The sequence below is a fragment of the Pseudoalteromonas sp. JC3 genome (assembly GCF_030291895.1).
GTDB lineage: Bacteria > Pseudomonadota > Gammaproteobacteria > Enterobacterales > Alteromonadaceae > Pseudoalteromonas.
On the sequence record NZ_CP127855.1, the window covers coordinates 340,686 to 1,263,431 of the forward strand.

A 922,746-nucleotide genomic window follows, 5' to 3' on the forward strand; every position below is an offset into this window, starting at 1 on the left:
ATACCTATTGACCTTAACATGGGTTGAGGTTTTAACCTGCCTTCATCAACTTTTGGAGTCAGTCATGGAATTAGAAGCGAATATCAATCAATATCTTAGCAGCTTATCGTTACAGCACTTTGCTGGGATTGAGCTGGTCACCGAGTTACAACAAAAACACCTCTCTCGTTACGCCTTCTCAAGTATTAATGCCATGTATGGTGAGCGTATGTTGCTTGACCCATTACCACTATTTAACCGCTTAGTGATCAACAAACAAGGAGGCTACTGCTTTGAGCATAACAAGGTGGCATTTTTAGCGTTGCAACAGCTTGGGTTTACGGTAAGGCCGATTCTTGCGAGAGTAATGCTAAATGGTAGCCTCTCCAATCCTCGTTCTCATCGGATGACATTGTTAAATTTGGACGGCGAGCAGTATTTGGTTGATGTGGGGTTTGGAGTGAAGTCTCCTCGTGTACCGATTAACATCAATCAGACCTTAATTATCCAAGGTCGGCAGTCTTATCAGGTACAAAAAACAGCAGACACAGTTAAAGTTACTTTGTTAGAGGAAGGAGAAGCACCGCTCACTTTATATCATGTCGACCTTGCTGAAGTGTTCGAATCCGATTGTGAAGTGGCACACTTTTATTCCCATCAACATCCTGAAGCGGCGTTTGTGAATAACTTAGTGGTTTCTCGAATTACAGATTGCCATCGTTATTTACTGCGTAATCAGAGTTATTTTGAATGGCATGAATGTGATGGCTGTGTTACTGAAACTGCAGTTGAGAGCTTTGCTCAGCTGGAGCAGTTGGTAAAAGAGACATTTTTGCTTGAAACGCCAAGAGCGGTTTTAAAAAGCGTATACGATAAACTCCTAACTCGCGTCGCAAATAAACCAGTCGAACGTTAATTCGACTGGTTTTATGTGAATTAGTTTACGGTATTATCACCTTCTAGCTTAGTCTTCCAACCTAGAAACCACAAAATAGGGGTTAAGATACTCGGCTTTTTGATTATAGCGCAGAGGCTCGCCATTCACTTGGCTGACCTTTGCCCCTGCGATACTCGCCACCGCGTGTCCGGCCCCGGTATCCCACTCTGAAGTTGGGCCAAGACGAGGGTAAACATCGGCTTTACTTTCTGCCACTAAGCATAACTTAAGTGAACTGCCTTTAGGCACCATGTCGACTTGCTCGAAGCGGGTAAGGTACTCAGCTAAATCTGGTGAAGGATGTGAGCGCGAGCCAACTACTTTGATTAAACCTTGATTGGGCTTGGTGGTGACTTTGAGCTCTATGCGAGCTTCACCCGTTTGCTTGAACGCGCCAATACTTTTTTCTGCAAGGTAGCTTTCATTAAGTGCTGGAGCATGAACAACACCAAGAATGGGTTCACCGTTATTGATAAGTGCAATATTTACCGTAAATTCGCCATTTTTCTTGATGAATTCCTTGGTGCCATCAATGGGGTCAACCAGCCAATACTCTTGCCATTGTTGGCGTTCTTGCCAATCTATACCCGCGCTTTCCTCGCTTAATATCGGCATTTCGGGAGTTAGAGTCTTTAGGCCTGCAACAATAATTTTATGTGCAGCGAGATCTGCCTCAGTGACGGGACTTTCATCTTCTTTATATTCAACATTAAAGTCCTTGGCATAAATCTCCATAATCGCTTCACCAGCGCGAATACTTAGATTTAATACTTCTTCCAGCAGATCCGTATGATTCATGACTTACCCTATTAAATTTTTTGACAGTAGATAGTGTATTAGCTGCTGGACAGATTCTTCCAGCGACTGCTCGGAAGTATTTAAACATATTTCTGGACTGATTGGGGGCTCATACGCCGAATCAATGCCAGTAAAGTGTTTTATTTCTCCAGCACGCGCTTTTTTATACAAACCTTTAGGGTCTCGTTGCTCGCAAACTGCAAGCGGCGTATCTAGGTATACTTCAATAAACTCGCCGCTTGCGACTAAGTTACGCACCATATCTCGTTCTGCTTGAAAAGGAGAGATAAAAGCGGTGAGTACCATTAGTCCCGCATCGACCATGAGTTTGCTGAGTTCACCCACTCGACGAATGTTTTCGACTCGGTCTTCATCGCTGAACCCTAAGTCTTTACACAGTCCATGCCTGACATTATCTCCATCAAGGAGGTAGGTATGTATGCCTTTTGCTTGCAGTGCATGCTCAAGAGCATTGGCCACGGTGCTTTTACCTGAGCCTGAAAAGCCTGTAAACCAAAGCACGCAAGGCTTATGACCTTTTAATTCGCTACGTTTTGTTTTATCTACGGCATAGTTATGCCAAACAATATTTTCGTCCATACTTTGCTCTATTAAAATGGAAAGACAAATGGAATAACAGTCAGTACCGTCGCTGAATAAATCAACGACAAGGGCAGTCCCATGGTGACGTAATCACGAATTCGATAGTTGCCTGCGCTATACACCATGAGGTTAGTTTGATAGCCAAAAGGTGAGATAAAGCTCGCGGATGCGCCAAAGGCTACCGCCATTACAAATGGCAATGGACTTACATCAAAGCCACTTGCCAGCGCATAAGCTACTGGGAATGAAAGTGCAGCCGCGGCATTGTTAGTGATGAGTTCGGTAAATATCACAGTCATCACAAAAATGGCGATAAATGCACCGTAAGGACCAAAATCCCCTAACAACCACAATAAGCTCGAAGAAATCTCGGCTGCCAGCCCGGTTTCAATCATTAACTTCGCCAGTCCTATCGCACTGCCAACAATAGCGACAAGCTCAATAGGAAAACGGCGTTTCATCTCTGGGACTTTAATTGTACCGAGCACCACAAGGGCAGCGAGTAACACGATTAACCCTTTTACCAGCGGTACAACTCCAAAGATGCTAAGGCCAACCACTGTCGCAAAACTCGCAAGTACGGTGTTGGACTTATTGCGAGATAGATGTGTTTGTAAATCTAGGCCCGAGATATACACAAATTCGCGTTTGAGATTGGGGAGTGCATAAAAATCGCTGCTTGGTGCTAGTATTAAAGAGTCACCCGCTTGTAATTCGACCTGACCGATCCCACCTTGTAGGCGATCATGACCACGACGTATCGCAATAATAGCAGCATGAAACTGCTCTCTAAAGCGGATCTCTTTAATGGTTTTTCCAAGAAAGCGTGAAGACTGACTGACGACCACTTCCACCAAGTGCTCAACGTCTTTCTCGTGTTTATCATGGACCATCTTTAATCCATCGAAACGCTGTAACAGTGGCACTGAGTTGATGTCGCCCACAAATAGCAGAACATCACCAGCAAGAATTTCTTGTTGTGGCGTAACGGCGCAGATCCGTCGTTCACCACGAATGATTTCAGCAAGAAATAAGTCTTTGAGGTCGCGCAGGCCGTTTTCTTCAACTGTGCGGCCAACTAGCTTGGAGCTTGGCTCAACTTTCCCTTCTAAATAAAACGGCACGACCTCATCATTATTTTTGCCGTTGTCGGGCAAATATTTGAGCATAATCGTGATGGTCAATAAACCAACACTCAGGACGGCAAGACCAACTAAGGTAAAGTCAAAAAAGCCCAGCGGTGCCATCCCTGCTTCTACGGCAAAGCCATTAACAATAAGGTTGGTAGAAGTACCTATTAGCGTTAACGTACCACCTAAAATAGCGGTATAAGAAAGCGGTAATAGCAGCTTAGAAGGCGCGTGTGTTTTGCTCTCTTTAACGGTGGTGATCAGCGAAGCAACCACCGCAGTGTTATTGGTAAAAGAAGACAAAAAGGCGGTGGATAAACCCAGTTTAATCACCGCTTTTGCGAGACTACCTTGTGCCATTGAGTGGGCGAGTTTTTTGACTAAGGTTGTTTTTTCAATCGCAATAGAAACTAGGATAAGTAGCACAAGCGTGATTAAAGACGGGTTCGCATAATTCACCAACATCGATTCAAGATCGATGAGGCCAGTCAAATAACTAGTGGCGATTGCGCCTGTGAATAGCCATGCAGCGTTAATGCGTGTGGCAAAAAGACACACGACTAACGCTAGCATAATGCCTGTTAAAATGACTTGTTCCATAATGACGTCATACCTCGTCTAACAGGCTAAATTGCATTATTTTAGCTTCGAAATATCAAGCGCTTGCCAATGAGGGAAGTGCTTGCGAATTAATGCATTAAACTCAATCTCAAATTCACTAAACTGACTTGAGGACGTTGCTGTTGCGGCTTGAAGCGTTTCCACCATACCTGCACCTATGGTTAGGTTAGATAGGCGATCAATTAAGATAAACGAGCCGGTTTCACGATTATTTAAATACTCATCCGCAACGACATTTTCTGTCAGCTCGATGGTTACGATAGCAATTTCATTTAATGACAATGAATCGGCTTGGCCGTGCTCAAGTGTATTCACATCGATAGTGTGCTCGATATTTTTCACGATTGCCGCGGTTTTCTTGCTACCCAATTTAAGGTTATAACTTTTACCCAATTGTAGTGGTGTTTCGTGCATCCATACCAGCTTAGCAGTGATCTGATTCGTCACCTGAGCAGTGGACTCAGCAGGCACAATCACATCACCACGACTCACATCGACTTCGTCTGCTAATGTGATAGTGAATGCTTGTCCGGTTTCCACTTGAGTTAGATTGCCATCAAAAGTCACGAGTTCTTTAATGGTTGAAGTCTTACCTGATGGCAATACTTTAACCGCTTGGCCAACGCTTAAGCTACCAGAGGTTAATGTGCCTTGGAAACCACGAAAGTCTAGATTAGGACGCACAACATATTGCACCGGGAAGCGCGCTTCAAAACCATGATTAGGCTCTGCCGCAGGAGAGTCTTCCAGCAGTTCCAGCAATGGTTTGTCTTGATAATAAGGCGTTTTTTCTGAGCGATTTACAACATTGTCGCCTTTAAGTGCTGACATTGGCACAAAGCGAATATCTCGTACGTTCAGTTGTTCAGCAAATTTCAAATAGTCGGCCTTTATGCGCTCAAATACGGCCTCATCAAAATCAACAATATCCATCTTGTTTATCGCGACAACGAACTGTTTGATACCCAGTGAATCACAAATAAAGCTATGGCGTTTAGTCTGAACTTGGACACCATAACGGGCATCGACAAGAATAATGGCCAAATCACTGGTCGAAGCACCCGTAACCATATTACGTGTGTATTGCTCGTGTCCCGGCGTATCGGCAATAATAAATTTACGCTTCGCTGTCGAGAAATAGCGGTAAGCCACATCAATGGTAATACCTTGCTCACGCTCCGCTTGTAAGCCATCAACGAGTAACGCTAAATCTAGATCTTCACCCGCATTGCCGACTTTTTCATTGTCTTTGTGTAGTGCAGCTAATTGGTCTTCATAGATTTGATGGCTATCGTGCAGGAGACGGCCGATCAGCGTTGATTTACCGTCATCTACGCTGCCGCAGGTCATCATACGCAACAAGCTCTTGTCTTGCTGACGCGCTAAGTAGGTTTCAATGCCTAATTCTTTCACTTCATTTGCTGTTGACATTAGAAATACCCCTCGCGCTTTTTCTTCTCCATTGATCCTGATGAATCATGATCAATCACTCGTCCTTCACGTTCTGACGACGTAGATAACAACATTTCTTCGATAATTCCAGTGAGTGTATCGGCTTCTGATTCAACTGCACCCGTTAGTGGGTAACAGCCAAGCGTTCTGAAGCGTACTGATTTCATTTCTGGCACTTCACCTTCAGCAAGTGGCATGCGGTCGTCATCGACCATAATTAACGTCCCGTTACGCTCGACAACCGGTCTTGGCTTCGAGAGGTAAAGTGGCACTATCTCAATACCTTCTTGGTAGATATATTGCCAAATATCGAGCTCTGTCCAGTTTGATAATGGGAAAACACGAATGCTTTCGCCAGGGTTCACTTGACCGTTATACGTATTCCATAACTCCGGACGTTGGTTTTTAGGATCCCAGCGATGGTGTTTATCTCTAAATGAGTAAACTCTTTCTTTTGCGCGAGATTTTTCTTCATCACGGCGCGCACCACCAAAAGCCGCATCAAAACCATATTGATCTAGCGCTTGCTTAAGGCCTTGTGTTTTCATGATATCGGTATGCTTAGATGAACCATGAACAAATGGACTTATGTTCATCTCTAGCCCTTCTGGGTTTTTGTGCACAAGCAGTTCAAATCCATACTCTTTTGCTAATCTATCGCGAAACTCGATCATTTCTCTAAATTTCCAATTGGTATCAACGTGGAGTAGAGGAAAAGGGATCTTCGCAGGGTAGAAAGCCTTACGAGCAAGATGAAGCAGTACCGACGAGTCTTTACCAATCGAGTACAGCATTACCGGGTTTTCAAACTCTGCGGCAACCTCTCGGATGATCTTTATGCTCTCAGCTTCGAGTTGCTGGAGATGGGTTAAAGCCATGATTAATGTCCTACTTATAAATTTAACTATCTGTTACGGTTATTACGCGACTTGCGTAATGGGTTGAGCAAAGCTACTGATTTGATTGTTCTTATTAAACCAAGCTAATTGCTCATGTAATGCTGCTACTTCACCAATAATCAATAGTGCTGGCGACTGAATATCATGCGCAGTAATAGTCTGTGCAAGTTGATCTAATTGTGTTCTTACTACACGCTGAGATTTACGCGTGCCATTCTCAACAATTGCTACAGGTGTATTCGGCGAGCGGCCATGAGCGAGTAATTGCGCGTGAATGTGTGGCGATTTAATCACTCCCATGTATACAGCAAGCGTTTGATTCGCCTTAGCTAAGCCTTCCCAGTCGAGTTCTTGTCCATCTTGCTTGCAATGCCCAGTCACAAATTGAATAGCTTGAGCATGATCTCTATGAGTTAATGGAATACCAGCGTATGCGCTACATCCTGCTGCAGCAGTAATGCCCGGAACAATTTGATATTTAACGTTATTTTCTGCCAACACCTGCACTTCTTCGCCACCGCGACCGTAAATAAATGGGTCGCCGCCTTTTATCCTACAAACCTTTTTACCTTGTTTGGCTAAATCAACCAAAATCTCGTTGGTGTGTTCTTGTTTAACACTATGATTACCGGCTTTTTTGCCCACGCAGATTAAATCAGCGTCACGACGTACAAGATCCATGATTTCGTCAGATACCAGATAATCATACACTACCACATCGGCTTGTTGCATTAGTTGTAATGCCTTAAGCGTCAGTAGCTCAGGGTCGCCAGGACCCGCACCGACGACATAAACCTCGCCTTCAGGGGAGGGAGTGCTTTCTAGCATGGCTTCAAGTTGAATTTGTGCATTTTCATTGTTACCAGCTTGTACTTCACTTACCACATTTGAATCAAAGACAGATTCCCAAAACTGACGGCGGTCAGCAAAGTGTTTAAAGCGCGCTTTCACTTTATGTCTGAATTGACCGACAAGCGTTGCCAGCGGACCTATATGCTGTGGAATAAGGGTTTCTAACTTCTCTCGTAATCGTCTTGCAAGGACGGGCGCAGTTCCAGCACTGGATATGGCAATCGTTATAGGGTTTCTATCCACGATTGACGGAAAAATAAAATTACACTTTGGTTGGTCGTCGACTACGTTAACGAAAAGGTTTCGCGCTTCAGCAAGCTCTGCCACCTCTGCATTTACGGCTTCAATATCCGTTGCCGCAACGACTAACATGGCATTATCTAGGTCTGATGCATCAAATGGCTTATGTCGAAGTGCAACGCTTGCATCCGCTGCTAGTGATAAAAGCTCAGTGCAAAACTCAGGTGAAACCAAAGTGACTGCTGCATTGGCTTTCAAAAAGGCGCGACACTTCCTCAGCGCAACCTCACCACCACCTACAATCAATACAGGTTTATTTTCTAGTTTGGTAAAAATTGGCAAGTATTGCACGATAACCTCTGCTAAACATCACGACGGTTGATATCAATATTGATTGATATCAGTAATAGAGCGCAGCATATAGAGTTGCAAATGTGGGAAAAAATAATTTAAACCGACTCCATATAACCAAAAGTTATAAAGAAAGTGGTTAAATGTAATTTTCTTTTTGTTTCATTAGGTTAACTTAAGTTTTTGCTGTGATTTGACGATTATAGTGTTTGGTTATGAGATATTCATTTAATGAACAATAGTAAAAACCGCGTCCGACAGCTAATTGTATGCGGACATTTGTCCTATTGTTGGTCCTGTTGTATGCATTTAACTAGGCTTATTACATAGAATGAAAAGGAACACGGTAATGACTTTACAATCTGATGCTCGGTTGTCGCTGAGTTTAATGGATTTAACCTCTTTGAAAGAGGACGATACGCCGGCAAGTATTCTCGCATTATTGAATAGCATTAACCCTGATATCGGACTACCAGCGGCGATTTGTGTGTATCCGCAGTTTGTGATGTTAGTAAAAGAAGAGTTGGAAAAGCGTGAGTGGCTGCAGATAAAAGTGGCAACGGTGACCAACTTCCCATCTGGAGAACAAAAGCTCCAGCAGGTCGTTGCACAAACTCATTCAGCAATCGCAGATGGTGCCGACGAAATTGATCTTGTGCTTCCTTATCAGCAGCTGATGGCGGGTGACCCAGATACACCTTGGCAATATGTGCATTCAAGCAAGCTTGCTTGTCAAGGTAAAGCAAAGCTCAAGGTCATCATCGAAAGTGGCGTATTGGCTAAACCAAAGCTCATTGCGGAAGCCGCGCAGCTTGCCATTATGGCGGGCGCGGACTTTGTTAAAACAAGTACAGGAAAGGTTGCTGTCAATGCTACACCTGAAGCGGCTGAAGTTATCCTTAAGACAATCAAAAGCAGCGGTAAATCGGTTGGATTTAAAGCGGCCGGTGGAGTAAAGTCAGTAGTTGAAGCACAGCGATATTTACGATTGGCTGAAGAAATTATGGGGGCCGAGTGGCTCAATGCCAAGAATTTTAGATTCGGTGCTTCAAGCTTATTGAGTGATGTAGCAGTGGTTGTGAATGGACAGAGCGAGTGAAGCAGAAAAAATAAAACTTGAGCATGACGCTGCTAAACTGTTTTTACGCAGTTATGAAAAGCAGTTTGCAGTGCATATGCGCCATATTTGGCACAATGAGCCCAATAAGCCGGACGTCAGTTGTTATCAAGGAAAAATACAGCTTGATATAGAAATAGCCCATTTTTATGCAAGTGAGAAAGAAGCTATGGCTGTGCTTGGGCGTCAGTTGTCTCTCTCCACGCAAAGAGAGCTGGCAGCAATGAGTCAAGCCGCTGACTCCGAACAACTGAGTATCGGCTTACAGCGGCTGCTCAATCAAAAAGCCAAAAAATACTATGATTCACAACGTGTTTGGTTGTTAATTCGAAATGCTAGCCCCATCTATCATCTTGACGATTTTAAGCGCTTAAAAGCCACTTGGGAGATCCCTGATTGTCATCCATTTGAGCAAGTTTGGGTGCTTTGTGATTTTTATCACGGAGATTTATTGCGTCTTTTCTGAAGACGTCGTAAAACCAAGTTTAGATTAAATGTTACTTTGCATATCTTTTACACTTGTTTTCGTTTGCTTCGTCAGTATAATGGGCATCCACTTTGCAGGGGCGTAGTTCCAATTGGTAGAACAGCGGTCTCCAAAACCGATGGTTGCGGGTTCGAGTCCTGCCGCCCCTGCCAATTCAGCAACAAGTCCACATTTAAAATAACGTGACCCAAAACCACTTAAGTCGCTTATTTGTAAATTTGGATTGAATGGATTTACCCTGTTCTATGCAGGGTTGTTGTGTCTGTATTTAAGGTAAAATTGATTATGAGCACTAATGTTGAAAACTCGTCAAGCTCGATGGACACGGTAAAGTGGCTAGCTGCTATTGCACTTCTAACTGGTGCTGTAGTTGGTAATTATCTATATGCCGATTTATCTGTTTTAGTACGCGCTGTTGGCGTAGTTGCAGCTATTGCTGCGGCTTTGGGCATTTTGGTAACGACTGAAAAAGGCCGTACCTTTATCGCTTTTGCTAAAGAATCACGTATTGAAGTACGTAAAGTTATCTGGCCAACGCGTCAGGAAGCGACTCACACTACTTTCATCGTGATCATTGCAACGGTGATTATGGCATTAATCCTATGGGGATTAGATGGTATACTTTTCCGTGCAGTAGGCTTTTTAACTGGATTGGAGATCTGATCCCATGTCGGATGAGAACAAAGAAAAGAAATTACGTTGGTACGTGATCCAAGCGTTTTCGGGTTTTGAAAAACGCGTAGCACAAACCATTATCGAGCATATTAAAATCGAAGGGTTAGAAGACCTATTCGGTGAGATCCTTGTGCCGACTGAAGAAGTGGTTGAAATGCGTGCAGGTCAGAAACGTAAATCTGAGCGTAAATTCTTCCCTGGCTATGTATTAGTTCAAATGGTAATGGACGATGCTTCTTGGCACTTGGTGAATAGTACACCGCGTGTAATGGGCTTTGTTGGTGGTACGTCAGACCGTCCTGCACCAATCAGTCAAAAAGAAGCGGATCGTATTCTTAACCGTCTACAAGAAAATGCTGAAGCACCGAAACCTGCTACTTTATTTGAGCCGGGTGAAGTGGTTCGTGTTACAGATGGTCCATTTGCTGACTTCAACGGTGTGGTTGAAGAAGTGGATTACGAAAAGAGTCGCCTGAAAGTTTCGGTACTTATTTTCGGTCGTTCAACACCTGTAGACCTAGAATTTGGTCAGGTTGAGAAAGACAAATAAATTCTAACTTGAAAAAGTTGTCAAAGGCCGCTGATTAATCTATAATCAGCGGCCTTTTTGTTGTACGCAAAAATATGCGGCAAAAAGACTGAATTTTTTAACTGGGAAGCCGTTTGAGTACGCGTCCTCGCGCGCACGAGGCAAAGACCCACAATTGAGGTATTATCATGGCTAAGAAAGTTGAAGCTCTAATCAAGCTACAAGTTGCTGCTGGTATGGCTAACCCTAGTCCTCCAGTAGGTCCTGCACTAGGTCAACACGGTGTAAACATCATGGAATTCTGTAAAGCGTTCAACGCACGTACAGAGTCTATCGAAAAAGGCGCACCTGTTCCTGTTGTTATTTCTGTTTACAGTGACCGTTCTTTCACTTTTGAAATGAAGACTCCACCTGCGGCATACCTTCTTAAGAAGGCTGCTGGTATCAAGTCTGGTTCTGGTCGTCCTAACACTGAAAAAGTTGGTACAGTTACTCGTGCTCAACTTGAAGAGATCGTTGAGACGAAACGTCCAGATCTTACTGCTGCTGATATGGACGCAGCTGTACGCACGATTGCAGGTTCTGCACGTGCAATGGGCTTGAACGTAGAGGAGTAATTGAGAATGGCTAAATTAACTAAGCGTATGCGTACTATCCGCGAGAAAGTGGATGCGACTAAAGAGTACGAAATCAACGAAGCTGTTGCTCTTCTAAAAGAACTTGCTACTGCTAAGTTCGTTGAAAGTGTTGACGTTGCTGTAAACTTAGGTATCGATGCTCGTAAATCTGACCAAAACGTACGTGGTGCAACTGTACTACCTCACGGTACTGGTCGTGATGTACGCGTAGCGGTATTCACTCAAGGTGCAAATGCTGAAGCTGCTAAAGAAGCTGGTGCTGATTTAGTAGGTATGGAAGACCTTGCAGAGCAAGTTAAGAAAGGCGAAATGAACTTTGACGTTGTTGTTGCTTCTCCAGATGCAATGCGCGTTGTTGGTCAGCTAGGTCAAATCCTAGGTCCACGTGGTCTTATGCCTAACCCTAAGACAGGTACTGTAACGCCTAACGTTGCAGAAGCTGTTAAGAACGCTAAAGCTGGTCAGGTTCGTTACCGTAACGATAAGAACGGTATCATCCACACTACTATCGGTAAAGTAGACTTTGACGCTAACCAACTTCAAGAAAACCTTGAAGCGCTAATCATCGCGCTTAAGAAGGCTAAGCCTTCTACTGCAAAAGGTACTTTCGTGAAGAAAGTAAGCATCTCTACTACGATGGGTGCTGGTGTTGCTTTAGACCAAGCTACTCTAAATACTCAAGTAGTATAATTTAGAGTTTAGCGTTTACATGGCGTAAAAATTAGACTATAATTTTGCGCCATTTTGTAGAGAAGTGTACTTCTTTACAAAGCAAAGAATTCGGGTTGAAGCGCATAATTTCGAAAATTGTTTCCATCATGGTCTACAATGAATCGATAAATTGCGCTTCCGTCCAAGACCGTAGGTGGCTTCGGCCTTAATCGTCCTACGTAGACGGTGTGAATCCCAGCTAGATTTTCCTAATCTTCTGGCTCTCGCCGTAAAAAGCATCTCTGCTAAAGTTTTTAGCAGGGTAGAGTAGAACTGAAAAACATGTTTGTTTTTCTATAAACCAGGAGTAACACCCATGGCTTTAAATCTTCAAGACAAAAAAGCAATTGTTGCTGAAGTCAACGAAGCTGCCAAAGGTGCTCTTTCAGCAGTTGTTGCTGATTCTCGTGGTGTAACAGTAGGTGCAATCACTGCTCTTCGTAAAGAAGCTCGTGAAGCTGGTGTATGGATGAAAGTTGTTCGTAACACCCTAGCTAGACGTGCGGTTGAAGGCACTGATTACGAATGCCTAAATGAATCACTAGTTGGTCCAAGCCTAATCGCTTTCTCTTCAGAGCACCCTGGTGCTGCTGCGCGTATCTTTGCAGATTTCGCGAAAAAGAACGAAGCATTTGAGCTTAAAACTGCTGCATTCGAAGGCAAAATCGTTGACGTAGATATGCTTGCTAAGCTACCTACTTACGACGAAGCTGTTGCACGCTTAATGAGCGCTATGAAAGAAGCGTCTGCTGGCAAATTGTGTAAAACAATTGAAGCGGTACGTGTACAGAAAGCTGAGCAAGCTGCTTAATTTAAGCAACGCTCCTTTCTTTAATAAATTTTTTGAACCGCATGGGTTCGTAAATAATTAGGAAATTTGAAATGTCTGTATCTAAAGACCAAATCCTTGACGCTATTGCTGAAATGTCAGTAATGGAAGTTGTTGAACTAGTTGAAGCTATGGAAGAGAAGTTCGGTGTAACTGCAGCTGCTGCTGTTGTTGCTGCTGGTCCTGCTGAAGCTGCTGAAGAAAAGACTGAGTTCGACGTAATCCTAGCTGCTGCTGGCGGTAACAAAGTTGCTGCAATCAAAGCGGTACGTGGCGCAACAGGTCTAGGCCTTAAAGAAGCTAAAGCGCTAGTTGAGTCTGCTCCTGCACCTATCAAAGAAGGTGTATCTAAGGAAGAAGCTGAAGCGCTTAAGAAAGATCTTGAAGAAGCTGGTGCTGAAGTTGAGATCAAGTAATCTAGCTCCCGCTAGGTTCGCTGCCTGAGAAATCAGGCAAGGGCTGGTGATTATTTAATCACCGGCCCTTTTGCGCTATAGAGATATGCATTTCTATCGTGCATAAATCTTCGAATTTCACTGTAATTTTCAATAACTTAGAAGTTTTTGTTGAAAATCGCAATGGCATTTGAAGTAACACTGATTTGATGACATTAACGATTTGAATATAGCCTGAATTGTGCTCATATAAGCCGTTAGTTAAGCAAGTTAGTGTGACAATTTAGATGTTGTTATCATGGCTTAGATGCCAGTGAAGTCTGTTCAATTTTGGACAGGTTGGGTCAAAGATCAGCAAGCTGAGGAACCCCATGGCTTACTCTTATTCTGAAAAGAAACGTATCCGTAAGGATTTTGGTAAACGTCCACAGGTTTTGGACATACCTTTCCTACTGCAAATGCAGTTGGAATCGTTCGATAAGTTCATTGCGCCTGATGCCGATGGTGATACTGGATTGGAAGCTGCTTTCCGTTCTGTATTCCCTATCAAGAGCTACTCGGGCAATTCTGAACTTCAATACGTCAGTTATCGTATTGGCGAGCCAGTATTTGACGTTAAAGAATGTCAAATTCGCGGTGTGACATATTCTGCTCCACTTCGCGTTAAACTACGTCTTGTGCTAATGGACAAAGATGCACCTGGCACAGTCAAAGACATAAAAGAGCAAGAAGTTTACATGGGCGAAATCCCGCTCATGACAGACACCGGTACTTTTGTAATCAATGGTACTGAGCGTGTTATCGTTTCTCAGCTACACCGTTCACCTGGTGTATTCTTTGATAACGACCGTGGTAAATCACACTCATCTGGTAAAGTGTTATATAACGCACGTGTGATCCCTTACCGTGGTTCATGGCTTGACTTTGAATTCGACGTTAAAGATAACCTTTACGTTCGTATTGACCGTCGCCGTAAACTACCAGCATCTATCATCTTACGTGCGCTAGAGTTCACTTCAGACGAAATCTTGGCACTATTTTTTGAAACGACAAGTTTCGAAGTAAAAGATGGCAAAGTGTTGATGGAACTTGTGCCTTCACGCCTACGTGGTGAAACCGCTGCATTTGATATTAAAGATGCAAACGGTGACGTATTGGTTGAAAAAGGCCGTCGTATTACTGCACGCCACATTAAGAGCATCGAAAAGCAAGGCATCGACACTCTTGAAGTACCGCATGAGTACATCATCGGTCGTGTTGTTGCTAAAAACTATATCGACGAATCAACAGGCGAAGTGATTGCAGAAGCGAACTCTGAACTATCACTAGAGCTTATGGCTGAATTGGTGAAAGCGGGTCACTCAAAGATCGATACGCTTTACATCAACGAAGTAGACAGCGGTGCGTACATGTCAGAGACATTACGTGTTGATTCTACTAACAATCGCCTAGAAGCATTGGTAGAAATCTATCGCATGATGCGCCCTGGTGAGCCACCAACAAAAGAAGCTGCAGAAGCGTTATTTGATAACCTATTCTTCTCTGAAGAGCGCTACGACCTTTCAACTGTTGGTCGTATGAAGTTCAATAGCCGTGTTGGTTATGATTCAGACGAAGGTGACGGTACGCTATCTAAAGAAGATATCGTGAGCGTGATGAAGGTATTGATCGACATCCGTAACGGTAAAGGCGATGTTGATGACATCGACCACTTAGGTAACCGTCGTATCCGTTCTGTAGGTGAAATGGCTGAAAACCAATTCCGTGTAGGTCTTGTACGTGTTGAGCGTGCGGTACGTGAGCGTCTAAGTCTTGGTGACCTAGATAACGTTATGCCACAGGATTTGATCAACGCTAAGCCAATCTCTGCAGCAGTAAAAGAATTCTTTGGTTCTTCACAGCTTTCACAGTTTATGGACCAGAACAACCCGCTTTCAGAAGTAACGCACAAGCGTCGTATTTCTGCATTAGGTCCGGGTGGTCTAACTCGTGAGCGTGCTGGCTTCGAAGTACGTGACGTACACGTAACGCACTACGGTCGTGTTTGTCCTATCGAAACGCCTGAAGGTCCAAACATCGGTCTAATCAACTCGCTATCTACTTACGCGCGTACAAACGACTATGGTTTCTTAGAGACTCCATACCGCAAAGTAGTAGACGGTATCGTTACTGACGATGTTGATTACCTATCAGCAATTGAAGAAGGTCAGTTCGTTATCGCACAGGCGAATACAACGCTAACCGATGACAACCAATTTGCTGAAGAATTGATTCCATGTCGTTTTAAAGGTGAATCAACTTTTATGCCAAGCGACAGCATCCAGTATATGGACGTATCTCCACAGCAGGTAATCTCTGTGGCTGCAGCGCTTATCCCATTCCTAGAACACGATGACGCGAACCGCGCATTGATGGGATCGAACATGCAACGTCAAGCTGTACCTACACTACGTGCTGATAAGCCGCTAGTTGGTACTGGTATTGAGCGTACACTAGCGAAAGACTCTGGTGTAACAATCGTTGCTAAGCGTGGCGGTATCGTTAAGTATGCTGATGCAAGCCGTATTGTTGTTAACGTTAATGAAGATGAGCGCATCCAAGGTGAAGCGGGCATCGACATCTATAACTTAACTAAGTACACACGTTCAAACCAAAACACTTGTATCAACCAGAAACCAACTTGTATGGTTGGTGAGCCGGTGGTACGTGGTGACGTGCTTGCTGATGGTCCTTCAACAGACCTAGGTGACTTAGCACTTGGTCAGAACCTACGTGTAGCATTCATGCCTTGGAATGGTTACAACTTCGAGGATTCAATCCTACTTTCAGAGAATGTTGTAAAAGAAGATCGTCTAACGACTATCCACATTCAAGAGCTTCAGTGTATTGCTCGTGATACTAAGCTTGGTCCAGAAGAAATCACTGCGGATATTCCAAACGTAGGTGAATCTGCACTAGGTAAGCTTGACGAATCAGGCGTTGTATATATCGGTGCTGAAGTGAAAGGCGGCGACATCCTTGTAGGTAAAGTAACGCCTAAAGGTGAAACGCAGCTAACACCTGAAGAAAAGCTACTACGCGCTATCTTCGGTGAAAAAGCGTCTGACGTTAAAGACAGCTCACTACGTGTACCAAACTCTGTATCTGGTACGGTTATCGACGTACAAGTGTTTACGCGTGACGGTGTTGAAAAAGACAAACGTGCACTAGAAGTTGAAGATATGCAGCTTCGCGAAGCGAAGAAAGACTTCAACGAAGAGTTCAGAATCCTTGAAGGCGGTATCCTGACTCACGCTCGTAACCTACTGATTAAATCAGGTATGAGTGAAGAGCAGCTTGCTGGCTTTAACACTGAGAAGCTACTAACGCAAAGTCTTGCTGATGAAGAGCACCAAGCAGAGCTTGAGCAACTAGCTGCACAGTATGACGAGCTTAAAGCTGACTACGATAAGCGTTTCGAGAACAAGCGTCGTAAGATCACTCAAGGTGATGACCTAGCGCCTGGCGTACTTAAGATTGTTAAAGTATACCTAGCTGTTAAACGTCGTATCCAACCTGGTGATAAGATGGCGGGTCGTCACGGTAACAAGGGTGTAATCTCAACTATCGTTCCTGTTGAAGACATGCCTTACGATGATAAAGGTCGTACTGTAGATATCGTACTTAACCCGCTGGGTGTACCATCTCGTATGAACATCGGTCAGATCCTAGAAACTCACATGGGTCTAGCTGCTCGTGGTATCGGCGAACGTCTTGAAGAAATGATGAAAGAGCAACGCGAAATTCACGAGCTACGCGAATTCATCAAGAAAGCTTACGAAATCGGTGACTGCCGTCAGAAAGTAGATATTGCTAACTTCTCTGATGATGAAATCCGTCGCTTGGCAGATAACCTTAAAGGTGGTCTTCCAATCGCAACACCAGCATTTGATGGTGCACGTGAAGCTGAAATCAAAGACATGCTAGAGCTTGGTGGTTATCCAAGAAGTGGTCAGGTAACGTTATATGATGGTCGTACTGGTGATGCATTTGAGCGTCAAGTAACAGTAGGCTACATGTACATGCTGAAACTGAACCACCTTGTTGATGACAAGATGCACGCGCGTTCAACAGGTTCTTACAGCCTAGTTACTCAGCAGCCGCTGGGTGGTAAGGCACAGTTCGGTGGTCAGCGTTTCGGTGAGATGGAGGTATGGGCACTAGAAGCATACGGTGCTGCCTACACACTACAAGAAATGTTGACAGTGAAGTCGGATGACGTTAACGGTCGTACTAAGATGTATAAGAACATCGTAGACGGTAACCACAAGATGGAACCGGGTATGCCTGAGTCGTTCAACGTACTGTTGAAAGAAATCCGCTCGCTAGGTATCAACATCGAGTTGGAAGAAATTTAATCCGACCGCCGCAGTGCGCTGCGGCGTTGCATAACTGCAACCGGACTGAAAAGAATGTAGGGGTGAGCGTGGCTTGCCCTCAAGATTAACCTCCGACAGGAGAGCTAAGGTGAAAGACTTACTTAAGTTTCTGAAGCAACAAAATAAGACCGAAGAATTCGATGCAATTCGTATTGGTCTTGCTTCGCCAGACATGGTGCGTTCATGGTCTTACGGTGAAGTAAAGAAACCTGAGACAATCAACTACCGTACTTTCAAGCCTGAGCGTGATGGCTTATTCTGTGCCCGTATCTTCGGCCCAGTAAAAGATTACGAGTGTTTGTGTGGTAAATACAAGCGCTTGAAGCACCGTGGTGTTATCTGTGAAAAGTGTGGCGTTGAAGTAACGCTAACAAAAGTACGTCGTGACCGTATGGGTCACATCGAGCTGGCTAGCCCAGTTGCGCATATTTGGTTCTTGAAATCACTTCCGTCACGTATCGGCCTAATGCTAGATATGACGCTTCGTGATATCGAGCGCGTACTTTATTTTGAATCATTCGTGGTAACTGAGCCAGGTATGACTACGCTTGAGCGCGGTCAACTACTAGGTGAAGAAGAATACCTAGATGCACTTGAAGAGCACGGTGATGAGTTTGAAGCGAAGATGGGTGCAGAAGCTGTACTTGATCTACTTCGTGACCTAGACCTTGGTCAGTTAATCGCTGAAATGCGTGAAGAGTTGCCAACAATCAACTCTGAAACTAAGCGTAAGAAAATCACTAAGCGTCTTAAACTAATGGAAGCGTTCCACCAATCAGGTAACAACCCTGAGTGGATGGTAATGAGCGTGCTACCGGTTCTTCCACCAGATCTACGTCCTCTAGTACCACTAGACGGCGGTCGTTTTGCGACTTCAGATCTGAACGACCTTTACCGTCGTGTGATCAACCGTAACAACCGTTTGAAGCGTCTTCTAGACCTAGCTGCACCAGACATCATCGTACGTAACGAAAAGCGTATGCTTCAAGAAGCGGTTGATGCGCTACTTGATAATGGTCGTCGTGGCCGTGCAATTACAGGTTCTAACAAGCGTCCACTGAAGTCGCTTGCTGACATGATCAAAGGTAAGCAAGGTCGTTTCCGTCAAAACCTTCTAGGTAAGCGTGTTGACTACTCAGGCCGTTCTGTTATCACCGTTGGTCCTACGCTGAAACTACATCAGTGTGGTCTACCTAAGAAGATGGCACTTGAGCTATTCAAGCCATTTATCTACGGTAAACTAGAGCGCCGTGGTATGGCGACAACCATCAAAGCTGCGAAGAAGATGGTTGAGCGTGAAGTACCAGAAGTTTGGGACGTACTAGACGAAGTTATCCGTGAGCACCCGGTTTTACTTAACCGTGCGCCAACACTTCACCGTCTAGGTATCCAAGCATTCGAACCTGTACTTATCGAAGGTAAAGCGATTCACCTGCACCCGCTAGTGTGTGCGGCGTATAACGCTGACTTCGATGGTGACCAAATGGCTGTTCACGTACCACTGACGCTTGAAGCGCAGTTGGAAGCGCGTGCATTGATGATGTCTACCAACAACATTCTAGCGCCAGCTAACGGTGAACCAATCATCGTTCCTTCACAGGACGTTGTACTAGGTCTTTACTACATGACTCGCGATCGTATCAACGGTAAAGGTGAAGGCACTGTATTTAAAGATGCTAAAGAAGCTGAAAAAGCATACCGTGTAGGTGCAGCTGAGCTTCACGCTCGTGTTAAAGTGCGTATCACAGAAGTGACTATCGACGAAGAAACACGTGAGCGCGGCACGTTAACTCACCTAGTAGATACGACAGTAGGTCGTGCAATCCTTTCATTGAATATCCCTGAAGGCTTGCCGTTTGAACTGATCAACAAACCACTAGGTAAGAAACAAATTTCCGGTCTTCTTAACGAGTGTTACCGTCGTCTAGGTCTTAAAGATACTGTTATCTTTGCTGACCAAGTGATGTATACCGGTTTCCACTACGCGATGAAATCAGGTGTTTCTATCGGTATCAATGACATGGTAATCCCACCAACTAAAGGTGAGATCATCGATCGTGCGGAAGCTGAAGTTGCAGAAATCAACCAACAGTTCCAATCAGGTCTTGTAACTGCCGGTGAGAAATACAACAAAGTTATTGATATCTGGTCACGTGTAAACGAAAACCTTTCTCGCGAGATGATGGCTAACCTTTCAAAAGAAACGGTTATCAATGCTGAAGGTAACGAAGAAGAGCAACCGTCATTTAACTCAGTGTTTATGATGGCAGACTCAGGCGCTCGTGGTAGTGCTGCTCAGATCCGTCAGCTAGCGGGTATGCGTGGTCTAATGGCACGTCCAGATGGTTCAATCATCGAAACGCCAATTACAGCGAACTTCCGTGAAGGTCTAAACGTACTGCAGTACTTTATCTCGACGCACGGTGCGCGTAAGGGTCTAGCGGATACGGCACTTAAGACAGCGAACTCGGGTTACCTAACTCGTCGTCTAGTAGACGTAGCACAGGATTTGGTTATCAATGAATCAGACTGTGGTACCGAAGAAGGTCTAGTAATGAAGCCGCTAATTGAAGGTGGTGACGTTGTAGAGCCGCTTCGTGAGCGCGTACTAGGTCGTGTTGTTGCTGAAGACGTGGTTAAGCCTGGTACAACAGAAGTACTTGTTGAACGTAACGTAATGATTGACGAAAAACTGTGTGACCTTCTAGAAGAGCACTCAGTAGACGAAGTTAAAGTACGTTCTGTAATCACCTGTCAAAACGACTTTGGTGTGTGTGCACACTGTTATGGTCGTGACTTGGCACGTGGCCACATCATCAACCCTGGTGAAGCAGTTGGTGTAATCGCGGCACAGTCAATCGGTGAGCCGGGTACACAGCTTACGATGCGTACATTCCACATCGGTGGTGCGGCATCACGAGCTTCTGCAGAGAACAGTGTTCAAGTTAAGAACAATGGTAATCTGAAACTTCACAATGCTAAGTTTGTAATCAATGCTGATGGCAAAATCGTTATCACGTCTCGTTCAACTGAGATCACGATAATCGATGAGCACGGTCGTGAGAAAGAGCGTTATAAAGTTCCTTACGGTGCAGTATTAACTGTACAAGATGGTGCTGACGTTAAAGGTAACGATATCGTTGCTACTTGGGACCCGCATAGTCACCCAATCATCATTGAACATGAGTCAAAAGTATCGTTCAGCGATATTGATGATTCAAACACTGAAGCACAGACTGATGAATTAACTGGTCTAACACGTGTGGTTGTTAAGGATCTTGCGAAAGTAAACGCGAAAGAGCCTAAACTAATCATTGAGAACGAAGAACGTGGTCTTCAAGAGATCCGTCTACCTTCATTCACAACGATTGAAATCACAGATGGTGCAACAGTACTACCTGGTTCGGTACTGGCTCGTATTCCACAAGAAGGTTCAAAGACTCGTGACATCACGGGTGGTCTACCTCGAGTTGCTGACCTATTCGAAGCGCGTAAGCCAAAAGATCCTGCAATTCTTGCAGAAATCACAGGTACCGTTAGCTTCGGTAAAGAGACTAAAGGTAAGAAACGTCTTGTGATCACACCGGAAGAGGGTGATGCATACGAAGAGATGATCCCGAAATGGCGTCAGCTTAACGTGTTCGAAGGTGAGCAAGTGGCTAAAGGTGAAGTAATCGCCGATGGTCCAGAGTCTCCGCACGACATCCTACGTCTACGTGGTGTTACTGATGTATCTAACTACATCACTAACGAAGTACAAGAAGTATACCGCCTACAGGGCGTAAAGATTAACGATAAGCACATTGAGACTATCGTTCGTCAGATGCTTCGTAAGTGTATCATCCTTGACGGTGGTGACAGTGAGTTCCTAGTAGGCGAGCAAGCTGAAGTTGCACGTGTAAACATCGCTAACCGTGAACTAGAAATGCAAGGTAAGATCCCAGCTAAGTTTGAAATCCAACTAATGGGTATTACTAAAGCGTCACTTGCGACTGAATCGTTTATTTCTGCGGCATCGTTCCAGGAAACAACACGTGTTCTAACCGAAGCTGCGGTTAACGGTAAGAGCGATGAGCTACGTGGTCTGAAAGAAAACGTAATCGTGGGTCGTTTGATCCCTGCGGGTACAGGTTTCGCATACCATGAAGAGCGCATCAACCGTCGTAAGCAAGGTGAAGCAGCTGTTGAAGAGCAAACAGTAAGTGCTGAAGAGGCAACTCAAGCGCTAACAGATGCACTAAACGCTGATTTACTAGGTGGCAACGAGTAATCCTCGCCATTTAGCTAATTAATTGAAAAACCGCTGTGTGAATGCAGCGGTTTTTTTATGCCTTTTCAACTCGCTGGTCGAATTGCCATCAAAGCGTCACATCAATATGTATACTGCAACAAAGGTTTTTCAATGCAATCGTCAACTTTTGTTAACTTTCAATAGCTTCGCAGACAAAACCATCCGAATTGCATGCATTTACTTAGCGCTGATGACGACTTTTGGTTGACAGGTTAAACTTTGGTCATTAAAATTCGGCCACCCATTTTAGTCGTTCAAGAAAATTGGATTTGGCCTAAATGGTAAGATTTTATTTTTCAGTAGTAATTTATTAATTCAGGAGCTATTTAATGGCAACTATTAACCAGCTAGTGCGTAAGCCACGTCGTAGCAAGGTTACAAAGAGCAACTCAGCTGCTCTTAAAGCTTGTCCACAAAAGCGTGGTGTATGTACTCGCGTATATACAACAACACCTAAGAAACCAAACTCTGCATTACGTAAAGTAGCGCGTGTACGTTTAACTAACGGTTTCGAAGTAACTTCATACATTGGTGGTGAAGGTCACAACCTACAAGAGCACAGTGTAATCCTAATCCGTGGTGGTCGTGTTAAAGACTTACCAGGTGTGCGTTTCCACACTGTTCGTGGTGCACTTGACTGTGCAGGCGTAAACGACCGTAGACAGGCTCGTTCTAAGTACGGTGCAAAACGTCCTAAGGGCTAATGGTTCTCCGTTAGTAAGGCCAAGCACTTAAGTTTTAAATTTTTATATATTGTTTTGGGAATCCGTGTTTAGCACGGACCTGAAGATACCGGAGAAAGAAAATGCCTAGAAGACGCGTAATAGGTCAACGTAAAATTCTTCCAGATCCGAAGTTCGGATCAGAGCTTCTTGCTAAATTCGTTAACGTAGTAATGCTTGACGGCAAGAAATCTACTGCTGAAAAAATCGTATATGGTGCGCTAGACGTGGCTGCTGAAAAATCAGGCAAGTCGCACCTAGAAATCTTTGAATCTGCACTTGATAACGTTCGCCCACAGGTAGAGGTTAAATCTCGCCGTGTTGGTGGTTCAACGTACCAAGTACCAGTTGAAGTACGTCCAGTGCGTCGTAACGCACTAGGTATGCGTTGGTTGGTTGAAGCTGCACGTAAGCGTGGCGAAAAATCAATGGGTCTTCGTCTTGCTCAAGAGATGATCGACGCTGCTGAAAACAAAGGCACTGCGGTTAAGAAACGTGAAGACGTTCACCGTATGGCTGAAGCGAACAAAGCATTCGCTCACTACCGTTGGTAATCTGCTAACACCCTTTAAGAGGATATTATGGCACGGACAACTCCGATTGAGCGCTACCGTAACATTGGTATATGTGCTCACGTAGATGCGGGTAAAACAACTACGACCGAGCGCGTACTTTTCTATACTGGTCTTTCTCATAAGATTGGTGAGGTACACGACGGTGCCGCAACTATGGACTGGATGGAGCAGGAGCAAGAGCGTGGTATCACGATCACTTCTGCTGCAACGACGTGTTTCTGGAAAGGGATGGATGCTCAGTTTGATGAGCATCGTGTAAACATCATCGATACTCCAGGACACGTAGATTTTACTATCGAAGTAGAGCGTTCATTGCGCGTACTTGATGGTGCTGTTGTTGTGTTATGTGCTTCATCAGGTGTGCAACCGCAAACTGAGACCGTTTGGCGTCAGGCAAACAAATACGAAGTACCACGTATGATTTTCGTCAATAAGATGGATCGTACGGGGGCTAATTTCTTGTCTGTTGTTGAACAAGTTAAAAAACGTCTCGGTGCTACACCTGTGCCTATTCAGCTACCAATTGGTGCTGAAGATGAATTTAAAGGTGTTATTGACCTTATCAAGATGAAAGCGATTAACTGGAATGAAGAAGACCAGGGAATGACTTTCAACTATGAAGAGGTCCCTGCAGATCTTCTTGAGCTTGCTGAAGAATGGCGTTCTCATCTAATTGAGAGCGCTGCAGAAGCTTCTGAAGAGCTAATGGAAAAATATCTTGAAGATGGTGAGTTGAGCGAAGAAGAGATTAAATCAGCCCTTCGTCAACGCACATTGGCCAATGAAATTGTGCCAATGACGACAGGTAGTGCATTCAAGAACAAAGGTGTTCAGGCTGTGCTTGACGCTGTGATTGAATTCATGCCTTCGCCTACTGAAGTAAAAGCTATCCAAGGTGTCTTAGAAGACGAATCCGAAGATACGCGTGAAGCTGACGATAATGCACCGTTTGCGGCGCTTGCATTTAAGATCGCAACCGATCCATTCGTTGGCACACTTACTTTCTTCCGAGTTTACTCTGGTAAAGTTAGCCAAGGTGATTCGGTACTAAATCCTGTTAAAGGTAAAAAAGAGCGTTTTGGACGTATTGTTCAAATGCACTCAAACTCGCGTGAAGAGATTAAAGAAGTTCATGCGGGTGACATCGCGGCTGCTATCGGCCTAAAAGATGTAACTACTGGTGATACACTTTGTGCTCAAGAAGCGCCAATTACGTTAGAGCGTATGGAGTTTCCTGAGCCTGTAATCTCGGTCGCAGTAGAACCTAAAACAGTAGCTGACCAAGAAAAAATGGGCGTTGCGCTTGGTAAACTTGCAGCAGAAGATCCTTCATTCCGTGTAGAAACGGACGAAGAATCGGGTCAGACGATTATCTCTGGTATGGGTGAACTTCACTTAGATATCATTGTCGATCGGATGAAGCGTGAGTTTAACGTTGTGTGTAACGTTGGTAAGCCTCAGGTTGCATACCGCGAAACTATCCGAGCTTCTGTTGAAGCTGAAGGTAAGTTTGTGCGCCAATCTGGTGGTCGTGGTCAATATGGTCACGTTTGGTTGAAGCTAGAACCAATGGATGTCTCTGATGATGATGCGCCAATATACGAATTCGTTAACGAAATCGTAGGTGGTACAGTACCAAAAGAGTATATCCCAGCGGTTGATAAAGGTATTCAAGAGCAGATGAAGCAAGGTGTTCTTGCCGGTTATCCGCTATTGGGTGTTAAAGCTACTCTGTTTGATGGCTCGTTCCACGATGTTGACTCAAACGAGATGGCGTTTAAGATCGCAGGTTCGATGGGCTTTAGAAAGGGCGCGCTTGAAGCAAGTCCAGTTCTACTTGAGCCTGTCATGAAAGTAGAAGTAATCACCCCTGAAGAAAACATGGGTGATGTAGTAGGCGACTTAAACCGTCGTCGTGGCATAATTGAAGGCATGGAAGAAGCATTTGGTGGCTCGAAGCAAATTAATGCTCAGGTACCGCTTTCTGAAATGTTTGGTTATGCAACAGACTTACGCTCCGCTACACAAGGGCGCGCATCATACTCTATGGAATTCCTAAAGTATGCTGAAGCGGCTAAAAACGTAGCTGATGCAATAATTGCAGCTCGCGCTGTTAAGTAATTTTAGTTCGGTCCGGTCTTAGGGCTGGACTTTAATTTCTTTATAGGAAATTTGAAAATGGCAAAAGAAAAGTTTGAACGCGTAAAACCGCACGTAAACGTAGGTACAATCGGCCACGTTGACCACGGTAAAACAACTCTAACTGCAGCAATCACTAACGTACTTGCAAAAGTATACGGTGGTGAAGCAAAAGACTTCGCATCAATCGATAACGCTCCAGAAGAGCGTGAGCGTGGTATCACAATCTCAACTTCACACGTTGAGTATGACACACCAACTCGTCACTATGCACACGTAGACTGTCCAGGACACGCTGACTATGTTAAAAACATGATCACAGGTGCTGCACAGATGGACGGCGCGATCCTAGTAGTTGCAGCTACTGACGGTCCTATGCCTCAAACACGTGAGCACATCCTACTTTCTCGTCAGGTTGGTGTACCTTACATCATCGTATTCATGAACAAATGTGACATGGTTGACGACGAAGAGCTACTAGAGCTAGTAGAGATGGAAGTTCGTGAACTACTTTCTGAGTACGACTTCCCAGGTGATGACCTACCACTAATCCAAGGTTCAGCGCTTAAAGCACTAGAAGGCGAAGAGCAGTGGGAAGCGAAGATCGTTGAGCTTGCAGAAGCACTAGATTCTTACATCCCAGAGCCAGAGCGTGACATCGATAAGCCATTCATCATGCCTATCGAAGACGTATTCTCAATCCAGGGTCGTGGTACAGTAGTAACAGGCCGTGTAGAAGCTGGTATCATCAACGTGAACGACGAAGTAGAAATCGTAGGTATCAAAGAAACTACGAAGACAACTTGTACGGGTGTTGAGATGTTCCGTAAGCTTCTAGACGAAGGTCGTGCGGGTGAGAACATCGGTGCACTACTACGTGGTACTAAGCGTGATGAAGTAGAGCGTGGTCAAGTACTATGTAAGCCTGGTTCAATCAAGCCACACACAAAATTCACTTCAGAAGTATACGTACTTTCGAAAGATGAAGGTGGTCGTCACACTCCTTTCTTCAAAGGTTACCGTCCACAGTTCTACTTCCGTACAACAGACGTAACTGGTGACATCCAGCTACCAGACGGCGTAGAAATGGTAATGCCAGGCGACAACATCAAGATGACTGTTGAGCTAATCGTACCAATCGCGATGGACGAAGGTCTACGTTTCGCTATCCGTGAAGGTGGCCGTACAGTAGGTGCTGGTGTTGTAGCAACAATCGAAGAGTAATCTTCGTAGCAGCGATTTTATATCGCGACCAGCAAAAAAAGGTCGTTCTCTGATAAAGAGTACGGCCTTTTTTAATGCCTTGTAGATGCGATTTTATATCGCGATCAATGAAAGGGTCATCCTCCAATAAGGCGTACAGACTTTTTAATGCCTCGTAGCAGCGATTTTATATCGCGACCAGTGAAAAGGGTCATTCTCAAATAAGAAATACAGATTTCTTAATACCTCGTAGCAGCGATTTTATATCGCGACCAGTGAAAAGGGTCATTCTCAAATAAGAAATACAGATTTCTTAATACCTCGTAGCAGCGATTTTATATCGCGACCAGTGAAAAGGGTCGTTCTCAAATAAGAAATACAGACTTTTTAATGCCTCGTAGCAGCGATTTTAGATCGCGACCTGCGAACAGGGTCATTCTCCAATAGGGCGTACAGACTTTTTAATGCCTCGTAGCAGCGATTTTATATCGCGATCAATGAAAAGGGTCGTTCTCCAATAAGGCGTACAGACTTTTTAATACCTTGTAGCAGCGATTTTATATCGCGACCTGCGAACAGGGTCATTCCTAGCAATTCAAGAATTGTTCTGGAACCTTCTTATTAGGTGATATCCCCTCTTATAGAATAGTGCCTCAATAGTGTTGATAACACGCGGTACTATACATAAACGCTATACAATACCTCTATTTTGTTCTCTTTTTATACGGTTAAGTATCAAAAATAAGCGTTTCGCTTTATTTTTGCTCGAACAAACGTTTTTTCGCAATTTTCTTTAAAAAAAGAGTTGCACTAAAATCGGATCGCCCTATAATGCGACCCCACTGACACGGGGCGCTACGCTGAAAAGCAAAGCAGCAACGAGTTAGCGTCAAGTAAAACTTAAGTTCGAAACTTCTTCTCAAGAAATTCAAAATTAAGTGTTGACAAAAAAATGGGAATGCTTAGAATGCACATCCCTCGAAACAACGAAGTGTTTCGAAATGCTCTTTAAAAATATGAAGCAATCATCTGTGTGGGCACTCGTACAGATTGAGTTCTAACAGCAGATTCTAGTTCGCTAGATGACGCAAACAAATTTAGAGTCTCAATTGTAACTGAGTGACTATATAGTCAATTCGTTTTGATTTTACTTTTTTGAAAAGTAGAAACAAACAATCAGAATTCAATGAGCACGAAGCTTAGGCTTCAAAAAACTTTTAATTGAAGAGTTTGATCATGGCTCAGATTGAACGCTGGCGGCAGGCCTAACACATGCAAGTCGAGCGGTAACATTTCTAGCTTGCTAGAAGATGACGAGCGGCGGACGGGTGAGTAATGCTTGGGAACATGCCTTGAGGTGGGGGACAACCATTGGAAACGATGGCTAATACCGCATAATGTCTACGGACCAAAGGGGGCTTCGGCTCTCGCCTTTAGATTGGCCCAAGTGGGATTAGCTAGTTGGTGAGGTAAAGGCTCACCAAGGCGACGATCCCTAGCTGGTTTGAGAGGATGATCAGCCACACTGGAACTGAGACACGGTCCAGACTCCTACGGGAGGCAGCAGTGGGGAATATTGCACAATGGGCGCAAGCCTGATGCAGCCATGCCGCGTGTGTGAAGAAGGCCTTCGGGTTGTAAAGCACTTTCAGTCAGGAGGAAAGGTTAGTAGTTAATACCTGCTAGCTGTGACGTTACTGACAGAAGAAGCACCGGCTAACTCCGTGCCAGCAGCCGCGGTAATACGGAGGGTGCGAGCGTTAATCGGAATTACTGGGCGTAAAGCGTACGCAGGCGGTTTGTTAAGCGAGATGTGAAAGCCCCGGGCTTAACCTGGGAACTGCATTTCGAACTGGCAAACTAGAGTGTGATAGAGGGTGGTAGAATTTCAGGTGTAGCGGTGAAATGCGTAGAGATCTGAAGGAATACCGATGGCGAAGGCAGCCACCTGGGTCAACACTGACGCTCATGTACGAAAGCGTGGGGAGCAAACAGGATTAGATACCCTGGTAGTCCACGCCGTAAACGATGTCTACTAGGAGCTGGGGTCTTCGGACAACTTTTCCAAAGCTAACGCATTAAGTAGACCGCCTGGGGAGTACGGCCGCAAGGTTAAAACTCAAATGAATTGACGGGGGCCCGCACAAGCGGTGGAGCATGTGGTTTAATTCGATGCAACGCGAAGAACCTTACCTACACTTGACATACAGAGAACTTACCAGAGATGGTTTGGTGCCTTCGGGAGCTCTGATACAGGTGCTGCATGGCTGTCGTCAGCTCGTGTTGTGAGATGTTGGGTTAAGTCCCGCAACGAGCGCAACCCCTATCCTTAGTTGCCAGCGATTCGGTCGGGAACTCTAAGGAGACTGCCGGTGATAAACCGGAGGAAGGTGGGGACGACGTCAAGTCATCATGGCCCTTACGTGTAGGGCTACACACGTGCTACAATGGCAGGTACAGAGAGCAGCGAGCTAGCGATAGTGAGCGAATCCCTTAAAGCCTGTCGTAGTCCGGATTGGAGTCTGCAACTCGACTCCATGAAGTCGGAATCGCTAGTAATCGCAAATCAGAATGTTGCGGTGAATACGTTCCCGGGCCTTGTACACACCGCCCGTCACACCATGGGAGTGGGTTGCTCCAGAAGTGGATAGTCTAACCTTAGGGGGGACGTTCACCACGGAGTGATTCATGACTGGGGTGAAGTCGTAACAAGGTAGCCCTAGGGGAACCTGGGGCTGGATCACCTCCTTATACGATTTAGAACTTATTTGTTCGAAGTGTCCACACAGATGATTGTTGCTTGGCCTGATGGCTAAGTGATATTGCTCTTTAAAAATTTGGAAAAGCTGAAAAATTAAATTCTGATAGATAACGAAAGTTATTTATCGAGTTTTCGAAAGAAAATGCCGATTAATCATTTCGATGATTAATTAGCGTCTACTTTAGTATTCAATATTAACTTCTGGCGAAGTTAAACTGTCTTTAGCAGTACAACTTAAAACTATTTTGGGTTGTATGGTTAAGTGACTAAGCGTACACGGTGGATGCCTTGGCAGTTGGAGGCGATGAAGGACGTACTAACTTGCGATAAGCCTAGTCAAGCCAGTAAGAGGCGCTTGAGACTAGGATTTCCGAATGGGGAAACCCACCTGCTTGCAGGTATCGTTAACTGAATACATAGGTTAACGAGGCGAACGCGGAGAACTGAAACATCTAAGTACCCGTAGGAAAAGAAATCAACCGAGATTCCGAAAGTAGCGGCGAGCGAAATCGGAGCAGCCCTTAAGCTTTAGTGTAGTTAGTGGAATATGCTGGAAAGCATGACGAAACAGGGTGATAGTCCCGTACACAAAAACTTATCTAAAGTGAAATCGAGTAGGTCGGAGCACGTGAAACTTTGACTGAATATGGGGGGACCATCCTCCAAGGCTAAATACTCCCAACTGACCGATAGTGAACCAGTACCGTGAGGGAAAGGCGAAAAGAACCCCTGTGAGGGGAGTGAAATAGAACCTGAAACCGTGTACGTACAAGCAGTAGGAGCCTACTTGTTGGGTGACTGCGTACCTTTTGTATAATGGGTCAGCGACTTATATTCTGTAGCGAGGTTAACCATTTAGGGGAGCCGTAGCGAAAGCGAGTCTTAACTGGGCGCTTAAGTTGCAGGGTATAGACCCGAAACCCGGTGATCTAGCCATGGGCAGGTTGAAGGTTGAGTAACATCAACTGGAGGACCGAACCCACTAACGTTGAAAAGTTAGGGGATGACCTGTGGCTAGGAGTGAAAGGCTAATCAAACCGGGAGATAGCTGGTTCTCCCCGAAATCTATTTAGGTAGAGCCTCGGACGAATACTTACGGGGGTAGAGCACTGTTAAGGCTAGGGGGTCATCCCGACTTACCAACCCTTTGCAAACTCCGAATACCGTAAAGTAATATCCGGGAGACACACGGCGGGTGCTAACGTCCGTCGTGGAGAGGGAAACAACCCAGACCGTCAGCTAAGGTCCCAAAGTGTATGTTAAGTGGGAAACGATGTGGGAAGGCTAAAACAGCTAGGAGGTTGGCTTAGAAGCAGCCACCCTTTAAAGAAAGCGTAATAGCTCACTAGTCGAGTCGGCCTGCGCGGAAGATGTAACGGGGCTAAACATACCACCGAAGCTACGGCTGCGTACGTAAGTATGCGGGGTAGGGGAGCGTTCTGTAAGTGGCTGAAGGTGTGCCGGGAGGCATGCTGGACATATCAGAAGTGCGAATGCTGACATGAGTAACGACAAGAGGAGTGAAAAACTCCTCCGCCGGAAGACCAAGGGTTCCTATCCCATGTTAATCAGGGTAGGGTGAGTCGACCCCTAAGGCGAGGCTGAAGAGCGTAGTCGATGGGAAACGGGTTAATATTCCCGTACTCGGTATGAATGCGATGGGGGGACGGAGCAGGCTAGGCAAGCATGGCGTTGGTTGTCCATGTGAAAGGCTGTAGGCTGGTGACTTAGGAAAATCCGGGTTGCCAAGGCTGAGAGTCGAGACGAGCCACCAAGGTGGTGAAGTTGTTGATGCCCTACTTCCAGGAAAAGCCTCTAAGCTTCAGTTCATACTGAATCGTACCCTAAACCGACACAGGTGGTCAGGTAGAGAATACTAAGGCGCTTGAGAGAACTCGGGTGAAGGAACTAGGCAAAATTGTACCGTAACTTCGGGAGAAGGTACGCTCTTGTTTGTGAAGGACTTGCTCTGTAAGCAAACGAGAGCCGCAGTGACCAGGTGGCTGGGACTGTTTATTAAAAACACAGCACTGTGCAAAATCGTAAGATGACGTATACGGTGTGACACCTGCCCGGTGCCGGAAGGTTAATTGATGGGGTTAGCTTAGGCGAAGCTCTTGATCGAAGCCCCGGTAAACGGCGGCCGTAACTATAACGGTCCTAAGGTAGCGAAATTCCTTGTCGGGTAAGTTCCGACCTGCACGAATGGTGTAACCATGGCCACGCTGTCTCCACCCGAGACTCAGTGAAATTGAAATCGCAGTGAAGATGCTGTGTACCCGCGGCTAGACGGAAAGACCCCGTGAACCTTTACTACAGCTTGGCACTGAACATTGACCCTACATGTGTAGGATAGGTGGGAGGCTTTGAAGCAGGAACGCTAGTTTCTGTGGAGCCGACCTTGAAATACCACCCTTGTAGTGTTGATGTTCTAACTTAGGCCCCTGAATCGGGGTTGAGGACAGTGCCTGGTGGGTAGTTTGACTGGGGCGGTCTCCTCCCAAAGAGTAACGGAGGAGCACGAAGGTTTGCTAAGTACGGTCGGACATCGTACGGTTAGTGTAATGGTAGAAGCAAGCTTAACTGCGAGACAGACACGTCGAGCAGGTACGAAAGTAGGTCATAGTGATCCGGTGGTTCTGAATGGAAGGGCCATCGCTCAACGGATAAAAGGTACTCCGGGGATAACAGGCTGATACCGCCCAAGAGTTCATATCGACGGCGGTGTTTGGCACCTCGATGTCGGCTCATCACATCCTGGGGCTGAAGTCGGTCCCAAGGGTATGGCTGTTCGCCATTTAAAGTGGTACGCGAGCTGGGTTTAGAACGTCGTGAGACAGTTCGGTCCCTATCTGCCGTGGGCGTTTGAGAATTGAGAGGGGCTGCTCCTAGTACGAGAGGACCGGAGTGGACGAACCGCTGGTGTTCGGGTTGTGATGCCAATTGCATTGCCCGGTAGCTACGTTCGGAACTGATAACCGCTGAAAGCATCTAAGCGGGAAGCAGGCCTCGAGATGAGTTCTCACTTTGACTTAGAGTCAACTGAAGGGCCGTTGAAGACTACAACGTTGATAGGCGAGATGTGGAAGTGCTGTGAGGCATTAAGCTAACTCGTACTAATTACCCGTGAGGCTTAACCATACAACGCCAAAGTGGTTTATAAGCGACAGAAGTTAATAGACTAAAGTAGACAAAAGAATTTAATAGCTTTTTCCAGATTTACATTGATGAAGGAGACTTCATTGATGAACAGAATTTCCTGGTGACTATAGCGTTTTGGACCCACCTGACCCCATGCCGAACTCAGAAGTGAAACAAAACAGCGTCGATGATAGTGTGGATTACCCATGTGAAAGTAGAACATCGCCAGGGCCAAATAAGAGAAACCCGTTGCAGCAATGCGACGGGTTTTTTTGCTATTTGGGGTAAAGTACTTCCATGTCGCATCTCCCCTTCGCGCGTCCTTGCGCTCACTTCCTCGAACTGCGAAGCGGTGCTTCGGTTTCTCGTCACCCAAACTCAGAAGTGAAACAAAACAGCCGAAGGGTCGGCCCCGGTCAATGATAGTGTGGATTACCCATGTGACTCTCTATTTAAAAAATGAGAACATCCTACTTCGTAGCGAGCCAGGGCCAAATAAGAGGTTGATGAAAAGCGTTCATCCATGAACTTCATCGACATTCGAACATCCATGTACATCAAAACCCGTTGCAGCAATGCGACGGGTTTTTTGCTGTTTGAGGTATAGAGATTTGAGATATAAAACCTCGCAAGCCAATCAACACATCGCGAGGTGAACTCGCTCCTACCACAGTATCAGCACAGTGCAACATGGTAGGTGGTTTACCCACCGATGGCTTGCAATGAAGTTCCGGAAAAAAACCATGTACATCAAAACCCGTTGCAGCAATGCGACGGGTTTTTTGCTGTTTGGGGTATAGAGATTTGAGATATAAAACCTCGCAAGCCAATCAACACATCGCGAGGTAAACTCGCTCCCACCATAGTATAATCATAGTGCAACATGGTAGATGGTTTATCCGCAGGCATTCATCCTAAATATTTTATAAAGACACTTTACTCAGTTCATTGAAAACTGTAAATATCGGCGATCCCACTACCTTTTGTGTGAGATCTTCGTTATGATTTTGCTTTTGTTTCACAACTAATTACGAAATGTCAGAACTCTATCATTGGTTTGATCTCTTGGGCGTCATGGTTTTTGCAATTTCGGGAACCTTAATTGCGCATAGTAAACATATGGATGGCTTTGGTGTGATTGTCCTTGCGACTGTAACTGGTATCGGAGGGGGAACATTACGAGACTTGATTTTAGATCAACCTGTTTTTTGGCTTCATGATACTAGCTATATTTACGCTATTTTATTTGCTGTCGCTGTGAGTATATGGTGGCTAAATCGACATCAAAATATTCCAAGAACTGTACTGCAGGTTGCTGATGCCATTGGGCTTGCTTTTTTCGCTGTAATGGGAGTACAAAAGGCTTTAAGTATTGGAATGCCTGATACTACAGCTGTGATCATGGGCGTATTGACTGGGTGTTTTGGTGGGGTCATCAGAGACGTGTTGGCTCGCGAAATCCCCCTTCTTTTAAAAGGAGAGTTATACGCGATCACCTGCATTTTTGGCGGGGTAGTCTATACTCAAGCAATTAAATTGGGCATGGCAACAGAGTACGTAATGGTATTATCTATGGCGGCAACCTTGTTATTGAGGTTAGCGGCTATGCGATACCACTTGGTGTTACACGTATTTAACTATAAATATTAAGTAAGCAGGAGACATGGATGTCTTTAGCAAGACTCTTCACTCGAGCACAAGTTGGTATTACCGCACCCGAGGTAATTGTTGAGGTGCACCTTAGCAATGGTTTACCTGCCTTTGGTATTGTTGGATTACCCGAAACTTCAGTTAAAGAAGCCAAAGAACGCGTCCGTAGTGCACTTGTGAATGCTGGCTTTTTATTTCCAGAACAGCGCATCACAGTTAACTTAGCACCAGCAGACCTACCAAAAGATGGGGGCCGCTTTGACTTTGCAATCGCACTCGGTGTTCTCGTCGCATCAGGACAGTTAGATAGCCATGCTATTACTGATAAAGAATTTTATGGTGAGCTTGCGCTAAACGGTGAGCTTAGGACGGTCACTGCCATTTTACCCTCTGTAATTGCTGCTGCGAAGGAGGGGCGAACTGCTTACTTGCCAATTGGTAACGATGCAGTTGCGAGCCTGGCTGCGGATGCCAATCGTGTTGCTATAGGCTGCTTGCGTACAGCATGGTTAGGTTTAAGCGGCCAGCAATCACTTATGTTTAATCAACTCTACCCAGATGATTTAAATATACAAGCTTCAAGGGGGAGTTTGCTGGACATGGCTGAGGTGAAAGGGCAAGAGGGGGCAAAGCGAGTACTAGAAATAGCCGCGGCAGGTGGGCATAACGTTTTATTTCTTGGTCCTCCGGGTACTGGAAAATCGATGCTTGCTCAGCGCTTACCTACGATAATGCCATTAATGACGGATAATCAGGCGTTAGAAACGGCTTCTATCTATTCCATACTGGGAAAAACCATCAGCCAATCAAACTGGAAAACAAGGCCTTTTAGAGCTCCACATCATACTTGCTCTGCAGTAGCCTTGGTTGGAGGCTCGTCAAACCCTAAGCCTGGGGAGATATCATTGTCAAATAATGGTGTTCTATTTTTGGACGAGTTACCAGAATTTGATAGGAAGGTACTGGATTCATTACGTGAGCCGATGGAAACGGGCATGGTAACGATTTCGCGCGCAGCTCGGCAAGTTGATTACCCTGCAAACTTTCAACTGATCGCAGCATTAAACCCCAGTCCTACAGGTTGTTACACTGACAAAAGAGCGTCTCCAGATCAAGTATTGCGCTATTTGGCTAAGATTTCAGGCCCATTTTTAGACCGAATAGATCTACAGGTAGAATTACCTCGTCTAAAAACAGAAGAGCTACAATCCCAGAGTAATGGAGAGTCTAGCGCGACAATAAGGGCTAGGGTGGAGCAGGCCTATAAAACAGCTTTAGCACGTCAGGGAAAATGTAACGACCAACTGAGTGTAAAAGAGCTAAACCATATCTGCTATCTTGCTGATGCTGAAAGTTTATTTCTAGCAAAGGCAGCAGAAAAACTAAAGCTATCACCACGTTCATATCATCGAATAATCAAAGTTGCGCGTACCATAGCGGATCTGAGCTCTACACCTAATATTGGCTTGTCACATTTAAAGGAAGCGCTTAGTTATCGCGCGCTGGAGAGGTTGTTAGGTCAGTTAACACAGTATTAGTAACGGCACTTCAATAGATAGGGAGTGTATTATTGGTAAAGGTTAAGCTGACAACATATAACCTTTACCGCGAACCGTAACAATGCGTTTTTGCTCTTTTTCATCGCCGAGTTTTTTGCGTAGTCGGCCAACTAAGACATCAACCGTTCTGTCACTTGGGCTCCAATCAGGTTGCCCAATGTCTTCTGAAATACGCTCTCTGGATGTTGCCCTTCCAGCATTGGAAATAAGACAAATCAACACTTTATGCTCAGCTTCGGTAAGTCGAGACTCAATGCCATGTTGATTGATTAAGGTACGGTTATCAGGGTGTAGTTTAAAGTCTGCATATTCGATAAATTCTTCCGATTCATCGTCTTTATTACCAACTAAACGTTTGTATAAGGCACGCATACGCAGTTCAAGCTCAAGCGTATCAACAGGCTTACAGACGTAGTCATCAGCACCTTGCGCAAGACCTGCGATTCTATCGGCTTGAGAGTCTCGACTAGAAAGCATGATGACACCAAGGTCTGATAAGGTATTAATTTCTTTCGCGAGTTGCAGGCCATCAGTGGCGGGTAAAACAACATCAACAATAGCAAGTGCAAATGGGTTTTGGGTTTGAGCTTGAATAAGCTCAAGCGCAGTAGCACCCGTATTGTCTACAGTGATACTGAACTCGGTATTTTCAAAGTGACTACACAGCCGCTTTGCTAAGAGTTCATCATCTTCAACTAATAAAACCTTTATGCTCATGTTTTCACTGTTAATTGTTGTTTAATTGTCGTAAATATAACACTGAGAGATCGCTGCTTGGAAGTGCATGAAACGAATTCTTACAACTCTGTATCTGGCACGTTAACCTGACAACCTAGTTCGATCAAGGGGAAACCTAGCTTTATTATTAAATTATATACAATGATGTGTTTGATTGCTGCTTCGCTAAACAAAAAGGCGGCACAGAGTGCCGCCTAGCATTGATTACTTACCGTATAGATGTTCCCACCATTGTGGCTCTTTTTTTAAATGCTTGTCGAAATAAGCCAGCATGGTGTTCCACCAATGGAAGCGCTTGTCACGAGCAAAAATTTGATGATCTGCGCCTTTGTATTCGACCAATTCAACATCTTGGCCAAGGATCTTCAATGCGGTATACATATTGTGACTTTCACCTGGCGGCACATTGGTATCCGCGTCACCGTGAATTAACAATAATGGTGTTGTTACTTTGTCTGCATTAAATACCGGGCTATGTTGTGAGTAAAGCGTTGGATTGTTCCAGGGGAAACTTCCTTTTGAGGCCTCGCCAGAATACAAATAACCCCACCAGCCTTGACCCCAGTATGAAGTAATATTAGAAATACCAGCATGTGAGATAGAAGCTGAGAACAAATCAGTTTTTGTTGTCAGCAGCATAGTCATGAAGCCGCCGTAAGAAGCGCCTAAATTACCTAAACGCTTGTCATCAACGAAAGGGTAGGCTTTCACAAACTCTTTGGTACCCATGATGATATCGTTAGCGGTGTGTTCACCCCAAGCATTGACGTGTTCTGCTGAGAACTTCTGACCGAAACCTGTCGCACCTGTTGGTTGCAAGACATAAACAACATAGCCATTTGCTGCCCATAAGTTAAATGGATAACGCCCTGTAAAGCCACGAGTCACTGGAGAAGTGCCGCCGTAATAATAAACGAGTGCTGGGTATTTTTTAGCTTTGTCTAAATCGTGTGGTAGATACACGCGGCCTTTAATCTCCACGCCTTCAGTATTAGTAAAATTAAACTCTTCTAGGTTGGCAATTTCTGCATTCTGGTATGCGATATTTGCTGAGTCCCAGAGCGTGTCAGCTCGCTTATCTGAGGTTGACATGGTTTTTAACTGTTGCGGAGTTGATGCTGTAGTTCCCGTGAACAAGATCTCTGGGTTACGTTCACTAGACACAGAATAGTTCGTGACAACATCCAGCCCGGTGTTTAAGCGTTTGAAAGTAGACTTACTTTCGTTGAAGAAGAAAAGCTGTTGACGATCTTGGTCAGTCGCTTTTAGTACCACATCGCCATTATTGAGTACGGTAAAGCTGCCTATGGCTGGATCAAAGTTTTTACTCAGTGCTTTTACATTGTTGCCTTTGCGATCTATCCAATAAAGTTGGCCATCATAGTTATTCGCGAGCATACCTTCAGGTAAGTTGCGCCCCGCACCTTCTGCAAAATCAGGACCTGCAGTTACATAAATACCATTTTTGGTGTATTGCGCGCCGCTAAATGTACGATACTGACCAATAACACTTTGCTGATTGTTTGATAGATCAATTTCTATTAACTCTGTCAACATGTGAGGAGGTTGCGCGTAGTCTTGCTTATTACGTGTTGCTAAAACCGTGTTTGCTTGTGCGTCAAAGTCGGCCAAGCTGTGGCTTTGTGCGCCAACTGTCACAGGATTAAGTAGCCCACTTTTGATATCAAGTAAGAAGATTTGCGACTGGGTGCGGGCATATGACCATCTATCTTCTAATCCTTGATAATGTTTAGTCAGTTTGCCTTCTTCTTTGCCGCTGTTGGTCCACGCAAAAATAAGCGTGTCATTATCAAAAAACTCGATACTATTCGCGCCATTGAGCTTAGTAGCAACTTGAGTGCGTTTAAAGGTTTTTAGATCAAGGATGTAAGCTTTATTATCTTTTAAATAAGTGAGTTTGCTGCTGTCATCACGCCATGCAAAGCTATTTGCACTCATGCCATCGAAACTGTAAAGCATGTCACCATCTTCATTGTATAAAGCAGTTTCGGTGATTGCTGCGTTGCCTTTTTCATCATCGTAGTGGCGGACGGTAGAGATATAATATTCGCCGTTAGGTGCAAGTGAGATAGCACTCACCGTTGGAGCATCAAACAACTGCTTTGCAGACAGCGCTTTGGTTTGTTTTTCTGTTAGCGTGATAACGTCATGTGCTGCTTCGCCTTCAAAGCTAAGATCAACTTTATTCCAGTCATTTACCTGCTCAGCGATAACGAGGATTTGATGATCGCCCTTGACGACATCAAGCTGAACCTCTTTAACACCGGAGACCGGCTCTCCATTTAGAAATATTTTGGCTTTCTCGATGCCCTCAAGCTTGAGTTTACCTGAGACAAAGCGTTCAGTAGTGAAATTAAACTTCAGAGCTTGTAGTCCAGGTATCGTTAATTGAGATACTTTATTCAGTGCTTGCCATTTGCTTTCATTATTGAATAGCGTTACCTGTTTGGCGTCTTGTTGTAATGATGGTAGCAGGTTTTCAATAATTGCATCACGATGAGCTGTATCCGCTGGCTTTATTGTTGATTCGCCAGCGATGGGACCCAGAAATTGTATTTTTGATTCGTCTAATGGGCTTGCTGAAAGTTGTGCTGAGACTGCCGTAAATAGTAGAGTGACGGCTGTACGTAATTTCATTTATTTGCGCCTATTGTAGGTAATTATATGATAAAACTATATCATAGTATTTTGAACTGGTTGTATTGCTGCGATAGACGTCCTAAATTTAATAGTCTGTGTTGATGAGCAACATAACGTATGCGGTTAAGCAAACACTTAGCGTTGAATAAAGAGGAGAATTTACTTGGTTTTATTATTAACCTACATGTTTTTGGCAATAGCTATCTCTTTTATCTGTTCGGTGATGGAAGCGGTGCTACTTAGTATTACGCCAAGTCATATAGGGATCTTAAAGCAAGACAATGATGCATTAGCATCGCGAGTTCAACGCCTTAAAGACAATATTGATCAGCCTTTATCTGCCATTCTAACGTTAAACACCGTTGCGCATACCGCCGGTGCTGCAGGGGTTGGCGCACAAGCTGCTGTGGTATTTTCAGATGCAGCTGTTGGTATTGCGTCAGCGGTGATGACGCTACTAGTTTTGGTGCTGTCGGAAATCATTCCAAAGACCTTAGGAGCGACTTATTGGCGCGGATTAACACCTATCGTTTCCAGTGTGTTGGTATGGCTAGTTCGACTATTGAAGCCATTCGTGTGGATGTCGGATCAACTTACAAAAGTGATAGGCCGTAAAGAAGATGAGGCTCACTATATTCGTCAAGAAATCGAAGCGATGGCGGAAATAGGCTCTGAAGCTGGTGCACTGCATCAGGACGAGACTGAAACCATTCGTAGTTTATTACGTTTTCGTCATGCCAAACTAGAAAGCATCATGACCCCAAGAACGGTGCTATTTAAAGTGCATAAAGATATGACAGTACACGAGTATTTGTCTGAGCATGGTTCGGTTGCTTTTTCTCGGGTGTTGGTATTCGATAAAAACACAGATGACATCATCGGCTTTGTGCACAAAAATGACATAATGCTTGCTTATCATAGGCTTGGAGAAGAATATAAAATTGGTAAGCTATCTCGCCCTCTTTATACCGTACCGGAAACGCTAGCTGCGCCAGAGTTATTCAAAGCGTTACTGGCAAAGCGTCTACACATTGCGCTTGTCATTGATGAGTATGGCGATGTACAAGGCATAGTGACATTAGAAGATTTGCTTGAATCATTAATGGGAATGGATATTGTTGATGAGCGAGAGCAAACCACCAATATGCAAGCTGCTGCTAAGCAAAAGTGGCGAGAGCGCGTTGATAATCATGATAATTTGATTGAAGACAGCGACGAAGCTGAAGATGTGTCTGAAACGCAAAGCGACGGAGAGGAAACTGCCTCTCCAGAGGTTAAGGGTTCGAATTAATCATGCGCTGCCAAGAGTGTATCCACCCGACTAGGTCTGTTAATGGTTTAGGTTTGCTGATTAAAAAGCCCTGCATTAATAGGCTATGCTTGTAGCGGTCAAGGTATTGTAGCTCTTCAATCCGCTCTATACCTTCAGCTACTATGTCTAACTGTTGATTTTGTGCGATGTCGATTAAGCTGTCGATAAGTACCTGTGAAAAGCGATCGGATTCCACATGGGTTATCAAAGAGCGGTCGATTTTGATCTCGGTAAACGGCAAAGACTTTAATTGCTGAATATTGGTAAATCCAGTACCAAAGTCATCTAAAGAAATATCAAACCCTCGGATCCGTAACCGGTTCATTGTTTCCAGTTGAATAGACTGATTCATCGGTTGGTTTTCAGTAATTTCTAAAATGATATCACTAGGCTTTAAACGGTTTATTTCTAGAATCAGTGCCAATTTATCTGGACAGCTTAAATCATTTAATTGCACAGGTGATAAATTAAAGGCCATTTTAATTGGATAATTGAGTTCAGATTTGATTGCTTTAAACTCATCCGTTGCCTTTTCAAAAAGCTGGAAAGTAATGATATTGATTAGATCTGTATCTTCGGCCACGCCAATGAAATGGTCCGGTAAAATAACCTGCTCAGTATTTTTAGACACAATACGGGCAAGCACTTCGACACTTTTTATCTTTTTGTCACCACGGTGAACCTTTGGCTGATAGTAAGGCGTAATTTCGTTGTGACTAATGGCGTGCAAAAGATCGCTTTCGGTCACTTTTTCAATGCGGCTACGTTTAACAGCAGTATACGTCTCCATTTTTTTGAGCATGCGCTCGACATCAACCAATTGTACGGGCTTAGAAATATTGCCGATAAGATGTGCATTGGACTGTCTGGCAAGGTTGGTTGCTAGATCAATAATCTTCTCGTCCATTTCGGAAATTATAATAATGCCGCCGGAGAACCTTAGCTCTCCCAGTTGGCGAATAAACTCCATGCCATCCATTTCGGGCATATTGAGATCTGTAAAAATGGCGTCAAATTGATGAGGAGTCTGCCGTATTTTTTCTACAGCATTCACCGCACTTGAGCAGGTTGTGACATGTTCAATGCCAAGCTCAGTCATAATAGCTTGCATTACGACGAGGATCGCGGGTGAATCATCTACTACCATTATCCGATGTTTTGCTAATGACATTAACAATTCCTTCGTATACCTTACCTCCTTAAAGTCTAGTACAAATAATTTAAAGTGCTCAAATCTCAAAATGCTTTAAAAGGTGATTTTTACTCAATTTGAAGCGCAATAATGACACTTTGCCTGCATTTTTCTAATTCAGATTCCGGCAGCGCTTTATGAAGCGGACGCTTTTAGCGATAATGCCCCAAATGACCTTTGGATCTGAATATGAATAGAGTCGAGCTTTCGCTAGCGGACAAAGCGGTATCTATCTTTTTTAACCAACAACAAGTAGTACAGCTTTTTGTCGAGCAGCAAGCGATTACCTTTGAAGAGCAACATAATGGTATTTTCGCGACCATTGATGGACAAACACTGGCGGTAAATACAGAGCAGTTACCTCAGGGGTTACTTGGGATTGCAGTAAATGGAGCTGAACTTCAGTGGCTTGAAGTGAGCACTGAAACACCTAAAGAAAAACGCAGCTTATTTGGTTTGGCAGCATTGGGCTTAAAGTTATTTAAAAGTGCCAAGGTGGTCAAAGCTGCCTTGGCTGGCGCATCCGTGGCAGGGTACGCATGGCTATTTTCTTGGCAGTTTGCGCTTATGCTTGTGGCTTGCTTAGTCGTTCATGAATATGGCCACGTCCGCGCGATGCGCTATTTTGGGATTAAAACAAAAGGCATCTATTTGATCCCTTTCGTTGGTGGCCTGGCTGTAAGTGACGATAAGATCACGACCCGCTGGCAAGACGTAGTTATTTCGTTGATGGGACCGGCATTTGGTCTGATAACCTCAATCCTTGGAGTGGTGTTGTATTATGCGACAGAGATGGAAATCTTTGCTGGTGTTGCAGTATTAAGTGCGCTGTTGAACTTATTCAATTTACTACCTATTTTGCCGTTAGATGGTGGGCATGTTCTAAAAAGCATAAGCTTTTCAATGCGCTCTTGGGTGGGGTTATTGGCGTGTATGGCAGGAGTATTATTCGGCCTTTGGATAAGTTACACCTTTGGCTTAATCTTACTGGTGATATTCATTTTGATTGGTAGTTTTGAAATCCTGATTGAGTGGCGTGGCCGTAATTACAGTCACTTATTACCCCTTGACCGATATGGGCAAGTGGTCAGCGCCATTATGTATATAGTTGTTATTACAGGTCATGTTGCGGTAATGATGCATTTTGCTGATTCAGAGAATCCAATCCTAAGCTTACCAATGAAAATTTTATCAAGTTAATTTGTGTAAGAAGGTGCATTACGCACCTTCTTACAGGGGCAGCAACAATAAAGTTGCGATAATTACACCCGTTACCAGCAATTGTACTAGGCAAAACCCCATAATATCTTTGGCTTTAAGGCCTGCAATTGCAAGTACCGGGAGTGCCCAAAATGGCTGGATCAGGTTAGTCCAAGCATCACCCCATGCAACGGCCATCGCGACTTTGGCTATGTCTGCATTAAGCGCTTCTGCTGCGGGAATGATAATTGGTGCTTGTACCGCCCACTGACCGCCGCCTGAAGGCACAAATATATTTACAAGGCCTGCGCTTAAAAAGCTCCACAGCGGTAATGTCCATTGACTGCTAATAGAAACAAATCCTTGAGATATTTGTTGTGCTAGTCCTGTTTCGACCATCATAGCCATGATCCCAGCATAAAAAGGAAACTGGATCACGATACCGGCACCACCTTGAATTGCTTGTTGTAGGCTATTGAGAATATTTGCAGGGGTTTTGTGTAGCAGCATGGCTAAGAACAAAAACAGGGCTATGACGATATTCAATGTCAATGTGCCTGCATTAAATATAAAGTAAAAGCCCAAGTAGCTAAGACCTATTGCTCCTCCTAACATACCAAGCCATGAGGCATTTTCTAATTTTGCAGCCGGAGTATTGTGGGTACTGATATCATTACTTTGTTCAATGAGCTTTTCTTTATCAACAATGACTGCGTCATCATCTTTGGGAAGCATTAGTTTATTTATAAGTGGTAAAACGATAAAAATACTGAGTACGATGAGTAGGTTAAATGGTGCAAAGATTGTCTCTGAAGTGGTAACAATACCTATGCTCTTTTCACTAAAGTGCCCCGGAGTTGCGATAGTCAGGGGGACTGAGCCTGATAGGCCTGCGTGCCAAACAACAAAACCAGAGTAAGCACTAGCCACTAACAGGCGATAATCAACTTTCACTTTTCGAGCGATGGCCTTTGCGAACAAAGCCCCGACTACTAAGCCAAACCCCCAATTTATCCAGCTGGCGCTCATCGCAACAAAGGTGGTGAGTATAATTGCTTGAGAAGGAGTTTTAGCTAGGCCTGCGATACGGTCTAGCGCTTTCGCTATTGGAGGGGTAACAGCAAGCATGTGACCACATAATAAAACTAACAACATTTGCATCGCAAAAGTAAGCAGCTTCCAAAAGCCATTACCCCATGCCTCAAGCACCATGACAGGTGTTGCTGGAGTAAACAATGTAGCGAGTACCATCACCAAAAAAGTGAGTAAAAGCACAATCACAAATGGATCGGGTAGATACTTGTCGACTAATTTTGTTAGCGGGGTGGTAAACTTGCCAAGCATAAGACATCCTGTTTTCATTATTATTTTATGTAAATCAAAGTGATTGAATTACGCATCATAATATAGCTAAACTTTAAGCTAAAAGTTAGTGGTTTAGGCTAACTTATAGTGAACAGAAAATAATGAGTTTCATTGGTTTCTTTTAAAATCAAAGCGTTAGGATTGGCATGAAATCTGATATATTAAAAAGAAAGACTTTAAGTAACTAAGAGAGGTAACTATGTCTGGACAAGGTTCTGGTGGTAATGTAATTGCAGCGATTTGTAACGTCTTTTTCCCTGGCCTTGGTCAGTTGGTTCAAGGTCGTATATTGGCGGCTTTAATCTTCGCAATTGTTGTTGTAGGTGGGTATGCACTGTGGTTTTTATTGGTTCCACCTGTGATTGCAGCCGTTTTCCATTTGTGGGCTATTATTGATGCTGCTAAGTATACGCCGCCTAGGTATTAACGGTTATACCAAAAAGTATAACCACCCAGTCAGGCTGATCATACTCAGCACAGTAGACAGCACAACGGTAGCCGCAAGCGTTGCTTGTTGGCTGTCGAGCTGTCTAGCAACAAGATAGGCATTGACTCCCAGCGGAGAGGCACTCATTAAAGTCACCACCTGAACTTGTTGAGTTGCCAATCCTAAATAAGTGGCAAAGAGATAAACCAATCCCGGTAGTAGTATCAGTTTTACTGCACTTAGCCATATTGCACCCTGTAACTTTCCCCGCACGCCATACTGTACCAAGCTCGCACCCAGAATAAATAGCGCCCCTGGAATGGCTGGTTTTGCCAACCAACTAAAGCTTTCATGTATTAAGCTTGGTAGTTTTAACCCTGCAATGTTTAATATCAAACCGCTCGAAATACTTATCACTATTGGATTGAGCAGCAGGGGTTTCACAATATCCACCTTATTTTTGTGTCTTGCTGCCAGTAAAAAAGTCATAAAAAACAGCATTGCACTGTGGAATGTAATAATCATAAATACCATGGCAGCGGCTTGCTCACCGAGTGTCATTAAGATAATCGGTAATCCGACTAACACGGTATTAGAGTAGGTGCCACTTAATGCTAATGCTGCACTGTCTGTTTTTGAACGATGTTGCGCTTTAAAGAGAAATAGGTATAAGCCTGCATAAGTCAGAGCGACTGGGAGATAAAAGGATAATAACAAGGGACCCGTCGCGAGGCTTTTCAGATCTGCTTGCACCATACTGCTAAATAACAGTACAGGAATACATAAATTAAAGATAAAAGTACGCAAGCCATCAAGCTGATTGATGGCGATAAAGCCAATCTTTGCACTCAAAAACCCAGAAATAACGATAAAGATGAGAGGAAATAAGATCTCAACAGGCGACATGCATTGACCAACAATCGAGTGGTTAAAAGGTAATTCTATCAATGAATGCTTAGCGGACGCTACTTAGGTATAATAAAACAAGGTGATTTAGTTAAGAAGTAAAGATGGAATACCAGTTTATTCGTGACCCACTTTCTGGGTTTCGAGCTCGCTTAAATGACGAGCATGCGTTGATAGGTCGGTGGCTGAGTGAGGAGCTTGCACATGAGCATATTGTCAGCCTGCTGACACAGCTTGAAAACCTGCCAAATCAAAAAGAAGAGCTTGTGTTGGCTGGTAAAGAGATCCGCGCCACATTCACGCCGCAAGAAGCATTATTTGAAAGCCACGCTCTGTTTCATGAAAGTGATGACATAGCGCAGTACCAAGAAGACGCACTGGCTTTAGATGAGTCGGGTATGATGGCGGTGTGTGGCTATGAAGACTTTTTACCCATGCTGGTAGAGTGGGCTGAATTTACCAAAGCTAAATAACCTGAGCTGCGGATAATTAATGCCTTTCTAGCAGCCAGTTTTAGCGCTAACTGCGTTGAATTCACTTCCAATACCAGCTATTGGTGCGTAAATTCGCCTTGCCTACAGGATGTAGGTACCTTAGCGAGAGCAGGACGCGGAAGCGGAGTTATCCCCAAAACTCTCTGGCTAGATAAGAAGATAGTTTAAGGCGATTAAAAAAACAGTGAGTTAGTCCATTCCTTATCCAAACCTCAGGTTAAATAAGTTCTGTGGGGGCTGTTATCTTTTATGCTTGAGTTCAACAGCCCCTGAAGTATAGAGATAGCTTATTTGGGCGTACCATAGAGTTGCTCTGCTCTATTAAATAACACCCACGAAGTGAGTATATACTTATCATTAGAAACCGGAATATTGCCTCGATGTGTATGTGTAAAATACCCTGGTGCTATCACCATAGAACCTTTTACTGGGGCAATTTTACGCTGCTGATAATAAAACTCGGTCTCGCCACCTTCCTCGACATCATTAAGGTAGAACATAAATAACAGCACTCGGTGTAAGGCTTCATTATGGTCATGTTGAGGGTAGACTTCGCTGTGCCAGTAGGGGTAGCCGCCTTTATTTATTTGATAGCGTTGAGCTTGGATAGCGCCTAAACGAAATAGCTGTTGAGCAAGGACCGGGAGTTGTGGCTTGCCGACTTCTTCAAAGTTATCCACAGTGAGATCGACAGGTTCACCAGTTTTGGGGTGATACACTTTAAGTCCAAATGCACCGATGATCATAAAGAAATGTTCTTCAAGGTACTCAAATAAGTGCTTTGCCGTAACCTGTTGAATGTGCTGTAACTGTTTGGCATAGTCAGGGTAGGAATTTAGATAAAGGTCGTGACTGACTTTTTTACTCAAGTCGACACCACCAGATGTAGTCCCCTGTTTTAAATGTGGACTTTGATCGAAGGTCTTTACGAATTCATCGCAAAAGTCTGAACTGAGTGCGTTATCGTAAACGCGAATAAAATCACTCATGTTTTTCCCTAGTTTTTATTGGAGTTATTATGCTGTCTGAAAAGCTTATGCCGCGTTTTTGCGACACAGATGTGCTTGGACATATCAACAATACCGTACTCCCTGTGTGGTTTGAAGCCGCGCGCACACCTATTTTCAAAATATTTACACCAAATTTAAATCCAAAAGAGTGGAAATTGATTGTTGCCAAAGTCGAAGTCACCTTTAAAGGGGAGCTATTTTATGGTCAGGAAGTCGAAATAAAAACGGCTGTTGAACATATCGGCAACAGCTCATTTGTGATTTTGCAGCAGGCTTGGCAGCATGGAGAATGCTGTGCTGAAGGTAAAACCATTATGGTGCGATATGACTTTGCGGTTAAGCAATCTCAACCGCTGAGTCAGCAAGAGCGCGATGCGCTAGGCACTTTTATGGTTGCTGCGGCTTAAACTGGTGACCAATTGCCGCTGAAATACAAGGCTTTACTGTATAGGTGTAGCCGTATTCCGCGGCGTTATCCGGCATGATCTCTAAGATCTCATAATCGTTTAATTCAACAATATTACTGCCTTCGCTATGTTCACAGCGTGAGTTTCCGTCAGACTCAAAGCGAAAGATAAAGTAAGCCAATATTTGGTTAAGCACATCGTTATAGTTTTTGCCTTGCTCATGTAAATCTGGGTTAGAATCGTTATTAATAGATACCGTTAACGACTCCGGCTCATCTGCAGTGGACTGTGTTTCATCTTGTTGTGGAGTACCGCCACTCATGTCGGCCACTTGTGGTTGAGTTTCCGATGATCCTTCATTTTCCTCTTCGGAGTCTGCTAAGCGTGATTCTTTCGCGTTGGCATGGAAAGAAATTCCGTCCTCATCTATTTTGAAATCAGAAGAAAACTCAGTAAATGCGGTTGAAGCACCTGATTTAGCGATGCCGAGCACCAAGAAAGCCAATAAAACAAAACACATGATCAACCTGATGATTGCTGTTGTTGCCGGATAACGATAGTGGTTCTGATGCCAAAAAGGCTTTATACGTAACGGTTTAAGCAGGAAAAGTACAACGACATAGCATGTCATAAAGAGTTGCGCGAGAATCAACAAGAAGGTACTGGTAATAAAAAACCAAGTAGGTAACGACAGCAACACACTCAAATTATGTGTGTAAGGGAAATTATCCGTGCTGACCCCAGTTAAATCATTGATACGGCCATCAGCTTGCACTAACACAAAGTTAGCGATAAAGGCATAAAATAACAGTATCAGTGCTTTACCTGGCACACTTTCCCAAAAGGTCATGATCCTTGGCCAGAATTCATAACATAGCGCCGTTACTGTGGTTATTAAGATCAAAAAAGCGGTGAAGTTATCATCTTCAGTTTCACTCAAGCTGAACATAAAAATGATAAAACTAACTAAATAATAGCGTTGAGCCAGTGTTAGGCTTTGCCAAAATTGGCCGATGGAAAAGCGCAGCCTTGCTAGGTACGCGGTTAAGTTTTTTGGCGCGAGAAGTTGATGCATAATAAATGAATTTGTAATTATTATGCACCAATAATAGAGACTTTTAGAAATTAAGACAATAAGGGCTTAAGGTACTTACCCGTATGCGAAGCCGCAAAGTCAGCCACCGTTTCAGGTGTACCTGAGACGAGTATTTGACCACCTCCTGCTCCTCCCTCTGGACCTAAGTCCACAATCCAGTCCGCGGTTTTGATGACGTCTAGGTTATGCTCGATAACCAGCACCGTATTACCATGATCGCGCAGACGATGTAATACTGCGAGTAGCTGCTGAATATCATGGAAGTGCAGACCTGTGGTTGGCTCATCGAGAATGTAAAGTGTTTTACCGGTATCTCGTTTTGATAGTTCACGAGCGAGCTTAACACGCTGCGCTTCACCACCGGACAAAGTCGTGGCGGCTTGCCCTAAGCGAATGTAGGAGAGGCCAACGTCCATTAAAGTTTGTAGTTTGCGATTGATTGCGGGAATCTTATCAAAAAATTCTCGGGCGTCCTCAACTGTCATTTCCAACACTTCGTGGATATTTTTACCTTTATACAGTACTTCCAGTGTTTCACGGTTATAGCGCTTACCAGTACAGACATCGCAAGGAACATAGACATCCGGCAGGAAGTGCATCTCAACCTTGATAACTCCATCGCCTTGACAGGCCTCACAGCGACCGCCTTTAACGTTAAAACTAAAGCGGCCAACCTTATAACCGCGTGAACGCGATTCTTGTGTCCCTGCGAATAGTTCACGAATAGCAGTAAAGATCCCGGTATAAGTTGCTGGGTTTGAACGTGGTGTGCGACCGATAGGACTTTGATCAATATCGATAACTTTATCGAAGTGATCTAGCCCATGAACTGATTCATATGGTGCAGCTTCTTGCGTTGTTGCACCGTTTAATTCCTGATGAGCAAGTTTGAATAGGGTGTCATTAATGAGGGTAGATTTACCCGAACCTGATACCCCAGTTACGCAGGTCATGAGGCCGACAGGCACTTTTAAGTCGACACTTTTTAGGTTGTTGCCCGTTGCGCCTTTCAGCTCAAGCCACTTATCATCACATTGATGACGTTGCGCTGGAACTTCAATGCATTTCTCGCCACTGAGATATTGACCCGTTAATGAGTCTTTACTTTGCATTATCTCATCGCGAGTTCCCTCAGCGACGACATAGCCGCCGTGTACGCCGGCGCCTGGACCGATATCTATGATGTGATCGGCTGCACGAATGGCATCTTCGTCGTGCTCTACCACAATCACGGTGTTGCCAAGATCTCTTAAGTGCGTGAGTGTTTTAAGTAAACGGTCGTTATCGCGCTGATGTAGACCAATTGAAGGCTCATCCAGTACGTACATTACCCCCACGAGACCGGCGCCAATTTGGCTTGCAAGACGGATCCGCTGAGCTTCACCGCCAGATAAAGTATCAGCACTACGCTCCAAAGAGAGATAGTTTAGGCCTACATTGATCAAGAAAGATAAACGGTCGCGGATCTCTTTGAGTATTTTGTCCGCAATTTGTGCTTTTTGGCCTGTGAGTGCTAAGTCGATAAAAAATTGACTGGCTTCGCCGATACTCATCGTTGTTACGGTTGGCAGATTGGTCGAGCCGATAAATACATGGCGCGCTTCTTCGCGCAGGCGTGAGCCATGGCAACTTGGACACGCTTGGCTGGTTTGATATTTGGCGAGCTCTTCTCTTACTGAACTGGACTCCGTTTCCCGATAACGGCGATTCATGTTGTTTAACACGCCTTCGAACTCGTGATTGCGGGTGATAAGATCGCCTCTGTCATTACGATACTTAAACGCGATTTTAGTTTTGCCTGAGCCTTCTAAAACCACTTTTTGAAATTTACTCGGCAGATCCTGAAATGGCGTTTCTAAATCAAATCCATATTGCTCGGCAACCGAGCTTAACATCTGAAAATAGTAAAAACTGCGTTTATCCCACCCTTTGATTGCACCGCCAGACAAGCTTAGTTCTGGGTTTTGCACTACACGTTTGGGATCAAAGTACTGCTTTACCCCCAAACCATCACAGCTTTGGCAGGCACCTGCGGGGTTATTGAAAGAAAACAGTCGTGGTTCAAGTTCGCTCATGGCATAGCCACAAGTTGGACAGGCAAAGTTGGCCGAGAAGATCAGTTCGTCTGCGTCGCTATCATCCATATAGGCGATTTGCGCAATGCCATCAGCCAAATCAAGCGCGGTTTCAAAAGATTCGGCTAACCGCTGCTCAAGCCCTGCTTTGACTTTGAAACGATCCACCACGACTTCTATGGTATGTTTTTTCTGTAACTCTAGCGTTGGTGGATCTGAGAGATCGCATACCTCGCCATCAATACGCGCACGAATAAAACCTTGGCTTGCAAGCTCTTCTAACAGTTTTACGTGCTCACCTTTACGGTTTTTCACCACCGGTGCAAGTAGCATGAGTTTGCTACCCTCTGGTAGCGCCAATACAGTATCAACCATTTGGCTGATAGTCTGTGCGGCTAACGGTAAATCATGCGTAGGGCACCTCGGTTCACCCACTCGTGCAAAGAGTAATCTTAAATAGTCGTATATTTCGGTAATGGTTCCCACGGTTGAGCGTGGGTTGTGAGAAGTCGACTTCTGCTCAATGGAAATCGCGGGAGACAAGCCCTCAATGTGATCCACATCTGGTTTTTCCATCAGCGATAAAAACTGCCTCGCGTACGCAGACAAAGACTCAACATAACGACGCTGGCCTTCTGCGTATAAGGTGTCAAATGCTAAAGACGACTTCCCTGAGCCAGAAAGACCCGTGATCACTATCAACTTGTCTCTTGGAATAGTGAGTGAAATGTCTTTTAAATTGTGGGTGCGGGCACCCCTAACTTCTATTTTATCCATACGACCCTTGTGTTTTTTCGTGCGCTGTACTGAGTACGCGATACTAATCCACTAAATTGAAACCTGGATCAGTCAAAGCATGATGTGAAGTGAACAGATTACCGCATCCCGAATACAAAATTAAGTTATCTCTGCTAAACGAACTAAACTTATTAAACCGATCAACTTGGGATATTGATTTTGTATCGACTTTTATTGCTTTTGGCGCTGCTTTGCCAAAATGTGTTCGCCTGTGAGCTGGTGGTGCGGTTTGAGAATTATGCGGCGCAGTCTAAGTTAAATGACGACCTTGTTTGGCACGGTATGGACGTTGATTTCGCTAAAGCCTTGTTAGATGAAGCAGGGTGTAGCTATCGTTTCGTAAGTATTCCTTGGGGTCGGGCGCTGAAGCTTTTAGAGGAGGGCGATATCGATCTTATTTTGAGCGTCACAAAAACACCAGTACGTGAACAGTTTGCGTATTTTATTGGTCCCCAACGCATGGAAACCATTGTTTTTGCAATGAACTCAGGGGAGCCTCACCAGCTTGACTCACTTGAGTCGTTATTCCACCTGTCAAAGCCCATCGCTATTCAGCGTAATGCTTATTACGGTGAGGCGTTTACAGCTCGCCTTGCGCGTCGTACCGACAGTGAAACACAATTTATTTATGTACCCGACAATCAGGTAAAATTGAATTTGCTCAAAAAAGGGCGGATAGCAGGGTTTTTAGAAGAAAAATTCAACATCCTGTATCAAAGTAAAAATAACCCTGATTTTGAAAAGTTTGCAATTAGCCCGTTGGTTATTAACGAAAACCCAGTATATTTTGCCTTTAGCAAGGCACGCACCTCAAGCGAGCGTTTGCAGCGTTTGAGTCAAGCATTTGAACGGGTTAAACGTAGCGGAAAATTAGATCAGATCACGGCCAAGTACGGCGTCAATTAGCGCTTTTTTATCTCGAAGTAGGCCACTCAAATTCACGATGGTAACAATCGCATTGCAAAGATCCGTTCGCGCTAGTGTAAGTTAAGAAAAGAGTTTGTTAAACTTGCGCGTGATTTTCGATAGTGATGAATACCGCCTTATGTCTAATGACTCTTTAAACCCAACTGAAAAGCGCGCCGCGATTTCTCTTGCTGGCGTTTTCGCTTTCCGCATGCTTGGTTTGTTCATGCTGATGCCAGTGTTAGCTGTTTACGGCCAGTCTTTACAGGATGTCTCGCCACTGTGGATTGGTTTGGCTATTGGTGCTTATGGTTTGACTCAAGCTGTACTCCAGATACCTATGGGTTGGTTGTCTGATAAGTTCGGTCGTAAGCCAATCATCATTGGTGGGTTGTTGGTATTTGCATTAGGATCCGTTATCGCGGCATTAGCGGATTCAATCTATTGGGTGACATTTGGTAGAGCCCTACAGGGCATGGGCGCGATTGCAAGTGCGTTACTTGCGCTTGCTGCGGATTTGAGCCGTGACGAGCAGCGTCCGAAGGTTATGGCGGTCATCGGCATGTGCATTGGTATGAGCTTTGCTGTAGCCATGTTATTAGGACCAATGATTGCAGCGTCTTTTGGTATCGCAGGGATCTTCTGGTTGACGGCGGTATTAGCAATTGTAGGTATCGCTATCATTACCTTTATGGTGCCAAATGCGGTAAATAAAGCCCCTAAAGGCGACACAATTGCAAGCTTTGCAGATATTCGTCGCTTGGTGCAAAACCCACAGTTACTGAGGCTTGACCTTGGGGTGTTGCTATTGCATTTGACGCTGACTACAATTTTTGTAGCTTTGCCTGGTCAGTTGATCCGTGATGGTCTTGCTGCAGATAGGCACTGGCAACTTTATATTCCGGTATTTTTACTCGCCTTTATTTTGATGGCACCGATGATGATAGTGGCGATCCGCAAACAAAAAGAAAAGCAGACATTCTTGCTGTCTATTGCAATGCTAGTGGTAAGCTCGGTTACTTTGTATTGCTTTGTAGATTCACTTTGGGTGATCGCAGGTGCAATGCTGGTCTATTTTATTGCCTTTAATTTTCTCGAAGCAACTATGCCTGCGTTGGTTTCTCGTATAGCTCCAGCAAACCAAAAGGGATCGGCGATGGGAGTATTTTCATCTGGCCAGTTTCTTGGTGCATTTATAGGCGGTGCTTTGGGTGGTATTTTGGCGCAAAATTTTGCGGTCGATACGATATTTGCGGCAACGGCCATTATTGGGGTAATATGGTTTGTTATCGCATGGGGTATGCAAGTGCCACCTAAGAGCAAAGCAATCAGCTTAGTTTCTGCTGTAGAAAATGAGCAACAAGCGACGGAATTGGCAGACCAATTGGTTTCATTACCTGGGGTACTTGAGGCCACGGTAGTGAGAGATGAGAATCGTAGCTACCTAAAAGTAGATGATAAAATTTTTGATTTGAAGCAAGCCAAGCAAGTGCTGGGCTTGTCATAGTGTGAGGAGACAATGCCATGGCACGTGGTGTTAATAAAGTAATTTTGGTAGGTAATCTGGGCCAAGATCCTGAAGTTCGCTATATGCCAAACGGTAACGGCGTGGCTAACATCAGCATTGCAACTACGGATAGCTGGAAAGATAAAAACACCGGTCAATTGCAAGAGCGCACAGAATGGCACCGTGTTGTGTTGTTTGGCAAACTTGCGGAAGTTGCGGGTGAGTATTTAAGAAAAGGCTCGCAGGTTTACATTGAAGGTCGTCTACAGACTCGTAAGTGGACAGATCAAAGCGGCCAAGAAAAGTACACAACGGAAATCGTGGTGGACATGGGTGGCCAAATGCAAATGCTAGGTGGCCGTGGCGAGCAGCAGGGTCAAGGTGGCGGCCAGTACCAAGGTGGTCAACAGCAGCAAAATAATTATGGCCAGCAAAGCTATAATCAAGCGCCTCAGCAGCAATATTCGCAGCCACAGCAAAGCCAGTCAAACCAGCAGCAAAGTGGATTCGCACCACAGCAATCGCAACAGAATTCTCAGCAGTCTTCTGGATTTGGTGGCCAGTCTCAAGGTGGCTTTGCACCACAACAGAACCAAAACAATGGTCAATCAGGTGGTAGCTCAAATCCTATGGAGCCACCAATTGACTTTGATGATGACATTCCGTTCTAAACGGTGGTATAGCATCTACGAAAACCCTAGCATCATGCTGGGGTTTTTGTTTTTTTACTGGTATAAATATCTCTAAGAGAATAGTGAAGAGTAAGCTTAGATAAAGCTTACCATCTTGTACGATTATTAAACTTAACGCATTTCTAGTTTTGGCTCAGTTGCTTATCCTTTCTGTACAATTAAAAGCCGCATCTCGCTTGAGTTTTGCACTATTTTGAACAACACTTCAGTTATCTTTCCACCCAATAAAAACATTATGCCAATTCAGCTGTTAGATGGATTTCGTCGTCAGTATCAAAAAAAGCTAGTCGCGGTAAGTTTGGCGGTGTTGTTGTGTCTAAATTTCCTTCTTAATCATTTACTGCACCTTCAGGTTCACACGCAAGGCGAAGAAGCCGCGGCTGAAATTTCTCAGCTATCAGCTGAAGCTTTTGCTGCGGGAGTAAGTGAAATAGCTACGAAGTATGGTTTTTCATTGTTACCTGTTGCGAATGCAGAAGAGCACCAATTTGTTGCCAATGACCAAACCGTTACCTTGTACCATGAATCTATATGGATAAGTCATGGATATATATTGATATTTTTCAATTTATTGTCAATTGGACTGGTGTTATTCGTACATCGGTGGTGGTTTTTATACGGTAAGGTTGAGTCTACCTCACATGCGCAAAAGCCTGTGGCTTTACCAGCCCCCGCTCCAGAAGGGCAGTATGCATTATTTGCGTTAATCCATTGGCAGTGCAGTACGCCTAAAGAAGTTGATCTGCAGTTACATTTTCAGCTTGCGCTGGTTAAAGGCGTTGGAGAGTTTGGGACGGTGGCAGTTAAATATCTAGCTTCAGGGGCATTAGCCGTGACAGTAAAGCAGATAGGGGCGACTAAAGGTATGGATTTGGTAAAGCAAATGCACGAAATCGTTTATCGAGTGCTGTTAGAGTTTCGGGGGGATTTATCTCGCAGTAAAGTGAAACTTGGCGCTTGTTTTTATCAGGAAAATAAACAACAGACACAGGTTTATCAGAGCGCAAAATCAGCGCTCTCAATTGCGCAAAATCAAGTGTGGCAACATACTCATCTAGTGCATCTCACAGAGTTATTGGCAAAACGCCTTAACGAAGACGGTGAAGCTTTGCTGAGTTATTTGAAAGCCGGACAGTTTTCCTTATTCTTCCAGCCGTTGTTCGACTTTTTAGCCGAAGACGTAATTGTAAGCGAAGCGCTACTAAGAGTGACTCACAAAGAAATGGGGCGAATTTCGGCCAAGCAGGTGATGCAACACCTTTATACTCCAGAGCAATTTCAGTTTCTGGATAGAGCGATAGTGAAGCAGGTGTTGTCTGTTTATGAGCAGGAAAGGAGTTTTGGTAAGGTAAGCATTAACTTACATATTTCGAGTTGGGTGGATAGCCAGTTTATTGATTGGCTAGAGGGGCAGCTCATTGCATCTCATAGCGGGGCGGCAATTGGGTTTGAACTTAGCATAGAAGAGGTCTATCAACATGGAGAACGTTTGCAGGCGGCTTTTGATAGGTTGAATCGACTTGGGTGCGATATTTATTTGGATAACGTTACACAGGCTCTGACGCTAGGGCGCACACCGCTTGCCGAGTTGGTAAAAGCTATCAAGCTCAGCTGCGAGCTGGTACACGGCATTGAAAAGTCTGCGTATCGTAAACGCACAGTTAAGCAAATAGTCGCTCAAGCAAGAAGCTTGGGTATTCCCGTGTATGCAGTGGGGGTTGAAACCGTTGCTGAATTGAGTTGTATCAAAGGGCTTGGAGTGAAAGGGGCCCAAGGGCATTATTTTTCCGCACCGTTACAACAGCTCGCTGATATTCACTAAAACGCTAACCGCATGAGCTGATTAGGCCGACTTTTTATTAGTCAAATATCTCAAACCATCTAATCCTTGTAAGCCGCCGGTATGGATTGCGGTGATCACACTGCCTCTTTTGAAGTATCCTTGTTGAGCCAAAGTGAAAATGGCGTAAAACAGTTTACCAGTATAAATAGGCTCAAGAGGCAAACGATATTTTACCTTCATTTCATGACAAAAACTCAGCAATTCAGGTGTAGTCTTGGCGTAACCTCCGTGGTGAAAATCATGGAGTAGCTGCCATGGCGCGCAGCGCTGAGCTGTGATTAATTCATGTATCTCCTGTGCTAGGTATTCAGCACCTCTTAGTACCGTAACGCCTAGAACCTGCGTGTGATCAGGTAATCCCGAGATTAGTCCTGCCACTGTGCCGCCACTACCTACAGCCGTCATGACATAATCACTTTGAGGCAAGGAATGCGCTAACTCTTCAACGCCTTGCAGTGCAAGTGCATTAGTGCCGCCTTCTGGTATGAGATAAGCATTATTAAACTTGGCTTGCAGAGTTTGAATGTATTCAGGCTGATTTCTTTGCCGATATTCGACTCGACTCACGGGATGAAGTGTTAGCCCGCAAGCGCTTGCCATTTTTAGCGTTGGATTGCGCCAGTCAATCTCTGGGCCTCTAACAATTAAGTGACCTTTGATTGCGAAAAGTTTGCACGCCATGCTAGTAGCATATAAGTGATTGGAAAACGCCCCACCAAAAGTGACTAACTCTTCAAGGCCAGCTTGCTTTAGGTGGAGTATATTGTATTTTAGCTTACGCCATTTGTTTCCTTGGATCACCGGGTGGAGCAAGTCATCACGCTTAACCTGCAACGTTAAACCGTATTTTTCCAATGTCGGGTGGTGAATAGTTTGGATCGGTGACTCGGCGATATTGGTGATGGTTTGCATGATGAAATCAGTTTGATATTTTGCGCACTATAATAAATAACCCGAGCGTTTCACTCCAGAGGTTATCATACCTTCTTGATTACCTATCTTCTATTTTGGACTCGAATTAGTAACACATCGCGATGTTAGAGAAAAATAGACAAAATCTCAGCTAAAAACTGGCAAGACGCTGGTTAATAGTTGTAAACTCAGATATTAATTGTGCAAAGCTTGTGTTTTACTTTGTAAGTACATAGCATAGAGCCCTAACTATAAGAAATAACAAGACCAAACAATTGCCGCTGTTGGGAATGGAACATATGCGAATTGCTCCTTTAACTTTTATTGTCTCGGCCTCGATCCTGGCCATGGGTACTGTTGCTCAAAGCGCTATGGCGCAAGATACTGCAACGGTCACTGCCATCGAGTCTGAATTGTCTAACAAGCAAAGCGAATTAGACAGATACTCGGTTGTTTTAGAAAAACACCTAGCAGAGGAAACGCGTCTGCAGTCTCAACTTGAGTTATTGAGAAAACGTTCAGGTGAGTTAGACAAAGAAAAAAATCAGGCCTTAGATGCAATGAATGAGTTGTATCGTCGGCTAATTGATGATCCTTCCATTGATATTTCTTCTGCGCAAACGCGGTATCAACAAGCTGTGACAGATCACAAGCAGAACAAAGAAGACATTGCGATGCAAATTGCGGCGATCGCATCACAACGTAAAGATATTGAGCAAGTCCGTGTGACTAAGCACACCTTAGTAAATACGCTTGAAAACTTAAAAGATCAGCTTGGCACAGCGCGAGTAGAGCGACTACGTAATGAGTTTACTCGTGAAGGTACACTAGAAGTAGATCACACGATTAACTGTAAACGCACAGAGACCTTGGCGGCTTGTGAACAGCGTGGTCAGCAAATGGGGCTTCAAAAAGCTACCAAGCGCTTTATTGACCAGATTTTTGCAAACCTAACCGAGAGTCGTGTTGTTGAGCCAAAACGCAATATGGCTGGCGCGCAGGTTCAAGTGGTTAGCAGCCATGTTGTAAATAGTGGGTTTAGTGGACAAGGCAACTACAACGTTAACCTCAGTGTGACGATGCGTGGTGATGTAAATAGCAGCCGCTTATGTAACTTGTTGAGCTTAGACAATCGTTATTGTGCTGAGTATGGCACTCCGCTTGCCGTAAATTACCAGTCGAACTACTCGACAGTCTACAGTGATAACCAACTGACTTTTTCGGACGAACAAAGTGAGCCGGTTGAAGTTGCGACTATTACAAAGCAGCCCGTCGTGGAGACCCCTCTTGTAAAAAAGTCACAAACGGCTGATAAAACAGTCGAGTTAACTTTAAGATCAAATGTTTACGACGACGAAGTATTTATTAATGGAGTCAGTTACGGCGCGACAAAAACGACAGTAGCAATTCCTGCTGGATTTTATGATGTTGAGATCCGGAAATTAGGTTATGAACCTTATAAAGCACGCATTAACCTACGAGCTGCGCAAACCATTAATGCGAAATTGGTGAAGAAACGCCAATCGGTAACGTCTGTTGTAACGAAAAAGCCTGAGCCTGAAGCGCAACAAGTACAAGTGGTCGCCGTAGCAACCACCGAAAATAAGCTCGCTATTATCCCTGCGGGCACTTTTAAAATGGGCGACCTGACGGGTAATGGTTTACCAAATGAGCGTCCCGTTGTTGAAAAAGTGTTGAGCCATTCATATGCCATGCAGAGCACTGAGGTTACAGTGGCGGCTTTTCGCCGTTTTGCGCAAAGCACAGGATATAAAACCTTAGCCGAACAAGGTAAAGGCTGCGCATACTATAAAAATGGCGAACCGGTTTGGGAGCTTGAATATAATTGGGAAAACCCAGGTTACGAGCAATCAGATAATTTTCCCGTTGTGTGTGTTGCCTATGACGATGCCAAAGCATATGCCAACTGGTTATCTGGTGAAAAAGGGCAGCAATTTAGATTACCCAATGAAGTTGAATGGGAATATGCGGCGCGTGCAGGCACTGCATCTGAGTACCCATGGGGTAATGAAATCGGAAGAAACCTAGCTAATTGTGGTTGGTGTGGCAGTGAGTGGTCTAATAAAAGTCCTTCACCAGTTGCCCAATTTTCACCGAATAGCTATGGCTTATATGATACTGTAGGAAACGTTTGGGAGTGGACGCAAAAGCGTGCTTCTCAGAGCGATGTTACAGTGCGTGGCGGTGCATGGAACTTCGCGCCGAGTTTGGCTCGAGTGTCAACTCGCTTAGCGTTAGCGCCAGATTTTAGAGCGAATTATATAGGTTTTCGACTTGTTCGAGAGCGATAAGTAGTAAATTAAGAGCAGCAGGTGATGCTGCTTTGTTTGACAGAATTCTGAAAGGTCACCCAGCCTCATGTTTAAAAAATTACGCGGATTATTTTCTAACGATCTCTCTATCGATTTAGGGACGGCAAACACACTTATTTATGTAAAAGAAGAAGGCATCGTACTGAATGAGCCATCGGTGGTGGCAATTCGTCAGGAGCGAGCTGGTGGCCCAAAAAGCGTTGCATCAGTGGGTACTGCGGCTAAGCAAATGCTAGGTCGAACGCCGGGTAACATCAAAGCTATTCGCCCGATGAAAGACGGGGTGATTGCAGACTTCTATGTAACAGAAAAAATGTTACAGCACTTTATCAAACAGGTGCACAATAATAACTTCATGCGTCCAAGCCCTCGTGTACTTATTTGCGTACCTTGTGGTGCAACGCAAGTTGAAAAGCGTGCTATCCGTGAATCCGCAATGGGTGCTGGTGCACGTGAAGTGTACTTAATTGAAGAGCCAATGGCTGCTGCAATTGGTGCTGGCTTACCAGTATCTGAAGCAACGGGTTCAATGGTTGTTGATATCGGTGGTGGTACGACGGAAGTGGCGATTATCTCACTAAATGGTGTTGTTTATTCGTCTTCAGTACGTATCGGTGGTGATAAGTTTGATGAAGCGATTATTAACTATGTACGTCGTAACTTCGGAAGTCTAATTGGTGAAGCGACGGCTGAGCATATCAAACATGAAATAGGCTCAGCGTTTAAGAGTGAAACACCGATTGAGATTGAGGTTCGCGGCCGTAACTTAGCTGAGGGGGTACCACGCTCTTTCACACTCAATTCGCATGAAATCCTAGAAGCGTTACAAGAGCCTTTGATGGGGATTGTAAGTGCAGTAATGGTTGCGCTAGAGCAGTCGCCACCAGAGCTTGCCTCTGATATTTCTGCCCACGGCATGGTATTAACAGGTGGTGGCGCATTACTCAAAGACTTAGACCGTTTGTTGATGGAAGAAACCGGTATTCCAGTGGTGGTTGCCGATGATCCATTAACTTGTGTGGCAAGAGGTGGTGGTAAAGCGTTAGAGATGATAGACATGCATGGTGGTGACGTATTTAGTTACGACTGATGAATTTATTATTTGGCCGAACCGTTCCTTTACAACTGCGACTTTCTGTCGCAGTTGTGCTTAGTATTATTCTGATCATTGGTGACCGTTACACAGTTGGTGGGACTATGGTGCGAACCAGTTTAAACACTTTGGTCAGTCCGCTACTGTACGTTGCTAACATTCCTTATGAAGCGTTCAACTTGGGCCTGAAAAGTCTCAATACCAGAGAAAAGCTGCAACAAGAAAACCAAGCACTCAGAGAAAAACAATTAATACAGAGTGAGCAATTACAGCAACTTCAGTTTTTGCAAAAAGAAAATCAAGAATTGCGCGCCTTATTAGGTGCTTCGGCTAGGGAAACCAATCAACGTTTAATATCTCAAGTGTTGTCTGTTCATTCGAACCCTTATAGTCATCAGGTGGTGATTAATCGCGGTACTATTGATGGGATAAGCGAAGGGCAGGCTGTTATTGACGAAATGGGCATTGTTGGGCAGCTAACTCAAGTCGGTACAACGACCTCAAGAGTGCTGCTTATGACAGATACCACCCATGCGACACCGGTCAGAATATTGCGTAATGACGTTCGCACTGTGGTTGAGGGGACGGGTAAAATCAATAATGTTCGCCTTGCTCATGTACCGCATAGCATGGATATTCGCATTGGCGATGTGTTGGTCACTTCCGGGCTTGGTGGTACTTTCCCTGAAGGCTATCCGGTGGCTGTAGTTACTGAGATAGACCGAGACGAAGGCCTACCATTTGCACAAGTACAGGCAGAGCCGATTGCACAACTAGATCGCATTCGCTTACTCGTGGTGTTAGGTAAACGCAGCCAAGAGGCAATAAATCATGAGTAAACATAGCAACTTATTGATTGCATTGAGTGTCTTTGTTGCGTTAATCATGGCACTTATGCCGTTGCCTTTTTCACTTGAACCATTTCGTCCTGACTGGGTATTATTGGTGTTGATGTACTGGTCTTTGGCCGTCCCTCACCGTGTGAATATTGGTTGGGCTTGGATGACTGGCCTGATAATAGATTTAGCGATGGGCGCGCCACTCGGGGTGAACTCGTTGACCTATTCCATTTGTATTTATATTACCGCCAGCAACTTTCAGAAAATTCGTAATTTCTCCATCTGGCAGCAAGCAGTGCTGATCGGGCTATTTCTCGCGCTCTATCATTTGTTACAATTTTGGCTTAATCATTTCTTGCTTGATATCTACTTTAACCCGCATTATCTGTGGCCTGCGGTTACGGGCATGGTGTGCTGGCTGTGGATATTCCCACTGCTGAGAAAATATCGTAGACAGTTTAGGATCAGATAATGTCTATCTCTTTATATTTAGCTTCGGCTTCTCCGCGTCGCAAAGCGCTACTTTCTCAGCTGGGCTATTCGTTCGAGCAATTTAGTGTTGATGCTGACGAAAGTCCGCTAGACGATGAAAGCGCATTACAGCTTGTAGAGCGTTTAGCGTGTTTAAAAGCGCAATCAGGTGTGGCGCTAGGGTATACCGACAAGCCGGTTCTTGGCAGTGACACAGTGGTTGTCATTGACGGAGAAGCGCTTGGTAAGCCTCGTGATAAAGCGGATTTCAAAGCGATGATGCAGCGTCTTTCTGGTCATACGCATCAGGTGATGACGGCGATTGCACTTGCAGATACAAGCAAAGTACTGAGCGATGTGATTGTGACCAATGTGACTTTTAAAACGCTGAGCGAAACTGAAATTGATGCCTACTGGGACACCAACGAGCCGCAAGATAAAGCGGGTGGTTACGGGATCCAAGGGGTAGGTGGACGCTTTGTAACTGAGATCCAAGGTAGCTATTTTGCAGTTGTCGGCTTACCTTTATATGAGACAGACGAATTAATTCAACGGTTTTTAAAATAAAATATGAGTAGCGAACTACTAATCAACGTCACCCCAAGTGAAAGTCGCGTAGCCTTAATCGAAAATGGGGTGCTGCAAGAAGTTCAAGTTGAACGGATCGGTAACCTAGGCATCGTCGGTAATATTTATCTTGGCAAAGTAAGCCGAGTTCTTCCTGGTATGCAGGCTGCTTTTGTGGACATCGGCTTGGAAAAAGCGGCATTTCTACATGCGTCAGATATCGTGAACAGCGCTTCTATCGAAGAGGGGGTGGCCGAGTCCCCAGTTAAGAAAGTGCAGGACATTCGTGAGCTGGTGAAACAAGGCCAGTTCATTATGGTACAAGTAGTCAAAGATCCGCTTGGCACAAAAGGCGCTAGATTGACAACGGATATCACTATTCCCTCACGTTATTTGGTGTTTATGCCTGATGCGACGCATGTGGGAGTGAGTCAACGTATTGAAACCGAACAAGAGCGTGACCGGTTAAAAGAGATCGTTGCACAATATAATGACGAAAACGGTGGTTTTATCGTTCGTACCGCTGCTGAAGGCGCTTCGGAAGCAGAGTTACAGCATGATGCGGAGTTTTTGAAAAAGCTTTGGCAGAAAATTGTAACGCGCCGCCGCAAAACGAGCAAAGCAAAAATTTTGCATGAGGATCTTACCTTAGCATTTCGCACCTTGCGTGATTATGTTGGTGAGGACATGGAGCGTATCCGTGTTGACTCAAAGTTAACTTACCAAGAGCTAAAACTTTTCACTGAAGAGTTTGTTCCCCAGCTCGCAAGTGCACTTGAGTATTACCCAGGTGAGCGTCCCATTTTTGACTTGTTTGATGTTGAAACTGAGATCCAAAAGGCACTACATCGAAAGGTTGAGTTAAAGTCTGGTGGCTACCTTATCATTGACCAAACAGAAGCAATGACAACGGTTGATGTCAATACTGGCGCGTTCGTTGGCCATCGTAACCTCGAAGAGACGATTTTTAATACCAATGTTGAAGCAACGTCAGCAATTGCGCGGCAACTAAGGTTACGAAACCTTGGTGGTATCATTATTATCGACTTTATTGATATGGTATCTGACGAGCATAAACGCCGAGTATTGCACTCTTTAGAAACTGCGTTGTCTAAAGACCGAGCGAAAGCCAATATCAATGGACTCTCTGCACTTGGTCTTGTAGAAATGACCCGCAAGCGCACGCGCGAAAGTCTAGAGCATATTCTTTGTGATGTGTGTCCATCTTGCTCCGGTCGTGGTTCACTAAAAACGGTCGAAACCGTTTGTTATGAGATCCTACGGGAAATCGTGCGTGTGAATCGTGCTTATGATGCCGACAAGTTTATGGTTTATGCCTCGCCAGCGGTGAGCGAAGCCTTGATCAACGATGAGTATCATAATTTAGCTGAGCTTGAATTATTTATTGGTAAGCAGGTTAGCATTCAAACTGAGAGCTTATATAGCCAAGAGCAGTTTGACGTAGTAATGATGTAAAGGGTAGCGGTACATGCAGGCTAAGGCCGTCTGTTTTTTCTGCCTGCGTAAAGCGTGGCAAATATTTGCGATCACTTTAGTGACACTCGCGGTGCTGGTGTCTGCGCTGAAGTACGCCTTGCCCTATGTTAATGATTATAGAAGTAACATCGAAGCGCTGATCCAAAAGCAACTGAATGTTGATATTAGTATTGGCCAGATCAGTGCGAGTTGGGAAGGCAATGGGCCTGCTCTGGTGTTGGAATCGCTCTCTTTTAAAGACAATAAAGACTCGCCAATCTCCATTAATATTGCCAAAACCTCTTTGCAGCTCAATGTATTTGAGTCTGTACGACAAATGCAGATCGCATCTAACTATTTTGTACTGGAAGGGTTTGAGGCCGATATAGATCTGAGCAAATTAAGCGCGGCTCAAGATCAAGGTGCTTTTGAGCAGCAAGCATTAATTGAAAGCCTTTTCTTAGGTGATGTTGGGCATTTTGCGGTGCAAAACAGTCGTCTTAATATCACCTTTTCTAGTGGTAAGACCCACAGTTTATTATTGAAAGATTTGGTGTGGCAAAACTCTAGTGCATTACATGAGGGGGCAGGAGAAATCGCATTACCTGGGTTTTCTCAAGGCCAGTTTAACGCTCGTCTTTCTTTGTCGGGGCGAAAGCTACGTGAATTGGCGGGGAATATCTATGTATCCGCGGATAAGGTTAATCCGGTCGATTGGTTAGAAGAGCTTATCACCTTAGCACATCCTGATCTTAAAGCAGACATCAATGCTCAGCTATGGCTAGGCTTTGAGCAAGGTACGTTGCAAGATATTACAGTGGATATCAAACCCAGTACGTTGACTTGGCAAGAAGACGAAAATCAGCGCTCATTGGTATTAGACGATGCGCAATTTCTGTTAAAGCCAGATCAGCAAGGTTGGTGGGTGCAAAGTAGTGGTATCCAGTTTAGTCGCAATCTAGAAGCGCTTGCTCCTATTTTATTTGAAGCGAAATGGCATAAAGATAACAAGACCTTTTGGTTAAAGGATATTAACGCCAACTTTTTAGCTGAGTTAGCACAACTTGCTAAATTCCCTGGACGAGATTTGCTGTATGGCATGAATCCCAATGGTCAACTGAGCGCAGCGAAATTCAGTCTTGGTACTAATAACGCTTTTGCGGCATGGGGAGTTATTGAAGAGATAGCTTTTGAGCCATTTCATGGGATCCCGGGAATTTATGGTACCAGATTAGAGGTGAGTGCGACTGATGAGCAAGTTAGGCTCAATTTAAGTGCTGAACAAACTGAATTACTATCCAAAGAGACCTTCAAAGATAATATTAAGCTCCAGCAGCTCAGTGGTGATGTCTATATTCGCAATCAACAAGCACAAGGCTGGCAAGTTTCCAGTCCCAACTTTTGGCTTAGTAATCAAGACGTAGCGTTAGCTACAGAATTTTCCTTGCAGTTATCAGATGACCCTCGGCTTGATTTATATGCGGAGCTACTCGGTGGGCGTGGTGAAATCGCTTCACAGTACTTTCCTGTCAGTATTATGCGTAAAAGCTTAGTTGACTATTTAGAAGCAGGGATCCAAGGTGGTCAGCACTTGCAGACTCAAGTCTTACTGAGTGGGGCGCTTTCACAATTTCCATTCGCTGATAAGCAAGGTCAGTTTGAAGTTAAATCACGTTTGAATGATATTACTTTTGGTTTTGCACCGGATTGGCCTAGCGTTACTTCAGGGGATGTCACACTACACTTCGAAAACGAAAGAATGGATATCTACGCACACCGTGGAGAACTTGTTAATCAAAGTATTGATGAGGGTGTCATTGTGAGTATTGCGGATCTAAATCACGCTGATGTGCTGACTGTTGATATTAGTCACTCCACAGAAGCGAGCACGCTACAGCCTTTCTTTGCGGCAACGCCGCTCGCAGATCCACTCGCGAATATATTAGATATTGTTCAAGGTAAAGATGATGCAAAAGGGGATGTGCAATTGGTCGTCGACCTGAAATCAGGTGCCGTACATGCTAAAGGTGACATCTACCTAGACAACAATCCTGTTTTTTTGGCAAAGCCTGGCATGCAATTACAGCAAGTGAAAGGTGTGGTTAGCTTCGATGATGACACTATCAAAGTGAATAATTTGACCGCTAAGTGGCTGGACATGCCCCTGTCGTTGGACTTATCAGGGAGCGGAGATAAGCAAAATTATCAAGTCACGACCAAGGTCAGTCTTGAAGCTGGGGTTGAGCAACTGCAACCGCACGCAAATGGAATTATTGACGGCTACTTTGAAGGCAATAGCGTGCTGAGCACTGAGCTTATCCTTAATTTTGCCGAAGCTGGGTTTAACTATAAAGCCAAATTTGCTAGTGATTTACGGGGGATCGCGAGTCACTTACCCGATCAATTCGGCAAACCTGCTGATCAAGCTAAACTGCTAAGCGGCACAGTATTAGGGGATGATATTTCGAATCTTGTTACGGCAAGCCTAGATAATCAATTGTATTTTAATGGCATCGTTGAAAATGGATCCGGTGCGATGCGTAATGCACACCTGATAATTGGCAGTAAAGATGAAGGCTTAAATGCATCCGGTTTTGATATCACAATCAAACAACAAGAAGTCGAGCTGTTGCCTTGGTTACCACTGATCAACCGCATTATCAAAGCGCCAAGTTCAGGTTCCGACCCTGCATTTCTACCAGCACTGAATCAGGTAAATGGTTCTTTCTCAAAAGTAACATTCTCTGAGATCCCTTTCCATGATGTTGACTTTACTATGGCCGCGATTGACGGCGCGATGCAGCTTAAAATCAATAGTAAAGAAATGCGCTCACAAGTGGCTATTCCAGCGTCAAACTCAAGCCGGCCTATTCACATTAATAGTGATTATTTACGTCTGAATTTACCTAAGTCGGAGCCGCAAGCGCAAGAGACAGTGGAAAAAGACGTTCACTCATTAGATTGGTTGTTGAGCTTACCTGCAACCGAATTTGTGTGCGGTGACTGTAAAGTTGATGAATATCAGTTAGATCAGGTCAATATGTCGTTGTTTGGGGATGGTAATAGACTCAATATTTCAGAGTTAGTGATTGACAAAAAAGATCATAAACTCAATGCCAGTGGCCGGTTTGAGCAAGGTAAAACGACGCTAAGCGGCGCGTTAAATAGCAATGACTTTGGTGAACTAACGGATGAGTTTGATATTACTTCGACAATTAAAGACTCCCGCGCCAACATAGATTTTGTCCTCAATTGGCAAGGCGCGCCATACGAAATGGATTTACCTAGCCTAGGTGGCGAGTTGACTTGGCGCTTAGGAGAGGGCCACTTGGCAGAAATAAGCGACAAAGGAGCACGTGTCTTTTCATTGCTGAGTTTGGACTCTTTGATCAGAAAGTTACGCTTGGACTTTAGAGATGTGTTTTCTAAAGGCTTTTTCTATAACAGTATGAGTGGTTCGGTACAACTAACGAATGGTATTGCGATCACTGAAGATGCGAAGCTCGATGGCGTGCCTGCGGATCTAACGATACGTGGCTATGCGGATCTCAATACTCACGAAATTAATTATGATTTAGCCGTCGCACCTCAAGTCACGTCGAGCTTACCTGTGATTATGGCATGGGCGGTGAACCCTGTGACGGGGTTAGCTGCACTGGCATTAGATAAGGTTATCCACTCGGCGCGAGTGATCTCTGAGATTAATTTTAAAATCACCGGAACGATGCAAGAGCCAGTGGTTACCGAGGTTGATCGTAAGAGTAAAGAAATTGAGTTACCCAAACCGGTTGTGCCTCCTAGTGAAGAGGCTATGCCAGATGGAGTTGATGAGAATACCAATAAAGAAGCACCAGCATTGAGCTCAGAATCACATCCAAGTGCTACACTTAAGCATAGTGAGCAACCTCTTGTGTCGCAAAATAAGGAAAGTGGTAATGGCTAAGGTGATTGCATTGCCAATGTGCTCGGCTAAAGCACCCCAAACAAATATAGATTACCTTAAAAGTCAGCTGGTTAAGTTAGTGGTGGAAGAGCCAACCTTAGTTTGTTTACCTGAAACTTGGCTGGCGTTTTGCGACAATGCGCAACAGACTTGGGAATACGCGCAGCATAATGAAGCACTGCTTGGAGAGCTTTCAGCGCTTTGTCAACAATATAGCATTTGGTTGGCGGCAGGTACCATCGCGATACCAAGCCAGAGCGATAAATATCTGGCTGCGAGTTACTTATTTGATTCGAGTGGCGAAATCGTAGCACGCTATAATAAGATCCATCTGTTTGACGCCGATGTGAGTGACAAAACTAAACAATACCGAGAGTCTGAGCGAACAGAGCGTGGACAGGATGTCGTGGTAGTGGATAGTCCATTTGGCAGAATTGGATTAAGCGTGTGTTATGATCTGCGCTTTCCAGGTTTGTTCCAAATGATGAGAGCGAAGGGAGCTGAGCTATTTTTAGTCCCGAGTGCTTTTACCTGTGCAACGGGTAAGGCACACTGGCAGCCATTATTACAGGCGAGGGCGATAGAAAACCAATGCTATGTAGTTGCAGCCGCGCAAGTTGGTTGTCATGAAAATGGCCGAGAAACCTATGGTCACAGTTTAATTGTATCGCCTTGGGGTGAAGTCTTAATTGACTCTGGTGCGAATTTAGAACCTATTTCACAGCAGCTAGATAGTGCGTTTCTTGATTCGATCCGGCAAAAAATGCCGGTTGCGGATCATAACCGATTTAAAAGTGAGTTTTTATGAGTAATGTAGAGCAGAATTTACTGACCAATAGCCAGCTGACACGTGAGCAATTATCACAGACTCTCGAGTATATTCATCAGCACAAAGTAAATTATGCCGATCTGTATTTTCAATCAAGCTACCACGAAACTTGGGTGCTGGAAGACGGCATAGTCAAAGACGGCAGCTACAACATCGAACGTGGTGTTGGTGTGCGTGCAGTGAGTGGTGAGAAGACTGGCTTTAGTTATTCTGATGCCATCAATATTGAAGCGTTAACCAAAGCAGCAGAAGCTGCGCGTAGCATTGCGCAAGCTGGCGAAAGCAGTAAAGTTCAAGTATTTAGCGATGTAAAAGTACCCATTCAATTTCAACCAGCACAGCCAATTACCAGCATGAGTGATGCGGATAAAGTGGCTTTACTTAGAGAGCTTGAACAGTGCATTCGCGATTTAGCGCCTGAGGCGCAGCAAGTGGTCAGTTCGCTGTCTGCGGTATATGAAGAAGTGTTAATTGCCGCAAGCGACGGTACATTTGCAACCGACATTCGCCCGTTAATACGTTTAAATTGTTCGGTACTCCTTGAGAAAAATGGTCGCAGAGAGCGTGGTAGTGCCGGTGGTGGTGCGCGTTTAGATTATGGTTACTTTAAAGAGTTAGTAGACGGTGCACCGAGATGGATGCAGTTTGCCAAAGAAGCTGTGCGCCAAGCACGCGTGAATCTTGAAGCCATTGATGCACCAGCAGGTGCGATGCCTGTGGTGCTCGGTTCTGGTTGGCCGGGCGTTTTGTTACACGAAGCTGTTGGACATGGCCTAGAAGGTGATTTTAACCGTAAAGGTGCCTCTGCATTCAGTGGCAAAATAGGTGAACAAGTCGCTTCGAGTCTTTGTACTGTGGTGGATGATGGCACAATAGCCGACCGTCGCGGCTCTTTGAATGTGGACGATGAAGGTACGCCAGCGGCATACAACGTACTGATTGAAAACGGTATTTTGAAAGGCTATATGCAAGACAAGCAAAACGCAAGCTTAATGGGTGTGGCGCCTACAGGTAATGCGCGTCGTGAGTCTTATGCCCATTTACCGATGCCGAGAATGACAAATACCTACATGCTTGCGGGTGAGCACAGTCAAGAAGAGATCATTCGTAGCGTAGATAAAGGTATTTTTGCTAGTAACTTTGGCGGTGGTCAAGTGGATATTACCTCCGGTAAATTTGTATTCTCAGCGTCTGAAGCCTACTTAATTGAGAATGGTAAGATAACCCAACCAATTAAAGGTGCAACGCTTATAGGCAATGGCCCAGAGGTGATGAAAAAGGTCTCTATGGTAGGCAATGACCTTGCGCTTGATAGAGGCGTTGGGGTATGTGGTAAAGATGGTCAAAGCGTCCCTGTGGGAGTCGGTCAACCGAGTTTGAAGATTGACGAAATTACTGTCGGTGGTACAGCGTAATACTACCTGCGATAACTATTCATAAGCAAAAAGTAATAAGCAAAAAGGCGCATCAGCGCCTTTTTATGTTGTATCAGAACCAGAACACTGCGTTACGGCATAATTGCTTCTTTTAAATACTGGAACAGCTCTTTGTAGGCTTTGCCTGGCTTCTCAGCTTTTACTTCTTTACTTGCTTGGCGCGCCATCTGGCGCATTTTTTGACGCTCAAGTTCAGGATACTTATCCAATAGCTCATTAATCTTGCTATCTCCTTTGGCAATCACTTCATCGCGAATAAGCTCAATCTTGTTCAGCAATACGTCTGCTTTATTGTTCTTATTTAGCATCAAATCCATCGCAGCCTGAATCTCTTCGACATTTGGAGTACTACGCAATGTCTTGGCAATGTAGTTCATATGACGACGGTAAGCATCTGTTTTAGCACGGATCCTATCCGCAACAGTCATGGCCTCTTTAAGCTCGTCCGTTAGAGGTAACTTCTCACGCTGCTTCTTGCCAAGCCCTGCAATTTCGCAGCCTAGTTCATGCAACTCAAGCGCTTCGCGCTTAAGCTCGCTTTTTGAAACGTAAATAATCTCTTCTTCGGTCGTTTGCTCGTGTTTAGCCATCGGTCTTGTCTATACTAGTAAATATTAAGGTCTCTAACATTAGAGTATACCACAATTGATCACTACAATAGTTAGTAGCTGTGATAGCATATTAACTAATATGTTTTAGTTAGACGAGCGAGTGGATAAGGTATCTATGACTCAACCTCAACAACACCCTATATATAATCAAATTGATGATGTGAAAAATGCAGTTGCCGATGTGTTAGCGCATGCTAAAAAACTAGGTGCAACCTCGGCAGAAGCGGCGATGTCTAGCACCTCAGGTCTGTCTGTAAGTACACGAATGGGAGAGGTTGAAACCATTGAGTTTAATCAAGATGGTGGTCTTGGTATCAGCGTTTATGTGGGTAATCATAAAGGCTCAGCATCAACCGCGGATCTGAGTCCTGAAGCCCTGCGCTCAGTGGTTGAAAAAGCCGTAGATATTGCTCGATTTACCTCGGATGACCCCTGTAATGGTGTGGCGGATAAAGCCTTGCTAGAGATGTCACCAGCAGATTTAGATCTTTTCCATCCTTGGCAAGTTTCTCCCGATGAAGCCATTGAGCAATGTATTACTGCTGAAAAAGCTGCGTTAGCATTCGATCCTCGAATCGTGAATTCTGATGGCGCGAGCTTATCGAGCCACCAAGGGATCCGTGTATATGGCAATAGTCATGGCTTAATTGCAGGGTTCCCACGTACCAGACACAGCCTGAGCACCATGGTGATTGGTAAAGAGGGTGAGCAAATGCAACGGGACTCTGCATATGCGTTATCTCGCGTGCACACGGAGCTAAAATCCCCTGAAGAAGTCGGTTTAGAGGCGGCACAATCAACGCTTGCAAAATTAGGCAGTCGTAAGGTGTCAACGCGCAAAGTGCCTGTTATTTTTCGAGCGGATATTGCTAACAGCTTATTTGGGCACTTAGTGTCAGGTATTGGTGGCGGCGCGCTATATCGTAAGTCTAGCTTCTTGTTGGATTCTTTAGACACACAAATTTTTAATCGCTGCGTTAACATTGAAGAGAAGCCACATTTATTAAGAGGGCTTGCTTCGAGTCCTTTCGATAGCGAAGGTGTAAAAACCATCGACCGTGAAATTATCACAGATGGCGTGCTCAATACTTACTTATTGGCAAGCTATGCTGCACGTAGAATGAATATGCAAGCGACAGGTCACGCAGGTGGGATCCATAACTGGTTAGTAAAACCAACACACGACGATTTAACCAGCCTACTTGCGTCGATGGGCACTGGTTTGTTAGTCACTGAACTTATGGGGCAAGGTGTTAATACGGTAACTGGTGATTACTCTAGGGGAGCTGCTGGTTTTTGGGTCGAAAATGGAGAACTTCAATATCCTGTAAGTGAAATTACTATCGCTGGTAATTTAAAAGATATGTTTATGGGGATTGAAGGCGTTGGCGCTGATATTGAATGCCGAGGCGCAGTACAAACCGGCTCTATACTACTCAATAATATGCAAATAGCGGGCGAATAACTCCCTCTCTCAGCTCAAGAAATGCTGGTTTTAACCAGCATTTCCCGCCGTTTCGACACTGTTACTGCTACACTAATAACCAAGTTGCGGTGCCAAGGAATGCAAAGATCCCTACGATATCAGTAACGGTTGTTAGTACCACACTACCAGCTAGCGCTGGATCGATATTCATTTTCTTTAACATAATTGGAATACTGGCACCCGCGATACCCGCTGCGACTAAGTTCATAAACATTGCGAAGGCAATTACAGCACCGAGTGTAAAATCCCACTGCCATATAGCAATAACTCCAGCGATCAAGACAGACCACAGCACGCCGTTTAAGGCGCCGATCGCCAGCTCTTTACCCATTAAAAACTTTTGGTTAGTTTGGTTAATATGACCAAGGGCAATACCACGTATAACTAGGGTTAGCGTTTGGCTACCGGCAACGCCACCCATACTTGGTACTATGCCATTTAACACCGCGAGAATAGGTAAAATATCCAGGGTACCTTCGAAGAAGCTTGCGACAAACGCTGCCATCAAGGCGGTTAAAAGGTTAATCCCAAGCCAAATAGAGCGGCGCTGGCTACTTTTTAGAACTGGCGCAAAGGTGTCTTCTTCATCTTCAAGACCTGCCATACTTAACAAACTGTGCTCGGCATCTTCACGGATGACGTCAACAACGTCATCAATGGTGACACGACCAAGTAAATGGGCGTTATCGTCAACGACGGGAGCTGAGATCCAGTTATGACGCTCAAAAAGCTGCGCCACTTCAGACTCATCCATGGAGATAGGGATCGTTTCCTTATCTTCATCCATCAAATCTCGAACCATACTGTCAGGAGACTTAGTTAATAAGGTATTGACTGGTAAGGCACCCAAGAAACAGTTGTCTTTATCGACAACATATAGCTCATCTGTGCCGTCTGGCAATTCGCCTTTAAGGCGTAGATATCTAAATACAACTTCTAAGGTAACATCGGGTCGAATAGTGACCGTGTCGGTGCTCATTAGCGCACCGGCAGAGTGTTCCTTGTAGGACAAAGCTTGTGTCGCACGTTCTCTATCTTGGCTATCCATCGCACCGATAACGTCTTGGTAGACGGTATCAGGCAGGCTTCTTAGGACATCACCAAGGTCATCGTCGTCCATGTCTTCTGTAGCGGCGGCAATTAGCTCCGGCTCCATCTGGGCGATGATCCCAAGTCTTACGTCCTCTGACAGTTCCTCTAAGACATCCCCTTGGATATCTGGGTCAACAAGCTGCCACAGCATAGAGCGAACTTTATGAGGGGATGATTCTAAAAGCAGTGCAGTGTCACAAGGTGCTGTTTCTGCGAGCATACGCCTAACTTGAACAAACTGACCACTGTTTAAGGCGTTAGTTACCTTTTGGAGTTGTTCCAGTGTGTAGTCTTGTTCAAATACTTCAGGCATAGGCATCCTTTTTGATATTAATGGTGGCTAACGTGACTAAGTTAACCCTATTCATTTATTTTATCGCAGAAATCAATTTCTTAATTTGAATTTTATTCGTGTTGTTTCTGCTGGTGGGTTGCTATCGTTAATACACGTTAAAGGTGTACGCAACGATAAAGTAGGATTTTCCGGCAACTAGCTTTATTGCACGAAAGAAACCTAAATTGGTATTACAGTGTAACTCAGTTTATTAGGAACTACCAAGGTTTACGCTTAATTATGAGAGACTTATTAGACCACTTTGGTTACGGAGGAGGGGGAGATTAGCAGGGAGTAAATGAATCAGGCCTTATTGTTTTACTGACGATTACTCGGATTCATTAAACTTATTTTCTATCAGTCCGCCAATGGCGTCTAGTGCATACTGAGCATCAGGACCTTCACAAACCACTCGGACTTCTTTCCCTTGGCTGCTTTCAAGTAACAACAGCGCTAGTACGCTGTCAGCAGCAGCACTTTTGTCTCCTTGATATAAGGTCACGTCGGCATCAAATTGGGTTGCTAATTGCGCAAGAACCGTCGCTGCTCGAGCGTGCAGGCCGAGTTTGTTTTGGATTAAAAACGTATCTTCTAACATTTAACCCTCTTGCTCTCGGTGACGAATTTTGACGTTGGGATGGGTTTTAGCAAAACGTTCACCAATGGTTTGCGCTAAGTATACCGAGCGATGTTGCCCACCTGTACATCCTATTGCGATCGTTAGATAACTGCGATTGTTACGCTCTAAGTGTGGTAACCAAGTTTGTACGAAGGTTTGGATCTGCCAAGTAAACTTTTGCACGATGCTGTGACTCGACAAATAGTCTTTAACTGGCTGATCTAAGCCAGTTAGCGGCTTAAGCTCAGGCTCCCAATGTGGGTTGGGTAAAAAGCGCGCATCAAAAACGTAATCCGCTTGTTTTGGGATGCCGTGTTTAAAGCCGAAAGATTCAAAGGTAATAATGAGTTGTTTGTCTTTTTTACCTAAGATTTTTTCGCGGATATCTTCTGCAAGTTGATGAACGCTCAGGCCTGTAGTATCAATGAGAAAATCGGCGCGAGTGATCAGCACGTCTAACAATTCCCGTTCTTTCTTTATCGCAACATCTAATGGAAGATTATGCAGTGAAAGAGGGTGCAAACGTCGTGTTTCTGAGAAGCGCTTTATCAGGGTTTGATCGTCACTGTCTAAATAAAACAGGGTAGGTTTGGCAAAGCCTGGTAAGTATTCAAGAATGTCATTAAACTCGTCCTGTTCTTTAGGTAAGTTTCTAACATCAATACTGACTGCAATTTTATTATAATTGTCCGAAACACTGCGGACTAAAGACGGCAGCAAATTGACTGGAATGTTATCCACACAATAGTAGCCTAAGTCTTCCAATACTCGAAGCGCTACAGATTTACCAGAGCCTGAGCGGCCACTGATAATGATAAGCTCGAGTCCTTTTTCTTCATCACTCATCAAGTTCACCTTGGATCACTGCATATAACTCATCATCACTTTTTGCTTGCCTAAGCATTTTGCAAAAAGACTTGTCTTTGAGTGTATCAGCAATCGCCGCTAAGGTCTTCAGGTGTTGTTGATTATCACCTTCAGGTACGATGAACGCGACAAAAATATCGACAGGCTGCTTATCTATGGCTTCAAACTGGATCCCTTGCTCGCTGACAAGCACCATTGCAAGGATTTTATCCAAACCTTCAAGTCGACCATGGGGAATGGCAATGCCTTTACCGATCCCTGTGCTGCCTAATTTCTCTCGCGCCATTAAGGCGTCCAAGATAGCATGCTGACTGGTATTTGGAATTTGGCTATGAGCCAGTTCGCTGATGTATTCTAAAATACGTTTTTTGCTATTAAAAAGGACCGCAGCTTTACTGCAGTCCTTGTTCACTAATTCACTTAATTTCATCTTAGTGTCGAGTGAGCTTCTCTTTGTGTTTAATAACTTGACGATCTAGCTTGTCGATAAGGCCATCAATTGCGGCATACATATCTTGATGCTCTGTTGATGCAAATAGCTCGCCGCCGTTTACGTGTAATGTTGCTTCTGCTTTTTGTACTAGTTTCTCGACATCAAGGATCACATGCACATTATTGATATGATCAAAGTGCCTTTCTAGCTTCGCAAACTTGTTGGTGACATAGTCTCTTAATGAGTCAGTAATTTCTACATGGCGACCAGTTAGATTTAGTTGCATAAGCATTTTTCCTTCTTGGGTTTTACGTCTTATATCAAGCTTTTACGCTGATTTGACGGTGGAATGGCTAGGGATTCACGATATTTTGCAATCGTACGTCTCGCTACCTTAATTCCTTGCTCAGCTAAGATATCTGCAATTTTGCTGTCACTCAATGGCTTCGCGGTATTCTCTGCAGCTATCAGCTTTTTGATAAGTGCTCTAATTGCTGTAGAAGAGCACTCACCTCCATTTTCCGTACTTACATGGCTAGAGAAGAAATACTTCAGCTCAAATATTCCCCGAGGTGTATGCATGTATTTTTGTGTTGTCACACGGGAAATTGTGGACTCATGCATCTCAACCATTTCAGCAACATCATTTAGCACCATAGGGCGCATTGCTTCGGGGCCATGTTCAAAGAATGCCTGTTGTTGTTGCACAATGCAATTGGTAACTTTTAATAAAGTATCATTTCGGCTTTCTAAGCTTTTAATAAACCACTTTGCTTCTTGTAAATGTGAGCGAATAAACTGACTATCCGTACTGGATTTCGCCGTTCTAGACATCGCAGCGTAATGGTCATTTACTCTTATTTTAGGCATAGCATCAGGATTTAGCTCTACGACCCAACGACCTTTTACTTTTTTCACCGATACGTCAGGGATCACATATTCAGGCTCTTCATGAATAATGCTTGCCGCAGGCTTTGGGTTAAGGCTATGTATTAACGTCATGACCTCTTTGAGATCGGCTTCTTTAAGGCGCGTTTTCTTAGCCAAAGTTCGATAGTCACGGCTGGCAAGCAAGTCGATATGCTCTGTCAGGATCATTTTTGTTTCGGCAATCCATGGGGTATCTGGGGCGAATTGGTTGAGCTGAATGCATAAGCATTCTTGTAAACTACGCGCTGCGATACCGACAGGGTCAAAAAGCTGAATGCGTTTGAGTACGGCTTCGACTTCATCTAGCTCAATAGGCTCTTCGCTATTCTCGTCATTAATGCTTTCTAAAATGTCTTCGCAAGACAGTGTTAGAATGCCTGACAGGTCGACCGCTTCAATAATCGCAATCGCAATAGCTCTATCTGTTGGACTAAATGGTGTCAGTTCGAGTTGCCACATGAGATAATCGTGGAGAGATTCAGAGGTTTCCCCTTGATAAACATTATCGTCATCGGGAAGTGGACCTGAGCTTGCAGCAGGCGCTGCACTCATATACTCGTCCCAAGTGACATCCATGGCAAGGTCATCGCTCACAGTGTCTTTGCTCATGGCGGTATCTGAGTCTATCTCATAGTCACTAACCTGCGTTTCATCGGCTGAATCTTGATTGTCGTCAGCACGGCTCTTTTCTTGGCTGTGTTGGTCAGCGTTTTCGCCGTCAGTATTATCACCTTCTTCCACTTCCAACAATGGATTGCTGTCTAATGCTTCTTGTATTTCTTGTTGCAGATCCAATGTACTAAGCTGCAGCAAGCGAATGGCTTGTTGCAGTTGCGGAGTCATTGTAAGTTGCTGCCCCATGCGCAGCTGTAATGATTGCCTCATGTATCTCTAACAATCCTTTTTAACAGTTATTAATACTACGTCTTAACTATAGCTTGAATTGTTCGCCTAGGTAGACATCTCTTACGGTTTGATCTGCCAAAACATGTTCTGGCGTGCCTGCAGCGATTAACTCACCATGTGAAACGATGTAGGCCTTTTCACATACGTCCAGTGTTTCTCTAACGTTATGATCGGTGATAAGCACACCGATACCACGGTTTTTTAGGTGCTCTATGATTGTCTTTATATCTAACACCGAAATAGGATCAACACCAGCAAAAGGTTCATCTAACAGGATAAACTTAGGGTTTGCGGCTAAAGCGCGAGCAATTTCGACTCGTCTTCTTTCGCCTCCCGACAATGCCATGCCCTGTGAGTCGCGAATGTGTTGAATATTAAACTCATCCAGTAACTCGTTTAGTTCAGCTTCTCTTTCAACTTTAGATAAGTCTTTTCGAGTTTCTAAAATCGCCATCAAATTTTGATAGACCGTGAGTTTTCTAAAGATTGAAGACTCTTGCGGTAGATAGCCAATACCAAGTCGTGCACGGCTGTGCATCGGTAACAAAGTGATATCTTCGTCATCAATCTGAATATAGCCTTTGTCGCTTGGTACTAACCCTACAATCATGTAGAACGTAGTGGTTTTACCTGCACCATTTGGTCCTAATAAGCCTACAATACTGCCAGCCTGAACACTTAAACCAACATTTTTGACGACCTGACGACCTTTATAACTCTTTGCTAGACCAGTTGCTTTGAGCTCGCTCATTAATTGTTACCTTCTTCCTGCGCTTTTTTCTCTTTAGCGTCTTTTTTGTCATCAACAGGAACAAGGATGGTTCTTACTCGAGAGTCTTCTTGGTCTGAGCGCTCAGCGCTGATCAATTGCTTTTCAATGTCATAGGTGATGACTTGAGCATTGATTTTTTGCCCAGTTTGATTGATTTCAGCATCACCAGAAATCACTAGGGTTCCCTTCGCTACGTCGTAACGGATTTCATTTGCTTTGGCTTCTAGCAAGTTGCCATCGGGTTGACGTTCGCTAAAAGTGGCAGGGCTGCCAGTTGCCACAAGCAGTTGCTTGTTAATGCCAAGTTCCGCGCGACGGTGGACCTCTAGGCGATCGGCATTTATCTTTCTGTTGCCATGAATAATAACAACATTCTGTTCAAAAATACCGATGTTGCTTTGCAGTTGAGCTTGCTGACGGCCAGCATCAATAATGACTTCATTTTGTTCTGCAGCAATTGCTAGAGTAGAACTTGCAAGCAAGCCGATGAAAACTAGTTTGTTAATGATTTTACTGGTCATAATAAATTGTCTTTGTGTGGTTGATGAGTTCGATCACTTGCTTTTGTAGATCCGCATGCAGTCCTTTACCTGTGATCCTAAGACTAGGACCGTTGATAACGACAGGGTGTTCCGACTTCATCAATTTTTGCTTAATTTCAACTCTTACATTATCGGCATTGATATCCGTGATCATGGCGTTAGGCGTTAAATTCTTTGCCAACACATTGCCCTCTAATATCAAGGTGTTGTTTTCGTATAGGGTTGCTTCTAATGCGCTTATTTGCCAATTCTGTTCACCGTTATATAAGGTGAAAATGGGCTTTTCAAAGTGACTAAAGCCAAGATCTTGATACAACTCCATCTTATCAGCAGTTACCTGATAGTTTAATAAGCCATTTTCACTATAGGTCGTTTGCTGAAGCGTGGTTGCAACATAATCGGGTTTAGCTAACGGTTCATCTTCTTTTGCTGGATCCGCCTCTGATGGATTAAACATGGGCGACCACATCCATACCATTAAAGAAGCGAAAACAATGAGTAAGATGACACGCAATACGGTCATGTACTTGATCCTTTGGAAGTCAATAAGTGATTTTGGCTGAGCATTAGAAGATCAGTTAGTTCTCTCACGGCACCAAAGCCACCTGGCATCAAGGTCGTGTAATGGGCGATATGTTTAACAAGAGGATGTGCATCATTGACGGCAACGGCAAAACCAACTCGTTCCATTACGGGTAGATCTGGGCCATCATCACCAATATATGCAATTTCGTCATCATTAAGATTGAGCTTAGTCTTCAGTTCATCATATGCCACTAACTTGTTTTCTTGACCTTGGTAAATATAAGTTACATTTAAACTAGTCATGCGTTGCTGAACTATTTGTGAATGTCTACCTGTGATAACGGCGACTTCGATACCACTATCAATCAAGGCCTTAATACCAAACCCGTCTTTGGTATTAAATGCTTTCAGTTCTTCACCATTGTTACCAAGGTATATACGGCCATCTGAGAATACGCCATCAATATCGCAAATTAATAATTTGATTTGTTTTGCTTTTTCCCAAGCTTCAGTTGAAATCGTCTGATATAAATCTTCAAATTGCATTACAGCACCCCCGCTCTAAGTAAATCTTGCGTATTCAAGGCGCCAACCGGAATGTTGTTTTCGTTCACCACAATCAAGCCGTTAATCCGTTTGGTTTCCATAATATTGAGTACCTCAGCTGCGAGCATATCGGCGCGTGCCGTCGTACTTTTAGCCGTCATCACTTGCGTGATTGGGGTGGTGTGAATATCGACCTTTTGTTCGATAATACGGCGCAAGTCACCATCGGTAAAAATACCTTGCAATTGCGAGCTTTCATCTACGATTGCCGTCATACCTAAACTTTTTGCGGACATTTCAAATAAAGCTTCTTTGACTGTGCAGTGACTATTGACCATAGGGATTGCATCCCCTTGATGCATGACATCAGCAACGGTTAGCAGTAGACGTCTTCCCAAACTACCACCAGGGTGGGAAAGTGCAAAATCATCAGCCGTAAAGCCTCTGGCTTCAAGTAGCGCAACCGCGAGCGCATCACCCATCACTAGCGTAGCTGTGGTGCTTGCCGTGGGTGCAAGTCCTAATGGACAGGCTTCTTTTGATACTTTAACACAAAGGTGAACCGTCGCATTACGAGCCATCGTAGAGCTTGGGTTGCCTGTCATGGAAATAACGGGGGCCCCTAAGCGCTTAATTACAGGTAGGATTGAGATCACCTCTTGGGTTTCCCCTGAGTTGGAGATCATCAGTACCACATCATCTTTGGTGATCATACCTAAGTCGCCGTGACTTGCTTCACCTGGATGAACAAAAAATGCGGGGCTGCCAGTACTTGCGAGTGTCGCTGCGATTTTGTTACCGATGTGGCCGGACTTACCCATGCCAATCACGATGATGCGACCTTGACAGCCAAACATAATTTCACAGGCTTTTACAAATTGCTGATCAACAAACTGTTGCACTTCTTCTATTGCTGCAAGTTCGGTAGCAAAAACTTGATTTGCAGAATCAATAAATGGGTTCGTTGTCACAAGGCTTCCTTAAATGATGTAGTAAATATAACCGACGAAGCTTGCGACAAGTATGCCACCTTCCAAGCGGTTGATGCGGCGCTGACCTGTTAAGCTGAGGCTCATTAGGATAAGCAGCAGTGTCGCGCCAAGCATAATAAATATATCACGTGACGCAATATTGGCGTCGAGGACGGATGGGTTAATGATCCCAGCAATGGATAGCACGGCCAATATATTAAAGATGTTCGAACCAATAATATTGCCAAGCGCTAGATCGTCCTCCTTCTTTAGTACACCAGCAACACAAGCAGCAAGCTCGGGTAAACTAGTACCAACGGCGATAATGGTTAATCCTATTAGCAGGTCACTCATGCCAAAATATTTGGCGATATCAACCGCAGCGCCAACGAGATAGTCCGCGCTAATAGGCAGTAAAATCATACCCACGATTAACCAGAAAACAGCTTTTTGAGTTGGAATATTATTTGGCACTTCTTCACAGGCTTCACTGACAAATGGGTCATCATTATCTCCACCACCACGCTTGGTGATAATGATAAGTGCAAGAAGAAAAGCGGCGAAACCGACTAATAACAAAACACCTTCTACGAAACTAAAGTGGTTATCACTAACGATATACCAAGCTGCCAATGAAACGACGACTAACAGCGGCATTTCGCGGCGCAAAATACCAGAGCCAACGGAGAGTGGCCTTAATAACGCGGTGAGACCCAAAACGAGTAAGATATTGGCGATGTTAGAACCTATGGCATTGCCCACGGCGGTGTCTGTTTTATCTGCAAGAGCGGCTTGCGCAGCAACCATCATTTCTGGTGCTGAAGAACCCATGGCCACGATAGTTAAACCAACAATTAATGTTGGTACACCAAAGTTTCGTGCAAGAGCGGCCGCACCAAAAACAAAGCGGTCAGCACTCCAAACCAGTGCAATAAAGCCAAGAATGAGAATAACAAACGATAAAACCATGAACCTCTAGCCAATAGGATTAAAATTTCGATAGATACTACCAAAAGCGCTCTGGAAAGTATAAGCAAACCGTTACATTTCACTACTTACAAAATTTTACCAAAACGATTTTCCATCTTGTTTGAAAAAAAAGTATCATACTTGGATGAATATAGTCTGGATCTGGAGAGCGACTTGTCGCAGTCAATTGTAGAAATCAAGGATGTAACCTTCTCTCGGGGTGAAAGGATCATCTACAAAAACATGAGCTTTTCCGTACCAAAAGGCAAAATTACCGCAATAATGGGGCCGAGCGGCATTGGTAAAACCACCATGCTGCGTTTAATCGGTGGTCAGCTTAAGCCTGATAGCGGTGATATTCTTTTTGCTGGAAACAGTATCCCTAACATGTCACGAGCAGCTTTGTATCAAGCTCGAACGCGCATGAGTATGTTATTTCAAAGCGGTGCTTTGTTTACCGATATGAGCGTGTTTGACAATGTGGCATTTCCTCTACGCGAGCATACCGAGTTATCTGAAGAACTAATCCGTTTAGTGGTGCTAATGAAGCTTCAAGCGGTTGGTCTTCGTGGTGCAAAAGATTTAATGCCGGCAGAGCTCTCTGGCGGTATGGCAAGACGTGCGGCTTTAGCGCGTTCTATCGCACTTGATCCTGAATTAATTATGTACGATGAACCGTTTGCAGGTCAGGACCCAATCTCCATGGGTGTTCTAGTTCGCTTGATTAAGTCGCTTAATGAAGTGTTGGGATTATCGTCGCTGATAGTTACCCATGATGTCACCGAAGTACTGAGCATTGCTGACCACGTCGTTATTATTGCTGAACAAGGTGTGATTGGTACGGGAACCCCTGAACAGATGCTTGAACACGAATCGCCATTAGTGCAGCAGTTCTTACAAGGCCTTGCGGATGGTCCTGTGCCATTCCACTTTAAAGCGCCAGATTATCAGCAAGCGCTGTTGCAAGGAGAGTGAGTATGGTCGACTTTTTACAAAAACTAGGCCACAAAACCCTCAGCCGTTTTGCCGCACTTGGCCGTGCCACAACAATGCTTTTTGGGGCGCTATGTAGCTTACCTAATTTCCGAAAAGGCACGCCGCTGTTGATAAAGCAACTTTACATGGTTGGTCATCAATCATTGTTGATTATCATGGTGTCTGGTTTATTTATCGGCATGGTATTGGCATTACAAGGCTATACCGTGTTAGTTGGGTATGGCGCTGAAGATAGCCTTGGACCTTTGGTTGCTTTGAGTTTACTTAGAGAGCTGGGCCCTGTGGTAACCGCACTCTTATTTGCAGGACGTGCAGGCAGTGCGTTAACTGCAGAAATCGGTTTGATGAAGGCAACGGAGCAATTATCTAGTTTAGAAATGATGGCGATAGACCCGCTTAAGCGCGTGGTTGCCCCTCGTTTTTGGGCCGGTTTTATTAGTATGCCGTTACTCGCACTGATATTCTCTGCGATCGCTATTTTAGGCGCACACTTGGTGGGTGTTGATTGGTTAGGCGTAGATTCAGGTAGCTTCTGGTCAATTATGCAATCGCAAGTGTCGTTTCAACAAGACATCTTAAATGGTCTTATTAAGAGTTTCGTATTTGCACTATTAGTAACTTGGATCGCGCTATACAAAGGCTATGACTGTATTCCTACTTCAGAAGGAATAAGTAAAGCGACGACAGAGACGGTAGTACATTCTTCACTGGCTGTACTTGGCTTTGACTTTGTATTAACAGCGGTTATGTTCTCAAGTTAAAAGGTTTTAAAAATGAATACACGGAAAATAGAAATTTTAGTTGGGTTGTTCGTGGCATTGGGCATTGCTGCATTTGTTATGTTGGCGCTAAAGGTGGCTAACTCAGGCTTAAGCGGCAACGGTGAAACTTACACTTTGCATGCTAAGTTCGAAAATATAGGTTCGTTGAAAACTCGTGCCCCAATTAAGGTGGGTGGGGTTGTGATTGGCCGTGTTGATGGAATTCACATCCATCCACAAGAGTTCGTGCCAGTAGTTTCAATGAGTTTAGATAAAAACTACGAGTGTCAGTTTTCCGATACGTCGTCGGTTTCGATTTTGACGTCGGGCATTTTAGGTGAGCAGTATTTAGGTATTTCTCCGGTTATTGCTGCTGAATCTGCGAAGCAAAAATGTCTTGGTCAGGAAGTAACGAGTGAAGATAGCGTTGATCTTGAGTCTCTTTTTGGTGTGGAAACAAAAGCGCTAAAAGACGGTGACATGATCACAGATACAAAATCGGCACTGGTATTAGAAGAGCTAATTGGTCAGTTCCTATTTAATCAAGGGAGCGAGTAAATATGTTAAAAAACATCTATGCAAAATGTCTGACTTTGTTTGTAGCATTGATGGCTACCGCATTGGTTCAGGCGAAAGAAGTGGACTCAAGCGATCCTTATAAAATGGTAGAGCAAGTTGCGGCGCAAACTTTTCAGCGTGTTACGAAAGAGCAAAACATCATTGAAAAAGACAAAGAACACTTACGCGTTATCGTAGAAGAAGAGCTCTTGCCTTACATTGATTACAAATATGCTGCGTATCGTGTATTAGGTTCTTATATTCAAAAGGTTCGCAACATTGAAAGTAAAGAGGAGAAAGCCGCGGCTGTCGAGCATATTAGAGAGTTTATTGAGGTATTCAAAAATTACCTGGTAGCGACTTATGCTGGTGTATTTACTCAATATAAAGACCAAAAGGTAGAGTTTGGTGAGCATCGCCCATTTGAGAATGAAGGTGTGGTGGTTGTTAAGACCAAAATTGTAGAGCCTGGTAAGCCTGATATCAAAATTGATTTCAAAGTTAGACGCGGTCAAGACGGTGACTGGCGTGCTTTTGACATGATGGCGGAAGGCATTAGTTTACTAGATGCCAAACAATCGGAGCTACATGGTATTTTGCGTCAGCAAGGTATTGAGCATGTGATCCAACTGTTAGATAAGAAGAGCAAGCTTCCGGTGCAATTTAGAGGGGATGATGGTGACGCCTAATATTTCATTCACCGAAAGTAAAGGTGAAATCGTGTTAACTGGTGAGCTTACGAGAGCGAGTTTACCAAGCGCACTGAAACAGTCGACCATCGTTCAAGTGTTGAAAAATGCACAATCAACCGTCTATTTTAACCTTTCTGAGGTGACAAGGGTTGACACCGCGGGCTTAGCTTGGTTAATTCACTCTTTAGGTCAATTGAAACAGCGCGACATTCGTCTCGAGCTGAAAAATACGCCTGAGCAACTGCAAAATTTAATGGAGTTGGGACAGGTGACAACCCTATTTGAGTGAGTCTAATGGAAACAAATCAAGTCGAAACTTTATTGAGAGATACACTATCGCTTGACGAGATCATCGTCAAAGCTAATGGTAGTCACTACGAAGTCATTGCTGTTGGAACGTGTTTTGACGGATTAAGAAGGCTGAAAAGAGAACAGCTGATCTACGGCCCACTGATGGATACTATTAAAGACGGCACTATGCATGCTGTTAGTATTCGTGCATTCACACCTGATGAATGGCAAAAAGAGCGCAAATTTATTCTTCCACAATAACGGAGTGCCGCAATGGATCAGTTTGTTATCCAAGGTGGCACCACTTTAGCCGGTGAAGTCACTATTTCAGGGGCTAAAAACGCAGCCCTACCTATTTTATTCGCCGCTCTGCTCGGCGATGGTAAAAGCCGTTTTTCTAATGTACCGCACTTACGCGATATAGGTACCACTGAAGCCTTATTAAAAACACTGGGCGCTGAAGTTGAGTGGGACGGCGATATCTTAGAAATCAACGGAGCAACGGTAAATAGCGTGCTTGCACCTTATGAACTCGTTAAGCAGATGCGTGCGTCGGTACTCGCGTTAGGCCCATTAGTCGCAAGATTCGGTCAAGCGCAAGTTTCCCTACCGGGAGGCTGTGCGATTGGTGCTCGTCCAGTCGATCTGCATATTTCAGGCCTTGAGAAGATGGGCGCCAAGATCAAAGTTGAAAATGGTTATATCCATGCGGTAACCGAAGGTCGTCTTCGGGGCGCTGAGATCTTTATGGAAACCGTCAGCGTTGGTGCTACTGAAAACTTACTGATGGCTGCAACCCTCGCCGATGGTAAAACTGTGATAGATAATGCTGCGCGAGAGCCAGAGATTATTAACTTAGCTGAATGCTTAGTTGCCATGGGCGCCAAGATCAGCGGTGCAGGTTCGAGCCGAATTGAGATAGAAGGCGTTGAGCGTCTTAATGGTTGTGAGCATAAAATCCTTCCTGATCGCATCGAAACAGGGACCTTTTTGGTTGCTGCGGCAATGGCAAAAGGCGAAGTACTATGTAAAAACACGGATTATCATAGCCTTGAACCTGTGCTTGAAAAGCTACGCGCCGCCAATGCGATTGTGGAGGTAAGTGAAGACAGTATTTATGTGGATATGCGTCAACGCGCTTTGAAAGCCGTTAATATCAAAACTATGCCACATCCTGGTTTTCCAACAGACATGCAAGCTCAGTTTACCGCATTAAATGTGGTGGCTGAAGGGAGCGCGACAATCACAGAGACTATCTTTGAAAACCGTTTTATGCACGTGCCAGAGCTACAGCGTATGGGCGCGAATATTCGTTTAGAAGGCAACACTGCAATTTGTGGTGAGACTGAGTCGCTATCTGGTGCACAGGTAATGGCAACCGATTTACGTGCATCTGCGAGTCTTATCCTAACGGGTATTGTTGCAACAGGCGAAACCATAGTCGATCGCATCTATCACGTTGATAGGGGTTATCAGAAGATAGAAGATAAGCTAAGTCGTTTAGGTGCAAATATAAAACGCCGTAAAACCTGAGCATAATTAAGCAAATTGGTATAAAAGCGAAAAGCGTCTTCCGGGACGCTTTTTGCTTAACCTTTTTGCCTAATATAACCCTGTTTCGAGTTCAGCGACTTCCACAGTAATGGTGAGGCGCTGACCACCTCTGAGTACTTCAAACTCGAGTTTAGTGCCAGGCGCGGTATTGCCTATCGTCTTCAGTGTACTTTGCGGATTAGTTACAGGCTCTCCACCTACTTTAACCACAATATCATGCTCTTTCATGCCAGCTTGCCATGCGGGACCTAGCGGGTCTAATTCGCTCACAGCAAGGCCGACAATTGGTGTGTAGAGATCCGTTACACTTTTACCTGTATTATCAACTGGCGTGCCTCTAAAGCCGAGATAGCCCCGGATCACTCTGCCATCCATAATAAGTTTATGCATCACGTCCAGTGCAAGATCATAAGGGATCGCAAAAGAGATACCTTGGATATCAATATTCAAACGTGTGCGAAATTGTGCAGAGGTAATGCCAACTAGTGCACCATTAGAATTGACAACGGCACCACCTGAGTTACCAACATTAATCGCGGCATCCATTTGCAGCAAATTATTGAATTGGCTTTCCGTGAGTGTCTGTTTGCCTGTTGCACTGATAATGCCTTGCGTAATGGTTTGTCCAATGTTCAACGGATTACCAATTGCGAGCACCACATCCCCAACACGTGGTGAGTAGTCGTGATCGATAGGAATGACAGGCAAATTCTCGGCTGGAATTTTTAATAAAGCTAAATCGGTGATGGTGTCATAGCCTATCAGTTGCGTATCGCTATACTGGCGGCCATCAGGAAGAAGCACAATGATTTGGTCGGCATTGTTCACCACATGATAGTTTGTCAGTATGTAGCCATCTCGGCTCATGATTACGCCAGAGCCAAGTTCTCTAACCGTGCTTTGGCGCTGATATCTTGGCTGATTGCTAAAGCCCTCGGAAAAAATCGTCACGACCGCTGGAGCTGTTTTTTCTACAGCATCAGCAAAACTCATATGATGGGCCTGAATATGTGGGGCCTCAAGTTTTGGCAAGTTATCCCTTAGCTCAGGATTAAACCAAATGATGATAAAAGCGATCCCAAGTCCGGCAAGCAGCGGTGGAAAAATGAATTTAATTAATTTGAACACAAGAGCTTATATTTATCGTTATCTAATACTGCTAATAATGACACAAAAAAAAACACAGCGACAAGTTTCGCTGTGTTTCATTTTTAATATTTGTCGATTTCGTTACTGAATGAGGTAGAAAACCGTCTCGCGATCGCGTTTAATCCCTAGTACGATATTGCCTTTAATACCATTAATTAGTTTAGACATATCTTTAACACTAGTGACACGTTGACGATTCACTTGCATGATCACATCGCCTTCTTCAAGGCCAACACGTGCAGCTGGTGAGCGAGGTTCTACTGAGGTAATGACGACACCTTCATTGCCATTGCGCTCGCCACTCTCTAGTACCGCGCCTCGTAGGTTTGGATGTACATCCTCTGCATTCGCTTGTTCTTCTTGCTTACCACCAAGCTCTACGTCGATAAACTTGGTTTTGCCATCACGGTAGACACCAAGTCGTACCTCACGACCTTCACCCATCGTAGCCACTTTACCGTGGAGTTCATTAAAGCTTTCAATGTCGTCGCCGTTGAGGCTGACAATGACATCATTGGCTTTCAGACCCGCTTTGTCCGCTGCTGAATCTTCCACCACGCGCATGACATAAGCACCGCGCTTGACATCAAAGCCTTGTGCTTTAGCAAGACCAGCATCTAAAGTACGACCCAAAATACCCAATGAACCGCGACGAACTTCTCCGTACTCAACAATTTGATCCACTAGGTTTTTCATCATGTTTGATGGAATAGCAAAGCCGATCCCGACATTACCGCCAGACGCGCCTAAAATAGCAGTGTTAATACCAATGAGTTCGCCGTTTAAGTTAACTAGCGCACCACCTGAGTTACCTTGGTTGATTGCCGCATCTGTTTGGATAAAGTCTTCATAGCCTTCGATATTTAAGCCGCTACGGCCTAGTGCACTGATTATTCCTGAGGTGACGGTATGACTTAATCCAAATGGGTTACCAATAGCAACGGAAAAATCACCTACTCTCAACTTGTCTGAATTAGCGAGTTTGATTTCTGTTAGGTCTTCCCCGTCGATTTGTAGTAATGCGATATCGGATTCGGCGTCGCTACCGATTAATTTAGCTTCAAACTCTCTGCCATCCTTTAAGGTGACAAGCATTTCGTCTGCATCATCAATAACGTGATTGTTTGTAACGACATAACCTTTATCTGCATCGATGATGACACCTGAGCCGAGGCCGCTAAAAGGGCGCTTTTGGCTACGAGGCTGTGGTTGTCCAAAGAAAAAGTCGAAAGGGTCGACACGGCGACGCACTTCTTTAGCACCTTTTACTTGGATACTAACAACGCCCGGGGCGACCTTTTCTAGCATAGGTGCTAGCGTTGGTAATTGCTGGCCGTCTACGGCAACAGGAAGTTTGGCCATGCTTTGCTGCGGTAACAGCAATAAGCTAGAAGAAAGTAAAGCGGCCGATAACAAAGATAGTTTAAATTTCATAGTCGTGAAGTACTCCGCTATTAGCGTTAATATAAGTCATAAGAGGCTGATAATTAGCCTCTTATTAGGGCCTGTTGACCTTTGCTGTTTGATTTTTGTTCCCCTGAGGGCAGCGCTTGATTGGCATTTCTACTGTGTTATCGCCTGACTTACATAGAAAAACTATGCTACACAGGCTCTGCCTTGTATAAATACCAATCAAACTGCTGCAAAAGCAAACTCGAAAGATCAATAGGCCCTAGAATCAATAACTTCTTTTAAAGACTATGGGGTCAACAAAAAGTTTCATCAAGAGGCTTTAATTTGCTCACTTTCTTTTTTTTGACCAGAAAATAACCCAGTTTCACCTTCGGCATAGTCACTAGGTGGAGCCTCAAAACTTGGATCTTGTTTACGTCTTCTCTCTGGGCGTGCTTGAAGAGAAGCTTGTAGTTGTTCTGTGGTTTCTTTCGAGAAAAAAGGATCCGCAGGATGAGATGGACGATCCTGTGTCAGTAGTTGGTTGGTTTCTTCCACATGGGTAAGCAGCTGTTGATAACTATCCTGCATTTTATTTACTAGTTTTTTGGTGCTAGCAAGATGATCTGATACGTCTTGACGATATTGCTCAAGGTCGTGTTTAGCTTGTTGTGCTTGCACTTCCAGTTCGTCATGTTTGAACTGCTTTTTCGTTACAAAGCCACCTAAAAAGAATGCAGCAATGGCAACAATGATCAGTAATCCAAGCCAAGTAACGGTAGTCATAGGTTTCTCCCTGTGTGCCTCAACGGCAAATAAAATTAAAACTCTGTTAGAGTTAAATATACGCTGTGAATACAGTCGTGTTAATATAACCTACAAACAAATCGTAAAAAAATATTTAAGTCGATGACGCCTTGGGAAAAATATCAGCAAGATCTACAACGTGATGATTTTCAATATGACAGCGCGCAAGAAAATGCCGTAAAGCATTTACAGCGATTGTATGACGACCTTATCAATCAGCCCCCAGTCAAACAAAACTTTCTCTCGCGCTTGTTTAGTAAAGCTGAGCCGTCAAAAGTGAAAGGGTTGTACTTTTGGGGAGGAGTAGGGCGCGGTAAAACTTATCTGGTTGATACCTTTTACGATGCGTTGCCGACGGAGCGCAAAATGCGGGTGCATTTTCACCGCTTTATGCATCGTGTTCACGCAGAACTGAAAAAGCTTAATGAAGTGAAAAATCCTCTGGAAAGCATCGCTGATACGTTCAAATCTGAAACTGACATTATCTGCTTCGATGAATTTTTCGTTCAAGACATCACTGATGCCATGTTACTGGGTGGATTAATGCAGGCGCTGTTTGCGCGCGGTATCGTGTTAGTGGCCACATCGAATATTGTGCCAGACGATTTGTATAAAAATGGCTTGCAGCGCGCGCGATTCTTACCCGCCATTGAATTGGTAAAAGCCAATACTGAGGTCGTTAATGTGGACTCGGGTATTGACTATCGCTTACGCACGTTGGAACAAGCGGAAATTTTTCACAGCCCACTTGATAAACAAGCGGATGAAAACTTATTCGACTACTTTAACAAACTCTCTCCGGAGCCGGGTAAAGCCGAACAGGCGATTGAGATTGAAGGTCGGATGATCCAAACCCGAATAGTGTCTGATTGTATTGTTATGTTTGATTTCCCAGCGCTATGTGAAACCGCTCGCTCGCAAGTGGATTACATGGAGATCAGTCGCTTATATAACACAGTGATTCTATCTAATGTGAAGCAAATGGGTCAGCAAAACGATGATGCGGCAAGGCGTTTTATTGCGCTTGTCGATGAGTTTTATGAGCGTAATGTAACGCTTATCATCTCGGCTGCAGCGCCGATTACTGAACTTTATACCGAAGGTACATTGAATTTTGAGTTCAAACGCTGCATTAGCCGCTTGCAAGAAATGCAATCCCATGAATATTTAGCAAAAGAGCATTTAGCCTAACGGCAATTACTTTTTTGTTAAGAGGACTTGTTCGGTGTGGGTGTTTGTAAACATCTTATTTGAACGAGTCCTTGTCACGCACACGTCGTCATTTCGTTGGATTTTTTGCCTTTTCTATTTTTTTCGAAATTCTTCAGATTTTCTTGTAGAAAAAAGCACCAAGCGCTGGTTTTCACCCAGAAGGCTTGCTATAATCCGCGGCCTGCCACGTTGCGTTCTATTGCCCTCGTCGGCTTAGCCACTGACTTGAGCGGCATAAAAGTCTTAAACTCGAAGGGGTTAAAGCAAATACAAGTAGAGCGGTAGTCCAAGGACTGCCTGTGGTTTTAAAATTGAAAACTTTGGATTTTTATAATGAAAACGTTTGTTGCTAAACCAGAAACTGTAAAACGTGACTGGTACGTAGTTGACGCTGAAGGTAAAACTTTAGGTCGCATCGCTACTGAAATCGCTCGTCGCCTTCGCGGTAAGCACAAAGCTGAGTATACTCCACACGTTGACACTGGTGACTACATCATCGTAATCAACGCTGAGAAAGTTACTGTAACTGGTAACAAAACTCAGGACAAAATGTACTATGCTCACTCTGGTTACCCAGGTGGCCTTAAGTCTATCAACTTTGAGAAACTTCAAGCTAAAAAGCCTGAAATGATCATCGAGAAAGCGGTTAAAGGCATGTTACCTCGCGGTCCTCTAGGTCGTGAAATGTTCCGTAAACTTAAAGTTTACGCTGGTAACGAGCACAACCACGCTGCGCAGCAGCCTCAGGTTCTAGACATTTAAGGAGCACTATCATGGCAAATCAATACTACGGTACAGGTCGTCGTAAAAGTTCAAGTGCTCGCGTATTCCTACGCCCAGGCACTGGCAACATCGTAATCAATAAGCGCTCTTTAGAAGAGTTCTTCGGTCGTGAAACTTCTCGCATGGTTGTTCGTCAGCCTTTAGAGCTAGTTGAAATGACAGAAAAGTTTGACCTATACATCACTGTTGCAGGTGGTGGTACAACTGGTCAAGCGGGTGCTATCCGTCACGGTATCACACGTGCACTAATGGAGTTTGACGAGTCTCTACGTCCAGCTCTACGTAAAGCTGGCTTTGTTACTCGCGATGCTCGTAAAGTTGAGCGTAAGAAAGTTGGTCTTAAGAAAGCACGTAAGAAGACACAGTTCTCTAAGCGTTAATTTATTACGTTTCAAGAATTCAAAAACCCAGCTTATGCTGGGTTTTTTGTTTTTAGCATCTCCTATGTGCACATCAATCTCTCGTATTTACGAGGTATCTAATTCGTTTTGTCCTACTTATTTGCTCAAAAATATCGCGTCGAGTTAAAAAAGTTCAATAAATATAATAATTAGTGCAATTCGAGCGGTAACTTGGCGGTTTTTTTTGCTACAATTGGCGAAGCAAGTAGAAAGGCCTGAGATCCAGTCACGCGATTTGGTGCGTATCCTTAGTCGGGGGGTTGATCTTAGTCAGTATATTGTTGTGTCAGATGCGATATCATAAATACTCGGTTTCATGCTCGAAGTAATCATAGATGATTTTCTGCGGGTTTATTCGGGCATGGATCTGGAATAACCTTGTTTTAATCAAGGTATTTATTTATGATCGCGTCTATTTTGTAATTTCTTAAATTAACCTGCTGTAACTGATGTTCTCAATATAGCAAGTGTTGGGAATCAAGTGGAGATAAGTGGATGAGCAATGCGCCTGTAGACAACAGCCGACGTCGCTTTTTAACTATCGCTACCTCTGTTGTAGGTGGCGTTGGTGCGGTTGGAGCTGCTGTTCCTTTTATTGCGTCCTGGAATCCAAGTGAGCGAGCTAAATCTGCAGGTGCGCCTGTAGAAGTAGATATCAGCAAACTTGAGTCTGGACAACTTATTCGTGTTGAGTGGCGAGGCAAACCAGTTTGGATTGTTAATCGTACACCAAAAATGCTAGAACAAATGAAGCAACACGAAGACCAACTTCGTGATCCTAACTCTGAAGAGCCACAGCAGTTGGCATCTGCGCAGAACGGTTTCCGTTCTAAGCGACCTGAGCTTTTCGTCGCGGTTGGGATTTGTACTCACTTAGGATGTTCACCATCTTTCCTTAACGGAAGCTTTGGTGAAAAAGTAGAAGGCACTGATAGTGGTTTCTTCTGTCCTTGTCACGGTTCGAAGTTTGATATGGCGGGGCGCGTATTCCAAAACGTACCTGCACCACTAAACTTAGAGATCCCTCCGTATACCTTTATTGACGACACTACCATTTTGGTAGGTGAAGAAGAAGGGGTTGCATAATGTCTGTTAATGTAGATAAAGCAGCAAATACGGGCGTTGTGGGCAAAGTTGTTGATTGGATCGATGCTCGTATTCCGATGACTCGCGTCTGGAATATGCACATTGCTCAATACCCAGCGCCAAAAAACTTTAACTTCTGGTACTTGTTTGGTTCACTCGCCATTCTAGTACTGGTAAACCAGATTGTAACGGGTATCTGGCTAACTATGAACTTTGTACCTTCTGCTGAAGGTGCATTTGCATCCGTAGAATACATCATGCGTGATGTTGAATACGGTTGGTTATTACGATACCTACACTCTACCGGCGCATCCGCATTCTTTATCGTGGTCTATCTTCACATGTTCCGCGGTATGATCTACGGTTCTTATCAAAAGCCACGTGAACTACTGTGGTTGTTCGGTATGTTTATCTTCCTAGCACTAATGGCTGAAGCCTTCATGGGTTACTTATTACCATGGGGTCAGATGTCTTTCTGGGGTGCTCAGGTAATCATTTCATTATTCGGTGCAATCCCGGTAATTGGTGATGACTTAACACTTTGGATCCGTGGTGACTACGTTATTTCTGGTGCAACGCTTAACCGTTTCTTTGCACTACACGTTATTGCACTACCATTAGTACTGGTTATCTTAGTATTCCTTCACATTGTTGCACTGCACGAAGTAGGCTCAAACAACCCTGACGGTGTTGAGATCAAGCGCAAGAAAGGCTCTGTAGCTGAGGAAGACAAACCTAAATTTAAATTCCATGAATACTACACTGATAAAAAAGATATTGTGGATGCAATTCCATTCCACCCTTACTACACAGTAAAAGATGTCTTAGGTGTTGCTGGCTTCTTAATTTTCTTCTGCGCAATTGTATTCTTTGCACCAGAAATGAACGGTTTCTTCCTTGAAGCGCCAAACTTTGAAGCTGCAAACCCGCTGAAAACGCCAGAGCACATTTTCCCAGTTTGGTATTTTACGCCATTCTACGCAATCCTTCGTGCTATCCCTGACAAGCTAATTGGTGTACTAGCAATGGGCGCTTCAATCGTAGCATTGGCACTACTGCCTTGGATTGACCGTGGTTCGGTTCGTTCAATTCGCTACCGTTGTGGTTTCCATAAGTTGAACATTGCTCAGTTTGTTGTCACATTCGTTATCCTTGGTTGGATTGGTGCAACACCGCAAACTGACTTTAAAACGCTATTGTCGCAAATCACGACAGTAACTTATTTTATGTTCTTCGTGTTGCTATTCTTCTACAGTAAAAACGAGAAGACGAAGCCACTACCAACGAGGTTGACGAAATGATGAAAAAGCTAGTAATCGGTTTATTCGCATTGTTGCCAACGTTATCGATGGCAGCGGGCCCATCAGTGCCTTTGATGGAAGCAAATAATGACTTAACTGATAAAGCATCTTTACAGCGCGGCGCTAAGTTATTTATGAACTACTGCCTTGGCTGTCACCAAATGCAATATCAGCGTTATGAGCGTACTTTCCGTGACATCGGTATTCCAACTGAAATTGGTCAAGAAACGCTTATTTTCGATGGTTCAAAAGTAGGTAGCCATATTAAAAACTCTATGGCTAAAGATGATGCTGCAAAATGGTTTGGTGCTGCGCCACCGGACTTAACACTTATCTCTCGTGTTAAGTCTCCGGACTACATCTATACTTACTTGAAGTCATTCTATAAAGATGAGTCTCGCCCATTTGGTGTGAACAACGTTGTTTTCCCATTGGTCGGTATGCCTCACGTACTACAAGAGTTACAAGGCTTGCCAACACCGATCACTGAAGAAGTGGAAGAACACGGTCACACAGTGACTAAAGTTGTCGGCACTGAAACAGATGGTACCGGTGAGATGAGTGTTGATGAATATGACCAAGCAGCACGTGACCTTACAAACTTTTTAGCTTATGTAGGTGAGCCTTCTCGCCTAGAGTCAGAAGCTATTGGTATTAAGGTTATTGGTTTCTTAGTTATCTTCTTCATCCTGGCATTCTTCTTGAAGAAAGAATACTGGAGAGATGTTCATTAATTTGAATATTCAAAGGTGATTTTTGCAATAGGGGCGTTCGCCCCTTTTGCTGTTTAAAGTGATTTAATTACTTTTAGTTTTTTAATGGAGGTAGGCATGGCCGTTGCTGCCAATAAGCGCCCTGTAATGACACTTTTTTCTGGGTCAAACTGTATGTACAGTCACCAGGTACGTATCGTACTTGCTGAGAAAGGTGTAAGTGTTGATATTCACCAGGCTGAAAAGGACAACTTACCAGAAGCTCTACACGAGATTAACCCGTATGGCACTGTTCCTACGCTAATCGATCGTGAGCTTGGCTTGTACCAAGCGAATATCATTATGGAGTATCTAGACGAGCGCTTCCCGCATCCTCCTCTGATGCCTGTATATCCAGTAATGCGTGGTCGTAGTCGTTTAATGATGCACCGCATTGAAACTGACTGGTATTCACTTGCTGAAAAGGTCTCTGCGGGTGGTGATGAAGCTGTACGAGCTCGTAAAGAGTTAACCGAAGCACTACTAGCTGTAGCACCTATCTTCAATGAAGCACCTTATTTCATGAGTGAAGAGTTCAGCTTAGTTGATTGTTATTTAGCTCCACTACTTTGGCGTTTACCACAGCTTGGTATTGAGCTGAATGGTGCTGGTAGCAAAGAGCTAAAAGAATACATGCTGCGTTTATTTGAGCGTGACTCATTCCAAGCATCGCTAACGGATGCAGAGCGTGAGATCAGATCGTAATGACGTCTAATCGTCCTTACTTACTACGCGCGTTTTACGAGTGGATTGTTGATAACGAATGTACACCGCATTTAGTGGTGAACGCAGACTTTCCCTCGGTACAGGTTCCAACACAATTTGTGCAAGAAGGGCAAATTGTGTTGAACGTAAGCCCGTCTGCTGTGACGAATTTCTCTATGGACAATCAAGCGCTGAGCTTTAACGCTCGGTTTGGTGGTCAACCGATGCAGGTATATGTGCCAAACGGTGCGGTATTGGCTATCTATGCAAGAGAAAATGGTGAAGGCACGGTATTTACACCTGAAGAAGAAATCTTTGAAGATGAAGAGTTTGATTTGGTAGAAGAGACGGAAGTCTCACAATCGCCAGAGACTAAGCCGGAACCTGAAAAGAAAAAAGGTTCTCACCTTCGAGTGATAAAATAAAAAAACCTGCGGATGCAGGTTTTTTTATGGCTATTGTTTAGATGTACTCAAAGGCTTTAATCACACGTTTGACACCATTAATATTTCTGGCGATTTCTACGGCTGAGTTTGCTTCTTGTTTGGAGACTAAGCCCATTAAGAACACTTCGGCATTTTCAGTAACTACCTTAATATTTGCGCCATTGACTTCGTCGGCCGCCAGCAGTTTGGTTTTAACTTTGGAGGTCAGCCACGTATCATGTGTTTGCGTCGTGATGCCGATGTTTGAGCTTATTCTCAACTGATTATGTACTTGCTTAATCCCAGCAACGTTCTGTAGCGCACGCTCAGCTTCCGTTTTCATTTCTTGATTAGTGACCTGACCAATCATTAATACTACGCCATTAACACTCACCAGCGTGATATTGGCATGATCTGCAAGGCGCTTAATCTCTTTGATGGCAAGCGTACCTTTAATCTCGATATTGTTATCGTCAATTTGTGCACCGATAGTGCGTCTATCATTTGCAGCAGACACCGCACCGGCTGTACCAGCAACTACCGCAGCAGCACACCCTTGTAGTAACAAGATGGCGGCAAGTAAAGAGGTTATTCTCATCATCATACTTCGTCCTGAGGGAATAAAATTGCGTCGATTAGCTCACTTAAACAGTGAGTATTGAATAGTTGTGACTCGATTATCCGGCTTGGGCGTTTACTTGGGATCCGGATCTCTACGTCCTGTGGGCCCAATAGGCCGGTGATTTCACCACCATCATCGCCAACTAACGCGATGACTTTCATATCTCTAGTCAGGGCTGCTTCCACTGCGCCAATAACCGTCTTTTCTTGCCCGTTTATGGCATACGCCACCAGCAAGTCTCCTTGCTGCGCGAATGCGCGTATTTGCTTGGCAAAGCGCTCTCTGGCTTTACCATTTTCTGGTGACGCCAAATTATATTGCTCATTCGTTAGTGCAATCGCGGGCAGACACGGGCGTTCGGTTTCGTAAAAGTTGCTTAAGATGGTTGCGAAGTGGTGCGCCAACATATGATTACTTGGCGCGCCGCAGCAGATGATTTTATTGCCATTGATCAGGCTCTGAGCCATAGTCATAGCTGCGGTTTCTAGTGCTTTAGGCAATACTTCGCCTGCCGCTATCTGCGCTTGAATTGACTCTGTAAATATAGACTTTATAGATTCTTGCATGCTAAAAAATATTTCTAATCCAGTTTATTTCAGGGGGATCGGCCCCTTGAATGGCAACAAAGTCGACTCTAAGTTGCGTGTTATGCAAATTTTGCTGTGCTAAATAATTATAAATACTACGCTTTAATCTTTGAAGCTTAGTTTTTGATAGTGCGTTAATTGCGCCACCAAAGTGACTGCTATCGCGATACTTTACTTCAATAAACACTAAGGTTTGCGACTCTCGCATAATGAGATCTATCTCTCCGTATTTACAGAGATAGTTTCTGGTGACGGGGGTTAATCCTTGTCTTATCAAGAATTGCTCCGCAATCAACTCAAAATGCTCGCCCTTACTCCGTGTGTTGCTAAATAGTCCTTTAAACATCCAGATATCCTATCTGATCAAAGAGTCTCCCACAGGTTTCTCTTGTTGCATAAATAATGGTAGTGGAGGCTGTTCATCCAAGCTCACCAAACGAATTTGTTTATTATGATACTGTGCCCAACTGAGCTTTCGTACTACGTCACTGCCACCGCGGATGCTGAGCTGGCCGGTTAAGCCATCAAAACTTTTTCCCGAAAGCCAAGCCAGTTGGCGCAGCTCGGGGACTAAATTTGTGGCGTCATATGCCATTGCAAACAAGCGCTGCTCTAAGTCGGCCTGCTCAGGCCATAAAGATTGATAGGCATCTCGAAGCGGTGCTTTTTCAACGGCACCCGGTAGCATCCAAGGTTGCTCGGTAAAATAAAGTCCTTCTAAATCGCCCTTATCAGTAACATCAATTTGTTTACTATAGCTGCGAGAGCTGGCATATAAAGGGATCCTGTCGGCAAATGTACTGACATTGACGTCTAAATAAGGTTTGAGCAGTCGAGTTTCCATTGCATCACCTAAAATATAGATGGCATCAATGTCGCGTCTAGAGCGTGTTTCGCTTTTGACCTCTTTGCGAAATAGACTTTTGATGACGCTAGTGCGTGACTTTGAAGCGTCCACCTCTAAAATATCGGTGATGACATCCGCCATATTTTTACTATTAGTGTAATAACCTACTTCTGGTGCGGTCTCACTGTAGCGTTTCCAACCTTGATCAAAATACTCAATTAAACGCTTACCAGAGGCATTCGCTGGAGCCAGTAACATGGGTTTTTTATAGCCTTTAGCAAGAAAGTGCTTCATTGCTTGCTCGACTTCATGCTCAGGATTAAGCGCAAAAAAGTACTGTTCACTACTGCTAGGCGTAAGCGTTTCGCGTGCATTTAAAAACAAAGTTGGGTAAGCCGCAAAACCTTTATCTGCGAGTAGTTTTTCAACGTTGGATTTTAATAATGGACCAATGACAAAATCGACATTTGCCTCAGCAAGTTGCGTTACGATTTCAGACTCGGATGCCATTTCATCAATGAAGAAGACTTCTTCAATCGTCCCTTCGTCAGTGGCAGCCAAGAAACCATTTTTAAGCGCTGTACCGAGTCGCTCGCTCGCACCAGATTGTGGTAATAACACCGCAAGTCTTTTAACTTGGTAAGGTTCGAGCGCAACAGCGCCTTGTAAATCTTTAGGCAGCAAAGCAACCGCAGGGTGATTAGTAAAACGACGACGCCAATTATTCATGGCTTGGTCGAGCTGGACGCTCGAACCCAAATAAATTTGTTGATATTTAGCCAGTGTTACCCAACCACGTTGTAAAACAGAGCCAGAATCAAAGCGCTCTAGAGCGTAACTTGATAGCTGTTGTAGCGCGAGCCAAATCTCTTCGTGTAACCCGGCCACCGCTAAGTTATGTTCATTGGCAATATCGGCCGCTTTAAAGTATTCAACCAACGCTTTTTTTGGTAATTGTTGCGAGGCATAAATACTACCCAGTAAATACTCATACCAAGCTTGGTGTTCAGGGGTGTTGAGTCGCCCCTCTAGCGTGTTTAGGATGGCTAACGCATTGGCATACTGCGATAATTCTTTGCGAGCATATGCGATGTATAATTTGTTTTGAATATGATCAACACTGGCTTTAGCTTCCATCGCTAAACCAATTTGCTCTAACATTTGCCAGTCTTTTTCTAAGATAGCAGCGTCTCTGGCTGCATATAGCAATTGGATTTTGGCAACGCCTTCTTTACTCTGCGCCTTTGCAAATAACGACGCGGCATTGTCATCCGATTGGCTAACGGCTTTAGTTGTTTTAGTTTCTTGAGGGGATTTGGTGACATTTGTACTTGTACTACAAGCGGATAACCCCGACAATATGGCAACTAAAAGCGCTATCTTTTTAAACTGCACAGGCAAACCTTCTTTTTCACGACTGAGTGGATATCTTACTGACTGATATTGGAGAGCTCAATGGCTAATCTTCACAACGAAAACAAAATCGGCACCCTACATATTGTAGCGACACCAATAGGTAATTTAGATGACATCAGTGAACGTGCACTGAAAGTGTTAAGTCAGGTCGATTTAATCGCTGCCGAAGATACGCGCCACACCGGTAAATTATTGAGCCACTTTAGCATTAAAGCAAAAACTTTTGCACTGCATGATCACAACGAGAAGCAAAAAGCGCAGCAAATTTTAGATTGGTTAAACGAAGGCAAAGACATCGCGCTAGTGTCTGATGCGGGTACGCCGCTTATCAGCGATCCAGGCTATGCTGTGGTAAACCTGTGCCGTGAAGCGGGTGCTACCGTTACTCCCGTTCCTGGCGCGTGTGCCGCCATTGCTGCCGTGAGTTGTTCAGGCTTACCAACAGATAAATTCCAATTCGTGGGATTTTCACCAGCAAAAAGCCAAGCGCGTCAGCAATTTTTTAAAGATGCAGTCGCCTCTGGCATCACCAGTATCTTGTACGAAAGCACCCACCGCATTATGGCGAGTCTAGAAGATATGAAAATCGCGCTGGGCGAAACACAACAAGTCGTTTTTGCTAAAGAACTGACCAAAACCTACGAAACCTTTTTCAGTGGCACGGTTATCGAGCTCATTGAGTTTTTAACCGCAACGCCTGAAAAGCAAAAAGGTGAGCTGGTGTTGATGCTACCCGGTGAACAAAGAGATGAACAAGCATTAACGCCAGAAGCGAAAAAGCTGATTGAGTTACTAGAGCCTGAAATGCCATTGAAGAAGGCCTGCGGCGTGGCAGCTGAATATTTAGGGCTAAAAAAGAACGCCTTGTATAAGGCTATCATTGCTGAGCGAGAAGCGTAATACACGCAATTTATCGCGTGCGTTATTGCATTAAAGTGCGTATAATCGCCCGCCTGAGTCAGCCGGATAATCGCTGCCTGTGACGAAAATGACCAGGGGGAGGAAAGTCCGGGCTCCAATGGGCAGGGTGCCAGCTAACGGCTGGGGGGCGTGAGCCTACGACAAGTGCAGCAGAGAGAAGACCGCCTAAGTCCTTCGGGACCGGTAAGGGTGAAAGGGTGCGGTAAGAGCGCACCGGGCCACTGGTAACAGTTGGTTGCAAGGTAAACTCCACCCGGAGCAAGACCAAATAGGGTTCCTTATGGTGTGGCCCGCATCGGAACCGGGTAGGTTGCTCGAGCCTAGGAGCGATCCTAGGCCTAGACGAATGATTATCGATCTCCTTCGGGAGTGAACAGAACCCGGCTTATAGGCTGTCTCATTAATTTTAGTAACCGCTTGATTTGCTTATGTAGATCAAGCGGTACACTAAAATTATCCACCCTCAAATCACATTTCCATGTACCGCTTGGTACACAGTTTTTGCCTAAAAACTCAAATCATAATACAAATTTCAACTTGTTAAAGATTCCTAAGGTATTGATTTAGGTGCTTCTTTTCGCCTGATACACTTTTCACTAACAGTTTGATTTTACAATTCATAAGCGCAATTTTTGTGGTACATGGCTTTGGTACACGGTGCTTGAATCTTCAATGGTTAGTGAGGTGAATATGCGAGCCGTAGTTGGTTGCCAATATTTATACCGCCGTAAGGCCACGTATTACCTTCGGGTTAAAATACCCAAACGCCTTGGCGTAAGGGAAGTTAGGTTGTGTTTAAGAACGGAAGTATTAGAAGTCGCTTTGGTGATATTACAGCGTCTTAAGCCATTAATAATACAGCTAAAGGGGCTTGTCATTCATTCAAGGACGTTAGACACTAGCTTAATAAGCCAACAGCTAAACCAGATAAAAAATGCCATGCAAAAGCAGTTAACCATAGCCGACATAGATCCATTGATAGCCAAGCTAGAGAAGGGCTTTAGCGATGGTGGCCATGCTGTTAATGCCTTGGGTGATAAATCGATATTGGAATTAGATAGCCGATTCAAAGAATTGTTTATCCACATGGCGGATACAGATTCGAATGAAGAGCGGGTAAACCGATTTGCTGAGATTATTAAAGGTTTGCCTGAAGGTGAAAGGTGGTCTTTCCTAGAATCAATGTCTTCGGTGATAAAGCTGTTTACAAGAATTGAGGACAATCAGGCAGAAGGTGAAGGGCTACCACAACAGGTAAATGAACTACTGGCGGAACATGGTTATGCTATTGAGCCAAAAAGCCTGCCTTACCGAGTCCTACTGAGTAAGCTCAAGACCAGTAATGCCGTTAGAGATGAGTTATTAGCGTCCATTTTCAATGAAGACTTTCTAGGAGAGCGAGAAGTCCAAGGCTTATTAGCTAGTGCTTCTGAACCTTTGGTTCACACACCGGTTGCCGATGTGGATAATGAGCCCACAGGCCCACTTTTTTCTGAGGTCTATTCCGAATTCCTTGAATTTAAAATCAAGAAGGAAAAACTCACCGAGAAAATTCAAGCTGACTATGAACGGTTCTACACCGTATGGCAGCTATTGATGGATGATAAGCCTATCGACCAATACAAACCTAAGGATATAGGGCGGTTTATTGATAGGTGTTTTGAACTCCCACGCATGAACATTGCACCTTACAACAAAATGACGTGGCAAGAACGATTGGATTGTGAAGTACCAGAGGAAGATGTGACTTCACCTAAATCGGTTCAAGGTTACTATAAATGGCTGCAAAGCATCTTTGCTTACGCTAAGAAAGACACGGTGGACTACATCAGCTCAAGTCCATGTTCCATCAAGCGCGACTTTACCTCAAACACCCGAGGCGCATTTTCTGATTTGGAACTCGTGCAATTTCTTAATGCGGCTAAAGGTGAAAGTACACTATGGAAGCAGTGGATTATTCGGCTGGGCATATATACAGGCGCACGCCTAGGTGAATTGGTGCAGTTAAGGAAGTCGGATATTCGTTTTGATGAAGAAACAAAGCGCCATTACATATTGATCACTGACGAACACAAGGATCAGAAGCTAAAAACCGAAAATGCGAAACGTAAGATCCCAATGCACACTGCCTTGGTTACTGATGGCTTTCTCGATTTCGTAGCCACATGTAATGAAAAGTTATTTAATGAGTTAGATAAGTCGGTACGCGTAACAGGTTGGATGCCTAGGCTAATGGAATCTATTGGTGTACCAACCTTCAACGAACTAGGTCATAAACGCTCGTTCCACAGTTTCCGCCATACCTTTATTACCAAACTGATGAATGATGGTGTGCCAGTGAACAACCTTCAACAGGTTGTAGGGCATGAGATCAGCTCGTTTGGTATCACTAGCAACTATACCCATAAGGCAACGAGTATTAAGAACTTGGTTGAAGTGGTGGATGCTTTTAAAGTTAGGTGACAAATAATATGGAAAGACAACTCTTTCGCTCAACGAAAGTTGTTGGAATGTTATTTTGATGGATTTTGAATATAAAAATATATGTGCTAAGTTCTTGCCATAATATGGATATAGAGTATTAACAGTATGATAAGCTTATATAAAAAGGTTCTTTCTGAGCAGCCAGAGAACTTGAGTGATACAGAAAAAGTAACTTTCTATTCGAGTGTCTTACGCTCTATTCTGCAAGTGGTTACTTTAACATCGTTGGAGCGTTGCTATAGAAGCTTACCTGAGAATGAGATTGATATAGAGGCATCATTAAACAGGATGCAGCAACCTTCAGATGGACTGCCTGTCGAAATAATAGAGTCCATTTTACCAAGCATGAGAACATATATAGACCGAAACCTTGCTCAAGGTTGGTATAAAGAAGGGAAGTATTCTCGTGGGCTTGGTGCTCAGTTGATTGAATGGGTGCAATTTAGAAATGATACTGTTGGTCACAGTGTACTTTGTGAAAAAAGTGCATCCGAGTGGTCTGGTGTTTGCCTTGAAATTGTGAATCAGTGCCTAAAGGTTTTCAATGGTTTAATGCCCCACTACGACAAAAAAAATGAGCAATTAACGTTGGATGGAAATATTGTTCACTTCCCTTTCGTAAATTTACAATTACCATTAGTTGTTAGGAAAATAGTTTGTAATAAAGGTATCTGGAAGCTTCATGGAAGGCAACTCTCTAGAGTAAATGCTAATAAAGTTGTTCTTGAGTTAGACGATGAGTGTATTTACGCAAGTTCTGTTCAATCAAATGTAGATTCTTATAACTATTCAGATTTTATCTGTTTAAAAGACTCAGAAGAGCAGCATAGTATTCTGCACAATATACCACGTAGGCAAACTGATATATTTGAAGGAAGGAAAAAAGAATTAAGTAAATTATCTGAATGGCTTACTGATGATGATGAAAGAGCATGTTTAGTGTTTGGAGATGGCGGCTTTGGTAAGACAACATTGGTCCTGGAGTTTTTAAATCGCTTGCTGGAAGACAAGATAGATATAGTGAAGCCTAGACCATATGTTATAAGTTTTTACTCTGCAAAAATGACTCGTTGGACTGATTATGGGCTTATCCATTTAAAAAGTGTTGCTGGTGCTATGGATGAGTGTATCCGTGAGTTGATCAGAGGATTCGAGCCCGTACTGACTAAAGACTGGTACGAAGTAAGCAATGATAGATTAATTCAAAAAGCAGTTAATTATCTTCGGGAAATGGGGTTAGATAGAAATGATGTATTGTTTGTATTTGATAATACAGAAACTATAGCAACCTCAACCAATGAGGTTGAAGCTCTAGGGGAGTTCCTACAATCCGTATCGAAAAAAATAGGCAAGATGATTGTGACATCACGGAGGCGTGAGTTTATCAATGCAACCCCTATTTCGGTTAAGGGATTAGATGAAGATGAAAGTACAACATTGTTGACGAGGCAAGCCGAAAATTTCGAAGCTACTCCTTTACTTCAAGCAGGGCCTAATACTTTAAAGAAGGTCAGTAGCCAGTTAATGTATAAGCCACTATTGATAAACTCTCTAGTTAAGCATATCAGTTTGACTAATTGCAGTATTAATGCCGCGCTTGAGTCTCTCTTAAAAAAATCCAGTGGAGAGTTACTTGAATTTTTATATGAAGATGCGTGGGCCCGTATGTCATACAATCAGCAAAGAGTTTATTTGTTATTAGTGCAGGCCGAAAGTCCTTTAGATCACTTCTCTGTTTCAGAAGCATGTAAAATGATGTCAATTCCTTTGACGGAATTTCATATTACATTCGATGAGACGTATTTTGGTTCATTGATGAATCATGGTGAAAAATTCAGCATTGAACTAGAAGAGTTGGCTACCAAGTTCTTTAATAAAAAGATTAATGATTTGCCTGAAAAGCAAAAGGCTAAATTGGCTGCAACAGCTGACGAACTCGACATTGAAGTTAATCGCTTTCATAAAATAGAGAGCGAGTTTAAATCGGATAGAATTGTTGATGCGTTTCGCAGTTCGTTTGCTAAGGCTGCAAGAACACATGTGAGAAAGAAAGAGTACCCAGAGGCTCTCGAGATGTATCAGATGGCTCTGGAAGAAGAACCATTGAATTCAGCATTGATGGACCGCTTTGCTTGGTTTTTATACCATACAATTTCAACTTCTGAATCAAAAGTCAAAGCTGAAGCTTTATGGCGAGATGCTATAAGAATAAATACTTCAAACTGTGATGCACTCGTTAATTTAGCACTTATCAGGTATCGAGAGAATGATTTAGAAGAGGGAGATAAGTTACTTGATAAGGCTAGAGGGTTATCAAGATCTTTTTCTTTTTGTGCATTAAACAAAGCTAAGGCGAGATTTTATTACTGGAAAAGAAATAAAAGGTATTCTGATTCAAAAAGCAGACTCCTTGAATCTGCCCAGTTGATAGAAGAGGCGCGGAAAAATTTAGATAAGAATGATCCGTACTATAGAAAAACTCGTCATGACATAGAAACTTTCAACATGATGTTGAATAAAATAGCAAGCCAAGAAACTAAGAATCTTGCTCCAGTCAAATAGCTACCTCCTAAAGCAACCCCGCTAGCGGGGTTGCTTTGGTGCTAGTTTTCGTCAGTTACTAACAGTTTTTTAGCTTGCCAAAGCTCGCTAGAGAGAGAACCTAGAGTCTTATCTAACTCACCATTGGCAGTTGCATCGATTACAGTCTGGACCACCAGCGGTAGGTTTTCTTTGTCACCTACTTCAATAGCGTGATTACCTTTAGATAGCTCCAAAGGCTTATTAGCATATCGAACTTCAAGGTAATAATTGCCACCTTTGGCATAGAACCAAGGGCTTACCTTCTTGGCGACTTTAACTTTCTCCTGTTGGCCTGTATCTTCATTCTTCTGCCACTTTTCTTTGTAACAGGTGTAGGACTCACCGTTTACCAAAGCCGTTGCCATTTCCAATTGGGTTTGAAGGCGGTTGATTAGCTTGTCACGACGTTTTGTAACTCCACCCAATTTAGTACAGCTATTTCGTAGAATTTTATGCAGCCTCAAGATAGCCAATTGGTGTCATATCGCCAAGTGAATCATGTGGTCGCTCATAATTATAAATATCTAACCACTCATCAGTGATTTCACGTACTTCTTGCAGTGACTCAAACAAGTATAAATCGAGCACTTCTTCACGATAACTTCGGTTAAACCTTTCCACAAAACCATTCTGGTAAGGACTGCCTGGCTCTATAAATTCCAACTTGATGTCATTTTTTATTGCCCAATCTTCGAGTGCCGTTGAAGTAAATTCTGGACCATTATCCACTCTAATCTGCTTTGGTTTTCCTCGCCAAGCAATAATTTGTTGTAGTGTTCTAATAACTCGTTCAGAAGTTAAGCTTGTATCGACCTCAATCGCCAGTGCTTGTCGGTTGAAATCATCCAGCACATTCAGTGTTCTAAAACGATGTCCATAGCTTAATGCGTCACTCATAAAGTCCATTGACCACGATTCATTATGTTGTGTCGGTGCGCTTAATGGTTCAGGTGTTCTTGTTGGAACACGGCGCTTTCCCTTACGTCTCAAGTTTAGTTTTAGCATGTTGTAAACGCGTTCAACACGCTTTTTATTCCACGGCTTACCTTTATTGCGAAGCCTTTTGAACAGCTTAGGCAACCCCCACCTAGGATGGCGCTCTACCAGCGCAAGTAATGCGTCGATAACTTCATCATCTAACGGCCGTTTATGTTTGTAATAAAAAACTGAGCGGCTTAGCCCTGCCACTTCACAAGCAAATGCGACGCTGACGTTAAATTGAGCTCTTAAATGCTCTACCCAAGCTCTGCGCCTACTTGTTTTTACAGCTTTTTTGCGATGATATCCTCAAGCATCGAGTGCTTTAGGCTAAGCGTTGCAAACATATCTTTTAGCTTACGGTTTTCTTCTTCAAGCTCTTTAAGTCGCTTAACGTCTGAAGCTTCCATCCCGCCATACTTTGAGCGCCATTTATAAAACGTACTTTGGCCGATACCATGTTTGCGACAGATTTCTGGCACAGGAATACCTGACTCAGATTCTTTGATCATGCTGACAATTTGGGTTTCGGTGAACTTGCTTTTTCTCATCGTAAATTTTCCTACTTTAGTTAATGGAAAATTCTACTTATGAACTGTTTCATTTTTTGGGGGAGTTACAAATTGGCTGTGAGGGAGGAACTGCTGAAGCCACATTTCCTCCAATTTCCAAAGTTTATCTTCTTTAGTGTTCAATATATCTTGAGCCCGTTGACGAGCCAGACAATCTCTTTTTAATGTCACTTTTAGCCATGCAAATACTGTAGTTATTGCAAAGAATATAAAAGCAATCATTCGGACTGTTTTTGTGGAATTTACAAACTCCAAATATACTTCAAGTTTGAAAACTCCAACGAACCAAAGAATAGAATAGCAAGAAAGCAGCATAGAAATCAGAAAACACCATGTTAGCAATGATTTAAATGAAAATACTCCCCGGTATGATTCAAATGTCTTGTAGTAGTCATTAATAGTTGTGTGCACATTTCTGATCATTTGTTTAGTACCTTACCCCTTAGATGGTGCATTTCCAGCCCAAACAATATGTCCTTGCCGAAGAAAGAAATGGCTTCTGCATCCCACTTGCCTCCATATAGAAGGCGTTAACGTGGGATACTTTCCATTCTTTGAAATCTGCCAAGCAGGTCTGTGGTTTGTAATAAGGTTTAAATGGATTTTGCTTTCGCAGCCACAAGGGCACAACATCACGGCATAGGTGTGAAATTCATTTTCACCGATTACATATAACAGTTTACTCCTGATAACCTCTGGCTCTTCATTTACATATTTAAAATTGTATGTACTGGAGAAGAGTGACCGAAAAAAATGGAAGAGGTCGCTAATTATCTGCTTCATTATGCAACCTCCTTACTTACACTAAACTCCGGCATATCCAGAATAAGCGGCTTATCCCCTAGACCTAATATTGTTTTTGCTCCAGCCCCCTCACTAAATAGGTTTTCTGCTTTCGCTAGCCGAAAATCATTTACCAGACAAAACTGCTGTTCAGCGAATTTTTCATTTGAATCATGTTTATAAACGTGAATCCGAGCCAAAAACTCTAACATTGCAAAGGAGGAAGTATATGTATTTACGGGAATGATCGCAGGACTATTCTCTGGAACGCCTTTTATATACCCTTCACTTAACTTTTTCCTGTACTCGTTCGGTGAAACTCTTCTAAGTGCTTCCGATTCAAGAGTCTGAGGTAATACAGAACGACGTGAGAGATGATCTGATAAACCTGGCTGAAAATAGCCTACTTTACCGCAGATATTAGTTACACCTCCTTCACCATCTGCGACGAGTGAAATTCCTATATCTATCATCGGAATTAAATAGTAGTTGCACACTCGGTTTAATATGCATCGAGCTTCAGCAGAATCAACGCATCCAAAAATAAAGTCACAGCTAGCTACACTTGTTACCACGATGGGGTCAAAAATAGATGATGCATGAGCTGTAACAAATGTACCTAATCCCATTTCGACAACAGCCTTTTTGAGTACATCAACCTTGTAGCTCTTCTTGTCCGCGTCTTCTCGTTTAGCATTGGTAATTCTATTGAGGTTTTTTTCCTCAACAATATCAGGGTCAACAAGTACTAACTCACCAACACCTAGCCGACTTAGTTGCTCTATAATTGGTGAGCCAGTCCCTGAAGTACCTATAACAGCGACTTTAAGTCTTTTAAGGGTATCTCGTGTCTGCCTCCCAAAGACTTGAATATTTCTTAACTCGAATTCTTCGGCTACCTTGAGGTCTTCGCCTTCCTTATGCGAAATAGATATCTCGTTTGAAATAATAGATATTTTGGAAACAATCTCAAATTGACCGTTATCGTCAACTACGCGTGCTATCATTTTATTTTGGGGCAACAATATAGCGCTGAGATTAGGCAGATTGTTACCTAGCCAGTTATATATTGAAGGGAATAACTCGGCATCAGAAGTATCATCAAACTTCGAGAATTCATCATACCCCTCTGGGTGACTGTGAACTTTAACAACCGCCCAGTTGTTATTCTCAGCTTCATCCAAAATGTGTTGAAGGGCAGTTGTTTTCCATACAACTCTGTCTTTCTTTCTTAATACACAATCTTCGAAAGGTATAGGTATAACCTTATGTGCCAACAAAATAGTCTTTTTTGAAGTAACATGGCTGCCACAAAGAATGAATGCTACTGCTTCTTTCCCGTCGCCAGGAAAAAGGTGGTTGTTTAATTCTGTTAATGTAGGCGAAGAAATTTTTAATTCGACGTTCATGACCGCTCCCCTCATCGCTTACTAAATTCTTTAATAAACCAGCTATTCATATACGCAATATGCGTTTCTATAGAGTCAAGCCCTGGGCGCCATGGATTCGAGGATGTTCTGTGCCTTGACCATCTCTGCCATGTTTTGCCATCAAAGTTATCTTGTGTTGTACAATTGATTTGCTTACCGTCTAAACGCTGAAGGCTTGGATAGAAATACGCCATATCGATCTGTGTCATCGGGTAACTTGGGGGTATCTGAAAATATACGTCCGTTTTATCGACCGAATACCCTTTAATAATCGGGTAGTCATAGATAACAACTCGTTTGATGTTTCGCTCTATAACTGTTTCCCATGATAGGCCCAAAGAGTCCAAATAGGTGGTATCGTTTTCAGAGAGTTGAAACTGTCGCCTCGTATTTTGTAATCCTTCAGTCTGTTCGCACGGAATGGTCATAAATCGCTCAATACCAGGAGTGGTAAAATCAACTTTGTCTTCTGGCTTAATCATCTCTGTACGTCCCCCTGCAAACTTTTGATAGAGGGCTCTTTCAGTTGTATTCGAATAGCCTGCAAGAGCAAGGATTTCTTTTCCAAAAAGCCGTGGAGCATTTACAACAAATTTATCTTTGTCGACTTTAATCTTATATTTTTGTTTATGGCCAGGCCCGCAAGGATTACAAGCACAGTCTTCAAGATCAGGTGCTGAGTCGTCGCTCTCTAACTTTTCAACCGCCAGAAATGCAATTTCATGAGAAATAATAAGCTGTTCCTCATCACCTAGCAGATAATCAGGCATATTATCCAAAGTTAGATATAGGGCAACATTACCTAGTTGAATATCGTCTTTTATCTGCTGACCAGAAAGCTTAGCTCTATCTAAATTTCCTCGCTCCTCTCCATTGATACTAAATGAAATAGGCCTTAGTAGTTTATGATTATTAGGAAGATTTGAATTCCCAGAAACAAACTTTTCAGTTCCCTTTATTAATACCAAGTCATTTTTACTAACAGGTATATCGATTTCACCTTCTTGCTCAAGATAAAGTTGTTCACCCTCTACAACAGAAAGTAACTCATAAATTTTTACGCCTTTGTAAAGGCCTGATTCTAGTCTTATATTGGTCATTTAAAACACCATTCTATTTGTACTAAAGATATAGCAAATAAAAGAAGCACTATTGACTACCATTAACTAGGCGATACATAATATCGGTGCGAACTGGTATATATGTATACCTGGGTAATTGGCAAGCTAATGGCTTGCCTTTTATTCACTCAGTTTTAATCTGGATAAATTTATCACTGTTAACCAGATGGTGTAATAATTGATCGATACTCTGGTTAAGTCAAGATTTTTTAACCAGAGTTGTGGTTATTTTTTTATTGGGGAATAAACAAATTCTATGCCGCCTGATGAAGCTACCTTTTCGATTCGTAGTATGTAGCCATCTTGAGCCAGTTTTTTGAGTTTTGAGCTCGCATTAGGAATTGAGATGTCGAATTGAATAGCGATATCAGAGGCTGTGGTCTCATTTCTAAGTAGTACATATTCTAAAACAGAGGTCATACTTGAAGTTAACGTAGGGCCCAATGTTTTGTATTTATCGTCAAACCACACTGTTAGCGGTTGCTTTTTAAAGAGTGCTGCATAATGCCAATTATCTAATAAATCATTATCTTCAGGATCAATACCGACTAGGTATACACCCTTTTCTCCACTAAACTGACGAGCGATAGAGACAACACTTTCTCTAGGGAATGAGGCATCAGATCTTGTAATGCCATCCAAAGAGATTTCAACCAAACTCGACTCGGGGTGGTTTTGTATTATTTCTAAGAGTTTCTGATATACTTCTTTACCTTCTCGATTTCCGTGAATATCAGAACGAGCTGTCAGATCTCTAAGTTTAATTTGGATTTTATTCTGGTTCATAGTCTTTCATTTAAGCAGAACGTGTTCAATTAAGCAAGCTTGAAATCGAAACAAATGTGAGTACCTGGCAGTTTAGGTAAATTAGATGCCTCTTCAGAAATCGAAATTTCTCCACTTTCTAATCTTAGGATTACAGACATATTTTCTTGCCTAATTGTCAAAGTTGCTCCATGTTCTCTTATCCCCTTACTACTTTTAAGTAAGCCCAGCCCTCGACCATCATCCGGATTTAGATTTAGTCTGCTAAGTCCTCCCATAGAGAAGGCTTTTGCTATTAGCTCAGCATCACTATAATCTGAAACATCAAATTCCAAATCTTTGCATTTTTCAAGTGCTGGTCTCAGCGTAGCTGCAATCCCGAGCCCCGCATCAGATATTACAATTTGAATATGTGGTCTATCACTATTAGCACCGTATAATTGAAGTCCTGCGATACCATCGATTTTAGAGTTGCTATGTTCGACAACATTATTACACAATTCGGAGAACACATTATAGGCAGCACCTTCAAACTCCTTTGTTGAAAGGGTAACAAATTTTGAGGTTAACGCATCAGGAATCGACTCATCAAAGTCTTCAACATTAATGCTATCAAGCTCAAGCAAAGAAGCTGCATTTCCCCTACATGCATCTGCCATAGACGTTTCCGGTTTTTGTGGTGTAACAGTGATTGATTCGCTTAAATGAATAAAGAACCCAGCTCTATCTAAGTAAGAAAAGGCTTTCCCTGTCTCGCAAAACTTTAACTCGACTAGCTTTCCAGCTAAAACTAAGCAATTAGCTAAGTATAAAATTCTCGCCCCAGCATCTAGCATGACAGAACATTCTTCAGGGAAAACTACAAGCATACCTTTAATCTGTTCCCTGAACGGACATCCACATTTTCTAAGGCTTTTTTCAAATGAATTCGCTGTGATCCAAGTATTGCGTAACTCTAGCACTACGTAGCTATGGTTTATAATGTGCCACCCAAAATCAGGATCTTGAATGTATTTATCTTCACCATGTAGGTACTTATTTGCTTTTTTTTTATCTAGCTTTAAATCTTTGGCAATTCTTTTGGCCTTTCGCCCAGGATGCTTCATCAAATATTCGTCTAAGACTTTTTCCAATTATTTTTCCTGTAGATGATTATATTAATAACAACACTTTTATTGGGGCTATAAATGCTAGTTTCAACCCATTCAAATAGTGTTTTTTCCATATTATCAATTGGCTAGTTATTAACAATTGCCATAAACCAGTAAGTCAACTCTATTGGTGATACTGGAAATTTTATTACTTACATAAGTAGCATTCATAGGTATTTGTCTTATTAACTATCAATAAATTTATAGATATCTAAAGGCAATTGGAAGTCTAACAGTTTCTTTTGTAATTGAGCTATTCAGTTAACTTACCGGTTGACTCAGAAATTTTAGTAACCGCTTGATCTTTCAAGCGGTTTGCTAAAATTCCAAACATCTCCATATAAATCCGTGTACCAAAGGTACATGGTTTGGTACACACCAAAAAATTCCCAACCATCTCAAACCACATTGTTTTTAGTCTATCCAGATTGTCATTGGACGATTCAGTTAACTTATAGGCTGACTCACACCTCAAGCGTAAACATCCCAACATGAGATGTTTACGCTTGAGACTCCCTCTTTATCACCTCACGGTTACCTTGTTAAAAACGCCACTTATTTGTATATCTCACCACTTTTCGTTAATTTATTCACTAATTTTCACTTGCTGTATTTATTTAAACTGCTGATAAATAATGGTTTTTAAGGTTGGTGCAATACTTGGAAAGATAGAGCCATCTCTCAAGCGAAAATGAGTAATGGAACTATCATGTACAAGAACAACAAAGTTTTACTATCAACCCTGTTATGGTTTGGCACGCTTTTATGGTCGGCATTATTTTCATCCTTGGTGAAGGCTGAGTCGGTAGACAAGCTGATCAAAACCCTCATGAAAGAAAGGCATATTCCGGGCTTACAGTTAGCCGTGGTTAAAGACGATAAAATCATTAAGCAAGGAAGTTATGGTTTTGCAGACTTACAGCATCAAGTGCCTGTGACTGAGCAGACGTTATTTCCGATTAATTCGATGACAAAGGCGTTTACCGGTGTTGCGATTGTACAGCTCGCTGAGCAAGGTTATCTAAACATTGACGATGAAATTGGTAAGCACTTACCCGATTTACCAAAGGCTTGGCAGCAACTTAAAATTAATCAATTAATGGGTCACACCACAGGTTTGCCGCCGATCCTTGCATCAAATTATGCCCTAGAAACCATTGTACCGAACGATGTGGAAGCCTCATGGCAAGCTGTGCAAAAGCAGCCTCTTCAATTTACACCTAACTCGCGTTTTAGTTATAACCAAACCGGCTATGTGATTTTGGGTAAAATCATTGATAAATATGCACCTAAAGGGTTTCCTGCTTTTATTACCAAGATGCAGTTAGCACGTGCCAATATGCCAAAAACAGCGCAGGCAGGTTTTGATTATCTTGAACTTATGGTGCCAAATCAGGCTCGCCAATATATTCATTTAGGTGAGGGGAATTACAAAAACTTTTACGGCGAATTCCCCTATATGTTGAGAACCGCCGCGGGAATGAGTTCAACCGCAACGGAACTAGCTAACTATGTTGTATCACTACAACAAGGCGAGCTGGTTAAAGAGTTAGATATGCTATGGACGCCAGTTAAGCTGAACAACGGGCGTACAGAAGCCTTTAACACCAAGGAAAATGGCTATGCAATGGGCTGGCAAGTGATTCAGCGTAAATATCACCCAGCGATCAGCGCAAGCGGAGGAAACGCGACTACGGTGATCACCTACCCTGAAGACAAGGTTTCTGTGATTGTACTTACTAACCTGTTGGGTGGATTACCCATTGAGTTTGTTGATAATATTGCCGCTTACTATATTCCCAACTTTAACGACGCTAGTAAGCAAAAGGCCTACCAGCCGATGGCGTACTTAAAGCAGCTTACAGATAAACAAGGCTTTGCCGACTTTGCGGCTATGTTTGCAAAAGCGCAGCAAGATACCGGTGTAATGTATGATTTAGAGATCTTGGTGGAGTGGGGCAATAAGCTTGTTGAAGATGGTCAAGTTAATAATGGTATCGAAATCTTTAAATTTGCACTGACACAAAATAACGAGCAGCCATATTACCACAACAGCATCGCGCAAGCGTATGAGTTAAATAAGCAGTATGCACAAGCACTTGAGCATTATCAGCAGTTACTTGCGATAAACCCAAACAGTCAGTTCGCAAAAAATAAAGTAGCGGTAGTGAAGGAGTATCTTTAACTCTCCATAAGATTGTGACGGCAGCCTAAGCAAATCGAAAGCCGCAAGTTCAATTACTTGCGGCTTTTTGGTATTTAACCTGAGGTTTGGATAAGAAATGAGCTAATTCATTGTTTTTAATATTACATTAAATTATTTCCTTATCTAGCCAGAAAGTTTTGGGGATAACACCGCTTCCGCGTCCTGCTCTCGCTAAGGTACCTACATCCTGTAGGCAAGGCGAATTTACGCGCCAATAGCTGGCTATTGGAAGTGAATTCAACGCAGTTAGCGCAAAAACTGGCTGCTAGAAAGGCATAAATTATCCGAAGCTCTGGTTATTTACTATTGGCAATAAATCGCTGTCTATACTTAACGAAGTATTAGAAGCTGCGGTATACTACGCAATCACCTATTTGAGCTATGTACTGCTATAGACATAACTAGTACAGGCCATTGATAGTAAACCTGATTGAGAAAGTCATACCATGAGCCAACAACCTACTCCACCCTTTGAGCCACAAACACCCAACCACTGTATTGATGCCTTTCGCCGCTTTAGCGTTGCACCCATGTTAGATTGGACGGATCGCCATTGTAGAACTTTTCACCGTAAGCTGACTAAAAATGCGGTGCTTTATACTGAAATGATCACCACAGGTGCGATTATTTTTGGTAAAGGGGATTATTTGGCATTTGGTGCGCATGAGTTGCCTGTGGCATTGCAGTTGGGTGGTTCTGATCCTAAGGCGTTGGCAGAGTGTGCTAAGCGTGCTGAGCAATATGGCTACAGTGAGGTAAACCTAAATGTGGGTTGCCCGTCAGATCGCGTGCAAAATGGTCGCTTTGGGGCATGTTTAATGGCTGAGCCTCAGCTCGTTGCTGATTGTGTGGCGGCGATGAAGGCAGAAGTGAATATTCCGGTAACGGTAAAAACGCGCATTGGTATTGATGAACAAGACTCTTATGAGTTTCTTACGGCGTTGATTGAAGCCTCGCAGGCGGTGGGCTGTGATGACTTTATCATTCATGCCCGTAAAGCATGGTTGCAAGGCTTAAGCCCGAAAGAAAACCGTGAGATCCCACCATTAGATTATCCTCGTGTTTATCAATTAAAGAAAGACTATCCAGATCTGCATATCAGTATTAATGGTGGTGTTAAAACTCTTGAGGAATGTCAGCATCATTTGGCTCACCTTGACGGCGTAATGGTTGGCCGTGAGGCTTATAGCAACCCGTTTATGTTGTCGCAGGTTGATGAGCTGCTATATGGCGAAGCTGCGTTTACGCAAACACGTCATCAAGTCGTAAGAAGCATGTATGGCTACTTTGAAAGTGAAATGTCGAATGGTGCAAACTTTTGGCATATTGCGCGTCACATGTTGGGTATTTTTCAAAATCAGCCCGGTGCGAGAGGTTTCCGTCGTCACTTATCAGAAAACGGTCATAAAAAAGAGGCTGGTATTGAAGTGATGGAAAAGGCGCTGTCTTTTGTACCTGAAGTGTAAAATATATTGCTCCAATCCTATGTGTGAAAAAGACGATTTTATCGTCTTTTTCACTATTTAATGTCTCTCAGTAAATCTATTTTTCTTTTTAAAAAACCTTAACTCAATGATTTAATTTTGTTTTTATTTTTGGCACGGCTCTTGGAATAGTCTAATTATATTATAAAAGGAGCCGAACAATGACCATCATCAACAGAATTGAAGATCTTATCAAAGCAGAACTTAACGCGTTACTAGACAAAGCGGAAGACCCACAAAAAATGGCAACTCAGTTAGTGCGTGATTTAGAAGAAGCGCTATCTGATTGTCGTGCAACGGCAGCTGAGTTTATTTGCCAACAAAAAGTAGCGCAGCGTCAAGTTGAGCAAGCAAATAAAGCTGCGGCAACGTGGCAAAGCAAAGCCGAACATGCTCTTGAAAAAGGTCGTGAAGATCTTGCCCGCTCAGCCCTTGAGCAAAAGCAGCGAGAAACCGAAAAAGCACAAGAAGCACAGCAAAAAATTGATGATCTAACGCCTGCACTTGAAAAACTCAGCACAGATGCGGACAAGTTGCAAAGCAAAATTCAGCAATTAAAGGCAAAAGAAAAGGCCATGTTGCGCCGCTTGGAAACTGGTAAGGCAAGGTTAACCATCAAACAAACGCTGAATAGTGACGACATGCGCTCTGCAACGCGCAAGTTCGACGAGTTAGAGCGTAAGGTGTCGCGCCTTGAAGCTGAAGTCGAATCCTATGACTTAGGGCAGCCTGATGTATGGCAGCGCTTTGAAGATGAGCAAAAGCAACAACAAATCGACGATGAATTAGCCCAACTGAAGCAAAAAATGGCGAGCTAGGCTTGCCTCCTACACCAACTGAGCAATCAAAGCGAAAGGGGATAAAGATGAAAAATAGATATCAATCAACACTGTCTCAAATGAATAGTTCAAAGAAAATTGGTGGCGTATGTGCGCAACTAGCACAACGTTTTGATATGCCAATTTGGTTAACGCGTTTACTAACGGTATTGCTGTTTTTTAAGTTTCCAATATTTGTAATGCTAGCGTATGGCGTCGCTTGGTTTGCAATGCCAAAAGCGCAATACGAAAACTAAGTAACGGCGACGAGGTAGGCACTATGAAAGTCGTGGCCGGTATATTATTAGCGCTGGTATTTTTATTGGCGCTATCTTGGGTGTCGCTGCCACTAATATGGTTAGACATCAGCGATCTGCAACTCGATATGGGATTTGACCTAGGTTGGTTTGGCTTTGAAATACTCACGTTGCTATTTGCAATTGTAGCGCTGGTGGTGCTAGGAGCACTCTTGAGCGCAGGTGTTTTAGGGTTGCTCCTTATTGTGTTCATTGGGCTAGTAATGACATTGCTATTTAATTCGCTGATAGTGCTATTTCCACTCATCTGTATTATTGCAATTGTGTGGTTAGTGGTAGACAAATCTGCTCAGGCAAAAGCTTGAGTAGTGGTTTTTGTTGGTGATAGGAGATAAAAAACACGCTAAATTGGGATCTGTGATATAGTTATTTGCAGTTATAAATCCAAGGAAAGCCAACATGAAATCAAGTGTAATCAAAACCTTAATTTTTGCTTTATCAACTTTTATCGGCTTTAACGCTTCAGCTCATCAAGGGCATGAGCATGGTGAACATCATCATGGTTCGGAGCAACTTTCTGTTCACAACGCAACCGTGCGTGCATTTTTACCGGCAGCACCTTCAACTGCAGGTTATCTCGTTATTGAAAATCCAACACAGCAAAATAAAGTGTTGGTTAAGGCTGCGCTCGAGGGTGTTAAGCGTGTTGAAATTCACGAGCATGTACATAAAGAAGACATGATGAAAATGCAACGCGTTGACGAGCTTGTTATTCCAGCGGGGAAATCAGTGACATTTCAGCCTGGTGGTTATCACTTAATGGTGTTTGAACCAATAGAAACATTAAAAGTCGGTGAGCAGCGTAAGCTTACGCTATATTTTGCTGATGGCGATAGGATCTTCACAATGGCTGAAGTCGTCGCACTTGCAGATATGTTTGGTGGCAAAGAAAAATCAAACGCAGGACATCACTCTCATCACTAAAAACAGTGAGGTATTAAATGGGAAATCATACGGGAAAAATCATCTCTGGCATTATCGCTGTCATACTTCTGGGTTATGCTATAGCTGTATATTGGAGTGTGGAACCAGAACAGTTTGACGTCGTCGCAGTTGCAAAAGCGGATGCGCAGAAAAATGGCAATACATTGGTCACTGGATATGTAACGACACATACCTTGATTAAAGTGACGGATACATTGCTGAATAAGCCGGGCGGTTATTTGTCGAATGACATGATGCCACCAAGCGTAATGATGGATAACATGCCTGCTTGGGAGTACGGTGTGCTTGAGATGACACGAGATCTTACGCTTTCGATGCGTAAAGATTTTAGTCGTTCACAATCTCAATCGACAGAGCACCCGAGTTTAAAGCTAGCTCAGCCACAGTTTAATATCAGTTCAACAGCGTGGATGTGGCCAAGTGCTGAGGGTGAGTATCAAAAAGGTAATGATTTACTACGTCAGTATTTGACTCAAATTTCTGATAATAGTAACCGCGATAGCCAGTTTTATGCGCGTGCTGATAACTTGAGAGCTTGGTTAAAAGAGGCCGAAAAGCGCATGGGCAGCTTAAGCCAAAGATTAAGTGCGAGCGTAGGGCAAGACAGGTTAAATACCGATTTAGCTGGGGATTCGGCAGCTGATCAAGCAACCATGACGCCAAGCCATAATATGGTGAAAACCTCTTGGTGGCAGATTGATGATGTATTTTATGAAGCCAGAGGCGCCACATGGGCATTACTGCACTATATGAAAGCGGTAGAGCATGACTTTAGACCTGTGCTTGAAAAGAAAAATGCACTTGTCAGCCTACAGCAGATCATCAGAGAGTTAGAGGCGACTCAAGAGACGGTGTGGAGCCCTATGGTATTAAACGGCAGTGGCTTTGGCTTGGTAGCGAACCATTCTCTGGTTATGGCAAATTATATTTCGCGAGCCAATGCGGCTCTCATCGAACTTAGTGAACTTTTAGCGCAAGGATAACATCATGAAAAAACACTTTTTAGCAGCGGCATTATCTCTCGCTTGCTTAGCACCTGCTGCACACGCAGATACGGTACTCGGGCTTTATGTCGGTGCAGAAGGGTGGGATACCGAAACCGAAGGTAGCTTTGCTGAAAAAGGCAATATGCAAACCTTTAACTTTGACGATGAAACTTTTACGAGTTTCTATGCTGCACTTGAGCACCCAGTACCGCTGGTACCAAATATCAAGTTACGCTATACCGAGCTTGAGCTAAATGGTCAAACGACGTTAACAGAGTCTTTTGACTTCGGCGGCCAAGTTTATACGGTAGGTACTGATGCGACAACAAACGCAGATCTAAACCACATCGACTACACATTGTATTACGAAGTGTTAGACAATGACTTGTTGACGTTAGACTTTGGTGTGAACTTTAAGCAGTTTGACGGTTCTATCATGGTAACTGGTACTGCAAATGGTCAAACACGCACAGAAGAAGTTGAATTCTCAGGCTTTGTTCCTCTCGGTTATTTGCGCGGTGAAGTGGGTTTACCACTTACAGGGCTAAGTGTTTTTGCCGAAGGCAGCATGCTTGCAATTGATGACAGCAAAATCCAAGATTATCAAATTGGTATCGCTTATGAGTTTATCGACAATATGGCTGTTGATGTTGCGGTAAAAGTGGGTTACCGCTCTATGGTACTTGAGCTAGATGATATCGATGATATCTACACAGACCTGGATGTCTCTGGTCCATTTGCAGGGATCCAACTACACTTCTAAGATAGTGTAGTTTACTCCTTTAGCGGCTTGGTACGAGTGATCGACCAAGCTGTTTTTGTTTGGTAAATAGAATAGTTTCTTTATCTCTCTTCCCACTCGAGAGAAAACTCGCTTTCAAAGGCCTTTTCTACAAGTTGTTTGTATTGTTTATTTATCGGGCTTTGAAGTAATTTTTTTAGCTCGTCTCCGGTTTGCGTCAGCTTGTAATAGCTTAGCACCAAGTCATTGGATTTGGCCGTTAAGGTCATTTTTTTACGTAAATACACCAGCTGCATTGACTGTCCTTTTTGTAGTGAAGCGGACTCAATTTCTTGCCGGTAAAGGATATTAATGTCCATCAGCGTAAGTATATTCGGGAAGTTCAGCCCTGCTTGGCTTAAATTGATGGATTCAGTGCTGCCTTTACGTAGCAAATCAAAAATAGACGGCTTTTTATAGTAGCCATGAAGAATAAGGTAGCTGTCTTCTTTTTCTAAGTAGCCGCACAGCGGAGCGCATCTTTGTAACGCAGTTGCTTCACGTTGGGTCATCATCTTTAGGGTTTGCAGACTTTTAATTGAAAAAGTGCCAGGCGTAATGCTTTCACCTACTAATATCTTTGCCCACAATTTTTGCATGGAGTGATTGGCAATGTCTTCTGCAAGGGTGATGAAGTGCTCCAACCAATCGGGGTCTGGGCGACCTCGGGCGGTAACCTCGGGGCACAATGTAAGCGCCATGCCCATAATGGCCTCAAGATTTTGCTGGCGCTGGATTTTGATTAGTTGTTGGCGCTTGAGGGCGCGTTTTAGTGTGCCATGTTGAGTTCGCACCGTGTATTGGTTGTCTTTATTCTTATCAGACTGATAACGGTCATTTTGAGTGACAAGTGGTGTGATCCGTTTCACCATAGGGTAGCCGAGCTTTTCTTCAATCGAAAGCGCTAAGGCTGATTTTACTTGTGCATTTTTGACTGCCATATCAAGCTCGTAGTTTATATCGTGTGTGCATATGATTTACCGCGGAGTTAGTGAGTTGCTGTAAATACTGCTGCATAAAAAGTGCGATGAAACTGCCAATAAAGGGCGTATTGGCTCTTCCTTCAATTGTGATGGTCAGTTGTTTATCGGCTTGAATGGTAAATAAATTAAGGCTAATTTTGGCTAAATGTTCATCATCTAAATGTAATGACAGCTCTAAACTCTGTTCGTCGATTTTGGTGATGGTTATTTCTGCTTCTCCCCAAGGATGCACTAACACTGCTGAGGCTCCTACTCGCTGTCTTTTTGGCAGTATGCGAAAGTGGATGTCTTCAGTTGTTTGCCAATTAAATAATGTCGGCCAATGGGATAACACTAATGGGGAAAGTGTTGTGTTATTTGCAGAAATATCGGTGCTTTTTACCACTTTATAATGGTGTGGCATCGCTAAACCAGCAATCACGATAACAAGTGCTAAAATCATCAGCATTCTAATAGGAGTAGATAAACGTTTGATACAGAATCCTCTTTGGTAAAAAGTATGCTAAATCATCTCTTTTGTTCTATGCTCGACTATAATATTTCATGTATGTTAATCAAACAGAACTGTAATAGTAAAAATGTACCATATTTTGTAAGATGGTAAACACTGGAGTGAATCAGTGCCTATAATTAAAGAGTAGTGCGGATTTAAAGGGTAAAACATGGCACCTGAGCAAGAAGATTATTTGTTTGCAGAGCACGAAGAAGTTACTCAAGAAGAAGAAACGACAAGTGCTTTTTGGGATGTCTTAGTCGTTGATGATGATCCAGAGATCCATTCTGTTACTAAACTTGCGCTGTCTAATTTAGAGTTTTGGGGTAAAAAGCTCAGGTTTTTTCACGCCTATTCTGGCAAAGAAGCCATTGAGATTTTAAAAGAACAAAATAATATCAGCATCCTATTACTTGATGTGGTGATGGAAACCGACGACGCAGGTCTTAATGTCGTTCGTCGAGTGCGCGAAGAAATAAAAAATATGGCAGTACGTATTATTATGCGTACAGGACAACCGGGTTATGCACCGGAAGAAAAGGTTATTCGTGAGTTCGACATTAACGATTATAAAATGAAGACAGAGCTCACCCGCAGCAAACTGGTTACCTCGTTGCTTACCGCTATCCGTTCTTATCAACAAATTTGTGAGCTCGAAGCGCAAAGCCACGCACTAGAGCAGATCCTTTCAGCTTCTCGTGCCATACTCGGTCATACCGATATGGGCTCCTTTGCAGCGGCAGTTGTCGCTCAATTGGCAAATATTTTAGATGCGTCAGGCGAAGGCTTAGTGAGTGGCTACCTAGATGATGATATGCATTTAAGGGTGTTTGGCGGTAGTGAGCAGTACCGTGAATTCTTTGGTCATGGTATAGAGCAGCTTGATAATGGTCGTGTCATCATGCAAGTACAAAACTGTATTGATACCGAATCCCACCAATCTACCGCGCATGACATTACCTTCTTACTTGAAAGCAAAAACAAAAAGGCAGCCATTTATTTAGAGCTAGAGGGCGAGCCGTCGGAAGCGCAATTGAAGTTTGCTGAAATATTTCTGACTAACGTTGGTGTTGGTCTTGATAATATCAAGCTATTCAATGAGTTGCGTGAGGTTGCTTACAAGGATAATCTAACCAAACTTCCCAATCGCGCTAACTTTATTGAGAAAATAGAGTCTTACTTTAACCAGCAGCAATCTCTCGTTTTTATTCTTGTTGATATTGCCCAATTTTCTGACATCAATAACGGTTTAGGCCAAGAAGTTGGAAACTTGTTGTTATTAGGGGTTGCCGAGCGAATTAGTATTGAGTTTCCAGAGGCCCAGTTAATTTCACGTATTGGTGCAGATGTGTTTGGCTTTTTAATGCCAGAGTCGCAGTTTGATGAAGAGTCTTTTATTGATAACTTGTGTGTTCCTTACCATGTTGGGGAGCATTTGTTGACCATGCACTTTCATATTGGAGTGTGTCGTCAAGAAGACTTCCAACCGCAAGGTATAGAAACCTTAAAACTCGCGTATATTGCACTTAACCAAGCAAAGCAGTCGAGTATTCCACTAGATTGGTATACCCCAGACTTAGAAGAAAAAATGGCTTGGAAGCTGGGATTAATAAGACAGCTCAGGCAAGATTTTGAGATGAAAAAACTAGAGGTCTGGTATCAGCCTCAGTTTTCCATTGTTGATCGCAAGGTGATTGGCTGTGAGGCTTTATTACGTTGGCCTTCTGGAAATGGGAATTATATTTCCCCTGCGATTTTTGTTCCGCTTGCGGAAAATGCAGGGCTTATTGTCGAAATTGGCCAATGGGTATTAGAACAAGCCTGTCAGTTGCAGGCAACTTTGCAGCAACAGGGATTCGGTGAGCTTAGCATTGCTGTTAACGTCTCTGTGCCGCAGTTTAAGGTGCCAAACTATGCACAGCAGGTTAAAGATACGATTTTGTCGTTTAATGTGGAGCCTAAGCATATTGAGCTTGAAGTGACAGAAAGTGTAGTCATGGACGAAGTAAACTCGGTGATCAATACACTTCAAGAACTCCAGGAATTTGGTGTTGAGGTGGCCATTGATGACTTTGGTACTGGATTTTCTTCTTTGAGCTATTTGCAAAAACTACCTTTAGCACGGCTTAAAATCGATCGTGCTTTTGTCAAAGATATCCCTCATGATGACAGCGGTGCAATTGCCGATCTTGTCATTTCTTTAGGACAGCACCTCGGCCTAAAAACAATTGCAGAAGGCGTTGAGACAGAAGAGCAAATGACGGTGTTACAAAAGCTCGGCTGTGATGAAGTACAGGGTTTTTTACTCGCAAAGCCTATGCCTGAAAAGGAGTTACTTGAGTTTTTAGATAATCAGAACAGTGTATAGTAGTGACCTAAGACAAGTATATTACTTGTCTTATACGTTGATGAAGCAACCTTTAAAAAGTGCAGTGATGATCCGTTATGAGGGTCGCTTTTGGAAAGTTTTTCGATTTTAGCCTAAGGGTGCAGAGTGAAATATGTGTTTGTGATATCTACAATACAGGAAGTTAGTGCAGAAGCTCAACTCAGTCTAAATCCAAAATAGGGCGAATATTGCACAAACAAATTGATGCTCACATGAAAAAACAACGGTATTTTGATTAAGACACTGTTACATGGTTCCCATAGGTTAGTTTCCGATTACAGCTTAAATTCTCATTTATAAAGATTACCAAAATAACTTGTACCTGAAATGTGTTTTTTGCTAACGTTGCATAGAGGTTGATTAAATTTTGATCTCTTTAAACACATAGAAGGATATTTAAGTGAAAAAAATTATAATATTACTATGTACTTTTTCTGGAAGTGCATTTGCAGTTGGAGTTCCTAGCGGCTGTAAATATGAAGAGAGTACAATACACGAGCTTAATTTACTTGAATTACCAGCTACTATCGAAGCTGGTTGGAACTTGTATCGAGCCCCAAGTTTTTACACGGTCGTAGAATTTCTGAGATCTTTACCCGGTATAAATTCAAGCTCTTCTGCAAAATTATCAGGCCCTACTTATCTTCTACGTAATCAGAGCTACAGATTTAAAACAGATCTAGAGGTAGGTAATCCAAATGACATGCTTCGAGATGTCGCCTACTACAACTCTGAAAGGGGTCGTTTAGGTAATGACCGAAGTAATTGGGACTCAAATTCATACTTTAATCTGGCGTTTAATTCTACATATGGTGCAGGCTTAGTCTGGTCAACAGTGAGTGATGAGTGCTCTGCTAAAGGTGTAATTGTTCAAGATATGCCCAAAATGGAAGCCGTTAAAAATCCGTATGGTGATAAATACGAAGTAAAAATTGATTTTGAATTAGATCAATTCTCTGAAGCTGCTTTGGATCCTAATGTACCTGTAATTGTTGGTGTTACGACAAAAAGTGATTATTTTAGCGGAGGCACTAAGCGCGTAACCAAAGCAATTTACAATGCGGAGAATCAACTTACTGGAAGTGCTGTGGTAAGAATGAGATTTTCGATGGGTGGTGGACCGTATTATGTGGAAGCATTTATGAATGATGGCAATTATGGTCAGACTAAAAAGCTAGGGATGGTTATGGTACCTGGAGAGCCAACTCGTCCACCCAGCTGCCCGACATGTAATAAAAACTGAGTGAAATGACATCTAAATAATAGTAAATGGCTAGCAATTAGCCATTTACTATTTAAAGTGCTTACATTCTAAATGTAAATCCTGCAAAGATGTAACGGCCTAGGATATCGTGGAACCCCGGATAGGTGTTACCATTAGAGAAGGTTGTAGGGCCATCAGGAACGAGCGGTGGCGTGTTGTCAAACACGTTATTGATACCGGCTCTGAATGAGAGGTTTTCAGTTGCGTTCCATGTTGCAGCAATATCAACATAATCTCTTGCACTCAATGGTACTAGTATTGGTGATTTTGATGGGTCAGCCAATTCCGCAGCTGTAGGACGATAGAACTCTTCCACTTCACTCACGTAACGATAGGTCGCTGTAATATTCACATCCCATGGAGTTACCCAAGTTGTTTTAAAGTTATAACGCATATCGGGAACTGGGCTTTCGCATACATTTTTATCCCATTTCCCGGCACACTTATCAACAATCCCACCTGGTGCGTTTTGTGTATCAAACTTCTCCATCCATGTACCAATTAGAGAGAATCTTAAAAGACCCATATCCTCAGGTAACGTGTAACGGTATGATGCATCAAAATCAATACCTGAAGTCTCTACACTACCAATGTTGGTATCTGTAGCGGTTACGGCATCTTCTCCTAACCAAAGCGAACCGGTTTTTTCACCACGGTTTATTAGGCCACAGAGCTCTTCGTTATTGTCTATCGCACATTGCTCTACGATATACTGTACTGGGAAAGGTTGAATGGCGTCGTTAACGGTAATATCAAAGTAATCTACAGCGATATCTAAGCCTTCAACAAACTCAGGAGAATAAAGAATACCAAATGAATAGGTATCAGACTTCTCAGGCTTGAGGTCTGGGTTTCCTGCTTCAATCGCATTGTATTGCCCCGCTGGATTTGAAGAAACAGAACCATATTGGTCTGCTGTAACACCGGTTCTCATACACTGCTCAAGTGTATAAGCTGGATTAGCTCCCGCACAAGGGTCGTCCCAGTTTACTAGGGCAAGTGAAGACGGTCTCGCCAAGTCTTGAATGTTACCGGCACGCACTGCTCGTTGATAGCTTGTACGTAAACCTAAACTATCGTTAATGCGTATATCAAACGCTGCTTTGTAGGTATCTGTTTGTTTATCTGTTGAGTAATCAGAATAGCGATAAGCGAGTTCTAATGTAATGTAATCCGCAAATGAGCTATCTTCAATTAATGGAATATTTAGCTCAGTAAAGAATTCATTTACATCAAACTGGTCTGAAACGGGTTTTCTTGGTCCACCTTGACCTGCGCCATCGTTAGAAATGAAGTTAATGTCCGGATTAAAATCAATAGCTTCTTTGCGGTGTTCCAGACCCAATACAATACCGACGCCCGTTGAAGTGCCAGGCACGACTATGCCATATTCAGTTAAGTCCCCAGTGACGAAACCACTGATTTGTTTTGAACGTGTATCACCGCGAGCAAAGAGTGGAATGGTAAGATAATCAATTTGCTCTTGGGTAATATTTGCTGGGTCGAATATATTCCAAGGGATACAGTCGGGATCGCTACCATCAATAACTGACTCACAGACAATCTTGCCATTGTCATCAGTGGTTGCTTTTAAGGCTCTAACAATCTTACGTTTTGATAGGTCGTTTTGGTAGGTTTGTTCATAAGACACATTTCCGTAGTTAAAGAATGCATCATAAGTCCAGTTATCATCAATTTCGCCTCTCATACCTAATACAAAACGGGTAGAGGTGTGTCGTAAATCATCTTGGCGAGGGCCTCCTTCTACGTTGCGTTTTGCGATAAATGCGCCAGATACAACACCATCGACCGCAGGCCCATTGGCACCGCAAAGGACTTCTCGTTGTTTTGCTGAAAGAAGCGGGTTATCACATTTAATATCGACTTCATTGAAGAAAGAACCAGATGGCGCAATTTGTGCCACGGTACGGTTATCCATGTAGTTCAATTCAGCATAAAAGGTATGTTGATCGGTCAAATTGTAATGGCCAAGCAAACCAAATGTTTTACGCTTGTCCGGACGCTGGAAGTAATTAAGTGGGCCAAAGTTATAGACACTATTACCCGTTGGTACTAGATCATCTCCTGCGACTTTAAAGTCATAGCTAGCTTGGTCTGTGATCCTACCGTCAGGTATTGTGCCAGAGCCACGACATATTCTTTGCCCTGGAGCTGAACTCGTTCTGCTACGGTTGATATTCATTGAGCAGGCACTAAAATCACGGGAGTCCTGACGGATTTCATCAATTTCACGCCAAGTGAGGTAACCTGTAATATTGCCTTTATCGTTAGCTGAGTTGATACCAAAAATCATAGATATATCATGAGTATCACCGTCAGTAACTGAGGAATCAGGAATGTCGAAGCCTGAGGCAGTTAGCGCTCGTTGCATGTCTTTATGGTCATTTTTATGGTTGTAAACGCTTCCTTGATAGTCGACTTCAAAGCCTTCAAAGTCGTCTTTCATAATAAAGTTTACAACACCAGCAACAGCATCAGAGCCGTATGTTGCAGATGAACCACCGGTTAGCACATCTACGCGCTCAACCAAAGAGGCTGGGATTTGGTTTACGTCGGCACCAACACCCTCAATTCCAGCTGGTGAGCCTGAGGGTAATCGGCGGCCGTTGACTAAAACTAGTGTTCTAGAAGGGCCTAAATTTCGAAGGTCAACGGTTGCTGTACCAGTAGCACCGTTTGCTGTACCTGAAGTCTGATCTGCGAATACCGCAGGCATGTTGTTCAATAGGTCTTCAACTCGGGTAATGCCCGCGATTTCTATATCTTCAGCGGTTACACTCGTCACAGGACTCGCGCCAGTCATTGCTGCTCGCTTGATTCGTGTACCGGTTACTTCAATTCGTTCGACAGTATTCGCTGTTGTGGTGCCTGACTGTTCAGCATAAGCGATGCCAGATACACCCACTGTTAGCGTTGAACAGGCAAGTAAAGACAGCCTAATGTTCGCTGATAGGTTTGAAAGTTTCATCTTATTTCCTTATGTATTTTGTTAGCAGAATAGGAAAATTTCCCTGCAGCATAGAACTTACATTGCATTTACAGAAACTTCAACACTTAGGCTGTAAAGTAGCCAGGAGGAGCCGTGGGGTAGGTTTTTATAGCAAAATTATAAAGATATAAGTTGAAATAACCTATTTTTGAGAAATAAAAAGGGTACCTCAAAGGTACCCAGAATAATTACTATTCAGCAATGAATGCCTCGCCTGATTTGATCCACGCTGCTGGTGGCAACCCTTTCAGGTGGTAATCAAAGTACTCTTTCATGCGAATTGAATAGTCCAACTGATTAGGCAGCTTTTTCAGATGGTGAGGTTCACCTTCGTATTGTAAGAAAATGGCATCTTTATCATGTCTTCTTAGGGCTAAGTAGTATTGGATACCTTCTTGCCAAGGAACCGCCCCATCTTTATCACCAAACATGATCAAAATAGGTGTATTTACCTTATCCGCGTAAAATACCGGAGAGTTCTCTATGTATAATTCAGGCGCCTCCGTTAACGGTTTACCGATACGGCTTTGGCCTGTTTCGTACTGGAACTGTCTTGCAAGACCTGATTCTAAACGGATCCCACTGAAAGCAGAGGTCATATTGGATACTGGTGCGCCAGAGACAACCGCTTTAAACATATCCGTCTGTGTGATCATAAATGCACTTTGGTAACCAGCCCAAGAGTGGCCCTGCAAGCCAATTTTATCTGGATCAGCAACACCTCTATCAATAAGCGCTTGCGCTGCATTGAGCATTGTTTGTGTTGCGGAGCGCCCAGGGTGACCAATTTCAAAACGAATATCAGGCAAGAATATCGCATAACCATTTGAGGTATACATTGGCAGGTTTGGTCTGTGGTTTAGCACCATTTTCGGGAAGTCATACATGCGCTGGCTCATATAGCGGTAGAAGTAAATCACCACAGGCACTTTATCACCAGCTTTATAATCAGCAGGTTTGATTAACACGCCTTGAAGATCTTCGCCATCGTAGCCTTTGTACTTCACAAGTTCAGGTTTTTGGCCCCAAGCAAATGTCTGCTGTTGTGGGTTTAAGTCTGTGAGTTTTGACGGGTTATTAAAGCCACTATCTGATATCCAATAATCAGGAAATTCTTGATAAGACTGTCTTGTGAAAATATAAGTGTCCGCCTCTTTGGCTTTTCTCACTACACTATATTTAGCTTCGCCAGACAAAACAGTTTGCAACTTGTTATCTTGTAGGGAAAGCGTTGCAATATGCGTTTGTTTATTTTCGAGGTTGTGCGCACTTAACAGTAAGGTATCGTCTGGGTTAAAGCCTAGTTTGTCCTTATCTTTATACTCAATGCGGTATTGTGTTTGGGTCTTATAGCCGTCGGTTAGCCGAGTTGCTTTTGCTGTTTTGGTATCAAATGCCCAAATATCATATTTACTGTAGACGTAGAGCGTCGAGCCATTGAGCTGCCAACCAGCAAATCCAAACCCTTTATTTGGTTCTGGCTTATCATGTTTATCATCCGCGAATAGTGCGTTTTTAACCGCTTTGCTTACTGGGGTAAGCTGTTGAGTGGATAGCGACTTCAACCAGACTTGTTCACCGTCGAAATAGGCAGCATGTTTACCGTCAGGCGCGACAGTAGGGCGGTTTGAACTTTCTTTAACGATGAGTTGTTTATCACCATTATCGATATCAACGCTGTAGTAGTCGCGATAAAACCCTTTGTACATGATTTGCTTTAGGTATGGTGTATCGTCACTGCCCAGCACAAAGTTTGCGTTTGTGTGAAGTGAAATAGAAGGCACCTGAAGGTTTTCAAGCTGTACTACACGCTCGCCATTTACGTGGTAAACCGCTTGATAATGTTGATCTCGGCGGCTTTCGTTCCATGTTTTTATTTCTCTAGTTTTGATTTCAGGATCGGCATTGTGCCAAACCTTTAAGCCTTTTTGCTGGCGAATGGTATCGTAATCAAAAAGTGAGCTTTCATCTGTGTATTTAAGCACTTTGGCTTTTTCTTCAAGCTGTGGACGATTTTCAAAAAATAGTCGTGAGCCATCTTCAGACCATTTGATTGATGCTGTCTTACCTGAAAACCAACCGCTTGGGTTGTGGATGTCGGTAATTTTATTGCTTGTTGGAGACCATAATTTGAGCTGGTAGTTGCGACGGCGTTTGTCATCGTTGACATAATTACCCAAATAAAAAGCGACTTGTTGTGAGTTAGGTTGCCAAGCAATGTCTCCCAAAGTGACACCAGGCTCATCAATAAGACTCGTGATTTGATTGCTTGCTAAGTCAATAACAGCAACACGGTTTTTACTGCCATCCTCACTGCGCTGATTGACCAGTATCGCGTTACTATTTGGTGCAACTTTGTATGCTGCGATATTGTCATAGCGAGTACTTTCATTGTGAGAAAGGTTCAGCACTACAAGCGTTAAGGCGTCATCACCCTTATCTGCACTGATTTTGAGTTCATCAGTTTGCTCGTCTGTATTCGCTTTTGCGTCTGACTTTTTGTCGCCTTTTTTTGCATCCTCACGATACACCAGCCACAGGCCATCATCTGAAAGTTGATAATCTTTAACTGAGCTAAAAGTTTGTTGTGCTTTGGTTGTGGTGTTCACCAACACTAAGTTGTTCTTTAGCGTTTTTTTCTTCTTTTTATCTGCAGTTTCTTTTTCAAGTAGGGTAGGGCGTTGGGTAAAACCAACCCATTGAGCGCCTTTATTGATAACTGGATTTGTACCACGGGGAACTGATGCAATCAGTGCTTTATTGTCGAGAGAATACACTTGGCCTTCGCTGTCACCACGGTAAGGCTTTGCACTTAGGCCGAGGAATGTACCTTGTTCGGAGATTACTGTACCTTGTGGGTAACGAAAATCAAAAACGTCTTTAAATTCAAGGCTGGGTTTAGCTGCTAAGCTGCTTACACTAAAAAGTGCCGCACTTAGAAGAGAGAGTTTTAGAGTCATATCTAGAGCATTTTAGTCTTTATTTATTGTGTTTTTATCACTTTTAACAGTGAAACTAAAATGCTCTGCGGTGTGCGGATGTATTTAAGCGGCTAGCCGCAGGTGTTTAAAGCCAGATTTTCTCAAGCTCAACCCACTGTTTATCGAATTGCGCGGTTGGTTTTGCTTTAAAGTCACTTCTTACAAACTGGTTCATCTTACCTTCAACAAAAGCTAAGAATAAGTTAGCCAGTACACTTTCTTCACTCGTGAATGCCTTACCTTCTCGCAGCTTGCGCTCTCTTAAAACTTGTTTGAATTGTGTCTCAAGCTTTTCAAATAAGCTTTGAACTCGTTCACGTAAACGTTCTTGCTCACCTTGTAGTGCATCTCCCGTTAAGATACGTGTGATGCCAGGATTTTTCTCTGCAAAGGCTAGGAGTAGAGTAAGAATGTTGTAGATCCGGTTACGAGTTTCTTTTTCGTTTTCTAGGATTAAATTAATGCGTGACAGCAACGTATCTTCGATGAACTCAATAAGCCCCTCAAACATTCTCGCTTTACTTGGAAAGTGGCGATAAAGCGCAGCTTCTGAAACCCCGACTTCAGCAGCGAGTTTAGCTGTGGTGATACGTTGTCCTGGGCTGGTTTCCAACATTTGTGCGAGTGATTGAAGAATTTGCTCTTTGCGATTACTACGTTTTGTCGCTGGCATGAAATTTCCCTTATTTTTCTAATTGTTATATTGTTTTTGCCGGGTTTATTAAGCACAGAGAGTGATGCGCAGAAGTGCAAACCCCGACTCGTTTACACGTTATCGGGGTATCATGTTAATGTTTTATTCAGTTTCTTTCCAGTCTTTTACATGAAGGTTATTTTATCTTTTCGGCAATAGCTTGCATGACAGTAAGTGCTAACTCTTTTTTGCTAGAGTGAGGGAGCTCAAGTCGGTCTTTTTTCCAATATAGGGTCAATGTGTTGTTATCAGAATTAAAACCACCTGTGCTATCCGATACATCATTCGCACAGATCATATCCAATCCTTTATTTATCAATTTTCCTTGCGCATATTCGGCGACATTCTGCGTCTCAGCGGCAAAGCCAACGGTATAAGGACGAGATTGTTTTAGTGCTGCGACATTGGCGATGATATCGGGGTTTTTAACCAATGTTAGTGTGATTTCATCGCCTTGCTTTTTAATCTTTTGCTCGGCAACGGTGGCTGCACGGTAATCAGCGACCGCCGCGCAGCCGATAAAAATATCCGATTGTACGGCATATTCGAGTGCAGCTTGTTGCATCTGCTCAGCACTTTCTACATCAATTCGAGTAATTCCTGTGGGGGTATTCAGTGAAACCGGGCCTGCGATCAGATTTACGCTTGCACCTAAAGCCTTTGCCGCCTCAGCAAGGCTAAAGCCCATTTTTCCTGAACTGTGGTTAGTAATAAAGCGCACCGGATCTAATGCTTCGCGTGTCGGTCCTGCAGTAATAGTTACCGTTTTTCCTGCTAATACGTGCTCAGTAGGGCGAAGTGCAGCTAAACACAGTTGCACCAACTCATGGGGTTCAAGCATGCGTCCTGCGCCTACATCTCCGCAGGCTTGCTCGCCTTTACCGGGTCCCCAGATTTGGACATGGCGTGATGCAAGGGTATTGAGGTTTGCTTGAGTCGATAGATGTGCATACATCTGTTGATTCATTGCCGGCGCTACGGCAACAGGCGCGGGCGTTGCGAGCAGTAATGTGGTCAGTAAATCATCCGCAATACCTGCTGCCATTTTGGCGAGGATATTTGAGGTCGCTGGAGCAACCAGCACTAGGTCTGCCCATTTTGCAAATTCGATATGCCCCATTGATGCTTCTGCTTGTGGGTCAAGCAAAGAGTCAGAAACGATTTCACCAGAGACCGCCTGCATTGTCAGTGGCGTGATAAAGTGCTTAGCAGACTCAGTCATCACCACTTTGACATCTATTTGCTGTTCTTTTAGGCGGCGAACGAGTTCTGCGCATTTGTAAGCAGCGATACCACCGCTGATCCCAAGTAAGAGGCGTTTATTTCTTTGCATGTTTGTTTTATACGATCACAGTATCAATAAACTAAAGATATCACAGTCGGTGATAATTTTTGAATTCTCACTTTTTGGTAGCTACACTTTGGATGCCATGGAGGCAAACACATAAAAGGAAAAATTATGCAAATATCAGCCTTACCCAAATCCGCACGGCCAAGAGAAAAGTTAATAGAGCAAGGCCCTGAGGCATTATCAAATGCCGAGTTATTGGCTATCTTTTTACGCACTGGGATCAAAGGATTAAATGCCATAGAGCTTGCCGAATCCCTGTTACAAGAACAGCAAACGTTACAGCGTTTATTCAATGCCTCATTAGAAGAGTTTTCAGCGTTAAAAGGCTTAGGCGTTGCCAAATACACTCAGTTACAGGCCGTTTTGGAGTTAAGCCGGCGTTATCTAAAAGAAGAGTGCTTAAGAGAAACGGTATTTCAAAACCCGACAGCGGTACGTGACTATTTGAGTGCTCAACTACGTGGGCTTGGGCATGAAGTGTTTATGGTGCTGTATCTAGACAACCAAAATCGACTGATAAAAGATGAAGTGTTGTTTCACGGCACAATTAACGCGGCTTCGGTTTATCCAAGAGAAGTAGTAAAGGCGGCACTAAAATACCACTGTGCAGCCGTGATTTTTGCCCATAACCACCCATCGGGCGTAGCAGAGCCCAGCGAAGCGGATAAACTCATCACGAAAAAATTGCAGCAAGGCTTGGCACTGGTCGATATTAATGTACTTGACCATTTAATCGTCGCCGGAAGTCATTGTATTTCGTTTGCCGAACGAGGACTGATTTAAGCTGAGTTGCTGTTTTATCAGGTGGGTTTCGCTTTCTCAAGTTGTCCTTTTGAATTGAGCAAAATGGAATGGAGCTTGATCACTCAGCTTTTACTCGAAGTGTGAGGTAGCTGGTGGAGTGTTGCAGCCCAAATATACGTATAAGCACGAAAATTAAACAGTGAAAATTACGATGTAGAAAGGGCCAAAAAAGAAATTTGCTCGTTAAATCAGCATATTTGTATAAATTTTATAAATTAGTTCAATTTAAATGCAGTTTTTACTTTCCTAGTGGGCTTCGGATCATTATAATTGGCCGCTATCAAATTTACCCATGAGCTGATTTCAGTAGGATCAGATCCTTGATCTCTGCCTGTAGATACTGTATAAAGAGCGCCCTTTGATTTTACCTAGGGCACGCAGTTAAAAGGCCTTTAAGGGAAAATTAAGCTCGAGCGAAGTTATTGGAGATACATAGACATGTCTAAAGTCTGTCAAGTTACAGGTAAGCGCCCAGTGGTTGGTAACCACCGTTCGCACGCGCGCAACGCTACTAAGCGTCGCTTCCTACCTAACCTACAAACACACCGTTTTTGGGTTGAAAGCGAAAAGCGTTTCGTTTCTCTACGCACTACTACTAAAGGTATGCGTATTATCGATAAAAAAGGCATCGACGCGGTATTAGTAGATATCCGTGCTCGCGGCGAAAAAATTTAAGGAGCTTAAATCATGCGTGATAAGATCCGTTTAGTTTCAACTGCTGGTACTGGTTATTTCTACACTACCGACAAGAACAAGCGTAACATGCCTGAAAAAATGGAGATCAAAAAGTTCGACCCTAAGGTTCGTAAACACGTGATCTTCAAAGAAGCGAAAATCAAGTAATTCGTTTCAAGAATCAATAAAAACCCAGCCTCGGCTGGGTTTTTTGTGTTTGTACTTTAATTTTTTACGGCTAATTGCCAAAGCTCTCCACTTGGTTGCTTCAGCTCACTGAAAACCACATCGCCATTTTGTAATATATCAAACTGCCCAATAAAGCGTTGTGGCGGGGTGAAATACAACTTTTTTTGTTTAGCCTTCAGGTCAAATCGCCAAATACTTTTGTCTTTTTCATAGTAAAGCGCATTATCTCTGAGCCGCCAATTCAGCCAATTTCTCACCGGTACATCCGTCACAACTACAGACTCTTGCCCGTCTTCCAGTTGCCAAATTCCGGGCTGTGTAAACTTGGTAAAATACAACACATTATTAAGCTTGTAGCCGCTGTAGCCACCTTGTGTTGTAAGTTGCTGATGTTGGTTTGTTATTAGATTTAGAGACCATAACTGCCAACTACCAGAGCGTTCACTGCTGTAAATGATTTCATGGTCATCTTGGCTGTAATTGGCAACGTAAGGCTTAAGCTCAGTACCTATAAGTTGCATTGTTTTTTGACTGTTGATAGCAAACTGGTAAATGGCGTCTTGATATTCAAAAAGTATTTTAGAAGCGTCATTGTTGAGTTGATAACGTTGAAAGTTAAAAATGTGAGGCAAGTGAACTTGAGTGTGTTGTTGTGTTTCAGTGTTGATAGACCATAAAGCGGAATGCGCGCCGTGATCCGAAATATACCAAACTTGCGGCATTTGATTTGCGCGAGGTAAGCGATTCAACGCCTGATTATCAACAAGTGGTGAAAAGGTTTGCTCCGATACGTCGAAAAGGTGAATTAGGCTAGTTAACTTATATTGATTAAAGAGCAGGGTCTCATTGTTATCTTGTAATACTAGGCTTTCGATTGGTGCTGTGAGCTTGTGAAGCAGTTTTACTTTGCTCGATTTTATATCAGCGCGATAAATGCTACTGCCTGCGCTAAAGTAAATAGATTGACCGCTAGCAGACCAAGTCAGTGCCGTGAGATTATAAGGTAACTTAACGGTGCTCTTGACTGACATGCTTGGGTAATCGTACACCGTCAGTTCGTGCTTATCTTCTCCAAGATAGCGTGCGGCGGCGAGTTGGTCTTTAGTTGTGGATAAGCTAAATAGATGGTCGCCCCTGAGGTTTCCTGAGATTGGAGGAAGCGTTAACTGGATATGCTGCTTTGTATTCGAGTCGAAACGGTAAAGGCCGTATCCACTATGTATATTTGTGCGTTTTCGATAAATGATTTCGTGCGGATTTGCGCCCCATATTAGTTTAATGTTTTCGATAGGGTGGCAAGAGAATAGCGTCGTGTGCCGTGCCTGCGCGATATCAAACTGTTTTACGGTACAGCCATTATCATCGTCGATATAGGCAATGTGTTTGGCGTCTGAGCTTAAGGCTTGTGTGCTGATGTTGCCAGAAAACAGCTTTCTATTTTGCTTGCTGTGATTGAGCCATAACTCCGATTGCTGAGTGCCGGTAGGATGCAGGTAGCTAAAGCTTTTATATTGAGGCGCGCTACTTAACTGCAGCTCGATACCGCTCTGGCTCGTTAATTTTTGTGGTAGGAGTGGTTCGTTATTTTGCGCTGGCTGCATGAACTGATAGGCAATAAACGCACATACGCTGGTAATAAGTAGAGAAACACCCAAAAGTGGCGCGATCCGGGAGCTGCTCTTACTTATTGTTGCCGGAGTATGACTTGTGACTGCGGGAATCAGTCGGTATCCAAGGGTAGGGATAGTCTCTATATACTCAGTTTTACCATCTAATTTATTCATATACTGGCGCAATGTCGACACGGCTTTATTGATTGCGCTTTCTGTGACTACGCGACCTTGCCACACTTCTGCAATGAGCTTATCGCGCGAAACAACATTACCATTTGCTGCAATTAAGGTTTGTAGCAATAAGTATGGCTTAGGCTCAAGTCTGATGGAGTCTGTGCTACTCGTCAGCGTTCGATTAACCGTATCAAACCGAATGGCTGCAATCTCATAGCGCATTTATTATCCCTTTGATTATATTGTTTATATTTATTGGTAAGGAATTCCTCACAACGATTTCATGTGAATTCGTCGCGCTCTTTTTCAAAGTATTTAGAGTACATGAAAACAATAAAATAGGAATGGCCAACATGACAAGTCGAATGTTTTTAAAACAGGCGTTAGGTTTAACACTCGCAGCTTTAGTCGCGGGCTGTGGCAGCAGTAGCGACAGCAAAAAGGCGTTAAGCAATGACGATGGAGTGTTAAAGCCCGTAAATGGTCTGGAGGTTCATCAACTCAATGAGCGTTACTATTATATGAAGCCGATTGAAAAGCCACATAAAGCGTACAAGCTGATGTTAGCCTTTCATGGTTCTGGAGGCACTGCTTACGGTATGGCAGGTTTAACCAAGCTACATGAACAAAACGATGATTATATAGTCGTTTATCCCAAATCAAAAAACGAAGAGTGGAATGAAGGCTGTGGTTGTAACAAGGCACATCGTTTAGGTGTAGATGACTTAGGCTTTGTTGGTCAGATGATTGCAGAAATAAAAGCCAAATATGATGTCATTGACGGTGAAATTTATGCGACCGGCTTTTCTCAAGGCGGATTATTTGTACAAAACTTATTATGTAACCGCTCGGAGACGTTTAATGCGATAGTAACGGTTGCTGCACCTATGTCCTACCAATTAGGTGATAGCTGTAATTTTTCGACACCTACAAACTACCGAATTATGCACGGTAAAGCAGACTCAGTATTGCCCTATAATGGCAAAAGTCACGCAAATTTTGGGCTACTCTCGTCACCTCAAGCGATTAAAATTATTGCTAATCTAAACTATGAGGCTGCTTTATCTGTTGATGAAGAAATAGCGGAAGGCGTGACGTTAACTCACTATCCTAATCGCAATATTCAAACGCAGCTCATTAGTGTAGACGGTGCTCGTCATAGTTGGAATTTACCACCTGTTCAAACCACCGAATCGATAGTGACATTTTTTGAGTCGACAAGCCGTTATGTGCTGCCCCAAGGCTCTGATCTTATCGCAGTAAACAACGATTATTACCATGTTCGGCAATTAAAGCAGCATGCAGATAAGCCAACCGTGGTCATGCTCTCGGGTGCGAATATGCATTTTCATAGTGATAGTGCTTGGTTCGCGTTACTACAGCCTTACTTGGCAGAGAGTTTTAATGTTTACGTCATTGATAGGCTAGGGCAGGGATTAAGTAGTGTTGATGACACACCTTCCATGAATAAATTTGCACACGACCTCCCTGTACTATTTGAAAAGCTCAATCTCAGTGATGTGCATTTGTTGAGTTACGCAAATAGTAATTCAGTGCCGCTAATTGCGATGCAAAAATCACAGGAGTTTAAGCAAAAGATAGCAAGCATGTTGTGGTTAGACCCAGATATTTTACTGCCACATTCTATTGCTCAGTATCAAGGTTACCCAGTTGATGTTTATCGTCAATACGGACAAGACTTGATTGATCATGTTGCTGCTGGTAATTGGCAAGAAAAGATGGATAGCAAAATAGCTGAAGAGCAGGCGCACATTGAAGCTTTGCTGGAAGGGAATAAGTTTGCAGACTACATGGATTGGCAATATTTCAATCACATAATGCAAACCCGCCACGGTGTCGCAGCTCAACTTACTCGAGTACACGAAATGATGAACTACCATGATGACTTGGAGTTAGTAAGAAACTGGCAGCCAGACAGCAGCATTCCTATTTCAGTGATAGATAGTGAGTTTGAAAAACTAGATATTGCAAATGCAGACTCTGAAGAAGCGAAAGCCAATCTAATAAAATGGGAGGCTGAGGGGAGAAAATGGTCACAAGAAGTTGCTGAAACCAGTGGTGGGCAGTATTTACCAATATCATCAACTGAGCACCTGATCCCATTTACCCACCCTGAGCTTATTAAGCAGGCATTGACTGAGCTTGCGAACCAATGACACCTATCCAATTTGCTCGATGAACGCTTAAGTCGTTGAGTTAACATATAAAAAACGCGAGCTTGTCTGCCGCTCGCGTTTTATTTTTAAAACCTAATGAATTAAATCAGTCTATTACCGCATAGTAACAAATTCCTCGGAGCCGGTTGGGTGTATCGCGACTACCGAGTCAAAGTCTGCTTTGGTTGCGCCCATCTTCATTGCAACGGCGAAACCTTGGATCATCTCATCTACGGCAAAGCCGATGCCGTGTAGGCCCACTACGGTTTCTTCTGGGCCTGCGCATACAAGTTTCATACGACACGGTTGGCGGTGCTGAGTGACCGCGGTGTACATTGCAGCAAAGGTAGAGGTATAGACCTTGATGTTGTCTTTACCGTACTTTTCTTCCGCTTCTGGTTCTGTTAGACCAATTGTGCCAATCGGTGGGTGGCTAAAGACGACGGTAGGGACTAGATCGTAATCCATTTTTGCGTTTGGCAATTCCGGATTGAATAGGCGCTCGGCTAGCATTCTACCTGCTTTTACGGCTACCGGAGTTAGCTCTATACCACCATCCATAATATCACCGAGCGCGTAGATACCTTTGGCTGAGGTGTTTTGCCATTCGTCGACTTTAATATGGCCGCTAGGCGTGGTTTCTACATCTGTCGCAGCGAGGTTGATAAGATCTGTCATTGGTTCACGACCAATTGCCCAGATCAGTTTGTCTACGGTGTAAGACTCACCATTCTCAAGATGTAAGGTGACTGAGCCATCCTCTTCTTTGGTCACTGACTGTGGTACTGCGTGAGTGTGCAGCGTTGGACCTTCTTTTTCCATTACCTCAGTTAAGGTTTCAACCAAGATAGGATCAAAGTTACGAAGAGGGGCGTGCTTACGAACAAATAGATGGGTTTCTGTGCCCAAGCTGTGCAATACGCCCGCAAGCTCTACCGCGATATAACCCGCGCCCACAACCGCTACGCGGCGAGGTTGCTCTTTAAGCTCAAAGAAACCGTTTGAATCGATACCGTGCTCAGCGCCTGGAATATTAGGGATCGTTGGGCGGCCACCTACGGTAATATTGATATGATCGGCAGTGTAGTGCTCACCATTGACTTCAATGGTGTTGTTATCAACAAACTTAGCAAAGCCATTGATCACGGTGACGCCATTTTTCGCTAGGTAGCCGTTGTAACCTTGGTGAATACGGCCAATGTAGGCTTCGCGGCTCTCAACGAGTTTACCCCAATCGAAGTTCTTTAGTTCAACATCAAAACCATAATCTGGTGCGTATAGTTTAATGGCTTCAGCAACTTGAGCACCATGCCACATCGCTTTTTTTGGAACGCAGCCCACGTTTACACAAGTACCGCCTAAGTGCTTTGCTTCAATTAATGCCACCTTGGCACCTCGCATCGCCGCTCGGTTTGCAGATGCGATCCCGCCGCTACCACCACCGATTGCGATATAGTCAAAATGTTGAGCCATAAAAATTCCTCGCCAATTATTTGTTTTGCTTAAACCCTACTACTTTAAATAGCACAAGTGCACAACCGAAGACCGATATTAAGCAAAAATCTGTTCAGATACTTGTAAATGCGGTCATTCACCCTTATTTCAACCTCAATATTAGATTAGAAAATAAAGAGCGTGCCCATGAGTAACCCATTAATCGGGCTAGAAGGATTGCCTCCTTTTTCGAAAATTAAGCCTGAACATATTGTTGAAGCATTAAAATCTGCCATTGCGCACTGTCGTGAAACTATCGACACTGTTTTAGCACAACCAAGCTATACGTGGGACAGTTTTGTACTGCCTTTAGAAGAGTCAGACGATAAATTGAATCGTATGTGGTCACCAGTCTCACATATGCACTCAGTAGTAAATTCAGAAGCGTTACGTAAAGCTTATGATGAGTGTCTGCCATTAATTTCTGAATATTCTACTTATGTTGGTCAGCACCAAGGGTTGTATGAAGCCTATAAAGCGGTAAAAGAATCGGTTGAATTTAGTAACTTAACGATTGCTCAACAGACCTCTGTAGATAATGCCCTACGTGATTTCCAATTGTCGGGCATTGCACTTGAGCCAGTTAAGCAAAAGCGTTATGGCGAAATAGTGGCACGGCTGTCGGAGCTGGCATCAAAGTTTGGCAACAATGTAATGGATGCCACTCAGGCATGGCAAAAGCATATTACTGACGAGTCAGAATTAGCAGGGCTACCAGAGTCGGCTTTAGCGCTTGCCGCTCATACTGCTGAAGCCAAAGGATTAGAAGGCTGGGTATTTACGCTAGATTTCCCTTCATATCTTCCTGTGATGACTTACGCAGATAACCAAATGCTCCGTGAAGAGGCTTATCGTGCGTTTGTAACCCGTGCTTCTGATCAAGGGCCTAATGCTGGAGAGTTTGATAACTCAGCGATTATGCATGAAGCACTTACACTTAGACACGAACTGGCTCAGTTGCTTGGCTTTTCTAGTTTTGCAGAAAAATCATTGGCAACCAAAATGGCTGAGACGCCAGAGCAAGTATTTACGTTTTTGAATGACCTGGCCGCTAAGTCAAAACCACAAGCCGAGCAAGAAGTGACTGAACTACGTGACTTTGCGAATAAAGAACACGGTGTAACTGAGTTAAAACCTTGGGACTACGCATATTATGGCGAAAAGTTAAAACAAGCCAAGTATGCCATTTCTGATGAAGCGCTGCGCCCTTACTTCCCTGAGCATAAGGTACTTGCCGGTTTATTTGAAACCGTAAATCGCCTGTTTGGGATCCGTGTGAGTGAAGTCAAAGACGTTGATACTTATCATCCAGATGTACGCTTTTTTGCTATTCATGATGATAAAGGTGAGTTGCGTGGTCATTTCTATCTCGACCTATATGCTCGTGAACATAAGCGTGGTGGTGCCTGGATGGATGACTGCATGGGCCGAAAAGTACGCGCAAATGGTGAGTTGCAGACTCCTGTCGCTTATTTAGTGTGTAACTTTAATAAAGCTGTTGGCAATAAACCTGCGCTATTTACCCATAATGAAGTAACCACTTTATTCCATGAGTTTGGTCACGGTATTCATCACATGCTAACGCAAGTAGATGCCGCGCCGGTTGCTGGTATTAATGGTGTGGCATGGGATGCGGTTGAGCTGCCAAGTCAGTTTTTAGAGAACTGGTGCTATGAAGAAGAAGCGCTGAACTTTATTTCAGGACACTATGAAACGGGTGAACCGTTACCAAAAGAAATGTTAGACAAGTTACTGGCGGCAAAGAACTTCCAATCAGCCATGCAAATGCTGCGTCAGTTGGAGTTTTCGTTGTTTGATTTTCATATTCACGCAGACTTTGAGCCAAACACGGATTGCCAAATTCAAGCAACGCTTAATGCGGTGCGTGAGCGTACTGCAGTTGTTAAAGCGCCTGAGTTTAATCGTTTCCAACATAGCTTTAGCCACATTTTTGCTGGTGGCTATAGCGCGGGTTACTACTCTTATAAGTGGGCAGAAGTGCTGTCTGCGGATGCGTTTTCTAAGTTTGAAGAAGAAGGGATATTCAACCCACAAACCGGGCGTGAATTTATGTATCACATTCTTGAAAAGGGTGGATCGGAAGCGCCAATGGTGCTGTTTACCCGCTTCCGTGGTCGAGAGCCAAAAGTGGATGCGTTACTACGCCACAGCGGGATCGCCGCCTAGTTATATTTCCACTCTAAGCGCCTTCTTCTGAAGGCGTTTTTTTTGTCTTAGAAAGTGTGACTTTTTGTTAGCAAATTCAATATCTCTGACTATTCTATAAAGATATGAATTAATAGGGAAAGCCACATGACGAAACTGGTTCTTGCCATTGATGATGACAAACTCGTCCATCACATTGTTGATGAGGCGCTATCGCGGACATGCAAAATATTACATGCGAAAAATGGTGAGGAAGGCTTGCGGTTGGCTAAAAAATATCGTCCGGATATTATCTTGCTTGATGTCGAGATGCCAGGGCTGTCGGGCTTTGAGGTATGTGAGCAACTCAAAAAACTAGAGGACACTACAGAGATCCCTGTAATGTTTTTGTCTTCTCGTGCCGATATTTCAGAGCGAATGCGGGGCTATAACGCTGGTGCCGCAGACTATATAGTCAAACCTTTTAACGCTGAAGAGTTGTTAGCGCGTATTAATGTCCTTGATGACTATCGAAAAATCTCGTCGCAGCTAAAACAAGATGTACAGCGCGCTCAAACCACAGCTGAAATAGCCATGACTGACTCTGGTGATATGGGCCGTATAATGCGCTACGTTGGGCAGTCGTATCACGCGCATGATCTCAATACGTTGAGCGCTCATTTTTTAGAGTTTTTTATGCCGATGGAGCTCGATGTTGCGGTGGCTTTTTGGTATCACCAAGACGCGATGTTTTACTCCAGCGAGGGAGCGATCCAACCGATAGAGCAAGAGCTATTTGAGAAACACAAAGATAGCAGTCGTTTTGTTGATTTTGGTCGCAGAACCATAATTAACTATCCTAAAGTCTCTTTACTGATTAAGAACATGCCAGTGGACGATGTTGCCGTTTATGGTCGTTATAAAGACTTATTTCCGCACATACTGGAAGCCACTGATGCCAAAATCAGAGACATGGAAGTCAGTGAAGATGCACTTAAGAAAGTGGAGCATATAGGGCAAGTATTTGCTGAGCTAAGCGATCATTTAAGCGGCGTTGGCGATCATTACAGTGGCAAAGTTGCTGAGTTTCAGATGGTGCTGGAAAGCGACAAGCTTGCAGTCTTAGAACCAAGTGAAAGAGAACGGTTGCAAGAACTCTATGAGCATTTCACTTATTTAAGCGATGAGCTAACCATAATTAAATATAAGTTAGGAGAAGTGACTGAGGTACGCCAGCAGCTTATAGAGAGTTTAAACAAAATAGCGAAACCTTGGGGTGAGGATGAAGTGGCGTCGCAGGCTGATATTGAACTGTTTTAAGCCACTGGATAATCAAAGACACTAGAAAGGGAAAGGGGTATACTGCCACGGTTGGTAACCCTTGGGAGCTTAGCTTGTATATTCACACCCCTTTTGAAGAAAACAGATCCTACCTAAATACGCTAACTAAGCTGTTTAATTTATCCGCGCTTAATATTAACGAGGCGGAGTTTCAATTGGTTTATGATGAGCTAGGCTTACAATTATTCAAAAAAGATGAACCAAAGCTCGGCGCTATCCGTGTTGATTTTGTGACTGGCGCAGTTGCTCATCGACGCAAATTTGGTGGTGGTAAAGGGCAAGCAATTGCAAAAGCGGTGGGCTTAAATAAAGGTGCTGTGCCTACGGTCTTGGATGCGACAGCAGGACTTGGACGCGATGCCTTTGTACTTGCGTCTATGGGTTGCAAAGTCGTGCTACACGAGCGTAACCCGGTAGTCGCAGCGTTGTTATACGATGGCTTGCAACGTGCCTATCAAGATGCTGAAATTGGCGAATGGGTACAGTCAACTATGCGATTGGAGTTTGGCTCCAGCCATGACTTGCTAGAGCAAGCAGGTTGGCGTCCAGATGTAGTGTATCTTGATCCTATGTTCCCGCATCGTGAAAAGTCAGCGCAAGTGAAAAAAGAAATGCGTGTATTCCAAGATTTAGTTGGCAATGACTTGGATGCGGACGCGCTTTTGCCTTTTGCTTTGCAGTTAGCCACAAAAAGGGTGGTGGTAAAACGTCCAGACTACGCTGGCTTCTTAAATGAAAAAACGCCAAGTATGCAAATAAAAACCAAGAAAAACCGCTTTGACGTTTATGTTAATGCCGCAATGAAATAGCACACTACTACCTGATTTAATTTTGTGCAGCAGATATCTAGATGGATATACGCAAAAAGTATGGTTTTGTACTATTGCACAGGAAAGGTAACCAGATTTAATCAAGTTGTCATAAATCCTTAATACTCTTGCGGAGCATTTTGATAAAGGGGTTGTGATTCTATGCGCGTGTCTACTTTTACTCGGTTATTGGCAATATTATTGACGACAGCGAGTATTCTACTTGGGGTGAGTCTGTTTTGGGCGAGCCAAGTATTAACTGAACTTGATGCGCAAGACGCCGCTTACAATCAAGTTAAAAATGCGGTGATCATCGAGCTTGAGGGTACAGTAGAAGATTACTTGAGTGCGGGCGATAGCCAGTATTTAAATAAGGCCGATGAACAAATCAAAGCATTACAGCAAAGTGTAGAGCAGTTGCCACCTGCACTTGCTGAGCAACTTAAAACTAAACTCATACAACTACAACAAGATATTGCAGGCAAATACCGTGCACTCGGCAAGCTTTCTGGTAACGAACTTGCGTTGTTAGATAATGCGCTTAGGCAAATGTCAGGTTCAGCATCGAGCCTCGTTAAGTATGCAATTAAAGCACAAGATAGTGCCGCCAAAGAATCCTACTTTAATCTTGCTTCAGACTACTTTAGCGAAGTCTCGAATTTGAGCTTATATACCTACCAATTAGTCATGGCTTACGAACAGCAGACCGAACAGAGTTTGATGTCGAGCTTAAGCCGGTTGCAGGATATTGCCGCGCGAATAGACCGACTCGAAAACTTAGGGGTAATGAGTGAGGTAGACGAAGACGAGCTATTTTTAGGTGCCGAAGCCGAAGATTTAGCGCTAGAAATAAAAGCGGAGCTTGTGAGCTGGCCTAAACGTTATGCCCGCGACTTAGAAAATACCTTACAGCAGTCGAAACAACGCCAAGCTGGCATGCTAGCACTGCGAGGTGATATTAAAGCAATCTCAGAGAATATCCTACAAGCAGAAACCAACTTAAAAACAGAGCAGGCTGACGTAAAAACCAATGTGTTTATGCTGTTTGGTGTGGCCATTGGGTTACTCGTACTTCTTGCGGGTGGTGTGTATTTTGTACAGTTCAATCAAGTGTTAACTCCGCTAAGACAACTACGCGATGGCTTTGCTCAGCTAATCGAAAGCAATGAGTTACGCAATATTGAAAGTAAAAACCAAGACACTGAAATTGGCGAAATTGCGAGTTACTTTAATCAGTTAATTGATAGGCAGCGAGCAGAAGCGGACGAACGCTCAGAAATGCTGAGTGTGATCAATACCTTTATGGAAGAGATGAACACTAACTTGGCGCAGATTTCTGCACAAGCTGGAGACACGTTTGAGCAAGTGGAGCAAAACCAAGCACAGCTTGACTCGCTTAGAGCGCTTGGGGCGGATGCCAATCAAATCAACGCGCAAGTTGCCGACAATGCCAATAACACCTTTGAAGCAATGACACAAAGTGTGTCCTATGCGGATGCTATGTTGAGCGCTTCATCTACCACGCAAAAGCGGGTAGAGCAGGGATTAGAGAGCTTAAATGAATTACTTAATGGTGTTTCAGATGTGAGTAAAGTGATTGATATGATCAGCTCCATCGCAGAACAAACAAACCTACTCGCGCTCAACGCAGCGATTGAGTCGGCGCGCGCAGGAGAGCATGGCCGTGGATTTGCGGTCGTTGCGGATGAAGTACGAAAGCTTGCACAGCAAACACAAGCCTCACTGACTGATATCCACCAGCAATTAAATGTTTTGAGTGATAATTCAAACAAAGTATCGACACAAATCTCGGCTTTGGCAGATGAGGCACAGCAGCAAACTGGTCATGCACAAGAGTTGAAACGCAATTCAGAAGGTGTGGCAGAGAGCGCACAAAGCGCCAACCAAGTTGCCGCCCATGCAATGGATCTTGCCAATCAGCAATCAGACCTCTTAGATACCTTTGGCCACGCTATGGATAGTATGAAAGGTCAGGTTAATAGCTCACATGAGCAAGTGCAACAAATCCAGCAAAGCCTTAAAGAGAAAATGCGGGAGATTAGGGGGACCTTAGGCCTGCGGTAATCAGGATTGTGCCGTAGGTCGAGATTTATCTCGACAGCATAAGCCGAAACGTAGGAGCCGCTTCACGCGGCGAGCAGTTAAAAGATCGCGAGGTAAACTCGTTCCTACCAGCGAGTGTTGTAGGTCGAGATTTATCTCGACAGCATAAGCCGAAACGTAGGAGCCGCTTCACGCGGCGAGCAGTTAAAAGATCGCGAGGTAAACTCGCTCCTACCAGCGAGTGTTGTAGGTCGAGATTTATCTCGACAGCATAAGCCAAAACGTAGGAGCCGCTTCACGCGGCGAGCAGTTAAAAGATAGCGAGGTAAACTCGCTCCTACCAGAGAGTGTTGTAGGTCGAGATTTATCTCGACTGCTGCAAGCTGAAACGTCGGAGCCGTTTCACGCGGCGAGCAGTTAAAAGATCGCGAGGTAAACTCGTTCCCACCAGCGAGTTTTGTAGGTCGAGATTTATCTCGACAGTATAAGCCGAAACGTAGGAGCCGCTTCACGCGGCGAGCAGTTAAAAGATCGCGAGGTAAACTCGTTCCCACAAACTAAACTCGAAATAATTAAAAAAGGCCGCAAATGCGGCCTCTCGTTGGGGAAAGAGACTCAATCAGAGCCTACTAATGTTTGCTTATGGCTTGTACTGCGCGTCTAACGTTAGGCCAGAGAACGTACGGTAAGCATTAATGCTAAGGTGCCATGTACCCGCTTGCGGATTAGTGATAACACAAGTCTCGGTATTACCATTTTCATATGGACGACAGTCATAGCTGTTTGTTGTAGGTTGTGAGCCAAACTTAACGAATAAGTCAGCGTCACCTGAGCCACCAAACGTTTTCACGGTGAAGTCGCTCATACCCTCAGGTACTTCGATTGTGTAGTGCACCCACTGACCGCTTGAAGCTGAAATATCTTCAATTGTACCGCCACCTGCTTGTGGACCACCTGTGCTAGAGCCCGAAGTTGCAGCAACTAAGCTTACGCCTGAATAAGCTTTATAACCGTTAATCATTACATGGTATGTACCAGCTTGAGGTGCGTCAAAGCTACAAACCTCGGCATTACCGCCTTCATAAGGACGACAATCATAGCTGCTTGAAGTTGGTTGACTGCCAAGCTTTACATAAAGGTCAGCATCACCAGTACCACCGCTCATGGTGAAGGTAACATTGGTTTTACCTGCAGGTACGTCAAAAGTGAAGAACTGATCACTACCAGCTGCACCACTTAAGCCTGTTTTCGCTACGCCATCTTCAAGCGTATTACCTGTAGGTGGTGTGACAACATCGCCTAAAGCTTCATTTACCGCAGCGGCTGCATCAACAACACCTGTACCACAGTTTGAACAGCTACCCGCGAAGCTGCGTGTAGTGTTTTTCAAGATAGTTTCTACTTCGTCAGGCGTAGCAGATGGTTTTGCTTGCTTGATTAGCGCTGCAACACCCGCAACGTGAGGTGCCGCCATAGACGTACCCTGTGAATAGTGGTAGCTATCATTTGAAGGTGCACCAGAGCCTGAGTTATGGGTAGATAGGATACCTTCAGGATCATTCGCAAAACTTTGTGCGCCACCCGGAGCGGCAACGTCGATGTTTGCACCATAGTTTGAGTAATAAGCTCGGCTACCATCACGACCTACAGATGCTACGTTTACTACGCCATTACAGTTACCTGGGTTGTAGTTTGCTGAGTTATCGTTGTCGTTACCTGCCGCAATAACAATGACTGTACCGTTGTTACGTGCTTGGTTGATTGCATTTTGTGTAGTTGCGCTACATGCACCGCCACCACCTAAACTCATGTTGATAACATCAGCTGGGTTAGCATTTGCAGGCACACCAGATACCGAGCCGCCAGATGCCCATATGATGCCGTCAGCGATGTCAGAAGTTAAGCCACCGCATTTACCAAGAACACGTACAGGCACTACTTTAGCGTCGTAAGCAACACCAGCTACACCTTCGCCATTATTTGTTACTGCAGCAACCGTTCCCGCTACGTGCGTACCATGCCAGCTTGAGTCTTGATCTGCGCGTGGCACAGGTTGACCTGAAGAGTCAGTTCCACACTCACCGCGAGTGACCGCATCACCAGGGTCACGAGCATCGTTGTCACGTGCGCCACCATCGTTAGCAACAAAGGTATTAGAGATCATGTCATAGCCAGGCAGAATGTTGGCATCTAAGTCTAAATGTGGGCGATAACCTGTATCTAGTACCGCAACTACCACACCTTGACCTGTCGCTTTATCCCACGCAGCTGGGGCATTAATACCAGCAGCAGCTTCGTAGTAATGCCATTGATCGTTATAACGCGGATCGTTAGGCGTTGCGAATGGCTTTAACATTTGGTCAATTTCGATGTATTCAACATTACCAGAAGCCATCACTTCGTTCATGAACGCCTGTGCTTCTTTTGCTGAAAGCTTTTTGTCAGCACGCATAACGTGGTGATTGCTAAGTGCCATTGGGCGTACGTACTTAGCGCGAGCACTCGCTTTGCTGCTCTTAAAGCCTTGTACAAAGCTTTCTGCACGCTGTTGCATTTTAGCAGGAGCAAGATCTGCAGCTGAAAGGCTAATCATTTGTGAACTAGCATCTTTGTACTTGATGATGAACTGTGTACCAAGCGTGCTTTGTGATGATAGTTTTTGTGCCGTTGCTGCAAGTGCTGCATCTTGACCGATTGATTGTGTTGGTGCGGCTGTAACTGCTGTTGCTGTGAATAATGTACTCACTGCGATGCTTAGTGCAGCGCGCTTAAAGTTTTTATTGATTGTCATAATGTTTCCCTAGTTTCTAACTTGTTGTTCAGCTGTTAATAAAAAGCTGATGGTCAGTGAAAGTAAACTCCTAGTTAAAAAAAAGAAAGCGCTGTTTTGTTATTTGCACTAATTTTTTAGTTATATGTGGATGGATAAATGGCTATAAAAAATTCTTACTGTATTGTTTTTAATCAATATTTTTCATATTTGTGAGAGAGTGAATAAATTTCAGTTACATTGTAAATGACTGTAAACAAAATAGTGTTTTTAACTTTGTGAAGCATTTGTAGCCAGTAGAGTGGGAGTTTGGTTAGTGCTAAAGGTTGGTTTTATTTTACTATTCTAATCTTATTTTCTTGTTTTTTAAGGTTTAAGAAATGATAGCGCTGACATAATGTTTACAAGTGTTTGAAAGGTATGCGAGTTGCTTCTTCTATTCGTCGCTGTGATTAGATAAAGAATCTAGGTATAATTTTCGCTTGGTCGCGATTTTGCCGTTTAAAGCTAAACTGTTGGCAAAACGGTAAGTGTAGAAATCTTAGATAAAAAGTTGAGTGAGTTTATGCAACAAATAGAGGTAGTCGTTATCGGCGCAGGTGCTGCAGGGTTGATGTGTGCTGCACAGGCTGGATACCGAGGGCGACAAGTTGCAGTGGTTGATATGGGGAAAAAGCCTGGCCGTAAAATTTTGATCAGTGGTGGTGGCCGCTGTAACTTTACCAACGAAAATGCTTCACCTGCTAACTATCTATGTAAAAATCCACACTTTGTAAAGTCGTGTTTGAGCCGCTATACCCAACGTGATTTTATTGAATTGGTAGACCGCCATGGCCTTGCTTATCACCATAAAACGCTTGGACAATTGTTTTGCGACAATAGCGCGCAAGAGATCGTAGATATTCTTCTTACCGAATGTGACTGGGCGGGCGTGTCACTCCATTTACGTCAAGAAGTATTAGCGGTTGAGCATCAAAGCGATGGCCGCTACTTAGTCAAAACCACAACTCAAACCTTCAACTGCGAGTCAGTGGTGATCGCCGCTGGTGGCCTAACCATGCCAAAACTTGGCGCAACGCCAATCGGCTACAAAATAGCGGAGCAATTTGGCTTAACGGTATTACCAACCACGGCAGCGCTTGTACCATTTACACTCCATGATCACGACAAAGCACGCTTTGATGGTTTGTCTGGTATTAGCGTAGATAGCCTAGTGACCAGCGAAAGCGGTATCCAATTTAGAGAAAATATTCTCTTTACCCACAGAGGCTTATCTGGCCCCGCAATTTTGCAGATCAGCTCATTTTGGAAAGCAGGTGAGTTTGTTAGCATCAATTTACTACCTGACTTAGATGTGCAAGCACAACTCCATGACTGGCGTAGTGAGCAAGGGCAAAAGAGCCTGAAGAACTTGCTTTCGACCATCTTACCAAAGCGTTTTATTGAAGCCCTAATCAGCGACGGCAGCATCCCAGATAAAAACGCCAACCAACTCAGCCACACAGAGATTGAAAAACTGACAGAAACCCTCACTAGCTGGAAAATAAAACCAAATGGCACAGAGGGTTATCGCACCGCAGAGGTTACGTTAGGTGGTGTAGATACCGATGAATTAAGCTCAAAAACTTTCGAAGCTAAAAAACAAAAAGGCCTGTACTTTATCGGCGAAGTAACCGATGTCACCGGATGGCTCGGGGGCTATAACTTCCAATATGCATGGAGCTCCGGCTGGGCATGCGGACAGGCTTGTTAGCTGTGTATTGACAATTTAGATTGCACACTTCCCATAAAGTTTGCACGGTATGTGGTTCGCCACTAGAATTTTCTTGGGCAATGGTTTACTGGAAGTTTTTATGGCTCGGAGAAAACTTGAAACATTTGACGATTTTAATCGGGCATTAAAAAACAAATATGGCATTTGGAGGTTCTTACAAGCCTTAGCTGCGAGTACAGGATGTAAAATCGAAAGGTGTTCGTTCACAAATACTGGGACTAAAAACAGATAGAGTTCACCATACACTTTCAGCAATAGAGACTGATTTCTTCTATCTAGCAGAGTTTTCTGACTCCGTTACTGATATAAGGGAACAATTTCCCCTTCTTCCAATCAACTTATCTATAAAAATTGCCGAAGCGTTGGGTATTGAGCATCCCGCTCACCCGAGAACCAATCATTATTACAACAGACTTTCTCCTCACAAGATTAATTGGAGAACTAGTCAAATACGACGCCATTTCTGTAAAACCTGAAGGTGAGTCGGACGACCAAAGTGTAACTCCACCCAATTTAGTACAGCTATTTCATCCGCAAAACGCTTTAGAGAATGACTTCATGTACCCATGCTAGGTTGCCAACCTCCATGTTACTAGTATTGAATTCAGGCATGATCAAAAAGACTAGCTTTATGAATCAAATTTGATGGTTCAAATTAATAGTTATTTAAAGTTGTATACTCAATTTAGCTTCGCCGACATTACTTAATTAAGTAGTAGGAGAAAAAAGAGGGGCTAAAACACTTCTGTAGAACAAATCAAAGTCAGCCAATTCGTTGAAGTTGTTTTCAAAAGTGAAGTCAGCCTGAGGTGCCATTTTATGTATTTGAGAGTCAATGTCGTAAGCCTTGTACACTTTTTTATTTGCCTTTATATGGATGATTCTAAACCCGTTTGTACGGCACCAATGAAATTCATCTTCTGATCTAATATCAGATATAAGTATATTTTTACCCTCAAAATTGGCTATTTCTTCTTGTAACATTCGAATGAAAATATTCTTTTCAATGTCACGTAATCCATTCAAGTGTAACCAGATCTCTCTAGGTGATTTGGTAATTACTTCGCCAGTGCTTAAGGTAAGATCTAAAGCATCCTCTTTAATCAGAGGCGGGTAATCTTTTTCTAACCATGGGTAAATCGAAGTTGCTATTCTTTTGAGCTGGTCACTAAAAGAGAATCGATAGTATCCAAACTCTTTTATTAAGTGGCTAGCTAAATAGTCTTTGCCTGCACCTGAAACACCCATTAGAGCTAGCTTTTTTCTCATAGTATATCCTTGATATATTCATTTATGCCTCCAAATCTAACTTAGCACGCATATTAATGAAAAAATAGTTATTGATAGTATTAGATTTCTTGAGTGGACATTGCCTTTGTTACTAAACAAGCTAGAAAATGCATTAGAGATAATAATCCCTCCTACATGTAAAAGTTTCTGTGGCCAGATAGCTGAACTACAAAGAGAGTTGGAACCTGAAGAATATAAATTATCACCAGAAGCTAGCCCTGCTAGGTATGCTGAATTTGTCGCCGGAAGAAATTGTCTGAAGGAGGCTGTTAAAAAAGTATCACCAACTAAACCAACAATTGGCCGTACGGATGATGGAAAGCCTATTCCTCCCTGTGGGTTAACAGGTAGTATTTCTCATAAGTATCCATATGTAGTTGCCTTAGCAGGCCTTAAAACAGAAGTTAAATCAATAGGTGTAGATATTGAGCGAGTCGATACATGGAATACTCAAACAGCTTCAGTTTTCAGTTTGAGTAGAGATTTTTCCTGCTTTGCAAATCTCAATCTACCATTTCATGTATTTTCATCGATTTTATTTTCTGTGAAGGAAAGTACATTCAAAGCCTTGAGCGTTATCAGTGACGCTGATGCAATAACGCTAAAGACAATTTCACCTACTATATCTTCAGTGACAAATAACATATACCAGTTTTCGGTCACACTAGCAGCACATCAATGCTCTGGCCGTGCGGTTATTATTGATAAAAACTGGGTAATAGCCGTAGCTTGGATATGTTAAAAATCAATTGTATAGAATTTGATTGTTTGATTTTCACACAAATATACTCTATGTTGTTAGATAACATAACAAGGTGTATTTATGATGAGCAAAGCATCACTCAAAATAACAAGAGCGGAATATGAAAAAGTAAAAGCTGCACTTAAAGCGGAGCTTACTGATGAGCTTGATTCTGAAGTTGAATTTGCTGAATTTGAAGCTGAAGATGAAGATTTGTGGGATACACCAGCTGTTGACTCAAAAGCAGTCGTTAAGATATCCCCTGTGGTTGAGAGATACACAGGTACACAACTTGACCCCTCTTGGATAAAGTGTGGTGGATACGATTCAGTCCCTGAAGCAGTCGATCATATTATGGAACAGTTAGAGCTTGAGTTCGACAAAACTGAGGAGCCGTAAAGTGAATTCAGATGCACGAATAGTAATTGGTACAAAGTTAAAAGAAGCTCGAGAGTATTTAGACATTTCTCAGGAACGAGCAGCTAAAGAGATAGGCATTAACAGATCTGCCCTTTCTTTAATTGAGAGCGGGCAAAGAAAATTAGATACTGTTGAATTAATGGCATTGGCAAAGCTTTATCAAAGACCCGTAGCGTATTTTACAGATCAAAATTTTAGTGTTGAACCAAACCCCAATGCGGCGGTATTTGCTAGAAATATTGACAAACTATCAGAAAACGACCGCAAAGAGCTGGAAAAGTTTGCTGAGTTTTTATCAATGAAGTCATCGGGTGAAAAATGAATTACAGGGAAGCGACTTTACGCGGCACTCGCGGAGCATCTGAAGCTCTAACTCATCTAGGGCTTAAAACAAGAATCAAAGAAGGTTTGCAGCAAATAGATGTATTTGACTGTTTAAAACAATTAGATGTGGTTACTTTATGCAGGCCCTTAGATGGTTTACTTGGTGCCTATACTACACATGGACCAACGCATGGAGTAATAGTTTCAACCAATAGGCGCTTACCTATACAACGTTTTACTGCCGCCCATGAACTTGGGCATTTCTGGCTGGGGCATGGTACAAGCATAGATAGTGAAGAATCTATAAATAATGCACGTGACGTTAAAGGCAATGCACCTTTTCCCGAAGTTGAGGCAGAGGCATTTGCATCAGAATTTATACTACCCAAAAGTTTAGTTGGTTACACCATTCGGCGCCAAAACTATGCGAAGTCAGAGTTAAAAAATCCTGAAATTATTTATCAATTATCCCTAAGATTAGGCGCTAGCTACTCCGCAACTAGGGTAGCAATGCAAAACCATAATTTCCTTTCTTTGCAAGAATCTACTATGGCTGCATCGGTCTCTCCAAAGTTAATAAAACAACGACTTTTGAAGGAGTTAGGGTTAAACGCGTCTCACCCAGATGTATTTCACATTACAGAAAAAGATAATGGAAGCTACATACTATCAGGGCCAGAAGACACCATAATTATTGACCTACAAGAACATTCTACAAGTGGTTACTCTTGGACTGAAATCCCTTCATCTGCAACTGTAAATTCACTGTTTGATATTCATGAGGTTGCTAGCGAGTCCAGAGTTGGTGGACTATCGCAAAGAAAGTTGGTACTCCAAGGAAATGAGGTGGCACAAATTAGCACCCAAGAAAAAAGGCCTTGGGATAAAGGCGGAAAACCTATAAGTAACTTTGAAATTACACTGGACTTTCGTGGTCAAGAAAGTGGCCTGCCACGGGCGTATAATCAATGAGCAATTCATTAATCATAGAAACAGATCTGAGAGGTTTATTGTCTGATGTTAGGGACCAAGGAACACGTCCCCTATGTCTTGCCTTTGCAGCTAGTGACTTTAACTCAGTACATAACCAACTTACGTTTGATTTATCTGTCGAATACCTTGCGCATCATGCCCACATTAGAGATGGACATAATAATTTTCAACTCGGCCTTACAACTAAAAGTATTGTTGAAGCTTTGTATGGTGAAGGTCAGCCCAGCGAAGCACAATTTCCTTATGATTGCTTCGCAACGTCTCCTCGTTTACCCCCTAGTAATATCAAACCAAAACATTATGCAAAGGCAACTGAATCTATAGCTTGTATTGACTCTATCAACGAGCATTTAAATGCTCGTAACGTGATAGTTGCATGCATTGCTTTGCCAAAATCGTTCCAAACTATAACTTCTCCATACATTCTTGATAATGAAGTGGGTGAAATAGGCAATCACGCGGTTTTGATTGTTGGAAAAGCAAAGGGGCAATGTGGCTCAAACTTCTTCTTAATCAGGAACAGTTGGGGGGCTACATGGGGGGATGGTGGTCACTGCTGGCTATCTGAAAGTTTTTTAAAAACGAGAACATTTGCTTTGATAGAGGTAGCTAAATAATATGCATGTAATTAGCACAGAAACACGTGAGGAGGCTTGGTTACAAGCTGTTAAACATCTAAAAAATTGCACTTCGCATAAGATTGAGTACAACTTAATTTTAGAGGTGAAAAAACCAGCTTTAACGAATGTTCGAACTAAGAACATAAGAGATAAGTTCGACAGTTTTGCACAGACTTACCTCCCCTATAATTCGCATACTGTAGCTGAAACGATTTTTCCAGCAAGCCTCTATAAAAAGTACGGCTCGGAAGGGGTTTACACAGTTTATCCTGAGCAAATTTATCCAACTATTAAGGGCATTCAATCTAACAATAGAGGCACTTATGCTATGCGTATTGTGCGTGCTACAAGCGCAGTTGGGAAGGAAATAAACCCATTAAAGGAAGTTGTATCCCGCTTAAAAACTGCCGCAAAATCATCTTCTGGCATTAGGTGTGCTCATGAGATATCTATAGATGACAGTGAATCTATTCCGATAAATAAAAATGATAGAAATCGATACGGTTTTCCATGTTTAAGCCATTTAAGCTTCAAGTTATCTTACGATAGAAAAGAGCTTCACTTAACAGCAGTTTATAGATCGCAATTTTTTATTGAAAAAGCGATGGGAAATCTACTTGGACTTGCTCGGTTACAAAGTTTCTTATGTCGAGAAGTCGGTGTGGATATGGGAGCGTTGGTATGTCATGCTACTTATGCAAAGCTAGACGACAGTGGAAAAGTGCAGCCTTTTAATAAGCTATTAAAATCATTGGAAGAATAAAATGGATGCAAACCGCTTTCAACAGGAAGCTTTAAGGACAGTTAGAATCAATTGGGCCCATGAAAATGGACCAGACATAGCAATCCTCGGTGCGATAGGAGAGCTTGGTTCATTGGCTTCTGTACTTAAAAAGAAGCAACGAGATAATGAAGCCTACTCGCATTTTAAGGAGCATTTCTCTGAAGAAATCGGAGATATCCTTTGGTATGTCATAATAATGGCTTCCAGAATGAATATGACTTTTGATAGATGGCCGACTTCTGAGGGATTAGAGTTAGATATCTTTCAATCTACATATTCTTTACTTGACCACATTTACTTACTTCATAAAAAAAGGGCTTCACTATTTGAAACTCGTTCTGTCAATCAGGAAGATCTAAATCTTTACATAGAGACTCTTCGTAATTTGCAACACCTTGCAGGGTTTGTTGATCAAAATTTAAGTGAAATTGCCGATAAATGTGTAAATAAAACCCTTTCATATTGGGGACGTAATCATGAGTTGCCAGCCGTTAAATTCGATGAAGGTTTCCCCATTTATGAGCAATTACCACGTAAATTTGAAATTGAATTTCTTCCATTACAAGAACCCAGTACAACAATTATGCGAATGAATGGCGTTCAACTGGGGGATAGACTTACTGATAACTCTTACGAAGACGATGGTTATAGATTTCATGATGTATTTCACATTGCGGGTGCTGGGCTATTGGGGTGGTCCCCTGTGTTTAGAAGGCTACTAAAAGCTAAACGTAAAAGTAATCCAAAAGTTGATGAAGTCGAAGATGGTGCGAGAGCTGCAATTATCGAAGAAGCGATAATAAATCATGTGTACGATTATGCTAGGCCTGATTTTTTAGAGGGAATTCAACACGTTGATTTAGACTTAATTAAACGAGTACAACGCTTAGTTAGAGGTTATGAAGTTAGTCAATGTGAACCATGGGAATGGCAACATTGTATATTAGAAGGCTACAGAGTCTTTCGGGAACTAAAAGAAACTGGCTCTGGTGTTTTACATGTTGATGCAGACAATCGAACGCTTACATTGCGACCACACTCGGATAAATAGACTCTATACTATCGTTAATATTCCATTTCGGTGGGTACCAAACCTCAATAGATGATTTTTGAGGTTTAAATTTTTGTTTTATTCGAGTTCTCCCACTAATGCCTGAAACTTCTGGATGCGCAACTCTTGAGTACTTATCAACCTCACAAAACAGATTTTGACAGTCTATTAGTTGCAAGGGGCGGCCCCATAAGTTTTTAAACGGAAATCCAAACTTATCAAAGTAGTTATCTTGACTTTCCATCATATAACGGATTACATCTGATTCTGTGTAATCACCTAAATTTGTGAAGCACTTTTTTATACCATCCATTGCGCCTGGACCAGGAACTACAAACTCTTGTTCACTAAAAGGGAAATAATCAGAGTAGTTTAAATCTGTAACAAATTGGTATGCCAAAAACTTACCTAGAGATTCTACCCCTAAAATTTGTGTGTAGGCACTTTCCATCGAGGAGCAAGCTAATAAATCCCTAACAAATGACCCAGACATTAACTTTTGAAGTAGCATCAAATGAAATTCGTGTTTACGTTTTCCAATGTACTCTTGTTTAGGGCCTGAAGGCATAATATATGCGGCAGAGTATATGCTTTGTTTTTTATCCATAGCTCTTTGCAATACCTCTGCGTACTTTGGAACAGAAAAAGTACTCAATGAAATTTCACCAAACTCTGCTTCCAATAATTGCCATGTTTCAATTTTATTAAAAAATTTAAACAGCAAAATTCTGAATACGATATCTTCTTCTGACCAACGCTTTGAGTAGATTACATTTTTGATCAAGTACTGACTAACTCTATCGGAAGCTCTATATGCATTAGTGAATTTATATTCACTAATTATTTCGTCTTTACTCCATGGTCCTTGAATTGAGTTGAGGCGATTGAAGAACGCTTCTTGACGCAAAAACGCAAATTTCCAGTATGTTTCAAACACTATGGATTTCTTCGGCTTTTGTTTTTTCATAAATACATTGTGTGAGACAGAAGCATTCATTTGAGTGGTCTTTAGAGTTTTGTTTAATTCATTATATGAAAAATACTTTACTTTTGCACTCACAAATCTATCATAATATGACTTTAATGTTTATATTATAACTATTTTGGCGCGAACAAAAAAAAACCAGAGCCTTTCAAAAGAAATGTCTTCAAGACTGCGCTATCTTATCCACGAATGTCTTGATGTATCTGTGGAAGAGTGTTCAAAATTATTGGGTTACGCAAATTCATCTCCTTTACGTAAAGCTATGAGTGGTGATTGCTTTGTTGATTCAGAGAAATTGGTGAGACTATCTTTGATTAAAAATTCAGAAGGCTCTTCCGTTAATCTACATTGGTTAATTACTGGTAGTGGCCCAACTTTACTTAGCAGCTATAAACCTGTTGAACAGGGTAACATGTTTATGAAACTTAAGACGTTACCTCCTGATAAGGTCAAAGCGATTATTCAATTGCTAGACTTATAACTCTTCGATTTAGAGCCACATATTTAAATCCATATTATGATATTCTTGACTTATGCAGTGATAAAATTAGAAACGAAAAATCTAGGCCAAGGATTTCAAATTGTAGACTCAAACAAGCATAGTGATTTTTCCATATATCAATAACATAAAATTTATGAAATTTTTCAAAGGTGAAGCATTGCAAAGTTGGATATATCGTTGCTTGTTGGTTAATGGTGTTACTGACTTTTCATCGGTAATCAATAAAAATGGGAGGTGGCGTAGAGTCCCCTTGTTTCCTAACGAATTTAATTCGCTCTTTACTCATCAACACGACACAGAATTAGTTAAACTGTTCCAGCAATCGTCAATTGAACTTACTGAGACAATTGCTCCAAATCCCAGGGTGAGAGCATACTTCGTTAACGACCATTAACCGAAGATAAGCTCGGCCCTGAATTCATCGTCAAAACTGGCCCGAACGCACTTGCCACGTATCGAATCTTTACGACCTGTGTGCTGTTTTACCAGATTACGAACGACTCGTCTGAACAACGCCATGTTTTCCGCCGAAATCGGCTCACTGATCTGGCAAGCATCTTCCTTAAACACGACATCCAATACCCAATGCTGCTGGTTTTCTATATGCCAATGATGGCGGATGGCTTTTTGTAACATCTGTGCATCAGGCTCAACTGAAGTGACATAGAAGTGTGTGTCTATTTTTGTTACCGACTCGGATTTATTGTGTCTTTCAACCGCGACTAATGAAGTGATCCCGGGCCATTTTTCTTTTATCTCTTCGGGCAGTTTGTCTGCATTCAGAGCATAAGTGATGCGTTTTTCCTGGCGTCCATGACCATTGCTGACTTGTACATCTTCGGGCAAATTCTTTCCTTCTTCAAAGGCTGTTTCAAAACATGAAGTGACTGCTTTATAGAGTGTTTTCTGATTTGCTTTGACCTGAACCAGATAATCAGCCTCTCTTGAAATCAATGCTGAAAGAGTCGCTTTCTGACAATGTAGCGCATCTAATGTGACGATAGAATCTGAAATATCGAGCACATCTAATAGTGCTCTAACTGCCGGTATTTCATTGGATTTACTTTCTACTGTACGCTGATACAAAGTTAAAACAGACTCGCAATCAAAAGCAGACACCAAGTGTAAGTTATCCTCACGCTTCTTACTGGCACCGCGCAGGGTTTTGCCATCAAACGCAATGATTGGCTTACCTGACTGAGACCGTTGCTCGTTGACCCAACTGAACAAGGCCAAAACCAACGAATCAGTTTCTACTGTTTTAAGAATACGTGCAAAGCTATGTCGCGTTGGAATACCGTGCTGAAATGCTCTGAACTGCCGGAGCCACGGCAGTTTACTGCGCCCGAACACTTCGATATCTTTCCAGTCTTCACAACCGGATAATACTGCCGAGATGATAAGAAACAAAACATCAGCAAGATCATGATGTTGATTAATGGAAGAACGCTTATCTTCAACAAGTTCAAGGTGGCTAAATAACGACATAATTAACAAGTAGATAGTGATAATGTGGACGTTATTAGATCAGAAAAGAGGCGGATGTTAAAGCCTTTTTACAAAGTGCGATCCCGCCGTGGTTGTCTACAAGTATGGAGTTAACAAACCTGATAGTTTTTCTGAATATTTAATAATAAAAAAGGGCGGGATTGTTCAAAATGCTATAAATGGTCAAAAGAGGATTTTTGTCCAATTAACCCTTTGATTGGAATTTTCAAAGTTAACAAGGGTAATCAACAATCAGTTGCTGAAAGTAACATATGTGATAGGCTTAAAATATATGGAGTTTAGTCACCTTAATTTCAAGTGTGCATATATTGGTTTTTTCTGTTATTGATCGCTAAGCGAGGTTTCCCCCCCTCGTATTGGCGTTGTTTCCTAAATCATGGAACTTCTCAGGCTTAGTGTGATCAGATCATCACTATTATTGGTACTGTTTGTTCGGCATGATCTACAAACAACTTTTCACTTGCCTGTGTATCTGCCGCATTGAGCGGCGCGGTAACTTTTGCCAGAACTAATAATGGTGGCAGTATTGCGGATAACTGTAATTGAGGTGGGGATATTGTTTTGTGAACTCTTCCCACAACAGGTGCTTGGTTACGCCTTTATGTATGAGCTCCTAATGAGCATATTGCTAGCCCGGCATCTCAAAGTGCCCAGACTGACGTCAGGTTAGCTTAGTTTCATCTCATTCGCTTTGCTAAGTACCTTGGAAACGGTGTCGATACTCACTCGTAAACTATGAAGTATTTTCTGGACACTGTGACTAAGCGTGATTTGGTGGCTGGGAAGTGAACACAGTTTTGTTTTTATTTTTAGAAACTATTTTTATGAATTGTTTTTTAAAGGTGTAGAAGGGAATTAAATTGTCATCAATGAATAAAAGTATTGCTTGTATTTATGCTGATAGCTATTTGTTTATGCCAGCAACTGCTATATATAATGAAGAGAAAACTTGTGGGTTTTCGGAAATAATAAAGGATAGTCATATTTATTTTATTGGCTACCTTCCATTTTTAAAATTCGGTGGTTTAAATGAAAATGGCAGCCGTTACACTTTAGACTTTGTGTGTGGGGGGAAGGAGGATACTATACATTTAGATATACCAAGAGAAGCTCAGGTTTCTGAACATGAAGGGGATTTTTTCATACATGATGGAGCTGAAAAGTTAAGTATATCAAATTTATTAATTGAACTTTGTATCCATGAAAATCAAATCTTTGATATAAAATATATTGGTAAATCTTATGGCCGCTCAGGTTCAAGAAATGCAATTGATAGACTTAGAAAACATGAGACACTTCAACGGTTGTCTATTGAAAGCGGAACGCAAGATACGCATGAATTGGGCGTTCTTCTATTAGAAGTAGCTAATGATATGAAAAGACTTATGTTATGCGATGTACATAATAAAGAGAGTGAGTTCAAAACTAAGTTTGATGGAATCATAAACATAAAAGGCGTATCTTCAAAAGAAAGTTTAGTTTCATTGTTTGAAGCTGCATTCATCAAATATTTTAAACCAGAATTTAATAAGATGTTTAAGGAAAATTTTCCGTCTAAAGATCAAAAATTACTAAAGGCTTTATATGATAATCATATAGATAATCTGACCGCAGAGATTAATTTCGATGAATTTCCATATAAATTAAAGTCAGCAGACGTGGAACCAAAAATTCGACATGTTGCAAAATTTCGTCTTAATCTCGATAAAGAGAACGATTTGTTATCGTACTCCAGATAGAGAGTAAGGGGTAATGAGGATATTTTGGAAAGAGCCGGTAAAAGTCAGTTATCAATCAGGCTAACCTGTTTGCTTCTCGTTCAAAATCCACTTTCCAACTTAGTTTTTATGTGACAACAATTTCTAGTGGGCTTTCTTTGAAAGAGTATTTTAAATTTAGTTATCTTTTTGGCGTGCAAACTTTAAGGTAAATTTTACTTTAAACGTGCAAACTTAATAGTCCCATCACACCCTAAATCATGTTCTAGATTGAAATAAATTCCGGCTTATCAAAAGAAAGGTTTTACCAATTAAGAAGGACACTAAGTATGGCACTTAGTGTCCTTTTGGTTGTTAGCCAGTTATCACGTCATACTGACTTTGCCTATCAACTGCGCTTCTGGGTAGGTTTCAATGGTTTCGGCTTCGCCACGGTGATCGCTGGCTAGCTTTTCATAAAGCAGCGGTAAGACAATCAAAGTGAAGAAAGTACCAATGAGCATGCCTGCGACTAAGATAATACCTATGCTGTTGCGCGCTTCTGCGCCTGCACCGGTTACCAATACCAAGGGGAAGTGACCAAGCACGGTTGCACCTGTGGTCATCAGTATGGGTCTTAGACGTGTGGCCGCAGCCCCTTTTACGGCTTCAAATTTCGATTTACCTTCAAGCTGTAAATGGTTCGCAAATTCAACAATCAAGATGCCATTTTTGGCTATTAAGCCTATGAGCGTGATTAGGCCGATTTGACTGTAAATGTTGACTGTCGTGAGTGATAAAAACGGTAACATCAATGCACCTGCGAGTGCCAAAGGTGCGCAGCCGAGTAGTACCACGAGCGGATCTCTAAAGCTGTTGAACTGGATCGTCAGTAAGAAAAACACCACTATCATGGCAAACAAAAGTACGCCAACCATGGTATTGCCTTCTTTTCTTAGCTGTCTTGATTCACCAGCGTAGTCAATGGAGTAGTGACTAGGTAAGACGTCTGCTGCAATTTCCTCGACCTGTGTGAGCGCTTGCTCTTTGGTAATGTGTGGCAGTGTGCCTGCCAATATTCTAAACGAGTTTTGCTGATTGAATGAGCCAAGCACTCTAGGGCTTGTAAAGGTGCGCAAGGTAGCAAACGCTGAAATCGGAATAAGATCGCCAGCATCCGTTCTTACTTGCATATTAAGAATGTTCTCAGGATTGTACCTTTCGCCATCGCCGACAATGGGAATGACGCGGTAGGCTTTGCCTTCTTTGTTGAAGTAGTTGGCAAAATTATTCGACATATAAATGCTAAGTTGCTCGTTTACCGACGACAAGTTTAGACCTAAGTCAGCAACCAGCTCTCGGTCGATTTCAAGCTCGGCTTGCGGCAAGTCGATTTTTAGGTCGGTATTGACGAACATAAAGCTGCCACTGGCGGTTGCGCGTTGAATAATCTCATCAGCGTACTGCTTCATCGCGGTTGGGTCGTCACTGGCACGGAATACTACTTCAACGTCAAACTGCCCTGCGGTAGGAAGCGATGCCGGTAGAATAGGGAATAAACTTAGCCCAGTCACGCTGCCTAACCGGCCGTATAGATCGTATAGCAAGTCGTGCACTGAGTTTTCTCGCTCATCAAATGGTGCAAGCTCTACACCACCAAAACCTGCTGCTGCCGTAATAATCTGCCAAGTAAACTCAGCGCCTTCAGTGGCGTTCATGACCTCGGCAGTGTCATTCATTTTCGCTGACGTATAAGCTTGAGAAGACTCAGGTGGTGCTTCCACTACGACTTGGATACTGCTTTGATCTTCGATAGGGGCTAGCTCTTTTTGTGATAACAGGTAAAACGGCACCGACAATAAAGAGAACACGATAGCGACAAAAAAGACCTGTGGACGCCACTTAAACAAGGTATCGAGTGCACGAAAGTAGAACGCTTGTAATCGATCAAAATAGCCATTGACCTTTTGCGTTAATTTACCTTCTTTACCGCCTTCGGGATTAACGTAAGCACTCATTATGGGCGATAAGGTAATAGCAACCAGTCCAGAAATTAATACCGCAATGGCTAGGGTGAACGCGAACTCTCTGAATAAGAACCCCGTTAAACCTGTTAAAAATCCGATTGGCGCGTAGACCGCAGCAAGGGTCAGCGTCATGGCAATTATTGGGACGAGTAATTGACGTGAACTGATAAGCGCGGCTTGTAATCTGGGTTTGCCTTCGCGCATATGACGCGCAACGTTTTCAACCACCACGATGGCATCATCCACTACTAAACCAACAGAAAGCACGATAGCCAAAATAGTCAGTAGGTTGAGTGAAAAGCCCATTGCTGAGATCACCGCGATTGCGCCTAAAATCGAGATAGGAATGGTAACCAGCGGCACCATGGCGGTTCTAAACGAGCCCATCATCGCGAGTACAACAATCCCCACGAGTAGGACGGTTTCCCCAAGCGTGGTGAAGATTTCTTTTATGGAATCACGCATATAAAGCGTGCCATCGTAGCCAATTCTTAGATGCATGCCGTCGGGTAAGATGGTATTTATCTCATCAATTTTTTTATACAGCGCGTCACCAATATCGATTTCATTGGCACCTGGTAATGCCCACACCGCTAAGAATACGGTATCGTGGTCATCAAGGCGTGCGGTTACCATGCCTTCGGCTTCACCGAGTTCTACCGTGGCGATGTTACCGAGCTTGAGTTGCGTGCCATCGATTTCTTTTACCACTAGGTTGTTAAAATCAGCTACCGTTTTTAACGAGGTATTGGCCATTAGGTCGATGCGTTGTCTGTTATTTTCACTGTAACCTAAGGTGGCAATGGTGTTGTTTGCTTGTAGTGCGGCAAATACGTCGCTAGCACTTACGCCATAGATAGCGAGTTTTTCGGTATCGAGCCAAATTCGCATTGCTGGATCGCGGCCACCTTCCAGCGTCACTTTTTGTACACCGGGAATATCAGACATAGAAGGGACAACATTTCGGATCAAATAATCGCTCACGTTATTACGTGGCAGACCTTGAGATTCCACATCGAGATAGAATACCGCATACGGACTATCGGCACGTACGATTTGAATGGCTGGATCTTCCGCTCCGCTGGGTAACTCAAACTTAATCTGGTTTAATCGGGTGGTCAGCTCAGCCAAGGCATCGGTGGTACTATGATTAAGTTCAAGCCAAGCGGTAACTTTGCTAAGTCCCGAGGTAGTTATCGAGTCTACATAGTCGACGCCAGGAACAGTAGAGGCCACTCGCTCGATTGGCTCGGTAACATAGCCTTTAACGACGTCTGCGGCAGCGCCTGTATAGACAGTGTTGATCACCAGTGAGGCACTTTCTATTTTTGGATATTGCTGCACCGATATATCTCGGGCGGCATTAAACCCCGCTAGCACAATAAGCAATGACACCACGATCGCCAGTACCGGCCGGTTAACAAAAATATCCATGATAGACGGCTTATTTTCGTGTAATGCGCTCATTACTGGCCTCCGTTATTGCCATCAACAGCAGCAACCTGATCGGTATAAACCAATAAGTTTTCTTGTAGCTTAAATGCGCCTTCAGCAGCAATAAATTCACCACCACGCAGGCCAGATAGTACAAGTTGCTGATCGTTTACCTTATCGCCTAAAGTAATTTTTACTGGTTTTGCTCGCCAGTTTTGGCTGTCGTCCTTTTCAAGTACATAAACAAACTCGCCAAAGTGATTGCGCGTAATTGCATTGGTTGGCACAACTGCGGCGTTCACAATCTCGGTTGGTACATTGACTAACACCATTTGATTGTGGCTGAGTGTGCCATTGCTGTTTTGTAGCTCAGCACGATAACTTTGTTGGCGCGATGCGATATCGACCATTGGCATTTTGGCTGATACGCGAGCAGGCATTTGGCTGCTAGCATTAGAAATTGCCACGCTAACGTCTTCGCCTATATTAGGTTGTGGTAAGGTTTGTGGAATTTTGAAATCTACCCAAATGCTGTCGTCTAATCCAACCAAGAAAGTGATTTCGCTATTGGCATCAAGTAATTGACCAACCTGATATTGTTCTAACCCCGTTTGACCCGGGTAAGGTGCACGAATGGTTTTTTTCTCGATTAATGTGGTTAGTCGTTTTACGTCTGCCTGATTAATTGCCACCTCGGCTTCGGCTTTGTCCACCTCATCTGGGCTGATCCGCTTTTGTTCTAGTAATTTGGCAACCCGTTGATAGGTTGATTTAGCAAGCTTTACTCGAGCTTTAGCCGCTAATAGATTCGCCTCATCAATGCTGCTATCTAAGCGTAGTAATACTTGGTTCGCTGCTACTTGCTCACCGGGCTGAAAACCGACGTAAGTGATAAGACCTGGATACTCGTTACTAATGGTGACGGTGCGCTTGGCATGGAGCTGACCTACAACCTTAACCGATTTAATATGCTCAGTGGTTGATACATACGTGCTTTTTACCGAAGCCGAGGGCTCTGGGAAAGATTCCCCAAAGGCGATCGCCGCTTGGATTTGTGTAAACTTCACAAATCCAAGGCTGGTAATAACGATGAGAATGATGACAACGGCCATAAGCCAACGTTTGATGTTCATTGTGATTTCCTTAAGTTAACGAAGCTCGAGCGCTTGCAATTCTTTCTCTATACGTACCAGAGAGTCTTGAGTGATAGGTTGTTGCCATGGATAACTGTTAAGTAGCCTCACCGTGCTGCGAATAACAGGATCATTAAGCTCAAGTGGTGCGAGCAATGAAGCTGTGCCCTCAACAATTTGCTTAGTTTGTTGCAAGCGCAGTACTTGCTCATATCCCACGGTAAGCGCCCAACCGGTGATGATAATTTCTTCTATCATGTCGTGTAGATCTGGTGTAGCTTGCAACTCACCTGCTTCAATGCCATCAATTAGCGCTTGTTTAAACACGTTTTCACAGCCACCACAGGATTCGATAATTTTATTGGTCCAAAACTCAGAAGCCCTTTTAATCACCGCCTCATTGGTAGAGTAGGACTGCAATTCATAATCAAAAGAGAAGCGTTTTAGCTTTTGTGGCGAGATAAGACACACCGCGAGCATGCGTTCTGGCGTGCTAAGTGGTAACGACAACACTTGCTTAAAAACACTGGATGTATGGGTAAAAGACTCATAGGCCAGCGCCATTACTAGGTCTTCTTTGGTCTGCACAAATTTATAGATTGAGCCCATAGACAATCCTGCAAGCAAAGAGACCTTTGCCATTGTAAAGTCAGTGACTGAAGACTCATTAATGCATTGTTCCGCAGCGTTTAAAATCATGCGTTGCTGGGTTTCTTTATCATATTTAGGTGCCGGTGCCATCGTTTCTCCTTAGGGTTTGAACCTTATTCGAATGACATTCGAATAAGGTTCAATTATAGAGAGCATTTTTAAAAGTGCAATAAGTAATCAGAGGGGCTTGTTTGAAAATGCGATTTAAAGATATCAAAGGGAGTAGAATGAATGCGCTGTACGGCGTTCCTCTGAAAGAACGCCACGCTAATTAACCAAAGCTCAGGTTAATTATTTAGTGATTTAAAATCCAGCTTTTAATTGGCTTTAACCACTCGTCTCTCGGGAGATAAAAAGCGCCGTGTTCCTTACCGGTTGAAATCGAAAGCTCTGTAAAGCTTTTGAGGTTTGCAGAGCGTGCTTTCACAAAGTCGCAAGAACCTACTTGATCTGAGGTTTCGTAAACCGACAACACCTTGCCGTAGAGTTTAATCTCGGTTTTACTTTTGATAAGCCTAGCGCAGCCTGCTAGTACCACGTAGTGAATGGCATCATTTTTTAATGCATCACTTGCCATTATCGTTAACGCGCCACCGCGAGAAAACCCCACGAGTGTAATGTTGCTGGCGCTGACGCCCGCGTCCAGTAACTTGTGAACCTTGCTAACCAAGGTTTTTGTATACGCTTCTGGTGCGACGCCTTTAGGGCGATGCTCAGCAATTAGCGTATAGGCATCATCACTTAATGCCTGTTTGATGGCTGGAAAGTCATATTTACCCCAGCGCTTATGAATAGGGGTTTCATTATCACCTTCGACGATATAGCCATGAGAGTAAAAAACATATTTGGCAGATGGATTAATCTGCTCAGGTATATCTGGGTAAACTGCTGTTGCTGAGGCGATCGACGCCATGCAAGCAGCAAATGAGGTGCATACAGCACGTAGTAAACGATTCATTTTTGAGTTTTTTTAGTTGATGTAGAGAGATGGTAGCCAAGCTTTGATAAAAGAAGCAAGCGTAGCGCGATGGGTTATTTTGTATGAGAGAGTTGTGAGAACGAGTTTATTTTGTGGGATCCGGCTCATTGTGTGGGAGCGAGTTCACCTCGCGATCTCTTAACTGCTCGCCGCATGAAGCGGCTCCTACCAGAGTGGCTTACTTTATGGCAGCAGGGTTATTTTGTGGGAGCGAGTTCACCTCGCGATCTCTTAACTGCTCGCCGCATGAAGCGGCTCCTACCAGAATGACTTATTTTATGGGAGCGAGTTTATCTCGCGATCTCTATATCATTTGGCGCTTCAGGCTTACGCCATGGCTAGTTCACTCTTATCACCCATCCAGCGCCAGATAATCGGGTCAACAATATCGCTGTGGTTTTTTAGCACGGTAAAAGCGAGGCTTCTCACTTGCGGTAATAAATGTTTATCACGGCTAAGATCGGCAATTTTTAGCTCCGCCAATCCAGTTTGTTTTGTACCAAGCACTTCACCCGGGCCGCGGATCTCAAGGTCGCGCTCGGCGATGACAAATCCGTCGTTACTTTCTCTCAGCACCCCCAAACGCTTTTGCGCAGTGACCGACAGTGGTGCATGGTAAAGTAGTAAACAATGTGATGCGATTTGCCCACGACCAACACGGCCGCGCAATTGGTGAAGCTGCGCCAGACCCAAGCGCTCAGGGTTTTCAATGATGATAAGGCTAGCATTGGGTACATCCACGCCAACTTCAATCACGGTAGTGGCAACCAGCACATGGGTATGACCTTGTTTAAATTCGTCCATGATGGTCTGTTTTTCTTGGGCTTTCATGCGACCATGTACCAGCGCAATATTAAGTTCTGGCAAGGCTTCGGCAAGTGCTTTGGCGGTGTCTTCTGCGGCTTGGCATTGTAACGCCTCCGACTCATCTATCAGCGTACATACCCAGTAAACTTGACGCTTATCTTCAACACAGGCCTTTTGTACTTTTTTGATCACTTCATTGCGTCTGGTGTCTGGCACGGCGACGGTTGTGATAGGGGTTCTGCCCGGTGGTAGCTCGTCGATAATTGAGGTTTCAAGATCTGCATAGGCCGTCATTGCCAAGGTTCTCGGGATTGGGGTTGCAGTCATCACCAGCTGATGTGGATAGCAATCGCCAAACTTTCCCTTTTCTCTCAGCGCTAGGCGCTGATGCACACCAAAACGATGTTGCTCGTCGATGATGATAAGCGCAAGGTTAGAAAACTGTACTTGCTCTTGGAATAACGCATGAGTGCCGACTACCATCTGTGCTTGCCCTGAAGCAATACGCTCAAGCGCATGAGTGCGTTCCTTACCTTTGGTTTTACCACCCAGCCATACGGTTTCTATACCCATAGGTTCAAACCAATTAAGGAAGTTGATGCCGTGTTGTTCGGATAGGATCTCAGTGGGAGCCATCAGTGCTACTTGGTAACCTTGTGCGATAGCCGTTAACGCGCTAAGGGCTGCCACAAGCGTTTTTCCTGAGCCGACATCCCCTTGCACCAATCGCATCATGGGGTAGGGATGTTGTAAATCGCCTTTGATCTCTGCCACTACTCGACTTTGGGCATTGGTGGGGGCAAATGGCAAGGATGACAAAAACTGAGCTTCAAGTGGGTTGGTGGGCGGTAGTGCAACCGCTTTTACCGCTTGACCTTTTTGCCTAAGCTTAAGCAAGCTGAGGTTTTGCGCCAATAACTCTTCAAATGCCAATCGTGCCTGTGCAGGATGTTGCCCGAGCTCTAATTGCGCTAAATCCACTTCCTGTGGTGGACGGTGCAGTAATAACAGCGCTTCTTTTAGGCTTTGCTGCGATGGTCGATATTGAGCTGGTAAATAGTCTGGTACATCATATTTGCGTAGTAACTCAACGGCTTGATCGGCAATTGCCCGAATGCTCAGTTGCTTTAATCCTTCGGTGGTAGGATAAACTGGGGTAAGCGTCGCAAGGCTCGGATCGCTCGGTGCAGAGCGCGTCTCTTTGATGCTGTATTCTGGATGCGCCATTTCAAAGCCATAATGACCGCGGCGAACTTCACCAAAACAGCGGATCACTTTGCCCGCTTGCATGGCATTTTTTTGTGCTGCATTAAAGTTGAAAAAGCGCAGCGCGATCCGCCCCGTCCCATCATTAACATAACACACCAACATGCGGCGTTTGCCTTGCGTGATTTCGCTGCGTTCAATCTCGGCTTCAATACTGACATGGCTATGCGCTTGCAGCTCGCAGATAGGATAGGTGCGCGCACGATCTTCGTAGCGTAGCGGAAGGTGAAATAACATGTCTTGCACCGATTGAATGCCAAGTTTGGCCAAACGCTCGGCCGCTTTTGGGCCTACGCCTTTTAATTCGGTGATTGGATAAGTGGCCAAATTTGGTGTCGACATGCTAATCCTCTAGCGCGATCCGCGTTATTTATTTCTTCTGCGTAAACTTAAGAATGTCCCAAAAAGCGTCGTCTGCAACGATTTCACCGTGCTCATCAAGTGCCGGGTAAGGTAGCCCTTTTTCGCGACAGCGGGTTGCAATGATTGGATGACATCCTTCAAATAGTAACTTATGTTTTACCACAGGATCCATCATGTCTGTACGTTTGTACAGTCCTACTGCATCTCTTTGGCGCTGCGCTTCGTATAAAATAAGCGCTGCAGCAACAGACACATTGAGTGATTGCACCATACCTTGCATTGGGATCACGATGTGCTGATCCGCATGCTCAAGTGCGCGCTCTGAGATCCCTAAACGCTCTTGCCCGACAATAATAGCGGTAGGTTTGGTGTAATCAATTTCACGAAAATCAACGGCGCTATCGCTAAGGTTGGTTGCTAATAATTGTACACCTGGGTTTTGTTCACGAATTGTCGCAACAGCTTGGTCTATATCCTCATGCATATGGGTTTCAACCCAATTTTTGCTGCCGCCAGAGGTATTGTTTGTTAACCGTCTTTGATCTTGTGGCCATACTGCGTGTACGTGGTGACAGCCAACCGCATCTGCGGTACGCACAATCGCTGACAGATTATGGTGCTTATGCACTTCATCTAGGCACACTGTGAGGTCGGTTTGGCGTCTATCTAATACGCTTTTTACACGATGGAATCTATTCTCAGCCATCTACTTACTACTCTAATCAAAAAATTCCCGCGATTATAACAAAAAAGAAGCTAGGGCATAACGGTGCGCTGAATTGGGTTTTGCAGTGAGATCAGCGTTTCGGTTGACTGGATAGACTCAATGGTCTGCACTTTATTAATAAGCACATCCTGAAGGTGGTCGATGGAGCGCGCCATCACTTTGATAAATATGCTGTAATTGCCTGTGGTGTAGTAAGCCTCAACAACTTCTTCAAATTCCTTTAAACGTGCGATGGCTCCCGGGTAGTCGCCGGCGTGTTTTAAGTTTATTCCGATAAAACAGCAGACATCATAACCAAGTCGTTTGGCATTAATGCTCACTTGAGTCCCTTCAATGATCCCCGCTTGCTTCATTTTTTCGACCCGAACATGGATGGTACCGGCGCTAACAGCAAATCTTTTTGCTAATTCCGCGTAGGGCGTTCGTGCATTTTCTTTTAAAGCGTGAAGGATGGATCTATCCAGATTGTCGATCTCATAATTTTCCATGTAAATATCCATTAACAATTATCGTTTATATAAAATTTATAGCATATTTTTGATGAAAATAATTATGTAAAGGTGTTTTTGTTGCGGGTTATTGATGTTTGTGTCGGTTTCTTTAAATATAGACTCAACAAAACGACAAATTCGGGAATGAGGACCTAACCATGTTGAGCAAGTATCAAGAGACACAAAAACAGATAGCACGAGTAAAACAAGTATTTTCAGCACAGCTAACCGAGCAATTGAGTTTAGTTGAAGTACAAGCGCCTATTTTGGCGCGTTTGGGCGACGGTATTCAAGACAACCTAAGTGGCCACGAGCAGGCGGTGCAGGTAAAAGTGAAAACGCTACCGGATGCGCAGTTTGAGGTAGTGCATTCACTTGCTAAGTGGAAGCGTAAAACACTAGGCGATTATGGTTTTGCTAAAGGCGAAGGCCTCTATACGCACATGAAAGCGCTACGTCCAGACGAAGATAAGCTATCGCCAATCCATTCTGTCTATGTGGATCAGTGGGACTGGGAAAAGGTGATTTGCGAAAACAGTGAGCGTTCGCTGGCAAAACTAAAAGAAACGGTAGAAACCCTTTATCGTTCAATTAAAGCAACGGAAAAGGTCGTTGAAGACGAGTTTGGCATTGCGGCATTCCTTCCTGAGAAAATTACGTTTGTGCACAGCGAAGAATTACGCACTATGTATCCAGATTTTACTGCCAAGCAACGTGAAAAAGCGATTGCCCAAGAATATGGCGCGGTATTTTTAATTGGCATTGGTGGTGAGCTTGGGGACGGTAAGATTCATGACGTTCGCGCGCCGGATTATGACGACTGGTCAACGCCAACGTGCGACAAATACCAAGGGCTTAACGGTGATATTTTGGTGTGGAACCCAGTACTAGAAGACGCTTTTGAAATCTCATCAATGGGCATTCGTGTTTGCCCTGATTCGCTTGCAAGACAGCTTAAATTAACCGATGACGAAGCACGCTTGAGTTTAGATTGGCACCAACAATTAGTAGCGGGCGAATTACCACAAACCATTGGGGGTGGTATTGGCCAATCGCGTTTAGTGATGTTGCTGTTGCAAAAGCAGCATATTGGTCAGGTACAAGTTGGGGTATGGCCTGAAGAAGTACGTAGCAGCGTAGCTGATTTGCTTTAAACAGATCGCGAGGGTGAACTCGCTCCTACTGGGTGAATACTCTGGTAGGAGCCGCTTTACGCGGCGAGCAGTGAAAAGATCGCGAGGGTGAACTCGCTCCTACTGGGTGAATACTCTGGTAGGAGCCGCTTTACGCGGCGAGCAGTGAAAAGATCGCGAGGTGAACTCGCTCCTACAAAGTGAATACCTTGGTAGGCGCTGCTTTACACGGCAAAATAACATTCTGTTTTAGAGGAATAAGTTTAGTACAGTGATAGGTTTCTGGGTTACTCACAACGCTGAATTTATTCCTCGACTTTTCCTTATTCTCATCCCTAGTGTATTCTTATACGTTACTCGGTATAATGCCCGCTTTTAGCTCTGCGGCAGACTTGAGTAAACCAATATTACTCGGCCGGTACTTATTGTTGAGAATGACTATGACATCACCTACACGCGGTAATCTGTTTATCCTTTCTGCGCCTTCTGGTGCGGGTAAATCAAGTTTAATCAAAGCGTTATTGGAAAAGCACGACGATATTAAAGTGTCGGTGTCTCACACTACGCGTGCTCCTCGTCCAGGCGAAGAAAACGGCGTACATTACCATTTTGTCTCGGTTGATGAATTTAAGCAGCTGATCGATAAAGGCGATTTCTTTGAGTGGGCGCAAGTATTCGAAAATTACTACGGCACTTCAAAACAAGCGATAGAAGATCAGCTTGCCGCTGGTATTGATGTGTTTTTAGATATCGACTGGCAGGGTGCGCGTCAGGTGCGTGGGTTGATGCCTGAAGTAAAGACCATCTTTATTTTACCTCCTTCAACTGCGGAGCTAGAAAAGCGCTTAAATGGTCGTGGTCAAGACTCTCAAGAAGTAATCGCAGGTCGCATGGCTGAAGCGAAATCAGAAAGCTCACACTACAACGAGTTTGACTATATTCTTGTCAATGATGACTTTGAGCAAACACGCGGTGAGCTTGAACATATTGTGATTGCCGCAAGACTTGAGCAAAAAGCACAGTCTATCCGTCATCAAGCGCTTATCGCTGACTTGCTAAAATAATTACTTTTAAACCTGAGGTTTTTTAATCATCAATACTTGGCGAAAGGCTAGACATACAGTAAACTAGCCTTTTGCATAATGAACTGAATTTGGAGTGCTTCGATGGCTCGCGTAACTGTAGAAGATGCAGTAGATAAAATTGGTAACCGCTTTGACTTGATTTTAGTAGCAGCGCGTCGCGCTCGCCAAATTTCTGTAGGCGGTAAAGATCCTATGGTTGATGCTGAAAACGACAAGCCAACCGTAATCGCGCTACGTGAAATTGAGCAAGGTTTTGTAACCACTGACTCGCTTGATATTATCGACCGTGAAGAGCAGCAGCATCAAGAAGCTGCAGAGCTTGCTGCAGTAGCTGCAATCGTTGGTGGCAATCGCTAATCCAACCACTGTCTAGATTCAATAATGCCAGCTTTTTTGCTGGCATTATTGTTTTATAGCAATTGAAATTAAGCAAATTGGTATAAATCGCCAGCACATTACACAACGCGTAACGCCTTTAACTTCCTAACAAGTAGCATAAATTGTTCATTGGCATTGCTGGTGTTTCATCGTATATTCTTAAGTAACTAGCTTGTAACCCGTTTTATACTCGCCGAGTATAGCTTCTCTGAAACATTGGAGTGTGAATGTATCTGTTTGAAGGCCTCAAAAAGAAAATCTCAGAATATTTGTCACCAGAAGACGTCGATTTGGTGCAAAAAGCCTATGTCGTGGCCCGTGAGGCACACGAGGGACAGACGCGCTCTAGCGGTGAGCCCTATATCACTCACCCAGTAGAAGTAACCCAGATCCTTGCGAGCATGAGGCTTGATCATGAAACACTCATGGCTGCGCTGATGCACGATGTTATTGAAGACACTGACTTTAGCCAAGACGATTTAGCAGAGATCTTTGGTGATACGGTAGCCGAGTTGGTGGAAGGAGTGTCAAAGCTCGATAAACTGAGCTTCAAAGATAAAAAAGAGTTCCAAGCCGAAAACTATCGTAAGATGATCATGGCGATGACGCAGGATATTCGTGTCATCCTTATTAAACTTGCAGACAGAACGCACAATATGCGAACGCTAGGTGCTTTGCGTCCTGACAAGCGCCGTCGAATTGCCCGCGAAACACTAGAGATTTATGCGCCAATTGCAAACCGCCTTGGTATTCATGATATTAAAAATGAGTTAGAAGACCTCGGGTTTCAGGCGTTATATCCGATGCGCTATCGTGCGTTACGTTCAGAAGTCGCAAAAGCACGTGGTAATCGTAAAGAAGTGATCAGCAATATTCAGTCTGAGATTGAATCTAGATTGGAAGAAGCGGGTATTCAAGGCTCAGTAAAAGGCCGTGAAAAGCACTTATACAGTATTTACCGCAAGATGCTGAATAAAGAGTTAATGTTTAACGAGGTGATGGACATTTACGCCTTTAGGATCAATGTCGACAACCTAGATACTTGCTACCGTGTGCTAGGCGTTGCACATAATTTATATAAGCCAATTGAAACTCGTTTTAAAGACTATATTGCCGTACCGAAAACCAACGGTTATCAGTCGCTTCATACGTCGCTGGTAGGCCCGCACGGTATTCCGGTAGAAATCCAAATTCGTACTCACGATATGGATCATATGGCGGATAAAGGGGTAGCGGCGCACTGGATGTATAAAAAGTCAGGCGATAATGCCGGCCATACCGCGCAGCAGCGTGCGCGTCAGTGGATGCAAAGCTTGCTTGAACTGCAGCAAAGTGCAGGCTCGTCTTTTGAATTTGTGGAAAACGTTAAAACCGAATTATTCCCAGAAGAAATTTACGTCTTTACGCCAGATGGCCGTATTGTCGAGTTACCTATGGGCGCAACGGCGGTAGATTTTGCCTATGCCGTGCATACCGATGTGGGTAATACCTGTGTAGGTGCTCGTGTAAACCGTAAGCCTTATCCTTTGAGTAAAGCGCTCGATACCGGCCAAACGGTCGAGGTTATTACTAGCTCAGGTGCACACCCTAACGCTACTTGGCTGAATTTTGTGGTAACGGGTAAAGCACGCCTTGGGATCCGCAATTATCTCAAGAGCCAACAAGAAGAAGAAGCGATCCAACTAGGCCGCCGTTTACTCGACTCGGCACTGGGTGAGTATAAGCTAGATGATATTGCTCAAGAGCAAATCGACAACGTACTTGAAGAGCATAACCTCAATACCTTGTTGGAGCTGCTGGTTGAGATTGGCTGTGGCAATATTATGAGCGTATTGATAGCGAAGCGTTTACTGCAAGATGATAATGCGGTAGAAGATATTGCTAAACGTGCTAAAGCCGCGATAATCGGAACAGAAGGCATGTTGGTAACCTATGCTAAATGTTGTCGCCCTGTGCCAGGTGACGCTATCACAGCATATATGAGCCAAGGCAAAGGCCTAATGGTTCACCGCCAAGAATGTAAAAATATTAAGGGTTGGCGCAACGAGCGTTCGAAGTACTTCGTCGTGAAGTGGGAAGACAACCCAGAGAAAGAATATATAGCAGCGCTGCGTGTGGAAATTATTAACCACCAAGGTGCGTTGGCTAAATTAACCAATGTGGTTGCGACGACTCAAGCTAACATTGTCGAAATCGCAACGGACGAAAAAGAAAGTAATTTATACGTGATTGATTTAGGTATTACCGTGAAAAACCGAATTCATGTCGCTGATATTATGCGCCGAATTCGAGTGATGCCAGATGTACAACGCGTGTATCGTAAAAAATAAAGGAACATTAATGAACAAAGCTATTATTTCAACAGATAAAGCGCCAGCAGCAATTGGCACTTACAACCAAGCGGTAAAAGTTGGTACTGCGGTCTATTTATCTGGTCAAATTCCATTGGTGCCAGAGACGATGGAATTTATTTCTGAAGATTTTGCAGAGCAAACGCACCAAGTGTTCAAAAACCTTATCGCAGTATGTGAAGAGGCTGGTGGCGAGTTACAAGATATGGTTAAGGTTAATATCTTCCTAACTGATCTGAGTAACTTTGCAACGGTCAACGAGATCATGGCTCAGTATTTTAGAAAGCCATACCCAGCTCGTGCTGCAATTGGTGTAAAAGAACTACCAAAAGGCGCACAAGTTGAGATTGATGGCATTATGGAGTTACCTTCAACTAACTAACCTCAGGTTAACTAATAGTTAGATATATTTCTTCGCTCCAGTGTCAATCGCTGGAGCGGCTTTTCAAAAAGCCAACACAGTCCACTCATTTTCCCCTCGCATTAGATTACAGGAAGTCCCATGACCGCAGCCAGCGCACTTACTAGCCGTGCATTGAAATTAAAAACAAGTACTGCTGATCTTCACGACCGTATAGATAGCAGCATTATGGCAAAAGACCCATTCGCCAGCATTGAGCGTTATCTCCAGTTTTTGACTCTTCAGTACCTGTTTCTTAACGATGTCGCTGCATTATATGAGCACCGTGAACTCTCTATGCATATTGACGATCTCAAATCGCGCCGACGGCTTGGGTTGTTAGAGCAGGACTTTGCTGACTTACAGCACACATTACCTGTGCCGTCTTTGTCGCCGTTTATCACAACTTCAACCGAGTTTGCGACTGCTTTGGGAGCGCTTTATGTCGTTGAAGGCTCTAAGGTTGGGGCCGCGATGCTTGGGCGTCAAGTGCAGGCGCGTTTGCCTGTCACAGGTGAGTATGGTGCGCGTTACTTAGCAGGCCCAGGTTCCGGGCGCGGCAGTGCGTGGCGTCACTTAATTCAATTTATCGATACGGTTGAGTTAACTAGTACGCAAGAAGATGCATTGATCACCGGCGCTCGTCAGGCATTTATGCGTTTTCAGCAGTATCAAGCAGAGGTCTATACTTAATACAATTGGTATAAGTTGAACGGAGAATAACAGGGTTGTTGTCGCGACATAGTGTCGCGACAGGTTAGTGACTAGCACATATTGGTTGGGCAATCACAATGTAATGTATTTGGCTCAGGAACACACGCTAACGCCTTAGATGGGCAGGCCATCGTTGGGCCATCGGTGTCACAGTTTAAGTCGCGACTACAATAGTAGGAACAACCACCACCAATCTCACGGGTCTTGTTGTTATCCAAAATTAGCTTACTACCTGCTAATGACTTCAATTGCTTTTTGTTCAGTTTTAAATCCATCGTTTATTCCTTCAATTGATTTAGGGTAAAAGCAGCATAGGTCACTATGACCTATGCTGTGGCTCGGATTTTTTAAGCGTTAAGTCTTCTTCACTTTCTTTAATTGGCGCAGGACGAAAACGTTCAACGTAGATTGTAGCTAGAAGTGTGGTAATAACAGCAGCCAGTAGAACGGATTTTACATATGGGTAGCTATAATAAACGATACCCCACTTCCAAAATTGTTTTGCAAAACTTTCATCTACTCCAAAGTGTTCTAGATTACGAATAATGTTCTCAGCGAAAGCTGCTAAGTCTACAAGCATAAACAAAAAGAAGATCCCAACAAGTATGATATCGGCATGTGTCATGTAGATATATTCTTTCCTAGCTTTTTGGAATTTATTCACAAATCTCAAAGAGAACCTTACTCTATTCTTGATAGTTAGATAGGTTAGTAAGTCGCAGATGAAATGAATGCCTACAATAAACATGTTTTGTTTATATGGAGGAGCATTAGCGAAAAGATTTTCTACGAAAGATACAAGCGAAAACTCTAAAATTATAATTGCTATCAATACAGTAGATAGGTGCGTAATATTAAGCTGCTCTTTGGAAAATATCGCTAAAATAAAAACTAAAGCTAACATAGGAAGGTACGTAGTTTGCTCCAGAATAATAAGTGTATGTATAAATCCCGTTGCAACGAGAAACATGATAAATAAAAAAACTAGTGATTTGTTCATTTCTTAACCTTAATAAAGGTACTAGTTGAGGCTTAGCCTGGCTTTTCAGATTTAGGCTCTAACTTAGGGTCGTCCTTGATTGAGCCATCACTCCCACCCGTTATATGCTCTAGGAAATGGCTATTTAGCACAACAAAACGGACTCTTTTAGTACTTTTGACTTTATTTGAATATCTCATCTTCTATTCCTTATAGGTTTTTGCAGTGGTTAAAGTCATTAATACTGTACTCTGAAACTCACCTATTGAGAATATTTTGTAAAGCTAAAGTAACTTATATGCCTGGTTTTGGATCTACTACTGTTCCGCCATGAGAAGCCATAGAGGAAGTTCGAGGGTCATGTTTAACCACTCCTAGGCTGTCACCTTTAATGGACTTTAAACAATACATTGGTAACTTTTTGATTTTTATTGCCTTACTAAGTTTTTTTTGCATTACAAATTTCATTCTTATAATCCTTTTACTACTTAAACCAGCTGATAACATGACTACTTACTCTTCCATTTTCTTTGTATTAGGAGAGGTCGGGCTTTTGCGTCTTAATTGGGTATCACTAATTAAGCTTCGTAGCGCTTGAAACTGTTTAATAATGGGAGAAAGGTCAATATCACAGTACCTACACCAAACCTGAAAGTGATCCCAAGGTATACGGCTTACACCATTTTCATAGTTTTCGTAGGTTTGGCGGCTAATACCCACAAGGTCAGCCATTTGCTGCGTGGTTTTTTGGGCAGCAAGGCGCATTCTTCTAAGGTCGTCACCGTTATATTTAAAATAGGGATTGCCCACCAATTTAGTCCTTTCTTGCATGGGGAGTCTGCTCAGTGCCACCCAAGTTATTTTTATGTGTAATCTTTGTTAATTTGTAATTGTAATCAATAAAAATGTTTCTGCAAGAGGAAATTTAATTAGTAAGATCTGAAAGTGGCGCTCAGAAATACACTTATACTTTTCACTTTATTTTCATCATTTTAATAGAAAAGTTGGTTCGACAAGATTTTTTAGCGAGGCTTTTGTTACTGTAGTGTGAAATGAAACAAGGGTAACAACTGACTGAGGGTGATATGGATTATCTACGTCAATATAACGACTTAAATATTCTCTATGAAGCACTTAAAAAATCGAGTCGCGGAGAGGCTGAGATAGCTGAGACGACCACTAAGTGGTTTTCTCTTGTAGAGAGTACTTTATTTGAGCTTCAGGAGCTGGCGTATATGGAAAAGGCGTATATGCAAAAGTCGCGAACCATGAATAATCTCATTGAACTGGTGTATGCCAGTGTTCCTGCCACTGAGTAGGGTAAATAAAAGAAATAAAATTGTATGTTTTGCAGTGGTAAGAGTGCCAATCTAGCTCAATTAAGTATTGGCACTCTTTTTTAGTGATTTATATGACTTTTAGAGCTCAAATGGCGCGACGCCTTTGGCTTCCATCATATAACCTGTTTGCGCGATGTCGCCCTTCCAAGTAGAAACCTTAATCGTGCCACTGACTGTGATTGCATCATATAGGCTTTCAATCGGAACACCGCCTTTAATTTTGACATGAACGATTTGGTTCGGTGGCGGCGGCGGCACGTGAATACAAGCGCCAAAGTAGGGAACCAACAAAAATTCGGTGATCACTTCACTGTCACCTTCAAGTGGTACAACAAAGCCGGGTAAGCTGACTAGTTGGCCGTCTAACTCTTTGACTACTGGAGCATCTAAATCAGGTTGCACCCAATTTTGCTCGGCGCCATCATGGCTTGCTGCGTCTTGATTGCTGATCTGGACATGTCCTTTTGGAATTAAATCTTCCCAGAATATCTCTTTAGGTGGTGCCGCATTTGCAATACCACTGAATACCATCGCAGTGATGAATGCAATGAAGTAAAAAACGTGAGTTCGTGCGGTTAACTGCATCTTGATCCTCTTAGGTTTTAATTTGCATGCCATCGGCAAGCGAGTAAAAATAAGCACGGGCGGCAGGAATGGCGCCGATCAAAGTACCTGCACCTATAATAACGCTTAGTAGCGTGAGTTCATAGGTTGAGAGCGCTGAGATACTTAGGACTACACCAAATTGACTTTGTAGGCTGGATTGGGCTGCAATGAGCAAGGTATAAAAAAGTGCTACACCGAAAGCACATCCTAACACGGTAATAAAAATTGCTTCGCTAATGAGAAGTGTAAAAATATGCCAAGGCCGCGCACCAACGGAGCGTAGAATAGCAAGTTCTCGACGCCTTTGATTCAACGTGGCGAGCAATGAGGTCAACATGCCAAGTAAGCTTATCAACACCACAGCAAGGGTGATAAGCAGCAGGATTTTTTCGACAATATCTAGCATTTCCCACAATTCCCTCAATGTCACCCCCGGCATAATTGCCAGTAAGGGTTCACCTTTATACTGATTAATATTTCTGCGCACCTGTAGGGTATAAAGTGGGGATTCAAAACCAAGTAAAAATGCAGTGATTTGTGTTGTTGAACCGATTAAATCACCGGGCTTAGAGTCGAGGTTGTGTAGTAAAGCGCTATTGTTTTTACTGTCATGCTCATGCTCATGCTCATGCTCATGCTCATGCTCATGCTCATGCTCATGCTCATGCTCATGCTCATGCTCATGCTCATGCTCATGCTCATGCTCGTGGTGCGTTGCATCTTGTTTTCGTGCAACCATTCGAGATGGCTTGCTGTGGCCTGAGCTATGCATGCTCTCAATGGCACTTAACGGCACATGTAATGTTTTATCTACGGGCGTTCCCGTGGCTGCCAAAATGCCAGAAATAACCAGCGGATTGTCATCATGATGATGGAAACTGGTATTGCCCATGCCATGAGAAATGACGATTTTTTGTCCCAGCTGATAACCCAGCTTTTTTGCGACCATAGCCCCAAGCACGACTTCTTGGCCATTGTGAAATGGTCGACCAGCGGCAAAGGTGAGATGCTGTTTTTTAGCGTATTGATAATGACTGAAGTAACTTGCATCTGTGCCCAGCACAGCAAAGCCTTTGTGGCTATCGCCTAAACTAATGGGAATGCTCCACGCAACACCGCGTTGTGCCTTGATATACTCGTAACTTTGCCATTGTACGGCATTATTGGCATGACCAATTCTAAATACGCTTGAAAGCAATAGCTGAATATCACCAGTACGTGCGCCGACAATCAGGTCTGTGCCAGAAATAGTGTTCGCGAAGCTGGATTTTGCGTCTTGGCGTACGCGCTCAACCGACAGCAGTAACATGACACTAATTGCAATGGTCACTATAGTTAGGGCAACGCTGGCTTTTCGGTTTAGCGTACTTTTCCACGCAAGTTTGATTAGCATAGCGGTGCTCCTTGTTGTAAATCAGGCAAGCTTATTTGCCTATCAAATAACGGCGCTAAGCTTTTGTCGTGACTGACAAAGAGAATAGATGCACTGTAAACTGCGGCTTGGCTAAAGAGTAATTTAATAAATCCATCACGGCTGTCGGCATCTAGGGCTGAGGTTGGCTCATCGGCAATAATGATTTCGGGCCTGCCAATAAATGCGCGAGCGGCGGCTACGCGCTGCTGTTGGCCAATACTTAACTCCGCGACACTGCGCTGCTGAGTGTGCTCGTCTATACCAAGATCAGAGAGCAGAAGTTTGGCTTCTTGCTCAAGCGATTTATTCTGTGAGGAAATGTTTTGCCTGCGCTTTTTGGAAAATTCGCAGCCAAGGGTAACGTTTTCAATAGGCGACAAATAGGGCAACAAATTAAAGTTCTGAAAAATAGTACCTATATGGTCGGCTCTAAACTTATCTCGTTGGCCACGGCTCAGTGCGCTCGCGTTTGTACCTGCAATTTCAATTTCTCCCTGCTGGCAATCCAAGGTGCCGGCAATCAATCCAAGCAAAGTCGATTTACCGCTGCCGCTTGGACCATGTAAAAACACGTGTTCACCTCGGGCGATATGTAGCTTAGGTATGGTTAGCACCGGGGTGCTCGACTTAGGCCATGTAAACTGTAATTGAGATATCGTAAGCATAACGCCTCAACGCTGGCAAATAATGTTGTGATGGTATAACAATAATGACTAAAGCAAAACTAAGTTAAGCTCAACAACAAGCGTGTAAGTTAAATTGTGATTTTTGTTCAGCTCGACTATTATAGCGACCCTAACCCCCTCATTATTTTGTGCCCTTTAGCAAGGCGCATCCTGTCATTGGAGTAACAATGAGTAGCTACAAAGTTTTAGACGTTAATGACGATCTTCCAATTCGCACTAAAGGTGCGGTTCACAGTGGTAAAGTACGTTCAGTTTATTGGTTAACCGACGCCGACAGTGCACGTTTAATTGAAGAAAAAGGCTATCAAGTCCCGGTTGGTACAGAGCTGGCAATTATGGTCATTTCAGACCGTATTTCAGCGTTTGATTGTATTTGGCAAGGTGAAAATGGTCTTAACGGTGTACCGGGTAAGGGCATTGCGCTTAACAGCGTTGCTTCACATTGGTTTTCACTTTTTGATAAAGCTGGCCTTGCAGGTAATCACATTGTTGATATTCCACATCCTTATGTTTGGATTGTGCGTAAAGCCAGTACGGTAAGAGTTGAAGCGATTGCGCGTCAATATATTACCGGCAGCATGTGGCGCGATTACGCAAAGGGCGTAAGGGAGTTTTGTGGCTTGCAATTACCAGCAGGTTTAGAGGCCAATCAAAAACTAGATAATGTCTTAATCACACCATCAACCAAAGGGATCATCAAAGGTTTAGCAGACGTACCAGAAGTGGATGACGTAAACATCTCTCGTAAAAACATCGAAGATAACCTTGCTGCGTTCAACTTTAAATCTGCGGCAGATGTGGATAAGTACGAGCAGTTGCTAACCGAAGGCTTTGCCCTGATCAGTAAAGAGCTTGAGAAGCTTGATCAGATCTTTGTTGATACTAAATTTGAGTTTGGTTACGTTGAAGATAAAGACGGCCAAGAGCGCCTAATTTACATTGATGAAGTGGGTACGCCTGACTCGTCACGTATTTGGGATGGCCCTGCTTATCGCGATGGTAAGATCGTTGAAAACTCAAAAGAAGGCTTCCGTCAGCTATTGATAAACAACGTACCAGATAGCGATGTGCTGCTGAATAAAGACCGCATGCCTGAGCGAGAAGCGCTTGCTCGCGATTATCTTTTGCCAGAAGCTGTGATGATGTCGGTAAGCGAAACTTACGTTGGGATCGCAAGTAAAATCGTTGGTCGTGAACTAACGATCCCTGCGGATCCTCGCCAAGAAGTTATTGATATTCTTGATAAGCAGTACGGTTTAATAGATTAATTCTTTTTCAATTGCCCTGATAGACAAGTTTATTAGGGCAATTTCCTCAATTCACTTGCTTTTCATTGCAAGGTCTCTTTTACTTAACCTAATTGTTGCAAAAAATAGAGTCAGATATGCGAACGTCTGTTCTACTCCTACTAAGTTTTTGTTTTTTATTCCTTTTAGATTCAAGCTGCGCAAATGCTGGGCAATTAACAGTGCTAGATGGCAGCGGCAAGCCCTTGCAGCACGCCGTTGTTGAATTGACGGACGAGCCTGTTGAGTCAGCAGCAAAAGCAGTGGCGGTTATGGATCAAATCAATAAACAGTTTGTTCCTTTCATCCTCACTATTCAAAAAGGACAATTGGTTAATTTTCCCAATAGCGATGATATCCGTCATCACGTTTATTCGTTTTCTGCGGTAAAACCTTTTGAGCTAAAGCTATACGCTGGCACGCCAAATCAACCGCTTAAGTTTGAAAACGCTGGTGTAGTGGTGTTAGGTTGTAACATTCACGACTCTATGGTGGGCTATATTTACATTGCAGATGACAAGCAAGTATTGGTATCCGATGCGAATGGATTAGTAACTTTGCCGAATTCTACGAAACAAGTAACGGTATGGCATCCTTATCAAGATAATGACATAGATAGTCGGCAAACCGTGCAAATAGTGAACACTATGGAGCCGATGTCCGTAACAATAAAAACAACTTATCCAGCGCCGCGTAATACCTTTGGCGAGCGCTTTGGACAACATGAATGAATAACAGCTTTAAAAATAAAATAATTAGTCTCTGTATTTTGCTTATCCTAGTCACGGCGGGGATGAGCTTGGCAAGTTTTTGGTGGTCCACAAGTAAATTCAATGAAGCGCAAGTGCAAAGAAAAATTCAAGTGGCACAAAATGTTTATCAACAATATTTAAAAGCGCGAGAGCAGCTATTGGTTACCGCGGCGACTGTACTGACCGCTGACTTTGGCTTTAAACAGGCGGTCGCGACAAGAGACGCACAAACCATCAGTAGTGTGTTGCTTAATCACTCTCGCCGTATTGATGCCGACTTAATGCTGCTGCTGGATGTGAAAGGCGATCTGATCTCCGCTAACAGAGAAGGACTCGACTTCCCGAGCGACACCAGAACTTGGATGCAAGCGTTGCAAAGCCACACCGACCACTCAGCTTTTGTGGTGCTTAGTGAGCAGTTGTATCAAGTGATTATTTTGCCTGTGCGAGCACCTAGGACGATTGCATACTCAATTATTGGCTTTGAGGTTGGATCTGCTGTGGCGCTAGAACTCAAAGAGCTGACAGGAATGGAAACAAGCTTTGTTGGTGCCGCTGATAACCTAAAAGCAAGCTCGCTGACTGCTCTTGCACTCGGTGGTGATTTATTTACTTTCTTAGCGGCGCAAAAAACGACACGGTGGCTTAGCCAGTATCCGGTATATGAAAGTGCTGAGGTGAGCTTACCTTCTCTTGAAAGTAACCCGGTGAGTTTGGTACTCAGTGCGGATTTAACTACTCAGTATCAAGAATTCGATAAAATGGTGTTGACCATTATTTTACTCTCCCTCGGTACTATCCTTATTGGTTTTATCACCAGTGGTATTGTTGCCAAGAATCTTACGACACCGCTTAGTAAGCTTACTGAGTTGGCAAAACGCTTTGCTAAAGGGGATTACTCAGCCAAACTGGAAGAGGCTCGACCGACCCAAGAAATTTGCCAACTCGTTGACGCTTTTAATGATATGGGCGAAGACATTCAAGAGCGTGAAGAGCAGATCCGTTTTCAAGCCAGTCATGACCATTTAACTGGGTTTTTTAATCGTAATGCGGCTTTGGATAAACTACATAGTATGCTCAGCAGTGGTGCAGAGTATTACTTTATTGCCATAGACATAAAGGGATTACGCCATATTAATGACAAGCTCGGCCCTCGGGTAGGGGATGATTGTATTAAAGCCGTGGCGAAACGGATAGCGGAGATCAATACAGCAGAAGGCGGATTGAATGTGAGGCTTGGCGGCGATGAGTTCTTAGTTGCACATCCAGCGAGTGCGTGTGCCGATCCGCAAAGTGCTGTGCTCGGTATTGTTGAATGCGCTGAGATGCTAAATCAAGGTCTGAGCAAGCCCTACACTGTGCAGGGGTTAGATATTTCGCTTCACTTTAGTATCGGCGTAGTGCATTACCCCAAACAAGCGCATACTCCCGAGGATGTTGTTCGCCGGGCTTTGATAGCAGTTGATACTGCAGCGCACGATGGTCATGATGTTTACTACTACCAATCTGGTGAAGATGAAGCCCACCTAGAGCGCCTGCAAATTATTGATGAACTAAAACACGCTATTGCCAACGACGATGGTCAGCTTTTTATGACCTACCAACCAAAGCTAAATATGAAAACCAATCGTATTGATAAGGTTGAGTCTCTTATTCGTTGGCAACGTAAAAATGGCGAATGGGTGTCGCCCGAACTATTTATCGATCTTGCCGAGCAATCAGGTTTGATTGTTGAGTTAACTCAGTGGGTAGTAAAAACCGTGGTGTCTCAAGTTGCTAATTGGGTACGCCAAGGTGAACGCATCAAGGCGGCTATTAATGTATCGGCACAAGACATTGCAGATAAAAATTTCTTGTCTCATCTTAAGACGCTACTAGACACATATAACGTCAAACCTGAGTTGATCACCATAGAGCTTACTGAGCGAGACATGATTGAGAATGAGGAAAAAGGCATTGCGGTTCTCCAAGCGCTTAAACAGCTTGGCGTGCAGGTCTCGCTTGATGATTATGGTGTCGGTCAAACCTCCCTTGGTCGATTAAAAATGTTACCTATTGATGAGCTGAAACTCGACAAGGTATTTATTTTAAAGCTCGCACAATCGGAAAAAGACCAGTTTATTGTGCGCTCCACTATCACGCTTGGTCACCAACTTGGTTTTAGCGTGGTCGCGGAAGGGGTTGAAGACAAAGCATCGCTTGAGCTACTTGAGTCAATGCAGTGTGATTATGCACAAGGTTACTATCTAAGTAAGCCACTCAAAGCCGCAGACTTTGACCTGTGGCTGGGGAGATATAATGAAGTGGGCTAATGTTTTTGCCGCATGCTTAATAGTATGCGGACCAACTTACGCCGCAACAGGAAAGTTACTAGCGACTCCCGGGGTGTCACAGGTTGAGGGAAGTGCCGGTGGCGGTATTGTGCCATGGGCGCAGCTTGCCGGATATGCTTCGGAAGATGAATGGTCGGCGAGCGGGTTTTGTAGCCGAGCTAGCTTGAAAGACTACCAGCTCGATGTGTGTGGCGTTCAAGCCAACCTATTCAATCGCGTAGAGTTAAGTTTCGCTCGACAAAACTTCGATGTGGATGCGCTTAATCTTGATATCGAGCAAGATATTGTCGGTGCTAAGGTGCGGCTATATGGCGATATCGTCTACAGTAAATATCCACAATTGAGCTTTGGTATTCAGCATAAGTCCTTGGATGATGCAACGGTTGCCAATTTACTTGGCGCTGAAGAAGACTCAGGAACGGATTATTACTTAGCTGCAAGCAAACTGCATTTGGGTGCTGTAGGCGGTTATAACTGGTTCTGGAATATTACGATGAGACATTCTCGGGCTAATCAACTTGGCATACTAGGTTATGGTGGAGCTAACGACAGTGCGCCTTGGCAACTAGAAGCCAGCAGCGCAGTATTTTTATCTAGGCATTGGGCTGTCGGTGCAGAATACCGCCAAAAATCCAATAACCTTGGACTTGGTGAATCAGATTGGAAAGATGTATTTGTCGCTTGGATCCCGAATAAGTCAGTGAGTGTGACGGCGGCATGGCTAGACCTTGGAAAAATCGCAGGGCAGCCTTCTCAAACGGGTTGGTATCTATCTGTTACGGGGTACTTTTAAATGAAATGGCTATCACTAACGGCAGTCTTGCTTTTCCTCGTGGCGTGTAGTGCTTCAACTCCACAAACCTCCCTATATGAGCAAATAGGGGGTAACGCCGGCGCAGAAAAGCTAGTAGACGCGTTTATTAAACAGATTGGCAATGATGACGTTATTTTACCGTATTTTAGAGAGTCCAATGTTAGGCACTTTCGTGAAGGGTTTATCACTCATCTGTGCGATACCTTAGATGGCCCTTGTGATTATGAAGGTGATAGCATGGTGCAGATCCACACCGGCATGGCTATTAGTGAGTCTGACTTTAATCGAGTGGTTGATCTCTTGATCAACGCAATGAATGAGGTTGGGATTGCTCACTCTCTACAAAATCAAGTTCTGGCCCGCCTAGCACCGATGCGAAGTGAAGTGATCAAGCTGTAGGCTCGATAGCAAAAAGCTTGCAGAGAGGTTTGTTTGTATTTTGTTAGTAAACTTGTCCTTGCAGATAAATTGTGTTGTTTATTGGAATTATTGTTCTTAATCCAAAAGAGTAAAGTATAAGCTGAATTTTGATGCTTAATTCTGTAATCTAATAGCCAAATTGTCGTAAAGTTCGTCACGGTTTTAGCAACAAATAAATGCCATAGTGGGTTACAGCTCAAATCGTGCTGATTAGAAAGAGAGCCAAGTTGAAAAAAGTTATCACATTTGGAACCTTTGATGTATTCCACGTTGGTCATGTCAATATTTTAGAGCGAGCGAAAGCTCTGGGTGATTATCTCATTGTGGGGATCTCGTCGGATGAACTTAACTTTTCGAAAAAAGGTAGAAATCCAATATACTCAATAGCAGATCGCCTAAAAATCATTAGCTCATTGCGATTTGTAGATGAGGTGTTTGTGGAGGAATCTCTGGAGCTAAAAGCGCAATATATCAAAGACTTTGATGCGGATGTTCTGGTGATGGGTGATGATTGGAAAGGTAAGTTCGATATATATAAAGATATCTGTGATGTGGTTTACTTAGAACGCACCCCATCAATTTCAACAACGGAAATAATAGAGGTCGTGCGCAGACCCGAAGGAAAGTAATAGCATGAAGCATGTGGTCGATAGGGATTGGCTCTTTGCAAACCTTGGCAAAGTGAAAGTATTGGATGCTGGTATCGTGAAACCGGGTCAGTCAGGCCCTTATAGCGCCCCTGCAATCATTCAAGGCGCGCTGCGTTTTGATATTAGTGGTGCGTTAGCTAATCCCCATGCTACATCACCCAATATGTGCTGCAGTCCAGCTCAATTTCAAGCAGAAATGCGACAGCTTGGTATCAACCAACATGATGTGTTAGTCGCTTACGATGATAAGGGCATGTTTAGCGCTGCCAGAGCTTGGTATATGCTCAAAATGATGGGTCATAAACAAGTGTATGTACTGGATGGCGGATTACCTGCTTGGTGTGAAAAACAATACCCTTTGAGTCAAGCATACGCGCAAGTCCAACAAGCAGGAAACTTTGTCGCTGCATATGACGAAACAGCATTTGTCGATAAAGCGGCTGTGCTTAGTAATATTGATGCTGAACTGAGTGATCTATTTGATGCTAGAGGTGCAAAGCGCTTTACTGGTGAAGAGCAAGAACCTCGTGTAGATATGCGCAGCGGTCATGTACCTAAAAGTAAAAACCTACCATATACGAGTTTGCTAAATGCTGATGGCTGCTTTAAACCACTCACCGAGCTTGAAGTGCTGTATAGCGACTTATCAAAGGACAAAACTAAGCCTCTGATATTCTCTTGTGGCTCAGGTGTTACAGCTTGTATTTTAGCGCTGGTGGCTGACGAGCTAGGTTATGAACATTTGACGGTATATGACGGCTCGTGGAGTGAATGGGGCGCTGATCCCGATGTGCCCGTTGAGACAAATTAATCCACTATTTAATGTGAAAAAGGTGCCAATGGCACCTTTTTCATTTGCGAAGCGAGCTATTTTCTCGCTTCAAAATAGATCACTTATGATAAGCAAGGCACGCTTCAACTTCGTGCTTTGAACCTAAGATAACACCAACGCGTTGATGTATTTCTTCAGGTTGAATATCCAAAATGCGTTCACGCCCAGTGTGGGCAATACCGCCTGCTTGTTCGATAAGCATCGCCATTGGATTGGCTTCGTAAAGTAGGCGAAGTTTAAATGGCTTGTTTGGATCTTTGCGATCTTCTGGATAAGTGAATAGTCCGCCACGGCATAATACGCGGTGAACATCGCCAACCATTGCCGCAATCCAGCGCATATTGAAGTTTTTACCACGCGGTCCGGTTTCACCTTCAAGTAAATCGGCAATGTAATTTTGCATTGCTGGGGTCCAGTGGCGTTGGTTTGAAGCGTTGATGGCAAACTCTTTGGTGTCTTCAGGAATGGCAGCAAAGTCTTGCGTGAGTAGGAAGCTACCGTGTGTTTTGTCTAGGGTAAACAAGCGAGTTCCCTTGCCGGTTGATAGCGCTAACATGGTTGATGGGCCATATAACACATAGCCCGCTGCTACTTGTTTATGACCTGGCTGCATAAAGATCGCAGGATCGCTAGGATCTGAACCTTCAGGGGCTTCCATAATAGAGAAAATAGTACCAACTAGTGAGTTAATGTCAGTATTGGATGAACCATCCAACGGATCGAAAGCGACAATATAGTTCGCTTTTGGATTGCCGGCGACGGTGTAATCTTCTTCTTCAGAAGCGATGGCTTTGACATAGCCAGATTCAAGCAAAATATCTTTCAATAGCTGGTTTGAAAGTACATCGAGCTTCTTTTGCGTTTCACCTTGAATGTTCTCATCTAAGGTTGAACCTAATACACCTGAAAGTGCACCTTGGCCAACACGGAACGATATTTCTTTACATGCCGCGAGAATGGTTCTGATTAGAGAAACCAACTCACGAGAACAACCATCTTCAATTAACACCGGAGGGAGTCTACGCATTTTTTAAATCCTGATCACCTTGTGTTTATGGCAATAAATAGTGTGAGAGGTGCCATAAACAGCGCTGTAATTCGTCTTGAAAGACTGTAAATTGTATACGATTTCATATACAACTGGGGTTAAGCCTCAAAACCATAAATAACAAAGAGCAGCCATGAGAAAAATAACGTGCTTCACTCAAACTGTATCCGCTTTGCTACTGTGTATGATAACCCAAGCACACGCAGCAATTAAGTCTATTGATGAATTTACTGCCAGTTTTAATTATCATCCCGGTTTTTACGCCTTCTATAGCGATGATTCGAGCGGCAAACTGTACTTAGACATCGACAAACTAGACGCCCCTTTCTTGTTACAGCATAGTTTACCTTATGGTGTAGGTTCCAATGATATCGGCTTAGACCGCGGGCAGCTAGGCGGTACGCACTTAGTTCAGTTTGAACGTTTTGGTGATAAGGTCATGCTGCGTGCTATCAACACGTATTATCGCGCAAGTGCGAATAATATGGCCGAAAAGCAAAGCGTTAAAGAGGCTTTTGCTTCAAGCATTCTACATGGGTTCAACGTGGTTGCAGAAGATAAAGACAGTGTATTGGTTGACTACACGCCTTATCTACTCAGCGATGTGCATGGTGTTTCTCGCACGTTGGCAAATCGTAATCAAGGTAGTTTTAGCTTAGACTCAAGCCGCAGTGCTGTGTTTATGTCGCGTTCAAAGGCATTTGTTAAAAACACAGAACTTGAAGCCGTATTGACTTTCAAAGGGACAAAGCCAGGTGAATATGTACGTCAGGTGAGTGCAGATCCTTATGCGCTTACGGTACATCAGCACCATTCTTTAATTGAGCTGCCTGACGATAACTACCAGCCACGTGCATTTCATCCGCAATCGGGTTATTGGAGTATCGAGCATAAGGATTACTCAGCACCGCTTGGACAGTCAATGTTTGTGCGTTATATCCCACGCCACCGTTTACAGAAAAAAGACCCAACTGCACAAGTCTCGGAGGCCGTAGAGCCAATTGTTTACTATCTTGATCCTGGCGTACCTGAGCCGGTCAAAACGGCATTACTTGATGGTGCTAAATGGTGGGATCAAGCATTTGAAGCTGCTGGCTACAAAAATGCGTTTCAAGTCAAAGTACTTCCTGATAATGCTGATCCTATGGATATTCGCTATAACGTGATCCAGTGGGTTCATCGTGCTACTCGTGGGTGGTCATACGGCGCGTCGGTGATTGACCCTCGTACCGGTGAAATTTTAAAAGGTCACGTGACGCTAGGTTCGTTGCGTGTCCGTCAAGATATTCTTATCGCCGAAGCACTTTCTGCGCCGTTTGTTGAGGGTAATGAGGTGACTGAGCGACTTCATGCTATGGCGCTAGACCGTATTCGTCAGTTGAGTGCACATGAAATTGGCCACACGTTGGGCATTGCACACAACTTCTCAGCGTCGGTAAAGGATCGCGCGTCAGTCATGGACTATCCTCATCCGCTGGTGGGATTTGAAAATGGCCAACTTGATATTACCAAGGGCTACGCAAAAGGCATGGGCGCGTGGGATACACAAGTGATTAAATATGGTTATAGTGATTTCGCTGGCGCTGATGAAGCCACTGAGCTTGCAGCTATTCTCGCTGAAAATAAGGCGCAAGGGCTTGAGTTTATCTCTGATTCAGACGCCAGAGCACAAGGCGGAGCGCACCCAACGGCACACCTTTGGGATAATGGGGCAGATCCTGCTGCCGAATTACTGCGTGTGTTGGATGTTCGCAAGCAGGCGTTGAATAGCTTTGGTATTCACAGCATTCAAAAAGGAGTTGCTCTGTCGCAGCTAGAGGAGAAACTGGTACCACTGTATCTTTTCCATCGTTATCAAGTTGAAGCGGCAGTAAAATTGATTGGCGGCGTGGATTACGACTATGAAGTTCGCGGTGACGAGGTAATAAAAGGGGCGAAAGTTGTGGCTAAAGAGGCGCAGCAAAATGCGGCCAATGCGCTTTTGAGTACGCTGTCGCCTGCGGCGTTGACTATTCCTGACTCTATTTTGGCGTTAATACCTCCTAAGGCTTACGGTGAGTACAAAACTCGCGAAAGTATTAAAGGGAGAACTGGGCTAACCCTAGATGCGATGGCATTACCAGAAGTCGCCGTACAGCATAGCCTTAACTTGCTGCTTAACCCACAGCGATTAAATCGTCTTGCACAGCAGCACGCACGTGATCCCCAATATTTTGGTACACAGGCACTTTTAGATGCTTTATATCAGCAGGTATTTGCCCAGTCAGGCAGCAAAGGTATGGCTCAAAAGCTACAGCAACGAGTGCAATACCTAAGTGCAACTCAGCTTGTAAAACTGAGTAACAACGATAAAGTCGCACCTGAAGTGCAAGCGCAGTTAAAGTTCTATTTAGCAAAAGTTGCGAAAGACTTTAATCAGTCGTCGGTATTTAGCGATGTTGCTTTTGAGCAAGCGTTTAAACATATGCTCGCACAGCAAATTAATCGCTACCTAGATTCAGGAGAGTGGCCTGAAAGCTTTAAAGCGCTTGAAATGCCACCAGGCTCACCGATCTAAACGATCTTGGATTTAAAGAAGGGGTTGGATACTTTAAGCTTACCTTTACCACTCTATAATAATGGCAAATTAACGCATAAGCGTTCGTTTGCCATGTTAAAAAATAATAAAAATCTTCAGCTACATTTGAACTTATACTAGTTTCTTTCTTAATTTGAAGGAGCAAGTTTGATGCAGCTGGTTTTAAGGTTTTATTATTTAAAACAATTGAGTAGAAAGTTTTTCTTATCTGTATGGATGTCGTTACCTTGGTGCTAGCAGGATGCGGTAGCTGTGCTATTGACAAGACTTTCTCGCTTCAAAATAGAGAGCTTAATTAAGAGCAAGTTGGTATTAAAAACGTACAAAAATCCGTTGATACCTAGTTCCTATTTTGATAACTTTAATTAATGCTATTGAGTCATGTCTTATGAATAATCCACTGCACATTGTATTTTGTAGCAATGGTGACATTATCTTTAGTATTCAATCTAATAAAAATATCAGAATAATTAATTACTAATTCAACAGGAATATTGAAAATGAAACTACATCTAACTAAAAAAAGCATCAAAAACCTATCTCGTGATAATAAAACACTGCCAGTTAAGGCAACTCCGGCAATTGGTGGTGGTTTCGTCACGCACAACTGCAACTTGAATTCAATTGACTGTGACAGACCTACGACTTATACATTATCGATTGAAATCTGTAACACTGATAGACCAGAGATGTAATCTCATATTCTTATCTAAAATATAGATAAATTAAAAAGTCACCTAGCTTGAACCGACCCCCAATAGTTGGAGCCCAACATTGGGGGTCAATTCAGATGTTAGGTTTTTTTATGTCTTTTTGTAGCACTTTGGAGCATTGCTTTACCCCCCAAAAAACCTAATTAAACGTCCCTATATCATCCAAATACTGTGGATGTGTAGCCCATAGCCGCCTATTTCTAAGAATCCCCATTAGCCCTTCAGCAGATGTGTAATGACAAATAAGGTTTTATTTTTTTGCATTATTTTTCTCAATTTAAATCATAAACTGCAAATTGGTAGCAGATATCCAGATTCCCAGCACCTAACTCCTAGCGCCTAACACCTTTATCGGCCACTTTTTTGATTCCCTCTAATATGGCTTCTGTTGTCCACTCTACCTCATTAAATGGGATGTCAGGTTGATAAAAATCACCATTGCCACGGGCTCTATTTACATAGACTTTATTAGGAATAATGACCTTGCTCAAGCCTGATGGGGTATCAGCCAACCTTACATCCATATAGGTTGAATCTGAGCTACTTGGAGCGCCAAATAACACTGTATTTGAAAACAACTTAAAAGTATCGACAGCACCCAGACAGGCGCTGCCACATTGCCCCGGCACGATCACTATCGCTTTATTTTTAAAGTCACTTTCAGCTAGCTGCTTTAAAGCATTGTTTGCTTGTGGCTTATGCTCTACATAAAATGGCTTTCCAGCCTCTAAAGATGCACGCATACCTACAGACACTGCCTTCACCATTTCATGCATCTCAGGCTGGTCGCGTAATACAGTTATTAACGACTCTACATACTGAGTATTATCTTTTGATGCTCGCCACCACACCTGTGATTTTTCGTCATGTTTATCTTTTCGATAATTAACGATTTGCTGCCCCCATAATTGCTCGGCGACTTTCAAACTCCAATACGTTGAACCACCTTGATTATGACGAAGGTCTAATACCACAGCTGTAGCTGTGAGAAGTTGTTCGCGTTGCCTAGCTAAGTCAGCAAATAGTTGTTGGTAATTTGATTTTTCTGTTTCGTTTGGTGCAAAGGTGGGCATTGCTATCCAGGCTATATCTTCAACAGGCCAATGTAAACCGACCTCCAACTTATCGCCATTGTAAGCATTTACTAGGTGTTGACTAACGCTATCTGGTCGTTCTACCCACTGTAACTGTAGACTGTAAGCCACGCCATTCGATTGCATAAAGTCGCATGTTTTTAATGGTGGTAAAAATGGATTACCGTCGTCGATTAATAATCGCCACCCTTGATTCCACCAATGACCAGGCTGCTCAACTTGACCATGAAACTTAAACAACGTGTTACGCATCAAAGGCTTAATAGGCGTATCATTACAGCGTATGACCTTGTCGCCCTTAGTCACTTTATCATGCTCGCTGTAATACACTTTTAAACCATCACCACGCCAAACCACCGAGAACCCCGGCCAGCGCCTAGGTTGCTTCACCGCCTTTGGTAAAACCGCCACAGCGCCAGCATGACCATCTTGTAAAACAGTATTAAAACGGGCAATTGTGGCCTCATAGCCAGGGGCATCTTTGATCTTTTCAGCAAGCACTAACGCTTGTTGTTTTGCGTTTTCAAGTAACTGCGCAAAGCCAGGATTGTGGCTATCCAATATACCGGGGTGATTAGTAGCAGATTGCTGATAGGCGTAATGGATATCTTGTTTTGCTACGGCTTGCCATTGCAAAGCTGTGCTTGGCAGGTTGTCTATTGAATCGTTGTCATTTCCGAGCGCATGAGAATTCGTTGCAAGCACAGAAAGGCAACTAGCTAAAGTACCAAGGGAGATGTTAATCGTTTTTTTCATATAAATTCTTTTAATTATTATAATCTGACTCGTGAACCTGAGGTTTGAATAAGGTATTAATTATCCGAATCTCAGGTTATTTAATAGACCAGTAAACCAAACAAATCGGTAAAATGTAACCTGTTTTTATGTGATTAGGTTTTAATGCAGCACAAACATTCGAGAAGTAGTGATTTCTTTCACAATGACAAGTGAGATATAGCAGGATAAATCCCGACCTAAAAAATCATCAAAACTGAAGGCTGGTTGCTCAGCTTAGTAACTCCCTTACTACTGCAAAAAAAATCACTCGGCAACATGCCGCGTTCACCATCGTGTTCTGCGGCTATGTCTCCAACTTTACCATGCAAACATACCTCAAGACGTAGCTTGTGGTGTACCTAAATTCTGAATGTCGCGGCTGTCATAAGGTCTGATCTAAGATCGATAATGTGGTTACATAGGAAATTTACGCGACACTTTTAGGACTGAAGTGATAGATATTAAGGGGGCATTAGCAACCATTGACTACACTTTATGCGATTAACCGCTGACGGAAGAATAAATATTACCGATCTATTCACTGAGCAGGTAGAGGGTGTAGCGCAGATGAAAAATGAAAGTTATCGTTCATTTCATGGTGTTTATACCTGTTTGAGAACATTTACCAATAACTTCGGTCTTACTATTATATTGATGTAAATGTAGCCAAATGTCACACTGCGTAAAAGGGTGTGATCTTGCTTTACTTCACATAATGAAGGAGTAAGGTGATGGTAGAGTTTGAAGGAGATCCAAAGATGAAAACACAAATTGCAATACTTGCTTTATTTATGACTCCCTTGTTTGTCAATGCAGGTGAAGTCGCTGTGACTTGGAAGGACTTTAAAGAGTATCGCGATGTTAGGCCAGGTAATGAAACGCGAGGTTCGTTTCATCAACGGGTTGAGAAGCAACTACAGAAACACCTAGAAGAATTAGCGACCAACTTACCCGAGGGTTACAAGCTTGCGATTACTTTTGATGATATAGATCTTGCAGGTGATGTTCATTATGGTACTACTGATATTCGGGTGATTAAACCAATCCATTTCCCCCGTTTTGAAATTAGTTATAAGTTAACTGATAAGTCTGGTAAAACCATCGCAGAGGAAAATGGTGTGACGTTAAAAGATATGTCATTCATGGATAGAATAAAAAGGGGAATGGACGAATCCTTTTATTACGAAAAGCGTCTTTTAACTGACTGGTTTGAAGATGACTTAATGAAGAAAGCTAGTTGAGTTGATCAACAGCTATGGTGATCTTGATGAGAGCGCCGAGACTGGGTGTTCTCATCTTCTTTTAGCTGAATATTAGTAAGTTAGATGAGTTGCTACTACTCGTACTCTATTGTAGTAATTTTTAGTTTTATACCTCAAAATATTTTGCCTACCTCAAATACATGTTACTGTTTCTTGGAGTTGTGAATAGTTCTAATCGTAACTCACTACTTATTTCGTACTTAGGTTGGATGCTTTTATAAGCACCTAAGCTGAACTAAAGTCATAACAATCCAATTGTTACGGTTTTATTATTTTGTTGTGATTTTGTTGACTTTTTTATTTCAGAATGTATATTCTGTTTTTTGAGGAGCCTATGGGAAGAACGCGAGAGTTTAATGTCGATAAAGCATTGGAACAAGCGACAATCCTGTTTTGGAAGCAAGGATATAGGAATACTTCCATGGAACAGTTAGTCACTTGTACTGGTGTCAGTCGGTACGGGTTTTACCAAGAATTTGGTAATAAAAAGGAATTGTTTCAACGCTGTTTGCAGGAGTATTCTCTGCGTAAAATTGGGCCTGGGCTTAAGCGTTTAAGTGCAAGCGATGGCAGCTTGGCAGACTTAACTGCATTTTTTAACTTGTATAGTCAAAACATTGCAGAGCATGGTGCTAATGGCTGCTTGATTTGTAATACGGCCACAGAAGTGGGTGAATCCGACTCTGATATGAATTCAGCGGTGCAACAGGTCTACAGTGCGCTGAGTGCGCAGTTTCGAGATTTCATTGAAAAAGCGCAAGCGCAAGGTGAGATTCGCAAAGAGATTGATGCAAACAGCTTGAGCTTTTGTTTACTTGGCGTGCTTCAAGGTGTAGCCGTGATGGCAAAAGGAGATTTCCATCGTGAAACTCTGAGACATTACTTAACTACTATTTTTGACATGATGGCGCAGAAGTAACGAAAGATAATACGTCGTGATAAAGATTTGAATTGAGTGATCAGTAAAGATTACCCAAAGCGTTTGCTTAATTGCTAGAAGTGATCGTGAAGAAAAGCTTTTAGCTATTTTTTTATTTTATATCAGAATGATTGTTCTGTTATTTAAGGAGAGACAATGGGATCATCGCTAGAAGGAGTTGCTAAGCGACTCGGTGAGTTTGTCACTAGATATAAATACTTGTGTTTACTCTTCAGTATCATGTCTTGTATTGCAATTGGTATTGGGGCAAAAGGGTTAACATTTTCTAATGATTATCGGGCATTTTTTAGTGCTTCAAACCCCGAACTACTGGCTTTTGAAGCTTTTCAGGATAAGTACACCAAGAACGATAATATTCTTATTGTTGTACATCAAAAGGCGGGTAACGGTTTATCCAAACAGCACGCAATGGTGGTTGAACAGCTGACAGAGGCTGCGTGGCAAACACCCTATGCTAGTCGAGTCGACTCTGTGACTAACTTTCAGCATAGTTACGCGGAGGGAGATGAGCTGATAGTTGCGGACTTGATGAAAAACGTCCAGTCATTAAGTGAAGAAGACATTTTACAAAAAGCGGAAATTGCACAACAAGAGCCCTTATTAAAACAGCGCTTGATCGCAAATAATGGTAAGACGACAGGTATCAATATTACCGTTCAGTACCCAGGTGAATCACTGACTGAAGTACCGACAGCGGTAAAATATGTTCGCGAAATAGTTGCAAAAGCACAGCAAGAGAATCCTGATTTAGTGTTTGCGCTTTCTGGAATTTCGATGCTAAACAATGCGTTTAGTGAGTCAGGGCAGCAAGATGCCGAAACCCTTACGCCTATCATGTATTTGGTTTTGATCATTGTAATGTACTGTGGATTACGCAGTTTTCCAGGAACTATTGCAGCTGTATCTGTGGTGATTTTCTCAAGTGTTGTGGCTATGGGGGTCAGTGGCTACGCTGGTATTCAATTAACTCCTATTTCGATAACCGCACCAACTATTATTCTAACGCTAGCGATAGCTGACAGCATACACGTTTTGTTGTCTTACTATGCTGCAAGAAAAGCAGGACACGAAAAAAATCACGCGATAGTGGAAAGTTTACGAATTAACTTCGTTCCCGTATCTATAACTAGCTTGACTACAATCGTAGGCTTTTTAACTCTTAACATGTCGGATGCCCCTCCATTTGCAGATTTGGGCAACATTACAGCATTTGGTATTGCTGCTGCTTGGGTATTATCTCTAATTTTACTACCCAGCCTGATCGCCATTTTGCCAGACAAAAAGAGCTATGCAACTCGTACAAGCATGTTATCTCATTACCTAGGTCGTTTTGGTGGTGCTGTAGCGCAGAAGTATCGAGCTATTTTGCTATTTACTGTTGTTGCGATTGCGGCTAGTGCCTACGTGGTCCCCAATATTGATCTCAATGATGAGTTTGTGAAGTACTTCGATCATCGAGTGGAGTTTCGCCGTGATACCGATTTTACCATGGAAAACCTTACTGGTATTTATGTGGTTGAGTTTGATGTTGAAAGTGGCAAAGTAGGCGGGATCAGTGAACCTGAATATCTTACCAATCTGAATCAATTTACACAGTGGCTGAGAATGCAACCAGAGGTGGTTCATGTCTATAGTTACACGGATATTGTTAAGCGTCTCAACAAAAATATGCATCAAGATGATACAGGTATGTATCGTTTACCTGCAGATAGAGAGTTAGCAGCGCAGTATCTTCTGCTTTATGAAATGTCCTTGCCATTTGGGTTAGACCTGACGGATAGGATCAGTATGGATAAATCGGCAACTCGAGTAAGCTTGACTCTAGATAACCTCTCAACTGGCCAGATCCAATCTTTTATCGCTCGCACTGAGGCTTGGTTAGTCGACCATACACCAGATGCTATGCATGCTAAAGCAACTGGTGCGACCGTAATGTTCTCACATATTTTCCAGCGTAACGCAGAAAGCATGCTCAGCGGTAATTTAATTGCCGTTATCGTGATCACCTTGATTATGGTGATGACGCTGAGAAGTATTAAATATGGGATCGCAAGTATTCTACCCAACACAATTCCGATGCTATTCACTTTTGGTATTTGGGCTATATTGGTCGGTCAAGTTGGTGTGGCGGCGGCTACGGTAACTTCAACTTCTTTAGGGATCATTGTTGATAATACCGTGCATTTCCTATCCAAGTATTTACGGGCGAGGCGAGAGCAGGGATTGGACCCCGCAGGTGCGGTGAAGTATGCCTTTGAAACCGTCGGTGAAGCTATTTTACTGACCACATTTATTCTGGCTGGCGGTTTCGCAGTGTTGGCCTATTCAACCTTTATGATCAATGCGCAGATGGGGCTGCTAACTGCACTTGCCATTGTCATGGCACTCATCGTGGACTTTTTATTCTTACCCGCGCTGCTTATGTTACTGGCTAAAAGATCAAAGCAAGCGAGCAAAGCGCCTATTCAAGAAGGAACGAAAAATGAAATCTACAACGTCTAAGTTTTTATCACATTTAGCAATCGGATTGCTGGTTATACCTTTTGCCAGCAACGCAACGCAAGACAATCTAGGCTACAACATAGCAGCTAAAGCAGATCGTTCAGATCGAGGTTTTGAAGTCAGTGCGGTTGATTTAAAAATGCGTTTGATAGACAAGAAAGGCCAAGAAACCGAACGTTTATTGACCATGAAAACCATGGAAGTGGCAGACGAAGACAAAGGTGACAAAAGCCTTATCATTTTTAACTCTCCTGCAGATGTAAAAGAAACCAAGCTGCTTTCACATGCGCAAATTATAGATGCTGATGATCAGTGGTTATATCTCCCAGCGCTTAAGCGTGTTAAACGGATCTCTTCTGCAAACAAATCGGGACCATTTGTTGGCAGCGAGTTTGCGTTTGAAGATTTTACGGCTCAAGAACTCAATAAGTATAGCTATGAATATGTAGCGGAAGAGGCGTGTGGCGAGCTGACATGTGCGGTGATAGATCGGTTTCCAAAATATGAAAACTCGGGATATACCAAACAACGTGCATTAATAGATACCAAGGATTATCAAGTTAGAAAAATAGACTTCTACGATAGAAAAGGCAGTCATTTAAAAACATTGAGCCTAGATAACTACAAGTTATATCAACAGGCGTACTGGCGTCCGCTTACCATGACAATGGAAAATCACCAGTCGGGCAAAAAGACGATATTAGAGTTTTCAGACTACCAATTTGATATTTCCTTGAGTGCTCGCGACTTTATTAAATCGTCGTTGAAATAGGGGGTGGTATGCGACTCAAGGCGATGCTTGCTGTTGTGCTATCTTGCATTCCGTATGCGAAAGCTGAGATGGAATGGCAAAGTAGTACCAGCATTGACCTTAGCACTCGGCAGTATAATGGCTCTCCGATGAGAGCCTCACAACTTGACCGAGAGTTCGATGCTAAATTGATGTGGGAGCTGGATTTTGAAAACCCAAAGACAGGCTTAAGCGGAGGGCTTAAACCTGTATTGAGTGCAGCGAAAAATGAGGGGGTAAGGGCATTCGACATTCAAGAAGCATATATCACTCGTTCTTTCTCTCAAGGACAGTTGAATGTTGGTGTAAATACTGTTTTTTGGGGAGTTGCAGAGTCTCGTCATTTGGTTGATATCGTCAATCAAAAGCAGCCGACACGAAATTTGGATAACGAGGCTAAGCTTGGAGAATTACTACTCCATTATCAGCATTTTACTGATAATGGTCATTGGTTTGCCATGTCTTTACCTTATTTTCGTGAGCGTGATTTCGGCCTTCCTGATGACCGCTTGTCGTTGCCACTAGCTGTGACCGATGAGCAATTTGTAGGCCGAGATGCTAATTATAGAGGTAGCTACTTATTAGGTTATCGCGGTGTGCTAGGTGATTGGGATGTCGGAACCTACTACTTCGACGGCATCGACAGGGAGCCCGTTATACACCCTAATGATAATCAAGAGTTCGATGCCATTTATCGGCGCCTTCAACAAACAGCATTGGACTTACAGTGGACGTCTGAGTACCTGCTTGGGAAGGTTGAAGCGGTACATCGCCATCACCAAATGGGAGGGAAAAGCTGGGCTTATGTAGTCGGTGCTGAATACTACTTTTACGGCATCGCCAATTCCAACAAAGATCTCAGTTTACTCATGGAGTTACATAGAGATACCGAAGAACAGGTGAATCTAAATCGTCTCTATCAAGATGCGACATTTATTGGCATGCGACTCGCGTGGAATGATGTTGATGATACGAGCATGATTACTGGGGTCTTAATCGATAACGATACTGGGGCTCACACCATTAAAACCGAATTTTCGACTAGGCTCTCCAGTCACTTGAGTCTAGCGCTTGAAGCAAACTTGTTTTTAGAGCAAACCCAGCGTGATGCGACCTACGGGTTTAAAGATGATGATTTTATAGAACTTAGGCTGACTTACTACCTTTAAGGAGAAATTATGGTAAGCCAATACGCAGATGTATTGATTATTGGTGGTTCAATGGCGGGGGCTTGCTTGGCAAGACAACTAAAATTGGCTCATCCAGATATGAAAATTACGGTTATAGAGAGAAAGCAGGCGTTTAATAGTTGGGTTGGAGAGTCGACACTGGAGTCTTTTTGGGACTACATGGCAAACGATTTAAAGCTTGGTTTTTATCTTGAAACAAACCACCTATACAAACATGGGCTGCGTTTTTACTTTGATAGTGATAACCGCGATTTAAGTGTGGAAGAACTGAGTGAGCTTGGGCGTAGTTGGTATCATGGCATCCCTGCGCATCAAATTGACCGCGAAAAGTTTGATAACGATATGGTGCAGTTCAATCGTGAACTAGGTGTCGATGTTGTAATGGGCACTACGGTTAATGAAATTAGTCTCGATGCGCAGCAAGGACACACTGTCGTTACCAGCAGTGGTAGCACTTATACTTGTCGTTATTTAGTTGATGCATCTGGCTTTAATTCACCGTTGGGTAAACAGCTTGGATTAATTGAATCACAAAATGATCGCCACCCTGTGAGTTCATACTGGGGAAGGTTTAAGCATATTGAGCTGATTGATCACCTTGGAAGTGATGAGTGGCGTGCTCGATCGAACTTTACGAGTAGAGCACTGGCTACCAATCACTTTATGTATAAAGGATATTGGATTTGGTTAATTCCATTGAATCAAGACACCTTTAGCATAGGGATTACTGCTAAAAATAATGAAGTGAATTTAAATATTCGTTCAGCTGAAGAATTTGAGCAGTTTTTACGCTCTCATCAAGCACTCAATGAAATTCTAGGACAGCACGCTGAATTATTAGATTACACCTCGATGAAGCGACTATCTAGAAAGGCAAAGCAATCCTTTTCTACAGAACGCTGGTTCTTAACTGGAATGTCATCAGCCTTTTTAGATCCCTTGTTATCACCAGGTTCTGCTTACCTAACCGATGCTAACCGCATGATTGGCGAGCTTATTGAGGCGGATATCGCCGAAGATGCAGAAGTGTTTGCTGGTAAAACAAAGGCATTCAATGCGTACCTTCTTTCTTGGTATGAGAGTTTTATGTTGCACATTACAGGTAACTACCATGGTAGTTATGAAGTACATAAAACGCATTTTGAAGCATTACTAATGCATTGGTTTGGTTTTATTTTACCGTCCTCTATGTCTCGTCGTTATGGTTATTGCCCAAGCCAGCATGGAATGAGTCAAGACGAAGTTAATCAAAAAGCTATCGCGATGATAGAAAATGCTGCGATTGCACGAATTCACGTATTAAAAGATGAGTTTATTCAATTAATCAAAGGGTATGAATACCGCTACAATCGTGGACACTTTTTCGATATTGAACTCACGCGACAACGTATGAAACACGCACATACAAGAGGTGCAATGTTAGACGATGCGGCGATTGCAGAGTTAGATCATGCACTTTTGGAAGTCACCTATCAGGGGTTTTTACGTAGCTTATGTGAAATTCAAAAGGTCGACTTTGACGAAGAAAAAATGCCGATGGTAGTTCAAGCTGCTATCGAAGATAAATTATCACTTACCCATGCTATGCAGCTTTTTCACATATAATAATTAGGCAAAGAAAATGGAAAATTTAGCTATTAAACACCGCATCCAGGATTGTCAAATACAGTCGTTAGCAGAAGATATTATTTCACTAATTTTTGAGCAACGCCGTTTGTTACCTATAGAAGATAACGCACCATTCACTGAGCAGATCGCAGGGCATGTGGAGAGAGTCGAGCAATTCATCGCAAATAACGAACCTATTAATATGGTATTGCCAGCTTTCCCTGCAAAGTCACCAAATAGAACGAAAACACTGGGTTTCTTGCCTGATAAAGGGGAGTTTTATGCATTTGAACGCTTAGTCAATCTCTGTAAACAGATTGAATCTATTTATGAACCAGGTGCAAAAGTAACAATTTGTTCTGATGGTCGTGTTTTTGCCGATATCATTCATGTCACGGATTCACATGTCAGTCAGTACGTAAATACACTACGCCAATACGCGGCTCGTCATTACCCTAACTATTTTGAATTCTTTAATTTAGAAGATGTATTTGACAAAGTTGATGACTTTACTGTACTTCGTGAAGAGCTGATGATCCGCTACGGAGAGAGCTTGTCAGACTTACGTCAACGAGTGAAAAATGAAAAAGAAGCGTCCACGATGTATAAAGGCATAACACGCTTTATGTTGGAGGATTTCTCTGGCATTGAAAAGTTTTCGGATTATAGCCGCACAGCGTTGCAAAAAGTTGCTAAAACAGCTGCCTACCGAGTGATCCAAAGGAGTAATGCATGGAGTCGATTGTTGAAAGATCACTTACCTGAAGCGTTACGCCTATCAATTCACCCTCAATACTTAGTGTCTGAAAAAATTGGTATTTCTTTAGTTTCACAAACTGATGTCTGGACAACGCCATGGCATTCAGTATTGGTGAAAGATAATACAAGTTATCAACTCATGCCGCGTGAACAAGCTGAGAAGTTAGGTTGTGTATTGGTGTTCAACGAAGGCCGTGCAAGCCATTTTGAGCGTATTCATCGAGGAGCGGAGTGATGGATACAATTAAAGCCTTGGATAGCGTTGGAGTTGTCATTGATGCAACTTCTATGGCTTGTCAACGAGTTGAGCGTCTTAATATTGCGTCATTGATCGATGAAATATTTTCTCAAGGACTGGTTGTGCTCAAAGGATTTGAGCCCCTCAATGATACTGATATGGAGTTAGTAGCTAAAGAGATCGGTCCGCTTTTACAGTGGGACTTCGGTTATGTACTTGATTTAAAAATACAAGAGCAACCGCAAAATCATATTTTCAGTGAGGGTAAGGTAGAGCTGCACTGGGACGGAGCATTCGCCTCAGAAGAGCCAAGGTTTAACTTCTTTCAATGCTTGCAGAGTAGTTCCAGCTCCGGTGGTGGAGAGACTACATTTTTGAATACAACACGGTTACTAGAAAGTCTACCGAACGATACCATTGAGCAATGGAAGCAAATTCGGATCCGTTATGAAACGGAAAAGAAAGCCCACTATGGAGGGGTGATTGAAGTTCCTTTAATAAGCCGTCACCCTAAGACAGGCAAGCCTCGCATGCGTTATATTGAACCTTTCAATAAAGATAATATGGCAGTGAATCCAGTTGAGGCACAGGTGATAGGTTTTGATACTTATCAAAGTGACGTCTTTTTGAAAGAAATGAACTCGTTACTTTACTCATCGAACTACTTTTATAAACATAGTTGGAGGAAAGGCGAGTTTGTGTTTGTGGATAATCTAGCTTTATTACATGGACGCAGTCGCTTTGAAGGAAGCGGCTTAAATCGTCATCTAAAACGGGTTCATATTCTATAGTAATGTATTTACTTTCTCATAGCTCACATGGATGTGAGCTTTTTTATCTAAGATTACTAATTGAATAGTGCTAATACTTCCGATAAATCACTGATAATGGCGTCAGGCTCACTTTGTGAAATTGGATTGCCATGATTATAGCCATAGTCAACGGTAACAACTTTACAACCTGCATTTCGTGCAGTTGTCACATCGTTGATGGAGTCACCGACATAAAACCCATCTTGTACTTCGCAATTCATATTATTTACAGAGGTGTATAAAGGCAGTGGATCTGGCTTTTTCTTTTTCAAAGTGTCAGCACACACAATTGTGTCAAACATAGCTTTAATTTCTAAGTGCTCTAATAACTTATGAGTATGTGAAGTATTCTTGTTGGTGACTAAAGCGAGTTTAATTCTTTGCTGATGTAAACTCTGCAGTGTAGCTTTTGCATTAGAGAATAAACTGGATGAGCGTGTAACACAGTCATCGTAAATGGTTTCAAGTAAACGAGTCGCTTCGGCTCTGTCAATATTGGTATTGTTATGGAAGTCTAACGCACGTTCAGTCAGCTTAGTTGTACCATTGCCAATCCAAGTTTTAACAAGGGCAAGTTCAATATCCGGCAAATAGTAATGGTTTAATGTCGTGTTTAAAGCGTAGGCGATATCTTCAGCGGTACTTACTAAAGTACCGTCTAAATCAAAGCCAACCCAAGTCGGGTATGTAAACATGATTTCATTCCTTGTACATTACAGAGGCCCCAAACAACAGAACCTGAATTGATAAATTATTTAAAGGTAGCGAGCAGTTGTAATAGGCTCTGTAGCTTTTTCACAACAAGTGCAAGTTTTTGCTCGTCAATTTCTTCAGTCGTCGATAGACCTTCAACGTCGGCTGCAACATCCAAAACATAAGGTTTAAAGCGCTTGGCTTCAAACGTAAACCCCGCTTCTTCTGTAAATAGTGCTTTAAACTTACCGTGACCTTGCTGCTGCAATTCATCGAGTTTTTTATCCGCATCTAGTGCTTGGCGGTATATGATCTTGAGATTTTCATTGAGTTTTTCGATAACGGCTTGCATGGTCAGTCCTAATCGCCCTACTAAAAGGGCTTATTTTAAGGGTTTCATTTACAAATGTCAGGTGTAAATCTACCCTTTTATAAGTAGTACAAAGGAATTGGAAACTTATCTCGTAATTTATCCTAAAGGTTTAAATTTATACGCCGATAACCAATTTGATCCATCAAAAAGTCAGGTAATCACTTATGAATATTTCCGGAAGTAACCTACCTGCTATGTCTGGAGCGAGCCAAAGTGGTGAAGTGTACAGCGCTGCATTGGCAAAGAAGCAACAGCAAGCAGATGGACAAGCCGCACTTGCGTTAATTGAATCTGCGGGCAGCAGTGCAGCAGCACAAACGCCAGCGAAATCAGTGACAGCAACGTTAGGCAACAACATCAATACATACGCGTAAGCTTATGTCTGATGGCACGTTGTCTTCGGCATGTCCGATAGATATGTGCAAAGCAATCGGTGCTAGGGTCATTAGCACCGATTTTTTGCTATTTTAGTCTAGTAAATTTAAGTCGATCAGCGTTTTACTTGGCTGACCACCAATTTCTCGCACCAATTTAGGCACCAAGAATCCCGGTAGCACTTCTAAAAGTTCAGCCATTATCGCCTTGGCTTCACGCTCTTCTACATTAAAATGACTAGCGCCTTCTACCTTATCGAGTAAATGCAAATAATAAGGCAGTATATCTGCATCGAATAGGGCTTCACTCAATTGGGCCTGAGCCGCAACATCGTTATTAATTCCTTTAAGTAGCACTGCTTGGTTTAGCAAGGTCACATTGGCTTGTTTAAGTTTTTGCATTGCCGCTTTAAAAGTATCATCGATTTCATTTGCATGATTAATGTGATTTACCAAAATCACCTTTAAATGACTGTTTGCTAAACGTTGGCACAATTCCTCGGTTACTCTCGCTGGGATCACTACCGGTAAGCGGCTGTGAATACGTAAACGTTTGATTTGTGGCATAGCCTCTAATTGTTTTAGCACCCAAGCTATCATGTCATCTTTGGCCATCAGCGGATCACCGCCACTTAAGATCACCTCATTGATTTCATGATGGGCGCGCAAATAATCAAATACAGGCTCTAAGGTGCGTTTGTTGACCTGATTATCCTGATAGGGGAAGTGGCGTCGAAAACAGTAGCGGCAGTTGACCGCACAACCGGTTTTGAGCATGAGTAATACCCTAGAACGGTACTTATGTAACAAACCAGGTACAGGTGCGTCTTGTTCTTCGAGTGGATCTTTACTAAATCCCGCTTCAGTTAAATATTCCTGATGTACAGGTAACACTTGTAATAGCAAGGGATCATGACGATCTCCGTGGCGCATTTTAGCGATAAATGGGCGAGGTACTCGCATAGGAAACAAGCGCTTAGCTGCAAAGTCTCGTGCATCAAATTGGTCATGCAACCCCAAGATGTTGAGTAGCTCTTGTGGGTCAGTGACAACATTTGCTAATTCTTTTTGCCAGTTAGTCTGCAAATTTACTTCATTTATTTGTATCATTAGCAGGTTAATTACTCGAATATACGTAGATTAGAGGATACGATGGCGAATTATAGCACCAACGAGTTCAAGGGCGGCCTAAAAATTATGATGGACGGCGAGCCTTGTTCTATCTTAGAAAATGAAATGGTCAAGCCTGGTAAAGGACAAGCGTTTAACCGCGTTAAAATCCGTAAGCTTATCTCAGGTAAAGTACTAGAGAAAACCTTTAAGTCTGGCGACTCAGTGGAAGGCGCAGACGTAATGGATACTGATCTAGCGTATTTATACACTGACGGTGAGTTCTGGCATTTCATGAACAACGAAACATTTGAGCAGATCGCAGCTGATGAAAAAGCAGTGGGTGATAGCGTAAAATGGCTGGTTGAAAATGACGTTTGTACTATCACACTGTGGAATGGTAATCCAATCGCAGTAACACCTCCTAACTTTGTTGAACTTGAGATCACTGAAACCGATCCAGGCCTGAAAGGCGACACTGCGGGTACTGGTGGTAAGCCTGCAACCCTAAGCACAGGTGCTGTTGTTCGTGTTCCTTTGTTCGTTCAAATTGGTGAAGTGATCAAAGTTGATACGCGTAGTGGCGAATACGTAAGCCGCGTAAAATAATAGCGTAAAGCAATTTACGATGTTTTATAAATCCCAGCATGTTGCTGGGATTTTTTTGGAGTAAACAATGACGGTGAACAATTGGCAGCCGAGTGCAACGATAGACACGCTTAGGCAAAGGGCTGCAATTTTAGCGAAGATACGGCACTTTTTTGCGGCTCGTGACGTGATGGAAGTCGACACGCCGAGCCTTTCTCAAGCCTCAGTGACCGATCCTCACTTAGATACTTTCCATACTCGATTTGTTGGCCCAAATCACAGCCAAGGTTTGCCTTTATTTTTACAAACGTCACCTGAGTACGCGATGAAAAGGCTACTAGCCGCCGGCAGTGGTGCGATTTTTCAATTGTGTAAGGCTTTTCGTAATGAAGAGTCAGGACGTCATCACAATCCAGAATTTACGATGTTAGAGTGGTATCGTCCGGGCTTTGACGAATTTGACTTAATGGCGGAAATCGATGAGTTGATGCAGATGTTATTGGACTGTCCTGCTAGTGATTCGATGACTTACCAACAAGCCTTTGAGACATACCTTGGATTTGACCCTTTAAGCGTGTCGCTGACGGAATTAAAAGCGCACGCCAACAAATATGGTTATGGTGATATTGCAGCTATCGAGAATAATCCAGATACTTTACTGCAATTGCTATTTTGCATGGAAATTGAGCCTAAAATAGGTCTGCAGAAACCTTGTTTTGTTTATCACTTTCCGGCATCGCAAGCGGCGCTGGCAAAACTTAACCCGAAAGACAATCGCGTTGCAGGGCGTTTTGAGCTCTATTATCGCAACATGGAACTGGCTAACGGATTTAATGAATTGACGGATGCGGTAGAGCAAAGAGCGCGTTTTGAGCAAGATAACCAACTCAGAGCTGAGATGGGATTGCATCCTGTGCCGGCCGATGAGCGGTTATTGGCTGCACTTGACGCAGGCATCCCCGATTGTGCTGGCGTTGCACTGGGAGTAGATAGGCTAGTCATGCTGGCGCTAAACAAAGCTAGCATAAGCGAAGTGCTCACATTTGATGTTTCGCGAGCTTAGCGCCGCGAAACAAAACGAGTAAGCTCTTTTTGAGTGGTTTCTGTGAGCTTTTGGGCACTTTGGCATTCAGCTAACGCGCCATCAATTTGTGATTTAGACTGCTGACCCAGTTCGACAATTTGTTGCACTGCTTGGTGGGTATGTTTTTGTGTTTCTTCAAGTTGGTGTACCGCACTAACGATTTCTTCTAATTGTGCTTGATTGCGTTCAAAGTCATCACTCATCGAAATAAAGCCTTGAGAGGTATCACTGATGGCTTTCTCTGCTGAGCTTGAATGAGAAATCAATTGCTCTGATTCTTGATTGGTTTCACCGACAAGCACGTTCATTTGATTGATAAAATCGCTGATTTGGCGGGTGGCCGCATTGACCTTGACCGACAGCGCACGAACTTCATCGGCAACCACTGCAAAGCCACGCCCGGCTTCACCTGCTCGAGCTGCTTCAATTGCCGCATTGAGCGCAAGCAAGTTGGTTTGGTCGGAAAACTCTTCAACCATTTTTAGAATGTTGCGAATATTCTCACTATTTTCTTTTAGGCCTGAAACCGTCGATGAAAAGTTACCTAGTAGCGTGGTGATTTGTTTTACTTCAGCGACAAGCTTAGTTAACGACTGTGATGAACCGCGAACAAAATGCAAGCTTTCGGTATTGGCCTGATAAACCTGATCGGTATTGTGCACAATACTTTGTAAACTGTGGCTGACCTGATCGGAAGCTGCAATAATTGTGTCACCTTGGCTCAGCTGCTGCTGTCCATACTTTGCGGTACTTTGCATGGAATTGGTGATATCGCGGTTGCTTTGTGTTGCCGCAGCAGCACTTTCATATGTTTTTTCCAAAAGGACACTAAGGTGGGTGGTAAAGGCGTTGTACTGCTCGCTTAAATCTCTAAATTCGTCATAAGTGAATTGTGGCAGCTTTGCATCTAGGTTACCGTCTTGGCGGTTAACACGTTCCAGTGACTCTTTCATCGCTTGTACAGGTCGCACGATTAAAAAGCGCATATAAAAGACGGTAAATGCAAATGCAGCAATAATCACAATAGTGATCAGCCAAAACAGCCCCATATTCGCGCCAGATTGGGATAGCTCCGAATACAGCCAAAATAAACTAATTGCTTGAAAGAGAAGTAAAAAACCTAAATTGCCAATAATTTTGCGTGTTAGGGTAAAGAAAAACGTCTCTTCTAAAAAATTATAAATGCGCATATATAAACTCATATTGGGCTCATCATTGTGCCACTTTATTTGTCTCAGTATAGATGAGCTAAATGGAATAACAATGCTAAAGCGATCAAGCAGTTACTCAATTGGGGTGGCGTAAGCGCCAATGCCCTGTAAATACATTTTGGTTTGGCATGGAAAGTTAGTGAAAATACCATCCACCCCGAAATTTAGCATCATATCTATGTCTTGTTGTTTATCGACCGTATAAGCAAATACCTTTAATCCGCGAGATTTTGCGTCCAACACATATTCATGATTAATAAAGTTTTTGTCCATATGAATGCTGTAGGCATGGAGCGATTCGGCAAATTGCGCATAATGAATTGGGATCGAAGCGGTTAACGCGCCAATTCTTACCCAAGGTAATTTTTGCTTTAGCCACAATAGTTGATGATGGTCAAAAGAGGAGATGAGTAGCTGCTCTCTGGTGATTACGCCTTGCTGGATATGATCTTCAATATAGGTAACGAATTTATCTAGGCCAAAGGTATGCTTCAGTTCTAAATTGATATCTGTCTGTTTGCCGATGGTGGCAAACACTTGCTGCAAGGTTGGAATTGATTGTCCTTTACCGGCATCAAGCGTGGCAAGGTAGGCTTGAGTTTGTTCATTAACTCTACCCACGCCATTGGTGGTCCTGTCTAGCCAAGTGTCGTGGATAATGGCGTAATCATCCGCGCAACTTTGCACATCCAACTCAATACCATCAACGCCAATATGGAGAGCTGCTTCTATTGCAGCAAGTGTGTTTTCCGGATAGCTGCCACTGGCTCCACGGTGCGCTAAGACTTGAATCATGCTTTTTTCCTTGTAATAGACCAAGTTTCAAAACAGGCTGCACTAACTACCAACAACCCGCCAAGTAATGTTGTAAGTGTCAACGTCTCGTGTAACAGAATATAAGCTAATAGCGTTCCATACAATGGTTGTAAACAAGAAATTAACCCTGCAGTGGTGGCAGATAAATAACGTAGGCTAGAGGCAAACAAGGCGTGTGGAATTGCTGTAAATATTGCTCCTGCAAGCAAGATTAACCAGAGGTTTTCTGTGGAAACTTGTTGAATTGGCACTTCCACAAATGCTAACAGCATGAGGCATGCAACAAGCGTTTGATAAAGCATCGTGTGTGGGCCGCTATAGTGAGAAAAGAAGCGCTTTTGGAGCAAGTTGCGTAGCGCAAAGAGTGCGCCCGAGAATACGCCCGTAATAATCCCTAAGGTAACTTGGTTGCCAAGGTTCGCTTCTGGTACTAACAGATAGATACCAAATAGCACCGCGCTCGCACTGATAAAATCTTTTAGCTGTACACGGTTGCGAGTGAAGAGCGGCTCTAAAAAAACGGTGATCACGGGGTAGGTGAAAAAGGCAATGATCCCAACTGCAATTCCCGCCATTTGCATGCCTGCAAAGTAAGTCACCCAATGAAGTCCCACGATGACACCGAGAACTAAAGCCGTTAGATAATCTTTTTTGTGTATTAATTTTATCGGCTGCCGTTGTATTTTGAGTAACAGTAGTAGCACAGCGAAAGCAACGGCGGTACGGTAAACGGTGATATCCAATGCTGAGAGTGAAATTAATTTTGAAAATAATGCTGTTCCACCAAATAATAAAACGGCACTATGAAGCGAGAGCAAAGCGGATTGTTGTGGGCGCATATCGAATATTAGAACTGTTTTTTAGCAGTCTATCATTTAATCGCTTTGAGATGACAAGATTGTTGACACTTGTCACTCAACATTCTGCGCTTAAACGTAAATAATAATAAAAAGAGTGAACCAGAGAAGCTTGTGTCCATTACCACAGAATTTACCCTAGTAGAGAAACGGCGCTCATTTTGGAATGCCGGACCCCTTATATTTTCAACCTTTTACTTTTTCCCGTTAATATTTAGCTGGGCGCAATTGAGCGCAGTTAATATTGCGTTGCAAGTTGTTGTGTACCTTAGTTTTGTCTTGCTCTATTGGCAGAGTATTACAAAAACGGGCAATGCGTTGGTGATGAATTTAGTAGTGATGGCAGGGCTTTGTGTCGCAGGTAGTTGGGTGACGACTGGGACGAGTTCATTATTTGGCTTTATTGCTTTTTTCTGCGGTTTTAATTTTCTGCCTCGTTATAAAATCATTGCGATGCTGGTCATCATAGTGCTGGTATTGCTAACGGCTAAATTTATCGCGACCCAGCAAACGGTTTATTTCTTGATGCCTGCACTGTGCGTGGCATGTGGACTCTTTATTTTTGGTTGGATGTCACACCGAGAGCGAGTACATCAAGAGTTGCAGAGGCAAAGTGAAGAAGAGATTAAGCGGCTAGGCGCCGTGGCTGAGCGTGAGCGTATTGCACGTGACCTACATGATTTACTTGGTCATTCACTCAGCTCGATAGCATTAAAAGCAGAGCTGGCGAGTAAATTTGCAGCTGCAAATGCATTAGAGCAAGCGCAATCAGAAGCGCAGCAGGTTGCAGACTTAGCGAGAGAAGCACTAAGCGAAGTGCGCCAAGCCGTCACCGGCTACCATCAGCTAGCGCTTGATGCTCAGCTGCACATTTTGGCATCAAGGCTAAAAGATAAGGGCATTGCCGTAACGCTAGAATTGCAGGCGGTCACTTTAGATAAAGTAAGCGAAGCCTGTTTGTGCTTTTTTGCTAAAGAGATATGCACCAACATTATTCGTCACAGCGATGCAGATAAGGTTTGCTTCACACTACGACAAACTGACAATAATGTCTTTGTAGAAATTAAAGATAATGGCTCTATAAAGTCCATAAAAGAAGGAAATGGTTTAATGGGGATCCGTACCCGATTGAAAGAATGTGGTGGCCAATTATTTTATAACACCGAACAGGGCGGATACTTTAAGGCGGTACTAGGGGAAGTAGGATGATCAAAGTTTTTATTGTTGAAGATCAAGCATTAGTAAGAGGAGCTATTGCGGCATTATTGAGCTTAGATAGAGAGATTGAGGTGGTTGGCGAGGCTGAAAACGGTCAAGTTGCAAAGGAAAAGTTAGCAAAGTTAACGCCTGATATCGTGCTAACGGATATTGAAATGCCACAAGTCACTGGGCTTGAGCTTGCTCAGCACTTACAACAAAAAATGCCAGACACAAAAGTAGTTATCATGACGACCTTTTCTAAGGCGGGTTATATTCGTCGCGCGATCACTTTAGGGGTAAATGGCTTTGTATTAAAAGAAGCACCAAGTGAGTACTTGCTATCGACGCTGAAAAAGGTAATGAACGGATATAAGGTTATTGATCCAGAGCTTGCTCTGTACGCTTTGGAGGATGCTGACCCGCTTACTGATAAGGAGCGAAAAGCGTTGCGTTTGGCCAGTGAAGGACTAAAAACTGCTGAAATCGCAGGACAGCTATTTTTGAGCGAGGGAACGGTAAGGAATTATTTATCCGACGCTATCGCGAAATTACATGCGACAAATCGAGTAGATGCAGCAAGAATTGCTAAGCAAAAAGGATGGCTGTAACTCGGTGTAATAGCATATATCCAGTTAATACTTCAAAATAATGCAGTGCGGTAATATACTGCACCATCCGCCAAGTAATAATAATGTATTAATTTTGAGTGTAATGATGGATCCTAAATTACTTATTCAAGTTACCGCAATAACGACTGTGGTTTGTACAGTTTTTATGGCCGTAAACTGGTTTATTAATAAAGGCCTACCAGGCACTCGAGATTGGCTTGTTTTCATTGCGCTTACCGCAATTGGGTGTGGCCTGTTGGCCGCCTATACACTTCCCATTACGTTCTCAATTTTTATTCCCAATCTTACCATCGCATTTGGACTTTTTTATCTGGCTCGTGGTGTTGATGCGTTTTTTAGTGTGAAAAGCAATTACATGCCTTGGTATGTATTAGCCGCATTGGGTATTCCAAGTTTTACTTACTTTTTGTACGTGGATTTTAATTTTATAGCTCGTGTCGGGATCAACTACCTAGTCTGGGCGATGGCGATGATTTACTGCCTGCGAGCGTTAAATAAAGGCCATAAATTATTATCACAACAGTTTAGTGCGGCACATTGGGCGTTTGGCCTATCGTGCTTGAGCTTATTGGCCGTGTTTACTTTTAGAGTGGTCATGCTTGGCGGCTACTCGGTGACAGATAGCCTGGTTTCGGCAAATTGGGTTAACCAGTTTTTTGCAGTTTCAGTGAGTACGATGCCGCTGCTGTTGTGTTTTTCTTTATGCCTGTTATGTAGCAGCCGTCGTGAAAAAGAACTATGCCTGTTAAAAACTGCTGCTGAGCAGTCAGCGCAAGTAAAAGGACAGTTTTTAACGTTATTAAGTCATGAACTGAGAACACCACTAAACGCCATTGTTGGTCACGCAGAATCACTTAAAAAAGTGCCGCGTGAGCCCAATCGCCATGCTCAATTATGCGATGTTATCGTCCACGCCGCGATGTCGATGTCAGACTTAGCCAATCAAGTATTACTGCAAGCGAAAGGAGAATATGCCGCGCAAAATCGCGTGCCAATCTCGCTTTATAGTCTTTCGCAAGAGTTAGTTCGCCTTTTACAGCCGCTGGCATTGGCTAAAGGGTTGAGTTTGAGGGTCGAGGTTAAAGGTCTGTATCCACAGGACGTTCATGTCGTCGAGCAAGATACATTGTCTTTGGTACTCAGAAATCTGCTTTCGAACGCGATTAAGTACACAGATAAAGGCATTATTACGCTGATCCTTGAAGGCACAAGTCGCGCTGAGGATAAGCAAACTATTCGTTTTGCAATTAAGGATACGGGCAAAGGACTGACTGAAGTACAAATGGAAAAGATCTTCGAGCCCTTTGTCACATTAAATACTGAACAATCCATCTCGCAAAGTTCAGGATTTGGGTTGGCGTTATGCAAGCAACTGCTGCAAGGGCTAGACTCTGAGCTTAACGTCGACAGCAAGCTTGGCAATGGCACTGTGTTTAGCTTTGAGTTAGATTGCCAGTGTAGTGATTCACCGTTACAGAGCACAGAGTTTAATACAGAGAAGCTAGCACTCAATGTGCTTGTTGTTGAAGATAACCTCATGAATATTGATGTGATCAGCACTTATTTAAACGATATGGTGAGCGAGTTTTCTATTGCTAAGTGCCTTGCTGAAGCGGAAGTCGCACTATTAGAACACAATTTCGATATTGTTCTGTTAGACATGCGACTGCCAGATGGTAATGGTCTTGAGTGGTTTAAAGAAGGCTTCAACGAAATTGGCTTTACCTCCAGCGTTAAGGTGATAGCGTTAACGGGTGATGGCGATCCTGAATTGAAAAGACAATGCCTCCGAGCTGGCATGCAGGACTGTTTAACTAAGCCTATCATGCCAAGCCGTTTATATGCGGCACTGGAATGTGCGACTGTAAAAACAACATCTCGCTTGGAATGTAAGACTTTGATTGATCAATCAAGATTTATGGATCTCGCAAACCGTGAAAGTTCAGGCGTGTTGGCGACGAAATTGATGTATTTAGCAGACAGGTTTGAATATGAGATTGCGCAAATTAAAGGACTCACAGAGTTAAATGTAACAGATTTAGCCATTGATAAACTAGCCTACATTGAAAATGAAGCGCTGGAGCTCGGCATGGTGAATTTTGCCGAGCTTGTTCAAGCTGCAACTGCGCAGTTAAGCTATTCGGAAGAGCAAGTTGATTGGGACGGTCTTGCTATGGTTGCTAGACGCTCAGTTGAGCGTTTATTAGAGCTTCACGCCCAAATTGCAACGTTGGAATCGACATCAAATTCAGTGGTTAATCTATCTGCATAAAAAGATTCATCGATCTTGGCCTAGGTCATTAGGCTATTTTGGGTTAAAATAACAGCATAGCTTATTTAACAAGACAGTAATGCCAAAACAGGATCCCTATCTCGATAGAGAACAACAAAAATACGACAATCCAGTACCTAGTCGCGAATTTATCTTAGAACACATTAAAAGCGCGGCCAAACCACCTTATTTCTCTCAATTGTGTAACGATTTAAAAGTGCAAGACGAAGAACGTCAAATTGCGCTTAAACGCCGCTTGCGCGCAATGGAGCGAGACGGTCAACTGCACTTCAATAAATTTAAGTGTTACACCATTCCAAGTGATGATGGTCTAGTCAAAGGCCGCGTTGTTGGACACCGTGACGGCTTTGGCTTTTTAGAAGTCGAAGGCGAACCCAAAGATTGGTTTATCACTAAGTATCAAATGGAGCGCGTGCTACATGGCGATTGGGTGTTAGCAAAGGCTGGCAGCCGAGGCTCAGGTGGTAAGGTGGAAGCGCGCATTGTGCGGGTACTTGAAAAAGAGCGTGCGCCAGTCGTCGGTCGTTATTTTGTTGAGTTTGGCATGGCAGTCGTGGTGCCAGAAGATCCTCGCATTACTCAAGATATCATCATCGTACCTGGCCAAGAAAATGGTGCTCGCCATAATCAAATGGTGCAGGTAGAGATCACTCAAAGCCCTAGCAAACAAATGAATGCAATGGGTAAAGTACTTGAGGTGCTCGGCGATCATATGGCACCGGGTATGGAAATTGAGGTGGCACTTCGCAATCATGACATTCCTCATGAGTGGCCAAGTGAAGTAGAAGCACAAGTTGCAAATCTTGGTGAGTTTGTAGAAGAGTCTGCCAAACAAGGCCGTGTCGACCTGCGCGACTTACCGTTAGTGACCATTGACGGTGAAGACGCACGTGACTTTGATGACGCCGTATATTGCGAGCGTAAAAAGTCAGGTGGTTGGCGTTTATGGGTTGCTATTGCGGATGTATCTCATTATGTCGGCAAAGGCACTGCGCTTGACAAAGAAGCGATTGAGCGTGGTAACTCAGTGTATTTTCCTGAGCAAGTTGTGCCAATGCTACCTAAGGTGCTATCAAACGGTCTATGTTCATTGAATCCTAAGGTAGACCGCTTGTGTATGGTTGCGGAAATGACCGTGTCCGAAGCGGGTCGTTTGTCTGGCTACCGTTTTTACGAAGCCGTGATGAACTCTCATGCTCGTCTTACTTACACCAAAGTCCATGCGATTTTACAAGGTGACGAAAAGCTCAGAGCGGATTATCAGCCTCTTGTGCCTCATCTAACTGAGCTCCATAACATGTATATGGCGCTGAAGGCTGCAAGGCAGGAGCGTGGCGCGATTGAGTTTGAAACCCTAGAAACGCGCTTTGTATTTAATGCCCATCGAAAAATTGATTCTATCGTGCCTGTGGTTCGTAACGACGCCCACAAGCTGATTGAAGAGTGCATGATCTTGGCTAACGTGTCAGCAGCAAAACTGTTGGAAAAACACGAAGCCCATAGCTTGTACCGTGTTCATGATGAGCCAGACCCTGAAAGATTGAGCCAGTTTAGGCAATTCTTGCAAGACTTGGGTATTGAAAGCCAATTACCTAACGATCCGTCGCCAGAGGAGTTGACCCAAGCGCTTGAGTCATTGGGAGATCGTCCTGAAAAAGAATTGATCCAAACCATGTTACTGCGCTCAATGAAGCAAGCAGTATATCAGCCTGAAAATATTGGCCACTTTGGTTTGGCATTAAAAGCCTATGCACACTTTACCTCACCAATTCGCCGTTATCCGGATCTGGTGGTACACCGCGCAATCAAAGGCATTTTACAGCAGCAACAACAGCCCGTGAGTGGCGCTTACATCTACAATGAAGATGAAGTGAAACAACTGGGTGAGCAGTGCTCGATGACAGAGCGCCGCGCTGATGACGCTACTCGAGAAGTTGCTGATTGGCTTAAATGTGAATTTATGCAAGATCATGTTGGCGATGAATTTACCGGTGTGATCTCATCAGTCACCAACTTTGGATTATTTGTGAGGTTGGACGATCTACAGATTGACGGGATGATCCATGTTAGCAATTTAGGGCATGAGTACTTCCACTTTGATGGTGCAAAGCAATGTTTGATTGGCGAGCATAGTCGCACGGTGTTTAGACTCGGTGATAAACTTACTGTTGTGGTTGCTTCAGTTAGCTTGGACGATCGTCGCATCAACTTAGCTTTGGCTGAAGAAGGTCAGCAAGACAGGTATGCAAGGCGTCGAAAATCGCCAAAAAGCACAGCAAGTAGTGTTCGTGAGCAGCTAAAAACGGGTAAAATCCCGGGAGCTAAGCGCCGTGACGGTGAAACGTCTGGTCGCGATAAAGATAATAAAGGCGATGACAAAGCCAAAAAGCGCAAAAGAACGACCCCTAAGGGTGAGCTCAAACAGGCGAAAAAGGCAGGCACGCTGAAGTCGAAGAAAAAATCGACGAGTAAAAAAGCCAAAGCGGCAAAGGGCAAAGCAAAGCGCCCAGGTAAAAACGAAAGAAATCGTAGCAAAAAAGCGCAATAGATTATAAAGCGGGAGCTTTAACGTGAGTAACGAATTAATTTTTGGCTTTCATTCAATCGAAGCCATTTTGAATAACGCGCCGGAGCGCTTTTTAGAAATTTATGCACTAAAGGGACGTGAAGATCAGCGTTTAAATCAAGTCGTAAACGATGCCCGTAAGTTTGGTATTTCAGTGCAGTTTATGCAGCGTAAAGCGCTTGATAACAAAGCGAATGGTGAGCAACATCAGGGCATTATTGCCAATGTTAAAGCGGCGCGCGGATACAATGAAAAAGATCTTGATGAGATCATTCAAAGAGAAACCACACCATTTTTCTTGGTGCTTGATGGGGTAACGGATCCTCATAACTTAGGTGCATGTCTGCGTAGTGCTGATGCAGCAGGTGTACATGGTGTGATCGTACCAAAAGATAAGTCTGCAAAGCTAAACGGCACTGCAAGAAAAGTTGCGTGTGGCGCTGCAGAAACGGTTCCGCTTATCCAAGTAACCAATCTTGCTCGCACGTTGCGTGATATTAAAGAAGCCGGTGTGTGGGTTGTAGGTACGGCAGGTGAAACCGATACAGCTGTTTTTGATGCAAACCTGACTGGGCCTATGGCCATTGTAATGGGCGCCGAAGGCGATGGCATGCGCCGTTTAACTCGAGAGCATTGCGATGAGCTGGTTAAGATCCCGATGGTAGGTAGCGTGTCTAGCTTAAATGTATCGGTTGCGACCGGTGTTTGTCTATTTGAAGTGTTAAGACAGCGCTCAGCACTTTAATCACTTGATAAGCGCCGGCTTTCACGGCGCATCTCCAAAAGTTTTAAGAGCTCGCAAGGTAAACTTGCTCCTACTCAGATTTACCCTTTGGTAGGAGCCGATTTATTCGGCGAGCTTTTAATGATCCGCAAGGTAAACTTGCTTCCACTCAGGTCTACCTTTGGTAGGAGCCGATTTATTCGGCGAGCTTTTAAAACCCGACAGGTCAGCTTATTCCCGCACAATTGTACAGGGTATTACCCCATTAAAATCGCTTGCAACTCTTTAAGAGACTCTACGGTATAGGTTGGCTTGATATGCTCGGGGCAGACTTTGCCATCATGCTTTAACCAACAGCTGTCAATCCCAAAGCGGTTTGCCCCTAAAATGTCACTTGCTGGTGTGTCGCCAACCATTAATACTTTGGATTTGTCGGGGTTCCCTAACAGTGCTAACGTATGCGCAAAAATACTCGGATCTGGCTTAGCTTTACCCACCAACTCAGAGATCACCACTTCAGAAAAACGATCCACAAGGCCTGTGTGCTCTAAGCGCTTTTGCTGAAGCGCGGCAAATCCATTGGTAATAATAGCCAAAGTACATTGGCCTTTCAGGCTGTCGAGCAAGGCTTTAGCTCCCGGTAACGGTTGGCAAATTTCTGCCATCGCGGCCAAGAATCCCGCATTGAGTACTTCAGGCGCGATATCGAGTTTTTCAGCCCAGCGACTAAAGCGCGTTACCTGAAGTGTTTTTGCGTCAATCTCACCATTTTGATACTGCACCCAAAGTGGCGCATTTAAGCTGTTATATTCTTCGTAGTCCTCGTCAGTGAACACAACGTCATATTGAGTAAACAGCGTTTGTAATCCAAATTTGGCATTAAAGCTAAATAAGGTTTCGTCAGCATCAAATAAAATATGTGTATAGTTCGGCATTATAAATACATCTCGGGGTGATTAAAGGGTGCCATTGCGAGTAATAAGGCTTGCGTGTAGCTACTCTCTCTGGTGGCAAGATGGTTGGTTAGCAAACCGATAGCACCGCCTTGTTGCTTGATATTAGTGGTATTGAACAGGTCGTCCATTACATGTCCTAGCTCTTCACCTTGTTCAAGACGCGCGTAGACCGATGCCGGTAGCGGCAAATTACAACTACGGCCGACACTCGTACGACGGTTATCCGCAATGACGACATAAGCGAAAGTAGCTGCACCGTATTCAAATTTGGCAGCGCCTCCTTCCATGGCACAATAAAAATCGGCTTGATGATGTTGCTGTAAGTAAGTAACACGATTCTCTGCGCCTTCGCGGGTGGCTTGTTCACCTAAAGGCTGATCCGCAACGAGACTCGGCGCTGAGATACCCTGACAGTCAATTTTTGCATTGGGAAAGTACTGCGCAAAGATGGTTTTTGCAGCATTGATTTTTACTGGGTTTTTAGACCCCACTAAAATGGTAAGCACGTCCATATAACAACTACTCGTGATGCTCTAAAAGGCGTCAGTGTAAAGTGTGATATGGAGCGATGCAAGGAAGCTATTATTCCTAATCAAAACATAAGCTGGGTTAAATCGGTAAATCGACTGGCGCCATATTCTCAAGGGCGCGTTTCTTTACTAATAATTCCTTGATAAGTGGAGTCAGTACCAACTCCATCGCCAGCCCCATTTTCCCGCCCGGCACAACTAACGTGTTTACACGAGACATAAAGCTGCCTTCGATCATTTGTAAGTAGTAAGGGAAATTAACATCTTCGATGCCACGAAAGCGAATAACCACAAAGCTTTCGTCTAATGAGGGTATGTCTTTAGCACTGAATGGGTTAGAGGTATCCACGGTGGGCACGCGTTGAAAGTTAATATGCGTGCGAGAAAACTGCGGGGTAATGTGATTAATGTAGTCATCCATTGAGCGCACAATTGACGTCATAACCGCCTCTTTGGAGTGGCCGCGCTCATTGGTATCGCGAATGAGCTTTTGGATCCACTCAAGGTTGATGATAGGCACCATGCCAATCAATAGATCAACGTTGCTGGCCACATCATATTCGGGGGTCACGACACCACCGTGCAGCCCCTCATAAAACAGCATATCGGTGTTTTGTTCCAGTTCTTGATAAGGAGTAAAAGTGCCCGGTAGCTGATTAAATGGCACGGCATCGTCAAACGTATGAAGGTAGCGACGGACTTTGCCATTGCCGGTTTCGCCATAGCTTTTGAACAGACTTTCTAATGCGCCGAAGTCATTGGCTTCTTCACCAAAGTAGCTAATGTGCTTACCTTCTTGCAGCGCTTCGCGACGCAATTTATCCATTTCAGGGCGAGTGTAGCGATGAAAGCTATCGCCTTCGACATAGGCGGCTTTGGTATTAAGACTGCGGAATATATGTTTTATCGCGCTTGTCGTTGTTGTAGTGCCTGCGCCTGAACTACCAGTAATGGCGATAATAGGGTGTTTGTCTGACATAAATCTGCCTTAGCTTTCATCATCCGTTAATTCGATGTTACGCGAAGCAAAGTTTTTGGCAAGCTTTGCTTGAAGGCGAGTGTTGGGTATCATAGCGGGGTGATATAACTACAATGAAAAATCAAAGGAACGTCCATGCCCATTTCAATGCGTGTGAAGCTCGCAGTTTGTCTATTCGCTTTCGCGTCCTGTTTACCTGCGTATTCAGCCATGCCCAAAAGCCAAATTTGGCTAGCTGAATTAGGTGAACATTTCAGTGCTAAACCAATTACCGAAAACACTGCATATTTTAATCAACCACTAGTGACTGATTCTGGGGTTTTCTATACTGGGGAAGTAAGCGCTGATGGCAATAGCCAAACGGATCTGTTTTTTTACGACTTTCAAAGCCAAAACACAACCAACCTCACGCAATCCCCTGTCTCCGAGTATTCACCCACACTGCATCCGAATGGGAAAGGGTTAACGACGATTGTGGTTGAGGGATCCGGTAAGCAAAAACTGTGGTTTTATCCGTTTGATCAGGCTACAAAACCAAGTCGTGTTTTTGAGCATATTGAACCTGTGGGGTATCATGCTTGGGGGAGCAACCAAGATCTGATTATGTTTATTTTAGGTGCGACTGAGAGTGCTCCGCATACCTTACAGTACACAGATATTAACGGCCATTTACCACAAATTCTTGCCGAAGATATTGGCCGAACTTTGTCTTACAACCGTGCGCGTGATGTGTTTGCTTTTACATATCAAGTCAATGGCTTAATGTGGTTCGCAACTTACCACAGAGAGAGCGATCATATTCAGCGATTTTTTGCTCTTCCCAGTCAAGTGCAAGATTATACCTGGTTGGATGATAATAAAGTGGCATATGCACTAGATAATAAAATTTATTATCGGGATTTAAATGCGCCTAAAAAAGTCCACTTATTAAGAAACTTAAGAAGTTACTGTCAGACTTCAATTTCTCGCTTGAGCTTTTTTGATAACAAGCTGGCATTTGTATGCTACCGCCAAGACTGACAATAACAAATTGAGTAGAATGCTCGATGCGATGCGTAGACAACAACCATAGGAATAGATATGACGATTCTTGTAACTGGTGGTGCAGGCTATATTGGCTCTCACACTGTATTAGAGCTGCTACAGCAAGGCAAAAAGGTAGTGGTCGTAGATAATCTAAGCAACTCTCAGCAGACTTCATTACATAGAGTCGCTGAGATAGTAGGAAAGGAAGCGGCATTCCATCAGGGGGATATTCTTGATAAGGCATTTCTTGATAGTGTATTCGCGCAATATGATATTGAAGAAGTGATCCACTTTGCAGGCTTAAAAGCCGTAGGAGAGTCGGTTCAAAAGCCAATCGAGTATTATCAAAACAACGTTCAGGGTACGTTGACGCTGCTTGATGCAATGCGTGATGCCAATGTATTTAAGCTAGTTTTTAGCTCGTCAGCGACGGTCTATGGAGATCCTGCCAGCCTTCCTATTCGTGAAGATTTCCCTGTTGGTGGCACAACCAATCCTTATGGTACGTCAAAGCTGATGGTTGAAATGGTACTACAGGATGTCGCTAAATCAGACCCGCGTTGGGCCTTTGCTATTTTGCGTTACTTTAACCCGGTTGGCGCACACGAGTCGGGGTTAATTGGTGAAGACCCAAATGGTATTCCCAACAACTTACTGCCCTACATCTCACAGGTTGCTGTTGGTAAACTGGCGAGTTTAGGCGTCTTTGGCGACGACTATGACACCAAAGACGGCACGGGCGTGAGAGATTACATTCACGTGGTTGATCTAGCTATTGGCCATTTAAAAGCACTTGAGAAAATCGCAGTAGTAGCAGGTACACATATCTATAACTTAGGTACCGGCAATGGCTACTCAGTACTTGAGATGGTTACTGCGTTTGAAAAGGCAGCGGGCAAAGCCATACCCTATGACATTAAACCGCGTCGCGATGGCGACATTGCCGCCTGTTACGCAGCGCCTGAAAAAGCCAAATCTGAATTAGGCTGGCATGCAGAGCGTGGATTGGATGCCATGATGCAAGATACATGGCGCTGGCAAAGCAATAATCCAAACGGGTATAAATAACCAGAGCCTCTGTTGCTTCTCTTCGCCTTTGCCATTTAGGGTAAAGGCGAGGCTTCATTGAACATCATTACGACATCAATCTTAGTTTCATAAAACTGTCATGCCGTTGTCACCTAAACTCGGTTAAATATTCTGGTATAGACCAGTTTAGAGGCAAGTTATGAACAACGATTATTTACTCCTGACGCCAGGCCCACTCAGTACCTCCGATACCGTGAAAGAAGCCATGTTAAAAGACTGGTGCACCTGGGATGATGAATATAACCAAGGTGTGGTGCAAGTTATTCGCAATCAGCTTTGTGAAATTGCGGTTGCAGATCCGCAGTATCGCAGTGACTACAGTGCAACCTTAATGCAGGGCAGTGGTACAGCAAGTGTAGAGGCGGCTATTGGGACTTTTATTCCTAAGTCTGGCACTTTACTGGTTATCAATAATGGTGCCTATGGTGCGCGTATTATTGAGATAGCCAATTATCTAAATATTAATGTGATAGCGCTCAACTTTGTTGAAACCGAATTGCCGCAACTTGAGCAGATCTCACAAACGCTTGAGCAACACCCTGAGATCACCCACGTAGCAATGGTACACTGCGAAACCACAACGGGGATGCTGAATCCGGCTAAACGCGTAGCGGAGCTTGCGAAACATCACAACAAAGTAATGATCCTTGATGCCATGAGCAGTTTTGGCGGCATTGAGATGGATATGCACGAGTGGCAAATTGATATCCTCATTAGCTCAGCAAATAAGTGTATTCAAGGTGTTCCAGGTTTTGGCTTTGTGATTACAAAAACAGCGCTCTTGGTTGCCTCTGAAGGACAGGCACGTTCACTTTCTTTGGATCTTCACGCCCAGTGGAAAACCATGGAAAATCATCATGGTAAATGGCGTTTTACCTCGCCAACGCATGTTGTCAGGGCTTTTGCCAAAGCACTGGAAGAATTGGCGCAAGAGGGAGGCGTTTCTGCGCGATTTAAGCGTTACAGCGAAAATCAAAAACAACTCGTTAGCGGCATGAAAGCCCTTGGTTTTGAAGCCTTGTTACCAGAAGTCATGCATTCACCTATTATCACTTCTTTTTATTCACCAAGTGACGAAAGCTATGAATTTAAGCGCTTTTATGAAGCATTGAAGCAAAAAGGATATGTGATTTACCCCGGCAAGGTATCAAACGCAGATTGCTTTCGAATTGGTAATATTGGCGAAGTATATGCCGCAGATATTAGCGGACTACTAGAAGCTATCGCACAAGCAAAATACTGGTAAACCGTTAGGGTAGGAGCCGCTTTACGCGGCGATTGCTATTACTGAAGCAAAATACTGGTAAGCTGTTAGGGTAGGAGACGCTTTACGCGGCGATGGGTTAAGGGGGTTACACTCCTTTAACTAAATAAATGAGTAGCAAATCTTAAATCGCTTAAATCGCTGACACCCACGAAATTAAATCGCTGAGATAAATCGCTGACACCCACTACCGCTTAAATCGCTGACACCCACTACTTAATTTGCACCTTCCTAAGATACCGCCTACGCTTTAATTTTGCACTCAAAGGATTGAGGAAACCAAACTATGGCTACTGCCCGTAAAAAACAAATCAGTTTAACCGACACCAAATACTACCACTGTATCTCCCGTTGCGTAAGGCGTGCGTTTCTGTGCGGTGAAGATAAATTTACTGGAAAATCATACGAACACCGCCGTGATTGGGTTGAAGAAAAGCTCCTGATGTTAGGCTCCGTGTTTTGCATTGATGTCTGTGCTTATGCGGTGATGAGTAATCACACTCACATTGTTTTATATGTTAAATCGCTGACACCCACGAAATTAAATCGCTGAGATAAATCGCTGACACCCACTACCGCTTAAATCGCTGACACCCACTACTTAATTTGCACCTTCCTAAGATACCGCCTACGCTTTAATTTTGCACTCAAAGGATTGAGGAAACCAAACTATGGCTACTGCCCGTAAAAAACAAATCAGTTTAACCGACACCAAATACTACCACTGTATCTCCCGTTGCGTAAGGCGTGCGTTTCTGTGCGGTGAAGATAAATTTACTGGAAAATCATACGAACACCGCCGTGATTGGGTTGAAGAAAAGCTCCTGATGTTAGGCTCCGTGTTTTGCATTGATGTCTGTGCTTATGCGGTGATGAGTAATCACACTCACATTGTTTTATATGTTGATGATAAAAAAGCTAAGCGTCTCTCGGATAAAGCGACTGTGATACGATGGCACAAGTTATTTAAAGGCAATTGGATAAGCCAAAAATTTACTGAAGGTGAGCCACTCAGCGAGTCGGAGCAATTGATACTCAATGAGCATGTCGCCAAGTACAGGGAAAGGCTCGCAGATATTAGCTGGTTTATGCGAGTGCTTAACGAAGACATCGCCCGCCGAGCAAATAAAGAAGATAATTGTACAGGCCGTTTTTGGGAAGGACGGTTTAAATCCCAAGCATTACTGGATGAGGCCGCATTGGCAGCTTGTCTCGCTTACGTAGACTTAAACCCCATTAGAGCCAAAATCGCAGCAACGCCTGAGACCTCAGACTACACCAGCATCAAAAAACGCATCGACCACGCTAAGCTGGGCAAACAACCAAAAAGCCTACTACGCTTTGCTGGTAGCCCACGAAAACATATGCCTAAAGGCCTGCCCTTTGAATTCAAGTCCTATATTGAATTAGTTGAGCTCACGGGCAAATGTATTCGCGCCGATAAACGCGGTTATATCAACGAAGCGCAACCTATTCTTACTCGATTAAATATAGAACCTGAAAACTGGATAAAACTCACTACGCAGTTTTCTCGGGTATTCCACGGTGCTGTTGGTCGAGAGCGAACAATAACCGCTTACTGTGAAACACTGCAAAAACGACGACGGACAAACCTAACAAACTGTGAGCGCTTGTTGGCTTAGCAGAGCAAGCTTTTCAACTCTAGAATTTCTTACTGTTGTATTTACAGCGCCTTGTCGTGCGCGATAAACCTGTTTTGTTGAATAGATACGCCTGAGCGCTAAAAATTAGCCTATCTATAAACGTTTTTGACCAAAGTGGTTGAAGTATTTTTATACTTTTTTACTTCACTTCCTCAGCACTGATGTAAACAGTAATGGGTGTCATTGATTTGATTTGATTGGATTGATTTGATTGATGCCCTTTCATTGTAGAAGTTAAATCAAATAAGCATATTAACTTTTACTAGCTAAGTATTTATTGCATACCAGAGTATTCCACCACTAACTCGCATTTAGACGTAGAATATAGAATTAATGAAGGTGTTTTTGACGCGGCAGTAGCTCTGGAAAGGCTGTCGTGCTAAAGCACGACCTACGTGTATAAGGGTTATACGCCCTCAACAATCATCGCTATGGGTTCATTGAGCTGATATTCGATAGAATTTATTCAATTTAATGATTGTGTTTACCATGTGAGGATATATGCGGAAAAGTTGTCGTGCTAAAGCACGACCTACGGGGGTTACACGCCTTCAACAATCATTTCTATGGCGTCATGGAGCCAATATTCAATATTGTAATCCACCAACGCTTGCTCGGCGTCATAGCGGGCGCGCAGTACCTTTAAACAAGGTGCGCCGCTGTTCTTTTCTAATTTGTCGGCAACGTCATCGGGTAGTACGGTGACGCTTATCACGCACTGTTCAAAGCTGACGTCAACTTGGTAATGGGTCGACATCACTTCTGTGATTGAGCCATCCAGCGGTTGGTTGTGCAAGTCGGCAAAACGTTCGGCTGCACAATAGATCTGTTCCATCATTATTGCGCGACCATCTAACGCGCGTACTCGAGTTAATTCATAAACAGGCTGGCCGTTAAAATGAGAGTGGCTAAACTCAGGCTCTGTGGAAGGGGCATTAATTGCCACTACTTGAGTTGTTGGTGTAAAGCCTTGTTCAATGGCAAGGTGGTTAAAGTTCACTTTTTTAGCTGGATGCCATTTGAGTTTTTCGGGGGTGACAAACCAGCCGCGACGCTTTTGGCTAAAGATAAGTCCTTCGGCTTCTAGTCTTGCTAGGGCTTCACGGACGGTGATCCGTGTTGAGCTAAATGTTTCTTGCAGCGCGCGCTCTGAAGGCAACTTGGCACCCGGCGTCATGCTGCCAGCGGCGAGCAGCGCTTGGATATGGTTTCGAATACGTTGATAAAGCAGCATAATTGAGTCGATAAAACCTTTTGTGACAAGCTTACTATCGTTTTATGACAGGATAAATATTTATAATTTGAGACTTGTAAACTCAGATTAGCCTAACTCGCCAAATAGGCTTCTATCTGGCTAAACCAATAGCTACTCGGCAAAACGGCTAAACTCGGATCTTTCCCTAAATCATCAAAACGACGCAGCGCGATAATAGCGTCCAATTCAGGGAGCTTGGAGAATGCCGCAAGTTCTTCGCTGCTCATCTTTCCGCCTTGTCTTGTTAGCGTTAATTGGCTGGCAGGAGAGAGCGTTTGGTAATACTCCTCATCAATACTGACCAGATAGCGTTTCGCATCTACGTGTTTGCGCACTAGCATTGTCACCGCGTGATCAAAGCCAAGTTGAGTTAAGTGATCCGCCCCTAAATCGCCATGATTGCTATACCCTTGTGGGGTAAAGTCGGGGTTATTCTGAGACTGAGCAACAAAATGGCCAATATCATGTAAAAATGCAGCGATTTGGGTCGCTTGATCATAACCATTTTCTTTCGCGAGGGTAGCGCATTGCTCGGCATGGTAAATTTGGCTGCATGCCTCGTCATAGGTGGCGTGACCATATTGCTCGAATAGCTGTTTTATTTGTGCAACGGCATTCACTTTATATACTCCTGCTTCACGTTCGGATCTAATTTTGCTGCGCTGCCACTTAGCTTGCTTAGCCAAACATCGAGTTTATGCGGTGGCGTGTTGTTATCCTCAGCGCTTTCTTTACGGCGAATGGCATTTCTCACCATTAAGGCCCCCGCGGTGCGAAATGGCTCGACGGGAAACTGTTTAAGCGTTTGGTTGACCAAGGCGCAGTGACGCCAGTCGTTATGTTGATTAAGCAGTAGACTCGCTAAGATTTGCCCACCTAAATAGGATTGCACCACGCCGTTGCCTGAGTAACCACTGCCATAAAACACATTAGCTTGACCATTTAAGTGACCAAAGAAAGGCATACCAGAGACACTTCGGTCTGAGGGGCCGGTCCAAGTTCTGTCTATCTCGAGCTGGTGATGTTCAAAGAAATGGCTAAATGAGCGTTCAAGAATGGCTTGATAACGGCTGGCGCGGTGAAAGGAGTCTCTCACTTGGTTATTGAAACTAAAATAATTCCCGCCTTTGCCAAGCATTAATCGACCGCTTGAGGTGGTGCGGTAGTAATTCACAAAAATGCGTGCATCAATCACCGGAGCGCCGTGGTTCAACCCCATTGCCGCAAGCTTTTCAGGTGCTGATGTGGTGATAGCCATATCGCTCGAAACCAACACTACGCTGCGAGAAAATTGCGGCAATAAGCTTGGCAGCCAAGCGTTAACCGAAAATACCAGCTGATTGACTCTGATCTCGCCTTTGTCTGTGGTAATGGTTAGCGTGTCTTGGCCTTGGTGCTTTAGGTAGCGGGTGTGTTCAAATACCTTGACCCCAAGGGCTTTTGCCACCTTCATCAGTCCACGTACAAGCTTGGCGGGTTGAACGCTACCGGCATGGGGAGAGTAAATTCCAGCAAGGTTGGCATTAGAGCCGGTAGCTTGCAACTGCGATTTATCCAGTGTTTGCCACGCATTAAGCTGGTGTTGCTCAAGTAGGGCGGTAATGGGGCCAAAGGCATTACGCTGGCTGTGATTAGAAGCCGTGTAGTAAGTACCATCAACGCGGCAATCACATTCAATCCCGTGTTTACTGGTAAAGGCTTGAATGTCATGAACGGCCTGCTCCGACTGGCGCACTAAAAAGCAGGCTTGTTCTACGCCAAACTCTTTAATTAAGCTGGCAAACTTAGTCGACCATGTCAGCATAGCTCCGCCATTACGACCCGAAGCACCTTGTCCACAGAGGTCTTTTTCAATAATGGCGATATTCAGCTCAGGTTTTTGCTTTTTCAGCGTTATGGCTGTCCAAAGGCCAGTAAAGCCGCCACCTATGATACAAACTTGGGTATCCAACGCGCCATGAGGCGGCGCGCTGGCTGCGGCTTCAATATCGGCTTGAGTGATTGCTTCATCAAACCAAAAAGGCTGAAAACGCATTACGGGCGCTCTCCACGGGCGATACGAGCAGAAATATCCATCAAGACCATTTCGATGTCGGCTAGTGAATCAATCACATAGTGCGCACCGGCCTCGCCAAGCTGCTGATAAGCATTAAGGGAATGTGTACTTTGCTCTTCGTGACCAAGCGCCGTCCATTCTTCTTCGCTAAGCCCCACCGCATTACCCGTTAACGCAAGTCCTACGGTCCACATACCAGCATTTAACCCTTCGCTTATTCCCGGCGCGGAATCATCGACTTTTACGCATCCTGATACGCGATTAATCCCAAGTCTTTGCACGTTTTCTAACGCCATCCAGGGACCTGGGCGAGAGCCTGCTGCACATTCATCACTGGCAACCACACAATCTGGCTGATAACCATAGTCGGCAGCGGCAGGCACTAGTACGTCCATCACAGGCTTGGGATACCCAGAACAACTGCCAATCTTAACGCCTTGTTGTTGTAATCGTTTGATCACCGCAAGCACGCCCGGAATGGGGGTTGCTCGGTCGGCGACTTTTGCTTGTTGGAGCGGCATAAAGGTTTGATAAATATGGTCAACATCTGACATACTCGGTGCCTGACCAAATTGCGTTATCCAGCGGGTGCGGACACTGTCCGTTTGTAGCAAAGTATTAATGTGATCCCATTTGCCCATTCCCATCGGACCGCGCGCTTCAGCCAAGGAAATATCAAATTGATACGCTTGCTTAAATGCTTCAACAAAAATACTGGTAGGGGCAATCGAACCATAGTCGACCACAGTACCAGCCCAATCCAAAATTAACGCTTCAATGTGTTTCATGTTGCTAAGACTCCTAACTAGGAAATATGTGATGAAAGTGCCGTGGTGCGTAGTTGCGTTGACGCCTTACGTGGTCGCTTTAATTTCACGGCAAAATAAATAATTGAACTCACTACGAGGGCGCTTGCGATAAACGCTACCCAGTAGCAGGCCATGGTAAAAAAGTGCAGCCAGCTGAGCTCAGGTGTGGCAAAAGTTTTATAGAGCAAAATGCCCACTGAGCCGATGTAGCCCGCCGAATCCGCCAGATAAATCAAAAAACCGGCGTTCGCAGTCGAGCCAACTGCTGAGATCATGCGGTCAAACAAAAAGCAGTTATAGGGGATATAACTGATATAAAGACCAGCCCCCAGCAGTACCATCCAAGTTTTAGGATCGAGACTTTGGGTTTGGTATAAATACGTACTGCCAGCCAGTAGTAAAGCCCCGAGTAAGACAAAGCCATGATTGGCAAAAAATGCGATGCGGTTATTTTTAATTAACACCAATGCGGCAAGCGCAATGAGTACGATAAAGGCGATGCGGATCCCGGCATAAGCAAAAATCGCGGGTTCTTGCCCATAACCTAAGGCCTGCCAGATCTCGGCTGAGAAGTTATCTCTAAAGTCACGAAAGCCGGTAAAGAGTAAAAAGCTAAGCACCAGTACGGTTATTCCAAACCAATACTGTTTAAAAAACGCTAGCCGTGCTTTGCCATCCATTGGCGCGCGCTTTTGTCGTAATTGTTCATCTTCTTGTGTAGGTTCTGGAATACTATTTAGACAAGCAACGCTGAGTACAAGCAGTGGTAGAAAAATCGCTCCGGTTGCCGCTGGCATCCACAGTTCAGGCACATTGAGTTCGGTTACCAGCCATTTGCCCACAGTTCTGACCAATCCAGAGGCAAGAATAAAAGTAACGCTGAGTACCGCACCTAAGATTTCGGTGGTTTTACGACCTTCTAAAAAGCTAAAAACCAAACCCCAGATCATGCCAAGGGAGAGGCCATTGGCAAACAGCCAAACCAGATTCCAGCCCGTGGGAGTGATGGCAAATAGCACCAGTGCGAGCTCAGCGGCTAAAATCATGGCCAAAATCGCACGACCGCGATAATGATGCTGCATTTCAGCAATCACTTTAACGCCGATAAATTTCGCGCATAGGTAGCCAAACACTTGCGAAAGGATCAGGGCAATTTTAAAGCTAACAACCCAGCTCAGGTCATCAAAGGCTTCATAGGTATTGACCGAAAATGGCTTACGAAAGGCGTACATACAAAAGTAAGTCATAAACGCACTGGTCGCGGCAAATAGCACAAAGCCGATACCTTGGGCGTCTTTTAGCCAGCGTGGGCGGGCGTTAAATAGGGTGATCTGCAACATCATAGGATCCTCGGTAATTCGAGGGCAATCCTTTGTGGATTGCCCGTCAACCGGTGTATACCAATCGGCTTAATCAAGTGAATTGGTATTAAAATTGGTAGTTAATGCCGACCATGCCGCGGATACCATAGTATTCCACCTGTAATGGACGGCCCTGCTCACCTTGGTAGTACTGCAATGCTTCATTGGTGAGGTTACTCAGCTCTAGGTAAACTAACGTTTGTTCGTTAAGTTGGTATGACGTTGTAAAGTCGACGCTGGTATTGGCACCATAGTAGCTATCCGATTGGCTATCGCCGCCGTGCTCTTCGATATAAGCACCTTTATGATTAAGTGCTATTCGAGCGGCAAAACGGGTGTCGTCGTAATACAGCGTAAAGTTGTAAAGCTCATTGGCCTGACGTGGAATGGCTACTTTTTCTGTGCGCTCTGGGATCTGCATTTCAGAGTCCATAAAGGTCGCATTGGTCATTACCCCAAAGTTACTCAAACTGTCAGAAATAAAACTAAGGTCGCGGTTAAATGCCAGCTCAATGCCCGCAAGCCAAGCGCTATCGCCGTTTTCAGGACGGATGATGGTCACGCCTTGCTTGTTGTTGTAATTGCCAACGCTGGTGGCTTGGAAGATAGGGTCTTGGATATCTTTGTAGAATACCCCCGCAGAGACCAAGCCAACGCGGTCAAAATAATGTTCCACCATCAAGTCGAGATTATTTGAGTACGTAGGGTCGAGCGCTGGATTTCCTGAGTTAAGCTGATTGTCTTGCTCAAGGTAAGTTGCCCCTGGTGTTAATGAGCCAAAGTCAGGACGGGCAAAGGTGCGAGTTAGTGCAAGGCGATAATTGGTATCGTCATTGGCGCGATAGGTAACATGTAGTGCGGGTAATATTGACCAATAATCATTGCTGTTGGTGGTATCAACAACTTTGTCTTCGTCGGCTAAATAAGTGTAACCAGACACTTCGGTATCGGTGCGGGTAACGCGTAAGCCGCCTAATACTTCCCAGTTGTCGTTAGCTTGGTAAGTTGCCATACCGTAGAGCGAGGTGTGGGTTTCTTCAACATCGAAGTTTCTGCCCAGCGCTCCACCGTTGCTGATGAGTGCTGATTCACCCACATCTAGCTTGAACTTATTGCGATTTTGCGTCCAAAACTGGGCAAGAGCATCGGTGGAAGCCACCTGTGACAACTGCGTGCGATAATCAAGCTTGGCTTCGCTTAAGTAATCGCTGCGACCGGGTTGATCGCTTAAGGCAAAGTCTGCAAGCGTTGGCGCTGCGCCATATTGTTCGCTGTCCCACGCGTAAAACTCGTCGGCAAAGTCAGCTTTACGGACTTTGTCACGGTATTTTGCCCCAAATTTAACGGCTAGCTGGTTATTGTATTGCCAGTCAAAGTCGGCATTGGCTACCAGTCTGTCTTTTTCGTTGACGTAGACTTTGTATAGCTCAACCCAAGACAAACCCATTTTGCTTGGATCGAGTGTAAAGCCCGAGGGGAAGTGATTGCTAATGGCGTTCCAAGGGTCACTGCCGCCGTCTACTTGGTTGTAGGCATAATTTTTACCGGTATCGCGGTCTTCAAGTCCAACATATCCAACCTCTTTTTGATCAAAACGGGCGACAAAATAGCTATTGTCTTCACTGTTGGGTTTGTCGCCATAACGAAACTCATTTTCGTACGTGGCTAGTTGCCAAGAGAGCGTTTTATCAAAGCCAAAGTCATGTTCACCTGCAATTTCAAAGCCTTGCATTTCGGTGATGAGTTCGTTGCGAATATGCTGCAGCTCAGCACGGTCTTTATCAAAACGCAGCCTGTGCTTATAGTGGGTTTCATCATCAATCAATGTGCCATATAGCGCGCTGGCGCTGAGCGTGCCGCTTTCAAGTTGATATTCCAGCGAGCCATTTAAGCCATAAGTTTCACGGGTTCCGGTATAATCACGCAGCTCTAAACGGTAAATGCCTAAGCCATCGTTACCCCGGCGCGGCTCATAATTATCGGTTGCCCAATCACGCTGCCACGCTGTGGCGTTAATGATAAAACCTAGCTTGTCGTCGAGTAGACGGTCGCCGTACACCACATTGGCAGAATAATTTGTACCATCGGCGAGTTCGTTTTGGCCCACAGCAAAGTTGGTTTTGAGGATAAAATCATCAGCGCCTTTTTTGGTCACGAAATTAACATTACCGCCAATCGCATCGCCTTCCATGTCGGGAGTGATAGCTTTAGACACTTCCACAAACTCAATCAATTCGCTTGGAAAAAAGTCGAACGCAGTGGCGCGGCTGGTGGTTTCCTCTTCTGCGGTTGGAAGGCGGTTACCGTTGATACTGGCCGAACTCCATTGTGACGGTAAACCACGCACTGCAACAAAGCGGCCTTCACCTTGGTCACGCTCTATCGACACACCTGGAATACGTTGTACGGCTTCAGCGGCATTTCTATCTGGTAACTTACCAATCCCATCGGCAGAAATGATACTTTTGATATTACTGGCATTTTTTTGGTTATTTGCAGCGGCCATTGCGCCACGGAAGATTTGCCCAACCGTGACCACTTCTTCCATCGCTTGTTGATGGTTTAATAAGATTGGAGACAACGTAGTGACTTTGCCATCAGTTACTTCAACCTGAAGTTCAGTTTCCTGATAACCCATATATTTCACGACTAAGGTGTAGCGACCGGCATCTAGTTTTGGCAGTTCAAAGCGACCACGATAATCAGACACAGTGGATACATCTTGGCCTTTTACCGAGATAACGGCGCCAGACAGATTACTTTGTGGGTCTTTTACAACACCAACAAGTTTACCTGTCGCAGCATATAAGCTGGGACTGGTGGCGAGTAACACGGCAGCAGCGATTTGGGTTAGTTTTTTCATTGCTCTTTTCTCAAAAGTTTGGGTTAAGTTTTCTGGTCTAGTCCAGTTTGTTGCAGATAGAGTAATGACGGTTTTTTACATTCCGATGACACAAAGGTGAAAAATTAACTAGCGCCTACTGCTCTTTGTTGTTTGATTCGCTTTAAGGAGGTAGGAGGATGTTGTTAGATGTTTGGCTTAACTGAATAAGATTTGTCATACTCGCGTTATCAGCGACAGGTTTTCAATAAAGGAATGGCAACGTGATTTATGCTTTGATTGCGGCGATTGGACTTTCTCTTTTTATTTATAGCATTACAGCTCGACAACTAGATAGGGCGGAGCTCACCGCACCTATGTGGTTTGTGCTAACGGGCGGGGCGATAGGCTTTGTGCTTGGTAATATTGAAGGAGGGCAACAAGCTTTAGCGGTAGATATTAATGGCCTACAAACTTGGTTGCCGATTATTGAGTTGACGCTTGCGATTTATTTATTTTCCGATGCTGCAAAAACGCGATTACGGGTGTTATCTCACAGCTTCCAGTTACCGGTTAAATTATTACTCGGGCTGCCATTAACCATGGTATTTGGCGCGTGGGTGGCCCATGAGCTGTTCCAGTTATCTTGGTTGGCTTGCTTTTTAATTGCGGTGATCATCACCCCAACCGATGCCACTTTATGCAAAACCTTCATTCAGGATAAGTCTGTGCCCACCAGATTACGTGAGGCAATTAATGTGGAAAGTGGCTTGAATGATGGCCTATGTATTCCGGTATTTCTGTTTTTACTGGGCGTATTAGCTGAGCGAATGCAAGCGACGACCGAATCATTTGCTTGGATTTTTATACGCGAAGTGGGGATTGCACTCGTTGTCGCTGGGTTACTGACTGGAGTGATCATTTGGTTACTTAAACGCGCCTATCAACATCATTACTTTGCGTCTAAAACCAGCCCTTTTCTCTTTGTTGGCATCGCTTTTTTAGTTTTTTCGGTAACCCAAGCTTTGCATGGCAGCGGTTTTATCGCTGCATTTGTCAGCGGTTTGCTGTTTGATAAATATTATCGTGATGAGTTTAAAGATCAGCTTATCGAAGAAGGTGAGCACCTCGCCGAATTTGCGGCTTTTATGATCTGGATAGTATTTGGTTTGTCGGCCAGTGTAGTGCTGTTAAATGTTACCCAATGGCAGGTTTGGGTGTACGCAGTGTTAGCAACTGCCATGTTTAGATTGATCCCGGTATTCCTCTGCTTGTTAGGTGGTGAACTGACAACCAAAGAGCGCTTTACGTTAGCTTGGTTTGGCCCCAAGGGATTGGCTTCGGTGGTGCTAACCTTAATGCTACTCAGCGAAGAATTGCCAAATGGTTTGCAAATTACTCAAGTGGCAATGGCAACGGTGCTGTTGAGCATTTTTGTGTTTGGATTATCTAGTCGACCCATTTCTAAATTATTTACCAGTGCTTCCGGTCGAGAGTGATTACTCTAAATAACAATTGGTATAGCGTATGATTTCGTATCTGAATTGTACTGTTATATTGTAACTTGTTGTGAAATAAAATATTTTTTGTCACTTTGCTGAAATAAAAAAGTCATGTAACGCGCCTAGACTGTGCCCGCCTTACAGACAAATATTACGTTTCAGGAACAGTACAATGAATAAAAAGTTACTTACAGTTGCTATCTCTGCAATTCTACTTACCGCGTGTGATGACGATACAAAAACCGTTGAGGTGATCAAAGAAGTTGAAGTCATCAAAGAAGTACCAGTGCAAGAAGTGACACAAGTAAAAAATGTGATCCTTATGATCGGTGACGGTATGGGACCACAGCAAGTTGGCTTACTTGAAGAGTATGCTCAGCGCGCGCCAAACTCAACTTATAAAAACAAAGGCAATCAAACAGCGCTGTCTAAACTTGCTGCGGGTGGTCATTTAGGCCTTTCCATGAACGCACCACATGGCGCGACTGGCAGTCTAGTAACTGACTCTGCTTGTTCGGCAACTCAATTAGCAACCGGCCTTGCTGCAGGCTCAGAAATGATAGGCCTTGATGCCGATGGCAATAAAGTAGCGACTATCTTAGAAAAAGCCAAAGCCGCGGGTAAAGCGACGGGTCTTGTTTCAGATACGCGTATTACGCACGCCACGCCAGCAGCATTTGCTGCCCATATGCCGCATCGTTCATACGAAGCTGAAATCGCTGAGCAATTAGTTCGCTCTGGCAGCGTTGATGTGATGTTATCTGGTGGTGCTCGCGTATTTGTACCAAAGAGCACGCCTGACAATGCTGAAGTAAAAGCACAACTTGACGCACTTGGCATGCCTAGTAGCGTATATAAAAGCTCAAAGCGTGGAGATGAAACTAACCTAGTTGTTGAAGCAAAAGAGCAACATGGTTATGGCCTTGCTTTTGATAAAGCACAATTAAGCAGTTTTGAAGGCGAAAAAGTACTAGGTCTATTCGCAAACTCTGGTATGAGTGACGCAATTGCTTACAAAGCTTGTCAACAGAGCAACAGCTGTACTCAGCCTTCATTAAAAGAAATGACGGTGAAAGCGCTTGATATCTTGTCTAAAGATGAAGATGGCTTTTTCTTGATGATTGAAGGCGGTCAAATTGACTGGGCGGGTCATGCAAACGATGCAGGTTGGATGCTAAATGAGCTGCTTAAATTTGATGAAGCCGTTGAAGCTGTTCATGAATGGGTAAAAGACCGTAACGATACACTGGTCGTTGTGACTGCAGACCATGAAACGGGTAGTTTTGGCTTTAGTTATTCAAAGCATGAGCGTCCTGAAGCACAAACGCTATCTGGCGATGGTATGTATGTAAATGGTGTTGCTAAAGAATATCATCCTAAGTTTAACTTTGGCCCACTTGCGCAACTAGACAAGCTCTACGCGCAAACAGGCACTTTCTTCGATATCCTTGCAGAAGCTGCGCCCGATGAAGCCTATGAAAATGTATCGGGTCCAACTTGGAAAGCGACCATTGAAGATATGACGGCTTACACGGTGACGCTAGATAATGCCGCAAAAGTCGGTCAGAGTGTATACGATGAAAATAGCGCAGATATGATCCCAGCGTTTGAAGACTTTAGTGACTTCTATGTATACGCCAAAGAGGATTACACCGGAAAAATTGCTCGCGCGATTGCCTCAGAGCAAAGTGTAGTGTGGGGTACTGGTACACATACGGCTGCGCCAGTACCGGTTTATACTTTTGGTCCTGCGGGCGTAACTAAGCAATTCTCAACCATGCAGCACCATGTGGACGTTGCAAACAAAATGATGACTGCGCTTGGTTTAACTGAATAAGTCAAGCACCTAGATTTTAAGTAACTTCAGTTAAGCCACAGCAATGTGGCTTTTTTCTGTCATTAAGGTCAGAAACTCGCGTTGTGGTAGCGGCTTTGAATAGTAATAACCCTGACCAAAATCACATCCAGCCTGTTTTAATAGCTGATGCTGAGTCGCGGTCTCAACGCCTTCAGCGATGACTTTTAAGCCTAGGCGGTGAGCCATCAAAATAATGGTTTCACATAGGGTTAAATCGTCTGCATTGGTTGCAATGCCATCGACGAAGCGTTTATCAATTTTCACAAAGTGACAATCTAATTGTTTTAGATACGCGAGTGATGAGTAACCCGTGCCAAAGTCATCTAACGCAAATTGAAAACCTTGCTGCTTTAAGCGTTCAACTCGTTGTTTAGTGCGGCTATCATTGTGCATCATCATTCCCTCCGTAACTTCTAGAACCACGTGCTCTGGGGGGATCGCAAGCGTTGTGAGTTTGTCACTCCAGCTTGCTAAGGTGCAATTTTTAGCGGCAAATTGGACCGGTGACACATTGATGCTAATTTGTGTTGTATGGCCTAAGTGCTGTAGTTGTGTCAATGTATCAACAGACTGCGAAAATGCTAAATCGCCAATATGATGAATGAGCTGGGTTTCTTCGGCTAACGGAATAAACTCAGCGGGACTCACCATACCTTGCTCTGGGTGTCGCCAGCGGATCAAGGCCTCGGCTTTGGCGACGCGATTATCGTCAAGTGATACGATAGGCTGGTAGTGCATTTCAAATTGATTGTTATGCAGTGCAGTACGAATACCTTTGAGCATGTGCATTCTAGATTCTGCGACTTTGCGTAAAGCGTCATCAAAAATCACATAGCCGTTACGACCTTGCTGCTTTGCTCGATACATTGCTTGATCGGCAGCCTTTAATAGGGCTTCTGCACCATTACCATCTGTTGGTGCGGTGGCAATCCCCATACTTGCAGTGATATGGCATTGCTCATCTTGGATCTCAAAAGGCTGTTTGAATGCGGACTGGATCTGAGCTGCTAGTGCTTTGCACTTTGCTTTATGTTCGTCATCCTCCAACACAAAGACAAACTCATCACCTCCAATGCGGGATAAAAACGCATGCGGAGCCATACTCTTTAAACGTTGTGCGACTAACTTCAAGAGTAAGTCGCCGTAATAATGGCCTAATGTGTCGTTAATATCTTTAAAATTGTCGAGATCGAGTAATAACACGGCGGTTTGTTGTTGTCCGCTGGCAACCTGTTTTTTTAAGTGTTTTTTAAGTCCCACACGATTATGAAGATCGGTTAATTCGTCAAAATGTGCTTGTTTCCAGATCAGCGCATCTTTACGCTTTACTTCGGTAATATCGGTGAAGATCGCGACGCGGCGGTAGATCTCACGGTTGCTATCGTAAACGCTATCAATAGTCAGCCATTCGGTGTAAAGCTCGCCATTTTTCTTACGGTTGACAATCTCACCTTGCCAACGGCCGTGTTCGTTGAGCTGCTGCCACATCAATTCGTAAAAGCTACGGTCATGTTGACCCGATCCTAACATGGCAGTGGACTTACCCAGCACCTCTGAGCGTGAGTAACCAGTTACACGCGTAAAGGCAAGGTTGACGTCCAAGATAAAGCCATTGGCATCCGTGATGATCATACATTCGCTGCTATTGTTGTACACCAATGCTGCAAGGTTTAGTGCTTCTTCTTGATGCTTACGTTGGCTAATATCACGGAAAATCAACAACGCCTGTGGATGTGACTCAATGGCACATAGGCGACATTCAACCACTTGATTACTGGTTGGTGAAAACTCAAGTTGCACATAGGTTTTGTCATTCAACAGCGCAAGCTCTGCGCGGATCCGTTTATAGATATGTTCTGGGAGCAATTCCCTAAGCGTTTGTGCTTTGTCTGTGTAATCGCCATAACGAGATAAGATCTGAGCCTGTTGATCTAAGCGCACATAGCTATCGGGGAGTGCATTAATCAGGGCTTTTACAACGGCAAGTCTATGATTTGCATTGTCTTCAGCGGCTAAGCGTGTTTGCGCCATATGAGCAAAACGCTCGGCGATATGCTCAAATTCACTGGGCACTTTGGTTGCGTTAAAACGGCGATCTTGCTTGCCCGATTCAAGTTGTGCAATAGCATGCTTGAGTGCGCCAAGCGGTTTTAAAAGTTGTTGCTTTAATTGCCAATGTGTTTGCCAAAACAAAATAGACACAAGCGCCAAAAATATTCCTAGAAAGAGTGCAAAACGCTTATCTATGCTGCTCAACTGGGACTCAAAATCGAAACTAAAGTAGATTTGTAACGCTCGGTTGCTGTTATTGAGTGATTGCTTTACATACACCAAGCGATTGCCTTCTGGGGTGTTTAGTAGCGTCGCCTGTGTGCCTAAATTGCTTGGCCAAGAACTGCTAACAGCACGGCCAAGTTCTGCATTTGCTGCTGGATATTGCGCAATGATTTGCGCTTTAGCGTCGGCAATCATTACCCGAGTACCAACAGGAAGAGGCAGTTTTGCAAGGGTCTGGCTCCAATGCGTTAAGCCTTTCACTGCGACAAGCATAAATAAAAATTGCTGTTTATCATCGTAAATTGGTAGCGCGAAGTTGACTGTTGCACGCTGCATGCTGCGGTCAATTTGATACTCACCAATACTAAACTGGGCAGTGCGCATTGCGGTTTTAAAGTAACCACGATCGGCGATATTGATCTCGCGTTGATCTGCTTGATGCGTAGTACAAAGTACGTTCCCTTGTGCGTCAACTATGCCAAGGTTAGCTAGGTTGGGGCTGAGCAGCATCGCGTGATAAAGCAGCGGCGGGCATTTGCCGTGCTCTACGGTAAGATGATCAATACGGGTCGACAGTTGCTGTAAGACTTGTTCTGTATCTGCGAGCTCTACCTGCTGGATCGCCGCAACTTGTTTGGCGTAATGCAGCGCCTGTTGTGACTGTTGTGTTAATGCCTGCTGACGTTGCTCACATAATAGAAATAAAATAATGATCAGACATGGCAAGCACAGTAGAACGAGTAAGCGATAAAATCGAAACTGTATTGAAGATTTCAGAATAATCCCACCTATGGAGCTGATCAGAGAGCGCGAATGATACCGAATCAAGTTAGGACAACCAAGCAAATTTGCATAAATAATTCAGCTGCAAAAGCATCACTGAGCAAGGGCTAACAGATAGAATTTTTAATTTCTAAATTGAAAGTATGATGTGATTATCCGGTCAAAAAAAATGGCATTTTTTCATCTCTCCACTTTTTTCCACAAAATTCATGATCTTCCACAAATCCCGCGATTTTTCTGGCTTTCAAAGGTGTTAAAGGTACCGACTGAGCTTGACAAAAGTGCTTGTCAAGCCCTAGACTGTTCTTCTGTGGTAAAAAGTGGGTTTTAGTGGATCAAACTGGATCAACTAACTTAGAAATAGGATCACGCATGTTTCGAGGTGCAAGTTCGCTAGCTTTGGATGACAAAGGGCGTTTTGCGGTGCCGACTAAGTACCGTCAACCGCTGCTGTCTGAAGATCAGGGAACCGTTATTTGTACTATTGCGATCAACGAACCGTGCTTATGGCTCTACCCACTCTCCGAATGGCTAGAAATTGAGACCAAACTAAGTCGCATCTCTAACACCAATCCCAGAGTGAGACGCTGGCAACGGATGTTGCTAGGTCATGCTACAGAATACCAACTAGACAAAAATGGCCGGATTTTACTGGCGCCTTCATTGCGGTCCCATGCGCAATTAGGCAAAAAGATTATGCTAGTTGGGCTACTCAATAAATTTGAAATTTGGGACGAAGAACGCTGGTATCAGCAAATGCAGGCAGATACCGAAATTGAACACTCAGGAAACTTTGAGGAAAGCCCTGAACTGGAAAACTTTTCCTTGTAGGGGTAAACAAATTAATGAGCGAAGAGTTTAAGCATATTTCGGTATTAATGACCGAAACCCTAGATGCCCTAGCAATTGACCCTGAAGGTATATATATCGATGGGACGTTTGGTCGTGGTGGGCATTCAGGTGAAATCCTCAAAAGGTTGTCGACTGGGCGTTTACAAGCCATAGATCAAGACCCTCAAGCGATTAAAGCGGCTGAAAAGTTTGCCGATGATACACGTTTCTCTATAGCGCGAAGCCGCTTCTCGCAAATTAAATCTGTCGCGGAACAAGCCGGTATCTTAGGTCAGGTTGATGGCATCTTGTTGGACATTGGTGTGTCTTCACCTCAGCTTGATGATGCAGGCCGTGGCTTTAGCTTTATGAAAGATGGGCCACTGGATATGCGTATGGATCCTGATTCAGGTCGCAGCGCTGCACAGTGGCTAGCTGAAGCAGAGCTTGAAGAAATGGTGTTTGTGATCAAAAAGTATGGCGAAGAAAAGTTTGCCACTCGTATTGCTCGTAAAGTCATTGAAGTACGTGAGCACACCGCGATTACAACGACGGCGCAATTAGCGCAACTGATAGATGAAGCTGTGCCTGTCAAGGACAAACATAAGCATCCTGCAACTCGTACTTTCCAAGCTATTCGTATTTATATTAACAGCGAGTTAGAAGAAATTCAGACTGCATTGCAAGCGTCACTTGAGGTGTTAAAACCTGGTGGTCGGTTAGTGGTGATCTCGTTTCATTCTCTAGAAGATCGCATTGTAAAGCAGTTTATCAAGAAGCAGAGTAAGGGAGAGGCGATACCCAGAGGTCTGCCTTTAACGGATGAACAACTTAAACAAAATCTCACCTTAAAGGCAGTGGGTAAAGCCATTAAGCCTAGCGATGCAGAGATTGCACAAAATCCACGCTCGCGAAGCTCAGTATTAAGAGTGGCGGAGAAGCTCTAATGAATGCAAGTAAGCAACGTCAACCAAATCTATTTGTAGAAATAGGCTATTACATCATTGCTAATAAGTTGACGGCATTCTTGCTACTTACGATTTTGATTTCTGCACTCGCGGTAGTGCAAATTACCCATTTAACTCGCCAGCAATTGATACAGCAGGATGAGCTATTACAACAGCGCGATGAGTTAGACCTACAATGGCGTTACCTCGTTGTGGAAGAAGAGTTTTACTCTCAGCATGCAAGGATAGAAGAGATAGCCAAGATGCAGTTAGAGATGAAACGCCCAACCAGTAAAGATGAACAGGTGATTGTGCTGCCATGAATAAACAAAAGCAAAAAACTCAATCTATTATCACCTGGCGCTTTGCTTTAGTTTGCGGCGTGATGCTCACCGTTTTTATGACGCTTGTTGCACGCGCTGCATTTTTGCAAGTAATTGAGCCTGATAAGGCAATTGAAGAAAATGATAAGCGCACCGTACGGGTTGAGAAACTCAATGTCCAACGAGGTATGATCTTCGACCGCAATGGCAAAGAGCTGGCTGTGAGCGTGCCAGTTGTGAGCGTTTATGCAGATCCCCTTGCCATTGATAAGGCACTTGCCAAAAAAGTGTTACGTAAAGCCCGTAAAGAAGGTGAAGATTATAAAGCGTTAGAGCAAAATGATGCTGAGCTGAAAATACGGAAACAAGCTTGGTACGATGATGAGCTCAGGTGGAAAGAGCTTGCAGATGTACTCAGACTCAAACCAGAAAATGTCGATGAACGGCTTAGGGGAGACCCAAGCCGTCGTTTTGTCTATTTGAAGCGTCAAGTGACGGCGGTTGTTGCCAACTATATTCGTCAAATGCGCCTGCCGGGCGTGCACTTGCTTGACGAGTCCAAACGTTTTTACCCAAGCGGCGAAGTAACAGCGCACATGATTGGTGTAACCGATATTGATGGCAAAGGTATTGAAGGCGTCGAGCGTATGTTCGACTCTGCATTAACCGGTACGGCTGGTAAACGCACCATTCGAAAAGATGCGCAAGGTCGTGAAGTACAAGTACTTTCAGAAGAACAGCGTGTCGAGCCAGAAGATGTTTACCTGAGTATTGATTTACGGATCCAAGCCATTGCCTACCGCGCGTTAAAGTCGGCGGTACTGAGCTATAAAGCTACCTCTGGTTCGGCGATAGTTGTTGATGTACACACTGGCGAAATTTTAGCTTTGGTGAATAGCCCAAGCTTTAATCCTAACGATCTAAGTACTGCCGCACCTTATAAACGTCGCAATCGTGCTATGACTGACCTATTTGAACCCGGTTCAACCTTAAAGCCTTTAGCGGTATTGGCTGGTTTAAATTATGGTGCAGTTAAGGCAACAGACACGATAGATACCTATCCGGGCTGGATGAACTTAAGTGGTGGCTTAGTGAAAGACACTCGTAACAATGGTGAGCTGAGCTTAAGAGAGATCCTTAAAATCTCCAGTAACATGGGAGTTGCGAAGATCTCGCAGATGCTGCCAAAAGAGTATTTTATCAATCTATACCAACAAGTGGGTTTTGGTGAGCCAACGGGCTCAAATATGATTGGTGAAAGCGCAGGTCTATTTTATCCAAACCGCCGTTGGTCTAACTTTGAAATTGCAACACTCTCTTATGGTTACGCAGTATCTGTAAGCACTGCACAAATGGCGAGACTTTACGCCATGTTTGGAGCCGGCGGTATCTTGCGACCACTCACTATTGTGAAGCAAGATGAAATTCCTGAAGGCAAGCGTATTTTTAGCGAGCAAGATACACATGCCGTGGTAGAAATGATGGAGTCAGTATTTGAACGTGGCGGCACTGCCCATAACGTAAAGGTTGATGGATACCGTGCTGCTGGTAAAACAGGTACTTCAGAAAAAGCCGTGGCGGGTGGCTATGGTGATGAGTACGTTGGTTATTTTGCGGGCGTTGCACCGGTAAGTGACCCAAGGCTTGCGGTTGTGGTGATGGTTAATGAACCGGCGGGAGATGTTTACTATGGCGGTCAAACCGCAGGGCCTGCTTTTGCTGAAATAATGTCTAATGCACTGAGAATTTTAAATGTAGCGCCTGATAAAGAGCGCGTGGCTTATATTTCTGGAGCAGATAACGATGCGTGATCTGGCTCAGGTACTCAGTGATTATGGTGTCAATATTGCCCCTGTTAAGGTTGAGAATCTGCGCATAGACAGTCGAGCGATTGAGCCAGATGATTGTTTTATTGCACTGCAAGGTCATGCCCAAGACGGTGCTAAATATGCCGCCAGTGCCGTTGCGCAAGGCGCTAAATGTGTGCTTGCAGAAACGGGAAGCGAGCTTAATGTTGCACCAGAGCAAGCGATTTTTATCGACAATCTTGCCGATAAGTTGGCGGCAATTGCAGCGCAGTTTTATGCATACCCGAGTAAAAATCTCAAACTCACAGGCGTTACTGGCACCAACGGTAAATCTACCACGACAGCAATGATTGCCAATTTAGCGAGCCTAACCGGTAGTGCCGGGGCTGTGATAGGTACGCTTGGTTATGGTCAACCAGACAGCCTTATTCCGCTGGCAAACACCACGCCGTCAAACGTAGATTTACAACGTATTTTGGCGTTTTTACAGCAACAATATGATCAAGTCGCGATGGAGGTCTCTTCCCATGGCTTGGTGCAAGGTCGAGTTGACGAATGCGACTTTGATGTGGCTGTTTTCACCAACTTGACGCGCGATCACTTAGATTATCACGGTGATATGCAAAGCTATGCAGAAGCTAAGAAACTGCTATTCACTCGCTGTGCGCCAAATCACAAAGTCATCAATATTGACGATGAAGTGGGTGCAAGTTGGGCCGCTGAGTTTAATGACGATACAGTGGTTGTTTACGGTCGCTGGAGTGAAAAAAATAGCTACCAACAATATGTATTCTTTGATGCCGTGTCGGCACACCCAAATGGTTTGACGGCGACATTAAAAACCAGCTGGGGTGAATGTGAAGTCAGTGTGCCACTGTATGGTGAGTTTAATCTTTATAATTTAGCTGCTGCGATTGCGACTTTACTATTGCAAGGCACAAGTCTTGAAGCATTAAGCGAAGCTTGCAGCCAGCTCGCGCCAGTTGCAGGCCGCATGCAGCCATTTAGTGCCCCTGAAAAGCCTACGTGTATTGTTGATTATGCCCATACCCCAGACGCTTTGGCACTTGCACTACAAGCCTTGCGAGCACATGTTCCGGGCAATCTTATCTGTGTGTTTGGTTGCGGTGGTGATAGAGATAAAGGTAAGCGTCCTGAAATGGCGCGAGCTGCAGAGAAATATGCAGATAAACTGGTGATCACCAGTGATAATCCACGAAGCGAAGATCCCAATTTAATCATTGACGACGTTAAGGCAGGACTCATCCACCCTGAGTATGCTGTCTGCCAGCCAGATAGAGGGCTAGCCATTCAACACGCGATAGACCTAGCTGATGAAAACAGCGTGGTGCTGATTGCGGGGAAAGGGCACGAGGATTATCAAATTATAGGTACTGAGCGCATTGATTTTTGTGATAGGCAATGCGTTGCAGCGATTTTACGAGGGGAAAAGGCATGATCAAGATGGATTTTTCTTGGCTTGCAGCAGTCTTAAAAACCCCTTACGACGGGGAGAATTTGGCAGTCGCCAATATTAATACTGATACCAGAACAATACAGTCTGGAGAGGTATTTCTAGCACTTAAAGGGCCTAACTTTGACGGCCACCGTTTCTTGGGTGTGGCCAAAGCACATGGTGCTATCGCAGCTATTGTTTCTGAGCACGATGAAGATATCGATTTACCACAGTTTGTTGTTACAGATACGCGCATTGCTTTAGGCCAAATTGGCCGAGCAGTGATTGAAACTGTCGCCCCTAAAACCATTGCAATTACCGGCAGTGTCGGTAAAACCACAGTGAAAGAAATGTGTGCGGCGATTTTGGCGCAAAAAGGCAAAGTCCTTGCGACGAAAGGTAATTTTAATAACGACATCGGGGTACCGTTGACGCTATTGCGCTTAAGTGAAGATGATGAATATGCGGTGATAGAACTCGGCGCTAACCACTTGGGTGAAATTGCTTATACCACTGCATTAGTAAGTCCAGACGTGGCGACAGTATGTAACGTCGCACCAGCCCACATCGAAGGGTTTGGTTCAATTGATGGCGTAGGAAAAGCGAAAGGTGAGATTTTCTCAGGCCTAAAAGCTGACGGTGTCGCAGTCATCAATGCGGATAGCGATTATGCTCAGATGTGGCAGGAAAGCTTAGCTGTTTCTAAAGTGAAACGTTATAGCTTAAATGCTCAGCTTGATATTTGGGTGGAAGCAATTGAGTTGGATGAGCTAGCTCGCCCTACCTTCACGCTATGCCTGGGAGAAGAGCGTACCACCATTAGTTTACCGCTTAGTGGCCAGCACAACGTTGGCAATGCGTTGATTGCGGCTGCATTGACAACCGAGCTTGGCGCAAGCTTAAGTGAGGTGGCAACGGGTCTTGGAAAAATGGCTGAAGTAAAGGGCCGTGTCAACATGATCCAAGTCTCGGACACGTTGCGTGTCGTCGATGACACCTACAATGCAAACGTGAAATCTGTCAACGCGGCGATTGATTTACTGGCGTCTATGTCTGGCTATAAAGTATTGGCGTTGGGTGATATGGCAGAACTGGGTGAAGATGCTCGCGAATATCACCGTGAAGTCGGCGAGTATGCTAAGCAGCAAGGCATTGATGAATTGTTTTCATTGGGGGTGCTGAGTAGTAGCGCAAGCAATGTATTTGAAAAGCCAAATCGTCATTTCTCGACTCGCGAGAACTTAATGAAGGCGTTACGGGTTGTATTGGCCGAGCAATCAGGACAATGCACCGTTATCGTTAAAGGATCACGTAGTGCGCGGATGGAACTGCTCGTTGAAGAATTAGTAAACGCTGGCCAGTCGGATAGCGAGACAGGAGAAGTATCATGTTAGTTTGGCTAGCCGAGTATCTTACCCAATATTATTCTGGGTTTAACGTATTTTCTTACCTTACGTTGAGGGCGATTTTAGGCATTTTAACGGCCTTAATGATTTCGTTGTATTTTGGCCCTAAACTCATCGCTGCATTACAGCGCATGCAGATTGGTCAGACCGTACGTGATGATGGCCCTGAATCGCACTTGTCCAAGTCGGGTACCCCAACCATGGGTGGACTGTTAATTCTGGCTGCGATCTTTACCAGTACGCTACTGTGGGGCGACCTTAGCAACAAATATGTATGGGTGACGTTATTTGTCATTGGCAGCTTAGGTATTGTTGGGTTTGTGGATGATTACCGCAAGGTGATCAGAAAAGACAGTAAAGGCCTAATTGCACGTTGGAAATACTTTTGGCAGTCGGTTATTGCGATCTCTACGGCGGCATTTTTGTACTTTACGTCTACCAGCGCTGCGGAAACCACGCTAGTCGTGCCATTTTTGAAAGATGTATTACCACAACTTGGTTTGTTCTATTTGGTCATGAGTTACTTTGTGATTGTGGGTACGTCAAACGCAGTTAACCTGACTGATGGTTTGGATGGTCTTGCCATTGTTCCGACCATTTTGGTTGCCTCAGCACTCGCTATTATTGCTTACGTTACTGGTAACGCGAATTTCTCAAGCTACCTTCATATTCCTCATTTACCACTCACGAGTGAACTGGTTGTGGTATGTACGGCGATTGTTGGTGCAGGCCTTGGTTTCTTATGGTTTAACACCTATCCTGCACAAGTTTTTATGGGCGATGTGGGTTCATTGGCGTTGGGTGGTGCACTCGGGATCATCGCTATTTTAGTACGCCAAGAGTTAGTGCTTATCATTATGGGCGGTGTATTTGTGATGGAGGCATTATCCGTGATTTTACAGGTAGGGTCTTACAAACTCAGAGGTCAGCGGATCTTTAGAATGGCCCCGATTCACCACCATTACGAATTAAAAGGATGGCCTGAGCCGCGCGTGATAGTCCGTTTTTGGATCATCTCGATTATCTTGGTTTTGGCCGGTCTTGCGACGTTGAAGATTAGATAATGACGTATATTGAGCAATTACAGAAAAAACATGTCACGGTACTGGGACTTGGAGTCACAGGACAGGGGATTGTGCGTTTTCTGCTGTCGCACGGTATTAATCCAAAAGTGGTTGATAGTCGTCCAGTGCCTCCGGGCTCGGACTGGCTAAGTCACAACGCACCTGAATGTGAAGCGGTATTTGGCAATCTTGCTGATGCCGCTTTGGCGCAAACGGATCTGATTATCATCAGCCCAGGGATCCCGTTATTTGAACAAAGCGTTGCCGCTGCCATTGCCGAAGGCGTTGAAGTCATCGGCGATATTGAGCTATTTGCACGCCTTAATACCCGTCCGGTGATTGCCGTTACGGGCTCGAACGGTAAGTCCACCGTTGTTACGCTCGCGACAGAAGTATTGAAAGCCGCAGGCTTAAAAGTTGGGCTTGGCGGCAATATTGGCACGTCTGTGCTGTCGTTGTTAGAGCAGCCGCATGATGTTTATGTACTTGAGCTGTCTAGTTTTCAGCTTGAAACTACTCATAGCTTGGCTTGTTTGTCGGCAATGATCCTCAATATTACTGAAGATCACATGGATCGCTATCCTGATTTTCAAGCTTATATTGAAGCGAAGCAACGTATTTACCAGCATGTTGAACATATTGTCTTTAATGCTGAAGATCATTATACCTTTGCGCAGCATGGGCAAGGCAGCAGTGTATCTCTCACTGAGGGGGATTATCACTTAATGACCTTTGACGGTGAGGCGTATTTCGCACACAAACAAACACCATTGCTAGCGGTAAAAACGTTGGCGATGGTGGGGCGACATAATCAATTTAACGCCTTGGCGGTATTAGCATTATTAGCGCCGATGCAATTGCCTATGCAGGCATTTGCCAGCGCGTTTGCGAGTTTCACGGGGTTACCTCATCGTTGTCAGTTGGTTGCCGATGTTGCTGGGGTTCGCTACTTCAACGATTCGAAGGCAACGAATGTTGGCTCGACGGTCGCCGCTATTGATTCTTTAGCTTCAGGTCGCAAAAATATTATTTTGATCGTGGGTGGTGATGCGAAAGGGGCAGATCTTTCACCGCTCAAGACGCCACTCACTACGCATTGCAAAGCGCTATTTTGTTTCGGGCAAGACGGTGCACAGTTTATGCCACTGCTGCGCAATAGCCATCAAGTCAACAATTTGGAAGAAGCCGTGTTGGCGGCAAAAACGATAGCGACCAATGGTGATATTGTGCTATTAGCACCAGCCTGTGCCAGCATAGACATGTATCCAAACTATATGGCGCGTGGGGATGAGTTCGTCCGTTTAGTGGGGGAACATGCTTGATTAACGTCGCTGATATCAAAGAGGCGCTAACGCCTCGCCAGTCCGAGAGCTTATTTGACGTACCTTTGATGTACTGCATGCTCATGCTTATTGGAGTGGGATTTGTGATGGTGACAAGTGCTTCTATGCCGGTTGCCGAGCGACTATTTGATAACCCTTTTCACTTTACCATTCGCCACGTTATCTTTTTAGTGGGCTCGTTTATTCTCTTTTGGTTCGCGACAAGTGTGCCAATGACTTGGTGGAAACGCAGTAATCCATATTTGCTGCTTTTTGGCTTGGTACTGTTAGTGGCGGTACTCATTATTGGTCGCGAAGTAAATGGTGCAAGACGCTGGATCCCGCTTGGTCCTTTTGGTTTGCAAGTAGCAGAGGCATCTAAGCTATTTTTCTTCAGCTATATTGCCGGCTACTTGGTACGTAAACGCGATGAAGTACAAGAAAACATCAAAGGCTTCGCCAAGCCAATGATTGTGTTTGCGGTGTATGCGTTCTTAATTTTGATGCAACCAGATTTAGGTACTGTGGTAGTCATGTTTGTGACGACCGTTGGCCTGTTGTTTTTAGCCGGTGCAAGGCTTTGGCAGTTTTTTACCTTAATGCTTACCGGTGTCTCTTTGGTGGTACTGCTTATCATCATTGAGCCATATCGTATGAAGCGTGTCGTGGGCTTTTTAAACCCTTGGGAAGATCCATTTGGCGCCGGTTATCAATTGGTACAATCCCTAATGGCATACGGCCAAGGTGGCTGGTTTGGTCAAGGCTTGGGTAATAGCATACAAAAGCTACAGTATTTGCCGGAAGCACATAATGACTTTATTTTTGCTGTAATAGCGGAAGAACTGGGCTTTATTGGGGTATTTAGCATTATTATTGTACTCGGCGTATTGGTTACTCGAGCGCTTTTTATCGGGCAAAAGGCCCTTAAAGCAGGTAAAGAATACGAAGGGTATTTTGCCTTGGGCATTGGTATTTGGTTTGCCTTTCAGGCAGTCGTTAATATTGGTGCGAGCGCTGGCATTTTACCCACTAAAGGTTTAACACTGCCATTTGTTTCTTACGGTGGCTCTAGCCTTTGGGTGATGACAATTGCGGCAGGCATTCTACAACGTATAGATTTTGAGACAAAAATGTCGACAAGGCAGGCAACATCCCGTGGAGGTAGGCGATGACAAAACGTCTTCTAGTGGTCGCGGGCGGTACAGGTGGACATATTTTTCCAGGTATTGCAGTGGCACAATTTTTACAGGCGCAGGCTTGGCAAGTGAGCTGGGTTGGCACTGCGGACCGAATGGAAGCCGATGTGGTGCCGCGTTACGGTTTTGAAATTGATTTTATTGCCATGAAAGGCGTCCGTGGTAACGGGGTCAAACGATTACTAACCGCACCATTTATGGTTTTAAAAGCGATACTTGCAGCAAAGCGTATTTTACAACAGCGTAAACCTGATGTGGTGTTAGCCATGGGCGGTTATGTAACTGGCCCTGTAGGTGTTGCTGCGAAACTGCTTAGGATCCCTTTGGTGATCCATGAGCAAAATGCGGTTGCGGGTATGAGCAATAAGTTACTGGCGAAAATTGCAAGTCGCGTATTAGCGGGTTTTCCCGGCGCATTCAATGAAAAGCTCGCTCAGGTTGTGGGGAATCCGGTACGTGCAAGTGTTGCTGAGATTAGCGATAAACCCGTTTCAGTGCCGTTAAATCTATTAATTGTCGGTGGTTCATTGGGAGCAAAAGCACTGAATGAAACCGTGCCAGAAGGACTCAAGTTACTTCAGCAACAGGTGGCCAGTATCGGATTAAATATTCTCCATCAAAGCGGTAAACATAACCAAGACGATACACAACAACGATATGAAAGTGCAGGCATTAATGCTGAGGTCAGCGAGTTCATTCATGATATGGATGCCGCATACGCTTGGGCTGACTTGGTTATTTGCCGTGCCGGTGCGCTTACCGTGAGTGAAATAGCCGCAGCTGGGAAAACGGCGATTTTTGTGCCTTTCCCACATGCCGTTGACGATCACCAGACGGCTAACGCGCAATTTTTAGTGTCGGCTGGGGCTGCTTATATATTACAGCAAACTGCACTGACGCCAGAAACGCTAGCAACGACACTGCAGCCACTTGTTATTGAGCCGCAAAAAATTGCGACCATGGCAGCAAAAGCGAGACAATGCGGTAAGTCGGAGGCAACAGCGAAAGTTGCCCAAATTTGTACAGAATTATCGAACTAGGATATTAAATGGAAGCTTCAAGCAGAAGAGCAATGCGACGTATCAACACCATCCACTTTATCGGGATTGGTGGTGCTGGTATGGGTGGAATTGCAGAAGTGCTGGCCTTTGAAGGTTACCGAATTACAGGCTCAGATATCGCCAAAAGTACGATGACAGAGCGATTAACAAATATGGGCGCCGAGATCTTTATCGGCCACCAAGCTGAAAATGTAAAAATGGCTGATGTGGTTGTGGTATCGAGTGCCATCAACGACCAAAACCCAGAGATCCAAGCGGCGAAGGCAAACCGTACGCCAATCGTTCGTCGCGCCGAAATGCTCGCCGAGTTGATGCGCTTTCGTCACGGGATTGCGGTGGCAGGAACACATGGTAAGACCACAACGACGAGCCTGATCGCGAGTATTTTTGCGCGGGCTGAGCTGGATCCAACCTTTATTATCGGTGGCTTGCTCAACAGCGCTGGCAGTAATGCCAAAGTAGGCAGCAGTGAATACCTTATCGCAGAAGCGGACGAGAGTGATGCATCATTTTTGCATTTGCAGCCGATGGTGTCGGTGGTAACAAATATCGAAGAAGACCACATGGATACTTACGACGGTGACTTCGAAAAAATGAAAGACACCTACATCGAGTTTATCCATAACTTACCATTTTATGGTCTGGCTGTGGTGTGTATCGATTCACCAGTCGTGAGAGAATTATTGCCACGCTTTGCAAGGCCGACAATCACGTATGGTGAGGCTAACGATGCGGATTATCAGTTATTGGACTTCAAGCAAACACAAAGTGAATCACACTTTAAAGTCAGAACCAAAGACGGTGAGTTACTTGAAGTGAAGCTAAATATGCCAGGTAAGCACAACGCATTGAATGCGCTGGCATCTATTGCGGTTGCAAAAGATCACAATATTGAAAACGAAGCGATTTATCAGGCGTTAGCCAACTTTGAAGGGGTAGGACGTCGCTTCCAGCATTACGGCTCATTCAATAATGAAGTGGGTGAGGTGATGCTGGTTGATGATTATGGTCACCATCCGTCTGAAGTTGCGATGACGATAAAAGCCGCTAAGTCTGGTTGGCCTGATAAGCGTTTGGTTATGATTTATCAGCCACATCGCTATAGTCGAACACGCGATTTATATGAAGATTTCGTAAAAGTGCTTTGCGATGTTGATAAACTACTGCTGTTAGATGTATATAGTGCCGGTGAAGCGCCTATCGTTGGTGCGGATAGTAAAAGTTTGTGCCGTAGTCTCCGTCAACGTGGCGTTGAGCCTATCCATATCAGTGACCATGGTGAATTGGCGAAAGTGTTGGCAAGCACCATGGAAGATGGTGATTTAGTGTTGACGCAAGGGGCCGGCAATATAGGTCAAATCGTGAAGCAGTTAGCCGCCACCGGGCTATCGATAGCGCAGTTAAAACAGAGTGAATTATGAGTAGTCAGTTTGGAAAAGTAGCCGTATTACTTGGCGGTAGTTCAGCAGAGCGAGAGGTGTCGCTAAAATCCGGTAATGCAGTGTTAAATGCCTTCGTTAATCAAGGTATAGATGCGATTGCTTTTGATCCAGCAGAACGTAATTTATGGCAACTGAAAGACCTAGGTGTGGATCGCGTATTCATTGCACTGCATGGCCGTGGCGGTGAAGATGGTACTATTCAAGGTGCGCTTGAGTTTATGGGAATACCATATACAGGAAGCGGTGTACTTGGTAGTGCGCTTGCAATGGATAAAGTCCGCTGTAAGCATCTGTTTCAGTCTGCCAAGTTAAGTACGGCACCTTATGCTGTCGTAAGCAAAGAGACGGGTTTTGACGCTAAGGCGCTAATCGCTGAGTTTGGCAAAGTCATGGTAAAGCCAAGTCACGAAGGCTCGAGCATAGGTATGGCTCAGGCAGACAGCGAAGAAACCCTGACTGCGGCATTAAATAATGCCTTTAAGTTTGACGATCAAGTTCTCGTTGAACAATGGATCACTGGACGTGAGTTTACCGTGTCTATGCTTGGTAAAGAGGCATTGCCTGTTATTGAAATGCGTACGCCTCGTGGTTTTTACGATTATGAAGCGAAATACCAAGTCAACAGTACCGAGTATTATTGTCCGGCGGATATTAGCGCTGCACACACTGAGCAATTACAAGTGATGGCAAAGCACGCTTTTGAATTGGTTGGTGCCACTGGTTGGGGACGTGTTGACGCCATGCAAGATGAGCAAGGTCATTTCTATCTACTCGAGGTAAATACTGTACCTGGTATGACTGAAAAGTCGTTGGTGCCGATGGCAGCAAAAGCAACGGGTGTAAGTTTTGAGCAATTAGTTGTTCGCATTTTGGAGCAAACGCTTTAATATGCGAGCATTTTTAGCAGGGTTGAAGCTGATCAGTTCAAGAGTGAACTGGCCTCTTTTTTGGGGACTTAGCTTCTTCTTTGTGGTGATTTTTACATTGGTAAGAGGAACATACTGGGTAAGTGATTGGTTAGTTGCACATCATGATGCGCAAATAAAAACACTCAAAGTGCTCGGTAAACCGCATTATACCAATGAAGATGACATTGTGGCGGCAATTAAAACCGCAGATTTAAATAGTTTTTTTGAGCTTGATGTAAAAGCAGTCCACAAGGCGGTAAAGTCTTTGCCTTGGATTGCGACAGTGTCAGTCAGAAAACAATGGCCGGATACGCTGCAAGTCTATGTAGTGGAACATCAGCCGGTTGCGCATTGGAATAGCGATTCATTACTCAATGATGATGGCGAAGTATTCCAAGCGAGTAGTAACAAATTGCCGCAAGGGCTGCCTGAATTATATGGCCCTGAAGGAAGTGCTGAAGAAGCATGGCAAACATTTAAGCAGTTTAAAGCCTTGTTGGCGGTAAATCAGTTTACGTTGGAAAGTTTAGCGCTTTCAGAACGATTTGCTTGGCAGCTATGGCTGGACAATGGGATCCGCTTAAATTTAGGGCGTGAAGATAAAGCCAAACGAGTACAACGTTTTATCGACGTGTATCCACGTATGGAACGCCCTGAAGGTAAAGTAATCGATGTCATTGATTTACGCTACGACACGGGACTGGCAGTGAGTTGGAAAGAACCTACTGAGCAGCAAGAACAACAAAATAACAAGAGTGAAGCATGACAAAGTCGGCAGAAAGAAACTTAGTGATTGGATTAGATGTTGGCACATCAAAGGTCGTCGCCACAGTTGGGGAGATCACTGTGGACAATCAACTTAGTATTGTCGGTGTCGGACGCCAAGAGTCTCACGGCATGGATAAGGGCGGGGTAAACGATTTAGACCTCGTTTCTGAGTCTATTAAACGCGCTGTAGATGAAGCAGAGCTAATGGCCGATTGCAGAATAAGCTCGGTTTATTTGGGGATCTCAGGCAAACATATTCAGTGTCAAAACGAAAGTGGCGTGGTGGCAATAAACAATGCTGAAGTCACAGACGATGATATTGCCAATGTTATTCACATTGCACGCTCTGTGCCTATGTCTGCCGAACGCAAAATGCTGCACTCATTGCCGCAAGAATATAGCATCGACATGCAAGAGGGGATCAAAAACCCTCTGGGTATGAGTGGCGTAAGGATGGAAGCGAAAGCACATATCATTACGTGTTCGAATGACATGGCAAAGAATATTGAAAAGTGTGTTGAACGCTGTGGTTTGCAGGTAGACCAATTAACGTTTAACGCCTTGGCGTCATGTTACTCAGTGTTGACTGAAGACGAAAAAGAGCTTGGTGTTGCGGTATTAGATATCGGTGGTGGCACCATGGATATTGCGATTTATGTGAATGGAGCGTTGCGCCATACTGCCGTGATCCCAGTTGCGGGCAATCAGGTCACAGGCGATATAGCAAAAATATTTAGAACACCTATTTCGCATGCCGAGTCTCTGAAAGTACAATATGCCTTCGCGTCGAGCCAAATGGCATCAAGTGAAGAAACCATCGAAGTACCAAGTGTTGGTGGGCGTCCTGCGCGGGTAATGTCTCGTCATACTTTGTCTGAAGTGGTAGAGCCAAGATTTAGAGAACTGTTTGAGCTTGCACAAGAAGAATTACGTCGCTCAGGTTTTGAAGATCAAATTGCGGCAGGTCTTGTTATCACAGGCGGTAGCGCCAAGATGCAAGGTGCACAAGAAGTCGCAGAAGATATATTCCAAATGCCAGTAAGAATAGGGAAACCAATTGGCATTAAGGGATTAACAGATTATGTGGATGACCCTGCATATGCAACGGCGGTAGGTTTGTTACAATACGGCCGTTCACTACAATCGATGAATGCACAGAAGTCGAAAGTAGATGCAGAGGGGAGTTGGTGGAACCGTGTTACAAAATGGTTCCAAGGCGAGTTTTAATACTCAAGTCGGAGAGTGAAGATGTTTGATATTATGGAACAGCACAGCGAAGAAGCTGTCATTAAAGTCATCGGTGTCGGTGGCGGCGGCGGTAACGCCGTAGAACACATGGTAAACCAAGAAATTGAAGGTGTACGTTTTATCGTAGCGAATACTGACGCACAAGCGTTACGTCGTTCTTCAGCGGATATTACTGTACAGCTGGGTACTCAAATTACTTCAGGTCTTGGAGCCGGTGCAAACCCAGAAGTGGGCCGCAGCGCAGCAGAAGAAGATCTAGAAACCATCAAGAGCAGCCTTGAAGGCGCAGACATGGTATTTATCGCAGCCGGTATGGGCGGCGGTACAGGTACCGGTGCCGCACCTGTTGTTGCACGCGCAGCAAAAGAACTAGGTATTTTGACTGTGGCTGTAGTAACGCGTCCTTTCGATCTCGAGGGTAAAAAGCGCATGGCTGCGGCTGAGCAAGGTATTGCTGAGTTGTCAGAAATTGTAGATTCACTTATTACAATTCCAAACAACAAATTGCTTAAAGTTCTTGGTAAAGGGACTACACTGCTAGATGCCTTCGCTAAAGCAAATGATGTGCTTTATGGCGCGGTACAAGGTATTGCAGAGCTGATCACACGCTCAGGTCTAATCAACGTTGACTTTGCGGATGTGAGAACTGTAATGTCAGCAATGGGTACTGCAATGATGGGGACGGCTTCGGCGACAGGTCCTGATCGTGCACAAGAAGCAGCGGAAGCCGCGATTTCTAGCCCGCTTTTAGAAGATGTTGATCTAACTGGCGCGAAAGGCATTTTGGTGAATATCACCGCTGGCATGGACATTACTATCGAAGAATTTGAGGTCGTTGGTAACCATGTTAAAGCGTTAGCGTCTGAGAACGCGACTGTGGTAGTGGGTGCTGTTATTGACCCTGAAATGAGCGAAGAGCTTAGAGTGACCGTGGTTGCTACTGGCTTAGGTGGTGACCGTCGTCCGCAATTTGGTATTGTAGACAATGGCTTTAGACAAGCTTCAGGCTCAGATGCGGTAGGTGGCACTCAAACTAGCTCACAAACGAGCATGTATGTGCCAAGCTTTACGCAACCGCAAACGTCAGCGGCAGAACCTGAGCAACCAGCTGAAGCGCCTGCACCGCAAGTGCAAGTGCAAGAGCAGAAGCCACAACAAGCTTCTAGTTCAGCAAGCGCAAAAGGCAGCGACAGTAAAGAAAAAGGTGACTACTTCGATATTCCGGCTTTTTTACGTAAGCAGTCAGACTAAAGTTGGTATAAAAAATAAACAAAGATTGGCAGTTTGGTGGAACTATGTTATACTCCGCCGCCTATCTAGAATTTAAGTGGGCGAATATATGATTAAACAACGTACGATTGCACAAGTCGTTAAAGCCACAGGTGTAGGTTTACACAAAGGTGAAAAGGTCACGATCACTCTCCGACCAGCTGGTGTGAATACAGGTGTTGTATTTCGCCGCGTTGATCTAGACCCTGTTGTTGATTTTGAAACAACACCGGAAGCTGTGGGCGACACGCAACTGTGTACGTGTTTAACAAATAAAGACGGCGTTCGCTTGTCTACTACCGAGCATTTGATTGCCGCGGTAGCTGCGCTTGGGATTGATAACCTCATCGTAGAGCTAGACAGCGCCGAAGTGCCTATTATGGATGGCAGTGCATTGCCATTCATCTACTTAATTCAAAAAGGCGGTATTGAAGAGCAAAACGCTGCCAAGCGCTTTATTCGCATCAAAGAAAAAGTGCGTGTTGAAGATGGCGACAAGTGGGCTGAAATTGAGCCTTACGATGGTTTTCACATCGACTTTGAAATCGACTTCAATCACCCTGCGATCAACGCTAGCCGCCAACGTATTGGATTAGACATTACCGCTCAAAGCTTTACTGAAGAGATCAGTCGTGCTCGCACTTTTGGTTTTATGCGTGATATCGAATACATGCATGCAAACAACCTAGCCTTAGGTGGCAGCATGGATAATGCGGTTGTTTTAGACCAGTTTAAAGTATTAAATCCTGATGGCCTACGCTATGCGGATGAGTTTGTTAAACACAAGATCTTAGACTGTGTGGGTGATATGTTTATGGCAGGTCACAACATTTTAGGTAAGATCTCATGCTATAAATCAGGTCACGGCCTAAACAATATGTTGCTTCGTGAAATCATGGCAACTGAGTCAGCGTGGGAGTGGGCAACGTTCGAAGAGCCAGTCAGTATGCCAGCGCCAGGAATGGAAGCGGGTATCAATACCGCAACGGCATAAGCCTCTTAGGCTAATACAGTTTGATAAAAAATGACGCAAAGGCGTCATTTTTTTTGCGTTGTGTTTGCGTGTTTAGCGAGTCTTTCTAGTTTCGCCTTAAGCGATGGTGGAGCGGACTGCGCCAGCGCTAGCAAATGCTCGCCAGTGGCTTGGCTCATACTGCGATTGGCTTGATAGGTCGAAGATTGGGATTCCACCTTGTTGGTGAGACGCTGCTGAGCTTCTGGATTGGTGGTAATTTTAACCAATGCACAGTCATGTAATCCAACTTTTCTAAATGCACTGAGAATATCCATTTTCAAAAAGTTTAACCGAGTAGCAAGCGTTGCTGAAGCAGCTTCTATTGTTAGTGTCCCTTCTTTGTAGTGAGCGACACGGCATTTCTTACTCAGGATAGGGCCTAGAGTCTCTTCCAAGCAGCTCTGTAACTGTGCCGCTTGGGCGCTTTTTTGGCCATATTGATTGAGTTTATCTGACCACCCACCCATCACTTCATCAAGCGGCTTTGGATTGTAGCGATTTTTAGCCAATGACTTACTTCCCATAGGTTGAAAAATAAAAAATAACCGCCATATCGGGATAATACGGAGTCAAATTACTCCGCACTGGTGGTTTCTCAGTCTTCTAAGTATATCAGAGACAAATTTTTGAGAAATCCAAAAGTACCAACATTTGTTGTCGAAAGCGCTTAGCTCTGTACTCGAATAACTGAGTCGAGTTAGATGCTAACTAAACTTTATCACTTGCAACGGTACGCTTACGCCCAACAGTAAAGATTTCTTGCAATTGAACTTGGTATTATTTACCCAATAAGGTTTGCAGAAACAAAGAGTCTGGTATGATAGGGCATAATTTTAACTCGGCAAGATACAAAATGCTCACTCCTAAATTGGCAAAATGAAAACCGGAATTTAGGAACGCTTTTGTCGCCAACAGGACAAGCGCGACCCAGCCTTAACCACATTGGCTTAGAGAAATGGGTCAGCCAATACACAGAGTGAAACGGTTTAAACATGTTAGCAAATATTTTTACCAAAATTTTTGGTAGTCGTAATGATCGCACCATCAAAAACCTAAGAAAAACAGTCGCTTTAATCAATGCGTTAGAAGAGCAATATGGCAAATTAAGCGATGATGAACTAAAAGCAAAAACGGCTGAATTTAAACAGCGTATTGAGCAAGGTTCAAGTCTAGATGATTTATTACCAGAGGCGTTCGCTACGGTGCGTGAGGCATCTAAGCGCGTATTTGGAATGCGTCATTTCGATGTGCAAATGATTGGTGGTATGGTGCTTCACCAAGGTCGTATTTCAGAAATGAGAACGGGTGAAGGTAAAACACTAACAGCAACATTACCTGCGTATTTAAATGCGGTTTCAGGTAAGGGTGTTCACGTTATTACCGTCAACGACTACTTAGCTAAGCGTGATGCTGAGACCAACCGTCCACTCTTTGAATTCTTAGGCCTTACTGTAGGTTGTAACGTACCAGGCATGATGCCACAGCAGAAAAAGCAAGCCTATGCTGCGGATATCACTTACGGCACCAATAACGAGTTCGGCTTTGATTACTTGCGCGATAACATGGCGTTTAGTGTTGAAGAACGTGTACAACGTCCACTTAACTATGCGGTTGTGGATGAAGTGGATTCAATCCTAATCGATGAAGCGCGTACACCACTGATCATTTCTGGTCCTGCTGAAGATAGCTCTGAGCTTTATGCCGAAATCAATAAAATTGTGCCTGATCTTGTACAGCAAGAAAAAGAAGACGAAGAAGGCGTGGAAGGCGATGGCGATTTCACCATTGATGAAAAAGGTAAACAAGTTCACCTTACCGAGCGTGGTCAAATCAAAGTTGAAGAGTTACTGACTGAGCGTGGTTTGATTGAAGAAGGTGACTCGCTTTACTCAGCAGGTAATATTTCATTACTAAGCCATGTTTACGCGGCACTTCGTGCTCACAAGTTATATCAAAAAGACGTTGATTATGTTGTGAAAGATAACGAAGTTATCATCGTTGACGAGCACACTGGCCGTACGATGGAAGGACGTCGTTGGTCAGAGGGTCTTCACCAAGCCGTTGAAGCGAAAGAAGGGGTTCGTATTCAGAACGAAAACCAAACCTTGGCTTCAATCACATTCCAGAATTACTTCCGTTTATATAACAAGCTTGCAGGTATGACAGGTACAGCGGACACTGAAGCGTTCGAATTCCAGTCAATCTATGGCTTAGATACCGTAGTTATCCCAACCAACAAACCTATGGTTCGTGATGACCGTGCGGACCTTGTATATTTGACGCAAGAAGAGAAATTTGAAGCAATTCTTGAAGACATTCGTTCTTGCCAAGAACGTGGTCAGCCAGTGTTGGTGGGTACGGTGTCTATCGAAAGTTCTGAGTATCTTTCTCACTTCCTTCGCAAAGAAAAAATTGAACATAATGTACTGAATGCGAAATTCCACGCGCAAGAAGCGGATATTATCGCGGACGCGGGTCTACCGGGCAAGGTAACGATTGCGACGAATATGGCTGGTCGTGGTACGGATATCGTACTGGGTGGCAGCTGGCAGTCGGATGTTGAAAAATTAGAAAATCCGTCGGAAGAGCAAGTAGCAGAAATTAAAGCCGCTTGGAAAGCGCGCCATGATGCAGTACTAGCTTCCGGTGGTTTACATATTATTGGTACTGAGCGTCACGAATCTCGCCGTATCGACAACCAGTTGCGTGGTCGTGCAGGTCGTCAAGGTGATGCTGGTTCAAGCCGCTTCTACCTATCGATGGATGACGCATTGATGCGTATCTTCGCAGGTGAGCGTATGACTAACATGATGCGCAAACTAGGTATGCAACGTGGTGAGGCTATTGAGCACCCATGGGTTAACCGTGCCATTGAAAATGCACAGCGTAAAGTAGAAGCGCGTAACTTTGATATTCGTAAACAATTACTTGAGTACGACGATGTTGCTAACGACCAGCGTAAAGTGGTTTACGAACAGCGTAACGAACTACTTGAAGAAGGCGATATCTCAGAGACTATCACCGCTATTCGTGAAGATGTATTGAATGCGACTATTGATCAGTATATTCCACCGCAAAGTCTGGCGGAAATGTGGGACATCCCAGCACTTGAAGAGCGCTTGAAAAATGACTTCCATGTTGAACTTCCGATTGCAAAATGGCTTGAAGAAGACAGTAAACTATATGAAGAAGTGCTACGCGATCGTATCGTAGAAGACGTTGATAAGGCGTACAAACAAAAAGAAGAGATGGTAGGCCCAGATGTATTACGCCACTTTGAAAAGGCAGTTATGCTACAAAGCCTAGATCAGCATTGGAAAGATCACTTAGCGGCAATGGATCATCTTCGTCAAGGTATTCATCTACGTGGTTATGCACAGAAGAATCCGAAGCAAGAATATAAGCGTGAGTCGTTTGAGTTATTCTCACAAATGCTTGAAAACTTAAAGATTGACGTTGTTAGCGTACTAAGTAAAGTTCAGGTTCGTGCTGAGGAAGATGTTGAGAAAGTTGAAGAGCAACATCGTAAGAGTGAGCAAGCACCACGTGAATATCAACACGAAGAGGTTGAGCGCGTAGGTGGTGATGCACCAGAAGGCGTGTCTGTTGCTCATAGAAATGAGCCAAAAGTAGGTCGTAATGATCCTTGTCCTTGCCAATCAGGCAAGAAGTTTAAGCAGTGTTGCGGAAAACTAAAATAACAGGCCCTAAATCTAAATTTGTATAAAAAGCGACGCTAAGTCGCTTTTTTTATGGAGTAAATGATGCAAAAAAAACGTGTTGAAGTCGCCGTTGGTGTGATTGAAAAAAATCAGAAAATCTTTGTATGCTTGAGAGGTGAAGATCAACATCAAGGTGGGCTTTGGGAATTCCCTGGCGGGAAAATGGAAGCCGGTGAAGATGTCTTTTCGGCATTGAAACGTGAGCTGCAAGAAGAGGTAGGCATTGAGATCTATAACTCATCTGAGCTAATGCGTATTGAGCATGACTATGCTGATAAAGCCGTATGCTTATACATTCATCATGTTGAGGACTTTTCTGGTGAAGCTCATGGCGCAGAAGGGCAGCCTTCTCAATGGGTTGCAGTTGAACAGTTGCATGAGCTCACGTTTCCTGAGGCCAATAAGGCGATTGTTGAATTATTACAAACGCGCAAAAATTAGTGACAAACTTTGTTACTAAATTAAGCACTCAGAGTCATAGTCATTCACTATGTGCATCGGTAGACTAGTGAATGACCGCTTACGTGTAAATAAACATCAGCTAACGACTTTCGTTGCTCTGAAGTTTGAGAGGACACACAGTTAGAAGGAATTCTTTTCAAGCCATCAGGTTATGTCTATATTCAATTCATTTGTATGTAATTTGAGCATTATTTTATCTAGATGAATGGGATACGACGTTTACAAGCGAAACTCTATCAGGGGAATAAAAATGAAAAAACTATCATTGACCGCTGCAAGTGTTGCACTTGCATTGGGATTGATTGGTTGTAGCGAACAACCGCAAACACAACAACAAAAACCAGCGGAACAAGCCGAAGCACAAAAGGCGGTTTTGAATTCTGGTATCGAATTGGAAAATATTGATAAATCAGTGCGTGCACAAGATGATTTTTACTTTCACGTTAATGGTCATTGGTTAGAGAAAACCAAAATCCCAGCAGACAAATCAAATTATGGTTCTTTCTCTCAGCTTTATGATGAGTCACAAAAAGCGCTGCGTAAAGTGCTTGAGAATGCTGCTAGCAACGGCTCAGCTAAAGTAGGTAGCGATGAGCAAAAGTTGGGTGCGTTTTATCAAAGTTATATGGACGAGGGCGCGAGAAACGAGTTGGGCTTAAACCCTGTTAAGCCTTATCTGAAAGAAATTCTAGACTTGAAGAGTAAATCGGAGCTACCAGCTATCTTTGCTAAAATGCGTTTAACCGGTGCTAGCACTCCATTCGGTTGGTATGTTAATAATGACGCTAAAAACTCAAGTGAAAATGCACTCTACATGTTCCAGTCAGGGCTTGGTTTACCTGATCGCGACTACTACCTGAAAGATGACGAAAAGTTTAGTAAAATTCGCGAGCAGTATCAGCGCTATATCGAACAATTGTTAGCTAAGGCTGGTCATAAAAATCCGGGCCAAGCTGCACTAAATATTATTGAGTTAGAAAAGCAAATTGCCGAGGCGCAATGGACACGTGTTGAAAGCCGCGACGCGACTAAAACCTATAACAAGCTAAGCAATGATGCGTTTAATCAATTAATGCCTGACTTTGATACATCAGCATTTTTAAGCGCACTTGGTATTAAAACGGATTCTCTTATTGTAAGCCAACCAAGTTTCTTTGAAGCGCTGTCTAAAATCATTGCAGATTCAAAGCTAGAAGCATGGCAAGACTACTTAACATTCCACTTTACCAATGACTACGCTGAGTTACTAAGTAAAGATGTAGTTGACCTTAAGTTTGGTTTCTTTGGTAAAACATTGACGGGTGTAGAAGAACAAGCGCCAACGTGGAAAAAGGCGGTGGATGCAAGTAATTCAGTACTTGGTGAAATGCTAGGCAAGATATACGTTAAGTCGTATTTCCCACCAGAAGCTAAGGCTAGAATGGAAGAATTAGTCGCAAACCTTATTAAAGGATTTGATCAAGCGATTGATGGCCTTGAGTGGATGAGTGCTGAAACTAAGATAGCTGCAAAAGATAAGCTCAATAAGTTTACGCCAAAGATTGGTTATCCTGACAAATGGAAAGATTATTCCGCACTTGAGATCAATCCTGATGATCTAGTCGGTAACTACGTACGCTATAGCCAATTTGCTAATCAGGAGATGATCGATAAACTAGGCAAGCCTGTGGACCGTAGCGAGTGGTTGATGACACCACAAACGGTGAACGCGTACTATAACCCAGTGAATAACGAGATTGTATTCCCTGCTGCGATTTTACAGCCGCCATTCTTTAACCTAGAAGCGGATGATGCAGTAAATTACGGTGCAATCGGTGCGGTTATCGGTCACGAGTTAGGTCACGGCTTTGACGACCAAGGTGCGAAGTACGATGGTGATGGTAACCTACGTAATTGGTGGAGTGAGTCTGACCTTTCACAATTCGAAGCGCGTAGCCAAAAGCTGGTTGAGCAGTTTAATGGTTTTAAACCATTTGAAGACGCTGGTGTTAATGGTCAACTGACACTGGGTGAAAATATTGGTGATTTAGGCGGGTTAACTGTCGCTTATAAAGCGTACCAAATTTCACTAGGTGATCAAAAAGCGCCTGTTATTGACGGTTACACTGGGGAGCAGCGCTTCTTTATGGGCTGGTCACAAATTTGGCGTCGCAAATACCGCGATGAAGAGCTGCGTAATCGTCTAATGACAGATCCGCATTCACCAAGTCATTATCGAGTGATTGGTGTGCTGCCGAATATGCCAGAGTTTTATAAGGCATTTGATGTGAAAGAAGGCGATAAGATGTATCTTAAACCAGAAGACAGAGTGAAAATCTGGTAATTTCACATTTTGAATTCGTGGCGGTTTTATTGTGTTCCTGCAGTAAATCCGCCGCTTTTACGACATCCAATTACAATCCTCTGAACTTCTCACAAAATACCACACTCAATTCAGCACTTTCTGCAAACACTCGCTATTTCCAAGGTTTAGTTCATCGCTATTTGATGGTATTTACAGGCAAATCAGAGTAGCTTCATTTTGTCTAACACAAGGATATGAAAAAATAATGATAGCGCTGTCATTTTAACTTTTATATGATGTTTAGGAACAATAAGTGATTAAATGATGTTCATTTTGAATTGAACATGAAGACTGGGAGCAAAAGATGAGAATAAAAACGACTTTGCTTGGGGCGATAATTGCTGGGTGCTCGTTCTATACACAGGCATCATTTACGCAGCAGCAGTTGGCGCAATTTGCAAGTGACACGCATTTTGAATTTGCGGTAGAAAATAACTTCAGTAATGGTGCTGGGGGCTTTAGCGGTGCTATTACACTGACTAACAATTCAAAAGTTGATCTACCAAAAGGACAAAGTGATTGGCAAATCTATTTGCACTCAGTTCGTCATATTTCAACGGAAACCGCTGAAGGTTTGCGCTTTGAGCATATTAATGGCGACCTTCATCGTATAACTCCTACCGATTCGTTTGCTGGCTTAAAAGCCGGTGAAAAGCTCAAGTTAGCTTTTGATGGTTCGGCTTGGGTTGCTGCATACAGCGACTTTATGCCGCGTGCCTTTATTGTGTCAGGTAAAAATAAACCGGTCATTTTTGCAAATACTGATACAGAAGACATGACGCAGTTCGTTGCGCCATTTGAGCGTGAAAACCAGCTGAAAAGATATAATACACCTACCGATTACACGCAGATAGCGAACGCAGCGCTGCGTTTTGAACGTAATCAAAGCAATATTTCGGTCTCAAAAGAAGATGCGCTAAGACGTATCATTCCAAAGCCTGAGCACATCGACTTTAATCGTGGCGAAATCACCCTTAACAAAAACTGGCAGATCCGCTTTGCCGGACGCTTGAAGTCAGAAGTCGCCGTTTTTCAAGAAGACTTGTCAGAGTATGGACTGGATTTAAAAGCTGAAGCTAATCACGTGCCAGAAGGAAATATCCCGACGATCCGTCTTAAAGTTGCGAAAAGTCTAGGGCGCGATTATGACTACAACCAAGCCGGATCATATACATTAGATATTGATGATGATGTGATTGAAATCACGGGTATTGATAATGCTGGTGTGTTTTACGGTATTCAAAGTTTGCTTGCGCTATTTCCTGCCGATAGTAAAAATGAAATTACCTTGTCTCACGTAGAGATCAAAGACTCTCCGCGTTTTAGCTGGCGTGGTATGCATTACGACAATGCCCGTAACTATCATGGTAAAGATGCGTTATTTAAATTAATTGAACAGATGGCGCGTTATAAGTTAAATAAGTTCCATTGGCACTTCTCAGATGATGAAGGTTGGCGACTAGAGATCCCAGGGCTCCCTGAGTTAACAGAAGTCGGCGCATTCCGTTGTTTTGATTTACAAGAGCGTGAGTGCTTACTGACTCAACTGGGCACAGGTCCTTTCAAAACGGGAAGTGGAAATGGTTTCCTTTCTCGCGAGGACTTTGTCGAGTTACTTAAATTTGCCACTGCACGTCATATTGAGATCATTCCAGAAATCGAAAGCCCCGGGCATGCTCGTGCTGCGATTAAGTCGATGGAAGCGCGTTATCACAAATTGATGGAAGCAGGTAAAGCGCAAGAGGCCAAAGCCTATCTCCTGAACGATATTGATGACACTTCAGAGTATCTAACCGTGCAACTCTATACTGATAACTCTATTAATGTATGCTTGGACTCAAGCTATGCCTTTATGGAGAAGGTGGTATATGAGCTGCAGGAAATGTATCGCGATGCTGGCACTATGCTAACGACAGTCCATTTTGGTGGCGATGAGGTTGGAAAGGGGTCATGGACTGAATCACCAGCATGTAATGATCTATTTGCGGTCGCCGACAACGGGGTTGCTGGACCAAATGATTTAAAACCATACTTTACTCAAAAAGTTGCAAAACTGCTTGCTAAGCGTGGGATCACCCCTGCCGCTTGGGAAGATGGTTTAATGTATAACACCACGACGACCTTTAAGCGTGATGAATTTCCAAACCCACAGTTTTTGGTAAATACTTGGGATAACATTTGGGAGTGGGGGGTTGCAGACAGGGCTCACCGTTTTGCAAACAACAATTACCAAGTTATTTTGTCTCACGGTACACATTTGTACTTTGATCACCCTTACGAAGCGCACCCTGAAGAGCGCGGCTATTATTGGGCAACTCGTTACACAGATACGAAAAAAGCATTTTCGTATATGCCAGATAATATTTATGCAAATGCGGACTTCACGCGAAACCGTGAGCCTATCGTGAACCTAGAAGCCTTAGTTGGTCGAGAGTTGCCCGCGCTTAAAAAACCGCAAAATATCCTTGGTATGCAAGGGCAAATATGGAGTGAGACCATTCGCTCGGAAGACCAAGTGTTACGATTGATTTTCCCTCGTTTGCTTTCGCTTGCGGAGCGTGCTTGGCATAAAGCGGATTGGGAAGGGCGTCGTATTAACCAAAAAGAGTTAAACAAGGACTTCTCAACCTTTGCCGCAGCCTTGTCTTTAAAAGAGATTGCAAAGTTACAAAACGATGGCATTAAGCCAAACCTTCCAGTTCCTGGTGCCAAGGTGGTGCTGGGTAAACTTGAAGCGAATAGTGCGTTCCCTTATCTTACAATTGAAGTGAGCTTAGACAATGGCGAATCTTGGCAGCCTTATACTGATCAGATGAGTGTCTCAGATGAAAGTAAGGTATTGTTGAGAACGCGAGCCGGAGAAAAAAATACGAGCCGTGTCACAGGGTTGAAATAAACCCTCGTATTCAGTTTATCGCAAAAAAGGGCACTGGCCCTTTTTTGGTGATAGTTTTGCTCAAATTCTAACTGGTAATGAAATAGATTTTAACGTAAAGTTAAATGTCAGCGCTGTCATTTTTGTAAAGAAAGCAGTGAGCAAAGCAAAAAATAACAAGGCAAAAAGCCATACAAACAATAAACGATGAGTAATGTTTATGGAAGCTACCGTGTCGAATACAACAAAACGAAGTAACGCGATCCCTATGGCAATTGTCGCCGCCATGTTTTTTATTCTTGGCTTTGTGACTTGGCTTAATGGGTCGCTAATGCCATATTTGGAGCAAGTATTAAAACTAACTCCTCTCCAATCTTCATTTATTCTTTTCTCTTTTTATATTGCGGTGACATTTACCGCGGTTCCTTCTGCCCTAGTTATCCGCAAGGTGGGTTATAAAAATGGTATGGCCATCGCAATTGCGATGATGATGTGTGCGGCGTTGCTATATATTCCAGCGGCTAAAACACAAATGTTTGCATTGTTTTTGTTTGCTCAATTTACTATGGGTATTGGGCAAACATTATTACAAACTGCTGTAAATCCTTATGTGGTGCGTATTGGACCTGAAGAGTCAGCAGCTGTGCGCGTAAGTATTATGGGTATACTGAATAAAGGTGCTGGTATTGTTGCGCCGCTTGTATTTACCGCGTTGGTGCTGAGTAACTTTACTGATATGGCAGGTAAAGAGCTGACTCAAGCTGATATCGATGCAATGGCAAACGGTCTTATCGGGCCATATTTAGGCTTGGCTGCATTTATTGGTATTTTTGCCTTGGGTATTAAGTTTGCACCACTACCTGAAATAGAAAAAGATGATGAAGAAGAACATGGCTCAGTGAGAGAAGCGCTATCTCATCCTAATCTAAAGCTTGGTGTGATCGCACTGTTTTTGTATGTTGCAGTTGAAGTGATTGCTGGTGATACGATTGGTTCATTTGCGTTAGCGCTGGGTGTTGAAAAATATAGTGTGATGACCTCTTATACTATGGCTTGTATGGTTACGGGCTATATTTTGGGTATTATATTGATCCCGAGAGTAATATCGCAGGAGAGGGCGTTAACAGCATCTGCCGTGCTTGGTGTGCTTCTCACGCTCGCAATTTCATTTGGCAGCCCAGACTCATTTGTCATTTCAAATCTATTTGGATTATCAGCGTTGCCTGATATTCTATTGATGGTCGCTATTTTAGGTTTAGCAAATGCCATTATGTGGCCTGCTATTTGGCCGCTCGCATTATCTGGACTTGGCAAGCTAACCAGTGTAGGCTCTGGTTTATTGGTTATGGGTATTGCCGGTGGTGCATTCGGTCCAGTATTCTTAGGTTTAGCTAAGGGCACATCTGGCACAGTGGAATCACAGCAAATTGCACACCTTGTAATGTTACCTTGTTATCTATTTATAATCTTCTACGCTGTGAAAGGTCATAAGATCAAAAAGAAAGCGTAGCAAGAAAATGTAAAGCATTTCTATGTATGTAGAAATAATCCCGTGTGTGATGCCACCTGAATAAGGTGGCATTTTTTTATGCCTAAATCACTCCCTTACCTGCAAAACCGGCTTAATGCTGAGATCTTTTTCGCGATATAAAATCGCTGCTACGCTGCTGTCTGGTGCTTATTGTTTGGTGTTGGTCGTGTAGGAGCTACTTTATGTAGCAAGGGTTTTATTCTTAAGTCGCGATATAAAATCGCTGCTACGCTGGTGTCTGGTGCTTATTGTTTGGTGTTTGCCGTGTAGGAGCTACTTTATGTAGCGAGGGTTTTATTCTTAAGTCGCGATATAAAATCGCTGCTACGCTGGTGTTTAGTGCTTATTGTTTGGTGTTTGCCGTGTAGGAGCTACTTTATGTAGCAAGGGTTTTATTCTTAAGTCGCGATATAAAATCGCTGCTACGCTGATGTTTGGTGCTTGTTGCGTGTTGCTTGTTGTTTGGTGTTTGCCGTGTAGGAGCTACTTTATGTAGCGAGGGTTTTATTCTTAAGTCGCGATATAAAATCGCTGCTACGCTGGTGTTTAGTGCTTATTGTTTGGTGTTGGTCGTGTAGGAGCTACTTTATGTAGCAAGGGTTTTATTCTTAAGTCGCGATATAAAATCGCTGCTACGCTGGTGTTTAGTGCTTATTGTTTGGTGTTGGTCGTGTAGGAGCTACTTTATGTAGCGAGGGTTTTATTCTTAAGTCGCGATATAAAATCGCTGCTACGCTGGTGTTTAGTGCTTATTGTTTGGTGTTGGTCGTGTAGGAGCTACTTTATGTAGCGAGGGTTTTATTCTTAAGTCGCGATATAAAATCGCTGCTACGCAGATGTTTGGTGTTTATTGTGTAGGAGTGATGTGTGCGTAAAAATATAAAATGAGAATGAATTTATAAAAAGAGTGGGGCGACTGATGGGACTTGAACCCACGACAACCGGAATCACAATCCAGGGCTCTACCAACTGAGCTACAGCCGCCACAAAAGACTTGAACACCTTGTCTGGTGTGGCGCGCATAATACATAAGTTTTTTCCAAATGCAAAGGGAAATATCGAAAAAACTTAATAAAAGTTTTTTTTCGGAGATTATTTCCGCATACAGCAAATATTCATATATCCTATGTATGATCCAGCCGATCTAATGATAAATAACTGCTTAATATAAAAAGGGGGATGAGTATGGAAGCTGTTTGGAAATGGGTTAATGAGAACTCAGATTTAATCTTACACTATGTGCTTCAAGGCGTTATAGCACTAATAATTTTCTTCGTTGGCTTAAAACTAGCTAAGCTCAGTGCTGATCTCACTGAAAAAGCATTTGGTAAACGCAAAGTAGATAAAGCGGTAGGCTCATTCGTTGCCAATATTGCTTATGCGATTGTTTTTGCCGCGACGCTGCTTATGGCATTATCTCAGGTAGGTATCGAAACCTCCTCATTCATTGCTATTTTAGGTGCCGCAGGCTTGGCTGTTGGTCTTGCCCTGCAAGGCTCACTTTCTAATTTTGCATCTGGCGTACTTATTATTATGCTGCGTCCGTTCAAGTCAGGAGACTATATTGAAGCTGGCGGCAAAGCCGGTAGTGTACAAAAGATAGAAATCTTCTCTACAGAGCTTCGTACTCCTGATAACAAAGTAATTGTAATGCCAAACTCTGCCATTATGTCCGGTGCGATCGTTAACTACTCACGCGAAAAAACACGTCGTATTGACCTTGTAATTGGTGTTGGCTATGACGCCGATCTACGAGAAGCAAAAGCGGTATTAAAGTCTGTACTAGACAATGAATCACGTATTTTGAAAGAGCCAGCTTATACGGTAGCAGTGCTGGAGCTTGCCGACTCAAGTGTTAACTTTGTTGTTCGTCCTTGGGTTAAAACAGAAGAGTACTGGCCAACGTATTTCACGCTTGTGGAAAATATTAAGATTGCGCTAGACGAAGCTAATATTACCATTCCATTCCCGCAAATGGATGTTCACCTACACAAAGATCAGTAAAAGGTTAGTTAGAAATGAAATTGAAGGTTTTAACCTGTTGTATTCTTATGGCTGCCAGCGCTAATGCTGCAGCAGAAGGTAAAGCTAAGAAACCACAGAAAGTTTGGGATGTAACCAGTGAAGTTGGTGCGATAATCACCAGTGGTAACACTGAGACAACAACGCTTAAAGGCGGGATCAAAGCTAAACACAATCTAACTAACTGGAACAACGAGTACAAGTTAGATGGCTTCTATAAAGAAGACACGCGTGAAAACGATGCTGGTGTAGACATTACATCTCGTACCAATGAAAAATACTCCGCGTCAGTTCAAGGCAACTATAAGTTAAACGAAGATAATAGCCACCTATTTGTGTTTGGTTCTTATGTTTCAGATTATTTTGGTGCTTACCGTAGCGAAGCAGTTATTTCAGTGGGTTACGGTCAACGTTTATTCGAAAATGACGATATGTATCTTAACGCTGAAATCGGTCCTGGTGTAAAGCGCTTCGAGCACCAAGACGATAGCACTGAACTTGACGATGATGGTGAATTGTTAGCAGGTACTTCTGAAAGCGAGTTCATTGGTGTTGGTAAACTAGATTACCAGTGGCAAATCTCAGAAAATGCGCGTTTTACACAGCTTATCGCGATTGAATACGGTGATACAAATACTAAGACAACCTCTGAAACGGCGCTGTTAACCAAAATAAATGGTTCGCTTCAAATGAAAGTGGCATATAACATTATCCACAACTCTGACGTAGCGGATGGCAAAGAAAATACTGATACAGAAACTTCACTTACTTTGGTTTACAGTTTCTAACAAGTATCTTCCCAAAGGGCACTCATGTGCCCTTTTAATTCTTCCAAACTTCGGTAGAATGCTCAAAGTTTAACAAAAGTCTATAATGGAAGAGATTTCAGTGAAGTTCTTCAGAATAATATTGCTCTCAGTTTTTATTCTTATATCGCATCAATCAGTTGCGATGACACCAAGCAAACAGCAAATAGAACAGTTCAAAAAGCTCCCTAAAGCTCAGCAGGAAGCCCTTGCGAAGCGCTATGGCATCGATCTAAGTACTTTAGATAGCAAAACATTAGGCAATAAAGAGAAAGAAGAAAAAGATACTTCGATTCAACCTCGAAACAAAAATGGATTGCTGGAAGAGGAAGAAGAGGAAGATAAGTTTAAGCCGAAGCAGGAAGAGCTAAAGCCTTTTGGTTATGAGCTTTTTGCAGGTGAGCCTTTAACATTTATGCCTTCTGAGTTGGCTGCAATTCCTGATACTTATTTGTTGGGTATTGGCGATCTGGTGAAGATCAATTTGTATGGTAAAACCAACGAAGAACATGAAGTTCAAATTGACAGAGAAGGGCGTCTTGCAATCCCAAACCTGAGCCCGGTTCACGTTATTGGTTTGTCATTTAAAGAGCTAAAAGCACTGATCACAAAAAAAATATCAGAAGAAATGATCGGAGTTCAAGCTTTTGTCTCGATGGGTGAGCTAAACCCTATGCGCATTATGGTAGTGGGTGAAGCATACAAGCCTGGTAGTTATACGGTTTCACCGCTTGCGACAGTGACCCATGCGCTATTTGTTTCTGGCGGTGTAAGTGATAGTGGTTCGCTTAGAAAAATTCAAGTAAAGCGAGCGGGTAAGCTAGTTACCACATTTGATTTATACGACTTATTGCTGTTTGGTGATAGCTCTGATGATGTAGTCCTAAAGCCTGGCGATGTTGTATTTATCCCGCCTGCAGCTAAGAAGATTAAAGTAAAAGGTGAAGTTAACCGCCAAGCCATCTTTGAGCTTAAAGAGTCAGACACGCTTGAGAGTGTGATGGCGATGTCAGGTGGTTTCAAAGCGAACGCAAACAAGTCAAAAGTAGTCGTATCACGTTACAACGGTGATGGAAGGCGCATTACCCTGAACTACAACTTTACTGAAAATACCAGTTATAAGCCGCAGAACGGTGATGAAATATCAGTCAATGCCGCATCAACTCGTTTTCAAAACACTGTAACTGTGGTTGGTGCAGTAACTAGCCCAGGGCATTATGAATGGCACCAAGGTAAGACGCTAAAGGATGTATTTAGTGCGCCAAGGGAAGATTTGTTATCTATCGCCGACTTCGGGTACTCACTGATTATCCGTGAAGTAAACTTTGAAGGCGACATCGCTATCCATCAGTTTTCTTTACAAGATATTTTTAACGGTAAAGCGGGTGATATAGAGCTCGCGTCTAACGATACAATCGTCGTATTTAGCCGCTACCAGCTTAAAGAAGAAGAAGAACAGTTATTAGAAGACCTCGCGTATAACAAAGAGCAACTAAAATTGCGTGAAAATGTAAAGCTATGGGAGCAGTTTGAGCGTGATGAATTTTTAAAATATATAGGCTTAAAAGAAGATGAGCTGTTCGAACTTGAGGAAGAAGTTGAACTGATCACAAGTATTGATGCATTGTTCCAAGAGCCAAAAGAAGTAGAAGACGAAGAGTATGCGGTTTTTAGTCGTCAAAAGCTATTAGCGCCTATTCTAGCTAAACTTCAAAGACAGGCAACCCCAACGGAACCAGCGCAATTATTTGCTATAAATGGCCAAGTTAAGTTTCCAGGTGTGTATCCTTTATCAAAAAATGCGAACTTCCAAAAGGCGGTACGGGCTGGCGGTGGATTTCTTGAAGCGGCTTATCTTGAGCAAGTTGAGTTAACACGAGTTGTATACGACGATGGTAAACAGGTTGAGCATATCCAGTTTAATGGTGTAAATGAACTGGCGGATCCGACACAGGCGTTAACCAGCAAAGATACTGTAAACATCTTCCCTAGACCTAATTGGCAGGAAAGGCTTCAAGTTAAAGTTGTGGGTGAAGTTAAATTCCCTGGCACCTATACCATCAAACGTGGTGAGACGCTTGATAGCCTGCTTGAAAGAGTGGGTGGTTTTAACCAGTTTGCACATAAAGAAGCGGCTATTTTTACTCGTGAGTCCATTAAGCGTAAAGAAACTTCACAAATTCAACGTTTAACGCAAGAGCTAAGACGCGATATTATCACTAATACTTTTCAGAAGAGCGCGACTGCGAATACCTCAATGCCATATGAAGATATGGATAAGATTTTGAGAGATTTATCTAAAGTTGAAGCGTTAGGACGTCTTGTTATTGATTTAGATAAACGCTCGACACAAGCATTACAGCTAGAAGATGGAGATGCGCTATATATTCCTGCGATGCAAGACTCTGTCAGTGTTATTGGTGAGGTCAACTTGGCAGCAACGCACTTATTTGATTCGTCTAAATCAGTTGATGACTATATTAAAGCGAGTGGTGGTCTAAAACAAAAAGCGGATGATGAACGGATCTATATTATCAAAGCTAATGGTTCAGTAGAGCTCCCAGGCTCAGGGACTTGGTTTGCTGTGAGTAGTCATGCTAACCAACTAGCTCCTGGTGATACGATTGTTGTACCGCTTGATGCTCAACATATTGATAGTCTGACGCTATGGAGTACAGCAACACAGATTATCTATCAACTAGGTCTGGCAGCCGCGTCGATTGCTACGTTGAACAATAATTAGTAATTAACAAAATTTGATTAAAAAAGGATACGGGAAACGTTTGTTTCCCGTATTTACGTTTTATGCAGAAATTAAAAAAGCTCATCATTAAGCTAATTGAAACGACACAGCGTATCGTGAGACCTTTGTTCATAGGCTCTCCAACGCTAAGCCGTCTTTACTACCTTCTCTTTGACAGAGCATTTGGGTATGAGCAGCAAGCAATACTAAAAGCCAAGATCCAGTATGAAAAACATCAAGGTATTCAAGATAACTCAAGTGCTTTGCTGCGTCGTAATATTCATCGTCTAGAGAAGGGCTTGATCATGCGCCCTCGCAAAAAGGTTTTTGCATTAGATTATATTGAAGAAACGGTTTCTGTTTATTTGCGAGCTGTGAGCCTTGCGCATTTTGAGCGAAGTGACTTGATTTGGGCTCACTCAGTTTTGTGCCAATTTTTTGCTGTTTGTGACGTCGAACATCCAATTATTAAAGCCAGTTTTGCAGCTTTTAAAGCAGTTGACTTTGATGGGGAGAGTAGCTCTGTACCGTACTCTAGTAGTGAAAGAGCGGCCCACGAGATTAGCCCAAAGCAATTTAAAGCACTATGTAAAACAAGGCGCTCAGTTCGATGGTTTGAGCAACGAGAGGTTGAAAGGGAACTCCTTATTGAAGCTTTATCTATGGCTACTGAAGCACCAAGTGCATGTAATCGACAGGCTTTTGAATTTATGTGGATAGATGACGAAGCCACAAAGCAACAAGCGGTCAAATTACCCGGAGGCACAGCGGGGTTCGCATCTCAAATCCCCTGTCTACTGGCGGTAGTTGGAGATTTGTCGGCATACCCGTTTGAAAGAGATCGTCATGTTATTTATATTGATGCTTCACTAGCGAGTATGCAGTTTATGTTGGCATGTGAAACATTAGGACTTTCTACTTGCGCGCTAAACTGGCCAGAGCTACACACTTTAGATAAGCGAGCTGCAAAATTGCTTAACCTGCCACAACATAAGCGGATCGTGATGTTTATTGCGGTGGGATACGCCCTTGAAGAAGGGGGAATTCCATTTTCAAATAAAAAGTCGCCAGAAAAGTTACTTACACACCCGGATTTAAACAAACGTGATTAATATTGAAATAAAAGGTGTTCAGTTCTCGAATAAAGGGGCTGAGCTAATGTTGCTGTCTATTTTAGCGCAACTAGAAAAAGAAATAGGTGAATATAATTTAGTATTGTCACCTGGGCCCAACTTACCTTATAAAAAAAGAGCGCAACTAGGGGCCTTTCAAAAGCTAAGTTTCAGAAGGGGGTCTGTCGATCTAACGGGTTTGTTCGGTAAACTGCCTCACATTATCAAGCGTTTACTTAAGCGTTATGGCATAGTAACAGAGGCTGATGTAGATGTTATTCTAAATGCAAGTGGGTTTTCTTATGGAGATCAGTGGCCGCTAAATGATCTGAAAAACGCAGCGAAAGAAGCGGTTAGATTCAAAAAAGCGGGCAAGCCATATATGGTGCTACCGCAAGCGCTAGGTCCATTTAAAAAAGCCGACCACGCAGCAGCAGCACGTACACTGATCAATGCGGCATCAAAAGTGTATCCTAGAGATAAAGCTTCGTTTCAAGCGTGTGAGGCCTTAAATAGTAGTGGCTCTTTACAGCAAAGCCCTGACTTTACTGCACTAATTGAACCGGAAATAATTGAACCATTTGCAACTAAAACAGTCTGTTTTATTCCGAATAATAAAGTTGTTTCAAGCTATCACCATGAAACTGCTCAAAGTGGTACTGAAGCGTATATTGGATTTTGGCGTCATCAAGTCGAGCTTTTTCAGCAATCTGGTTTTGATGTGGTTTTACTTAATCATGAAGGTGTGGAAGATAGGTTACTGTGTGAGACAATAGCCAAAGGTATAGAAAGCAAAGTAGATATCGTCGATGGCCTAGGTGCAATCGAGATAAAAGCATTTTTGGGGCGTTGTGATGCCGTCGTCAGTAGTCGCTTTCATGGTTGTGTAAGTGCACTATCACAAGGTGTTCCTTGTCTTGCGACGAGCTGGAGTCATAAGTACGAAATGCTGTTCGAAGAGTATGGTATTGAGGAGAATATTCTTGATTACCTTGCAAGCACTGAAGAGGTAAGTGCTAAAGTTGAGCAATTTATAAATGGGCTAGACGAGCAGAAAAATGCAAGTAGCGCTCACGCTGCACAGGTCAAGAATGAAAATAACGCCATGTGGCAAAGTGTAATTGCTGAAATTAATAGTTATCAGTCGAAATTAAGCTGATAAAATAACAAAAATTGATAGACGAAGCTGTTTGTTAACTTAAAAAAGCATTCAGCTCAGCGCAAAATAACATGACTCATCAAATATATTTGGAGCTAACAGATGAAGAAAGAACGAGGTTTTAGCTTAATCGAGCTGTTGATTGTATTGATTATTCTGGGGTTACTAGGTTCCTTAGTTGCACCAAAGCTATTCTCAAAAGTCGGCTCATCTAAGAAGAAGACGGCCGTTGCACAAATGCAAATGTTTGAAACGGCTATCGATACTTATCGATTAGACATGGGGACGGTTCCAGCCACACTAGAAGAATTAAGAAATAGCAATGCGGCGAACTGGGACGGTCCTTATTTACCAAAAGATATCCCCTTAGATCCTTGGGGTAAGCCTTATGTTTATACGGTACCTGGTAGCGATAATCGTCCTTATGACATAATGTCTTACGGCTTAGATGGTAAGCCTGGCGGTGAGGGTGAAAGCGAGGACGTTGTACATAAATGATGGAGATTAAATCGCTACTGAGCGACGCATTTAACGTATCGAGCTCTGATATTGATAAGGCGGCAACATATCAGCAAAAGTATGGTGGTCGATTGGAAAACATCTTAATTAATATGGGATGTTTAACAGAAGATGATTTACCACCTATATATAAAGCATTGCTTGGTTACGCGACTTTTGAACCAGCGGATCACCCTAACTGGCAACCTAGTGACTCAGTTGCCTTCGAGTGTTATGAAAAACTTAAATCACTTAATTGCTTGCTATTATCTGTTGACGATAGCGGTTGGCTAATTGCGTGTAAAGACCCACTCGATACTGAGCTTTCTCAATATTTGATTAGGCAAAATGTTGCTATCACCGTATTGGTGGCAACGGAAGCTCAGCTACAAAGTTTCTTTTATGAAATACAAAGCCAAACAGAAGCAAACTTTAGCGAAGATGAACTCACTGGCGCTGAAGAAGCCAGATTGCGTGAACTCGCCTCAGAAGCCCCAACAGTAAACCTGCTAAATTCACTGATCACCAAAGCCCTTTCGCGAGGCGCTTCGGATATGCACTTAGAACCTTACAAGGGGCGCTTTAGGGTGCGTTATCGTGTAGACGGCGTACTGCATGAAGTTGATTCTTTAGCGCCGAAAATGCAATTACCTATCACCACCCGTTTGAAAATTCTGTCGGGAATGGACATTGCTGAAAAGCGCCGTCCTCAAGATGGTAAAATAGAGCTGCGTATTGCCAATCAAGAATTGGATATCCGTGTTTCTGCGCTTCCTCTAAACGAGGGGGAAAGTATTGTTCTGCGCTTTTTGAGAAAAGACTCAATTAGATATGATATGTCGGTGCTTGGCTTGTCTGAAGATACTCAGGGACTAATTAATCAAGATCTGAAAAAGACAACTGGGGTGATATTGTTAACAGGCCCTACAGGGTCAGGTAAAACAACGACCTTATATACGTTTCTCAATGAACTAAATACCGAAGACGTAAAAATTATTACGCTAGAGGATCCCGTTGAGTATCAACTTGAAGGGATCAATCAAGTTCAGGTTAACCCAGATATTGGTTTTGACTTTGCAGCAGGTTTACGCTCCATAGTTCGTCAAGACCCCGATATCATCATGGTTGGTGAGATCCGAGACAAAGAAACAGCACAAATTGCTCTACAGTCTGCGTTAACCGGGCATTTAGTGTTCAGCACGGTGCATACCAATGATGCGGCAGGGGCATACACTCGATTACTCGATTTGGGCGTAGAGGAGTTTTTACTTAACGCCGCACTTGTGTCTGTCGTTGCGCAGCGATTAGCAAGACGTTTATGTTCGCATTGTGCAGAGCCTGCAGACAATGCAGAAGAACTGATCAATAAATACCCGCTGCAAGAAATAGCAGATATGGCGGGAATTAATACGCTTAATTTAAAACAGCCTAAAGGATGCGAGCATTGCAATAACTCCGGCTTTAAGGGACGTATAGCAGTAAATGAGTATCTTCGCTGTGACGATGAAATCAAGGCGATCCCTAAAAATGATCAGTTTATTGGTAAGGCAAAAGCGCACAATAGGAATTTACAGCGAAGAGATTTAATGGAAGATGGTCTCTTTAAAGTTATTACTGGTGTTACCACAATCGACGAAGTATTAAGGGTTGCAGGGTAATGGAATTTGAGTATAAGGCGATCGACAGCAATGGCTCTCGGCATCAAGGCACAATTGAGGCGAATGATCTAGCGCAAGCTCAACAGCGTCTCAATGCAGATGGCCTTAGCCCGATTGAAATTAAAGCAATTGCTAAAGGAACCGCATTTTCTGGTTTATTTTCACAAAAGGTCACCTTAGATCAGCTTGAGTTTTTTACCAGCGAACTATCTTTGTTGTTAGAAAGTGGCGTTAGAGTAGATAAAGGGATTGATATAATCCGTCAGTCTAACTCAGACCCTGCGCTTGGACGCTTGCTAAATCAAATTGCCAGCTCAATCAAAAAAGGGGACTCACTTAGCCAAGCCTTTTCTAAGCATGAGGCTTTGTTCGGCCCTTTGTATATTAGCTTATTAAAAATAGGTGAAACGTCAGGTAATTTGCCAGAAGTACTGCAGCGCTTAGCGGCGGATCTTAAATTTCAAAAAGATCTTAAGTCTCAGGTCAGCACGGCCTTGACTTACCCAAGCGTTATCTTTTTTGTCTGTATGATGGCCGTTTACTTTGTACTGACTTTTATTGTGCCGAAAATGTCAGGTATTTTCACTGATTTGAGTCAAGCCCCTTGGTATACCCAAGCGATTATCGGAGTGAGCCAATTTTTTATTGATAATCAGGTGTTTATTATTGGCGGTGCGCTATTGAGCGTAGGTCTTGGTGCTTACGCGCTACAGAAACCAGAAGCCAAAAGTTGGCTTTATGTTCAAGCAAGTAAAATCCCTGGTATTGGTGCGATCATCACCACTTCAGAGCGGATCCGTTTTGCGCAATCCATGTCGATGATGTTAGAGGCTGGACTGCAACTCGACACAACCCTTGCGCTTACTGCAGAAACGTTAAAGCACCCAGACTTTAAGCGTGATGCTAAGCACGCACTAAAGCAACTCAAATCGGGTAAACAATTAGGTGTGGTATTGAGTAAAACGAGGATTTTCCCGGACTTCTTTCTTTCCATCATTAAAGTAGGGGAAGAAACAGGACAATTACCAAAAGTGTTTAACGAAGTAGCAAACCGCTCTCGCTCTGATCTTGAGCAGGTGATCAGTAAGTTTACCACTATGCTTGAGCCACTCATGCTGCTCTTTATGGGCGGGTTTGTAGGTGGCATCGTGATCACTATGCTACTGAGTATGGTATCTATTAATGATGTCCCGCTTTAAATCTCAGGTTGGCTTTTCGCTTATTGAGTTAATGATAGTGCTCGCCATTATGGGTGTGGCGATGAGTTTGACAGGCGGTCTAGTCATACAGGCTATCTCCAAACGAACAGAAGCGATTGAAATTAAAAAAGTAGAAAACATCTTTAGAAAAGTGATGTATAGATCTTACTTTTCAGGTGTTGAAATGCATATTTCTGCAGTAGGAAAATCCCTAAAAATAAGCTCGAATGGTATGGAAGAGAGAGTTATGGAATTTGAAATAATTCAATTCGTACCAGAAGAATTCACCATAAATACGAAAGCAAATATAACGCCAAATAGATATGGGATAATTGATCCTGCTAGAGGTCCTTTATTTTACAACACTCCTATGATTTTTAATAACTATGAACAGTAGGTATCGTGGATTTACTTTAATAGAAGTGCTAATTGCGGCAGTAATTCTTTTTACGGCAATAGCGCTAACTGCTGAAATCTATAACTCAAGTGCCAAATTCTCTTCTAAAGCAATTGGCAGCACTAATTATAGCCAGTATGCATCGATTGCTATAACTTCTATAAAAAGTGATCTTCGCTATGAATTTAAAAATGAATCACTCGCAGAAAGTTATGTGGGCAAATTAACTGTTGGAGGAATCGAGTTTGTATGGAATGCGTCAAAGCTGAGTGAGATTAGCCATTACAATAACATCGCCTCTGACGAAGTGCCTAAAGCGAAGTTTGGAAGGTATTTGGTATCAGTTGACTTAAACAAACTGAATAAGAACTTTCAATTCGAGGTCTTACTATGGCCGTAGCTTTCAGAAGACAGTACGGATTCTCGCTTATTGAGCTAATGATCGCTACAACCCTTCTTTCCCTTGTTATGTTTTCAGGTTATTACGCATACAGCCTGTACAGCAATGGTTGGACTAAAAGAAGCGAACTATATTGGAGCAACATTAATAACAGTATGGGTGTTGAAGCTTTTATTAGAACAGTTGAATCTATTAATGCTCATGTGCTGGTGAATACTGAGGGCCAAGAAGCGGTGTTATTTGAAGGAACTCGTGATAGTGTAACTTTTGTAACGAATAGCCCTATTCTTTCAAATCTGCCTGCGTTAGTTCGATTCGAATTAATAAAAGTAAAAGATGAGTACGCGATTGTCTATTCTGAGCTTTCGCTTGATGAGGTTGGGCTATATCGATGGCCATTGTCATCCCTAAACTGGTCAAATAGAATTATCCTCATTGATAAAGTCAAAAATATTGAGTTTAGCTACTTTTCATATATCAATTTTGAAGCGGCAGTACAGAGTACAAATCAAGATGAAAATAATTTTTTTGAGCCAAAGTCTGAAATGACATGGCAATCTCAAATAAGTATGAAAAAGCATCGCGTATTGCCATACAAAGTAAATTTAAGTTTCACCAATACTGAGGAGAAAAAGACATATATAACAGTAGATCTTCCAAATGATTCTCCAAATAAAGTGTTATGGAATATGAGGCAAGAATTTTGATGGGCAAGATCAAGGGGATTGCATTGGTTCAAGTATTAGTCATTGCACTTGTACTTAGTGTCATGAGTTTATATGTCTTACAGTCAGTTAAAGAACAAATTGGACTATCGCAATCTGCAATAGGCAAGCTGGAGCTGAAGCTTGCGATTGAGACAGCAGAAGCTTCGGTTTTAGAATCTTTAGTTAAATATAGACCTTACCGAGATATTAACTCACCCGTAGAAATAGTTAGAAATTGGCGATTCGACAATACTCCATTTAAGTTGAGTGAGGATGTTAGTGTTCGTATTCAAGATATGCGCGCTTTAATAAATCTTAATTATACAGATGCAGCCTTGGCTTCTCGTGTGTTGATAGGTCTTGGGCTTGGGGAAAAGCAAGTTGAGAACGCTATAGCCTCGCTAGAGGATTGGAAAGATAAGGACTCATTGATAAGAGCTAATGGTGCGGAAAAAGAGTTTTATCAATCAATAGGCTCGAGTGGGCCGAGAAATAATTATTTGCAGTCGAGCGTAGAATTCTTAAAGGTGAAAGGTGCACAAGGTATTAGCTATGAAGAAATTGAAGAATACTTTACGATAGTTAATCAGATTGGTTTTAACCCGATGAATGCACCTGAGTTAATTCTAAATGCATTATTAAATGATAAAGATAAGGTGAAATTGATTCTAAAGAAGCGAGATGCTGGTACTTTGAATGATTTTGAGTTTCGTCAAATAACTGGATTAGAGGCTAGCGAATTTCTTATTTTTGCAACTGGTAGCTACCTCAGGGTAGAATTAGAGGTCGTTGATCAAAGCGCTGTACTAAGAAAGTCATTTGTGGTCAGAACAAAACCAGCTGCAAGAGTCGCTCCAATAATCATTAGTGAAGTAAAGTGGAATTAAAGTGAAGCTAGGAAACCTTTTACAAATAAAGTGGGCAGGCGAAAAACTTAAATCGCAAATAGGGTACTATGATGAAAGGCTATACTGTATCACTGACGGAGGTTTTGTCACTACAGATATAGTGCCCAAAATCGTAATATTAGCTCGAAAGTTTTATACTTTACGAACTAAAGATTACACTTCAATTTCTAAGCAAGAGCTAGGGAAAATATTGGAGCTGCAAAAGAAGTCGTCCACGGATAAATTGAGTTTTACAGTAACCGAGAATAGTTCTATTGATGGGTTCACCGTTGTATACATAGAACTTAAAGATCTTCCTAATGAGTTGGAATCAGTAGTTGTTTACATTCCAGAGACAGAGCTTTTTAATATCAACATTATTGCAGAAGTCACAGCTCCTGAGTCTTGTTTCTATGTAGGAAAGGGAACTTCGGTATTAAAAGGTGGGTTAATTTCAAATTTTGAGGCATTCAAATTTAGCATAGGAGAAACCTCTCAAAGCCATTCGCTAACGCTTGATGCTGATGAATATGCGAGTTATTTGCTAGGGTTACTATCTAATCTAGAAATGAAAGAATTGAGAAGTAAGCTTATCTTTAATAAAGATGTGATTACTAATCCTTTTAAGCTTCACCTACTTTATTATATACCTTTGCTATCTGTATTTATTACTCTCTTGTCGACCTTCGGGTGGAATGAGTGGAAAAAGTATGAACTAGAATCTAAAAATGAGAGTCTTAGCGTCGAAGTCAGTGCATTACTAGATTTTAGGGACAGTATAGATGCAAATAATGACCTTACGCAATCGATAGTGAAAGCTACTGAACAGTCTGATTTTGTTCACCCTTTGTGGGATGTTCTTCACATCGCGATGACTAAAGGTTTTTATCTTGATAGTTATGAATATGATGGTAATTCATTCGAAATATCAGGCCATGCTAAGAGTGCGAATGAGGTGCTTAAAGCTGTTAGTGGTATGAATATGATATTAAATGCTTCATTTCGCGGTGGGGTAAGGAAAATCAGAGGTGATGATCACTTTACAATACGCTTCCAAAGTCGGGGGTCTCGTGAAAGTAATTAAACAGATGCAAACAAAGTATAAACACTATGCATTGATAATTATCGCTTTGATTTTTGCTGTTTACATAGTTGAGCCACTTAGAGAACATATTGATGCAACCAAATCAGAAGTACAAGTACTACAACTTAGAGCAAATAAGTTAGAAGAGTTAGTTACTCAGGCTGACACGCTGTCATCTGAAGAAAGTGTTTCAGAGGTAGAAAAAGAACGAGCAAAGGAGTGGGTATTTGTAGCCGAAGCTGAAAGTGCTTTTAAGATTAAGGTGCAAGAACAATTAGAGAAAATATTGACAGCCTCCGAATGTCAAGTTGAACGTATTGGTTGGGAAGTATCTACTCAGCCATTTGAATTGGTCAAAAAGTGGAATGTAGAGTTAAAGTTCAGCGGTAATCCTATTTGTATGGTCAAGGTAACTCGTGCTCTAGAGGGCAATAAACCAATGTATATATTGGATGGATTTGCATTTCAAACACGAAGTTGGGGTGGTGGAATTGATAACAAAATTGAGGCATCACTCAAAGTTAGCCTGTTTCAACAGAAGGAAGTAGGATGATAGTGCGTATCAGTTTGATAATCTCATTAGCAGCTTCTTTATACTTGTTTTCGGAGTTGTTTGATGCCTCTGAAGAAAGGGATAATAATATACGGGCTGCAGCAGTTTATTTTGTTGAGCCACCTGTATTATCGACAGAACCTATTTTGGCTGAAAAAGAGTGGTATGCTTTACTCGCTGCAAGAGAAGCAAAGAATGTGAAAGCAGCAGAGCCTGAGGAACCAAAACCAAAGAATCAAAAAACGCTAACTTTTGATGGAGTTGAATTTACTCTTCTGGGTATTTTTAAAAATAGGGAAGGTGGTTTCGTTCTACTTAAAAGTAGTGGGAGTGAAGTGCTAAAGGTTGCCGCTGGTGATGCGATAACCGAAAATGTAGCACTCAAAGCCATCACAGTCGATAGCATGACGGTCCTTGTTTCTAACAAGGAACATAGTATTAGATTATTTAAAAGAGTAAATGAAGATAGCAATGGATAAGAAGTTCTACCAAGCGCAGGTCATTTTAATCACCGTGCTCATGCTTAACGGGTGCGTGTCTACTACTCGTAACATTGATAAAGTCTCTGTTGAGCAATCATTTTTATCTGACAATGAAGACTCAAACTCTCAAGTTACTCCCATCGATAATAAAAATGCGACAAAAGAAAACCACGGTTTTACTAAACTGCAATCTATAGACAAACCGACCCAGGCTAAGTTAGAAGTTGATTTGGCTAATAAGTTTTCTAGTGAAAAAGAATTCCAGTTATCTGCCAATGAGTTGCCGCTAAACGAGTTTGTACATTACGTTTTGGGTGAGTTGCTAAATGTATCTTATTTTATCGACCCTGAAGTTAAGAAGAATATTCAACCAGTCACTCTATCATTACAAAATGTAGTAACAGAACGGCGTTTATTCCAATTAGCGCAAGATATACTTGCTAATAATGATGTACGTATTGCACTCAATGAAGATATTTTTTACATATATCCAGCAAGTAAAGACCAGGGCAAAACAGATATGGCCTTTGGATTTGGTAGAACAGAGGGATCAGTTCCTTTGGTGTCGAGTACCATCTATCAAATGGTTCCAATGGACTATGATGTTTCTCTTGATACGAGAACGTTATTAAATGCTTTGTTAGATGCTAAATCTTCAGTAGATCCAGCTCAAAACTTAGTAAGAATTGAAGGAACTCGTGAGCAAGTACTTAGAGCGCTGGAAATTATTGAAATTATTGACGTCCCAACATTTGCTAACAAAGCAATAGCAATGGTTGACTTTAAGTATATTGACTCAAGCTACTTTATCGACAAAGCCACGCAACTGCTCAGTGAGGAGGGAATAAACGCAAATATAACCGATCAATCTCGAGCTGTGACGTTTGTGCCCCTCGAATATTTGGGTAAAATTATCGTTTTTGCAACGTCTGAAAAAGTACTAAACAGAATAAAGTATTGGTCAAAAGTTCTTGATAAACCAGCGACAGGCTCAGAGCAAAGCTTCTATATATATCGGCCTCAATATGCAAGAGCTTCAGATATTGGAAAAAGTCTAGTTCCATTATTAAAAGGTGGTATTTCAGAATCAACTTCTGGAAGTGATAATAGTGGTGCAAATGTGCCTGAGTCAGCTAACCGACCATCAAAACCTTCAGCGCCTGCTAGCAGCTTTTCTGTTCAGGGAGATGATATGAGGTTGGTTGTTGATGAGAGAGCGAATGCATTGATTTTTTATTCTACCGGTAAATACTACCAAGACCTCCAGCCTATCATCAAGCAGTTGGATATAATGCCTCAACAGATTATGATGGAAGTCGTTATTGCTGAAGTGAAACTAACCGGAGGATTCTCAAAAGGAGTCCAGTTCGCGCTCAGAAGTGGTGCATCTTCGAGCACCACAGAGAGGTTTAACTTTGATAGTGAAAGTGGTTTTCGTTACTCAATTGTTGGATTGCCAGGTAATGTAAACTTAAACCTAAATCAAAAAGAAGGTTTGGTGAATGTTTTATCAAGGCCTACGCTTTTAGTTAGAGATGGTGTTTCGGCAAATATTAGCGTTGGCGATGACATTCCTACTGTTGGTAGCACAACTTCAGATCCGATAAATGGTGAGCGTGAAACAACAACGATACAGTATCGTAAAACGGGGGTTGATCTAAATGTAACTCCAACAATCAATGCGCAAGGCACCGTTATTATGACTATTGAGCAAAAGATATCTAACGTAAATTCAGAGGCTGGTGGTAGCTCTAGAACCCCTGCTATTTTTGAACGTAGCTTAAGCACTGAAGTGGTTGCAGGTAACGGGCAAACTGTTTTGCTTGGAGGATTGATTAGTCAAAATACATCTGAGGGAGGGAATAGCGTTCCTGGACTTGGAAGCTTGCCATTATTAGGTCATTTATTTAGATCGGACACTAGTAGTACTGATAAAACAGAACTCGTTGTTCTAGTGACACCAAAAATCGTCAAAAGTTCTGATGATTGGGTGAAAATTAAACAGAGCTTTAAAAAAGGGTTAGAAAACCTAGACTTTTAGCTTGATTCTCGAGCAAGTACACGCTATTTTAAGCAGGATTAGTTATAGTGTTTGATAATAACAAAGAACAGACCTCTAGCTAAGGTGAAGTCTAGTACCCGATAAAAGCTCAAAATAGTATTTTTGTAACAATTGGCAAAAATAATGACTCCGGGAGTTTTAACTTGACTTTCAGTTAGGTTAAAATTAGATTTGCATAAAATCGGTAGTACCGATTGTAAAGTTCTTGGCTTATTGATCTTCCTAATCGATAAGCCAGTTTCATGAAACTAGGAGAATGGAAATAATGAAACTATTCAAAAAGGCGCTACTAGCTACAGCTATCGTAGGTGCATTTGGTGCAAACGCGGCAACAGTAACTAGCGACCCAGTTAAACTTTCTGCAGAAGGTGTAGCAAACAAACTTTCAGCACCAGACGTTGCGTTTGATGTAGACTTCGTAATTGGTAAAGAAACTGCGGCTGCATCTAAAATTACTTTAACGTTTGATAAAACAATCAGTGTTGCGGACCTAAACCTAAACACTGGTGTTGATAACGTTATTAACGTTACTGCAGACGGTAAAGGTTATATCACTGCTGATGGTCAAAAAGATGCTAACGGACAACCTACAGGTACTGTATTAGTTACTTTTGATTACGGTACTGGTTCATTTACTTTTGACAAATTCAAAGTAAACGACACTAACAACTCTATCGAGTTCGTTGTAAACCTAGGTAACCCACTGACTGCTAACTCTGCTTTCCGTATGTCTTTTGCTACAGATGCAGGTGTTGATTTCTCTGGTGCTGGTAACGTAGCGTACAAGTCTACTACAGTTGCAGGTGCAGAAATTGAAACTGGTACTGGTGTACTTGCTACAACTGCAAATCAGTTTGCTTTCAACGTTAAAGCTCCTTTCAACGGTCTAATCGAGCGTCTAGAGAAAGACACTTTCTCTAAAAACTCTGACTCAGCAGACAAAGAAGAAGACAAGCTAGTATTTGAACTTTCTAACAACGAATCTTCAAGCTTACAAGCTCACCTAACAGCAACTACTCACACAGTAGTTCTTGAAGGTAACTTCAACAATGGTGGTAGTACAACAACTGTTCCAGCAACTCAAATTGCAGATGGTGACTTTGATCTTACTAACGCTGCAAGCGCTTCTGTTGGTACTGTTACTCTAGGTGCTGTTGGTTCAACAGCTAACCAGAAGCTAACTCTAACGCTTCCTACTGCTAATGTTGCGACAACTGGTGCGAAAGTTCCTTTCAACCTAGTTTTTGATTCAGGCAACGCTAAAGTTATCCCTGAAACTAAAGACATCTTAGCTTCTTACGCTGTTACTGTTTCTGACGCTGGTGTAACTGATCCAATCACTGTTGCGCAAAACGTAGCTGCTGGTAAATGGGCTCTTGATGCAACTATCATCAACATCCCTTACTTCCCAGTAGGTTTCACAGGTCTTAGCACTTCAGTTCACTTTGCTAACGAGTCAACGAATGCAGCTGACGTAATTGTTGAAGCAATCGACGGCGACGGTAAAGAGTACAAAGGTACACTTGATGACCTAGCTGGTAACACAGTAACTAAAGTTGGTCAAGACAAAGTAATGAAGGCGCTAGGTCTTGATACTACTAAGTCTTACAAGCTAAGCGTTACATTTAACATTGATGCGAACACTGGTGATGTTAACGCGTACGCATTCAGCAATGCTGGTGATGCTCGTCAAGCGCTAGTAACTTCTCAGCAAAAAGGTTCTGACAAGTAATCTTTTTTAGAGTAATATGAAAGCCCAGCCTATGCTGGGCTTTTTTTGTTTTTGGAGGTTTGATGAGAGTTCTAGTAGCATTTACACTTTTTATCTGTTTTAACATTCAGGCTGCTTGCAATTTCGATGTTGTTTTTACTACTATCCCTGAAACTAAACAGCAGAAAGTGGAAATATCTTCCGATGTTCAGCTATTAATTGCACAGAGAATTGCACAAAAAACTATAAATGGCTCTGTTGTTGCCACTAATGTTACTTGTCAGTATTTAAAAGGTAAAAGCTACACTAATAGTGAATCTGAGTGGCAAGCTTACCTAGACAATGCAATTAAAGCATTAGGAAAGTCAGGAGCTAATGAGCTTGAGGTGAGCATCATTGGCTCTGAAGACAAAGTTTATCGAGGAGAACTCTCGAGTCTCGAGTATCAGTTTAATGCTGATTTTGCAGGTAATAGGCAAGTTATAAAAAATTTAGCTGTTCTAGATATTGAAAATAATTCGCTGATATCTTTTTCTGTAAGTGGAAGTCAATCTGAGGAATCTGAAATCTCAGATGAGTTTGAGAGAGTGATCTCTTCTTTTAAGCTAAACAACTAATATATGGGCCACATAGTGGCCCTAAAAACATTTTCTTATATGAAGTGTTGGATTTAGTTTAGCCATTCTTAAGTAATGCTTTTAGGTAAGTTCTGGTAGATGAAAAAAACACCATAAATCCAATGCCTGCAATCCCATAAGCGACGACGCTTGCAATGGCTGCCCCAATACCTCCATAGTGTGGTATCAATAAAATATTAAGCAATACATTCACCACTGCACCCATTAAGTGGCTATGTAGGCTTAACTTGTGATTGTTGGATAAAATCAACCAGCGGCTCATAAACGCACGACTAAAAATAAAGAGGCAGCCAAAAATATGTACCTGCAAAATAGCAATGCTGCTGCGATATGCGTCACCAAACAAGAACAAGATGATTGGCTCTGCAAGCCACAGTGTCAGCGTTATCACTGCGACTGCCGCAACGGTCGAATAAGCGTAAAAGTGTCGCTGTAATCGCCAATACTGAAATTTATTAGCATGATAGAGGCTAACGAGCCTGGGCATAAATACATTTGCAATTAACACAGGTAAGACATACCAAAACTCAGAAAGCTTCGCCGCAGCGGCATAATAAGCCACTTCCTGATCGCCTATCATACTTGCCAGCATGACTTGATCGATTTTTAAATACATCACGGCGGCAAGACTTGAAAGTAGTAACCACTTTCCTCGGTGAAGTAAGATACCTGCACCTTTGTACATGCGCTTGGCTGTATTAAGTTGTGCTTTTTTTAAAGGTGGCTGGCGGCGCAGCAAAAACAGATACGCCATTGCCAGCAGTGCATATTCGGCACCGCTCAAGAGCACCCAAATCACAATCGGCGATTCCCATAGGATTGCTAATATAAGTGCGAGTTTACAGCTAAGCTTTATTAGCAGTCGTGGAACAAGCGTTGTTGCTACTTCCTGCTTAGCGATGAAGAAAAATTCAATAACGGTAGCGGCATTGCCTACTTGCAATGCCACGAGCAATGCCACTAGAGCGGCCTCAGTTGAGTCGAGCGCGAGTAACCCGCATAAATAGGCGAGTGGAATGATAGCAACTGAAAATACGAGCCGAACCCCAATGGCTGCAAATAGATAAAACGCTGTATTATTAGGGTAGAGGGTAAAGTATTTGCTGCTGACGTTGTTTAACCCCATTTGGGTAAACACTAAAAACAACGAACCAAAAGCGACAATACTGGAAAATTGACCAAAAAGTTCAGCGCCCGCATATCTCGCCATTAATAGGGCGCTGGCAAAACTAAAAAATAAGACGGTGAAACGTTCAACTACTAATAGCGAGCTATTAATGAGTAGTTTACGCTTCACTCAAATTTCTCCCTTGCCACGTCAATATTTATTTTCTCTTGCTCACACAGTTTAGTTAGGTGGGTTTTGATTTTTTTAGAATTAAAATACTCAGATAGGATGTCTACCGTGTGTTGATTTGCACTACTCACCTGAGCCTGGGTTGAGTTTTGCTGTTCAATAGCGAGCTGACGGCTAAACTTATGTTCAAATCGCTGTCTAAAACTGGCAAGGTTATCAAGAAAGCCAACGAGTGCGAATAATTCTAAATTTTCTATGAATAGATTGTGATTATCCTTCGCTTCAGCCATCGATTTTGGGTAATGCCCGTAAATAAAGGCACTCTGTGTGTTTGCCATTTGCCAACCTCTTTCGCCAAAGATGATGGCATCGGCTTCTGCGATTAAGTCATCTGTTGGGTGGTTGGTTGGCGGCATTATCTTTAAATTATTCGTAAGCTTATTAAAGATATAATTTGATTTTAGTCTAGCTACCGGATCTCTAAGTACAGTGATGAATTGTACTTGGCGATATTCATCTAAAATCGCTCTGTTGAGCCCCCAATGGCCGCTAATATAACCACGCTCAAGAGAGAGAAAATAGCGCATTAAGCCTTGGAGTTGAGTGAGGTGATGATGTCCAAATTCGCATTGGTCTTCAAGTGTGTTGATGTCTCTGCCAAAACTTCCAATGCTCGCCGCGATACTTGTATCTCTACATAAACGGTTGTCAGAAGGCGTGGCCAATGCTTTTCGCAGGGCATGATCAATGGCGCTGCCACCACATTTTCCAATATGAACAAATGCTGCTCGTTGTTGTATTGGCGTATTAGTAACAGGCGTAACGGTAAGGTGATAGCCAAAATGGTTGGCGGCATTTCTGACAAGCTGTTTCAGCATAATTAGGAATAACAACATTAAATTTTTCGCTATTCTACCACTTTAGGCGTCAAGCAGAAATAGCCAGTCTCCAACTGGATACTTTCCATTTAAGGACTTTTTTATACAAATTTGAGACATTCTACATAAGTGACTCTTATAAGCGCTTGCTATATAATGCGTCCTTGCTTGCGCCTATCCGGCAAGTGATGAATTATTCTCATATAGGTCATTTTTAGTGGTATTAAGTAACATTATCATTTTTTTTGCAGCTTTTCTTAGTCTGTTTTTTTTCAGAAAGCTGGCAAAAATTATCAATTTAGTTGACGCGCCAAATGAGCGAAAAAATCATAAAGGTCGCATCCCTTTAGTAGGGGGAGTTGCTATTTTCGTTATTGTGTTTTGTTACTTGTGGCTATCTGGCAATGGTATGACCAATGTAGATGTTTATCTTATTTGCGCCGTTAGCTTACTTATCATTGGTGTTATTGACGATTTAATTGACGTTTCATTTAAGTTGCGCCTGATTGTGCAAGCTGGTGTCGCCTTTACGATGATTTTCTTTGCTGATTTAATGCTCTCTCAGGTTGGTCAGTTACTTGGATCTTTTGCTCTTAATATTGGCACGTTTGGAGTAGCTGCTACGGTGATTGCTGTCGTTGGAGCCATCAACGCATTTAATATGGTCGATGGTATCGATGGCTTGTTAGGTGGGCTGGCGACGGTCTCCTTTAGTTCCATGGCTGCGTTGTTTTATCTTGCAGGACTTACTGAATTATTTGCATTTTCTATCGCGATTGTGGTGGCGACATTACCTTATATTTTAATGAATTTAGGGATCCCATTAGGTCGAAGATTCAAAGTATTTATGGGCGATGCCGGTAGTACGGTGATTGGTTTTACTGTGGTTTGGCTGCTACTTGAGGGATCTCAAGGCGAGATTATCGCCATCAATCCAGTGACCGCGTTGTGGATTGCTGCAATCCCGATCATGGATGCTATCTCCACCATAATGAGAAGAATTAAAAAAGGGCAGTCGCCTTTTAAACCAGATCGTGAGCATCTGCATCATATTTTACAACGACTAGGTGTTGGACCAAAAATGACTCTGCTTGTTATTTGTTCAATTGCTAGTCTCTTTGCGCTCATTGGTATACTCGCCCAACTTAATGAGATCCCTGATTACTTCATGTTTTATGGCTTTATTCTTTGCCAGGTAGTTTACAACCAAATTATGCTCAATATTTGGAAGTTAACTGTATTTGCACGCAAACTACTAGGTATTTCGCAAAAACAAGAACAAAACGAAAGTGAAGAAAGCACTGGGCTGTAAGGCTAATTACAGGCTTTCTCCACTGGCTTCTTTTCTGAACGAAAAATAGAACGACTATGCTACAAAAACTAATTCGTCAGGCGGGGATCCTGTTAGGTGGTAACCTATCAGCGTCTATTCTTAACTTTTTATCCGTTGCCATCTCATTAAAAGCCCTAGGGGTTAAATCCTTTGGTGAAGTGACCTTATTGCAAGCATACATATTGGTTATTAGCTTGTGCTTCAACCCTCAGGCATGGCAGGGATTGATACGTTATTTTAGCCTCGAAAGCGATAAAGCAAGATTAATTGTAGCAACGCTCAAATATGATTTTTTGTGTGCGGTTGCAGGTACGGGGATCGCTGTTCTATTTGCTGAGCTCTACGCTGCTAGCTTTGGGCTTGGTGAGTACAGCGAGTTACTAAAGTGGTGTTCGATATATATATTGCTAAACCAAACCAGTGTCGCAATTGGTATACTACGCTACCAAGAGCGTTATAAAGCGTTAGCGTTACAGAGCGTGATTAGTGCAGTACTCTTTTTTGCCTGTGCCTTAGTTGGCTATTGGAAAAACTTAACGGTGAGTTTTTACGTTGCAACCTATCTCATCACCTTAGGGTTGGGCGTCGTTTTTATTCAGTGCTTATGCTTGAGCCAAGTGGTTTCTTTATTAAAGAACAAAGAGAGTACAATCGAAGCGCTCTCACTGGCGCGAATAAAAGAGTTCACACGCTTCAATTTCACTGTTCATATGACTGCACTGGCAGATATCCCTGTCAAACAGCTCGATAATATCTTAGTGGGTGCGGTGGTATCTGTAGGAGCCGCAGGCGCTTATCGCGTGATAAAACAAATCGCGACGATTTCAACAAAAGTGACAGGTCCCTTGAATCAAGTGCTGTACCCTGAAGTGAATGCGTTATTAGCAAAGAAAGCTTATAGCAAAGTTAAAGGCGCAATGCAGAAAATCATCCTGCTTTTACTCCTCCCTTCTTTGGTTGTTGTCGCGTTGGCAAGTTTTACGACAAATTATTGGATACCGGCAATCTTTTCAGAAGAGTTACTGGCTTATCAGTGGCATATTATTACGTTTTTGTTTATTCACGCGGTTGCGACGGCTTTTACACCAATACATCCGATATTCTTAGCATTAGGGTATGTGAAGCGGTTATTTATGATCACGCTTTTCTCTAATATCATATTGTGTATAGGTATTTTAATACTAGGTACACAGATTGAGTTGTGGGGCGTGGTGATCTCGATTTTTATTCAGTATTTACTGACAATTATATGCAAGTTACCGCTGATTTTAACGCGACTAGCAAAGGAACATTCATGAAAGTACTTCACTGCATACCCAATTTTTCAATAACGACGGAAACCTTTATTTATGATCAGGTTGTTGCGATTGAGCAAAGTGGCGTACAGTCTGCGATCCTAACTGCAAATAGAATGAATGAAACGAGTCGCCCATTTGATAAAGTTTACCTATCACCAATCAAGTCAGTCATTAATGAGCGAGTGACACAAGCACTTGCACTTAGGTTGCAGTTGTTGCCTTACATGATTGATTACAAAACTTGGGCGCGCGTAATAGATGAATTTAAACCTGATGTGATCCATTGCCATACTGGGAATGCAGTAAAAATTTGGATGCACGTGAGTGATAAACTGGGTATTAAGATCCCCACGCTTGCATCATTACATGGCTCTGATGTAAACAGTGAACCTTTGATCAGACCTAAGTATCGTGCTGTTCTTGCTGCAGCGGGAAAGAAAGACTTTATTCAATGGACAGTTCCTTCGGAATTTTTAAAGCATAAAACAACGCTAAATCTAAGCGTCCCCGCCGCTAAAATTAAAGTGGTTCATAATGCTTTCAATCCGATGTTTTTGAACGAAAAAGCGAAGGTTACATTCGATAATTTACGCATTATTTCTGTCGGTCGTTTTATAAATTGTAAAGGGCATCAATTCCTCATTGATGCTTTGTCTATACTGCTGCCCCAATTTCCTGATGCAACATTAACTTTAGTTGGAGGCGGGGCACTTGAGGAGCAACTCAAAGCGCAGGTTCAACAACTAGGTATGAGTGAGCAAGTACATTTTATCGATAAGGTAGAGCACGTTAAGTTGCCATCTTTACTTGCATCACATAATGTCTATGTGCAGCCTTCAATTCGCGACGAAGTAACATTTCAAGAAGAATCATTTGGTGTTGCCGCTTTAGAGGCTATGGCGACCGGGTTACCTACTGTTGTTTCAGATTGTGGCGGGTTAACCGAGCTGGCAGGACTGACAAACACAGCTGCGGTGAAAGTAGCAGAGCAAAAGAATGCAAAATCCATTGCGGCTGCAATCAGTCATTTATTTGAAAATCGAGCGACACTTACAGAAACTGAACGTGCTGAGGTCGGCCATTTATTTTCGTCAGAAATGAATACGGCTGCAATCTTAGAGAGTTATAGTAGTTTAATCAGCTAAATAACGCTTTGGCATCCTTTTATCGTTAATATAGCGAAAGCTCCTTCCGAGCGAGCTGTAAAATCTCTCGGAAGCTTTGTACTCGTAAGAAGCCTGTCCAACAAATTCAGGGGGTTGTGAATATACAATCCATAGCTTATGAGTTTTATGGTTGTGAAAAGAGTCGCACTAAGTCTTCAGCCAGAAAAAAAGGTTCTTTTACATAAGCCGAAGGCTGGTAATTACTCGCACCATTGATGAGCTGAGCAATCGAGTCTATTTGTGTGCAAACCATTGCATAATTATGCTTGTCGACATAGTCTGCTAAATCTGATTGATGCTTATCAACTCTTCCGAAGTTAGGAACAATAATGCACTTCTTACCTATTTCCAATAATTCGAACACGGTTCCTGCCCCAGCATGTGTGATGATAAGATCGGCATCTTTTAATGTGTTTGAAAAGTGGTTCGAAAACCCGAAATACTCACCATTACGTGGCTGAAAGTCACCTTTGCCTATCTGAAAAGTGAAATGGTGTTGGGGGAAAGTTTGCGCAGCCTCATCGACAGCTTTAACCAATGTATCAAATGAAGAAGAACCAACCGTTACTAATATTTTCATAGTCTTCCGCAGTACCTTGCATTTTTATATAGCGCTAACTGCTGTTTGTTTTGCACCCAAAACTCATGGCATAACTTGGACATTACCCTGCCGGTGAAGGAACGGGTGTAAAAGCGGCAAAACGTTTCAACAAATACCACTTTCTTGCCGAACAGCCGTAAAACAATGGACGGAAGTATAGCGATACCAGGGCCGGTAGAGATAATGCCGGTTACTTTGTATTGGCGGCAGACTTGTAGAGTCGTAGTTAGCGCCTTAATTGAACCGTAAATAGCCATTCCAACGGATTTAATGCGGCTTTGCTTATGACGTACATCACCAAGCGTAAAATGCGTGATGGACTGGTGAATTGGTGTAGGCCCCAATGAAACGAAATTGAGTTCGGATCCTACTATATGATCTAACAGAAGGGTCATTTCTTTTTTATGCCCTCCTTCGCCATAAGCTAGGATAACTACGGGTTGCTTTGACATATTTACTGCTTTTTATTTAGTTTTGTAGTGATTCCAAAATATTTGCGTATCTTAACAGTTACTCGCCAGATCCGGCTCATTATATAGAAATAGACGAGATTGATCACGACGAAACTCCAAAACATCACATAATTTGGAACGCCTATAAACTCAGCGACAACACCAACTGTGGCAAACAGTAAAGCGATAAAACAAATAGTTAATAGTGCCTGTCTAGAAGACAAACCTAATCGCATGATAATGTGGTGCAAGTGCTCTCTGTCAGGCATAAAAGGTGACTGGCCCTTTTTTATTCGCCTTATAATAGTAGAAAGTGCATCCATAATAGGAATTGCGGCAATCCAAAGCCCTGTTACAGCACTAAATGAACGAGTTTCGCCTTGCGAGCCTTCTATCAACATCCATACGATAGAAAAGCCTATGACTGTACTGCCAGCATCACCCATAAATACTTTAAACCTTTGTCCAAAGGGGACACCAACATTCATTAAAATATAGGGGATAGTTGCAATAACGATCACAAATGAAAAAGACAACAGCTGAGTGTGGCCAGACATTAGAAAGAGCACCGACATTGCGCCAAATGTAACGGTTGCCATTCCTCCAAGCAAACCATCTATCCCATCTACCATATTAAATGCGTTGATTGCACCAATGACGGCAATAAAGGTAAGCAGATAACCAAGAAAAGGAATGCTGACATCGGAGGGTCCGAAAAGTGAACCCAGATCAATCAAAATGAGATCGGCGTTTATCATCATAATCAGAGACATCAGTGCTTGGATAAGCAGCCTGAGTTTAAAACTTAAGTCTTTTAGGTCGTCCCACACACCTATCAGCAACAAGAAGCCAGCACAACATAAATAAATATATGAATGAGATAAAGTGTTAGGAAAAACATATAAGTAGCTAAAGACTACAACAAAAATAGACAAACCACCGACCAAAGGCACCGTACCAGAGTGTACCTTTCTTTCATTCGGTGTATCGACAAGATTGATCACCTTTGCCAGTTTTCTGAACAAAAACAGACTAATGAATGTAGCAAAAAAGACGCTTATATTATTTATTATCACTTCAAACAGTGCCTAAAATTAGATTGAACCAAAAAGTAGCCGATATCAAAGCGCAAACCAGAGCGTGTCTATAAACATAATTTATCTAATAAAAAGTCATGCAAACGAGCTATGTTAACGCATTGCCAGCGTTTAGTCACATTCGTCTATCAATGCTGGCTAAATTAGTAGTTAGGATACACGAATAATGTAGCCTCTTTCGTTTCTTTTTGTAAATAATAACCCATAAAATACACTCGCTTTTTAAGCAACTGTTACTGCTAGAGCAAAGTTGACCAAAAGTAAGGTATTCCGACAGGCTTTAGTTACCGATATGTGGGCCTTGCTGTAGGTGGATTGTCGCTTTTAATGGGTTGCATTTGGCTACAATTTAACGCTAAAAATACTATTTTAATAAACATTTCGTTTGCTATAATGCCCACCTTTTAGTTAGTCAAAGCTGGTTGAGAAACTCCATGGAAAGTAATGTTGTAGCCGCAGAACAGAGTATAAACTTCACATTTGCTAAGTTAATGAAATACAAATGGGTCGTTATTGTTGGAACACTGCTTTCAGCTGTACTCTCCGTATTTGTAGCGATGGAACAACCCAATAAATATACCGCTAAAGTTTACTTAGTACCATCTAACGCCAAAGAAGGCGGAGGACTATCTAAGCTGGCTGGTCAGTTCGGTGGTCTAGCTAGTATGGCGGGAATTTCTCTTGGTGGCTCAGAAGGAAATGATGTTGATGCAGCGATTGAATTTATGAAAAGTCGCGGCTTTTTGCAGCCATTTATTGACAAGCGTACCTTATTACCTGAAATTCTCGCACTTGAGAAATGGGATTCAAATAATAACGGCTATATCTACAACCCTGAGCTTTACGATGTTGAAACAAAAACTTGGGTAAGAAGCGCCCCTCCTGGCAAACAAGTTATTCCATCAGCATGGGAAGGTTATATTTCTCTGTTAGGCAGCATAGATGTTTTGTATATGAAGAAAAAAGGTCTGGTAGAGTTAAAAGTCACTACCCTAGCACCTGAGTTATCAGTGAATATAACCAACTGGCTTGTTGAAGATATAAATGAATTTTGGCGTACAAAAGACAAGCACGAAGCTGAAGAGGCGATAGAGTATTTAAAACAAAAAGCCGCAGAAACCAGCGTTGCAGAGTTACGTACTGTATTTTACGAGTTAATAGCAGAACAAACCCGTTCAAAATTATTATCGTCTATTGGTGACTATCACTTGGTAAAACCTTTGTCTCCTGTTATCTATCCTGAAGAAAAATCGGGGCCATCACGTGCGCTGATCTGTTTAGGAATTACCTTTATCGGTGGCTTATTGTCTTTGATTGTTGCATTTATTTTAGCGCTTAGATCGAAGGCGTAGTTGGTTATGACAATTACCTCATCTAGAAAACCGTGTGTACTGCTGACAAGTAACCAATATAAGCCAAACATAGGTGGGATTGAAAACTCGCTCTACCATCTTTCTCAAGAATATATCCAGTTAGGATATGAGGTTATTATCGTTACCAGCGACTTAAACCCAGACAACAAGTCACTACCGGACGTCGAAGTTGAAGATGGCGTAACTATTTATCGATATAAAACAGGCCGTGATCAAGGGATTGGACGAGGGATAAAGCATATTCGCAATGCTATTTCACTTTATAAAACCGTACTAAAAAAACATGACCCAGAGCTTGCGGTTTGTCGTTTTCACTTCAATGTGGTGTACCTAAAGGCACTAGGGTATCAAAACCTTGTATATTTGGTGCCTGGTGTAGTGGAAAACGAGACCAAGGCCAGTTTACGACAGCAAACTACTTTTCTAGGAAAAGTGAAAGGTTCGTTGTCTTTTTCCTTGCATAAATTAATGCAGCGCTGGGCATTTTCTTGCTCTGACAAGCTATTTGTATTTAGTGAAAATATGTTGCAGCAAGTCAGAAAAATTAACAAGGATAAAGCCATCAGAACGTGTAAACCAGGCGTTAGCTTATCACGCTTTAGCCTGGTTTCTCGAAGCGAAAAGCACCAATTAAGAGAACGATTAGGTGTTGCTGATAATGGTAAAGTGTTTTTATGTATTGGCCGGTTTGTAAAGGCCAAAGGCTTTGATACGGCAATTGAAGCATTAAAGTTGCTAGACGGTGATGCAACGTTGTGGTTATTGGGCGAGGGAACTGAAGAACAAGAGCTTCGCGCGTTATGTAACCGCCTTAATGTGGACGCCAAAGTTAAGTTTTTAGGACGCCAAAGTTGCCCTGAGGAATATTATAAGGCTGCTGACTTTTTTATTATGTCATCAACTTATGAGCCGCTTGGACAAACCATTCTAGAAGCCTTATCTTGCGGCTTACCGATAGTGGGAGCTTGTGCAAGTGACAAGGTGATAACAGCCACAAGTGAGATCCTATCATCTACTAACAATATACTACTCGACGCACACTCAGCTAAGTCGTTTGCCGAAGGGATGAAAACCCTTATGGCGCTTGAAGATAGTGACTATGCTCTGTTGCAACAGCAAAATAGAACGTTAGCAGAGCAAAAATTTAGTTGGAATAAACTGGCTAGGGAGTTAGCAAGTGAAGACTAAATTACAATACCTAATATTGAAAATTGCGAATCGCTTTATTAGATCCACGTTGTTGCAGGAGAAAGTTGATAAGTTAGGTTATACGCTGATTATCGATAAGTACCGTGCTCAGGGTGCTGAAATTGGTGAAAACACCATCATTATTGATACCAAACTATCTTCATCTAGTAAGGGGGATCGTTTTTTTATTGGTCGAGATTGTACTATTACAGGGGCAACGTTACTCGGTCATGATGCTTCTCCAACGCTTTTTATTAAAGAGCTTGTTATTCATCCTGAAAGTTATAAAAAAGGCTCAAGGCGCTCGTATCGGTCGCCAATCACAATAGGCGATAATGTATTTATTGGTTGGGGGAGTATCGTTTTACCCGGTGTGAACATTGGCAATAATTGTGTTATTGGCGCAGGCAGTGTTGTAACGAAAGACATTCCAGAGGGCATGGTAGCAGCGGGCAACCCTGCTAAAGTGATAAAAGCCACAGCAGAATATGTGAGCACATATAGAGCTAAGCTCGAAAAAGAACCCGGTAATTTCTGATGTTAAAGCAGTTTTTTGTCAGTAATGAAGCCCCATCTCTAGCGCATAAGTTGTGCTTGCTGATGATGAGCGTCTACTTACTTGCGGATATTGCTGCGGGCTTTACGGTGATCCAGCTTGGTCTCAACCTTAAGCTGTCGCTACTATATAAACTGCCATTAACAGTCTTGATTTTAGTGCTAGTGTTACTGCTGGACGCTAGGTATTTTGTTGCTTTACTCTCTTTGCTGGCAATACTCCTTATTGGTCCTATTTTTCAGCTTGCCAATGAAGCAGATGGCGGCGCGTTCATTAATGACTTTTCAAATGTATACAAGATGCTTATGCCGATATCCATTTTTGTGTACTTTGGCCTGTTGTCAACACGTTGGAAGTCATTCACTGCCAAGTGGTTAGAAAAGATCCTACTTACCAACTTTGCAATATTGTGCTTTAACCTATTACTCGGAGCGCTTGGTTTTGGCCGCTCCAGTTATGAACTCAGAGATGGCGAAACAGCAGGTTCCAATGGTTATATTTATGCCGCAAATGAGTTAGGTGCAACAATGGTGGTGTTGTTTTCTTTTGTACTGCATATTGGTTGGAACAACTATCGTCGCTGGTATCCCGTACTTTCGTTGTTTACTGTGCTTTGTGGTTTACTGGTGGCAACCAAAACAGCGATGCTTGCAGCGGCATTACTGGTTTTTGTTATTCCGTTGGCCAATGAAAGAGAGCGCTTTTTTAAGATGACAAAGCTTAAGCTCTATATGCTGGTTCCTATGACTATAGGTGTTGTTATTATTGCACTGGTTATTACCGACTTACTTGAAGCACTAGGCTTGTATGATCGCTTTATGTGGGTGCTCAGTCAAAAAGGAATATTAGGTATTGTATTATCCGGCCGAGACGAATATGCACGAGATTTGTTGGTCGTCTATGTTGACTATTTAGCGTTCTGGCAGCAGGCCATTGGAGTCGGAACCGCTGGTATTGCAGAGTATCTTCCCATTAAGTATGCTGCCGAAATTGATGCGGTGGACGTACTGGCCTATTTTGGCTTTTTTGGGTTACTAATTTGCTTTGCCTTTTATATATTAACGTTCGTTAAGGCTGCCTCACAGTTTGTTAAATGTAATGCTGTTTACAGTCCAAGTGTTGTTGTTGGTACATTTATTTTGCTATTTTTAGCACAATTAAGTGGTCATGTTTGGATTTCTGGTACGCTAGGGATATCATTTGGGTGTTTTGTTTCATTATTATGGGTTGATAATGAGAAAAGGAGTAACTCGTGAATTCATCTTTACCCCTAGTTACTGTGTGGATCCCAACTTGTAATCGACTATCATTGTTGAAGCGAGCGGTAAAGTCGGTACAAAATCAAACATACAAAAATTTAGAGTTGTTTATAGTTGATAATGGTTCGACGGATGGAACCGTAGAATATTTGCAACAACTCAGTGCGCAGGACTCGCGAGTTAAAATCCACTGCTTTGACACTAATCAAGGTGCTTGCCGAGCGAGAAACTATGCGATTCAGCACGCTCATGGGGTGTATGCAACGGGGCTTGACGATGATGATGAGTTTTTACCTAATAGAATTGCAGAGTTGGTTGAGGCTTTTGACGAGCGTTATGCTTTTGTTTGTAGTGGCTACATTTGGGATTATGGCAAAATTCAGCGTTCTCTTTTGGATTCAAATTTAATCATTGGGATAGACGCTCAACTCAATTTTAATCAAGCGTCAAACCAAGTGCTAACTAAGCGTGAGAGACTGGTAGAGGCAGGATTATTTGATGAGTCGATAGTGTCATCACAAGATTGGGAATTGTGGACGAGAATGATACTGAAATATGGAGCAGGCAAAAGGATCAGCACACCTTCATATATAGTTCATACAGCACATGATAAACCCAGAATTACCGATAGTCTTAATAATCGTATGGTTGGATTTCAGCAGTTTTATGAGCGCTATGGGTATTTAATGTCGAAGTCAAACAAGAAGTGTTTTGACTTTTTGATGCATTACAGTGAAGGCCGTAAAGTCGGCTTTGTTACTGTGATAAAGTTTTTTACTCCTGCTATTGCCACTAAATTGCTTAGAGCTTGGTTGGCCTCGTTATTTCCCAAGCTTGCTAGAAAACGCTTAGAACTCTTTAAAAGGGATGAAAGTGAGTAGAATTTGTTTTATCGCAAACTTATTTCCTTCTAAAAAGGACCCTTCGTTTGGTAGCTTTGTCGGGAAAAACTATGAGCAATTGGAGGCTCAGGGAAATCAAATAGTAAATAAAGTCGTGATTGACTATAGAGCTTCAGGTTTTGAGAAGTTGCTTTGTTACGCCAGGTTTGTTGCTCAGGGCATAAGGGCGATTGCCAAGCGTAACTACGATTATATTTACTTTCACTATCTAACTTATTCAACGCTATGCCTGTTGCCTTTTCTGCTACTTAGTCGACCCAAGTATGTAGTGAATATTCACGGTGATGATCTGGTTGGGGACACTCCCATACACAAGATTATGGGCTTTGCATCATCGCTGATATTAAAGCGCAGTGCTGCCGTTGTCGTACCCTCTTCATACTTTAAAGCTAAGTTGCTTGAATTATATCCTTGGTATCAAGAAAGCAAAATTGTCGTTTCGCCCTCAGGCGGTGTTGACTTTGAGCTGTTTAAGCCGACGGTTATGCCATCTGAAGTCGGATTCACACTTGGGTATGTATCACGGATAGATGAAGGAAAAGGGTGGCAAGAGTTGCTTGAAGCACTTGCCATCATTAAAGCTGCAAACCCTGAGCTGCTTAGTGGTTTTAGTTTAAAAATGTATGGTACCGGTGCACAGGTTCCCGCTTTGCAAGAGCAAATTGCTAAGCTTGAATTAGCATCACTCGTTCGCTATTTCGGTGCCTTAAAACCGCATGAACTGGTAGACAAGTATAGTGAGATGAATGCGTTTATTTTTCCAACTCATAGAGAAAGCTTTGGTTTGGTTGCTGTTGAAGCGCTGGCATGTGGCACGCCCGTTTTGGCGTCAAATATTAGTCCGGTCAATGAAGTTGTGATTGACGGTAAAAATGGACTACTTTTTGATGTGAAGAACAAAGAGTCAATTGCGGATAAAATAGTACAGATACTAACAATGAGCCTTCAAGAGTATGATGCGCTTAGCTCAAATACACGGAGCTCTGTTAAACATTACGATGCCAATCAAGTAGCGCAACAGTTAGACGTTGAGTTAAAAACACGGGTTTAAGTTTAGGAATTATTAATGAAGATTGTAGTTGTAGGTACTGGTTATGTAGGCCTCTCCAATTCTGTATTGTTGGCTCAGCACAACGAAGTCGTTGCATTAGACATTGATGAGGCGAAAGTTGATCTGATCAATAAAAAACAATCACCAATAGTGGACAAAGAAGTTTCAGAGTATTTATCGAGCAAGCGCCTTAACCTCGTGGCGACCACTGATAAGCAACTTGCCTATAAAGATGCTGAATATGTGGTGGTCGCAACACCAACAGACTACGACCCTGAAAGCAATTACTTCAATACAAAGTCCGTAGAATCAGTTATCTCCGATGTTCAGCATTACAATCGTGATGCAGTTATTGTGATCAAATCAACCGTCCCGGTAGGCTTTACCGAAAATGCCAGAGCCCAATTTAATTCTGATAAGATCATATTTTCTCCAGAGTTTTTGAGAGAAGGTAAGGCGCTTTACGACAATCTGTATCCATCTCGGGTGATAGTAGGTGAGCGCTCTGAGCAAGCGGAAGTATTTGCACAATTGCTAAAACAAGGTGCTGAGAAAGAAAATATTGAAACCTTATTTACTGACTCGACAGAAGCTGAGGCAATTAAGCTGTTTTCTAATACGTATTTAGCAATGCGAGTAGCTTATTTTAATGAGTTAGATAGCTACGCAGAGTCTCATGGTTTAAACACAAAGCAAATTATCGAAGGGGTGTGCTTAGACCCAAGAATTGGTGATCATTATAATAACCCGTCTTTCGGATATGGCGGATATTGCCTACCTAAGGACACCAAGCAGCTGCTAGCGAACTACAAAGACGTACCAAACAACATCATTCAAGCGATTGTTGATGCAAACACAACAAGAAAGGACTTTATCGCTGAGTCTATTCTAAAGCGTAATCCCAAAACTGTAGGGATTTATCGCCTGATCATGAAGGCAGGATCCGACAATTTTAGAGCCTCATCTATTCAAGGGGTGATGAAGCGCATAAAAGCGAAAGGTGTTGAAGTCGTTGTTTATGAGCCAGTACTTGAAGAAGAAAGCTTCTTTAATTCTAGGGTACTTAATGACCTAAATGTATTCAAAAATAGCTGTGATGTAATCATCTCTAACCGCATGGTTGAGGAGTTACAAGACGTTACCGAAAAAGTCTACACAAGAGACCTTTTTGGCAGTGACTAGGCTAGACCTAATTGAGAATATACGTATAATAGTAAGCCTAATTCGTTAGGCTTATTTTTTAGGGAACGCAACGCATGGAATGCTGGTATTTGCTCTACTGTAAACCAAAACAAGAACACAGAGCACAGTCAAATCTTCAAAATCAAGGGATAGAGTCTTGCTTCCCAACTTTCGTAAAAAGAAAAACCTCTGGCTCAAAGGCGGTGGAGCAACCGCTGTTTCCACGGTATTTATTTGTTAAGCTAGATCCACATTCTTCACACTTTTCTGCTGTAAAAAACACTCGCGGTGTTTCTGACTTTATTCGTTATGGTACCGATCTGCAAATGGTGCCAGATGAACTCGTCGCTCAACTAATGAATAAAAATGAAATAGCGGATGAGTTCGACCTTCAAGAAGGTGACTTGGTTCAGTTAACAGACGGCTGTTACAAAGACATTCAGGCCATATATCAACAACCTGATGGAGAACTTCGTAGCATTTTATTAATTAAACTGCTTAACCATTATGCACAAATCGTTGTTGATAACTGTACAATAAAAAAGGTACAATAAAAACTTCATCCTTTATTCTTATTTAATTGTTATAAAAAGGGTGTACTCTGGTCTGACTGTAAACTTCTTCACGTTGTTAGAAAGATTACATTAGCATAGCGGAACGTTTGCAATTTTGTAGCTGTAACTTAAAAGCTCAAACCAGTTCGTAGCAGCGACTTTATGTCGCGACAGAATGGTTCAGGCGCGGCTTTACGCTGCAAAAATATAAAGACTGTGGTCAACGTGGTAGGAGCGAGTTCACCTCGCGATCTTTTACGTAAACTGAAACCAGAATTTAGGAGCTGCAACCTAAGGGCGGAAGCGTGCTTGAATGCCGTAGCAGCGACTTTATGTCGCGACAGAATGGTTCAGGCGCGGCTTTACGCTGCAAAAATATAAAGAGTGTGGTCAACGTGGTAGGAGCGAGTTCACCTCGCGATCTTTTACGTAAACTGAAACCAGAATTTAGGAGCTGCAACCTAAGGGCGGAAGCGTGCTTGAATGCCGTAGCAGCGACTTTATGGCGCGACAACATAAACGCCTCAGGTCAACGCGGTAGGAGCGAGTTCACCTCGTGATCTTTTACATAAACTAAAACCAGCATTTAGGAGCTGCAACCTAAGGGCGGAAGCGTGCTTGAATACCGTAGCAGCGACTTTATGTCGCGACAAAATGATTCAAACTCAGACGTAGCAGTTTTACGCCGCGGCCAAGGACCAAAGATTAAATTGCAAATTAAGAAATAACAAATACAGCAATCTAAAAAACGAGCTCAAACTTGATAAAGGCTTTTATTCATACCTCAAGGTAAAAACATAGAATATAGAGTGAGAACAGCTGCAAAACCTAGTACTCACTTGCGATTAACAATCGTGCATGCTTTAATTAGCCCACGAAATTTCTGTTGTCTTTTCGTTATTAAGTAAAAGGCAATAAAAGTAATTAAAAGAAAAGACTATAAACACTTTTGGGAAGATACAATGGCGCTACGCTGTAAAACTATCATTGCTTCAACTGTATTACTTGCAATGAGTGGCTGTACACTCGTTCCAGGTGGCCATTTCGAAGGAATAGGTTCTGGTGAACAAACTGCAAACCTTGAGCGAGATCTTGAAAAAGTAAATATTCATATTATCGACTCGCAATTGGTGCAAGAACATAAAATCAAACGAGCGAAACAAATTGATCACTCGTCGCTCGCGGGTATTGATGTTTCAAATTATGAATATCGTCTTGGCGTAGGTGATGTAATCACCATTGGTGTGTGGGATCATCCAGAACTCACCATTCCAGCAGCTGTACAACGAACAGCAGAGTTTGACGGTTTCCGTGTTCAAGCCGATGGTACAATCAACTTTGCTTATGCGCCAAAGGTTCCTGCTGCTGGTCGCACAGTAACCGAGCTTAGAACTGACCTTGCAAAAAGACTAAGTCGTGTTATTGAAGAACCGCAAATCGACGTAAAAGTGGTTGGTTTTAAAAGCCAAAAAGCATATGTAACTGGTGAAGTTACAAAACCTGGTGTGTATCCAATCACAGAAACTCCAGTGACACTCATTGATGCTATCAACCAAGCCGGCGGTTTAACAGAAAGCGCCGATTGGGAAACGGTAACCTTTACTCGTGGTGACAAAACAGAAGTTATTCAACTCGATGATTTTTATGCCGAAGGTGATATTTCACAAAACCGCTTACTTAGACACGGTGATATTGTACACGTAAGTCGTAATGATAAACGCAACGTGTATGTGTTGGGTGATGTGATTAAAGCGGGCAAAGTAGACGTAAACCGCTATGGTTTAAGCCTAGCTGAAGCGCTAACGGATGTTGGTGGCTTTAACGAGCGTACAGCAGACGCAAACGGTGTTTTTGTCTTGCGTAAGCGCGACCTGCAAAAAGATGGTGTGCTTGCAGATGTATATCAGCTACATGCTAAAAACGTAGCCTCTTTAGTACTTGCTGAACAGTTTGAACTTGAGCCACAAGATATTGTGTATGTGACTAGCGCGCCACTTGCTCGTTGGAACAAAGTTATCAGTTTATTATTGCCTTCACTGTCTACAGTGGATGCGATTAAAGATATAGAAAACCGTTAATTGTGAGTACTCATGTTTGAAAGTGTTTTAATGGTCTGTGCGGGTAATATTTGCCGTAGCCCTACGGCAGAGTATCTGCTAAAAAACAAACTAAGTGGCAAAAGTGTAGCTGTTTCGTCAGCTGGATTAACCGCCCTAGAAGGAAAAGCCGCTGATGCATTAGCGCAGGAGTTGGCGAAAGAACAAGGAATCGACATGAGTGAGCACCAAGGTCGCCAGTTAACTGGTACCTTGGTCGCACAAAATAGTCTCATCCTCGTAATGGAGCAAAGGCATTTAACTGACCTTTGCAGCCGTTACCCTCAAGCTCGTGGCAAAACCTTTTTACTTGGTAAATGGATTGGCGATAAAGAAATTCCAGATCCGTATCGCCAATCACGTGAAGCGTTTGAGCATGTTTATGAGCTTATCGATAGCGCCTGTGGCGCTTGGCAACAGTATTTATAAGGATCCGTGAGTATATGAATGCTCAGCCAAATCTTATCTCTAACCAAAAGTCATCAAAAGAAGAGACGCAAGAAATCGATTTAATGGCGCTAGTTGGCGCATTATTAGATGCTAAGTTTTTTATCGCAGGCATTACTGCACTATTTATGTTGTTAGGCATAGCCTACGCAATATTTAGCACGCCAATCTACCAAGCAACTGCAATGGTACAGGTAGAGGAAAAGGGCGGTTCTGTTCCCGGTTTTGATGATATGTCTGGTATGTTTGAAAGTACCTCTGCCGCAGTAACCGAAATTGAGCTACTAAAATCTAGAAGCGTTATTGGTGAAGCGGTCGACACATTAAATTTAGATACCGTTGTCGAACCAAAACTATTTCCACTATTTGGTGGCCGCAGCTTCCGTAAATTTGTTGCACAAAGTGAAGGCGAAGTAGCAGAGCCAAGCCTCGGCGCGAGTTCTTATGCGTGGGGCGGTGAGCAAGTTGAAATACACCGATTTAAAGTGCCAAGTAGTGCCATAAGTACTTCTTTTATATTACAAGCTAGGGCTGATGAGTCATTTGTATTGTTAACAAGTGATGGTGACGAAGTACTTGCAGGTAAAGTGGGCGAAGAAGTAAAGCAAGGCCAATTTGAGCTAACTATTAAGACTTTGATAGCACGTCCAGAGACCGAGTTTTCAATCGTTAAACGTAACCGTCTTCAGACGATTTTAGATCTGCAAAGTGCAATATCCGCGTCTGAGAAGGGGAAAGACTCAGGTATTATTAACTTGGCACTTCAGAGTGCTAGTCCTGAATATGCAGAAAAAGTGCTCGATAAAGTGGCTGGTATTTATGTGCGTCGCAACGTAGAGCGTAATAGCGCGGAGGCGCAGCAGTCTCTTGAGTTTTTAGAGGTGCAGCTTCCAGAGGTTAAACGCAACCTAGAACATGCAGAAAAAGCCTTTAATGACTACCAAATTCGCCAAGAGTCCATTGATATTAGCCTAGAAACACAAGGCGTTTTAGAGCAAATTGTAAAACTAGAAACTAAACTGCAAGAGTTGGAGTTAAAGCGTTTAGAACTTGGCCGTAAATTTAAACGTGAACACCCCTCTTATCGCGGTGTGGTAGAGCAAATTGATACTGTAAAACGCCAGCGAAACGACCTTGCAGGAGAGGTTCAGGGCTTACCAGAGACTCAGCGCGAGCTGCTACGTTTAAAGCGTGATGTAGAAGTAAATAACGAAATCTACACGCTGCTTTTGGGTAAAACGCAAGAGTTAGATATTGTGCGTGCGGGTACGGTAGGTAACGTTCGCATAGTGGATTACGCAGAGGTAAATACTACCCAGCCAGTCAAACCTAAAAAAGCATTAATCGTTGTGATGGCAACCATGTTGGGCGGAATGTTAGCCGTTGCTATTGTACTGGTGCAAAAAGCACTGCACAAAGGTATTGAAGATCCAGCGGAAATAGAAGCATTAGGTTTGCCTGTATATGCCAGCGTGCCATTCTCAGAGTACCAAGTGAAACTCACAGGTTTTGCAAAGGCGCGTAAGGGCAAAGTGGCAAAGGCAAAATCTATACTTGCCATGGATAACCCAGCAGACCTTTCTGTTGAGGCGCTACGTAGCCTCCGTACAAGTTTGCACTTTGCTATGCTAGAAGCAAAAAACAATGTTATTGCTATCTCAGGCCCAAGCCCTGGCGTGGGTAAATCCTTTATTACCGTAAACCTTGCCACTGTGCTGGCACAAAGCGGCAAACGCATTCTTGTTATTGACGCTGATATGCGTAAAGGATACCTGCAAACTCAGTTTGGCATGAAATGGGATGACGGTTTAAGTGATTACCTCTCTGGCCGATTGAATTTAGCGCAGGTGATTAAGCCAAGCCAAGTTGAAGGTTTGCAAGTAATGACCCGAGGCCAAATACCGCCGAACCCATCAGAGCTACTAATGCATGAAAACTTTAGCAAGTTGATTGGTGAAGTGAGCAAAATGTACGACTTAGTTATTATTGATACACCGCCAATCTTAGCGGTAACAGACCCTGCTATTGTGAGTGCACATGCAGGCACAACATTACTAGTAACCCGTTTTGGTCAAAACCATGCAAAAGAGCTAGAAATTACACGTAACCGTTTTGAGCAAAGTGGTATTGATGTAAAAGGAGTGGTATTTAACGGTGTTGTTCGTAAATCAACTAATGCCTATGGTTACTACGGCTACTACAACTACGAGTACAAGTCAGATAAAGCATAGCAGGTTATGTCGCTGCAACCCGTAGCAGCGACTTTACGTCGCGACTCGTAGAACGACTTTACGTTACGACCGTAGTAGCGACTCGTAGCAACGACTTTACGTTACGACTCGTAGCAGCGACTTTATGTCGCGACCCGTAACAAAAATTAAAATTGCGGCCAAATATAAAACGACAAGAGCGGTCGGACATATTCCTTAACTTTCTTCTAAAGAAATCAAAATTAAACATTCACCAAGCGAGATGTATATGGATTTAAATAAAGTAAAAATTGGTGTTATAGGGTTAGGCTACGTCGGCCTTCCTCTAGCGGTAGAGTTTGGTAAAAAGTATCCAACCTTAGGTTTCGATATTAACCAGAACAGAATTCAGGAGTTAGAGAATGGACATGACTCAACACTCGAAGTAAGCGATACTGAACTAGCAAATACAAGTCACCTCACATATTCGAGCACTAAGCTGGACCTTGCAGAGTGTAATATCTACATCGTTACGGTTCCTACACCTATAGATGAAACCAATGCTCCTGACTTAAATCCACTGCGAAAAGCTTCAACGCTGCTGGGTGAGTTTGTCAAAAAAGGCGATATAGTTATATATGAGTCAACAGTTTACCCGGGAGCCACGGAAGAAGTTTGCTTACCAATCATTGAGAAAGTTTCAGGGTTGAAATTCAATCAAGACTTCTATGCGGGCTACTCTCCGGAGCGAATTAATCCTGGCGATAAAGTGAATACGCTAACAAAGATCATGAAGATTACTTCGGGTTCAACACCTGAAGTAGGTAAATTTGTCGATAACCTTTATGGCTCAATCATTACTGCCGGTACTCACCTAGCTAGCTCACTTAAGGTCGCAGAAGCTGCCAAAGTAATAGAGAATACACAGCGAGACTTGAATATTGCAATTATTAATGAGTTTGCAAAAATCTTCAATCGACTAGGAATTGATACTGAGGAGGTGCTAAATGCGGCAGGAACTAAATGGAACTTTCTCAAGTTTAAACCGGGCTTAGTTGGTGGGCACTGTATTAGTGTTGATCCGTATTATCTTACACACAAAGCGCAAGAAGTTGGTTATCGCCCTGAAGTTATTTTAGCTGGTCGTCGAATTAACGATGGCATGGGCGAATATGTAGCAACTCAGCTGGTTAAGAAGTTAGCAAGCAAAAAAATTCACATTGATGAAGCTAAAGTACTTATTCTTGGATTTACCTTCAAAGGTGATTGTCCTGATGTGAGAAATACTAAAATAATTGATGTTGTTAGAGAATTACAAGACTTTAATATGAGCGTAGATGTTTATGATGGCTGGGCTAATTCTGAAGAAGTAAAGCACGAATATGGTATTGAGCTGGTAACGGTACTTGAAGAAGGGAAATATGACGGTGTGGTTTTAGCTGTTGATCACTCAGAGCTAAAAGAAATGGGCGAAGCGAAATTACGTTCATTCGGAAAAGAAAACCACGTACTTTATGATGTAAAGCATGTTTTAAAACCAAATGAAGCCGACATTAGATTGTAAACGGAAGAAGACAATGAAAAATTTTGCATTAATAGGCGCCGCTGGATATATAGCTCCAAGACACTTAAAAGCAATTAAAGAGACGGGCAATAACTTAGTTGTTGCAATGGATATAAATGACTCTGTTGGTATTATGGATAGCCATTTTCCAAATGCTGAGTTTTTTACAGAGTTTGAAGATTTCACGGCTTTTGTAGAAGACCAAGCGTTAAAAGGTAATAAGCTTGACTACATTGCAATTTGTAGCCCCAACTATCTACATGCACCCCACATGAAGTATGCTCTAAAAAATGGTATTGACGTTATTTGTGAAAAGCCTTTAGTACTTCACTCTACAGATATGGATGTACTAAAAGACTACGAGCGAAAGTACGGCGCAAAAGTGAATTCAATTCTACAGCTGCGTTTACACCCATCAATTATCGCGTTAAAAGAAAAAGTGGCAGCAGCACCTAGAGACAAAGTATTTGATGTTGATTTAACCTACATGACATCGCGTGGCAAATGGTACATGAAGTCTTGGAAAGGCTTTGATCATAAATCAGGTGGTGTAGCAACGAATATCGGTGTGCATTTCTACGACATGCTGCATTTCATCTTCGGTGAACTAAAAAGCAACGAAGTGCACTTCAGAGATGAGAAAACAGCAAGTGGTTATCTAGAGTATGAGCGTGCACGTGTCAAATGGTTCTTATCAATTGACTCAAAAAATCTACCAGATAACGCTATTCAGGGTGAAAAGCTGACTTACCGTAGTATCACTATTAATGATGGTGATAATACTGAAGAGTTAGAGTTCTCAGGTGGTTTCACAGATCTACACACTCAAAGCTATCAAAATGTATTAGCTGGCAATGGTTTTGGTATTGACGCAAACCGTATTGCAATTGGGACGGTAGAAAAAATTCGTGTTCAAGATGTCGTTGAGGCCGGTGAAAAAGCACATCCACTGTTATACAAGGTACTTTAGTCTATGAACTACCATGTCCATGAAAGCGCCATTGTTGATGATGGTGCGCAAATTGGCGCAAACACACGTGTATGGCACTTTGTCCACGTGTGTGGTGGTGCGCAAATCGGTGAAGGTTGCTCTCTGGGTCAAAATGTTTTTGTCGGCAACAGAGTGACAATAGGGAACAATGTAAAAGTACAAAACAATGTCTCAGTGTATGACAATGTTCACCTAGAAGATGACGTGTTTTGTGGGCCGAGTATGGTTTTTACCAATGTGTATAACCCGCGTTCATTTATCGAGCGAAAAACAGAATATCGCGACACCTTAGTAAAACGTGGTGCAACGTTAGGTGCAAATAGCACCATAGTCTGTGGTGTAACTATTGGTGAATACTCACTGGTTGGTGCAGGTGCTGTAATCAATAAAGACGTAAAACCCTTTGCTCTTATGGTTGGCGTACCGGCCAAACAAATTGGCTGGATAAGCAAATATGGTGAGCAGCTAGACCTACCGCTCGAAGGAAATGGTACAGCAACTTGTGAACACACAGGCGAGCAATACCAGTTAGAAAATGGCTTTGTTTCAATTAAGTAATTCGTAGAAGTAATTATTAAATGCAATTTATAGATTTAGCTGCGCAATATCAGCACTTAAAAGAAAAAATCGATGCTCGCATTCAAGCAGTGTTAGACCATGGTCACTATATCATGGGTCCTGAAGTACAAGAGTTAGAGCAACAGTTATCAGAATATGTCGGTGTTAAACATACCATTAGCTGCGCAAATGGCACTGATGCATTAACGCTCGCGCTGATGGTGTTAGATGTTAAAGAAGGTGATGCGGTTTTTTGTCCGACATTTACGTTCTTCGCAACAGCAGAAACCATTGCTTTTGAAGGTGCAATGCCAGTATTTGTTGATTCTAATGAAGATACATTCAATATTTGCCCAATAGACCTAGAAAAGCGCATTGAAGCTGTAATCGCACAGGGTAAATTAAAACCTAAAGCAATTATTGCAGTTGACTTATTTGGCTTACCTGCTGATTATCCTGCACTTAGAAAAATCGCTGATAAGTATGATTTAAAGATTATCGAAGATGCTGCGCAGGGTTTTGGTGGAGAGATCAACGCCAAGCGAGCTGGGTCATTTGGCGATATCGCAACAACTAGCTTTTTCCCTGCTAAACCTCTAGGCTGTTATGGAGATGGTGGTGCGCTATTCACAGACAATGATGAATATGCTGCATTATTACAATCGTATCGAGTACATGGTAAGGGTAAAGACAAATACGATAATGTTCGTATCGGTATGAATTCTCGCCTGGATACGATTCAAGCCGCAATTTTGTTAGAAAAGTTAGCCGCATTCCCGCAAGAGTTGACTAACAGAAATAGAGCTGCGGAAAAGTACACTGCTGAATTAAAAGATACATATAAAACGCCATTTGTACCTGAGGGTTATCTAAGCTCTTGGGCACAATATACGCTAATGGCGGAAGATCGTGACGCAGAAATGGCTAAATACAAAGCCGAAGGCATTCCGACGATGGTTTACTATGGCACATGTATGCATCAGCAAAGCGCATTTAAAGCGTTGGGATACCAGGAAGGGGACTTCCCAGTCGCAGAGAGACTAGCTAAAACTGTATTTAGCTTACCTATGCACGGGTATTTATGAGGCTTTTGAGGCTTGCACTTCCGCTTGTGATTGGCAGTGGAGTAGGGCAAATTATTACCCTATTGATAACTCCACTGCTGACCCGCTACTACAGTGATGTAGATTTCGGTGAGTGGGCCTTTTTTCTGGCCATAACAACGGTTATTATTACTGGCAGTGCATTTAGGTATGACTTAAGTATTCTCTTACCTTCCTCAAAGAAAGATGCTTTAAGGTTGAGTGTAGTCTCGGTCAAGAATATCTTGGTCACTACATTTGTAAGCTGTGCGTTTGTTTTCTGTTTTTATTTATTTAATCCAATTGGTTTCGAGAGCTTATACCTGTTTATTCCAATTTCGGTTTTAGTTGGTGGTATAAATTTAGTCTTAACGGCCAATCTTAACTACAAAAAAGAATACAAGTTAATCGCGTTTGCTAAGTTGTATCAAACGCTAAGTACTGTGTGTTTTAATCTTGTATTTTGTTTCTATAGTGCTTTTTCTTTTGATGGTTCAGGGTTAGTTTTAGCGACTATTTTAGGGCAGCTAGTATGTTTGGTTTATTTAAAATACTATCTAAATTTAACTACCTCGACATTTATAAGAGTACTAAATATAAAATATTCCAAGAAGCTGGCTACTAAATATTATGACTTTGCCGTTTACTCTTTGCCGGCTTGCTTAATTGGTTGTGTTCTTACAAGCTTCCCTGTTTATATGCTAGAGTTTTTGTTTTCCACTAATATTGTGGGTCAATACTCTTTAGCTAATAGGGTCCTGATGACTCCGCTAATGCTCGTTGGGACAGGGTTGTCTCAAGTTTTTTTTAAGCACTTTTCTGAGAAGGTCGCAAGCCAGGAATGTATACTTGTGGACTTTTATAGGATATGGCTTTCCTCATTAGCAATCTGTATTATCCCTGCGACTTTGGTCTATATTTTTGCAGAGCCTGTTTCACAGTTTATCTTTGGTGAGCAGTGGTCAGTTGCAGGTCAAATAATTTCTCTATTAATATTTCCAATTATTTTAAACTTCTGTATCAATTTGGTGTCTTCAAGCCATGCTGTTCTTAGATTACAGCATTTGGCACTTTATTTTTCTATACTAATGCTTTTGGGAAAAATGATATCAAGTTATTTGTATTCAGAAGACTATACAAGTTTGCTTTTATTTTATGCGTTAGTAGATCTATTTGCGGTATTAATTATGAATGCAATAGTAGTTTATAAATTGAGGGGTGGGATTTGGAAGTCTTAATGCTTTTAAGGTCACCGATCGACAATGATTCCAGGGTTAAGAAAGAGATTAACTCCTTGAGAAAGGAAGGCGTTGACATTACATTGCTGAGTGTTAATGGTTCCAAGCTGGATGGCGTTAAAAATCATGTTCATGAATTTGAATCAAAGAGAAGGTTAATTCCAGGTGTTTCTGGTATTTTAGCTTTTTTTACTTTTTTATTTTTTTCTCTTAGGTATTTTAATAAACATGATGTTATTCATGCTCATGATCTGAATGCTTTGCCTATCGCAGCAATAATAAAACTTGTTAACTTTTTTAAGCGCCCAAAAATTGTTTATGATAGTCATGAGCTTGCAATTAATGATGTTCCGAATGAGACATATTTCAGCTCAAAAAGAAAGTATCTTTTGGAGCGCTTATTTATTCGATTTGCAGATGAGGTCATTACTGTAAGCCCTATGATAGCTGAGCGTTATAGTGAATTATATAGAATAAACCTTCCTTCAGTTGTTCACAATTGTCCTAATTACCAACAGGTTAAAAAACAAAATATATTTAGGGAGTTTTTTGATATTCCGGAGGATAATATCATTTTCCTCTATCAAGGAGCGCTTTGCTCGGGAAGAGGGATTGAAGACATCCTGAATACTTTTACATCGTTAGATGGTAATGATAAATCACTTGTTTTCATGGGTTATGGAGGCTTAGAGGGGCTAATAAAAAGCTATCAGGCCAAACATGATAATATTCACTTCCATCCAGCAGTAGCCCAAAATGTATTACTTGATTATACATCTTCGGCTGACTTTGGGATTGCTTTGATTGAGGATACTTGTGAAAGTTATCGTTTATGTATGCCAAATAAAATTTTCGAATATCTAATGGCTGGGCTACCTATAATTGTTTCAAACTTAGTTGAAATGAAACGACTGGTAAATAAGTACGATGTGGGTGTAGTGGCCCATTCGAATAATGCAAGTGACGTTGTTAGTGCAATGCTTAAAGCATCCGAACTTGATAAAACTATACTTGAGAACAATGTAAAGCGAGTTAGCCTAGATTTTAATTGGGAAGTTGAAGCAGAAAAGCTTTGTTCTATTTATAAGAGATTGAATTAACGTGTGGCTTGACACTTTATTAGCATTTTTGGGAATTGTAGTTGTATGGAAAGTAACTAATTGTAAAGTCTTTCCATCACCACAGCTTACACTTTTGGTTGGTTATTTATTGTACTATTATGTTGGTGTGATTATTAACCATGATGAGCCATATTTAAGAGACTCTGAGTATTTTGATAACTTGGTTTGGTTAACTAGAAGTGGGTTTCTAGCTATTTTTATAGCGAGTGTAATCACTAGTCGATGGCAGAGTTTAAACTTTGAGTATTACTATAACCAGTATAAACAAGAACCAGATATAGCTGAGGAGTGGTTGGGACCACACTTGATACCCTTATCAATCTTAATGCTGGCTTTGGTTGTACTGTATTTGCTTATCATACCAGTGCAGCCACTCATAATTATGTTTACGGACCCTTCTAATCTCATCTATGCGAGGGAAGCTGCAACAGTAGGCTTGAGTTCTTTTGCATTCTTTTCAAACTTTTTTTATGACTTTATGCCTTTGATATGGGTAATGCTTTTTTTAACAGGGAGAGTTAAGTGGGCCTACTTTTTATTGTTTGCTAATTTAATTGTCTTATTGTCTACAGGGCAAAAGTCTCCCGTTGTTTATGTGTTAATTGTTTTCTTATGTACAACAGGCTTTTTGAGAGGCAACTTTAATTATGCAAAAACATTCAGGCTTTTCCTGTTTGCATTTTTTATATTGGTAGCAATTGTTTATATCCAGAATGCTCATTTGTTTAGTGGTCTTGACCTAGAAAGTATTTCGTCAAGCATGGATGGTTTAATCCGAAGAACGTTTTTCGTAGGTCCTGATTCTGTTGTGGGGTATTTGAGTACCTTTCCGGATTATCACCCATTTATAATTGACTCACAAACAGATGTTCCACCAGATAAGATTGTTTATCAAAAAGTATATGGCTTAGATGTAGAAGGTACAATGAATTCAAATTCCTTGGCTTTCTTTTATGGTTGGTATGGTGATAAACACATTGCTTCTGTCTTGTACTTTAGTGTTATAATGCTTTTCTTTATGACACCATTTTTGTTGTCTTTTCTTAAAGCTCCTAAAACTCTAAGCGTGGCAATTTTCTTATTGTTTTATCTGTTAATAGTAAAATTCAATATAACGGATTGGTATACTATTTACTTTGTTTTCATATTGCCTTTTATGGTGATTAATGGGCTTCTTATTTTAACTAAGTTTACCCTTAACCTGGGAAGTGGGACTATTTCATATAGTACGACATATTTTTCAGTGGTTGTCAGTGTGTTAATGTTATTGTATTTCCTTCAGGGAAAGGTTAAAGGTTTGCTTTCTTAGGTGGTTGATTTATGTGCGGAATATTTACAGCAATTAATAATGACAAAAAAGAGCTAGATATTATAAAGCTCTTAAATAGTATCAATCATCGAGGGCCTGATGATTTTGGCTGGGCTAGTTGGCAAGATTCATCTGCAGAGTTTTCGAAAGAAGAAAAATTGCCCTCCGGAGAAGTTATTCAAGGTCATGCTAGGTTATCTATTCTTGACTTATCTCCTCTTGGTTGGCAACCAATGCGTTCTGCATGTGGTAACTACTCGCTGTGCTATAACGGTGAAGTTTATAACTATATAGAGTTAAGAGAAGAGCTTGAGCAAGAGGGCGTGAGCTTTGTCTCGAATAGTGATAGTGAAGTAATTTTATATGCGCTAATAAAATGGGGAGAAAACGCAATATCTCGTTTCAGAGGGATGTTTGCATTCACGTTTTATGATTCTGTAAATAAAGAGTTGCTAGTAGTTAGGGATTTTTTTGGAATAAAGCCGTTATACTACGCGCAGGTAAACAATAATATTTATTTTGCATCTGAAGTAGAGCAGCTTAACTTGCTCGAGGATGTAGAAAATACGATCGATTCTCAAATGGTTTACGAATACATGCTGTCGGGTGCGACAGATCATTCTACAGACACCATGTATTCTTCCATAAAGCAATTTCCTTCAGCCCATTATGCCAAAATCAAAGTTGGAGAAGTCGTAAAGATCGAGCCCATTAGGTATTGGGATATAGATCTTAGCAATAAAATTACCCCGACATTTGAAAATGCTGTTAGCAAAGTAAGAGAGCTGTTTTTAGACAGTGTAAGGCTACATATGCGTAGCGATGTTCCAATAGGTGCTGCGCTGTCAGGAGGGATTGACTCTTCAGCTATTGTTTGTGCAATCCGCCACCTATACCCTGAGCAAGAAATTCACTCATTCAGTTTTATTGCGGACAATGACAATTTAAGTGAAGAGAAGTGGATTGATATTGTTAACTCTCATGTGAACGCAAAAGCTCATAAGATCAGAGTAAAGAGAGAAGAGTTGGTACAAGATCTTGATGACCTGGTCCGCACTCAAGGTGAACCTTTCGGAAGTACAAGTATATACGCTCAATACAGAGTTTTTAAAGAAGCGAAGGATAAGGGTATTACGGTGATGCTGGATGGGCAAGGAGCTGATGAGATGCTAGCCGGCTACATTTTTTTCCAAGCTTCACTGCTTGCAGGGCTTATACGGCAAGGTAAATTACTAAAAGCAAGACGCTTCTATCGCTCTTGTATCGAAAATACAAGTTCAACTTCCAATTACTTGATACAAACTACTGTGCGAGAGCTATTGCCAGTATCTTTAGCTCAAAAATTGAAAAAGGTCTTTATACCAAGCAAGAGGCTGCCATGGTTATCAGAGTCTTGGATGCTAGAGAATGGGGTTAGTGATGCAAATAAATTTAAAAGAAAAGTTGACAAGAAGCACCCTGTAAATGCGCATCTTAAAAGTAACTTGACTGAACTAGGCTTGCCTCATTTACTTCGCTATGAGGACAGAGATTCAATGCGTTGGTCAATTGAAAGCAGAGTTCCATTTTTACATGTTGAATTAGTCGAATACTTATACTCATTGCCTGAAGAGTATCTTCTCAATGAAGAAGGGACGAGTAAGTATGTGTTTAGAGAAGCAATGAGAGGAATCGTTCCTGACGAAATTCTAGACAGGAAGGATAAAATTGGTTTCGCAACACCGGAAAGGGACTGGCTAACCAAAATGGAAAGCTGGGTCAATGACAAACTAGATAAAGCTGAATCCTTGCCAATGTTTAATTCTTCTGAATTGAAACAAGAATGGGAAAAGGTGCTTTCAGGAGAGATAAAGTTTGACTTCAGGTGCTGGCGTTGGTTAAACCTAATTACTTGGTTAGATAGAAATGAAACAAAATAAAGTAATTAGCCTAGTCTTAAATAACTTTACTAATGACTCAAGGGTACTCAAGGAGGCCCAATCTATTCAGTCATTTGGCTACGATATTAAAGTACTGGCATTGCATGAAAATGGTCTAAAAGAGCATGAAACCGTCGATGAGGTGTCAGTGCATCGTATTAAGCTATCCTCAAAAAACTGGAGTAAAAATAGATTTGTTCAAATGTTCAAATACTTTGAACTTGCAGCCAAGGTCATTAAAGGATATCGCAAAGCTAATATAGTCCATTGTCATGATCTTTCTGCATTGCCAATCGCTTGTTTAATGAAGTGGTTGTCTTTGGGAAAGTTAAAGCTAATTTATGATAGTCATGAATATGCAGTTAATGATCTTCCTTTTGAAAGTAAAAGCAGGCAAAAGATAAAAAAAATTATTGAAGGCGTGCTTATTAAGTCGGCTGATGCTGTCATCACCGTGAGTGATGGAATCGCAAATTTGTACCAACAACAATATAACCTCAGTACAAAGCCTTTTGTTGTACTTAATTGCCCAAAACGTCAAGAAGTTCGCCCTTCCAATAAGCTTAAATCAGCACTTGGAATAGACGATGATTGTTTTGTATTCCTTTACCAAGGGGTACTTTCTCGCGGTAGAGGGATACAGCAGTTAATTGATGCTTTCAAGGCAGACAAAAAGACAAATAGAGCATTAGTCTTAATGGGCTATGGAGAGTTAACCGATAGTATTAAAGCACAGCAAGATGACAGAATATTTTATCATCCTGCCGTTCCTCCTTCAGAGATTTTAGACTACACCTCTTCAGCAGATTGTGGTGTAGCTTTGATAGAAGATTCATGCCTGAGCTATCGCTATTGCCTTCCAAACAAAATGTTTGAGTATTTTATGGCTGGCTTGCCTGTAATTGTGTCAAACTTACCTGAAATGAAAGCCATTGTTGAAAAGTTCAATGTTGGTTTGGTGACTCCGAGCAATGATGTTTCTGACTTCTTAAGTACGATTGAAAATTTGCAGCAAATAAGTTCAAGTGAGCTATCGAAGCAGCTTGAACTGCTGAACTCAGAGTACAATTGGATCAGTCAAGCAAATGTGTTGAAGGATGTATATAATGGATTATAAGGTAGTTCATTTAACAACTGCTCACCCTCGTTATGATACGAGAATCTTTGTTAAGATGTGTTGCTCACTTGCGAAAGAGAATTACGATGTATCGTTGATAGTTGCAGATGGTAAAGGGGATGAAATAAATAGCTCCGTGAACATCATTGACGTAGGTTCGGCGACTGGAAATCGAATATTAAGAATGACAAAAACAGTAGAGAGAGCATTTAAACAGGCGCTTTTACTGGACGCCGACCTCTATCATTTGCACGATCCTGAGTTGCTTCAAGTTGCTTCAAAATTGAAAAAAAATGGCAAGAAGGTTATTTTTGATGCGCATGAGGATTTGCCTGTTCAAATTTTGAGTAAGCCCTACTTGAACCCAGTTGTCGCAAAAGGGGTTTCTGTTCTAGCTCGTTTCTATGAAAAATGGGTTTGCTCTAGAATTGACGGTGTTATAGCTGCAACTCCTTTCATTCGAGATAAATTCTCAAAAATAAATGCTAACACTATAGACGTAAATAACTTCCCTAGGTTGGAAGAGTTTAGCGAAGAGCCTTCGCGAGATTTCACGAACAGAAAGAGTTGTTGTTACATTGGTGGAATTACAAAAGTACGTGGGATCATCGAAAATGTGCAAGCGTTGGAGCATGTGAATGATGGTATTGAGCTTTTGTTGGCTGGCAGCTTCTTGGAAAAGAATATCCGAGCGAACGTAACAGAATTAAATGGGTGGGCCAAAGTTAAAGAACTTGGCTTTTTAAATCGCAATGGAGTTAGGAGTGTATTGCAACAATCATTTGTTGGTCTAGTTACGCTACACCCCATTAGGAACTATCAAGATGCTTTACCCGTGAAAATGTTTGAGTATATGGCTTCTGGAATTCCAGTGATTTATACCGATATAGAGTATTGGAGAAGCATTGTTGAACCAGAAGCGTGCGGTATTGCAGTAGATCCTTTTGATCTCAAAGCAGTTGCAAACGCTATCAATGATTTAGCTGAAAATCTTGAGCTCGCGAAAGAAATGGGTAGTAGAGGTCGTAAAGCCGTTTTGGAAAAGTACAACTGGTCTGTTGAAGTTAAAAAACTGATAGATTTCTATAAAGATGTTCTCTCTTAGTTTATTAAGTACAGCAGTGGGAAAGCAGCTCTAAAAGCAATGGCAATATAACCTTATGAAAATTCTTATCGTATCCCAATATGCGGGTTCTCAGAAGCATGGCATGGTGTTTAGGAATTACTCTTTAGCTAAAGAGTGGGTAGCGATGGGGCATCAAGTCACTATTCTCGCTTCTTCCTATTCTCACTCTCGCAATTTTCAACCAAATATTAAAGGGCGAATAGATGAAGAGTGGATTGAAGGGATCAGATACCTTTGGGTATGGGGACCAAAATTAAAAAACAGTGCAATAGGTCGTATTGTTATGATGTTTGCCTTTTGGTTTCAGTCTTACTTTGTAAGTAAGCTCGAGCCTGATTACGACATAGTGATTGCTTCATCACCTCACCCATTTTTGATTTATCCAGCGAAGAAAATCGCAGATAAGTGTAGTGCAAAGTTGATTTTCGATATCCGAGACCTTTGGCCATTAACTCTCACAATGGTTGGAAAGATCTCTACTTCTAACCCTATTATAAAACTGATGGACAAAGCCGAAAGCTTTGCTTGTTGCCACTCAGACCTAGTCTTGTCTGTTCCTCGTAACGCGTATCCTTATTTATCCACGAAAGGTCTTGCTGAAGACAAGTTCTTACATATAGGCAATGGTGCCTGGGAACCAACATCTTTTACCAAAGTGCCAAATAATATAATTGAAAAGATAAATGAAGCTCGTAGATGCTATAGTAGGCTGATCGGTTATACCGGTGCATTAGGGATAGTTAATGATATGGAATCACTTGTCCGGGCTTTATCGAAGAGTCCAAGCGATATCGCATTGTTCATAGTTGGTGATGGGGTTAGACGAGATGCACTGAAAGATCTTGCTGATGAGTTGGGTGTTTCCGAACGGGTATACTTTTGCGGTGTTCTAGAAAAGTCATCAATTCATGCTTTTTTAAAAGAAATGGATATCTTATATGCTGGAACGAAAAGAAATCAGCTATATGAATATGGTGTAAGTTTAACCAAGATGAATGACTACATGCTTGCCGGGAAGCCAATAGTCTACGCGGTTGGCGATGCAAATAATCCCGTTGCTCTCTCTGGGGGCGGTGTTGATTGCATACCTGAAGATGTAGAGTCTATTAGCGCAGGTATAAAAAAACTAGTATCACACAGCAATGATGAGTTACTTGCTATTGGTCAGCTTGGTTTAAATTGGTGTAGAAAGAATCAGTTGGTCACACAACAGGCTAAAAAAATATTAGATAAAATAGAGAAGGTTTAATTTAATGGAAGAAACGAACTTAGTCGTTGTTGCTCATCCTGATGATGAGGTGTTGGGGTTCGGAGCTACAGGTGCAAAGCTTGTATCTCAAGGGGAGACTGTGCAACCGATCATTTTATGTGGCAATGTAGATGTACGTACTCACAGGCCTAGTGATTCAGAATTAAATGATGACATGCTGGAAGCTAACCGTATTTTAGGCTTTAACACTCCTATTCTGGGCGGGTTACCTAATATTCGAATGAATAATGTCGATCATGTCGAGATTGTTCAATTCATTGAAAAGCAAATTTTAGCGTTTAAACCAAAGCGTATTTTTACGCATCACCCTGCAGATCTGAACGATGACCACCTGCAAGTGTCTCGTGCTTGTCTGGCTGCCAGTCGATATTATCAACGTAGAAATGACATTCCACCTCTTAAGTCACTATGTTATATGGAGGTGTTGTCGTCAACAGATTGGGGTTTTGAGGCTACAGGAGACATGTTTAAGGCTAACTTGTATGTTGAAGTCACTGAGTTCATTGAGAAGAAGCTCCAGGCGCTAGCTGCTTATCGCAACGTAATGCGAGATTTTCCTCATCCACGCAGCGCTGAAGTAGTCAAAGGTCTCGCTGCATATCGCGGAGGGCAGTCAGGGCAGATATATTCAGAAGCCTTCCAAAATATATTCCAGCAGGAGCTATAAAAAGTTATGTACTCAAAGGTATTCAAGAGAGTGATCGATATCTCAGGCTCTCTTTTCACGTTGTTGGTGTTGAGTCCCTTGCTCCTTATTACAGCTCTACTAATTAAGTTGTTCGATCGCGGGCCTTTGATTTTCGTACAACAAAGAGTGGGCAAACATGGCCAGTTGTTCAGCTTTTATAAGTTTAGAAGTATGCCAGTCAATACCGGAGATATACCATCGGACAAAATTGGACAGGTAAAATTGACCTGGATTGGCCGCGTAATTCGTCGGACCAGTATTGATGAGCTTCCCCAACTTATAAACATTCTGAAAGGTGATATGAGCTTGGTGGGTCCCCGTCCAGCAATCAATTCACAACAAAAACTGATAGCAGAACGCAAAAATAATGGCGCTATTGAGATGCGCCCTGGTTTGACTGGTCTTGCACAGGTGAATTCATTTGATGGTATGACAGTTGAGGAGAAGGCCCATTTTGACGGTGTGTACTACAAACAAGTTAGTTTTCTTACTGATGTTAAAATTGTCCTTAAAACAGTCACATATTTATTCAAGGCGCCACCAGTTTATTAGGAGTTAGCATGAAATTTGGATTTGTTACCTGCGTTCAGCTGGGGTTGTCTTGCATGGAAGCAATTTATGAGGTAAATGGTCAGTTAGATTTGGTTATAACTCTCGAAGACACTCAGGCTGTTGAGAAGTCCGGTAGGGTTTATCTGGATGATTTTTGCAACAAATATGATATTCCTCTGTTAAAGAGCCAGCATGTGAATAACCAAGAGGTGATTGACGTGTTACGAGAACGAGAAATTGACTGGTTATTCATTATTGGTTGGTCACAAATTGCCAACTCAGATCTTCTTGCTGCGCCGCAGCAAGGTGTGTTGGGGATGCATCCAACTTTATTACCTATTGGTCGTGGTCGTGCTGCTATACCTTGGGCAATACTCAAAGGCTTGGATAAGACTGGAGTCACTATGTTCAAGCTCGATGCTGGCGTTGATACCGGACCAATTGTTGAGCAGGTCGAAATTCCACTTACAGAAAATGAATATGCCGGCAACTTGTATAAAAAAGTAAATGCTGCCCATGTAGAACTCATGCAAAAATCATTTCCCATGCTGAATGAGGGTATACTGGCATTTAGAGTTCAGGACGAGTCCCAAGCGACAGTTTGGGAAGGAAGAACTCCAGCGGATGGTGAAATCGATCTACAAGGCTCGGTATATGATGCGGAGCGATTGGTTCGCGCAACCAGCAGACCATACCCTGGTGCATTTACTGAAATCGATGGCAAGAAAGTTGTTATCTGGAAGGCAAGTATGGTGCCTTGTGGCAAAGGGCCACTTATCCAGTTTCATGATGGCTCCCTTGAGTTACTCGACTTTGAAGAAGTGTCCTGAGTTAACTTTCTGGCTTTAAGTGATAAACAAGCTACGCCGTGTAGGCGAAAAAGTGGATGCGCTACATTATGGCTTGGACTCAGGTAACTAGATGCATCTGAGTTACTTTATGTTATTGAACTGATTGTACTATGCTTTAACGGCAAGTAGCTTAACTAGGACAAAAATAAGGGAACACAATGGATAGTTGGTTTCGTGCCTTACTTGGCGCATCTCGTAGCCAAAAACGACTTCTTACGCTCGTATTAGACTCTGTTTTTATAGCTTCAGCCTTTTGGTTAGCGCTTATTGTTCGCCTCGATAGCTTTGCACCACTGGCTAATTTTAAAAACTGGTTAATCCTCGCGTTATTACTCCCCATTAGCTTGGTGATATTTGTAAAACTTGGTTTATATCGCGCTGTGCTCCGTTACGTTGGGGCAAATGCTGTAGGTGCTGTTGTACTTGGTACAGTTATTAGTACCGTGATTTTAGTGTTGTCTTCATTTTTTACGCAAACCGCCATTCCTCGTACTATGCCCTTTATTTATGCGTGGTTGATGATACTTTCAGTGGGGGGATCGCGTATTTTGGTAAGAGCACTTATTTGGCGATTAACCTCATTTACTAAAACCCCAGTGGTTATTTATGGCGCTGGAGATGCAGGCCGGCAGTTAGCTACTGCGCTAGCAACAGGGCCTGACTATTATGTTACGGCGTACTTAGACGATGACGCTACCAAACATAATGCTATTATCCAAGGGATCCCCGTTGTTGCCTTTGACGAAATCTATAATTTGATAGATAAAAAGCGAGTGAATAAGGTTTTGCTTGCTTTACCAAGCGTATCGCGCTCTCGCCGTAAAGAAATACTCACTAAGTTAGAAAAACTGCCGCTCGAGGTGATGACGGTGCCAGGTATGGCAGATGTTATCGACGGTAAAGCGCAGCTTAATGAGATAAAAGAAGTTGAAATTGAAGACTTATTGGGCAGAGACCCAGTAGCGCCACAAGCAGAGCTGATGGCTGCAAATATAAAAGATAAAGTCATTATGGTAACCGGTGCAGGCGGTTCTATAGGCTCTGAACTATGCAGGCAAATTATATTAAATGGACCTAAAAAGCTGGTGCTTTTTGAGGTGTCTGAGTTTGGTTTATATAGCATTGAAAAGGAGCTGAATCAGCTTGCATTGAATAAAGGCGTATCATTGGAAATAGTACCAGTGATGGGATCGGTGCAACGTATCAACCGTATTGAAACTTGCATGAAAGCCTTTGGGGTGCAAACTGTCTATCATGCCGCAGCCTACAAGCATGTACCGCTTGTAGAGCAAAATGTTGTTGAGGGTGTTCGTAATAATGTATTTGGTACTTATTACACGGCTAAAGCCGCTATTAACGCAGGAGTAGAGACCTTTGTATTAATCTCTACAGATAAAGCGGTGCGCCCTACCAATGTAATGGGTGCAACCAAGCGTATGGCAGAGTTAGTGTTACAAGCCTTGGCTGAAAGTAAAGTAACGTCTAAAAATACCCGTTTTTGCATGGTACGTTTTGGTAATGTGCTTGGTTCTAGTGGTTCAGTTGTGCCTCTATTCCGTAAGCAGATTAAAGAAGGTGGACCAATTACCTTAACGCATAAAGATATCACCCGGTTTTTTATGACCATACCGGAAGCTGCGCAGTTAGTTATTCAGGCGGGTGCCATGGGTAAGGGTGGTGACGTATTTGTGTTAGATATGGGTGAATCTGTTAAGATCAAAGACTTAGCGACCAAAATGGTGCATCTTTCTGGCTTAGAAGTTAAATCAGAGTCAAACCCTCATGGCGATATTGAAATTGAATGCACAGGATTGCGCCCAGGTGAAAAGTTATATGAAGAGTTATTGATTGGTGACAATGTAGAAGAAACCTCTCATCCACGGATCATGACGGCCAACGAGGTAAAACTACCAATGGCAGAGCTAGAGTCTTTTATGAGTGCAATGGACACGGCTTGTCATAATTTTGATCATGAGCTTATTCGTAAATTGTTGCTAGAGGCGCCTACAGGCTTTAACCCTACAGACGGTATTTGTGATTTGGTGTGGAATGAAAAACGCCAAGTGCTTGAAGCGCAACGTGAGTCCGAGCAGAAAGTGGTTAATTTAAGAAACGTGTAACGATCTTATCGCGGAGTTATGTATTCGTAGCAGCGACTTTATGTCGCGATTTTTTATCTCGGGGTAAACCTGTTGCTACGGGGTTGGTGTTTGGAACCCTTGTCGCGGGATAAACCCGCTGCTACGGGTGGTGTTTCGGTGCTGTTGTCGCGATGCTCTTATCTCGGGATAAATCCGTTGCTTCGGGTGGTGTTTTGGTGCTGTTGTCGCGGGATAAACCCGCTGCTACGGGGTTGGCGTTTCGGTGCTGTTGTCGCGATGCTCTTATCTCGGGGTAAGCCCGTTGCTTCGGGTGGTGTTTTGGTGCTGTTGTCGCGGGATAAACCCGCTGCTACGGGTGGTGTTTCGATGCTGTTGTCGCGGGATAAACCCGCTGCTACGGGTGTGGTGTTTCGATGCTGCTGTCGCGGAGTTATGTATTCGTAGCAGCGACTTTATGTCGCGACGCTTATATCTCGGGGTAAACCCGCTGCTACGAGGTTGGGTTTTTCTATACTTCATTGTACGATGTCTACATAATACTTATAACGGTGGCTGAGCTGGTTAATTTGCTCTGCCACATTTAATTCAAGAATTGAAAATAAAAATCGGTCTGCCCACATGTCAAAAATAAATACGATTCTTGCAGGTAGCATTGCACTTGCAAGCATACCTGTTTTAGCTGATACCCAAATAAATAATTACACCGCTTTTACTGGTTATACAGGTCTGTTCAACACACCAAATGCTGAGGTATTAAAAAAAGGCGTGATTGATATTGGCTATAACAACCAGCTTGATGTCAGAGGTCAAGCGTATGTTGATGGTCATAACTATATCTTCTCTGCTGGTGTGTTTGATGGCCTTGAAGTTAGCGGCGTGATTGCGTCAAATACCATGCACGACAATATATTTGCAGAAGGCAAAGGTCAGCTTCGAGATCTATCGTTTAACTTAAAATATCAAATCCCCTATATTCCTAAAGAGTGGTTTAATCTTGCTATTGGTGGTAAAGACCTTGGCGGTGCCGCTAATAATTATGAAACCTATTATTTGGCAGGTTCTCGTGAATGGAACGACTTTAGATTTTCAGCGGGTTTTGCGGTAAGCGATCGCGCAACCGGACAAATGGATGGCGCATTCGCGGGTATTGAGTGGCAGCCACTAGACTGGCTAGCTGTGCAAGTGGAACACGATGCTGATGCGGTTAATGCCGGTTTGCGCCTAACTGTACCAAAAGCATGGATTTATGATGTGGGTACTTTAACGCTTACCAGTAAGTTTTACAGTAATACTGATCACGCTGAAAAAGACACCTTTTGGGGTATAAACTTCTCCATGCCTTTGTTTGAGCAGGCAACATTAAATGACCCACTAGAAGCAGCTCCAGCGCCAACGCTTGACGCAGACGCCAAGCGAGAAGCGGCATTTAAAGCTCATTATGAGGAGCAGCGCCGTCTCGCCCGTAAACCTCTTCCAGAAGCGAAAAAAGAAGTTACAGAGCGTGATGAATATAAAAAATCTCTAACAATGCAAACGCGCGCTTTAAAAGCGGCGCTCTTGGAAGACGGCTTTGAGTCGGTAAGTGTTGGCTTCAATCGAGACCCTCATGTTGTCGTGAGTTTTGAAAACTATGTTTTTAATCGCAACGACATAGATGCAATTGGTTTAGTATTAGGTCGTATTGCTGAACATGTGAACGAGCCGAACGCGCAGTTTACTGTTCAATTGCTAAATCGTGGTATTCCAATGTTGGCATTGCGAGGCCACATTAATAATTATAGAGAGTTCGTAAATACTGGCACTACACCTGATATGGATATTCGTCGAGGCGAAATGGACCCAATTGGTAGTGTGTCTTGGGTTGGTATGCCAAAGGCAAATAGCGCGTACTTTAAACCGAGATTAACCGTTGGTCCTGCGCTGGACTCTAGATTGGCAACGGACTTGGGGGTTTATGATTTTTCACTCGCCTTAAAAGCTGATGTTGATGTACCAATGTGGTATGGCGGTGGTATTAATTTAAGTGCTGAAACCGAAGTTGCGAATACGAGTGACTACGATGATGGAAAAGCATTTGGTCGTTTGGCTAAACAAAGTGGCTTAACACAAGCGACTATCTATCAAACATTTGCACTGCCTTATGGTATTTATAACCAAACACATATCGGCTTTTTTAAAGAGTTTAATGATTACACAGGTATTAAGAACGAAACAACTTGGTTGAGTGGCAATGGTCGTCATCAATTTTCAGCAGAGCTTGGATACTTTGAGTACGATGATTATGACTTAGATAAGGATTATCAAACCTTGTCTTATCGTTATAACTGGGTTGAGCAAGATGTTAGTTTTCATGCCACAGCAGGTAAGTTTTTTTATGAGGATAGTGGCGTTAAGCTAGAAACGCGCTTTTGGTTTGGTGACAGTTACGTGTCCATATTTGCGCAAGATACAGATGTGCAAATCGCTGGTATATCTTTTAGCATTCCACTTACACCTAGAAAAGACATGGAACCAACACGTTATGGTCAAATTAAAGGAAATGAGGCGTGGCGTCATGCTGCAAGTACGCGAATTGGTGAATCAACAAATGCCATTGCGATTGGTCGAGGCCATTTAGTTAATACGCCGGTTAATATTGATAAAACATTCCTCAATCAAGGTCGTTTATCGAGCAGCTATGTATATAGTAACTTGGCTCGACTAAGAGAAGTGTATTTGACCTATAAATAAGAGATAGTCACGGTAAGCCTGCTGCTATGGGTGTGGTGTTTCGTTGCTGCTGTCGCGGGGTAAATCCGCGGCTATAGGTGTGGCGTTTCGGTGCTGCTGTCGCGGGATAAACCCGCTGCTACGGGTGTGGTGTTTCGTTGCTGCTGTCGCGGGGTAAACCTGCTGCTACGGGTGTGGTGTTTCGGTGCTGCTGTCGCGGGGCTATGTATTCGTAGCAGCGACTTTATGTCGCGACGCTCTTATTACGGGATAAATCCCGGTTACGGATCGCGATTCTCTTTTTTATTTTATCTCGTAACGATAGCTGCACTGAAGCTATCGCTAAACATTTACAATTTATACCACGTTAATAAACAACCATTATGTTGCAATTATTTACGATAAATTTAACTTCATTCATTGTGTATTTAGTGTACCAACGGTATCCTACTTTCAAACTAAATCAAGCGGTTGGATCTAACGCTTTACTGTGATAAATTAGCGGGGTCATCGTGGGCTGTTTATATCTTGGTCATAGTTTTGACTACAAAGCTCGCGTTGAATCGGGTCAGGGAGTGACTTAGTCCCTGTCTACCATACAAATTTTTAATTTAAAGCTTTCATTGCTAGCAATGAAGCTTTTTTTTGTGTGTTAACACGCTAACGTGGCGTTGTTAATAAAAAAGAAAACAAGGACTAATCATGATTGCAAACAAAAAATCTCTTCTTGCGCTGTCAGTCGCATCTGCGTTGACGCTTTCAGGCTGTTTCAGCGACGATGACAATAACACAACAACTCCACCACCAGAGCCTACAGATCCTGTAGTAGTAGCTCCTGATGCTCCTAATGCTCTTTCTCTAGTTGTGAATGGTAGCGTTGTTGACAAAAACAGCACTAATGTTGTTCCTGCTACAATCGCATTCCTAGAAAATGGTGAAGCTTCTGAAAACATCGTAAATACCAAAGGCGAAGTAACTGCAACAGTTGAAACTGGTGATGCTGGTAATTTTGTATTTACTGTTAAAGAAGGTGCTGAGCTTTCTCAAGTAACAGCCGTTGTTACAGCGAACGGTTACTTCTCAAAGAGCTTCAACATTGATCTAACTACGGAAGATGATGTTGCTGAAGTTGCAGTTCAACTAGCACTTGTTTCTAAAAATACTGATTCAACTGTTGAAGAAGTTGTGGAAACTGAAGTTGAAGGCGGTGTTGTAGACGCTGCAATCACAGCAACAGCAGCTAAAGGCAAAGCTGGTGCTAACGTGGTAATTCCTGCTGGCGTTGTACTTCGTGACGCAAATGGTGAAGCTATCACTGGTACAAAAGTATCACTAAACGTTGGTTCTGCAGATCCTACATCTTCAGCTGCCGGTGCAGTGCTTCCTGAAGGGCTGAATGCAGATAGCGCTGCGACTTTGGCAGCTCCAGTTGGTGTTGCTAACGTAACAATGACTGATGAGAATGGCGTTAAGATCAAAAAGTTCAGCAACCCAATCTCTATCTCAATCTCTATTCCAAAAGATACTGTACTAGCATCTGAAGGCCGCGCTGTTGAAACTGGTGATGTATTAGGTCTTTCATCTCATAACGAAGATACAGGCGTTTGGACTAAAGAGACTAATAATGAAGTTACTGTTGGTGCTTTAAACGAAGCAGGAACTGCGTACAAAGCTTCGTTTATGACCGACCACCTTACATTCTTCACCGCAACTGATGAAGTTGCTGTATGTAATAATGATGTTTCTGTAAACATCACTGGTGACGTACCTGCAGGCGGCTTATTTGTTGATGTGCAATCATCTGATATCAATGCAACTAAGTTCATTGCTTCAGGAGCAACTTCTAAAGTTATTTACACTGCGGAAAACGCGGGTAAAAATAACGTAAGTGCAGACGCGACAGCACGTATTGTACTTCGTGATGCTGAAGGTACAGTTTGGTTTGATACTGAAAATGAAGTAGCAGTATGTGGTGAAGCTGTTGCAGCAACGTTAGAAGCGCCAGCAGTTGAGTACACAACAGCATCATTTGACTTAACGGGTGTTTGTTCTAATGATGAGTCGGTCTCTGTTCCAGTACAAAACTCAGTGATTACTTACCGTCGTGCTGACAAAGCAACATACCTTGCTGCAAATGCTGAAGGCACATATTCGTTAAATAACCTAGTTGTTGGCGAGACGTACACTGTGAGCATTGATCCATTATCACTAGACGTTGCAGAAGGCCAAGCTACATCGTTTACTTTTGAAGCGGGTGATGAAGTTGCAGACCAAGAGCTAAAAATGGCTTGTGAGACAGTAACAGGTTCTTAATAACGTCTGTTATTAAGCCTTAAAAAGCCGCTGAATAGCGGCTTTTTTTGTTGTCAAAAAAGTTACAAACATCCTAACATAAGTACGCTTAGCTAAGTTTGGACGTCATAAATATTATTAAAGTAATATTACGGTTGTTATACGCTTGCTTCTATTAAGGGGACTTGAAGTAACTTTGTATACGAAAATCTTTAAAAATTATCAAAAACTTCTACTATCAAGCTGGACAATCTTAAAACCTTCTCTATATTTAAACTTCGATGTATTAAAACGCGCGACGGTGCCGCCTGGCGCTTTCAAAAAAGGGAACAAGGACCAATCATGATTTCGAACAAAAAATCTTTACTCGCTTTGTCTGTAGCTTCAGCTCTAGCATTATCTGGCTGTTTTAGCGATGATGATGATAATGTAGTTGTTAAGCCGCCAGAACCAACAGATCCTGTGATTGTGGCGCCAGAAACGCCAGCCGCTCTAGCATTTGCTGTAAGCGGTAACGTAGTTGATATTGATACTGTTGATATCGTTGCGCCAGCGACAATTGCCTTTTTTGAGGATGGAGAGCCTGCCTCAAACTTGGTTAACGTCAATGGTGATGCAATAACACAGATTGCAACAGAAGATGGTAGCTACACCTTTACTGTAAAAGAAGGTGCAGACGTTGGGATCGTAACTGCGGTTGTAACTGCTGACGGCTATTTTTCAAAAAGCTTTGAAATTGATTTAAGTAACGAAGACTCTGAAGCAACTTTAGAAGCTGAATTGGCGCTTGTGTCAAAAAGCGGTGATGAAGTTGTTGAAGCAAGCGTTTCTGAAAGTGTGGCTAACGCAACAACTGCATCTGCTGTTACTGCTGCGGCAGCAAAAGGTAACGCAGGCTCTGATGTCACTATTCCAGCCGGCGTGCAATTAAGAGATGCAAGCGGTAATGCAGTTACAGGTACTTCTGTTTCATTAACTGTTGGCTCTGCGGATCCTACATCTAGCAAGATCTCCGCTGTTTTGCCAGCTGGATTGAGTGCAGATAGTACAACCAGCGTTAAAAAGCCAGTTGGTGTAAGCAATATCGTGATGCAAGATAACAATGGAACTAAGATCAAGCAATTTAGTCAAGAGATTGATGTTTCTGTTTCACTTCCTGTCGCAACCTTAGCACCATCGGGTGATAGAACAATTCAAACAGGAGACCTGTTTGATGTTTCTTCGAATAATGAAGATACAGGTAAATGGCAGTCAGAAACGAATAAAGCAACTGTTGGTGCGTTAAATGCTGAAGGTACGGCTTATAAAGCATCTTTCAAAACCGATCACCTTACGTTCTTTACATTGTCTCGTTCAGTTCCAATCTGTACGCAAGGTATTACTGTTAATGTGACTGGTGATACTGTTCCGAGCTCAGGTCTATATGTAAGTATGACTTCAGCAGATGCAAGCGTATCAAGTTATTTACGTGGTGGTAGTACGTCAAAAACAGTCGTTTCTGCAAGCACTTCAGCTCGTTACGGTATTAGCTCAACGGCATCAGCACGTGTAGTCATTCGTGACGCAGCAGGTAACGTGTGGGGGAATGCTTCTGCAACGAATGCCGAAGTTCCGGTATGTGATGGCCCAATTTCGATCGCGCTAGCAAACCCAATTCAAACTACAGTTAATGAAAATGTAACAGTTAGAGCAGTTTGTTCTAACGATACAACGGTAACAGAAGTTATCCCAGGTGCGATTGTAAAGTATAGAGCTAGTACTACTAAGCCATTCCGCACAGCAGCGAATAATGGTGACGGTACTTTTGCACTTTCTGCACTTAACGGTGATATCGCATCATATGCTGTTAGCGTAGATCCTCGAATTTCGGCACCATTCACAACGTCTATTACGCCTGACGGAACAGATGAGACCATCGATGTTTCAGTAGCGTGTGACACTGTAACGGGTAGCTAAGAAAAGAATGATTAGTCCAATCAGTTAAGCCGCGGAGACGCGGCTTTTTTCTTTTCTCAATTAAATATATACATGTAGGTATTACTCGTTATCACTTTTTTCGCGGGATAAACCCGCTGCTACAAACTTGGCGTAGCAGCGACTTTAGGTCGCGACTCTTTTATGGCTTTAGGTCGCGATTCTCTATTATTGTTTTATGCCACAACTCTTTTCTTTACGCGCTTGTTGCGGGATAAACCCGCTGCTACAAACTTGGCGTAGCAGCGACTTTAGGTCGCGACTCTTTTATGGCTTTAGGTCGCGACTCTTTTTTATGATTTTATGCCACCACTCTTTTCTTTACGAGCTTATCGCAGGATAAACAGGCTGCTTTGAGGAGAAGGTAACTATCAAACTTCCGAAAAAGACTAAAAACCGTTAAACTTAAGGTCTTTAGTATACTCAATACGTTGACTACAGTATGAAATCTCATTTAGGCCGAAGAGCGTTTTCCTCTATGGAACTTCATACTTTGTTCAATGGCTATATATACTCGGATGAAAAGTTGAAGCGTGAGCAACCCAAGCATTGGCATTTTTGGTTACCTTTGCTGAGCTATTATACGGGGGCTTACAGTGATGAAATTGGTTCTCTTACACTTGATGATATTCATTATGAAGATCATGTTCATGTGTTTCATTTTAATACTCACGGTAAAATTCAACCACGTATTGTGCCCATCCATTCTGCTTTATGGCAAAGCGGGTTAGAGCAGTATTTAGCACTAGTCAAACAACAAGCTCATCATCGCATACTATTTGATTTACCAGCTAAGACTGGGCGCTACAGTGAGAAAGTCAGAATTTGGTTTTCTGGTGAAGGGGAAAGGCAAGGGTACTTGCAGAAGTGTGGTCTACCTAATGTTGACCAGCAAGGCATGAAAACTGCGATCAGCAGCCTGCGTTTGAATTTTGAGCAGCAAGTTAGAATTTCAGCTATACAGCTCGGTACAAAAAGCAGCTTCCAATATTTGCTGGGTCTCAAGCAAGATGGCCATGAAGTGAAACGTCCTCCTCTTTGCTTACTGAAGCAGGTCATTTCACCAATCCGAGTTATCAATCCGAATATTACATGGCAACGCTTTTTAGAGCGACAGTAAAGTGTAGTATTCAGCTACTACCACTGTGTAGATCGTTTGCTTTATTATTTGCAAGGTAAGTTAAGCAGGTAATACGCAACATTGACGCCAAGTTTTTAATCTCACCATGGCGTTCAATTACTTCTTGATAAAGAGTTGAAATAAACTCAGCTAAAGTAAGCTGTTCATTCTTAGCTATGTTTTCTAGCAGGTGCCAAATTTCGTTCTCTAAAGCAAGGCTAGTAACAGCACCTTGAATTCGGATAGAGCGCTTATCTACTTCGTAGCAGTGAGGGGGGGTTGATGCGTAGAGCTCACACATATAAATTCCATAGGTAAAGTAATGGCAAAAATGATCCATTCAATGATCAGAGTGAAAGATGCTGATCGTTCAACTAAATTTTATCATGATGTATTTGCATTGACAGTGAAGCGACGACTAGATTTTAGTGGCTTTTCTCTTATCTATCTTGGCAATGAAGAAACGTCCTTTGAATTAGAGCTGACTTGGAATCATGAGGCTGTAGATTATACCATCGGTAATGGCTATGGGCATCTTGCATTTGCTGTAGATAATTTGAAAGTAATTTACGATAAAGCCCAAAAAAGTAACTACAATCCTCAAGCAATCAAGGACTTTTATAATCACGATGTATTGGTAGCAAGGTTCTTTTTTATCAAAGATCCTGATGGGTATGATATTGAAGTGATTGAAAAAAGTGACGTATATCGGTAGAAACGGGGTACTCCGCGTCAAAGGTTGTAAATCTCAGCATAAAATCGTTAAATAAGTCGCGACCTAAAGTCATAAAAGAATCGCGACCTAAAGTCGCTGCTACGAATGTGCAAACCGGTAGCAGCGGGTTTATCCCGCGACCAAGGTTGATGTGAGTCGTGATATTAAATCTTACAAGCGTCGCGACCCTAAGCCATAGAAGAGTCGCGACTTAAAGTCGCTGCTACGAATGTGCAAACCGGTAGCAGCGGGTTTATCCCGCGACCAGGGTTGGTGTGAGTCGTGATATTAAATCTTAAAAGAGTCGCGACCTAAAGCCATAAAAGAATCGCGACCTAAAGTCGCTGCTACGCATGTGCAAACCGGTAGCAGCGGGTTTATCCCGCGACCAGGGTTGATTCCTATATACTTTTCAAGTTTGCTCTCTTTCAAATCTGCTCTATTCTTTATGTACATAGAGTTATAAGGATATAACATGTACAAAAGTCAAAACTTGAGGAATAAGCGGGCCTCTCTCGTAAATCATTTCTATGCAATTACCGTCACGTGCAAAGATAGAAAGTCGTACTTTAACTCCTTTTCGATTTGTGCTGAGGCCGCTAAGACAATCATGGCTTGCGAAAAGGAACGCCTTTTTAAAGTTATTGCTTTCGTTTTAATGCCGGATCATCTGCACTTAATCATACAGCTAAATGGCTCCCTTAGCTTGTCAGATGCAATTCGCGCCATAAAGGGTCGAATTACGACTCGTTTACGCTCATTTGGTGTCTTTAGCTTATGGCAAAAAGGTTATTATGAACACTTGATTCGAAGCGAAGATGATTTAAAAGAGCAAGCAAGGTATATAATTCAGAATCCAATAAGGGCTAACCTTGTTACGCGGGTATGTGAATATCCATATTGGTTTTGTATATGGGTGTGATTTATTAAGGTGATTGAAAGTCATTACAAGCGTCGCGACCTAAAGCCATAAAAGAATCGCGACCTAAAGTCGCTGCTACGAATGTGCAAAAACCAGTAGCAGCGGGTTTATCCCGCGACAAACTAAGAAGCTAGGCTTAATTGATGAAAGCGTTTTAAGAATTGTGAAAATTCTTCACCTAACTGCTCGTCACGAATCGCATATTCAACGATAGCTTTAAGATAACCCAGCTTATCTCCGCAGTCATGTGAGCGTCCACTCATATGAAAAGCTTCAACGGTTTCTTTTTCCATCAACATATCGATTGCATCCGTTAACTGGATCTCGCCACCGGCACCGACAGGTGTTTTCCTTAATAGGGGCCAAATATTTTTAGAAAGTACATAGCGGCCAACCACTGCTAGGTTAGAAGGAGCCTCTTCAATGCTTGGCTTTTCGATCATATGCTTTATCGCGCTACTCTCGCCAGCGCTAAGTTGAATGCCATTAACATCAGCGATACCGTACTTACATACGTCCTGCTGTGGAACCGGTTCTAGCATAATTTGGCTAGTTTTTGTTTGGTTAAAACGAGAAAGCATTGCAGCAAGGTTTTCTTTACTTTGATCCGCAGAATATTCGTCTAAAACTACGTCAGGTAATACAACAACAAAGTCATTGTCACCAACAATGGGCTGCGCACATAACACAGCGTGTCCAAGGCCCTTAGCTTCACCCTGACGAACATGCATAATAGTGACGTCTTCAGGGCAAATCGAGCGTACTTCATCCAATAACTTGCGCTTTACGCGCTTTTCTAATGTAGCTTCCAGCTCAAAGCTAGTATCAAAATGGTTTTCAATTGCATTTTTGGACGAGTGAGTCACTAATACGATTTCTTTGATACCTGCTGCAACGCACTCTTTGACTATGTACTGAATCAGAGGTTTATCTACCAAAGGCAGCATTTCTTTTGGAATTGCTTTGGTCATTGGTAGCATCCTAGTTCCCAAACCTGCCACAGGAATCACTGCTTTCATATCATCTCCGGTTTAATTCTTGCTGCCTTTTTTCGACATAGCCCGCAATTTTAACCATTATAAGCTAAGTTGCAAACAAATTTATGTTGCAATATGTACGGTTGGTAATTGAAGTTTGGTTTTTAAATCTAGCGAATGATGTTCCATCGCGATGTAATAACGAATGATTATTAGTTCTTTCTGTTGCAAGTATATAATACCAATTAATCTTAATACTTGTTCAATTTGACGGAGTAAATCTGACGCTGTCTGCGTTAAAAATTTCTTATTTAGAACAACTGAATAGCAAGCTTTTCTCTTGTTTACATGGATGTAGGTACCTTGGCGATAGCAGGACGCGGTAGCGGTATTATCGACAATATTTTCTCGCCTCAAAATAGATAATTTAATTAAGAGAATTGGTATAAATCCATATTTATCCGCTTATTTAAAGAACTTATGTGGTTAGTACTTCGAGTTGAAGTGGTTATAACGGTTGGGTAGTCAGGTGTTGTATGACGTGTTATTGGGTTTCTAGGTATTAAAATAAGCCTATGTGGCAATATCTTATGGCCCAAAAAAGCCCCTTCCGGGGCTTAGATTATTTTTTGGGAATAGAGTGATTAAAAGTTCACTGTGATTTCATTTGAACAGATTTCACTAGATTGACACACTTTATACGTGTAGCTGGTAGCTTCTAAATCACGAGAGAAGTCTCTGAATTTACCAGTATTTGAGACTGATTCAATCGCTTGTCCATCACGGTAAATCGTTACTTCATCTGCACTGCTGCCTTGCCATGAAAGTTCTACGCGGATAAAGCCTAAGCGAGACTTATTTGCGCGAACTAGCGATAGCTCAATTTCATCAGTACTAACAATAACAGATTGGGTTGTTGTGTGGCTGTTGCCTTCACTATCAGTAACAGTCAGAGAAACGCTGTACTCACCAGATGCTGCAAACTCATGGATCGGGCTTGCGTCAGTACTGATGCTGCCATCACCAAAGTCCCATGCCCAACTAACGATGTCATCGTTCGGGTCGCGGCTCTCATCAGTGAATGTCACGGCTAAGCCTGAAGCTGCAAAACTGAAGCCCGCAACTGGAGGTTGAGGAGATGTTTCACCAAGGCCTGTTAGGTTCAGAGTCCAACTGTTCAATGTTCCAGTATCGATACCTGCATTATCTGAGACAGACAATGTCCAATCACCTGTTGCAACTTCACCATTAAATGCAGTTGAGTTAAAGGTTTGGTTAATGTCGTCTGCGGCACCACCTTGACGGTTATGCAGTGTTGCTACTGTTCCAGCAGGAGAGGTAAGTGTAACAATTAAGTCGCCAATGTAGGTGTGTGTAATATCCACTAGGGTATTACTATCAAACACAGTAACCGTATCAGCTACAGTGATCACAGAAGTAATACCAGAAGCATCGTTATCAGGGATGTCTACCGCGGTAGTATTTTCATAGCTGAAATCGCTTAACCCTTGAGGTAATACATATAGTCCTACCTGCTCTTGATCTGCAAGTTCACCTGATGTTGCATTGAGTGTAAAGCTATATTCGCCCCATTGAGTCGAAGCCGTAGTTGGTACTGAAAGTGTTACAGTATCGCCAGGCATTGCGGTAGTCGCAGACAATGTCGCACCAGCAATTGGTGAGGTAACAGACAAGTCTATAGTACCCTGCCAGTCAGCGACCGAAGCAAAAGTAAATTCGTATGTTGCAGTATCGCCCGCCGTGATTTCCTGATTAGCAGGACGAGCTGACACTCTAAAGCCAGGCTCTGGGTCTGCATCGATTACTGCTTGATTCACATTTAAGCGCTTACCAGATACTGTTTTATCTGTAAGGTCAGCATTAACATCACCACTTTGCATCAGTAGGTTTTTAAGCTCGATAGCACTTAGTGTAGGATTGATAGAAAGTACCAGAGCAGCAGCACCTGCAACGTGAGGTGTCGCCATTGAAGTACCTGAGTAACTTGAATAGCCACCATCTGGAACGGTAGATAAAATTGCGCTACCTGGTGCGCCCATGTCAACAGACGTTAAACCCCATTGAGAAAATGAAGACATCGCATCGGTATGTGTTGTACTTGCGATAGAGAATACGCTGTCGTGTTCATAGCTTGAAGGATAGTGAGGGTTTACGTCGTTATCTACCGCACTGTTACCAGCTGCGGCAACAAATAAGATATCCGCATTTTCACTGGCTGTGATTGCATCAGAAAGTGCTTGGCTGAAGCCGCCGCCACCCCAACTATTATTAGTAACACGAACGTTATGACCCGCGTTTTTAAGCGCAACCATATAGTCAATACACTCAATCGCATCTGAGGTTGAGCCTGAGCCTGATGCATCGAGGAATTTACAGCCTACGATAGACACCTCATGGTTTACACCAGCAACGCCCGTTGCATCGTTGCCTGAAGCACCGATAGTACCCGAAACGTGCGTACCGTGGCCTTGGTCATCCATCGGATCGCCACTACCAGTAATCGCGTTGATACCGTGAACGTCATCAATATAACCGTTACCGTCGTTATCAATACCATCCCCAGCTATTTCACCCGGGTTGTACCATGCATTTGCGGCTAGATCTGGGTGAGTATAATCAACACCGGTATCGATCACACCGACGATAACATCACGTGAGCCAACCGTAATATCCCACGCTTCAGGAGCGTCAATGTCGGCATCTGCTGTACCACCAGTTTGACCTGTGTTGTGCATACCCCACAATTCGTCAAAACGACTGTCATCGGGAATGCCAAGTGCTTTTACTTGATAGTCAGGCTCAACATATGCAACCGCTGGATGATTAGCCAGTTTTTCAATCGCTTGTTTTGCTGTAATGCTATCTAGCTTAAAGTTTGCTAAACGACCTTTCAAAACATGACGGTATTTATCATCAACACCGTCAGCATTTAAATCTGCCATTTTTGCTTTTACTAGGTTTCTTGCATTTGCACGAAGTGCTGCAGAGGTATTTTCTTTAAATACAACTAGGATGCTGTCGTCTGCAGTCGCGGTTGTTGTTTCAATTTGAACTGCCGCTTGAGCCGTGAAAGCAAGTGCTGGTAGCAAAGCCAAAGACAATGCAGAAAGTTTAGATCTCATATTAATAACCTTTTTAATTTCAAGCGTATCCATCGATACACGATTTTTTGAGTTGGTAATTTTTCTGGTAGTGGCTGTGGTCTTTTTGGCAACGTCTTAAAACCTAGACGCAGATATTCAGCAGTGCAATGTAAAAAAAGCGTTAATTAATAAAATCAGGATTTTTTACTGGGTAGGAGGTTTCGGAATGAATTATTTGGTTCTTTTTTATGGGGTGTATGTAAATGGGTGCGTTTGAACTTTAATCATACTTTTTTTGTATCTCCATTTTTTGTTCGTAATTTTGTGTAAGTTTAGCTTTGTATCGTAATGAAAAATAAAGGATATTTTTTTCATAAAATCTTCTTATTTATCTTCGGTTGTTCCCATCTTAGAGTTAAAGATGACTAGACGTAATAAAATATATTATTTCATCATATTGATTTGCTGACTTTGATATAGATTACGTTTTTCATTAAAAATGTAACACTCTGGTAACTGGCACAGGTGGGAGCGACTCAAGAGTAATGAGTCATAACAGGACGTTAGTTAAGTGAAAGGTTGCAGTTGGCTGAGTTCGGCAACAGCTCAAAGCCTGCACTAAGCACTTAATTGAAAAATAATATAATAAATCTCTAAGGAGAACAGTGTGAAGTTTTCAAAATCAATCGTGAGTTGCGCTATCGCACTTGCGCTAACACATTCTATTACAGCACATGCTGAGGCAAAATCAGATAATAAACCACTTTCAACTTCTGCACTTTCACAAGTAGAACGTGTAAGTGGAACAAGTAATGAGCTTAAGCTTTCACAAACTTCAGGTAGTCAAGGTGGCAACGAGTTAGCTTCTGTGCAACTGGGAACATCTAATCTGACAGATGTGACTACGGTTGGCGACAACAACATTACAGAAGCCGATCAAAATGGTACTGGTAACGTCGCTATTATAACAACAACTGGTAACAACAATAACCAAGTATATAGCCAAGATGGTGAATCTAATGGCGCATTAACGGAAGTTACTGGCGACGATAACGCGATTGACATTCAGCAGTCAGGTAGCGGGATCCTTGGGATTAACAACGAAGCCATCAATATCATTAATGGCGATCAAAATACTATTACGGTATCTCAAGGTTCTGGCGGTCAATGGTTCTACAACCTAAATATGCAAGGTAGCCAAAACGAGGTATCAGCGACACAATCAGGTATGTGGAACGAAGCCACACTTGAGTCTGTACAAGGTGATATGAACCAAATTACTTTGGACCAAGATGGTGTGTATAACCAATATAAAGTGGTTAGTCTACAGGGTAATGAAAACGAAATTGAATCGAGCCAAAGCGGCAATTTCAATGTTATTGCCGTAGAGACAGTGATTGGGGATGACAACCAAATTGAGATTGAGCAGTCGGAAGGTGATAGCAATACGGTTAACGTATTTGAAATTACTGGAGACAATAACGAGCTTAGTATCGATCAGGAAGGCTCAACTAACACCTTTGCGTCAGATTTATTAGTTGGTAGTGATAATGAAGTGACGGCTGAACAGCGTGGTGATGAGAACAAAGTTCAAGCTGACGTTGTTGGTGATAATAACGAATTTACCGCGATGCAAATTGGCAATGGCAACGAGATGTACCTTGGCCTTGCTGGTGAAAACAATGAGTTTTCAGCGACTCAAGTAGGTAATGCGAACATCGCACATGTTGCGAATTTCAATGGTAGTGATAACGATGTTGATGTTACCCAAACGGGTGATGAAAACGAGGTGGTAGTGCAATCATCTTACCCAGACGTTAGCCTTGCAAGCAATGACAACGCCGTTGATATCTCACAAAGTGGCACTGGCAATGGTGTTGTTGTGACGATGAGCAGTGTGTTCGATAGCAGTTCAAACCAAGTAGATATTGCGCAATCAGGCGAATTTAACGCGATAGATTTAATGCTTGAAGGCAGCCGTAATATGTTAGACATCACACAAAATGGTAGCAACAACTTTGTGATGGGTATGGGCTCAGAAGCATTCATTATCAACGGTGATGATAATGCATTTACAGTAAGCCAAATTGGTGATGGCAACTTAGTTCAAGGTGGAATTACAGGTAGTGGTCAAAACATTACCGTAACTCAGGTTGGTGACAACAACGTTGCGACTATCACTCAGCAATAACTAAGTAATAGCTAAGCAATTTAGACAGGGGGCAACACCAGCCCCCGTATTTTGTACTATTCAGCTAACCAAAATATCAATGTGAATCTCGTCAGTAAAGATATTCTATGCCGTGAGTAAACAAATAATGATAAGAATAATAACATTCTTGAGCGCCATGCTCGTTTCTACATTTTCACTGAGTGCACAAGAAGATGTAGAAATTGATGGTTTAGTGATGGATCAGAGTATTAGCCGATTTGGTCATCAGTTTTACTTTCAATTTTCACAGCTTTGGAGAGATGTTCCTAACACCTCGGGAATTAATATCACGGTTAAAGAAACGGTTTTACCAAGAGCAGGCACTCGGTTAGAAGTTTTAATGAATAATCGCGCAGTCTACGCAACAGCGATGGGAAGGAGAGGTGGCTCTGTTGATGAGCGAGTTGAGACTGCCATCTTTACTATTATGGATGCGATGGCGAGAGAACAATATCAACAGAATGGCTCAGAAGATTTAGCAGCAAGTGGGTGGTAACATGGCAACAATAAAAACAACAATCGTGTGTGCTGGTTTAATGCTACTTAGCGGTGCTCATGTGGCAGCAACGGAGCTGGTATATAAACCAATTAACCCCGCATTTGGTGGTAACCCGTTAAACGCCAATATGTTATTGAGTAAAGCGCAATCTCAAAATAAACACAGAGCGCCAATTATAGAAAAGACCTATGATGAAAAGTTTCAAGAATCACTCGAGCGTACGTATCTCAACCGTTTGGTAAGAGAAATTACGGATGTAGCGTTTGGTGATGACATCAAAGACAGTATTTTTGATCAAGACGCGACGTTTATGAGTGGCGACTATCAAATCCAAGTGATCACCAGTACACCCGACACCATTACGGTTAGAATAACAAATACAGCATCGGGTGAAGAAACCATTCTTGAAGTACCCAGGTTTGCCGCTTCGGCTGGTGGAGGATACTAAATGCTCCGCGTAACTTTATTGGTATTGTTGTTACTACTTAGTGGTTGTTCTAGCATGTCACGTGTGTTGCCACCGGCGCAAAGTGTGGCTATTGAGCTGACCGATACTGAAACCTTTGCAGAACTAAAAAATTTACCCACACCTAAGGGGCGAATTCCTGTCTCGGTTTATTCATTTCGCGACCAAACAGGGCAATATAAACCACAAGATAATGTGAGTTCATTTTCAACAGCGGTGACTCAAGGCGCTAACTCGATTTTAATGCAGGCACTACACGAAACGGATTGGTTTATTCCGGTAGAACGTGAAGGGCTGCAAAACCTGCTGACTGAGCGCAAAATTATTCGTGCAGCAAGTGATGATAATGATACAAGCGCTTTGCCACCATTAATGACCGCAAAGATTATTTTAGAAGGCGGGATCATCAGCTATGACTCTAATATCCGCACAGGCGGTTTGGGGATGGAATATTTTGGCATAGGTGCATCTGAGCTTTATCGTGAGGATGTTATCTCTATTTATATGCGCGCAGTTGATGTTCGTACCGGGCAAGTGCTGCTTTCTGTCGCGAGTAGTAAAAAGGTGCTATCCATGGAGGTTCGGGCAGGGTTTTTCCGATATGTGAGTTATAAACGATTGGCTGAAGCCGAAGCGGGTTTTAGCGATAACGAACCGATGCACATTTGTGTAACTCAAGCGATAGAAAAAGCGCTGACTTTGATGGTACAACAGGGTATCGAAAAAGGCGTGTGGTCGGCAGCTACCGCATCGCAGGTCGCGCTTTAGCGCGACAAACCTTTACCACAACGCTCCCTTTTGCGTGGCACGCACCACTAACCGTAGGTCGTGCTTTAGCGCGACAAAAATTTTAAGAACGATACAACCTTGAGCACGTTCTCACACTACCCACTTTAAAATAAAGAATAATACTGGTGCATGAGATTCAACAATAAAGTCAGCCACCAATAAGCTGAGTATGTTAATCTAAATGGCAATGAAATAATAAAGAACGCTAACATCATGCACGTACATATTTTAGGGATTTGCGGTACCTTTATGGGCGGGATCGCAGCCATCGCTCAATCATTGGGGCACAAAGTCACAGGTTCAGATCTCAATGTTTACCCGCCGATGAGTACACAACTTGAATCACTCGGAATTGAACTAACTCAAGGGTACGACCCTAAGCAACTCATCGATGTTGAGCCTGATGTGGTGATCATCGGCAATGCCATGAGCCGTGGTAATCCGTGCGTTGAATATGTTTTAGAAAAGGGTATGCGTTATACTTCAGGCCCTGAATGGTTAAAAGAACATGTATTACGCCAGTCATGGGTGTTGGCTGTGGCCGGTACGCATGGCAAAACGACCACTGCAAGTATGTTAGCTTGGTTACTCGAATACGCAGGATTACGCCCGGGCTTTTTGATCGGTGGCATTGTGCAAAACTTTGGTGTGTCGGCGCGCACATCAGATACGCCATTCTTTGTTATCGAAGCCGACGAATACGATACGGCGTTTTTCGATAAACGCAGCAAGTTTGTCCATTACTTACCTCGCACGTTAATACTCAACAATCTTGAATATGATCACGCTGATATTTTTCCAGATTTAAATGCCATTCAAACCCAGTTTCATCATTTAATTCGCACGCTACCCAGCCAAGGTAAAGCCGTATATCCAGCGGATGATACTGCGCTACAAAACGTCATTGAACGTGGTTTTTGGAGCGAGCAGGAATCCCTTGGTAAAGAATGGTCGTATAACTTGCTCAAGGCTGACGGCTCTCGCTTTACAGTGTTATTTGAAGGCGAAGAAAAAGGCGAAGTAAATTGGCAAGCGATTGGTGTACATAATGTCAAAAATGCCATGATGGCGATTGCGGCGGCAAGACATGTGGGCATTCCAATCGAGGTGAGTATCGAAGCGCTGAGGCAATTTATTTCTCCTAAGCGCCGTATGGAAATTAAAGGGGAGGTCAATGGCGTTACTGTCTATGATGACTTCGCGCATCATCCCACGGCAATAGCAACGACCCTCGCAGGGCTTAGAGCCAAAGTTGGAGATGCACCTATCATTGCTATTTTAGAGCCACGCTCAAATACGATGAAGCTTGGCACTCATCAAGAAACCTTATTGCAATCTCTTGATGTTGCAGATGAAGTGTATCTATTCGAACCAGATGGCTTATCTTGGTCTCTTAAAGCACAAGCCGAAGCCGCGGGTCGTCAGTGTTTTGCAAGTGTGGATGAGATTGTCGCACAGGTTGTGACAAATCAAGCACCAAACCAACATGTGTTGATTATGAGTAATGGTGGTTTTGGTGGCATCCACGACAAACTTTTAACTGCATTGAAAAAGTAATCATTATGTCAGAACAAACATTTAATGGGCCAATTACGCTGGCCTTTAGTGGTGCGTCGGGCGCCCCTTACGGACTGAGATTACTCGAGGTATTGGTGTCGTTAAACTATCAAGTTTACGTGCTAATCTCGAGCGCAGCCAGAGTGGTGCTGGATACTGAGTCGAATTTAAAACTCTCAGGAAATGAACAAAAAGCAACAGAGCAACTACAGACGCTTTTCTGTGCTAAAGATAAGCAAATTCAGGTATTTGGTAAAGATAACTGGTTTAGCCCTGTGGCATCTGGCTCGGCCGCACCAAAGCAGATGGTGGTGTGTCCGTGTAGCGCAGGAAGCGTGTCAGCCATTGCACTTGGGGCATCTGACAATTTGCTTGAGCGTGCAGCAGATGTGGTGATCAAAGAACGTGGCCAATTAATATTAGTGCCGCGTGAGACGCCCTTTAGTCCAATTCATCTTGAAAACATGCTCAAGCTTAGCCGCTTGGGGGTGACTATCATGCCTGCAGCACCTGGTTTTTATCATCAGCCACAAAGTATCGACGATTTGGTCGACTTTATGGTGGCCCGCATTTTAGATCATCTACACATCGAGCATACCTTAGCTAAGCGCTGGGGTTATGGAGAATAATAAAATATGACAATAGCACTGAACATCAAAGGGTTAAAAAAAGTTTATAGTAACGGCGTCGAAGCCGTTAAAGGCATTGATCTCGAAGTTCAAGAAGGGGACTTCTTTGCGCTACTTGGTCCAAACGGGGCTGGTAAATCTACCACAATAGGGGTTATTGCCTCACTGGTGAATAAAAGCCAAGGCAGCGTAGAGGTTTTTGGTCATAGTATTGATACTCATTTGGAAGACGCTAAGTCGAACTTAGGTTTAGTACCACAGGAGTTCAACTTTAGCCAATTCGAGACGCTAAACCAAATTCTTGTGACTCAGGCGGGCTATTATGGTGTGCCAAGAGACGTTGCCCATCAGCGAGCCGAGAAGTATCTCAAGCAGCTGGGATTATTTGATAAAAAAGATAAGCAAGCTCGCACGTTATCCGGCGGTATGAAACGTCGCTTGATGATTGCAAGAGCATTGATGCATGAGCCTAAGCTCCTTATTTTAGATGAACCTACGGCTGGTGTGGATATAGAACTACGCCGTTCTATGTGGGATTTTTTGCGTGAAATTAATAAGCAAGGCGTAACGATTATACTCACAACGCATTACTTAGAAGAAGCTGAGCTGTTGTGCCGTAATATTGCGATTATCGATAAAGGTACGATTGTTGAGCACACGACCATCAAGGCATTACTTGCTAAGTTAGACAAAGAAACGTTTGTACTTGATCTTAAGCCACCCATGCAGCCTGTGGCACTCGATGGTTACCAATTTACCACCGTCGATGACCATACTATTGAGGTAGAGGTAGCTAAGTCGCAAGGGCTCAATGGGGTATTCACACAACTCACAGAGCAAGGTAATCAAGTATTAAGTATGCGTAACAAAGCTAACCGTTTGGAAGAGTTGTTTGTTGGCTTACTGGAGCAGGGGAGAGGGGCATAATCGTGTTGAAATATGGCGTCGCGTTAAAAAGTATTTGGATAAAAGAGTGTATTCGGTTTTTACGTATTTGGGTGCAAACCTTAGTACCGCCAGCGATCACCATGACACTTTATTTTGTGATATTTGGCAGTTTAATCGGCTCGCGCATTGGTGATATGGGTGGCTTTAGCTACATGGAGTTTATTGTACCTGGCTTAATCATGATGTCGGTGATCACCAACTCCTATTCTAACGTCGCTTCGAGTTTTTATTCCACCAAGTTTCAAAAGAGCATTGAAGAACTACTCGTTGCACCTGTGCCTAACTATATTATTGTACTTGGCTATATGGGCGGTGGTATGGCGCGAGGCATGCTCGTTGGGCTTATTGTTACTATCGTCAGTCTGTTTTTTGTGGATATTCAAATTCACAATCTAGCGGTTATCGTTATTACGGTTATTTTAACGTCAGCTGTGTTTGCATTAGGTGGTTTGATCAATGCGGTGTTTGCCAACAGCTTTGACGATATTAGTATTATTCCGACTTTTGTGCTTACACCCCTGACTTACCTAGGCGGCGTATTTTACTCAATCACATTGCTGCCGGAGTTTTGGCAAGGTGTGTCACAGGTAAATCCAATCATCTATATGGTAAATGCCTTCCGTTTTGGCTTTTTAGGTGTTTCGGACGTTGATATTGGCGTTGCCTTTACGGTATTAGGTGTATTTATATGTGGTCTATTTTGGTTGTCACTGCACTTAATTAAACGCGGTGTTGGGCTAAGACACTAACCGCAGGATAAAGAATGAGCGCTGCTATCAATTGCAGCGCTCTTGCGTTATTTCAGGTAAAATCCTTACCATTCCCCCTTAATAATGACTGGTTATGACAGAAGCAAACTCTCGTAGTATCACCACTAATCAACAAGGGCTACACGAAAAGCTCGATGAAATCGTTACTAAGCATCTAACCGCTGAGTTTAAAAAACCCATTGCGGCACATACACAAAGCGCTTTCGATGAGGTTAATGCGCGAGTACAGGCCTATAACGGACCGATTATTTTGGACTCATGTTGTGGTGTTGGTGAAAGTACGGCAAATTTGGCGAAGCGACACCCTGATGCGTTGGTAATTGGCATCGACAAGTCTGCGCATCGACTAGATAAACATGATGTTGAATATAAACAAACGGAACAAGGCCAATATATTTTGGTGCAAGCCGATCTCAATGACTTTTGGCGATTAGCGCTGGAAGCCGATTGGCAGCCGAGTCACCATTATTTGCTGTATCCTAATCCGTGGCCGAAAGCTAAACATATTCAAAGACGCTGGCATGGTAGCGCGGTGTTTCCTTTTATCGTCAAGTTAGGCGGCAAGTTGGAGCTGCGCAGTAATTGGGATATCTATGTAAAAGAGTTTGCCAGAGCTTTGGCGCTTAGCGGCGTTGATGTTGAAGTGGAAGCCTATGAAAGTGATGAGGCTATTACGCCCTTTGAGCGTAAGTATTGGGCAAGTGGTCAATCAAGCACCCGCCTCGTCGTAACGCTTTGAGCTAACCCATTACAAGTCCGACTTAAGATCGATAAAAGCGGCTTAAAGATGGCCGCTTGCTTTGCCTATCCAGCTACCTTCTAATCTTGCAACGCCTGCAGCTTCCAGTTGTTTTGCCTGCTTGCTGGTGGCAACACAGGGTACAATCAAGTCGATCCGCTTGGCATTGCAATGGCTTGCAAGATATTCAATGGAGCTCAGCAGCATCTCATCTTCATCCAAGTTTTCACAAATACTGGCTTCTAAACAAATGGCATCCAGTGGGAGTTTTAAGATCCGATTGATGGTAAGAAAACCACTATTCACACCCGTTACTGCAACATTTGCACCTTTTGCTTTTAACGACTGCATCATTAAGCTCATATCGCTGAAGTTTTTTAGCACATCCGTTTCATTAAACTCAAATGTGATAAGTTGTGGCTGCGGGTAACGGCGTAGGATCTGGCTGATATATTCAAAATATTCTGCATCCGCGATTTCACTGTGGCTCAATTGCATGCTCCAAGCATGGTTTGATTTACGAAAACGGGTGATGCATAACTCAAGTAGCTTCATGCTAATTTGGGCGCGGAGTTTTGGTTGCTTCATCACTGGATAAAAATGTTCGGCATCGATGATAGCGCCGCGCTCGTTAAGGACGCGTGCCGTGCAGTGGTACTGAATGTCAGCATGGTCGTGACAAGCTTTACGCGGCGTAAAAAAAGGAATGATGCGGTCTGATTCACACGCGCTTTGCAGTAAACGGGTGAGGTGGAGATTTTTTGATTGTTGCTGGGGGTTTATTTGCAGCTGAGAATCAAAATAACACACTTGGGTATTTTGCTGTTGGGCCTGACGTAGCGCGAGAAAGGCATTTTCAAGTAACAACGCGCAATTGCCTTTAGCAACACCCGCACACAAATTAACGTATAAATGCGGCGCGTCGTATATGGGTTTTGCACAAGGGAATGACTCGGTTAAGTTCGCCAAATAATGCTCACCATTTTCGATGCTGGTAACTAGCGCAATTTTAGAGGTGGTAAGGCGGTAAACCTCAAACGGATGGGTAAACTCGCTAAAGTAGCTCATGACTTTTGCCATAACGTTATCGCCGACTTCCGTGCCATAGAAGCTAATGATATCCTCAAGCTCCTTCACCCATACTACGCTTAAGCATAGGTGTTGCGATTTAGAATATTTAAGTGCTTGCTCAAGGGCGATACGGTTGCCAAATCCGGTGCGGCTATCTGTTGTTAAGGTCTTCTTGTAGTACATAAAGTACAAGCTCACGACAACCAAAAACATCACAAAGAAGAAGCTAGCGTCAATGGCGGCATCCATTACACTTTCTTGTAACCGACTTTCTAAATCGTGAATGGTTAAGTCTGCACCTGCTATATAAGTAGTGCCATCGGGTAGCACAAAAGGAATAAACACACTTTTAAAGTGGCCCCATTTGTCTTTGGCTATTTCAAACACAGGTTCGGTAGAGTGAAAGGCGCTTTTTAGGGTAATCGAAGCCTCGGAATAAACATCTTGATAACGTGTTAGTCGGTTGAGTTTAAGATCTTCTCGGGTGTAACTGGACGCGGTAAAGTGCACGTAAGGTGGTTTAAGTACCATGGTATAGACGTATTCAACATTTAAAGCACGGGCAAGCTCGGTGAGGGCATGGCTTTTTTGTTTAAACTCGGCTGGGGTTATTTGCTCTGGTGACTCGTGATACTTTTTGCCTACAATGACGTTGGCGCTGGTGGCTGCATTGATTAGCTGGGCGTCGATCCTCGCCATGATATCGCGACGCGTATCATAATAGTTGGCGATAACATAAATCGATAGGGCAGCTAAAAAGATAAAAGAGGCTAAAACGAGCCAAGCAACGGGGAGTCGGGAAGTATAACCTGTGAGCCCTAAAAGCGGCGTTGCTTTTGTCGTAGGCTGCTTAGATTTAGCTTTGAGGGGTTGAGCTATACTCCGAGTATTCATGATAATCCTTTATCCACAATATCGCGATTTAACGACGATCAAAATGCCTAACTAGCGTAAGCGTGGCAGCTGCTTTGTTACATAATATAAACAATACAACATAAATTGATGACTTGAGAAGAAATAAAGCAAAAAATTTCCTCACCAATGATCAATAAAATGCATTGTTGCGAGCAAGTCGGTAATATACCGTTTTGTTGGGTTTATGTCCCCATTTTATACCTTATTTTTGACGAGAATGTAAAATAGAAACTAAGGTATTTTTCACTGAACTTTCGTTGGGTTTTCATAAAATTGTCAATGTTTCATGAATTTTAACTAGACAATAGAAGACAATTCCCTTTCTTTACAGTAAAGTTAGCCATTTCATGTATCACAATCTCTTGTGCAATTTGTATCTACTCAATCTCTAAAATGGGTAGGTAAGCTACTGCACCGTTTGATGTTTAGGTAGTATTGATGGGTCCAAAGCGTTGCGCCGTTGCGTCTGAAGAAAGCTTAATGCGTATATTTACCGTGCCTGAGGCGCCTGATTCAACTTTAAGCAGAATCGAGCAAGAAATCTCGAGCAATTTGGCTGGCTTTTTAAATGAGAATATTGCGGCAGTTGAAAAGCCACTGCACGAAGTTGAAAAAGACTTTCAGTCGGCGGTGATCCCCGAAGTGCCGATGTTTGTCTCCGACTATGCGCAAGATATCATGGAGCAATTAGTTGCCCACTCAGTGCATACCGCAGCCCCAAGCTTTATTGGGCATATGACCTCAGCTTTACCGCATTTTGTGTTGCCACTGTCGAAGTTGATGGTGGGACTCAATCAGAACCTAGTCAAAATTGAAACGTCAAAAGCCTTTACTCCGCTTGAACGTCAAGTATTGGGAATGATGCATCACTTGGTTTACGGCAGCGATGATGCTTTCTACGATAAGTGGATGCACAGCGCAAAAACGTCACTAGGTGCTTTTTGTTCGGGTGGCACAATTGCGAATATAACCGCGCTTTGGATTGCAAGAAACCGCTTATTAAAAGCGGATGGTGAATTTAAAGGTATTGGTGCATCGGGTATTGTGGCTGCAATGCTACATTATGGTTACCGAGGCTTAGCGGTATTGGTTTCTGAAAGAGGCCATTATTCGTTGGGTAAGGCCGCAGATGTGCTAGGTATTGGCCGCGATAACTTCATTTCAATCAAAACGGCTGGCAACAATAAGGTTGATGTTGACGCCATGCGAGCTAAAGCTAATGAGCTTGAAGCGCAAGGGATAAAAGTACTGGCTTTGGTTGGTGTTGCTGGGACGACCGAAACGGGTAATATTGACCCTCTAGAAGAGATGGCTGATTTAGCTGAAGAACTCAATTGCCACTTTCATGTCGACGCCGCTTGGGGTGGGGCAACACTACTATCGAATAACAATCGCTACCTTCTGAAAGGGGTGGAGCGAGCAGATTCAATAACCATAGATGCGCACAAGCAAATGTACGTGCCTATGGGAGCGGGTATGGTGTTATTTAAAGACCCAGCGGCATCTGATGCAATTGAACATCACGCCGAATACATATTACGGAAAGGCTCTAAAGATCTGGGAAGTCATACTTTAGAGGGGAGTCGTCCTGGTATGGCGATGTTAGTGCACGCATGTCTGCGTGTCATTGGTCGTCAAGGCTATGAGATGCTTATTGATAAAGGGATTGAAAAGGCGCGGTATTTTGCTGAACTAATTAAACAAACCCCTGATTTTGAGCTGATCTCTGAACCTGAGCTATGTTTGCTGACTTATCGCTATGTACCTGAGCAAATAAAAGCGGCAATCGCACAAGCGGATGAACAAGAAAAGATAGAGATTTATGCCGCACTCAACCGTTTTACTGCAAGCATGCAAAAGCGTCAGCGTGAAGCGGGCCGCTCTTTTGTTTCTCGAACACGCTTAACGCCAGAGCGATACGACCGCCAACCTACGGTGGTATTTCGAGTGGTTTTGGCCAACCCTCTGACATCAGAGTCTTTGCTTAAAGAAATCATGGATGAGCAACGCCAATTGGCAATGTCAGATCCGGTATTTAAAAAATACCTCGCAAAATATATTAAATAATCAACGAATAAAGTGGCCTCGCGCCACTTTAATAATCTCAGGCTTATTACCTTTTAGCATTACCTCCTTTACGGATTACTCTACTTATATTCTTATTTCTTACATAATCGTGTGAAAATATTCCAAAACATAGGTTAATTCTAGTATTTAAGACTATGCTTAAAAATTATGGCGCGTTATGCTAGCAGAAAAGAATAAAATCTTCGTATTATGTTGAAGAACTTTAGCAATGTCACTCAGAGGCTTAGGCGGCTCAGCTCGCAAGAGCTTGATGTATCGGGAACATTTCAAAGCTTCCTGATTGATTTACTAGATGAAGGTAAGCTTATCTTAGACGTCACTCGGGTTTCCGTTTGGTTGTTTGATGATCTTGACAAACCTTCTGAGCTTATCAATGTTGCTAATACAGATTGGCAGGGTGACGAGTTACCGGTGCAATTGCCAGCCTTAACATATGAAAACTTCCCCGCTTATTTTTCAGCAATCAACAGTGGTCAATCGATAGATGCGAATGACGCTGCCGCCGATCCCAGAACGTCCGAATTTAAAGAATGTTATTTAACTCCAAACCACATAGTGACCATGTTAGATACGGTGATCTTTAAAAATGGTATTCCTCACGGAGTGGTGTGCTGTGAAGGGAATAATGGCGTACGTACGTGGCACAAAGATGAAATTGCTTTTGCGGAGATGATTGCAGACTGCTGCAGTCGCCGATTACTGGTTAAAGAGTTATGGCAGTTACAGCTGCAACTTACTGACATGGCGTTTAAAGATCCACTCACTGGATTGAGTAATCGACGTTTTTTAATGGATAACGCAAAACGTGAGATCAGTCGTCATGCACGCTTTGACCATCCATTTAGTATGATGATGCTAGACATAGATCACTTTAAAAAAATCAACGATAATCACGGCCATGAAACCGGTGATTTAGTGTTAAAAAGCTTTGCTGAGATCTGCGTAAATACCTTGAGGTTAGAAGATTGTATGTGTCGTTTAGGGGGGGAAGAGTTTATTGTGCTGTTACCTAACACGCCGGTAAATTCAGCGATGGTGATCGCCGAGCGCCTGCGACAAGAAATAGAGCAATCGGTTATCTCTACGCCATCAGGGGAGATCACCATTACATCAAGCTTTGGGGTCGCAGCAGTCAATACCAATTTGCCTTTTGGTCATTCATTAAAAGCCGTTGATCACGCGGTATATCAAGCCAAAGCTGCAGGCCGCAACTGCGTGATCCCCGCGCAATAGAGGTGGCGTTGAATACACTAACCACAATCGCAGCCAATTTGCTATTGCACGCTCAAGTTAGTTGAAGCGTCCGGCTCTGACGCGCTTTACCCTTTGGTTTATCCAATGTCTAAAGCAGTGTGCATAGAGCCATTGCTTGATGCCAGTTAGATTTTTGTGTTGCTGATACAGCGCATCTGGACTTGTATAAAGCCCTAAATCGCGTGTGATACTTTGCTTTTGAATATATGCACCATTTAATGAAAAGCGATTATCGGGTTGCTGTAAACAGGGAGTAGAAATACCAAATCCAGTAAAGCCTTTTGCCTTCGGGAAGTGCTGCTGAACCTGCTTAAGGTAGCCGTCATCAATTATGTAACCTTCAAGCTCTATCCAGCGCTCCTCTAAATAAACTTCAACCCAACTATGGATAATACTTTTTGGAGCAAACCACGCCAGTAGGGTAGGAATTAACCCTTGTTTAAGACTGTTGGCTATCTCAAACCCATGAACTCGGGTGGGAATATCACAAGCCCTTAGCAATGCGACCAGTAATGTTCCTTTGGTATTACATTGTCCATAGCCTTGCTTAAGCACTTGGCTTGCAGTTAGTGTATCTGTCTCACTATAACCAAACTCTATGTCGTCTTTGATGAAGTTATAGATTTGCTCCGCTGCCGTGATTTCATCAAGCTGCCGCCAACCTTTTGCTTCTATTAAGCTTTGGATCTCTGAATGTTGATAATCAACTAAAGGGGTAGTTACTAAAAATTGCTTCATGGTTATGCTCCTATTTTGGTAGCAGTGTGATGCAACTTAGGTAACTAAGCTTGAATAAACTGGCTAAGTTCATGGTTAGTTAATAGGTGTACAATTAAGTTTTTTATTTTGTATTTAGGGAAGGAGCCTATGAGAAAAACAACAAAGATTGTTGATAAGGTATGTACTGACAAAGTACTGAAGCAGCGACCAAGTAACCGCGATGACATATCTTACGGTTATGGAGGATCGCTTGCATGAAATGGAAAGTCTTATTTTATTTCTTACTACTGACGTTTATTGCCTCAATCTATGATGCATTTACGCTGCCGGATCATTTAGCAATAGAATCAAGCATGTTTACTGGGATTGTGTTATTGGTCGCAGATCTCTTAAATGTATTTGGTGCTTTTTGCGTTGCTTATGGCAAGCGTCCTGTTACAGATGTGTGGTTTTGGAGCGTGTCATTAGCACTATTTATTGCTGCCAATGTTTACATTCAGATCCAAGCATTTATTCAGTTTCGTATTGGCTATACGGTCGATGAGATGATTGTTCATTCGATTATTTTTCTCGTCGTATTAACCATATCGTCGCTACCTATGGTTAAGTTGATTGATGAAGCTTATAAGCGAGGTAATAAACAAACGGCTTAGTTTATAGCGCTTTGTGTTTTTAATGCCTCAGTCGGTGTAATGCCAAACTGCCGTTTAAATGTACGGCTCAAATGAGCGCTATCTGCAAACCCCGCGAGCATTGCTGCTTGTGTAAGGTTGTTGCCTTGTTGTATGGCGACAACTGAGCAGATCAGCCTGCGCCACAGCACATAAGGTCGCCATGCTATCCCCACTTGCTCGGTAAACAGGTGTAAAAAGCGACTTGGTGAGAGATAAAGTGATTCGGCAATCGTATTTGCGCTGAAGTGACTGGGTTTAAGGCAAGTTTGTGCATTAAAACAAGTATCTAATTGCGCCAATACACGGTCAATTCGTGGATCTAAATCCGTCGTTGGTAGCTCGGTAAGTCCTACTGTGCGTATTAACTCGGCAAGCTTGGCATTGCTATTTGGTGCAGTATTTATCTTGATTGCTGCACAGCCGTTGCTCTGGAGTTGCTTGCCATACACGCTTTTTGGTTCGACTAATATCACCCAGCCTGAGGTCATTTTTAAGCTATGTTCTACGCCACTAGCAATTACGCTTGGGCCAAATAGCGTTTTGTCACCGACTTGCGCGATACAGTCGCTCAAGGGCAGATTAATTTGAATAAGGTGATGTGAATGGCACGCAGCATTCAAGTCTTTGACAAAGGAGGCGAATATACCTGGAGTGAGGTGCAGCATAAAAACAGCCGAGACTTTCGCCTCGGCGAGCAGTATTAACCAGCAAATGCGTCTTGCAGTGGTGGTACAACTTGCTTTTTACGGCTCAGTACGCCGTCTAACCATACTTTGCTAGCTTCAGGCTCAACGTCGTATGCTTTTGCGATGATCGCTTCATCATCAGAAGCGATCAGCATTTGTGAGCCTTCTTTCATGATATCAGTAAGTAGCAGCATCACACTGTGGCGATTACCTTCTTCTTTTAATTTTGCGATATCGGCATGTAGCTCATCTTTGATCTTGTCAAATACAGCAAGATCAACCACTTCAAGCTGGCCAATACCAACAAGGTTGCCATTCATATTAAAGTCTTTGAAATCACGCATGACCAGGTCACGAATTGGTGTGCCTTCAACTGCTGATTTCACCTTGAACATTTCCATGCCAAGCTCTTTAGCATCATCAACACCCGCGATTTTTGCAAGTGCTTCAACACATTTGATATCCGCAGTAGTACAAGTTGGTGATTTGAAGATGACTGTGTCGCTTAGGATTGCACACATCATGATGCCAGCAATATTTGCTGGGATTTCTACATCGTAGAAGTCGTACATCATTTTAATAATCGTGTTACTACAGCCAACAGGGCGGATCCAACACTCAAGTGGTGTTGAAGTTGTAAGGTCGCCTAGTTTGTGGTGATCAACTACGCCAACTACAGTTGCTTTATCGATGTCGTCTGGTGCTTGCGTTTTTTCAGTGTGGTCAACGATATACACATCTTCGCCAGCATAGCTCATCTTAAGCTCTGGTGCTTCAAAACCAAAACGGTCAAGAATAAACTGAGTCTCCGGTGAGACTTCACCCAAACGCGTTGGGATTGCTTCTTCACCAATTTGGTTTTTTAAATAAGCAAGTGCGATTGCACCGCAGATTGAATCTGAATCAGGGATCTTATGACCCACTACAAACATTGCCATTGACGGAACTCCTTAAAATTTTGCCCACATTCTAGCAAAATAACTTGTCATTTAAATAGTGTAAATGCGCAATTTGGCGTAGATAGGGGATGGTAACGACAGATTGTTGAACTAGGCGAAATAGCCTCGGTGAGCAAGGGCTAATTGAGCATGTATAAATACAAATTAGTATTATACACTAACCGTTCAAACGCTTAGGAGATAGGTATGATTCAAATGAGCCGTAAGGCGTGGAATAACGTGGTGATCTTTTCCATGTTACTGATGATCTTTTTTCTCAACGGTCTCCACTATAAATTGAATCCCAGCGACGATAAAGCAAAGATTCAAGCTGTGCTACCAGAGCAAAGCTTTGTCTTAACCGTGGCATTTCCTGGCTATAAAATTGAACGCATTGGTACAAGCTGGCGTATCGAGTTACCGCAAGGCTCAAACCAGGCCTTTAGCGAAGATGCCTTAGGTGCGCTTGTCGCCAAGTGGCAAAGTTTACAGCTATTGGTTGTTGAGACGCCAAAGCAGTTGGAGCCAGCGCTGAGCGCAGCGCAGTTTTGGCTAGCAACTCAAGAGCTTCCCCTTAGCTATCAGCTGTATCCTAGCGATAATGGCTTTGTATTATTTGATAAACAACAACAGCGTTGGTTTGAGCTTGATAGTGTGCAAGCCAAAGCATTATTTCTACCGATAGAATTGTAATACCACACAGTAATAGAGTGAATTATGCCTGAGTTACCAGAAGTCGAAGTGAGCCGTTTAGGCATTCAACCATATTTAGAGCAACATATTATCCAAAGCGTAAAAGTGCACAATGGTAAGCTGAGATGGCCTGTACCAGAGGAAGTACAATTGCTCGAAGGTGAGAGGGTGCTTGCGGTTAAGCGACGGGCAAAATATTTGCTTATCGAATCCAAGCATGGCACTGCGATTTTGCACTTGGGGATGTCAGGAAACTTACGTGTTGTTGATAGCAAAGAGCCACTAAAAAAGCATGATCATGTGGAGATCATTCTGGCCTCAGGTAAGTCGCTCAGATTGAACGACCCGCGTCGCTTTGGTGCCTTCTTATGGCAAGGTACAGGCGAAGATCATAGCGTTTTTGAAAAGCTGGGTCCTGAGCCGTTGACCGAGCTTTTTACAGCAGAGTACTTATTTGAAAAAAGCAGAGGCAAAAAGCAGCCGATTAAACAATTTGTTATGGATAATCATGTGGTGGTTGGTGTGGGTAATATTTATGCCAATGAATCTTTGTTTAAAGCAGGGATCCATCCCAAAAAAGAAGCAGGTAAAATTTCACTTAAACGCTACCAATTACTAACACCGATCATCAAGGAAACCTTAAGTGCAGCTATCAAACAAGGGGGAACGACACTTAAAGACTTTGCTCAAAGTGATGGTAAGCCGGGTTACTTTGCTCAAGAGTTACTGGTGTATGGTCGCAAAGGTGAGCCTTGCGTAAGCTGCGAAACGCCATTAAAAGAAATACGTCTAGGGCAACGCAGCACAGTGTATTGCGCTAAGTGTCAGCGCTAGAGCAAAGTGCAGGCTAGGAGCCTGCGGTTTTAAAGTCTATTTTAACTTGGTTTTCTTGTAGCGTTGCTGAGCAAGGGGGGTAACTGCGGGTTGTTTTATACACGCGATCAAAGATATGAATTTCAACCCCTGAATGAAGCGCTTTGTTTGCTGCAAGTTTCGTGTTGTCGAGCAAATCGTGTAAGTCGTGATCAAGCTGGCTGAGCTTTTGCTCAAGGTGCTCGGCTTGCTGGCAGTAGTGCATCTGTGTTGCGCCAATTTTAGTTTTGAGTTGTTGCTTTTTAGCTGCGTCTTTTACTAACTCTGCTTTTTCAATCGCTTGCTGTAGTTGATCTAAAGAATCATTGGTGGCGGCGACTTCTTTGAACAGGGTGTCGGTTTCTTGGGTGATTTTAAGGCCTTTGCGTGCAAGATAAATCATCATCTTAGCGCCAGACTCACTGCCAATCTCTCCCGCTACCACCATTTGCGCATCTATGATTGAACCACCTATTAACTTGCCACTTGGATGATCGCCAGTGCCAACTTGTATCAGCTTTTGCGCTTTAATATCGCAGTGGTTACTTTGCTTATTGATAATAATGTTATCGCCTTCAAGGTAAGTATATTGTCCATGGGCAATCTCAATATTGCCTTTGGCGATAAGCTTGCAGGTTAAGCCTTGCTCATTATTTTGATGGTCGACGTGGCCGATCACGCCACCTCGTACCTCAATATGACCACCTGCAATAAGTTCTCCAGATTCCACCGTGCCGAGCACTGTGATATCGCCTTGTGCAGTCACGTGCATACCCGGCTCCACATTATGGGTAACTACAACGCTGCCATTAAAGTCGACATGACCACTTTTTACTGTGACATCGGCAATCGTAAATACATCATCCACGCGCATACCGTTGGCGATATCTGAGGGGCAACCTGCAATGGTTGCGATAAGCTCTAGTGGGTTGTTGGGGTTGATCTCGGTGCCTTCACCCGCCATAAGCTGGAACGATTCGCCGGGCTTCGCTTCAATACTTTCACCACTAACTGTAAAGCCTTCTTTGCCTGGTGTTGCGGGCTTTTGAGTCACCAGTAAATCACCCGGGGCGACGCTTGCAAGCTTGCCAAAATCACGCATGTCAACGGTGCCATCTTCACGCATTCTAGGTTGTTTGAGTCTCTCTTTTAAAGTTTGTACGTGCGGCAGTAATTTTGCTGATTGGCCGTCTTGTGGTGGCCGGCCTTGGGCGATTAATCCAGATGCTTCTTCGCCAGGTGGAAGTTCAAACTGTTTGCGCAGGATATTTTCTAGGTAAGCTTGCTTATAGCCACGGCTGACGCCCGCTTTAACAATGGCTTTTTTTGCCTCTTCTAATGATACGGCTTTACCACCTCGAGCAGTTTTAAGTTGCCCAAAGGCCTGCATTTTATCGTCACTTAAGGTGACTTCAAATTCGGCATCATGTTGTTTAGCAACGACGATTTGGCTCTCTGGAAAGTCGCTTTGGAAAAAGGCATTAATCGAGTCGTGATCAATTTCGCAGTCGGCAAATTGTGATTTTTCAAGGGCTTCAATCACAAACGCAGCACTTGGCGGTGAAGCAGACTTCACATCCATTAAGATATTGCCATTGTGCGCAAGCTTGAACACGATAACTGCCTCGTCGAATTTTTATCCTATAGTTTCAGCTTGCTAAATAAACATCAATTGGTCAAGTGCTTAGGCCAATTTTCTTACGTTAATATGGGTTAAGTTAAAAAACAGAAATAAATCGTGATTTTCTAATACTTTCAGGTGAATAAAAATCAGCGTGCTTAAAAATGTGCGGGCTTATCACGCGCTTCTTGCAGCAGGATTTTAATTGCTTCAGGAACAACCTTTTTCTGTGTTGAAATCGCATAAAAATACTCATAAATATTAGGTAGTTCCTGATATTGCTGTAGCACCCCTTGGGCTATTTCGTCTTTTACTACTACGGCAGGTAAAACGGCTACCGCGCCACTATCTCGTGCCAGTAGTCGCATCATCGCCATATCGTCGACCTCTGCCAAAATGTTGGGGAAATACTGATACTGAGCGCACAGCGCATTAAATGCGGTGCGTAAATCTGAGTTGGCAGGTGGCAAGATCCAGCGTGTTTTTTCAAAGCCTTGTGGAAATGGCGTGCTTGGCTTGAGGGCAGGCGGACCAATGATCGCCAGCGGTTGCTTGGCTACTAATTGGCACTGCCAATAGGGATCTGAAGTATCTAGGTTTATTGTTCGGTTGGTAAGCACTAAATCCAGCTCATAATTAGTTAAGCCGTTGAGCAGCTCAGAAATACTGCCTGACTTTAACTTAAATTGCACATCGCTGCGCCGCATCAAAGGGCTAATAAAAGCTTCTACAAAGTTACGTGACAGAGTGGTCAACACCCCAATAGTTACATGGGTGGTTGACTGTACGCCTTTGCTTAGCAAGGCTTCGAGTTCTTGCCCCGTGGTAAAAATATCATCGGCATAGCTCAGCACCTTTTTACCCTGATCGGTGAGCATTAGGCTGCGGCCTACGCGCTCAAATAGTGATACCCCGACATTGTGTTCTAACTGTTTGATTTGCGCAGAGAGCGCAGATTGCGAAACATGTAATTCTTTAGCGGCTTGAGTCAGGTTTCCGAGCTTAGCAACCTGCCAAAAGTAGTAAAGGTGGTGATAATTAAGTCGGCTCATCTAGGCTTATCTATATATAAGTAAAACAGAACGAATAGTTAAATTATATCTATTTTTATTAAATTAAAAAGGTTGAAATAATGACCTGATTCAAGACTTAGGTGAGAAGCATAGAAAGTGATGATTAATATCTTAGTGGTGCTGTTGCTATTACACTTTTTGATTGCTGCGTCTTTCATGAGCAAAGCGTCTCGCAGTAACGCTGGGTTATTTCGTATCGCGAACGGTTTTGCTATTGGTGTGGCAATTTGTATCGCTCTTGGCTGGGGGAGTTGGGCAACACAAGGTGATATTGCCAGTAGCCTGTTTGAAATAAACTTTTTACGGCTTAGCGTGGTGTCATTGATTGGCTTTATGAGCTTTATTTTACTGCGTTACTCCATTCACTATTTACATGGTGAAAAACACCGGGGCCGCTATTTTCGCTATCTACTCACGACATTACTGAGCGTGACTATTGTGGTGCTCAGTAATCACTTAATCCTATTTTGGTTGGCTTGGGTTGGCATTAGTTTGAGCCTACACCGTCTACTGCTGTTTTATCCTAACCGCCCGAGAGCGGCATTGGCCGCACACAAAAAGTTTATTTTGGCGCGCTTGGCAGAAAGTGCATTGCTGGGGGCTTTTATTTGTATCTACCTAAGCACTGGCATGCTCCGGCTTAATGACATCACCGACTATTACTTAACTCACTCAACGACACTGACTGTGCTAGAGCAATCAGCAGCTGGCTTACTCGCAATTGTGGCGCTGATAAAATGCGCGCAACTGCCAGTGCATGGCTGGTTGATGCAAGTGGTTGAATCACCCACACCGGTAAGTGCGCTGCTGCATGCAGGGATCATTAATTTGGGTGGTTTTTTGGTGATGGTGTTTGGCCCTTTGATTTTACGCGTAGAAGCTGCGAAATGGCTGATCTTGATCGTGGCAGGAATAACGACATTATTGTCCGCGCTTATCATGACAACGCGGATCAGTTTAAAAGTGCGCTTGGCTTGGTCAACCTGTGCGCAAATGGGACTGATGCTAGTGGAGTGTGCTTTGGGGCTATATGAATTAGCGCTACTACACTTATTAGCCCATTCAGCCTACAAAGCTCACGCATTTTTAAACTCAAGCCAGTGGATCCATGAAGATTTGACTCGTCGCTTGAGCGACCAACTTGAACCGCCCTTGTGGCAATGGCTCATTGCACTTGCCGTGGCAACTGGCCTCACTACAGCAGCTGCAGTCGTTATTGAATATCAAGGTCCTATCAGTATTTGGGGACTAATGGTTGGCGCATTAACGGTGTGGCTAGCGCTGCGTTTTGAGGCGCAAGCCCCTAGTAGCTATTTTAGAATCATCACCGCAGCTGTTGTGTTGTTGGCAGCCTATAGTGCGCAAAAGTGGCTATTGCACTTGGTGGTCGCGCTACCAAATGATCTTAGAGCGCAAGCACTCGATGGTGCTGATATTTGGTTGCTCAGCTTAGTAGTGTTACTCATCGTAGTAAATTATCTGCTCTATTACCGCGCACATTTGGTAACGGTGCAAAAACTCTCTCGGGTGTTGTATGCCGGCCTGTACTTAGACGAGTGGATGACGCGATTAACCATATTACTTTGGCCCGTCCATTTGCCAAGTATTAAAAAGCAGAAACACCTAGCCATTCATCGCTATGCTGCAGGGTACGAGGAGCAGAAGTAATGATAGACATACAAAATAACAAACAGACTCAGCTATCCAAGCCGCAACAGCAACAACTCCTGAGCGCAGAAACACGCATTGCGCCAACTTGGCCACTCGATCAATTGATCGCAGTGAATCCATTTTGGGGAATGCGCGATCTGCCCTTTGATGCGGTGGTCAATAAAATGAGTGCGTTGGCACAGGTTAGAATGCTGATGCCCGTGGCATTTTATCTTGAAAAATGGCAGCAAGAGGCGATTTCAGAGCAAGCATTGCAGCAATCTGCGGCACATTATGCGGTGGATCGCAGCACCAATGCGCTACTTAATTGGCTCAAAAAAAGTCACTGCGGCGAGTTGCCACATTGGCATACATTAGCGGATTTACTTGACCGTTATCGCTCAGAGCATAAGATGCCATGGCAAGAGGAGATCAGCCACCAAATTAGCCAATTTTGCGCCGCGCATTATCAGCAGGTGCAGCCTATTCTCAAACAAACCCAAGGTGAGGATAGACTCTGTTTGTATCGCCACTGGCATGAAACCGTATCGCGAGACTTGGGGATAAGCATCGTCATGGGGGAGTCGGGCTTAGTGGATTACTTTAAGGCTTTGCCAACGTCTCCTGAGTCTTTAATTGCACTCGCTGTCGACACCTTAGAGATTGGTTTTAATGAGCTGAGTGATTATGCGCACATGCTACTGCTAGACATTAATGGTTGGGCATCTTGGGCGGCTTACGAACGCTGGCAAGCAGATCTTGCCCAGCATCCGGCTTCCGATATGCGTGCGCTACTGGCAATTCGAATGGCGTGGGAGCTGGTGATTTGGCGTTATGTGAGTGAGCGCCATCCAACGACCTTTACCCGTATTCAATACCATTGGAACAAGCAAAAGCAGCAACTTGCTGAGATTGTGATTGAACATAAAAAGGCATTGTTGCCGCGCCTGGTATTTCAGCGGGCACTCGAGCTCAGTTATCAAGTCACTTTAGTGGGGCAGCTAAAGACTCAGCAGGTAAAATCTGAGGAGGCTCGTGAGCAAGCTACACCAACCTTACAAGCGGCTTTTTGTATTGATGTGCGCTCAGAGGTGATCCGCCGTGCGTTAGAAACTCAAAACGCAGGCATTCAAACCATAGGCTATGCTGGTTTTTTTGGCCTACCTATTGATTATCATGCTACTAACTGCCGTTTTAGTCGGCCACAGTTACCCGGATTATTAAAAGCACCAATCACCGCAATACAAACGCCCGCAACCCAGCACCTTGCCACAAAACGGCAGCAAGCTGGCCGTTGGCATAGCTGGTCTCACTCTGCGGCTGCTTCATTTTCGATGGTGGAGTCGATGGGGATGAGTTACTTTTATCAGCTATTTAGCAAAGTGTTTTCACTGCAAAAAACTCATCATCCCGTCGATAGTCATATTGATTCAAGAAAGTGGCAATTAAAACAGGGCGAACACGAAGTTACTGTTTTGGAGCAAGCTAAACTCGCAGCTGGCATATTAAAAGGGATGGGACTGACTGAATTTGCTGATACAGTCCTATTGGTTGGCCACGGAGCACATACCACCAATAATTTACATGAAGCCGGACTGCAATGTGGTGCATGTGGCGGCCAATCGGGAGAAGTGAATGTTAAAGTACTCGCGCAACTTCTTAATGACCAAGCGGTACGCGCAGAATTAATCGCGCTAGGCATCGCTATTCCGTCGCAAACCCGTTTTGTTGCAGCGCTACATAATACCACCACTGAAACAATTACCCCCTATGGCGAAATAGATACAGAGATAACCCGCTGGTTAAAGCAGGCAGCGCATCTGGCTCGAGTAGAGCGCGCTCATACACTCGTGATAACTGGTAAAGAATTATCTGAGCAGCAATTAGAGCAGCGATTTATAGCCCGTACTAAAGATTGGTCTCAAGTCAGGCCGGAATGGGGCCTTGCCAACAATGCAGCATTTGTGGTCGCGCCGAGACAAGTTACGCAGGGTGTTGACTTGCAAGGCCGAGTCTTTTTGCATGAATACAGCGCGGAGCAAGACCAAGACTTTAGTCAGTTAACCGCTATTTTAACCGCCCCTATGCTCGTCACTAACTGGATCAATATGCAATATAACGCTTCGGTAACCGATATCCACAAATATGGCAGTGGTAACAAGGTGTTGCACAATGTAGTGGGGGGCAGAATTGGAGTGTTTGAAGGCAATGGCGGAGATTTGCGAATTGGCCTGCCAATGCAATCCGTTCATAACGGTGAAAAATGGATGCATACCCCACAACGTTTGAGCGTAATTGTACAAGCACCAACCGAAGCACTAGAGCAAATCATGGCAGCACATCCAGTTGTAAAACAATTGGTAGAAAACGAGTGGCTTTATCTTCTGTCTATTTCGCCTAATTGTAACGAAGTTAGACGATTTGATAACAGTAAATGGGAACTTCTTTGAATTCAAACGAAACTCGTTGCAACTTAACAAGTTATTGTGCAGAGTATTGCAGAAATTGAAAGGTGTGGCTGGACGCTGCCTAAACTAGACGACCTCCTAGCCACCGACATTGGACTGTTTATACAAGGAGGCTGCTAGTGGCTTTTGATTATGGCTCTATTGATTTAGGGCTTAAAAACCCATTTAAAACGGAAGGTAAAATCACAGCTATTCGTGGTGCAATACAAACTATTGCTGGAATTGCATTACTGGTGATTGCCGCCAGCTCCGTTAAGAGCGATGCGGGTATGGGTTGGATCATCATGCTATTTGGCATGTTGATTTTAGGCTTTGGGATCACTTCTCTTGCAAAAGGAATATATGCAACGCTGCGCTTTTTTGTGGGTCGTAACCATCCCACCTCTTTAGCTTATAACTTCAGTAAATCAGAAACTTCAACTGCCAAGCAAGAAAAGGCTGATGTCGCTTATGCGGCGAAAACGCTAGAAGAAATGTTGATTGGCCGAAAGAATAGTACTTTTGTAGAGCCTAAGGGATTCTTATCGCGTTTACTTCACAGCATTGCACCTAAATTACTCTTTCTCCCTTATCCTATCAGAAATATGAGCCAACGCTTATTTGGTGCATGGGTGAGTACATTAACCGCACTTGTGCTTTATGGCGTGGTGGCGTTTGTATCGCTGTCGGGCTTTGCCGGTGATGCTGGGGAGCTGACTTTTCCAATCTATAGCACCTTACTGATGATATATATTTTGTCATGCTGGTATAGCGCGGCTAAACCGATTTCACGCAAAGCGGAACATGCTATTGAATCTTTGGGGAGTGCGACCCTCACTAAAGTGATTTCGCTCTCTTTTGTGCTACCAATCTTGATAGGTCTAACTTTGTCTTACATCATGGATGAAGGAAAGTTAAGTAAAGCCGATATTGAGCTCTTTTTTGCGCCGTTACCTAGTCTTCATACTTGGGCTTATCTCACGGGCGTTATCGTGCTTGCACTTGGCAGTAGCGCCATTATTGCTGTTATGCTTAAAGCGCGTTTAGACAAAGTAAACCCAGTGGTTGAAGTGTCTGAGTTAAGAGAAAACTGGCAAGAATCAGTACATCCAAATGAGATATTTATTAACCTCGACAACTTGGTGATGGCTAATCGCCGATATAAAGAAGTACCAAACCGAGTTTATCGTGAGCTAGATCCCAGCTTGCAAGAACAAGTTGATGGTAAAGGTGGATTTAAAGGCGAAATGATCCAAGAAGTACAACCTAAAGTTCTGCCCCTAGATTTAGGTAAATCGTTTGAACGCTTTAGGTTTTTATCCTTGCTTGGTGGTAACTTACTGCTGCTAGTAACCCTTGGATTAAGCGTCTTTTTTGCTTATGCCGTAGTAGATATTTACCACTATGTAACGAGCGCCAATATCAGTAATTTTTCTAGTGCCTTCAGCGACGAAAACATCGCGTCATTTAGCGCCGTTGTGATGGTAGCCGTACATTTACTGCTAAGTGGCCTATTGATTAAATCGTTTGCATCAATGCTAACCAATGCTGCACACGTATTCTATGCCGAGATGCAGTTTGAATCTCTGCTGGTTTATTTTAAATGTGAAGGGACATTTACTGAGTCTAAAATATCAACAGGTACTGGCATTCACGATTCCACACGCTCTGAAAATACGCTAGTACGCAGCAGTATTACCCCTTGGGTAGTGGTGTCGAGAATTGTATCAACGACCTTCGCTGCCACGGGCATGAAAAACCTAGAGCACCCAAGACATATTTTAGAAATGCATAAAGACGATGCACAGCTAAGCGACATCCGTAAAGATGTGATTAGCTTCTTAAAAGACCGAGAATCCATCGCCGCAATTACCAGCGAGCGTGATTTAGGCAATGCCTCACAAGTGTACCAACTCAATCAGCAAACGAGAGCGGTGGATCAAAACCACCACCTGCGTGCAAGTAGTGATGAAGCAGGCGCCTATCTGCGCCGAGAAGAAGCACTCGAAAATAAAGAAGAGTAAAATGAAAATGCCACCCTCGGGTGGCAATCTAAACATTTAAAAACTCAAAAACTTACCGAAAAGAAACCGCTCAAAAATGCCTGTTTTCCCACCAAACTGCCCACCACTTGTCTATGGCTTTTACTAAATCTTAGTGGTGCTCCTTGGCTATGACTACGGAAAAACAGTGCCGTTTTTATGCTGCTGTTAGGACTTAAAAATAGAGGTTTTGAAGGGCTTTATCGAGCACGATTTCTGTCAACATAATTTGGCCATTTTTTGCTGGTTCTACGTGATAGTGATAAGTCAGCAGAAACTCACCTAACCTGAAGTGGACATTATGGTGTCCATTTCAATAGAAATAAGCTCAATATGGATACTATGGTATCCAATAGAGGTAAGACTGAGTGTCCGAATATCAGGTATCAAGGTCTACAGATTGTTACCTTTGAAGTAACTTTATGTAGACCTCGGGGGCTAAGCAACGCGCTTTTACCATCTCTGAGGTAAATACTGCGTGAAATACAAAGGCATTACGATTTTGGTTTGTTCTAACGCTGATGAGCCTTGTGTACCAGTTAACTTAAAAGTTTTACTTGGTGCACATTTTTCAACATAAGATGCCAACGATTTTGCCCTTGTACGGTTACCACTTTTGACTTCAACAGGGATGATATCGCCTTCATCGGTTGCCAAAATAAATTCGATTTCGGCGCGGGCGTCATTCCATGAATAACTTGGGTCAACGCCGATGGCTGTGAGCTCTTGCTGCACGAAGTTTTCAGCCACGTAACCTTTGTATTCATAGCTTTGTTGCTTAATCTCTTTATAACTGCTGCCTAGCATATGATTAAGCAGCCCCACATCAAATAGAAACAATTTAACCATATTTTCTTTTTTATAGGCCGCTAGTGGCGATTTTGGCAATCCTTCAACAGGGTAGTTTGGTAAAGCTAAACGGCAGCAATGAAGCCAATGGATTGCGGTTTCAAAATCGCTATAACGAGATTTACGCTCATGCACATGTTTAAATTTAAAGCGTTTAACGGACTCATCGCTGACAAGTGATAGCTGCGCTGGAATGCTATTAAACACAGATTCAATCAGTGTAGCATCGACCTTGCCTGCGTACTTACCAAAATCGCGGCGATAACCTGCAACTAAATCGGCATGAATTTTTGTGACTTTTTCAACACGCTCTAGAATGCTTGAATCCTTATACTGATACCAAGCAGAAACGGCTTCCGGCATACCACCGGTAAAAAAGTAATCTGTTAGTTTATCCATCAATTTAGTGTGCACCGCAGGTGTGCTTGCTTGACTGTCAAACGCTTTGATCAGCGCTTGCTCGTTTGATGCATAAATAAATTCTTGGAAGGTCAGTGGTCGTAAATTGTATTGTTCTACCTTGCCCACAGGGAAGGTGTTGAGCAAACCAATATTTGAACCGCTGGCAGCGACAAAATAGCAGGGGGCTTTCTCGGCAAAGTACTTAAGTGCGGTAACGGCACGCTCACATTCGCCAATTTCATCTAATATCAGCAGATCGGTTTCTGGGTTGAACACCTGATTGGTCAAAAGCTCAATGTTCATTATTAGCTCGTCAGGTGAGAGTGAGCCATCGAACGCTTCTTTGTAGGCGGGATTTTCAAGAAAGTCGATACGAAGGATGTTGGCAAAGGTGTTACCAAACAACTCTTGCAGCAGATAGGTTTTACCTGTTTGTCTTGCGCCATCGATTAATAATGGCTTGCGTACAGATTGGTTTTTCCATGCCATTAAGGCGTTAAGTAAGTTACGCTGCACTGTTATTTCCCGCCAATTAAGATTGTTAACGACCTATACTATAACTCAAACCACACTTTTATGCGCATAAAAGTGTGTTTTTTTACATTTTTACGCGCATAAAAGTGTGGTGGTGTTCGTTCTAATTGAAAAAGACTTTCTCTTTTTGACAAGGGGGCAGTATGGGCAAAGTCTTAATTCACGACACTTAGTCACACACCAACCCTGCCCACACGGTATTTATCACTTGGGGCATTATGTAAATTCTGGGGCTCGTTATGCCAGAGAGCAAATATTGGTTGGCTTTGGTGTGTCTACTTTTGAAAAGCAGGCTAATTCTCGAGAAGGTGTTTTTAGCATTCGAGAGCAAAATATTGAGCTGCTATTCGTTACGTTGAATAAAAACGAAAAGCAGTTTTCGCCCACTACTATGTATCACGACTACGCGATAAATGAACAGCTTTTCCATTGGCAAAGCCAAAACTCAGCAAGGCCTGATTATGGTAGAGGTCTAGACTATGTCACTCACAAAGCAAAGGGTAAGCGACTTTTTCTGTTTGTTAGAGAGCAAGCAAAAGACGAATTTGGCAAAACCATAGGATTTGTTAATTTTGGCGAAGTTGACTATGTATCGCACATTGGTAGGCAGCCCATGAACATCACTTGGCAGTTGCGAAATACCATGCCGACATTTATGTGGAAACAGGCGGCTAAGTTAGCAATGGCTTAGCAGGTTGATATTGGAGCGTTAGCTTAATAAAGCGAGCATTTCCTTAATGGGCCAAATACAGTCTTTTTGTCCTTTAACCATACAAGGGCGTTCAGCTAACCAGGCGGCAGTTCTATAAGGCGAACAATCCATGATGTTAATTTGGTCGAACCAAAGTTGATGTTCTATATCGCCTTTCATTTGATTCATCGTCCCTTGCACACTACGGTTATTGGCTTTGGCGATTGTTAGCGGGCCGAGTAATGAAGCTGCTTTTTGTAATTGCTGGTTACTTGCACCCACTTTTAGCAAGGTATTCATAAAGCTATCAGCAAATAGAAAATCTAACTTTGCAAAATCTGGTTTGGTGAGGCCAATAATAAATACCGGAAAGCGCGTTTGATTATGCATCAGGAGCATACAGTTTCTGCGTTGTATTGTGAGCAAATTAGCATGCCAATCTGACAAAGGGTGAGTGTCTGGCGTGCTTAAATCAGTCAGTTTTGCATCGGAACAAGCGGGTATAACTCCTTCATTGACAGGGAGCTTTGCAATGAGTTTTTGTGTACAGAACAGGTTAATCATGCGGTTGCCTTTTTGTTCTAATAACAGTTGAAGTTTAGCGAAACTATGAAGGTTAATATACTCCATAAAATGAACCCAATAAAAAACCGCCGAGAGGCGGTTTTTCAAAGCTGATAGAATATCGGCGTGTTATTCAATATTCTGGATCTGCTTCTTGAGTGTAAAATATAAATCTTTAAATTACAGTTGGTTATCTTTGACTTTTATTAGTGGAAAAGGGCGTCTGCCACCACTTCTGCCACCATTGTTTTACGGTTAACCCTGTGTCGAATTACTCTATATTCCGAGGCTAGTTTAGCAGCTTTTAATCCACTCTTGAATATCGTTATAACGCCAGCCAATACGGCTACCTGTAAGTGGCACCCTAGCGGGGAATTTCCCTGCGCGCTCTAGTCGCCAGATGGTTGTACGAGATAGATCCGTCAGACGCTGCACTTCCTTTACGCAAATAATTTTATCAGGTGTGTTTAGTTGTGGTGGTTCATTACAGGGTTGGATTTGTTGTGCTAAATACTCCAAAAGCTGAAAGCCGAAAAATTCCGTCAGATCCTCGTTAACCTGGATGTATTCGATTTTATGCTGCTTCTGTAGCTTTGTAAGCGCATCAATAGTGCAATGCAAGAAAAGAGCGGCTTCAACCTGAGAAAAGCGCTGATAAAGGCATATACCCATACTGTCGGCCATATCACAAATTTGTGGTGTAAACGGATGCGCCATGCTAAAGCTCTATTCCCTTCTTGCTGTTTCTGACAAAGTTGAAATTTTATGGTTCAGGGTTCAAACTGTTTATACATTAATCAATATAGATAGTAATGTATGGAAGCCAAAGAGCAAGGCTCACTATTTACACCAAAAGATAATGAGCTGATCTCTCGGATCAATGCCTATCACGCTGTGATGAAAGAAAAGCGCAATGTTGAATTGAGTCTTGACCTGTTCAGAAGTCAGGAATGGGCTGAACGTCTTGGCTCTATGCAAGAGTTGGAATTTGCGCATACCCTTATTTCATCCAGCCTGGAACAAGCCATTATGAGTTTCAGTGATAGTGACTTGAAAAAAGCACGCTCACAAGGGCTTTTGGATGAATCTCAGCTGCATGAATTACAAATCAATAAAGCCAAGGCTAAGCTTGGCACGTTTCGAGTGTCACACAATAGTTACGAGAAAAAACACGGTAAATCAATTTAATAGAGTGACTATGTTATCTAGATTATTTCGAGTAACTCGAAATAACAAAGTAAATTTGATTATTTGAAAATATCAGTAAAATCAGTTTGATAGATTTAATTGATAACACAAGTTTATGAAAGTAACAGTCTATACAACAAAGTGAGGGGCGGGAAAATCTCCGATTTCAACCAACATAGTACATGACCATAGTTTTGCTTTGGGTACAAATGAGCCTTACCATATCTATGATGAACTCTTACCTGACGATCAGTTCATGACCGTTGATCTTAACGAACCTTTTCCAACCATCCCTGAGCATATTGATATAGTGTTTGATCTTGCCTGAGCACTTTCAAATAGCGCGCTAAGTATTAGCACTGCTATCGAGCAATCGGACTGGGTGATTATACCCATCTACGACGAGTACAAATCAATCCTTGCTTGACTGAATACGCTTGCAGAAGTGCTGCATCTGAATCAAAATGTATTGGTGGTTGCAACTAAACTAGAAAAGTCGCGACATGACAGAGGGAAAAGCTGGCATGAATGTGAGAGCTTTATTCATATCCAATCGCTAGTGCATGAGAAGTTTGGCTGAGATATTCCAGTACTGCCGCTGAAGTTTTCCAGGGGATTTGATGAGATCTTTAAGTCCAAAAAATCTATCTCACAGCTGCAAGCCGCATCACCACTTGCCAAGTTTCAATATAGGGAAGTGAGTAGGCAATTCGATGCCATTTATTCTTTAATCCTCCCAAAAAATGAGTCAAAAAAATAGCCTGACAAACATCAAGCTGAGCAACAAAAACACACTATCTAATTTGATGCATAAGCCATCATCAGTAAAAACCAGTGGCAGAACAGCAAAGCCCGCAGCCGAAAAACAATCGGAATTGGTTGGGCTAAGATTTACCCCTTCAGAGCTTGCAGTAGTAAAACAGAAAGCAGGGCTGGTTCCTGTCGCAACTTTCATAAAAAATGAGTTATCTAGCAATACAAATGTGTTAAAGTTTTAAGTATGGTTTTATTTTTCTTTGTGTTCTTATGCTCGAATTAAAATTTATTTGCGTTAATATATCAAATCCATCATATGAGAGAGCAAAGCTTATTTGGGAAGAGCTTAAAGTTGGTGACTTTGATGTTGTATGTCTAACAGAGACAAAAAGTAGTAAAGGGTGTGAGTATATAATAGATGAATCAGCGAATGATGGGTATAAATTTTTTGGTGAAAAGCCAAAGGGTAAAGATTATGGTAGTTTTATACTGGTTCGGGAAAAAAAGGGTTTTGAAGCTTTAGATTGCTCTTTTAATATGGGTTATATGCCGGAAAGAGTATCTGTTGTTAATCTTGAGTGTAATGGTAGAAGGGTTTATGTTGTAAATGTTTATATACCATCTAGGGATAGGAGTGAAGGAAAGATAAAAAGGAAAAAGCTATTTTTGAGCTCTTTGAAAGAGGGTTTTTTAAATTTCCCAACTTCGGGTACAGTGTTTTGTGGGGATTTTAATTTAGTTTCAAGGGGGCATTTTCCAAAGTATTATATTTTCAAAGATTGGGAATATGATTTCTTCGACTATCTATCGTCAATTGGTTTTGTTGATAGCTATAATGGATGTGAAAATATGCCCTATAGCTGGATTGGCAGGACTGGAAATGGTTATAGATATGATTATGCTTATGTTGGAAGTGAAGTGAATGTTTTGAGTAGTGTTTATAGTAGTGAATTACTCGAAAGGAAATTGACTGATCATAGAGAGATAAATTTAAAATTAAAAGTTTAAGGGGCTGTATGAAAAAAGAAATTGAATTAAGAGTTAAATTTAAAAATCCGGCGAAGTTTGGGGTTTGGATGCGTGAAAATGCAGAGCTTATCGGGGAGCAGGAGCAAATAGATTGGTATCTTGAGCCCTGCTCTTCACCATATGTTTATGAAGGAAAGAACGGGAAACTTCAAGCAGATAAATGGCTGAGGGTAAGAGTAGAAAATAATATTAACGCTAGTGTCTGCTTGAAATCTGTTGTTAGGGGTGATGACGAGGAGTATCTCTATTCTAATGAGTACGAATTAAAAGTTGATGATGGTGATAGCGCTTTGAAATTATTTGAAGGTCTTAATTATAAAAAAGTTATTGAAATAAATAAAAAGAGGAAGGATTGGAAATATAAAGACTTGATAATTTCTGAAGACTTTATTGAAGGTTTAGGAGGTTTTGTGGAGTTGGAGCTATATAAAGGGGATTTAGGCTATAATGAAGGAATAAGATACATTGAAAACTTTTTACAAGAAGTTCTATCGATGGACTATGAGATAGTAAAAGGTGGTTACCCACAGCTGGTGTGGGATAAAATTAAATAGCCCTTGTTTTTTTACTCTATATGTATAATCTTATTGTTCTCTTTTGGACAAAGCTCAACATCTAAGTCACCGACTCTGCCGCCATTAGATATAACGCCTGCCGGGCAGCCTTTCCCGCAGCTCTTGTTATCTTCGCAAGAGTTGCAACTTTTATTATTTCCACTGGATAAAAAAGAGTAGTTGTAATCTTTAAGCTTAGAGTAAATATTCTTGTCATTGAGAATATTACCAACGATGAACTCTTCACGTTTATGTTGGCTGTTGGGATTTCCAGTTGAAAAAACTAAGTAAGGGCATACGGTTACATCCCCATTAGTGAATATATATATAATATTACCAGCCTCACAAGAACTTAGTGGTTTATCGTTATATGGAAACCTAATGTGTACTACATCAATATCCTTCTTATAATTTGATGTTGCATTCTTCACCTTAGTCATCATCGCTTTCTGAGCTTCAAGTTTTCCTTTTGAGTTAACCCCCCTTCCCATACTTGATAGTGGGTTCATTAAAACAAATTTAGCATTGCATTCAATTGCAAATTCACATATTTCATTATATTCATTTGAGGAGGCAAGATTATTTGGAGTCACTAAGATTCCTTTTAGTAGTCCAGCTTCTCCAATCTTTTCTATAGTATTTTTTGTCTCATAGAAAGAGTTCTTGTCACCTCTGAATTTTCCATGGCTTTGTGAAGAAAAACCATCTAAACTAATGTTGAAAAATACCCCGCCTATACTTTGATATTCTTTGATTTGATTTTCGCTTATAAGGGTTCCATTTGTGCATAAAGTGACTTTTATATTGTTTTCAATGAATAGTTTTATTATCTTGTTTATTTCTGGGTGAATCATTGGTTCACCTCCAGTTAAACTAACGCTAATAACATTACTTTTTATTAGTTGTGGGAGTATCTTATTCTTAATATCTACATAGGGTATGGTGTCACCATACTTTCTAGCTGAAACAAAGCAATGAGCGCATTTTAAGTTACATTTCTCCGTTATTTGTATTAGTGCCTTTCTATATGGAGGCATGACAGAAGTGCGAAAATAACACGAATTTGCATAAAACCCCTTTGTGATTTTTCTTTTCATTTGACATTTCCTTTATGTTGATTTTGTGGCTGTGTTATGTCTTTGTTGTGAATTAATGGGTTGGTTATTTTTATAATCCTGTCTACTCATTAATGCTAGTAACTAGATAAAAGCCTTGTTCATAAATCAATGAGGCCGATTTTTTGTTATATATTAAAATGTTATTAAAAAATTAAGTGTAAGGTGTATAAGGAATATAAATGCATTTTTGTCTCTTGTATTGATAGTACAAATTGTATTCTCATTAAACAAGACTTCTGATAAGATTTTTTATTGTTGAGTGGATGAGAGTAGGGGAGTGTAGCTAAGTTTTCAACAACTCTGTGCAAGAACTCTTCACAAAAACTTCTGGCTCTGGCTGGGTTGTCTTCAGCTATGAAACATTCAATCGATTAAGGTCGGTTTTGGCTTTGTGGGTTAATAGTACTTTTACCATTGAGATGCAGGTTTAGAAAGTACCTGTGAGATATTGCCAGCATCAAGTTCAATCATATCACCATTAGCCACATCTTGAAGACCTTGTTCAATACCTGAATCAATGCGCTTTTTTACGTACTCTGAAACTGCCTCGAAGATAAGATCTTCAGGCGACTGAAACCCTGAGTTATTAGCTTCAGCATGTACAAGCTCGGCAAAGTTACCGTGGAGAGTAATAGTCATGCTGTCTACTCTTAAAAAAATAATTCTACTTCTATTGTATCAGAAATAAGCCAAAGTCAAATGGACAGTTAGTAATCAACTTTGAAACTGGCGCTTTTCTCTGGTTCGTGGCTTCTGGTATCATACATCAAAGTTGTACTGACATTTGCATGTGTGACTGTTCGCTGCACGTCTTCAACTGGCGTATTGTTGCGTAATGCTTCGGTAATAAAGGTGGCACGGGCAGAGTGTACAGAGTACTTTTCAAAATTTGGTATCTCCGCACGCCTCAGATACTTTTTGAATATATATCGAATATTGACTGTTGATATGGGTGTGTACGGCTTGGGTGATTTTCTTGAGTTTTGAAACAAAGGTGCTTCGGGATCACTCGCATAGTTATACTTTGACAAATATAGCCTCAATGCGGCTTGCAGCTTGTGATGGATCGCAACTACGTTTTCTTTTCACCCCTTTTCACGGATCTCTAGTACAAAATATCCAGAGCGCAGGTAAAAGTCACCGACTTTAAGTCTGTGGATGGCTCATTCACGGCATCCAGTGTAGAACAGTACATGTAATAGTGCCCAGTCTCTTAATTCTCTGAGATTACCTTTATTGGGTGTGCTCATCATCGTTTTCACCTGCTCAACAGTTAGGCTTGGCGTGACGACTCTTTGCTGGCTTAGTTTAGGCCTTTTAACACCCTTAACAGGGTTGGTTGGCATGATCTGCTTTTCACACAAATGGCCAAATAATGAAGACAGGGCCGACAGCTTATTACAGATTGTTCGGTTAGTATAACCCTGACCTCTGAGTGTTTCCCTCCAGATAAGCACATCAGCCTGTTTTACACTGTATAATGCTTTCGGGCTTGTGATAGTTGCAAAGCTGATAAACTGTTGGATTGCCTGTTGATAGGTTTTTCTTGTCGCCTGAGACGTAAAATTCATCAACCAATAATTTTCTTCAGTGAGGTGAGGTAGTGAAATTTGGCTGGCTGATTTCTCAAGTTGGTTTCACATGGTTATGGGGTTAAGAACTATCGATAATATATTTTATCGATAGTATATAATTAATTTAAAATCACTGAGGTTTAATATTGAAAATACTTTTAGCAAGTAAACCAAATGCAATTGCTGTTTCTATTAAAACACCTGATATTAAAACCATAATAACTTTCTGGTCAATGATGCGAGTGTAATTTTCGTTGCTTATATTCGCTTTGTCAACTTCATACAGATCTTTTATAAAATCTACAATGAAATAATTTAAATACATGAAAGCAAGTATCACTATTGCAGAGAAAGTATATCTGAATGTCTTTCCAATCTTTTCCCTTTCTTCTTTTAGATTCTCCTTAACATACTTTTCAACATAGGATTCTGTTTCCTTCTTCAAATCCTCAATTATTTTTTCTTTCTTGGATTTATCATCAACTTTAAGAAGGTCATCGTGAAGTCTTGTTATTCTCAGATTGCTATCTATGAAGCGCTTCATTTATTCTTACCAAAGAGCTGAAGACTAATATAAAATGTCTATGATCATATGTTCTAAATTTAAAGTGATAAAGAATATCATCGAGTAACTTTTGCGTGTTTTCAAATACTAATTTCGTTGCTTCACATTTTGTTGCTTCGATCTCTTCTTGTTCTGGAAATTGTAGGTTAAGCAAGTTGTATACATATGAAAGTGTGCTCATTTCATTGAAGCCTAAACAAAACTTCCTTTCCAGCTCATTAGGTACATAGTCTTCAGGGACAATAAAAGAAGCGGGACAATATCTCAACAACCATTTAGCACTCAGACTGGCTACTTTCTCATTGTTTATTTTTTTTGAGTGTATTTCATCTAAGTGCATCTCTGCACTTTCTGGAAATTTATGCTCACAATAAAAATGAGATTCCTTATACTTTATTACATCGATAAAGTAAGCATGCACCGCTTCACGTATTTTCTCTTCTGATAAATAAAATTCTATCCTTTCAGATTTTAAATTTTCAAAACACTGATTGTAGTGAAATATTATCTGTTTAGACTTTTCTTTGGCTTTTGCTAAATAATATTTTTCGAAAATGTAATTTGTTCTGTTAGAAAATTGCATGAAATACTATCCGAAACTAAAATACTCTATTCGCGGATGCTGCAATTATGCGACATGCTTTTCTTATTTTCTCAGGATCATTCATGCTTTCATAATCGATTTCTATGCCATTATTACTCCGAGTGACACCTAAACTTTCCCTCTTTTCATAAGCTTGATCCCATCTTTTATCTATTGCACTAGGTGAGTTATCTCTATTTACTATGCTTTTCATAATATATCAGTTCAGTTATTTAAATTAAAATTAGTCTATACGTTTTATATAAATTTACTAAAAAGTCAAGAATTAACTTTCTGGTAACGTCGGTGTGTGAAAAGGCCACGAATTGTACATTAACGGAACCAGATCTGTCTATACTAGCATAAAAAAAGTACAGTTTGCTAGTGAGGTTCAATGTCTGGCTTGCTTCTTTCCCTTATTTTGTGTGGCCATTTTATGCAATTTCAACCGTTGATGAGATATCAAAAAGTGACTTTCTCATCAATAATTAACGTGATAGAGTCGGCCATCAGCTTATTTCTATATTTTTGATTCTTATTAAGTTGTTTTCTCATTTCTTCTATATTCCTTTGTATTCGCGCAAATTCTTTCTGTGATTTTTTCAATCTCTTAGCCGTGTCGTTACATTCATTCTGTAAGTCATAAGGCCTTTGCAGGGTGGCACTGATCTGAGATTCCCAGCGCCGAATTTTCTTTACACAATTAGGCACCAGACCATCAAAGCAACTGTATGCTGAAGCGATCCGCGTGGCCATTGCTGCACTTTCAAGTAATGCACTGAGCCCATCAAAAAAACCTCCTTGTCCGTCTCCGATTGCATCGGCTGCACTCTCAACCAATCCGAGACCTATTTCACCGCCGGATATGCGCTGGCTGATCATTGAGCTACATGCATTGCCAGCTAAAAATAACTCCGTCTGGCTTGCTCTTTTACCTTTGCGTTTTCTCTCTTCCTTGAGTGCATATTGGCAAGCCTTTGACCCTAGAGGAGCAAGGCATGAGATCCGGGCTCTTTGTAAAGCTTCTTTGTCATCACAAATTGTATGAGGACGTTCAGGCAAGCTTTCAGTAGCGGGTAATAAGCAACGCTTATCCTTATACGCTGGGTTATTATTGAGTGCTCTAGTCAGACTTTGTATATTGCTGGGATACTGTTGTCGGTAGTTTGCGATCTTTTGTTCCAGTTCGTCTTTTTCTGAGAGTAACTTGGCATACTTAGTCGGGAGTGGGTTTTTGATGCACTTGTGGATAGGCTTTCCATTATGGTCATCTTGTGGCACAAGTTTGAAGCACTCACCAGTGACTGGCTTATTCAATGTGTACTTATATCGATGTGGGCCTATTTCTCTGCCATACCAGCGCTTATTGTCTTCAGAAATTAAAGTAGGTAAATCTTCATTCGATTGTTGTTTTTGGTAGTGCAAAGTGATGGAGTCATATTGAGAAGTCACTTTGTATGGCGTTGGGGTTGAGCAGCCTGCTACCGTTAAAGCAATTATCAGTAAACAGAACAAGGTCAATGTGCGTTGTACTAGCATTCGTGTATCTCCTTTAGAAACCAGTTCAGTACTACTTCAACTTCTTCTGAATCGTCTCCCATGCAATGTTAATGAGTTTGGCGTTTTCTTTCGCCTGCTGTTTTAAAACCCCGTCAAATTTATCTAATTTGTCGGGATGAAATAAATTTGATAGGTGTCGATAGGCTTTTTTAAACTCGGCCAGGCTGCTGCCAGCATGTACGCCAAGAATTGAGCAAGCATCTTCAAATTTGCGTGGATCTAAGCCTGCTGAATCAAATTGTGATTGGCTTGAGCTGTGGTTTGATCGTTGTTGGCTTTGTTGTCGCTGAAAGGCTTCTTGCTTGCGTCTGAGTTCTTCACTGGCGCGTTTTATGTCTTCTTCGGCTTGAGCTTTCTGTCTGCGAACTTCTTCAGCTTGTGCTTTTATGTTTTGCTCAGCCTGTCGTACTTCTTCCTGAAATTGCGCTTTACTTTGATTCTCGCTTTTTGCTTTGGCTAATTGATAGCTCAATTTAATTTCTGAGAGTGCATCGCTAAGCCAATAAAAGGGGTTGGTGTAAACGTATAAAAAACCCAACGCATAAGGGAAGAAATACCAGTTTTGTTCTTCAGTAACTAACGTTGAAGCAACAGGCACGAATGAGATAGCTAACCCAACAAAGATAAAAAACGGGTTGCCGCCTTTGCAGCATTTGCCAAAGATGAAGCCCATAATTACTACAAACACCGTAAAAAATAGAACTGAGGTCATTGTTGAAACAGTCTCCGAAATAAGGGCTTGCCTGTATGCACTAAAAACCCAGCTACAAAGGGGATAGTGATAAACCAGGTATCAACGACCATGGCAAATTGCATCACAGGGTAAAAGATAAGTAAGCCTACCAAACACCAAAAAATATTCCCTTTACGGCAAAACCAACCAAAGACAAGTCCACAGGCGAAGATCAGCCCAAGGTAAAATAGTAGGTCGCCTGTGAAATGTACGCCAAACAAGTAAAAGTCCATTACAACCTCACCAGTTTTGGGTTGATGCTGCGGTTTCCATGATTATTGATAACAGGGGGGAAACTTGCTGCTTTTTTAAATCGTCTGTTTTGGTAGTAGGGGGTTACCGTTAGCTTTACTGGGTATCGGTTCTTGCAGATCAGTAATGCTTCATTGTCTTGCATGGTTCTGACCTCATCAGAGTTAAGCAGGTTGTATTCTCTATAGTTGTCGTGAGTATCGGTAAACTCGGCTACTTGCCTTTCTCTTACTCTGCCTGATAGTTTGGAAAAATACTCAGCGGTTACAGGGTCGGAACTGCTTAAGCATATGTTGGTGTTAAAGGCTCCCTGGATCGAGTCTGCGGTTTTCTGTCCGTAACGCATGGATAGCTGAGATATAGACTGCAATATAATTGACAGTGATACTCCATACCCTCTGATCGTATTGGCAACAGAAACAAAATCGCTTACGTAGCTGTTCCCAAATTCATCATACAGTATGTATACAGGCAGTGATTTTCCGTCCAGGTGATGGTTACGCATGCACTCATTGAACACACTACGAAAAAATAATGAGGTTGCAAACGAGTAGTACTTTTGATGCTCTGGAGGCGTACAAAAATAGATGACAGTTTTTTCTTTTCTCAGTCGGGACAAGTCATAATCCGATTTACTGAAGAATGTTCTCATATTTCGATTGGTTAAGGCTCTGAGTGCGGTCAGGCAGATCCCAACAAACGACTGTATAGCCTCTTTATTACCGGTTAATGCTCCTTTCCACTCATTGAGTACAGATTCGTCATCTGGAAAATTCGGATCCCAACAGTTGTGCGCTATCCAGTTATCCAGGCCTTCGCCAAGAGCACCAAAATTTTGCAGAAGGTGATAGAGGTTGGGTAAATTGAAGTACTTCTTATCGCCAAAGCTCAAACATTTTATCAGCGCACTCAGAATACGGGTGGCTCCATTATTCCAGTAAGCATCACCTTCTTTGGGGTTTCCGGACCAGATCAGTGTTTCTGCAATTAGTTCGAGTTCTACAAAGTTCTTAGCTTCGGTGAAAGGGTTAAAAAGGTTCGACTGACTCACATCATGAGGGTTAAATACAATGATATTGTAGCCATTGGCTTTTAAGCATCCAGACGTTGCTTGATGAACTTCCCCTTTGGGGTCGTGAACAACCAGAGAAACGTTGTCATTCGCTTTAGCCAGTACGTTGCTAATAATGTACTTAGTGGTTTTTCCAGCCCCAACACGGGCAGTGAAACATACATTCTGAAAGCTTTCGCTGACTGAGAGGTAGCGGTTATCGCCATCAATGAGCAGGCCTTTATTTCTGCGCGATAAAAAGCCACTGGCCTCGCTGCTGCTCAGCAGCTTAGACCCTTGCTTGGTATTGAGTACTTTACCTTTGATTAGGTACTCTGTGGCTTTGTAGGCAAATGTGCCAATGGCTTTGAACACCATAATAATCTTATCCATCCTCCTTGGTTATCGAATATTGCTGTGACTTTTCTTCTCATAGCTGCGACTGCCTGTGACGCAGCAACGTTTGTTTTGCTTTATCGATTTTGTGTTTCCACTGCTGGCTTAGTTTTGTCTTAACCATCAGGTTAAGAGCTTGGTTACAAATTTGCTTTACCTTTGCCTTAACGAGATCAATAGTCGCGCTAATTCAACGGTGTTTTTTGTCATTATTATCTGGTGAATGCTGTTCGCTGCGCTGTTGATGCAATTGCTCTTTTGCCTTGGTTACTTTAGCCTCTGGGACAGCCTCATTCTTTGTTTTTTCATGCTTCATATTTAGTGTAGCTTCTTTTTGAGCTGACTCCGGTTTCAGCTCTTTATTGTGCTGTTGTTCAAGCTCAATCTGTTTACTCATTACTGCAAATTGGTTTTCCAGACCAAGTGTTTTTAGTCGGTATTTTCTGCCTGTTACCGTATCCTTAAAGCCTATAGCCTTACCTCTGGTATAAATCTCAAGGTGCTCGGCAGAGAGGCGAGAAAAAAATTCTTGCTTATTAGTGGAGGAAACCAAAATACTCTCAAGTGCTTTGTTCACTCGCTCACGCTCAGGCATCTTACCTGTGCGTTTCTTTAACTCTGCCCCATTGTGGGATGTTTTCTTTCCTGCCTGTTTGTTGATCACAAGCCCCTGCTGAAGCTCAGGGTAATGCTTGTTTGTCCAGGTTTCTAAATGTTTTTTTGCGCGATCAAATTCATGCTTACTTAGGCGGAGGTTTTTAGTACCTCCTCGCTCGTTAGAGCTAATCATTAGGTGAAAATGGATGTTATTTTCTGCATCATTGTGCATATACCCATAGACCAGATTGTTTCTTGCTCTTTGATCCACATACTCTTGCACTATATGAAAAAGCGCGTCCTGCTGTTTTTCAACGCTGACACTCTGGGTACGTGTAATCGAAATTATTTCGTGATACAGGTACACACTGTTTTTTCTTTTTTTAAAGAGCAGGGAGTTTTCAAAAAACTCCTGAAGTATTTTCTCTCGTTGGTGTGTATAAACATTTTTCGAAAAAACATGCACACCGTCATGCTTTTCCGCTCCTTTTTTCATATAGTCATAAAGCTGATCAAAGTTCGCGACTTTGCGGCTTTTTGACTTAATTATCATGTTACTTTTTTAATCCTTTTAATGTGTATTCGGTGACTAGATCTTCTAGCTTTTTCAGCTCCATCAATAACTCGTTTTCATGCACCATAACTTGTAAGGTGTTTGAGCGGTGCGCGATTTGATTAATATTGTTGGCAACATTACGAATTAAAAAATGTAGCGTATCGAGCTTTTCTTTTAGCTCAGCTGGGATAAAGTAGTGTTGTTGCTGATAAGCCATTGCCATGTTTTTTACCGTCTGACTAACGGTGAGCTTCTCTTGTTGAGCTGCCTTTTTAAAGTCGCGATACTCTGCCAGCGTAAAGTTTAACTCTACACGTTTATGGTGTTTTCTAAACTCTGCCATGTACTGCTTTTGATAATCTTTTTTGTGCTCTGGGCTGTCCATACTGGTCTATTAGCAAAATAAATTATTGGCTCGATACTGAGCTTTTAAGGGGGTTGAGGGGGAAGCCCCCCACAAGATGCAAACAACGGTAGCGAAGCGTATTTCCGGAAGTTTGCAATCTTGCTCTCATACTTTAACCATAGCTGAGAGTTTAAAATTTGTGCAAATTTCAAGGGCGAATCTAGCGCAAAAATTTACAGGAGTGCAGGGTACGTAAATGCAGGGACACAGGGTACGCACACCCATTTTGGCGCGGTTTTTTATACTGATTACAGGAGCTGAAGGTACGTTTCAGCGGATCACACGAGAAAAACACAGGGAGGTAAGGTACTTTTAGCTACGTTTTGAAAAAAGTTACAGGGAGCAGAGGTACGTTTGTGCATTCTTAAGCATAAATTTAAGACTGAAAATGCTAAATACAGGAGTATGGAGTACGTAAATGCAGGAGTTGAAGGTACGTTTCAAAATTTATTGTGGCTTGGTGCTGCATACACGACTGTAATCTATTGCCTCTAACCCTTTCTTTAACCCTTTTAATCTTATTTATAACCAGTAAATAATGAGTTTTATTCAGCGGTTAAATGAAACTCAAAAAATGCCCTGCGGGGCTACTTGCTTAAAAAAGAAAAATTATTGAGGGCTAACATGCTCAATTAGCCACTCATTCAAGTCTTTGTGGTTTGGGTAGGCACTCGATAGGTCATTTATTTTTAAATGGTTGAGCGAGTTTTTGAGCTGTTTCAGCGTTTCAAGCCCTGTGGTTTTGTTGTTGAGTTCATCACGATCTCTAAAATAGTCTATCTCTGTAATAGCTGGGTGTTGCGCAACAAATTGAACAAACCTATCAAGCATGGCACTACTATTGAGCACCACAGTTGTAAACGGTGGGGTGTGCAGGCTCTTAGCGGTTAGGTACGAAAGAAAGTCGATAAAGCCCTCAAATAATAAGGTTTTGCTAGTGCCTTTATCAAACACACTAATGTCAACGCCAAGCCCCGCAAAGCCTTTAAAATTTTTGTTTCTAATTGCAAAGGTGCTGCCACTGGCAAAGCCAATAGAATAAAACTGTTTACCTGATGCTATCAGGCGACAAGTAACTTCTTGTACGTACTCTTTGGCTATATTGAGGTTTATTTTCCTATCATTTTGTAAGTATTGCTTGAGTGGGTAACTAAACAATGCCTGTACTTTTAGCACCTCTATTGCCGCTGATTTTTTATTTAAGCCAGTCACGTCGTTTGTAGTAGGGGCAATGCTTGGTGTTGAGGCGTAAAACAATGTTTGATGCACATTATTAGCCACTATACGGGCAGCTTTATTTGAAAATGAGTGTACAGTCGGATAGAGACTATCAAGCACCCCTAATGCGCTCTTAACATCATTATCAGGCAAGTTATGAACATGGCACACTAATTCAATTAAGCGACCGCCAGCGCCTATAGGCACATCTGACCAAACATTTTTCTCAATGTTTACACACAAAGAGGGTTTGTTATCTGATCTTGTTGGACTGTGGTAAACGTACTCAAGGCCATTAGTTCCTTGCTGAGTACGGGCAAATTTTGCGCCTATACGTTCTAGGTAATCAGTGATTGGAATTTGTCTTGCGTCTTGGGTTCTCATGGTTTGGGTTATTGAAATAATTTTTTCTTGTTGCCAAATAGCATTTTTCACTTCTCTATATTGTAGGCTGTTTTTTCACGATGAAATGTTGCGCTGGAATCATACTCAAACGCCATCGGCTCTACTTTGACAGACTCATCGGCAATAAAGGCTTTTTCAGTACGCTTTGTTAGTTGGTTGTTTTCAATCATAGTGCTGATAAATTGTTTTGACGGGTAAATATTGAGGATCGCATCAACGATTTTTCTGCCTTCGTACTTTTTCTTTATCTCTACTTTGCTGATCTCTGGCATTGCTTCGAGTAGCTTTGTGATCTTTTGCAGTGTAATGCGCTTTTCTTTGTGCTCGTTGAAGTTAATCTTTTCAATAAGATAGTTAAGTGATGGGTTATAAGTTGCCTTTTCACTGGCATAGCGAAACTTAAGGTTTAGCAATGCTCTTAGTTTAATCAGGTAGTAAGACTTTGAGGCAACAATACTGGCCGAGTCTGAGGCTTTCCAGTCGCCACTTTGAATATAATTGGTGATCATATTTCAAAGCTCTATGACGACTTTTTTATCCTCCATGTAAATATCTTTGATGCGGTTAAAAATATACAGATTTTCGCCGCTCTCATTACGCACGGCGATATCAGTACGTTTTAGTATCTCTAATGCTTCACGAATACTTGAAGTGTTGTAAGGGCAATCGTTCGGCTTCAGTGTTTTGTTTTCGACTTTGTTGATGGCATTGATCATTTCTTTTTGGATTTGATAGTAGGTTGTCTTGAGATAAAACACTTTGTTATTTTCACCGTCAGATTGAATTTGCATCGCTTGTTTTGAAGCCATTGAAATAATCGCGTATTCAATACGTGCTTCTCTTAAATGCGGGAAATGGCTTTGAAATTTTTTACTTTTCTTGTTCTTAAAATTAGCGGGTGAGATCTCAGCAATAAACCCTTTGCCATCAATCGTAAATGGTCTTTCTACCGATTCTGCCACACCGTCATTGATCCATGTGATCAGCGGATCATTGGGCGACACATCTTTTGGAATTGCTTCGTAGGTTTCAGAAAGGTTGAGCCTCTTAGTTGACTGGAAAAGCTCAAGCTGAATCGCGATGCTTTCTTGTCAAAACTGCACACTTCTAGGTTTTGGTCACATAGCGGTAAGTTAAAAAGTATTGATGTGATTATTTTACTCAAAGGTACAGAAATGCAAGTAAGTTTATCAATAGCATATAGCGAACCTATTTTGCTGTATCAGGCCTTGTAATTGAATTTTCTGTAGATTTATTGGAGTGTTTTTGTTAAAGGTAGTTAGTTGTTTAGTTTCATGGTTTTTCTATAAACTAATCCTAAAGGATTTCTTGATACATGGGTATATTTATTGAATGGAGTAAAATGAGTATGTTAAAAAAAGTGAGCGTAGCTGCATCTTTCGCAACAATAGTTGGTACTTTAATTGCTGGGTATTCCGCTTTTGTATCTTCAGGTGAAGCTAGAGTTAATCAAACTATTAATGGGGAAAAGAATACGGTGATAGGTGAGGTTTCTGGGCAGTTAACTATAAATTATAATGATACTGGTTCTAAATCTCAGAATCTAGTTTTGCGAAATAGAAGTACGGGAGTAAGCTTAATCATATCTGAGCCGAATATTATGGCTGCAACCGATAAGTCAAAGCACGTATGTAATGCAATAGCTGGTACACCTGTTGTTCTTACTGGTCGAGTTGCAGACATGAGTGGAATACCAATGTGGAAAGAAGTTTCTATTTTAAAAGGTGATTGTGCAGGGAAGGTTGGCTGGGCTTCAGTTTCTGTATTAGGCTATGACTGATAAAAATTTATATTGTTTAAGGGCAGCTCTTAATATTTTTAAGACACTGCCAATCAAAGTTTAATTCTCAATCAACTTACTATAAGAAACAGTGTACGATTACTACACCGAATATTGAAATTAAGATTTGCAGTAAATATAGTGGCAAAACAGCTCGTCGCATCAAGTAATTGAACCGTGTACATATGCAGTTCCTATCTATTTCGGTGACTAGATTAGGATTTAGTTTTAAATCATTTGACTCCATTTCTAGAGCTTTTTCATAAAGCTTTCTGTATACATTTTCAAGCATAAAAAAGTAAGCATCAAGCCACCAAAATAAGAATATTGGAAGTAATGTTACAAGGAAGAAAAGCTCATTTTTTAAAGCACCGCCAACAGCGATTAGTGCTGTCAGAACGGTTATTGACCATCCTTTTATCAAAAAAGAATTATTGGCCATTCGATTGATAACACCTTGAATAAGGGTTAAATGCGCCACTTTTAGTGTATTGTCTTCTTTTTGATTCACCTTTACCATGTTCCTGTATTGTTTAAAAACTTATCTTCGACATTATTTAGTTAACGGCAACCAGGTGCATAGTCTCTGTAGAGCGTGGTTAAAGCGTTATAGCCTTTTTCTCCGTTGCAATCTTTAGCCCATTCTGACAGATTTTCACAGGTTATGTTATTCAGGTGTTCAACATTTGCTTTATGGATCATTTGGAAGCTTTTAGCCCTTTTAACAATACTTTCAATATCAGTTTTATTTGATTCAAGTGAACCAAAAGGTCGTTGTGAATTTGGCGACTGCTTCTTTTCAATTAAAGCACTCGTCTGTAATTCGGCCATTATCCACGGAGAAAAAGTGTATTGCTCCCTATCTTCTTTTAGAGAAATATTGCGAATAGCATTTTCAGTGTTTAGAAAGAGTAAGCATTCTGAACGTTCAATCATACTGTTCAAAGCATTTGATAACATCATATGAACATGACTGGTTGTATAGTTTCTTATTTCATAACTATAGTCTTTTGTTTCTTCACGGTATGCGTATTTATTATCTATTTGCTTCAGTAATTTATCTGCAAAACCCCAGACAGTAGAGTCAATGAAGGACTCAATTTTAAATTCATGATAAAGCCAGTTAGCTAGCTTCAAAGCGAGTTCTCTGTCTTTGCTTGAATGTGAGATAAACACATGGCAATTTTCAATCTCAGGAAACCATTCTTTTCTTAAGGAGTCTCCGTTGAGCAGCCCTTCTTCATTGTAGAAATTTTCTAGTGATTCTCTAACGTTATCCTCCCTACTTTTTAGTATTTCGTCATACGTGCTAGGTGAGTCGAAACGGCTTTCGTTACTGACATTAAGATTAAAGCCTTGAAACATTTTAACTCCTTGTTTTTAACTTGTGCAGTATCTAGTAGTTTTCCATGTTAATTAAATTTTCTGGGAGAAGGAAATACTATTTTGCATGTTTATTCAGGCTGTCATACGAGTGTTACATGACAGTCTGAATAATGAAACGATTGTAGGAGTTTTTAGCTATCGCTATCTAAATTATATCTGCTAATCTACAAGAAATCTGACTTAATGCCTCCCTTCGCTCATCTAAATAATCATACCTATCATAGATCCCCTCAACACCTTTAAGCTTATGGTTTAAACATCGCTCGGCGATATGACCAGCTACGCCATTGCTTGCAAGTAGGCTTCGACAGGTGCGGCGTAGGTCGTGAACGGTAAAGTGGGGCACGGGCATTTTGTCTTCACGGAATAGCTTTTGAATGGCGGCGTTGAGTGTGTCGGGGCTGATATGTCCAAAGCGCTTGCTGGCTCTGCGGTTTGGAAAGACATAGTCAGAGCCAAAGGCTCGTATTTGCAGCTCTTTGAGCCATTCAATGACGATGGGGCTTAATGGCACGGTTATGCCTCGGCCTGTTTTGCTGCGCTCCTGTGGAATATGCCAAAGCGCTTCTTTAAGATCAAATTCAGCCCATTTAGCAGCGATTAGCTCACCCTTTCTAACACCTAAACAAAGTAGCAGCGAAAAGGCTAAATAGTTGTCGCGGGTAAATTGGTCAGAATTTTCCCGCAGGCATTGATACACTTTCTCTAGTTCTTCAAGTGATAGGGCGCGGCTACGGCTTTGCTCTACACCGCCCGCATCTGACACGTTAAATGCTTCAGCTGGGTTTGAGGTGCGTAAATCTAGCTTAATTGCGTGTCTGAATAGCTGCTTGCAGTACATGAGCGCGTCATTTGCAATGCTTGGGCGGTCACTTTGCGCAATGCGTTGTATCGCGCCGCGAATATCTCTAGGGTTTACTTTTTCGATTGCTAACCCACCAAAATAAGGGGCAAGATCTTTGGTATAAATACGTCTAGGGATATTTGGGTGCTTTAAGCGTTTTTCGCATTCTTGCAGCCAGTCTTCGGCAAGATCATTGACGGTTTTTAAGGTTTCGTTATCGAGGCGCTTTCGTTCCTCTAAAGGGTCAACACCATCATTATTAAGATCGACTTTAATTTGTGCGGCTTTGAGTTTGGCATCAACTAAAGAAATGTCTGGGTATTTACCTAAAGTCATTTCTTTGCGTTTACCGTGGCTCATATAACGAACAATGAAAAAAGCACTCCCTTCAGCACTGACGCGAAAGTATAGGCCATTCCCTACTGCATATTTTCCAACAGCTTGATTTTTAATAAGACTTTTGATTTTTTGAACTGTGATTTTTACTGTCATTTCAACCTCTTATGTGAGAAATGGTGACAGATTCCTATAATTTTAGGACGATTTTCAGATTTTGAAAAATCTGTCACCATTCCTGTCACCACTTTTGCTTAACAAAGAGCAATTCGGGGCAACAGGTTGAAACACGTAAAACTTATAACTACAAGATTTTAAAGGCTATTTTAACGCTCAGAAACAGCCTGAAACATTACTCGATGTTTTGGATCTGCTCACGCATCTGTTCGATCAACACCTTTAGTTCAACGGCGGCATTGGTGATCTCGCTGTTGATTGACTTTGAGGCTAGGGTGTTAGATTCGCGGTTGAATTCTTGCATCATAAAGTCTAAACGACGGCCACAAGCGCCTCCTTTTTTGAGGATTTTGTGGGTTTCTTTGACGTGTGACTTGAGGCGGTCGAGCTCTTCTGCAACATCTTGCTTTTGCGCAAGGTAAATTAGCTCTTGCTCTAGGCGGCCTTCGTCGATGTCGGTTTTTAGTTCTTCTAATTTTTGTGAAAGTTTTTCACGTTGCCACTTAGTGACTTCAGGCATGTAGCCTTCAACGATGGCAACTTGCTCTAGAACACCTTCAAGACGAGTGGTGAGCATGGTTTCTAGGTTTTCGCCTTCACTTGCTCGTGCAGCTTTAAAGTCTTCTATTAGCTCATCAAAGCCACCTAACAGTTCGCTGTTTACGGTGTCTAAATCGACTTCTTCAGCTTCCATTACGCCAGGCCAGCGTAGAATATCTACAGGATTGATATCACCGCCGCTTTGTGATTGTAGCCACTTGGCGCTTTCAACAAGTTGCTTTGCAAGCGATTCGTTGACGGTTAGTTGGCCAACGTGCGCAGGATTTGCGGTGAACTTTAGGAATACTTCAACTTTGCCGCGTTGTAAGTGTTTACGCAGGCGTTCACGTATTACTGGCTCTAAGCCTCTAAATTGTTCTGGTGCGCGGATAAAGGTTTCGAGGTAGCGTTGATTCACTGAACGAATTTCCCAAACCCCAGTGCCCCAGTCACCTTTCACTTCTTTGCGGGCGTAGGCGGTCATACTATGGATCATATAAAGTCCCTAAATTAGCTTGGTTTAACCGGGGCATTATAGCCGAATTTCCGCACAGCCCTAAAGTGAATTTTATTTTTAGTCGGATCGCGTGGCATAGTCTCTATGATCCCTTTATAATGTACGGCAAATTTTGATGATGGGGGAACGTGGATGCGTCCAAGCGAAAGAACTGCAAATCAGATCAGGCCGGTTACATTTACTCGTAACTATACAATGCACGCTGAAGGCTCAGTAATGGTAGAGTTTGGTAACACTAAAGTGTTATGTACGGCTTCTGTAGAAGCGGGGGTGCCACGCTTTATGAAAGGTCAAGGCAAGGGCTGGATCACCGCAGAATACGGTATGCTTCCGCGCTCTACACATACGCGTAACAACCGTGAAGCGGCACGTGGCAAACAAGGCGGCCGTACCATGGAAATTCAACGCTTAATCGCGCGCGCTCTCCGTGCCGCAGTTGATTTAAAAGCGTTAGGTGAGAATACCATTACTATCGACTGTGATGTTATTCAAGCGGACGGTGGTACACGCACGGCGTCAATTAGCGGTGCTTGTGTGGCATTGGTCGATGCATTAACACACATGCGTGCCAAAGGCATGATCAATGTAAACCCGTTAAAGTTTATGATCGCGGCAATCTCGGTTGGGGTTTATAAAGGTCAGCCAATTACCGATCTTGAGTATCTTGAAGATTCAGAAGCAGAGACAGACATGAACGTGATCATGACTGAAACTGGCAAACTGATTGAAGTACAAGGTACAGCTGAAGGCGAACCGTTCTCGTTCGACGAGCTAGATGAGTTACTTGGTCTTGCGAAGCACTCAATTCGTGAAATCATTGATCTACAAAAGCAAGCGTTAGCGTAATCAACACTCAGTAGGAAAAACATGAAACCGTATCAAAAAGAGTTTATTGAATTTGCCTTAGAAAAGCAGGTGCTTAAGTTTGGTGAGTTTACGTTAAAGTCTGGTCGTACTAGCCCTTATTTTTTCAATGCAGGCTTGTTTAACACAGGTCGTGATCTGGCGCGTTTAGGTCGTTTCTATGCTTCGGCATTGGAAGATGCTGGCATTGAGTTTGATGTGTTGTTTGGCCCAGCGTACAAGGGTATTCCTATTGCGACAACGACAGCCGTTGCACTTGCCGATCATCACAACAAAGATGTGCCTTATTGCTTTAATCGTAAAGAAAAGAAAGAGCATGGTGAAGGCGGTAACTTAGTTGGTTCGGCGCTTGAAGGTCGTATTATGCTTGTTGATGATGTGATCACAGCGGGTACTGCTATTCGTGAGTCGATGGAGATCATTGCCGCTAATAGTGCAGATCTTGCCGGTGTATTAATCGCATTAGATCGCCAAGAAAAAGGCAAAGCTGAGCTTTCTGCTATTCAGGAAGTTGAGCGCGACTTTAATACTCAAGTGGTGTCTATCGTGAAATTGGCTGATTTGATTACTTACCTTGAGCAACAAGGTGGTATGGATGCGCACTTAGATGCAGTTAAAGCATACCGTGATAGCTATGGTGTAGCGTAAGCCCTACGATTTTCTGCTGATGGCTAGTACTATGCTAGCCATCAACTTACTTCTTTTTTATCTCGGTTTTATTGTGTGTCTTTACACAGCTCTTAATTCAAACTCACTATTGGTATATGGCGCAGCGCCCAATTAGCAAGTTCAACTCGGTTGCGTGAATTGGTTTTTTTAAATGCGCTGTAGATATGCGTTTTAACTGTGTGACTACTGATGTTTAGTCTATCAGCGATATCTTCGTTTTTAGCACCAGCAGCAATAAGCTTGATCACAGATTTTTCTCTGCCGGTAAGCATATTTAATTCTTCATTACTTAAGATGATGTCGCTGTTAGGCAATGCTTGTGGCATGGCGGCAATCAGTTCGCTAAACGCCTCTGAAATAGCACTACGACAAAACCAAAGCTCGCCTTTGAGCACACTGCTTAATCCTTGAAATAACGTCTCTGGCGGAGCGTTGCGATAGAGTATGCCTTTCACATTGCCAAGTAGCGCCGTTTTTTCATTAACGTTGTCTTCATTGGCATTAAATAGCAGTACCTTGTGCTTAGCCGCCAATAGCTTTACTTCAGCACTGATAAGTTCATTACAATCTCGGTGTTCTGTATCTACCAAAAATAACGCGATTTGTTCGCGTTGCGCAGACTCTGGTAGTCGAGTGTCGACTTTTACCGTATGTCCCAGTGTCTCAAGCACTTTGATAAGCACGGTATAATTTGTGGAACTGGTATTAGCTCGAGCATGAGTCAGAATAAAAAACGCTCGATCTTGCCATGCTAGCGAGTTATTGGAATATTCCTTTGCAAACATAGAAGTATTAAATCCTTTTTTATTCCTGATTAAATTTAATATACATTTGTTTTACAAAAATTTTAAGTTTTTTATTAGGCTCAAACTAAAAAGTTGAGCCTAATACCATGGTTGTGCAAGTTCACGTTACTTATATAACGCACGCCATGCACAAGTACGATACCCATTCTTCTCAAAAAAGAAGCGATTACAGTTATCGTCATAGTTGGAGTTACCCACATCTATACGATAGCCACTGATGTACCAATTATGCAGCGAAATATGCCCACCGTTGTACAGTAGCGAAAAGTGAACGTGAGGACCGGTTGATTGACCGCCTTGGCACAATGCTGTTGCTTTATCGTCCGCGTAACGGCCAAGCCAAGCGCCTGCAGAAATGACATCACCAGTGTTATACTGCAAACTTTCCATATGGTAATATTGAGTTGAATAACCGCTTGAGTGAGTCACGCGAATATTACAAGCTGAGTAGCGAGTCACTGTGCCGCCGTGCGCTGCTTGAACCCAAGGTGTATTACTTCCCCAGCCACCTGAGCCGTTATTAAAATCAAGCGACGAGTAAGGGTAACCAGAGCCTGTATTTGAGTGTGCACCACCGCTATACCAAGCGTAACCCGACGGCCATGGAAAGCTCATGCTAAAGCTAGCAGCCGATACTGCCTGTGTTGAAGCCCGCTCACTAAAAGCGATGTTGCTGTCCGCTTTTAGTGCTAATGACTCGCCGTTAAATAATGTTTGATAGGTGTCTAATAGCTTGTTTGCAGATGTATGGGTTAGATCTGCAAGTGCAACGGTTGCTTCGTTTACCGCAGGTAACTTTTTGGCTTTGCCTTCATCGCGAAGTTTTTGAAATGCGTAGTACCTCGCACTCAGATTAAGCGCTACATCTTTTACTTGCGCATCAAACCCCTGTTCATGAGAGAGTTTACCAAACGGTGCAGAGAGGGATTGTTTATCTGGGTTGCTTATCACACCTGATTCAAGTTCCATTAGTGCCAGCAACAATTTAGGGTTAATACTGGCATATCCAGCATAGTGTAAGAGCACTTCGAGCTTGTCACTTAAATGTGGTGCTGTGCTGTCAAGCACTTGCTGCCAATCTACTTGTTGTAAAGCATTGCTGAAAAGAAACAGTTCAGGGTTTACTGCCATTACACTAGAAATAGGTAAGGCACTGATGTGTTCCGCAGTAAATTCAGGTATAGCTACTGAGTCATGCTGACCAGCAGCTGTTGCCTGATGTGAGAGGAGCGCGATTAAACACGCTGATAGATAGTGGCGTTTCATGTTGTATCCTTTCTGTTTGTTTTTTGTTCAATTAAGTTATACCTAAATGTGATTATTTTGTAAAATAAAAGTTTACAGTATGGTTTCTTTGATATGGATCATATGTTCCTGATCCGATAGATTGGGTTTTAGGGTAAAAGCGACTATAGAAAATAAATTAATGTGATGTGGAGGTTGCTATGAGAAGGCAAATTACTCTGTCTCAGCTTGAAGAGTTGCTAGAGGAAAGGCAAGGGGGAGAGCGCCGAAAACAGCGAAGTAATGTTTTGCCTCTCGTCGAAAGGCGCAACCATGTTAGGCGAAAGTCTGATAGGCAATACTTGCACAATAGAGTTGAATAGCTCTCTCTATTCCTGTTTTGTCGTGAGCCCTGCATCCGAGTATAACGCGTAAGGTAGTTTATTAGTTTTTGCGTGATACATAGCTTTGTCGGCCTTAGCAACTAACTCTTCAGCCGATGTTGCGTCAGTGGGATAAATCACAGCACCGATACTCAAGTCTAGCTTTACTTCGCGGATGTTGGCGCTTTCATCTTGGAGACAGTAATTATCACTTAGCAAGTCATACTTATGCTGAGCCAGTTTTCGTAACTGGTTTTTTTCGGTCAGGTGAGGGGCGATAACCACGAATTCATCACCACCGTAGCGCGCTACAAAGTCCGAAGCACGTTTATACATTTTAAGTTTTGCCGACAGTATTTTGAGCAATTGGTCGCCTGCTTGATGACCAAGTTGATCATTGACTGGTTTAAAGTTGTCGAGATCAATAAACAACACACCAAATCCATGACCATATCGCTCTGATTCACTAATCGCTCTTTCTAGTTCGCTATCAAATGCGCCGCGGTTATGTAACATAGTGAGTCTATCCATAACCACCAGGTTCTCTAGATTCCGCTGCATTTCGTAGCGTTCTTTTGAGAAGGTAATTGTACGTGCCAGTAGTGGGCCGCTCACTTCATGTTTTGGGATATAATCTTGCGCACCAAGTTGAATTGCTTTTTCGCCAAACAGCGTTTCAGATACCCCAGTTAACACGATTATAGGGGCGCTGACGGGTAACTGCTTTACTTTAATCAACGTGGTAAGACCTTGACTCTCATCGATATTCAAATCGATTAGGATGGCTTCAGGCTTGACTGTATTTAAGGCGGTTTCAAGTTGTTCTAAATTTTTAAAATGTTTAACGTTAAACTTTTGTCTACCGTCAGTACTTGCAAGTGTGCGCTTTACTAAGTAAGCATCTTCATCGTTGTCTTCAAGAAGATAAATCAGCCATGTATTCATAGTTACCCTTGCACGACACAGTTATTGTCAAACCAATACTGCTTGATTAATTTGATCAACGACTCTAAATCACTTAAGCGTCCAGGCTTGGTAATATATGACTTAGCACCCAATTGATATGCTTTACGAATGTCACTGTGGTGAGTGGAGGTGGTATAGCATACCGTTATTAATTTATCGGCAACTTGTTCATTTTTTAAAGCTTCCATGACTTCAAAGCCACTCATTTTTGGCATGTTTAAATCCAGCAAGATAACTTGGTCGTAAGTTGCGATAGAATCGAGGTAATGTAGCAGCTCATGACCGTCAGAAAAAATTTTAAGCTCTGGCGCATTGGTAATACTGCTGTATGCTCTTTTAAAAAAGTAAACATCATCTGGATCATCTTCAACTAATAACAGTTCCATTATTACTCCTTAACTTCTTTTGGCAGTATGATTTCAAACAAAGCGCCATCATCACTTTGCAGGCATTTTATTGTGCCGCCATGTAGTTTTACGATTTGTCGGCACAGCGCAAGGCCAATACCACTGCCATACTCTTGTGTGGTGCCAAAACGCCTGAACGGTTCAAAGATTTGCTGGCGTCGAGATTTTGGGATTCCAAGCCCATTGTCTTTGTAATGGATCACCGTTTCATGGCCGGTTTGGCTGGTGTAAATTTGGATCACGGGCGCAAGCTCTTGTGACTTAAACTTAATGCTGTTACTGATTAAGTTTTGCAACACTTGAAGAAAAAGCGAGGGATCAAGTTCGATGGGTAAATCACCATTCTCGAGTTTAATTTCTGCGCCGCTTTCCTCGATACTAAAGCTCATCACTTCACAGATATCTTCTAGCAATAAAGTTAGATTAGTTGTTTGTAGCTTCAACTCGTGGGAATGCAAGCGTGATAACTTGAGTAGGTCTTGGATCATTATCCGCATTCGTTGACTGGCATCTACCAAGCGCTCTATTTCAAACTTTGCATCGTCGTAGTCTTTCAACTCTGGCGTAATTCTTTGCGCCAAACTGTCCGAAAAAGCGGTGATCTTTCTGAGTGGCTCTTGCAAGTCATGAGACGCAATGTAGGCAAAGTGCTCAAGGTGGGCGTTAGATTCTTGCAGCTGTAATAGTAATTCGGTGTGCTCGGTCATATCGACAAAAGTACCCAGCATCAACTCTGGCTCGCCATTGTGATCTCGAGTGATCACGGTATCGACAGAATAACACCAAACCCAATGCCCTTCTTTGTGTCTAAAGCGATATTTTATCGGGATAAGTTCACCGTCTTGGCTGGCTCTCACTTCATCAATATGCTCGTAAACGAGTGCGCGTTCACTTTCATGAAAACATAGTTCTAAATTTGAACTTTCTAACTCTTGAATTGTATAACCAAGGAGTTGGGTATAACGCTTGTTTATGCGCGTGTTTTTGTGGAGTTTTAAGTCGTAGAGATAAAGGCCACACACCGCTGAGTCAATCATTCGCTGTAAAAAGCGTTGGTTGTCTTCAAGCTCTTTTTCTGCGAATTTTCGCGCAGTAATATCGACGGCGATACCAACGATCCGCTCAACTTGGTTTTTACTGTCTTTAAGTGGATAAAGAGTCGTCTGATACCAATACTCTTTGTTTTTAAACGGTATCATTTCGGTGTAATCTACGGGTTTTGCGACCTCAACACAAAGTTGGTAGTTTTTTTCGATTCTATCTACTAGCTCCGTTTCTAACACTGCCCCTCTTAGTTCGCTGAGGGTTTTACCCAATATTTCATCAAGTTTGACGCCAGTGCGTTGGCAAGCAAACTTATTGTACTCGAGCACTCGAAATGTTTGCTTTTCTTCTACCTTTAATAGCCAAATAGCCTGACTTGCGCCTTCGTAGATGGCATTGAGAATTTTGTTTTTTTCCGCAACTTGCAGCTCAAGGGATTTTTTCTGATGGATATTTCTAAGTGCTCCAGACATCACCAATGCTTTACCGTGGTCGTCAAATTGGCTATTGCCTACGGCGGAAAACCACGCGTATTCTCCTTTGTTGTCTCGCCCTAAGTACTCGACAAAATATTGGTCTTTGGTGGCAAAGTGATGGTCTATGGCATCTTGCACTTTGTCTTGGTGGTCTGGGTGGATATGTGCAAACCAGTCGTCATAGGTGACTTTTTCGTCGTCGCGCTTACCTATCATGGTTTTTAAACGAGATGAATAGCTGACGCTGTTGTCGACAACGTTCCACTCCCAAATGCCATCTTCGGTTGCCCCGATTGCACGCTTCATTTGTTCGGTGGATTCCGCGAGTGCTTGCTCTGTGCGTTTAAGTGACGATAGGTTATTAAACACCGCTAAAATGAGATTGGCACCGTCATGGGGCTCTTGTACTAAGCGCATCTCCATTGGTATTTGATTGCCAAACTTGTCTTTCACATGGCACAGTGCTTCTTTACTGTAATCGTTTTGGTTGAGTAGAGATTGGCTAATGGATTCTAAGCTGTCGAACGGATCATCCAAACTGACGATATCGTGTAGTCTCAGCCCAATTAATGCATCTGGCGTGTCGTACCCAAGCTCGCGATAAAAATAAGGATTGCACTTACTCACGGTGAGTAGCTGGTCAAGTAGCAAGGTACTAGTGGGTAAGGCATCGAGCATAAACTCGGTAACTCTGTGTTGGTCGAGTTGCGAATGAAGCGCTTGCTTTTCATCGGTAATACGTTTGAGCCTTGCGGTCACGCCATGGAATTGATTGGGAGTTGGGATTGCGACGGCGCTTGGGATAAGTCTAAAAAGATAAACCGCCGTTACCATTGAGATAAACGCTGTGACTGCTTTTGAAATGCCATGAATACCATAAGCGCCATGCCAAACGGTATAAACGCCAATTAAGTGCGTGAGTCCACATAAGGTGATGAAGCTACAGAACAACACAAAGACCCAATTTCTGCCAACGTCAGGGCGTTGTTTTGCATAAATCATAATCGCCATAGGAATAGAAAAGTAGGCGGCGGCTATCAATATATCGGAGATGACATTGGTCCATAGCAGGTGAGGTTGCCACAAATAGCAATGACCATGCGGCATGTACGCGCTATTAAAAAATGACTCAAACGAGTTCAAATCCATGTTATTTCCTTACCTCAACGTAAAGTCGATTCATATAAAAACATCCGCCGTTAAGACGCTAAAAGCGCACTCAAGCTGCGATAGTAAAATACGCTTTAAAAGTCCTAATGCTCTGCTTTAACTGTAGTATATCTATTTGAAATTTCGACAAGAGGTGTAAGAAATCTTTATCGTGAGGTAGGGAAGAGGGGGAGTTGAGAGATTAACAAGGTGAAGCGCGTGGCTTCACCTTGTTATTCAGTGAGTCGAAGGTACTTTTCGGCTAACTGATCAAGGCTTTCTTTGTGGTTTGGATCTGGTTTGATGCAATCAATGGGACAGACACTCACACAAGTTGGTGTGTCGTAATGGCCGACGCATTCAGTGCATTTGTCAGGGTCAATTTGATAAATTTTATCGCCCATGTAAATGGCCTGATTAGGACATTCAGGGTCGCACATATCACAGTTGATACATTTATCATTAATAAGTAGTGCCATCGTTATGCCTTTCTAAAAGGATTACGAGTGTCCTCACTTTGGCCTAAATTGCGCATTAAAATGGCGTGATTTAAGTTTATGTCTTCTGGCAGTGGAATTTTGACGATATGACCAGAGCCCTTGGCGTCATCTATCGCTTCGCCTTTTTTATTTTCCATGTGCTCAAGATTAAAGTGAATATTGCCTTTAGGCGTCATCAATTCCAAGCTGTGACCAGTACAGAACTTGTTTTTAACCTCAATTTCAACGAGACCATTATTAGTGCGACCTAGCACTTCACCAACAAACTGCTGTTGGTCAGACACCGAATGACCGTAGTCGTAATTTTGATAGTCTTGATGTACATGACGTTTCAAGAAACCCTCGGTATATCCTCGGTGGGCTAGGTTTTCTAGGGTTTTCATTAAGCTTGGGTCAAATGGTTTACCTGCAACAGCATCATCAATGGCTTTACGATAGACTTGTGCGGTGCGGGCAACGTAATAGAATGACTTGGTTCGGCCTTCGATCTTAAGGCTGTGCACGCCCATGCGAGTCAGTTGATCAACATACTGGACTGCACGTAAATCTTTGGAATTCATGATGTAAGTACCATGCTCATCCTCAAATGCTGGCATGTATTCACCTGGGCGACCTTGCTCTTCGAGCATAAACACTTCGTCGCTTGGTTGACCTTCCCCTAAGGTTGGAATAATCGCTTTTGGATCGACTTTATGAACAACATCGCCGGTTTCGTTTTCTTGACCAGGTTTGACATCGTAGCTCCAGCGGCAGGCATTGGTACAAGTACCTTGGTTTGGATCGCGCTTGTTGATATAACCCGACAATAAACAGCGACCAGAATAAGCCATGCATAAGGCACCGTGAACGAACACTTCAAGTTCAGTGTCTGGGCACAATGTACGAATTTCTTCTATTTCTTGTAGCGACAACTCGCGAGAAAGAATAACGCGCTCAACCCCTTGTTTGGCCCAAAATTGCACGGCCGCATAGTTAACAGCATTCGCTTGTACGGATAAGTGAATTGGCATGTCTGGCCACTTATCGCGCACCAGCATAATTAGCCCGGGATCGGACATGATAAGCGCGTCTGGCTTCATCGCGATAACGGGCTCAATATCACGTAAGTAAGTTTTCACTTTGCCGTTGTGCGGCGCAATATTTGATACGACATAGAGCTTTTTGTTTTGCTGGTGGGCTTCGTTAATACCGATTTCGAGGTTGTTTAGGTCAAATTCGTTATTGCGTACACGTAGACTGTATCTTGGTTGTCCGGCGTACACAGCGTCGGCACCGTACGCAAAAGCGTAACGCATATTCTTTAAACTGCCGGCAGGAGAGAGAAGTTCTGGTACAAACATGGTTTACCTCTGATTACGGGTCAGCTGTTGAGTGATTTCGTGTGCTGATTCTAAAAAGCGGCGCAGTATAGAAGAAAGCTAAGTAAGTAATTTTGATGTAGATCAGGTTTTTTGACATTGTGCAAGGAAGGGCAAGAGACCTTACTGTTAAGGCTTCTACTAGCAACTCTGCGCATTTAATCGACAAATAATTCGCCAAATTTTCGTTTCTTCGCAAAGAAAGCGGCGTGAGATAGTAGGTTTTTTCTACCAAAACACGTATAATTCGCGCCCGTTAATATTCACAATAATATTTTGGAGCAAAAAAGATGGCTTTAGAGCGCACTTTTTCAATCATCAAGCCTGATGCTGTAGCTAAAAACCACATCGGTGCTATCTACAACCGTTTTGAGTCTGCTGGTCTTAAAATCGTTGCATCAAAAATGGTTCACCTTTCTCAAGAGAAAGCTGAAGGTTTCTACGCAGAGCACAAAGAGCGTCCTTTCTTTGGTGCACTAGTTTCTTTCATGACTTCTGGTCCAGTAATGGTTCAGGTGCTTGAAGGTGAAGATGCAGTTCGTAAAAACCGCGAAATCATGGGTGCTACTAACCCTGCTGAAGCGCTAGCTGGTACGCTACGTGCTGATTACGCAGACAGCATCGACGAGAACGCAGTACACGGTTCTGACGCGCCAGAGTCTGCTGCTCGCGAAATCGCTTACTTCTTCGCTGAAGAAGAGATCTGCCCACGTACTCGTTAATTCGGGACTTGGTGCCAAAGAAGGGCTTTCGAGCCCTTTTTTTGTCCCGTAGCTAAGCTGAGGGATAAGCGTGCTTTGTAAAGTAATCACACTACTTCACAAAACACGTTACATTATTTGTGATGCTTGCTGCTTTTTTGTACAATGCGTTGTTGGCAATTTAGCTGTTCTTACCGTCTTTAACCGAGGTTGTTCATGACCACTATTGAGAAAAAAATTAACTTACTTGATTTAAATCGCGAGGGGATGCGCGAGTTGTTTGCATCATATGGCGAAAAGCCGTTTCGCGCGGATCAGGTGATGAAATGGATTTATCATTTTGGCATCGACAACTTTGATGATATGAGCAATCTGAACAAAAAGTTGCGTGCGCGTTTGCAAGCTGAGTGTGAGATTAAGGCGCCTGAAATTTCAGTAAAGCAAGAGGCTTCTGACGGTACCATTAAATATGCTCTATTACTCGAGGGTGGCCAAGAAGTTGAAACCGTGTGGATCCCTGAAAAAGACCGAGCGACACTGTGTGTGTCTTCTCAAGTTGGCTGTGCGCTAGAGTGTACTTTTTGCTCAACAGCGCAGCAGGGCTTTAACCGTAACTTAAAAGTGTCTGAGATCATTGGTCAGGTTTGGCGCGTGGCAACCGACATTGGTCTGCATAAAGGCGATAGCACTAAACGTCCAATTACTAACATCGTTATGATGGGTATGGGTGAGCCTCTGTTAAACCTAAATAACGTTGTACCGGCGATGGAACTGATGATGGACGATTGGGCATTTGGTTTATCCAAGCGTCGCGTTACGCTAAGTACATCGGGTGTGGTACCTGCGCTTGATATCTTGAAAGAAAAGATTGATGTGGCACTGGCGATTTCGCTACATGCGCCAAACAATCCACTACGTGATGTACTTGTACCAATCAACAAAAAGTATCCGATTGAAGAGTTCCTAGCAGCATGTCGTCGCTATATTGATGGCTCTAAAGCAAATAAAGATGTCACCATTGAGTACGTGATGCTACAAGACGTGAATGACAGTACAGATCATGCCCATGAGTTGGTTCAAGTTCTCAAAGGCACACCGTCAAAAATTAACTTGATCCCATTTAACCCGTTCCCAGGGAATGAATACGGTCGCTCTAGCAACAGCCGTATCGATAGATTTTCTAAGGTGTTACAAGCTGCAGGACTTACCTGTATCGTTCGTCGTACTCGTGGCGATGACATTGACGCTGCATGTGGACAGCTAGTAGGTGATGTCGTAGATAGAACCAAACGTTTAGCCAAGAAAAAGCAGCGTGACGACAATGCTATTACTGTCAATGTAAGCGCACAATAATATTAAAAATGAGCTGGGTTTACTCAGCTCATTTCATCTTAACCTCAGATAAGTTCTGACTATCTGGTAAAAAAGAGATGAATCTCTTAGCCTTTTGGGTAATATAGGGCACACATAGAACCCAGTGGCATTCAAAGGTGAGTGATGCAATCGCGAAATTATCGCAAAACAGGATTGGCTGCATCCATTCTCGCAGGCGCGAGTTTAGTTCTGTCAGGTTGTGTGACGGAGAGTAGTTATCGCTCCGATGGGCGTCCTGTGGCCGAACAACAAGTCAATAACACCAATGCCGCAAGAACTCGCATTGCGCTTGCACTTCAATATCTCAATTCTGGTAACACCACCTCAGCCAAATTTAACTTAGAGCGTGCATTACAGTTAGCGCCAAAGCTGGCCGAAGCTCATTATACATTAGCGTATTATTACGAACAGGTGGGCGAGCAACAACGTGCTGATAATGCCTATCAGGCGGCTTTGGATATTGAGCCAGATAATCCCGACACACTAAACAACTATGGCACTTTTCTTTGTCGCGTTGGACAGTATGACAAAGCGAGCAAATACTTTTTCAAAGCGATAGAGGTGCCAAGTTATTTGCGGGTATCTGCAAGCTATGAAAACTTAGCCCTGTGTGCGTTGAAGCAAAACGAGTATTCCCTTGCCGAGGAATATCTGTTAAATGCGATTAAGCATAACGCTCAGCAAATGTCGTCGCAACTTGCACTCGCGGGCCTGTACTATGCTCGCAGTGATTTCTTAAGAGCAGAAGATGTGCTTGATAACGTTGCCAAGCGTGGATTTATTTCACCAAGAAGCTTAATGCTTGGGCACCTAGTGCATATGCAAATGGGCCACTTACAAAAAGCGCAAGACATCGCCACGACCTTGGTGCAAAGCTACCCTAAATCTGCACAAGCAGGCCTTATCTTAACGAATAATATCGCTGCAAGTGAATTTGAACGGTTGCGCAATCGCTATCGAGAAGCGCAGTTAAATCAGCTTGCCGAGGCGTCGCCTAATCATATAGTTGCGAATCCAAAAATTAAAATTAAACGTAAGAAAACGCAACCGAATTCAACCCAATCATTCACCGTTGATTCACCCATTGAGGCCAATAATTCTGCACCTTCGGCAAAACCTGAAGTGGCAAAAAGCACATCTTTAGTGAACGTTAGCTCGGACTCTGAAGCTCGGGTTGAGTTTTATCAACCGGACCCATCGGAAGTCACATTTAGTCCTCGCTCACGTGAGCCTCAAGTGTTAGCGACTACATCATCAAGCAGTTCAAGTGTACCGTTATTAAATCGTGACGTTGCGCCTCCTCAGGTACCTTTTCATACTGTTATTGCAGGTGAAAACCTGTTTAGTATTTCAGTCAAATACGACATTAAAATGGTTGAATTGATGGAATATAATCAAGTGCGGGAATCTGCAAGATTGTACGCAGGTCAAAAGGTGTATCTTAACAATCCCAATGTCGTGCATGAAATTGCGGCGGGAGATACTTTGCTCAGTATTGCCGATCGATATGGTGTGTTGATCGATGAAATTATGCGATGGAATAAACTCACTCCTGATGTGGCGCTGCAAGCAGGCCACGGATTATTAATTGTAGACCCAACAAATTACGTTTTATGAACCAAACAATGAAAGAGCAGGAAGCACCTGAACAAGAGCAGCCTTCACTCGGGCAAACTTTAGCAACGGCGAGACAAAATGCCGGGATCAGCTTTGCTGAAATTGAATCGCGCTTAAAGATGACCCATGCCCAACTTACCAAGCTCGAGCAGGATGACTATCAAGACCTAGGGCCTGAAACCTTTGTGCGTGGCTATATTAAAAATTACGCTGCGCTACTGGGGTTGAATCCGACGGAAGTACTGGCTAGATATCAATCTCCGGAGCTGCCGCCACAGAAAAAGCGGATGCAAAGCTTTTCTCGCCGTACTCATAAAGAAGCCCACGATAACCGCCTAATGATGGTGAGCTACATTGTGCTGGCTATCGTACTGGGGTCGTCGGCATTTTGGTTTTGGCAGACCAATAGCTCAGAGCAAGAAGTGGTGCCTGAAACGTCGGTTACTCAGCTTGAAACGCCAGTTGAAAATGTCACAACACCAGCGATGGATGAGCTAGAATTGCCTACTGAGCAAAACAATGACACAACCCCGCAAAGCGAGCCGCAGATGAGTGAAACGGAGGTTTCAGTACCTGTTGAAGCGAAACCGCAAACGGTAAAACGAAACTCGGCATTGAGCACGGTAGTCATGCATTTCAACGAAGAAAGCTGGGTTGAAATGTTTGATGCGACACAAGAACGTGTCGCGTTCGGTGTTAAAAAAGCGGGATATACTATGACAGTTGAAGGTAAGGCCCCTTTTTCTGTTATACTCGGCAAGCATCAGGCCGTAGAGGTCACGCTTGACGGTAAACCAGTGTCTTTGCCTGCGTTTACTAAAAACCGTCTAGCTAAATTCAATTTACCGTTAACAGAGTAGTCAGCATGTTTTCAGAACCACCTATAAAGCGTAGAAAATCAACAAGGATCTATGTCGGTAATGTGCCTATTGGTGATGGCGCACCGATAGCAGTACAGTCTATGACGAACACCAATACTCTAGATGTTGATGCGACGGTGGCACAAATTAAAGCTATCCAAGACGCCGGAGCGGATATTGTCCGTGTTTCTGTGCCGACAATGGATGCAGCTGAAGCATTCAAAAGCATTAAAGAGCAAGTAGATATTCCACTCGTCACGGATATTCACTTCGATTATCGTATTGCATTACAAGTGGCTAAGTACGGTGCCGATTGTTTGCGGATTAACCCTGGGAATATTGGCAGTGAAGACCGTATTCGTGCAGTGATTGACGCGGCGGGTGAGCACAATATCCCAATTCGTATTGGTGTGAATGGCGGCTCACTAGAGCGCGATTTGCAAGAAAAGTATGGTGAACCAACACCTGAAGCTTTGCTTGAGTCTGCGATGCGACATGTCGAAATTCTTCAGCGTCATAACTTTGATCAGTTTAAAGTCTCGGTAAAAGCTTCCGACGTGTTCTTAGCCGTTGGCGCTTATCGTTTATTGGCAAAAGAAATCGACCAACCTCTGCATCTTGGGATCACCGAAGCGGGTGGTTTTAGAGCCGGTTCGGTTAAATCGGCAGTTGGTCTAGGGATGTTACTTGCTGAAGGGATTGGTGATACATTACGTGTTTCACTTGCGGCTGATCCGGTGCAAGAAATCAAAGTGGGTTTTGATATTCTAAAGTCACTGCGAATTCGCTCGCGCGGCATTAATTTTATTGCTTGCCCCAGTTGTTCACGCCAAGAGTTTGATGTAGTGAATACGATGAATCAGCTGGAAGAGCGATTAGAAGATATCGTCACGCCAATTTCGGTGTCTGTGATTGGCTGCGTGGTCAATGGTCCTGGTGAAGCACTCGTCAGTGACTTAGGTCTTGCTGGCGCAAATCGCCGTTCAGGTCTTTATATCAATGGCGAGCGCCAAAAAACACGGATTGATAACGATGATATCGTTGCTCAATTAGAATCTCAGATCCGAGAATATGTAGATAAAAAAGAAAGCGAAGAAAAAATCGATGTAAAAATCATCGACTGATACCGGCGTAATCGTTAAGATAAGCGAATTTTCGCGCTTTCTCACGGCGTGCTAAACTGCACGACGATAAATGGCATTAAAGAAATAAAACCAATGCGATGAGACTGTTTGAGCGTATTTAGTTAAAGGCTCAAGCAGTAGTAAATCGATTGGTGACAAATTTAAGTTAGGGTTTTCAGTGACTAAACAACTTCAGGCAATCCGTGGAATGAATGATTGTCTGCCAGGTGACACGCAGGTCTGGCAGAAAGTAGAATCGGTGTTAAGAGACACAGTAGCGGCATTTGGCTATCAAGAGATCCGTTTTCCAATCGTTGAGTCGACCGATCTATTTAAGCGCTCTATCGGTGAAGTGACCGATATCGTCGAAAAAGAGATGTATACCTTTGATGACCGTAATGGCGATAGCTTAACGCTACGTCCGGAAGGCACAGCAGTGTGCGTCCGTGCGGGTAATCAAAATGGTTTGCTATACAACCAAGAACAGCGCCTTTGGTACATGGGACCTATGTTCCGCCATGAAAGACCGCAAAAAGGCCGTTACCGTCAATTCCATCAATTTGGTGTTGAAACCTTCGGTATGGCAACACCAGATATTGATGCCGAAGTGATCTTATTGACGGCGCGTCTATGGCAGCAATTTGGTATTCAAGACCATGTTAAGCTTGAGCTCAATTCTTTGGGGTCAAATGAAGCGCGAGCTGAGTATCGTGATGCTCTGATTGCATATCTGGAGCAACACAAAGAAGCGCTTGATGAAGACAGTCTGCGCCGTATGTATAGCAATCCACTGCGCGTGTTAGATAGCAAAAACCCAGAGGTGCAAGCTGTACTGGTTGATGCACCTAAGCTTTCTGAACACTTAGATGAAGAATCACGCGAACATTTTGCTAATTTGTGTGAACGTTTAGACGCAGCTGGCGTCGAATACCAAGTTAATGAAAAACTGGTACGTGGCTTAGATTACTACAACCGCACTGTATTTGAGTGGGTGACAACAAGCTTAGGTTCTCAAGGCACTGTATGTGCTGGCGGCCGCTACGATGGCTTGGTTGAGCAGCTTGGCGGCAAAGCAACGCCAGCCGTTGGTTTTGCTATGGGTATCGAACGTTTAGTGTTGATGCTACAAACGCTGGAATGTGTGGGTGATATTCGTCGGAATGCTGATGTATACGTCGTTGCGATGGGTGACAAAGCGGCGATTCAAGCTCCTGTGGTTGCACAGCAATTACGAGATGATATTGCTGGCCTTCGCGTGATGGTTCATTGTGGCGGTGGCAACTTCAAGAAACAATTTAAGCGTGCAGATAAAAGCGATGCTGTTATTGCGCTAGTGCTAGGCGAAGATGAACTCGCTGAAGGCAAAGTGACAGTGAAGTATCTGCGTGAAGAGAAAGAACAAATCACCTTACCACTTGCAGAAGTAAAAACGCTGTTAGCAGAGCTGGTAGGCTAAGAGGTTAGAATGGAAATTTATTCAACAGAAGAACAACAAGCAGAAGCAATAAAACGATTTTTCCGTGAAAATGGTACAACGATTGTGGTTGGTGCTGTGCTTGGTTTAGGTGGTCTGTATGGCTGGAAAGCGTATAACCAAAGCCAGATCGATAGCGCAGAAGCAGCATCAGAAGCATACACTCAGGTTGTTGAAAGTGATGATGTACTAGCTAAAAGCGACGCTTTTGTTGCTGCAAATGCTGATTCTAACTACGCCGTGTTAGCGGCTTTCGTTGCTGCTAAAGAGGCAATCGACAAAGACGATCTTAAGCTAGCTGCAGAGAAGCTAACTTGGGCGGCTGATAATGTTGCTAACGCTGAGCTAAAAGCAACGGCTTTATTAAGACTTGCACGTGTACAAGCGTCTCAGTCTCAATACGAACAAGCACTGGCAACACTCGCTAAGCCTATGCCTGAAGCGTTTAAGGCTCAGCTTGCTGAGATCCAAGGTGATATTTACCTTGCTCAAGGCGATAAAGATAAAGCTCGAAGTGCTTATCAATCGGCACTAGAAGCAGCGGAAGGCAATAGCAACCCTATGCTGCAAATTAAACTGGATGATCTTGCACAAAAGACAACGGTTTAAGGAGTTGCCATGAAGAAGTTAACGATGGCCTCATTGGCTTTATGTGTTGCAGCACTCACCGCTGGTTGTTCTTCTAGTGATGATGAAGAAGAGTTAAAGCTCCCTGAGATCAACAATCAATTCGACGCCTCTGTGGTTTGGCAAGAAGGGATTGGTGACGGGGTTGAGCACTACTTTTCGCGTTTATCTCCAACAAGCTACCAAAGCACTGTTTTTGCAGCTGCCCGTGAAGGTATAGTGACAGCATTTGATGCACAAACAGGTAAAGAAAAGTGGCAAGTTGATGTTCGTGAGAATACCAACTTTTGGCCATGGGAAGACAGCGACAGTGCGAAGCTGTCAGGTGGGATCACACAAGCTTATGGTAAACTCTATGTTGGCTCTGAACACGGGCAGGTTTTTGCGCTTGACCGTGAAACCGGCGAAATAGTTTGGCGTAAGTCGGTACCAGGTGAAGCGCTGTCAGCGCCAGCTGCAGGCGATGGTCTTCTTTACGTTAACTTAGGTTCAGGCAAGCTGGTTGCGCTACACCCAGATACAGGTGAAGAGCGTTGGCACTATGAGCAAGAAGTCCCTGCGCTGACATTACGTGGTTTAAGCTCACCAACCAGCGCGAATGGTGGCGTATTGGTTGGCGAAGAAAGTGGTAAGTTAACAGCACTTATCGCTGAAAACGGTTTTACCGCATGGAGCTCGGATGTTGCAATTGCAAAAGGGGCTTCTGAGTTTGAACGTTTGGTGGATGTTGATACTAAACCTGTTGTAAGCGGCGCATATGTGTATTCTATCGCCTATAATGGTAAACTAGTCGCCATTGATGTGCGCAGCGGCAATGTAGTGTGGGATCGTGAGTACAGTAGTTACCGAGACCTTACACTCGATCTTGACGTAATTTATTTGGTTGATAGCGATGGCGTACTGTACGCACTAGACAAAAACTCAGGTATTGAACGTTGGACACAACCAGCTCTACGCGGTTGGTATTTAACCGCTCCAACGGTTGCTGGCAACTATGTAGTGGTTGGCGATCAGGAAGGTAACTTACATTGGCTAGATAAGAGCTCTGGTGAGTTGGTATCGCGTACCGAGTTTGATAGTTCAGGTTTTTTCGTCGAACCGATTGTGGTCGATGGCAAAGTATTTGTTTACACGCGTGATGGTGAACTTAGCGCAGTTCAAATTCCGCAGTAACTTTCTGAATTTTTAGATTTTTTATGGGGCTTCGCTTTTGCGAAGCCTTTTGTTGTTTATAAAAGAGGTAGTCTATGCTTCCTGTGATCGCTCTGGTTGGGCGACCTAATGTGGGTAAATCCACACTGTTTAATCGTTTAACACGTACTCGTGACGCGTTAGTTGCTGACTTTCCGGGTCTGACTCGCGACCGTAAATACGGCCAAGCAAACTATGAAGGCTACGAGTTTATTGTGGTGGACACGGGTGGTATCGATGGCTCTGAAGAAGGCATTGAAACTGAAATGGCTGAGCAGTCGCTGCTTGCAATTGAAGAAGCGGATATTGTGCTATTTTTGGTGGATGCGCGCGCAGGTATGACGGTTGCTGATCAAGCTATCGCGCAGCACCTTCGTAAACAACAGAAGAATTGCTTTGTTGTCGCCAATAAAACGGATGGCATTGATGCTGACTCCAACTGTGCTGAGTTTTACCAGCTGGCGCTCGGTGATGTTCAACAGATCGCCGCTGCGCATGGTCGTGGTGTTACTCAATTATTAGAGTTGACGCTACAACCGATTATCGCTGAACTTACGGCTCAAGATGAAGAGCTTGAGCATGATGATGAAGATATCGCCGAGCTTTACCTTGAAGGTGAAGAAGCCGAAGACGGCAAAACGGGTTTTGAAGACAAGCCTGTTAAACTCGCGATTATCGGTCGTCCAAATGTAGGTAAGTCAACACTAACTAACCGTATTTTAGGTGAAGACCGTGTTATCGTTTACGATATGCCGGGTACAACACGCGATTCAATTTACATTCCAATGACGCGCAATGATAAAGAATATGTGTTAATCGACACCGCCGGTGTACGTAAGCGTAAGAAAGTCAGCGATGTCGTAGAGAAATTCTCGGTTATCAAAACCCTGCAAGCGATTGAAGATGCCAACGTGGTATTGCTCGTTGTAGACGCGCGCGAGGGGATCTCAGATCAAGACTTGAGTCTACTTGGTTTTGCACTAAATGCGGGTCGCTCGTTGGTTATTGCGGTAAACAAATGGGATGGTCTTGATGACTATGTCAAAGAGCGTATCAAAACTGAGCTAGACAGACGCTTGGGCTTTGTTGATTTTGCTCGTTTGCACTTTATTAGCGCATTACATGGTACAGGTGTTGGTCACTTGTTTGAGTCGATTGACGAAGCTTATGAATCAGCGACTAAGCGAGTAAGTACGGCAATGTTACGTCGTATTATGGATATGGCTCAGGCGGATCACCAGCCACCACTGGTTCGTGGACGCCGTGTGAAGCTTAAGTACGCACACGCAGGTGGTTATAACCCGCCGCGTATTGTTATCCACGGCAATATGGTGCATGAACTGCCAGATAGCTATAAGCGCTATTTGATGAACTACTATCGTAAAGCGCTTAACGTAATGGGTACGCCGATTAAGATTGAATTCCGCGAAGGTGATAACCCTTACGCTGGTCGTTCAAACAAAATGACGCTCTCACAAAAGCGTAAGCTTCGCGCATTCGCAAAAGAAAACCGCAATAAGTCGTAAGGCTTTTTGCGAGAATTTTAGCTCGACACTATCTGGTGGGTGTGTCGAGCTGAACATAAGTTCCATATCTATCCAATCAACTCCTTTTCCACATTCGACTATATTTAACTTTAACCCTGAACTCTCTCGCTTTGTTTTACCTTGCCCAACATTTGTGCTTAAGTTATATATAGTTACATTAGGTTTTATTGATAGTGAGGCTTCGGTGTTTGCTAAAACGGTGATTTATGTAGAAAGTGTTGAGGAAGTGCTGGATTTTTACTATCAAGCATTTGGCTTGAGCACTTTTGATATGACCGATGAAGGGGATTATGGTGAGTTAGACACAGGAGAAGTGAAACTCGCCTTTGCCAGTCACCCATTAGCCCAATCACAGTTTAGGCAAGACTATATTCGTTGCCATCCTAAACAGCCTGCACTTGGGTTTGAAATTACCATCAGCTGTGAAAATGTCCCTGAATGCTATGATAAGGCGGTAGCCGCTGGGGCTGAGCCATTAAGCTCACCAAACCAAAAGGGCAGAGTAACACAAGCTTATGTAAGAGCCATTGAAGGGACTTTAATTGCTTTGGTGTCAAGGCCGGGTGAATAGCGGCACTCACGAAGGATAAGCGCCACTTTGATGCGGTGTGCTTTTATTCGATATCGACAAGTAGTCTAGCAAGACCAACGGGCTCGATTTCAACACAAACGTTGTCATCATTCCAGTTTAGACCAACGAGTGCATCATCTTCTTTTAGGTCGAGTACCCATTCGTCAAGAAAACTTTCAACATCAATACTCATCGGTGAAAACTCACTCCACTCGTCGCGACATTGCGCTTGCGCTTTTTCTTCACTATCCCACAGCAATAACACATCTGTCTCGTCAAACTGGTTAGAGTCAACCACAACCATGCCACCGTCATCAGAGCTAAGTGCCCAAACGCTTTCAGTATTTTTTACTTGCTCAATAAACTCACTGACTTCTGAGCCAATTTCTTCTTCATTCATCATAGGTGTTCTCAATTTCGTGGATCAGTTTGCTGGGCGATTGCTTGGCTTTGCCAACGGCCATGAAATGCCATTAGGTTGGTGTAATCGCTCAGGTCGACGAGCTCTCTAAATAGAACCCAATCAATAAGGCAGTATAAACTGATTTGGAGATAATCACAGTGTAAAAACTCTTCTGTCACACACTCTTCATTGAGATAGTGCAGGGTATGACCAATTCGTTCCCGCTGTAGATTAAAAAATAGTTTATCTTGTTCAATATCAAAACCTGAGCGCTTGCTAAGTAACAGTTCTACCAAAGAATCATTACAGGCATTGATAAGGATCAGCCAATTTTCTTGATCCCAACTGGGAAATGGAAGTTGATGTTTTTCACGGAGATAGCGAACAATCAGATTGGAATCACAAATAAGTTGTGCATCGTCAATTAAAAATGGGATCTTACGGGCAGGATTATGGCGAATAAGTTCGTCATGGCCTGCTTCGGAAAATATATCTATATGCTGGTAGCTCATTGGGAGCTGTTTAGCCGCGGCCCACATTCTAATTCGACGGGCGTATGGACTGGTGTTCGAACCGATAAGTTTCATGCCATCATTCCTTCAACTAAATATCTTTTCGCTCATTCAGTAAATGTAGCGAGTTGGTATTAAGGGATGATGGCGAAGTGATTAACTTTTCGCAAGCGAATTAATCGCTACGACTGGTTACCTCAAGCAAGTGAAAACCAAACTGCGTTTGCACTGGCCCTTGTACTTGATTGATTGGGGCTGAAAAAACCACTTTATCGAATTCAGGCACCATCATGCCTGGTCCGAACTCACCTAGCGCACCACCATCTTGGCCCGACGGGCAATTGGAGTACTGCTTTGCGATTTCTGCGAAATCTTCCCCTGCTGCAATGCGTTCTTTGAGCTCCATGCATTGCGCTTCACTATCTACTAGGATGTGTCTTGCACTAGCGATTGCCATAATTTCTCCGATGATTATTTATTATTCATACTTTATTCTAATCTAGGTACGTTAAAAAATCAGCTTATCTAGGCAAGAGTTTTTCAATTTCGCTAGTGAGTTCGTCAGACATAGGTTTAGTGCGGCTGTTAAAGCGCTTGATTGTTTTCCGATCAGCTGACACTAAGTATTTGTAAAAATTCCAATTTGGAGAGCTTGTTACTTCATTCAAATGTTGGAAAATGGGGTTGGCATCCGAGCCTCGAACTTCCGATGTCGCAAACATATTGAAGGTTACACCGTAGTTGATAAAGCATACTTTTGCAGTTTCCTTTTCGTCGTCTTCTTCTTGGAAAAAGTCATCAGAGGGAAAACCAAGTACAACAAGGCCTTTATCTTGATATTTTTGATGTAGTTGCTCAAGCCCTTCAAACTGACCTGTAAATCCACAGTTACTGGCTGTATTTACGATGAGAAGCGGTTTGTCTTTAAATTCACATAGATTAAGTGAGTCATCAGAACGCAGTTTTCGCAGCTCAACATTGGTAAAATCATCACAGCTGGATGTCTTTGCATACGCGTTACTCGAGATTAGGAAACCGAGCGCTAAGCTCAGAATCGAAAGACTTTTTATCATCAGTGCTTTCCTTTTATTTATGTTATCTCTTATGATACGAAAATATTCGTTACCTTGATCAGCTTTCATGAATATTAGACTCGCTAAACCGCATGACCTTTGCGCCATAGTTGCCATTTACAACGAAACGATACCGAGCCGCCAAGTCACAGCGGATACGGAGCCCGTAAGCGTAGCACAAAAGCAAAGTTGGTTCGCCGCACATACGCAAAATCGCCCAATTTATGTGGTAGAGCTGGCGGAAAAGGTGATAGCCTGGATAAGCTTTAGCAGTTTTTATGGACGTCCTGCCTACGATGGTACGGCTGAGGTGAGTATTTATCTTGCAAAAGCCGCACAAGGCCAAGGATTAGGCAGCAAACTTATGGACTTTGCAGAGCAGCAAGCGCCAAGCTTGTTTATTACAACGTTACTTGGCTTTATTTTTTCTCATAATCTCCCCAGTATCCGCTTGTTTGAAAAACACGGTTATAAAAAGTGGGGAGAATTACCCAACGTCGCGGTCATGGATGGTAATCACTATAGCTTGACGATTTTGGGCAAATCTCTCGCATAGCTTTATACGCCGTTGCTCTTTGCTGTTTGAATTTTTTCGCTGCGTGAATTAGACCGCGGCGTCAAACATATCAAAATAGTGCTATTTTTTAGCGTCTTGTGATTCTTCTACTAAACTGGATCTCAGAATTATCGGTAAAGGATCTGGTTATGACGAATCGAGTGCTGATTATTGACAGCAGCAGTGTGCAAGCGATGCGAGTAAAGGTATTATTTGAGTTACTCGGTGGCGAGGTAGAGCATGTGCATTACCGGAGTCTGGAAGCAAATCTCGATTTTGATAAATTCGATGTTGTTGTTATTGCTCATGGGGTGCCCGCCAGTAAGCTCCAAGCGTTATATCAACTGAGGAATCATGATAAGTTAGTATTGCTGGCACCTAAACCCGATAATGCCGAGCACTTAAAATCTTTCAGTGAAATCAACCGCGCCTTGCCAAATGGCATTGTTATCTACCCCTTCTTTGCCAATAAAGATATTACTGGCTTACTTGAACGCCTACTGGAAATTGGTTCTACTAATACCTTAGTGCTGCCCAAAGTGTTGCTGGTTGACCATCATACGCCTCGCCTAGAGACCTTAGCTAACGGCCTACGCGGAGCACAGCTTGCGGTGACGACCGCGACGACGCTTGATGAAGCGATGCAAGTTGCCGAGCGACATCCTGTTGACCTCCTTATTTGTGACTTTAATCTAGAAAAAGACACTGGCTTAGATGTGTTTAATAAAGTTCGTCAAGTGCACCACAATTGCCGCTGCTTATTGATGACTTCTCGGGTTAATCAAGTGGATATGTTAGAAGCCGTGCGTCAAGGGGTTGAAGACATTCTGATTAAACCGTTTGATGAGAGCGATTTATTACAAAGCCTACATAAATTATGGCAAACAGAGCTCTTAAGACGCCATAACCAAGAGTTAGTTGAGCGCCTACAGGATACAGTCGATGCCTTGATTGAACGCGACAGTCTGCTGCGCGTGATTTATAAACATACCCCGGATCCGATTATGCTGTTCAACCGCCAGGGCCATATTATTGAAGCAAATGACGCGTGTTGCGAATTGTTTGAGCTGACGGAAGAAGAATTACAGCCACTCTCTATTTTTGAGCTATTTGATGAAATATCCGTGTCGCAATTACGTGATTTGATGAAGCATGTTGGTATGTTAAAGCATTTTAACTGTGAGCTGAGTCTGCCAAAAGCGGGTGAGCGCAGCATTCCTTTGATGGGAACGTTTAACGAAATCGATCATCACGGTGATATGGCATTTGCGGTCATTTTTAAAAATGTCTCAAAGCTTAAAGAGCAACAAGAAGTGCTAGAAGAAACCAAAGAGTTGCTAGAGTTTGAAGTGCAAGCTCGAACGGCACAGTTACAAAAAGCCAAAGAAGCGGCAGAAGCGGCCAACCTATCCAAATCTGAATTTCTAGCCAATATGTCTCATGAGCTTCGCACACCAATGCATTCTATATTAAGTTTTGCTCGTTTCGGTTTAGATAAGCTAACGGCTCCTGAAGTGCCGGCGGACAAGCTCAAAAAGTATTTATCTCGTATCGAAACCAGTGGTGAGCGTCTACTGGTACTACTTAACAATCTGCTTGATTTATCAAAGTTAGACGCAGGTCGCTTTCCATTTAATCCAAGCTTTCACAACCTCGTTAATGTGATCCAAAGCGGTATTGAAGATGTATCAGGCACTGCGCTTGAGAAAAAGATAAAAATCCGCTTTGAAAAGCCCGATCAAGGCGTGATGACCTTTTGCGATCCGGAGCAAATGAATCAAGTGATCAGAAACTTATTGGGCAATGCGCTCAAGTTTAGCCCTGAAGGGAGTGAGGTGAGTGTACTGTTAAGCTGTAAAGATCAAGATATTCATATCAAGATTGCCGATCAAGGGGTTGGTATTCCGGATGACGAATTGGAACAGATTTTTGCCAAGTTTGTGCAAAGCAGTAAAACAGACAGTGGTGCCGGCGGCACGGGTTTAGGTCTTGCTATTTGTAAGGAATTTATTTTACTGCATAAAGGGCAGATTTACGCCGAGAATAATCCTGAGGGTGGTGCATGTATCAATGTGAGTCTGCCGTTAACAGAGCATCTTGAGAGTAATGCGGTGTAATGGTTGTAATTGGAAAGGCGTTGAGTAAGCGTCTATAAATAATAATAGAGCTTGTACTAATACAATCTGATTGGGAGCTATTGAGGCACTGGCCTTGAATTACCTTATTTTCCCGTAGTGCCTTTCTCATTGTGAACCGACGAAGGATATTCATTTATGGCTTTACGCAGAATCTTAGCAGTTGACGACGAACCATTTAATCTAGAAATCATTGAAGAGATTTTAGAAGACTTAGACTTTGAGTTAAAAACCGTTGGAAGCGGTCATGAATGTCTAGCAGTAGTCGAAGACTTTGATCCTCAAGTAATTTTACTTGATGTGAGCATGCCAAAAATGAGCGGTTATGAGGTATGTAAGGCGATTAAAGCCAATCCAAACACACAGCATATTATCGTTATGTTTGTGTCGGCAAGGGGCTCTGTTGAAGAGCGCATGGAAGGCTACTCAGTGGGGGCTGAAGATTATATTGTTAAGCCGTTTGGCCAAGGTGAGCTAAAAGCCAAGCTCACGCACTTGAACCAAATGCTATTAGAAAAAGATATTCTGGCTCAGCAAATTGAAGATGCAACCTCCACAGCATTTAGCGCCATGGCTAATAGCAGTGAAATGGGGCAAATCGTTACCTACATCGAGCAAATAGGTGAAATAGAAACAGTCCCGCGACTGGCGGAAGCTTTATGTCAATGTTTAAAGGGACTGGGACTTAATTGTAATGTCGAGGTTCGGCTTGAGGGACAAAAGCATCACTTTGCCACTACGGGAATTTGCTCACCTATCGTCATTGAATTATTTGAGATCTTACACACCAAAGGGCGATTACATGAATTTACTAACCGCATATTGGTTAACTATCCATTTTTGAGTATTTTGATCCTCAATATGCCGGGAGACGATCCAGATAAACACGGTAGATTGCGGGATCATATCTGTTTTATTGCCAGTGTAACGGAGCAACAGTTAATTGCCATTTCCACTAAACGCAAGCTGGTACAGCAACACGAGGACCTGGAAGAAGCGATAAAAATGGTGCAAGGTAAGTTTAACAGCATGGTGTCGCTGCTTGATAAAAATCGTCAAGAAAACGAAAAAGTGTTCCGCTCATTACAAGAGTTATTTGAAGAGCGCATTCCGACAATGGGCCTAGACGAAGATCAGGAGATGTTTATCTATCAAAACGTCGATAAAGCGATTCAAAGCTCAGTCGCACGGGAAGAAAGTGTGCGAGAAGTGAAAACCGCTTTCCATGATATTGAAGAAGACTTAAAACTACTCTCGCGACGCTCAGAATAAACCCTGCTTCCAATACTGCCGTAGGTCGCGCTTTAGCGCGACAAACCTGCTAAGCGTCTCGTGGCAAGCCCTTTTCAATAATGCGGATCAGCCTTGCTTTTTTGCGTTCATGTTGGTCTGACTTTTGTCTTTGTTGCTCCAGCGCCCAGTCGATATGCTCAATAACAAGGGGAGTTGCACTTTGACGCTTATCTTCCAGTGCTATAACGATTGCTTCATCGTATTGTGCATTGCCAAGGCCAACGGCTAAGTTTCGTAGCCAACGTTCATGTCCAATCCGGCGAATGGGGCTGCCTTCGGTGTTTTTCAAAAATGTTGCTTCATCCCAAGCAAATAAGCTCAACAATTGCTGATCTTTCAGTTGAGTTCGCGGCAAAAAGTCGGCTTCTTCCGTTATTTGACCATAGCGATTCCATGGACAAACTAACTGGCAATCATCACAACCGTATATCCGATTGCCCATTTTTGCTCTAAATTCCTCTGGAATAGCGCCTTGAAGCTCTATAGTGAGATAAGAAATACAGCGTCTCGCATCAACGACATAAGGTTCAACGATAGCGCCGGTAGGGCATAAAGTTAGGCAGGCGGTACAACGGCCGCAACCTTCTTCTTGGTTTGGTTTATCAATAGGAAGAGGAATATCAACAAACAGCTCACCCAAGAAAAACCAAGAGCCCGCCTGCTTATTAATCACTAAACTGTTCTTTCCACGCCAGCCAAGGCCTGCTTTTTCTGCAATTTGTCTCTCTAGTACTGGGGCTGAGTCGACAAAAGGGCGAAACCCTAACGTACCGACTTCTTGCTCAATCTTTTGTCCGAGCTGCTTTAGCTTGTTGCGCATTACCTTATGATAGTCTCGACCTAATGCATAACGAGAGATATAGGCGGTGGTTTTATTACCAAGTGCTCTGGCAAAGCTGGCATCGGGTGGCAGGTAATTCATTTTCACCGAAATAATACGTTGAGTGCCAGGAACCAGTTCTGCGGGGCGGGCACGCTTCATTCCATGCGCCGCCATATACGCCATTTCACCATGATAGCCTGCGTCTAACCAGCGCTGAAGTTGCGCTTCATGCTCGCGTAAATCAATGTCGGTTATACCGACTTCTGCAAAGCCAAGTTCTTGGCCCCATTGCTTAATTTGTGCTGCAAGTTCACTATAATTGATATTATCGGTCGTCACGGGAAGAAATAATGGCTAATGAATACACGGACAATTTACCACAATTTGCTTATTCAGCCCAACAAGTGCAGCAATATGAAGCAAAAGCCGCAAAGTTATCAGGCACAGATCTAAGTACCTTAATGCAACGAGCTGGGGCCGCTGCATTTCGCTTTATTGAAAACAGCCAGCCCAAATCCAGCCATATCTTAATTATCACAGGTAAAGGCAATAACGCGGGAGACGGTTTTGTCGTCGCTCAATTATGTCAGCAGGCCGGATTTTCCGTCACCGTACTCGCGTTATTTGCACCCGAAAGCTTAACGGGCGATGCGCAGCAGGCATTTTCTCAATATCAAGGCGCATTGGTTTTTTCGTTGAACGAGGTAAAGTTAAGTCAGTTTACGGTGGTGGTTGATGGTGTGTTCGGCACCGGTTTTAGAGGTGAGCTGCCTGACCATGTTTGCCTTTGTTTTGACAAAATGAATAAACTGCCGGTTACTAGATTGGCACTTGATGTACCGAGCGGTGTAAATGCCACAACAGGAGAAGTTGCACCTAGTGCATTTTTGGCTACCGAAACCGTCACCTTTATCGCGTTAAAACAGGGCTTGCTTAGCGGCTCGGCAAAGCGTTTTGTGGGGGCGCTATTGTTATCCGACTTGGATGTTGGTGAAGCATTCAAAACCCTAGTAACGCCAACATCTAATTACTTAAATCATCAAACGTTCATGGCAGCAAGGCCGCAGCGAGCACCAGATAGCTATAAAAATGCACATGGTCATGTGTTACTTATTGGTGGTAATCGTGGTATGGCTGGAGCAATTCGATTGGCGGCAGAAGCCACTCTGCGTGCAGGAGCTGGCCTTGTATCGGTCGCTACTCATCCTGATAATATTGCAAGCGTCTTACAGGGGCGTTTTGAATTAATGGTGCACGGTGTTGAGAGTGCGAATGAGTTATTGCCACTGATAAAAAAAGCCAGTGTGATAGTGCTTGGTCCCGGGCTTGGTCAAGACGCTTGGGCCAAAACACTTTTTAACCATGCGATGGCAACTGAATTACCGATGGTTGTGGATGCTGATGGGCTCAATTGTTTAGCGCATGCACCGAGGCAAAAATCAAACTGGGTATTAACGCCTCACCTAGGTGAAGCAAGGCGGTTATTGAACCACTTAGAGACACCGCTAAATGAACATGACCGTTTCGCGGTGGCTAAAAAAATTAGCCATGAATATGGCGCCGTTACGGTACTAAAAGGGCCGGGCAGTTTGATATCTGAAGGTGAGCGGATAAATATTAATCGTTCAGGCTGTGCAGGAATGGCGAGTGCTGGGATGGGCGATGTTTTATCTGGTATCATAGGCGGTTTAATTGCCCAAGGGATGGAAGCATTTGCTGCAACAAACCTAGCCGTGTATATTCATGGTTTAGCTGCCGAGCAGGCCGCCCATGACGGCGAAAAAGGTATGTTGGCCGGGGATTTATTCGAACATATTCGAGGTATTTTAGGGTGACGACAGGTCATATGAAATTCGATTTGGCTGATGAGCCAGCAACAGTTGCCATGGGTAATAAAATTGCCAATGTTATTCGTCAAGGTGCGGTACTATTTTTACACGGTGATTTAGGCGCAGGTAAAACCACGCTCACTCGCGGGATCGTGCAAAGCCTTGGTCATTCAGGTAAGGTAAAAAGTCCAACTTATACCTTAGTTGAACCTTATGAACTGGATGATGTCTCAATATATCATTTTGATTTATATCGATTAGGTTCGCCTGAAGAGCTCGAATACATGGGGATCCGGGATTACTTTGCAAGTAATGCTATCTGTGTTGTTGAGTGGCCTGAAAAAGGTGAAGGCTTTATTCCAAACCCAGATATAGACGTCACAATGCAGTATGCTGGTGATGGCCGTCAAATTACACTTGAGGCCAAGTCTAGCCGCGGCGAGGCACTATTAAAACAATTACAAGATTATGCGTAATCAGCCGACTATTAGTTATATTTTCATTTTTATCTGCATGCTCTTAACGAGCATGCAGAGCATCGCCCAAAACGCCATCGAAAGTGTGCGTGTTTGGCCCTCCCCAGAAAGCACTCGTATTGTTTTTGATATGAGCGATAAGCCGGATTACAGCTATTTTGTGCTGAAAAATCCACTGCGCTTGGTGATCGATCTTGAAAACACCAAGCAACAAAAAGACTTTCCGAGTATTCCTGACGAACATCGAGTTGTAAACAAGGTGCGCCACAGCAAACCGAAAAACAGCAATTCTGCACGGATTGTTGTGGAGCTAAGTCGCAGCGCTACGCCAAAAATCTTTGCGTTAGCACCAACCGGTCCGTATAAAAACCGCTTAGTCGTTGATTTGTATGGTAAGCAGATGAGTGCTTATGACGATACAAAAACTGCCACACCACGAAAAACACTCGCGCAAGACAGAGATATTGTCATCGCCATCGATGCCGGTCATGGCGGTGAAGATCCGGGTTCTATTGGACCTTCAGGTACTTATGAAAAGCTCGTAACCATTCAAATTGCGAAGCGTTTAGCACGCTTAGTAGATAGCCAGCCGGGGATGAGCGCAAAGCTTATTCGTACTGGCGATTATTACCTCAAGTTGAATACGAGAACTGCAAGAGCGCGCGAAAGAAAAGCGGATTTCTTTGTATCTATTCACGCAGATGCCTTCACCAGCCCTCAACCACGCGGAGCGTCGGTCTGGGTGTTATCACTACGCAGAGCGAATTCTGAAATAGGTAAGTGGCTAGAAGACAAAGAAAAACACTCACAATTATTGGGAGGGGCTGCCGATTTAATTAAAGATACGGCCAACGAAAAATATTTAGCCAAAGCGTTACTTGATATGTCGATGGAACATTCGATGAAAACCGGGTTTCAGGTCGCAGAAGAAGTCGTCAAAGAGCTGAAAAAAGTGGCAAAAATGCACAAAAGCAGACCGCAAGCTGCAAACTTTGGGGTACTAAAATCACCAGATATACCTTCGATTCTGGTGGAAACCGGGTTTATTTCAAACCCCAAAGAAGAAAAGCTATTAATGTCTCCGCATTATCAAGAGCGTTTAGCTCGGGCTATTTTTAGTTCGATAAAAGGCTATTATGAGAAAAATCCACCGGATAATTCGCTCTTTGCGCGTATGCAATCCAACAAGCCGGTGACGCATAAAGTAAAAAGTGGCGAATCATTGAGTGTGCTGGCTAGCCGTTATGGCATTACGGTCAGTGAATTGAAAAAAGCAAATAACCTGAAAAACAATACCTTGTTTATTGGGCAAGTCTTAACTATTCCAAAAGCGTAAATGATGACGATAGAAATACTTCCAGCTCGGTTAGCCAACCAAATCGCTGCCGGTGAGGTGGTGGAGCGGCCAGCATCCGTCGTGAAAGAGCTGGTGGAAAACAGTATTGATGCAGGTGCGACGCGCATTCAAATAGACATTGAGCGTGGAGGACACAAGCTTATTCGGATCCGTGATAACGGTATCGGTATTGTTAAAGACGAGCTGATGTTGGCATTGTCTCGCCACGCGACAAGTAAACTGAAAAGTTTAGATGATCTGGAGTGTATTGCTTCGCTTGGCTTTCGAGGTGAGGCGCTGGCATCCATCAGTTCAGTATCGCGACTGACTCTGAGCTCTAAGCCCCAAGCACAAGAGACAGCTTGGCAAGCTTTCGCCGAAGGGCGAGATATGGCTGTGCAGGTTCAACCTACCGCGCACCCAGACGGTACCACGATTGAAGTCAAAGATCTGTTTTTCAACACGCCAGCGCGCAGGAAATTTTTACGCACCGAAAAAACCGAGTTTAGTCATATTGATGAACTGGTTAAGCGCATTGCATTGAGTCGTTTTGATGTTGCCATCACGCTCACTCATAACCAAAAGGTGGTTCGCCAATATCGCCCACGCACTATTGAAAAAGGTGTTGAGCGAGTTGCGCAAGTTGGTGGTAAAGCATTCTTACAGCAAGCAAGCTTTATCGACTCAGGGCATGAGGGACTAAGGTTATTCGGTTGGGTGTTACCTGCGGGGGTCAACAACGGCACACAATATACCTACGTAAACGGTCGTATGATGCGAGATAAGCTTATCTTGCATGCGATTCGCCAAGCATTTGATGAATCAATCGGGCATGAAGAGCTTCCCGGTTTTGTCATATATCTTGAATTAGACCCGAGACAAGTTGACGTTAATGTCCATCCCGCGAAACACGAAGTTCGCTTTCATCAAGCGCGCTTGGTTCACGACTTTATTGTACAAGCAATAAAGCAGGTCGCGACGGAGCAAATTGATTTATCTTGTGCAAGCGAGACCGAGACTCAAGCACCTGATATCGCATCGCCATTATTTGCGCCTCAAGAACAGGTAGATGAAACCTATCATCAAAGTTACCGTTCAACCTTACAGCCCGAAACGCAAGCACAGACCTATTCGGCTCCAAGTGCCTTCGGCGAGCGCTCTGAGGCATCAAGAGCAGCTTCAAGTAGTGGCCGAAGTAATTATGGCGGTGCAACAGGTGGTGGCAAAAAACAGGTGAATGTAAACCAGCTCTATCAAGGGCTATCACATCAACAGATGCAGCACTTCGATCAAATTGAAGAAGCTGCATTACCGTCAAGTGAAGTAAGTAGCGTCCCGATATCCGCTAGTAAATCTAGCTGGATGCTGTTACCACAAGGTAAAGTCATACTTGAGCAAGACAATCATTTGTTGTTTGGTGATTGTAGGCAGGGGCTGTTGCCATATTGGCAAATGCAAATTGAGCAAGATGGCACATTGCAAGGCAAAGCGTTGTTGTTACCCGTGCGCATCAAGTTAGATAAAGCCGCACTGGAAGCATTGCTGCAGCGTGAAACTTGGTTGGCAATTTTAGGGTTTGCGATTGAAATTTTTGATGGTCATATTTTAGTTAAAAAGTTGCCAGTGTCGCTCTATAGCATAGATGTTGGTGAAATTTCTAAGCAGATGATGGAACCAAGCTCAGATGCTGAACTCCAAGATTGGTTACAGTGGCTAGAAGTCTCAACACCCAGTAGCTATTTCGATAGCCAGCATTTTGATTTAGTTAAAGAAAAATTACTTTCAAAAGCCTCATGTTTGGCTCGTATTCATAAAAGTGCGGTTACAATTGATGCCCAGAAGTTGGTCAGTTTTTTAAGTTCGCAGTAATTCGTGCCTAAGTAGGTATTAATTACCATGTACTATCAGCTATAATACGAGATTAGTGCAGTTTATTAGTAGGTTAGATGTGAACAAGTTACCTGTCATTACCCTAATGGGACCGACAGCAGCGGGCAAAACCGCATTGGCCATAGAGTTATGCCAAGCATTAAATACCGAAATCATCAGTGTAGACTCGGCGTTAGTGTACAAAGGGATGGATATCGGTACGGCAAAGCCGAGCGCACAAGAGCAAGCACAGGCACCACATCACCTAATTGATATTATTGATCCAGCACAAAGCTATTCGGTTGCTGAGTTTCGTGCTGATGCTATTAAACTAATTGACGATTTTCATCAGCGTGGCAAGGTGCCAATTTTAGTGGGTGGCACGATGATGTACTTTAAAGGCTTGATTGAAGGCCTGTCGCCATTACCAGAGGCTGATGCTGAAATCAGAGCGGTATTGGAGCGCGAAGCCGAACAAAAGGGTTGGCCTGCGCTGCATCAACAGTTAAAAGAGATTGACTCAGAAGCTGCGGCTAAAATCAGCGAAAACGATTCGCAACGTATCAACCGTGCTTTGGAAGTTTATCGCATTAGTGGTAAAACGATGACTCAATTGCAGCAAAGCAAACAGGGTGCATTGCCGTATCAATTTCATCAATTTGCGATTGCACCAAGTGACCGAAAAGTCTTACATGAGCGTATAGAGAAAAGATTTAAAATAATGTTGGATGAAGGCTTTAAAAATGAAGTTTTGGCCTTATATCAACGTAAAGATTTACACCCTGATTTGCCTTCTATTCGCTGTGTCGGATATCGGCAAATGTGGGAGTATTTAGCTGGCGAGTGCGATTATAACGAAATGGTTTTCAAAGGCGTCGCAGCGACCAGACAACTGGCGAAGCGGCAATTAACTTGGCTGAGGGGGTGGCAAGATGTGACTTGGCTTGACACCGATAGTCAAGAAAACTTGCAACGTGTTCTAACTTCGCTAAGCTAATAGTAGTTGTTAAATCAGCGTGTTCTGATTAAATCAACGACCTGACATAATAACACCTAAAACGAAGGATAAGAAAATGGCAAAAGGCCAATCTTTACAAGACCCATTTTTGAATGTCTTGCGTCGTGAGCGCATTCCTGTCTCAATTTTTTTAGTGAATGGCATTAAATTACAGGGCAAGATCCAGTCATTTGACCAATTTGTGATTTTGCTTGAAAACACAGTAAACCAAATGGTTTACAAACACGCCATCTCCACTGTGGTTCCAGCTCGTGCGGTTAACTTCCAAAATGCAACCGGAAGTGAAGCGGGCGACCAAGGTGAAGAAGGTAATTATTAATTCTTATTAGTAGGAGCTTAATGCTTGTTTGACCGTTATGAAGCCGGCGAACAGGCAGTCTTGGTTCATATAGAATTTCCTCACGAAGGAGATCGCGAAGATCTACGTGAATTGGAAATGCTAGTTTCTTCTGCTGGTGTTAGTAGTGTGGCGGTTGTGCAAGGCAGCCGTCAAGCACCACATGCAAAGTTGTTTGTCGGAACGGGTAAAGCTGAAGAAATTGCCGAGATTGTCAACATCCACAATGCAGATGTCATCATATTTAACCACCAACTCAGTCCCTCACAAGAGCGCAATTTAGAACGCGTTTGTAAGTGCCGAGTGTTAGATAGGACAACGCTGATCTTAGATATTTTCGCGCAAAGAGCCCGTACCCACGAAGGTAAATTGCAGGTTGAGCTTGCTCAGCTAAGGCATATCTCTACGCGCTTAATTCGAGGATGGACGCACTTAGAAAGGCAAAAAGGGGGGATCGGCTTACGTGGTCCTGGTGAAACCCAATTAGAAACCGATAGACGGTTACTAAGAGAGCGAATTAAGAGTATTCGTAAACGATTAGACAAGGTAGCCGTTGTGCGTGAGCAAGGGCGTCGAGCGCGTAGTCGTAACGAGATCCCAACTGTTTCTCTGGTAGGCTACACCAATGCGGGTAAATCGACGCTGTTTAACAAAATTACGGATGCGGATGTATATGCTGCGGACCAATTGTTCGCAACGCTTGATCCTACGCTAAGAAAGATCGAAATCGATGATGTTGGCCCCGTTATCTTAGCAGATACAGTAGGTTTTATTCGTCATTTACCTCATGACTTGGTAGCAGCATTTAAGGCGACTTTAACAGAGACTCGTGAGGCGGATTTACAGCTTCATGTCATCGATGTTGCAGATCCGAGAAGAAAAGAAAATATAGAACAGGTACAATTGGTTCTAGAGGAAATTGAAGCCAATGACATTCCTCAACTTTTAGTCTACAACAAAATTGATCTAATGGACGAAGTTGCGCCTAGAATAGATAGGGACGATGAAGGAAAACCGATCAGAGTGTGGTTAAGTGCCCACTCTGGAGAAGGGATTTCGTTGTTATTCGACGCCGTTAAAGAGTTGTTGGCAAAAACCGTTTTCACAGCTGAGCTTGCCGTACCTCCTGCGCTTGGGCGCTTACGAGGTGCACTATTTGAGCTTAATGCCGTGGATGAAAAAGGCTACGACGAGCAAGGCAACTGGCTTGTTTCGGTAAGAATGCCAAAAATCGAATGGGAAAAGCTCAATAAGGAATTCGGGCGAAATCTCAATGATTTGGTTGTTGGTAGTTAAAAATCGTCAATTTCGAGCGTATTTTTATATGAGAGTCGCTCGAATTTTGTTAGATTTAACCTAATTCATTTAAATAACAATGGAGTATAGCTATGGCCTGGAACGAACCGGGTAATAATGGCAATGATAACGATCCGTGGAAAAACCGCGGGGGGCGGGATCAAGGCCCACCTGATCTAGATGAAGTATTCCGTAAATTTGGTAATAAATTCGGCGGTATTTTCGGCGGTAAGCCGGGGAAAGGTGGTAATGGCGGATTAGGCGGTGCTGGTTTTGTCTTTATACTTATTATCGCAGCCATCGTATGGGCACTAAGTGGTATTTACACGGTAAAAGAAGCTGAGCGCGGTATCGTGTTGCAATTTGGTAAATTTGACCGTATTGCTGAGCCGGGTCTGCGCTGGAAAGCCACGTTCATCGAGCGTGTTATTCCTGTAGATATTGAAGCGGTGCGTTCATTGTCGGCTTCAGGCTTTATGCTTACGGAAGACGAAAACGTCGTGAGTGTTGAGTTTGAAGTGCAATATCGTGTTGTAGATCCAACGCTTTATCGTTTCAGTGTGACCGATGCTGATCACAGCTTACAACAAGCGCTAGACAGTGCTCTACGTTACGTTGTGGGCCATTCTCGCATGGACCAAGTGTTAACTACGGGTCGTGAAGTGGTTCGTCAGCGCACTTGGGAAGAGCTAAACAGTATTATCGAACCATACAATCTTGGTTTGATTGTTACAGACGTTAACTTTAAGGACTCGCGTCCTCCTTCAGAAGTAAAAGACGCATTTGATGATGCGATTGCTGCACAAGAAGATGAAGAGCGTTTCATTCGTGAAGCAGAAGCTTATGCGAAAGAAATTGAACCGCGTGCGCGTGGTCAAGTGACTCGTATGACGCAAGAAGCAGAAGCTTATCGCGAGCGTATAATCCTTGAATCTCGAGGTGAAGTGGAGCGCTTTGAAAAGTTACTACCAGAATACCAAGCTGCGAAAGAAGTAACGCGTAAACGCTTATATATTGATACAATGGAGCAAGTTTTGGGCCGTAGCTCAAAGGTATTGGTTGATGTTGAAGGTGGTAATAACATGCTGTATCTACCACTTGATAAGATTATGCAATCCCATAACAACGCTTCGTCACCAGTACGTTTGCCAAATCAGAGCGATATTGAGCAGCTTCGTAGAACGATTGAAGGTACTCAACAGCAAAATAGCTCTGTCAATTCAGGCGGTGATAGATTTAATCGCGACAGATTTGGTAACGGGAGATAATCAATATGAAGAATTTTAGTCTACTTCTATTAGTCACTGCCGTGATCATGTCGTTCTCTGGTATCTTTGTAGTAAACGAAGGTCAAAGAGCAATTGTACTGCTATTTAGCAAGGTACAAAAAGACGCGAATGGCGATGCTCTGGTGTATGAACCCGGCCTTCACCTGAAGGTGCCTTTCTTTAGCCAAGTACGTAAATTAGATGCACGGATCCAAACACTTGATGGTCAACCTGATCGCTTTGTAACGAGCGAGAAGAAAGACTTGATCGTGGATTCTTACGTTAAGTGGCGCGTGAATGATTTTAGTGCTTATTACCTACGTGCGCGTGGTGATAAACAGTATGCTGAAACGCTACTTAAGCAAAAGGTGAACAACGGTCTAAGAACAAACTTCGGTTCGCGTACTATTAAAGAAATAGTATCTGGTGAACGTAGCGAGCTAATGGAAGAAGCGTTAGTTCAAGCGTCTGAAAGTGCAACTGAGCTTGGGATTGAAGTACTTGATGTCCGTGTTAAGCAAATTAACCTACCTAACGAAGTAAGTAACTCGATCTACCAGCGTATGCGTGCGGAGCGTCAAGCTGTGGCGAAAGAGCACCGTTCTGAGGGTCAAGAGAAGGCGGAGACCATCCGTGCTAATGTTGATCGTCGAGTGACAGTAATGCTTGCAGATGCTGAGCGTAATGCTCGCGCGGTTCGCGGTCAAGGTGATGCAACGGCGGCAAACATTTACGCTAAAGCATATAATAAAGACCCTGAGTTTTTCGGGTTTGTTCGTTCGCTTGAAGCATATAAAAATACCTTTAAAGATAAGAATGATGTTATGGTGTTATCACCGGATAGCAAGTTCTTTGATTATATGAAGGATGCAAAAGCTCAATAAGATGATGCTTTTGAGATGATTGTAAAACCCCGCCAGCCAGCGGGGTTTTTTATTGGCGCGATATGGTCACAACGTTAGACGATGAAACCCCATGAGTAGCCGCGATCTTTCATACCGCAAAAAACACACCGTAGCAGCGGATTTTATGTCGCGGAAAAACACATCGTAGCAGCGACTTTATGTCGCGAAGAAACACATCGTAGCAGCGACTTTATGTCGCGAAGAAACACATTGTAGCTACGACTTTATATCGCGAAGAAACACATCGTAGCAGCGACTTTATGTCGCGAAAAAGCACACCGTGGCAGCGACTTTATGTCGCGAAAAAATACATCGTAGCAGCGACTTTATATCGCGAAGAAACACACCGTAGCAGCGACTTTATATCGCGAAGAAACACATCGTAGCAGCGACTTTATGTCGCGAAAAAGCACACCGTGGCAGCGACTTTATGTCGCGAAAAAATACATCGTAGCAGCGACTTTATATCGCGAAGAAACACACCGTAGCAGCGACTTTATATCGCGAAGAAACACATTGTAGCTACAACTTTATATCGTGAAGAAACACATTGTAGCTACGACTTTATATCGCGAAGAAACACATTGTAGCAGCGACTTTATATCGCGAAGAAACACATCGTAGCAGCGACTTTATGTCGCGACCAACAATAAAAAAGCGGCCAATAGGCCGCAGTTAGGAAGTGAATTGGTACTAGCCTATTAAAATTACAAAACCTTAAAACACGTACTTCACTGAAAGTTGCAGTCTATCTAAATCACCTTCGAGGCCACTTTCTGTTTCCCGAGTACCCATCTTATATTCAGCACCAAAGGTAAGCTTTTTAACGGGTGAATAAAGTAGGTTTGCGCTGTAACTCATACTTGATTTTGTCGGATCGCCAGTTACCGCCAGCAAATCGCTTTCGTTATCAGCATTAAAGAATGAGTATAAGAATGTTGAGCGGAACTGATCATTCCAGCTATGTTGGTAAGCAATAAAGCCCGACGTCGAGTCAATTGCATGTAACGAGTTACCGTCGTATACCGCACCATTAGCAACGTTCAGTCCTACATAACGACCAAGCCCTTGACCTTGGGTCAGCATAAACTTCAAGTTATTGTTGCCAAAATTAACACGACCAGATGCACTGACCCCAAATGAGCTTTCAGACTCATCAGCTCCACCGACTTTATAGGTTATTTGGCGCGCAAGTGCCGCTACCGCAATATGACCCCAACCTGCATTGTGTGTGTAACGTGCAGTGAAATCAGGCATGCTAGCGTCATCAGTGACGACACGGCCACTATCTGCAGTGGTAACCGTGCTTTCTGGGTTTTCAATAGAGAAAGACCAGTTTCCCGTGGTGTATTTAGCCATGGCTTGGCGTACGAAAACGGTGCCTTCAGCTGGGCCAACGAAGTCTAAAGTCTCTGGTAGCGCGCTAACATTTTGGAAGTTTGACCAAGCTTGACCGAACAAGAAGCCTTTGTAGCTCACAAAGGCTTGGCGAATACGAGGTGAGTAGGAGTTACTCACACGCTCATTGCCTCCAGAGGTAGAAATAAAGTCTAGCTCGATTTTAGTCTTGATACTGCTGCCATCATCAAGCTTAGTATCGGTCCCGAAGCTAAAGCGAGATTGGCGAGCGTGCATATCAAACACAGCATCGCTATCTGAGTTAACCCCAACAGGAGTCGTACCAGGAACGTAAAAGTCTCGGCCGATATTTTGCGCACCCAGCGCGCCGTCAGAAAAGTCACTCCAAATGGCATCTAGCTTGATATAACCACCATAGTTAACTTTAGTATCGCCAATCTCAGCCGCAGTGGCAGGGAGAGCGCAGAGGCTACTGATAGCAACTGCGAGCAGTTTTTTATTAATGTTATTCGTTGTCATAATCCAGTTCCTCAATAGCTGTGCTTTGCAGTTGGCAGCAGCCGATATTCATATTAATCATCACTAACTGTTGTTTAAGGTTGGTTTTTACTCAATTACCTATTGGTCTATTAGACTAAGGTGGCATACAGTAAATGAGCGGAGGATAAGGCGATCATAAAGATTGAATTAGGTACAGTCGGTAAGTTGTATGAAACTTTTACGTTTGCAGCTGTTCTACAACTAAGGTCTAATACTTAAACACCCAAGGCTGGGTGATCCTTAGGAAAAGCGTGTCTAGCAGACCTAGACCTCTAAATATAATGGAGATGACTATGTCACAGAGCATTTATCCAGTTCCTGAAAAAATCAAGAACGCAGCATTAATCAACGACGAGCAATATCAAGAACTATATCAAAAGTCGATTGATGACCCCGCAGAGTTTTGGAAAGAGCACGGTCAACGTTTAGATTGGTTCAAACCTTATAGTAAAGTTAAAAATACCTCATTTGATAAAGGCCATATCAATATTAAATGGTATGAAGACGGCGTACTAAATGCCTCTTATAACTGTATCGATAGACACCTCGAAAAGCGCGCCGATAAAGTTGCGTTGATTTGGGAAGGTGATAACCCCGAACAAACAGAAAATATTACCTACCAACAACTGCATGATGAAGTCGCAAAGCTTGCCAATGGTCTTAAGAGTCTGGGCGTTACAAAGGGTGACCGCGTGGCAATCTACATGCCGATGACTCCACAAGCAATTTATGCCATGCAGGCCTGTGCAAGAATTGGTGCTATCCACTCCGTTGTGTTTGGGGGCTTTTCACCTTCTGCTATTGCAGATCGTATTAAAGATTCTGGCGCCAAAGTGGTCATCACCTCAGATGAAGGTCGTCGCGGTGGTAATTGTGTGCCGCTTAAGGCAAATGTTGATGAAGCGGTAGCGCAAGCTGGCGTCACCACTATCGAGCATGTGGTTGTACACCAATTAACAGGTGGCGACGTTGAATGGAATGCTCATGATGTCTGGTGGCATGAATTAGTGGCTGATAAGCCAGCCAAATGTGAACCTGAAATGATGAATGCGGAAGATCCGCTTTTTATTCTTTATACCTCGGGCTCTACCGGTCAGCCGAAAGGGGTAGTGCATACTACGGGTGGATACCTAGTGTATGCATCAATGACCCATGAGTATGTATTCGACCTTCAAGAAGATGATATTTACTGGTGTAGCGCGGATGTGGGCTGGATCACAGGTCATAGTTATATTGCTTATGGTCCACTGGTGAATGGTTGTACTCAAGTTGTATTCGAAGGCGTGCCGACCTATCCGACGTCTGGTCGCATGGGTGAAATCGTTGATAAACATGGCGTTACTATCCTTTATACTGCGCCTACCGCGATCCGTGCTTTGATGGCAAAAGGTGACGAGCCGACAGCAAGTTCCAAGCGTGATAGTTTACGTATTTTGGGTTCGGTCGGTGAGCCAATTAATCCGGAGGCTTGGTCTTGGTATTACGAGCAAATTGGTAATAGTGACTGTCCTATCGTAGATACTTGGTGGCAAACCGAAACGGGCGGCATCATGATCACGCCACTACCTGGCGCTACTGCACTTAAGCCGGGCTCTGCGACCCGTCCATTCTTTGGTATTGCTCCTGCACTGTTTGACGCGGAAGGTAATACGCTGACAGGCGCGACCGAAGGTAATCTGGTGATTTTGGATAGTTGGCCTTCACAAGCCCGTACGGTTTATGGCGACCATGAGCGTTTTGAACAAACGTACTTCTCGGCTTATCCGGGCGTTTATTTTACGGGCGATGGTTGTCGCCGTGATGAAGACGGTTACTACTGGATCACCGGTCGCGTGGATGATGTACTTAACGTTTCAGGTCACCGCCTCGGTACTGCTGAAATCGAAAGTGCGTTAGTCGCTCACGAAGCGGTTGCTGAGGCGGCTGTGGTAGGCTATCCACACGACATTAAAGGTCAAGGGATCTATGTCTATATCACGCCAAATGAAGGGGTAACGGTATCTGACGAGTTAACTAAAGAAGTGAGAAATTGGGTGCGTAAAGAGCTAAGCCCAATTGCAACCCCTGACATGATCCAATGGTCTCCAGGTTTACCTAAAACCCGTTCTGGTAAAATCATGCGCCGTATTTTGCGTAAGATTGCAGCCAACGAGTATCAACAGTTAGGGGATACTTCTACACTTGCCGATCCAAGTGTGGTTGATGAATTAATCGAGAATAGATTGAATCGTTAACTGAATAACTTGAATTGCGACCTAATATAAACATACTATAACGGCTGTTATCTTTACGATAACAGCCGATTTTTTAGGAGCATAGCATGTATCAGTTTTTAATCGCGGATGATCATCCTCTATTTCGAGAGGCGCTTAAGGGGGCTCTAAAAGCGCAGTTTGAAGGATTAGAGGTATTCGAATCTGAAAACTTTGACACTACGCTCTCGGTCTTACAACAACAAGAAGAACTAGACCTACTCCTGCTCGATTTACATATGCCGGGCAATGGTGATTTATATGGACTAATTCGGATCCGTGAGGATCACCCAAGTCTTCCAGTTGTTGTGGTTTCGGGAAGCGAAGACCTTTCTATCATTTCTAAAGTGATGGGATACGGCGCGATGGGTTTTATCCCAAAAGCGGCGTCAGTAGAACAAATTACCGAAGCCATAGAGCAAGTGCTCGAAGGTGACACGTGGTTGCCTGAAGGTATGAAAGACAAAGTGGCTGAACTTGAAGGGGAGGACAAAGAGCTTGCCCAACAAGTGGCCTCGCTCACGCCGCAGCAATATAAAGTGCTACAATATTTACACGAAGGCTTGCTGAATAAGCAAATTGCCTACGAGCTAAATATTTCAGAGGCAACGGTGAAAGCACATATCACCGCTATCTTCAGAAAGTTGGGTGTCTATAATCGTACTCAAGCTGTATTGATTGCTTCAAAACTACAACTAGAACCTATCGAAGCGAGTGACTAATTTCGCATCATTGCTTGCAAGGTGCTTACCTTGTAAGCAATGATGCTTTAGCTTAACTCTTTAAACGCCTGACTTAGTCCCTCTATTGTTAGCGGATACATTCTGTCTTGCATTAATTGATTTATTAGCTCTATCGAATGGTAATAAGACCAATAGCTTTGCGGCTGAGGGTTAAGCCAAGCCACCTGATCTGAACCAATAGTTTTGGACACCTCATTAAGCAATTAATCGAAGCTGCTTTAAAAGTAGAGCTAGAACAACATTTAGGCTTTGACCCACAGCCAAGCCGTCAGAACGGCACAAGCAAGAAAACGATGTAGGCCAATTTGAGCTTGAAACGCCAAGAGGCCGTACTGGCTCGTTTGAGCCACAGCTGGTTAAGAAAAACCAACCTAAGCTAACGCCTGAAATTGACCAAAAATACTGCCTATGTTCGCGTTAGGCATGAGCTATCGGGATTATTCGAGGCTATGTGCAAGAGATGTATGGCATTGAAATTTCAGAAGCCACCATTACAGGCGTAACTGACCAGTTAATCCCAGAGCTTAAAGCGTGGCAATCACGAAGTCGTGATACGCTGTATCCGTTCATCTGGCTTGATGCTACTCACTATAAAATCAAAGAGAATGGCCGCTACGTTAGCAAAGCGGTTTACACCGTACTCGGAATTAATATCGAGGGTCGTAAGGAGTTACTTGGCCTATACCTTTCAGAAAATGAGGGCGCTAATAATTGGTTATTTGTGCTCACCGATTTACATAACCATGGCGTATCCGATATTTTAATTGCCTGTGTTGATAGGTTTAAAGGCATTGGCACTATCTACCCTGAAAAGAGGTTCAGCAGTGTGTTGTTCATCAAATACGTAACTTAACGAAATATGTTGCTTCAAAGGACCAGAAAGCATTCATGGTTGATTTAAAGCCTGCTTATCGTGCAGCAACCAAAGATGCTGCCGAGGTTGCACTTGACGAGTTAAACGATAAATGGGGCAAGCTATATCTCATCGTTATCGAGTTTTGGCTTCGTAAATGGGTTAACTTGTCAGTTTACTTCACATATCCTAACTAACCTCAGATCTGCATAAGAATTAAAGCCGAGTCACTTTTATACTCGGCTTTTTAGTCTGAAAGGTGTAGGCAATTAATCCAGCCATTAAATTAACCATAAATGAAATGCCGCTTCGGTGCCTTGTATGCTCTATTTGAGCCATATTTTTTAGCTGGTCGAAAACAGTCTCAATGATGAAACGCTTTGATAACATCGCTTTATCCCAAGGCGATATTAGCTGACGTTTCATATTACTTCGTTGACCTGTTATGAAATCAATACCTTGCTCGGCAAGTTCCGCTTTTAGGTTTGCAGATACATAACCTTTATCAGCATATAAACTACCTGTAACATTATCGACCATATCTAGTACAGGCTTTCTATCGTCAACATTCCCAGCGGTTACTTTTACGGCTAATAAACCACCTTCGTCATTCATGATGAGGTGAAGTTTAAAGCCATAAAACCAGCCCATTGTACCCTTACCTCGTTTGGCTTCGCCTTCGAAAACTTGGTGGCGAGGAATACGCATGTTGTGACAAACCTTGAGTGAAGTAGAATCTATAAAAGCTATATCTGTTGGTTTATCAAAGCGCAGCTTTAAGTAGCTACACAGAGCAGGTAACGTGGTCTGGAGCAATTTTAACATGCGTGTATAACTGACTAAATCTGGAAAATAATGTCTCCAATACTGACAAACAAATTTTGTGTAGTAGGTTTTAAAGTCGCGAAACCCCGATTGATGAAAAGCAATCAAAATAGTCATAACTTCGCTAGAGGCTAGGCGAGATGGTTTTAAGCGTTGCTTTTCACTTGATTCTATTAGGTGTTTAAGCCATTGAGGTTCAAACAATAAACAAAAATCATCGACACCTACGTAAATTGCATCTAAGTTATTCATGCCCTTGCCTTGGTAATCTTATGTTTCTTGGTCGAAAGATCTGATCACCACAAGGGCATTTAGTTCAATTTCTTATGCGCAGCTCGGGTTAACTACGTGTGTAAGGCTATCTACACAGCCAATGCTATCGAGGTTGTGCGTCGCCAATTTAGAAAGCTCACTAAAACCAAGGGGGGCATTTTCCAATGAAAATAGCTTGATGAAATTATTGTATACGGGCATATTGACGCTTCAAATAAATGGACAATGCTAATCCATAGCTGGAATCTGACATTGTCGCAATTAGCCATCTACTTCGAAGGTAGGTTAGATGGTGTGCTAGATATATAGCAATTTAGGCTGACACCGAATTCTGAACGCCCTCCCTGTAACAAGTTCTGTGTAACTGTCATTTATTTAATGTGTTTTTCGAGGCGCTCCTCGAATTCAATAATAAAGTGACTCATTGCTTGACGCCAGTTTTGAATGGGCATCGTCCATTTCTTGCTGGCATCTTTTACTGCTAAGTAAACCATCTTTTTGGCTGAATCGTCGCAGGGGAAGGTTTTTCGTTTTTGATAGCCTTCCTGATAACGATGTTGAGTGACTCAATAGCGTTGGTTGTATAGATGGCTTTGTGAATATCCTCTGGTAGTTGAACTGCGTATTGAGGTTCTGCCAGTGATTACGCCATGATTTTGCAACTTGTGGGTACTGGTCGTCCTAGGTATCGCTAAATCGCTCCAGCTCAAGCAAGGCTTTATCTTCCGTTGCTGAACGGTACACCCGCTTTAAGTCTGCCGTGACTGCTTCGTTGTCTTTTAAATTCAAGTATTTCAATTGGTTATGAACTGTATGCACGATGCATAGCTGAATATGCGTTTGAGGGAAGACTGTGTTGATGGCATCAAAGCCATCCACACGCACAATAAGTATATCTTCAGCACCACGCTGGTGAAGTTCCGTTAAGACGTTTAACCAGAACTTGGCCCCTTCGTTCTCGGCAATCCATATACCCATAAGTTCTTTATGGCCTTCGAGGTTGATACCTAGCGCCAGGAAGATGGACTTGTTGATTACCCGCTTATCTTGATGAGTTTTTACAACTATGCAATCCAGATATACAATTGGGTAGACTGCATCCGGGACGTGACTGCCATTCAATCACTTGCTCGGTAACTGCGTTGGTAACACGAGACACAAGCGTAGGCGATATCTCAGCACCGTACCACTCATCAAATGCATTGACGATTTCTAGGGGGCTCATGTCTTGCGCATACCGGTAGAGAATTTTATCATCCATTGACGTAAATCGAATCTGGTTCTTTTTGACCAGTTTAGGCTCAAAGGAGCCTTCGTGATCACGAGGCGTATCTAGTTCAAACTCACCATTTTCAGTTTTTATCCGCTTGCTGCTCGTACCATTACGACTACTCGTGCTGGTGTTTCTCATAGCCCAAGTGTTCACCCTTCTCCGCGTTCAACGCTGCTTCAACGGTTATATTCTTCAGCATCTGGCTAAATTCGTTTAAATCCTCAGGCGTTTTAATGCCTTTGGCTGCTTCCTTTGCGAAAGCTCCAAGCTCTTTTTTATTCATTTGCATCCGCCTATCCTTAACTCTCTGTAGAGTATGTTGTGATAGGCAGTTACACAAATTTAGTTACAGTCTCTAAGTGTCCAGTTTTAACGGTTCAGATCAGTTTTCTTAATATTACTGAAATGACACAGGTTTCTAAACACTACCGCATATGGCGCCAGTAGCAATTGAGTTTTTTCAGTGGCCCACTTGAGTTGGCCACTATTTTTAACTTCAAATGCAGTCTAAATTTGATAAGTATTTAACCCTCCGCTGCGGATGAGCGAATTTGCCCAACAATGCTATTTTGTCCATTATCTTCGTTGTTTTCATTTGTAATAGCCTGCTATTACTGTATAAAAACGCCTTGATATCGAACAAAACCCCATCATTGGATTAGAAGAATCATACGTTTTTAAGTATATAGAGTTTCACAACCCTTATCCGCAGCTGAGGTTATTTAACTGGCTTTTTAAAGCTTGTAACTTTTCTTCTAGATCACCATAGATATCCGCGTCCTCATTAAAAAAGTCAATGTTACACGTTAAATAATCAACCGTCTCTTTGGACTGCTTGACTAGTTCTGAGCTAGTAATCGAGTTTGAATCCAGCTTCTCTTTGAGAAGGGATGTAAAACAGCTCGCTATCTCTGAAGCATCAAATGGCTCATGTTCTGTTTTCATTAGGAAGTCAATGAAGAAGTGAAAGTACGTATTAAATAACATATCAGGCATCACTCTTAGTTCATTTGCTCTTTCAATTACGCTGCGAGAAAATGCCACTGAAATAGCCTCGCTAGACTGGTTAAAAAACGTGTTTTTGGCATAAGCTAAATCGGGATCACAGTCATAACCTGAAAGCTGTTCTTGCCATATACTTTCGATTGATTGTGTTTCTGTATTATTCATAAAACCTCTTAATAGCAGGAGTAGAAAGTCTACTCCTGCAGCAATTGATAATTAAGGCTCGTCAAACATGCAGCCAATAGTTTGAACCACTTTTGCTACGCCTCTGGTTTTCGCCCGACACATAGAGCTCTTAGGTTTTTTACCATTTTTATATTGCTCAGTGACTTGGCGGTGTCTTACCGCATTTTCATAAGCCTTCTGATATTTTTGAGCTCTATTTGTAAGTTCTTGAATTTTTTGAGTATGTCTTCCTTTGTTGTATCTATCATCCCATTTCTTATAATCTTGAGCTACTTTTTTGAAGTACTCTGATAATCTCTTATTGTAATCTTCCTTGGATTCTCCAGGCTTTTGTTTTGGTGTGGTTTCACTTCTTTTTTTAATATCTTCGTATTCTTTTTGTTTTTGCTTTTCTTTTTCAGAGTTTTTATCGGAGTTGCTGCTTCCGCCGCCACCGCCGCCACCTTCACCACCGCCGTAGTTACCACCACCGCCATAGCCACCACCAAAATCAATCCAGCCGCTACCGCCGCCCAAGCCGCCGCCACCGCAGCTGAAAGAATATGAATTACATTTATAAACGACTTGAATTCGCTCAATTTCATTTAGCGTGTAGTTAGGGACACTAATTTCTTGTTCATATTCGAACGCTTCTTTTGGTGGGGTTGCGCAACTTGCAACTTTTTTCCAAGGACCATATTCTGCGCTATTCGAATCTGGCATCTGTCCTTTGGTCCAGTAGTTTGCCTGATAAATATCACCCTTAAATGTGGCCTTCTCAGACGATTCATAACCTTTATTATCATACCAAGCAGCTGGGCATGAAGGTGCCTTATGAACATTGTTATAATTTTGCATATACGCATACGCATTACCAAAGTGAACAGCTCCACTTCCTACCGCGTTGGCGGGGTAATTGTAATCTAAAGGAAGGGCTGAGCCTATAACTGCATTTAGGATTTTTTCAGCTGTTGCAGCTGGGTAGTTTGACCATAATTTTGCTATCCCTGCTGTGACAATTGCTGCAGATTGTGAGGTGCCAGTTACTGCTGCGTATCCCTGCTGCTGTGATGTGACACGAATATCACCATTTTTAAAGAAGTTTATTTCGTCGTTATTAAGTCCAGGCATTAATAGTGTGGGCATTGAAGCATCATAATCTAGTGTGCTTAACCATGGATTGAATTTACGAAACTCCTCCTTTTCTAATGTGGCAAGGTAGTCGTATGAAATGACTAATACAGAACCACCATCAGCGCTACATTGAGCCGAAGCTTGATTTAGTTCATTAATTGAAGAATTGCTGAGCTCTTTATTCGTTATTTGCTCAGATAAAGCTGTCGCCGACAAATTGTGGTAACAGCTGTCTTGTGTAGGCAGAGTTTCAGGGTAGTCGAGGCCTTTATCGATTTGATAGTGGTCAAATTCAACATAACCCTCGCGACTTTCGTAGTAGACAGAAGCGACCTTATTATAGTTACTGGGAATGGTAGACAGGATGTCAACACCAGGTGCAACGATTGAAACCCCCGAATAAGATGGAGAAAAATCAGCAAGCTCACCATTAATATTGATGGCACCTACGCCAATTACATTTCTATATGCAGCAGGATAAGCTGGGCTATCATAACCTGTTGCATTGCCGTGGTTGCCAGCGGCAGCAACAAAGATAATGCCATTCTGATAGGTCAATCTATCAATAACATCTCTTAATTCACCAGAGTAATTCATACCGCTCAGTGAGAGGTTGATAATTTTTGCGCCAGCTGACGCGCAGATTTCGATAGAGTCTATTAAATTCTTATCATTAATTGTGGAGCCAGCACCACGGGCAGATTGAACTAGTTTCTGGACATGTATGTCAACATGGCCATTGTCAATTGCACCTCTTACACCAGAGTTGTTGTCTAGCGCACTTATGATCCCTGAAATATGTGTGCCATGACCGATGTTATCTTCACCCCAATTACCACCGTAAGTGTTCCAGTATCCATTAATGCTCATCTGGGATAGATCATTGTGATTTGCATCTACTCCAGAGTCGATAATGCAAACTTTTAGCTTTTCGCCAGTTGGCTGTGGTATAGCGTCCAAGCCAGTTTGATTGATCCAATACGGCGTAATTTGAATAGAGTTCAGCTCGTCTAGTAACGTGTTGAATTCGTTCTTCTCAGACAGGTATTTAGTTTCAAGTACCTCGTAGTAGAGAGGGTGTGAAGCTCGATTTTTAGCTTCGTTATCATCATTTGCAGAGAGTTGCATAGATGCGAAAGCTGTTGATATTGATAACAGCGTAATACACTTTTTAATCATTTTTACTACCTATTACAAATCATTATGTTGTTGTCCCTTAAAAGGGGTCGACAGGTTAGTGTAAAAACGAGGTTTTAGCAACTTTTTGTTAATTGGGTTGAGTTTGGGTTTCTGGTTTACTAAAAGGTATAAACTTGAGTTTTGTGGTTAACTAACCTTTGTTTTTATGTTGCGTATTTTGCAACATTAATGGAGCTTGCATGGAATTGCTATAACAATTTCATTCTGCTTGTTGGCCGAATTCAGATAATAAGTGCACCACTCATGATTAAACAGTTAGAAGAGAACAACTGCCTGTTGGTGGTACTCTGTAATCGATAAAAAATACTAGATACAATGGGTTACAAGCAGCTTGGCGAAGGGCAAAAATAACAGATTGAGACCTACTTACGCGAGGGCTTTAGCTATCGAAAGATAGGAAAAAGGCTAAAAGTGAGTCACTGCCCATAAGCCGTGAATTTAGGCGCAATAGTACTCGAAGTTATTACTTGGCAGTGGTTGCACATTCAAAGGCATGTAAGCGAAAACGTCTAGCTGCGAAGTATTCTATGCCAGCATTTACAATTGCGTTCGTTGAGTTTGGATTAGAGCAAAAATGGATTCCTGAACAGATTGCGGGTGTTAGCAAAATTATCGACTCATCCAGTGAGTCATGAATGGATTTACGGCTATATTCAAAAAGATAAATTGAGTGGTGGCAAACTTTACAAATATCTGTGACAAGGGCACAGGCGTTATCGTAAAGGCTGCCGAAGCAAACGGGTCATCATCCCAAATCGAGTTGGCATTGAACATAAACCTGCGATTGTTGAAACTAAAGCACGGTTTGGTTATTGGTAAGCGGATACAGTATTTGGCAAGCATGGTACGGGAGCAATCGTTAGTTTAGTCGAACGTACACGTAAGTTTTACCTGATACGCAAAGTTCCAGCAAAAAATGCAGCACAAGTGAGTTTTGCGAACACGAGCATGTCTCAGAGAAGCTAAAAACCGCCATCTATTTTGCCAACCCTGCTTCGGTTTCGATTAAGGTGAAGCGAGGCACCGCTTCGCCTTCGACCATAACGTCTTCTAAAAACATTTCAAGTGGTCGAACCCAAAAGCTCATATCTCCATATAGGGTTTGATAAACCACTTGCTTCTCTTGCGTTTCACTGTGCGTTGCCAAGGCGTGCACTCGATATAATTTTCCTTTGTAGTGGCGGTAAATTCCAGGTGTGATATCCACTAATTCAAGCTCCAAAAAATAAAAGCCGTACGTGACGGGCTGAAATGTTATAATCCGTGCCATTAAGACTGAAGGTGTTTAAAGATGAATTATATTGCGCTGGACGATTATAAGAAAGCTTGGGTTTTCAAACATAAAGATCTTCCAATCGAAGAATCCGACCTGGCATTGATAAAACCAATGTCAGCGGCGCGCGCTGCGGTGCTTTGGAGCACTATGGTAAGCAACGAAAAAGATCACCCTGATTTCTTTGATAAAACAGATTGGGTTGGTAAAGCGGACTCATGGCAAGAAACCCTCAATTGGGAGCAGCCGTGGGAAGCGGGAGAAGCGTTTCCTGAAACTATCGAGCAATTTCTTGATTGGCAAGCTAATACCACCGTGTATTTTTGTCTCTCTCGAGATGATGTGATCGAGACCCGTTTTGACGTGTTTAAGCGATGTTGGCAGAACTTTATGTTTTTGACTGACGGTAGTTTCTTAATAGGAAAAAAACGCAGTTCGGTAGTACAATTTATGGCTGAGGGGCAAGCAAAATTAGGAACCAAGCCGTAAGCAAGTACAACTGAGCAGTTTGCTTTGATTTGAAACATGGCTAGTGTATAAAGGATGTACACCAGTCTACTAAAGTAGATTGCATTGACGGGAGGCGTTTTGGAGCAACAGCAAAATACAATCTGGTATGACGAAGCATCTCGCCTTGTATTTGCCGAGCTTGTAAACGTATTTTATGCCAGAGAGTTGCCGAAGCTTGCTGAACTCTCTGATCATACTCGCCTTCAGCGTTTGTTAAACAGCCTGCCGTATTATGTTGAGCGCGCGGCCACACATATTATTCATGGTGATGTCCCGCTTGAGCTAGATAGTTTCAATGGATGTTGGTTAGCAAAGCAAAAATCACAGCCTAAATGTGATGACGCTGCCAACGCAGCATTTTTTACCACTAAGGTGAAAGTGGGGCTGGTGGTTCCTGTGCTATATGCAGACTCGACGGGGACAACCGTAAGGCTCGACAGTGTCGACCAAGTGAATGAGGTTGACAAATTGCACTGCAACCAATTTGGCTGGTTCAGTGTCAGTGGCAATAGCTTACAAGCAAGTGATGAAGCGCGTGTACAATTGCTAAAACCGACGAAAGCGTTAATGACAGCTGCCTGTTGTGGCCATACTTGGTATTTTGGCAAAGCGGTAGTACCGAGAAGGCTGACGCTAAGAGAAATGTTACTTGCCAGTTCAATTAATTGGCCACAAGTACAAAAAACAAAAACGAGTCAACGATCCTAATCGACTCAAAAAACAGAAGTTTGGATTAAGCAATGCGATTTTTTCAGTTAGCGCTGTTGGTTTTAGCGCTATTTATTCAGTACAGACTTTGGTTCGGCCACAACGGCGTGGAGGACTACACTCGGATAAAATCCGTGGTTAAATCGCACCAAGAAACCAATGCCAACCTCAGTAAACGAAATAAATTATTAAAAGCGGATATCGACGATTTAAAACTCGGCCTCGAAGGGGTTGAGGAGCGCGCTCGTCATGAGCTCGGCATGATTAAACCTGGCGAAACTTTTATCCGTGTATTACCGAAAGTACCTCATGAAAAGAAACGATAAACTTGCAGTCGTCATCCCCGCAGCTGGGGTTGGCAGTCGTATGCAGGCGCAGATGCCTAAACAATATATTCCACTATTAGGTAAACCAATTTTAGTACACACACTGGAAAAACTAGCCGGACTTGAGTGCGTCGATCAATTTATGGTCGCCGTTTCCAAAGAAGATGGATATTTTTCATCGGCGTTACTGCCTGATAGCCGTTTTAGCCACTGCGAAGGTGGACAAGAACGTGCCGACTCCGTTTTATTGGCGCTAAAAGCATTGGCACCAAGTCGCCCTGACTGGGTGTTAGTTCATGATGCGGCTCGACCTTTAGTTGCGCTGGACGATATTCATCAGCTGATTTCACGATGTATAAACCAACAGCAAGGTGGCATACTGGCTGCCAAGGTTAAAGATACCATCAAACGCGGTACGGAGTTGGTACAGGAAACCGTACCTAGAGCGTCGTTATGGCAGGCTTTTACGCCTCAAATGTTTAGGTATGAAGAGTTATTGGCTGCGCTGGAGCTTGGACTTTCTCAAGGTGCAAATATCACAGATGAAGCATCAGCGATGGAATTACAAAATCAGCCAGTTCAACTCATTGCCGCGCGTACAGATAACATTAAGATCACAACGCCGGAGGATTTACCTCTGGCGGAGTTTATAATTCAACAACAAGGTAAACAGCATGATTAGAATTGGCCACGGATTTGATGTTCATAAATTTGGTGGAGCTGGCCCATTGACGATTTGTGGGGAAAAAATTCCTTACGAACAGGGGTTTATTGCTCACTCCGATGGTGATGTGGCAATTCATGCATTGTGTGATGCCTTGTTGGGAGCGCTTGCGCTGGGAGATATTGGTAAGCACTTTCCTGATACCGCGAGTGAATTTGAAAATATCGACAGTCGTATTTTATTACGCCGCGTGATGGAACAAGTGAAAGCGCTTGGCTATCAAATAGGCAATATCGACATCACGATTGTCGCGCAAGCACCAAAAATGCGACCACATATTGATGCGATGCGCGGTAAAATCGCAAACGACTGTGAAGCGCAGCTGGACCAAGTTAATGTTAAAGCAACCACTACTGAAAAGCTGGGTTTTGAGGGACGTAAGGAAGGGATCTCAAGCCATGCTGTGGTGCTATTGGTAAAAGCATGAAGACACTAAATTATCTTTACGGCAAACCGTTATCTGATGGCGATTATAAGTCACAACCAGAAGACTTTAGAGTCGAAGAAATTTTAGATATTCCTTTTACTGGCGAAGGTGAGCACGTTTGCTTGCAGATCATAAAAAAGGGAGAAAACACTGCATTTGTCGCTAAAAAGCTTGCAGAATTTGCTCAAATTTCACCGCGAGATGTCAGTTATGCAGGAATTAAAGACAGACACGGCGTATGTACGCAGTGGTTTAGTGTGCCGGTGCCAATTAAAAAGTCGGTAGATTTTAGTGCATTAAATAGTGACTCTATTTTTGTGGTGCAACAAATACGGCACAATCGAAAGTTAAAAACAGGCTGTCATAAGGGCAATCGCTTTGCCATTACCCTCAGAAACGTGACTGCTCCACTTGATATTCTGTCGCGTATTAATGCCGTACGCCAAGGGGTTCCTAATTATTTTGGAGAACAACGTTTTGGTCATGATGGCCACAACTTAGCCATGGCAGATAGGTTATTTGACGGCGAAAAGATCCGCGATAAAAAGCTCAGAGGGCTGGTGCTTTCAGCCGCCCGCTCTCATCTGTTTAACGAAGTCGTCAGTCGCCGCGTGGCAGAGCATGGTTTGGCAACGACTTGGCATCGTGAAATCTTTTTACTGAGCGGTAGTAACGCCTTTTTTGATTCAGAAATTGATTGCGAGCTCATCGAACGGTTACTGAATGGCGACATTTTGCTTTCGGCGCCATTGGTTGGCAAAGGTGAAAAGGGCTTGTTGCCGCAAGAGCGTGAATGGTTGGCTCCTTTCGCTAAATGGCACGAAGGGTTGGCTGAATTTGGGATGAAAAATGAGCGTAGAGCGCTTAGATTAATACCCGAAGCACTTAAAGTGAGTATGACTGACAACAGTACGCTCACCCTAGAATTCAGTTTACCAAAAGGGACTTTTGCCACGGCGCTGCTCAGAGAGCTTGTTAATCATAAAGATGCCAGTAAAAAGTTTAATAAACATGAAGAGTCGATACAGCAGTGAGATACTCATTGTCTAACAAGAAAAAGAGGTGAAATATGAAGATCCTATTGAGTAATGACGATGGTGTTCACGCCAAGGGTATTGCTATCTTGTATCAAGCGTTATCACAAATCGCGGACGTAACTGTCATTGGTCCAGATAGAAACTGTAGCGGTGCGAGTAACTCGTTAACCTTATTAAACCCGCTCAGAGCGACTACGCTAGATAATGGTTTTATCTCCGTGAATGGCACGCCCACCGACTGTGTTCACCTTGGAGTGAACAAACTGATGGATGAATTGCCGGATTTAGTCGTTGCAGGGATCAACAATGGCGCTAATCTTGGCGATGATACACTGTACTCAGGCACTGTTGCGGCGGCCACTGAAGGTCGACATGTGGGCTTGCCTGCGATTGCCGTTTCTCTTTGCTCTAAAAATGAAGCCCACTACGAAACTGCAGCGCATGTCACGGTAGAGATCATTAAAAAGCTTGCAAACCACCCGCTACCAAAAGACCAAATCATTAATATCAACGTCCCTGATATTCCATTAAGTGACTTAAAAGGGATTAAAGTCACTCGACTAGGCTCACGTCATAAAGCGGATACCATGACCGAACAAATCGACCCATGGGGCCGAAGTGTGTACTGGTATGGCACGTTAGGTCATGAAAGTGACGCTGGTGAAGGCACGGATTTTCATGCTGTAAACAATGGTTATGCCGCTATCACACCACTCAAGGTGGATATGACGGCTTACGAGAGCTTAGATGCTGTGGCGAGCTGGTTATCTTAAGAGGCGTATGTGCTGAATAATTATCAGGGCAGTGCCAACGCGCTGGTGGAACTGCTAACACAGCAAGGCGTAGAAGATAAAATGGTACTCAATGCCATCGCTAACACGCCTAGACACTTGTTTGTCGATGAAGTGCTTAAACATAAGTCATATGAAAATACTGCACTTCCTATCGGTCAAGGGCAAACGATATCACAACCTTTTATCGTCGCAAAAATGACTGAAGTGTTAAAACAAGTGGGTGTTAAAGGGCGCATTTTGGAAGTGGGGACGGGCTCTGGTTATCAGACCGCCATACTGGCACAAGTGTTTGAACAGGTTTTTAGCATCGAGCGGATCAAGTCGCTGCAGTGGCAAGCGCGCAGAAGGCTGCATTTGCTGGATTTATACAATGTTACCATGAAACATGGTGACGGTTGGAAGGGCTGGGCTTCAAAAGCGCCCTTTGCGGGGATCATTGTTACAGCCGCAGCACAATCAGTTCCAGATGATTTGTTGACGCAACTAGAAGATGGCGGTGCCATGGTCATTCCAATTGGGATTGAAGAGCAAATACTCACGTTATTTGTTAAACAAGGTGAGCAGTTTATTCGCCATGCTCTAGCTCCCGTGCGCTTCGTGCCTTTAATCGCTGGCGAAGTCGGTTAATTTGCTGGTTTTAAAAACAACTCCATAAAATATAACTATTTTTCCAGTAGAATGTGAAAACCAAGCAAAATTAAGTTAGATTGATATGATAGTCGTTGATAGTAGCACTGGAAAATATAAGTAATGCGCAAGTCTCAGGTCATCATATCGATTTATTTAAGCGGCCTGCTTGTTGCCTGTTCGTCGAATCATACGCCTGCACCTGTAACAACTTTATACTCTGGTAAGACCACTTCGTCACATAAAATTAATATTAACGGAAGCAGTTACAAAGTAAAAAAAGGCGATACTTTATTTGCAATTGCATTTAGCGCGAACAAAGATGTAAGAACACTTGCGAAAATCAATAAAATTAAGCCTCCGTACACGATCTATCCCAATCAGATCATTCGTCTAGAATATCCCAGAAATAAAAACAAAAAGAACATAAAATACACGAAAGTAAACCACAAGTCTCAGTCTTTAAAACAAAAAAGTAACAAAACCTCCAAAAAAGAGCTTGATAAGCCAAATCAACGAGAGTATGTTCAAAGACAAGCCACACAAAAATCTAGTAGTACCAAGGCTTTGTATAATAATAAGGTACTATGGAAATGGCCTGCTGAAGGCAAGGTGACTCGTCACTTCTCTGTTAAAGAGAATGGTTATAAGGGATTGGAGATCTCAAATAAACTGGGCACTTCAGTTAAGGCTGCTGCTGGCGGTGTAGTTGTATATGCAGGGAGTGCGTTGCGTGGGTATGGCAATTTAATCATTCTGAAACATACAGATGATTATCTAAGTGCGTATGCCCACAACGCTAAGTTACTCGTCAGAGAACAGCAAAAAGTTAAAGTTGGGGAAAAAATTGCCGAAATGGGTAGTACAGATGCTTCTAAGACGGCGCTTAGGTTTGAGATCCGTTTTAAAGGTCAAGCTGTAAACCCGGCAAAATACTTGCCATAAAGTAATGCGAGTACATCGATTGGTTCGAGTACCCTTACTTTTATTCGCTTGGGGAGAATACTTATGGCTCACACTGCAAAATTACCTACAAAATCTACTCCTGAGTTAGACAAGCTCGAAGATGATAATATTGACGAACCGAAAGACGAATTACTTGAAGACCTCGAAGACGACGAAGAAGTTTTTGCCAAAGAAGAAGTGGTTAAAAACTTAGATGCCACTCAACTCTATTTAGGTGAAATTGGATTTTCCCCACTGCTCAGTGCAGAAGAAGAAGTTTACTTTGCGCGTAAAGCGTTAAAGGGGTGTGAAGCCTCACGTAAACGGATGATAGAGAGTAACTTGAGATTAGTGGTTAAAATCGCTCGTCGTTATAACAACCGTGGTTTGGCATTACTTGACCTCATTGAAGAAGGTAACTTAGGTCTGATCAGAGCTGTAGAAAAGTTTGATCCGGAACGTGGATTTAGATTTTCTACTTATGCAACTTGGTGGATCCGTCAAACCATCGAACGCGCTATCATGAACCAAACTCGTACCATTCGTTTGCCAATTCATGTTGTCAAAGAGCTCAACGTTTACCTACGTACAGCACGTGAATTGACGCAAAAGTTGGATCATGAACCTACCGCAGAAGAAATTGCTGAATGTCTCGACAAGCCTGTCGAAGAAGTCAGCAAGATGCTGCGTCTGAACGAAAAGATCACTTCGGTTGATACGCCTATTGGTGGTGAAAATGACAAAGCACTGCTCGATATAATCGCGGATGAAAAGGGCGGTGGTCCAGAAACCGAAGTGCAGAGCAACGATATTAATAAGCACATTGTTGATTGGCTTGGAGAGTTAAATCCAAAACAGCGAGAAGTGCTAGCGAGACGCTTTGGTCTGCTCGGTTATGAGCCGTCTACGCTTGAAGATGTTGGCCGCGAAATCGGGCTAACGAGAGAGCGTGTAAGGCAAATTCAAGTTGAGGCATTGAGACGCTTGAAGGATATTTTACAACACGAAGGGTTAAGTACCGACAGCCTATTCGAGCAACAGTAATACTTTAATCAGTTAATGAAAAAGCCGCAATATGCGGCTTTTTTAATTTTTGCAGTGGTTATAAAACCAACCAAGATAGAAAGCGATTACAAGCTTTCTATCTTTGCTTTTTGTTCAAGTAGCTTCGTTTTTGCATCGCTAAACTCAGCTAATTTTGCTTTCTCTTTAGCAAGTACCGCTTCAGGCGCATTACTTACAAACTTTTCGTTTGCGAGTTTCTTTTCAACCTGCTCAAGACCTTTTTCTGCTTTTTCAAGCTGTTTGGCAATACGTGCAAGTTCAGCTTCTACATCAATCAGACCTGCCATTGGGATCATGATTTCAAGGTCGCCGATAAACGCAGTCGCACAAGCTGGTGCTTCGTCTTTGCTTGCAAGCAAATCTACCGTTTCCAGTTTTGCCAGAGCACTTAAGAAAGCTTGGTTTTCTTCTAGACGACGTTTGTCATCTTCGCTTGCACCAGTAAGTAACACGTTTAGCGGCTTGCTTGGACTGATGTCCATTTCACCACGAATGTTACGGATAGCAATAATAAACTGCTTCACCCACTCAAGGTCTGCCATCGCTTGCGCATCAACTTTGCTTTCGTCGAATACTGGGAACGCTTCAAGCATAATTGTCTTCGCTTCGACACCTGCGATTGGTGCTACACGTTGCCAAATTGTCTCTGTGATATAAGGCATTAGTGGGTGCATCAAACGAAGTAAGCCTTCCAATACGGTGATAAGCGTATGACGTGTACCACGTTGCTGCGCTTCATTGCCTTTAAATAGAATTGGCTTAGTTAGCTCTAGATACCAGTCACAGAATTGGTTCCATGTGAACTCATAAATGGTATTTGCCGCAAGGTCAAAACGATAGTTATCTAAGTGCTCAGAGAACACCTTAACTGTATTTTGGAATTGGCCTAAAATCCAACGATCCGCTAGAGAATACACTTTTTCGTTATCGTTGAAGCCACAGTCTTGTTCTTCTGTGTTCATCAATACATAACGGCTAGCATTCCACAGCTTGTTACAGAAGTTACGGTACCCTTCAAGACGGTTCATATCCCAGTTGATATCACGTCCCGTTGATGCCATTGCTGCAAGAGTGAAACGCAATGCATCAGTACCGTGTGCTTCAATACCATCGACAAATGTTTTGCGCGTATTCTTCTCGATTTTTGCCGCAAGCTGTGGCTGCATCATGTTGCCAGTACGTTTTGTCACTAGGCTCTCAAGATCGATACCGTCAATCATGTCTAGTGGATCTAACACGTTACCTTTTGACTTAGACATCTTATCGCCATTTTCGTCGCGAATAAGGCCAGTCACATAAACGGTCTTAAATGGAACTTGAGGTTTACCATCTTCATCTTTGATGAAATGCATGGTCATCATGATCATGCGAGCTACCCAGAAGAAGATAATATCGAAACCAGTAACTAGGGTATCTGAAGGGTGGAATACCTTTAGATCTTCTGTGTTTTCAGGCCAACCTAATGTTGAGAAAGTCCACAGTGCAGAAGAGAACCAAGTGTCTAGCACGTCTTCATCTTGGGTCAGCGCCACATTTGCATCAAGGTTATGGTTTTGACGAACTTCTGCTTCGTCACGACCAACATATACATTACCTTCGCTGTCATACCATGCCGGGATCCTGTGGCCCCACCAAAGTTGACGGGAAATACACCAGTCTTGAACATCACGCATCCAAGAGAAGTACATGTTCTCGTATTGCTTAGGTACAAATTGAATATCGCCATCTTCTACCGCTTTTACCGCAGGCTCAGCAAGAGGAGCAACGCGAACATACCACTGATCGGTAAGTAGTGGCTCGATTACTACGCCAGAGCGGTCGCCGTAAGGAACGGTTAGACTGTGATCGTCGATTTTCTCAAGTAGACCAAGCTGCTCAAACTCATCAACGATTTGCTTACGCGCATCGAAACGGTCAAGGCCGTGGAAACGCTCTGGAATTGGTGCATCCATCGCTTCAAGTGGCTTACCATCAAAAGTAAAGCACTCACCCGTATTTAGAACTGCCGCGTCTTTGTTGAACACGTTGATCATTGGCAGCTCATGGCGCTTACCAACTTCGTTATCGTTGAAGTCGTGTGCCGGCGTGATTTTTACGCAGCCCGTGCCTTTTTCCATATCTGCATGTTCATCGGCAACGATAGGAATGCGACGGTTGACGATAGGAAGTAGAATTTCTTTACCAATTAAGTCTTGGTAACGTTCATCATCCGGGTTGACTGCAACGCCAGTATCACCAAGCATGGTTTCTGGACGAGTGGTTGCTACGATAATGTAGTCTTTACCATCTTTAGTGGTTACGTCATCCGCAAGTGGATAGCGCAAATTCCACATATGGCCCTGCTTGTCTTTATTCTCAACTTCTAAATCAGAAATTGCAGTGTGTAATTTAGGATCCCAGTTAACTAGACGCTTACCACGGTAAATTAAGTCATCTTGATATAGGCGAACGAATACTTCTTTTACTGCTTCAGACAAGCCGTCATCCATCGTAAAACGTTCTCTATCCCAATCTACAGACGCGCCTAAACGACGTAACTGTTTGGTGATTGTGCCACCTGATTGCTCTTTCCATTCCCAGATTTTATTGATGAATTCGTCACGGCCTAAATCATGGCGTGATTTACCTTCTTCAGCTGCAAGCTTACGCTCAACTACCATCTGAGTGGCGATACCTGCGTGGTCGGTACCCACTTGCCATAGTGTGTTTTTGCCTTTCATGCGCTGATAGCGGATCAAAGTGTCCATGATAGTGTCTTGGAACGCGTGGCCCATGTGTAGACTACCTGTGACATTCGGCGGTGGGATCATAATCGAATATGCGTCACCATTGCCTGATGGCTTAAAGTAGCCATTTGACTCCCAGTCTTGATACAAAGACTGTTCAATATCTTGTGGATTGTAGGTTTTATCCATTACACAGAACCCTAAAAATGCTATTTCTCAATGTCTTCAGTGGAAATTGTTGCGCCAAGTGCACGAAGTTGCTTAAAGCGTTCTCGTGCGGCTTGCTTAGCGCTGGCTTCAACAGGCACAAAATCTATCACCTGTTCAAAGCGACGAATAAAGTCAGGGACGACCCGAGCCAGATTAATCAGCACGGGGCGACGAGCAGCAGGAGGCATAGTGCCAATTTCCACTGGTGCGCCGCCTTTGGGGCCTTCGCCTTGTAAGTTGTGGGGCACAAACCTGTCTGCGTCAAAACACCAAAGGTGCTCATCGAATAAATGAGCGTCGTCAGTATTATCGACGTTAACAAAGATACGGTGTCCAGCTTGATATAAGCTCGCCGCAGTTTGTGCTGCCAGATCAAAATGAGCCGGAACGCTAATCCCCGGCTCATCGTTTTGTTTTAACACGTAAAAGCGCGCTTTGATAGTCATGATAATAATACCAATTGCGAGGAGTACTGAGGTTTGCCACAGGCTCCACAGCTGCTCAATATCTGTAATCTTGTTTACCGTGATAGCGTAGACGAAGAAAATCAGTATGCGCGGCTTAGTTTAAAACTAATTATAGCGCCACTTAAATGCACATAAATAAGCCTGTATTCTGCCATATAAAGGCAATACCATCAATCAAGAACCAGGCGAAGAAGAATAAAATATGGCAAGTGGTGAGAAGTGCTTGAGAGGTTTAATCGCTTGGTAGCCGCGAGCAGGCGCGGGATAAACCCGCTGCTACATGTCGCGGGGTAAACCCGTTGCTACATGTCGCGGGATAAACCCGCTGCTACATGTCGTGGGGTAACCCCGCTGCTACGTGTCGCGGGATAAACCCGCTGCTACGGTTTGGATTAGCCTTTTGTAGCAGCGACTTTATGTCGCGACTTATGCTTGTTAAGTATCGCGACTAGACTATTAGTCTTGCTGCGCGTCCGTGATATTGGCGCGGTTAAGTAAGTATTGCATCAGCATAGGCACAGGACGACCTGTAGCGCCTTTGTTCTTGCCGCTGCGCCATGCTGTACCTGCGATGTCTAAATGCGCCCAGTTGTACTTTTTAGTAAATTTAGACAAGAAACACGCGGCTGTAATTGTGCCAGCTGCGCGACCACCTAAGTTCGTAAAGTCTGCAAATGGGCTCTCAAGTTGTTCTTGATAATCATCCCAAAGCGGTAGTTGCCACGCTCTGTCGCCGCTTTGCTCTGACGCTTTTAGCAAATCATGGGCAAGCGGGTTATGGTTCGATAATAAACCTGTTGCATGGCTACCAAGCGCAACAATACATGCCCCCGTTAAAGTCGCAACATCAACAACGGTTTCAGGCTCGAATGCTTCAACGTAAGTTAGTGCATCGCACAGTACTAAGCGGCCTTCGGCATCTGTATTGAGTACTTCAACGGTTTGGCCCGACATAGTGGTTAAAATATCGCCCGGACGGTAAGCATCGCCTCCAGGCATATTTTCGCAGCCAGCTAAAACGCCAATCACGTTAAGTGGCAGTTGCATTTGTACGACAGCTCGCATTAAGCCAAGCACGCCCGCGGCTCCGCCCATGTCGTATTTCATTTCATCCATCGCTTCGCCAGGTTTGATAGAAATACCACCTGAGTCAAATGTTAAGCCTTTACCCACAAACACGATTGGTGCTTGGCCTTCGTCACCACCATTATAGTGGATAACTGACATCACTGATTCGTTGCGACTGCCACGGCCAACCGCTAGGTATGAGTGCATACCCAGCTCTTCCATTTCTTGTTCGCCAACAAGGTTAACGGTAACGTTATCAAAGTCTTCAACCAACTGTTGTGCTTGCTCGCCCAAATAACGAGGGTTGCAGATGTTTGGCGGCATATTAGCAACGTCTTTACACAGCTTACTACCTGCTGCGATAGCAAGACCGTGCTCAATCGCGCTTTCACCGATTGTTAATTCACGACGCGTTGGTACGTTAAAGACGATTTTACGTAGCGGGCGTCTAGCCTCACTCTTTTTGCTTTTTAGTTGGTTAAAGGTATACAGGCAATCTTGCGTGGTTTCGACCGCTTGGCGAACTTTCCAGTAAGTATCACGACCTTTAACATGTTGCTCAGTCAGAAAACATACCGCTTCCATTGAGCCAGTTTCATTTAACGTATTGATGGTCTTAGAGATGATTTGTTTGTATTGTTTATCGTCGAGCTCTCTTTCCTTACCACAACCCACCAACAAAACGCGTTCGCTGAGTACATTTGGTACATGATGAAGAAGTAGAACTTGTCCTGGTTTGCCTTCAAGATCACCACGTCTGAGTAAATTTGAGATATAGCCTTCGCTTATTTTATCCAGCTGTTCACCAATTGGTGAGAGACGGCGTGGCTCGTATACACCTACAACAATACATGCGCTACGCTGTTTCTCTGGACTACCACTTTTAACGCTGAATTCCATTGCGACTCCTGAGTCTTTGTCATGTCATTTTGAACTTTTTATGCCTGCACACTTTCCTACATTAAAGTCATGAATATGCTTTAACCTTAGGTAGGATATTCCGGCGCATTGACATATAATAAAGTGACTAAAATAATCAGTTTACTCAATTTTTCCCACTATTCCAGTGAAACAAGACGTTTTATAGGGACGAACATTGCTTATTTTCCGCTATTTAACGGGTGAAGTACTAAAATCTCAGGTTGCGGTTTTTCTCACCTTAATGACAATATTTTTGTCACAAAAGTTTGTACTCATTCTGAGCTCAGCGTCTGAAGGGAGTATACCGGGTAAGTTAGTACTTGCTATGCTTGCGTTGAAACTGCCACAGTTGGCCGGATATATTTTACCGCTTAGTCTCTTTCTAGGGATCATTTTAGCCTATAGTCGCATCTACGCCGACAGTGAAATGACGGTACTGCGCGCTTGCGGGGTCAGTGAGTGGTATGTGGTTAGGGTGACTTTAGTCTCTAGTGTGTTTTTTGCATTACTGGCCGCTTGTGTGAGTATGTATATTGCACCTTGGGCGAGCGAAAAAGAGTACCAATTAAGAGAGCAAGCCGATGCGGAGTCGGGGCTTTCTACTCTCAGAGCCGGTAGGTTTCAGCAAACGGGCAATGAAAAAGCGGTGGTATTTGTTCACGGCATTAGCGAACAAGGCCGTGAATTAGACAAAGTGTTTGTCGCGCAATTGCCCGAGAAGGACTCAAATCAAGCCGCTCGTCTAGTGTATGCGCAAAAAGGTGAAGTGATTGAGCTTGATAGTGGTGAGCAGCAACTACTCCTTCATGAAGGTAAGCGTTACGAGACTGATGGCTTCAGCCAAGCACTTAATCGCACTGAATTTGGTACTTATCAAGTGCAAATTAAAGAACAAGAAATTGAACACCAGCGCCGTAAATTAGAGGCTATTCCAAGCTTACAGTTACTTGAAATGGATACGCCAGAAGCAAAAGCGCAATTTCAGTTGCGATTGTCGGTGCCTATTTCCATTTTGTTACTCACTCTATTGGCTGTGCCTCTGAGTGTGGTAAACCCGAGACAAGGCAAGTTCGCTAAGCTCGTGCCAGCAATTACCCTGTATTTGGGTTATTTCATTTTACTCAATGCAGGCAAGTTTTTGTTAGCTGAAGAAAAAGTACCAGCCTCAGTCGGTCTCTGGTGGATCCACTTAAGTGTGCTCTTTATTGGCGTTTATTTAATTGCGAAAGGAAGGCCTTTTGGTGTGTGGGTTCGCTCGGTATTTATGAAACGGGAGACGACGGTATGATGAAGACGCTAGATTGGTATTTAGGGCGTAGCATCTTACAAACCACAGGTTTCGCGCTATTAGTTTTTGTTGGGATCAATACGCTTATTAAGTTTATTGAGCAACTGCGCTCGGTTGGTCGTGGCAGCTATGATTTACTCGGTGCCATGCTCTATACCATTTACAGCATGCCAAGCGATATCGTGGTATTTTTCCCGATGGCTGCGCTGATAGGTGGACTGATTGGGCTTGGTGCACTTGCCTCAAGCAGTGAACTAATTGTGATGCAAGCGGCTGGGTGGTCGCGTTTTCAAATTATTATGTCGGTGATGAAAACGGCAGTGGTGCTTGCACTACTGATGATGGCGCTTGGGGAGTGGGGCGCACCAAAAGCGGAGCAAACCGCAAAACGGTTAAAAAACGAAGCAATTTATGGCGGTGAAGTCTACAGCGCTCAGCGTGGTGTTTGGGCGAAAGATGGCGGCAATTTTATTAACATTGGTAATGTTGAAAAAAACGGTAAGCTTAAAGATATCGCGATTTATTATTTCGATGATTCACTAACACTGGCAAAAATAGTACGTGCTCAGTCGGCGCAAAGTATGTCTAACGGCTGGCAATTGCAAGACGTGGAAGAAGTACATATCGATCAACAGCAAATTACAACGCATTATTCAAAATCAATGCTCTATGAGTCTGAATTAAGCGAAGACAGATTGGGTGTCGTGTCGGTAGAGCCTGATGCTTTGTCTTTTACGGGGTTATGGTCATTTCTCGCTTATCTAAAGCAAAATGAGCAAGATTCAAGTAGCTATGAACTCGCGCTGTGGCGTAAGGTGATGCAGCCGCTGACGATTGGGGTTATGCTACTAGTGGCTTTGTCATTTATCTTCGGGCCACTGAGGACGGTGAGTATGGGCGCGCGGATTATTATGGGCGTGGTAACAGGCTTAGCCTTCCACCTGAGTAATGAAATTTTTGGCCCTATTGTGATGGTATATCAAGTTCCACCGGTGGTTGGCGCGTTAATGCCAAGCTTGTTATTTATTGGATTGGCTATCCATCTGCTGAAGAAACAAAATTAACGTTTTGAATTAAATAAAGAAATAGGCCTCATGTTGAGGCCTATATTTTTTATGGACATGGCTAATGGAATAGGCTGCTATTTGAAGCTTAGATTAATCTAAGCTGTTATAAACCTTTTTATTTTCCTCTTTGCTGAGTACTACCACTTCAGTGCCACACAGCATATCCTGGAGCGATCTTTTCTTTTTAAAGTCTAACAACACTATTAGATTACCCAGCCCAAGTAGTGCGCATAGGCTACGAGCGATTGCTTTTGGCCAAGTTAACAGCGCTCCGTCGGGGGTTTGCACTTTTAGGCGCCATGCGCGCATGCCGATAGTTTGACCGCTCTTAGTCCAAAAATAGGCAAAAAACAGCACTGAAACCAACACTAATAAAGTGGCTCTAAGTGTATATAAAATGGGATCCGCTTGGATCAGCGCCGATACGTCTTCATGATTACCAAGCGTGAGCACGTTAAATGAAATTAAGGCATTGATAGTTAGTAAAAATAACACGGTAGTCAGCATTGCGAACGCGACGACCACTAAGCTGTCGTATATAAGTGAAGCCAAGCGACGGCTGAAATTCGCTGGAGCAAAATGTGACATAACAACTCTCATAATTACAAGGTTGCGGGGTATTTTACACATAAACCGATAAAACGTTTACTGAATTACGTTAACTAATGGATTAGTAATGCCCTGTCTTTATAGCTTTGACATGAATAAAGTTGAATTTAGAGCAATATTTAACTACTTGTGTGCAAATAACAAGCAGTTAACGCCTTATTGCAAAAAAATTACTTGCCGTTCTTAATCGCCTTTGTATAATGCAAAGCATAGAGACGAAGGCAAATAAAAAAAGCCTGAGCTCAAAGTGGTTTTTCTTTATTTTCTCTTGTTTTAGAAGATGAAAGAAAAATTATGCCAGTGTGATGGAATTGGTAGACATGACGGATTCAAAATCCCAGTGTTATTTCGTTAATCTGGTCTTAAACCCTTGATTTTAAAGGGTTTAATTTGAAAAATATTAGTTTTCTTAAATTGTATATTTGTGTATATTTTAAGGTTCTAATAAAAGTTAAAGTGCCGCTATGGTGGAATTGGTAGACACAGGGGATAAACAGTGTCTGAAGTCGAAAGACTGAAAAAAATAATGAGTCCCACTTCTGAGTGATCAGAAGATTAAGAACTGGATGAATTGCTGGAAAGTCTGAACATGTAATGATGAAGATAATCAGCAGCCAAGCCTACAGAGTTAGGAAGGTTCAGAGACTACCTGAGCAGTAGCGATACAGCTTAATAACAGGAAGTAGCTTAGAGTTAATAGCTAAGTGAAACAGCGTCCAGCCCTCGCGTTAGAGGTGATGATATAGTCCGACTACTGTGAAAGCAGATAGATTTCCGTCAAAATCCCCCGCTGAAAGGCGTGACAGTTCGAGTCTGTCTAGCGGCACCATTTTTTAATTTGTCAGATACTCTTCGCATATTTATCAAATAAATACTCCCTCTTTATTCAATAAATACTTTTTATTTATTTTTTAATCAAATCCCTTTGAGCACAACAAATTACCATTTCAGCATAACTGCATAACAAATTTCACAAAGTACCATTCCTGCTGGACTACCCACATTAAGTAGGTACTTGCCCCTTGTAAAAGGCGGACCTCGATCATGGTCTCTTATGTCTGCCGAGCAAGACTGGCATTGAATTATTTTATTATCCCACTCGTACCAGTAAGGGCCGTGAGTGCGAACCATTTGTATCATTGAAATGTTTCTTTTGATCATTTCAGGTGTGTAGGAATACAGCTTAGAACCTACTAGCGATTCAATTAAATCTTCGATTAACTCGGAATCTTGCTCGATAAGTTTCTTTTTAAGCTCGCTCTGAAGCATATGGAGCCACTGGTGTTCATCAAAGCTCAACTGCATGTGTATCATCCACCTCTTTAATAAGATTAAACAGAGCAACCTCAAGCTTACAAACACTATCTTGAATAAAATCGATATCTGTAGCTGGAATAAATTTGTGAATATTGCATTTACCATCACCTTCAGGAACTTCTTCACAGCAAATAATGCAGTGCTGCTTAGATCTCTTTTCAAATAAGTGAAGTGTATTCTTATATACATCATTCGATTTTTCACCGTGCGAAAATATAGAATGATCTATTATGAAGCCTTTGGATTTTTCTTCATCAGCGTAGCGTACATCATGCACGATCAAGCGCTCTTCAAATGGTGATTTCTGTAAACGTACGCTCATATCATAACAAGCAGCTAGGAACAGCGGTACGAGACCGACATCTATATTGATTTGTTCACATATAACATTGCTGATTGATTTAACGCGATGGTGGCATTCTAAAATGTAGTTAAGATAACATTGTTTTAATACTTTCATTAAGCACCTCAATAATATAATTAACTTAATTATAAGACAAAAAAACCAAAGTTTTAGTTAATTAAAGTTTATGTATTGAGTTTTTGTTATATTATGTAATAATATAAATGAGATCATTGAAGAGAGACTGATTATCTTTCTGAGATTTCAGCTTTTGTAATAGTGCTTATGTGAAGACCCCAGTTACCTTGACTGGGGTTTTTTACATTTTAGGGTGTAAGAGATGAAGTGGTCGAGCTTGACCACTCATCTAATACTAGATAACTTGATCCAGTGGTATCTCGTCGAACTCCGAATTATCTTCACCTCTTGCGACTGCATTCAGTTCTATCATCTCTTGCTGATTAAGTTCTGTAACTCTTGCGACAGATTTTAATGATTGAGGATATGCCATATCGTAGAAGTACAACAGTTCATTTGCAGTAGCCGCAGAGATTGTCATTAAATATTCTATCTTGCCATTTTTCTTGTTTCGAATCGTTGGCTTTCTTTTTTTACTTTTGCCGCTTTCATCTATTACTTCTATGGTTACTTCAGTGACATCAAGGCCAAACTCTTTCTTCAGTAGGTTCTTTACAACCCAAGTTGAGGTGCTGATTTTTATGTGAGGGAACAGTACTTTAAATACATAAATGGCTTTCTCTGCGTGGCTTCCAAACTTAACTTCTTCATTAACTAAGAAGCTGAAGAACTCATCGTAATTTTGCTTGCTGAACTCGCCCTCTAGTGACTTATCAAGACCAAGACAACTAAATAGTTTTTTAATGATGATCGCTTTGCCTTCTTGCATGTAATACTTTGAAGTATTTCCACTATTAACTGCATATAAGTTATCAATCTTTGTTCTACCGAAACCGTCAGCGTCAAAATAGAATACTTTCTTAAAGAGTTCTTCTTCAGTACTTGAGTTAATGTTGTAGAAACGAAATACATCATCAGCATAACTAAGTCTTTTATCATCAATTTGCCGTAGCTCATCTTCTTTTTCGCTTATAGCCCCTAACTCATCCATTTTCTTAATTGCATCAAGAGTTCTATAGATTGAAAGGCGTTCATGCTTCTCATCAACTTTTGCATTGAACTCACGCTGATTTAAGGCTTTCGATGAGTGCTGATAGTTGTACTCTATTTCATAACCTTTAAGCTCAAACATTGAAAGTACATTGTTAGCGTAGTCTTGACGCATTTCGTTATTGTGTTTGATGCGATCAATAACATCTTTCGCTGCATCATTATTCTTTAATAGTTTCTCTTTACTTTCTACTTCAGTAGACAAGATGCCCTTCTTAAGCTCAGCATAAAAAATAGAATTCCAATGAACTTGAGGGGCGCTCGGTATATCGTTTATATAAATTGCTTTCATAAAATTAAGCCTGTCTCTATCAGACCATTGCAACACATCTAGGAGTGCTACAGTTTGATGGCAAATCATTGTTACCAAATCGAAATTTGAAAACATGCTAATACCATTCCTCCACACCGATGTTGATAAAACGTGATCGTATTGACTAACAAATTCTGTTGGATTTTGCATATATTTCATATTGTCGCCTTCGGCAAAGTAAGCTGCATCTACAGCAATATTTTTGATATCAAATCCTTTATTGATTTCAATATCCATTGCTCTAAACTTACTCTGACCACCGCTATGCTTACAGTCACTCAAAGTTAGTGCGCGGCCTTTGTCATTAATTGTGTTTCTTACGTTTTGAATAGCTACATTTCTGTTTGCAAAGTAAGTTAGTTTTTTAGCTGGTCTTTTGTGCTCAACAATTGGTTTTATTAATACAAGCTTTCTGCCAGTTCTTTTCACGAAGTGATCTGCTGACTGCTGGCTTAAATGAGCATCTGTTAATACAACTGTAGTTGTGTTTTTTAATGAATGGTTAAAGGCCGATTGAGCCGAGGCTTTCTCTTCTAATGAGCCTGTTTTGCCGACGATATCAGCCAGTAAAGCATCTCTACAGCTTTCATATTCTTCGAAGATGGCTAAGTCAGCACTTTCTCTAATTGTTTTGAATGCTGGCGTAAGCAGTGCTGAGTACAAACAAGAGAAGATAGTATTTTGTTTATCAATTGTTTTAGCTTCTAACGCTTTTTTATAGTTTCTTTCATCGCTACATAAAGCGTTTGTTAAAGTGATTGTTGATGTCAGCACAAGGGCTTTTCTTTTAGCTTCTTCGTTAAGCTCAACAAGCTTTTTAATGACTTCTGTTTTACCTGCTCCCATAGGACCAACTAAACCATAACCTAAGCCCGGATTGTCAAAGATGTATTTTGCCGCTTCGTCATAATTCATTTCTAATTCAACAATATCTTTACCATCAGGTCTTACTTGAATTCGACTAAGGTTCTTTGCTTTTCGTTGTGCTAGCTTTAAATCAAATTCATTCAATAAGTATTCGAATGAACTTTTTCCGTTCGAAAAAGTTAGCTTAGGGGCAGAGCGTTCAAGTATTTTCTTTGCTTCTTTAAAGCTAAATTTGCTCGGTGTTTGCTTGAATAACAAATCTAGCAGCCTGATTGCCGTATCTTTAAATAAACCTTCTTCAGTACATTGACTTGTTAACAGTATTTCAGACTCCAACTGGGTCTGTTTTTCACCAGAGTTTTTTACAAAATCAAAGAACTGACCGTTGATACAACACTTCTTCTGATATTTGATTGCTAGCTTTGCTGCACTATATGAGTTATCACCAGCAGCTACGATAATAACTGTTTGACCGTTATATATATCCTCTTCAAGTAAAGCTTGAATCTGTATGTAGTCTTCTTGATGTATTTTTGAGTAAGGTATAGCGGGTATGATTTCTGTGCGCCCTTTTATGCACAATAATACTGTCTTCATTATAATTTCGCTTTTGCAATTTTGGATTAGTGAGTGATTAGTTCACAGCTTATATTATTTAATTTATAACAAACTAAATAATATATCAATATATTATTCGCTAAAGTATATTTACAAAAACTAATAACTAACTTTTAGTGTGGCGGTTTACTTTTTCAAAACATGTAAATTTATCTTTATAAGTACTTTTTATAGCTTTTGAATATCACTACACTTAATTGCAAGCTCATTCTTTACCATAAGCTCTATTATTAAAGCCTTCTCATCTTGCGATGAGCACTTTCTATTAACTTTCTCACTCACCTAAAGTGTCTTTCACAAGGAAATTAATAGTGTTAAATGACTAAAAAATATCGCCGTCACCAAAAAATATGACGAAATTGCATGCTGTGCAAATGTGTTGATATGTATTTATTAAAAGTTTAGTATTGATTCTGGTTAATTATTTATGTAAATTTAAATCAAGGGCAGAGAAACTGTATACAAATTTACTATCATCAAGAGGATAAAATATGTTTTCAGAAAGCTTGTTTAATAGACAACTCAGAAAAGCAAGAAGAGCTGTCAAGGGCACAAATGGTCATGAACGTTTATTAGCAATATGTAATCATTTTGAAAAAGAAGGTCATCCACACGTTGACTTTACTTATAAGCAAATAATGGGAGAGCGGCAATACTTTGGCAGCGATAGAAACTTTGCAGCTTATATGATGAGAGAAATGGCTAATTTAGTTTGTATTAACATCGAGAATAATGATGGTTAAGTACTAGTGTTCAATGAAATTTTATCCATATTTTAACTATTCAGATCTGGCCCTAGCTCTTATTTCTCCAGTGGTATCGGCTTATCCTAAAGCTACGTTGGAATGCTAGAATATTAAAGCGAACATAAAAATTACAATGTAACAAACATCTTAAATTATTCGATAAATACAAAGCCTGTATATTATTCATATGAAGAATAGATAATTTCCAATGCGACTGCATTGCGGAATCGATAAATAATCCATGAGGGGGTGGAGAAATTTATTTAATATCTTTTTTGTATTTACACTAGCCTTCTACTCATATGATGAGTATACATTTATAAAGTTCCATGAAACAACCCCTGATAGACCGATTTTCAAGTAATCAGAACTTACAGGTGTCAGAGGATCTGCGTTCAATCTTATATACTTTGACAGTTCATCTTTTTTGTACTGGCAAAGTGATTCCCACCAGTGAGGCGAATACGCTACATTCTCGCATGTAGTAATAACTAACCTAAACACAGCATCTTCTATACTTTTACCTGATCGTAATACTTCTTTTAGCGAGTCTATAAACCTAAAACAAATATTATCGTCACTTTCATGCCATGAGAAAATAACCGCCCAACCGGATTTTGTAGGGGCTGAACAAAATGTAATAAGTGAAAAGTTTTTCCCTAACTCAGATAAATCTTGTAGCACTTTCCCTTGAAAATCAAACTCGGGATAAAGAAGCCCAGAAAATGAAATGTTAGGGCTATCTCTGCACTCTAAGACAACATATCTGATCTCATGAAACTTTTCGTTTCTCAAAATAGAATCAAAAACGTCTTTTTTCTTCAGTAAAGGCTTTAAACCATTTTCAGTTCCTACCTTTAAATCAGCAATAAACTTTTTGGTTCTGCTCTCCTCCTTAAATGTAGTTAGGTGCTTTGATAACAGCCTATAAGAGTTCTCCTTTACATAAACTTCTCTGCAAATTGATCTGTATGCATATAGAGTTGCTTGCTGGTGATTGGGTTCCAATGGAAAGTTATCAATAGGTTCAAAAACCAGATTATCGTGATACTTACAAAACCCTTTAAAAGTCGAAAATTTATGAATACTTATTTTCTTGATTAAAACGTCACCATTAGTTTCTAATCTTTCAGCTAAAGCGTATACATGATTATCTTGAGCGATTTTTGTCAAAGATTGGCCTTTCTGGACAGAGTGTGCATTGATCACAGAATCACACTCTGAACCTGCATTAAAATGAATACATTTGCCCTTTTTAGCCAAACCGTTTCGAGAAGCATGAAATGAACCAATATCAACTTCATCTCTATCTTCAACTTCTTCAATGGTAAGTTCTGACACTCGGGAATCAACAAGTAGATATATAAACGCTCTTCCAAACCTTTGTGCTTTTTGAAACTGCTCTAAACCTATATCCTTACTCCTGAAGTCATGCTCTAGCACCTTTTTTGGAGAGGTCAGTAATTTATCTACTTTCCATCCATCCTTTTCGACTTCGAACAGAGCAATAGGTAGTGCAGTTTCAGCGTCGAGTGACTTTACCCAGCCAATTGCTGTAATTTTTTCTGCCGAAGCATATTTAGAAGAAGATTTTCTCGGCTTTACTAGAAATTCAATAAAATAAGTTTCCATTGCTGTAAGTCTATACCTGTTCTTAACACGATACTGTAGCGTTATCAGTTCATTAAAAGTTTTTTATTTTTTATACCAGACGAATCAAATATCAACTTGTTCAACAATAAAGTGTAATTCGATTAACAGGTAACAGTTGTTCGGCACTTCTTATAAGAGAAAGGCTAAGCCAGTACTCTTTCTTTAAACTCCTTATGCCAATTAACTATCTGACCAAATGAAGCATCCAAAGCGTCAGGCTCAGGAATTTCAACGGTAGTATCGTTTGAATGGCTGTGTTCAAAATACGAAAAATCCGTCATTAATTGTTCCAACATCTCACAATCTTCTTTTGTTATCTTTGCAAGATTTTGAATTCTATTTTTTGTTTGAACATCCTTCCTGTGACGCATAACAATCTCAGCAAGTAGCTCCACCTCAACAATCCTTTCTAAGAGTATCCTGAAGTCACTACAAATTGCTTTTGCCAACGGATAGTAGCCATCATAGCCTTCAGTATTAAAAACTTTTCTTGCTGCACTTAGCCTTGAATTTCGCAGTTCATTGATAGCCTTGATAGGATTTTTTGCGTATAGCGGTAAAATTCCATGCTCACCTGTACCCCACGTTTCACGCCTTAGGTGGATGCATTCCGCTTTACCTTTTTCAATCAACTGTCCCAGCAAACTCAGTCTATGCGTAAAGACAATAACTTGTCGGTTATTACTTAAATCTACCAAACGTTTTGCTGTGTGCTCTTCATAAGTTTGATCAAGAGATGAAATGGGATCATCGAAAATAAATGGGGCAGAATTCGGTTTACTGGTCACATCAGCGAGAAATGCAGCTAGGGAAACAATTCTTTGCTCTCCTTCACTCAGCACTTGTAAAGCCTTGCTTCGACTGTGTTGAGGATGAAGCCCATGAAGTTGTATTTTGTGTTGGACCCGTCCATGTTTAGTTTTAGTTTTAACAAGCTCTACATTTACTTTGCTTGCACCAAGTAGTTTTAGTTCTGTATTGAACCGCCCAACAAAAGCTTCTGTAACAAGAATTTCTGATACGCGTCCTGCTTCTTTCGAAACTGCTGTGGTGCTGACAGACTTGAGCCATTCATCGATTTGATACTTTTTCTGTAACCCAGCAATTTCATCTTGAATCGCCTGAATATATCCGCTCGCCCACCTTTTAGACTTCAGCTCATTGATTTCAACATTTATTGCTTGCTTATCAAATTGTTCTGCATCCTTATTGTGCTGCTCTACTTGAAGTTTTAGCTCGTCGATTTCGTTTTGAATAACTTGAAATGTATCAGGTGATAAGTCATAGAATAAGTGAGATTCCCGACTTAAATCTTTCGCATTATTGACTACTTTTTCAATCTCTTGCCAAACTACATTAAAAACAGGTAGCCATTCATTTTCATCCAATTGAGCGGCCTGAAGAACAGTCACTAGATCTTGGTTGCTTGGCTTTGCGGGCAATTGATTTATTGCATTCGTAAATGCTGATTCAGCAACTGTAGCAGATGACTCAAGTTCACCAGTAACGTAGCTATCAAACTTTACTAACCGCTGTCTAGCAGCTTCACCTAGTTCCTGCTCACATAATACACATTTTGAACCCAGTTCTATTACTGGATAATCAGCGTCTGGATAGGCATTTTGCTTGGAGTACTTTCGGGCGGCTTCCCACATCGCTTTCCATGTTTCGTTACCAAAACCATCAAAACTTGTCTCATTAACAATTGCATCGGCGGCTTGCCTAGCCACTTGGCGTTTTTGCTGTGCATCTTGTTCTAACTGTTCGAGGGAGTTCACCGCATTCTTCGAAACAGATTGGGCTGCCGTTGTAACTTGCTTAAGTAGATTTTCAAGCTGAGTAACCCTCTTGTTCTTCTTTATTGCTAAATCAAGAGGTGAAGCTGATAGGCGCTCTTCTAATTGTTCGAGTGTGGTTTTGTCGTTATCCGTAAAGTTAAAAAAGTCCTCAACAGTTTTGACATCCGTATTATGTTTTAAGTGTTCATATATCGCTTTAATGTATTTACTATCGCCATATTCATGAGGTTTAGCTGGAAGTTTTGTGGCAACTAAGTTTTGTTCAGCTTTAAGCTTTTGTTGTAACTGTTGAAAAACACTAACAAGCTGTTCGAAAAGCGCTACTTCGTTAGGAACGTAGCTAACTTCCTGATCCTTATCGATATAGAAAAATCCGGTTTGACTGTCAAAGACGTCAACCGGGGAAAGCTCCTCGACAGATTTACTATTAGCTGGCCATACAAATGTTTTTTCAGTGCCATCTATTGAAGCAACAACCGTACACTGACTTCTTTGCGGTGCAGTTTTATATACATTTGGCTGAAGCTCTGCGGCATTAGGCTTTCCACAGAGTTTTTTTAGAATACGTGCATAACCAGACTTACCTGTGCCATTGTTTCCGTAAACTACAGATAATTTCGGTGCAAAGGGGAGTGGGTTACGGGGAGCTAGCGCATCAATGCCTTCAATCTCACCGACAGAAACTATCCTTATATCACCAGTCCCCTGAGCAGTCATTTTAAAGTAAGGTTTTAAGTCAATCTTCTTCTCATTTGACTGGCCCTCTGTTGTTTTTAATCGGGCCAATAGCTCCTCAATAATCTCATCCTTGACAGCGGCTTGACCGAACACTTTTGTTACAGTAAGCTGAACCCAATGAGGCTGGCTATTTACCCACGCCATTATTTCCTTGTTCACATTTTCCATATAATTAACCGTTTAACGCTTCATTTAAGTTAGTTACGACATCATAATCAACGCCAATTGCAGCAAAGTGCTTTTCTCCACAGGCGATTTTATCTTGCTCAGATTCTCGTAATTCTTTGCGATTGCGAGTGCTCTTCGTTTCTCGCACTAAATACAGCTTTTCTTCACCTTCAGTGACCAATGCCCAGTCAGGGTTGTATGGGCCTACAGGCGTATCTATTTTGAAGCTAGCTGGTAGCTTGCAATAGAATTTGATCCGTTCATCATTGTCACAAGCTTTGGCAAATTCACGCTCAACTTCGGAGTCATACTCTACAAAATCAAATAATGTCTTATCTTGGTTTTGAACTTCGTATAAGTTATTTAGATAACGAGTTATCCCGCGTTCAGCTTCTTGCTCTATGTTGTGCATTTCATAAACACAACCGCCAACTTTTTCGTACTCAATACCTTGCACCGTAACATGATGTAAAACGTCCTGAATACACTGGGTGACTTGGTTAATAAATACTTGTGGATTTTCCAAAAAGTCCTTTAATCTGCCACTACACTTTAGTATCTCAACCAAAGTGTGGCGAGTAAGCTCGGTGCTGTTTTGCAGATAGGCTAACAGATCTGGTAACTCAGGTGATTGGCTTATTTCTCGTACACCTCCCGATATTTGCTCACCTTCAATACCTGCCTTATTGGTATCTAACCGATAGACTTCTGTCGTTATTCTTGAACGATGAATTGGCGGCATGTCAGTTATTGCCTTAGATGCCGCTTTAACAAGCTCACTGGTGTCGAAGGTCACACGGAACCTAGTTTTTTGACTTATTCTTTCCCATAGTTCTCTGAACGTAGGATCGAGTGTGACGTTCTTACGTAGCGTTAGAGTGCGTTTGTCACGAGCGTTTACAATACGGTTTTTAAATACATATTTATTTATTTCATCCGTAACTTGCGCTCTCATATGTGTCCACTCTGGAGGAAGGTCGAGAATGAAGTGAGGGTTTTTAGGATCGAATTTATCTGTAACCTTACCTTCAGAGTCAAGGTATCCATTTGCTTGTAGAGAGCCAAAAATAACTTCAGACGCCTCGTGACCTATATTGACGTATTGGTGAGCTTCTGGATTAGCAAGTTTTGCGAAGGCGTTGGTATCTAGCTTGCCGAAACCTAAACCGTAGTCTTCTTCGTACTCTGTTTGCAATTGCTTAGCAAAATCATCATACGATTCGTTAGCTATAACCGTTAGTCGATTTACTGAGGCATCATGAACACGTTCACCGTGTTGATTAACAGGTAAACGTAAGCCTCGCCCAATTTCCTGACGTTTTTGGTCTGTACTCTTGGTTTCATTGAGCGTGCAAATCTGAAACACATTCGGGTTATCCCAACCTTCACGTAATGCGGTATGAGAGAAGATAAAACGTAGAGGTTCATCAAGCGACAGTAAACGTTCTTTATCGCGCATTATTAGTGCGTAGGTATCTTCATCGGCTTTTGTTCTACCTGATGTATCTTTAAACCCTTTTTTATCTTGCGAAAAATAACCATTGTGAACGTCTTCCACAGAAAAATTTAATAGCCCTCGATACAATGGTTTCTGAGTAAGCTCATTGTAGGCTTCTTCAAACCACAAACCCAGCTTACCTAAACTAGTTTTACCATCGTCACTGTATTCGCGGTAGTTAGATACTTTGTCGATAAAAAAGAGTGAAAGGACTTTGATACCTTTGCCTTTAACGGCAAGTTCTTTCTTTAGGTGCTGCTCTACTGTTTCATATATTTGCGCTCGCATCAGCTCGCCGTCTACCCCCCCAAGTTGCTCCCCCAATTGCAACACTTGACCATTGGCAAACTCTACATGTTCAATACCCGGCTCACAGCTTATGTTTCTAATATGCCAGCCAAATTGATATTCCTGTCTAAGGTTAGACTTGAGATGTAAATCATCATCTTGTTTAACTGTTATTAGCTTTTTCTTTGGTCCTGTTTTATCCTGTACATTGATTTGCAGTTTGGCCTTAATGCCGTTTTTGTTATCAACGCCCTTTAAAGCCACGAATGTATTGTTGAAGCTTTGCTCTTCAACCATGCTGGCAACTTCAATGCGTTTCACCAACTTAAGGTCATATGCTTCTATCGGACCTAAGCTATACATCAAGTTGTAAGGGTTCTTGTGCGTTGCAGAATAACGCAAGGTACAAAGCGGATTTAGATTATGTAACGCTTCCGAGCGTTTGGTTTGGGCCGCACGAGTATCGCCCTCTACAGACTGTGGTTCATCGATAATGACTATCGGATTTGCCGCACGAATAAAGTCGATTGGTTTGTTGCCACTTAGCTTGTCTTGTTCACGGTTGATAATATTTTGCTCTTTCTCAAATGCCTGAATATTAATTACCATGATCTGGATTTTGTTGCTCGAACCAAACTGGCGCACTTGTCCCAGTTTAGAAGGGTCATAGACAAAATGATCGAATGGAACATGGTCGTAAAGCTCACGAAAGTGCTCACGCATTATTTGAATGCTTTTTAATACACCTTCTCGAATTGCCACGCTCGGTACTACGATAATAAACTTGGTAAAACCATAGCTCTTATTGAGTTCAAATAAAGTACGTAGGTAAACGTAAGTTTTACCAGTACCTGTTTCCATCTCAATCGAGAAGTGCGGTACCTCTTTTTTAAGCTTATAACTGCCTTTTTCATCTTCTTGTTCTAAAGCAAAAGAAGTGCTGAGTAGTTCATCAGCGAGAATAACATTATTATTTTCCTGCACTTTACGCAGGTTCTTCAGAAGGTGTTCCTGAGTAAGAACTAGTTGATTTGACACTGCGGCAATACCGCTGAATCCATCGCCATCCAATGATAGCTGACTCCCACCAGTTTGTTGGCCTACCGAAACAGTAAATGCATCCTGTGCTAAAGGCTGCTCTTCAAATAAATCTACTACCGCTTTCACTGCATGCTTTTGGTAGTCTAAGGCAGAATTAAACTTGAGCTTTAGCCCATTATTACTATTTGACATCACCACCCCTTAAACAACTTTGAAGACCATTTCGGCCTCACTGTTTTGTGAGCGGGCTTTAAATGCCTGTGCTGTATTAGCTTTTAGCTGGTCATTGCCTTGGAATCCTTTATCCAAGCAGATAAACTGCATCGGCTCTAATGCAATGACTTCATCAATCAATTCACTAGTAAGTTGTTCTTCAAGACAGATAAGCAATGCTCCGTTAGCTACTTTAAATATGGTCTTTCCATTGATTTCAGTTTTTTCTATCTGTTCAGTTGGTTGAAACCCTGCTTTTAGTAAAATCTCAAAAAGAAGATCGAGCTGCGTTGCCCCCCCCACAATATTATCAGCATGAAGTTGTAGTTGTGTTTGAATATCAGTGACGCTTGAAGTGTTTCGAGATACCCACTCAGAAAAACATGATTGATCGAGCTTTAATACTTTAACTCCTTCGTATTTTGAAGCTTCTTGAGCCTCTAATGCCGCCTTGATTCTTGCTAATGCCACATCGGATATTCGTTCGTACCCAAGTTTTTTGGCTACCGAGTCTTCAGGACACTTCTCAGGTAATTGAACTACTATGAATTGATTTCCTCTGCGAATTGCAGCTTCAGCTGTCGCGGCTGAACCAGCAAAAAAATCTAAAACGATGCCGTCTTCAGCGGCCATATCCATAAGAGTACTTACTAGTTCAACTGGTTTTGGTGTATCGAATACCGCGTGACCGTTAAACATTGCTTTTAATCTGTTTTTTGCGCTCTCATTTGTTCCGCAGCCATCTGCAAATAGTATGCTTTCAGGTCGCAATCCACGATCTTTTTCTAGTAAGTACGTCTTGATTCTAGGAACACCATTTCCGTCTTTACCAAACCAAATTCGCCCATCATCAATTGCTTTTTGCATCACATCTTTTGTGTATAACCAGCATCGACCACTTTGTAATTTATGAACCTTGCCATTTGGCGCTACAAGGTCATAAAACTGACTATTAGTTCCGTGACCGGCTTGAGCTGTAGCAGGATCTGATTTCCAGTCTCCTCTGGGATCATTATCAGGATTTTTATATCTAGCTTTGGCTTCATCTGTCATAGGAAGTTGATTTAACGGCAGTTGGTCCTCTCTTATCGACTTCGCATAGCAGACAATATAATCATGTCGGGATGATACATTTTTTCGATTCTCCCTATTTGTCCTCTTTTCCCAAACAAATGTAGCTAGGAAATTCTCTTCACCAAAAATTTCGTTGCAAACTCTGCGAAGATTCTCAAGCTCATTGTCATCAATTGAAATAAAGATAATTCCGTCTTCTTTTAGGAGGTTTCGAGATAAAAACAACCTCGGATACATCATGTTTAACCAGTTTGTATGAAAACGACCCTCAATTGGACTGTTAGTTGAAAACCGCTTGCCTTTATCATCGACCAATCCGGCGAATGCAAGATATGTATCAATCGACTCTTGGTAGTTATCAGGGTAAATAAACTCATTTCCTGTATTATATGGCGGGTCGACATAAATCATTTTTACCTTACCGTAATAGCTTTTTTGCAATAGCTTCAGTACTTCAAGGTTGTCACCTTCGATAAACAGGTTTTTGGAGGTATCCCAATCTACTGACTCGTCCGGGCATGGCTTTAAAGTGGCTCGACTTGGCTCCTGTATCACCTTCATGCAATCGCGCTTGCCCGGCCAATCCATACCGTAACGCTCGCGGCGTCCTTCAAAGATGTCTGAAAACGTCCCCAGTTCGGCTTTTAGGCGTTCAAAGTCAATGGATGACACTATATTGCCGTCAGTATCTTTTGTTTCGGTAAATACACCGGGGAAAAGTTGCTTTAGTTCATCTCTACGATGAGCCGCTATATCTAAGCTCTCACCGTTCATTACTTCAGGTTTATTTGTCATCTTGTTATTACTCTACTTAAATTCTAAAAATTAGGGCTACGGTTTGCTTTAGATCTCGTCTGATCCCATTTGCCGTTCAAATACTTGGGTAACTAGTGCCATGATATGAGGAATATCCTCTACATTATCGAGTCCCACTTCAATATCACCATTGCCCCAACGACCTAAATTGGTAACGTCTTTACATAGCCCTCGTGGGTCGTCTATTTCTGCAAATGGCATGTTTAACGACAGGCGTAGTCTTTTTGCCTGAGGCACTACATCGACAAAATTTGTTTCTGCTTTAAAGGCGATATATAGCTTTTTGATCTCTTCTGTAACACAAGGATCAATTTCCAACACTGCTTTACGGAAGGCTTGATAGACCTCAGCCATTTTACCAGTCGCTAGATGTGGATGGTCTGCCAAACTGTACTCTGTCAGCTGATCTTGCTGAGGTTTATAAGCATCGATAATATCTTTCGGTAATTCAACCTTTGCCCATACCAGAGTAGCTTTATCCGCTAGTTTGTTTGCACGCTTTTGAATGGCCGTTTCATCCCAGCGGGGTTCAGCCGCAATGCCCTCATTCATCTTGAGTGGACTAAATCTGAAACCATATTCGTGCTCGCATTTATCGGAGAATGCATTGTTGCTGTATTCAGAGTTGTACCCAGTTAATGTTAAGTTGCCGAGAGTGTGACGATATGTTTCCCATACTCGTTCCCAGTCATCTCCCAACTCCGAGCGCCACACCACAGGTAACTTTTCAGCTTTGTTATCAGCCTGCGGCAAAATGTGCTCAATGGTGAATTCATCAACCAAAATACGTTCTTTGCGACCAAAATTTTCCATTCGTCGCAACCAATAACTTTTACTTCGGAAGTTATAGATATCTTTGGTTTGTATCTTTCTATGAAACTCTTCATCACCCGGAAACCGACGGTAAGACGGCAACAACACGAACGACGCTTTAATACTTTCTAGATAGCGATCTTTTTTCAGGCCCATTCCCATACGAGCAAAGGTTTTGTTCATCGAATTTGTCGGTATTTCGCAAATAGCGCGTCTGAATACATAGCTTTCAATAATACGTACAGCAGACAAGAACTCACTGTGACTCAATAGTTCAGATGAATAGTCTGAATACAACTCAAGCAAAAGTGGAAAAGCAACATCAACTTTCAGCTCTCGTAAGTCTTTAAATGCCAGCTTTAAATGTTCGTCTTTTTCTTTTCCTAGCGCGAAAGCACAAAAGTAAACTGCATAATTTCTAATGTCTTTAACAAGTTCATCTACACCTTTACTTGCAACATTTGGTCGTCTGGAATATTCCTTGAAAACTTCATAAACATCGCTAATTTTAGGAATTTCGCGTGTTTTAACAGTAAGGAAATGGCGCATGAAGCTGTCAAAGTAGTCGCTATATGCCTGTTGCCCAAATGCTAGCTCCATTGGTCGCCAATATTGTTCATAAAGATGTGTTTGACGCTCTGGTTCTAAGCCCATCAGGATGTAATTGCGGATTAGGTCCGCTTGGCTTAGCTCTTTTCCTGTTGAGTTCATGCTCTCGAAAATAAGCTGAGGGTTATCTTGCTCGCGGTTTAGAGAAATATCGACAACCATCAGTTTTGCTAGGCCGTTACAAACAGATTTCAAATCAGCCATTTTTTGTAATTTAGCTTTAAAGAACTCAAAGTTCTCAACGACCCTGATTGACCTATCATTAGGCTGCTCTAATCCTTTAATTATGGCTTTTAATGACAAGTCATCTGTTTGCGATAACACTAGCTTGTAGAACTTTTCGCCGCTTTCCAGTGGGTTAGTTAGGTAGTAACCTTTTAATTTAGCTTGGCTGAAATCTTCTAATGGTTCTTGGTCGCCTATTACTTCCGTTAATGCGGCAATTAAAAGGGTAATAGTGGTTAAACGTTGCTGCCCATCAATCACCAAAAGTGGGGTTTGAGATGAAACTGAGTACAGCCCTTTTTCGACATAGACAACTGACCCCATAAAATGGGCATTAATGTCATCATTACTGCCGCTACGAATAATGTCATCCCATAATTGCTGGCACTCTTTTTCTTTCCAAGAGTATGTGCGTTGGTAAATAGGAATAACAAATTGAGGCGATTTTTTAAGAAACTCTAATAGTTTCGCTTCGGTTGCTTTCATATCAGATTAAGCTCCATCTAATGCTGAACACATGCTGTTCAGTTGTGTTCATTTGCAGCTTCTGCTCGATTATATCAAGTAGGCTGTCCTTTTTTTGTTCTACTTCGCGGGCTTGCGAATCATAATCTCGCCAAGCTTCATCCCGCTGCTTTTCCAGCTTTTGTGCCTTTCGCTGAAATGCTAATTTTTCTGGTAAGTTTTTAGAACCTCGGATCAAGCGTTTCAAATCTTTAATTTGCGTATCCAGATCTTTGAGGCTGAACTTCAAGCCTTTGCGCTTATCGTCTGCCCAGTGGTCGAGTTTCTCCATTTCCTGTTCAAAATATGCGGCATAACGATCTTCAACATCACCTAAAATTTGTTGTTTTTGTTTTTCGTATAGCTCTGGCATGTCGTTAACTTCTGCTGGCCCCAAATTAGTCGCATTGAGACTGAACATCCGGCGCACTTGATCTGAATGTAACGTATTGCCATCATCAGTAATGCCTACAAATACCAAATGCTCCTCAGTATCTGCACCGGTAATTGCTAATTTATGTAATGACAATATGCCAGTATTCCCAACTATTTCCTGTAAAGCACTAACTTGCTGAGGATGATTGGATAGGTCAAATTGCAAGTGCGCAGCAGGAGTACTTGCATTAGTAAGTTGATGAATAACTTGCTTGGCAAGAGGATGACCTAATCGATATACGTGTGCATCCTCAATATCTTTACCAATCTCGTAAAAACCGAGAGGAACAGTCGGAACGGCCCCTTCAGGAAGTTCAGTTAATTCAAATCGATAATTTTTACTTTGTTTTGCATGACTAAAATCGGCATATTCAGCGAGAATAAACTCAGTTATTTGCCAAAGCCATTGACTATATTTATCAAGATAAGCCTTACTTTCCTGTAGATTGACCTTGAGTTTGTCATGGACCTCAGCATCAAAATTTTCCAGTAGCTTCTGTCTTGTATCGTCCATTGCTTGACTAATTTGATCGTCTAGTTCTTTACGTAGCTCTTCGAACTGAAATGCGATTTGCTCTGGTTCTCTACATGTTTGATATATTTCAACGATTCGTTGCTCAAAGTCGATACCTGATTCTATGGCTCCCAATACATCGTCACTAGCGCCAAAAACGCCACTAAACAAGTTAAATTTTTCATCTAACAGTTCATAAACGCGTTGGTCTGCTGCATTGGCTTTGTTGAGAAAATTAATCACTACAACGTCATGCTTTTGTCCATATCGATGGCAACGACCGATTCTTTGCTCTATCCTTTGTGGATTCCAAGGCATGTCGTAGTTTACCAACAATGAGCAGAACTGTAGGTTTATACCTTCAGCCGCTGCCTCTGTGGCAATCATAATTTCCGCAGAATTACGAAAATGCTCAACTAAAGCAGCTCTCATATCTGCGGTTCGAGAACCTGTGATCTTATCCGAACCTTGATGTTTTCCTATCCAAGTTTTATAGATTAATTTTGACTGTTCATCTGTGTTAGAGCCGTTAAACAAAACTAGCTTATTGTCGTATCCGTTTTCGCTAAGTAATCGAACTAAGTACTCTTGTGTGCGTCGAGATTCAGTGAAGATAATAGCCTTTTGCTCGGCACCAAGAGCTGTAGCTTTTTCAAATCCAGCCTTTAGACCGTCAAGTAACGCCATTCCTTTTGCATTCTCGGATATAGAGACGGCTAGCTTACGAAATGCGACAAGATCTGCAATTTCATCTTCAATTGCGGCAATGTCGTCGGCAGATAGAGGTTGCTGTTCTTCTTCTACTTCTAATTCGTCTTCATATTCTTCTAAAGTCTCAAAATCTTCTTCTAACCCTTCAAGCCGATTAACTAATTGCTGATTGTCTTTTAATTGTCGTTGCAGCTTATTCGCTAATGAGTCCAATGCTCCAGCAATCGCGAAGGTAGAGGATGCAAGAAGTTTTCTCAGCACTAATGTCATTAGTTTTCGCTGGGCGTTCGGCAATGCAAAAAGTGATGGGCGTTGTAAATAATCTGAGACCATATCGTACAATGCTTGTTCGTCATCACTAGGCCAGAACTCTTGTGTTACTGGCTGTCGGTTGGTGTATTTGACGTATTCCATAACCTGACGTCGAAGTGTGCGATGACAAAATGGCTGCAATCGACTTTTTAATTCGCCAAATTGTTCTTGTGAAGTCATCCGTGAATACTGACTACGGAACGACTTTTCATCCCCAAAGGCATACTCATCAATGAAACTGACAAGACCATAGAGTTCCATTAGGGTATTTTGAAGAGGGGTGGCCGTTAATAACACTTTCGGCACATTTGTTAGTGCAGTGCGCAAAGCCCGTGCAGTTTTGTTCTGTGTTTTATAAACATTTCGAAGACGGTGAGCTTCATCAAGTACAACTAAATCCCAGCGAACCAACATGAGCTTTTCAGCATGTCTTGCTGCAAAAGGGTAAGAACAAATTAGAATTTCTTCTGACTCAAATGGGTTCAAGTTGCCAGCTTTAATGGCAGCATTAAATGATTTAGCTTCCAAAATTTTAGATGGAAGAAAGAATTTTTCGGCTAGCTCTTGGCTCCATTGTTTACGCAAACTCGCAGGAACGACAATCAACATACGTTTTTTGCCTTCGGCCCATTTTTGAGACAAGACAAGTCCAGCCTCAATGGTTTTTCCTAGACCCACCTCATCAGCCAAAATGGCACCATTCGACAATGGAGATTTAAATGCAAAAAGCGCAGCTTCAACTTGATGAGGGTTTAGATCGACCCTTGCATCCAAAAGCGTTCCTGCCAATTTTTCTAAACTGGTTGATGCGCTATGCTTTCCTAATTCGTGAGCTACATATTTGGCATGATATAAAGTAAAGCCTGCTGTCATTCCTAATCCTTTTGTTTTTCGATCCAAGCGTTTATATCCGACATTTTAAAGCGCCAAGCACCACCTACTTTAAAGCCCGGAAGCTTTCTTTCTGCCGCTAACCGATACGCGGTTTTTTCAGTAAGTTTCAGGTACTTTGCAACTTCTTTAATGGTCAAAATTTCGTCTGACATGGTGGGTCTCTTAAATGTTAAGTTGTTAGACTATGAGAAAATCAGGGAATAAACAACATTAAACGGGAAGGTGTGGCGAAAAATGTTCTTAATCAGTAATGATTGGTTATAAAAAGGTAAAAATATAAGGTGATTCAAGTAATACTTATTTGGATAAAGCTCAATTGAATTTAGATATTGTGAAACTTTATAAAATCATCTAGTGGCTTGGTATCGAAAATTCCTCGACTAAGGATATCTACTTTTTCTAATGACACGATAAATGGCTGCCCATAGAGTCTCACCTGAGGAAATTCACTGGTATATAAAAAGAGAAGGGATTGATTTTGCTTACTTGTGTGTTGCTAATGCTAATATCTGATAGCACAAATTATTATGGATTACTTGTTCGATTCATCGCATCTTGAATATCAGCCACTGATTGGTGCGGTATCACAATAATGTCATTACAACCGCTACACACACCCACAAGAGTTTCTAGGATTACAGCTCCTTTAGTAGATTGAATTGTGTAATCCCTTACTTGATAAGTTCCGCTTGAAAGAATTTTGCATTTTTCACATATAGCTTTAAAGACATCGCCTTCGTTTTTAGTACCCATAAAGCCGCCTTGAAGCGATGTAACACCATTACCAAGTCTATCTTTTCTAGCCATTACTTTTTCCGTTTTAATTTACTGTGACATTCGGGACACCATAACTCTACGCCATCATAACCAAGTCTTTTGATAATGTGACCAACATGGTTGCTGTTATCGAAAGTCTTTTTACATTTATCACATTTGATTTTCTTGTTATCCATAAGGCACCCTAGGTTTTAAAGTAGGCTTCTTTTGCCTCTTCCAGCTTTTTCATATTGAGAGCAGGATCTTGGGAGTTCCTAATGGCTTCAAGGAACGCTTTACTAGCTCTTTCTAAAGCAGAGTCATCACCATATTTGGCTTCAACGAGTAATTCAATGCCTTTTTCTTGTAGTTCGATATCTCTAAGTCTATTTAATTCTTTAACTAACGGATTATCCTGAAGGTCGGCCTTGCGCTTGGCAAGATAATCTTCATCAAAATACGGCAAATCTAGGTCGTTAACTATTTCATCTTCGAGTAGGCGGACCGTCTCATTAATTCGAGATTTGTCATGGAACATTCTGATTCGCTTATTAGCTTCAGCTTTATCTTCATCAGTATATTCATCGAATGAGCTGTGTATGGTCAGACTTATCTGTGCCTCGGCTAAAGGTTTTAGAAAGCTGATTTCAATTTTTACTCTTGCCAAACCTAACTCTGTATCTCGACCTTCAGAAATTTTTAGCCAAAAACCTTGTACATTGTTTATATGACATGAGTTTATTTTACGAGTTAGTGTAGATTTCAACCTTTCATTAAAGGGTTGCGGAATTAAATGCGGAAGGAGTTGTTGCAGTGCGCTCATATTTTCACCTGATTCTTGTTGTTATTTATCTCCTACATTACAAAGTTTAAATATCCGTTAATATTAATTTAGTTTAGGTTAAAATATAATTTTCATCAAGTCATTAAAGTGAATAACCTCTATCCATAAAGCTTCATGACTATTAATTATCCTTTGGCTTTTAACAAAGAGCCATGAAACTCATGAAATCTCAAAGTAAAATTTTACCTACTAACAAACATAATAGTGAACGACATATATTTTAATATATATTAATAACTTAAGATTTAGAAGTTGCTTGATTTTTAGAATAGCACAGCTTTTTGTGAAAGACTAAATTCATATGATGAAGCAGTCAGATATGAACTTAAATTCTTTGGTTCAAACTGCATTAAGGCTTAAGATTACATTAACCTTAAAAATAGGAGTTAGTGATGGGCAATACTGTAGTGAGAGACTGGCAAATAGTGTCAGTAATTGGTGATAATAATGAGCTGATCGGTCAGGTTCTGTGGGCCATAGTAATTGATGATAGTACACTTCGGTTTTCTAAAAATGATTATGTGTGTACGTCATCAATTAAAAGCATAAACACTTACACAAAACTCGTTAAGACGGTTAGTGGGAGTATCTATCAGCTAGTAGGGGAAGGCAGTGCCGCAGAGGTTCAATTCAAATTTCACGAGCTTTTGAGGATGGGCCATTCTCCACAAGAAATAAATGTACTGACAAGAACGTCTCATTAAATTTAGCTAATCACACAACTTCCAACATTAGACTGATATTTTTTCTTAAAGTTAACTATAGGTTGTAAGTTCAACTAGTCAATACTCACTTTATTGTTATTTTCAATATCTGCAAAGAATGAAACGCCAGCTCAATTAGTTTGCTGTCAACGATTACTATCATTTACTAGTGAGCAGCAAACCAAAAGTTGGGTAATGAGACGTGACTTTTTAAGTTCACGATACACAAAACGTCGGCCAGATGTTCCAAGAATAATTTGTTAGCTCAGAATTGGACAAAATCATTTGGAACCGAAAAGTCAATTTTTATCTCTGGTAAAAGTCTAAACCACAAAGTAGTCAGTATAATTAACCTCTCGTTACGTTCATTTTAACTTCTAACTGTTGCAGTAATCCTTCATCTTGTCGCTTCATTTCGTCAATAACTAAGTAACTAATTCTTTTAGAGTGAGAATTAGGAATATCCAAAACAAACTGAGGGTATTTTTCGAGTAATAATTCGGCAACGCCTCTCGATAATCCGATTTTAATTAATTTAATTGTTTCATCATCAGTCGTACCATATTTAACTTTTTTATAGAAATTTGAATTCACCTTATTTAGGTCATTAAGGATTTCTATAAACTTCAATAGCTCATGTTCGAGAAAGTCTTCTTCTTCTTTGATTCTTACAATCGCTAGATTAATTTTCTCAGTTCTAGTTTTGCCACCTATTTGAGTGTAGTGAGTTTTATGTCCACCAGAGTGTTTAACTTCATCTCCCCATTTGCCAACGTATATTTGAAAATTAGGTATTCGTTGAATCAAGTCATCCCAATAATTCATAAATAAGCGAATCATTAATTTGAAAGGCTTTTTGTCTATTTTCCAATCTAATAGCATTGCATAAAAGGTCTTTGCTTCTTGATTTTCAAGTCTTAGCAAAGGTGAATCAACTTTAGCTTCTTCAATAAAACACACAAAACAATTATAAATAACATCTATTAATTGATTAGTGTTTGTTATGGAACCATCTTCTATGTTTTCTATCGCTTGATGAATTTCTAGCTCTTTATCAAAAACTTCGATTTCGCTAACACTATTCGCTATAAGCAGATTTCCTACTTCTGTTTTCGTGTATTGGTCTTGATAATCATTAACCACGCCTTTCTCTAAGTTTTCCAACCTAGTGATAGCATCTATGTATTCCTTTTTATTACCATCTACAATATCAACTGCTTCTAGCAGCACGTTTTCAGGCTTGTCTTTAAGTTCTTTTCTAACATTGACTCTATTTTTTAAGAATTTATGAAGATTAGCATTTGCAGCCGAATATTTATCAGTACCAATCAAGTGAATTTCAGGTATTAGCTTTTTGATATTGTTATAATCTGATTCATTAAATATTTCTGAAAAGCGATTTACCCTACCAACTAAGTTTTTAAAATGAGCGGCAGTTAAATTTCCAACTCCCTTTTTGGTACACATTAAAAACAGTCGCTCTATAGGCATGTTAATACCTTCAAGCAAGGTTGAGCTAGAAACAATATACTTCAACTCTGCACATTCCCTAAAGAGATGCTCAACATAATTTCTAACTGGTTCAGTCATCGAACCATGATGATATACAACCCCTCTTTTAAGCCCCTCCACGATAAGATATTCAGGCGCAAACCCCTCTGACAATTCGTCTATTGCAGAATTAATCTGCTCATTTTGTACTAGTGGCAAAGAGTTAATCATTTCTTTTACAAAAGATTCAATACTAGTTGGCTTATTGAAATAAATGATATTTTTATTTACAGAATTATCGAAAAGATACTCAATATGATCTAGGGAATGGGCATTGGTTTCTATAAATCTATTTGTAAACTGATCGTAAAACTTAAATTCCTTTTTATAGCATCTAAAGTCAGCTATAAAATAAAATTCTGATTTTACATACTCATCGATTGAGAACTTTAAATCTGAAGGAGTTGTAAACTTTAGCTTTATGCTTTGAATGTCATTTATAAAAGGAGTCAAATACTTAATAGCGGTGTTAACATTTCTAAATTGTAAAATAGTTATGACTGATGCTAATAAACGACTTCGACTATCTTTGTTGAGTAAGTTATGAGCTTCATCAACAAAAACGGTGTCGAAAGCTAAATCTCTATATTGGGAAAGAAGTCTAGATAATCTCTCTTGTGTTAACAGAAAAACCTTAGCATTAGGGTTTTCTTCAAACATCTCTGGATGAGTAACTATAAAATCGACACCTTCAATACCTGCATCAAAAATCCTTTTTTTAGTTTGAGCAAGAAGTGACTTTGATGGGACAAGTATACAAGTTTTTTTGTTGCCGCTACTTATCTCATTTATGATTAAGTCAGACTTACCATATGATGTAGGCGCAACCACATACAACGATTCACCTTTATTTACATTTACAAAGTCATTTAAAGCATACTGTTGCTCTGTTCTGTACAACCCATTAGTTTCAAATGAGTCTATAAAACTTAAAGTAAAATCATTCACAAAACTAGATCTTGCGATAGCTGTGGAATTTTCAATATGTTGACCAATCATTCTAGCTACCGGAATTAGTCCATTGTTCAACGAAAAGTCGTACAAAGGGATATAATCCCTTGTATTTAATGAATACTTTAGAACAATTCGATAGGCTAATTGTTTGAGCGAAATTTCATCCTGATTGGTCAGCACTATGGCTATAGAAAGTAATTTCGAATAATCACTTATTTCTATTTGTTCATTCAACAATAAAGAATGATACAGTTCAGGAAAAGAGGTGTTTAGTAATCTTAATAACGTCAATTGTTTTGGGTTATTTCCCTTAACCATCTAACTCTTCCTCAAATAAAAAATGAGCTACTTTCTCATATGTACTTTTCTGAATGGATAAGGTGAAAACTTTATTAAAAATAGATTCTTCTTTTATTTTTGAGCACGTTTCTATAACAATATTGGTGTTAAAAGGGTTACTGATCTCAGAATACAAAATAGAAACTAAAATCACATTATTGTCTTTCGAATGCGCCCTTTCGTCAGCAGCAGCAACTAGCTCATCATCCAGAATTTTAATGATTACATCTTTGTAATCCCGACAATCAAGAATTGAGTTGTTTGTAGAGTTAATTGCGTTTTGCCAAAAGGTCATTTCGCTTTCATTTAACCTTCGGTTTAAATCGTTTTTAGCTATTTTTAAGAAGCTACTTGTAGAATTATCTGGACATCCAGACTGGTTTAATGCGCCAGATTTTACCTCCGTTATCCAAACATTCTCCCCATTTGCTTCTACTAGGATCAAGTCAAACCCTTTTCTTTGACTTTTTTCTTCCATATTAAAAAAGGGAGAGACAACATCAAAGTTATCAAGTAATTCGAATATTACGACATGTGTAAGAAGCTCACCAATCATTCCTTTCTTAATATTATCTGTTTTTGGTATGTATCGGCTCCGAAACGCTTTCAATGTTCTTTGATATGTTTGACCGCTAAGTCCTCTCTCAGCTAAAGCAGTACCGTGGCAAATATTCTGTAAATGATTCCTAATACAACTTTTGAAATCATCAGTCAATGACTGCACGTGACAAGTCAGGTAATCAGCTCCTGAATTAATTATTAGTCCTTTAATAGTTTTCAATTCAGATTCCTCGCTTACCCTCGGGTGTAAGTTATTGAAAGTATCAAACTTAACCATTTCATTACTACTACTCTGAATCAATAAAAATCAATGGTCAAGCATTTGACAAATCTAAATCGTAATGAGGCAACAAAGAGTTGCTCTCGAATGTCTGCGATTGGCGAATGTATATGAATGTTAGATTTGATTGAATCCTTTTAATCACCTCTGATAGGTTAAGTTAAGATTAATTCATTTAATACGAGCCTTGCTACCACCTTCTGCTAGCAACATCCTTTTTTTCAGCTTATCAATTAAAGTTTCAGGCTTACCTAAGAGTTCTCGATATTTTTCACCTGTTGTTTTTACTGTTTCAGTTTCCATTTTGTCATTGATAGTAATCCGCTCATCATCAGTGAATTGAACTTCAACATGAGTAGCATCATTCATATCAATAGTTTCAGCGCGATCACGTTGAGTTAAAAGAGTCGATACTTTTAGCTTCTTGCCAATTAAATATCCTTCTCGAGTGTCCAGCAATTCATTAAAGTAATCATCAATCCGCTTATCAACGTTAGCCCGAATCTCTTTCTGCTTAATTTTAGATAGAGCAATGAATCTTGATAATAAAAGATTGGCCTCTACTAGTTGTTCTATTTCTTCTTGGGCAATCGCTTTGTTAGCAAATTCATCAGGGTTTTCAATTAGCATATGGCAGTATGCACCGATTATGCTTTTTGAAACCGCAGGTAGTTGACCTGCTTTTATAATTTTCTCAAACTCGATACTATCTGTGGTATCCGATTTAATTGAAAGCCTACGTGCATCCTTAATGCACCCTAAAAATGAATACGATGGCGCGTGTGGGTTCCACCCCGGTAAGTCTTTAAACTTTCCATTGAACTTACCTGATTCACTTATCACTGGCGTACCGCCAAATAGGCCGATTCTCGCATTGGCTTTGAACGCGTCTTCAATTAGTTTTTTTTGGTTTGTAATCCAATTGGTTGCCTTTTGTTGTTCTTTGGCTGTTAATTCGTTTGGAAGTACAATCTCTTTTGATGTGAAATCAATTGGCTGACCAATTGTTTCGACTTTTTTCATGTTGTCTGTGTAGATGTGTTTCTTAATAGTTATTAATGTAGCATTTCTATTTAGTTTGAAGTGGATACTCATTTAATCACCTTTTTAATATTTTTTGTCTCCTCCTGTTTTTCGTCCTTATTTCAGATTTTTGCGCAGTTTATTTAAATTAGACTGTAGAACGCATAAACATGCCATTTTCGTGGCTATAGAATTTGTTTTTACCTGTGTTTTTGGGTCTTTCACAAAATATTGGGTTGTCGTAATCGTTAAGCTTTACGTAATACTCTCGTTTGTGCTCAATGTCTTTTCTAATTCTTAATGTCTTGTTTTTAAGAAGCATAGTAGCCATCTCACGCCTATTCAGTATTAATAGCGGTGATTGGTCTAATCTAGTATTTAAGCTGCCCATGTTGTATCCACGCTTTGGCAGCATGTGCTTTTTAGCTTTCTTCGGTGAATACATAAATGTGATTAATGACATAACCATTTTCTGTATTTTGGCTAGCGATCTCTGATGTGCTTTATCGTTCTCTCGTTGAAGCCTGTCTGCTTCCATCTCATCAAGCTTTTTCAAGTAGTCGCCATAGCTTTTAAAGAATTTCGGATCTATCCCGATTCCTCCGATGATTGTGTTTTTGTTGCTTGAGTTAACAGCACCTTTAATCACATCCAACAGGAATGTCTCTTTGTGCTCAAAAGTAGCTTCAATGTCTTCTTGTGAAAGAAGAGAGACAACATAGTAGTCATGCGCAAACTTCTTCATCACTTGCCTAATTTGCTGCTCTTCTTGAGATAGCGCACAGATGTTTGTGACTCTGTTTTTATCCTTGTACAGATCTTCTGCTGACATGTTAATGAATCGTTCAGCTTCGATTGCCATTGCTTCAAATTGTGCGAATCGTTCAGTCTCAAGTTCGTTTAATTGTTTAACTTGATTAAGGTCACGGTGTGGAATGAACTCCAGTCCTCGTTGAAATACATCCTTAGTTTTGTAACCTAGTCCGAGTGAACCAGCTTTGATTTTGATGTTGTTATAGCTGAAGCTCATACCTTGGATTTCAGTCTCATTAGATTTCAGATTAGCGAATGTTCCGAATCCTTTTTCCCACATTTTACGCTGAAAATCTGGTACTGAAATCGTTGGATTTGCCTCCATAATTTCATCAATAGCTATGCGTATAACATTGCGAATTTGATTCTTTTCTAGCTTTTTATTCTTTATTTGTATCTTGTCAGTAAATGGATTTACAGTGTGATTAAGGCCAAATTTTTCTTCGATTTTATTTCTAGCTAAAGCAGAAAGACGATATTTATTTGATTGGTTTATCGAGTTGTGCGGAGGCTCATTACTGATATTACATAATGCAATATGTGCATGTTCTTGATCAGTATCTTGATGCATTGCAGACATCCATGTGCAGTTGCCATATCCCATTTCATCGATATACATTTTCACAGCTTCGTGCCATTGATCGACAGTTAAAGTTTCGCCCGGTTGAAGAGCAAGAACGATATGTTCAAGCGGAAAATTTGTTCGTTCATTGCGAGATTCACTTTCATTAAATGCAGCTATGATTTCTTCCAAGTCTGTTTCATTAGCATCTAGCTTTACTACTTTATCTTTTAATAATTTAAACTGCGGATTAACGACACAGATGTTTTCAGAGCAACCAATGAAATGAACTTTTTCTTTGTCGCCTGTGTGTTCGTGATCTTTTTCTGTTTGAGCACAATCTTTAGTCGCACCCATGATGTAGTAAATTAAATTTGGAGCTTGGCCCCGGTTGGAGCCAGCAGGTTTTTGGATGAATTTTGCGATCATTGTTTTGACTCCATATTGGATTTTATGGAGACAAGTTTTTCTAACTCTCTTTTATTAAATGTTTCAAGAGCCATTTTAGCCAATGCATTTTTTCCACCTTCACCTTTTGAAAAATCTTGAAGCTCTTTACATCTATGAGCAACTTTTACTATCGTGCTCATCATGCTTTTGGCTTGATTTATTTGCTCAGATTGAGTTGATGTAATCGTTAATTGATGAAGTACTTTTAACGACTGATTGAGATTATTTACTGCACCTCTTAAATCCTTCGCTAACTCTTGATTAACAGAAGGAACAATGACACATGGAGAATGATCAGCTTTGCTGATGGATGATAAAAGCTCTTCTCTGATGTAACGAGCGATTGCTTTGTTTGAGTAGTTTTTTGCTATAGCTGCATCGAAGATTGTCTTATGTTCTTCTTCAGTAAAACTGACAGTACAGCGCTTATTTCTTTGACTATTTTTATTATTATCAGTAGTCATAACTATTACCTTTTAGTTATGACAAGTGCGTAGTTTTCCGATTTAGTTTGCTTGCTTCATTTCTCTTGTCGTTATTGTTGTTATATCTAAGTTTGAATGCGGGAGCGTTCAAACCTAACGAAATGCGGGAGCGTTGAGTTCAAGGGTCAATAGTAGCTATTCAAACGAAGTGCAGAATAGATGCTATTTACATACCTTGCTTAAACAAATCCCAAAAGAAATTTTATTTCTAGTATCAAATTACATTAACACATAATAATTAAACAGTGCAATTTAATAATTTAATTTATTGATTAGTAAATCCGGGTGGATATATAATCAATTTATTAATATATCTAAATATTTGAGGTTTGTCAGATGGCATCAAAGGGACGCACACCGCTTTCAGCTTTAGAAAAAGCTAAGAGAAAAGCAGCTAGAGACTATAGACGTATTGCAGAAAAAAGAAGCCTGACATATGACGATATCTACGGAAAAAGAGCTGGCAATAAGAATATGGGCAGGAAGCCTGTTTCAAAGGAAGAGCAAATTAGAAGAGCTAAAAAACAGTTCTTAAAGTCTTTATCTGAACACCGAGCTGAAGCTCGAAAAGAATCTATCGACCTCCCGGATATTAAGTCTCTTTTGCGTGAATATAGAACCTACCGAGCAAACGATTCTGCGGGTAGGAAGAGCGCTGATAGGTATTTAATTCTTAAAAAGCACCTCAAAAAAGAAAATGAGAAACTTCTACAAGCACAGAGGGAATTGGAGTCAGATGATATTCCTTGCCCACTTGAAACATATAGTGGTCGTGGACGAAAACCTATGTCCAAGCGAGAAAAAGTTAAATATTTATCTGACAAAGTAACAGAAGTGGTTCTTGAAATGGAAGAGGTTTACAAGAAAGTACCAGAATCTCAAAAAATCTATTACGAACTTCGAGATGCTCGCTTAGAGCTTAGAGAACTTAGAGAAAATTTAAAAAATCAAAAACTAGCGCCTTTTGATGACGTTTTGGCTGCAAGAGAAGAACTGGAACAGAAAGTTAGTGAACTAGAAACTGCATATAATGAGCAATTAAAATTAGAGAAAAAAGAATCTAAGTCAAAACCTTTACAAAGCTCGACAAGCGCATTGTCACCCACGACAACACCTTTGCCAAGCGTGGCAACCACATTGTCAAACTCGGAAAATGAAGTAACCGAAGAACTATTTCAGAACCGCTCACCGCACCAAGTTATCGATAATATGAAGCAAGATTTAGCTGAAGTTGAAGAAGAAATTAAGCGTCTGGAATTGTTAGAAGAAGTACTTAGAAAAAAAGAAGAGTTTATAAAAAAGAGGAAGCTGATAAAGCAAGGAATTGAGAATATTCAGAACAAGATCATCTAATACAATTTAGATACACGACAAAAATATAATAAAGAACATAGTAATAAATGCATTATCAATTATTTTGATAATGTATGAAAAAAATATTTACTTTAGCGTTTAATTATTGGATAATGAAAATATCAGAAAAGGTTAGTTAATAACTTAGGTGGGGTCGATAAATTAAAATACTAAGGTTAAAAAATGAAATTTTTAGAGTTGCTAGAAGAAGTGGATATTAAGCTTTCAGATTGTTCAGATAAGGCTATTTCAATCATCAAGGAAATGATTATAGAGTTGGAAAACTATGAACATGACTTGGAGATAAAACTCATTGAGTCTGAAAGTGGAAAAGTATTCTTTTTTAATGGCTCTGAATATTACATTACTATCTCTTTTCAAAATACAGTGACTCTATATAAACCATCTCCATATGACTACGACTATGGTCTTGATAATGACGATTATTATATAGATGTTCAATCTGTATCAAAAGAGCTTGATTCTAGCCAATTAGAAGCCTTTGGTATTAAAAGCTCAATTATAGATATTGACGCAATAGAATGCTCTGATTTTGCAGGCTGTTTAGTAAGAAGATTACTTAAAAGAATATTCGGCAAAATCGTTACACAAGCTGATATCAAGCAAGGTTGGCACGAAGGAATATTTGAGTTTGAAGGTACGACATTTGGGGTATGGATACACAACAAGTTACTGACTGTAGCAGTGTCTGCCAGCGACAATGATGAACTGGATGACAGAAGAGAACATCTAAAGCTAACACCAGACCAAATGATACACTTTTACACTAGCTAAATTGATGTCTGCGAGGATAGTCGACACGGTAAAAACATAGAAATAATAATAACCGAAGGAATGGGTAAGTAACTTTAACTAGATTAAGGATGGTTATTATTATGTCTGTAAAACTAAAGAACGTAGCTTTCAAAGCCACGGACAGCTCGGCCCAGATTTTTGATATCAACACACTCGAACAGCTAGTAGAGTGCATGAACAATCAACACAATATAGAAATGCTTCACGGCACGCTATATTTTGACAACAAACAACAGCTCTTCTTTGATGACAAGAACTCATTGTTCGGAGCCATGTTTGCACTAGATGCGACCGACTCTTTGGAAGTGAAAGGAATAATCAGAAACGGTCTTCTACAGCAAGTTTCTTAGTTTTAGCTGCGCACATCATTACTCCGCTGTCTGCAAATAGTTGATGTGATGTGCGCTTTGCTAACAAATAAAATTGTGCTCAAAAAACTCAGCCGTTGCTTCCGAGGCTTTCAATTAAATCATCATAATCATTGCAAGCAGTGTAGCTAATTGATAGCTCATTATGCTTGTATTTAATGTCATTGATGATCATAAAATCTTTTTGTCTATTAACTTCTTCATCTAGTCTGCGAATAAAAAATTCATTCACATAGTCACTGTAGTTGTCGAATACAGCGATACTTTTGAAGTCATGAGTGGGCTGTTGCCGCTGATACTGTTCGTTGAATGCATCTAATAGAGAAAGAAATCTGCGCTTATTTTTTTGCTCATTGAGCTTAATGATACTCAAACTTTTTTCTCCTATTTATCGTTGTTAAAAAGTAGCAGTGACACTGGTTAATGCTTTAACTTTTTTTGATAGGTTTTATTTTTGCGCTGGATTTATTTGTTCAATTTCTTCTGGACTCAATACTTTAAATGCAATCTCTTCTTGTCTCACTTTCTTATAGTGATTATCTATTGTAGCGATACTTGTGCCGCACTGAGTTGCGATAATGGCTGCATCAAGACCTTGCTCCATACACATGTTGATATGCTCATGTCGGCAGTTATAGAGCGTGTAATAATTTTTAATCTTAGAGCCAAGATATTCTACATATTGTTTAAATGTCGATGCCATTTCTAAGTCAGCATCTGTATTGCTCTGAAATACTAGATCTGAACCTTTCTCTTCAATTATTTCATCAATGCCTTTCTTAATACCATTCATAACGTAGTAAAGGCGCTCTAGCGTCAATATGGTCTCGTTTTTAATGATAATGGTACGACTGGTTTGAATTATCTTCTTATTACGCTTAACACGTTTTGAGCGCTTCCCATTTGTTATTTCTAATAAGTAATAAAACTTAATTTCGCCATTCTCATCTTTCTTTTTTTGTTTCTGAATATTTTCCCATCTGATATTCATCGCTTCTTCACCGGGTCGCACGCCCGTCAGAATTAAGAAGTTCACATATAGTGGAAGAATGGTTCGCTTGTGCTTTGTAATGTAGTTTGGTCTACCACTCTCTAGGAAATTGATGAAATTAGACATGATCACTTCTCGATCATCTAATGAGAATGGCTTGCCTTCTTCTGTTGAAATGTAATCAAAAGTTGGAAGATCTGGCTTTTTATCAATGTATTTATTAATAAGAGCAAACTCAAAGATTTCTTTTAATGCCGTTTTACGCTTAGTAGCTGAAGACTTTGGCATATCTTTGAAGTTATCAAGTTCTTTCAATTGAATTAGATCAGCGTAAGTAAACGACTTAATATCAAGATCTCTCCAGTCATCTATGGTTTGATAGTACATCTTTATAATAGAAGCGTATCTAGCAGAACCAGACTTTTTATTACCTTCTTTTTTATCCTTCTCGGCTTGTTTTTCTAATGCATTTGCTGTTTGAACACAGACCTTTCTCCAAGTAATAACGTCTTTCGGATGAAAGGTTCCTGCCTTTACTTGTTCAGTAATTATGAACCTGATTGACTTAGCCTCTGCTGATGCTTCTGCAATAGTCTTCTTTCTCGTGCTCTGTTTTACATATCCTTTGAGACCATCAACTTTAAGGCGGCACCAAAAGTAAGGTGAAGAGCTGTTTTTATAGAGAGCAATATTTTCATCAACGGTAATTGTTGGAGGAGCGAGATCAAACTCAGTAGCCTCTGAGCCTTCAAATTGTTCTCGATAACGCAGCACAGCATCATAAGCAATATTGACTTCTATATCGTCTTCAAGCCTTGCCAAAAAGAGCTGCTTTTCCATCTTGTTCATATTAAAAATCACTGATAATATTCATAACAATTAATATTCAAATTGTATATTGTGTGTATATTTACAGCAACTAATAATATAAGTTTTTGTTTTTATTTGTTATTTATTTGCATTGAGCGGATTCAAAATCCGTTGCCTTCGGGCGTGGCGGTTCAAGTCCGCCCACTGGTACCACTTTTTATAACCCTTGCTTTTTAGCAAGGGTTTTTTTATGCCTCGAATTGTAGGTCGAGATTTATCTCGACTAAATTGGCTTTATCTCAATGGATTGGTTTATCTCAATGGATTGGTTTATCTCTACAGACCGTTCTTGCGAAACTGGACTTGGACGCCATGCGGGTGGCGCTAATACAGGTTAAGAGCCCGCCCACTGGTACCACTTTTTATAACCCTAACCAATTGGTTGGTTTTTTTTATGCCTCGAATTGTACGTCGAGATTTATCTCGACGAACGAATTGGTCTTATCTCGACAAATAAATTTAAGCGCCACATCACCGGTGCTATTCGCCGCTACAAATCAAGCTGTCTCCACGATTCAACCCATTCTTCTAAACAGACAGTTACTTCCCCACAAAACTGGCGGTTTTCGGTAAATTGCCTATGCTTTTGTAATTAAATTGGTTTATTGTAGATTTAAGCTGCTAAATTTTATTAGGCAAGAGAGGCGATGAAGGTAACTGTAGAAAAGCAAACCATAGTGCTGTTATCGTTGTTTACCATCGTGTTCTGGAGTTTGACTTTCTACGCGGTAAAGCTTATTTCTCACTCTATTGTGGTTCAGGAAGTAAGCGAAAGAACCGAAACGGTAAGGTCTAACATTTCACTTGTCCGCGCTAAAATTGAAAACGCCATATTTATGGACACCTATCTGGCTGAGAGTTTAGCGACCTTTGTTACAATTGATCCTGACTTTGCAATTGAGCATTGGTCTCATGTGGTTGCTAAAGCCGTTGAAAAGTCGACGCTGATTCGCCATGTCGGTCTCGCACCAAATAATATCATTAGTCATGTCTATCCAGTTGAAGGGAACCGAGCGGCTATCGGTTTCGATTTTCGCACTAACCCTGAACAATTTCGCACTGTTGAAATTGCAAGAACCTCTCAAAAGGTATTTATCGCCGGTCCATTACAGCTAGTGCAAGGCGGTGAAGCGTTGATAGCGAGGTTTCCTGTGTTTTCGGATTATCCGAGGAATGAAAACTACTGGGGCGCGATTAGTGTGGTTCTAGATTATCAGAAGCTGCTTGAATACAGTGGCATTAACGAATTGGACAGTGCCACTTTAGCGATTCGAGGTCGAGATGGACGCGGTGAACAGGGGGATGCCTTTTATGGCTCTGCTACCTTGTTTGAAACTCCAGATTTAGTCATCCCAATCAACTTACCATCTGGTGAGTGGCAGCTTGTGGCTGATTATCAAATAGACGAGAGCACTTATGCAAAAGCAAGGCAACAAGCTCAGATTTTGGTTACTGCTGTTGCCTCAATATTGTTTCTCTCGTTATTAGTGCTCTATCGATCGTATCACTTAGCACATACCGCCTCGTTGCAAGATGATTTAACTAAGTTGCCCAACCGTCGCTATGCGATTAGACAACTCAATACGTTACTTGGTCGTTCAGAGCAACCGTCATTTGTGCTGCTTAACCTCGATCTAAATAATTTTAAACAAGTAAACGATAAGTTTGGTCATGAAGTGGGAGATAAGCTGTTACTCCATGTCTCGTCAATTTTGATGAACTCAGTGCGTGTGTATGATTTTATCGCGCGATTGGGGGGGGACGAGTTTGTTATTATTTTGCACAGAGTGTCAGAGGACGCTTTGGTTAACTCAATTATAAAAAATATTAAGGAGCAGGTTGAAAAGCAACCGCTACAAGTTGATAGACACACTATTCAAACGACGGTGAGCGTTGGTTATGCTTTTCCTTCAGCAAATCAAGATAGTGTTTCGGAACTCATGGCTCGCGCTGATCACAACATGTATTACGATAAAAACCTGTCGCAACGACAACAAAAAGAAAGTGAGGTTTTGGAAACAAATCAGGAAACCCAATAGAACTATACTAAGCTTACAGAGTATCAATTAAGTGAGAATGTGCCGTGCAGCTAAAGCAGTCAGTTCTATTTTTCAAAATTGCCGCGTTGACTTCTGCGATTGTGATCATTTTTGTCAGCTGGTTTTTGTATTACGAAGTGAGTCGTAGTGCCCGCCTTACCGCACAACTTACTCAGCTGCAAACCGCTCTACAACGAACCATGGATCAAGAAGAGCATATTCTTATTCGAGCACAAAAAGATGATGTTTCTGCCATCCCGCAATTAAAGTACAGCTATCAGGATAGCTTTAGTAGCTTGCTTAATTCTATGGCCAATGAAGAGGCCTTGCTGCCTTTGCTATTACAACTCGATGAACTGTCAAAAGCCTACTTTAGTAAACTAGACGAACTTATCCGTTTGCATGAGCAACTCGGCTATGACGAAAATGCAGGTATTTATGGTGAGTTCAGACGTAGCGCCCATGCTTTGCAGGAGCGAATTTCTGGTAAGGCTATGCCTCAGTTGGAAATTGCCATATTGGAATTAAGGCGTCGAGAAAAAGACTTTTTGTTAAGAGCTGACTTAAGTTATTTACAGCAGCATGAACAACTTGTCATGCATGCTGAGCAACTAATCAAAGACAGTGCGCTTAGTGAAGAGATAAGCAACTTGCTTAAACGTTATGAAGCGGGTTTTGCAAGCTATGTTGCTATTTTGCGAAAGCTAGGTTTGCACGATGGTGAAGGCGTACGTGCGGAGCTATTCACCGAGAAGCAAAAATTAAGAAGCCAGTTTGAACTGGTATCAATCCGTACCCAAGCCGTTACGCAAGAACGTAAAGAAAGTATCATTTTATATGGCCTCATTTTAATTGTACTGATGAATATTGCTGTGCTTATCTTACTGAATTATCAAAATAGCAAAGTCACACGGCATATACTGGCTATTAATAAAGTACTCGTAAAAGTTGCTAAGCTTGAAGACTTTAGCTTAAGGGTGAATATTGACGGTAACGATGAGATTGCACAAATTGCTCATCAACTCGATGACCTATTAGCATTTATTGAAACCTTGCTTGCGCGCCTGAGCGCAGCGCAGCAACGCTTAATCGAAGAAGCCAAAATGGCGAGCTTAGGAAATATGGTGAGTGGCTTTGCTCATGAGCTTAATACACCGCTTGGTGTTGCTATTACCAGCCAATCGCATTTAAAAGAGCAAGTCGCGACACTAAAATCGCAACTTGAACTTGGTAAGTTACAGCGGCAAACCTTGACGACACTAATTACTGAGGCAGAAGCCGCGCTATATTTATTAGAGAATAACCTCCACCGCACAGCCTCACTGGTAGATGATTTTAAGCTAGTGGCAGTGAATCGAGAGTTTGAAGAAAAGAGCGCGTTCAACCTTAAGCATTTAGTTAAAAATGTCTTTGATTGCTACCAATCAGAATTAAACCAAGAAGACTATGCCATTGAACTCGAAATCCCCGAAAACTTAACTTTAATAAGCTACCCGTCGGTGTTTAGCCAAGTTGTTGGGTATAGTATTAACAACTGCATCAAGCACGCCAAGATTGACGGGCAAAAGCTCAATATTGTGGTATCTACCGTGTTAATTAATGACTATATCCATTTTTATTTTAAAGATGATGGTGCCGGTATAGATAAAGAGTTATTGCCCGCTATATTTGAGCCTTTCGTTACTTCAAAGCGTTTTTCGGGGGGGACAGGACTTGGCTTGAGTATTGTATATAACTTAGTAACACAGAAGTTGAAGGGCGAAATCAAAATGCAAAGCCCAGCGCATGGCGGTGCCTGCTTGCATATTATTTTAACCGGAACAGAGTTTAATTTTATAGAAGAGTAATCTCAGCATGGAATAACAACTCGCGCTCTAGCGGCCGTTATTTCTTATACCGATTTGCTTATCTGAATACAGCTTATGTAAGGTAAATAAAGTAAAAAAGCCAGCATGACTGATCGTGCTGGCTTTTATTCGGTTCATTGGCAGTAGGAGTTAGCCTTTTTTGCTCGCGACCCACTCATCAACAAATGATTCAAGCACGTTTAGTGGAACTGGGCCATTTTTCAGTACGATGTCGTGGAACTCACGAATATCAAACTTATCGCCTAGTTCTTTCTTAGCGGCTTCACGAAGTTCTAGGATCTTCAACATCCCCACTTTGTACGCAGTGGCTTGTGAAGGCATAACAATATGGCGCTCTACCATCTTCACTGCGTCTGACTTAGCATTTGGTGTGTTGTTTACGTAGTAATCAATACCTTCTTGACGTGTCCACTTCATTGCGTGGATCCCAGTATCTACCACTAAGCGGCATGCACGCCATAATTCCATCGCTAAGCGACCAAAGTCTGAATAGGGGTCTTCGTATAAACCCATTTCTTTTGGTACAAGTTCAGAATATAAGCCCCAGCCTTCGATGTATGCAGTGTAGCCACCAAACTTACGGAATTTAGGCATATCTTCTAGCTCTTGAGCAATCGCGATCTGCATGTGGTGACCTGGAATACCTTCGTGATAAGCCAAGGCTTCCATTTGGTAAGTTGGCATCGCTTCCATGTCGTAAAGGTTTGCATAGTAAACACCAGGACGTGAGCCGTCAGGCGCGGGTTGCTGGTAGAAAGCTTTACCTGCAGATTTTTCGCGGAATGCCTCTACGCGTTTTACTATCATGTCCGCTTTTGGCTTAACGATAAACAGCTCATCCAAGCGTGACTTCATATTATCGATCATCGCTTTGGCTTCGGCTAAATATTGTGCCTTACCAGCTTCTGTATTGGGAAGGTAAAACTGTTTGTCGGTTTTCATGAACTCCATAAAGGCTTTTAAATCGCCTTTGAAGCCCACTTTCTCTTTGATTGCTCGCATTTCGTCATGAATACGCGCCACTTCAGATAAACCGATTTCGTGAATTTCTTCAGCGCTTAACGATGTGGTTGTCGTACGTGCTAGGGCGTTATTATAAAATTTTTCGCCGTTAGGGAATTTCCACGCACCGTCACGTTTGTCTGCTTTTTTCTCAAGTTTATGTAGGTAACCAATCAACTTGTTATAAGCAGGCTTTACTGCTGTTGTTAGCGCATCTGTTGCTTCTTTTACCAGCGCTGATTTCTCGTCTTCACTGACTTCAAGTGTTGCTACTTTGCGTTTGAAGTCAGCCAGTAACGTTGAGTCGTCACCCGCAGCAAATGGCGCACCTTTGATGATATTTTCACTTGATTCAATGACGTGAGGGAAAACGAATTTTGGTGCAATAATACCTTTATCTGCACGCGCTTTTAAGTCAACGATGAGCTGATCAAATACAGCCGGTACACCGTTTAAGCGTGAAATATACGCTTTGGCATCTTTGACATCGGTAATTTGGTGCTGGTTGATTAAAAATGCAGGCACCATTGAGTGTGTACCATACATCTGATTTACCGGATATGAGTGATAACGCCATTTAAAATCTGCAATGGTGTTTTCAAGACCTTGCTTGAATAAGTCGTAGCTCACTTGCGTATTGGCATCTAGCTTATTTCGATCAATTGCATTAAGCGCAGTTAAGTCTTGTTTCGTCAGTTCAAGATCTTCAAGTTGGCGCGCTTCGCTGCCGTCATCCCACTTGTCGTAGTCTTGTTTGATACCCATATAAGTTTGGTAAACTGGGCTACGCATTACGCCACGGGTAAACGACGCTTCAAAAAGTGCGTTTGCCTTTTCTACTTCACTTTTTACGACTTGTTGTTCAGCTTTTGGAGCAGGTGCTGGAGAGTGTGTGGTTTGTTGACAGCCAGCAAAAAGCGCGACGCTTACCGCTGCTGCTAAAATGGTTAATTTACGCATTTTATACCCTTTTATTATATGTTGCCGAATGGCGGTTTTCATGCGGGTTGCAGTGAATATCACCCGCATAATTTCTATATTAAACAAATAACTCTAGCAGATCGTTGAGGTATCGGTGGCCTTTATTTGTAACTAGCCATGAATCGTTGGTTTCCTCAATCAAACCCTTATCTACGGCCTCAGCAATTTGCGTTGCAATAGCGCTAAGTTCAAGACCAGTGTAGTCAATAAACTGTTGTTTTGATGCGGCAGTTTTTAAACGGAACACATTCATAAAAAACTCAAATGGTCTGTCATCGCTTGCAACATGCCACTGCTCATACAAATAGGGTTTACTCAGATCCATATAGCCACGAGGGTGTTTTACCTTTACGGTTCTTAAGATCTGTTGCTGCTCAGGCAAAGTGATTTTGCCATGCGCACCACAGCCGATCCCAAGATAATCGCCAAATTGCCAATAATTCAAGTTATGTCGACATTGAAATCCCGCTTTGGCATAGCCTGAGATCTCATATTGCTGGTAGCCGTGCTCCGCAAGTAATGCCTGACCTTGTTCTTGGATGTCCCACAGTGTTTCATCCTCAGGTAAAACCGGAGGCTTAGAGGCAAACTGCGTATTTGGCTCAATGGTTAATTGATACCAAGAAAGGTGTGGCGGTGCCATTGCAATGGCTTTTTCTAAATCACTTAAGGCGTCGCTAACCGATTGATTAGGAAGACCATGCATCAAATCAAGATTAAAGCTATTTAACCCTGCTTGATGTGCTTCTTGAGCGGCATTTAGCGCTTCTTGCTCGCCATGAATACGACCAAGTTGAGTAAGCTTTTCCTGTTGTAAGCTTTGTACACCTATCGAAATACGATTGATGCCAGCCGCGACATAATGCTTAAAACGATCTGTCTCAACTGTACCTGGATTTGCTTCTAAAGTGACTTCAATGTCATCCTCAAAACCAATTAGCGCCTCAATTTCACTGAGTAAATAGCGGTACGCTTCACCTGAAAGCAGACTAGGGGTGCCACCGCCAATAAAAATACTACTGAGTTTACGGCCCTGAACATAGTGAAGATCGGCTTTGATATCGTTGAGCAAATGTTGAATATATTCCGTTTCAGGGATATCGCCCTTTTTACCATGGCTGTTGAAATCACAGTAAGGACACTTTTGCACGCACCAAGGTACGTGCACATAAAGACTTAATGGAGGTAGTTTCACGCGAGGCCTTGAAAGTGACTGACGAGTTGTTTAAGTGCCTGTCCTCTATGGCTGATTGCGTTTTTTTCTTCCTTGGTTAGCTCTGCTGATGTGCAGTCTAAACCTTGTACCTTAAAGATTGGGTCGTAACCAAACCCTTCTCGGCCTTGTTGCGTTGTGGTGATTTCACCTTCCCAACTTGCCTGACAAATAATCGGCGTTGGGTCGTCAGCGTGGCGCATATAAACTAGAACACACCAAAAACGGGCGCTGCGCTCAGTTTGTTCACCAAGCGCTGCGAGTAAGTGATCAATATTTTTTTGGTCGTCGGCGTTTGCGCCAGCATAACGCGCTGAATATACTCCAGGTGCGCCGTTTAACGCGTCTACCTCAAGGCCTGAGTCATCGGCAATGGCAGGCAAGCCAGAAACCTTAGCTGCATGACGTGCCTTGATAATGGCGTTTTCCACAAAGGTCGTGCCGGTTTCTGCAACCTCTGGCACCTTGAAATCACTTTGCGGTAATACCTCAATGTCATACTGATTTAGCATCGCGCTAAGCTCTTTGACTTTACCTTGGTTACCCGTGGCAAGTACCACTTTATTTGACATATTTTCTCTACTCTACATAAAACTTTTGTGAGAACGTGAGTTTGCGGCTTTGCTTACCTTCACTGATCTCAATGTCGAAACGAAAAATATCTTCATCGTCGTAATCTAATTGGGCAAGATAGTATATTGCCTCACCTTCTACGACTTCTTTAAACTCTAGCTGTACGGTTTTACCAAGTAAGTTTTTGGCGCTACCTGCAACGCGTGCCTTAACTGCTGGTTTTCCTGGCTTGTCGGCCAAGACCGAGATATTCACAATCGCTTTGTTACCACTACGAATTAAGCCATACGCTTTTGCAATTGTGGGCTGAACAAAGGTAGACGGGAAGGCGATATAATGCACTTCCCAAGGACCTAAGTCTTTAAATTGGCCGCCTTGTTCATCTTGAGCGAATACGCCCGGTGCAAGCAGCATCATTAACACAATAATAAATGGTTTCATTGGGATGCTCCTATCTCAGTAAATCCATCATTAGAATCTGCAAAAATTGCATGCCGATAATTAGGACTAAAATAGATAAGTCCAGTCCGCCTAGCGGTGGGATCACTTTACGAATAGGTCTTAGCATCGGCTCTGTTAATTGCTCGAACACGGCGGCGACTGGATTGTAGCCTTGCGCTACCCAACTTAAAATGGCACGAATAATAAGGATCCAGAACACCAGACTAAATGCTTCTTTTACTACCGTAATAGCGCCACCAATCAGCGCGCCTAAAGCGTCAAAGTAACCACCGAATAACGCCATCAGCGTCGCCATTTTGGCAAAACCAATCATGAATGCCAGCACCAAAGAGGCAAGATCTAAACCGCCCACACCCGGAATGATTTTTCTCAGCGGGTTCACGGCAAAAGAGGTTGCTTTAACAACCGCTTGGCTTAGCGGGTTATAAAAGTCCGCTTTGACAAGCTGCAACCAGAATCGTAGTAATACGACCATTAAAAATAGATCAAATACGATCCCGACTAAAAATTGCATGGCATTCATTGGTCACCTTTAGATTTCTTTTTCCATTGCTTCAGCGCGCGCGATACATGCATCCATCGCGTCCGCTACGGTTTTTGGTAATTGCTGTGCTTTTAAATACTCAACGGCTGCGTGGGTTGTGCCACCTTTAGAGGTGACGTTAGCGCGTAGCTGAGCAATGCTAATTTCAGGTTGCGATAATGCCATTTCAGCCGCGCCTAGCGCAGTTTGCTGCACAAGCTTTCTGGCTTCCTCAGGACTAAAACCTAGGGCTTTAGCCTTTTCTTCAATGGCTTCCATAAATAAGAAGAAATACGCTGGAGACGAACCTGTTACCGCAATAACGTCGTTGATTTTCGACTCTTCATCAAGCCACAGGGCAATACCTGTGGATGAAAATACTTGCTCAACATAGTCTTTTTCTTCATCGCTGATGTCGACGCCATACAAGCCAGACACACCGCGTCCAAGCAACGATGGCGTGTTAGGCATACAGCGCACCATTTTTACCGGTTGGCCGAGCATTTCTCTCAGTCGTGCAACGGTAATTCCGGCGGCGACAGAGATAAACAGTTTATTGCTAATATCAATATCTGCATCTTGAAAGGTCTGACACAGCTCGGCCATCATCTGTGGTTTTACAGACAAGACAATGACGTCAGCCGCGGCGACTGCTTCTAGATTATCTTGTGTTGTTTTTACCGATAATTGCTCTGCGACTTTGGCAAGTTTCTCTGCATTGCGGTTGGTGGCAATAATAGACTGCGCGTCAAAGCCACTTTTGATCATGCCACCGATAATGGCATAGCTCATATTTCCCGTTCCAATAAATGCAATTGTCTTGTTTGACATTGTGTTATTCACCTCACTGTCGTTTGCCAAAAATATCAGTACCAATGCGAACCATAGTGGAACCTGCTGCAATCGCAGTGTCTAAATCGCCACTCATTCCCATCGATAAGGTATCTAGCTGTTGATATTGGTCCTTTAGTCTATCAAAGCAAGCGCGCATTTGCTGGAAATATTGTAATTGCTTTTGTTTATCATCGGTTTGCTCAGTGATAGTCATCAAGCCACGAAGCTCCAATTGACGACAGTCATTAATAAATTGCGCGAGCGTATCAACCTCATTGGGATGACAACCTGATTTGTTGTCATCACCGCTAATATTGACCTGCAATAGCACCTTGAGTGGCTTCAAGTTTGTTGGTCTTTGCTCATTTAGCCTGCGTGCGATTTTCTCTCTATCCACGCTTTGTACCCAATGAAAGTTTTCGGCGACTAATCTTGATTTATTGGACTGGATTGGACCAATAAAGTGCCATTCAAGCGCTTTGTTTTGTTTAAAATAGGCAACTTTATCAACCGCTTCTTGTACGTAAGATTCACCGAATTGGGTTTGACCTGCCGCAATTGCAGCCTCAATATCGGCGATAGGTTTGGTTTTAGAAACCGCGAGTAATTGTACTGTTTCGCTGAATTGACAGTTTTGTTTGGCTTTTTCTATCCTGCCGTAGGCGTTATCTAAGCGTTCTGCTATTGTAACCATATAGTACTAGTGCTCATTGTGGAGTTATAAATGGATATTACAGAATTATTGGCTTTTAGTGTTCAACACAAAGCATCTGACCTACACCTTTCTTCGGGTGTTTCCCCTATGATACGTGTTGACGGGGACGTACGTCGGGTGAATATCCCGCCGTTAGAAGCAAAAGACGTCAGCAGCCTCATCTACGATATTATGAATGATAATCAACGTCGTGACTATGAGCAAAACCTTGAGGTAGATTTCTCGTTCGAAGTGCCAAATCTGGCGCGTTTTCGTGTTAACGCCTTTAATTCAAATCGTGGTCCTGCTGCGGTGTTCCGTACCATTCCAAATCAAGTGCTGAGCTTAGATGATTTGGGGGCACCAGACATTTTTACCAAAATTTCCGACAACCCACGTGGCTTAGTATTGGTAACCGGCCCGACAGGTTCTGGTAAATCAACCACCCTGGCTGCGATGGTGGATTATATTAATAACAACAAACATCACCATATTCTAACCATCGAAGACCCGATAGAATTTGTTCACGACAACAAGCAAAGCCTTATTAACCAACGTGAAGTACATAGAGACACACACAGCTTTAACGCGGCGCTGAGAAGTGCACTCCGTGAAGACCCTGACGTTATTTTAGTTGGTGAATTACGTGATCTTGAGACCATTCGTTTAGCGCTAACTGCCGCGGAAACAGGCCACTTAGTATTTGGTACTTTGCATACTACCTCAGCACCAAAAACCATCGACCGTATTGTGGATGTGTTCCCAGGTGAAGAAAAAGACATGGTGCGATCTATGCTGTCAGAGTCGCTACAAGCGGTGATTTCACAAACGTTGGTGAAAAAAGTTGGCGGCGGGCGAATCGCAGCGCATGAAATCATGCTCGGGATCCCTGCTATTCGTAACCTTATTCGTGAAGACAAGATTGCACAGATGTATTCGGCAATTCAAACTGGTGCAATGCACGGTATGCAGACCATGGATCAATGCCTTACAAATTTATTAAACCGTGGTTTGATCACACAGCAAGATGCGCGTGCAAAAGCGCATGACAAAAATCAGTTTAATAGCGGCTATTAAGTAGTGGTGTAGCGATGAATATAGAACCGTTTTTGCAAACGATGGCCAATCAGCAAGCATCCGACTTATTCGTTTCGGCAGGGCTTGCGGTGAGCGCCAAAATCGATGGCGAACTTAGAGCCTTAAGTGAAGAAAGACTGGATGCCGCGCAGTCACTGAATCTTGTTACCTCGATTATGAGCGACAAGCAAAAGCAAGAATTCTTTAACACTAAAGAGTGCAACTTTGCGATTGCTAACGATATCGGGCGTTTTCGTGTTTCAGCATTTTGGCAACGGGATTGTGCGGGCATGGTTATCCGCCGTATCGTTACTGCTATTCCTGATGTCAATGAGCTAGGTTTGCCGTCGGTACTGACCGATGTAATCATGTCCAAACGTGGCTTGGTGTTATTTGTAGGTGGTACGGGCACGGGTAAGTCAACTTCGCTTGCAGCACTGCTCGGTTATCGTAATCGTAACCAACGTGGCCATATTTTGACCATTGAAGATCCCATCGAATTTGTGCATCAACACCAAAAAAGCATCATTACTCAGCGTGAGGTGGGCATTGATACTGACAGTTTTGAATCTGCCTTAAAAAGTTCATTACGTCAAGCGCCAGATGTTATTTTAATTGGTGAAATTCGCTCGCAAGAAACCATGGAGTATGCACTGAGCTTTGCTGAAACGGGGCATTTATGCGTTGCAACCTTGCACGCCAATAATGCTAACCAAGCCATCGACCGTATCATGCACTTAGTCCCCAAAGAAAAGCACGATAAACTGAAGTACGATTTGGCGCTGAACTTGCGCGCTATTGTGGCGCAACAACTAGTGCCTTCTTCAAAAGGCGAAGGTCGAGAGGCGGCCATTGAAGTGTTACTGAACTCCCCACTCGTTGCCGAGCTTATTAAAAAAGGCGATATTGGCTCGATTAAAGAGGTAATGGCAAAATCGAAAGACATGGGCATGCAAACCTTTGATCAAGCGTTGTTTGAGCTTTATAAGCAGCAGCGGATCAACTATGCCGACGCACTACATCATGCTGACTCGCCAAACGATCTGCGCTTGATGATCAAGCTGCAAAATAATGAACAAAAAGGTGCGGGCTTCCTACAAGGGGTTACGGTAGATGGGTTGGATTCGAAGAACTAAACGCAGCTACCTATTTTTCACTTTCGTGCTGAGCTTTGCTGGTGTACTTAATGCCAGCGAAGCACTTAATGTTTTTATTAGAGATGATGTCCTCGCAGATTATCAACGTTTTGTTGGTGAGCGCGACGTCACAAAAATTACCGATTTTAGTGGCCAGTATTTACGCCGTGATGTTGTCGATATGGTGATAGCACAGCAAGCCTTGCAAAAAGGTGGCTTCGACAAAGCATTTATTTTTACGCCAGGTTTTGTCAGTTTTCGTGAATCCAATTTGCTTGAAAAAGGGGAACAACTACTTCACTTTGATAGTTATTGGAAAGCAGACCTTGAAAATAAAGGTCGGCTGCTTTTCATCAGTGAGCCCGTTATTCAAAAAGGTCAGTATTTTGCTGGTATTTATCACGGGATAGATAATCAAAAAGTAAAGCAGCTAAAAGCGGAGCAAGGGCTCACTCAGTTAACTTCGGTATCGAACCCTAAGTGGCAGACTGATTGGCAAACCTTGGAGTCACTTCCGCTTAAACAGCTTCATGCTGAACCCGATTGGATGTCACAAGCGCGTATGGTGAGCAAAGGTTGGGTCGACTTTATGTTGATGCCGCTTATGCCGAAGCTAGATAATCGTTTTGTTTTGGAAGATGTTGAGCTCATTGCTAATGAACATCTAGTCGTGCTGTTAAACGACAGCAGGCACTTTGCGGTGTCTCGGCTTCATCCAGAAGGTGAACGAGCGTTTGCTGCATTACAAAAAGGTCTTGCAATACTACGTGAGCAAGGCCGGATCACTAGCGCGTATCAGCAAGCAGGGTTAATACCTGATTTGAAGAAGTACCAAGTCGTAAACCCCGTACAGGAGCTTCGCTAGTCATTTATACGCCTACTCGCGGCTAGAGTTGCTTTGCTAGCTGTACAAAAACGGCGATTTCACCATAGTGTTTAGAGGAATAAGAGTTGCCTTACTGGTGGTGATTGAAAGCGTTGAGAGTTCGTTAAATATGATGGGCTTTTACAGACAGTTAGCCGTACCTTTAATATCAGTACTGAATTTTTGATATTAAAGGTTGCGGTGCTAGATTGATATTTTTAGTGTGTTATCGCTACACCGACTATATCGTTTATAAATATTAATCTACTTGGTGGAAAATAAAGCCATAAAGCTCAACAAGCCCAAGAGTTAAACTAGCTATTCCCACATTGCTTCAAAGTAGCTTTCAAGAATGATACAAGCAGACATGCCATCTACCTTACCTTTTGCAAGGTTCTTATAGCCTCCTTGTTCAAATAAGCGTGCTCTGGCGTCTGCTGTCGTCAAGCGCTCATCTTGTGTTTCTACCGGCAACCGAAAGTGGTTATGCAAGCGGTTAGCAAACTTTTTTGCTCTGAATGTTAAATCTTGATTGGTACCATCCATATTCAGTGGTAAGCCAACCACCAATAAATCAGGTTGCCATTCGTTAATGAATACAGCGATGTCATCCCAATTCGGAATGCCGTCGTTTGCCTTTACAGCACCTAGGCTTGATGCGGTTGCGGTGATTTCTTGGCCGATAGCCAAGCCGATACTTTTAGTGCCAAAGTCAAACCCGATGACGCTACGTTTACCTTTAGGCACTTTCTCTTTTTTGTTTTCCATGAATACTTCGTTTATTAACCTAAGCTCAAAATGACAGGCTAGTTACGCATGACCCGCTTGCGAGCTTAATTGTGCAACGTCGAAACCAAGCATTTGCACTGCTTTTTCCCAACGCTTTTCGGGTGGCGTATTAAATATGATTTCGGGGTCAGCCTCGACGACTAACCAAGTGTTTTCTTTCAGTTCTTTCTCTAGCTGACCACTTACCCATCCGGCGTAGCCCAAGGTGATGATAAATCCTTCGGGAGAGTGTGATGACGTTAAAGAGGCTAAAACATCTTTTGATGTGGTGATCATAATTTCGGAACTAAGCTCTTGGCTTGAGGCGTAACCAAACTTTGGCGTATGTAATACAAAGCCTCTGTCGGTATGAACAGGCCCACCTGCGTAGATATTTACCTTAGCCGCTTGGCTAGATTTGTCGTTATCGATATCAATTTGATCAAGCAATTCGCCCACGGTGATATCGATAGGGTGGTTTACCACCAACCCCATCGCGCCATCTTCGCTGTGTTCACAAAGATAGGTTACCGTATGATTGAAAAAAGGGTCGTCCATGCTGGGCATTGCCACTAAAAAGTGATTAGCGAGTGATTTCATAACCAGACCCCCTTAATGGTTAGTTTTTAGTATGGTCGAGTTTTCGCTCGATCGCATCATAAAACTTATCCATAATTGAAATGTCATACGCCGCTTCAATTTCTTTTACGCAAGTTGGTGCGGTGACGTTGATTTCGGTGAGCTTATCGCCAATGATATCTAGGCCAACGAATATTAGGCCCTTTGCCTTTAACGTTGGGGCAATGGCTTCGGCAATTTTACGGTCCGATTCGCTAATAGGTCTTGCTTCACCACGGCCGCCTGCTGCGAGATTACCACGAGTTTCACCGCCTTGTGGAATGCGAGCCAAGCAGTACGGCATCACTTCACCATCTACCACTAACACGCGCTTATCACCGTCTTTAATGGCTGGAATATAGTTTTGCGCCATCGCATAGCGAGAACCATGCTCGGTAAGTGTTTCGCAGATCACGCCAATATTTGCATCATCTTGTTTCACTCTAAAAATAGACGCGCCGCCCATCCCATCTAAAGGCTTGAGAATGATATCGCCATGTTTAGCTAAAAACTCGCGAATTTGTGATTGATTACGCGTAACCAAAGTATCTGGAGTATGCTCACTAAACCACGCCGTAAAGAGCTTTTCATTGGCGTCGCGCAGACTTTGTGGTTTATTTACCACAAGCGAACCCGCAAGTTCAGCGCGCTCAAGAATATAAGTGGCGTAAATATATTCAGTGTCAAAAGGCGGATCTTTACGCATTAAAATAACGTCAAGGTCGCCCAAATCGATTTCTTGTTTCTCAGCTAGTTCATACCAATGGGAAGTATCGTCAAATACCTGCGCTTTTGCCGCGGTCGCTTTGGCAACGCCTTGGTACAAGAAAAGGTCATTCATTTCCATGTAATACAATTCATAGCCGCGCTGCTGTGCCGCCAGCATCATGGCAAACCCGGTGTCTTTTTTAATGTTAAAGCCACTGATTGGATCGGAAATGATCCCTAATTTAATCGTCATAGACGCTCCCATTACGCTTGCTGAGTTTACCCATGATATGGGGGTTGCTCTGTGTATTTAAAGTGCTAAATCGCCAAATTGCAGCTGTAGTGCGCTCAGTACCGTGAGAGCTGCGGTTTCTGTACGAAGTACACGTGGGCCTAGACGGACATCAACAAACCGCTGTTGAGCGGTAGCATCGAGCTCTTCATCGGTAAAGCCGCCTTCAGGCCCCACTAAAAAGCGGATCCCAGACTGACTATACGGCAGTGTTTTTATTGAATGTTCGGCGCGAGGGTGCAGTGTGATTTTTAACTCGTCGCTTTGCTGTGCAAGCCATTCAGACAACTCCATCGGTGGGTTAATAATAGTGATGGTATTACGTCCGGATTGCTCGGCCGCGGCAATTGCTATCTTTTGCCATTGCTGGTGTTTTTTTGCTAGACGCTCGCCACTTAATTTAACGCCGCAGCGTGTGGTAAACAAAGGGGTGATTTCGCTCACGCCCAGCTCTACCGACTTTTGAATAGTGAAGTCCATTTTATCACCGCGAGAAATCCCTTGCCCAAGATGTATGGCTAGTGGAGATTCTATATTTTTGTCTTCAAATGATTCAGGTACAGCAATGACTTTCTTTTTCCCAACTTCACTTAATTGACATAGGTACTCGCCGCCTTGTCCGTTGAACAGGCTGACTTTATCTTTGGTTGTCATTCTAAGCACTCGGCCTATATGTCCTGCGGCGTCATCATCCAAAGTAACTGGCACACCAATGGCCAAAGGCGAGTCTTGATAAATATGTGGAATACGCATAATTCGATTATTCAGTTGCTGTTTTGTGGCAATGGTAAGCGCTCGCGCACGGTTAGTCTACATCATCCTGCCACTTTAGCTTTACCGCAAAGTAACCCAGTGAGCTTGGCAAGCATCAAGTCTGGGTCGGGGAGGCCCGCGGTATCCGGATGACAAGATAAGTGATTGATTAATGCTTGTGAGTGCTGTTTAGTGATCTGAAAACCTTGCGGGGTTTGTTCGATTAAAAACCGGTGTGGGTGAAGAGAATCAAAAATAAAGCGCTGCTCCTCGGTAGCTAAATGATAGTCCAGAGAATAGAGCAGCACAGCATTAATGTTATGATGACGGTGCAAATAGCTGGCAAGTTCAGAAACGCTGATTTCATTGTCAAAGTCACAATAACAGTAGTCTTTTATTTGCTCTTTAAACATCATCTTGAGCATTTGTTTGGTGTTGTCACCTGCGATAATTATATTACTGGCTTGGCTAGAGCGCACATTTTGCAAATGCTCGACGAGTTCTTGGCTAAAATCCCAATTGCTATCTACCAGTAAAAGTCCATCACTTAAAGCATTCATGCAGTATTGCGTTACACCGAAAACAAGTTAATAAGTAAATAGCCTATTGAGCAGAAAACTGCAAACTCCAAACATGCGATGCCAACGTTATCTTGGTGGTCTACCTCTAGACCAATATTGACCTTAGGTAAGGATAAATGCAGCAATACGTAGCTACCAATGTAAAGAAAAAGCCACATTACACCGCAATGCATGACAACCGAAAACAAGTTTTCTACCACTTTTGCTCCATGGTAGGGAGCGCTGTGCAGCCCCGCATACATGGCTAAAGAGAGGCCGATGGATTTGCCTGCATAACGAATACCAATAGAAGTGTTTCTGAGATTAAAATTTTGCTGTAAAGAAGCCCCTTGATTGAACTTGGCAAAGCGACTTTCTCTGATTTTACTATCTAGCGTATAAAGCAGCTGCAATAGCATAAAGCCGAGGGCTACGACTAATAGATCGCTCCAGCCTTTCGGGTGCACCCAATGATATAAACCAAGCACCAATATGGTGTTACCGAGTAACATGCCGGAGTCCACCATCGCGGCGCAGATATTTTGCTTTAAAATCGCTTCTTCTTCGTCAAACTGATACAGAATCCATTTGCGATGGATCCATTGGCCGAAGTATACAAAGGCAATGATCAACCCTATATGTAAGGCCACTTGCAGAGGGTGTGCCTGCGCCCTCACCACGCCTAAGTCATTGAATAAGTATGCAACACAAATACACAGCATCGTCACTTGACTGGCATAGCTGATCCCAAGTGCAAAGTTGTCACGTTGTGCGAGCTCGTCATCAAGGAGATTGTTGGCGCTACGTTGGATCATTAAGCGCAGCAAAATAGTTAAACCGCAGACAATGACAAAGCAAATCAAAATCGCTAAAAAGTTGATATTGTTTAAAGACAAATAACTCATACTCGGTGTAAGGTTGTGTTTTAGATAGAGTTACTATAACACTGCTCACAAAGAGAGCCAGTCTACCGTGGAGTTTTTTATGTCGGAATTGTTTGTTCAAGCAGCGCTAAATACGCTTGCTCAAGAGCGTTACCAAATGATTTATGGTGATGCGCCGATGGAGCCCAAACTGGCACGGTTACTGGCGCTGAGTGATTTTGCCGAGCGTACGCTTACACGATTTCCTGAGTGGGGAGCTTGGCTGCTCGATGAATCGCAGATGCAAATGCGCGACTGTCCTGATGTGTTTGACTTTTCCGCGCCTTTGGTTGAAGAAAAACAAGCTTGGCAGCAGCTGCGTCACTATCGGTTAAAGTATTGGCTTAAAGTGATGTGGCTGGATTTGGTTGCAGGCAATGAGATTGATGACAGTATTCGCTATATTTCGCAGCTGTCCGATACCTTGATTTCAAATGCGTACCGATGGGCGTACTTAAGCGTAGAAGCGCAATCAGGCTCACCAAAAGATGAGGCTGGTAACTCGATACCTATGACGGTATTAGGCATGGGAAAGCTTGGTGGTAAGGAGCTGAATTTTTCCTCTGATATCGATTTGATCTTTGCCTATCCGAGAAGTGTCGACACATCCGGTGGCCGGCGCAGTATTGAGGCGCAAGTTTTTTACACTAGAGTGGCACAAAAACTTATTTCAGCGCTTAATCAAGTTACCATTGATGGCCAAGTATTCAGAGTCGATATGCGTTTAAGACCATTTGGGGATAGTGGTCCTTTGGTAATGAGCTATGCCGCGATGGAAGATTATTACCAAGATCAAGGTCGAGAATGGGAGCGCTATGCGATGTTAAAGGCGCGGCCAATTGGTGAACCGTCGCCGTATTGGCAAGAGTTTTACGACTTAATTCGGCCGTTCGTCTATCGCCGTTATATCGACTTTTCTGTGATAGATTCACTGCGAAAGATGAAAAATATGATTGCCCAAGAGGTGAGACGCAAAGGCTTAACGAATAACATAAAGCTGGGCGCTGGTGGCATTCGAGAAGTAGAGTTTATTGTGCAGGCTTTGCAACTGATACGCGGCGGTCGCGAAACGCCATTACAAACCCCTTCATTGTTACAGGCATTAGAAGAGCTTGAAGCGCTTGATATTGTCCCTGTCGAGGTCAAAAACCGTCTGCATGAGAACTATTTAGTGCTGCGTAAAGTTGAGCAATATCTACAAGCATTTGACGACAAACAAACGCAAACTTTACCCGACAACAACTTAGATTGTCTGCGCCTGAGCCACTTATTGCAATGTAACGATTACGCCGAAGTTGAGCAAATGCTAAAGGTTGTGACGCAGCATATCCGGGCTGAGTTTAGTCAAGTCATTGGTGAACCGCCTGAAGAAGAATTAGATGAAGACGATAGCGCGGTTTACGCGTGGCAAACGGGAGAAATTGCTCAGCTAGGCCAGTGCCGAGCTGCACCGTGTTTTGAGACTTGGCAAACTGACTTGATGGAGTTTAAACAAGGGCTAAGTAAAAAGCAGGCGGGCACTCGTGGTCGCGATATTCTCGATAAGTTAATGCCAGCCTTGCTACGAGAGCTTAGTAAACAAAACATGGAGCCGGCGCTCGCTCGCGTGCTCAGTGTGATCAATAAAGTAGCGTCTCGTACTGCATATTTGGAGCTACTTTACGAAAATCACGGTGCGTTGACTCAACTTATCAAGCTTTGTTGTCATAGCGCGTGGATTGCTGAGCATATTGCGAAATACCCGATCCTCCTTGATGAGCTTATCGACCCACAAACTCTCTACAAACCTTTGCCATTAACGGCCTATAAAAACGAGATCCAGCAAGCATTTTTACGTATAGATGAGCAAGATGTTGAGCTACAGATGGAAGCGCTGCGACAATTTAAACAAACGCATCAGCTAAAAGTCGCGGCTGCAGACGCCACTGGCGTGTTGGATATTATGAAGGTGAGCGATCATCTAACTGCGCTTGCTGAGGCGATTATCGCAAAAGCCGTCGATATTGCTTGGGGGCATATGGTGGCGCGTTTTGGTGCGCCTGAAGGTGCAACAATAGAAGAAAAAGGCTTTGCTGTAATAGCGTATGGCAAGGCTGGGGGATATGAGCTCGGTTACAACTCAGATCTAGACTTAGTGTTTGTGCATAATCGTGACGGCGAAAGCCAAACTCAGGGTGATAAAGCTATCTCTTCAAGACAGTTTTATATGAAGCTGGCACAGCGTTTAATGCATTTGTTCAATACCAAAACGCTCTCTGGCATGCTTTACGAATTAGATACTCGACTTCGCCCTGAAGGAAACTCGGGCTTACTCGCTATCAATCTAGAAAGCTTTTACCAATACCAGTTAGAGCAAGCTTGGACATGGGAGCATCAGGCGCTAGTGAGAGCTCGTATGGTGTTAGGTGAGTCGAAAATGGCCGCACGATTTGAGGAAATACGTCATGCAATACTAATGCAGCAGCGAGACGTGCCTAAATTAGCGGAAGATGTTCGCAATATGCGTGAAAAAATGCGAGCCCACCTTAACCAAGATAGTGACAGTCACTTTGACTTAAAGCAGGGAATTGGCGGCATGACGGATATTGAATTTATCAGTCAGTACATTGTGTTGCGATATAGCAGTCAGTATCCAGCACTTTGTACTTATCCAGATAATATACGTATTTTAGAGCAAGCGGGTGAAGTTGAAGTGATTGATAGTGATGAAATGAAGCACTTAATCTCTGCATATTGTTTGTTTAGAGATCAATATCATTTTAATAGCTTAAACCAATTAGGTAGGGTTGTTGGGCGTGAAGCGTTTGATCAACACGCACAACAAGTCACTCAAGTTTGGCAGCGGGTACTTGCTTAACCCGCTAGCTTACGGCAGTTTTCACGTACATAGATTGGTGGGTTTTCGGTGATAACCGCAGCACGCTCTCGCGGGCAGAAAAATGTGTAGACTTGAAATTCAAAGTCGTCGTTTATCGCCGTTCCAACCTGATAGAGTGCAGAAACAAAGTCAGTATCGAGACGGAAGTTATACTTCACCACATAGTCACGCTCTAGATACCAAAACAGTTCCACACCTTCTTCTTTGGCTTGCTTTGTAAGTACATCTTTTAAAGTATCGCCTGTGTCAAAGCGTCTTGGTTGTTTTTCACCGGTCCATTTAGGGTTAGATGGTTTAACTGCGAGCGCTCTTTGTGCTAGCGCATCGTCAAGCGGATAGGTGGGCTTTCCGAGTGTGATAACATACTTTTCACGATCGGTATCACGATTGCTCATGCTATTTCGAAAGCTTTCGTAAAATTGCGACAGGCCTTGCGCTGCAACATTGGTGGTTTCCCTAAAGTTCATATCTTTAGAGGCACCAAAAAGAAAATAGTAGGCAGCCCAAATGAGTAACACACCTAGTGATAGGTGTTTAGTCCAAAACCAGATTGACGATAATTTATTTTTTTTCTTCTTAGCCATTTCAAACTACTCCAAGACTCTAGGCCCTAATAAAACGAAGGTGCCTTTTCATCAGGTCGCGTTTTAAAGCGACGATGCACCCACATATATTGATCCGGCGCACAATTGATTGCTTGCTCCATTCTCTCGTTGACGCGAGTAACATCTGCAAGATCATTGCCACTTGGGAATGCTTCTAAAATAGGTTGTATGTCTAAATGATACATCCCTTTTGCGTCTCTCGTACAGTGTAAGCTTAAAGTCTCAGCCTTTTTGCTTGAAGAAAATAATAAAGTACCAGTTGTTGTTGCTGCATCAGGAACCGCAAAGAAAGGGGCAAACTCACAGCGCTTGCGGCCATAATCTTGATCTGGCAAGTAATAACACACGCGTTTGCTTGAGAGTGTTTTCAATAAGCCTTTGACGTCTCGCTTAGTGACTAAATACTCATTTGAGCGTAGTCGCCCACGGGTCATAAAAAACTCCATAAGTGGATTATTGTGTGGGCGATAAAAGCCAACACCTTGCACTTTAGTGCCTAGCACTCGGCTTGCCATCTCAAGATGCAACATATGGGGAACCAGCATAAGTACCCCTTTTCCTTGCTTTTGCACGGCTTCAATATGCTCTAGCCCTTTAATCGAGCCCACCACCTGATTGATGCGCCACTCTGGCCACCACCATGCCATCCCCGTTTCAAGAGTTGCTATGCCGGTATTTTCCATATTTTTTAGTAGCATAGCTTTGTGTTCTGCTTCACTTAGCTGTGGAAAGCAAAGTTTCAAATTGACATCAGCAATATGACGGCGACGTTTCATATATTTATGGACTAGACGTCCAAGGCCTCTACCCAGTGCAAATTGAACACCTTGCGGGAGCCATGAGATTAAATACAGGGCGAAAACACCAAGCCAAGTCAGCCAAAATTTAGGTGCTAAGAATGACCATTTGAAAGGTGAGTGAGTAACCAAAGTAATATACCTAAGACTTAATTGAAGCGGCTAGTTTATCTATATTGCTGTAAAAATACAAAAAGCCAGCATAGCTGGCCTTTTCAGAGGTGATAATCGAAGTACTTAGCCTTCAATCAAACCTTGGTTAATTGCTTCAAGATCGGTACGAGATAGTGTACCTGCTGCTTGTTTTAAGCGTAGCGATGATAGTACGTAGCGATAACGGATATCAGCTAAGTTACGTTTCGCGTTATACAGGTTTTGCGTGCTGACTAGTACGTCAACGATGGTACGAGTACCTACATCAAAACCCGCTTCAGTTGCTTGTAATGCACTTTCTGCTGAAACAACCGCTTGCTCTAGCGCACGGTAAGTTGCAACGTCTGAAACCACTTGGTTATAAGACGTGATCACTGATCGTGTCATGTTACGCATTGCCGCTTCCATATCTTCGCTGCTAGCAACAAAGTTTGCGCGAGCTTGATCTGTTGCTGCAACTGTACGGCCACCTGTGTAAATTGGTACGTCTAACGTTAAGCCTACCGAAGTTCTGTCGCTACGTGGTGCATGTTGTCTACCTGCACTGTCAGCTAAAGAATCAGAGTAAGTAGCGTTTAAGTTTAGTGTTGGGTAATGCCCAGATTTAGCTAAATCAATTTGATCTTTTGCGATGTCTACCGCAGATTTTGCAACTTGAAGGTCTAGATTCTTCGCTTTTGCAATTTCGATAAAATCGTTCGTATTCTGCGTAGGCTTAACTGTTGAGAACTTTTCAGTGTTTAACTTATCTAGCTTAGCGTGGTACTTACCAGTAATCGTACGTAATGTTTCACGTGCTGTTTCAACTGCATTACTTGCTATGATTTCGTCTGCAACTGCACGGTCAAATTGTGCTCTTGCTTCATGCACGTCTGTAATTGCTGTCAAACCTACTTCGTAGCGCTGTTTTGTCTGCTCTAGTTGACGTTCAATAGCGCGCTTCTCGGCTTGTACAAACTCTAGGCTATCTAACGCACTTAGTACATTAAAGTAACCTTCAGCGATACGGACAATCAAAGTTTGCTTTTGCTGCTCATATTGCGTCGATGCTTGCATTGCACGTTTTTCTGCAATTGAAAGACCCTGCCAAGATGCCATATCAAAAATGGTTTGGCTTAGAGAGATTGAACGCTGAAAGGTGTCAGTGTCAGACTCAAACATGGTGTAGCCTGTCGAGTCATTTTGCTGGCTCGATGGACCTTCAGAGTTAACGTCTGTATAACTCATTTGAAAGCCAAGCTGAGGTAGCAATACGCCTAATGCTTGGTCTTGTGCATATTTTTGCGCATCAGCCTGCGCTTTAGCCTTTAATACGGTAGGATCGTTAGCCGTTGCAATGTCGTATACTTGCAGTAGGTCTTCCGCGTGGGACAGGCTGCTTGAAAGTGCGCACGACAACCCAACAACTAATGATAGTAGAGTTTTTTTCATTTTTCGCTCAGTCCTTAGACAATTTTTATACTGTCAGCATGTTACCCTGTTTTTGCGGCCCAATTAAAGACCAAATGCGTAAAACATCGCCAACAAGTGTAACAGAATATATTAATACCACTTGGGTATTGTAAAGTGGAAAAAGTTAAAGGTAAACGACTTCGTTTACTTATTCAGGTATGACCCTACTATAAGGGCGATTGGTTAGCTTTTAAACCGTTGCTATTAAAAAACACAGGATTATTTTATGAAACCTTTGAGTCAGTTCAACAAAGTCGACGTCAATGTTTCTTCAATAGAAACAATCTTCAATGGTTTTTTTACCATTCACAAGTACCAATTTACCCATGCCTTATTTAATGGCGGTGTATCAGAGCTGATAACTCGCGAGATATTAGAGCGTGGTCATGCGGTTGCAATATTGCCGTATGATCCTGTTACAGGCAGTGTGTTGCTTATCGAGCAAATTCGCATTGGAGCGTTGGCTTCAAAACACTCTCCTTGGCTTTTGGAATGCATTGCAGGGATGGCAGAAGGGAGCGAAGACTATGAGAGTGTTGCAAGAAAAGAAGCCAAAGAAGAAGCTGGACTTGAGCTTGATAAGCTCATTTATATGCGCTCTTATTTATCAAGCCCAGGTGGTACAACAGAGCGACTATATTTGTATCTAGCGCTTGCTGATTTATCTAAAGCGAGTGGGGTTTATGGACTGGCTGAAGAAGGTGAAGATATTAAAGTGCATGTGATGCCACTTGATGAAGCCCTTGCACGTCTTGATAATGAGGAAATCGATAACGCTGCCACTGTTATTAGTCTACAATGGTTGGCATTAAATAAAGCGCGGATATAGAAGCAGTTTAGGAGTCGTATTTTTGTCACAAGTGCTGAGCTCAAAGCAGTATATTCAATCTCTGCCCCGTTACATCACGCTGTGCGAACGTAATTATTTACGGGCGCTAAAATTGCTACCTGAAGAAGTGGTCGGTGAGAGTCGAGTGATTGACTTAGCCTCTGCGCGATACAGTTTGAGCGTAGCTGGAGTCAGTAAATACACAACGGACATTCACATCGAGCAGATGGCGACAGTAAGCGCCCATTTGCCACACTTTTCGTTGTCTGTGCGCCTCTACCATGATGCTAAAGTGGCTGAAGTAATTCACCGTGATTATCATCGTCGAATAAAGCCATCCTATGGTTACCCAAATCCTGATATGCACCAAAAAGATGAAAAGTATCAAATAAATGCGTTTTTAGCTGATTGGCTTATGGTGTGTTTAGAAAAAGGCCGCGTGCATTTAAACTGGGATGTAAACAATGGCTTGGTTTGATCTCGAGCTGCAATTCGATAAAGCGCAAATTCGTATTGGTCATTTTACGGATTGCCATTTGTTTGCCATGCCCTCTGGGGAATATTTTGCGGTAAATACCGCCGCTAACCTTGAACGCACTCTCGCCGCGATGGCAAAAGAGCATTTCGATTGTGTGGTGTTTGGCGGTGATTTAACACAAGATCACAGTGCGGCTTCTTATCATGAGTTTGCTCGTATAGTGAGGGAGAGTGAGTTGCAATGTCCGGTGCTTTGGGTGCCGGGTAACCACGACGAGCTAGCTTTACTCGAAGAAATAAGTGCTGGGCAAATCGTCCGTCATAAATGCATCACAGGTCCGTTTGGGCAGGTGTTACTGTTAAACTCAAAGGGTGAAACACCCGCCGGATGGTGTGCTAAGTCACATTTAGGTGCGCTCAAAGACAAGCTTAAAAATAAGATCAACAACAATACGATTGTTTTTGCTCACCACCATCCTAGGCCGATAGATGGCTATTTAGATAAACATATGCTCGAAAATAGTCCTGCACTGTTAAACCTGTTGGTGGATTCAGAGCAAGTCTTAGGGCTATTTCATGGTCATGTGCATAATGAATATCAACAACAATTTCGCACTTTACCTATCTACGCTACGCCTGCAACATCAATCCAATTTGATAAGCACACAAAGGACTGGTATCAGTCTGATTTGGGTCCCGCTTATCGTGTCATCGTATTTAGTAAAAGCGCTATAACAACAGAGGTAAAATGGCTCGGAAAGTAGTTTATATTCACGGCTTTAATAGCTCTGAGCTATCCTATAAAGCGACGGCGTTTGGTGAATATATGATGGATAAACAAACGCCATACCTTGTCCCAAGACTACATTATGACCCGAGAGTCGCATTGGCACAGTTGGATAGCGTCATTGATTCTGATACTGTGTTGTTAGGTAGCTCGTTAGGCGGCTATTACGCCACCTACTTTTCGCAACATCTTGGCTGTAAAGCGGTGGTGATAAACCCTGCAGTTAGGCCTTTTTCATTATTAAATGACTACCTTGGACCACAATACAATCCTTATCAGGACTGTCATTATGAGCTGCAGTATGAACATATTGATGCGTTAAAATCCATGTATGTCGAGCAGCTGAGTAATCCAGAAAACTTGCTATTATTGCAACAAACGGGCGACGAGGTGCTGCCTTTTGCAGAGGCGGTGCGTTATTATAGTCATTGTCGTCAAATTATTGAGTTTGGTGGGGATCATAGCTTTGTTGAATTTCCACGCTATTTTGACACCATCACCAAATTTTTAACTATCAAAAATTAGAATTTATGCACAAAGCTCTGCTCAAAACTGTATGTTGTGCATATACTAGCGGATAAAAAGATAACTAGAACTAGCCTATGAGTCAGCAAAACTATAATGCCGAAGCTATTGAGGTACTCAATGGCTTAGAGCCAGTTAAGCGCCGTCCTGGCATGTATACCGATACCACCAGACCTAATCATTTAGGCCAAGAGGTTATCGATAACAGTGTCGATGAAGCCTTAGCCGGACATGCCACCAAGATTGACGTGATCTTGCATGAAGACAACTCCTTTGAAGTCATCGATGACGGTCGAGGAATGCCTGTGGACATTCACCCAGAAGAGGGCGTGCCTGGGGTTGAATTGATCCTGACCAAACTTCATGCCGGGGGCAAGTTTTCCAATAAAAACTACCAGTTCTCCGGTGGTCTTCATGGGGTGGGTATATCGGTTGTTAATGCGTTGTCGACTCGGGTCGAAATTACCGTTAAACGCGATGCGCAAATCTATGAAATGGCATTTGAAAACGGCGATAAAGTCGAAGACTTAAGAGTGACCGGCAGCGTTGGTAAGCGTAATACCGGCACCTCAGTACACTTTTGGCCCGACGCGAGTTATTTTGACTCAGCTAACTTCTCAATTACTAAGTTAAACCACTTGCTCAAAGCTAAGGCTGTATTGTGTCCAGGGCTTAGAATTCGTTTTGTAAATAAACAGACGAAAGAAACGCAAGAATGGCACTACGAGGCAGGTCTTGAGGATTACCTAAAAGACAGCGCTGAAGGCTACGAAGTGCTGCCGAAATCCCCATTTACAGGCAGTTTCAGTGGCTCAACCGAAGGGGTTGATTGGGCGCTTCATTGGTTGCCTGAGGGCGGCGAATCCATCGCTGAAAGCTACGTAAACCTTATTCCAACGGCACAAGGTGGAACCCATGTAAATGGGTTACGCCAGGGCTTACTTGAAGCGATGCGTGAGTTTTGTGAATTCAGAAACCTGATCCCGCGTGGCGTGAAACTGACGCCTGATGATGTTTGGGACCGCTGTAGTTATGTCTTGTCGGTTAAAATGCAAGACCCACAATTTGCCGGTCAAACCAAAGAAAAGCTGTCATCACGTTCGTGCGCTACCTTTGTGTCTGGCATTGTCAAAGACGCCTTTAGTTTATGGTTAAACGAACACACTGAAACTGCAGAGTTACTTGCTGAGCTGTGTATCAGCAATGCGCAAAAACGTTTGCGTGCTGCAAAAAAAGTGGTTCGTAAAAAAGTCACTTCGGGTCCTGCTTTACCGGGTAAATTAACCGATTGTTCTGGGAGTGAAACCGAACGCTCAGAAATCTTTTTGGTGGAAGGGGACTCAGCAGGTGGCTCAGCAAAACAAGCACGAGACCGTGAGTTTCAAGCAATCATGCCGCTGCGCGGTAAAATCCTAAATACCTGGGAAGTGGAATCTGGACAGATCTTAGCCTCGCAAGAAGTACATGATATTTCTGTTGCCTTAGGTATTGACCCAGACTCTGAAGATTTATCAGGCCTGCGCTATGGCAAAGTATGTATCCTCGCGGATGCGGATTCTGACGGACTTCACATTGCAACTTTATTATGCGCACTCTTTGTGAAGCACTTCCCAGAGCTTGTTCGTAAGGGCCACGTTTTTGTTGCCATGCCGCCGCTATTTCGCATTGATGTTGGTAAAGAAGTTTACTACGCCCTTGATGAAGATGAGAAAAAGGGCATTTTAGACCGTATCGAGGCTGAAAAGAAACGCGGTAAAGTCAACGTACAGCGCTTTAAAGGGTTGGGTGAAATGAACCCGTTGCAATTGCGTGAAACCACTATGGATCCAAATACTAGACGTTTAGTTCAGCTGACATTAGATGAGCCTGAACAAACCCTCGAAATGATGGATATGCTGTTAGCTAAAAAGCGCTCTAGCGACCGTAAAATTTGGCTTGAGCAGCACGGAGATAAGGCAGAGGTTTAACATGAAAATACATAGTAAATTGACCACGGTAGCGACGACGCTGGCAGTAGCGTTATTAAGCTCACCTGCGCTGGCAAATGATATGCTTTCGCGCCTTTCAGTACCTAAAGGGTATGAGCTGAGCTATTTTGCGAAAGATGTTGAAAATGCGAGACAAATGGCGGTGGGCAAAGATGGCACTGTGTATGTTGGCTCTCGTAAAGCGGGTAAAGTTCACGCACTCATTGACAACAACCGTGATGGCGTAGCCGACAAGAAAATCTTGGTTGCAGAAGGGCTGAATATGCCCTCCGGTATCGCCCTAAAAGACGGTGACTTATATGTTGCTGAAGTTGAGCGTATTGTGCGTTTTAAGCAAATCTCAAAAAACCTCAAGGCACCGGTAAAAGAAGTGGTGTTCGATGATTTGCCTGACAAACGCCACCACGGCTGGAAGTACCTGACAGTATCGCCGGAAGGCGAACTGATCATTCCAGTTGGCGTGCCTTGTAATATTTGTGCCGAAGACCCTAAGTTTGGCCGTATATTTTCACTAAATCTTGAGACGAAAAAGCTTTCGACGATTGCCAAAGGCGTGCGTAACTCAGTGGGTTTTGATTATCACCCAGTAACTGGAAAGTTATGGTTCAGCGACAACGGTCGTGACATGATGGGAGATGACATTCCACCATGTGAAATCAACCGTGTTGACGAAATTGGTCAGCATTTTGGCTTCCCCTATGTTCATGGCGGCAGCGTGCTAGACCCTGAATTTGGCGAGGGTAAATCGGTGACTGACTACGCCATGCCAGCACTTGCACTACAAGCGCACGTTGCACCGCTGGGCATTCACTTTTACCGTGGCGAGCAATTTCCAAAGGCAATGAAGCATCAGCTTTTTGTTGCTGAACATGGTTCTTGGAACCGCAGCAAAAAAGTGGGCTATCGAGTAATGCGAGCAAATGTGCAAGATGGCCAAATTAGAGGCTATGAACCTTTCCTTACCGGCTTTATGGAAAACGAAACAACCCATGGTCGACCAGCCGCAATTGCAGAACTCGACGACGGTAGCCTGCTCGTTTCCGATGATTACGCCAATGCGATATATCGCATCAGCTACAACAACAAGTAAGGTGTAACATGACAGATCCTCAAGCCTTGTCCTTGCAAGGCATTGAACAACTTCCGATGGGGCGTTTTACTGAAGATGCCTATCTGAACTATTCCATGTATGTGATCATGGATAGGGCGTTACCACATATTGGTGACGGCCTGAAGCCTGTACAACGTCGTATTGTATATGCGATGAGTGAGCTGGGCTTATCTGCTCAAGCAAAATACAAAAAATCTGCCCGTACCGTTGGTGACGTATTGGGTAAATATCACCCTCATGGCGACAGTGCTTGTTATGAGGCCATGGTACTCATGGCGCAGCCGTTTTCTTATCGCTATCCGCTGGTGGATGGCCAAGGTAACTGGGGTGCTGCGGATGATCCTAAATCATTTGCTGCGATGCGTTATACTGAGGCGCGTTTATCTAAGTTCTCAGAAGTACTGCTGAAAGAGCTTGGCCAAGGTACGGTCGATTGGACCGCTAACTTTGATGGCACCTTAGATGAGCCGCAAGTGTTACCCGCGCGTTTACCACATATCTTGCTGAATGGGGTGACGGGTATTGCGGTGGGGATGGCAACCGATATTCCGCCGCATAACGTACGTGAAGTTGCTGAAGCTTGTTGTTTGTTATTGGATAAGCCTAAAACCGAACTAGAAGAAATTCTAGAATTGGTCAAAGCGCCAGACTATCCAACCGATGCGGAAATCATTACGCCGCAAGAAGAGATCAAAAAGCTTTACACCACAGGTCGTGGCTCAATCAAGATGCGTGCTGTGTACACCGAAGAGCAAGGCGAAGTGGTGATCACCGCGTTGCCACATCAATGTTCGGGTGCCAAGGTGCTAGAGCAGATAGCAGCACAAATGACAGCGAAGAAACTCCCTATGGTAGCGGATTTACGTGACGAATCGGATCATGAAAATCCGACGCGTATCGTCATCGTACCGCGCTCAAATCGAGTTAAGGTCGAGCCATTAATGGCGCACCTATTTGCCACGACGGATCTTGAAAAGAACTACCGTGTTAATATCAATATGATTGGTTTAGACGGGCGTCCACAAGTTAAAGACTTGCGTCAGATTTTATCTGAGTGGTTAGTATTCCGTCGTGAAACGGTGCGTAGACGTTTGCAGTATCGTTTAGACAAAGTGCTTGCGCGTTTGCATATTCTTGAAGGTTTGATGATTGCATTTTTGAATATCGATGAAGTCATCGAAATCATTCGCAACGAAGACAAACCAAAAGAAGAGTTAATAGCGCGTTTTGGTCTTTCAGATAAGCAGGCAGAAGCAATTCTAGACCTGAAATTACGCCACCTTGCAAAGCTTGAAGAAATGAAGATCCGTGGTGAGCAGGATGAGCTTGAAAAAGAGCGTGATGGATTGGAAAAAACCTTAGGCTCTGAGCGTCGTATGTCGACGTTGATGAAAAAAGAAATCCAAGAAGCTGCTGAATTGTATGGCGATGATAGACGCTCACCGGTAGTTGAGCGTGGTGAAGCCAAAGCGCTTAGCGAAAAAGATTTGATCCCATCAGAGTCTGTAACTGTTGTGCTATCTGAAAAAGGCTGGGCGCGTTTTGCGAAGGGCCATGATATCGATGCCGAAGGGCTAAGCTACCGCTCAGGAGACTGTTATAAAGCCTCTGCGAAAGGCAAGAGTAATCAGCCTGCGGTGTTCTTAGATACTTCAGGGCGAGCCTTTGCAACCGATGCGCATAGCTTACCTTCAGCCCGGAGTCAGGGTGAACCGATGACGGGACGCTTTAACTTAGCGTCAGGATGTAACTTTGAACATGTGGTCATGGGCGAAGAGAAATCGACTTATCTGATGGCGACCGATGGCGGTTACGGTTTTATCAGTGACTTTGCTGATATGGTGAGCAAAAACAAAAATGGTAAAGCGTTCGTTAGCGTGCCAAAAGGTGCGCATTTGATGGCTCCTATCCAGGTATTTGATGTTGCCACCGATATGTGTATGGCGATTTCGAGCGAAGGCAGAATGCTGCTATTCCCATTACGTGATTTACCTAAGCTTGGTAAAGGTAAGGGGAATAAGATTATCTCTATCCCTAGCGCGAAAGTGCAAAGCCGCGAAGAGTTTGTCAAAGTGTTAGCGGTAGTACCTGAAGGCGTTTCTGTTACCTTACATGCAGGTAAGCGCAAGCTAACCTTAAAGCCGAGTGATTTAGAGCACTATTACGGTGAGCGAGGGCGCAGAGGTAATAAGTTACCGCGCGGATTACAGCGCGTAGATAGCTATGATCTGGAGCACAATGGTGTTGAGACACCAGAAGACAATGACGCCAGCGTAGATACCGAAGAATAACCGATACAGGCCGCCCACCGCGGCCTTATTTTTATCTGTTGAAAACTATCGCGAGGTGAACTCGCTCCCACCAATTAAATAATGCTACGCAGGTGTCTGTTCACCCATTGAACTTTGCGTAGGAGCCGGTTCACCCGGCGATCCTTAACTTTAGAATATGGCTCCTCAAATCAAAAAATGAAAATAAAAAGACACTATTATTGCAGCATTTTATTGCGCTTTACGTTAAAATATTCGGTTATACCAATCACACAAGTGCCTATGGCTTGCAAACAATTGTAATTGGTATCAATTGGCAGCGCTTGCTGCTTGTCACCATCACACGGGCTTCCTAACGGGGTATTTATGTCAGATAAGTGCTATATCACAGCGCAACAATTGCTAGAAGATTCATTTCGCTTAGCCGCTAAAGTTTATGAAGACGGGTTTAGACCTGACTTTATTATCGGTATTTGGCGTGGTGGTGCGCCTATTGGTATCGCAGTTCAAGAATACTACGATTACAAAGGTATAGAGACTGATCATATCGCAGTACGTACTTCTTCTTACTATGGCATTGGTAAGCAATCTAAAGAAATCAAAGTTCACGGTTTGCATTACATTGTTGAAAATGCAAACGCTGACGATTCATTACTAATCGTTGATGACGTGTTTGATTCTGGCCGCAGTATTTTTGCGTTGAAAGAAAAGCTTGCAGAGTTAATGCGCCTGAACTTGCCTCGCGATATTCGTGTTGCTTGCCCATACTACAAGCCAGCAAACAAAAAAGTACCAATGACACCAGATTATTTTATTCATGAGTCTGATGAGTGGTTGGTATTCCCTCACGAGCTGTCAGGTTTAACACCGGAAGAATTAGTGGAAGGAAAGTCTGACTTAGCAAATATTAAACACCTATTTGCAAAATAAGTTAATCAGTACTCAAGGGCGAGAAAGTACTCGCCCTAGTTATTCTAACCGCGAAAAATTAAGCTTGCGCGAAGCTATCAACAAAATCCTCAAGCGCGTCAACATCGACTGGCTTTAAGCCTTCACTACTACGTACTATCAAGCCCTTTTCTACCAATTCACTTACCACCCGACGATATGCACGCTCAGTGGTCGCAAATCTTTCGGCTTCAGCACTTACCGTTGAATAGGCACGAAGTAATGTTGGATTCGAATTCTCGGCACGTAATAAGCAGTCTTTAGCAATGTTGTAGCTCAGCGGCAACAGCAACTTGTCTAAGTTTATCTTTTGGTTTTCAGTAAACTTAGCAGCGATGGTTTGCGCGGTATATAGGCTCAGCTCCGGCTGCTCAAGCAGTAATTTTCGCCAATATTTTAGCTCAATGAGGTGATAGGTTACATCGCTCAAGCAAGTCACGGTATAAATACAAGGCTGATGATTCAGCGCTTCGATTTCGCCAATTAGCGTGTTGTTACAGTCCAGTTGTCCGAGTAATAGACGACGACCGTTACCGACATCATAACTAAAAGACACAGTGCCACTGGTCACCAATATGAGTTTACTCAATGGTTCATCTTGGTGGATCAAGACTTCTTTTTTGCTGTGCTGAAAACTATTACCAGCAAAAGCGAGTAACTGTTCTACCAAATTGGTTGAAAAATGATATTGAAACATCTAGATGGCTCTTCGGACAAATGTCCTATTTATTAAACTATAATGACGTTAGCATGAATTTTTCAGTTTTACGCTAACTCACACCGTTTAAGTAGTATCGGTTTTATCTCAGCGCTGTGGCGAAGAATTTAATAAACGATATTACCATTAAACCCCCACTTCCCGTGTTAGAGCTAATTTATTGGTGCTAATTTCTAGGGGCTTGTGGGTTAGCCTTTTTATTCTGCTCGATACGTAAATTCGAGCATAAACTATATGCTAACGCAACTTAGGGGAGAGGACAAATGAGTTGGGAATATTTAGGCTATTTAGCCTCTGCTTTTTTGGTCGTTTCTTTGATGATGAGCGATGTTGCTAAGTTGCGTTGGTTCAATTTAATGGGCTGTATTTGTTTTACCGCCTATGGTGCACTTATCCAAGCTTGGCCGGTGGCGTTAACTAATGGTCTACTGGCACTAGTTAACACCTACCACTTGGTGAAATTACAAAAAGATCAACGCTGATATTTAAGTTCACCTGCAATCCACGTCTGCTCGACTTTAATATCATCAATTTTATCTTCGCTTACGGTAAAGTAATCTTGGTCTATTAAGATAAAATCGGCCCACTTTCCTTGTTCTAAGCTTCCCAGTTTATACTCTTGAAATGCGGCATACGCAGCATCAACAGTAAATGCTTGGAGTGCTTGTTCTCTGGTTAGCTTTTCTGTTGGGCGCCAGCCATCCTTGGGTAAATCTTGATGGTCTTGTCTGGTGATAGCGGCATGCAGACCATGGAAAGGGTTTGCGAGCTCCACTGGAAAGTCAGAACCCGCCGCCACTCTACTTCCTTGCTTTAAGAATGTTTGCCATGCGTAAGCGCCGCTAAGCTGTTTGTCGTCTAGGCGCTTTTCGGCCATATGCATATCAGATGTGGCATGAACAGGCTGCATTGATGGAATAATATCTAACGTCTTAAAGCGGGGGATATCATCCGGATGGACAATTTGTGCGTGCTCAATGCGATTTCTGAGCAGTCTTCCACCTGCTTTTTTAAAAACGTGTTGATATGAGTCTAGCACGATGCGATTCGCTCTATCGCCAATGGCGTGCGTGTGTGCACTGTAGCCGCTGCGTATGGCTTGGGTGATCAATGCTTCAAGCGTCGCTTGGTTTTCGAGCATTAACCCTTTGTGGCCTTTGCGGTCATGATAGTCGCGAATAAGTGCCGCGCCTCGGCTGCCAAGTGCACCATCAGCATAGATTTTTACACTACGAATAGAGAGTTGATCTCGTGTATCTTTGAGCACTCCGGCGTCCAACATCTCTGCGAGTTTGGGGGAGCTTGCACTTAGCATAGCGTAGACGCGCAGAGGCATTGAGTGTTCCTTGGCGCGTGCTTGGTAAACCTGCCACGTGGTGTGGTCAATCCCGGCATCATGAGCTGAGGTAATGCCTAAACTCAGCAAGTGTTCTCCGGCTTTATTAAGCGCCTTGTTTACTTGTGCATCCGACTGAGCTGGGACATGAGTGCGAATAAGGTCTTCTGCCTTGTCGATAAAGATCCCGCTCGGCATACCGCTATTCAGTGTAATGATTTCACCGCCTTCCGGTGTCTTTGTTGATTTCGAAATGTTTGCAAGCGCCATCGCTTTTGAGTTTACCCAAATAGCGTGACCATCTACTCGAGTGAGCATGACGGGCTTATCTTTTACGTATTTGTCGAGATCGGCTGCGGTTGGGAATTGTCCGCCGGGCCATAAGGTTTGATCCCAGCCTCGACCTATTATCCATTCACCTTCATGGGCTTTTGCGTAGTGGCTAAGCCGTTTTCCTACTTCTGCAATGGTTTTGCTACCGCGCACGTCGAGTGTGAGTAAATTATTGCCAAGGCCAATGATATGACCGTGCGCATCAATTAAACCAGGTAATAGGGTTTTTCCCTCACCATCAAATTTGGTTGCACTCGGGTATTGGGTACTAAGATCCTTTGCACTTGTTTTTACGACTTTACCGTCTTTAATTACCAAAGAAGAAAAGCGCTCAATTTGCTGCGATTTAGTGGGCGTATAGCCATTTACATTGTGAATTAAGGTTACTTGAGCTGTTGTTGACAGGCTAAAGCTAGCCAAAAGCGCGAGGAATGTTTTTTTCATTATATTGTCCTTCACTGAGAGTATTTATTCAGAATAATCATCTAACTCAATAAAGCCAAGTCTTTGCGTTGAGAGTATACTTGGGTTTTAAAGGAGTGGAGTGTCAAAGTGAAGTTGTTTGTTGTATACCTAGGCGGCCGTATTCAAGGTTGCCATATTGAAATGCATGATGTGCGCTTTGTCGCGGCAAATACAATTGAAGAAGCTTATCCCAAATTAAAGCAGCAATGGGTTGGTGATAAAAACTCGGTGCATATGGATAGCTACACAATCATTGAACATGCCGATGGCTATGCCATTGAACTTACCGAAGAGCGTGTTGAGCAAGCTGAGCATTTGTATTTTGTGAACTTGGGAGGATATAAGCCAGATAGTTTAGCTGAGGCGCATGACTTTGGGCTGTTCGTTGCAACGAATGCCGATGAAGCAAAAGAGAAGGCAAAAGCGTTTTTGCTTAACGGTTTTAGCCATATTCATAAAGACGATTTACATGATGTAGATGACTGTTTTGCCATCGATTTATTTGATCAAAACTTAAATATCAAGCTCACCCACAGTGGCCAATCAACACCGCTTACCCCTTTGTGGTTTGGTTATCATCCTCTATAACCAATGTGAGGGATACTTTAGCCCTCACCCTCATTGTTTTCATCGTTATCTGCTTTTATGGCTATTTTGATAGCGACAATCACGACGGCAAACATTAAAAACGGCAGTGCAGCTAGAGAGTATTCGACAATGTGGCTGTCTTTGTAGCTAGGTTGCAAAATAAAATGGCCACCCACACACATTAAGATCACTACAAACAGCAAAGGTAGCATCATAATCTCTTTGTTCTTTTTGTGTTTTTTCATTCTGAACTCAGCTAATTATTCTTTCATTGAATGGTGAACACTCTCTCACACGCGGTGCAAAAAAGCCTTGATCGAAATCAGTGCGGCGGATTATACCAATTCACTCTGAGTTAGAAATAAAATTCATGAGTTTATACCAATGCAATTGGTATTATTACTTGGGAGGGGGGAAGGTCCGTGGTATAACGAAGCTCTATCGCTGTAAAAACCAACAAATACTATGACCAAAAACAATAAACAAACCATTGTTATCAAGCTCGGCACAAGTGTCTTAACTGCAGGCAGCCAGACCTTAAACAAGCCCAGACTTGTTGAGCTGGTAAGGCAGTGTGTAACGTTGCGTCAAGCTGGTCATCAGGTCATTGTTGTATCTAGCGGTGCTGTTGCTGCTGGGCGCGGTGTATTGCAGCAACAAATTGGTCATTCACTCGCTGAAAAACAGATGTTGGCTGCGATTGGACAAGGTCAATTAATCCATTTATGGCAGTCATTGTTTAGTATTTACGACGTTAATGTGGCACAAATGCTACTGACACGAGCCGATCTTGAGCACCGCGAACGTTATCTAACGGCACGGGATATGCTTACTAAACTTCTAGAACATCATGTCGTGCCTATCATCAACGAAAACGATGCGGTGGCAACGTCTGAAATCAAAGTTGGCGATAACGATAACCTCTCTGCTTACGTCGCAATTTTAGCAAATGCTGATAAATTGGTATTACTCACCGATCAGCATGGTCTTTTTACCGCAGATCCCAGAGCCAATCCAGATGCGCAGTTGATAGAGCAAGTAACACATATAAACGACGAACTTAGAGCACTAGCTGGTGGCAGTGGCACACAACTTGGCACGGGTGGTATGGCGACTAAGTTGCAAGCCGCCGACATCGCACAACGAGCAGGCGTTGATGTCGTGATTGCAAAAGGCAGTGAATACGACATTTTACCGCAAGTACTTACGCAAACCGCACCAAGCACGACGTTTTTGAAGTTTGACGCTCCGGTTGAAGGGCGCAAGCGCTGGTTGCTGTCTGGCCCTAAATCAACCGGTAAAATAATTTGTGATAGTGGCGCAATCAATGCGGTATGTAATCAAGGAGCAAGTTTACTAGCAAAAGGTATCGTGTCGATTGAAGGGCAATTTAAACGTGGTGAGCTGGTTCAAGTGTTTTGCCAACAAGGCACGCTACAGGCACAAGGTTTAACTAGCTTAAGTAATCAAGAACTTGGTTTGGTAATTGGCCGTCATAGTAGTGAATTTGCGCAGTGTCTTGGCTTTGAAAGTGCAGAGGAGATCATCCATCGCGATAATTTGGTGCTCTTAAATCAACATAGCCAACAAGAAGTATTAAATTAGCCTATAAATTACTGTAAATTCAGAGAGCTGTTCTACACTTATCAAGAGTCAACTTTATTGAGAGGCCTTGAATGTCGATTAGCTATTCACCCTGTGGTCACGAACTTACTTTAGAGCTCTTGGCGCAAAAGAGTGAACTGGTGCTAATGCAGGCCCTTGAGCGGGTTATCTCCGATGTTTGTGGGGAAAGCTATGCATTTTATTTCAGTAAAAGCTTATCGGAAAAAGAAGTCCCAAAGTCTATATTTGTGAGCCATCGCGATTTTTGTGTTGTGGTGGGACCGGTAGATGCCGTGGTAGATAAATTACAGCAGCGTCAAGATGACAAACACCTCATTCAATACCACGGCGATAGTGTTATCCCGTTTTATCACCAAGCTCAGCTCGTTGGTTTTTTATATATAGAAGGTCAAGTAAATCTCACCACTGCGACTTTAATGAAGCACTTACTCACTGTTTTTGCGCATCAAATGGCAACATTGCACTTTGCTCGTATCGATCCGCTTTCCGAGCTACTCAATCGCCAAACGTTTGATGAAAAAGTCATGGAAATAACCAATGGGGACGGGTTTACGGTATGCCGTGATGACAGTGAAGACCGCAAGTGGTATTTAGCGATGGTAGATATCGATCACTTTAAACAGGTAAACGACAATTTTGGTCATGTGATTGGCGATGAAGTGATCCTGTTGGTAGCGCAAAAGATCAAAGCTAACTTTAGAGCAGAAGACTATGTGTTTCGCTACGGCGGAGAGGAGTTTGCGGTGCTATTTCAAAGTCGCAATGATGACTCTGCTGCAGTAGCACTTGAGCGCTTGAGAAGTACAATAGCTTCCAGCCGATTTCCGCAAGTAGAGCATGTTTCTGTAAGCCTAGGTTTTACTGAAGTGGTCGATACACTACAAGTTTCTGAGCAAGTTCATAAAGCCGATCTTGCGCTTTATCACTCAAAAGAAAATGGCAGAAACCAAGTTACCAACTACCTCGCTTTAGGGTTAGCTGAATCACAATACGCATGTGCAGAAATAGAGTTGTTTTAAGCTCCGCTTATATATAGCGCTTAAAGATTATGCTAAACTCCCCAACCTATTTTTTAGCGAATTTAGCAAAAGGTTTGGGAAACGTTATGCAATTTGTAAGATGGTTTTTAGGACGTCTGATTTTACTTTTTGATTTTATTTTTACCCCACGCAGTAAAAAACGTGCCGCAGAACAACAGCAAAAGCTAGATGCTATGACGGCAAACTTAAAGTTATACCAATTTAAGGCATGTCCATTTTGCGTTAAAGTGCGCCGCGCTGCCAAGCGTGAAGGGCTAAAGCTTGAAACCCGTGATGCCAAAAATGATGAGCAATATCGCCAAGAGCTGCTAGAGCAGGGCGGTAAAGTGAAGGTGCCATGCTTGCGAATCGAAGAGCAAGGCGAAGTCACTTGGCTGTACGAATCCAATGATATTGTTGCTTATCTAGAAAAGCTGGAAAAAGCAGCTTAATTCACGCGCCTTACTATGCGCTAATCAGGCGCTATGCTAGCATAGCGCCATTAATCGACTAATCCATTTTTAAGAGAATTTTGATGACTATCCGTACTCGTGTCGCACCCTCTCCAACCGGTGATCCGCATTTAGGAACGGCTTATATTGCCTTATTCAACTATTGCTTTGCCAAGCAGCAAGGTGGTGAGTTTGTATTACGAATTGAAGATACCGATCAGGTACGTAGTACTGTTGAATCTGAGCAAGCTATCATGGACAGCCTGCGCTGGTTAGGGCTTGACTGGGATCATGGTCCGGATGTGGGTGGCGAGTTTGGTCCATACCGTCAATCAGAGCGTTCTGACTTATACAAAAAGTTTGCACAGCAGCTTGTAGATGATGGTAAAGCGTTTTACTGCTTTGCAACGGCTGAAGAGCTAGACCAAATGCGTGAAGAGCAGATGGCAGAAGGCTTACGCCCTAAATATGATGGCCGTGGCTTACGTTTATCTGAAGAACAAGTAAAGGCAAACCTTGAAGCTGGCAAGCCTTACGTAATTCGCATGAAAATCCCAGAAGAAGGCACGTTTAAGTTTAACGATTACCTACGCGGTGAAATTGAGATCCCATGGGAAAACGTAGACATGCAAGTGTTGTTGAAAGCCGACGGCTTCCCAACTTACTTTCTTGCAAACGTAGTAGATGATCATCACATGGAAATTAGCCATATCTTCCGTGGTGAAGAGTGGATCAACTCTGCGCCTAAACTACTAAAACTGTACGAAGACTTCGGCTGGGAAGCTCCTGTACTTGGTCACCTACCGCTACTTCGTAACCCTGATAAGTCTAAGCTGTCAAAGCGTAAAAACCCAACTTCAATTAACTACTACAAAGAAATGGGTTTCTTACCAGAAGCACTACTTAACTATTTAGGTCGTATGGGTTGGTCAATGCCGGATGAGCGTGAAAAGTTCACTTTGGCTGAGATGATTGAACACTTTGATATGAAGCGCGTATCGCTTGGTGGACCTATCTTTGATATTGACAAGCTTAACTGGTTAAACGGTCTGTGGATCCGCGAAAACCTAACCGATGCAGAACTTATCCAGCGCTTTGTCGACTGGAAGTTTAACGGTGATATGTTGGCTCGCGTACTTCCTGAAGCCAAGGCGCGTATCAACACGCTATCTGATTTGGTGGGGCTAGCAGGCCACTTTGTGGCGGGCTTACCTGAATACGATCCAGCGTTATTAACGGCTGGTAAAGCGGACGAAGAAGTGGTTCGTCAAGCTCTGCAGTTCTTTATTTGGGAATTGGAAAAGCTGCGTACGTGGAACAAGTCTGAGATCTTCTCTATTGCAAAGGCTGTGGCGACACACCATGAGTTAAAGATCAAAGAGTTCTTAGAGCCTATCTTCGTTGCTATTACAGGCAAAACCTCATCGACCTCAGTAGTAGATGCGATGGAAGTGTTAGGTTCAGACCTTTCTCGTGCGCGTTTAAGAGTGGCACTAGAGCATATTGGTGTATCTAAAAAGCAAGCGAAAAAGCTTGAAAAAGCATACCGTGAGTACCCGTCTATTGCATAATAGCGAGACCGTATTGTAAAAGCCGCTGATGTAGCGGCTTTTTTATTGTCCGAAATGTATCGTGTTTACCGCTTTCCTTGTGCCATCAACACATCAAGAGACTGCCTTAACAGTTGAATTTGCTCCATACTTAAGCCCGCTTTTGCCATCATTTGTGCTGGGATACAAGCGCATGATTGCTCGAGGATTTTACCTGCTTGAGTTAAGTGAATGAAGGTTTGTCGTTCATCATCAGGATTTTTGCTACGGGTAACGAGACCACGCTCTGCTAAGCGCTTAAGGAGCGGTGTTAGGGTGTTGCTATTGAGTTCAGCTCGTTCTCCTATTTCTTTCACGAGCTGTCCGTCCTGCTCCCATAAAATCAATAACACTATGTATTGCGGATACGTGAGCCCAACCTCTTTGAGTAACGGCTGATAGAGTCGTGTAACCTGTCTTGATGCACTATATAGCCGAAAACAGATCTGGTTATCGAGATTGAGCTGCGGGTTAGATTGACTCATTTAGTAACTTTTCAATATCTTTGGCTATTTGTTCAGGCTTGGTGATTGGGGCATAGCGCTTAACGGGTTCACCCTGCTGGTTAAATAAAAACTTAGTGAAGTTCCATTTGATTTTATTACCAAATAGCCCTGGAAGCGCGGACTTTAGGTATTGATACAGTGGGTGTGCTTTATCGCCATTAACCTCAATCTTTTCCATCATCTGAAAATCAACACCATAGTTGATTAAGCAGCCTTCTTGAATTTGTTTTGCATCGCCGGGTTCTTGTTTACCAAACTGATTGCAGGGAAAGCCGATGATCACAAGTCCCTGATCCGCGTATTTTTGGTGTAGCTCTTGGAGTCCTTCATATTGTGGTGTTAATCCACACTCACTGGCCGTGTTAACAATAAGGACAGCTTTGCCTTGTAAGTCGGTAAAGTGATATGCCTGACCTTGTAACGTGTTTGCTTCAAACTGATAGAGTGTCGTCATTTTTAGTCTCTTGTGATTTAATCGTGTGCGATTTAATTTAGACTAAGTATGACCCTTGTGCAACCGCAGTTGAAATTATTTTGCAGGAGTATGTTGATATTTGGCGCTTAGCATCGCAAGCCGCCTGGTGATCAATGCGTGATCTTGCTTGGGGAGATATTTTAAGTGTGTGGTTAAGTAGGTACTGGTGGAATATAGTGCACGGATCATCTGGTTGGCCTTGTCGATAAATGCTCGTGTTTTTTGGGTGTGGCTACAAGCAATATGGCCTTCAAGATGAGGGAGGTTATTTGCAATCGGTAATGAGCCCACTAGATGGGCTTTGTCCTTTGGAAAGCTTTGCTGAAAAATAGCGGGGTAGGCTAATATAAAGTCGACTTTACCTGCACTAAACTGCTCCATAATGGTTTGTGCTGAGGTTTTATACGGTCTAATGGCAACATTTTTGGGTTCAAGTAGCGCTAATGCAGAGTCAATGGTATTGCCATAAGATTTGCCGACCTCTTTGATGATAGTGGTCTGTGGATAGTAAGCCATTAAACTTGCAAGCGACTTTAGCTTACCCGTGGCGTTCACAAGGCTGGCATCCATTGGGGTGTGCTGTTTGAAGTAATATAATCTATGGCTCGGATATAGGTGGATGGGGATGGTAAACAAGAAGGCTTGCTGGCGACTTGGGGTTTTTAGGCGAGACACCGCGCACACAGGCTCTTCGCTTGCTAGTAATTGGTTAAGCTTGGTTGGGGTGACAATGTTAAAGTCAAAGTAATCTCGGCCAAACTGGTTTAAAAGCAAGTTGTTGGTATCTGACTCTAAACTATGGGCTTGTTTGCTAAAAAGTCTTTGCTCATCGGCAGGTTCATTCGAGATCAGCAATATTTTTGCGTTGCAGCACGCACCAAATAACAGCAGCATTAGCAGTAAATATTTCATTATCGCTCCAACCCCGCAAAGCAAATACCAGTTTACTATAGAACATTATTACTCGGAGCTGAGAAGTTTGCGGCAAAAACATGTCTAAAAGCCTAACAAACATCGGACAGATGTATATAAATTGGACGCGAAATACGGTGCCAAATCAAGATAAGCGGTTATTTAACCTTAACTCTTTGTGCTGAGTTTTATAACCTGTCATCATTGCAATGATTTTTACCTATGGGGCAAATAAACGATGACCAAAGTGTGGGATGGATTTATCCGCGGGTTTCACTGGCTGCTCGTAGCAGGACTAGTAACCTTATATATTACCGGTGAAGAAGGCATGATGGATCTTCACTTTGTTACTGGCTATTTATTGTTAGCACTGATGGCAGCGCGATTAATTTGGGGTGTCATTGGTAGCCAAACCGCTAAATTAAGCGCGTTATTTCATTCACCTAAAGCAATTTTATCGGCCATTAAATCAAAACAAAGCCATGTCGGACATAATCCTGCGGGAAGTTTGATGGTGCTGCTATTTTTTGTGCTGATCATTGTCCAGCTTGTTTCTGGCTTGATGACAACAGATGATATTTTGGTGGAAGGCCCACTTGCACAATATGTATCTTACGACTTAGTTGAATTAGCAGGCGATATACATCACACCAATATTGAGCTGTTAATTGCCGCCATTGCACTGCATATATTTGCTATTGTGGTGTATCGCCTAAAAGGTCAAAACCTAGTAAAGACATTAGTTACTGGTAAGCAAGAACATGCAGTCAGCACGCCTGTCATGAAATCGGGTGTTGTTGCATACCTTATCTTTATTGCACTTTCAGCTTTGTTACTCTTTACGTGGGGCGCTGAGCCATTACAAGGGTTAATGTAACTTAACTCTAAACAGAGGTTAGCGAGGTCATTGTTTTCAATAACTTCGCTAACTTTTAGTGCCAAGTCCGGTCAATGTAATATTTGTTAACAGATTATCGTAACAGATATGACCTCTATTTCAGAAAATTCTGGTAACATGGCGCAGTTTTATCATAGAGGTTAGAGAAAAGTAGCGATGTTAGAGCCGTATTATCAACAACAAGCAAATGAGATCACCATTACCAGAGAGCAGGGGAGTTTATTTGCAAAAGGAGTCGCGGACGACTACAACCCACTGCACGACATCGATGCAAAGAAGTTTTGTGTACCGGGTGATCTACTTTTCTCCTTAGTGTTAAAGCACTACGGCTTAAGCGAGAATATGGAGTTTAGCTTCGTGGGCATGGTTGATGAAACAACAACCCTTACATTGCCAGAAGGTGCTGCACAATTTGATATTACCGCAAATGATAAAGTGATGCTGTCCGTGTCGCGCGCTGGCGAAACCAGCACGTGCCCAACGCTCATCAATAGTTTGACGAGAAATTACGTAGAATTTTCAGGCACTACCTTTCCTCATGTGATCATCCCATTGATGGGTGAGCAAGAGGTAATGATAAACCCAGCAAGGCCAATGGTGATATACGAATCTATGTCTATTCATATGGATGATATATCGGTAACGGAAGTAACATTGGAAGCGGCTAAACCTGAGTTTAGCTATGAAGGCAAACGTGGCAAAATCAACCTGCGTTTTAACTTGCTGTCGAACGGCACTAAAGTCGGTTATGGTGAAAAGCACATGTTAGTTTCTGGGATCCGTGAGTATTGTCAGCAAACCGTTGATGATTTGATTGCCTATTACAACGATAGAAAAGTAGCATTAAAGCCGTAACCTCCCAATACACGCTGACGCACCTGTCAGCGTGTTGCCCACACCGTTTTCCTTTGAAACAATAATTCATCCACTCTTCAGCTGTCCGCTATACTGTTTAGATAAAATGTAATTGAATTAAATGGTATTACTGTGCCGTATGCTGACTTGCTCAAACCAGAAGCCTCACAACAAACATTATTAAAATGGCAAAAAACAGTCGATTTGATGGCGAAGATTTTTTCGGCGCCTGCTGCGTTTGTGGTACAAAAAAAAGAAGACGGTTTTGCAGTGATGATTGCAAGTGACCAAGAAGAAAACCCGTATCCTGCAGGTGGTTTTATACCGCAAGAAACCAATATCTTTTGTAAGCATGTTGTCGCTAATAATCGCAATCTATATGAGCAGCACGCCAGCGTAAACTATCAATGGGACGATAACCCTGAGGTTGCCAATGATGGCTTTGAGTCTTATTTGGGTGTACCAATCCACTGGCCCAATGGAAAATCGTTTGGCACATTGTGTGTGATGGATTTTAAGCCTACAAATTACAACGCTTCGTTGGTTGAGTTTATTGAACACTTACGCGATATGCTAGAAGACGATTTGGTGATGATTGAGCGCTATAGCAAAATCAAAGCGATAGCGATGCAAGATCCGTTGACTGAAGTACTAAATCGCCGTGCGACTGAAATACTCGGTGAACATAAGCGTGATATTGCCTTAAAACTGGGTGGTGCGCTTTACTGTGTCTTTCTTGATTTAGATGGTTTTAAACCGATAAATGACAGCTATGGTCATGAAGTTGGAGATCAGGTGTTACAAAGTTTGGCTGAAGCCTTGAAAGCCGCAAGTAGCGAAGATGATATTATTGGGCGCTATGGCGGCGATGAGTTTCTGGCTATTGTACAACGAGATAATGAAGAAGCAGTAAACGACTTTATTTTTCAAAGTGAGGCTAATTTCTATCAGGCGTTAAAAAAGAAAAAGCTCCCCAAGTGTGGTTTTTCTGCGGGATTTGCCAAGAGCGACAGTAAGTTTGAAAGCATGACCAGTTTATTCTCTCGAGCAGACAAATACATGTATCAGAAAAAAATGAACTAGCGTGCCTACAAATCGCGCTTTCCTTAAATTAATTCCCTTAGTCACCGTCTACTAAACAGAGTGCATGTAACCTCATGACTCGGTTACTAAATCTTTCAAACGGGCTTTGTCGCTTCAATGACAGTCGTTTGTGTAATTTAAGTGGAAAAGTATGTATTCAATTCACCCTTTGTGGCAGCAATTCCCTTGTGCCGACAAAACCGCGCTGCAAGGTACAGAGCTTGCCTCGTATCACAACCCGCAGATCAATAAGACAGTGCGCTTTAAGCTGATCTCAAAAGCGGATTTACCACTATTTTGTCAGTGGATGAACGATCCTCGAGTTGCACATTTTTGGCAGCAGGCGTGGTCAGAAGAAAAGCAATGGCAGTATCTCAGCGAACGCTTAGCAGACAACTATAGTTTGCCACTTATCGTGTATTTTGATGAACAGCCATTTGGCTATGTTGAAGTCTATTGGGCTGAGTTAGATAAGTTAGCGGGATATTATGAGTGGCAGCCTAAAGATAGAGGCATCCATTTATTAGTTGGCGAGCAATCATGCAGAGGTCCCGAAAATTTTCGTGCTTGGATGACCAGTTTAAGTCACCTTATTTATTTAGGGCATGAAGATACTCAGCGCATTGTACTAGAGCCTCGCCATGATAATGCAAGGTTACTCACTCGCATTGCAGAACTTGGCTATCATAGCCAGTTTGAGTTTGATTTTCCTCATAAGCGGGCTGCGTTAGTGATGGCTGAGAAAGCTTCATTCTATCGAGACGTTTTTCCTCAGTTTGCTTAGGTTACTTAACGCGGCTTTTCTTTGCACCATATTGTGCTTGTGTTTGGGACAGTCGCGGCAGTAATTGCCATTTTCTCGGTCGTGGAGAAGGCAGCATTCAGGGCGGATTTGATATTTGCCACTCGGATCATGTGCGGTTATTTCGGCAAACTTAAGCGGATTCTTTAGCGCCCCTAAGTGGGCGGATGTAGTCAGTATTTGTTTATCTTGAAGCAATGTTGGATGCGTACCCACAAGCCCCATAATAATGTCGAAAAAGTCATTCAAGCGATAAAAGCAATTACTCCATAACGTCCGCTCTTTTACGCCAAAAGCTTGGTGTAGCAGGTCGTGAAGCGGTGATAAGTGATTGAACAACAAGTCGTGATAGCGTGTTTCTGTGTCACTGTTTTTAAGTGCTTTACCTTGATGCGGCAGCAAAATGCTGAGCTGCTCAGGGTTGTAGCTCAATTCGCAAAGCTTTAGTGGCAAGGGTGTTAGCAATAATGAATGGCTCACGATGATGCTTGGAAAAATATTGAAGGTGTAATACATATGCCACACGGAGGCTTGAGCCCTTGATTTCGTTACGCCTCTCTCTAAGCTAAAGCGAGTTATGTGGTCGATAAAATGTGGTGACTCTAATAACTCAGAAAAAGTCGCTGTAGATCGTAAAGGGGTGAGGTCAACACCTTGCGCATACGTATCATAAGGAGGTTTAAAAAAAGGCACTAAATTCGGCAGCATTGAAACGAACAGCTATAGAGGTTTATGGTTAATGACGAAGCGCAACTTCATTAATTTAATACCGCCTTTTAGTCTCAAACTCCCACATTACTGTAGTGCTTATGTTTGTTTGGCTGTTATCTGCCAAAAACGGCACTAGAAAAATTCAGTTAATGGTCAAATTACATGTTTTGGCGGGGTAAAAAATACCGAACGCCGACAAATCAATAATCTTATGTAAAAAAATTTAGTTTAGTTTCGTCACTAGTCTGAGTGTCGTGGTTGCTGCCTAAAAGTGGTGTGCAACAAAAACAAATATTCGGCTTGGGAACTAGGCTCTACATGCAAGAACTAACTAAAAAAATAACCCAAATAAGTACCTCTATAAGTCTTCTACAGGAGTTCATTGCAGCGCCGTCTGTGACGCCTTGTGATGCCGGGTTGATCTTAACAATCGCCCAATATCTTGAGGAACTCGGGTTTGAAACCTCATGGTTTGAAGAAAATGGAGTGCGTAACCTTATAGCCAAGCAGGTTTTTTCTGAAGGTCCAAGTTTTGCATTTTCTGGTCATGTTGATGTTGTCCCCGCTGAGCAGGAGCATTGGCATTCCGATCCATTTAAAGCGACTGTCGTAAACGATGTTATTTATGGCAGGGGCGTGTCCGATATGAAAGGGGGCATTGCTGCCATGCTGAGTGCCACACGAGTCTTACTGGCTTCGAAGCAAAAGCTTAAAGGCACTTTCTATTGGTTGCTGACATCCGATGAAGAGGGGGAAGCTGAATTTGGTACCAAGCGAATCGTCGAGCGACTCAGTCAAGATGGTGTAACGATTGACGCTTGCCTTGTTGGAGAGCCTACGTCGCACAATCGAGTGGGTGATGTGATCCGAAATGGTCGCCGCGGCTCAATCTCAGGTGCCATAAAAATTGAAGGGAAAGCAGGCCATGTCGCTTATCCCGAACAAACGATCAATGCAGCACATATCGCGGGTAAAATAGTGGCGACACTGTGCGGTTTACAGTGGCAAAAAGACCAGCCAGATGTCAAAACAACCCTTCAAGTCACGGGCGTCAATACGACGACTGATGTGGATAATATCGTACCTGAAGCGTGCCAGGTTAATTTCAATATTAGATACAGCCATGGGTATAGTAATCAAGAGATCATCGGCATTATCGAAAATCACTTAGCAAGATTTAAAGACAACCTGAGTCTAGATTGGTCAAGGGCATGTAACCCCTACTATACCAGTGCAGATATGGAAAATTCGTTCTTAAACTTAGTGGAAAACGCCATCGTGCGGTGTACTGCGAGATACCCCATAGTAAACACCGCTGGAGGCACGTCTGATGGGCGTTTTTTTGCCAATGGTCACACCCAAACGATTGAATGTGGTGTTAAAAACGACACGATACACCAAGCCAATGAGTGTTTACCCATAAGTGATTTACTGGAAATCGAGCAGATTTATTTAACGGTGCTCAGTGATTTTTTTGGCGCTAAGCAACACCTTAATTTGCCCGCTGGTGAGTAAGTTGCTCGCCTTTAGGCAGACAATACCAGTTTGACTTCATACTTGCTCGATTTGGAGGGATTAAATCTGACGCGAGCTGTGTTAAAAATTTATCAGTTAGAACAACTAAATAGCAAAATTTTTGTCTGACTAAAGACAAGATTTTCTGGCCTCAACATTTAGGTAAATTGGTATAAATCTAGTTTTTTTTAGACTTTCGTTAAACAACTTTAGAAGTGCTTCGTCTTGTTGCTATCAGACTCAGTAATTGAATTATGAGGAAATCGTGTGCTTGGGTATTTAATTCGTCAATCAAAATGGTTGTTAGGTGCGGCTGTGTTCACGAGTGCAATCTGCGGTGTGTGTGCCGTATTGTTACTCACGCAAATTAATAAGGTATTGAATTCATCACAACAAGAAGCCAATCAATTTTTTGGTATTTTTGTGGCCTTGGTGGTGGCTGTGCTGGTTTTTCAGGTGGTGGCTTCAACATTGTTTGAGCGATTGAGTCAACAGGCACACGCTGTGCTGAGAAGGCATATTTCAGATAAGGTGCTGCAAGCAGATTATCGTCAACTTGAAGAAGTGGGCGGAGCCAAGGTGCAATCAGCGCTGTCTGAACACTGCTTAAAGGTCGCTGAGTTTTTCGTCCGTTTACCGGTGATCGTTGTCAACGGTATAATTGTTATTGGTTGTATGGCGTTCATTGCTTGGTTATCGCTGGATGTATTTGTGATGGCGCTGGTGGTCTTGGGTTTAGGCTCTATTGGCTATCATTTGGTTCATCTCAAAGCCATCGGCTATTTAAATAGTGCAGCAAAAGAGCAAGATCGTTTGTTTGGACACTTTAGTGCTTTGGTTGATGGTGCCAAAGAGCTACGCTTACATGCTGGTAAAAGACAGCGATTTGCAGATAACGTGCTTGGAGATTCCATTGAATCGGTTCGTAAGCAACGGACGGTGGGCATGTCTGTCTTTGTTATTTCTACCGCTTGGGGAAATTTCTTAATCTACGCATTTATTGGCGCGGTTTTGTTCGCGCTGGTAGCAGATTCAGCGCAGCGTACCCAAATACTAACGGGCTTTGCGTTGGTCTTTATATATATGATTGCGCCCTTAGAGAACTTACTAAAAGCTCTGCCCGCGGCCAATATAGCGAAAGCATCAGCTGCGCGCATTGAAGCTGTCACCGCGCATTTATCCGAAGGAGCGAAAGAAAAGCACTTACCGAATGCGCCATCTTCGTTTAAGCAGCTTGAATTAAGCGGATTAACACATCAGTTTTATCATGAACCTTCTGATGATTTATTCACACTTGGACCTATCGATTTATCATTTAAACCGGGGGAAATTGTCTTTTTGGTTGGCGGTAATGGCAGTGGCAAAACCACGCTGGCTAAGATGTTGGTCGGATTATACAAGAGTAATACTGGTCAACTTCGCTTAGATGGCAAAACCATTAACCCAGAAGATCTAGATGAGTATAGGCAGCTTTTCACCGCAATTTTCTCTGACTTTTATTTGTTTGAAGAATTGCTGGATATTCCTTCGGCTGAATTAGATGCGGCCGCAAACTCACTGTTAGAAAAGCTCCAACTTAATCGTAAAGTGCATGTTGCCAATGGTGCATTTTCAACGCGTGCGTTATCTCAAGGGCAAAGAAAGCGACTAGCCATGGTGGTAGCCCATTTAGAGCAGCGTCCGTTTTTAGTCTTTGATGAATGGGCGGCGGACCAAGATCCTATATTTAAAGAGGTGTTTTATCGCCAGTTATTACCAGAGCTTAAAGCGCAGGGTAAAACGCTGTTGGTTATCTCTCATGACGATAAGTATTTTGACTGCGCCGATCGACTGTTGCGAATGGAGCACGGCCAACTTTATCAGCGTGAAGAGGCAGCTGCATAAATAACCTGAGTGGTTAAAGTTGAGCGCAGTGCAAGCCAACACTATCACTGCGTTTAACTTGATAACCGCTTAGCGGCTAAGCATATTTAGGCCGCAATCCCCCTCCTATACGCGTTCAATTATCTGCACTGGTAAAAAATCAGAATATAGACGCTTTTTTCTTTAAACAATTCGCATTTCTATTCGTCTACAGAGGCAATATCGCCAAATTTATTGGCATGTTGAGAAGGTAGCACGGAGATACATACCTCATGGCTACCCAACCTCATCAGAATGTAAACCGACTGCCTATAGTAGCAGTGCAATATTTATCAGGAGATGTCATGTCTGTGAGCTGTTTTGACCGCGAAGATGAAACCTTCATCGTGCTTATTAATCAAGAAGAACAATATTCAATTTGGCCCGAGTGGAAAGCGGTACCTGCGGGTTGGCAAGCTGTAGCGGGTGTTCAGGGCGATAAGGCCCACGTGCAAAGCTACATTAACGAGCACTGGACAGATATGCGACCTGCCTCTTTGCGTCAGTGGATGGCTGAGCAAGCGCAACAAGGTGACGCGTGAGTACATCAAGCATTAAGCTGTTGTGCCTGCCTTGTGCTGGGGCGAGTGCCTCAATGTACTTACGTTGGAGTCGGCAATTGCCTAGCTGGATAAAGCTAGTGCCCATTGAGCTTGCAGGAAGAGGCCCTAGGTTAGATGAAGAGAAAGTCGAAAACTACCACGAGCAAGTGAGTGCGATACTTCAGTGTTATCAGCATGAGATGACCGGTGATTATGCTTTTTTTGGCCACAGCATGGGAGCTTTGCTTGCCTATGGCGTCACACTGCAGTTGCAACAGCGCAATTTACCTTTGCCTAACGCCTTGATGCTATCGGCGTGTCCTGCGCCACAGTTTATTCATCCTGAGCGCTACCCAGAACCTAATGATCGGCAAGCGCTCATTGCTGAATTGCGAGCGCAGGGAGGAACGCCAGACATGCTATTTGACAATGCTGATTTATTGGAGATGACGCTTGAGGTGCTGGCCGCTGACTATCGCGCATTGCGCTCGTTTACGCCACCGAGCTCTTCGCAAATAACCGTGCCGGTAACCACTTTTTATGGTCACGATGACTTAATCAGTGTTAGCGAAGTACTGGCCTGGCAGCAACACGCCCGTCATCCATTATCGCAACAAGGGTTCGCTGGTGGGCATTTTTATATTCACAGTGCCCAAGCTTCAGTGTTGTCTGCACTTGAGCAAACACTGAGTCGCCATAATACATCAGCGGCTGCTTTGGTCAGTAGTTGTGAGTAAAACCAAGCGCTGCACTTGAGGACTTGGGTTATCACACAGCATTAAACACTTGGTATTAGTCGGTTCGCTTTTTAATCTTGTCTCTAGTCGCGAGCCCATATAGAAAAATTGAGGTAGAGCTGCAATATGCAACACAAGCCATTACAACTAAACCCGTATCTCACGGGCGAGACGCCCCACAGTATGGTTGAGCGTTTACAACACCTTGCCCAGATCCAAGCGGATAAAACCGCGCTGGTGGTCGTTAGTGACAAAGAAGGTGTGCTGGATGAGCGCTCATTTACCTATGGTGAATTAGATATACAGATTAAAAGACTAGCGGCCGAGCTGCAGCTACAGTGTCGTCAAGGTGATCGCGTGCTGTTGATGCTAGATAACAATGAACACTACGTTATCAGCTTCTTCGCGTGCCTTTATGCCGGTCTCATCGCGGTTCCTTTATTTGTTCCCGAATCTTCACGCTCTCAGCATATTCAGCGCGTTGTTGGGATTGCGCTAAATTGTCAAGCAACCGCTATTTTAGCGCATTCTGTAGATCATCAGTTAGTTGAACTAGCCAAACAAGAAATGCACAACAGCGGCCTAAGTGCTGCAAGTTTAATGTTTGTTGACCAGTTAACTCATCAAGAGCATGGCTGTTGGCAAGCGCATACACCACAACCACAAGAGTTGGCATTTTTACAATATACCTCAGGCTCAACGGCAGCACCGAAAGGGGTTATGGTGAGTCACGGTAATTTAATTGCAAATGAAATAGCCATCAGCGAAGGGTGTGGGGTGATAGCAGACGAGGTTGTGGTGTCTTGGTTACCTCTGTACCACGATATGGGATTAATGGCTGGCTTGATTTTGCCTTTATTCAATGGCTCAAAATGTGTCTTGATGTCGCCTCGCTACTTCCTTGAAAAACCGATCCGCTGGCTTGAAGCAATTGCTAGACATCGAGGTACGTCAAGCGGTGGCCCAGATTTTGGTTATCGCTTGTGTGTTGAAAGGATAAGACCAAGCGCAATGGCGAATTTGGATCTGTCTTCTTGGCAAGTTGCCTTTAGCGGCGCAGAGCCTGTAAGGGTCGATACGCTTGATAGCTTTTTTGCACAAGCCACGCCTGCAGGTTTTAATCCTCAAGCCATATACCCTTGTTATGGATTGGCTGAAGCAACTTTATTTGTTACTGGGCCAAAAAGACAATCTGGCCTAGTGGTACAGTCACTTTCTGCCGCCTCGCTTGCACAAGGTATCGCACAACAAGCTGAGCACGGCGTAAAACAGGTAGCCTGTGGCGTACCAGCTTCACATCATAGTATACGGATCACAGACAGCACGACCAAGGCGGCATTGCCGGCAGGACATGTGGGTGAAATTTGGGTATCGGGGCCGAGTATTGCTCAGGGCTATTGGCAAAACCCAGCTGCAACGGCAGACACCTTTGTAGAACATGAGCAAGCGCGCTGGCTTCGCACCGGGGACTTAGGAGTGTGGCAAGATAATCAACTATACATTGTTGGCCGCATCAAGGATTTGATCATTTCTCATGGTCGCAATATCTACCCTCAGGATATTGAAAAAATTATCGAAGCAGAATTTGAGTTCGCCCGGAAAGGTCGGATCGCGGTATTTGCAGCCACGGATAACCATAGCGAAGGCGTTGGCGTGGCCCTAGAAATTGCGCGCAAGGTTCAGCGCCAAGTGAGTCCGCAGTTGTTGGTTAATCGCTTAAAGGAAATCGTTGCAGAATATTGTGATGAGTCCGTCACAGGCGTTTTGATGATGCAACCTGCAAGCTTGCCAAAAACATCCAGTGGCAAATTACAGCGCAGCGCCTGCAAGCAAATGTGGACGCAAGCCGCTGAATTGAGTGTCGCTGCGCCATTGTCAGAAGATAATGCTGATAAGGCTTATGCGATTTATGCACATCATCAGCTGGTGCGTGGTCAAACACTGGCAGATACTTTGGCCCCAGCACCTTTATCAGAACACGAGCAAGCACTGGCCAATATCTGGCAAGCCGTGCTCAATCGTAAGAGTGATTTTAGTCGCGATGCACACTTTCTAGCAGAAGGCGGTAACTCGCTAAAAGCGGTACAGTTAATTCACGCCATTGAGCAACACTGGCAAGTGAAATTTGATCCCACAGAAATATTTCATTGTTTGCGCTTAGGCGAGCAAGCCGATGCTATTTTGGCCGCGTCACAACGCCAACAGTTGGTGGCTAAAGAAGCTTCCAACGTGTCATCAATCAATTCCATTATTGCCAACGAGTATGGAATTGAGCGGGCCGTTCCAATGTCTCATGCGCAAGCGAGACTATGGTTTTTATGGCAACTAGAGCCCCATAGCAGTGCTTACAATATTGGTGCGCGCATCAACCTACACTCAGACATAGACGCTACGCGCTTGCAAAACGCATTAAATACTCTGGTGGCTGAACACCAAGCGCTGCGCACACGCTTTGATACCGATGAACTCGGTACGGCAATCCAAGTGGTTGCGCAAACGGGTCATTGGCCGCTGCAACAATTTGACTTAAGTAATGTTGCAGCGCCGCAGCAAACTTCGGCATTGGCTGAATTGGTTGCCACAGTGAGCCAATACGCATTTGATTTAACTAAAGGGGATGTCGTCAACGCGGCGCTAATTAATCTAGGTGAGCAAGGCTATCAGTTGATCCTAGTGATGCATCACATCGTTTCCGATGGCGTATCGATGCAAATATTACTTGACCAACTTGCACATATTTATTTGGGCACCTTGAGCGCGAGTAAAGTGCGAGAGGGTGCAATCACCTATCAAGATTTTTCTTTGTGGCAGCGCTCGTATCTCACCTCCGATGCAGCGCAAGCACAATTAACGTGGTGGCAAGCACAGCTTGCCTGCGATGAGCAACCTATTTTGCAGTTATGCACGGATTTTCCTCGAGTCAATAAATCGCACTCTCCTGAAAATAATAAGCAACTGTTAGGTGCAAATCACAGTGTCGTCTTACCGGCTCAACTGGTTAAGCAACTTCGTCGCCAAGCGGCCAAACAAAACGCCAGCTTATTTATGGTGATGTTAGCCAGTTTTCATGCATTGCTTTATCGTCATACTGGGCAACATGACATTCGAGTGGGGATACCAGTTGCGAACCGCCATTTGCCTCAACTCCAAGAGTTAGTAGGCTTTTTTGTAAATACCCAAGTGATCCCTGCGAAGTTTTCGGGTCAGGCTTGTTTGCAAGATATTGTGGCGCAAGTCAAAACTGCCGTCTTGGGCGCACAAGCAAATCAAGATGTTCCTTTTGAGTATCTAGTCGAAGCACTAGCGCCGGATCGGAGCGTCGATACACATCCGCTTTTCCAAGTAATGTTTAGCCATACGGAGCATGATACTCGTGCATGGCAGCCGTTGGTCGCAACGGATACTAACTTATCAGCCCGCGCTTGGCAGCCACTAGAAGTGGCGCCGCAATTTGACTTAACGCTTGAAACTTACGAGCTAGAAGAGGATCAAGTAGCGCTAGAGTTTGTTTATCCCAGAGCACTATTTTTGCCGCAAACGATAGCGCGTATGGCTGAGCAATATGTTGCTCTGCTACATGCCCAGCTTGAGTCTGGCGCAACGCCACTTGCGCAGCTATGTGTGCAAACCTCGGCAGAGCAAGCGTGGTTGACTCAGGTTGCCAAAGGGCCTGCGGTTGCAACGGATGACTCTACCATTTATCAATTGTTTGAGCAGCAAGTGAAGCGCACGCCAGATGCGCCCGCGCTTATCTTCAACCAACAAACCGTGAGTTATAACGCATTAAATCAACGAGCCAACCAGCTCGCGCACTATTTAAAAAGTCAAGGTATTGGGCCGGAAGATTGTGTCGGTATGGCGCTTGAGCGCGGTATTGAGATGTATGTCACCCTATTTGCGATTTGGAAAGCGGGAGCCGCCTATGTGCCACTCGATCCGACGTACCCGGAGGACAGGCTTGTTCACATGGTGAAGGATAGCGGGGTTAAGTTGGTGCTGACGAATGCTGCGCTCGTGGCGCATATTCCAAACGCTGAAAACGCCATCCCAGTGCTTGCATACGAGCATATATCACTTGGCGACTTTGCGACGACTAACCCTGCGATTGCATCACATTCCCTGCACTTAGCGTATGTTATTTACACCTCAGGTTCGACAGGGTTGCCCAAAGGGGTTGCCGTTACGCATGGCCCATTGTCCATGCATATTCAAAATATGGTTGACGTATACGGAGTAGATAGCGATCACACGGAGCTGCAGTTCTTTTCGATTAACTTTGATGCCGCAGGTGAGCAGTGGATGACACCACTGATCAAAGGTGGTGCGTTAGTGCTGGCGACTAAGGCGCAGCTCAATGTGGAGGCCGTCAGTGAGTTAATAAACGTGCACAAGGTGACGGCACTGCATTTACCGCCCGCCTATTTACGCCTTTTGACGCCGCATTTGCACGACTGTAAGCAAATTCGCACCTGTATTGTCGGCGGTGAAGAATTTAGCCGCACAGATTATCAAGACGCTCATCGGGCGTTTTCTGCGCCTCGGATTGTCAACGCCTATGGGCCAACTGAAACCATTATTACACCAACGGCATGGATCAGTTTACCGGGTGAGCTACACGAGGTTAGCACTGTACCAATTGGCAAGCCGATAGGTGCGCGTGAGGCCTATATTTTAGACGCCGATCTGAATCCTGTACCACAAGGAGCAAGCGGTGAACTTTACGTGGGTGGTCGTGGTGTTGCTCGTGGTTATTTGGGGCGTCCAGCCCTGACCGCAGAGCGTTTTGTTGCCAACCCATTTAGTAGCGATGGCGAAGTCTTATATCGAACGGGAGACTTGGTTCGTTGGAATCAACGCGATGAACTGGAATATTTAGGGCGCATCGATCATCAAGTCAAAATTCGTGGTTTTCGGATAGAGCTCGGTGAAGTTGAAGCGCAATTAATGGCACTTCCACACATTAAAGAAGCGGTTGTATTGGCCAAAGACGGTGATGGCCAACATGGTCATTCTGGGACACATTTGGTGGCTTATGTTGGCGCTGAGGCGAATGGCCAAGGCGTATTACCTAGCGCGCAAACACTGAAGCAAAGTTTACTGCAAAAACTACCAGACTACATGGTCCCGAGTTGTATCACCGTATTGGCAAACTTGCCTGTGACGGCCAATGGCAAAATTGACCGTCATCACTTACCCGAACCTCAGTGGGGGAGTGGTGAAAGCCATCAAGTACCAACAGGCGGCTTAGCAAATAAAGTCGCTGCGATTTGGGCGGAAGTGCTAGGTCTAGATGCGAAACAAATTGGCCTGCATGACAACTTCTTTGACTTGGGCGGTCACTCCCTATTGTTTGGTCAGATTCAGCAACGTCTTGAAGCCGAATTTAGCTGTAAATTGACCATGTTAGAACTGTTTCATATGACAACCGTAAGTGCCATGGCCACTTACTTTGAACAACGTACACCTGAAGGCGCTGCGAATGCACAGCAAGCAGTTGCCAAAGAAATGAAAAAAGCATCGGCGCGTGGTCAACGCCAGCGCCAAGCCTTCTTGAAAAAAACACGCACAAAAGTGGAAAGCTAAGCATGACTACAGAAACTTATTCAAGCACAGATATTGCCATTGTCGGCCTAGCAGGTCGTTTCCCAGGAGCTGAGAACGTAGATGCCCTGTGGGAAAACCTAAAAAACGGGGTAGAATCAATCAAAACCTTCACAGAGGCAGAATTACGTGAACTTGGGGTGCCGGAAGCGACTATTGCTGACCCCAACTTTGTCCCTCGGTGTGCGTTGTTGCCTGATCAAGACAAGTTTGACGCGTCATTTTTTGGCTATTCACCGCGTGAAGCAGAAGAGCTTGACCCGCAGCAACGTCTCTTTTTAGAAACCGCTTGGCAGGCGCTGGAAAATGCTGGCTACGATGGTGACAAGTGTGACTTTCCAATAGGTGTCTATGGCGGCTGTGGCGTAAACACTTATCTAATCTCTAATTTGATGCAAAGTGGCCGTTTTAGCGATCTTGGTAATATCTCGCAGCTACAAGCGCTGATGAACGGTAATAACAAAGATGCCATGACCATGACACTGGCCTACAAACTAAACCTAAAGGGCCCTGCGGTAACGGTACAAACGGCGTGCTCAACTTCCTTGGCTGCAGTTCACATGGCGACACGCTCATTATTGAATTATGAGTCAGATATGACCTTGGCTGGCGGCTCATGGTTGAACTTTTTGCATCAGGGCGGTTATGTATATCAACCCGGCGCAATTTTGTCTCCAGATGGTCACTGTCGTCCGTTTGACGCAGATTCTCAAGGGACGGTAATTGGTTCTGGCTCTGGTGTCGTGGTACTTAAACGCCTTGAAGATGCAATGGCTGATGGCGATACCATTTATGCCGTGATCAAAGGCTCTGCAATGAATAATGATGGTAATACTAAAGCAGGTTACACCGCACCTAGTGTGGATGGGCAGGCTGAAGTTATCGCCGCAGCACTGGAAATGGCTGATACCCCAGCAGAGAGCATTGGTTATGTTGAAGCGCATGGTACCGGCACGGTGATTGGCGACCCCATTGAAATTGCTGCGCTCACCCGCGCCTACCGAATGGATACTGAGCAAACGCAATATTGTGCCGTAGGTTCAGTCAAATCGAATGTCGGCCACCTAGATGCAGCCGCAGGGGTTACCGGGTTAATAAAGGCCGCGCTGACAGTGAAGCACGGACAAATCCCGCCGAGTTTGCACTACAAGCAAGCTAACCCAGAAATTGACTTTGCCAATAGCCCATTTTATGTCGCGGATAAGCTGACGCCTTGGTCAAATGAAACAGGCCCACGCCGTGCTGGGGTGAGTTCATTCGGCATTGGTGGCACCAATGTGCATGTGGTCCTTGAGGAGCCACCAGTTCAACGTGCGACGCAGTCGCAGCGCAACTGGCAAATCTTGCCGCTGTCAGGCCATACCAAAACTGCACTGGCCAGTCGCCGCGAGCAGTTAGCAACTTGGTTTAAGCAAGCAAGCACTCAGCCTTTGTGGCAAGATAGTGCTTACACTTTGCAAGTCGGTAGGAAAGGCCTAACCCATCGTGCTGTCGTGGTAGCGCAAAATAGTGAGCAAGCGATTGCAGCACTGGCTGACGACACCAGCACATTAAGAGCACAAGGGCAGTTAACGGTTTCGGGTGACAGACCCGTTACCTTTATGTTCCCGGGGCAAGGTTCGCAGCATATCAATATGGCCCGCGCACTGTATGAGTCAGAAAGCGTGTTTAGAGATGCATTTGACCGCTGTCGGGAGGGTCTGATAGCGCATGTTGGGCAAGATATTAAAGACCTTATTTTTGTTGATGAAGCGGACGTTGAGCACGGTGCGGCGCAACTAAAACAAACCTCAGTCACTCAGCCGGTATTATTTGCTGTGGAATATGCATTGGCGCAGCAATGGTTGGCGTGGGGAGTAAAGCCCAGTGCTATGATTGGCCACAGTATCGGCGAATACGTCGCCGCGTGTATTGCGGGGGTGTTTAGTTTAGAGGATGCATTATACCTGGTCGCCAAGCGGGGCGAATTTATTCAGGCGCAAGCACCGGGCTGTATGTTATCGGTGGCGCTCTCAGAAGCCGCTTTAGCTCCTTATCTTGATACCGACAATCTTGAGCATAAAGTTGAGCTGGCAGCGGTGAATAGCCCTGAAAACTGTGTTGTATCGGGCTCAGAGCAAGCGATAGCGGCACTATCAAATAGGCTCACTGAGCAAGGGGTCGTAGTACAGCCTTTACATGTTTCCCATGCGTTCCATTCGTCCTTGGTGAGTGATGCAGGTGATCAACTGGCTAAGTTGATTGCCCAGGTTCAGTGCAATGCCCCAAGCATTCCATTTGTATCGAATGTAACAGGCACTTGGATAACTGACCACCAAGCGACCGACCCTCAATATTGGGCGCAGCATTTAGCACAAGCGGTGCGCTTTAACCAAGGTCTGCGCACTATCGTCAATCTTGACAATCCAGCGTCAGAAAATGGTTTAGAGCAAACCGTGCTACTCGAAGTGGGACCAAGTAATACGCTAAGTCAACTTGCCGGACGGGATGCAGAAGTAAAAGCGCAAACGAGTATTGTCACTTCGCTACCACACCCAAGAAAGGCGCAAGAGACAGAGCAACACTTTGCCTTAGCCTTGGGGCGTTTATGGATTGAGGGCGTAGAGATTGACTGGGATGCCTTGTATGAGCAGACGCCTCATCGCGTCGCCTTACCTGTTTACCCGTTTGAGCGAAAACGTTTTTGGATTGAAGCCGATGCAAATATTGTGGCGCAAAACAACCATAACGCCTTGGCACCAAAGCCGATTGAACAGTGGTGTTACATCCCTTCATATAAGCGCTCGGTTCCTGATTTAACTCAGCCCGTTGAACTGGGTTGTACTTTGCTATTTGAAACACAGCATAAGGCCTGCGACCTGCTCCTTGATAAGCTGCACACGCAGAGCGATAAGCTAATTCGGGTCAAATTAGGGCAAGCATATCAGCAAGGATCGGATAATGAGTTTGTGATCCGCGCGGCACAGTTGAGCGACTATCAGCAACTTATTGCAAGCGTGAATCAAATTCATGGTCCTGTATCGCATATATTCCATTTGTGGAGCTTGCCGACCAGCGAGCCTGCTGATTTAAACCAAACTCAACAACAGGGCATGATGAGCCTAATCGCACTTGCTCAAGCACTTGAATCGCAACAGTTAGGTCAGCCGGTTAATTTGAGCGTAGTGAGCCAAGGGTTGGCCGATGTGTCGGGCAATGATGAGATTTCACCCGCTCAGTCGATGTTATTTGGCCCATGTAAAGTCATCCCGCAGGAGTTCCCACACATTCAATGTCAACTGGTTGATTTTGGTGCACAACTTCACGGTGACTGGATAGATTGGTTGTTGTCAGAGCAGCATGGCGAAGCGGGCGAGGTGGTCGCTTATCGGTCTTATCATCGTTGGCTGATGGGCTTTGAAGCGACGGCCAAACCTAAGCAAAATGAAGCGATTTATCGCCAAGGTGGGGTGTACTTAATTACCGGCGGTTTAGGTGGCGTTGGTTTGGTAATGGCTGAGCATTTGGCGGAGCACTACCAGGCTAAATTAGTCTTGCTTGGTCGCAGCACGCCTTCAGAGGCACAACAGCAAAAGTTAGCACAATTGCAATCCTTTGGTGCGCAGGTACTGGTTAAACAAGCGGATGTGGCGGACTTTGAACAAATGGCAGAGGTTGTCGCACAAGCACATCAGCAGTTTGGGCAGATCAATGGGGTGATCCACGCCGCAGGGAGTGGTGCAACGTCCTTAATTAGTTCGACGGATGCAGCGTTTGTCGAGCAGATGTTTGCTGCCAAAGTTGTGGGAACGCAACATTTGTTGGCTTTATTTAACGAGCAGCCACTGGACTTTATGGTGTTGTGCTCATCGCTTGCCAGCATTGCTGGTGGTTTATCTAAGGCCGCCTACGCTTCAGCGAATGCCTATCTAGATGGCATTGCACAACAATACGCTCAGCGACTGGTGCAAACAGGCGGCTATCCAATACTGGCTGTTAACTGGGACAGTTGGCGAGAAGTCGGCATGGCTGGTGATATGGATATGCCTGACGGAGTCGGTATCGCGCCTCAGCAAGGGGTTGAAGTTATGGCGCGCATACTCAGCGCACCAATATTGCCGCAAGTTGCGGTCTCAACGCTAGACCTTCCTGCACGATTAGAAGCCACCAAAGGTAACCTGTTAGATGCAGAATTGACTATGGCAGATGCGACACCTCGCAGTGGTGGCTATGAGCGTCCTGAGTTATCAACGCCATATGTTGCGCCAGAAGATGATTTACAAGTTGGTATTGCGCAAGTCTGGAGCGCCATGTTGGGGATAGAGCAAATAGGCATTCACGATAATTTGTTTGAGCTGGGCGGTGACTCCTTAATGGGGGTACAAATCATGTCGCAACTAAGCAATAAGTTCGAAGTGACCTTGTCACCAGCTTCCTTTTTTAAAGATCCAACCATTTTGGGGCTTGCTCGAGTAATAGAAGCCATTCTAATACAAGAGCTACAGCAAGAGCTGGCCGAAGAGCTGGCTGAGGGAGCGAAATAAGCATGTCGATCAATGCACTATTGGCAGCGCGCAAAGGTAATATGACACTGGCGCAGAAAAAAGCCATGCTTAAACAGCTCGAGGATAAACAGCCAGTTCAGTCGAGTGCGCCAGTAATTAAAAAACTTGGCAAACTTCAAGCGCCGTTATCGGCGGCGCAGCAAAGGCTGTGGTTTGAGTGGTTGATCAACCCTGAAAATACCGCATACCACCTTGGTGGGGGGATGTGTTTAAGTGGCCATCTAGACAAAGGCGCGCTGCGTGCAAGCTTAGATCACTTATCTGAGCGCCATGCTGGGTTGCGTACTCAGTTTGTTGAAGGGGAAGGCGCCAAACCTGCGCAAGTGGTTTTGCCGACACAGAGCTTACCGCTGGAATCGGTAGAGCAACATGAATTAGTCGCTGAAGTTGCAGCACTGCAAGCACATGATACAGAGCTGAGTCGCGAACAAGCGCAGGAACAGGTTTATAAAGCAAGGTTAGCGCGCTTCGCTGCAACGCCCTTTGATTTACGGACAGGTCCTTTGATGCGAATGCAGTGGTTGCAATTTGCTCCAGAGCAGCATGTACTCTTAGTCGTGATGCACCACATAATTAGTGATGCGTGGTCGAAGAGTTTGATTATTAAAGACTTCGTTGAAATTTATCAAAAAGCGAGTCTCGCTCAACCCATCACCCATGACGCGAACCGGTTAGATTATACTGACTTTGCTCAGTGGCAAAATGATTGGCTTAACAGTGATGCTGAGCAAGTGCAGCAGCAGTGGCAATTTTGGCAGCAACAACTCACAGGTCACTTGCCTGTGGTTGAACTCAGTGTGACAAACTCAGCGAATAGTGTACCTAAGGCAGAACAACTCGTTACTCAGTTACCCGCGCAATTGGCAGCACAAGTCACACAATTTGCGCGTGAACAAGGGGTCTCGCTATTCGTCGTGTTATTGACTGCGTATCAAGCTTTGCTGCATAGATACACAAACGAAGATGAGCTGCTGACGGCGGTTCCGGTGGCAAATCGGAACCAGTTTGCTACCCATAGTGTGGTTGGCTTTTTTGTTAATATACAGCTGATGCGCTTGCCTGTCGCTGGTGAATTAACGCTACAGCAGCTATTGCGCAACTGTGCCAAACAGGCATTAGCAATCCAAGCGCAACAAGACATCCCCATAGACTCACTGATGAAGCGTTTTCAACCTAACTTGCAGGGCGCAACGCCTTATCAAGTGATGTTCAATCACCTCAAAGATAGCAGCAGTGGTTTAGCACAATTGCATGGTGCCTCGTTGACCAATTACTTTAGTTTGACTCAGGGTGTAATGTGCGACCTTGCGCTAGATACAACCGAGCTAAGTGATGGTGGCGTGCAATTACAATGGCGTGTTGATAGTAGTAAACTTTCAGTGGCTTGGATCTCTACATTTGACGAGCAATATCAGTCACTCCTGCGCACCTTTTGCCAAGCTCCAGAGACTCAAATTCGCGATCTTTTACTGAACAGTGCCGAGCGGAAAGCGGCTTTAGCGGCGCTTGAATCCGGTGGTAAAACTTCAGCAAGCTTGCTTAGCGTACCTCAAGCATTTGCGCTTCAGGCACAGAAAACCCCAGACGCGATTGCGTTAAGGTTTGCGGGCGAGTCTGTCACCTATGCTGAATTACAGCAACGGGTAAATCAATTAGCACAGTATTTGGTGGCGCAAAATATCAGCCATGAGTCGAAAGTGGCATTGCTATTTGAGCGCAGCATTGAGATGGTGGTGGCGATGCTGGCTACGCTTCAAGCTGGCGCGGCTTACGTACCAATCGAGCCTCAACTGCCCGAGGCTCGCTTACACTATATTATTGAGCAAAGCGCCTGTGCATGTATCTTGAGTCATGCTCCAGTAAAAGCGCAGCTGGCAGAGAATATCAGCGCTCAAGTAACATGGCTTGAGCACTTAGAGTTAAGCGCTTATCCAACCACAGCACCCAATGTGACAATCCATTTAGATAACTTAGCCTATGTGATTTATACCTCAGGCTCGACGGGCAAGCCCAAAGGGGTTGCATGTGTACATCGTGGCGTCGCAAATCGCTTGGCTTGGGGGCAAACTCGCTATCAGCTTCAAGGCAGTGATAGGGTGTTGCAAAAAACGCCATTTGGTTTTGATGTATCTATTTGGGAGTTCTTCTGGCCATTAACGCAAGGTGCAAGCCTAGTATTAGCAGCGCCAGAACAACACAAAGAACCGTCACAAATTCGGCAACTTATTGAAACAGAAGCGGTGACGGTTTGTCACTTTGTTCCCTCCATGTTGCAAGCATTTATGACGGGGATAAGCAGCTCACGCGAAGCGCTGGGCGGAAAAACCTTATGCCCAAGTTTACGCCAAGTATTTACGAGCGGTGAAATGCTTACCTTGCAAACCCAACAGCAATTTTTTAGCTACTTTGAACAAACGGCACTGCACAATCTTTATGGACCGACAGAAACGGCGATAGAGGTGACAAGCTGGCAGTGTCGCCAGCAAGATGACGTTATTCCAATTGGTAAACCTATCTCTGGCGTACAAGCTTATGTATTGGATGGTGCGCTCAATCAAGTGCCGATAGGGGTGGCAGGAGAGTTATATCTCGCCGGTGAGTGCTTGGCGCGCGGTTACTTATCTAGACCGGATCTCAGTGCCGATCGTTTTGTCGCGAATCCATTTGCCGATAGCAACAGCCAAGGCGCTAGAATGTATCGCACTGGCGACAAGGTAGTTTGGAATGATGAAGGTCAACTTGAGTTTTTAGGCCGCTTAGATCAGCAAGTGAAGATCCGTGGTTTGCGGATTGAATTGGGCGAAATAGAGAGCCAGCTAAGGCAATTAGCCAATGTAGTTGATGCTGCGGTGTTAGTGAAAAGTAGCGTTGGTGGCGAGCAATTAGTGGCATATTTGGTGTTAGCAAATGACGCTGAGTTTGAGCCTGATACGCTTAACTCGCAACTCACTACTCAGTTGCCGCAATATATGCTCCCTAGTGTGTTTGTGCAGCTTGAAAAATTGCCGCTCACCGTGAATGGCAAGCTAGACCGTAAAGCTTTACCTGAGCCATCGTTACAGCAATTTTCAACGTTTGCGGCACCACAAGGTGAAATCGAAAGTGGACTGGCCGAGATATGGCAGCAGGTGCTGCAGCTTGAAAAAGTCGGACGTGACGACAACTTTTTTGCACTTGGCGGACATTCTTTACTTGCGGTGGAAACCCTGAGTCAAATCCAAGCACAATTTGGTGTAGACATTGCGGTGCGTGACGCCTTTGCGAATCCAATACTAAAAGACTTAGCTGCCATTATTTCAGCACAAACAAATCCAGAGCAAGAAGATGCCTTGCTCGACTTAGAAGCATTTATGGAGAACCTATAATGAGCAGTGAGGTCATCCAACGCATTGCTGAGCGCTTTCATCAGTTACCTCAAGATAAACGCCAGCTGGTCTATCAAAAGGTGCAAGCCGATGGGCTGAACATGCGTCAGTTTCCCGTTTTACCTTTTCATCACTCAGCTGAGGCTGCTGAGCTGTCTTATGCACAGCAACGTCAGTGGTTTTTATGGCATTTAGACCCAGACAGTGCAGCGTATCACATCACTGGGGGATTACAGCTTGAAGGTGAGGTAAACCTGAGTGCGTTGACACGTGCTTTTCAGCTATTAATTGCTCGTCACAGTTCGCTTCGCACGCAATTTGTACAAGTTGATGCTGAGGTAAAGCAGCAGGTGCTACCAATCGAGATTGCCAATGATTTTCAGGTAGAGGTAGGAGCGGGTGATAACATTGATGCGGTGCGTCAGCAATGGTTAAACACACCGTTTAATCTCACCCAAGGCAACTTAATCCGCGTGGGGTTACTCACGCTTGCGCCAAACCAATATCAACTGGTAGTGGTAGTGCATCATATTATTGCTGATGGTGGTTCATTACAGATTCTAGTGGGTGAATTTGCTGCGCTGTATAGCCAATTGCTTAGCGCTGAAATTGCACCGGGAGATTTATCGAGCCAGTTGGCCCAGTCAGCGCTACCGGCACTGAATATTGCCTATGGTGATTATGCTAAATGGCAGAAAGACTGGATGACGGCCGGTGAACTTGAGCGTCAGTTAGCGTATTGGCAGCAAAAGCTCGGTGACGAACAACCGGTGTTACAGCTTAAGGTGGATAATGGTTTAGCTCAAAACTCAGAGCATGGCAGCACTCGCGGTGCCTCACACGCTTGGCAATTACCACAGAGCTTAACGCAGCAGCTAGGTACTTTTGCCACCAGCCATCAGGTTTCTCATTACATGGTATTGCTGACGGCATTTCAGGTATTGCTACAGCGCTATACCGGGATGGAGCAGATCCGTATCGGTACGCCAATCGCGAATCGACAACGGGCTGAAGTCGCCAATTTGGTCGGCTTATTCGTCAACACCCAAGTGCAGGATAACCGCTTTGACAGCCGCACTTCATTGCAACAGGTTTTAGCACAGGTAAAGGCTTCCACACTTGGAGCACAAGAATATCAAGATTTACCGTTTGAGCAATTAGTTGAAGCCTTGCAACCTGAGCGAAGTAGCGAGGTGCATCCGTTATTTCAAATATTGTTTAACTATCAGTTTGGTGATTTAAGCCAGTTACAACAGTTGCCAGAGCTCAAAGTGGGTGAATTGCCTGCAACCACAGGAGAAGTGCAGTTTGAGTTGGTGTTAGATGCTCATGAAAACCGAGCAGGCGCTTGCTTGTTGACCTTTACTTACGATCAAAAGGCCATCTCCACTCAACGCATTGTTCGCATGAGTCAGCACTTTGAGCGAGTGCTTGCTGCCTTGCTCACTGAGCCGACTATGGCCCTTGGTGACATTAACTTGCTAGACGATAGTGAAACGCAGCAATGGCAGCGTTGGGGGTTAAATCCACAACTAGAAGACACCACCCCAGTGCAGCAAAAGTTTAGCCGTTTGGCTGACACCCAGCCAGATGCAGTGGCAGCGGTATTTGCAGATTTAACGTTGAGCTATAAACAACTGGATGAACGTTCAAATCAGCTTGCGCAGCACCTTCAAAGCCTAAATATTGGTCGCGAAGATAGAGTCGGTGTAGCGCTACAGCGCAGTATGGATACGGTAGTGACGTTATTAGGCGTGTTAAAAACTGGCGCTGCCTTTGTGCCTATGGATCAAGATTATCCGCCAGAGCGACTGGCTTACATCGCAGAAAATAGTCAACTCACAGCCATTATCACTCACCCTGACGCACAGTCGAAATTAACCGAGGTGCTGAAAGATACGCAGATCACACACCATTTGGCTTCTCTGCCAGTCGTCAACCTAGCACAATTGCCTTGGCAAACGTTGTCAGCCCAACCGCTCGACGTGGCTATTCATCCCGAGCAATTGGCTTATATGATTTATACTTCGGGCTCAACGGGTCGCCCGAAAGGAGCTGCGATCAGCCATCGTGCACTGAGTAACTGCATGGCATGGATGGCAAGACAATACTCTCCACAACCTGAGGAAGCGGTATTGCACAAAGCCGCCTTTGGGTTTGATGTGTCTTGCTGGGAAATTTTCTTCCCTCTGAGTGAAGGGATGTCTGTGGTGGTTGCAAAACCTGGTGACCAACGCGATCCACTCGAACTGAAGCGACTTATCCAACAGCAAAGAGTCGCAATTACCTCGTTTCCTCCGGCTTTATTACAGGCCTTTATCGAGCTACCTGATGTGGCTGAATGCACCTCGCTGCGGCATATCATGTGTGGTGGTGAAGCCGTGCCTGCTGAATTATTCCGTGACACATACAAGGCACTGCCTGATGTTGTGATGAACAACCTATATGGGCCAACAGAAACCACAATTCATGTAACCCACTGGCCTTTTATTAACGACAAGAGAAGCTTGGCACCTATTGGCCAAGGTATTTCACAAACCCATACCTATATTTTAGATGCCAGTTTAAACCCCGTGCCAGAGGGCGTTACTGGAGAGTTATACATAGGAGGCATCCAGCTGGCCAGAGGGTATTTTGCTCGACCAGATTTAACCGCCGAACGCTTTGTTGCAGACAGCGTGTTAGCTAATGGCCAAAGGATGTATCGTACTGGTGATTTGGCGCGCTGGAATCTAAACGGTGAGATTGAATACCTAGGTCGTAGCGATGACCAAGTACAGATCAGAGGGTTTAGAATAGAGCTGGGTGAAATTGCCGAGCAGTTAAGACGCTTACCTCAAGTGCGTGAAGCCAAAGTCTTAGTTAAACACTTGGCTACTGGCGATAAATTGGTCGCTTACGTAACTGGTAGTATTCAAGATGAGCAGCAATTAGCTCAAGCGCTTGGTGAAAATGTCCCGGATTATATGGTGCCCAATGCGTTTGTGGTGTTAGATAAAATGCCACTGACAGCCAATGGTAAAGTCGATAGCAAAGCTTTGCCTGAGCCGCAATGGGCCAAAGCGCAAGAATATAGCGCACCGATAGGTGAGGCTGAAACCATGGCTGCACACCTATGGGCAGATTTACTCGGCCTTGAGCGAGTGGGCAGGGATGACAACTTCTTCTCATTAGGTGGCCACTCACTGCTGGCGATTAAGCTGGTGGAGCGTGCCCGCCAAGCTGGCTGGCAAGCACAAGTGAAAACCCTATTTAGTCAGCCAGTGCTCAAACACTTCGCTGCTGCCCTTACGCCTTACCGCCAAGATACGGCACCAGAAACCGCATGGTCAGGGATTGCGACGGATACCGCTGTTATCACCAGTGAAATGCTGCCATTGGTCAGTCTGGATAATGACCAGATAGCTAAAGTCGTCGAGCAAGTAGATGGGGGCGTACAAAATGTCCAAGACATTTATCCGCTGGCACCGCTGCAGTCGGGAATTTTATTCCACCATACTTTGCAAGAAAAAGGCGACGCTTACATTACGCCTAATCTATTACGTTTTGAAAGCCGCGCGCAGCTAAGTGCATTTGTTGATGCGCTTAACCTGGTTATTGCCCGTCATGATATTCTGCGGACAGCCATTTTTTGGCAGGGCCTGCCTGAGCCTGTGCAAGTCGTGCAGCGTCAGGCCAAAGTGGAAATCAAGTGGTTAGATTATGCCTGTGATGCGCCACTAACTGCTGATGAAGCGGGCTTAACGGCAGCAGCAAGACGCTTAAATGAAGCCGTAGATCCAACCCACTTTAGACTAAACACACTGTGTGCACCTTTAATTGCCGCCATCGCTATTGCCGAAGTGCAAGACGAGACCTGCTGGTTGCAACTGCCGAGTCATCATTTAGTGATGGATCACACCAGCTTAGAAGTACTCGTTGAAGAAGTGCAGATGATTTTAGCGGGTAATGCCGCGCTACTGCCAGAGCCTGTGCCGTTTAGACATTTTGTGGCGCTAGCGCAGCAAAACCCAGAGGCCGAAGCGGAGCAAAATACGTTCTTTAGCGAATTATTAGGGGATATAGAAACGCCAACTGCGCCATTTGGGTTGTTAGATATTAAGGGCACAGGTGAGGACATTCTAACGCACGAAACAGCCGTGCCTGAGGCACTGGCCGCCCAAGTGCGCCACCTTGCCGTAAAGCAAAACACCAGTGCTGCGGCGGTATTCCACCTAGCTTGGGCGATGGTGCTACAAAAGCTGACCGGACTAAATGATCCGGTATTTGGCACGGTGATGTTTGGCCGCTCACAAGGTGGAGAAGGTGCCGACAGGGCTGTTGGCATGTTTATCAATACACTGCCGATCCGTTTTCGATTGCGCCAAGCAGATCTTAAATCAGGATTGCAACAAGCGCAGCAGCTGTTAACTGCGCTTATTAGCCATGAAAGTGCGAGTTTATCCAAAGCTCAATCTTGCAGTAGCGTAGCGAAAGGAACGCCGCTGTTTTCGACGCTGTTGAATTATCGCTATAGCCCAAATGCGCACAAACATGGTGATTCGAAAAAGCTCTATGTTACCGATGATGGCTGGCAAGTATTTGGCGGTGAGGAACGCACCAATTACCCTATTGGAGTTTCTATTGACGATGCTGGCGATGGCTTTAACATCGTAGCGCAAACACTACCGAGTGTTGAACCTGCGCAGTTGTGTGGCTATTTACTGAATGCGTTGACTCAGCTTGTCGCAGAGCCTGCACTAAAACAGCTAGGTGATTGGCAAGCGTTGACTGACAATGCGTGGCAAACTCAGCGCTTGTGGAGCGAAAACACCACCAAAGAGAACACCCAGCAAGCGGTCTACCGCTTATTTGAAGCACAGGTGCAAAAACAGCCTGACGCTATTGCCGTCACATTTAAAAACAATCACGTGCATTACGCTGAGCTTAACCAACAAGCGAATCAGCTCGCGCATTATCTACAATCACAAGGCGTGGGTATAGAGAGCCGAGTCGCTGTGGGCATGTGGCGTAGTGTTGAAACCGTGATAAGTCTGTTGGCAATCATGAAAGTGGGTGCCTCGTACGTACCACTAGATTTAGATTATCCAGCGGAGCGTTTGCAATATATTGTGGCATCGAGTGGCGTACAGTTGCTATTGACTCATGCTGAAGGGGTAGATGCACTGCCGCCATTCCCTGAGCAGATCACGCAGTGTGTATGGCAACAGATAGACTTAGCGCCATACAGCCAAGATAATCTCATTGTTGATGCTCACCCAGAGCAGCTGGCTTATGTGATTTATACCTCAGGCTCGACGGGACGACCTAAAGGCGTGGCTATTAGTCACCGCTCATTGGTTAGCTGTATGCAGTGGATGCAGCGCGAGTATCAACTCACACGGGAAGATGCGGTGTTACATAAGGCACCATTTGGCTTTGATGTGTCTTGTTGGGAGCTATTTTTCCCACTGAGTCAAGGCGGCCGCATTGTAGTATCTGAACCCGGAGATCATAAAGATCCAGACAAATTAATTGCACTTATCAAGGCGCAACAAGTTACAACAGCAAGTTTTGTACCGACGATGCTACAAGCCTTTATTGAGCAAACTAACCCCAATGAAGAGAACTATTTACGTAACATTATGGTAGGAGGAGAGGCTGCGCCACCGGAACTTCGTCAACGTATGTTCGCCGCACTACCAAATGCTAAGGTGCATAATTTATATGGACCAACAGAAACCACAATTCATGTGACCAACTGGGAGTTTACGCAAGCACCACGAACCACAATTCCAATCGGTCGTGCTATCTCAAACACCAGTTGTTATGTACTCGATGAGTACTTGACGCCGGTTCCTCAAGGAGTAGTAGGTGAGCTCTATTTAGGTGGAGTAGGGTTGAGCCGAGGTTATCTTAACCGCCCTGACTTAACCGCAGAGCGATTTGTTGCCGATCCGATATCTGCATCAGGTGGTCGTCTTTACCGTACCGGTGATTTGGTGCGTTGGAATAAAGAAGGACTGATTGAATACATGGGCCGACTTGATCACCAAGTTAAGATCCGAGGCCTACGTATTGAACTTGAAGAAATTGAAGCTCAGCTTGCAAGTATTAGCGGTATTCAAAAAGCCGTTGTATTAGCAAAGCCTTCGCCGTCAGGCGAGCGTTTAGTTGGCTATGTGCAGTCTCAACAAGTACAGTCAAGTGATGAGCTAAAAAGCATCTTAGCCAAAGTTTTACCCGACTATATGGTGCCAAACAGCATTTTGAGTCTTGAGCGCTTGCCACTTAGCCCGAATGGTAAAATTGACCGCGACGCATTACCGGAACCGGTTTGGCAAGATAGCGGAGAATTTGTTGCGCCAATAAACGATATGGAGCAAAGTGTGGCGCAAGTCTGGTCTGAGGTTTTAGGAATCAATAATATCAGTCGTTTTGCTAATTTCTTTACGCTTGGCGGCGATTCTATCGCATGTCTAAAGGTGGTGTCATTGATGCGCCAACGTGGTTTTGAAATGGCGGTAAAACACATGTTTGAAACCGCAGATCTGAGTCAGTTAGCCTTGCAGTTGACTGAGTTGCAAGGTGCTACCGGCTCTGAAAATACACTTTGTAGCGAGCCTATTATCGCACTGAATCAAAAATCAGCCGCTGCAAGTGCGCTATTTTGCTTACATGATGGTTTTGGTAAAGTGTTGGACTACACCACTTTGGCAAGGCATCTCGATGGCAAGCGTACGGTGTACGGGCTGACTTATCAGCCTGGTTCTTTAACTGGACAAGCTGCTGATTTATCTGCGCTGGTGGCATCGCATCTGAGCGAAATTCGCAAAGTGCAAGTTCGCGGACCTTACCGTTTATGTGGCTGGTCTTTAGGTGGCGTATTGGCGCACGCTATTGCCGCTGAGTTAGAACAACAAGGTGAGCAAGTAGAGCAGCTGCTTTTACTTGACCCTTACTCGCCACCTAATGCGAGTGCACAGCGCTCAACACTGGCAGAGCAAATAGGCCCAATGATGCAGCTACAAACCTTCTTCAGCTTATTACTGAGCGAAGAAAGTGGGTTTGCCTTGATGCAAGACGTTGAAATACAAAGTACGCTGGCTGAATGTTCTGCTCAACAGCAGACATCAAGTGATGACATTCAAAGGTTGATGCTGCAAGTGTTTGAGCACCCAAGAACGGAGTTTATGACGGGTTACGGACAGTTAACGGCTCAAGACTTATACCATTTATATCTGGCCTTCCAACCGCTATTCTTGGCTGCTGTCAATATTGAGACGCTGCCTGTTTACACCGGTAAGGCTGAAATATTTTGGATGAAAGGTCGAGAGCAAGCGCATAAAGCATGGTGGTACGAGTGGTTGAATAGCCAAAGTGTTTCGTCTCACGACTTGGATGTTGGACATTTCGCGGTGGTTAAAGATCGCACTGTATTAGAACGTGTCTAGCGAAGTTTAAAGTTAAAGTATAAAGCGGCTCTAAGTCGCTTTATTTTTATCTTTAGGGTTGTCTTTGGAAGGTTTGTCTTTGGTATAAAAACGGCGCTGAGTAGCGCCGTTTTTGTGAGAGTTAATTTCTAGTTGCTATCACTTACCATTGGTAAGTTGCAGTTAATGCGATATTTCGGCGACTGCCATAGGAGCAGGATGTTTCACCACATGAAGCGATAACCTTTTTGTCAGTTAGGTTACGTACGTTCAGTGCAAAGCGCCATTGTGCCAGATCATAACTTGCCATGGCATCAAACAGGGTGTAACCCTCAACGGTTTTAGGTGCTTTTTCACCAGTACCTTTGTTACTACCCGTGTAACGTGCGCCTAAACCTACAGTGAAGTCGTCAGTAAGTTGATAGTCACTCCAGATATTAAACTGATGCTTTGAAACTGCTTTATCCTGTTTGCCGACTTCGTCAGCAAGTCTTGGATCAAGACCACTCTCAGTGACATCCGCTTTAGGAATATAAGCGTAAGAAGCGGTTAAGTTCATTTTTTCAGTTGGTTGTACAAAGGTATCAAACTCTAAACCGCGTACAACGATGGCACCCGTTTGTTTGTAGCCAGCAGGTTCGGTTGTCCATACCCACTGAGTGAAGTCACTACGTTCAATCTCAAATACCGCTGCACTATAGCTTGAAGTTGAGTCCTTTGGTTGATAGCGCACACCGGTTTCGTATTGTTTACCTGTTTCAGGTGAGAAAGGACGAGCGGTAGCAGGGTCAACATTGGTTGTCGGTGCAAAAGATTCAGAGTAGCTAAAGTAAGGTGCTAAGCCGTTGTCAGCTAAATAAACAACCCCGGCGCGAGCACTAAATTCTCTGTCTGTACGCACTGATGTCGGGTCTACTTGACCTTCTAGCGTCTCATTTTTTAGCTTTGCTTCATCCCAACGACCAGCCAAAGAAATGATGATCTTCTCATTAATTTTGATTTGGTCTTGGATATAAATACCAAATTGCTCTAGCTTGGAAACACCCTTGATATTAGGTTCAGGTTGGATCACACTTGAGCCGTAAGTCGGGTTAAAGATATCAAGATCAGCTAACACACCGCCGTAGCGCGCTCTCACTTCAATCTCTGTATCTTGATAATCGGCACCAATGAGTAATGTATGTTCTACGTTGCCGTGTGAAAACTGACCGATCAAATGCGTGTCGATAGTAGCGCCGCTGACTTTCTCTTTACTTGATAGTGGAGTACGGGCTAAGTAACGGAAGTTTTCAGGGTCACTTGGGTTATCAGCATTTTTTTGCGCCCATTTACCCCAAATGACGCCATAGTCAACGTCAAATTCCGCATAGCGCGCGTGTTGCTTGATTTGCCAGTTGTCATTGAAATGATATTCGCCTTTATAACCTACCACCCACTGCTCTTGGTTGTAGCGGTTGAAATCAGGCTCACCAATCAATGTTGAAAACGGGATTTGGCCGTTAGGGTTCGGCAAAATAGTACCTGTTGTTGGGTAGGCGTGCCAAGCAGCGCCAGACTCAATGTCGTAGTATTGTGAGTAAAAGGTAATTTTCCCTTGGCTACTTGGTTGCCAAGTCATTGACAGTGCTAGGTAGTCGCGATCGTTTTCTAGTGGATCGGTACTCAAATCAGATTTTTTGGTTAAGCCTGTCACGCGATATAAATACTCGCTGTCGTCGTCAATTGGACCTGACATATCAACGGCTAGTTGTTTGAGGCTGTTATTGCCAAGCTTGATCTGCAGCTCATTTTGCGAAAATGGCGTTGGCATTTTACTAACTAGGTTTACTACGCCACCCGGACCATTTTGACCATATAATACCGAAGAGGGGCCTTTAAGAATTTCTATACGCTCCATACCGTAGCTTTCGGTCTGCCATAAACCCCAGTTACCACTGTTACGGATCTGAAGACCATCTTGGTAGAAACCAGGTGCATAAGCATCGAAACCACGAATGTATAACCAATCGTATTGTGGTAAGTCACCCCAAGGTGCGGTATTCACACCTGCGGTATATGATAATGCTTCTGTTACACGCGTTGCGCCAATGGCTTCAATTTTATCTGCGGTGACAACATTGATGGTTTGTGGCACTTCAATTATTGCAACATCGATTTTTGAGCCAGTTGCACTGCGGCGTGCATTGTAACCTTCAACAGGACCTGTTGCCGTTTCTTGGTCGGCATCAGCATTGACGGTAACCGCTTTTAGTTTGCTTGGCGAGTTACCTTCAGCATGCGCAGTTGATACCAGTGTTAAACCTAAAATGGCGGCAGCAATGGGTGATAGGGTTAACAATGGGGTTGAGCGTTGTTGTTTCACAAAGACTCCTTATTATTTTTGAGAAGCAGATTTAATTATTTGGTGATTGAGCAGAGCTTTTCTCAATCACCCGTTTTAGTTCGAGGCTAGTCCACTAGCGCCGTGTTATCAGTAACTTGAGGCGTTGATGTTTGTTTTAGTTGTTTAAGTACCTCGCCAATTTCTTGGCTACGGACTGCCAAAATTGATAATAAAGTATCGCTTAGTCCATGGGAGCTTTCGCATGCGCCTTGCAAGAAAATATTCGGTTTAAAGTCTTCCGTGCTTTGAATGCGGTAGTCGCGTCCCACAGTAAAGTCACCTAAGTATTTTGATAAAGGCGCCAATAGCGTTTTGTGCTGATCTCGTACATAGCCTGTTGCCAACACCACCGCATCGTAGCTACACACTTTAGTGTCGCCAGTTTTGCGGTTTGTGAGGGTTAGATGAATACCGTTTTCGTCCGCGTCAACCGCTGCGACTTCTGTGCTAGAAAGGAAGCGATGGCGATAGTGGCTGCGTACTTTTTGTTCGTAAAATACGCCGTAAATTTGTTCGATAAGGGGTAAGTCAGGACAGGCGTAGTTGGTCTGGCGGTATTCTTTTAAGAAGGCTTCGCGTTCGATATCGGATTTGGAGAAAACCTTATCAGTATATTCTGCATTGAAGATTTCATTTACAAATGGACTGTCGTCCGATGGCTTAATAGAGTTTGCACGAATAACAAAATCGACTTGGTTATCATCTGCGCGGCCGTGTAAATCCATAAATATTTCGGCGGCACTTTGGCCTGCGCCAATGACGGCAATTTTCTTAGCTGTGTTATTTGCTTCAATAGCAACTTTGTAATCATTACTGTGGAATACGCGGGTGTCGCCCGCCAGTTTTCTAAATTGTTTTGGTATATATCCACCACCACCAATACTGACGACTAGGTTATCTGTTTCAACGACTTTTTCACTGCCATCAACACCTCTGGAATGCACTTGTAGCGCAACAACTTGCTCGTTTTCTAAAATCGGTTGGACATCAAATACTGTTTCGCCATAGCTGGTTTGATCTTTAAAATGCGAAGCCGCCCATGCTAAGTAGTCGTTAAACTCATGTCGGCTTGGGAAAAATGTTTGAAGGTTGATAAAGTCTGCTAAGCGATTTTTTTGGTGTAAATAGTTAATAAACGTAAATTCACTTTTAGGATTACGAATAGTGACAAGGTCTTTCAAAAAGGAAATTTGCATGTGCGTGTTTTCGAGCATCATATTTTTATGCCATGAAAACTCCGGCTGACGTTCCATAAACAAGGCATGGTTAGCCCAATCTGTTAGACCTTGCTCGCGAAGTGCGATTGCTAGTGCAATATTAGAAGGTCCGAAGCCAATACCTACTAATGAAAAGCGAGATGTGTTGTTCATACTTAATCCTCACAGTTACGGTTAGCTACTGCTATTGTCCTAGGGCCTGCTGAGCGTCAAGATCGACAGGGCGCTATTAATACCAATTAGTCTTAATAGTTGCTCAATTTGAAGGAGCAAATCTGACGCTAACCGCGTTAAAAATTTCTCATTTAGAACAACTAAATAGCAAAATTTTCGCCTTGTTATCGACAAGATTTTCTCGCCTCAAAATAGATCACTTAATTAAGCGAATTGGTATGACTATCAGAAGCTCAACTAAAATTATGTTTTGGATTAGACGAGTGAGAATTTAATTTATTTAAATATTTATGAAATTAATTCGTATTTAAACTGTCTAACGAGATCCTTCGTCGTTTAGTGCCTAATCTCTGCCCGTTGCACTGTGTTAAAAAAGCTAAGTTCTGTCTATTTATCTATCTTCATAGCGCTATAACAAGGCGACACCCCGCTTAGCGCTATCTTGCTTTTATTACTTGGTTTGTGTCACAAAGTTCAGCGAGTTAACGCCCGATTGCTGCGCCAGTGCCATAACCTCGACTATTTTTTCATAGGGGACTTTGGCAGCGCCTTGTAATTGGACCGGAGGCTGCGGTGATTGTGCGGCAACTTCCACTAAACGTTGTTTAAGTTGCGCGAGCGTGATGGCTTGTTGTTGCCACTGAATATCACCATTCGCTTGTACTATCAAAGAAACGCTGTCGGGCAATACCTCTACGCTGGTTTCTTGCAAGGCTGCTTTGGGCAGCTCTACTTCAATGGACTGAGTGATCACAGGCATGGTGATAATAAAAATGATCAGCAATACCAGCATCACATCCACAAGTGGTGTCATGTTTATTTCAGCCATGACCTCTTCGTCATCTTCAAACCCTTGGCCAAACGCCATTATTTACCTCCGACCGATTTAAATACTGGGCGCTTAGCGTTTGCATTTGGTGCAGAGCCCATCAGTAAGAATGCGTGTAATTCGTGAGCAAAGTGGTTCAGGCGGTTTACAACGCGTTTGTTTCCCCGAGTGAGTGCGTTGTAACCCAGTACTGCGGGGATAGCGACGGCAAGGCCAAAAGCAGTCATAATTAATGCTTCACCCACAGGACCTGCTACTTTGTCGATACTTGCTTGGCCACTAACGCCAATGCTTATCAGGGCATGGTAAATTCCCCATACAGTGCCAAACAAGCCGATAAAAGGAGCAGTGGCACCAATGGAAGCGAGTATCGCTAAGTTACTCTGTAGTTCCGATTTACTTTCGTCAATAGAAGTTCGTAAGCTGGCAGTTAACCATTCCGCGATAGGTAAATTACCATGCAAATCTTCTTTGTGTTGCTCATGATGCGCCTTGGCATGCATGCCTTCGTTGACCAGTGAACTAAAGGGCGTCGCTTGGCCCGTTGGAGTTTCGAGCAATAAAATACCTGACTGCACATCTTGTGCGTGCCAAAACTGCTTAGAGCCAACAAGTGGCTGTTTTAATTTATAAAGCTTAATGCCTTTAATTAATATGACGCACCAAGTTGCGATTGACATAAACAGCAGACTAAACGCTACTGCTTTAATGACGATATCGCTTTGTGCCCACATGGCGGCGATTCCGTATGGGTTCTCCATGACTGTTCCTTATTTAATTTAATGCAAAATTGACAGGCTGCAGGTACCAATAACCGATCGCTTGTCCGTCTTGAGTTGCCGGTTGGTATTGCCAGTGTTTTACAGTTGCTTTTGCAGACTGATCTAGGCGACCGTGGCCACTCGACTCATGTATTTCTATCTCAGAGACGCTGCCGTCCGCTTCAATATAAATTTTTAATAAGACTGTCCCTTGTTCTTTAAATTTACGGGATAATCTTGGGTAAATAGGTGCCGGATTGTTTAATGCATTCGCGTCACTCATGTGCGGCAATACAAGTCCTGGCGGTAAACTCGGATCCTGAGAGGTGGTGGCCACCTCAGCTGTGTTACTAACATTTTTTTGTTCTGGTTGGACTGCGGAGCTGACTGGAGCAGGCTCTACAACAGGCTCAGGCTCTACAACAGGCTCAGGCTCTACAACAGGTTCAGGCTCTACAACAGGTTCAGGCTCTACAACAGGTTCAGGCTCTACAACAGGTTCAGGCTCTACAACAGGTTCAGGCTCTACAACAGGTTCAGGCTCTACAACAGGTTCAGGCTCTACAACAGGTTCAGGCTCTACAACAGGTTCAGGCTCCACAACAGGCTCAGGCTCTACAATAGGCTCAGGTTCTACAATAGGCTCAGGTTCTACAATAGGTTCAGGCTGTTGAACTGTCGTTACCTCTGTTTGGGATGGTAAGTTGATAAACTTGCCCTTAATGCTAGAGTGCTGAGAAGATATTTCCATTGGCTCCGGTATTGAGGTAGTTGTCCACGCAAAAGCAATGCCTCCGATATGAATAGCAATAACAAGGAAACATGAACTTAAGGACGCGACGTCTGGGGTTTGCTGTCGCAAAGCTTTTGTGTGTGAGGTAGGCACAACTACGTACATCCGTTACTAATTTAAATGCAAATCGTTATTACTTTATTTTGTTTGTTACAAAAATACAAGAACGATCCCGCTAATTGATGGATATTTTGTTTATGAATGATTCATCTACTGCAATAAGGTGTATACCTAAAAATAGTAATATAACGCTGTAGCAATTGTTACGATTGCAACCTTGGAAGAGAAACTATTGCAACAGCTCCTTTTTTATCGTTTCTATTTTGAATTTGTAAATCACCTAAATGGTTGAAAAGTATTTGCCGGCTAAACACTAGACCTATACCGCTGCCAGACACTTTGGTAGAAAAAAACGGAATAAAGAGGTTGTCAGTATTACTAATGCCGACACCCTCATCAATTATCTTTATACTGCAATATTTGTCGCTTTGTTCAAACTCAATGGTAATCTCTCCTGTTGTTGTACTCATGGCTTCTTGAGCGTTTTTTAAAAGATTCACAAAGACTTGTTCTAATTGGTGTGGATCAGCATATAGCTGGCATTTCGTTGGATTTAGTAGTGATATTTTGCTATCGGGAAATAGTAAAATACATTTTTCGATAAGTTCACAGATGTCGAGCGGTTGCTTATTAGGTTGAGGTAGCTTACTAATTTTCTGAAAGTTGCTAATAAATTTGTAGAGCGAAGTTGAGCGATTATGGATCACCGTAAGACCCTGCTCAAGAGCCGGTGTAGCACTTTCTAGTTTCTGAAGCTGTTTCAGTAACGTGGCACTAATAGAAGAGATCGGAGCTAAACTATTGTTAACTTCATGACTGAGTACTCGATGTAAGCGTTGCCAACTCTCTCGCTCTTTATCTATTAATAACCATTGTACGTCGCTGATAAAAAACAGATAGTTGAGCTGCTGATGATGAATGTATTTTACTACCGCAATTCGATAGGTTTTACTAACAGCACCATCTTTAATGGTAAAGCTTTGTGGCTGTCTTGTAACTTGTTCTACAGGGATTGTAGTGCAGCTTAAGTTTGCGCCTTGTTGTGACGATTGAAGGCCTAGTAGCTCATTAGCTGCGGGGTTTGCAAAGGTTATGTCGTAGTTAACATCCGTGGCAATTATTCCTACATCAATGTGAGTGATCACTTTTTCCAGTAAAAGTTGGCTTTCTTTTATGGCAACATTTTGTTGTGCTAGTCTTTGTGAAAGTGTATTGAGGAGCTGTTTTATTTCTAGCATCTCATCATCTTCAGCACGGATGGCTGACCGTATGTTGTAGTCTTCGTCCACCAGTGCTTCTAGTAATACAGCAATGTTTCTAGTTTGGTTGTAATAGCTCGCTTTTATGTGGTTAGTTAAAAACAGGCAGGCTGGAAGTAGAAATAGCCCTGTCAACGCTATGATATATTTAGATACCGATAGTAAGCTTAATAAATAACAAAAGGCTAAACTCAATACTATGAGCATTCCAGTTGTGGTTTTAAGTGTGGTAGACAAGGTCAAAGCTGCTATGTTTTAAAGGTTGTACTTTTCAATTCTACGATAGTAGCCGCTTCGGCTAAGGCCTAATGATGCTGCTGTCTTTTTCACATTTCCTGCATAATGTTCAAGTCTTTCGATGATGGCTTGTCGTTCGAGTTCATCCAAAGTCAGATTTAATGGTACCGCTGCGGTAACCGCAGCGTTTGCTGTTGTAGCTGCAGGCTCAGTAACTAAGTGCAAATGATGTGCATCTATGACACCGTTTTGACACATAAATACAGCCCGTTCAATACAATGGTTAAGTTCTCGAATATTGCCTGGCCATGAATGTGCTTTAAGTTTCTCCATGGCGCAATTCGTAAGCCTTATTGGTGCGAAGCTATACTCAGCGATGAGCTTATCTAACATATGATCTACTAAAAGAGGAATATCTTCCAAACGCTCCCTAAGTGACGGTACACGAAGTTCGATAGTGTTTAGACGATAAAATAGATCTTGGCGAAATGTTCCTTCCATTATCGCTCTGACTAAATCCATATTAGTGGCGCTAATGACTCTGACGTCAGCGTGATATACCTGTGTGCTCCCAACAGGTGTATACATTTTCTCTTCAATCACGCTAAGTATTTTAGCTTGTTGAGAAAGGGGAGTGTTCCCTATTTCATCTAAAAATAATGTGCCACATTGAGCCTGTTTGACAAGACCTTCTCGACTAGTAATTGCTCCTGTAAACGCTCCTTTTTTATGGCCAAAAAATTCACTTTCAAACACACCATCAGCGATAGCTCCCATATTTACGGAGATAAAAGGCTGCTGACTTCGTTGTGAGTCATTATGTATATAGCGAGCGAGTAGCGTTTTTCCTGTGCCGTTTTCACCGGTAAGTAAAATGCTCGATTGGCTTTCTCGTAATCGATCTATTTCTGCAATTAATTTCTGCATCGCAGGTGAGTCTGCGATTAGAGTGCAGTGATTATTACTGAGTTGCGTACGTAACTGATTGTTTTCAGCACTTAGTTTTTTGCTTAACCTTTGGCTATCGCTTAAGGCTAATTGGGTTTTAATGCTGTTTGCGAGGTGTTCGTTCTGCCAAGGTTTTTGGATAAAATCATTAGCACCTTGTTGTAGAGCCGTTATTGCTAACTCTACAGTAGCCCATCCGGTCATGACTATTACGGGGATGTCCCATTTGGCTCGAATATTAGCTAATAACTCTAGACCTTCCATACCCGAGGTGCTGTCTAAGTGATAATTAAGGTCCATGAGTATTAGATCGAAGTGCTTTGTTTCCAGTGCATTAAGTAGCTCTGTTGGGGTAGTAGCACTGAATACCTGATAGTCAAACTCAGCAAGCAGTAGTTGTACAGAGGTGATGATGTCTGGATTATCATCTGCTACAAGAATCGATTCACTCATCGTGATTTCCTAATTAACAGGCAGCAATTCGTAGAGCATATCTTGCCATTTTTGTCATTTTACTACTCCTCTGGTGGTGACAATGCAACCCGTAAGACTATCTATATCATATATTTGCTTAGCTGAATCGGCGTTATTAGTATCTAACGCCTGCTATATTAAAACGGTAATTTGATATTACAACAACTGCTTCACAAACATTACGCTTGCTGCTTCGAGGTATCATGTGTATCAAGGAAAAAATCTTTATCTATATGATTTACATTATAAAAATTTAATCTTTACTCATGACCTTTGCTAGGATAAATAATAGCAACAACTCCATCTTGCTGAATTACTTGTGTTTTTTCAAGTCAATTTTTACCTTCTCTATATTACTAATGTCGCTTATTGGCTTACTTTATCGAGTGCACGGCGAATATCTCGCTTTGTTGAACTGTCATTGCTAAGTGTTAGCGCTTGTTGATAAGCACTTTTAGCTTTATTGTTGTCCTTTACTTCTCGACTTAGCTCACCCAACAGCATTAGGTATTCTATGTGCTGCTCATCTTCTACTTGTTCTTTGCTTATTAAGTGCTCCATGGCATCAACTGCTAATTGCTTATCCCCGTGTTCCTGTAATGCTAAATAAGCGGCAGACACACAAGTGTCTCGCCAAGTAGGTAACAACCCAGTGGCTACATTATTAATTTGGCACCCTTTAGCGAACAGATTCTGTGCTTGTTCTTTGGCCGAAAAAGTCCAAAGCAAATTAGCGGCTCGGTTTACTAAGGCAATATCATGAGGGTAGTGTTGATTCACAAAATCTACAGTTTGTAACGCGAGGCTTTCATTTTGAGTGTTTTGAAGGTAATCCATGAGAGCCAAATAATAATAATGCTTATCCATGTCTTTCAGTCGTTCGACGATAGCTTTCGATGCTTTCTTTTCTGAGTCCCAAAAGCCGCTTTCAATAGCTAAAGCTTTTGCAGCAGCAACTAAATATTTAGGATTGTTTGGTGCTAACTCAGCAGCTCTAATTGAATGCTTATTAGATTTTTCCACTAGACCAAGTTTATTAAAGAGGTTCGATTGCTCCTTAATTTGATACCATAATTCGCCAGCTACAAAATGCACTTCGGCATTTTCTGGATGCCGCTTGATCAAGGCATTTAGCATCGCTTCTTTATCGTCGCTATCTTGTGCTACTGCAACGGATACAGCCATTATTTCCGAGTTAAGATCTTTGTTTTTTTGTGCCGCTAATGCTTCAGCGACTTGCTCATATTGTCGATTGTAAAATGCCGATTCAAGCGAAGTGGTTTGTGGGGCGGGTTGTTGTGCTTGCGACGTCGCGCAGAGCATAACAAGTGCTGTAAAGCCGACGCGTATGACAGTAGTTGTAAACATTTCCTTCTCCTTAGGGTCTGATTTTAGGACCTAGCTGACAAAGATTGTCAGCTAGGAGGTTTGCTACATCAGTCTTCACAGCGCAGTGTTTCACTCGGCTCTAATTGAATTGAACGGCGCGCAGGAAGGTAAATGGCGCTTAACACAGCGGTGCTTGTTATTACAATTACAACCAAGGCGCTAATCGCGTAGAGATAGATATCTAACGCGATGATCTGCCAAGTGGCAAAGCTGAGTATGGCTGACAAAACTAAACCAATACTTAGACCCTTTAACATCGGTCTTGCTCCGAGTTTAACGAGCCAGCGGATGATGTTTTGATCGTTTGCACCTAATGCCCTGCGGATCCCAATTTCATGTTGGCGTTGGGTAACTGAATTGGCCGTGAGGCCATAAATACCTGTCACTCCCAATGCCAAGGCAAATAAGCCGCATTTCAAAAATAGTTGGGTTGCAGAGTGAGTGAGATCCCTTAGCATTACGAGTAATTCTTCCATACTTTTAAGTGCACTGATACGTACTTCTGAGTCTATTGCGTATAGCGTTTCATAAATCACTGAGCGAGCTTGTTGCTCTGAACCAATAAACTTGTATTCTATATTGATATTACCGCTATCTAGTTGACTTATTGGACGATAAATTGTCATTAGATTTTTAGGATCGCTAACTGGAGTGCCTTCAACACGATCTGAAACTACGCCGACAATTGTTGCCCAAGTACTAGCTGTTTCTACTTCGCCACTTATTTTAAGTTGTTTACCTATGGCCGATCCTTCAGGCCAATAAGTCTGTGCTAAAGTTTTACTGATCATTGCTGCAGGCATGGTGTTCCCTTGGTCCCTTGAATCTATATAGCGGCCTGTGAGTAGCTGGACACCTGTGAATTGAATGTTGCCTGATACACTTCTAATCACAGCTTGTGGTTTATCTTGCTCCAGCTGGTATTTTATACCTTGTTGCATGAAGGTATTTTTACCAAAGCTAGTAGTGACAACTGCATCAGACACACTTGACTGTTGCTGTAGCCTAGATGCGATATTTTGGTAGAGTGCATTGCGGCGAGGGTGGGAGTCGTAACGTTCTGCTGGCAGAGAAACTTGGGCAGACAAGATGTTTTTGGTGTTTAAGCCAATATCTAAATTGATCAGCTGATTGGCAAAAAAACTAGAGACAATACCTAGGTACATTAATACCGTAACAACAGTAATTTCGGTAGTGAGTAGCATTCTAGTAACTTTGTTTCCTTTGCTGCTAGCCGCGCCTCTGGTACCACCTCGCAAAATGGCGTTGAAGTCGCCACCTGTTACATGTAGCGCAGGTAATACACCCGTCATGATAATAGCGACAAAAATGAAGATGATAGTCGCAAAGATAGTATTCAGGTCAAGTCCCCAGTGCCACCAATAGGCCAATCCATCAGCTAGATTCATGTTAATCCAAAACTGATTAACTTGTTGCAGTGCCCAGCCTGATAAAAGTAAAGCAATAACGCCACCAGCTACGCAGATAATAATACTTTCCCACATCATTTGGACGATAAGCCGTTTCTGCGGCGCACCAAGGGCGACTCGGATAGATATCTCTTTGGTTCTTGCATTCATGCGGGCTAACAGTAAATTCCCCACATTAATTGCTGCTAGCAGAAAAATAAATCCGGTGACTATGTTTAGAATGGTGAAAACGATAATACCATCAGCGCCATTGGTTTGCGCGGCTTGAAAAGTCGTGATGTAAATGTCATCGATTGCAGTATCACTATTTTGACGACGCATCTCATAAGTGTTTTTGGCGATGCGAGATAGTGCGTCATTAGCAACGTTTTGTGCTATATCGGGTTTTATCCGAGCGTATACATCTACATAAACTTGATCCCTGTTTTGAGTCGTAAACAAGGGCTCAGGAATCGGCAGCCATAATTTTGAAGCAACAGGGAAACCATATCCCTGAGGCATAACGCCAACGACTCGGGTATTTTTACCATTGATTTTAATTGTGGAGTCAAGAATATCCGGCGTGCCGAAGAACTTACTTTGCCAAAGGTCATAGCCTATCACGGCAACTTTTTCTGACCGGGGGGAGCTGTCATCAGGTCTAAAAGCTCGACCCATTAGCGGTTGGACGCGGGAGAATTGGAACAAGTTCCATTCACTAAAAGTAGCATTGTGAGACTGAGCTTGACCATTAATATCCAACAGCACTGAAGTTGAATAATACATGCCATATTCACTTAGCGTTGATATTTGTGGCCGAATGGCAGCAAAGTCAACGGCATCAAACATACGGTCATAGCCCTGTTCTGTCGCTTGTAGCTTCACTATCGACTCGCCTTCGGGTAATGGTAAATCAGAAAAGACGAAGGTATGCAAAAAAGAGTAGCTGAATATACTGACCGCAAGACCGCCAGCCAATACGATGGTTGTCAAAATAGTAAAAAGCGGAGACTTTGCCAAAAGTCGAAAAGCGTATTTTATATCTAATAAATAATTCATAGTGCACACCTTAAGCGGCAGAGTTTTTTGCGCTTACGACTTGATCCGCAACGATTTTACCATCAAACATCTCAACTTGGCGGTTGGCTTGTCCAGCTGAGCGCGGGTCATGTGTCACCATAACAATCGTCGTACCTTCATTGTGTAACTTTTTTAGTAATTCTAAAACCGCATCAGTGTTTTTAGAATCAAGGTTACCAGTTGGTTCATCAGCTAAAATTAAAGCTGGCTTTCCTGCAATCGCTCGGGCAATGGCAACACGTTGCTGCTGGCCCCCTGATAGCTGACTTGGGAAATGCTTACGGCGATGTTGCATATCAACCTTTTCTAGTGCGAAGTCAATAAGATGACTAATCTGTTTTTGGTCGATGTTGTTTCGATAACTTAGTGGTAGAGCAATATTTTCCTCAACAGTCATATCGCTAATTAAATTAAAAGACTGAAATACAAATCCAATATGCTCATTACGGATGGCGGCTCGCTCATCTCGACTGATTTGGCTGACATCATGCCCACTTAGTACGTATTGACCTGCTGACGGCACATCAAGTAAGCCAATGAGCGATAGCAGTGTCGATTTACCACAACCAGAAGGGCCTGTAATTGCAATATAATCGCCAGAGTTAATAGTGAGACTGATCTGACTTAATGCATAAGTTTCAACATCTTCCGTTGAGAATTTTTTCTCGATATTGTCCAGTTGAATAATTGTTTTATTTGTCATAAGGCTTCCCTAATTGAGGATAATTTCCGCATGCTGCTCCCAAGCAGATTGGTCTGAAATGATAATTCTGTCACCTGCTTTGAGCCCAGACAGTATTTCAACGGTGTTTGTTGATACTTGGCCAAACTCAACTTTAACGCGCTGGGCTGTTTTTGAATTGTTATCTACACGATAGACATATGCTTGTGTATTTTCTGAGGCAAATACTGGGCGTTTAACAAATAGAGTGTCCTTTTTATCTGCGATCGCAATAGTCCCTTCGACACTTAAGTCCGGTCGAGCCTCAGGTGGAAGTTCTCCTTGCAAATTGACTTCCACTTTAACTGTTCCTTCAACAACATTGGGATCGATCCGTTCAACAACTCCATTAACTGTCGAAGTCCTTGTGTCTATTTTTACTTTTTGTCCTTGTTGAATATTTTGTACTTGAAGCTCTTGTACTTTTAACTCGGCCTGAAAGTCATTTAAGCGGGCTATCTTGGCTACGCCATCGCCACTAGTCAATTGTTGCCCGAGTTCCAGCTCCATCTCTTGTACAACACCATCGGAAGTCGCCACTATATCTAATGCGTCGACTTGACCTTGAACTTGTTGTAATGTCTTTCGCATTTTATTTAAGCGCGCTTTAGCACCTGCGATATGAGCTTCGAGATTCTCTTCCATTTTTTTATATTGCTGAGCTTGTAAGTTTTGACGCAGCTCAATGTTTTTCATGGTCAATTTAGTTTTCGAGTGGTCAAGTGCTGAAATAGTTGAGTTACCAGCTTTTATAAGAGCTTCTTGGGCATCCAGTACCAGTTTGGTGGATTCAAACTCGGCATCGGTCTCCAGTAGCGTTGTTTTGAGTTGGAATAATTGCGATTCTAATGCCACGCGTTCAGCCTTTTTCTCGGCAATCAATGCCTCGAGCTCCCATGTGGTTTCTTCCTTTTTTTGTATTAACTGGGGGTTTTGCAAAGAAACTAAAATGTCACCACGCTTTACGCTATCTCCAGGTTTAACCCACAGTTGTTTAACTCTGCCGTTAATATCAGTAGAAATCCAATGGATCTCTTTAGGGACTAATGCACCATAGCCTCTCACGTTAATAGTGAATTGGCCTTGCTGAACGTTAGCAAAAAGTAAACTACGATTATTGGCTATATAAGAAGCGTTGGAGTATCCGCTATTAAAGAATAAATAAAACACAATAATGACCATTGCACTGGCTGTGATAATTAACCACATTTTTTTGCTGACGTTTTTCTTACTCTTTTTATTAATAGTTATATCCATGAACTCTACCGTATATCTTCTGATGTAAGCTTGGTTAGCAGATTTAATACCAACTTCTACTTTTGTTTTATTTGTCAATTGGAATCAATTGGTTATGTATTTTTAAAAGACTTTACTTACAGCAGGCAAAAGTCCCACTTTCGATACATTTGCAATTTTTTGTTCCGGAATTGATATATCTCGCGATTAACATCTTGGGTTACATGTTTTATGAAGTAGACCACTACTGGCAAGACCACATACCCTCTAGCTGTTTTTCCTTTACTTATAAAGCTGATGTTAAAACAGATGAAAAATTAGCCATTAGTTTGTTTTGTTTCACGAATGGTTGCAAGTGTTATTTTTTTGTTTTCTTAGTTGATTTTGTGTTTTCTAAAGGTTAAGTTTGATTGTGGTTATATTTTACCCTAGTCAGCGACTTAACCAATTTCAACAGATTAAGTCTCGCTCATTCATGAACACGATTTCGTTTTAACAGCCCGAGTGACTGGAGGCAGTCGTCACTGGGAGTTCAGGGGATCTTAGGGGTTGTTGGGTTTAGCAGTACAGGTGCTAGAAATAAATTATAATAAAAAAGGATTAGTTCGCTCGTGTTTAAGAGTTACCCATTGATTTCAAGAGTAATTTTAGTGGTCTTACTACCTTTACTCGTTATTCTGATATACGGAGTTAACCATCTTCAGGCAAGCCTCCCGCCACTCAAAGGGCAGCTAAAGGCTCCATGGTTGAGCGCTAATGTTAAAGTTTATCGTGACCAAAATGGCGTTGTTTATCTCGACGGTAGTGATGATCAAGATATTTTCTTTGCAACAGGGGTTGTCCATGCTCAAGATAGAATGTGGCAGCTTGAACTTCAAAAACGCATGGCTCAAGGACGCTTGAGCGAAGTACTCGGTCGAGATGCTCTAGGAAGTGACATCTGGATACGAAGCCTTGGAATTTATGGCGCTGCAGAGCAAGCTTGGCAAAACCTCTCTCCTGAAGCTAAAAAGTCAGTTACAGCGTATGTTGCTGGGATTAACTATTGGATTGCGCAACAGACTGTTTATCCAGCTGAGTTTACTTTACTAGATATAAAACCACAGCAATGGCAAGAAATAGATACTATTGCTTGGGTTAAAATGTTTGCGCTAAATTTGGCTGGCAATATGAATGATGAGATTCGAAACTATATTGCCGCTCAGTCTTTGCCAGAAAAGCAGCTTACTCAGTTATTTGGTGGCATCACCAGTAAGTTTAGTATTGCTCAATACTCCGAATTTAATCAACAATCTACTTTAGTCGCACTTGAAAATGTGATGCGACGTAACTCGCAGTTACAAAAACAATTTAACTTTGGTGGTCAATATGTTGGTAGTAATGCGTGGGTTATAAGTGGCAAGCATAGCAAAGATAATATGCCTATTCTGGCAAATGATCCGCACTTAGGACTGCAAATCCCCTCATATTGGTATGCACTTTCGCAACAAGGTGAGCATCTATCAGCTAAAGGAATGGGCTTGGTTGGTACCCCGTTGATTATCTTTGGTCAAAACGATCATATCAGCTGGGGGGGGACTAATATGATGGCTGATGTGCAAGACCTATATTTCGAAACTTTAAACATTAACCAAAAAGGCTTATATGAGTCTGGGAGTTCATGGCAACCACTTGGTGAACGAATTGAGATCATAGAGGTTAGAGCTGACACTCCAGAATTACTGAATAAACGTATAAAGCCAGTAAAAATCAATGTTCGAACTACTGAGCGTGGTCCCTTGATCAGTGATATCAAGCAGTCAATGATGCACCCTGTTTCCCTAAAGTGGACAGGATTAGACCCTGATGATACGTCTTATGAGGCTTTTTTTAAGCTTAACTATGCCAACAATTGGTCATCATTTGAAAATGCCCTCAGCTTTTTAGTCGCGCCAGCACTGAATATGCTTTATGCCGATACCGAAGGGAATATTGGTTACGCTGGAGCAGGACGCATACCTATAAGGGCTGTTGGTGAGGGGGTAATCCCATTGCCTGCTGGTCGGGTTAATACCGATTGGGCTGGTTATATTCCGTATCAACAAATGCCTAAGCTATATAACCCGGAAAGTGGCATTATCGTGTCAGCCAATGATGGTTTGTTATTTGATTCTTATCCATATTTTATCAGTCATGCATTTGCCCCTAGCTATCGCAGTCAGCGGATTAGCGATTTAATAAAAAATCCAGAAAGGCTGCTCATAGCAAAGGACATGATGAGCATACAAGGGGACACATTAGATCTTGAAGTGAAAAAATTGCTGCCGCTGGCGCAGCAAATTCAACCGCAGAATGAGCATCAACGTCAAGCGCTAGAGCTGCTGAAAAGTTGGTCCGGCAATATGTCAGCGGATAGTCAGGCGCCAAGCATTTTTATTGTGTGGCAGCGTGAGATAAGAAAGTTGCTATTAAAGGACGAGCTGGCTGGCTTTTGGAATCAGCAAGGGCAGCTAGATATTTTGCAGGACATTGCATCTACTTTACCGCTGACGACTGTTGTTGAGTTGCTGCAGCATCCGCAATGGTGTGTGGATAGTGCAACAAACTCCTCTAGTGATAATTGTCAACAACTTATAAATAAAGCGTTTAAAAAAGCCTTGCAGGTGTTATCAAATCAACTAGGTGAAGACATTGCTGGATGGAATTGGGGAGAGTTGCAACATACTGAATATGCTCATACTCCCTTTAGTCATATAAGAGTATTGGATGGCTTATTTGAGCGCAGGGCTCCTGCTGGCGGCTCAATACATTCGGTCAATGTTGCAGCCTCATATTACGACAAATCACAAGGGTTTGTGCAAAACTTTGGTGCTGGTATGAGGCAAATCATAGTGATGGGCGATCCTGAGCAGCACTTCTACATGAACTCAACTGGACAGTCTGGCAATCCGATCAGTGAACATTACGATGACATGGTTATGAAGTTTAGTCGAGTAGAGTTCGAAAGGTTTGATGCAGAACCATCGCAGCTTGCTTACGTTGAATTGATTGCGGGTGATTAGGCACGTCATGGAAATGAAAAACGACGCTATTTTCTTGGCATTAGTCTAACTAAGGATAACTATGAAGCTGTTTGATGTATTTACAAAAAAGGCGCCTAACAAGGTATTTTGTGCCATCTTTCTCGGAGCGCTGGCGGGCATCGCTTATTCACTTCTTATTCCATTGGTCCTAAAAGCGCTTCAGCCGTCGTTGGGAGGGTTGGCAACAGAGTCAGATCAATTAGAACTCTTTGGTTGGCAGGTAAGCAGTGCCAAATTTGCAATTGCGTTTGCTATTTTATGTGCCCTTATTTTTGTAACACGTTCACTTTCACAAGTATTACTGACTCGTGTTGCGCTTGAGGTCACGACGCAGATGCGTAAGGACATGTACGATCGCATCCGTAAAGCACCAATAGTGGCGTTGGAAAAAGTAGGTTCAGCTAAATTGATTGCAGCGCTAACGACGGATGTTCAGAGGATCGTGATGGGAGCGAGAGTGCTACCTGATTTATTAACAAATGGTGTAACGCTACTGGGCATGATGATCTTTCTCTACTATCTCAATAGAGATGTTTTTCTGTTTGTCGCTTACTGCATTGTATTTGGTGTGGTGACTTATCAATTACCCATGTATGTGAGCCGAGTATATATAACAAAGTCCCGCAAGCACGTTGATAATTTACAAGAAGGTATCCGCGGTATTATTAATGGTGCGAAGGAGCTCAAACTAAACAGAGCCAAAAGTGACGATTACTTTGATTATGCATTGCATCAGCAAGAAAGCCATATCCTAGCCTCCGATAAAATAGCGCAAAGCGTACTGCGAGTTGCTGTGAATTACGGTGATATTTTGAGTTTTATGGTGATTGGAATGATCAGCTTTGTCTTTGTCAATTATCACCAAATATCTTCATCTGAGTTGATTGGTGTAGTGATGGTGTTGTTGTATATCGCAGGTCCAGTATCGGTGATTTTGAACGCTATTCCCCAGATTGCGATTGCTAAAGTTTCAGTTAGGAAAGTTAACACCCTGCTAGAAACATTACCCGAAGAGCAATTTATCGAGAAAATTTCTCCACTTCCAGAATGGCAAAGTATTCGTTTTGATGACGTAAGTTTTCGATATTTGAGTGTTGATGATAAACCCGGATTTAAAGTAGGACCGTTGAGTTTCGAAATTAGCAAAGGTGAGGTTGTTTTTATTGTCGGAGGGAATGGTTCTGGGAAATCCACGCTAAGTAAATTGATGACACTGCATTATCAAGCAACAGAAGGCGATATTTACTTTGGTGACACAAAAGTAACAATGGAAAGCCTAGCTAGTTGCCGTGAAGAAGTTGCAGCCATTTACTCTGATTATCACTTATTTAAGCGTCTTTTTGGTTTGAAAGTGGATCCGGAAAGAATTACTCAATTGCTTCGTGCATTGGATCTTAATGAAAAAGTGAAGGTTGTAGATAACGCATTTTCAACGACTTCGTTATCGGATGGGCAGAGAAAGAGATTAGCACTTTTGGTTAGTGTCCTTGAAGATAAAAGCTTATACCTTTTTGATGAATGGGCAGCCGATCAAGACCCCGAGTTTAAAGAAATATTTTATACGGAAATTCTTCCGCAATTAAAGTCAGCAAATAAAGCCGTAGTAGTTATAAGCCACGATGACAGGTACTTCAAAATCGCTGATAAGGTGATCCGAATGGAGCAAGGTCAGCTATCAATCTTGCAACCAATCGCTACCGACCCCTCTCCCACAACAGAACTTAAACAACTAAGTGGCCAGTTGAACGCGATAATCCAATGAGCTAGGAAGATGATGATGGATGGACAAAAGCAAGGCTCAACCTGCTACTTAGCGTTGAGTTTAACGCAGCGCGACATTTATTTGGACCAACAACAGTATCTTGAGCACCCACTATATAATGTTGGTGGCTATATTAAGTTGGGAGCGATTGACGAAAGTCGGATTAAAGCAGCTCATGAAAAGCTAGTCATAAATCATGAAATATTTGGAATGAGAGTGCGCCAGAGTGAAAGCGGCATATCTCAGTATTTTAGTGACTCTAGATTTACTAATTTAGAAGTACTCGACTTTTCGGCCTACTCAACTCCTCTTGAGCATGCCACAGTTTGGCTGCAGCAGCGTTTTGCAGAAGCGTTTCAGCTTGAAGAGCAGCCGTTATACGATGCCTATTTGGTCAAGCTTTCCGTGAATGAATACTGGTATGTAGCGATTGCTCATCATGTCATGATGGACGGTTGGGGATTTGCAAACTGGGCTGATTTATTGAGCCAGTATTATCGTGGTCAAGACCCACAACATCAATCAAAGATGGGGCTCTGGGCTGAAATTGTCGCAGACGACGAAAATTATGTAGCAAGTTTAAAGTATCAAAGAGATAGAGAATTTTGGCTTGAACAGGGAATAACGCCTCAAGCACGAGTTTTTAACCGTACTCATAAAGAAAGCTGGCGTCAACAACATACACCGAGTAACCGAATACAACTTGATATTCCTACGCAGTTACACAAAAGCATGGTTGCTCGAGCTAAAGCATGGGGAGTGAGTGTTGCTCAATTGGTATTAGCTGGAGTAAGCATCTATTTTTCCAAAGCTTACCAATTAACGGAATTGAACATAGGGTTATCTTTTCATAACCGTAACGGTGCTAAACAAAAGCGGATGCTGGGGGCTTTTACCAGTATCAGTCCAACAACACTTAATTGCGCAGGTGAGAAGTCGTTGCTGGAGTTAGTCAAAGATATCGCAAATCGGCAGAAAAAGTGCTTTCGACATCAGCGTTTTCCCTTCGGGCACTTGGTCAATGCATTGGGTAGTTCAGGCAAAGAAAATCAACTATTTGATATTGCCTTTAACTATTTAAAATTGGATAGCTCCCTGAATTTTGAAAATGGTACCGAGTCTCTTGAGTATGTATCACATCTACATGAAATAACTCCAGTTACGGTGACTTATTGGGAGTATGGTGAGGAACTATCACCAGCGTTAATGCTTGATCATAACCTTGCTTATTTCAATGAAATTGAAGGCACTCAGTTGTTAGAAAGGCTAATGGTCGTGATGCAAGAGATCACCTTACAAAGTGCTGAAACTCCAGTTTCTGATATTGAGATTCTCTCTGCTGAAGATCAGCAAAGGTTCGCGCTGCTAAAAAATACACCGATTGACGAGTTAGCTACCGAGCAAGCCTTACTACATCAGCAAATCGCTTTGCATAGCAACAACCTTGCTGCGCGGACGGCTGTGATTGCAGCAGATCAAACGATTAGCTACGCCGAACTTGAGCGTCGTGCAGATGCAATGGCCCAACATTTGTTAATGTTAGGTGTGAAAAGACAAGACCGAGTGTTAGTTTACCAGCAACGCAGTATAGCACTTATTGTCAATATACTGGCGATTATGAAGGTGGCAGCTGTCTATGTACCATGTGATATGGCCCTTCCTCTAGCGCGTCTTCAAGTTATGGTTGCTGATGCCGACCCAGTGTTGTGCTTATCCGACAATGCAGGGCTTGCTAACTTAAAAAATCAAAATAACCAAAGCCTTGGTTGCACCGTCATCAACAGCGATGATCTGACGCTTGAACAATACGAATATCAGCAAGTCTCTATCCCTACTAAGTCAGACGATTTAGCTTATCTCATGTATACCTCAGGCTCCACCGGCAAACCAAAAGGGGTGATGGTTGAATATCGCCAGCTAGCAGCATTTATCCTGCCATTACAGCACAAATATTCCATGACTGCGGGTAAGCGAGTATTACAATTTGCTTCATTGAGCTTTGATACAGCAATAGAAGAAATCTTTGTCGCCTTGGTACATGGTGGAACTTTAGTGTTACGTAGTGAAACCTGCTTGGGAAGTGCTGATGCTTTTTGGCAATTTTGTCAAAAGTACGAAATTAACTTGCTTAGTTTACCGACCGCGTTTTGGCATCGACTTGCAGTCGAGCTTGATGGTCAGATACCGAGTTGTATTGAGCTTATTATTTTAGGTGGTGAAGCGTTAGCGGTAGATAAAGTCAGAAAATGGCTAAATGAAACGAATACTAGAGCTCGGCTAATCAATTCCTATGGGCCCACTGAAACAACGGTTTCAGCCTGTTGTTTTGAGATTGAGAAAAATGGAGATATCCAAGATAGGGTACCAATAGGTCGTGCAGATCCCAACACTCAATTGTACATTCTAGACTCAAAGCAACGTCCGCTTCCATTTGGAGTACCTGGAGAAATATACATTGGAGGAAGTAAAGTTACGCGCGGATACTGGCAACGTCCGGATCTAACGGCACGAACGTTTTTCGCAGATCCTTGGCAAAATCAACCCGACGCAAGAATGTATAAATCCGGAGATATAGGTCGTTTTAGAAGTGATGGGAACATTGAATATTTAGGGCGTAATAATAAGCAAGTTAAAATCCGTGGTCACCGAGTTGAACTTGGAGAAATTGAAAATCATATCAAACAGATAAGTGGTGTCGACTCGGTTATCGTCGTACTCGATTCCTCAGCCTCTGAAGCTCAGCTTAATGCCTATGTTAAAGCTGTGGATAACAAAACCGAAGAATTATTGGCGCAGATTAAACGCGCATTAGCATTGGAACTACCCAGCTATATGATACCAAGTGGTTTTATGTTGCTGGAACAGTGGCCGATTTCAGCAAATGGCAAAATAGATCTGAAAGCGCTCCCACAAATCGCCTTGTGTGATGGTGTTAACTCAAAGATGAGCCTGAGCGAAATGGAGTTGCGTGTGGCTTCGATATGGTCAAAGCTGTTAAACGTTTCTATTGCCAAGTTAGTGCCAGAAAGCGACTTTTTTGCTTTGGGTGGGCATTCCTTGCTGGCGGTCAGCATGCTCTCGGGATTAAAGCGCGAGTTTAAAGTTGATATTAACTTGGCGACTTTATTCAGAGCCTCAACGATTGCCGCGTTAACTGAGCAGCTAAATGCTGCGAGTCAAGCGACTGAAAACCTCACAACAATATTGCCTCAACCTTCTGCTGAGCGTTACCCCCTGTCAATGGCCCAGTTAAGGCTGTGGTCACTGGATCAGCTACAAGGTGGTAGTTGTGAATACAACATGCTAGCTGCTTTTGAGTTTTCTGAACATATCGATATTCATAGCTTGAATAAAGCCTTGATTGCTTTGGCGACGCAGCATGAGATCCTACGTACTAACCTAGTTCAAGATGGCTCCTCTGTAGTTCAAGTTATTTCTGCTCCCCGAGATGACTACATAAGAGTGATTGATTACTCCCAGCTTACAGCGCGAGATTATCAATTAGCTCGACAAAGGTATATTCAAGAACAACAGGAATATAATTTTGAACTCGGCCGTGACACACTTTTTAACGTGGATGTATTGCTGCAAAGTGGTGTTGGTGATGACAAAGTAAAGTCAGGCACTTTAGTGATAAATTTACATCACATTATCGCTGACGGTTGGTCAGTGGAGATTTTTTGTCAAGCACTTGCAACTGCATACCAGTTAGCATTGCAGAAAAAAGAAGTAAAACTACCAGAGCTGCCAATTCAATATAAAGATTACGCATTGTGGCAACGAGATAGAGAAAATAGCGACGAATTGGCTCAGCAATATAATTATTGGCAAAGCCAGCTTGCCCACTTGCCAACAACTGCATATCTAAACGTTTCCAAACGAGCAGAGCAACGAGGTCAGCAAGGTCAATATTCTAGTCGTATTTCTGACGCTTTAAAGCGACCTTTGGAAGCGCAATTAAAAGATAATCAAATGACCCCATTTATGCTAGTTCATGGGGTTCTGGCTTTGTTATTAGCACGTCATAGCAATAGTACCGACATTGTTGTGGGTACGGCGGCTGCAAATCGTCTTACCTTAGAAACTCAAGGTCTAATAGGTTTCTTTGTCAATATCTTGGTGTTGAGAACTCAGGTAGAGGATACGCTACTTACCGATTTCTTCGCCCAAATAAAAGATGTTAACAGGCAAGCGCAAGCCAACCAAGAGGCCTCTTACGAGGAACTGGTGAGACGTTTAGCTCCAGAGCAAGGGCGTAATTTATTTCAAATAATGCTGACGCAACAACAAGATTTTGAGCAGGGGATTGCTCCTGAGCAGCTGTTCTTATCTGGAACAAACTTATCCTTACTTCAGCTACATCAAAGTAAAGCAAAGTTTGATCTGCACTTAGAGTTTAGCTTTGATCACAAAACGCTATGTCTTAATTGGTATTACGATCAGAACTGTTTTGACCATGCCTTAATTGAGAGCTTAGATCAACACTTTTGGCAGCTTTTGAGAAGCCTGCTAAGCAACCATGAGGGCAGTACTGCTCAGCTTGAGATGTTAACTCAGTCCGAGCAAGACTATTTAATCCATACTTTAAACCAAGCCCAAATCCCTTACCCAATAAATCAATCAGTATCACAACGCTTTGAATCCATTGCGCTGAAATATGCGGATAAAGTGGCTGTCATTGCAAAGAATAAAAAATATAGTTATGAAGAGTTAAACCACCTAGCAAATCAGTTCGCTCACACTCTAGTTGAAAAGTATAACGTTACATCAGGAATGCTAGTTGGCTTACATGTATCTCGTAGCGTAGAAATGCTAGTTTCGATGTTGGCAATACTGAAAGTTGGAGGCGCCTATGTACCTCTTGATAGTAATCAACCACAACAGCGACTTGAGAATATTGTAACTGATGCTCAGTTGTCGCTTGTGATAACTGAACCAAGTCTTAGCAGTACACTCACATTTTTCCAAGGTACTAAGCTGCTACTCTGTGATGGTTATATGGAAAGATTGATTGATACCGCTAAGCTGCTGAGCAAGCCCGCAATATCTACTCCTCCTGAGCAAGTAGCTTATGTTATTTACACATCTGGGTCGACAGGTAAGCCAAAAGGTGTTTTAACCTCACAGCAAGGGATTTTACGCTTAGTTTGTGACGCCGAGTATTTTCCACTTAATTCAATGACACAGGTATTGCACTGTGCAAACATTGCTTTTGACGCAGCAACATTCGAAATTTGGGGACCGCTACTTAACGGTGGAACCTGCGTTGTTTACCCTGAAAAATTTGTCACTCCTGAGCAAATAAATCAACAGTTAGCGCTTTGGCAGATCAATACCTTGTGGTTGACCGCTGGTTTGTTCAGCCAATGGGCTCAGTCTCTTCCCGAACATCACACTCTTGAGAATGTCATCGCAGGTGGTGATGTGTTAGATGTTGCTGCTGTAAAGTTATGTCAACAGAAGTTGCCTGAAGTTCAGCTCTGGAATGGTTATGGCCCAACGGAAAATACGACATTTACAACATGTCATTTGATTAATGAAGTAGCTCCTACCTCAATTCCTATCGGCAAGGCATTACCTGGAGATCATGTCTATATTTTGCAGGGGGATAGACTCGCTCCTTTTGGTGCGGAAGGAGAACTATGTGTTGGTGGGCATGGACTTGCGCTAGGATACTTAAATCAGGATGAGATGACTCGTGAACGGTTTGTGGAGAATCCATTTTATTCTGAGGGTAGCACTCTTCCACGAATGATCTACCGCACGGGCGATTATGTTCGTTATATTAGCCCAGGCGTAATGGCATTTATTGGGCGTGTAGATCAGCAAGTTAAAATTCGTGGATTCCGTGTAGAGCTGGATGAAGTCCGAAGTTGTCTTAACCAATTCAACGGTGTAGCGAGTAGTTTGGTGGTGTTACAGCAAGGCGCTATTGATAAACAGCTTGTTGCATATGTTCAGCCCATCAACGACACCGATAAACAATTAGTAGAGTTACTTCGGGTACACTTGCAGCAACAATTGCCCAGTTATATGGTGCCTGAAGCTATCGTTATTGTTGCTGATTGGCCTTTAACTCAAAATGGCAAGATAGATCGTGAGCGATTACCAAAGCCAAAACCACAGATACAGACTACACAACCGCCAATAACACCTACAGAAATTGCGTTAGCTGAATTATGGGCTGATAAGCTAGGTATTGTGTGTGAAGCTGTTGGCCGAGATAGCAGCTTTTTCGGTTTGGGTGGGCACTCACTTTCTTTGATAAAAATGGCAACAGCCGTTGCTACCTACTTTAATATTGACTTCTCTGCAGCTCAAGCATATCAATTCAGCACGCTTAGCTCGTTAGCCCAGTTTATTGATAGTGCAGCCCTTGGTGTTAATAAAGCCATAATAATTGAGCCCAGAGATAGTTCAGAGCCGGCGGCTTTGTCATATGCACAACAGCGTTTGTGGTTTATTGAACAGATGCAACCTGGCAGTGCGCATTATGTGATGAGTTCAACATTACAGTTGCGAGGAGTAATAGCAGCTGACTATATAGAGCAGGCATTACAAGGCATTATTGCACGGCATGATATATTGCGAAGCCGTTTTATAAGCCATGAAGGTGAGCCTAGGCAAGTCGTGGAAAGTGAGGTCAGGTTTGTCTTACAGCATTACGATTTAACATCACTAGCGCCTGCAATACAGCAGCATAAGATACAGGCACTACAAGCAGAAGAAGGACAGCGAGGTTTTGACCTAACAGCAGGGCAACTATTTAGAGCGAGTTTGGTCAGGCAAAGTGCAACGGAAGCGGTGCTGATGATCAGTCTTCATCACATCATCGCAGATGGTTGGTCGGTAGAGATATTGCATCGAGAGTTTGCGGCACTTTATCAAGGGTTGCAAAGAGGGGAGGCTGCGGTACTTCCTCCTTTAGCTATTCAGTATAGTGATTATGCTGATTGGCAGCAGCAACAGGGTAAAGAAGTACTACAACCCAGTGTCGATTACTGGTTGGAACAATTAACTGACTTACCCCAGCGCCATGACTTACCTTGTGACGGAGCACGCCCGACAAGTCAATCCTTTGCCTGCAAACAGGTTGGCACTGTGCTTTTGGCACAACAGGCAGAGCAGCTCAAAACCTTTGCACAGCAGCAAGAAATGACGCTATTTATGCTGTTACATGGTACCTTGGGAATGCTATTGAGCCGCCACAGTAACAATCGCGATATCGTTATCGGTAGCCCAGTGGCCAATCGTTTATCATCCCAAGTAGAGCCATTAATTGGATGCTTTATTAATAATGTTGTTCTGCGGCTAGATTGTCATGGGGAGCAGTCGGTAGCTGATTTTTGTCAGCAAATCCGAGCCGTAAATCAGGATGCACAAGCACATCAGGCTGTGCCTTTTGAGAAGTTGGTTGAGCAATTGCAAACTGAGCGTAGTCAAGCGCACGCGCCGTTGTTCCAAATCATGTTGAATTTACACAGCCAACGTCAGGCGAGTTTGGATCTTGCTGACATCACTATAACTGAGTGCCAGCCAGAAGCACTCTTTAGTGAATATGATTTAACCTTTAATGCCTTTTGGCAAGACTCCGAACTGGTTATTAATCTTGTTTATAACCAACAACTCTTTAGTGAGTCACGTGCGAATACCTTGTTGGTGCACTTAGCGCGATTGCTCATGGCTTTAGTCCACGCCCCTGTGGAGCAAAATATTGGCCTGTTGTCATTATTAACAGAGCACGAGCAAGCTGATCTTATCCGGCAAGGACAAGGACCTTGTAGTCACATTCCACAGCAGGCGGTAATAACCCTGCTACAGCAGGCGGGTCAATGCCGCCCAAATGCAATAGCGGTACGCTGCCTTGAGCAACAGCTTGACTATAAGCAATTGTTTGAACATGCGAAACATATTGCACAAGGGCTTCGGCAGGTTGGTGTGAAACGAGGTCAACGGGTGGGGGTTTGTTTACCACGCACCATCATGTTATTGCCCACTTTACTTGGGGTGTGGCAAGTTGGCGCAGCCTATGTTCCATTAGACCCAGAGTATCCGAGTGCACGCTTAACGCACATGATTAACGATAGCGGAGCATGCCTTGTAATTAGTGAGCCTTCGGTCTGTGAACAACTGCCAAGCACAGTGCCTTATTATGATGTTGAACAGCTACTTAGCTGTGCAGGGTCGTTAGAGTGGGAAGCGGAGCGTCTTGAAAGTGGAGCATGCGCTTATGTTATTTATACGTCAGGCTCCACAGGCCAACCTAAAGGAGTGATGGTAAGCCATCATAATGTCGTGAATTTTTTAACGGCAATGGCAGAGTTATTGAGTGCGAGTTCAGATACTAAGTTACTTGCGGTGACTCCCATTAGCTTTGATATTCATGTACTAGAGTTGTTTCTACCTTTGTTAGTTGGGGGGACGGTACACTTAGCGGATAATGCGATGCGGCGGGACCCGGGAGCGTTGATTTCACGCTTACACCGAGGTGATATCAATATGATGCAGGCAACCCCCGCAAGCTGGAAAATGTTACTGGCGGAAGGGCGCTGGCAGCCCATATCAGGTTTAACAATTTTATGTGGCGGGGAAGCACTTGATAATCACCTCAGTAAAGCATTGCAGGCGCAAGGTGAGGTTTTATGGAACTTATATGGGCCGACGGAAACGACAGTTTGGTCAGCAGCCAGTAAAGTAACTTCCGAGCAAGTGACAGTTGGTCGGGCAATTGCAAACACTCAACTTTATGTGCTGAGTGATAGTTATCAACTACAACCGCATGGCTGTACTGGAGAATTATATATAGGTGGAGAGGGAGTCAGCTTAGGTTATCTCGGCCAAGAGGCGTTAACTGCGACTCGCTTTATTACAGGAATTGCCCCAGACGGCACAGCACGACCATTATATCGGACGGGAGACTTGGCCAGATTGACGGTGTCAGGTGAGTTTGAAGTGATTGGTCGGGCCGATCACCAGGTTAAAGTGCGTGGTCACCGCATTGAATTAGGGGAAATAGAGCAGCAATTATTAGCGCTACCAAGTGTTAGAGAAGCGGTGGTGCTGGTAGTGGGCGAAGAGGAGCAGAGCCGTTTAGTTGCCTATATTGTCAGTGACAAAGACGACAGTCATGGTGACATACAGCAGCAATTGGCGACTGTCTTACCGGAATACATGGTACCAAAACAGGTTGTGACATTACCGCGTTTACCATTGACGCCAAACGGTAAAGTGGACCGCAGTGCGCTACCTAGTCCACATCAGCAAGCAACGAAACGAATAACTGCGACAAGTCAAACAGAGCGACGATTGGTACAAATATGTGCTGAATTGTTGGGGATAGAAGCGGGGGATATCGGTCTAGAGCAACACTTTTTTGCGCTAGGTGGGCATTCCTTATTAAGTGTAAAGCTACAAGCTGAGATCCGCTCAACGTTTGCAGTAGAGCTAGGTTTAGGCGACATATTTGCTCAGCCAGACTTAGTTAGCCTAGCGGCAACAATAGACGCAGCGGAACACTCACAACAAACATTGATCACAAAACGAAGCAGTTCAGAGCCGGCGGCTTTGTCATATGCGCAACAGCGTTTGTGGTTTATTGAACAGATGCAACCTGGCAGTGCGCATTATGTGATGAGTTCAACATTACAGTTGCGAGGAGTAATAGCAGCTGACTATATAGAGCAGGCATTACAAGGCATTATTGCACGGCATGATATATTGCGAAGCCGTTTCATCAGCCATGAAGGTGAGCCTAGGCAAGTCGTGGAAAGTGAGGTCAGGTTTGTCTTACAGCATTACGATTTAACATCACTAGCGCCTGCAACACAGCAGCATAAGATACAGACACTACAAGCAGAAGAAGGACAGCGAGGTTTTGACCTAACAGCAGGGCAACTATTTAGAGCGAGTTTGGTCAGGCAAAGTGCAACGGAAGCGGTGCTGATGATCAGTCTTCACCACATCATCGCAGATGGTTGGTCGGTAGAGATATTGCATCGAGAGTTTGCGGCACTTTATCAAGGGTTGCAAAGAGGGGAGGCTGCGGTACTTCCTCCTTTAGCAATTCAGTATAGTGATTATGCTGATTGGCAGCAGCAACAGGGTAAAGAAGTACTACAACCCAGTGTCGATTACTGGTTGGAACAATTAACTGACTTACCCCAGCACCATGACTTACCTTGTGACGGAGCACGCCCGACAAGTCAATCCTTTGCCTGCAAACAGGTTGGCACTGTGCTTTTGGCACAACAGGCAGAGCAGCTCAAAACCTTTGCACAGCAGCAAGAAATGACGCTATTTATGCTGTTACATGGTGCCTTGGGAATGCTATTGAGCCGCCACAGTAACAATCGCGATATCGTTATCGGTAGCCCAGTGGCCAATCGTTTATCATCCCAAGTAGAGCCATTAATTGGATGCTTTATTAATAATGTTGTTCTGCGGCTAGATTGTCATGGGGAGCAGTCGGTAGCTGATTTTTGTCAGCAAATCCGAGCCGTAAATCAGGATGCACAAGCACATCAGGCTGTGCCTTTTGAGAAGTTGGTTGAGCAATTGCAAACTGAGCGTAGTCAAGCGCACGCGCCGTTGTTCCAAATCATGTTGAATTTACACAGCCAACGTCAGGCGAGTTTGGATCTTGCTGACATCACTATAACTGAGTGCCAGCCAGAAGCACTCTTTAGTGAATATGATTTAACCTTTAATGCCTTTTGGCAAGACTCCGAACTGGTTATTAATCTTGTTTATAACCAACAACTCTTTAGTGAGTCACGTGCGAATACCTTGTTGGTGCACTTAGCGCGATTGCTCATGGCTTTAGTCCACGCCCCTGTGGAGCAAAATATTGGCCTGTTGTCATTATTAACAGAGCACGAGCAAGCTGATCTTATCCGGCAAGGACAAGGACCTTGTAGTCACATTCCACAGCAGACGGTAATAACCCTGCTACAGCAGGCGGGTCAATGCCACCCAAATGCAATAGCGGTACGCTGCCTTGAGCAACAGCTTGACTATAAGCAATTGTTTGAACATGCGAAACATATTGCACAAGGGCTTCGGCAGGTTGGTGTGAAACGAGGTCAACGGGTGGGGGTTTGTTTACCACGCACCATCATGTTATTGCCCACTTTACTTGGGGTGTGGCAAGTTGGCGCAGCCTATGTTCCATTAGACCCAGAGTATCCGAGTGCACGCTTAACGCACATGATTAACGATAGCGGAGCATGCCTTGTAATTAGTGAGCCTTCGGTCTGTGAACAACTGCCAAGCACAGTGCCTTATTATGATGTTGAACAGCTACTTAGCTGTGCAGGGTCGTTAGAGTGGGAAGCGGAGCGTCTTGAAAGTGGAGCATGCGCTTATGTTATTTATACGTCAGGCTCCACAGGCCAACCTAAAGGAGTGATGGTAAGCCATCATAATGTCGTGAATTTTTTAACGGCAATGGCAGAGTTATTGAGTGCGAGTTCAGATACTAAGTTACTTGCGGTGACTCCCATTAGCTTTGATATTCATGTACTAGAGTTGTTTCTACCTTTGTTAGTTGGGGGGACGGTACACTTAGCGGATAATGCGATGCGGCGGGACCCGGGAGCGTTGATTTCACGCTTACACCGAGGTGATATCAATATGATGCAGGCAACCCCCGCAAGCTGGAAAATGTTACTGGCGGAAGGGCGCTGGCAGCCCATATCAGGTTTAACAATTTTATGTGGCGGAGAAGCACTTGATAATCACCTCAGTAAAGCATTGCAGGCGCAAGGTGAGGTTTTATGGAACTTATATGGGCCGACGGAAACGACAGTTTGGTCAGCAGCCAGTAAAGTAACTTCCGAGCAAGTGACAGTTGGTCGGGCAATTGCAAACACTCAACTTTATGTGCTGAGTGATAGTTATCAACTACAACCGCATGGCTGTACTGGAGAATTATATATAGGTGGAGAGGGAGTCAGCTTAGGTTATCTCGGCCAAGAGGCGTTAACTGCGACTCGCTTTATTACAGGAATTGCCCCAGACGGCACAGCACGACCATTATATCGGACGGGAGACTTGGCCAGATTGACGGTGTCAGGTGAGTTTGAAGTGATTGGTCGGGCCGATCACCAGGTTAAAGTGCGTGGTCACCGCATTGAATTAGGGGAAATAGAGCAGCAATTATTAGCGCTACCAAGTGTTAGAGAAGCGGTGGTGCTGGTAGTGGGCGAAGAGGAGCAGAGCCGTTTAGTTGCCTACATTGTCAGTGACAAAGAAGACAGTCATGGTGACATACAGCAGCAATTGGCGACTGTCTTACCGGAATACATGGTACCAAAACAGGTCGTGACATTACCGCGTTTACCATTGACGCCAAACGGTAAAGTGGACCGCAGTGCGCTACCTAGTCCACATCAGCAAGCAACGAAACGAATAACTGCGACAAGTCAAACAGAGCGACGATTGGTACAAATATGTGCTGAATTGTTGGGGATAGAAGCGGGGGATATCGGTCTAGAACAACACTTTTTTGCGCTAGGTGGGCATTCCTTATTAAGTGTAAAGCTACAAGCTGAGATCCGCTCAACGTTTGCAGTAGAGCTAGGTTTAGGCGACATATTTGCTCAGCCAGACTTAGTTAGCCTAGCGGCAACAATAGACGCAGCGGAACACTCACAACAAACATTGATCACAAAACGAAGCAGTTCAGAGCCGGCGGCTTTGTCATATGCACAACAGCGTTTGTGGTTTATTGAACAGATGCAACCTGGCAGTGCGCATTATGTGATGAGTTCAACATTACAGTTGCGAGGAGTAATAGCAGCTGACTATATAGAGCAGGCATTACAAGGCATTATTGCACGGCATGATATATTGCGAAGCCGTTTCATAAGCCATGAAGGTGAGCCTAGGCAAGTCGTGGAAAGTGAGGTCAGGTTTGTCTTACAGCATTACGATTTAACATCACTAGCGCCTGCAACACAGCAGCATAAGATACAGACACTACAAGCAGAAGAAGGACAGCGAGGTTTTGACCTAACAGCAGGGCAACTATTTAGAGCGAGTTTGGTCAGGCAAAGTGCAACGGAAGCGGTGCTGATGATCAGTCTTCATCACATCATCGCAGATGGTTGGTCGGTAGAGATATTGCATCGAGAGTTTGCGGCACTTTATCAAGGGTTGCAAAGAGGGGAGGCTGCGGTACTTCCTCCTTTAGCTATTCAGTATAGTGATTATGCTGATTGGCAGCTGGCAAGTCAGCAGCAACAAAAGCTCAAGTCACAGCTAGACTACTGGGTTACTGAGTTAGCCGAGCGTGGTGAAGATTTAAAACTGCCTAGCGACACCGGGACAATAGAAAAACTTAGGGGTAGTACCAGCAAAGTCAGTTTTTCTTTATTGCCTTCTTTTAGCTCTGAATTAGAACTGATAGCAAAAGATCAAAAGATAACACTCAATATGCTGTTAAGTTCAGCATGGGCTATTTTGCTAGCTAAGCTTACCGGCAGCTCGTCATTACAGATAGGACTTCCTGTTGCTGGGAGACAGCATGCGGCTTGCTTTGATCTAATTGGACTGTTCGTCAATACCGTTGTCTTGAAAGTTGAATTACAGTCGGAGATGACTATTATCGAGTTGTTTTCTCATGTGAGTGAGAAAAGCACTTCTGCTTTTGCCAATCAAGATGCTCCGTTGGAGCAAATAATTGAGCGTTTGAACCCGCCAAGAAGTTCATATCAGCATCCCGTATTCCAAACATTGTTAGCACTTCACAATAAGTATGAGGCTGCGCAGATACCTGCTCTCGAAATGAATGAACTGATACGGACGAATGGTCATTCAGAATTTGATTTAGTGCTAACTGCAGAGCAAACAGAACATGGCTTAGATTGCCATATAGAGTTTCTAAATGAGCTTTACCACTCTAGTGATGTTGCCAAATGGAGCGAGTATTTCTTAAATATCTTAAAGGCTTTTGTAACGCAACCTAATGCAACCATTGCCGAGTTATCACTTATGTCTAATGATGATAAGAGGCGTTTACTTGGTCGGCCTCAAAGCGTATTGCAAGCTACTCCAACTTTGTTGATGCCTCAGCGGTTATCGAATAATGCTGTTCGGTTCCCCGATAATATTGCCATAGTAGATAATGGCAAGGAGTATACTTATGCTTGGTTAGAATCCCACTCAAATCAGCTCGCAAATTATCTCTTACAAGAGGGAATTACAACAGAAGATCGAGTAGCAATCTGCCTGCCAAGATCGGCAATGTTTATGGTCGCTATTTTCGCGGTTATGAAAGCCGGTGCGACATATGTGCCGCTGGATAGAGCGCAGCCAAAAGCTAGGTCTCTTTATGTTTTGGCCGATAGTAAACCAAAGCTTTTGTTATTACCTGAGGGTGATGACCATGAGAGTTACAAACAAGCAGAATCCGATTATGTGATACAGAATTTAAGTGAAGATCACGCAATATTCCAAGATCATGAACCGAATGCGCCCCAAATCTGCATCGCCCCACAGCAACTGGTGTACCTAATATATACATCAGGATCCACCGGTAACCCTAAAGGCGTGATGGTGGAGCACCAAAATTTAGCTGCTTTTGTCGAAGGCTTTATAGACCGCTACCGACTCGACTCGACTAAACGCATACTGCAATTTAGTGCTGTAAATTTTGATATGTCCATTGAGGAGATATTTGGCAGCTTAATGACAGGTGGGACGTTGGTACTACGAGACGATACCTGGCTATCGAGTACGGCAACATTTTGGGCGCTTTGTGAACAGCAACGTATCAATCTAATCACTTTGCCAACGGCATTTTTCCATCAACTTATGCAGGCGCCTACTATGTCATTACCTAATATGCTGGAAACAGTCATTATTGGTGGTGAAGGGTTACAGGCTGGCTGTGTTGAGCGCTGGTTTGCACATCAAGGGAAGCTTCCAAAGTTAGTTAACTCTTATGGTCCAACTGAAACCACCGTCACTGTTTCGCACTTAGAGATAAAGCCTGATGGCTATTATGGTGAAATTTTGGCTATTGGCAAAGCGGATGCGAATAACCGTATTTATATACTCGATAATCAGCAACAACTACAGCTTCCTGGTGTAAAAGGAGAGATTTATATTGGTGGAAATCAAGTCAGCCGAGGCTATTGGAACAAAGATGAGTTAACGGCAAAGGTATTTTTTGCAGATTTGCTGGAGCAAGATCTTGGTTCAAGAATGTATCGCACTGGAGATATTGCTCGATATCGTAATGACGGAAACATTGAGTTTTTAGGTCGCAGAGACGCTCAAGTCAAATATAAAGGTTACCGTGTTGAGTTGCCTGAAGTGGAGCAAAACTTAGCTCAGCATGAGCGGTTGGATAGCGCGGTAGTGCTGCTTAATACCACTAAACAGCATCAGCACCTTGACGCTTGGTTGGTTAGTCACAGTTGCCAAGATCATAGTGACCTTATCAGTGATGTGAAGGGGTGGCTCAAGCATAGGTTGCCTCATTATATGCAGCCTAGTCGGTGGGCTGTGCTCAACGTATTGCCGTTAACAAATAATGGCAAAATTGACAAAGCTAATTTACCCACCCCCATTGCGCATAGTGATAGTCGCTATATGGCGCCGAGCAATGAACTAGAAGAGAAGCTTGTGGATATATTGCAACTGACTTTGGGGTTACAAACTTCCCCAGGAGTGCATGATAGCTTCTTCGAGCTTGGAGGTAGTTCTATTTCACTGGTCGCGTTTAAAAATGCGATAGAAAACGGTTTCGGTGTACAGCTGGAACTGCTGTTTTTATTCACGTATCCAACCGTAGCTGAGATTGCATTAGCTGTTGAACTGGCTAACAAAAACACTGGCGCAAATACCGAGGCTGAGCTTGCGGAAGATATGGAATCTGGAGAATTTTAATGGTTCAAAAAATAATAAAAAAAGCGCTAGCTGCAGGGATCGAACTTTATCTTGAAGAGCAAAAGCTAAAATTTACGGCGCCAAAAGGAGCGTTGACCTCTGAGCTAAAGAATGAAATTTCTGCACACAAAGACGATATTATCCAGTATCTACAACATAGTATCCAACGTCCTAAAGTTAGTGCTATCACTCCTCGTCCTGACAGTAAGTATCTACCTTTGTCTTTGGCGCAGGCGAGATTGTGGTTTATACACCAGCTTGGTGGTGGCGAGAGTAGCGAATATAATATTTTTGCAGCATTCGAGTTAGAAGGTGAGTTGCGAGTTGATAAGGTTAGTCAGGCTTTGGCTGAAATAATCAACCGTCACGAAGTGCTCCGGTGTGGTTACGTTGAGCAGCAAAATCAAACGCTGCAGTTTTTACATCAAGACTTTGAGATACCTCTGTTTCAAGAAGACTATAGCCTGCTTTCTGCCGCAGAATATGAGACTAAACTACAACAGCTGATAACTAAAGAGTCACGTTACTCATTCGACTTGAGTGCTGAATTAGTATTGCGGGTAACGCTTGTTAAACGTCATGCCAAACAGCATTGCTTACTTTTCGCTGTTCATCATATTGCAGCAGACGGCTGGTCAGTGGAAGTGCTGTCATCAGAATTTGTAACCAGTTATCACCAGTTAGCGACTGGCCAGTCAGTGCAGTTAACTGCTTTACCAATACAGTATGCTGACTATGCCTATTGGCAAAAGCAACATTTAGATCAGCCAGTACTTGAACAGAAATTAGAGTTTTGGCATGACTATTTAGCCGAAGCTCCAGAGGTACATAGCCTACCACTCGATAGACCACGCCCTAAACAGCAAAATTTTACATCTAAACAAATGCAAGTTCCTTTGAGCAAGAAACTGAGCGAGCAGTTAGTCAAGCTGGCAAAAAGCCACAATGTGACGCTCTTTACCTTATTGCAGTCTGCATTTGCTTTTGTTTTAGGCCGATTTAGTGGTAGTGATGATATTGTGATGGCGACACCTGTGGCGGGAAGAGAACGAGAGGAAGTTCAGTCCTTGATCGGCTGCTTTCTCAATACAATAGTGCTGCGTTCGGAGATCCCTGAAGATGGTGATTTTTGGCAATTTTTAGCTAAAAATAAAAGCCGAGTACAGCAGGCTTTTGGTCATCAAGAGGTACCTTTTGACCAAGTCGTAGAGGCTGTGCAGCCTTCCCGCAATTTAGCCTACAACCCTTTAGCCCAAATCAAGTTTGTACTACAAAATTATCAACAATCTCAATTTGAATTGACGGACTTGATTGTTCGCGCTTTACCGTTGCGAGAGGGAGCTGTGCGTTATGACTTGGATCTTAGCATATTTGAAGAGCAAGGAAGCCTAATCCTTGACTGGAATTATAAAAGTGAATTATTCGACCAAGTGACAGTGGAGCGGTTATCAACAGCTATGGTGCAATTGCTAACTGCGTTGCCTGAACACCAATCTAATCAATCATTACCTTCGTTGTTGAGTGAAGAAACAAGACAATCGCTCCTATCAATGGGAACAGGTGAGCAGCAAGTTACTGATACAGAACTTCCCATTGTACAGCAGATATTAATTCAGGCTCAGAGTGCACCGGAACGAATCGCAGCTCGAGCAGGTGATACGACACTAAGTTATGGCGAATTAATTGCCAAAGCGAAAAATTTAGCTGGCTGCCTATCAGAACAAGAAATAGGTCATGGTGATCATGTTGCGCTATTACTGCCTAAAAGTGTGGAGCTATTAGTCGCCCTTATCGGAGTACAGTTGGCGGGAGCCGTATATATCCCATTAGATAAATCGAGTGGTAAGACAAGGTTGGAATATGTATTAAAAGATGTTGATGCCGAACTATTGATAACCCAAAGTGCACTTCTCGAAACAGTATCTAGCGAAGGGTATGATGTAATGTTGATGGATGACTGCTTAACGCCAGACTGGCTAAGTGAGTTTACACCATCTTCGCTACCGCCAACTCAGTTAAGTGATAGTGCTTATCTAATTTATACATCAGGCTCTACTGGTCAACCCAAGGGAGTTGAAATTACTCAGTTGGGATTACAGCAGTATTGCGCCTTTGCCAGTGATTTTTATTACCAAGACCATCTCGTGGGCTCTCTACTCGTTACTGAGCCGGCATTTGACATCAGTGTACCTAGTCTTTACTTACCCTTATTACATGGGGGATGTGTGACATTATTGCCACAAGATGATGTGATTTTTGCTTTGCTGAACGAATTACAGCAACTTGAGCTTGAAGGGGTATTATTGCGATTAACTCCTAGCCATTGTCAGGCCTTACTCGATGCGCTCAAGGGCCAAGTGATCACTGCCCCTTGTGTATTGGTGATAGGTGGTGAGGCCCTATCGCAAAGAGTAGCTTTAGCATTAGGTGATACGTTTCCTAACAGTTTGTTATATAACCATTACGGTCCAACAGAGACTGTCGTGGGTTGCTGCATACATGCATTCAATGATTTACCATTGTTAGGAAACGGCACTGTACCGATAGGTCTGCCAATGACCAATACTCAGTTGCTGGTATTAAACGAACAACAGCAACTTCAAGTGCCCGGAGGCATCGGCGAATTGTGGATTGCAGGTACCGGTGTGGCGAAAGGATATTGGCAACGGCCAGAGTTAACCTCTAGGTGCTTTGTTGTAGATGTTTTAAAGAGCGGCTCGTCCGAACGTTACTACAAAACAGGGGATTTAGTTCGCTGGAATAGTCAAGGGCGGTTGGAGTTTATTGGTCGTAATGATCAACAAGTTAAAATTCGTGGGCATCGAGTTGAACTTGGCGAGATTGAAACGCTTTTGGAGGGCTGTGATGGTGTTCAACGATTAATCGCACACGTTAATAGAAGCCAAGAAAATGAGTATCTTGTGTGTTATTTCGTGCCTCAACATGAAGATGTTGAGACCGTGCGCAACCAGCTAGAAGGCCTTGCCGCTGCTAGGCTACCTGTGTACATGAGACCGCATTGCTATATTGCGCTTGATGACTTTCCGCTAAGTCGTAATGGTAAAGTTAACCGACGGGCATTACCTGATCCCAAAACGTTGCAACAAACTTCACGACTTGCTCCGGAGAGCTTAGTTGAGATGCAGTTGCTGGATATTTGCACGCAGCTGTTATCACGAACAGATATTGCGCCTAACAGTGACTTTTTTGCAATGGGGGGGCATTCACTGTTAGCGGTTAGGTTGATCAACCATGTGAGTACACAGCTGGGTAAGAAACTACAGTTAAAAGATATTTTTAATCACCCAATTATTCGTGACTTGGCTAAGTTTATACAGAAAAGTGAAGATCTAGCGCTTGAACCAATTAAGCGACTGGAGACGGATATGGTTAAACCGCTTTCTGTAGCGCAGCAGCGGTTGTGGTTACTGTCGCAGATTGAAAGCAACCAGGCTCAGTATAATATGCCATTTGCGTTGGATATCTGCGGCCAGTTTGATGTCGATATTGCTGAGTATGCCTTGACTCAGTTACTAGAGCGTCATCAGGCATTACTTATGAATTTTGTCACAATAGATGCTCAACCACAGCTACAGTTAACGCAAGAAGCTTTTCAACTAGTATTACTAGATGTGACTGGAAAGTCTATCGCTGAGCAGCAGTGTCAACTTGAGACTGTGCGATTAGAAAATGCAACCATACCATTCGATCTAAGTCGAGATTGTCTGTTGCGCGGGACTTATGTCAAGCGAGGTGAGCAGCACGGCACGTTACTCCTCACTACACATCACATCGCGACAGATGCTTGGTCGATGAATATTCTATTACGCGACTTTATTACTATTTATAAACAAAAGCTGGGTGTTGATACTGAAGCGCTTCCTGTGATCGATATTCAATACAGTGATTATGCCGCGTGGCACCATGAACAACTTGCGTCGAATGAGCATAAAGCGCACTTAGATTATTGGCTTACACAGCTGGCAGATATTGATGCTGTCCATCAGTTACCCACTTATCAAGCGAGAAGTAATCAGCAAACGTTTGCTGGAAACAATCTGCAATGGCTATTGAATCAGAAGCAGTTGAATGGTTTAAAGCAACTTGCGGGCAAACACAATGCGACGCTTTTTATGGTATTGCATGGTTTATTGAGTCTGTTAATTTGCCGTCACACTCAGCATTCGCAAGTGGTTATTGGAACCCCGGTTGCAAATCGTAGTCACCCGCAGTTGGATAACGTTGTGGGCTTTTTTATAAATAACCTAGTGTTAAAAGTGGAGTGCTCTCTTAAGCAGAGTTTTGGGACGTTCTTAGAACAAGTAAAGCAAGTTAACCTAGAGGCATTGTCCCGCCAAGCTACGCCATTTGAACAATTGGTCGAAATGCTAGCTCCTGAACGCAGTTTGAATTATTCCCCGTTGTTTCAAATCATGTTGATTCTGGACAATACGGCGAACGAAGCGTTACCTCTTGGCGATTTGCCGTTTTCCATGACACCACAGTTACATTCAGAATCGGTAGCTAAGTATGAATTGACTTGGCATGCACGTGAACAATCAGAGGGTCTGCAGCTTACAGTCGAATACCGTACTGAGTTGTTTCATCAGCAATATATCGAGCAGATGATGGCGCAATTTGCACAATTGGTTGATGGCGTCATCGATTCTGAACAACAAGCTTGTTATCACTACAACTTGTTACCAGAATCTCAACGTGACTATTTGTTGCAACAGCTAAATTGTACCTCGCAAGCGTTTGATAGTGAGGGGTTACTGCAACATGCCATCGAATACCAAAGTGTTACGCAGCCCGATAAAGTAGCTGTCTGTTTTAACAATGAAAACTTAACGTTTGCAGAGTTAAATGCGCAATCTGAATGTGTTGCTAAACAGTTGTATCAAAGAGGGATCCGGCCTGGAGATTTAGTTGGGATTTGTCAACCGCGCTCTTTATCTATGCTGATTAATATGTTGGCTATTTTAAAAGTTGGTGGTGCTTATTTGCCTTTAGATCCCAGCTACCCACCACAGCGGCTGAATTATATTGTTCAAGATAGCGAATTAAAGCACTTAATTTTGACGCAATCGTTACAACCATTATTCAGTAACAATGTATCAGCTGCACTTCACTTGGTTGAATACCTAGACTTACAGGCGTCGACAAACCCCGTTTCTTATACTAATCAACTCACCTCAGATAGCTTGGCATATGTGATCTATACGAGTGGCTCCACGGGCAAGCCAAAGGGCGTCAAAGTGAGCCACAGAAACGTACTTAACTTTTTTACCGCGATGAGCACATCGCTACCAAGCAACTCGTCAGATATAACCTGGTTAGCTAGCACGAGTATTAGCTTTGATATTTCTGTGCTCGAGCTATTCTGGAGCTTAGCCTCTGGAGCTAAGGTAATCATCCAGCCAGAGCGACCACAGAGTATCGCAAGTGAAAAGCTCGCACAGGTGCATTTATGCAAATCAGATATGGCATTACTCGATGCAAAAGAGTTATCTGTTGCGAAGTTTTCAAGCTATGTTGGTGATCGAGTTTCTTGCTTACATTCTGATACTGAAAATCTCGGCTTAAACTGTCGCGCCACGGAGCAAGAATATGAGCAGGCGGCGCGAAGCGGAGCTGGACTTTCGGTGCTATATCAAGGAAGCGAGCTTTCAGAACTAGCAACAAAAGTTGCGGCATTTAACACTATTCAGCAAGCGGCTAGCAGCAGAGTACTCTATCTGCCCGTTAGCGAATGCAATGAACAAACGGGAGCGCTTTGCACGCTTGAAGATAGTGATATGGCTCTGGCGCAATTAGCTCTCTTTGGCAAGATGGGCTTTAATGCAGTTGTAGTTATTTACACGTCTCAACAACATGCCTCCATCACACCGCAGCAGTTATCTTGTGTAGCAACAATTCAAGAACGCTTTATACAGCACGATTGTCAAACGAATATGTTGGCACAACGTTTTGAGAACGATTGGGATCCTGCTCAGTTAATCGTTCAACACCAAGTTTCACACTTTCAAGCGACGCCTAGCTATATACGTGAATTACTACACAGTGACTCGGGTCGAGATGCATTACAGCAGCTGGAATTGCTACTGGTTGGTGGAGAGGCTCTGAGTGATGACCTTGCTCAGCAACTTTGTGCGCTTCTGCCTGAGCGAGTGTTTAATATGTACGGGCCAACGGAATGTACGGTGTGGTCTTGTGCGGCTAAAGTGAAACCACAAGCTGTCACGATAGGTGCCCCTGTCGCGAACACTCAAGTTTACGTTGTGGATGAATTTCAACAGCTAATGCCACATGGTGCTGTGGGTGAACTATTAATTGCTGGTGAAGGAGTGACACCAGGCTATTTAAATCGTCCGGAGCTAACGCAGCAACGATTTGTGGAAGTGTCCTTTTTAACGACACCTATTAGGGCATACAAAACCGGCGATTTGGTTCGTTGGCAGGACACGGGTGAGCTCATCTATGTTGGCCGTAACGACGATCAGGTCAAAATAAAAGGACATCGTATTGAACTTGGAGAAGTTGAACGACTAATTCGCGAGTTCGCGGATTGTCAGCAAGTGGCGGTGGTTAAACAATGTCGCAGTCAAACCGAATTATTGGTCGCATTTGTTGTGTGTTCATCCACATGCAAAGATAAACAGCAGAGCGTATCACAGTGGCGCCATATACTCGCTATGCGTGCCCCAAGTTATCTTATCCCTGACCGTATAGAGTGTGTCTCTGCTTTACCTCTAACTCCAAATGGCAAAGTGGATAAGTCAGCGCTAGCTAACTTGAATGTGGGTGCAGATATTGATTTTGTACCAGCTGAGTCGGAGAGTGAACACAGTGTGATGGAGAGTTGGCAACAAATACTCGGGCTTAACTCTGATATTTCAGTTCATGACAGCTTTTTTAATATTGGTGGTCACTCATTATTAAGTTTACGGTTAGTAAATGAATTAAACGCTAAATTCAATTCCACTTTGTCGCTTCGAGATATTTTTGAACATAATACTATCGCGGCGTTGAGTCGGTTGATTGATGAAAAGCAAACAAGTCAGCAGCACGTTATTCCGAGACGTAAAAAATCACAACAGTCATTGCCATTATCATTACAACAGCGCCGTTTATGGTTTATCGATCAGCTTCACGATGGTAAAAGTACGCACTACAACATGCATTTGCTTTTCCAAGTTGGCAAACAGTTTAACCTTGCGCTGGCTACTCAAGTTATGAATGAGTTGATAGAGCGTCACCAAGCATTACGCACGATTTACCGTACTCAGGAAGAAGAAATAACGCAAGTCGTGGTCTCACGACCTAAGTTTACTATTACCGAGCTAAATGAACAGCAGCTATGCGCCCAAAGCGCAGTCGACGAGCGACTAAAAGCATTAGCGCAACTCCCCTTCGAACTTGCTACATCCATTCCGATCAGAGCAACTTATGTTACGACAGGGCTAAGTTGTTACTTGCTAATTTGTGTCCACCATATTGCGACAGATGCTTGGTCTATGGAGGTGCTTGCTCAAGAGTTTTATTCGCTGTATCAGGCTTATCAGCAGGGGAAAGCGCATCAACTAGTTGCACCCACAGTCGATTACGCTGACTATGCATTATGGCAGCACAGTGAAGCTCAGCAGCAGCGGTTAGCGCGACAAAATCAATATTGGTTAGAGCAGCTAAGTGATATGCCCATGCTAAGTTCATTGCCACTGAATAAGCCCCGTGGGAAGTTTGCTGCACATAAAAGCCAAACCATGACTATAGATGTCGAGGGTGAATTATTCGAATTAATGAAAAAAGCAACATCAGCGACTAATACGACAGCATTTATGTACCTACATGCTGTTTTGAGCATCGTACTATGCCGCTATAACAACAGTGATGATTATGCTATTGCAACGCCAGTGGCTAATCGACCGCACAAAGATTTTGACAGCGTGGTTGGTTTATTTGTTAACACCTTGGTGCTGCGTACTCATTATCAATCTGAGTGCTGCTTTAGTGATTACCTACAACAAGTAAAAAGTACTGATGTTGCCGCCTTAGACAATCAAGAGACGCCCTTTGAGTGGCTAGTTGAGCAGCTTACGACACAGCGCACTACGAGTTATAACCCCTTGGTGCAGGTTCTGTTTACGTATCAAAAGGCGCTAGTCTCAGATGAAAGCACCTTTACCGAACACCTTAAGCCCATCGAGTTTAGTGATCAGCAAAGTAAGTTTGAATTTTCATTGCGTGTTATAGAGCACGAGCGAAAGCTGTTATTGCAGTTTGATTATGATACGAGTCTATTTGAAGCGGTAGCGATACAAAACGTTGTGAATAGCGTAAAGCACGTACTGGCTCAAACGCTGACCAACCCTGAAGTCGCACTTGGGCAATTACAGTTAACTACGAAACAAAGTGAGCGTTCGCAGCAGTGTGGTGTTGTTAACCTTAAAGGTCGCGATACATCTTTATTAGCATTATTTTATCAGCAAGTAGCTGCTCACCCTAAGGCTATCGCTACGCGCTATAATGAGCAGGAGTTCAGTTATGAAGTGTTGGCCCAAAAAGTAGAACAGCTGGCCAACTACTTGCGTCAACAACAAGTCGGGGAAAGTAGCCGAATTGGCTTATACCTTGATCGTGGTCCTGAAATATTGGTCGCAATTCTCGCCTCTTTGAAAATTAATGCTTGTTTTGTTCCGATTGATTTGTCAAACCGAGGGGAGCGTCTCAATAGCATAGTTAACGATGCAAAGCTTGATATGGCACTCATTTCACAAGCCTATTGGGCGCGCTGGCAAAGTCAACCATGCCAGGTGACGGATCTAACGCTTAGCGATTGGTTGTTTCACGAGTATAGTAGTCTGCCAAGCAGTTCAGTTTACCAAGCTCAAACCCCCGCTTATGTTATTTATACATCAGGTTCAACAGGTAAACCTAAAGGGGTTGAGGTTTCGCACCGGGCATTGCTCGATTACTGCCAGTTTGCTTTGCAGAATTATTATGACGTTGAGTTAGTAGGCTCGTTCTTGGTGACGTCTTACGGCTTTGATATTAGTTTGCCTGCATTACTTCTACCATTATTATGCGGTGGGACGGTCGACCTAAGTGGTCACCATGATGAGGTTTTAACCGAGCTTGCCAAGCGACTTGCGCGACCAAGTACTCAGCCTTTGTTGTTGCGATTAACACCTATGCATGCCAGAGCGTTAATGTTCATTATGGGTGATGAGGTATGTCAAAGTCAGCATGTCTTTGTGATTGGCGGTGAGTTGTTTCCGGTATCGCTTTTCGCCCAATTAACTCATACCTTTCCAAATGCCACCATATACAATCATTATGGACCAAGCGAAGCCGTTGTGGGTTGTTGTATCGCGCGGCTAAATGATTTTGAGCTAGGACAGGCTGATTTGCTCCCTATTGGCTACGCTATGGAAAATACCCAGCTATATGTATTAGACAAAGCAATGCAGATAGTACCAACTGGTGTTGTAGGTGAATTGCACATTGGAGGGCGCTGTCTCGCGAATGGCTATCTTAACCAACCGGAGTTGACTACTCAGCGTTTTGTTCACAACCCATTTCAGCCTGGAGAGCGATTATACCGTACCGGTGATCTTGTTCGGCAACAGTATGACGGCAGCTTATACTATGTGGGTCGCATTGATGATCAAGTGAAATTACATGGTTTTCGTATCGAATTGGGAGAAGTAAACCAGCAGTTGCTTATGCTACCTCAGGTTAAGGCAGGTGTTACCGTAATGGCAGGAGAGGAAGAGCATAGGCGCTTAGTCTCATATGTTGTGCTTAACCAGTCCAATATAGACCCAGATATCACTTTGTCACAGATATTGCTGACGCTACAACAAAACCTTCCTAGTTACCTTTGCCCTGCGCAATTGATTGACTTGCCTGAGCTACCATTGAGTGCAAACGGTAAAATTAATGTCAAAGCGCTACCTGAGGCACCCATGCAGGACTCAAAAGAGTTTGTTGCGGCCAATACCGATCTTGAATTGCAATTGGTAGCTATCTGGCAACAGGTACTTCGACTTGAGCAACCACCGAGTATAGATTGTAACTTTTTCGCAGCTGGAGGTAACTCTCTGCTTGTCATGTCATTAAGCGCTGCTCTACAGAAGCAGTTTGCGTGCGTAACACAAATGAACCAATTATTTCAATATCAGACTATCCGCCAACAAGCAGAGTTGATTGAGCAACTATTCGCATTACAAGCAGTCGATGCAGAGAATGACGAATTTGAAGATGAGGGAGTATTATAATGGTGCTAGAAATTCTAAAGAAAGCGCGCCTACAAGGTGTCACATTATTTCTCGACGAGCAGGGACAGCTGCGTTTTAAAAAGAAGTCAGGCAAGTTAAGTGCTGAGTTAAAAGCTGAATTAACAGCAAACAAACAAGAATTAATAGCGCTACTCCGGGCCCAGCAAGAGAAATTGGTTGCTATTACCAGTATAGATCGCAGTGGTGCGATCCCAGCGTCATTTTCACAACAACGGCTGTGGTTAATCGATAAGCTAGAAGGCAGTCAACATTATAATGTTGCAGCAGCACTGGCCTGTGATGGGGTACTGGATATTGCAGCCATAGAAGCCAGTCTAACCCAAATAGTTGCCCGCCACGAGGCGTTAAGAACCTGTTTCGAAGCCCACGATGGAGTGTGTATGCAGCGGGTAATGCCAGCCCGAGCGGTGACGGTAGAAGTGGTGAATTTGGTTGATTGTGGTGAAGATGAAGTGCAGCGGCAAGTGGATGATGCGGCACGAGAAGTTTTTGACCTAAGCCAAGATTTAATGTTGCGCACAAAAATCATCAAACAGTCTCAAACACGGCATATTTTGTTGTTCACGTTGCATCACATCGCATCGGATGGTTGGTCAATGCAGCTATTAATAAAAGAGTTTAATGCATTTTACCAAGCTGCGATAACAGGCGGGGAAGCGGATGTGCCTGAATTACCGGTCCAATATGGAGATTACGCGTACTGGCAACAGCAACAGTTAACGGAGCAAAACAAAGCACAGTTGTTAAGGTATTGGCAGGCTAGGTTGTCGGGCATGCCGAGCTTACACGGATTGCCATTAGATAAGCCGCGACCAGCCAAGCAAGAATTTACCTCTGGATATGTGCGTAGTCGGATAGGCAAAGAGACATTGGCAGGGTTACAAGCGCTAACGCAAAGCGCAGGTGTCACGTTATTTATGGTACTGCAAGGTGCTTTTGCGGTGTTATTGAGCCGCTTAAGCGGTGAGTCGGACATCGTCTTAGGCGTACCGACAGCGGGGCGTAGTGAGAGTGAATTGTCGCCATTAATAGGGTTTTTTATCAATACCTTGGTGAGTCGAACAGAGGTTGATTTAGCGCAGCCATTTACGGCGTTATTGGCGCAGATAAAGGCAGATACGCTGGCAGATTATCAGCATCAAGGGCTCCCTTTTGAGCTGTTGGTAGAGGCATTAAACCCAGATAGAAGCTTAGCATATAACCCCTTGTGTCAGGTTAAGTTGGTGCTACAGAACCATCGCAGCAGTGACGATGAAGGGTTGAGTTTGGGAGAGGCGAGGCTGAAACCACTCCAACAAAGTCAAGAGCAGGTACGGTTTGATTTGGATTTGACTTGCTCGGAGGGAGAAGGCGAGTTGCTATGCCATTGGCGGTATCAACAGAGCTTGTTTACAGAAGCGACGATAGCGGCGTATGCCCGTAGCTTTGAGTATCTATTGGAGAGTATCGCGAAGGGAGCCCAAGGTAGCTGCAAAAGTTTAGCCTTGTATGACGATGAAATGCGTCAAAGCTTGATAGAAGAGAGCGTAGGTGCAGCCTGTGATTATCGGCGAGGAGAAAGTGTAGTAGAGCAGTTTGCGAGACAAGCCCAGCAGACGCCGGAGAGAATAGCGGTACGGGATGAATCACACGCACTGAGCTATGGAGAGCTGTACAGTCGCGTGAATCAGTTGGCACATTACCTTCAAGAGCAGGATATAGGGGTAGGAGAGCGAGTTGCGTTGGTGATGACGCGAGATGTCACGCTCTTGGTGGCGATGCTAGGGGTGATGGCGACGGGTGCGAGCTATATCCCATTGAGCCCGGATAATCAGACGGCACGTTTAGCAGATATATTTAACGATGCGGATGTGACTCAGGTCTTGGTATCGACATGTTTATTAGAAATTTTACCGGTTTCAGGGGTAGATGTGTTGATGCTGGATGAGGATGAGTGGGGCTTATCGGGTTATGACAGCCATCCGGTGGGAGTGACACATACCTTAGCGGATAGCGCCTATGTGATTTATACGTCAGGGTCGACGGGTAAGCCAAAGGGGGTGGAGGTAAGTCACAGAGGATTAATAGATTACTGTGGCTATGGTCTAAAAGCGTACTATCAAGAGCAGTTGACAGGAAGCTATGTGTTGACGTCGCATGCATTTGATATAGGCGTTCCGAGTTTATATTTGCCTCTTTTGGTGGGAGGGTGCGTGAACTTAGCGCCTTGGGGAGAGGAGTTAGAGGGATTAGTCGAGCGGTTACGAGGGAGCTCAGAGGCGAGTTTATATCGTTTGACGCCGATGCATTGTGAGGCATTACTTGAATTGCTGGATGGGGATAAGGTCAGCGGAGCGCATGTTCTGGTGATAGGAGGGGAGACGCTAACGGAGGGGCTGGCTGCGCGGTTGCAAGATACCTTTAGTGAAAGTCAACTTTATAACCACTATGGTCCGACGGAAACGGTGGTAGGTTGTAGCTTATATGATGCAAGCGCGCATTTAAGGGCAGGGGATTCAACGCGAGAAGAGATACCGATAGGGTATGCGATGGCGAACACAGGGTTGTATGTCGTTGATGCAGGGGGTGAGCTGCAAGCGAAAGGAGGCGTAGGAGAGCTTTATGTTGGAGGGCCTTGCGTAGCGAAAGGATATGTTGGAGATCCGGACAGGACGGCGGCGTCATTTGTGTATGTTCCTTGGTTGGCGGATACGAGGTTGTATAGAACAGGAGACAGGGTACGGCGCTTGGAGTCGGGAGCGTTGGTATTTTTGGGAAGGAAGGATGAGCAAGTCAAGCTGCGGGGATATCGTATAGAGCTTGGAGAGATAAGGAGTGTTTTGGCACAGCAAGCAGTGGTGAAACAGGCGGCGGTGTTGGTGCAAGGAGAGGGTGCGGATGCGACGTTGGTGGGTTATGTTGTTGCAGAGGGAGAGGTAATAGATGAAGGTATTTTTATAGCGGAGTTAGAGCGTGCGTTATCGGCGCGTTTAGCCAGTTATATGTGTCCGAGTCGTTGGTGTTTGCTAGATGCTTTGCCGTTGACGGCGAATGGTAAGTTGGATAGGGGTGCACTACCGAGCGAGATTGGGGAGATAGGGCAGGAATATGAAGCGGCGGAGAATAGTGTAGAGCGAGCGCTGGTAGAGATATGGGCAGAGGTACTGCGACAACCACTAGAGGAGTTAAGTGTAACGGGTGACTTCTTTAGGTTAGGGGGAAATTCTCTGTTAGCGGTGAAGCTTAGTGCGTTAATTAAGCGGCATTTCGACATTGAAGTAACTTTGGGTGATTTATTCTCACATCCCACTATTCGTCAGTTTGGTATGTGGTTGCAAAGCCACCAGGAAATTCAAGCAAAACACACATATGAGAAGATTAAGGCACAAGATAATTTAGACAGTGCTCCACTGACTTTTGCACAACAGCGTTTGTGGTTTATCGATGCTTTGCAAGGTGGCACATATGCCTACAATATCACTCGGGCTTTAACGTTAAGTGGTGAAGTTGATATTTCAGCATTGCAACGTGTTTTCGTTGCTTTGATTGAGCGCCATGCAATTTTCAGAACTACATATCAAGCACATGCCAATGAGCAAGCGCTGCAAATCATTCACGCGGCACACACAGTCAATTTTAACATCGAACAGGTAGATCTGACGCATTTAGAGAGTGAAGAACAAGAGACGGAAATCACTCAGAGGCTTGAAGAGCAGCAGAAGTACACATTTAACCTTGCAGATGATGTAATGCTTAAAGTGAGTCTACTGCTATGCCAAGTCGATAAGAGCATTTTAATAATTAATATGCCGCATATCGCCACTGACGGTTGGTCGATGGATATTTTGACCCGCGAATGTTGGGCACTCTATGAAGCTTTTACTCAAGGTCAACAAAACCCACTTACAGCTTTACCCCTACAATATGCGGACTACGCTCTTTGGCAAAGTAAACAGCTAACGCCTGATACTCTAGATACGCATTGGCAGTATTGGCAGCAACAGTTAGCTGCAATGCCACAAGTCCATAGCTTACCGTTAGACTTTAAACGTCCAGCGGATAAGAACTACGTGGGAGAGCAAGTGTCGAGTCGACTCAGCAGTGAAGTAGCGAGTAAGCTTTGTCGCTTGGCAAAGCATTATGCCTTGACGCCGTTTATGCTGTCTCATGCCTTGTGTGCCTTAGTTTTATCGCGTCACAGTGGTAGCCATGACATCGTGATGGGTATGCCGATTGCCAACCGACTACAAGGCGAGTTGAATGGGGTTGTTGGTCTGTTCGTGAATACTTTAGTATTAAGAGTAAATACCAATTACAACGATCTGAGCGATTATTTTAAGCATGTGAAGAAAGTGCACCTTGAAGCCCAGCAGCATCAGGATATGCCGTTTGAAAAGTTAGTTGATAAACTAGCAAGTGAACGTTCTGCTTCACATACTCCGTTATTTCAAATTTTACTAGCAACGCAAAACGACTTTTCATCGAAGCCTGTACCGCAAAATCAAGCTCTCATTGTTGAGCGACGGGAGCAAAAAGTTAAAGTAGCTAAGTTCGATTTAGATATTAATATTTGTATCAATAAAGATGAAGTGACAATCAACTGGACCTATGACACTGCAATATTTTCTCACCAGCATATCACTACTCTAGACCGACATCTGTGTAACTTACTGAGTACGTTAGCCGCTCATCATGAAGATCAAGATATTGCCATTAAGCAATTAAATATACTAGATGCTCAAGAGTTTACTCGATTACTCACTAGGGCGGCAGGTAATACAAATTACCCCGCTGCAAATTGCGGTTTACATGAATTGTTCGAACGACAGGTTGAACGACAGCCAGAAGCGTTAGCTATTACGTCAGCAGGAAGAAGTTTAAGTTATGCGCAATTAAATGCGCGAGCAAATGCAATGGCTTGGTATTTAATCGAACAATATCAGCTTACGCCAGAACAAACAGTCGCTATTTGTTTACCACGTTCTGAACTACTGCTTGTGAGTGTTCTTGCGGTATTAAAAGCAGGAGGTGCTTACCTAACTATTGATCCAAGTTACCCCGATGGCAGGGTGTCTTACATCCTTAATGATTCTGAAGCATCATTATTACTCACCAGTAGTGAACTTGAAAAAAGACTTGTGGAACTCAGAGGTACTTTTAGCTGTGTTATGGCTGACATCTCGCTGACAAACTATAGCCAAGACAATCCACCAAGCCCTATTTTAAATAGTGATGTGGCAAGTGCATATATAGTGTATACGTCTGGCACCAGTGGCAAACCTAAAGGGGTTAAAATAGCACATAAAGGAGCTGTCAACTTTGCGGCATACTTAGGGAGACAATTCCAAGTAGATAACAGTAGTAAAGTGTTGCAACTAGCTTCTACTAGCTTTGATGCCTTTACCCTGGAATGGATGTGGGGGTTGACGAACGGAGGATCGCTATGTATCTGTAGCGAAGCTGATAAATATCATCCTCAGCAAATGGCAGATTACTTGGTTGATCAAGGTATCACTCATGCACTCATAACCCCAGCATACTTACAGCATCTACCTTGTCATCAAAACTACCATTTTCGCGCTTTATTGGTGGGTGGTGAAGCCTGTAGTACCGCACTGGCGCAGCAGTGGTCAAAGCACTATCCAATGTATAACGCTTACGGTCCCTCAGAGGCCACTATTTGTGCCACTGTAGCTAAGCTCCATCCCGATACGTCTGTAACAATAGGCACTGCTATTGATAATGTTACAACTTATATTCTTGATGATCAGCAGCAACTGCTGCCTGAGGGGGCGGTTGGAGAGTTATATATTGGTGGTGTAGGTGTGGCACAAGGTTATATCAAGCGTCCAGAGCTAGATGCTGAACGTTTTGTGAGTAACCCATTTGTAACGAATGAGCATGAGAAATTATACCGTACAGGCGATCTTGTACGACAATCTGATACTGGCCAATTAGTTTACTTAGGCCGGATCGATGAACAGGTAAAAATTCGTGGCTATCGTATTGAGTTGGCTGAAATAGAGCAATTGTTGAATGAATCTTTCGGTGTTAAGCAAGCCGCAGTATTGTGTTGGGGGGAAGGAAGTCAAAAATACCTGATTGCTTACGTGATGCTATCTGGTGAGATGTCTGAGGATAGCGCTACTCGTATTTTGAGCGAAGCGCTCGCCGAACAATTACCAGAATATATGGTGCCGAGCCAGTTTGTGGTGTTGGAGCAATTTCCACTTACAGTCAATGGTAAGGTTGATAAACGCGCTTTGCCACAACCGGAATTGACGACAGCGCATTACCGAGGACCACAAAATAAAACAGAAGCGCAATTGCAGCAATTATGGTCGAGTTTATTAAAGATACCGCAAGCGTCACTGAGCTGTGAGGCAAACTTCTTTGCCCTAGGTGGCGACTCAATATTATCAATTCAGCTAGTTTCACGGGCAGCGGAGCAAGGCCTGTATTTTAGTGTTAAAGACCTGTTTCGTCATCAACACATCGTGGCATTAGCACGGTGTGTAAAGCAGAGCAAAGGATACACGGTAGCACAAGAGGCGGTGATAGGAGAGATGCCATTGCTGCCTATTCAGCAGGCATTTTTCAAAAACGAAACGGCGTTAGCCCACTTTAACCAGTCGGTTCTATTAAGTACCCCAGAGGATTTTGACACCCAATGCCTGATACCGATGTTGCAAGCTTTGGTCACGAGACATGACGCACTGAGGCTCAGTTTTGATAAATCACAGGGGCAGTGGCGAGGTTGGTATCAAGCCTTGGAAGCATTGGCGCTATCAAACTGCATAGAGCAGCATGAGTGGGATGGAGAGGCAGAGAGTTTAACGGCTATTGCAGAGCGAGCGCAGCGCAGCTTATCACCGATAGATGGTGAGTTATTACGATTGGTCTATTTGGCGAACAAAGCGGGTACAGGACGCTTGCTGTTGGTGATACATCACTTAGTTGTGGATGGGGTTTCTTGGCGTATTTTGCTGTCAGACATAGCACAGCTCTATCAACAATACCAAGCGGGAGAAGCATTGCAGCTTGGTGATAAGACACATAGTTATCAACAGTGGGGAAGACACTTACAGCGCTATAGCGAGAGTGAAGGGCTTCAGCAGCAACGTTCATATTGGCGGGAACTAGAGGCAGATAATAGTTGGCAACAGCATTATGGTCATGAGCAGGTACAAGCAGGTGTACGGCGACAATTACAAATCCAATTGAGTGAGGATGAGACGCAGGCTCTGCTCACGATGGTGCCACAGAGTTATCGAACTCAGGTGAATGAAGTACTCTTGGCGGCTTTGTGGTTAGCTCATCAACGTTGTAGTGGTGCTCAAACGCTATCGGTAACACTAGAAGGGCATGGGCGTGAGGGAGTTGCAGGGGTAATAGATTTAAGTCAAACCGTAGGCTGGTTTACCAGTATGTATCCATTGCAGCTAAGCGTGCAAGCGGCGGAGGATGTCGGTGGTATTTTGATGGCGGTAAAAGAGCAATACCGTCAGGTTCCGGATACGGGGATAGGCTATGGCGTATTAAAGTACCTGTGCGGTGATAGCGAGCTTGCGGATAAGACGATGCCGGCTTTGCAGTTTAATTACCTAGGGCAGTTTGACCAAACGGTAAAACAGACGGGCGCCTTTAGCATAGCAGAGGAAAATAGAGGGCAACATATAAGTGCAGCTCGGATAGCACAAGAAGAGCTGGTGTTAAATGGGAAGGTGGTATTTGGCAGTTTAGGTTTTACGCTGAATTATGACACAGGGTGTTATTGCGAGGGAGCGCTATCGACGTTGATGAAGGCTTATGAGCAGGCCTTAAGAGACGTTATTACGCATTGTAAGGCGGTGGGTGTTGGGCCTTATACACCGAGTGATTTTCCATTGGCGAGGGTGACTACGGAAGAGTTAGAACGATGGGATATTGGGTCGGATATTGCAGATTTATATCCAGCGACGGGGATGCAACAGGGGCTGTTATTCCATGGTTTGTTGGAAGCAGGGAGTTATGTCACGCAGACTCGGATAAGCTTCAAGGATTTGGATGCAAGCGCATTCAAAGCTGCATGGTTAGCGGTAATAGAGCGGCACAATATTTTTAGAACGGCATTTGTAGGAATAGAGCAAGGGAATGCGCATCAAAGGGTGAGCGCACATGCGGTACTGCCTTGGAAGGAAGAAGATTTAAGGGAGATGTCACAGGCGCAGCAGCAACATTATTTAGACGATTATCAGCGTATGGATAAGCGCAAAGCCTTTGCGATAGATGCAGCACCACTGATGCGCTTTAGCTTATTTAATGTAGGAGATGAACATACGTTGCTCTGGAGTTACCACCATGCGCTACTGGATGGGTGGTGTATTCCGTTGGTATTTAAGGAGATAAAGCAATGTTATGAAGCGCTGTGTGCGGGTATACCGTTAGCAAGTGGAGCGCCAGAATACAGTTATAGAGATTATGCTCAGTGGCTGAGTGAGCAAGACAAGGAGGAGACGGTAGCGTTTTGGCGAGACACGTTAGCACCGCTGAGTAGCCATACTCAGTTGCCAGCGGAGCAAGGAGAGGTGGGAGCAGGAGAGGGCGAGTATCGCATTGAGTTTAGTGTATCAGAGACGGCGGCGTTACAACGGTTGGCGGCGGAAGCGAGAACGACGTTAAATATAGTCGTACAAACGGCATGGGGTGTGTTGTTGCAGCGCTATGGCAACCAAGGTGCGGTGGTGTTTGGTTCGGTGACGTCAGGGCGGCCGGCAAGTCTTGCGGGTGTCGAGTCGATATTAGGTTTGTTTATCAATACAGTACCGGTGGTTGTAGAGAGCGGTGCAGAAGAGACGGTGCTTGGGCTATTGCAGGCGCAGCACGAACAGCAAGTGGCACGAGAAGGGCATAGCTACTATCCGTTGTATGAAATACAAAAACAGTCGCCGTTGGGAGAGCCTCTGTTTAATAGCGTATTTGTATTTGAGAACTATCCGGTTGATGCGCAGTTAAGTGAAGCGGATGAGCAGTCGGGGCTAGAGGTTACGACAGCGGAGACAACGGAAGGGACGAACTACGACTTAACGGTAGTGGCGCATGTATCGGCAGGGTTGAGTATTCGCTTAGAAGGCGGGGCGGGGCGCTATAATTCGGCGAGTTTGGCACGTTTAGGCGGACATTATAAGCGTTTGCTATTGGGGTTGACGAAGGCCTTGAAGGTTGCGGAGGTTGAGCTTTTAAGTGAGCGAGAGCGGTCTTATTTGCTCACGGAGTTGAATAGTACAGCTCAGGATGTTGAGGTGCCGAGCTGTTTATTGCATGAGTTGTTTGAGCGTCAAGCAAAGAGCCAACCAGATGCGGTGGCGGTGGAAACCGCCAATGAAAGTATCAGCTATGGTCAGCTCAACCAACGTGCGGAAGCTGTCAGCCAGCATTTGTGCGCAAATTCAATATACCAAGTTGGGGATACCGTAGGCGTATATGTTGGGCGTTCGACAGATATGATGGTGGCAATACTGGCCATTTTAAAAGCGGGAGGTACGTACTTACCTTTAGAGCCCAGCTACCCAATTTCTCGAACTGAGTACATGTTGCAAGATTCGGAGGCGACTTGTGTACTTACCGACTCACCCCTTGAGTCTGATCTTAAGCATTTAGCCTTGGAACGTATTTGTGTTGCAAATGCTGTACAGACAGTCGTGGGAGAGGGTTGTAGTCAAAGTAGAGGAAAGTTAAGCGATACAGCTTATATTATCTATACCTCAGGTACGACAGGCAATCCAAAAGGAGTGGCTATTGCGCATCAAAGTGTGACTGAACTTGCGGTAGCCTTGAAAAAACGCTTACCTACAGGTCGAAATGCTCGTGTATTGCAGTTTTCAACCCCCTGTTTTGACGCTTCTGTTTTGGAGTGGGTGTGGGCATTGACGCAGGGCGCAAGTCTTCACATTTGTGGCGAGCAGGAAAGAGCAAACCCAGATCTTATGGCACGCTATCTCGTGCAGCAGAAAATTACGCATACATTACTAACTCCATCTTATCTTGCTCATCTACCATTTCGAGAGGATTATCACTTTGCAGCCTTGGCTGTAGGTGGAGAGGCTTGTGATGAGGAGCTAGGCTGGCGTTGGGCATGTCATTATCCAGTTTTTAATCTCTACGGCCCAACCGAAATCACCGTGTGCGCCAGTATTGCTGAAATTTATGAGAACGAACAGATCACTATTGGGCGGGCAATGCCAAATACTGAGCTATATATCTTGGATCAATCACAGCAGCTTTGCCCTTTTGGTGTTGCAGGAGAGTTGTACATTGGTGGTAATGGTGTAGCCAAAGGTTACATCAATAGAGCAGAGCTTACTGCTGAAAGGTTTGTAACATTGCCTAACTTAGCCCCTTGTAAACGTCTTTACCGGACTGGAGATTTAGTGCGTTACCTTGAAAGTGGTGAGCTTGAATATTTAGGCCGAGCTGACGAACAAATAAAAATTCGAGGATATCGCATTGAGCCTAGAGAGGTTGAACGTCAATTAGCGCTATTAGAGCAAGTTAACAAAGCGGTGATCAAGATAGATAAAGATGGTCAAGGTCACAATCGAATGCTTGCTTATATAGAGCCGATAACAACGGTGGGCCCTGATTTTGTTAGCCACATTAAGTCGCAATTACGCACTAACTTACCTGCCTTTATGGTGCCAGCAGCCATCATTACAGTTGAGCAATGGCCGTTACTTCCAAGCGGTAAAGTTAATAAGGCAGCTCTGAGCTATGAAATTGATAACGTGGAATCTGCGGTTAAAGCTCCCCGTGATGAGATTGAGCAAGCGCTAGCTGGTATTTGGCAACGTCTTTTGAGTATTCCCTACGAACAAATTAGTGTTGATGCTCACTTTATGGAGCTTGGAGGGCATTCATTACTTCTGATCCAATTACTGGCTGAAATCAACGATTATTGGTCACTAGAATTAAGCTTAGCAGAGCTGATCGCTCATCCAGAGATCGCTACATTAGCTGAGAAAGTACGGCAACTTCTGACGATACGAGACCTTAACAGACAAGCCAGTTTAGCCACTGTGATAGAGGAAGGGACGTTGTAATTCGTCCCTCTTTCCCTAATGCAATGGGTTAAAGTTTGCCCAAATAATGATATTGTGTTAAATATTGGTTGTTTTAAATTAACATGTTAGTATCTAAGTGTTATTAAAGTTAATATTTTGTCCGGATTCCCCTTGTTGACAGAGTAGCCGCCAAAATAAGTGTGAAAACAGCTCATGTAGTGGAGGTTGTCTAAATTTTCTGCGCAGTCACACGTGCGTAAGACAGGCCTTATTTGATGCTCAATAATAAGAATGAAAGCCTATTAGGGAAAATAATCTATGAGTATCAGTCAGCTAGTTGCAAGTGCCACGTCTTCAGGTGTGTACCTATATACAGAAGGCGGGCAGCTGAAATATAAATTATCGGTTGCTTCATTTCCTGAAAATCTCAAGCAAGAAATACTGGCAAACAAACAAGAAATTATTCATTTTTTAACAAAGAATGAGATTAATCCTAAGTCAACTATATCTGCGCTGGCATCTCATGACGGTCATTTCCCTCTCTCTTTTGCTCAGCAGCGCCTGTGGTTTATCGATCGCTTTGAAGGGCAGAGTGCACAATACAACATACCTAAGGTGATTAAAGTCGCAGGTGATTTCTCGGTTGATATTGCAGAACGAGCCATTAAGGAATTGATTTGGCGGCATAAAGTATTGCGAACCACTTACGGAGAGGTTGAAGGGGAACCCTTTCAGCAGATAAATCAAGAATTCAAATTTAAGATCAACCGCATTGATCTTTCTGCACTTGAGGCACAGTATCAACAACGTAAATTAGCTGAGTTGATCCGATATGATGCAGAAAAGAGTTTTGACTTGGCAACTGAGCTAATGCTACGGGTGAGCTATATTATAGCTGGCCCAGATAACCAAAATACTCTGTTATTTAATATGCATCACATCGCCTCTGACGGCTGGTCGATGAATATATTTGTACGTGAGTTTGTTGCTGAGTATCAAGCGCTGCAAATGGGACAAGAAACCAGACTTACTCCATTGGCTATCCAATATATTGACTTTGCTGTGTGGCAACGGCAGTGGCTAACAGAAAGTCGCTTAGCGGAGCAGTTACGTTACTGGCGACAGCAGTTATCCGGTGCTCCGTTATTGCATCGTTTACCTTTGGATTATCCTCGCCCAGAGCGCAAAGGTAATGAGGGGGCCAGAGTGTTCAGTCGCTATTCTACTGCGGCTATAGAGGCTTTTGCCATGCGCCATGGAATGACCCCCTTTATGGTTTTTCATGCAGCCCTGAGTATTGTACTTTGCCGTCACAGTAACCAATCAGAGTTTATTGTTGGGACTCCGTTTGCAAATAGACAAAACACAGCACTGGCACCGCTAATTGGCTTTTTTGTCAATACCCTAATTTTAAAGTCATCTATCAAACATGATACTGTCGCTGCATTTTTAACTCATATTCGTGATACCAATTTAGCCGCACAAAGCTATCAAGACTTACCGTTTGAGCAGATTGTGGAGCATTGCCAAGTTGAGCGTAGCGTACAGCATACTCCTATTTTCCAAGTGATGCTGAGTATGTTTCAGGGTGAGTCGTCAAGCAAGCCGAGTCTATCCCTTCAGGGAGTGGAGTTCGAGGAAGTCTTATCAGATAACATTACTACCAAGTATGACTTAGACATCAGCATTTCCCTGTCCGAATCTGGCTGCAAACTCACTTGGGTCTATGATACCGAGTTATTTAATGAAGAAACCATAACTCAATTTGATAGGCACTTCGGTAATGTTTTGGACAACCTTCTAACGCAACCTGTGGAGCTGCCCTTAGTAGAGTTGGAACTCTTAAGTGAGCGAGAGCGGTCTTATTTGCTCACGGAGTTGAATAGTACAGCTCAGGATGTTGAGGTGCCGAGCTGTTTATTGCATGAGTTGTTTGAGCGTCAAGCAAAGAGCCAACCAGATGCGGTGGCGGTGGAAACAGCCAGTGAAAGTATCAGCTATGGTCAGCTCAACCAACGTGCAAACCAATTGGCACGACAACTACAGCATCAAGCAGTGCAGCTAGGAGATGCGGTAGGGATATTGCTAACGCGCTCGGTGAATATGGTTGTGGCAGTGTTGGCAGTATTAAAAGCTGGAGGACGCTATGTCCCACTGGACCCTAATTATCCCAAACAGCGACTAGAGTATATTGTTGCAGATACGCAGTTGCAGCATGTTATTTGTAACGAGCATACTCAAGGGCTGTTGGATATCGCAGGTGTCACTCTGTGGCAGCTAGACGCCACTAAACTACAGCAGGACTTAGCACAACAGTGTAGAGACAACTTAGGCCGTCATCCGCAAGCTACGAGCGACCAGCCAAGTTACCTTATTTATACATCAGGCTCGACAGGTAAGCCAAAAGGGGTAGTGATAGCACACAGGAATGCGTTGGCGATGGTGCAGTGGGCAGGAGAGTTTTATCAGCCGGAAGAGTTAGCGGGGGTGTTGGCAAGCACGTCACTTAACTTCGACTTATCGGTGTTTGAGTTATTCGTTCCACTGAGCTTTGGTGGCAAAGTAATCTTAGTGGAAAACATTCTGACTCTGCTAAACGAAGACATAGCGGGTATTAGTCTAATTAATACAGTGCCGTCGGGAATAGATGCATTGCTGGCGGCGCAGCGGCTTCCTAGCTCGGTTCTGAGTGTCAACTTGGCAGGAGAGCCACTGGCACAGACAGTAGTAGAGAAGTTATTTAGTGGGCGAGAGTTACGGCGAGTTGTGAACTTGTATGGACCGTCAGAGGATACGACGTACTCCACTTACTATGAAATGACAGCGGCACCGGAGCAGGCCCCGAGAATAGGTCGTCCGGTGTCCAATACGCAGGCTTACGTACTGGGAGAACAAGGAGAGCTGTTACCGTTTGGAGTAACGGGTGAGTTGTATTTAGGTGGTGCGGGCGTGGCTTGTGGTTATCTTAATCAGCCACAGCTAACGGCACAGCGTTTTATTCCAGACCGCTTTAGTCACAACACAGATGCACGACTTTATCGTACAGGAGACTTAGTTCGATATGACCAACAAGGAGAGTTGTGTTTTATAGGGCGCGTTGACGAGCAGGTGAAGTTACGAGGTTTTCGTATTGAGCTTGGGGAAATAGAGCATCACTTAAATAGCCATGATGCAGTAATAGAATCGCTAGTGTTAGTGGTAGAAGAGGCAGGAGAGTCACAGTTACAGGCTTACGTCCGAACAGAAGAAGCGACGGGTTTGGCACAGCAGCTACGTGAGTATCTACGGGCATTACTACCAGAGTACATGCTGCCAAGTCGCTACATTGGGGTATCACAGTGGCCGCTATCCCCGAACGGTAAAATTGACAAAAATGCGCTAAAAGCGAAAGTTAATCAGCCTATAGCTGAACAAATAATGCAGCCTCAGTCAGAGACTGAGGCTAAGTTGTTAAGTATTTGGTCTAGCATATTAAATACTCCGGTTACTGAAATAGACCTAAATAGTAGCTTTTTTAGTCAAGGCGGGCATTCCCTACGGGCGGTAAAAATGCAAGCTGCAATACAAGCAGAATTTGCAAAGTCACTGTCCTTACAAACCATTTTTAAGGCCCAAAGCGTTAGAAATATAGCTCACTGTCTTGATGAGCAAGCTGACTATATTCTTGGCGCGACGATTCAAGCTAAGGCTGATAAGTCACAATTACACCCGCTGTCTTATGCACAAAAGCGGTTGTGGTTTATAGATAACCTGAATCAAGGTAGTTCTGAATACCATATTACTTCAGCGGTACAACTAAGCGGGAAATTTGATTTAGCGAGCGCGCAGCAATCCTTTACTTTGCTTATTGAGCGTCATGAGACTTTAAGAACCGTCTTTATTAAATCGGCTGATGGCGTTGTGATGCAGAAAGTTAATCATACTAAGCCTTTTCAGATAAAGCACTTATCATTGACTCACTTAACGGGAGATGCGCAAAAGCTGGCTTTAGAACGGTTGATACACGAGCAAAACAGTCAGCCTTTTGATCTGAGTTTAGACCAAATGCTACGTGTTTCGGCGGTAAGTTTAGCGGAAGATGAGCTTGCGATTATTTTTACAGTACATCATATTGCTTCTGACGCTTGGTCAATGGGGGTCTTGGTTAATGAATTTTGTAGTATCTATCAGGCGCAGGTGACTCAACAGCCACAAGACTTACCTCCTCTCAGTATACAATATAGTGATTATGCACATTGGCAGCAACAGAGTGACACCCAAGCGAGAATAAGTAGTCAGTTGCATTATTGGCAGCAGCAGTTGCAAGGGCTGCCCTCTGTGCACCAAATACCGTTAGATCACGCTAGGCCGAGTGCTAAGTTAAGTAATGGTAAACGCCTACAACGAAAATTACCCTCAGCGTTGGCTGAGAAATTACAAAGGCTTGCTACCGCTGCCAATATAACTCCTTTTATGCTCTACCATGGGGCATTAAGCCTATTAATATCAAAATATAGCTATGAACACGACGTTGTGATTGGCACCCCTGTAGCAAATCGATGTCAAACAGAGCTGGAACCGTTGATCGGCTTCTTTGTCAACACACTAGTGCTTCGTAGTGATACTCAAGAGCGTACTTTATCTGCATTCTTTCAGCATATTCGCGACGTGAACCTTGCAGCGCAAGAACATCAGGAAGTACCGTTTGAACAAGTGGTAGATGCTTGTTGTAACTCTCGTACAACTCAATATACACCGCTATTTCAGATCATGTTGAACATGAATAATACGGAGTCTTCATCGTTCACGCTTAGTGGTGTAGAAGCAAATCTTATCCCAGTGGCAGCTGATAGATGCAAATATGACTTAGAGTTTGCGGTACAGCTAAGTAGCAGTTGCCCTGTGTTGATGTTGCAATACGATACTAGCTTATTTTTACCCAGTAGTATGGAGTTAATGCTGGCCGATTTCGCCGCATTGCTAACAAGCTTAAGTGAGTGTACTTTTGAAACGACGATGCTTAGTGAGCTTACGCTTTCCTCATCAGAACGGGGATATATTGGGCGAGAAGCACCGCAAGAATTAAGGTTACAAGAGTCGTTTCAACAGCAGGTCAATAGAAAACCAAAACAGGCAGCACTGCAGTTTTCTAACAGCACGATGACTTATGCGGATTTGGCAGCACAAGTTCAAGATCTCGCTTGCTACTTAGTAACTCATTTCCCACCTCATGCTCGAATTGGTATTTGTCTCGGCCGTTGTGAGTCTTTGTTGGTTTCAGTATTAGCAATATTGCGTGCTGATATGACCTATGTTCCTATGGATCCGAGTCATCCAGAGCAACGTTTGTTAAGAATAGCCGAGCATGCGGAGCTGGCAGCCATTATAACAAAGCCTGAGTGGCAGTCGAAGCTACAAGGCGTCTCAATTGCTACTGTCGTCGATATCAACACCTATGAGAAAACGGCTAAAACTAAGTTAGCTGAGGTGTACAGCAACCCTGTCGCGTATGTTATTTATACATCTGGTTCAACTGGCACACCGAAAGGAATTGAGGTACTACATAAAGGCTTAAGTAACTATCTTGATTATGCAGCAAAGCATTATCTCTGTGCAGGTATATTACGGTCAGTAGTTAGTTCAACACTGAGTTTTGATGCAACGTTAACTTCGTTATTGGCACCGCTTATCAGCGCTAAAACAATCACGATACTGCCAGAAGAAGATACTTTAGCTGATCTGTATCAGTGTTTGCGCAGTGGCCCTGCTAGTTTGTTTAAACTTACACCATCCCACCTGAAGGCGCTTTGCGCTATTCACCATGGTGAGAGTATTACAACACCTCATACGATAGTGGTGGGTGGGGAACAGTTTACAGGCCAGCTGTTGGGACAGTGTCAGCGATGGCTCAATGGCGCGACCTTTGTGAACGAATATGGCCCCTCGGAAACCGTCGTTGGCTGTTGTGATTATGTTGTACTTCCTGGCCAGAAAGAGCGCGCTAGTGCAGCGGTTTCAATAGGTCGTGCGATTGCAAATACCCAACTTTATGTGCTTGACCCATATCTTCAGGTGGCACCTAAAGGTGGGGTCGGTGAGCTATGTATTGCCGGCTTTGGAGTTGCTAAAGGATATTTACAGCAGCCCCAACTCACAGCCGAAAAGTTTCTGAATTGGCAAGGGGAGCGGATCTATCGCAGTGGGGATCTTGTCCGTCAACGCAAAGATGGCAACTTAGTTTACGTAGGCCGGATCGATGAACAGGTAAAAATTCGTGGCTATCGTATTGAGTTGGCTGAAATTGAGGCGCTTGCAGTGGCGTTTACTGGCGTTGAACAAGCCGTAGCCCATGTAATTGAAGGAAAAAATAACAGTGCTCAGTTATTACTTTATATAACGTTAAAACCAACTTTGTGTGGCAATGAGCAGACTTCATTGTTGAAGCGTTACCTCGCCGAACAATTACCAGAATATATGGTGCCGAGTCAGTTTGTGGTGTTGGAGCAATTTCCACTTACAGTCAATGGTAAGGTTGATAAACGCGCTTTGCCACAACCGGAGTTGACGACAGCGCATTACCGAGGACCACAAAATAAAACAGAAGCGCAATTGCAGCAATTATGGTCGAGTTTATTAAAGATACCGCAAGCGTCACTGAGCTGTGAGGCAAACTTCTTTGCCCTAGGTGGCGACTCAATATTATCAATTCAGCTAGTCTCACGGGCAGCGGAGCAAGGCCTGTATTTTAGTGTTAAAGACCTGTTTCGTCATCAACACATCGTGGCATTAGCGCGGTGTGTAAAGCAGAGCAAAGGATACACGATAGCACAAGAGGCGGTGATAGGAGAGATGCCATTGCTGCCTATTCAGCAGGCATTTTTCAAAAACGAAACGGCGTTAGCCCACTTTAACCAGTCGGTTCTATTAAGTACCCCAGAGGATTTTGACACCCAATGCCTGATACCGATGTTGCAAGCTTTGGTCACGAGACATGACGCATTGAGGCTCAGTTTTGATAAATCACAGGGGCAGTGGCGAGGTTGGTATCAAGCCTTGGAAGCATTGGCGCTATCAAACTGCATAGAGCAGCATGAGTGGGATGGAGAGGCAGAGAGTTTAACGGCTATTGCAGAGCGAGCGCAGCGCAGCTTATCACCGATAGATGGTGAGTTATTACGATTGGTCTATTTGGCGAACAAAGCGGGTACAGGACGCTTGCTGTTGGTGATACATCACTTAGTTGTGGATGGGGTTTCTTGGCGTATTTTGCTGTCAGACATAGCACAGCTCTATCAACAATACCAAGCGGGAGAAGCATTGCAGCTTGGTGATAAGACACATAGTTATCAACAGTGGGGAAGACACTTACAGCGCTATAGCGAGAGTGAAGGGCTTCAGCAGCAACGTTCATATTGGCGGGAACTAGAGGCAGATAATAGTTGGCAACAGCATTATGGTCATGAGCAAGTACAAGCAGGTGTACGGCGACAATTACAAATCCAATTGAGTGAGGATGAGACACAGGCTTTGCTCACGATGGTGCCACAGAGTTATCGAACTCAGGTGAATGAAGTACTCTTGGCGGCTTTGTGGTTAGCTCATCAACGTTGTAGTGGTGCTCAAACGCTATCGGTAACACTAGAAGGGCATGGGCGTGAGGGAGTTGCGGGGGTAATAGATTTAAGTCAAACCGTAGGCTGGTTTACCAGTATGTATCCATTGCAGCTAAGCGTGCAAGCGGCGGAGGATGTCGGTGGTATTTTGATGGCGGTAAAAGAGCAATACCGTCAGGTTCCGGATACGGGGATAGGCTATGGCGTATTAAAGTACCTGTGCGGTGATAGCGAGCTTGCGGATAAGACGATGCCGGCTTTGCAGTTTAATTACCTAGGGCAGTTTGACCAAACGGTAAAACAGACGGGCGCCTTTAGCATAGCAGAGGAAAATAGAGGGCAACATATAAGTGCAGCTCGGATAGCACAAGAAGAGCTGGTGTTAAATGGGAAGGTGGTATTTGGCAGTTTAGGTTTTACGCTGAATTATGACACAGGGTGTTATTGCGAGGGAGCGCTATCGACGTTGATGAAGGCTTATGAGCAGGCCTTAAGAGACGTTATTACGCATTGTAAGGCGGTGGGTGTTGGGCCTTATACACCGAGTGATTTTCCATTGGCGAGGGTGACTACGGAAGAGTTAGAACGATGGGATATTGGGTCGGATATTGCAGATTTATATCCAGCGACGGGGATGCAACAGGGGCTGTTATTCCATGGTTTGTTGGAAGCAGGGAGTTATGTCACGCAGACTCGGATAAGCTTCAAGGATTTGGATGCAAGCGCATTCAAAGCTGCATGGTTAGCGGTAATAGAGCGGCACAATATTTTTAGAACGGCATTTGTAGGAATAGAGCAAGGGAATGCGCATCAAAGGGTGAGCGCACATGCGGTACTGCCTTGGAAGGAAGAAGATTTAAGGGAGATGTCACAGGCGCAGCAGCAACATTATTTAGACGATTATCAGCGTATGGATAAGCGCAAAGCCTTTGCGATAGATGCAGCACCACTGATGCGCTTTAGCTTATTTAATGTAGGAGATGAACATACGTTGCTCTGGAGTTACCACCATGCGCTACTGGATGGGTGGTGTATTCCGTTGGTATTTAAGGAGATAAAGCAATGTTATGAAGCGCTGTGTGCGGGTATACCGTTAGCAAGTGGAGCGCCAGAATACAGTTATAGAGATTATGCTCAGTGGCTGAGTGAGCAAGACAAGGAGGAGACGGTAGCGTTTTGGCGAGACACGTTAGCACCGCTGAGTAGCCATACTCAGTTGCCAGCGGAGCAAGGAGAGGTGGGAGCAGGAGAGGGCGAGTATCGCATTGAGTTTAGTGTATCAGAGACGGCGGCGTTACAACGGTTGGCGGCGGAAGCGAGAACGACGTTAAATATAGTCGTACAAACGGCATGGGGTGTGTTGTTGCAGCGCTATGGCAACCAAGGTGCGGTGGTGTTTGGTTCGGTGACGTCAGGGCGGCCGGCAAGTCTTGCGGGTGTCGAGTCGATATTAGGTTTGTTTATCAATACAGTACCGGTGGTTGTAGAGAGCGGTGCAGAAGAGACGGTGCTTGGGCTATTGCAGGCGCAGCACGAACAGCAAGTGGCACGAGAAGGGCATAGCTACTATCCGTTGTATGAAATACAAAAACAGTCGCCGTTGGGAGAGCCTCTGTTTAATAGCGTATTTGTATTTGAGAACTATCCGGTTGATGCGCAGTTAAGTGAAGCGGATGAGCAGTCGGGGCTAGAGGTTACGACAGCGGAGACAACGGAAGGGACGAACTACGACTTAACGGTAGTGGCGCATGTATCGGAAGGGTTGAGTATTCGCTTAGAAGGCGGGGCGGGGCACTATAACTCAGCGAGTTTGGCACGTTTAGGCGGACATTATAAGCGTTTGCTATTGGGGTTGACGAAGGCCTTGAAGGTTGCGGAGGTTGAGCTTTTAAGTGAGCGAGAGCGGTCTTATTTGCTCACGGAGTTGAATAGTACAGCTCAGGATGTTGAGGTGCCGAGCTGTTTATTGCATGAGTTGTTTGAGCGTCAAGCAAAGAGCCAACCAGATGCGGTGGCGGTGGAAACAGCCAGTGAAAGTATCAGCTATGGTCAGCTCAACCAACGTGCAAACCAATTGGCACGACAACTACAGCATCAAGCAGTGCAGCTAGGAGATGCGGTAGGGATATTGTTAACACGCTCGGTGAATATGGTTGTGGCAGTGTTGGCAGTATTAAAAGCTGGAGGACGCTATGTCCCACTGGACCCTAATTATCCCAAACAGCGACTGGAGTATATTGTTGCAGATACGCAGTTGCAGCATGTTATTTGTAACGAGCATACTCAAGGGCTGTTGGATATCGCAGGTGTCACTCTGTGGCAGCTAGACGCCACTAAACTACAGCAGGACTTAGCACAACAGTGTAGAGACAACTTAGGCCGTCATCCGCAAGCTACGAGCGACCAGCCAAGTTACCTTATTTATACATCAGGCTCGACAGGTAAGCCAAAAGGGGTAGTGATAGCGCACAGGAATGCGTTGGCGATGGTGCAGTGGGCAGGAGAGTTTTATCAGCCGGAAGAGTTAGCGGGGGTGTTGGCAAGCACGTCACTTAACTTCGACTTATCGGTGTTTGAGTTATTCGTTCCACTGAGCTTTGGTGGCAAAGTAATCTTAGTGGAAAATATTCTGACTCTGCTAAACGAAGACATAGCGGGTATTAGTCTAATTAATACAGTGCCGTCGGGAATAGATGCATTGCTGGCGGCGCAGCGGCTTCCTAGCTCGGTTCTGAGTGTCAACTTGGCAGGAGAGCCACTGGCACAGACAGTAGTAGAGAAGTTATTTAGTGGGCGAGAGTTACGGCGAGTTGTGAACTTGTATGGACCGTCAGAGGATACGACGTACTCCACTTACTATGAAATGACAGCGGCACCGGAGCAGGCCCCAAGAATAGGTCGTCCGGTGTCCAATACGCAGGCTTACGTACTGGGAGAACAAGGAGAGCTGTTACCGTTTGGAGTAACGGGTGAGTTGTATTTAGGTGGTGCGGGCGTGGCTTGTGGTTATCTTAATCAGCCACAGCTAACGGCACAGCGTTTTATTCCAGACCGCTTTAGTAACAACACAGATGCACGACTTTATCGTACAGGAGACTTAGTTCGATATGACCAACAAGGAGAGTTGTGTTTTATAGGGCGCGTTGACGAGCAGGTGAAGTTACGAGGTTTTCGTATTGAGCTTGGGGAAATAGAGCATCACCTAAATAGCCATGATGCAGTAATAGAATCGCTAGTGTTAGTGGTAGAAGAGGCAGGAGAGTCACAGTTACAGGCTTACGTCCGAACAGAAGAAGCGACGGGTTTGGCACAGCAGCTACGTGAGTATCTACGGGCATTACTACCAGAGTACATGCTGCCAAGTCGCTACATTGCGGTATCACAGTGGCCGCTATCCCCGAACGGTAAAATTGACAAAAATGCGCTAAAACAATTGCATAGTAACACTGAGCTCGAGGCCTTTATAGCACCAAGAAATGCCACAGAGGAGCAGTTATTACTCATTTGGCAGCGATTGCTCAAAAACGACGCGATTGGTATTAATGACCACTTTTTTACCGTAGGAGGGGATTCAATTATAGCAATTCAATTGGTTGCTATGGCTCGGGAAGTGGGACTCCATATAACTTTAAAAGAAGTTATGCAGTTACCTACGGTTGCTGATCAGGCATTGGTGGTTAAAGCAAGTAAAGAAGTGAGTGCTGAACAATCTCCCCTAAGCGGAGAATTTAGGCCTTTACCTATTCAATTGAGATTCTTACAACGCTCAAAAGGGGCGGCTGTACATCATTATAATCAGTCTATCTTATTGCAAGTGCCTATTGAGTTATCGCAAGATTTTCTAAGGCAAGCAGTTTCATGTTTACTTGATAGGCATGACGCGTTGAGATTACGGTTTACTCACAAATCAACAGGGTGGATGGGCGAGTTTATTGCGCTTGAACAAATTGATATTAATCGGGTTGTACAGAATGTTTTCGTTGCTGATTGGTCGGCTGAGGCCGTAACTGAAATTGCTGCTGCAGCACAGTCTGGGTTTAATATTTCAAAAGGTGAGTTATTTAAAGCAGTCTTAATCTCAGGTAAAAGTGAAGCTCGGTTGTTACTTGTAGCGCATCACCTGGTCGTAGATGGTGTTTCTTGGCGAATTTTGGTACAAGATTTACAGCGTCTTTGGTGTCAGCATCAACGCCAAGAGATACCTCGGTTACCAGCAAAAACCTCATCTATAAGGCAGTGGAGTGATACCTTAGCGCTTCATTACGACGATTTCCAAGCGCAACAAGTCTTTTGGCTTGCCCAATTAGCCGCTGAAAATACCATGATGCCTTTATCTGAGAGTGAAATAGAGCCCTGTTTACGCAGTGAAAGTGAAATCGTTAAGCTACAGCTTACCCACTCAGTAACTCGTCAACTCCTAGGAAGTGCAAACCAAGCTTATCGCACGCAAGTAGAGGATTTATTGTTAAGTGGGCTGTATTTAGCGCTACAGCAAACATTTGCGGTATCGCAAGTCGCAGTTGCACTGGAAAGCCATGGTCGGGATCCTATCTCTGATGATGTGGATCTCAGTGAAACAGTAGGTTGGTTTACGTCACTTTATCCACTATTACTTAGTTCAGAGGGCACAGGGCTTACAGAAGTAATTATTGCTGTAAAAGAACGGCGTAGGGTTATTTCTGAGTCGAACGTTGGCTTTGGAACACTAAAATACTACTCCCAAACTTCTGAGTGTTCGCATTTTGAACAAGCGGATCCTTTTGTGCTATTTAACTATCTTGGACAAATTGAGATAAATGCAGAGCACGAGCATGGGGATTTTTCTCTCGCTAATGAAAGTATGGGGTCAAATCTACACGAGCAAGCTTTGCGGGAGTTTGCTATTGCGATCAATGGCCAAGTGAGTGAAGGCTTACTGCATTTGATGATTGACTATAGTGTTGCGCAGTTTAGTCCAGAGACTATGGTTGCTCTTAAAAATAATTTAGCTATGGCGTTGCAGGATATTGCTAATCACTGTGAAGGCCGAATGCCGATGTTAACAACCTCTGATGTCCCTCATGTCGAATTACAACAATCTCAGCTTAATGAATGGCAGAAACGCTTTGGTACACTCATTAATATCTTTCCTGCAACACCATTACAGCATGGAATATTCTTTCAAAGTCAAATTGATAAAAAAGCCTACTTAACCCAAGTTGTAAATCAAATCAGTGGCGAATTGAACATCAAGGCGATGGAGCTAGCATGGCAATATGTGACTAATCGGCATGAAATATTGCGAAGCGGCTTTGCTATAGAAAAAAGTAGCCTTTATCGCTTTGTGCTTGCACCAGATATTAAAGTTCCTGTGCGCTTTTTAGATTGGAGCGACTTGAGTGATGAGCAGCGCCACAGCGCATTTATCACGTTGCGTGAGCAAGACCGAGAAATGGCAATGCCACTCAATGAAGCGCCTTTGCATAGAGTTACTATCGTGCGCTATGGCTCCATGCAGCATCAATTACTTTGGACACATCATCACCTAATTTTAGATGGTTGGTGTCTGCAAACCGTTTACCAAGAACTATTGCAAAGCTATTTGTCTTTTGCTAACTCGCAACCCTTATCGTTACCGAAACCGATCCCACTGGATGGTTACTATGATTGGTTGCAGAGTAAAGATAAGCAAAGTGCTCTTGACTATTGGCATACTTACTTGCATGACTTTGACTCGCCCACCGCATTGTTAGAAAGCCAAAATTTAGACGTTCAATCAGGCTATGTTGAGCGACAATGGCAAATAAGTACGAGTCTGTCGCAAAAGCTACGAGTACTTGCCAGTGAAGCCAAGGTGACTCTCAATGCTGTCATACAGTGGGCTTGGGGATACTTGTTACAGCGTTACAGTGGCGATCAAAAAGTATTGTTTGGTACTGTAATTTCAGGTCGGCCATCTGAGGTACAAAACATTGAAAAGATGGTTGGGTTATTCATAAACACCATACCTGTAAAAGTTGATTTTGTTCCATCAACGGATCTTAAAGCTCAGCTTAAGCAATTACATGAAAGCCAGTTGCAGAGTCAAGAACACGGCTTTTTAACTTTGCCAGAGATCCAGCAACAAACAGCGATTGCCGCTGAGATTGAGTTGTTCGATAGTATCGTAGTGTTTGAGAATTATCCTACTGAGAGCAATAGCAGTGTAGCGAATAATACCAGCGATGTTGTTATCAATAGTAGTGAGACGGCAGAGTATAGTGCTGTGCCGTTGACTTTTATTGTGAATGATAATGAACACTTACAGCTTACATTGGGATATCGTAAAGAGCGTTTCAGCGATAACACCATAGCGCAAATGCAACATCATCTTGATGCCATCTTTTCTCAGCTTGCGGATGGTCGAGGTGTGGGTGAAATTTCACTGTTATCGACGTCTGAGCAACATTTACTGGCGCAGCAACATGATACTTTCTGTTCCCACAATTTAGCTTTACTACCGCATCAATATGTTGACCACTTTGCACAGGTAACACCTAACAGCATCGCCGTTCTTGATACTCAAGAAACGTTGACATATCAGCAGTTAAATCAGGCAGCGAACCGATTGGCTCGTTTGCTACAGGCTCAGGGAGTAATGCAGGAATCCTTCGTGGCTTTGTATCTTGAACGTCACTGTAGCATGGTTATTGCAATTTTGGCGGTGTTAAAGGCGGGTGGCGCTTATGTACCTATTGACCCGAGTATGCCGGACGCGCGCAGTAGTGCAATCTTAGACCAGCTGGGTGATGTACAAGTATTGACCCAACAGCACTTAGCGGAAGCTGAGTGTTTGCAATCACATCAAGTGACTGTGATCGATAGCGAAGCGACGCTAGATACTCTCTTTCAGTATAGAGCAACGACTCCTAGTACCTTTGAATTAAGCGCGACAAATCTTGCGTATATGATTTTTACGTCAGGTACAACAGGACAACCAAAAGGGGTGATGGTTGAGCATCAAGCCTTGTTGAATCGTGTACTGTGGATGCAAAAGCAATATGGACTGAAAGCCAGTGATAAAGTGCTGCAAAAGACGCCTTATGGTTTTGATGTTTCGGTCTGGGAGTTTGTTTGGCCTTGGACCGTTGGCGCAAGTATTGTTCTAGCTAAACCTGAGGGTCACAAAGAGCCTAAGTATCTAGCAGAGTTGATACAGCGACAAGGCATTACTCATTGTCACTTCGTACCTTCAATGCTGCAAGCATTTATGCAGCATGCAGAGTTATCGCAGTGCCAAACACTGAAACAGGTATTTTGTAGCGGTGAGGCATTAACGCGCGATCACCGAGAACAGTTTATACGAGCGTCATCCGCTCAGTTACATAACTTATATGGCCCGACAGAAGCAGCAATAGATGTAAGTTATTGGGATTGTAGTAAAACCACCTCGGCCCCGAGTGTTCCCATTGGTTATGCTATTGATAACATTAACTGTGTAGTAGTGAGTCCGGATTTTGCTGAGCAGCCTATCGGTATTCCAGGAGAGTTACTCATATCTGGGATTGGCTTGGCTCGAGGTTACTTTCAGCAGGAACAGCTCACTGCGGAGAAATTTATTACGGTGAGCTTAGCAAACCGTTCTCAGCAGAGATATTATCGCACGGGCGATTTGGTCCGTCGTTTAGAATGTGGAGCTCTGGAGTTCCTTGGTCGTTTAGATCATCAAGTTAAAATCCGTGGTTTGCGTGTAGAGCTAGGAGAGATCCAAGCTGCGATTGCAGGCTGTGATGAAGTGGAAGAAGCATTTGTCAGTGTGCAGGAGTTACAAGCTGGTGAACAGCTTATCGCATTCTGTGTTACATCATTGGACAGTGCTGAACTTTCAGCTGTGATACCTAAGTTGCTGGCATCTACCTTACCGAACTACATGATACCTGCAACCTATATCGCATTGACTGAATTACCAGTCACTGTTAACGGCAAACTTGACCGTAAAGCACTATACAGCATGGTGACGGCCCAGCCTCAGATTGAATACGTTCCAGCACATACGGCAACAGAAGTTGCTCTAGAGGAAGTCTGGCGAGAGTGTTTAGGTATCACAGAACCCCTCAGTACCGTGCAGTCTTTCTTTGCTCTAGGCGGAAATTCGCTTCATGCCATGAGTATCCTCGATCGTGTCCAATCGCACTGGGATTACCCTTTTGAAATTGCAGACCTGTTTGCCTTCCAAACAATCAAAGAATTAGCACAGTTTATTGATGCAACACAGTCCCAGTATAGCTCAGAACAGCAGGAGCTAGAGGCGGATAGTGAGGCCTTTGAAGAAATGGAGTTTTAACCCAATGATTGATTTGCTTAATCAACTACAACAAAAAAATATTCAGCTATCTTCTGACTCCGGTACTTTAAAGGTGAAAGCACCAAAAGGTGCCATGACTGCTGAGTTAGCAGAGCAAGTAAAAACGCACAAAGAACAGTTATTGCACTTTCTTGAGAGAAAGCAGCAAGGGAGGTCAGTGGCGAGTATCCCCTTGTGTGCCATAGATCGCAGTGGTGCGATCCCAGCATCATTTTCACAACAACGGCTGTGGTTAATCGATAAGCTAGAAGGCAGTCAACATTATAATGTTGCAGCAGCACTGGCCTGTGATGGGGTACTGGATATTGCAGCCATAGAAGCCAGTCTAACCCAAATAGTTGCCCGCCACGAGGCGTTAAGAACCTGTTTCGAAGCCCACGATGGAGTGTGTATGCAGCGGGTAATGCCAGCCCGAGCGGTGACGGTAGAAGTGGTGAATTTGGTTGATTGTGGTGAAGATGAAGTGCAGCGGCAAGTGGATGATGCGGCACGAGAAGTTTTTGACCTAAGCCAAGATTTAATGTTGCGCACAAAAATCATCAAACAGTCTCAAACACGGCATATTTTGTTGTTCACGTTGCATCACATCGCATCGGATGGTTGGTCAATGCAGCTATTAATAAAAGAGTTTAATGCATTTTACCAAGCTGCGATAACAGGCGGGGAAGCGGATGTGCCTGAATTACCGGTCCAATATGGAGATTACGCGTACTGGCAACAGCAACAGTTAACGGAGCAAAACAAAGCACAGTTGTTAAGGTATTGGCAGGCTAGGTTGTCGGGCATGCCGAGCTTACACGGATTGCCATTAGATAAGCCGCGACCAGCCAAGCAAGAATTTACCTCTGGATATGTGCGTAGTCGGATAGGCAAAGAGACATTGGCAGGGTTACAAGCGCTAACGCAAAGCGCAGGTGTCACGTTATTTATGGTACTGCAAGGTGCTTTTGCGGTGTTATTGAGCCGCTTAAGCGGTGAGTCGGACATCGTCTTAGGCGTACCGACAGCGGGGCGTAGTGAGAGTGAATTGTCGCCATTAATAGGGTTTTTTATCAATACCTTGGTGAGTCGAACAGAGGTTGATTTAGCGCAGCCATTTACGGCGTTATTGGCGCAGATAAAGGCAGATACGCTGGCAGATTATCAGCATCAAGGGCTCCCTTTTGAGCTGTTGGTAGAGGCATTAAACCCAGATAGAAGCTTAGCATATAACCCCTTGTGTCAGGTTAAGTTGGTGCTACAGAACCATCGCAGCAGTGACGATGAAGGGTTGAGTTTGGGAGAGGCGAGGCTGAAACCACTCCAACAAAGTCAAGAGCAGGTACGGTTTGATTTGGATTTGACTTGCTCGGAGGGAGAAGGCGAGTTGCTATGCCATTGGCGGTATCAACAGAGCTTGTTTACAGAAGCGACGATAGCGGCGTATGCCCGTAGCTTTGAGTATCTATTGGAGAGTATCGCGAAGGGAGCCCAAGGTAGCTGCAAAAGTTTAGCCTTGTATGACGATGAAATGCGTCAAAGCTTGATAGAAGAGAGCGTAGGTGCAGCCTGTGATTATCGGCGAGGAGAAAGTGTAGTAGAGCAGTTTGCGAGACAAGCCCAGCAGACGCCGGAGAGAATAGCGGTACGGGATGAATCACACGCACTGAGCTATGGAGAGCTGTACAGTCGCGTGAATCAGTTGGCACATTACCTTCAAGAGCAGGATATAGGGGTGGGAGAGCGAGTTGCGTTGGTGATGACGCGAGATGTCACGCTCTTGGTGGCGATGCTAGGGGTGATGGCGACGGGTGCGAGCTATATCCCATTGAGCCCGGATAATCAGACGGCACGTTTAGCAGATATATTTAACGATGCGGATGTGACTCAGGTCTTGGTATCGACATGTTTATTAGAAATTTTACCGGTTTCAGGGGTAGATGTGTTAATGCTGGATGAGGATGAGTGGGGCTTATCGGGTTATGACAGCCATCCGGTGGGAGTGACACATACCTTAGCGGATAGCGCCTATGTGATTTATACGTCAGGGTCGACGGGTAAGCCAAAGGGGGTGGAGGTAAGTCACAGAGGATTAATAGATTACTGTGGCTATGGTCTAAAAGCGTACTATCAAGAGCAGTTGACAGGAAGTTATGTGCTGACGTCGCATGCATTTGATATAGGCGTTCCGAGTTTATATTTGCCTCTTTTGGTGGGAGGGTGCGTGAACTTAGCGCCTTGGGGAGAGGAGTTGGAGGGATTAGTCGAGCGGTTACGAGGGAGCTCAGAGGCGAGTTTATATCGTTTGACGCCGATGCATTGTGAGGCATTACTTGAATTGCTGGATGGGGATAAGGTCAGCGGAGCGCATGTTCTGGTGATAGGAGGGGAGACGCTAACGGAGGGGCTGGCTGCGCGGTTGCAAGATACCTTTAGTGAAAGTCAACTTTACAACCACTATGGTCCGACGGAAACGGTGGTAGGTTGTAGCTTATATGATGCAAGCGCGCATTTAAGGGCAGGGGATTCAACGCGAGAAGAGATACCGATAGGGTATGCGATGGCGAACACAGGGTTGTATGTCGTTGATGCAGGGGGTGAGCTGCAAGCGAAAGGAGGCGTAGGAGAGCTTTATGTTGGAGGGCCTTGCGTAGCGAAAGGATATGTTGGAGATCCGGACAGGACGGCGGCGTCATTTGTGTATGTTCCTTGGTTGGCGGATACGAGGTTGTATAGAACAGGAGACAGGGTACGGCGCTTGGAGTCGGGAGCGTTGGTATTTTTGGGAAGGAAGGATGAGCAAGTCAAGCTGCGGGGATATCGTATAGAGCTTGGAGAGATAAGGAGTGTTTTGGCACAGCAAGCAGCGGTGAAACAGGCGGCGGTGTTGGTGCAAGGAGAGGGTGCGGATGCGACGTTGGTGGGTTATGTTGTTGCAGAGGGAGAGGTAGTAGATGAAGGTATTTTTATAGCGGAGTTAGAGCGTGCGTTATCGGCGCGTTTAGCCAGTTATATGTGTCCGAGTCGTTGGTGTTTGCTAGATGCTTTGCCGTTGACGGCGAATGGTAAGTTGGATAGGGGTGCGCTACCGAGCGAGATTGGGGAGATAGGGCAGGAATATGAAGCGGCGGAGAATAGTGTAGAGCGAGCGCTGGTAGAGATATGGGCAGAGGTACTGCGACAACCACTAGAGGAGTTAAGTGTAACGGGTGATTTCTTTAGGTTAGGGGGAAATTCTCTGTTAGCGGTGAAAATAATCAGCGAGATTAACGCTCGCTACAAGCTGCAGTTGGGTCTCAAAGAACTCTTTAGTTATCCTAGTATTCGCCGTTTAGCGGTACTTATGCAGCAATCTGGTTTGGGAGAAAACAACCCAGAGATCCCAGCGTTACCTCGAGATGGTCAAGCCCTACCGCTATCTTACGCACAACAGCGTCTTTGGTTTATTGAGCAATTAGCAACTCAACCAAACGCACAATTCAATATGCCATTGGCGTTAAGAATCCGTGGCCAATTAGAGACTAATACCCTTGAGCAGGCCATCGCAGCAGTTATTAAGCGTCACGAGATACTAAGAACAGTATACCAGCTCGATCAAGATGGCGAACCCCAACAAGTTATATTGCCAGCATTTGCGCCACGGATAACAACGCTTGAGTTAAATGGCAGTGAGCAAGAAAAGCTTAATCAGGCACACGCTAATGTCGCAGCCCAAGCCTTGCAGCCGTTTAACTTACAAAGTGACCACATGTTAAAGGTTCAGTTGTTGCAACTTGGCAAGCATGATTATGTATTGGCCATTGTGGTGCATCATATTGCTTGCGACGGTTGGTCATTGAATATTCTTCTTAACGATATCATGGCATTCTATGACGCGATAAGCTCAGCGCAAGCACCCACTCTGGAGCCATTGACGATACAGTATGCAGACTTTGCAAGTTGGCAACGTCGTTACCTAGGTGGAGAGCGGTTGCAACACGGACTTGATTTTTGGCTGAGTCATCTAGATCAAGCGCCGCCATTACATAGTATTCCCCTAGACCGTAATCGAGCTCCTGATCAGTTCAGTGGAGCAAGAGTAGATGGAACCATTGCACCAGATATCGTTAATGAACTAGAGCTATTTGCTCAGCAGCACCAAAGCACTCTGTTTATGCTCTTACAGACTATGTTCGCGGTTACTGTAGGTAGATTCAGTCGTGAGCAGGATGTTGTAATGGGGATGCCTGCGGTCAATCGTAATAATAAGTCCTGTCAGAATATGATTGGCTTATTTCTAAATACACTAGTCGTGCGTACTCAGTTTGATACACAACAACCCATCGGTGAATTGCTGCGCAAAGCCAAGCAAACCCATATGGAGATACATGCTCACAGTGAGGTTCCGTTTGAATTACTAGTCGAACAATTGAATCCAGAGCGTTCCTTGACACATGCTCCTATCTTTCAGTTGTTTATCAATATGGCCAATGAACAACTAGCATTGTCAACAGAAAGCCAACTCGAAGTGAGTGCTTTTTCCGCACAGCAAGAGTTTGACAGTAAGTACGATATTACTTTATATCTGCGACCGACTCACTCAGGGTTGAAGTTTATTTTTGCTTACAATGCTGCATTGTTTGACTGCTCAACCATTACTGCTTTGGCGAATGAATTTAGTAGTACGTTGTATCAGGTTGCAGCAAATCCACAACTTAACGTTGCACAGCTTAAGTGGTCGCAACCTCTAAAAGAGAATGCCGCAGTTACTCTTTGTGAGCATGAAGTCAGCTCAGTTCATCAATTATTTGAACTTAATTTGAGTAAGCACGCAGCTAGTGGTGCATTACATTATGCAGAGCAAAAGCTGTCATTTGAAGAGTTAAACGAACAGTCCAACAAGTTGGCTCATTATTTGATTAAGCAACATGCTATCAGCAAGGGTCAAACGGTAGGTATACATTGCCAGCGAAACGCCACGCGGATAATCGCTATGCTTGCTGTATTAAAGGCAGGAGCAACACTGGTTCCATTGTCTGTTGAACTGCCTGCATCACGATTGAAGTTGCAAGCAGAAGATGCAGACATTACTTTGCTATTACATGATGAGCAAACAGAGGCATCATTTTTTGAGCGCGCAACATTGGACTGTAGCAGTCTATTGAGAGAAAGCACGCTGGACCAATACAGCGGAGAAAATCCAGACGTTGAAGTCTTTAGTGATGATATTGCGCACATTATCTACACCTCGGGCTCGACGGGTAAGCCCAAAGGGGTGTTAGGGACTCACGGTGCTGTAGTTAACAGAGTCAGTTGGATGTTACAGCGTTTTCCACTGGCCTCAAATGAAGTAACCGTGATGATGACCTCAATGGCGTTTATACGCGGTATGTGGGAGTTTTACGTCAGCTTAGCTGCAATCAAACCCGTTGTTTTATTGCCACGAGAGCAGGTGAAAGATAACAATTTATTCGTCGCAGCTATTGAAAAACATAAAATCACCAGAATAGTTACTACGCCTTCTCATTTGCAGAGTTTAGTAATATCGGGAGCGCAGTATCGCTCGACGCTTAGCAGTTTGCGCTACTGGTTTATTAGTGGTGAAGCACTGTCTTTGAGCCTTGCTGAGCGATGCTGTAAATGGCTGGATGAAGTGGAGTTTTATAACCTTTACGGCTCCACCGAGGTTATGTCCGATGTTCTATACAGTAATATTAAAGAGGATGTCGCACGAGGTGTCATAACACTCGGACAGGCGATAACCAACAACCACGTATTACTCGTTGATGAGCAACTACAACGTGTTCCTACGGGAGCTGTAGGTGAGGTTTTGGTTGTGGGTAGTAATGTGGCAGCAGGGTATTTGTTACGCCCAGAACAAACGAAAGCCGCGTTTGTGGAGTATGATGGTCAACGCGCATACCGAACCGGTGACTTGGCAAAGTATCTCGCTGACGGTCGTTTGGTTGGTTTGGGACGTAAAGATAAGCAAGTTAAGATTCGTGGGTTCCGAGTTGAAGTGGATGAAATCGCCAGTCTACTGCGCAACCGCCCTGAAGTTGATGATGCGATCGTACTGGTCAAAGGCACTGAACTACAACAACGGTTGATTGCTTATCTTAATGTTGGTTGTCGAGCTGTTAAACCGTCACAGCTTGAACAGATTAAAGTCTATTTAAGTGATCAGTTACCTGATTATATGGTTCCTAGTCACTTTGTTACCGTCGAAAATTGGCCTCTCACTATCAATGGTAAACTACAATACAGCGCCTTGCCTGAACCCACTTACCAAAATGATCAGATGCAAGTGGTTCCGAGTACAGAGACAGAGCATCAGCTCCTAGAAATCTGGCAAGGTCTATTAAATGTGACAACAATCGGTGTTACAGATAGCTTTTTTGCGTTGGGCGGACATTCGCTTTTAGCAACTCGTTTGGTTAGCCAAGTTGAGGCGACTTTTGGCTTGACGATAGCGTTGAAAGCAGTTTTTGAAAACAGCACGATTCAATTGCTAGCGCAGCATATAGATAATCATGGTAAAGCCAGTCTGGGGGCAATAACACCGGCACCTAAAGGAAAGCAGATCCCACTTAGTTATGCTCAACAGCGTCTATGGTTTGTCGAGCAAGTAAGTCCTAGTAATCAGTACAATATGCCGCTAGCGTATCAAGTAACAGGAAAGTTTGCACTGCAAGTGGCAGAGCAAGCGTTGCAGTATTTAGTAAATCGGCACGCGGTACTTAGAACTCAATATCAATTTGATGGCCAAACGGCATATCAAGAAGTGCAAGAAAACTGGCAAGTCAGGCTGACAGTTTCTGATCTAACTCATTTATCTGAGCAACAACAAAAAGATAGCATTATTGATCTGCTACGTTCTTTTTATCAACGAGTATTCGTACTCGAAGAACAACCGCCATTTGAAATCCATTATATCTGCCAAAGTAGCGAACAGGGCATACTGCTGTTTAATCTCCATCATATAGCTGCAGATGCATGGTCTATGGGTATCTTGATGTCTGAGTTTATCCATTGTTATCAGGCTATCGAGGCGGGAGTTGATCCGCAGTTACCTGCATTGAGTATTCAATATAGTGATTTTGCTTACTGGCAACGACAGCGATTGGATGATGTATTTTTAGCTGAGCAATTAGCATATTGGCGTACACAACTACAAGATGTGCCAAGCATCCATAACCTGCCATTGGATAGGCCTCGACCTTCAGTCAGAGCACAGCAAGGAGCAATTTATGAGAGTTGTTTATCTGGCGAAATAGTTCAGCAATTAGAGAAAGTGGCGAGTCAGCATAATGTATCGATGTACATGCTATTTCATGCAGCCTTGGCATTTTTAGTTAGTAAATTAAGTGGACAGCAGGATGTGGTTATTGGTTGCCCTATCGCCAATCGAACGAATGTTGAAGTTGAGCCACTAATAGGACTATTTGTAAATACTCTGGTTCTGCGAACTCAAGTACAGCAAGAGAGTTTTAATGGACTTCTAGAGCATATTCGTACGGTCAATTTGGACGCTCAAGCACATCAAGATGTGCCATTTGAGCAACTCGTAGATTTATGTAAGTTACTACGCACTAGCAGTCACACGCCGCTAGTACAAGTTGTTTTGAACTTGAACAATATCGGCCAATCTGTTGCGGGGATTGAAGGGCTGGAATTTACCCCGTTAGAACAACAAAGCACGATTGCTAAAACTGACTTGAATCTTGGGGTGGTATTTGCCGGAGGGAAGTGGGTCATCAACTGGACCTATGATGTTGCGTTATTTGATGCAGATACGATTGAGCGATTCTCGAGCTACTTTATACGTATCCTTCATCAAGTTGCACACAATCCACGGATCGCATTAAGTGATATCGATCTGCTCAATGAGCAAACACAGCAAGCATTAGTGGCAATGAGCCGAGGGCCAGAGCTTGCACCAACAAGGATACAACAAGTTCATCAGTTTCTTGAGAACCAGGTAACACGAACTCCAGAGGCGATTGCACTGGTTTCTGATACACAGAGCTATAATTATCAGGAGCTAAATTCAGCTGTTAACAAGCTATCCAACTACTTACTCAAATTGGAGTTACCGCGTCAAGCAACGGTTGGGATCTGCATGGAGAGATGTAGTGATATGGTAATTGCAATGTATGCAGTTGCTAAAGCTGGTTTAGTTTTCACGCCTTTGGATCCGGAACAGCCACAAGCGCGACGTGCATTTATTATTAGCAATGCAAAAGTTCATTTAGTGCTGAGTCATCAGCAATTTGAGCCCATATTGCGACAAATCCCTGCACTGGCCGTCGCCTATATTGATAGTGTTGCGACCAATCAATTAATCACACAATGCTCAAACATAAATCCAGAAATTGGAGGTCACAATACGGATTTGGCTTATATCATGTATACCTCTGGTTCAAGTGGCGAACCTAAAGGTGTACAAATTGAGCATCGGCAAATCATCGCTGCAACACAGAGTCGTCTAGATGCTTATCGAGTACCAGCAGGGCGCTTCTTGTCTCTTTCATCTATCTATTTTGACTCTTGTTTATTAGGTATTTTTTCAGTGTTAGCACAAGGTGCTGAACTACATATCGTCAAAGATAGTGATGTGGTCGATATTGGAGCCGTTTACCGGTACATCATGGCAAGTGATATTACTCACTTGGCGATTTTACCGACAATGTATCGGGCGTTATTACAGTATGCCAACCTGATGGCTGCGCTACCAAGCCAGCTAAGATTAGTGATCACTGGTGGAGAAGGAGTAGAGCAAGATCTTCAACAGTTGCATTTTGAAAGCCAATGGAGTCAGGGGGCTCGATTTTTTAACGAATATGGGCCAACAGAGGCGACAGTTTGGAGTAGTCACTATGAAATCAAAGCGGATGATAGCTTTCAGGTTGCACCTATTGGTCGTCCGGCGGGTCATGTCAACCTTTACGTAATGGATCATTATGGGCACCTAACACCACAAGGTTGTGAGGGGGAGTTGCACATTGGTGGAGTTGGTGTGGCAAGAGGCTATATGGACAATGCTGAGCTTACCAATGGACATTTTTTCTCAAGACAACTCTACAGCGGAGAATCAGAGCGACTATATCGAACTGGTGATGTGGTGCGTTATAACAAGCATGGTGATATAGAGTTTGTAGGTCGTAAAGATAACCAAGTAAAAATACGTGGCTACCGTGTCGAGCTAAGTGAGATAGAGCAACAGATCTTACACCACCCTGATGTACTCGATTGTGTCACAAAAGTGTGGCAGGAGCAGGGAGAAGAAAAGCTCCTTATTGCATACTTACAGATCCGCGAACGACAGTCCGAACAGGCGGTTGTTGCAGCAGTTAAAAAACAACTGGCTCAAACACTACCCAGTTACATGCAACCCAATGCGATAACGAGTATTGGTCATATACCTGTCAATCGTAATGGTAAGGTAGATAGAAAGGCGTTGCCTAAACCTAACCTTGCAGCACTAACCGGTGAATATTCGCCTGCGCAAAATAATACGCAGAAAAAGCTGCTGACCATCTGGGCCGAACTTCTGCACTTATCGGCAGAGGAGATCAGCATCAATGCCGACTTCTTTGAACTGGGTGGACATTCGCTATTAGCGGTACAACTAGTGACCAAAGTTAATGAAACCTTTCCTGTTGACTTATCTATAAAAGAAATTTTTAGCTCACCCGTACTATGCGATTTGGCTGACCAAGTTGATGCTTTACTTCATTTAGATGAAGACGAGCTGGCGGCCGCTGAAGCTGAGCTAGCAGATATGTCTGATGAAGAAATAGAAAAGCTTTATCAGGAGCTGTGTGACGAGTAACGGCTACTTTGAATTATCGTCACCTCCGGATATAGCGCATAACAAAATAGGTATAACGAAAATGGATATTGAGAATACACAGTCAGTGGCAGAGTCAAATCGCAAGCGAGCCGCGCTGATTAAAAAGTTGGCAGAGCAAAAGCGCGCCCAGATGTTGGCTAAGAAACAAAGCAAAATTACAGCTCGGCAAATAGGGTCTAACACCTTGCCTTTATCGTTTGCACAGCAACGCCTGTGGTTTCTCGATAAGCTTTCTGACCAGGGCGCAGAATATAATATCTCCGGAGGCTTCACCGTTAGAGGAGAGTTTAACGTTGTGGCGGCCCAACAGGCAATACAACAGATCATCACTCGCCATGAAGTGCTTCGAACGACATATGATGACAAGGACGGAGAGCCTATTCAGATTATTCAAGCGACTCCTGAATTTGCAATGACAGTTTACGACTTGAGCCGTGACGAATGTGCACCAAATGCGAATACGATGGAGGAGTTACTCCAGCGCGAATGTGAAAAACCGTTCGATTTAAGTACCGATGTGATGCTCCGAGCAAGTTATATCTCTTTGCCACGCGAGCAAGAACAGGCTGTTGGGGTATTACTGTTTAGTATGCATCATATTGCTTCTGATGGTTGGTCGATGGAAATTGTCACGCGTGAATTTGTGGCAGAATATCAGGCTCAACTTGATGACCGCCCAGCGAGTGTCGTTGAACCGGAGATACAATACGGTGATTTTGCACTTTGGCAACGCCAACACTTGGATCAGCAAGTGTTGCAAAAGCAACTTGAATATTGGCAGCATCAACTTGAAGGAATGCCTGCCGTTCATCGTCTACCCATGGATTATCCACGGCCAGATTTTAAACGCTATCAAGGCCTTAAACTTTCCAGACGACTCGAAGGCAGCGTAAGCCGTCGAGCGTTGATGTTTGCAAAGGAGCATGGACTGACTCCATTCATGTTATTTCATGCGGTGCTGAATCTTATGATGGCACGCTGTAGTAACCAAGCTGAATTTGTAGTGGGAACGCCAGCCGCTAACCGAATGAAGTCAGAGTTGAAGCAAGTGGTTGGCTTTTTTGTTAATACGCTCGTTTTAAAAGCAAATGTCGATGCGTCTAGTGTTAATGCATATCTTGAACACATTAAAGAAGTTAATTTAGATGCTCAATCTAATCAAGATATTCCTTTCGAGCAGATAGTTGAGCATTGCGTGCCAGCCAGAAGCGCCCAATACACCCCATTATTTCAGGTACTGCTAAGTACAACGAGCGGTCAAAACACTGCATTAGAGCTACCTCACCTTGAGTTACTACCTATTGAGCGCAAAGGGGTGGTAGCTAAATTTGATATAGATATTAACGTTGCTTTGGGTGAGCAAGGAGGCCAAATCAAATGGGTTTATGATAGTGCTATTTTTAAGCCTGAAACGATAACACAATTTGCTGATTTTTTTGAATGTACCCTAATCTCCCTATTAAATTGCGATGATCTTAGTTTGCCCTTAAGTCGCATCAATATGATCACTGATGCTGAGCGCACGAAGCTAGTTACTCCCAACCAACCGCAGTTTGAAGGTCAGCCACTAGCAGATCATGTTCATCTTCATTTTAGTGCGCAGGCCCAAAAGCTTCATAACCAAACCGCGTTAATATCGCAAAATAACCACATTAGCTATCAAACAGTTGATAGCGCCTCGACACAAATGGCTATACATCTTCAAGAGTTGGGGGTAGGTGCTGGCGATATTGTGGCTGTAAGTATGATTCAGAATGAGCGCTTAATATATACTATTTTGGGCATTATGAAGCTTGGAGCAGCCTATTTACCTGTCTCACCTGATTTACCTAAGGCGAGGTTACAGTATATTTTTGATGATGCATCAGTGTCATTGGTGATCACATCGGAAGAAAAGATAGGGCTCGACAAGCGTGATGGCCTCAAGGTCATATGTTTCGATGATGATTTTGAGCAACGAATATTAAATCATTATGTTACTGAAGGCTTTGAGCCCCACCAAGGTGACCCATCTACACTACCAAGTTATGTGATTTACACTTCAGGTTCGACAGGCAATCCCAAAGGCGTTGTCATTTCGCAGCAAAGTGCTTTGCAATTTGGGCTCTATATGGGGCAGCGATTTGCAATTGACTCTAATTGCCGAGTACTACAATTTGCCACTATTAGCTTTGATGCTTTTATCATGGAATGGCAATGGGCATTATTAAATGGTGGCAGTCTACATTTTTGCGATCCGCAATGTAAAACCGATCCTGCACAGCTAAGCTCGTTTTTACAGCAACAAAGTATTACTCACACACTGTTGCCGCCGACACTTCTTCGCCACCTTCCTTATCATGATAATTATGATTTTAAAGCTCTGTTGGTCGGAGGCGAGGCTTGCGATGAAGGTTTGGCCGAGCAGTGGGCTGGGCGATACCCTATGTTTAATGCGTATGGGCCCACCGAGTCTACAGTGTGTGCCAGTATTGCTGAGCTAAAACCCCAGCATCAGGTCACAATTGGTACTCCTGTAGATTTCACCCAACTATTTGTCTTGAGTCGCGACGGTCAACCTTTACCGAAAGGCTTGTGTGGAGAGTTAGTGATAGCGGGAAGTGGGTTGGCTTTAGGTTATTTGAATAAATCAGAGCTGACTTTGCAAAAATTTATCACGAACCCTTTTGGGGCGGGGCGGTGGTATTTTACTGGAGATATTGCGCGGCAAAATAGCCGCGGAGAATTTGAATATCTGGGACGTATTGATGATCAAGTGAGTATTAAAGGCTTCCGGATTGAGCCTGAGGAAGTTAAGCAGCAACTACTGTTAGCTGTTGGTGTAACCGCGGCAGAAGTAGTTGTTGAAGAATTGGCTGCGGGACAGCGTAGGTTGCTAGCCTACATTGTAGCGAGCAATGAGGTAGTTGGCTCTGACGGTGAACTTATTGCATCGGTGAAAGCACAACTGCATGAGCGTTTGCCCAATTATATGATCCCTGCAGGTTTTGCTGTGCTTGATGCACTGCCTGTCACCCAAAGTGGCAAGGTTGATAAACAGGCACTACCCAAAATAGATATGTTGGCGCAACAAGAATCATACCAAGCGCCAAGCAATGATATAGAGCATCAACTGGTTGAGTTGTATGCTCAGTTGCTGGGACTTTCACCACAACACCTAAGTGTTACGAGTAACTTTTTTGAACTGGGTGGTGATTCGATCTTGTCTATACAGCTAGTGTCGAGAGCCGCAAGGGTTGGATTGTACTTTTCTGTTAAGCAGTTGTTCTCCTACCAAACCATAGCTGCACTGGCTGCCCATGTTTCGACTTCACAAGTACAGCAGGTCTCACAGCAGCCAAGTGCTGGAACCTTACCATTACTGCCTATTCATCAAGCTTTTTTTATGGATGAGGCTGGACTAAATCATTTTAATCAAGCTGTTATGCTCGGTTGCCAAATCCAGTTAACTAAAGAGTTTCTGACCCAAGTTGTTACATGCTTAGTGGTCCAGCATGATGCACTGAGGTTGCGTTTTAAACATCAAGATACTGGTTGGGTTGGTGAGTTTGCTGACACTTCAAGTTTTGATATTGACGCAGTACTAAGCGTAATCAATGTTGATAATTTAAATTCAATTACAGGTATTGCGGATGAGTTACAGCAAAGCCTCAACATTACAGTTGGCCCCTTATTCAAAGTGGTCTTGTTTACTGATCCAAAACAGCAGCAGCGTCTGCTGATTATTTGCCATCACCTTATTATAGATGGAGTCTCTTGGCGTATTCTGCTGGAAGACTTTGAGCGCTGTTTAGATAAGAGCCAAGAGCTCACTCATCATGCTCTATTTGAGCTTGGGCAAAAGACCACCGCTTATCAAACATGGTGCGAGTATTTAGACTCATGGCCAAATCTAGAACAGAATGCCAACGAGATTGCTTATTGGCGAGAGCAGTTAGCGCTACCTGTACCTAGTTATCGGCGCGGTGAGACGAGTGAGGCATACATAAGTAATGAGTTTGTTGGTAGTTTACAGTTTGCATTGGATAAGGATTATACAAGCTTGTTGTTGCAACGAGCTAATAGCACTTATAGAACACAAATAAATGAGCTACTCATTGCAGCGCTATTACGTGGTTTTAGTCTTTGGTCGGAACAGTCTATCATGCGCATAGATTTAGAGGGGCATGGTCGCGAAGAGCTTGATAGCGGCCATGATCTCAGTCGCACTATCGGCTGGTTTACTACCTCATACCCACTTACATTAGAAGCGCCTGATGGAGATCTTGAAGCGCTAATTTGTGCAGTAAAAGAGCAATACCGTGCCATTCCAAATAAAGGACTCGGCTTTGGGTTATTAGCTCGGGCAGGTCTGTTGGGGAGTAATGTTGAACCTCACGCTGAAATTGTATTCAACTATCTAGGCCAATTTAAGCAGGTGATCAATGAGCAATCGCTATTGTTTGCTGTAGAGGAAGGTACCGGGCGAGCTATCAGCCCTCATAGAAAGTTAACACACGGGCTTAGCTTCAACGGTAAAATTTTGGCCGAGCAATTACAGTTCAACTTGAGCTATGACAAAAACGGTTACTCCTGCGAGTCTCTCCAAAAGTTAAACCAGCTAATTGTCAGAAGTTTAGAAGAGATTATTCAGCACTGCTGTGATGTTGAAGCCGGTATTTTTACGGCGTCGGATTTTCCGTTAGCAACCGTCCAGCCGCAAGAGCTAAAAAGCTGGACGCAAGGCCAAGCTATTCAAGATATTTATGCGACAACGCCAATGCAAGAAGGGATGCTATACCATAGTCACTTGGAGCGTGGTGCATACGCCAACCAGCTATTTATGGAAGTGATTGGTGAGGTTGATCTCGGCCATCTGCGTGCTGCTTGGCAGTGTCTGGTAGATAGGTACGACATTTTTCGAACTGGATTTAGAACGTCAGAACTAGGAATAATCAATCAGATTGTCCATCAACAGGTGACATTACCTTGGCAAGAGTTTGATTTAAGTCAACTAGATGTGGCGGAACAACAAGCGATAGTCAATCAAATGCGTGCTGAAGACAAGGCGGAAGGCTTTAATGTCAATATGCCACCTTTAGTACGAGTAACCGTTTGGCAATTGGCACCCCAACACTATCAGCTTTTGTGGACTCAGCACCATGCATTAATCGACGGTTGGTGTTCTGGTATTGTTTTCTCCGAGCTATTAGCGATTTATCATGCATTAAGTAACAAGCGAGATATACAACTATCGCCAGCCGTGCCTTACAAAAATTACATCGCCTGGCTACAAAGTAAAGATAGTGATAAAGCTGAGCAGTTTTGGCGTACTCAAGTGGGTCAAATTACTGAACGAAGTCATTTACCTTTTTCTCGTTACCTAGAGCAGCCTGACTATGTGGTTGCGAGGGAATATTTACAACTAACAGTCGAGCAAACTAATGCGTTAACTCTGCTTGCAAAGCAAACGCGCACCACCCTGAATGTTGTATTGCAAGCTGCTTGGGCTTTATTGTTGAGTCGAGCAAACCGCAGTAAACAGGTTACGTTTGGTACAACCGTATCCGGCCGCCCTGCAGATTTGAATGGGGTAGAGTCAATGGTGGGGCTATTTATTAACACAGTGCCCGCGGTCATCTCTCTTGACTCAGAGCAGAGCGTATCTGAGCTGTTACTACAGCTCCAATCAGATTATATTGAAAGAGATGAATACAGTTATTTTCCGTTATCAAAAATTCAAAAGTTATCTAGTGAACATGCCGGTCGCGGCCTCTTTGATAGCCTATTAGTATTTGAGAACTATCCGCGCTCTTTATCCGATGCGAGTAGGCACACAGAGCAGTCACTGCAAATCAAAAATATTGAATCGCAGCAAGGCAACAATTTCCCTCTTTCTTTGATAGCCTCTCATGGCGAGGTACTCAAGATTAAGTTCGAGTACCATAGTAATCATTATTCAAAACACGGGATAGAACAGCTTCGTAGCTGCCTTGGCGAAATCCTTACGGCCATGTCACACGGATCAGATAAGCCAATATCGACATTAGCTTGGCTAACCAAAGCACAGCAACAAGCTGTTTTAGTGAACAGTGGTTATGGCCGACAAACACAAACTTCCCCGAGCTTTATTGCTACCTTAAAGCATCAATTTGCCAGTTATCCAGAGGCTGAAGCTGTTTATAGCCATGGGGTAAGTACGAATTATCGAGCATTAAATACAATTGCTAATCAAATCGCTACACAGTTATCAGAAAACGGTATCGGTAAACAAAGTCGGGTTGGAATTTGTCTCGAAAAGGGCGTGGGTTATTTAGCTTCAATTATAGCGACATTTAAAGTTGGCGCTGCATTTGTGCCATTGGAAAAGGAATGGCCAACAGAACGTCTAGCTTTCATTGCTCAAGATGCACAGCTAGACCTAACGCTCACTGAGCCCACGACTCAACATGCAATGACCAAGTCTCAACGACAGCTATGCATAACAAAACTAGCTTCTGAACATATCGAGTTTGAGGGGGACATCCCTCACGCTAATGATATCGCTTATATTATCTACACGTCGGGCACAACTGGTAAACCTAAAGGAGTGGCCGTGAGTCATGGCAACATAAGCCATTACGTTGATGCCATGTTATCTCGACACGCGATTGCCCAACATAGTCGCTTTGCTCTCCTTACTTCATTTGCCACAGATTTGGGTTACACCTCGATACTTCTAGCGTTGGCGACAGCAGGCAGTGTAGATATAGGTAGTCGAGAGTTGATCCAAAGCGGTGATAGTTTTACCCAGCATATCCTTGCACGTGAGATTAATGTGATTAAGCTGACTCCGAGTCTATTGGCTGCACTGTTGACACATTATGATGGAAAATTGACATCGCTAAACCATGTATTCGTGGGTGGTGAAGCTATTCAATCCGATGCTCGTCAAGTCATTCGCACGCTACTTAATGATGGCGTGGAAGTAATTAATCACTACGGTCCAACAGAAACTACCATTGGTGCATGTACACAGGTTATTAATGATGTGGATGCTAAGCCAATAGCGATAGGTCGCCCTATTTCAGGAATGCGAGCTTGTGTGCTGGATGATAACAAAGAGTTGGTGCCTGATGGCATCGTAGGTGAGCTGTACTTATCAGGAAGCGGTGTTGCTTTAGGATACATAAAACAATCGTCGTTAACGGATCAATATTTCACTCTTGACCCTTGGGCGTCCGATAGTTCGCGTCGTTACGCCACGGGGGATTTGGTATATAGAGATGAAAGTGGAGATTTGGTATATGTCGGACGTAAAGATAATCAAATCAAAGTTCGTGGTTTCCGCGTTGAACTGGAAGAGATCGAGCTAACTTTACTGCGCTCACCTAGTGTTAGTACCGCCGTTGTCATACTTAACAGCGAGCAAACTTTGGTGGCCTACATCAAGCTCAAAGCTGGTGCTGTGGAGCAACAAAGTAATCTATTAAATCTTGCCCAGCAATGGCTACCTCACTACATGGTACCAAGTGCGATTGTCTTTGTGGAAGATATCCCATTAAAAAGCAACGGAAAAGTAGATAAAAGTGCATTGCCAAGTGTGCAAAAGAATGTTGAGAAAAAACGAGCTGAAACGCCTTTGGAATTAACCGTTGCTCGAGCTTGGGCGCAATATTTGGGCTGCGATGCTGAAACGATAGGAGTCGAAGAAAACTTTTATGATTTAGGTGGTGACTCCGTAAAAATGATTTTGGTGATTGGCTTGTTGAAGAAGCAGGGGATCACAATAGCAGCTCAGCAAATGAGCAAAATCAATACCATTGCTGGGGTCGTGGAATTGGTTGAAGGTCAAGGCCAAGCACCGAAACAGCCAGAGTCAGTTGTTTTATTGGGGCAACAAGCTGAAGAAGTTATCTTCGCGATTCACCCATATGGGGGGCGTGTTGATAACTATCGCCAGTTGGCAGCTAAATTGCAGCCTGAATATCAGCTACTAGGGTTACAAGCGCCATACAATTACCAGTCTGACTATCGATTTGATTCTGCAAAGCAACTAGCTGAGCGTTATGTAGAAGAAATCCTCGTTACGCAACCAAAGGGGCCTTATAGGATCATAGGTTGGTCTGCTGGTGGCACACTCGCGCACTTGGTTGCTGCTACGTTACAGCAACGAGGCCGGAATGTTGCCTATTTAGGCATGATAGATTCACTTCCGATAGGCATATCTCGAAAAGTGAAAAGTAACCATGATTATCTGTTAAATAGCGCTCGCTATATTGATAAGCATATCGCCACGAAATTAGCACCAACTTGTAGCTACAGCTACGATGAGCTGATGCAAGCCATCATTGAGTCAATATTTTCCTCACAACCTGATTTCCCACTTTCACGCGATGTGCTAACCGCAGCGTTGCAATTTGGGGTTGATTTAGGGCGTAGTTTGGCGACTGCTCAGGCGATGCAAGAACCATTAGATTTAGCCGTTGAGTTGTTTAAAGCGACTGCTTCAGAAGGCGGGGTGATTGAGCCTGCGTCATTTACTCAGGCCTTTAAACAGCCGCTGAAGGTGCATGAATTTGAGACCACACATGCCAGTCTACTCGAAGGTGATGCTGTAGTCATGATAGCCGATCTAATAAAACAGAGTTTAAAGCGAAAGAATAAGAAAAATGAAGGAGTAACTGGATAATGTTAAAGACTAAACCACTACCCGAAGCACGAGATAGAGAAGTACTACTTGAAGTCGAGTTGTCAGGTATGAAATCACTTGATTGGGTGACACAGCATAAGGAGCAACTCAATGGCATGTTAGATGAGCACGGAATGCTGCTCATTCGAGGTTTAAACGTTGTGAGTAGTAAGCAGTTTGGGCAAGCGCTTAGCACGTTGTTTGGCTGTGAGTTAGCTTCCTACCAATACCGCTCGACGCCTAGGACCGAACTTAGAGGAAATGTTTACACTGCCACTGAGTATCACCATGACGAAGTGATACCGCAGCATAATGAATGTTCTTATGCGAATAAGTGGCCTCAAAAATTAGGTTTTTTCTGTATGTTACCGGCAGGAAAAGGCGGAGCGACACCGTTGGCTGACAGTCGTGCGGTATATGAAAAATTACCAGCGGAGATCCGTGCCAAATTTGAATCTAAGCAAATCATGTATGTACGAAACTATAGCGACATTGATCTGCCTTGGACTGAAGTATTTCAAACCGACAGTAAAGAGGATGTTGAACGTTTTTGTCATGAAAACGGTTTTGAATTTGAATGGTTTGATAATGAGTTGCGGACCAAGCAGGTTAATCAAGCTGCAATTGAACACCCGCTACATGGCTTTAAAGTTTGGTTTAATCAAGCTCATTTATTCCACATTTCAAGCCTTGACCCTGAAACTAAACAGAGTTTTTTATCAATGTTTGGCACTGAAAGATTACCAAGAAATACCTACTTTGGAGATGGCAGTGACATTCCTGAAGCTGATTTGGCAAAAATCCGGGAAATTTATGAACAGGAAATGTTCCATTTCAATTGGCAAAAAGGCGATGTTTTACTGCTAGATAACTTACGTTTTACCCATGGCCGGCAACCTTTTGAAGGTGCCAGGAAAGTGCTTGTAGGCATGGCCTAACTTCAGGAGAGAGTAATGGTAGATACAATAATAGATGGTGCTGATATTAAGTCATTCGCGACGTTGATTGAGTCCAACTTAACGCCGTCCTCGGTCACTAATCCTACTTTTTTGTCCGGTATCGCAATAGCAGATCCCGTTTTATGGGCAAGTACAAATCGGGAAGCTATTTTAGATTTATTGCAACGCGATGCTGCACTGGTTTTTAGAGACTTCTCATTACCAACTCCTGAGCATTTTGAAGCATTTGCCGCAGCCATTTGTCCTGACCTTTACGGTAACTATGGCGATTTACCGAAAAAAGAGGTTGGTAAGAAAATATACAAGTCCACACCATACCCTAATAACATGAAAATACTTTTCCATAATGAAAGTTCCAATACTGGGGTTTGGCCAACAAAACAATTCTTTTTTTGTGAACAGCCAGCGGCTGTTGGAGGGGCAACGCCATTAGTGGATTGTCGTGCTGTATACAAGGCTTTACCGGAGCATATCAAGCAGGATTTTTCAGCAAAGGGATTGAAATATACGCGTAACTTCTCTGCTGGGTTCGACGTGTCTTGGCAGGACTATTTCAAAACAGACAGCCTTGATGAAGTCAAAACTATTTGTGAACGGCTAGGGTTAACATTTAGTCACGACGCAGATGATACGATAACTACAGAGTTCACAACGGCTGGCGTACTGGTCTTATCTCCAGAAGAAGTAAGCTTTTTCAACCAAGTGCAACTACATCACCCATTTTGTCTAGAACCTCAGGTGAGGGCCGTTTTGCTTGAGTTGTTGGGACAAGATCGATTACCACGAAATGTTACATTTGCAGACGGGAGTGTTATTTCTGATGAAACAATGCAGCTGATTGCAGAGGCCTATGAATCCTGCGCTGTGCGGTTTACGTGGCAACAAGGAGATGTCGTAATGGTTGATAACCGCATTATTGCGCATGGTCGAGATGAATTCGACGGCAATAGAAAAGTTGTAGTGGCGATGGCAGATATGAAAAATTGAACCATTTTGTATCATTTGTAAATTATTTATTTACTTGAAATTAATTAAATTAACATGTTAACCTGTTCGCAAAGTGTTCAGTTTTGGTCACTATTGACACATTTTTAATCATGATTGAACAGCTAAACGCTGAAAGTCAGGCGAGTGTTTTCTGCCCCTCCTTGCTTTCAAGCTATGTAGCCAAGTACTTGATGTAACGACTTCTCTTTACTGCAGTTCAAGTATTCCTAGCGAATTAATTACAAGTACTGTCTATAGGTAGGCAAGGAAAATGAAAGAATTGTATAGTCTTGAGGAGTACGACAAGCATTTATATGGTTATGTCGTTACTGAATTACTTGCTCTGTGTTTTAAATACAACATATTTGAACGGTTAGTTCAGGCACCAGGAACAAATATCGGCCAGCTAGCGCAAGAGCTGAACCTAGCACCTGAAGCTCTGCATCGAATGTTATTGACGCTTAATGCACTAGATATTCTCACGGAACGTGGTGATGGCTTCGCTGTTGAGGATTATTATCTTCCCTTCTTCGATAAAACCCACATACGTTATTTAGGAAACTTCACTCAATTTGTATGCGATCAAGGTCGCAAGTCCATATTTAAATTAGAAAACCTTTTGACTGGTGAGGAAAAGCCTCGCTCGCCATATGATGATATATACAGCCAAGACAAAAGCTATAGTTTTGCTGCTGCGATGTGGGAGCTGAGTCACTGTTCAGGCCAACCCTTAATCTCATTTTTACCTGACGCACTCGGAGATGTTGTTGACGTTGGTGGTGGTGCAGGTGCAGTAGCCAGTATGCTGATCGCTGCAAACAAGGCACAAAGCGTTACAGTATTTGACCTTCCTGAGGTTGCTTCTGAGTTTGATAGGTATTGTAATGATAATCCCCTTTTTCACCGCATTCGATTTAAAGCTGGCAGCTTTTTTGAAGACTCGATACCTAATGGCAATAACTATTTGCTGAGCAACGTTTTATCTAATTGGAATGAGAATTCATCAGTAGCCATCCTCACTAAAATTCACGCTCAGTTGGCCGCCGGAAGTGGCGGTAAAGTATTCATTTTGGAAAGACTTTTTGATGTTGCTGGAAGTCGCTATTCAACTGCTGTAATGCACTTAAACATGATGCTCCATACCGAAGGCGCACATCGTAGCTTTGAGCAGTATAAATCTCTTTTACACCAGGCGGGTTTCTCTTGTGTAGAGCTGATAGAAACAGGGACTGACAGGCATATCGTAACCGGTAGTTTATAAAAAAATACAAAAGGAAATACCATGAATAATATTATCGACTTTCATATCCATGCGGGTGATTTCCCGCAACTGCGTGAAGACATCCAAGATTTAATACAAAAAATTCCGTTAGAAGATGGGGCTGATGTTAAGGAGCTATTTTCAAATGGTGAGGCAATGTCTGCCTACCTTCAAAACGCGGGTGTAAGCACAGGGATTATTCTGGCTGAATGTGGGCCGGGTACAAACTATTCTATTACCAGTGAAATGATCGCTAACCGTTGTAAAGATAACAATAGTTTAGTGCCTTTTGGTAGTGTTAATCCTAATTATCACAAGGATCCGATAGCTGAATTTCATAAAAGTATAGAGGCTGGAGTCAGAGGGTTTAAATTCTATCCTGCTGATCATGGTTTTGATGCATTAAGTAGTGACATGATGGAAATTTATAAACTCTGTGAACAGCATGGAGTGGTGATCATGTTTCATACCGGGTTTACGGCTCAAAAAGATACAGAACAAATGTACTGTAACCCCGCGGACTTTATTCCTATTTTTGAGGCATGTCCTGAGTTGGCAGTCGTATTGTGCCATGCAGGTAAGCCGCACTGGTACAAAGAATCTGTTGAAGTAATTACTAAGTACCCAAATGCATTTATTGATACTGCGTTAGTACCAATCGATGTGGTGACTGAGTTGGTTCGTAGTAACCCCAAAGTAGTAGACAAAGTTTTATTTGGCTCAGACTGGCCTGTATGTGGCAATTATGAGGCATTAGTTGAGCGCTATTTACACTCTGGATTGAGTGAAGTGCAACTGCAAAAAATAATGCGTACCAATGCATTAAGTCTGCTCACTCGTAGAGATTTTTAAGCATCACTGCTTGGACTCAACCGTCATCAAAAATTTGGAGTTTAACCGTGAATAGTACTGAACATAACACGCAACATATCGACCATATTATCATTGGGGCCGGACCTGCAGGGGTACAATTAGGATATTACTTTGAGCGTGACCAAAAAGACTACCTCATCTTGGAAGCCGGTGAGCAACCGGGGAATTTTTATAAAAAGTTTCCGAGGCATCGTAAATTAATTTCAATAAATAAGCGATTCACTGGGAGCGACAATCCTGAATTCAATATGAGGCATGACTGGAATTCATTGTTGTCCGATGATTATTCTTTGTTATTTAAAGATTATGATAAGGAGTTTTTTCCTCAGGCAGACAGCTTAGTTACGTATATGCAAGATTATGTAAATCACTTTGACATTAAAGTGAGATGTAACACTCGAGTTGTTAATATAGATAAGGAAGATGCACTATATAGGCTAACAGATCAAAATGGGAACGTTTTTCTTGCTAAGAAGTTAATCGTTGCAAGTGGCTTTTTGAAACCACATATCCCACAGATTAAAGGAATTGAGTTAGCTGAAAACTATACTGAGATGTCAATTGACACAAAGGATTATGAAAACCAAACAGTACTAGTGATTGGTAAAGGTAACTCAGCCTTTGAAACTGCCGATCACTTAGTTTCCTCAGCAGCCATCATCCACCTTTGTAGTCCTAATTCTGTAAATTTTGCATGGAAAACACACTACGTGGGTCATTTGAGAGCGGTGAATAACAACGTGCTTGATACCTATCAACTCAAATCGCAAAATGCAGTCTTGGACGCAGAGATTATGTCGATTGAATGCGTAAATCAACGCTTTAAAGTATTATTTAAATACAAGCATGCTGAAGGGGAGCTAGAAGAACTATGGTATGACAAAGTACTTTGTTGTACTGGGTTTGCTATTGATACTAGTTTGTTTAGTGAAGAGACGAAGCCAGAGCTCACAATCAAAGATAAGTATCCAAAATTAAATAACGATTTTGAATCGGTTAATCAAAAAAATATGTATTTTGCGGGTACTTTGACCCATTCGTTAGATTATAAAATGGCGACATCAGGATTTATTCACGGGTTTAGATATAATAGTCGAGCATTGAATACGATATTAAACAAAAAGCAGGGCGAGCATTACCCTGAAGTTACCTGTAACAACGAAGATGTTGCTCAACTCGTGCTTGATCAGGTTAATGAGTCCGGTGCTATGTGGCAGCAGCCTGGATTTATAGGTGATTATTTTTACCCAGATGGTGACAAAGTACATTATGGTTTTTCTTTACCCATAAATCATGTGCTTGAATCTTTAGCAAAAGAGAAAAGACAGTTTTTCACCGTAACACTAGAATATGGTATAGATGCGGACTTTGACCCGTTTACTGCCAACCGGATCCATAGAGAAAATGTCGCGGCTTCAGATCACAGCCAATTTCTTCATCCAATAATTAGAGAGTATCAAGGGACGGAGCTAGTTTCTGAACACCACGTTATTGAGGATCTATTGGCTATTTGGAAAGAAGATATTCACTTACACCCACTACAATCTTTTATCAATGAAGCAATTCGTTTAGTACAAAAAACTGAAGAGTTGGCCTAATCCCCTATGAAACAGCCCCAAAGCAAGTGTTTCGGGGCTGCTTTCTTTTTGAGTCCTGCAAAACAAATTTTCCCCATGCGTTGTATTCCATCACCTTTTAAGGTGTCGATTAAAATGTTGCTACGAGCGCCAGTTGAGCCGTGCTGTTTAATACCAATTTGTCTTACTATTTGCTCAATTTGAAGAATCAAATCTGATGCTAACTGCGTTAAATATTTCTCATTTATTTGGAACTACTAAAGGGTAAGGTTATTGCCTTACTCATATGGACATAGGTAGCTTGTCGCTAGTAAGGAACGGGAGTTGAGCTCCTAACTTTACACAAATATTTCGCTATGTTGTTTAACCAAAAAAGGTAAGTGACGGTTTCAATAGCAAGGTTGGTGTACAATAAGCGTAAATAGCCTGAGGCTTGGAGAAGGAATGAGCTAACTAATTGTTTTTGAACTCACATTAAATCATTTCCTTATCTAGCCAGAGAGTTTTGGGGATAATCCCGCGCTCGTGTCCTGCTACCGCGCAGTTAGCACTAAAACCTTTCTGCTAGAAAGGCATTAATTATCCGAAGTTCAGGTTAAATAGTACGCGATTCGGCAAACATTGATTGTTTATAAAGTCAAGATCAGCGAAAATAGCGGCCAACTACGATTAACATGACGGATTTGACAAGCGAAGGGCAAGAAAGAGCGTGCTTCCGAAAATATGTACAAATCCGTGTACAAACTAAAAGAATTTATACATGGCTACCCAAGATTTTCTTAATGAAATCAACAAGCGAAGGACCTTTGCAATTATCTCGCACCCTGATGCCGCCCAGCCTTTCAATGCTTAAAACCACCTTTCATTGCACACCACAATCACATCTCTACGTACTGAATTTAAAGGCTTTTTGTCTTTTTCTCGTTTCTTTGCTTTTCAATGATGTTCAAGCGTAACCTCGGAAAATGTGTACAAACTTGAGTACAAATTCCGTTTTAGAGGCCTTTGGTGAAAATTCCATGACACAAATCTGGCTGTAGGCCTTGTGTTTACTGGGTTTGATGAAGAAAGTACTTCCTGCTTTTGGTACTTTGGTTTCGACATTACAAAAGCGGAATAAATGCGATCATCTCTAGTTTTTTGTTTATAAGTTTATGAATTTAAAGGGTTCGTCATTGTGGTTTTTGATGTGTCATTGTTGCGAGTGTACAAACAGTGTGTACAAATTTTTCTCGTTAGGCGTGTTGATTGCTATTCATGACACAAACCGCCTTGTAGCCCTTGTTATTCATAGGTTTGAGCTGAAAAGTACCTAATAGCAACATTCGTGTTTCGATAAGGCTGATCTTCTGAACAAATCATGCATCTTTCTGACCATCAACAAGTGATGAATCAGGCGATGATAGCTTTACATTGATTTTCAGGAGAATGCAGATGACAGCAGTAGCGCACCAGGTAACCCCTTTTCTAACATCTTACGAAGTGATGGCTCGTTACCACATTAGCTATACGACGCTCTGGCGAAGAATAAAAGATGGCAGCTTGCCGCAACCTCGTATCAACCGAAATACACGAAACAAGCTGTGGCACATTGAAGATTTGGAGGAGTATGAGAAGAAAGAGGACTGAGCCTCTTTCTTTTATTTTATTGTCCGAAACGCCAGTTGAACGGAAAGCCTGTCGGCTCGATGATGGTCTCTAGCTGTTGATACCAAACGTCGTAAGCATGACGCATTTCATCCAGGTACTGATATTGGTTGTAGATAGCATCCAACCCTTTTTTGCTGTGGCCAATCATCAACTCGGCAACTTCTTGCGTCGTGATGGCCGACATTCGCGTTCGCATAGTTCTGCGAAGATCATGCATAGACCAATGTTCCATCTCGACACTAAGCGACCTGCGAGCCCAAATTTTCACATTGTTAGGAATAGTGGTATCAAAGCCATTTGTGGCAAGCTCTTCTTGTCCGTTCGCGGGAAACAAGTAGGTTGATTTGCTCATCTGCATCGCCAGTTCAATCAGCTCAATAGCTGGCTTAATCAATGGCCGCATGATCGGCGCTCCAATTTTCTCACCTTGTTTGCGGATCTCTATGGGCACTGTCCACATTGCAGATTGCAAGTCAAAGTGATGCTTTTCAGCTTGAATGAGTTCGCCCTTGCGCCCTCCCAATAAGAGAAGCAGTTTTATGTAGATGCGATTCTTCTCAGTGATTTTTGACTCATGCAAATAGCGCCAAAGTATCCTGATCTCGTTGTCATTTAGCACCCGAGTTCGTTTTCCTTTTTTACCGCCAACCTTTTTTGCTGTGATCCCAGCGGCAGCGTTAATTTCCAAAATTTGTTCATCAATCAGCCAGTCATAGAACTTATGCAGTACAGACACTAGGCGCTCTGTGTTTGACGGAGACGATTCCGAAACCTCACGAAGACAGTTTCGCAAGGACAATTCAGTGATGTCAGTTAATGGATACTTGCCAAGTCGGGGCAGCAAATATATTTCACTGCTGCGTTTTTGGTAGTGCCACGTTTTCTCCTTTAGCCCTTGCTTACCGGCAGAGTCTATCCAGTCTCGAAAAATCGATTCGAAGCTTTGATTAGCAGAATACTTAGCCCGTTCCTGCTGTAGGTAAAGCTTGGGGTTTCGGCCTTGATCAAGTACTGCCCTTAACCTATCCAGCTCATTCCTGGCTTCAGCCAGCTTCATAAGGGGGTAAGTACCTATGTCTACCCGCTGTTGCTTGCCATCGAACCGATAACGAAACTGAAAAACAATTTTGCCCTTGGGCGATACCCGAGCACTTAGCCCATCTCGGTCGGCTTTTACTACGGTTTCTTTTGCTTCTTTATTTAACCTGGCATCGAGCCAGCTAACTGATAACGCCATGTTATAAGCCCAGCCCTAGTTTTGATTTTAATGATTGTTTACGTGTTTCTGCTTTGGGTTCTGGCGCTGTACTCATAGAAGTAACTTCACCATCTGGTGCAAGGCCATCCACCGGTACAGATGTCGTGGATAGATTGGGTTGGCTCATTTGAATTAACCCAAAGGTTGCCAGCATCCGCAGACGCTCAGCGCGTTCCCGTGGTGGCGTCTTTTCCAATTCTTTGAGTAGTTCTGGGTGGCTCCCTGGGGGAATGTTGACGACAACTCTCATGATCATGCCCCATAAAACCAGAAGCCTCGGACGTTCGCCAAAACAGACTGCTCAGGCACGATGATCTTGCTTCGTGAAAAAATCTCCTTGGCCGCTTCCTTATAAGCCAAGGCTCCACCTCCGGCGATCAATACCAAGTCCGCATTAATGCTTTCGTCACGCATGGATTGACGCATGGCTGTAAGAGCAACAGGCGCTACCTTTTTCATGGCAGCATTCAGATAAGGTGAAATATCGACTTTTTCTCCAAATAGCAGGACCTGTAAGTCGCCGGTTCTCATGGCTTTTTCAAGTCGATCCATTCCGACTTTGGCACCATGATCTTCCGAAATCAGCTTATCGATGGTTTCCAGTAGCACGGACATTGCCTGAAGACTGGTTCCTGATGAGCTGTAGCGAATTTCTCCGGCCTCAAGGGCAACCCAATCAACAGAAAAGAAGCCGGGATCAATGACGACGACACGACCTTCTTCAATCAAGCCCAGATCACCACCCGTTTGAACCAGATCCATATAGGCACCGGCAGGCTGTGGTAGTACTTTGACGTCATGAACGGTGATGCTGCGCTTAGGCGTCACTTGATGGACACCTTTTAAACGCTGCACAAGGTCAGACTTACGTTGTGGTTCATGAAACTGGGAAACCGGTAATCCAGTGACAACCAAATCGATGGATTCTGTTTCAGCCATTAACAAGGCGGCATGAAAAAGTGCCTTATAGGTTTTTGTGGTGGGATATTCCGGGTGAAGCTCTCGTTCCCAGCCTTGAAGGCGTCCAGCAGGAACACCAGCGGCCCAGCGCTCATTATCGACAGAGACATACAAACAAGTTTCATCATCGCCTCCACCGATACGCTCCGGCATACGATCCGCTGGACCGGCACCCGCAGGTAGAATAATGGTTTTCGGTTCACTACCTGATTGGCCAATTGCCAGCTTCAGGTTTGAGTAACCGATATCTACGCCTAGTACAAACATACTTATCTCCTGTGCACTCAAAGTGCTCTAACGGTTTTCAATCAACCGCGCTGTTCACGCTTGGGCATTTCCAAGTGCTCTGGCGGTTTACTCAAATGTCATTATCAGGATTCGGTGCACTGGCGGTGGGCAGAAAGGTGACAAATCCTTTCATCTATCTGCCTATTGCATTTTTGCAAAAGTATGAGAATAGGCTCTGTTTGGCGGCTGGTGACCTAGCCAAAAAAATTGAGACGCCAAACGTCGTTTGCATTCTGGCCTGAACTTGCCAAACGGTTTGTATCTTCATGGCGATACGTCTTTTTAGGTGTTTTTAAGTGAAATCAGCCTGTATCCCTTGTCGGGTATGGGATTGAGCGAGTCGATTTATATCGAGACGCCAAACAGTGATTGTGACGGCAGTTTTACGTTTGGCGTTTCGATCCAAAAGCCAAACGGATAGTGGTTTTGGCTTTAGGGGTTAATTGGATGGGGAAATTGGTTTGGTAGAAATCGTCAATGAACAATGGAAAGCAGATGTATCAGATTTACTTCAGCAAGAAACGGACAGGCTAAAAGCGCTGGCACGAGCTGAAGTTGATGACTTTTGGGTTACCCATTACAAGGTTCGAGAGAATGAGCCCTTTAAAGACTGGGGTCTGCTTGGTGTCCGTATCAGAGACTTTAAGTATGGCTTTGGCATAGAGTGGTATATCAACAGTTTTCACGGTCAACGAGGCAAACGCGTGGTCTTTAGCAAGGGGCTGCGTATCTCAAAGACGAAGCTGAGATACGCATTTTTAGACTGCCAAGGTTTGGCCAAAGAATGGGAGCTAGCGCTGGCCATGGAGAAAGAGGAATTCTTCAGTGATATTCGACGCCAGGTTGATAAGCTCAACATGCTGCGTCGCAGAGTGAATGCGTATTGAGTCAACTGCGCTACTTCACTCGCGGTAACTGGTCCCAGCGTGTTGTATAAGCGGGAGACAAATGCTCTCGCTTCATCGACCAATCTTTCTTGAGTCCTTGTCCAGCAAAGAAAACCTTTCCGGCACCGCTTTGGTTAATGGTGTCCAATACAGACATTAGCTGCTGGCTATTAGAGCGGGTCGATACGTCATCGAATAGTCCTGGTTGAAACATGCCAGGATCGTAAAAGTCAGACAGCATGACGCCCGCTTTGGCATAACGAAAACCATCCTTCCATATCCGCTTGAGTAAGTGATTGGCCAGCTCGATAAAATCCCGCGTGTCGCAACTGGGGATTAGCAATTCACCCGATGCAGAGTTGCTGTACTGCGGCTCGTTGTCCTTAAAGGGGCTGGTACGTATGAACACGGTCAGCACTTTGGCTTGCTGCTGTTCTTTGCGAAGTTTCTCAGTGGCGCGGGTTGCGTATTCGCATACGGCTTCACTTAAAAATTCAAAGTGCGTCACTTTTACGCCAAATGAACGGCTACAGACGATTTGCTTCTTAGTTGGCGGGATCTCTTCAAGTTCAATGCACGACTCACCATTGAGCTCTCTGACGGTTCTTTCTAAAACCTCTGAAAACTGGTCTCTGATGGCTCTAGGAGAGGCATTGGCGAGATCTAAGGCTGTGGTGATACCCAACGCATTTAAACGCTTAGAAAGCCGTCTACCAACGCCCCAAACATCATCAACCGGGACTAATGCGAGCAATCGACGTTGCCGATCTGGATTGGTCAGGTCTACAACCCCCTGAGTAGCTGGATATTTTTTGGCGGCATGGTTAGCCAGTTTGGCGAGTGTTTTAGTCGGTGCAATGCCTACACAGACGGTGATCCCAATCCAGTGGCCTATGCGCTCTCGCACTTGTTGTCCGAACTCGACAAGAGATATGGCAGACTCAATACCGGTTAAATCCAAAAACGCTTCGTCAATAGAGTAAACCTCTACTCGTGGTGCCATCTCCTCCAAAGTGCGCATCACTCGACTGCTTAAATCTGCATACAGCGCGTACAGTTGGCTAAGAATTCCCGCTAAAAATAGACGAGTAAGTGAGCAACCATTCTGCCGCATGGGTTGCTGGCGTCTAACACCAGAAAAATCACCCAGCCCAACCCGCTGTCTATTTTTTAAGGTGGGCATTCATCTACATGTCTAATTTTTTACCAATTTGATCGCTAAGATGTACTAATTTGATTACCGAGGGAGACTGACGGACTAATTACTTAGGGGCTTAATCGTACAATCTCCACTCGACACCACACAACTCACTTCTGGACATTTCTGAGTTGCATTTTAGCTAATTTAGAAAAACATGAATTAGATAAAGTATGGAAATTTCAAATCAATATGAGGCGGACATGAAGAAATTGAAAAAAGTAGCTTAACTGGGTTGGTCAATTTTGGTTGACCACGTCATGTTCCGGTGAGTACGCAAGTCATTGGCGCTAACGAATATGAAGGTCACTTTGCTTTTGACTTACTCTATAACAACTCTTCAGATATACAGCCTAATACCTTATCGACCGATACGCATGGTACCAATAATGTTAACTTCGCTATATTAGATTTCTTTGGTTACACATTCGCCCCTCGATACGCGAAAATGAAAAAGGTGTTTTTTGAGCTATTTGAAGTGACTGAAGAGAACGGAGGCCGTATTCAATTAAAGAAAGATATTAATCATAAGCTAATTGCTGAAGAATGGGACAATATTCAGCATATTGTTTGTTCATTGAGTCGTAAAACCACCACTCAAAGCACAATCATTAGAAAGTTGAGTAACGGCAAGAGCCGAAGATTGTCAGCATTGCATGAGTACGACCGTTTAATTAAATCTATTTATGTTTTGGAGTATGTTGATAATTCAACGTTGCGTCATTACGTCCAGCAAGCCTTGAACAGAGGTGAAGCATACCATCAGTTAAAACGTGCTATTACTTCAGTTAATGGCAATAAATTTCGTGGGGGGAATGATTACCAAGTATCACAATGGGGTTCTAGGGATTTTCCCCTCTAAAAAGACTTAATCCTCTGTAGACCACACCAATAAATGGCTGCGGAGGTGGGTTACTACTTATAAGTGTGGCAAATTAGGTAAATATCGTACATTTAATACGGAACAGCCCTGATATGGCCATCAAAAACGAAATTACTATTCTCACGAGAGCAGAACAGGCAGATCTTTATTCCCCACCCATTTTTTCAATCGAAGAACAACGTCTGTACTTTTCTCTGAACGATGCGGAATTGGCAGTTTTTCGGTCAATTCGTCTCAGAGCTCATAGATGTTACTTTGTCGCGATTTTGGGATACTTCAAATCAAAGCCCGTCATCCTAGATATCGCTTACTCGCAGGTTTCTAAGGATTTAATGTTCATCAGTAAAGAGCTGCTTGGCGGCAAGGGGCTCAGACCATTCACTCCCTCACAAAAACAAAAAGATCGACTCTACGCAAAAGTATTAGACCTTGCTGGTTATCACAAATGGGACGAAAGTCAGCACTTCAATTCTCTTTTCGACCACCTTGTTCAGGTGGGCAATGCCTGGCTGGAGCCGCGTTACCTCTTTGATACTGCTATTGAATTCCTAACCAGTCACAGCATTGCTATCCCTAGGTACACCGTACTCCAGAGACTGATAAGCAGAGCGATGCAGCAGGTCAGAAAAGACCTGGCGCACCAACTTAATCAACTCACCAGTCCTGAACTTCACGTCTTTCTGGACAGCATAACAGCCATTGATGACGGACTAAGCCTGAACCAGCTCAGAGGCGGTGCAAAAAGTCTGACCGTACCTGAACTTAAAAAAGAGCTTGCCCTTTATCATCAGTTAGCGCCATGGCGCACGCAAATCAATGGCGTTATCGATGGGCTTAATCTGTCTCTTAAAAATCGACAACACTTCGGTGAGCTCATCAACTATTACGGTAGTAAACTCAAACGATTCAAACGCGCACAGCAGCATCTATGGTTGCTATGTCACCTGACAGAGCGGATACAACTGGCACTGGAACGGTTAACTGATGGGTTCATTTACCATATCCGCAAGCAACAAGAAGCTGCCAACACCTTTGCACAACAAGCAGTGTTCCTGTCCTGGCAGTCAGCCGCGGACAATGTCACGAAAGCGGCAGAGTTACTGCATCTGTTTGTGGATGAGAACATTGATGATAATCAACCCTTCTCAGTAGTCAGACAACAGGCATTGAAGGTCATGAATGACAGGGATATCCAGACCCTCTGCCTTTACCTGAAAAAACAGAAACGGACCGTGGAAGAGTACCAGTGGCAACATTACGATGAACAATGCAATCTCCTGGAGCAACTGTTAAGGCAGGTGTTCTTGTGCCTTGAATGTGAGGCCGGTAAAGGCTCAGAAGCCGTCGTCGCCCAACTTCAACAGATGCAGACGGAAATCGCATTCGGTGGACCACTGAAGACGATGGATACGTCGCTCATCCCGAAAAAGCACCTCCCATGGTTGGTTAAACAGGATAACGTTAACCCGCAACGTTACGAATGGCTGCTCTACCGGCAGTTAACCTCACGACTGAATGGACGCATTTATTTGCCAAATGTTACCAAATACCGCGCACTGGAAGACGACCTGATCCCCCAGACATCGCAGGATACCTTGCTGGCCTCATCAACACTGGACAGACTAAAACAGCCCGCAGAGTTATTGTTACAGGAGAAACAACACCGGCTGGAAAGTGCACTCAAAGACGTTGCTCTCCATATTGATGAGGGAGACAATCGAAATGTGATCATGAAAAATCGTACCGGTACCCGCTGGCGTCTGCCGACCAAAAGCGCTACATCTCTGGTCAACAATCCCTTTTTTAAGCGAATGCAACCGGTCGGTATCGCGGATGTACTGCGGTATGTAGAGCGCGAAACCGGGTTCATGAAATGTCTGACTCATGTACTTCCGATACAAAAACAAGGGTTCACTCATCAGGATGATTTACTGGCCATTCTGATTGCCAACGCCACTCACCGTGGTGTGTATGGCATGGCGCAGATCTCCGATCGAAGCTATGAACACCTGAGTACGGTGCAGGCCAACTATATCCGGCCTGAAACGCTGCATGACGCCAGCGACGTGATCAATAATGCGGTTGCAGCGCTACCCATCTTCCGCCACTACCATATTCAGGAGGACCAGCTGCATGCCAGTGCGGATGGTCAGAAATTCGAAACCCATCTGGAAACCTTTAAAACCCGGTACTCCTCTAAGTATTTCGGCACCAACAAAGGGATCACGGCCATGACACTGGTGGCCAACCACAGCGCCCTCAATGCTCGGATCATCGGTTCCAACGAGCACGAATCACACTATATTTATGACCTGTTACAATCCAACAGCAGTGAAATCAAACCTGACGTACTCTCGACAGATACACACGGTGTCAATCATGTTAACTTCGCCTTACTGGATCTATGCGGTTACAGTTTTGCACCGCGATACGCGCAGTTCAGTAGTGTCATCAATGATCTGTTTGATGTGACTGAAAGTGAACAAGGCAGCACCATACTGGCGCTAAAGAAGCCTATCAGAACGAATGTTATTACAACGGGATGGCAAGATATCAGGCGTATTGTTCTGTCACTTCAGACAAAGCGGACGACACAAGCAATGCTGGTAAGAAAGTTGTCTGGTTACCCTTCTGGACACCCAATATTACAGGCTCTGACGGAGTATAATCGACTGGTTAAAGCGCAATATTTACTTGACTACATCGACGATGCCAGTTTGCGGCAGTATGTGCAACGTGCCCTGAACCGGGGAGAAGCATGGCACTTCCTTAGACGAGCCATTGCGTCGGTGAATGGTGATCAGTTCCGTGGCAAAAACGAGTCTGAAATCGCTATCTGGAATGAATGCGCAAGATTGCTTGCCAACGCGATCATCTACTTCAACTCCGCGATACTGAGTCATCTTCTGGGACACTTTGAAGCGAGAGGAGATGAAGAGAAAGCGGGTATCACTCGTGCTGTTTCGCCCGTTGCGTGGCAAAATATCAACTTAAGCGGAACGTATAACTTCACTAATACTGGGAAATTGCCCAATATTGGCGAAATAACAAGGCCGATAGTGGATGATTAGGCTCCAAGCTGAAAGTAAACCACCTCCGCAGCCATTTATTGGTGTGGTCTACAGAGGATTATGTCTTTTTAGAGGGGAAAATCCCTAGAACCCCACCTTGAGACAGAACGCGCCTTGGTCAGAATCCCAGTCGCTGGGCGGGTTTGCGCCTACGCTCTTGACCCCCACGAGGTCTGGAAAGGGTACGACAACGCCAAAGAATACGCGGCCTTCGTGACCAAGACGCTGGTCAACAAGGACGGCGATATTAAGCGCCGGATCATGTCGATGTTTAGCCCAGAGGAACGCCCAGACGACAGGGAGTGACGGGCACTGGCTGGCAATGTCTAGCAACGGCAGGCATTTCGGCTGAGGGTAAAAGAACTTTCCGCTAAGCGATAGACTGTATGTAAACACAGTATTGCAAGGACGCGGAACATGCCTCATGTGGCGGCCAGGACGGCCAGCCGGGATCGGGATACTGGTCGTTACCAGAGCCACCGACCCGAGCAAACCCTTCTCTATCAGATCGTTGACGAGTATTACCCGGCATTCGCTGCGCTTATGGCAGAGCAGGGAAAGGAATTGCCGGGCTATGTGCAACGGGAATTTGAAGAATTTCTCCAATGCGGGCGGCTGGAGCATGGCTTTCTACGGGTTCGCTGCGAGTCTTGCCACGCCGAGCACCTGGTCGCTTTCAGCTGTAAGCGTCGCGGTTTCTGCCCGAGCTGTGGGGCGCGGCGGATGGCCGAAAGTGCCGCCTTGCTGGTTGATGAAGTACTGCCTGAACAACCCATGCGTCAGTGGGTGTTGAGCTTCCCGTTTCAGCTGCGTTTCCTGTTTGCCAGCCGGCCCGAGATCATGGGGTGGGTGCTGGGCATCGTTTACCGCGTCATTGCCACGCACCTGGTCAAGAAAGCGGGCCATACCCACCAAGTGGCCAAGACGGGCGCGGTCACCCTGATCCAGCGTTTTGGATCGGCGCTCAATCTGAATGTTCACTTCCACATGCTGTTTCTCGACGGTGTGTATGTCGAGCAATCCCACGGCTCAGCGCGTTTCCGCTGGGTCAAGGCGCCGACCAGCCCAGAGCTCACCCAGCTGACGCACACCATCGCCCACCGGGTGGGTCGCTATCTGGAACGGCAAGGCCTGCTGGAACGGGATGTCGAAAACAGCTATCTGGCCTCGGATGCGGTGGATGACGACCCGATGACACCCCTGCTGGGGCACTCGATCACTTACCGTATCGCTGTCGGTTCACAGGCGGGGCGAAAGGTGTTCACTTTGCAAACTCTGCCGACCAGTGGTGATCCGTTCGGTGACGGGATTGGCAAGGTAGCCGGGTCCAGCCTGCACGCCGGCGTGGCGGCCAGGGCCGATGAACGCAAGAAGCTCGAACGGCTGTGCCGGTACATCAGCCGCCCGGCGGTATCCGAGAAGCGGCTGTCGTTAACACGAGGCGGCAACGTGCGCTACCAGCTCAAGACGCCGTACCGGGACGGCACCACGCACGTCATTTTCGAACCATTGGATTTCATTGCAAGGCTGGCCGCCCTGGTACCGAAGCCCAGAGTCAACCTAACCCGCTTCCACGGGGTGTTCGCACCCAACAGTCGGCACCGGGCGTTGGTCACGCCGGCAAAACGGGGCAGGGGCAACAAGGTCAGGGTGGCTGATGAACCGGCAACACCAGCACAACGGCGAGCGTCGATGACATGGGCGCAACGGCTCAAGCGTGTTTTCAATATCGACATCGAGACCTGCAGCGGCTGCGGCGGCGCCATGAAAGTCATCGCCTGCATTGAAGACCCTATAGTGATCAAGCAGATCCTTGATCACCTGAAGCACAAAGCCGAAACCAGCGGGACCAGGGCGTTACCCGAAAGCCGGGCGCCACCGGCTGAGCTGCTCCTGGGTCTGTTTGACTGACGAGCCTGAAGGCCAACGATACCAATCAAAATGCTGCGTTCACAGCGCCGCGGCAGGGATCCGCCGTGCTGGTTGTCGGAAAAGGAGCCGCTAGTGGGAAAGAGGAGGGTAAATTTTCAGCGTTGCTGGCTCCCCGTCAGCCGGATTGGGTTGCATCGCAGGGGTGTCGAAAGAGTCAACTGCGGTCCAAAGCTGTTGGACTTGGGTGAAAAGGGCGTTTATTCTTCCTATACGTTCATTAGGTCATCTAGCCTTTCTTCCGCAGGTTTTGTTCTTGGTTTTTTAGGGGGTAATGTCATAGGGTTTGTCTCTTAATATCTTGTGCTAAAAGCAAATCTGATAGGGGTATCATAGCACTTAATATTGATATGCTAAAACTTAGCTCGCTGGTAGCTTCGCTATTTTAACTATCTTTTTGGTGCTTCTATAAAAAGATAAAATAAATACAATCAATAAAACATACATTATCGCACCAATCATCCATATCCAGCCATCCCAACTTGCCAGTGTTTGACCAAAAATAAAGCTAAATAATAATGGGCCGATCACCCCCGTCGTATTGGTTAAGCTGACTAGAACGCCTTGTAGCTTACCTTGGTTAGTTTGATTGACTTGAGCTGACATTAACCCCTGTAAGGCTGGTAGCGCAATACTGCCGCCGGCGAGTAAGATTAATGTAGGGTAAATCATCCAACCCTTTGTCAATAATGACAAAATAATGAATGCTGCTCCATCAACAACAAAGCCCACAATAATCGTCACTTTTTCATTGAATTTCTTGGCGATTGCGCCCGCTACAAATGCTTGGAACAAGGCATGCATGATGCCTAACCCCGCTAAAGATAGGCCGATCTCCATACTGCCCCATTGAAAACGATGTTCCGTAAATAACACCCATGTCGTTGCTGGAATTTGCCCTATCATTTGAGTCATAAAAAAGATAAATAACAATAGTATGACTGGCTTGATCACTTGCAGGAAAGGTCGCGAATTTTCTGCTGTTTCTGTGGTGTTTTTTTCAGTATTTTTGATTTTATTATCTTTAAATATCAACATAATAACTAAAAAAGAGAGCGCATTTAAAATGGCAGCAATAATAAAAGGAAGATGAGCTGAGAATTGCCCTGTAAAGCCGCCAATTGCAGGGCCAGAGATTAACCCGACACCAAAAGCCGCCCCTAAGCGTCCAAACCACTTAGTACGCTCTTGTGAAGCAGTATTGTCAGCAATAACAGAAGCGGCGACCGCACCTGTTGCGCCAGTAACTCCAGAAATTAATCGCCCAACGTATAGCATCCAAAGTGAGCTAGATAATGCAAGCAAAGTGTAATCCACAGCAGCGCCTGCAAGAGATAGTAGTAATATTGGTCGGCGCCCGAATTTATCAGACCATTTGCCAAGTAGAGGAGCAAAAAAAAACTGCATGATGGCATACAGTGCCAGCAGGATACCGTAATGATTTGCTAAATTTTCAGCCGACACGTATTCACGTAACAATGTAGGCAATACAGGCATGATCAAGCCGATCCCCATAGCATCTAGGGCGGTGATCGTTAAAGCGGTGATCGCAAATTTATTCATCGTTTTTTCTCTATCATTGATAGAGTTGGAATATATCCCTATCAGTGATAGAGTGTCAATAGAAAAAAAGAGAGGGCAGTATGGCGCGATTAGATAAAGAAACCATCATCACAGTGGCATTAGAGTTGCTAAATGAAGTGGGAATGGAAGGGCTGACAACGCGAAAACTAGCTCAAAAACTGGGCGTAGAGCAGCCTACACTATATTGGCATGTGAAGAACAAGCGCACATTGTTGGATGCATTATCTGTTGAAATGCTAAAGCGTAATCATCGTCATTCATTACCCGCAGTTGGGGAAACGTGGCAACAATTTTTACGTAATAATGCATTGAGCTTTCGTGATGCATTATTAAGTTACCGTGATGGCGCAAAAGTGCATTTAGGGACTCGCCCGAGTTCAGACCAATATGACACCGTAGAAATGCAGTTGCAGTTTATGGTGGACAATGGTTTTTCATTAAAATGTGGGTTATATGCAATAAGCGCGGTTGGTCATTTTACGTTAGGTTCTGTGTTAGAGCAGCAAGAACATATCGCAGCACTTAATGATAGGCAACAAATAGCAGATGATACGATGCCTCGACTATTAAAAGATGCTTTGCAAATTATGGATCAAGATGATGGCACAGAGGCTTTTTTATTTGGTTTAGAAGCATTGATTAATGGTTTCGAAAAGCAGTGATAAGGTGTCTGTGTTTTTAGGCTCGCACAATAGGGGGGATTTGTGCGAGTGGTGGATTTATTTAGAACATTGTTTTTCAATTTGGCGTTTTTGTTCTACCAATTTTTTAGCTGTTGCCATCGCGAGTTGTTCATCGGCTTGCATTTTTGCTAAACACAGTATTGCAAGGACGCGGAACATGCCTCATGTGGCGGCCAGGACGGCCAGCCGGGATCGGGATACTGGTCGTTACCAGAGCCACCGACCCGAGCAAACCCTTCTCTATCAGATCGTTGACGAGTATTACCCGGCATTCGCTGCGCTTATGGCAGAGCAGGGAAAGGAATTGCCGGGCTATGTGCAACGGGAATTTGAAGAATTTCTCCAATGCGGGCGGCTGGAGCATGGCTTTCTACGGGTTCGCTGCGAGTCTTGCCACGCCGAGCACCTGGTCGCTTTCAGCTGTAAGCGTCGCGGTTTCTGCCCGAGCTGTGGGGCGCGGCGGATGGCCGAAAGTGCCGCCTTGCTGGTTGATGAAGTACTGCCTGAACAACCCATGCGTCAGTGGGTGTTGAGCTTCCCGTTTCAGCTGCGTTTCCTGTTTGCCAGCCGGCCCGAGATCATGGGGTGGGTGCTGGGCATCGTTTACCGCGTCATTGCCACGCACCTGGTCAAGAAAGCGGGCCATACCCACCAAGTGGCCAAGACGGGCGCGGTCACCCTGATCCAGCGTTTTGGATCGGCGCTCAATCTGAATGTTCACTTCCACATGCTGTTTCTCGACGGTGTGTATGTCGAGCAATCCCACGGCTCAGCGCGTTTCCGCTGGGTCAAGGCGCCGACCAGCCCAGAGCTCACCCAGCTGACGCACACCATCGCCCACCGGGTGGGTCGCTATCTGGAACGGCAAGGCCTGCTGGAACGGGATGTCGAAAACAGCTATCTGGCCTCGGATGCGGTGGATGACGACCCGATGACACCCCTGCTGGGGCACTCGATCACTTACCGTATCGCTGTCGGTTCACAGGCGGGGCGAAAGGTGTTCACTTTGCAAACTCTGCCGACCAGTGGTGATCCGTTCGGTGACGGGATTGGCAAGGTAGCCGGGTCCAGCCTGCACGCCGGCGTGGCGGCCAGGGCCGATGAACGCAAGAAGCTCGAACGGCTGTGCCGGTACATCAGCCGCCCGGCGGTATCCGAGAAGCGGCTGTCGTTAACACGAGGCGGCAACGTGCGCTACCAGCTCAAGACGCCGTACCGGGACGGCACCACGCACGTCATTTTCGAACCATTGGATTTCATTGCAAGGCTGGCCGCCCTGGTACCGAAGCCCAGAGTCAACCTAACCCGCTTCCACGGGGTGTTCGCACCCAACAGTCGGCACCGGGCGTTGGTCACGCCGGCAAAACGGGGCAGGGGCAACAAGGTCAGGGTGGCTGATGAACCGGCAACACCAGCACAACGGCGAGCGTCGATGACATGGGCGCAACGGCTCAAGCGTGTTTTCAATATCGACATCGAGACCTGCAGCGGCTGCGGCGGCGCCATGAAAGTCATCGCCTGCATTGAAGACCCTATAGTGATCAAGCAGATCCTTGATCACCTGAAGCACAAAGCCGAAACCAGCGGGACCAGGGCGTTACCCGAAAGCCGGGCGCCACCGGCTGAGCTGCTCCTGGGTCTGTTTGACTGACGAGCCTGAAGGCCAACGATACCAATCAAAATGCTGCGTTCACAGCGCCGCGGCAGGGATCCGCCGTGCTGGTTGTCGGAAAAGGAGCCGCTAGTGGGAAAGAGGAGGGTAAATTTTCAGCGTTGCTGGCTCCCCGTCAGCCGGATTGGGTTGCATCGCAGGGGTGTCGAAAGAGTCAACTGCGGTCCAAAGCTGTTGGACTTGGGTGAAAAGGGCGTTTATTCTTCCTATACGTATGATTCAAACTGCAGATGAGTTACATTTGAAAGAAAAGGTGAAAAAACCAATTGAGAAATTATTGCATGTGCTTAATGCCTCAAATAAAAAATTAATTATTCAATACCGATCATTATGAAACTATCATTAATTGTTGCCATGGATAAAAATTTTGGCATTGGTAAAGACAACGATTTGTTATGGAAATTGCCGGCTGATATGAAATTCTTTAAAGAAACTTCAACAGGTCATGTAGTAATAACCGGACGTAAAAATTATGAATCTATTCCTGAGAAATTTAGACCCTTGCCAAATCGTGAAAATGCCGTTTTAACTCACCAAATCGGCTATCAAGCACCAGGAGCTCATGTCTTTTTTTCACTTACTGAATGTTTAGAGTTCTATAAAAATGAAACCGAAAGAACTGTTTTCATCATTGGTGGGGGACAAATTTATGCAGAAGTTATGCAGCGAAACATCCTTCAAGAAATGTATATCACACAAGTAGATGGAGTGTTTGACGCAGATACTTTTTTTCCTAAATTTTCTGAATCTGAGTGGAATAGTGAAACTGTACTGAAACAGGGTATTGATGAAAAACACGCTTTTGCTTTTGAAATAAAAAAATATACACGTAAATAACTCTAAAACTTACTGTTTTTGTTGAAATGTTTTGTATGTAACGGTTTCAAAACTTCAACGACCTTACTAACTTTGCCTCCTTATGATTTTATGTATAGCTGAAAAACCTTCTGTGGCAAAAGATATTGCCGAAGTAATTGGTGCAAAACAACGCAACAACGGCTTTTATGAAGGAAATGGCTATTGGGTAACCTGGACTTTTGGCCATCTGTGTACATTGAATGAACCCCATGATTACAAAGAAAATTGGAAATACTGGAAATTGGAAGATCTGCCAATTGTACCTAAAAAATTTGGCATTAAACTAATTGATAACGATGGAGTAAAAAGGCAATTTGCTGTTATTGAAAAATTGGTAGCATCTTGTTCTGAAGTCATCAATTGCGGGGATGCCGGGCAGGAAGGGGAGTTGATACAAAGATGGGTATTGGCACCTGGTCAAGAAAGCGGGCCATACCCACCAAGTGGCCAAGACGGGCGCGGTCACCCTGATCCAGCGTTTTGGATCGGCGCTCAATCTGAATGTTCACTTCCACATGCTGTTTCTCGACGGTGTGTATGTCGAGCAATCCCACGGCTCAGCGCGTTTCCGCTGGGTCAAGGCGCCGACCAGCCCAGAGCTCACCCAGCTGACGCACACCATCGCCCACCGGGTGGGTCGCTATCTGGAACGGCAAGGCCTGCTGGAACGGGATGTCGAAAACAGCTATCTGGCCTCGGATGCGGTGGATGACGACCCGATGACACCCCTGCTGGGGCACTCGATCACTTACCGTATCGCTGTCGGTTCACAGGCGGGGCGAAAGGTGTTCACTTTGCAAACTCTGCCGACCAGTGGTGATCCGTTCGGTGACGGGATTGGCAAGGTAGCCGGGTCCAGCCTGCACGCCGGCGTGGCGGCCAGGGCCGATGAACGCAAGAAGCTCGAACGGCTGTGCCGGTACATCAGCCGCCCGGCGGTATCCGAGAAGCGGCTGTCGTTAACACGAGGCGGCAACGTGCGCTACCAGCTCAAGACGCCGTACCGGGACGGCACCACGCACGTCATTTTCGAACCATTGGATTTCATTGCAAGGCTGGCCGCCCTGGTACCGAAGCCCAGAGTCAACCTAACCCGCTTCCACGGGGTGTTCGCACCCAACAGTCGGCACCGGGCGTTGGTCACGCCGGCAAAACGGGGCAGGGGCAACAAGGTCAGGGTGGCTGATGAACCGGCAACACCAGCACAACGGCGAGCGTCGATGACATGGGCGCAACGGCTCAAGCGTGTTTTCAATATCGACATCGAGACCTGCAGCGGCTGCGGCGGCGCCATGAAAGTCATCGCCTGCATTGAAGACCCTATAGTGATCAAGCAGATCCTTGATCACCTGAAGCACAAAGCCGAAACCAGCGGGACCAGGGCGTTACCCGAAAGCCGGGCGCCACCGGCTGAGCTGCTCCTGGGTCTGTTTGACTGACGAGCCTGAAGGCCAACGATACCAATCAAAATGCTGCGTTCACAGCGCCGCGGCAGGGATCCGCCGTGCTGGTTGTCGGAAAAGGAGCCGCTAGTGGGAAAGAGGAGGGTAAATTTTCAGCGTTGCTGGCTCCCCGTCAGCCGGATTGGGTTGCATCGCAGGGGTGTCGAAAGAGTCAACTGCGGTCCAAAGCTGTTGGACTTGGGTGAAAAGGGCGTTTATTCTTCCTATACGTGCCGCGTTCCAGGCGGCGACTATGAGGGCTATGTCGATGCCCATGTGCGCCGGCTGGAGGCGCTACGCCGGGCCGGTATCGTCGAGCGGATCGACGCCGACCAATGGCGCATCCCCGATGATCTGGTCAGCCGTGCCGCCGCCCATGACGCCGGCCGAGACAGTCAGGCCAGCGTTCGCGTCCTTTCCCCGGTCGATCTGAACAAACAGATCGGATCGGACGGCGCGACCTGGCTGGACCGGCGGCTGATCCACGGCGAGACGGCCGACCTTGCGCCAACCGGCTTCGGGCAACAAGTCCGCGAAGCCATGGACCAGCGCCGCGAGCACCATATCGAACAGGGCGACGCCACCCGCAGCCGGGACAGCCGCGTCTTCTACCGGCGCAACCTTCTCGCCATCCTGCGGGAGCGCGAGGTAGCCGGCGTCGGATCGGATATGGCTTTGAGTAAGGGCCTGCCGTTCCGCGCCGCCACGGACGGCGAGAGCGTCAGCGGCAAGTTTACCGGAACCGTGCATCTATCGAGCGGCAAGTTCGCCGTGGTCGAGAAATCCCATGAGTTCACCCTTGTCCCGTGGCGGCCGATCATCGACCGCCAACTCGGCCGCGAGGTTATGGGCATCGTGCAGGGCGGGTCGGTGTCGTGGCAGTTAGGGCGGCAGAGGGGGCTGGAACGCTGAGTGCGCCCATGCCGCATTGCGAAGCAAAAGATAATCGGATAAAATGTAGCAATTCATATTCGTAAGCGTGGAGTAATCAGATGGGAAATTCCAAGTCAGCAGACAAGTAAGCCGCAACAACCAGTATTGTTGTTGCGGCGCTCTGTAAGGCTAGTCTCATCTGATTGCTGACGAGCAGACGTCGCCCGGTATTCCTTAATCGAGGGTTGATTCGTCATGACCACCACACGCCCCGCGTGGGCCTATACGCTGCCGGCAGCACTGCTGCTGATGGCTCCTTTCGACATCCTCGCTTCACTGGCGATGGATATTTATCTCCCTGTCGTTCCAGCGATGCCCGGCATCCTGAACACGACGCCCGCTATGATCCAACTCACGTTGAGCCTCTATATGGTGATGCTCGGCGTGGGCCAGGTGATTTTTGGTCCGCTCTCAGACAGAATCGGGCGACGGCCAATTCTACTTGCGGGCGCAACGGCTTTCGTCATTGCGTCTCTGGGAGCAGCTTGGTCTTCAACTGCACCGGCCTTTGTCGCTTTCCGTCTACTTCAAGCAGTGGGCGCGTCGGCCATGCTGGTGGCGACGTTCGCGACGGTTCGCGACGTTTATGCCAACCGTCCTGAGGGTGTCGTCATCTACGGCCTTTTCAGTTCGATGCTGGCGTTCGTGCCTGCGCTCGGCCCTATCGCCGGAGCATTGATCGGCGAGTTCTTGGGATGGCAGGCGATATTCATTACTTTGGCTATACTGGCGATGCTCGCACTCCTAAATGCGGGTTTCAGGTGGCACGAAACCCGCCCTCTGGATCAAGTCAAGACGCGCCGATCTGTCTTGCCGATCTTCGCGAGTCCGGCTTTTTGGGTTTACACTGTCGGCTTTAGCGCCGGTATGGGCACCTTCTTCGTCTTCTTCTCGACGGCTCCCCGTGTGCTCATAGGCCAAGCGGAATATTCCGAGATCGGATTCAGCTTTGCCTTCGCCACTGTCGCGCTTGTAATGATCGTGACAACCCGTTTCGCGAAGTCCTTTGTCGCCAGATGGGGCATCGCAGGATGCGTGGCGCGTGGGATGGCGTTGCTTGTTTGCGGAGCGGTCCTGTTGGGGATCGGCGAACTTTACGGCTCGCCGTCATTCCTCACCTTCATCCTACCGATGTGGGTTGTCGCGGTCGGTATTGTCTTCACGGTGTCCGTTACCGCGAACGGCGCTTTGGCAGAGTTCGACGACATCGCGGGATCAGCGGTCGCGTTCTACTTCTGCGTTCAAAGCCTGATAGTCAGCATTGTCGGGACATTGGCGGTGGCACTTTTAAACGGTGACACAGCGTGGCCCGTGATCTGTTACGCCACGGCGATGGCGGTACTGGTTTCGTTGGGGCTGGTGCTCCTTCGGCTCCGTGGGGCTGCCACCGAGAAGTCGCCAGTCGTCTAACCGACGACTGGTAGCAGGCCCGCTCCGATGCGGCGCACTAACCATCGAAACCTCGTGAATGTCGGTATCCTGTCTGGCAGGATACCGCTCATTTCCCTTGTTCAGTTCATCGCCGTCGCCGAGCATCTGAATTTTCGGCATGCGGCCAAGGCACTTGGTATCAGCCAGTCGAGCGTCAGCGCGCGTGTGAAAGCGCTGGAGGATAACCTTGGTGTCCTGCTATTTGAGCGCCATGCGCGGGGCGTTCGGCTAACAGACGCAGGCAGGCACTTCATGGAGCGTGTCACGGCGGGTGTCGATCAACTCGATCACGCAGTGAAGACCGCGGAGTGACGGGCACTGGCTGGCAATGTCTAGCAACGGCAGGCATTTCGGCTGAGGGTAAAAGAACTTTCCGCTAAGCGATAGACTGTATGTAAACACAGTATTGCAAGGACGCGGAACATGCCTCATGTGGCGGCCAGGACGGCCAGCCGGGATCGGGATACTGGTCGTTACCAGAGCCACCGACCCGAGCAAACCCTTCTCTATCAGATCGTTGACGAGTATTACCCGGCATTCGCTGCGCTTATGGCAGAGCAGGGAAAGGAATTGCCGGGCTATGTGCAACGGGAATTTGAAGAATTTCTCCAATGCGGGCGGCTGGAGCATGGCTTTCTACGGGTTCGCTGCGAGTCTTGCCACGCCGAGCACCTGGTCGCTTTCAGCTGTAAGCGTCGCGGTTTCTGCCCGAGCTGTGGGGCGCGGCGGATGGCCGAAAGTGCCGCCTTGCTGGTTGATGAAGTACTGCCTGAACAACCCATGCGTCAGTGGGTGTTGAGCTTCCCGTTTCAGCTGCGTTTCCTGTTTGGGGTCGTTTGCGGGAAGGGGCGGAATCCTACGCTAAGGCTTTGGCCAGCGATATTCTCCGGTGAGATTGATGTGTTCCCAGGGGATAGGAGAAGTCGCTTGATATCTAGTATGACGTCTGTCGCACCTGCTTGATCGCGGCCGCGATAGCTAGATCGCGTTGCTCCTCTTCTCCATCCGCGTTCCAAGCTGCGGAAAGGCACCCATAAGCGTACGCCTGGTCGAGCAGGCGACGCGGATCGACGTCCAGCGCACGAGAGAATGCGTCCGCCATCTGTGCAATGCGTCTAGGATCGAGACAAAGGTCGTCTCTGTCAGCCGGATCGTAGAACATATTGGCGGCGCCAAAGCCCACTTCACCGACCAGACCGACGGGATCTATCACCAGCCAGCCGCGACTGGAGAACATGATGTTTTCATGATGCAGATCGCCATGTAGCCCACGCAGTTCCGAGGCATTGCTCATCATTTGATCGGCTATAATCGCCGCGTGGACGTAGTCAGTTTGACAACCTGCGTTTTGATCATCGCGCGCCCGCTGAAACAAAGCTGCAAAGCGATCCCGGATCGGGAGAAGGGCAGAAGGCAGGGGTTCCTCAGATGCGGCATACAGCTTCGCCATTAGTTCCGCTGCAATTTCGGTCGCCTGGTAGTCGCCGTGCTCGGCAACGATGTGAGAGAGCATTCGCTCCCCGGCATATTCGAGCAACATCAGATTGTTCTCACGACCGAGCAACCGGACTGCTCCCCTCCCATTGCGCCATACCAGATAGTCGGCCCCGCGCAGTTCATCAGCAATGTCTTCTATAGGTTTCAATCCCTTGACGATTGCAGGAGTCCCGTCTGGCAATGAAACTTTCCAAACGAGGCTGGAAAAGGTGTCCGCAATGAGAACAGGTTGCGAAACGTGCCAATGAGCAGGAAAAACAGGCGGCATGAACATCAACCCCAAGTCAGAGGGTCCAATCGCAGATAGAAGGCAAGGCGTTCGCGGTCGGGGGCTTCGATCCCCAATACATTGAATAGGACAGCGAAGGCGCGCTCTGCTTCATCTGGCGCTGCCCAGTTCTCTTCGGCGTTAGCAATCATGAGTGCCAAATCGGCATAGCGATCTGCTGTTCCGAGCCGCCCAAGGTCGATCAGACCCGTGCATTGAAGAGTTTTAGGGTCCACCATGAAGTTCGGCATGCAGGGATCACCATGGCAAACAACCATATCGGTGCGCTCTTGGTCGAGCCGCACCGGTAGCTCTCGTTCGACACGAGCCAAAAGATCGAGCTGCGGCGTACTCTTGTCCTCGTCCGGTAAGAAGTCGGGATTGACGGCATTGCGGGACACCACATCAACGGCGCGTCCGAACATTCGCGACAGCCTGCGCTCAAACGGACATTGATCAACCGATAGGCTGTGAACAGCGCCAAGTTGCTGCCCCATTGACGGCCACGCTTTGAGCAAATCCGCTCCAGACAGATCAGCCGCCGGTACTCCCGGAATTGCCGTTATCACCAAGCATGCACCCTCCTGTTCCTCCTGCCAGTTGATGACCTCGGGGCAAGCCACACCTCGACCTTTGAGCCAAATGAGGCGGTCACGCTCTCCAGCGAGCTCACCGCGGCGGGAAGCAGGTGCGATTTTCGCGAAGGCATGCCCGTCACCACGTCGAAAAACAAAATCACCAGATTCTCCGCCTCTGACAGGCAACCAGTCAGAATGCGATTCACCAAAAAAAATATTAGTTCGATTCAATGGAGGTTCCTTCAGTTTTCTGATGAAGCGCGAATATAGAGAAATATCCCGAATGTGCAGTTAACGAATTCTTGCGGTTTCTTTCAGCGCCGCCAATACCGCCAGCCCGTCGCGCAAGGGGCGCGGCTCGTGTGTGCGGATGAAGTCAGCTCCACCTGCGGCGGCGGCAAGCTCTGCAGCGAGTGTCGCGGCCCCGACATCCCCCGGACCACGGCCTGTGAGCGCGCGCAGAAAGGATTTGCGCGAAACAGACAGAAGCACCGGCAAATCGAAGCGCAGCCGCAATTCATCGAACCGCGCCAGCACCGAGAGCGAGGTTTCGGGAGCAGCCCCCAGAAAAAACCCCATGCCGGGATCAAGGACAAGGCGGTTGCGTTTGATACCGGCACCCGTCAGCGCCGCGATGCGCGCGTCAAAGAACGCCGCAATGTGATCCATGATGTCGCCAGCGGGTGCCTCGCGCCGATCTGCCTGCCCGTCTTGCACCGAATGCATAACGACGAGTTTGGCAGATGATTTCGCCAATTGCGGATAGAACGCAGCGTCTGGAAAACCGCGAATATCATTGAGATAGGCCACACCACGCGACAAGGCATAGGCTTGCGTCGCGGGTTGATAACTGTCGAGCGAGACGGGAATGCCATCTGCCTTGAGCGCGTCCAGCACCGGCGCGATACGCGCGATTTCTGTGTCGGACGAAACAGGCGCGGCGTCGGGATTGCTGGATGCCGGACCGAGGTCGATCACATCTGCCCCCTCGGCCATCAGCTTACGCGCCTGCGCAATGGCTGCGTCTGGCGCCAGATACCGGCCTCCATCGGAGAAACTGTCCGAGGTTATGTTGACGATGCCGAAAATGATGAGCGATTTATTCATGGGGGCTTCTATAATAATAATAATCGAGCATGAGTCTCATACGGATGCTCGGGTCGAAAGGGAATCCCCAGGCGAGTAACCTGTTTGCGGTGATCCATTAGCTGCAGGAGCAGAATAGCATACATCTGGAAGCAAAGCCAGGAAAGCGGCCTATGGAGCTGTGCGGCAGCGCTCAGTAGGCAATTTTTCAAAATATTGTTAAGCCTTTTCTGAGCATGGTATTTTTCATGGTATTACCAATTAGCAGGAAAATAAGCCATTGAATATAAAAGATAAAAATGTCTTGTTTACAATAGAGTGGGATACAGACACGCTTGATATGTTTGGAGATGGGGTTCTAGGGATTTTCCCCTCTAAAAAGACTTAATCCTCTGTAGACCACACCAATAAATGGCTGCGGAGGTGGGTTACTACTTATAAGTGTGGCAAATTAGGTAAATATCGTACATTTAATACGGAACAGCCCTGATATGGCCATCAAAAACGAAATTACTATTCTCACGAGAGCAGAACAGGCAGATCTTTATTCCCCACCCATTTTTTCAATCGAAGAACAACGTCTGTACTTTTCTCTGAACGATGCGGAATTGGCAGTTTTTCGGTCAATTCGTCTCAGAGCTCATAGATGTTACTTTGTCGCGATTTTGGGATACTTCAAATCAAAGCCCGTCATCCTAGATATCGCTTACTCGCAGGTTTCTAAGGATTTAATGTTCATCAGTAAAGAGCTGCTTGGCGGCAAGGGGCTCAGACCATTCACTCCCTCACAAAAACAAAAAGATCGACTCTACGCAAAAGTATTAGACCTTGCTGGTTATCACAAATGGGACGAAAGTCAGCACTTCAATTCTCTTTTCGACCACCTTGTTCAGGTGGGCAATGCCTGGCTGGAGCCGCGTTACCTCTTTGATACTGCTATTGAATTCCTAACCAGTCACAGCATTGCTATCCCTAGGTACACCGTACTCCAGAGACTGATAAGCAGAGCGATGCAGCAGGTCAGAAAAGACCTGGCGCACCAACTTAATCAACTCACCAGTCCTGAACTTCACGTCTTTCTGGACAGCATAACAGCCATTGATGACGGACTAAGCCTGAACCAGCTCAGAGGCGGTGCAAAAAGTCTGACCGTACCTGAACTTAAAAAAGAGCTTGCCCTTTATCATCAGTTAGCGCCATGGCGCACGCAAATCAATGGCGTTATCGATGGGCTTAATCTGTCTCTTAAAAATCGACAACACTTCGGTGAGCTCATCAACTATTACGGTAGTAAACTCAAACGATTCAAACGCGCACAGCAGCATCTATGGTTGCTATGTCACCTGACAGAGCGGATACAACTGGCACTGGAACGGTTAACTGATGGGTTCATTTACCATATCCGCAAGCAACAAGAAGCTGCCAACACCTTTGCACAACAAGCAGTGTTCCTGTCCTGGCAGTCAGCCGCGGACTGACACATCAAAATCAAGCACTGGAAGCATCGAGTCGAGATTCATCTTTTTTTGAAGAGCTGAGGATTCCAACAAACCAAACTCTTCACCATTATGATACTGAAATTGGTATTTTTTAGGCTCACTAGCAATGTCAACTAAGCGCCGTAACTCACCTGAGTTACCAGCGTAATAAAGATATCCAGCCTGACTAAAAGGGTCGAACTTCTTAATGTCGCAAAATGCAATGTAAGTCTTTAAGGCGCTTAATTTAACTACTAGAGACCATGCATTGGTTTCATTTTTCTTCTCTTGATCAACCCATCTTTTTAGCTTTTGCATTCTTTCCAGTCGAGAGGGTTTAGCTAATGGTTTTTTGGGATCACACTGTTCATGACACCAATAAATAAAATTGTGTCTTGTGCTGTTTAGCACCCCTTCTGGCCGTATATCAACGATCAAATCTAATGAAGTAACATTTTTCTTAGTAATCGGCGGAGCGGGTGATTTATTTTGATTTCTCGATGCTGCTAATCGACTTTTTGCCATATCATCACCTCAGCGATTGTTGTGCGAATTGATTTTTACGCTGAGCGAATTCCAACCATGTTTTATTGTCATTCATGTAGTTAACGTATTTTTGAGTGGTAGAGGTGCTTTCATGCCCCATCAAATCAGCCAGCTCCTGTAACAAAGCCTCGAAGGGCTTACCTGTTTCCATATGTTTGCTGTACAGCCAGTCGGTTGCGAAAGTGGCTCGTAAGTCATGAGGGGCAAAATAAATATCAAGCCCACAGTGTGTCAAATCATTGCGGATAGTTTCCACATACTTTTGAATGGTGTTTGGAGCGTAGATATTGCCATTCGATTTAACGAATAAGTGGTTATGGCGAAGTAATCCTTTTTCAATAGCCTTCTTCCTCGCCTTACTTAACTTGTACTCGTACAACAGATCCATGACACTGGCTGGGATTTCAATTGTTCTGTTTTTTTTGAACTTGGTTAAGCAACCGTTAATATTCTCACCAATTTGCACCTTAACTACTTTAGCTTTTGGCTTGTCCACGACAGAGGCAGGAAATGTTATTAATTCCTCCAATCTCAATCCCGTTTCAGTTTTTAAGTACACCATTAGGGCTTTAGTGTCAGATGAATTTTCAATATCAAGGTGTTTATAAAGCTCTTGTTTTTCATCTTCACGAAGTGGGTTAAGCTCTCGAATATCAGCATCTTGAGGTTTTTTTATGTTCTTAAATGGTCTAGTGAGACCTGTGGTGTATACAATAATTTCCTTACTGTGACTGCGATTGAGATGTGAGAGCATTTCATGTTGTGCTCTGTTTCCTTTGTTGCTTATGCGAACAGTCTTTGCCTTAAACTCAAATGGTCGAAAGGTTTTGCTGATTGAAATGATCCGCTGGCGATGAAGGAAGATGAAGTAATTGACAACTTTCAAAACATAGTTAGAGGCTGTACTTGGAGAACCACCGACTTTTCCAGTTTCATCCTTGGTATAAAGGTTTTCCAATAAATAGTCTCGATATCTCACGATTGGACTTTCCTCTACCTTCTCGGTGCAGTCATATATTGTTAACGGAGGTTTTTCATCAACCAGAAGGCCAGTCCTTGGGTGTGTATGTTCGGGGATTTCCGTGCTCAACCACCGATAGAAGCTCAATAACGCAACTGCATGGGATTGAATCGTCTTATCGGAGGATATATCTGGATCTGCCAACAAAGAGTGAAGATATAGATTCACTGGCACCACATTGATACCATCGGGGTCTATTAAAATTGGAAGTTTATGAGCAAATGGTTTTGAGTTGTCCCTAACGTCATGGATGATCTCGCCACTGTCTGTCAGGGTGTGGCCTACTTATAAATGAGGGATATTTCTCCGTACTAATCCACATAAGACAATAGTCAAAGCCGAAGTCATCTGGAAACGACCTATTTTGTTCAATCACATTAACACCTAAATCATCCGTTATTCACACTGCTAAGCCTTCCCCCAGGGGGTTACGCGTTCATACATCTACTTTTTCAAGATATTTCTTAACCAATAGTAAAAATTGTAACCACCCCTCATCTCGACGTCTAATTTATACAACCTGAAACATTACAACATGTGATGTCTAAAGTATTTCCCAACTGTAAGCGCATAGTTGGACGAGAATGCCAAAATGCCATGGCGCTGCATTTCAGCTTTGATTTGAAAGACGGGTACGCCCATTTTAATACCGAGTAACTTAGCTTCACGCGACCGTGCAACCACGCAGCCGTCATTGTTGGACAGCACCACAATCGGCGTATCTTTTAAATCAGGACGAAACAGCTTCTCACAACTGGCGTAAAAGTTGTTGCAGTCCACCAAGGCAAATACTGGCATGGGATAGTCACGACTTACGGCGTATGTTTCGCACCACATTGGTGACCACACCAAATATCTCTAACTCTGTCCCTTCAGGAATATGAATGGGCTCATACACCTGGTTTCTTGGGATCAGCATGACGCACGGCCTTAGTTGAAGCTCCTTTACCGTGAGTTCACCATGGATACCAGCGATGACAATGTCACCGTGTTCTGCTTTGACAGAGCGATCAACCACCAAAATATCATCTGGGTGAATCCCGGCATCAATCATTGAATCACCTTCAACACGCACAAAGAACGTTGCAGCTGGTCGCTTGATGCACAGCTCGTTGAGGTCGAGCGTTTGCTCAACATAATCCTGCGCTGGGGAGGGAAAACCAGCAGAAACACGTTCCATGAACAATGGAATACGAAGGCGCTTGGCTTTGATGAAGGCAAGTGCGCCGCTACGGCCTATCAGCGAGACATTCATGACGAACCTCGAAAAATCATAATTAATACTGTTTGTTTATACAGTATCTAATGCTATGCTGATTTCTACAAGTAAAATTGTAGGTAAAACTGTAGTTGTTCGTGTAAGACGCTGTGTTGTCGGTGATTTCTTTTTTGTGTTGAAAAACTAGATGTGGGGGGATCGCTCGCCCTCGTCAAAGCCTGCAAGGCTTGGACAATACTGCTTCTGCCTACTGCTCTTGTTTCTGTTACTGATCCTGTTACTGCTACTGGTTAATGCATGGGTCAAGTAACCGTCAGACAAGGCTTGTTGAACCCTTTGCAAAGGGTTTAAAAACAGTTAGTAAAATTCTGCTTCGTATTGAATTTACTGGCTTAAAGCGAAGTCAGGAGCATCATTAAAATGCTCAGTCGAACTCAGTTAAAGCCTTTTTCAACCGTTTGAAAAGGGATTGGCTAAGCCATACGTAAAGGGTATCGGTAAGGGTTACCTAAACGGTTTAGCTAAGGCTTTCTGAAAGGCTTAGCCAAAGCCTTCATACATGGGTTCAACCAATAGAAAGATTAAAAAAACGCAGAGGTATTCAAGGTGCATTTTGAAAAACCTGTGGCACAGTGAAATAACCTAAAGCGAACAATAGAATTGAAGAGGAACCATCAATGACAAGAGCCCCTGCGCCATTTCCGCTAGAGCGCCTCGCGGATATCCCAGACAGACCAGAAGATTTTAGATTGCTGGAGCGTATTCCATTAACGCGTGAGCCGCAGTCCTGGCCACTTGAACTATCTCCTGTGGTCGGTGATGAACAGCCAATGGTGCTGCTCGATACAGAGACAACCGGACTGTCTGCCGATGACGAGTCCATTATTGAGCTTGGTATGGTTAAGGTGCTTTACAGTCCCTCGGCTAAGCGGATTGTGTCGATTGTTGATGTGATCAGTTTGTATGAAGATCCCGGCAAGCCAATCCCCGAGCTGATTACAGAGTTAACCGGTATTACCGATGACATGGTGCGAGGCCAGCGCATTGATGATTCACTGGTAGCGAGTTGGTTATCCGATGATCCGCTGGTGGTTGCACACAATGCACAGTTTGATCGTCCTTTCTTTGAAAAGCGGTTTGCTGCATTAGGCCATCTATCTTGGGCCTGTTCAGCCAGTGGCATAGATTGGAAGGCGCTGGGTTTTGAAAGTCGAAAGCTTGAGTACCTGCTGCTTCGCTTAGGTTGGTTTTATGAAGGACACCGAGCCGCAACCGATTGTTTGGCGATGGCCTGGTTGTTCCATTTGTTGCCCGAGTCCGTTGCAAACTTGTTGTCTGAAGCAGACAGGCGAACTGTGTTAGTTCGTGCGTTTGGTGCGCCGTTTGACGTAAAGGACTATTTAAAAGAACGTGGTTACCGTTGGCATGACGGCGTTAAAGGTGCCAACAAGCATTGGTGGCGCGAAATCAGCGAAGACGAGTTGCCGCAGGAACAAACTTACCTGGATGATTTGTATCATCGTGGCTCAGAACATGCCCACTATGACTACAAAGATGCCCGTAATCGATTTAAAGCTTTGTAGCTCTCTACAAGGTAAGCCTTGCATATTTGAAAACATCTGGAAAATGGAAAGTGAACTTACGTTATACCCAAACTACTTGGTGTTGCAGCTAGGCGGCAAGTGAACGAATGCCCATGAGCATAGATCTTCTATGTGATTGGGGTGAGCGAATGCAGGTAACACCGCTGCGGCTGCAAGTAGGCAGGGTATATAACCAACAAGAGGAATCTTTCCATGTACCAAGACACCTACATTGAATACTGGGGCGAAATCTTCATCTCCGCCCGCATCATTGAATTTGGCATCACGTTCGAGCGCTTTCTTAAAGATCCATGGAAGCATTTGATGTCCTGTGGCCAAGAGTCTGCCCCAGACGCGATCGCTGAAGGGATGTTGCCATTGCTACCATCCCAGGCGGAAGTTGCTAGGCGCATTCGGGAAAGTGAGCAACGAGCCCAGATGTCTACAGAGTCGGACAAAGGGGTATCTCATCGTGGCAACATCGTGGTGCCATTGGTTCGGGTAGCGCATTGATAGCGGCTATCAGCAATGGCATGAAACAATGTCTTCACGCCCATACTTGAGCGGCAATTGCAATCTAGATCAAAAAGTTGCCGCTTAGCCTTCCCTACAAAATAATTTGTGATAGGATGATACCTAATAAAATTAATTAGGTTGAAGCCTATTCAGTGTTTTATGGCTATCTGTCCAGCTTCAACCGGTAGAGATTGCTAAGTCATTGCGGATAAAGAGCAGCATTGAGTGACACTATTCAATGTGATTAAGCGATGTCTGACCGTACTTTATAAACAGAGTTTTAAGAATCTGGTTGAATTGGATAAACAAGACGCATGACAAATGATGGTCTGAAACAAACCGTAGTGGCGAAGCCAGATAGGCTTTCGCAGATAGCGCAGTTGCCACAAGCAACCAGGGATCGCATTGCCCACATCGATTTCACCTTATTGTTTAAGGGCGAAGCGGTACGGGCGGATTTAGTTGATCGCTTCAGTATAGCCGCCGCACAAGCAACGAAAGACTTCACCCTATACCGAGAGCTTGCGCCAAGCAACATTGAGTATGACCAAAAGCTCAAATTGCATAAGCGTGGTGAAGCATTTGAACCCTTGTTCGATTATGACGTTGTGAGAACGCTGGCGACCATTAGCCAAGGGTACGGTGATGGCTTCACTGGAAAGGTAAAACCACCTCTGGCTTGTGAAGCGCCTTATCACCTAAATAAGCCGAGTTTATCGATAGTGGCGAAAGTCACCGAGGGCATACACAAAGGCAAAGCCTTGAGTATCACCTATGTGTCGTTATCGAGTGGTGAAACAACGCGTGAAATTGTGCCGCATACGCTGGTGGATAATGGCCTGCGTTGGCACGTTCGTGGTTTTGATCGCAAGCATAATGAGTTCCGTGACTTTGTGCTGACCCGAATTAAAGCTGCGGTTGTGCTTGAAGGTTCCACTTTGTTAGAGACTGAACTTGAAACCCAAGACCGGCAATGGAATCGCTTTGTAGAGCTTGAGTTAGTACCACACCCACGCATAGAGCACAGTGAAGCGATAGAGCTGGACTATGGCATGACGGGTGGCGTTCTAAAGGTTGAGATTAGAGCGGCAACTGCGGGGTACTTGCTTCGGCTTTGGAATGTTGACTGTTCATATAATCACTCATTAAAGCAACTTGAATATCAACTATGGCTGAAAAACAAACAAGCGTTATATGGAGTAGCAAACTTAGCTTTAGCGCCAAGTTATGAGGAAGATGAATGAACAATATTACGGAATATCATGCTAAGTATTTTGCGCACGAATTATCAATCCTGCATTCAAATAATGGGGTTGATAGGCTATCCCAGTCGCTATTTGACGCCAGCGTTGATCTGAACCCACACCAGATTGAAGCCGCACTTTTTGCCATTGAAAATCCGCTCAGCAAAGGTGTTGTACTTGCTGATGAAGTCGGTTTGGGTAAAACAATTGAAGCTGGATTAGTCCTTTGTCAATACTGGGCTGAACGTAAACGGAAGTTGTTAATCATCTGCCCTGCGTCATTGAGACGTCAGTGGGCCTGTGAATTGTTAGAAAAATTCAATCTGCCATCTCAAGTTATTGATGCAAAAACATTTAACCAGTTGCAAAGGGAAGGTATTTATAATCCTCTCAATAACAAGCAAATTGTCATCATGTCTTACCATTATGCGGCAAGATTAGAAGATAAACTTGTTGCTGAAATGTGGGATTTGGTCGTAATTGATGAAGCCCACAAGCTTAGGAATGCACATCGTGAAAGTAACAAAATGGGTCAAGCTCTCAAACGAGCTTTAGATGGCCGAAAGAAACTGTTACTGACTGCCACGCCATTACAAAATTCTTTAATGGAGCTTTATGGCATGTCTACATTAATTGACGAGCATGCTTTTGGCGATCAAAAAGCATTCCGAAAACAATTTATGCAGGCGGATAGCGACCCTTTGGAGTTGAAAGAACGTTTGTCTGGGTTTGTAAAGCGAACGCTGCGTAAAAACGTGCTTGAATACATTAAGTACACAGAGCGAAAGGCTATAACAATACCTTTTTACCCTAGTGAACAAGAGCAAGATTTGTACGAACGCGTGCAATTATTGCTTGAACGAGAAGACAGTTATGCACTACCGAAGAGACATCGACATCTGACAGGATTGATCCTGAGAAAACTTTTGTCTTCAAGTACAAAGGCAGTGCTTAACAACTTGCAGATCCTTAAGTATCGATTGGAAAAGTTAGCGAGTGACGGGGAAGATGACAGTGCAATCGACATCGTCCAACAAATCATTACAGACGACGATTTGGAGGATGATTTTGTTGATGAACTTGATAGTACATCTGAAGCGCAAGAGAAAAAACCAATAGATTTTTCTGCTCTTCATGCTGAAATCTCAGAACTGGAAATCTTGATCAAGAAAGCAGAGAAAATCGGGGTTGATACCAAATCAAAAGAGCTACTTGTTGGTTTAGAAAAAGGGTTTGTGCAACTCGCTGAAATGGGCGCTGCCAAAAAAGTCATCATCTTCACTGAGTCAATGCGTACCCAGCAGTACTTAGCAGAATTTCTCGAAAACAATGGTTATGCCGATAAAGTCGTTACTTTTAGTGGCACTAACAACACGCCTCAAGCGAACAAGATTTATCAACAGTGGAAAGAGCAATATCAAGGGGCATCACGTGTTACAGGGTCAGCACAAATTGATAAGCGCTCTGCGCTGATAGACCATTTTAAAGAACATGCTGAAATTATGATTGCGACAGAGGCGGCGGCTGAAGGTGTTAACCTTCAGTTTTGCTCTCTGTTAATCAATTACGATTTGCCTTGGAACCCGCAGCGTGTAGAACAGCGGATTGGCCGTTGTCACCGATATGGTCAAAAGTTTGATGTCGTTGTCGTTAACTTTCTCAATCAACGAAACCAGGCAGATCAGCGAGTACTCGAACTGCTAACAGAAAAGTTTAATCTATTTGATGGTGTGTTTGGCGCATCAGATAGCGTATTAGGCAGTATCGAGAGCGGTGTAGACTTTGAAAAAAGAATTCAATCTATCTATGACTCATGCCGCTCGTCTGAAGAAATTGAAGCTGCATTCTCGTTGCTACAAAAAGAGCTTGAAGAGGAAATTAGCGTCAAAATGCAAAGGACCCAAGAAAAGTTACTTGAGCACTTTGATGAAGACATCCACGATATTCTAAAGATCAAACTCGACGAAGCAAGAGAGCGCCTAGACAAAGTGGGACGGTGGTTTTGGGCTGTAACGCATCAACAATTAAAAGATTGCGCCAGTTTTGACCACGAAAATTATCGATTTACGCTACAGAAATCAGTCAAGCAGCTACCGGTAGGTCAATATCAATTGCTGAGAAAAGCAGGTAGTGAAAACAGTGAGTTGCAAGTTCAAGATCAACATAGCCATGCTTACCGCATTAATCATCCACTTGGTGAATATGTAATTGATAATGCTAAATCGATAGAAACTAAACGAGCACTGCTGTCGTTCGACTACACCAATCACGCAACGAAGATATCTGTTGCTGAAAAGTTAAAGGGCCAGTCAGGGTGGTTAACGTTGAGTGTTCTTGGAGTTGATGCATTCAACAGGCAAGAGTTTTTGCTTTTTACAGCTAAAACAGACAGTGGCCAACTTATTGATAATGATGCTTGTAAAAGGCTGTTTAATTTAGGGGCGAGTGTAGGCCGAAGTGAGAATGGCAACGAGCAAAGTACCCTACCTTCTGAGCTTATTGAACTGAAAAAACGCCAAATTGACGCCAAGCTGGCTGAAGTTATGGACGAAAATAATGCATTGTTTGAAGTTGAGAGAGACAAATTAGAGAAGTGGGCTGAAGACAAAGTGTTCGCAGCAGAGGAAGCGCTGCGAGATACGAAGGCACAAATTAAGTCAGTAAAGAGAGAGTCTAGGCACGCTCTAACAGTTGAAGAGCAAAAGCTAAATCAAGAGAAACTCAAGCAACTGGAACGACTACAAAAACGCCAGCGAATGGAGATATTTGATATTGAAGACGAAATTGCTGATAAGCGGGATGAACTAATCGCTGCTTTAGAAGAGCGCATGAAGCAAAGAACTGAAGTGACAGAGTTGTTCACAATTCGTTGGCAAGTAATTTAATTTTATAAGAGAAGACTATGAGCAAGTACAACGAGCTAGTTAAAAAGCTAAAAGAGATTTTTCAGATTGACCGTCCAGAGTTGGACTTTGGCATTTACCGTATCCTCAATTCGCGTGCTGACGAGATAAATGACTACCTAGACAATAAGCTTAAATCAAAAATACAAACTGCATTGGCTGATGCAGGAAATGCGAATAAAGCTGATCTTGAGCAGCAACTCCAAGCTGTAATAAAAGCGACAACGGAAGCGGGATTTGAGCCAGATCAAAGTCCAAAAGTTCAGGCGTTGAAAAAGCAAATAGCTGAAACTGCAACCGGTGCTAGCGAGCATGAAAATGCCGTATTCTCACATCTGCTCACATTCTTTTCTCGTTATTACGATAACGGTGACTTTATCAGCAAGCGCCGCTATAAAGGTGATACTTATGCTATTCCCTATGCAGGTGAAGAAGTCATGCTGCATTGGGCCAATAAAGACCAGTATTACATTAAAAGCGGCGAGAACTTTGCCAACTATGCTTTCAAACTCGATGATGGTCGTAAGGTAAGCTTCAAACTGCTGTCGGCAGATACCGCCAAGGATAATCGTAAAGATAACGATGCTGACCGTCGCTTTGTCCTCATAGAGCCCCATACTCGCACCAAATTGGACGAGGATGGAGAAGAGTTTGAACAGAATTATCAACCAGTTGAAGTTGTAAAAGCGACAGAAATTATTAACGGTGAATCAGTTGAAACCGAAGAATTAGTCATTCATTTCGAATACAAAGCGATGAAAAAAGGCACCAAGCAAGATGCCTTAGTGCAAACAGCGATCGCTACTATTTTATCAGATAGCCAAGTACAACAGTATTGGGCGGATCTTTCCAAACGAGCGCCAACCGAAAGCAACCCTAGCCGCACAGAGCTTGAACGCCATCTTACCACCTACACTCAGCGTAATACCGCAGATTACTTTATTCACAAAGATCTCGGCGGATTCTTGAGTAATGAGCTGGACTTTTACATCAAGAATGAAGTGATGAACTTGGATAATGTTCAAAATGCGGAAGTGTTTGCGAACATCGAAAAGCAATTGCGAATGATCCAGTGTTTACGAACTGTGGCTCAAGAATTAATTACCTTCTTGACACAACTTGAGAATTTCCAAAAGAAACTGTGGACTAAGAAAAAGTTTGTTGTTAATACAGATTATCTAATATCAGTTGATCGTATTCCTGATTCCCTCCTGGATGAAATAGTCCAAAACGATGAGCAAATTAGTCAATGGATAAATTTGGGCTTAATTGATAAGAACGCAGCTAAAAGTCTATCTCGTGAAACGATTAGAGAATCCTACCCTAATTTGGTCTGTGATACGCTTTTCTTCGATGCTTCATTTAAAGAAAACTTACATAACGATTTGGATGATATAGATAATTCAGTAACCGGGGTTATCATAAATAGCGACAACTATCAGGCGCTAAATTTGATATCTGAAAAATATAAAAGCAGCATAGATTTCATATATATAGATCCTCCATACAATACTGTTCATTCAAAAATTCTATATAAGAATCAATTTGAACATTCAAGTTGGCTTAGCTTAATTAATAACACTATGTCACTATCCCGCAGACTACTAAAAAGCGAATTTAGCTTTGGCTTTGCAATAGATGATTATGAATACAACAATGCATATAAGATAATTGAGCAAAGTTATAGCGACTGCGAGATTTCCACAATTGTTGTAAATCATCATCCTCAAGGTTCTGGAGGTAGGCTGTCTAGGACTCATGAGTATTTCATAGTTGCATCTCCTTCTCATGCTCCTGCACTTTTGGGTGCACCAAAGTCAGATGAAATCGAAGAACGTCCATTCATGCGTAGTGGAACAGCAGAAAACAATTACAGGTATGGCAGGTGGAAAAGCTTTTATGCTCTATTGTGGGATTCCGAGGCTAAAAAGTTTGTCGGTGTGGAAGAACCACCAGAACTAGGCTCCGAATACCCAATTGAGAATACTGCGAATGGATTAGTTAGGATTTACCCCATTAACTCCTCAGGAGAAGAGCGTGTTTGGAGGTCGAGTTTTAATACAGGGAAGGAACGCGTAGAAAATGGCGAGTTAATCATGACAGAAAGGGGCTCTGTTAAGCAAGTTATACACCATAAAGGTAAAAGAGAGACTCTTTTTAGTAACTGGACTGGTTCTGATTTTAATGCTGGCACACAAGGCACAAACATTCTAGATTCTATGGGGTTGGGCGACAAATTCGATTATCCAAAGTCGGTTAAGACATTGGAGCAAACCTTTTGGATGCAGTCTTACGGTAAAACTAATTTTCATGTAATAGATTATTTTGCAGGTTCTGGTACTACTGCTCATGCTGTCAATAACCTGAATAGAGTTGATGGCGGGAATCGGAAATATATTTTGGTCGAACAAGGGGAGTATTTTAATTCGGCCACAAAACCTAGATGTATTAAGTCTGCCTACAGTAACTCTTGGAAGAATGGTAAATCGTTATTACACAATGATGGTGTTTCATCATTAATAAAAGTTATTAAATTAGAGAGTTATGAAGATTCTTTGAATAATATTTTCCTTAGTAAGAGACAAACAGAAGATTTATTTAAAGGTATTGACTCTGATATACAAGACGATTACTTGATTAAGTACATGATTGAAGTGGAGGCAAAAGCTTCTTTCTTGAACACAAGTGATTTTCGGAAACCATTTAGTTATAGAATGAATATTTCCGATGATTCTGCTGGTGCAACAGCGCCTAAAACGATCGACTTGGTTGAAACGTTTAATTTTTTGATTGGCTTACATGTTAAGTCGATTGAATCGAATATCGAGCGTGGATTTGTTCGTGTTGAAGGGACTTTACCAAGTGGTGAGCGTACCCTTATTTTGTGGCGAGATTGCGACAAAATTGGTTATGAAAAACTTAATGATTACGCTAACCGCTTTGATGTGTATGCCAAAGAGCAGACCTTTGATGTAATTTACATTAATGGCGACCACAATTTGCCAACAGCATTTACTGTTGATGGTGATGAGGGCGATGTGATGCGTAGCTTAAAACTCCGTCAAATTGAGCCGGAATTCCTGAGCCTGATGTTTGCTGAGGAGATTTAAGCATGGCCCGATCTCCACAAAAAGCTGCGTCTACTGGGAAAGCAGTAAAAAAACAAAGCAATAGTAAATTAAGCTTCCATAAACAACTGGTGCTTAACCGTTTTATGTTTCGCTTTTTCAAAGATGGGACTTTGCAAGGTTTAAAACTACGTTTAGGCGAAGACCGTTTTGAAGGCATTCATGAGGATGGACAAAGCTTGTTCTTCCATGAGTTGAGTAACTATCTCTTTGAGGTCGATTTAATCGACCTTGATGAGCTGCGTCGCTACGACTTGAACATTGTTAAGCATTGGCAACAGATCACGCAGCACCGTAACCGTAAAGAAGATACGGTACTGAATATGAAGTATTTCCAGTACTTGTCTCTCTTGTTTACAGAGATTTATCTCGACTGGCACTTCAATCGAAAACAAGAGCTGCTTAATGGGCTGAATCGCGAGCTTGAAGCTTACAATGTAGAAAACAGTAAAACAGCGAAAGACAGAGCCAATCAGTTTAGACAGTATATTTTGGATGATTTGAACAAGCTGGCATTTTGGAATGCTACGGGTTCAGGTAAGACGTTGTTATTACACGTTAATATTTTGCAGTATTTGCATTATTTTCAAAATGGAAATACCAGCCATTACCCTGACAAGATCATTCTGTTAACACCGGATGAGCGCTTGTCACAGCAGCATATGAATGAACTGTATGACTCAGGTTTTTCTCATATTCAGTTGTTTGATAAGTCTAAGCCAACACCGTTCAGAGGCACGATTGAAGTTATTGATATCAATAAACTTGCAGATGAAATGGGTGACAAAACGGTAGCGGTTGAAGCTTTTGAAGGTAAAAACCTTGTGCTAATTGATGAAGGCCATAAAGGTACAGGTACTGCTGCTGGTGCTTGGATGCGTCGTCGTGACAAGTTGACCCGCGATGGTTTTGCCTTTGAGTATTCTGCCACCTTTGGTCAGGCTGTTTCCGACGGTAAAACGGTTGACTCAGTTGAAGCGGATATCAAAAAGAAGAAAGCTAAAATGCTGTTCGAAACGACAGCGTTAGGTAAGTTAACTGAAGAACAGTTAGCACAATTGGAATTAGATATAGAGGAGCAGCGTGACGCTCGCATTCAAGCAACACGCGAAGTGTATGGCAAATCAGTGCTATTTGATTACTCGTATAAATTTTTCTACGAGGACGGTTATGGAAAAGAGTCACTAATCCTTAACCTGAACCCAGCGCAAGATAAACAAGATGAGCGACGTTATGAGTACTTCACTGCATGTTTGCTCAGCTTCTACCAACAGCAATATTTGTTCACTAAAAACAAAGACCAGTTAGCTGAGTTCAACATTGAAAAACCACTTTGGGTGTTTGTGGGAAACACTGTTGGCGGTGAAGATTCTGATATTCATGCTGTCTTACGCTTTCTAGCTTGGTTCTTGAATAATGAAGCACAAGCTAAAGCTTGGATAAAAGATTTGGTGGATAACAGAGCGAGGATTCTCGATACCAAAGATCGGAATATTTTTGAGAAGCGTTTTATAGCTTTGATGAATGGTCCTGAAGATATTTATGCCGATATTCTTGGCAAGCTATTCAACACAACACATTCAGGTCAGCGTCTTCGAGTATTAAATCTGATAGGTAGTAAAGGTGAGTTGGCGCTTCAGGTTGGCGAAGCTGCACCATTTGGTTTGATTAACATTGGTGATTCACCATCGCTTTATAAGATGTGTGAAGAGGATACTACATTTGATTATCAAAGAGATGATTTTGCTAGATCACTCTTTCATACCTTGAACGATAAAGATTCGAAGCTGCATATCTTGATTGGTTCTCGTAAGTTTACCGAAGGCTGGAGTAGTTGGCGTGTATCAACTATGGGCCTATTGAATATGGGACGTGGAGAAGGTTCGCAGATCATTCAGCTATTTGGTAGAGGTGTACGACTAAAAGGACGTGACTACTCGCTAAAGCGCAGCACTCCGGGGCAGCGACCTAAGGGAATTCATTTAGATAAGCTTGAAACTTTGAACATTTTTGGTGTTCGTGCCGATTACATGGCAACGTTCAAGCAGTATCTTGAAGACGAAGGGATTACTCCTAGTGATGAAATATTAGAGCTGAATTTTGAAACGCGTCCTAACTTACCGGCAACCAAGTTGAAAACGCTAAAATTGAAAGATGGGTATAAAGATAATCAGAAGCACGGCTTTAAGCGTGTTCATTTTCCTGAGTTATATCAAGTTCCTGCTGAGTTCGAAGGGAAAATTAAACTTCCTCATGTGAAGTTAGACCTGTATCCAAAGCTTGAATCCATTGATACAAATAGAAAAGGCGACAACACGCCCGTCAATGTTCGATTTGAAGGTAAACTCGATTATAAAGTAATTTCTGCATTCGACTTTGAGCGCTTATACCTTGCAGTTCAGGATTATAAATTGCAGCGAGGCTGGTCGAATCTTCGTCTTGATAAGCAACGGTTAATGGATTTTTGTTTAGGGAATAGTGGTTTTTCAAACAAGTGGTACACACTGCTTATTCCGAAATCAGAGCTAGACATCAAGCAATTTTCTGATGTTAAGAAGCAAGAAGATATTATGTTGCGCCTGTTGCTTGACTATACAGAGCGATTTTATAACGCGTTGAAGAATGCTTACGAAGGACAATTCTATCAGGTAACGCAAGTGCAGGAAGACGATCCTGGCATGATCAAAATGTATCATTTTGAAATTGAGGAATCAGATGACGGCTTGGATTATGCTCAGCGATTGGAGCAATTGCAGGATATCGTTGCTAAAGGGGATATTGGCAAAGCTAAAGAATGGAATGCTCCAGGAATGGTAGCTGTGACTTTTGACAAGCATTTGTACTATCCACTTCTCTCGATTGAAAAAAATGCTGACTTGCCCTTAAAAATGCGACCTATGGCATTTGATGCGCCAAGTGAAATTACTTTTATTCAAGATTTAGAGGCATTTATTGAAACACCAAAAGGCCAGGACATCATCGGTGATAAGAGCTTATATCTTCTACGTAACGCTGATACAAAATCAAAAGGATTAGGTTTTGCAACTGCGGGGAACTTTTATCCTGATTTTCTATTATGGCTAGTGGATGATAAGACGGGTAAGCAATGGCTTAGCCTTATTGATCCCAAAGGTATTCGAAACCTGAATTTAGATGACGCTAAGTTTGGATTGTATTCTGAAATTAAAGCATTAGAGCCGAAGCTCGCTGATAAAGACTTAAGCTTAAGTGCTTTCATCGTATCTGAAACTTTGCATTCGGATTTGATCAACGTGTCTGAGCCCAAAGATAAACTTGAAGAGCGTAATGTTTTATTTATGGAAGATACTGGACCGGTTTATTTAGAGAAGTTGTTTAGAAAAATGGTTGCTTAGCTTAGGCAGGCCTGAAGGGCTGAAAAGCCCTTCGATTACATCCAATGTGTTGGTATCTCTAACTCGAAATTTTTAGCAACATACTGAAGCATCGTGATGATCTCACGATGCTTTTTTTCATCGTAGGTTAACCCATCTTGTTTTTTCTGGATGATGTCTTTTAGCTCGTTCAGGTTGAACATTCCAAGCTTATAAAAATTTCCCCAGCTAGGAACTCCAAATAAGTTATAAATCGTTTCAGTGGCATCGCGCTCGCTAGCAAGACGCTTGGGTTCATCGATTTTAGCAAGAGCCGCTTCACCTTCTTCTTTTGTATCGTATGTATTCAGTTGTTTCATAGTTTTGCCACTTAAATAGCTAAAAGATTCGATTATTTATCTGATGACAGATATTGCCATTTACTAAGGATGATACCACTTTTGCAGGGGTATTTATGCTTAGTAGATTTTTAAAGTCGCAACACCAACCTGAGTCAACTGAATCTGAAATTCCACGCTACCCGCCATTCCTGAAAGGGTTGCCAGCTGCGTCCCCCGAGGATTTGCAGTCCACACAAGACGAGCTAATTGCCAAACTGCGCCAGGTACTTGGCTTTAACCAGCGTGATTTTCAACGGTTGATTCAGCCCTGCATTGATCATCTGGCGGCCTATGTTCACTTGCTGCCAGCGTCTGAGCATCATCATCACAGTGGCGCTGGTGGTTTATTACGTCACTCGTTGGAAGTTGCTTTCTGGGCGGCACAAGCAGCTGAAGGGATCATCTTTGTTGCCAGTGGCACACCGGTTGAGAAAAAAGAGCTAGAGCCAAGGTGGCGTGTCGCGGCGGCTCTTGGCGGTTTGTTCCATGATATTGGTAAGCCTGTTTCAGATTTGTCCATCACAGACGAAGATGGACGCTATCAGTGGAACCCTTTTTTAGAAACCTTATCTCAGTGGACCACTAATAACAGCATTGAACGCTATTTCATTCGCTGGCGCGACGGACGGTGTAAGCGGCACGAGCAATTCTCAATTCTGGTGTTAAACCGGGTGATGACACCTGAGTTGCTCGCTTGGTTAACCCAGCCGGGCCCAGAGATTTTGCAAGCCATGCTGGAAGCAATTGGCAATACCGATCCCGAGCATGCCCTATCTAAATTGGTCATTGAAGCTGACCAAACCAGTGTCCAGCGAGACCTGAAAGCTCAACGAATTTCCGTTGACGACAATGCCCTTGGTGTCCCAGTCGAACGCTATCTACTTGATGCCATGAGGCGATTACTTGCCAGTTCCCAATGGTTAGTCAATCAGCGAGACGCCAGAGTTTGGGTACGAAAATTGAATCAATCAACCAATCTTTACCTGGTCTGGAAAAGTGCAGCTAAGGACATCATTGAGCTGTTGGCCAAAGACAAGATACCTGGCATTCCAAGAGATCCCGATACCCTTGCGGACATCCTCATTGAGCGAGGATTGGCCACTAAATCCGTCTCAAATGAGCGATATGAAAGCCTTGCCCCTGAAGTGCTGATCAAAGACGACAAGCCAATCTGGTTACCCATGCTGCATATATCTGAGGCCGATTTATTGTTCAGCTCGAATGTACCAAGTAGCGTGAGACTGTTTAGCAAATCTGAGTGGGAAGCAACACAGCAAACACAAGCAGAGCCACAGAGTCGCTCCAGAGAGCATTCAGACTTGCCTGAAGAGTCATCATCAATCGAACATAGAAAATTGGATGAGTCACCATCGACAAACTCGTCCGAGCAAGATGATGAACTTCGTCATGCCAGTGATGTTAATAACCCCCAGGCAACTGAAAATGCTCCAGGTGATGAGTGCGAAAAGCCAAACGATTCAAGCGATGTTGCTATCGCAGATAACGTAAATCAGCAAAACGAAGCAGCATTGAATCTACCTGAATCTTTAGCGTGGCTCCCAGAGGCCAGCAGTGCGTTGGTTATGGTTGGTGAACAGATACTGATCCACTATCCCGATGCCGTAAGACCTTGGTGTGCCCCCCGAAAACTGCTTGCTGAACTCAGTCGATTAGATTGGCTTGAATTAGATCCCGCAAACCCGACGCGTAAAGCCAGAACTATTACTACGAATGATGGCGTTCAGGAGCAAGGGTTGCTGCTGAAAGTATCGATTTCTAAAGGGCTTACTGCACTGATTGACCTTCCCAAACAAGACGCAGAATCAGCGGCAGCAATTCAGAACGAAGAGGCTTCACCGCGACCGAGTCGAACTAAGACAACCAATGCCCAAGCAAAAGAACCTGCCACAAGAGCGGAGCGCAAGCAAAAGCCGATTGTGGCCAATGCGAACTCAAGTACAGACCCCAAACACGCGCAGCGGCAACAGATGGTTAATTTTGTGAAAGATTTGCCCATCTTACTGACCGATGGCGATTACCCAGACGTGGATCATAGTGCCGATGGTATTCGCGTCACGATTCAAACCTTACGCCAAGTCGCCAATGCGCACGGCATTCCAGCCGGACAGCTGCTTCGGGGGATCTCGGCCAGTGACCAATGCCAGTTTGATGAGGGGGAAACGGTTCTGTTTACCGCTCACGCTAAACGTTAATCCATTTGAAATTAAGTGGATTGCAAACGGTTATTTTGCGGAGCATGAATGAAAGAAAACGCATACGAGATGCCCTGGCGCACGAACTATGAAGCCATGGCAGCAGCAGGTTGGCTGGTTGGGGCAACTGGGGCAATTGCCGCAGAAATGCTGACAGAGTTACCACCTGAGCCATTTTGGTGGATGACAGGGATTTCCTCGGGCATGGCGTTGTATCGCCTGCCTGAGGCTTATCGCCTTTATAAGTTGCAGATGGGGCTAAAAGGCAAACCATTGGCATTTATGGCGCTGTCGCATTTACAAAAAGTGATGGCAAAACATCCTGATGAATTGTGGTTAGGGTATGGCTTTGAGTGGGACCAACGTCATGCTCAACGCGCTTATGAAATCTTAAAGCGGGATAAGAAAACCTTGCTTAACCAAGGTCACGGCAAACAAATGGGTTCGACCTGGATTCATGGTGTTGAGCCCAAAGAAGAAGATGTTTACCAGCCAGTTGGTCACACTGAGGGGCACACCTTAATTGTCGGCACCACCGGTGCGGGAAAAACACGATGCTTTGATGCGATGATCACTCAGGCCATTTTGCGCAATGAAGCCGTGATTATTATTGACCCCAAGGGAGACAAAGAACTTAAGGATAATGCACAGCGAGCCTGTATTGCCGCCGGTAGTCCTGAACGCTTTGTGTATTTTCATCCAGGTTTTCCAGAGCATTCAGTACGACTTAATCCCCTGAGGAATTTTAACCGGGGCACTGAAATTGCCAGCCGAATTGCGGCATTAATCCCATCTGAAACCGGTGCTGATCCATTTAAAGCATTTGGCCAAATGGCACTGAATAACATAGTGCAAGGTTTGTTGCTTACTTCACAGCGTCCTGATCTGAAAACGCTGAGACGATTCTTGGAAGGCGGTCCAGAAGGCTTGGTAGTAAAAGCCGTCACAGCCTGGGGTGAGCAGGTGTATCCGAACTTTAGTGTGGAGATCAAGCGCTTTACCGAAAAAGCCAACACCTTAGCTAAACAAGCTATGGCGATGCTGCTTTTTTACTACGAACGCATTCAGCCCGTTGCCGCCAATACCGATTTGGAAGGCCTTTTGAGTATGTTTGAGCATGACAGAACCCACTATTCCAAGATGGTGGCCTCACTGATGCCGGTGCTCAATATGCTCACATCAAGTGAACTAGGCCCATTGCTATCACCGATTGCAAATGATGTAGATGACAGCCGGTTAATTACGGATTCTGGCCGTATTATCAACAATGCCCAAGTGGCCTATATCGGCTTGGATTCATTGACCGACGCCATGGTTGGCAGCGCCATTGGTTCGTTGCTTTTATCCGATCTCACCGCCGTGGCCGGTGACCGCTATAACTATGGTGTTGAAAATCGTCCCGTAAATATCTTCATCGATGAGGCGGCTGAAGTCGTCAACGATCCCTTCATTCAACTGCTCAACAAAGGCCGTGGCGCAAAAATGCGTTGTGTAATTGCTACACAAACCTTTGCTGACTTTGCAGCTCGAACAGGCAGTGAAGCTAAGGCTCGCCAGGTGTTAGGTAACATTAACAACTTGATAGCCCTTCGGGTGATGGATGCCGAAACGCAGCAGTACATTACCGACAATCTGCCTAAGACTCGGTTGCAGTACATCATGCAAACTCAAGGTATGTCGTCCAACTCGGACAGCCCCGCGTTGTTTACCGGCAATCATGGCGAACGCTTGATGGAGGAAGAAGGCGATATGTTTCCACCGCAGTTATTAGGCCAGCTTCCCAACCTGGAGTACATCGCCAAGCTTTCAGGTGGCCGCGTGATTAAGGGTCGCCTTCCTATTTTAACCAGCTCTACACAGGCAGCATAAGGAGTCTGTATGCATCATTCTGTCTGTCTGAAAATGACAACACTTACCAGTAAAGAAATGCTCGCTCAGTGGCAGCAACATAACCCTCAGTTCAAGGAAGCTTTAAGACTGCTTGAAACAGACTGGCCTCATGCTTTGGCTTCAGTACACTGTTTAGCGGACTATTTAACGGATGCGCTCACGTTAGATGGCCATTCCATCTTTGATTTGTGCTTTTGTAATGGTTTGGGCAGTTATGAAGAAGTCAGTTGTGATGATGACAGTGTACGCCTTTGGCATTTCATTGAGGCACTGACCTGGACTGCCGCCAGTGCTTTAACGGGGATTCGGCTGCGTGACCCTGATCATTTCGAGTGGGCTGCCGTAGATGGTGTGTATTTCTACTCCTGGATTCGTAATCGTCCAAATCGGATGGCGTATTTGGCTGAAGGACGCATCGATGTGCGTTATGTCAGTGGTCATACGACGACAAAGCGGCTTCAACAAGTGATTAAAGCCCGGATTATGACGCCAACCGTTGCAGCCATGCTGGCGCGAGTTGAAGAGGATGTTTGGCATGAGCAAGCATAAGTCGGTTTGGCTACTGTGTCTGGCACTGATGCTAGAGATTATTGCCATTGGCGTGTTAGTGCCCGGTGATTGGACTGGCCGGGTCATCAGTAAAGAGAAGCAGATGATCCAAAACCAATTGGGCTCACAAACAAGCCATTGGATTGGTCAAACTAGCCATCGCTGGTATCAGTCATGGATTGTGGATACGCAGGTGGAGCAATCTGTGCGTGATTTTCTAATCCCCACTGAAGAGCAGCGACTGCGCTCTAAAGGGATGGAGAACATGGGAGGCTTTTGGTTTGTCTGGGTAGAAGACCGTATTCAGGCATTTTTTGATGTGTTGTACCAAGTGTTCACTCGATTTGCGTTGCTGATGGTCTGGTTGCCCTTTGCGCTTATTCTCATGTTACCGGCGTTGTGGGACGGCTTGATGACCTGGAAGATCAAGAAGACAACCTTTGATTTTTCGAGCCCAATCATTCACCGCTACAGCATGATAATTCTGGGTTCAGGCGTCATCTTGCTGTTTATGGGATTGTTCGCCCCGCTGGCTATTCCACCGGTGGTGTTGCCGTCGCTGATCATTGGTTTGGCATTGATGGCGGGGTTGGCGTTAAGTCACTTGCAGAAGAAAATATGAGGCCAGTTAGGCCTCATCTTGTAGAGCTAAAACCTGACGCCTACGGCATTGCCATTCTCGTCTTCAGCTGGCAAATGATAAGTATCAATAAGGTGACCTTGAAGCCAAATATATTGCGGCATCCAAAACGAGTACTGTCGTATAAGAGCCAATACTTCTTTCAGCGGTTTGTTTGCATGAGACGCGGCTAGGCGAAAGTACATGAATGAGCAATCATCTCGAAAATACTCATGAAGCTCTGAATCCGATAGCGTTTCTTTTAGTGGCCTGTTTTGCTCATCGTCCTCATCAGGGGAATTGGCATAAATTTCGAATAGCTGCTTTTCAGTAAGCGTCTCCAAGAAGTGGTCTTCAATTAAGATCCCATCACTGGTATCGACATCCATACCATCTTTGACATCAAAAGCCATGACACATCCAGAAGATAATGCCACCTCTGATGGTTTCAGTACGTCATTAGCTTGTACAACCTGATGCCAATGATTAAAACCAGCAGATACTGCAATTTCATCGAGTGCTTCAGTGTGTGTAATGGATTGTTCACGTTTAAGCTTTCGTGCTTTTTGCTTTAAACGTTCAACCGTGGCAGAGGAAATGATTTTAGTAATTTGCATTGAGTTTCTCCTATTAGCGAATACGGTGCCCACTGCCGAGGTCGCAGAAAAAACCTAAGCAAAAAATAAATTTGATATGCATGTCGTCCCGTCCGGGTTTGCTAAAGTGGGCAGCTGGTCTCGACACGACCAATATCCCCATCATATCAACCGCATCAAAAAGATCAATTGTTAGTATTGTCTGAGTAGAACCCTCAAAACCTTCAAGAATTCGGCATCTAGCTGACCACTGAACCTGCCAATCCCAAGGCATCCTTCACTTCTCAATTCAAACAACGAGGAGTGACTATGGAACCTGTGAGTATTCCGTCCTATATCGATGACCCGCCGCACTTCCTGCTTTGGAGTGCCGACGAGATGGCTCCCATTCTGTTGGGGCTAGTGATCGGCATTTTTACCGGTAATGCCTTGGTTTTATGCCTGTTGGGGTTGGTAACAACCAAGCTCTATCGGCGTTTTCGTGATGGTCGCCCAGATGGTTTTATTCTTCACGCCATCTACTGGGCTGGACTGTTGCCAACCAAAGCCAAGACGATCCCTAACCCATTTATCAGGAGCTATCTGCCGTGAAGTTCGACGTGTTTTTAAAATCATGGCAAGGCACGCAATTAGAGAACCGATGGCAACGGTTTCTGATTGCAGTGCTGGTGCTATCTAACTTGCTGCTTGCGGCATTTTCTCGCAATACCGTGGTAGCCATTCAACCGCCAACCTTGTCTGAAACGGCTGAAGTGTCACGAAACCAGGCTACTCAGCCTTACTTGGAATCCTGGGGGCTCTACCTAGCTGAGCTTATGGGCAACGTGACGCCGGGCAATGTGTCTTTTATCCGGGTTGCTATCGAGCCGCTGCTTTCACCTGCGGTGTACCAGCAAGTGGTCGATGCACTGGAGATTCAGGCAAGACAGATCCGTGAAGACCGAGTCACGCTCAAATTCCAACCCAGACAAGTGGAGTATGAGTATGAAACCGGCCATGTCTTTGTGACCGGTTATTCCTTGGTCTCTGGACCATCTGGAGATGAACAGCGCCAAACTCGCACCTATGAGTTTGACATCGATATTGAGCAATACCGTCCAAAGCTCAGTTGGATGGATACGTATGAGGGGCAAGCTAGAACGAAGCGAGTTCGTGAAAAGTTGACCCAAGAGCAAAGCCGGAGGGTGAATGATGCGAACCAAAATTAGTCGATGGATGACACCAAGCTTAATCGCAATGAGCTTGAGTGGCGTCCTGTTATCTCAAGCGTCGTATGCAGACGTGGAATTGCCAATTGTGCCAGCCAGTGTGATGAAGCAGTCTGCTACTGCAAATCCACCGGTTCAAAGCAATACGGTTTCAACGGATACGCCAACAACGCTACTGATGACACCGGGGGTTAATGAACTGATCCCTGTAGCACTTGGTCATCTGAATCGGATTGTGACGCCGTTTGAATCGCCTCAGGTGAGAACAACCAGTGATGCTCAGACGCAAATCAAGGGGAATGTTGTATATGTGGCCACGGACAAAGAATCACCGGTTTCACTTTACATCACTCCGCCTGGTCAGGAAGCGCCCGCATTATCAGTCACCTTAGTACCCCGTCGTATTCCACCGCGTGAAATCACCTTAGCTATTGATGGTCAGCAGTGGCCTATTAAGGGCGTCGTGAACCGAAAAGCCGCCACTTGGGAAACGGCTCAGCCATACGTCGATAGCCTACGTGATTTACTCAGACGACTTGCACTAAATGAACTACCACAAGGCTATGACATCCGTTTGGCTGGCCAAACTGACACAAGCCCGAAATGTTTTCAGCCGGGCTTAAAGTTTGGTTTTAAGCAGGGGCAAATTGTGACGGGACATTACTTCACTGTCTATGTAGGACTAGTTGAAAGCTTTGCCGATGAGCCGATAGAAGCCAGTGAAATAGCCTGTAATACACCAGATATAGTGGCAAGCGCCTACTGGCCTCGCAATATCTTGTTGCCGGGTGAAAAGACTGAGTTGTATGTGGTTGTTCGCAATCATCGTGAAGAAGCGGTGGAAAGTCTGCGACCTTCGCTTCTTGTGGGGGGGTGAATAACGATGAAAGCACAATGGGAACAAATGAGCCCGAACATGAAGCGGGGTCTATCGGTTGCTGGTATTGCTGGTGGTCTCATCCTTATGGTGATGGTGTTTTCACCTAATCCTGACGATGGCTCAAGCAGTCGGAACCGGCAGGAAACGATCCGGCACATTCTTACGGATACCAATACTCGTGATGTTGGGGTCGATAGTTTGGCTGCGAACGTAAAACTACTCAGTGAGCGCAATGAACAGTTACGTCGTGAAGTTGAGCGCTTGCGTCGTGACGTTGATTCAGGACGGCTAAGCCCAGGTTCGCCTTCTATACCAAGTGAGGTCAATGCGGAGTTGGCTCGCCTTCGAGCGGAACTTGATGATGTTCGCGCTGGAGGTGATGCAGCAGTTGAAGGCACAAATAGCCGCTTTGAAGTGCCTTTATCTGCCATGGAATTGCCTAAAGAAGAAAAGCCTCTGCCGTCTAACCCAGACGACTATTTTGCCAATGCGCCGCTGCCTGATCCGCTCTATCAGCAGCCAGCCAATGGCCAAGGTACACGAGCACGAGATGTTCCATTGCCGCCAATCACGATTCGTATGATTGAGCCTGAAGTGGTTGCTGAACCAGAGGTTGTTGTGCAAGAAGCGCCGCCTTTGTATCTACCGGCGGGCAGCATCATCTCAGGTACTTTGATCACAGGTTTGGATGCTCCTACTCACGAGTCCGCAAGACGCGAGCCTTTTCCTGCATTGCTGAGGATTCAAAAGGAAGCCATTTTACCCAACCGATTTAGAGCGGATATCAAAGAGTGTTTCTTGATCGCCGCAGGTTACGGTGATTTGAGCTCTGAGCGTGCTTATTTGCGAGGCGAGACCATTTCATGTGTGAGAGAAGATGGTGGCGTCATTGAAACACGACTGGATTCTTATGCCGTGGGTGAAGACGGCAAAGCCGGTATTCGTGGCCGATTAGTGTCGAAACAAGGCCAGCTGGTGGCCAAATCGATGATGGCCGGATTCCTTCAGGGCTTGGCAGGCGCATTTGATGTGAATCCTGTTCCGACTATTCAGACGGGTAATGCCGGTGATACTCAGCTGTACCAGCAAGTCATGAGCCAAGAAGCATTACAAGGTGCTGCGATTAAAGGCACTGGTAAAGCATTGGATCGAGTGGCCAAGTTCTATTTGGACATGGCTGAAAATATGTTCCCAGTCATAGAGGTAGACGCTGCAAGGAAAATTGAAGTCATAGTCACTCGTGGTGCCTCGTTGTCGTTGGCCACTTCGCAAGGGGGAGGTGCAAGAAGATGAAAAAATCCTGCATGTTGCTAACCGATCGAAGTCCGTTTCAGACAATAAGATGTGTATCCAGAGGAGAGTTAACCATGACGACATCAATGCAGAACAACTCAAAGCACCAGCCAAAACAGTGGTCTAAAGCTGGATTACTTTTATTGGCAGTCGGCTCAACCTTATTGTCTGGCTGTAGTTCATTGAGTCTTGGGAGTAGTGAATATGGATGCCCAGGTATGCCTGACGGTGTGCGCTGTTTATCCGCTCGTGAAGTCTATGAGCTTACCAGTAATGGCGCTGCACCCAAGACGATTGATGCTGTGGCGACTCGAATTGGTTCTCCCTCTGGGTATTCACAATCTGATTTAGAGACAGGACTGCTGAGCCATCCGGCATTACCCGAGACGCAGCAATCTGCACCTATTCGCATTCCTTCAAGGGTAATGCGGATTTGGATTGCGCCTTGGGAGGATGACCGTGGGGATCTGAATTTATCCAGCTACGTGTTTACCGAAATTGAACCGCGCCGGTGGGATATTGGGGTGTCAGCACCTCGAACGGTTTCGCCAGTGCTACGTCCACTTCAGACTCAAAGCGATTCAGCCTCAGCGGGAGCTGATGGTAAGCGCGATAACTTGAGTATCTACGGAGAAACTAACGAATGACAAATGCAGTTCGCACCATTCAAACTCAGCGCCTAATGACTATTGGTGCGCTTGGTTTAATGGCGTTAATGATTTCGGAGCCCTCATTTGCGGGCACCGGTGGTGATGCTTTCACCGATGTGTGGGATACCCTAAAAGACTGGACCCAAGGTACTTTGGGACGGATCGTAGCGGGAGCCATGGTTCTGGTGGGTATTGTGGGCGGTATCGCTCGCCAAAGCTTGATGGCTTTTGCTTTGGGCATTGGTGGCGGTATGGGTCTCTACAACACACCAACAGTCGTTGAAAGTGTTATGTCTGCAACCTTACCTGTTGTTGCCAGCACTCAAGAAGTCATTGGCACAACAGTTCCAGCAATCAGCGCCGTTTTACTGGGCACCTGAATGTGAACCACAGTAGGCAGTTCACTTAAGGTAATCAAACTAGGTCTACACAACATCGGGTTATTGGTGATGTTGTGTAGACCTTTTCATTTCAACAACGCCGCATTAGCGGGCTTGGTTTACAGTATTTGGTATATTAATACCTAAAGTGTTAAAATCACTGTCACAATAAACTATATGGTTTATACTGTTCGTGATATTCATACTTTGGGTGTTAAAATGTCATCTAAGATAAACTGGCTTGTTGCTCATACTTCTCCTGGTGCGCTAGTACTTCAGCAATGGCTGACTGAAAACGGTGTGAGCTATTCCTTGGCTCAAAAGTACGCGCAGAACGGTTGGCTAAAGAAGCTATGTTCTGGCGTGTATTATCGTCCAGATGCGCAGGGCGATATAAAGCCAACTTGGGTTGATGCCATTCAAGCATTAGATGTGCAATTGGGCGTTTCAGTTCATTTGGCTGGATTGAGCAGCTTAACTCACCAAGGACTGAGTCACTATTTACAGCTGAACAAAGAGCAAGTTTGGATTTGCGTTAAAAATAAGTCGTCCTTACCAAAATGGTTTCGTGAATTCCCTTATCAGAATTGGTTTTACTGTGGAAATCATAAGCTTGAAGTGAATCCCGAGAAAGATTTGAAAAGGATCACGGTTAAAGAGAAAGAACTCACTGTCAGCTGTGCAGAACTTGCTGCCTATGAAGTGGTAGACGCTATTGGGAAGCTGATTTCATTTGAGCATGTCGCAGAATTATTTCAGGGTTTAGTCAATCTTAGCCCTAGAAAAGTACAAGATATTCTTGAGCGAAGCAGCTCTGTGCAGGCAAACCGAATATTTCTATTTCTGGGTCGATACTACGATCACCAGTGGGTCAATCGCATAGATGAAACAAGAATTAAATTGGGTGCAGGAAAGCGGCAGGTTGTCGAAAAAGGACGTTTTGATGAGCGATATCAAATCACAGTGCCAGAGATATTAAGCGTCAAAAAAGGTGAACAACATAATGGATAAAGATAGCCCATATTACAAACAGGTTTCCTTGCTCATAAGAATGCTTCCTGTGGTAGCAACAGAGACGGTTTTTGCACTTAAAGGTGGCACCGCCATTAATTTATTTGTGAGAGATTTTCCTCGGCTATCTGTAGATATTGATCTTGCTTATCTTCCACTTGAACCAAGAGATGAGGCTTTGATTAATGTCAGGGCTGCATTGCAGCGCATTACAGACAGAATCAATACTCAACCAGATATCAGAGCGGCATTTCAGGATAATAAAGCTGATGAACTGAGAATCGTTGTATCAAGTCCGGTTGCGACGATCAAAATTGAAGTGTCGCCCGTCGCCAGAGGTACATTGCATAGTGCAGAAATAATGCCAGTTCAAGAGTCTGTTGAAGACGAGTTTGGTTATGCTGAGATTCAGGTAGTCAGTCTTCCCGATCTGTATGGTGGGAAATTGTGTGCTGCAATGGATCGCCAACATCCTCGCGACTTATTTGATGTGCGTATGTTACTTGGCAGTGAAGGGATTTCGAGAGAGATTTTGGTGGGTTTTTTAACCTATACATTAAGTCACCCTCGGCCTATTAATGAAGTCATGTCGCCAAACTGGCAGCCTCTGAATGAGAAATTTCAGGCAGAATTTGACGGAATGACTTTTGAAAAAGTTGAATGCGAAGACTTAGCCTCTGTTAGGCCCATGATGTTAATTGAACTGCAAAAACATTTCACAGAAAGAGATCATGCTTTCCTTATGTCATTCAAAAGAGGGCAACCTGACTGGGCATTGTTTGACTATCCTAATGCAGCAGACTTGCCAGCGATTCGTTGGAAATTGCAGAACATTAACAAATTGGCAAAGAATCAAGCAAAACACCAAGAGCAATTAGATAAATTGAAGCAAGTGCTTGATGATTGGCTTGTTAACGCAAACGCCGAGTAATTCGTTTATAACAAACCTCAACGAGCTATAAGCCCCCTAGTTAGATTGCGATTTCTTCAATCTATCTAACCGAGTCCACATAGGACAACTGCATAGACTGGAGCCTCGATTTACATTAACGAGGACTCCTCATGCGAAAACTATCTCCAATCATTCTGGCGCTTGCGCTGTCTCCTTTGGTTCAAGCTGAACCTGTGTCTGAAGTGTCGCCCGTTGGCAAAATTGACGGCATGGTTTCTTTACCTGTCACGGGTATGAAAGCGGTCGAAAGCAATGGCCGTATTGTTTTCATGTCAGACAGTGGCCGGTTCGTCATTGATGGCACGCTCTATGATGCCTGGTCCAAAAAGCCGCTTACCAGCCTTGAAGAAATTCGTGAAGCGGGGAACACGCTGGACTTAGGTCGTCTTGGCCTAAAAATGGATGATTTGAATCCACTGACGCTGGGTGAAGGCAAAAAGAAAGTGGTGGTCTTTGTTGACCCACGATGCCCGCACTGCCATGAGCTTTTGAAACAAGCTTTACCGTTAACCAAAGAATACACCTTCCAAATACTCCCTGTGCCAGTGCTTGGTCCTGATTCAGAGCGTCAGGTTCGCCAGCTTGGCTGTGCGCGTGACAAAAAAGCGGCCACCGATGCATTGCTGAATGGCCGGATTGGTAACCTAGAACAGGATGATGCCTGCAACTTAGAACCAATGCAGCGTACCTTGGTGACGGCTCAAATCCTGGGCATTCAAGGTGTGCCTTTCATCGTCGCCAATGATGGTCGCATCAGCCGAGGCCGTCCTTATGATCTTTCTGCTTGGTTGGAGGGGCGTTAATGAAAGCCTCTCTGTATTCAGGGCAACGCGCTTCAGAGCTCTTGCCAGTATTGGCCTATTCCGACGATGAGCAACTGTTTTTCATGGAAGACCAGAGTGTTGGCTTTGGTTTTCTATGTGACCCATTGCCTGGTGGTGATGAGTCTGTTGCAGACAGGGTTAATGTTCTACTCAACAACGACTGGCCAAAAGACACTTTGCTGCAATTTGGCCTGTACGCCTCGCCTGATATTCAAACCGACCTTCAGCGCATGATGGGCTTACGGCATCGTCAATCCGATCCATTGCTTAGGGCGTCGATACGCAAACGTGCGGATTTCCTCGATGGGGGCACGGTTCAATCGATAGAAGAATCGACCCAGACTCAGGTACGCAACTTTCAACTGATCGTCACCTGCAAATTGCCTTTGGAAAGTCCTATACCGACGGAGCGTGAGTTGAGTCGAGCATCCGCGCTTCGAGCTTCTTTCTCTCAGGCGTTGGCAACGGTTGGTTTTCGCGTCACTGAGATGACTGACCGAAATTGGCTCGCGGCATTAAGTGCGCAACTTAACTGGGGAAAAGATGCTTCTTGGCGTAATCCATCTCCAATCCGCAGTGAGGCAGATAAACCACTTCGAGAGCAAGTGTTGGATTATGACCGAGCTATCAAGGTGGATAGCCAAGGTCTGATGCTGGGTGATTACCGAGTTAAAACCTTATCGTTTAAGCGCTTGCCTGAGCGGATCTGGTTTGGTCATGCCGCAAGTTTTGCGGGCGATATGATGACGGGCAGTCGCGGCTTACGCGGCAGCTTTTTGCTAAATGTCACCATTCACTTTCCTTCAGCCGAGGCGATGCGATCTCGTTTAGAGACGAAGCGTCAATGGGCGGTCAATCAGGCTTATGGCCCGATGCTCAAGTTTGTGCCGGTGCTGGCAGCCAAGAAAAAGGGGTTTGATGTTCTTTTTGAAGCCTTGCAAGAAGGTGATCGTCCTATTCGGGCAAATATGACCTTAACGCTGTTTTCCCCGACGGAAGAGGCGTCCATCAGCTCTGTTTCAAATGCTCGAACTTATTTCAAAGAACTCGGGTTTGAGCTGATGGAAGACAAGTACTTCTGTTTGCCCATTTTCCTGAATGCCTTGCCATTTGGTGCCGACCGCCAGGCGATGAACGACTTGTTTCGATTTAAGACCATGGCGACACGACATGTGATCCCACTGTTGCCTTTGTTTGCAGATTGGAAAGGCACGGGCACGCCAGTGATTAACTTTGTTTCCCGCAATGGCCAGATCATGAGTGTGTCCCTTTATGACTCGGGCAGTAATTACAACTGTTGCATCGCGGCGCAATCGGGATCGGGCAAGTCATTCCTGGTGAACGAAATCATCTCCTCCTACTTATCTGAAGGCGGGCAATGCTGGGTAATTGATGTTGGCCGCTCTTATGAAAAGCTGTGTGAAGTCTATGATGGTGAGTTCTTACAGTTCGGGCGGGACAGTGGCATTTGCTTAAACCCGTTTGAAATCGTTGAGGACTATGACGAAGAAGCGGATGTACTGGTTGGGTTATTGGCCGCAATGGCCGCACCTACGCAGTCATTAACCGATTTTCAGATGGCCAACCTAAAACGTCAGACCCGTGAACTGTGGGAGAAAAAAGGTCGTGCCATGTTGGTTGATGATGTGGCAGAGGCTTTAAAAAATCATGAAGACCGACGTGTGCAGGACGTGGGTGAGCAGCTCTATCCGTTTACGACACAGGGCGAATATGGCCGCTTCTTTAATGGTCACAACAATATTCGCTTCAAAAACCGATTCACCGTTCTGGAGTTAGAAGAGCTCAAGGGGCGTAAGCATCTGCAACAAGTGGTGTTGCTTCAGCTTATCTACCAAATCCAACAGGAGATGTACTTAGGTGAGCGGGATCGTCGCAAGATTGTGTTCATTGACGAAGCCTGGGATCTGCTGACTCAAGGTGATGTCGGTAAGTTTATCGAGACGGGTTACCGTCGATTTCGAAAATATGGCGGCAGTGCTGTAACAGTAACGCAGTCGGTCAACGATTTATACGACAGCCCTACAGGTAAAGCCATCGCTGAAAACTCGGCCAATATGTACCTGCTTGGCCAAAAAGCCGAAACCATCAACGCGCTCAAAAAAGAAGGCCGTTTGCCATTAGGTGAAGGCGGCTACGAATACCTGAAAACGGTTCATACCGTCACGGGTGTCTATTCCGAGATTTTCTTTATTACCGAGATGGGCACCGGGATTGGCCGCCTTATCGTCGATCCGTTTCACAAGCTGTTGTACTCGTCCCGTGCAGAAGATGTAAACGCGATTAAACAGTTAACGCGCAAAGGCCTTTCTGTTGCTGATGCCATCTCTCAGTTGTTGAAGGAGCGAGGCTTTGACTGCTCCCCTCCCTAAAGGAAGGGGATTCTTGTTTCAAGGCGTTATGCCCGAAGTTCATTAGAACAATCGGGACTTACTTACGCTCCACAAGCTAACACCGCTTGCCCAGCGGCTTTGATATTAATAGCGGCATTGGTATCACGGTCTAAGCGCGCTTCACACGCTGGACAAGTCCAATGCCTTATATGTAACGGTAGAGAATCAACTACGTGACCACAGCAATTACAACGCTTACTAGACGGATACCACTTGTCAATCTGGACAAGTGTTCTGCCGCGCCATTCTGCTTTGTACTCAAGCTGCCTAACCATTTCGCCCCAATTGGCGTCACCAATGGCCTTAGCAAGTCGCGGATTCTTGACCATGTTTTTAACGCTCAAACTCTCACAGCTAATCACTTGGTTTTCGTTTATCAACGTAGTGGTGAGTTTGTGGGTAAAGTCGCGGCGGCAGTCGGCAATCTTCGCCTGAATGCGAGCAACTTTGATTCTGGCTTTGTGGAAGTTGGCAGTTCCTTTCTTCTTCTTGGAAAGGCGGCGTTGCGCCTGAGCCAATTTCTTCTCGTACTTTGCAGTATGGCGGGGATTGCCAGATTTAAACCCGTCAGCGGTAATCACAAGGTCGGTCAAACCCAAATCAATACCCGTTGTCTTTTTGGTAACAGGCAGTGGTTTAGGCTCGAAGCGGCAAAGCATAGACACGAAGTAGCGGCCTGCACTGTCTTTCGAGATAGTGACGGTAGTTGGTTCGCTAGGAAGTTCACGCGACCAGCGAATATCAAGCGGCTGTTTGGACTTGGCAATGTAGATATTGCCATCTTTGAACTTAAACGCCGACTTCGTGAATTCTGCGCTTTGCTTGCTGCGCTTCTTCTTAAAGGCTGGATACTTCGCCCTTCCTTCAAAGAAGTTCTTAAACGCAGTTTGTTGATGGCGCAAAGATTGTTGGAGCGGTACACACGACACGCTGTTAAGCCATTCAAACTCAGTTTGCTTCTTGAGTTCGGTCAGCTTAGAGCTTGCCGTGTTGTAGTTAACCTTTTTGCTTTCGTTGTAGAAAGCGTCGGTACGCCATTTAAGGATCGCGTTATAAACGAAACGCACACAGCCGAAAGTCTGCGCAAGCAATTGAGCCTGTTCAGTCGTTGGGTAAAAGCGTTGTTTAATAGCGATCTCTTTCATAGTTCACAAGAATACAGTTGTTTTTGTGAAAGTAAATATTAACATTAACCAATCGGGTAGTTTTTGCTCCTTCGGAGCAACCGCTATCCCTCCTCGCCCTAGAAGGACGGGGTTTCTCGCGGGATTTAGATGAATAAGACCACGCTTTGGCCATTTATGGCCTCTATTACTTTGTCTATTGCTGGTAGCGGTTTAATGACCAGCTGGCTTTTAATGAAAACACTCGAACCCATCCACAGCCAGTTGGCGTTAAGTACGCCCATTGCAGTCGTGGATTTTGGGGAGGCTGTGCTGTCACTGGGTCCTAATGCCAGCGAACAAGACATCGAATCCAGGTTGCTTCAGACCAATCAGCAAATTGAAAAGTTAAAAGCAGCCGGTTTTATCGTGCTGGATGCCCAAGCGGTGGTTGGCGCTGATGATTCTGTTTTCGTGCCAGTAGGCTCAAAGGAGGTGTCTCATGCAGATACTCCGTAAAAGAATGCCTTGGCGGCCATATCTCATCCGGCTGACCATTCTTGCGTTAATCATGGCCTTGGTAGGCACCTATGCCATGATGCGCTACCGAATAGGTATTGATACCCAGCAAGAGCGCTGCCTTCCTGATACCACGGTATATCTGATTGACTTATGGAATAAAGAGCCCGTTAAGGATGGTCTGTATGCCTTCCACTCAAAAGGACTCGCTCCGTTATATAACGACGGTACTCGGATGCTGAAACGCCTAACAGGGATGCCAGGGGATGAAGTCAAGGTGACGCCTGAGCATGTGCTGGTGAATGGTGCTGAAGTCTCTACCGGCATGGCATTAGCCCAGCGTCTTGGTGTGGCTGAAACAGAATTTAGCCGCTCATTGACGCTGCAAGAAAACGAGTATTGGTTTTCCGGTGAGGCCGCAACGAGTTTCGACTCCCGTTATTGGAATGCCGTTAAGCGCGAGCAGATTGTCGGTCGCGCTTGGCCGCTTTGGTAGGAGGTGGATGATGAGAAGACTATGCCTCTTATTTTTGTTGGTTGCTCCATTGGCTTGGGTGCAAGTGTCCTGGGCACAAGAGCCTTATCCGTTGTCTGACGAGGACAAAAAGATCGTCGAAATGAGCCGCAGCATTTTACAAAGTGCTGTGGATGGTGCATCTGAATTTATAGAGCCTTTTGCACCGGTTGAACAACCTGCGTCGCTCAAACACAGCGATGAATGGTTGATATTTGCGTCGTCCTCACTGGGAGATTCGTCACTGAAGCAGCTTTTCAAAGAGGCCAGTGCTACCGGCGCTATTGTGTTGTTTCGGGGAATTCCTGAAGGAAAGACCTTGGGGGCAGCTATCCGTGATTGGCATACCCTGATGACGGGGCTTGATCCTGTTCCTCAGGTTCGAATCGATCCGAAAGCCTTTGTGCACTGGCGGGTGACTAGCGTGCCTGCCATTTTTCGCATAGACGATGACAAGGTGACTGCAAGTGCACTAGGGGTTTACAGCAAGGACTGGTTGCAACGCCAAATTGAAACCGGCAATACCGGTTCATTGGGTCAACGCGGTCCGATTCATTCGATTTTAGAACCGGATTTGATGCAAGTGGCGATGCAGCGATTACAGTCGATTGACCTGGGCGCATTAAAGAAAAAAGCCATTGAGCGTTTCTGGTCTCGCCAAACATTCACTGACTTACCCAAAGCCACGCAGTATCGGATAAGAACGGTTGATCCAACCATCGTCATGCAGCGGCCACTATTGGATGCCAATGGCCGAACATTGATCCCAGCAGGAACGCGTATTAACCCGCTCAAAGCCTTGCCATTTACTCAGCAGCTCGTGGTGTTTAATGCGTCGAACGCTGAAGAAGTGGACGCAGTAGCGCATTGGCTTGAGACGCAAGATAGGACGCTGCGCCGCATTACGCTTATCACCACGCAGCTCGACCGTGCCCAAGGCTGGAATCGCCTCAATGCGCTCGAAAAGACATTGGATAGTCCGGTTTACCTTCTCAATGCCTCGCTAAAGCAGCGCTTTGATCTGCAAGTCACCCCATCGTTTGTTCAAGCAAAGGGGCTCGCGTTTGAAATAGAAGAAATTCCAGCAAAGGAGCTTGTTCATGAAAAAGCTCAATAATACGTATCGTCTGATGCGGACTCTCGTTGTCATGTTTGTCCTAAGCGCCTCTATTCCTGCAAAAGCCGAATTGACTTGCCCAGACGCGGGGTTATTGTCCGGCAAGTTGCTGACGGATGTTTGCTGGTCATGCATTTTTCCTATCCGGGTTGCCGGTCTTCCTCTTGGCTCTGGCAATGTCCCAAGCGGCGCATCAAATAAGTCATTTTGCTTATGTGAAGACAACTTAGGCGTGCCAAGGCCAGGTATTGTTACCAGTATGTGGGAGCCAGCGCGTTTGATTGAACTGGTCAGAACGCCAGGTTGTTCGCCTTCACTGGGAGGGATTCGCTTACCGTTAGGTGATAGGCGATTGCAAGGTGGTCATGGTGAAGGTGAATACGATACCGGTGATCTTGCTTTCTACCATTACCATTATTACGCCTTTCCGCTTTTGGTCATGCTCGATTTGTTCATGGATGGCAATTGCAATGCCGATGGTTACATGGATTTTGACTTGATGTATTTGTCGGAATTGGACCCAACATGGCTGAACGATGAACTGGCCTTTTTTACTCAGCCTGAAGCTGCTGCTGTTGCTAATCCATTGGCTATCTCTGCTTGTACCGCTGACGCTGCTTCATCAACGCTTGGTAAACCCATCGATCAGTTGTTTTGGTGTGCTGGCAGTTGGGGCCATCTCTATCCGTTATCTGGCCACACCTTAGCCTTTGGTTCATTAGCAGAAAACACCAGCCATTTAGCGGCGCGTGCAATCGCGGCTCAACACAGGCGTGGTCTTGCAAGACGAACAATGGGGAACAGTGCGCTATGCCGACCTGTTATCGAACCCATGCTGCCGAAATCCCAATACAAGATGAGTATGTTCTTCCCTGTACCAGAAACTGAAAGTGCGCATGTCATCGGTGAAAGCACCATGAAATGGGGAGAGTGGCGAACGATCCCCGGTGCCGGAGAAGATGCGCTCTACATTTTGTGGCGCTGGCAAGACTGCTGTAACTCGGGAGGTTAACTATGAAACCAACATTTTTTACCCGAGTGTTAGCGGGTATTTTATCTATCACTATGGCGTGCTTGCCCTTACATGGTGTGGCCGCTGATGTACAGCGCCAATCCGGCCTAAGCGGACAACAAGAAGGTAAGCAATTGCTGCAAAACTGGACGATGCCCGCACTCAATGGCAATACATTGTCGGTGCCGAATGGCAGTGGTAATGAGTCCATTAACTTGCAAGAGCTTTTCCCAGGTATGGATCAGGGCTCATTGGATGTCTTAACAGGCGTTTATGGCTCTGATGCCAGCATGAATCAATTGGGGACGCAGCGCCAAGAGAGCATGGTATCCGAAAGTGGCGCTACGGGTGAGGCATTTCGTTCGCTACAACAAATCAAAGACAGGTCTCGGCCAGATATGGTCAATGATCCCCTTTGGGCATTAACTGATGCGGTTCAAACTGACCCTAATCTATTGACGCAAAGCTTCCCAGGTTGTGAGTCTCAAGGTGAAGGAAGCCCAAACTACCAGCAATGTGACAGACTCAATACAGCGGTTAACAGCTGCACTATTACTCACGATTACACGGCAGGCATTATTGAGCATGTTTCAGGACCAATGAACCTTCGCTCTTGTGGTGAGGGATGTCTTGAAGTTTGGATTGGACGAATTGGCGACAACTACTGGAGTGGCCGTTGTAAAGTGTTTGAACAGGCCATCACACTCAAAGTCGTGAACCCCGATGCGATTACCTCAGCCGTTCTTGAGTACGCCAAATGGGATGACTACATGCAAGTTTGGCTTGGCGATCAGAAAGTCTGGTCTGGGCCGAACAATAACTTTCCACCAGAAACGGCTGGCCGCTGCGAGCTCAGTACCAGTTGGGAGCGCAATCCAAATACCGATCTCACTGCTAAGCTAAAAGCGGTAGAACCAGGTTTAGAAGTGCCGGTAAAAATTCGCGTATCGGTTACTGGTAGTGGTGAGGGGTATGCACGCATCAAGGTGCGCTTTGATCCAACCAAGGTGGTGATGAATGATAGTTGGTCGCCACAATCCTGTATCGAACAAGCAGCGGATATCCCGACGAAGTTTTCAGACTACAGCATTCAATGCACGGATCAGCCGTCTTCAACCAACGGATGTACGGTGGTCAATGGTGTTTCAGTTTGTGAATCCTACTTTGCCCCAAGCCCTGTGGCGGGCATATCGCCTTTGTGTCGGCGTATACAAGTCAGTGTGGATGACGAAAGCTATAAGGGGATTGAAAATCAGGCCTGCCAAGTGCTTGAAGCGAATCCTTCCTGTGGATTCATGTCGTCAGAATGTGCCGAAACCAATGATAAAGGTGAATGCATTCGTTTTACCGATACCTATGACTGTGGATTGCAAACCAGCGATCCAAAGTGTGTGGTATCCAACCTTATGCCAAGTAGTTTTGAGGCCTGTGAGCCTACTCAGACTATTACGCCATTTACTGAAACCAAGCATGTACCGGATTACCAGGTGTGCGAAAAGATCAGCACGCTTACTCAGTGTCAGTTAGAGCGACGTGTATCCGCCGAAACACATCAACAAAGCTTGTACATTGAGCGCGGTTGCTTTAGCTCTGAAACGCTCAGCTTTGTTCCACAGCACAGCAGTACTATGCAAACTGGAAACGCGACACTGAGGATTTTTGATAATCAAAATACTGAGATAAAAATCACCGAGTCGCCGTCAAAGGCAAATGGTTGGAAAACGACACTCTCACTGACGGGCAATAAAGAAGCGGTCACAGAGACGAAACCGTCCATTAAGTACCCTGAAATGACCTGTCCAAAAGGAACCTTGGTTGGCTCATTGTGCAAGGTCGTTAATGGGTCGATTATTTCGTGGCATGAACCTCAGGAAGTCACTCGTTCCAGATGCGAATCCGGCTGGTACAAAGTCGATTTCGACACTTGCAGCCGAGAAGTTCAGAAGTGTTTGGTTCCTGCGAAACTGAGCGCTTCATTGACCTTCTCTGGCAAGTACTTAGAGCAAGACATTGTTCATCAATCAAGTGATCCGGGCATAGAGCAATGCTTGATGCAAACGGATCAGTTTACTGCGGTGCAGTGGCAGTGTTTGGATACGGGCACAAAACGAATCGACGGGTTAACGGTTGGTAGTGGCGAGTTGGCTAATCTTGGAAGCCTTTATCCTGCGGTTGTTTCGTCTCCTGCTCATTTAACCAGTCGCGGCAGTTCTGATGGACTGGGACTCTCATGCTGGAGGGCAAGAGCGACCTACAATGCTTCGACTGCTCATCCTGAGTTCAACATGGGCAGCTCAGATAGCTGGGTAGATGCCAATGGTAATACTCAAACTATCGTCAATAACGGACAAAACACGACCACCAATACGTGTGCCGCGCTAGAGCAAAATCTGGCTTGCCAATATGTCAGAACCGAATGCACTGAAGGCGGGGCTGGTCATGAAGGCTTCTGCTATATCCAAAGTTTGGTGTATGACTGCGGACAAAGCGTAGAAGTGCAAAATGCACGAATGGAAACTCAATACAACTGTGAGGGGCCAGTTCGCTGTATGGGCACAGATTGTTTAGAGCCAGAGTCAATCAAGCAGGCTAACTTTGCAGAAGCCGCTGCGATGCTTAATGCGGCGCAGTTTATGACCAATGATATGTCATGTACGGGAGCTGATGGCCAAGATAACGTCGAGTGTACGGTTTTTAAAGGTAATGCTGGCCAGTGCAAAAAAGCCGTTGGCGGCATAGTGGATTGCTGTGAAAAGCCAAGCGGCGTGTCGTTATCGGACTACATCACGATGATAGTGGCGGTTAACAAGCTTGATACGGCAGTCATGGCCATGAATCCGTCTTCGGCAATCTATGGTTCTTGGAATACGCTCAGGGAGCCAATCACGAGCACTTGGAGTGCGGTCAAAGAGCCTTTTGTGTCAGCATGGGACTCTCTCATGGGAGCTGGGCCATCAACGGCTGCTGGCGCGGGAGCGGAGCAAGCTGCGACTGGCTTCATGCAGGTGTTGACCAATAAGACGGCTGAATGGGTAGGTACGACCTTTGGTTCGGGGGCGCAATCGGCACTGTTTAGTAACGTTGGTGGCGCGGTTGGAGCCGATGGTGTCGTTTCGGGTGGTAACTTTGCACTGGGAGGCGCAGCGGGCGCAGTTCTGAGTACGGTTATGACGGCCTACATGATTTATTCAGTCACCATGATCCTCATTCAGCTTATCTGGAAATGTGAGCAGAGTGAGTTTGAGATGAACGCCAAGCGGGTATTGAAGAGTTGCCATTACGTGGGCTCTTACTGCAAGTCCAAGTTCTTAGGTGCCTGTGTTGAAAAACGGCAGTCATATTGCTGCTTTACTTCGCCACTTTCACGGATCATTCAAGAACAAGTACGTCCGCAATTAGGCCTTGGCTGGGGCAGTGCGAAGTCACCAAACTGTGAAGGTTTGACCGCGAGTCAGTTAAACCAGGTAGATTGGAGCCAAGTCAATTTGGATGAATGGATAGGTATCTTGTCGATCACGGGCAACCTACCCGAAATACCGTCACTGGATCTGGAACGACTCACAGGCTCAGGAAGTACGCTAAACGTTGATGGGAACCGTCAAAGTGCCGCAGATAGAGCCATTGAACGGCTAAACGGAATGGATGCACAGAAACTGCGTCAGGAGGCGACGGAAGAAATTTCGGGGAATAATTGAGCTCGTCCTTCTAAAATAGCAGCGACAATAATGTTCCATTTTGGTTACTTTAATGCGATTTTACGCTTTAAAGTAACCATTTTTGCACTTTGTGATCACAGATCGAACAATTTCAGCTAACGCGCTTTTGCCCTTTTTTGTGTTAGCTACGGGGCAAAGTTAAGCCATTGATTAAGATTTTGACTCACTCAATCCTATCACTTTGTCATTCGTTCAATGAGCGCTGGTTTTAGATAGTAGATTAAGTACAGCAACACCACATACGATTAATCCAATTCCAATCCACCCCCATGTATCCATTTTCTGTCCATATACAAGCCAAGCAATGCCAGTAACAATGGCCACGCCCAAGCCCGCCCATACAGCATAAGCGATGCCAACTGGTATAGATTTAAGGGATAACGATAGAAAATAGAAAGAAATACCATAACCTAAGCAAACAACGAATGAAGGAATCAACTTTGTAAAACCATCGGTTGATTTCAATGTAGTGGTTGCAATCACTTCACCAAGTATTGCTATTGTCAAGAATAACCAGTGTTTCACAAATATACTCCTAGTAGGTTTAGCTGAGGGCTAAGTATATGGAGTTTATTGATTAAATATCAGTCTTGTTAAAAAACAGAATTTCTGAGCAATGATTGCTTTATCAACGTTTCAATGCGCTCTCGGCTGACTCAAAAATGTCCAAAACTGTTTTACAAAGTTCACAACTGCAATTTAGAAGAGCCCCTTCGAGAGGGGCTGGTTGATGGGAGCCTAGTTGGCTAGTTGGCGGGGTTATCTGTTTCCTCTTCAGTGATATCGTCATCGGTTGAAGGCACCGCTTGCTCAACTTCTGCTTCTTTACCCTTAGCTTGGGCTGATTTTCGTGCTCGAATTTCGATATCAATTATGCGTCGAGCCAGTTTGATGATGCGCTGTTGCCATGCGTAGTTGCCATCAACACGTTGCTTGTTGCTAAGCACGCTAGACAACCAGAGTGTGTCCATTGAGAGCATCAACGCATCGAGTTTGCGAACTAATCCGACAAACTGGCCAACCTGAGGCGAGCTGATTTTGGCGTTGAAGGTAATCGGGTCGGTGTAGTCAGGTACTTCATCGATACCGTTGGACTCCATCAGTTTGTCCAAACGAGCTTGTTCGTTGTCTACCGCTTTAGCGCAATCCTCGATCAATTGGCTAATGATCTGTTCCACTTCATCAATTTCGTTCTCATCGCCAATGATGCGCAGGATGACATCGATTCCGTAAAGCGCACTGACCGTCCGTCTAAAAACACGGTCAACGACACGTTGCGCCTGTAAGCTGTTAATTGTGAATGATTGTTCAAAGATGGGTTTTGAGTAATTGGGTTTTGCTTGGGCCATAAGTTTGCTCCTGATATGACAAAAATCAGTCCCTAGCCTAATCCTCTGTGCGGTAATGGCCTTTCAGCTAGGTGGAAGAATTGAGCATCTTTCTGACTATCCTGTCTGGATAAGACGGTTACACTGACTTTCAAATATTGCTGATCTGTTTCAGTGATATCTGCGCCTGAGAGCATGAGCTCAAAGGAAGCCCGCCGCTGAGTATTCTCAGTGGTACTAAGAGGTAGCTAGCCTCCCTAAACAAATAGCCTGCATGTTTTTACATGCTCAACCATGCGTTCCTTACGGTTCGCCTTTTCACCACCCAACTGGGGGAGTTTTCCCCAGTTGGGGGTGACTCCTTCACAACCAAATTAAGGAGTCACCAATGGAATATATCTTCGGATTTATTATCCAAATCGCAGGCATTATGTTGCTTGCAAAACTGAGCTGGTCGCTTTTGCGATTGCTTGCTCGTCAAAGCGTGCGCCCGTTTCGATTTGTACTTACTCAAATCAAGCGATTGCTCACACCAACACCAAAACGTCGTCCAATGGCAGTGCCTAAAGCTCCTGGTATGCCCCGTTTGACATCTGCGTTTTACAAAGAGCCACATCAGTACGACATGGCTTTACTCGACATACCAACCTATCTGCGCCGTCAGTCATCTTTGCCCAGCCGGGCAGAAACGACTGTGTGCACAGAGTTCAACTAAGACGAGGAGAACATTATGAAAAACCAAGTAACACTCATAGGCTACGTTGGCTCTGAGCCAGAGACACGAGCCTATCCATCAGGTGATTTAGTGACCAGCATTTCACTGGCCACTTCTGAGAAATGGCGCGACCGTCAATCCAATGAGCTCAAAGAGCATACGGAATGGCATCGGGTCGTTTTTCGAGATCGTGGTGGATTTAAGTTAGGGCTAAGAGCAAAAGATTTAATCCAAAAAGGAGCGAAGCTTTTTGTTCAAGGTCCTCAGCGCACGCGCTCATGGGAGAAAGATGGTATTAAGCATCGATTGACCGAAGTGGACGCGGACGAGTTTCTGCTTCTTGATAGTGTGAACAAAACATCTGAGCCATCAGCGGCGGATGATGCGGGCTCCCAAGCTAATTGGGCACAAACTTATCCTGAACCAGATTTTTAACCGAGCAAAAACGCTTAAACCCAGCCGGGAGTACTTTCCCGTCAGGGGCAGACTCCCACTTTGATTGTCGGAGTCCATAATGGAAAAACCAAAGCTAATCCAACGCTTTGCTGAGCGCTTTAGTGTCGATCCAAACAAGTTGTTCGATACCCTAAAAGCAACAGCATTCAAGCAACGTGACGGTAGTGCACCGACCAATGAGCAGATGATGGCGCTCTTGGTGGTTGCAGATCAGTACGGTTTGAACCCTTTCACCAAAGAGATTTTTGCGTTCCCTGATAAACAAGCTGGGATTATCCCAGTGGTAGGTGTCGATGGATGGTCTCGCATCATCAATCAACACGACCAGTTTGATGGCATGGAGTTCAAGACTTCAGAAAACAAAGTCTCACTGGATGGCGCGAAAGAATGCCCTGAATGGATGGAATGCATCATCTATCGGCGCGACCGTTCGCACCCAGTCAAAATCACTGAGTATCTGGATGAAGTCTATCGACCGCCTTTTGAAGGTAATGGCAAAAATGGCCCTTACCGTGTAGATGGTCCATGGCAGACGCACACTAAGCGAATGCTAAGACATAAATCCATGATCCAGTGTTCCCGCATTGCGTTTGGCTTTGTGGGAATTTTCGATCAAGACGAAGCGGAGCGAATTATCGAAGGCCAAGCAACACACGTTGTTGAGCCATCTGTGATTCCACCCGAGCAAGTTGATGATCGAACCCGAGGGCTTGTTTACAAGCTTATCGAGCGGGCGGAAGCTTCAAACGCTTGGAATAGTGCATTGGAATATGCCAATGAACATTTTCAAGGTGTTGAGCTGACGTTTGCGAAGCAAGAAATCTTTAATGCTCAGCAACAAGCAGCCAAAGCGCTCACACAGCCTTTAGCTTCTTAGCGCCACGCATTCATTTTACTAACCCTGGCGGGATTATTCTCCCGTCAGGGGGAAGGTCTCGTCTTTTTTTTGGAGATCTTCCATGACTAAATCAGCCTCACTTTTTCGCTTGGTATTGGTTGTTGCCCTTGTCTTAGGTTCGATTCAAGCCGGTAAAGCGGCAATTGATTCGGTTCAAGCAAGTGTTGTTCAGCACCAAACAGCGTTAGCACAAGCTGCAAAGTAACCACTTAACCCTGAAGGGGAGTTCTCTCCTTCAGGGGAGTCTCCCTTCAAAGGAGGCAATATGAAGGTTATCGACCTATCACAACGTACTCCTGCATGGCACCAGTGGCGCATTGCAGGGGTTACGGCATCTGAAGCCCCAATTATTATGGGGCGTTCACCCTACAAAACACCTTGGCGATTATGGGCAGAAAAAACCGGATTCGTATTACCGGAAGACCTGTCGAATAATCCAAATGTGCTTCGTGGTATAAGGTTGGAGCCTCAAGCAAGGCGAGCATTTGAGAATGCGCATAATGACTTTCTTCTGCCGTCATGTGCAGAAGCCGATCATAACGCAATCTTTCGAGCCAGCTTTGATGGCATCAACGATGCGGGCGAACCCGTTGAACTGAAATGTCCTTGCCAGTCAGTTTTTGAGGATGTGCAAGCTCACCGAGAACAAAGCGAGGCGTACCAGTTGTATTGGGTGCAAGTACAGCATCAAATACTGGTCGCCAATAGCACGCGAGGTTGGTTGGTTTTCTATTTTGAGGATCAACTGATTGAGTTTGAAATACAGCGAGACGCGGCGTTCTTAACTGAGTTGCAAGAAACAGCGCTTCAGTTTTGGGAGTTAGTACAGACCAAAAAAGAGCCGTCAAAATGCCCTGAGCAAGATTGTTTTGTTCCCAAGGGTGAAGCCCAATACCGTTGGACATCGCTGTCTCGACAGTATTGCTCAGCACATGCCGAAGTGGTCCGACTGGAAAATCACATTAAATCTTTGAAAGAGGAAATGCGAGACGCCCAGTCAAAATTGGTCGCCATGATGGGTAACTACGCTCATGCCGACTATGCTGGGGTCAAACTCAGCCGCTACATGATGGCGGGCACGGTGGACTATAAGCAATTGGCCACCGATAAGTTAGGCGAGCTGGATGAACAGGTTTTAGCCGCTTACCGAAAAGCGCCACAAGAGCGGTTGCGCATTAGCACCAATAAGCCAGAGCAGCCCGTTGAAACACCAATCAAAATCAGTCTTGAGCAAGATAACTTGGTTCTGCCAGGTGACTCGCCGAGCTCATTTTACTTTTAACGTTCACTTGGAGCCGATTTCGGCTCCTTTCTCATGCGCTTACATCGAGTGCATCAGAAAGCAGTTTCACTCGTAGCCAATGCTGGGTACGAATGATAGAGCGAGCTGAACTCTTACATACACAGCCATACCACAATCAACACACCACCCGACGGGGACTTCATTCCCTGTTGGGGCATGGGGCCTCGTTAAAACTAATGAGGTTTACCATGACAGAACAATCCCCATTTTTGGTTCAAGTGAATCAAGCGTTTAATGTCCCGGCTCCTGATGCTTTCGTTCTGGAAGGATTTAGTGCCGACACTACCCATCCAAACATTCCCGTTCGCAAGGACGAGTATGTTTTTAGAAAAGAAGACTTACGTGACGTATTGGCGTTCTTGTCTCACCCAGACGGTGACGGTTTGTATATTACAGGCCCCACTGGATGCGGTAAGACCTCGCTAATTTGCCAAGTTGCTTCTCGATTGAATTGGCCTGTTCAGCAAATTACTGCGCACGGTCGATTGGAGTTGTCCGATCTTATCGGTCACCACACACTGGTTAATGGCAACATGACCTTTGTGTATGGGCCGCTGGCACTGGCTGTCAAGCATGGCCATTTGCTGATCATTAATGAAATGGATCTTGCTGAGCCTGCTGAACTGGCTGGGCTCAATGACATTTTGGAAGGTGCCCCGTTGGTCATCGCACAAAATGGCGGTGAGATCATCATGCCACATACCAAGTTTCGTTTTATCGCTACCGGCAACAGTGCGGGCAGCGGTGACCAAACGGGCTTGTATCAAGGTGTGCTCCAACAGAATTTGGCTTTTCTTGATCGCTTTAGAATCATCGAAGCGACCTATGCAGAGCCTTCTGTAGAGGAAGCCATTCTGGAGAACGTTGCGCCGGGCTTGCCAGAAGTCTTTCGCCAAAAAATGGTGAAAGTGGCTGGTGACATTCGTCGTCTCTTTATTGGGGGCGCGGATGGTGGTGCTGAGCTTAGTATCACTATGTCCACTCGGACCTTGGTGCGCTGGGCAAAGTTAACACTTGCTTTTAAAGGCGCTCCTAACGCAGTGGAGTATGCACTGGTTCGGTCTTTGACGGCTCGTGCTGAGTTGGAGCAACGAGAAGCCATTCACCGTATTGCCGCTGATGTCTTCGGTGACCATTGGGAGGATTGATGATGGATAAGTGCTTTGCTCTTTACCGTTACCGTCATTCTGATGGGACAGCCAAAGAATGGGCCATTTACGTTGGATCGGATACCCAGGAGATTGAAGTTCGGTTTGGAAAAGCCGGTCAATTGTCGCAGCAGCGATTGATTGATTCGACTGATCCTAACGCTGAAGCAGACCGACGAATCAATGAGAAAATCAACAAGGGTTATCGATTGGTTGGACAAGTCGGCATTGATCATCAAGGGCGGCCATTTGAACTCTCAAATGCGCTAGATAGTGTCGCGTGCGTCAATAACGTCAGTTGGGAGTTTCGTACTCGCAAGGACGTCAATGGCCAAATATCGCTGGCGAAAAAAGCGTTGTTCGATATGGCAAAGCTGCTTGAAGCCTATGGCTTGGCTGTTATTGATGATAACCAGGTCAGGATTGGAGAATGGTCATTAGGGTTTTGCAAAAGCGGATTACCTAGTACCAATCAAATCAGCATGGTGTCAGGTGAAGGCGCTGGCATTGTTAACACTGATGATGGCCCGTGGCCATTGTTGCTGTTACTGGCTTTTAAGCGTCAATTACCACCACTGTGTTCACTCACAGTAGCGAGTCCTGAAGGGATAGAAGTATCCGACCAACTGAAGTTGGAAAAAGATGTATTGCGGTTGCTAGGCAGTGATTTAGAGCGGGTTCGCCCGATAGCTGAAGCACTGGACTTAATGCCTGTGAAAATCGATCTCAACCGATCGTCGCCTGATTCGCAAAATTACTATTTCTGATAGTGGTATTGCCATTAGCGCGTCAACTACTACCACCCAAACGGGGGCCATTGCTCCTGCTGGGAGTGGTGCGTCCCCATCTCGCATGAGGATGCACTATGAGTATTCAAACCCTCGACAAACTTTTGATTTGTCACATCGACTGTTCCATCTGGAGCGGTAGAAAAAAACTAAGGCCTGAAGATTTCAGATTAGCCAATGGCAGCCAACTTCCACCGAAGGATGTTGCCAGCTTAGGGAGTAAAAAAATTTGCGACCCAGAGGCATTGGCGAACTTTGAAAGGCTTAAGAAAGAAGCGCAGCGCTTGTGTGAGCAAGTCGGTGTGCGGTTTTTAGGTGGCTATGCCGTCCCTGAAGACCGAATTGATCAGATTGTTCCAGAGCTTGACCGGATCGGTCAGGAGTTTGCGCAGTGCAAGCAGTTGTTCTTGGACAACTATGATCAGGTGACGTTTGACTGGGTTGCAAAACACCCGGAGTTTGCAGATGCAATCCGGCGTGCATTATCACCCATCGAAGACGTGGAACAACGGCTTCAGTTCGATTATGCCATCTATCGAATGCAACCAGCTGAACAAGCTGGTGGCTTAGATGACAAGGTCAATGGTATGGGACACACCCTCTTTAGGGAAGTGGCTCGTGATGCCAATGAACTGTTTGAGCGTTCTGTTGCAGGTAAGAATCAAATCAGTCAGCGAGCCCTTAACCCTCTCAAACGGTTAAGAGACAAGTTGGATGGTTTGTCATTCCTGGATCATCGAGTTCAGCCGATGGTCGAAGCGATGGACAATTTATTTGTTCGTCTGCCGAAGACCGGCCCTGTGACAGACAATCTCTATCACGAACTGATGGCGACCATTTTAATTTTGTCTGATCCAGACAAGATGAGAATGCACGGTGAAGGTCAATTGGATATCAGACAACTGATGCCCAAACCTGAACCTAAACCCGCACAGCCAGTATCTGCTCAGGCAGATAACTTACGTGCAATACCACAACCAACCGTCAGACCAAACCTTGGTTCGACTGTACCAAACTCATTTTATTTCTAACGTCCTTGAGGGCATGTTGCCCTTAAGGGCGCATGTCCTCTGAACTATGTAAGAGGAAATTATGCAATCAACCATCCATAACCCCAGCCAACTGAACCAGTTTGAAGCACATTTTCGTGGTGTGACTGATGCGGTTGAAAGTGAATCGATACCAGAAGTGGCGTGTTGTCGAACGTTAGTACAACGGTCGTACTCAACACATAGTGTCGTGATCCCCAAGAACCCTGTTTTGATCGCAGATGCGGACGCACAAGGAGCTTGGGTAACGGCCATGGTATTTGTTCCAAACATGGCATTGCAGCAAACCGCTTTTGAGCGGGCCTGGCTGCAATATCAACACGAGGTGTCTACTCAGTTACAAGACCAGTACGGTCTGACATTGGATGACATCCTGAGTTTAGACCAGCTTAAAACGTCATTTGAGCAGCACGAGAGTCCAGCTCAATTGGTGGCTTGGTTAGGTCAAAAATACGATCTGGATAAGCTAAAAGCACAGGTTTAAACACTCACATTCCCAGCGGGGAAACGCTCCCGCTGAGGGAGTATTCCCCCTAATGATTAGGAGACTCCCATGAATCATCCATTAAAAAACGCACTGCCAATCGTTGCCGCCGCTTATGGCGAAAAGTTTGGTGTGAAGGTGCTTATTCAAGGACAAGATGCGTTTACCGATGGTGAGCGGATTGTGATCCCAACAGCAAACCCAGACGACCCACACTATCAACAGATAGCTTGGGGTTATCTGGCTCATGAAGCGGCGCATATTCGGCATACCAATTTTGACATGGTGCAGAAGGCGTCGTCCAAGCCGATCCGTAAGGCACTTCTCAATATCATTGAGGACGTTCGCATTGAAAACGAATTGGCAAAGGATTACCCCGGAACCCGGCGCAGTATTTCGCAAGTGATTGAGTACATGGTGGACACACAGCAAATGAGTGTACCTGAACAGCTTGAGCCTGCATCTAACTTGCAAGCATGGTTGTTGTTCCGCTTGAGATGCCATTTTCTGGGTCAGAAAGCGCTGACACCTCTGTATCAAGCGGTTGATGAAAGAGTGAGACAACTCTTTCCTGCCGCAGCGATGAGCCGGTTAAGCGCCATGCTTACAGCAGTGCCTAGCCTGGCATCTACAGGTGAAGTGCTGAAACTTGTCGATGCCATCGTTGCCATGTTGGAAGAAGAATCTCGTCCACCACAGGATGAGTCGGATGCTGATAGCGGTAATGACATTGGACAAGATGCGAGTAATGACAGCAATAACAGTAGTGACAGTCAAATCCCTGAAACAGACTCGTCTGCAACGGCGGATGTTGCTGAAACGGGGGATTCAGATAACTCTGATCAAGCTGACAATTTGCGACAAGCCTTAGAGGCCAGTGCCGCTCAGTTTGAACCCGATACCTTTGCCCAAGTGGCAGAAGTGTTGTCGGAACAAGCTGAAGGACATCAGGGCGTCACACCTCTCAGTTTGCCCCAAGCAGAGCAAGCTATGTTGGGTGATGAGGCCATCTTGACCTTATCGGCGTCGGAGTCTGCTCAAATTCGAGCCCGACTTAGGGGCATGGTTCAGTCCAGTCAGGACAATCGGAATCATGCCAAAAGGCACGGTCTTCGAGTGGCAACCCATCGTCTTGCCGCTTCACAAGCCGGTGAGTCGAGATTGTTTATTCAAAGGCAACCTCGCATTGCCCCCAATGCCGCTGTGCACTTGCTTGTCGATATATCGGGTTCAATGGGTAAACCCATTGGCGAAGGTAATCGAAAGTACTTTCATGTTGCCAATGAAGCTGCTTTGGCTTTGGCCATGGCACTGGAAGGCATACCGGGTGTTGTACCTGCGGTCAGTTATTTTCCTGGTATTCATCAGGAAGTTTCTATCGCGTTATTGCCCAAGCAATCGGTTCGACATCGGGCCGCCTGTTTTGACCAAAAACCACGAGGTTGTACGCCTATGGCACAAGCGATGTGGTTTGCGGCAAACAGTTTGTTAGCGCAAAAACAGAAGCGAAAGCTAATGATAGTGCTAACGGATGGTGACCCAGATGATTGGGCTGCCACGCATGACATTGTTGACCGGTGCAGACGCAGTGGCTTTGAGCTGCTGGGGATAGGGATTCAAACACGCAGTGTTGAGAAATTCTTTCCTCAAAGCATTATGATTAATGACGTCAAAGATCTAAAGCGTGAGTTATTCGAAGTAACACAACAACTGTTAATTCAGTAACCACATCAATTTTACCACCCTGCGGGGACGATTCCGTCCCCTTCAGGGCATGGGTTCGTCTCCGCTTTTTTTTGGAGACTCCTATGAAAAACAAAAAGTTCTTAGCTGGCGAAGAAGCCGGTACTTACATCGTTCCTGAGCAAGTGACTGAAGCGGATATCTTAGATATGGCGCTCAAGCTTGCCCGTGGTCGATTGAGTAAAGGTCGAAAAATTGAACAGCCATCGTCGGCGTTCTCATACCTGCAAACACTGATGCACGAGTATGAGCACGAAGTCTTTGGCGTACTGTTTCTTGATACAAAGCATCGCGTTATTCGATTTGAAGAGCTGTTCAAAGGCACTTTAGATGCAGCGAGCGTTTATCCAAGGGAAGTAACAAAACGAGCGCTAGAACTTAATGCGGCAGCAGTGATACTGGTTCATAACCATCCATCGGGTGATCCTGAGCCAAGTGAAGCTGATAAACGCATCACTCATCGACTCCGTGACGCCTTGTCACTTGTTGATATTCGAACGCTTGACCATGTCGTGGTCGCATCCGAGGGCTGCGTTTCGCTTGCCGAACGCGGTTATCTGTAATGAATGGGCGTATTGCCCATTCTCCTACATCACAAAAGCAGTCCCATCAGCACACATCATCACAGCTCGAATTTCTATTTGAGTTTGATGATGCCCCAGTCACTTGGTCTGACACGGAAATCTGGCAGTTACGCGAAGGCATTCTTTTGGATGCGATCCGTGTATTGCTGGACGGTCGTGTCAGTACTCGGTTGCGCAAGGATGTGTTGTCGTGGATTCAAAATGACGAAATAGCGCCATTTTGCTTTCGTGTTTGCGCAATGGCTGCCGTTGTCGATCCTGATGTGCTTCGTGAGTCCATCATGTGGCTATTAAGACGACATGGTATCCAGCTTGACTAACGCTCCTGTATTAACCGAACGGCTAATGCTGGACCTAAGCTGACTTTTACCACCTGGGGTAGGAGTCGGCATTTTATTTAAGGAGGTTATATGGCGTTACCTTTACAAATTGACACAGTAAGGCCATATCTCAATGGCCAATGGCTTCAAGTCTTGGCGGCATTGGTGCCAGAACTTGATGCCGCTATTGCTCGAAAAGGGCGTCATGTGGCTTGTCCTGTTCATGGCGGTCGTGATGGCTTTAGGCTGTTCAAAGATGCTGAATATACCGGTGGCGGCGTTTGTAATACCTGCGGTATCTTTCATGATGGTTTTGAACTGTTGTCTTGGATCAATGGATGGAACTTTGCTCAGTCTATTGAAGCAATCGGCCAGGTTCTTGGTATTCAACCCGGACAAGTACCAACTCGGGCAATACCGAGTAACGCTGTTGACTGGAAGACTAAAAAGCAGGTAGAGGACAAAGCGATTATCCAACGTTTGAATCAAACGTGGGGAGAAACGTTATCTCTTGCAGATACTCGTGCGCAACCTGTTTGGAACTACTTGCATCGTCGTGGCATTGTGACGCGGCTTCGTCCTGAATGGGATTCGGTGCTGAGGTTTCATCCAAACTTGCCTTACCATGATGAAGATGGCCTGTTTATCGATAGCTACCCAGCGCTGCTAGGTAAAATCGTTACTCAGCAAGGGCGTTCGGCCACGTTTCATCGGATCTACCTAAGTGAAGATGGATTCAAAGCGCCGGTTGAAAAGCCAAAAAAGATGATGCCCATACCAAGTGACAGAACAATCACTGGTGGTGCCATTCCGATAGGTGAGCCTGGTGAGGTACTAGGTGTTTCTGAAGGTATAGAAACGGCCCTAGCGGTAACCAGAGCAACGGGGCAAACATGTTGGTCGGTTGTGAATGCAACACTACTGGCTAGGTTTGAACCACCAAGTAATGTGAAAATGCTGTACATCTGGGCAGATCACGATCTCTCTGAGACCGGCCTGAATGCAGCGAATGAACTCAAGAAAAAAGCCTGGCAAAAAGGCATTCTGACACAAGTGTTGATCCCTCCGATACCAACGTCACTTGGCGTGAAAAGTTGGGATTGGAATGATGTGTTGAATGTTTACGGTGCCATGGGCTTTCCTAAAGTTCATATCTGATCCAAGGGGCTTCGGCCCCTTTTTTTTGCGCCTTGCATAATTGAAAAAACATGGAGAATGAAAAATAGATAACTAATAGGAGAAACAAACATGATGGTTTTAACCCTGTTAACAAAGCAGATTGATGGTGAGTTTACGGTTTACTGGAAGACCGGCCTTCGAAGAGGTGGTGAGCTAAAGGTCGATTTAGGTGAGCAATACGACAAGCTACCTGAGCAGCAAAAGCCAATTGCAGCTGAGCTTTATGCTATTCATCACCTACTGTCAGTGAAAGAGGTGATGGGGAGTAACCGAAGCGGTAATGGGCTTCAAATCCGGGTCAGTAAAGGAGCTATCAAAAAGTTACAGAAACAACGCTCAACTCAGCATTCACTTTACAGCCTGACTAGGTTTTTGCTTACTCGATACCAGGAAGCACAGATCTCGGTAGAGAAGCGGGACGATTGGCTCTCACATTCCTTCGAAGAATACAGCGTCGATAATGCTACAGTGAGAGAAATCGATGAGGTCATCAACGTTCCGAACATTGGACCTGTCGTGGTGACTCGTCATGCACTGGAACGGTTTGTGGAACGGCTTTCAGACGGTGCTCCTAAGCATCCTTGGAAGGCTTTGTGCACAAAGCTGCTATGCTCTGGGCTAACTAAAGCCCAGTTACCAGAAAGCGTCGCTATCCAAAAAACAAAAAAATATGCACAAGAGGCCGAGTTCTGGCAGCATGTTGGTAGCAAAATGAACTTTGTTATGGTTCCGGGTGACTCAATTAAAACGTTGGTTACGGTTTTTGCAGTAAATTGAGTTAATGTAGTATTCAAAATTTCTGAATATTACTTACGTGCCGATAGCAGAACTTCAGTAACTAATCATACTAACTAGTTGAATCTAAATTGCTTGACGTTATTACTTAGAAAGGCTCTTCTTCTTCAAGAGCATATGTTCCTTCTGCTTATCGGGCATAAAGAGTACACGATTGTCCTTTAATGACTCGGGATACTTGTTTAAACCTGTCGAAATGATAACTTGAAAGTCAGCTCCATAATTTTTCAATTCTTCCAACTGACGAATACAGTTAATCAGATACTCTAATTCGATTCCGGCAGTTTCAGGTGTGTCAATAAGTAAAAAGCGCGGGAATGTCACTGATTCATCAGACAAAGCTAAATGCATGAGAGTGATAAAGTACATCATTCGAATTGAAACAAGTGAACTTGTTTCTCGATAGAGACCATCATTAATTGAAGGCAAATAGTTATCAAGCGCAATCTTTGCCGATCTGCAATCAGGCAAAGTATTTTTCATCAGCTCATCATACTTTTTACTAAACGCATTTACCTTCGAAGTTACATCCTGTTGAGCTTTAATCTCAAGCCCTTTCCTCTTTAACTCAGCGTCTTTTGCTTTAGAGCTAACCAGATCAAAATCTTTTTGGATACGTTCCAGCTTTGATTCAATCTCCAACAATCGATTCAAATTCGCAACATCTTCTCTAAGCTGCAATATTTTATCGTCAATATCATTTAGGCTTTCAATGTCAACAATTTCATCGACCCGCCCAAGCATTTCTTGTAGCTTTTCACGGAAAGTCACCGACTTTTTCTCTATCAACTCAATTTCTTTTTTAATCTCTTGAACTTCAGAGTCACAATCATCATATGCGGTTTTAATTGTTGACAGTGCCTTAAGTTTCGTTTTCAGAATATCTTTATACTCTTTTGATGTGTAGAAAAACCTCTCATATTGTTCTTCTTCTATCGAAGCGCCACAAACACAATGCCCTTCCACACGATCCACGTGACTTAAGCAGTATGGACAAGTATCAGATGTAAAAAGGTTTAGATGATCGTGTGAAAAAATAACTTTTTCAATGCGTCTAATTTCTGAAGCAGATTCATTTCTAACTACGTTTAATTTGTACCGTTCATCAAGAGCTGAAACCAGATTTTCTTTTAATCGGCTTAATCTAAGTTCACAATCAATTAATTCTGATTTGCACGACTCAATATCTTGATTAATTGTATTTGATCCAGTTCGATTTCGCTTGAATGCCTGTCTGGCATCATGCAACTTGTCAATTTGCTGCTCTTTATCAGAGATTTCTTTCTGTAAAAAACTGACATTTTTAGCCCCGCCATTTTTTCGCATTTTGTCGGCTAAAAGCGTGTACTCATTCACAACCGCTTTAGCCAAGCTTTTCTCTCTCGACAGCTTCTTTTCCTCGACAATAGAGTCGTAGTAATCAGAATAGGCTTTACCAACTAAGAGTTCAAAAATAGCTTTTCGAACCAACTCAGAATCAGAAACATACGTTGAATTAGTATCTGGCTTTTTATAAATACCCTCTGGGTTCGGCTGTTGATCGTGATAAATCAGCCGCATCAAGTCTGATATATTAATTTTAAATGTATTATATCCATGAAAAAGCTCGACCACAGATATTTCCAATTTCTCGAGAATCCAGTCAGAAAAAACGTATGAATCTTTGCTTCTGTTTACGGGATATATTTCAGTCTTATCTTCCGAAAGAGAAAATCTTACCTTCTCTTTAATTAAAGTATTTTTATCTTCTGAATATATCTTCTCAACCACCCGCTCATAGGGGATTACTGTTACTTCATTATCTCCAAAGTAGCGCCTTAGTAAATAACTGCCATCATTGATTGAGATATAAAGATCAACATAGTTATCACTATCAGAAGTTATTTCATCGTGGCGCTTATCATTATTTCTTCGAAATATTGGAACCTCTCCACCCAATGCAAAATAAATCAAATTACAGAAGGTGCTTTTCCCTGTTCCATTATCGCCCTCAATTAGGATGATATTTTCGTCGAACTCTTTAGACTCGAAAAAATACTTGCTTCCTTCATAAATAAGCTTATTAACTCGCATCAGACCCATGTTCGAACTCCATTTTCAACATAAATTTTACCTAACATGGTATCCAGAGTTAGCGATGCCAACCGTCCCACTTTCTTTGATATATTTATTATATTCTTAGATTCCGACTCGAAAACATTGCTGTTCAAAAAGTCATTGGGAAGGTTATCCTTAGTCAAAGTAACATCAATTTCTTGTGCTTTACCTCGATTCAAAGTCACATAGCCTCTCTTCTCAAGAACAAACAACAACTTAAGAATTTCACTTCTTCTAGTTAATCCATTCGAATAGCTGTCAAGTAAACACTCATAATCTTTCGGGTTCAGTTTTTCTCCTGAAGAATGAGAAACCACATAGACTGTTTTATCATTACTGATAATGTCAGTTAAAAAAGCCAACTTCCTGTAGTCTCTAAAAAATTTCCCATCACGACAACCTAAAGAATCCAAAATAACAAGAACGGAATAGCAATAAAGATAGAAATCTTCACCGCTTAAGTACATTAGCCTTTTCTTTGTACTTACATCACTCATCACTACACTCATCAAAAGCTAAAAAACACCCATCAAATAAATTCCAAATAATTCCTTCTATTGTTTTATCATTAGAAATCGTATATTTGTAATCGGTCTTTAACTTAGAAATATCTTCTACTGCTTTTGATAAGAGCGTTTGAAGAACAGCATCCAAGTCGTTGCCGCTTTCAGGGGCTACATATCCATCATCTGAAAAATATTCTTCACAAGCTTCAAAAACACGATACTTCAAAGACAAAAAAGACTTGTCTGCTTCACGCTCTTCATACTTAGAGCCACTTGCTTTTCTAGCTAACAGTCTAATTCGACGATCTGAAATATCCTCAATTACTGAAAGTACTTTTTCCTTCAGATTTCGCTTGTCGGTCACATCCTTTTCAAGCTCGGCGATATAGCGCCAAGTAGGGTCTATACTCTCGTCTGGAATTTGAGACTCTGCTTCTTTAAAAATCAGTTTTACATCTGAACTATGAACCAACTTATCGACTAAGTTTTTACTATTTTGCTTTTCACTCAGCTTATCCATTAACAAACAAAATATTATTTTTTCTTTGCCTATATGCGCATTGTTGTGAAGTGGTGAATTTTCAATATCCGTTAAAACTGTCTGCTTGAGTGCATCCTCATCTTCCTGACCGAAATGCCATAAAATTTTCCTCAAAAACTCTTTAAACATATCAGCATTTAGACCCCGAAGCGTTTCTAAGTTTCCTGACTTAGGCTTTTCTTTATATTGGGAAGCGTACTCTTCAACAAGAATTTCTTTTACTAAATTAATTGTATCGTCTGAAACATCATCAAACGATTGAAGAATTTCTAAAATTGGTTTTTCTGGTAGAGCTATTTCTTTACCGCTATTGAGCTTGGATTTTCTTTCCTTACCGACATCCCTCGTCGTGTAAAAGCCCAAATATACGCTGTTGCTGGTGCGAAATTGATCTACATAGATGTCATAAAAACTGACCAACGTATTTATAACCGGAGGACTAAAAATTGTGAAATTGCCATTCAAGTCATAATTCTTGTCTTCTTCGAAGTAATTACTGACTTCTCCATCTACAATAGTCTGATGGGAAACATCTTCGAGATTTTCCACCGCAGTAAAAAATACAGTACTTCTATCCTGCTGAATCGTTTGCAGCATGAGCTTAATCGCCCTTATGAGCTGTAATCTAAAGCCTTTGCCAGAGTCTCCAGCTTCCCTATTGATAGTCTCTACTGCCATAAAAAAGTGTCATCTTGATTTAATCTGGCCAATGTACACGATCACTCTTTAAAAGTTAACCCACAGCTATATTTCCTCTGCAAAGTTTGATAGTTCGATGTCCGCTCCTAGCTCAAAACGGAAAACCATATTTTTGGCTCATTAAAGTTAGCTGTTACTGGTCAAGACAGCTAGTCAGAAACACACACGATTCATTCATCTATCTGGCTAATCGCCCTGACGGGGATCTTTAGCATGTTAGCTCTATGAAATTTTCTGGAGCTGACAATGAGAACCCCCTTGTTCCCTTGGTTCATCCTATGGGTGACCATCCCAATCATTATTTTCTTGCTATTCATCTTGCCCGCCCATGCCAGTGATGGACCATTCTATCAGCGTGGTCAGGAAGGCTGGTTTTGGTATCAGGTTATTCCTGAACCTGAGCAGCCTGATGAGCTGATAGAGCCGGAAACTGGTGTCGTGGAGTCCAGTCAGAGCGAACTAAAGCCCTTCAGTGCCGCATGGTTCCGAGAGCATATGCAATCGTTCATGGACAAGGCAATTGATGAGCCGACGAATGAGAACGTCAGAGCCTATCTGTATCTCCAGCGCGTTATGATGGATAAGGGCTCACAGTTTGCTGATGTTAGTCAGCAGGTGGTCATGGGCGATCCTGTTTTGGATGAAATCAGTCGCAGACCCTTGGCGACCTATGCTGCCAATCGGATGGATCGAGAAGCTGGCGCTCAACGTGATGTAGCTTTAGGTGAAGTAGCGAAGCGGGCTGGTTTGTTCTTTTTCTATCGTTCGGATTGCCCTTATTGCCATGCTCAAGCGCCTATCATCGAATCTATGGCCTTGAACTATGGGTTCGAGGTGTTTGCTATTGCTGTCGATGGCTTGCCTTTACCCGGTGGAGAGTTTCCCAATTACAAAGTCGATTCAGGACAAGCCCAATCCTTGTCCGTTACGACTGTCCCTGCCGTGTTCTTAGTTGACCCGCCTAACGTTATTACTCCGATTGGACAAGGCGCAATGAGCCTTGATGAGCTCAATAATCGAATCATTCTCGCAGCCCATCAAGCCGGTTGGATTGACGATCAAACTTACTATGCCACCAGACCTGTTCAACCCGGCGTGTCACTCGCGATGTCAGCCCAAGAGCTTAACGAAAAGATATTACAGGACCCTGAGTTCCTTGTTCGCTATCTGCGTGCACAAGGAGGGTTATAACAATGAAAAAAGTATTCCGAGTATCGCTAATCGCCTGTGCGATTGGTTTTTCGTCTATGAGCCAAGCAAGCTTGCAACAGGAGATGAATCAATTGTTTGGTTCAATGACCAACACCACTGCGCCTGGTGTATTCGAGAGTCAGCGGCGTGGCGTTATATCTGGTGGAAGCGTTGTTGTCCGTAACAGGATCATGAACGAGAACCTCGTCTCAATGGTGCCTCCGTCATTCCAAGCAGGTTGTGGCGGCATTGATATGTTCGCTGGAAGTTTGTCATTTGTTAATGCAGATCAGTTTGTTCAATTACTTCGCTCTGTAGCGGCAAATGCCAAGGGGTACGCATTCCAATTGGCGCTCAGTGCTATGTGTGAGAAATGCTCTCAGCACATGGAGACACTGCAAAAGAAAATCCAGCAGTTGAACGAGTATTTTGGCAATTCCTGTCAAATGGCTCAGGGAGTCGTGAACGATACCCTGGCTGCTTTTGGTAAAAAGGGGCAAACAGAAGCCAGCATGTTGAGCTCACTTAAAGGGGCTGGAGACATTTTTACCAGTTGGAGTGAGTCCAACGGTAAGAACCCTTATGAGAATGCTTCAAGTGTCGCGGCATCTGATGTGAATAAAACGATTAAAGGTAACTTGGTCTGGCGAGCACTGAAACGTCATTCGGCATCAAGCTGGTTTGCATCGGGGGATGACCGTTTTCTTGAAGCGGTTATGTCGGTGACGGGTTCGATCATCGTTGGTGATTTGGCTAATGCGGCTGATGGTCAAGGTAAAGCCCCAAAACTGACCAGATTGAATGGCAATAAAGTGACTATTGAGCATCTAATTCATGGCGGTAACGTCGCTATGTACCGATGTGACACAGTGACACAAGACGGCTGTCTGAATCCGACAATCACTAACGTGACTCTTACCGGGTTATCAACTCAGGTAGAAAATTTACTTCTTGGTACAGGTTCTAGTAACGGCATTATTTTTAAGTTTGCTCGAAATACAGGGGCTGCTAGCACCACCGAAAAGGCTTTTATGACCTCGGCTCCTGCGAGCATTGGCGGTATGATTCGAACACTTTCTGCATTAAATGAAGGGGCCGCTAGGTCGTTTGCTTCAAGAGCGGCACCATTTATTGCTGTTGAGATGGCCCGAGCATTGGTTGAAGACATGCTCAATGCAGCTAGAAGTACCTCCGGTGTGGAAGATCATGCCTATGCGAAGTTGTTAACCGAAGACCTTGAACGTGCACGTCGCCAAATCAATGAGGAGTACGCTGCGTTGCAGCGAAGATACGGCTCAGAGCAAGAATTGCTGGCGCATTTTAACCAGGTGATTCAGACCATTCGCAAACAGCGTTATTACACCGTTAAATCTACGGCGCTGGGGGAATAGGTCATGTGGGAAATCTATTCCATCGGGGATTCGGCTTTTTTAGAGCAGGTCCTGAACGCTGTCGCGATGATCACTGGTACAGGCGACTTTACTTCAATGGTTCGCATTGGCTTGCTCATTGGGGTATTGATGGTCTCTGTTCAGGCCTTAATGCAAGGTGGTCGTGGGATTAACTTTCAACATGTTTTAGTCTCATGGCTAGTCTTTGCAACCATGTTTGGGCCCAGTACCCGAGTGAGCATTGAGGATGCGTACACGGGACAAGTTCGAGTGGTTGATAATGTGCCCATCGGTGTTGCTGCCGCAGGCAGTACGATTTCGACTGTTGGCTTTCAAATCACGCGATTGTTTGAAACGGCGTTCTCAACCCCCGCCATGACGGAATACGGCTTTGCATCCAGTTTACAGTCACTGATTAAAGTGAGAAAACAGGTGATGGATCGCTCTGGGTTGGGTGATGCAAATCGTGTCGGTGGCTCAGATATCGAGCAATCGTGGTTTAACTACATCAAAGAATGCACCTTGATTGGCATCGACATCGGCCAAAAGAACCTAGATCAGGTGCTGAGTGAACCTAACCCGATGACTGCGATTAGGTTTGATTCGCGCATATATGGCACACGCATCATGCTCAGTGGTAGCAGTAGCGATCTGGACTGCACCGATGCCTATAGCCAACTGAAACTCATGACAGAATCAACCTTCATTCCAAGGCTTAAACAGGTTTTGTCAGCCTCATTGGGGACTTCGTCAGCAACGGATACTGATGACGTGATCCGAAATGCACTGAATAATCTTGGTTTGGCCTCGGTTAACACCCAAGAGTACATGACCTCGTCGGTGCTTTTGCCTATTTATGAGCAAAGCGTGACGGGCAAGTATATGGATGATCAAGCTTTCACCGCTGCCGTGATGGTTAACCAAGCGATTGAGCAGCGCAATACGCAATGGGCGGCGGAGCAGACCCTGTTCCAAAGTATCGTTCGTCCGATGATGACGTTTTTTGAGGGTTTCATTTACGCCATCACCCCATTGATGGCCTTTGTGATTGCCCTTGGCCAAATCGGGATGCGAATGGCCGGGAAGTACTTGTTAATCCTGCTTTGGATTCAACTTTGGATGCCTGTCATGGCCATCATTAACCTGTATATTCATTTAACCGTTGCAGGGAAAATGTCGGCTCTTGATGCCTTTGCAGGTACAGAAGTGCCATCTTTTGCTGGGATGATGCAGATGGATTCAGTGCTGCAAACCTGGATAGCTACTGGCGGCATGTTGGCGTCGAGTGTTCCGGCGATTTCGCTCATGCTCGTGTATGGCTCAGCAATAACCGCTACCCACTTGGCTGGACGTCTTCAAAACGGTGATGCAATTGATGAAAAGATGGCAAGTCCAGATGTCGCGAAAAATGCCCCGGTGATGCAATCACAGTCAATGTTCCAAAATTCAGCCCTCACTGGTTCTGCTATGACCGGCGCGTCAAACCTACTTAGCAGTTTCTCTGTCGGAAATGCGGTGGGTTCAATGGTCGGCTCTGCAAAAGAATCCATGACTCAGGCAACTCAAGCCTTTAGCCGTCAAGTTGGCAATACCATGAGCCGAACTTTTGGTGAAAAGCTAAGTTACGACAACCTTTCTTCGGTTGGACGTCAGATTGGTTCTTCTAATTCCGCATCTAGCGCCGTTGTTAATCAGGTCACTGATGACCTGCAAACACGGTATGGTTTCGGAGACGATAAAAAAGACGCTGTACGTGGCTTGGTATCGGGCGTGTTATCTGGCGGACTAAGGGTTGGTGGCGATGGAACCATTACTAATCCCGGTGAGAAAGAAGTTGCCGATAAGGGTTTTCTTGGGAGGCTTCTTGGAACGGGAGGCAATGATTCTCCACAAGGTAATTTGCCTGGAGTTGATAAGCCAGATTCATCTCGTGTACCAAAACTATCAAGGGTACGAGCTGGGTTGGATCTAGGTGGTAACTTTAGTGGCCAAGTTGAGTCGTCAGAAGGCAGTTCTCGGTCTACGACCGCAAATACGCTCACTGGGGAGATGCAAAGCTTGGCATCGAGTGATTCACGACGTGCTGAGTTTCGCGATGCGATGGTTAAGGACCTTTCAGATTCAAGACGCTCTGGCGTTGAGATGTCGTTGTCTAATCAAGACTATCAGTCACTTCAGAGTTCAGCACAAGACGTTATCACGGCATCAAACCGCTTTAGTGAGCTTGATCAGGCCAGCTACAGTCTATCAGGACAAAGGAACACGGATGGTGCGACGTTAACTCGATTAGCAGCGGATAATCCTGAAGTCATGGATTATTTAGGTCGCTATATGAACCAGCATGTTGAAGCAGGTAACCGATTACGTGAAAACCTTCCAATGTATCAGCGCTTGCTACCTGATGATAATCAGGCGTATGTGGCCGCAGCTATGGAGTCTTTAACCTATAGCAACTCCTCTACGCCCGCTGAACGAGACAATGACTATCAAGCAGCAATGACTGTTATGGCCATGGCTACCGGAGCCGATTTACGATCTATTCAGCCACGCTCTAATGAAGGCTTGTCATCAACGGCACCTACTTTTGGTGGCACTCAAAGCCAAGTTGAATCCGGTGTTCTGGGAGGCTATGAGGATGCTGCAACAGTTCAAACGCAGTTCAATTCGGCTCAATCTGCTTACCAAACCAATCTTTCTGGTGTAGATGGACAGCTGAATGCGCATCAGCAACAAGCCCAGCAGGCCGTAGCTTCTGACACAAGTACCTATCAATCTGGACTAAACAGTGAAGCTGGCTCTCAGTGGCGATCTCGCATTATGGCTGATGATAGCGGAGTCTCTGGTGCTGAAATGTTCTTCAACAGCGCCAGTGCTATTGGTGATTTCAGTGGCAAGCATACTGATGCAGCATTGCATACCTTGAATCATTTTGGCGAAGACTATGAGAGTTACAAGGAGCAAGCCCTTGCAGAACCTGGCTCACGAGGTTTCTTGCACAATGCAACTGTGGCCAGCAAATCAACATGGGATGGGTTAAAAGCAGCCGTTGATGCCGGAACCTCTTTGGAAAATCCTTTGACGGCGTTTAATGATGCATACAGTGGATCGAGTTCGCAGTATGCCTCCGAAGTTAACTGGGGCACTAAGTCTGAAGCCATGTTGGCTGGGGCATTCGGTGCGGCAGTTAACAATCGATACGGTGAGTTCTTAGAACAGTACGCCGATGATTTTAAACAGGAAGCATACAGCGAAGGGCAGAGAATGGGATTGACCCCGATTCAAAGTCAAGTGTTTGCTCAAGCTTTCAATGAAGGTTTGGCGGGGCGCGTATTCAACTCTGAAGACTCATCGAGTTGGTCGCCTGAAATGCTAGGTCTAAGGGAGCAAATGCTAAATGAGTATCGTCAAAAGGATGAGAGTGGCGCTTACATTCCTGACAGTGTGTCCGAAGAAGATAAAGCATTTGTGGATAAGCAGATAGCGGTGATCTCAAATGCATCGCTTGCGGGAGATTATGCTCAGAACAACTTGATCGATATTAGGGCCTATAACCAGGCATCAGGAAGGAACTGAAAATAGAAGGTAGCCAGCTTGTGGTTGGCTGGCTATTTTTTTGGCTTTTTGGGATACCTTGGATAAAAGCCATCAAAAAACGAATGGAGCTTATACCAATACCATTTTTCTTCAATGCTCAAAGTTCTACCCGAATCTTTAACTTGGCTACTCAAGAATCTAATTCCAGTACAAATAGCTAAGAAAAAGAGTCCCAAACCAACAATTGTCCAACTCGCTTGCCAATATGCGATTGCTACAAGCATAGTGATTATGGCTATAAGTCCGATGGGATTACAGGTCGCTTTGAATCCCAAGTAGCTGAAAAAAACGACGGTGCAGAACAGAAATGGCAAAGCCGCTAACTTGGCAGATGCCGTTAATATTTCTGATGGAAAGAAATGAGCCGCAGCCAAAGTCGCCAGAAAAAGCCCCAGTGATATAAACCAGCAGCGTGCTGTTAAAGATTTAAGTAAGTTTGTCATCTTCTTAGTACTCTCAAAGTGCACGGGCGGTGCACAATCAAATCATGCATCAGCATGTTAGTTCTCAAAAAGTGCTCTAGTGGTTTGCTCGGCCATAATCTCACACACAGGGCATTTAAGCTGAATGCGCTGTTGTGATACCGTCAAATACAGACTGCCGCACCGACACCGGTGTAAGGATGCAAGCTGTGATCTTAAATCACGAGCTAGAACCCAACCTTCATTGATGGTTAGTTTTTTCCAGGGGATTTCAGCTGGAAGATCTGCTTCTTCCCTTGCAACCAAGTACGCATCGTAAGCCTTCATCAAAGCATCAATATTTAATTGCTTGTAGACATTATCACCACCAATATTGACATAAAGCGCCATCAGCAGGGAGCCTTCAACTAAGGCTCTTCTGCTTTTAACAATGGCATCAGATTCTGGCAATTGACCAGGGCAAGGTGACTTGCCAGTCACTTCTTTGTGAAGCCTTCTGATAATGTGGATTGGCAAACCAGTATCGAGCGCGATAATGGTTGTCCTAAATCCGTATTTAATAAGTAGCGAGGCTCGGGTAAACAGCTCACTTTTGGACAGGTTATCAATCATGCATCCCCCTTGTTGTTTAGGGTTGATAATAAATAAGCGATTCTTGGGATACCTGTGCCTTTGCTCTTCACCATCTCAATCAGTTGGCTTTGGTTACCCCTTGGTTGAAACAGCATGAATGATGAGGTCGCTACTCGTTGCAGGTCGTCAACACCAGCATTAATCAGAGCATCAACCACATCGCGTGTAAGTCCAAAGCGCAAGACAGCCTCTTGCGGATCAATGCGCGCCAATTCCCGTGCTGCGTGCAGGTACGCCAAGTTTAATTGATAGAAGTCTTGTTGATTGGTTGTCATTGACGGACCTCCAGTTCATGTAAAATATTGCGATAAATAGAAAGCACTCTTTGCCCATACCAGCGTGCACGCTCTTCGTTCCAACTGTGATAGCGGCCTATGCCAAGCTCTAAATCGTTAGGTGAAGACTTGATTGCTTCGGCCAAAATACTGGAGCCGACGGTAAGGTTGGTGATGGGGTCTAGCAGTTCCGCCGCTGAGCTCACCCGATGTCCGTGCCAATGCAAATTGATTTGCATTAGGCCAATATCGAGCTGGTATTTTTCACTCTCTTGCAGTGCTTGGTTTAACAGTTGCTCCGCTTCTGTCTGAGATTTGGCGTAGGTTGCATTTGAACCATTGCGAATTGCGTATGGCCATGGACTGGTCATGTTGAGACCGCGATGTGAGGCGGACTCAGCCAAGGCAACGGCGTAGAGCATGACTGGATCAATACCAACGCTTTGTGCTGCTTTTTCCCACTGATAGCCCGGAAAAGCATAGACTGAAGTGCTTGCGGACATGGCTATCGCTAGTGCAATGGTTTTTGCTTTAATCGTTTTCATTTTTGTCCTCTAATTGATTTCCGAGAAGCGCCTGAATGGCTTTCGGGCTTCTTCTTTTTAAAGGTACTGCGCTAAAGTTGGCGATACCTCTCGTGTAAACTTGTGCCGCTTTTGACCAGTCGCCCACGGCAACAGGCGCTTGCATATCAAATCCTTTTTGCTGGTTCTGATGGTCTGCAATACCCTGTAATAGCCTTGGGTATTCACCCACTTCGTCCCGCAGCAAGTAAGCCTGGTAGCGTGTTAAAAACTCTTTTTGCTTAAAGGGGTATTCCCTGTCATCAACCTTGCAGAGTTCAACCCATCCACCCATATCTGAAATCACGCGGTGGATAAGCGCATCGTCAAACATCACTGATGTCCAAGCGCCAACCTGACGAACAGCCTTGTCAACTTTGTTCCAAGCAACCATGGCTCTTGAGCCCGAGTTGCCGTCGATATGCTTGATGACGTCAGCGGGCTTTGGAAAAAATTGCCCAGTATCCGGTGATTGAATATGCCGAGTCAGACCGATTCGCACTTCTTCAATGCTATAAGCACGAAGGGCTTCAAATGCGATGGATAGCAATTGCGGTGATACGCTTTTGCCATACATGGCCCAAGCGGCTCCCCAAACCTCAGCAAACTCGCGTTTATCAACCTCCTGCACTTGAACGAACCTCCCGAATACCTGGTCCGGCCCAGCTTTCGGCGATGCGGCGATTGCTTTCTTCAATATTCAATTGGTGATTGCTGCCCTTTAGGCTCGTCGATGATTGCTGTACTTCATCAATGCGAACGTACTCGTCTTCCCATTGCCGGTTTAAAAGCCAGTTATGTGGCATAGGGGTCTTAGTCCGATCTTGATACTGCAATCGGTTGTCTCGTTGCTCTTTCCAGCGTGTTAGCACTTCCAAGGCGAGTTCATGGTCTTCATTGAGGCCCATGCGAAGCCATTCTTCTTTGGCTTTCGCTTTTTTTTCTTTGCGTATTTGTACATCCCAGAAGTCTTCGAACTGTATCTGGTTAACAGTTTTAACTGTTGGCTTATTGCTTCTCTCAGAGTCATCCGACCGTTGAGAGTCCCTTACCGGGTTGCCATCAGGCATAAACAATGATGAAAATTCTTCTGGAAGCCGAGCTTGAAAAGCGGCAAGAGATTTCAAAAGCGATGCCATACCAACGAAGTCGGCAGGTACATCTTTAAGCAACCGAAAGGCTGCCTTACCTTGGTTAGGGTTTTCGATTGGGTTGTGCTTCAGAAAGCTCCGAATCAAAGTCCAACCGGATTCCTCGCAACGAATGAGGAACTGATCTTGTTCTAACTCATTTAGAGCCTTGGCAACCTGTTGCTCTTCCCAGTTCAAGTCAGAAGCAACGTAACCAATCGGCAATCGAAAGCAGCCAAGCAAATTACAATGTGGGCATGTAAGCAAATACAGTCCTAGCAACTTAGCTGAGTCACTCCAGGACAAAACGTTTTGCTTTAGCCAAAAGCGGGTATAGACCTTGCCATAATCACGCATGGAGGAACTCGCTTTTGTGTTTACGTAAAATGCTGACCATTATTTGCCCTTAATCCTACTGGTTACTGGCTTTCAGCTCGCTTGGGCATTCGGGATAGATGTCCGGTCTTAACTGGGATCGGGTTACCTGTCCTTGCGTAGCTTGTTCGATGGGTAAAACGAATTCAGCGGGAACACGCCCTGATTTATTCAACCAAAACCAGACGTTTTGCTGTTTTGAGTTGATGGCTCGTGCTAATGCTGATTGCCCGCCGACCAAGTCAATGGCACGGCGGAGATGTTTTTGTGTCGTGTTGAACACTTCCATACCGTCTCCTGTTACAATAATAACTGTTACAAGATTGAATGTTACAGTTTAAACTGTAGATAAGTCAACAGTTAAAATTGTTGAAAGACTACAGTTTTATTTGTAGAATGCGGGCTTATGAAAACTTTATCCGAACGACTAAACCATGCCTTGCAGCTTACTGGGGTAACTCAGTCTGAGTTGGCTCGTCGCATTGGTATCAAACAGCAGTCGATCAGCCAGATTTGCTCTGGTAAATCGGCTAGGTCTCGTTACACCATGCAGATCGCGGAGGCGCTTCGCGTGAATGCTCATTGGCTCGCCACAGGTGATGGCGAGATTGGCTTGGGGGTCGGTAATGTAGAAGTCGGGCCTGATATTAAGGGAAGAATTCCTCTCATTAACTGGGTTCAGGCCGGTGATTGGACTGAAATAGCGGAGGGATTTGCCCATGAAGATGCTGAGGAGTGGCGTGAAGTCACTGGGAAAGCACATGAGGGTTGTTTCGCACTTCGCGTAAAAGGCGACAGTATGGAAAATCCAAGCGGAAAAAAATCCATACCTGAGGGGGCAGTGATCGTTGTTGATCCTGAGTTACCTTACTCTTCAGGTTCATTGGTTGTTGCGCGTTTGGATGATTCGAAAGAAGCAACCTTTAAGCAGTTAGTTATTGATGGTGAACAGAAGTACCTAAAACCTTTGAACCCGCAATACCCTGCAATACCGATCAACGGCAACTGCACCATCATCGGTGTAGTACGACAAGCTATCATCGATTTCTGGTAGCGAAGGAATTTGTGGTTTAGCCACAGTTGTTCATGAGCTGAAGAAGCAACGATTGCAAACAGCTACAACTGAGCATTGGCGCACGCTGAGAGTAAATGGTAACCGATTAGATAACCATTGATTGTTTATAAAGTCAAGATCAGCGAAAATAGCGGCCAATTACGATTAACACGACGGATTTGACAAGCGAAGAACTGAAAAGAGAGTACTTCCAAAAGTGTGTACAAATCCGTGTACAAACTAAAAGAATTTATACATGGCAAACCAAGATTTTCTTAATGAAATCAATAAGCGAAGGACCTTTGCTATCATCTCGCACCCGGATGCGGGTAAAACCACTATCACCGAAAAAGTACTCTTATTCGGGAAGGCGTTACAAAAAGCCGGTACGGTTAAAGGCCGTGGCTCAAATCAACACGCTAAATCAGACTGGATGGAAATGGAAAAAGAGCGTGGTATCTCGGTAACAACTTCCGTGATGCAGTTTCCATACAATGATGCTTTGGTGAACCTACTTGATACCCCAGGACACGAAGATTTCTCTGAAGATACTTATCGTACGTTAACCGCGGTTGACTCATGCTTGATGGTGATTGATGCAGCAAAAGGTGTAGAAGATCGTACTCGTAAACTAATGGAAGTAACACGATTACGTGACACGCCAATCGTTACCTTTATGAACAAATTGGACCGTGATATTCGTGACCCAATGGAGCTACTTGATGAAGTCGAAACCGAGCTCAACATCATGTGTGCACCGGTTACTTGGCCAATTGGCTGTGGTAAAGAATTTAAAGGCGTTTACCACATCCATCGTGACGAAACGATTTTGTACCAAACAGGCCAAGGTCACACGATTCAAGATAAACGCATTATCAAAGGACTAGATAACAGCGAGCTTGACGCCGCTGTGGGTGAAAGCTTAGCTGAGCAACTACGTGAAGAGCTTGAGTTGGTAATTGGAGCCTCACACGAGTTTGACCGTGAGTTGTTTTTAACTGGCGAATTAACTCCTGTGTTCTTTGGTACGGCACTTGGTAACTTTGGCGTTGACCATATGCTTGATGGATTAACTGAGTGGGCACCAAAACCACTACCACGCCAAACCGATGACCGTGAAGTAACAGCCGACGAAGAAAAGTTCTCTGGTTTCGTGTTTAAAATCCAAGCAAACATGGATCCAAAACACCGCGACCGTATTGCCTTTATGCGTATTGTTTCTGGCAAATATAGCCAGGGCATGAAGATGAACCATGTGCGTCTTGGTAAACAAGTCAGTATTGCAGATGCGGTAACCTTTATGGCCGGTGATCGTGAACGCGCTCAAGAAGCGTTTGCGGGTGATATTATCGGTCTACACAACCATGGTACGATCCAAATCGGAGATACCTTCACACAAGGTGAAACGCTTAAATTTAGCGGTATTCCAAACTTTGCGCCTGAGCTATTCCGTCGCATTCGTCTAAAAGATCCACTCAAGCAAAAGCAACTTTTAAAAGGTTTGGTACAACTTTCTGAAGAAGGTGCGGTACAGGTATTTAGGCCGCTTATCAACAACGACCTGATCGTAGGTGCGGTCGGTGTGCTGCAGTTTGATGTGGTTGTGGCGCGTTTAAAGTCTGAATACAACGTGGATGCGATTTACGAGAGTATAACGGTTCAGACCGCACGCTGGGTAAGCTGTGATGACGAGAAGAAAATGGCTGAATTCCGCCGTAAGTGTGAGCAAAACTTGGCACTAGATGGTGGTGATAACCTAACTTACATCGCACCAAGTCGCGTAAACCTGAATCTATCTATGGAACGTTACCCTGACGTGAAGTTCCATGAAACTCGTGAACACTAATCGCTGCGCATTAAAGGAAAACAGATGAACATCAAAAGTATTTTAATTGAAAAAGCCAATGCAGCGATGCAAGCGGCTGGTATCCCTGAAGGTACAAACCCAGCGGTAACACAAAGCACGCGTCCTCAGTTTGGTGATTACCAAATTAACGGTGCGATGGGGGCTGCCAAAGCACTAAAAACCAATCCAAGGGAGTTGGCGCAGAAGATCATCGACAACCTAGATGTTGCTGATCTTGCAGAAAAAACGGAAATCGCAGGCCCAGGTTTTATTAATATTCACCTCAAGCCTGAGTTTTTAGCCACAAGCCTAGAGGCGGCAAATACGGATGCCAAGCTAGGTGTTGCTGAACATGCTAAGCCTCACAAAGTCGTGGTAGATTTTTCTTCGCCAAACCTTGCTAAAGAGATGCACGTAGGTCACCTGCGCTCAACTATCATTGGTGATGCTGTTGTACGTGCCCTTGAGTTCCGTGGTGATACCGTTATTCGCCAAAACCACATGGGCGACTGGGGTACCCAGTTTGGTATGTTGATAGCACACCTTGAAGATTTGCTAAACCAAGGTGTTGACCTTGAAAATGTCGCACTTGCGGATCTTGAAAGCTTTTATCGTGATGCGAAAAAGCGCTTTGATGACGAAGCCGGTTTTGCCGATAAAGCCCGTGATTACGTAGTCAAACTTCAAAGCGGTGATGCGCATTGTAAGAAGCTATGGCAAATGTTTATCGACACCTCAGTTAAACATTCTGAAGAAGTATACGGCAAGTTAAATGTGACGCTTACGCGTGATAATATCATGGCAGAAAGTGCCTACAACGACCGTCTTGCCGGTGTAATTGAGCTATTAAAAGAGAAAGGCATTGCGGTTGAAGATCAGGGCGCTCAAGTAGTATTCCTTGACGAATTGGCAAATAAAGACGGTGAACCTTCCGTATTTATCGTGCAAAAATCAGGTGGTGGTTTCTTATATTCAACGACGGATTTAGCCGCCTGTGATTACCGCTCAAATGAGCTAGATGTTGATCGTATTCTAATTTTTGTTGATGCGCGTCAGGGCTTACACTTCAACCAAGTTGAGATCACAGCACGTAAAGCGGGTCTTTTAAAAGACAAAACCAGCTACGAGCCGAGCCTGTTCGGTACAATGATGGGTAACGACGGCAAACCGTTTAAAACTCGTACTGGCGGTACGGTGAAGCTATCAGACTTACTTGACGAAGCGGTGAGCCGTGCGACAGAAAAACTTGCTGACAGAGCTTCTGACTTATCTGATGAAGCACGCCAAGAAATCGCGCGTAAAGTGGGTATTGGTGCAGTGAAGTACGCCGATCTGTCAAAGCACAGAACCAGCGATTATATCTTTAACTGGGATACGATGCTGAGCTTTGAAGGGGCGACAGCGCCATATTTGCAGTACGCCTATACCCGTGTGCGTAGTATTTTCCGCAAAGCAAACATGGATAGCGCTAGCCTAACTGGTCGCATTCAAATTCAAGCACCACAGGAAAAGGCACTTGCACTCAAACTGCTGCAATTGGAAGAAGTACTTGATCTGATGATCAGCGAAGCAACGCCACACGTATTATGTAGTTATTTATATGAGCTCGCGAGCTTGTATATGACATTCTATGAAGCGTGCCCAATTTTGAAAGATGATGTAGCTGCAGACGTCCGTGAAAGTCGTCTCTTGTTATGTAATCTGGTTGCTAACTCACTGAAAACCGGTCTAGATTTGCTTGGTATCGAAGTGATGGAGCAAATGTAAGTTAGTTTTAACTTGCATTAAGGTATACTAGAAGCCGCTTTATAGCGGCTTTTTTGTAAAGGAAATAGTGATGAAACTTGAAGACATTCGCAGAGAATATACCAAAGACGGTTTACGTCGTGAGATGCTAAAAGACACACCCGTTGAGCAGTTTGAAACCTGGCTACAGCAGGCGATTGATGCCAAGTTTACCGACCCAACAGCGATGGTCGTCGCTACGGTTGACGAGCACGGCCAGCCGTCTCAACGCATTGTTTTACTTAAGCATGTAGACCAGCACGGTTTTGTCTTCTTTACCAATACCGGTTCACGCAAAGCGCAAGAACTAAAGCAAAACAACAAGATATGCTTGCACTTCCCGTGGCATGAAATTGAGCGTCAGGTTATCGTGTATGGTGAAGCAGTCCCGTTACCATCCAGTCGCGTTGCCAAGTATTTCTTATCACGACCAAAAGAAAGTCAGCTTGCAGCGTGGGCGTCTCAGCAATCGCGCCCCGTGTCATCTCGCCAAGCCTTGATGCAAACCTTTAGTAGCATGAAAGACAAGTTCGCTAAAGGCGAAATTCCACTACCTGATTTTTGGGGCGGTTATTGCGTGGAGCCCACTAAAGTTGAGTTTTGGCAAGGTGGAGAGCACCGTCTTCATGACCGCTTTATGTATGTGAAGCAAGCCGATGGCAGTTGGGAAATTGAGCGGCTCAACCCATAAATTCGCCTTTATAGATAGTCACTGTCACCTCGATTTCAGCGAGTTGGCAGATGACCTAGCTACGCATATCAAAGCTGCCCGCAGCAATGGTGTTGAACGCTTTGTGGTGCCTGGCGTTACCCTTAAGCAGTCTCAACAGCTTGTTGATTTTCAAGCACATCATCCACAATGTGAAATCGCCGCGGGGTTACACCCTTATTTTATTGGCGAACATTGCGACGACGATATGACCGCGTTGGTAGAGTATGTAATACACAATCGTACCCAACTGTGTGCGATAGGAGAGTGCGGCATTGATACAACCTGCGATGCACTTGAGCGGCAAATTGCACTGTTTGAAGCGCATATCGCACTGAGTAATCAGGTAAAGCTTCCGCTAATCGTCCATCACCGTAAAAGTCATCACCTAATTGCTGCCGCGTTTAAACGTGTTAAGCCACAGTATGGCGGGGTGATCCACGCCTTTTCAGGTTCAAAACAGCAGGCTGAATATTATATCGCTCAGGGTTTTAAGCTAGGAGTAGGTGGCACAATCACCTATCCAAGAGGCGAAAAAACAGCGCAGGTAATATCACAGCTGCCGCTTGAAAGCCTAGTATTGGAAACCGATTCGCCGTCGATGCCGTTACATGGTTATCAGGGGAAGCCGAACTCTCCTAAGCGAGTCGTCCAAGTATTTGACAGGCTTTGTGAATATCGAAGCGAAACACCAAGCGAGCTTGCCTCAGCGCTCTATCGAAATACCACACAGTTGTTCGGCTTGGGCTAAATTGATGATGTCGAGATAAATCTCGACCTACGAGTCAATATCACAAATTGGATATAAAACCATACCTACCAGCAATAGATAACCCGTGTAGGAGCCGGTTCACCCGGCGATCTTTTGGTATTTATTAAAGCTTCTATACATCTCATAGCTTGGAAGAATGATTTATACGTTAGTTGGTTATTCACCTTTTATTAATGTTTAAGAGCTTAATTTAAAACCTTCAATATTTCTCAAGGAATAGAAAAATGAATGATGAAACGAAAGTAAAAAATGCCATTAATGCATTTTATAAAGGTGCAGGTTTAAATTTATCTTTCAAAGGTAGCGTAAACGAAAATGTGGCACAGGTTTTTGGAGAGATGATCCAAGCAACTAAAAGTTGTACGACGGCTCTAAATTGGGTTCCTGAGCCGACAGGAGGCAAGGCAACTATCAAATGGATAGTAAAGAACTTTGCACAAAGCATTGTAAAGCAACTTAGCTCAGAACAATCTCTTACCTGTGCAAAAGAAGTTGTCAGAAATTACAGAACGAAAATGGAATTAGCTGCATTAGGGATTTAGTTATGTTTAAAATAATTTTACTTGCCGCGTTAATGTTCACCTCAAACTTGGTAATTGCGTCACAAACAGTGAACCCTTTTCCAAGCTTATCTTGTAGTAATAAGGTCCATATCAGAGTTGTTGATCTTGTTTATTGTGTAGATAGCACGACACTATCAAAAATTAACTTTTTAGGGCTAAGTAACCAAACTGCGGTTGTAACTAGCCAAGATCAAAATGAGTTGGCAATTGCGTTAAACCCACCGGAAATCTCACTTGGTGATATGCATAAAAAGTTGAATATGAGCGTAAACGAATTTTTTCATGCCCTGTATCATTCAGATCCTAAAGTAAAAAACATAGCAAAGCTTCGCTCGGCTTTTGACATAGACGAAAACAATCCGATGAGTGTGTACCAAAACGGCGATATTTTTGCTTTTGTCGTTATGGGAGAAAATCAAGACTACGATAGGGTTTATATTAATAAAAAAGGAAGCGATGTTATCTATCAGATAAGTGGTGAGTTTAACCAACCTCAGTTAAATCGCATTCTCTCCTCGCTTATTTTGGATGTGTAGCATCGCTGTTCACCTTATAAAGTAGATGCCGGTTCACCCGGCGATCTTGATGCTTTTACCGCGATATAAAACCATACTTACCAGCAATAGAAAAACAGGTGTAGGAGCCGGTTCACCCGGCGATCTTGATGCTTTTACCGCGATATAAAACCATACTTACCAGCAATAGAAAAGCAGGTGTAGGAGCCGGTTCATCCGGCGATCTTTACGCTTTTACCGCGATATAAAACCATACTTACCAGCGATAGAAAAACAGGTGTAGGAGCCGGTTCACTTGGCGATCTTTACGCTTTTACCGCGATATAAAACCATACTTACCAGCAATAGAAAAACAGGTGTAGGAGCGGGTTCACTCGGCGATCTTTAAGCTCTCCCGGCATAACACCAACAATACTCAAGCCAATTGCCGATTAATAATTGAGATCATCTCATCAGCGTATTGGTGAATAAAAAAGTGCCCACCAGAAAACTCAGTAAGCTGATATGGTTGTGCTGTTAGCTCTTGCCATGCTGCGACATGTTCATTCAAGATCTCATCATCAACACCATGAAAAACATGGATAGGGATGGGTAAAGCTCGCTGCTCTGCGACATAGGTGTCTGCTATTTTGAAGTCGGCCCTAAGCAATGGTACCAGTAACTCCATTAGTTCTTTATTTTCAAGAATCTCTTTTGGCGTGCCATTTAAGTCACGTAGCTCGGCAATAAATTCATCATGTGGCAGACCGTGTAAATGGCGTTTAGTTGAGGTGCAATGCGGTGCACGACTCGCAGAAGCAAATATTTTACGTGGAGTAGGTAAGCCTGCGTCTAATAATTGAAAAGCAAGCTCATATGAAATGCGACTACCAAGACTATGTCCAAAAAACGCGAAAGGCTTACTGGTCATATAGTCTTGGTGTACCATGAGTTCAGAGATAATATCCGGCATGTTGTCTATTGCTGGCTCTACCAGTCGAGCCCCTCTCCCCGGAAGCTGCACAAAAACGAGCTCAACACATTCACTTGCCTTTTCGATCCATGGCGTAAATATTGCTGGGGAGCCACCCGCGTAGGGAAAGCAAAACAGTCGCAACTCAGCGTTTGGATTGGGTTTTGGGGTAATAAAAAGTTTACTATTCATATCCTTTGTTGTTCGATTTTATTTTAGGTTAACTATTATGGTATCAACTTTATTACAATGCTAACAGCTTTACCCCTGCTCTAATTCTTCTGCCCGTTTTTCAGGCGCAGGAAGCATCTTTACTTTCTTGCGAATTTTGCGTTTTACTTCCCAGCGTTTTAATGCTCGACCTATTTGCCATGTGAATACCATAGTAATCACCAGCATCAGTAAAACGACTCGTCCAAGTTCGTGGAAATGAGAGTGGCTTTGTGACATAGCAGCTTCTGTCAAATAGACCATATTGACGAACCCAAGAGGTTGTCCCATCGGCGTATATACTGGTTCAGAAATAATGCTTTTGGTTTTACTGAGCCCAGGTAAGGTTTGAGGTAGCTGCTGATAATCTGTGGGTGAGGAATTACCGTCGTTACCAACAATAAAGCGTCCTTGATAATCATAAATTGCGACTTGAAGCACAAAGTCATCGCTAGCGAGGTGATTTGCCAGTGCGCTGAGCCTTGGTGTATCACTGCGAGAGAGGGGCAATGCTACATTTTTTGCGAGCTGCTTGGTGAGACTTCTTGCGGTAAGGTCTGCGCCATTATGGAGCAAGCGATGAGATTCAAAACTGGTATTAAACGCAAGCCAAGTCACCATAATTAAACACGTCGCGGCGATGCACAGGCGAAATAATCTACGCCCTCTGGTCGAGTTTAACACTTCTAATACATGTAAATTTTTCATATTTATCGCATATTGCCCGCTTTTGCTAAGGTCCAGTGCTGACAGCTTAGCGCAATCATGTTAAAAATCGGCTTAACGCTATCAAGGAGCAACTTATGTCGTCAATCATTCAATTCGCTAATCGTGAACTAAACACACCAATTCAGGAACATATGGCGCTGGATCATTGGTATAGTTGCCAAGGTAACACAAGCCTCACACAAGTAAATCAATTACCTGAGCTGACGACCCAATCAATATGCTTTTTTGGCCCAAATATACAATTGCAACACCTTGTGGAAGTCGCGAAATTTCTTCGAACATTTGCTATCGAGCAAACTTATTTTACGGCATATCAACCTCATGAACAGCTCCCAGTTGCATTGGGTATGCGTTTTAACGCATCGCAACTGCCGAGCAAGGCTGAAGTAAGAGATTTTGCAAAAAGCATTAATGCGCAGGGTGCGATTATAACGCAAGCACCTACTTTAGAAGAACCGGGGCTACTTGTGATGGATATGGACTCCACCGCAATTCGAATTGAATGTATTGACGAAATTGCTCGATTGGCCGACCGATATGATGAAGTGGCTTCTGTCACCGCACAGGCGATGGCGGGGGCACTCTCTTTTTCTGAAAGTCTACACCGCCGCGTTGCGTCACTCTCTGGCGTACCGTTATCACAAATTCAATCATTAAAAGAAAACTTACCGCTAATGCCCGGTATAGAGCTGTTGTGTCAGGCGCTCAAGCAGCATCACTGGCACCTTGCCATCGCCTCGGGTGGCTTTACATGGTTTGCAGAATCATTGATAGAGCCACTCCAGCTAGACGCTGTATTTGCCAATACCCTAGAGGTGGAAAACGCGCACCTCACCGGCAAAGTGCTAGGAGATATCGTAGATGCCGACAAAAAGGCGGAAGTGCTAGGTCAACTTGCAACCCAGTATGCTATCCCAATGACTCAAACCGTTGCCATTGGTGATGGCGCAAATGACTTAGTGATGATGGCAAACGCCCAACTAGGTGTAGCAATCCATGGTAAGCCAAAAGTGGTAGAAAATGCCGACGCGGCTATTTGTGAAGGGTCTTTGTTACAACTGTTATATTTGCTAGGTGTGCCGAAATAATATACGCTTTGTTACTTAACGAAAAACATAGCTCAAAAATGTTGCGCTTTTGTTTCTTTTTGTTACTATTTCCCGTTAATGGGTTCGGAGTTGGCGGAGAAGCAAAGCGTGTAAAGTAAGACTCGTTTACTGCTTCTTTAACATTCGTATAGTAACGATATTATGTTAAGGATATAACTGCGTTGTTTTTCTTTAAAAATAGCATTTCAGGGGATGACCTTCGCGCACTTAGAAAACGAAAGGGAGTCACCATGCAACAAATGGCAGATAAAATTGGTGTGTCTCTCAGGACGATAGAAAATTGGGAAACCGGTGTCGGACAACCAAGAATTAACCAATTTTTAGAAATATGTATTTATTGTTCGGTTGATATCAAAGGGCTTATCACTCAAATTAAGCAGAGTGAGAAAGAGCAAGAAGATATAAAAAAATAGAGATTAATGATGAAGAATTTGATGTCGGAATTTATCGCTCGTTTTTTAAGTATTGACTCAAAAAAAGATAATAAGGCTTTCCAAGGTTTGCTGCCTTATATGGACGCAAAACAAGTTTCTGGAGGGAGTGGTACGGAAAATGCGAAACGTCCTAAAAAAGAAGTTATGCCCGTTAGCACACTGATGGAACAGCAAGACGCAAATAGACTAGATAATGAACAGGTTAATCTCGTTACAGGTGGAAGTAGCGCACATAATAGTAATGAGCCTAAAGGGGCTCATACTGACTCTAGCGTTAGGCCACAAACGGAAGTTGTTTTGACTAACCTCCAAGCTAAAGTTGTTAATGGAGGTGGTAGTGGCACGGGTACTGCTGACAAGCCTAGGGAAGCCAATAACGATTCAGGTAACGGTTAGGTCAAATTAGGTTAAGGTATGAAATATTTATTAGCGCTGCTTTTTATTCCATTTAGCATATTTTATTTTAACTCTGAATTGGATCAAGTAGTAATGCTTACTGCAATTGCTTTTATAGGTGCCGTTTACTATTCAGATGTTAATATTCGCCATATATGCTTTATACTGTTTTTTACACGTATTGTTGGTTTTGCGATCATATATTTTAACTTATTTTCATTAAATGATGATTCTCTCTACCTCTGGAAAAATAACCGCATATTTTTGATACATCTATTAATAGATATAACTTCATTTCTACTAATAGCTTTCCGTCCAATGCTTTCTCGAAACTGGTTGGCGAAAAAAGGCAAAGAAACCAAAGAAGTCTTAATGACTAACGCAGATATGGCATTGATGACATTGTTCTTGTTATTTATTGGCGTTGATTCTTTAGCTCTTGTGGAAAATCTGATTCGAAACCTAGACTATTTAGGAGTAAATGAAGAGTTTGCCAAGCAGTTTTGGGGTTGGGATTGGGTGTTTTATAATTACTCTTCAATGAAGAGTATTCTGTTAGGTCTTGAACTGTTGGCTGTCTTATCAATTACAACTAAAGTGGCGAGACAAAACTTTTCTCGAAAAAAAGCTGCTGCTTAGTGGCGTATGCTTAAAATAGTCAGGCTTTAAAACTTCAAATTGAAGCCTGACTTACTTCTTTTTACTACTAGTTCAAGTCGTTATCTACGCGACAATTCTTAAGTCGATACGAGCCAAGGAGGGATGCTTGATATGTCCTCCTGACGGATTTCGACGCCCATCCATGGGCTACGACATACTTTTCTTTGATGCCCAAAGAATCGTTGCGCAAAAGAAAAAGCACTCCCAACATCACACTGTACCCTCTCTATCTCACCACAAAAGCATAACTTCTCGGCGGGTGAACCGCCTCTCACAAAACTATTTACACTGTGAGTTAGGAGGCTACGCTGATAGTTTTTGCAATGCTTGCAAGCAACTTAATCATAAAAATCGTAGAAGATCTCACAAGCAACGTATTCCCCCTCCATCACACCCGAAAATCATAAGTCGATATGCAATGTGCCGACAGGATGTCGGCCAAGTCTTGTCTGGCACAGGGACGTACCTTACAAGACGGTTGCACTATGTCGGCTTAGGGTTTGAGGATTAAGTGTGATGCTGGGGCGACGTTTTCTTGGTTCGTTCTTTTTCGTCGTTTAAAAAGAATGAACGAGGAGCGCATGGATGCGCTTTGATATTAAACATGGAGGTTTATGTTGCTAACGACTGGTAGCTCGAAATTTACCGTAAAGTCAGCCCGTCCTCCTGACGGATTTCGACGCCCATCCATGGGCTACGACATACTTTTCTTTGATGCCCAAAGAATCGTTGCGCAAAAGAAAGGGCACTCCCAACATCACACTGACTCCTCAAGTAAATTGCCAATATGAACGTCACCGCGGTGTAAGGGCCATCCTTGGCCCTGTCACCGCTTTTCACGCATCCATGCGTTGAAATGACTCATTGGCAATTTACTTTCGGGTGTGATGAGGGAGACACAAGGCGCTTATAAATTCTTGTGGTGCTTGCAAGCAACTATGTTTCTGATAGCTTTGTGGACAGCTAACAGACAACGTATTCCCCCTCCATCACACCCGAAAAGCATAAGCTGATATGCAATGTGCCGACAGGATGTCGGCCAAGTCTTGTCTGGCACAGGGACGTGCCTTACAAGGCGGTTGCACTATATCGGCTTAGGATTTGAGGATTAAGTGTAATGTTGGGGCGACGTTTTCTTGGTTCGTTCTTTTTCGTCGTTTAAAAAGAATGAACGAGGAGCGCATGGATGCGCTTTGATATCTGCCAAGGAGGGCTAGCTGACACCGTTTTATTTGGCTTGAGATTTAAAAACCATCCGTTACACCAAAAGATAAGCATTCGAACACTGAATAAAAAATGAGTTAAAAATGCTTATCTTTTATGTAACAATAGCGCGCAAATAAAAACCAATCGCAGCACACTAGGAAGTCGTACTGCGTATTGGTGGAACGGCTTTAACCAACAACAGTGGACATAAAAAATGCAAACAAGGATTGTGGTGTATGGTACTAACCATCCTGTACATGTCGTCGATTTTGAACTCACGACCTGTATCAATAGCGGCTTTTTACTCAAAGCGAACCTAGAATCCCAATTTGACCTGGCTGATGAGTTACTCGTCGGCAATATGCTCACGTTTGAAATTGAGTCACCAGATGCAATATCAACATATTTCACTGGGACTTTGTTTGATATTCAATCTGGTTTTGTGTCTGAGCACACCTGTGGTGCAGAGGTGGTATTAAAGCCTCGCCTTGAGTTACTTAAGCAAACTGAAAAAAGCCAAATCTTTGTACAAGCCAATGTCCAGTCTGTCCTCAATAAGCTGATACAAAAAGCCGGCTATTCACAAGACCGGATAAAATGGCGAGTCACTAAAGATTTACCCACGCTACCGCAGTGCGTACAAGCGCTAGAAAACGACTACACCTTTTTCACTCGACTCTTAGCAAAGTACGGCTTAATTTATTGGTTTGAATGCCATGATTTTATTGAGTCGATAGTGATTGCCGAGGGGAATCTTGCAAGCCCCTATATTGAGCGAGGCTTGCTGTCGGTAACGGATAAAGATGGTCTGGTGCACGAACATGAAACCGGCTTTGTTGGGTTTACGCAGTGCCAAAGCCGCCATCGTTTTAGAATGGGTGGCTCACAAGTGCATATGAATGCCCATCCACCAACCTCGGTCAGCTCGGCCCAGCGCAGTTATTTTGAGCCTGCTGCACAAAATCCTGCTGAGCAATTTGAGCGCACTGGCAATCTCGAGCTTGCCTATCAACAAGGTAAAAATGAAGTCACGCTGGTAGGGAACGTAGCCGAAGCCAATGCCGGTTATTCGTTTTCGTTAAATGGTAAATTGGGCACAGCGAAAGGTGGCGATTATACCTGTATTCGCAGTAAACAGGTGTATAAGCAAGGCAGTGCTAATGACCCTAAGCAAGTTGCGCATCATAGCGAGTCGGTGTGTGTACCACGGGGTGAGCCAATACGTATCGCGCCCCCAGAGCATAGCCCCAAGCCGATGGTATTTACCGCCACAGTGCGCTCGCTGTCGGGGTCAAAGGCCAATCCTCACTTAGATGCACAAGGGCAATATGCCACGCAAGTACATTTTGATAGTCAGGTGACTGAATCGGTAAAGCGCCTCACACAATATGCCTGTCGTGGTCAAAAGCAACCGACAGGGTTACACTTTCCACTGCTGCCAGACAGTAATGTGCTCATCGGTTGTATGAACAACGACCCTGACCAAAGTTACCTGTTAGGGTTTGCGCTTAATGACACGCAACCATCTGTTGTTACTAGCGCCAATAACGCCCAAAACGTGCTCTGCTCTCGCGGCCAAAACCTGTTGATGTTTGATGACACCCCAAAAACCCCGCATATTGTGTTGCAAACCCTAGCGGGCAACCAGCACTTGGTGTTACATGGGGATAAAAAGCAGCCTTATATTCACTGGCTTGCGCAACTAGGCGCGATGAATATTTTTGCAGCCAAAGACATACAACTTGGCAGTGTTAAAAGCGCAATTCGACTACTCACCAATAAAACCTTTATTGCCAGCGCCAAACAACAACTGGCACTGGAGAGTAAAAAGTCGGTGATTGCTGATGCAGCAACCAACCTAGACGTCACCGCCAATCAAATTGACGTCAGCGCCAAGCAAAATATCACCCTTAAGGCGGGTCGCAGTCATCGCAGTGTTATCCAAAGTGATATCAAACTCAAGGCAGACAACAATCTCACCATCACCGCCCCGGCTGGAAGTCAAATCATTCAAAGCCAAGGCAATATCACAGTAAAAGGTAGTGGCTCTGGCAACCTCACCCTTGCCAATGGCGGCAGTGAAATCAGCATTGACTCAAGTGGTAACGTCAACATCTTTGCAGACAAGTTACTGACCTTAAAAGGCAAAGCCATGACCGTGTTTGACGGTAGCATGGAGCAAGATATTGGCGGCAAACAAAGCGCCACGATGCCGAGTGTACCGCAAATTCAAGCGCTCTCTGAGAATGCTCGACTCTCACTTGCCGCCGATGGCATTGCCACCATGGCGAGCAGTACCATTGAGTTGTCTTATACCTATCAAGATGGCAGCCCAATTATGGGCGCACCTTATACCATTCGATTTGCAAACGGCACAGCGCTGACCGGTAACTTAGATGACAGCGGTAAAGCAAAAATTGAGAATGCCCCGCCTGGTCAATACACCGTGCAATATGGTGAGGATAAACGCGATTACCTACCAGAAGATAATCGCCCTAAAAATCCACTGTATGGAAAAATCACCCCAGCGCAAGCGGCTGAAATGGTACGCAGCGGCAATACCGCACCACTGATAGAAGCCAATGGCATTGCAACCCAAGCAGGTGATTGGTTATGGGGCACACTACAAGGCGACTTTAATCAAAACCCCTCTACGTCACAAATCGTGGTAGGCACCTTGATTTCCATGATACCGATTATCGACCAAGTCATGGATTTACGAGATATCATTGCCAATGTCATGTTACTGACCGACGATGATGAAGCCAACGACACCGACGCTTGGCTTGCCTTTACCCTTACGGGTATTGGTTTAGTGCCGGTTGTGGGCTCAGCCGTCAAAGGCGTGGGTAAGGTTATCTTAAAAAATACCGGAGAATCACTTTCTGCTGCGCTTGCCGTACTACGCAAGCTCGGTAAAGGCGACCCAGTTAAATACCTAAGAGACATCAACTGGCAAGACCTAGGAAAACAATCCGCTACGGAAGTTAAAAACATCGTCAAAGGCCTGCGCGATTCACTCGATGACATGTCTACCAGTTGGCACTACGACCTACTACTCCCTGACGCTGCCATCGAAGGCATGCAAGCCACGGTTAAACGTCTAGACGACGTCACCCCAAAAATCGACCAGCATATGCAACAAGCCGCCCAAGAAATCGGACAGCGAGTTAATAAAGCACTGGATGAATATCAAGGCCAACCACCAATTCGAGGCGTTACCGACAAGCCCACCAAAGCCAAGGCCGATGAGTTGGAACCGCCAAAAGGGAATGAGTTGCCGGGGGCTGGAAACAAGCCCAAAACACTAGTATCTCGTCTACCAAGAAAAAATGGAAAGTGGGCTACAGGTGTGCCCGGTGATGGTACGTGGCAATCAACACTCAAAGAAGTAAATGAAATTACTGGTGGTCAGCCAATCACATTTAAAAATGGTAGGCCTGACTTTACACCATGGTCTAAGGGCCAAATTGCGTTCGCACCAAATGAATTAAATGGTACACGGCAAGACTTTGGTCAAGTATACAAATATATAGCTGATCAAAAAGGCCTGAAAAGTAAAAATGCCGCTAGGCAATTGCTGAGTAAGCTAGATTTAACTCCACACCACGCTAGTGCTACAATAATCCAGCTTATACCTACGAAATTGCATGGTAATATACCTCATATAGGATCAGCTTCTGATTTAAGAAAAGGAAAGTAAGTTATGATTAAGAATGTTCTTGACTCTCTTGGAGCCATGCCTTTGCATGAATGCAGCGATGAAGTTATTGATATCAATGAGCTTGAAAATAGATTTAAGTTCGAAATACCAGATGAACTAAAGGAACTTTATTCACTATTTAATTCATCAGTTATTTTTGATTCAGGTGCAAAAATTAAGCCTAATCAAGCTACCCCACTGACTGATCATGATGGCTATCAGTCGGTGGAAATTCTTTATGGTATTGATAATCAAGATAACAATATACTCCAGAAAAATGCCATGTACGAAGAACTTGAGCAAAAAGGCTATTTTATTTTTGGCTCCTCTTGTGGTGGCGATCAACTTTGTTTGGGAAAAAGAGATCTCAAAGTCTACTGCTGGGATCATGAAAGTGGTGAAAGCGAACAGGAATTTTATGAGGTTTCTACGAACCTATCTTCATTTTTTCAAGCGCTACAGCCGGATGAAGATGAAGCAACTGATCATGCCTCGAAAATAGACGAAGATAAGTCTTTCCTTTCCTTTTAAATGACTAAGAATAGAATATTGTAGTCAGATCAGTCCTTTTTAAACTGGCTACATTTGGAGTAAATGATCGGGCAAATAATCGATTATCAATAATGACGATGTACTAGCACCATAATTCACTTAAAAGCTGGAGATTGCCGATGATGTCGTAGTCATTGCTGCGTTATCCAAAGTGATATAAAACTAAAAGCGACACTATCATAAACAAAATCCTTCAGATGGTTTGACATAGCATCATCAGACACTGGCAGAATGCAGCTTATTGACAGAACTACACATGATACCTTTAGACATACAGGTGGTATGTCTATTTGGGGAGGAGGATATTAATTATGTTTAAATGTGAACCATATTTGTGGAAAGAAAATAAGCCGACTTATAATCCAAGTTACCTAAAGGAGCTTGAGTTAGAACTTCAGATTAAACTTCCGATAGAGTTTTTGAACTGCATGGAATTATACTTTGGAGATAAGCCTGTTTATTCATCTTTTGAAGTAGGAAAAGGACTTTGTTCAATCGCACACTTCCTTCACTGCCAAAATTTAGTAAATGATGATTTCGAAATTTATAGTATTTCAGATCAAAGAGAAGAAATAGATGAGTTTCTATCGGATAAAATAGTACCTTTTGCTATAACTTTTGATTCAAACCTAATCGCTTTTGACTTTCGTCATAAAATAACTGAGCCTGAAGTTATATTTATTATCTCTTCGCAACTTGAAGATGGAGATAAAGCAATAAGGCATATTAGCTCAAATTTCCATGAGTTCTTAGCTATCCTAGAAAAAATGAAGACGAACTTTGACCTAGCAAAGTAAAAGCCACGGGACACGGCTTTCTTAACAGACTTTGGAGAGAAGCGTGTTATGGTTGATATCGTTACGCTATTTAACCAATTACCCCATAACCAATAGCACCTTTTTAAGTCTTTTAAATTGAACACAGGTTTGATTGTTAAGGCTTAATCAAATCTGACAGTTCGCAACTGATTAATGGCCTACAAGAGCGAATAGCGGACGACCGGACAAACTCGTATTTGGACAGAAGTGAGTTAGAGCCAAAGGACGGCTTCGTGCCAGAAGCAGCCGTTAAATAGTATTATTAAAATCAACAATTGTGACCCCATTGATTCACGGTTATATCAACGAAGCGCAACCCATTCTCACTCGGCTAAATATAGAACCTAAGAATTGGATAAAACTCACCACGCAATTTTCCCGGGTATTTCACGGTGCTGTTGGCCGAGAGCGAGAAATAACCGCTTACTGCCAAACGCTTCAAAAACGACGACGAACAAACCTAGCAAACTGCGAGCGCTTGTTGGCTTAGTAAACCGAACAATCTCAACTCTAAATTTTGAACTGCTGTATTTAAAGTGCGTTGTCGTGGGCGATAAAGCAGTTTTAATGATGGGATACGCTTGAACGCTAAAAGCCCTTCCATTTGTTAGCACTTTTGGCCTCTGAGAATGATGTGTTTCAACCCTTTTTTAAAATTTATTTTCCCTGCATAAGTGAAAATAGTGGTGGGTGTCATTGATTCTGTTGTTAGCACTATTTCTTGCTTGGTTTTGCTAATGAGCTATACACCAAATCTACAAACGTTACCCCATGCCAATCCTCATCAAGTGATGGATTAATCGTGTCAGGAGTTTTGCCGAGTAACTTCTTAACTTGCTTATATGCGTTAATACGCTCCGCCAACCTAAGCATTTCGTGCTGATGCTCAGGTGGCAACATTTTGTTTCGATACCAAGTATTAAAAATATGATCACATAGCTCTTGGTTACAAGAAAACCATTCACCTTGGCGTCGTATCCTTGCAAACTTTTTATGTAATTCCGTTTCTCGCTTGGAGCCACCAGGCTCAAGCGCACCAATTACCAACTGACCAAAAGTACCGGTTTGTAAGTTTCTTAATCGCGTCAATACATTTTTTGAGCGCCCGATTTTGACGAACAGTCCTTGAAATGGATGGGTATTTTCATGTGGTCCAGCCCATGTATCAGGGACTTGAATTATGTAGTAAATACTATCAATCGTGCCAAGGCACACATGATTAGCCCGATCTGACCAAGTTGAAATCCAGTTTTCAGCAAGTTCATAAGTCTCAAATTCTTGAGTTGTGAAATAGTACTCTCCACTGTTATAGTGAACATCAGCGACAAACTTACCATTCTGATTCTTTTTGATATTCTGAACGTTCAACGTTACTCCTAATAGTGCTAACGCCCTGTTAAGGTGTGAGCAACGCAATACCGATGCCTCCGCATGCCACCTTAAACACTAAACGCAACGCATTGCAAAATGCCAAGCATTACAAATCACTCTTAAACAGATTGTTAAGCGTCAACTCAAAGCATGCTTATCAATGCCGAAGCTCCTGCTCCAATAACGCTTCCAACAGTACTGTTTTCTAACAATTGTTTAAGTAAGCTTTTTGCTTCAGGATCATTACTTCTTGCAACTTCTTCGACCAACTTTTGGACATTGATAGTAACTGATTGAGTGTTATTGTTACCAACTTGAAGCTGCTCGCCTGAGATACTACCAATATTAAAAGTTGTATTGCTAGAGGAGCTTGTTTTGTGTGGTTGAGAAGTCGAGTTTTCCACATGTAAGGTCAACATATGAGGATGATTAGTACCGATATTTAATGTGCCACCCTCTAAAAATTGAACGTCTAGGACTTTCAAATGGATTTCACGTTTACCGGACTTTTGCGTAATTACATCGCCTATCCCTACATCAGGAGTCTCAGTATAAGGTACCAAAACCTGCCCTTTAGACATATTACGTTGAGCTTTATATTCTTGCCCTTCAATGAAAACCACTTCTGGATATGCCAGTGCATCGAAATCCATAAATACTCCTAGTTTAAAAATTGCCACATTGACGCTTAACTGCTTATTCTGTCCCACTTTGGTAGTTTATAACGCACCAAAACGGCGAGTAATAATGTTATAGGACAAAATCCGGCACTTTGTGTCAAAGTTGCATAACTTTGCTCGCTACTAATGTCCGTTCTTCGCTCAAAGCCACCCTTAGACCATTTACGTTAACGCATTTTGGGGCAGAAACGAGTTGACTGAACGGCCACTTTGTAGGATGAAGGTAACATTGACGACCGTCTTTTGTTCGCTCAAGGCCACATAGCCATAATGATATGCAAGCTCCAGCAGTAGCAGAAGAAATACTTAATTCACTGTCTGGAATTAGTTGACCACTACAACATACAACAACAGCAAAAAATTGGATACTTTCCAATTACCGGGAGCTCGTCACCACCAGTTTTCACATTTAAAAATGAGAATGAATGGGCAAAATATATCAATCAATTAAAAAGGATAAACGTCTATAATGGTAAGTAGTAAAGCAGAGCACCTAATTAAATTATGTGATACCTATTGCTCATATTTAGAATCAAACGGCCTAAAAATGAAAAGGGAATTATGTGACGCACTTAATGCATACGGAATGGTTCATCACCAAAAGGCACTTAAAGCCTACTTCGAAGCAGGAACAAATATTTCTATTGAAGTAGATCTGCTTGGAGGAGGGGTTTGCTATGTAAGCGAGATACCACCTAGTAGTGCAGAAGCAGGAGAGTTATGGTTTGATCCTTATGAGTTAGTCTTTATGGTCAAAACTACTAACCCGTTAGGTTTTGGAAAAGGTGTTATAGGTTGGCTGTCAATACACCCAGTATTCTACTGGCAATACCATGTGTTCCAGCGTTTAGTAAAGTATACAGTTAGAGATGACTCGTTTTTACAAGTTGATGATATACTTACATCTCGCCCTTTTGGTATAGATAAGTCTGATTATGCAACGGATATCTATAGTGAAGAGGCAAAAGCCTATGCTAAATGGCATGGTAAATGGCTCGCTTCAAACATTCGGATTGAGGCACTGCTACAATCTTGGAATTATCAAAGTAGCCCTGAAATTTTTGATACTGGTATTTATTACTGGGATAACTCGTTTGGTGGAGATGAATCAGAAAGGTTAGTCTTCGGCTTCAGTGATAAAAATTCTTTGAACCAAGGTCAAGTAGCTGAATGGTTTAGAGGAGATAATATTGGTATTGTCACCGCTATCGTAGACCAAGTCGGGTTGACAAATATTGAGCATCTTCCAAGAGATTCTGGTGAGTGTTTAACTCTTATTAATTGCGCTAAAAAGGTTAACCTTTAAATGCATATTAGTTCCGCGGGTACTTGCTTAGTCAACCAAACTTCATTTTCAGAGAGATAAAATTTAAAACCTGATTCGTACATAGCTCGGGCTTTTATTTTGAGAATTATAGGTTTTCCGTATCGTTGTCCTGCAGCTTTTGCGGTATCAATATTCGACGAAAGGTGAACATACAGGCGTTCTTGGGGGATCAAGCCCTGAGCCAATATGTTATCCAAAAAACGTGTAGCTGAGCCGTGGTACAAAAATTCAGGAGGTTCCATCTGCCTTAGCTGCAAATCAACATCAACAGAGTGACCTTGATTTGCTCGTATGCGTAAATTATCGTCAGAAATTATGAATCGTTTTTTTCGTTCGTTTCTACAACTTGTTGGATTAGATCAAATGATAAATTACTTAAACCATTTGAGGTATACGCCTTACTTATTAACTCATTAATGTTAGCCCAGCCATATTGATCTAATTCCAATCCAATGGCATCGGGCTTGTGACGAAGTACCAAACTTAGAAATTTACTTACTTTATTTAGCTGATTAGATGTCATTAAGGTACTCTTTTAGCCGTTGCAGGTTCAGCTCAATAGTGTTTGACTTCAGTATTATGTTATAAACATTAACTTTACCCCAGTGGTCTCTAAGTTTCTAGAGTTTTGGCTGGAGTTGAATACATAAGTTTATGTGATCTATTTTTTCAATTCGCATTTGTATTTAGCGAGCGCATTTTTGCAAAAAATGAACTCGATACGCATAAATGCGTTTTCAGATATATTGTGATAGGGGGTCTGGTCGGGGTTTTATATAACCTGCGATCACTCTCGGGGCTGTTGCCATGCGCCGTGTTGAATTTGGCGAGGTGTGTTACGCCATTCCTCAAATTGTGATTCGACATTTTCATTAAAATTACGAAAGAGTAGCTCGATGTTTTGTGCAGGTACAATATTGCACGGATTGCTGCTTTCTTGTCGTAAATACTCGAAAAAAGCGTTGCTGTTGTGCTCGACCATAAATCCCGTAAACAGATAACTATTGGCATATAAGGTGTTACTTTGCATGGTTTGCCACTGATTTTCGCTATTGAATAGGGTGTTAATATCAAGCTTGGCAAAGCGCGATTTCAAAATCCCTTCTTTCGTTAACCAATCTTCGTCAGAGAGGTAAACTGAAAATTGACCTGTTTCGGTAATTCTTAGGTGCTCAAAATACTCGGCTAAGCCTTCCGTTACCCATCGAGGGGTTACGCCGAAATAGTAAAAAACTAGGGCGTGTACGGACTCGTGAATGAGCGTTCTTAGCGTTTCTTCTTCAGTGCGACCGCCATTGATAAAGCCTTGGTTTTGAAACAAGAAGTACATGCCCAAGGTGCCAGCGGGCTCGGCATCGCGAGAGAGGATTAGCTCATTGTAGTCAGCGTCATTGGCGGCAATATGCATGTTCAACTGGATGGGAGATAAGGCTTTTTTATGCGCTAACTGGTTAAAAAAGTGCTTAAACATCATATACACCACGTTGAGGGCTTGCTGCGCCTGATACTCAACATGAGGGCTCACGGGTTCACCCGTTAGATTGAGTTTAAAATTTTCAATGTCGTTGAATTGCGTTTGCAAGGAAAATACTTCGCGCTTTAGTACCCCGCAGGTAGGTGTTGAGATACCGCTGAACATATTAACAAGATCACTGTGCCCATTTAGGTTATAAAAGGTTTTTTCTGGTATTTCAGGTAGCTGCTGTCTTGTTACTTTTGGTGGTGCAACCGTTAGGTGAGGAGTGGTGTCTGGCTGACTTAAACGTTTTTCGGTATGGGTGTCTAGCTGTATGCCTAATTCAGTCAATAAAGGTTTGATAGACCTCATCGAGTTTGCTGCTGCACTTGGGTAGATAAAATAAAGCGCAAACAATATCAGCGTGATGATAAGTAGTAGGACAAAGACCCGCCAAACCAAAGTGATATCCTTGTGTAATACATGCCCAGAGACTCTGGTTATACTCGATTATCGGTAAACTTGGCAATGGGTAATTTGATTATCGGCTTACTCCCATGGCATTAAATAACATCTACTTTAGTGTGTCATAGCATATCATTTGCATGATTTTCCATTCTTTTTTCTACAACAATGTACCCATAATCTAATTCGTTGCCTATACTTTTTGAAAAAATAACAGAGCATACAGATGAAAGTAGTTTGGCCGTTGATTTTACTGTGTTGTGTGAGCGGGAGTGCGAGCGCGCTTGATACTCAGGTGAATATTACGACGGGGCAATGGCCGCCGTACTTAGATCAAGCGAAACAAGATCAAGGCTGTGTGGCTGCTGTGATCCGAGATGTCTTTGCGCTCTCTGATATCAAAGTCCGATTTTTATTTATGCCTTGGGAACGCGCCTATCAAGAGGGAATGAAGGCGGCTTACATTGGTAGTGCTTATTGGTATTACAGTGAGCAAAGGAGCAAAGACTATATTTACACTCAATACCCACTCACTGAAGAAACAGCACGCTTTTATCATCATCGAGATTTAGCGTTTACCTATACGAGTTACGCAGATCTCAAGCCATTTAGATTGTTGCTCAATCAAGGGTTAACTTATCCGCCTTCTCTGCTAGAGGCGATAGAGACGCTTGAAATCAAAACTTCATATGCCACGTATACCAGTAAAAATGTGGCACTGATCCTACGAAACCGTGCGGATATTATGATTATGGACGAAAAATCGGCGAAGTCCTATCAGCAGGAACTGCCTGCGGAAGAAGCGGAGTTATTAGCTGCGCAAGCGATCCCTGCTTTTATCCAAAAAGGCTATTTGCTTATCAATAAGCATCATAGTGAATATGTCGAGTTGTATAACGAAGGGCTTAAAAAACTATGGGCGGATGAAGACTATGTTGCTCAGTATCGTGCTCGCTGCTCTCGTGTGTTTACTGATTGATTGCTTTTTGGTTTTGCTAAAACCAAATAATGTCCTGATCCGTTGCGAAATCATTCATAAGTTAGAATCTAAATTTGTTTTTAATGTTTTTCATAGCCTGTTGGCTATTTTGACGGTATATAAAGCATAAAGAATGTTATTACACATAAAGCCTAATAGTGTATTCAGTGGGATTTTAGAGCATGCTTTGCAGCCAACAATCGTAAAGACTATCTTGAATCGTCATTGGCTGCTTTAGATTAAGACTTGCCTTATCCAAACCGCCTTCCGGCAGCTTGATTTTACGTTAAATGGTATACGCCTATCTGGTCTGACCATTTAAATCACCTTTTAAATTTTCCCGATTCTTGGTTAAAGTTTATGCACGCCAACTGTTGTTTTTACACTCAGCTAATTATTGAATTGGGCTGAATTTTGACAGTTGTCATGGATTTTGATAACGTATTGTGCAAATTTGGTATGACCAATTTACCTATGAAGTTAATTCTTACCAAATTGATTAAAATAAGTCAGCGGTCTGGCTAGGTCACATCATAAAAAATTGGCGTTATTTCAATGTCTTTAAAGATTAAAGCAGCAAAATTATCCGACGTAATACTAGAACAGCTTGAGAATATGATCCTCGAGGGCTCGTTATTACCCGGTGCAAAGTTGCCGCCTGAGCGTGAACTAGCTAAGCAGTTTGAAGTGTCGCGTCCATCACTTCGTGAGGCTATCCAGAAATTGGAAGCTAAGGGGCTTGTTACCCGTCGTCAAGGTGGTGGCACGTATGTTAAAAATCAGCTGGAAGAAGGGCTGACTGATCCGTTATTTGACTTGATCAGTAAGCATCCAGAATCTCAGTTTGATTTACTTGAGTTTCGTCATGCATTAGAAGGCATCGCCGCCTACTACGCGGCACTCAGGGGCACAGAGAATGACTTTGCAAAGGTACAACAAAGCTTTGACAGTATTGCAGAGATAGGTGATGACTTGATGCAAAAGGCAAGGGCAATTAATGCTTTTCACTTTGCCGTTGCAGAAGCGTCACATAACGTCGTCCTGCTTCATCTTGTAAAAGGGATGCAGTCACTGCTTGAGCAAAACGTGTTGCAAAACTTAACGGTCTTGGTGCAAAAATCAGACGTGAGTGAGCAGCTCGGTGAGCACAGAAAGTTGTTATTAGATGCGGTGATCAATGGTAACCCTGAACAAGCAAGACTTGCTAGTAACGCCCACTTAGCCTTTATCGAAGAAGCGTTATTAGAAGCCGGTAAAGAGCGTTCGCGCATAGAACGTTCACTGCGTAGAACAAAACAGCAGTAATCGGACTTGATTCAGTAAGAATTGGCACAAATAGAATAAATTCGTATTTTAAACATAAGGAACACTCCATATGTCTGAAGTCAATAAAATTGACGTAGACGCGCTAGAAACCCAAGAATGGTTACAGGCGCTTGAGTCGGTCGTAAAAGAAGAAGGCGTAGAGCGCGCTCAGTTCTTGTTAGAGCAAGTATTAGAGCAAGCGCGTCTTGATGGCGTAGATATGCCAACAGGCACTACGACTAACTATGTCAACACTATCCCAGCAGATCAAGAGCCTGCGTATCCAGGGGATGTGAACCTTGAGCGTCGTATTCGCTCTATCATCCGTTGGAATGCTATTATGATCGTACTTCGTGCTTCGAAGAAAGATCTTGAGCTGGGCGGGCATATGGCCTCTTACCAGTCGTCAGCTGCATTCTATGAAATGTGTTTCAACCACTTCTTCCGTGCACCAAACGAGAAAGACGGTGGTGACTTAGTGTATTACCAAGGCCACATCTCTCCGGGCATTTATGCTCGTGCATTTGTTGAAGGCCGCCTAAGCGCTGAGCAGCTAGATAACTTCCGTCAGGAAGTAGATGGTAACGGTATTTCTTCATACCCACACCCTAAGTTAATGCCTGAATTCTGGCAGTTCCCAACGGTTTCTATGGGTCTAGGTCCAATCGCGTCTATCTACCAAGCGCGTTTTCTTAAATACCTAGATGGCCGTGGTCTAAAAGATACGTCTGAGCAACGCGTTTACGCCTTCCTTGGTGATGGTGAAATGGACGAGCCAGAATCACGTGGTGCGATTTCTTTCGCTGCCCGTGAAAAGCTAGACAACCTATGCTACCTAATCAACTGTAACCTACAGCGTCTTGACGGCCCAGTAATGGGTAACGGTAAGATCATCCAAGAACTAGAAGGCCTATTTAAAGGTGCTGGTTGGAACGTGATCAAAGTCGTTTGGGGTTCTGGTTGGGATAAGCTACTTGCCAAAGACACTACGGGTAAATTACTACAACTGATGAATGAAACAGTTGACGGTGATTACCAAACTTACAAAGCAAAAGATGGTGCCTTCGTACGTGAACACTTCTTCGGTCGTTACCCAGAAACAGCAGCGCTTGTTGCTGATATGACTGACGATGAAATCTTCGCGTTGAAGCGCGGTGGTCATGAGCCATCTAAGCTATTTGCTGCATTTAAAGCGGCACAAGAAACCAAAGGTCGTCCAACGGTTATCCTAGCTAAAACGGTAAAAGGTTACGGCATGGGCGCTGCGGCTGAAGGCAAAAACATTGCTCACCAAGTTAAGAAAATGGACATGACACACGTAGCACACCTACGTTCACGTCTAGGCCTAGATGACTTGGTATCTGATGAGCAATTACAAGAGCTACCTTACTTGACGCTAGAAGAAGGGTCAAAAGAGCACGAATATCTACATGCTCGCCGTAACGCGCTTCACGGTTATACACCTAAGCGTTTACCTAACTTCACAGAAACGCTTACGCTACCTGAACTAGATGCATTTAAACCGCTTCTAGAAGAACAAAAGCGTGATATCTCAACCACAATGGCATACGTTCGTGCGCTTAATATCTTGTTAAAAGACAAGAATATCGGCAAGAGCATTGTTCCAATTATTGCTGATGAAGCGCGTACCTTTGGTATGGAAGGTTTATTCCGTCAAATCGGTATTTACAACCCGCACGGCCAAAACTACAGCCCAGAAGACCGCGATATCGTTTCTTACTACAAAGAAGCAACGTCAGGTCAGGTACTACAAGAAGGTATCAATGAGCTAGGCGCGATGTCTTCATGGGTTGCAGCGGCAACGTCATACAGCACGAACGACCTACCAATGATCCCGTTCTATATCTACTACTCAATGTTTGGTTTCCAACGTGTAGGTGATATGGCGTGGATGGCGGGCGACCAACAAGCGCGTGGCTTCCTATTAGGGGCAACTGCCGGTCGTACAACGCTAAATGGTGAAGGTCTACAGCACGAAGATGGTCACTCACACATTCAAGCAGGTACAGTGCCTAACTGTATTTCTTACGACCCAACGTTTGCATTTGAAGTAGCGGTTATTCTACAAGATGGTATCCGTCGTATGTACGGTCCAGAGCAAGAGAACGTGTTCTACTACCTAACGCTCATGAACGAAAACTACCATATGCCAGCAATGCCTGAAGGCGCTGAAGAAGGTATTCGTAAGGGTATTTACAAGCTTGAAAGCTACACAGGCGACAAAGCACAGGTTCAGCTAATGGGCTCGGGTACTATTCTGAACGAAGTACGTAAAGCGGCGCAGATCCTAAGCGACGACTACGGTATCGGTTCAGACGTATTCTCTGTAACGTCTTTTAACGAGCTTGCTCGTGATGGTCAAGATGCAGAGCGTTTCAATATGCTTAACCCAGAAGCAGAGCAAAAAGTGGCTTATATCACCAGCGTACTTGGTGACGCGCCAGCAATTGCTGCTACGGATTACATGAAAAACTACGCTGATCAAGTACGTGCATTTATGCCAAGCGCATCTTACAAAGTACTTGGCACAGACGGTTACGGTCGTTCAGACAGCCGTGAAAACCTACGTCGTCACTTTGAAGTGAATGCCGGTTACGTGGTAGTTGCTGCACTTGGCGAGCTAGTTAAGCAAGGCAAAGTTGAAAAATCAGTAGTGACTGACGCTATCAAGAAATTTGATATCGACACCACCAAAACTAACCCACTTTACGCATAAGAGGACGAGTGATGGCAATCGAAATTCATGTTCCAGATATTGGTGCCGATGAGGTTGAAGTAACCGAGATCCTAGTAAGCGTAGGTGACACGGTTGCAGAAGAGCAATCGCTTATCACTGTTGAAGGCGACAAAGCATCAATGGAAGTACCTGCCTCTGTGGCGGGAACAGTTAAAGAAATCAAAATAGCGGAAGGCGATAAAGTATCGACTGGCTCTTTGATCATGGTTTTTGAAGCGGCAGGTGAAGAAGCACCGGCAGAGCAACCAGCAGAAGAAGCTAAGCCAGAAGCAAACGCCTCTGGCAAGACAGAAGTGAAAGAAGTTCACGTACCAGATATTGGTGGCGATGAAGTTGAAGTCACTGAAATCTTAGTAGCTGCGGGCGATGTTGTTGAAGAAGAGCAATCGCTTATCACGGTTGAAGGCGACAAGGCTTCAATGGAAGTACCAGCACCATTTGCAGGTACTATCAAAGAAGTGAAAATCAACGCGGGTGACAAAGTGTCAACCGGTTCATTGATCTTCATCTTCGAAGTGGCAGGTAGCGGTGACGCACCTGCGACTAACGAAGCCGCAGAAGCGCCTGCTCAAGAGCAAGCACCTGCGGCATCAGCTGAAAAAGAAGTGCATGTACCAGATATCGGTGGCGACGAAGTTGAAGTTACTGAAATCATGGTTGCTGTTGGCGACAGCGTTGAAGAAGAGCAATCTCTTATCACGGTTGAAGGCGACAAAGCCTCAATGGAAGTACCAGCTCCGTTTGCAGGTACGATTAAAGAGATCAAAGTCAATGCCGGCGACAAAGTATCAACGGGTTCTTTAATCTTCGTATTCGAAGTGAAAGGCGCGGCACCAGCACCTCAGGCAGCAGCTAAAACTGAAGCAAAACCAGCTCAGCCTGCGGCTTCAGCGGCAAAATCTGAAGTACCAAAAGCCTCTGCACAAAAAGATGATTTTGTGGCCAATGATCAGTATGCCCACGCATCACCTGTGGTACGTCGTTTAGCGCGTGAGTTTGGCGTTAACCTAGCTCGCGTTAAAGGTACAGGTCGTAAGAACCGTGTACTAAAAGAAGACGTACAAAACTACGTGAAAGAGCTGGTTAAGCAAGTTGAATCTGGTCAAATCGCAAAAGGTGGCAACACTGGCGGCGGTGAGCTTGGTCTTATTCCTTGGCCAAAAGTAGATTTCAGCAAGTTTGGTGAAATAGAAGAGAAGAAACTTTCTCGCATCAATAAGCTATCGGGTGCAAACCTTCATCGTAACTGGGTACAAATCCCACATGTTACGCAGTTTGACGAAGCAGATATCACTGAGCTTGAAGCGTTCCGTAAAGAACAGAATGTGCTAGCTGAGAAGAAGAAAATGGGTGTGAAGATCACGCCATTAGTATTCGTGATGAAAGCGGCTGCAAAAGCACTTGAAGAGTTCCCAACGTTTAACTCTTCACTATCTGAAGATGGTGAGAGCTTAATCTTGAAGAAATATGTTCACATCGGTATCGCGGTTGATACACCAAATGGTCTAGTGGTTCCTGTTGTTCGCGACGTGAACAAGAAAGGCATCATTGAGATATCACGCGAGTTGATGGAAATTTCTAAGAAAGCACGTGACGGTAAACTGACGTCTGCTGATATGCAGGGCGGCTGTTTCACTATCTCAAGCCTAGGCGGTATCGGCGGTACGGCGTTTACGCCAATCGTTAATGCTCCTGAAGTTGCGATTCTTGGTGTTTCTAAGTCAGACTTCAAACCGAAATGGAATGGTAAAGAGTTTGAGCCGCGCCTAATGGTGCCGCTAAGCTGTTCATACGACCATCGTGTCATTGACGGTGCACTAGCAGCTCGCTTTACTGTGACACTTGCAAACTACTTAAGCGATATTCGCCAGCTAGTAATGTAAGAATAGAAACCGCATGACTTAGGTGATGCGGTTTTCTTGTATTTTATTGTTCCGCTTGATAATTAGGCGGGACAATAGAGAGTGTGAATGATACACTTTCGAGCAATAATAACTCTCTCTGCCCTGTGCCCCGAATCGGGTGTTTGGCAGGCACTTTGGGTCGGCTACTCTCGACGAGTAAACCCGTTCAAATAACAGTTAAGGTAATAACATGAGCAACGAAATCAAAACTCAAGTTGTTGTACTAGGCGGTGGTCCTGGTGGTTACTCTGCAGCATTCCGTGCAGCAGACTTAGGTTTAGACGTTACACTAATCGAATCTCGCGACACGCTAGGTGGTGTGTGCTTGAACGTTGGTTGTATCCCTTCAAAAGCCCTTCTTCACGTTGCAAAGGTAATTGACGATGCAGCAGAAATGGCTTCTCACGGTGTTTCTTTCGGTGCTCCACAAATTGACCTAGACAAAATCCGTTCATGGAAAGAGTCTGTGATCGGTCAACTTACAGGTGGTCTTGGCGGAATGGCTAAGATGCGTAAAGTAACTGTAGTTAACGGCTACGGTAAGTTCACAGGTTCTAACACTATCGCTGTTGAAGGTGCTGACGGTGCGAAAACAGTGACCTTTGATAACGCAATCATTGCAGCGGGTTCTCAGCCTGTAAGCCTTCCTTTCATTCCTGAAGACGAGCGTATCATCGACTCTACAGGTGCACTTGAGCTTAAAGACGTGCCTGAAAAGCTACTTGTACTAGGCGGTGGTATCATCGGTCTTGAGATGGGTACAGTTTACCGTTCACTAGGGTCAGCGATCGACGTAGTTGAGTTTGCTGATCAACTAGTACCAGCGGCTGACAAAGACGTTATCAAGATTTACCAAAAGTACGTTAAAGACAAGTTTAACGTAATGCTTTCTACTAAAGTGGTTGCTGTTGAAGCGAAAGAAGACGGTATCTACGTATCTTTCGAAGGCAAGCAAGCACCTGAAGGCCAAGTTCGTTATGACAAAGTACTAGTTGCTGTTGGTCGTACACCAAATGGTAAGCTAATTGACGCTGACAAAGCGGGCGTAAATGTTGATGAGCGTGGCTTTATCAGCACTGACAAGCAAATGAAGACTAACGTTGATCACATCTTCGCTATCGGTGACATCGTAGGTCAACCTATGCTTGCGCACAAAGCGGTTCATGAAGGTCACGTTGCTGCTGAAGTTATCTCTGGTAAGAAGCATTACTTCGATCCTAAGTGTATTCCTTCAATTGCATACACAGATCCAGAAATCGCTTGGGTTGGTGTGACTGAGAAAGAAGCAAAAGAGCAAGGTCTAAGCATTGAAACTGCGGTATTCCCGTGGGCTGCTTCTGGCCGTGCGATCGCTTCTGCACGTACTGAAGGTTCAACTAAGCTTATCTTTGATAAAGAGTCAGGCCGCGTGATCGGTGGTGCTATGGTTGGTATCAATGCAGGTGAAATGCTTGGTGAAATCGGTCTAGCAGTAGAGATGGGTGCTGACGGTGAAGACCTAGCGCTTACTATCCACGCTCACCCAACGCTGAACGAGTCAATCGGTCTAGCTGCTGAAATCTTTGAAGGTTCAATCACTGACCTTCCAAACAAAAAAGCAGTGAAGAAAAAGTAAGTTTTTCTGAGCTTTCAAAAACCCAGCCTTGTGCTGGGTTTTTTTGTTTTTGGGACCCTAGATTGTAACTCGCTCTTTATAACCTTGGCAGACTAGTTACTAAACAGTATGCTTAGAAAAGGGGCAAAAGTGTTGAGTGTACATGGAACAAATTGAGATATTTGAGATCCCAAGTCCGTGTAAGGGGATCTGTCAGGTAAATAATCGCGGTTATTGTAAAGGTTGCTATCGCAGTCGCGAAGAGCGCTTTGAGTGGAATAATCTTAATAACGAGCAAAAACGTAAAGTTATTGCGCTGTGTCAGCAACGATATAAAAGGTACTTGCAACGTAAATCAAAAACGGAGCAAGCAGATGAGCAAACAGGAGAAAACTTTAAATTTGATATTTAGCTTTGAGCATTTGTATCACCCCTTCGCGTTCAAACTCCTCTAATTTTGCTTTAATCAGTGGAATTAAGTGTTCATTGCGCTTATGCACGAAGTGAAAGCTCTCAACGACGGCTAAATTTTTTATTTGTAGGGTTTCTTCATTGATATTTTTTAAATGTGGTTTCAAGTGAAAGTCGAGAATAAGTGCTCCTTCAACTTGCTTTTGCATGACTAAATTGAGTTGTGCGACCGCGCTTTTCACCCCGATAACATAAGCTTGGATTTGGTGCTCAGCCAAATATGTGGTCGCTACAGGATAGCCGCTGCGAACCGTTAAGGATTGAAGCTCCCTAAGTTTACAATCGCCACAAAGGGTGAATAGCTGCAAGTTAAACTGAAATAACGGGTAATCAACACGACGCAAGTTTGGATACTCCTTTTCCACGCTCGCAACTCGAGCTAACTGTCCATCTAGGTTTCCTGCATTAGCTGCAATTAGAGAGCCTTTGTGATTAAATTCTTCAAGGCGTAGCTCTATGTCGAGAGATTGATAAACCATTCCCATAAGTTCAATTACATAGAGTGCTTGCGGGGTCTTTGGCGGTTGATTGAAATGCATAACTTTTGGCGTATCTGTGGCTGCTTGAGTCGCCGTTGAAATCATCATAATTAAACATAGTAATGCGGTTTTCAATCCAACTCCGTCAACTGTTTACTTAGAAGTAGAGGCTATTAGTATACATAATTTTTACAAAAAAGTGCACAGCATCTCGGTTTAATCAAAACTAGATTTTGCTGCAATAGGTGTGTTGGCTTGTGATACACTTGTGGTTCCCTTCACTTAAAATTGAATGATGTGTAATGAGCCACAACCTATGTTTGCTACCTAGACAAGAAAAATACCAAATTCAACTTGAGTATGAAGCATCGTTTTGGGCGTACCAAATAAAACGAGGCAAAAAAAGTAGAGAAGCAATCTATGATGCGATCAATCAAAGGCCACTCTCTGAACAGGATACGTTGAAGCAAAAGTTTGAATTTTACTTGAGCCTGATGCTTGCTTGATGTATTCGGTTGAACTACTCCCAGCGATAATGACACCGCTCGTTAATAAGTTTTATGATGCTCAAAAAGCACGAGGACGAGCTGCAAAACACGACAACGTTTGGGTAGTTAAAGATAATAGTAAAATTATAGCGGCTTGTCGTTTACAGCCTGTAGATGGCTATTGGTTACTTGTAGGCGTTTATGTTGCACCGCAGTTTAGACGCAAAGGTGTTGCAAAAAAATTAATTGAATCAGCTGTTTATCATTTTCGCAGTGTAAACCCTGGGCAAACAGTTTATACCTTTGCATATCGCCACCTCTGTCATTTTTATACCGCACTTGGGTTTCAAAATAACTCATGCCAATTACCGTCTGAACTCGCTTCTCGCTTATCTAGTTATCTTGGACAAAACCGTCAACTCGTGGCAATGTATTACGTCTAATTAACAATCTCGGCCTTTTATGTTTCGCCTGTGTTTTATATTTTGCATTTGCCTATTTACTGCATTGGTAAATGCCGCGCAAATTTCACGACTTTCACCTGCTGAAGGGTTATCACAAAGTTACGTCAATACACTGCTTATCGACGAGCAAGGGTATCTATGGCTTTCCACTGAAGGTGGGCTTAACCGTTACGATGGCTATCAGGTATTGGATGTAAATGGACCCGATGGCGTACTTGATAAAGTGCAGGTAAATTATATCTATCAGGACAACCTTGGTGGGATTTGGATCACGACGGGTATTGCAGGGTTACTGCGATACGATCCGATGAAAGATGAGTATAGAAAATATATAGAACCACCGTCTACAGAGGACGAGTTTTATTCTAATTTGGTTAATATTGTTTTGACCAAAGATGATGATCATATGTGGGTTGTGCGTACCAATGATGTTGCGACCCTCAATATCCACTCAGGTAAGCTCAAGAGTGAGGTGACTTTACCGTTAGATGAAGAAAGTGGTTTTATACGCGCTGTTTATCAACATCAAGACATCTTGTTTATCGCCACTTCAGAGCGCTTGTTTGCATATCATTTAACAACGAAAAAATTAAGAACCCTCGATCACCTTGCTCCCATTGAACATCCTTATCAAACAAATACTAAATCACTATTTATTTTAGACCAGGATACCTTGCTCGTGGGTGCGGTTCAGGGGATGTATGAGCTAGATATTTCTCAACTACTAAAAGATTTTGACGCAGAGGTACCGTTTAAAACGCTGCTTCCCGAACTAAACATATGGAAAATGCTCAGGCATGATGAACATACCTTGCTGCTTGGTACTGACAAAGGTCTTGTTTATTACACGATTGAAGATGGTAATGCGGTTCGAGATAGGCGTTTGTCTTCAAGCGTATTTTTGCCGTCAAATACCAGTATTATTGATATTGTTAAAGACAACTATGGTGGCCTTTGGGTCGCCACAAAAGAAGACGGTGCATTTTACTTACCAGACAGTACGCTGGCGTTTGATAATGTTAGTGATCTTACCGTTGAAGGTGAAGGTTTTTCTCACAGTAATGTCTGGGCGATGCATGAATCTAATCAATTTTTGTGGCTGGCAACGAATGACGGCCTAACACGATACAATCCAAAAACCAGAGAGACTAAACAGTTTCTAAAGGGTTACTTGGGTGACGAAATTCTCTCAGAGTTTATTATCTGGAAGATTGCGGAGTATAACAATAAGCTTTGGCTCACGACGGTAAAAGGACTGTTTGTCTTTGACCCTATTACTCACGAAGTAACAAGGCCCAAGGCTAACAATCCAGAAGATAAAGAGATATTGACATCCTTTGTGAAAGGTGGGGAGTTGTTATCTGATGGTAAGTTTTATTTCGTCAATAGTGACGTTGGGATGTTCGTTTACGATATTAATACAGCAGAGCTGACACACCTGACGAAGTCATTTGAAAATGTCGATCCGTTTCTTACTTATGGCTTCTACCCACCACTTCCAAACGAGCCGCTTAAACCCCTTTACTACTATGCTGGCGTATTGCTGCAATATGATCCGCAGTTGGAAACGCTAACTGAGATCTATAAAGCGCCGAAAGCAAATAAGCATTTAGCGGTCGATATCACTACCTACACCATAGATAAAAATAATATCTTGTGGTTGTCGTTATCATCCTTTGGTTTGATTGGTCTGACGTTAGATGGTTACGAGCCAATTTATAACATCGATTTAAAAGCCCATAAAATAGATACTTTGATGTATGAAATGCGCCAAGACAAGGAAGGTATGATTTGGATGTCATCTCATAAAGGTATTTGGCGTCTAGACCCAGATAATTTGCATTTACAACAATTCACGACCGAAGATGGCATACTTTCTAATGAGTTTAACGGTGGCGCGTCGGTGATGTTGGAAGACGGTCGCATAGCCTATGGTATGTTGAAAGGGTTTGTGGTGTTTTCTCCCGATGACAACAGACCTAAAAAGCCATTACTTGATCATGTCAATATCACCAGCGTGGATTTAATTTCTCGCCCAAATCAAAAAGCCGGATTAAAGCAATTTGATCACATCGAGCTTGAGCATGATGACATTGGACTCGAAGTGTCATTCTCTGCAATGGCATTTAGTTATCAGGATCGGATTATTTATGAGTATCAAATATCTGGTGGTCAGAAGATCCTGAGTCGTAATCAAAATCGCGTGGTATTTCCTAAACTTAATCCCGGTGAATATGCGTTAAAAGTTTGGGCTAAAGATCCGTTAACAGGAGATTATACACCGCCTGCAAAATTAACCATTAATGTAAATTACCCCGCGTGGCGCTCACCTGTTGCGATTGCCGGATATGTTTTTCTTACGCTTTTACTACTGTCTCTTTGGAGCTATCGAAAGTATCGCGTTGAGCAACTTATTCTTGCCGCTCATAAGGAAACACAAGACCGCGAAGCTAGGTTGAAAATGGCGCTAGAGGGAAGTAACTCCGGCGTATGGGAGTGGCATGCGGGTAGTACCTTAATCTATCAGCCTCGATTAGTTACGGAGCTCGATTACGAGCTTGAGAGTGTCGGCTTGGATGATTATCTGCAAAAGATACATCCCTCGGATAGAGCCATGTTTCGCTTACAGTGGCTTGAGTTCGTCACAACGAACAAAGGCTTTATCGACTGTACTTATCGATTAAAAGACAGCAAAGGTCAGTGGCGTTGGTATAAGGACTTTGGCAAGGTACTTGAGTGGGATGAAGGTAATCCAACTCAGGTGGCAGGCACCTATACCAACTTAACGCGTGAGCGTTTATTTGAAGAGCGAGCCGCATTATTTGGGGCGGCGTTTGAGCAGACCCGTGACTGGGTAATGATCTTAGACAAAAGACTGCGTATTCAGGCTTGTAATCGGGCGATGCAAAATGCCTTTAACCTTGACTCTATCCCATCATCAAGCACTGCGGTGAAGCTTGGGATGTCGAGACAAAAACGTATGATGTATCTACGCCAGACGTTGGCGCTGGCTGTGCATCAGCATTTAAGCTCTGAGGAAGTGGTGAGTTTGCCCAATGGTGACGAAAGAGACGTACTTATAAAAATTAGTGCCGTGGCGAATAGCGATGGTGAACTATACAGTTATGTGGTGGTGCTTACCGATATTAGCCAGCAAAAGCGCACAGAAAAAGAGCTATACCAGCTTGCTAACTATGATTTACAAACTAAGTTACCAAATAAAGCGTTATTGATGGATAGAGTGCAGCACGCAATCGTGCATTCGCAACATACACATTTCGCACTTTTGGTCATAAAGTTTAACCGTTTGCAGAACCTATACGATATCTATGGTGCAGACTTTGTTGCTGAGTTGCTTCCTCTGCTTGCAACAAAGCTACGCTGCTGCTTCCGTGAGTTAGATAGCTTAGCGACGGGACATGATAAGTCGTTTTATGTGTTGATGGAGCACCTCGACAACCCTGAACAGGTTCATCAGTATGTTGAGTGTTTGGTTCACTCATTTAGTACTCCAATTGAAGCCGCAGGGCATACCGTACTTATGCAACCTGCCATTGGTATTGCAATGTATCCCGACGATGCGTCAGACGCTTTTGAGTTAAACCAAGCAGCAAAGGCTGCGCTTGAGCATGTTAATGTACAGCAAATTTCCAGTTATCAGTTTTTTCGCGAAGAAATGAATGGCAAGGTTAGGCGTTCACGAGAAGTCGAGCAAGCACTTATGAGGGCCTTAAAAAATGGTGAATTTAGTAATCATTATCAGCCTATTGTCGATGTAGAAAGCGATACTCTGCTTGGCTTTGAAGCGCTATTACGCTGGCCTGAAAATAGCGAGTTTTGTGCGCAGGAGTATGCGCTTGCTGCTGAACATGCCGGTGTCGTTACCGAGCTTACCTTACAAACCCTTTCTCGGGCATTAGTTGAATTGAGACACTGGCAAACCATGAAGCAAGACCTATATATATCCATTAATCTCTCGGCCATTGATTTTGAATCCTCAAGCTTAGTCGAGGATATTCAACAAGCACTGTGCCGCAGTAAAGTGTCGGGTCATTCTGTGGCCTTTGAGATAACAGAAACAGCTCTGCTTTCTAAGGTTGAGAGCGCGGTGAAAGTGATGAAAGAAATAAAAGCACTGGGCTGTCGTATCTATATGGATGACTTTGGGACGGGGTATGCCTCTTTGACCTATCTGCAACAATTGCCTATTGATGTCATCAAGATAGATAAAAGCTTTGTACAGCAAATTGCTGAGGATCCTGAAAGCTATTTAATTATTCGCTCATGTGTAAATTTAGCGCATGGATTGGGATTAAAATGTGTCGCAGAAGGGGTGGAAAACGATCTACAGTATCAACGCATCAAAGCAGAGCGAGTTGATTATTATCAAGGTTACCGTTTCAGCTCGGCGATTAGTGGCGAACAAGTCGCGCAGCTACTCTCTGAAATATAGCTGTAGTCTCTTTGGCTACAGCTTTTTACCACAGTGACGACAGTACATATGATGGACGCGTTGACTACTCATTAGTTTAATTGCTTGGTTTGCTTCCAATTGACTTAAGCCAAGCTCTATACGAAGGGCTTCTAAATGGGCTTGTTCACTTTTGTCGACATCACCATCGACTAACGCATGCAATACCGCCTCATTGAATGCATCTCGACGTTTGCGCATTTGGTCCGCAAAGCTTGAGGCCAAGAGGCCGGTGGGGATCGCGACCATGCCCATACTGAGTAAAGTGATAAGGCCACCAAAAAATTGTCCAAGCGGGGTGATAGGCACAACATCGCCATAACCCACGGTGGTTAGAGTAGCCATCGCCCACCACATCGCTTTAGGAATGGAGCCAAATTTATCCGGTTGCACATCGTGTTCAATAAGATAAATTCCGCAAGAGGCCATGATAAGCACCACACTCATAATGAAAAAGGCAGCAAGCAATGAGCTCGACTCTTCTTTAAATGCTGCAAGCAGCAACTGCATGGCTCGAGAGTAGCGCGTCAGCTTAAAGATCCTGAGTAATCGAATAACACGTAAAAAGCGCAGATCAAAGGTGATAAAGGCCATTAATATGGTTGGCAAAATAGCGATGAGATCAATCACCGCCAGCGGTGATATCAGATACTTTAGGCGCTTTTTCCAATTTGGTATATCCAAATGGCGGTAATCAAGCTTATCGACACAGCACCAAAATCTCAGTAAGTATTCAATGGCGAAGATGGTCACACTGACTAACTCTAGGGTGAGAAAGTAGTGATGGTACACAGTTGCTAAGTCGCGCTCAGATTCCAACACGATGGCAACGACATTGGTTAAAATCAGGGTGATGAGGAAGATATCAACTGCCCGCCCGAGTCGGCGGTATTGCCCTGTAGCCTCGAGCACCGCAGCCGTTTTTTCTCTGATGTGAAGTTGCATCAAGTTGCCAGCATCCCTTATCTTTTTTGTGTTTAGTTTAAGTGTAACACCATCTGAATGGTGCCTTCCTCAAAATCTCGAGATACGGTGAATCCGAGCTTTTTGGCAAGACCTATCATACCGCTATTTTCTGGCAGAGTGATCCCTTCTATACTTTGTACGTTTTGTTTACGACAGTGTTTTATAGCAGCTTCCATGAGTATTCGTCCAAGCCCAAGTCCTTGGCAGTCTGAGCGTACCACTACGGCAAATTCAGCCACTTGGTTATCTGGGTCCATCAATACGCGTGATACCCCAAGCGTTTGGTAGCTAGATTTATTCGGCACAGTGACGATAAACGCCATTTCTCGGTCGTAGTCAATTTGCGTCATTTTGGCGAGTTGCTCATGATTAAATTGCGGCAGCTCGCCAAAAAAGCGGCGGTATCTATCTTCTTTACTTAAAGACTGGTCAAATTCTTGGTGCGCTCTTTCATCCTCAGGACGAATAGGTCTCAAGGTTGCAGGGCGGCCATCTTTTAATGTCACGGTTTTTACCAACTCTCGGGGGTAAGGCCGGATGGCCAAGCGTTTACGGCCTGATACTGGCTCGTATCGTCTTAGCGTAATACTGGCGTCGAGCACTTGGAACTGACCCGAACAGGCCAAAATAGGGTTGAGTTCCATATCAATAATATCGGGTTGGTCGACTACCATTTGAGAGACACGAGTGAGTAGGGCGCACAGACGGTATTTATCGACCTTTTCAGGCAGTGCTCGCTCCTTGATAAAGCCTTTGTCATGGGCGGCTGCAATCAGGTACTTTGCAAGGTTCATATTCAGTGGCGGTAATGCCACCGCAGCTTGCGAGAAATTGAGCCCGGTGCCCGCTTCACCCAGTAAAATAACAGGGCCAACACCAGGTTCGGTTTTTACTGCTATCCGTAATTCTTGTCCACCAGCGCGTTTTGCCATGCGTTGTAAAGAGAAGCCTTCTATTTCAGCTTCGGGGGCAGCCTCGCGGATCCGTAGTAACATCGAAAATGCGGTTTGCTCTACTTCTTCGGCATCATTGAGGTTGAGCACAACCCCACCCACTTCCGACTTAGAGGGGATGTCATGACTTATCAGCTTAAGTGCAACGGGAAAGCCAAGCTGCTGAGCTTGCTCTTTTGCTTCTGAGGGGGTGAGTGCGATTTGCGTCTCTATACATTCTATATCGTAATTAGCCAGCACTTGAGAAGCTAAATGGGTCGCGAGTTTATTGGCGCCAGAGTTTAAAAAGTCATTGATTAAACGTTTGCTTTGCAGGTGTTGCAGCTGGTCTTCATCACTGTAGGATTCTGGTGTCTGTGTGAGATGTTTTTGGTTTCGGCGGTAGCTCACCAAGTGCATAAAGGCACCAACTGCACCTTCGGGTGTACGATAAGTTGGGATCTTAGCATTTGCGCATACAAGCCTTGCAGCATATGCCGCTTCTTCACCCATAAAGTTTGTCATCACATAAGGGCGTGCCATTTTTGGAATTTTGGCTAGGGTCTGTGCAATGATCTCGGCATAAGCGGTACTTGGCGCAAGCGCTGAAGGAGTATGAATTATCAATAAGTTTTTGACTTCGTCAGCTTTTAACAGAACTTCTAGTGCTTGTTGGTAACGTTTTGGCGAGGAATCACCAAAAATATCTATAGGGTTACAAGCATGATCCGTTTGTGGGATCAGGGCGCTGAGCGCTTGCTTGGTCTGCTCGCTTAGTACCGCCAGTTTGCCTGAGTTCTGTAGTAAGGTATCGACCGCCATAATGCCAGGGCCGCCACCATTGGTTAAAATGGTCAGCTGTTCTACTTGCAGCAATTTGGGGTGTAAAGCAAGGGTTTGAGTGGCAGCAAATAGCTCCCTAAGATCGTTTACCCTCAGCATACCTGCACGTTGGAACATGGCATCATAAACTGCGTCATCGGAGGTATTGCCGCCGGTGTGATTCAGCGCAGCGATTGCGCCAGCCTTGGTTTTACCGGTTTTTATGGCGATGACGGGCTTACTAAATGCAGCGGCTCGAGCTGCGGAAATAAAGCGCCTAACATCGTCGATATTATCAATATAAAGCAAAATAGCTTGGGTTTTTGGATCCCGTCCGAGGAAATCGAGTAGTTCGTCGAAATCGATATCAAGGCAATCCCCAACGGAAACAAAGTAAGAAAAGCCGATTTTTTTATGTTGTGCCCAGTCCAGTATGGTTGAACATACCGCCGCCGATTGTGAAATAAAAGCAAGCTTACCGGGTGCTGCAACCGTATGAGAAAAACTAGCATTAATACCCAAGTGAGGAATGAGTAAACCGAGGCAATTAGGACCAAGCAAGGTGACTTTGGCTATTTTGGCGGCTTCTTTTAATAGTTGTTTATGCTGATTATCGAGACCTGCTGCGATGATGATTGCATGCTGACAACCAATTTCGCCAAGCTCATTGATGATTTGCACTAGGGTTTGTTTGTTGGTACAAATAACAGCGAGATCAGGGACTTTGGGTAACTGTCTAATAGTATTGTAAGCAAGTACTCCATGCACTGCGGTATGTTTTGGGCTGACGGGCATAATGGGCCCTTTAAAGCCGCCTTGCAGCAAGTTACGCATTACAATAAAGCCGGCGCGATCTGGATTGTTAGAAGCACCAATCACCGCAATAGATTGGGGGTTAAAAAATTGGCTAATACGCTTTACGCTCATACTGTTTCCTAGTTCAGCCGCAGCTCATAAGCACCACTCTACCATTTTGCTCGCAGTTTTCGAGTGCAATTAAGGTAGACTTTGATCTATCCCTATAATAATTGTACGAAAACCATGACTGAGGCGTAACGTTGAGGACAAAAATATGTCTACTATGAGTAAATATTTAGCTCCTGCGGCTTTGCTATCACTGGCGATGATAGTGAGTGGCTGGATGGTAAAATCGACCATTCTAGAAGTAAAAGGAATGGAGCGAACGGTAAGTGTAAAAGGGTTATCGGAAAAGGAAGTAACGGCAGATACGGTGATTTGGCCTGTATTTTATCGTGATGCAGATAACGATCTGGAAGCGTTGGTTGAGCGCACTGAAAAGAAAAACGCAGCTATCCGCGCGTTCTTAACCTTACATGGCTTTGATGCTTCCGAGCTTTCGATATCAGCGCCTTCTATTACAGATAAATACGCCCAAGAGTACGGACAAAATAATCAGGGATTTCGGTATGTGGCAAAAGCTGGTGTGACAGTGTACTCCAATAATCCAGATAAGGTATCGCAAGCGCTAGGGCAGTTAAGTGAGCTGGCCAAACAAGGTATTGCCATCACCAAAGATGATTATCAAAATCGAGTTGAATATTTGTTTACTGGCCTTAATGATATTAAGCCTGAAATGGTGCAAGAAGCCACACAAAAAGCACGAGAAGTGGCGGTCAAATTTGCTAAAGATTCCGACTCTGTACTTGGCGAAATAAAATCAGCAAGACAAGGGCAATTTAGCATTCGCGATAGAGACAGTAATACACCGCAGATCAAAATTGTACGTGTGGTCACGAGCGTAGAATACTATTTATCGGATTAGTATTAGCGCTAACTGCATTGAATTCACTCCCTATGCCAGCTATTGGTGCGTAAATTTGCCTTGCCTACAGGAAGCAGTGTTACCACTAAAACTCTCTGGCTGGACAAGGGGGAAATTAAGGTGAACTTTAAAAACAATAAGTTAGCTTATTCCTTATCCAAGACTCAGGTTGATTACTTTGTATCATCAGTGGAATATCTTAAGCTGAGCCAAAGATAGTGCCTTTCTATCAGCGTGTATTGATTAGATGGGTAGAGCTAGTCAATTTAGGCTAAAGGGTAATAATACAGGACTTGATGGTAACGATTTGATTTTTAAATTTTTATGTGTTCTCAGGTGGATCATAATTCTTAGTAGTAATTAGCCTGATAAACAAATTGTTTCTCAGTTAAGGCTATACTCAGTGAGTTAACAGCTCTTTATAATCTTTTATGTAATGCTGGTGCAGCAATGTCTAATGACATCGCTGCTCAGTGAGTCAACTAACGATAGTGGCTCGCTTTATTTTTCCTCTTGCTCCTTAAGCACGTAGATCTCACCATCGAAACTACCTTGAATGGTCAATCCTTGGCCTGCCAGTTCCTTGAGATATTCAATATGCTCTTGGGTAATATGTTGACCCGGCACCAAAAGCGGAATACCCGGAGGATACGGGGTGACTAAACCTGCACAAATACGGTTGTTGCTCTTGTTAATAGGTACAGATTCACGTTCACCGTAGAAGGCATCACTAGGAATACAAGCAAGGTCAATAGCGGGTAAATTCTCAGGCAAGCGCGAGCGTCGCGTTGACTTCGATAGTTTTACCTTGCCGCCATCGAGCTTTTTTAAGGCATTGTATAAACGAATGATCTTTGAGCGTGTACCACCCAAGGTTAGTAAGACTAAGATGGTACTGTGCGTGTATTTCTCAATCTCCAGCCCAATTTCGTCTAGCAGAAACTTATGAATATCCTTTAATGAGTATGGCAGTTCACTAATATCGATGAGGATTTTAAGCGGATCATGACCCATATTATCGCCACTAAAATGTGGGAATATGTTCATAAAATCTTGCTTATCAAGCACTTTTATATGTTTGAGCGAGGCCATCTGCTGTTTGAACTCTGCAACATGGTTCAGCAGCGCATTGAGTAATTTATAGCCTTCCATCTCTAACTGCTTTTGGCACACATCCAAAGACGCAATCAGTTGGTACTTTGGCGAGGTGCTGGCGTAGATACTGTAAATCTCACGGAAAAAATCAGCATCAAAATCGGGGTCATTAATATGGATATAAGACGCCTGTGAAAATGCCGATACGACTTTATGCGCCGAATGAGTGACATAATCGGCACCTGCATGAATGGCGGAGTAATGGCGCAAGCTAGGGTGAAATAGCGAGTAAGCAAACCAAGCTTCATCAATAAAAACTTTGATGCCATGCTGATGGGCAAATTCTACGACTTGTTTCAGGTCGCTCAGCAAACCATCATAGGTACAACCTGTGAGCACCAGTAGTTTTGCATCGGTATTTTGTTCAATCGCTTGCTTAATATCGGCCAGTGAAGGCGGTGCAAATATGCCATATTTTGGATTTAAAATACTCGACAAATAGATTGGGAAACTGGCCGATTGCAAAATGCCGTAGTGCACTGACTTATGACAGTTGCGGTCGATGATCACCTTATCGCCTTTGCGAAGTAGGGTTTGCAAAATGATTTTATTCGAGGTGGACGAGCCATTAGTCACGAAGTAGGTGCGCTTAACCTCAAACGTTGCTGCAGCGGACTCCTGAGCGCGGCCAATGGTATTGGTACTATCTGACAGTGAACCTAACGAATCAACCGATACCGACAAGTCTCCGACAAATACATTACGGCCATAGAATTGATAAAAATCTTTGATATAAGGAGAGTTTCTAAAGCTCGAACCGCCGCTGTGACCCGGAGTATGCCAGGAGTCGTTCGCTTCGCCGACATAACTGCGATACGCGGTCCAAAATGGCGTCTCGGCTCTGTCATCAAAGTCGTTGATCATATAACCTAAAATGGCTTCAGGATCTGAGATAACTTCATCTTTAAAGAAGAAAGACTCGATTTCCTCGGATTCGTTGACTATCTCAAGCCCTTTAGTGTCATCACCAATAACATAAACCGGTAATTCTAGACGAATACTTTTTAATTGCTCGATAAAGCGACTATAGGTTTGTTCGCCACTTTTCTGTTGCACATCCCAACTCAGCACGACAGCTTGAATATCACCATCTTCAGTGACATGCTCCAAGGCTTTTGAAAGTTCGAGACATTCAATAATATCGATTTGAACATCCTCTCGCTCAAAATTAGGGATCGTTTTTGACAGATTGCTTGAGAGCGCTTGCAATACGGCTGGCTCTTGTTCTATTAACAAGATACGAAGGACAGGTAGCATAATGATATTCGCATTAAAATTTAAAGACTTTCATTAGCATAAAGAAAGCGTAGTGATTTGTGAAATCAATACTTTGAAAATGTTCTAGAAATTGTAAAACGGATGTAGGCGAGGAAGTTGTTGCGAGTGATGGAAAGTGTGCTATTCAACATAGGAAACAGGAAGGTTTCGAGTATCAGGCGTGTCTGAGTTAAATTTGGGATAGGGTGTTTTTGAAGGCTGTATTACGATTGCTTTTCAATGATAAATACAGTAGTGATAAAAACCACAGTATTAGCTAACAGATCAATAGGAGTCAAAATGAGATTGGTTAATTATGTTGTGTATGTGTTCTTATTTGGGTGTTTAATCAGCTTCCCTTCATGGGCTGATACAAATAACTTGTCGGGAACATTGGTTGTTGTAAATAAAAAGGGGGACTCGGTTGATTTCATCGATCTTAGCAGCCGAAAAATTAAGCTGACGCTCGCAACCGGCAGAGGACCACATGAATTAGCAATGAGTGCCGACGGGCATACGGCTGTTGTCACTAATTATGCTCGTGGCAATAGTCTAAGTGTTTTTGACGTTCGGCAAGCAAAAAAAGTTAAAACCATTGATTTTTCTCGTTATCCAAGGCCACATGGCGTGTTGTTTTTAAAAGACCAAAAACGCGTTGCAGTATCGTCTGAAGGCTCCGACAGTGTGGTAATCGTTGATATAGAGTCGGGGAAAATTGATAAAGTAATAGCAACAGAGCAAAGAGGCTCTCATATGGTGGCGCTGCCGGCGTCTAGCGAGCGTGTTTACACCACAAATATGCGCGCAGATTCAGTGTCTGAATTAGATGTAAAGTCAGGTGCCTTACTTCGCAAAATTTCAATGCCAAAAGTACCAGAGGCTATCACCATAAATAAAAGTGGCTCAGAGCTCTGGGTTGGTAGCAACGATGATGGCTTAGTTACCGTGTTTGATGTAGCAAATGAGCGTATAATTAAGCAATGGAAAGGCTATAGCTTTCCATACCGTGTGTTACTTACCCGCGATGAGCAGTTTGCTGTGATCTCAGACTATAGGAATCACACCCTTGATGTGATCGATGCAATGCACAAAGAAAAGCTGCGTCAAATAAAGTTTGAGCCGGGAACAGGACCAAAAGGCGTGATCCTCCATCCAGACGATCGCACTTTATTTTTATCCGCTTACCAAAAAAATAAGGTCCTTGTTATAGATATTGTATCTGGCAAAACCTTATTTGAACTCCCTACTGGTAACGGACCAGATGGAATAGGGTATTCAGCAGTGGTATTGCCTTAGGCTAACCATCACGTCGATACGAATGTGGCGTGAAGTAGGAGCTGCTTTACGCAGCGATCTGTGCTTTCATATCGCTTGAACAATTTTACGAAACAACAAATTCACGGTAACCACCACAAATAAAAGTTGTGCTTATGCTAAAACAAAGATTAGCTATCAGTCTTCTCTTTAAACTCACACAAATCTTCAATCAAACAGCTGCCACATTTAGGTTTACGCGCGGTGCACACATAGCGGCCATGGAGAATAAGCCAGTGGTGGACATCTACCTTAAACTCTTTTGGTACCACCTTTTCTAGCTTTTGCTCGACTGCCACTACATCTTTACCCATAGCAAATTTGGTGCGGTTGGAGACGCGGAAGATATGGGTGTCTACGGCAATAGTCGGCCAGCCAAAAGCGCAGTTTAGTACCACGTTGGCGGTTTTTCGGCCGACACCCGGCAGTGCTTCTAGTGCTTCACGGTTTTCAGGAACTTCGGAGCCGTGTTTGTCAACGAGGATCTGACACATTTTATAGACGTTATTGGCTTTTGAATTAAATAAACCAATGGTTTTGATATAGTCTCTTAAGCCCTCAAGGCCAAGCTCCAGAATTTTCTCAGGTGTGTTGGCAACAGGGAAGAGTTTGCGCGTTGCTTTGTTCACCCCAACATCAGTGGCTTGTGCTGAGAGGGTAACGGCAACTAAAAGCTCGAATGGTGACGAGTATTCTAGCTCGGTTTCAGGGTGCGGATTTTCGTCCCTAAGTCGCGTGAGTATTTCTATACGTTTTTGTTTATTCATAAGATTTACTTGCTAAATTCGATGACGGTAGCATGCAGTTACTTTCATTAAGCAGCGATAGTGACGGTATCGCTGCAAATTGGCATTATTATTACCGCATTAGTTTAAGTTAGTGACCCGTGCTCTAGGACCTTTTACTTCTTCGGCTGTTGGCGCTGCTTTGGCTTTGAGCTGAGCGTCGATAATGTTTTTAGCGGCAATCAAAAAACCAAGGCCCAAAAAGGCGCCTGGTGGCAGGATTGCAACTAAAAATTGATGATCGAATGAGAAGATCTCAATACGCAATACACTTGCCCAGTTGCCAAGGAGTAGCTCGGCACCATCAAATAGTGTTCCTTGACCAATCAATTCGCGCATTGCACCCAGTACAAATAGCACCAGTGCAAAACCCAGCCCCATCATTAAACCATCCCAAACCGATAACAACGGACTATTCTTCGAAGCGAATGCCTCGGCACGACCAATAATGGCGCAGTTGGTCACGATCAACGGTATAAATATGCCAAGGGACTGATACAGACCAAAGGTATAAGCGTTCATGAGTAGTTGAATAACCGTAACAAAGGCGGCGATGATCATCACAAAAACAGGAATACGAATGTCTTTTGGCACCCAGTTTCTCACCACCGATACGGTAAAGTTAGAACCAACCAGTACCAGTAATGTGGCAATACCAAGCCCCATGGCATTGGTTACTGTTGAAGTTACTGCAAGGAGTGGACACAGCCCTAAAAGCTGTACCAGTGCAGGGTTATTTTGCCATGTACCTTCTTGAAAGAGCGATTTAAACTGACTCATTGCGACACCTCGCAAGTATTAGGCGCGTTAAATAGCACATCAAAATGCGTTTTGGCAAACCATGCGGCCTGATTTACCGAGGTTACCACAGCGCGTGGGGTAATGGTTGCGCCAGTAAATGAATCAAATTGACCGCCGTCTTTTTTCACATTCATTTTAGGGTCTTTTTCACCTTCAACTTGAACGCCATTGAAAGTCGTTACCCAAGCCGACTTTGCCAGCTCTACCTTATCACCAAGGCCTGGGGTTTCTTCATGGCGCGTTATACGCACACCTGAGATCAGACCTTGTCTATCGATAGCGGTTAAGACATCAATATTGCCACTGTAGCCTTTCGGGGTGATATGTCTCACTAAAAGAGCTGAGGGTTCACCATTGAGTCTGGCTCTGTAAATGGTGTGTGGGCCGCCTGGGCCGAGTTCTAAGGCGTTGCTGGTGGTGCAATCCAAATACAGAGTATTGTCGTACTTATCTGCTGCAATCACCTGAGAAAGTAGTTGCATCAGGTGCTGCTGCTCTTGGCTGGCAATTTTATCTTTAGTGAGGTCATTAATCAGTGCGACCGCTCCTGTTGTTGCCAGTGCAAATGCCGCAAGGATGAGGCCATTTTTCTGCATCGATTGAATTATCATGATTTAGCTCCATGACCATAAGTACGAGGCTGAGTGTAATGATCGATAAGTGGTACTGCCATATTCATGATCACAACTGCAAATGCAACGGCGTCTGGATAGCCACCAAATTGACGAATAACATAGACTGTTAAGCCGATTGCCGCGCCGTAAATCAGGCGACCTAAGTTAGTGGTAGAGGCCGACACCGGATCGGTGGCTATAAAAAAGGCACCAAGCATAGCGCCGCCACTTAACAAATGGAATAGGGTGCCCGGCTCTGATTCAGGGGCGATGATATAGCCAATTGCGCTAGCAAGGCCAAGACTGGTAATAAAGGCTGCAGGAATATGCCAGTTGATCACTTTGGCTTTTAGCAGATAAAGACCACCTAGCAAAAAGGCCAGGTTAACATATTGCCAACCAAGTCCCGCAAGTGCTCCAAAACCCTGCTTATTCATCGCCTCATTCACGGTTAAGCCTTGCGAGACTGCGGTTTTTACCGAGTCTAATGGCGTGGCACCAGTCGCACCGTCAATCACCCCTGCACGCCATACGTCAAGTGAGACACCTTGGCTGGTGGACTCGGTAAAGATCATCGCGAGTTGGTCGACAAAGCTTAGCGACTCTAGCGTGAGCGCTTGAATAGGTGACCATGAAGTCATTTGTACAGGGAAGGAGATCAGCAATAATACATAGGCCGCCATGGCCGGGTTGAAAAGGTTAAAGCCTAGGCCACCGTATAGCTGTTTTACAATTGCGATGGCAAAAAATGCGCCAATGACAGTTATCCACCAAGGGGCTAGTGGCGGAATACTGATGGCCAGTAGCACAGCAGTGAGCCAAGCACTACCGTCGCTGAGGCTGTGCCATATCGCTCGACCTCTTAGCTTTAGCACTAGCGCTTCAGCAAGGCTTGCGGTAATAAGCGCCAAAGCCAACTGGATCAATACACCAAAACCAAAATAGTAGGTTTGGACTAAGATCCCGGGAATACAGGCTGCCATGACGGTCATCATGATTTTGTTGACCGACTTATGGCTATGATTGTGCGGGGATGAGGCCATGGTTAGTTTCATGACGGTTCATTTCCTTCTTGTTCTTTCGCTTGCTTCTTCGCTTTTGCTCTTGCAATTGCGGCTTTAACGGCGGCTTTTTTACGTGCTTCAGGGCTGGCTTGTTGCTGCTCAGATGTGCCCTCAGCACCTTGCTCTGTACCGCTGGAGTCTGTTTCTGATCCCGCCGTTGGCTCATTTGTTTCTTCGCCTTGCTCACTCACGCTTTCGCCAGCTTCTTGTGCCTCTTTAGCGGCTTTTTTGGCCTTAGCTCTGGCAATTGCGGCGGCAACGGCAGCTTTGCGTGGATCTTCCTCGGCGCTTGCCGTTGGAGCGGCTTCTGCTTGTTCGCTCACGCTTGCGCCAGCTTCTTCCGCCTCTTTAGCAGCTTTCTTGGCCTTAGCTCTGGCAATTGCGGCGGCAACGGCAGCTTTACGTGGATCTTCCTCGGCGCTTGCCGTTGGAGCGGCTTCTGCTTGTTCGCTCACGCTTGCGCCTGCTTCTTTAGCCTCTTTAGCAGCTTTCTTGGCCTTAGCTCTGGCAATTGCGGCGGCAACGGCAGCTTTACGTGGATCTTCCTCGGTGCTTGCCGTTGAGGCGGCTTCTGCTTGTTCGCTCACGCTTGCGCCAGCTTCTTCCGCCTCTTTAGCTGCTTTCTTGGCTTTAGCTCTGGCAATTGCGGCAGCAACGGCGGCTTTACGTGGATCTTCCTCGGCGCTTTTCGTTGGAGCGGCCTCTGATTGTTCGCCTGTGCTCTCGCCAGCTTCTTCCGCCTGTTTAGCGGCTTTCTTGGCCTTAGCCCTGGCAATTGCGGCAGCAACGGCTGCTTTACGTGGATCTTCGTCAGCGTTATCGGTTTGAGCACTGTGTGAAGCTTCAGCTTGCTCGCTTATGCTTTCACCTGCTTCTTCCGCTTCTTTAGCGGCTTTCTTGGCCTTAGCTCTTGCAATTGCGGCGGCAACAGCGGCTTTTTTATCGCTTGGCGCTGCATTGGCTTCTGGTTCAGCTGTGTCTTCTGCGGCTGCTTTTTTGGCTTTAGCCCGGGCGATTGCAGCAGCCACAGCTGTCTTTTTATCATCTGCTGCGGCTGGCTCAGATTCAGGCGCAGTTTGGGCCGCGGCTTTTTTCGCCTTAGCGCGAGCAATGGCGGCGGCTACTGCATCTTTTTTATCTGTGCTTTCAGGCTGGTCAGTTTTTTCTTCTTTATATTTACGCGCCTGCGCTTTGCGTTTTGCACGCTCTTCAGCAATGGCGCTGTTATCCGGCTCTAACTCGCCGTTCTCACCTCGTTTGGCTTTGGCGCGTGCAATCGCAGCTTGGACCGCGGATTTATCTGACTGCTTATCTTTAACGCGTGAGAGTGCTTCTTGCACTTTTTCTTTATCTGCGGCTTTTGGTGCAGCGCCCGCCGAACGGCGTTTATGTTTATTTTGGCGTTCTTCTTGTTCGCGCTCTAAGCGCTCTTTTCTCGCTTCAAAACGCTCTTTAGCACGCTCTGCTTTGACTTGTTCAAGCTTTTGTTCGCGAATGTCGGCTTTGGCTACACGATAGTATTGCACCAAGGGGATTTCGCTTGGACAAACATAAGAGCACGCACCACATTCGATACAGTCAAAGAGGTTGTATTCCTCTAACTTTTGGTACTCTTTGCCTTTAGCAAACCATTGTAACTGCTGTGGTAATAAGCTTTGAGGGCAGGCATCTGCACAGGCACTACAGCGAATGCATGCCTTTTCGTCCCCCGGGATCGCAAGTTCTTGGTTGTCTGGCGCGAGTATACAGTTGGTGGTTTTGACCACTGGGATCCTAACCGATGGCAAGGTAAAGCCCATCATTGGACCGCCCATGACTACGCGCTGCGCCTCTACTGGTGAAAAGCCTTGTGAGTCTAGCAGGTGCTTTATTTCAGTGCCGAGTAAAGCCCACACGTTGCTTGGCTGAGTAATGGTATTACCGGTCACGGTAACTACACGCTCAATAAGTGGTTTACCCTCAAAAATGGCTTGCCAAATTGCGAACAGTGTTCCAACGTTCTGCACTAGAACGCCGATATCCGCTGGTATTCCAGCACTTGGTACTTCTTTGGAAGTTAATAGCTTGACCAGTTGCTTTTCACCACCAGAAGGGTATTTGGTTGGCACACTACGGACTAAGATATCCTGATTATGCTGAGCCGCTGCGGCGATCGCCGCAATGGCTTCAGGTTTATTATCTTCAATGCCAAATAACACTTTTTGTGGCTTCAATATGCCTTGTAGCACTTCGACGCCTGCGATGATTTCTTTGGCGTGCTCACGCATCAAACGATCATCGGCTGTAATATATGGTTCGCACTCAATGCCATTGACGACTAAAAACTCAATGGGCTTTGGGCTGTCTGCTTTGACATAGGTTGGGAATCCCGCACCGCCCATACCGGCAATACCAGCTTGGTGGATAATATCGATAAGCTGTTTGTTATCAAGCGTGCTAATGTCGCTAATAGGATTCAGTGGTGTCCACTTATCTTCACCGTCTGGGCGCAAAATAATACTGAGCTCAGGTAGCGCGGATGGATGCGCCGACGGCATCGGTTTTATCGCTTCAATGGTGCCAGATGTGGGGGCGTGAATGGGCAGCGACCAGTTCGTGCCTGGAGCCGTCAATGCTTGACCCTTAAGGACGTGATCGCCAGAGTTAACTAACAGGCTACCATTGGCACCAATGTGCTGCTTTAGTGGCAGGATTAGTTTATCAGGCAAAGGTAAACGAGCAATCGGTTGTTGGTTGGATAATGTCTTTTGCTCTGGTGGATGGATGCCACCTGGGAACTGCCACAGTTTTCCGCTTTCTATTTGTTCAAGTAATGTTTCCACTTAAACCTCTTAATCAATCTGTGTCACAGGAATGGCGTCTAGCTGCCACTTCCACGTTTGCTTGGTCTGTGCAACCGGGATCATATCAATACAATCGACCGGGCAGGGCTCGACACACAGATCGCAGCCTGTGCACTCGTCGATGAGCACGGTGTGCATTTGTCTGGTTGCACCAACGATAGCATCCACGGGGCAAGCTTGAATGCATTTGGTACAGCCAATACATTCGTCTTCACGAATGTAAGCCACTTTCTTGACCGGCTCTGCGTCTTCTCCGCCAGCCAGTGGCTTTGCTTCTACGCCCATTAAGTCCGCCAGTTTTTTCACTGTAGCTTCACCGCCGGGAGGGCATTTATTTACATCATCGCCATTCGCAATCGCTTCAGCGTAAGGTCGACAGCCGGGATAGCCACACTGGCCGCATTGAGTTTGTGGCAGAATAGCGTCTATTTGTTCAACAATTGGGTTGCTTTCAACTCGGTATTTCACTGCTGCATAGCCAAGCACAATACCAAAAATAAGCGCCAGCGCACCCAGTGCAAGTAATGCGTAAAGTAATGTCATATCTAAAACTTAACCAATCCAGAAAAGCCCATAAACGTAAGCGACATAAGTCCTGCGGTGATCATCGCTATCGATGCGCCTTTAAAGGGTGTCGGCACGTCAGCGACAGCCAAACGCTCACGCAAAGCGGCGAATAGCACCAAAACCATAGAAAAGCCAACCGCAGCGCCAAAACCATAGACTGCAGACTCTAAAAAGGTGTGGTCTTTTTTGATATTAAGTAGTGCGACGCCTAGTACAGCGCAGTTGGTGGTGATCAAAGGTAAGAAAATTCCCAGTAACCGATACAAGGTTGGACTGGTTTTACGTACCACCATCTCTGTAAATTGCACAACCACAGCGATAACCAAAATAAAGCTCATCGTTCTTAAAAAAGTGAGATCGAGCGGCAATAAAATATACTGATTGACCAAATAGCTGGTGACTGAGGCTAGCGTAAGAACAAAGGTGGTCGCTAACGACATTCCCACTGCGGTATCCAATTTTCCAGATACCCCCATAAATGGACATAAGCCCAAAAATTGGACTAAAACGAAGTTATTCACCAGCACGGTGCCAATGAGCAACAAAATGTATTCGGTCATTCCTGCCTCTATAACTTATTCACTTTATGCGGGTTTTCCCGTCAAATCGAGGTGATAGTTAACTGTATTAAAGAACTTACTAGGTGCAAGTTTTGACTGGGTTTAATTCTGCTAAAAATACTTTTTAGTAGAATTAAACCGATAGCACCGTTCCGCTTTGAATTTTTTAAGTGAAAACATGTGCCTTGCTATCATTTAAGCTAGCGTCTCACATTTTATGAGGCTGTAGCTTGTCATGTAATGCTGACAGTTTTCATTCAGTTATTAGCAAGTAATCCTAATTCAGAGTTTGCTTATCAGGCTAAATATATGATTTTTTAGCAATAAAATCATAGTGATAGAGTGATTTTATTGCTAGATATTGGATTACCGCTAGCGCCGAAATAATCTTCAAGCTTATCTTTGTGAACTTCTTAAGATCCCATGGACAAACTTGAATGATAATTCCTGCCAATAGTAACACAGATTGTAACTGGTGTGGCAAATGATAGTGTGTGAAAGTCAGCGCAATGGCAGCGGGAAAGGGAAGGGCAAATACGTTGCCCTTGGAACTTTCGTTAAACTTGGATAAGGGGAGAATTATCCAAGCTCAGGTTACTTAGATTTCTTTTGGTTTTTCGATGTAATAGCCTTGTACACCGTCCAAACAAAGCGTTTCGACTATATGTTTCTCTTCTTGGCTCTCGATACCTTCGGCAAATACGTTGACACCGATACGGTGCGCAAGGTCAACCATTAAACGCATAAAATATTGATTATTCTTGTCTTCTTCAAGACCACGAGTATAGCTTGCATCCATTTTGATATAGTCAGGCTTTAAGTCTCTAAAAAACTTAAACGACGTTAAACCCACACCAAAACGCTCAACGGTGATACGAGCGCCGGCACGATGCACCATATCAATAAAGCGCTTACTGGCTTTAATATTTTGCTGTAAGCCAAACTCGCTAACTTCAAATACCAGTTTAGAGGCGAGATTGGTTTCTTTTAACAAACGACGCTCTAACCAGATCACAAATTGATCGTTATGAGCGCTCGATGCGGTGACATTGATCCCAAAATACTTTTCATTAAAGTTACGCGTTTTGATAAGTTCTAGCGAGGTGTCGATGATCAGCTGATCAATCTCGATGGCCATTTCCAGCTTTTCCGCCATGGCAAGGAAAGAAGCCGTTGGTAGCATCTGTCCTTCTTCAGTTTTGAAGCGAGACTGGATCTCAGCATAGGCCTTAGAATTTTTACCAATTGGCATGATATTTTGCATCATCAAGCTAACACGTTTGCTGTTGATCACATCGCGGATCACGCGACGCCAGTTTTGGTTGCCAAATCCAGCACTAACGTTATTCACTAGGTCAGATTCACGCTGAATATGCCAAGCATTGGCTTGCTTGCTTTGTGCCATACTCATGGCATTATCAACAACCGAGAGTAGCTCTCCAAGTGGTTTACCGTTTTCGTAAGGTACAATCCCAGTGTTTGCAACCGATGATAGTTCTTGGTTTTGCTGGAACTGAGTAAAACGTGCTTGCAGTGTTTCACCAAACTCTTCCGCTTCTTTACTTGGCACATTGGGTAAGATCACTGCAAAATCGGAACTATTTAAACGGAACACCTGGCTGCCGGCATAAGTACCGGTGACGTGTTTGATGATATCCGATACCGACTTAATGTATTCATCACCTTTTTGATAACCACGAGTTTGGTTAATGACCTGCAATTCAGAACAGCGGATCATCGCCAACGAGCCAAATGCCTTTTTAGCTGATGACTCGATATACTGCTCGTAATGTTCAACGAACATATTGCGGTTGCCAAGATCGGTGACTACATCTTTATACGCTTCTTGCTTGATAGTGTGAGCGGCATTTTTAATGTCTTCTTGCTTTGACTTTAAAAAGCTAGCTAATCGTTTAAAAGAGGGGACTAAATCATGCCCGAGTTCCGCCACTTTGCCATCATTAAAATCGAACTCAATATTGTCGGTAACTTGGTTTTGCGTGATGTAAGAATCTACAGCATTGGCCACTGTCATACTAACGTTGCGATTAAGCTTTTTATAGACGCCTTGCATAAAGAAAACAGGAATAAAGGCAACTAACGCTGAAATAACGATAAGTAGCAGTAGGGCTTGTTGTAGTAATTGCGCCTGACTTTGTGCATTGATCAAGAATTCAATTTTGATGTCTTTGGTATCGTTAACAGCAAATTGGGGGCGAATAGCATTGATATTTGATTCTATGAGTTCGGCGATAAAGGGGAGGTTGCTTGGTGTGTTGACTTGCAAAACAGTTTGGCCGTCAAAGTCTCGTACGATAAAAGTTGAGAAAACATCCCCGCTATTTAAGGCCTGACGGATATGTTCAGGAGTAACTTCAGTGAGTTTCTTATCCTTTATATACTCTGTCACCATGGTATGGGCACTTTGTTGTGCTTTGTTGATTGCAGAGTCAAAACTTGTTGCGAAAAAAAAGCTACCAATCAAGGAGAATAATAGCCAAGAGGTGACTTGGAGTACGATAAGTTTTTTAAAACCAGCCATAGTACGCTTCTTAAAGAGAGTTATTCCATAGTATCGGGTGCATTGCCAATTTCTTTATCAAATTCATCGGTTTGATTTTTGTCTGGTCGATAAATTGCAGAGAAGGTTGTTATTCGGGCAAATGCAGTGAGAATATTGCTTGTAGAGTAGTGTAAATGCTGGAAAAAGTCTAATGCTTTCGTGGAATTGGCTCCCCCTCCCCGACTCGAACGGGGGACCTGCGGATTAACAGTCCGTCGCTCTAACCAACTGAGCTAAGGGGGAACAATTTGGAACTTTAGGAATGCTCTTTTGAGCACTATCTTATTGATTGGCTCCCCCTCCCCGACTCGAACGGGGGACCTGCGGATTAACAGTCCGTCGCTCTAACCAACTGAGCTAAGGGGGAACTACAATAAGATGTTGACTTTCCGGTGAAGGAGTGGCTCCCCCTCCCCGACTCGAACGGGGGACCTGCGGATTAACAGTCCGTCGCTCTAACCAACTGAGCTAAGGGGGAATAGTCAAGTGTGAGAATTTGGCTCCCCCTCCCCGACTCGAACGGGGGACCTGCGGATTAACAGTCCGTCGCTCTAACCAACTGAGCTAAGGGGGAAGCGTATCTCTCAACGGGGCGAAATATTAATGACGACATTGCAAGGTGTCAACCACTAAAATCACAGAAACGTAAAAAACTCTACTAAGCGATGAATTAATGCGCTATTTGTTGGCTTTTTAGCTTGTTTAGTATTATTGATATAGGTCCTGTTGACCTTTGCTGTTTGATTTTTGTTCCCCAGAGTGGGTTTTGAGCGCGGCGCTCGACTTGCCGCCTAGTAATCTAAGCAAAAGTTGAGTGATAAGTAATTTATCATCGTTAATATAATGACTCTTAGCGAGTTTCGGTTTCAAAAACCTCATATCATGAAGAGCTGCAAAATATGAAATAGAAGCTGTTGTATAAAATTCCTAAATCATCATGCAGGGGGATGTCGAATAAAATTAACATATACAGTATTTACTGTTTATCTATACAGTGATATATTCTGTTTAATGTATTTTTTGAACGTTTTGTTTGAATTATATCCCTAACTGCTCATTTTATGATGTTTTCTTGAGATCTTTAAATCATTGCAATTGTCACGTGAATGAGATCAATGAGGGTGAATAGTGTGATATTGATAATCTCTATTTAAACGCGGTGTAGCAAACAGTAAGTAGTTACTATCGTCAAAGTGAGAATCAATAAATTAATAAAAAATTCAATTAAAACAGTTGTATATGTGATCCTCGTTATTTTTAGTAGCTAGATGCTTTTTACTTCCAGAAGCAAGGTTAGCCTAGAGATCTAAATTGATCCAGTTGTTGTTTTAAGAATGATCACACTAAACTCGCCGTTGATCAAAATTACTCCAAGCTGAAAACCTTTATTCTATTGGCTTGGAGCGACTTATCCACGGAATCTGTGGATAACATTGTTTATTATTATTTGAGAAGTATTGCAAGACTATGAAATTAGGGCGCTGCAGCCGTTTCAAGTAAAATTCGATAAATATTTAATTTCAAAAATATCAATAGGTTATATTTGATTGGTTATTTTTGTTTATTTGTTGCTCAGTGTGAAGCTTTTATGAACTTTTTACCTTTTTGGTTGTGCAAAAAACATGCTACTTTGCAAGCGAGGTTGTAACTTTTTTGTCAAAACTTACTGAATCGTTATTTTCAACACTAAACCTTAATCCTGTGACGTAACACAAGCTTTTTATAGGTAACTGTTGCTAATTTAGACTTTATAACGACTCTTAACGTTTCCCGCATAGCGTCAACATCTTGAATAGCATACAATGAGCCGCTTAAAGTATCAGAAATAGGTTGTTATGACTCAAGCTAAGTCAAATTCCAATGGCAACGATATCCTTTTTGGTGATATTGGGGCGACTTTAAAGCGAATGACGATCCCCATGATATTCGGGATGATCACGCTGATGATGTTTAATCTCGTTGATACTTTCTTTATTAGTATGCTTGGCACCGAGCCGCTCGCAGCAATCAGCTTCACCTTTCCAGTTACCTTTACTGTAATTAGCTTAGCCATCGGGCTAGGTATTGGCACATCCGCCGTTATCGCGAAGGCTTTGGGTAGCAATTTGCTCGACGAAGCTAAGTTTGATGCCGCAGTGGCTATTATTATCTCTGCCATTTTTGTTTCGCTGCTTTCTATTCTTGGTTTTATTTTTGTCGATGAGATCTTTATTCTCCTCGGGGCAGGTGAAGCGGTTATGCCATTTATACACGACTATATGTCCGTGTGGTTCATTGGCTCGATTTTATTGATAACGCCGATGATTGGTAATTCAGTGCTGCGTGCCAGTGGTGATACCAAAACGCCAAGTTTAGTCATGGGACTCGGGGGATTAGTAAATGCGGTGCTGGACCCGATATTAATCTTCGGATTTGGGCCAATTGATGCAATGGGTGTAAAAGGGGCTGCAGTGGCCAGTGTGTTATCTTGGAGTCTTGGGGTAACTATTATTTTATATTTGCTGATAGTTAAAAAACGTCTTATCTCACTGTCTGCAAAATACACCAGCTTCACAAATGCGGCAAAAAAAATTCTCACCATCGGCCTGCCTGCAGCTGGCGCAAATATGCTGACGCCGTTGGCAATGGCGGTAATGACCGCACTTATTGCCAGTTATGGACCAGAAGCTGTGGCCGCATTTGGCGTTGGGAGTCGTATCGAGTCTATCGCAAGTCTCGTGGTTTTGGCGCTTTCTATGACTTTGCCTCCTTTTGTAAGTCAGAACTTTGGTGCAAAACAATACCAGCGTGTGTCTGATGCCTATACCCAAACACTTAAATTTGTGCTTGCTTTTCAATTTGCGGTCTATCTATTACTGGTATTGAGCGCTTACTACATCAGTCATACTTTTGGTAATGAACCTGCTGTCGTTGAAACCATACAGTTATTTATTTATATCATGCCGCTAGGATACGGCCTTCAAGGCGTGATCATATTAACCAATTCGTCATTTAATGCGTTGCATAAACCGATGAATGCGCTCATTCTAAGTGTGATCCGGTTGTTCATATTTTATGTACCTATTGCTTATATAGGCTCACAGTTGGCAGGATTACCAGGGCTATTTGCAGGCGCTGCTTTGGGGAATTTATTTACCGCAGCCATAGCCTACAATTGGTTTAAGAAAGTAATTAATGAAATTGCAGCAAGCGAGGTTCAAAAGGAGGCGTAATGGAAGATAAGTTTCAGCTAGTTTCTGAGTTTCAGCCAAACGGAGATCAACCAACAGCGATTGCTCAGCTGTGTGATGGTTTAGAATCGGGCCTTGCACATCAAACCTTGCTGGGGGCTACGGGGACAGGTAAAACCTTTACCATGGCCAACATCATTAATAATCTTAACCGTCCTACAATCATTATGGCGCATAACAAAACACTAGCGGCGCAATTGTACGGCGAAATGAAAGAGTTTTTCCCTCATAATGCGGTTGAGTATTTCGTCTCTTATTATGACTATTATCAACCCGAAGCCTATGTCGTTGCCAGCGACACTTTCATTGAGAAAGACGCGTCTATCAATGATCACATTGAGCAAATGCGTTTATCTGCGACCAAAGCTTTGCTTGAGCGCAGAGACACTATCATCGTCGCCTCCGTTTCAGCGATTTACGGCCTTGGCGATCCCGACTCTTATATGAAGATGATGCTGTTGCTGAAAGTCGGTGAAACTATCGATCAGCGCGACATGTTAAGGCGTTTGGCAGAACTACAATACACGCGTAATGACATGGATTTTAGCCGTGGTACCTATCGAGTTCGCGGTGAAGTTATTGATATTTTTCCTGCCGAATCGGAAACCATTGCGGTACGGGTTGAGATGTTTGACGATGAGATAGAGCGGATCAGTTTGTTTGATCCCCTGACTGGTGCCGTTGAGAAACACCTAGTTCGCGCAACTATCTATCCAAAAACCCACTATGTGACGCCAAGAGAAAAGATCCTTGATGCCATTGAGCGTATCAAGGTGGAATTAAAAGACCGCCGTACTCAATTATTGGATAAAAATCGCCTAGTCGAAGAGCAGCGCATTGCTCAACGTACACAGTACGACATTGAAATGATGACCGAGCTTGGCTATTGCTCTGGTATTGAGAATTACAGCCGATATTTATCGGGACGTGCACCAGGCGAGCCACCACCAACTTTGTTAGATTATTTGCCGGATGATGCGCTTATGATCATCGACGAGTCTCACGTTACTGTTTCGCAGGTTGGTGCGATGTACAAAGGCGATCGCAGTCGTAAAGAAAACTTGGTTGAATATGGTTTTAGATTACCGTCTGCGCTAGATAATAGGCCACTAAAGTTTGAAGAGTTCGAAGCGATTTCGCCGCAAACTATTTATGTTTCGGCGACTCCTGGTGATTATGAATTGAACAAATCTGCGGGTGATGTTGCCGAGCAAGTGATCCGTCCAACAGGGCTATTAGATCCAGAAGTAGAAGTGCGTCCAGTTGCAACTCAAGTTGACGATTTGCTCTCTGAGATCTACAAACGGGTGGAAGTGAATGAGCGTGTACTGGTTACTACGCTAACAAAACGCATGTCAGAAGATCTGACCGATTATCTTAACGATCATAATGTTAAGGTACGTTACTTACACTCTGACATCGATACCGTTGAACGTATGGAGATCATTAGAGACCTGCGCAAAGGTGTCTTTGATGTACTCGTTGGCATTAACTTGTTACGAGAGGGCTTGGATATGCCTGAGGTTTCTTTGGTTGCCATACTTGATGCAGATAAAGAAGGCTTTTTACGCTCGACGCGCTCTCTTATTCAGACAATTGGCCGCGCGGCACGTCACTTACATGGTAAAGCGATTTTATATGGTGATAGGGTGACCAACTCGATGCGCCAAGCTATAGATGAAACGCAAAGACGTAGAGAAAAGCAAGAGGCATACAATGAGGCCAATGGCATTACCCCAACGGCACTCAATAAGAAGATCACGGATGTGATGGATCTCGGTGAGGAAGTGGCTGATGACAAAGTGGTTGATATCGATGCCAAATTTAAACCAGGTATGCCTGCAATGGATGCGAAAGAGATCGCTAAAGAAATAGACCGACTCGAAGCACAAATGATGAAGTTTGCTAAAGAGCTTGAGTTTGAAAAAGCAGCTCAAGCGCGCGATCAAGTTCAAATCCTACAAAAGCGTTTGATTAAAGCCTAGGTTTTAAAGAATAAAAAAGCATGTGAGACTCACATGCTTTTTTATTGGTTGGGTATTAGAAGCGGTAGCTGACACCCAGAGATAGGCTCGATGTATCCAAGTCACCCATATCAAGGTACTTATAGCCAAGGTTAACTGCCATGCCGTTATCCCAGTCATATTGCCAACCCGCTTCAGCGACAAAACCGATGCCATCGTCGGTAACTAATTTAGTGCGGCCACGAGTGATTTCGTAATCGTAGTAGTTCGCACCTAATTTGCCGTAAAAATAGCTGTTGTCAGAAATTTGATAGTAGCCTTTTGCGGCAACAACAAAGTTATCAAATTCTAAATTGTTAGCGCCAAGGCCAAACAAAGTTTTGTTGTTTTGCGTACAGGTAAACTTGCGATCATTTTCGTCCTCACACTTCCAATCATCTAAGTCTTCACCGCTGTTATAACCTAATTCAAGCGCCAAAATTGGCGTAAAGTGATAGTTGTAATACAGGTATGCTTGGCCTACACCATCACCATCTTTGCTTGAGCTTTTATAAGAAGCGCCGCCGCCAGAGATGTCTAAACCAACGCGATGCGTCTCGTTATTTTGTTCTGCAAAAGACGATAAACTTGTTGTGAGTAATGCAAGAGATAAAAGCGCTTTAATTTTCATAATCAATGTCCGTTGTGGTTAACTTGAGGACAGTATAAATAGGGTACGTGTCAAGGTCTGTTGGGGGGCTGTCATAAAGTGTAAGAAGGCGTCTAGTTTGGTTCTCTTTATTTTACAAATATAAATAGTTGCACTTGCTAAGTACTTTTAGCTGCCGTAGATTTTGCAATGAGCGTTTGGTATTTTAGTATGGTTGTCAATGTCAAAATCGCAGCAATAAGCCCACTCCATATGTGATGCATGATCAAGTGACTTGCAATGAACATAGGTACGTCTTGCCAGCCATCAATAAACAAAAGTTTACCCAATAACAACAAGTAACCGAGCAGGTGCGAGAAGGTCACAAACTTAAAGGATTTAATAAATTCGCTTTTTGCATTGGTTGAGAGGGTGGGTATATTGAGATGTAGCGCGAGAATAAAGACTGTTGAGAGCACAATACTGACAAGTCCCAGCCCGAGTAATGAGGTTTTTATCAACACGATGGAGTAGATAAAAGCAAGTAACATGAGTCAGCCTAACAATTACAGAAAATGTAGTTTATATATGCTTAGGTTTTGAGTCTATTCGAATTATTCTAAGGATTAGGTAGTGATTTTCTGAGTGATCGCTCTATACTAAAGCCGATTTTATCAATAGTTTGTAAACCGATGTAACATTGCCCTATATTTTCGCGGCATGTTTCGTTATAAATGCAATGTTAAGTTGTAGTAAATTCGAATAAAACAATAACTATTACAGTAATTAAGACCAAGTTGGGAACTAGGGAAATGAAATTCGCTTTTAAGGATTTTTTGTTTGATAGCAAAGAACTGAAGCTTTATAAAGACGACAGAAAGCTCAATTTAAAACAAAAACCTGCTCAGATATTGGAGCTATTTTTATCTGCTCCTCAAACCATCCACAGTAAAGAAGACATCTTAGAGAAGGTATGGCCAGATAGAAAAGTAACCGATCAGGTCGTATTTCAAAATATTGGCCATTTACGTGCTTTGTTTGGTGATGATGCCATCAAAACCTTTTCACGAAAAGGGTATCAATGGCAGATCCCTTGTACGGCCTTTGAAGGGACTGCGGAAGCTCAGGCTTCACGTCAGACTACTCCCCATGAGTCGACTAAACCGGATGTAAAAACGGTGGAAGAAGAAACAGTAGTGACTGAATCACCTTCTGAAGTGTTCGAAAGACCAGAATCTATTGGTAGCAAACTGCCTATGTTTGGGCTTGCGGGTGCACTTGTGTTGCTAGCCTTGGGTATCTACTTTACGTTATCGTGAGTCAAATTTACTTGAGTTGAGGTTGTGTCATGTTGCAAACGTTGTATATCACAGGTGCTGGGGTGAGTGCCGAAAGTGGTATTCCGACTTTTCGAGGAGATGATGGTTTTTGGACGATAGGTTCGGCTAATTACACTCCTCAAGAAATGGCAACGCGAGCAATGTATAAATCGCAACCGGCGGAATTCTTAAAATGGTACTACCATCGTTTTGTGGCTTACCGTAATCACGGCCCCAATCTGGTTCATCAATGGCTTAGTGATAAAAATGTGATCACGCAAAATATCGACGGTTTAGATGGTAAAGCGGGAAATAATCATTTTATTGCGATCCATGGACGCGTTGATCAGGTGACTCCCTTTCATACCCAAGGTGAGCCTACAGCGTGTTTTACTGCCCCTTGGGATGAGGTAGACGAAAGTCGATTGGCCGAGTCGTTGTTAGCACTTTTCAAGATCGCGCGACAAGGCCCAGAAAAAGGCGTGTCACTTAAACCCTATGTATTGTTATTCGACGAATACTACACCGATCTGTATCGTATTAGCGAAGCACAGTCACGAATGTATGCTGCGGATAGAATCATTTTTATGGGCACTTCCTTTAGTGTCAATATCACTCAAATGGCCTTGGAAATAGCAAGGCACAAAGCAATTCCAATTGAAGTGGTTGACCCAAACCCTGCGCACTTACTTTACAAACAAGTCACCTATCACCGCATGACAGCAAGTGAATACATCGCCAGTTTGCCTGCCTCTTAATTTAAAGCCTGAGGAAAGTTTGCCTGCCTCTTAATTTAAAGCCTGAGGAAAGTTAGCCTGCATTGCTTTGATAGTAAGTGGCTAGCAGAAATTGTTTATATTCACTGAGCCGGTGTTGTTGTTGGAGGTGTGATTCAATCACTTTAGCGTTGTGGGGTTCCACTGCGCTTATATGTCGCCTTTCGATTTCCATCAAGCCAAGTAACGCACTTAATTCTTGAATGCTCAGTGGCGCAGTATGGCTATTAAAAGCTAAGTAGCATTCTAGAGGTGTTAACTTTTTTGCATTTCTTTGACTCAGCGCATTTTGAAGTAGCTCTTTGCTTTCAAAGTGCAATAAGGTTCTAAGGTAATTTAGACAGTTATCTTTCGCGGACATTTGCGATAAAAGGATATGTAGTATGTTATTTCCTTGCGGGTTAAGGTTATTGATTTGCTCAGCTTGGATCAATGGTGTTGAAAAAAAGGCAAACTTCTCCAAGGAGTTAATCGCAGCTATCATCGCCTCTGGAAAGCGTGCTGCTTGTAAGCAAACACTCGCTATATCTTGATAGTGGCCATAGAGTACAGTGTTACTCTGCGCACTTTGAAAAAGAAACTTGAGGACCTCAATCTGCTCGTCTTTGGTCACCTGTGCATACACGGCTTTTATTTTTTCTATATCCGCGCTTTTTAACGCTAACAAAAACTGAGTTAGACAATTATTCGACATACATAGAACCACAATTTATTATTTAATGCTCACGCAATATGATAGCCTATTCGCCTGCTGTTTTGCTCAATTTATAATGATAATAAAAAAGAGACGATAACGTGTTGCACTTTAAGATAATCCTGCTTACTTGTTGCCTACTACTAAGCCCACTAGTTCACGCTAATGAGCGTTTATATGATGCTTTTATAAAAGAAATTCAGCAACAAGAAACACGTGATAGCGCGCTTCAAAAAGTCGACCAAGTATTAGAGTCAGGCTTAACGCCGGAAGAAATTGCAGACGTTCACCATAAGACCACGGTTGCATTAAAAAACGGTTTCCAGCTCGAAGAAGCATATAAATGGGCGGAGCGCTTTAAACAGGTATTACTCTCGCATCATTTACCCGAATATGAAGCTAAATACTCTTTAACGTATGGTGACCTCATGCTCAAAGAGGGGAGATTTAGCGACGCGATTAGTTATTTAAACCTAGCCGTGTCTCAGCTATCGGCGCTTGATATGCATCGATTGTTAAGCCACGCTTATCGCTTTCGGGCTGCTGCTTACAAAAGCAATGGCAGTTATAAAGACTCGATAGAGAGTTACGAACTCTCAATTGAAGTGGCAAAGAAGTATGAACTCCCAGATTTGCAAGTGTCTGCGATCACTCAGTTAGCAGATGTTTACTCGGATCTTTCATTACCGGACAAGGCACTTGAATTACTGCAGCAATCGATAGCGGTACTAAAAAGCCAAAAACAGGAAAATACGGTTTTACTTGGACAAGTTTACTATAACCTAGGTGGTGCGCATCAAGTGATTGGCGACCATGCAAAGTCGCTTGAAGCTTATCAAACCGCATATGACTATGACATTAAAGCGGGCAATGTCGTTTATTCAGCTTACACGTTGATCCGCATTGGTCGTGAACAAATGAAACTCAGCCAATATGACAATGCACAAGCGTCATTTGAAAAAGCATTTACGATTTTCGAGGAGAATGACCATACCAGAAATCAGGGCTGGGCGCTGAGCAATTTGGCTGAAGTTAAATTAAAAGCAAATGAAAAAGCTAAGGCTAAAGAGTATGTTGAACAGGCGCTTGAGTTAATTGATCCGGTACAAAGTAAAGTGCTTTATCAAGAGACGATGACTACCTATGCGCAAATTGTTTTACCTGAACGAGCTGATTTTTTTATTCAAAGTATGGAGCAAATTATTGCTCAAGATGAGGTTTATCTTGGCCTCAAGGAAACCGCATTACGAGTGTTAAAGGACGCCTACAGCGCGAAAGGTGATTTTGAGTCTGCGCTTAATTATCACTTACAATATGCGGAATCTAAGGTTTCTCAGCTTAAAAAAGAAGCCAGTCAAAAAGCCTTGGCCTATCAGATGGATACCGAGTACCAGAAAAATCAATATGAGCTACAAAGTCTAAAAACACAGCGTGATGTAGAGCTGGCCGAACAGCGCGTAGAACAAATAGTAACGGCAGCAGTGGTGGGAGTTTTGGTCGTTCTACTGAGCGCATTTTTACTACTTGCGAGAAACAAACGTCGCTCACTGGAACTCGAGAAGCAGCTTCTCAACAAAACCTTGGACTTAAAGCAGCAACTACTTGCAGATATTTCTCATGAATTAAGAACACCACTTACCGTACTTAAGCTACATATTGAATCTCTTGAACATAATTTGGTGGAAAATCCCCAGCAGAGCTACAAAGTGCTTAACCGCCGTCTTGATACTCTTAACACATTAATTAAAGATATCTACGAACTCGCGCAGGCAGATACCGGCAGCCTTAACTTGGCGTTAGAGCGCGTCAATGCCAAACAAGCCTTTATTGGTCTTGTTGAAGATATTGATGACTTTGTGACGGATGAAGGGCTTGAGTTTAATGCCCATATTGAACTACCTGATGAGCTGGAAATCGACATTGACGTAACTAGGTTCGCTCAGGTATTTAATAACTTGGCTCGTAATAGTGTGAATTATACTGACAAGCCGGGAGAAGTCTGTGTGGATATTAGCTATCAAAGCCAGCAAATCCAATGTGTTATTGAAGATTCAAGCCCAGGTGTGGGTGATGAAGCTTTAGGGAGATTGTTTGAACGTTTGTTCCGCTGTGATAAATCACGTAGCCGAGATCTTGGTGGCTCCGGCTTAGGTTTATCTATTTGTCAAAAACTGGTTGAATTGCATGGTGGCAGCATTGCCGTCGCGCATAGCGAATTAGGTGGGTTGAAAGTGAGTGTTATTATACCTTGTGAGTAATAACACAAACCTGCTTTTAGCTGAGGTAATATATTCAGTGCGATTTCACATTGTGATATAGCAAAAGCTCGCCGCGTAAAGCGGCTCTGGCCAGAGTTATATATTGCATGTAGGAGCGATTTTACATCGCGATATGGTAAAAAATCGCCGCGTAAAGTGGCTCTAGCCAGAGTTATATATTGCATGTAGGAGCGATTTTACATCACGATATGGCATTAGATATCGCCGCGTAAAGCGGCTCCTACCAGAGTTATATATTGTGTGTAGGAGTGATTTCACATCGCGATATGGCATTAGATATCGCCGCGTAAAGCGGCTCCCACCAGAGGTTATATATTACGTGTAGGGGCGATTTTACATCGCGACAGGTACAACACCGCAACTACAAAAAGTTGCGTTCAAATCGCTTAAGCACTATGGACTTTGCCTTTGCGGCGGTGAGTATCAGCAAAATAAAAGCGACAATAAACCAGATGGGGCGATTACCATGCTCTGCATACCAGCTCACTCCACTAATGAGTTTTACATCACTTTTCAGTATATTGGCTTCGAATTGTGGAATGGCATGCTGAACTTTGCTAAGTGGATCGTAAACACCAGTGATACCATTATTCGTTACTCGAATTAATGGGCGCTGTAATTCTAAGGCACGCATGCGAGCGATCTGCATATGTTGATGCGGGCCGTGGGAATCTCCAAACCAAGCGTCGTTGCTCACAGTAAAAAGAATATCTGACTCAGAGGTAAAGTTACCTCTGACAAGCTCGCTAAACGCGATTTCGTAGCAAATAGCGGGTAACACATGCAAGCCATTTGCAAGTAGGTTTGGTTGTACCGCATCACCTCGAGTAAATGACGACATCGCTAAGTTAAAAAGAGGCGCAATAGGACGCAATAGGTCTTCGAACGGCACAAACTCACCAATAGGCAACAATTGGTGCTTCTGGTAGCGGTTTTTGTGCAGATAGTGATATTGCCCTTCGCTATCTTCTTTTTCTTTTTTACCAAGCGTGATCAGCGTGTTGTACGCGGTTCTGGTATCAAACTGATAATCGGGAATACCCGTTATTAGCGCCGTGCCATTAAACGCGGCGGCTTTGTCCAGCCCTTCTAAAAATGGGTAGGCGATATCTTCAAATTCTGGAATAGCCGCTTCTGGCCACACCACTAAATCAACGCCTTGCCAGTTAGGTCTGGTCATATCTCGATATTTAGACATGGTAGGCCAAAACTGTTCAGGCTCCCAGCGCAGACTCTGTTTGATATTACCTTGTACAAGTAAGGTGGTAATTTCATCACCCGAGTATTTCAGTGGACCTTGAATGATTGGCACACTGTATAGACCGGCAATGCCAGCAAAGCTGACTATGGTGAGATAAATCGCACGTTGTTTAAGTAGATAGTAAAGGCTTGTTGTCGCTAAAATAACTAACAATGTTAAGCCAAATTCACCGATCCAAGGGGCTAAACTGCCCAATGGCGAGTCAGTTAATGTGTAACCGAAGCTAAGCCAAGGGAAGCCCGTGAGCATATGGCCTCGCAGCCACTCGGTAATGGCAAAACCCGCAACAAGTGCCAGCACCCGTTGCCAAGGTGTGCGAGTAAAGTAGCTGGCAAAAGCAAATGCCAATGTTGGGTAGATGGCAAGATAAGCACATAGTAATGCCATCAACAGCACTGAGACAGGTAAGGGTAAACCACCAAATTCAGCGATAGAGACATGCACCCAGCTTATGCCAAGGGCAAACCAGCCAAAGCCAAATAAAAAGCCATATTTAGCCGCGAGCTTTGGACTGGGTTTATCGGTAAGCCAAGTCGCTATAATCAAGCTGACAAACGCGATGGGCCAAAAACCAAAAGGGGAATAAGCAAAAGTAAGTGCACAGCCAGAAATGAGTGCCAGCCATGCAAACTTATCTTTTGCGAGGTTACTCAGGTTAGATACTAGAGTCTTCAACATGTTCAGATTTAGGTACACTTACTTGAATTTGTAAGATCCTCCGGTTATCGGAGTTAGTTACCTTAAACTGAAGGGGATCTATGTCTATGGTTTCACCACGGCTTGGCATATGGCCAAATGCATGAAGAATAATACCGCCAATGGTATCGGCTTCTTGGGTGTCGTAGTTGGTTTTGAAAAATTCGTTAAATTCATCCAAGGGCGTGAGTGCTTGCACGGTATAAACATGTTTAGACAGCTGACGAATATCTTGTTGTTCTTCGTCGTCATCATGTTCATCTTCGATTTCACCAACAATGGTTTCGAGAATATCTTCGATAGTAACCAGTCCAGATACACCGCCGTATTCATCAATCACGATAGCCATATGGTAACGTTTTTGACGGAATTCGTTGAGCAGGGTATCGACACGCTTACTTTCAGGCACGACCACAGCGGGACGAAGATATTCGCGGATACTTGGCAAATCGCGCTCTTCGCGCAAAATCAAAGGTAAGAGATCTTTGGCAAGTAAGATGCCTTCTACGTGGTCTTTGTCTTCACAAATCACAGGAAAACGCGAGTGTGAAGATTCTACCATCATAGGGAGTTGAGCACTGAGCGGCTCATCTACATCAAGTGTAATCATTTGCGAACGTGGGATCATGATGTCACGTACTTTCAGCTCTGAAACGCTGAGTACACCTTCCATCATGTCTTTGGTTTCTGGGTCAATCAGCTGGCGCTCTTGCGCATCAGCGATGACTTCAGCCAGTTCTTCTTTATTTTGGGGTTCCCCTTGCAGCATCTGTGTGATGCGTCCCAGCCAGGTCTTGCTAGAAGAACCCTGACTACTTTGCGAGTTATCGTCGCTCATTAGTTGTGTCTGCTCCGTTAATTTAACAATCGTCTCTGTAAGGATCTGCGATATTCAAAGAAGCGAGAATTTGCTTCTCTATTGTTTCCATTTCTACCGCGTCTTGTTCATTTATATGGTCAAATCCAAGTAAATGCAAGCAACCATGGATAACCATATGGGCGAAGTGGTCATGAAAGGTCTTTTCTTGCTCTATGGATTCTTGGTATACCACTTGGGGACAGATAATTAAATCACCAATAAGTGGCAACTCAATCCCCGGTGGTGCATCAAATGGGAAAGACAATACGTTGGTTGGCTTGTCTTTGCCCCTGTATTGGCTATTGAGCTCTTGGCTTTCGTGCTCGTCAGCGATGCGAATCGTTAATTCTGCTTCTTCGCGAAATTGCGTTAATGCATGTTCTGCCCATAATTGAAATTGTGCTTCGGATGGTAAGTTTTCAAACTCACAAACCAATTGCAAATCTAGCATTAAGTCCATGGTTTATTCCTCAGAAGGTTGCTGTTTCGCTTGATGCTTTTCAGCTTTAGCGAGACGCTCTTGTTCTTCTTTCTTCTCGTATGCTTCGACGATACGAGCAACCACAGGGTGTCTAACTACATCGTGAGATTTAAAGAAGTTAAATGAAATCTCTTCGACATCATTGAGTACTTCTATCGCATGACGAAGTCCAGAGCGCGCACCACGAGGTAAATCGATTTGGGTGATATCACCGGTGATCACCGCTTTTGAATTAAAGCCAATCCGCGTAAGAAACATCTTCATTTGTTCAGTCGTGGTATTTTGGCTCTCGTCCAAGATAATAAACGCGTCATTGAGTGTTCGACCGCGCATATACGCCAAAGGTGCAACTTCAATGACATTTTTTTCGATTAAGCGCTCAACTTTTTCAAAACCAAGCATCTCGAATAGGGCGTCATAAAGAGGGCGAAGGTAAGGGTCGATTTTTTGTGTTAAATCACCCGGTAAGAAGCCCAGCTTTTCACCAGCTTCAACCGCTGGACGAGTGAGGAGGATGCGACGTATTTCTTGACGTTCTAGCGCATCAACCGCTGCTGCAACAGCAAGATAGGTTTTACCTGTACCCGCAGGACCAACACCAAAGGTAATATCGTGAGTTAAGATATTAGCGACATATTGGCTCTGATTTGGGTTACGAGGCTTAACCACACCGCGACGAGTCTTAATATAGACTTCTTTGTCCCATACGGTTGGGGCGTCTTGTTCAAGTACGTTCGCTTCTGTGATGGCCAGATGAACCTGATCCGGTTCGATTTCTGTCATTTTTCCTTTCACAGGCTGAGTATCAACATATAGAGATTTTAGAATATCCACAGTTGCTTTTGCCGTTACCGCTTGTCCGGTCACTTTAAACCAATTGTCACGGTGCGCGATTTCAACTCCAAGGCGACGTTCTATTTGTTTTAGATTTTCGTCGAACGGACCACAAAGTGAAGAAAGGCGGTGGTTATCTGCGGGTTCTAAGTAAATTTCTATATTCTTTATCTGATTACTCAAAATGTCTTCCTATAAAAATAACGCTAGCCGAAGCTAGCGCACAATTTAAAAATGCTAGGGGGTAAAAGTACCAACACCTAATTCATTAATTTCAGGTTCTTGTGGTGCTTTATTTAAGATATCCGACGGTTTTACGTCACGACGTAAATCCATTTCTGCTTCAGTACGGATAAGTTCACCACGTAACGAGTTCGGTAACGCCTCAGTAATACGTACATCGACGAATTGGCCGATCACTGAGTGTGGACCTTCAAAGTTTACAACGCGGTTATTTTCGGTTCTACCACGCAGTTCCATTGGGTTTTTCTTCGATGGGCCCTCAACCAAAATACGCTGCTCGGTATCGTGCATCTTGCGGCTAATATCCTGCGCCATTTGGTTGATACGGTTCTGTAGCAGATACAGGCGTTCTTTCTTTTCTGATTCTGCAACATCATCAGGTAAGTCGGCTGCTGGTGTGCCTGGTCGCGCTGAGTAGATGAAACTAAAGCTCATATCAAAGCCGATATCGTTAATCAGGTTCATCGTTGCTTCAAAGTCTGCGTTTGATTCGCCTGGGAAACCAATGATGAAATCTGAAGACATGCTTAGGTTCGGACGGATCTTACGTAGCTTGCGGATCGTTGACTTGTACTCAAGCGCAGTATGACCGCGTTTCATCAGGTTTAGAATACGGTCTGAACCACTTTGTACTGGTAGGTGTAAATGGTCAACAAGCTCTGGCACATCCGCATAGGCTTCAATGATATCTGGTGTAAATTCAACCGGGTGAGATGTCGTATAACGAATACGGTCAATACCATCAATTGCTGCAACGTAGCGAATTAAGTCAGAGAAGTAACAAATTTCACCATCGTGCATTTCACCACGGTAAGCATTTACGTTTTGACCGAGTAAGTTCACTTCACGTACACCTTGCTCCGCAAGCTGAGCAACTTCAAGGATCACATCATCTAAAGGACGGCTTACTTCTTCGCCACGCGTGTACGGTACAACACAGAAAGTACAGTACTTAGAGCAACCTTCCATAATTGAAACAAATGCACTCGGGCCTTCAGCCTTTGGCTCAGGGAGGCGGTCAAATTTTTCAATTTCAGGGAATGAAATATCAACGACAGCACCTTCTTTGCTTTGCACCTGTTTGATCATCTCTGGCAGGCGGTGCAATGTTTGTGGGCCAAACACGATATCAACAAATGGAGCGCGCTGACGAATGGTGTCGCCTTCTTGTGATGCTACGCAGCCACCAACACCGATAACAAGATCAGGGTTTGTGTCTTTTAGTAGTTTCCAACGACCAAGTTGGTGGAATACTTTTTCCTGTGCCTTCTCACGAATCGAGCAAGTATTGAGTAGGATCACATCAGCTTGCTCAGCTTCTTCTGTAAGCTGATAGCCATTTGTTGAATCCAAAAGATCCGCCATTTTCTGGGAGTCATACTCGTTCATCTGACAACCCCAGGTTTTAATATGCAGTTTTTTACTCATTTAAATATTGCCTCGTTTACAACTCGGTGTTTAGCACTACGCGTTTCTCGTGCAGGCGATGCTGAATTGATATCATTATGCCTAAAGGACGCGTATTTTATATGACCTATCTTGTCTAGCCAAGTATAGATTTTAACTTTCAAAATGTGGATCAATACAGAGTGTTTTAAGCAAACATCTGTTTTTATATGCGTTACAATGCGCAAAGACTCAATTAAGTGGAATATGGCATGAAAAACAAGGCTCTGATAGTCGGTGGTGGCATGGTTGGTGCAGCGTGTGCTGTTAAGCTAGCGAAGCAAGGTGTTGACGTAACCATTATTGAACATTCTCCCATCTCAGCTGATGAAATACTCGCAAGTGATAAGGTAGATATTCGCGTTTCTGCTATCAATCGCTTTTCCGAGCAGTTACTAGATGAGCTTGGTGCTATGCCTGTGTTAAGAAGCACCAGAGCCGCGGTTTACAAGCAGCTAGAAGCCTATGAGGATAAGCCAGGGCAATTGATATTTGATTGTGAAGCGCTAAACGCCTCGCACTTAGGACACTTAATTGAGAATAACCTCATTCAAGCAGCATTGTGGCAACAGTTTGAGGAATTTGATATCAAAGTGGTTTCACCAGAGGGGATCCCAAAGCGCATTGTTCATAATGAGGATTCCGTGACGATTGAGTATCAAGCAGCATCCTTTACCACCGATTTGTTAATTGCAGCTGATGGTGGCCGTTCTATCGTCAGACAAATGAGTGGCATAGGCGTGACGGGGTGGCAATATGAGCAACATTGTATGGGGCTGCTGATTAAACTCGACGCGCCGCAGCAAGAAAAAACATGGCAGCAATTTAAGCCATCAGGTCCCATTGCCTTTTTACCTATGCAGTATCCGTATGCCAATCTGATTTGGTATGACAACGGCAATAAACTCAATTTACTTAAGCAACTAGATAAGCAGGCGCTAAAACAAGAAGTAAAAGCTGCATTTTTTGAGCTACCCGGTGACTTTGAGATTGAAGAAGTGGCGGTTTTTCCTTTAGCAAGGCAACATGCTAACCAATACGTGAGCGAACGAGTGGTATTAGTAGGAGATGCAGCTCATACCATTAATCCGTTAGCAGGGCAGGGAGTAAATCTTGGCTTTAAAGACGTAGCGGCACTTGCCGAAGCGATTGAGGCAAAAGAAGATATTGGTGACGGCAGTGCACTACATCATTACGAGTCAAAGCGTAGGAAAGACAACCTCTTGATGATGAGTATGATGGATGCGTGTTATTTTGGCTTTTCGAATCAAGTAACACCGTTAAAGCATTTGAGAAATCTGGCGCTGAATGTGGCGAATAAAGCTGGGCCGATAAAAACAGAAGTGCTTAAGCACGCCATGGGAGGAGTTGGTTTTTAATCTTTGTTCTCTACACTGAGCGTGTTACACCAATTTACTTAACCTGAGGTTTGGATAAGGAATGTTCCAACTCATTGTTGCTAAAGCACAACTTAGTTTTTTCCTTGTCTAGCCAGAGAGTTTTAGGGAAAACAAGGCGAATTTACGCACCAATAGCTGGCTATTGGAAGTGAATTCAACGCAGTTAGCGCTAAAACTGGCTGCTAGAAAGGCATTAATTATCCGCAGCTCAGGTTACTTAATTAAGTGATCTTTTTGAAGGAGCAAGTATTAAGATAAATTGGTATTACTGCACGCTTCATTATTTAGTGCCGAGATCATCTCATCAGTGTTAGCTTATCGACCACATACATCAATGTATTAATATCAAATTTTCCATCTAGCCTTAATAACCAATCACTGTTGGGCTGCAAAATGTAAGCAGTTTGAACCCCTGAAGGTCTGATAGAAGAAAAAATATGTTTTGCTCCGTGAGTAGCGGTAAATACATTTGCTTCGTCTATAACGCCAAGCTCAGCACTGACTTTCTGCATGTCTTCACTCTGTATATCAAACGTACCATTGAAAGCTCGTGTCATAAACTCAAGAGGTGTTAAATCGTACTTGTTAGGTAGACCAGCAAGCGCGGTAGCGCCAGTTATCCAGCTTAACGTTAGTTCAGAAGAGTTGTCGCGAATCACAACTGAGTAGGTATCGTTAATAAAAGTTTGAAATGAAACTTTATTTGCCTGCTCCGAGGGCTGACAGTAGCTAAAATGCTTGAGTGCTATTTCTATGTGTGATGGAGAGCAAATTGAGCTAGCCCTCGCTTCTACAAAGCTAGGTATACTGAAAATGATTAATGAAAATAAAAGAAATAAAGACTTTAGCACTTTCTTTCCTAACATGAAGAAAGTTTAAAAGTAACATTATAAAAATGAGCTAGGAATGAATAAAGAGGAAAGAAATTGTTACTAAATGGTGCGGAAAGAGAGACTTGAACTCTCACATCCGAAGATACTGGAACCTAAATCCAGCGCGTCTACCAATTCCGCCACTTCCGCACAGTAGAAATTTTATTTTTAGCTAACATCTCAAAAAGAGATGGCTGGAGTACCAGGATTTGAACCTGGGAATGGCGGGATCAAAACCCGCTGCCTTACCGCTTGGCGATACTCCAGCAATAGAGGTAAGTTCAAATCTTATTTAGCCCTGATTTGAGTTAGGCTACCTTACCGCTTCCACTTCGTGTCGAGACGATACCCAGCAGTAGAGGTAAGTTCAAGCGTTTGAGTTCTACTTGAAAGAACATGGTGCGGAAAGAGAGACTTGAACTCTCACATCCGAAGATACTGGAACCTAAATCCAGCGCGTCTACCAATTCCGCCACTTCCGCATTTGTAAATGGTGGCTATGCCCTGATTTGAACAGGGGACCCCATCATTATGAGTGATGTGCTCTAACCAGCTGAGCTACATAGCCATTGGCTGGAGTACCAGGATTTGAACCTGGGAATGGCGGGATCAAAACCCGCTGCCTTACCGCTTGGCGATACTCCAACGAAAATTCGATTGTTTTAGTTCCAATCGAGAACGTGGTGCGGAAAGAGAGACTTGAACTCTCACATCCGAAGATACTGGAACCTAAATCCAGCGCGTCTACCAATTCCGCCACTTCCGCATTTATTATCTAGAGTATATTGGAACCTAAATCCAGCGTCTATTTCAAGACATCTGCCAATTCCAAAACTTTAGAAATGTGGCTGGAGTACCAGGATTTGAACCTGGGAATGGCGGGATCAAAACCCGCTGCCTTACCGCTTGGCGATACTCCAACGAAATAAAATCTTTTTGAGTTCTGATTTAAAAGAACATGGTGCGGAAAGAGAGACTTGAACTCTCACATCCGAAGATACTGGAACCTAAATCCAGCGCGTCTACCAATTCCGCCACTTCCGCACAGTAGATATTTTATTTGTAGCTAACATCTCAAAAAGAGATGGCTGGAGTACCAGGATTTGAACCTGGGAATGGCGGGATCAAAACCCGCTGCCTTACCGCTTGGCGATACTCCAACGAAAACTCAAATCTAACTTAAATTGTTGAACCCAGGATTTGAATCTGGGGGTGGATGAGTGAGGGTTCAAAACCTCTCTCTTCTCTGCCTTACCGCTTCCACTTCGTGTCGAGGCGATACTCCAACGAAAATTTGATTGTTTTAGTTCCAATCGAGAACATGGTGCGGAAAGAGAGACTTGAACTCTCACATCCGAAGATACTGGAACCTAAATCCAGCGCGTCTACCAATTCCGCCACTTCCGCACATCTTTTGGCATTAGTTATTGGAACCTAAATCCAGCGTCTATATTAAGACAACTGCCAATTCCGCCACTTCCGCACATCTTTTAGCATTAGTTATTGGAACTTAAATCCAGCGTCTATATTAAGACAACTGCCAATTCCATTACTTACGCATATTTTTTGCGACAACAAATCGATGAGTTTTGGTAGTAGTTAAAGCATGGTGGCTATGCCCTGATTTGAACAGGGGACCCCATCATTATGAGTGATGTGCTCTAACCAGCTGAGCTACATAGCCATCTCTTTAACTTCTCATCATCGCTGATGCGGGGCGTATTATGCGTATATGCCCCCAAGCCGTCAACACCTTTTTTGCAAAAAATCTGCTAACATAGTTTGTTTGCAGATAAATTAAGCGAAACGGCTTGTTTTTATATCAAATCATGCGGGGCAATTGCAAATTTTTAACAAAACCTGTGAATTTTTATTCCTTTGAAGTCTATAACTTACTCTGAAGAGCAAGGTACTTATTTGATTAAAAAGCAGAGTTGATAAAACTAAAAAGGAGCCGAAGCTCCTTTTATTGAAATAGCGTGTAGTAACTATAGTTACACATTAAATAAGAAGTTCATCACATCGCCATCTTTTACGATGTATTCTTTACCTTCTTGACGCATTTTACCTGCGTCTTTCGCACCAGATTCACCACGGAACTCGATATAATCATCAAAGCCGATAGTCTGTGCACGAATAAAACCACGCTCAAAGTCTGTGTGGATTTTACCAGCAGCTTGAGGTGCTGTCGCGCCAACAGGGATAGTCCATGCACGTACTTCTTTTACGCCAGCTGTAAAGTAAGTTTGCAGTTTCAACAACTCATAACCACCACGGATCACACGGTTCAGGCCCGGCTCTTCTAAGCCTAAGTCATCCATAAACTCTTTCTTATCTTCTTCTTCAAGTTCAGAAAGTTCAGCCTCAATTGCTGCACATACAGGGATCACAACCGCGTCTTCTGCTGCTGCAATTTCACGTACTTTGTCTAGGAATGGGTTGTTTTCAAAGCCATCTTCGTTAACATTGGCGATGTACATAGTTGGCTTGATCGTTAAAAAGTTTAGGTAGCTTATTGCTGCCGCTTCTTCTTTATTTAGCTCAAGTGAGCGAAGCGTTAAGCCTTCGTCCAAGTGCGCTTTTACTTTTTCAAGTACAACAAGTTCAAATTTCGCGTCTTTATCGCCGCCTTTCGCTTTCTTCGCGTTACGTAAAACCGCGCGATCAGCAGTATCCATGTCTGCAAGTACCAGCTCAGTGTTGATAACATCAATGTCTTCAGCAGGATCGATTTGACCAGCAACGTGAACGATATTTTCATTTTCAAAACAGCGAACTACGTGACCGATAGCATCCGTTTCACGGATGTTTGCCAAAAATTGGTTACCTAAACCTTCGCCTTTTGAAGCGCCTTTTACCAAACCGGCAATATCCACAAACTCCATTGAAGTTGGGATAGTACGCTGAGGATTTACAATTTCAGCTAGCTGGTCAAGACGAGCATCTGGTACTGGTACTACACCGGTATTCGGTTCGATAGTACAGAAAGGAAAGTTTGCGGCCTCAATGCCCGCTTTAGTCAACGCATTAAATAAAGTAGATTTACCTACGTTAGGTAAACCAACAATGCCACATTTAAAACCCATAGTGTTTATTCCTAAATTTCTACCGTATTATCTCAAGCACGCATCATGGCGAACGAGAAGCTTAGGTATTACTCAATCAATCGCAGCAGTGAACTGTTACGGTTTAAATGAATGTAGTCGATTTTGCGCTTTTAACACACCGTCTTTTGCGAGTATTTCCATACATCGGACTGCTTCATCCACAGCGGCATCAATTTTCTCTTGATCAGCTTGTGGTGCTTTGCCTAAAACCCACCCCGTGACTTTGTCTCTATGTCCTGGGTGACCAATACCAACGCGCAATCGCATAAATTCTTTGTTATTTGCCATTTTAGCGATTATGTCTTTTAAGCCATTGTGACCGCCGTGACCACCACCTTTTTTGAGTTTGGCGATACCGGGTTCTAAATCCATTTCATCGTGAGCAACAAGAATACTCTCGACGGGGATCTTATAAAAATTGGCAAGACTCGCGACCGCTTTACCACTTAAGTTCATATAAGTCGTAGGGATCAGCAATTTAAACTCTTGATTATTGATGAGCACTTTGCCGGTGAGGCCGTGATGTTTAGCGTCTGGTTTTAGGAGGCAGTTGTATCTTCTGGCTAGTTCTTCGATAAACCAAGCGCCAGCGTTATGACGGGTGTTTGCGTATTCGGGGCCTGGATTTGCCAGGCCCACAAGCATTTGAATATTATTCAAGGTGTTAACACCTGAACAATTACTCAGCTGCGTCTTCAGCAGACTCTTCAGCAGGAGCTGCTTTAGGAGCGTTTACTGAAACAACCGCTTGGTCGTGATCTGCACCTTTAGCAAGTTCAACTGAAACAACGCCAGCTGGAAGCTTGATATCAGATAGGTGTAGAGTTTCGCCAACAGCTAGAGTCGCTACGTCAACTTCGATGAACTCAGGAAGTCTTGCTGGAAGACAAGTGATTTCAATTTCAGTTAGTTGGTGAACGATAGTGTTGCCACCTTTAGTTGCTTTCTCTTCGTTGATGAAGTGAACAGGAACTTTAGTGTGAAGCTTTTGAGAAGCATCAACGCGTTGGAAGTCTAAGTGAGTGATCTTAGGCTTGTACGGGTGACGTTGCATATCTTTAAGAATTGCTTCAACAGACTCACCGCCAATGTTTAGCGTTAGGATGTGAGTGTAGAAACCTTCGTCTTCTTGCGCTTTCAATACTTTGTTGTGATCAAGAGTTAGTGAAACTGCATCTTTACCAGCACCGTATAGGATTGCAGGAACTTTGTCAGCGCGACGTAGGCGGCGGCTCGCACCAGTACCTAGGTCAGAACGTACTTCAGCGTCTAATTTGTATACAGACATGGATGTCTCCAAAATAATTTAAGTTAATGTGTCAGAGAGCTCGCGACCAAGCTCCCTGCCTAAAAAAGGCGCGCCAATATACCACTAACGCACCTGCAATGAAACCTATAAAACAAAAAAAGCACCAGAGGTGCTTTTTGGCTAATCAGTTTTGGTGCCGATTAGTGTTGAAACATCGCAGAGATTGACTCTTCGTTGCTGATACGGCGGATAGTTTCGGCCATCATATCTGCAAGTGTTAGTACTTTGATGTTATCAAGCGCTTTCAATTCATCAGAAAGTGGAATTGAATCAGTCACGATAACTTCATCGATAACTGAGTTGCGTAGATTTTCCGCAGCATTGCCCGAAAGTACTGGGTGGGTTGCGTAAGCGAATACGCGTTTTGCACCATGCTCTTTAAGTGCTGCTGCTGCTTTACATAAAGTACCGCCTGTATCTATCATGTCATCGACAATGATACAGTCACGACCAGCAACATCACCAATGATGTGCATAACTTGAGAAACGTTAGCCTGTGGACGACGCTTATCAATGATCGCTAGGTCTTTATCATCTAACAGTTTTGCAATCGCACGAGCACGAACCACACCACCGATATCAGGTGAAACTACTACTACATCTTCGAACTTACGCTCTTTCATGTCTTCGATTAGCACTGGGCTACCGAATACATTGTCAACAGGTACGTCGAAGAAGCCTTGGATTTGTTCTGCGTGTAGGTCAACGGTAAGAACACGGTCAACACCTACGCTTGAAAGGAAGTCTGCAACAACTTTAGCAGTAATTGGAACACGAGCAGAGCGCACACGGCGGTCTTGACGTGCGTAACCGAAATAAGGAATAACGGCTGTGATACGACCAGCAGATGCACGACGTAGCGCATCAACCATGACGATTAACTCCATTAAATTATCATTTGTAGGAGCACATGTTGATTGGATGATGAATACATCTGAACCACGAACGTTTTCGTTGATTTGAACGCTAATTTCACCGTCGCTAAAACGGCCAACAACGGCATCACCTAACTCAATAAACAAACGTTTTGCAACTTTTTGAGCTAGCTCAGGTGTTGCGTTACCAGCGAAGAGCTTCATGTCGGGCACGGTAGGGTTCCTCAGGCACTGAATTTTTTGGACTAACATGCAATGACCATGAAATAAAAAAGTCAAAACAAGCTAACTTAAACAATTTACTTCTAGTTTTGCCAAGCGCGCAATTGTCGATGACAAATTGACTCACTTGTATTTTGGGCAATAAAGCCCTGCCAAGATGAAGGTAGAGTTTCGAGCACACGCAGCGCTGCCTCACGATTTTCAAACTCCGCGAAACAACAAGCTCCAGTACCAGTCATTTTGGTTGGTGCATATTTTAGCAACCACGCGAGGGTCTTTTCAACCTCGGGGTAAAGCTTTTTGACAAGAGTTTGACAGTCGTTGCCCGTATCCGAGAGTTTCCAACCGTTTTTTAGCTTAGGCGTATTGCGCGGTAAGTCTGGGTGGGTAAAGACTAACGCGGTGCTGACATGAACGGGTGGGGCAACCACCAAATACCATTTTTGCGCGATGTCAATTGGCTCAAGTTGCTCGCCAACGCCGTGGGCTACAGCTGTTTTACCTTCAACAAAAACAGGCACATCGGCACCTAGTTGGAGGCCGAGTTTTGCAAGTTCTGGAATAGTAAGCTGACATTGCCACAGCGTATTGAGTGCCAATAAAGTTGTCGCGGCATCGGAGGAGCCACCACCAACACCTCCACCCATGGGAAGCCGTTTATTTAACTGAATATCGACACCAGCAGTTATTTTTTTATAGGGCTCAAGAATTTTGGCGGCTTTATAAATGAGGTTATCTTCAAGTGGAATACTTGCGGTGTCACCACAAATGACGATTTCCTGCTGGTTACTGGTTAGCGTAAATGCTAATTCATCACCAAAATCTAAGAAAGTAAATAAAGTTTCTAGTTCATGGTAGCCGTCTTCTCGACGGCCATTGATATGCAAAAAAAGATTTAATTTTGCCGGAGCGCTTAGCGTCAATGTCTTCATTTAAACTGCCATGAAGTGATTAATACTTTGACCTCAATATTGGTCGACGAGAGTTTCATGCGGCTAGGCAGCCACATTCCGTCTTGCATTTTATATTGTTGATAGGTGATTTGCCACACTCGGCCAGATGGGCTTTGCCACTGTGCATTGCTTATTCTGCCAAGATCATCAAGTTCACTGGCTGGTGCTTCAACTAAGCCCGTTAGCCATTGAGGGGCTTGATTGACCGGAAGAGAGAGACCACTTAAACGCTTAACCAAATCGCTACTGTCCATGCCTTTATGGACATTGTCTTCAAAGGTCAGCTCCGAATGTGTGTCTAATTCTTCTAGCTCGAATATGCGGGTGCCCACAAAACTGGTTAAAATCAGATTTTGTTTCTCTTCTTTTAAATACCAATTAAAGTTAGCTGATTGACGATTGTCTGGGGCAATAAATGCAAGTTTACCTCTCGCTTGCCAATTTTTTTGTTGTTTTAGCCTAGATTGCCAGTCTTGTGCTACGTTTTGCTGAGGTAATTGTTGCGCACAACCGGTTAAAATTAATAAAAATATGAGTAAAATCAAATGAAGTTGTCTCAAAGGCCTTTCCTTACTTTCCATATTCGATTGATTTTTGGTAAAATTGCCGGCTTTAAAGCAGGGCTCGAGCAATACTGGCATCTATGACCATCATCGCACTTGGTATCAATCACAAAACCGCGTCTGTAGAATTACGTGAAAAAGTGGCGTTTTCTCCAGAACAGCTTACAGAAGCATTGCACCAACTCCAACATTCTTCGCAGTTTAAAGAATCTGTGATTGTGTCGACCTGCAATCGAACCGAGATCTATTGTAGCCTTGAGTCTGCTGATCCCCAAGCACTACTCGGTTGGTTGTCAGATTTTCATAACATAGAGCAACGAGACTTAACAGAAAATGTCTATGTGCATATGAATCAGGATGCGGTGAACCATTTAATGCGAGTTGCCTGCGGTCTTGATTCATTGGTGTTAGGTGAGCCACAAATTCTTGGCCAAATTAAACAAGCTTTTAGTACGGCCAAACAACACCATGCAATTCAGCCAACATTTGAGCGTTTATTCCAAAAAACTTTTTCGGTGGCGAAGCAAGTGCGCACCGAAACCGATATTGGTGCAAGTGCTGTCTCAGTGGCGTATGCCGCTGTTAATTTAGCAAAGCATATTTATGGTCAATTGGATAAAACTCAGGTCTTGTTAATTGGTGCCGGTGAAACAATAGAGTTAGTTGCTAAACACTTATCGCAGCATAATCCAAAGTCAATCACAGTCGCGAACCGCACAATTGAGCGCGCACAAAACCTAGCAAAAGAAGTTGGCGGTAGTGTTATTTCACTGGCACAGTTACCAGATGCGCTACCAAGTGCAGACATTGTTATTAGTTCAACTGCGAGCACTTTACCAATTATCGGTAAAGGAGTGGTCGAGCAAGCGCTTAAAAAACGTCGCCATAAACCAATGTTATTTATTGATATCGCGGTGCCTCGCGATATCGAAAGCCAAGTGTCAGAGTTGGATGCTGCATATCTTTATTCAGTTGATGACCTGCAGGCGATAGTCAATGAAAACTTGGCCAGTCGAGAACAAGCGGCCATTGAAGCGCAGCAGATCATCGATGTACGCACGCAAGAGTTTTCCGAGTGGCAACGTTCGCTGCATTCAGTGGATGTGATTAGGCAGTATCGCCAAAGCGCGCAAGAAATTAAAAATGAGCTCGTGGACAAAGCACTAAATCAGCTACAATCGGGCAAAGAAGCAGATAAAATTATTATTGAATTAGCAAATAAGCTGAGTAATCGACTAACACACGCACCAACACGCGCCATTCAAGAGGCTGCGAAAGAAGGCGATATAGATAAGTTAGCGCAACTCAAGCAAACATTAGGTATTGAGCAGGAATAACGTGTAAATGAAAGAGTCTGTATATCGTAAGTTAGAAACCTTAGTAGAGCGCTATGAAGAAGTTCAAGCGATGCTAAGCTCGCCTGAGGTGATTAGCGATCAGAACCGCTTTCGCGCCTTGTCAAAAGAGTTTTCAGAATTGGAAGACGTAGTTAAAGCGTTTACAGCCTACCAGCAGGCTCAGGAAGACGTCGCAACTGCTGAAGAAATGCTAAAAGACTCAGATCCAGACATGCGTGAAATGGCACAGGAAGAGTATAAAGAAGCAAAGGCTGCCATTGCTGCGCTTGAAGATGACCTTCAAGTATTGATGTTACCAAAAGATCCAAAAGACAATAACAACGTATTCTTGGAAGTGCGTGCGGGAACCGGTGGTGATGAAGCCGCGATTTTCGCTGGCGATTTATTCCGTATGTATAGCCGCTATGCAGAAACGCAAAAGTGGCGCGTTGAAATCGTGAGCGCTAACGAAGGCGAGCACGGTGGCTATAAAGAAGTTATCGCTAACATTAGTGGCGACGGTGTTTATGGCAAACTTAAGTTTGAATCTGGTGCTCACCGTGTACAACGTGTGCCTGAAACGGAATCTCAAGGCCGTGTTCACACCTCTGCATGTACGGTTGCCGTGATGGCAGAGATCCCAGAGGCAGAAGCAATTGAAATTAATCCATCTGACCTAAAGGTGGATACTTTCCGTGCTTCGGGCGCAGGTGGTCAGCACGTAAACAAAACCGATTCTGCTATTCGTATCACTCACTTGCCGACAGGCGTTGTGGTTGAATGTCAGGACGAACGTTCACAACATAAAAATAGAGCGAAAGCGCTGTCTGTACTAAGTGCGCGCTTGCAGCAAGCTGAGGATGAAAAACGTGCAGCAGCAGAAGCTTCTGAGCGCCGTAATCTAGTAGGTAGCGGTGACCGCTCTGAGCGTATTCGTACTTACAACTTCCCGCAGGGCCGTATTACCGATCACCGTATCAACTTGACGCTATATCGCCTTAATGAAGTGATCTCCGGTGAGCTGGGTGCTGTTATCGATCCGCTGGTTATTGAATATCAGGCTGATCTATTAGCAGCAATGAGCGAAAGCGATTAATGCCAACACTTAACATTGCCCAAGCCGTTGCTTGGGCAACCTCTGAGTTGTTACCACACTCCGAGTCAGCAAAGCTCGATAGCGAAGTGTTATTACTCCATGTTATCGATAAAAACCGCACTTATCTCTTTACTTGGCCCGAAGCTGAGCTTTCTGCACTAGAGCAGCAGCAATTCGAAGAATGTATTGCACGCCGTGTTACGGGAGAGCCTGTCGCACACATCACAGGTCAAAGAGAATTCTGGAGCTTGCCTTTAAAAGTGAACAACAGCACGCTTATTCCAAGGCCTGATACTGAGACTCTGGTTGAGCATGTTTTAACTCTCAGCATGCCAAATGACGCTCAGGTGCTAGACTTAGGCACAGGTACTGGCGCGATTGCACTGGCGTTGGCGAGTGAATATCCGGCTTGGCAAATCACCGCAGTAGATGCTTCAGCAGACGCCGTGGCGCTTGCAAAGTCTAATCAATCTCAGTTGGGCTTTAGAAACGTGTCGATTTTGCAAAGTGATTGGTTTAGCGCAGTTGCAGAGCAACAGTTTGATTTGATTGTGAGTAATCCACCTTATATTGATGAAGCCGATCATCACTTATCACAAGGGGATGTGAGATTTGAACCGCTCAGTGCGCTGGTCGCAGATGACCATGGCTATGCGGATATTTTTCATATCATCAGGACGGCTAAGCTATATCTGAACTCGGGGGGATATTTGCTACTTGAACATGGCTTTGAGCAAGCAGATAAGATCCAACAGTTTTTTGCAGAAATGGCGTATATTAATATACTTACAATAAAAGATATGGCAGGGTGTGATAGAGTGACGTTGGCAATGTTGCCGTAAAGTCACGAACTCACACGAAAGTTAGGCGCTTCAATAGGATCCGCAATATGGATGATTTTTTGTTTTCAGACGAACCCGCTGACGTAGTTGAACCTGAAAAAGTAGGCACTTGGAAGGTTATTATTGTCGATGATGAGCCCGAAGTGCATGCAGTGACAAAATTAGCACTGAGTGACTTTGAGTTTCAAAAAAAGCGTCTGGAATTTATTAGCGCTTATTCGGGTGAAGAAGCAAAGAAAATCGTCGATGCCAATCCCGATGCTGCGGTGGTGTTACTGGATGTTGTCATGGAAACCGACGATGCTGGTTTGCAGGTCGCAAAATACATTCGTGAAACCGCCAAAAACAATCATATCCGTATCATTTTAAGAACTGGTCAGCCGGGCCAAGCGCCTGAGCGCCAAGTTATCGTGAACTACGATATCAACGACTATAAGTCAAAAACAGAACTCACCGCGCAAAAGCTCTTTACTGTCGTCATGTCGAGTTTACGTTCATATCGTGACATTCTCGCCATCGATCAATCAAGACAAGGGCTTGAGAAAATCATTAAAGCCTCCCGTGATATTTTTGCTACTCACTCAATTGAGAGTTTTATTGAGGGTGTGTTACAGCAACTTACGTCGCTGATAGGTACGGTCGACCAAGCTATGTATGCAACGTCACTTGCGGCCGGTAAAGAAGCTGGCCAAACGAACGATCAACTGGTTGTATTTGCAGGGCGTGGAGAGTTTGAAAGTAGCGAAGGTAAGCCGATTTCTGAAGTGCTTAGCAGCGATCAAATGGATGCCTGCTTAAAAGCACTACAAGATAAAGACATTGTATATAAAGACAATTATCTATTTGCCTATTGCTCCAGTGACTATAACCACGCCTCAATGCTATTTGTGTCTGGTATTCCTGAATTCTTAACCGAAACTCAGCGTCATTTAATTGATATTTTTGCCCAGAATATGCAATTGGCGTACGAAAATGTACAGCTACAAGCCGAGATTGAAGATACCCAGCAAGAACTGGTGATCCGTTTAAGTGAAGCGCTTGAGCTTCATTCCACCAATACCGGCAATCATGTTAAGCGCGTTGCATATCTTTGTCATACGCTTGCCAAAGAAATGGGTCTTTCTGATAAAGAAGCTGAGCTGGTGAAAATGGCGTCACCACTGCACGACGTGGGTAAAGTTGGTATTCCTGACGCGATTTTAAATAAGCCTAGCAAGCTGGATGACGAAGAGTGGAAAGTCATGCAAACCCATACAGACAAAGGCTTTGACTTGTTAAAAGACTCTCGCCGTGAGATTGTCAGTGCGGGCGCACTAATCGCTCGTGACCACCATGAAAAATGGGATGGCAGCGGTTATCCGAAAGGTAAAAAAGGCGATGAAATACACCTTTATGGTCGCATCGTAGCACTAGCTGATGTGTATGATGCGTTACGCCATAAACGTTGCTACAAAGAGGCATGGAGCCAAGAAGATGCACAAAAAGAGATTACTGCGCAAAAGGGAAAACACTTTGACCCCAAACTCGTGGATGTATTCAACCGTTGTATTAATGAGTTAGAATTGATCCTACAACGTTTCCCTGATTAGAGAATAATATGGATTACATGGCGTTAAAACATACGCACTTACTATTTGTGGTATTGAGCATAGTGCTTTTTTACACTCGCGCGTTTTCGCGTTTGGGTTCTGGTAAATTAGCAACAAACAAAGGCGTGTTTATTACCAGCCACAGTGTAGACACTTTACTGTTAGTTTCAGCGGTCATTTTGGCGGTAACGGCGGGGCTCAATCCTGCACAACAACCTTGGCTACTACAAAAAATCGTATTGGTGTTTGGTTATATCGCATTGGGCTTTGTAATTGCAAAAGCAAGTGTTAAAAAGACCAAATATTTGGCGCTAGGCGCTGCAACATTGGTACTAATGGCCATCGCGCACCTCGCCGTGAGCAAACAAGGCTTCTTTGCTTAACCATTTCAATTGGCGCTTGGTTTATCACCGAGCGCTCCTATATCTCCATAATAAGTAAACATTTTTACTATTTCAGCGAACGATAGATTGGTATTACTAAATTTCCCCCCTTGGGAATATGACAAAAAGTGGTAAACTAGTCGTTCTAAATGAAAGCAATTCAAGAGAAACCGAATTCTATGAAGAATGATATCTGGTTAGATGAGAATGACTTATCTCTCGATGACAATTCAGATGCATTTTCCTATCCGCCATTGATCCGTTGTATCAAGGCTGAGCAAAGTTGGGATGCACAAGCTGACACCAATGAAACTTTGTGTCAGTTAGCAGAGCTTGAATTTGCCGTGGATGAAATTCGCCATAAGCATACAAACAATCATAAATGTTTGGATGAAATCTTAGACGCTTTTTATACCTTGTGGCTATTCAGTGGTAGCAGTCAAAAGGTGCCTGAATATAAGCTCAATAGCGTTTGTTACGCACTTTCTATGCGCAGTGGTACCAATACCGCACTGGGTCTTGTTTTAGTGCATCTGCTTGAACGAGCGAAATTAGAGGCCAGTCTTGCCCTAAGCCAAGGAGAGATTGTCGTACACGTCGCTTTTAGCGAGGAAGAAGGTTATGTCATTGAGCCAAGCTCAGGCCACCAGAGCTGGTACATAATTCCAGAAAACGAAAACAACCAAGACAAAGAGCAAGAAAAAGACCAAGAGCCGATGGAGCTTATTTTTAACGAAGAGTCGTTAAAGCTTTATTTGTCTCAGCAAAAGTGGGCGTTTATTGCGGCAGAAAAGTTTGGTCACGCGTTAAGTTGCGTCGAGCAATTGATGGATATCTTAGGCGATGATCCTTATGAACGTCGTGATAGAGGCTATCTACTCAACCAATTAAATTGTCCGAAGATGGCAAAAGACGACTTACAATTTTTTGTTGATGAATGTCCGGACGACCCAACCATTGAAGTGATCCAGCATCAGATCAAAGAGTTGGCCGATCATAATAATATTTTGCATTAAAAATAGTTATATAAAAAATAATAACAGCGAGGATTTATGGAGCAAAGCGCTGCGCTCGTTACCAATAACGCGGTAATTATGGGCCTGTTGGCCGTTATTCTGGGATTTGTTTTTTACACATCGAGTCAAAAAAGCGGAGTTTGGGCAAAGTTTTACAAGTACGTGCCGGCGCTGTTGATGTGTTATTTCTTACCATCTCTGTTAAATACCTTTGGTATCGTTGATGGCAACAATAATGATGTTTACACGGTAGCAAAGTATTATCTGTTACCCGCTTGTTTGGTGTTATTGACACTGAGTATTGACCTAAAATCGATAGCGGCTTTGGGTAAAAAAGCGATTATCATGTTCCTAACGGGAACGGTGGGTGTGGTGATTGGTGGCCCAATTGCGCTTTTACTTACTGCTACCTTTATGCCTGAGCTACTTGGTGTAACAGGCCCAGAAGCCGTATGGCGTGGTATGGCCGCGCTTGCAGGAAGCTGGATTGGTGGCGGTGCCAATATGGTGGCGATGAAAGAGATTTACGGCGCGGGCGGAGAAATTTTCACCATCATGGTAACGGTTGATATTGTTGTCGCAAACTTGTGGATGGCGTGCTTGCTCTATATGGCGGCGCGCAATAAAGAAATTGATGCGCGAACCGGGGCGGATACTTCTTCAATCAATCGCCTAATTGACAAAGTACAAGCATTTGAAGCCGAGCACGCAAGAAAACCCGAGCTCAAAGATTTGATGATCCTAGTTGGTTTTGCTTTTGGTGCTACGGGGCTTGCGCATTTTGCTGCGGACCTACTGGTGCCATTTTTTAGTAGTAACTACCCAGAGCTAAAGAAGTTTTCTCTTCACAGCAAACTGTTTTGGATCATTGTCCTCGTTACGACCATAGGTCTGGCACTTTCGTTTACCAAAGCACGTCAATATGAAGCGGTTGGCGCGTCAAAAATTGGCTCAAGCTTTTTATATATTTTAGTAGCAACCATTGGTCTACACATGGATATCACCAAAATTGTTGAGGCGCCTAAATACGTCGTTATTGGTGTTATTTGGATGGCCGTACATGTTGGTTTGTTATTTATTGTTGCTAAATTAATTAAAGCACCTGTGTTTTATGTTGCCGTTGGCAGTAAAGCAAACATTGGTGGTGCGGCATCTGCGCCGGTGGTGGCCTCGGCTTTCCACCCAGCGCTTGCTCCGGTCGGTGTGTTACTGGCGGTGCTTGGTTATGCCCTTGGTACTTATATGGCTTGGTTATGCGGACAATTGCTTCGTGTAATAGGCAGCTAAAGGATAAAAAATGAATACAGATATTATTAACGTTGCGGGACGAGAAGTTGCAAACGATAAGCCGTTTGTACTGTTCGGTGGAATGAATGTGCTTGAGTCTCGTGATTTAGCAATGCAAATCGCAGAGCATTACGTTGAGGTCACAAGTAAACTTGGGATCCCATACGTATTTAAAGCGTCATTTGATAAGGCTAACCGCTCGTCAATTAACTCTTACCGTGGCCCTGGCATGGAAGAAGGCTTAAAGATTTTTGAAGAAATCAAAAAGACCTTTAATGTACCGATTATCACCGATGTGCATGAGCCATTCCAAGCAAAACCCGTTGCAGAAGTTGCTGATGTGATCCAGTTACCTGCGTTTCTTGCCCGTCAAACTGACTTAGTTGTCGCTATGGCAGAAACTGGCGCGGTGATCAACGTGAAAAAACCACAGTTTTTAGCGCCACATGAAATGCGTCATATCATTAAGAAAATCAATGAAGCGGGCAATGACAAAGTTATCCTCTGTGAACGCGGCAGCAGCTTTGGTTATAACAACCTGATCGTAGATATGCTGGGCATGGATGATATGAAGCATATGGCTCCTGTTATTTTTGATGCGACACATGCGCTACAGCGTCCAGGTGGTCGTAGCGACTCTGCCGATGGCCGCCGTGCTCAGGCTGCTGAGCTTGCTCGTAGCGGTATGGCACTTGGGTTAGCTGGACTTTTTATTGAAGCGCATCCGAATCCAAATGAAGCTAAGTGTGATGGTCCTTGTGCATTGCCATTGGCTAAACTTGAAGGCTACCTACAACAGATGAAAGCGGTAGATGAGCTAGTTAAGAGTTTTGCGCCACTGGACACCAGCGCAGCTGATTTATAATCTATACCCAAGCGACCTCATAATTAGATGTTGTTTGGGGATTTTACTTGCCCGCGGTTAGCGGGTTTTTTATAGGCATGAATGAATGTCACGACGAGTTCCACCATTAAATGCATTAAAAGCCTTTGAGGCGGCAGCACGACACCTGAGCTTTACCAAAGCAGCAGAGGAGTTATACGTCACTCAAGCTGCGGTTAGTCATCAAATTAAAATCTTAGAAGAACATCTAGGTTTAAAGCTGTTTTTGCGCAAAAATCGCTCCTTACTATTAACTGAGGAAGGGCAGGGCTATTACCTCGATATTAAAGATATTTTTTCACAATTAATCGATGCGACTGAAAAGCTCCTAGCGCGAGGCGCAAAAGGGTCGTTAACGGTGAGTTTGACGCCGAGTTTTGCAATTCAATGGTTGGTACCAAGGCTGAGTAACTTTAACGAGTTGCACCCTGAAATCGACGTACGGATCAAAGCCCAAGATCACGACGACAACTCGTTAACGGATGACGTTGATGTCGCGATTTACTACGGTCGTGGTAACTGGAATGGGGTGCAAACCCATAAGCTACATACCGAGTACTTCGTGCCATTGTGTAGCCCATTTTTATTAACGGGCCCCAAACCGCTCAATCAGCCAAGCGATTTGGCCCAGCATACTTTGCTTCATGACACCACGCGTCGTGCTTGGAAGGCATGGATGAAAACCGCTGGGGTCAGAAATGTGGCAGTAAATACTGGGCCTATCTTCAGTCACTCCTCTATGGTGTTACAGGCAGCAATTCACGGCCAAGGTGTGGCGCTGGGCAATAGCGTACTGGCAAGACCGGATATAGATGCAGGGCGACTGGTTATTCCATTTAGCCACCACCTTGAAAGTAAAAATGCCTATTACTTGGTATTTAGAGAGTCGCAGTCAGAGCTGGGTAAAATAGTTTCATTCAAGGAATGGATGCTTGATATGGTAGAACACGAACAAGAGTTAAATAGTTTATGAGCGCAGTAAATATCGAATGGCACTATGCTGAAAACCCAGTTGCACAGTTTATTTTTGCCCATGGTGCAGGTGCAGGAAGCGATAGCGATTTTATGCAAGAAATGGCTAAATTGCTTGCCTCTAAGGGCGTTCAAGTTGGGCTCTTTGACTTTGAATATATGCAGCAAGCCAAACAAGAAGGGAAAAAACGCCCACCAGAGCGTGCTCCTAAGCTACTCGCGTATTTTCAGCAAGTATTGGCCGCAGTAGAACCAAGTTTACCGCTCTTCATTGGTGGTAAGTCAATGGGCGGGCGTATGGCATCTATGCTGGCCTGTGAAACCACCGTAAAAGTGGAAGGGGTACTTGCGTTTGGTTACCCATTCCACCCGCCAGGTAAGCCGGAAAAGCTCAGAGTGGACCATTTTCCTGAGCTGAAATGTCCGCTGCTCATTTTACAAGGCGAACGTGATACCTTTGGCAATCGTACAGAGGTTGATGCCATGTGCTTTCCAGAGCAAGTCATGGTGAAATGGCTCAAAGATGGCGACCATTCACTCAAGCCTCGTAAAGTGAGTGGTGTAAGCGAGTCAGAGAGCCGTGCGAATGCTGCCGTGATTGCGGCGAATTTTATCAAGGAGCGCTGTCATGGCTAAGCTCTACTTGATTATTGGCAGTGTGTTATGTTTATTGTCTGTGGCTCTAGGCGCGTTTGCCGCTCACGGTCTCAAAGGACGTTTGAGCGACTATGCCATTGGTATTTTTAATACGGCGGCACAGTACCAAATGACTCACGGCCTTGCCATTATTGCCACCGCGTTTTTAATCAAATGGGGCCTCAAGGTACAAGTTGCTGGTGGCTTTTTTATTGCGGGTGTATTGCTATTTAGTGGTAGTCTGTACTTACTAGCCTTAACGGGCATGAAATGGCTAGGGCCAATCACCCCAATCGGTGGTACCTGTTTTTTAATTGCTTGGATTTTATTGATAGTTCAAGCTGCTAAATCTTCCTTTTAATCTAGAGAATCTAATGTCGAGTATCGTTATCTATTGTCGCGGTGGTTTTGAAAGTGACGCCGCAGCCGAAATTAATCATTATGCTGCAAAGCATGGAATTGCTGGCTACGTAAAAGCTAAGCCGAATACTGCTTTTGTAACATTTGAGTGCTTTTCGCCAAATGATGCTGAGACCTTAGCGAAGAAAATCGACTTTAAGAAACTGGTGTTTGCAAGGCAGTGGTTTGTTGGCACTTTACATACCCATATGCCGATTGAAGACAGAGTGAGCGTGATAAAAGCGGCTGTGGAAGGTTTTCCTTTGTGTGGTGAGCTGCGCGTTGAAACGCCAGATACTAACGAAGGAAAAGAGCTTTCTAAATTCTGTAAAAAGTTTTCAACCCCATTGTCTAAGGCGCTCGAGAAACAAAACAAGCTGACTCGTGAGCTAAAACCTACCAAGCCTGTATTACACGTATTGTTTCTTGCCAATAACACCGCTTATGTCGGTTATTCGTTTAGTGATAACAATTCGCCATTCTTTATGGGGATCCCACGTCTGAGAATGCCATCGGACGCACCAAGCCGCTCGACGCTAAAATTAGACGAGGCATTCCATGTCTTTGTGCCTAAAGATCAGCAAGAGACACGTGTGCGTGCGGGGATGCGAGCCGTTGATTTAGGTGCTTGTCCTGGTGGTTGGACATACCAACTCGTACGCCGTGGCATGTTTGTCGCCTCAATCGATAATGGCCCGATGAATGATGACCTGATGGAAACGGGACAAGTGAAGCACTACCGTGAAGATGGATTCAAATATCGCCCAGAAAAGCGCAATATTGATTGGCTGGTGTGTGATATGGTCGAAAAGCCAACGCGTGTTGCTGATTTGATGGTGGACTGGGTGGTGAATGCGTTCGCTCGAGAACTGATCTTTAACTTAAAGCTACCGATGAAAAAACGCTTCTATAGCGTGTATGAATGTCTTACGCTTATCCATGAAGAGCTGCAAAAGTACAATGTGGATTATGAGATCCAAGCAAAGCACCTATATCATGACCGTGAGGAAGTCACGGTACATATTAATGTGCTTAAAGTACCGCAAAATTTGTATAGCTGATTTGTAGGAGCGATTTCACATCGCGATATTTTACACAAAGATCGCCGCGTAAAGCGGCTCCCACACAGATGTTAGATTATTTGTAGGAGCGATTTTACATCGCGATCTTTTTCATCAGGCTCGCCTTGTAAAGCGGCTCCCACACCGATGTTACCTTATTTGTAGGCGCGATTTAACATCGCGATATTTTTCATCAATCTCGCCGCGTAAAGCGGCTCCCACACCGATGTTATCTTATTTGTAGGAGCGATTTCACATCGCGATCTTTTTTATCAAGCTCGCCGCGTAAAGCGGCTCCCACACCGATGTTACCTTATTTGTAGGAGCGATTTCACATCGCGAACTTTTTCATCAATCTCGCCGCGTAAAGCGGCTCCCACACGGGTATAATCTTAGTTGTAGGAGCGATTTCACATCGCGATCTTTTTGTCTTAATCAATCAGTCTTAATAGCTTGTTACGCGGTTGATTTCTGTAAGCGATGTCACTCCAGCGGCGGCTTTTTTCAGGCCAGATTTACGTAAGTTATCAAAACCTAACTGCTCTGCTTTTTCGGCAATCTCAAGAGAGTTTCCCCCTTCCATGATCAGGTGCGAAAGCTCTGGCGTGATTTTTACCACTTCATAAATGCCCACACGGCCTTTGTAACCATCGGTGCAGTGTTCACAGCCTTTAGGCGCAAAAAGGGTAATCTCTTTAATTTGCTCGGCAGTAAAGCCTTGCCCTAGCAAGGCTTCTTCTGGCAGCGTTTCAGGTGTTTTACACTTAGGGCAAAGACGTCTTGCGAGACGCTGGGCAATAATCAAACTCACCGAGCTTGCTACGTTGTACGCCGGCACGCCCATGTTTAATAGACGGGTGAGCGTTTCAGGCGCAGAGTTGGTGTGCAGTGTACTCAATACTAAGTGACCGGTTTGGGCGGCTTTTATTGATATTTCAGCGGTTTCAAGGTCACGGATCTCACCAACCATCACCACATCCGGATCCTGACGTAAGAATGCTCTCAAGGCATTGGCGAAAGTCATATCCGCTTTGGTATTGATTTGTACTTGGTTAATACCCTCAAGGTTTATTTCTACAGGGTCTTCCGCGGTGCTGATATTGCGCTCTGGCTGATTAAGAATATTCAAGCCAGTGTAAAGTGACACGGTTTTACCGGAACCCGTTGGGCCGGTTACCAAAATCATGCCTTGAGGCTGCTCTAGTGCGTCGAGGTAAAGCTGCTTTTGCTCAGGTTCATAACCTAGCACGTCAATGCCGAGCATGGCGCTGGACGAATCTAGAATACGCATTACGATTTTCTCGCCCCACATGGTAGGCAGCGTACTCACACGAAAGTCGATACTTTTGCGCTCGGAAATCTTTAATTTAATACGGCCATCTTGCGGTTTGCGTTTTTCCGCTATGTCTAAGTGTGCCATCACTTTGATACGGGCGGCGAGGCGAGTAGCCAGTGTGTTTGGTGGACTTGCCATCTCATGCAGCAGGCCATCGATACGAAAACGCACGCGGTATTTTTTTTCGTAGGGCTCAAAGTGCAGATCCGACGCGCCTTTTTTTATCGCGTCCATTAAGATTTTATTGATATAAACGATGATTGGCGCATCGTCTTTATCTTCGTTGGTGTTTTGCTGTTTAGGCTCGTCATCAACTTCTAAGTCGGCAAATTCTTTAAATTCTTCTTCAGAGATCGAGAGACCGCCCGTTGCATCAAACAGCTGATCAATCTTTGCTTCGAGCTTTTTGTAGTCGGCGACTAAGACTTCACACTGTAATCCAGTACTAAACTCAAAGTTCTCAAATGCGCCAAAATCAGTAGGATCGGAAGCCGCTACATAGAGTTTTCTACCTTTTTGTACCAGCGGTAAAATATGGTGCTTACGGATCAGCTTTTCTTTGACTAGCGCCGGTGGAATTTCACTAACGTTAAAGTGATCAAGATTAAAAAAGGGCACCTTGAATAAGTCTAGGCATTCTTCAGCTAGCTCTTTGGAGCTCATTCCTGAACTTAGGCAAATCAACTCGGCGGTGGTGTTTGCTTCTGACTGGCGAGACTTTATTTGCTCAGCAGTAACTCGCCCTAAGGTAATAAATTTACGCAGTAGCGGGGAATGATGTTCCATAGTACCTCTTTGCCTTCACATTGAATGCATATTCAATATTTATCATTAAGTTGGAAAAATGCCAAGCTATCACTGTGAGTGTAGATTAAGTTTTACAGCCAAGTCTAGCCTAATTATTTAGTCTTACTTTCACTTTTGCTAGATTGATAAACTCATTGTGTAATCTATCTGTCTCTTGCAGGCTTTCAACTAGCGGTTGGTCGTTGTCTAATATGTAGTCCGCTTTTGCTTGTTTATCTGAGCGCGGTAACTGCGACTCGATAATACGGTTTACTTGCGCTGCATCTACCGAATCACGGCTGATTGTTCTCGCGATTTGCGTATCAACGGCGACATCAACAAGTAAAGTGGCGTCGCAGTAGCGCTCTAAACCATTTTCGAACAGCAGAGGCGCCGCTAAAACCACGTAATCGCTTTGCGCTGCGTTTAACTGCGTGAGTATTTCATTACGGATAAGCGGGTGAAGTAGCTCATTAAGCCACTGTTTTTTATCGGCATCAGCAAAAATAATGGCTCTTAACTTAGCCCTGTCTAAGTTGCCGTCAGGCTGTAAAATGGCACTGCCAAACTCATCAGTAATTGCTTGTAGCCCAGTGCTGCCTAGTGCGACTACTTCTCGTGCAACGATATCGGCGTCAACAACCACTATCCCTTTTTGCTGCAAGTGGTTAGTGATGGCCGTTTTACCTGCACCAATACCGCCCGTCACCCCTAAAATCCAATTATTCGTTTTTAGCATTGTGTTACTTTACATTATTAAGTTTACGTACCACAGCTGTAGCTGCTCGCCGTACATTAGGGTGATCCAGCCTGCGATGGCTAAGTAAGGGCCAAATGGGATTGGGGTGGCTTTATCTCGGCCTTGAACACTTAATTGGATGCTACCAATGATTGCGCCGACCAGGCTTGAAAGTAGCACTATGGTTAAGATTGCTTGCCAGCCCATCAATGCCCCAAAGATGGCTAGCAGTTTAAAGTCGCCATAGCCCATGCCTTCTTTACCTGTGAGTAATTTAAAGAGCCAATACACACTCCATAAACTCAAATAGCCTATGGCCGCACCAATGATGGCATCATTGGGCTCAATGCCAACACCAAAACAACTGGCAACCAACACTAACCATAAAGTTGGTTGCGTTAACTGATCAGGCAGTAACATTTCGTCGATATCGATAACCGTAAGTGCGACTAATACCCAAGTAATCAAAATATATAGAGTGGCTTCTAAAGTGGCACCAAAATACCACGCAACCCATATGGAGAGTAGGGCGGTTGTTAGCTCCACCAAAGGATAGCGGACAGAGATTGACGCGTCGCAGTGGTTGCATTTGCCTTTTAATAATAGCCAGCTGATCAGTGGAATGTTTTGCCACGCTTTAATCGGCGTTTTGCAGCTGGGGCAATGAGAATTTGGTTTAATTAAATTAAACACGGGTGCTTCAGCGGTTTGTGTTGGTAGCTCATCGGCAAGCAACACGCGACATTCTGATTGCCAGCTCTGCTTCATCATTTTAGGTAAGCGAAGAATAACCACATTGAGAAAGCTACCGATGCAAAGGCTGACGAGTCCGACGGTGAGTAACCAATACCATAACTGGGTTTGCATCAAGTTGATAATATCTTGCATAAGTTGGGCGCTTGCTTATATTTTTTTGTTTAAATTACCGAGGCATACTCGGTATGGATTTTTGCAGTTTACCACATAGCACTATTGAGAGGCACAGCACTGCACCTCTTAATAGTGTAATTTTGTGAACAAAATTAAATAACTGAACCTAGTTGGAATATCGGTAAGTACATGGCGATAATCAGGCCACCGATCAGTACGCCGAGTACCACCATAATTAATGGTTCTAATAGGCTAGATAGGCCATCCACCGCATCATCGACTTCTTGCTCATAAATGTTAGCGACCTTTGCCAGCATACCGTCTAAAGAACCCGATTCTTCACCAATAGACACCATTTGCACCACCATATCAGGGAATACTTTGGTGTTATGCATTGCCCAGTGCATTTGGTTACCCGAGTTAACCTCTGCTTTTATTTCTTTAATTGCGTTTTTGTAAATAATATTGCCCGACGCACCTGCGGCAGAATCTAGTGCATCGCCAAGGGGAACACCCGCTGCAAAGGTGGTAGAAAGCGTACGAGCATAACGCGCCACCGCCGCTTTTTTCAGGATCTCGCCAATCACTGGAATACGTAAAATCATACGGTCGTTAAAATGCTTTACCGCAGGACTGCGAATAAGCATTTCTTTATAGGTATAACCAAAAAGGCCAATACCAAGCACAAATACCCACCAATATTCCTGCATAAATTCGGAAATCGCGATGACCATCAACGTAAAGGCGGGGAGTTCAGCACCAAAGCCTGCAAAGATATCTTGAAATTGAGGTACAACGAAAATAAGCAAAATACCAGTAACTATGAGTGCTACAGCCACTACAGCAATGGGGTAGAATAGCGCCTTTTTAATCTTAGACTTAAGTGCTTCAGTTTTTTCCTTATAAAGCGCGATGCGGTCAAATATGGTATCAAGTGCACCAGACTGTTCCCCGGAATGGACAAGGTCACAGTAGAGTTCATCAAAATATCTAGGATAAGCTCTTAAAGATTTAGCGAGAGGTTGGCCTGCTTTTACTTCATCGGCAATATGACTGATTAATTTTGATAGGCTTTTGTTTTTTATGCCTCGGGCAAGCATCTCTAAGGTTTGTACTAGAGAAACTCCCGCCATAAGCATAGTAGCAATCTGTCGAGTCGTTGTAGCAATGTCAGAGGACTTGATCTTTTTAGTGCCGGTAAATCCAAATAGAGGTTTTGGTTTTCGTTTTACTTTGGAAGGAGTTATTCCCTGCTTCCGCAGCTGAGCTTTAACAAGCGCTATACTCTGGCCAGTTATTTCACCGTTTAGCTTTTTGCCTCGGTTACTGACACCTGACCAGATAAATGTGTCATGATCTTTATTGGACATTGAATCTCACAAAGGGTGTATGAACACCCTCGTATAAATTAGCTACAGTTTCCTGGTAACCAACTAGCGCTAGCATCACCTGTTACAGTCCCTGTACATTCCCAAGAAGTAATTTGAAATCCGGCTGTAAAATTATCTGCTGTTGCTGCGTTTTCGCCATTTTGGGGTGTTAAAACTATGTTTAAGCCAAGTAACGCATCAGCGCCTGTAACGGTTACAACTCCGGCTGTTGTAACAGCTAAAGCACTTACAAAACGAGTACCCGTAAAATTATCATCACAAGGTGCAGGATCTTGACCTACTTGCGCTCTTTCAGTCACGCAAGTTTTAGCAGTACTCGCGGCTAGAAGAAGCTCTGCAGCTCTTGCTCGTTGCGTGTAGTCTTGATAAGCAGGCAGTGCTACCGCAGCTAGAATACCGATGATTGCTACTACAATCATTAGTTCGATTAGGGTAAAACCACCCTGTTGTTTTTGAGTCATGATGTGTCTCCTAAATTTTAAGTGACTTAACCGTACAATGTTTAAGTTAAGCGTTTATTAAAACCTTTGCAATAATTACCAATCCATCGAATCAACAAACTGGTGTGCTCAAATTGACTTAACGGCGACCAAGAAGATGCAACAAGTTCATCATTCAAAAATCTTAAAAGCTAAACCCGTTAAGTTTGTGACCGTTCCCTAATCAACTAGAAGTGTAGCACCGATTTAGTTTCAGCGATCACAATTAACATTTACTTTAATAGTAAACGCTGAGCTCAGCAATTGAATTTTAATAATAAATTATTGATTCTCTTGCGGTAGCTCAAGCTTTCCTAATATCGGTTCAAAAAACGAACGGAACCAATCGTTACCGAACATTAAGATCTTGTTACACTCTAGTTCTTTTGTCGTATTTAACGGGTTTTAAGTAGGTTTGTCAACGAAATAGAAAACTTTATCTATTACGTGGGATTACGGGAAAGTGCAGAACACTCCGTTTATGGTAGCGATTTTGTTATTCAATAAGACTAGCTACAGAAAATTGAACCATTACTGGCAGTGTCGCATTGATAGCTTGAATGCCACATTAAGTAAGACAGAAAAACAAAAGGGCTCAATCAAGGCCCTTTTTACATGTATAAAAGAGAGGTAGTTGTCTAAAACTTTACATTATTCAAAGCGCATCGACAGGTCGATGCTTTGTACATGCTTGGTCAGTGCGCCGCTTGAAATAAAATCAACACCGGCTTGTGCGTAAGTCGTCAAAATTTCAATGGTCATATTACCAGAGACTTCTAGCTTAGCTTTACCTTGCGTGATTTCAACCGCTTGTTGAATTTCACTTACGCTGAAGTTGTCCAGCATAATAATATCGCTGCCAGCATCTAAGGCTTGTTGTAATTCGCCTAGGTTTTCTACTTCAACTTCTACCGGCTTGTCTGGGTGGTTATTACGCGCAGTCGCAACGGCTTTAGCGATACTGCCACAGGCGGCAATGTGGTTTTCTTTAATAAGATATGCATCGAATAGACCAATTCTGTGATTTTTACCACCGCCACATTTAACGGCGTATTTTTGTAGCGCTCTTAATCCTGGGATGGTTTTACGTGTATCTAGTAGTTTAGTTTGCGTACCACTTAAAATCTCAACATATTTTGCTGTGGTGGTTGCCGTGCCCGATAGCGTTTGTACAAAGTTAAGCGCCGTGCGTTCAGCGGTTAGGATCGCTCTTGCTGAGCCGCTTGCGGTGAACAAACGGGTGTTGGCGGTGACAAAGTCGCCGTCGTTCACAAGTACGTTGACGCTAACACTTGGGTCGACCTGCTGAAAAACTTCTTCGATTAACGCCTTGCCAACGAACACACAATCTTCCCTTGTGATCACATAGGCATTTGCCTGCTGCGTTTCTGGGATAAGGGCTGCGGTAATATCACCTTCGTTTGGTGTTTGATAATTAAGGTCTTCGTCTAGCGCCTGCTTTACCATTTGGCTGATAAGGTTTTGGTCAATCATAGGTTGTCTTTTCATTTTTTCTGCAATGGCCGAATTTTACGCGCGTTTGCCTAGGAGTACAATTGATGGAGAAAAATTCACGAAATTTGGCGAGGTGGCTTTTATTTCGCGGGGTAAACCCGCTGCTACGGTTATGTGTTGTTTGCTGTGATTTGATGTTGAGCCCTTGTGTGTTTTCGTAGCAGCGACTTTATGTCGCGATAGAATATTTGAAATACAAAGCTTTGTTTGTAGAGAATGAGTTGACTGCCAAAACGGAGGTCGCGGGGTAAACCCGCTGCTACGGTTATGTGTTGCTTGCTGTGACTTTATGTCGAAACCAATGTGTATTTTCGTAGCAGCGACTTTATGTCGCGACAGCGTGTTTGAAATGCAAAGCCGTGTTTGAAGGGAGTGAGTTGCCGGTCAAAACGGAGGTCGCGGGGTAAACCCGCTGCTACGATTATGTATTGCTTGCTGTGACTTTATGTCGAAACCAATGTGTGTTTTCGTAGCAGCGACTTTATGTCGCGACAGCGTGTTTGAAATGCAAAGCTTTGTTTGTAAAGAATTGAGTTGACGGCTAAAACGGAGGTCGCGGGGTAAACCCGCTGCTACGATTATGCATTGCTTGCTGTGACTTTATGTCGAAACCCTTGTGTATTTTTGTAGCAGCGACTTTATGTCGCGACAGAGTATTTGAAATACAAAGCCGTGTTTGTAAAGAATGAGTTGATGGCCAAAACGGAGGTCGCGGGGTAAACCCGCTGCTACGATTATGTATTGCTTGCTGTGACTTTATGTCGAAACCAAAGTGTATTTTTGTAGCAGCGACTTTATGTCGCGACAGAGTATTTGAAATGCAAAGTTTTGTTTGTAGAGAACGAGTTGACTGCCAAAACGGAGGTCGCGGGGTAAACCCGCTGCTACGGTTATGTGTTGCTTGCTGTGACTTTATGTCGAAACCACTGTGTATTTTTGTAGCAGCGACTTTATGTCGCGACAGAGTATTTGAAATACAAAGCCGTGTTTGAAGGGAGTGAGTTGACTGCCAAAACGGAGGTCGCGGGGTAAACCCGCTGCTACGGTTAGGTGTTGTTTGTTGTGATTTGATGTCGCGACACTATTGTTATACTAAACCCATCCCTACCTTTTGTCTTATTTTGTCTTTATAATCGAATGCAAACCAAGGCTTGGAACTAATACTTTGAATTGGCTACCTTTTGCTAAACACAAGCAATCCCCCCATTACGATGAAAGACCACAAGCGTGTGAGATAGATTTACTGGTGGTCCACAATATCTCGCTGCCTGCAGGGTGCTTTGGCACGCCGTACGTGGAAGAGTTATTTATGGGCACGCTGGACTGCGGCGCACATCCAACTTTTTCTGACTTAGAGGGAGTAAGAGTGTCGGCGCACTGCGTTATACGTCGTGACGGTAGCATCACCCAATACGTTCCCTTCATTGAACGGGCTTGGCATGCTGGAGTGTCGCAGTGGCAAGGTCGAACGCGTTGTAATGACTTTGCAATTGGTATTGAAATGGAGGGTACAGACACCACGCCATATACCGAAGCACAATATGCGAGTTTAGTAAAAACAACGCGTTGGCTGCAGCAGCACTATCCAAAGCTGACGAATGATCGTATTGTAGGGCACAATGATATTGCTCCTGGAAGAAAGACAGATCCGGGGGCTGCATTTGATTGGCAGCATTATTTTACCTTGTTAAATAACCAAGAGAGCTAGGCAAGCATGATCTTAATTTCTATCATCATCGCGCTTATTATTGAACGACTTGGCGCGCGGGCGAATTACTGGCAAGTCGACTATTACCTGCAAAGTTACTATGCGAAAACCAAATCTTGGACCCAGCCAAATGCCATGTTGGGTTCGCATTTCGGTGTGATGCTTTGGTTAGTTATTCCTGCATTGGTTGTTGCTTTTATTTACAGCCTAAGTGACTTTGTGTTTTGGCAGTTTGCAATCAATATCTGTGTGCTCTTAGTCTGTTTTGGCTGTGCAAAATATCGCAAGCTTTATAAAGGCTATTTGAATGCGCTGACCAGAGGTGATAACGAAGCGGCTACGCTTTATGCGTTGCAAATGGGGCAAGACAAATTAGAAGATGAGCCGGGCGGCGAGACGTTTGGTCAGACGCTTTCGTGGATCAACTTTCAACATTACTGCGGAGTTATTTTTTGGTTTGTGGCGTTGGGCGCGCCGGGCGCTGTGCTATATGCGATGGTAAGACAGATTGTGCATTGGCATCATGAGCAAGAAAATCCGCCACTACAGCATGTGTTTGAGCAGTTTTGCCGGTTATTTTATTGGCTAAATTGGCTTCCGGCACGGATCGCAAGCTTTGGTTTTTTGATCATCGGTAACTTCAGTAAAGGCACGTCAAGTTGGTTGAAGTATGTGCTAGATTTTAAAACCACAAATCGTCAAATCGTCACAAGCACTGCACTTGCGGCTGAGCAAATTGAGCAACAGTTTTTAGGTTGTACTTTTGAAGCAAGCTGTATGATGCGCCTCGTGAAACGTAATATTTTGTTTTATCTCGTGATTATCGCAGTATTAACCCTATTTGGTTGGGTGGAGTAGCTGTAGCTGCAAATTACACACCTTTATAACAAATGCTCCATATACTGTAAGGGCATATGGAGCAGTTGAAATCAGTGTTTAAAATTGGCCTCTAACCAGCGCTTTTTCTGCTCTTCCATTTTGGTAACAAGCGGCGCATCAAAGCCCATGTTTCGAACCACATACTCCGTAACATCTATCAAATCACACACCCCAGTTACCGACCAAAGCGCTTCTTCTAGGTCTTTTGCTTTGTGGATTGCATAGTGGCTTACATAGCGCAGCTCATTCGCAAGATAATCCATATCTGGGCGGCCGGTTTTTGATACATAAAGCTGATAGACAAAGAGTAGGTCATTGCGTAGTGCTTTTTTAGCATACAAATACAGGCTATCAATGGCCTCTTCATGGGCAATAACTTGCGCACCTACCGCTTCGTGTTGACTGCTTTGGTTTGGATCAAACTTAATAAACACCAAGTATTTGAGCGGTTTATCCTGTCGCGATTTTGTTTTTAGAATTTCGGTGAGCTTTTCTTCGACGAAACGGTCGGGGAAAACGGCTTTGGCGTCCAAGGTGTTATCGTCATTATCGCTAAACGAATGCAGTAAGTGGTGAAGGGATGTCGGGTAAAGCCCCTGTCCAATTGCTCCCACCGCATTATGTGAAGTTTCTTTGTGTAAATAAAGTGGAAACTGACAAACGGATTTAGTCACCATGTTACGCAGCGCGAGTGATAGCCCCGGTACCTTTGGCGCTTCATCACAAGCAACCAGCTTGTCTTTATTGCTCTCAATAAGGGCCTTAAAGAACCCCATGGCAGAATGATCGAGTTGACCTATTTTTTGCACTTTCAAGTTAATGATGGTTTTAGTTTTATTGACCATCATTACTTCATAGCGCAAATTCGTTAAATTGTGCTGTTTCGTCAGTCTCTGCAAATCGACTAAGTCCAAGTGTATTGAGTCACCTTTATTCAGCGGCATTTCTTGACCGCACTCTATTTGTAAACCCATGACAGAAAAATCACGGGTAACGCAGTTGAACGTGCCTTGACCATCGATATGAACGACGACATTGGTTTTATAAAGATAGCGTCTGTGTGCACGCAAGTTAACGTATTCTAACGCAACCACCTCAAGTGGAGGGGGGGTGGCTGATTTGCCGTGACCGAACTTCTTTAATTGATTAACTAAGCTTTGTTCATAACTCAGACGTTGGAATCGCTCAGTGATAGACGGGTTTCCGATATCTGTCAGTAACATGAGATATTTTACGTCTTGGATAAAGCCTTGCACCCTCGGGGTGGGGCGTTTATTTAGCTTTTCGACATTTTTACCTGCACTTGCAGGAAGCGAAAGTGGGATAAAGGCGTCTTCATGGTGACTTGGCATCAACTGAACTTTAAACGTGCGCCAGCTGTCTTTTTGGCTGCCAAAGGCAAAAAACAGATCGTTTAGCTGCTGCATTTCTTCCAGCTCAAAGTCAAAGGCTGAGTAAAAGTACATTTTGCCTTGACTTGAGTGAGTAAACACATGGCATACCGCTTCTTTTACCGCGCCAGAAAGCGCAAGTAGTCGCTGCATTCGTTTTTGGTTGAAGACGGAATAAAGGCCTGATTGTTTTCTTTCGTCTTCAAAGTAGTAATTGATATGGGCGTTATTTTCGTTGGTAAGCACCATGCTTGGATAAAGCTGTTTTTGTTTCTCACTGATGAAAACAAACAAAGAGCAGACGCGTGGAAAATAATACTGTTCGTAGCCTTTACAAACGACGGCATCCAAAGTGTTGTCGAGATTTATCTTATAGCGGCGTTTGTTACCGTGTATAAAACTATTTAAAAAGTCATCAAACCCTTGGTTTTTCTCGATAAAGGTGCGTTTTAAGCGAACTTGGTTGTATTCAATTGTGCCGGGTTCTACAGCGACGACTTCATACTGAATACCTTCTTTCAAGCCAAGTTCAAAGTCTTGCTCGAGACCCACTAAGCGGATCGAAATAATTTGTCCAGGATCTACCTGTTGATTGGTTGGTAATTTTATTTTAGCGCCGCTGAGGGAAATATCGGAGGTAGTAGCGGAAACCTTAGGGCGATTTTTTGCCAGTTCCACAGTGATCTTAATGGAGTAATTCATGCGCTCTTCGGAGCGGCTTTCGTACGACGCGAAACGGACTAGTTTAGTGTAATTATGATTGACCGCGTCCTTTTCTACTTCTTCTTCGCGTGCTTTGGCCTGCTTTTGCATGACCTTATAATTATTGTCGGTACTCATTACGGATTCGTAAACTGCAAGGGTATAACCCCCATGTTTAGCGACTTCCCGCTCGAATACCTCAATGGCCAAGTCATCCATAAAGTGCTGTTTGCCTTCATATTCATAAGGCTTAACTTGACCTGCGACTTGTCCTCTGAGGTCAATAAATCGTGCCACGGGCTGAGATAGCCGCGACATTTCCATTTTTAATAGAAATTGGTCCGGCTTGGATAGGTCCGCAGTACGTTGCTTAAATATGCGATCAAAAGCCGGATCGCCAAGATCCAGCTTTAAATCTTCAATTAAGCTTTGATATTTTTGTAATCTATCTTCAGGCATAAACAGTTTTACACGCGCTCATTTTATGTGACCAGTTGGGTCACCGCCAATATTATGTCAACATTGGCGCTTTATTAGTTTATTCTTAACCTATTATTGTGTTTAAGCAAGATATATACCTGTAATTTATGGCAAAAAAGAAAACAGCATTTGTATGTAGTGATTGTGGTGCCGAATTCGCGCGTTGGCAGGGCCAGTGCTCAGAGTGTAAGGCATGGAATACCGTAACAGAATTTCGCGTTCCGTCAGCAAAATCAGTCCCTCAAGGCGGTTCAACGTCAGGTTATGCCGGTCTTGTTGAAGCTAAAGTACAAACCTTAGATGAAGTTAACCTAGAACAATTACCTAGATTTTCAACAGGCTTTAAAGAGTTTGACCGTGTCCTTGGTGGTGGTGTTGTACCGGGAAGTGCAATATTAATTGGTGGTAGCCCCGGCGCTGGTAAAAGTACGGTGTTGCTGCAAACTATGTGTCGCCTTGCCGAAACCATGAACACTTTGTATGTCACTGGTGAAGAGTCGCTGCAACAAGTTGCCATGCGTGCGACACGATTGGGGCTGCCTACAAATAAGCTTAAAACACTCGCAGAAACCAATGTTGAGACGATTTGTCAGCTCGCGCTTCGTGAAAAGCCAAGTATTATGGTTATCGACTCAATTCAAGTAATGCATATGAGTGATATCCAATCGGCACCCGGGTCGGTTTCTCAAGTACGTGAAAGCGCTGCTTATTTGACGCGTTTTGCCAAAACCAATCAGGTTGCCATTATCATGGTGGGGCATGTAACTAAAGATGGTACACTGGCCGGTCCTAAGGTGCTGGAGCATTGTATTGACTGCTCTATTTTACTTGAAGGCAGTGCCGACAGCCGCTTTAGAACATTACGTGGCAATAAAAACCGTTTTGGTGCTGTAAACGAGTTGGGTGTGTTTGCGATGACAAGCCAGGGCTTAAAGGAAGTAAACAATCCTTCGGCTATTTTCTTAAATCGTGGTGAAGCGCAAACACCAGGCTCATTAGTTATGGTTATTTGGGAAGGCACGCGGCCACTCCTTGTGGAAGTTCAAGCACTAGTCGACTATTCACAGCTCGCCAACCCGCGTCGCGTCACTGTTGGTTTGGAACAAAATCGTTTAGCCATGTTACTTGCTGTATTGCATCGTCACGGCGGTTTACAGGTGTCGGATCAAGATGTGTTTGTAAACGTCGTAGGCGGTGTCAAAGTGACCGAAACCAGTGCTGATTTAGCCTTAATAGCCGCACTGGTTTCAAGCTTTAAAAACCAAACCTTAGACAGGCAGCTGGTGGTATTTGGTGAGGTGGGGTTAGGAGGTGAGATCCGACCGGTGCCTAGTGGGCAAGAGCGGTTGCGTGAAGCATCTAAGCATGGATTTACAAGAGCAATTGTACCAAAAGCAAATAAACCAAAAGAAAATATTGAAGGGATGGAAATTGTTGCCGTCTCTAGCCTCAGCGAAGCGCTTGAGGCACTTTTTTAAATAATGGAGTGAAATATGAATAAGTCCACATTAGCAGTTGCCGTTGTGGTACTAGCGGGCGCAGGGTATGTTGGCGCCAACTATTATGTAAATGAGCAAGTGAAGCAAGAAATCACCAAGCAAATAGAAAACTTCGAACAAGACAGTGGCCTTACGGTGAGTTTTGCAAACAGCTCTGTTGATTTGTTTACCCGTGGTGTAGAAATTACCGACCTAACAATTTCACAAGTCGATGAAAATATTCCCATATTTACCATTGAGAAGTTAAATGTTGTGGGTTACGAGCAAGACAAAATCAGCCCCTATACCGAGCTTGACCTAGTCGGTTTAAAATTAGCAAAAGAAGCTGAAGAGTTTACCCAAGGGATGTCGCCGGAGCTGGTGAATGCAACGTACCATTTGAATACAAGTCTCGCTTATGATGAAGCATCTGGCGCCAGCGAGTTTACATTCGCATCTTCTGCAGAAGGCATTGCAAAGAGCTCTTTTAATGCTGCGTTTGGAAACAGTAAGGCCCTTATGGATGCTTCATTAGCGGCATCAAAAATTCAAAGTGATACACCAAACCTTGAACAAGAGCTTCAAGTGCAGTCGCAAATGATGGCGGCAATGCAATCGCTCGAATTAAAATCGCTGGCTGTTAATATTGACAATGCAGGCAGCTTACCTCAGTTACTTGAGTCTGAAATTGCTCAGCAGGGTATGAGCAAGGCTGACTTTCAGGCGATTGTTGCCCAGCAACTACAAATGATGATGCTACCTGCTGAAATTCAAACGGCTGTGAATGACTTTGCCAATGGAATGGAGTCACTTTCTATATCTGTTTCGATACCACAAAGTCAAAGTATGATGGCTCTGGGGCAGCAATTATCTATGGCTATGGCGCAAAATCCAGAAACACTGTCGGAACTTATCGAGATCAACGCGAGCGGTAAGTAAAGCTAATCCAGCATGGTTAAAGGGATTTTGGGCTTGCTCCTAAATCCCTTCATCTCTCATAAGCCCACTCATTCGCAATATTAGTTTTACCAAATTGGTGAAATCTAAAGCAGCCTTGAGGTTGATCATACAATTCGTTGGAGTTGCAAAGGCTGCGGTGGTAGCATTGGAGTATCAATTGCTTGGGAATGTATTTATGAGCGAATTCAAAGACTACCAGCAAGCTCAATTGCTATTAGAAAAACACGAATTATTTATTGCCCCCGCCGAAGTTCACGGCACCATTTCTGGGCTATTGGCCTGTGGTCTGAATATCGAAGATTCAGAGTATTTAGGGCTATTGAGTGACGTATTTAACGACGGTCAAAAATTTTCAGCGCCAATTAGAGAGTTTTGCATCGATTTATATAAGCAAGTTGCCGAGCACTTCAATGACGGCGAGTTTCAGTTTGAACTGTATTTGCCGCCAGAAGATGAGTCATTACATGACCAAGCTAACGCACTGATTGCTTGGGTATCAGGCTTTTTACTTGGCTTTGGTTTAAAGCAAAAAGATTACGGTAAGTTATCTGCTGATGTTAAAGAAGTGATTAACGATTTTAGCGAAATAACTAAGCTTGATACTGGTTTTGAAGACAGCAACGACGATAAAGAAGCACTGCTCGAAGTGGTAGAATATGTGCGTGTTTCTACACTACTATGCTTTGCTGAGATGGGTAAAGAGCCCCAGTCCGTTAGCACATCAAAGACGATACATTAATTATGATAAAAAACAGCGAGTTTGTAGCACGCCGTGTGCGTCTTATTGCGGCACTAGATAACAATGCCGTAGCGATTATTCCTGCGGCCGTAGAGTTAACCCGTAGCCGCGACACTGAATTTCCGTTTCGCCAAGATAGCGACTTTTTTTACCTGACTGGATTTAAAGAGCCGGATGCGGTTTTGGTGCTTACGAAAGACAGAGACGGCAATGCGCAGTCTACGCTGTTTTGTCGTAATAAAGATAAGGTTGCTGAGATTTGGCATGGTCGCCGTATGGGCTATGAGCAAGCTAAATCGCAACTTGAACTTGACCAAACCTTTGCGCTGAGTGACTTAGACGACGAGCTATTAAATCTTGTGAATGGTCGCAAGGTATTATTCTACGGACAAGGCACATATAGCGCCTTTGATGATAAGGTTTGGCAGCTACTAAGCACATTGCGTGGTGCACCGAAAAAGGGCTATCGCGCCCCTGAGATCATCAAAGATATTCGTCCACTCGTCCATGAAATGCGCTTATTTAAGTCGGATGCTGAAATCGCCATCATGCGCGAAGCGGGCAGGATCAGTGCTGAGGCGCACAAACGCGCCATGCAGTTTGCCAAGCCGGGCGCAACGGAATACCAGCTTGAAGCCGAAATTCATCATCATTACGCAATGAATGGGGCGCGTCACCCAGCCTATGGCACCATTGTTGGCAGCGGCATCAATGCGACGATTTTACACTACACCGACAACTGTGATGCGCTACAAGATGGCGACTTAGTACTGATTGATTCGGGTTGTGAGCTTGAAGGCTATGCGGCTGATATAACTCGTACTTTCCCAGTAAACGGCCAGTTTACTGATGCGCAGCGCAAGATTTATGAGTTGGTATTGGCCGCGCAAAATGCCGCCTTTGGTGAAGTAAAACCGGGTGGTACATTAGTCAAAGCCAATCAAGTGGCGATGACTGTATTGACTCAAGGACTAGTAGATTTAGGCATTCTTGCGGGCGACGTTAATGAACTCGTAGAAGCGCAGGCATGCAAAGCATTCTACATGCATGGTTTAGGTCATTGGCTAGGTCTTGATGTTCACGATGTCGGTGAATACAAGTTAGATGAAGCGGATCGTCCATTCGAACCTGGCATGGTACTCACCATTGAGCCGGGCCTGTATTTTGACGAAGATGCGCAAGTTCCTGATGAGTATAAAGGAATTGGCATTCGTATCGAAGATGATTTGTTGGTCACTGAGTCAGGCTATGAAAACTTAACCGTACTGGTGCCAAAAACCATCGCAGAAATAGAAGCATTAATGAGTAACTAGTGGACACTTTGCGTGCAACAGTTTGATGTCGTCGTGGTTGGTGGTGGTATGGCAGGAGCCAGCGCCGCCATCGCCATAAAAAAAGTCTCTCCGCAGGCAAAGATTGCGGTTATTGAAGCCTTTGCGCCCAAAGGTAAGCAGCATCCAAGTTTTGACGACCGTAGTATTGCGCTTGCTGCGCAGTCGGTCGCATTTTTGGGCGAGCTAAATCTATTTAATCCCGAGTGGCAGTACGTTGAGCCAATCACACAAGTGAATGTTTCTGACAGAGGTCACTTTGGTAAAGCGTGGATCAATCCTGAAGACTACAACCAAAAAGCGTTAGGCTATGTGGTTGAAGTCAATCCCTATGGCAGCTTTTTACACGAGCAGTTGAGCAATCTTGATATTGCACTGTTTTGCCCAAACCAAGTGGCGCATATACATCAACAACCAGAGCAGGTTGAACTGACGCTCGATAATGGCGAGCAATTACAAAGTCGATTACTGGTTGTTGCGGATGGCGCGCAATCTCCCACGCGGGCTAAGCTCAATATTGGCTTTGATAGCATAGGCTACGAGCAAGGCGCATTGATTGCCAATGTGCAAATCGACACGGCACATCATGGTCAGGCGTTCGAGCGTTTTACCGAACATGGTCCGATGGCACTGTTGCCAATGAGTGATAATCGTTATTCGCTGGTGTGGTGTATGCCAAATGAGCACCTTAGCGAGTTTGAAGTGATGACAGCACACGAGTTTTTAGCTGCATTGCAGCAAGCCTTTGGTTATCGCGCCGGGCGCTTTGTGCAAGTGGGTATGAGAGCAAGCTATCCGCTAGTGCTTGGGCGAGTAGAGCAACTCACTCATCATCGCGTGGTGGTGATTGGCAATGCGGCGCATGCCATTCATCCCATTGCAGGACAGGGCTTTAATTTAGGTCTACGAGATATTCAAGTCCTAACCTCACAATGTCAGGCGAACGTGCTTGATGAGTGGGGAAGTTTTCAATTTACGCGTGCTTATCAACTGGCGCGAGCGCAAGATATTAATACGGTGATGACATTAACCGATGCGCTCGTTCGACTATTTTCAAACTCATCAAGAACCTTAGCCTTAGGCCGTAGTTTAGGTCTACTCACCATGGCGCTGTCCAAAACAGCAAGAGCGCCGCTGGCCAAGCAATTGATGGGATATAAAGGATAAAGGAGTTGGCATGCAACAAGTTCAAGTTTGTATTGTTGGTGGTGGATGTGTTGGTTTAACGCTGGCGCTAGGGCTTGCGCAGCAAAATATCTCGGTATTAGTGCTAGACAGTGGTGAAAAGCCAACACCATTGGCACAAGAATACAGCGCACGCGTGAGCGCGATAAGCGCTGCAAGTCAGGCTTTATTTGAGCGCTTGGGCGTGTGGTCTGATATTAAAGCGCAGCGCGCCGCAGCATATACTCGTATGGATGTACGCGATAAAGACAGCTTTGGTAAAATTGCCTTTGATAATGTCTCGTTAGACTTACCTGAGCTTGGTCACATCATTGAAAACGACGCCATTCGCTACGCGTTGTTAACAGCACTCGAAGCACAGCAATCGGCCAAGCTGATGTGGAACACAAAATACCAAAGCTTGCACCAAACAGACACCGATGTGCTGTTAACCTTAGCGACTGGTGAACCTGTGATGGCGAAACTAGTGGTGGCAGCTGATGGCGCACGTTCGGCTATTCGCCAGCAGTTTAATATGCCAATCACGTATTGGGATTATGATCACCATGCGCTGGTTGCAACGATAAAAACCGCAGCGCCACATGATGCAACAGCAAGACAAGTGTTCCTTCCTGATGGGCCGCTGGCCTTTTTGCCGCTTGATGATCCACATACTCATTCAATTGTATGGTCTACCGCACCGGATAAAGCAAAGCAGCTACAAGCCATGCCGGTCGAGGCGTTTAATAAAGCGTTGAGTGCTGCAATTGATATGCAGTGCGGTGTGTGTGAATTGATTAGCGAAAGACATGTTTTTCCATTGACCATGCGTTATGCAAAACAATGGGTGCAAGGGCGGATCGTTTTAATGGGCGACGCGGCACATACCATTCACCCGCTTGCAGGTCTTGGCATGAATTTAGGGCTAAAAGACGCTGCCTATTTGATCACCTTGTTATCAGCACCGAAAGAGCAATTTGCCAGCACACGGATACTGCGCCAATATGAGCGCAGCAGAAAAGCAGATGCTCAAAAGCATATTGCCATGATGCAAGGACTTAAAGAGCTGTTTGAAGGCAATCACCCGCTTAAAAAGCTAGTACGCGGTGTGGGCCTGAGCTTGGTCGACAACCTCGGCCCAATCAAGCACCTGTTCGCCAAAGAAGCGATAGGCGGTAAATAAAAAGATCGCCGCGTAAAGCGGCTCCCACAAAAGTTTTATATTGCTGGTAGGAGCGATTTTACATCGCGATCTTTTCCTAAATCAGTATCGCCGCGTAAAGCGGCCCCCACAGAGGTTTTATGCTGCTGGTGGGAGCGGGTTCACCCCGCGATCATTTCAACAATCTCGCCGCGTAAAGCGTCTCCCACAGAGGTTTTATGCTGCTGGTGGGAGCGATTTTACATCGCGATCATTTCAACAATCTCGCCGCGTAAAGCGGCTCCAACAGAGATTTTGTGTTGCTGGTAGGAGCGATTTTACATCGCGATCATTTCAACAATCTCGCCGCGTAAAGCGGCTCCCACAGAGATTTTGTGTTGCTGGTAGGAGCGATTTTACATCGCGATCTTTTCCTAAAACAGGTATCACCAACTTTATAAATCCCCAATCCCATTGCTTAAATAAATACAATTCCAATAAGGATAATCACCAATCTGTTTTACCAACCCTGCCCGAAGCGGGTTTGCAACTATGTATCTTGCTTGGTTTCTTAACATAGTGTTATGCAAAATACAGGTGTCATAAAAACCCTTTTGCCATAGCTGCCGAATATTCATTGTTCTTAGCTTAGTTGCCGTTCTTCCTTTTAAAGACCGAATGGCATCAGACAAAGAACACACATCCATTAGTTGAAACAGGAGATGTAAATGATCTGGCATCAGTGTGTAGGCAATTAATTTGATAAAGTTATCCTGCTCAAGGTGATAAATTTCATGAATAACAACTTGATTGACTGCGAGGTTATTAAAAACAGCTGTTTTGTTTTTACAGCAAATAGTGATTGCATAATATTGACCGGCTGATGAAACTCGGCCTTTCCTTAAACGGCAGCTATGTGGCATGACTCTCTCCTTGAGTTCATTGATAAGTGTTCACGTAAATATAGGACAAGATCGCCGCATAAAGCGGCTCCCACAGAGGTTTTGTGTTGTTGGTAGGAGCGGGCTTACCCGCGATCATTTCAACAATCTCGCCGCGTAAAGCGGCTCCCACAGAGATTTTATATTGCTGGTAGGAGCGGGTTCACCCCGCGATCATTGCAACAATCTCGCCGCATAAAGCGGCTCCCACAGAGGTTTTGTGTTGTTGGTAGGAGCGGGCTTACCCCGCGATATTTTAACCTAGCCTCAATGCGATAAACTCAGCGAGTTTATCTACGGCGTGGGCGGATTCTTGGGTGTTTTTGACTAGGCTGATACCGATTTGACCGAGTTCGGGTAATATTTGGGTTTGGGTCTGATAAGGCAGCTCTGCTGGCACGGTGCTTTTGGCCAGTACGGTGATCCCGAGTCCCTCTTTTAAAGCGGCGGTAAGGCCGGTTAAGTCGGCGTTGCTATATACGATACGGTATTGTAATCCAGCTTGTTGCAACGCCTCGATAGCGCGGCGGCGATAAATACAGCCCTCCGGCGCGGTGACTAAAGTGACAACCGAATGCTGCGCAAGCGATAAATCGCCAACCCAAACTAGTTGATCTTGCATAAAGACTGGGTATTTGGACGAGCTCAGCTCCTCATTAAGCGCTAGCACCAAATCAAACTGGTCTTGCCTTACCACAGAAAGTAAGTGTTTACTCAGTCTTGATTTCACTTCTAATGCAACATCAGGATATAAAGAAACGAAATCACCAATAATAGAAGGTAAGATCCGTGCTGCAAATTCGCTGGGAATGCCTAAACGTACTCGGCCTGTCACACTCTCAGAGGTAAATTGCTGAATAATTGCATCGTTTTGCTGCAGCATTTGTTTGGCTAGAGGCAAAAGTAGCTCACCATATTGATTCAATACCTGTCTTTGGCCCTGTTTTTTAAACAGCTTGCAACCTAGCATGTCTTCTAAACGTTTGATTTGCAAGCTAACAGCAGGCTGAGATAAGCCAAGCAGTTCACCAGCCTTGGCAAAGCCACCGACATCAACCACAGTGACCAGCGTTCTTAATCCATCAATTGATAAGTTTTTCATATAAGGAAATGCAATTTATAAAACCCAAGTACATTAATATTATTTATCAATTGATAAGTAAATACAATTTGTTGTTGAGTTTGCGCATCCTTATACTTTTGCTCATCGAAATTTCACTAAGGTAGTGCCATGAGCGTCACGCCAATTATCTTTGCAAAGCACCGTCAGGGCAGTGTTCCGGCGCAAAACCATTACATGCCAACTGATGCTGTTGTTGTACTTGATTTCAGCGGCTTTGAGACCACGCCTTTCTTAAGCCAAATTCTTGCACTTAACTTGAATAAGTTAATGGCACCGGGCTTAGGTTTTCAAGGCAAACTAGACAGTGGCGAAAATTTCGCCGTGTACTATTTTAGTGAAACGGCTTACCGTTTTGTTGTAAGTGAAAGCGCAGCCGCTGAGCTGGCAACACTGATTGATAGCCATGCTGACGAGTTCGACATTGAACTGGTACGTCGTCACGACTTAGTTGCTGCCACCATAAGCGGTGAGCTTGCGTTTGAGCGTTTAGTCAGTGACTTTATGTTAACGCCAGGCCTTAGGATCTCAGATAAAAATGCCTGCTATGGCAAGCAAAGCGGTGAAGTATTTATTACGACCTTGCTGGTGGACGAACAGCAACAGTATCAGTTGATTGCGCAAGCTGCTGTATTAGATAAGTGGCAAACGACGCTCACTGACGCTGGTTTTAAACTCGTTTCATAAATTCCGTGCAGTTATCGTAAGCGCGATAACAATAACCCCCTCAGCGCCAACCGATGGTGGCTGAGTAAAAAAGTGAAGGATAAGTATGACTTCTAAAACAGTACTACACGCGAAGCACCTAGAAGCTGGCGCGAAAATGGTAGACTTCCACGGTTGGGAAATGCCAATCAATTATGGCTCACAAATTGAAGAGCACCACGCGGTGCGTCAAGACGCGGGCATGTTTGACGTTTCACACATGACGATTGTTGATATCGAAGGTGTAGACGCAAAGGCATTTTTACAAAAGCTAGTTGCAAACGATGTAGCTAAGCTTACTGTGGCTGGTAAGGCGCTATACACAGGCATGCTAAATGAGCAGGGCGGTGTAATTGATGACCTTATCATTTACTTCTTCACTGAAACGCAATATCGCCTAGTAGTTAACTCTGCAACACGTGAAAAAGACCTTGCACATATCGGTGCGGTAGCAGCAGATTTTGAAGTGGCAGTTACTGAGCGTCCTGAGTACGCGATGATTGCGGTACAAGGTCCAAACGCAAAAGCAAAAACAGCAACTATCCTAGACGAACAACAACAAGCGGCTGTTGAAGGCATGAAGCCATTCTTTGGTGTGCAAGCTGGCGACCTATTTATCGCAACAACTGGCTACACTGGTGAAGAGGGTTATGAGATCGTAGTGCACAACGATGGTGCGGCGGACTTATGGCAAAAATTATTAGACGCAGGTGTGCGTCCAGCTGGCCTAGGTGCACGTGATACGCTACGTTTAGAAGCGGGCATGAACCTTTACGGCTCAGACATGGACGAGACGGTGTCTCCACTTGCAGCGAACATGGCATGGACAATTGCATGGGAGCCAGAGGAGCGTGACTTTATCGGTCGTGCAGCTATCACTAAACAGCGTGCAGAGCAAAGCACTGATAAGCTGGTAGGTTTAGTCCTAGAAAGCAAAGGCGTATTACGTGGTGGTTCTAAAGTTATCGTAGAAGGTGGCGAAGGTGTTATCACTTCTGGTACATTCTCACCAACTTTAGGCTTCAGTGTAGCGCTTGCGCGTGTACCTCGTTCAATTGGCGAGACTGCACAAGTTGAAATGCGTAAGAAGCTAGTTGATGTTAAAGTAGTTAAGCCAAGCTTCGTTCGTAACGGCAAGTCAATTATCTAGCTTTTATAGATAATAAATAGAATAACATTGATGTCGCTCACGGGGTGACATCGCAACCGACCAAAGGAACAAAAAAATGAGCAACATTCCTAGCGAGTTAAAGTACGCTACTTCACACGAGTGGGTTCGCGCTGAAGGTGACGGCATATACACTGTTGGTATCACTGAGCACGCACAAGAACTTCTAGGCGACATGGTATTCGTTGAATTACCAGACGTAGATGATGAAGTTGACGCGGGTGAAGACTGTGCGGTAGCTGAGTCTGTAAAAGCAGCGTCAGACATCTATGCACCAATCGGCGGTACTATCGTTGAAATCAACGAAGACCTAGAAGATGCGCCTGAAACTGTAAACAACGATGCTTACGGTGACGGTTGGTTGTTCCGTATTAAAGCGTCTGATGAGTCTGAGCTAGATAACCTACTAGACGCTGAAGGCTACGCAAATTCAATCGACGAAGACTAATTTGTTGATAGTAATAAAAGCCCCTTTTTAGGGGCTTTTATTGTTGCTTTTTGGGCAAGGGTGCTTGCTCAAGGTATGACGAGATCATGCCAACGTTTTTAGAATACTGCCGTTACCAAGGTATCTCATTTAGATAAAAACAGTATTCACCTTTTTCATTTGGATCATAGGAACCTGGACTAATGTCAAACGCCAAATCTCTTGAACAGTTAGAGCAAAAGCAAGATTTTATCCGCCGCCATATTGGGCCAAGCCCAGCACAGGTGAGCGAGATGCTAAGCGCTCTTGGAGTATCTAGTGTTGAAGAGCTGATCGGTCAAACTGTACCTGCTTCAATTCGTTTAGAAGAGGGCTTACAGATCGGTGAAAGCCGCACAGAAGTGGAAACCCTAAGCTACTTGAAGTCAGTAGCAAGCAAAAACAAGGTTTTCAAATCTTATATCGGTCAAGGCTACCACCCAACGCACGTACCTCACGTTATCCTACGTAACGTACTTGAGAATCCGGGTTGGTACACTGCTTACACCCCTTATCAGCCAGAGATTGCGCAAGGTCGCTTGGAATCACTACTTAACTTCCAAACGCTGACTATGGACATTACCGGCCTAGACTTAGCCAGTGCATCACTACTTGACGAATCCACTGCAGCGGCAGAAGCAATGGCGCTTGCAAAACGTGTATCTAAAGCGAAAAAAGCAAACATCTTCTTTATTGCCGACGACGTACACGTACAAACTATCGACGTAGTATCTACGCGTGCTGAGCAGTTTGGTTTTGAAGTAGTAGTAGGTCCTGCTAGCGACGCTGCTAACCACGAGATTTTTGGTGCGCTATTCCAGTATCCTTCAACATCAGGTGAAGTGGTCGACGTTACTGACCTAATCGCACAAGTACAAGACAAAAAAGCGATTGCCTGTGTTGCCGCAGACATCATGAGCTTAATGCTACTTAAAGCACCTGGTAAACTAGGTGCAGACGTAGTGCTTGGTTCTGCACAGCGTTTTGGTGTACCAATGGGTTACGGCGGTCCACACGCGGCATTCTTTGCCACGCGTGATGCTTACAAGCGTTCACTACCAGGCCGTATTATTGGTGTGTCTAAAGACCGTTTAGGTAACGACGCGCTACGTATGGCGATGCAAACACGTGAACAGCATATCCGCCGTGAAAAAGCGAACTCAAACATCTGTACTGCACAGGTGTTACTTGCGAATATGGCTGCGTTTTACGCGGTTTACCATGGTCCTCAAGGTCTTAAGATCATCGCTGAGCGTATTAATCGTCTTGCAAGCATTCTTGCAACGGGTCTTAAAGCAAAAGGCGTGGCACTTAAGCACGATACGTGGTTTGACACTATTACTGTTAAAGCGGACGACGCTGACAAGCAAGCGGTTGTGGCGCGTGCCGTAGCAAAAGGCGTGAACTTTGCCCTTAACCACAACGGCGAATACTCAATTGCAGTAAACGAAACCACAACGCGTGCGGACGTAGCTGAGCTATTTGACATCATTTTAGGTGACGAGCACGGCCTAAATGTTGATGCGCTAGACGCACAAGTATCAGGCGAGAACATCACAGGTATTCCTGCAAGCCTAGTGCGCGACGACGAAATTTTAACGCACGCTAACTTCAACAGCTATCACAGCGAAACCGAGATGCTGCGTTATATCAAGCGTCTTGAAAACAAAGATTTAGCACTAAACCACTCAATGATCTCATTGGGCTCGTGTACCATGAAGCTAAACGCAACCGCAGAAATGATCCCAGTGACTTGGCCTGAGTTTGCAGAGCTACACCCGTTCTGCCCAATCGACCAAGCACAAGGTTACAAGATCATGATGACTGAGCTGCACGACTGGCTTGTGAACATCACAGGTTACGACGCAGTATCACTACAGCCTAACTCAGGTGCACAAGGTGAATACGCAGGTCTTATCGCGATCCGTAAGTACCATGAGTCTCGCGGTGAAGGTCACCGTAATATCTGTTTGATCCCAAGTTCAGCGCACGGTACAAACCCAGCGTCTGCACAAATGGCAAGCATGAAAGTGGTTGTGGTTGACTGTGATAAAAACGGTAACATCGATATGGAAGACCTACGCGCGAAAGCCGCAGACGTAGCTGAAAACCTATCGTGCATCATGGTCACTTACCCGTCTACACACGGTGTGTACGAAGAATCTATCCGTGAAGTATGCGACATCGTGCACCAGCACGGCGGGCAAGTATACATGGACGGCGCAAATATGAACGCGCAGGTTGGGGTAACTAGCCCAGGTTCAATCGGCTCTGATGTATCACACTTAAACCTACACAAAACATTCTGTATTCCACATGGTGGCGGTGGCCCAGGCGTTGGTCCTATCGGTGTTAAATCGCACCTAGCGCCATTTATGCCTAACCACAGCGTGATCAACGTAGAAGGTACAAACGTAGGTAACGGCGCGGTTTCTGCGGCACCTTACGGCTCTGCTTCTATTCTACCTATCTCGTGGGCATACATCGCGATGATGGGCAGCGAAGGCCTAAAACAAGCAACAGAAATGGCAATTGTGAACGCTAACTACCTAACGGCTAAGTTGAGCGAGCACTACCCAATTCTATACCGTGGCCGTAACGACCGCGTTGCTCACGAATGTATTGTTGACCTTCGCCCACTGAAAGAAGCCACAGGCATTACCGAAATGGACGTTGCAAAGCGTCTACAAGACTATGGCTTCCACTCACCAACGATGTCGTTCCCAGTAGCGGGCACACTAATGGTTGAGCCAACGGAATCTGAGTCTAAGGTAGAAATCGACCGCTTTATCGAAGCTATGGTTTCTATCAAAGGTGAAATCGACAAGATTGCATCAGGCGAATGGTCTATCGAAGACAACCCATTAGTATTCGCACCACACACGCAAGCAGACGTACTAAGCAACGACTGGAACCGTGCATATGATCGCCTCGCAGCTGCATTCCCAGTACCAAGCGTAGCAAAAGACAAATTCTGGCCAACGGTAACCCGTATCGACGACGTATACGGCGACCGTAACCTAATCTGTTCTTGCCCAGCGGTTGATACTTACCGCGATGCGTAAGAGTTTGTTGGCGATCAACAATTAAGTTTGTGAACGCAACAATTAAAAATGTGAATGCAATTAAGATTGTGAACGCATAAATAAGAAAAGGCGAACTAGAAATGGTTCGCCTTTTTTAATGGGTAAAAATTTTTATTTCATGTAAGATGATTTACAAACGAATAAAAATAAGCAATTGGATAGTGCATACACTTTTTACGTGGCTTGGTAATCGCGATATTGAAAACATGGAACAGGAGCAGAATGCTGCTATTGTTTCACTTGCGACAAAATCTGAAATTCCATTCGACAAAATCGTTATTCTTTCCAACAAAGATGAAGCTAAGTGGGATTCATTTGAGCGCTTTCTGAAAAAGCGGATGGCGATGATCGGTCGTCCTTCTAATGATATCAAAATCCACTTAGCGCGAATCCAAAGTCCAATTGACTACCAATCTATTTCAATCGAAACAGAAAAGTGGATCACAAAGTTATCTGAAGAGTCAGACACGCTCTCGATTAACCTAACTTCTGGTACACCTGCCATGACGACGCTTTCTGTGCTTCATGGAAAGGGAAAGTCTAATACTCGCTTTGTGCAATCGTCCCCGAAAAACGTTATTGAAGAAGTCGAAATACCACTGGATTTCGGTAAAGAATACGTAAAGTCTGCCTCAAAGAACATTGCTCATACTGCGACCTCATTACCTAAGGTACAAAAGGCGTTTTCAGAATTAACTGCCAAGTCAAAAACAATGATTGATGTAGTTGAAAAAGCCAAAAGAATAGCTGCATCTGAAGTTCCTGCCCTTATTTTAGGTGAAACAGGTACGGGTAAGGAGCTAATGGCACATGCTATCCACAAAGGGAGCCTTAGAGCAAATAAGCCTGTTAGAGTTGTAAACTGTGGTGCGCTTGCTGAAAACCTTGTGGATTCAACATTGTTTGGTCATAAAAAAGGGGCGTTTACTGGCGCAGATAAAGATTATGCAGGTCTATTTGAGCAAGCTAACGGTGGAACCTTATTTTTAGATGAAGTTGGTGAATTAAAGCCCGATATACAAGTTAAGCTTCTAAGGGCATTACAGCAAGGTGAAATTACCAGACTTGGTGATACGAAAACCATTAATGTCGATGTGCGCGTTATTGCTGCTACTCACCAAGATTTGACCACCTTGATTGAACAAGGGGATTTTCGTGAAGATCTGTTTTACCGCTTAGCGGTGGGCATTATCAATATGCCACCACTAAGAGATCGAATAGAAGATATTCCAGTCATAGTTGAACAACTGACAGACCAAATTAATGAGTCTGGATCCAAACACCCAGACTACATGAGTAAAAAAGTTTCCGAAAATGGATTTAAATTTATTTTATCGCAATCATGGCTAGGTAATATTCGTGAATTATGGAGCACATTGAACAGGGCTTTTCTCTGGACAGATGCAAAATTGGTAGGTGAAAAGGAACTGTCAAACGCAATCATTAACAGAAGACTTGGGGCGCAAAATAATGATGTTAGGCTGTCTTTTAACGATAAAGTGGACATAGTTCAACTGACTGAAAATTATCAGAAAAAGTATGTTGAGGCTGCGTTAAAGGCAAGCGGTAATGTTAAGAAACACGCTACCCAAATGTTGGGCTTAAAAGACCATCAAACGCTAACAAATTGGATGAAGCGTCTTGGTATAGACGTTGATAAATAAAAATATTGGAGTGCCACTTGTTAAAGCAAGCTAATCGGCATTGTGTATTTAAAGTATGTTAGAAAGTAAATTAACTTACTAAAAGGTAAAATAGTTATTTGTTTGGTTGTAGAGTCTGTTTTAAGTATTTGATTTTTAACTATTTTAAAGGTGGCTTGCTTTTGGCGTAACTAGGGGCTAGATGCTGTGGACATCAACCTGGAGGCTAGTGTGTCATTTATTATCAATGAAAATTTTAATACTAAATCTACGTTAATCGGACACCTGCTGGACGGATCTCGGTTTGTGTTTTCGCAGGGGAGGTTTGACCGTTGGTGTATTTTCCATATTAGGGAGCACAAAGCTCATGCAGTCAGGGATGAGGAAGTATTTCAGGTGATGAGTCATTACGCCTTTGGACACGCTCGCTTTATGCTTTATCGGGACTTCTTGAATATATTCAATAAAGTGACAAATCAAGTTAACTATGATTTAGTTGAAAAGATTGCATATATGTCCAAGGCTTACCCAAAACCTCAAGAGGTGCAATTCATTCTGTTATTTTTATATGCCGGAATGATAGCCGAAGAAAACAAAGAAAAAGCAATTCTAAAAAAATTTATCAAGCGTTTAGGTGTACACCAGGTGCTTATTGAGGGAATGAGCCCTAAAGTTGCGGCTAACTATTCCAGAGGTAAGGGGTGGCGTGAGTTACAGCTCGAATGTGACGTTCGCGGCTTTTACAGTAACAATTTCTTTAGTCTGATGAGTGCATAAAGGGAGGTATGCTCATGATAGATCTAGAATCTCCTCAAAATTGGCTTTCGAATTTTCTAAAAAAAAGAAATTTGCCTTGTCCAAACGGAAATCCGCTTTTTTCCTATCACATGACTGTTGATGAATATAACGTTTTAAAAAAATTAGTAAAATTATTTAAACCTAAGACTTCGATTAACCGCCTTAAACACAAAGATTGGTCAGCCTGTTTTGTTATTTGGTGCGCAGAGTGGTATCGCCGTGATTGCTGTGTTCAAAGTTGGGAGTGGCAGCCGCTTTGGGATGAGCTTAATTTTGAGTTGGAACCATTTCAAAGAGCTGAGGTAATTTCTTTAGGTCTGGAGTCATTCTGGAAAAGACCTATAAGAAGATATGAGTCAGAACATCGTAACTTTTTGGGTTCAATTTTCATCGAGGGAGGCTTACCCTTCAAACTTATTAATTCACCAGGTAATAGTTTTGCCGAATCGATTAGAAAAACTCTTAATTTGTATTACCAAGTTGAACTGTACGGTATCTCGCTGAATGAGCTGATTCAAAAGCAATTAAGTTGCTTGCCTGTTGTATTTTCTGAATCAGAGTCTGTAGAACTCACAGCTTCAATCGTTAAGCGGTTGATGAGTTTTTCTAACTTAGTTGATCTTGATAACCAGGAAGATCTACCTTCAAAGCAACTGGATAGTCAATTACCAAACTGGCGAGACAGTTTTCCAATTCCCTTGGATGATGAAACAGGAAACACCCTATTGGATAGATGGCTAGTTGGTGCATCTAAAGCCAATACCGAAATAAAGGTGCAGAAGGATAAACTTTTTTGCGAACATTATTTTGATATCCACTTAAGTCGTTTTTTCACTCAAGTAAGCCTCCCTAAAAAGTTAACTTACAAGTTTTCTTCCAGTCCATTGCAGTCTACTTATGTTGAGCTTGGTTTACTTGAAGGTACAAAGCGCATCGCTGAGCTTGGTGGAGCAATTGCACAAGTAGAGGGTGAAAAATTATTAGTACCGCCCCGTAAAAAATCTGTCAAAATTCCAAGGCGCTCTCTACAGACCTCTTTGTTTTTAGATTTATCACAATCAGGCATCATCGTTGATATGCTGGAGGTTAATGATTCTAGTGTTTTATTAAATGAAGCACCCCAAGGCTTTATTGATGATGGTTCAAAATATAAATTGGTTGGTCAAGGAAGCTTCTCGACTAAACACGAAAAGATTTTTGTTTTGGCACCCTCGTATTACGAGATAGAAGTTTTGTCCGGTGATCATGAATTGATCACTCGCCTAGTTATTGATGGTAGTGAATTTAACTGGTTTCACCTTAATGGCGACTTTAGAATTTATTCTTTAGAAAGTCGATTTAGAGTTAAAACAAATGCTACTTCTACATCGAGTGGGAACCTTTACATTGATGGCGATGAGATCTTACTCAAGACAATACCAGCGAGAGTCTATAGAGGCTTACCATCTGTTAGAGATTCGGAAGGTAATCTAATCTCACAAATTGGGTTAACATTACACTTAGATAATAAACCTATAGACTCCTTAGAGTCATATGAATTGTTTGGCAAACATTACTTGAGTGTTAAAAACAGAGATGGTGACACTCTTTTACGTAGATGCATTGCTGTATTGCCAGAAGATTTAGTTATTGATTCAAAAGCAGGTAATCAATTTGCAGAAGTAAGGGTTACAGCCTCCAGAACTCAAAACGTTTCTGTAATAGCCGCTCACTTTCAGGTTAGTTCAGAAAAGCTTTCGAATGGTCGTTTGTTTCGTCTCAGTCCCGAAAACGAACCTCCCGCAAATTTTACTTTGCAAATACAAGCAAATCTATTAGAAGACCCTATTAGTATTACGCTCCCGTATCCGGTTAGCGGAATATTTGCGTTTGATAACGAAGGTCAACCGCTTAAACACGAACTAACAGTTGAGCAGTTACTGGGTGCGGAAGTTAATTTGTACTCAGCTAAAACATACCCAGAAGAAGTTAGTATTGAGTTAGCGCTTAAGCCTATTAATAGAACCTCTCCACGATATTTTTCAAAAGTGAAGGTGGCAGACCGAACGTTAAGTGTAAGCCTGTATAGCTTTAAAGAAAAAATAATAGAACTAATGTCTATGTCTAATGTTCTAGACGCTGAAGTTGAAATTAACTTAAGCGGAGTTGGGGGGCATAAGGTTTTTACTATACGAAGGTACATGTCTCAGTTAAATTTCGACCCAGTATCTGGTGGCATATCTGTTGCGCACGAACGATTACCACAAAATGAAAATATTATGGCTCCCATGGCTATGCTGATAGCGGAACCAGAGAGAGCGCCTTGCGAGCTAATACAGAAGGAAGTAGGTGGCATTTCATTGGGATGGTATGAAGTCACCGATAAAATGCAGAGGACGGGCCCTTGGATGTTGGTGCCAAATGCAGATTCTCCAAACTTGTTCAGGCCAACTTTTTATAAGGGCATAGATACTTTACATTGCAGTGAACAAATAAAGAGTATTCAAACAGCTGTAAAGTGTTTTGACCCTCGTTCTCCGACTAACACAATTGAAGATTATATTAAGCAAATGGAGGGGGATTTTAGTCACCCAAGCTGGAATTACTTCCTTGAATTATGGAAAGGCTACTCATACTTACCGTTAGCAACTTTTGAAGCATGGAAAGCACTGGTGGAAAACACTCGTTTACTAACGTTAGCGCTGTTTAGATTTGAAATGAATGAGGATTTTCTCCGTACTTTAGATACCGAATTTTCAATTTTATGGGAGCTAATCCCGCTAGAGTTTTGGAACAACAGCGTTGAAATATTTAGATCATCTTTACTTAATTTAGGGCTACCTGAGGCAATGGTTGAAGATAGATTAGTAACGCTTATCGACAGATTTGCTAGCGTAATAATCAATGTTCCTGATGCCCTAATCGATTTACTTAAAGGTAAGCCTTTACCGCCTCAGTTGCCTGTGCAGATAATTGAATTGTGGAAACAAGATTTGATTCGTGAACATTCAGAGTCTGATTGGCCTAACGGTTTAATGCAAATATTTGAAAGAGATATAGTAGAAATTGCCGAATTGAAAGATATGATTAAATATCCTCACTTTAGGCAGTGCAGTGTTGCCCTCTATCCAGTTGTGGCTGCTGCAATCGCTTCAGGGCGCTTGGTTCGTCCATGCTTGCCTGTCTTAGATAGTCAGGTTGTTTTCGAAATCAAGAAGATTAAATCATTTGAGCCTAGTTGGTTTTCTTCTGTTTACAGTTTTGCATTAAGTTTCTACTTAAAAGAATAATAAAGGGAATTTTATGAAGTACTTTTCTGAATTAGTTTATCAATCACTTGCTAGAGCAAAAGAATCATCTCTCAGTGTTTTAGGTATAACTAATCCGCATTTACGCCAACATCTTCAAGATAGAATGCAGCAAGACTGCGGCCAAAATGAGTCAATGATGGCATCGCCATTATTTGAACATACGTTTGGCTGGACTGAAGCTGATAAAACAATGCATGAGCTTGTAGCCGATAAATTACTATCTCCTGCCGTCTTGGCTTCTTTAGACAAAGATAAAATTACCGACATGGAAGGTGTTGAGGTTGAAAATAGGTATCAGTTTAAAGGCAAATTCAAACCTTACACACATCAATTAAAAAGTTGGAACACGCTTCTTGCAGAGGAACCAAAGTCTGTTGTGGTTACCAGTGGTACTGGCTCAGGAAAAACTGAGTGTTTTATGGTGCCAGTGCTCGAAGACTTATATAGAGAAACGCAGAAAGTTGGGGAGCCACTCTCTGGAGTTAGGGCGATTTTCCTGTATCCGCTAAATGCACTAATTAACTCTCAGCGTGAGAGATTGCACGCTTGGACTCAGGATTTTGGTGGCAACATTCGCTTTTGTTTATATAACGGCAATACCGAAGAGAAGGCCAATAAAGTTAAAGCGCGACAAGCTAAAGTCCCCAACGAAATTTTATCTAGGGAGTTAATGCGTGAACGGCCAGCTCCAATACTAGTTACTAACGGAACAATGCTTGAATACATGTTGGTACGAAATGTTGATGCACCAATTATCAATAAATCAAGACAAGAAAAGTCGCTTCGTTGGATAGTTCTAGATGAAGCTCATACATATGTTGGATCGCAAGCAGCTGAATTATCGATGCAACTGAGGCGTGTCTTGCATGCTTTTGGTGTTGAAGCTAAAGATGTTCGATTTGTTGCAACCTCGGCAACGATTGCCGACGAAAATGCAGAAGCTCAATTACAAAACTACCTTGCAGGGTTGGCAGGTGTTCCAAATGATCATGTGGTTGTCATTGGTGGTCAACGCAACGTTCCGAAAGTTGAATTTAATCTTCAAGACTCACTCTCGTTAGATGAAATGCTTTCCATTCCGGCTGACAAAGCGCCAGGAGAAAAGCAGTTCGATCCAGAAGTATCACAAGCACGATATGAAGCCCTACAGCAGTCTTCTGTTGCGAAAGTTATTAGAGACTCGTTTGTTAATGTTGATAAGCCATTAAAACTGAGTGATTTGATAGATAAGTTAAAACAAGAGTTTCCGGCAGAATCATTTTCACAATCGGAAACGTTAAGCTGGTTAGATCTTTTAACAGGAACGAAAGAAAACTCCGCTTCGGAGGCTTTTTTAAAGGTAAGAGCGCACTTTTTCCAAAGAATGATGAATGGCATTTGGAGTTGTATTGATCCTGATTGTTCTTGTAAACAAAACTCTGCTCTACAGAGCAATTGGCCTTTTGGTATGGTTTACTCGAAGCAAGTGGGAAAATGTGAATGTGGTTCACCTGTCTTGGAGGTTGGTTTCTGTAATGATTGCAATGAGCCTCACCTTTTAGCCTGCGATAAAAATGGATACATCTCTCAAAGGGATACAGAAGTAAGTGACGAGTTTTCTTTATTGCTTGATCTAGATGATGATATAGAACAAGAAAGTGAGAACACGGTTAAAAAGCGTAAAAACTTCTCAACTTTGATTACTCTGAGAGCTTCAGCAGATAAGAATGAGATATATGAAGCGATAGATATTAACAGTACAACCGGAAAGTTGGGGGATTTAAATAATACTATTCGCTTATATAGCTTGTATGACCGGGATGAGAATAGTGAATACCAATCTGGTTGTTGTGGCTATAAGGGAACAGCTTATAACAAGCCACTGAGAAGAGCTATCCTAGGGGCACCCTTTTATGTAGCAAACGTAGTTCCAACAGTGTTGGAATTCTGTCCAGATCCAAAAGTAGATAAAGCAACTGGATTAGGTCCTCAATCTTTACCAGGGAGAGGGAGAAAGCTAATCACTTTTACCGACAGTCGTCAAGGTACCGCAAGAATGTCTGTAAAAATGCAACAAGAGGCAGAAAAAAATAAATTAAGAGGGTTAGTTTTTAGAATTCTTTTGGACCAGCAAAAGAAAGCCGATTTTCAAAGTGGAGCTGTAGATATTGAAAAAATTAACAAGCTCCGAACGGAAATTGGTCAGCTCGAGGCAGTCGTTGATAGAGCTGGAATAATTTCTTCAATGCTTGAGGATAAGAAAAATGAACTATCGAAATTGGAAGTGAATGCCGAAGAAACGAAGTTTACATCTATATCTTGGTCTGAAATGATTAATTCGTTGATAGATAAAGAAGACATTAATCAGCATATACTTTCTTATAACAAGTACGCGAATCAAGAAGTTTTTGGTTCTGAAACAGGTAAAATCAAAGTTGCAGATATGCTGTTGACAAGGGAGTTCATCAGAAGACCCAAAATCTATCACAATCTTGAAACTCAGGGCTTGGTGAAAGTTGATTACCCAAATATAGCTTCTATTACTGAAGTACCTCATATGTGGGAATCGCATAAGCTTACATTGATAGACTGGCACCATTTTTTAAAGATTTCTATGGACTTCTTTGTTCGAGATAATTCGTTCTTTAAACTCGATGATGATTGGCGTCAATGGATTGGCTTCAAGTTTTCTCATAAGTTTCTAATTTCACCTCAAAGTGAAGACATTAATGATGCAAGAACAAAAAAGTGGAGCTTAGTATCACTTCAAAATGCTAATAGGCTAGGTAAGTTACTATCTTTGGGGGCTAATTTACCTTTGGATGTGAAATCTAATATTGACATAGTCAATAGTTGGCTGGAGAAGGCCTGGCAGCAACTAACGACTAGTAAATATTCGTTATTAAGTAGTGATAATGGAAAGTTTTATTTAGATAGAAGGAATATTAATTTTAGTTTTTTTGATAAGGGATATATTTGCTCTTCAACGAATAAAATACTTGATACTACGTTTAAAAGTATCACTCCGTATCTACCTCAAAAAGTAAAATGTAGTGAGATAAATCGATTTATTTGTCGTAAGGTGGATTTACCTAAAATTTGGGATTTACCCGACCTTACCGGTGATTTTAATCAAGACTTAAATAATGCTCGTAATTTCATTAGGGATGAGCAGGTAGTAAATATACTGAGGGAGAAAAACCTTTGGACTGATATTAACGACCGTGTCCTTGAAGGAGGTTTTTACTATAGAACTGCCGAACATTCAGCTCAGCAGTCAGCTAAAAGGCTATCCAACTATGAGAGAGATTTTAAGATTGGAAAAGTTAATGTTTTAAACTGTTCCACAACGATGGAGATGGGGGTGGACATTGGAGGTATTTCAGCGGTTGTCATGAATAATGTGCCTCCACACCCAGCGAATTATCTTCAGCGAGCAGGACGAGCAGGTCGAAGTAAAGAATCGCGAGCGATTTCTTATACGCTATGTAAAAATAACCCACACGATAACGAGGTGTTTAGTGAGCCTTCTTGGCCATTCATAACCGCGATTCCTGCACCGCAAATTTCCTTAGATTCAAAGCGATTAGTGCAACGGCATGTAAATTCTCTGCTTTTATCAATTTTTCTTAGAGAAGTTGTCGGTACAACAAAACAAGAGAAGACGAATCTAAATCTTGAATGGTTTTATGGGGAGCAAGCTACAGGGGCATCTACTTGTCAAAAGTTCATGGCTTGGGTGGTTTCAAATAATCATAAATTAGAGGTTACTTTAAAAAAAGTACTTAAAGGCACAGGGCTAGCAAAAATTCCTGCTTGTAACATTATCGATAAAACTAAATGTGAGATTGAAAAACTATCTAATCAATGGCTCAAGCAATACAAGGAATTGAAAATTGCTGAAAGCAATGCAACCTCTGATAGCGCTTATGAATACAAAGTCAAAATTGAACTCACCAGACATACTAACGAGTACCTCCTAAAAGAATTAGCGGCTAAAGCGTTTTTACCGGGCTACGGCTTTCCAACCGATATTGTTACCTTAAGTAATAAAAATATTGTTGACTTTAAAAGAGAAAAAGAAGGTAAAAATAAGAAAGAGAAATTTAGAGAGGACAATATTTCTCAACTTAGAGAAATGCCAACTCGGAACCTTGCTGTGGCGATAAGAGAATATGCCCCTGGAGCAGAGATTGTTTTAGATGGACGAGTGTTTAGGTCTGCTGGTGTAGCGTTAAACTGGCAGAAGCTAAGTGGTGATGCAAGAGAGGGACAAAAATTCGATGTTGCTTGGCGTTGTGAGTCTTGTGGTCATTCAGGGCTTAAGACTAATACTACTATTGTTGAGGATTGGAGTTGTTCATCATGTGGAACGAGAATTAGAAGTGAATGGAAAAAGACAGTACTTGAACCTACTGGCTTCGTTACGGACTTTTTCACAGCACCTTCGAATGATATAACGGCTCAGAGATATATTGCGGTTCAACCAGCTTGGATTTCAATTAATGCGGATTCTATTAGTCTCCCAAATCCTAGTTTGGGTTATATGGTTTACGGAACTGAATCTACAATATTTCAACACTCTTCAGGTACAAATGACCATGGTTATGCTGTTTGCATGCAGTGTGGTAAAGCTGAGTCGATGATAGGTGATGGTGAATATCCAAAAGAGCTAAGCCCAACTTCTCAACATAAGCCAATAACATCAACACCAAAGTCTAGAGACAAAGATGGTTATGAGCCTGAGTATTGTGATGGCAGTGCTACAGTTCATGGTAATGTTCATTTGGGGTGCTCAAGTCTAACAGACGCGTTTGAAATTATTTTAAGAAACCCTATTAGCGGAGAGTACATTGATCCACGTCATCAAGATTCTGAGACTGTTGCCTTAACATTAGCTGTTGCCTTGAGAAATGCGCTCGCTGCTAAATTAGGGATATCTACATCAGAATTAGGCTATTCTGTCAGAAAAACTAGAGTTTTAGATACAAATAATCAGGCAATGGTTGTGCAGATTTATGATGTAGTCAGCGGTGGAGCTGGATTTTCAATTAGTGCGGCTAGTCATATAGAAGATCTGTTAAAGGCTGTGCTTGCTAATTTAAATTGTAAGTCATCGTGCGATTCAGCTTGCTCATCTTGCTTATTGGACTCTAATACTCGCCATGACGCAAACCAGCTCAATCGAAATATTGCAAAAGAATGGATAGGTGAACATTTCAAACATTTCATCGGATTGGAGAGTAAATATCATTTCATTGATGGCGCGAAATTTTGTTATGAATCGATACTTGAAGCAATATCTCAACAAATTAACAAAGGTGCTAATAACATCAAAATTTGGATGGGACATAACACTAACGAGTGGGATTTAAATTCTCGTACAGTACAAATGTTGGCATTCCAAATGTTAAGTGTGCATAACATAAACCTAACCTTTATCCTGCCAGATAAGGAGTTCTCTGATGCCGAATATATTTCGCTTTTAAGGTTGAAAGACTTGGGCGTTAATTTTATGCACAGTAGGGTAAATCTAGGAAATGGAGTTTTGGCCGCACAGGCAACATTTACCAACCAAAAAACATATACGTTAGCGTGTTCTAACAATGATGCGATTAACCCTAATCAGAACTGGTTGTTACCTAACACGGAAAATATGGTGGTTTACTCAGAAACGTTTTCAGAAGTAGAGACGTATCCAGTAGATTTCTCAAAATGGCTAAATGTGGAAGGTAGTAAAATAGCTAAGGTTGAATTAGGGGTTGAGTTAGATGGCCAAATAAATGGGTTTGGTAGTCGTTTTTGGGATTACCTTGCTGATAATTTTGAACCGTTAGCAAACGATCTTAAATCAAACAAAGTCTCTAGAGTTGGGTATACAGACAGATACTTACAATCCCCATGGTACATTATCTTACTTGGTGAATTGATTAGGTCCTTGCCCAATAATGGCGATATTACTTTTGAGCTTAACACTCTTTTCAATGATAAAAAGTATCCGGGTAAATTTATTCACGATGATTGGAGTGATAGCTCTGATATGTCGAAAGTTATTTCTACCTGGTTTGATAAAGGAGCTTCTACTCCATGTTATCTAGACATCTTCGAAAACCGCGATGAAATTACTCACAGGAGAGAAATGCTGTTGCAATTCGAAAATGGTAATGAGTACACGATTAGCTTGGACCAAGGAATGGGCTACTGGAATCATTATTTGGGTAAAAATAAGCACTGGTTTGAGTTTGATGTGCCTAATAACCAGTTAATCCAAATGTTAGAAATATGGGAAAACGGTAGCTTAAAGACCAAATATGATTGGAAAACGGTAATTTACGTTGTCAAACAAAATTGATTTTATGCTGATATTATCACCACTTCGAATAAGCCTAGGGGTTTTTAGAAATGGTTAGAATGATAGCTTCGAGATTGTCTAAATTTTAAATGTTCGTTGTATATCAATTAACATTCAAAGATAGAGGTCTGCAAAGGCTAATTGTCTGCGATTTAAATGTCGAGGCACAATAGGTCGCGCTTTAGCGCGACTTAGCAAATATTGAAAAGCCGCCCTTTGTAAAAAGGGCGGCTTTTTTATGAGTGTGAATATGGTGAAGACTCGTGTTTGGCTCTGTTCTTGGTTTGTGGGAACGGCTTCACGCCGTGATCCCTTATAACGACGCATAACTGCGACTTCACACCAAATCTCTACGTAGGTCGCCATTTATGGCGACAAAAAAATATACCTCTTTGGTTTTTCCTTGCCGGCGAAGCAACATGAGGCAAAGTGGAAGGTTGGATTCAAAAGACAAGTCGCGACATAAAGTCGCTGCTACAAATTGTTTGTAGTCTTAAATGGCAACCATCAAAAGATCGCGGCGTGAAGCCGCTCCCACCCGATCAACTTCAGCTCGGTATAGAGTTGCGTAGTGCTTTTGTCGCCATTGCTTACAGTCAGGCCTTGTAGTGTGCATTTACCGCCTTAATGGACGGTAATAGGGAGATCGTTTACTACTAACGATTGGCCATTTTGCTGAGCTCGAAGAAAGCTGGATACCAAAACGTCGTTGGATAGGGTGCTGATGTCGTTAACGGTTTCGACCATGCAAAACGTAATAGACTCCCAACCTAAATCTTTAATAAAGGCCTCAAGTTTATTGATGTTATCTTCATAGTTTTCGTCTGTGGTTAGCAGGCCGATTGAGTGTTTGTTGCCGAGTTTGTATTTTCCTTGCTGAGTGATGGCGCATTTAGCGTAACCGCTCAACACATAAACTGTATTTGTGCTTTTGTTCATATTGGTGACATGCTTAAGTTTAATTCTGATTTTGATTTCAGATGCATTTTTTAAACCAAGCTTATAAATATTGCTCTGCTGTTTGCTTATATATTGAAAGTATTGAGAAAAATCATTGGTGATTTATCTTAGGTGTTGATCCCATAAAAGGCGTCAATTTTTTGTGAGATGGAATGATAGGGATTGCGCTTGAATTGTGTTTGTATCTAAAGCCACGCTGAAATCAAAGGGAGCTGAGGCATTATTTTTCGCCATAAATGGCGACCTACGGGGGGCGCAAGGTTGCACTGCGAAATGCTGGCTTTGCTTTCTTTGTTTTGACAAGTTGCCTTAAACTATCTCGTTAACCTTGTTGCTGGTACGATGAGTTGTTACTCTCGAGTTCAATAAACAAAATTAGAGGCAACATCATGCAGGAATTTTTAGAAAAGTTTGCAATCACCACCAAAGTGAATGTGGTGTGGGGAGAAATGGATGCGTTGGGGCATGTGAATAACGTGTCGTATTTTCGCTATTTTGAAACCGCGCGAATCGATTTTTTGACTCAAACGGGCTTACTTTCTGTATTATCAGAACCTACCCATAGTCCGGTTTTACGTGATACGTACGCGCAATATAAACGACCAGTTACGTTTCCAGATACCTTGCATATTGGTTCATATATCACTGATATCAAAGAAGATCGCTTTACCATGCGCTATGAGGCGTTTAGCGAATCGCAACAAGCAGTATGCACAACGGGGTATGCGAATGTGGTGATGTTTAATATGAAAACAGGGAATAAATCGCCAATTCCAGAGAGCATGTTGGCCATTTTGAAGCAATACGAGATGGACGATAATCAATAGAAGTGTAGAGTTTAGGTATTGCTTTGTATCGATGTTTGAAAAACTGTCGCGGCGTAAAGCCGCTGCTACGACAATATGAGATGGACGATAATCAATAGAAGCGCGGAGTTTGGGTGTCGCGTTGCTGTTTTAGAGTTGTCGCGGCGTAAAGCCGCTGCTACGACAATGTGAGATGGACGATAGTCAATAGATGCGCGGAGTTTAGGTGTTGCGTTGCTGTTTGAAAGTTGTCGCGGCGTAAAGCCGCTGCTACGGGAATATAAGATGGGCGATAATCAATAGAAGTGTAGAGTTTAGGTATTGCTTTGTATCGATGTTTGAAAAACTGTCGCGGCATAAAGCCGCTGCTACGGGAATATAAGATGGACGACAATCAATAGAAGTGTAGAGTTTAGGTATTGCTTTGTATCGATGTTTGAAAAACTGTCGCGGCGTAAAGCCGCTGCTACGACAATATGAGATGGACGACAATCAATAGAAGCGCGGAGTTTGGGTATTGCTTTGTATCGATGTTTGAAAAACTGTCGCGGCGTAAAGCCGCTGCTACGACAATATGAGATTGCGCTATGATTTTGATATCAAAAAGTGAGTAAAGGGACTAATGCCAACATTAACGGCGAAACAGAACATTAAAGCGATAGTTTCCGCGATTCAAGCTGAAGAGCGAACGCTTCGAACGCGTTATCCTATTTTAAATCAGCAAAACGGTATTGCTATGGTGATTTTGCTGTTGTCGTTAAGTGCGCTAATTGGCGTTGTCTCGCTTTACTATTTTGCCGTTATTCCTGCATGGCTGTGTATTATCTTGGCGGCTTTTATTACCTCTATTTCTCATGAACTTGAGCACGATTTGATCCACAAGCAGTATTTTAGTGACCGTCCATTTTTATATCATTTTATGATGTCGACGGTGTGGCTGATGCGGCCAAATACGGTGAACCCTTGGTATCGCAGGCAAATTCATTTACATCACCATAAAATGTCTGGTACTGAACAAGACTTAGAGGAGCGCTTGGTGGGTAATGGTATCCAATCTCCTTGGTTGCGAGCTGTGGTGGTTACAGACGGGTTGCTAGGTTTATTATTGAATGCCAAGCGGTTTAGTCGAGAAATCAAGGGTTTTAAGTTTTTGCAGGTCTTTAATGCTGGTTTTCCGCTTGCCACGGCTTATTTTGCGACTTTATATGGTGTGATTACTTATTACGTACTGCAATTTATACAACCATTTGAATTACCTAGGTGGGGAGCAGAGTTACTAGCGGTTGCTGAGTTCTTAATGGTGGTGCTGATTGTGCCTAATATGATCCGCTCAGCATCTTTAAACCTCGTCACATCTTCAATGCATTATTATGGCGGCGTGAGTAATGTGTTAGAGCAGACCCATGTGATCACCAGTCACTGGTTTTTACCGTTTCAGTTATTTTGTTTTGATTTTGGCCGTACGCACACGATCCATCACTTTGTACCTAATCAACCGTTTTATATTCGGCAATTGATAAGTAAAAAAGTACGCCCAGTTATGGCTCAGCACGGAGTACGTTTTGATGACTTACAAAGCCTAAAAAATGCAAATCACTACCCGGACAAAGAGCGGGTTAGTCAAAAATAAAAAGATGCTTACAGCAAAAACTTATCCAACTGTTAGGCGGTTATTGATATCGCGGCTGGTGAGTATCTGACTAGCATCAAATCCCGTTGAGCGTTTTGCCATACGGTCGTATAACAACACGTTGACTGTCGCGGCTAAGTTCATGCAGCCTGTGGTTGGTACATACACCACGGCATCAGCGGCATCCACGATTTCTTGTGGCAGGCTGCCATCTTCAGGACCAAAAATGTATAACGCGTTGTCGGGGTGAGCAAACTGTGGCAGTGGGATTGCGCCCTCTACCAGCTCAACGCAGACAAGAGCACGGCCTGCTACTTTTAAACTGATGAAATCATCAACTTGTTTGATGGGAATGTTGTCGGCAACGTTTTTTGTATCCGTATGATATTTTGCAGCTCTTGCGTAACGATTGCCGCTAAAGTAGATGGCTTGCGCATCATAACAACCTGCGGCCCGTAATACGCCACCCACATTGGTTGGTGATTTAGGGTTTACTAATCCGATTGCTACAAATGACTCGCTCATACTTTTTAATTCTCACTATACCGGCAGTAGCGCCACCAAAAATTCGACGAGCGATTGTATCATGCGCGTGATTTTGTGCCAGTTGGTATTGTTGGGGGAGAGCAGGTGATGTTGTCGAGCTAAAGCTCGACCTACAGAAGTTGGGCTTAGTAGTCTTCTAACTCATCGTCAGATAAATCGTTTGATTTTCTATAGCCTGGCTTTGCTAAAATCTCAACATAAAAGGAAGTGAGGTTTTCAGTTTGCGTTTTATCAATCAACTTGTTTAGTTGTGATAGGTGCACCGGCTCGGCTTCTGCTTCTGTGTTACCAAACTTACAATCAAAATCCCAATAATCAGCGCCCGCTGGTAAAGTTTTGTTGCGCTCGCGCTTTAGGTATTTTTTAAGTTCATGCTTAACCGCGTCAACGCGTCTTTCAAGTTTGATTTTAGGGTGAATTAGTTCAAATGTCTTTTTCATAGTTGCCTTCAAGCAAGAAATACTCAATCGGCAAAACAGTATGCCTGAGTAGATAATGTGTATTGATTTAAGCGTAAAGCTTACGCGCGAATAAATACAGGAATGTAATAGGATATTTTACGTTATATTTTGTGAACTGGCGAGGGACTTTGTGAATGCCGAAGAGAATAAAAGCTGAGTTGGTTGCGCGAGTTCGCTACCAACTCATATTGCTAATGTACCATTGATAATGACGGATTAATTCGCTTTTGGTTGCGTTTGAGTTGTGGGGGCTGCTGCCAATTTACGCTCCAAACGCTCTAATTTTTCTGCCAGTGCGGTTTGTGTCATCTCTATTTGGGTAAGGCTTGCGCCGATCTCTATCTGTTTAGAGTCTCTGCTTTGCGCTTGAGACTTTAACTGATCAACATCGCCATTAATGGCTGCAATTTGATTTTTTAGCACACTAGCGGCTTGCTGTTGTTCTTCTAATAGCGATAGTTTTAAAGCAAGCTCTGTTTGACTCTGCGATAGTGTTTCTACTTTGGTAGTCGTACTGGTCTGGTTTTTAGCGTTATTACTTGCTTGCTCTTCGAGCTTTTTGATGTCTGATTGGTTTCTTCGCCACGCTGACGCCCATAGTTTATCCATCTGTGACCAAAGCTCGTCTGTGCGCTCGGTTAGTGTGTTCAATTTTGCTTGCATTGCACCCGCGGACAAGTCCATCTCTTCATCTGTGGCGGTGAGGGTATGTTCAAGCTCGGCAATGCGATTTGTTGACTCGAGTAATTGTGCCTGGGTTGTTAAGTTTTGTTGGTAGAGCGCAAACGCCGCAGCAGCCAACGCAATAATCGAGATTGCACCCAACCAATTCATCATCCCCATACCTTTGGCGGGCTGGCTTGTTTGTTTGGTACTTTCTTTTGGTGCTGAGGTTTTACGGCTCGCTTGGGTGGTGGAGTTTTTATAGGCTTCAACCTGATCTAAATCTGGCGTAATACTGGGAAGCTCAGGTTCAATTCTCTTATCCAACGTACTTTCCTCTTTTTTAAGATTTATAAGGAGCTTTAGCAGCTTACTTGAAAATAACGCAATATGGAATTTGCAATCGATAAGAACCTTTGGAGCTGGAGGATTGCAGTCAATAAGCTGAAAAAATCCAATCCAAATGCAAAAGCATTTTTTGCTTTAAAGCAAGAACTCACTCCCAATCATCGTTTTAGCAATCAATTGTGGCGTCAACACTATGGCGAATGAGAGCTGTTAATATCGACTAGCCGAATAGCGTTCAGTTGTCCGGCTAGATTTTATCGCCAGTTTTAATCCTCGGGACCAAGCAAAGTAAAGGTTAAATGTTTACGCATATCCTTTAAAATCACCCCTTTTTTCAGCATGGCGGCGCTTAAACGCTTTTGCCATTTAAGAAGGTCTGGCTTTGCGGCTTCCAATGCTTGTTCATTCTCAAATTGGAAAAAGAGTATTAATGAGCCGGGGAACAAGTGATATTCCACATCAAACCAACATTGCACCATGCCGGGAATTTCTGCACGAGCTTGTTCCTCGAGTTTGTCTGCAATGGTCAGTACCAAGGCTTGTTGTTTTTCTTGTACTTTTGAGAGCTTTTTCATAATGCTATGGATGTAAGAGGCCAAAAGCCTGATTATACTCAAGCTTATGGGCTATCAACAACTTTGTTGATGATAGCCCGCTCTAAGTGAATTGCTTTTTCAATTCACTTAGAGTCGTTTTTTCGAATTACGGTGCTGACAGCGCAAGTTTTGGTAGCGGTAGTTGGATTGCTTCTGCACTGACGGGTTTTCCGCTTAAGAATGTTTGCATTCTGGCGAGCACCAAGGGTGAGCTTGTATAAAGGTTGTGGCCCGCATTGTTCACCATAATCTGGGTCAAATTTGTAAGTCCTCTCACAGCTTCAAGTTGTTCTTCCGGATACGTTCTACCGTCTAGACTACCTGTAAACAATAAAGTTGGGATGTTGGATAGGGGAGCGGTTCTAAAATCATCACCTAAATCTAGTTTTTTATCTATCAAGTGAAGTGTTGGCATTGGAAAGTTAAGCTTGTCGCCAAGCAAGGCTGTTGGCGATTGGTTTGTCATTTTTGCAAGGCGTTTAGCGGTGATCCCTGAAGCTACATCCATCGCCAGTGGCATCAATTTGAATGTAATGGGCTCATCGGTAAACATTCCACGCTGCAAAACATGCTTTAACAGCTCGGTATTGCCGTTATCTAAACCTAAATAAACGTGAATTAGCATGGCAAGATATTGGTTAGGGTCGGCAATCATCATGCGAGCTAACGACTGAATATGATGCTTTTGAAATAACATGGGTGTTTTTGAGCCGTCTTTTTGTGTAATTTGAAGTGCAATAGGCTGTTGCTCAAGTTTACTGTGCACTCGGCGTATCAAAGCAGGTAGATCCGACACTTGTTGTTTAAGCGCTTGCTGATTGATAATTCCTTGAACTCTTTTAAAGTATTGATCGGTTTGGTGAGGTAGTTTAACGGTCTGATTGAGCCCTTCAGCACTGGCGATAATTACTTTGTCAAGATACGCTGGCATTGCTTTTATGGCACTGAGTGCCAGATGGCTGCCGTAAGAGATCCCCCAAAGTGATACTTTGTCAGCTTTTAGGTGTTTTCGTAAGTCGTTTATATCTAGCGCGTTCTGAGCGGTATTATAACCATATATATCAATATCTTGAGACTTCCATTGAGTAAAGCATTCTAATGCGGCTTTGCGGTAACGGTCTGCAATTTGCGCTTCAGTGGTAACAGCATTAAGCGCAATGTGTTCACTAGACACGCAAGGAGCAGTTTGCTCTGACTGCCCCGTACCTCTTTGGTCTAGCGCAATAACATCACCAAACTCTCTTAGTGCTTGAAATAACGGAAATCTTCGCCACTTGGCAGTCGCGGTCCCTGAACCACCGGGGCCACCAGATAAATACACGATAGGTGAACCTTTATTGCTGCCGGTTGCAGGAAAGCGCACATAGTTGATTCTAATTTTGTTGCTGTTGGGGTTATTCCTGTTTTCAGGTACCCAGAGGTGCCCAGCTATGGCATCCGTTGTTTCTCCGCTGTTGGCTTGAAACTCGATTTGTTGCTCATTGCTGTACAGCACTTGCTTATCGCTACCTTTCTCTGCGCTTACGCATAAGCAAGTGAATAAGCTTAACGCGGCTATTAATGTGTGTGTTGATCGCATAGTATTACTCCTTAATAGTTTGTTTTTATTGAATACCATGGCAACTTTATGGGGTAGTGAACTTCTATGAGAGGCCGATATTTATTGGCTTGTAGGCTCAGCGGTAGTAAAAAGCCGACGAACGGTAAAAGGAAAAGCGGTAGAGTGTGAATATTAATCTTGTACTTTATTTAGTGATGGCTGTGTGTTGCTCGGGCGCTCTAGGTAAGGCTTATGCCAGTCAACCTTTGTTGCCATTTTCTTATGAGCAAGCCGTGACGGTTTGCCCATGGTCAGTCTCGGCAAAAGAAATTCCACAGTTTACTGAGCCGCAATGTCACCAAGCTAAGTTATCTGAGGTTGATCCGCAAAATCAGGCTGTTTGGGTGTTAATCGAATTTGAGCGAGCGAAATTAGCCTCAATACCAAGGCCCGTAGGGTTGTATTTATTTGCTAAAACATCAAGCGAAGTCTTTTTAAATGGTAGTAAGGTGGGGAGCAGCGGTTTTCCTGCCGTAGATAAAACTGAGCAAATAGGCAAAATGGACAGCGTATTTTATTTGCCAGACTCACTTATAAAGAAAAGCAATCAACTGGTGTTTGGTCTGTCTGCACAGCATAGCCTTATTTCATTAGGATACCCAATTCATTTTATTGGGCTAGGGCAATTTGGCGATCCTAAGCAGTATATTCAATCATTTAGTGGTTTGGGCCTGATTCTGGTTGGTGCCTTTTTGTTGGGCGCATTGTACTTTATAAGTCTGAGCTTTGGTCGTTATGGCAATACAAGCGTTCGGATATTTGCCGTACTGTGCCTGCTCGCGGCAATGCAGCTCAGTGCTGAAATATCGCGAGGGTTAGTTGACTATGGCTATGTGTGGCATGATATTCGACTGTTGACCGTGACGGGCTTATCGTTTTTATTTGGCACTTTGTTGCTTGTATATAGCTCCATAAAAGTTGCAGAAAAGCACGCGCTTCACTGGATTTATATCGGTACACTAATCACGCTTATTGTTATTATTTTTGCGCCAGGCTTTGACTCTAAAACCACGGCCGGAGTGTTTGTGCCATTACTCGTTAGCCTAGTCCAGCTAGGCTATTGTTGGCGACGCGCGAAAAACAATAATTTGGCGGCTTGGTTTGTGGTGCAGTTGTTGGTGGCTGCAACCGTGCTATTTGTTGCATCAAGCTTCCACGAAATTACTCACTTTGTGATCATTGCCGTCTTGCTAGTCTACCTTTTCATTCGTCAAGCTAAAGAGTATCGTGCTCAGCAAGTACAGTTGAGTAGTGATCAAGCTCATATCGCCAAGCTTGAGTTTAAACTCGCGCAGAACAAACAACTTCAGTCTCCTTCTAAGCTGGAAGTCAGTATTGCAGGTAAAACTGACTATGTTGTGCTCACGGATATTGCGTTTTGCAAAGCCGCAGGGGACTACGTTGAGCTGCATATGAAAGACACCACGCAGAAGCTGTTTACAGGCTCATTAAAACAACTCGAACTTACTTTGCCCTCTATTTTTGTAAAAACACATCGTTCTTATTTAACTAATCTAAATGAAGTGGTGTCATTAGAAAGTGATAATAATCAAAGCAACTTGAAATTAACCAATGGAGCAAGTGTTCCCGTCAGTCGTCGGCTTGTCTCGTCGGTTAGAGCGACGCTTAAAGCGTCTACTAAACCTTAAACGCTGCAGGTCTTTTAAATTGGGTTTTGCAGAGCTGAAATTAAATACATCGCTCCGTTTGGCTCTATATGGCCGTCGCAGTTGCCGCTTTCTATTTGAGTGGTGCTCAATGCGGCTTGACCATCGGTTGGTAAATAAAGTGCCTTTGATACACGCCAGCAGCTCTTTGATTGGATAGTTTGCTGTTCGACGATAAGAATATGTGCACCGCCTATCACGTAAGCGTTGGGAATGTTGGTTTGGGCTAGATAGGCGACTTTACAGGCTTTATCGTTATTGAAACCGTTTGCTATTATCTCCTTCGAAGCAGGGGTTGAAACGGTAATGATACATTTTTCACCAATGGATACAGCGTATTGTCCCAGTTGCCACTCTGCTGCTACTTCGCCTTGTGCAGCCGCTAAATTACTTATGCTGATCGTTGCTATAAGTGCCAAATATTTCATGAAAGCCTCCTTGCATATCCCTATTCATCATTGTGTGGTCACTTTACATTAGTATCTCATCCTGCAGCTGAGGTACTGCTCGACCAAAAGGGCTAAATATTTTATTATCGTGGCAGTATAAATCTTATGCAAGGAGCATAGTCTGTTATGACCAAGGAAAAATCGTTATCACTCTCTACAAAGCTGAAGTTTTTGTTTGCTGCAATTGGTAAGCATTTGGGTTTTATCTCCGTTGGCATTCCGTTTTATATTGTTGGTGGATTCATTATTTACATTGGGGTAACTGAGCAATACGGTGCAGGTATTGGGGCTGTTATTTTTGGCGCTATATTTATCTTGATACCTCTTGGAATGTACGCTTTTTCCCTGCCATCAAGTATTCGCTACTACTACGAAAAAGAATTGACGAAAGAGTTTGGTAAACACCTTTTCGGCACCATTACTAACAAAAGAATTGAATCTAATACGTATGTTCACCGGGACGAGTATGACCGAGAAGTGGAGCATCAGGAGACTTTCTATTTCGTTGAGTACAGCTATCAATTTCAGGGCAGTCGTGAAGGTGAGTTTATTCTGGATAACAAAGATTTTTATGACAAGTTGCAGGTTGGAGATGATTTACCTATCCAAGTATTGACGGTAAAACCAAGCGTAGCAGAGCCCAGACTTATCAAATTGGGAAAGCGCTACGGACTTAAACCCGCTGAAAGTTACTAGGCTAAATATGCAATTGTTTGAGGCTTACGCTTCAACCAATTGGCGCTGAAAATACCCTTTTAGAAAATCGATCAGTAGTCGCACTTTTTTAGAGTTGGCATTGCCTTCTGGAAAAACGCCATAAACATGTATGTCTGGCAGCGTGTAATCTTCTAATACAGGCACTAAAGTACCGGCCTGTATTTTTGGTAATGCATCGTAAGTTGGAATTCGTCCAAGACCGTGACCTCCCTCAACAAAAGCGGTGCGAGCGGCGGCATTGTTGGTGCTTATATCGCCTTTCATCGTGATGCTATAAGCTCGAGCCCCTTTACTCAATGTGAGTGCCCCCGATGTCAGCTTGTAAATCACCCATTGATGCTGGTAGAGATCGGTAGGGTGTTTGGGGACGCCGTACTTTTGCAAATAGTCGGGCGATGCGCACAGGCAGGTTTTTAGCACTGAAAGTTTACTGGCTTGCAAACCTGAATCGGGAAGTGGTGCGCCTCGAATAGCCAGATCAATGCCTTCTTTGATGATATTGACAACTTCATCTGTAAGCATGATATCGAGCTGAATTTTTGGATACATAGCTCTAAATTCATTGAGTGCAGGCACTATGGTTTGCAGGCCAACATTCACAGGGCAGGTAAGCTTTATTAGACCGATTGGTTCTTTCTTTAAATTCTCAATTTGCTGGTTTGCAGCAAAGGCTTGTTCTGCAATCACACGGCAGCGCTGATAATATTCGCGGCCTGCCTCTGTAAGTGAAATGGTGCGGGTCGAGCGATTGAGCAATTTTATGCCTAACTGTGACTCCAGTTTTTTGACATGATAACTCACCACTGCACGAGACAAGTTTAAATGCCTGGCGGCGCCGCTTAAGGTGCCTTGCTCAATAACTTGGGCAAAAACGACCATGCTTTTGAGTTGCTCAAACGAAATGTCCACACATTACTCCACTGGCTGAGATAAATTGATTGTATCAATTGTTTGAACAAAGAGTTAGCTTTTGTCTGCATTGTTTAACTTGTCTTAAGCTCATACTTTTATATTTATCCGCAGGTTAAATAGCCTGAAGTTTTAAGAAAGAATGAGAGGTAACTTTGATGACAGCAAAGAAAATTTTAATGGTGCTAACGTCACATGCAGAACTTGGCAACACAGGTGAGAAGACAGGGTTTTGGATTGAAGAGTTTGCCGCACCTTACTATGCCTTTGTGGATGCAGGGGTAGAAGTAACGCTTGCTTCACCAAAAGGTGGTCAGCCGCCAATTGACCCAAAAAGTGAACAGCCTGATTTCCAAACCGACAGTACTAAACGCTATTTTGATGATCAAAAAACGCAGGAACTGGTGGCAAATACGCTACCACTAGCTGAGGTGAGCGCGGCAGATTTTGACGCTGTGTTTTATCCTGGCGGTCACGGACCATTATGGGATTTAGCAACAGATACCAATTCAATCCAATTGATAAGCGCCTTTTTAGCAGCAGATAAACCAGTTGGTACGGTATGCCATGCAACCGCTGTGCTGATGGATGTAAAAACCACGTCGGGTGAGTATCTGGTAAAAGGCAAAGTGGTGTCTGGCTTTACGAATAGTGAAGAGGCGGCAGTTGGGCTGACTGATGTTGTGCCATTTTTATTAGAAGATGAGCTGGTTAAACGAGGTGCTGATTTCCAGAAAGTCGATGATTGGAATGTGTTTGCTGTTAGAGATGGCTTAATTTTTACAGGGCAGAATCCAGCAAGCTCTGAACTTGTCGCTGAGAAAATGCTGACGTACCTAAACCAGCTGTAACCTGCTTATTAAAAGGAATAAATCATGAGTAACGCAATAAACCAAGCTCAAAACGCACAAACGAATCGTCGCATTACCTTGGCGTCACGCCCACATGGTGCACCAACGCAAGAAAATTTCAATTATGAAGAAGCACAGATCCCAACGCCAAAAGAGGGCGAGGTGCTCCTTCGTACCGTCTTTTTGTCGTTAGATCCATACATGCGTGGCCGTATGAGCGATGCAAAATCTTATGCTGAGCCGGTTGCTATTGGTGAAGCGATGGTGGGTGGCACAGTATGCCGAGTTGAAGCGTCAAATAACCCTAAATTTACCAAAGGTGACTGGGTACTCGCGATGAGCGGCTGGCAAGATTATAGCGTCTCGGATGGTACAGGCTTACTTAAGTTAGACAACAATTTACCCAACCCATCATATAGCTTGGGCGTGTTAGGGATGCCAGGCCTTACCGCTTACATGGGACTGATGGATATCGGCCAGCCAAAAGCTGGAGAAACGGTAGTCGTTGCCGCAGCAACCGGTGCTGTAGGTAGCCTTGTTGGACAAATAGCAAAACTGCAAGGCTGTAGAGTAATAGGCATTGCTGGTGGCGCCGAAAAATGCAGTTACGCTACCGAGACACTTGGCTTTGATGCCTGTCTTGATCACCGCAAGGATGATCTCGCTGAGCAGTTAGCGCAGGCATGTCCATCGGGAATTGACGTCTATTTTGAAAATGTGGGTGGCAAGGTGTTCGATGCAGTTATGCCATTGCTTAACTCAAGTGCTCGGGTTCCACTTTGTGGGTTGATCTCTCAATATAATGCCACTGAGTTGCCATCGGGGCCTGATCGTATGTCGATGCTGATGGCGACACTGCTGATTAAGCGAGTGAAAATGCAAGGCTTTATTGTATTCGACGATTATGGACATAGATACAACGAGTTCAGTGAAGCGATGCTGCCATGGTTAAACGCGGGCAAGATTAAGTACAAAGAGCACTTAGTCGAGGGGATGGATAACACAGTGGAGGCATTTATTGGCTTATTGGAAGGTAAAAACTTCGGCAAACTTGTCGTGCGCTTAGGTCCAGACGAACTCGTATAATTAGATTTATCAGGAAAAATTAGATGTTAACTGTTCACCACTTAAACGAATCACGCTCGACAAGAGTACTTTGGCTTTTACATGAACTCGACATGCCTTATGACCTTGTTAAGCATCAGCGCAATCCTGAAACGCGCCTTGCGCCCGAAAGCCTAAAACAGGTGCATCCGCTTGGAAAAGCCCCCGTGTTGGTCGATGACAGCCTAGTTTTATGTGAGTCTGGAGCCATCATGGAATATCTGCTAGATAAGGCAGAAGACAGTAGATTGCGACCAAGTGCGGGGACTCCTGGGTACTATCAATATCAAGAATGGTTGCACTTTGCTGAGGGGTCATTGGCACTGCCGGTGATCGCGTCTTTGATGATGAAGATGGAGCAGCGTGCAGGCGATAAACCAATGGATGGTTACATTGCTAAAGAAGTCAATGTCGACTTTTCTTATATAGATACCACACTCGCCAAGCAAAGCTATTTCGCAGGCAACGACTTTACCGCCGCCGATATTATGATGACAGTGATGCTAGAAATCGCAGACAAAGTCGGTTTGCTCACAGCGCATGGCAATATCAAGGCTTATCTTGAAAAAGTGCAAGCTCGCGCCGCATATCAAGCTGCACGCAGCTACGGTTAGGCTGTTTAAAAGCCAGAGGTTTGCTCTGGCTTTTGCGAAAGTAACTTTCGCACGCCGACTTCCTCTACTAAAGTTCACTCCGTCAACATGCCTGCTTTTACATTTTTTGGCTCGGCTTTTCGGCCGTTTAATAAAATACCAATCACCGTATTTCTAACCAAATAACGGTAGCTAATAATGCCTATCGTCACCGTCAGAGATAGAGCAATAATAAACTTGATGAAGACAGGTACTTCAAGGTTCGTAAGAGGAAGTTGAATATACACAAGGAGCGGAATATGGATGAGATAAATCCAATAGGATGCGTCTGAAATATAGCGACTTTGTTTGTTAAATTGATTTAACCATTTGAACCCGGCTAAATAAGCGACAGCAGTCCAACTGAGAATGGCGATGGTTTGAACTACAACGCTGATCAAATTGATTTTTTCAGGCGTTGCGTCGCCTGTTTTGATCGCGATGATGACTTTTTCAAGCGACGGTGATGGCGGCAAAAAGTAAAAGTATGCAACCAATGAAGTGCAGGCAGTAATTAATAACCAGTTGAATTGTTTTGAGTAGCGAGTTACCACTTCATGATGATGAAATAGTCCTGCTCCCAACAAAAATAAAGAGCCATAAAACCCGTAAGCCCACCAATGAGGTTGCAGTTTATCAGGAGCTGGAAATGGCACCATCAAATTGGACATAGATGCCGTGATGATAACCGGCAATATAACGCATAAAAAGACTGGTTTAACAACGATAGCGAGAGTGTGTTGATAAAATTTTGGAAACTTGTGTAACAGCCAAAATAACACACAGAACTGGCTTAAATACCATAAGAACCATAAATGCATGCTTGTCACCTGTGGCTCTTTTATCTGCTGTATAACACCAAATAACGGTGGTGGGGTGCTGGCAACGCTGCTGCCCCAATGCATCGCATGTAATAACACCAGTAAGGTGAGCGGTAGGAAAATAATAAAGGGAATGAGTAGTCGTTTTAACCTGTTTTGAATATAAGCTTTACCACCACGTTTTTGAATAAGCAGGGCGGCACAAAAGCCGGCGATGATAAAAAATAGTGGCATCCTGAATAGGTGCGTCCACATGGCGAGGTAGTTAAAAAAGACATTTTTGTCTGGATCGACACTGATCCAAAGGTTATGAAAATATGGGCCGTATGCTAAGGCCGCATGAAAAACAACGCCAAGCAATAGTGCCAAGCCTCGCATATTATCAATATAATGAAACCGCGCGTTATTGTGCATTCTGTTATCCCTACATTGGATGCTTTATCAGGTGGTTATACTATATTTTCTGCCTACTAAAATATTGAAGAAAAGCGACTCTTCAGGCTGAATCGTTGTTACGAGAACATTTAATAACAAATAAAGTGGCTGACCGACTTTATTTTTATCCTGTCTTGGACTCAAAATTGAGACTTTATCTTGCTGGAAACGGAGCCAGAATGAAAGCAAAATTGATATTTGCAAGCGCAGCATTAGCAGTAGGGTTAGTGGGGTGTAATAGCGACAGTAGTGGTCCTGATGATGGTCAATGTAGTGGTGTTGGTAACTCAAGGTTTGATATAACCGGCTTTAACCTCGGTGAGTTTAGCGCTGATCAGGTAGATGAGTGGGTTAACACTGAATATGATGGCGTTGAACCTATTTCGTATCAAACGCTCGTATTTCAGCTTAAAGCTGACACGCAGTCTGTAGCGCAGTTAAGCGCACCGAGTTTTAAGTTTTCTTTAATTAGCACCGCTTATGCCTGCTCACCTGTTCCCCCGTATACCAATGAAAAAATCACGGATATAAATATTACCTCTAGCGCTGCGTTTAGTGACGAGTTACCTGCAGGTTCAAGCTTAAATGAGGTGTTCGACATCGTGTATATCGGTTCCGATTACTCTAATCAGGTTGATTATCGTAGGCTGGATAATGGCGAAAAAGACTACTTTTCAATATCCGAATTTTTAGATATGGAAGATAAAAAAACGAGCGAATTTATCCAGTTTGCACTGAACAGTGAACCTACTTACAAACAGAACCATGTATTTTATATTGAAATTTCGCTGGATACCGGTGAGCAATTCTTGCTTGAATCTCATGAGCTTAGTTTTGCCGAGTAGGTGAAATGAGAAAAGCGCTCAATATGAGCTTGAGCGCTTTTAACGTACTAGATAACCTGAGCTGCGGATAATTAATGCCTTTCTAGCAGCCAGTTTTAGCGCTAACTGCGTTGAATTCACTTCCAATAGCCAGCTATTGGTGCGTAAATTCGCCTTGCTTTCCCTAAAACTCTCTGGCTAGACAAGGAAAAAACTAAGTTGTGCTTTAGAAACAATGAGTTGGAACATTCTTTATCCAAACCTCAGGTTAGATAGTAAAATTTAAAGCTATTTGAGTCTGTCCATGAGGTAAACAAACTCAAGGCTATTTACCATCGCTCGCTGTTCATTGTTTGCAGCGCCTGCATGGCCACCTTCGGTATTCTCAAAATACAGAACTTCAAATCCCATATCTTTCATTTTAGCAACCATTTTACGTGCATGGCCTGGGTGAACGCGGTCATCTCGGGTTGAGGTTGTGAAAAATACTTTCGGATATTGTTTGTCTTTACTTAGGTTATGGTAAGGCGAGTATGTTTTAATGTATTCCCACTCTTCAGGAACATCTGGATTACCATATTCGCCCATCCAACTTGCGCCAGCGAGTAGCTTATTAAAACGCTTCATATCGAGTAATGGCACTTGGCAAATAACGGCGTTGTAAAGTTCAGGCCTGCGAGTGAAAGCGGCGCCCACTAGCAATCCGCCGTTACTACCACCTTTAATACCTAAATGTTGAGGCTTGGTTACTTTATCTGCTATCAGCTGCTCTGCTACGGCTTCAAAGTCTTCATACGCCTTGTGGCGATTTTCTTTTAGTGCTGCTTGGTGCCAGCTTGGTCCATACTCACCGCCGCCACGAATATTCGCAAGCACATAAACACCGCCTTGTTCTAACCAGTTTTTACCAGTTGATGCCGAGTAGTACGGCTGCATAGAAACTTCAAAGCCACCATAGGCATATAATAAAGTAGGATTGCTACCATCTAACTTGATATCTTTCTTATGAACAATAAAGTAAGGCACTTTTGTACCGTCTTTTGATGTCGCAAATTTTTGCTGGGTAACAAACTTATCTGCGTCGAAATGTGATTTATTACCTTTGAGTTTTGTTGTTCCAAGTGATTTACCATTGACTAAGTAAAGACTGGTCGGCGATAAAAAGTCCGTGTAGGTGACAAAAAAGTCATCTCTATTGGGATCAGTGTCAAAAACGGATAATGAACCGGTATCAGGAAAGTTCACTGGGTCTATTTTCCACTGCCCATTAGCTTTAGGCATATAGCGGAAAACCTTATTCTTTACATCATCTAACACGGTAACTAGTATGGCTGATTTGGTAAAACTCAAATTTTCTATTGAACGATTTGCTGTTGGCTTGATTAAGCTTGTAAACTGGATATTTTTAGAATCCAAATCGTTAATGTTGGCATATATTACTTCTGCTTGTGAAAAGTGCTTCCAAGCAGATTTTAGCTGGATAAAGAGCATGCCATTGTTTAATCCGAGGAGGCTTGCATCGCTAGGCACTGGAATTTTTATCTGCTTATCACCTTCGAGTTTATAGACGTCGCGAGTATAAAAGCTTGTAGAATCGTATAGAAAGTGATTTGTGTTGCCTTGATCGTATACCGTAAAGCCTCCGGCACTGATAGAACTTTTATTTGCCTGATAGACCGTTTTAGCGTCGTCCAGCAGCGTACCGCGTTGCCACACTTTAACCGTTCCAGCATAACCTGAGTCAGTTAATGAGCCGTCTCCAAAATCTGTTGCAACAAATATTGAATTCTCGTTGAACCAAGATACTGAGGTTTTTGCTTCAGGTAAATAAAACCCATTTTTTACAAAAGATTTGCTTGGAATGTCGAACTCTCTCACGACTTTTGCATCAGCACCACCGCGGGATAAGTATACCAAACAGCGTTCATACTTTGGATAGTGACAGTTCATTCCGCCATAAACCCAGTTTTCATCTTCAGCTTTTGCTAGCGCATCTAAGTCGAGAATGGTTTCCCACTTAGGATCCGCTTTTTTATACTCTTCAAGAGTTGTTCTGCGGTATATGCCTCTTACATGCTCCGCATCTCTCCAGAAATTATAGTAATAACCTGCACGTTCAGTTGCGTACGGAATACGAGACCGATCATTGATAATATCTAATGTATTTTGAAAGATATGATTATATTGGCTGTGGCTTTTGAGTTGTTTTAGTGAGCTATCGTTTTGTGCCGTTACCCACTCTAGCGCTTGTTTGCCTTCAATCTCTTCAAGCCATAGGTATGGATCTTTTTCTAATGCTATCGATTTACCAGCAAAGGTGGTGAGCATACATAGTGTCGCAATATTTGTAATTTTTTTTCTCAAAACTTAGTCCCTATTTTATAGTTATTTATTACGTTTTATCATCAAGTCGTCAAAATAGGAATGTGTGCTGATTAAAAAAACGTGATCTGCTTACATCGATTCACACTTAATCTGCTTGCGATGGAGAGAGTTGTGCTTCAATGGCGTGGATCAGCAACATCGCTTTATGCCACTGCTGTGAAAGTTGCCACATCTCCGCCAGTGTATTGATATTGCTTACCATCTAATCGTTCCATTAACTGTTCTACACAGTGGCTACAAGTAAACAAATACTGCTCAATACGCATGAGTTTAGCAAGTAGTGAGGTGGTCTGTGATGATAATGCTGATTGCTCTACCGACACAATAAAAAGGTTAATTTGCTGACATAGAGTTTATTGGCATTATCAAGAGGGAAGTAACTTATGCGCGACAACAGCTTTGTAACAACACGCACCAAGTTCAAGCAGCCTGATCGAAAAAAGCGAAAACAAGCTCAAAAGAAATAAATAATAGTTTTGGACCCAAAAAGGTTATAACAACATGAATCTTAAGCTCTGTTGTTATAACGTGTTATTTATTCAATAATTTTTATAAGGTAATATGTGTTTCAAAGTATGACAAAGATGGCCTATGAATCAGGCTGCGAAACACACTTTAGTCAACATGGCAGTGACTAAAGTGTTTACACCAAATATGGGCTAGAACCTGAAGAGCTTCGTGATGGTGAACATACTAGTTTGAAAGTAATGAAACGTGATTTTGCGTAACAAGCACGTAGCCAAATTAATCAAAAATAAGTAGCCGACTGACAATGGCGTTTGCTGAAAAATCGGCATCGAATCAGTCAAGCAAGACAATAACATACATTATTTTGCCGCTGCACTGCTTAATCATATAAAAATAACTGAAATAGGCTAGCCAGTTAGTAAAAAACAAATGGCGTTAGCAGCATCTAAAATAAGCTAGGTGCTCAGCAAAGGAATACAGAATGAAACAGTCTAACTTCTTATTTCTAAAAGAAATAGATAACCAACTATATACAATTGCACTGGCAGCAGAGCGAAATTACCCTAGCGATCCAAACACCACCATGGCAAAGCTACGTATTTTTGCAGAAACGATAGCAAAAAAATTAGCCCACGCACTCAAATTTGATCAAAAAGAAACGCAAATTGAGATCGTCCGTGAACTCGCCCGAGTACCAGGAATAAAAGACGATATCATTCAAGTATTTCACGTGCTGCGAAAAGTCGGCAATAAAGCGGTTCACGATTATCATAATGACTTAGAAGACGCAGAAATGACGCTGCGATTCGCGCATCGCCTAGCTGCGTGGTACTACTCATTAGTAACACAAAATCTAGATTACAAAGCGCCTGTATTTGTACTACCAAAAGGCGAACTCGCGACTGTGATGGATGCAGAAGTCTTCAAGCTTAAAACTAAGCTTGATGAAGTCATCAACAAAAAATTCAAAACAGATAAAGAGCTTAAAGAGAAGCAAAGCACTGTAATAAGCCTTGAGGGCTATATTTCAGTTTTAGAATCTAAACAGCAGGAAACACAGGCACAAAATGAGGCGCGCATTAAAGCGCTAGAAGCTGAGCTAAAAGCAAAAGAACAAGAGCTTGCAGCAAAAACCAAAGACGAGCGTCAAGCTTACCATGCGGAGCTACGAAAATCGGCAGCCAAGCGCAGCTTAAACTTGTCCGAAAAAGAGACCCGTTATCTAATCGATACCCAACTGCGTAAAGCAGGGTGGGATGCCGATACACAAGCACTTAATTATGCTAAAGGTACGCGCCCACAAGTTGGCCGTAATATGGCAATTGCAGAATGGCCTACGGGCATTGACGAAACAGGCAAGCAAGGCTTTGCAGACTACGTATTGTTTGTCGGTCTTCGTCCCATTGGTGTGATTGAAGCGAAAAAAACGAATACCGATGTAAGCGCTAAATTGAATGAAGCGTATCGCTATTCAAAAACATTTGATCATGGCTTGCTGCGTCAAACACTCTCACACTTAGACGGCGACCTAGTTAACGAAGCTTTGCCACAGTATTTACCAACATGGCAGGACGAAAATAGCTCACCTTATAAAATTCCATTCTGCTTCTCGGCTAATGGACGTGTATATCGCGCTGCATCCAAAACAAAAAGTGGTATTTGGTATCGCGATGTTCGTCATAATACCAATATGCCCAAAGCGCTGCCAGAGTGGCATCGACCAGAAGAGCTTATTGCTAAACTTGAAGCCGACAACCAAGTTTACAACGATTGGTTTAAGCAAAATCCAATCACCGATGATTTAGGCCTGCGTTATTATCAAAAAGAGGCCATCCAAGCGGTAGAGCAAGCAGTTACTCGTGGCGAACAAGACATCTTATTGGCAATGGCCACAGGCACGGGTAAAACCCGTACCGCTATTGGCTTAATGTTCCGTTTAATTCAATCGAAGCGCTTTAATCGCGTATTATTTTTAGTCGATAGAACGTCGCTTGGTGAGCAAGCGCTTGATTCATTTGAAGATACCATCATTAAAGGTGATACCTTTAAAACTATATATAACGTCAGCGATTTAACTGAGCGCTTCCCTGATGACGAGACGCAAATCCACGTAGCAACCGTGCAATCATTAGTAAAACGCACTCTGCAAAGTGAAGAAGTTATGCCAGTTGGGCGTTACGATTGCATCATAGTTGATGAAGCACACCGCGGATATATTCTCGATAAAGAACAAACCGAAGGTGAAGAAAAATTCCGCGATGCAAAAGACTTTATTTCGTCTTACCGCCGGATAATAGACCACTTCGATGCTGTTAAAATTGCCCTAACAGCAACTCCAGCCCTGCATACAGTAGATATTTTTGGTGGCACGCAAAAACAGCCTGTCTATCGTTACAGCTATCGCAAAGCAGTAATTGATGGTCACTTAGTTGACCAAGAGCCACCGGTCAAAATTCTCACTAAACAGTCACGAGATGGCGTAGTTATGGGTGCAGGTACTGAAGTAATGCGTTTGTCATCACAAGGTGAGTTGCTAAACGATACTTTAGAAGATGAGCAAAACTTTGAGGTTGCGGACTTTAACCGTAGCTTAATCTCGACAGGCTTTAATAAGGCTGTATGCGAAGAGTTGGTAAATCATATTGATCCAACCAGCAAACAAAAAACGCTAGTTTTTTGCGTTAACAATGAACATGCCGATATGGTAGTAGAAGAGCTGCGTAGCGCATTTAAAACAAAGTACCCAAAGCTTGAGCACAACGCCATTATTAAAATAACAGGTGACTCAGACAAAGACAGTAAAAAAGTACAGTCGCTTATTAACCGCTTTAAAAAAGACCGCTTACCTAACATTGTAGTAACGGTTGACTTACTCACCACGGGTATTGATATACCAAGTATTTGCAATCTGGTCTTTATGCGAAAAGTGCGCAGTCGTATTTTGTATGAGCAAATGAAAGGCCGCGCAACCCGCCTTTGCCCTGAAGTGGGCAAAACCAGTTTTAAGATATTTGATGCCGTTAACTTATACAGCACCTTACAAAGTGTCGATACCATGCGTCCAGTCGTGGTGCGCCCAGAGGTTGATATTAAAACCTTAGTGAACGAAATTACGGCGGATGAAACCTACCACACCAAAGAGGCAGATGGCCGAAGCTTTGCAGAGCATAGCCACGAGCAATTAGTAGCTAAGCTGCAACGTATTACCAGCCATGCAAAGTGTAACCGCGACCGCTCAAAAGAAATCGACAGCCACATTAAGCGCTTTGATGAAATACTGGCTGATAAAGCAGGTTGTGACTTTTTAAGCTTGCCAAACACCTTAAAAGAAAAGGGGCCAAGGCTAAGTGCTGAGATTATTAACAGCTTACCTAACTTTGTTAGTCGCCTAGAGCAGCTAAAAAACGATATTAACGCATTGCGTGATATGCCTATTTTTACCGATATGCCAGACGAAGTCATCTCAGTGACCCATGTATGGGGCGATCACGAAAAGCCTGAGGACTTCCTTGAGTCGTTTGATAAACTGGTCGATAACTCGGTAAATAAACAAGCTGCCCTTGAAGTGATCATCAATCGCCCGCGCGATCTCACTCGTAAAGCCCTGCTTGACTTACAAGAATGGTTTGACGCGCAAAATTACGATGAATCAACCTTACGTAAAGCCTGGCAAGCCACTAAAAATGAAGACATAGCCGCGCGTTTAATCGGCCATATTCGCCGTGCTGCTATGGGCGATGCCTTGTTACCGTTTGACACCCGAGTCGATAAAGCGCTTAACAAAATAAAAGCCAGTAAAAACTGGAATGAGGCGCAACTCAGTTGGCTTGAACGTTTAGCTGTGAGCATTAAACAGCAAGTGGTACTGGATGACACCACCTTTAAAACCGGCAATTACCGCCGCAGTGGCGGAAAACGCAAGCTTGAGCGCATCTTTGAAGACGAACTATCAAGCATACTGCAACAGTTTTACGAATATATGTGGGATGAACCTGCTTAAAGCGGTTTATCAAAAGTAAAAATCACGTACAATTTAGCCCATTAATTTTTATGGTTAAGCACAGCCCTACTGTGCTTAACACAAAAATGCTGCTACTTGCCAAAAACAGCCAAACGCAGTAACAAAGAGAACCAATGAACAATTCTGATTTAGTCAATAAACTCTGGAAGCTATGCGATAACCTGCGCGATGGCGGTGTGTCGTACCAAAACTACGTAAACGAGCTGGCCTCATTGCTATTTTTAAAAATGTGTGAAGAGACAGGCCAAGAAGACGACCTACTGCCAGAGGGCTTTCGCTGGCATGACCTTAAAAACAAATTAGGTCAAGATCAGCACCAGTTTTATCGTAACTTGTTAGTACAACTGGGTGCAGATGAGCACGCCATTGTGCGCGCTATTTTCCAAAATGTGAATACCAGCATTACCCAGCCTGCTCAGCTAAATCAGCTGATCACTAGCATGGACAAATTGCAGTGGATAGATAACTCTGGTGATGGCACTGGCAGTAAAACCCGCGATGATTTTGGCGATATGTACGAAGGCTTATTGCAAAAAAATGCCAACGAAACCAAATCGGGCGCTGGGCAATACTTTACCCCAAGGGCGCTTATTAACACCGTAGTTAAGTTAATGCAGCCACAAGCCCGTGAAGTGATCCAAGACCCAGCCGCAGGCACGGCAGGCTTTTTAATCGAAGCTGACAAATACATTAAAAGCAAAACCAACAACTTGTTTGACTTAAGCGACGAAGACCAAAACTTTCAGATGCAAAAAGCCTTTGTTGGCCTTGAGTTAGTACCAGAAACCCGCCGTTTAGCACTGATGAACTGCTTATTGCACGATATTGAAGGCGATGAAAACGAAGGCGCTATTCGCTTAGGTAATACCTTAGGTGCAGCCGGTGAAAACTTACCAAAAGCCGACGTTATTTTAACAAACCCACCGTTTGGAGCAGCATCAGGCACCAACATTACCCGTACTTTTGTTTACCCAACGTCAAACAAACAGCTGTGCTTTATGCAGCATATTGTTGAGGGGCTTGAACCAGGCGGCCGCGCTGCGGTAGTCATTCCCGATAATGTATTATTTGAAGGCGGTAAAGGCACAGATATTCGCCGCGATTTAATGGAAAAGTGTCGCTTACACACCATTTTGCGCCTGCCAACGGGTATTTTTTACGCCCAAGGCGTAAAAACCAATGTGCTGTTTTTCCAAAAAGGCGCAGTAGATAATATCCACCAAGACACAGCCTGTACCACAGAGACCTGGGTATTTGATATGCGTACCAATATGAATACTTTTGGTAAACGCCGCCCACTCACCGAACAACACTTTGATACCTTTGTTACCGCCTATGGCGAAGATAAAAACGGTTTATCGCCACGCACTGAAGGTGTTTACGACATCCTAGGCGCAATCCACCCTGACGAAAATGAAACAAACAGCCTTGAGCTAAATAAAAAGTTAGAGAGCGCAAGGTGGCGCAAATTCTCCCGTGAGTATATTCGCGAGCAAAAAGGCGATAGCTTAGATATTACTTGGTTAAAAGATTTAGAGGCCAGCAGTGCTGACAACCTACCAGAGCCAGAAGTGCTGGCAGGAGAGGCCATGGCAGAACTGACAACCGCTATGGGTGAAATTTACCAGCTAATGAAAGCCCTCGGTGCAGATAACGAAGCCGAAGCACAAAAGCAACTGTTAGAGACTGAGTTTGGTTTAGTTGAACCCGTGGCGCAGGACGGTGAAGCATGAGCGAATTGCCGAAAGGGTGGGCAGAAAGCAACTTTGATGATGTTTGCGATTATATACAAAGAGGTAAAAGCCCTAAATACGTTGAGTATAGTGATTACCCTGTCGTAAATCAGAAAGCGATCCGCTGGTTTGGTATTCAAGAAGAGCATCTTAAGTACATTAACCCAGAACAGTGGCCTAAATGGGATGAACAGCGTTACATTTGTATTGGGGATATTCTATGGAACTCGACTGGAACTGGCACAATTGGGCGGGCATGCCATATTGATGAGACTCAATATACAAAGGCAAAAGTTGTTGATAGTCATGTAACAATTGTGAGAACTAATAAGTATATTGATTCAAAGTTCGCTTTTTATTGGGTAATGCACCCAGAAATTCAGGGAAATATTAATGGATTATATAATGGTTCAACTAATCAAGTTGAATTGAGTAAAAAAATAGTTCAATCAACAAAGTTCTTGTTGGCGCCTCTCAACGAACAAAAACGCATCGTTGAAAAGTTAGATGATGTGTTGGCACAGGTTGATGCCATCAAAGGGCGTTTAGACAGCATCCCAAACATCATCAAACGCTTCCGCCAATCTGTACTCGCCAACGCCGTCAGCGGCAAATTAACCCAAGAATGGCGTGAAGGCGAAAACTTTGGTGTTAAAGTTAATTTGGGTTCGTTGATTTTGGAAGGACCTCAAAATGGGCTCTATAAGCCTTCTCAGTGTTATGGTTCAGGAGTAAAGATTTTACGTATTGACAGTTTTTATGATGGACAAGTCATTGAATGGGATAAGATTAAATTAGTAGAACTTGACGATAAAGAGATTGAAAAATATAAGTTGAATTTAAATGATATTTTAGTAAACAGGGTTAATAGTATCGAATATCTTGGTAAGTGTGCGTTGATTAGAAGCTTACCAGAGAATGCAGTATTCGAAAGTAACATTATGCGTATGTCAATCGATACGAAAAAGGCTATTGCTGAATATCTAACTCTGTACTTAAGAAGTATAGATGGGCTTTCTCAGCTAAGGAAAAATGCAAAGCTCGCAGTTAATCAGGCAAGTATAAATCAATCTGATGTCAAGAATTGCGTTTTGATTCTCCCAAATTTAGAAGAGCAAAAAGAAATTGTTCGCCTGGTTGATGAGTACTTTGCCCTTGCCGATACCATTGAAGCGCAAGTCAATAAAGCCCGCGCGCGGGTGGATAAGCTGACTCAAAGTATTTTAGCGAAAGCGTTTCGCGGCGAGTTGGTGCCACAAGATGACAACGACGAACCAGCAGAAAAACTGCTTGAACGCATAGCGCAAGCAAAAGCAGAGGCAGAAGCCCTCGCTAAAGCCGTTAAAAAAGCCGAGGCCGGCAAAAAACGCGCAGCAAAAACCATCAGTAAGTAACTAACTCATTAATTTGGTGGCGAGTGGCGTTTTTGGCGTCTAATTATGCAGGTTTTAATATTCGTGAGGGGGCAAGCTGTGCCTTGCTGAGCATAGCGGCATGCCATATTTATAAGGTTGATAAAATGTCAGATAACACTTCAGATAACAATAAACAAGCAATGAAGGCCAAGCTTGAAGAGATTAAGTCTTCAATGTGGCTGAAAAAAGAAAACGTGAGAATCATTACCGATGAGAATCGCAATGCCGAGCCAGAGCAGGAATTACTCTTTGTTACTACTTTAGATGAGGCTATTGAGTTATATAAAAAACTGAAGCAAACGCATTATGCTGTTCAGATTTATTACACGGAGCAGTGCGGCAACATTCCAGCAGGGTGGAACCTAACGACTCACGTTTCATACACCCCTAAAAATTCATTAGATGAAATGCAAAGAGATAGCTTAAATGCCCTGATTGAAGCTGGCATGACTGAAGCCGAGGCGAAAGAATTAACGCACTTAGATTAGAATAATAATTTATTATTAAAGAGGCTGAATTATGGCTGATAATAGCAATAACAAACAAGCAGCATTAGACGCCGCTTTACAACAAATTGGAAGCCAGTTTGGTAAGGGAGCAATGAATGGGGGCGCGAGTGATACAAATTCTAATACAAGTGCTACTAACTCTCATGCCAGCGCTACGAATGCGCTAAGTACCCAACAAAATCATAAAAAATCCAATAAATTGAATTTTATTTGGGGGCGTTTTCCTGCAAATTCAATGAGGGTGTGGGTGAGTGAACACCCGCAAGAGACCAATCAGCAATTAGTCAAAGAAGCAGCCAATGCTAATATCCAGCTTAAACTTATTGATTTTTCAACGGAATTGAAGAAGCAAGGCAGTGGTTTCTTAAGGGGTGAAATACAGCAAAGTGACGAAGGCAACGATTATAATTCACGCCCTAGTTGGATAAGTGGCGAAGAATTTTACTTATTCGATAATGTTTCTTCTGCTTTTAAAAATAAACACTTAATAGAAGAATTTGTAAGAAGCGCTTACGTATCGCGAACGGTTCTTGTTGATCAACACGCGAGAACCAAAGCACACTTTGTTGATTGTTACTCATATTACGAGGAAAAAATAAGAGTAGCGCTGACATGCACTCACTCAGAGTATAAAGTTCTTAATAGCCTACAACGGCAGCTTCCTCAGCTGGATTTTACTTTGTTTGAATTCCATTTTGTGGCCTCAAAATAGATCTCTTAATTAAGCTAATCGGTATTACATTTTTACTCTGTTTGCTTGTTGCACAATATCACTTTTGTTGTGCTTTGTTTTGTTTAACGTCAACTTTTACATGAGTTGTATTAGCAGCTCTAAACAAAATTTAATAGTTAGGATTTTGAACTCAAACCCTGCAGAAATTGCATAGGCGTTATGCCGTTCCACGACTTAAACGCACGGATAAAGCTACGCTCATCTGAAAACTGTAGCGTGTGCGCCACCTCATACAAACTACTGCCTTGAGTCAGTCGCAGTTTGGCCTGCTTGTTCTGTACGTTATTTTTGAGTTGTCTAAAACTGGTTTGATACTCAGCGAGCCTTCGTCTTAATGTTGCCGGACTGATATTGAGCTTGTCAGCCATTTGTTCTTGGCACAGTGTTCCCGCGTTAAGCTCACTATAGACTTTATCGAGCAAGTTAGCATGGTCGTTGATCGATTGCTGGTGATGGAGTGTGTTTGCGAGCGAATGATAAATGGTATTGAGCGTTAAGTGCTCTAGCTTCGCCAAATCCAATGATTGATTCGTTTCTTGGTATTGATAGGTGAGTAAGTAGCGATTGCTTACGGGTTTAATGGGAATGTGGGTGATAACCGAATTTAGCAGCGAGCTTGAGTCACTTTTGGTCTGCACTTGTGTGAGTTGAACTTGGGTGGTTTCGGCGCACACATATTTTACGAGGCCATGGATCAATATCAGCATGCTATCTAACATACAGCGAGAAAATTGTGCGTCAGCGGCTGTGGCGTAGTCAAAGGCTGCATCATCAATTATGTAACTCACTTGAGAGTGTGACACCTCGCAGAAATTGTAGGTCCCCGCGTGGATAAAGTTATAGCCACGGGCAAGCTCCTGTAAGAGCTGAGTAATGGTGCGGCAATGGCGCAGGCTATTGAATACAAATTCGTTGGTGCCAGGCAGAAGCTTTTTGCGGTTGAGGTTTAGACTTTCGTCATTGAGCTCGACAGCACAGTGTTCCATCACGCGCATAAACTCAATGGCATCTAGGGCGTCAATGGCTTTATTGATAGCCAAATACTGCGCGACCGCAGCAAATTCCAGTTTTGCTGCGGTGAGTGTGTGCTGCATCAATTGCACGTAGCAAGGTGCAATAGCGGTGTTTGACATAAATACGTAAGCTCATCCTGTCACTCTCAACAATTCAGTTAATCAACATCAACTCAAGATAGCAATAGTTTTGCGTTGCAACTTTAGTGCAGTATTTTGTCACCACCCGCCGAGGGGGCTGCTAGGGAGCACTTAACCAATTTTTGATTTGGTTGATTGCACTGGGTTCCCAGCCAAGCTCTAGGTGGTTGGTGGCCACAACCGCCGAGCCCGCCAAGTTACTTATTCCTGTGCTGTCGATGCAGCTACTGATAAATACAACGCCATCGGAAGGGCCGGTATGTTCATTGTGAATAAATGCCATATCGGCCTGATCGCCACAAAGATTATAAACTTGAACGCTGCTGTCGGTGCCAGCGCTACGAACTTGGTCTACCAGTGAGTTGACAGTAAACGTTGCGATACCTCGGCCTTTGCTCACAAACCCTAAGCCACCGTAGTAAGTGGTGTACCAATCTTGCTCTGTGGTGGGGAGTGCATATTTATCATCTAGTGCTTTTAGCATCTGCGCGGAGCCGGGAAAGTAAGGCGAGTCGTAAACCCACTCGGAACTCGAATACCATAGGCCAAAACATAATATTTGATCATGCGCAGTAGGCCCATTTATGCTGCCGCCACATTGCGAATAAGCACCATAGGTATGATTAACGCCGTGACGAAATGACCAATCAATGCCATTGTTGGGGGCGCCGAGCATCACCAGTTTGCGTACATCACTGTTAAATTTAGTGCTCCAAGCATTGGTCAAAGAAGAAATATACATGCGGGCATTAAACGCGCTTTTTGACCAAGTGACTAAATCGACTTGCGTTGCCCCCGTCTTATTTTTAACCTGAGCGATGGCATTGGCTATCTGCTCCGCCCAGATAAAGCCATCGCCATTTTTATGCGCCAGATTTAAGGCAAAAACCTTGTAATCATCATTGGCAAGCGCTTGCATTAAGCCTTGCGAAGGGCAGTTTTGTCGACCACAACCGTAACTACCTGCCTCGTTTGGATTTGCCCAAGCCAAATCGGCATCTTGATTGGCACCGTGGATCAGCAACACCGGTGTTTGGCGGCTGTTACTATCCCAACCCGGCGCATGATAAAGCAGAAACTGCGCAGAGCTTGGTTGGCTAGATGCAAAGAAAGTAGCACGCTGACCTGATTGATCGCCACGGCCGTCGGCAGGAAAGCTTTCATTGCCGATATGCCCTGAGCTATCTCGCCACCTTTCAACCTTCTGCCAGCCATTGTTAATACCTGTGGTATAGGTGGCTTCAAGTGTCGCTGAAGCGTGCGCTACACCACTAGCTGCAAGTGAGATAAAAACGAGCAATCCATAAGTGTGAGTACGCAACGCTGTTTTTGTGTTTTTCATATTTTTATCCTAGGTCAAGTCATGTTTTAACTGATTGGCGATATTACTGCGCGCGAGCTTGCAGACGTCGAGCACGGCAAAGGAGAAAAACGCATGTATGGTATTTTCAAAGCAGGTTAGGGTATTAAGCACACCCGCTTGCTTTAGTTTTTTGGCGAGCAGTATTCCTTCGTCGTAAAGTGGGTCGCAGCCGGCAAGCAGCACACTGGTGGCAGGAAGGTGCGTCATGTCTTCAATAAATAATGGCGAGACATTGACGTCCGCCGCGCTTTGCTCGGGTGCGAGATACCAGTTGCAGGTGTCTTTAATTGCGTCCCTAGTTAGCAACAAGTTTCCATCGCCATACTGCATGCGCGACGGGTAGGTTTCATGGGGAGAAAAAGAGTCAACCACAGGGTAAATTAGGTATAAGTTACTTAGGGTGTTTGGCTGTTGTTGATGTAAGTTATGCGCTGCAACAAGCGCTAAATTACCACCTGCACTGTCGCCCATCAGTGAAATCTTAGTGGGGTCTAGCTCCAACCGCTGGTGGTTTTCTTGCAGCCAATCTACTACGGCGAGCACTTGCTGCAGGGCGCATGGAAACTTATGCTCAGGCGCGAGGCTGTATTCGACACTGAAAAAAACGACACCGGATTGCTGGCATAAGTCTTTTACCAGACCGTCATAGCAGTCGACATCTCCTAAAGACCAGCCGCCGCCGTGGACAAACACCACCGCGGGACTGGGGCTTGCCAAAGACTGCGCCGGCCGGTAACAGCGGACGCCCACGTGAATACCATTGTGTTCAATGTGTAGGTCTTGGCTACTTACTTGTGCGTCAATTTCTCCCGCGAGCCCCAAAAACATCGCTCTTGCGCCTTGTCGTGAGGTCTCAATGGAGATTTCGATGTCATGAATGTCGCCAGCTTGAGCCGCGAGGTCGTCTAACAGTGCTTGTGTTTGTTTGTCTAATTTCATAATTAAAACTTATATTTAAGGTTGATACCGTACGTTCTAGGCGCGCCGTAATAACCAAGTTGAACCCCGGGTGCTGCGCTAAGATCGAAGCCGTGTTGACGATAGCGTTTATCGCCTAAGTTTTTGCCGTATAAACTGGCTTCCCAACTGTCGTCCGCGGAGCGGTAGTGCAGTGACATATCAAAGAGGGTGTAGCCAGACTGTGCGAGTACCTCAGAACTGCTCACGGTGAGATAGGTTTTACTGCGATAGGCGGCACTACCACGTAGTGAAAATTCGCCTTGCGTAAAGGCGCTAAAGAAGTATTCAAAGCCCGCACGGCCATTCCATTTGGGTGAATTAACCAGCTCCCTTTCATCGCTGACTTCTTTACCAAAGTCGCCGATAAGCTCATCATAACCGCCCCCTAAATAGCCCAGATTGAGGTTTAGAGTGAGGTTATCGGAAGCCACGGCTTCGAGCTCCATTTCTGCGCCATAAATAGTGGCTTTACCTGCATTTTCAAACAGTGATAAAAACGCACCGGTGTCGGGGTCGGTAGAAAAGCGGCTGAGCTGAAAGTTTTTGTAGTCATTGAAAAAAGCCGCGGTATTTAAGCGAATATTCTGCTTATTCAATAAGGACTTAGAGCCAATTTCATAGCTCCACAAGGTTTCTGGTTCAAAAGGTTGTGCAAATGAGGTGATCCGGCCGTTAAAACCGCCACTTTTAAACCCTTTTCCGGCGCTCAGGTAAACCATGCTGTCGTCAGATATGGTGTAATCGAACACCACTTTTGGGGTAAACTCTTTCCACTCCTTGGATGCGCTGTAGCCTGTAGGGCTATAGCCAATGCCTGTGCCGAATACCGCTTCCATTTCCTCAGCCGTTGTTACACCGGTGCCAAAAAACTCCTCGCCTTTGGACGTGACTTCTTTTTTCTCAATGGTGTAGCGTGCGCCAAGCGTGATGTCGAGCTTTTCAGTCAAAGACCAAGAGAGGTTAGCGTAGAGGGCTGAGCTGGTATTTTCTTGATCGCGTTCTCCTGCGTTAATCACAGGCCAAGGCAGGTAAACGTCTGGCGCCACCATAACAAAAAAGTCCGGTGCGACGGAGCCTCCAAAACTCAGATCGTCCTCATTAAAGTAATAGAGCCCAGATACCAAAGAGAATTTGTCGTCTTTGTATAACCATTGCAATTCTTGGCTTATCTGCTGTTGATCTTCGAAGTTAAAAATACCAAACGATGCATCAGGGGTGGCATCTAAGTCTAAGTGCGTGCGGTATTCCATTTCGCGCCGAGCAGTGATGGATTTAAATACCGAGTGGCCCGTGAAATATTCAAGCGTTAAGCCCGCTCCCAAGGTATCGAGCTCTTCTAAATCGTTGTAGTTAACGTCAACGAGAAAAGGGTCTTCCTCGGGCGCATAGTAGCCTTCTTTTACCACCGAATAGATAGGCGTTTCTCTATGTGGGGTGCGTGAGCTTGAGGGGGATGCGTTCGAGCCGTCGACGACTAAATAGGCCGAAAAATTCTCACTTGGTTGATAAAGTAAACTGCCTCGCCACGCTAAGGTGTCTTTGTCGTGGTCGTCACTATTGTTATAGCGATTCTCACTAAAACCATCTCGACTACTTTTGGCAATCGCAAAACGTCCAGAGAGCGTGTCTTCAATCAATGCGCCGTTGACGCTAGCTTTTATCGTCCGAGCATTATAATTTCCAAGTGCCACGCTGACATATCCTTCGTTGTCTTGCGAAGGTTTGGCACTACTGAAACGCACCGCGCCACCTATGGTGTTGCGACCGTAAAGGGTGCCTTGTGGACCGCGTAATACTTCGATTTGTTCCGGGTCGACAACATCTAAAAAGGCACCTTGAACGCGCCCAAGATATACGTCGTCGAGATACACACCAACGCCAGGGTCATTAAAGGAGATAGAGTCAATTTGGCCAATTCCGCGAATATAAATGACGGCGTTGGAAGCATCACCTGAGTGCAGGTTAAGGTTCGGAACGTGAGATGCCAGATCACCGAGATCTTGTACATTCATCTTCTCAAGCTCTGAGGCGGAGAGGGCGGTCACCGCAAGCGCGACATCTTGTAGGTTTTCGGTTTGCCGCGTTGCGGTAACGCTGATCCGCTCAATTTTTTTGCTTTGCTGAGTGCTTAGCGTGGACTCCGCTTCGGCATAGCTATGGCCTGATAATACAGCCGCTATCAGAAGTGATAGTGTATGCCGTGGTATACCTTTGGTTGAACTGACTCTGTGCGATTGAGTTGCTGCAATCATGCTGAGTAACCTTTCGTCGTTATTATTATGTTCTCCAGTATAGGAATGAAGAAAATTCAATAGCTAGGACAAAAGCAGTCAACTTGATGAGCAAATTAGCTCATTACGAACATGGATATCTTATTCATCCATTCAACTCAAACCTGTTCTACGGCTCAATGGGTATTCCATTTTAGGACCACATTATGATGCTGGTTAATGAGGGGGAATGGCAAGCCAGAATATGACAACAGTAGCCGCACTTGTAGTCAATCATTTCCTCATTAGTAGCTGAGATTGCTTACGCCTTTCTGCATGAAAAGCAACCATATTATTGTGACTTAAAGTAATTTATATGAAGTATATTGCAATAATCTATTTACTAAAAAAGCGATTTTGATATTCTTCCGTTCCAAAAATAAACACATGAGTTTGGTATGCCAGCTTAATTAGGAGCCTACATCGTATGGTAAATGTAAAAATAATTATAACAATAATAGTTGGACTACTTTTAGCTGCTTGTGGTGGAGGCAGTGAGAGTGAGGAGAGTAAAGCGACGTCGCCGCAACAAAATAAGAGTGAAAACAACTTTACGATATCAACTCAAATAGATAAGCACGTTCGCATTCACCCTCAAACCGCAATTGTGAAACCTGGTGCAATAGCGACCTTTGAGGTAACGGCTGATGCTGGGTATCAAATTAACCTGATAGAAGGATGCAGTGGTGCACTAACAAACACCACCTATAAAACAGCTCCTATAAATGCTAACTGTACAATTAGTGTTACGACCGTGGCTTCTTTAGTGGCTCCAGAGAAGAAAGAGCAGTTATCTGTAGTTCGGTTAGGTTACCCTGGAAGAATTAAGCTCGATCTTGCGGAACACGATCAAACTGCAATCTATAATCTTTATTATGCAAAGGAGTCTGGAGTTACTAATGAAAACTATCAACACTTGAGGAAAGGT

709 protein-coding genes, 17 tRNA genes, 3 rRNA genes, 1 other RNA gene and 15 pseudogenes (1 of these 745 cut by a window edge) are annotated in these 922,746 nt (G+C 43.6%); 448 read left to right on the forward strand and 297 right to left on the reverse strand.

Annotated features, from left to right (window positions below; genetic code table 11):
* The first annotated feature begins 64 nt into the window (after positions 1-64).
* Positions 65-895: an arylamine N-acetyltransferase family protein gene (locus QSH61_RS01435; RefSeq protein WP_206471689.1), complete on the forward strand. Its 831-nt coding sequence runs from the start codon at positions 65-67 to the stop codon at positions 893-895.
* A 48-nt stretch (positions 896-943) separates the two neighbouring features.
* Here the strand turns inward: QSH61_RS01435 and cysQ are convergent, their stop codons facing one another.
* From cysQ to cysG, 6 genes are read right to left on the reverse strand one after another with little or no spacing between them, the layout of a single operon-like run.
* A complete protein-coding gene (gene cysQ, locus QSH61_RS01440; protein WP_010376240.1) occupies positions 944-1,714 on the reverse strand; it encodes a 3'(2'),5'-bisphosphate nucleotidase CysQ in 771 nt (256 codons plus the stop codon).
* 3 nt (positions 1,715-1,717) lie between these two features.
* Complete coding sequence (gene cysC / locus QSH61_RS01445) at positions 1,718-2,314, reverse strand: adenylyl-sulfate kinase (RefSeq protein ID WP_010607813.1); 597 nt, start codon at positions 2,312-2,314, stop codon at positions 1,718-1,720.
* A gap of 11 nt (positions 2,315-2,325) precedes the next feature.
* A complete protein-coding gene (locus QSH61_RS01450; RefSeq protein ID WP_206471697.1) occupies positions 2,326-4,050 on the reverse strand; it encodes an SLC13 family permease in 1,725 nt (574 codons plus the stop codon).
* Positions 4,051-4,083: 33 nt separating this feature from the next.
* Complete coding sequence (cysN, locus tag QSH61_RS01455; RefSeq protein WP_206471690.1) at positions 4,084-5,499, reverse strand: sulfate adenylyltransferase subunit CysN; 1,416 nt, start codon at positions 5,497-5,499, stop codon at positions 4,084-4,086.
* Positions 5,499-6,398: a sulfate adenylyltransferase subunit CysD gene (gene cysD, locus QSH61_RS01460; RefSeq protein ID WP_010376235.1), complete on the reverse strand. Its 900-nt coding sequence runs from the start codon at positions 6,396-6,398 to the stop codon at positions 5,499-5,501. Before cysD ends, cysN begins: the two co-directional genes overlap by 1 nt.
* A 42-nt stretch (positions 6,399-6,440) precedes the next feature.
* Complete coding sequence (gene cysG, locus QSH61_RS01465; protein WP_206471691.1) at positions 6,441-7,862, reverse strand: siroheme synthase CysG; 1,422 nt, start codon at positions 7,860-7,862, stop codon at positions 6,441-6,443.
* 349 nt (positions 7,863-8,211) lie between these two features.
* Between cysG and deoC the strand changes: the two genes are divergently transcribed.
* The 20 genes from deoC (at position 8,212) to QSH61_RS01565 (ending at position 35,681) form a co-directional block, all read left to right on the forward strand.
* Positions 8,212-8,961: a deoxyribose-phosphate aldolase gene (deoC, locus tag QSH61_RS01470; protein WP_206471692.1), complete on the forward strand. Its 750-nt coding sequence runs from the start codon at positions 8,212-8,214 to the stop codon at positions 8,959-8,961.
* Positions 8,945-9,445 (forward strand): hypothetical protein, encoded by a 501-nt coding sequence (locus QSH61_RS01475; protein ID WP_174170875.1) that lies wholly within the window; start codon positions 8,945-8,947, stop codon positions 9,443-9,445. Before deoC ends, QSH61_RS01475 begins: the two co-directional genes overlap by 17 nt.
* Positions 9,446-9,541: 96 nt before the next feature.
* Positions 9,542-9,618, forward strand: a tRNA-Trp gene (locus QSH61_RS01480).
* 133 nt (positions 9,619-9,751) lie between these two features.
* On the forward strand, positions 9,752-10,129 hold the full coding sequence (gene secE, locus QSH61_RS01485; RefSeq protein ID WP_010376231.1) for a preprotein translocase subunit SecE: 378 nt from the start codon (positions 9,752-9,754) through the stop codon (positions 10,127-10,129).
* 4 nt (positions 10,130-10,133) lie between these two features.
* Positions 10,134-10,691: a transcription termination/antitermination protein NusG gene (gene nusG, locus QSH61_RS01490; RefSeq protein ID WP_010376230.1), complete on the forward strand. Its 558-nt coding sequence runs from the start codon at positions 10,134-10,136 to the stop codon at positions 10,689-10,691.
* Between the two features lie 167 nt (positions 10,692-10,858).
* The gene (gene rplK / locus QSH61_RS01495; RefSeq protein WP_010376229.1) at positions 10,859-11,287 is read left to right on the forward strand and encodes a 50S ribosomal protein L11; all 429 of its coding nucleotides are present in this window, start codon (positions 10,859-10,861) and stop codon (positions 11,285-11,287) included.
* Between the two features lie 6 nt (positions 11,288-11,293).
* Positions 11,294-11,998 (forward strand): 50S ribosomal protein L1, encoded by a 705-nt coding sequence (gene rplA / locus QSH61_RS01500; RefSeq protein WP_010376228.1) that lies wholly within the window; start codon positions 11,294-11,296, stop codon positions 11,996-11,998.
* Between the two features lie 337 nt (positions 11,999-12,335).
* Positions 12,336-12,830 carry a 50S ribosomal protein L10 gene (gene rplJ, locus QSH61_RS01505; RefSeq protein WP_010376227.1) on the forward strand — a complete coding sequence of 165 codons (495 nt, stop codon included), beginning with the start codon at positions 12,336-12,338 and terminating at the stop codon, positions 12,828-12,830.
* A 71-nt stretch (positions 12,831-12,901) separates the two neighbouring features.
* Positions 12,902-13,264, forward strand: coding sequence for a 50S ribosomal protein L7/L12 (rplL, locus tag QSH61_RS01510; protein WP_010562297.1), 363 nt, complete (start codon positions 12,902-12,904; stop codon positions 13,262-13,264).
* 350 nt (positions 13,265-13,614) lie between these two features.
* Positions 13,615-17,640, forward strand: a complete 4,026-nt coding sequence (gene rpoB, locus QSH61_RS01515) for a DNA-directed RNA polymerase subunit beta (RefSeq protein ID WP_102055954.1) — start codon at positions 13,615-13,617, stop codon at positions 17,638-17,640.
* 109 nt (positions 17,641-17,749) lie between these two features.
* A complete protein-coding gene (rpoC, locus tag QSH61_RS01520; protein ID WP_039494556.1) occupies positions 17,750-21,931 on the forward strand; it encodes a DNA-directed RNA polymerase subunit beta' in 4,182 nt (1,393 codons plus the stop codon).
* A gap of 350 nt (positions 21,932-22,281) precedes the next feature.
* The gene (rpsL, locus tag QSH61_RS01525; RefSeq protein ID WP_010367657.1) at positions 22,282-22,656 is read left to right on the forward strand and encodes a 30S ribosomal protein S12; all 375 of its coding nucleotides are present in this window, start codon (positions 22,282-22,284) and stop codon (positions 22,654-22,656) included.
* Between the two features lie 101 nt (positions 22,657-22,757).
* Positions 22,758-23,228: a 30S ribosomal protein S7 gene (rpsG, locus tag QSH61_RS01530; protein ID WP_010376219.1), complete on the forward strand. Its 471-nt coding sequence runs from the start codon at positions 22,758-22,760 to the stop codon at positions 23,226-23,228.
* Between the two features lie 27 nt (positions 23,229-23,255).
* Positions 23,256-25,370, forward strand: a complete 2,115-nt coding sequence (gene fusA, locus QSH61_RS01535; protein ID WP_102055956.1) for an elongation factor G — start codon at positions 23,256-23,258, stop codon at positions 25,368-25,370.
* 57 nt (positions 25,371-25,427) lie between these two features.
* Positions 25,428-26,612, forward strand: coding sequence for an elongation factor Tu (gene tuf, locus QSH61_RS01540; RefSeq protein ID WP_119230648.1), 1,185 nt, complete (start codon positions 25,428-25,430; stop codon positions 26,610-26,612).
* Between the two features lie 1,197 nt (positions 26,613-27,809).
* A 16S ribosomal RNA gene (locus QSH61_RS01545) occupies positions 27,810-29,342 on the forward strand.
* Between the two features lie 266 nt (positions 29,343-29,608).
* Positions 29,609-32,493 (forward strand): 23S ribosomal RNA (locus tag QSH61_RS01550).
* A 117-nt stretch (positions 32,494-32,610) separates the two neighbouring features.
* Positions 32,611-32,724 (forward strand): 5S ribosomal RNA (rrf, locus tag QSH61_RS01555).
* Together the 16S, 23S and 5S rRNA genes form the textbook arrangement of a ribosomal RNA operon.
* Positions 32,725-33,528: 804 nt before the next feature.
* Positions 33,529-34,143, forward strand: a complete 615-nt coding sequence (locus tag QSH61_RS01560; RefSeq protein WP_039492969.1) for a trimeric intracellular cation channel family protein — start codon at positions 33,529-33,531, stop codon at positions 34,141-34,143.
* Positions 34,144-34,160: 17 nt separating this feature from the next.
* Complete coding sequence (locus QSH61_RS01565; protein ID WP_206473415.1) at positions 34,161-35,681, forward strand: YifB family Mg chelatase-like AAA ATPase; 1,521 nt, start codon at positions 34,161-34,163, stop codon at positions 35,679-35,681.
* A gap of 42 nt (positions 35,682-35,723) precedes the next feature.
* On the opposite strand, the gene QSH61_RS01570 is transcribed toward QSH61_RS01565, so the two are convergent.
* Both QSH61_RS01570 and QSH61_RS01575 read right to left on the reverse strand, forming a co-directional pair.
* Positions 35,724-36,419, reverse strand: coding sequence for a response regulator transcription factor (locus QSH61_RS01570; protein WP_010605961.1), 696 nt, complete (start codon positions 36,417-36,419; stop codon positions 35,724-35,726).
* A 225-nt stretch (positions 36,420-36,644) separates the two neighbouring features.
* Positions 36,645-39,098, reverse strand: a complete 2,454-nt coding sequence (locus QSH61_RS01575; protein WP_206473417.1) for an alpha/beta hydrolase family protein — start codon at positions 39,096-39,098, stop codon at positions 36,645-36,647.
* Between the two features lie 166 nt (positions 39,099-39,264).
* Between QSH61_RS01575 and QSH61_RS01580 the strand changes: the two genes are divergently transcribed.
* The gene (locus QSH61_RS01580) at positions 39,265-40,392 is read left to right on the forward strand and encodes a hemolysin family protein (protein WP_206473418.1); all 1,128 of its coding nucleotides are present in this window, start codon (positions 39,265-39,267) and stop codon (positions 40,390-40,392) included.
* On the opposite strand, the gene QSH61_RS01585 is transcribed toward QSH61_RS01580, so the two are convergent.
* The gene (locus QSH61_RS01585) at positions 40,376-41,584 is read right to left on the reverse strand and encodes an EAL domain-containing response regulator (RefSeq protein ID WP_010605958.1); all 1,209 of its coding nucleotides are present in this window, start codon (positions 41,582-41,584) and stop codon (positions 40,376-40,378) included. The two genes, QSH61_RS01580 and QSH61_RS01585, sit on opposite strands and share 17 nt — an antisense overlap.
* A gap of 210 nt (positions 41,585-41,794) precedes the next feature.
* Here QSH61_RS01585 and QSH61_RS01590 point away from each other — a divergent pair, with 210 nt between their 5' ends.
* A complete protein-coding gene (locus QSH61_RS01590; RefSeq protein WP_130165074.1) occupies positions 41,795-42,805 on the forward strand; it encodes a metalloprotease in 1,011 nt (336 codons plus the stop codon).
* Positions 42,806-42,835: 30 nt separating this feature from the next.
* Here QSH61_RS01590 and QSH61_RS01595 read toward each other — a convergent pair whose 3' ends face one another.
* Positions 42,836-44,149 carry a short-chain fatty acid transporter gene (locus tag QSH61_RS01595; protein ID WP_010605956.1) on the reverse strand — a complete coding sequence of 438 codons (1,314 nt, stop codon included), beginning with the start codon at positions 44,147-44,149 and terminating at the stop codon, positions 42,836-42,838.
* Positions 44,150-44,369: 220 nt separating this feature from the next.
* Between QSH61_RS01595 and QSH61_RS01600 the strand changes: the two genes are divergently transcribed.
* Positions 44,370-44,597, forward strand: a complete 228-nt coding sequence (locus QSH61_RS01600; RefSeq protein WP_010376621.1) for a hypothetical protein — start codon at positions 44,370-44,372, stop codon at positions 44,595-44,597.
* 3 nt (positions 44,598-44,600) lie between these two features.
* Here the strand turns inward: QSH61_RS01600 and QSH61_RS01605 are convergent, their stop codons facing one another.
* Positions 44,601-45,503, reverse strand: a complete 903-nt coding sequence (locus tag QSH61_RS01605; protein ID WP_206473419.1) for an AEC family transporter — start codon at positions 45,501-45,503, stop codon at positions 44,601-44,603.
* A gap of 104 nt (positions 45,504-45,607) precedes the next feature.
* Here QSH61_RS01605 and QSH61_RS01610 point away from each other — a divergent pair, with 104 nt between their 5' ends.
* Positions 45,608-45,976: a YacL family protein gene (locus tag QSH61_RS01610; protein ID WP_095728903.1), complete on the forward strand. Its 369-nt coding sequence runs from the start codon at positions 45,608-45,610 to the stop codon at positions 45,974-45,976.
* A gap of 308 nt (positions 45,977-46,284) precedes the next feature.
* Here QSH61_RS01610 and QSH61_RS01615 read toward each other — a convergent pair whose 3' ends face one another.
* Entirely contained in the window at positions 46,285-46,986 is a 702-nt protein-coding gene (locus tag QSH61_RS01615) for a 2OG-Fe(II) oxygenase (protein ID WP_088531994.1), read from the reverse strand.
* Between the two features lie 29 nt (positions 46,987-47,015).
* Between QSH61_RS01615 and QSH61_RS01620 the strand changes: the two genes are divergently transcribed.
* Positions 47,016-47,414: an acyl-CoA thioesterase gene (locus QSH61_RS01620; protein WP_206473420.1), complete on the forward strand. Its 399-nt coding sequence runs from the start codon at positions 47,016-47,018 to the stop codon at positions 47,412-47,414.
* On the opposite strand, the gene QSH61_RS01625 is transcribed toward QSH61_RS01620, so the two are convergent.
* Positions 47,395-48,489 (reverse strand): hypothetical protein, encoded by a 1,095-nt coding sequence (locus QSH61_RS01625; protein WP_206473421.1) that lies wholly within the window; start codon positions 48,487-48,489, stop codon positions 47,395-47,397. The genes QSH61_RS01620 and QSH61_RS01625 overlap by 20 nt on opposite strands.
* A gap of 50 nt (positions 48,490-48,539) precedes the next feature.
* Positions 48,540-51,362, reverse strand: coding sequence for an excinuclease ABC subunit UvrA (gene uvrA / locus QSH61_RS01630; RefSeq protein WP_010605951.1), 2,823 nt, complete (start codon positions 51,360-51,362; stop codon positions 48,540-48,542).
* 180 nt (positions 51,363-51,542) lie between these two features.
* Between uvrA and QSH61_RS01635 the strand changes: the two genes are divergently transcribed.
* The 4 genes from QSH61_RS01635 (at position 51,543) to QSH61_RS01650 (ending at position 56,310) form a co-directional block, all read left to right on the forward strand.
* Complete coding sequence (locus QSH61_RS01635) at positions 51,543-52,289, forward strand: substrate-binding periplasmic protein (RefSeq protein ID WP_010376631.1); 747 nt, start codon at positions 51,543-51,545, stop codon at positions 52,287-52,289.
* A 139-nt stretch (positions 52,290-52,428) separates the two neighbouring features.
* Positions 52,429-53,796, forward strand: coding sequence for an MFS transporter (locus QSH61_RS01640; RefSeq protein WP_039492994.1), 1,368 nt, complete (start codon positions 52,429-52,431; stop codon positions 53,794-53,796).
* A gap of 17 nt (positions 53,797-53,813) precedes the next feature.
* Complete coding sequence (ssb, locus tag QSH61_RS01645; RefSeq protein ID WP_174170506.1) at positions 53,814-54,467, forward strand: single-stranded DNA-binding protein; 654 nt, start codon at positions 53,814-53,816, stop codon at positions 54,465-54,467.
* A 256-nt stretch (positions 54,468-54,723) separates the two neighbouring features.
* Positions 54,724-56,310 (forward strand): EAL domain-containing protein, encoded by a 1,587-nt coding sequence (locus tag QSH61_RS01650; RefSeq protein WP_206473422.1) that lies wholly within the window; start codon positions 54,724-54,726, stop codon positions 56,308-56,310.
* Between the two features lie 21 nt (positions 56,311-56,331).
* Here the strand turns inward: QSH61_RS01650 and QSH61_RS01655 are convergent, their stop codons facing one another.
* A complete protein-coding gene (locus QSH61_RS01655; RefSeq protein ID WP_010605946.1) occupies positions 56,332-57,243 on the reverse strand; it encodes a 1-aminocyclopropane-1-carboxylate deaminase/D-cysteine desulfhydrase in 912 nt (303 codons plus the stop codon).
* A 299-nt stretch (positions 57,244-57,542) separates the two neighbouring features.
* Between QSH61_RS01655 and QSH61_RS01660 the strand changes: the two genes are divergently transcribed.
* From QSH61_RS01660 to tldD, 9 genes are all read left to right on the forward strand, one after another.
* Positions 57,543-59,555 (forward strand): SUMF1/EgtB/PvdO family nonheme iron enzyme, encoded by a 2,013-nt coding sequence (locus tag QSH61_RS01660; RefSeq protein WP_010605945.1) that lies wholly within the window; start codon positions 57,543-57,545, stop codon positions 59,553-59,555.
* Positions 59,556-59,622: 67 nt separating this feature from the next.
* Positions 59,623-60,666, forward strand: a complete 1,044-nt coding sequence (locus QSH61_RS01665; protein WP_010376642.1) for a rod shape-determining protein — start codon at positions 59,623-59,625, stop codon at positions 60,664-60,666.
* Positions 60,666-61,508 carry a rod shape-determining protein MreC gene (gene mreC / locus QSH61_RS01670; RefSeq protein WP_174170504.1) on the forward strand — a complete coding sequence of 281 codons (843 nt, stop codon included), beginning with the start codon at positions 60,666-60,668 and terminating at the stop codon, positions 61,506-61,508. The genes QSH61_RS01665 and mreC overlap by 1 nt, the downstream gene beginning before the upstream one ends.
* Positions 61,501-61,980, forward strand: coding sequence for a rod shape-determining protein MreD (gene mreD, locus QSH61_RS01675; RefSeq protein ID WP_010376646.1), 480 nt, complete (start codon positions 61,501-61,503; stop codon positions 61,978-61,980). Before mreC ends, mreD begins: the two co-directional genes overlap by 8 nt.
* Positions 61,980-62,546: a Maf family protein gene (locus tag QSH61_RS01680; RefSeq protein ID WP_039492943.1), complete on the forward strand. Its 567-nt coding sequence runs from the start codon at positions 61,980-61,982 to the stop codon at positions 62,544-62,546. Before mreD ends, QSH61_RS01680 begins: the two co-directional genes overlap by 1 nt.
* 3 nt (positions 62,547-62,549) lie before the next feature.
* Entirely contained in the window at positions 62,550-64,022 is a 1,473-nt protein-coding gene (rng, locus tag QSH61_RS01685) for a ribonuclease G (RefSeq protein ID WP_010376650.1), read from the forward strand.
* A 13-nt stretch (positions 64,023-64,035) separates the two neighbouring features.
* A complete protein-coding gene (locus tag QSH61_RS01690) occupies positions 64,036-67,965 on the forward strand; it encodes a YhdP family protein (protein ID WP_206473423.1) in 3,930 nt (1,309 codons plus the stop codon).
* On the forward strand, positions 67,958-68,773 hold the full coding sequence (locus tag QSH61_RS01695) for a carbon-nitrogen hydrolase family protein (protein WP_206473424.1): 816 nt from the start codon (positions 67,958-67,960) through the stop codon (positions 68,771-68,773). Before QSH61_RS01690 ends, QSH61_RS01695 begins: the two co-directional genes overlap by 8 nt.
* Positions 68,770-70,209 carry a metalloprotease TldD gene (gene tldD / locus QSH61_RS01700; protein WP_174170500.1) on the forward strand — a complete coding sequence of 480 codons (1,440 nt, stop codon included), beginning with the start codon at positions 68,770-68,772 and terminating at the stop codon, positions 70,207-70,209. Before QSH61_RS01695 ends, tldD begins: the two co-directional genes overlap by 4 nt.
* Before the next feature lie 92 nt (positions 70,210-70,301).
* On the opposite strand, the gene yjgA is transcribed toward tldD, so the two are convergent.
* Complete coding sequence (gene yjgA / locus QSH61_RS01705; RefSeq protein ID WP_174170499.1) at positions 70,302-70,820, reverse strand: ribosome biogenesis factor YjgA; 519 nt, start codon at positions 70,818-70,820, stop codon at positions 70,302-70,304.
* Between the two features lie 136 nt (positions 70,821-70,956).
* On the opposite strand from yjgA, the gene pmbA reads away from it, so the two are divergent.
* Positions 70,957-72,306, forward strand: coding sequence for a metalloprotease PmbA (gene pmbA, locus QSH61_RS01710; RefSeq protein ID WP_010605939.1), 1,350 nt, complete (start codon positions 70,957-70,959; stop codon positions 72,304-72,306).
* 67 nt (positions 72,307-72,373) lie between these two features.
* Here pmbA and mgtE read toward each other — a convergent pair whose 3' ends face one another.
* The 12 genes from mgtE to QSH61_RS01770 all read right to left on the reverse strand — a co-directional run bounded on the left by mgtE (position 72,374) and on the right by QSH61_RS01770 (position 81,833).
* Entirely contained in the window at positions 72,374-73,732 is a 1,359-nt protein-coding gene (gene mgtE, locus QSH61_RS01715) for a magnesium transporter (protein WP_206473426.1), read from the reverse strand.
* 349 nt (positions 73,733-74,081) lie between these two features.
* Positions 74,082-74,351 carry an HPr family phosphocarrier protein gene (locus QSH61_RS01720; protein ID WP_206473428.1) on the reverse strand — a complete coding sequence of 90 codons (270 nt, stop codon included), beginning with the start codon at positions 74,349-74,351 and terminating at the stop codon, positions 74,082-74,084.
* Positions 74,352-75,218: an RNase adapter RapZ gene (gene rapZ, locus QSH61_RS01725; protein WP_010605937.1), complete on the reverse strand. Its 867-nt coding sequence runs from the start codon at positions 75,216-75,218 to the stop codon at positions 74,352-74,354.
* A complete protein-coding gene (ptsN, locus tag QSH61_RS01730; protein ID WP_010605936.1) occupies positions 75,211-75,669 on the reverse strand; it encodes a PTS IIA-like nitrogen regulatory protein PtsN in 459 nt (152 codons plus the stop codon). The genes rapZ and ptsN overlap by 8 nt, the downstream gene beginning before the upstream one ends.
* 1 nt (position 75,670) lies before the next feature.
* The gene (hpf, locus tag QSH61_RS01735; protein ID WP_010376661.1) at positions 75,671-75,958 is read right to left on the reverse strand and encodes a ribosome hibernation promoting factor; all 288 of its coding nucleotides are present in this window, start codon (positions 75,956-75,958) and stop codon (positions 75,671-75,673) included.
* Positions 75,959-75,987: 29 nt separating this feature from the next.
* Positions 75,988-77,487, reverse strand: coding sequence for an RNA polymerase factor sigma-54 (locus QSH61_RS01740; RefSeq protein ID WP_102055981.1), 1,500 nt, complete (start codon positions 77,485-77,487; stop codon positions 75,988-75,990).
* A gap of 46 nt (positions 77,488-77,533) precedes the next feature.
* Positions 77,534-78,259: an LPS export ABC transporter ATP-binding protein gene (gene lptB, locus QSH61_RS01745; protein WP_010605934.1), complete on the reverse strand. Its 726-nt coding sequence runs from the start codon at positions 78,257-78,259 to the stop codon at positions 77,534-77,536.
* Positions 78,259-78,801 carry a lipopolysaccharide transport periplasmic protein LptA gene (gene lptA, locus QSH61_RS01750; protein ID WP_010605933.1) on the reverse strand — a complete coding sequence of 181 codons (543 nt, stop codon included), beginning with the start codon at positions 78,799-78,801 and terminating at the stop codon, positions 78,259-78,261. Before lptA ends, lptB begins: the two co-directional genes overlap by 1 nt.
* Positions 78,791-79,345, reverse strand: a complete 555-nt coding sequence (lptC, locus tag QSH61_RS01755; RefSeq protein WP_010605932.1) for an LPS export ABC transporter periplasmic protein LptC — start codon at positions 79,343-79,345, stop codon at positions 78,791-78,793. Before lptC ends, lptA begins: the two co-directional genes overlap by 11 nt.
* A complete protein-coding gene (gene kdsC / locus QSH61_RS01760) occupies positions 79,342-79,893 on the reverse strand; it encodes a 3-deoxy-manno-octulosonate-8-phosphatase KdsC (protein ID WP_010605931.1) in 552 nt (183 codons plus the stop codon). Before kdsC ends, lptC begins: the two co-directional genes overlap by 4 nt.
* Positions 79,893-80,864, reverse strand: a complete 972-nt coding sequence (locus QSH61_RS01765; RefSeq protein ID WP_010605930.1) for a KpsF/GutQ family sugar-phosphate isomerase — start codon at positions 80,862-80,864, stop codon at positions 79,893-79,895. Before QSH61_RS01765 ends, kdsC begins: the two co-directional genes overlap by 1 nt.
* Before the next feature lie 9 nt (positions 80,865-80,873).
* Positions 80,874-81,833, reverse strand: coding sequence for a calcium/sodium antiporter (locus QSH61_RS01770; protein WP_010605929.1), 960 nt, complete (start codon positions 81,831-81,833; stop codon positions 80,874-80,876).
* A gap of 174 nt (positions 81,834-82,007) precedes the next feature.
* Between QSH61_RS01770 and QSH61_RS01775 the strand changes: the two genes are divergently transcribed.
* From QSH61_RS01775 to murA, 7 genes are read left to right on the forward strand one after another with little or no spacing between them, the layout of a single operon-like run.
* On the forward strand, positions 82,008-82,808 hold the full coding sequence (locus QSH61_RS01775) for an ATP-binding cassette domain-containing protein (RefSeq protein WP_010376674.1): 801 nt from the start codon (positions 82,008-82,010) through the stop codon (positions 82,806-82,808).
* A 2-nt stretch (positions 82,809-82,810) separates the two neighbouring features.
* Positions 82,811-83,590, forward strand: coding sequence for a lipid asymmetry maintenance ABC transporter permease subunit MlaE (mlaE, locus tag QSH61_RS01780; RefSeq protein ID WP_010376675.1), 780 nt, complete (start codon positions 82,811-82,813; stop codon positions 83,588-83,590).
* Positions 83,591-83,602: 12 nt separating this feature from the next.
* On the forward strand, positions 83,603-84,148 hold the full coding sequence (mlaD, locus tag QSH61_RS01785; protein ID WP_010376676.1) for an outer membrane lipid asymmetry maintenance protein MlaD: 546 nt from the start codon (positions 83,603-83,605) through the stop codon (positions 84,146-84,148).
* A 2-nt stretch (positions 84,149-84,150) separates the two neighbouring features.
* Positions 84,151-84,837, forward strand: a complete 687-nt coding sequence (locus QSH61_RS01790; protein WP_206473430.1) for an MlaC/ttg2D family ABC transporter substrate-binding protein — start codon at positions 84,151-84,153, stop codon at positions 84,835-84,837.
* Positions 84,824-85,129: an STAS domain-containing protein gene (locus QSH61_RS01795; RefSeq protein WP_010376680.1), complete on the forward strand. Its 306-nt coding sequence runs from the start codon at positions 84,824-84,826 to the stop codon at positions 85,127-85,129. The genes QSH61_RS01790 and QSH61_RS01795 overlap by 14 nt, the downstream gene beginning before the upstream one ends.
* Before the next feature lie 5 nt (positions 85,130-85,134).
* Positions 85,135-85,392 (forward strand): BolA family protein, encoded by a 258-nt coding sequence (locus QSH61_RS01800; protein WP_010605927.1) that lies wholly within the window; start codon positions 85,135-85,137, stop codon positions 85,390-85,392.
* A gap of 12 nt (positions 85,393-85,404) precedes the next feature.
* Positions 85,405-86,664, forward strand: a complete 1,260-nt coding sequence (gene murA / locus QSH61_RS01805) for a UDP-N-acetylglucosamine 1-carboxyvinyltransferase (protein ID WP_017219046.1) — start codon at positions 85,405-85,407, stop codon at positions 86,662-86,664.
* Positions 86,665-86,733: 69 nt separating this feature from the next.
* Here murA and QSH61_RS01810 read toward each other — a convergent pair whose 3' ends face one another.
* The 3 genes from QSH61_RS01810 to QSH61_RS01820 all read right to left on the reverse strand — a co-directional run bounded on the left by QSH61_RS01810 (position 86,734) and on the right by QSH61_RS01820 (position 90,012).
* Entirely contained in the window at positions 86,734-87,813 is a 1,080-nt protein-coding gene (locus QSH61_RS01810; RefSeq protein ID WP_206473432.1) for a trypsin-like peptidase domain-containing protein, read from the reverse strand.
* 102 nt (positions 87,814-87,915) lie between these two features.
* Complete coding sequence (locus QSH61_RS01815) at positions 87,916-89,268, reverse strand: DegQ family serine endoprotease (protein ID WP_010376687.1); 1,353 nt, start codon at positions 89,266-89,268, stop codon at positions 87,916-87,918.
* Between the two features lie 288 nt (positions 89,269-89,556).
* Positions 89,557-90,012, reverse strand: coding sequence for a Z-ring associated ZapG family protein (locus QSH61_RS01820; RefSeq protein ID WP_010376689.1), 456 nt, complete (start codon positions 90,010-90,012; stop codon positions 89,557-89,559).
* Positions 90,013-90,135: 123 nt separating this feature from the next.
* On the opposite strand from QSH61_RS01820, the gene zapE reads away from it, so the two are divergent.
* The 8 genes from zapE to QSH61_RS01860 all read left to right on the forward strand — a co-directional run bounded on the left by zapE (position 90,136) and on the right by QSH61_RS01860 (position 96,698).
* Complete coding sequence (gene zapE, locus QSH61_RS01825; RefSeq protein WP_206473435.1) at positions 90,136-91,224, forward strand: cell division protein ZapE; 1,089 nt, start codon at positions 90,136-90,138, stop codon at positions 91,222-91,224.
* 354 nt (positions 91,225-91,578) lie between these two features.
* On the forward strand, positions 91,579-92,007 hold the full coding sequence (rplM, locus tag QSH61_RS01830) for a 50S ribosomal protein L13 (protein ID WP_010376694.1): 429 nt from the start codon (positions 91,579-91,581) through the stop codon (positions 92,005-92,007).
* Between the two features lie 8 nt (positions 92,008-92,015).
* Positions 92,016-92,408 (forward strand): 30S ribosomal protein S9, encoded by a 393-nt coding sequence (gene rpsI / locus QSH61_RS01835; protein WP_161796706.1) that lies wholly within the window; start codon positions 92,016-92,018, stop codon positions 92,406-92,408.
* 516 nt (positions 92,409-92,924) lie between these two features.
* Positions 92,925-93,515, forward strand: coding sequence for a ubiquinol-cytochrome c reductase iron-sulfur subunit (petA, locus tag QSH61_RS01840; RefSeq protein WP_010376697.1), 591 nt, complete (start codon positions 92,925-92,927; stop codon positions 93,513-93,515).
* The gene (locus QSH61_RS01845; protein ID WP_017219050.1) at positions 93,515-94,816 is read left to right on the forward strand and encodes a cytochrome b; all 1,302 of its coding nucleotides are present in this window, start codon (positions 93,515-93,517) and stop codon (positions 94,814-94,816) included. The genes petA and QSH61_RS01845 overlap by 1 nt, the downstream gene beginning before the upstream one ends.
* Positions 94,813-95,550 (forward strand): cytochrome c1, encoded by a 738-nt coding sequence (locus tag QSH61_RS01850; protein WP_029215832.1) that lies wholly within the window; start codon positions 94,813-94,815, stop codon positions 95,548-95,550. Before QSH61_RS01845 ends, QSH61_RS01850 begins: the two co-directional genes overlap by 4 nt.
* Positions 95,551-95,646: 96 nt before the next feature.
* On the forward strand, positions 95,647-96,273 hold the full coding sequence (sspA, locus tag QSH61_RS01855; RefSeq protein WP_206473437.1) for a stringent starvation protein SspA: 627 nt from the start codon (positions 95,647-95,649) through the stop codon (positions 96,271-96,273).
* The gene (locus QSH61_RS01860; RefSeq protein WP_010605921.1) at positions 96,273-96,698 is read left to right on the forward strand and encodes a ClpXP protease specificity-enhancing factor; all 426 of its coding nucleotides are present in this window, start codon (positions 96,273-96,275) and stop codon (positions 96,696-96,698) included. The genes sspA and QSH61_RS01860 overlap by 1 nt, the downstream gene beginning before the upstream one ends.
* 37 nt (positions 96,699-96,735) lie before the next feature.
* On the opposite strand, the gene dolP is transcribed toward QSH61_RS01860, so the two are convergent.
* Genes dolP through QSH61_RS01880 form a run of 4 tightly spaced genes read right to left on the reverse strand, consistent with a single transcriptional unit; the run spans position 96,736 to position 100,149 of the window.
* The gene (dolP, locus tag QSH61_RS01865) at positions 96,736-97,302 is read right to left on the reverse strand and encodes a division/outer membrane stress-associated lipid-binding lipoprotein (protein WP_017219053.1); all 567 of its coding nucleotides are present in this window, start codon (positions 97,300-97,302) and stop codon (positions 96,736-96,738) included.
* Positions 97,299-97,886 carry an SIS domain-containing protein gene (locus QSH61_RS01870; RefSeq protein WP_010605919.1) on the reverse strand — a complete coding sequence of 196 codons (588 nt, stop codon included), beginning with the start codon at positions 97,884-97,886 and terminating at the stop codon, positions 97,299-97,301. Before QSH61_RS01870 ends, dolP begins: the two co-directional genes overlap by 4 nt.
* A gap of 1 nt (position 97,887) precedes the next feature.
* Positions 97,888-98,253 carry a YraN family protein gene (locus QSH61_RS01875; RefSeq protein ID WP_174170494.1) on the reverse strand — a complete coding sequence of 122 codons (366 nt, stop codon included), beginning with the start codon at positions 98,251-98,253 and terminating at the stop codon, positions 97,888-97,890.
* Positions 98,254-98,262: 9 nt separating this feature from the next.
* A complete protein-coding gene (locus QSH61_RS01880) occupies positions 98,263-100,149 on the reverse strand; it encodes a penicillin-binding protein activator (protein WP_206473439.1) in 1,887 nt (628 codons plus the stop codon).
* A gap of 60 nt (positions 100,150-100,209) precedes the next feature.
* Here QSH61_RS01880 and rsmI point away from each other — a divergent pair, with 60 nt between their 5' ends.
* From rsmI to QSH61_RS01900, 4 genes are all read left to right on the forward strand, one after another.
* Entirely contained in the window at positions 100,210-101,070 is an 861-nt protein-coding gene (gene rsmI, locus QSH61_RS01885) for a 16S rRNA (cytidine(1402)-2'-O)-methyltransferase (protein WP_206473442.1), read from the forward strand.
* A 54-nt stretch (positions 101,071-101,124) separates the two neighbouring features.
* Positions 101,125-101,495: RNase P RNA component class A (gene rnpB / locus QSH61_RS01890), an RNA gene on the forward strand.
* 253 nt (positions 101,496-101,748) lie between these two features.
* On the forward strand, positions 101,749-103,554 hold the full coding sequence (locus QSH61_RS01895) for a DUF3258 domain-containing protein (protein ID WP_206473444.1): 1,806 nt from the start codon (positions 101,749-101,751) through the stop codon (positions 103,552-103,554).
* Between the two features lie 126 nt (positions 103,555-103,680).
* Positions 103,681-106,137 (forward strand): hypothetical protein, encoded by a 2,457-nt coding sequence (locus QSH61_RS01900; protein WP_206473446.1) that lies wholly within the window; start codon positions 103,681-103,683, stop codon positions 106,135-106,137.
* Between the two features lie 41 nt (positions 106,138-106,178).
* On the opposite strand, the gene QSH61_RS01905 is transcribed toward QSH61_RS01900, so the two are convergent.
* From QSH61_RS01905 to QSH61_RS01930, 7 genes are all read right to left on the reverse strand, one after another.
* Positions 106,179-106,583, reverse strand: coding sequence for a DUF6641 family protein (locus QSH61_RS01905; protein WP_206473448.1), 405 nt, complete (start codon positions 106,581-106,583; stop codon positions 106,179-106,181).
* Between the two features lie 25 nt (positions 106,584-106,608).
* Positions 106,609-107,687, reverse strand: a protein-coding gene (locus QSH61_RS01910) for an IS3 family transposase (RefSeq protein ID WP_286123036.1) whose coding sequence is annotated in 2 segments (ribosomal slippage) — positions 106,609-107,435 and positions 107,435-107,687 — 1,080 coding nt in all. Because the reading frame shifts where the segments join, the coding sequence is not laid out codon by codon here.
* A gap of 456 nt (positions 107,688-108,143) precedes the next feature.
* Positions 108,144-108,491 carry a ubiquitination-like system serine protease family protein gene (locus tag QSH61_RS24280; protein ID WP_353477785.1) on the reverse strand — a complete coding sequence of 116 codons (348 nt, stop codon included), beginning with the start codon at positions 108,489-108,491 and terminating at the stop codon, positions 108,144-108,146.
* Positions 108,491-109,900, reverse strand: coding sequence for a ThiF family adenylyltransferase (locus QSH61_RS01915; RefSeq protein ID WP_206471649.1), 1,410 nt, complete (start codon positions 109,898-109,900; stop codon positions 108,491-108,493). Before QSH61_RS01915 ends, QSH61_RS24280 begins: the two co-directional genes overlap by 1 nt.
* 11 nt (positions 109,901-109,911) lie before the next feature.
* Positions 109,912-111,021, reverse strand: coding sequence for a multiubiquitin domain-containing protein (locus QSH61_RS01920; RefSeq protein WP_206471650.1), 1,110 nt, complete (start codon positions 111,019-111,021; stop codon positions 109,912-109,914).
* Between the two features lie 246 nt (positions 111,022-111,267).
* Positions 111,268-111,828 carry a MarR family transcriptional regulator gene (locus QSH61_RS01925; protein WP_206471651.1) on the reverse strand — a complete coding sequence of 187 codons (561 nt, stop codon included), beginning with the start codon at positions 111,826-111,828 and terminating at the stop codon, positions 111,268-111,270.
* 29 nt (positions 111,829-111,857) lie between these two features.
* A complete protein-coding gene (locus QSH61_RS01930) occupies positions 111,858-112,940 on the reverse strand; it encodes a hypothetical protein (protein WP_206471652.1) in 1,083 nt (360 codons plus the stop codon).
* A 727-nt stretch (positions 112,941-113,667) separates the two neighbouring features.
* On the opposite strand from QSH61_RS01930, the gene QSH61_RS01935 reads away from it, so the two are divergent.
* The 8 genes from QSH61_RS01935 to QSH61_RS01970 all read left to right on the forward strand — a co-directional run bounded on the left by QSH61_RS01935 (position 113,668) and on the right by QSH61_RS01970 (position 120,477).
* Complete coding sequence (locus tag QSH61_RS01935; protein WP_206471653.1) at positions 113,668-115,143, forward strand: serine hydrolase domain-containing protein; 1,476 nt, start codon at positions 113,668-113,670, stop codon at positions 115,141-115,143.
* 467 nt (positions 115,144-115,610) lie between these two features.
* Positions 115,611-116,630, forward strand: coding sequence for a tRNA dihydrouridine(20/20a) synthase DusA (gene dusA, locus QSH61_RS01940; protein WP_206471783.1), 1,020 nt, complete (start codon positions 115,611-115,613; stop codon positions 116,628-116,630).
* A 179-nt stretch (positions 116,631-116,809) separates the two neighbouring features.
* Positions 116,810-117,466 carry a PspA/IM30 family protein gene (locus QSH61_RS01945; RefSeq protein ID WP_206471784.1) on the forward strand — a complete coding sequence of 219 codons (657 nt, stop codon included), beginning with the start codon at positions 116,810-116,812 and terminating at the stop codon, positions 117,464-117,466.
* A gap of 47 nt (positions 117,467-117,513) precedes the next feature.
* Positions 117,514-117,723, forward strand: a complete 210-nt coding sequence (locus tag QSH61_RS01950; RefSeq protein ID WP_010605902.1) for a PspC domain-containing protein — start codon at positions 117,514-117,516, stop codon at positions 117,721-117,723.
* 23 nt (positions 117,724-117,746) lie between these two features.
* A complete protein-coding gene (locus tag QSH61_RS01955; protein ID WP_010605901.1) occupies positions 117,747-118,088 on the forward strand; it encodes a hypothetical protein in 342 nt (113 codons plus the stop codon).
* Between the two features lie 94 nt (positions 118,089-118,182).
* Positions 118,183-118,707 carry a copper chaperone PCu(A)C gene (locus QSH61_RS01960; protein WP_010605900.1) on the forward strand — a complete coding sequence of 175 codons (525 nt, stop codon included), beginning with the start codon at positions 118,183-118,185 and terminating at the stop codon, positions 118,705-118,707.
* Positions 118,708-118,724: 17 nt separating this feature from the next.
* Positions 118,725-119,711 (forward strand): DUF2333 family protein, encoded by a 987-nt coding sequence (locus QSH61_RS01965; RefSeq protein ID WP_206471785.1) that lies wholly within the window; start codon positions 118,725-118,727, stop codon positions 119,709-119,711.
* 4 nt (positions 119,712-119,715) lie between these two features.
* Positions 119,716-120,477: a TIGR04219 family outer membrane beta-barrel protein gene (locus QSH61_RS01970; protein WP_010376724.1), complete on the forward strand. Its 762-nt coding sequence runs from the start codon at positions 119,716-119,718 to the stop codon at positions 120,475-120,477.
* 80 nt (positions 120,478-120,557) lie between these two features.
* On the opposite strand, the gene QSH61_RS01975 is transcribed toward QSH61_RS01970, so the two are convergent.
* Positions 120,558-121,436 carry a TIGR03899 family protein gene (locus QSH61_RS01975; RefSeq protein ID WP_010376727.1) on the reverse strand — a complete coding sequence of 293 codons (879 nt, stop codon included), beginning with the start codon at positions 121,434-121,436 and terminating at the stop codon, positions 120,558-120,560.
* Between the two features lies 1 nt (position 121,437).
* Positions 121,438-121,920 (reverse strand): SRPBCC family protein, encoded by a 483-nt coding sequence (locus tag QSH61_RS01980; RefSeq protein WP_010605898.1) that lies wholly within the window; start codon positions 121,918-121,920, stop codon positions 121,438-121,440.
* Between the two features lie 220 nt (positions 121,921-122,140).
* Here QSH61_RS01980 and QSH61_RS01985 point away from each other — a divergent pair, with 220 nt between their 5' ends.
* Entirely contained in the window at positions 122,141-124,339 is a 2,199-nt protein-coding gene (locus QSH61_RS01985; RefSeq protein ID WP_206471786.1) for an EAL domain-containing response regulator, read from the forward strand.
* A 421-nt stretch (positions 124,340-124,760) separates the two neighbouring features.
* The gene (locus tag QSH61_RS01990) at positions 124,761-125,603 is read left to right on the forward strand and encodes a hypothetical protein (protein ID WP_010605896.1); all 843 of its coding nucleotides are present in this window, start codon (positions 124,761-124,763) and stop codon (positions 125,601-125,603) included.
* A gap of 61 nt (positions 125,604-125,664) precedes the next feature.
* Here the strand turns inward: QSH61_RS01990 and QSH61_RS01995 are convergent, their stop codons facing one another.
* From QSH61_RS01995 to coaBC, 4 genes are all read right to left on the reverse strand, one after another.
* On the reverse strand, positions 125,665-128,613 hold the full coding sequence (locus QSH61_RS01995; protein ID WP_206471787.1) for a TonB-dependent receptor plug domain-containing protein: 2,949 nt from the start codon (positions 128,611-128,613) through the stop codon (positions 125,665-125,667).
* A 212-nt stretch (positions 128,614-128,825) separates the two neighbouring features.
* The gene (locus QSH61_RS02000; protein WP_206471788.1) at positions 128,826-131,594 is read right to left on the reverse strand and encodes a S9 family peptidase; all 2,769 of its coding nucleotides are present in this window, start codon (positions 131,592-131,594) and stop codon (positions 128,826-128,828) included.
* 106 nt (positions 131,595-131,700) lie between these two features.
* On the reverse strand, positions 131,701-132,288 hold the full coding sequence (gene slmA, locus QSH61_RS02005; RefSeq protein WP_010376740.1) for a nucleoid occlusion factor SlmA: 588 nt from the start codon (positions 132,286-132,288) through the stop codon (positions 131,701-131,703).
* A gap of 157 nt (positions 132,289-132,445) precedes the next feature.
* On the reverse strand, positions 132,446-133,642 hold the full coding sequence (gene coaBC / locus QSH61_RS02010; RefSeq protein ID WP_206471789.1) for a bifunctional phosphopantothenoylcysteine decarboxylase/phosphopantothenate--cysteine ligase CoaBC: 1,197 nt from the start codon (positions 133,640-133,642) through the stop codon (positions 132,446-132,448).
* Between the two features lie 126 nt (positions 133,643-133,768).
* Here coaBC and radC (QSH61_RS02015) point away from each other — a divergent pair, with 126 nt between their 5' ends.
* From radC (QSH61_RS02015) to rpmG, 3 genes are all read left to right on the forward strand, one after another.
* A complete protein-coding gene (gene radC / locus QSH61_RS02015; RefSeq protein WP_010605891.1) occupies positions 133,769-134,443 on the forward strand; it encodes a RadC family protein in 675 nt (224 codons plus the stop codon).
* Between the two features lie 459 nt (positions 134,444-134,902).
* Positions 134,903-135,139 (forward strand): 50S ribosomal protein L28, encoded by a 237-nt coding sequence (rpmB, locus tag QSH61_RS02020; RefSeq protein ID WP_010605890.1) that lies wholly within the window; start codon positions 134,903-134,905, stop codon positions 135,137-135,139.
* Positions 135,140-135,151: 12 nt separating this feature from the next.
* Positions 135,152-135,307 (forward strand): 50S ribosomal protein L33, encoded by a 156-nt coding sequence (gene rpmG, locus QSH61_RS02025; protein WP_010364212.1) that lies wholly within the window; start codon positions 135,152-135,154, stop codon positions 135,305-135,307.
* A 56-nt stretch (positions 135,308-135,363) separates the two neighbouring features.
* On the opposite strand, the gene QSH61_RS02030 is transcribed toward rpmG, so the two are convergent.
* A complete protein-coding gene (locus tag QSH61_RS02030; protein WP_206471790.1) occupies positions 135,364-137,337 on the reverse strand; it encodes a winged helix-turn-helix domain-containing protein in 1,974 nt (657 codons plus the stop codon).
* A gap of 131 nt (positions 137,338-137,468) precedes the next feature.
* Between QSH61_RS02030 and QSH61_RS02035 the strand changes: the two genes are divergently transcribed.
* Positions 137,469-139,292, forward strand: coding sequence for an alpha/beta hydrolase (locus QSH61_RS02035; protein ID WP_206471791.1), 1,824 nt, complete (start codon positions 137,469-137,471; stop codon positions 139,290-139,292).
* 114 nt (positions 139,293-139,406) lie between these two features.
* Here the strand turns inward: QSH61_RS02035 and gorA are convergent, their stop codons facing one another.
* Positions 139,407-140,765 (reverse strand): glutathione-disulfide reductase, encoded by a 1,359-nt coding sequence (gene gorA / locus QSH61_RS02040; protein ID WP_095729736.1) that lies wholly within the window; start codon positions 140,763-140,765, stop codon positions 139,407-139,409.
* A gap of 168 nt (positions 140,766-140,933) precedes the next feature.
* Between gorA and prlC the strand changes: the two genes are divergently transcribed.
* From prlC to QSH61_RS02060, 4 genes are all read left to right on the forward strand, one after another.
* Positions 140,934-142,973, forward strand: a complete 2,040-nt coding sequence (gene prlC / locus QSH61_RS02045; protein WP_206471792.1) for an oligopeptidase A — start codon at positions 140,934-140,936, stop codon at positions 142,971-142,973.
* A 126-nt stretch (positions 142,974-143,099) separates the two neighbouring features.
* Positions 143,100-144,251 carry a response regulator gene (locus QSH61_RS02050; RefSeq protein WP_206471793.1) on the forward strand — a complete coding sequence of 384 codons (1,152 nt, stop codon included), beginning with the start codon at positions 143,100-143,102 and terminating at the stop codon, positions 144,249-144,251.
* A gap of 74 nt (positions 144,252-144,325) precedes the next feature.
* On the forward strand, positions 144,326-145,081 hold the full coding sequence (locus QSH61_RS02055) for a class I SAM-dependent methyltransferase (RefSeq protein WP_206471794.1): 756 nt from the start codon (positions 144,326-144,328) through the stop codon (positions 145,079-145,081).
* A 162-nt stretch (positions 145,082-145,243) separates the two neighbouring features.
* Positions 145,244-147,166 carry a methyl-accepting chemotaxis protein gene (locus QSH61_RS02060; RefSeq protein ID WP_206471795.1) on the forward strand — a complete coding sequence of 641 codons (1,923 nt, stop codon included), beginning with the start codon at positions 145,244-145,246 and terminating at the stop codon, positions 147,164-147,166.
* A gap of 619 nt (positions 147,167-147,785) precedes the next feature.
* On the opposite strand, the gene QSH61_RS02065 is transcribed toward QSH61_RS02060, so the two are convergent.
* The gene (locus QSH61_RS02065) at positions 147,786-149,936 is read right to left on the reverse strand and encodes a S8 family peptidase (RefSeq protein ID WP_206471796.1); all 2,151 of its coding nucleotides are present in this window, start codon (positions 149,934-149,936) and stop codon (positions 147,786-147,788) included.
* A 544-nt stretch (positions 149,937-150,480) separates the two neighbouring features.
* Here QSH61_RS02065 and QSH61_RS02070 point away from each other — a divergent pair.
* The gene (locus tag QSH61_RS02070; RefSeq protein ID WP_206471797.1) at positions 150,481-151,668 is read left to right on the forward strand and encodes a BaiN/RdsA family NAD(P)/FAD-dependent oxidoreductase; all 1,188 of its coding nucleotides are present in this window, start codon (positions 150,481-150,483) and stop codon (positions 151,666-151,668) included.
* A gap of 729 nt (positions 151,669-152,397) precedes the next feature.
* Here QSH61_RS02070 and QSH61_RS02080 read toward each other — a convergent pair.
* The gene (locus tag QSH61_RS02080) at positions 152,398-152,958 is read right to left on the reverse strand and encodes a hypothetical protein (protein WP_206471798.1); all 561 of its coding nucleotides are present in this window, start codon (positions 152,956-152,958) and stop codon (positions 152,398-152,400) included.
* A gap of 106 nt (positions 152,959-153,064) precedes the next feature.
* Here QSH61_RS02080 and QSH61_RS02085 point away from each other — a divergent pair, with 106 nt between their 5' ends.
* From QSH61_RS02085 to QSH61_RS02115, 7 genes are all read left to right on the forward strand, one after another.
* The gene (locus tag QSH61_RS02085) at positions 153,065-153,721 is read left to right on the forward strand and encodes a 4'-phosphopantetheinyl transferase family protein (protein WP_206471799.1); all 657 of its coding nucleotides are present in this window, start codon (positions 153,065-153,067) and stop codon (positions 153,719-153,721) included.
* An 81-nt stretch (positions 153,722-153,802) separates the two neighbouring features.
* The gene (locus tag QSH61_RS02090) at positions 153,803-154,120 is read left to right on the forward strand and encodes a hypothetical protein (protein WP_206471800.1); all 318 of its coding nucleotides are present in this window, start codon (positions 153,803-153,805) and stop codon (positions 154,118-154,120) included.
* A gap of 1 nt (position 154,121) precedes the next feature.
* Positions 154,122-154,463 (forward strand): helix-turn-helix domain-containing protein, encoded by a 342-nt coding sequence (locus QSH61_RS02095; RefSeq protein ID WP_206471801.1) that lies wholly within the window; start codon positions 154,122-154,124, stop codon positions 154,461-154,463.
* Positions 154,460-155,437 carry an ImmA/IrrE family metallo-endopeptidase gene (locus tag QSH61_RS02100; RefSeq protein ID WP_206471802.1) on the forward strand — a complete coding sequence of 326 codons (978 nt, stop codon included), beginning with the start codon at positions 154,460-154,462 and terminating at the stop codon, positions 155,435-155,437. The genes QSH61_RS02095 and QSH61_RS02100 overlap by 4 nt, the downstream gene beginning before the upstream one ends.
* Positions 155,434-156,075, forward strand: a complete 642-nt coding sequence (locus QSH61_RS02105; protein ID WP_206471803.1) for a C1 family peptidase — start codon at positions 155,434-155,436, stop codon at positions 156,073-156,075. Before QSH61_RS02100 ends, QSH61_RS02105 begins: the two co-directional genes overlap by 4 nt.
* A gap of 1 nt (position 156,076) precedes the next feature.
* Positions 156,077-156,841 carry a thymidylate synthase family protein gene (locus tag QSH61_RS02110; RefSeq protein ID WP_206471804.1) on the forward strand — a complete coding sequence of 255 codons (765 nt, stop codon included), beginning with the start codon at positions 156,077-156,079 and terminating at the stop codon, positions 156,839-156,841.
* Position 156,842: 1 nt separating this feature from the next.
* Positions 156,843-157,913 carry a MazG C-terminal domain-containing protein gene (locus QSH61_RS02115; protein ID WP_206471805.1) on the forward strand — a complete coding sequence of 357 codons (1,071 nt, stop codon included), beginning with the start codon at positions 156,843-156,845 and terminating at the stop codon, positions 157,911-157,913.
* Here the strand turns inward: QSH61_RS02115 and QSH61_RS02120 are convergent.
* Positions 157,885-158,973: a nucleotide kinase domain-containing protein gene (locus QSH61_RS02120; protein WP_206471806.1), complete on the reverse strand. Its 1,089-nt coding sequence runs from the start codon at positions 158,971-158,973 to the stop codon at positions 157,885-157,887. The genes QSH61_RS02115 and QSH61_RS02120 overlap by 29 nt on opposite strands.
* An 82-nt stretch (positions 158,974-159,055) precedes the next feature.
* On the opposite strand from QSH61_RS02120, the gene QSH61_RS02125 reads away from it, so the two are divergent.
* Entirely contained in the window at positions 159,056-159,379 is a 324-nt protein-coding gene (locus QSH61_RS02125) for a hypothetical protein (protein WP_206471807.1), read from the forward strand.
* Between the two features lie 411 nt (positions 159,380-159,790).
* Here QSH61_RS02125 and QSH61_RS02130 read toward each other — a convergent pair whose 3' ends face one another.
* A complete protein-coding gene (locus QSH61_RS02130) occupies positions 159,791-160,888 on the reverse strand; it encodes an ISAs1 family transposase (RefSeq protein ID WP_206471808.1) in 1,098 nt (365 codons plus the stop codon).
* 890 nt (positions 160,889-161,778) lie between these two features.
* Between QSH61_RS02130 and QSH61_RS02135 the strand changes: the two genes are divergently transcribed.
* Complete coding sequence (locus QSH61_RS02135; protein WP_206471809.1) at positions 161,779-162,648, forward strand: hypothetical protein; 870 nt, start codon at positions 161,779-161,781, stop codon at positions 162,646-162,648.
* Between the two features lie 344 nt (positions 162,649-162,992).
* Here the strand turns inward: QSH61_RS02135 and QSH61_RS02140 are convergent, their stop codons facing one another.
* The 7 genes from QSH61_RS02140 to asnC form a co-directional block, all read right to left on the reverse strand.
* Positions 162,993-166,100, reverse strand: coding sequence for an efflux RND transporter permease subunit (locus QSH61_RS02140; RefSeq protein ID WP_206471810.1), 3,108 nt, complete (start codon positions 166,098-166,100; stop codon positions 162,993-162,995).
* A complete protein-coding gene (locus tag QSH61_RS02145) occupies positions 166,100-167,200 on the reverse strand; it encodes an efflux RND transporter periplasmic adaptor subunit (protein ID WP_206471811.1) in 1,101 nt (366 codons plus the stop codon). The genes QSH61_RS02140 and QSH61_RS02145 overlap by 1 nt, the downstream gene beginning before the upstream one ends.
* A gap of 15 nt (positions 167,201-167,215) precedes the next feature.
* Positions 167,216-167,941, reverse strand: a complete 726-nt coding sequence (locus tag QSH61_RS02150) for a TetR/AcrR family transcriptional regulator (protein ID WP_010605871.1) — start codon at positions 167,939-167,941, stop codon at positions 167,216-167,218.
* 205 nt (positions 167,942-168,146) lie between these two features.
* On the reverse strand, positions 168,147-168,809 hold the full coding sequence (locus QSH61_RS02155) for an alpha/beta hydrolase (RefSeq protein ID WP_206471812.1): 663 nt from the start codon (positions 168,807-168,809) through the stop codon (positions 168,147-168,149).
* 348 nt (positions 168,810-169,157) lie between these two features.
* On the reverse strand, positions 169,158-171,245 hold the full coding sequence (gene recG, locus QSH61_RS02160; protein WP_206471813.1) for an ATP-dependent DNA helicase RecG: 2,088 nt from the start codon (positions 171,243-171,245) through the stop codon (positions 169,158-169,160).
* Positions 171,246-171,273: 28 nt separating this feature from the next.
* The gene (gene trmH / locus QSH61_RS02165) at positions 171,274-171,972 is read right to left on the reverse strand and encodes a tRNA (guanosine(18)-2'-O)-methyltransferase TrmH (RefSeq protein ID WP_206471814.1); all 699 of its coding nucleotides are present in this window, start codon (positions 171,970-171,972) and stop codon (positions 171,274-171,276) included.
* A gap of 50 nt (positions 171,973-172,022) precedes the next feature.
* Positions 172,023-172,481, reverse strand: coding sequence for a transcriptional regulator AsnC (gene asnC, locus QSH61_RS02170; protein WP_010374296.1), 459 nt, complete (start codon positions 172,479-172,481; stop codon positions 172,023-172,025).
* Between the two features lie 161 nt (positions 172,482-172,642).
* Between asnC and asnA the strand changes: the two genes are divergently transcribed.
* The 6 genes from asnA to QSH61_RS02200 all read left to right on the forward strand — a co-directional run bounded on the left by asnA (position 172,643) and on the right by QSH61_RS02200 (position 178,524).
* The gene (gene asnA, locus QSH61_RS02175) at positions 172,643-173,638 is read left to right on the forward strand and encodes an aspartate--ammonia ligase (protein WP_206471815.1); all 996 of its coding nucleotides are present in this window, start codon (positions 172,643-172,645) and stop codon (positions 173,636-173,638) included.
* A 419-nt stretch (positions 173,639-174,057) separates the two neighbouring features.
* Positions 174,058-174,681, forward strand: a complete 624-nt coding sequence (gmk, locus tag QSH61_RS02180; protein ID WP_206471816.1) for a guanylate kinase — start codon at positions 174,058-174,060, stop codon at positions 174,679-174,681.
* Between the two features lie 102 nt (positions 174,682-174,783).
* Positions 174,784-175,059 carry a DNA-directed RNA polymerase subunit omega gene (gene rpoZ, locus QSH61_RS02185; protein ID WP_010374289.1) on the forward strand — a complete coding sequence of 92 codons (276 nt, stop codon included), beginning with the start codon at positions 174,784-174,786 and terminating at the stop codon, positions 175,057-175,059.
* 248 nt (positions 175,060-175,307) lie between these two features.
* Positions 175,308-177,410 (forward strand): bifunctional GTP diphosphokinase/guanosine-3',5'-bis pyrophosphate 3'-pyrophosphohydrolase, encoded by a 2,103-nt coding sequence (gene spoT, locus QSH61_RS02190; protein WP_010605866.1) that lies wholly within the window; start codon positions 175,308-175,310, stop codon positions 177,408-177,410.
* Positions 177,411-177,420: 10 nt separating this feature from the next.
* Positions 177,421-177,813: a deaminase RidA gene (gene ridA / locus QSH61_RS02195; protein ID WP_010374286.1), complete on the forward strand. Its 393-nt coding sequence runs from the start codon at positions 177,421-177,423 to the stop codon at positions 177,811-177,813.
* A gap of 120 nt (positions 177,814-177,933) precedes the next feature.
* Positions 177,934-178,524 carry a biliverdin-producing heme oxygenase gene (locus QSH61_RS02200; protein WP_206471817.1) on the forward strand — a complete coding sequence of 197 codons (591 nt, stop codon included), beginning with the start codon at positions 177,934-177,936 and terminating at the stop codon, positions 178,522-178,524.
* 71 nt (positions 178,525-178,595) lie between these two features.
* Here the strand turns inward: QSH61_RS02200 and QSH61_RS02205 are convergent, their stop codons facing one another.
* From QSH61_RS02205 to QSH61_RS02225, 5 genes are all read right to left on the reverse strand, one after another.
* Positions 178,596-178,820, reverse strand: a complete 225-nt coding sequence (locus tag QSH61_RS02205) for a hypothetical protein (RefSeq protein WP_017218402.1) — start codon at positions 178,818-178,820, stop codon at positions 178,596-178,598.
* Positions 178,821-178,864: 44 nt separating this feature from the next.
* The gene (locus QSH61_RS02210; protein WP_102056037.1) at positions 178,865-179,545 is read right to left on the reverse strand and encodes a hypothetical protein; all 681 of its coding nucleotides are present in this window, start codon (positions 179,543-179,545) and stop codon (positions 178,865-178,867) included.
* Positions 179,546-179,577: 32 nt separating this feature from the next.
* Positions 179,578-179,724, reverse strand: coding sequence for a hypothetical protein (locus QSH61_RS02215; RefSeq protein ID WP_158299095.1), 147 nt, complete (start codon positions 179,722-179,724; stop codon positions 179,578-179,580).
* A gap of 94 nt (positions 179,725-179,818) precedes the next feature.
* Positions 179,819-179,992, reverse strand: a complete 174-nt coding sequence (locus tag QSH61_RS02220; protein WP_206471818.1) for a hypothetical protein — start codon at positions 179,990-179,992, stop codon at positions 179,819-179,821.
* 45 nt (positions 179,993-180,037) lie between these two features.
* The gene (locus tag QSH61_RS02225; protein WP_174170471.1) at positions 180,038-180,355 is read right to left on the reverse strand and encodes a helix-turn-helix domain-containing protein; all 318 of its coding nucleotides are present in this window, start codon (positions 180,353-180,355) and stop codon (positions 180,038-180,040) included.
* 254 nt (positions 180,356-180,609) lie between these two features.
* On the opposite strand from QSH61_RS02225, the gene QSH61_RS02230 reads away from it, so the two are divergent.
* A complete protein-coding gene (locus QSH61_RS02230) occupies positions 180,610-180,843 on the forward strand; it encodes a hypothetical protein (protein WP_206471819.1) in 234 nt (77 codons plus the stop codon).
* Positions 180,844-180,942: 99 nt separating this feature from the next.
* Here QSH61_RS02230 and QSH61_RS02235 read toward each other — a convergent pair whose 3' ends face one another.
* From QSH61_RS02235 to QSH61_RS02245, 3 genes are all read right to left on the reverse strand, one after another.
* Complete coding sequence (locus tag QSH61_RS02235) at positions 180,943-181,395, reverse strand: DUF3299 domain-containing protein (protein WP_370599249.1); 453 nt, start codon at positions 181,393-181,395, stop codon at positions 180,943-180,945.
* Positions 181,396-181,459: 64 nt separating this feature from the next.
* Positions 181,460-182,863 (reverse strand): ABC transporter permease, encoded by a 1,404-nt coding sequence (locus QSH61_RS02240; protein ID WP_206471820.1) that lies wholly within the window; start codon positions 182,861-182,863, stop codon positions 181,460-181,462.
* Positions 182,857-183,549, reverse strand: coding sequence for an ABC transporter ATP-binding protein (locus QSH61_RS02245; RefSeq protein ID WP_010605858.1), 693 nt, complete (start codon positions 183,547-183,549; stop codon positions 182,857-182,859). Before QSH61_RS02245 ends, QSH61_RS02240 begins: the two co-directional genes overlap by 7 nt.
* Before the next feature lie 188 nt (positions 183,550-183,737).
* On the opposite strand from QSH61_RS02245, the gene QSH61_RS02250 reads away from it, so the two are divergent.
* The 7 genes from QSH61_RS02250 (at position 183,738) to QSH61_RS02280 (ending at position 190,636) form a co-directional block, all read left to right on the forward strand.
* On the forward strand, positions 183,738-184,838 hold the full coding sequence (locus tag QSH61_RS02250; RefSeq protein WP_130127049.1) for a phosphoribosylaminoimidazolesuccinocarboxamide synthase: 1,101 nt from the start codon (positions 183,738-183,740) through the stop codon (positions 184,836-184,838).
* A gap of 116 nt (positions 184,839-184,954) precedes the next feature.
* Positions 184,955-185,587, forward strand: coding sequence for a methylamine utilization protein (locus QSH61_RS02255; protein WP_174170468.1), 633 nt, complete (start codon positions 184,955-184,957; stop codon positions 185,585-185,587).
* On the forward strand, positions 185,584-187,920 hold the full coding sequence (locus QSH61_RS02260) for a putative bifunctional diguanylate cyclase/phosphodiesterase (protein ID WP_206471821.1): 2,337 nt from the start codon (positions 185,584-185,586) through the stop codon (positions 187,918-187,920). The genes QSH61_RS02255 and QSH61_RS02260 overlap by 4 nt, the downstream gene beginning before the upstream one ends.
* Positions 187,907-188,734: a DUF3034 family protein gene (locus QSH61_RS02265; protein ID WP_102056042.1), complete on the forward strand. Its 828-nt coding sequence runs from the start codon at positions 187,907-187,909 to the stop codon at positions 188,732-188,734. The genes QSH61_RS02260 and QSH61_RS02265 overlap by 14 nt, the downstream gene beginning before the upstream one ends.
* A complete protein-coding gene (locus QSH61_RS02270; protein ID WP_206471822.1) occupies positions 188,735-189,154 on the forward strand; it encodes a group I truncated hemoglobin in 420 nt (139 codons plus the stop codon).
* A 248-nt stretch (positions 189,155-189,402) separates the two neighbouring features.
* Positions 189,403-189,804, forward strand: coding sequence for an FAD synthase family protein (locus QSH61_RS02275; protein ID WP_206471823.1), 402 nt, complete (start codon positions 189,403-189,405; stop codon positions 189,802-189,804).
* Positions 189,805-189,808: 4 nt separating this feature from the next.
* Positions 189,809-190,636, forward strand: a complete 828-nt coding sequence (locus QSH61_RS02280) for a sulfurtransferase (protein ID WP_206471824.1) — start codon at positions 189,809-189,811, stop codon at positions 190,634-190,636.
* 79 nt (positions 190,637-190,715) lie between these two features.
* Here QSH61_RS02280 and QSH61_RS02285 read toward each other — a convergent pair whose 3' ends face one another.
* Complete coding sequence (locus QSH61_RS02285; protein ID WP_010374260.1) at positions 190,716-191,684, reverse strand: class 1 fructose-bisphosphatase; 969 nt, start codon at positions 191,682-191,684, stop codon at positions 190,716-190,718.
* Between the two features lie 154 nt (positions 191,685-191,838).
* Between QSH61_RS02285 and QSH61_RS02290 the strand changes: the two genes are divergently transcribed.
* Positions 191,839-194,262 carry a zinc-dependent metalloprotease gene (locus QSH61_RS02290; RefSeq protein ID WP_206471825.1) on the forward strand — a complete coding sequence of 808 codons (2,424 nt, stop codon included), beginning with the start codon at positions 191,839-191,841 and terminating at the stop codon, positions 194,260-194,262.
* A gap of 521 nt (positions 194,263-194,783) precedes the next feature.
* A complete protein-coding gene (locus QSH61_RS02295; protein ID WP_010605848.1) occupies positions 194,784-194,978 on the forward strand; it encodes a hypothetical protein in 195 nt (64 codons plus the stop codon).
* A 350-nt stretch (positions 194,979-195,328) separates the two neighbouring features.
* Here the strand turns inward: QSH61_RS02295 and QSH61_RS02300 are convergent, their stop codons facing one another.
* The gene (locus QSH61_RS02300) at positions 195,329-196,846 is read right to left on the reverse strand and encodes a S41 family peptidase (RefSeq protein WP_206471826.1); all 1,518 of its coding nucleotides are present in this window, start codon (positions 196,844-196,846) and stop codon (positions 195,329-195,331) included.
* Positions 196,847-197,598: 752 nt separating this feature from the next.
* Between QSH61_RS02300 and QSH61_RS02305 the strand changes: the two genes are divergently transcribed.
* The 8 genes from QSH61_RS02305 to QSH61_RS02340 all read left to right on the forward strand — a co-directional run bounded on the left by QSH61_RS02305 (position 197,599) and on the right by QSH61_RS02340 (position 206,947).
* Entirely contained in the window at positions 197,599-198,108 is a 510-nt protein-coding gene (locus QSH61_RS02305; RefSeq protein WP_010605846.1) for a DUF3016 domain-containing protein, read from the forward strand.
* 355 nt (positions 198,109-198,463) lie between these two features.
* Entirely contained in the window at positions 198,464-199,048 is a 585-nt protein-coding gene (locus tag QSH61_RS02310; RefSeq protein WP_158299096.1) for a TetR/AcrR family transcriptional regulator, read from the forward strand.
* A 156-nt stretch (positions 199,049-199,204) separates the two neighbouring features.
* Positions 199,205-201,571 carry an efflux RND transporter permease subunit gene (locus QSH61_RS02315; RefSeq protein WP_206471827.1) on the forward strand — a complete coding sequence of 789 codons (2,367 nt, stop codon included), beginning with the start codon at positions 199,205-199,207 and terminating at the stop codon, positions 201,569-201,571.
* Positions 201,552-202,343, forward strand: a complete 792-nt coding sequence (locus QSH61_RS02320) for an outer membrane lipoprotein-sorting protein (protein ID WP_010605843.1) — start codon at positions 201,552-201,554, stop codon at positions 202,341-202,343. Before QSH61_RS02315 ends, QSH61_RS02320 begins: the two co-directional genes overlap by 20 nt.
* An 8-nt stretch (positions 202,344-202,351) precedes the next feature.
* On the forward strand, positions 202,352-203,530 hold the full coding sequence (locus QSH61_RS02325) for a hypothetical protein (RefSeq protein ID WP_206471828.1): 1,179 nt from the start codon (positions 202,352-202,354) through the stop codon (positions 203,528-203,530).
* 9 nt (positions 203,531-203,539) lie between these two features.
* Positions 203,540-205,156: an NAD(P)/FAD-dependent oxidoreductase gene (locus QSH61_RS02330; protein WP_206471829.1), complete on the forward strand. Its 1,617-nt coding sequence runs from the start codon at positions 203,540-203,542 to the stop codon at positions 205,154-205,156.
* Positions 205,157-205,172: 16 nt separating this feature from the next.
* Positions 205,173-206,153: an L-tyrosine/L-tryptophan isonitrile synthase family protein gene (locus QSH61_RS02335; RefSeq protein ID WP_010605840.1), complete on the forward strand. Its 981-nt coding sequence runs from the start codon at positions 205,173-205,175 to the stop codon at positions 206,151-206,153.
* Complete coding sequence (locus QSH61_RS02340; protein WP_010605839.1) at positions 206,153-206,947, forward strand: TauD/TfdA family dioxygenase; 795 nt, start codon at positions 206,153-206,155, stop codon at positions 206,945-206,947. The genes QSH61_RS02335 and QSH61_RS02340 overlap by 1 nt, the downstream gene beginning before the upstream one ends.
* 56 nt (positions 206,948-207,003) lie before the next feature.
* Here the strand turns inward: QSH61_RS02340 and gph are convergent, their stop codons facing one another.
* Together gph and QSH61_RS02350 are read right to left on the reverse strand one after the other, a co-directional pair.
* Entirely contained in the window at positions 207,004-207,663 is a 660-nt protein-coding gene (gene gph, locus QSH61_RS02345; protein WP_174170460.1) for a phosphoglycolate phosphatase, read from the reverse strand.
* Between the two features lie 56 nt (positions 207,664-207,719).
* Positions 207,720-208,013 (reverse strand): hypothetical protein, encoded by a 294-nt coding sequence (locus QSH61_RS02350; RefSeq protein WP_010605837.1) that lies wholly within the window; start codon positions 208,011-208,013, stop codon positions 207,720-207,722.
* A gap of 185 nt (positions 208,014-208,198) precedes the next feature.
* Here QSH61_RS02350 and QSH61_RS02355 point away from each other — a divergent pair, with 185 nt between their 5' ends.
* Positions 208,199-208,408 (forward strand): hypothetical protein, encoded by a 210-nt coding sequence (locus QSH61_RS02355; RefSeq protein WP_010605836.1) that lies wholly within the window; start codon positions 208,199-208,201, stop codon positions 208,406-208,408.
* 93 nt (positions 208,409-208,501) lie between these two features.
* On the opposite strand, the gene epmB is transcribed toward QSH61_RS02355, so the two are convergent.
* Positions 208,502-209,518: an EF-P beta-lysylation protein EpmB gene (gene epmB, locus QSH61_RS02360; protein ID WP_174170459.1), complete on the reverse strand. Its 1,017-nt coding sequence runs from the start codon at positions 209,516-209,518 to the stop codon at positions 208,502-208,504.
* A 42-nt stretch (positions 209,519-209,560) separates the two neighbouring features.
* Between epmB and efp the strand changes: the two genes are divergently transcribed.
* Positions 209,561-210,127 carry an elongation factor P gene (gene efp, locus QSH61_RS02365; protein ID WP_010605834.1) on the forward strand — a complete coding sequence of 189 codons (567 nt, stop codon included), beginning with the start codon at positions 209,561-209,563 and terminating at the stop codon, positions 210,125-210,127.
* Positions 210,128-210,194: 67 nt separating this feature from the next.
* A complete protein-coding gene (gene epmA / locus QSH61_RS02370) occupies positions 210,195-211,169 on the forward strand; it encodes an elongation factor P--(R)-beta-lysine ligase (protein WP_206471830.1) in 975 nt (324 codons plus the stop codon).
* Here the strand turns inward: epmA and QSH61_RS02375 are convergent.
* From QSH61_RS02375 to QSH61_RS02385, 3 genes are all read right to left on the reverse strand, one after another.
* Positions 211,166-212,380, reverse strand: a complete 1,215-nt coding sequence (locus QSH61_RS02375) for a methyl-accepting chemotaxis protein (RefSeq protein ID WP_029215828.1) — start codon at positions 212,378-212,380, stop codon at positions 211,166-211,168. The two genes, epmA and QSH61_RS02375, sit on opposite strands and share 4 nt — an antisense overlap.
* Before the next feature lie 93 nt (positions 212,381-212,473).
* Positions 212,474-213,196 carry a glycerophosphodiester phosphodiesterase gene (locus QSH61_RS02380; protein ID WP_102056053.1) on the reverse strand — a complete coding sequence of 241 codons (723 nt, stop codon included), beginning with the start codon at positions 213,194-213,196 and terminating at the stop codon, positions 212,474-212,476.
* On the reverse strand, positions 213,193-214,056 hold the full coding sequence (locus tag QSH61_RS02385; protein ID WP_206471831.1) for a DMT family transporter: 864 nt from the start codon (positions 214,054-214,056) through the stop codon (positions 213,193-213,195). The genes QSH61_RS02380 and QSH61_RS02385 overlap by 4 nt, the downstream gene beginning before the upstream one ends.
* Positions 214,057-214,302: 246 nt before the next feature.
* Between QSH61_RS02385 and QSH61_RS02390 the strand changes: the two genes are divergently transcribed.
* The 5 genes from QSH61_RS02390 to rlmB all read left to right on the forward strand — a co-directional run bounded on the left by QSH61_RS02390 (position 214,303) and on the right by rlmB (position 221,507).
* A complete protein-coding gene (locus QSH61_RS02390; protein WP_238536725.1) occupies positions 214,303-215,283 on the forward strand; it encodes a sensor histidine kinase in 981 nt (326 codons plus the stop codon).
* Complete coding sequence (locus tag QSH61_RS02395) at positions 215,280-215,882, forward strand: response regulator transcription factor (protein ID WP_010605828.1); 603 nt, start codon at positions 215,280-215,282, stop codon at positions 215,880-215,882. Before QSH61_RS02390 ends, QSH61_RS02395 begins: the two co-directional genes overlap by 4 nt.
* Before the next feature lie 103 nt (positions 215,883-215,985).
* Positions 215,986-218,175, forward strand: a complete 2,190-nt coding sequence (locus QSH61_RS02400; RefSeq protein WP_248298676.1) for an ATP-binding protein — start codon at positions 215,986-215,988, stop codon at positions 218,173-218,175.
* Positions 218,176-218,254: 79 nt separating this feature from the next.
* Positions 218,255-220,744, forward strand: a complete 2,490-nt coding sequence (gene rnr, locus QSH61_RS02405; protein WP_206471832.1) for a ribonuclease R — start codon at positions 218,255-218,257, stop codon at positions 220,742-220,744.
* Between the two features lie 22 nt (positions 220,745-220,766).
* Positions 220,767-221,507 (forward strand): 23S rRNA (guanosine(2251)-2'-O)-methyltransferase RlmB, encoded by a 741-nt coding sequence (rlmB, locus tag QSH61_RS02410; protein ID WP_102056057.1) that lies wholly within the window; start codon positions 220,767-220,769, stop codon positions 221,505-221,507.
* Positions 221,508-221,743: 236 nt separating this feature from the next.
* Here the strand turns inward: rlmB and yjjG are convergent, their stop codons facing one another.
* The 3 genes from yjjG to QSH61_RS02425 all read right to left on the reverse strand — a co-directional run bounded on the left by yjjG (position 221,744) and on the right by QSH61_RS02425 (position 223,951).
* Entirely contained in the window at positions 221,744-222,421 is a 678-nt protein-coding gene (yjjG, locus tag QSH61_RS02415) for a pyrimidine 5'-nucleotidase (RefSeq protein ID WP_206471833.1), read from the reverse strand.
* On the reverse strand, positions 222,421-222,954 hold the full coding sequence (gene yjjX / locus QSH61_RS02420; RefSeq protein ID WP_010605825.1) for an inosine/xanthosine triphosphatase: 534 nt from the start codon (positions 222,952-222,954) through the stop codon (positions 222,421-222,423). The genes yjjG and yjjX overlap by 1 nt, the downstream gene beginning before the upstream one ends.
* Positions 222,955-223,051: 97 nt before the next feature.
* The gene (locus QSH61_RS02425) at positions 223,052-223,951 is read right to left on the reverse strand and encodes a phosphoribulokinase (protein ID WP_010368692.1); all 900 of its coding nucleotides are present in this window, start codon (positions 223,949-223,951) and stop codon (positions 223,052-223,054) included.
* Positions 223,952-224,086: 135 nt separating this feature from the next.
* Between QSH61_RS02425 and QSH61_RS02430 the strand changes: the two genes are divergently transcribed.
* The 5 genes and pseudogenes from QSH61_RS02430 (at position 224,087) to QSH61_RS02450 (ending at position 228,973) form a co-directional block, all read left to right on the forward strand.
* The gene (locus QSH61_RS02430; RefSeq protein ID WP_206471834.1) at positions 224,087-224,971 is read left to right on the forward strand and encodes a TolB-like translocation protein; all 885 of its coding nucleotides are present in this window, start codon (positions 224,087-224,089) and stop codon (positions 224,969-224,971) included.
* Between the two features lie 60 nt (positions 224,972-225,031).
* Complete coding sequence (gene galE / locus QSH61_RS02435; protein WP_206471835.1) at positions 225,032-226,045, forward strand: UDP-glucose 4-epimerase GalE; 1,014 nt, start codon at positions 225,032-225,034, stop codon at positions 226,043-226,045.
* 160 nt (positions 226,046-226,205) lie between these two features.
* A complete protein-coding gene (gene phnW, locus QSH61_RS02440) occupies positions 226,206-227,312 on the forward strand; it encodes a 2-aminoethylphosphonate--pyruvate transaminase (protein ID WP_206471836.1) in 1,107 nt (368 codons plus the stop codon).
* A 304-nt stretch (positions 227,313-227,616) separates the two neighbouring features.
* Positions 227,617-227,877, forward strand: a pseudogene (locus QSH61_RS02445) (transposase); the annotation flags it as partial.
* A 124-nt stretch (positions 227,878-228,001) separates the two neighbouring features.
* On the forward strand, positions 228,002-228,973 hold the full coding sequence (locus QSH61_RS02450; protein WP_286123091.1) for a transposase: 972 nt from the start codon (positions 228,002-228,004) through the stop codon (positions 228,971-228,973).
* Between the two features lie 562 nt (positions 228,974-229,535).
* Here the strand turns inward: QSH61_RS02450 and QSH61_RS02455 are convergent.
* The 6 genes from QSH61_RS02455 to QSH61_RS02480 form a co-directional block, all read right to left on the reverse strand.
* Positions 229,536-230,228: a UTRA domain-containing protein gene (locus QSH61_RS02455; protein WP_088531664.1), complete on the reverse strand. Its 693-nt coding sequence runs from the start codon at positions 230,226-230,228 to the stop codon at positions 229,536-229,538.
* 92 nt (positions 230,229-230,320) lie between these two features.
* Positions 230,321-230,869, reverse strand: a complete 549-nt coding sequence (locus tag QSH61_RS02460; protein ID WP_174170448.1) for an HD domain-containing protein — start codon at positions 230,867-230,869, stop codon at positions 230,321-230,323.
* Positions 230,866-232,284 carry an FAD-dependent oxidoreductase gene (locus QSH61_RS02465; RefSeq protein WP_206471229.1) on the reverse strand — a complete coding sequence of 473 codons (1,419 nt, stop codon included), beginning with the start codon at positions 232,282-232,284 and terminating at the stop codon, positions 230,866-230,868. Before QSH61_RS02465 ends, QSH61_RS02460 begins: the two co-directional genes overlap by 4 nt.
* The gene (phnX, locus tag QSH61_RS02470) at positions 232,284-233,093 is read right to left on the reverse strand and encodes a phosphonoacetaldehyde hydrolase (protein WP_206471228.1); all 810 of its coding nucleotides are present in this window, start codon (positions 233,091-233,093) and stop codon (positions 232,284-232,286) included. Before phnX ends, QSH61_RS02465 begins: the two co-directional genes overlap by 1 nt.
* A gap of 17 nt (positions 233,094-233,110) precedes the next feature.
* Entirely contained in the window at positions 233,111-234,457 is a 1,347-nt protein-coding gene (locus QSH61_RS02475; RefSeq protein ID WP_248298624.1) for a DUF5690 family protein, read from the reverse strand.
* An 85-nt stretch (positions 234,458-234,542) separates the two neighbouring features.
* On the reverse strand, positions 234,543-237,338 hold the full coding sequence (locus QSH61_RS02480; RefSeq protein WP_206471227.1) for a TonB-dependent receptor: 2,796 nt from the start codon (positions 237,336-237,338) through the stop codon (positions 234,543-234,545).
* A 242-nt stretch (positions 237,339-237,580) separates the two neighbouring features.
* On the opposite strand from QSH61_RS02480, the gene QSH61_RS02485 reads away from it, so the two are divergent.
* The gene (locus QSH61_RS02485; RefSeq protein ID WP_193522305.1) at positions 237,581-238,795 is read left to right on the forward strand and encodes a cation:proton antiporter; all 1,215 of its coding nucleotides are present in this window, start codon (positions 237,581-237,583) and stop codon (positions 238,793-238,795) included.
* 175 nt (positions 238,796-238,970) lie between these two features.
* Entirely contained in the window at positions 238,971-240,635 is a 1,665-nt protein-coding gene (locus tag QSH61_RS02490) for an alkaline phosphatase (RefSeq protein ID WP_174170444.1), read from the forward strand.
* A 30-nt stretch (positions 240,636-240,665) separates the two neighbouring features.
* Here the strand turns inward: QSH61_RS02490 and QSH61_RS02495 are convergent, their stop codons facing one another.
* Positions 240,666-243,761: a bifunctional diguanylate cyclase/phosphodiesterase gene (locus QSH61_RS02495; protein WP_233525203.1), complete on the reverse strand. Its 3,096-nt coding sequence runs from the start codon at positions 243,759-243,761 to the stop codon at positions 240,666-240,668.
* A 327-nt stretch (positions 243,762-244,088) separates the two neighbouring features.
* On the opposite strand from QSH61_RS02495, the gene mraZ reads away from it, so the two are divergent.
* From mraZ to lpxC, 16 genes are all read left to right on the forward strand, one after another.
* Positions 244,089-244,547, forward strand: coding sequence for a division/cell wall cluster transcriptional repressor MraZ (mraZ, locus tag QSH61_RS02500; protein WP_010368661.1), 459 nt, complete (start codon positions 244,089-244,091; stop codon positions 244,545-244,547).
* 14 nt (positions 244,548-244,561) lie between these two features.
* The gene (gene rsmH, locus QSH61_RS02505) at positions 244,562-245,494 is read left to right on the forward strand and encodes a 16S rRNA (cytosine(1402)-N(4))-methyltransferase RsmH (protein ID WP_206471226.1); all 933 of its coding nucleotides are present in this window, start codon (positions 244,562-244,564) and stop codon (positions 245,492-245,494) included.
* Positions 245,494-245,817, forward strand: a complete 324-nt coding sequence (gene ftsL / locus QSH61_RS02510; protein WP_010368658.1) for a cell division protein FtsL — start codon at positions 245,494-245,496, stop codon at positions 245,815-245,817. The genes rsmH and ftsL overlap by 1 nt, the downstream gene beginning before the upstream one ends.
* Entirely contained in the window at positions 245,814-247,628 is a 1,815-nt protein-coding gene (locus tag QSH61_RS02515; RefSeq protein WP_010605806.1) for a peptidoglycan glycosyltransferase FtsI, read from the forward strand. Before ftsL ends, QSH61_RS02515 begins: the two co-directional genes overlap by 4 nt.
* Positions 247,621-249,084 carry a UDP-N-acetylmuramoyl-L-alanyl-D-glutamate--2,6-diaminopimelate ligase gene (locus tag QSH61_RS02520; RefSeq protein ID WP_174170442.1) on the forward strand — a complete coding sequence of 488 codons (1,464 nt, stop codon included), beginning with the start codon at positions 247,621-247,623 and terminating at the stop codon, positions 249,082-249,084. Before QSH61_RS02515 ends, QSH61_RS02520 begins: the two co-directional genes overlap by 8 nt.
* Positions 249,081-250,475, forward strand: coding sequence for a UDP-N-acetylmuramoyl-tripeptide--D-alanyl-D-alanine ligase (locus QSH61_RS02525; RefSeq protein ID WP_102056076.1), 1,395 nt, complete (start codon positions 249,081-249,083; stop codon positions 250,473-250,475). The genes QSH61_RS02520 and QSH61_RS02525 overlap by 4 nt, the downstream gene beginning before the upstream one ends.
* The gene (gene mraY, locus QSH61_RS02530; RefSeq protein ID WP_010368649.1) at positions 250,469-251,551 is read left to right on the forward strand and encodes a phospho-N-acetylmuramoyl-pentapeptide-transferase; all 1,083 of its coding nucleotides are present in this window, start codon (positions 250,469-250,471) and stop codon (positions 251,549-251,551) included. Before QSH61_RS02525 ends, mraY begins: the two co-directional genes overlap by 7 nt.
* Positions 251,551-252,873 (forward strand): UDP-N-acetylmuramoyl-L-alanine--D-glutamate ligase, encoded by a 1,323-nt coding sequence (gene murD, locus QSH61_RS02535; RefSeq protein WP_039494193.1) that lies wholly within the window; start codon positions 251,551-251,553, stop codon positions 252,871-252,873. The genes mraY and murD overlap by 1 nt, the downstream gene beginning before the upstream one ends.
* Positions 252,870-254,045: a cell division protein FtsW gene (ftsW, locus tag QSH61_RS02540; RefSeq protein ID WP_010368646.1), complete on the forward strand. Its 1,176-nt coding sequence runs from the start codon at positions 252,870-252,872 to the stop codon at positions 254,043-254,045. Before murD ends, ftsW begins: the two co-directional genes overlap by 4 nt.
* On the forward strand, positions 254,042-255,109 hold the full coding sequence (murG, locus tag QSH61_RS02545; RefSeq protein WP_206471225.1) for an undecaprenyldiphospho-muramoylpentapeptide beta-N-acetylglucosaminyltransferase: 1,068 nt from the start codon (positions 254,042-254,044) through the stop codon (positions 255,107-255,109). Before ftsW ends, murG begins: the two co-directional genes overlap by 4 nt.
* 8 nt (positions 255,110-255,117) lie before the next feature.
* Positions 255,118-256,551: a UDP-N-acetylmuramate--L-alanine ligase gene (gene murC, locus QSH61_RS02550; RefSeq protein ID WP_017217163.1), complete on the forward strand. Its 1,434-nt coding sequence runs from the start codon at positions 255,118-255,120 to the stop codon at positions 256,549-256,551.
* Positions 256,548-257,459 (forward strand): D-alanine--D-alanine ligase, encoded by a 912-nt coding sequence (locus tag QSH61_RS02555; protein ID WP_010605800.1) that lies wholly within the window; start codon positions 256,548-256,550, stop codon positions 257,457-257,459. Before murC ends, QSH61_RS02555 begins: the two co-directional genes overlap by 4 nt.
* A 1-nt stretch (position 257,460) precedes the next feature.
* Positions 257,461-258,246, forward strand: coding sequence for a cell division protein FtsQ/DivIB (locus QSH61_RS02560; protein ID WP_174170439.1), 786 nt, complete (start codon positions 257,461-257,463; stop codon positions 258,244-258,246).
* Complete coding sequence (gene ftsA, locus QSH61_RS02565) at positions 258,243-259,475, forward strand: cell division protein FtsA (protein ID WP_010605798.1); 1,233 nt, start codon at positions 258,243-258,245, stop codon at positions 259,473-259,475. Before QSH61_RS02560 ends, ftsA begins: the two co-directional genes overlap by 4 nt.
* A 21-nt stretch (positions 259,476-259,496) precedes the next feature.
* Positions 259,497-260,747 carry a cell division protein FtsZ gene (ftsZ, locus tag QSH61_RS02570; RefSeq protein WP_206471224.1) on the forward strand — a complete coding sequence of 417 codons (1,251 nt, stop codon included), beginning with the start codon at positions 259,497-259,499 and terminating at the stop codon, positions 260,745-260,747.
* Positions 260,748-260,835: 88 nt separating this feature from the next.
* Positions 260,836-261,759 carry a UDP-3-O-acyl-N-acetylglucosamine deacetylase gene (lpxC, locus tag QSH61_RS02575; RefSeq protein ID WP_010368639.1) on the forward strand — a complete coding sequence of 308 codons (924 nt, stop codon included), beginning with the start codon at positions 260,836-260,838 and terminating at the stop codon, positions 261,757-261,759.
* Positions 261,760-261,803: 44 nt separating this feature from the next.
* Here lpxC and QSH61_RS02580 read toward each other — a convergent pair whose 3' ends face one another.
* On the reverse strand, positions 261,804-262,289 hold the full coding sequence (locus QSH61_RS02580; RefSeq protein WP_227387496.1) for a DUF721 domain-containing protein: 486 nt from the start codon (positions 262,287-262,289) through the stop codon (positions 261,804-261,806).
* A gap of 483 nt (positions 262,290-262,772) precedes the next feature.
* Here QSH61_RS02580 and secA point away from each other — a divergent pair, with 483 nt between their 5' ends.
* The 5 genes from secA to nagP all read left to right on the forward strand — a co-directional run bounded on the left by secA (position 262,773) and on the right by nagP (position 272,693).
* The gene (gene secA, locus QSH61_RS02585; RefSeq protein WP_174170436.1) at positions 262,773-265,481 is read left to right on the forward strand and encodes a preprotein translocase subunit SecA; all 2,709 of its coding nucleotides are present in this window, start codon (positions 262,773-262,775) and stop codon (positions 265,479-265,481) included.
* Between the two features lie 63 nt (positions 265,482-265,544).
* Complete coding sequence (gene mutT / locus QSH61_RS02590) at positions 265,545-265,943, forward strand: 8-oxo-dGTP diphosphatase MutT (RefSeq protein ID WP_010605794.1); 399 nt, start codon at positions 265,545-265,547, stop codon at positions 265,941-265,943.
* Positions 265,944-266,214: 271 nt separating this feature from the next.
* Positions 266,215-268,287, forward strand: a complete 2,073-nt coding sequence (locus tag QSH61_RS02595) for a M13 family metallopeptidase (protein WP_206471223.1) — start codon at positions 266,215-266,217, stop codon at positions 268,285-268,287.
* Positions 268,288-268,612: 325 nt separating this feature from the next.
* Complete coding sequence (locus QSH61_RS02600; protein WP_206471222.1) at positions 268,613-271,204, forward strand: beta-N-acetylhexosaminidase; 2,592 nt, start codon at positions 268,613-268,615, stop codon at positions 271,202-271,204.
* 199 nt (positions 271,205-271,403) lie between these two features.
* Entirely contained in the window at positions 271,404-272,693 is a 1,290-nt protein-coding gene (gene nagP, locus QSH61_RS02605; RefSeq protein WP_353477787.1) for an N-acetylglucosamine MFS transporter NagP, read from the forward strand.
* 929 nt (positions 272,694-273,622) lie between these two features.
* Here the strand turns inward: nagP and QSH61_RS02610 are convergent.
* Positions 273,623-273,698 (reverse strand) — tRNA-His (locus tag QSH61_RS02610).
* 201 nt (positions 273,699-273,899) lie between these two features.
* Between QSH61_RS02610 and QSH61_RS02615 the strand changes: the two genes are divergently transcribed.
* The 18 genes from QSH61_RS02615 to QSH61_RS02700 all read left to right on the forward strand — a co-directional run bounded on the left by QSH61_RS02615 (position 273,900) and on the right by QSH61_RS02700 (position 292,811).
* On the forward strand, positions 273,900-274,718 hold the full coding sequence (locus QSH61_RS02615) for a mechanosensitive ion channel family protein (RefSeq protein WP_206471504.1): 819 nt from the start codon (positions 273,900-273,902) through the stop codon (positions 274,716-274,718).
* A 14-nt stretch (positions 274,719-274,732) separates the two neighbouring features.
* Positions 274,733-275,524, forward strand: a complete 792-nt coding sequence (locus QSH61_RS02620) for a DUF481 domain-containing protein (RefSeq protein WP_010605789.1) — start codon at positions 274,733-274,735, stop codon at positions 275,522-275,524.
* Between the two features lie 85 nt (positions 275,525-275,609).
* Positions 275,610-278,285 (forward strand): SLBB domain-containing protein, encoded by a 2,676-nt coding sequence (locus tag QSH61_RS02625; protein ID WP_206471503.1) that lies wholly within the window; start codon positions 275,610-275,612, stop codon positions 278,283-278,285.
* Positions 278,286-278,347: 62 nt separating this feature from the next.
* Positions 278,348-279,397, forward strand: coding sequence for a nitroreductase family protein (locus QSH61_RS02630; RefSeq protein WP_206471502.1), 1,050 nt, complete (start codon positions 278,348-278,350; stop codon positions 279,395-279,397).
* A 46-nt stretch (positions 279,398-279,443) separates the two neighbouring features.
* Positions 279,444-280,556 carry a polysaccharide pyruvyl transferase family protein gene (locus QSH61_RS02635; RefSeq protein ID WP_211200835.1) on the forward strand — a complete coding sequence of 371 codons (1,113 nt, stop codon included), beginning with the start codon at positions 279,444-279,446 and terminating at the stop codon, positions 280,554-280,556.
* A 102-nt stretch (positions 280,557-280,658) separates the two neighbouring features.
* Entirely contained in the window at positions 280,659-281,054 is a 396-nt protein-coding gene (gene gspG, locus QSH61_RS02640) for a type II secretion system major pseudopilin GspG (protein ID WP_206471500.1), read from the forward strand.
* Positions 281,051-282,712, forward strand: coding sequence for a GspE/PulE family protein (locus QSH61_RS02645; protein ID WP_206471499.1), 1,662 nt, complete (start codon positions 281,051-281,053; stop codon positions 282,710-282,712). The genes gspG and QSH61_RS02645 overlap by 4 nt, the downstream gene beginning before the upstream one ends.
* Positions 282,712-283,911 (forward strand): type II secretion system F family protein, encoded by a 1,200-nt coding sequence (locus QSH61_RS02650; protein ID WP_206471498.1) that lies wholly within the window; start codon positions 282,712-282,714, stop codon positions 283,909-283,911. Before QSH61_RS02645 ends, QSH61_RS02650 begins: the two co-directional genes overlap by 1 nt.
* Entirely contained in the window at positions 283,895-284,308 is a 414-nt protein-coding gene (locus QSH61_RS02655; protein WP_206471497.1) for a type II secretion system protein, read from the forward strand. The genes QSH61_RS02650 and QSH61_RS02655 overlap by 17 nt, the downstream gene beginning before the upstream one ends.
* Positions 284,298-284,708, forward strand: coding sequence for a prepilin-type N-terminal cleavage/methylation domain-containing protein (locus QSH61_RS02660; protein WP_206471496.1), 411 nt, complete (start codon positions 284,298-284,300; stop codon positions 284,706-284,708). Before QSH61_RS02655 ends, QSH61_RS02660 begins: the two co-directional genes overlap by 11 nt.
* On the forward strand, positions 284,699-285,415 hold the full coding sequence (locus QSH61_RS02665; protein WP_206471495.1) for a PulJ/GspJ family protein: 717 nt from the start codon (positions 284,699-284,701) through the stop codon (positions 285,413-285,415). Before QSH61_RS02660 ends, QSH61_RS02665 begins: the two co-directional genes overlap by 10 nt.
* On the forward strand, positions 285,391-286,302 hold the full coding sequence (locus tag QSH61_RS02670) for a type II secretion system minor pseudopilin (RefSeq protein WP_206471494.1): 912 nt from the start codon (positions 285,391-285,393) through the stop codon (positions 286,300-286,302). Before QSH61_RS02665 ends, QSH61_RS02670 begins: the two co-directional genes overlap by 25 nt.
* Position 286,303: 1 nt before the next feature.
* Complete coding sequence (locus QSH61_RS02675) at positions 286,304-287,386, forward strand: PilN family protein (RefSeq protein ID WP_206471493.1); 1,083 nt, start codon at positions 286,304-286,306, stop codon at positions 287,384-287,386.
* Positions 287,373-287,939 carry a hypothetical protein gene (locus tag QSH61_RS02680; RefSeq protein WP_206471492.1) on the forward strand — a complete coding sequence of 189 codons (567 nt, stop codon included), beginning with the start codon at positions 287,373-287,375 and terminating at the stop codon, positions 287,937-287,939. The genes QSH61_RS02675 and QSH61_RS02680 overlap by 14 nt, the downstream gene beginning before the upstream one ends.
* On the forward strand, positions 287,936-288,418 hold the full coding sequence (locus QSH61_RS02685; RefSeq protein ID WP_206471491.1) for a hypothetical protein: 483 nt from the start codon (positions 287,936-287,938) through the stop codon (positions 288,416-288,418). The genes QSH61_RS02680 and QSH61_RS02685 overlap by 4 nt, the downstream gene beginning before the upstream one ends.
* A complete protein-coding gene (locus QSH61_RS02690; protein WP_248298645.1) occupies positions 288,411-290,462 on the forward strand; it encodes a secretin GspD/PilQ domain-containing protein in 2,052 nt (683 codons plus the stop codon). The genes QSH61_RS02685 and QSH61_RS02690 overlap by 8 nt, the downstream gene beginning before the upstream one ends.
* 286 nt (positions 290,463-290,748) lie before the next feature.
* Positions 290,749-292,215, forward strand: a complete 1,467-nt coding sequence (locus QSH61_RS02695) for a Slr4 family S-layer protein (RefSeq protein ID WP_206471489.1) — start codon at positions 290,749-290,751, stop codon at positions 292,213-292,215.
* Between the two features lie 62 nt (positions 292,216-292,277).
* A complete protein-coding gene (locus QSH61_RS02700) occupies positions 292,278-292,811 on the forward strand; it encodes a hypothetical protein (RefSeq protein ID WP_206471488.1) in 534 nt (177 codons plus the stop codon).
* Positions 292,812-292,869: 58 nt separating this feature from the next.
* On the opposite strand, the gene QSH61_RS02705 is transcribed toward QSH61_RS02700, so the two are convergent.
* Both QSH61_RS02705 and QSH61_RS02710 read right to left on the reverse strand, forming a co-directional pair.
* Positions 292,870-294,129, reverse strand: coding sequence for a flippase (locus QSH61_RS02705; RefSeq protein ID WP_206471487.1), 1,260 nt, complete (start codon positions 294,127-294,129; stop codon positions 292,870-292,872).
* Entirely contained in the window at positions 294,126-295,025 is a 900-nt protein-coding gene (locus QSH61_RS02710; RefSeq protein WP_206471486.1) for a hypothetical protein, read from the reverse strand. The genes QSH61_RS02705 and QSH61_RS02710 overlap by 4 nt, the downstream gene beginning before the upstream one ends.
* A gap of 199 nt (positions 295,026-295,224) precedes the next feature.
* On the opposite strand from QSH61_RS02710, the gene wecA (QSH61_RS02715) reads away from it, so the two are divergent.
* From wecA (QSH61_RS02715) to QSH61_RS02725, 3 genes are read left to right on the forward strand one after another with little or no spacing between them, the layout of a single operon-like run.
* Complete coding sequence (gene wecA / locus QSH61_RS02715; protein WP_206471485.1) at positions 295,225-296,319, forward strand: UDP-N-acetylglucosamine--undecaprenyl-phosphate N-acetylglucosaminephosphotransferase; 1,095 nt, start codon at positions 295,225-295,227, stop codon at positions 296,317-296,319.
* Positions 296,320-296,375: 56 nt separating this feature from the next.
* A complete protein-coding gene (locus QSH61_RS02720; protein WP_206471484.1) occupies positions 296,376-297,638 on the forward strand; it encodes a lipopolysaccharide biosynthesis protein in 1,263 nt (420 codons plus the stop codon).
* A complete protein-coding gene (locus tag QSH61_RS02725; protein WP_206471483.1) occupies positions 297,635-298,783 on the forward strand; it encodes a glycosyltransferase family 4 protein in 1,149 nt (382 codons plus the stop codon). Before QSH61_RS02720 ends, QSH61_RS02725 begins: the two co-directional genes overlap by 4 nt.
* A gap of 145 nt (positions 298,784-298,928) precedes the next feature.
* On the opposite strand, the gene pssE is transcribed toward QSH61_RS02725, so the two are convergent.
* Genes pssE through wecA (QSH61_RS02740) form a run of 3 tightly spaced genes read right to left on the reverse strand, consistent with a single transcriptional unit; the run spans position 298,929 to position 300,933 of the window.
* Positions 298,929-299,384 carry a PssE/Cps14G family polysaccharide biosynthesis glycosyltransferase gene (gene pssE, locus QSH61_RS02730; RefSeq protein WP_206471482.1) on the reverse strand — a complete coding sequence of 152 codons (456 nt, stop codon included), beginning with the start codon at positions 299,382-299,384 and terminating at the stop codon, positions 298,929-298,931.
* On the reverse strand, positions 299,381-299,857 hold the full coding sequence (pssD, locus tag QSH61_RS02735) for a PssD/Cps14F family polysaccharide biosynthesis glycosyltransferase (protein WP_206471481.1): 477 nt from the start codon (positions 299,855-299,857) through the stop codon (positions 299,381-299,383). Before pssD ends, pssE begins: the two co-directional genes overlap by 4 nt.
* A gap of 2 nt (positions 299,858-299,859) precedes the next feature.
* Positions 299,860-300,933, reverse strand: a complete 1,074-nt coding sequence (gene wecA, locus QSH61_RS02740) for a UDP-N-acetylglucosamine--undecaprenyl-phosphate N-acetylglucosaminephosphotransferase (protein ID WP_320076057.1) — start codon at positions 300,931-300,933, stop codon at positions 299,860-299,862.
* 455 nt (positions 300,934-301,388) lie between these two features.
* On the opposite strand from wecA (QSH61_RS02740), the gene QSH61_RS02745 reads away from it, so the two are divergent.
* From QSH61_RS02745 to QSH61_RS02890, 30 genes are all read left to right on the forward strand, one after another.
* A complete protein-coding gene (locus QSH61_RS02745; protein ID WP_206471480.1) occupies positions 301,389-302,306 on the forward strand; it encodes a Wzz/FepE/Etk N-terminal domain-containing protein in 918 nt (305 codons plus the stop codon).
* 6 nt (positions 302,307-302,312) lie between these two features.
* Positions 302,313-303,515, forward strand: coding sequence for a glycosyltransferase family 4 protein (locus QSH61_RS02750; protein ID WP_206471479.1), 1,203 nt, complete (start codon positions 302,313-302,315; stop codon positions 303,513-303,515).
* Positions 303,505-304,053: a DapH/DapD/GlmU-related protein gene (locus QSH61_RS02755; RefSeq protein ID WP_206471478.1), complete on the forward strand. Its 549-nt coding sequence runs from the start codon at positions 303,505-303,507 to the stop codon at positions 304,051-304,053. The genes QSH61_RS02750 and QSH61_RS02755 overlap by 11 nt, the downstream gene beginning before the upstream one ends.
* The gene (locus QSH61_RS02760) at positions 304,053-305,327 is read left to right on the forward strand and encodes an O-antigen ligase family protein (RefSeq protein ID WP_206471477.1); all 1,275 of its coding nucleotides are present in this window, start codon (positions 304,053-304,055) and stop codon (positions 305,325-305,327) included. The genes QSH61_RS02755 and QSH61_RS02760 overlap by 1 nt, the downstream gene beginning before the upstream one ends.
* Complete coding sequence (locus QSH61_RS02765; protein ID WP_206471476.1) at positions 305,324-306,211, forward strand: glycosyltransferase family 2 protein; 888 nt, start codon at positions 305,324-305,326, stop codon at positions 306,209-306,211. The genes QSH61_RS02760 and QSH61_RS02765 overlap by 4 nt, the downstream gene beginning before the upstream one ends.
* The gene (locus QSH61_RS02770; RefSeq protein WP_206471475.1) at positions 306,204-307,283 is read left to right on the forward strand and encodes a glycosyltransferase family 4 protein; all 1,080 of its coding nucleotides are present in this window, start codon (positions 306,204-306,206) and stop codon (positions 307,281-307,283) included. The genes QSH61_RS02765 and QSH61_RS02770 overlap by 8 nt, the downstream gene beginning before the upstream one ends.
* Before the next feature lie 15 nt (positions 307,284-307,298).
* Entirely contained in the window at positions 307,299-308,465 is a 1,167-nt protein-coding gene (locus QSH61_RS02775; RefSeq protein WP_206471474.1) for a nucleotide sugar dehydrogenase, read from the forward strand.
* Between the two features lie 74 nt (positions 308,466-308,539).
* Positions 308,540-309,019, forward strand: a complete 480-nt coding sequence (gene rfaH, locus QSH61_RS02780; RefSeq protein ID WP_206471473.1) for a transcription/translation regulatory transformer protein RfaH — start codon at positions 308,540-308,542, stop codon at positions 309,017-309,019.
* 962 nt (positions 309,020-309,981) lie between these two features.
* Positions 309,982-311,097: a polysaccharide export protein gene (locus tag QSH61_RS02785; protein ID WP_206471472.1), complete on the forward strand. Its 1,116-nt coding sequence runs from the start codon at positions 309,982-309,984 to the stop codon at positions 311,095-311,097.
* 12 nt (positions 311,098-311,109) lie between these two features.
* The gene (locus tag QSH61_RS02790; protein ID WP_206471471.1) at positions 311,110-311,544 is read left to right on the forward strand and encodes a low molecular weight protein-tyrosine-phosphatase; all 435 of its coding nucleotides are present in this window, start codon (positions 311,110-311,112) and stop codon (positions 311,542-311,544) included.
* Positions 311,545-311,558: 14 nt separating this feature from the next.
* A complete protein-coding gene (locus tag QSH61_RS02795; RefSeq protein ID WP_206471470.1) occupies positions 311,559-313,793 on the forward strand; it encodes a polysaccharide biosynthesis tyrosine autokinase in 2,235 nt (744 codons plus the stop codon).
* 241 nt (positions 313,794-314,034) lie between these two features.
* On the forward strand, positions 314,035-315,315 hold the full coding sequence (gene tviB / locus QSH61_RS02800) for a Vi polysaccharide biosynthesis UDP-N-acetylglucosamine C-6 dehydrogenase TviB (protein WP_502935076.1): 1,281 nt from the start codon (positions 314,035-314,037) through the stop codon (positions 315,313-315,315).
* Between the two features lie 13 nt (positions 315,316-315,328).
* Positions 315,329-316,285 (forward strand): Gfo/Idh/MocA family oxidoreductase, encoded by a 957-nt coding sequence (locus tag QSH61_RS02805; protein ID WP_206471468.1) that lies wholly within the window; start codon positions 315,329-315,331, stop codon positions 316,283-316,285.
* A gap of 3 nt (positions 316,286-316,288) precedes the next feature.
* On the forward strand, positions 316,289-316,864 hold the full coding sequence (locus tag QSH61_RS02810) for an acyltransferase (protein ID WP_206471467.1): 576 nt from the start codon (positions 316,289-316,291) through the stop codon (positions 316,862-316,864).
* A gap of 20 nt (positions 316,865-316,884) precedes the next feature.
* Complete coding sequence (locus tag QSH61_RS02815) at positions 316,885-317,949, forward strand: DegT/DnrJ/EryC1/StrS family aminotransferase (RefSeq protein ID WP_206471466.1); 1,065 nt, start codon at positions 316,885-316,887, stop codon at positions 317,947-317,949.
* A gap of 5 nt (positions 317,950-317,954) precedes the next feature.
* Positions 317,955-319,184 (forward strand): lipopolysaccharide biosynthesis protein, encoded by a 1,230-nt coding sequence (locus QSH61_RS02820; protein WP_206471465.1) that lies wholly within the window; start codon positions 317,955-317,957, stop codon positions 319,182-319,184.
* A complete protein-coding gene (locus tag QSH61_RS02825) occupies positions 319,172-320,284 on the forward strand; it encodes a glycosyltransferase (RefSeq protein ID WP_206471464.1) in 1,113 nt (370 codons plus the stop codon). The genes QSH61_RS02820 and QSH61_RS02825 overlap by 13 nt, the downstream gene beginning before the upstream one ends.
* 1 nt (position 320,285) lies before the next feature.
* Positions 320,286-321,614 carry a hypothetical protein gene (locus QSH61_RS02830; protein ID WP_206471463.1) on the forward strand — a complete coding sequence of 443 codons (1,329 nt, stop codon included), beginning with the start codon at positions 320,286-320,288 and terminating at the stop codon, positions 321,612-321,614.
* An 11-nt stretch (positions 321,615-321,625) separates the two neighbouring features.
* Positions 321,626-323,533: an asparagine synthase (glutamine-hydrolyzing) gene (asnB, locus tag QSH61_RS02835; protein WP_206471462.1), complete on the forward strand. Its 1,908-nt coding sequence runs from the start codon at positions 321,626-321,628 to the stop codon at positions 323,531-323,533.
* The gene (locus QSH61_RS02840; protein WP_206471461.1) at positions 323,520-324,650 is read left to right on the forward strand and encodes a glycosyltransferase family 4 protein; all 1,131 of its coding nucleotides are present in this window, start codon (positions 323,520-323,522) and stop codon (positions 324,648-324,650) included. The genes asnB and QSH61_RS02840 overlap by 14 nt, the downstream gene beginning before the upstream one ends.
* On the forward strand, positions 324,640-325,755 hold the full coding sequence (locus QSH61_RS02845) for a glycosyltransferase family 4 protein (protein WP_206471460.1): 1,116 nt from the start codon (positions 324,640-324,642) through the stop codon (positions 325,753-325,755). Before QSH61_RS02840 ends, QSH61_RS02845 begins: the two co-directional genes overlap by 11 nt.
* A gap of 55 nt (positions 325,756-325,810) precedes the next feature.
* Positions 325,811-327,025 carry a glycosyltransferase family 4 protein gene (locus QSH61_RS02850; protein WP_206471459.1) on the forward strand — a complete coding sequence of 405 codons (1,215 nt, stop codon included), beginning with the start codon at positions 325,811-325,813 and terminating at the stop codon, positions 327,023-327,025.
* A gap of 4 nt (positions 327,026-327,029) precedes the next feature.
* Positions 327,030-327,713 (forward strand): PIG-L deacetylase family protein, encoded by a 684-nt coding sequence (locus tag QSH61_RS02855; protein ID WP_206471458.1) that lies wholly within the window; start codon positions 327,030-327,032, stop codon positions 327,711-327,713.
* A gap of 30 nt (positions 327,714-327,743) precedes the next feature.
* Positions 327,744-328,286, forward strand: coding sequence for a sugar transferase (locus QSH61_RS02860; protein WP_286123127.1), 543 nt, complete (start codon positions 327,744-327,746; stop codon positions 328,284-328,286).
* An 8-nt stretch (positions 328,287-328,294) separates the two neighbouring features.
* On the forward strand, positions 328,295-329,116 hold the full coding sequence (locus tag QSH61_RS02865) for a formyltransferase family protein (protein ID WP_206471456.1): 822 nt from the start codon (positions 328,295-328,297) through the stop codon (positions 329,114-329,116).
* Between the two features lie 179 nt (positions 329,117-329,295).
* The gene (locus QSH61_RS02870) at positions 329,296-331,257 is read left to right on the forward strand and encodes a polysaccharide biosynthesis protein (RefSeq protein WP_206471455.1); all 1,962 of its coding nucleotides are present in this window, start codon (positions 329,296-329,298) and stop codon (positions 331,255-331,257) included.
* A 600-nt stretch (positions 331,258-331,857) separates the two neighbouring features.
* Positions 331,858-333,969 (forward strand): YjbH domain-containing protein, encoded by a 2,112-nt coding sequence (locus QSH61_RS02875; protein WP_206471454.1) that lies wholly within the window; start codon positions 331,858-331,860, stop codon positions 333,967-333,969.
* Between the two features lie 681 nt (positions 333,970-334,650).
* Complete coding sequence (locus tag QSH61_RS02880) at positions 334,651-336,261, forward strand: hypothetical protein (protein WP_206471453.1); 1,611 nt, start codon at positions 334,651-334,653, stop codon at positions 336,259-336,261.
* Between the two features lie 321 nt (positions 336,262-336,582).
* A complete protein-coding gene (locus tag QSH61_RS02885; protein WP_206471452.1) occupies positions 336,583-338,196 on the forward strand; it encodes a hypothetical protein in 1,614 nt (537 codons plus the stop codon).
* Positions 338,197-338,656: 460 nt separating this feature from the next.
* The gene (locus tag QSH61_RS02890) at positions 338,657-339,334 is read left to right on the forward strand and encodes a site-specific integrase (protein WP_174170382.1); all 678 of its coding nucleotides are present in this window, start codon (positions 338,657-338,659) and stop codon (positions 339,332-339,334) included.
* Positions 339,335-339,344: 10 nt separating this feature from the next.
* Here the strand turns inward: QSH61_RS02890 and QSH61_RS02895 are convergent, their stop codons facing one another.
* On the reverse strand, positions 339,345-339,635 hold the full coding sequence (locus QSH61_RS02895; protein ID WP_102056111.1) for a ribbon-helix-helix domain-containing protein: 291 nt from the start codon (positions 339,633-339,635) through the stop codon (positions 339,345-339,347).
* A gap of 21 nt (positions 339,636-339,656) precedes the next feature.
* Between QSH61_RS02895 and QSH61_RS02900 the strand changes: the two genes are divergently transcribed.
* Together QSH61_RS02900 and QSH61_RS02905 are read left to right on the forward strand one after the other, a co-directional pair.
* Complete coding sequence (locus QSH61_RS02900) at positions 339,657-340,049, forward strand: VOC family protein (RefSeq protein ID WP_174170381.1); 393 nt, start codon at positions 339,657-339,659, stop codon at positions 340,047-340,049.
* A gap of 475 nt (positions 340,050-340,524) precedes the next feature.
* Positions 340,525-340,971 carry an REP-associated tyrosine transposase gene (locus tag QSH61_RS02905; RefSeq protein ID WP_206471451.1) on the forward strand — a complete coding sequence of 149 codons (447 nt, stop codon included), beginning with the start codon at positions 340,525-340,527 and terminating at the stop codon, positions 340,969-340,971.
* A 122-nt stretch (positions 340,972-341,093) separates the two neighbouring features.
* Here the strand turns inward: QSH61_RS02905 and galU are convergent, their stop codons facing one another.
* Both galU and QSH61_RS02915 read right to left on the reverse strand, forming a co-directional pair.
* Entirely contained in the window at positions 341,094-341,990 is an 897-nt protein-coding gene (gene galU, locus QSH61_RS02910) for a UTP--glucose-1-phosphate uridylyltransferase GalU (protein ID WP_206471450.1), read from the reverse strand.
* Positions 341,991-342,592: 602 nt separating this feature from the next.
* Complete coding sequence (locus QSH61_RS02915) at positions 342,593-345,091, reverse strand: S8 family serine peptidase (RefSeq protein ID WP_349237912.1); 2,499 nt, start codon at positions 345,089-345,091, stop codon at positions 342,593-342,595.
* 628 nt (positions 345,092-345,719) lie between these two features.
* Here QSH61_RS02915 and QSH61_RS02920 point away from each other — a divergent pair.
* The 9 genes from QSH61_RS02920 to trmB all read left to right on the forward strand — a co-directional run bounded on the left by QSH61_RS02920 (position 345,720) and on the right by trmB (position 353,661).
* Positions 345,720-347,243, forward strand: coding sequence for an autotransporter outer membrane beta-barrel domain-containing protein (locus QSH61_RS02920; RefSeq protein ID WP_206471448.1), 1,524 nt, complete (start codon positions 345,720-345,722; stop codon positions 347,241-347,243).
* Positions 347,244-347,370: 127 nt separating this feature from the next.
* The gene (locus QSH61_RS02925) at positions 347,371-347,760 is read left to right on the forward strand and encodes a CsgE family curli-type amyloid fiber assembly protein (RefSeq protein WP_029215819.1); all 390 of its coding nucleotides are present in this window, start codon (positions 347,371-347,373) and stop codon (positions 347,758-347,760) included.
* A gap of 1 nt (position 347,761) precedes the next feature.
* Entirely contained in the window at positions 347,762-348,211 is a 450-nt protein-coding gene (locus tag QSH61_RS02930) for a curli assembly protein CsgF (protein ID WP_010605736.1), read from the forward strand.
* Positions 348,212-348,997: a CsgG/HfaB family protein gene (locus QSH61_RS02935; RefSeq protein WP_174170378.1), complete on the forward strand. Its 786-nt coding sequence runs from the start codon at positions 348,212-348,214 to the stop codon at positions 348,995-348,997.
* 234 nt (positions 348,998-349,231) lie between these two features.
* Complete coding sequence (gene mpl / locus QSH61_RS02940; RefSeq protein ID WP_174170377.1) at positions 349,232-350,575, forward strand: UDP-N-acetylmuramate:L-alanyl-gamma-D-glutamyl-meso-diaminopimelate ligase; 1,344 nt, start codon at positions 349,232-349,234, stop codon at positions 350,573-350,575.
* A gap of 5 nt (positions 350,576-350,580) precedes the next feature.
* Positions 350,581-351,204: a flavin prenyltransferase UbiX gene (locus QSH61_RS02945; RefSeq protein ID WP_010605733.1), complete on the forward strand. Its 624-nt coding sequence runs from the start codon at positions 350,581-350,583 to the stop codon at positions 351,202-351,204.
* A gap of 6 nt (positions 351,205-351,210) precedes the next feature.
* Positions 351,211-352,131 (forward strand): ABC transporter ATP-binding protein, encoded by a 921-nt coding sequence (locus QSH61_RS02950; protein WP_206471447.1) that lies wholly within the window; start codon positions 351,211-351,213, stop codon positions 352,129-352,131.
* A gap of 2 nt (positions 352,132-352,133) precedes the next feature.
* Positions 352,134-352,901, forward strand: a complete 768-nt coding sequence (locus QSH61_RS02955; protein WP_010605731.1) for an ABC transporter permease — start codon at positions 352,134-352,136, stop codon at positions 352,899-352,901.
* A gap of 94 nt (positions 352,902-352,995) precedes the next feature.
* Complete coding sequence (gene trmB, locus QSH61_RS02960; protein ID WP_206471446.1) at positions 352,996-353,661, forward strand: tRNA (guanine(46)-N(7))-methyltransferase TrmB; 666 nt, start codon at positions 352,996-352,998, stop codon at positions 353,659-353,661.
* A 42-nt stretch (positions 353,662-353,703) separates the two neighbouring features.
* On the opposite strand, the gene QSH61_RS02965 is transcribed toward trmB, so the two are convergent.
* Positions 353,704-355,626, reverse strand: a complete 1,923-nt coding sequence (locus QSH61_RS02965) for an EAL domain-containing protein (protein WP_174170375.1) — start codon at positions 355,624-355,626, stop codon at positions 353,704-353,706.
* Between the two features lie 459 nt (positions 355,627-356,085).
* Between QSH61_RS02965 and panP the strand changes: the two genes are divergently transcribed.
* Together panP and QSH61_RS02975 are read left to right on the forward strand one after the other, a co-directional pair.
* Positions 356,086-357,714, forward strand: coding sequence for a pyridoxal-dependent aspartate 1-decarboxylase PanP (gene panP / locus QSH61_RS02970; protein WP_174170374.1), 1,629 nt, complete (start codon positions 356,086-356,088; stop codon positions 357,712-357,714).
* 210 nt (positions 357,715-357,924) lie between these two features.
* Positions 357,925-358,968, forward strand: a complete 1,044-nt coding sequence (locus tag QSH61_RS02975; RefSeq protein ID WP_010605727.1) for a sensor domain-containing diguanylate cyclase — start codon at positions 357,925-357,927, stop codon at positions 358,966-358,968.
* A 57-nt stretch (positions 358,969-359,025) separates the two neighbouring features.
* Here the strand turns inward: QSH61_RS02975 and QSH61_RS02980 are convergent, their stop codons facing one another.
* Entirely contained in the window at positions 359,026-359,727 is a 702-nt protein-coding gene (locus QSH61_RS02980; RefSeq protein WP_206471445.1) for a transglutaminase-like domain-containing protein, read from the reverse strand.
* A 236-nt stretch (positions 359,728-359,963) separates the two neighbouring features.
* Here QSH61_RS02980 and QSH61_RS02985 point away from each other — a divergent pair, with 236 nt between their 5' ends.
* Entirely contained in the window at positions 359,964-360,362 is a 399-nt protein-coding gene (locus QSH61_RS02985; RefSeq protein WP_206471444.1) for a hypothetical protein, read from the forward strand.
* Here QSH61_RS02985 and QSH61_RS02990 read toward each other — a convergent pair.
* On the reverse strand, positions 360,359-361,048 hold the full coding sequence (locus QSH61_RS02990; protein WP_206471443.1) for a helix-turn-helix transcriptional regulator: 690 nt from the start codon (positions 361,046-361,048) through the stop codon (positions 360,359-360,361). The two genes, QSH61_RS02985 and QSH61_RS02990, sit on opposite strands and share 4 nt — an antisense overlap.
* Before the next feature lie 35 nt (positions 361,049-361,083).
* Positions 361,084-362,007, reverse strand: a complete 924-nt coding sequence (locus tag QSH61_RS02995) for a manganese-dependent inorganic pyrophosphatase (RefSeq protein WP_206471442.1) — start codon at positions 362,005-362,007, stop codon at positions 361,084-361,086.
* A 207-nt stretch (positions 362,008-362,214) separates the two neighbouring features.
* Between QSH61_RS02995 and QSH61_RS03000 the strand changes: the two genes are divergently transcribed.
* The gene (locus QSH61_RS03000) at positions 362,215-362,700 is read left to right on the forward strand and encodes a hypothetical protein (RefSeq protein WP_206471441.1); all 486 of its coding nucleotides are present in this window, start codon (positions 362,215-362,217) and stop codon (positions 362,698-362,700) included.
* A 24-nt stretch (positions 362,701-362,724) separates the two neighbouring features.
* Entirely contained in the window at positions 362,725-363,534 is an 810-nt protein-coding gene (gene mutM / locus QSH61_RS03005) for a bifunctional DNA-formamidopyrimidine glycosylase/DNA-(apurinic or apyrimidinic site) lyase (protein WP_010605722.1), read from the forward strand.
* Between the two features lie 13 nt (positions 363,535-363,547).
* Here mutM and QSH61_RS03010 read toward each other — a convergent pair whose 3' ends face one another.
* Both QSH61_RS03010 and QSH61_RS03015 read right to left on the reverse strand, forming a co-directional pair.
* Positions 363,548-365,167, reverse strand: a complete 1,620-nt coding sequence (locus tag QSH61_RS03010; RefSeq protein WP_010605721.1) for a flagellar assembly protein A — start codon at positions 365,165-365,167, stop codon at positions 363,548-363,550.
* Positions 365,168-365,331: 164 nt separating this feature from the next.
* Positions 365,332-366,225 carry a LysR family transcriptional regulator gene (locus QSH61_RS03015; RefSeq protein WP_010368484.1) on the reverse strand — a complete coding sequence of 298 codons (894 nt, stop codon included), beginning with the start codon at positions 366,223-366,225 and terminating at the stop codon, positions 365,332-365,334.
* Positions 366,226-366,345: 120 nt separating this feature from the next.
* Here QSH61_RS03015 and QSH61_RS03020 point away from each other — a divergent pair, with 120 nt between their 5' ends.
* The 3 genes from QSH61_RS03020 to QSH61_RS03030 all read left to right on the forward strand — a co-directional run bounded on the left by QSH61_RS03020 (position 366,346) and on the right by QSH61_RS03030 (position 372,367).
* On the forward strand, positions 366,346-367,914 hold the full coding sequence (locus tag QSH61_RS03020; protein ID WP_206471440.1) for an NADH-quinone oxidoreductase subunit L: 1,569 nt from the start codon (positions 366,346-366,348) through the stop codon (positions 367,912-367,914).
* The gene (locus QSH61_RS03025; protein WP_206471439.1) at positions 367,914-370,346 is read left to right on the forward strand and encodes a YbcC family protein; all 2,433 of its coding nucleotides are present in this window, start codon (positions 367,914-367,916) and stop codon (positions 370,344-370,346) included. The genes QSH61_RS03020 and QSH61_RS03025 overlap by 1 nt, the downstream gene beginning before the upstream one ends.
* Positions 370,347-370,483: 137 nt before the next feature.
* Positions 370,484-372,367, forward strand: coding sequence for a hypothetical protein (locus QSH61_RS03030; protein ID WP_206471438.1), 1,884 nt, complete (start codon positions 370,484-370,486; stop codon positions 372,365-372,367).
* Between the two features lie 471 nt (positions 372,368-372,838).
* On the opposite strand, the gene QSH61_RS03035 is transcribed toward QSH61_RS03030, so the two are convergent.
* Entirely contained in the window at positions 372,839-374,152 is a 1,314-nt protein-coding gene (locus QSH61_RS03035; RefSeq protein ID WP_206471437.1) for an ATP-binding protein, read from the reverse strand.
* Between the two features lie 247 nt (positions 374,153-374,399).
* Between QSH61_RS03035 and QSH61_RS03040 the strand changes: the two are divergent.
* Positions 374,400-374,861: pseudogene (locus QSH61_RS03040) on the forward strand (DUF3427 domain-containing protein); the annotation flags it as partial.
* A gap of 18 nt (positions 374,862-374,879) precedes the next feature.
* Here QSH61_RS03040 and QSH61_RS03045 read toward each other — a convergent pair.
* Together QSH61_RS03045 and QSH61_RS03050 are read right to left on the reverse strand one after the other, a co-directional pair.
* Complete coding sequence (locus QSH61_RS03045; RefSeq protein ID WP_206471436.1) at positions 374,880-375,491, reverse strand: DUF6933 domain-containing protein; 612 nt, start codon at positions 375,489-375,491, stop codon at positions 374,880-374,882.
* 228 nt (positions 375,492-375,719) lie between these two features.
* Positions 375,720-376,142, reverse strand: coding sequence for a helix-turn-helix transcriptional regulator (locus QSH61_RS03050; protein WP_248298642.1), 423 nt, complete (start codon positions 376,140-376,142; stop codon positions 375,720-375,722).
* 99 nt (positions 376,143-376,241) lie between these two features.
* On the opposite strand from QSH61_RS03050, the gene QSH61_RS03055 reads away from it, so the two are divergent.
* From QSH61_RS03055 to QSH61_RS03065, 3 genes are all read left to right on the forward strand, one after another.
* Entirely contained in the window at positions 376,242-376,613 is a 372-nt protein-coding gene (locus tag QSH61_RS03055) for a hypothetical protein (protein ID WP_206471435.1), read from the forward strand.
* A gap of 1,026 nt (positions 376,614-377,639) precedes the next feature.
* Positions 377,640-378,377, forward strand: a complete 738-nt coding sequence (locus QSH61_RS03060) for an endonuclease/exonuclease/phosphatase family protein (RefSeq protein ID WP_206471434.1) — start codon at positions 377,640-377,642, stop codon at positions 378,375-378,377.
* Positions 378,378-378,385: 8 nt separating this feature from the next.
* On the forward strand, positions 378,386-378,952 hold the full coding sequence (locus tag QSH61_RS03065) for a CYTH domain-containing protein (RefSeq protein ID WP_206471433.1): 567 nt from the start codon (positions 378,386-378,388) through the stop codon (positions 378,950-378,952).
* Between the two features lie 11 nt (positions 378,953-378,963).
* Here the strand turns inward: QSH61_RS03065 and QSH61_RS03070 are convergent, their stop codons facing one another.
* The 14 genes from QSH61_RS03070 to QSH61_RS03130 form a co-directional block, all read right to left on the reverse strand.
* Positions 378,964-380,049: a radical SAM/SPASM domain-containing protein gene (locus tag QSH61_RS03070; RefSeq protein ID WP_206471432.1), complete on the reverse strand. Its 1,086-nt coding sequence runs from the start codon at positions 380,047-380,049 to the stop codon at positions 378,964-378,966.
* A gap of 429 nt (positions 380,050-380,478) precedes the next feature.
* Positions 380,479-380,709 (reverse strand): hypothetical protein, encoded by a 231-nt coding sequence (locus QSH61_RS03075; RefSeq protein WP_206471431.1) that lies wholly within the window; start codon positions 380,707-380,709, stop codon positions 380,479-380,481.
* A 68-nt stretch (positions 380,710-380,777) separates the two neighbouring features.
* Positions 380,778-381,113 carry a tyrosine-type recombinase/integrase gene (locus QSH61_RS24285; RefSeq protein ID WP_164518174.1) on the reverse strand — a complete coding sequence of 112 codons (336 nt, stop codon included), beginning with the start codon at positions 381,111-381,113 and terminating at the stop codon, positions 380,778-380,780.
* Positions 381,114-381,233: 120 nt separating this feature from the next.
* Positions 381,234-381,641, reverse strand: coding sequence for a tyrosine-type recombinase/integrase (locus QSH61_RS03080; protein WP_206471430.1), 408 nt, complete (start codon positions 381,639-381,641; stop codon positions 381,234-381,236).
* Positions 381,642-381,774: 133 nt separating this feature from the next.
* On the reverse strand, positions 381,775-382,188 hold the full coding sequence (locus tag QSH61_RS03085) for a hypothetical protein (protein ID WP_206471429.1): 414 nt from the start codon (positions 382,186-382,188) through the stop codon (positions 381,775-381,777).
* Positions 382,169-382,792, reverse strand: a complete 624-nt coding sequence (locus QSH61_RS03090) for a hypothetical protein (RefSeq protein ID WP_206471428.1) — start codon at positions 382,790-382,792, stop codon at positions 382,169-382,171. Before QSH61_RS03090 ends, QSH61_RS03085 begins: the two co-directional genes overlap by 20 nt.
* Positions 382,793-383,254: 462 nt before the next feature.
* Positions 383,255-384,331, reverse strand: a complete 1,077-nt coding sequence (locus QSH61_RS03095; protein WP_206471427.1) for a hypothetical protein — start codon at positions 384,329-384,331, stop codon at positions 383,255-383,257.
* A 31-nt stretch (positions 384,332-384,362) separates the two neighbouring features.
* The gene (locus QSH61_RS03100; protein WP_206471426.1) at positions 384,363-385,064 is read right to left on the reverse strand and encodes a J domain-containing protein; all 702 of its coding nucleotides are present in this window, start codon (positions 385,062-385,064) and stop codon (positions 384,363-384,365) included.
* A gap of 253 nt (positions 385,065-385,317) precedes the next feature.
* Positions 385,318-386,781, reverse strand: a complete 1,464-nt coding sequence (locus QSH61_RS03105; protein WP_206471425.1) for a type IV secretory system conjugative DNA transfer family protein — start codon at positions 386,779-386,781, stop codon at positions 385,318-385,320.
* Between the two features lie 193 nt (positions 386,782-386,974).
* On the reverse strand, positions 386,975-387,934 hold the full coding sequence (locus tag QSH61_RS03110) for a relaxase/mobilization nuclease domain-containing protein (RefSeq protein WP_206471424.1): 960 nt from the start codon (positions 387,932-387,934) through the stop codon (positions 386,975-386,977).
* Between the two features lies 1 nt (position 387,935).
* Positions 387,936-388,322, reverse strand: coding sequence for a plasmid mobilization relaxosome protein MobC (mobC, locus tag QSH61_RS03115; RefSeq protein ID WP_130126847.1), 387 nt, complete (start codon positions 388,320-388,322; stop codon positions 387,936-387,938).
* A gap of 630 nt (positions 388,323-388,952) precedes the next feature.
* Positions 388,953-389,996 carry a DUF8464 domain-containing protein gene (locus QSH61_RS03120; protein WP_206471423.1) on the reverse strand — a complete coding sequence of 348 codons (1,044 nt, stop codon included), beginning with the start codon at positions 389,994-389,996 and terminating at the stop codon, positions 388,953-388,955.
* Positions 389,993-390,475 carry a hypothetical protein gene (locus QSH61_RS03125; protein WP_206471422.1) on the reverse strand — a complete coding sequence of 161 codons (483 nt, stop codon included), beginning with the start codon at positions 390,473-390,475 and terminating at the stop codon, positions 389,993-389,995. Before QSH61_RS03125 ends, QSH61_RS03120 begins: the two co-directional genes overlap by 4 nt.
* 3 nt (positions 390,476-390,478) lie before the next feature.
* The gene (locus QSH61_RS03130) at positions 390,479-390,970 is read right to left on the reverse strand and encodes a hypothetical protein (protein WP_206471421.1); all 492 of its coding nucleotides are present in this window, start codon (positions 390,968-390,970) and stop codon (positions 390,479-390,481) included.
* A gap of 332 nt (positions 390,971-391,302) precedes the next feature.
* Between QSH61_RS03130 and QSH61_RS03135 the strand changes: the two genes are divergently transcribed.
* Entirely contained in the window at positions 391,303-391,767 is a 465-nt protein-coding gene (locus QSH61_RS03135) for a hypothetical protein (RefSeq protein WP_206471420.1), read from the forward strand.
* Positions 391,768-391,846: 79 nt separating this feature from the next.
* Here QSH61_RS03135 and QSH61_RS03140 read toward each other — a convergent pair whose 3' ends face one another.
* The 4 genes from QSH61_RS03140 to QSH61_RS03155 all read right to left on the reverse strand — a co-directional run bounded on the left by QSH61_RS03140 (position 391,847) and on the right by QSH61_RS03155 (position 395,546).
* The gene (locus tag QSH61_RS03140) at positions 391,847-392,278 is read right to left on the reverse strand and encodes a hypothetical protein (protein WP_206471419.1); all 432 of its coding nucleotides are present in this window, start codon (positions 392,276-392,278) and stop codon (positions 391,847-391,849) included.
* 50 nt (positions 392,279-392,328) lie between these two features.
* Positions 392,329-393,132 carry a toll/interleukin-1 receptor domain-containing protein gene (locus QSH61_RS03145; protein WP_206471418.1) on the reverse strand — a complete coding sequence of 268 codons (804 nt, stop codon included), beginning with the start codon at positions 393,130-393,132 and terminating at the stop codon, positions 392,329-392,331.
* A gap of 166 nt (positions 393,133-393,298) precedes the next feature.
* The gene (locus tag QSH61_RS03150) at positions 393,299-394,489 is read right to left on the reverse strand and encodes a tyrosine-type recombinase/integrase (protein WP_206471417.1); all 1,191 of its coding nucleotides are present in this window, start codon (positions 394,487-394,489) and stop codon (positions 393,299-393,301) included.
* Between the two features lie 196 nt (positions 394,490-394,685).
* The gene (locus tag QSH61_RS03155) at positions 394,686-395,546 is read right to left on the reverse strand and encodes a YicC/YloC family endoribonuclease (protein ID WP_206471416.1); all 861 of its coding nucleotides are present in this window, start codon (positions 395,544-395,546) and stop codon (positions 394,686-394,688) included.
* A gap of 153 nt (positions 395,547-395,699) precedes the next feature.
* Here QSH61_RS03155 and rph point away from each other — a divergent pair, with 153 nt between their 5' ends.
* Both rph and pyrE read left to right on the forward strand, forming a co-directional pair.
* Positions 395,700-396,413: a ribonuclease PH gene (gene rph / locus QSH61_RS03160; RefSeq protein ID WP_010377321.1), complete on the forward strand. Its 714-nt coding sequence runs from the start codon at positions 395,700-395,702 to the stop codon at positions 396,411-396,413.
* A gap of 21 nt (positions 396,414-396,434) precedes the next feature.
* Positions 396,435-397,079 carry an orotate phosphoribosyltransferase gene (pyrE, locus tag QSH61_RS03165; RefSeq protein ID WP_010605678.1) on the forward strand — a complete coding sequence of 215 codons (645 nt, stop codon included), beginning with the start codon at positions 396,435-396,437 and terminating at the stop codon, positions 397,077-397,079.
* Between the two features lie 92 nt (positions 397,080-397,171).
* Here the strand turns inward: pyrE and QSH61_RS03170 are convergent, their stop codons facing one another.
* From QSH61_RS03170 to trhP, 7 genes are all read right to left on the reverse strand, one after another.
* Positions 397,172-397,885 (reverse strand): response regulator transcription factor, encoded by a 714-nt coding sequence (locus QSH61_RS03170; RefSeq protein ID WP_102056135.1) that lies wholly within the window; start codon positions 397,883-397,885, stop codon positions 397,172-397,174.
* Positions 397,886-398,011: 126 nt separating this feature from the next.
* A complete protein-coding gene (locus QSH61_RS03175; protein WP_206471415.1) occupies positions 398,012-399,172 on the reverse strand; it encodes a M23 family metallopeptidase in 1,161 nt (386 codons plus the stop codon).
* A 347-nt stretch (positions 399,173-399,519) separates the two neighbouring features.
* Positions 399,520-400,458 carry a GGDEF domain-containing protein gene (locus tag QSH61_RS03180; RefSeq protein ID WP_010605675.1) on the reverse strand — a complete coding sequence of 313 codons (939 nt, stop codon included), beginning with the start codon at positions 400,456-400,458 and terminating at the stop codon, positions 399,520-399,522.
* A 2-nt stretch (positions 400,459-400,460) separates the two neighbouring features.
* Positions 400,461-400,865 (reverse strand): response regulator, encoded by a 405-nt coding sequence (locus tag QSH61_RS03185; protein ID WP_010605674.1) that lies wholly within the window; start codon positions 400,863-400,865, stop codon positions 400,461-400,463.
* 2 nt (positions 400,866-400,867) lie between these two features.
* The gene (locus QSH61_RS03190) at positions 400,868-403,555 is read right to left on the reverse strand and encodes a PAS domain-containing sensor histidine kinase (protein ID WP_206471414.1); all 2,688 of its coding nucleotides are present in this window, start codon (positions 403,553-403,555) and stop codon (positions 400,868-400,870) included.
* A 233-nt stretch (positions 403,556-403,788) separates the two neighbouring features.
* Positions 403,789-404,034 carry a YfhL family 4Fe-4S dicluster ferredoxin gene (locus tag QSH61_RS03195; protein ID WP_010377334.1) on the reverse strand — a complete coding sequence of 82 codons (246 nt, stop codon included), beginning with the start codon at positions 404,032-404,034 and terminating at the stop codon, positions 403,789-403,791.
* Positions 404,035-404,036: 2 nt separating this feature from the next.
* On the reverse strand, positions 404,037-405,395 hold the full coding sequence (trhP, locus tag QSH61_RS03200) for a prephenate-dependent tRNA uridine(34) hydroxylase TrhP (RefSeq protein ID WP_206471413.1): 1,359 nt from the start codon (positions 405,393-405,395) through the stop codon (positions 404,037-404,039).
* A gap of 308 nt (positions 405,396-405,703) precedes the next feature.
* On the opposite strand from trhP, the gene ndk reads away from it, so the two are divergent.
* The 10 genes from ndk to QSH61_RS03250 all read left to right on the forward strand — a co-directional run bounded on the left by ndk (position 405,704) and on the right by QSH61_RS03250 (position 416,499).
* Positions 405,704-406,135, forward strand: coding sequence for a nucleoside-diphosphate kinase (gene ndk / locus QSH61_RS03205; protein ID WP_010377338.1), 432 nt, complete (start codon positions 405,704-405,706; stop codon positions 406,133-406,135).
* Between the two features lie 195 nt (positions 406,136-406,330).
* The gene (rlmN, locus tag QSH61_RS03210) at positions 406,331-407,467 is read left to right on the forward strand and encodes a dual-specificity RNA methyltransferase RlmN (protein WP_102056140.1); all 1,137 of its coding nucleotides are present in this window, start codon (positions 406,331-406,333) and stop codon (positions 407,465-407,467) included.
* Between the two features lie 144 nt (positions 407,468-407,611).
* Positions 407,612-409,105: a type IV pilus biogenesis/stability protein PilW gene (gene pilW, locus QSH61_RS03215; RefSeq protein WP_010605670.1), complete on the forward strand. Its 1,494-nt coding sequence runs from the start codon at positions 407,612-407,614 to the stop codon at positions 409,103-409,105.
* An 8-nt stretch (positions 409,106-409,113) separates the two neighbouring features.
* Positions 409,114-409,965: a RodZ domain-containing protein gene (locus QSH61_RS03220; protein ID WP_235366962.1), complete on the forward strand. Its 852-nt coding sequence runs from the start codon at positions 409,114-409,116 to the stop codon at positions 409,963-409,965.
* 5 nt (positions 409,966-409,970) lie between these two features.
* Positions 409,971-411,089: a flavodoxin-dependent (E)-4-hydroxy-3-methylbut-2-enyl-diphosphate synthase gene (ispG, locus tag QSH61_RS03225; RefSeq protein ID WP_102056143.1), complete on the forward strand. Its 1,119-nt coding sequence runs from the start codon at positions 409,971-409,973 to the stop codon at positions 411,087-411,089.
* 178 nt (positions 411,090-411,267) lie between these two features.
* Positions 411,268-412,545, forward strand: a complete 1,278-nt coding sequence (gene hisS / locus QSH61_RS03230; RefSeq protein WP_010605667.1) for a histidine--tRNA ligase — start codon at positions 411,268-411,270, stop codon at positions 412,543-412,545.
* Between the two features lie 9 nt (positions 412,546-412,554).
* Positions 412,555-413,172 (forward strand): YfgM family protein, encoded by a 618-nt coding sequence (locus tag QSH61_RS03235; protein ID WP_010605666.1) that lies wholly within the window; start codon positions 412,555-412,557, stop codon positions 413,170-413,172.
* A gap of 9 nt (positions 413,173-413,181) precedes the next feature.
* On the forward strand, positions 413,182-414,363 hold the full coding sequence (gene bamB / locus QSH61_RS03240; RefSeq protein WP_010605665.1) for an outer membrane protein assembly factor BamB: 1,182 nt from the start codon (positions 413,182-413,184) through the stop codon (positions 414,361-414,363).
* 74 nt (positions 414,364-414,437) lie between these two features.
* Positions 414,438-415,907: a ribosome biogenesis GTPase Der gene (der, locus tag QSH61_RS03245; RefSeq protein WP_010605664.1), complete on the forward strand. Its 1,470-nt coding sequence runs from the start codon at positions 414,438-414,440 to the stop codon at positions 415,905-415,907.
* Positions 415,908-416,112: 205 nt separating this feature from the next.
* Entirely contained in the window at positions 416,113-416,499 is a 387-nt protein-coding gene (locus QSH61_RS03250; protein WP_174170348.1) for a VOC family protein, read from the forward strand.
* Positions 416,500-416,542: 43 nt separating this feature from the next.
* Here QSH61_RS03250 and QSH61_RS03255 read toward each other — a convergent pair whose 3' ends face one another.
* The 4 genes from QSH61_RS03255 to QSH61_RS03270 form a co-directional block, all read right to left on the reverse strand.
* Positions 416,543-416,899, reverse strand: a complete 357-nt coding sequence (locus QSH61_RS03255) for a DUF2750 domain-containing protein (RefSeq protein ID WP_010605663.1) — start codon at positions 416,897-416,899, stop codon at positions 416,543-416,545.
* A gap of 11 nt (positions 416,900-416,910) precedes the next feature.
* Positions 416,911-417,489 carry a glutathione S-transferase family protein gene (locus QSH61_RS03260; protein ID WP_019647242.1) on the reverse strand — a complete coding sequence of 193 codons (579 nt, stop codon included), beginning with the start codon at positions 417,487-417,489 and terminating at the stop codon, positions 416,911-416,913.
* A gap of 100 nt (positions 417,490-417,589) precedes the next feature.
* Complete coding sequence (locus QSH61_RS03265; protein ID WP_010377362.1) at positions 417,590-417,871, reverse strand: peptidylprolyl isomerase; 282 nt, start codon at positions 417,869-417,871, stop codon at positions 417,590-417,592.
* A 64-nt stretch (positions 417,872-417,935) separates the two neighbouring features.
* Positions 417,936-418,487, reverse strand: a complete 552-nt coding sequence (locus tag QSH61_RS03270; protein WP_026000907.1) for a glutathione peroxidase — start codon at positions 418,485-418,487, stop codon at positions 417,936-417,938.
* A 67-nt stretch (positions 418,488-418,554) separates the two neighbouring features.
* Here QSH61_RS03270 and QSH61_RS03275 point away from each other — a divergent pair, with 67 nt between their 5' ends.
* The 3 genes from QSH61_RS03275 to QSH61_RS03285 all read left to right on the forward strand — a co-directional run bounded on the left by QSH61_RS03275 (position 418,555) and on the right by QSH61_RS03285 (position 422,450).
* The gene (locus QSH61_RS03275) at positions 418,555-419,043 is read left to right on the forward strand and encodes a GNAT family N-acetyltransferase (protein WP_206471411.1); all 489 of its coding nucleotides are present in this window, start codon (positions 418,555-418,557) and stop codon (positions 419,041-419,043) included.
* A 149-nt stretch (positions 419,044-419,192) separates the two neighbouring features.
* Complete coding sequence (locus QSH61_RS03280; protein WP_206471410.1) at positions 419,193-421,160, forward strand: sensor histidine kinase; 1,968 nt, start codon at positions 419,193-419,195, stop codon at positions 421,158-421,160.
* A gap of 156 nt (positions 421,161-421,316) precedes the next feature.
* Positions 421,317-422,450 (forward strand): response regulator, encoded by a 1,134-nt coding sequence (locus QSH61_RS03285; protein WP_206471409.1) that lies wholly within the window; start codon positions 421,317-421,319, stop codon positions 422,448-422,450.
* A gap of 49 nt (positions 422,451-422,499) precedes the next feature.
* Here the strand turns inward: QSH61_RS03285 and queG are convergent, their stop codons facing one another.
* On the reverse strand, positions 422,500-423,633 hold the full coding sequence (queG, locus tag QSH61_RS03290; RefSeq protein ID WP_010377373.1) for a tRNA epoxyqueuosine(34) reductase QueG: 1,134 nt from the start codon (positions 423,631-423,633) through the stop codon (positions 422,500-422,502).
* An 11-nt stretch (positions 423,634-423,644) separates the two neighbouring features.
* On the opposite strand from queG, the gene QSH61_RS03295 reads away from it, so the two are divergent.
* The 9 genes from QSH61_RS03295 to hflC all read left to right on the forward strand — a co-directional run bounded on the left by QSH61_RS03295 (position 423,645) and on the right by hflC (position 433,607).
* On the forward strand, positions 423,645-425,129 hold the full coding sequence (locus tag QSH61_RS03295) for an NAD(P)H-hydrate dehydratase (RefSeq protein ID WP_174170344.1): 1,485 nt from the start codon (positions 423,645-423,647) through the stop codon (positions 425,127-425,129).
* On the forward strand, positions 425,126-425,599 hold the full coding sequence (tsaE, locus tag QSH61_RS03300) for a tRNA (adenosine(37)-N6)-threonylcarbamoyltransferase complex ATPase subunit type 1 TsaE (RefSeq protein WP_010605655.1): 474 nt from the start codon (positions 425,126-425,128) through the stop codon (positions 425,597-425,599). Before QSH61_RS03295 ends, tsaE begins: the two co-directional genes overlap by 4 nt.
* Positions 425,592-426,935 carry an N-acetylmuramoyl-L-alanine amidase gene (locus QSH61_RS03305; RefSeq protein ID WP_206471408.1) on the forward strand — a complete coding sequence of 448 codons (1,344 nt, stop codon included), beginning with the start codon at positions 425,592-425,594 and terminating at the stop codon, positions 426,933-426,935. The genes tsaE and QSH61_RS03305 overlap by 8 nt, the downstream gene beginning before the upstream one ends.
* A 3-nt stretch (positions 426,936-426,938) precedes the next feature.
* The gene (mutL, locus tag QSH61_RS03310; protein WP_248298641.1) at positions 426,939-428,804 is read left to right on the forward strand and encodes a DNA mismatch repair endonuclease MutL; all 1,866 of its coding nucleotides are present in this window, start codon (positions 426,939-426,941) and stop codon (positions 428,802-428,804) included.
* A 106-nt stretch (positions 428,805-428,910) separates the two neighbouring features.
* On the forward strand, positions 428,911-429,801 hold the full coding sequence (gene miaA, locus QSH61_RS03315) for a tRNA (adenosine(37)-N6)-dimethylallyltransferase MiaA (RefSeq protein ID WP_211200843.1): 891 nt from the start codon (positions 428,911-428,913) through the stop codon (positions 429,799-429,801).
* A 76-nt stretch (positions 429,802-429,877) separates the two neighbouring features.
* Positions 429,878-430,141 carry an RNA chaperone Hfq gene (gene hfq / locus QSH61_RS03320; RefSeq protein ID WP_010377383.1) on the forward strand — a complete coding sequence of 88 codons (264 nt, stop codon included), beginning with the start codon at positions 429,878-429,880 and terminating at the stop codon, positions 430,139-430,141.
* A gap of 24 nt (positions 430,142-430,165) precedes the next feature.
* On the forward strand, positions 430,166-431,455 hold the full coding sequence (gene hflX / locus QSH61_RS03325) for a ribosome rescue GTPase HflX (protein WP_010605651.1): 1,290 nt from the start codon (positions 430,166-430,168) through the stop codon (positions 431,453-431,455).
* 92 nt (positions 431,456-431,547) lie between these two features.
* Positions 431,548-432,723, forward strand: a complete 1,176-nt coding sequence (hflK, locus tag QSH61_RS03330; protein ID WP_010605650.1) for an FtsH protease activity modulator HflK — start codon at positions 431,548-431,550, stop codon at positions 432,721-432,723.
* 5 nt (positions 432,724-432,728) lie between these two features.
* Positions 432,729-433,607: a protease modulator HflC gene (gene hflC, locus QSH61_RS03335; RefSeq protein WP_010377388.1), complete on the forward strand. Its 879-nt coding sequence runs from the start codon at positions 432,729-432,731 to the stop codon at positions 433,605-433,607.
* Positions 433,608-434,345: 738 nt separating this feature from the next.
* On the opposite strand, the gene QSH61_RS03340 is transcribed toward hflC, so the two are convergent.
* Positions 434,346-435,506: a DcaP family trimeric outer membrane transporter gene (locus tag QSH61_RS03340; protein ID WP_174170340.1), complete on the reverse strand. Its 1,161-nt coding sequence runs from the start codon at positions 435,504-435,506 to the stop codon at positions 434,346-434,348.
* Between the two features lie 314 nt (positions 435,507-435,820).
* On the opposite strand from QSH61_RS03340, the gene acs reads away from it, so the two are divergent.
* Together acs and QSH61_RS03350 are read left to right on the forward strand one after the other, a co-directional pair.
* Positions 435,821-437,761, forward strand: a complete 1,941-nt coding sequence (acs, locus tag QSH61_RS03345) for an acetate--CoA ligase (protein WP_206471405.1) — start codon at positions 435,821-435,823, stop codon at positions 437,759-437,761.
* Positions 437,762-437,847: 86 nt separating this feature from the next.
* Entirely contained in the window at positions 437,848-438,501 is a 654-nt protein-coding gene (locus tag QSH61_RS03350; RefSeq protein WP_010605647.1) for a response regulator transcription factor, read from the forward strand.
* 47 nt (positions 438,502-438,548) lie between these two features.
* Here QSH61_RS03350 and QSH61_RS03355 read toward each other — a convergent pair whose 3' ends face one another.
* On the reverse strand, positions 438,549-438,713 hold the full coding sequence (locus QSH61_RS03355) for a hypothetical protein (protein ID WP_206471509.1): 165 nt from the start codon (positions 438,711-438,713) through the stop codon (positions 438,549-438,551).
* On the opposite strand from QSH61_RS03355, the pseudogene QSH61_RS03360 reads away from it, so the two are divergent.
* Positions 438,714-439,569 (forward strand): annotated as a pseudogene (locus QSH61_RS03360) (IS256 family transposase); the annotation flags it as partial.
* 22 nt (positions 439,570-439,591) lie between these two features.
* Here QSH61_RS03360 and QSH61_RS03365 read toward each other — a convergent pair.
* Positions 439,592-440,452 (reverse strand): IS982 family transposase, encoded by an 861-nt coding sequence (locus QSH61_RS03365; RefSeq protein ID WP_206471404.1) that lies wholly within the window; start codon positions 440,450-440,452, stop codon positions 439,592-439,594.
* Positions 440,453-440,542: 90 nt separating this feature from the next.
* Between QSH61_RS03365 and QSH61_RS03370 the strand changes: the two are divergent.
* Positions 440,543-440,782 (forward strand): annotated as a pseudogene (locus QSH61_RS03370) (transposase); the annotation flags it as partial.
* Between the two features lie 62 nt (positions 440,783-440,844).
* Here QSH61_RS03370 and QSH61_RS03375 read toward each other — a convergent pair.
* The 3 genes and pseudogenes from QSH61_RS03375 to QSH61_RS03385 all read right to left on the reverse strand — a co-directional run bounded on the left by QSH61_RS03375 (position 440,845) and on the right by QSH61_RS03385 (position 445,229).
* A pseudogene (locus tag QSH61_RS03375) lies at positions 440,845-442,029 on the reverse strand (IS256 family transposase).
* 419 nt (positions 442,030-442,448) lie between these two features.
* Entirely contained in the window at positions 442,449-442,916 is a 468-nt protein-coding gene (locus tag QSH61_RS03380) for a hypothetical protein (protein ID WP_206471403.1), read from the reverse strand.
* A gap of 51 nt (positions 442,917-442,967) precedes the next feature.
* On the reverse strand, positions 442,968-445,229 hold the full coding sequence (locus tag QSH61_RS03385) for a S8 family peptidase (protein ID WP_206471402.1): 2,262 nt from the start codon (positions 445,227-445,229) through the stop codon (positions 442,968-442,970).
* A 375-nt stretch (positions 445,230-445,604) separates the two neighbouring features.
* Between QSH61_RS03385 and QSH61_RS24390 the strand changes: the two are divergent.
* Positions 445,605-446,248: pseudogene (locus QSH61_RS24390) on the forward strand (IS30 family transposase); the annotation flags it as partial.
* On the opposite strand, the gene QSH61_RS03390 reads toward QSH61_RS24390, so the two are convergent.
* A complete protein-coding gene (locus tag QSH61_RS03390) occupies positions 446,227-446,457 on the reverse strand; it encodes a DUF1653 domain-containing protein (RefSeq protein WP_206471401.1) in 231 nt (76 codons plus the stop codon). The pseudogene QSH61_RS24390 and the gene QSH61_RS03390 sit on opposite strands and share 22 nt — an antisense overlap.
* 84 nt (positions 446,458-446,541) lie before the next feature.
* On the opposite strand from QSH61_RS03390, the gene QSH61_RS03395 reads away from it, so the two are divergent.
* The 10 genes from QSH61_RS03395 to rpoS all read left to right on the forward strand — a co-directional run bounded on the left by QSH61_RS03395 (position 446,542) and on the right by rpoS (position 453,665).
* Positions 446,542-447,012 carry a DUF2947 domain-containing protein gene (locus QSH61_RS03395; RefSeq protein WP_045962078.1) on the forward strand — a complete coding sequence of 157 codons (471 nt, stop codon included), beginning with the start codon at positions 446,542-446,544 and terminating at the stop codon, positions 447,010-447,012.
* A gap of 84 nt (positions 447,013-447,096) precedes the next feature.
* Positions 447,097-447,741, forward strand: coding sequence for a hypothetical protein (locus QSH61_RS03400; protein ID WP_206471400.1), 645 nt, complete (start codon positions 447,097-447,099; stop codon positions 447,739-447,741).
* A 32-nt stretch (positions 447,742-447,773) separates the two neighbouring features.
* Positions 447,774-448,067 carry a cell division protein FtsB gene (ftsB, locus tag QSH61_RS03405; protein ID WP_010377404.1) on the forward strand — a complete coding sequence of 98 codons (294 nt, stop codon included), beginning with the start codon at positions 447,774-447,776 and terminating at the stop codon, positions 448,065-448,067.
* Positions 448,051-448,749 carry a 2-C-methyl-D-erythritol 4-phosphate cytidylyltransferase gene (gene ispD, locus QSH61_RS03410; protein ID WP_174170335.1) on the forward strand — a complete coding sequence of 233 codons (699 nt, stop codon included), beginning with the start codon at positions 448,051-448,053 and terminating at the stop codon, positions 448,747-448,749. The genes ftsB and ispD overlap by 17 nt, the downstream gene beginning before the upstream one ends.
* The gene (gene ispF / locus QSH61_RS03415) at positions 448,742-449,218 is read left to right on the forward strand and encodes a 2-C-methyl-D-erythritol 2,4-cyclodiphosphate synthase (protein ID WP_010605639.1); all 477 of its coding nucleotides are present in this window, start codon (positions 448,742-448,744) and stop codon (positions 449,216-449,218) included. The genes ispD and ispF overlap by 8 nt, the downstream gene beginning before the upstream one ends.
* Positions 449,215-450,252, forward strand: a complete 1,038-nt coding sequence (gene truD, locus QSH61_RS03420) for a tRNA pseudouridine(13) synthase TruD (RefSeq protein WP_174170333.1) — start codon at positions 449,215-449,217, stop codon at positions 450,250-450,252. Before ispF ends, truD begins: the two co-directional genes overlap by 4 nt.
* A gap of 35 nt (positions 450,253-450,287) precedes the next feature.
* Entirely contained in the window at positions 450,288-451,028 is a 741-nt protein-coding gene (gene surE, locus QSH61_RS03425) for a 5'/3'-nucleotidase SurE (protein WP_010377409.1), read from the forward strand.
* 9 nt (positions 451,029-451,037) lie between these two features.
* The gene (locus QSH61_RS03430) at positions 451,038-451,676 is read left to right on the forward strand and encodes a protein-L-isoaspartate(D-aspartate) O-methyltransferase (RefSeq protein WP_010605637.1); all 639 of its coding nucleotides are present in this window, start codon (positions 451,038-451,040) and stop codon (positions 451,674-451,676) included.
* A gap of 123 nt (positions 451,677-451,799) precedes the next feature.
* Positions 451,800-452,621 carry a peptidoglycan DD-metalloendopeptidase family protein gene (locus QSH61_RS03435; protein ID WP_102056159.1) on the forward strand — a complete coding sequence of 274 codons (822 nt, stop codon included), beginning with the start codon at positions 451,800-451,802 and terminating at the stop codon, positions 452,619-452,621.
* A gap of 63 nt (positions 452,622-452,684) precedes the next feature.
* Positions 452,685-453,665 (forward strand): RNA polymerase sigma factor RpoS, encoded by a 981-nt coding sequence (gene rpoS / locus QSH61_RS03440; RefSeq protein WP_010605635.1) that lies wholly within the window; start codon positions 452,685-452,687, stop codon positions 453,663-453,665.
* An 86-nt stretch (positions 453,666-453,751) separates the two neighbouring features.
* On the opposite strand, the gene QSH61_RS03445 is transcribed toward rpoS, so the two are convergent.
* From QSH61_RS03445 to pepA, 3 genes are all read right to left on the reverse strand, one after another.
* Positions 453,752-456,601, reverse strand: coding sequence for a valine--tRNA ligase (locus QSH61_RS03445; protein WP_206471399.1), 2,850 nt, complete (start codon positions 456,599-456,601; stop codon positions 453,752-453,754).
* A gap of 20 nt (positions 456,602-456,621) precedes the next feature.
* Positions 456,622-457,068 carry a DNA polymerase III subunit chi gene (locus QSH61_RS03450; RefSeq protein ID WP_010377414.1) on the reverse strand — a complete coding sequence of 149 codons (447 nt, stop codon included), beginning with the start codon at positions 457,066-457,068 and terminating at the stop codon, positions 456,622-456,624.
* A gap of 477 nt (positions 457,069-457,545) precedes the next feature.
* Positions 457,546-459,057, reverse strand: coding sequence for a leucyl aminopeptidase (gene pepA, locus QSH61_RS03455; RefSeq protein WP_010605633.1), 1,512 nt, complete (start codon positions 459,055-459,057; stop codon positions 457,546-457,548).
* Between the two features lie 196 nt (positions 459,058-459,253).
* On the opposite strand from pepA, the gene lptF reads away from it, so the two are divergent.
* Positions 459,254-460,366: an LPS export ABC transporter permease LptF gene (gene lptF / locus QSH61_RS03460; RefSeq protein ID WP_102056161.1), complete on the forward strand. Its 1,113-nt coding sequence runs from the start codon at positions 459,254-459,256 to the stop codon at positions 460,364-460,366.
* Positions 460,363-461,430 (forward strand): LPS export ABC transporter permease LptG, encoded by a 1,068-nt coding sequence (gene lptG, locus QSH61_RS03465; RefSeq protein WP_102056162.1) that lies wholly within the window; start codon positions 460,363-460,365, stop codon positions 461,428-461,430. The genes lptF and lptG overlap by 4 nt, the downstream gene beginning before the upstream one ends.
* Positions 461,431-461,523: 93 nt before the next feature.
* Here the strand turns inward: lptG and QSH61_RS03470 are convergent, their stop codons facing one another.
* From QSH61_RS03470 to QSH61_RS03480, 3 genes are all read right to left on the reverse strand, one after another.
* Positions 461,524-462,021: an RDD family protein gene (locus tag QSH61_RS03470; RefSeq protein ID WP_010605630.1), complete on the reverse strand. Its 498-nt coding sequence runs from the start codon at positions 462,019-462,021 to the stop codon at positions 461,524-461,526.
* Positions 462,022-463,330: 1,309 nt separating this feature from the next.
* On the reverse strand, positions 463,331-463,819 hold the full coding sequence (locus QSH61_RS03475) for a hypothetical protein (RefSeq protein WP_206471398.1): 489 nt from the start codon (positions 463,817-463,819) through the stop codon (positions 463,331-463,333).
* Between the two features lie 256 nt (positions 463,820-464,075).
* Positions 464,076-466,667, reverse strand: coding sequence for a hypothetical protein (locus QSH61_RS03480; RefSeq protein ID WP_206471397.1), 2,592 nt, complete (start codon positions 466,665-466,667; stop codon positions 464,076-464,078).
* Positions 466,668-467,179: 512 nt separating this feature from the next.
* Between QSH61_RS03480 and QSH61_RS03485 the strand changes: the two genes are divergently transcribed.
* The gene (locus tag QSH61_RS03485; RefSeq protein ID WP_206471396.1) at positions 467,180-467,431 is read left to right on the forward strand and encodes a hypothetical protein; all 252 of its coding nucleotides are present in this window, start codon (positions 467,180-467,182) and stop codon (positions 467,429-467,431) included.
* Between the two features lie 297 nt (positions 467,432-467,728).
* On the opposite strand, the gene QSH61_RS03490 is transcribed toward QSH61_RS03485, so the two are convergent.
* The 9 genes from QSH61_RS03490 to QSH61_RS03530 all read right to left on the reverse strand — a co-directional run bounded on the left by QSH61_RS03490 (position 467,729) and on the right by QSH61_RS03530 (position 483,318).
* Positions 467,729-469,066: a hypothetical protein gene (locus tag QSH61_RS03490; RefSeq protein WP_206471395.1), complete on the reverse strand. Its 1,338-nt coding sequence runs from the start codon at positions 469,064-469,066 to the stop codon at positions 467,729-467,731.
* A 164-nt stretch (positions 469,067-469,230) separates the two neighbouring features.
* On the reverse strand, positions 469,231-471,792 hold the full coding sequence (locus QSH61_RS03495; RefSeq protein ID WP_206471394.1) for an AAA family ATPase: 2,562 nt from the start codon (positions 471,790-471,792) through the stop codon (positions 469,231-469,233).
* Between the two features lie 4 nt (positions 471,793-471,796).
* Positions 471,797-474,811, reverse strand: a complete 3,015-nt coding sequence (locus QSH61_RS03500; RefSeq protein WP_206471393.1) for a restriction endonuclease — start codon at positions 474,809-474,811, stop codon at positions 471,797-471,799.
* Positions 474,812-474,820: 9 nt separating this feature from the next.
* A complete protein-coding gene (locus QSH61_RS03505; protein ID WP_206471392.1) occupies positions 474,821-476,701 on the reverse strand; it encodes a site-specific DNA-methyltransferase in 1,881 nt (626 codons plus the stop codon).
* Positions 476,702-476,749: 48 nt separating this feature from the next.
* Positions 476,750-478,855 carry a DUF262 and DUF1524 domain-containing protein gene (locus QSH61_RS03510; RefSeq protein ID WP_206471391.1) on the reverse strand — a complete coding sequence of 702 codons (2,106 nt, stop codon included), beginning with the start codon at positions 478,853-478,855 and terminating at the stop codon, positions 476,750-476,752.
* Position 478,856: 1 nt separating this feature from the next.
* Entirely contained in the window at positions 478,857-481,718 is a 2,862-nt protein-coding gene (locus QSH61_RS03515) for an SNF2-related protein (RefSeq protein WP_206471390.1), read from the reverse strand.
* A gap of 2 nt (positions 481,719-481,720) precedes the next feature.
* Positions 481,721-481,891, reverse strand: coding sequence for a methylation-associated defense system helix-turn-helix domain-containing protein MAD1 (gene mads1, locus QSH61_RS03520; RefSeq protein WP_206471389.1), 171 nt, complete (start codon positions 481,889-481,891; stop codon positions 481,721-481,723).
* A gap of 373 nt (positions 481,892-482,264) precedes the next feature.
* Entirely contained in the window at positions 482,265-482,546 is a 282-nt protein-coding gene (locus tag QSH61_RS03525) for a hypothetical protein (RefSeq protein ID WP_206471388.1), read from the reverse strand.
* A 154-nt stretch (positions 482,547-482,700) separates the two neighbouring features.
* Positions 482,701-483,318 carry a hypothetical protein gene (locus QSH61_RS03530; protein WP_206471387.1) on the reverse strand — a complete coding sequence of 206 codons (618 nt, stop codon included), beginning with the start codon at positions 483,316-483,318 and terminating at the stop codon, positions 482,701-482,703.
* Between the two features lie 413 nt (positions 483,319-483,731).
* Here QSH61_RS03530 and QSH61_RS24395 point away from each other — a divergent pair, with 413 nt between their 5' ends.
* Together QSH61_RS24395 and QSH61_RS03535 are read left to right on the forward strand one after the other, a co-directional pair.
* Complete coding sequence (locus QSH61_RS24395; RefSeq protein ID WP_502935077.1) at positions 483,732-484,043, forward strand: DUF6957 family protein; 312 nt, start codon at positions 483,732-483,734, stop codon at positions 484,041-484,043.
* A 195-nt stretch (positions 484,044-484,238) separates the two neighbouring features.
* The gene (locus tag QSH61_RS03535) at positions 484,239-484,307 is read left to right on the forward strand and encodes a hypothetical protein (protein ID WP_206471506.1); all 69 of its coding nucleotides are present in this window, start codon (positions 484,239-484,241) and stop codon (positions 484,305-484,307) included.
* An 84-nt stretch (positions 484,308-484,391) separates the two neighbouring features.
* Here QSH61_RS03535 and QSH61_RS03540 read toward each other — a convergent pair whose 3' ends face one another.
* The 5 genes from QSH61_RS03540 to QSH61_RS03560 all read right to left on the reverse strand — a co-directional run bounded on the left by QSH61_RS03540 (position 484,392) and on the right by QSH61_RS03560 (position 491,040).
* On the reverse strand, positions 484,392-486,866 hold the full coding sequence (locus QSH61_RS03540) for a DEAD/DEAH box helicase (RefSeq protein ID WP_206471386.1): 2,475 nt from the start codon (positions 486,864-486,866) through the stop codon (positions 484,392-484,394).
* Complete coding sequence (locus tag QSH61_RS03545; RefSeq protein WP_206471385.1) at positions 486,859-487,668, reverse strand: Hachiman antiphage defense system protein HamA; 810 nt, start codon at positions 487,666-487,668, stop codon at positions 486,859-486,861. Before QSH61_RS03545 ends, QSH61_RS03540 begins: the two co-directional genes overlap by 8 nt.
* A gap of 231 nt (positions 487,669-487,899) precedes the next feature.
* The gene (locus tag QSH61_RS03550; protein WP_206471384.1) at positions 487,900-488,823 is read right to left on the reverse strand and encodes a hypothetical protein; all 924 of its coding nucleotides are present in this window, start codon (positions 488,821-488,823) and stop codon (positions 487,900-487,902) included.
* Positions 488,824-488,899: 76 nt separating this feature from the next.
* Positions 488,900-490,555: a relaxase/mobilization nuclease domain-containing protein gene (locus QSH61_RS03555; RefSeq protein ID WP_206471383.1), complete on the reverse strand. Its 1,656-nt coding sequence runs from the start codon at positions 490,553-490,555 to the stop codon at positions 488,900-488,902.
* The gene (locus tag QSH61_RS03560) at positions 490,552-491,040 is read right to left on the reverse strand and encodes a hypothetical protein (RefSeq protein WP_206471382.1); all 489 of its coding nucleotides are present in this window, start codon (positions 491,038-491,040) and stop codon (positions 490,552-490,554) included. Before QSH61_RS03560 ends, QSH61_RS03555 begins: the two co-directional genes overlap by 4 nt.
* Before the next feature lie 357 nt (positions 491,041-491,397).
* On the opposite strand from QSH61_RS03560, the gene QSH61_RS03565 reads away from it, so the two are divergent.
* The 3 genes from QSH61_RS03565 to QSH61_RS03575 all read left to right on the forward strand — a co-directional run bounded on the left by QSH61_RS03565 (position 491,398) and on the right by QSH61_RS03575 (position 493,580).
* Positions 491,398-492,414: a V-type ATP synthase subunit I domain-containing protein gene (locus tag QSH61_RS03565; RefSeq protein WP_206471381.1), complete on the forward strand. Its 1,017-nt coding sequence runs from the start codon at positions 491,398-491,400 to the stop codon at positions 492,412-492,414.
* A 183-nt stretch (positions 492,415-492,597) separates the two neighbouring features.
* Complete coding sequence (locus tag QSH61_RS03570; RefSeq protein WP_206471380.1) at positions 492,598-493,209, forward strand: hypothetical protein; 612 nt, start codon at positions 492,598-492,600, stop codon at positions 493,207-493,209.
* A 101-nt stretch (positions 493,210-493,310) separates the two neighbouring features.
* A complete protein-coding gene (locus QSH61_RS03575; RefSeq protein WP_206471379.1) occupies positions 493,311-493,580 on the forward strand; it encodes a hypothetical protein in 270 nt (89 codons plus the stop codon).
* A gap of 88 nt (positions 493,581-493,668) precedes the next feature.
* Here the strand turns inward: QSH61_RS03575 and QSH61_RS03580 are convergent, their stop codons facing one another.
* Together QSH61_RS03580 and QSH61_RS03585 are read right to left on the reverse strand one after the other, a co-directional pair.
* Positions 493,669-493,971 (reverse strand): hypothetical protein, encoded by a 303-nt coding sequence (locus QSH61_RS03580; protein WP_206471378.1) that lies wholly within the window; start codon positions 493,969-493,971, stop codon positions 493,669-493,671.
* A gap of 75 nt (positions 493,972-494,046) precedes the next feature.
* The gene (locus QSH61_RS03585) at positions 494,047-495,429 is read right to left on the reverse strand and encodes a site-specific integrase (protein WP_206471377.1); all 1,383 of its coding nucleotides are present in this window, start codon (positions 495,427-495,429) and stop codon (positions 494,047-494,049) included.
* A gap of 677 nt (positions 495,430-496,106) precedes the next feature.
* Between QSH61_RS03585 and QSH61_RS03590 the strand changes: the two genes are divergently transcribed.
* Both QSH61_RS03590 and QSH61_RS03595 read left to right on the forward strand, forming a co-directional pair.
* Complete coding sequence (locus QSH61_RS03590) at positions 496,107-497,498, forward strand: diguanylate cyclase domain-containing protein (RefSeq protein WP_174170330.1); 1,392 nt, start codon at positions 496,107-496,109, stop codon at positions 497,496-497,498.
* 44 nt (positions 497,499-497,542) lie between these two features.
* Positions 497,543-499,345 carry a sensor histidine kinase gene (locus tag QSH61_RS03595; protein WP_174170329.1) on the forward strand — a complete coding sequence of 601 codons (1,803 nt, stop codon included), beginning with the start codon at positions 497,543-497,545 and terminating at the stop codon, positions 499,343-499,345.
* Between the two features lie 150 nt (positions 499,346-499,495).
* Here the strand turns inward: QSH61_RS03595 and QSH61_RS03600 are convergent, their stop codons facing one another.
* The 7 genes from QSH61_RS03600 to QSH61_RS03630 all read right to left on the reverse strand — a co-directional run bounded on the left by QSH61_RS03600 (position 499,496) and on the right by QSH61_RS03630 (position 505,648).
* Complete coding sequence (locus QSH61_RS03600; protein ID WP_010607720.1) at positions 499,496-501,328, reverse strand: DUF885 domain-containing protein; 1,833 nt, start codon at positions 501,326-501,328, stop codon at positions 499,496-499,498.
* Positions 501,329-501,407: 79 nt separating this feature from the next.
* Positions 501,408-502,544 carry a radical SAM family heme chaperone HemW gene (gene hemW / locus QSH61_RS03605; RefSeq protein WP_206471376.1) on the reverse strand — a complete coding sequence of 379 codons (1,137 nt, stop codon included), beginning with the start codon at positions 502,542-502,544 and terminating at the stop codon, positions 501,408-501,410.
* Positions 502,541-503,134 (reverse strand): XTP/dITP diphosphatase, encoded by a 594-nt coding sequence (locus QSH61_RS03610; RefSeq protein ID WP_174170327.1) that lies wholly within the window; start codon positions 503,132-503,134, stop codon positions 502,541-502,543. The genes hemW and QSH61_RS03610 overlap by 4 nt, the downstream gene beginning before the upstream one ends.
* A 7-nt stretch (positions 503,135-503,141) precedes the next feature.
* The gene (locus QSH61_RS03615) at positions 503,142-503,576 is read right to left on the reverse strand and encodes a DUF4426 domain-containing protein (RefSeq protein WP_010607717.1); all 435 of its coding nucleotides are present in this window, start codon (positions 503,574-503,576) and stop codon (positions 503,142-503,144) included.
* A 10-nt stretch (positions 503,577-503,586) separates the two neighbouring features.
* Entirely contained in the window at positions 503,587-504,120 is a 534-nt protein-coding gene (locus QSH61_RS03620) for a YggT family protein (RefSeq protein ID WP_010607716.1), read from the reverse strand.
* A gap of 9 nt (positions 504,121-504,129) precedes the next feature.
* Positions 504,130-504,951, reverse strand: a complete 822-nt coding sequence (gene proC, locus QSH61_RS03625) for a pyrroline-5-carboxylate reductase (protein ID WP_174170326.1) — start codon at positions 504,949-504,951, stop codon at positions 504,130-504,132.
* Positions 504,952-504,964: 13 nt separating this feature from the next.
* On the reverse strand, positions 504,965-505,648 hold the full coding sequence (locus QSH61_RS03630; protein WP_010607714.1) for a YggS family pyridoxal phosphate-dependent enzyme: 684 nt from the start codon (positions 505,646-505,648) through the stop codon (positions 504,965-504,967).
* A 30-nt stretch (positions 505,649-505,678) separates the two neighbouring features.
* Between QSH61_RS03630 and QSH61_RS03635 the strand changes: the two genes are divergently transcribed.
* From QSH61_RS03635 to QSH61_RS03645, 3 genes are read left to right on the forward strand one after another with little or no spacing between them, the layout of a single operon-like run.
* Entirely contained in the window at positions 505,679-506,725 is a 1,047-nt protein-coding gene (locus QSH61_RS03635; RefSeq protein WP_010379026.1) for a type IV pilus twitching motility protein PilT, read from the forward strand.
* A 14-nt stretch (positions 506,726-506,739) separates the two neighbouring features.
* Positions 506,740-507,861 (forward strand): PilT/PilU family type 4a pilus ATPase, encoded by a 1,122-nt coding sequence (locus QSH61_RS03640; RefSeq protein WP_206471375.1) that lies wholly within the window; start codon positions 506,740-506,742, stop codon positions 507,859-507,861.
* The gene (locus QSH61_RS03645) at positions 507,839-508,726 is read left to right on the forward strand and encodes a hypothetical protein (protein ID WP_206471374.1); all 888 of its coding nucleotides are present in this window, start codon (positions 507,839-507,841) and stop codon (positions 508,724-508,726) included. The genes QSH61_RS03640 and QSH61_RS03645 overlap by 23 nt, the downstream gene beginning before the upstream one ends.
* Before the next feature lie 318 nt (positions 508,727-509,044).
* On the opposite strand, the gene ruvX is transcribed toward QSH61_RS03645, so the two are convergent.
* The 6 genes from ruvX to QSH61_RS03675 form a co-directional block, all read right to left on the reverse strand.
* A complete protein-coding gene (gene ruvX / locus QSH61_RS03650; RefSeq protein ID WP_017217006.1) occupies positions 509,045-509,494 on the reverse strand; it encodes a Holliday junction resolvase RuvX in 450 nt (149 codons plus the stop codon).
* Between the two features lie 42 nt (positions 509,495-509,536).
* Positions 509,537-510,094 carry a YqgE/AlgH family protein gene (locus QSH61_RS03655; RefSeq protein ID WP_010607710.1) on the reverse strand — a complete coding sequence of 186 codons (558 nt, stop codon included), beginning with the start codon at positions 510,092-510,094 and terminating at the stop codon, positions 509,537-509,539.
* A gap of 19 nt (positions 510,095-510,113) precedes the next feature.
* Positions 510,114-511,073, reverse strand: coding sequence for a glutathione synthase (gene gshB / locus QSH61_RS03660; RefSeq protein ID WP_010379037.1), 960 nt, complete (start codon positions 511,071-511,073; stop codon positions 510,114-510,116).
* A gap of 57 nt (positions 511,074-511,130) precedes the next feature.
* Complete coding sequence (gene rsmE, locus QSH61_RS03665) at positions 511,131-511,865, reverse strand: 16S rRNA (uracil(1498)-N(3))-methyltransferase (RefSeq protein ID WP_206471373.1); 735 nt, start codon at positions 511,863-511,865, stop codon at positions 511,131-511,133.
* 62 nt (positions 511,866-511,927) lie between these two features.
* Positions 511,928-512,425 carry a hypothetical protein gene (locus QSH61_RS03670; protein ID WP_010607708.1) on the reverse strand — a complete coding sequence of 166 codons (498 nt, stop codon included), beginning with the start codon at positions 512,423-512,425 and terminating at the stop codon, positions 511,928-511,930.
* Positions 512,426-512,436: 11 nt separating this feature from the next.
* Positions 512,437-513,330: a DUF350 domain-containing protein gene (locus tag QSH61_RS03675; protein ID WP_029215930.1), complete on the reverse strand. Its 894-nt coding sequence runs from the start codon at positions 513,328-513,330 to the stop codon at positions 512,437-512,439.
* A gap of 79 nt (positions 513,331-513,409) precedes the next feature.
* Between QSH61_RS03675 and glnE the strand changes: the two genes are divergently transcribed.
* A complete protein-coding gene (gene glnE / locus QSH61_RS03680) occupies positions 513,410-516,205 on the forward strand; it encodes a bifunctional [glutamate--ammonia ligase]-adenylyl-L-tyrosine phosphorylase/[glutamate--ammonia-ligase] adenylyltransferase (RefSeq protein ID WP_206471372.1) in 2,796 nt (931 codons plus the stop codon).
* Here the strand turns inward: glnE and QSH61_RS03685 are convergent.
* From QSH61_RS03685 to tolC, 3 genes are all read right to left on the reverse strand, one after another.
* A complete protein-coding gene (locus tag QSH61_RS03685) occupies positions 516,202-516,810 on the reverse strand; it encodes a TcpQ domain-containing protein (protein ID WP_017217000.1) in 609 nt (202 codons plus the stop codon). The genes glnE and QSH61_RS03685 overlap by 4 nt on opposite strands.
* Before the next feature lie 26 nt (positions 516,811-516,836).
* Positions 516,837-517,760, reverse strand: a complete 924-nt coding sequence (gene lpxL, locus QSH61_RS03690) for an LpxL/LpxP family Kdo(2)-lipid IV(A) lauroyl/palmitoleoyl acyltransferase (RefSeq protein WP_206471371.1) — start codon at positions 517,758-517,760, stop codon at positions 516,837-516,839.
* 105 nt (positions 517,761-517,865) lie between these two features.
* Positions 517,866-519,212, reverse strand: coding sequence for an outer membrane channel protein TolC (gene tolC, locus QSH61_RS03695; RefSeq protein WP_174170321.1), 1,347 nt, complete (start codon positions 519,210-519,212; stop codon positions 517,866-517,868).
* Between the two features lie 247 nt (positions 519,213-519,459).
* Between tolC and QSH61_RS03700 the strand changes: the two genes are divergently transcribed.
* The 8 genes from QSH61_RS03700 (at position 519,460) to QSH61_RS03735 (ending at position 528,150) form a co-directional block, all read left to right on the forward strand.
* On the forward strand, positions 519,460-520,062 hold the full coding sequence (locus QSH61_RS03700) for an NUDIX domain-containing protein (RefSeq protein WP_174170320.1): 603 nt from the start codon (positions 519,460-519,462) through the stop codon (positions 520,060-520,062).
* Between the two features lie 22 nt (positions 520,063-520,084).
* The gene (locus QSH61_RS03705; RefSeq protein ID WP_010379051.1) at positions 520,085-520,540 is read left to right on the forward strand and encodes a DUF1249 domain-containing protein; all 456 of its coding nucleotides are present in this window, start codon (positions 520,085-520,087) and stop codon (positions 520,538-520,540) included.
* Positions 520,527-521,303: a metallophosphoesterase gene (locus tag QSH61_RS03710; protein WP_206471370.1), complete on the forward strand. Its 777-nt coding sequence runs from the start codon at positions 520,527-520,529 to the stop codon at positions 521,301-521,303. The genes QSH61_RS03705 and QSH61_RS03710 overlap by 14 nt, the downstream gene beginning before the upstream one ends.
* Positions 521,288-521,851, forward strand: coding sequence for a YqiA/YcfP family alpha/beta fold hydrolase (locus QSH61_RS03715; RefSeq protein ID WP_174170318.1), 564 nt, complete (start codon positions 521,288-521,290; stop codon positions 521,849-521,851). The genes QSH61_RS03710 and QSH61_RS03715 overlap by 16 nt, the downstream gene beginning before the upstream one ends.
* A gap of 77 nt (positions 521,852-521,928) precedes the next feature.
* Positions 521,929-523,818 (forward strand): DNA topoisomerase IV subunit B, encoded by a 1,890-nt coding sequence (gene parE / locus QSH61_RS03720; RefSeq protein ID WP_010607699.1) that lies wholly within the window; start codon positions 521,929-521,931, stop codon positions 523,816-523,818.
* Position 523,819: 1 nt separating this feature from the next.
* Complete coding sequence (locus tag QSH61_RS03725) at positions 523,820-524,929, forward strand: PQQ-dependent sugar dehydrogenase (protein ID WP_206471369.1); 1,110 nt, start codon at positions 523,820-523,822, stop codon at positions 524,927-524,929.
* 8 nt (positions 524,930-524,937) lie between these two features.
* Positions 524,938-527,241, forward strand: a complete 2,304-nt coding sequence (gene parC / locus QSH61_RS03730; RefSeq protein ID WP_102056184.1) for a DNA topoisomerase IV subunit A — start codon at positions 524,938-524,940, stop codon at positions 527,239-527,241.
* 345 nt (positions 527,242-527,586) lie between these two features.
* Positions 527,587-528,150 (forward strand): phosphoribosyltransferase, encoded by a 564-nt coding sequence (locus QSH61_RS03735; RefSeq protein WP_010607696.1) that lies wholly within the window; start codon positions 527,587-527,589, stop codon positions 528,148-528,150.
* Between the two features lie 58 nt (positions 528,151-528,208).
* On the opposite strand, the gene QSH61_RS03740 is transcribed toward QSH61_RS03735, so the two are convergent.
* Positions 528,209-528,865, reverse strand: coding sequence for a Crp/Fnr family transcriptional regulator (locus QSH61_RS03740; RefSeq protein WP_010607695.1), 657 nt, complete (start codon positions 528,863-528,865; stop codon positions 528,209-528,211).
* Positions 528,866-529,149: 284 nt separating this feature from the next.
* Between QSH61_RS03740 and QSH61_RS03745 the strand changes: the two genes are divergently transcribed.
* Positions 529,150-529,368 carry a YgjV family protein gene (locus QSH61_RS03745; RefSeq protein ID WP_010379202.1) on the forward strand — a complete coding sequence of 73 codons (219 nt, stop codon included), beginning with the start codon at positions 529,150-529,152 and terminating at the stop codon, positions 529,366-529,368.
* On the opposite strand, the gene QSH61_RS03750 is transcribed toward QSH61_RS03745, so the two are convergent.
* On the reverse strand, positions 529,359-530,999 hold the full coding sequence (locus tag QSH61_RS03750) for an amidohydrolase (protein ID WP_174170314.1): 1,641 nt from the start codon (positions 530,997-530,999) through the stop codon (positions 529,359-529,361). The genes QSH61_RS03745 and QSH61_RS03750 overlap by 10 nt on opposite strands.
* 108 nt (positions 531,000-531,107) lie before the next feature.
* Between QSH61_RS03750 and QSH61_RS03755 the strand changes: the two genes are divergently transcribed.
* Entirely contained in the window at positions 531,108-531,608 is a 501-nt protein-coding gene (locus QSH61_RS03755) for a DUF1543 domain-containing protein (protein ID WP_010607693.1), read from the forward strand.
* A gap of 17 nt (positions 531,609-531,625) precedes the next feature.
* Here QSH61_RS03755 and QSH61_RS03760 read toward each other — a convergent pair whose 3' ends face one another.
* Entirely contained in the window at positions 531,626-531,853 is a 228-nt protein-coding gene (locus QSH61_RS03760; RefSeq protein ID WP_010379194.1) for a hypothetical protein, read from the reverse strand.
* 220 nt (positions 531,854-532,073) lie between these two features.
* Between QSH61_RS03760 and proB the strand changes: the two genes are divergently transcribed.
* The 4 genes from proB to gltX all read left to right on the forward strand — a co-directional run bounded on the left by proB (position 532,074) and on the right by gltX (position 536,276).
* Positions 532,074-533,213 (forward strand): glutamate 5-kinase, encoded by a 1,140-nt coding sequence (gene proB, locus QSH61_RS03765; RefSeq protein WP_010607691.1) that lies wholly within the window; start codon positions 532,074-532,076, stop codon positions 533,211-533,213.
* A 71-nt stretch (positions 533,214-533,284) separates the two neighbouring features.
* On the forward strand, positions 533,285-534,253 hold the full coding sequence (locus QSH61_RS03770) for a GGDEF domain-containing protein (protein ID WP_174170313.1): 969 nt from the start codon (positions 533,285-533,287) through the stop codon (positions 534,251-534,253).
* 86 nt (positions 534,254-534,339) lie between these two features.
* Positions 534,340-534,705, forward strand: coding sequence for a glutaredoxin family protein (locus QSH61_RS03775; RefSeq protein WP_026000901.1), 366 nt, complete (start codon positions 534,340-534,342; stop codon positions 534,703-534,705).
* An 83-nt stretch (positions 534,706-534,788) separates the two neighbouring features.
* Positions 534,789-536,276, forward strand: coding sequence for a glutamate--tRNA ligase (gene gltX / locus QSH61_RS03780; protein WP_010607688.1), 1,488 nt, complete (start codon positions 534,789-534,791; stop codon positions 536,274-536,276).
* 65 nt (positions 536,277-536,341) lie between these two features.
* Here the strand turns inward: gltX and QSH61_RS03785 are convergent, their stop codons facing one another.
* The 3 genes from QSH61_RS03785 to QSH61_RS03795 all read right to left on the reverse strand — a co-directional run bounded on the left by QSH61_RS03785 (position 536,342) and on the right by QSH61_RS03795 (position 538,187).
* Complete coding sequence (locus tag QSH61_RS03785) at positions 536,342-536,779, reverse strand: MarR family winged helix-turn-helix transcriptional regulator (protein WP_102056188.1); 438 nt, start codon at positions 536,777-536,779, stop codon at positions 536,342-536,344.
* Positions 536,766-537,254 carry a glutathione peroxidase gene (locus QSH61_RS03790; RefSeq protein ID WP_010379179.1) on the reverse strand — a complete coding sequence of 163 codons (489 nt, stop codon included), beginning with the start codon at positions 537,252-537,254 and terminating at the stop codon, positions 536,766-536,768. Before QSH61_RS03790 ends, QSH61_RS03785 begins: the two co-directional genes overlap by 14 nt.
* 75 nt (positions 537,255-537,329) lie before the next feature.
* Entirely contained in the window at positions 537,330-538,187 is an 858-nt protein-coding gene (locus QSH61_RS03795) for a transporter substrate-binding domain-containing protein (protein ID WP_174170312.1), read from the reverse strand.
* 238 nt (positions 538,188-538,425) lie between these two features.
* On the opposite strand from QSH61_RS03795, the gene QSH61_RS03800 reads away from it, so the two are divergent.
* The 4 genes from QSH61_RS03800 (at position 538,426) to QSH61_RS03815 (ending at position 541,807) form a co-directional block, all read left to right on the forward strand.
* On the forward strand, positions 538,426-539,064 hold the full coding sequence (locus QSH61_RS03800; RefSeq protein WP_102056190.1) for a cytochrome b/b6 domain-containing protein: 639 nt from the start codon (positions 538,426-538,428) through the stop codon (positions 539,062-539,064).
* Between the two features lie 177 nt (positions 539,065-539,241).
* A complete protein-coding gene (locus QSH61_RS03805; RefSeq protein WP_010607683.1) occupies positions 539,242-539,940 on the forward strand; it encodes a DUF3581 family protein in 699 nt (232 codons plus the stop codon).
* Between the two features lie 132 nt (positions 539,941-540,072).
* Entirely contained in the window at positions 540,073-541,023 is a 951-nt protein-coding gene (locus tag QSH61_RS03810) for a sensor domain-containing diguanylate cyclase (RefSeq protein WP_206471368.1), read from the forward strand.
* Positions 541,024-541,174: 151 nt separating this feature from the next.
* On the forward strand, positions 541,175-541,807 hold the full coding sequence (locus QSH61_RS03815) for a GNAT family N-acetyltransferase (protein WP_174170311.1): 633 nt from the start codon (positions 541,175-541,177) through the stop codon (positions 541,805-541,807).
* Here the strand turns inward: QSH61_RS03815 and QSH61_RS03820 are convergent.
* Entirely contained in the window at positions 541,772-542,533 is a 762-nt protein-coding gene (locus QSH61_RS03820; RefSeq protein WP_174170310.1) for an IucA/IucC family C-terminal-domain containing protein, read from the reverse strand. The two genes, QSH61_RS03815 and QSH61_RS03820, sit on opposite strands and share 36 nt — an antisense overlap.
* Positions 542,534-542,854: 321 nt before the next feature.
* Between QSH61_RS03820 and dapE the strand changes: the two genes are divergently transcribed.
* From dapE to QSH61_RS03860, 8 genes are all read left to right on the forward strand, one after another.
* On the forward strand, positions 542,855-544,051 hold the full coding sequence (gene dapE / locus QSH61_RS03825; protein ID WP_206471367.1) for a succinyl-diaminopimelate desuccinylase: 1,197 nt from the start codon (positions 542,855-542,857) through the stop codon (positions 544,049-544,051).
* 267 nt (positions 544,052-544,318) lie between these two features.
* Complete coding sequence (locus QSH61_RS03830) at positions 544,319-545,935, forward strand: cyclic peptide export ABC transporter (protein ID WP_206471366.1); 1,617 nt, start codon at positions 544,319-544,321, stop codon at positions 545,933-545,935.
* 251 nt (positions 545,936-546,186) lie between these two features.
* Positions 546,187-546,495 carry an MbtH family protein gene (locus QSH61_RS03835; RefSeq protein ID WP_227387413.1) on the forward strand — a complete coding sequence of 103 codons (309 nt, stop codon included), beginning with the start codon at positions 546,187-546,189 and terminating at the stop codon, positions 546,493-546,495.
* Entirely contained in the window at positions 546,492-547,232 is a 741-nt protein-coding gene (locus tag QSH61_RS03840; RefSeq protein ID WP_206471365.1) for a thioesterase II family protein, read from the forward strand. Before QSH61_RS03835 ends, QSH61_RS03840 begins: the two co-directional genes overlap by 4 nt.
* A gap of 126 nt (positions 547,233-547,358) precedes the next feature.
* Positions 547,359-552,815, forward strand: coding sequence for a non-ribosomal peptide synthetase (locus tag QSH61_RS03845; RefSeq protein ID WP_206471364.1), 5,457 nt, complete (start codon positions 547,359-547,361; stop codon positions 552,813-552,815).
* Between the two features lie 2 nt (positions 552,816-552,817).
* A complete protein-coding gene (locus QSH61_RS03850) occupies positions 552,818-557,356 on the forward strand; it encodes a type I polyketide synthase (RefSeq protein ID WP_206471363.1) in 4,539 nt (1,512 codons plus the stop codon).
* Positions 557,357-557,358: 2 nt separating this feature from the next.
* A complete protein-coding gene (locus QSH61_RS03855; RefSeq protein WP_206471362.1) occupies positions 557,359-560,742 on the forward strand; it encodes a non-ribosomal peptide synthetase in 3,384 nt (1,127 codons plus the stop codon).
* A complete protein-coding gene (locus QSH61_RS03860; protein ID WP_206471361.1) occupies positions 560,742-568,175 on the forward strand; it encodes a non-ribosomal peptide synthetase in 7,434 nt (2,477 codons plus the stop codon). Before QSH61_RS03855 ends, QSH61_RS03860 begins: the two co-directional genes overlap by 1 nt.
* Before the next feature lie 142 nt (positions 568,176-568,317).
* Here the strand turns inward: QSH61_RS03860 and QSH61_RS03865 are convergent, their stop codons facing one another.
* The 11 genes from QSH61_RS03865 to QSH61_RS03915 form a co-directional block, all read right to left on the reverse strand.
* The gene (locus QSH61_RS03865) at positions 568,318-570,516 is read right to left on the reverse strand and encodes a TonB-dependent siderophore receptor (protein ID WP_206471360.1); all 2,199 of its coding nucleotides are present in this window, start codon (positions 570,514-570,516) and stop codon (positions 568,318-568,320) included.
* An 86-nt stretch (positions 570,517-570,602) separates the two neighbouring features.
* Positions 570,603-571,907, reverse strand: a complete 1,305-nt coding sequence (locus QSH61_RS03870) for a lysine N(6)-hydroxylase/L-ornithine N(5)-oxygenase family protein (RefSeq protein ID WP_010607670.1) — start codon at positions 571,905-571,907, stop codon at positions 570,603-570,605.
* A gap of 472 nt (positions 571,908-572,379) precedes the next feature.
* Complete coding sequence (locus tag QSH61_RS03875; RefSeq protein WP_010607669.1) at positions 572,380-572,796, reverse strand: ExbD/TolR family protein; 417 nt, start codon at positions 572,794-572,796, stop codon at positions 572,380-572,382.
* Positions 572,796-573,518 carry a MotA/TolQ/ExbB proton channel family protein gene (locus QSH61_RS24290; protein ID WP_010607668.1) on the reverse strand — a complete coding sequence of 241 codons (723 nt, stop codon included), beginning with the start codon at positions 573,516-573,518 and terminating at the stop codon, positions 572,796-572,798. Before QSH61_RS24290 ends, QSH61_RS03875 begins: the two co-directional genes overlap by 1 nt.
* A gap of 13 nt (positions 573,519-573,531) precedes the next feature.
* Positions 573,532-574,269, reverse strand: a complete 738-nt coding sequence (locus tag QSH61_RS03885) for an energy transducer TonB (RefSeq protein ID WP_286123219.1) — start codon at positions 574,267-574,269, stop codon at positions 573,532-573,534.
* 305 nt (positions 574,270-574,574) lie between these two features.
* Positions 574,575-575,867, reverse strand: coding sequence for a sensor histidine kinase (locus QSH61_RS03890; protein ID WP_102056207.1), 1,293 nt, complete (start codon positions 575,865-575,867; stop codon positions 574,575-574,577).
* A gap of 18 nt (positions 575,868-575,885) precedes the next feature.
* Complete coding sequence (locus tag QSH61_RS03895; protein WP_102056208.1) at positions 575,886-577,268, reverse strand: sigma-54-dependent transcriptional regulator; 1,383 nt, start codon at positions 577,266-577,268, stop codon at positions 575,886-575,888.
* A gap of 387 nt (positions 577,269-577,655) precedes the next feature.
* The gene (locus tag QSH61_RS03900) at positions 577,656-578,657 is read right to left on the reverse strand and encodes a tetratricopeptide repeat protein (RefSeq protein WP_206471358.1); all 1,002 of its coding nucleotides are present in this window, start codon (positions 578,655-578,657) and stop codon (positions 577,656-577,658) included.
* A 68-nt stretch (positions 578,658-578,725) separates the two neighbouring features.
* Entirely contained in the window at positions 578,726-581,146 is a 2,421-nt protein-coding gene (locus tag QSH61_RS03905) for an ABC transporter permease (protein ID WP_206471357.1), read from the reverse strand.
* A 10-nt stretch (positions 581,147-581,156) separates the two neighbouring features.
* Positions 581,157-581,870, reverse strand: coding sequence for an ABC transporter ATP-binding protein (locus QSH61_RS03910; protein WP_206471356.1), 714 nt, complete (start codon positions 581,868-581,870; stop codon positions 581,157-581,159).
* A gap of 9 nt (positions 581,871-581,879) precedes the next feature.
* On the reverse strand, positions 581,880-583,145 hold the full coding sequence (locus tag QSH61_RS03915; protein WP_102056211.1) for an efflux RND transporter periplasmic adaptor subunit: 1,266 nt from the start codon (positions 583,143-583,145) through the stop codon (positions 581,880-581,882).
* 725 nt (positions 583,146-583,870) lie between these two features.
* On the opposite strand from QSH61_RS03915, the gene QSH61_RS03920 reads away from it, so the two are divergent.
* The 14 genes from QSH61_RS03920 to QSH61_RS03985 all read left to right on the forward strand — a co-directional run bounded on the left by QSH61_RS03920 (position 583,871) and on the right by QSH61_RS03985 (position 666,826).
* Positions 583,871-586,165: a penicillin acylase family protein gene (locus QSH61_RS03920; protein ID WP_206471355.1), complete on the forward strand. Its 2,295-nt coding sequence runs from the start codon at positions 583,871-583,873 to the stop codon at positions 586,163-586,165.
* 61 nt (positions 586,166-586,226) lie between these two features.
* A complete protein-coding gene (locus QSH61_RS03925; RefSeq protein WP_206471354.1) occupies positions 586,227-587,948 on the forward strand; it encodes a cyclic peptide export ABC transporter in 1,722 nt (573 codons plus the stop codon).
* Positions 587,949-587,957: 9 nt separating this feature from the next.
* Entirely contained in the window at positions 587,958-603,842 is a 15,885-nt protein-coding gene (locus QSH61_RS03930; protein WP_286123224.1) for a non-ribosomal peptide synthetase, read from the forward strand.
* Positions 603,842-614,122 carry a non-ribosomal peptide synthetase gene (locus QSH61_RS03935; protein WP_206470943.1) on the forward strand — a complete coding sequence of 3,427 codons (10,281 nt, stop codon included), beginning with the start codon at positions 603,842-603,844 and terminating at the stop codon, positions 614,120-614,122. Before QSH61_RS03930 ends, QSH61_RS03935 begins: the two co-directional genes overlap by 1 nt.
* Complete coding sequence (locus QSH61_RS03940; RefSeq protein WP_286123226.1) at positions 614,122-625,200, forward strand: non-ribosomal peptide synthetase; 11,079 nt, start codon at positions 614,122-614,124, stop codon at positions 625,198-625,200. The genes QSH61_RS03935 and QSH61_RS03940 overlap by 1 nt, the downstream gene beginning before the upstream one ends.
* A gap of 279 nt (positions 625,201-625,479) precedes the next feature.
* Complete coding sequence (locus QSH61_RS03945; RefSeq protein WP_286123228.1) at positions 625,480-641,055, forward strand: non-ribosomal peptide synthetase; 15,576 nt, start codon at positions 625,480-625,482, stop codon at positions 641,053-641,055.
* 4 nt (positions 641,056-641,059) lie between these two features.
* On the forward strand, positions 641,060-650,869 hold the full coding sequence (locus QSH61_RS03950; RefSeq protein WP_286123230.1) for a non-ribosomal peptide synthetase: 9,810 nt from the start codon (positions 641,060-641,062) through the stop codon (positions 650,867-650,869).
* Positions 650,870-650,930: 61 nt separating this feature from the next.
* On the forward strand, positions 650,931-659,540 hold the full coding sequence (locus QSH61_RS03955; protein ID WP_206471711.1) for a non-ribosomal peptide synthetase: 8,610 nt from the start codon (positions 650,931-650,933) through the stop codon (positions 659,538-659,540).
* Positions 659,540-660,478: a TauD/TfdA family dioxygenase gene (locus QSH61_RS03960; RefSeq protein ID WP_010604449.1), complete on the forward strand. Its 939-nt coding sequence runs from the start codon at positions 659,540-659,542 to the stop codon at positions 660,476-660,478. The genes QSH61_RS03955 and QSH61_RS03960 overlap by 1 nt, the downstream gene beginning before the upstream one ends.
* Before the next feature lie 15 nt (positions 660,479-660,493).
* Positions 660,494-661,486 (forward strand): TauD/TfdA family dioxygenase, encoded by a 993-nt coding sequence (locus QSH61_RS03965; RefSeq protein WP_010604448.1) that lies wholly within the window; start codon positions 660,494-660,496, stop codon positions 661,484-661,486.
* A gap of 271 nt (positions 661,487-661,757) precedes the next feature.
* Positions 661,758-662,747: a methyltransferase gene (locus QSH61_RS03970; protein ID WP_206471712.1), complete on the forward strand. Its 990-nt coding sequence runs from the start codon at positions 661,758-661,760 to the stop codon at positions 662,745-662,747.
* Positions 662,748-662,768: 21 nt separating this feature from the next.
* Positions 662,769-663,599 carry an amidohydrolase family protein gene (locus QSH61_RS03975; protein ID WP_010604446.1) on the forward strand — a complete coding sequence of 277 codons (831 nt, stop codon included), beginning with the start codon at positions 662,769-662,771 and terminating at the stop codon, positions 663,597-663,599.
* 47 nt (positions 663,600-663,646) lie between these two features.
* Positions 663,647-665,218, forward strand: a complete 1,572-nt coding sequence (locus QSH61_RS03980) for an NAD(P)-binding domain-containing protein (RefSeq protein WP_010604445.1) — start codon at positions 663,647-663,649, stop codon at positions 665,216-665,218.
* A 1,413-nt stretch (positions 665,219-666,631) separates the two neighbouring features.
* On the forward strand, positions 666,632-666,826 hold the full coding sequence (locus QSH61_RS03985; RefSeq protein ID WP_000127614.1) for a helix-turn-helix transcriptional regulator: 195 nt from the start codon (positions 666,632-666,634) through the stop codon (positions 666,824-666,826).
* Positions 666,827-666,842: 16 nt separating this feature from the next.
* Here the strand turns inward: QSH61_RS03985 and QSH61_RS03990 are convergent, their stop codons facing one another.
* From QSH61_RS03990 to QSH61_RS04000, 3 genes are read right to left on the reverse strand one after another with little or no spacing between them, the layout of a single operon-like run.
* Entirely contained in the window at positions 666,843-668,084 is a 1,242-nt protein-coding gene (locus QSH61_RS03990) for a tyrosine-type recombinase/integrase (protein WP_065274792.1), read from the reverse strand.
* 1 nt (position 668,085) lies between these two features.
* Positions 668,086-668,355: a hypothetical protein gene (locus QSH61_RS03995; protein ID WP_001995600.1), complete on the reverse strand. Its 270-nt coding sequence runs from the start codon at positions 668,353-668,355 to the stop codon at positions 668,086-668,088.
* Positions 668,356-668,357: 2 nt separating this feature from the next.
* Positions 668,358-669,332 carry a ParM/StbA family protein gene (locus QSH61_RS04000; protein ID WP_000497807.1) on the reverse strand — a complete coding sequence of 325 codons (975 nt, stop codon included), beginning with the start codon at positions 669,330-669,332 and terminating at the stop codon, positions 668,358-668,360.
* 464 nt (positions 669,333-669,796) lie between these two features.
* Between QSH61_RS04000 and mobI the strand changes: the two genes are divergently transcribed.
* Positions 669,797-670,240, forward strand: a complete 444-nt coding sequence (gene mobI, locus QSH61_RS04005; RefSeq protein ID WP_000348524.1) for a conjugative transfer protein MobI(A/C) — start codon at positions 669,797-669,799, stop codon at positions 670,238-670,240.
* Positions 670,241-670,250: 10 nt separating this feature from the next.
* Here the strand turns inward: mobI and umuC are convergent, their stop codons facing one another.
* A complete protein-coding gene (gene umuC / locus QSH61_RS04010) occupies positions 670,251-671,423 on the reverse strand; it encodes a translesion error-prone DNA polymerase V subunit UmuC (RefSeq protein ID WP_001142610.1) in 1,173 nt (390 codons plus the stop codon).
* A gap of 283 nt (positions 671,424-671,706) precedes the next feature.
* Here umuC and QSH61_RS04015 point away from each other — a divergent pair, with 283 nt between their 5' ends.
* From QSH61_RS04015 to QSH61_RS04030, 3 genes are all read left to right on the forward strand, one after another.
* A complete protein-coding gene (locus QSH61_RS04015) occupies positions 671,707-672,300 on the forward strand; it encodes a Tn3 family transposase (protein ID WP_000107352.1) in 594 nt (197 codons plus the stop codon).
* Between the two features lie 113 nt (positions 672,301-672,413).
* The gene (locus QSH61_RS04020; protein WP_000985631.1) at positions 672,414-675,392 is read left to right on the forward strand and encodes a Tn3 family transposase; all 2,979 of its coding nucleotides are present in this window, start codon (positions 672,414-672,416) and stop codon (positions 675,390-675,392) included.
* A gap of 417 nt (positions 675,393-675,809) precedes the next feature.
* The gene (locus QSH61_RS04030; RefSeq protein ID WP_001120888.1) at positions 675,810-677,303 is read left to right on the forward strand and encodes an IS91-like element ISCR2 family transposase; all 1,494 of its coding nucleotides are present in this window, start codon (positions 675,810-675,812) and stop codon (positions 677,301-677,303) included.
* Between the two features lie 378 nt (positions 677,304-677,681).
* Here the strand turns inward: QSH61_RS04030 and tet(59) are convergent, their stop codons facing one another.
* Positions 677,682-678,884, reverse strand: coding sequence for a tetracycline efflux MFS transporter Tet(59) (gene tet(59), locus QSH61_RS04035; RefSeq protein ID WP_010604481.1), 1,203 nt, complete (start codon positions 678,882-678,884; stop codon positions 677,682-677,684).
* Positions 678,885-678,964: 80 nt separating this feature from the next.
* Here tet(59) and tetR point away from each other — a divergent pair, with 80 nt between their 5' ends.
* The 9 genes and pseudogenes from tetR to QSH61_RS04075 form a co-directional block, all read left to right on the forward strand.
* On the forward strand, positions 678,965-679,567 hold the full coding sequence (gene tetR, locus QSH61_RS04040; RefSeq protein ID WP_000113092.1) for a tetracycline resistance transcriptional repressor TetR: 603 nt from the start codon (positions 678,965-678,967) through the stop codon (positions 679,565-679,567).
* A gap of 178 nt (positions 679,568-679,745) precedes the next feature.
* On the forward strand, positions 679,746-681,239 hold the full coding sequence (locus QSH61_RS04045; RefSeq protein ID WP_001120888.1) for an IS91-like element ISCR2 family transposase: 1,494 nt from the start codon (positions 679,746-679,748) through the stop codon (positions 681,237-681,239).
* Positions 681,240-681,584: 345 nt separating this feature from the next.
* Positions 681,585-682,097 (forward strand): dihydrofolate reductase, encoded by a 513-nt coding sequence (locus QSH61_RS04050; protein WP_086371372.1) that lies wholly within the window; start codon positions 681,585-681,587, stop codon positions 682,095-682,097.
* An 82-nt stretch (positions 682,098-682,179) separates the two neighbouring features.
* Positions 682,180-682,467: pseudogene (locus QSH61_RS24295) on the forward strand (DNA topoisomerase III); the annotation flags it as partial.
* Positions 682,468-682,528: 61 nt separating this feature from the next.
* Positions 682,529-683,557, forward strand: a pseudogene (locus QSH61_RS04055) (IS91-like element ISCR2 family transposase); the annotation flags it as partial.
* Positions 683,558-683,587: 30 nt separating this feature from the next.
* Positions 683,588-684,472 (forward strand): DUF3363 domain-containing protein, encoded by an 885-nt coding sequence (locus QSH61_RS04060; protein ID WP_001447541.1) that lies wholly within the window; start codon positions 683,588-683,590, stop codon positions 684,470-684,472.
* 216 nt (positions 684,473-684,688) lie between these two features.
* On the forward strand, positions 684,689-685,903 hold the full coding sequence (gene floR / locus QSH61_RS04065; RefSeq protein ID WP_000214119.1) for a chloramphenicol/florfenicol efflux MFS transporter FloR: 1,215 nt from the start codon (positions 684,689-684,691) through the stop codon (positions 685,901-685,903).
* 27 nt (positions 685,904-685,930) lie between these two features.
* Complete coding sequence (locus tag QSH61_RS04070; protein ID WP_001255015.1) at positions 685,931-686,236, forward strand: LysR family transcriptional regulator; 306 nt, start codon at positions 685,931-685,933, stop codon at positions 686,234-686,236.
* A 111-nt stretch (positions 686,237-686,347) separates the two neighbouring features.
* Positions 686,348-686,752, forward strand: a pseudogene (locus QSH61_RS04075) (IS91 family transposase); the annotation flags it as partial.
* A gap of 106 nt (positions 686,753-686,858) precedes the next feature.
* Here the strand turns inward: QSH61_RS04075 and QSH61_RS04080 are convergent.
* Genes QSH61_RS04080 through sul2 form a run of 3 tightly spaced genes read right to left on the reverse strand, consistent with a single transcriptional unit; the run spans position 686,859 to position 689,374 of the window.
* Positions 686,859-687,695: an aminoglycoside O-phosphotransferase APH(6)-Id gene (locus QSH61_RS04080; RefSeq protein WP_000480968.1), complete on the reverse strand. Its 837-nt coding sequence runs from the start codon at positions 687,693-687,695 to the stop codon at positions 686,859-686,861.
* Positions 687,695-688,498, reverse strand: coding sequence for an aminoglycoside O-phosphotransferase APH(3'')-Ib (aph(3'')-Ib, locus tag QSH61_RS04085; RefSeq protein WP_001082319.1), 804 nt, complete (start codon positions 688,496-688,498; stop codon positions 687,695-687,697). Before aph(3'')-Ib ends, QSH61_RS04080 begins: the two co-directional genes overlap by 1 nt.
* Before the next feature lie 60 nt (positions 688,499-688,558).
* On the reverse strand, positions 688,559-689,374 hold the full coding sequence (gene sul2, locus QSH61_RS04090; protein WP_001043260.1) for a sulfonamide-resistant dihydropteroate synthase Sul2: 816 nt from the start codon (positions 689,372-689,374) through the stop codon (positions 688,559-688,561).
* Positions 689,375-689,844: 470 nt separating this feature from the next.
* On the opposite strand from sul2, the pseudogene QSH61_RS04095 reads away from it, so the two are divergent.
* Positions 689,845-690,828: pseudogene (locus QSH61_RS04095) on the forward strand (DUF4158 domain-containing protein); the annotation flags it as partial.
* Here QSH61_RS04095 and QSH61_RS04100 read toward each other — a convergent pair.
* The 4 genes and pseudogenes from QSH61_RS04100 to umuD all read right to left on the reverse strand — a co-directional run bounded on the left by QSH61_RS04100 (position 690,817) and on the right by umuD (position 693,653).
* Positions 690,817-691,356 (reverse strand): hypothetical protein, encoded by a 540-nt coding sequence (locus QSH61_RS04100; RefSeq protein ID WP_180824602.1) that lies wholly within the window; start codon positions 691,354-691,356, stop codon positions 690,817-690,819. The pseudogene QSH61_RS04095 and the gene QSH61_RS04100 sit on opposite strands and share 12 nt — an antisense overlap.
* Before the next feature lie 4 nt (positions 691,357-691,360).
* Positions 691,361-692,575 carry a tyrosine-type recombinase/integrase gene (locus QSH61_RS04105; protein WP_008844762.1) on the reverse strand — a complete coding sequence of 405 codons (1,215 nt, stop codon included), beginning with the start codon at positions 692,573-692,575 and terminating at the stop codon, positions 691,361-691,363.
* Between the two features lie 387 nt (positions 692,576-692,962).
* Positions 692,963-693,196: pseudogene (locus tag QSH61_RS04110) on the reverse strand (Y-family DNA polymerase); the annotation flags it as partial.
* A gap of 7 nt (positions 693,197-693,203) precedes the next feature.
* A complete protein-coding gene (umuD, locus tag QSH61_RS04115; RefSeq protein WP_206471842.1) occupies positions 693,204-693,653 on the reverse strand; it encodes a translesion error-prone DNA polymerase V autoproteolytic subunit in 450 nt (149 codons plus the stop codon).
* 641 nt (positions 693,654-694,294) lie between these two features.
* Here umuD and QSH61_RS04120 point away from each other — a divergent pair.
* The 6 genes from QSH61_RS04120 to QSH61_RS04145 all read left to right on the forward strand — a co-directional run bounded on the left by QSH61_RS04120 (position 694,295) and on the right by QSH61_RS04145 (position 706,365).
* Positions 694,295-695,200, forward strand: a complete 906-nt coding sequence (locus QSH61_RS04120; protein ID WP_048609065.1) for a 3'-5' exonuclease — start codon at positions 694,295-694,297, stop codon at positions 695,198-695,200.
* Positions 695,201-695,524: 324 nt separating this feature from the next.
* Complete coding sequence (locus QSH61_RS24400; protein ID WP_502935078.1) at positions 695,525-695,713, forward strand: hypothetical protein; 189 nt, start codon at positions 695,525-695,527, stop codon at positions 695,711-695,713.
* Positions 695,714-696,030: 317 nt separating this feature from the next.
* The gene (locus QSH61_RS04130; protein ID WP_140266232.1) at positions 696,031-696,960 is read left to right on the forward strand and encodes a WYL domain-containing protein; all 930 of its coding nucleotides are present in this window, start codon (positions 696,031-696,033) and stop codon (positions 696,958-696,960) included.
* A complete protein-coding gene (locus tag QSH61_RS04135) occupies positions 696,957-699,845 on the forward strand; it encodes an SNF2-related protein (protein ID WP_206471843.1) in 2,889 nt (962 codons plus the stop codon). The genes QSH61_RS04130 and QSH61_RS04135 overlap by 4 nt, the downstream gene beginning before the upstream one ends.
* A 17-nt stretch (positions 699,846-699,862) precedes the next feature.
* Positions 699,863-702,973 (forward strand): DNA methyltransferase, encoded by a 3,111-nt coding sequence (locus QSH61_RS04140; protein WP_206471844.1) that lies wholly within the window; start codon positions 699,863-699,865, stop codon positions 702,971-702,973.
* A gap of 2 nt (positions 702,974-702,975) precedes the next feature.
* Complete coding sequence (locus QSH61_RS04145; RefSeq protein WP_206471845.1) at positions 702,976-706,365, forward strand: DEAD/DEAH box helicase family protein; 3,390 nt, start codon at positions 702,976-702,978, stop codon at positions 706,363-706,365.
* A gap of 35 nt (positions 706,366-706,400) precedes the next feature.
* Here QSH61_RS04145 and QSH61_RS04150 read toward each other — a convergent pair whose 3' ends face one another.
* Positions 706,401-706,703 carry a hypothetical protein gene (locus tag QSH61_RS04150; RefSeq protein WP_005396790.1) on the reverse strand — a complete coding sequence of 101 codons (303 nt, stop codon included), beginning with the start codon at positions 706,701-706,703 and terminating at the stop codon, positions 706,401-706,403.
* 95 nt (positions 706,704-706,798) lie between these two features.
* Between QSH61_RS04150 and mobH the strand changes: the two genes are divergently transcribed.
* From mobH to QSH61_RS04170, 4 genes are read left to right on the forward strand one after another with little or no spacing between them, the layout of a single operon-like run.
* On the forward strand, positions 706,799-708,937 hold the full coding sequence (mobH, locus tag QSH61_RS04155; RefSeq protein WP_206471846.1) for a MobH family relaxase: 2,139 nt from the start codon (positions 706,799-706,801) through the stop codon (positions 708,935-708,937).
* A gap of 48 nt (positions 708,938-708,985) precedes the next feature.
* The gene (gene traD / locus QSH61_RS04160) at positions 708,986-710,806 is read left to right on the forward strand and encodes a conjugative transfer system coupling protein TraD (RefSeq protein ID WP_053410664.1); all 1,821 of its coding nucleotides are present in this window, start codon (positions 708,986-708,988) and stop codon (positions 710,804-710,806) included.
* A 9-nt stretch (positions 710,807-710,815) separates the two neighbouring features.
* Complete coding sequence (locus tag QSH61_RS04165) at positions 710,816-711,376, forward strand: hypothetical protein (protein ID WP_053410663.1); 561 nt, start codon at positions 710,816-710,818, stop codon at positions 711,374-711,376.
* On the forward strand, positions 711,363-711,998 hold the full coding sequence (locus tag QSH61_RS04170; protein WP_053410662.1) for an IncC plasmid conjugative DNA transfer DtrJ family protein: 636 nt from the start codon (positions 711,363-711,365) through the stop codon (positions 711,996-711,998). Before QSH61_RS04165 ends, QSH61_RS04170 begins: the two co-directional genes overlap by 14 nt.
* A gap of 26 nt (positions 711,999-712,024) precedes the next feature.
* On the opposite strand, the gene QSH61_RS04175 is transcribed toward QSH61_RS04170, so the two are convergent.
* Complete coding sequence (locus tag QSH61_RS04175; RefSeq protein WP_008844780.1) at positions 712,025-712,612, reverse strand: plasmid-related protein; 588 nt, start codon at positions 712,610-712,612, stop codon at positions 712,025-712,027.
* A gap of 288 nt (positions 712,613-712,900) precedes the next feature.
* On the opposite strand from QSH61_RS04175, the gene traL reads away from it, so the two are divergent.
* From traL to traC, 10 genes are all read left to right on the forward strand, one after another.
* On the forward strand, positions 712,901-713,182 hold the full coding sequence (traL, locus tag QSH61_RS04180; protein ID WP_000433891.1) for a type IV conjugative transfer system protein TraL: 282 nt from the start codon (positions 712,901-712,903) through the stop codon (positions 713,180-713,182).
* On the forward strand, positions 713,179-713,799 hold the full coding sequence (locus QSH61_RS04185) for a TraE/TraK family type IV conjugative transfer system protein (protein WP_008844781.1): 621 nt from the start codon (positions 713,179-713,181) through the stop codon (positions 713,797-713,799). The genes traL and QSH61_RS04185 overlap by 4 nt, the downstream gene beginning before the upstream one ends.
* A complete protein-coding gene (locus QSH61_RS04190; protein WP_206471856.1) occupies positions 713,783-714,676 on the forward strand; it encodes a TraK domain-containing protein in 894 nt (297 codons plus the stop codon). Before QSH61_RS04185 ends, QSH61_RS04190 begins: the two co-directional genes overlap by 17 nt.
* A gap of 6 nt (positions 714,677-714,682) precedes the next feature.
* A complete protein-coding gene (locus QSH61_RS04195) occupies positions 714,683-715,972 on the forward strand; it encodes a TraB/VirB10 family protein (protein WP_053410659.1) in 1,290 nt (429 codons plus the stop codon).
* A 74-nt stretch (positions 715,973-716,046) separates the two neighbouring features.
* Complete coding sequence (locus QSH61_RS04200; RefSeq protein ID WP_148532759.1) at positions 716,047-716,619, forward strand: TraV family lipoprotein; 573 nt, start codon at positions 716,047-716,049, stop codon at positions 716,617-716,619.
* Positions 716,616-717,002 (forward strand): TraA family conjugative transfer protein, encoded by a 387-nt coding sequence (gene traA, locus QSH61_RS04205; protein WP_000180225.1) that lies wholly within the window; start codon positions 716,616-716,618, stop codon positions 717,000-717,002. The genes QSH61_RS04200 and traA overlap by 4 nt, the downstream gene beginning before the upstream one ends.
* Positions 717,003-717,221: 219 nt before the next feature.
* Positions 717,222-718,013: a type IV toxin-antitoxin system AbiEi family antitoxin gene (locus QSH61_RS04210; RefSeq protein ID WP_002026815.1), complete on the forward strand. Its 792-nt coding sequence runs from the start codon at positions 717,222-717,224 to the stop codon at positions 718,011-718,013.
* A complete protein-coding gene (locus QSH61_RS04215; protein WP_000356587.1) occupies positions 718,006-718,944 on the forward strand; it encodes a nucleotidyl transferase AbiEii/AbiGii toxin family protein in 939 nt (312 codons plus the stop codon). The genes QSH61_RS04210 and QSH61_RS04215 overlap by 8 nt, the downstream gene beginning before the upstream one ends.
* A 131-nt stretch (positions 718,945-719,075) precedes the next feature.
* Positions 719,076-719,768 carry a DsbC family protein gene (locus tag QSH61_RS04220; protein WP_008305510.1) on the forward strand — a complete coding sequence of 231 codons (693 nt, stop codon included), beginning with the start codon at positions 719,076-719,078 and terminating at the stop codon, positions 719,766-719,768.
* Positions 719,768-722,179: a type IV secretion system protein TraC gene (traC, locus tag QSH61_RS04225; RefSeq protein ID WP_008844786.1), complete on the forward strand. Its 2,412-nt coding sequence runs from the start codon at positions 719,768-719,770 to the stop codon at positions 722,177-722,179. The genes QSH61_RS04220 and traC overlap by 1 nt, the downstream gene beginning before the upstream one ends.
* Before the next feature lie 62 nt (positions 722,180-722,241).
* Here the strand turns inward: traC and QSH61_RS04230 are convergent, their stop codons facing one another.
* Positions 722,242-723,345, reverse strand: coding sequence for an RNA-guided endonuclease InsQ/TnpB family protein (locus tag QSH61_RS04230; protein WP_032479266.1), 1,104 nt, complete (start codon positions 723,343-723,345; stop codon positions 722,242-722,244).
* 129 nt (positions 723,346-723,474) lie between these two features.
* Between QSH61_RS04230 and QSH61_RS04235 the strand changes: the two genes are divergently transcribed.
* From QSH61_RS04235 to traN, 5 genes are read left to right on the forward strand one after another with little or no spacing between them, the layout of a single operon-like run.
* The gene (locus QSH61_RS04235; protein WP_001044650.1) at positions 723,475-723,822 is read left to right on the forward strand and encodes a hypothetical protein; all 348 of its coding nucleotides are present in this window, start codon (positions 723,475-723,477) and stop codon (positions 723,820-723,822) included.
* Positions 723,806-724,318: a S26 family signal peptidase gene (locus QSH61_RS04240; RefSeq protein WP_169666767.1), complete on the forward strand. Its 513-nt coding sequence runs from the start codon at positions 723,806-723,808 to the stop codon at positions 724,316-724,318. Before QSH61_RS04235 ends, QSH61_RS04240 begins: the two co-directional genes overlap by 17 nt.
* Before the next feature lie 7 nt (positions 724,319-724,325).
* Positions 724,326-725,453, forward strand: coding sequence for a TrbC family F-type conjugative pilus assembly protein (locus QSH61_RS04245; RefSeq protein WP_350438526.1), 1,128 nt, complete (start codon positions 724,326-724,328; stop codon positions 725,451-725,453).
* Positions 725,437-726,465, forward strand: coding sequence for a TraU family protein (locus QSH61_RS04250; protein ID WP_039995231.1), 1,029 nt, complete (start codon positions 725,437-725,439; stop codon positions 726,463-726,465). Before QSH61_RS04245 ends, QSH61_RS04250 begins: the two co-directional genes overlap by 17 nt.
* 2 nt (positions 726,466-726,467) lie before the next feature.
* Positions 726,468-730,160: a conjugal transfer protein TraN gene (traN, locus tag QSH61_RS04255; protein ID WP_008305498.1), complete on the forward strand. Its 3,693-nt coding sequence runs from the start codon at positions 726,468-726,470 to the stop codon at positions 730,158-730,160.
* Positions 730,161-730,373: 213 nt separating this feature from the next.
* On the opposite strand, the gene QSH61_RS04260 is transcribed toward traN, so the two are convergent.
* Positions 730,374-730,706, reverse strand: coding sequence for a DMT family transporter (locus QSH61_RS04260; protein WP_008305497.1), 333 nt, complete (start codon positions 730,704-730,706; stop codon positions 730,374-730,376).
* 221 nt (positions 730,707-730,927) lie between these two features.
* Complete coding sequence (locus QSH61_RS04265) at positions 730,928-731,530, reverse strand: hypothetical protein (protein WP_008305494.1); 603 nt, start codon at positions 731,528-731,530, stop codon at positions 730,928-730,930.
* 367 nt (positions 731,531-731,897) lie between these two features.
* Between QSH61_RS04265 and QSH61_RS04270 the strand changes: the two genes are divergently transcribed.
* From QSH61_RS04270 to QSH61_RS04335, 14 genes are all read left to right on the forward strand, one after another.
* Positions 731,898-732,224, forward strand: coding sequence for a hypothetical protein (locus QSH61_RS04270; RefSeq protein WP_008305491.1), 327 nt, complete (start codon positions 731,898-731,900; stop codon positions 732,222-732,224).
* A gap of 15 nt (positions 732,225-732,239) precedes the next feature.
* Entirely contained in the window at positions 732,240-732,659 is a 420-nt protein-coding gene (locus tag QSH61_RS04275) for a single-stranded DNA-binding protein (RefSeq protein ID WP_072155941.1), read from the forward strand.
* Positions 732,660-732,738: 79 nt separating this feature from the next.
* Positions 732,739-733,557: a phage recombination protein Bet gene (gene bet / locus QSH61_RS04280; protein WP_000414662.1), complete on the forward strand. Its 819-nt coding sequence runs from the start codon at positions 732,739-732,741 to the stop codon at positions 733,555-733,557.
* An 82-nt stretch (positions 733,558-733,639) separates the two neighbouring features.
* Complete coding sequence (locus tag QSH61_RS04285) at positions 733,640-733,783, forward strand: hypothetical protein (protein WP_015066581.1); 144 nt, start codon at positions 733,640-733,642, stop codon at positions 733,781-733,783.
* A 60-nt stretch (positions 733,784-733,843) separates the two neighbouring features.
* A complete protein-coding gene (locus tag QSH61_RS04290) occupies positions 733,844-734,860 on the forward strand; it encodes a YqaJ viral recombinase family nuclease (RefSeq protein WP_024015926.1) in 1,017 nt (338 codons plus the stop codon).
* Positions 734,861-735,069: 209 nt separating this feature from the next.
* On the forward strand, positions 735,070-736,029 hold the full coding sequence (locus QSH61_RS04295) for an AAA family ATPase (RefSeq protein WP_024015927.1): 960 nt from the start codon (positions 735,070-735,072) through the stop codon (positions 736,027-736,029).
* 2 nt (positions 736,030-736,031) lie between these two features.
* Positions 736,032-736,796, forward strand: a complete 765-nt coding sequence (locus tag QSH61_RS04300) for a hypothetical protein (RefSeq protein ID WP_437438165.1) — start codon at positions 736,032-736,034, stop codon at positions 736,794-736,796.
* A gap of 98 nt (positions 736,797-736,894) precedes the next feature.
* Positions 736,895-737,848: a DUF3150 domain-containing protein gene (locus tag QSH61_RS04305; RefSeq protein WP_000027441.1), complete on the forward strand. Its 954-nt coding sequence runs from the start codon at positions 736,895-736,897 to the stop codon at positions 737,846-737,848.
* 61 nt (positions 737,849-737,909) lie between these two features.
* Positions 737,910-738,350 (forward strand): hypothetical protein, encoded by a 441-nt coding sequence (locus QSH61_RS04310; protein WP_024015929.1) that lies wholly within the window; start codon positions 737,910-737,912, stop codon positions 738,348-738,350.
* A gap of 69 nt (positions 738,351-738,419) precedes the next feature.
* Entirely contained in the window at positions 738,420-740,075 is a 1,656-nt protein-coding gene (locus tag QSH61_RS04315) for a VWA domain-containing protein (protein ID WP_001016322.1), read from the forward strand.
* 83 nt (positions 740,076-740,158) lie between these two features.
* The gene (radC, locus tag QSH61_RS04320; RefSeq protein ID WP_000791199.1) at positions 740,159-740,656 is read left to right on the forward strand and encodes a RadC family protein; all 498 of its coding nucleotides are present in this window, start codon (positions 740,159-740,161) and stop codon (positions 740,654-740,656) included.
* A complete protein-coding gene (locus tag QSH61_RS04325) occupies positions 740,656-740,997 on the forward strand; it encodes a hypothetical protein (RefSeq protein ID WP_001014428.1) in 342 nt (113 codons plus the stop codon). The genes radC (QSH61_RS04320) and QSH61_RS04325 overlap by 1 nt, the downstream gene beginning before the upstream one ends.
* Positions 740,998-741,087: 90 nt before the next feature.
* Positions 741,088-742,155: a DUF7146 domain-containing protein gene (locus QSH61_RS04330; RefSeq protein ID WP_024015930.1), complete on the forward strand. Its 1,068-nt coding sequence runs from the start codon at positions 741,088-741,090 to the stop codon at positions 742,153-742,155.
* A gap of 90 nt (positions 742,156-742,245) precedes the next feature.
* Positions 742,246-742,953, forward strand: a complete 708-nt coding sequence (locus tag QSH61_RS04335) for a hypothetical protein (RefSeq protein WP_024015931.1) — start codon at positions 742,246-742,248, stop codon at positions 742,951-742,953.
* A 102-nt stretch (positions 742,954-743,055) separates the two neighbouring features.
* Here the strand turns inward: QSH61_RS04335 and QSH61_RS04340 are convergent, their stop codons facing one another.
* From QSH61_RS04340 to QSH61_RS04350, 3 genes are read right to left on the reverse strand one after another with little or no spacing between them, the layout of a single operon-like run.
* Positions 743,056-745,053: a hypothetical protein gene (locus QSH61_RS04340; protein WP_024015932.1), complete on the reverse strand. Its 1,998-nt coding sequence runs from the start codon at positions 745,051-745,053 to the stop codon at positions 743,056-743,058.
* A complete protein-coding gene (locus tag QSH61_RS04345) occupies positions 745,044-745,565 on the reverse strand; it encodes a helix-turn-helix domain-containing protein (protein WP_024015933.1) in 522 nt (173 codons plus the stop codon). Before QSH61_RS04345 ends, QSH61_RS04340 begins: the two co-directional genes overlap by 10 nt.
* Positions 745,558-746,793, reverse strand: coding sequence for a hypothetical protein (locus tag QSH61_RS04350; protein WP_043960473.1), 1,236 nt, complete (start codon positions 746,791-746,793; stop codon positions 745,558-745,560). Before QSH61_RS04350 ends, QSH61_RS04345 begins: the two co-directional genes overlap by 8 nt.
* A 267-nt stretch (positions 746,794-747,060) precedes the next feature.
* On the opposite strand from QSH61_RS04350, the gene QSH61_RS04355 reads away from it, so the two are divergent.
* The 3 genes from QSH61_RS04355 to QSH61_RS04365 are packed head-to-tail and all read left to right on the forward strand — an operon-like array spanning position 747,061 to position 752,969.
* Positions 747,061-748,005, forward strand: coding sequence for a thioredoxin family protein (locus QSH61_RS04355; RefSeq protein ID WP_024015935.1), 945 nt, complete (start codon positions 747,061-747,063; stop codon positions 748,003-748,005).
* Between the two features lie 2 nt (positions 748,006-748,007).
* A complete protein-coding gene (locus tag QSH61_RS04360) occupies positions 748,008-749,396 on the forward strand; it encodes a conjugal transfer protein TraH (protein WP_025610843.1) in 1,389 nt (462 codons plus the stop codon).
* 3 nt (positions 749,397-749,399) lie between these two features.
* The gene (locus tag QSH61_RS04365; RefSeq protein ID WP_206471847.1) at positions 749,400-752,969 is read left to right on the forward strand and encodes a conjugal transfer protein TraG N-terminal domain-containing protein; all 3,570 of its coding nucleotides are present in this window, start codon (positions 749,400-749,402) and stop codon (positions 752,967-752,969) included.
* A 32-nt stretch (positions 752,970-753,001) separates the two neighbouring features.
* Here the strand turns inward: QSH61_RS04365 and eexS are convergent, their stop codons facing one another.
* From eexS to QSH61_RS04400, 7 genes are read right to left on the reverse strand one after another with little or no spacing between them, the layout of a single operon-like run.
* Positions 753,002-753,433: an entry exclusion protein EexS gene (gene eexS / locus QSH61_RS04370; protein WP_012368351.1), complete on the reverse strand. Its 432-nt coding sequence runs from the start codon at positions 753,431-753,433 to the stop codon at positions 753,002-753,004.
* Between the two features lie 57 nt (positions 753,434-753,490).
* Complete coding sequence (locus tag QSH61_RS04375) at positions 753,491-754,024, reverse strand: FlhC family transcriptional regulator (protein ID WP_000566753.1); 534 nt, start codon at positions 754,022-754,024, stop codon at positions 753,491-753,493.
* The gene (locus QSH61_RS04380) at positions 754,021-754,320 is read right to left on the reverse strand and encodes a flagellar transcriptional regulator FlhD (RefSeq protein ID WP_000210563.1); all 300 of its coding nucleotides are present in this window, start codon (positions 754,318-754,320) and stop codon (positions 754,021-754,023) included. The genes QSH61_RS04375 and QSH61_RS04380 overlap by 4 nt, the downstream gene beginning before the upstream one ends.
* Positions 754,317-754,865: a lytic transglycosylase domain-containing protein gene (locus QSH61_RS04385; protein WP_012368350.1), complete on the reverse strand. Its 549-nt coding sequence runs from the start codon at positions 754,863-754,865 to the stop codon at positions 754,317-754,319. The genes QSH61_RS04380 and QSH61_RS04385 overlap by 4 nt, the downstream gene beginning before the upstream one ends.
* Positions 754,852-755,514 carry a DUF6475 domain-containing protein gene (locus QSH61_RS04390; protein WP_286123294.1) on the reverse strand — a complete coding sequence of 221 codons (663 nt, stop codon included), beginning with the start codon at positions 755,512-755,514 and terminating at the stop codon, positions 754,852-754,854. The genes QSH61_RS04385 and QSH61_RS04390 overlap by 14 nt, the downstream gene beginning before the upstream one ends.
* Complete coding sequence (locus QSH61_RS04395) at positions 755,501-756,370, reverse strand: hypothetical protein (protein WP_012368349.1); 870 nt, start codon at positions 756,368-756,370, stop codon at positions 755,501-755,503. Before QSH61_RS04395 ends, QSH61_RS04390 begins: the two co-directional genes overlap by 14 nt.
* A gap of 55 nt (positions 756,371-756,425) precedes the next feature.
* Positions 756,426-756,677, reverse strand: a complete 252-nt coding sequence (locus tag QSH61_RS04400) for a helix-turn-helix domain-containing protein (RefSeq protein ID WP_000451746.1) — start codon at positions 756,675-756,677, stop codon at positions 756,426-756,428.
* A gap of 117 nt (positions 756,678-756,794) precedes the next feature.
* Between QSH61_RS04400 and QSH61_RS04405 the strand changes: the two genes are divergently transcribed.
* The 7 genes from QSH61_RS04405 (at position 756,795) to QSH61_RS04435 (ending at position 763,653) form a co-directional block, all read left to right on the forward strand.
* A complete protein-coding gene (locus tag QSH61_RS04405; RefSeq protein ID WP_000854920.1) occupies positions 756,795-757,442 on the forward strand; it encodes a LexA family protein in 648 nt (215 codons plus the stop codon).
* Between the two features lie 256 nt (positions 757,443-757,698).
* Positions 757,699-759,288, forward strand: coding sequence for a peptide chain release factor 3 (prfC, locus tag QSH61_RS04410; protein ID WP_206471848.1), 1,590 nt, complete (start codon positions 757,699-757,701; stop codon positions 759,286-759,288).
* A 24-nt stretch (positions 759,289-759,312) separates the two neighbouring features.
* Entirely contained in the window at positions 759,313-761,055 is a 1,743-nt protein-coding gene (argS, locus tag QSH61_RS04415) for an arginine--tRNA ligase (protein ID WP_010604442.1), read from the forward strand.
* Between the two features lie 70 nt (positions 761,056-761,125).
* A complete protein-coding gene (gene pdxH, locus QSH61_RS04420) occupies positions 761,126-761,764 on the forward strand; it encodes a pyridoxamine 5'-phosphate oxidase (RefSeq protein WP_206471849.1) in 639 nt (212 codons plus the stop codon).
* Positions 761,730-762,533 carry a TatD family hydrolase gene (locus tag QSH61_RS04425; protein ID WP_010604441.1) on the forward strand — a complete coding sequence of 268 codons (804 nt, stop codon included), beginning with the start codon at positions 761,730-761,732 and terminating at the stop codon, positions 762,531-762,533. Before pdxH ends, QSH61_RS04425 begins: the two co-directional genes overlap by 35 nt.
* A 245-nt stretch (positions 762,534-762,778) precedes the next feature.
* Complete coding sequence (locus tag QSH61_RS04430; protein WP_039494494.1) at positions 762,779-763,096, forward strand: hypothetical protein; 318 nt, start codon at positions 762,779-762,781, stop codon at positions 763,094-763,096.
* A gap of 2 nt (positions 763,097-763,098) precedes the next feature.
* The gene (locus QSH61_RS04435) at positions 763,099-763,653 is read left to right on the forward strand and encodes a hypothetical protein (RefSeq protein ID WP_206471850.1); all 555 of its coding nucleotides are present in this window, start codon (positions 763,099-763,101) and stop codon (positions 763,651-763,653) included.
* Positions 763,654-764,047: 394 nt separating this feature from the next.
* Here the strand turns inward: QSH61_RS04435 and QSH61_RS04440 are convergent, their stop codons facing one another.
* Both QSH61_RS04440 and QSH61_RS04445 read right to left on the reverse strand, forming a co-directional pair.
* Positions 764,048-764,776, reverse strand: coding sequence for a thioesterase II family protein (locus QSH61_RS04440; RefSeq protein WP_206471851.1), 729 nt, complete (start codon positions 764,774-764,776; stop codon positions 764,048-764,050).
* A gap of 69 nt (positions 764,777-764,845) precedes the next feature.
* Positions 764,846-765,502 carry an AhpA/YtjB family protein gene (locus tag QSH61_RS04445; protein WP_206471852.1) on the reverse strand — a complete coding sequence of 219 codons (657 nt, stop codon included), beginning with the start codon at positions 765,500-765,502 and terminating at the stop codon, positions 764,846-764,848.
* Between the two features lie 95 nt (positions 765,503-765,597).
* Here QSH61_RS04445 and serB point away from each other — a divergent pair, with 95 nt between their 5' ends.
* The 10 genes and pseudogenes from serB to QSH61_RS04485 all read left to right on the forward strand — a co-directional run.
* Positions 765,598-766,611 (forward strand): phosphoserine phosphatase SerB, encoded by a 1,014-nt coding sequence (gene serB, locus QSH61_RS04450; RefSeq protein ID WP_206471853.1) that lies wholly within the window; start codon positions 765,598-765,600, stop codon positions 766,609-766,611.
* 251 nt (positions 766,612-766,862) lie between these two features.
* Entirely contained in the window at positions 766,863-767,045 is a 183-nt protein-coding gene (locus QSH61_RS04455) for a helix-turn-helix transcriptional regulator (RefSeq protein ID WP_010379156.1), read from the forward strand.
* Between the two features lie 6 nt (positions 767,046-767,051).
* Positions 767,052-767,462, forward strand: coding sequence for a hypothetical protein (locus tag QSH61_RS04460; protein WP_206471854.1), 411 nt, complete (start codon positions 767,052-767,054; stop codon positions 767,460-767,462).
* 18 nt (positions 767,463-767,480) lie between these two features.
* A complete protein-coding gene (locus QSH61_RS04465; RefSeq protein WP_206471855.1) occupies positions 767,481-768,101 on the forward strand; it encodes a hypothetical protein in 621 nt (206 codons plus the stop codon).
* A gap of 1,588 nt (positions 768,102-769,689) precedes the next feature.
* Positions 769,690-770,397 (forward strand): annotated as a pseudogene (locus QSH61_RS24300) (contractile injection system protein, VgrG/Pvc8 family); the annotation flags it as partial.
* A 1,959-nt stretch (positions 770,398-772,356) separates the two neighbouring features.
* Positions 772,357-772,626, forward strand: a pseudogene (locus QSH61_RS24305) (polymorphic toxin type 15 domain-containing protein); the annotation flags it as partial.
* A gap of 408 nt (positions 772,627-773,034) precedes the next feature.
* Positions 773,035-773,562: an SMI1/KNR4 family protein gene (locus QSH61_RS04475; protein WP_069023626.1), complete on the forward strand. Its 528-nt coding sequence runs from the start codon at positions 773,035-773,037 to the stop codon at positions 773,560-773,562.
* Between the two features lie 252 nt (positions 773,563-773,814).
* On the forward strand, positions 773,815-773,892 hold the full coding sequence (locus QSH61_RS24310; protein ID WP_084204281.1) for an HNH endonuclease: 78 nt from the start codon (positions 773,815-773,817) through the stop codon (positions 773,890-773,892).
* 2 nt (positions 773,893-773,894) lie between these two features.
* A complete protein-coding gene (locus tag QSH61_RS04480) occupies positions 773,895-774,380 on the forward strand; it encodes an SMI1/KNR4 family protein (RefSeq protein WP_206471286.1) in 486 nt (161 codons plus the stop codon).
* Between the two features lie 316 nt (positions 774,381-774,696).
* Positions 774,697-774,891 (forward strand): annotated as a pseudogene (locus tag QSH61_RS04485) (transposase); the annotation flags it as partial.
* A 224-nt stretch (positions 774,892-775,115) separates the two neighbouring features.
* Here the strand turns inward: QSH61_RS04485 and QSH61_RS04490 are convergent.
* Both QSH61_RS04490 and QSH61_RS04500 read right to left on the reverse strand, forming a co-directional pair.
* Positions 775,116-775,769: a GIY-YIG nuclease family protein gene (locus tag QSH61_RS04490; RefSeq protein WP_206471285.1), complete on the reverse strand. Its 654-nt coding sequence runs from the start codon at positions 775,767-775,769 to the stop codon at positions 775,116-775,118.
* Between the two features lie 146 nt (positions 775,770-775,915).
* Positions 775,916-776,425, reverse strand: coding sequence for a hypothetical protein (locus tag QSH61_RS04500; RefSeq protein ID WP_130164739.1), 510 nt, complete (start codon positions 776,423-776,425; stop codon positions 775,916-775,918).
* 496 nt (positions 776,426-776,921) lie between these two features.
* Here QSH61_RS04500 and QSH61_RS04505 point away from each other — a divergent pair, with 496 nt between their 5' ends.
* Positions 776,922-777,758: a formylglycine-generating enzyme family protein gene (locus tag QSH61_RS04505; RefSeq protein WP_045990567.1), complete on the forward strand. Its 837-nt coding sequence runs from the start codon at positions 776,922-776,924 to the stop codon at positions 777,756-777,758.
* On the opposite strand, the pseudogene QSH61_RS24315 reads toward QSH61_RS04505, so the two are convergent.
* Both QSH61_RS24315 and QSH61_RS04515 read right to left on the reverse strand, forming a co-directional pair.
* Positions 777,755-778,302 (reverse strand): annotated as a pseudogene (locus QSH61_RS24315) (RNA 2'-phosphotransferase). The gene QSH61_RS04505 and the pseudogene QSH61_RS24315 sit on opposite strands and share 4 nt — an antisense overlap.
* Before the next feature lie 264 nt (positions 778,303-778,566).
* Positions 778,567-779,607 carry a DUF1570 domain-containing protein gene (locus QSH61_RS04515; RefSeq protein WP_286123311.1) on the reverse strand — a complete coding sequence of 347 codons (1,041 nt, stop codon included), beginning with the start codon at positions 779,605-779,607 and terminating at the stop codon, positions 778,567-778,569.
* 319 nt (positions 779,608-779,926) lie between these two features.
* Here QSH61_RS04515 and QSH61_RS04520 point away from each other — a divergent pair, with 319 nt between their 5' ends.
* The 6 genes from QSH61_RS04520 to QSH61_RS04545 all read left to right on the forward strand — a co-directional run bounded on the left by QSH61_RS04520 (position 779,927) and on the right by QSH61_RS04545 (position 788,652).
* Complete coding sequence (locus QSH61_RS04520; protein WP_206471283.1) at positions 779,927-780,679, forward strand: substrate-binding periplasmic protein; 753 nt, start codon at positions 779,927-779,929, stop codon at positions 780,677-780,679.
* 555 nt (positions 780,680-781,234) lie between these two features.
* Entirely contained in the window at positions 781,235-781,984 is a 750-nt protein-coding gene (pdhR, locus tag QSH61_RS04525; protein WP_010607393.1) for a pyruvate dehydrogenase complex transcriptional repressor PdhR, read from the forward strand.
* Positions 781,985-782,054: 70 nt separating this feature from the next.
* Positions 782,055-784,721, forward strand: coding sequence for a pyruvate dehydrogenase (acetyl-transferring), homodimeric type (gene aceE / locus QSH61_RS04530; RefSeq protein ID WP_206471282.1), 2,667 nt, complete (start codon positions 782,055-782,057; stop codon positions 784,719-784,721).
* Positions 784,722-784,732: 11 nt separating this feature from the next.
* Entirely contained in the window at positions 784,733-786,625 is a 1,893-nt protein-coding gene (aceF, locus tag QSH61_RS04535) for a pyruvate dehydrogenase complex dihydrolipoyllysine-residue acetyltransferase (RefSeq protein ID WP_174170858.1), read from the forward strand.
* Between the two features lie 211 nt (positions 786,626-786,836).
* Complete coding sequence (gene lpdA / locus QSH61_RS04540; protein WP_010607389.1) at positions 786,837-788,261, forward strand: dihydrolipoyl dehydrogenase; 1,425 nt, start codon at positions 786,837-786,839, stop codon at positions 788,259-788,261.
* A gap of 142 nt (positions 788,262-788,403) precedes the next feature.
* Positions 788,404-788,652, forward strand: a complete 249-nt coding sequence (locus tag QSH61_RS04545; protein ID WP_010607388.1) for a DUF1289 domain-containing protein — start codon at positions 788,404-788,406, stop codon at positions 788,650-788,652.
* Here the strand turns inward: QSH61_RS04545 and QSH61_RS04550 are convergent.
* The gene (locus tag QSH61_RS04550; RefSeq protein WP_174170857.1) at positions 788,636-789,325 is read right to left on the reverse strand and encodes a transporter substrate-binding domain-containing protein; all 690 of its coding nucleotides are present in this window, start codon (positions 789,323-789,325) and stop codon (positions 788,636-788,638) included. The genes QSH61_RS04545 and QSH61_RS04550 overlap by 17 nt on opposite strands.
* A gap of 167 nt (positions 789,326-789,492) precedes the next feature.
* On the opposite strand from QSH61_RS04550, the gene QSH61_RS04555 reads away from it, so the two are divergent.
* The 3 genes from QSH61_RS04555 to QSH61_RS04565 all read left to right on the forward strand — a co-directional run bounded on the left by QSH61_RS04555 (position 789,493) and on the right by QSH61_RS04565 (position 794,595).
* The gene (locus tag QSH61_RS04555; RefSeq protein ID WP_010607386.1) at positions 789,493-789,696 is read left to right on the forward strand and encodes a DUF3283 family protein; all 204 of its coding nucleotides are present in this window, start codon (positions 789,493-789,495) and stop codon (positions 789,694-789,696) included.
* The gene (locus QSH61_RS04560; protein WP_102056234.1) at positions 789,696-790,121 is read left to right on the forward strand and encodes a GNAT family N-acetyltransferase; all 426 of its coding nucleotides are present in this window, start codon (positions 789,696-789,698) and stop codon (positions 790,119-790,121) included. The genes QSH61_RS04555 and QSH61_RS04560 overlap by 1 nt, the downstream gene beginning before the upstream one ends.
* 133 nt (positions 790,122-790,254) lie before the next feature.
* A complete protein-coding gene (locus QSH61_RS04565) occupies positions 790,255-794,595 on the forward strand; it encodes an EAL domain-containing protein (protein WP_413782972.1) in 4,341 nt (1,446 codons plus the stop codon).
* A 15-nt stretch (positions 794,596-794,610) separates the two neighbouring features.
* Here QSH61_RS04565 and QSH61_RS04570 read toward each other — a convergent pair whose 3' ends face one another.
* Positions 794,611-795,558 carry an ion transporter gene (locus QSH61_RS04570; protein WP_102056235.1) on the reverse strand — a complete coding sequence of 316 codons (948 nt, stop codon included), beginning with the start codon at positions 795,556-795,558 and terminating at the stop codon, positions 794,611-794,613.
* Positions 795,559-795,590: 32 nt separating this feature from the next.
* Positions 795,591-798,260, reverse strand: coding sequence for a bifunctional acetate--CoA ligase family protein/GNAT family N-acetyltransferase (locus QSH61_RS04575; RefSeq protein ID WP_010607382.1), 2,670 nt, complete (start codon positions 798,258-798,260; stop codon positions 795,591-795,593).
* Positions 798,261-798,405: 145 nt separating this feature from the next.
* Here QSH61_RS04575 and QSH61_RS04580 point away from each other — a divergent pair, with 145 nt between their 5' ends.
* Positions 798,406-799,116, forward strand: coding sequence for an SIMPL domain-containing protein (locus QSH61_RS04580; protein ID WP_206471281.1), 711 nt, complete (start codon positions 798,406-798,408; stop codon positions 799,114-799,116).
* 501 nt (positions 799,117-799,617) lie between these two features.
* Here QSH61_RS04580 and QSH61_RS04585 read toward each other — a convergent pair.
* Positions 799,618-801,528, reverse strand: a complete 1,911-nt coding sequence (locus tag QSH61_RS04585) for an aminotransferase class V-fold PLP-dependent enzyme (RefSeq protein ID WP_206471280.1) — start codon at positions 801,526-801,528, stop codon at positions 799,618-799,620.
* A 300-nt stretch (positions 801,529-801,828) separates the two neighbouring features.
* On the opposite strand from QSH61_RS04585, the gene QSH61_RS04590 reads away from it, so the two are divergent.
* A complete protein-coding gene (locus QSH61_RS04590) occupies positions 801,829-802,824 on the forward strand; it encodes a YncE family protein (RefSeq protein ID WP_206471279.1) in 996 nt (331 codons plus the stop codon).
* Between the two features lie 149 nt (positions 802,825-802,973).
* Here the strand turns inward: QSH61_RS04590 and nth are convergent, their stop codons facing one another.
* The 12 genes from nth to QSH61_RS04650 form a co-directional block, all read right to left on the reverse strand.
* The gene (gene nth / locus QSH61_RS04595) at positions 802,974-803,609 is read right to left on the reverse strand and encodes an endonuclease III (protein WP_039491909.1); all 636 of its coding nucleotides are present in this window, start codon (positions 803,607-803,609) and stop codon (positions 802,974-802,976) included.
* Between the two features lie 99 nt (positions 803,610-803,708).
* Entirely contained in the window at positions 803,709-804,407 is a 699-nt protein-coding gene (locus QSH61_RS04600) for an electron transport complex subunit E (protein WP_206471278.1), read from the reverse strand.
* Entirely contained in the window at positions 804,404-805,039 is a 636-nt protein-coding gene (gene rsxG / locus QSH61_RS04605) for an electron transport complex subunit RsxG (RefSeq protein WP_206471277.1), read from the reverse strand. Before rsxG ends, QSH61_RS04600 begins: the two co-directional genes overlap by 4 nt.
* The gene (gene rsxD, locus QSH61_RS04610; RefSeq protein WP_206471276.1) at positions 805,036-806,097 is read right to left on the reverse strand and encodes an electron transport complex subunit RsxD; all 1,062 of its coding nucleotides are present in this window, start codon (positions 806,095-806,097) and stop codon (positions 805,036-805,038) included. The genes rsxG and rsxD overlap by 4 nt, the downstream gene beginning before the upstream one ends.
* Positions 806,094-808,928: an electron transport complex subunit RsxC gene (gene rsxC / locus QSH61_RS04615; RefSeq protein ID WP_286123325.1), complete on the reverse strand. Its 2,835-nt coding sequence runs from the start codon at positions 808,926-808,928 to the stop codon at positions 806,094-806,096. The genes rsxD and rsxC overlap by 4 nt, the downstream gene beginning before the upstream one ends.
* A 9-nt stretch (positions 808,929-808,937) precedes the next feature.
* A complete protein-coding gene (gene rsxB, locus QSH61_RS04620; protein WP_010370380.1) occupies positions 808,938-809,492 on the reverse strand; it encodes an electron transport complex subunit RsxB in 555 nt (184 codons plus the stop codon).
* 2 nt (positions 809,493-809,494) lie between these two features.
* Complete coding sequence (rsxA, locus tag QSH61_RS04625; RefSeq protein ID WP_206471289.1) at positions 809,495-810,076, reverse strand: electron transport complex subunit RsxA; 582 nt, start codon at positions 810,074-810,076, stop codon at positions 809,495-809,497.
* Positions 810,077-810,674: 598 nt separating this feature from the next.
* Positions 810,675-812,618, reverse strand: coding sequence for an EAL domain-containing protein (locus QSH61_RS04630; RefSeq protein WP_174170851.1), 1,944 nt, complete (start codon positions 812,616-812,618; stop codon positions 810,675-810,677).
* Positions 812,619-812,805: 187 nt separating this feature from the next.
* A tRNA-Asn gene (locus QSH61_RS04635) sits at positions 812,806-812,882 on the reverse strand.
* 47 nt (positions 812,883-812,929) lie between these two features.
* Positions 812,930-813,006 (reverse strand) — tRNA-Asn (locus QSH61_RS04640).
* Positions 813,007-813,040: 34 nt separating this feature from the next.
* Positions 813,041-813,117 (reverse strand) — tRNA-Asn (locus tag QSH61_RS04645).
* A gap of 19 nt (positions 813,118-813,136) precedes the next feature.
* Positions 813,137-813,213 (reverse strand) — tRNA-Asn (locus QSH61_RS04650).
* A gap of 1,261 nt (positions 813,214-814,474) precedes the next feature.
* On the opposite strand from QSH61_RS04650, the gene QSH61_RS04655 reads away from it, so the two are divergent.
* Entirely contained in the window at positions 814,475-815,851 is a 1,377-nt protein-coding gene (locus QSH61_RS04655; protein ID WP_010607370.1) for an MATE family efflux transporter, read from the forward strand.
* Positions 815,851-817,854, forward strand: coding sequence for an excinuclease ABC subunit UvrB (gene uvrB / locus QSH61_RS04660; RefSeq protein ID WP_010607369.1), 2,004 nt, complete (start codon positions 815,851-815,853; stop codon positions 817,852-817,854). Before QSH61_RS04655 ends, uvrB begins: the two co-directional genes overlap by 1 nt.
* A 55-nt stretch (positions 817,855-817,909) precedes the next feature.
* Here the strand turns inward: uvrB and QSH61_RS04665 are convergent, their stop codons facing one another.
* Positions 817,910-818,503 (reverse strand): porin family protein, encoded by a 594-nt coding sequence (locus tag QSH61_RS04665; RefSeq protein WP_010607368.1) that lies wholly within the window; start codon positions 818,501-818,503, stop codon positions 817,910-817,912.
* Between the two features lie 137 nt (positions 818,504-818,640).
* Positions 818,641-819,012: a hypothetical protein gene (locus tag QSH61_RS04670; protein WP_206471291.1), complete on the reverse strand. Its 372-nt coding sequence runs from the start codon at positions 819,010-819,012 to the stop codon at positions 818,641-818,643.
* Positions 819,013-819,273: 261 nt separating this feature from the next.
* On the opposite strand from QSH61_RS04670, the gene QSH61_RS04675 reads away from it, so the two are divergent.
* Together QSH61_RS04675 and QSH61_RS04680 are read left to right on the forward strand one after the other, a co-directional pair.
* Positions 819,274-819,780 carry a winged helix-turn-helix domain-containing protein gene (locus QSH61_RS04675; RefSeq protein ID WP_206471292.1) on the forward strand — a complete coding sequence of 169 codons (507 nt, stop codon included), beginning with the start codon at positions 819,274-819,276 and terminating at the stop codon, positions 819,778-819,780.
* A 29-nt stretch (positions 819,781-819,809) separates the two neighbouring features.
* A complete protein-coding gene (locus QSH61_RS04680) occupies positions 819,810-820,538 on the forward strand; it encodes an SIR2 family NAD-dependent protein deacylase (protein WP_206471293.1) in 729 nt (242 codons plus the stop codon).
* Between the two features lie 52 nt (positions 820,539-820,590).
* On the opposite strand, the gene QSH61_RS04685 is transcribed toward QSH61_RS04680, so the two are convergent.
* Positions 820,591-821,250, reverse strand: a complete 660-nt coding sequence (locus QSH61_RS04685) for a hypothetical protein (RefSeq protein ID WP_206471294.1) — start codon at positions 821,248-821,250, stop codon at positions 820,591-820,593.
* Positions 821,251-821,351: 101 nt separating this feature from the next.
* On the opposite strand from QSH61_RS04685, the gene QSH61_RS04690 reads away from it, so the two are divergent.
* Positions 821,352-823,508 (forward strand): tetratricopeptide repeat protein, encoded by a 2,157-nt coding sequence (locus tag QSH61_RS04690; RefSeq protein ID WP_227387374.1) that lies wholly within the window; start codon positions 821,352-821,354, stop codon positions 823,506-823,508.
* A 382-nt stretch (positions 823,509-823,890) separates the two neighbouring features.
* Here QSH61_RS04690 and lnt read toward each other — a convergent pair whose 3' ends face one another.
* Genes lnt through miaB form a run of 5 tightly spaced genes read right to left on the reverse strand, consistent with a single transcriptional unit; the run spans position 823,891 to position 829,331 of the window.
* Complete coding sequence (lnt, locus tag QSH61_RS04695; RefSeq protein ID WP_010607362.1) at positions 823,891-825,468, reverse strand: apolipoprotein N-acyltransferase; 1,578 nt, start codon at positions 825,466-825,468, stop codon at positions 823,891-823,893.
* Positions 825,446-826,324 carry a CNNM family magnesium/cobalt transport protein CorC gene (gene corC, locus QSH61_RS04700; protein ID WP_010607361.1) on the reverse strand — a complete coding sequence of 293 codons (879 nt, stop codon included), beginning with the start codon at positions 826,322-826,324 and terminating at the stop codon, positions 825,446-825,448. The genes lnt and corC overlap by 23 nt, the downstream gene beginning before the upstream one ends.
* 22 nt (positions 826,325-826,346) lie before the next feature.
* The gene (gene ybeY, locus QSH61_RS04705) at positions 826,347-826,805 is read right to left on the reverse strand and encodes an rRNA maturation RNase YbeY (protein ID WP_102056250.1); all 459 of its coding nucleotides are present in this window, start codon (positions 826,803-826,805) and stop codon (positions 826,347-826,349) included.
* Positions 826,806-826,808: 3 nt separating this feature from the next.
* Positions 826,809-827,843 (reverse strand): PhoH family protein, encoded by a 1,035-nt coding sequence (locus tag QSH61_RS04710; RefSeq protein ID WP_039491934.1) that lies wholly within the window; start codon positions 827,841-827,843, stop codon positions 826,809-826,811.
* A gap of 54 nt (positions 827,844-827,897) precedes the next feature.
* Positions 827,898-829,331: a tRNA (N6-isopentenyl adenosine(37)-C2)-methylthiotransferase MiaB gene (gene miaB / locus QSH61_RS04715; RefSeq protein ID WP_010607359.1), complete on the reverse strand. Its 1,434-nt coding sequence runs from the start codon at positions 829,329-829,331 to the stop codon at positions 827,898-827,900.
* A 230-nt stretch (positions 829,332-829,561) separates the two neighbouring features.
* Between miaB and QSH61_RS04720 the strand changes: the two genes are divergently transcribed.
* Complete coding sequence (locus QSH61_RS04720; protein WP_206471295.1) at positions 829,562-830,728, forward strand: FAD-dependent oxidoreductase; 1,167 nt, start codon at positions 829,562-829,564, stop codon at positions 830,726-830,728.
* A 317-nt stretch (positions 830,729-831,045) separates the two neighbouring features.
* Here the strand turns inward: QSH61_RS04720 and QSH61_RS04725 are convergent, their stop codons facing one another.
* The 18 genes from QSH61_RS04725 to lolB all read right to left on the reverse strand — a co-directional run bounded on the left by QSH61_RS04725 (position 831,046) and on the right by lolB (position 838,647).
* Positions 831,046-831,600 carry a hypothetical protein gene (locus QSH61_RS04725; RefSeq protein WP_206471296.1) on the reverse strand — a complete coding sequence of 185 codons (555 nt, stop codon included), beginning with the start codon at positions 831,598-831,600 and terminating at the stop codon, positions 831,046-831,048.
* Between the two features lie 86 nt (positions 831,601-831,686).
* A tRNA-Leu gene (locus tag QSH61_RS04730) sits at positions 831,687-831,771 on the reverse strand.
* Positions 831,772-831,812: 41 nt separating this feature from the next.
* Positions 831,813-831,887: transfer RNA gene (locus QSH61_RS04735), tRNA-Gln, on the reverse strand.
* Positions 831,888-832,018: 131 nt separating this feature from the next.
* A tRNA-Leu gene (locus tag QSH61_RS04740) sits at positions 832,019-832,103 on the reverse strand.
* Positions 832,104-832,112: 9 nt separating this feature from the next.
* Positions 832,113-832,189 (reverse strand) — tRNA-Met (locus QSH61_RS04745).
* Positions 832,190-832,191: 2 nt separating this feature from the next.
* Positions 832,192-832,266 (reverse strand) — tRNA-Gln (locus QSH61_RS04750).
* Positions 832,267-832,302: 36 nt separating this feature from the next.
* Positions 832,303-832,387: transfer RNA gene (locus QSH61_RS04755), tRNA-Leu, on the reverse strand.
* A gap of 79 nt (positions 832,388-832,466) precedes the next feature.
* Positions 832,467-832,541, reverse strand: a tRNA-Gln gene (locus QSH61_RS04760).
* Between the two features lie 39 nt (positions 832,542-832,580).
* Positions 832,581-832,665, reverse strand: a tRNA-Leu gene (locus QSH61_RS04765).
* A 41-nt stretch (positions 832,666-832,706) separates the two neighbouring features.
* A tRNA-Gln gene (locus tag QSH61_RS04770) sits at positions 832,707-832,781 on the reverse strand.
* A gap of 162 nt (positions 832,782-832,943) precedes the next feature.
* Positions 832,944-833,028, reverse strand: a tRNA-Leu gene (locus QSH61_RS04775).
* Between the two features lie 200 nt (positions 833,029-833,228).
* Positions 833,229-833,305, reverse strand: a tRNA-Met gene (locus tag QSH61_RS04780).
* A 310-nt stretch (positions 833,306-833,615) separates the two neighbouring features.
* Positions 833,616-834,707, reverse strand: a complete 1,092-nt coding sequence (gene ychF / locus QSH61_RS04785; protein ID WP_010370435.1) for a redox-regulated ATPase YchF — start codon at positions 834,705-834,707, stop codon at positions 833,616-833,618.
* Positions 834,708-834,803: 96 nt separating this feature from the next.
* Positions 834,804-835,388 carry an aminoacyl-tRNA hydrolase gene (pth, locus tag QSH61_RS04790; protein ID WP_010607356.1) on the reverse strand — a complete coding sequence of 195 codons (585 nt, stop codon included), beginning with the start codon at positions 835,386-835,388 and terminating at the stop codon, positions 834,804-834,806.
* Positions 835,389-835,407: 19 nt separating this feature from the next.
* Positions 835,408-836,016, reverse strand: a complete 609-nt coding sequence (locus QSH61_RS04795) for a 50S ribosomal protein L25/general stress protein Ctc (protein ID WP_010607355.1) — start codon at positions 836,014-836,016, stop codon at positions 835,408-835,410.
* Between the two features lie 161 nt (positions 836,017-836,177).
* Positions 836,178-837,125 carry a ribose-phosphate pyrophosphokinase gene (locus tag QSH61_RS04800; RefSeq protein ID WP_010370444.1) on the reverse strand — a complete coding sequence of 316 codons (948 nt, stop codon included), beginning with the start codon at positions 837,123-837,125 and terminating at the stop codon, positions 836,178-836,180.
* Between the two features lie 92 nt (positions 837,126-837,217).
* Positions 837,218-838,066, reverse strand: a complete 849-nt coding sequence (gene ispE / locus QSH61_RS04805) for a 4-(cytidine 5'-diphospho)-2-C-methyl-D-erythritol kinase (RefSeq protein WP_206471297.1) — start codon at positions 838,064-838,066, stop codon at positions 837,218-837,220.
* Complete coding sequence (gene lolB / locus QSH61_RS04810) at positions 838,063-838,647, reverse strand: lipoprotein insertase outer membrane protein LolB (protein WP_158299104.1); 585 nt, start codon at positions 838,645-838,647, stop codon at positions 838,063-838,065. The genes ispE and lolB overlap by 4 nt, the downstream gene beginning before the upstream one ends.
* Before the next feature lie 83 nt (positions 838,648-838,730).
* Between lolB and hemA the strand changes: the two genes are divergently transcribed.
* From hemA to rlmM, 12 genes are all read left to right on the forward strand, one after another.
* Positions 838,731-839,987, forward strand: coding sequence for a glutamyl-tRNA reductase (hemA, locus tag QSH61_RS04815; RefSeq protein WP_010370453.1), 1,257 nt, complete (start codon positions 838,731-838,733; stop codon positions 839,985-839,987).
* Positions 839,988-839,994: 7 nt separating this feature from the next.
* Positions 839,995-841,083, forward strand: a complete 1,089-nt coding sequence (gene prfA / locus QSH61_RS04820) for a peptide chain release factor 1 (RefSeq protein WP_010607352.1) — start codon at positions 839,995-839,997, stop codon at positions 841,081-841,083.
* Positions 841,083-841,925 (forward strand): peptide chain release factor N(5)-glutamine methyltransferase, encoded by an 843-nt coding sequence (gene prmC / locus QSH61_RS04825; protein WP_206471298.1) that lies wholly within the window; start codon positions 841,083-841,085, stop codon positions 841,923-841,925. The genes prfA and prmC overlap by 1 nt, the downstream gene beginning before the upstream one ends.
* Before the next feature lie 47 nt (positions 841,926-841,972).
* Entirely contained in the window at positions 841,973-843,514 is a 1,542-nt protein-coding gene (locus tag QSH61_RS04830) for a response regulator (RefSeq protein ID WP_102056258.1), read from the forward strand.
* Between the two features lie 8 nt (positions 843,515-843,522).
* The gene (locus tag QSH61_RS04835; RefSeq protein ID WP_206471299.1) at positions 843,523-843,897 is read left to right on the forward strand and encodes a SirB2 family protein; all 375 of its coding nucleotides are present in this window, start codon (positions 843,523-843,525) and stop codon (positions 843,895-843,897) included.
* Between the two features lie 149 nt (positions 843,898-844,046).
* Positions 844,047-844,913 (forward strand): tetratricopeptide repeat protein, encoded by an 867-nt coding sequence (locus QSH61_RS04840; RefSeq protein ID WP_017217935.1) that lies wholly within the window; start codon positions 844,047-844,049, stop codon positions 844,911-844,913.
* A 36-nt stretch (positions 844,914-844,949) separates the two neighbouring features.
* A complete protein-coding gene (locus tag QSH61_RS04845) occupies positions 844,950-846,200 on the forward strand; it encodes a DUF819 family protein (RefSeq protein ID WP_010607347.1) in 1,251 nt (416 codons plus the stop codon).
* A gap of 10 nt (positions 846,201-846,210) precedes the next feature.
* Positions 846,211-847,065 (forward strand): 3-deoxy-8-phosphooctulonate synthase, encoded by an 855-nt coding sequence (gene kdsA, locus QSH61_RS04850; RefSeq protein WP_206471300.1) that lies wholly within the window; start codon positions 846,211-846,213, stop codon positions 847,063-847,065.
* An 85-nt stretch (positions 847,066-847,150) separates the two neighbouring features.
* Complete coding sequence (locus QSH61_RS04855) at positions 847,151-848,056, forward strand: transcriptional regulator GcvA (protein WP_128725963.1); 906 nt, start codon at positions 847,151-847,153, stop codon at positions 848,054-848,056.
* Positions 848,053-848,691 carry an alpha/beta family hydrolase gene (locus QSH61_RS04860; RefSeq protein ID WP_045989837.1) on the forward strand — a complete coding sequence of 213 codons (639 nt, stop codon included), beginning with the start codon at positions 848,053-848,055 and terminating at the stop codon, positions 848,689-848,691. Before QSH61_RS04855 ends, QSH61_RS04860 begins: the two co-directional genes overlap by 4 nt.
* Positions 848,684-849,052 carry a DUF423 domain-containing protein gene (locus QSH61_RS04865; protein ID WP_206471301.1) on the forward strand — a complete coding sequence of 123 codons (369 nt, stop codon included), beginning with the start codon at positions 848,684-848,686 and terminating at the stop codon, positions 849,050-849,052. Before QSH61_RS04860 ends, QSH61_RS04865 begins: the two co-directional genes overlap by 8 nt.
* Positions 849,053-849,065: 13 nt before the next feature.
* Positions 849,066-850,151 (forward strand): 23S rRNA (cytidine(2498)-2'-O)-methyltransferase RlmM, encoded by a 1,086-nt coding sequence (rlmM, locus tag QSH61_RS04870; RefSeq protein ID WP_206471302.1) that lies wholly within the window; start codon positions 849,066-849,068, stop codon positions 850,149-850,151.
* A 445-nt stretch (positions 850,152-850,596) separates the two neighbouring features.
* On the opposite strand, the gene pilB is transcribed toward rlmM, so the two are convergent.
* From pilB to nadC, 6 genes are all read right to left on the reverse strand, one after another.
* Positions 850,597-852,273 (reverse strand): type IV-A pilus assembly ATPase PilB, encoded by a 1,677-nt coding sequence (gene pilB, locus QSH61_RS04875; protein WP_206471303.1) that lies wholly within the window; start codon positions 852,271-852,273, stop codon positions 850,597-850,599.
* A 109-nt stretch (positions 852,274-852,382) separates the two neighbouring features.
* Entirely contained in the window at positions 852,383-853,012 is a 630-nt protein-coding gene (gene coaE, locus QSH61_RS04880) for a dephospho-CoA kinase (RefSeq protein ID WP_206471304.1), read from the reverse strand.
* A 9-nt stretch (positions 853,013-853,021) separates the two neighbouring features.
* Positions 853,022-853,900 (reverse strand): prepilin peptidase, encoded by an 879-nt coding sequence (locus QSH61_RS04885; RefSeq protein WP_206471305.1) that lies wholly within the window; start codon positions 853,898-853,900, stop codon positions 853,022-853,024.
* A 134-nt stretch (positions 853,901-854,034) separates the two neighbouring features.
* Entirely contained in the window at positions 854,035-855,252 is a 1,218-nt protein-coding gene (locus QSH61_RS04890; RefSeq protein WP_206471306.1) for a type II secretion system F family protein, read from the reverse strand.
* Positions 855,253-855,290: 38 nt separating this feature from the next.
* Positions 855,291-855,734, reverse strand: coding sequence for a pilin (locus QSH61_RS04895; RefSeq protein WP_206471307.1), 444 nt, complete (start codon positions 855,732-855,734; stop codon positions 855,291-855,293).
* Positions 855,735-856,403: 669 nt separating this feature from the next.
* Positions 856,404-857,246, reverse strand: a complete 843-nt coding sequence (nadC, locus tag QSH61_RS04900; RefSeq protein ID WP_130126786.1) for a carboxylating nicotinate-nucleotide diphosphorylase — start codon at positions 857,244-857,246, stop codon at positions 856,404-856,406.
* A gap of 1,186 nt (positions 857,247-858,432) precedes the next feature.
* Here nadC and ampD point away from each other — a divergent pair.
* Both ampD and ampE read left to right on the forward strand, forming a co-directional pair.
* Positions 858,433-858,975, forward strand: a complete 543-nt coding sequence (gene ampD / locus QSH61_RS04905; protein WP_010607337.1) for a 1,6-anhydro-N-acetylmuramyl-L-alanine amidase AmpD — start codon at positions 858,433-858,435, stop codon at positions 858,973-858,975.
* 6 nt (positions 858,976-858,981) lie between these two features.
* On the forward strand, positions 858,982-859,833 hold the full coding sequence (gene ampE, locus QSH61_RS04910) for a beta-lactamase regulator AmpE (protein ID WP_095727228.1): 852 nt from the start codon (positions 858,982-858,984) through the stop codon (positions 859,831-859,833).
* 71 nt (positions 859,834-859,904) lie between these two features.
* Here the strand turns inward: ampE and QSH61_RS04915 are convergent, their stop codons facing one another.
* Positions 859,905-862,406, reverse strand: a complete 2,502-nt coding sequence (locus QSH61_RS04915; protein ID WP_206471308.1) for a PilZ domain-containing protein — start codon at positions 862,404-862,406, stop codon at positions 859,905-859,907.
* Between the two features lie 128 nt (positions 862,407-862,534).
* On the opposite strand from QSH61_RS04915, the gene radA reads away from it, so the two are divergent.
* The 6 genes from radA to QSH61_RS04945 all read left to right on the forward strand — a co-directional run bounded on the left by radA (position 862,535) and on the right by QSH61_RS04945 (position 869,282).
* Positions 862,535-863,905, forward strand: coding sequence for a DNA repair protein RadA (radA, locus tag QSH61_RS04920; protein WP_010370516.1), 1,371 nt, complete (start codon positions 862,535-862,537; stop codon positions 863,903-863,905).
* 15 nt (positions 863,906-863,920) lie between these two features.
* Positions 863,921-864,844, forward strand: coding sequence for a DUF945 family protein (locus QSH61_RS04925; RefSeq protein ID WP_010607334.1), 924 nt, complete (start codon positions 863,921-863,923; stop codon positions 864,842-864,844).
* 196 nt (positions 864,845-865,040) lie between these two features.
* Positions 865,041-865,604 carry a UPF0149 family protein gene (locus tag QSH61_RS04930; RefSeq protein ID WP_026000986.1) on the forward strand — a complete coding sequence of 188 codons (564 nt, stop codon included), beginning with the start codon at positions 865,041-865,043 and terminating at the stop codon, positions 865,602-865,604.
* A gap of 2 nt (positions 865,605-865,606) precedes the next feature.
* On the forward strand, positions 865,607-866,917 hold the full coding sequence (pepP, locus tag QSH61_RS04935; RefSeq protein WP_010607332.1) for a Xaa-Pro aminopeptidase: 1,311 nt from the start codon (positions 865,607-865,609) through the stop codon (positions 866,915-866,917).
* 12 nt (positions 866,918-866,929) lie between these two features.
* Positions 866,930-868,102: a 2-octaprenyl-6-methoxyphenyl hydroxylase gene (gene ubiH, locus QSH61_RS04940; RefSeq protein WP_206471309.1), complete on the forward strand. Its 1,173-nt coding sequence runs from the start codon at positions 866,930-866,932 to the stop codon at positions 868,100-868,102.
* A 10-nt stretch (positions 868,103-868,112) separates the two neighbouring features.
* On the forward strand, positions 868,113-869,282 hold the full coding sequence (locus tag QSH61_RS04945; protein ID WP_206471310.1) for an FAD-dependent monooxygenase: 1,170 nt from the start codon (positions 868,113-868,115) through the stop codon (positions 869,280-869,282).
* A 413-nt stretch (positions 869,283-869,695) separates the two neighbouring features.
* On the opposite strand, the gene QSH61_RS04950 is transcribed toward QSH61_RS04945, so the two are convergent.
* Positions 869,696-870,163: an REP-associated tyrosine transposase gene (locus QSH61_RS04950; protein ID WP_206471311.1), complete on the reverse strand. Its 468-nt coding sequence runs from the start codon at positions 870,161-870,163 to the stop codon at positions 869,696-869,698.
* 274 nt (positions 870,164-870,437) lie between these two features.
* Positions 870,438-871,283: a LysR family transcriptional regulator gene (locus QSH61_RS04955; protein ID WP_010370532.1), complete on the reverse strand. Its 846-nt coding sequence runs from the start codon at positions 871,281-871,283 to the stop codon at positions 870,438-870,440.
* Between the two features lie 129 nt (positions 871,284-871,412).
* On the opposite strand from QSH61_RS04955, the gene QSH61_RS04960 reads away from it, so the two are divergent.
* From QSH61_RS04960 to QSH61_RS04995, 8 genes are all read left to right on the forward strand, one after another.
* On the forward strand, positions 871,413-871,988 hold the full coding sequence (locus QSH61_RS04960) for a hypothetical protein (protein ID WP_010607328.1): 576 nt from the start codon (positions 871,413-871,415) through the stop codon (positions 871,986-871,988).
* A gap of 85 nt (positions 871,989-872,073) precedes the next feature.
* A complete protein-coding gene (gcvT, locus tag QSH61_RS04965) occupies positions 872,074-873,156 on the forward strand; it encodes a glycine cleavage system aminomethyltransferase GcvT (RefSeq protein ID WP_010607327.1) in 1,083 nt (360 codons plus the stop codon).
* A 76-nt stretch (positions 873,157-873,232) separates the two neighbouring features.
* Positions 873,233-873,622 (forward strand): glycine cleavage system protein GcvH, encoded by a 390-nt coding sequence (gcvH, locus tag QSH61_RS04970; RefSeq protein ID WP_010607326.1) that lies wholly within the window; start codon positions 873,233-873,235, stop codon positions 873,620-873,622.
* Positions 873,623-873,804: 182 nt separating this feature from the next.
* Positions 873,805-876,705, forward strand: a complete 2,901-nt coding sequence (gene gcvP, locus QSH61_RS04975) for an aminomethyl-transferring glycine dehydrogenase (protein ID WP_010607325.1) — start codon at positions 873,805-873,807, stop codon at positions 876,703-876,705.
* A gap of 182 nt (positions 876,706-876,887) precedes the next feature.
* Positions 876,888-878,390 carry a sigma-54 interaction domain-containing protein gene (locus QSH61_RS04980; RefSeq protein ID WP_206471312.1) on the forward strand — a complete coding sequence of 501 codons (1,503 nt, stop codon included), beginning with the start codon at positions 876,888-876,890 and terminating at the stop codon, positions 878,388-878,390.
* Between the two features lie 210 nt (positions 878,391-878,600).
* Positions 878,601-879,146, forward strand: a complete 546-nt coding sequence (locus QSH61_RS04985; RefSeq protein ID WP_206471313.1) for a DUF7004 family protein — start codon at positions 878,601-878,603, stop codon at positions 879,144-879,146.
* 14 nt (positions 879,147-879,160) lie between these two features.
* Positions 879,161-882,436, forward strand: coding sequence for an STY4851/ECs_5259 family protein (locus tag QSH61_RS04990; protein WP_206471314.1), 3,276 nt, complete (start codon positions 879,161-879,163; stop codon positions 882,434-882,436).
* Between the two features lie 13 nt (positions 882,437-882,449).
* Complete coding sequence (locus tag QSH61_RS04995) at positions 882,450-888,788, forward strand: DEAD/DEAH box helicase (protein ID WP_206471315.1); 6,339 nt, start codon at positions 882,450-882,452, stop codon at positions 888,786-888,788.
* A gap of 624 nt (positions 888,789-889,412) precedes the next feature.
* On the opposite strand, the gene QSH61_RS05000 is transcribed toward QSH61_RS04995, so the two are convergent.
* On the reverse strand, positions 889,413-889,727 hold the full coding sequence (locus tag QSH61_RS05000; RefSeq protein WP_069021488.1) for a hypothetical protein: 315 nt from the start codon (positions 889,725-889,727) through the stop codon (positions 889,413-889,415).
* Positions 889,728-890,137: 410 nt separating this feature from the next.
* Here QSH61_RS05000 and QSH61_RS05005 point away from each other — a divergent pair, with 410 nt between their 5' ends.
* Both QSH61_RS05005 and QSH61_RS05010 read left to right on the forward strand, forming a co-directional pair.
* The gene (locus QSH61_RS05005) at positions 890,138-890,575 is read left to right on the forward strand and encodes an acyl-CoA thioesterase (protein ID WP_206471316.1); all 438 of its coding nucleotides are present in this window, start codon (positions 890,138-890,140) and stop codon (positions 890,573-890,575) included.
* A 601-nt stretch (positions 890,576-891,176) separates the two neighbouring features.
* Positions 891,177-892,184, forward strand: a complete 1,008-nt coding sequence (locus QSH61_RS05010) for a fatty acid desaturase (protein WP_206471317.1) — start codon at positions 891,177-891,179, stop codon at positions 892,182-892,184.
* A gap of 21 nt (positions 892,185-892,205) precedes the next feature.
* On the opposite strand, the gene QSH61_RS05015 is transcribed toward QSH61_RS05010, so the two are convergent.
* From QSH61_RS05015 to QSH61_RS05035, 5 genes are all read right to left on the reverse strand, one after another.
* Positions 892,206-892,709 carry an RNA methyltransferase gene (locus QSH61_RS05015; protein ID WP_010607298.1) on the reverse strand — a complete coding sequence of 168 codons (504 nt, stop codon included), beginning with the start codon at positions 892,707-892,709 and terminating at the stop codon, positions 892,206-892,208.
* Between the two features lie 146 nt (positions 892,710-892,855).
* Positions 892,856-893,170, reverse strand: a complete 315-nt coding sequence (locus QSH61_RS05020; protein ID WP_010370561.1) for a DUF6172 family protein — start codon at positions 893,168-893,170, stop codon at positions 892,856-892,858.
* Between the two features lie 237 nt (positions 893,171-893,407).
* Positions 893,408-894,181: a hypothetical protein gene (locus tag QSH61_RS05025; protein ID WP_010607297.1), complete on the reverse strand. Its 774-nt coding sequence runs from the start codon at positions 894,179-894,181 to the stop codon at positions 893,408-893,410.
* Positions 894,182-894,468: 287 nt separating this feature from the next.
* Positions 894,469-894,777, reverse strand: a complete 309-nt coding sequence (locus QSH61_RS05030) for a hypothetical protein (RefSeq protein ID WP_102056286.1) — start codon at positions 894,775-894,777, stop codon at positions 894,469-894,471.
* Positions 894,778-894,904: 127 nt separating this feature from the next.
* On the reverse strand, positions 894,905-896,377 hold the full coding sequence (locus QSH61_RS05035; protein WP_206471318.1) for an alpha/beta hydrolase: 1,473 nt from the start codon (positions 896,375-896,377) through the stop codon (positions 894,905-894,907).
* Positions 896,378-896,523: 146 nt separating this feature from the next.
* Between QSH61_RS05035 and QSH61_RS05040 the strand changes: the two genes are divergently transcribed.
* Entirely contained in the window at positions 896,524-898,047 is a 1,524-nt protein-coding gene (locus QSH61_RS05040) for a LytR/AlgR family response regulator transcription factor (RefSeq protein ID WP_206471319.1), read from the forward strand.
* A gap of 14 nt (positions 898,048-898,061) precedes the next feature.
* On the opposite strand, the gene QSH61_RS05045 is transcribed toward QSH61_RS05040, so the two are convergent.
* Complete coding sequence (locus tag QSH61_RS05045; protein WP_206471320.1) at positions 898,062-898,493, reverse strand: hypothetical protein; 432 nt, start codon at positions 898,491-898,493, stop codon at positions 898,062-898,064.
* Between the two features lie 147 nt (positions 898,494-898,640).
* On the opposite strand from QSH61_RS05045, the gene QSH61_RS05050 reads away from it, so the two are divergent.
* Positions 898,641-899,210, forward strand: a complete 570-nt coding sequence (locus tag QSH61_RS05050) for a hypothetical protein (RefSeq protein ID WP_174170816.1) — start codon at positions 898,641-898,643, stop codon at positions 899,208-899,210.
* A gap of 24 nt (positions 899,211-899,234) precedes the next feature.
* On the opposite strand, the gene QSH61_RS05055 is transcribed toward QSH61_RS05050, so the two are convergent.
* Entirely contained in the window at positions 899,235-900,140 is a 906-nt protein-coding gene (locus QSH61_RS05055) for a LysR family transcriptional regulator (RefSeq protein WP_174170815.1), read from the reverse strand.
* Between the two features lie 158 nt (positions 900,141-900,298).
* On the opposite strand from QSH61_RS05055, the gene QSH61_RS05060 reads away from it, so the two are divergent.
* The 3 genes from QSH61_RS05060 to QSH61_RS05070 are packed head-to-tail and all read left to right on the forward strand — an operon-like array spanning position 900,299 to position 902,709.
* Positions 900,299-900,991 carry a type 1 glutamine amidotransferase domain-containing protein gene (locus QSH61_RS05060; RefSeq protein ID WP_206471321.1) on the forward strand — a complete coding sequence of 231 codons (693 nt, stop codon included), beginning with the start codon at positions 900,299-900,301 and terminating at the stop codon, positions 900,989-900,991.
* A gap of 24 nt (positions 900,992-901,015) precedes the next feature.
* Positions 901,016-902,077, forward strand: coding sequence for an NADPH-dependent curcumin/dihydrocurcumin reductase (gene curA / locus QSH61_RS05065; protein ID WP_206471322.1), 1,062 nt, complete (start codon positions 901,016-901,018; stop codon positions 902,075-902,077).
* 23 nt (positions 902,078-902,100) lie between these two features.
* A complete protein-coding gene (locus QSH61_RS05070) occupies positions 902,101-902,709 on the forward strand; it encodes a glutathione S-transferase family protein (RefSeq protein WP_206471323.1) in 609 nt (202 codons plus the stop codon).
* 74 nt (positions 902,710-902,783) lie between these two features.
* Here the strand turns inward: QSH61_RS05070 and QSH61_RS05075 are convergent, their stop codons facing one another.
* Entirely contained in the window at positions 902,784-903,962 is a 1,179-nt protein-coding gene (locus tag QSH61_RS05075) for an acyltransferase family protein (RefSeq protein ID WP_174170809.1), read from the reverse strand.
* Between the two features lie 200 nt (positions 903,963-904,162).
* On the opposite strand from QSH61_RS05075, the gene QSH61_RS05080 reads away from it, so the two are divergent.
* Positions 904,163-904,828, forward strand: a complete 666-nt coding sequence (locus tag QSH61_RS05080; RefSeq protein WP_206471324.1) for a DUF5034 domain-containing protein — start codon at positions 904,163-904,165, stop codon at positions 904,826-904,828.
* A 267-nt stretch (positions 904,829-905,095) separates the two neighbouring features.
* Here the strand turns inward: QSH61_RS05080 and QSH61_RS05085 are convergent, their stop codons facing one another.
* Positions 905,096-907,135 carry a prolyl oligopeptidase family serine peptidase gene (locus QSH61_RS05085; protein ID WP_248298759.1) on the reverse strand — a complete coding sequence of 680 codons (2,040 nt, stop codon included), beginning with the start codon at positions 907,133-907,135 and terminating at the stop codon, positions 905,096-905,098.
* Between the two features lie 1,006 nt (positions 907,136-908,141).
* On the opposite strand from QSH61_RS05085, the gene hsdR reads away from it, so the two are divergent.
* The 5 genes from hsdR to QSH61_RS05110 all read left to right on the forward strand — a co-directional run bounded on the left by hsdR (position 908,142) and on the right by QSH61_RS05110 (position 916,050).
* Positions 908,142-911,660, forward strand: coding sequence for a type I restriction-modification system endonuclease (gene hsdR, locus QSH61_RS05090; RefSeq protein WP_206473621.1), 3,519 nt, complete (start codon positions 908,142-908,144; stop codon positions 911,658-911,660).
* Positions 911,661-911,794: 134 nt separating this feature from the next.
* Entirely contained in the window at positions 911,795-913,414 is a 1,620-nt protein-coding gene (locus tag QSH61_RS05095) for an N-6 DNA methylase (protein WP_206473623.1), read from the forward strand.
* Complete coding sequence (locus QSH61_RS05100; RefSeq protein WP_206473625.1) at positions 913,411-914,808, forward strand: restriction endonuclease subunit S; 1,398 nt, start codon at positions 913,411-913,413, stop codon at positions 914,806-914,808. Before QSH61_RS05095 ends, QSH61_RS05100 begins: the two co-directional genes overlap by 4 nt.
* Positions 914,809-914,933: 125 nt before the next feature.
* On the forward strand, positions 914,934-915,317 hold the full coding sequence (locus tag QSH61_RS05105) for a hypothetical protein (protein WP_227387348.1): 384 nt from the start codon (positions 914,934-914,936) through the stop codon (positions 915,315-915,317).
* Positions 915,318-915,348: 31 nt separating this feature from the next.
* Positions 915,349-916,050 carry a hypothetical protein gene (locus tag QSH61_RS05110; RefSeq protein WP_206473629.1) on the forward strand — a complete coding sequence of 234 codons (702 nt, stop codon included), beginning with the start codon at positions 915,349-915,351 and terminating at the stop codon, positions 916,048-916,050.
* Positions 916,051-916,187: 137 nt separating this feature from the next.
* Here QSH61_RS05110 and QSH61_RS05115 read toward each other — a convergent pair whose 3' ends face one another.
* From QSH61_RS05115 to QSH61_RS05130, 4 genes are all read right to left on the reverse strand, one after another.
* On the reverse strand, positions 916,188-917,204 hold the full coding sequence (locus tag QSH61_RS05115; protein ID WP_206473631.1) for a helix-turn-helix domain-containing protein: 1,017 nt from the start codon (positions 917,202-917,204) through the stop codon (positions 916,188-916,190).
* 121 nt (positions 917,205-917,325) lie between these two features.
* On the reverse strand, positions 917,326-918,567 hold the full coding sequence (locus tag QSH61_RS05120) for an esterase/lipase family protein (protein ID WP_206473633.1): 1,242 nt from the start codon (positions 918,565-918,567) through the stop codon (positions 917,326-917,328).
* A gap of 9 nt (positions 918,568-918,576) precedes the next feature.
* Complete coding sequence (locus QSH61_RS05125; protein ID WP_206473635.1) at positions 918,577-919,527, reverse strand: alpha/beta hydrolase; 951 nt, start codon at positions 919,525-919,527, stop codon at positions 918,577-918,579.
* 2 nt (positions 919,528-919,529) lie between these two features.
* Entirely contained in the window at positions 919,530-921,800 is a 2,271-nt protein-coding gene (locus tag QSH61_RS05130; RefSeq protein WP_206473637.1) for a TonB-dependent receptor, read from the reverse strand.
* Positions 921,801-922,245: 445 nt separating this feature from the next.
* Here QSH61_RS05130 and QSH61_RS05135 point away from each other — a divergent pair, with 445 nt between their 5' ends.
* Positions 922,246-922,746, forward strand: partial view of an RCC1 domain-containing protein gene (locus QSH61_RS05135; protein WP_206473639.1) — the 5' end (the start) only. It continues 1,788 nt past the right edge of the window; only the first 501 of its 2,289 coding nucleotides appear in the window; the start codon lies at positions 922,246-922,248; its stop codon lies beyond the right edge, outside the window.

Bases quoted from the DNA above. Each gene is read 5' to 3' on its own strand.
- QSH61_RS01435 (WP_206471689.1), top strand. From the start codon at position 65: ATGGAATTAGAAGCGAATATCAATCAATATCTTAGCAGCTTATCGTTA.
- cysQ (WP_010376240.1), bottom strand. From the start codon at position 1,714: ATGAATCATACGGATCTGCTGGAAGAAGTATTAAATCTAAGTATTCGC.
- cysC (WP_010607813.1), bottom strand. From the start codon at position 2,314: ATGGACGAAAATATTGTTTGGCATAACTATGCCGTAGATAAAACAAAA.
- cysN (WP_206471690.1), bottom strand. From the start codon at position 5,499: ATGTCAACAGCAAATGAAGTGAAAGAATTAGGCATTGAAACCTACTTA.
- cysD (WP_010376235.1), bottom strand. From the start codon at position 6,398: ATGGCTTTAACCCATCTCCAGCAACTCGAAGCTGAGAGCATAAAGATC.
- deoC (WP_206471692.1), top strand. From the start codon at position 8,212: ATGACTTTACAATCTGATGCTCGGTTGTCGCTGAGTTTAATGGATTTA.
- QSH61_RS01475 (WP_174170875.1), top strand. From the start codon at position 8,945: ATGGACAGAGCGAGTGAAGCAGAAAAAATAAAACTTGAGCATGACGCT.
- secE (WP_010376231.1), top strand. From the start codon at position 9,752: ATGAGCACTAATGTTGAAAACTCGTCAAGCTCGATGGACACGGTAAAG.
- nusG (WP_010376230.1), top strand. From the start codon at position 10,134: ATGTCGGATGAGAACAAAGAAAAGAAATTACGTTGGTACGTGATCCAA.
- rplK (WP_010376229.1), top strand. From the start codon at position 10,859: ATGGCTAAGAAAGTTGAAGCTCTAATCAAGCTACAAGTTGCTGCTGGT.
- rplA (WP_010376228.1), top strand. From the start codon at position 11,294: ATGGCTAAATTAACTAAGCGTATGCGTACTATCCGCGAGAAAGTGGAT.
- rplJ (WP_010376227.1), top strand. From the start codon at position 12,336: ATGGCTTTAAATCTTCAAGACAAAAAAGCAATTGTTGCTGAAGTCAAC.
- rplL (WP_010562297.1), top strand. From the start codon at position 12,902: ATGTCTGTATCTAAAGACCAAATCCTTGACGCTATTGCTGAAATGTCA.
- rpoB (WP_102055954.1), top strand. From the start codon at position 13,615: ATGGCTTACTCTTATTCTGAAAAGAAACGTATCCGTAAGGATTTTGGT.
- rpsL (WP_010367657.1), top strand. From the start codon at position 22,282: ATGGCAACTATTAACCAGCTAGTGCGTAAGCCACGTCGTAGCAAGGTT.
- rpsG (WP_010376219.1), top strand. From the start codon at position 22,758: ATGCCTAGAAGACGCGTAATAGGTCAACGTAAAATTCTTCCAGATCCG.
- fusA (WP_102055956.1), top strand. From the start codon at position 23,256: ATGGCACGGACAACTCCGATTGAGCGCTACCGTAACATTGGTATATGT.
- tuf (WP_119230648.1), top strand. From the start codon at position 25,428: ATGGCAAAAGAAAAGTTTGAACGCGTAAAACCGCACGTAAACGTAGGT.
- QSH61_RS01560 (WP_039492969.1), top strand. From the start codon at position 33,529: ATGTCAGAACTCTATCATTGGTTTGATCTCTTGGGCGTCATGGTTTTT.
- QSH61_RS01565 (WP_206473415.1), top strand. From the start codon at position 34,161: ATGTCTTTAGCAAGACTCTTCACTCGAGCACAAGTTGGTATTACCGCA.
- QSH61_RS01570 (WP_010605961.1), bottom strand. From the start codon at position 36,419: ATGAGCATAAAGGTTTTATTAGTTGAAGATGATGAACTCTTAGCAAAG.
- QSH61_RS01575 (WP_206473417.1), bottom strand. From the start codon at position 39,098: ATGAAATTACGTACAGCCGTCACTCTACTATTTACGGCAGTCTCAGCA.
- QSH61_RS01585 (WP_010605958.1), bottom strand. From the start codon at position 41,584: ATGTCATTAGCAAAACATCGGATAATGGTAGTAGATGATTCACCCGCG.
- QSH61_RS01590 (WP_130165074.1), top strand. From the start codon at position 41,795: ATGAATAGAGTCGAGCTTTCGCTAGCGGACAAAGCGGTATCTATCTTT.
- QSH61_RS01595 (WP_010605956.1), bottom strand. From the start codon at position 44,149: ATGCTTGGCAAGTTTACCACCCCGCTAACAAAATTAGTCGACAAGTAT.
- QSH61_RS01600 (WP_010376621.1), top strand. From the start codon at position 44,370: ATGTCTGGACAAGGTTCTGGTGGTAATGTAATTGCAGCGATTTGTAAC.
- QSH61_RS01605 (WP_206473419.1), bottom strand. From the start codon at position 45,503: ATGTCGCCTGTTGAGATCTTATTTCCTCTCATCTTTATCGTTATTTCT.
- QSH61_RS01610 (WP_095728903.1), top strand. From the start codon at position 45,608: ATGGAATACCAGTTTATTCGTGACCCACTTTCTGGGTTTCGAGCTCGC.
- QSH61_RS01615 (WP_088531994.1), bottom strand. From the start codon at position 46,986: ATGAGTGATTTTATTCGCGTTTACGATAACGCACTCAGTTCAGACTTT.
- QSH61_RS01620 (WP_206473420.1), top strand. From the start codon at position 47,016: ATGCTGTCTGAAAAGCTTATGCCGCGTTTTTGCGACACAGATGTGCTT.
- QSH61_RS01625 (WP_206473421.1), bottom strand. From the start codon at position 48,489: ATGCATCAACTTCTCGCGCCAAAAAACTTAACCGCGTACCTAGCAAGG.
- uvrA (WP_010605951.1), bottom strand. From the start codon at position 51,362: ATGGATAAAATAGAAGTTAGGGGTGCCCGCACCCACAATTTAAAAGAC.
- QSH61_RS01640 (WP_039492994.1), top strand. From the start codon at position 52,429: ATGTCTAATGACTCTTTAAACCCAACTGAAAAGCGCGCCGCGATTTCT.
- ssb (WP_174170506.1), top strand. From the start codon at position 53,814: ATGGCACGTGGTGTTAATAAAGTAATTTTGGTAGGTAATCTGGGCCAA.
- QSH61_RS01650 (WP_206473422.1), top strand. From the start codon at position 54,724: ATGCCAATTCAGCTGTTAGATGGATTTCGTCGTCAGTATCAAAAAAAG.
- QSH61_RS01655 (WP_010605946.1), bottom strand. From the start codon at position 57,243: ATGCAAACCATCACCAATATCGCCGAGTCACCGATCCAAACTATTCAC.
- QSH61_RS01660 (WP_010605945.1), top strand. From the start codon at position 57,543: ATGCGAATTGCTCCTTTAACTTTTATTGTCTCGGCCTCGATCCTGGCC.
- QSH61_RS01665 (WP_010376642.1), top strand. From the start codon at position 59,623: ATGTTTAAAAAATTACGCGGATTATTTTCTAACGATCTCTCTATCGAT.
- mreC (WP_174170504.1), top strand. From the start codon at position 60,666: ATGAATTTATTATTTGGCCGAACCGTTCCTTTACAACTGCGACTTTCT.
- mreD (WP_010376646.1), top strand. From the start codon at position 61,501: ATGAGTAAACATAGCAACTTATTGATTGCATTGAGTGTCTTTGTTGCG.
- QSH61_RS01680 (WP_039492943.1), top strand. From the start codon at position 61,980: ATGTCTATCTCTTTATATTTAGCTTCGGCTTCTCCGCGTCGCAAAGCG.
- rng (WP_010376650.1), top strand. From the start codon at position 62,550: ATGAGTAGCGAACTACTAATCAACGTCACCCCAAGTGAAAGTCGCGTA.
- QSH61_RS01690 (WP_206473423.1), top strand. From the start codon at position 64,036: ATGCAGGCTAAGGCCGTCTGTTTTTTCTGCCTGCGTAAAGCGTGGCAA.
- QSH61_RS01695 (WP_206473424.1), top strand. From the start codon at position 67,958: ATGGCTAAGGTGATTGCATTGCCAATGTGCTCGGCTAAAGCACCCCAA.
- tldD (WP_174170500.1), top strand. From the start codon at position 68,770: ATGAGTAATGTAGAGCAGAATTTACTGACCAATAGCCAGCTGACACGT.
- yjgA (WP_174170499.1), bottom strand. From the start codon at position 70,820: ATGGCTAAACACGAGCAAACGACCGAAGAAGAGATTATTTACGTTTCA.
- pmbA (WP_010605939.1), top strand. From the start codon at position 70,957: ATGACTCAACCTCAACAACACCCTATATATAATCAAATTGATGATGTG.
- mgtE (WP_206473426.1), bottom strand. From the start codon at position 73,732: ATGCCTGAAGTATTTGAACAAGACTACACACTGGAACAACTCCAAAAG.
- QSH61_RS01720 (WP_206473428.1), bottom strand. From the start codon at position 74,351: ATGTTAGAAGATACGTTTTTAATCCAAAACAAACTCGGCCTGCACGCT.
- rapZ (WP_010605937.1), bottom strand. From the start codon at position 75,218: ATGAGTGATGAAGAAAAAGGACTCGAGCTTATCATTATCAGTGGCCGC.
- ptsN (WP_010605936.1), bottom strand. From the start codon at position 75,669: ATGAAATTAAGTGAATTAGTGAACAAGGACTGCAGTAAAGCTGCGGTC.
- hpf (WP_010376661.1), bottom strand. From the start codon at position 75,958: ATGCAACTAAATCTAACTGGTCGCCATGTAGAAATTACTGACTCATTA.
- QSH61_RS01740 (WP_102055981.1), bottom strand. From the start codon at position 77,487: ATGAGGCAATCATTACAGCTGCGCATGGGGCAGCAACTTACAATGACT.
- lptB (WP_010605934.1), bottom strand. From the start codon at position 78,259: ATGAGCGAGCTCAAAGCAACTGGTCTAGCAAAGAGTTATAAAGGTCGT.
- lptA (WP_010605933.1), bottom strand. From the start codon at position 78,801: ATGACCAGTAAAATCATTAACAAACTAGTTTTCATCGGCTTGCTTGCA.
- lptC (WP_010605932.1), bottom strand. From the start codon at position 79,345: ATGACCGTATTGCGTGTCATCTTACTCATTGTTTTCGCTTCTTTAATG.
- kdsC (WP_010605931.1), bottom strand. From the start codon at position 79,893: ATGCAATTTGAAGATTTATATCAGACGATTTCAACTGAAGCTTGGGAA.
- QSH61_RS01770 (WP_010605929.1), bottom strand. From the start codon at position 81,833: ATGGTTTTATCGTTTGTTATTCTCATTCTTGGCTTTATTGCACTGGTT.
- mlaE (WP_010376675.1), top strand. From the start codon at position 82,811: ATGGTCGACTTTTTACAAAAACTAGGCCACAAAACCCTCAGCCGTTTT.
- mlaD (WP_010376676.1), top strand. From the start codon at position 83,603: ATGAATACACGGAAAATAGAAATTTTAGTTGGGTTGTTCGTGGCATTG.
- QSH61_RS01790 (WP_206473430.1), top strand. From the start codon at position 84,151: ATGTTAAAAAACATCTATGCAAAATGTCTGACTTTGTTTGTAGCATTG.
- QSH61_RS01795 (WP_010376680.1), top strand. From the start codon at position 84,824: ATGGTGACGCCTAATATTTCATTCACCGAAAGTAAAGGTGAAATCGTG.
- QSH61_RS01800 (WP_010605927.1), top strand. From the start codon at position 85,135: ATGGAAACAAATCAAGTCGAAACTTTATTGAGAGATACACTATCGCTT.
- murA (WP_017219046.1), top strand. From the start codon at position 85,405: ATGGATCAGTTTGTTATCCAAGGTGGCACCACTTTAGCCGGTGAAGTC.
- QSH61_RS01815 (WP_010376687.1), bottom strand. From the start codon at position 89,268: ATGAAATTTAAACTATCTTTGTTATCGGCCGCTTTACTTTCTTCTAGC.
- QSH61_RS01820 (WP_010376689.1), bottom strand. From the start codon at position 90,012: ATGACTACCGTTACTTGGCTTGGATTACTGATCATTGTTGCCATTGCT.
- zapE (WP_206473435.1), top strand. From the start codon at position 90,136: ATGACGCCTTGGGAAAAATATCAGCAAGATCTACAACGTGATGATTTT.
- rplM (WP_010376694.1), top strand. From the start codon at position 91,579: ATGAAAACGTTTGTTGCTAAACCAGAAACTGTAAAACGTGACTGGTAC.
- petA (WP_010376697.1), top strand. From the start codon at position 92,925: ATGAGCAATGCGCCTGTAGACAACAGCCGACGTCGCTTTTTAACTATC.
- QSH61_RS01845 (WP_017219050.1), top strand. From the start codon at position 93,515: ATGTCTGTTAATGTAGATAAAGCAGCAAATACGGGCGTTGTGGGCAAA.
- QSH61_RS01850 (WP_029215832.1), top strand. From the start codon at position 94,813: ATGATGAAAAAGCTAGTAATCGGTTTATTCGCATTGTTGCCAACGTTA.
- sspA (WP_206473437.1), top strand. From the start codon at position 95,647: ATGGCCGTTGCTGCCAATAAGCGCCCTGTAATGACACTTTTTTCTGGG.
- QSH61_RS01860 (WP_010605921.1), top strand. From the start codon at position 96,273: ATGACGTCTAATCGTCCTTACTTACTACGCGCGTTTTACGAGTGGATT.
- dolP (WP_017219053.1), bottom strand. From the start codon at position 97,302: ATGATGATGAGAATAACCTCTTTACTTGCCGCCATCTTGTTACTACAA.
- QSH61_RS01870 (WP_010605919.1), bottom strand. From the start codon at position 97,886: ATGCAAGAATCTATAAAGTCTATATTTACAGAGTCAATTCAAGCGCAG.
- QSH61_RS01875 (WP_174170494.1), bottom strand. From the start codon at position 98,253: ATGTTTAAAGGACTATTTAGCAACACACGGAGTAAGGGCGAGCATTTT.
- rsmI (WP_206473442.1), top strand. From the start codon at position 100,210: ATGGCTAATCTTCACAACGAAAACAAAATCGGCACCCTACATATTGTA.
- QSH61_RS01900 (WP_206473446.1), top strand. From the start codon at position 103,681: ATGATAAGCTTATATAAAAAGGTTCTTTCTGAGCAGCCAGAGAACTTG.
- QSH61_RS24280 (WP_353477785.1), bottom strand. From the start codon at position 108,491: ATGAAGCAGATAATTAGCGACCTCTTCCATTTTTTTCGGTCACTCTTC.
- QSH61_RS01915 (WP_206471649.1), bottom strand. From the start codon at position 109,900: ATGAACGTCGAATTAAAAATTTCTTCGCCTACATTAACAGAATTAAAC.
- QSH61_RS01920 (WP_206471650.1), bottom strand. From the start codon at position 111,021: ATGACCAATATAAGACTAGAATCAGGCCTTTACAAAGGCGTAAAAATT.
- QSH61_RS01925 (WP_206471651.1), bottom strand. From the start codon at position 111,828: ATGAACCAGAATAAAATCCAAATTAAACTTAGAGATCTGACAGCTCGT.
- QSH61_RS01935 (WP_206471653.1), top strand. From the start codon at position 113,668: ATGTACAAGAACAACAAAGTTTTACTATCAACCCTGTTATGGTTTGGC.
- dusA (WP_206471783.1), top strand. From the start codon at position 115,611: ATGAGCCAACAACCTACTCCACCCTTTGAGCCACAAACACCCAACCAC.
- QSH61_RS01945 (WP_206471784.1), top strand. From the start codon at position 116,810: ATGACCATCATCAACAGAATTGAAGATCTTATCAAAGCAGAACTTAAC.
- QSH61_RS01950 (WP_010605902.1), top strand. From the start codon at position 117,514: ATGAAAAATAGATATCAATCAACACTGTCTCAAATGAATAGTTCAAAG.
- QSH61_RS01955 (WP_010605901.1), top strand. From the start codon at position 117,747: ATGAAAGTCGTGGCCGGTATATTATTAGCGCTGGTATTTTTATTGGCG.
- QSH61_RS01960 (WP_010605900.1), top strand. From the start codon at position 118,183: ATGAAATCAAGTGTAATCAAAACCTTAATTTTTGCTTTATCAACTTTT.
- QSH61_RS01965 (WP_206471785.1), top strand. From the start codon at position 118,725: ATGGGAAATCATACGGGAAAAATCATCTCTGGCATTATCGCTGTCATA.
- QSH61_RS01970 (WP_010376724.1), top strand. From the start codon at position 119,716: ATGAAAAAACACTTTTTAGCAGCGGCATTATCTCTCGCTTGCTTAGCA.
- QSH61_RS01975 (WP_010376727.1), bottom strand. From the start codon at position 121,436: ATGGCAGTCAAAAATGCACAAGTAAAATCAGCCTTAGCGCTTTCGATT.
- QSH61_RS01980 (WP_010605898.1), bottom strand. From the start codon at position 121,920: ATGATTTTAGCACTTGTTATCGTGATTGCTGGTTTAGCGATGCCACAC.
- QSH61_RS01985 (WP_206471786.1), top strand. From the start codon at position 122,141: ATGGCACCTGAGCAAGAAGATTATTTGTTTGCAGAGCACGAAGAAGTT.
- QSH61_RS01995 (WP_206471787.1), bottom strand. From the start codon at position 128,613: ATGAAACTTTCAAACCTATCAGCGAACATTAGGCTGTCTTTACTTGCC.
- QSH61_RS02000 (WP_206471788.1), bottom strand. From the start codon at position 131,594: ATGACTCTAAAACTCTCTCTTCTAAGTGCGGCACTTTTTAGTGTAAGC.
- slmA (WP_010376740.1), bottom strand. From the start codon at position 132,288: ATGCCAGCGACAAAACGTAGTAATCGCAAAGAGCAAATTCTTCAATCA.
- coaBC (WP_206471789.1), bottom strand. From the start codon at position 133,642: ATGCAAAGAAATAAACGCCTCTTACTTGGGATCAGCGGTGGTATCGCT.
- radC (WP_010605891.1), top strand. From the start codon at position 133,769: ATGCAAATATCAGCCTTACCCAAATCCGCACGGCCAAGAGAAAAGTTA.
- rpmB (WP_010605890.1), top strand. From the start codon at position 134,903: ATGTCTAAAGTCTGTCAAGTTACAGGTAAGCGCCCAGTGGTTGGTAAC.
- rpmG (WP_010364212.1), top strand. From the start codon at position 135,152: ATGCGTGATAAGATCCGTTTAGTTTCAACTGCTGGTACTGGTTATTTC.
- QSH61_RS02030 (WP_206471790.1), bottom strand. From the start codon at position 137,337: ATGCGCTATGAGATTGCAGCCATTCGGTTTGATACGGTTAATCGAACG.
- QSH61_RS02035 (WP_206471791.1), top strand. From the start codon at position 137,469: ATGACAAGTCGAATGTTTTTAAAACAGGCGTTAGGTTTAACACTCGCA.
- gorA (WP_095729736.1), bottom strand. From the start codon at position 140,765: ATGGCTCAACATTTTGACTATATCGCAATCGGTGGTGGTAGCGGCGGG.
- prlC (WP_206471792.1), top strand. From the start codon at position 140,934: ATGAGTAACCCATTAATCGGGCTAGAAGGATTGCCTCCTTTTTCGAAA.
- QSH61_RS02050 (WP_206471793.1), top strand. From the start codon at position 143,100: ATGACGAAACTGGTTCTTGCCATTGATGATGACAAACTCGTCCATCAC.
- QSH61_RS02060 (WP_206471795.1), top strand. From the start codon at position 145,244: ATGCGCGTGTCTACTTTTACTCGGTTATTGGCAATATTATTGACGACA.
- QSH61_RS02065 (WP_206471796.1), bottom strand. From the start codon at position 149,936: ATGACAATCAATAAAAACTTTAAGCGCGCTGCACTAAGCATCGCAGTG.
- QSH61_RS02070 (WP_206471797.1), top strand. From the start codon at position 150,481: ATGCAACAAATAGAGGTAGTCGTTATCGGCGCAGGTGCTGCAGGGTTG.
- QSH61_RS02080 (WP_206471798.1), bottom strand. From the start codon at position 152,958: ATGAGAAAAAAGCTAGCTCTAATGGGTGTTTCAGGTGCAGGCAAAGAC.
- QSH61_RS02090 (WP_206471800.1), top strand. From the start codon at position 153,803: ATGATGAGCAAAGCATCACTCAAAATAACAAGAGCGGAATATGAAAAA.
- QSH61_RS02100 (WP_206471802.1), top strand. From the start codon at position 154,460: ATGAATTACAGGGAAGCGACTTTACGCGGCACTCGCGGAGCATCTGAA.
- QSH61_RS02105 (WP_206471803.1), top strand. From the start codon at position 155,434: ATGAGCAATTCATTAATCATAGAAACAGATCTGAGAGGTTTATTGTCT.
- QSH61_RS02110 (WP_206471804.1), top strand. From the start codon at position 156,077: ATGCATGTAATTAGCACAGAAACACGTGAGGAGGCTTGGTTACAAGCT.
- QSH61_RS02115 (WP_206471805.1), top strand. From the start codon at position 156,843: ATGGATGCAAACCGCTTTCAACAGGAAGCTTTAAGGACAGTTAGAATC.
- QSH61_RS02125 (WP_206471807.1), top strand. From the start codon at position 159,056: ATGTCTTCAAGACTGCGCTATCTTATCCACGAATGTCTTGATGTATCT.
- QSH61_RS02130 (WP_206471808.1), bottom strand. From the start codon at position 160,888: ATGTCGTTATTTAGCCACCTTGAACTTGTTGAAGATAAGCGTTCTTCC.
- QSH61_RS02135 (WP_206471809.1), top strand. From the start codon at position 161,779: ATGAATAAAAGTATTGCTTGTATTTATGCTGATAGCTATTTGTTTATG.
- QSH61_RS02140 (WP_206471810.1), bottom strand. From the start codon at position 166,100: ATGAGCGCATTACACGAAAATAAGCCGTCTATCATGGATATTTTTGTT.
- QSH61_RS02145 (WP_206471811.1), bottom strand. From the start codon at position 167,200: ATGAACATCAAACGTTGGCTTATGGCCGTTGTCATCATTCTCATCGTT.
- QSH61_RS02150 (WP_010605871.1), bottom strand. From the start codon at position 167,941: ATGGCACCGGCACCTAAATATGATAAAGAAACCCAGCAACGCATGATT.
- QSH61_RS02155 (WP_206471812.1), bottom strand. From the start codon at position 168,809: ATGAATCGTTTACTACGTGCTGTATGCACCTCATTTGCTGCTTGCATG.
- recG (WP_206471813.1), bottom strand. From the start codon at position 171,245: ATGTCGACACCAAATTTGGCCACTTATCCAATCACCGAATTAAAAGGC.
- trmH (WP_206471814.1), bottom strand. From the start codon at position 171,972: ATGGCTGAGAATAGATTCCATCGTGTAAAAAGCGTATTAGATAGACGC.
- asnC (WP_010374296.1), bottom strand. From the start codon at position 172,481: ATGGAAAATTATGAGATCGACAATCTGGATAGATCCATCCTTCACGCT.
- asnA (WP_206471815.1), top strand. From the start codon at position 172,643: ATGTTGAGCAAGTATCAAGAGACACAAAAACAGATAGCACGAGTAAAA.
- gmk (WP_206471816.1), top strand. From the start codon at position 174,058: ATGACATCACCTACACGCGGTAATCTGTTTATCCTTTCTGCGCCTTCT.
- rpoZ (WP_010374289.1), top strand. From the start codon at position 174,784: ATGGCTCGCGTAACTGTAGAAGATGCAGTAGATAAAATTGGTAACCGC.
- spoT (WP_010605866.1), top strand. From the start codon at position 175,308: ATGTATCTGTTTGAAGGCCTCAAAAAGAAAATCTCAGAATATTTGTCA.
- ridA (WP_010374286.1), top strand. From the start codon at position 177,421: ATGAACAAAGCTATTATTTCAACAGATAAAGCGCCAGCAGCAATTGGC.
- QSH61_RS02200 (WP_206471817.1), top strand. From the start codon at position 177,934: ATGACCGCAGCCAGCGCACTTACTAGCCGTGCATTGAAATTAAAAACA.
- QSH61_RS02205 (WP_017218402.1), bottom strand. From the start codon at position 178,820: ATGGATTTAAAACTGAACAAAAAGCAATTGAAGTCATTAGCAGGTAGT.
- QSH61_RS02210 (WP_102056037.1), bottom strand. From the start codon at position 179,545: ATGAACAAATCACTAGTTTTTTTATTTATCATGTTTCTCGTTGCAACG.
- QSH61_RS02215 (WP_158299095.1), bottom strand. From the start codon at position 179,724: ATGAGATATTCAAATAAAGTCAAAAGTACTAAAAGAGTCCGTTTTGTT.
- QSH61_RS02220 (WP_206471818.1), bottom strand. From the start codon at position 179,992: ATGAAATTTGTAATGCAAAAAAAACTTAGTAAGGCAATAAAAATCAAA.
- QSH61_RS02225 (WP_174170471.1), bottom strand. From the start codon at position 180,355: ATGCAAGAAAGGACTAAATTGGTGGGCAATCCCTATTTTAAATATAAC.
- QSH61_RS02230 (WP_206471819.1), top strand. From the start codon at position 180,610: ATGGATTATCTACGTCAATATAACGACTTAAATATTCTCTATGAAGCA.
- QSH61_RS02235 (WP_370599249.1), bottom strand. From the start codon at position 181,395: ATGGTATTCAGTGGTATTGCAAATGCGGCACCACCTAAAGAGATATTC.
- QSH61_RS02240 (WP_206471820.1), bottom strand. From the start codon at position 182,863: ATGCTAATCAAACTTGCGTGGAAAAGTACGCTAAACCGAAAAGCCAGC.
- QSH61_RS02245 (WP_010605858.1), bottom strand. From the start codon at position 183,549: ATGCTTACGATATCTCAATTACAGTTTACATGGCCTAAGTCGAGCACC.
- QSH61_RS02250 (WP_130127049.1), top strand. From the start codon at position 183,738: ATGAGTAGCTACAAAGTTTTAGACGTTAATGACGATCTTCCAATTCGC.
- QSH61_RS02255 (WP_174170468.1), top strand. From the start codon at position 184,955: ATGCGAACGTCTGTTCTACTCCTACTAAGTTTTTGTTTTTTATTCCTT.
- QSH61_RS02260 (WP_206471821.1), top strand. From the start codon at position 185,584: ATGAATAACAGCTTTAAAAATAAAATAATTAGTCTCTGTATTTTGCTT.
- QSH61_RS02265 (WP_102056042.1), top strand. From the start codon at position 187,907: ATGAAGTGGGCTAATGTTTTTGCCGCATGCTTAATAGTATGCGGACCA.
- QSH61_RS02270 (WP_206471822.1), top strand. From the start codon at position 188,735: ATGAAATGGCTATCACTAACGGCAGTCTTGCTTTTCCTCGTGGCGTGT.
- QSH61_RS02280 (WP_206471824.1), top strand. From the start codon at position 189,809: ATGAAGCATGTGGTCGATAGGGATTGGCTCTTTGCAAACCTTGGCAAA.
- QSH61_RS02285 (WP_010374260.1), bottom strand. From the start codon at position 191,684: ATGCGTAGACTCCCTCCGGTGTTAATTGAAGATGGTTGTTCTCGTGAG.
- QSH61_RS02290 (WP_206471825.1), top strand. From the start codon at position 191,839: ATGAGAAAAATAACGTGCTTCACTCAAACTGTATCCGCTTTGCTACTG.
- QSH61_RS02295 (WP_010605848.1), top strand. From the start codon at position 194,784: ATGAAACTACATCTAACTAAAAAAAGCATCAAAAACCTATCTCGTGAT.
- QSH61_RS02300 (WP_206471826.1), bottom strand. From the start codon at position 196,846: ATGAAAAAAACGATTAACATCTCCCTTGGTACTTTAGCTAGTTGCCTT.
- QSH61_RS02305 (WP_010605846.1), top strand. From the start codon at position 197,599: ATGGTAGAGTTTGAAGGAGATCCAAAGATGAAAACACAAATTGCAATA.
- QSH61_RS02310 (WP_158299096.1), top strand. From the start codon at position 198,464: ATGGGAAGAACGCGAGAGTTTAATGTCGATAAAGCATTGGAACAAGCG.
- QSH61_RS02315 (WP_206471827.1), top strand. From the start codon at position 199,205: ATGGGATCATCGCTAGAAGGAGTTGCTAAGCGACTCGGTGAGTTTGTC.
- QSH61_RS02320 (WP_010605843.1), top strand. From the start codon at position 201,552: ATGAAATCTACAACGTCTAAGTTTTTATCACATTTAGCAATCGGATTG.
- QSH61_RS02325 (WP_206471828.1), top strand. From the start codon at position 202,352: ATGCGACTCAAGGCGATGCTTGCTGTTGTGCTATCTTGCATTCCGTAT.
- QSH61_RS02330 (WP_206471829.1), top strand. From the start codon at position 203,540: ATGGTAAGCCAATACGCAGATGTATTGATTATTGGTGGTTCAATGGCG.
- QSH61_RS02335 (WP_010605840.1), top strand. From the start codon at position 205,173: ATGGAAAATTTAGCTATTAAACACCGCATCCAGGATTGTCAAATACAG.
- QSH61_RS02340 (WP_010605839.1), top strand. From the start codon at position 206,153: ATGGATACAATTAAAGCCTTGGATAGCGTTGGAGTTGTCATTGATGCA.
- gph (WP_174170460.1), bottom strand. From the start codon at position 207,663: ATGTTTACATACCCGACTTGGGTTGGCTTTGATTTAGACGGTACTTTA.
- QSH61_RS02350 (WP_010605837.1), bottom strand. From the start codon at position 208,013: ATGCAAGCCGTTATCGAAAAACTCAATGAAAATCTCAAGATCATATAC.
- QSH61_RS02355 (WP_010605836.1), top strand. From the start codon at position 208,199: ATGAATATTTCCGGAAGTAACCTACCTGCTATGTCTGGAGCGAGCCAA.
- epmB (WP_174170459.1), bottom strand. From the start codon at position 209,518: ATGATACAAATAAATGAAGTAAATTTGCAGACTAACTGGCAAAAAGAA.
- efp (WP_010605834.1), top strand. From the start codon at position 209,561: ATGGCGAATTATAGCACCAACGAGTTCAAGGGCGGCCTAAAAATTATG.
- epmA (WP_206471830.1), top strand. From the start codon at position 210,195: ATGACGGTGAACAATTGGCAGCCGAGTGCAACGATAGACACGCTTAGG.
- QSH61_RS02375 (WP_029215828.1), bottom strand. From the start codon at position 212,380: ATGCGCATTTATAATTTTTTAGAAGAGACGTTTTTCTTTACCCTAACA.
- QSH61_RS02380 (WP_102056053.1), bottom strand. From the start codon at position 213,196: ATGATTCAAGTCTTAGCGCACCGTGGAGCCAGTGGCAGCTATCCGGAA.
- QSH61_RS02385 (WP_206471831.1), bottom strand. From the start codon at position 214,056: ATGCGCCCACAACAATCCGCTTTGCTCTCGCTTCATAGTGCCGTTTTA.
- QSH61_RS02395 (WP_010605828.1), top strand. From the start codon at position 215,280: ATGATCAAAGTTTTTATTGTTGAAGATCAAGCATTAGTAAGAGGAGCT.
- QSH61_RS02400 (WP_248298676.1), top strand. From the start codon at position 215,986: ATGATGGATCCTAAATTACTTATTCAAGTTACCGCAATAACGACTGTG.
- rnr (WP_206471832.1), top strand. From the start codon at position 218,255: ATGCCAAAACAGGATCCCTATCTCGATAGAGAACAACAAAAATACGAC.
- yjjG (WP_206471833.1), bottom strand. From the start codon at position 222,421: ATGCCGAACTATACACATATTTTATTTGATGCTGACGAAACCTTATTT.
- yjjX (WP_010605825.1), bottom strand. From the start codon at position 222,954: ATGGACGTGCTTACCATTTTAGTGGGGTCTAAAAACCCAGTAAAAATC.
- QSH61_RS02425 (WP_010368692.1), bottom strand. From the start codon at position 223,951: ATGTCAGACAAACACCCTATTATCGCCATTACTGGTAGTTCAGGCGCA.
- QSH61_RS02430 (WP_206471834.1), top strand. From the start codon at position 224,087: ATGCCCATTTCAATGCGTGTGAAGCTCGCAGTTTGTCTATTCGCTTTC.
- galE (WP_206471835.1), top strand. From the start codon at position 225,032: ATGACGATTCTTGTAACTGGTGGTGCAGGCTATATTGGCTCTCACACT.
- phnW (WP_206471836.1), top strand. From the start codon at position 226,206: ATGAACAACGATTATTTACTCCTGACGCCAGGCCCACTCAGTACCTCC.
- QSH61_RS02450 (WP_286123091.1), top strand. From the start codon at position 228,002: ATGGCTACTGCCCGTAAAAAACAAATCAGTTTAACCGACACCAAATAC.
- QSH61_RS02455 (WP_088531664.1), bottom strand. From the start codon at position 230,228: ATGCTGCTTTATCAACGTATTCGAAACCATATCCAAGCGCTGCTCGCC.
- QSH61_RS02465 (WP_206471229.1), bottom strand. From the start codon at position 232,284: ATGCGTTTTCAGCCTTTTTGGTTTGATGAAGCAATCACTCAAGCCGAT.
- phnX (WP_206471228.1), bottom strand. From the start codon at position 233,093: ATGAAACACATTGAAGCGTTAATTTTGGATTGGGCTGGTACTGTGGTC.
- QSH61_RS02475 (WP_248298624.1), bottom strand. From the start codon at position 234,457: ATGATGTTGCAGATCACCCTATTTAACGCCCGCCCACGCTGGCTAAAA.
- QSH61_RS02480 (WP_206471227.1), bottom strand. From the start codon at position 237,338: ATGAAAAAACTAACCCAAATCGCTGCTGCCGTGTTACTCGCCACCAGT.
- QSH61_RS02490 (WP_174170444.1), top strand. From the start codon at position 238,971: ATGAATAAAAAGTTACTTACAGTTGCTATCTCTGCAATTCTACTTACC.
- mraZ (WP_010368661.1), top strand. From the start codon at position 244,089: ATGTTTCGAGGTGCAAGTTCGCTAGCTTTGGATGACAAAGGGCGTTTT.
- rsmH (WP_206471226.1), top strand. From the start codon at position 244,562: ATGAGCGAAGAGTTTAAGCATATTTCGGTATTAATGACCGAAACCCTA.
- ftsL (WP_010368658.1), top strand. From the start codon at position 245,494: ATGAATGCAAGTAAGCAACGTCAACCAAATCTATTTGTAGAAATAGGC.
- QSH61_RS02515 (WP_010605806.1), top strand. From the start codon at position 245,814: ATGAATAAACAAAAGCAAAAAACTCAATCTATTATCACCTGGCGCTTT.
- QSH61_RS02520 (WP_174170442.1), top strand. From the start codon at position 247,621: ATGCGTGATCTGGCTCAGGTACTCAGTGATTATGGTGTCAATATTGCC.
- QSH61_RS02525 (WP_102056076.1), top strand. From the start codon at position 249,081: ATGATCAAGATGGATTTTTCTTGGCTTGCAGCAGTCTTAAAAACCCCT.
- mraY (WP_010368649.1), top strand. From the start codon at position 250,469: ATGTTAGTTTGGCTAGCCGAGTATCTTACCCAATATTATTCTGGGTTT.
- murD (WP_039494193.1), top strand. From the start codon at position 251,551: ATGACGTATATTGAGCAATTACAGAAAAAACATGTCACGGTACTGGGA.
- murG (WP_206471225.1), top strand. From the start codon at position 254,042: ATGACAAAACGTCTTCTAGTGGTCGCGGGCGGTACAGGTGGACATATT.
- murC (WP_017217163.1), top strand. From the start codon at position 255,118: ATGGAAGCTTCAAGCAGAAGAGCAATGCGACGTATCAACACCATCCAC.
- QSH61_RS02555 (WP_010605800.1), top strand. From the start codon at position 256,548: ATGAGTAGTCAGTTTGGAAAAGTAGCCGTATTACTTGGCGGTAGTTCA.
- QSH61_RS02560 (WP_174170439.1), top strand. From the start codon at position 257,461: ATGCGAGCATTTTTAGCAGGGTTGAAGCTGATCAGTTCAAGAGTGAAC.
- ftsA (WP_010605798.1), top strand. From the start codon at position 258,243: ATGACAAAGTCGGCAGAAAGAAACTTAGTGATTGGATTAGATGTTGGC.
- ftsZ (WP_206471224.1), top strand. From the start codon at position 259,497: ATGTTTGATATTATGGAACAGCACAGCGAAGAAGCTGTCATTAAAGTC.
- lpxC (WP_010368639.1), top strand. From the start codon at position 260,836: ATGATTAAACAACGTACGATTGCACAAGTCGTTAAAGCCACAGGTGTA.
- secA (WP_174170436.1), top strand. From the start codon at position 262,773: ATGTTAGCAAATATTTTTACCAAAATTTTTGGTAGTCGTAATGATCGC.
- mutT (WP_010605794.1), top strand. From the start codon at position 265,545: ATGCAAAAAAAACGTGTTGAAGTCGCCGTTGGTGTGATTGAAAAAAAT.
- QSH61_RS02595 (WP_206471223.1), top strand. From the start codon at position 266,215: ATGAAAAAACTATCATTGACCGCTGCAAGTGTTGCACTTGCATTGGGA.
- QSH61_RS02600 (WP_206471222.1), top strand. From the start codon at position 268,613: ATGAGAATAAAAACGACTTTGCTTGGGGCGATAATTGCTGGGTGCTCG.
- nagP (WP_353477787.1), top strand. From the start codon at position 271,404: ATGGAAGCTACCGTGTCGAATACAACAAAACGAAGTAACGCGATCCCT.
- QSH61_RS02615 (WP_206471504.1), top strand. From the start codon at position 273,900: ATGGAAGCTGTTTGGAAATGGGTTAATGAGAACTCAGATTTAATCTTA.
- QSH61_RS02620 (WP_010605789.1), top strand. From the start codon at position 274,733: ATGAAATTGAAGGTTTTAACCTGTTGTATTCTTATGGCTGCCAGCGCT.
- QSH61_RS02625 (WP_206471503.1), top strand. From the start codon at position 275,610: ATGGAAGAGATTTCAGTGAAGTTCTTCAGAATAATATTGCTCTCAGTT.
- QSH61_RS02630 (WP_206471502.1), top strand. From the start codon at position 278,348: ATGCAGAAATTAAAAAAGCTCATCATTAAGCTAATTGAAACGACACAG.
- QSH61_RS02635 (WP_211200835.1), top strand. From the start codon at position 279,444: ATGTTGCTGTCTATTTTAGCGCAACTAGAAAAAGAAATAGGTGAATAT.
- gspG (WP_206471500.1), top strand. From the start codon at position 280,659: ATGAAGAAAGAACGAGGTTTTAGCTTAATCGAGCTGTTGATTGTATTG.
- QSH61_RS02645 (WP_206471499.1), top strand. From the start codon at position 281,051: ATGATGGAGATTAAATCGCTACTGAGCGACGCATTTAACGTATCGAGC.
- QSH61_RS02650 (WP_206471498.1), top strand. From the start codon at position 282,712: ATGGAATTTGAGTATAAGGCGATCGACAGCAATGGCTCTCGGCATCAA.
- QSH61_RS02655 (WP_206471497.1), top strand. From the start codon at position 283,895: ATGATGTCCCGCTTTAAATCTCAGGTTGGCTTTTCGCTTATTGAGTTA.
- QSH61_RS02660 (WP_206471496.1), top strand. From the start codon at position 284,298: ATGAACAGTAGGTATCGTGGATTTACTTTAATAGAAGTGCTAATTGCG.
- QSH61_RS02665 (WP_206471495.1), top strand. From the start codon at position 284,699: ATGGCCGTAGCTTTCAGAAGACAGTACGGATTCTCGCTTATTGAGCTA.
- QSH61_RS02670 (WP_206471494.1), top strand. From the start codon at position 285,391: ATGGAATATGAGGCAAGAATTTTGATGGGCAAGATCAAGGGGATTGCA.
- QSH61_RS02685 (WP_206471491.1), top strand. From the start codon at position 287,936: ATGATAGTGCGTATCAGTTTGATAATCTCATTAGCAGCTTCTTTATAC.
- QSH61_RS02690 (WP_248298645.1), top strand. From the start codon at position 288,411: ATGGATAAGAAGTTCTACCAAGCGCAGGTCATTTTAATCACCGTGCTC.
- QSH61_RS02695 (WP_206471489.1), top strand. From the start codon at position 290,749: ATGAAACTATTCAAAAAGGCGCTACTAGCTACAGCTATCGTAGGTGCA.
- QSH61_RS02700 (WP_206471488.1), top strand. From the start codon at position 292,278: ATGAGAGTTCTAGTAGCATTTACACTTTTTATCTGTTTTAACATTCAG.
- QSH61_RS02710 (WP_206471486.1), bottom strand. From the start codon at position 295,025: ATGTTGTTATTCCTAATTATGCTGAAACAGCTTGTCAGAAATGCCGCC.
- QSH61_RS02720 (WP_206471484.1), top strand. From the start codon at position 296,376: ATGCTACAAAAACTAATTCGTCAGGCGGGGATCCTGTTAGGTGGTAAC.
- QSH61_RS02725 (WP_206471483.1), top strand. From the start codon at position 297,635: ATGAAAGTACTTCACTGCATACCCAATTTTTCAATAACGACGGAAACC.
- pssE (WP_206471482.1), bottom strand. From the start codon at position 299,384: ATGAAAATATTAGTAACGGTTGGTTCTTCTTCATTTGATACATTGGTT.
- pssD (WP_206471481.1), bottom strand. From the start codon at position 299,857: ATGTCAAAGCAACCCGTAGTTATCCTAGCTTATGGCGAAGGAGGGCAT.
- QSH61_RS02745 (WP_206471480.1), top strand. From the start codon at position 301,389: ATGGAAAGTAATGTTGTAGCCGCAGAACAGAGTATAAACTTCACATTT.
- QSH61_RS02750 (WP_206471479.1), top strand. From the start codon at position 302,313: ATGACAATTACCTCATCTAGAAAACCGTGTGTACTGCTGACAAGTAAC.
- QSH61_RS02760 (WP_206471477.1), top strand. From the start codon at position 304,053: ATGTTAAAGCAGTTTTTTGTCAGTAATGAAGCCCCATCTCTAGCGCAT.
- QSH61_RS02775 (WP_206471474.1), top strand. From the start codon at position 307,299: ATGAAGATTGTAGTTGTAGGTACTGGTTATGTAGGCCTCTCCAATTCT.
- rfaH (WP_206471473.1), top strand. From the start codon at position 308,540: ATGGAATGCTGGTATTTGCTCTACTGTAAACCAAAACAAGAACACAGA.
- QSH61_RS02785 (WP_206471472.1), top strand. From the start codon at position 309,982: ATGGCGCTACGCTGTAAAACTATCATTGCTTCAACTGTATTACTTGCA.
- QSH61_RS02790 (WP_206471471.1), top strand. From the start codon at position 311,110: ATGTTTGAAAGTGTTTTAATGGTCTGTGCGGGTAATATTTGCCGTAGC.
- QSH61_RS02795 (WP_206471470.1), top strand. From the start codon at position 311,559: ATGAATGCTCAGCCAAATCTTATCTCTAACCAAAAGTCATCAAAAGAA.
- tviB (WP_502935076.1), top strand. From the start codon at position 314,035: ATGTATATGGATTTAAATAAAGTAAAAATTGGTGTTATAGGGTTAGGC.
- QSH61_RS02805 (WP_206471468.1), top strand. From the start codon at position 315,329: ATGAAAAATTTTGCATTAATAGGCGCCGCTGGATATATAGCTCCAAGA.
- QSH61_RS02810 (WP_206471467.1), top strand. From the start codon at position 316,289: ATGAACTACCATGTCCATGAAAGCGCCATTGTTGATGATGGTGCGCAA.
- QSH61_RS02815 (WP_206471466.1), top strand. From the start codon at position 316,885: ATGCAATTTATAGATTTAGCTGCGCAATATCAGCACTTAAAAGAAAAA.
- asnB (WP_206471462.1), top strand. From the start codon at position 321,626: ATGTGCGGAATATTTACAGCAATTAATAATGACAAAAAAGAGCTAGAT.
- QSH61_RS02840 (WP_206471461.1), top strand. From the start codon at position 323,520: ATGAAACAAAATAAAGTAATTAGCCTAGTCTTAAATAACTTTACTAAT.
- QSH61_RS02845 (WP_206471460.1), top strand. From the start codon at position 324,640: ATGGATTATAAGGTAGTTCATTTAACAACTGCTCACCCTCGTTATGAT.
- QSH61_RS02850 (WP_206471459.1), top strand. From the start codon at position 325,811: ATGAAAATTCTTATCGTATCCCAATATGCGGGTTCTCAGAAGCATGGC.
- QSH61_RS02855 (WP_206471458.1), top strand. From the start codon at position 327,030: ATGGAAGAAACGAACTTAGTCGTTGTTGCTCATCCTGATGATGAGGTG.
- QSH61_RS02865 (WP_206471456.1), top strand. From the start codon at position 328,295: ATGAAATTTGGATTTGTTACCTGCGTTCAGCTGGGGTTGTCTTGCATG.
- QSH61_RS02870 (WP_206471455.1), top strand. From the start codon at position 329,296: ATGGATAGTTGGTTTCGTGCCTTACTTGGCGCATCTCGTAGCCAAAAA.
- QSH61_RS02875 (WP_206471454.1), top strand. From the start codon at position 331,858: ATGTCAAAAATAAATACGATTCTTGCAGGTAGCATTGCACTTGCAAGC.
- QSH61_RS02880 (WP_206471453.1), top strand. From the start codon at position 334,651: ATGATTGCAAACAAAAAATCTCTTCTTGCGCTGTCAGTCGCATCTGCG.
- QSH61_RS02885 (WP_206471452.1), top strand. From the start codon at position 336,583: ATGATTTCGAACAAAAAATCTTTACTCGCTTTGTCTGTAGCTTCAGCT.
- QSH61_RS02890 (WP_174170382.1), top strand. From the start codon at position 338,657: ATGAAATCTCATTTAGGCCGAAGAGCGTTTTCCTCTATGGAACTTCAT.
- QSH61_RS02895 (WP_102056111.1), bottom strand. From the start codon at position 339,635: ATGTGTGAGCTCTACGCATCAACCCCCCCTCACTGCTACGAAGTAGAT.
- QSH61_RS02900 (WP_174170381.1), top strand. From the start codon at position 339,657: ATGGCAAAAATGATCCATTCAATGATCAGAGTGAAAGATGCTGATCGT.
- QSH61_RS02905 (WP_206471451.1), top strand. From the start codon at position 340,525: ATGTACAAAAGTCAAAACTTGAGGAATAAGCGGGCCTCTCTCGTAAAT.
- galU (WP_206471450.1), bottom strand. From the start codon at position 341,990: ATGAAAGCAGTGATTCCTGTGGCAGGTTTGGGAACTAGGATGCTACCA.
- QSH61_RS02915 (WP_349237912.1), bottom strand. From the start codon at position 345,091: ATGAGATCTAAACTTTCTGCATTGTCTTTGGCTTTGCTACCAGCACTT.
- QSH61_RS02925 (WP_029215819.1), top strand. From the start codon at position 347,371: ATGATAAGAATAATAACATTCTTGAGCGCCATGCTCGTTTCTACATTT.
- QSH61_RS02930 (WP_010605736.1), top strand. From the start codon at position 347,762: ATGGCAACAATAAAAACAACAATCGTGTGTGCTGGTTTAATGCTACTT.
- QSH61_RS02935 (WP_174170378.1), top strand. From the start codon at position 348,212: ATGCTCCGCGTAACTTTATTGGTATTGTTGTTACTACTTAGTGGTTGT.
- mpl (WP_174170377.1), top strand. From the start codon at position 349,232: ATGCACGTACATATTTTAGGGATTTGCGGTACCTTTATGGGCGGGATC.
- QSH61_RS02945 (WP_010605733.1), top strand. From the start codon at position 350,581: ATGTCAGAACAAACATTTAATGGGCCAATTACGCTGGCCTTTAGTGGT.
- QSH61_RS02950 (WP_206471447.1), top strand. From the start codon at position 351,211: ATGACAATAGCACTGAACATCAAAGGGTTAAAAAAAGTTTATAGTAAC.
- trmB (WP_206471446.1), top strand. From the start codon at position 352,996: ATGACAGAAGCAAACTCTCGTAGTATCACCACTAATCAACAAGGGCTA.
- QSH61_RS02965 (WP_174170375.1), bottom strand. From the start codon at position 355,626: ATGAATACTCGGAGTATAGCTCAACCCCTCAAAGCTAAATCTAAGCAG.
- panP (WP_174170374.1), top strand. From the start codon at position 356,086: ATGGGTCCAAAGCGTTGCGCCGTTGCGTCTGAAGAAAGCTTAATGCGT.
- QSH61_RS02975 (WP_010605727.1), top strand. From the start codon at position 357,925: ATGTTGAAGAACTTTAGCAATGTCACTCAGAGGCTTAGGCGGCTCAGC.
- QSH61_RS02980 (WP_206471445.1), bottom strand. From the start codon at position 359,727: ATGAAGCAATTTTTAGTAACTACCCCTTTAGTTGATTATCAACATTCA.
- QSH61_RS02985 (WP_206471444.1), top strand. From the start codon at position 359,964: ATGAAATGGAAAGTCTTATTTTATTTCTTACTACTGACGTTTATTGCC.
- QSH61_RS02990 (WP_206471443.1), bottom strand. From the start codon at position 361,048: ATGCTGCACCTCACTCCAGGTATATTCGCCTCCTTTGTCAAAGACTTG.
- QSH61_RS02995 (WP_206471442.1), bottom strand. From the start codon at position 362,007: ATGGCAATGTTTGTAGTGGGTCATAAGATCCCTGATTCAGATTCAATC.
- QSH61_RS03000 (WP_206471441.1), top strand. From the start codon at position 362,215: ATGATTCAAATGAGCCGTAAGGCGTGGAATAACGTGGTGATCTTTTCC.
- mutM (WP_010605722.1), top strand. From the start codon at position 362,725: ATGCCTGAGTTACCAGAAGTCGAAGTGAGCCGTTTAGGCATTCAACCA.
- QSH61_RS03015 (WP_010368484.1), bottom strand. From the start codon at position 366,225: ATGAGCCGACTTAATTATCACCACCTTTACTACTTTTGGCAGGTTGCT.
- QSH61_RS03020 (WP_206471440.1), top strand. From the start codon at position 366,346: ATGATTAATATCTTAGTGGTGCTGTTGCTATTACACTTTTTGATTGCT.
- QSH61_RS03025 (WP_206471439.1), top strand. From the start codon at position 367,914: ATGATAGACATACAAAATAACAAACAGACTCAGCTATCCAAGCCGCAA.
- QSH61_RS03045 (WP_206471436.1), bottom strand. From the start codon at position 375,491: ATGGAGTATATTAACCTTCATAGTTTCGCTAAACTTCAACTGTTATTA.
- QSH61_RS03050 (WP_248298642.1), bottom strand. From the start codon at position 376,142: ATGGCGCATCCGTTTACACCACAAATTTGTGATATGGCCGACAGTATG.
- QSH61_RS03055 (WP_206471435.1), top strand. From the start codon at position 376,242: ATGGAAGCCAAAGAGCAAGGCTCACTATTTACACCAAAAGATAATGAG.
- QSH61_RS03060 (WP_206471434.1), top strand. From the start codon at position 377,640: ATGCTCGAATTAAAATTTATTTGCGTTAATATATCAAATCCATCATAT.
- QSH61_RS03065 (WP_206471433.1), top strand. From the start codon at position 378,386: ATGAAAAAAGAAATTGAATTAAGAGTTAAATTTAAAAATCCGGCGAAG.
- QSH61_RS03070 (WP_206471432.1), bottom strand. From the start codon at position 380,049: ATGAAAAGAAAAATCACAAAGGGGTTTTATGCAAATTCGTGTTATTTT.
- QSH61_RS03075 (WP_206471431.1), bottom strand. From the start codon at position 380,709: ATGACTATTACTCTCCACGGTAACTTTGCCGAGCTTGTACATGCTGAA.
- QSH61_RS03080 (WP_206471430.1), bottom strand. From the start codon at position 381,641: ATGAATTTTACGTCTCAGGCGACAAGAAAAACCTATCAACAGGCAATC.
- QSH61_RS03085 (WP_206471429.1), bottom strand. From the start codon at position 382,188: ATGAAGCGCTTCATAGATAGCAATCTGAGAATAACAAGACTTCACGAT.
- QSH61_RS03090 (WP_206471428.1), bottom strand. From the start codon at position 382,792: ATGCAATTTTCTAACAGAACAAATTACATTTTCGAAAAATATTATTTA.
- QSH61_RS03095 (WP_206471427.1), bottom strand. From the start codon at position 384,331: ATGCTAGTACAACGCACATTGACCTTGTTCTGTTTACTGATAATTGCT.
- QSH61_RS03100 (WP_206471426.1), bottom strand. From the start codon at position 385,064: ATGACCTCAGTTCTATTTTTTACGGTGTTTGTAGTAATTATGGGCTTC.
- QSH61_RS03105 (WP_206471425.1), bottom strand. From the start codon at position 386,781: ATGGATAAGATTATTATGGTGTTCAAAGCCATTGGCACATTTGCCTAC.
- QSH61_RS03110 (WP_206471424.1), bottom strand. From the start codon at position 387,934: ATGATAATTAAGTCAAAAAGCCGCAAAGTCGCGAACTTTGATCAGCTT.
- mobC (WP_130126847.1), bottom strand. From the start codon at position 388,322: ATGGACAGCCCAGAGCACAAAAAAGATTATCAAAAGCAGTACATGGCA.
- QSH61_RS03125 (WP_206471422.1), bottom strand. From the start codon at position 390,475: ATGATCACCAATTATATTCAAAGTGGCGACTGGAAAGCCTCAGACTCG.
- QSH61_RS03135 (WP_206471420.1), top strand. From the start codon at position 391,303: ATGGGTATATTTATTGAATGGAGTAAAATGAGTATGTTAAAAAAAGTG.
- QSH61_RS03145 (WP_206471418.1), bottom strand. From the start codon at position 393,132: ATGTTTCAAGGCTTTAATCTTAATGTCAGTAACGAAAGCCGTTTCGAC.
- QSH61_RS03150 (WP_206471417.1), bottom strand. From the start codon at position 394,489: ATGACAGTAAAAATCACAGTTCAAAAAATCAAAAGTCTTATTAAAAAT.
- QSH61_RS03155 (WP_206471416.1), bottom strand. From the start codon at position 395,546: ATGATCCATAGTATGACCGCCTACGCCCGCAAAGAAGTGAAAGGTGAC.
- rph (WP_010377321.1), top strand. From the start codon at position 395,700: ATGCGTCCAAGCGAAAGAACTGCAAATCAGATCAGGCCGGTTACATTT.
- pyrE (WP_010605678.1), top strand. From the start codon at position 396,435: ATGAAACCGTATCAAAAAGAGTTTATTGAATTTGCCTTAGAAAAGCAG.
- QSH61_RS03170 (WP_102056135.1), bottom strand. From the start codon at position 397,885: ATGTTTGCAAAGGAATATTCCAATAACTCGCTAGCATGGCAAGATCGA.
- QSH61_RS03175 (WP_206471415.1), bottom strand. From the start codon at position 399,172: ATGAAACGCCACTATCTATCAGCGTGTTTAATCGCGCTCCTCTCACAT.
- QSH61_RS03180 (WP_010605675.1), bottom strand. From the start codon at position 400,458: ATGAATACATGGCTGATTTATCTTCTTGAAGACAACGATGAAGATGCT.
- QSH61_RS03185 (WP_010605674.1), bottom strand. From the start codon at position 400,865: ATGGAACTGTTATTAGTTGAAGATGATCCAGATGATGTTTACTTTTTT.
- QSH61_RS03190 (WP_206471414.1), bottom strand. From the start codon at position 403,555: ATGGATTTGAACTCGTTTGAGTCATTTTTTAATAGCGCGTACATGCCG.
- QSH61_RS03195 (WP_010377334.1), bottom strand. From the start codon at position 404,034: ATGGCACTACTTATTAATGATAAATGTATCAACTGTGATATGTGCGAC.
- trhP (WP_206471413.1), bottom strand. From the start codon at position 405,395: ATGTTTGTACCAGAACTTCTCTCTCCTGCCGGCAGTTTAAAGAATATG.
- ndk (WP_010377338.1), top strand. From the start codon at position 405,704: ATGGCTTTAGAGCGCACTTTTTCAATCATCAAGCCTGATGCTGTAGCT.
- rlmN (WP_102056140.1), top strand. From the start codon at position 406,331: ATGACCACTATTGAGAAAAAAATTAACTTACTTGATTTAAATCGCGAG.
- pilW (WP_010605670.1), top strand. From the start codon at position 407,612: ATGCAATCGCGAAATTATCGCAAAACAGGATTGGCTGCATCCATTCTC.
- QSH61_RS03220 (WP_235366962.1), top strand. From the start codon at position 409,114: ATGAAAGAGCAGGAAGCACCTGAACAAGAGCAGCCTTCACTCGGGCAA.
- ispG (WP_102056143.1), top strand. From the start codon at position 409,971: ATGTTTTCAGAACCACCTATAAAGCGTAGAAAATCAACAAGGATCTAT.
- QSH61_RS03235 (WP_010605666.1), top strand. From the start codon at position 412,555: ATGGAAATTTATTCAACAGAAGAACAACAAGCAGAAGCAATAAAACGA.
- bamB (WP_010605665.1), top strand. From the start codon at position 413,182: ATGAAGAAGTTAACGATGGCCTCATTGGCTTTATGTGTTGCAGCACTC.
- der (WP_010605664.1), top strand. From the start codon at position 414,438: ATGCTTCCTGTGATCGCTCTGGTTGGGCGACCTAATGTGGGTAAATCC.
- QSH61_RS03255 (WP_010605663.1), bottom strand. From the start codon at position 416,899: ATGAATGAAGAAGAAATTGGCTCAGAAGTCAGTGAGTTTATTGAGCAA.
- QSH61_RS03260 (WP_019647242.1), bottom strand. From the start codon at position 417,489: ATGAAACTTATCGGTTCGAACACCAGTCCATACGCCCGTCGAATTAGA.
- QSH61_RS03265 (WP_010377362.1), bottom strand. From the start codon at position 417,871: ATGGCAATCGCTAGTGCAAGACACATCCTAGTAGATAGTGAAGCGCAA.
- QSH61_RS03270 (WP_026000907.1), bottom strand. From the start codon at position 418,487: ATGATAAAAAGTCTTTCGATTCTGAGCTTAGCGCTCGGTTTCCTAATC.
- QSH61_RS03275 (WP_206471411.1), top strand. From the start codon at position 418,555: ATGAATATTAGACTCGCTAAACCGCATGACCTTTGCGCCATAGTTGCC.
- QSH61_RS03280 (WP_206471410.1), top strand. From the start codon at position 419,193: ATGACGAATCGAGTGCTGATTATTGACAGCAGCAGTGTGCAAGCGATG.
- QSH61_RS03285 (WP_206471409.1), top strand. From the start codon at position 421,317: ATGGCTTTACGCAGAATCTTAGCAGTTGACGACGAACCATTTAATCTA.
- QSH61_RS03295 (WP_174170344.1), top strand. From the start codon at position 423,645: ATGGCTAATGAATACACGGACAATTTACCACAATTTGCTTATTCAGCC.
- QSH61_RS03305 (WP_206471408.1), top strand. From the start codon at position 425,592: ATGCGTAATCAGCCGACTATTAGTTATATTTTCATTTTTATCTGCATG.
- mutL (WP_248298641.1), top strand. From the start codon at position 426,939: ATGACGATAGAAATACTTCCAGCTCGGTTAGCCAACCAAATCGCTGCC.
- miaA (WP_211200843.1), top strand. From the start codon at position 428,911: ATGGGACCGACAGCAGCGGGCAAAACCGCATTGGCCATAGAGTTATGC.
- hfq (WP_010377383.1), top strand. From the start codon at position 429,878: ATGGCAAAAGGCCAATCTTTACAAGACCCATTTTTGAATGTCTTGCGT.
- hflK (WP_010605650.1), top strand. From the start codon at position 431,548: ATGGCCTGGAACGAACCGGGTAATAATGGCAATGATAACGATCCGTGG.
- hflC (WP_010377388.1), top strand. From the start codon at position 432,729: ATGAAGAATTTTAGTCTACTTCTATTAGTCACTGCCGTGATCATGTCG.
- QSH61_RS03340 (WP_174170340.1), bottom strand. From the start codon at position 435,506: ATGACAACGAATAACATTAATAAAAAACTGCTCGCAGTTGCTATCAGT.
- acs (WP_206471405.1), top strand. From the start codon at position 435,821: ATGTCACAGAGCATTTATCCAGTTCCTGAAAAAATCAAGAACGCAGCA.
- QSH61_RS03350 (WP_010605647.1), top strand. From the start codon at position 437,848: ATGTATCAGTTTTTAATCGCGGATGATCATCCTCTATTTCGAGAGGCG.
- QSH61_RS03365 (WP_206471404.1), bottom strand. From the start codon at position 440,452: ATGAATAACTTAGATGCAATTTACGTAGGTGTCGATGATTTTTGTTTA.
- QSH61_RS03380 (WP_206471403.1), bottom strand. From the start codon at position 442,916: ATGAATAATACAGAAACACAATCAATCGAAAGTATATGGCAAGAACAG.
- QSH61_RS03385 (WP_206471402.1), bottom strand. From the start codon at position 445,229: ATGATTAAAAAGTGTATTACGCTGTTATCAATATCAACAGCTTTCGCA.
- QSH61_RS03395 (WP_045962078.1), top strand. From the start codon at position 446,542: ATGAATTATATTGCGCTGGACGATTATAAGAAAGCTTGGGTTTTCAAA.
- ftsB (WP_010377404.1), top strand. From the start codon at position 447,774: ATGCGATTTTTTCAGTTAGCGCTGTTGGTTTTAGCGCTATTTATTCAG.
- ispD (WP_174170335.1), top strand. From the start codon at position 448,051: ATGAAAAGAAACGATAAACTTGCAGTCGTCATCCCCGCAGCTGGGGTT.
- ispF (WP_010605639.1), top strand. From the start codon at position 448,742: ATGATTAGAATTGGCCACGGATTTGATGTTCATAAATTTGGTGGAGCT.
- truD (WP_174170333.1), top strand. From the start codon at position 449,215: ATGAAGACACTAAATTATCTTTACGGCAAACCGTTATCTGATGGCGAT.
- surE (WP_010377409.1), top strand. From the start codon at position 450,288: ATGAAGATCCTATTGAGTAATGACGATGGTGTTCACGCCAAGGGTATT.
- QSH61_RS03435 (WP_102056159.1), top strand. From the start codon at position 451,800: ATGCGCAAGTCTCAGGTCATCATATCGATTTATTTAAGCGGCCTGCTT.
- rpoS (WP_010605635.1), top strand. From the start codon at position 452,685: ATGGCTCACACTGCAAAATTACCTACAAAATCTACTCCTGAGTTAGAC.
- QSH61_RS03445 (WP_206471399.1), bottom strand. From the start codon at position 456,601: ATGGATAAAACCTACAATCCACAAGATATTGAACAGTCTTTGTATCAA.
- QSH61_RS03450 (WP_010377414.1), bottom strand. From the start codon at position 457,068: ATGACTATCAAAGCGCGCTTTTACGTGTTAAAACAAAACGATGAGCCG.
- pepA (WP_010605633.1), bottom strand. From the start codon at position 459,057: ATGGAATTCAGCGTTAAAAGTGGTAGTCCAGAGAAACAGCGTAGCGCA.
- lptG (WP_102056162.1), top strand. From the start codon at position 460,363: ATGATGAAGACGCTAGATTGGTATTTAGGGCGTAGCATCTTACAAACC.
- QSH61_RS03470 (WP_010605630.1), bottom strand. From the start codon at position 462,021: ATGTCACATTTTGCTCCAGCGAATTTCAGCCGTCGCTTGGCTTCACTT.
- QSH61_RS03475 (WP_206471398.1), bottom strand. From the start codon at position 463,819: ATGAAAGTATTAAAACAATGTTATCTTAACTACATTTTAGAATGCCAC.
- QSH61_RS03480 (WP_206471397.1), bottom strand. From the start codon at position 466,667: ATGAAGACAGTATTATTGTGCATAAAAGGGCGCACAGAAATCATACCC.
- QSH61_RS03485 (WP_206471396.1), top strand. From the start codon at position 467,180: ATGTTTTCAGAAAGCTTGTTTAATAGACAACTCAGAAAAGCAAGAAGA.
- QSH61_RS03490 (WP_206471395.1), bottom strand. From the start codon at position 469,066: ATGGAAACTTATTTTATTGAATTTCTAGTAAAGCCGAGAAAATCTTCT.
- QSH61_RS03495 (WP_206471394.1), bottom strand. From the start codon at position 471,792: ATGGAAAATGTGAACAAGGAAATAATGGCGTGGGTAAATAGCCAGCCT.
- QSH61_RS03500 (WP_206471393.1), bottom strand. From the start codon at position 474,811: ATGTCAAATAGTAATAATGGGCTAAAGCTCAAGTTTAATTCTGCCTTA.
- QSH61_RS03505 (WP_206471392.1), bottom strand. From the start codon at position 476,701: ATGACAAATAAACCTGAAGTAATGAACGGTGAGAGCTTAGATATAGCG.
- QSH61_RS03510 (WP_206471391.1), bottom strand. From the start codon at position 478,855: ATGAAAGCAACCGAAGCGAAACTATTAGAGTTTCTTAAAAAATCGCCT.
- QSH61_RS03515 (WP_206471390.1), bottom strand. From the start codon at position 481,718: ATGACAGCAGGCTTTACTTTATATCATGCCAAATATGTAGCTCACGAA.
- mads1 (WP_206471389.1), bottom strand. From the start codon at position 481,891: ATGTCAGACGAAATTTTGACCATTAAAGAAGTTGCAAAGTACCTGAAA.
- QSH61_RS03525 (WP_206471388.1), bottom strand. From the start codon at position 482,546: ATGGCTAGAAAAGATAGACTTGGTAATGGTGTTACATCGCTTCAAGGC.
- QSH61_RS03530 (WP_206471387.1), bottom strand. From the start codon at position 483,318: ATGAGCGCACTGCAACAACTCCTTCCGCATTTAATTCCGCAACCCTTT.
- QSH61_RS24395 (WP_502935077.1), top strand. From the start codon at position 483,732: ATGGGCAATACTGTAGTGAGAGACTGGCAAATAGTGTCAGTAATTGGT.
- QSH61_RS03540 (WP_206471386.1), bottom strand. From the start codon at position 486,866: ATGGTTAAGGGAAATAACCCAAAACAATTGACGTTATTAAGATTACTA.
- QSH61_RS03550 (WP_206471384.1), bottom strand. From the start codon at position 488,823: ATGAGTATCCACTTCAAACTAAATAGAAATGCTACATTAATAACTATT.
- QSH61_RS03555 (WP_206471383.1), bottom strand. From the start codon at position 490,555: ATGATCGCAAAATTCATCCAAAAACCTGCTGGCTCCAACCGGGGCCAA.
- QSH61_RS03560 (WP_206471382.1), bottom strand. From the start codon at position 491,040: ATGACTACTGATAATAATAAAAATAGTCAAAGAAATAAGCGCTGTACT.
- QSH61_RS03565 (WP_206471381.1), top strand. From the start codon at position 491,398: ATGGCATCAAAGGGACGCACACCGCTTTCAGCTTTAGAAAAAGCTAAG.
- QSH61_RS03570 (WP_206471380.1), top strand. From the start codon at position 492,598: ATGAAATTTTTAGAGTTGCTAGAAGAAGTGGATATTAAGCTTTCAGAT.
- QSH61_RS03575 (WP_206471379.1), top strand. From the start codon at position 493,311: ATGTCTGTAAAACTAAAGAACGTAGCTTTCAAAGCCACGGACAGCTCG.
- QSH61_RS03585 (WP_206471377.1), bottom strand. From the start codon at position 495,429: ATGGAAAAGCAGCTCTTTTTGGCAAGGCTTGAAGACGATATAGAAGTC.
- QSH61_RS03590 (WP_174170330.1), top strand. From the start codon at position 496,107: ATGAAGGTAACTGTAGAAAAGCAAACCATAGTGCTGTTATCGTTGTTT.
- QSH61_RS03600 (WP_010607720.1), bottom strand. From the start codon at position 501,328: ATGCGTAAATTAACCATTTTAGCAGCAGCGGTAAGCGTCGCGCTTTTT.
- QSH61_RS03610 (WP_174170327.1), bottom strand. From the start codon at position 503,134: ATGTCAAATAAAGTGGTACTTGCCACGGGTAACCAAGGTAAAGTCAAA.
- QSH61_RS03615 (WP_010607717.1), bottom strand. From the start codon at position 503,576: ATGAAACCATTTATTATTGTGTTAATGATGCTGCTTGCACCGGGCGTA.
- QSH61_RS03620 (WP_010607716.1), bottom strand. From the start codon at position 504,120: ATGAATGCCATGCAATTTTTAGTCGGGATCGTATTTGATCTATTTTTA.
- proC (WP_174170326.1), bottom strand. From the start codon at position 504,951: ATGTCAAACAAGACAATTGCATTTATTGGAACGGGAAATATGAGCTAT.
- QSH61_RS03630 (WP_010607714.1), bottom strand. From the start codon at position 505,648: ATGGTTACAATAGCAGAACGCTTAGATAACGCCTACGGCAGGATAGAA.
- QSH61_RS03635 (WP_010379026.1), top strand. From the start codon at position 505,679: ATGGATATTACAGAATTATTGGCTTTTAGTGTTCAACACAAAGCATCT.
- QSH61_RS03640 (WP_206471375.1), top strand. From the start codon at position 506,740: ATGAATATAGAACCGTTTTTGCAAACGATGGCCAATCAGCAAGCATCC.
- QSH61_RS03645 (WP_206471374.1), top strand. From the start codon at position 507,839: ATGGGTTGGATTCGAAGAACTAAACGCAGCTACCTATTTTTCACTTTC.
- ruvX (WP_017217006.1), bottom strand. From the start codon at position 509,494: ATGGAAAACAAAAAAGAGAAAGTGCCTAAAGGTAAACGTAGCGTCATC.
- QSH61_RS03655 (WP_010607710.1), bottom strand. From the start codon at position 510,094: ATGAAATCACTCGCTAATCACTTTTTAGTGGCAATGCCCAGCATGGAC.
- gshB (WP_010379037.1), bottom strand. From the start codon at position 511,073: ATGACGATTAAATTAGGGATCATTTCCGATCCAATCAGTGGCTTTAAC.
- rsmE (WP_206471373.1), bottom strand. From the start codon at position 511,865: ATGCGTATTCCACATATTTATCAAGACTCGCCTTTGGCCATTGGTGTG.
- QSH61_RS03670 (WP_010607708.1), bottom strand. From the start codon at position 512,425: ATGAATGCTTTAAGTGATGGACTTTTACTGGTAGATAGCAATTGGGAT.
- QSH61_RS03675 (WP_029215930.1), bottom strand. From the start codon at position 513,330: ATGAGTTATTTGTCTTTAAACAATATCAACTTTTTAGCGATTTTGATT.
- glnE (WP_206471372.1), top strand. From the start codon at position 513,410: ATGTCGGAATTGTTTGTTCAAGCAGCGCTAAATACGCTTGCTCAAGAG.
- QSH61_RS03685 (WP_017217000.1), bottom strand. From the start codon at position 516,810: ATGGCTAAGAAGAAAAAAAATAAATTATCGTCAATCTGGTTTTGGACT.
- tolC (WP_174170321.1), bottom strand. From the start codon at position 519,212: ATGAAAAAAACTCTACTATCATTAGTTGTTGGGTTGTCGTGCGCACTT.
- QSH61_RS03700 (WP_174170320.1), top strand. From the start codon at position 519,460: ATGAAACCTTTGAGTCAGTTCAACAAAGTCGACGTCAATGTTTCTTCA.
- QSH61_RS03710 (WP_206471370.1), top strand. From the start codon at position 520,527: ATGGCTTGGTTTGATCTCGAGCTGCAATTCGATAAAGCGCAAATTCGT.
- QSH61_RS03715 (WP_174170318.1), top strand. From the start codon at position 521,288: ATGGCTCGGAAAGTAGTTTATATTCACGGCTTTAATAGCTCTGAGCTA.
- parE (WP_010607699.1), top strand. From the start codon at position 521,929: ATGAGTCAGCAAAACTATAATGCCGAAGCTATTGAGGTACTCAATGGC.
- QSH61_RS03725 (WP_206471369.1), top strand. From the start codon at position 523,820: ATGAAAATACATAGTAAATTGACCACGGTAGCGACGACGCTGGCAGTA.
- parC (WP_102056184.1), top strand. From the start codon at position 524,938: ATGACAGATCCTCAAGCCTTGTCCTTGCAAGGCATTGAACAACTTCCG.
- QSH61_RS03735 (WP_010607696.1), top strand. From the start codon at position 527,587: ATGTCAGATAAGTGCTATATCACAGCGCAACAATTGCTAGAAGATTCA.
- QSH61_RS03740 (WP_010607695.1), bottom strand. From the start codon at position 528,865: ATGTTTCAATATCATTTTTCAACCAATTTGGTAGAACAGTTACTCGCT.
- QSH61_RS03745 (WP_010379202.1), top strand. From the start codon at position 529,150: ATGAGTTGGGAATATTTAGGCTATTTAGCCTCTGCTTTTTTGGTCGTT.
- QSH61_RS03750 (WP_174170314.1), bottom strand. From the start codon at position 530,999: ATGAAAAAAACATTCCTCGCGCTTTTGGCTAGCTTTAGCCTGTCAACA.
- QSH61_RS03760 (WP_010379194.1), bottom strand. From the start codon at position 531,853: ATGAAAAAACACAAAAAGAACAAAGAGATTATGATGCTACCTTTGCTG.
- proB (WP_010607691.1), top strand. From the start codon at position 532,074: ATGACCAAAAACAATAAACAAACCATTGTTATCAAGCTCGGCACAAGT.
- QSH61_RS03770 (WP_174170313.1), top strand. From the start codon at position 533,285: ATGTCGATTAGCTATTCACCCTGTGGTCACGAACTTACTTTAGAGCTC.
- QSH61_RS03775 (WP_026000901.1), top strand. From the start codon at position 534,340: ATGCAATTTGTAAGATGGTTTTTAGGACGTCTGATTTTACTTTTTGAT.
- gltX (WP_010607688.1), top strand. From the start codon at position 534,789: ATGACTATCCGTACTCGTGTCGCACCCTCTCCAACCGGTGATCCGCAT.
- QSH61_RS03785 (WP_102056188.1), bottom strand. From the start codon at position 536,779: ATGAGTCAATCTAACCCGCAGCTCAATCTCGATAACCAGATCTGTTTT.
- QSH61_RS03790 (WP_010379179.1), bottom strand. From the start codon at position 537,254: ATGACGACACTCTATCAGTTTGAAGCAAACACGTTACAAGGTCAGGCA.
- QSH61_RS03795 (WP_174170312.1), bottom strand. From the start codon at position 538,187: ATGAAATATTTACTGCTAATGCTGCTGTTATTTGGTGCGTGCTGCAAC.
- QSH61_RS03800 (WP_102056190.1), top strand. From the start codon at position 538,426: ATGACCAAAGTGTGGGATGGATTTATCCGCGGGTTTCACTGGCTGCTC.
- QSH61_RS03805 (WP_010607683.1), top strand. From the start codon at position 539,242: ATGTTAGAGCCGTATTATCAACAACAAGCAAATGAGATCACCATTACC.
- QSH61_RS03815 (WP_174170311.1), top strand. From the start codon at position 541,175: ATGTATTCAATTCACCCTTTGTGGCAGCAATTCCCTTGTGCCGACAAA.
- QSH61_RS03820 (WP_174170310.1), bottom strand. From the start codon at position 542,533: ATGCTGCCGAATTTAGTGCCTTTTTTTAAACCTCCTTATGATACGTAT.
- dapE (WP_206471367.1), top strand. From the start codon at position 542,855: ATGCAAGAACTAACTAAAAAAATAACCCAAATAAGTACCTCTATAAGT.
- QSH61_RS03835 (WP_227387413.1), top strand. From the start codon at position 546,187: ATGGCTACCCAACCTCATCAGAATGTAAACCGACTGCCTATAGTAGCA.
- QSH61_RS03845 (WP_206471364.1), top strand. From the start codon at position 547,359: ATGCAACACAAGCCATTACAACTAAACCCGTATCTCACGGGCGAGACG.
- QSH61_RS03850 (WP_206471363.1), top strand. From the start codon at position 552,818: ATGACTACAGAAACTTATTCAAGCACAGATATTGCCATTGTCGGCCTA.
- QSH61_RS03855 (WP_206471362.1), top strand. From the start codon at position 557,359: ATGTCGATCAATGCACTATTGGCAGCGCGCAAAGGTAATATGACACTG.
- QSH61_RS03860 (WP_206471361.1), top strand. From the start codon at position 560,742: ATGAGCAGTGAGGTCATCCAACGCATTGCTGAGCGCTTTCATCAGTTA.
- QSH61_RS03870 (WP_010607670.1), bottom strand. From the start codon at position 571,907: ATGAACAACACATCTCGCTTTTCATTAGTAGGTATTGGCTTCGGACCT.
- QSH61_RS03875 (WP_010607669.1), bottom strand. From the start codon at position 572,796: ATGGCGTTTGGCCAAGGGTTTGAAGATGACGAAGAGGTCATGGCTGAA.
- QSH61_RS24290 (WP_010607668.1), bottom strand. From the start codon at position 573,518: ATGGAGAACCCATACGGAATCGCCGCCATGTGGGCACAAAGCGATATC.
- QSH61_RS03885 (WP_286123219.1), bottom strand. From the start codon at position 574,269: ATGGAAATATCTTCTCAGCACTCTAGCATTAAGGGCAAGTTTATCAAC.
- QSH61_RS03895 (WP_102056208.1), bottom strand. From the start codon at position 577,268: ATGAGTGAATCGATTCTTGTAGCAGATGATAATCCAGACATCATCACC.
- QSH61_RS03900 (WP_206471358.1), bottom strand. From the start codon at position 578,657: ATGTTTACAACTACTGTCATACGCGTCGGCTTTACAGCACTTGTTATG.
- QSH61_RS03905 (WP_206471357.1), bottom strand. From the start codon at position 581,146: ATGAATTATTTATTAGATATAAAATACGCTTTTCGACTTTTGGCAAAG.
- QSH61_RS03910 (WP_206471356.1), bottom strand. From the start codon at position 581,870: ATGACAAATAAAACAATTATTCAACTGGACAATATCGAGAAAAAATTC.
- QSH61_RS03915 (WP_102056211.1), bottom strand. From the start codon at position 583,145: ATGGATATAACTATTAATAAAAAGAGTAAGAAAAACGTCAGCAAAAAA.
- QSH61_RS03925 (WP_206471354.1), top strand. From the start codon at position 586,227: ATGAAGCTGTTTGATGTATTTACAAAAAAGGCGCCTAACAAGGTATTT.
- QSH61_RS03930 (WP_286123224.1), top strand. From the start codon at position 587,958: ATGATGATGGATGGACAAAAGCAAGGCTCAACCTGCTACTTAGCGTTG.
- QSH61_RS03935 (WP_206470943.1), top strand. From the start codon at position 603,842: ATGGTTCAAAAAATAATAAAAAAAGCGCTAGCTGCAGGGATCGAACTT.
- QSH61_RS03940 (WP_286123226.1), top strand. From the start codon at position 614,122: ATGGTGCTAGAAATTCTAAAGAAAGCGCGCCTACAAGGTGTCACATTA.
- QSH61_RS03945 (WP_286123228.1), top strand. From the start codon at position 625,480: ATGAGTATCAGTCAGCTAGTTGCAAGTGCCACGTCTTCAGGTGTGTAC.
- QSH61_RS03950 (WP_286123230.1), top strand. From the start codon at position 641,060: ATGATTGATTTGCTTAATCAACTACAACAAAAAAATATTCAGCTATCT.
- QSH61_RS03955 (WP_206471711.1), top strand. From the start codon at position 650,931: ATGGATATTGAGAATACACAGTCAGTGGCAGAGTCAAATCGCAAGCGA.
- QSH61_RS03960 (WP_010604449.1), top strand. From the start codon at position 659,540: ATGTTAAAGACTAAACCACTACCCGAAGCACGAGATAGAGAAGTACTA.
- QSH61_RS03965 (WP_010604448.1), top strand. From the start codon at position 660,494: ATGGTAGATACAATAATAGATGGTGCTGATATTAAGTCATTCGCGACG.
- QSH61_RS03970 (WP_206471712.1), top strand. From the start codon at position 661,758: ATGAAAGAATTGTATAGTCTTGAGGAGTACGACAAGCATTTATATGGT.
- QSH61_RS03975 (WP_010604446.1), top strand. From the start codon at position 662,769: ATGAATAATATTATCGACTTTCATATCCATGCGGGTGATTTCCCGCAA.
- QSH61_RS03985 (WP_000127614.1), top strand. From the start codon at position 666,632: ATGACAGCAGTAGCGCACCAGGTAACCCCTTTTCTAACATCTTACGAA.
- QSH61_RS03990 (WP_065274792.1), bottom strand. From the start codon at position 668,084: ATGGCGTTATCAGTTAGCTGGCTCGATGCCAGGTTAAATAAAGAAGCA.
- QSH61_RS03995 (WP_001995600.1), bottom strand. From the start codon at position 668,355: ATGAGAGTTGTCGTCAACATTCCCCCAGGGAGCCACCCAGAACTACTC.
- QSH61_RS04000 (WP_000497807.1), bottom strand. From the start codon at position 669,332: ATGTTTGTACTAGGCGTAGATATCGGTTACTCAAACCTGAAGCTGGCA.
- umuC (WP_001142610.1), bottom strand. From the start codon at position 671,423: ATGCCCACCTTAAAAAATAGACAGCGGGTTGGGCTGGGTGATTTTTCT.
- QSH61_RS04020 (WP_000985631.1), top strand. From the start codon at position 672,414: ATGGCCATCAAAAACGAAATTACTATTCTCACGAGAGCAGAACAGGCA.
- QSH61_RS04030 (WP_001120888.1), top strand. From the start codon at position 675,810: ATGCCTCATGTGGCGGCCAGGACGGCCAGCCGGGATCGGGATACTGGT.
- tetR (WP_000113092.1), top strand. From the start codon at position 678,965: ATGGCGCGATTAGATAAAGAAACCATCATCACAGTGGCATTAGAGTTG.
- QSH61_RS04045 (WP_001120888.1), top strand. From the start codon at position 679,746: ATGCCTCATGTGGCGGCCAGGACGGCCAGCCGGGATCGGGATACTGGT.
- QSH61_RS04060 (WP_001447541.1), top strand. From the start codon at position 683,588: ATGCTGCGTTCACAGCGCCGCGGCAGGGATCCGCCGTGCTGGTTGTCG.
- floR (WP_000214119.1), top strand. From the start codon at position 684,689: ATGACCACCACACGCCCCGCGTGGGCCTATACGCTGCCGGCAGCACTG.
- QSH61_RS04070 (WP_001255015.1), top strand. From the start codon at position 685,931: ATGCGGCGCACTAACCATCGAAACCTCGTGAATGTCGGTATCCTGTCT.
- QSH61_RS04080 (WP_000480968.1), bottom strand. From the start codon at position 687,695: ATGTTCATGCCGCCTGTTTTTCCTGCTCATTGGCACGTTTCGCAACCT.
- sul2 (WP_001043260.1), bottom strand. From the start codon at position 689,374: ATGAATAAATCGCTCATCATTTTCGGCATCGTCAACATAACCTCGGAC.
- QSH61_RS04100 (WP_180824602.1), bottom strand. From the start codon at position 691,356: ATGGCAAAAAGTCGATTAGCAGCATCGAGAAATCAAAATAAATCACCC.
- umuD (WP_206471842.1), bottom strand. From the start codon at position 693,653: ATGAATGTCTCGCTGATAGGCCGTAGCGGCGCACTTGCCTTCATCAAA.
- QSH61_RS04120 (WP_048609065.1), top strand. From the start codon at position 694,295: ATGACAAGAGCCCCTGCGCCATTTCCGCTAGAGCGCCTCGCGGATATC.
- QSH61_RS24400 (WP_502935078.1), top strand. From the start codon at position 695,525: ATGTCCTGTGGCCAAGAGTCTGCCCCAGACGCGATCGCTGAAGGGATG.
- QSH61_RS04130 (WP_140266232.1), top strand. From the start codon at position 696,031: ATGACAAATGATGGTCTGAAACAAACCGTAGTGGCGAAGCCAGATAGG.
- QSH61_RS04135 (WP_206471843.1), top strand. From the start codon at position 696,957: ATGAACAATATTACGGAATATCATGCTAAGTATTTTGCGCACGAATTA.
- QSH61_RS04140 (WP_206471844.1), top strand. From the start codon at position 699,863: ATGAGCAAGTACAACGAGCTAGTTAAAAAGCTAAAAGAGATTTTTCAG.
- QSH61_RS04145 (WP_206471845.1), top strand. From the start codon at position 702,976: ATGGCCCGATCTCCACAAAAAGCTGCGTCTACTGGGAAAGCAGTAAAA.
- QSH61_RS04150 (WP_005396790.1), bottom strand. From the start codon at position 706,703: ATGAAACAACTGAATACATACGATACAAAAGAAGAAGGTGAAGCGGCT.
- mobH (WP_206471846.1), top strand. From the start codon at position 706,799: ATGCTTAGTAGATTTTTAAAGTCGCAACACCAACCTGAGTCAACTGAA.
- traD (WP_053410664.1), top strand. From the start codon at position 708,986: ATGAAAGAAAACGCATACGAGATGCCCTGGCGCACGAACTATGAAGCC.
- QSH61_RS04165 (WP_053410663.1), top strand. From the start codon at position 710,816: ATGCATCATTCTGTCTGTCTGAAAATGACAACACTTACCAGTAAAGAA.
- QSH61_RS04170 (WP_053410662.1), top strand. From the start codon at position 711,363: ATGAGCAAGCATAAGTCGGTTTGGCTACTGTGTCTGGCACTGATGCTA.
- QSH61_RS04175 (WP_008844780.1), bottom strand. From the start codon at position 712,612: ATGCAAATTACTAAAATCATTTCCTCTGCCACGGTTGAACGTTTAAAG.
- traL (WP_000433891.1), top strand. From the start codon at position 712,901: ATGGAACCTGTGAGTATTCCGTCCTATATCGATGACCCGCCGCACTTC.
- QSH61_RS04190 (WP_206471856.1), top strand. From the start codon at position 713,783: ATGCGAACCAAAATTAGTCGATGGATGACACCAAGCTTAATCGCAATG.
- QSH61_RS04195 (WP_053410659.1), top strand. From the start codon at position 714,683: ATGAAAGCACAATGGGAACAAATGAGCCCGAACATGAAGCGGGGTCTA.
- QSH61_RS04200 (WP_148532759.1), top strand. From the start codon at position 716,047: ATGACGACATCAATGCAGAACAACTCAAAGCACCAGCCAAAACAGTGG.
- traA (WP_000180225.1), top strand. From the start codon at position 716,616: ATGACAAATGCAGTTCGCACCATTCAAACTCAGCGCCTAATGACTATT.
- QSH61_RS04210 (WP_002026815.1), top strand. From the start codon at position 717,222: ATGTCATCTAAGATAAACTGGCTTGTTGCTCATACTTCTCCTGGTGCG.
- QSH61_RS04215 (WP_000356587.1), top strand. From the start codon at position 718,006: ATGGATAAAGATAGCCCATATTACAAACAGGTTTCCTTGCTCATAAGA.
- QSH61_RS04220 (WP_008305510.1), top strand. From the start codon at position 719,076: ATGCGAAAACTATCTCCAATCATTCTGGCGCTTGCGCTGTCTCCTTTG.
- traC (WP_008844786.1), top strand. From the start codon at position 719,768: ATGAAAGCCTCTCTGTATTCAGGGCAACGCGCTTCAGAGCTCTTGCCA.
- QSH61_RS04230 (WP_032479266.1), bottom strand. From the start codon at position 723,345: ATGAAAGAGATCGCTATTAAACAACGCTTTTACCCAACGACTGAACAG.
- QSH61_RS04235 (WP_001044650.1), top strand. From the start codon at position 723,475: ATGAATAAGACCACGCTTTGGCCATTTATGGCCTCTATTACTTTGTCT.
- QSH61_RS04240 (WP_169666767.1), top strand. From the start codon at position 723,806: ATGCAGATACTCCGTAAAAGAATGCCTTGGCGGCCATATCTCATCCGG.
- QSH61_RS04245 (WP_350438526.1), top strand. From the start codon at position 724,326: ATGATGAGAAGACTATGCCTCTTATTTTTGTTGGTTGCTCCATTGGCT.
- QSH61_RS04250 (WP_039995231.1), top strand. From the start codon at position 725,437: ATGAAAAAGCTCAATAATACGTATCGTCTGATGCGGACTCTCGTTGTC.
- traN (WP_008305498.1), top strand. From the start codon at position 726,468: ATGAAACCAACATTTTTTACCCGAGTGTTAGCGGGTATTTTATCTATC.
- QSH61_RS04265 (WP_008305494.1), bottom strand. From the start codon at position 731,530: ATGGCCCAAGCAAAACCCAATTACTCAAAACCCATCTTTGAACAATCA.
- QSH61_RS04270 (WP_008305491.1), top strand. From the start codon at position 731,898: ATGGAATATATCTTCGGATTTATTATCCAAATCGCAGGCATTATGTTG.
- QSH61_RS04275 (WP_072155941.1), top strand. From the start codon at position 732,240: ATGAAAAACCAAGTAACACTCATAGGCTACGTTGGCTCTGAGCCAGAG.
- bet (WP_000414662.1), top strand. From the start codon at position 732,739: ATGGAAAAACCAAAGCTAATCCAACGCTTTGCTGAGCGCTTTAGTGTC.
- QSH61_RS04285 (WP_015066581.1), top strand. From the start codon at position 733,640: ATGACTAAATCAGCCTCACTTTTTCGCTTGGTATTGGTTGTTGCCCTT.
- QSH61_RS04290 (WP_024015926.1), top strand. From the start codon at position 733,844: ATGAAGGTTATCGACCTATCACAACGTACTCCTGCATGGCACCAGTGG.
- QSH61_RS04295 (WP_024015927.1), top strand. From the start codon at position 735,070: ATGACAGAACAATCCCCATTTTTGGTTCAAGTGAATCAAGCGTTTAAT.
- QSH61_RS04300 (WP_437438165.1), top strand. From the start codon at position 736,032: ATGGATAAGTGCTTTGCTCTTTACCGTTACCGTCATTCTGATGGGACA.
- QSH61_RS04305 (WP_000027441.1), top strand. From the start codon at position 736,895: ATGAGTATTCAAACCCTCGACAAACTTTTGATTTGTCACATCGACTGT.
- QSH61_RS04310 (WP_024015929.1), top strand. From the start codon at position 737,910: ATGCAATCAACCATCCATAACCCCAGCCAACTGAACCAGTTTGAAGCA.
- QSH61_RS04315 (WP_001016322.1), top strand. From the start codon at position 738,420: ATGAATCATCCATTAAAAAACGCACTGCCAATCGTTGCCGCCGCTTAT.
- radC (WP_000791199.1), top strand. From the start codon at position 740,159: ATGAAAAACAAAAAGTTCTTAGCTGGCGAAGAAGCCGGTACTTACATC.
- QSH61_RS04325 (WP_001014428.1), top strand. From the start codon at position 740,656: ATGAATGGGCGTATTGCCCATTCTCCTACATCACAAAAGCAGTCCCAT.
- QSH61_RS04330 (WP_024015930.1), top strand. From the start codon at position 741,088: ATGGCGTTACCTTTACAAATTGACACAGTAAGGCCATATCTCAATGGC.
- QSH61_RS04335 (WP_024015931.1), top strand. From the start codon at position 742,246: ATGATGGTTTTAACCCTGTTAACAAAGCAGATTGATGGTGAGTTTACG.
- QSH61_RS04340 (WP_024015932.1), bottom strand. From the start codon at position 745,053: ATGGGTCTGATGCGAGTTAATAAGCTTATTTATGAAGGAAGCAAGTAT.
- QSH61_RS04345 (WP_024015933.1), bottom strand. From the start codon at position 745,565: ATGAGTGATGTAAGTACAAAGAAAAGGCTAATGTACTTAAGCGGTGAA.
- QSH61_RS04350 (WP_043960473.1), bottom strand. From the start codon at position 746,793: ATGGCAGTAGAGACTATCAATAGGGAAGCTGGAGACTCTGGCAAAGGC.
- QSH61_RS04355 (WP_024015935.1), top strand. From the start codon at position 747,061: ATGAGAACCCCCTTGTTCCCTTGGTTCATCCTATGGGTGACCATCCCA.
- QSH61_RS04360 (WP_025610843.1), top strand. From the start codon at position 748,008: ATGAAAAAAGTATTCCGAGTATCGCTAATCGCCTGTGCGATTGGTTTT.
- QSH61_RS04365 (WP_206471847.1), top strand. From the start codon at position 749,400: ATGTGGGAAATCTATTCCATCGGGGATTCGGCTTTTTTAGAGCAGGTC.
- eexS (WP_012368351.1), bottom strand. From the start codon at position 753,433: ATGACAAACTTACTTAAATCTTTAACAGCACGCTGCTGGTTTATATCA.
- QSH61_RS04375 (WP_000566753.1), bottom strand. From the start codon at position 754,024: ATGATTGATAACCTGTCCAAAAGTGAGCTGTTTACCCGAGCCTCGCTA.
- QSH61_RS04380 (WP_000210563.1), bottom strand. From the start codon at position 754,320: ATGACAACCAATCAACAAGACTTCTATCAATTAAACTTGGCGTACCTG.
- QSH61_RS04385 (WP_012368350.1), bottom strand. From the start codon at position 754,865: ATGAAAACGATTAAAGCAAAAACCATTGCACTAGCGATAGCCATGTCC.
- QSH61_RS04395 (WP_012368349.1), bottom strand. From the start codon at position 756,370: ATGCGTGATTATGGCAAGGTCTATACCCGCTTTTGGCTAAAGCAAAAC.
- QSH61_RS04400 (WP_000451746.1), bottom strand. From the start codon at position 756,677: ATGGAAGTGTTCAACACGACACAAAAACATCTCCGCCGTGCCATTGAC.
- QSH61_RS04405 (WP_000854920.1), top strand. From the start codon at position 756,795: ATGAAAACTTTATCCGAACGACTAAACCATGCCTTGCAGCTTACTGGG.
- prfC (WP_206471848.1), top strand. From the start codon at position 757,699: ATGGCAAACCAAGATTTTCTTAATGAAATCAATAAGCGAAGGACCTTT.
- argS (WP_010604442.1), top strand. From the start codon at position 759,313: ATGAACATCAAAAGTATTTTAATTGAAAAAGCCAATGCAGCGATGCAA.
- pdxH (WP_206471849.1), top strand. From the start codon at position 761,126: ATGAAACTTGAAGACATTCGCAGAGAATATACCAAAGACGGTTTACGT.
- QSH61_RS04425 (WP_010604441.1), top strand. From the start codon at position 761,730: ATGGCAGTTGGGAAATTGAGCGGCTCAACCCATAAATTCGCCTTTATA.
- QSH61_RS04430 (WP_039494494.1), top strand. From the start codon at position 762,779: ATGAATGATGAAACGAAAGTAAAAAATGCCATTAATGCATTTTATAAA.
- QSH61_RS04435 (WP_206471850.1), top strand. From the start codon at position 763,099: ATGTTTAAAATAATTTTACTTGCCGCGTTAATGTTCACCTCAAACTTG.
- QSH61_RS04440 (WP_206471851.1), bottom strand. From the start codon at position 764,776: ATGAATAGTAAACTTTTTATTACCCCAAAACCCAATCCAAACGCTGAG.
- QSH61_RS04445 (WP_206471852.1), bottom strand. From the start codon at position 765,502: ATGAAAAATTTACATGTATTAGAAGTGTTAAACTCGACCAGAGGGCGT.
- serB (WP_206471853.1), top strand. From the start codon at position 765,598: ATGTCGTCAATCATTCAATTCGCTAATCGTGAACTAAACACACCAATT.
- QSH61_RS04455 (WP_010379156.1), top strand. From the start codon at position 766,863: ATGCAACAAATGGCAGATAAAATTGGTGTGTCTCTCAGGACGATAGAA.
- QSH61_RS04460 (WP_206471854.1), top strand. From the start codon at position 767,052: ATGATGAAGAATTTGATGTCGGAATTTATCGCTCGTTTTTTAAGTATT.
- QSH61_RS04465 (WP_206471855.1), top strand. From the start codon at position 767,481: ATGAAATATTTATTAGCGCTGCTTTTTATTCCATTTAGCATATTTTAT.
- QSH61_RS04475 (WP_069023626.1), top strand. From the start codon at position 773,035: ATGATTAAGAATGTTCTTGACTCTCTTGGAGCCATGCCTTTGCATGAA.
- QSH61_RS24310 (WP_084204281.1), top strand. From the start codon at position 773,815: ATGCAGCTTATTGACAGAACTACACATGATACCTTTAGACATACAGGT.
- QSH61_RS04480 (WP_206471286.1), top strand. From the start codon at position 773,895: ATGTTTAAATGTGAACCATATTTGTGGAAAGAAAATAAGCCGACTTAT.
- QSH61_RS04500 (WP_130164739.1), bottom strand. From the start codon at position 776,425: ATGGATTTCGATGCACTGGCATATCCAGAAGTGGTTTTCATTGAAGGG.
- QSH61_RS04505 (WP_045990567.1), top strand. From the start codon at position 776,922: ATGGTAAGTAGTAAAGCAGAGCACCTAATTAAATTATGTGATACCTAT.
- QSH61_RS04515 (WP_286123311.1), bottom strand. From the start codon at position 779,607: ATGAGGTCTATCAAACCTTTATTGACTGAATTAGGCATACAGCTAGAC.
- QSH61_RS04520 (WP_206471283.1), top strand. From the start codon at position 779,927: ATGAAAGTAGTTTGGCCGTTGATTTTACTGTGTTGTGTGAGCGGGAGT.
- pdhR (WP_010607393.1), top strand. From the start codon at position 781,235: ATGTCTTTAAAGATTAAAGCAGCAAAATTATCCGACGTAATACTAGAA.
- aceE (WP_206471282.1), top strand. From the start codon at position 782,055: ATGTCTGAAGTCAATAAAATTGACGTAGACGCGCTAGAAACCCAAGAA.
- aceF (WP_174170858.1), top strand. From the start codon at position 784,733: ATGGCAATCGAAATTCATGTTCCAGATATTGGTGCCGATGAGGTTGAA.
- lpdA (WP_010607389.1), top strand. From the start codon at position 786,837: ATGAGCAACGAAATCAAAACTCAAGTTGTTGTACTAGGCGGTGGTCCT.
- QSH61_RS04545 (WP_010607388.1), top strand. From the start codon at position 788,404: ATGGAACAAATTGAGATATTTGAGATCCCAAGTCCGTGTAAGGGGATC.
- QSH61_RS04555 (WP_010607386.1), top strand. From the start codon at position 789,493: ATGAGCCACAACCTATGTTTGCTACCTAGACAAGAAAAATACCAAATT.
- QSH61_RS04560 (WP_102056234.1), top strand. From the start codon at position 789,696: ATGTATTCGGTTGAACTACTCCCAGCGATAATGACACCGCTCGTTAAT.
- QSH61_RS04570 (WP_102056235.1), bottom strand. From the start codon at position 795,558: ATGCAACTTCACATCAGAGAAAAAACGGCTGCGGTGCTCGAGGCTACA.
- QSH61_RS04575 (WP_010607382.1), bottom strand. From the start codon at position 798,260: ATGAGCGTAAAGCGTATTAGCCAATTTTTTAACCCCCAATCTATTGCG.
- QSH61_RS04580 (WP_206471281.1), top strand. From the start codon at position 798,406: ATGTCTACTATGAGTAAATATTTAGCTCCTGCGGCTTTGCTATCACTG.
- QSH61_RS04585 (WP_206471280.1), bottom strand. From the start codon at position 801,528: ATGCTACCTGTCCTTCGTATCTTGTTAATAGAACAAGAGCCAGCCGTA.
- QSH61_RS04590 (WP_206471279.1), top strand. From the start codon at position 801,829: ATGAGATTGGTTAATTATGTTGTGTATGTGTTCTTATTTGGGTGTTTA.
- nth (WP_039491909.1), bottom strand. From the start codon at position 803,609: ATGAATAAACAAAAACGTATAGAAATACTCACGCGACTTAGGGACGAA.
- QSH61_RS04600 (WP_206471278.1), bottom strand. From the start codon at position 804,407: ATGAGTCAGTTTAAATCGCTCTTTCAAGAAGGTACATGGCAAAATAAC.
- rsxG (WP_206471277.1), bottom strand. From the start codon at position 805,039: ATGATAATTCAATCGATGCAGAAAAATGGCCTCATCCTTGCGGCATTT.
- rsxD (WP_206471276.1), bottom strand. From the start codon at position 806,097: ATGAAACTAACCATGGCCTCATCCCCGCACAATCATAGCCATAAGTCG.
- rsxB (WP_010370380.1), bottom strand. From the start codon at position 809,492: ATGACATTACTTTACGCATTACTTGCACTGGGTGCGCTGGCGCTTATT.
- rsxA (WP_206471289.1), bottom strand. From the start codon at position 810,076: ATGACCGAATACATTTTGTTGCTCATTGGCACCGTGCTGGTGAATAAC.
- QSH61_RS04630 (WP_174170851.1), bottom strand. From the start codon at position 812,618: ATGGCTGGTTTTAAAAAACTTATCGTACTCCAAGTCACCTCTTGGCTA.
- QSH61_RS04655 (WP_010607370.1), top strand. From the start codon at position 814,475: ATGACTCAAGCTAAGTCAAATTCCAATGGCAACGATATCCTTTTTGGT.
- uvrB (WP_010607369.1), top strand. From the start codon at position 815,851: ATGGAAGATAAGTTTCAGCTAGTTTCTGAGTTTCAGCCAAACGGAGAT.
- QSH61_RS04665 (WP_010607368.1), bottom strand. From the start codon at position 818,503: ATGAAAATTAAAGCGCTTTTATCTCTTGCATTACTCACAACAAGTTTA.
- QSH61_RS04670 (WP_206471291.1), bottom strand. From the start codon at position 819,012: ATGTTACTTGCTTTTATCTACTCCATCGTGTTGATAAAAACCTCATTA.
- QSH61_RS04675 (WP_206471292.1), top strand. From the start codon at position 819,274: ATGAAATTCGCTTTTAAGGATTTTTTGTTTGATAGCAAAGAACTGAAG.
- QSH61_RS04680 (WP_206471293.1), top strand. From the start codon at position 819,810: ATGTTGCAAACGTTGTATATCACAGGTGCTGGGGTGAGTGCCGAAAGT.
- QSH61_RS04685 (WP_206471294.1), bottom strand. From the start codon at position 821,250: ATGTCGAATAATTGTCTAACTCAGTTTTTGTTAGCGTTAAAAAGCGCG.
- lnt (WP_010607362.1), bottom strand. From the start codon at position 825,468: ATGTTGAAGACTCTAGTATCTAACCTGAGTAACCTCGCAAAAGATAAG.
- corC (WP_010607361.1), bottom strand. From the start codon at position 826,324: ATGAGCGACGATAACTCGCAAAGTAGTCAGGGTTCTTCTAGCAAGACC.
- ybeY (WP_102056250.1), bottom strand. From the start codon at position 826,805: ATGGACTTAATGCTAGATTTGCAATTGGTTTGTGAGTTTGAAAACTTA.
- miaB (WP_010607359.1), bottom strand. From the start codon at position 829,331: ATGAGTAAAAAACTGCATATTAAAACCTGGGGTTGTCAGATGAACGAG.
- QSH61_RS04720 (WP_206471295.1), top strand. From the start codon at position 829,562: ATGAAAAACAAGGCTCTGATAGTCGGTGGTGGCATGGTTGGTGCAGCG.
- ychF (WP_010370435.1), bottom strand. From the start codon at position 834,707: ATGGGTTTTAAATGTGGCATTGTTGGTTTACCTAACGTAGGTAAATCT.
- QSH61_RS04795 (WP_010607355.1), bottom strand. From the start codon at position 836,016: ATGTCTGTATACAAATTAGACGCTGAAGTACGTTCTGACCTAGGTACT.
- ispE (WP_206471297.1), bottom strand. From the start codon at position 838,066: ATGAAGACATTGACGCTAAGCGCTCCGGCAAAATTAAATCTTTTTTTG.
- hemA (WP_010370453.1), top strand. From the start codon at position 838,731: ATGACCATCATCGCACTTGGTATCAATCACAAAACCGCGTCTGTAGAA.
- prfA (WP_010607352.1), top strand. From the start codon at position 839,995: ATGAAAGAGTCTGTATATCGTAAGTTAGAAACCTTAGTAGAGCGCTAT.
- prmC (WP_206471298.1), top strand. From the start codon at position 841,083: ATGCCAACACTTAACATTGCCCAAGCCGTTGCTTGGGCAACCTCTGAG.
- QSH61_RS04830 (WP_102056258.1), top strand. From the start codon at position 841,973: ATGGATGATTTTTTGTTTTCAGACGAACCCGCTGACGTAGTTGAACCT.
- QSH61_RS04835 (WP_206471299.1), top strand. From the start codon at position 843,523: ATGGATTACATGGCGTTAAAACATACGCACTTACTATTTGTGGTATTG.
- QSH61_RS04840 (WP_017217935.1), top strand. From the start codon at position 844,047: ATGAAAGCAATTCAAGAGAAACCGAATTCTATGAAGAATGATATCTGG.
- QSH61_RS04845 (WP_010607347.1), top strand. From the start codon at position 844,950: ATGGAGCAAAGCGCTGCGCTCGTTACCAATAACGCGGTAATTATGGGC.
- kdsA (WP_206471300.1), top strand. From the start codon at position 846,211: ATGAATACAGATATTATTAACGTTGCGGGACGAGAAGTTGCAAACGAT.
- QSH61_RS04855 (WP_128725963.1), top strand. From the start codon at position 847,151: ATGTCACGACGAGTTCCACCATTAAATGCATTAAAAGCCTTTGAGGCG.
- QSH61_RS04860 (WP_045989837.1), top strand. From the start codon at position 848,053: ATGAGCGCAGTAAATATCGAATGGCACTATGCTGAAAACCCAGTTGCA.
- QSH61_RS04865 (WP_206471301.1), top strand. From the start codon at position 848,684: ATGGCTAAGCTCTACTTGATTATTGGCAGTGTGTTATGTTTATTGTCT.
- rlmM (WP_206471302.1), top strand. From the start codon at position 849,066: ATGTCGAGTATCGTTATCTATTGTCGCGGTGGTTTTGAAAGTGACGCC.
- pilB (WP_206471303.1), bottom strand. From the start codon at position 852,273: ATGGAACATCATTCCCCGCTACTGCGTAAATTTATTACCTTAGGGCGA.
- coaE (WP_206471304.1), bottom strand. From the start codon at position 853,012: ATGCTAAAAACGAATAATTGGATTTTAGGGGTGACGGGCGGTATTGGT.
- QSH61_RS04885 (WP_206471305.1), bottom strand. From the start codon at position 853,900: ATGCAAGATATTATCAACTTGATGCAAACCCAGTTATGGTATTGGTTA.
- QSH61_RS04890 (WP_206471306.1), bottom strand. From the start codon at position 855,252: ATGTCCAATAAAGATCATGACACATTTATCTGGTCAGGTGTCAGTAAC.
- QSH61_RS04895 (WP_206471307.1), bottom strand. From the start codon at position 855,734: ATGACTCAAAAACAACAGGGTGGTTTTACCCTAATCGAACTAATGATT.
- nadC (WP_130126786.1), bottom strand. From the start codon at position 857,246: ATGATTGACCAAAACCTTATCAGCCAAATGGTAAAGCAGGCGCTAGAC.
- ampE (WP_095727228.1), top strand. From the start codon at position 858,982: ATGATCTTAATTTCTATCATCATCGCGCTTATTATTGAACGACTTGGC.
- QSH61_RS04915 (WP_206471308.1), bottom strand. From the start codon at position 862,406: ATGCCTGAAGATAGATTACAAAAATATCAAAGCTTAATTGAAGATTTA.
- radA (WP_010370516.1), top strand. From the start codon at position 862,535: ATGGCAAAAAAGAAAACAGCATTTGTATGTAGTGATTGTGGTGCCGAA.
- QSH61_RS04925 (WP_010607334.1), top strand. From the start codon at position 863,921: ATGAATAAGTCCACATTAGCAGTTGCCGTTGTGGTACTAGCGGGCGCA.
- QSH61_RS04930 (WP_026000986.1), top strand. From the start codon at position 865,041: ATGAGCGAATTCAAAGACTACCAGCAAGCTCAATTGCTATTAGAAAAA.
- pepP (WP_010607332.1), top strand. From the start codon at position 865,607: ATGATAAAAAACAGCGAGTTTGTAGCACGCCGTGTGCGTCTTATTGCG.
- QSH61_RS04945 (WP_206471310.1), top strand. From the start codon at position 868,113: ATGCAACAAGTTCAAGTTTGTATTGTTGGTGGTGGATGTGTTGGTTTA.
- QSH61_RS04950 (WP_206471311.1), bottom strand. From the start codon at position 870,163: ATGCCACATAGCTGCCGTTTAAGGAAAGGCCGAGTTTCATCAGCCGGT.
- QSH61_RS04955 (WP_010370532.1), bottom strand. From the start codon at position 871,283: ATGAAAAACTTATCAATTGATGGATTAAGAACGCTGGTCACTGTGGTT.
- QSH61_RS04960 (WP_010607328.1), top strand. From the start codon at position 871,413: ATGAGCGTCACGCCAATTATCTTTGCAAAGCACCGTCAGGGCAGTGTT.
- gcvT (WP_010607327.1), top strand. From the start codon at position 872,074: ATGACTTCTAAAACAGTACTACACGCGAAGCACCTAGAAGCTGGCGCG.
- gcvH (WP_010607326.1), top strand. From the start codon at position 873,233: ATGAGCAACATTCCTAGCGAGTTAAAGTACGCTACTTCACACGAGTGG.
- gcvP (WP_010607325.1), top strand. From the start codon at position 873,805: ATGTCAAACGCCAAATCTCTTGAACAGTTAGAGCAAAAGCAAGATTTT.
- QSH61_RS04990 (WP_206471314.1), top strand. From the start codon at position 879,161: ATGATAGATCTAGAATCTCCTCAAAATTGGCTTTCGAATTTTCTAAAA.
- QSH61_RS04995 (WP_206471315.1), top strand. From the start codon at position 882,450: ATGAAGTACTTTTCTGAATTAGTTTATCAATCACTTGCTAGAGCAAAA.
- QSH61_RS05000 (WP_069021488.1), bottom strand. From the start codon at position 889,727: ATGAACAAAAGCACAAATACAGTTTATGTGTTGAGCGGTTACGCTAAA.
- QSH61_RS05005 (WP_206471316.1), top strand. From the start codon at position 890,138: ATGCAGGAATTTTTAGAAAAGTTTGCAATCACCACCAAAGTGAATGTG.
- QSH61_RS05010 (WP_206471317.1), top strand. From the start codon at position 891,177: ATGCCAACATTAACGGCGAAACAGAACATTAAAGCGATAGTTTCCGCG.
- QSH61_RS05015 (WP_010607298.1), bottom strand. From the start codon at position 892,709: ATGAGCGAGTCATTTGTAGCAATCGGATTAGTAAACCCTAAATCACCA.
- QSH61_RS05020 (WP_010370561.1), bottom strand. From the start codon at position 893,170: ATGAAAAAGACATTTGAACTAATTCACCCTAAAATCAAACTTGAAAGA.
- QSH61_RS05030 (WP_102056286.1), bottom strand. From the start codon at position 894,777: ATGAAAAAGCTCTCAAAAGTACAAGAAAAACAACAAGCCTTGGTACTG.
- QSH61_RS05035 (WP_206471318.1), bottom strand. From the start codon at position 896,377: ATGCGATCAACACACACATTAATAGCCGCGTTAAGCTTATTCACTTGC.
- QSH61_RS05045 (WP_206471320.1), bottom strand. From the start codon at position 898,493: ATGAAATATTTGGCACTTATAGCAACGATCAGCATAAGTAATTTAGCG.
- QSH61_RS05050 (WP_174170816.1), top strand. From the start codon at position 898,641: ATGACCAAGGAAAAATCGTTATCACTCTCTACAAAGCTGAAGTTTTTG.
- QSH61_RS05060 (WP_206471321.1), top strand. From the start codon at position 900,299: ATGACAGCAAAGAAAATTTTAATGGTGCTAACGTCACATGCAGAACTT.
- curA (WP_206471322.1), top strand. From the start codon at position 901,016: ATGAGTAACGCAATAAACCAAGCTCAAAACGCACAAACGAATCGTCGC.
- QSH61_RS05070 (WP_206471323.1), top strand. From the start codon at position 902,101: ATGTTAACTGTTCACCACTTAAACGAATCACGCTCGACAAGAGTACTT.
- QSH61_RS05075 (WP_174170809.1), bottom strand. From the start codon at position 903,962: ATGCACAATAACGCGCGGTTTCATTATATTGATAATATGCGAGGCTTG.
- QSH61_RS05080 (WP_206471324.1), top strand. From the start codon at position 904,163: ATGAAAGCAAAATTGATATTTGCAAGCGCAGCATTAGCAGTAGGGTTA.
- QSH61_RS05085 (WP_248298759.1), bottom strand. From the start codon at position 907,135: ATGCTCACCACCTTTGCTGGTAAATCGATAGCATTAGAAAAAGATCCA.
- hsdR (WP_206473621.1), top strand. From the start codon at position 908,142: ATGAAACAGTCTAACTTCTTATTTCTAAAAGAAATAGATAACCAACTA.
- QSH61_RS05095 (WP_206473623.1), top strand. From the start codon at position 911,795: ATGAACAATTCTGATTTAGTCAATAAACTCTGGAAGCTATGCGATAAC.
- QSH61_RS05100 (WP_206473625.1), top strand. From the start codon at position 913,411: ATGAGCGAATTGCCGAAAGGGTGGGCAGAAAGCAACTTTGATGATGTT.
- QSH61_RS05105 (WP_227387348.1), top strand. From the start codon at position 914,934: ATGTCAGATAACACTTCAGATAACAATAAACAAGCAATGAAGGCCAAG.
- QSH61_RS05110 (WP_206473629.1), top strand. From the start codon at position 915,349: ATGGCTGATAATAGCAATAACAAACAAGCAGCATTAGACGCCGCTTTA.
- QSH61_RS05115 (WP_206473631.1), bottom strand. From the start codon at position 917,204: ATGTCAAACACCGCTATTGCACCTTGCTACGTGCAATTGATGCAGCAC.
- QSH61_RS05120 (WP_206473633.1), bottom strand. From the start codon at position 918,567: ATGAAAAACACAAAAACAGCGTTGCGTACTCACACTTATGGATTGCTC.
- QSH61_RS05125 (WP_206473635.1), bottom strand. From the start codon at position 919,527: ATGAAATTAGACAAACAAACACAAGCACTGTTAGACGACCTCGCGGCT.
- QSH61_RS05130 (WP_206473637.1), bottom strand. From the start codon at position 921,800: ATGATTGCAGCAACTCAATCGCACAGAGTCAGTTCAACCAAAGGTATA.